The sequence below is a fragment of the Streptomyces inhibens genome, assembly GCF_022221585.1.
GTDB classification, from domain to species: domain Bacteria; phylum Actinomycetota; class Actinomycetes; order Streptomycetales; family Streptomycetaceae; genus Streptomyces; species Streptomyces inhibens.
This window is the reverse complement of sequence record NZ_CP084681.1, coordinates 4588949-5508620: the sequence shown is the minus strand read 5'-3', so window position 1 is coordinate 5508620 and position 919672 is coordinate 4588949. Positions and strand designations below refer to the sequence as shown.

Genomic DNA, 919672 nt, shown 5'->3' with positions numbered 1-919672 from the left:
GGGCTCCGGGTGAACGCGGAGGCCCTTGAGCGCGGTACGGCCCAACTGGCCGGTCCGGGTGACGACCGGATACGTGAACTCGTCGGGGTCGGACGGCCCGGCCCGAATCTGACCTTCCTGATCGTCGACCCCGTCACCGGCAGCGAGCTCACCGAGGGCGAGGTCGGCGAGCTGTGGATCTGCGGTCCGGTGGTGTGCGACGGCTACTGGCAGAAGGCGGCACAGACCTCCGAAACCTTCCAGGGGCGCCTGGCCGACGGCCGAGGCCCGTATCTGCGTACCGGAGACCTCGCCTTCCTGCGCGGCGGCGAGCTCTTCCTCTGCGGGCGGTCCCGTGAGGTGATCATCCTGCACGGCAAGAACTACCAGCCGCAGGACGTCGAGTCGGCCGCCGCGGCGGCCGTACCGGAGCTGTCCGGCCAGGCGTCCGCGGCCTTCTCGGTCGACAGCGAGGAGGGCGAACTCCTCGTTGTCGTCCAGGCCGTGGGCGAGAACCGGCCTGCCGACCCCGACGCGCTCGCCGACCGGATCCGCCGCGCCGTCGTGACGGCCCTGGCGGCGGAGGTGCACGAGGTGCTGCTGGTCGAGGCTGCTGCGGTACCGCGTACCGCCAGCGGAAAGATCCAGCGGCGGGCGTGCCGGCAGGCCTATCTCGACGGCCGGCTGGCACCGCTGGCGCGGGCCCGTGTCCAGGAAACGGCGGGCCCTGCCGACGGCCCCGATACGGCGGCCGCCGCCCTGGCGGTGATGGTTGCCGCGCTCCCCGCCGAGATGCGGTCGGTCGCGGTCGGCGCAGAGGTACGGCGCCGGGTCGCCCACCTGGCCGGGGCCGAGGCCGGGGAACTCGCCGAGGAGACCGTGCTCGGGGACCTCGGCCTGGACTCGATGCGGCTGATGACGCTGCGGCAGGGCCTGCTGACGGACTTCGGTGTCTCCCTGCCGCTCAGCCATTTCTCCCGCGGCACGATCGGCTCCACCGTGGCCGCCGCCGTCGCCGCACTCACGCCCCCGGCGCCTGCCGGGAACCGCGGTCTTCAGGGAGTCTGACGACACCCCCTGGTCAGGACCGCACTTCCCTGCAAGGCGCCCTGCCGAAAGGACAGTGGCCATGGAACATCGACGCCTCGGCCGAAGCGGACTCCACGTCAGTGCCGTCACGATCGGCTCGGCCATGGCGGCCGGCCACATTGACTACCGCAGCGGTACGGCCGCGACTGAGGGTGACGCGCCCGACCGGTTCGTCCGGGCCGTACACCGTGCCCTCGACGCCGGGATCACCACCTTCGACACCGCGAGTGCCTACGGCGCGGGGCGCGCCGAGGAGCTCCTCGGCCGCGCGGTCCGCGGCGCCCGCCGGGACGGCCTGGAACTGATCACCAAGGTCTACTTCCCCACCGGTCCCGGCCCGAACGAGCGCGGTCTCTCCCGTAAACATCTGTTCGCCTCCCTGCACGGCTCGCTGCGCCGGCTGGGCACCGACCATGTCGACCTTTATCTGGCCCACCGTTACGACGATCAGGTTCCGCTGACCGAGACCATGCAGGCCTTCGCCGACCTCGTACGGGGCGGCAAGGCGCTGTACATCGGTGTCTCGGGCTGGAGTGCCGAACAGGTCGCGGCGGCCGCCGAGTTGGCCGGACCGCTCGGGGTGCCGCTGGTCTGTGCCCAGGAGGTGTGGAATCTCCTCGACCGCACGGCGGAGGAACGGCTCGCGCCGGTCTGCCGGGAGCTCGGGGCGGGGCTGATGGCCTGCTCCCCGCTCGCTGCGGGTGTGCTCACCGGCAAGTATCGGCCGGGCCGGCCCGCCCCGGAGGGCTCACGTGGTGCTGGGCCGGGCGGCCGCAAGATGGCGGCGGCCCTTGCCGACGAGGAGCTGCTGGCCCGTGTGGAGCGGCTGGCACCCCTCGCCGCAGACGCCGGGCTGACCACGACCGGTCTGGCCGTGGCGTGGGTACTGCGGCGCCAAGGAGTGGCATCCGCGGTGGTCGGAGTCTCGGATCCGGACCAGCTGGAGGAGATCGTGGCGGCGGCCGGTGCTGCTCTCGACGAGGACTTGATGACGAAGATTGACGATGTGTTCGGACATTGAGCGGGCCGACCCGGCCCGGCAGTACGGGAAATGGGGCCGGATGGAGATCGTCGGGCAGGGATTTTTGGCCCGGAACCTGCGTCCGATTGCGTCGGCGCATTCCGGCGTGGTCGTGGCGGCGGCCGGTGTGTCGGCCGCCGGTGGCACTTCGGAGGAGGCGTTCGCCCGTGAGGCGGGCCTGCTCTACGAGCTGATCCACCGGTGCAAGGAGAAGGGGCACCGGCTGGTCTTCTTCTCCACGGCGTCCACCGGTATGTACTCGACGCCCGGCGAGCCGGGGCGTGAGGACGGGCCGGTCTTTCCGGCCACCCCCTACGGCCGGCACAAGCTGGCTCTGGAGGCTGTGCTCGCCGCTTCCGCGGTCGACTACCTGATTCTACGGCTCGGCCATGTCGTCGGGGCCGCGCAGCCGCCGCACCAGCTGCTTCCGGCGATGGTGCGGCAGGTCATGTCGGGCCGTGTCCGGTTGTTCCGGGGAGCCCGCCGGGACCTCATCGACATCGACGACGTGGTGACGATCGTCGACCGGCTGCTCGCGACGGGCGTGAACCGCACCGTGGTCAACGTACTGTCCGGTGCCGCTCCGCAGATCGACGAGATCATCGACGACATCGAGGCGATCCTCGGCCGGTCCACGCAGCGGACGTACACCGCTACCGGCGGAAACCAGCAGGTGTCAACGGTACGCCTGCGCAGGCTCGTCGGGGACGTGGCGGGAATGGGCTTCGACAAGGACTACTACCGCCGTGTGCTGGCCAAATATGTGCCCTCGTACGCCACGCCACGGTCATTGACCCGCGGTGAGCCCGAGGCCGCCGCCTGCGACCGGCAGTAAGGATCTCCACATGCGTGTACTCGCCATCTCGTCTCCTTCAACCACCCATTTCATGACCGCCGTGCCGCTGATGTGGGCACTGCGCGCAGCCGGCCACGAAACGATGTTCCTCGGCCAGCCCGATGTGACCGGGATGGCACGGGCCGCCGGGCTGCCGACGACGACCCTCGGATCGCGCTTCGACGCCGGTGAGTTCTTCCATTCGCTGCCCGAGGGCCTGAGGCCGATCGAGGCCGGCCTGGCACAGATTCCGCCGGGGGCCTGGTCCAAGGTGGGCATGGCGTGGGTCTACCACGCCAAGTACCTGCTCGAACCGTATCTGGAGTTCGCCACCGCCTGGAAACCGGATCTGATCATCACCGATCCGCTGGAGTACACCGGGCTCCTCATCGGTGGGGTGCTGGGGGTGCCGTGTGTGCATCACCGCTGGAGTGCGGAGCCGATGAGTTCGGCCGGCCTCGGCCTCGCCAAGAACCTGCTGCACGGGCGGGCCCGGCGGTACGGGTTGGAGGAGGTACCGGACCCGGATGTCGTGCTGGACCCGTTCCCCGCCGAGTGGGCGCTGCCGGACGTGCCGGCCGGTACCCCGATCAGGCCGGTGCCCTACAACGGCGGCGGCACGCTGCCCGACTGGGTGCGGGACGCGCCCGAGGGCCGCCGGGTGTGCGCCAGCTTCGGCATGTCGACCGTCGAGCTCAACGGCCTGCCGCTGATCCGGCATGTCGCTGACGCCTTCGACGGACTGGACGGCGTGGAAGGGATCATCACGCTGGACCGGGCACACCAGGAGCTGCTGGGCCCGGTGCCCAAGCAGGTGCGGCTGGTGGAACCGACCCCCATCCAGGGCCTGTTCGAGATCTCGGACGCCGTGGTGCACCACGGCGGCGGCGGTTCCAGCATCACGGCGCTGATGACCGGGTTGCCGCAGCTGCTGATGCCGCAGCTGATGGACCAGCATCCGCGATGTGAGCAGATCGAGCGGTCCGGGGTGGGAATCCTCCTCGGTGACGCGGGGAGCCAGAACGATCCGTCGGTCATCCGCGAGGCGCTGGTCAACCTGCTCGACAAGGCGCGGTACCGGGAGGCCGCGGTGGGCCTGCGGGAGGTGGCCGGCCGGCTGCCGTCGCCGGCCGAAGTGGCGTTGCAGCTTGAGGAGACAGCGGCATCCTGCCGTTGACCGTTCGGTCCTTGATTCGCGGTTCCGGCCTGGCATGCGGCGCTGGATCAGGGGGTTCGGCAAGGAATGCGGCGGGGTAAGGCGGTGACGGAACCGCCTTGCCCCGCCGCTGTCTCTCACGCGGTGAACGCCGAGGCCCGAGCCTCGGCGGCCTTCTCGCGCGCCTTCGTCTTCGTGCCCTTCTCCTTGATGAACAGGGCCAGCACGGCGGGAACGACCGCAACACAGCCGGCGACGAAGAACACCGTGGTCACCGCGTCGATAAAGGCGTGAATGGCTGCCTGCCGCTGCTCGGGCGGCAGTTGTGCCAGCACCGCGGTGTTCAGTTCGCCGTCCACGTTGGCAGCGCCGGCCGCCCCGGTGAGCTGGGACGAGAGCACCTTGGCCATGATCATTCCGAAGATCGCGAAGCCGGTGGAGCTGCCGAGCTGCTGGGTGAACCGCTGAGTCGTGGTGGCGGTGCCGATGTCCTCGAGGCCGACGGCGTTCTGCATGTACTGCAGGGCGAGGCCGAGTGTCTGCCCCATGCCGAGTCCGAGACCGAACATGCCGAGTCCGACCCACCACAGGCTGGTGTGCTCGTCCAGCGTGCTGAAGAGCAGCAGAATCACGGCCTGGAGCACTCCGGCCGAGGTGAGCAGGTACTTGAACTTGCCCATCACCGCGATGACGGTCCGGGCCGTCAGTACGGAAAGCATCATGCCGCCGGCCATCGGCAGGTTCATGTAGCTGGCGTTGGTCAGGCCCATGCCGCGGCCCACCTGGAGGTAGCCACCGATGTAGAGCACTTCACCGGCGAGGCCCATGCCGGTGATCAGTCCGATCGGCATCATGATGCGGAACGTGGAGTTGCGCAGGAGCCGGAGGGAGATCAGCGGTTCTTCGGCGGTCATCAACCGCCATCCGAAGCCGACCAGCAGCGCCAGGCCCCCACCGAGGGTGAGCAGGACGGTGGGCGAACCCCAGGCGTACTGCTTGCCGCCCCACTCGACCGCGAGCAGGATTCCGGCCGCGGCCCCGGCGAGCAGCGCGGCGCCGAGGAAATCGACCTTCCGGCGCTCCGAGTAGACCGGCAGCTTCAGAACGAATACGGCGATCACCAGCGCGGCGAGGACGAGCGGCAGGTTGATGTAGAAGACCCACCGCCAGTTGAGGGAGTTGGCGACCAGCGCGCCGACAAGGGGGCCGAGGGCGACGCCGAGTCCGACCATGATGCCGCCGGAGGAGGTCTTCATCGAACCGCCCTCCTCCTCGGCATCCGAGCGGAACAACGTGCCGAGGACGACCATCGTGACGGACATCAAACCGCCGCCGCCCACGCCCTGGATGGTTCGGAAGACGATCAGCTCGGTCATGCTCTGCGAAATGCCGCACAGGCACGAACCGATCAGGAAGATCAGCAGCGCGGCGATGTAGACACGCTTGGCGCCGTAGATGTCGGCGAGCTTGCCGTACAGCGGTACCACGATGCAGTCGGCCAGCGCGTAGCTGGTGACCATCCACGGCAGCAGATCGATGCCGTGGACGGGATCGAGGTCGTTCACCATCTTCCAGGACACCGAGCTGACGATGTTCATGTCCAGCAAGGACAGCAGCAGGGTCACGAAGCAGCCCAGTGAGGCGACGACCACCTGGTTCTTGCTCATTAACAGGGCCCCCGAGGTATCCCTCAGCCCGTCGGGTGTGGCGCTTGCGCTCATCGGTCCCCCTCCTCTCATCACAGTGAACCGAAAAGCCATAGTGACCATAATTTTGTTGTCAGTCAAGCAATCGAGTTCCTCAATCTTTAGCCTTGGTACACGTTTCTGTTAGGGTGAGCGCTATGAGCGAGGTACTGGGCCTGCGGGAACGCAAGAAGCTCCAGACGCGTCGGGTGATCTCGGACGCGGCGATCGAGTTGTTCCTCTCACGCGGCTTCGACGCGGTGTCCGTCGCCGATGTCGCCGCCGCCGCCGAGGTCTCCAACATGACCGTCTTCAACTACTTCCCGACCAAGGAGGACCTCGTCCTGCACCGGGTCGAGGACCACTTCGACGAGGCGGCCGCCACGGTCCGCGCCCGTCAACCGGACGAGACCCCGCTTGCCGCGTTGCGCCGCCACTTCCTGGCCGGCCTCGATGCGCGGGACGCCACCACCGGCCTCAACGACCAGGCGGAGTACATCTCCTTCCAGCGGATGGTCCTCGGATCCCCCCGCTTGTGGCTTCGCATGGTGGAGCAGGCCTCGCGGATGGAGGACAGTCTCAGTGCGGCGTTCGCCGAGATCGCCGGGGCCGGGGACGACGACATCACCCCGCGCATCGCGGCAAGTCAGGTGATCGCCGTCCAGCAGGCCCTGGTCGTGCACAACCTGCGGAATGTGCTGGCGGGCGCCACCGCCGACGCCCTGCACGACCGCGCGGTCGCGGACGCCAACAGGGCGTTCGACCTGCTGGAACACGGCCTCAGCGGTTCGAGCCTGGCGGACTGACCGCAGGGTCCATCGTTCTTCCACTCCGTCTCGAGGCGGCCGGGCGACTCTGGGTCGTCTGCTTCACCGACGGTGAAAGGGAAGAACTGTGGCAGCAGGAGGCGACACGCGGCGCGTGGTCGTAACAGGGATCGGAGTGGTGGCGCCCGGCGGCATCGGAACCAAGGCCTACTGGGATCTGCTGACCAACGGCCGGACGGCGACCCGCACCATCTCCCTCTTCGACGCGACGCCGTTCAGGTCCAGGGTGGCCGCCGAGTGCGACTTCGACCCGTTCATGGCGGGCCTGACGCAGCGACAGGTCCGGATGTGGGACCGGACCACCCAGTTCGCCGTCGTGGCCGCGCGGGAAGCGATGTCCGACAGCAAGATCCTGGGTGAACTCAATCCCGTCCGCACCGGCGTGATGTTGGGTACCGCCTGCGGCATGACGATGAGTCTCGACAGTGAGTACGCCGTCGTCAGCGACGAGGGCCGCACCTGGCACGTCGACGACGCACATGGATCGCCGTATCTCTACGACTACTTTCTGCCCTCCTCCATGGCCGTCGAGGTCGCCTGGCTGGCAGACGCGCAGGGACCGGTCGGGGTGGTGTCGACCGGCTGCACCTCCGGAATCGACGTACTCGGCCATGCCGTCGATCTGATCCGTGACGGTGAAGCGGAGGTGATGATCTCCGGCGCCTCCGACGCCGCCATCTCTCCGATCACCGTCGCCTGCTTCGACGCGATCAAGGCGACCACCCCCCGCAATGACGAACCGGGCACCGCCTCCCGGCCCTTCGACCGCACCCGTAACGGATTCGCGCTGGGCGAGGGGTCGGCGGTCTTCGTACTGGAGGAGCTGGAGCACGCCAAGCGCCGTGGGGCCCACATCTACTGCGAGATCTCCGGGCACAGCACGCACTGCAACGCCTACAGCATGACCGGGCTGCGCTCCGACGGCGTGGAGCTGGCGCAGTCCATCACCAAGGCCATGGATCAGGCAAAGGTCCGGCCCGAGCAGATCGGCTACGTCAACGCGCACGGCTCGTCGACCAAGCAGAACGACCGGCACGAGACCATGGCGTACAAAGTCGCCCTCGGCGAGCACGCCTACTCGACGCCGATCAGCTCGATCAAGTCGATGATCGGGCACTCGCTGGGCGCGATCTGCTCGCTGGAGGTGGCCGCCTCCGCCCTGACCATCGAGCACTCGATCATCCCGCCCACCGCCAATCTGCACGAGCCGGACCCCGAGTGCGACCTGGACTATGTGCCGCTGGTCGCCCGCGAGAAGAACGTCGACGTGGTGCTCAGCGTCGCCAGTGGATTCGGCGGATTCCAGAGCGCGATCGTCCTGACCAAACCTGAAGGGAGCCGGGCATGACCACGCCCATGGCACCGGTGATCACCGGACTGGGCGTCATGGCCCCGAACGGGCTCGGCACCGAGAACTACTGGGCTGCCACCCTGCGCGGAGAGAGCGGCATCGGCCGCATCACCCGGTTCGACCCGACGTCATATCCAGCCCAACTAGCCGCTGAGATCAAGGGTTTCTACCCCAAGGACCACCTGCCCGGCCGGCTGCTGCCCCAGACCGACCACCTCACCAGGTTGTCCCTGGTCGCCGCCCAGCACGCACTCGACGATGCCGGCGCGGAAACCGCGCAGATGGACGACTTCGACGCGGGCATCGTCACCGCCAACTCCGGCGGCGGTTTCGAATTCGGCCAGCGCGAGCTCGAAGCACTGTGGAGCAAGGGCAGCTCCTACGTAAGCGCCTACCAGTCCTTCGCCTGGTTCTATCCCGTCAACACCGGCCAGATCTCGATCCGGCACGGTATGCGCGGCCCCGGCGCGACCCTCGTCTCCGAACAGGCGGGTGGGCTCGACGCGGTCGCCAAGGCCCGGCGGCAGCTGCGAAAGGGCACTTCCCTGATGCTGGCCGGCGCCGTCGACGGGGCGCTGTCCCCGTGGTCGTGGATCTGCATGCTGCGTTCGGGCCGGCTCTCCCTCTCCGATGACCCGGCACGCGCGTACGTCCCCTTCGACCACGGCGCCGCCGGTCACGTCGCCGGTGAGGGCGGAGCCCTGCTCGTACTGGAGGACGAGGCTGCTGCCCGGCGCCGCGGGGTCGCCCGTATCTACGGCAAGGTAACGGGATACGCGGCCACCTTCGACCCACGCCCCGGTACGGACCGCGAGCCCGCGCTGGGACGGGCCATCGAGCTGGCCCTCGACGAGGCACACCGGCGCGCGGACGAGATCGACGTCGTCTTCGCGGACGCCGCGGGGGTGGCCGAGCTCGACTGCGTCGAAGCCCTCACCCTGGCCGCGATGTTCGGCCCGCGCGGCGTCCCGGTCACCGCGCCGAAGACCATGACCGGCCGGCTGCTGGCCGGCGGCGCCCCGCTGGACCTGGCGGCCGCGGTGCTGTCCATGCGGGACTCGGTGATCCCGCCGACCGTGCACCTCGACCGGCCCGCGTACGCCGATCTGCTCGACCTGGTCACCGAGCCCCGGGAGAAGCCCGTCACAAACGCGCTGGTCATCGCCCGCGGCTACGGCGGGTTCAACTCGGCGATGGTGCTCCAGCGCTACCACTGACCCGGCCGCGCGGCTCCACCACGCGCATCACCACACAGATCACGAACAGCAGAAGGAGAAAGCACATGTCGGAGTTCACCATCGACGATCTGATCCGCACCCTGCGCGAGTGCGCGGGAGAGGACCAGGACACCGACCTGGAGGGCGACATCCTGGACGTGACATTCGATCACCTCGGCTACGACTCCCTCGCGCTGCTCAACACCGTCGGCCGCATTGAGCGGGACTTGTCCATCAGCCTCCCGGACGAGCTGATCGGCGAGGCGCCCACCCCGCGGGAACTGCTCGACAGGATCAACGAGACCGCCCGCCAGCGCGCCTGAGGACCGTCGTACCGCTCGGAAGGAGGAGTTGACCGCATGTGCGGAATCGTCGGCTGGGTCGACTTCGAACTGGATTTGCGTCAGAAACACGCACTGGCCCGATCGATGACGGACACGTTGGCGTGCCGTGGCCCTGACGACGAGGGCATCTGGTCCGACCAGCACGTCATGTTCGGGCACCGGCGACTGTCGGTCATCGACTTTCAGGGCGGCGTTCAGCCGATGACCGCCGAGGCGGACGGCCGCACGGTCGTCGCGCTCACGTTTTGCGGTGAGGTCTACAACTTCCGTGAGCTGCGGGAAGAGTTGGTGGCACACGGTCACAGGTTCCGTTCCCGCAGCGATACGGAAGTGGTCCTGCGCGGCTACCTCCAGTGGGGCGAGGGCGTTGTCGACCGGCTCAACGGCATGTTCGCCTTCGGCATCTGGGACAGCCACAAGGACGAACTGCTGCTGGTCCGCGACCGGATGGGCGTCAAGCCCCTCTACTACTACCCGACCCCGAACGGCATCCTGTTCGGCTCCGAGCCCAAGGCGATCCTGGCGAACCACATGGTCCAGCGGCGGGTCGCCGCCGATGGCCTCTGCGAGATCCTGGACATGGTCAAGACGCCGGAGCACGCGGTGTTCTCCGGGATGCGGGAACTCCGCCCGGGCCAGCTGCTGCGGCTGAACCGCACCGCGAGCACCACCCGCCAGTACTGGTCACTGCAGGCCACCGAGCACATCGACGACCTGGATACCACCGTCCGTACGGTCAGGGACCTGCTGGAGGACACTGTCGACCGGCAGCTGGTCTCCGACGTCCCGCTGTGCACCCTGCTCTCCGGCGGGCTGGACTCCTCGGTGCTGACGGCGCTGGCGGCGAAGTCCCTGGCCGCGAGCAGCTCCGGCCCGGTCAGATCCTTCTCCGTCGACTTCGCGGGAGCGAGCGAACGGTTCGAACCGGACGCCGTACGGGCCGCCCCGGACGCCCCCTTCATCCGGGAACTGGCCGCCCATGTCGGATCCAGCCACACCGAGGTTCTCCTCGACAGTGACCGGTTGATCGACCCCACGGTGCGGGCGGCCGTACTGCGCGCCACCGATCTGCCGCCCGCCTACTGGGGCGACATGTGGCCGTCGCTGTATCTGCTGTTCGAGGCGGTCCGGCAGCACTCCACGGTGGCCGTGTCCGGCGAGGCTGCCGATGAGCTCTTCGGCGGCTACCGGTGGTTCCGCAACCCGCGGGCGATCGCCGCCGACACCTTCCCCTGGCTCACCTCGGGCTCGGCACGCTACTTCGGCGGTCTGTCCCTGCTCGACCGCGGCCTGCTGGAGAAGCTGGACATCCACGGCTACCGGGCCCAGCGGTACTCCGAGGCGCTGGCCGAGGTACCGCGGCTGCCCGGCGAGGACGCCACGGAGCGCCGAATGCGCGAGATCACGTATCTCAACCTCACCCGGTTCATGCAGACCCTGCTCGACCGGAAGGACCGGATGAGCATGGCCGTTGGGCTTGAGGTCCGGGTCCCGTTCTGCGACCACCGGCTCATGCAGTACGTCTTCAACACCCCCTGGGCGATGAAGTCCTTCGACGGCAGGGAGAAGAGCCTGCTGCGGGCGGCGGCCGGCGATCTGCTGCCGAAGTCCATCGTGGAGCGCGTCAAGACCCCCTACCCGGCGACCCAGGACCCCGGCTACGAGCGTGCCCTGCGCGCCTCCCTTGCGGAGGTCACGGCCGACCCCACGTCACCGGTGCTTCCGCTGCTCGACACGGAGCGGGTGCGTAAGCTGCTCGACCGCAGAATGGGCGAGGTCAGCCTCCCATACGACCGCGGCGGCCTGGAGATGGCGCTGTGGCTCAACACCTGGCTGCGCGACTACGGCGTGACCCTCGACGTCTGAACCCCGGGAGTGGGCCCCGAAGCCGGCGCCCACTCCCGGGGGTGGCTGTGCGTGCTATACGCCGGCGACAGCCCTGGTCTCGGCGAAGTCGCCGGCAACTTCCATGACGTACCGCCCGTACTCGGATTTTCCGAGCCGCAAACCGAGTTCATGGCATTCGGCGGCGCTGATGAATCCCATACGGAGCGCGATCTCCTCAAGGCAGGCGATCCGTACGTGTTGCCTGCTCTCCAGCACATAGACAAACTGGCTTGCCGTCAACAGCGCTTCCGGCTTTCCGGTGTCCAGCCAGGTGAAGCCGCGGCCGAGATCGATCAGCTTGGCACGGCCCTCCGCGAGATATCGGAGATTCACATCGGTGATCTCCAGTTCACCGCGCGCGGACGGTCGGATGTTCTTGGCGACGTCCACGACGCCGTTGTCGTACAGATACAGGCCGGTGATCGCCCGGTTCGACCGGGGGTTTTCCGGCTTCTCCTCGATGGACACCAGTGTGCCGTCGGCACCGACCTCTCCCACGCCGTACCGCTGCGGGTCGGAGACCTGGTAGCCGAACAGGACACAGCCGTCCACGTCCCGCACCGTGCTCTGCAGCAGCGGAGAGAATCCCGGGCCATGGAAGATGTTGTCGCCCAGAATCAGCGCGACGGATTCCTCTCCGATGTGGTCCGCGCCGATGATGAACGCCTCGGCGAGCCCATTGGGCTCCGGCTGTTCGGCATAGCTGATGTTCAATCCCAGATGCGATCCGTCGCCGAACAGCCGATGGAACTGCGGCAGATCACTGGGGGTGGAAATGATCAGGATGTCCTGGATCCCGGCGAGCATGAGGACTGAAAGCGGGTAGTAGACCGTTGGCTTGTCGTACACGGGAATGAGCTGCTTGGACACCGCGAGCGATGTCGGGTACATCCGGGTACCGCTACCGCCCGCGAGCACAATCCCTTTCAACTGCCCCACCATCCATTCGTGTTGGCCATGCATTCCGCATGTGAATGAGGGGAACAGTCCGACTTCGCGAGCCCCTCGCGCCGCGTTCGAGCCGGATGCCTACGGAAGGTCGTCCCGGCTGACCTTCCGGGTCTGCACCAGTAGCTTTCCGTTTTCCCGGACCAGGACGTCCGCACAGACACACACCCGGTGCAGCTGCGAGGAGCCGCCCTTCTTCGACGCGAAGACCAAGGCATAGCAGCGGACATGCAGCGAACCGTCGTCCTGCGGGTGAACGGCCACCATTCCGTGCCAGTGCCGGCGCACTTCCCCGGCCTCGGCCAGCTCCTGCGCCGTACGCCGCATGACCGTGGTCAGTTGCGCTCGGCCTTGGGTCGGCTTCGGCTGGGTCGGCACTTCGAAGGTGGCGTCCTCGGCGAAGGTCGCGGCCCAGGCCTCCGCCTGACCGCTGTCCAGGAGGTGGAAGTGCTCGGCGTAGAACTGCTGGACCTCGGCGTAGACGCGGCCGAACTCCTCGCCGCCGGCCGCAGGTACCAGCTCTTCGATGTGTGCAGTCACGGCAATCTCCATTGCTCCGCGGGCGGATGGGGTGAGGGAACTCCCTCGTACGCCCAACATCGCCGACCGCCTTGGAGCCTGGAACGAGCTCTGGGCGGCTCACGGACCGGTCCAACAGCCCTCCAGCAAGGCTCCAAGCCGGCCTCGCACCATGAGCGCCGCTGGCTGTGATCGAGTTGAGCGACCGGAGGAACGAGACCCGTGGCGAATCTGCCGAACAACACCGCCCATCCGCACACCGTCGAGGACACGGTGGTGATCGCGGCTCCGGCCGCAGCCGTCCGTGAACTGATCCTCGACGTCGAGGCATGGCCCCAGCTGCACCGTCCCGCCGTGCACGCCGAGATCCTGGAGAGCTCTGAGGACGGCGATCTCATCCAGCACTGGTCCGTGGTCGACGACCACACCGTACGCACCTGGACCATGCGCCGTAACGTCGTGGGCGAAAACATCACCTTCGCCCATGAGCCGGCCTCGGCCCCGTTCGCCGATGTGGTCGGCGGCTGGACCGTCCAGGAGCAGCCCGACGGATCGACGTCGGTGCGGATGTTCCACGAGTTCACGCTGATCGAGGAGAACGCCGAGACCGTCGCGCAGAAGACCGAGTCGATGCGCCGCGGTGCCGCGGACTACCTCAAGACGCTGAAGTTCGCGGCGGAGAACGCGGCCGACCTGGAGGAGCGGATCATCAGCTTCGAGGACCCGTTGTTCGTGGCAGGGTCGGTCGAGGACGCCTACCGGTACCTGTACGAGGCGGACAAGTGGGCGGAGCGAATCCCCCACGTGATCCGTCTGGAGCTGGAGGAGAACACTCCGAACATCCAGTTCTTCGACATGGACACGAAGTCCTCGGACGGTTCCGAGCACACCACCCGCTCGGTGCGTATCTGCCTGCCGAACAACAAGATCGTGTACAAGCAGACCACGCCGCCGAAGACGCTGGACGCGCACACCGGCCACTGGCTGTTCACCGAGACGCCCGAGGGCGTCATCGTCAGCTCCCGGCACACCGCGACCATCCGCCCGGAGGGCCTGAACCTGCTCGGTGAAGGCACCACGGTCCAGGGTGCCCGGAAGTACCTGCGCCGTGTCCTGAGCGCCAACAGCATGGGCAACCTGCGGCTGACGAAGGTCTACGCGGAAGAGCGCGCGGGAGTGTGACGAACTCTCCCACCCTGGTGGCCGACCAGGCGGGGCAGCCCGGCCGCCGGGTAGCCCTGCTGCTGCCCGGCCAGGGCTCCCAGCACCACCGGATGGCGGCCGGGCTCTACCCGCACGAGCCGGTGTTTGCCGAGGCGTTCGACGAAGTGCTGGACGCCTATGGCGAGCACGGCCCCCGACTGCGCGCTGACTGGACGGCCGATCGGCCCAGTGTTCCGCTCGACCACGTCACCCGCTCCCAACCGCTGCTGTTCGCGGTGGATTACGCTCTGGGCCGCCTGGCGCTCAGCTGGGGAGTCCGTCCGGCCGCCCTGCTCGGCCACAGCGTCGGTGAGATGGCAGCCGCCGTGCTCGCCGACGTGTTCGATGTCGCCGACGCCGCCCGGCTGATGCTCGACCGGGTGTCCCGGCTCGCGCTGGCGCCACCCGGCGGAATGCTGGCGGTGGCCGCGTCGGCCGGGGAACTCGAACCGTTCCTCGGTGACGGGGTGGCAATCGGCGCGGTCAACGCGCCGCTGCACACGGTGCTCGCGGGCCCCGAAGGTCCACTGGCCGCGGCCGCGGAACGGATGACGGCGGCGGGCATCGTCTTCCGCAGGGTGCCCTCGATGAGCGCGTTCCACAGCCCCGCGGTGCGGCCGGCGCTGAGCGGCTCCGAGGAGGCGGTCGCCGCGGTGGCGGCCAACCCGCCGCGGACCGTGGTCTACTCCGGCTACACAGCGGCGCCCCTGGAAGCGGCCGAGGCGCAGAAGCCCTCGTTCTGGGCAGCCCAACCGGCTGAACCCGTGTTCTTTTGGGCGGCGCTGAACGCTCTGCTCGCCACCGGGCCGCTGGTCCTGCTTGAGGCCGGGCCCGGGCAGGGACTGTCCGCCATCGCCCGCAGGCATCCGGACGTCCGCACCGGACGCAGCACCGTGGTGCCGCTGTTGCCGGCCCGTCCCGGCGAGGCCGCGGCCGATCGCACGGCGGTGCGATCGGCCCTGCGGACGCTGAGCGCCGACGGGCATGCCCCGACGCCGCCATGACCCGTGACGTGGGGGTCCGGCCCGTGGCACCGCGACAGTCCGTACCCCGGCGGTACGTGAGTTCGGCCGCCGCACGGGGGTGGACTCCGTACGGCGCACCGCTACAGCACAGGCAAGGAGGAGAGATGGCTGCTTGGCTGCCGTCGACGCTTGCACAGCCGGTCCTGCCGGCTGGGCCGGCGCTCAGTGAGTCCCCTGTCCGTATGCGATCGCCGATGGCGATGGCTGTCCTGACTGCCATGGTGGTGGCACCGAACGAGGTATTCGCCCAGGGCCTCGGCACGATGCTGCGTGCCCTGCCGATGCTGGCCGAGGTCGCGCTGTGCGTGGGTTCCGCGGCCGCCGGGCGGCTCATCGAGTCCCGAGCTATCAGCGTGCTGGTCTGTCATACGGGTGCCGAACCCGATCCGGCGCTGGCCCAGTTGTTCGCCCGCGCCTCGGCGCTGGGCGTCCGCACGCTCGCCGTGCTCCCGGACACCGATCCGGAACAGGCGGTGACGACCGCGGTGGAGCTGGAGGCGGACGGATATCTGCTGGAGTGCGACCTCACCAGCGCCGCTTTGGACGATACGGTTCGCCGGCTGGTGCGGGGCGAGGCGTCGCTGCCCCCGTCGCTGATGCATCGGATGATCGCCCGGGCACGCACCGGCAAGCATGCCGCGGAGCTGCGCCCGTCCCTGACCCCGCGCGAGCGGGAGACGCTGGCGCTGCTCGCCGAAGGGCTCACCAACAAACAGATAGCGCGCCGCCTGGCCATCACCCAGCACGGTGTGAAAAGGCACGTCGCCAACGTGCTGGCCAAGTTGAACTGCCCAAACCGGACCCTCGCCGTCGCCCATGCCCTGCGCGACGGACTGCTCGACCGACGCCCCCCCGACGACGACCAGGAGCTGCGGGCATGACGCACCATCACCTCACGGAAGATCCCATCGACAGCGCCGAGCGGCGCGATCCCGACCCGGCGCCGACGTACCACTCCTATCTGCACCTGGACGATCTGCTCACGCTGCAGCGGCCGAGGAGCGAACACCGGGACGAGCTGCACTTCATCGTGGCCCACCAGAGCATCGAGCTGTGGTTCCAGCTGCTGCTGCACGATCTGCGCCATGCGATTTCCTTCATCGACCAGGACCGCTGGTACCAGGCGACGGCGGCGATGACCCGGGTGAGCCGGACGGTCGCACTCGTCATCGAGGCCACCCACGGGCTGCGTGACCTGCCGGCCGGCGGCTTCCACCAGTTCCGTGGCTACCTCGGCAGTGCCAGCGGGGCCCAGTCGACGCAGTACCGGCAGATCGAGATCCTGTCCGGGCTGCGCGACGAGTCGCATCTCGCAACACAGCGCAAGTTCTCCGGCGGCTGCGTCCCCTCCGTCGTCGTGGACGCGCTGCGGGAACGGAGTCTGGCCGATGCCCACCAAGCGGCGGGCCGGCGGCACGGCCTGACCGAGTGGGCCGACCTGTGGGACCGCGACATCGCGGATTCACCGCTGTACGGTCTCAGCGAGCAGCTCCTGGAGTACGACGAGCTCTGGGTGCGCTGGCGGACCGAGCACATCGCGCTCGTCGAGCGCATGTCCGGCCTCAGCTCCACGGGTACCGCCGGCACCGACCCGATGACGTTCCTCGGACAGACGCTGAGATACCGCTTCTTCCCTTATCTGTGGACCGCAAGGGCCACGCTGGCGACCCGAGGCACCAAGGGAGAGCTCGCCCATCGGACCCGTCGCAATTCCCGGCGCCGAAGCTGACCACGGCCGCATAGGGCGGGCCGGTTCGCCACGGACCTGCCCGCCCATCACATCCGGTTGCGGCCCGGCCGCCACCGCGATTCCATGGTCAGCGTGCGCGCCGGCCGTGCGGTGCTGCGATGTTCTCCAACATCTGGGCGACTTGGGCCGGGGAGGGCAGCTTCTCGGCCTCGTCCCGTGCGGTGACCGCCGCTTTGCGGAACCGGTCGTCGCCCAGCAGTGACTCGATCGCGGCCCGCAGCGTGGCGGGGCTGTTCTGGGCGGCCGCGTCACCGAGCATCAGCCCCGCGCCGGACGCCTCGATCCGCTCGCACCGCACATGCTCGTCCATCATCTGCGGCAGCATCAGCTGGGGAATACCGACGGCCAGGGCGGTAAGGGCGCTGCCGCCGCCACCGTGGTGGCAGGCCACGTCCGAGACTCCCATCAGGGCGTTGACCGGCATCGGCGCCACCACCCGTACCGAATCGGGCACCGGGCCCAGCTCCGCCGTGTGCCGGCCGTCCAGCGTGACCACCGCTTCGGCGTCCACCAGGCCGTCGCACGCCTCAGCGATCGTGCGCACCAACGACAGGCCGTTCAGCCGGATCATCGACAGCCCGAAGGAAACACACATCCGGCGGGGCCGGTCCTTGTCGCGCACCCATGCGGGAATCTCACCGCCGCCGTTGTACGGCATCGGCCTGACCAGCACATCCCCCGAGGACTCCGGCACCGCCCAGGCGGGCGAGGAGGGGGCCAGGGCCAGGTCGGGGTCGGGCACACCTGGTAGCCCGTGCCGGACCGCGCGGCCGCCGAGCATGGTCTTCGCCGTCGCCAGGGCGGCGGGGGTCATCGGCTCGGCGCCCCACCGGTGCTGGACCACGGGAATGCTCAGTACGCCGCCGATGATGAGCCCGCTGAAGTCGAGCGAGTCGGCGAGGACCAGGTCCGGCCGCCACCTCCGGGCAAACCGCAGATAGGGCTCCAGCACGTACTTGGAGTGGTAGATCCACGGTGCGTAGTCCGAGGCGGCCGCCGGCGAGGTCCAGCCGTCCTCGGGAGCCTGCCCGGCGCCCAGTTCAATGGGCCGCAAGCCGGGCGGCAGGAAGTGGAAGACCTCGTTGACATCGAAGACATCGCCGACGCTGACCGAGGGCAGCCCGGCGGCGTGCGCGGTCGCCATGATGTCCGGCTGCCCGAGCACCACGGCGTCGTGGCCGCGCGCCCTGAGCCCCCAGACCAGCGGCACCATGGGCATCAGATGCGAAGCGTACGGGGAGCAGATGACGAGAACACGCATCCGCGGAACTCCAGTCGGTTGAAGGATCGTGGCGGGGCTCGGCGGGTGCGAGGGACACCCCTCAGGGCTCGGCCGCGTGAGGCACGGTGCCACCGGTCGCTCCCACCGCAACGTCGAACCTCTGTCGTCGGCCCGGCCGGCCGCGAGGCGACGGACGTCAATCCCGCAGGCGGCAGCGTCCCGGGTGCAGTTCGAGGTGTGCTCGCAGGGGCGTCCAGATGAGGCCCTTCCAGCGCAGCTTGACGAGTCCTTGAAGGCGATCGGTGACGGTGGCTCACGACATCGGTTCGCGGAAGCTGTTTCAGGTGGCCGTGCCAGTAGCAACCACCAAACTGGGAGGTAAGCATGATGAGCGACGTCAAGACGCTCATTCTGGACGCGGTCGGGAAGTATCACCAGGAAAAGGAACCCTCGGAGGAGTTCATCCCCGGGGAGACCGAGGTGTGGACTTCCGGCGCGGTCCTCAATGAGGAAGACAGGACGGCGCTGGTCGAAGCGGCACTGGAGATGCGGATCGCCGCCGGGGTGACCGCCAGGAAGTTCGAGCGGAAGTTCGCTCGCGCTCTCGGCATGCGCAAGGCGCATCTGACGAACTCGGGCTCCTCGGCCAATCTGCTGGCTCTGTCGTCGCTGACCTCTCCCCATCTGGAGGAGCGCCGGCTGCGGCCGGGCGACGAGGTGATCACGGTGGCGGCGGGATTCCCGACCACCGTCAACCCGATCGTCCAGAACGGTATGACGCCGGTGTTCGTGGACGTCGAACTCGGCACGTACAACACGACGGCCGAGCGGGTCGCGGCCGCGATCGGCCCGAAGACCCGGGCGATCATGCTGGCGCATGCGCTCGGCAATCCGTACGAGGTGGCGGAGATCGCCCAACTCGCCGAGGAGCACGGCCTTTTCCTGATCGAGGACAACTGTGACGCGGTGGGCTCGACCTACCGTGGGAGGATGACGGGGACGTTCGGCGACTTCGCCACCGTCAGCTTCTACCCGGCGCACCACATCACCACGGGCGAGGGCGGCTGCGTCCTCACCAACAACCTGGCGCTGGCCAGGGTCGTGGAGTCCATGCGGGACTGGGGCCGCGACTGCTGGTGCGAACCCGGCGAGGACGACACCTGCCACAAGCGTTTCGCGTACGAGCTCGGCACGCTGCCCAGACGGTACGACCACAAGTACACGTTTTCGCATGTCGGTTACAACCTGAAGGCCACCGACATCCAGGCGGCGCTCGGCCTGAGCCAGCTCCGCAGGCTGGACGACTTCGGTGCGGCCCGCCGCCGCAATTGGCAGCGGCTGCGCGACGGCCTGGAGGGGGTACCCGAGTATCTGCTGCCGACGGCGACGCCGGGCAGTGACCCCAGCTGGTTCGGATTCGCGCTGACCGTGCAGCCCGACGCCGGCTTCGCCCGCTACGACTTGCTGCGGTTCCTCCAGAGCCGACGGATCGGCACCCGGCTCCTGTTTGCCGGCAACATCACCCGACACCCCGCCTACCTCGACCGGCCGTACCGCATCGTCGGCGACCTGTCCAACAGCGACATCATCACCGAGCGCACGTTCTGGCTCGGCGTATACCCCGGGCTGACCACCGAGATGATCGACTATGTGGCGCAGTCACTCCGGGAATTCGCCGCTTCGAAGAGGGGCTGAGGGGTCCTGGTGCGCGTCATGTTCACGGGCTCCTCCTGGCCGACCCACTACGCCACGATGATGCCGCTCGCACGGACGGCCCGGTGATGACCATGGAGACACCCCGGAACCCGGTGACCTTCACCGCCGACGAAGTGGCGTATCTGCATGCGCAGCCGCTGGGCAGGCTGGCCACACTCGGCCCTGGCGGCCAGCCGTTCAACGCGCCGGTGGCCTTCGACTTCGATGAGCGGCTCGGGGTGATCTGGATCAGCGGCTCCACCATGGCGTCCACCGCCAAATACCGCAATGTCCTGCGCAACCCCAAGGTCGCGTTCGTGGTCGACGACGTACTGAGCATGGATCCCTGGCAGCCGCGCGGGATCACCATGAGAGGCGTCGCGACGGCGCTGGACGCGGACTCCGCCGCCGGCCGGGCCCGCGGCGGCCGCGCGGTCATCCGGATCACTCCGCTGCGTGTCGTGTCCTGGGCCGTCAACAGCTCTGCGTGAAGCCGCATCAGCCCGTTCTTCCTCCTGGAGGCCGTTTCCCATGCGTGTACTGATGCTGAGCACGCCGTACCCGAGTCACTTCACGCCGCTGGTTCCGTTCGCGTGGGCACTGCGGGCGGCCGGGCACGAGGTGCTGGTCGCCGCCCAACCCGATGTCGTGGACGTGGCGCGCGAGGCGGGCCTGTGCACGGTGACCGTGGGGGACCGCTTCCACGGACTGGAGATGGTGCAGGGCAGCCTGGCACCGGGGATGCGGCTGCTGCAGATGACCGGCCGGATGAGCCGGGACGACTTTCGGCGGGCATCGCCGTTCTGGGGCGTGCACGCCCGCTATCTGATGCCCCGATACGCGGAGTTGGCCGACCTGTGGAAGCCGGATCTGATCGTGTCGGAGCAGATGGAGTTCGCGGGCAGCGCCCTCGCCGCCGCGCGCGGCATCCCCTCCGTCCAGCATCGGTGGGCCGTGGACCCGCTGAGCGATGCGGCGCGTGAGCACTGTCGCGAGTACCTGGACGGCGTCTGCCGTCGGATGGGGCTGGACGGCTACCCGGATCCGACGCTGCTGCTCGATCCGTGCCCGCCGAGCCTGCAGCTGCCGGATGCGACGCCGGGCCGACCGATCCGCCAGGTGGCGTTCAATGGCACGGGCACAGTCCCGGAGTGGGCCGAGGACCGCCGGGCCGAGCGCCGTGTGTGCGTCTGCCTCGGCCGTCAGGTGTTCCAGCTCAACGGTGTCCCGCTGTTCCGCAGCGTCATCGAAGCGTGCGACGGACTGGTCGGCACGGAGGCGGTGGTGATGGCGCCGGCCGACGTCCACGAGCAGCTGGGACCGGTCCCCGACGCGGTACGGCTGGTCTCGCCCGCGCCACTGGGCCTCTTCCTGGACTCCTGCGACGCCGTCGTACACCACGGCGGCGCCAACACCGCGATGACCACGATCGGCTTCGGCTTGCCTCAGCTCGTACTTCCGCAGCTGCAGGACCAGTTCATCATCGCCGACCAGCTGGCCGAGGCCGACGCCGCCATCGTGCTCGATACTGCTACCGAGCAGGACAGCCCGGCCACCGTGCACGCGGCCCTGGGGGCGGTGCTCGGGGATCCCCGGTACGGCAGAGCCGCCAGGGCGCTGGCCCGGGAGATGGCGGAGATGCCACTCCCCGCCGAAGTCCTGGGACATCTGTCAGAACTGGTGGCGTCGCATCGGCAGTGACGGCAGGGCGGGCATAGGACCCAGGAGCACCTCCAGCCGTTCACCGGCCAACTCGACAACTGGCCCCTTGGCCCCTTGGCCCCCAAGCGTGCCCCGATCACGGCCTGGCGGTCTCGTTCTCGTGGCGGTTGAGCATCTCTCGGAGGGGGTCCTCACGTGCTCGGCGGTACGGTGATCACGGGCATGGCTCCCCCACCGACGTACGGACGTCGGCTCGGTTGAGAAGCCAGCCACTCGATCACCGGGAAGGGCCTTTAGCGGGTGGCCCACAGTTCCCCGGCATCGCTCCTCGCGCTCCTCGCGCTCCTCGCGCTCCTCGCAACAACGGTCAAGGATCTCGTCCAAGCCAACGTCAGCGCAGGACACGACAGACACGAGGCGCCGCATGGAGGCTGACCAGAGGGCGTTGTACGCCACCGGCCGAGGTTCGATCGCCCCGGCCGCTGCCGCGCTCAGGCTGTCCGGAATCCGGGAGATCACGGCGCTGGCCAACCGCAAGCCCGGAACGATCCGCATGGACATCGGAGATCCGGACTTCGCCTCGCCCGAGCATGTGATCGCGGCCGCGCACCGGGCGGCGGCCTGCGGCGCCACGCACTACACACCAAGCGGTGGCGTGCCGGAGTTGCGGGACGCGCTTGCCGAAAAGGTGCGGACGAAGAACGGAGAGCGCCGACGGCTCAGAATTCGTCGGCGCCGTTGCGCAGCTCGGGCGTCCAGTAGCCGGTCTTCGTGACCGCGTCGTCGATCGCGATGCCGCCCTTGGGCGCGGTGACGACCTTGCTGCCCTCGGCGGGGCCGTCGGCGGCGAAGAGGTTCACGTTGAAGGAGGTGACGGCGCGGTTCTTCTCGTCGACGCCGCCGTTGTTGATCCGCACGGCCGCGTAGGCCGGGGCGCCGGCGTTCAGCACGACGGGGGTGCCGGGCTTGCTCTTGGCGACGGACGGAACGTCCTTGGCGGTCTGGACGTCGCCGAACGCGATCAGCGGGTACTGGAGCAGCGTGCAGGCGTGGCCCGAGACGTTCGTCGCGGTCAGCGTGATGTGCGTGGTGGGCACGCCGTCCTGCTTGGCCGCGGAGATCTTCACGTCGCTGACGGTGCAGGCCGGGGCCTTGCCACCGCTCTTCTTCCGGGAACCGGCCTGCGCGGCGGGGGCGTTGGATCCGGAGGTGTCCGAACCGGCGGTGTCCGTGCCCGCCGCGGCCTTGCTGTCGGCGGCCGTGTCCTTCTTCTCGGCGCCGGCGTCCGAAGCCTTCGAGGACGAGGCGGCGGCCCCCTTGTCCTTCGCACCGTCATCGCCGCCGCAGGCGGTGAGCGTCAGGCTGAGGGCGGCGACCGCGGTCGCGGCGAGTACGGCCGGGCGGCGGATGGAGGTACGCATATGGGGCTCCCCGTGTGATCTGCTCGGTGCGGTCGATGCCCTACGCAGGCATCTGGTCTGCTCAGGCCCACAGCTTCGGTCCCTGCGCTAACGCTCCGCTGACGTACCGCTGACGCCTCGTTCAGCTGGTCATGACATGACCAAACTGACGACCGCTCAGGAGTGTTGAGGAGCTACGAGTCCGGCTTGCACAGCCCGCCCACGAGCGCAGCACGCCGACCAGAGGAAAAGCACGCAGCGGCACTTCAAGCCCTCGGACGCTCAGCCCCTGGGCCTGAATTGACCCATGCTTTCGACACAGGAGTGCACCCTGCGACAGGTCTATCGGCTACCTAGAGTCGTAGTCACGAAGCCACGGCAGAAGCCCGCGGCAGCAGCCCAGGACCAGGGAGAACCACCATGAACGCCACCACACTCAAGCCGGTTCTGACCCGCGCCGCCGACGCCGAGACCACCAGCGACCCCAGCAGCGTCATGACCCTGCTCGCCGACTGCGGCACCGACGGCAGCTCACTCACCAGCTACCGCTCGCAGTTCACCAAGGGGGCGGTGGGCGCCCCGGCCCACTTCCACACCCGGGCCTCGGAGCTCTTCTTCGTCATCGGCGGCTCCCTTCAGGTACTCATCGACAACGAGGTCAAGATCCTTCACGAGGGCGATCTCCTGCTCGTACCGCCGCACACCCCGCACGCCTTCGCCGCGGCACCCGGAGCCGAAGCCGACGTACTCTTCGTCTTCACACCCGGCATGCCGCGCTTCGACTACCTCCGACTGCTCGGCCGCGTAATGCGGGGCGAGGCGAGCCCCCAGGAAATCAAGGAATCGTCCGAGCACTTCGACAACCACTACGTCGACAGCCCGCTCTGGCGCGCCACCCTCGAAGCAGCGCAGTGACCCGGCGGGCAGCAGCGCCACCCCAAGCAGCTACCGCCCAGGCCTGCCGCGTCCACTCAACGAAAAACCCAGGTCGGAATGGTTCCGACCTGGGGTTTCAGGCGAGCCGCCTTCGGGATTCGAACCCGAGACCTACGCATTACGAGGGCTAGCGGGGTCGTGGCAGCCTCTGCCGACGTGTGCCGCTCGGTACTAGCTCGGTACTATTTCCGCAGGTCACGGGCAGGCAGCACCCTAAGACCGCATCACGAGGTGCCACCTGCTGCCGTTCCGTCCGTTCACGCAGTGCTCACGCGACGCCCGCCTCCCGAAGCCTTGCGGCCAGGACGCTGGCAGCATGCGGTGGCGTCAGCGGATGAAGAACCGCGTCGCGACGATCTGGATCGCGATGGTGCCGCCGGCGTACGCGGCACCCTTCAGGATCTGGACCACGAGCGCCCAGCGGAGGAAACGCAGCCGGCGCCAGATCTTGCGCCACGGGCGCCGGGCGACACCGCCGCCGGAACCGCCCTTGCGCATCCAGGCAGCCTTGATCTTCCTGGCAGCACGGGCCAGGTAAGCCGTATAATTCATCAGCGGAGACTCCTTGTCGAATTCGATTTGAAGCAGGCAGGGCGTTTCCCGCAGGGGAGGTTGGACCACGGTTCGCAGCCTCTGGCCGACCTTCCCTGCTCTTCCTGCGCGGCGGTGCCCGGCAGGCGGTGCCGGATAACCAGCAAGCGCAAGCCGGTGCAAGATTGCGCATAGAATACCTCCATTTTCCGCATCTCTGGATGACACGGAGAATCATCCACCTACACCCTAGGGCAACCTGCTGGCAGCGAGCGCAATTTTCACGGAATCCTTTCCCGCAGATTCCGCAGAACGCAGAATCACCTCCATTTCAGAATGCATTCGAGCCCGCCCCAGTGCGGCCGCCAGTGCGCCGATCTCACCCTCCCCCAGGGTCGCCCCCAAGCTCCACAAGGAAGCGGCCCGGTCGGCAGGAGGGAGCGCCGCGAGGCGGCCAGGGAGCGTCGAATTCTCCACAGCGGCACTGTCGCTGTTGCGCCGGTCCCCCTTGTCGGCGTGATCAGCCGCGCCGTTGCGCCGGTCCCCCTCGGGGGGCTTTCGGCAGCGGATGCATCCACCCGCACAGCGGCGGCAGGACGCGTTGCGCGCCACCCGCAGGAGCTCCTCAAGGTGAGCAAGTTCCCGCCTGACCTGGCCACCTTCATCTTCCTGCCCACCTCGCGCCAAGGGCTCCAATTCGCGCGAGATTCCCGGGCGGGGCAGCCTGCGCCCATGCAGCCAGTGAGAGAGCAAGGAGGGGGAAACCGTGAGAGCCCGAGCCTTCTCGGCCATGGTGGCCCCCGGAAGGATGCGGGGAATCAGGGACTTGAACGCCAGGGCGAATGCCCTCACCTCGTCCGTGGCCTCGGCCACAGAGGTGGGCTTGATCGATCCGAGTGACGGCATGCCAAAGAAGCCCTCTCGCTCGCCAGAAATCAGCAGGGGTTGCGTGATCATCGGCAGCCTAACCCCTGGAAGGGGCGCCGGGGAGGCGTTCGCCATTTTTACGCAGGATGCATTTATGCCCCCTGGAAAATAACGACATGAATGGCGACACAGTGGGGCGAATCGGATCTTTACTCAAGCCGGTGTGAGTAAAGATCCCAAAACTGCTGGAATAACAGATGGCACCCGTGCTAGTAATGAGTTTCCGCAATTGCAGTCTGAGGGCCGCCCCAGCCGCAACCACTTCATGAACCTGGAGACACCGTGACACCGTCGTGGCGCGATGACAGCCTTGGAACGATGAAGCGGGTCGCCCTCTGGCTGGTCTCAGAGGTCGGTGAGGGGGAGACCTTCACCAAGGAGGCACTGCGCGAAGCGTTCCCCGGCGTGTCTCAGGTGGACCGGCGCATGCGGGATCTGCGCGACTTCGGATGGCGCATCAACACCAACCGCGAGGACGCCGGCCTCGACTCTCACGAACAGCGCTTCGTAGAACGGGGCGACCCCGTCTGGGAGCCGGGTCGCGCCACCCGGAAGTCGGGTACGACAGCCATCGGCGCAGGGCGCCGGCGCGAGGTGATCGAGCAGGACGGTCACATGTGCCGCTCTTGCGGGATCGTTCCAGGTGATGTGTATCCCGACACTGACCAGGCGGCTCAATTGGACATCGCACGTCGAGAAGTCCTGAAGCCCGACGGGGCCAAGGTCACCGAGATGATCACTGAGTGCAAGCGGTGCCGCATCGGCGGCAGAGCACTGGTCGCGGACCTCGGCCGGGTCCTCAAGGAAGCCGCCGCCCTCAGCTCCATCGAGCGCGAGGTACTGTCCGGCTGGGTGAAAGCCAACGAGCGGCAGTTCAGCCGGCTGGAGCAGCTCTGGAGCGCCTACAGGTCCCTGCCCGAGGAGTCACGCGCCCGGCTGCGTCATGAACTCGGCCTCGGCTGAGAGCCCAGGAGGTCCGAACGGCATCCGGAGCAAGGCAAGTAGAGGCAGGAGCGAGGACAGCGGACATGGCAATGGACTACGGGCTGCCCCCGAGGGCGGAGGAGAACCGGGCCACCGTCCGGACCCGGCTCGCCGAGAGCGCGGCCGGCGGCGGCACCCGCGAAACGTTCACCGTCGAATGGCGGGGCAAGCCCGAGCACCTCGAAGTGATCGATATGCAGGTCGGCGACCTGTACTACAACCCGGCGACCCATCGGATCCGTGCGCAATCCGGCCACGACCCCGAAAAGTCGGCCGTTCTCGAAGCGGATCCCTGGAGCACGGACAGCCAGAGGTACTTGGGCCGCCTGCTGCAGGTCATCCCGGCCGACCCGGCGAAGACTGACCCCGAGTTCGACGAGCTGGCCGCAAGCCTGAAGGAATTCGGGCAGACCGAGCCCGGCTTGATCACCCACGAAGGCATCCTCGTCAACGGCAACACAAGACGTGCCGCACTGCTGGAGCTCCACGGGCCCACCCACCCCATGCGCGTGGCTGTGCTTCCTCCTTCCTGCGACTGGCAGGACATTGCTGCCATCGAGCTGTCGTTGCAGCTGCGCAAGGAACACCGGCGGGACTACTCCTACATCAACCGCCTGCTTGCCGTGGAGGAGCTGGTCGACCAAGGCACTCCGCTCGCGGCGATCGCCACCACATTCCGCACCACCACTGCCCGGGTTCGGCAGGACCAGTGGGTGCTCTCCATCATCCGCCAGCTGGTCAAGCGCAGTGAGATCTCCGGAGAGCGACTTTCGCTGGTTGCGTTCGAGGAGCAGGCGGAGAAGTTCCGCGAGCTGCAGCGCGCCTACGACAAGCAGTACAGCGTCAATCCTGAGCGGGCAGACCTGCTCGTGGAGAACCGCCTGGCTGCCATGCTCATGGGCTTCGCCAAGACGGACGTACGCTTCATCGATGACAGGTTCCGTGACGCGTACCTGTCCAAGACACTGCCGTCAGGCGCGGCTGTCGCCCCCGCGGCCGGCCAAGAAGGCCTTGCGATCCCTGGGCTGGGGCGTGCGGTACAAGGCCCCAGCCCCGCTGTCGCAGCAGCCAGGGCTCTGACGGACGCCGTGCTCCATGCTCGGGCAATTACCCAGGCGAGCAGCTCGGCGCCGCCGGAAACCGTCACCACGGCACAAGCCGAGTTCAAACGCATGCGCAAGGCGATGGACGAAGCCATCACTGACGCCGGCCGGGACGCCCGCATCACCAAGCGCAAGCAAGCCGCGCCCACACGCCTCGCAGACGCCAGTCGCAGCATCGAGCAGTGCGTTACGGACCTTGTCCTCTCCCGGGCACAGCGAAGCCTCGATGAGGACGCATTCGACGATGCCGTCGTCGAACTGAGAAAGAGGCTGGAGAAGCTCGCGATCGAGGCCCGGCGGACCGTCGAAGAGCCAGGCGACGGACTGTCGTGGCTCCTCGAAGCCACCGGAAAGGCACGCTGAGTGGGTACCCAGCCCAGCCTGGTGATCGGCTTCGACACCACACGCACCCAGGCGGCTCTCCGGACCGTGCCGGAGTGCCGCGGAGCGTTGGGCCAGATGATCGCGAGCTTCCCCAGCGGCCGGATGACCGACCGTCTCTCCGCCGCTGTGCCCCTCGACAGCTTCCTCGTCAGCCTCAGCTCGCTGGCCGCGTGGCCGCAGCCGGAGAGCGTGGTCTGGGAGGAGGAGTTCCGCGTCCTCGTCGGCGAGATGCTCGACACGGCGGAAACGGCAGACCGGCTGCTGAACGGCACGCCGGACGAGGAGAGCATTAGCCCGGAAGAGGTGCCACCGCTGCTGGGCGGTACCTGGAAAGGGCCTCTGACCTCCTTCCAGCTACGGGACATCGCCCGGCTGCTCGCCGTCGGCCACGGCGCCAACTTCAGCGTGCCCGGCGCCGGCAAGACCCGCGTCTCCCTGGCCGTCTTCTCAGCTCTGCGGGAGCAGGGAGCGGTAAACCGAATTCTGGTGGTCAGCCCGAAGTCTGCCTACGAGGCATGGCAACTGGAGGCGCGGGAGTGTTTCTCCACACCTCTGGACGTGCAGGTGCTCGGCAAATCGGCCCCCCCGTCGGCGGACATCCTCCTGGTCAACTACGAACGGCTGGACCGGGCACTCGCCGGCCTGTCGCACTGGCTGAAGGCGGCTCCCGCTCTACTCATCCTCGATGAGGCCCACCGCATGAAGCTCGGCGGCGCCGGCGTCTACGGTGCTGCCTGCATGGCGCTGGGTCCGCTCAGCCGTGTGCGCATGATTCTCAGCGGCACCCCGGCGCCGAACGGGTCGAAGGACCTGGAGAACCTGCTCTCGTTCGTCTGGCCCGGCCACGGGCGGCGCATAGTCACCCAGGCCGTGGACGGCGGCGACCTGGCTCACGCGAGTCAGGTCCTGCGGCCCCTCTACACGCGGACGACGAAGGCGGAGCTGGGCTTGCCGCCTGTCGAGACCCGGGTCCGCTATCTCCCGATGCCGCCTCTGCACCGCGAGATCTACGACGCCCTGGTCGGCAAGTTCTCCCCTCGCGCAGCGGCCGACCGAGGCGACTTCGAAGCGCTCGGCAAGGCAGTGCTGCGCTTGCTGATGGCCGCGACAAGCCCCGCACTCCTCGTCCGCGGCTCCACGCGCTACGAACCGCTGAACTTCCGTGTCCCGCCCTTGGACGTGCCGGAGGGGGACTCGCTGGCTGCCCTTCTCCGCAAGCTCCCCGACTACGAACTACCGCCCAAGTACGGGGAGACGCTGTCCATCGTCTCTGCCAATACCGCTGCGGGGCGGAAGACTCTGGTGTGGACGAGCTTCGTCCGGAGTATCACGTCGCTGCAAGCGCTGCTCGCGCCATTCCAGCCCGCCGCAGTTCACGGGGGGAGCCTCGACCGGGAGGAGGAGCTGAGGCGCTTCCGCGAGGATCCGGATTGCAGCGTCTTGATCTCCAACCCGGCAACGCTCGGCGAGGGAATCAGCCTCCACCAGGTCTGCCATGACGCCGTGTACGTAGACCGGGACTTTCAGGCAGGCCGGTTCCTGCAGAGCCTGGACCGCATCCACCGCCTCGGCCTCGCCCACGGCACAGACACGCGGATCACCGTCCTCGCAACAGCGGGAAGCGTCGATGATGTCGTCTCCATGCGGCTCGCGGAGAAGTTGGAGTTCATGGGCAGCATCCTCGACGACCCCGAGGTGCGGCAGCTCGCCGATCCTGAGGACGAGGCGCCGATGGTGGCAGGAATGAACGCAGCTGACGTGCAGGCGTTGCTGGAGCACCTTGGCGCACGCTCGGTGTAGCAGGCGCCAGTGCGGGGGGGGCGGCCCCCGCAGAGCATAACGTGCCCTCGTTGAGGAGCCGTTCGACAGCGTCTGCTTCCCGCTGCACCACGATGCGCCCGACGCCGCCGCTCAAAGCGAGAATGCAGCTTCCGGTATCGAACCCGGCCTAGGTGATAAGCCCGATGCGGAGTACGAACTTCCCGCGGAGAAGGCAGCCCGCAAGGCCGCGAAAAAGGAGAAGGCCAAGAAGGCCGCGGCGAAGAACGGCGGTAAGGGCAGGGGAGGCAAGCCGAAGAACAAGGCGAAAGCCCAGCCCAAGGCGGACAAGAAGGCCAAGCTCCGGAAGCCCAAGAGGTAGGCCCCTGAGCGCCTCCGCTCACGCAAGCCATCCCACGGCACCACTGGCCATGTGACGCGTCATGCCCCGAGCAACGCAAAAGGCCAGGTCACGGGCTACGTGACCTGGCCTTTTCGCAGAGCCGCCTTCGGGATTCGAACCCGAGACCTACGCATTACGAGTGCGTTGCTCTGGCCAACTGAGCTAAGGCGGCGTGGTGCGCGGCCCAGTCTACACATCGCTGAGGGGTGCTCTGTAACCCGTTTAGGGGCTGGTCAGAGGAGGACGGCGGAGTGGGCCGGTCGGCGGGTGGCGGGTGTGAGGAGGGTCACTTGCAGTGTTTGCCGTTGGGCGGGACGGTGCCTTCGAGGAGGTAGGTGTTGATCGCGGTGTCGATGCAGTCGCTGCCGCGGCCGTAGGCGGTGTGGCCGTCGCCGTCGTAGGTGAGGAGGGTGGCGCTGGAGAGCTGGGAGGCGAGGGCCTTGGCCCAGACGTAGGGGGTGGCCGGGTCGCGGGTGGTGCCGACGACGAGGATCGGGGCGGCGCCCTTGGCCACGATGCGGTGGGCCGTGCCGGTGGGCTTGACCGGCCAGTAGCCGCAGTTCAGGGAGGCCCAGGCGAAGCTCTCGCCGAAGACCGGGGAGGCCTTGCGGAAGCTGGGCAGGGAGGCCCGGACCTGGTCGGGGGTGGTGAAGGCGGACGGGAGGTCGAGGCAGTTGACGGCGGGGTTGGCGTACATCTGGTTGGCGTAGTCGCCCGAGGGGTCACGCTCGTAGTAGCTGTCGGAGAGGGTGAGCAGCCCGCGGCCGTTGCCGGCCTTGGCCTGGGCGAGGTACTGGCGCAGGACGGGCCAGGCCCGGTTGTCGTACATGGCGGCGATGACGCCCGTGGTGGCGAGGGATTCGGTGAGCTTGCGGGCCTCGCCCGTTTCCGCCGGATGGGCGTCGAGCTTCTTGAAGAGGGCGGAGAGCTGCCGGCCGGCGTCCTGGACGCTCTTGGTGCCGAGCGGGCAGTCCTTCCGCTTGATGCAGTCCTTGGCGAACGCCGTGAAGGCGGTGTTGAAGCCGGCGGTCTGGTCGATGTTGATGGTGCGGCTGTCCAGCGCCGGGTTCATGGCGCCGTCGAGGACCATGCGGCCGACCCGGGGCGGGTAGAGACCGGCGTAGGTCGCGCCGAGGAAGGTGCCGTACGAGGAGCCCACATAGTTGAGCTTCTGGTCGCCCAGGACGGCGCGCAGCACGTCCATGTCGCGGGCGGCCTCGATCGTGGAGACGTGCGGGAGCAGCTTGCCGGAGTGGGACTCGCAGCCCTTGGCGAAGTTGCGGTAGGCGGTGGTGAGCTTGTTGACCTCGGCCGGTGAGTCCGGGGTCTGGTCGGTCTGGGTGTAGCGGTCCATCTGCTTGTCGGAGAGACACTCGACCGGCTCGCTGCGGGCCACACCGCGCGGATCCATCGCCACCATGTCGTAGCGCGCGCGGACCGCCGCGGGCTGTGGCGCGTACTGCTGGAGATAGTCGATCGCCGAACCGCCGGGGCCGCCCGGATTCACCAGGAGGGAGCCGATCCGGCTGCCGGGGCCGGTGGCCTTCTTGCGGGCCACCGCAAGCTTCAGGTCCGTGGCCGCGCCGGGCTTGGTGTAGTCCAGGGGCGCCTTCAGCGTCGCGCACTCGAAGCCGGCCACCCCGCAGGGATGCCAGCTCAGCTTCTGGTCGTAGTACGGACGCAGATTGGCCGGGGTGGCGGCCGGGAGGGGCGCGAGGGAGGCATCGTCGGCGGGGCGCTGGGCACCGGCCTCCGCCGTGCGGCCCGGGGCCGCCGCGGCTTCGGGGGACGAACTCCCCGAGGAGCAGCCGGAGATCAGCAGAGCGGTGGCCGCGAGGGCGGCGGCGGAGGTGCGGAGCAGGCGGCTGGTGGCCATGGGCGGTCCCTTGGTCTTGGTCCCTGAAGTGCGGTGTCAGTCCCTGGAGGGTTGTGGCGGTGCGGAGCTGCGGTCGCGGTGCCGGGCAGCCGGCCCAGTGCTGCGGTCGGCTTGGTGTGGTGACGACGGCTTGGTGCGGTCGCGACCGCTTCGGTGGCGAGGTGAGGGCGGATGAGCAGTGACGGGTCCGGACGGAGAGTATCCGGGTGGGGACCTTGAGTGTCGACTCTCCGTTCTCTTCGGGGTGAGTGGGTGGACGGCGGACGGGCCGCGGTCCGGTGGGGTCAGCCGGCGCGGAGGGCCACCGTCATGGCTTCGACGGCGAGCAGGGGTGCCACATTGCGGTCCAGGGCATCGCGGCAGGCGATCACCGCCTCTATCCGGCGGAGGGTGCGCTCCGGGGTCGAGCCGGCGGCGATGCGCTGGACGCTGTCGCGCACCTCGTCGTTGGCGAGCGGGACCGAGGCGCCCATCTGGAGGGCGAGGACATCGCGGTAGAAGCCGGTGAGATCGACCAGGGCCAGGTCGAGGCTGTCGCGCTGGGTGCGGGTCGAGCGGCGCTTCTGCTTGTCCTGGAGCTCCTTCATCGCGCCGGCCGTGCCGCGCGGCAGCCGTCCGCCGGTTCCGGCGGCGGCGCCGAGCGCGGCGCGCAGCTCCTCGGTCTCCTTGGTGTCGACCTCCTCGGCGACCTGCTTGGCGTCCTCGCCCGCGGCGTCGATCAGCTCCTGGGCGGCCTTGAGGCAGCCGCCGATGTCATCGATGCGGAGGGGGAGTTCGAGTACGGCGGCGCGACGGGCGCGGGCGCGCTCGTCGGTGGCCAGGCGCCGGGCCCGGCCGATATGGCCCTGGGTGGCACGGGCGGCCAGATCGGCGGCCGCCGGATCGATGCCGTCGCGCCGTACGAGGACGTCGGCGACCGCGCCGACCGGCGGCGTACGCAGGGTGAGGTGGCGGCAGCGGGAGCGGATGGTGGGGAGGACGTCCTCGATGGAGGGGGCGCACAGCAGCCAGACCGTACGGGGCGCGGGCTCCTCGACGGCCTTGAGGAGGACATTGCCGGCGCCTTCGGTCAGGCGGTCCGCGTCCTCCAGGACGATCACCTGCCAGCGCCCGCCGGCCGGGGAGAGCGAGGACCGGCGGACCAGGTCGCGGGTCTCCTTGACGCCGATGGACAGCAGGTCCGTACGGACGATCTCGACGTCGGCGTGCGTGCCGACCAGGGCGGTGTGGCAGCCGTCGCAGAAGCCGCAGCCGGGGGCGCCGCCGAGGGCGCGGTCCGGGCTGACGCACTGCAGGGCGGCGGCGAAGGCGCGGGCCGCGGTGGACCGACCGGAGCCGGGCGGGCCCGTGAACAGCCAGGCGTGCGTCATCTGGGAGGCGCCGGTCCGGTCGGCGGAAGGCGGCGCCGGCTGCTCACCGGGCCGGGCCTCGCGCGACGCGTGTGCCGCGTGCTCCGCGGTGACGATGGCGTCCGCATCGCGCGCGGCCGCGGCCAGCTGCGCCGTCAACCGGTCCTGGCCGACCACGTCGTCCCATACCGCCATCGCTGCCTGCCGTTCCTGATCCGTTCGGTCCTGCTCGTGCCGTGCGGAGTGCGAGCGCACACGGACCCACACTCCGCGCGTTGCTCCGCGCTTGACCCATTGTGGTGCAACCCACTGACAAACGAATCCGGAAGCCGGTTCCGAGCGGGCGGCCAGGACCCGCCCGGAACCCGTCCGGAACCGGAAAACGGCCGTGGCCGCAGCATCTCTGCCGCGGCCACGGCCGGTGGTACGGGGCTTCCCGTTCGGCTAGCGGCGCCGACCCCGGCCGTCGCGACGGCCGTCGTCACCCGCGCCGCCGTCCGCGTCCTCGTCGTCGCGCGGGCCGAGCAGCTCGTCGGCGAGCGTGGGCAGATCGTCCAGCGGGGTCTCCTCCGCCCATTCGGGGCGGGGGCGGCTGCGCTGCGGGGTCTCCGCGGGGCGGCCCGTTGCCGGGTCGATCTGCGGGAGTTCGCGGGTGCGCTCGATGCCGGATTCGGCGGCGGGGGCCGAGGGCTGCCCCGACGCCATGCCCGTCATGCCGTTTACGCCGTTCGCGTGGGTCGCGCCGCTCGGCGCCTCCTTGCGGAACATCCACGGCGGCACACGGTCGGCGGGGTCGTCGCCCCGCACGTCATCGCTCCGCACGCCCCCGTCCCGTACGGGCGGCAGCACAGTCGTCTCCTCGACGTCCGAGCCGCGCCCACGGGTGTCACGGGCATTCCGTACGGGCGGCAGCACGGTCGTCTCCTCGACGTCCGAGCCGCGCCCAGGGGTGTCACGGGCGTCCCGTACCGGCGGCAGCACAGCCGTCTCATCCGCCGCACGGGACACATCGTCGCGCCGCTCGGGCCGCGCCTCGGACCCGCCGTCGCCCTCCCCCAGCCGCTTGCGCAGATCCGCCACCGGCGTCTCCGCGGTGGGCGCCTCTGCTGCCGCGGCCGCCCTGGCCTCCGCGGCAGCCGCCGCTTCGGCCGCCGCCACCCGGGCCTGTTCGGCGCGGAGCAGGGCCTCCTCGGCCTTGCGCTGCTTCTCCAGGCGGCGCTCCTCGGCCTCCTGGCGCAGCCGCGCCTCCTCCTCGTGCTGCTTGCGCAGCCGCTCCTGCTCGGCCTGGCGGGTCCGCTCCTCGGCCTCCCGCCGCAGCCGCTCCGCCTCCGCGGCCTGACGGACCTCCTCGGCGCGCTGCCGGGCCTCCGCCGCCTGGCGGGCGGCCTCCAGCGCCTTGGCCTGCTCGGCCTCCTGGCGCTTGCGCTCCTCCTCTTCGGCGCGCAGCTTGGCGAGCTGCTCCTGGCGCTCACGCTCCAGGCGCGCCTCCTCGGCCTTGCGCGCGGCCTCCTCCTCGGCCTTGCGCCGGGCCTCTTCCTCGGCCGCCTTACGGGCCTCGGCCTGCGCCTTGACCTCGGCTTCGGACAGCGGGAGCACCTGGTCGAGGCGGTGGCGTACGACGGTGGTGACGGCCTCCGGCTCCTGCCCGGCGTCGACGACCAGATAGCGCCCCGGGTCGGCGGCGGCCAGGGTCAGGAAGCCGGCCCGTACCCGCTGGTGGAATTCGGCGGGCTCGGACTCCATCCGGTCGGGTGCCTCGGTGAAGCGCTCACGAGCGGTCTCGGGGGAGACGTCGAGCAGCACGGTCAGGTGCGGGACCAGACCGTCCGTTGCCCAGCGGTTGATCCGGGCGATCTCCGTGGGCGCGAGGTTGCGCCCGGCGCCCTGGTAGGCGACCGAGGAGTCGATGTACCGGTCGGTGATGACGATCGCGCCGCGCTCCAGGGCGGGCCGGACGACGCTGTTGACGTGCTCGGCCCGGTCGGCGGCGAACATCAGCGCCTCCGCACGGTCGGAGAGCCCGGACGTCGAGACGTCCAGGATGATCGAGCGCAGTCGCTTCCCGATGGCGGTGGCGCCCGGCTCGCGGGTCACCACGACCTCGTGGCCCTTGCCGCGGATCCACTCCGCGAGCGCCTCGACCTGGGTGGACTTGCCCGCGCCGTCGCCGCCTTCCAGGGCGATGAAGAAGCCGGTGGGGGCGGGCGCCTGGTCCGGGTCGCCGCCGCGCAGCGCCTCCCGCAGATCACGCCGCAGCGGTACGCCCTGCCGGTCGTCGACCTTGCCCAGCACCAAGGCGGCGACCGGCAGCAGCAGCGCGCCGACCAGCATCAGGGTGTAGGCGGCGCCGCCGTACGCGAAGTCGAAGGTGTCGTTGCCGAGGCGGTGCGGGCCGATGACGGCCGCGAGCAGCGGCGCGACGATGGCGGCCAGCGCGACCGCGAGCCGTACGACGGCGTGCAGATGCTCGGTCGTACGGGCGGTGCGGGATTCCTCGGACTCCTGCTCCAGCAGGACGTGCCCCGTATTGGCGGAGATTCCGGCGCCGACACCGGCCAGCAGGGCGAGCAGCAGCACCGTCGTCGAGTCCGGGACCAGCCCCATGGCCAGCAGCGCCACGCCGGTGGCGGCCACCGCGAGGGCGAGCAGCCGGCGCCGGGAGAGGGCGGGCAGCACCCGCTGGGCACCGCGGATGCCGACGGCCGTACCGCCGGTCAGCGCGAGCACCAGAAGCGCGAAGGCGGCCGGTCCGCCGGAGAGATCGAAGGCGTGCAGCACGGCCAGCGAGACGGCCGCGGCGATCGCGGCGGCCACCGCGGCGCAAGCCAGCACCAGCAGCGGGATCGCGCCCGTACGGCCCTTGTCGACGGCCGGCCGGGACGCGCCGTTCTCCGCCTTCTCGCCCTGCGCTCCGGTCCTCGCACCGGCGCTCTTCGGGCGGCGCAGCCCCTCCAGAGGGGAGCGCGGCCGCGGTGTCTGCACACCGGGGAGTTCGATGAAGTAGAGGATCGATACGGAGGCGGCGAACAGCCCGGCGGCGACGTACGAGCCGAGCGCGACCTGGTGGAGGTGGAACCAGTCGATGCCGGTGCCCAGCAGCTTGCTGATGAGCGTGACAACCACCAGGGCGGCGGCCGCGATCGGCAGCGAGACGAAGGTGGTGCGCAGCGAGAGGCGGCGCAGGGCGTCCATGTTGTCGGGCAGCGGCCTCACCGCGGCGCCTTCGGGGGGAGGCGTGGGCAGCAGTCCGGGCGCCGCGCTCTCCCGGGCAACGGTCCAGAAGCGTTCGCCGACGCCGGTGACGAAGACCGTGACCAGCAGCCAGGCCAGTGCGTCGGCCGGCGTCCAGTCGATCCACAGGGGGGCGACGACCAACAGCGCGAGCCGCAGCACATCCGCGCCGATCATGGTCCAGCGCCGGTCCAGCGGCCCGGAGGGCGCAGTCAGCGCGGACAGCGGACCCAGCAGAACGGCTCCGAAGAGCAGCATCGCCAGCATCCGGGCCGCGAAGACCGCGGTGACCGCGAGGGCGGCGCCGCGATAGCCGCCGCCGAAGACGGCCTCGCCTCCCAGTGGTACGTACAGCGCCGCCTGAAGGGCGAGGAGTACCAGGACAAGCATGGACAGGGCATCGCCGATGCCCCCGACAAATTGGGCGCTCCACAGTCGCTTCAGCGGGGGGAAGCGGAGCAGGGCTCGCACGGCGCGCTCGCGGGAATCCGCTGCTAGGGCGCCTGAAGTGGGGGGCACGACCGTTGGCTGCTCGGCACGCGTCATCTCGCCAGCCTATCGGGACGACGCACACTGCCGGGCGCCTGCCCGAACAAATGGGCGGGCCCGACGGAACGTGTCCGTCTTGCCCGCCCTTGTCCTGCGCTTTTCGACCGGCCGCACCCGCCGGTGCGACCTCAGTCCTCGGTCGACGCCGCCGTCTTCTTCGCCGCCGCCGTCTTGGCGGTGGCCTTCTTGGCGGTCGTCTTCTTCGCCGTGGTCGTCTTCTTCGCCGCGGTCTTCTTGGCGGCCGTCTTCTTCGCGGCCGTCTTCTTCGCCGGCGCCTTCTTGGCCGCCGCCTTCTTCGCGGTCTTCTTGGCCGGCCCCTTGGCGCGCTTCTCCGCCAGCAGCTCGTAACCCCGCTCGGCGGTGATCGTCTCGACGTCGTCGTCCCGCCGCAGCGTCGCATTGGTCTCGCCGTCGGTGACATACGCACCGAAGCGGCCGTCCTTGACCACCACCGGCTTGCCGCTCACCGGGTCCGTGCCCAGCTCCTTCAGCGGCGGCTTGGCGGCGGCCCGTCCGCGCTGCTTGGGCTGTGCGTAGATCACCAGCGCCTCGTCGAGGGTGATCGTGAAGAGCTGCTCCTCGTTCTCCAGGGAGCGCGAGTCGGTGCCCTTCTTGAGGTACGGGCCGTAGCGGCCGTTCTGCGCGGTGATCTCCACGCCCTCGGCGTCCTTGCCGACGACGCGCGGCAGCGACATCAGCTTGAGCGCGTCCTCCAGGGTCACCGTGTCCAGGGACATCGACTTGAAGAGCGAGGCGGTGCGCGGCTTGACCGCGTTCTTGCCCGTCTTCGGGGTGCCCTCGGGCAGGATCTCGGTGACGTACGGGCCGTAGCGGCCGTCCTTGGCGACGATCTGGTGGCCGCTCTCCGGATCCATGCCCAGCTCGAAGTCGCCGCTCGGCTTGGCCAGCAGTTCCTCCGCGTACTCCACCGTCAGCTCGTCGGGCGCGAGATCGTCGGGGACATCGGCGCGCTGATGTCCCTCGGAGTCCTTCTCGCCGCGCTCGACGTACGGGCCGTAGCGGCCGACCCGCAGCGTGATGTCGTCGCCGACCGGGAAGGACGAGATCTCCCGGGCGTCGATCGCGCCCAGGTCCTCGACCAGCTCCTTCAGCCCGCCGAGGTGGTCGCCGTCGCCGTTGCCGGCGTCCGACGCGGCCCCCTCGGCCTCGCCCTCGCCGAAGTAGAAGCGCCGCAGCCACGGCACGGCCTGCGCCTCACCGCGGGCGATGCGGTCGAGATCGTCCTCCATCTTGGCGGTGAAGTCGTAGTCGACCAGCCGGCCGAAGTGCTTCTCCAGGAGGTTGACCACCGCGAAGGAGAGGAACGACGGGACGAGCGCGGTGCCCTTCTTGAAGACATAGCCGCGGTCGAGGATCGTGCCGATGATCGACGCATACGTCGACGGGCGGCCGATCTCGCGCTCTTCCAGCTCCTTGACCAGCGTGGCCTCGGTGTAGCGGGCGGGCGGCTTGGTGGCGTGCCCGTCGGCGGTGATCTCCCGTGCGGCCAGCGCATCGCCCTCGGCGACCTGCGGCAGCCGGCGCTCGCGGTCGTCCAGCTCCGCGTTCGGGTCGTCGGCGCCCTCCACGTAGGCCTTCAGGAAGCCGTGGAAGGTGATCGTCTTGCCGGACGCGCTGAACTCGACGTCCCGGCCGTCGGCGGCCCGGCCACCGATCTTGACGGTGACGGAGTTACCGGTCGCGTCCTTCATCTGGGAGGCGACGGTCCGCTTCCAGATCAGCTCGTAGAGCTTGAACTGGTCGCCGGTCAGACCGGTCTCCGCGGGGGTACGGAAGCGGTCGCCGGAGGGGCGGATCGCCTCGTGCGCCTCCTGGGCGTTCTTGACCTTGCCGGCGTACGTGCGCGGCTTGTCCGGCAGGTAGTTCGCGCCGTACAGATGCGTCACCTGCGCCCGGGCCGCGGCGACCGCGGTGTCCGAGAGCGTGGTGGAGTCCGTACGCATATAGGTGATGAAGCCGTTCTCGTACAGCTTCTGCGCCACCTGCATGGTGGCCTTGGCGCCGAAGCCGAGCTTGCGGCTGGCCTCCTGCTGGAGGGTGGTCGTACGGAACGGGGCGTACGGCGAGCGGCGGTACGGCTTGGACTCGACCGAGCGCACCGCGAAGTCGGTGTTCTCCAGGGCGGCGGCGAGCGCGCGGGCGTTCGCTTCGTCCAGATGGAGCACATCGGTCTTCAGCTGCCCGTTGGGGCCGAAGTCGCGGCCCTGGGCGATACGGCGGCCGTCGACGGTGTTCAGCCGGGCGGTCAGCGTCGAGGGGTCGCTGGCTCCCCCAGCCTCGGCTTCGCTCGCCCGGGGGGACCCCCATCCGGCCCGGCCGGTGGCAAAGATGCCGGTCAGGTCCCAGTACTCGGCGGAGCGGAAGGCGATGCGCTCGCGCTCCCGCTCGACGACGAGACGGGTCGCGACGGACTGCACCCGGCCGGCCGACAGCCGCGGCATGACCTTCTTCCACAGGACCGGCGAGACCTCGTAGCCATAGAGGCGGTCGAGGATCCGGCGGGTCTCCTGGGCGTCGACCAGCTTCTGGTTCAGCTCGCGCGGATTGGCCACGGCCTCGCGGATCGCGTCCTTGGTGATCTCGTGGAAGACCATCCGGTGGACCGGGACCTTGGGCTTGAGGATCTCCTGGAGGTGCCAGGCGATGGCCTCGCCCTCGCGGTCCTCATCGGTGGCGAGGTAGAGCTCGTCGGATTCGGCCAGCAGCTCCTTGAGCTTCTTGACCTGGTCCTTCTTATCGCTGTTGACCACATAGATCGGCTGGAAGTCGGCGTCGACGTTCACGCCGAGCCGGGCCCAGGGCTCGCCCTTGTACTTCGCCGGGACCTCTGCCGCGCCATTGGGCAGGTCGCGGATGTGCCCCACGCTGGCCTCGACCACATAGCCAGGGCCGAGGTAGCCCTTGATCGTCTTCGCCTTGGCAGGCGACTCGACGATGACAAGTCGGCGGCCGCCGCCCTCTGTGGCTTCGTTGGTCGGGGACAACTTCGCTCTTCTCTCCGGTCGACGCTGGAAATGCCCCCCGGCCGGACGCTGGGGTGCACTGCGGTGACGCTTGACGCTGCGGAGTGTGACGGTACCTCCCGCCCCCGTGTCAAACGGAAAAACCCCGCAACGCCACTCGAACGGTAACCCGACTACATGCCTTCATGCCGCCCGGACCGCATCAGCCGCATCATCACGGGCCCTGGGACGGGTTCGTCGATCATGGCGGGTCCGCGACGCTCCCCGGCATCCTGCCCGGCCATCCCCCGTGCGACGCGGCCCCCGCGCCGTCGGCGATCTCACACAGTGACGGAAACCCGACGGTACGCAGGATGCGCGGGTCACCCGCGGCCCCGTCCGCGGGCCGGGCGACTGTCACAAGGCGGCCCCGGATGCTGTCATCGCCTTGATACAGCACGTAAGCGGGCTGGCAGGATGGAGACGGCACGGCTCGCCGCTCGAGCCGAGTACTGCCGTCATCACGCACTCTCGGGGGGAAGATCACCCATGGCGAACCAGTACCCCGGACCGCCACCGGAACAGCCGGAACAGCCGGGCCACAATCCGTACGCCACGCCACCGGGCGGTCAGCCCGCCGACGCCGGTTACGGATACCCGCAGGGCGGCCGCCCCGGGGACCCCGGATACGGCTATCCGCAGGCCGGTTCGCAGCCTCCCCCGCCCGGTTTCCCACCAAGCGCACCGCCGAGCGCGCCCCCGAGCGCACCGGCGCCGGCGCCCGGCGGATTCCAGGCCGGGCCGCAGATCGGCGGAATGTCGCTGTCGCTCGGCGACATAGCGGTGGCCGGCGACACGATCATGACGCCGGCCGGGCCGATGCCGCTCAAGGGCGCGGTGTGGACGGCGACCGACATGTCCCGGACGGAGGAGAAGATGCCGGCGCACGCGGTCGTGCTCGCCATCGTCTTCTTCCTCTTCTGTCTGCTCGGTCTGCTCTTCCTGCTGATGAAGGAGCGGGTGACGACCGGGTTCGTGCAGGTCACGGTGAACAGCGGTGGCCGGCACCACTCCACGATGGTCCCGGTGCAGTCGCGCGAGCAGGTGATGTTCGTGCTCAACCAGGTCAACTACGCCAGGTCGCTGAGCGTGTGAACCCCCTCGAACCTGCCGGGCCCACCGGGGCGTCGATCCGGACCCGCACCGTCCGCCGAGCGTCGATCGCGCTCGGCGTCGGTGCGGCGGCCGCCGTCTACCTCTGGCACACCGATCCGCACCGGCCCGGGCAGCTGCTGATCCCCTGCCCGTTCAAATGGGCCACCGGGCTGCTGTGCCCAGTGTGCGGCGGAACCCGGATGGCCTACGACCTGATGCACGGCGACGTGGTGACGGCCTTCCACGACAACGCCGTGCTGCTCACCCTGGGCGTCCCGGCCGCGGCGTACTTCCTCACACGCTGGCTGGTCGCGGGCCTCGGCGGGCGCGCCTACCGGCCAGGGCTGACGGCCCGCGGCAATGCCGTGGTGCTGGGCATTGCCGCGGTGTGGATGGTCGGGCGCAACCTCGTGGGCTAGACCGCGTCTTGCAGGGCCACCGGGGCCCGACACGACACGCCCCGGGGCGCGCCCTGGCGGTCCGGCCGTGGCGCGGACCGCCCCGCCTCAGCGGACGGTGACGGTGACCACCGGCGAGACCGTGCTGCCGGCGCCGATACGGAGCTGGTTGACGCCCTTGAGGCCCAGCTTGACCCGCACCGAGTACGAACCGCTGGCGTTGACCGGCGACTGGGCGGGCAGCGAGACCCACTTGACGCCCTGCTTCTGCTGGACGGTGACCTTGGTGCCCGCGGTGATGCCCTTGGCGACGCCGGAGATCCGGAACTCCTGCCAGGCGTTGACCGTAGTGGCGCTGGCCTTGGCCGTCAGCGACGCCGCGGCCGGTGCGGTGGCCACGATCGGCGCGGGCGAGTGGAGTTCCTGCGGCGCGGCGAACGCGGCGGCCGAGCCTCCGGCGAGCAGGGAGACGGCGACGACGCCGACGGCGGCGAAGCGAAGTGCACGGTTCATGGAGAGTCCTCACTGACGGTCTGTGGCCTGTTGGCGACCTTCACTGAGGAACATGGGCTGACGGGCCGCGAAAGTTCCCTCGTACCGCTCACCGCCGGCCAACTACGACAGAACTGGCCGGAAGTGAACGTAGCGCCCCGCAACAGCAGTTGAGGACCGGCTCCCGGCTGTCCGTCGGCCGCGGCTACAACCCGGCCAGCAACCAGCACCCCGTGGTCAGGAACACCGCTCCGGCCAGCAGCGCCGCGACGGCGGCGACCGGCCGGCTGACGCCGTCGGCGACCGGCATGCCGGTCCGCACGCATACGCCCGTCCACACCAGCAGTCCGGCGCCGAACAGCGCGAACGCCGCACCGGCGAACGCCTCGGGTCCACTCTCCATGCGGGCAGCGTGGCACTCCAGGGCGGCATCCCGGCGAACGCCGGATGAACGACTTCCGCTTGTCCCGTACGGATCCCTCCCCCGCTGCCCCGTCAGTCCTCCGCGGCCACCGGCTCCAGGAACCCCTGCTCGATCAACGTCCGGATCGAGGCCGGCGTACGGTCCCGCAGCAGGACCGGGTCCTCGCCGACGAGTTGGGCGATGGCGTCCAGAATCCGCCCGGCAGGCAGCGAGCCGTCACACACACCGGCGAAGCCCGCACCGACCGTGTCGACCTTCGTCGCCCGCCGCATACCGCGGTTCTGTCGCAGCACCACATGCTCGGGGTCCTCCGCCCCGGGCAGCCCGACCTGCTCCTGCACCACCTCGTCGGCGAGCCGGAAGTGGCCGGCCAGCAGCGCCGCGTCGTCCGTGGCCCGCAGATAGTCCTGGCGGTCGAAGTGCCGTACGACCGACTCCCCCAGCGGCTGTTCCACCGGATGCGGCCATTCCTCGACCGTGATCGACGGAGTGTCGGACCCGGACTTGCGCAGCGTGATCCAGCCAAAACCGACTGCCTTGGTCTTGCGCGCCTCGAATTCGTCGAGCCAGGCGTCGTACCGCGCGTCGTACGTCTCGTCACCGGCGCGATGGTCGCCGGCATCGCGCAGCCACAGCTCGGCGTACTGGGTGGTGTCCTGTACCTCGCGCTGCACGATCCAGGCGTCGCAGCCCCGCGGCACCCAGGAGCGCAGCCGGTCGTGCCACTCCTCGCCCTCCACATGCTGCCAATTGGCCAGCAGCTGGCAGTATCCGCCGTCGTTGAGGTACGTGGCGGACTGCTGGACAAGCGTCCGGCACAGGTCGTCTCCGCCCATCCCGCCGTCCCGGTACGTGAGCCGGGCGCCGGGCGAGATCACGAACGGCGGGTTGGACACGATCAGGTCGTACGTCTCCGCCCCCTGCTTCGCCGGCGGGCCCCCCGCCCCGACCGGCTCGAACAGCGAGCCCTCCCGCAGATCCGCGGCCGGCGCCCCGGAGAGCGCCAGCGTCAGCGCGGCGATCCGCAGTGCCCGGGGGTTGAGGTCGGTGGCCGTGACGCGAGTGGCGTGCTGGGCGGCGTGCAGCGCCTGGATGCCGGAACCCGTACCCAGATCGAGCGCCTTGGCGACCGGCCTGCGCACCGTGATCCCGGCGAGGGTCGTGGACGCACCGCCGACGCCGAGCACCAGCTGCGCGCGCTCGGCCTCCCCGGCGCCCCGGATGCCGCCGGCGCCGCCGACCGCGCAGCCCAGGTCGGAGACGATCCACCAGTCCTGCCCCTCGGGGCCGCCGTACGGGCGGACGTCCACACTGGCGCGCACTTCGTCGCCGTCCTGCACCAGCCAGCCGTCGGCGAGGCAGTCCTCGACCGGCAACGCCGCCTGCGCCCGCCGCAGCTCCACCGGACGCTGCAACAGAAACAGCCGCACCAGGGTCTCCAGCGGGCTGTCGCCGCGCGTCGCCCGCAGTGCGGGGACGGTCTCGCTGCGCGCCAGTGCGGCATAGGCCGGCGCGCCGAGCAGGTCCAGCAGTCCGTCGGCGGTGAAGGCGGCGGCCTGCAGCGCCTCACGCAGCCGGGCGGTGCGGGCGGTGCTCTCGGGGTCCTGGGCATCTGCGGTGGGGAGGTGCGTACTCACGCCCACCATTGTCGGCCCTGCCACTGACAATCGGCGACGGCCCGGCGCCCACGCCCGTCTCGGGCGCGTCGCCGGGCCGCCGCCGGTTCGCGTCCGCTACGACTTCTTGGACGGCGTGGGGACCGGGGAACCGCTCGCGCTCTGGTTCTGACAGCCCTTCTGTTTGGCCATCGCGGTGCCGACGTCGCCGGCCTCCAGGTTCTTGAAGGCCTGCTCGCTCTGCTTGTTGAGCTTGTTGATGCCGTTGGACAGATCGCGCAGCCCGTCCGCGAACTTGAGCTTGTCCGAGGTGTCCAGCTTGTTGACCTGCTTCTGGAGGTCCGCGTAGCCCTTGGAGAGCGAGTTGAGCTCCTTGACGGCGTTCTGCTGGGCCTTCTGGCCCTCGTCGGTGGGCGGGGGCCCGGCCTTCTCCAGGGACTTGGCCAGCGAGGCGTAGGCCTGGGAAATCTTCTGGAAGGCCGCCGAGTCGGTCTGCTGGACCTTCTTGGAGTCCGTGTTGCCGCTGTCGGCCGTCTGCATGGCGGCGTTGGCGTCCTGGATCTGCTTGAACTGCGCCTGCGCAGGGTCGCAGAAAGTCTTCGCCCAGTCGTTGAGCTTCTTGCTGCTGTCGTCGCTGCAGCCGGTCAGCGCGAGCACCAGTGCGGCACCGCCGGACAGTGCAGCCACAAGCTTCTTGTTCACCGGATTGGTCCCTTCCATGGCTCTCGGCCCCGGAACATACACGTCCAAAGGGCCTGGCCCATGGGTCGGGCATCCCGGCCGCCCCTCATTGCAGCCATTTGCACCAAGGACCGCAGGGCCACCTGAGCACACGGAAGGCGGGTGGCCGGCGCCTGCAAAATACGCCGTCCACCCGCCCAGTTGAGCGGTCATCGAGCCTTTCCGGGGGTCCCTTCCGGCTAGGACGCCACCGCCGTCTCGGCCTTCTTGGCGATGCTTTCCGGGTCTTCGGAGTTGCCTTCGTCACCCATGGCGATTCCGCGCCGCTTGGAGACGTACACCGCACCGACGATGACGGCGATCGCCAGCACCGCGACCACGAGCCGCACACCGGTGCTCTTGTCCTCGCCGTACGAGAACTTCACCACAGCGGGTGCGATCAGCAGCGCCACCAGGTTCATGACCTTGAGCAGCGGGTTGATCGCCGGGCCCGCGGTGTCCTTGAACGGGTCACCGACGGTGTCACCGATGACCGTCGCGGCATGCGCCTCGCTGCCCTTGCCGCCGTGATGGCCGTCCTCGACAAGCTTCTTGGCGTTGTCCCATGCGCCACCGGAGTTGGCGAGGAAGACCGCCATCAGTGTGCCGGTGCCGATCGCCCCCGCCAGGAACGAGCCGAGCGCGCCGACACCGAGCGAGAAGCCGACCGCGATCGGGGTGAGCACCGCCAGCAGACCGGGGGTGGCCAGCTCGCGCAGCGCGTCCTTGGTGCAGATGTCGACGACCCGCCCGTACTCGGGCTTCTCGGTGTAGTCCATGATCCCGGGGTGCTCGCGGAACTGCCGGCGCACCTCGAAGACCACCGCGCCCGCCGACCGCGACACCGCGTTGATCGCCAGTCCGGAGAACAGGAAGACGACCGAGGCGCCGAGGACCAGCCCGACCAGGTTGTTCGGCTGCGAGATGTCCAGGCTGAGGCCCATCCCGCTCGCGGCGCTGCCGATCTCCCGTACGGCGGTGGCGATCGCGTCCCGGTAGGAGCCGAAGAGCGCGGACGCCGCCAGTACGGCCGTCGCGATGGCGATGCCCTTGGTGATGGCCTTGGTCGTGTTGCCGACCGCGTCCAGGTCGGTCAGCACCTGCGCGCCGTCACCGGTGACATCGCCGGACATCTCGGCGATGCCCTGCGCGTTGTCGGAGACCGGGCCGAAGGTGTCCATCGCCACGATCACGCCGACCGTGGTCAGCAGGCCGGTGCCGGCCAGCGCCACCGCGAACAGCGCCAGCATGATGGAGGCACCGCCCAGCAGGAACGCCCCGTAGACGGCCAGGCCGATCAGTACCGCCGAGTAGACGGCCGACTCCAGACCGAGCGAGATACCGGAGAGGATGACGGTGGCCGGGCCGGTCAGCGAGGTCTTCCCGATGTCCCGCACGGGCCGTCGGCTGGTCTCGGTGAAGTAGCCGGTCAGCTGCTGGATCAGCGCGGCGAGCACGATGCCGATGGCGACCGCCACCAGCGCCAGCATCCGCGGGTCGCCGCTCCGCCCGATGATGTCCGGGTCGGTGACACCGTCCAGGTCCTTGTAGCTGGAGGGCAGGTAGGTGAACACCGCGGCGGCCACCAGGACCAGCGAGATGCCGGCGGAGATGAAGAAGCCGCGGTTGATGGCCGTCATGCCGCTGCGGTCGCTGCGCCGGGGCGCCACGACGAAGATGCCGACCATCGCGGTGAGCACGCCGATGGCCGGAACCAGCAGCGGGAAGGCGAGCCCGGCGTCACCGAAGGCGGCCATGCCCAGGATGAGCGCGGCGACCAGGGTCACCGCGTACGACTCGAAGAGGTCGGCCGCCATACCGGCACAGTCGCCGACGTTGTCGCCCACGTTGTCGGCGATGGTCGCGGCGTTGCGCGGGTCGTCCTCGGGGATGCCCTGCTCGACCTTGCCGACGAGGTCGGCGCCGACGTCCGCGGCCTTGGTGAAGATGCCGCCGCCGACCCTCATGAACATCGCGATCAGCGCGGCACCGAGGCCGAAGCCCTCCAACACCTTGGGCGCGTCGACGGCGTACACGAGCACCACGCAGGACGCGCCGAGCAGGCCGAGCCCCACGGTGAACATGCCGACCACACCACCGGTACGGAATGCGATCTTCATCGCCTTGTGAGAGACGGCCGTAAGATCCTTTTCCCGGGTATCGCCCTCGGCCGGAGTGGCTTCCCGGGCGGCCGCCGCCACACGCACATTGCTGCGTACCGCGAGCCACATGCCGATATAGCCGGTGGCCGCCGAGAATCCGGCGCCGATCAAGAAGAAGGCGCTGCGTCCGGCGCGCTGCGTCCAATTTTCCGCGGGCAGCAGCATGAGCAGGAAGAACACCACGACGGCGAATACGCCGAGGGTTCGCAACTGCCGTGCCAGGTAGGCATTTGCGCCTTCCTGCACGGCCGCCGCGATCTTCTTCATACTGTCGGTTCCCTCGCCGGCCGCGAGCACTTGGCGGACCAGCACCGCCGCGACAGCCAGTGCCGCCAGGGCGACCACGGCAATGGCCAGCACGATGCCGCGGTTGCCCGCCGTAAGTGCCGGCCCGGCCAGAAAAGAGGGGGTGTCAAGCAACTGAGGGGTGTAAGGCCCCGCCATTCGTCCTCCTTGACGTTTGGCACATGGGCGCGCGGAAGCACGCTCAGGCGTCCTGAGCAAGATGTGGACGGATTGTAGGGAGCCGCGGTTGATCAAAACAGTACGCGTCAAAGGGAATTCGCCGGTAGCGGCGAAGATCAATAGGCCGACGGCGCACGGAATTCGCCCGGACGAAGGAATGCGGCTAATTCGCTGACCGCCACCCGATGATCTCTCTGTCGTACTGATCGTCAACCGATCGCACAGTGATCGCCGCTGCTCAAGGACGCCGCCCGGAATCCCGGTCCGATTGTGGCGTGGGTGACGCCGGAGAGAATTGAGCCGCCCGGCTGGGGCCGTACGAGTGACCCACGGCCCGCGGGGCGCTCCCCCAGGCACGATGATGGGCCGTCAGATCGAGTCCGGATCGCAACGCATGGGGCCCCGGCGAGGGCGCGCGTCGAGGACAGTCGAGGGCATACGGAATGGACCCGCATCCGGGCCGTCCACGGTGCTCCGGGGCCGCGCGGCCGCTCGCTTCACCGCTCCGGCCGCTCTGATCACTCGGGACGAGAAGGGCAACGCTCACGATGGCCGGCACAAACATGATCAGCACTGGGCCGACCGGGTTGCCGTCGACCGGATTGGGGCCGACCAGGCCGCGACGAGGCAGGCGTAACGATTCGTCTCCGAACGACCACGAACGAGGACCGGCGCGCCGTCGCCCGGCGCTGCACCGGCGCGCTACGGCAGCGTCGCTGCGGTCGTCGTGGGCCAGGTCATGCGGATCAGCCCGCCGTCCTCGCCGGTGGTCACCTCGACATCGTCGACCAGCCCGCTGATGACCGCGAGGCCCATCTCGTCCTCGCCCTCGGCGTCGCTCTCCGCGGCACCCTCGGCCTCGCCGTGTGCGCCGGACGTACCCGAGTGGTCGGACACCCCGTCGCCCACCTCGATCGAGAACTTCTTCTCGTCCTCGATCAGCAGCACCCGCACCGGTGACGTGATGTCGTGGCTCTCATGCAGCCCTACGGCCCGGCTGCAGGCCTCACCGACGGCCAGCCGCACCTCGTCCAGCACGGCCTCGTCCACCCCGGCGCGCCGGGCCACGGCAGCCGCGACCAGACGCGCGGTGCGGACATGCTCGGGAAGGGCGCTGAAGCGAAGTTCGACGGTGGCCATGCCATCCCCCTCGATATGCGGGCGTGCGACGCAGGGGGCCGGACAGTGCGTCCGGAACCCCCCACTGCTTCCTCCCCCCGCGCCTGGTGGCACGGGGGACCGGCAAGCCGTCAGTCGGTTGCTGCGACGGCTTCCTCGACCGAGGTGTGAATCGGGAACACCTTGGTCAGTCCGGTGATACGGAAGATCTTGAGAATGCGCTCCTGGTTGCAGACCAGGCGCAGCGAGCCCTCATGGGCACGCACCCGCTTGAGCCCGCCGACCAGCACGCCGAGCCCAGTGGAGTCCAGGAAGTCGACACGTTCCATGTCCACCACGAGGTGGTAGCTTCCGTCGTTCACAAGCTCGACCAGCTGCTCCCGCAGCTTGGGCGCGGTGTATACATCAATCTCGCCACCGACCTCGACGACCGTACGGTCGCCAACGGTCCGGGTCGACAGGGACAGGTCCACGGATCCTCCAGCACCTTGCTATCGAGCGGTCGCCCCCCTGGGGCCTCCCCACCGAAGGTAGGGGCGGATCTGGCAGCCGCGATGGCATTCAATCACTTACCGGTAGGCGTGCACGACGCCCTTTGAACATTGTCCGTCACTCCGGTGACACACTCGGTGCCGATGGCCTCCAATCGACTTCCGCCGGATGCGGGCGCGCACCCTTCCCCAGGCATGATTCTCGAACGTCTCGCCCGGGGCGCGACCCGCGCTGCGCGCATCACTCATACGGAGCACTTGCCCCCGCGCATCGGCAGCCATGCCGACTGGCCGGCACGGATCCGGCCGGAAGTGATCGATGCCATCCGTTCGGCCGGAATCGATCGTCCCTGGGCCCACCAGGCACGGACATCCGAACACGCACTGCGGGGCGAATCGGTCGTCGTCGCCACCGGCACCGCCTCGGGCAAGTCCCTGGCATATCTCGCACCGGTCCTCTCCACGCTCCTGGACGGCTCCGAGGCCCCGAACGGCCGGGGGGCCACGGCCCTGTACCTGGCCCCTACGAAGGCGCTGGCGGCCGATCAGCGGCGCGCCGTACGCGAGCTGGCCGACCCACTGGGCACCGCCATCCGGCCCGCGGTCTACGACGGTGACACCCCCGTCGAGGAGCGCGAATGGGTCCGCCAGTACGGCAACTATGTGCTGACCAACCCCGACATGCTGCATCGGGGCATCCTGCCGTCCCACCCCCGCTGGTCCTCCTTCCTGCGCGCGCTGCGCTATGTCGTGATCGACGAGTGCCACAGTTACCGCGGCGTCTTCGGCTCCCATGTCGCGCAGGTCGTCCGCCGGCTGCGCCGTATCTGCGCCCGCTACGGCTCCGAGCCGGTCTTTCTGCTCGCCTCCGCCACGGCCGCGGAGCCGGCGCAGGCCGCGACCCGGCTCACCGGTCTGCCCGTGGTGGAAATCACCGAGGACACCTCGCCGCGCGGCGAGTTGGTCTTCGCGCTGTGGGAGCCGCCGCTGACCGAACTGCACGGTGAGCAGGGCGCCCCGGTCCGCCGTACCGCCACCGCCGAGACCGCCGATCTGCTCACCGACCTCGCGGTCCAGGGCGTACGCACCGTCGCCTTCGTGCGCTCGCGGCGCGGCGCCGAGCTGATCGCCCTGATCGCGCAGGAGCGGCTCGCGGAGGTGGACCGCTCGCTGCCGGGGCGGATCGCCGCGTATCGCGGGGGCTATCTGCCCGAGGAGCGCCGCGCGCTGGAACGCGCCCTGCACCGCGGTGATCTGCTCGGCCTGGCCGCCACCACCGCGCTCGAACTGGGCGTGGACGTCTCCGGTCTGGATGCCGTGGTCATCGCCGGCTACCCGGGGACCCGCGCGTCCCTGTGGCAGCAGGCCGGGCGGGCGGGCCGCTCCGGGCAGGGCGCGCTCGCCGTGCTCGTGGCCCGCGACGACCCGCTGGACACCTATCTCGTCCACCACCCCGAGGCGCTCTTCGACCAGCCCGTCGAGTCCACCGTCCTCGACCCCGACAACCCCTACGTGCTCGCCCCCCATCTGTGCGCTGCCGCGTCCGAACTTCCGCTCACCGAAGCCGACTTCCCGCTCTTCGGGTCCGCGACCGCCGGGCTGCTGCCGCAGCTGGAGGCCGCGAACCTGCTGCGGCGGCGCGCCACCGCCTGGCACTGGACGCGCCGCGAGCGGGCCGCCGACCTCACCGACATCCGCGGCCAGGGCGGCTCGCCGGTGCAGATCGTGGAGGCCGGCACGGGGCGGCTGCTGGGCACCGTGGACGCCGCCGCCGCGCACACCACCGTCCACGACGGCGCGGTCCATCTCCATCAGGGCCGTACCTACGTCGTCCAACGGCTCGACCTGGACGACGATGTCGCCCTCGTCGAGGAGGCCAGCCCCCCGTATTCCACGACCGCCCGCGACACCACCGCCATCTCCGTCCTCGAAACGGACACCGAGATTCCGTGGGGCGACGCCCGGCTGTGCTTCGGCTCCGTCGAGGTCACCAACCAGGTCGTCTCCTTCCTGCGCCGCAAACTGATCACCGGCGAGGTCCTGGGCGAGACCAAGCTGGATCTGCCGCCCCGTACGCTGCGCACCCGCGCGGTGTGGTGGACGGTCACCGAGGACCAGCTCGACGCCGCGCGGGTCAATCCCGAGCAGCTGGGCGGCGCCCTGCACGCCGCGGAGCACGCCTCCATCGGCATGCTGCCGCTCTTCGCCACCTGCGACCGCTGGGACATCGGCGGCGTCTCCGTCCCCCTCCACCCGGACACCCTGCTGCCGACCGTCTTCGTCTACGACGGCCACCCGGGCGGCGCCGGATTCGCCGAACGCGCCTTCCACACGGCCGCCGACTGGCTCGCCGCCACCCGCACCGCCATCGCCTCCTGCGAATGCGAGGCCGGCTGCCCGTCGTGCATCCAGTCCCCCAAATGCGGCAACGGCAACGACCCGCTCCACAAACGGGGCGCCATCCGGCTGCTGGGAGAACTGCTGCGCGGGGCGCCACAGGGGGCGTAGCGGTTGCACCGCGGGCAGGGCGGCCGCCCGGTACCGCGCCGTGACGGCCCGGCCCACACGGGGCCGCAGGGGCCCGGCCGGCCCCGCTCGCGCCCGTACCCGCGAGGTGAACGGGCGGCTGCCGGCCTCGGCCGAGACGTCGGCGACCGCCCCGGTCACCGAGCAGCGCACCAGCCGCGTGTGCTGCGCCGCCGCCACCCGGCGCGCCGCCGCGCACGCCCCGGCCGGGCCCCGCGGAGCGCGATCCGCGGCGGCCAGCGCCGCCAGATCCGCGGCACCGCCCGCCTGATGCCGCGCCGTGACGGCCTGGCCCACGCCGAGGAGGGCCAGGAAGACCGCGCACAGCGCCGCCGCCGCGAAGACCGTCCAGACCGTCGCCGAGCCCTCATCGCACCGTTTCCTCGGCAAGAGCCACCGCCTCCCCTCCGACCTGCACCGGCAGCCGCCCCGCACCCGGCAGACCGGCCTCGACCCGTACGCGCACCAGGTCGCCCTCCCGTGTGAGCGCGACCCGTGCGCCCCGTGGAGCCGCGCCCCGCGCCGCCGCGAGCACCGCCGCCCGCGACTCCGACCGTGCCGCCGCGCGCGCCCCTGCCCGGGCCGCATCCACACACTCGATACGGGCGCAGACCGCCATCAGCCCCCAGATGAGCGCCGCCACGACCGCCACCAGCACGGGCATGACCACGGCCGTCTCCGCCGTCACGAATCCGGCGTCGCGAGCGGTCCGCGGGGCGCCGCGAGCCCGGGGGCCCGGCCCCCTGCCGTCAGAACTGGACATTGATCGCCCGCTCGAGCACCGACCGCAGCATCGCCCGGAAGCCCGCGCTCGTCACGACCTTGTAGAGCACCGCCGCCAGAGCACATGCCGCGAGCGTCCCCACGGCGTACTCCGCCGTGGCCATCCCCCGGTCATCGGCCGCCACCGCGCGCAGCTCCGCCCACCACCGTCGAAACATTCCGTCCCCCGCTCCACCGGTGCCTCCACCGGTTGCTGAATTTGATTCACCTACAGATCAGTTACGTCCCGGGATCACCCACGTCACGGGATCAGCCCGGCCGCGGGACCGGCCCGGCTCCGGGACCGGCGCGCCTGGAGGTCAGTTACCTCCCAGCAGCTCGCCGGCCAGGCCGATGAGTACCGGTGCCACTCCGAGCGTCAGGAACGCCGGAAGAAAGCACGCCGCCAGCGGAAGGGTGACCAGCACCCCCGCCCGCCGGGCCCGTGTGATCGCCGCTCTGGCCTGCTCCGCACGGAGTTCGGCGGCGATCCGGGACACCGACTCGACGGCCGGCACCCCGGATATCCCGGCGCGCTCCATGCACCGCGCCAGCCCTTCGGCTCCGGGGAGGGCGGCCAGCCGCGGCCATACGAGGGCCGGTTCGCCGCCCAGGCGCAGTTCCGCCGCCACCTGGCGCAGCCGCTCGGCAACGGGTCCGTCAAGCGAGCGGCCCACCGCCTCGGCCGACTCCCTCGGCCCGGCACCCGCCGCGAGACAGGCCGCCAGCAGATCACCGGCGGGTGCCAGTTCCGCACGCACCTCCGCGACCGCCAACCGCGCCGCATCCGCACCCCGTTGGCGTGCCAGCCAGCGATGTGCGCCGAAGCCCACCGCGAGTCCCGTCATGGCACCGGCCACGCCACCGACGAGGATGGCCACGAAGGCGGCGGCCCCCAGGGACCCGAGCCACGCCTTCGGCCCACCGTCCCATCGCCCCTCACCCGTCGGCCCGCTGTCCCGTCGCCCCTCACCCTTCGGCCCGCTGTCCCGTCGCCCCTCACCCTTCGGCCCGCTGTCCCGTCGCCCCTCGCGCTTGTGCTCCCCTTCCGTCCGCGCCTCGCCCCGCGCCGCCGTTCCCCGTCCGCGCCACCGGAAGCGGTCGCCCGTCCGGTGGCACGACCGGGGCCGAGCCCCGTCCCCGCCGCCGTACCGGTCCGGACCGCCGTACCGGCCCAGGCCGCCGCCCCACAGCGCCGACACCCGTCTGCGTACGGTTCGCCCGTCGCGCGCCTCCCGGACCAGCGCCACGGCGCACCGCACCGCCATCCCGGCAGCGATCGCCATCCCCACCCTGTGGACAACTTCCGCAGTCATGACACTCCCCCTTCCTGAGCACCTTCCGCGTCCGCGACGATCCGGGCCGTCCAGGCCACCCCGCCCCACTCCAGGAGCCCGCCGGCCACCAGGCAGCCCCATCCGGCGGGGGTGTGCAGCAGCACCCGCAGCGGGTCGGCGCCGAGTGCGCTGCCCATCAGCAGCCCGCCCACCGGGAGCAGTGCGAGCATCAGCGCGGTGGCCCGGGGGCCCGCCAACTGGGCCCGTAACTCCTCACATTGATCACGCTGGGCCCTGTGCCCGGCCGCGATCCGCTCCAGGCCGGAGGCGAGTCCGGCGCCGCCCTCCACCGCCACCTGCCAGCACGCCGCCATGCCGGCCAGTCCCCCGGCCCCCGGAATCCGCGCCGCCGCTCGCAGCGCCCGGGGCACGTCGCCTCCGTAGCGCGCCGCCACCACCGCCGAGCCCGCCTCGCCGAGAGCCGGCGCTCCCGTAACGAGCAGGGCTTGGGCCGGCTGCCGCCCGGCCCGTAACTCGCCCGCCACCGCCGCGCACAACCCGATCACCTCGGCGGCCCGCCGGTCCCGTGCCCGCGCCTCCCCACGGGCGAGCAGCCACCGCCGGACGAGGAACACGGCCGCCGGCGAGGCAATGACCGGCAGCACGGACCCGCCCAGCACCCCCAGCACCACACCCGCCGGCAGACACCACACCTCCCGCCCGACGTCCCCCCGGCGCCCGAAGCTCCACCGCCGCCCCGCCACCCCCTCGACCACCCGCCCCGCGCACCACTTCCGCACCCCCTCGCCCCGCAGCCCGGCCCGCCGCACCACCGGCCTGCCCGCTGCCCCGCCCCCTCCGAGCACCGCCCGAGCCCGCCGCCGTACGTCGTCCCGCCCCTCACCGGCCAGCCGGACCGCGGCCCCCGCACAGAGCGCCGCGAGCACCAGCACCACGCCGCCCCCGCTCATCGGCACTCGCCCCCGCCCCGCTCGCACAGCCGCATCAACCGCCCCCAGCCGCCCGCCTCCTGGAAGCCGGTCGGGCTCCAGACGGCGGCCGGCACGGTCACCACGAAGCCGTCGCGGTCCCGCTCCACGACATGGAGCTCGGCGATCCGGCGCCGGCCGGCCCGGTCGCGTACGAGATGGAGCACGACCGAGAGCGCGGCCGCCAGCTGGCTGTGCAGCGCGGCCCGGTCCAGGCCCGCGGTCGAGCCGAGGGCCTCCAGGCGGGCGGGGACATCGCATGCGGCGTTGGCATGGACCGTGCCGCAGCCGCCCTCATGGCCCGTATTGAGGGCCGCCAGGAGGTCCGTGACCTCGGCGCCGCGCACCTCGCCGACCACCAGCCGGTCCGGGCGCATCCGCAGCGCCTGCCGTACGAGGTCCCGCAGCGTCACCCGTCCGACGCCCTCCTGGTTGGCGGGCCGGGTCTCCAGCCGCACCACATGGGGATGGTCCGGCCGCAGCTCCGCGGAGTCCTCGGCCAGGACGATCCGCTCGCCCGGGCCGACCAGGCCGAGCAGCGTGCTGAGCAGAGTGGTCTTGCCGGAGCCCGTACCCCCGCTGATCAGGAACGACAGCCGGGCCGCCAGCATCGCCCTGAGCAGCCGGTCGCCGCCCGGCGGGACCGTGCCGGCCGCCACCAGTTCCGCGAGGCCGAAGGCCCGCGGCCGCAGCACCCGTAAGGACAGACAGGTCCCGGCGACCGCCACCGGGGGCAGCACGGCATGCAGCCGGGTGCCGTCCGGGAGCCGGGCATCGACATAGGGCCGGGCGTCGTCCAGCCTTCGGCCGGCCACCGCCGCCAGCCGCTGGGCGAGTCTGCGTACTTCTGCCGCGTCCCGGAAGCGGACGTCCGTACGCTCCAGTCCGCCGCCGCGGTCCACCCACACCTCGTCCGGCGCGGTGACCAGCACGTCCGTCACATCGGGCGCGGCCAGCAGCGGCTCCAGCGGCCCGCTGCCCACCATCTCGGACCGCAACGCGGCCACCACGCCCAGCACTTCGGCGTCCCCCAGGAGCCGCCCCTCCGCGCGCAGCGCCACCGCCACCCTGGCCGGTGTCGGATCCGCCCCGGCCTCGGCGAGCCGCCGGCGCACCACGTCCAGCAGGTCCTGGCCCTGACTCATGACCGGCCTCCGCCCTGAACGTCCTCACCAGAAGCCACCACCGGCCCGGCCGCCGTCCCTCCGCTGTCGCCCACACCCCCGCTCGCCGTCACCCGCCCCCAAAACTCCGCACAGAACCGCGCCAGCGGCCCGCGCACCTGCGCCCCCGGTGGCACACCGCGCGACAGATCCGCCAACAGGCCCGGCTCCCACGGCAATTCACCGGCCAGGGGCAGCTCCATGAGGCGGGCGACCTCGTCCGGGGGCAGGCCGTGCCCATGGCGGCCGGGAGCCGCACGCGCCACCAGCCGCAGATCGCGGAGCACCTTCCGCACCTCGGTGGCCACCCGCTGGGCCGCCGCGACCGCGCGCAGCTCCGTAGGGACGAGCAGCAGGACGAGGTCCACCTGGGCCAGGGCCTCCGCCACCCCCTCGTCGACCCGGCGCGGCAGATCCACCACCACGACCCCGCCGCGTCGGCGCGCCGCGGCCATCACCGCGCGCATGGCCGGGGGCGGGATGGCCACCTCGGCGCCCCGGCCCCAGCTGAGGACCCGTAGGGAGTGCAGCTGCGGCAGCGATTCCGCCAGGGCGCCGGAGGCCACCCGGCCGCGCGATTCGGCGAAGGCCGGCCAGCGCAGCCCCTTTTCCTTCTCGCCGCCCAACAGGACGTCCAGCCCACCGCCCAGTGGATCTCCGTCGACGAGCATGGTGTGCCGCCCCGTACGCGCGGCGGTGACGGCCAGCGCGCCGGCCAGGGTGCTCGCCCCGGCACCGCCGCGGCCGCCGATGACACCGACCGTCAGCGCCGGCGGTCCGACACCCTCGACCGCGTCGGCGATCCGGTCCACCAGCCAGCGTTCGCCCTCGGGGAGGGCAAGGACGCGCTCCGCCCCGACGGCGACGGCCTGCCGCCAGACTTCCGGGTGGTCCGCGTCCCGGCCCGCAAGGATGACGCCCGGCCGGCGTCCGGCGCCGCGTAACCGGCCCGCGCAGTCATCGCCGACGATCACCAGGGGCGCCGCTTCCCAGCCCTCCTTGCGCGGCGGCAGGCCGTGCGCCACTTCGGGCAGCGCGTCGGCCGCCGCACACAGTCGCAGAAGATCGTCGAGGAGCCGCTCGTCCTCGGTGATGATCAGCGGTCCGATCCGCTCCTCGCCGGTTCGGTCCGACCGTTCCGACGCCCTGGTTCCGGCCACGTTCCGTCCCCCTATCGCTACGCAACTCGCACATCCGCGAACTCGCGGACTCTTTTACGGTGCAGCGATCGGGAAAATCTCGTGGATCTTGACCCAAATCTGTGGACAACTCCATGGCTGTGAATATCCCTGTCACCTATTCCAGCGACGAACGGCTACTTCTGGGGCTCAAGTGGGACTCAAGAGAGCCTTCCTCAGAGCAGCGTGTTGACTACGGTGCGTAATGAGGCGGGAGAGTCGAGGCCGCTGGCGCCACGTGGGCAAGGAGAGCGGCGGATCGGCGTCCGACGGCAGAAAATGCGTCCGGACATGCGACGACCCCCGCCGGGGGGGAGAGCGGGGGTCGTCCCCACGGCCGACTCGGGGGGGGGAGGAGCCGGACCGGGTTAGCACGGTCGCGAACGATCCGTGACTTCCATGGTGTACCCGAGAGCCTTCTCAGGCAAACCCACGCGCCACACCTTACGCCGAATGGTGGGCGCCTATGCTCGCCCCGTGGAAAACCACTCCGTGCCTCACTCGACTCCCCGTACTGCTGCGTTCTTCGACTTGGACAAGACTGTCATTGCAAAGTCGAGCACGCTGACCTTCAGCAAGTCGTTCTACCAAGGCGGCCTGATCAATCGGCGGGCCGTACTGCGCACTGCGTACGCCCAGTTCGTGTTCCTTGCCGGTGGCGCCGACCACGATCAGATGGAGCGGATGCGCGAATATCTCTCCTCACTGTGCCGCGGGTGGGATGTGGCCCAGGTTCGCGAGATCGTCGCCGAGACGCTGCACGATCTGATCGACCCGATCATTTACGACGAGGCGGCCTCGCTCATCGAGGAACACCACGCCGCGGGGCGGGACGTCGTGATCGTCTCCACCTCGGGCGCGGAGGTCGTCGAACCGATCGGTGAACTCCTGGGCGCGGACCGGGTCGTGGCCACCCGTATGGTCGTCGGCGAGGACGGCCGCTTCACCGGAGAGGTGGAGTATTACGCCTACGGTCCGACCAAGGCGGAGGCCGTCCGGGAACTCGCCGCGTCCGAGGGCTACGACCTCGAGCGCTGCTACGCGTACAGCGATTCGGCGACCGATGTCCCGATGCTCTCCGCGGTCGGCCACCCTTACGCGGTCAATCCGGACCGGGCGCTGCGCCGCGAGGCCGTCGCGCGCGGCTGGCCGGTTCTCTCCTTCAACCGCCCGGTCCCGCTCAAGCAGCGGCTGCCGGCGCTGTCGATGCCCTCGCGGCCGGCGCTCGCCGTCATGGCCGCCGTGGGTGCGGCCATGGCCACCGCGACGCTGGTCTGGTACGCCAGTCGGCGCAAAACGGCAAAGACACGTCCGGCCCGTATTGGCCAGATCAGCAGTGCCGCCCGTAATGCCCGCGTTTGAAGCCAAACGTAAAGATCTGCGGTCCGGGGTTCCACTTACCCCGCCCGAGTAGTACAAAGGACTTAACGGCCCGCGAGACCAAGGACATCCGAGAGGAACACCTTTAACGCAGCAAGTGGCCCACGGACCGATGCATGAATGTCGGGCACCCACGCGACGCCGACCCGTCGATTACGGGCCAGCCGCACCAGGTAACCGGACGAAGATTCCGACCTGATGGGCAAATTTCGTGCACGCATGGTAACCCGGCAGACATGCCAGCGGCGGTACCACCGATTGGTACCGCCGCAACCCTGTTCAGGGCCGAATGAAGCAATGCCTCCGGAAATTCCGAACGCTGCCCAAAGCTTTCACCGAGCGCTCGCGCCCGGCCCTTATGCCGCGCCGCGCTGGAGCGCCTCACAGACGGCGGTGCTCTCCCGTACGCCGAGTTCCACCGCGCGCCCGCAGTGCGCGATCCACGCCGCGACGCCCTCCGGAGTCCCCGAGACATAGCCTTCCAGGGCCGCGGCATAGGCCGCGCGCCCCATCTCGGCGTGCCCGACCTCGGCGGGGCAGATCGACTTCGGGTCCAGCCCGCTGCCGACCAGCACGATCCGCTCCGCGGCCCGGGCGACCAGCCCGTTGGACGAGGCGAACGGCCGCAGCGCGAGCAGCTCGCCGTGCACCACCGCCGCGACCACGAGGGCCGGCGCCTCGGTGCCCGCGAGCAGCAACCGCGCCAGCCCGTCCAGCCGCCCGGCAACCTCTTCGGCGTCCGGCAGCGCCAGCTCGATGAGCGGCTCGTCCACCGGCTCGCCGGCCAGCCGGGGCCGCCCCACGGTCTCGTCGGCCGCCTCGCGTCGCTCACGATCACCCGTGTCGGAGCTTCGCCCGCCGCCTGATGCCGCCACCAGATGGAGCCGCGCCAGCACCCGCAGCGGCGACTGCCGCCACACGCTCAGCAGCTGCCCGGCCTCGGCGGTCAGCCTCAGCGCCGCGCCGACCGTCCGCGGCTCGCCCTCCTCGCTGAAGTCGGTGCGCCGCCTGACCTCTTCGAGCGCCCAGTCGGCACCGGACAGCGCCGCGGAACCGCGCGCTCCGCGCAGCGCCGCCTCGGACGTGACCTCATTGCTGCGACGCCGCATGATCCGGTGACCGTAGACCCGGTCGACGCCCTTGCGTACCGAGTCCACGGACTCGGCGACTCCCGGGAGCGAGGCCAGGGTCGCGAGCGGATCGTCGCTCGCTTTCGGGGGTACGGGGGAGGTCCCCCGGGAGATTCCAGCCATGGGTACGACCCTACGCACCACCAGGCGGAACCCCTCGAAGGAGTGGTCTTCCTCACGCGCATCTCTCACTCAGAGCTATAAAGAGATTACCCTTGGTGAACATGAAGATCGCTTTCGTAGGCAAGGGCGGCAGCGGCAAGACCACCCTGTCCTCCCTGTTCATCCGGCATCTCGCCGCGGCCCGTGTCCCCGTGATCGCGGTGGACGCCGACATCAACCAGCATCTGGGTGCCGCGCTCGGCCTCGACGAGGCGGAGGCCGCCACGCTGCCCGCGATGGGCGCTCACCTCCCGTTGATCAAGGACTACTTGCGCGGCACCAACCCGCGGATCCCGTCCGCCGACTCCATGATCAAGACAACCCCGCCCGGCGAAGGCTCGCGGCTGCTGCGGGTCGGCGAGGACAACCTCGTCTACGACACCTGCGCCAGGACGGTGGAGCTCGACGACACCCGTGTGCGGCTGATGGCGACCGGGCCGTTCACCGAGTCCGATCTGGGTGTGGCCTGCTACCACTCCAAGGTCGGCGCGGTCGAGCTGTGTCTGAACCACCTCGTGGACGGCCGCGAGGAGTATGTCGTCGTCGATATGACGGCCGGCTCCGACTCCTTCGCCTCCGGGATGTTCACCCGTTTCGACATGACCTTCCTGGTCGCCGAGCCGACCCGTAAGGGCATCGCCGTCTACCGCCAGTACAAGGAGTACGCGCGGGACTTCGGCGTCCCCCTGAAGGTCGTGGGCAATAAGGTGCAGGGCCCCGACGACCTGGCGTTCCTGCGCGCCGAGGCGGGCGACGACCTGTTGGTGACGGTGGGGCACTCCGACTGGGTGCGCGCCATGGAGAAGGGCCGCCCGACCCGCTTCGCCTACCTGGAGCAGGCCAACCGCCGCGCCCTGGAGACGCTGCACGACACGGCCGACGCGGCCTACGAACGCCGCGACTGGGAGCGCTATACGCGCCAGATGGTGCACTTCCACCTGAAGAACGCGGAGAGCTGGGGCAACGCGAAGACCGGGGTCGACCTCGCTGCCCAGGTCGACCCCGCCTTTGTGCTCTTCGAGGGAGCGGCTACCCCACAGCCCGCCTGACCTGCCAGCCGCACGGGCCCGGAGAGGCGCTGGCGAGATACACCGCCCAGCCGCCCTTCGGCGCCCGGCCCACCGGCAGCGCCGCAACCGGTCCAGCACCTCCGGATCCTGCACGTCCAACCGGTCGCCGAGCCCAGTTCGCACGCGGTAGAACCCCACGAATCGCGGGGGCCGTTGCCCCGACCGGCGACCGCCGCCAACGCCACGGCCGTCGCGATGGATGCCGTCACCTTCGACGCCGTCACCTTCGATGAGGCCGCCATCAGCCACCTCATTCCTGGCGCCGTGAGCACCTTCCGAGTGATCGATCGGAATTACTGCGCACGGGGGCACAAGCCTCCACGCACTAAGAAGAGGAATTAAAAAGACAAGCCAAAAGTCTTCACATTCACCCGATAGAGGGAAGGCTTGGGGCGAATGCCCGAAAAGGCTTCTCACTACCTTTACCTGTCATTACGATTCATTTACCGATGCTTGAGAGTCACCGGACCCGTCACCCACCGCGACGACTGCCGGCCGGCTCGCGTCCCGCCGCAGTACACCGCCGCCCCACGATCGCGCCCCGCGCGACCGCGTCGCCCCGGAGGAGACGGGAATGTCGCAGATCGAGAAGTCGCCGCCGCAGCCGCCGCACACCCCGCACCGCACCGAGATCCCTCCGGAGCCCCGTACGCCAGGGCTCGGGAAACCCGTTGCACAGAAGGCCGGCCGGGCCGCCCGCCGGGACCTCTCCGCCTCGATCGTCGTCTTCCTGCTCGCCGTCCCGCTCTCGCTCGGCATCGCCCTGGCCACCGGCGCACCGCTCCAGGCCGGCCTGGTCGCCGCGGCCGTCGGCGGCATTGTCGCCGGACTGCTCGGTGGCGCCCCGCTCCAGGTCAGCGGCGCGGCCACCGGCCTCCTGGTGGTCACCGCCGATCTCGTCCAGCGCTACGGCTGGCGCGCCACCTGCGCCATCACGGTCCTGGCCGGCGTTACCCAACTCGCCCTGGGCGCCCTGCGCGTGGCCCGCGCGACGCTGGCCATCAGCCCGGCGATCGTGCACGGCATGCTGGCCGGCATCGGGGTCACCATCGCGATCGGGCAGCTCCATGTGGTGCTCGGCGGCCGTCCCGACAGCTCGGCGCTCGGCAATGCCGCGGCGCTGCCCGGCCAGCTGGCGCATCCGCACGTCGCCGCGCTGCTGATCGGCGCCGTCACCGTCGCCGTACTGGTCGGCTGGGGACGGCTGCCGGGCCGCCCCGGGCGATGGGCGCGGATGGTGCCCGCCCCGCTGGCCGCCGTGCTCGCCGCGACGGCCAGCGGCATGGGGACGGCCGTGCCGCGCGTCGAGCTGCCGTCCTGGCGGATGCCGGAGCTGCCCACGCTTCCGGACGCGTCCGTTCCGGCGCTCGCCACCGCGGTGCTGACCGTCACCCTCGTCGCCAGTATGGAATCGCTGCTGTCGGCGGTGGCCGTGGACCGGCTCGCGGCCGAGCGACCGGACGCCCCCACGGGCCGCGCACAGCTCAACCGCGAGCTGGCCGGCCAGGGCGTGGCCAACACCGTGTCCGGGCTGCTGGGCGGGCTGCCCGTCTCCGGGGGCGCGATCCGCGGCTCGGCGAACGTACGGGCCGGCGCGGCCACCCGCCGCGCCACCGTGCTGCACGGCGTATGGGTGCTGCTGTGCGCGGGCCTGCTGGCCACGGCGCTGGAGCTGATCCCGCTGGCCGCGCTCGCCGCGCTGGTGATGGTCGTCGGCGTACGGATGGTGAGCTTCGCGCACATCCGGCATGTACAGCGGCACCGCGAATTCCCGGTGTACGCCGCCACCTTGGGCGGGGTCGTCCTCTTCGGCGTGCTCCAGGGCGTGCTGACGGGGATCGTGATCGCGGTCTTCCTGGCGCTGCGCCGGCTGACGCACACCCGTGTCACGGTGACGGAGGAGGCCGACGGCCACCGGGTGCGCGTCAGCGGGCAGTTGACGTTCCTGGCGGTGCCGCGGCTGACCCGGGCGCTGGCGCTGGTGCCGGCGCACACCGATGTCGTCATCGAGCTGTGCGGTTCGTTCATGGATCACGCCGCCTACGAGGCGCTGCAGTCCTGGTCCGCCACCCATCGGGCGCACGGCGGCTGGGTGACGCTCGGCGGCCGCTCGGGCCGGCCGCTCGCCGAGCCGGCAAAGGCGCACTCCTGCCGGCCGTGGACACCCTGGCGCAACCACCACTGCACCCGGCCCGTCCCGGACCGCGTAGCGGCCCCGGAGAGCAGCGGCAGCCAACTGCTGGGCGGGGTCAGCGCATTCCAGCGCCATACGGCTCCGCTCGTACGCGAGGAGCTGGCCCGGCTGGCGCGCGAGGGCCAGCGGCCCACCCAGCTGTTTTTGACCTGCGCCGACTCCCGGCTGGTCACGAGCATGATCACGTCCAGCGGTCCGGGTGATCTGTTCACCGTGCGCAATGTCGGCAACCTGATGCCGCCGCCCGGTTCGGACGCCTCCTGCGACTCCGTAGGAGCGGCGATCGAGTACGCGGTGGAGGTGCTGCGGGTCGGCTCGATCACGGTGTGCGGGCATTCGGGATGCGGCGCCATGGGGGCGCTGCTGAGCTCCGCCTCGCCCGAGGAGGCCGAGCCGACACCGCTCGCCCGTTGGCTGCGGCACGGCCGGCCGAGCCTGGCCCGTATGCGGCGCATCGGGCGGCTGGGCAGGGGCGAAGTCGCCCTGAGCGGGCGGCCGGTGACCGACGACCAGGAGCGGCTGGCGCTCGTCAACGTCATGCAGCAGCTCGACCACCTCAGGGAGCACCCCTGTGTGGCCCGCCGGGCGGCCGAGGGCTCGCTCGCGCTGCACGGCATGTATTTCCACGTCGGCGAGGCCCAGGCATATGTGCTCGACGAGGCCACCGGGCGGTTCTGCGCGGTCCACGGCGAACCGGCACCGGTCACCGTCTGACCTGCGAGGCAGTCGCCCAACACCGCCGGAATCAGCCAGCGGAAGATAGGTCTACACCAATTTTTATCCACAGCCCTTGTCAGGGTCGGGCATGGGCTGATGAGCTATGGCCTGGGACACATCGAACGCCCTGGGAATGGGAGATGTTGTGAGCAACGAAAGCCTGGCCAACCTGCTCAAGGAGGAGCGGCGGTTCCCGCCGCCCGCCGATCTGGCCGCGCACGCCAACGTCACGGCTGCCGCGTACGAACAGGCCGCGGGGGACCGGCTGGGCTTCTGGGCGGAGCAGGCCGCACGTCTGTCCTGGGAGACCGCGCCCACCCAGACCCTCGACTGGTCCAACGCGCCCTTCGCGAAGTGGTTCGCCGACGGCAAGCTCAACGTCGCCTACAACTGCGTGGACCGCCATGTGGAGAACGGCCTGGGCGACCGGGTCGCCATCCACTTCGAGGGCGAGCCGGGCGACACCCGCGCGATCACCTACGCGGAGCTGCAGCGCGAGGTCTCCAAGGCCGCCCATGCACTGATCGAGCTGGGTGTGCGGGCCGGCGACCGGGTCGCCATCTACATGCCGATGATCCCGGAGACGGTCATCGCCATGCTGGCCTGCGCGCGCCTGGGCGCCCCGCACTCCGTCGTCTTCGGCGGCTTCTCCGCCGACGCGCTGGCGACCCGCATCAACGACGCCGACGCCCGCGTCGTGATCACCGCCGACGGCGGCTACCGCCGCGGCAAGGCGTCCGCCCTCAAGCCCGCCGTCGACGACGCGCTGACCAGGCCCGGCACGGAGAACGTCCGCAGCGTGCTGGTCGTCCGCCGCACCGGCCAGGAGGACATCGCCTGGCAGGACGGCCGGGATGTGTGGTGGCACGAGATCGTCGAGCGGCAGAGCGACCAGCACACGCCCGAGGCCTTCGACGCCGAGCACCCGCTGTTCATCCTCTACACCTCCGGGACGACGGGTAAGCCCAAGGGCATCCTGCACACCACCGGCGGCTACCTCACCCAGGTGTCGTACACCCACCACGCGGTCTTCGACCTCAAGCCGGAGACCGACGTCTACTGGTGCACCGCCGACGTCGGCTGGGTGACCGGCCACTCGTACATCACCTACGGCCCGCTCTCCAACGGGGCGACCCAGGTCCTCTACGAGGGCACGCCCGACACCCCGCACCAGGGCCGCTGGTGGGAGATCGTGCAGAAGTACGGCGTGACGATCCTCTACACCGCGCCGACCGCGATCCGCGCCTGCATGAAGTGGGGCGACGACATCCCGGCGAAGTTCGATCTGTCGTCGCTGCGCGTCCTCGGGTCGGTGGGCGAGCCGATCAACCCCGAGGCATGGATGTGGTACCGCAAGCACATCGGGGCCGACGCGACGCCGATCGTCGACACCTGGTGGCAGACCGAGACCGGCGCCATGATGCTCAGCCCGCTGCCGGGCGTCACGGAGACCAAGCCCGGCTCGGCGCAGCGCGCACTGCCCGGCATCTCCGCCACCGTGGTGAACGACGAGGCGAACGAGGTCCCGAACGGCGGCGGCGGATACCTCGTCCTCACCGAGCCCTGGCCGTCCATGCTCCGCACGATCTGGGGCGACGACCAGCGCTACCTCGACACATACTGGTCGCGCTTCGAAGGCAAGTACTTCGCCGGCGACGGCGCCAAGAAGGACGACGACGGCGACATCTGGCTCCTGGGCCGGGTGGACGACGTCATGCTGGTGTCCGGCCACAACATCTCCACCACCGAGGTCGAGTCGGCGCTGGTCTCGCATCCGAAGGTGGCCGAGGCTGCGGTCGTCGGCGCCGCGGACCCGCAGACCACCCAGGCCATCTGCGCCTTCGTCATCCTGCGCGGCGGCGCGGCCGCCGAGACATCGGACGCCGACGCGGGCTCCGGCCTGGTCGAGGAGCTGCGCGCGCATGTCTCCCAGCAGCTCGGCCCGATCGCCAAGCCCAAGCGGATCCTGCCGGTCGCGGAGCTGCCCAAGACCCGCTCCGGCAAGATCATGCGGCGGCTGCTGCGCGATGTCGCCGAGAACCGCGATCTCGGTGATGTCACCACGCTCACCGACTCCTCGGTCATGGACCTGATCCAGGCGAAGCTGCCGAGCGCGGCCAGCGAGGACTGAGCGGGACTCTCCGCGGAGGGGGCACCCGGCCACTGCGGCCGGGTGCCCCCTCCTCGCGTCCCGGCGGCTCGCCCCTGGCTGTGCCCCTCCAGCAGCCCGACGCCCGGTTTGCCCGTAAAGTGAGGCCACCGGATAGCCCCTGCCGCCCGCCGGGTAAAGTAGGAGCCGCGTCAATGACACGCTAAGAAACTCTGGGTGCGCCGGGAAGTCTGGTCGGCAACTGCAACAGCCGTACACAGCTGCCGAAGGCCGGAGGTCACCCCGTGAGCGCGCGAAGCAAGCGAACGATCAAGAGGTGCGCGCTGCGCGAAAGCCGGCCCGCCGAGCGCGGCGAGGCCGGCGCATGAGCGCCCCCAACAGCCGCCGTTCCATATTTCTCGGACGGATGTCCCTGCCCGAGCGGAACTTCATCGCGGATGCGCTCCGCGCCGAGACCGTGGGCGGCATTCTCCTCCTCGCCGCCGCCGTCGCGGCCCTGATCTGGGCAAACACCCTCGGCGCGAGCTACGAATCAGTCAGCGGCTTCCATTTCGGCCCGGCCTCGTTGGGCCTGGACCTGTCCCTGGAACACTGGGCCGGCAACGGCCTGCTCGCGGTCTTCTTCTTCGTCGCCGGCATCGAGCTCAAGCGCGAACTGGTCGCCGGCGAGCTGCGCGACCCCCGGGCCGCCGCACTCCCCGTGATCGCCGCGGTCTGCGGAATGGCGATGCCGGCGGCCGTCTACTTCACCGTCAACAGCATCGGCGGCGGCTCACTGCAGGGCTGGGCGGTCCCCACCGCCACCGACATCGCCTTCGCGCTCGCCGTACTCGCCGTCATCGGTACATCCCTGCCCGCCGCGCTGCGCGCCTTCCTGCTCACGCTCGCCGTCGTCGACGACCTCTTCGCGATCCTGATCATCGCGATCTTCTTCACCTCGAAGATCAACTTCCTGGCGCTCGGTCTCGCCGTCATCGGCCTGGCGATCTTCTATCTGCTGCTGCGCAAGGGCGTCCGGGGCTGGTACGTCTACGTCCCGCTCGCCCTGGTCATCTGGGCCCTGATGGAGAACAGCGGGGTACACGCCACCATCGCCGGCGTCGCCATGGGCCTGATGCTGCGCTGCACCCGCCGCGACGGCGAGACCCGGTCCCCCGGCGAGCACATCGAGCACCTGGTCCGGCCGCTCTCGGCGGGTCTCGCCGTACCGCTGTTCGCCCTCTTCTCCGCCGGTGTGTCCATCTCCGGCGGCGCGGTCCATGACGTCTTCACCCGGCCGGAGACGCTCGGCGTCGTGCTCGGCCTGATAGTCGGCAAGGCGCTGGGCATCTTCGGCGGTACGTGGTTCACCGCCCGCTTCACCAAGGCCGAACTCAACCCCGACCTCAAGTGGCCGGACGTCTTCGCCGTCGCCTCCCTGGCCGGTATCGGCTTCACCGTCTCTCTGCTCATCGGCGAACTCGCCTTCGCCAAGGACCTCGCGCTGGCCGACGAGATCAAGGCATCGGTACTGATCGGCTCGCTGCTCGCGGCCGTCTTCGCGGGCATCCTCCTCAAGATCCGTAACGCCAAGTACCGGAAGCTGTGCGAGGAAGAGGAGCGGGACGAGGACCGGGACGGCATCCCCGACATCTACGAACTCGACAAGCCGGAGTACCACCTGCGGATGGCGGCGATCCACGAAGCCAAGGCCGCGGAACACCGGCGGCTTGCCGAAGTGGCCTCCAGCTCGCACGCCGGAGACGATGGTCCGGCATGATCTGAGAGGCTTTGCATCCGGGTGACGAGATGAGGGAGACGGCGATGAGCGCAGCCGACGACGGCGCGGACCGCAGCCTCGGGCAGCTGGTGGCCTCGGCCACCGCCGAGATGTCCGCACTGGTGCACGACGAGATCGCGCTGGCCAAGGCGGAGCTGCGGCAGGACGCCAAGCGGGCGGGCATCGGCAGCGCCGCGTTCATGGTGGCCGGGGCGCTGGCGCTGTTCGCGCTGCCGGTGCTGAGCTTCGCGGCGGCGTACGGCATCCACAACCTCGGCCTCGGGCTGGCCTGGTCCTTCCTGATCGTGGGCGGCGCCTTCCTGGTCCTCGCCGGGCTGCTGGCCCTCCTCGCGATGGCCAAGATCAAGAAGATCAAGAAGCCGGAGAAGTCCATGATCTCCGCCAGGGAGACCGCGGCCGTGCTGCAGAATGCCAAGCCGCACCCGCGCCTGGCGCCTGCGGAACACCCGGTGCTGGAGTCTGTGACACGCTCGTCGGTATGACAGCCCCTGACAGCACCGCCTCGGTCGTACGGCTCGACATCCCTTGCGGGAAAGAGGTGTCGCACCGCGATGTCGCGGCCAATGGCGCGCGCTTCCACATCGCCGAGATGGGCGACGGCCCGCTGGTGCTGCTGCTGCACGGCTTCCCACAGTTCTGGTGGACCTGGCGGCACCAGCTCCCGGCCCTCGCCGAGGCGGGCTTTCGCGCGGTGGCGATGGACCTGCGGGGCGTCGGCGGCAGCGACCGCACCCCGCGCGGCTACGACCCGGCGAACCTCGCTCTGGACATCACCGGCGTCATCCGGTCCCTGGGCGAGCCGGACGCCGCGCTCGTCGGGCACGACCTCGGGGGCTATCTCGCCTGGACGGCCGCGGTGATGCGGCCCAAGCTGGTGCGCCGGCTCGCGGTGGCCTCGATGCCGCACCCACGGCGCTGGCGCTCGGCGATGCTCGCCGACGTCCGGCAGAGCGCCCAGAGTTCGCACATCTGGAACTTCCAGCGGCCCTGGCTGCCGGAGCGCCGGCTGGTGGCGGACGACGCGGCGCTGGTGGGCCGGATGATCCGCGACTGGTCCGGGCCCCGGCTGCCGGAGGACGACGCGATCGCCGTCTACCAGCGGGCGATGAGCATCCCCTCGACGGCGCACTGCTCGATCGAGCCGTACCGCTGGATGGTGCGGTCGATGGCCCGCCCCGACGGTATCCAGTTCAACCGCCGGATGAAGCTGCCCGTACGGGTCCCGACGCTGCATCTGCACGGTTCGCTGGACCCGGTGATGCGCACCCGCAGCGCGGCCGGCTCCGGCGAGTACGTCGAAGCCCCCTACCGCTGGCGGCTGTTCGACGGGCTGGGGCACTTCCCGCACGAGGAGGACCCGGTGGCGTTCTCGACAGAGCTGATCAACTGGCTGAAGGACCCGGAACCGGACCGGTAACAGGCCGTGCGCCCCCGCTTGTTCGGGACGTCGCGCACCGCTCAGCGGGCGGCGCGAACCGCTCGGCGGGACGGGTTCGCGTTCAGTTCGAACGTTCGTATGGCGAACGGCCACTTGCCCGGCGCATAGGCCAATTGGCGGTCCACGAGGCGGTTACGGACCTTGGGGCACGGGCAGAGTCGAGGGTATGGGCTGGACGCACGACTACCGTGACGTGGCACGCAACCGCCGCAGCAGTGCCGCTGCAGTGGGCACTCAGGACAGGGGCACTCCGGACCTCGGGCCCGGCGATTCCCCCGATCCGGGGCACCCTATGGGCATTCCGCGCATCCTGCGCCGCAGAGCGCGCTGGATGAGCGCGCGCCTGCGCCATCCCCGCACCTGAGCCGCGGCACCGCCGGCAGGGCGCGGGAAGCCCTTCTCCCCGCGCCTGACGCGCCCCGGAATGCTCAGATCGCGCAGCCCTGGCTGTTGACCCGCTGCTGGGCCGTACGCCCCGTGAGGACGTCCTGACGGACCTCGTCGGCGGTCAGCGCGTAGCCGGTGCGCGAGTCGTCCAGCGACTTCGCGAAGACGACGCCGTAGACCTCACCCTTCGGGGTGAGCAGCGGGCCACCGGAGTTGCCCTGCCGGACCGTGGCGTAGAGCGAGTAGACATCGCGGCCGACCGTGCCGCGGTGGTAGATGTCCGGGCCGTTGGCCTGGATACGGCCGCGGATACGGGCGGCGCGGACGTCATAGCCACCGTTCTCCGGGAAGCCGGCGACGATGGCGTCCTTGCCACTGCTCGCGTCCGAGTCGGCGAACCGCAGTGCCGGGGCGTCCAGCGAGGGCACATCCAGGACGGCGATATCGCGCTGCCAGTCGTAGAGCACGACCTTGGCGTCGTACGTACGGCCCTCGCCGCCCACCTGGACGGTCGGCTCGTTCACGCCGCCGACGACATGGGCATTGGTCATCACGCGGTGCCGCCCGAAGACGAAGCCGCTGCCTTCGAGGACCTTGCCGCAGCTGGGGGCCGTGCCGACGACCTTGACGATGCTGCGCCTGGCGTGCGCCGCCACCGGGCTGCTGGCCAACTGGGGGTCGGGCGCCGGCACATTGTTGATCGGTTCGTTGGAGAACGGCGTGAAGACCTGCGGGAAGCCGTTCTGCGCGAGCACCGAGGAGAAGTCCGCGAACCAGGTGCTGGCCTGCGGGGGCATCACCCGGGACACCCCGAGCAGCACCTTGGAGTTACGGACCTCCTTGCCGAGCGTCGGCAGGGACGTACCGGCCAGCGCGGAGCCGATCAGCCATGCGACCAGCAGCATCGCCAGGACGTTGACCAGCGCGCCACCGGTCGCGTCCAGCGCTCTCGCCGGTGACCAGGTGATGTGGCGGCGCAGTTTGTTGCCCAGATGGGTGGTGAGCGCCTGGCCCACCGATGCGCACACGATCACGATGGCGACCGCCGCGATGGCCGCGAAGGTGTTGGGCGTCGCATCACCGGTGATCTCGTTCCAGATCACGGGCAGCACATAGACCGCGATCAGGCCGCCTCCGAGGAAGCCGATCACGGACAGGATGCCGACGACAAAACCTTGCCGATAGCCGACGATCGCGAACCACACGGCCGCGACCAGCAGCAGGATGTCCAGGACGTTCACGCCGGACACCGTCTCACGAGCGCCAGTCGAGCGGGACCTGCTTGTCACGGTCCCACGGAATCTCCCACCCCGAGTAGTGCAGGATCCGGTCGATCACACCGGCCGTAAAGCCCCAGACCAGGGCGTTCTCGACGAGAAATGCCGGCCCGATGTGGCCACTGGGATGGCGCGTTGTCACACGATGGGCGGGGTCCGTGAGATCCGCCACGGGAACCGTGAACACCCGGGCGGTCTCCGCCTGGTCGACCGCGCCGACCGGGGTCGGCCGGCGCCACCACCCCAGGACGGGCGTCACCACGAAGCCGCTGACGGGGATGTAGAGCCGCGGCAGCACGCCGAAGACCTGCACACCGGACGGGTCGAGGCCGGTCTCCTCCTGGGCCTCACGCAGCGCCGCCCGCACCGGGCCGGGCCCGTCGGGGTCGCCGTCCTCCGGATCGAGGGCGCCACCGGGGAAGGAGGGCTGACCGGCATGCGAGCGCAGGGTGCCGGCCCGCTCCATCAGGAGCAGCTCGGGGCCGCGGGGGCCGTGGCCGAAGAGGATCAGCACCGCGGACTGCCGGCCACCGCTCTCCGGCGGCAGAAAGCGGCTGAGCTGGCGCGGCTCGATCGTGCCGGCCGCGCGGGCCACCGGGGCCAGCCACTCGGGCAGACCGTCGGCGGTGACCCTGACCTCCCGGCCGGATGCCGCGCCGGTCGCCGCCCCGTGGACGCCCGCCTCCTCGCCGTACTGCTGCTCCCGTGCACTCCTCATACGCGCCTCTCAGGTCTGGCTTCGGTCGTCGGTCCCCCGAGGGGGTGTCGCGGCTGCCGTCATGAAGCGCCCACCGGGGGCGCCATCGGAGGCGCGGGCTGCCCCGGATAGTCGGCCGGTGGCTTCAGCCGCTGCCCCGGCTGGCCGCCCAGCTCGTACTTGAGCAGCTTCTTCGCCTTCTCCGGGTCCGTCTCGCCCTCGCCGTACGCGGGACACAGCGGGGCGATGGCGCAGGCGCCGCAGGCGGGCTTGCGGGAGTGGCAGACGCGGCGGCCGTGGAAGACGACACGGTGCGAGAGCATCGTCCACTCGCTCTCGGGGAAGATCGCGGCGACATCCGCCTCGACCTTCTCGGCGTCCTCAGCGGTGGTCCAGCCGAAGCGGCGGGCCAGGCGGCCGAAGTGGGTGTCGACGGTGATGCCGGGGACGCCGAAGGCGTTGCCCAGCACCACGTTGGCGGTCTTGCGGCCGACCCCGGGGAGCGTCACAAGATCCTCCAGGCGGCCCGGAACCTCGCCGCCGAAGCGGTCGCGCAGCGCGGTCGACAGCCCCAGCAGCGACTTCGTCTTGGCCCGGAAGAAGCCGGTCGGCCGGATCAGCTCCTCCAGCCGCTCCGGGTCCATGGCGGCCATGTCCTCGGGCGTCGGGCAGACCGCGAACAGGCGCGGGGTGGTCTGGTTGACCCTCAGGTCGGTGGTCTGCGCGGACAGCACCGTGGCGACCAGCAGCTCGAAGGGGTTGGTGAAGTCCAGCTCGGGGTGGGCATACGGATACAGCTCGGCCAGCTCGCGGTTGATCTGGTGGGCCCGCCGCACCATGGCGGCCCGCGACTCGCGCTTGAACGCGGGGGCCTTCTTGGCCGGGGCCTTCTTGGCGGGGGCCTTCTTGGCCGCGGCGCTCTTGGTGGCGGTCTTCTTCGCGGCGGTCTTCTTCGCGGCGGTCTTCTTGGCGGCAGCGGTCTTCTTGGCAGCCGTCTTCTTCGCCGCGGCCTTCTTGACGGGGGCCGGCTCAGCGGCCGCGACGGCCTTCTTCGTGACGGTCTTCTTCGCCGCGGCCTTCTTGGTCGCCGTCGGCTTCTCGGGGGTTGCGTTCACGGCGGCCTTCTTCCCTGCCGAGGTCTTGCCTACCGGGCTCGTGTCCCGCGTCGCCGGCCGCGACGCGCCGGATTTCCGGACTGTCGGCTTCCGGTCCGGCATCACCCCGGAGGGCGATTTGTTACTTTTATCCGAATTCAAGGCTTCGCCGGACGGCTGTTCGCCCACAGCGGAATCACGCCCTGCGCTCACTCGTCCGGCCCCCCAGTCCTCTGCTCTCACCGGCGTATTGGACACTCGGCCAGACTAAGGCCACCCACTGACATCCGGCTTGATCACCAGGATTCGTGACCCCAATCGGCCCCCTGCCTTATGGCGCGGGGCACCGGTCCGGCAAACTTGTGATTGATCGCACTGTTTTGCATTCCGGCATGATGGGGACCACAGTCCCCCGGAGCATGTCGACAAGGAGAGATCTCGTGGACGACGTTCTGCGGCGCGCACCGCTCTTCGCGGCGCTCGATGACGAGCAGGCGGCCGAGCTGCGCGCCTCTATGGGAGAGGTCACGCTTGCCCGCGGCGACGCCCTGTTCCACGAAGGGGACCCCGGCGACCGCCTGTACGTGGTCACCGAGGGCAAGGTGAAGCTGCACCGCACCTCACCGGACGGCCGGGAGAACATGCTCGCCGTCCTAGGCCCCGGAGAGCTGATCGGTGAGCTCTCGCTCTTCGACCCGGGCCCGCGCACGGCCACCGCATCCGCGCTCACCGAGGTCAAGCTCCTCGGCCTGGGCCACGGTGACCTTCAGCCCTGGCTCAATGCCCGGCCCGAGGTCGCCACCGCGCTGCTGCGTGCGGTCGCCCGCCGGCTGCGCAAGACCAACGACCAGATGTCCGACCTGGTCTTCTCGGACGTGCCGGGCCGCGTGGCGCGCGCCCTGCTCGACCTGTCGCGTCGCTTCGGCGTGCAGTCCGAAGAAGGCATCCACGTCGTGCACGACCTGACGCAGGAGGAGCTGGCCCAGCTGGTCGGCGCCTCCCGCGAGACGGTCAACAAGGCCCTCGCCGACTTCGCGGGCCGCGGCTGGCTGCGCCTGGAGGCGCGCGCCGTGATCCTGCTGGACGTCGAGCGGCTGGCCAAGCGCTCGCGCTGACGCCGGCTCGTGGACAGCCGCGCAAGGGCCCCGCTCCGGCGGGGCCCTTCGTATTTGGCTCGCGGGACCGCCCGCCCCCTCGCGATAGTTGCGCCATGACCAACGGGACGGGGCTCGACCAGGACGGCTACTTCGTACGGGAAGGGGCCCTGGACCGCGTATCGGCGCGGTTCGCGCCCGTCGTGGCGGAGCTCCGCGCGCGGCTCACCGACCACTTCGGCCCCGACCGCCTGCACAGCGGCTATCTCTACGGCAGCATCCCGCGCGGCACCGCCGTCCCCGGCGTCTCCGACCTCGATGCGCTGCTCGCCCTGCGGGAGGAGCCCACCGACGCCGACCGCGCCGCCGCCCACGCCATCGAGGACGCGCTGGACGCCGCCTTCCCGCAGATCGACGGTGCGGGGATCCTGCTGTGCGGCGTGGACCGCGTGCTGAGCGAGCTGGAGCGCTACGACCTGGCGTGGTTCGTGGCCTGTCTGTGCACCCCGCTCAGCGGCCCGGACCTCGCCGCGCGGCTGCCCCGCTACCGCCCCACCTCGCTCCTCGCCCGCGAGACCAACGGCGACCTCTTCCGCGGCCTGCCCGGTCTGCGCGAGAAGGCCGCGGCGGCCACTACGGAGGCCGAACGCACCCGGCTGACCCGGGGCGTGGCGCGTCGGCTCGTACGGACCGGATTCACGCTGGTCATGCCGCGCTGGGGCGGCTGGACGAGCGATCTCACCGAGTCCGCCGAGGTGTTCGCCCGCTACTACCCGGCGCACGCCGATCAGATGCGCGCCGCGGCGCGCGCCGCCCGGACGCCGGCCGCGTACCCCGCGCTGCTCGACGAGCTGCTCACCGGCCTCGCGCCCTGGCTGGCCGACACGTACCTGGCCGTCCACGGGGCGAAGGCCCCCCGCCCGTAGGGACGCTGACAGAGCCTCTCAACCGCCCTCTGGGAGCTCTACGGCCCCACCCCGGGATCACCCCCCGGACCAGCTCAGATCAGCCCGTGCTCGCCCAGATACTCCAGCTGTGCCCGCACCGACAGCTCGGCGGCCGGCCACAAGGAGCGGTCGACGTCGGCATAGACGCTCGCCACGACCTCGGCGGGGGTGCGATGGCCCGCCTCGACCGCGGTCTCCACCTGGGCGAGCCGGTGGGCACGGTGCGCCAGATAGAACTCCACGGCCCCCTGGGCGTCGTTCAGCACCGGCCCATGGCCCGGCAGGACCGTCGACACACCGTCGTCGACCGTGAGGGAGCGCAGCCGCCGCAGCGAGTCCAGGTAGTCGCCCAGCCGCCCGTCGGGGTGCGCGACCATGGTGGTGCCGCGCCCCAGGATCGTGTCGCCGGTCAGGACCGCGCCGTCGGCCGGGAGGTGGAAGGACAGCGAGTCCGCGGTGTGGCCCGGTGTGGGCACCACGCGCAGTTCCAGGCCTCCGGTGGTGATGACCTCGCCCGCGTCGAGCCCCTCGTCGCCGAGGCGCAGCGCGGGGTCCAGCGCCCGTACGGCCGAACGGGTCAGCTCGGCGAACCGGGCGGCTCCGTCGGAGTGGTCCGGGTGACCGTGGGTCAGCAGGGTCAGCGCGATGCGTTTGCCGGCCCGCTCGGCGGTGTCGATGACGGCTCGGAGGTGGCCCTCGTCGAGCGGCCCCGGGTCGATGACGACCGCGAGGTCGGAGTCCGGCTCGGCGACGATCCAGGTGTTGGTGCCGTCCAGCGTCATCGCCGACGGGTTGGGCGCCAGCACACAGTGGGCGCGCGCGGTGGCCGGCCCGGAGATCACTCCGCCACGGGGCTGGCCGGGAAGGGCGGCTGCTTCGGTCATGTGGGGGTCCCTCCCGAGGGGCCGGGGCTGTCTGAGGGGCCGTCGGGTCCGCCGCCCCCAGGAGCACCGGTCGCAGCGTCGTTCTGCGTGATGTGCTTGGTGAATTCGTCGTGCCCCGGCCAGCTCAGCTCGATCGCGCCGTTCACGAGCCGCGCACGGGCCAGCACCGGCGTCAGGTCCTGGGCCTCCGCGGCGGCCAGCGCGTCCGCGGCGGTGGCGTACGGCTGGAGCCCGCGCAGCGTCGCGATCGTCGGCGGCATCATCAGCAGCTCACCGCGGTCGTAGCCGGCGGCCGCCTCCTCCGGGCGGATCCACACCGTGCGGTCCGCCTCTGTGGACGCGTTGCGGGTGCGCTGGCCCTCGGGCAGCGCGGCGACGAAGAACCAGGTGTCGTAGCGCCGCGGCTCGAACTCCGGGGTGATCCAGCGGGCCCAGGCGCCCAGCAGGTCGGAACGCAGGACCAGGCCGCGGCGGCCCAGGAAGTCGGCGAAGGACAGCTCATGGGCGACCAGCGCCGCGCGGTCCCGCTCCCAGTCCTCACCCGTGGTGTCCGCGACGACCGTGTCGGCCGAGGTGCCCGCGAGCAGCACCCCCGCCTCCTCGAACGTCTCGCGTACCGCCGCGCAGACGATGGTCTGCGCGGTGGCCGGATCGACGCCCATACGGACCGCCCACTGGGCCCGCGAGGGACCGGCCCAGGCCACCGGCCGTTCGTCGCGTGGATCGACGGAGCCGCCCGGATAGGCGTACGCGCCTCCGGCGAAGGCCATGGAGGCGCGTCTGCGCAGCATGTGGACGGCGAGGCCGCCGGAGCCGTCCCGCAGCAGCAGGACGGTCGCGGCCCGCCGGGGCTCGGCAGGGGTCAGCTCGCCGTTCGCGAGTGCCCGGATGCGGTCCGGCCACTCCGGCGGGTACCACTGGCCATTGGTCGTGGACGACATGGCCGGATGCTATGCGCTCGCGCGCGGATGTTCGAGGGCCATTTTCCCGCCGGTTTCCTCGCCGGTTCCTCACCGGTCCTCGTCCTGTTCCTTGCCGGGGGCCCCTGCTGACGAGGGGCCCCTGGCGCGAGGCGCGCGCTCCGGGCGTGCCCGGCCCCGCGCACCGCCTATTCGGCGATCTCGACCTGGATCTCGACCTCGACCGGCGCGTCGAGCGGCAGCACCGCCACGCCCACCGCGGACCGGGCGTGCACGCCCTTGTCGCCGAGGATCTCGCCCAGCAGCTCACTGGCGCCGTTGAGGACGGCCGGCTGGCCGGTGAAGTCCGGCGCGGAGGCCACGAAACCGACGACCTTCACGACGCGCTGGATCTTGTCGAGGTCGCCGATGACGGACTTCACGGCGGCCAGCGCGTTGAGCGCGCAGGTCGCGGCGAGTTCCTTGGCCTGCTCCGCGCTGACCTCGGCGCCGACCTTGCCGGTGGCCGGCAGCGCGCCGTCCACCATGGGCAGCTGGCCGGAGGTGAAGACGTACGAGCCGGAGCGCACCGCGGGCTGGTACGTGGCCAGCGGCGGCACGACGTGCGGCAGCTTCAGGCCGAGCGATGCGATCTTGTCCTCTGTCGCGCTCACGCCTGCTTCTCCCGCTTCAGGTAGGCCACCAACTGCTCGGGGTTGTTCGGGCCCGGCACGACCTGGACCAGCTCCCAGCCGTCCTCGCCCCAGGTGTCCAGAATCTGCTTCGTCGCGTGCACGAGCAGCGGCACGGTCACGTATTCCCACTTGGTCATGGGCCGAGCGTAATGCCTGTCCACGGCCGCGGTGGACGCCGTCCGCCGTGGCCCGCCCGCGCCCGCCCGACGCGGCGTACCGCCAGGCAGCCGGGGAGCCCCTACGGCGCATCCCTGACCGGACCCGGACCCCTCACGGGAGGATCTCCGGGTCATCCCAGGCGTATCCCGTGCGTAGCCGGGACGCGGACTGGTTAGGCTCCTTGGCGTGAGCAGGCTCCATGTCGTCAGCGGCAAGGGCGGCACCGGCAAGACCACGGTCGCCGCTGCCCTCGCCCTCGCCCTGGCCACCGAGGGACGCCGTACCCTCCTGGTCGAGGTCGAGGGCCGGCAGGGCATTGCCCAGCTGTTCGAGACCGAAGCGCTTCCGTACGAGGAACGCAAGATCGCCGTAGGACCCACGTCCGAGGACGCCTCGCGATGGGGGTCCCCCCGGACGGAGTCCGGCGGAGATGCCCCCCGGGGCGGTGGCGGGAGACGGGCGGGCGGCGAGGTCCACGCCCTGGCCATCGATGCCGAACGCGCCCTGCTGGACTACCTCCAGATGTTCTACAAGCTCGGCAGCGCCGGCCGGGCGCTGAAGAAGCTCGGCGCGATCGACTTCGCCACGACCATCGCGCCGGGCCTGCGGGACGTCCTGCTGACCGGCAAGGCGTGCGAGGCGGTCCGCCGCAAGGACAAGAGCGGCAAGTTCGTCTACGACGCGGTCGTCATGGACGCCCCGCCGACCGGCCGCATCACCCGCTTCCTGAACGTCAACGACGAGGTGGCCGGACTCGCGAAGATCGGCCCGATCCACAATCAGGCGCAGGCCGTGATGCGGGTCCTCAAGTCGCCCGAGACCGCGGTGCATCTGGTGACGCTCCTGGAGGAGATGCCGGTCCAGGAGACCGCGGACGGCGTCGCGGAGCTGCGCGCCGCCGGCATCCCCGTGGGCAGCGTCGTCATCAACATGACCCGCCCGGCCCTGCTGGACAACGGCGACCTCGACATCATCGCCGCCCGTGGGGCCCGTACGGGCGTCGCCAAGGCGCTCTCCCAGGCCGGACTGGGCGGTGCCCGCCGCGGCGGCCTGGCGGACCGGCTGATCGACCCCCTGCTGGAGCAGGCGCGCGAACACGCCGAGCGGGTCGAGCTGGAGCGCGCCGAGCACGCCGAGCTGACCGCAATCGGCCTGCCCACCTACGAGTTGGAGCTGCTCCCCGAGGGAGTGGACCTCGCCGGGCTCTACCACCTGGCGAGAGACCTGCGGAAACAGAGGCCCATATGACCTCGGACGACACGACGCTGAACGCCTCGGCCCCGTGGCTCGAGGTCGATGCGCTGATCGACAACCCGCGCACCCGCATCGTGGTGTGCTGCGGTTCGGGCGGCGTCGGCAAGACCACGACCGCCGCGGCGCTGGGTGTACGCGCCGCCGAGCGCGGCCGCAAGGTCGTCGTGCTGACCATCGACCCGGCCAGGCGGCTGGCGCAGTCGATGGGCATCTCCGAGCTCGACAACGTCCCGCGCCAGGTCAAGGGCGTGGACGAGACCGCGGGCGGCGAACTGCACGCGATGATGCTGGACATGAAGCGCACCTTCGACGAGATCGTCGAGGGCCATGCGGACGCCGACCGCGCCCGCGCCATCCTGGAGAACCCCTTCTACCAGTCCCTGTCGGCCGGTTTCGCGGGCACGCAGGAGTACATGGCCATGGAGAAGCTCGGCCAGCTCCGCGCGAGCGACGAGTGGGATCTGATCGTCGTCGACACTCCTCCGAGCCGCTCCGCACTGGACTTCCTGGATGCGCCCAAGCGCCTCGGCTCCTTCCTGGACGGCAAGTTCATCCGGGTGCTGATGGCACCGGCGAAGGTCGGCGGCCGGGCCGGCATGAAGTTCCTCAACGTCGGCATGTCGATGATGACCGGCACCCTCAGCAAGCTCATGGGCGGTCAACTGCTGCGCGATGTGCAGACGTTCGTCGCCGCGATGGACACCATGTTCGGCGGCTTCCGCACCCGCGCGGACGCCACCTACCGCCTGCTGCAGGCGCCCGGCACGGCGTTCCTCGTGGTGGCCGCGCCGGAGCGGGACGCACTGCGTGAGGCGGCGTACTTCGTCGAGCGGCTGGCCGCCGAACAGATGCCGCTGGCCGGCCTCGTACTGAACCGGGTGCACGGCAGCGGCGCCGCGCAACTGAGCGCCGAGCGCGCGCTGGCCGCCGCGGAGACCCTGACGGAGCGGATGGCGGAGGACGCCGACGCCGATCCCGACCGTGCCGAAAATAATCTTGAACCAACCGGCATTGTGGATCTCGACGGCGGGAAGGCTGGATCACGTAACGCCGGCGGCCTCTCCCCCGCTGCCGCGGCGGAGCATGTGGCACCCACTTCGGCCTCGGCGGCTCAACTGGCCGCCGGGCTGCTACGACTGCACGCGGAACGTATGCAGGTCCTCGCACGCGAACGCCGCACCCGGGACCGCTTCACCGCACTGCATCCCGAGGTCCCGGTGACGGAGGTCGCCGCGCTGCCCGGCGATGTCCATGACCTTGCCGGCCTGCGCGCAATCGGCGACCGCCTGGCACTGAACGGCACGGACACCGACGACACGCACAGCGACAACACCGACAGCGCCGACGCACACAGCGACGACACGCACGGCAACGACTGAAGCCGTACGGCCGACCCAGGCACCCCACCCACCGCACCGCGGCGATGTGGCGCACTCAACAGCGCACGCCCACAACGGCACACGCACTCAACAGCGCACGTACCAAACGGCGTACGCACTCAACAACGCACGTACCAAACGGCGTACGCACTCGCCGGCGCGACCGTCCCGAACGCCACGGCCGCCCCCTACAACACAGCCAACCGGCCGGCCTGCCGGCCCCAGGGCACACCCCAGTCGCTGACGGCACCCAGCGTCTGACCGATCAGACCGCGCCACCAGCCGAAGCCTTCTCGGCCAACTTCGGCCGCTACGCCCTCAGTTATCCGACCGCGGCGTACTCGTCGAAGGCCTCGTCCTCGCAGTCCACCGGCAGAATGCCGGTGCTGCGCTCGTATTCCGTACGTGCTGTCTCCAACAGGCGACGCCATGACGTCACGGTCGGGCGGCGGCGCAGCAGCGCCCTCCGCTCGCGCTCGGTCATCCCGCCCCACACGCCGAACTCCACCCGGTTGTCCAGGGCGTCGGCCAGGCACTCCGTGCGCACCGGACATCCGGTGCACACCGCCTTGGCGCGGTTTTGCGCCGCCCCTTGAACGAACAGTTCATCCGGATCGGTAGTGCGGCAGGCTGCCTGTGCACTCCAGTCGGTTACCCAGCTCATGCTGGCGCCGTCCTCTCCCGAATCGAGGCTCCCCCACGGCGGCAATCGGCATATTCACCGTTGCCAGTTGAGGACGTTACGGAAGGCAGGCAGGGCGCAACACCCCCTTCGGGCCCAATCTTGAATGGCCCGAACGGACTATGCGTACGCGGCAGATCACCCAACGGAGTGACCGCACGACATACGTCACTTTGCTCACAAGGCAGGACGGTTCGTCGTCCTGACGCGGGATTTCTGTCGACACACGCGGGCACGTGGGGGCGCGGTCCGCGCGGGAGTAGGGGTTGACGAACTGACGCGTAACCATTCCGCTGTGGCAGCCGAGAACAGGCTAAACGAACAGGTGCGCCCCTGTCCGGCGATTGAGAACGTAGGCGCCTCACGTTGCTAAGCCGTCAAGTCTCCGGCGATCAGGCCTCCATTGACCGCCCGATGCCAGAGCCTGTGGTGCCATTCGTTGGCGTCGGGCTCGGGCTCGGTGACGAGCACCGGATTCGGACCGGTCTCGATGAGGTGCAGCAGTGACCAGGCGACGCCGTAGCAGTCGTCCGGGCCGAAGCACGCGACCAGCGCCCTGGCCTCGTCCGCCGTGACCGGCCTGGAGATCGCCTCAAGCTGAAGAACCCTCCTGTCTATCTCCTCCCCGCTCGCATCCTCGTCAGGGAGGGGGCCATCGGCAACGAACTCCTGTACTTCAGGTCTCATGTTCGAATGATCGGCTGCTGCCGCGCTCCACAGCAAGGCAGCCTGGATCTGCGTGCGGGGCAGCCGTGCGGCCCTGACGGGAGTCGGTGCGGCCCGTCCAGCGGGAGCGGGTAGCCGGCCGCGTCGTCGGTGATGCGGTGCTTTGCCGACAGCGGGCCCGGGGCGTCGACCAGGGCGATGCCGTGATGGCGTTCGGCCCGGTCGATTTCGCCGTAGATCACGTTGCCCCCTCCCCAGATCACGTTGCCCCTCCCCAGGGTGCGGGTGTTTGCGCTGGTCACGAGCGCGTGCGGGCCGCGCAGCGACCTGATCGCCGGCCTCAGCCGCCACCACCGGCCTCAACCGCCGCCACCATGAACCAGCACCGCGCAGCGATCTTCATTCAGGCGTTGCTGCCTGCCCGGCTGCCCTTGGATGTCACGGTCCGGTACTCGAACATCCCGAAGAGCCCCTGCCCCTGCGGAACGTCGCCGACAACGGATTAGGCTGCCCTCATGCCTAAGAAGCGCGATGGCGGGGGTCTGTCCAAGACGCAGCAGGCCGCCAAGTTCCTCGGTGTCAGTGTCCTGGCCGGAGCGGTGCTGGCCGGCCTCGCGCTCCCGGCGGCCGGGGCGCTCGGCCTGACGGCCAAGGGGTCGGTCGAGGGCTTCGACGACATCCCGGCGAACCTCAAGACGCCGCCGCTCAGCCAGCGGACCACCATTCTGGACGCCGACGGCGGCGAGATCGCCAAGGTCTACTCCCGTGACCGCACGGTCATCGGCCTCAAGGACATGTCGCCGTACATCCAGAAGGCGATCGTCGCGATCGAGGACGCGCGCTTCTACGAGCACGGCGCCATCGATATGAAGGGCATCCTGCGCGCGCTCAACAAGAACGCGCAGACAGGCGGCGTCTCCGAGGGCGCCTCGACGCTGACCCAGCAGTATGTGAAGAACGTCTTCATCGAGGAGGCGGGCGACGACGCGGACAAGGTCGCGCAGGCCACCCAGCAGACGATCGGCCGCAAGGTCAAAGAGCTCAAGTACGCGATCCAGATCGAGAAGGAGCTCGGCAAGCGCAAGATCTTGCAGAACTACCTGAACATCACGTTCTTCGGGCAGCAGGCCTACGGCATCGAGGCGGCCGCCCAGCGCTACTTCAGCAAGCACGCCAAGGACCTGAGCTTGGAGGAGTCGGCCCTGCTGGCCGGCATCGTCCAGTCGCCGAGCCGCTACGACCCGGTCAACGACCCGCAGGAGGCCACCCGGCGGCGCAACACCGTCCTGCAGCGGATGGCCGATCTCAAGGACGTCACCCAGGAGCAGGCCGACGCTGCCGCCAAGGAGCCGATCAAGCTGGCGGTCAGCCGCCCCAAGAACGGCTGCATCACCGCCACCAACGGCGCCGGCTTCTTCTGTGACTACATCCGCAAGGTCTTTCTCAACGACAAGTCTTTCGGAAAGAACCGGAAAGTCCGCTTGCAACGCTGGAACGAGGGCGGCATGACCATCCGCACCACCCTCGACCCGCAGACCCAGAAGTCGATCCAGGCGTCGATAAGCGATCACGTCTACGACGACGACCCGGTCGCCAGCGCCGCCACCATCGTCGAACCGGGCACCGGCAAGATCCTCGGCATGGGCCAGTCGCGCCCGTACGGCTTCCGTGAGAACCAGACCGTGATCAACCTCTCGGTGGACCACGACATGGGCGGCGGCGCCGGCTACCAGCCCGGATCGACCTTCAAGCCGGTGATCGCGGCGGCCGCCCTCGAACAGGGGACGAGCCCGGAGCAGGAGTACCCCTCGCCGTACCAGATGCCGTATCCGAGCCCCGTCCAGACCTGCGACGGCGAGTGGCAGGGCACGGACACCACCAAGAACGAGAACAAGGAAGAGGTCGGCCCGTACGGCATGAAGGAGGCGACCGCGAAGTCGGTCAACACCTACTTCGTGCAGCTGATCAGCGATATGGGCATCTGCCCCGCGGTCAAGATGGCCCAGAAGATGGGCATCGAGCGGGCCGACGGCAAGACGTTGCAGCAAGTTCCGTCGATGACGCTCGGCGTGCAGGAGATGTCACCGCTGACGATGGCCACCGGCTACGCCGCCTTCGCCAACGGCGGCCAGTACTGCTCCCCCGTCGCCATCGAGTCGATCACCGACGCGCGGGGCCGGGCGATGAAGGTCCCGCAGACCAGCTGCCACAGCGCGATGTCCAAGAAGACCGCTGACACGATCAACACCCTCCTCAAGGGCGTCGTCGAGGACGGCACCGGCAAGGAGGCCGGCCTCCAGGGTCGCGACAGCGCCGGCAAGACCGGCACCAGCGACAGCCGCTACGCCGCCTGGTTCGTCGGCTACACCCCGAACGCGGCCGGCGCGGTCTGGGTCGGCGACCCGCAGCACAAGCGCAAGATGTACAACATCACCATCGGCGGCGTCCCCCACGACAAGGTCTACGGCGCCGACACCCCCGGCCCCATCTGGCGCGATGCGATGACCGGCGCCCTGGCCAACCGGCCCGCACCCGCCCTGCCCACCGTCCCGATCGACGACCCCGCCAAGGACAAGGAAAAGAACCAAGGCGACGACGGCGACAAGGGCGGCAAGCACAAGCCCGGCCGAGGCGGCGACAACAAGCCGGGCGGCGGCTGGCACCTTCCGGGCTGGCCCGACGTACTGGGCGGCGGCAACGGCGGCTGGTAGACCGTCGGTTGGCCCGTACGAGCCCATAGCGCACGAACAAGCAGGGGCGCCCCCACACCACCGGGGGCGCCCCTCACCTTTCCCTGACGTCCCTCAAGACGTCGTCCGACTGCTCAGACGGCCAGCAGCTTCTTCACCACCGCGGCCACCCGGCCGCCCTCGGCACGGCCCGCCACCTTCGGGTTGACGATCTTCATGACGGCGCCCATCGCCCGCGGCCCCTCGGCGCCGGCGCCCTTGGCCTCCGCCACGGCCGCCGCGACCAGCTGCTCCAGCTCGTCGTCGGTCAGCTGCTTGGGCAGATACTCCGCGAGCACCTCACCCTCGGCGCGCTCCCGCTCGGCCTGCGCGGCGCGGCCGCCCTTCTCAAAGGCGTCAGCGGCCTCACGGCGCTTCTTCGCCTCCCGCGTGATGATCTTCTCGACCTCGCCGTCGGACAGCTCGCGCGCCTCGGTGCCCGCGACCTCCTCCTTCTGGATCGCGGTCAGCGTGAGACGAAGGGTGGAGGAACGCAGCTCGTCGCGCGCCTTGATCGCGATGGTGAGGTCGTCATGCAGCTTGGACTTGAGCGTGGTCATGCCGTCGAGTATGCCCCCACCCACCGCCAACCGCCGCGCCTTTTCCCCCGACGCCCCGCCACGCCCACCGCCCGGCGCCCGGCCTCGCGCTGCAGCCACCCCCGCCACTCTGCGACGATGGGAGCCATGCGCGCGCGATACGGAGTACCCCTGACCCTGACCGCAGTCGGCGCGGCCGGCCTGGCCTACGCCGCCGGCTTCGAAGTCCGCTCGTTCCGCCTCCGGCGCGTCACCGTGCCCGTACTGCCCCGCGGCATGCGGCCGTTGCGCGTCCTACAGGTCTCCGACATCCACATGGTCAGCGGCCAGCGCAAGAAGCAGCGCTGGCTGCAGTCGCTCGCCGGACTGCGCCCCGACTTCGTCATCAACACGGGCGACAACCTCTCCGACCCCGAAGGCGTCCCCGAGACGCTGGACGCGCTCGGCCCGCTGATGGAGTTCCCCGGCGCGTACGTCTTCGGCTCCAACGACTACTACGGCCCCAAGCTGCGCAACCCCGCGCGCTACCTGCTCGAACGCGCCCAGGGCCGGCACGGCCTCAACGGCAACGCGCCCGTCGTGGGCGCCGTCCACAACCCGTGGGAAGACCTGCGCGACGCCTTCGACACGGCCGGCTGGGTCGGCCTGTCCAATTCCCGCGGCCGCCTCAAGCTGGACGGCATCGAGATCGCCCTGACCGGCCTGGACGACCCGCACATCAAGCGCGACCGCTACGCCGAGGTGGCCGGCGGCCCGGAATCCGGCGCCGACCTCTCCCTGGCCGTGGTGCACGCCCCCTACCTGCGCACCCTGGACGCCTTCACCGCCGACGGCTACCCGCTGATCCTGGCCGGCCACACCCACGGCGGCCAGCTCTGCATCCCCTTCTACGGCGCCCTGGTCACCAACTGCGACATCGACACCGACCGCGTCAAGGGCCTGTCCACCCACACCGCCGGCGCCCACACCTCCTACCTCCACGTCTCCGCAGGCTGCGGCACCAACCGCTACACCCCGGTCCGCTTCGCCTGCCCCCCGGAGGCGACACTGCTGACACTGACGGCGCGGGGCTGAGGCGGGGCGGGGGGCCGGCGAGCGGGCGGACTGGCTGAGGCCGTAGGGGCACGCGCGTACGGAGTGATGCGGCGGGGGCGCTCCCGGCCCGGGGACTCCGCTTCTGGCCGGGGTCTCCTCCCTGACCTGGAAGGCTCGTCTCCCCCCGGAGACTCGTCCCGATCGGGGCTCCCCACCCGCCGATCATCCCCCCTAACGTGGAGGAATGTCCGACCCCACCCGGACCTCGCAGTCCACGCGCCACGCCACCGGCCCGGCCGGAGCCGCCGCCCGCACCCCGGCAGCAGCCGTCGCCCCTGCCATCCGCCGCCCCCGCGTGGCCGCCTTCCGCATCCTGATCACCCTGGCCGCCCTGACCGGCCTCCTCCTGGAAGCCCTCAGCACCTCCGCCCCGGCCCCCGCTCATCTCCTGGCCTCCTTCACCGTGCAGGCCAACATCGCCGTGGCGCTGGTCTCCGTCTGCTCCGCCCACCGCGCCTGGACCGGCCGCAGCCCCGTGAGCCCCCGCATCACGGGCGCGCTCCTCTCCTTCCTCACCCTCACGGCCCTCCTCCACCACGCCCTCCCGGCCGCCGACTCCACCGCCTTCACGCTGCCCGCCGGCACCGGCCCCACCACCACCGCCCAAGCCATCTCCCACCAGCTCCTCTACACACTCACCCCCCTCGCCGCCCTCGCCGACTGGTTGCTGCTCACCACCCCCCGCGGCTTCCGCCTGCCCCACGCCTGGCAGTGGCCGGCCTACCCCCTCCTCTATCTCTCCTTCACCCTCGCCTCCCCCGCCACCACGGGCACGCCCTCCCCCACCCTCACCACCGCCCTGACCATCGCCCTGGCGATCTGCGCCCTCCCCTTGATCGCCATCGCGATCGACCAGGTCAGGCCCTCTCCACTGCTCCACAACAACCGGATTTCGCCTACGGGGATCGGTCCGCTAAAGTAGAGCTCGTTGCTTCGGGGTGTAGCGCAGCTTGGCAGCGCGCTTCGTTCGGGACGAAGAGGTCGTGGGTTCAAATCCCGCCACCCCGACTGAAGGAACAAAGGTCAGGGCCTGATCCGCATCGCGGGTCGGGCCCTGATCTGTTTGTGGGGCCATCTTGGGCGCCACTTGGGCGCCACTTGGGAGCCGGCCGCGAAAGTGGCTGCCCAACGGAGGGCGAACTGTTGGCGCTCCTCCGGCGTTTCGCTCGTCCCCTCCCCCTGGTTCCGGTCGCGGAGAGTGCGGTGACCCGTGGAGCGGGTCAGCTGCCGGAGGCCAGGGCAAGGAACACGGCGGTGACCGCCGGCAGCAGCAGAAGAGTGGCGTACCGCACACACCGGTTCTTGGCTCGGGCGATCCGGCTGGTTCCGGTCAGGGCCCGGGACAGCCGGGGCTGCGGGTCGGAACTGCCCAGCCGTAGCCCCGCCGACAGCTCCGCGCGGCTCTCGGCCCGCACCACGTCTTCGTAGTAGGCGAGGATGCGCGCGCTCTCCCTCATCTTGGCTCCGCGGCGTGGCACGAGGGCCACGAGCAGGCACAGGAGCGCCCCGGTCGTGGTGACCGCCGCTGTCCACCACAGGGGGAGGGCCCACGAGGCTTCGGGCGGGCGGCGGATCAGCAGGAGCCCGAGAAGTGCTCCCCCGGTGGCCAGCAGGGCGGCGGCCTTGCCGTCGGCGCGGCCGATCTCCAGGTGATTCTGGGCGATCAACTCACGCGACAGTGCCGCCACGTCGTCCGGGTCGTCGCACGGGGCGGTGCTGAGCCGGCGCCGCCCGTGCGGAGAGGGACCGAAGAGTGCGGGGCGCGTCATGGCGTCTCTCCGTACGCACCCTTCGCGTCGCGGTGCGGACCGTCGTGCCCGATCCGCGTCAGGATCTCCTCGCCCTGAGGTACGCCGACGTCGCTGAGGACACGGGCCAGGTTCACGCCGACGAAACTCCGGTCCTCTTCCGTCAGTCCCTGAAGCGTCGCCGCCAGAGTCCTCTCCCAGCCGTCCCGGTCGGTGAGCAGACTGCTGTGGGCCACCGTCCAGTCGAGCACCTCCCTTGCCTGCTCGGGCTGGTGCAGCAGCCAGAGAGCGGCCAGGCCGACCGGCCCGCCTGCCACCACCTCCCGGTAGAAGCGGTAGGCCTCACGGTGTGCTTCGCCGAATCCCGGCGGAAGGGTGGGCACCGCTCCGGTGCCCGGCGCGGTCCGGAACGCGGCCGGCGGGTCCAGGAACCAGTACACAAGGCCCGTACCGTCGATCACCCGTAGCCGGCCGGGCGGCTCGACCTCGGCGGTCCCATGGTGCGGCGGTGGCTTTTTCAGCGGGTCGGAAACACCGGGCAGCGACGCGTTCTCCCCGATGTGCCGGACGATCATCTGACGGGCTTCTTCCTCGGTGACCCGGCTCCTCGCGGCGACCACGGGGTTGCTGACCTTCCAGGCGACCTCGTAACGGGACTGCGGGCGGGCCGACGAAGTCGCGGCGCGCCGGGGGATGTCGACCCAGAACCTCCGTTCCGTGAGGGAGACCCACACGACATCGAAGAACTCCCCGCGCCGCACTTCCCGCGCGGTCGGACGGGGATAGCCCCAGAAGTCACCGCCACGCGGCGGCTCCAGCCGATCCGCACCCTGATCCGAGAGAAATGCCAGGGCCCGATCCTCTTGCGAGCTGAAGCGGAGGCGGAGGAACTGCCAGGTGGGCGAGGAGGTCACCGGTGTGATCAGCGGTTCCGTCATGAGGCGAACCCTTCTGGTGGGGTGGACATGCGATGGCGGTGGCGGCGCAGCATGAAGCGCATGACGCCTCGGTGTTCGCGGGCCATGCCGGACAGCGCGCTCAGGAAGGGAGCGAAGGCGGTCCGGCGCCGCAGAGCGGGGTCGCCCTCGATCTGGAGCAGTCGCTGCACCGTCGCCTCATGTGTGGACGGGGCGTCGAGGGCGAGAATCACCAGGTTGAGGGCCTGGCCGGGGTGCTCCACCATCACGTCGGCCAAGCTGACGCGTCCGGCGCCGGACCGGCCGGGCTGGGGAAACGTCGAAAGGCTCATCGACTCGACCACATGGGCCGCCAGGGTGTGACGCGGTGTTCCCTGCTCCGATTCCAGCCACTCCGCCACCTTTTCGAAGACGAGGGTGTGGTTCGCCTCCTCGGTGAGGAGTGCGCCGAGCGCGAAGGAGACCGCGGTCCGCAGGCTGCGTTCCGCATCCGCTTCCGGCCCGTCGAGAACCGTGTCCAGGAGCTTGAGTGCGGCTGCGGGCCGCGCCAGGCCGTAGCTGCCCGCGCAGGTTTCGGCGACCGTGCACCGGACGAGGCCGGAGCGTGCCCGGCTCCACTGTCGTAGCTGTTCCCGCACCGCACCGGCGAGGACGGCGTGCTGGACCAGCTCGCCGAGTGCGAACGCGACCAAGCGGCGCCGCCAGCGCCTGTCCGAGGCGGCGAAGGGAACCAGCTGGCGCAGCGTGCTCGGTCCGGTCGCGTGCGTCAGTACGCGGCCGATCGCCCCACCTGCTGTCAGGTCGATGCCGGGTTGATAGGGCAGTGCGTCAAGGGCCTTCCACAGCAGGTCCGACATGCCCTCGTGTTCCAGCCACAGGTGCCGGAGCAGCGCGTCCGACCGGTGTCGGCCCGAGAAGGCGACCGGCTGGACCGGGAAGCGGTACCGCGGTGTCGAGCCGAACTCCGTCGGCAGGAGGCGCGCGCCCACCGCCTCCAGCCGGTCCTCGAAGGCCGGACCGAGCACATCGACTCGGTCCGGCAGCTCGCTCCCCGGCCTTGGTCCCGCTCGTTCCCCGATCAGCGGGCGGAGCACCGCGGTGAACTGCTCGATCACCGTGCGGTCGTGTCGCGACAGGAGTGCGATGGCGGTCATGAGGGAGAGGTCATCGGCACTGTGGCGTGCCTCCGCCAGAGCTGCGCGGGCGGCCGAGGCGCTGCCGACCAGCAGATCGTCGAGCACGGAGGCGGCAGACGTTCCCGAGACGACCGCCTCGCGCAGGCCGCCGGCTACGTCAACTCCGTCATCGGGCAGAGGGTGCGCGCCCAGATAGTCGGTGAACTCACGAGAGGCAAGGTGCTCCAGTGCGTCGTTCAGTTGCGCACCGGTGAGGTCGCCCGACTCGGCCATCGTCCGCAGCCGCTTGGCGGCCACTTCACCCGGCGAGGGCGGCAGATGCCCCACCTGCCACGGCAAGGTGTCGGCGGGCAGCTGCGCCTCCTTGGCCACTGTGACGACCAGGTGGGCCCCGGAGCGCCTCAGCAGATCGCCCAGGCTTGTCAGCGCCACCTCGCCGAGCGAGTCGGCGGCAGCCTGGGAGAGCCCTTGCAGCAGATAGCCGCGCCCGCCCTTCGGGCGCCACACCGCCAGGTTCTCCATGGAGTCCAGGCCGGTGATGCCGTCGGCTCCGTACCGTTCCGCCAGCAGGGCGAACGCGGCCGTACTCGCGCCTGTCCCGCCTCCCGCCCGCATCACGAGGACCCGGCGGTCCAGCACCTTTCGGCACCTCAGGTAGGAAGGCGGTTCGACGAAGCCGCACAGCCTCTTGCGTACCTCGTCCGTCGGATAAGGCCCCTCGCGCAGCCGGGGCTTGATGATCTTCTCTGTGACGTCGTCGTCAAGCAGCTCGGTGCCGGCCAGGTAGTAGACATCGCCCTGGACACCGCCCATGAACGCCATGCCATGGCTCACCCGCTGCTGGTTGTCCCGGAAGGAGTTCTCCGGCCGCCCTGCGGCATGGACACCGTCCTCGGCGGGCGCGCCCCCGCCGTCCGGACCGGGTGACGCGCCCTGTTCGGCGGTCATCGGCGGTCCCCGGGCCCGCCGACCTGCTTGTCACCCGTCACGTTGTCTCCGCTGCCCCAGTGCTGATTGGTGCCGTGATACGAGGTCGAGCGGCCGGTATAGGTGAAGTCTCCGCCGACGTTGCCCATCAGGGCGGCGCCTTCATTCACTTGCTGGGAGTTCCCGCTGTACCGGGTCCCTGGCCGCGTCGCGGGCGCCGCCTCGCGGGAAGCGGCTTCGGCGTCGGCATCGGCATCGGCATCGGCATCGGCGGGTTCCTCGCGGGGTTGGATTCCGGCCTGCACGAGGTTCCCGGACGGCGACGGGACGTACAGCCACGCCTGCTGCGAGAAGCTCTTTCCCTCCACAGTGGCCGGCACTTCGACGCAGCGGTCGGGGTGCAGCCCGCTGTAGGCGCCGAGCACCACGTCCTCGTAGACCCGCTGGGAGATGACCGCGGCGAGGTGGGTGATCTGCTCGCTCGCCGCGGCGAGGATCGCCTTGACCGGCCGCGAGTCCAGGAGCCGGTGTGTGTCGTTGCGGGCCGTGCCGTTGCCGTCGCCGGGCCGGTCGGCATCCGGCAGCGGTCCGACGTGGACGCTGGCCCGGAGGCGGATACGAGGCCCCACGGACTGCTGGTTGTACGCGCCGAGGACGTCGTCCAGGACACCCAGGAACGGCCAGAGGACATAGGGGAGGAACACCGGATCGAAGCCGAACACCACGCCGTCCCCGGTATTGGCGGGAAACCTCTTGGAGTCGCGCAGTGCGTGCAGCCCGGCACGTTCGAGGGCCTGGTCGACGAGTTCGGGGATCAACTGGCTGACCGGACCGTGCTGCACCGCGGGAAGACCGGTGAAGTCCTTGGCGTCCACGGCGAACAGGGCGCGGTAGGGAGGTAGCGGTCGGCTCTCGGTGTACGGGGCGGGCAGGGGCGTGGACATGCGTGGTCTCCTCGCGGATGGCGCGGGTGGCTTTCCGTAGCCGCTGTTCGGCTGCTTCGAGGTTCCGCCCGTTCCGCCCGGCCGAGTGCACAGCGCAGGGCAGTTCGCCGGTGGCCCGCATCACAACGCGCGGGCGTTCAGTCGGCCGACGCCCAGTGCCGCAGGGTCTTCATGTCCTTGATGACGATCACTCGTCGTGCCGTCTCCACCGCGCCGGCCTCCCGCAATCGCTGCAGACCGGCGATGACGGAGTTACGCGTCACTCCGGTGGCCTGGGCGATCTCCTCCTGGCTCAGTCCGGTCAGCTGGACAACATCCGGCTCGGCAGCCGGGGCGGTCAGTTCGGCCAGTCGCAGCAGTGCGCGCGCCAGCCGTACGACCAGCGGCAACGTCAGCAGTTCGGTGCGATGCACATCGGATTCCCGCAGCCTGGACAGCGCTTGGCGCATCAGGTCCATCACCAGCCCGCGCTGCTCGACGAACCTGCGAAACCGCTGAGCTTCCAGAACGACGGCCGTGCAGGGGGTGAGGGCGACCACTTCCGCCGTGCGCGAGGTGCCGTTGAAAACCGACACCTCCCCGAGCAGATCACCCGGTCCCCGAAAGGCCAGCCAGGTCACGGAACCGCTGGGCTCCCGGCATACGACCTTGGCCAGACCGTCCGTGAGCGCGAGCAGATGCGTCCCGGGAGAGCCTTGCCGCAGCATCACGCTGCGTTCGCGGAAGATCCGGGATGTGCCTTGGCTTTGCAGCTCACGCCACACTTCTTCGGACAGCACTCGTCGCCTTCCCGGTGCGCACCCTCGCCGGCACATCCCACCCTCATGAGTTGTACGTGGCCGGAAGCCGCCCGCGCCGCGAGTCGGCTGACGATGGCCGAGAACGTTCGACGGTTGCGTTGATGTGGCGGACGCCCGGCTGGCTGCTGGCTGCTGGCTGGAAAGTTTCTTATGCCGGGGCGGCGTCCGGCCTAGTGTTGACTGCGTGACCAGATTCGATATCTGGTCACGCAGTCAAAGGGGGCACACCGTGGAACGGGCGGAGCGTGGTGAGCGGATCCTGGAGGCGGCGGGGGAGTTGCTGCTCGCCTGGGGCTATCGGCGAGTGACGATCGACGAGATCGCCCGCCGTGCCAAGGTCGGCAAGGGCACGGTCTATCTGCACTGGAAGACCAAGGATTCGCTGCTCCTGGCCGTTGTGCTCAGGGTTCAGTCCCGAAGCCATCAGCGGCAGTTGGCGCGCATGCGCTCCGACCCGATGGAGATCCTGCCGAGCCGGGCGCTGCGTGGGCACTTCCTCGACTTCCTGGGTGAACCGGTACTGCGCGCCCTCTACACCGACGACGCCGACATCCTCGGCCGGCTCAACGACACCGCCAAGAAGGAGCTTGCTGAGCTGATAGTTCAGGGCGACCGGGTCCTGCGGCGCCATCTCGAAGTACTGCGCGAACACGGTCTGGTGCGCGACGACATGGACGTGCACCACCAGCAGTACGCCTTGATGGCGATGGCCACCGGCTTCTTCACATCCGAAGCGTTGCTCTCCGACCGCGCCCCGGACGACCCGGAGGCACGCGCCGAGATCCTCGCCCATACGGTGCGGAGCGCGTTGGAGACGTGCCCCGGATCTGGTGCGGGTGCGGATCCCGGGGTGAGGCTTGGTACGGATCCTGCCTCCGGTGGCGTACGCCTCGCCGCCGCCGCCGCTGCGGCTGCGGCTGCGGCTGCGGCTGCGGCTGCGCCCGAGGTCATCACTCTCTACGAGCATCTGGCGGAGCTCAGCGCGCAGGAGATGCGCCGGCAGGTACGTAGCTGACCGGCCATCACGTCACCTGCCACGCCATGTGCCGAGTCACGCCCCGAACCACCACCCACGCCACGCCACGACCGAAGTTGAGCCACCCCCCGAGTCCCACCCTGACTCCCGAACCGACTCCCAACCCGGAGGAGAACGAAAGATGTCAGCCTTATCCAGCTCTCCGTTCGCCGAGCACATAGGGAAACACCCGGGCGAGCCGAACGTGATGGAACCGGCGCTGATCAACGATCCGTTCGGCGGCTACGGCGCGCTGCGCGAGAAGGGGCCGGTCGTACGTGGCCGGTTCATGGACGACTCGCCCGTATGGTTCGTGACCCGCTTCGAGGAGGTCCGCCAAGTCCTGCGCGACCAGCGGTTCGTGAACAATCCGGCGTCGCCGCTCCTGGGCAGTCAGGCCGAGGAGATGCCGATGGTCAGGATGCTGGAGCAGATGGGCCTCCCCGAGCACCTTCGGGTCTATCTGCTCGGATCGATCCTCAACAGCGACGCCCCCGATCACACCCGGCTTCGCCGCCTCGTCTCGCGGGCCTTCACCGCACGTAAGATCACCGATCTGCGGCCGCGCGTCGAGCAGATCGCCGACGAGCTGCTGGCCCGGCTCCCCGAGCACGCCGAGGACGGCGTCGTCGACCTCATCCAGCACTTCGCCTACCCACTGCCGATCACGGTCATCTGCGAACTGGTCGGCATACCCGAAGCCGATCGCCCGCAATGGCGCGCATGGGGCGCCGACCTCGTGTCACTGGAGCCGGAGCGGCTCAGCACGTCGTTCCCGGCGATGATCGACCACACCCATGAACTGATCCGCGAACGGCGCGGCGCGCTCACCGACGATCTGCTCAGCGAGCTGATCCGTGCCCAGGACGACGACGGCAGCCGGCTCAGCGACGTCGAGATGGTCACCATGGTGTTCGCCCTCGTCTTCGCCGGTCACGAGACCACCGCCCACCTCATAGGCAACGGCACGGCGGCGCTGCTCACCCACCCCGACCAGCTGCGCCTGCTCAAGGACGACCCGGCCCTGCTCCCGCGTGCCGTCCATGAGCTGATGCGCTGGTGCGGGCCGGTGCACATGACCCAGTTGCGTTACGCCTCCGAGGACATCGACCTCGCCGGTACGCCGATCCGGAAGGGCGACGCCGTACAACTCATCCTGGTATCGGCGAACTTCGACCCCCGCCACTACAGCGACCCCGATCGCCTCGACCTGACCCGTCACCCCGCAGGCCACGCCGAGAACCACGTGGGCTTCGGCCACGGGATGCACTACTGCTTGGGCGCCACGCTCGCCAGGCAGGAGGGCGAAGTGGCGTTCGGCAAACTGCTCGCGCACTACCCGGACGTAGCGCTGGGCGTCGAACCGGAAGCCCTGGAGCGGGCGCCGATGCCCGGCAGTTGGCGGCTGAATTCTTTGCCGCTGCGGTTGGCGAAGCGCTAAGGCTGCGCGCCGGTACTGCGTGCCGGTCTGTGCGTAATGCCCGCCAGTACTGCGCGCGGCGGTCGCCACAGCGCTCGGCCGGGGCCCGCCCGTATGGCGTGCCCCGGCCGACGCGCCGGATGAGGTGATCGGTGATCCGTTGGCGCTCCGACGGGCGGCTACTTGCCGCCGTCCACCGGCACCCGCCAGGTGACCGACCGCGCGCCCTCCCCCTCACCGTCGAAGATGACGGCCACCGGGGCGTCGCCCTTCGGCAGCAGGTGGATGGAGCACTCCGTCACCGTGCCGTTCGGCTTCACCATCGTGTGCGGGACGGCTTCGGGGCACCGGCCGACCCCGGGGCCGCCGATGTCGAGGAGAATCATCTTCTTCACGGTCTGACCGCCCGCGGTCCGCAGCGCCACCCCCTCATTCATGTCGGGCAGCAGGTCGTACTTGCCGCTGTTGCGGTACTGCATCGTCACGTAATACGGGATGAGCTTCTTCTCGTCCGCGTCCAGGTCGAAGCGGCTCAGGTCGGCGATGTCGCCGGTGCGCACGCTCTTCGGCGTGATGCGCAGCGGGACGGGGCGGCTGCGGCTGTCCTCCGTGATGCCGTCGGCGGGCCTGCCCGCGGGCAGCACCCCGTCGGAGCCGCCGCCCTTGGCACCGCCGACCTGCCAGATGAGGGTGTCGCCGCCGTCGTCCTTGTACGAGACGGTCGCCGGCTGCCGGCCCTTCGGCAGCATGTAGATCTGGCAGTTCGCCGCCGTGGCACCGGCGGCCAGTTGGGGCGCGCCGCTCGCACGGCACTCGGGCGGCAGACCCGAGCTGGTGGCCAACGGGTTCGACTGGAACAGCGAGACCTGCTGGGCGGCCTGGCCGTCCGCCCCGTTGACCGAGAAGTTCCGCGCCGGGTCCGCTCCGCTCACCGTGTCCTTGCCGGTGTTGGTGTAGGTGACGGTGAGGTAGTACGGCACCATCCCCTTGAGGTCGTCGTCCAGCCGGATGTGCTTGAGGTCGGAGTCCGAGCCGCGGGCCAGCCGGATCGGCGTGATCCGCAGCGCATGCGCCTTGTGGTCGGAGCCGGTCCAGGTGGCCGGGCGGGGCGTGGCCTTCATCGGCAGCGGTTCGGCGGGCGTGACGGCTTCCGAGGCGCCCGGCGATGCCGTGCCGGCGTGGGGTCCGCCGGCGCACCCCACGGTCAGCAGCATGAGCGCGCTGAGGCCCGCGGCACCGGCAATACGTATAGGCACCCGCACGGTGAACCCCCGTTGATGTGCGTCGCATGGCGCCTCACCACGCGACCATTGACAGTCGACGCCCGACATTCGGTCGTCCGCCGGGCTCGCCCCCGGCACCGTCCGGCCTGGCCGGTCCGTCACATTAGCCGTCTGGGGACGGGCGGCGAATACGCCTTGCTTTCAGCGAGTACGGCTTGCCTTCAGCGAGTACATGAGGGGGATGCGGGGGCGGTCGCCAGGGAAGCGGTAGTAGCCGTCGTCGTTGCGGCGCAGTGCGCTGAAGCGCTGGAACATGGTCATGTCGTGTTCGTGCAGGAAGTCGATGCGCAGGCCGGCGCCGGCCAGGGCGGAGACGACCTCGCCGATCGGGTGCTGCCATTCGACGCTGCGGTTGTTGACCGTGGGCGCGCCGAAGTCCGTGTAGGTGCCGGGGGTTTCGTCGACCCATGCATCGCGGCTGAAGTAGTCGTGGACGATGCGGGATCCGGTCTCGTCGTCCAGGGCATCGCAGAGTGGGTGGAATTCGGCGAGGTAGAGAAAGCCGCCGGGCGCGACGAGGGAGGCGGCCGTATCGGCCCAGCGTTCCAGGTCGGGGAGCCAGTTCAGGGCGCCGATGCCGGTGTAGACGATGTCGTACGAGTCGTCGGGGACGGCTTCGGCTGCGTCATAGACGTCGGCGGCGACGAACGCTGCGCGGTCCGGGCGGTAGCCGAGCTCGGCGGTGAGCTCGCGGGCCGCTTCGACGGCCGGTTCGGAGAAGTCCAGGCCGACGACGCGGGCCGCGCCGCGGTGCACCCAGGAGAGGGTGTCCTGGCCGAAGTGGCACTGGAGGTGGAGCAGGGAGCGGCCGGTGACATCGCCGACCTCCGCGGCCTCGAAGTCACGGATCACGTCCCGGACCCGGCGGAATCGGTCCTGGTCGTAATAATCGCTCGCGGTGTGGATAGCGACGCGCTCGTCCCACTTCGCGCGATTGGCCTCCCGCCAGTCGTCGGGGCCCGGGTGTCTTCGCATACGACGAAGTTATCCACAGGCTGGTGGCCCTCGCCAACGCAATTTGGGGGCCGGGCGCAGAATGGGCCCATGACTGACGAGACGACCGCAGGCCGCGACCACTCCACCGATCCGACACCTTCGACGAGAGACGCCGACCAGTCGGCCGAGACGAGGACGGGCTCGGCCAACCCGATAGCGGGCTCGGGCGGGTCGATGGCGGGCTCGGACGTCGAGATGCCGGACTGGGAGAAGCGCTTCCGTGCGCCGCGGATCGGGCTGCCGGACTGGGCCGAGGACGCCCCGGACCGCTCCCTGTTCGTCTCGAACGCCACCGGCACCTTCGAGCTGTACGCCTGGGACCGGGCGACCGGCGGGCAGCGGCAGGCCACCGACCGGCCGAACGGCACGACGGACGGGACGCTGTCGCCGGACGGCGAGTGGATCTGGTGGTTCTCGGACACCGACGGGGACGAGTTCGGCGTCTGGATGCGGCAGCCGTTCGCGGGCGGCCCGGATGAGCCGGCCACCCCGGGGCTCGCCCCCTCGTATCCGGGAGGCCTGGCCATCGGCCGGGACGGGACGGCGGTCGTCGGGTGCTCCACGGACGAGGAGGGCTCGACGGTCCATGTCGTACGGCCGGGTGAACCGCCGGTCGAGATCTACCGCCACCGCGAGTCGGCAGGCGTCGGCGATCTCTCGCACGACGGCTCGCTGATCGCCATCGAGCACACCGAGCACGGCGACGCGATGCACTCCGCGATCCGCGTCGTACGGCCCGACGGCTCGACGGTCGCGGAGCTGGACGACACCAACGGCGGGACCGAGGAGCTGGGCCTGTCGGTGATGGGCTTCGCGCCGGTGGACGGTGACACGAGGCTGCTCGTGGGGCATCAGCGGCGGGGCCGCTGGGAGCCGATGATCTGGGATCCGCTGACCGGGGTGGAGACGGCCCTGGAGATCGACCTGCCGGGAGATGTGGGTGCCGACTGGTATCCGGACGGGTCCGCGCTGCTGGTGGAGCACGAGTACCAGGCGCGAAGCGAGCTGTGGCGCTACGAGCTCGGTGCGCCGGGCGGCGCGGGCGCACCGGCCGATGCGGCGGCCGCGACCGCTGCGGGCGGCCCGGTGCTGACCCGGGTCGAGACCCCGGCCGGCACGGTCTCGGGCGCGACGGCTCGGCCGGACGGAACGATCGAGTTCCTGTGGTCGTCGGCCGCCCAGCCCCCGGAGGTGCGGTCGACCAGCGGCAGCGTCGTGCTGGACCCGCCCGGTATGAAGGCGCCGGGCTCGGTGCCGGTGCGGGACATCTGGGTGGAGGGCCCCGGCGGCCGTATCCACGCGCTGGTCCAGCAGCCGGCGGGCGAGGGCCCCTTCCCGACGGTCTTCGACATACACGGCGGCCCGACCTGGCACGACAGCGACGCGTTCGCCTCGTCGCCCGCGGCCTGGGTGGACCACGGCTTCGCGGTCGTACGCGTCAACTACCGCGGTTCGACCGGCTACGGCCGCGCCTGGACGGACGCGCTCAAGCACCGCGTCGGGCTGATCGAGCTGGAGGACATCGCCGCGGTGCGCGAGTGGGCGGTCTCGTCCGGTCTGGCCGATCCGGAGCGGCTGGTGCTGGCCGGCGGCTCGTGGGGCGGCTATCTGACGTTGCTGGGGCTCGGTACGCAGCCGGAGGCCTGGGCGGTGGGCCTGGCGGCGGTTCCGGTCGCGGACTATGTCACGGCGTACAACGACGAGATGGAAGCCCTCAAGGCGATGGACCGGACCCTGCTGGGCGGCACCCCGGAGGAGGTCCCGGAGCGCTTCGAGGCGTCGTCCCCGCTGACGTACGTGGACGCGGTGCGGGCCCCGGTCTACATTTCCGCGGGCGTCAACGACCCGCGCTGCCCGATCCAGCAGGTGGAGAACTACGTCCAGCGGCTGGAGGGACGCGGCCATCCGCACGAGGTCTACCGCTATGACGCCGGTCATGGCTCGCTGGTCGTGGAGGAGCGCATCAAGCAGGTCCGTCTGGAGCTCGACTTCGCCCAGCGGTATGTGATCGAGAAGGCTCGGGAGGGCTGAGGTTCTGGAGGGCTGAGGTTCTGGAGGGCTGAGGCCCGGGCGGCTGAGGCCCGGGCGGCCAAGGCCCGGGCGGCCAAGGCCCGGGCGGCTGAGGCCCGGGCGGCTGAGGCCCGGGCGGGACCGCGCGGATCTCGGTCAGGCGGCGGTGTGATGGGCCAGGACGGCATGCGGGTCGGTGCCGATGCTGGTGTGGTCGGTATGGACGGTCGCGGCCGTGAGACGGGGGACGGCGTGGATGAGGGCGTGCTCGGCGGCGACGGCGAGTGCATGGGCCTGCACAACGGTCAGCTCGGAGTCGACGACGATGTCGGCCTCGGCCCGCAGGGTGTGGCCTATCCAGCGCATACGGACCTGTCCGACGCCGCGGACACCGTCCACCGTGCGCAGGGTGGTCTCGGCGGTGTCGATGAGCTGGGGGTCGACGGAGTCCATCAGGCGTCGGTAGACCTCACAGGCGGCGTCGCGCAGGACAAGGAGGATGGCGGCGGTGATGAGCAGGCCGATGAGGGGGTCGGCAAGGCGCCAGCCGAGGGCGGCGCCGCCGGCGCCGAGGAGGACGGCAAGGGAGGTGAAGCCATCGGTGCGGGCATGCAGACCATCGGCGACCAGGGCTGCTGAGCCGATCTTGCGGCCGGTGCGAATGCGGTAGCGGGCCACCCACTCGTTGCCCAGGAAACCGACCACGGCGGCCACGGCCACCGCCCACAGGTGCGTGACATCACGGGGGTTCAGCAAGCGGTCGACGGCCTCGTAGGCGGCCAGGGCGGAGGAGGCGGCGATTGTCAGCACGATGACGATGCCCGCGAGGTCCTCGGCGCGGCCGTAGCCGTAGGTGTAGCGGCGGTTCGCCGCCCGGCGTCCGAGCACGAAGGCGATGCCCAGCGGAACGGCGGTCAGGGCGTCGGCGCCGTTGTGGATCGTGTCGCCGAGCAGCGCCACGGAGCCCGACAGCGCGACGACCGCCGCCTGGATCACGCTGGTCAGGCCCAGGATGCCGAGCGAAAGCCACAGGGTGCGCATGCCCTCGCGGGAGGCTTCCATCGCGGCGTCGACCTTGTCCGCGGCCTCATGGCTGTGCGGGGTGACCAGGTGGGCGAGCTGGTGCCGCATCCGTGCCCACCGGCCGGCACGGTGGCGGTCAGGGTGGTCAGGGTGGCGGTCATGGTGGTCAGGCGCGTGGGCGTGGCTGTGGGCGTCGGTGTGGGCGTGGCTGTGGGCGTCGGTGTGCGCGTGGGCATGGCCGTGCGGAGGGGTGTGGCCGTGCGGAGGGGTGTGGTTGCCTGCCATATGGCCTACGGTGGCACGCCGATTCGATTGCGGCTACCACCGTCGTACGCCCTCTGACCAGGTGCGACAGCGTTGCAGGTGCGGGGCGGAGGCGGGGTGGGGAGGGTGGGGGCGGGGGCGGGGGCGGGGGACCCCCGAAGGGGACGCAGCCTCACCCGCTCCCTCGGCTCACCCCTGCCCCGCCCGCACCGCCTCGCCCTGATCCTCGGCCTCACCAGCGCCCGCCGCAGTGCCGCTCCCGGCCCGGCCCGTCGCAGCCCCACCCGTCGCAACTCCGTCCCCCGCAGCCTCGCTCCCCGCAGCCGCGCCCCCCGGAGTCCCGCTCGTGTCCCCCTGCGGCAGGATGCCGAGCGCCGCGTCCTTGGCGGCTTCGGCCTCGCGGCGGAAGAGGCGGAACCACATGAAGACGACGAAGCCGGCGAAGACGAACCACTCGCCGGTGTAGCCGAGGTTCTGGAAGGCCTTGAGGTCCAGGCCGCTGCCCTCGGCGGCGGCCGGAGGAACGGCGTGCAGCGGGGCCTGGGCGTCGGTGAGCGTGATCCAGGCGTCGTAGACCTCGTACGGCACGATGTTGACCAGCGACGCCGCGCTGATCATGCCGAGCTGTCCCTGCGGCAGCCCACCGCCGGCCTGTACGCCGTCGGTGCCCTGGTTCTCGGACGCCTGCAGCGCGCCGGTGACCGTCACTTCGCCCTTGGGCGGCGCGGGCACCTTCGCCGTGTCGGCCTTCGCGTTCGCGTCGCCGGGCAGCCAGCCCCGTACGACGGGGAGGGCCTTGCCGCTGTCCGTACGCAGCAGGTTGAGGACGTAGAAGCCCTGCTGTTCGCCGTGCTTGTCCTTCAACGTGCGGGCCGGTACGAGCAGTTGGTACCCGGTGTCGTAGTGCCCGCGGGCGCTGGCCTGGCGGCCGGAGGTGACCTTGTCGACGGGCAGCAGGCGCTCCAGGGGGCGGGCGGCCGCGGCCTTGGCCTGGGCGGAGCGGTCCTCCTGCTGCTGGTGGGTGTCGACGCGGTCCTCGAAGCGGCTCAGCTGCCAGCTGCCCATGAAGATGCAGAAGGGAATCGCCAGTACGGCGAAGACGTTGATCCCCCACCACCGCGGGGTCAGCAGGAACCGGTACACACCATCAACGGTACGGGGCCCGAACGGCGAGGCCGCACCGCCCCCTCCACGGCACGGCCGCGGCCGCCAGGACCTGGGCTGTCCCGTCCGATACCGGGTCGGCCGATACCAGGTCGGCCACCAGGTCGGCCGATACCAGGTCGGCCGATACCAGGTCGACCGTCCTTGAGTCGGCCGTGACCCGGTCGACCGCTACTGATTCGACCGCTACTGAGTCGACCGTTGCCGGGGCGACCGATACCGGGGCACCCGCTAGTGGGCCGCCAGCGCCTCGGTGCGGTACACCGTGCCGGCGCAGGCATCCGCGACCTTGGCGTCGGCCGCCGCGGGCTCGCCCGCCTCCGGCGTATGGCTGAGCACGATGCCTCCGGACGCGGCTCCGCCCTCGCCCGAACCGGTGTCGCCGCCCGCCTGGCCGCCGCTGTCGCTCGTCGCCGTGGCCCCGGCGTCCGGGGACTGCCCCGGGTCCTTGGAGGGGTCGGGCGTCGGCGAGGGCCCCGGGGCGACGCATCCGGTGGTGCCGCCGCCGGCCTGCGGGATCCAGGCGAACTTGACCTCGTACGCCTCGCCCGGCTTGAGAACCAGCTGGTCAGGAGTGGTGGCCGGGTCGGGCAGACCGGTGGCCTCATCGCCCGAGGTGTGGTCGACGACATGGATCCGGTCGGGGCTCGTGGAGCCCTGTGCGACCAGGCCGACGGTGCCGCCGCCCTCGACGGAGCAGGCGGTCGCGGAGGTGTTGACCACCCGGAACGAGCCGTAGACGCGCCCCTCGGAGTCCGCGGTACCGACCGTGCCGCTGCCCTGGCCGAGCTGTGCACGCGCGCAGACCGGTGAGGTGACCTCCATGGTCTCGTCCGGAGCGGGAGTGCCGGCGCCCGCGCCGTGGCCCGCGCCGCTCTTCTCCGTGGCCTTGCCCCTGCTCGCGGGCTCGTCCTCGCCCGGCTTCCGGCCGTCCTTGCCGGTCGGCCGCGGGCCGGCCTGCTCGGTGCCCTCGCCGTGTGCGCCCTCGGAGTTGCCCTGGGCACGCTGGCTGCTCGCGGCATTGGCGGGGCGGTCCGTGGAGCCGTCGGCCAGGTTCGCCACGTGGACCATGGCGGGGATGGACGTACCGCCGAGCAGCAGCACGGCGGCCGCGCCCACGACGGCATGGCGACGGCGCTGACGGCGTGCGGGCACCGCGCGGCGCAGCATCTCCAGCGCCTCCGGCGCGGGTTCGAGGTCGCCGACGCGGGACTGGAGCAGCCGCCTCAGATCGTCCTCACCGCCGAAGCCGTCGCCGAAGCCGCCCGTGGGGTGGCTGCGACCATGGCCGTCGCCGTCACCGTCGTCGCCACCGGTGCTGCCACCGAAGGCGACGCCGGCCTGCGCATCGCGCTCCCGCTCGTGCTCGCACTCATGCTCGTGCACTTCACTGTCGTACGCGTCGCTGTCGTACGCGTCGCTGTCGTACGCATCGCCATCGGCCCCGTCACGGGCACCGACTCCGGCTCCGACTCCGGCACCGACTCCGGCTCCGACTCCGGCTCCACCTTCCGTACCGGCCCCGGCACCATCCACGGCACCATCCACGGCACCGTCCGCAGCGCCGTCCGCAGCACCCTTTGTGACACCAACTGCGGCGCCATCCACGGCATCACCCACGACACCGATGTCATCGCCGTTCCCGGACGCGACGCCCCATCGACGCCCGCCCCCCGACGCGCCTTCCGGACGGCCCTGCGCCTCACGCGCCGCGTACAGCCCACGCACGACATCGCCCGAACCAACCGAACCGGCCAAGCCAACCGCACCAACCGCACCGCGCCGCCCAACCGAACCCCGTCGATCGAACGGCCCCTGCCGACCAAACCTCGTGCCACTCATGCTGGAGCCTCCATCGCGACGCGGAGCGCCGCGATACCCCGCGACCCGTACGCCTTGACCGAGCCGAGCGATATGCCCAGCGTCTCGGCGACCTGCGCCTCGGTCATATCGGCGAAATAGCGCAGCACCAGCACCTCGCGCTGCCGGCGCTGCAGCCCGCGCATCGCCTGGATCAGCTGGTCGCGCTCCAGCAGGTCGTACGCGCCCTCCTCGGCGCTCGCCATGTCGGGCATCGGCTTGGAGAGCAGCTTGAGCCCGAGGATGCGGCGACGCAGCGCGGAGCGCGAGAGGTTGACGACGGTCTGCCGGAGATAGGCGAGGGTCTTCTCGGGGTCGCGCACCCGTCCGCGCGCGGAGTGCACCCGGATGAAGGCCTCTTGGACGACGTCCTCGCAGGAGGCGGTGTCGTCGAGGAGCAGCGCGGCGAGGCCGAGCAGGGAGCGGTAGTGCGCGCGGTAGGTCTCGGTGAGGTGGTCGACTGTGGTGCCCGCTGCCATCGCGTCGTCAGTGTCCCCACGCTGAGGAGGAATCTGCGCGGGACGCGTGGTGGGCCAGGGGGCGATCACTGGCATGCCCCCGGACACACGGGGCCGCTGCGGGCGCACTGTCGCGCCTGCTGCGCCCGCTGGGGCGATGGTGAATCCGAGTACCTCTGCCACGCCTGTTGGACACGCTTCCCCCCATAAGGGTTGTACGCGCAAGGCATCGCTTTTGACGATGCATCAAATGCCCTCATGCGTACCAGCTCTTCCTGAATGCCCCATTTATTCCGACGCGCCTACCCCGCTGTCCGCGGGCTCACCAAGCGGCCTGCGGACACCCTCGAGCCACCCCTAAGGGCGGCCACAAAGACGCTCCCCGCCCAACTGCCGGTTGCAGTGTGGCGGGGAGCGAATGGTCGAACAGATCGTCAGCCCAGATCAAGAGGTTTGGACCAGCAATTCGCTCACAGGATCTTCACACGTCCCACAAAGTATCTCCCAGGCGGTCGGCCCGCGACGGCCAATCCCGCCAAGTCACCCACGTCACGCCCCGTGCCACCCCAGGCGGAGACACCCTGGAGCGTGTCCGCAAAGTCCCGCCCGGTGGCGATGCCTGCCCCAGAGCCCCCTGCACAACAGGCCCGGCCCGAGCTACCCGCGCAGCTCCGCCGCCACCAACTCCCCTATCTGCGCCGTGTTCAACGCCGCTCCCTTGCGCAGATTGTCCCCGCACACGAACAGCTCCAGCGCCCGCGGATCGTCCAGCGAACGCCGCACCCGCCCGACCCACGTCGGGTCCGTACCGACGACATCGGACGGGGTGGGGTACTCGCCCTCGGCCGGATCGTCGCTGAGGACGACCCCGGGAGCCGCGGCCAGGATCTCGTGCGCGCCGGCGACCGTGACCTCGTTCTCGAACCGTGCGTGCACGGCCAGCGAGTGAGTCGTGATCACCGGGACCCGCACACAGGTCGCGGTCACCGGCAGGTCCGGCAGCCCCAGGATCTTGCGGGACTCGTTACGGACCTTGAGCTCCTCCGAGGACCAGCCGTCCTCCTGGAGCGAGCCGGCCCAGGGCACGACATTGAGCGCGATCGGCGCCGGGAACGGCCCCAGGGTGTCACCGACGGCCCGCCGTACGTCACCGGGCGTCGTCCCCAGCTCCGTACCGGACACCGCGGACAGCTGCGCCCGCAACGTGTCGATGCCGGCCTTTCCGGCCCCGGAAACGGCTTGGTACGAGGAGACGATCAGCTCGCTCAGCCCGTACTCGGCATGCAGCGCGCCCAGCGCGACGATCATCGAGAGCGTCGTGCAGTTGGGGTTGGCGATGATGCCGCGCGGGCGCACCCGTGCCGTATGCGCATTGACCTCGGGTACGACCAGCGGTACGTCCGGGTCCATTCGGAAAGCGCCGGAGTTGTCCACGACCACCGCGCCCTTGGACACCGCGACCGGCGCCCACTGCGCGGAGACCTCGTCGGGGACGTCGAACATCGCGACGTCGATACCGTCGAAGGCCTCCTCGCTCAACGCGACGACCTCGACCTCCTCGCCCCGCACGGTCAGCTTGCGGCCGGCCGAGCGGGGTGAGGCGATCAGCCGGATCTCGCCCCAGATGTCGGCCCGCTCGGACAGGATGCCCAGCAGGACCGAGCCGACGGCGCCGGTGGCACCGACGACGGCGAGATGCGGCTTGCGGGCCGTACGGGCGTCCGCCCCCGCCGTGTCAGCGAGGGACGGACGGCCCGCCTCGGCCGGAATCATCGTCCGGTGCCGCCATAGACCACGGCCTCGTCACTCTCCGTGTCGAGACCGAAGGCGGTGTGCACGGCGCGCACGGCCTCGTTCACGTCATCGGCGCGGGTGACGACCGAGATGCGGATCTCGGAGGTCGAGATGAGCTCGATGTTCACGCCCGCGTTCGACAACGCCTCGAAGAACGTCGCCGTGACGCCCGGGTTGGTCTTCATACCCGCGCCGACCAGCGAGATCTTGGCGATCTGGTCGTCGTAGCGCAGCGAGTCGAAGCCGACCGCGGCACGGGTCCGCTCCAGCGCCGCGACGGCCTTGCGGCCCTCGTCCTTCGGCAGCGTGAAGGAGATGTCGGTCAGACCGGTCGAGGCCGCCGACACGTTCTGGACGACCATGTCGATGTTGACCTCGGAGTCCGCGATCGCACGGAAGATCCGCGCGGCCTCGCCCGGCTTGTCCGGGACTCCGACGACCGTGACCTTCGCCTCGGAGGTGTCGTGTGCGACGCCCGAGATGATTGCCTGCTCCATCGGCTGGTCCCCTTGCGGTTCGTTGCTGACCCACGTGCCCTTGAGCCCCGAGAACGAGGAGCGGACGTGGATCGGGATGTTGTAACGGCGTGCGTACTCGACGCAGCGGTGCAGCAGCACCTTGGAGCCGGAGCTGGCCAGCTCCAGCATGTCCTCGAAGGAGATCCAGTCGATCTTCCGGGCCTTCTTCACGACCCGCGGGTCGGCGGTGAAGACACCGTCCACATCGGTGTAGATCTCACAGACCTCGGCGTCCAGCGCGGCCGCCAGCGCCACGGCGGTGGTGTCCGAGCCACCCCGCCCCAGCGTCGTGATGTCCTTCTTGTCCTGGGAAACGCCCTGGAAGCCGGCGACGATGGCGATATTGCCCTCGTCGACCGAGCTCTTGATGCGGCCCGGCGTGACATCGATGATCCGTGCCTTGTTGTGCACGGAGTCGGTGATGACACCGGCCTGGCTACCGGTGAAGGACTGCGCCTCGTGACCGAGGTTTTTGATCGCCATCGCCAGCAGGGCCATGGAGATCCGCTCTCCGGCGGTCAGCAGCATGTCGAACTCGCGCCCCGACGGAATCGGGGACACTTCCTGAGCGAGATCGATCAGCTCGTCCGTCGTGTCGCCCATCGCCGAAACCACGACGACCACCTGGTGGCCGTTCTTCTTGGCTTCGACGACTCGCTTGGCAACGCGCTTGATGCCCTCGGCATCCGCAACGGATGAGCCGCCGTACTTCTGCACGACAAGGCCCACGTGCGCTCCTCGCAACTGTCTCTTCGGGAGTTTCCTCCCGGACCCCCGGAAATGGGGGTACTGCGGTCGGCTCAGTCTAACGAGCGAGCGGAGTCCGCCCTGCTGATACCACATCGTGAGACACGAAACTCACTGGTCGATCACCACGCGATCACCAGGGTCACCGTGGCGCAGCCACAGTGACCACCTGACCCATGAGTTCCACGTCTCCGCGGCGGCTCCGCATGACGCCCCTTCGCGCCCGCTCGGCTGGCACATGCCCGCTCAGGACCGGTACACACGAAAACGTAACCCAGGTCACAGCGCTCGGCCACGGCGAGCGGCCGCCTCGGCGGCCGTCCCCGGGCTCACCTCCCGCGCAGTCCCAGCGGTCCCGCGATCTCGGCCGCCATGACCTTTCCGGCCTCCTCGGCGAGCCGTTCCTCGTCGCCGGCGACGTCACTGTCGGTGTCCAGACCGTCCAGCTCGTCCAGCGGCTGGTCGAGGCGTACGTGGGCGACCAGCGACTGCAGCGCGCGCAGGGCGGCCGAGGCGGTCGGGCCCCAGTTGGAGAGGTAGGAGAACTGCCACCACCACAGGGCCTCGCTGATCCGGCCCGCCCGGTAGTGCGCCAGGCCGTGCCGCAGGTCGGTGATGATGTCGGCCAGGTCGTCGGAGATCCGGCTGGCGACCGGCTCGCTACGCGGCACGTACGGGTCGAAGACCTCGGAGTAGACATCCACCGGGTCGAGCAGGTTCGCAAAGCGCTCACGCAGCTCGTCGACGTCCGGCTCCGGGCCGGTGTCCGGCTCGTACCGCTCGTCGGGAACGATGTCCTCGTGGGCGCCCAGCCGGCCGCCGGTGAGCAGCAGCTGGGAGATCTCCAGCAGCAGGAAGGGCACCGCGCTGTCCGGCTCGTCGCCCTTGGCGACCTCCGTCACCGCGACGATGAAACTCTCGATCGAGTCGGAGATCGATACGGCGAAGTCGTCCGGGTCCTGTGTCGCGTTGTGCAGCGTGGCATCAGACATCGAGAAGTCTCCTCCCTTCGAAGGCCCGCCCCAGCGTGACCTCGTCCGCGTACTCCAGATCGCCGCCGACCGGCAGACCGCTCGCCAGTCGCGTCACTCTCAGGCCCATGGGTTTGATCATGCGGGCCAGATACGTGGCCGTGGCCTCGCCCTCCAGATTCGGGTCGGTGGCCAGGATCAGCTCGGTGACGGTGCCGTCCGCGAGCCTGGCCAGCAGTTCCCTTATCCGCAGGTCATCGGGGCCGACGCCCTCGATCGGGCTGATCGCCCCACCGAGGACGTGGTAGCGACCGCGGAACTCACGCGTCCGCTCGATCGCCACGACGTCCTTGGGCTCCTCCACGACGCAGATGACCGCCGGATCACGCCGCGGGTCCAGACAGACCCGGCACTGCTCCTCCTGCGCCACATTGCCGCAGACGCTGCAGAACCGGACCTTTGCCTTGACCTCCATCAGCGCATTCGCGAGCCGGCGGACATCGGTCGGCTCGGCCTGAAGAATGTGGAAGGCGATCCGCTGCGCGCTCTTGGGACCGACGCCGGGCAGCCTGCCCAACTCGTCGATCAGATCCTGAACCACGCCTTCATACACGGAACGTCTTCTCTCTCTTCTGCCGTGATGCGTACGCTAGTTGGCTACTCCTCAGAAAGGGAGACCGGGGATGCCGCCACCGCCCAGACCCTGGGCGAGCGGACCGAGCTTCTGCTGCTGAAGCTGCTGGGCACTGGCGTTGGCATCCCGGACCGCCGCGAGGACGAGGTCGGCGATCGTCTCGGCCGTCTCCTCCGCGGAGTCGGTGTCGACCGCCTTGGGGTCGATGACCAGGCTCTGAAGCTCACCGGAGCCGGTCACCGTCGCCTTGACCAGACCGCCGCCCGCAGAACCCTCGACGGGCGTCTCCGCCAGCTCCTGCTGGGCGGCCGCGAGATCCTGCTGCATCTTCTGGGCCTGCTGGAGCAGCTGCTGCATATTGGGCTGACCACCGGGGATCACGACGTGACTCCTGCCATACGACAACGATTGGTGCGGTAGCCCGAGCCTACGTGTTTCACGGGCCCGGCGCCCTACGCCGTAGGGAGGAGCACGGGTGTACGCCTGGTGTACGCCCGCTTACCTGCCGTCCGGCTCCGCACCGTCCCGTACCCCTACTCGTTGTTGAACTCCTCCACGACGGTGGCGCCGAGTTCGCGCACGATCAGGTCGTGGCCGCTGAGCGCGGAGTCGACGAGATCGGGGTCGTCCTCGGCCGGCATGTCGTACTCGATCGACATCGGCGGGGGCTCCGGCGGGGTGTACGAGGGCTCCGCCGCGGGACCGCCCTGGCCGCCGCCCGCGGACGCCGACGGGGACACCGCCTCCCGCGCCATCCGGGCGCCCTGACTGCCGCCGCCACCGCCGCCCGGCCCGTACTGCCCGCCGGACGACTGGGACCCCGGGCCGCTCTGCTGCTGCGGCGCCTGCGACGCACCCTGCTGCGGTGCGGCGGGCGCCCCGCCACCGAAGCCACCGCCCCCTCCGCCGCCGAAGCCGCCACCGCCACTACGGGGAGCACCGCCGGCCGGCGGATTGGCGCCGCCCGACGGGTCGACGATCGCCTCGACCCGCCACTGCAGCTGGAACCGCTCGGCCAGCACGTCCTTGAGGACGTCCTCGCTTCCCCCGTTGGCGAAGCTGTCGCGGGCACCGGCATTGGGGAAGCCGATCTGCAGCGTCGTCCCGTCGAAGCCGGAGACCTGCGCGTTCTGACTCAGCAGGATCCAGGTGAAACGCCGGCGGTCCTTGACCGCCTCGAGGATGTCCGGCCACATCTGCCGCACCTGAGCGGCGCCTTGGGCGGCCCCCGGGGCCGCGGCGGCCGGCTGCTGTGCGGGCGCGCCCTGTGGCTGCTGCTGTACGGGTGCGGGGGCGCCGGAACCGGGTCCGGACGCGGCGGGCCAGGCACCGGCCGCCCCGCCCTGTGCCGGCTGCTGTACGGATTCGGGCGCGCCTGCCGACGGCGCGGCGGGCGCACCGCCCTGAGCCCCCTGGCCGCCCTGCCCCGGAGCCACGGCCGTGGGCCAGCCACCGGGCTGCCGCCCGCCGTCGCCGCCGCCATTGCCGCCGTTGCCGGCGGCGGACCCCCTGCCGGCAGCTCCGGGCCACGCCCCGGGCCGCGCGGCAGCACCCTCACCGCCACCGCCCTGCGCGGCACCCGCCGGGCCGCCCTGCGGCGCCCCGGCGCCCACCTGCTGCTCCTGGCCGGTCCCGGCCACCGGCCCACCGGACGCCCCGGCGGCAGCCGGGCCCCCAGGAGCCTGGGCAGCCGGAGCCGGCGCGGCCGATGCCCCCGCACCGCCGCCCGCGGGCGCACCCGCGCCACCGGCCCCACCGCTCACCGCGCCCCGCACCGCCGCACGCGCGGCGGCCGGCCCGGACGGTCCCGCGGCCGGCATCGGCGGATGCGCCTCCGGCCCCGGCACATACCCGGCCGCGGGCCCGCCTCCGGACGACACAACGGGCGCCACCCCGGGACCGCCCCCGGGCGCCGCACCGCCGCTCGTCCCACCGGCACCGACCGCACCGCTCGCCCCGCTCAGCAGCGCCGCACCCGCGCCGCGCTCCAGGCGGTCGAGCCGCGCCTGCACCGACCGCTCGTCGTCGTACGCCGCGGGCAGCAGCACCCGCGCACAGATCAGCTCCAGCTGCAGCCGCGGCGAGGTCGCCCCGCGCATCTCCGTCAGGCCCGTATTGACCAGGTCGGCGGCCCGGCTCAGCTCGGCCGCGCCGAAGACGGACGCCTGCGCGGTCATCCGCTCCACCACATCCGCGGGGGCGTCGATCAGCCCCGTCTCCCCCGCGTCCGGCACGGCCGCCAGAATCACCAGGTCCCGCAGCCGCTCCAGCAGGTCCGCGACGAACCGCCGCGGGTCATTCCCGCCCTCGATGACCCGCTCCACGACCTCGAAGGCCGCCGCGCCGTCCCCCGCGGCGAAGGCCTCCACGATCGAATCCAGCAGCGAGCCGTCCGTGTACCCGAGCAGGGCCGTCGCCATGGCATATGTCACACCGTCCGCACCGGCCCCGGCGAGCAGCTGGTCCATCACGGACATCGAGTCACGCACCGACCCGGCTCCCGCGCGCACCACCAGCGGCAGCACGCCGTCCTCCACCGGGATGTCCTCCTGGCCGCACACCTCCGCCAGGTAGTCCCGCAGCGTGCCCGGCGGCACCAGCCGGAACGGATAGTGATGCGTACGCGACCGGATCGTCCCGATGACCTTCTCGGGCTCGGTGGTCGCGAAAATGAACTTCAGATGCTCCGGCGGCTCCTCGACGACCTTGAGCAGGGCGTTGAAGCCCGCCGAGGTCACCATGTGCGCCTCGTCGATGATGTAGATCTTGTAGCGACTGCCGGCCGGCCCGAAGAACGCCTTTTCCCGCAGCTCACGGGCGTCGTCCACGCCACCGTGCGACGCCGCGTCGATCTCGATCACATCGATCGAGCCCCGCCCGTTCCTGGCCAGGTCCACACAGGACTGGCACTTCCCACAGGGCGTGGGAGTGGGACCTTCCTCACAGTTCAAGCACCGCGCAAGGATCCGCGCACTCGTCGTCTTGCCACAACCACGCGGCCCACTGAACAAATAAGCGTGATTGACCCGATTGTTCCGCAATGCCTGCTGCAGCGGATCGGTCACGTGCTCTTGCCCGATGACCTCGGCGAAGGTCTCGGGACGGTAGCGGCGGTACAGCGCAAGGGACGACACGCATACGACGATATCGGGCCCCACTGACAATCGACCGGCCCCGCAAACGCAAGCGCCCCCCACGCACCCGCCAGAGCCGACCTACCCTTGCTGCCTTCCGGCCCTGGGGGAGTTCAGTCAGATAGCGCCACGTGAGGGGCTGCGCACCACACTAGCGGATCCCCCACCCAAGAAACGACCCGACCCCACCCCGACCCCCACTCCGATCCCCCGCCACCCCCCACCCTCCGGATCATGTTCGCGAGCACTCCCCAACGTCTTGTATTGTTTGCGGCGGAGGATTCGCCTAGTGGCCTAGGGCGCACGCTTGGAAAGCGTGTTGGGGGCAACCCCTCACGAGTTCGAATCTCGTATCCTCCGCCATTGCTCTCACCGGGCAATACGTCGAAGGGCCCCACCGCTTGCGGTGGGGCCCTTCGACGTTCCGTGGTGGCAGTTTTGGTGGCAGTTTTGGTTGCAGTGGTGGTTGCAGGTGCCTCTGCCGGGGCCGGCGTCGATCATCGGCGGTTGAGCGCGGCGCGGCAAGCGCCGCAGTACGCAGTACATGGCCGCGTCCCGCCCGTAGCGGCGCAGCAGCGGTCCGCAATCGGCGCCCGGTCCCGGTTCCCGGACCGGGCAGCCGCGGGCGGCCGGAGCCGCGGCCCGTCGACGGGCGTGATCAGCGCCGGTCGCGCCCGCTGCACCAGCATCCGGGCAAGGCTGATGACACCGGTCGGCTGCACCAGGTCATGAACGGGCCGGGTAGCGGCCGGGCGATACCGGGGAGCCGGTCCGCCCCTGTTCGCTCACGGTCACCGGCACTTGTGGTGGCGGCACTTGGGGCTCGTTGTCGGGGCGCCCGGCGTGGGGGCGGGAGTGGTGGCCGTCCTCTTGCCGGCCTTGCCGGTCCTGCCGGTCTTTCCGCCCTGCTTGGCGGGGGTGGCGGACGGGGAGGGCGTGGGGACGCCTGGCTCGTCGGTGCCGTGGCCGAGGGGGACGGCGGTGGGGAAGGGGGCGTCGGGGAGGCCGGCGAGGGCGTCACTCATGTACCGGGTCCAGATTTCGGTGGGGATATCGCCGCCGAACACCTTCTGCAGGCCGCCGACGCCCACCAGGGACTGCAGCTGGGGGTGGGCCGCGTCCTCGCGGAAGAGGACCACGGAGGTGGCCAGTTGGGGGGTGTAGCCGACGAACCAGGCCGAATGGTAGTCGTCGGTGGTACCGGTCTTGCCCGCGGCCGTCCTGCCGAGGGCCTTGGCCTTGGTGCCGGTGCCCCGGGCTATGACGCCCCGGAGGACGTCGGTCACGTTGTCGGCGATGGCCGGCGACAGCGCCCGTACGGGGGCGGGGGCGGTGAAGCCGGGGAGTGCGGAGCCGTTGTGGGTCACCTTGGTCACCGAGTAGGGGGTGGCCCGCATACCGGAGGCGGCGAAGGTCGAGTAGGCGCCTGCCATGCGAATGGTGCTCGGTGTCGAGGTACCGATGTAGAAGCCGGCGCTGGGGGCGGCGAGGCTGCTGTGGCGCAGGCCGAGGGCTTGCGCCGTCCTCGCCACGTTCCGGTAGCCGACATCCTCTCCCAGTTGCACGTACGGCGTGTTGACCGACTGCTCCATCGCCTTGCGCAGCGAGATGTAGCCCCAGTGCTGGGGGGTGTCGTTGTGCTGGTGGAGGAGGCCGGTGGGGTCCTTGTCGTCGGTGACGTAGGCGCCCTGCTGGTCCTTGATCTTGATGCCGTCGTCACCGTTGAACTTGCTGGCCGGGGTGATCGGCGCCGGGGGCTTGCCGGGTCGCAGTACAGCTCGGTGCTGGAGCGCGGCGGCGAGGACTACGGGCTTGAACGTCGAGCCCACCGGGACGCCGGAGGTGTCGGCGTTGTCCGAGTAGTGGGCGTGGTCGTAGCCGGGGCCGCCGTAGACGGCGAGGATCCTGCCGGTCGTGGGGTCGACCGAGGCGGCTCCGACCTGGACGTCCCGGTCGACCGACCGGTGGACGGGGTCGAGGCGTTGCGCACGGACCCTGGCGACGGCCCTGGCCAGTCCTGCGGTCCGTTTCCTGTCGAATGTGGTGTGTATCTGGTAGCCGCCCCTGCTCAGGCTGCTGTCGGTGATGCTCGGGTCGTGTGCCTCGGCGTACGACCGGGCGAGCTGGACCAGGTAGCCGGTCTGGCCCGGGAGACCCGAACCGAGGGTCCACTTCCTGGGTGCCGGGAATCCTGCGGCCGCGTACCGTGCCCGCTGCCCGGGTGTCAGCTTGCCGATCTTCACCATCCGGTCGAGCACCCAGGACCAGCGTGCCTTCGCCTTTGCCCTGGCTGTGGGGTCGGAGTCCGCGTGCTGGAAGAGGCTCGGTTCGTTGACCGCCGCGGCGAGGAAGGCTCCCTGGCTCGCGTCGAGCTTCTGCACCGGAAGGCCGTAGTACGTGCGGGCCGCGGCCTGGATGCCGTTGGCCTGCCGGCCGAAGAAGCAGGTGTTCAGATATCCCTGGAGGATCTGCTGCTTGCTCATGGCGGCGCCGATCTTGGTGGAGATCAGCAGTTCCCTGAGCTTCCGCGAGACCGTCTGCGACTGGTCCAGGTAGGCGTTCTTGACGAACTGCTGGGTGATCGTCGACCCGGACTGCACGGTGCCGCCCTCGACCATGTGGACGACGGCGCGGAGGATGCCTTGCGGGTCGATGCCCGGGTCGGTGTAGAAGGAGGCGTTCTCCGCGGCGATGAAGTCCCACCGCACGTCGGCGGGGACCTGCGAGATCCGGATGTTCTGCCGGTTGACGCTGCCGTCGGTCGCCAGGACCGTGCCGTCCGACCAGTAGTAGACGTTGTTCTGCAGCAGTGCCGTGGGGTTGGGGTCGGGGATGGTGACCGTGGCGTAGGCATAGCCGACGGCCGCTGCCGTGGCGCCGAAGAAGAACAGGAAGAGCGCCAGCAGTTGACGCATCGACGGCAACCAACGGCGCGGGCCCGTCCTGCCCTGGTGCGGGTAGTCGATCCACCTTCTCTTCTCCGGCGCCGCTCTCCGGGCACGGCGTGACGTGCCCGGTCCGGGGGGCCGGTGCGGTGAGGGACGGTCGCCCGTGGTGCGGACACCCTCGGCAGGCGTGCCGCCGTTGGACTGCTGCGACGGTCGGCGCCGGTGTCCGCTCATGGGCTCGGATCACTGTCCTCTCAGTACAACTCGGCACAACTCAGTACAACTGCGATGTCTCGTGTGGTGCGGGCTACCAGAAACCGTTGTGGGGTGGGGGCTGCGGAAGGCCGACGTGGGGCGCCGGCTGGTGGAAGGGGGCGTACGGTTCCGGCTCGTGGAAGACGTCAGACGGCGCCGGCTGGTGGAAGGGACCGTACGGCGCCGGCTGCGGCAGGCCGTCGTACGGCGCCGGGTACGGAGAGCCGGGATCCAGCGGAGGCAGGTCATGGCCGGGCGCCTCCGCGCCCGGCGGGGCCTGGAGGCTGCCGTACCGCTCCATGCGCTGCCATCTCAGGCGGGAGCCCGAAACGGCGGTGAAGACGGACTGGATCACCACCAGGTACATCAGCTGCCGGTAGACGAACTGCTGCAACGGCAGGCTCCACAGCGGGCCGGGCCGTTCCCCGTCCAGGTGGAACGCGTACCGGCCCATCAGGAATTGCAGCAGCAGGAAGGCCAGCCAGAGCCCGATGATCCGGACCGGGTCGAGGAAGAGCAGCCCGTATAGGGCGAAGATGTCCACGACGGGTGCGAGCAGCGGCAGCAGGACCTGGAAGAGCAGCAGGTAGACCAGGCCGCGTCGGCCGAGTTTCCCGGCGGCGCCACGCTGCACCAAGGCGCCGCGGTGCTTCCACATCGCCTGCAGGGTGCCGTAGCACCAGCGGTACCGCTGCCGCCACAGGGCGTTCAGTGACGCGGGCGCCTCCGTCCAGGCCACCGCGCCCTCCTCGTAGACCACACGCCAGCCGGCGCGGCACAGCGCCATGGTGAGGTCGGTGTCCTCGGCGAGGGTGACGTCGCTGACGCCACCGAGGGCGAGCAGCGCCCGGCGGCGGAACGCGCCGACCGCCCCCGGGACGGTCGGCATGCACTCGGCGAGGTCGAACAGGCGGCGGTCGAGGTTGAAGCCGACCACGTACTCGATGTGCTGCCAGCGGCCCAGCAGGCCACCGCGGTTGACGACCTTGGCGTTGCCCGAGACGGCGCCCACCCGGGGGTCGGCGAAGGGCTGCACGATCGTGCGGACGGTGTCGGGTCCGAAGACCGTGTCGCCGTCGACCATGACCACCAGCTCGCACGAGGCGGCGGCGAGTCCCGTGTTGAGCGCGGCGGGCTTGCCCGCGTTCCGCTGCCGGATCACCCGCACCCCCGGCAGGTGGAGCGACTCCACCAGGTCGGCGGTGCCGTCGTCGGAACCGTCGTCCACCACGATGATCTCCACCGGATGGTCCGAGGCGAGCAGTGAGCGCACGGCCGCCTCGATCCCGGCGCTCTCGTTGTACGCGGGGACGATGACGCTGACCGGTTCGGTCACCGGTGGCCCCCAGGACCGGCCGCGGCGCCCCGTCCGCTGCCGCCGGTGCCGGCGGGCCGCGATGAGCACGACCGCCGCGCGCAGCACGCTGATCGCTCCGGCCGCGTACATCAGCACGCCGAGCAGCCACACGGTCCAGTCACCGGCCTGCAGCAGCCCGATGAGGGCCTTGCCTTGCAGATGGTCGCCGAGCCCGGCGCGCCGGACCGGCCCGGCCATGCCGACCGAGGCGCCGACCGTCGCGAACCGGAAGCCCTGCGCCTTGAGCCGTGGGATTAGGGCGCTCAGCGCGGCGACGGTCTGTGACCGGTCACCGCCGCCGTCGTGCATCAGCACGATCTGCCCGGCGTGGCCGTGGGGTGTGGCACGGGCGAGGACGCGGTTCACACCGGGGCGCTGCCAGTCCTCGGCGTCCCGTGTGGAGAGCGCCGTGACATAGCCTGCCGTGTCCGCCTGCTTGAGGACGGACCAGTCGGCATCGTCCAGCGCGTCGTTCTCCGAGGAGTACGGCGGCCTGAGCAGTGCGGTGGTGACCCCCGCGGCGCCGGCCACCGCCAGCTGCGTCTCCCGCAGCTCCAGGGAACGCTGCCAGGGGGCGAGGCGGGCCAGGTCGGGATGGGTGAAGGTGTGGATACCGATCTGGTGGCCCTCGGCGACGATCCGGCGGACCAGCTCCGGGTGGGCCACGACCTGCGTTCCGACGACGAAGAACGTCGCGTGCACATGGTTGCGGCGCAGTACGTCCAGGATGCGCGGCGTCCAGACGGGGTCGGGACCGTCGTCGAAGGTGAGGGCGATGGTGCGGTCCTTGACCCGGGCGGTGTGCGCGGAGGTGGCGGCGTCCGCGATCACGGGGCCGCCGTGGGTCACCTGACGGGGGACCGCCTCGTTCCGTCCCCGGGCACCGGTCACGGCGTCCGAGGTGATCCCGAACATGTGGTGGGTGTAACCCTGCAGCAGGAGGGCCGTCGACAGGGTCACCGCGAGCACGCTCAGCAGGAGCCAGTGGGCGCGGGGTGTGATCCGGCGGGTGCGGCCGTGGCGGCGGGCAGGAGCGTTGCGGCGTCGGCGGTCGGTCACGTCAGGGCCTTGGATCACTTCACGGGCTTGTGGGACGAGCCGAGGGCGCGCCCCTTGGGAGCGGGGGCGGCGGTCGTGGTGGGGGCGGCGGTCGTGGTGGGCGCAGCCGTGGTCCGGGACGGGGCCGCAGGGTCGGCGGAGGCTGTCGGCCGGCCGGTGGGGCCGGGGGCCTTCCGCACCGCAGTGCCGGAGTTCTTCTGCGCCGCGGTGCGGCTCGCGCTCCGCGCCGGGTGTCCGGTACCGGACGAGGGGTCGGGTGCGGTCGCCCTGGGCCTGGCCGAGTTGGCGGAGTCCGCGTGCGGGACGAACGGAGAGCTGATGCTGGGGCCGCCCAGCATCGTGCTGATCAGCACGGCGACGTAGCCGCCGGCGGGGATCACCAGCAGCCGGGCGGCGCGGAGCACGCGGCGCTGGCGTCGCCCCGAGGAATCGACGAAGACGGGCCGCGCCGACTCGCTCTTGGGCGTGTCAGGTTCTGGCACAGGGTGGCCGGGTGCGTCGAACACCGGGAGCTGCGCTGTGTCGGATACCGGGAGCTGCGCTGTGAGGACGTCACCGTGCGGGGAGTCCCACGCCGTCGTTGTCCGCCCCGTCGGGTACGTCCGCTGCGCGGGCTGCGCCCCGCCCCAGGGCGGCGAGGCCGAGTCGGTGGTGACGCCCGTTACGCCCCCTCCGTACTCGTGGCCATAGGCGTACTCGTGGCCATAGGCATAGGTGTAGCCGGCGCCGCCGTACGGATCCTCGCCGTACACCGCTCCGCTTCCGTCTGTCCATCGCACGAGTCGTGTCCCCTGTCCTGGCCGACCGACGCGGTCGCCCGCATGGAAAGAGCGAACTCGGCCCGAAGTGTTACACCTGGCCCTCACGGGACGGATGAAGTCTCCGGAAAGGTGCGATCTGGACAAGGTGCGAGCAGATGTGCCGATACCCGCCTCAGGCCGGCAGGCAGCGTCGGTCGCGCACCGCCGTAGGCACACCGATGGGCTGCGGCGACGACGTGAAGGGCCACTGGACGTTGTGACACTTTTGTGAGGGCGGACGCTGTTCCTCATGGGCCGTCGTTGCGTCCGGAGCGCGGCGGACGACACGGACTCGCTATCAACCCGGTGCGAACGAGGACAGTCTTGGGCCAGGTAGGGCAACCCCGGCGCGCGAAGACGTACGACGGGGAATTGGGTGCAGCGGTCACGCGGGCCCAGGACGGCGATGATGCCGCTTTCGCGGTGGCCTACCGGCTCGTGCAACCGGGCCTGCTCGGCTATCTGCACGGGCTGGTCGGCGAGGATGCGGAGGACGTGGCCTCCGACGCCTGGCTGGAGATAGCCCGCGACCTCGGACGTTTCAAGGGAGACGGGGCCGGGTTCCGCGGCTGGACCGCGGCCATCGCCCGGCACCGGGCACTGGACCATCTGCGCCGCCAGCGCGTGCGGCCCCGGGCCGGCGGGACCGAACAGGACGTACTGAACCTGCCCGGACCGCACAACACCCATGACCAGGCCCTGGAGTCCCTCTCCACCGAGCAGGCCCTGAAACTGGTTCGCGGGCTGCCGCGGGACCAGGGCGAGGCGGTGCTCCTGCGGGTCGTCGTGGGTCTGGACGGTCCCGCCGCTGCACGCGTCCTCGGCAAGCGTCCGGGAGCGGTGCGCACGGCCGCCCACCGGGGCCTGAAACGTCTCGCCCGCCAGCTGGGCGTCGGCGGCGACGCGGACGAGGGTGTGACGGATGAGGCTTCCCGAACGCTGGGGAAGACGAAATGAACGACGAAGGCGACAGTGGGCGGCCAGAAGGCATCGGGGCCCGGCACCTCAACGAATCGAAGCGGTCGGACAGGAACGGAAGCGGACATGGGTGAACGGCTGAGCGGCGACGGAGCTCCGGTCCGTCACCGGCATGGGCACCCTGACGGCAGCGTGTCCGGCCCGTGGGACGTGCAGGACTCCGCCACGCTGGAATCGGTGCTGGGCGCCGCCATCCGCACGGACCGCCTCGATCCCGAGGCCGAGCAGCGGGCCCTGGCCGCCTTCCGGGCCGCCGCCCACGGCGCGGGCGCGCGCCGGGCACGTACCCGGCGCCGGGACGACTGGCGGCCGCGCGAGGAGCGGAGTGTCCGGCGCCCGGTGCGGATGACGTTCGGCGTGGTGTTCGCCAGCCTCACGCTGGGCGGTATCGCGGTCGCGGCCGTCGGTTCGGCCGGCTCGTCCGCCGGCGGTGCCGGTAGCGGACGGGGGACCGCGCGCCCCTCTGCGGTCGCCCCGGACCAGCCGGGCGGGACGGCCTCGCCGTCGTCCTCCGGCCGCCCCGGCCCCACTGACCGCCCCTACCCCGCACAGGACGCCGAGGCCCACTGCCGCGCCTACAAGCAGGCCGAAGGGCGCGGCAAAGCACTCGACGCGACGGCCTGGCAGCGGCTCGTCGCGGCCGCCGGCGGAAAGGACGAGGTCGCCGCGTACTGCTCCGAACAGCTGACACGTGCGACGGCCGCGCCGAGCGGGCCGGCCGGCACGGGCAAACCCGGCAAGGGCGCCGCGAAAACCGGCAACGGCACAGCGGGGAACACCGGCGCCTCCGGCAACGGCACACCCGACGCCAACCCCGGCGCCACGCACAACGCGACCGGGAACGGTCAGGCAGGCGAGGGAAACGGCGGCGGGAAGCACCATTAGCCCCGCCCCTGAGCAGGCAGAACGGCCCCAGCTTGGTCTCAGTTCTGGTCTCAGTTCTGGTCTCATTCCCCCTCGTTCACCCTCGTTCACCCTCGTTCAGCACCGTCCAGCACGCGCCCGGCGCCTCGCTCCACCACAGCTCAGATCGTTCCTGTACACCCCTGAACCCCCGGACGAAGACTTGGAAAGCGTGTTGGGGGCAACCCCTCACGAGTTCGAATCTCGTATCCTCCGCCATTGCTCTCACCGGGCAATACGTCGAAGGGCCCCACCGCTTGCGGTGGGGCCCTTCGACGTTGTCTCAGCCCTCGTTGTCCTGGTCTTTGTCCACAAGAGCTGTTTCCGGGGGTCCCCAGATCGCCGCGCCGATCTTCCGGGCCACTTCCTTCAACAGGTGGTCGGGGACATGGAGATACCGCGCCGCATCCGTGCGGCCCCGCCCGGTTCCCAACCCATGATCTGGTCGATCACCCGGTCCGGGACGCCCAGCACCATGAGCACCGTTCCGGCCTTGTGCCGGGCGTCGTGCAGTCGGGCCGTCCAGGTGGCGGGCGACCACCGAGGTCCGGTAGGCCATCGCTGATCAGGTGATCCAGGCTCCAGCGATCAAGGAGTTCCCTCACGAGGTGGGCGACCAGGCGGCCCTCCAGATCGGCCGGGCCGACGACGTGGGCGGTGACGATGTGGCGGCTGTGCGCACACATGAGACCGATGGGCCCGACACCATGTCGGGCCCATCGGTCGTTTTGCTTCACGGAACGCCCTCGGCGGGGTTCAGCGGCACAGGGCGGTGTCCACGGCGCGTTCGAGATTCCTCCGGCCCGCCTCGTCGGTGAGCTGCATGGTGACCGCGACGTTGGTGGCGCGGCCGTCGTCGGTGGCGCCGCCCCGGGTCTCGTACCCCGGGAAGCTGCCGCCGTGGCCCCAGGAGAGGCCACCGCACGGCAGCGGCCTGCTGACGAGTCCAAGTCCGTAGCGGGCGCCGGGGCCGAAGGTCGCTTCGGCGGGGACGGTGGAGCGCATCTGGGCGAGCTGGGCCGAGGGCAGGAGGCGGCCGGCCAGGAGTGCGCTGAAGAAGCGGTTGAGGTCGGAGCCGGTGGAGACCATCTGGCCTGCCGCCCAGCCCCAGGAGGGGTCGATCTCCGTGATGTCGCGCAGCGGCACGTCCGCCGATTCCCGGTAGTAGCCGTGGGGGTGGGGCTCCCGAATGCTCGCGTCACCGGGGGCGGGGAAGTAGGTGTGGCGCAGCCCGGCGCGTCGGACGACGCGCCGGTCGATCTCCTCGGCGAGGGGGCGGCCGGTGACCTTCTGGACGATCAGGCCGGCGAGCACGTAGTTGGTGTTGCTGTACTTCCAACTCGTCCCGGGGGCGAAGTCGGCCGGGTGCTGGAGGGCTGTGGCGAGCAGTTCGCGGGGGGTGTAGTACCGGACGTCGTCCCCGAGGTGGTTGCTGTAGTTGGGGAGTCCGCTGGTCTGCTGGAGGAGCTGGCGGACGGTGACGCGCCGTCCGTCGATCCCCTTTCCGCGGACGAGGCCGGGCAGGTAGGTGTCGACGGAGGCGTCCAGGTCCACCCTCCGCTCCGCGACGAGTTGGAGGACGACGACCGCGACGAAGGTCTTGGTGTTGCTGCCGATCCGTACCTGGCCGTCCCTGGGCACCTTCGAGCCGGTGGTCAGGTCGCCCACTCCTGCGGTGTAGGTGCGGATGCGGCCGTCACGGTCCTTGACGCTCGCCAGCGCGGCGGGCATCCCGTCGTCGCGCACCAGCGTGTTCAGGGCCTGCTGGACGGCGCCCGGCCTGGCGGCGGCAGCAGCGGAGGCGGCGGAATCCGAGGCGGAGGCGGCGGGCGGGGCGAGGGCGCCCAGTGTCATGACGCCGATGGCCACCGCGGCCGCGGCGGGCAGGGCCCGTCGCCGCGTGCCCTGCTGCCGGCCCGGCGAGCGAAGCCCTTGCCGGGTCTGTCCACGCATGAGTCAACTCCTGAGGAATCGTTGGACCGTTGTTCGGGTTGCCGGGTTGCCGGGTGCGTGATTCAGCCGCACAGGGCCCTGTCCACGGCGTCCTTCACGTGCTGCGTGGCTGCCTCGTCCGTCGGGATGCTGGTGACCGCGACGTTGGCGGCGCGGCCGTCGTCGGTGACACCGCCCCGGGTCTCGTACCCCGCGATGTCGCCGCCGTGGCCCCAGTAGACGCCGCCGCACGACAGCGGCCTGCTCGTGAGCCCCAGCCCGTAGCGGAGGCCGGAGGTCCCGGCGGGGACGGTCGTGCGCATCTCGGCGAGCTGGGCCGCCGGGAGGAGGCGGCCGGCGAGGAGCGCGGTGAAGAAGCGGTTGAGGTCGGAGTTGGTGGAGATCAACTGGCCTGCGGCCCAGCCCACGGAGGGGTCCATCTCCGTGAAGTCGCGCAACGGTGTGTTCGCCGGGTTGCGGTGGTAACCGTGGGGGTGCGGCTCTCGGATGGTCATCTCGCCGGGGGTGGGGAAGTAGGTGTGGCGCAGCCCGATGCGCTTGATGATGCGCCGGTCCATCTCCTCGGCGAGGGGGCGGCCGGTGACCTTCTGGACGATCAGGCCGGCCAGGACGTAGTTGGTGTTGCTGTACCCCCACGTCGTCCCCGGAGCCGCGTCGGCCTTGTACCGGAGGGCGATGTCGAGCAGTTCGCGGGGCTCGAAGTACCGGTTCCTGATCTCGTCGTCGTCGACGTGGATGCCGTACTCGGGGAGTCCGCTGGTGTGCTGGAGGAGCTGGCGGACGGTGATGCGGCGCCCGTCGATCCCCTTTCCGCGGACGAGGCCGGGCAGGTAGGTGTCGACGGTGGCGTCGAGGCCGATCTTCCCTTCGCCGACCAGCTGCAGGACCACGACCGCCGTGAACGCCTTGGTGTTGCTGCCGATCCGTACCTGGCCGTCCCTGGGCACCTTCGAGCCGGTGGTCAGGTCGCCCACTCCTGCGGTGTAGCTGCGGATGCGGCCGTCACGGTCCTTGACGCTCGCCAGCGCGGCGGGCATCCCGTCGTCGCGCACCAGCGTGTTCAGGGCCTGCTGGACGGCGTCCGGCCTGGCGGTGGCAGCAGCGGAGGCGGCGGAATCGGAGGCGGCGGGCGGGGCGAGGGCGCCCAGTGTCATGACGCCGATGGCCACCGCGGCCGCGGCCGACACGGCTCGACGCCGTCTGCCGCCCTGCTGCCGGGTCGAGGAACGAAGGCCCTGCCGGGTCTGAGCACGCATAAGTCAACTCCTGGGGAATCGTTTGGTCGAGGCACGATCCTGGTTTCCAGGGCCCGCTGACCGCATCGCGGGAAGGCGGGAGAAATCGCTCCCCCGATCGGGGGAGGCTGCCGGGGGGCTGCCCGGCGATACTGGCGCCCATGATCAGGGGAATTCGGCCGCTGCTGCGCGGCTCCACGTATGCGGGTGTGCTGTTCGCCTATTGCGGCGCGCTGGCGAGCCTTCCGCTGCTGCCTTTCGCCCTGTTGCCGGCGCTGTCGTGGCGATCCGCTTCCGAGAGCGTGCAGATCGTCCTGGTCCTGCTGGTCTGGGCGGTACTGGTCGGCGTGGTCGGCCTGGCGCGCCCCGTACGGCGGGCGCTGGTCGTGTCGGCCCGCCGGCTGCTGCGGGTGCCGCTGCCGAATCCGGTGGCCGGTCGCCGGACCTCCGGTTCACTCGGGCTCGACCGCTGGCGGACCCCGCTCTGGCTGGTGCTGCACGTGGCCGTCGGGTGGACGGGGGCGCTGGCGAGCGGGGTGCTGTTCATCATGGGCCTCTCCCTGCCGGGGAACTGGCTCGGCGCCGAGGCGCGGGCGAGTCTGTTCGGCACGTCGGTCCGGGTGTCGGGCGGGTGGAGCTGGGTGGTGGCGGCCGTGTGCATCCTGCTGGCGGTAGCCATCTGCGTACTGGTGACGAAGGCCCTGCGGTGGGCGGCGCCACGGCTGCTGGGGCCGTCGGCGGCCGAACGGCTCGCGCTGGCCGCCGAGCGGGAACAGCTGCTGGCCGAACGCAACCGGATTGCCCACGAGTTGCACGACTCGATCGGGCACACGCTGACGGCGGCCACCATCCAGGCGGCGGTGGCGGGCGAGGCGCTCTCCGCCGACCCGGCGACGGCTCGGGCCGCCATGCGCAGCATCGAGGAGTCGACGCGGGCCGCGCTGGAGGACCTGGACTACGTGCTCGGAGTGCTGCGCGAGGAACAGTCGGGGACGGCGCCGACCCGGACCCTGGCCGACCTCCCCGAGCTGCTGGACCGCCTGCGGCACGCGGGCGCGGTGGTGGAACCGGAGCTGTCGGGCGACCTGGCGCAGGTACAGGGGACGCTCTCCCGGGCGGCGTACCGGATCCTCCAGGAGGGGCTGACGAACGCGCTGCGCCACGGGGCGGGCGGCCCGATCGTGGCCCGGGTGGCGGCCGGGCCGGACGGACTGGATCTCACGGTGGTCAACCGGACCGGGGTACGGACGGGCCCGGGCCCGGGGGCCTTCCCGACCTCCGGCCACGGTCTGCCCGGACTGGCCGAGCGCGTCCGGCTGCTGCACGGTGAGTTCCAGGCCGGCCCGGACGGGACGCAGCACTGGCGGCTGGCCGTCCGGCTGCCGGCGCGGGCGTCGGCGTGAGTGGATCCGACGCGGGCGAAGGCATGGCCCTCCGGCCGCCGGTACGGGTGTCGGCGTGAGTGGATCCGACGCGGGCGAAGGCGTGATTCTCTCCCCCGTCACCAGCCCCGCCGTCACCCTCCTGATCGCGGACGACGAGGAGGTGACCCGCAGCGGCCTGCGCATGCTGCTCGCCGCACAGCCGGGCATCACGGTGGTCGGCGAGGCCGCCGACGGCGTCGAGGCGGTCGAACGGGCGCAGAGCCTGCGGCCGGACGTGGTCCTGATGGACGTACGGATGCCGCGTCGCAACGGGATCGAGGCCACCCGCCAACTGCTGGCCGAAGCGGCCGACCCGCCGAAGGTCGTGGTGATCACCACCTTCGAGAACGACGGCTACGTCACCGCCGCCCTCAGCGCGGGCGCCAGCGGCTTCGTCCTCAAGCGCCTCCCGGTCCGTCAGATCGCCGAGGCGGTCCGGGTGGTGGCGGCGGGCGAAGCGGTCCTCTTCCCGGCCGCACTGGGCCGCATGGTCGCCGCCCGCCCGCTGGGCTCCGCCGAGGCCCTGCCGCACGCCGCCCTGACCGGCCGGGAGGAGGAGGTGCTGCGCCTGATGGCCACCGGGCTCTCCAATCCGGAGATCGCGGAGTCCCTCACGGTGAGCCTGGAGACGGTCAAGACCCACGTCGGAAACGTGCTGACCAAGCTCGGCGCGCAGAACCGGACCCATGCGGTGGTGATCGCGTACGAGTCCGGCCTGGTGGTCCCGGGCTTCGCCGGCTGACCGGCTTCCGCCCCTCTGCGCGGTCGCCCGCAGGCTGCTCAGTACCGGCCGCGACGTAACTCCACAGCTACTCGTATCCTCCGCCCGGCCTCACCGGGCTGAACGAAGGCCCCGACCGGGAAACCGGCCGGGGCCTTCGTCGTGTTCCGTCTCGGTCGATGCCGAGTGGGCTGCTGCCGGCGCTGTCGGGGGCGCCCCCGCTCTCGTCCGTCTGCCCGCCCCGGAGGGCGTGGCGATGCGTCTGTGCGTGGCCGGCTCTACGCCTGACGGAGTCGGGCGATGATGCCGTCGATGTCACGGATGGCCATCTCGGGGCGGACGAAGTGTCCGCCGGGCTCCTCGTGCCACTCGTGCGGGATGCCGGCTTGGTCGAGGCCGGCTCGGAACTCCCGCTGGCCGGCGAGCACTTCGGTCTCGTTGAGCAGGTCGAACGGGTCGACCGGGACGGGACTGGTGCCGGCGACCATGAAGACCCGCTTGTTGCGGTAGCTCTCGATGTGCTCCATGGGGTTGTCGGCGCTGACCCTGGCCTCGTCGAACGGCTCGCCGTAGATCGTGCCGCCGCCCAGGTCCAGGGCCGCGGAGGACACGTTGGCCCAATGGGCGACCGCGCTGAGGTCGCGGCGCAGGCTGGGCGGGCCGGAGTGGGCGCTCACCGAGGCGAAGTGGCCGTAGTACTTGGCTGCGTACTTCAGCGCGCCGAAGCCACCCATCGAGAACCCGCCGACGGCGCGGCCGTCGTACTCGGCGTACGTCCGGAAGTTCGCGTCGATCCACTTGAGCAACTGGTCGATATGGAAGGTCTCCCAATTCCGAGGGCCGGTGTTGGAGTTGACCGGGTTGGAGTACCAGCCCGCGTGTCCGCCGTCGGGCATCACGACGATGATCGGCTTGCCGGCGGTCCAGGCGCGGATGCCTCCCTCCGGCAGCCGGTCCCAGGTCATGAAGTCCTGGTCGGTACCGCCGCCGTGGAACAGGTAGAGGACGGGGTAGGTGCGGCCGCTGGTGTGGTAGTCGTCAGGGAGCAGGACGTTGACGGCGGGGTCCCATTCGACCGCGTCGGTCGCGAACCGGTAGTACCACATGCGGGGGTCGGCCTCGTTGCGGTCCTTGATGGTCAGCCCGAAGCCGTCGCCGGGCCCATCGGCCGCACTGGCCGACGACGCCGTCGCAAGGACGCCTGCGCCGCCAAGAGCCATCGCCGCGGAGATTCCGCCGACGGCCTTCAGGACGCTCCTGCGGGTGGAGAGGTGCTCGCTCAATCTGACCTCCTGGTCGGGAAGTTGCACGAACGGATCGCTTGCTGCGGAACACTCGGGTACGTCATGGTGAGTTCCCCCGTGGCGGGTGCCGTGGAGCCGGCCGAGCCCGCGCCCGGTGCCTTCCCTCTCTCGCCGTTCCCTTGCTTCCCAGCGGTTCTCGGTGGTGACTTGCCAACCCTTGCGGGAGGCGCTGAAATGCCGATGAAATCTCGATGATGCGGGGGAGCGGAGGCTTCGGGATGGACGGGGGATCTCATCAGCGGCTTCGGATCGCGGTGCTCGGGCCGGTGCGGGCCTGGCGTGACGGGACGCCGCTGGACCTGGGGCCGGTTCGGCGGCAGGCGGTGCTGGCCGCGCTGGTGCTGCGTGCGGGCCCGCTGGTCAGCCAGGAGCAGCTGCTCGTCGGCGTGTGGGGTGCACAGCCGCCGAGGTCCGGTCGCCGGGTACTGCCGAGCTACGTCTACCCGCTGCGGAAGGCGCTCGACACGGAGGGCGCCGGACGGACAGGGTCGGTGATCCGCAGTGGCAGGGGCGGGTACAGCTTCATCAGCGACGGAGTGCGGCTCGATGTGGCGGAGCTGGCCGAGCGGGTCGGTGAGGCACAGCGCGCGAAGGCATCCGGTGACCTGGCCACCGCAATGGACCGGTTCACCGAGGCGCTCACCCTGTTTCGAGGCGAGCCCCTGGCCGGGCTGCCGGGGCCGTTCGCGCAGGGCGAGCGGCAGCGGCTGTCGCAGCGGCGGCGCACGCTTCAGCAGGAGAGGCTTGAGTGCCTGGTTCTTCTCGGCCGGTCCGCCGATGCCCTGGACGACCTCGCCGCTGTGTCCGCTCTGCCCGAGTCCGATCCGTACGACGAGTCGCTGACAGCGCTGCGGATGCGTGCCCTGTACGGCAGCGGACGCCAGGTGGCCGCGCTGAGCGCCTATGAGGACATGCGCGAGCGGCTGCGCGACCAGCTCGGGGTCGATCCCGGCGAGGAACTCCGCCGGGTGCACCAGGCGGTGCTGCGCCGGGATGACGAGCAGCTCCTCGGTCCGGCGGTGGCGCGCTCTGCCGCTCCGCCGGACCGGCCCCGGCCCCGCCGCGCGGTCAACGAACTGCCGGGCGACACCGGCCGCCTCATCGGGCGGGAGCGCGAACTGGCGCTGCTGACCGCGTCCTCGCCGCCCGAATCCGTGTCGATCGTGGCGGTGGACGGCACTGCCGGCGTCGGCAAGACCGCGCTCGTCGTCCACGCGGCCGGTGCGCTGCGCGTCCACTACCCGGACGGCTGCCTGTTCGTGGACCTGCGCGCGCACAGCACGGAACGCCAGAGGCAACCGCCGCAGCGAGTGCTGCGGCGGTTGCTGCGCTCGGTCGGCGCAGCCGACAGCGAGGTGCCTGACGACCTCGACGAACTCACCGCGGCCTGGCGGGCCGCGACCAGCTCGCTGCGGCTGCTCCTCGTGCTCGACGATGTGCTGAGCGCGCAACAGATACGGCCGCTGGTGCCCGCCGGGCCGGGCAGCATGGTGATGGTGGCCGGCCGGCGGCGGCTGGCCGGACTGGACACCGATCGACGAGTCAGCCTGGAGCCCTTGGAGACAGGCGATGGGCTGTCCCTGCTCAGGCACATCGTCGGGGAGGAGCGCGCGGACCGGGAGCCGGAGGCGACGCGTGAGCTGGTCCGGCTGTGCGACGGGCTGCCGCTGGCGCTGCGCATCGCCGGGGCACGGCTGCAGACCCGCCCTGCCTGGACGCTGGCGTACCTGGTGGACCGGATGGCGGGCGACGAGCGCCGCCTCGGCGAGCTGAGTGCCGGGGATCGCAGCGTGGAGGCGGCCTTCCGGCTGTCGTACGACCAGCTCGCGCCGGCGCAGCAGCGCGGATTCCGTACCCTGGGCCTGTCGCCGACGGTCGAGTTCGACCCGCTGACATCAGCGGCCATGCTGGGTTGCTCGTCCCGCGACGCCGAGCAGACCCTGGAAAGCCTGGTCGACGCGAGTCTGCTGCAGCAGACTCGTCCGGGCCGCTACCGCTTGCACGACCTGGTTCGGGTGCACGCGCGGCGGCTCGCGGAAGCCGCACCCGCCGAAGCCGGCGCGGCCCGTACAGCCGCACTCCGCCTCTACCTGGACGCGGGCCGGATCACCAGCGACTGGGGCCAAGGCGGTTTCCCCACCGGGCCGCAACCCGCCGGAGCGCCGTTCGCGGACTGGAAGGACGCCGGCGGCTGGCTGGACGCGGCGAGCGGAGAGCTCGTCGACGTCGTCGGGCACGCCGTAGCGCTCGGCGAGGCCGACTACGCGTGCTGGATCGCCGAGGCCCTGAGCGACTACTTCTTACGCCGGGGCCGTTACCACGAGTGCCGAACAGCCCTGGAGATCGCGCTCGCGCACGCGGACGAGGCCACCGACCGGCGGATGGCCCCCGCACTGCGGAACTGCATGGGCATCACCGACATCTATCAGGGCCGCATCCTCCAAGGGCACGCCTGGTTCACCGAGGCGCTTCACCTCAGCCGCCACCGCGCGGACCGGCGCGAAGAGGCGCGGGCCCTGGCCGGGCTGGGGGCCGCCGACCTGAATTCGGGCCGGGCCGAGCGGGCAATTCCCCGTCTCACCGAGGCAGTTGAGCTGGCTCAGCGGCTCGACGACCACTGGCTCGCCGCGATGGGGCTCTGCGTACTCGGCGCCGTCCACCACAGCCAGGGGCGATGCGAGGAGGCGCTGGCCTGCTTCGCCCGCGCCCGTGCCCACGCCGAGACGAACGACAGACCTCGCATGATCAGCATGGCCTCGGGCAACGCCGCCGGCGTCCACCTCGACCTCGGCCAGTACGCTGAGGCCAAGATCCTTTACCGCCGAGCGGCGGACCTGGCTCAGCGGGTCGGGGACATCCTCATGCACGCGATCGTCCTGACCCGGCTGGGCGCGGCAGAGCATGGAGAGGGAAACCTGAGCGCCGCGGCGGCCCTCCACCACCAGGCTCTCGCCCAACACCGGACGCTGTCCCCACTCACTGAACCCAACTGCGACCGGCTGGAGATGGACATCCGTTACCGGCTGGGCCGCACCTACTCAGCGGCAGGCCGCGTCGCCGAGGCACGAGAGCAGTTCCGGACCGCGCTCGCCCTGCCCGGAGCCGACGAGCACCCTCAGGAGCGCGCGCTGGCGATCGCGGGACTCGAAGAGTGCAAAGACTGCTAGCTGGTAGGTCGGCGTGGATGCGGCGTCGCCACCATGCAGACCGCGCCTCTGATCCACCCGGGCTCCGGAGGGCGTGAGCGAGTCACCCGACCCACGCCCGACGGCCAAGTGGGGTCGCAGACCTGGGAGTTCCTCCGCGCTCCCATGCCGGGCCGCGGCCACGAAGGGCCTCTTCGGCCGAGCGCCTGGGCGGTGCCGGTGTCAGGTGGGTGGTGGCTGTTGGGGGACGGATTCGCCGGCTTCCTCGCGTTGTACGGCTGCGTTCACCGCGCCCGGGGGGATCGCGAGCCGTACGGCGGTGTAGTGCACGGCGAGGCTGAGGGCGATGACGATCGCCAGGTCCCACCAGCTGGGGAGGGCGCCGGTGCCGCCGTACCGGCCGAAGTGGGCGATGAGGACCATGCCGCCCAGCCAGGGCAGCACCCAGGCGGCCGATCTCCAGCGCAGCCCGCTGCGTTCGGCGGCGGGGATTCCGCGTCGGGTCAGCGCCAGGACGGCGAAGCCGAGCAGGGCGGCGATGCCGAGCTTCCAGTCGGCCTCGTAGCCGGACCAGTAGAAGATCAAATTGGCGAAGACGAAGCCCGCGGGGGCCAGTACCGACCAGGCGGGCAGCCGGTAGGGGCGCGGTCGGCCGCCGTCGCGGACCCGGAGGGCGTGCAGTGACACCGGCGCGAAGGCGTACATGACCGCGGCCGCCGAGGTGACCAGGCCCACCAGCGCCTGCCAGCTGGGGAACGGCAGGAAGGCGAGCTCGCCGACCACGAAGGCCAGGAGGATCGAGACGACCGGTACGCGGCGGCGGCCGATCCGGGCGAGGGGTCTGGGCAGGACGCGCTCGCGCCCCATGGCGTACGACAGCCGGGCGGCGCCGGCCATGTAGACCAGGCCGGTGCCGGCCGGGGAGATCACCGCGTCGACGTAGAGGATCGTGGCCAGCCAGCCGGCCCCGACGACGGTGGCGAGAGTGGCGTACGGACCGAAATTGCCCTCTCCTACGGGATGGGCCCAGCCATGGGCCAGGGCCGCGGGGTCCAGGGCGGCGATGAAGGCGGCCTGGAGCAGGAGGTAGAGCACGGTGCCGATCGCCATGGCCACGATCACCGCCCGCGAGACGTCACGCTGCGGATCGCGGGCCTCGCCGGCCAGCTGGACCGCCTGCTCGAAGCCGAGCAGCGCGAACACCACACCGGCGGGCAGCGCCGCGAAGACGCCGTGTGCCCCGTTCGGGGCGAAGCCGCCGCCGGCGGTGAAGTTCCCACCGTGGAACGCCAGCGTCATCAGGACCACCACGGTCAGCAGGGGTACGGCTGTCTTGATGACGGCGGTGACCGAGTTGGTGGAGGACAGCAGCTGCACTCCGAGGACGTTGATGAAGGTGAAGAGCACCATGAAGCCGGTCCCGATCACCAGGCCCGCGACGGTGAGGGTGCCGTTGGCGTGCAGCATGTGGACCCGGTCGTGGATCCAGCCGATGCGGTCCAGGTAGGAGAGGGTGGCCTCCACCTCGATCGGCGAGATCAGGACCGACCGCAGCCAGGACATCCAGCCCGCGGTGAAGCCGACCAGCGGACCGAAGGCGAAGAACGGGAACCGTGCGGTGCCGCCCGCGACCGGATACGTGGCACCCAGCTCGGCATGGGCCAGCGCGAGCACCGCCAGCATCGCCGACGCGAGCACCCAGGAGACCATTGACGCGGGACCGGCGATGACGGCGGTGGTGAGCGCCCCCAGCAACCAGCCCGAGCCGATGATCGACCCGAGCGAGATGAACATCAGGCCCCAGAACCCGACCGCCCTACGGAGGTGGCGGGCTCCGGCGGTGCCCTCACCCCCGGCTGTGTGGGGCTTTGTCACGCGCGCTCCTGGTTCATCACATCACCATGGTGGGGCCGGGGAGCGAGCCTCGCTCGTTTTGGCGCCGTGTGGGGTGAGTACTCGTGGTGTCACGGTCGCCAGGCAGTGGCTGTCCGGGTGCGCCCCGGACCGTGGCCCCCCCCGGGGGACCCGGGCTGCCCCGTAGTCCCCCGAGAGCTCCCGGGCTCCCCTGTCGTCAGCGCCCCCCTACGGCCGCACCGCAGTATGCGAAGTGCCGTTGCGGGACGGGGGATGGGCGTGGAACAGCGTCGCGTACAGGCCGTGTTGGTCGAGGAGTTGGGGGTGGGTGCCCGATTCCACCAGGCGGCCTTGGTCCAGGACCAGGATGTGGTCGGCGTCGGCGGCGAAGTCCAGGTCGTGGGTGATCACGATGGTGGTGCGGCCTTCGGCGAGGCGGCGTAGTGGCGCGATGATGCGCTGGGTGGCCAGGGCGTCCAGGCCGGTGGTGGGCTCGTCGAGGATGAGTACGGGGGCGTCGCGGAGCATGGCGCGGGCGATCGCGATGCGCTGGAGCTGGCCGCCGGAGAGCCGGGCGGTGCCGGGGGCGATGACGGTCTGGTAGCCGTCCGGAAGGGCGGAGATGAACTCGTCGGCGTCGGCTGCCTGCGCGGCCTGTACGACGTCACTGTGGGTGGCGTGGTCGCGTCCGCAGGCGATGTTCTCCTCGACGGTGTCGTGCAGGACGAGGGTTTCCTGGGGCAGGAGGGTGATGTTCCGGCGGAGGTGGACGAGCGGCAGCCGGTTCACGGGGATGCCGTCCAGGTGGATGCTGCCGGCATCGGGGTCGTAGAACCTGAGCAGCAGCGCGGCCAGGGTCGACTTGCCGGCGCCGCTGGGGCCGGTGACGACCAGGATCTCCCCGGGGCCCGCGGTGAAGGAGAAGTCCCGGAGAGCCGCGTCGGGGCTGCCGGGGTAGCAGAAGGTGACCCGGCGTGCTTCGACCTCGCCGGCCGCGCGGTGCGGTGCGGTGGCGACGGCGGTGGGGTCCGGGTCGGTGACGGCGGGCCGGACGTCGAGGATCTCCAGCAGTCGTGCGGCTCCGGCGGTCGCCTCGGTGGCCATCAGACCCAGCTGGCCCAGGGAACGGATCGGCGGGTAGAGGTAGCCGATGAAGGCGGCGAAGGCGAGGAGCTCTCCGAGGGACATCCGGCCCGCGGCGATCTCCCATACGCCCAGGCCGATGATCGTCAGGACGCAGAGCGTTTCGAGGACCTCCACGATTTGCTCGTAGAACTCGTTGATGCGGGCACTGGACACCGATGCCCTCAGCTGGCTGCTCGCCTCGCGGCGGAGCCGCTCCTCCTCGTCGTGCTGCCGGTTGTAGGCCTGGGTCAGGACGACGTTGACCAGTCCCTCCTCGACAACCGAGGTGATGGCGCCGTCCGCCGCGCGTTCCCGGCGGGACACCTCTTTGAGACGGCCCGTGAAGCGGCGGGTGGTGATCAGGAACAGCGGGGCCAGGACGAAGGTGGCGAGCGCCATGTCCCAGCGCAGCCAGAGGGCGGCAGCGGCGTAGAAGAGGACGCCGAACAGGGCCGTGGCCGCCTGGACCAGGCCGGAGACCACGAGCTGTTCGATGGCGTCCACATCGCCCGTCATCCGCTCGACCAGGTCACCGCGGCGATTGCGCTGGAAGAAGTGTGGCGGCAGCGTCTGGAGATGGGCGAAGACGCGGGCCCGTAGCCGCATGACAAAGCGTTCGGCGGTCCAGGCCGCGAGGGAGCTGCCCAGGTATCCGACCACGGCGCCGGCGACGGCTACGGCGAGCCACTGGCCGGCCGGGGTCCAAAAAGCGCTTACCGACCCCTTCTGCAGGGCGTTGTCGGTGAGTTCGGCGAAGAGAAGGATCGCGACGGTCTCCGCGAGTGCGGCCACGATGGCGCAGACGAAGATGAGGATCAGCCAGCGTCGGTCACCTTTCGTCAGCGGCCAGAAGCGCCGCCAGGCTTCCTTGACGCTGACCCTCCTGGTGCGGATCGGGGCGTCCGCCGTCGGGACCCGGAGTACACGGCCCTCGCCCTTGTTGGGCATATCGCCGGTCGTGTCAGAGGTATGTCCGGAGGAAGAATCTTGCCCAACGGACAGGAGATCCCTGCCTTGTTGGGGCGGCGCCTCAGTGCGTGCTGAGCGCCGGCGTGAGCTGTGCAGGTGCATAGGGTCGCCACGTCAGGTCGGGCAGTGCGCACTGTTGACCGGAGTTGGGCTGTTGACCGCCATCAGACGCAGTGCAGACGGTACGGGCTCCTGACCGACGGGGCGGGCTCGCGATGTACGCGAGCCCGCCCCGCACTCAGGGCCGTTGGTCAGTAGTAGCCGAATCCACGACCACGACCACGACCGCGTCCGCGACCGCCGAAGCGACCGCGCCCGCGCCCGCGACCGCGACCGCCGAAGCGACGCCCTCCGCGCCCGCCGTACCAGTCATCGTCGTGGCGCCTGCGCCTGGGGAAAACATTCCGGAAGCTCATGCTCGCCTCCCTGCGTTGATTGCTTTGTGGTGCGCCGTTTCCAGCGCCTCAACTCCCAAGCTACGACGCATACCTACCTTCAACAAGGCGATATGCGTGAAAATTCAGATATGGGCGGATACGCCCCTTATCTACCTGCGAAGAGTGCCGCTGAGTAACTCTCCGGATACCGCACGGCGGGAGCGGTCGACAGCGGTCGGCCCTGGAAAATCCGCCTACCTGTGCACACCAACTACCTGCCGACCACCTGCCGACTACGCGTCAACTGCCCGTCGACCACCTTTCGACTCTCCGCCACCTCCCCACGTGGGGAGGGGAGTTGAGGCCGTCAGTCGAGCCGCTCGCCCTTCGCGGACGCCGGCCGCGCTGACACCGACCGTGCTGACACCGGCTCGGCCACGGCAGCGGGGCGCCGCATGAACGTCGCGGCCACGCCGGTGGCGACGATGAGGCCGACGGCGGCCCAGAAGGCGCTACGGGCGCCGCTCAGCGTGGTGACTCCGGTCGGCGGGCCGAGAGCCGTGGCGTGGAGGAAAATGGTGCCGAGCAGGGCGACACCGAGCGTGCCGCCGAGCTGCTGAGCGGCGTTGAGCAGACCGGCCGCCGAGCCGGTTTCGTGCGGGCGGACCCGGCCGAGGGCGGTGGTGAAGAACGGGACGGCGAAAAGCCCCTGTCCCAGCCCGCACGCCGCCAGGGCGGCCGGCAGCGGCCAGGGGTATGCCGTGGCCGGGCTCGTGGCGTAGACGGCGATGGCGGCCAGTGCGCCGCCGAGCAGGGCGGCGAGCCCGGCGAACATCACGCGGGAGCCGCTGCGGGGCACCAGGCGGGCGCCCGCGATCCAAGAGGCGATCGCCATCGCGCACGACCACGGCAGCAGGGTGAGGCCGGCCGAGCGGACGTCAGTGTGCGGCCCGAGCTGGAGCTGGAGCACGACGACCACCATCAGGCCGTTGACCACCGCGAAGAACAGCACGGAAGCGGCCAGCGCGGCGGGAAAGCCGCGGTCCCGGAACAGACCGGCCTCGACGAGTGCACTGCCGCCCCGCCGCGTACGGCGACGCTGGTGAAGCCCGAACACCACCATGACCAGGAGGCCGGCGGCGAGGGTTCCCCAGGCCCGGGGCGACCCGCCGGCCCTGTCGCTCTCGATGAGGGGGTGGACGAGCAAACCCGTACCGAGGACCGCCAGCGCCGTACCGGTGAGGTCGAGCCGCGGCCGCCGGGCGGACCGGTCCTCGCGCAGGAGCGGTGCCGCGGCGAGCACACCGAGCCCCAGGGGGAGATTGACGAGGAAGACCGACCGCCAGGAGGAGCCGAGTACATCGGCGTGGGTCAGCACCCCGCCGAGAACGGGCCCGCACACCGCGGACAGGCCCATGACCGGGCCGATGCTGCCCATGGCTCTGGCCAGTTCGTCGCCGGTGAACATGCTGCGGATCAGACCGATGGTCTGGGGGATGACCAGGGCGGCCGCGGCGCCCTGGACGGCCCGCGCGGTGATCAGCATCGCGGGTGAGACGGCCAGCGCGCAGAGCAGCGAGGCGAGCACGAATCCGGCCACACCGATCCGGAAGACCCGCTTTCGCCCGGCGATGTCGCCGAGTCGACCGCCGGTGATCAGGAGGACGGCGAACGGCAGGGTGTAGGCGGCGCTGAACCACTGGATGTCGGAGGCGGGCCCGCCGAGGTCGGTATGGATCACCGGTGCGGCGACCGTCATGATCGTGGAGTCCAGCAGGTTCATCGCCTCGGCGGCCAGCAAGGCCGCGAGCGCGGCCCAGCGCCGGTGGTACGGCGCGCCCGGCGACGCCGACAGGTCCTTCGGCATGTGTTCTTCCCTTCGGCAGCGAGTGGTGTCTTCGCGGCCGAGCGTGCTGCCACGTACTGTCGGCGTTCCATCTGTGGCGCAGAGATCGCCGATCTGTTCCATGGAGCCGGAAAGGATGAAGGATTTATCCATGCATGCCACAGCCAGGCGGAACCCAGCCATGCTGGACGAGGTCGACCGCGGTCTGATCCATGCGCTGCACATCGACGGGCGGGCGCCTTTCAGCCGGATCGGTGCCGTGCTCGGCGTATCGACCCAGACCGTCGCCCGCCGCTACCGGCGGCTGCGCGCCGATGCCGCGCTCCGTGTCGTCGGACTCGCCGACCCGCACCGCGCGGGCCGGGCCCAGTGGCTCGTACGGCTGACCGCCGGCCCGCACAGCGCCCAGGATCTCGCCCATGCGCTGGCCCGGCGGGCGGACACCTCCTGGGTGAAGCTCGCCTCCGGCGGCACCGAGATCATCGCGGTCGTCCACACCCCGGCCGGCGGCGCCGGCGGCCACTCACTGCTGCTGCACGACATCCCCCGTACCGCCGGCATCACCACGGTCTCCGCGCACTACCTGCTCCACAGCTACCTGGGCGGCCCCACCGCCTGGCGCGGCCGCGCCGGCACCCTGACCGACCGGCAGCAGCGCCAACTCGCGCCCGAGGACAGCGGCCGCGTGACCGCCGGGCAGTCACTGACCGACGCCGACCACGCCCTGCTGACCGCGCTCCAGCGGGACGGCCGGGCCGGCCACGCCGAATTGGCCGTGGCCACCGGCTGGTCGCCGGCCACCGTCGCCCGCCGCCTCACCGCCCTGCAGGCCGGCGGCGTGATCTTCTTCGACGTCGAGGTCGACGACGCGTGGTTCGGTGCCACCACCCAGGCGCTGCTGTGGATGACCGTCACCCCCGCACACCTGGAGCAGGTCGCCACCACCCTGGCCGGGCACCACGAGCTCGCCTTCGTCGCCGCCACCACCGGCCGTACGAATCTGGTCGCCCACGCCCTGTGCCCCGACCCGGCGGCCCTGCACGACTACCTCACCCACCGCCTCGGCACCCTCGGCGCGATCCACACCCTCGAAACCGCACCCGTGCTGCGCACCGTCAAGGGCGCGGGCCCGATCGCGCCGGCCAGGGAGGGCCGGCGACTGCCCCCACGGTCCGGGTGACCGTTGCCGGCGGCCTGGGGCGGGCGACCCCCACCCCCCGGCGCCGCACCACCCCGGCCGTGGTCGTACGGCCTCAGGACCGCTTGCCGCGCATCAGGAACAGCCCCACCGCCGACGCGATGAGCACGACGCCGCTGGTCACGCTGATCAGGACCTGCTGTACGCCGTCGAAGGCGAAGCTGGTGGAGACATTGACGACGAGGGCCACGGTGAGCACGAACCAGAGCAGGGCCTTCATTTTTTTTGGGGTTCCTTCCACGGGAGTTCCTTGAAACGGGGAGCGGTGAATCTCTGCCACCGACAATGCCGTCACCAAGCCGCCGGTTCGAGGGAGCGCTCCCCCGAACCGTTGGTGTAGCGCGCTACACCAACGCCGGGGAGCACGCTCGCCCGCGCCCTGCGGCCCGGTCGCATAGCCTGATGACCATGGGGGAGACAGTACGACGGGCGGGGCGGGCCACGGTCCAGTTGCTGACGGCGGCCGGGCTGGCCCTGGTGTCGTATCTCTTCCTCGGCGTACTGCTGTTCACCGCCGTCGCGACGGTCATCGTGGTCGGCGCCGGTGTGCTGCCCGAGACGGTCCTGATGCTGCGTCGGATGGCCGGGTTCAAGCGGCGCCGGGTGGCGGCCTGGACGGGCGAGGCGGTCCCCGAGGCCTATCTGCCGCTCACCGGCACGCTGTCCGAGCGGGTGCGTACGGCGACCGGGGACCCCGGTACGTACCGGGATCTGCGCTGGCTCGCCGTCCACTTCGGCTACGGCTGGTTCCTGGCGTACATCTCGCTGCCCCTCTGGGTCATCGGCCTGCTCGTCGACGGCGTGTGGTGCGGGCTGCTGGGGCGGCGGGCCGTCGTGCTGCCGCAGATCACCCGCCTCGCCGACCTCGACGCGGCCTGGTCGCGCGCGCTGCTGCTGCCGTCGCCGGAGCACCGGCACACCGCGCAGCTCGCCGAGCGCGTCGAGGAGCTCACCGTCACCCGGGCCGGCGCGGTCGCCGCGCACGGTGCCGAACTGCGCCGTATCGAACGGGATCTGCACGACGGCACGCAGGCCCGCCTGGTAGCGCTGTCGATGCGGGTGGGGCTGGCCAGGCGCGCGTACGACAAGGATCCCGAGGCGGCGCGCAAACTCCTCGACGACGCCCAGGACCAGGTCGAGGAGGCCCTCACCGAGCTGCGGCACGTCGTCCGCGGCATCCATCCGCCGATCCTCACCGACCGGGGTCTGGTGGGAGCGGTGCGGGCGCTCGCGGCGAGCAGCGGGCTCGATGTGGCGGTGCGCGCGGACGGGGTGGAGGAGGGCCCGCGGGCCCCGGCGGCGGTCGAGGCGGCCGCGTACTTCGTCGTCGCGGAGGCGCTGACCAACGCCGCGAAGCACAGCGGAGCCGACCGGGCCGCCGTCGAACTCGTCCGTAGGGCGAGCCTGTTGACGGTCTCGGTACGCGACGAGGGACGGGGCGGCGCCGAGACCGCCTCCCCGGCGGGCGCCTCCGGCGGAGCGTCGGGCGGCAGCGGGCTGCTCGGCATCCGGCGCCGGGTCGCGGCGCTCGACGGGACCGTGCAAGTGACCAGCCCCGTCGGGGGGCCGACCGTGATCGGAGTGGAGCTGCCGTGCGCGTGGTGATCGCTGAGGACAACGCCTTGCTGAGGGAGGGGATCGTCCTGCTGCTGACCTCCGCCGGACACGAGGTGGTGGCGGTCGCGGCCAGTGGGCCCGAGGTGCTGCCCGCGCTCCTCGCCCACCGGCCGGACGTGGCCGTACTGGATGTGCGGATGCCGCCCGGGTTCCGCGACGAGGGGCTGCGGGCGGCGCTCGCGGCCCGGCGGGAGATCCCCGGCCTGCCGGTTCTGGTGCTGTCGCAGTACGTGGAGGAGACCTACGCCGCCGAGCTGCTGGGCGGCGGCGCGAGCGGGGTCGGCTACCTGCTGAAGGACCGGGTGGGGCGGGTCGACGAGTTCCTGGACGCGCTGGAACGGGTCGCGGCGGGCGGTACGGCGCTGGACCCGGAGGTGGTGACGGAGCTGCTGACCCGGCGCCGCGACAATCCGCTCGACGCCCTGACGCCGCGCGAGCGCGAGGTGCTGCAACTGATGGCGGAGGGCCGGGACAACACCACGATCGCGGAGCTGCTGGTGGTGTCGGACCGGGCGGTCAGCAAGCACATCGGGAATGTCTTCGCGAAGCTCGGGCTGCCGCCGAGCGACAGCGGGCATCGGCGGGTGCTGGCGGTGTTGGCGTATGTGAACGGGGCGTCCTGAACGTCGTCTTGGACGTGGGCCGGGACGGGGTCTTGGACGTGGGCCGGGACGGGGGGTAACTGCTGCCTGCCCCGGGGCGCCGGCCCGCCTCACCCCCGCTGCCGCGCCGGATACCGCCCCCGCAGCGTCTCCCGCAGCGGCAGCAGCGCCCCCGCCCCCGTCGTCACGGCCACCACCGCGACGATCAGCACACCCTGGACCGCGGGCAGATACGGCACCGTACGAGCCATCGCCAGGCTGAACGCCAGCAGCGGCACCGAGGCCACCCCGGCCCCCACGACCAGCCCCGTCACCGCCGTGGCCGCCGCCTCCAGCCGCAGCATCCGGCGCAGCTGCCGGCGCCCCGCCCCCGCCAGGCGCAGCAACCGCAGTTCGGGGCGCCGTCCGATCGCGATCAGCGACAGTGTGCTCAGCACGGCGATCACCGTGAAGGCCCCCACCGCCGAGACCGCCGCCGCCGAGACCACTTCGCCGAGCGCCCGGTCCTCCGCCGCGACCTGCACCGGCTCGGGCCCCCGCTCCACACGGGCCCCCGCCACCGCCGCCACCAGCGCCTGTTCCACCACCCCGCGGTCACCGTCCGATGCGGTCCGCACCAGCACGCGTCGCCCCTCCCCCGGACCCGACACATGCCGCAGCAGCTCGTCCCGCGCGAAGAGGAAGTCGCCGAGCGCGAGCGACCGCTCGTAGGTCGCGACGACCCGCAGCCGCGCCTGCACCCCGTCCCCGAAGCGCAGCGTCACCGTGGACCCGGGCCGTACGTCGAGCGACCGCGCCCGGTCCTCGCCGACCGCGACCGTGCCGGGCCGCAGCGCGCGTACCGTCCCCTCGCGCACCCCCGGATCGAGCGTCTGCGTCAGCCGCTCGGGCGTGACACCGAGCACCGGCAGCCGGTCGAGCTCGGGCGAACCGGCCGCCCGCCGCGCCAGCACCACCGTGCCGGGTACGACGTCCGTCGCCGCCCGCACCCCCGGAACCCTCCGGATCCGCTCCACCGCACCGGCCGGCGGCCCGCCGTCCGCCCGCACCGCGAGATCGGCCCGGAGCGCCCGGCCGGCCTGCGCCGCCCCCTCGTGCGTCAGCGTGGCACCCGCCGAGAGCTGTACGCCGATGAAGGCGGTGACCAGCACGATGGGGGTGATGGCCGCACCCGAACGGCGGGCCGCCGCCGTGCAGTTGGCGGCGGCGAGCCACCCGCCGGGCCCGCCGAACCGCCGTAGTGGCGCCCCGAGCAACCGCATCGCACCTTCGGCGATCCACGGCCCGAGCAGCGCGCAGGCGATCACCATCGTCACCGCCGCCGCCCCGGCCGCGGCGGCCGCGGCCTCGCCGTGCAGCAAGGTGGCGGTCCCCGCCGAGCTCACCCCCATGGCCAGCAGCACCAACCCGGTGACCTGGCGCCCCTTGCCGGGCGCCGCCTCGCGCAGCGCCTCCGCCGGCCGCACGTTCGCCGTCCTGGCCACCGCGATCAACGCCGCGAGACGCGCCACCAGGACGGTGACTCCCGCGGTGACCAGCGGCGCGGGCCACAGCCAGGGCGGAAGGGGCAGTTCAAGGCCGGCGGGCAGTGCGCCGCGGGCGTCCAGCAGCCCGCGCAGGGCAACGTACGCGGGGAACGCGCCCGCCGCCCCCACCAGCGCGGCAAGGGCCGCCACCCGCCCCACTTCCCTGCCCACCGCACCGCGCAGCTGCCCCGGCGTCGCCCCGACCGCCCTCAACAGCGCCAGTTCATGGGCGCGTTGCTGGAGCGCCTGCACCACCGTGGACGACACCACGAGCAGCGCGATCAGGACGACGGTGGAGGCCACCGAGCCGAGCAGCATCAGCAGGCCCGTGCGGGCGGGCCCGGCAGCCAGGAACTCGGGGCCACCGCGCCCGTCCCCGGCCAGTACGCGCAGCGCGGCCCGGTCACCGTCCGCGCGCCGCCCGACGCTCTCCAGACCGGCCGCGTCCAGCGCATGCCGTACCCGCGTATGCAGCTCGTCGGTCCCGACGCCGCGTTCGGCGACGATCCCGATGGCGTCCAGGGAGCCCGGGTGCCCGGCCAGCCGGCGGGCCTCGCTCCCTGTGAAGTAGACGGTGTCACGCGGGCCACCCGCGACCCCGACGACGGAGTACACGGAGTTCGCAGAGTTCCCGGAGTACGTCGCCCCGGCGCCACCCGCACGCAGCGCGATCCGTTCACCCACCCGGGCCCCGCCGCTCACCACGACCTCTCCGGCACGCTGCGGTGCCCGCCCCTCCCATACGGCACCGTGCGCCAGCCGGGCAGCGCCCCAGGGCCGCCCGGTGGCTGCCTTCCCCCCGCCGAGCCCTACCGGGAACACCTCGTCGGCGATGGCCACCCGCACCCCGGGCACCTTCCGCACCACCGCGAGGGCCGCCTCCGGAACCCGCACCCGCTCGGTGAGCCCTGCCTCCGCGGTCTCCGGCTCGCTGCCCCACGGCTTGGCGGTGAAGCGGGTGTTCTGGTCCCCGGCGACGACGAGATCGGCAGCCGCGTACCGCTCCACGCGCGGATGCCCGAGCGCGGCCGAGGCGAGCGTGAGCCCGAACGTGCCGAGCAGCAGGGAGGTGAGGACGAGGGCGGCGAAGACGGCGGCCCATGCCCGGCGATGCGTTCGCGCGGCGCGGGAGGCGAGGAGCCTGGTCACGCTCATGCGGCGCACCCTTCACGCCCGTAACGCTGCTCACGCCCCAAGTCCCGCATGATCTCGTGCACTTGGGCCGCTTCCGGTCTCTCCAGACGGTCGACGACCCGCCCCCGTACGAGAAACAGCGCCGCATCCGCCCAGGCGGCGGCGACCGGATCGTGAGTGACCATGACGACGGTGTGGCCGTCGCGGTCGACGGCCTGCCGCAGCAGGGCGAGCACGTCCTGCGCGGTGGCGGGATCGAGCGACCCCGTGGGCTCATCGGCGAAGACGATGTCGGGCCCGGTGACCAGCGCCCGGGCGATCGCCACCCGCTGGCGCTGCCCGCCGGACAGCTCCGACGGCGCGGCCTCGCCCCGCTCCCCCAGCCCGACGGCCGCCAACCCCCGCCGGGCCCGCTCGCCCGCGTCCTCGCCCCCGAGCAGCAACGGCAGGGCGACGTTCTCCACGACGCTCAGCGACGGCACGAGATTGTGGGCCTGGAACACGAACCCGACGCGCTCCCGCCGGAGCCGGGTGAGCGCGGCCTCCTTGAGCGAGGACAGCTCCGTACCGCCGATGCGCACCGTCCCCACCGTCGGCCGGTCGAGCCCGGCGGCACACTGCATCAGCGTCGACTTCCCGGACCCGGACGGCCCCATGACGGCGAGAAACCGCCCACGCGGCACCGCGAGATCGACGGGATGCAGCGCGACCACTCCCCGCCGGTACTCCCGCCCGACCCCGGCCAAAGTGAGCGCATCGGGTGTGCGTTCCAGGCCCAGGTCCCCCCGCTTCGCACCGGTTGCCGCGGAACCGCACCGCCGCCCGAACATACGCACGCCCTCTCAGTGGTCGGACAGATCGCCAAGCCACCGAGAACGCTAGAAACGAATGCGGGCGCCGGGGAGAGAGCACGGTCCCGTCCTGGTGGTGTAGCGGACTCCACCAGGACGTGGGGGCCAACGGGCCGTTACGACCGGGCGGCGCTGATGCAGAAGGGCTGGCCCGACGGATCCAGCAGCACCGTCCAGTGCGCACCGCCGGGCTGATGCTCCGGCTTGGTGGCGCCGAGTGAGATCAGCCGCCGCTCGGCCGCCGCGACATCGTCGAAGGCCAGATCGAGATGGAAGACGAGCTCATCCGCCGGCCAGTTGGGAGCCTTGAACTGCTCGGCGGTGTAGAAGACATAGCTCGTCGTGCCATCGCTGATCATTGCCGCGGTGTCGCCGTAGGTCTGGGTGACCCGCCACCCCAGCGCGGCCGCGTAGAAGTCGGCGAGCGCCTTGCCGCTGTGGCCCCAGAAGGCGGCGCACTTCACCCGGGCCGCCCGGGTCGCCTTGTCGAACTCTTCGGTCATGCCGTTCCCACTCCTGTCTCCCATCGATGCGAGCGACGCTACGAGCCAACTAGGACGGACGATGACCTAGGCAGTGCGGCTCGGGTCGTCACGGCTGGCCGGGGCGCGCTGCGGGGCCGATCTCGGGGTGCAGGCCGGCGTGTTCGGCGATGCGGCCCGCTGATCCAGGCGGCTCATTAGGCTCGGCCGGTATGAAGAATGACGCGCACCCAGGTCCGCCGAGCGGCACACCCCAGCAACGGATCGAGCAGTGGGTCGCTTCCGTATCCCAGCGGCTGGAACGTCTTCGGAAGATCCATCTCCCCACCGGTTTTCCGTTCGATCTTGCCCCGGACTCGCTGGAACCTCTGGAGGTCTTCCTGCTCGGCAGGTTCCGGGAGAAATCGGTGCCGGATGCCTCGGGGATCGCCCTGGACGCCTGCGCCTACGTAGGGGAGATCATTCTCGACACGATCGGCGGCGAGTGGGCGTGGGCCCGTACGAAAATGTACGGGCCGCAGCCGGTCATCGGGCTCGACCCCGCATTCGCGGAGGACCGCGTAGCGGCCCTGGCAAGGACCTACCCCCACGTGGTGGTGAAAGACCACGTAGTGCCCATGGCGATGATCGACCACGCCTGCCGGGCGGGCAGTTGGGGGACGGACCTGATCGAGTCCCACCGCCATCTTCTGGGCATGGCCGAGCGCCACGCCCAGAAACACCCCGGTTGGCGGCCGACGCGGCGCCCCACACCCGGCGTGGACGCGTTGCGTGACCTCTCCCCCGGCTACGAGATATCTGCCGTGAACGAGACCGGCTCGGACATTTACGCGTTGCACGACTGGCTCGAAGAGCTGGAGACGCTCTCCGAGGCGATGGAATGGCCCCACCCGGAACGGGACTTCACCCCCGGCTCGCTTGCCGGTGTGGAAGCCGAACTGCTGCAGGACCACCACCGCGACACCCCGGCTTCGGACGATGACAGCTTCCATGAGTACCCGGCCTACCTCGGCGAGGTCCTGCTGCGGCTGGCGGGCGGCCGGTGGGGCTGGTACGCGGATCCCGCGCTGCGTTCCGACGGCACCGCGGTGATCATCCCCGACCCGGCCCTGGGGCTCGATGCCATCGCCCCGCGGCTGGTGGCCCATCACGCGATCCGGGCGCGCACCGGGCGGGAGTTCACGGCCCTCTACGACAGGGTCCGGGAGGCGGTTCAGGCGTATCGGGCGGGGCATCCGGGGTGGGAGCCGGTACGGGGAGAGGTACCGGAGAGGCCGGACTGGGGGGACAATCCGCGGCTGAACACCTGGCTGGCCGAGCGGGAGGCGGCCTTCCCCGCGTGGGCCGAAGAGGCCGGCGGGGAAGAGGTGTGGGACTTCTCCGCGGAGTCTCTGGACCGGCTCGAAGCACTGGTGCGGGAGATGTTCAGCACCTATAAGGACATGATCGCCCGGGAGGACGAGCCGTTTCTTGTCGGCGCGGCCTGGTACTACGGAGAGGTCCAGGTCAGGCTGTGCGGAGCGGTATGGCAGTGCCGTCCGGAAGCCGAAGAGGACCTCCCCAACGATCCATTCCTGGTCAAGGGCGAGGACGCGGACGCGGACTCGGACACGGACACGGACACGGACGCGGACCCGGACACGGACACGGACACGGACTCGGTTGAGGACGACGAGTACGACGAGGATGTCGAGGACGACGAGGGGGTTTGCGTCGTCAGCTCTCCGCCCGACGAACTCCGCGCGCTGCTGCGGCGGGGAGAGAAGTACAGGCTTCGGGATGTCCTGAGCCGCTACAGCCAGGGCTTGTCCCAGACGTGTTCGCGCTTGTCATAGGGGGAGGGGACATGACGTTCCAGGACCACATGCGACGCATGGGCGCGCGGGCGCTGGAGGCGTTTCCGGAGGCGCTCAGACCGCAGATCTATGTGGTCTCGTTCCGGATCTGGCGGAATGACTCGTTCGACGACCGCCATCCGTATCTCGCGATCGGCTACAACACCGAGGACGAGCTACGACGGGTGCCGGCAGAGCAGCGGGACCCTGATCCGGATGAGGCCCGTTGGAACTACGCGTGGTGGCCGCTGGACGAGATCGCCGGGGTCATCGGCCACGATCCGGCCGACCCGACCGGAGCCGCCCTGCACACCGCCGAGGTGAAGGAGCTCGGGCTCTGGTACGAGGACGACGGGGGCGACGAGGGCGAGGCCGATGACGACGATGACGACGAGGTGAGCGTCCGGAACGAGTTGCTGGAGTTGCACTTCGACGAGGCCTGCATCGACCTGGCACGGCATCTGCACTCCAGCGGCCGGATCACGGAGATCCTCGGCCGCCCCGTTCCGATCGTGCTCTTCGACATGTACCGCGCGGGGTACGAGGAGACCCTCACCGAGGCGGCCAACCCGCCCGAGGTGGTGGCGGATTACCTGGCGTGGTGCAGGGAGGAAGAGGCGGGAGAGGCCGGCGAGGCGGAAGCGGGAGAGGCGGCCTGACGCACGTGGGCCAGTGCGGCTGTTCGGGCCGGCAGCGGGGGCACCACACCGCCCCGCGCCCCGCGAGGCGGGTGCGGCGCAACGCCTCGCCGCAGCGCGGGCACACCGCACCGACGTCGTCACGGTGCCCCGTGATCCCTATCCCTGACCCAGGACCGTGCCGACGAAGGCCGCCAGTCGGGCCCTGATCCGCTCGCGGTCCATCCCCTCCTGGCCGACGAGGTGTTCGACCAGATCGGCGCGGGTGGCGGCCAGCAGGGCGTGCGCCGTGAAGTCGCTCTCCGGAGCCGGACCGGCCGCAGTGCCATCCCCAGTGCCGTCCGCAGGGCCACCCGCAGCACCGTCCGTCGCGTCGCGCATCCGCTCCAGCAGGTCCCGCAGGATGCCGTGCCACCACGCGTAATGCGCCGCCTGATACGGGCTGCCGCTGCCGGCCTCCTCCAGCGCGAGGGAGAGATGCCGGTTGTCGAGCTTGAAGCACAGGACGGCGTCGAGCAGCGCCGGTACGCGCTCACGCGGCGGGGCCGAGGGCCCCAACGGGGCCGGACCCGCCTCCACGGCATGCCGCAGCGGCTCGATCCGGGCTTCGAACACCGCACGGATCAGACCGGTGCGGTCGCCGAACCGCCGGAAGAGCGTGCCCTTGCCGACGCCCGCCGCCGCCGCGATCTCGTCCATCGACACGCTGCGGGGGCTCTCGCTGCGGGCGAAGAGCTCGTCGGCCGCCGCCAGAACGGTCTCGCGGTTACGGAGCGCGTCCGCACGCGCCTTGCGTTCGGCCATGATCAGCCCTCCCCTTTACGAAGCGGACCGACGGTCCGTATAGTCGAAGTCAAGCGGACCAGCGGTCCATATAGCGCCCCAGTGTAGGGGCGAGGAGGCACCCCCATGAGCACCGGCAACACCGCACCGACCGCACCACCCACACCGACAGACCTCTACCGCCACGGCCTACGTCTGCTCCTCGACAAGGACATCGACGGCTGGGTGGCGCTGTGCGACGACCACGCCGTCTTCGAGTTCCCCTTCGCCCCGGACGGCTTCCCCAAGCGGCTCGACGGCAGGCCGGCGGTCGCCGCGTACATGCGGGACTACCCCACTCACATCGACCTCCAGGACTTCCCCCACCTGGAGATCCACCGGACCGACGCCCCGGACACCATCGTCGTCGAAATGCGCGCCACCGGGCGGATCGTGGCCACCGGTGCGCCGTACGAGATGGCCTACATCGCCGTGGTGACGGTCAGGAACGGTCGCATCACGCACTACCGCGACTACTGGAACCCCTTGGCCGTCCCGGCCTCCATGGCCGAGGTGAAGTCGTCATGGGCGACGTCGTCATGAGTGAAGTCGTCATGAGCGACCGCGAACCCATCCTGGTCACCGGCGCCACCGGCAACACCGGCAGCCGCCTCGTACCCCGGCTCACCGCGCTCGGAATCCCCGTCAGGGCCGCCGGCCGCCACCCCACCCAGCAGGCCGGCGCCCGGCCAGTCCGCTTCGACTGGCACGATCCCGCCACCCACCACCGCGCCCTGGACGGAGCGGCCCGGCTCTACCTCGTGCCGCCGGTCGCCGCACCCGACCCCGCCGCCGTCATGCTGCCCTTCCTGGAGCGGGCCCGTACGGCCGGTGTGCGCCGTGTGGTGCTCCTCAGCTCCTCGGCCCTGCCCGCCGGTGGCCCGGGGGTGGGCCAGGTGCACGCGGCGCTCCCGGACCTGTTCGACGAGTGGGTGGTGCTGCGGCCCTCCTGGTTCATGCAGAACTTCACCGGCAGCCATCCGCACGCCCAGGGCGTCCGCACCGACGGCACCATCCTGACCGCTACAGGCACGGGCCGTGTCGCGTTCGTCGACGCGGACGACATCGCCGCCGTCGCCGTGCACGCCCTCATCGACGAACCGGCGCCGCCCGGCCCCGACCTGGTGATCACCGGCCCCCAGGCCCTGAGTTACGACGACATCGCCGCCACCCTCACCGCGGTCACGGGCCGGCCGGTACGCCACCGACCGCTCACCTACGAGCAGCAGCGCGACCGGCTGGCCGCCGAGATGCCCGAGGAGTTCGCCGCACTGCTGGCCGGCCTGGACCGGGCCATCGCCGAGGGCGCCGAGGACCGCGTCACCGACACCGTCGAGCGCATCACCGGCCAACCGCCCCGCAGTTTCCGGGCGTTCGCGGACCAACAGGCCTGGTGACCGACAGACCTGGTGACCATCAGGCCTGGTGACCATCAGGCCTGGTGACCATCAGGCCTGGTGAGGCCGCCCGTACGCCGGCGCCATTCGCTGGGTCACCAACGAGCCGGCGCGCGGGCGGCCGCTACAGGTGTGGTGTGCCGCCGGGTCGGCACGGTGCGTTGCTACCCGGCGGGCGAGTCGCTCGCGGAGGGGGTGAGCACGTGGGCGCGGGCGCCCGGCCTGGTCGGCTTACGGAAGCGGGCCGGCGAGCTGGAGGTGGCCGGAGAGCTGGACACGGCCGGACGGTCGGGGGCGGCCGGGGAGTTCGACCGGGCAGGCGACTCGGCATCGGCCGGAGAGTCGGAAGGGTCCTGGTAGTCGGAGGGGTCCTGAGAGTCGGAGGGGTCCTGAGAGTTGGAAGGGTCCCGGGAGTCGGAGGGGTCCCCGGAGTCGGAGGGATCCGGAGCGTAGGACTCGTCCGGAGCATCGGAGGGATCCCGGGAGTCGGAGGGACCCTGGGAGTCCGAGGGATCGCGGTAGTCGGAAGGCTCCTGGGAGTCGGACTCGTCCGAAGGCTCCACCTCGGCCAGCTGCAGGCTGCCGTACCGCCCCATCGTGGCCGCCGTACCGGCCGGCACGGTGGCCAGGGCGTTCCCGGTGCAGTCGCGGGAGGTCCACAGGACGAGGTCGACGCCGGTGTCGTTGTCCACCTCGCCGTAGGCGTCCCCCAGGCCGTAGCAGTGGTCGTCGCCGGGATCGAGGATCTCGTGCGGCCTGTTCCCGGGCCGGGTGTGGAAGGTGATGACGCCGGTGGCGGCATGGGCGCCGAGCGGGCAGAGCACGGCGAACACCGTGGTGAGGGCCGCCGCGCCAAGGAAAGCGGTCTTGCGTCGCATCTACGGAACTCCTTGTCGGCCAGGGCGGCGGTCCGGCGCCCAGGTCGGGATCGTTGCGGGACTTCGCCATGGGGGGTTCCCGATGCCGAATCGGAATATTCCGTACTTATGACACATTCACCCGACGATCGAGGAGAGCGGCTCCGCCGGGTCACCGTTCCCGTTGTGGCCGGACGCTGCCCAGCCACAGCATGTCGCGGGCCCGGGTCATGGCGACGAAGAGCTGACTGCGGGCCAGTTCGCCGCGTTCGCGGGCGGTTTCGGACGCGGTCCCGTGCTGGGCGTCGGCCGGCCGGCCCGCGTCGTACCGGGGGAGGTATACGCGCTTGAACTCCAGGCCCTTGGCGCGGCGGTAGCTGCCGAGTTTCACGGCCGCGACCGGGTGCCCGTCGTACCTGTCCAGCGGGCAGACCGGGATGCCCGCCCGGGTGAGGAGGCGCTGGTAGCGCTCGATGGCGCGCTGGGTGGGGCAGAGTACGGCGGAGTCGGCCAGCTGCTGGGGTGTCAGGGCGCGCAGTGCGGCCAGCAGGGCCTCGTCGTGCGCGGCCGGGGTCGGCAGCACGGCGCGGTGCACCCGGCCGTCGTGGTAGGTCAGATCGACGTCCCGGCGGCCCGGGGTGGGCAGTCCGTCGAGGTCCTCGAAGGAGTCCTCGGCAACGACGGAGAGCGCGGTGTCCACGATCTCCTTGCTGTTGCGGTAGTTGGCGCGCAGCACCTGCCCGCGGTCGCCGCGGATGTCGATACCGGCGTCCGAGAGCCGGAACCCGCCGGGGTAGACGGCCTGTTGGCCGTCCCCCACCAGCAGCAGCCCGTTGGGGCTGTCGCCGACCAGGGCGTGCAGCAGACGCACCCCGACCAGGGTCAGGTCCTGGACCTCGTCCACGACGACGGCCGTATAGGCACCGTGGCCGGTGCGGCCGGCCGCCTCCGCCAGGGCGAGCGAGAGGACGTCGTTGAAGTCGTGCACCGCACGCTCGACGCGCTCGGATTCGTACGCCTCGTAGAGGGCCCAGACGGCCTGCCGGTGCGGGCGGCGCAGACCGGCGCGGCGGCGCCGGCGGACCAGCGCGGCGTACTCCTCGAAGGAGGCGATACCGCGGCCCTTGATGACGTAGTTGATCTCCTCCTGCCAGTAATGGGGCAGCGGATCGATCTCGGCGAGGCAGCTGTCCCGGCCGACGTGCTTCCAGGCGAGGCTGAAGGCGGTCTCCGCCTTCTTCCGGTGCAGACGGACGGGGACACCGCGGCCGCTGACGTACTCCTGTGCCCAGGAGTGCAGGCTGCGGAACTCGATCCGGTCCGCCACCGCCGGGGCCATGGTCTTGAGGAAGGTGGCCTGGACGCGGGGCAGGTTGTTGGCGAAGGTGACGTACAGGATGCGGCCGTTGGTGCGTTGGGCCAGATAGGCGGCGCGGTGCAGGGCGACGACGGTCTTGCCGGTGCCGGCCGGGCCGCTGATCCGGGCGGGGCCGGCCCAGTTGCGTCGTACCAGTGTGAGCTGGTCGGGGTCGAGGAAGGTCATCCATTGCTCGATGGGGGCCCGGCGCGCTTCGTCGAGCGCGGCCTCCCGCAGTCCGTCGAGGTCGAAGAGGCCGTCGGACGCGGCGTCCGGCGGGCGGGCGCCGACGACCGCGGGCCGGGCGGCGGGCGGGGCCTCGTACTCGGGGAAGGCCCGCGCCAGATGTTCGGCGAGGGCGCGGACCGACTGGACGGACAGCCGGGTGCGCTCCGACAGCAGCGCCGGGCCGATCTCGTGCTCGCCCAGCAGGCGTACCCGGCCCAGCTCGGTGTCGACGCGCTGCCCCGCGAAGGCCATCAGCGGGCGCACCGCCACCGGGGACATCCCCAAGGAGGCCACCGCGCTCTCGGCGGTCTTGGTGACCGCGAGCAGCTTGCGCCGGTGCTCGTCGCGGGAGAATCCGCCGGCGCGCAGCCGGCCGGCCGAGGCCTCGGGCGCGGCCCGCCAGTTCTTGACGTCGATGACGAAGACGCCGCCGGGGCCGATCAGCAGCATGTCCACGTTGGCCGCGCGGGTGCCCGGCCAGCGCCGGTCCACCAGCAGCCGCCAGCCGCGCTCGGTGAGCATCAGCAGCTGGGCGGCGACCCGCCGCTCCCCCTCGCTCGCCGCCTCCCACCGCTCGGCCTGCCTTCTGGCCGCCTGCCACTGTTCGCGTAACAGGCGCTCCTGCCTACGGGCTTCCTGCGCTCGCCGAGATGCCGAACTGCCGGCCGACCTGCCTGTCGGGCTCCCTGCCGCCATCGCTCGCCCCCCTTGCCGCTCGCCCCCGCGTCCACGGGGTCATGAACCATAGGTCGGTGGCACATGACGTGGTAGCGCGCACGGGAGGGGCACGGGCGCATGCTGCGGAAAGGCGCGCGGCCCGTCCTTGTCGCCTCGGGAGCCGGCAAGGACGGGCCTGGACACGGGCGCTGCGGGCCCAGCGCTGCGGGGCTGCGGGAGCTGCGGACTACCCGACGCCCGCGACCGCCCGCTGGAAGATCCGGGCCGCCGAGGTGCCCAGCCCGGTCGGCGCGCCCAGCCACCCCGGCGAGCCCGGCGGGTGGCGCAGCTCGGGCTCGATGTAGCGCAGGCAGCCCCGGTGCCAGATGAGGATGCCGGCCATCCAGTTCTCCAGCTCGTGAACGTATCCGTCGAGCGCCTTGCGGGCCTCCGGCGAGAGGTCGAAGTCGTCGTGGACGACGGGGAGTTCATGGGCGGCGACGTGCTGGAACTCGTGCATGCGCGACGTCATCAGATCATTGATGATGTTCAGCGCGGTCGGGTAGTCGCAGCCGAAGAAGGTCTGGACGACCAGGATGCCGTTGTGGACCTCGCCCTCGTACTCGATCTCCTTCTGGTAGGAGAAGACATCGTTCATCAGGCAGGCGAAGTCGGCGGCGGCGTTCTCCAGTGAGCGCAGGGGGCCGGTGCGGTAGATCTCCGGCGGGACCTGCCGGCCGTGCCCGATGCGGCTCAGGCTCATGGTGAGGTCGGAGCCGAAGGTGGCCCGGCGCATCTCGATGTAGTCGACCGGGTCCGGGACGCGGTTCTGGATCTGGTTGTCGATCTCCCAGAGCCAGCTGGCCGTCATCTTGTCGATGGTCTCGCGGAACATCCGGCGCGCTTCGAGGGTCATTGGTCCCGCCGTACGGGTCCACAGGTCGGCCAGCCCGCGTTCGAGGGCGTTGACCGGTTCGGGTGTGCCGGCCGACGGTTCGAGCGGCATGAACGCGGACAGCCGCTCGGTGCACACCTTGGCGGCGGCGATGTCCCGGGTCCGGCCGAAGACCTGCGGGTAGTAGTCGTCCGCGTAGGTGCCCCAGGCCAGCCACGCCGAGCTCAGGTCCAGTTGCTCCGGGGTGGCGTCCGGGTGGATGCCGGCCGCGCACAGCGCCAGGTCGTGCCGGGCCATCGCGGGCTCGTCCCAGACGTCGGACAGCGGTACGCCGGGCTGCGGGCGAAGGATGCCCATCCGGTGCGCCCAGGCGATGACCCGGCGGCGGGCGCCCTCCAGGTGCGGGCTGAGGGTGGTGGTGAACGGCATATGGATGTCGGGGATTTGAGAGGCGCCGACCTTTTGGTGCGGGACGTGGGTGGAGCTGCGGAAGCGGAGCGCACCGGCCGTGGCCAGGGCCGTTCTGAGGTCGGCCGCCGAGGTGCCCGGTCCGCCGACGGAGAAGGGCGACCAGGGCAGCGAGGTACCGGCCGCGGACCCGCCGCCGTTCATATAGCGGCTGGAGCGCATATGCCATTCATGGCCGCCGGACTGCCAGTCCTGGAGCCCCTTGGCGTACGCCAGCACCTCCGCGCAGGACTTCGGGTCCAGGCCCTTCTCCACGAAGAGCGGCGGGAGTTCGGCGACCACGGTGTTCTCGAACTGCTGCAACCGTGAGGTGATCAGGTCGTTGACGGCGTCGGCGGCCTCCTGGGTGGTGCAGTTCAAAAAGGTCTCCAGCACCAGGACGCCATTGCTCAGCTCGCCTTCGTCCTCCGTCTCCCGCTGGTAGGAGAACAGGTCGTTGCGCAGATGTACGCCGTCGGAGAAGGTGTCCCGCAGCACCCGCAGCGCCCGGGAGCCGGCGACGGCCGCGGGGACCTCGGCGCCGGTCGCGTACTCCACCAGGCCGGCGGACCAGGGGGCGCCGCCCACCTTGCGGCGCATCTCGATGTACTCGACGGGGTTGGGCACCCGGTGGATATTGATGTTGGACAGTTCCCACAGCGATTCATTGAGCAGATGCTCGGTGCTCTCGGCGAACCGCCTCCGCCAGTCCAGGGACATGTGCGGCACGGTGCGCGCCCACAGATCGGCAAGTCCCGCCTCGACGGGGTTGGTCGGCTCGGGTACGGGTGTGGTCAGATCCATCGGCATGAAGGCGGGCAGCCGGTCGAGGTACTCCTTGCCGCCCTCCCGGTCCAGCGTCCGCTTGAACTTCTCCAGGAAGTGGTCGTCGAAGAAGAAGACCCAGACGTACCAGTCGGTCACCAGCGAGAGCGCGTCCGCGTCGCAGTCGGGGTGGGTGTAGGAGCACAGCAGGGCGTAGTCGTGGGCGTCGAGGTCCTTCTCCTCCCAGATGCCCGAGCCCTCCAGCATCTCCATGTCGCGGGCCCACTTCTTGGAATGCGTCCGCGCCGTCTCCAGATGCGGGTTCAACCGCGCCGGATAGGGCGTATAGAAGTTCGGCAGTTCAAATGGCTGCGTCACCGTTGCTGGCCTCTTCCCCATACGTGCGGAAGGAAGGCGCGCTGAACCACGCCTCCCGGACGGGGGCAGCGCTACCCCGCCGGTCGGCGCACTAGGCCTTATGGAGGAGGAGGTTCCGCCTCCCGGCGTCTTGGGATCGGTCAGCTCCGGGAGATGATCATTTCAGGCTTGCTTGTGACGCCGTTCTTTCGGCTTGTGCCGCGGTACGGAGTGCGAGGTCCGCCAGCGCCTCGGGGGCGCCGGCCTGGCCGCGGATGCCGGGGAAGGCGTTGATGTCCACGATCAGCGGCGCACCGCCGCCGGCGTCCAGGATGTCCACGCCGTAGACCTCCAGCCCGAAGACCTCGCCCACCCGCAGCGCGGCGCCGCTCCAGCCCGCCGGCAGCTCGTCGACCGGCAGCGGCAGAGTGGGCCCCCGGCCGTCCGGCGCCAGTTCCGAGCGGCGCAGCCCGGTGAAGAGCTGCCCGGCGACCACCCACAGCTTGTGGTCCCAACCGCTGTTCGCGGTGAACTCCTGGACGACCACCGGCTCATCGGGCCAGGCGGCGGCCAGCTCGCGCAGCCGTGCGGCGCTGTCGGCCCGGGTCACCAGGTCATGGCGCCGGCTGTAGCGGCTCTTGATCACCAGCGGGGTGGCCGGTTCCCCGGCCGTGGCCAACTGCCCCAGCCCGTCCACGAGGGCGGTTTGTGCGAACGGCAGCCCGGCCGCGCGGGCCAGCGCCGCCATCTCCACCCGGTCCTGACACCGCGCGGTGGCCGCCGCGGAGTTGATCACCGGGGCGCCGTACCCCTCCAGCCTGGCGGCGAGGGCCAGCGCCCGGGGCGTACGGGCCTTGAGGAGGTAGACATCGGCCAGGTCGCCGCGGTCGAGGTCCTGGACGTCACCGCCCGGGTCCAGGTGCTCCACCCGGTGATGCGGGGTCAGCAGCCCGGTGACCGCGGCCAGCACCGGGTGAGCGGGGTCCGCGGTGATCAGACCGACCCTCATCGGTCACCGCCGATCGCGGCCAGCGGGACCGTTGCCGGGGAGGCCAGGTCCACGACCGGCTGCCGGGGTCCCTTACGGGCGAGGTGCAGCACGGCGGCGGACACCCGGGCGACCGCGTCCGGCACCTGGCGGAAGCTGGGGAAGTCGTTGATGTCCACGACCACCGGGCCGTCCGGCCCGAGCAGGACGTCCACCCCGTACAGATCGAGGCCGAAGACCGCGCCTATCTCGGCGGCGATCCGGGCGACTTCCGGTGTGAGCGGGACCTGGCGCTCACGCACGGCGCGCCCCGGGTGCAGCGGGGAGCACCGCTCGGTGGCGTACAGCTCACCGGCGACGCAGTACACCTTCAGATCCGTACCGGAGTTGGGGACATACGGCTGGGCGATCAGCAGCCCGCCGGCCGCCCCGCCCCCTTCCCCGGGTTCCGCGGAAAGCGCCTGGTCCAGCAGCTGTTCCGGCGACGCGACCAGCCGCACCGCGCGTCCCGAGCTGCCGTCCGCGGGCTTCACCACGAGCGGGTACTGCGCCTCGGGTATCTGCGCGAACTCCTCGGCCCGGGCCGCCGCATACGTCACGGGGACGGGCAGTCCGCTACTGCGGGCGATCACCGCGGCGAGCGCCTTGTCGCGGACGCCCCTGATCGCCCGTACGTCGTTCACCGTCGTCAGTCCGACGCACGCGGCGGCTTCCAAAAGGCTCAGGCCCGGTCCGCCGGAGACGGTCTTGAGGACCCAGGCGTCATGGCTGCCCGCCTGGATCGCCTCGGATATGGGGATCAGTGAGCGGCCGGGCCACAGCACGTCCACCTGGTGGCCCCAGGCGCCGAGTTGGCGGATCACGTCCAGCGGCATGCCGTCGTAGCGGTACTGCTCCTCCACCAGGAAGCAGAGTCTCATCGGGGCATCCTCGTCATCGCCGCACGTCCACCGTCCGTCCGGCAGATCCATGACGCACCAGGATCCCATGCGGGGATCCGCGGGGCCCTGCGGCCCGCGCGCCCGGCACCGGCTGATGTTTCGGCGACGTTACGCCACCCCTCGCGTCACTTCCGTACGCCATGACCAGGGGGTTGCCGGGCCCCGGCGAAGGTTGCGCCACCCACCCTCCCGACTCACAAATCCCGTATGCCGGAACACTTGTTCCGCTTCCCGGGTGCTCCTAGGGTCGGGCCACCCCGGGGACGGATCGGTGAGGTGTACGCAGGTACCGAAGTACGGAAGCAGGCGAGCGGGTTGGCGAACGAGCAGCACAGCGGCTTCGGCCGGCGTGGGTTTCTGGCCGGCGTGAGCGGAGTCATCGGCGCATCGGGAATCGACGCTCCGGGCACGGCGGATGCCGCCGCCCCGCACGACGCCCGGACGAAGAACGGAACGGACAACGGCCTGCGGCCGGCGCACTTCCACGGCACCCGGCAGCTGCTGGTGCCCGAGCTGCTGCTCCTGCCGGACGGGCCGGTGCGCGGGCAGGCCGTGCTGGTCGACGGCGGGAAGTTCCGCACCATCGGGCCGGCCGAACAGCTCATCGCCGCGCACCGGGATCTTCAACCGGTGCGCCTGGACGGCCACTTGCTGATGCCCGGGTTCGTCGACGCGCACCACCATCTGACCCAGAGCTTCGGCAAGGCCCAGTCCTTCGGGCAGCCCTCGGAGATCTTCAAGACGGTCTGGGAGCCGCTGGAGCATGCGCTGGACGAGGAGAGCGCCTATCTCTCGGCGAAACTGGCCGCGCTGGAGGCTCTGCGGGGCGGCTTCACCACCGTCGCCGATGCCGGAACCCGGGCCCCCGTCGATGTCGGGGCGGTGGCCAAGGGCACGGAGGAGGCCGGTGTCCGGTGCGTACTCTCCGAGATCGTCTCGACCGGAACGGGCGGCCCCGCGCATCTGGCACGGTGGGAGGGCCATCCGCTGATCCACCCCTCGCTGGCGATCGCCGTCCCTGAGGACGCGCCCGGCGAGGTCATCAAGAAGACCGCCGACATGTGCGCCGAGGCCGGCGCGGTACTGCAGATCCATGTGAACGAGCACCTCGCCTCCGTGGAGCGCTCGTTGAAGAGCGTCGGCCGGCGCCCGCTCGAACATCTGCACCACATCGGCGCGCTCGGACCGCACACCCTGGGCGCGCACGCCACCCTCCTCACCCCTTCGGAGATGCGGCTGCTCGCCGACTCCGGTGCGGCGATCAGCTACAACCCGGTGGCCAGCGCCTGGAAGGGCAACGGCGTGGCGCACGCGACCATGCTGGCGGCGATGGGCGTGCGATTCGGCATGGGCACCGACGGCACCCGCGGTGACGGCTTCCGGCTGGTCGACGCCGGGGAGACGGCGCAGCGGCTGGCATACGGCATGGCCTCGGGCGACTCGGTGTGCGGGGCCGGGCGGACGTGGCTGACGCATGCGACCGCGGGCAGCGCCGATGCACTCGGGCTGGGCAAGGTGACCGGCGAGATCGCGGCCGGCAAGGCCGCCGACTTCCTCGTCGTGAACCTCGCCGTCCCCGAGCTCACGCCCTCCTACGACCTGCGGTGGGAACTTGTTCGCCTGGCGAACCGCGACCAGATCGCCGCGGTCGTCGTCAACGGCACGCTGCGCCTGTGGCACGGCTGGCCGCCGGACTGGGACGGCCACGCGCTGGTGGCACGGGCGGCGAAGCTCGGCCCGGAGGTCGTACGCCGGGCCAAGTTGCAGCGGGTGGAGCCGGTATAGGCCACCGGGCGTGCACCGGGCCCGGGCGGCCGCCGACCCCGCCTCCTACGGCTGACGGTGGGCGGCGCCCGGGCCGCCCCTCGCCCGGTCGAGCGTGGCGTGCAGGGTCAGCCGGTCGCCGCGCAGATGAATGAACTCCAGGTCGGCGGGGCGGCCGTCGGCGAGCCGGGTGAGGCGCTCGACGGCCAGAACCGCGCCGCCCGCGGGCATCGCGAGCACCGCGCAGGTCGCCGGGTCCGCGACCACGGCCTGTACGGACACCTCGGCCGTGCCGAGCGGCGTACCCGCGGCGGTCTCGATCAGATCGAAGACATCGTGCCTCTCCAGGGTGTCCCGGCCCCGCGCCAGCAGCGGCTCGCCCACCTCGGGGATCAGATAGGTGCAGTCCAGCGACAGCGGGGTGCCGTCGACCCGGCGCAGCCGCTCCAGGTAGACGGCCGGACCGCCCTCGGCCAGCCCCAGCCGCCGGGCGACCGTGCGCGGCGGCCGTACGCTGCGCGCCTCGCGCACCTCGTTGACGACCACGCCGTGCCGCTGGAGCACCTCCGCCAGACCGGACAGCTCCCCCAGCGGATGCTGGTACGCGCGCCCGACCACCACCGTGCCCACACCCTGGCGCCGGGCCACCAGTCCCTCGTCACGCAGCAGCCCCAGCGCCTCGCGCACGGTGTTGCGGGAGGTGTCGAACTCGGCCACCAGCGCCCGTTCATCGGGCAGCACCCCGTCGGGAAAGGCCCCGCGCAGCACCTGTCCCCGCAGCACATGCGCCACCCGCCGCGCCCGGTCCGCCCGGGTCGGCGCCGCGCCGGACCCGCCACCGCTCTCCCTCGGATCGCGCACGGCCCGGCCCTCCTCGCTTACCCCCAGCGGGTCACCGACGCTAGGCGAGCGGCGTTGCCGCGAGGTTACGCCACCCCACGTGACCTGCAAAGATGCCTGAGCTGGGGGTTTGCCGGCCAGACCGGGGGATGCGCCACCGGCGGGCACGGTATCGCTACCGTGAGGCGACCTCGATGGCGAGGAACCGGGATGGATCGGGAGGTTCAGTGACCAACAAGGCCGCGCCCTTCGACGACCTCGACCGCAAGATCGTTGCGGCGCTGATCGACAACGGCCGGGCGAGCTTCGCGGAGATCGGCGCGGCCGTCGGGCTGTCGTCCACCGCGGTCAAGCGGCGGGTGGACCGGATGCGGGAGAACAACGTGATCACGGGGTTCACCGCGACCGTGCGGCCGGCCGCGCTGGGCTGGCTCACCGAGGCGTATGTCGAGGTGTACTGCGACAGCGCCGCCCCGCCCCGGCGGCTCGCGGAGGTCGTGCGCAACCATCCGGAGATCGCGGCGGCGATGACCGTCACCGGGGGCGCCGATGCGCTGCTGCACGTACGGGCGACCGATGTCGAGCACTTCGAGGAGGTGCTCGAACGCATCAGGGCCGAGCCGTTCATCCGCAAGACGATCAGTTACATGGTGCTGTCGCATCTGCTGCCGGAGAGCCCGGAGGCGGGCGCCCGCCAGTCTTCCGCCCCCGAATGACGCAGGAATCCTCCAGAAACAGCCGTCCATACGCAGCATTCCTGCGCCGATAAGCAGCATTTATTTCTTGTGGCCGGAATCCCGCGCTCCTTACCGTGGAAGCACCCCTGGTGACTATCCATAACGGTCTGTCATGACAGGAAGTGCAGGAAGCGGAGGGATATTTCTGTGCCGACGAGTCGTGAGTCGCGCCCCCGGCGCTATCTGGTCTGCGAGCCCAGACACTTCGAAGTGCGTTACGCGATCAACCCCTGGATGCGTGCGGAGGCGCCGGTCGACACCGCGCTGGCGGGGCGGCAGTGGGAGACGCTGATGCGCGCCTACCGCGTGCACGGACACACGGTGGAGCACGTGGCGCCGGTCGCCGGTCTGCCGGACATGGTGTTCGCGGCGAACTCGGCGCTCGTCGTGGGCGGCCGGGTCTTCGGCTCGTCCTTCCACGCGCCGCAGCGGCGACCGGAGTCCACGGAGTACGAAACCTGGTTCAAGACGGCCGGGTACGACGTCTACCGGCCGGAGTCGCTCTGCGAGGGCGAGGGCGATCTCGTACCGGCCGGCCGCTACATCCTGGCGGGCACCGGCTTTCGTACCACCCGCGCCGCCCATGACGAGGTGCAGGAGTTCTTCGGCGTACCGACGATCGGGCTCCAGCTGGTGGACCCGTACTTCTACCACCTGGACACCGCGCTCTTCGTCCTGGAGGAGGACGCGGAGACCGGCGCGGCGAACATCGCCTACTACCCCGAGGCGTTCTCGTCCGGCAGCCGCGAGGTGCTGCGGCGGCTGTTCCCGCAGGCGGTGATCGCCACCCGGGACGACGCCATGGCCTTCGGCCTCAACTCCGTCTCCGACGGCCGCCAGGTCTTCATCGCCCCGCAGGCGACCGGCCTCATCGACCAGCTCACCGCACGTGGCTATGTCCCCGTCCCCGTCGACCTGTCGGAGTTCCGCAAGGCCGGCGGCGGCATCAAGTGCTGCACCCAGGAGATCCGCTCATGACCGCTCCCACCCGTACCGCCGCCGTCCACGCGCCCCGTTCGTCCGCGGAGCTGATCCAGGCCGAGGGTCCGGTCCTCGCGCACAACTACCACCCGCTGCCCGTGGTCGTCGCGCGCGCCGAGGGTGTCTGGGTCGAGGACGTCGAGGGGCGGCGCTATCTCGACATGCTGGCCGGCTACTCGGCGCTCAACTTCGGCCATCGGCACCCGGCCCTGATCGAGGCCGCGCACCGCCAGCTCGATCAGCTCACCCTCACCTCCCGCGCCTTCCACAACGACCGCCTGGCCGGTTTCGCCGAGGGCCTCGCCGAGCTGACCGGCCTGGACATGGTGCTGCCGATGAACACCGGCGCCGAGGCGGTGGAGAGCGGCATCAAGGTCGCCCGTAAGTGGGCGTACGACGTCAAGGGCGTCCCGGCGGACCGGGCGACGATCGTCGTGGCCGCCGACAACTTCCACGGCCGTACGACCACGATCATCGGCTTCTCCAACGACGAGACCGCCCGCGCCGGCTTCGGCCCCTTCGCCCCCGGCTTCCGCGTCGTCCCGTACAACGACCTCGCCGCCCTCGAAGCCGCCGTGGACGAGACCACGGCCGCCGTACTCATCGAGCCCATCCAGGGCGAGGCCGGCGTCGTCATCCCCGACGCGGGCTATCTCACCGGCGTACGCGAACTGACGCGGCGGGCCGGCTGTCTGTTCATCGCCGACGAGATCCAGTCAGGCCTGGGCCGCACCGGAACCACCCTGGCCGTCGACCACGAATCCGTCGTCCCCGACGTACTCCTCCTCGGCAAGGCGCTCGGCGGGGGCATCGTCCCGGTCTCCGCGGTCGTCGCCCGCCGCGAGGTGCTCGGCGTGCTGGGCCCCGGCCAGCACGGCTCGACCTTCGGCGGCAACCCGCTGGCGGCGGCGGTCGGTTCGGCCGTCATCGAGCTGCTCGCCACCGGAGAGTTCCAGCGCCGTGCCGCCGAACTCGGCGACCAGCTGCGCACCGGCTTGGCCGCACTGACCGGCAAGGGAGTGACCGGCTTCCGCGCCCGCGGCCTGTGGGCCGGCGTCGACATCGACCCCGCCCTCGGCACCGGCCGGGAGATCAGCGAACGCCTCCTGAAGGAAGGAATCCTGGTCAAGGACACCCACGGCTCGACAATCCGGCTCGCCCCGCCGCTGACCATCACGGGGGAGGAACTGGCGTCGGCGCTGGGGAGCTTGGAGCGGGCGCTGGGCTAGGTCCTGGCATCTTCGGCCTGTCCCTCGGCGCCGACGGTGGCGGCACCGAGGGATGGCCGATTCCGGCCGTTGCGCGACAAGCCGCAGGGTTGCCGGGTGCGAAGTGACGGGGGTGTACTGGAGTAACCGGCGGTGTCCCGGGGCAGACGTACTGCGGCCGGTCTGGAGGCCGTTCGGGAAGAGCCGCCATCGCGGAGCGCCATTGCGCACCTGACTGCTGTTCGTTGAGACAACAACGGGGGACAACAGTGTCTGACATCAATTCTCTGGTCGGCGAGATCGTGCCGGCGGTCGGTGCGGCAGTGGGCGCCTACGGCGTCAATGTGCTGAGCCGGGCCGAGGACCAGGCGGCCGATGCGACGGTACGGCTGGGCCAGCGGCTGCTCGACCGGATCCTGCGCCGCACTCCGGACCGCGCACCGATCGAGGCGGCGGTGACCACCCTGGCGACAACAGACGGTGATCCGGACGCGCTGGCCGCACTGCGCCTTCAGATCAGAGGAGCTCTGGCGGCCGACCCGTCGCTGGTCACGGAGTTGGCGGCACTGCTTCCCGAGCGGTCGGCGGCGCAGGCCGACGGCGCACGGGCGGTGGCTGTGACCGGGAACGTCCCCGGCATCGTGTCGACCGGGGACGCCGCGATCAACATCCAGCGCCGGTGAGCGGCGAGGCCGGGCCGCTCGACGGGCCTGCGGCACACATGTCCCAGGATCCGGCCCGCTCCGGCGCCGAGCGATCGATCGTGGTCCACGGCGACGTCCAGGGCAATGTGAGCACGGGTGACTACACCCTCAACGTCATCTACGCCGACGGAAAGTTCGTCGAGACCGAGAGCGTGCTGGAACTGCCGCTGCGCGAGCCCCCTCCGCTGCGGGCTCCTGCCCAGGCCGACCTGTTCGGCCGCGACGAGATCGTGGAGCAGACCTTCAGGCAGCTGACCGAGGGCACCAGTGTCCAGCTGTACGGGCCCGCGGACATCGGGAAGAAGGCGATCGCCGAGGCGGTGCACCGCAAGCTGGCGGCGCGAGGGCAGCGTGGCCACGTCCTGTCACCCCGGGCCGGGGAGACCGGCACGCTGGAGATCCTCTACCAGCGGCTGGCCGAGGCGTTCTTCGGCAAGTCCTTCCTGCGCGGGGTCGACGAGACCATGCTGCACGAGGCCGTCGCCGACGTCTGCGACGTACACGTCACCGTCTTCGACTGCGAACTGAGCCGGGAGGACGTGGCCCGGGTGCTGCAGACCTTCTCCGGCTGCACGTTCCTCTTCACGTCCCCGTACCCGACGCTGCCGGACACCGCGGCGGCGCACCAGGTCCAGCCCCTGCCCCGGGCCGCCGCGATCGAGCTGCTCAGCTCCGAACTCGGGCTGACGCTGGGCCCGGTCGGTCTGCAGAACCTTCAGTTCGACCACGCCTACCGGATGGCCGACGACAAGCCTCAACGCCTGCGCCAGTACGCGGAGTTCATCAAGGGCTCCGACCAATGGCGTGCCAGGGCGGCCAGGGAGCCCCACGACCAGCCGCCGCCGGTCGACCCGGACCGGCTGAGCCCGCGGCATCAGGCCGAGACCCTGGCCGTCGCCCTGAGCGAACCGGCCCGCAGCGTGCTGGTCGCGCTGGCGACGTTCGGCGTGCCGCTGGCCGCTGCCTGGTTCGCACCGGTCACCGGAGATCCACGGGCCGCGGACGCCGGGCCGGAACTCTACGACCGGCGCCTGGTCACCTACAGCGCCGGCACCTACCAGCTCACCGAGGACGCCGCCGCCGCGGTCCGCAACCAGAACTGGGCCCCCACCGCGGCGGCCACCGCCGCTGAAGGCCTGACGGCAGCGCTCGCCGCGAAGGCCGGGCCGCCGGGACCGGACCCGTATCTGCTGCTGATCGTCGCGCGCGCCCTGAGTGAGGCGCAGCAGTGGGTACTGGTCTCACGCCTGGTCAAGACCGCCGCGCCGGCCGCGCTGGCAGCCGGCCGCGGGCAGATCGCGCTGCGGCTCTACGTCCTGGGCAAGGTCGCCGCGACGCACGGCGGAATGACCAAGGACCTCAAGTACTACGTCAGCGCCGAGGAGCAGATCAGCAACCTGCTGAAGGGCGACAAGCTCGCTGTGGCCGCGGCCCTGGCGCTCGTCGCCGCGCCTGTCGTCCCGACGGCGAAGATCGGCAGCCTGTTCAGTTACCTCGCGAAACTCGCCACCGCCAACACTGCCGCCACGGCGGGAACCGCCGCCGTGGTGGTCGCGGCCGCCACGACCGTCGTGGTGGTGGCGAGCGGGAGCGGTGTGCCCGCCGGTTGCGATGAGGCCAAACAGATCATCGTCACCAAGGAACAGCCGACAGAGATGCGCGCGACGAAAGACTTTGTCGCGCGGTCCAGGCAAGTGGCATCCGGACTGAATGCCGCGGCCGCAAAGGCGACCGATGCCAAGGTGAAGTCCGCGCTCCAGACTCGGGCGAACGAACGGAACAGCGTGGCCGACGCCAAAGAGCGCGAGGGCGACGATCCCCGAATGCACCCCGACGTCGTAGCCGCCCTCATCGCAAGCAAAGCGCTACAAGAAGAGATCAAGGACATGCAGAAGATCTCCCCTGTCTGTTCCAACGTTGTTGAGTGACACCGGGCGCCTGTGTCCGTGACGCCTGCCGCGCCCTTGGACGCGATGACCATGGCCCCCTGACCGGTCACTTCCGGGACGCGCCCGCCGTCCCCGGCTCCGTCCCCAGCTCCGTTCCCGCCCGTGCCGCCGCCATGAGCCTCTCGGCGGCGGTACGGGCATGCCGGGCGGCGGTGGGATCGCCCGAGATCGCGGCGGAGCTGATCGCACCGTCGACGAGCAGCGCCAACTGCCCGGCGAGTTCCCCGGGTTCGGCGATCGGTACGGCCCGGACGAGGCCGGTCAGATACGAGAGCAGCGCGCGCTTGTGCTCCCGGGCGACGCGCCCGACACCGTCCGAGGTGGCCCCCAGCTCCCCGAAGGAGTTGATGAAGGCGCAGCCGCGGAAATCGGGCTCCGAGAACCAGCTGTGCAACCAGTCGAAGACTGCGAGCGGACGGGTTTCGGGCCCGTCGGCACGCTCGGCCACGTAGTCCGCGAGCGCGGCGCGCCAGCGGGTGTCGCGACGGCGCAGATACGCCTCGACAAGATCGTGCTTGGCGGGAAAGCACTGGTAGAGGCGCTTGAGCGACACTCCGGCGGTGGTGCGGAGTTCGTCCATGCCGACGGACTGGATCCCGCGGTCGTAGAACAGCTTCTCCGCGGCGTCGAGTATCCGCGTACGGGCTTCGTCGAGGTCCATGGCACTTCCGGGGCTTTCCAGGAGAACGGTCGTTCTCTACACTAGCCGACGAGCGGAGAACGACCGTTCTCCTCTGTGCCGAGAGAGGGAGCCCGTCATGGCACCACGCCCACCCTTCCCGCCCTTCGACGAGCAGAGCGCGCTCCGCAAGGTGCAGGCCGCCGAGGACGCCTGGAACACCCGCGACCCCGAGCGGGTCGCCCTCGCCTACACCGAGGACTCGGTCTGGCGGAACCGGGACACCTTCGTCACCGGCCGCGACGAGATCGTCGTCTTCCTCCGCCGGAAGTGGGCCCGCGAGCTCGACTACTCACTGCGCAAGGAGCTCTGGTCGTACAGCGGCAACCGGATCGCGGTGCGCTTCCAGTACGAGTCCCATGACGCGGACGGCCGGTGGTGGCGCAGCTACGGCAACGAGCTGTGGGAGTTCGACGAGGAGGGGCTGATGCGCCGCCGCGAGGCCGGTATCCACGATGTCGCGATCACGGAGGCGGAACGGCGGATCTTCGGGCCACGGCCGGAGGAGGAGCGGGGCCGCCCGCTTCCGTTTCACTGATCGGCCGGCGCCGGGGGACGGCCCGTATCGGACGACCCGGCCGACGGTCGGCAGTGGTGAACGCGCTGGGCAGGCGGCAGGCATGTGCGGAGGTTTCGCTTCCCCGTCATGCGGGAAAGAAAGTTGACGACCGAACCAATGGGCTGCCCATCCCTCCTCGGGGATGCGCAGCCTTGTCGCGTTATGTGTGACGTGTGGTCTCTGGTTGTGGTGCCCCGCAGCGGGTCTCCGGGCCTGTGCTGGTGCCCGGGTGACGGCTTCTCAGGAGGGGCGGCCCCCGCAGAAGGGGTCCACATGAGTACCAGTCTTCAGTCACCGTTGCAGGAACTGCTGCGGACAACCGCTCTCCCCGGCCAGGTGCGGCCGACCGCCGAGGCACCGGAGGTGAGCCGGGCAGCAGCGCCGGCGAACATCTTCCTGGCCGTCACCTCGATCCCCGTCAACAACAACCCGGTCGGGCTGGCGTTCGCCCCCAACGGCAACCTCTACGTCGCCAACTCCGGATCAGCCAATGTGTCGGTGATCAGCACCGCCACGGACACCGTCGTCGGCGGCCCGATCGGCGTCGGCGGTACGCCGGTCTGGCTGACGGTCGCCCCCAACGGCAACGCCTACGTCCCCAACAGCGGGTCGAACACCGTGTCGGTGATCAACACCGCCACCAACACCGTCGTCGGCGCCCCGATCCCCGTCGGCGGCCAGCCGGCCGTGGCGGCGGTGGCCCCCAACGGCAACGTCTACGTCACCAACTTCGCCGCGAACACCGTGTCGGTGATCGACACCACCACCAACACCGTCATCGGCGCCCCGATCGCCGTCGGCGCCCAGCCGGTCGGGGTCGCGGTCGCCCCCAACGGGAACGCCTACGTGACCAACCGGGGATCGAACACCGTGACGGTGATCAACACCGCCACCAACGCCGTCATCGGCGCCCCGATCCCCGTCGGCGCTCAGCCGAACTTCGTGGCGATCGCGCCCAACGGCAACGCCTACGTCGCCAACATCGGGTCGAACAGCGTGACGGTGATCGACACCACCCTCAACACCGTCATCGGCGCCCCGATCCCCGTCGGCAACCAGCCGTGGGGAATCGCGGTCGGCGCCGACGGGATGGCCTACACGGCCAACCGGGCGGCGGACAGCGTGTCGGTGATCGACACTGCCACCAACACCGTCGTCGGCGTCCCGATCCCCGTCGGCACCGGACCGATCGCCGTGGCGGTCGCCCCCAACAACAAGGTCTACGTCACCAACATCAACTCGAACAACGTCAGCGTCATCCAATTCCCGCCCACACTGGCCACCATCAACCCCACCCAAGGGCTCATCACGGGCGGCACGGTCGTGACCATCACCGGCACCAACCTGATCGGGGCGAGCGTCAACATCGGCGGCAACCCCGCCACCGGGGTGAGCGTCAACGCCGCCGGCACGCAGCTCACCGCCATCACCCCGCCCGGGGCGGCCGGCCCCGCGACCGTCACCGTCACCACTCCTGGTGGCAGTGCCAGTCTGGTGAACGGCTTCACCTACATCCTGCCCGTCCACGCCAGCTCACTGACCGCGACCCCGGCGCTGACGAAGCTGTTCCCGCCGCACGTGTACTTCCCGTTCCTGACCGCCACGCTGACCGACCAGGTCACCGGCCTGCCCGTGCCCGGCCAGACCATCGTGTTCAAAATCGGCAGCAACCTCCTGGGCATCGCCACCACCGACGCCCAAGGCATCGCTCGGTTCAACGAGACGCTCATCCTGACGCTCATCCTCGCCAACGGCGGCTATGACGTCGAGTTCGCCGGCGGCTCCACCCCGTCAGCGATCCTGTCCCCGTCCAGCGCCCACGCAGGAGTCATCGAACCCTGATCCCCGCCCGGTCCCCGGTCCCCGGCCCGCCGCCGGTCCGCGCCTCGCCGACGACGGCCACGCCCTCCGCGATCTCGCCCGGTGTGCGGGCTGCGTAGCCGAGGACCAGGCCCGGCGGGGCCGGGCGTTGGCAGTGCCAGGACAGGGGGTGGACCTTGACACCGCGGGCGAGGGCGGCCGCGGCCAGGTCCGTGTCGGAGATGTCGAGGGCGCCCGGGTCGAAGGTGAGCGTCAGATGCAGACCCGCCGCGGCGCCCTGCACGGTCGCACCCGGCAGCCGGGCGTGGATCGCCTCGATCATGGCGTCCCGACGACGGCGATGGCGCCGGCGCAACAGCCGTAGCCCGCGCTCCAGTTCACCGGACTCCATCAGCCGGGCCAGCACCAGCTGCGGCAGTACGGCGTTGCCGAGGTCGGCGAACCGCTTGGCGTCGACCAGCGCCTCCCGGTACTTGGGCGGCGCAAGCAGCCAGCCAACCCTCAACGCGGGCGCGAGCAACTTGGAGACGCTGCCCGTGTAACAGACCTGCTCGGGGAGGAGGGAACGAAGGGCCGGGACGGGCGCGCGGTCGTAACGGTGCTCGGCGTCGTAGTCGTCCTCGATGATCAGGCCGCCGTCGGCCGCCCAGCGCATCAGCTCACGGCGCCGGCCGCCGCCGAGCACCACCCCGGTCGGGAACTGATGCGCCGGGGTGAGCAGTACGGCCCGGGCGCCGCTCGCCCGCAGCGCATCGACGCGCACCCCTTCCTCGTCGACCGGGACCGGCGGCGTCGCCATCCGCCAGTTCCGCAGATGCTGCTGCGCACCGAGCGATCCGGGGTCCTCCACGGCGATCGCGGTGTGGCCGTCGGCGTGCAGCACCTGGGCGATCAGGCCGAGCGCCTGCGCGGTACCGGCGACGATCAGCACCTCGTCCGGGTCCACCAGGATCCCGCGGTTACGGGCCAGCCAGTTGGCAACGGCCGCCCGTAGCGCGGGGGCGCCGCGCGGGTCCCCGTATCCGAAGTGGGCGGCCGGGAGGTCCGCGAGCACCGCGCGCTCGGCACGCAGCCAGGCCGCCCGCGGGAATGCGGCCAGGTCGGGCACGCCGGGCGAGAGATCGATCCGGGCGGGCGCGTCCCGCAGCGCGTCGAAGACGTCCGGGCCGGGCGGCGCGCCGAAGGGAGCGGCGGTCCGGTGTGCGTACGGTGTCGGGCCCGGGGTCTTCGCCGCCGCCGTCGTCACGGGCGCGGCGACCACGACCGTGCCGCCCCTCCCCCGCCCGGCCAGCTGCCCGTCCTCGCTCAGCCGCTGATACGCCTCGGTGACCACACCACGCGAAACCCGCAGGTCAGCGGCGAGCACCCGGGTCGCGGGCAGCCTGCTCCCCACCGGCAGCCGACCGTCCGCGATCGCCCGCCGCAGCTCGCGGGCCAGCCAGTCGGACCGCCCACCGGCAGGCGCGTCCCCGATGTCCAGCTGCAAGAAGTCGGAAGACCCGACGGACGCGGAAGAGCTTATGGACCCGTTGGGCGGCACCTCTTTGGACCTGTGCACCGGACCATTGTCGCGCCACGGTGGAACCCATGACTACGACGACCCCGACGACCCCGACGCCCCCGATGACGCCGACGGCCCCAACAACCCCGACGCCCACCACGGCCTACGTACACGGCTATTCACCACAGGAAGCCCGCCGTCTAGGCGACCAGGCGGACACCCTGGCCGCCTTGCTGCACGCCGGTACGGCGTACCCGCCCGGCAGCCGGGTCCTGGAGGTCGGCTGTGGAGTGGGCGCCCAGACCGTGCACCTGGTCAGGAGCAGCCCGGGAGCGCGGATCGTCGCCGTCGACCGCTCCGAGGAGTCCCTGACCCAGGCCCGCGCATACGTCACGGAACAGGCCCCGGCCGCCGACGTGACCTGGCACCCCGCCGACCTCTTCCAACTCCCCTTTACCGACGCAGAGTTCGACCACATCTTCACCTGCTTCGTACTGGAACACCTACGGGACCCCGGCCGGGCACTGGCCGAACTCCGCCGCGTTCTGCGCCCCGGCGGCACCCTCACCGTGATCGAGGGCGACCACGGATCCGTGGTCTTCCACCCGGACAGCCGCCACGCCCATGAGGTGATCGGCCACCAGGTACGCCTACAGTCCGCGGCCGGCGGAAACGCCCTGCTCGGGCGGGAGTTGCAGCCGTTGCTCACCGACGCCGGCTTCACCGATGTCGTCGTCCGGCCGCGTACGGTCTACGCCGACGGGACCCGCCCCGCGCTGGTGGACGGCTTCACCCGCAAGACCTTTATCGCCATGATCGAGTCCGTACGCGACGATGCGATGACCGCCGGCCTGACGACTGCGGCCGACTGGGACCGCGGAATCGCCGATCTGCGGCGCGCGGCCGACGACGGCGGCACCTTCCACTACACGTTCTTCAAGGCCACGGCCGTCAATCCACAGCCTTGACGGCGGCGACGAACGACGCCCAGACCTCGGCCGGGAAGAGGAGCGCCGGGCCGTGCGGGTTCTTTGAGTCGCGGACGGGGACGCCGGAGGGGTGGTTGTCCAGGACCTCTATGCAGCTGCCGCCGTTGGCGTCGCTGTACGAGGACTTGCGCCAGCCGGTCAGCGTGGCCGCGTTCGAGATGATGCGCTCAGTCATGGTGTCCGAACTCCTCGTCCCTTACGGCGGCAACGAACGATGACCACGCGGCTGCCCGGAAGACGAGGGCGGGGCCGTGCGGGTTCTTGCTGTCGCGCACGGGGACGCCGACGGGGTAACCGTCGAGGACCTCTACGCAGCTGCCCGACTCGGCCCCGCTGTACGACGACTTACGCCAGCCGCTCAGGGTCGCAGACTCCGGGATGGTGTGCTCAGTCATGGTCTCCGTATTCCTTCGCTACCGCCCTCATGAGGGCGAGTGACTCCTTCAGCGGCAGTGCGTCGCCCAGTGCGAGATCGTAGGCGCCTTGGAGCCGATGGACCACGGTCGGCGAATCATGCAGTTTGCCAATGGACAGGCCTTCTGAGTAGGCCACTGGAGGCTGATCCTCGAACCACATCAGAGACAGCATCCCCTGCAGGAGGTGGTAAGGCCCAACGCCGAGCGGCAGCACATGCACACGCACACGTTCGGCCTCGACCAGGCCGACGACGTGCATGATCTGCTCTGCCATGACCTCTTGGCCGCCAACCGGGCGACGGAGCACCGACTCGTCCAGGAGCGCCCACACCACGGGCGTCACCGGGTCGGCGAGGATCTTTGAACGGTCCAGGCGTGTGACGACGTGCCGGTCACATTCCTCGTCGCCCCGAGGGGGAAAGGCGGTACGAATAACCGCACGCGCATACCCTCGCGTCTGAAAGATGCCAGGCACAAGAGACAACGCAAACTCACGGATCTCCGTTGCCTGTTGCTCAAGGTGACGCGCCGGTTCGAAGTAGTCGGCAATCGTCGAGTCATCCTGCGGCAGAAAGCTGCTCAACACATTCCCCGTGTTCAGAGCCTTGTCCAGCCTCCGCGCATCCTCCTTGGAAGGAATCCGCCGCCCCGCCTCGATATGCGCGATGTGCGAGCGGGTCATCACCGCCGCGTCGGCCAACCGCTGTTGTGTCAGTCCCGCCGCTTCTCGCTGCTCACGGAAGCGTGGTGGAGATACCCGCGGGGCTCCTACGTGACCTCATTCGGAGGGCCTTCGTGGCGTCTACTGAGGAGCGACCGGCATGGCGTCGAAGTCGTCGAAGAGGTAGGCGTAGACCTGCGCGAGGTACGCCCTCAGCTCCCGCTGGTCGGGAAATTTCACATAGGTCAGGGCGAACCACAGCTCCACCGTGAGCGGCTCGTTCGCCACGAGGTGCATCAGCCCTGCGCGAATCGTGTCCTGATAGTCGGTCCAGGCCAGGTCGAATGTCTCGCGGAGCATGCCGAGATCGTCGACCGCCTCGACGCCGAGCATCCCGGCGCAGAAATTCACCAAGCGACGGTCGACGCCGGGTACGTCCAGCCCCAGTTCGGCCAGCGAGACGGTTACGGGGTCGATTTCCTCATAACCGCCCGGGTACGGGTACAGCGTGGTGTTCCGCAGGTCGGCTTCGTTCTCCGGCCCGTCCTCGCTCTCCATTTCCTCGGCCGGGCGATAGACGCCGTAAATCAGGCCGCGCGTGGAGAAGTCCGCGTAGACATAGTTCACCTCGCCGGTGGGGCTGTACGGCTGCCGCGGGTCGACGGTGATTGCGGTGGCCTTTCCCAGACAGCCCTCCCCCTCTCCGTAAACGGCCTCGAACGGCAGAATCGGCGAGAGGTCGTGATTCTTCAGCGCCGCCTCACGAAGGGCATCGTCCGCCAGGACCATGGCCTCCTCGGAGTCGAAACGGCTCGCCCATGGACCGGTACGGTGCGGCAGCTCGTCGCGGATCGACATGGGGTGGGGACTCCGTCCTTGGGCATGCGGGTGGGGCGGGGTGGCGGGGGATCGTTTTCCGAACGGCCGTGATTCGCGCCGGGCGGTCGTTACGTCCAGTACTTCTCCGGCGGTGGCGCCTCCGGGTCCGGGGCTACCGGCGGTTCCTTGCGGTCGCCGTAGAAGTAGTCGCAGAGATCCTGCAGGTAAGCGTACAGACGGTCGTCCTCCCAGAACGACACGCCCGTCATCAGCGCCCACTCCGTCGAGTCGGCCGGCCGCTCGCGGAGCAGGTACTCCAAAGCCTCCCGCAGGTGCCGAGCGTACGGCGTATCTCGAACGACCTCCCCTTTATTTTTGCGAACTCGGACAACATTGACCCTCTCTCGGTCAATGTCATCAATGAATTCAACGTTGAGCGCAACCCTGAAGAAGGCGGCGACACCCCGATCCTCCACGAAGTGTGGGATATCTTCTGGGAAACTCATAGATTCCTGCCTCTCACCGGCTGCGGAAACATCGTCAACAGCCTGTGCCCGCCATTACCATCCGGCCGATAGACCGCCACTATCTTCGTATCCTGGAAGTCTACTGGCCTGTAGTTCACGCTGCCATCCGGATGAAATGGCTTGTTTCGATCTATAAAGAATCCGCGGAATCGCTCGTGGTGATTCTCGCCGGGCCCCCAAGCTTCATTGGGTGAGAACTCAACAGTGAGACCATTGGGCTTAGAGGGATCGATTTGAGTCCGCGCGTATTGGTCGGCATGCATGAATGCCTCGTCCTCGCCCTGGCGGAAGCCCGTGGAGAAGGCATCACACTTATGCTTCTTCGACGGGTTCTCCGCATCCATATAGAGATCATCGCCCTGAAGCCGCTCCTTGGCGTTCGGGCCATGGGCGGGGTCGACCTTGTTCTCGGTCTGGAGGTACCCGTCCTCGTTCCGGTGGAACCTCTGGTTGCCATGGGCGTCCTGCAGCGGATTTCCGTTACCGTCGCGGATCTTGCTGGGCGTGCCCAGTCTCTCCTTCAGCATGTCATCGGTCGGATCCAGGTGGCGCTGTGGTCCATGTCCCTGGCTACGGAGGTCGTCGACACGCTCGGCGACGCGCTCTCCGTGCTTGTCACGCAAGTCATCCTCGCCAAGCACCCGCTGACCGGGCTTCAGCTTAATGGCGTCCCGTTCATCCTGATGCCGCCGCAGGTTCTTGCGTATCGCTTCCTCAGCGTCGTCGATGTTCTTCTTGGTGATATCCAGGCCGTGCCCGATCGACCGGTGACCCCTGGCCATGGCCTTGGACATATCCGTGATCATGGAATCAATGATCGGGCGGACAGCCTTCTGCAAAATCATCCCGAATTTGCCCTTACCGAGCAGCCGGCCGCGCGTTTTGGAGTCCAGATTGCTGCTGTGGCTCTCCACCCGCTTCGCATGCCCGTGGGCTTCCTTGGCCGCCTTCGCCAAGTTATCAGGGTGTGCCTTGAATCCCTTGCTCACGCGGCACCCCCCGCCGCGCCCAGCGCAGCATCAACGCCCTTGAAAACAAGGCCGGAGACGGCTTTTTCGATCTCGGCCTGGAAGGGCTCGATCGCCATGGAGACGAGTTCGGCGATGAGAATTTCCTCGATCTCCTGGATGACGGCCCTAATGATGCGTTTGCCGATCTCGATAGCTGCCGCCTCGGCGGCTGCGGCAATACCGAGCGTCGCCACCGTTGCGGCGGCTGCCGCTGCCATCTCGACTGCGGTGATGACCAGTTGGGCGATGACTACGCCTTTGGCCAAGACCACGCCGGTGGCCGCGACCTCCAGTGCCGTGGCCAAGACTTCGCAGCAGTTGGTCAGGGTCGTCAGGTGCTCGCCGGAAGCCTTGTCCCACCGGCTGAGCAAGGCATCGTAGGACGCGCCCTCGTACGCGCCCGCAAGCCCCTTCAGGACGGAGTCCATCCCGTTGTGGGACTCCGACAGTCCCTGGCCGAACTCCCGCACATGCCCGGCCCACGCGCGCAGTTCGTCCTCGTCGATGTCGGGCCACTCCAGGCCCATCAACTCCATGATCCAGACGACTTCACCAGGCAGCTCGATCGACACCGCCAGCCTCCCCCTTGGCTCCCCGCTCCCCCAACACCGTGTCTACGGACGATTTATGTGGCAGCACGGTTCCACACCGTGATGGAAATCGATCAGGTTCAACACGGCCGCCCGCCGACCTTCGCCTTAGTACTCCAGTGAGAATTCGTGTCCTGTGCTGGTTCTTCTTCGGTAGTGGCGACGGCGGGCGGTGGCTTGGTGGTGTCTGCGCCAGCGGGACCAGTTCAGTGCGTGGAGTCGTCTGTCCTGGTGGGGTCTGGGTGGGGAAGGCATGTGTCCAGCAGGTGCCGGATCTCTGCCACGGTGAGGGGACGAGGCTGGTGATGTCGTTTCTGCAGCCCCCTTTGCAGTGTCCTGGGGCTGGGCCGCAAGGACGGCCAAGAAGGCATGGGCGAGCATGGCCAGGGTGACGTGCCGGTACCAGCCCATGTAGCGGCGGACCTCGTATTCGTCCAGGCCGTACTCGTTCTTAGCTGCCTGGAACACACTTCGACGGCCCATCGTGAGCCGGCGACCCGGGCCAGCACGCTCACGTCCGCATCGACGGGTGCGTAAGCAAGGTAGTAGGCGAGCTCGCCTGGTTCGGACGGGCTGCGGCGGGCCAGGATCCAGCGGTGATGGGTCGGCGGGGCCGGGTCGAAGACAAGGTTGGCGGGCGGCTTGGCCGCCGCCCAGTCGTAGACGCGTGGGCCCTTGGCGCCGTTGCCGCACGAGAGGGTCTGCCAGGCGCCGGACGGGGCCTCGTCGATGAGGCGGTCGATGCGCCAGGCGCCGGCCAGGGACTTGATCTGCTAGGACTTGGGGACGGCCACCACGTAGCTGAGGTTGTGCTGTTCGAGCAGGCGGCGAAAGGATCAGTCCTGCCCGTAGGCCTCGTCCGCGGTCACTCAGGCCGCTGGAAAACCGGCCGCCAGGCAGCGGCGGACCATGCTTTGGCCGGCTCACCCTTGGTGGCAAAACCCCGCTCGTCGGGGACTTTGACCTCCCGGCACCGCTCACGGTCCTTTGTCCAGGGCTTGGGCAGGTAGAGCTCGCGGCCGGCCAAGGCACGGCCGCGGGCGGTGGTGTAGGCGGCGAACACCCCGATCTGGCAGTTGTCGATCTTCCCGGAGGTGCCGGTGTACTGCCTCGACACCCCGGCCGACGTGCTGCCCTTCTTGATGAAGCCGGTGTCATCGACTATCCGCACCGGCGCCAGCAGGCCCCGCACATAGTCCCGCATCCGCCATCGCAGATCCGCCCGCCCGAACCGGCCCGCCACCCGCGCGAACACCGACTCCAACTCCCCAGCCCAGCACCTGACTTCAGCCCTCCCCACCATGACCGAACAACGACAACAACCAGCTCAGGACACGAATTCTCACTGGAGTACCCGAGCTGGTGCGTGTCCCGGTCACAGGTGTGTGTGAGGTGCGCTCAGTGCGAGCGCCGGCGCCTACCGGCGGTCCGGAGCCGAGACCGGCCCCGGACCGCCGAACCCTCCCGTCAGACCGAGGTCCGCTCCACGGGAATCCACAGCTCCGTGGCTGCCTCCGTCCAGTCCTCCGACGGCCGGGTGCGCAGGATCTCCGGCCCCGGCCGGCTCGCGTACGGGTTGGAGGGGAACCACTGGGTGTACACGTCCCGCCACAGGTTCTGGAGCTGCTGCGGGAAGGGCCCGTCGTTCTCGAAGACGGCCCAGGTGCCCGCGGGGACGACCCGGACGTCAAAGCCCTCGGGGGCCTCGGTGCCGGTCACCACCGCGTGGTAGTAGTCGAGTTCGGTGCCTTCCTCGCGGCTGTCGGAGAGGTGCTCGGTCACCGAGACGATCCCCTCCGGCTCCTGGTCGGACAGGCTCGCTATGCGCTGCACGGTCTCCTCTCCGAGGCTCTCGATGAACGCGACGATCTCCGGGTTCACCCCCTCGTGGAGGAGGGGGACTCGGGTCTTCTTGCCGACAACGCGGAACTCCGGCTTCTCCACCACCCGGTACTGCATGGTGGTGCTCCCTTCGATGATGAGTCGGAAGGACATCCGTGGCTGGGAGTGCAGGGCGGCACCGGTGCGCCGGGCCTCGCCCGGGCCGATGCCGTGCACGGCACGGAACGCACGCGCGAACGCCTCCCCCGACGTGTAGCCGTAGCGCACCGCGACATCCAGCAGCGTCCGTTCGCCGGCCAGCACCTCGGCGCCCGCGACGGTCAGCCGCCTGCGCCGGATGTACTCCGACAGCGGGAGCCCCGCCAGCGCGGAGAACATCCGGCGGAAGTGGTACTCCGACGTCACCGCGATCCGCGCCAGCTCGGCCGTCTCGATCCGCTGATCGAGACGGCGCTCGATGTGCTCCATGGCCTGGTTGAGCTGCTCCAGCACCCCCGGCCTCCTTCCGTTTCTGACTCGACAACCGTAGGAAGGAGCCACCCTGCCGGACCCGACATCCTGTGCCCGCTTCGGTCGGGTACGGCAGGTCACCGCTCAGACAGCCGCCCCCACCACCTCCCGGGCGATGATCAGTCGCATGATCTCGTTCGTGCCCTCCAGGATCTGGTGGACGCGGAGATCCCGGACGATCTTCTCCAGGCCGTACTCGGCGAGGTAGCCGTAGCCGCCGTGCAGCTGGAGGGCCTGGTTGGCGACGTGGAAGCCGGCGTCGGTGACGAAGCGCTTGGCCATCGCGCAGAGTTCGACGGCGCGTTTGTCGCCGGCGTCCAGGGCGGAAGCGGCCTGCCAGAGCATGGTCTTGGCGGCCTCCAACTCCGTTGCCATATCGGCCAGTTGGAATTGCAGGGCCTGGCGGCTGACCAGCTTTTCGCCGAACGCCTCGCGCTCGTTGAGATAGCTGAGGCTGCGGTCGAGGGCGGTGCGGGCCCCGCCCAGTGAGCAGGCGGCGATGTTCAGCCGGCCGCCGTTGAGGCCGTGCATCGCGATCCGGAAACCCTCGCCCTCCTGGCCGAGGCGGTTGGCGACCGGGACGCGTACCTCGTCGAAGATCACCTGCCGGGTGGGCTGCGCGTTCCAGCCCATCTTGCGTTCGTTCGGGCCGAAGGACAGGCCCGGGGTGTCCTTGTCGATGAGGAGGGCGGAGATGCCCCGGGATCCGGCCTCGTGGGTACGCACCATCACCAGGTAGACCTGGGAGGACGCGGCGCCGGAGATGAACTGCTTGACGCCGGTGACGACATAGCTGTCACCGTCCCGTACGGCGCGGGTGCGCAGCGCGGCGGCGTCCGATCCGGCCTCGGGCTCGGTGAGGCAGTAGCTGGCCAGGTGCTCCATGGAGCACAGCAGCGGAAGCCACTGGTCGCGCTGGGCGGGGGTGCCGTAGGTGTCGACCATCCAGGCGACCATGTTGTGGATGGAGATATACGCCGAGATGGTCGGACAGCCGTAGGCGAGTGCTTCGAAGATGAGGGCGGAGTCCATCCGGCTGAGACCCGAGCCGCCGGATTCCGTACGGACGTTGACGCCGCCCATGCCTATCTCGGCGGCCTTGCGGAGCACGTCGACGGGGAAGTGCTTGTCGCGGTCCCAATCCACGGCGTTGGGCGCGAGGTATTCGTCGGCGAAGTCCCGCGCCGCCCGCTGTATGGCCCGCTGGTCGTCGGTCAGGGTGTACACGCCGTCAGCTCCTTTGTGCGGGGGTGGAGGAAGGGGCCGGGACGGCCAGGGCGGGGCCCAGCGCCTCGGAGAGTCCGAGGTCCGCGAGGAGGGTCTGCAGCGGGCCGGTGTCCCGGGGCGCGGCCGGACGGTTCGCGGCCGCTTCGCGCAGCTCGTCCGCGGTGACGTCCATCCCGCCGGTGCGCGCCACGCCGACCCAGGGGTCGAAGTCGGGCGCCCGGAACGCGTCCAGGCCCTGGACCAAGGCGTCCTTGAACAACTCCCTTTCTTCGACCGACAGTTCGCCGTAGAGGGAGACCGCGAGTTCGCGGAAGACGACGGCGTGGCCGCTCTCGTCGCGGCGGTGCATGTCGACGGTGATCCGGTTCATCGGCTGGATGCCGAACTCGGTGGAGATGGTGGAGAGGAAGGCGTTGATGGTGGTCTCCGCGGCCAGCGCGAAGGCGATCTCCACCAGGTCGCGGGCCGTTCCGGTCAGTTCGCGGCGGCGCTCCTGAAGGGCGCGCACCACCGACCAGGCCTGCGGGTCGAACGTGAGGTCCGTCAGCTCGCGGCGGCGCCGGGTGACCGAGGCCGCGTTCTGGCACATCAGGATGTGGTAGTGCTCGTCGATGATCGTCTGGTGCAGGGCGGCGACGGCGGCCTCGTCCTTCCGTACCGGGATGCGCTCCTGGAGCATCAACCGGCAGGCGGGCAGGATGATCTCGTCCTCGATCGCGGTGGTCTTGGCGTTGTAGGCGATCCAGGAGGCAGAGAGGATCCGGCGCTGCCCTTCGGTGTCCGGCGGCGGGCTGCCGGGGAGGGTGAGGAGTGGGACCAAGTGCTCCGGGAAGTCCGGGAGTTCGGGGTCGAAGTGGCCGTCCAGGTCGAGTTCGTCCTTCTTGACGGCGACCCGTTTGCCCCAGCGCTTGGTGAGCTGGAGCAGCAGATCGCGTTCGAAGGCGGGCGGCGTGTGAGGTCTGCTAACGGGCGTGGCGGGCATGGTCGGACGTCCTTGTGGAGAGGGCGGAGGGGGCGGGCTGCGCCAGACGGCCCAGATGGCCGCGCCAGCGCGGAGCGCGGACCGCCGGCCCCGCGCTGACCTGCAGATTTGTCCATTGCGTCACGGGGCGGATGCCATGCAGCGCGTTGACGGCCCAGACTTCGAGCCCGTCGAGTTCGCGGGGCGTGGGGGTCTCGTAGGCGATACGGACGCCCTGGGCGGCGGCGATGCCGAGGAGCAGTTCGCGGGTGACGGAGGCGAGCCGGCGGGGCGTGGCGGGCGGGGTGCACAAGGTGTCGCCGCGCCACCACAGGAGGCTGGTCGTCGAGCCCTCCACGATCCGGCCGGCGCCGTCGAGCAGCAGCGCCTCGTCCGCGCCGGCCGCCAGGGCCCGGTCGCGCAGTGCGCCGAGCCGGCCGAGGTCGACGCCCTTGAGGTCGGGGCGGGTGCGGCGGTCGGGGCCGTCGGCGGCCCACAGCCGTACACTCTCGCCGAGCGTGGGCGCCGGTCGTATCCATAAGTGGAGCGCTAACTCGCCTTCGGTCGTGGCCAGTTCGACTCTGGGGAACCAGGCGCCCGTGGTCGGGACCCGGGCCGCCGCCGCCCGGAAGAACGTCGCGACCTGCGGTTCCGGCGGTCCGCCGAGCGCCTGGCAGGCGGCGGCGAACCGTCGGATGTGCAGCGGCAGCCCGCGGACCGTGCCGTCGGTGCCGAGCCAGGAGTCGAGGGCATGGACGGTGTCGGGCGACTCGGCGGGGCGCAGGGCGCCTTCGGGGTCGTCCCAGCGCAGTCGCTGGTTCACCGGCCGGCCTGCCAGGCGCGCAGCGGGGCGGTGGCCTTGAGGAGCATCTCCTCGTACTCGTCCTGGGGGTCGGAGTCGAGGACGATCGCGCCGCCCGCGCCGATGGTCAGCTCGTCGCCCTTGCGGACCGCGGTGCGGATGACGATGTTGAGGTCGGTGCCGCCGGACAGGCCGAAGTAGCCGAGCGAGCCGGAGTAGATGCCGCGCGCCTCGGTTTCCAGACGGTCGATGATCTCCATGGTGCGGAGCTTGGGCGCACCGGTCATCGAGCCGCCGGGGAAGCAGTGGCGTACGCAGTCCACGGCGCTGACCGAGGGGGTCAGCCGGCCCTGGATGGTGGAGACGAGCTGGTGGACGGTGGCGTAGGACTCGACGGCCATATAGCGGTCGACCTTGACGCTGCCGATCTCGCAGACCTGGCCGAGGTCGTTGCGCAGCAGGTCCACGATCATCAGGTTCTCGGCCTGTGTCTTGGCGCTGGCGGCCAGTTCGTCGGCGAGTGCCCGGTCGCGTACGGGGTCGGGGTCGCGGGGCGCGGTGCCCTTGATCGGCTTGCTCTCGACCGTGCCGGCGCGGTCGATGCGCAGGAACCGTTCGGGCGAGGAGCTGAAGACGGTGGTGTCGCCGAGGCGCAGCAGTGCGGCGTACGGGGCGGGGTTGGCGCGGCGCAGCCGGCGGTAGAACGCCAGGTCGTCGTCGGCGAACGGCAGCCGCAGCTTGTTGGTCACACAGACCTCGTAGCTCTCGCCCCGGACCAGCTGGCGGTTGCACTCCTCGATGTCGGCCTTGTAGCGGTCCCGGTCCCGGATGAGGAAGGGGGTGGCGTCGGGTGCCTGGGCGGGCGGCTGCCAGGTGCGCAGCGCCTCGTCGTCGGGGAGCGGTTCCAGGGCGGCGAGGCGTTCCGCGGTGGCCTCCACCCACTCCTTGGCGCCGATGGTCTCCTGCTCGTCGTCGGTGTGCACCGCGATCACATAGGTGCGGTCCTCCAGGTGGTCGACCGCGATCAGCCGGTCGGCGAACATCCACGCGGCGTCCGGGGTGTCCGCGGTGTGCCGCTTGGCCGCTCCGCAGTCGGCCTTCAGCTCGTAGCCGAAGTAGCCGACATAGCCTCCGGTGAGGTCGAAGGGCAGGTCGGGGGCGTCGAGGCGGCGCTGTCTGAGGCGGGCGTCGAGGACCTCGAAGATGGAGCCGCTCTCCAGGCGGAGCCCCTTCGCGTCCTGGATCTTCACCGCGCCGGCGGACAGCCGGTAGGTGAGGACCTCGCTCAGCGGGCCGGTGGCGTCGCCGAGGAACGAGAAGCGGGACAGGCCCTCCTCGACGCGGCTGCTGTCGAGCCAGAAGCAGTGCGAGGACCGGTCGTAGAGGGTGGTGAAGGCGGCTTCGGTGTCGACGGCCCGTGGCAGCACGGTGGTGATCAGCTGGTAGGCGGGCTCGTCGGCCGGTCGCCGGACGGGGCGGGCGGGCCGGGACGTACGGGCGGTGTGCCGGGCCTCGTCGCGGGCCCCGTGGGTGAGGTCGCGGAAGTTCGTCAGGATCTCGCGGCCGTATTCGGAGGCGATCGACTCGGGGTGGAACTGCACACCCCAGCGGGGAAGTTCACGGTGCCGCAGCGCCATGATCACGCCGTCGTCGGCGCGGGCGGTGACCTCCAGTTCCGGCGGCAGCGGTTCCTCGACGCACAGGGAGTGGTAGCGCACGGCGGTGAATTCCGCGGGTATGCCGGCGAAGAGGGCGTCGCCGTCGTGGGTGACGCGGGCGAGGTGGCCGTGGCGGGGGCGGGGGGCCGGGACCACGGCGGCGCCGGCGGCGTGGGCGATGGCCTGGTGGCCGAGGCAGACGCCGAGCACCGGCAGATCGGTGTGGCGCAGCAGGTCGGGAACATGGCCGAGATCGCGCGATTCCTGCGGGCGGCCGGGGCCCGGGGAGATGACGATGTTGTCGAAACCGCCCTGTCTGAGGGTTTTGAGCATCGGGGTGTCGTTGGTGACGACGACCGGGTCGACGCCGTTGACCTCGGCTATGAGCTGGAAGAGGTTGAAGGTGTAGGAATCGTGGTTGTCGACGAGCAGTGTGCGCATGGATGGACTCCTTGGGGTCTCGGGGGCATTCACACGAGTTGCACGACGGCGCGTACAGTGACCAATTCCTCTTCCTGCGGGGATACCGCGGTCAATTCCACCACGACCCGCCGGTCCGCCAGTTTCTCGGTGACGGTTCCGTGGATGCGGTAGCGGGCCCCCTCTCCGTCGTCCGGTATCAGCACCGGCCGGTGGAAACGGGCGTGCTGTGCCACGACGGTGCCGGGATCGCCGGTCCATTCGTGAATCAGGCTGAGCGCCTTGGCCTCGGTCAGTGGTCCGTGGGCGACGATATGATCCATGCCCACGGAACGGGCGACGCGCGGATTCCAGTGGACGCCGGCAAAGTCGAGCGTGGCGCCGCAGTACATGATTTCGTTGACCGCCAGCAGCTGGAATTCGCGGGGAGCCAGCTGCATTCCGACGGGGACGGTGTCGTAGTCGACCTGAGCAGTCATGGCCATTACTCCTTCGGGGCGGCGGAGCCGCGGGAAATCATCTGGTCGACGACGGTGCAGACGGGAGCCCCGTCTTCGGACGTGACCTGGTGTTCCATCTCGAAGAGTTCATGCCGTCCGATATCGCGGATATCGCGGACGGTGGTGGCGAACCACAGCCGGTCGCCGGCGTGGATCGGGCGGTGGTGCGTGACGCGCTGGTCGCCGAGGACACAGACCGGGTCCTTCTGCTTGCCGAACTCCGGTTCGAACATGGGCCAGTTGCCCATACGGAACCAGAGTGCGGTACAGAAGGAGGGCGGTGCGATGACGGTCCGGTAGCCATGTTTTCTGGCGGCTTCTTCGTCCAGGTAGACGGGGTGCATCTCACCGATTGCGACGGTGAAGTCCCGTAGTTTTTCCCGGCTCACCTCATAGATTTCGGCGGCTCGCCAGGTACGTCCGATGAATTCTCGGTTCAAGGGCATGTTGGGATTCCCCTCCGTATCTCAACACTGATTCCCTCGAAGGGCGCAGGCGTCCGCGACCCGTCAGTCATGGCAGGCCACAGTGACCGGACGCATGACGGTGCGGTCGGACACCATCAGACGCCTACGGTGGTGCGCTTCAAGGGAAAGGAACCGTCATCTGGCGCAAACAGCGGATGAGAGAAAGCACACTGGGCGCCGGACGGCTGAAAGAAAGGTGAACGACAGACTTCGCTAATGCCCCGTCAAGGCAGTCGAATACGCAATGCCATACCCCCGGTTTGTCTTCTTTCGCGCCCTTGGTCGGCCATGGGCTGCGTGCCGCCAATAGAAGAGGGCTGGCTATCAGCCAGTCAAGCAAACGTGACGTAGGTCACTGTGCACCCATCGGTTTTGGGAATTCGTTGAGAATTTTATGACCTACGGATCGGCACGGGGCCGCTACGCTCACGCGCGCGAAGCGGTCAACTCATCTGCCACATCAGCCACTTCGGCCGCATCCGGAATCTCGCCGGTCGCACACCGCTGCAACGCCGGCAGCTTCCGCGTCGTCTCCGCATCGGCCGGCATACACGCGAACAGCTTGACGCCGGGCGCATCCAGCGCCGCCAGCTTCACATAATCGAAGGTCAGCGCCCCGACCCAGGGATGGCTGAACTGCCGCCGGTTGCTGCCGAAGTCCGCGATGTCATGCGCCTCCCAGCACGCACGGAACTCCGCGCTCGCCTCCCGCAGCCCGCCCGTGAGCTGCTCATAGCGCGGATCACCGAACCGCTGCTGGTCATCCGCCCGGAACTGGGCCACGAGATTCTGCGCCTGGCCCTCCCAGTCGACCATCAGCGCGCGCATGGCCGGATCCATGAACACCAGCCACAGCAGGTTGCGTTCGGCCGGCTCCAGCTGCCCCGGGTCACCGATCAGCCCCGCCTCGGCGCGGTTCCAGCCCACCATGTCCCAGTTGGCGTCGAGCAGATACGCCGGATGCGGTTCGAGCGCGTCCACCAGCCGCTGTAGTGCGGGCCCCGGCCCACGGCCCGGCGGCTGCTCCGGCAACGGCACGCCGGCCAGCGCGAACAGATGCCGGCGCTCGATCGAACTGAGCATCAGGGCGCGCGCCAGGCTCGTCAGGACCTGCCGGCTGACGGTGATGTCGCGGGCCTGCTCCAGCCACGTGTACCAGGTCACGCTGACCCCGGAGAGCTGGGCGACCTCTTCGCGCCGCAGCCCCGGGGTGCGCCGCCGGGGGCCGGCAAGGATGCCCGCCTCCTGGGGCGTGAGCCGCTCCCGTCGCGAACGCAGGAACTCCGCGAGACATTGCCGCCGTTGCTGGTCAGCCATCGGTACTCCCGTTCGCCGCGGTCCGCGGGTGCCGGCCGGGTCACCGGCCTACGCACGTATATATGGGCGTAGCACGTATATGGGGGTAGTGGGAACACCAGCATAATCGGTCTCTGTATGTCCGGCCGGAGCTGACCGACTCTTTCCCCATGACCCAGACCCAACCCTCAGGTGCCGCCGGGCGGCAGTCCGCGCCGGCGCGGCCGGAGGCGCCATCGGCCGACCCGCAGTCCGGCGCGGCCGGATCCGCGGCGCCGTGGCGGGCCCTGACCATCGTGTTGGTCGGGGCATTCATGGCTATTCTCGACACGTTCATCGTGCTGGTCGCCGCCCCCGCCATCCAGGCCGATCTGCACTCCACCGCCGCCGATATCCAGCTCATCCTGGCGGGCTATCAGCTCACCTACGCCATCGCCCTGATCACCGGCGCGCGCCTCGGCGACCGCTTCGGCCGCAAGCGGCTGTTCATGATCGGGATGACGCTGTTCACGCTGTCCTCCGTGGGCTGTGCGCTCGCGCCCGACTCCGGCAGCCTGATCGCCGCGCGACTGGTCCAGGGCCTCAGCGCGGCCGCGATGTTCCCGCAGGTCTTCGCGATGATCCAGGTGCTGATCCCGGCCGAGAAGCGCCCCAAGGCGTTCGGTGCGCTGGGCGCGGTCATCGGAATGTCCACGATCATCGGCCAGTTGCTCGGCGGCGTGCTGATCTCGGCCGATCTCTTCGGCTCCTCGTGGCGGCCGGTCTTCTGGGTCAATGTGCCCGTCGGTCTGGTGACGCTGTTGCTCGCCTCACTGTTCGTGCCCGAGACACGGGCGCCGGAGGCCCGGCGGCTCGATCTGCCCGGCGCGGTCGTGCTGACCGTGGCGCTCTTTCTGCTGGTCGTGCCGCTGGTCGAGGGCCGGTCGTACGGCTGGCCGCTGTGGACCTGGCTCAGCCTGGCCGGCAGTGTGCTGGCGTTCGCCGCGTTCGGAGCGGTGGAGCGGCGGGTGGATGCCGCGGGCGGCGCCCCGCTGGTCCAGCTGAGGCTGCTGCGCGAGCGCCCGTTCGCGGTCGGTATGACCCTGGTCGTCCTCGCGTACGCGGGGATCAACTCCTTCTTCCTCATCCTGTCGCTGACGCTTCAGGACGGGCTGGGGATGGACGCGCTCGGCGCCGGCCTGGTCTACACACCGCTCGCGGTCGCGTTCTTCGCCGCCAGCCTCACCGCCGGCCGGCTCGCCCGCTTCGGGCGACGGGTGCTCCAGCTTGGTGGCCTGATCGGCGGCCTGGGCTTCATCGGCACCATCGTGCTGGTCGTCAACGCCGGTTCCTCGCTGACCGCCTGGGAGCTGGCGCCGACCCTGATCCTGGTCGGCGCGGGCAACGGTCTGCTGGTCACCCCGCTGCTGAACGCGGTGCTCGCCAACGTCGGGCCCAAGGAAGTGGGGATGGCGTCCGGCGTGCTGTCCACCGGCCAGCAGATCGGCGGCGCGGTCGGCGTGGCGATCGTCGGTGTCCTCTACTACAGCGCGCTCGGTGGCGCCGCGCACAACGACACCGGCGCCTACGGGCATGCGCTGACGACCGCGGTGGTCTTCAACGTCGTGCTGGCCGCGCTGATCTCGGCGCTGCTGCCGGTCCTGCCGGACACCGCCGCGCGCCGTAAGTAGCAGCCCTGCCCCCTGCTCCGGTCCTTCCGCGCACCCCCGGCGCGGAAGGGCCGGTTCCCTTTATTTTCCGCCGCGATTGTCCCCAACTCCTTGGCAGACAAGGCCACTCGGCGTAATCTTGGAACAAGCGTTCCAGGATTACGTATCGGCGAAACGAGTAGGCCGGCCATGCCTGACATCAAGCACTTCAACCCCGACATCGTGCTCGACGACGTCATCCAGGTCTTCTGGCGCCAGGGCCTGCCCACGACAGGCATCCAGGCCCTGGTGACCGCGACCGGAGTGAGCCGCTCCAGCCTCTATGCGACCTTCGGCAACAAGGACGGCCTCTACGCCGCGGCACTGGACCGCTATATAGCGCAGCACTCGATACCGGCCTTTGCCCATCTGTCGTCGACAGCTTCCGGACTGACCGCGATCGAGGAGTTCTTCGCCGGGCTGATCGACGTCCGGTGCTCCGGCCCGGTCGCCGGCTGGGGCTGCATGGTCACCAATGCCTACGCCGGCCCCGAATGCGCCGACCCCGGTATCCGCACCGTGCTCGAAGAGCACCACACCACACTCCAATCGGCCCTGCGCTCGGCCCTCGCCACCGCCGCCGATCTGGGACAACTCCAGCCGTCCACCGATCTCGATGCCGCCGCGGCGGTGCTGGCGACCCTCGCGTACGGCGTCAATCTGCGCTCCCGCGCCGGCGCCGACGCCGAGGCGCTGACCGACACCGTGACCGCCGCCCTCGCCCCGCTGCGCGCTCATCCCTCACCTCAGGAGCATTCACCGTCATGAGCCTCAACGACGAACTCACCGCGTTCTTCCGCACCCTCTACCCCGAAATCCCGGCCGCCGCCCGCGAGGTGATGGAGCGCGCCGGCCGCGACCTCGCCGCCTCGGGCCAGGCCGACCGAGCCCTGCAAGTCGGCGACACGGCGCCGCACTTCAGCCTCCCCACCGCAACCGGCGAGACCGTCAATCTGGACACCCTCCTGAGCGCCGGTCCCGTCGTGCTCACCTTCTACCGCGGCGCCTGGTGCCCGTACTGCAACTTCGCACTGCGCGCCCTCCAGGAGCAGACCGACGCCATCGCCGCCCACGGTGCCCAGTTGGTGGCCGTGTCCCCGCAGATCCCCGACGAGTCCCTCACCCTCGCCGAAAAGCACGCCCTGACCTTCCCCGTCCTCAGCGACCTCGGCTGCGACACCGCCAAGCAGTACGGCCTCAGCTTCGACCTGCCCGACGACCTGGCCGCCGTCTACGACTCCTTCGGCTTCGACCTCCAGCGCGTCAACGGCGGCCACCCGCGCACCCTGCCCCTGCCCGCCACCTACGTCATCGACCGCGACGCCACCATCCGCTGGGCCTTCATAGACACCGACTACACCACCCGCGCCGAACCGTCCGACGTCCTCGCCGCCCTCGACGCGTTGCACTGATCCGCACAAGGTCTTCGGGCGCGTTTTGACGGGAAATTGATCGCCTCGGCCCGGCGCCCCAACTCGCCGCCATCCCGCCATAGGCCGCCGTCCACCGGGGCGCTATGGTCGTTTTCCAGGAACGTAACGGGGGAGGGCAGCCGCCAATGGCACAGGACGATGCCGTGATCGGCTGTACGGGAGTGCTGCTGATCGGCACTCGTGGGGCTGCCGGTCCCGGTGAGGTTCTGGTGCGGGTCAGGGGTGGCACCGAGGCCTTTGTCGCCTGGTCCCCCGAGCCCCTTCCGGTAGGGGCGACCGTGCTCGTGATCGAGTCCCGTGGCAATCGCCAGGTCGACGTCATGGAGTGGGCCGATCCGTTGGACGCGTTGACCGGCGATGCCGGCAACGCCGGTTGAGGAGACAAAGGATGTTCGGTTACCGCGTTCCTGCCCCTGATCAAGCCATGCTGATCTCGGGAGGCAGGCGTGGACAGGGCGGCGCGCCATTCCGAGTGGTCACCGGGCACGGCAAGTTCGTGCTGCCGGTCTTCCGCAAGGTCCGCTTTCTGACGCTGGCGATGTGTGAGGCCGAGGTCGCCGAGAAGTGCGTGACCAGGCAGGGCATCGCCCTCACGGTCCGCGCCGTGATCGCGTTCAAGGTCGGCAACGACACCGAGAGCGTCGTCAACGCCGGTCAGCGCTTCCTGTCCGACCAGGAACAGATGTCGGTACTGACCGGCCGTATCTTCGCCGGTCATCTGCGCTCCATCATCGGTTCGATGACGGTCGAGGAGATCGTCACCGAGCGGCAGAAGCTGGCCACCGAGGTCCTGGAGACATCCAAGACCGAAATGGCCAAGATCGGCCTGACCGTCGATTCCCTCCAGATCCAGTCGATCGACGACGGCGACACCGGCTATATCGAGGCGATGTCCGCCCCTCACAAGGCGGCGATCCAGCGACAGGCGCAGATCGCCCAGGCCCAGGCCACCCAGGCCTCGGTCGAGGCGCAGCAGGCGGCCGCGCGTAATCAGGCCGAATACACCCGGCAGACCGCCGTCGTCCAGGCCGAGTACACCGCCGAGGTGGACCGTGCCCAGGCCCGTGCCGCCCAGGCCGGCCCGCTCGCGCACGCCCACGCACAGCAGGAAGTCCTCGCGGCACAGACCGAACTCGCCGAGCGCGCGGCCCAGTTGCGCCAGCAGGAACTGGTCGCCGAGGTCGTCAAGCCCGCCGAGGCGGAGGCCGAGCGCATCCGGCTGCTGGCCCTGGCCGAGGCCGAGCGGATGAAGATCCAGGCCGAGGCCGCCGCGTCCTTCGACCGGGTGGCCCTGGACCGGATGCTGATCGACCAGCTCCCGCAGATCGTCAAGGAGGCCTCCGCCGGCCTCGCCAACGCCAATGTCAACGTCCTCAACGGCACCGACGGCCTCGGCGAGATCGCCGCCGGCCTGGTCGGCCAGGGCCTGACCATCCTTGACTCGGTCCGCCGCAATCTCGGCACCCCCGAGGGCCAGAACACTGCCGACAAGAACGGCGGCACCAGCGCCCCCAAGAACCAGGGCCACAGCGGCCGGGTCGAGATCGAGTAACCGGTCCGCACAGCATGACGGGGCGAGGGCGACAACGGCCCTCGCCCCTTCGCGTTCCAAGGGCGGGGCCCCGACCCGCTCCACCGAACACACCCTGGGGACAGCCCCGCCCCGCTCCACCGAACACACCCTGGGGACAGCCCCGACCCGCTCCACCGGTCAGGCCTTACGCCCCCCGCCCCGCAGCCGGTCCTCCTCCGCATGCTTGTGGCGGGCGTGCGACACCAGATGGTTGAGCACGGCGACGGTGGTGGCGATATCGGCGTCGTCGAAGCCGCTGAGGGCCTCGCGAAGGCCGGCCTGGCTGGTGTGTTGAAGGCGGTTGAGGACGGCCTTGCCGTGCGGGGTGATCGCCACTTTGCGGGCGCGGCGGTCGAGCGAGTCCGGAGTGCGTTCGACCAGGTCCTGGGATTCCAACTGGCTGATCTGGCGCGTGACATGAGGGGGTTCGACCATCAGCAGAGCGGCCAGATCGCCGACCCTGCTGATGCCTCCGCTGTCGTCCAGGGCCATCAGCAGCCAAAGGTCGGAGCGCGCCGCCGTGACACCCGCCGCGGTCGCCTGGCGTTCGTGCGCCCGGGAGCGGGTGAGCAGGTAGGACAGCGTGGCCAGCACTCTTTGCAGTGCGGCGGTGGGGTCCTGGTCTCTTGCGGGGTCCGGCATGCAGGCACTTTAGCGGCCCGTGAGAAACCGGGATCCGCGCTGCTGTACGCCGGTTCCGCACGGATCTCCGCCCGGTTTGAGCCAACCTCGCGCACGCCTTGATCTCACCTTCCCTCCCCCGCTCGGGGTGAGTTAGCGTATCGAGGACTTAGTTGCTTAACTTAGGTAACTAATTAGGCTACCGAGCCTGCCAGGGCCGTCATGACTGCCATGACTGCCATGGCTCTCATGACTGCCCTGCCCGTCATGCCTGGCATGCCCGTCGAGGAGAGGCGCCACCCGCACCGTTCACCACGGCAGTGCCGTGTCCCGATCGTGGAAGGACCAGCCGAATGACGACTGCAGAACGTATCGATGTGGAACGCGACACCGGCACGGCCGAGCGCCCCGCCGCCCTCGCCGTACCGGCCGCGCGGGCCGGCGGCTGCCCCTTCGATCCGGCACCCGGCGTCGAACGGGCGCGCCGCGAGGACCCGGTCACCCGCGCGACGCTGTGGGACGGCTCCTCCTGTTGGCTGGTGACCCGGCATCAGGACGTACGCGAGGTCCTCGGCGACCCGCGGTTCAGCGCCGACGCCACCCGCCCGGGATTCCCCTTCCTCACCGCCGGCGCGCGGGAGATCGTCGGCAGCAACCCGACCTTCATCCGCCAGGACGATCCCGACCATGCGCGGCTGCGCCGGATGCTCACCGCCGACTTCATGGTGAAGAAGATGGAGGCGATGCGCCCCGAGGTGCAGCGGATCGCCGACGAGCTGCTCGACCGGATGACCGACGGACGCACCTCGGCCGATCTGGTCGCCGAATTCGCGCTTCCACTGCCGTCCCTGGTGATCTGCCTGCTGCTCGGCGTCCCGTACGAGGACCATGAGTTCTTCCAGGAGCGCAGCCGGACCCTGCTCAGCCTCCGTTCGGCGGCCGAGGACGTGCGCACCTCCTCGGCCGAGCTGCAGGACTATCTGATCCGGCTCGCCGAGTCCAAGCGACAGCGGCCGGACGACGGCATCGTCAGCCGGCTGGTCGCCCGCGGCGAACTCGACTCCGCCGACATCGCCTCCATGGGGCGGCTGTTACTGGTCGCCGGACATGAGACCACCGCGAACATGACCGCGCTGTCCACGCTCACCCTGCTGCGCAACCCCGAGCAGCTGGCACGGCTGCGCAACGACCCCTCGCTGATCAAGGGCGCCATCGAGGAGCTGCTGCGCTATCTGACCATCGTCCACAACGGCCTCCCGCGGATCGCCACCGAGGACATCGCCCTCGGCGGCGCCACCATCCGCGCCGGCGAGGGCGTGCTGTGCACCATCAACACCGCCAACCGCGACGAGGACGTCTTCCCCGGCGGCGACACGCTCGATGTCGGCCGCGACGCCCGCCGCCATGTCGCCTTCGGCTTCGGCGTCCACCAATGCCTGGGCCAGCCGCTCGCCCGGGTGGAGCTGCAGATCGCCCTTGAAACGCTGCTGCGCCGGCTGCCCGAGCTGCGGCTCGACATCCCCTTCGAGGACGTCCCCTTCCGCCATGACATGGGGATTTACGGGGTGTATGCGCTTCCGATCGCATGGTGAGCGGCGCATGCGGCGAATGCGGCGAATGCGGCGCATTCCGTAACGGCCACCCCGAAGGTGCCCGCCACCCCGGCCATTCCCGCCACCCCGGCGGTGCCCGCCCTCCCACGTCCTCCCGCCCCTCTTCACCCCGTCCCTCATCCTCTTCAACCCGTCCGTCACCGGCCTCCAGGAGCCGGGCCGCCCATCGTGGGGAGAACCATGCGCGTTCACATTGACCAGGAGAAGTGCTGCGGAGCCGGAAGCTGTGTGCTGTCGGCGCCCGAGGTGTTCGACCAGCGCGAGGAGGACGGCATCGTGGTCCTGCTCGACGCCGAGCCACCGGCCGAGTTGCACGATGCGGTGCATGAGGCGGCGGCCATCTGCCCCGCCGCCGCGATCTCGGTGGAACAGGTCGAGCGGGTCTAGGGACCGCCCGGCGTCCGGCGCTCGGCGCTCGGCGCTCGGCGGATCAGGGTCGGACAGGCGCCCGGGACAGCCCGGCCCACCTGCCCGGCCCTCCGCCGCCTTCGCACAACGCTCGACGAATCGTTTCGCCAACACCCCATCGTGTGACGGCGTACATCACCGGGCGTGCGCACGGGCAGCTCACCTTCCGCACGAAGTCACAGAACGGAACGGAAGGGACATCTCATGCGTCTTCGCCACACCGTCACCACCGCCCTCGGCGCCCTCACCCTCGCCCTGGCCCTGCCCGCCTCCCCGGCCGGCGCGGCCACCGGCCCCTTCACCTACGTCTACAACGACTCGAACGGCGCCCCGCACATGGGCGCGCTGGTGGACCCGCCGAGCCAGACCTGCGTCACCCTGCACGAGGTGGGAGGCGAGTGGCTGCCACCCGCTCACTCCCCGAGGAACTACACCTCCTCGACCGCAACGGTCTTCACGGGCGCCGGCTGCACGGGCGACTACTTCACCCTCCGCCCGCACGACGGTCACGCCTCCGAGCGGCTGAAGCTCCGCTCGGTGGTCTTCTCCTGACCCGACGCCGGCAGCCGCGGCGCCTCGGCCGACAGTGACCCCGGTTCGGCGTGGTAGGTGATCACCTGCCGGTCGGGGTCCGCGGGCAGCGTCAGGCTCTCGTACGCGAGGGGAGGGTGAGGCGGCCGACCAGCGGAAGGTTGACGACCTTGACGCCGAAGCCCTTGTCCTGGACGTCGTGCGCGGCCCCCGGCTGCCGGAACTCGGGGCTCTTGAGAGAGAGTTGACCGATCAGCGAGGCCATTTCGGGGTCGTCCGGATTGCGCCCCGTGCGTCGCGTCGTAGATAACCGACGACATCGGCGTCCTTGGCGTCCCGGTTCTCGTACAGCTCGCGGGCCGCGGGGTCCAGGAACACATGCCGGACGGAGGTAGTACGCGACGCTCACCCCGGCCGGCTGCGCCGGCTCCTCCCCGCGCAGCCCCGGCAAGAAGGTCGCCGCCGTCGGCCTGATCCAGCACCGCAAGTCGTTCGCCGGCTCGATGCTCGGCGGCATCCCCGAGACGCAGGAGGTGCTCGACTTCTGCGGTGAGCACGGGCCGGCCGCGGACATCGAGGTGATCAGCGCGGACCGGATCAACGAGGCGTACGAGCGGGTGCCGGCGAGCGATATGCGCTACCGCTTCATGATCGATACGTCCACGATCTGATCCCTGGACCGCCCCTTTCCGGGTCTCCCGGCCCCCCGTTTCCGTTTCCGTTTCCGGTTCCGGTTCCGGTTCCGGTTCCGGTTCCGGCTGCCAACTCCGGGCCAGGGCGTCAGCTCTCCGGCGTGAGGCCCAACGAGCGGATCAGACGGGCCAGTTCCTCGCGGTAGAGCTTTTCCGGGGCAGGGGTCTGGGTGAGCAGATGGCCGTAGATCTCCAGTGAGACCAGGCCGTGCAGATGACCCCAGATGCGCAGGGCGAGGGCCACGGCGGCCGGCGGCAGGTCGGGGAAGGCCGCGCGCACCTTGTCGACGAGGCCGGCGTCGAAGTCCGACCACTGGAAGCCGCTGCCGGCGTGGAGGGGTTCGGCGTGCGGCCAGGCGTCCGCCGCGAGGCCCGCGAGGCCGGTGCACACCCGGTGTGCGGCGTCGGGAGCGGCGCCGCCCTCGGGCGCCTGGTAGCCGGGTACGGGATCGCCGTAAATGAGGCGGAATCCCTCGGGGTTGGCCAGCGCCCAGGACCGGAAGGCGTCCGCCCACGCCAGGATCCTGGCCACCGGATCCTCGGCGGGGGCGGCGTTCCAGGAGGCTTCCACGGTGTCGGCGAGCGAGGTGTACACGTCGGCGATGAGCGTGGTGACGAGGTCGTCGCGGGTGGGGAAGTAGCCGTAGATGGCGTTGGCGGTCATGCCCATCTCACGGGCGATGGCCCGCAGGGTGATCGCGCCCGGCCCGCCCGAGGACATCAACGCGAGCGCAACCTGCTTGATTTCGGCCGTCGTCTCGGCGCGCAGCCGTTCGCGGCGCCCCCTGGTCTTTCCCTCAGCTCCCACGGCGGCCACTTTACAGCGTCACTTTCAGGCATTGCCGTGCGAAAACTTCACACCGTATAGTTTCCGCACGCCATAAACGGCGCTACGCAAGGGAGAGCCATGCACATCGGAGTCATCGGCGCCACGGGGAGCATCGGCCGGCGCGTCGTCACCGAAGCCCTCGGCCGCGGGCATCAGGTCACCGCCCTCACCCGCGATGCCGCACGCATCAGCGAGGACCGGGACGACATCGTCTGGAAGAGCGTCGATGTCCTCGACGCGGACAGCATCACGGCCGTCCTGCCCGGCCTGGACGTACTGATCAGCGGCTTCCAGCCCGGCAACGGCGCCAAGGACATCGCGGACACCGTCCGGCGTTCGATCGCCGATCCGACGGTCTACGCAACCGCCGCGCGGGCGCTGCTGAAGGCGCTGGATACCCGCCCCCGCACCCGCCTCATCATGATCGGCGGCGCCGGCAGCCTGGAGATCGAGCCCGGACTCGTCCGCGCCGATTCCGACGCGCATCTGCACGAGAGCCTCGATCTGCTCGGCCTTCCGCGGGAGTACGCCGCAGCGGTGCGCGGACATCGGGACGCCCTGAACGTCCTGCGCACCTCCAACCGGCTGTGGACCTACTTCAGCCCGGCGGAGGACATCGCCCCCGGCAAGCGGACGGGCCGCTTCCGGATCGGCGGCGACCAGCCGGTGCTCGACGCCGACGGACGCAGCCGGATCTCCATCGAGGACGCCGCCGTAGCCCTCGTCGACGAGGCCGAACTGCCACAGTTCGTCCAGCGGCGCTTCACGATCGGCTACTGAGAGGGGTACGTCTTGCCGTACATCCGCGCAGGTGAGGACGGTAACGCCGGCGACGACACCACCGGCGTCGAGCTCTACTACGAGGACCAGGGGTCCGGAGCGCCCGTCGTCCTGATTCATGGGTATCTGCTGAACGGACGCTCATGGCGGCAGCAGACCCGGGCACTGCTCGACGCCGGGTTCCGCGTCATCGCCTATGACCGGCGCGGATACGGCAGGTCCGCCCACCCCCACTCCGGCCACGACGCCGACACCCTCGCCGCGGACCTCCACTCGGTGCTCACCGCACTCGATCTGACGGACGCCGCGCTGGTCGGCTTCTCCATGGGCACCGGCGAAGTCGCCCGCTACCTGAGCACCTACGGCTCCGGCCGGATCGCCAAGGCCGCGTTCCTCGCCCCCGTGCTGCCGTATCTGGTCCAGGGCCCGGACAACCCGGAAGGTGTGGACCGTGCGGAGTTCGAGCGGGCGCACGCCACCCTCGCACAGGACCGGGAGGCCTTTCTGACCACCTTCTTCGAGGACCTGTACCACCTGGACGAGACGCTCGGCAGCCGGATCGACGAGGCGGACGTGCAGGCCCACCGGGCAGCCGCGCGGAGTGCGTCGCGGCGGGCCACCGAGGGGGCGATCCGGCCCCTGCTCACCGACTACCGCCCCGACCTGCCGGCCGTCGACGTACCGGCGCTGATCCTGCACGGCACCGCCGACCGCATCACACCGGTCGCCGCCTCGGCCCGCCCCCTGCGCAGGATGCTGCCGCACGCCCGGTACGTCGAGATCGACGGTGCCCCGCACGGCCTGCTGTGGACCCACGCCGAAGAGGTCAACCGACACCTGGTGACGTTTCTGACGTCGCCCGCTGCGCCCGCCACACCGCGCGCGACGGCCACCAGCTCGCCCGGCCCAGAAGGGTCAGGGCCGACGGCAGGATCAGCGCGCGGATGACGAAGGCGTCCAGCAGGACCGCCACCGCCAGGCTGAAGCCGATCTGCTTCATCTCGGCGAGGTGCAGGAACATATAGCTGCCGAAGACCGTCACCATGACGGCTGCCGCGCTGGTGACGACCTTGGCGGAGGCGCCGATGCCGTGCAGCACGGCCTGCCGGGTGGGTACGCCGCCGAGCGCCGCCTCGCGAATACGGCTGACGACAAAGACCTGGTAGTCCATCGACAGCCCGAAGAGGATCACGAACAGGAACAGCGGTACCCGCGAGCCGATGGCGTTGGTCGCCGCCGGGTCGACGCCGAACAGGGTGCTCGCCAGGCCGTGTTGGAAGAAGATCACGACCAGGCCGAAGGAGGCGGCCACGGAGAGCAGATTGAGCGCGACGCCGAGCAGGCCGATGACCACGGAGCGGAACACCAGGGTGGTCAGGAGGAAGGTCAGCAGGAGCAGCGCCCCGACGACCACGGGCAACTTGGCGTCCTGGTGGGCGAGGTAGTCGGTGTCGTGCGCGACATCGCCGGTGACCGCGAACTCCGCGCCGGCGACCTTGCCGACGGTGGCCGGCAGATAGTCCGTACGGAGCCGGTCGAGCGAGGCGATGGCCTCGGGCGAGCTGACTTTGTGCGGCGAGGAGAGTTCCAGGGTGGTCGTCCGGTGGTCCGGGGACGTGCGGAGGTGCGGGGCCGCGCCCCTGGTGAAGAGCGGGTCGTTGTGCGTCCGGGCACTCAACCGGCGCAGGGACGAGGCCACGTCGGCCGCCTGTGCGGCGGTGGCGCGGACCACGATCTGATGCTCGACGCGCAGATCGGGGAAGGCCGCGGTGAGACGGTCGTAGCTCTGCATCGTGGGGATCTCGCGGGAGTGGCTGTCCTCGTTGAGCACCCGCAGCTGCATGCCGAGGGCGGGCGCCGCGAGGCCCAGGAGGAGAAGGACGGAGACACAGAGGGTGGCCGCCGGGTGCTTGCCGGCCGGCCGGAGCAGCGCGCTCCAGATACGCCCGGTACCGGCCGTCCGGTCCTGCGAGGTCGTCGCGCGCCTCGCGCGCCTCGTGCGCTGCTGCCGGCGGACCGCACGGCGTTCGGTGCGCTGGGCGATCTTGACCAGGAGTGCGGGCAGCGCCGTCAGCGAGCTGAGCACCGCGGCCAGTACGACGATGATCGTGCTGGTCGCGAGCGAGGAGAAGACGACGTCGGTGGCCAGGTAGAGGGTGGCGGTGGAGACGACGACCGCGAAGCCGGAGACCGCGATCGCCCGGCCGGAGGTGGCGGCGGCCAGCTCCACCAGCGCCTCGGGCGCGAGCCGGCCGCCCGAGCGGGCCCGCTCCTCGCGTTCCCGCTTGAGGTAGAAGAGGGTGTAGTCGACGCCGACGGCCATGCCGATCAGCAGGATGACGTTGGTGCCCACCCCGGCGTCCGGCAGGACGTGCGACACCACCATCGACAGGCCGATGGCGGCCGCGATCGAGGTCAGCGCCAGCAGCAGCGGTACCGCCACCATCAGCGCGGAGCCGAAGACGGCCAGCAGGGTCAGCAGGGTGACGGGCAGGGCGATCGCTTCGGAGAACGACAGGTCCTCGTCGCGCTGTGTGTCGAGGCCGACGCTGATCGACGGGCTGCCGGTCTCCTCCACCCGTAGCGAGGGATGGCCGCGCTGGGCGGCCGCGGTCTGGGCGGCGAGCGGTGCCACATGCTCCTTGCCGTCCGCCTCCGCGCCCTTCATGGTCACCTCGACCCGCAGCGAGCGGCCGTCGGCCGAGCGGAGCGGGGGCGCGACCCGTGCCACCTCCGGCAGCTTCCGCATCCGGGCGGTGATGTCCCGTACGGCCGCGTCGGCGGCGGCTTCGTCCAGCGGGCCGGACCGCGCGGAGATCAGCACCTGTTCGACCGGCGCACGGCCCAGATGGCCCTCGTCCGCCAGGTTCTCGGCCCGGCCGGCCTCGCCGACGCGGTAGTCCTGCGCGGTGGCGTGATGGGTGCCCATCGAGATGCCCACCCCCAGGCACAGGACCACGAACGCCAGCCATCCGGCCAGTGCGCGCCAGGGATGCAGCGCGCTCCAGATCGCCACCCGGACGGTGAGCGGTCGCTTCTTTGCCGGCCGGTCTCCCGTCCCCCGGCTCCCCAACGGCCGTTGATGCACAGCCATGTTCACTTGCCCAGCTCCTTCGACGTCATGTCGCGTCCCCCCACTGGTACGCATGTCAGTGAAGACTTACAGGTGTCGTAGCGAAGCGTCAACCGTAAGATTGTGGTGGCCGGAGGGCGGCGGGCTTGCTTGACAGTCCGTCGCGGCATGCGAAAACCTCCGCTGACAGGCGTCCGGAACGGCAAGAAGGTGGGCCATGAACAGCGAAGAGCTGCTGGCCCTGCTGTCTGCCGTGGGCCATGCACAGCGGCTGCGGGTGATCGCCGAGCTGGCCGACGGCCGGCTGTACGTCAGCGAGTTGGCCCGTCGGCTGGAGATGTCCCGGCCGCTGCTCTACATGCATCTGGACCGCCTGGAGAAGGCCGGTCTGGTGGTGGGCCGCCTGGAGCTGTCCGAGGACGGCAAGGCGCTGAAGTACTTCGAACTCGCGCCGTTCGAGCTGAAGCTGAACGTGGCCACCGTCCTGGCCGCCCTCCGGGAGGACCGATCCGGGGCGGCACGGCCGGACGAGCCGGCACCGGCCGGGGGTGCGGGCGGCGCGGGTGAACCGCCCGCCGCGAAGGGGCCGAACGACCTTAAGGGGACACGTACTTGACTCCTCCCCCTCGTAAACGAGGGGGATTCCTAGCTCACGTCGCCTGCGGCTCGGCGGGCCGACAGGTCTTACACGATCAGCACTAGCCGGGTTGAAGACCAGCCCGGACCAGCATCACGCGGGCGGAGTTCTTATCCCTGGGGGATACGGCTCCGCACGCGGTGCAGGCATAGGTTCTCTCGGAAAGAGGTAGTGCGTGCTTGGTTCTCGCTCCGCACTGCGCGCAGTCCATGGTGGTGTGCGCGGGGTGTACCAGGTGCACGGCCCGCCCGTGCTTGCGGGCCATCTCGGCCAACGCCGCCTTGGTGGCGCCGATCGCGGCGTCGGCGGCCTTGCGGGCCATCGAGGACTTGGCAAGGAACTTCGGCTTGAAGTCCTCCACTGCCAAAGCGTCATGGTCACGGACAACGCGCTTAGCCCTTCCCCAAGCTCTCGAACTCCGCTCGAGCAGGGGAGACCCCATTCGGGCGGTGTCCTGACGCTGCCGGGCCACCTTCTTGGGGAGTTTCGCGGTCTGCCGCTTCGCTTCGCGGTAGCCCTTCGACGCGGCCTGTCCCTTCGCGGGTTTGCGGCGGGCCATCATCCGCTGGTACTTCGCGAGGCGCTGGGCGGCATTCTTCCCGTGCTGCGGGTGGGGAAGGTCGTGGTCGTCGCTGGTGGTGGTCGCGGTCTCCTTGACGCCCCAGTCGATCCCGATCACACGTCCAGTGGCGGGCAGGGCCTCGGGCACGGCGGGGACGACGAAGGAGGCGTACCAGGCGCCGGCACTGTCGCGGTACACACGCACCGAGGACGGCGGCTTGGGCAGGTCCCGCGACCACACCACCCTCACCACGGTGCCGCCCGCGAGGTGCAGGCGGCCATCCTTGAGACGGAAACCCCGCTTGGTGTATTCGAGGGTGGGGAGCGCTTCGCGCTTCTTCTTGTACTTCGGCATCCCCGCCCGCTGCCGCATCGGCAACCGGGCCTTGATGTCCTTGAGCGCCTTCGCTCGGGACTTGCCGAAGTCTCGAACCAACTGTCCCCCAGCTACCGCTGGGAGGTGCCCCCAGCTGGGGGACACATGCGCCCTCCCGCAGCCACGGGATCCGGGCACGGGCTTCGGTCAGCAACGCGGCGAGCTGCACCGGACCGCACGTACGCTTCTCCGCCCCGTCAGGACGGATCTTGTTCCAAGCACCGACCTGCTTGGACTTGGCCACACACTCGTTCCACACCCACCGGCACCGGTCCCACTCCGCTTCGAGTGCGGCGCGGGCCGTGGACGACACACGAAGCCGGTAGGCGAACCGGGCGTGCCCGTCAGCCGCTGTCTTCGCTTCCGTCGCCATGAACAGCAACCTATCCGGAGGGACTGACAGTTGAGAGCTCCTGGCCCATGTGGACCGCCTCGCCACCGTTGCGGGTGGACACCGATCCACCCTGACGGCGAATCAGCTTTCCCTGCCCCACACACGCAGGAGCCTCGTTTCCTCACCCGGCTAAAGCCGGGCATATCCACGAAGGAGACACGATGAACGGCAGCACGATCATCCCGATAGCCATTCTCCTGATGGCCTTTTCCTCGATCACGGCGATCGTGACGTCGTACTTCAAGTTGCAGCGGCACCGCGCGGACGCCGCGGCGCTGACCGAGTACCACAAGCTCGCGGACCGGGTCACCGCCCAGCAGGAGGCAACGGGGGCCCAGTTGGCGGAGCTGACCGACCGGGTCAAGGCCGTGGAGAAGCTGCTGCAGAGCGTGGGCTGAGGCGGGCCGGGAGGGGCGACGGGCGGCGGCCCACGGGTGCTGCGGGTCCTGCGGGTTCGTGCCGCGGAAGGGGCGGCACCCGTACGACGACACCCGCGAAAAATTCTCCGCACCGCCCGGCAACCCCCGCCACCGCCGCACGTCGTCAGGGGTGAGGGCGCCATGAGGCGCCGCCCCGTCGAATGAACGTGGAGCAGCCGACCGTGAAGCTCACCCGTATCCCCCGCAGTTCCCAGGCCTACGCCACCGACCGCCCCGCCCGTTCCGCCGCCCGCCCGCGGCTGCGCGGCGCGGCCGGCGCCGGGCTGCTCGCGGCACTCGCGCTCACCGCGCTGTCGACGGCCGGCACCGCGCACGCCGACGACCGCGCACCGAAGCCGCAGCCCGCACACGCCGGCCGGGCGACCCCGTCCCCCGTCCCGACGACGCCCGGGCCGGACGGCAGCGCCACCCCGTCCCCCACCGTCCGTCCGACCTCCTCCGAAAGCCCCCGGCCGACCGCCGTCCCCAGCGTGCCGGGGCCCCGGCCGTCCACCACCGCCTCGCCGAGCACCAGCGCCGCGCCGACCGCGGCCCCCAGCGCCTCGCCGACCGCGGGCCCCCAGCGCGGTGACGGCCCGAAGGCGAGCCCCGCGCCGGTCAAGGGACGCGACGGGGGCAAGGAGCTCGCGCACACCGGCGCCTCCTCCGCGACCACCCTCGCGCTCGGCGGCGGTGCCGCGGCGCTGATCGCCGCGGGTGGCGGCACCGTCTACGCCGCCCGCCGCCGGCGCGGCTGATCCACCACACCAAGTCGCCCGCCCCGAGGAAGCGATGGAGTACTCCGTCGGCCGACACAGCGCCCCGGTACGGTTCGCCCTGCCGGGGCCTCGGCCTGCCCTGTGGCGGTGGCTGCTGCGCACCGCCCGCCCTGCGGCCGCCCACCGCGAAGCACCGGGCACCGGCCACCCGGCCCGGCACCCCGCGTACCCGGCGTACGGCCGGCCGGCAGACGGCCGGGACCGGTTGCCGGACGGCGGCGCCGGCCCGCCGCCCGACCCCCGGCCGACGATCAGCGAGCTCTACCATGCGCACCGGCTGAACATGGTCCGGCTGGCCGTACTGCTCGTCGACGACCGCGCCACCGCCGAGGACGTCGTCCAGGACGCCTTCGCCGCGCTCTACAAGCGGCACGGCGAACAGCTCGGCGAGGTCGACAACGCCCTGGCCTATCTGCGCACCGCGGTCGTCAACGCCGCCCGCTCCGTACTGCGGCGCCGGCGCACCGCCCGCGACTACACCCCGCCGTACGAGGCGGCCGCGCCGTCCGCGGAGGAGCGGATCGTGCTGGACGAGGAGCACCGGGAGGTGTTCGCCGCGCTCAGCGGACTGACCGCGCGCCGCCGAGAGGTTCTCGTACTGCGCTACTGGGGCGATCTGACGGAGGCACAGATCGCCGCGACGCTGGGCATCAGCCGCGGCTCGGTGAAATCCCTCGCCAGCCGGGCCCTGGACTCGCTGGAGAAGATCTTGGAGGCACGGTCATGAACGGCAGCGGCCCGGGCCCCGGCACCGGCGGCACCGCACCCGAGCGGCCCGTGGAGGACCGGCTGCGGCGAGCCTTCGCGGCGCGCGCCGACAGCATCGACATCCGGGATCTGCGGCCCGCCGCGCCCCCGGGGACACAGCCGCGCCGCGGCCGGCTGCCCGGCGCGAAGCGGCCCTGGCTGCGCCGCTTCGCGCTGCCGCTGGCGGCGGCCGCGGCGGCCACCGCCGTAGCCGTCGGCTATCTGGCGACCACCCCCGACGGCCCGCCGGCCCGGCCCTCGCCCGCGACGCCGCCGAGCCCTGTCGGCCCTTCGCCGGCCCCGACGCGTACCGGACCGGGGCCCACGCCGACCGAGCCGTCGGCGAGCCCCAGCAGCACCGCCGGCCCCTCCGGTTCGCAGCCGCCCAGCACCGACCCGGTACGGCCGCCCCGGAGCGCCCGTACGGGCACCCCTACATCCCGGCCGACGGACCGGACGGGCAGCCGGCCCCCCGAGACCACCCGCCCACCCACCGCGACCCCGTCGGACACCCCCACCCCCCAGGGCAGCCGAGCGCCCAACTCCTCCCCCACATCGGCTGGTTGACGGTCACACGGGGGGAGGTTTCCGGAGATCACCCGTCATTCCGGGGCGGTGGCGGCATCGAATGCGCCCCGGCATGGCCCGGGTAGGCGTTAGCCGCGCGTTAGCCGATCACCAGCGCCCGCGTCGAAGGTCGTGTACACGCCACCGTCCGGGGAGCCCGCCATGCCCTTCACCGTCACCGCCCGCCGGGCCGTCGCCGCCGGGCTGACCGCCGCCGCACTCTCGCTGACCGCCGCCTGCCACGGAGGCGCCGACAACAAGGCCGTCGACCCCGCCACCGCCGTATCGCCGGCCCCCACCTCGCCCTCCCCGGGGGACGACGGCGCCTTGTCCCCGCGCCCCGGCGGCCGGACCGCCTGTACGCCCGAGATGCTCCGGTTCCACGCCGGCGCGATGCCGCGCCGGGCCCACCGCATGCTGCTGACGGTCACCAACTACTCCGACCGGACCTGCGACTTCGCCGCCCAGCGCTACCCGCTGCTGCGGTTCGGCGAGGGCCGGCGGCCCGCCGTCCCAGCGATCGGGAACAGCAGGCCGCACTCCGTCGTCACGCTCGCGCCCAACGCCACGGCCTACGCCACCGTCACCACCTCCACGGCCGGCGGCCCGCACGGCAGGGGCAGGAAGATCTCCCAGTTCGGGGTGGCACTGGCCGCCCGCGCCACCCCCACCCAGGTCGGCCTGGACGACGGCGCCCCGGTCCATGTCGACCCGCGCACCGCCAAGGTCACGTACTGGCTGCCGAGCCTGACGGCCGCTCTGCAGTGGTGACCGGCGGGGGGGGGGCGGCACGGCGCACGGCACCCGCCGGATCGCGCCGCGCGCTGGTCCATTCGGGTCGCATCCGGCCGTATCTCCGGGCCGTCGCTCACCAATGATCCGAATTTGCCGCCAATGATCCTTTTGCACTGCTGCGGCATGGCTGCGCCCGGTGCCGCTCGCCCGGTAGGCTTTCCGTGTGATCTTCAAGCGCATCGGAAATGGGCGGCCGTACCCCGACCACGGCCGGGAAAGCACCCGGCAGTGGGCGGATGTCGCCCCGCGCCCGGTACGCCTCGACCAGTTGGTGACCACCAAGCAGCAGCTCGATCTCGAAACGCTGCTCGCCGAGGACTCGACGTTCTACGGCGACCTCTTCGCGCATGTCGTGAAGTGGGAGGGTGACCTCTATCTGGAGGACGGGCTGCACCGCGCGGTGCGCGCGGCGCTCCAGCAGCGCCAGGTGCTGCACGCCCGCGTACTCGAACTGGGCTGACACCCCGGGAACCGGCCGCCATCAGGCCGGAAATCCCCTCTTACCGCCTAGCTCCACCCAACCCGCCCTGTCCGGATTGGCCCTTTTGGGTTGGGTCTCGCGCCACGCGTTGATCATTTAGTAGGCACGGCCTGCCGCCCGCACTACGCTGCGCCCATGAGCATGCTGACGCCCCCAGGCATGGGCGGTAAGAAGTACCGCATCACGGGCGACAGGTATCCGCGGATGCGCCGTCCCCGCCACCGTCGCCGGATCGTCCTCACCATCGTCGCCGCGGTCTGCGCCTTCGGCCTGGTCGGCTGGGGGACCCTGCAGCTCATCGACGTCTTCGGTGGCCGCGGCAACACCGCCCAGGCCTCCCAGGAAAAGAAGCACTGCCCCCAGGGCGGCAAGACGGGCAAGGCGAACAAGGCGCAGGCCGGGACCACCGCGCAAAAGCTCCCCGCGCCCGCCACGCTGACCGTCAATGTCTTCAACGCCACCCCGCGCTCCGGGCTCGCCAAGCGCACCGCCGACGAGCTCCAGAAGCGCGGCTTCAAGATCGGCAAGGTGGGCAACGCACCGGCCGCCTACGACAAGAAGATCAAGGGCGCCGGAATACTTCTCGGCCCCAAGGCAGCCGTCGACGGCCCGCTGAAGGTGCTGGCCACCCAGCTCGCCGGCGCCCAGCAGAAGACCGACGACCGCAAGGGCGCCGAGCTCGACCTGATCATCGGCGACGCCTTCAAGGAGCTGACCGCCCAGCCGGCCGCCGCCAAGTCCCTGGCCCTGCTGTCCCGTCCGTCCCCGGCCCCCTCCGGCGACCCCAAGTGCTGACCGCACGCGTTCGGACCCCGCACCAGCTGGTGGTGCGGGGCCCGAACAATGATCAGAGGGGGGAGGTGCGGCTCGCTCAGCCGGCGGTGCCGTACATCCGGTCGCCCGCGTCGCCGAGGCCCGGCACGATGTAGCGGGCCTCGTTCAGCCGCTCGTCGACCGCCGCGGTGACCACCGTCACCGGCGTGCCGGCCAGCTCCTTCTCCATGACCTCGACGCCCTCCGGCGCGGCCAGCAGACAGATCGCGGTGACATCGTCCGCACCGCGCTTGATCAGCTCACGGATCGCCGCGACCAGCGTGCCGCCGGTGGCGAGCATCGGGTCGACGACGTACACCTGGCGGCCCGAGAGGTCGTCGGGCATCCGCGTCGCGTACGTGTGCGCCTCGTACGTCTCCTCGTTGCGGACCATGCCCATGAAGCCGACCTCGGCGGTGGGCAGCAGCCGGACCATGCCGTCCAGCATGCCCAGGCCGGCCCGCAGGATCGGTACGACCAGGGGGCGCGGGTGCGAGAGCCGCACACCGGTGGTCGCCGTCACCGGCGTCTCGATGTCGACCCGCTCGGTGCGCACATCACGGGTGGCCTCGTAGGCGAGCAGGGTGACCAGCTCGTCGGCGAGCCGCCGGAAGGTGGGGGAATCGGTGCGCTTGTCGCGCAGCGTGGTGAGTTTGTGCGCCACCAGCGGGTGGTCGACGACGTGGATCCGCATGACATCGACAGTAACCGAGCCGGAGAGCGCCGGCGCCCGCCGTGCGGTGCCCGGCAGCCGGACGCGGCAACAGGGCTTCGTCGGCATCAAACCACCGAAACGAGGGAAAGTGGGCACGTACGCCCGATTGGCTGCCGCGTTGTCGGGCGAAGATCCCACCCGAGGTGGTGTGCAGCGTGCCCGACCGTAAGCGGACCGACGACACGAACGACGCCGTCTTCGGGGCCCAGGGCTGCGACCCGGACCCCGAGAGCGAAGCGGCGCGCCGACGGCGCCGGGCCCAGTTTCTGCGGGAACTGCACGAGGCCAAGGCGCTGCGGGACCGCGTCCAACCGCGCCGCGCACGGGCCGAGCGGATGCGCCAGGTCATACGGATGCGCACATTCCGCTGGTAGCGGAACACCCTCGCGCGCCCGCCCACGCTGCGGCACGTGAGCGACATCTCGCACAACCTCCGCACGACGCAGCGCCGAAGACCCCGCGCGAACGCGTTGTTTCTGCCACGATTCCGAAGGGGCGGGACCAACGGCGTGCAGCGCCGCCCCGCCCGGCCCGGCACGCCTATGACCAGTGGGAGAGTCACGGTGTACTTCGCCGCACTGCTCGCGCGCACCGAAGACGGGTGGGAAGCGAGCGATACGGAGCTCGACGATGTGGAGACGCTGACCGATCTGGCCGATCTGGCCCGAGAGGCAGCGGTCGACGACGACACGGTGGTGGCCTTCATCGAGCAGGAGGACGCCTGGTACGGCGTCATCCGGGTGGACGGCGAGGAAGACCCACGGGTCTTTCTCTCCAACGCCGCCGCCGCCGCCAGAAGCTCGTACGGCGCGATGCTGACCGACGAGCTGCTCGGCCGCGACGATGACGACGCGACCGACGACCTCGACAGCCTCGACCTGGACGGCACGGAGGACGGCGAACCCGAATCGGACAACAACGTTGATGACGACGACACGCTGGACGCGGTGAACGGCTCGGACGGCCCGCCGCGCGGCCCGCTCGGCGATCCCCGGCTGCTGGAAGACCTCGGCATCGGCGAGAAGGAGCTGCTGTCCCTCAACGGCGACGCGCTCTCCTCCATCGCCGACGCCCTGGGCTGCACAGAAGTCCTGGAAGCCGTGCGCTGACCCCGCCCCGGCCCGCCCTCAGGGCGGCCCTTGGGGCCCCGCTCCCGGTCACGTCCCCGACACTGGGGACATGACCGTCCCCCCATCCGCCCCCCTCCCCTCCCCCGCGCCCGACCCGCTGCGCGCCCCCTGGATCGCGCCGATGCGGCAGGCGCTGGGCGAGGCCGCCCGCGCCCCCGGGACCGGTGATGTCCCGGTGGGTGCCGTCGTGCTGTCCGCGGACGGCACGGTCCTCGGCGCCGGCCACAACGAACGCGAGGCCACCGGCGACCCGACCGCACACGCCGAGATCCTCGCGCTGCGCCGGGCGGCGCAAGCCGTCGGGGAATGGCGGCTGACCGACTGCACGCTCGTCGTCACCCTCGAACCCTGCACGATGTGTGCCGGCGCGATCGTGCTCTCCCGCGTCGACCGCGTCGTATACGGCGCCCGCGACGCCAAGGCCGGCGCGGTCGGCTCCCTCTGGGACGTCGTCCGTGACCGACGTCTCAACCACCGCCCCGAGGTCGTCACAGGCGTCCTGGAAGCCGACTGCGCGGCCCAGCTCACCGCCTTCTTCCGCGACCGCTGACCGGCGCCCGGCCGCTGTCCGGCCGGCGTCAGGCGCCCGCGGCCGCCCCTCTCCGCCCGCTTCCCGGAATCCGATTTCGGCGCACGGCCACCCGTGGGCTAAGCTCTCTCTCGGTAGCGTGTCCGAGCGGCCGAAGGAGCGCGCCTCGAAAGCGCGTGAGGGGGCAACTCCTCCGTGGGTTCAAATCCCACCGCTACCGCTCTCAGGGCGAAGGCCCCGATCCTTTGCGGATCGGGGCCTTCGTCGTTCCCGGGGGGCCGGCGACGGCCGACAGCAAGGTGCAGGTTCCGTGATGACCCGGCAGAACATTCTGGTGACCGGCGGCGCGGGATTCATCGGCTCGCACTACGTCCGTACGCTCCTGGGCCCCGACGGCCCCGGCGATGTCCGTGTCACCGTGCTCGACAAGCTCACCTACGCCGGGAATCCGGCCAACCTCGACCCGGTGCGCGGACGGCCGGAATTCTCCTTCGTCCAGGGCGATGTCTGCGACCCCCGAACGGTCGGCGAACTCGTGGCGGAACACGATCAGATCGTGCACTTCGCCGCGGAGTCGCACGTCGACCGCTCCATCGCGGGCGCCGGCGCCTTCGTCCACACCAACGTCCTGGGCACCCAGGTCCTCCTGGACGCCATGCTGCGGCAGCACGGCACGGACGGCACCTTCGTCCACATCTCGACGGACGAGGTCTACGGCTCCCTCGACGTCGGCTCCTGGCCGGAGACCGACCCGCTCCGCCCCAACTCTCCCTACGCGGCCTCCAAAGCCTCCGGTGATCTGCTGGCGCTCGCCCATCACCGCACCCATGGCATGGACATACGGGTGACCCGCTGCGCCAACAATTACGGGCCGCACCAATTCCCCGAAAAGGTCATCCCGTTGTTCCTCACCCGTCTGCTGGACGGCAGAAAGGTCCCGCTGTACGGCGACGGGGAGAACATCCGCGACTGGCTGCACCTCGACGACCACATACAGGCCATCGAGCTGGTCCGCACCAGGGGCCGGGCGGGCGAGATCTACAACATCGGCGGCGGCACCGAACTCAGCAACAAGGAGCTGACGGACCGCCTGCTCACCGTGTGCGGGTACGGCTGGGACCGGGTGGAGTACGTCGAGGACCGCAAGGGACACGACCGCCGCTACTCCGTCGACTGCTCGAAGATCACGGCGGAACTGGGCTACCGCCCCCGCAAACCGTTCGAGACCGGCCTGCTGGAGACCTACGCCTGGTACCGGGACAACCGGGCGTGGTGGGAACCGCTGACGTAGGTCCGGTGCCAGGGCGTCTCTCAGGCGTTGCGCCGGCTCCTCGCGCGGCGGAAGAAGCGCACGATCAGCCAGATCACCAGGATCACGATGACCAGGAAGACGACGAACAGCACGACCAGGAAGATGCCGAGCTTCTTGAAGAAGCCGCGCTTCTTCTTCGTCTTCGACTTCCACTTCGACTTCTTGGACTTGAAGACCGTCTTGAGGTGGGTCGTCGAGTGGTGGTGGCGGTACGAGGCGTGCCGCGCCCACGTGCCGGGTGACGCGGGGGCGGCGGCGAGGCGTACGGCGGAGTCGGCGCCCCGGGCCGGGGCGCTCGCGGTGGCCGCCACGCGCGCGGTGTCCGTACCGCGGCCGGCCGCCGCTGCCGGTGCGACGGCCGCGGCCAGCAGGCCGATCAGCAGCGCCAGCACAACGGCCGGCCGGCGCCGGGTCATGAGCGGAACGGGGCGCGCGGTGGCGTACGACGAATCGGACTCGGGCCGTGCGGAGTTCATGGGCATTGTTCGGTCCCCCCTATGGATCGTGCGTTCAGCCATTATGGGCCGCGGCAGCCACCCCGGCCGAGGTCTCGACCTCCAGGAGGGAGGCGCTGTGGCGCTCGGCGTCGAAGGCCGCGCGGCCGCCCCGTAGCCCGAACAGCCGCTTGGTGACCGCGATGTAGAGCACCGCGAGGATGTTGATCACCAGCGTGGCGATCTTGAGCCAGCTGACCTTCTCCGTCAGCTCGTAGATCTCCAGCGGCAGGAACGCCGCCGTCGCCACCACCGTCAGATACTCCGCCCAGCGCTTGGCGCGCCACAGGCCCACGCCCTCGATGATCTCCACCAGGGCGTACACCAGCAGCAGCGCGGCCACCAGCATCAGGGTGGAATGGCGGTAGCCGAAGGTCTTCTGGATGGTGCCGACGACCGGTGAGTGGTCCAGGTCGTAGTGGAAGTGGCGGGCCACCGGGCGGATCACATCGAGGTTCTCGTCGAAGAACCGGCGGACCGCGTCCTTACGGTTGCTGAACTGCCAGACGCCGATCGCGGCCAGCACGATGAACACCCCGCGCACCGCTCGTTCGACGGCCAGGAACCGCAGGATGAACAGATCGCGCAGGACCTTGCCGCGCGGGACCAGCGGGGCGTCGTCGGCCGGCCCGGAGCCGCGCGGGTCGCCCAGGGCGAAGTCGCCGCAGCGCAGACAGCGCCATGCCTCGCCGAGAGCGGTGGCCGCGCGCAGCTTCTCCCGGAGGTGCTCCTCGTGCGGGAGGTAGGTGATGTGCCCGCGGCGCGCGCAGGTACGCCGGTCCCAGTCGATCTTCATCTTTGGAGCCCGTGGTCCTTTCCTCGTCCCACGCGGCCGTCCGCCGCGCCGCGGCGCGCTACCGCGCCCCGTTCTGTCGCGTACATGATGCACGCCTGCCGGGCGGTGGCCGCGCCGTACGCCGGGCCGTACGCCGAGCCGTACGAGGTGACAGACGCGAGGGCGGTTCCGGACGGTTGCACCGGACACGACAGAGCCCCGGCGGCGGGCCGGCGCCCGCGGTGAGGCCCTGGCCCCGGGCCCGGCGGTCCCAACAGGCGGGCGAAGGGCCCCGCTTGACAGGCCTTTGGTCCATGCGGTCCGGATCGGCGCTCGCGCCCGGCGGGGCGGCGGGCGAAGCGTCCCGCGAGCCGGTCCCGCGGGCGTGGCTCCCACGATCGAACACCTGTGGTTACACTCGCCCGACTGCAGCCGGGAGCTGCGGGGATTGCCGTAAGGGACTGCCGTAGGGGAGACGGGGACGATGGCACAGGCGAAGAAGATCGCGTTGTACATGATCATCGTCTTCGTGCTGTACACGATCATCACCTCCCCGCAGCGGGCCGCCGACCTGGTCCAGATAGGCTTCGAGGGCATCTCGTCCGCCGCTCAGGGCGTCGGCGAGTTCATGACCCAGCTGATCCACTAGGACCGGCCGCCCTGGCGGGCCCCTGGTGGTCGCCCGCCGCACGGAGGCACCTGTGATCCGCCACCTGGTCCTGTTCAAGCTCAATGACGGTGTCTCCCGCGACGAGGAGCGGGTACAGGCCGGCGCCCGCGCGTTCGCGGCGCTGAAGGACGAGATTCCGGAGCTGATGTTCTGGGAGAGCGCCTGGAACTTCACCGAGCGGCCCATCGCCTACGACTTCGCGATCAACTCGGCCGTGGCCGACAAGGACGCCCTCACGCGCTACCTGGAGCACCCGGCCCACCAAGCGGCCGCCGCCCAGTGGCGCGAATTCGCCACCTGGGTGATCGCCGACTACGAGGCCTGAGCCCCAGCGCTCCCACACCCCCGCGCAGCGCCCCTCGCCCCCACGGGCGGGGGGCTTTGCCATACCCCCGGGCCCGCCCCGCCGCCCACCTGCCGTCCATACCTTCCCCGGCCACCCAACTCTCTGTTCAACACGGCGTTATGGGGTGCTTGCACACAGTGCACATGTCTTGTGATGCTATGACCGCTTTTGCCGGATACATGCACTGTGAAGGGTGGCGTGACCGTGACGGCCCGTACTGCGCCCAAGGCTCCATCCCGCGAGAGCCGGAGCGCGGACACGCGGGCGCTCACACAGGTGCTGTTCGCGGAGCTGACGGACCTCGAACCCGGCACCCCCGAGCACACCCGCGTCCGTGCCGCACTCATCGAAGCCAATCTGCCGCTGGTCCGCTATGCCGCGGCGCGCTTCCGCAGCCGTAATGAGCCGATGGAGGACGTCATCCAGGTCGGCACCATCGGCCTGATCAATGCGATCGACCGGTTCGATCCGGACCGGGGCGTCCAGTTCCCCACCTTCGCGATGCCGACCGTCGTCGGCGAGATCAAACGCTACTTTCGAGACAATGTCCGCACCGTCCATGTGCCGCGCCGCCTCCACGAGCTGTGGGTGCAGGTCAACGGCGCGACCGAGGATCTGACGGTGCTGCACGGCCGCTCCCCCACCACCGCCGAGATCGCCGAGCGCCTGAAGATCGGCGAGGACGAGGTGCTGGCGTGCCTGGAGGCCGGCCGGTCGTATCACGCCACATCGCTGGAGGCCGCCCAGGAGGGCGACGGCCTGCCCGGCCTGCTGGACCGCCTCGGTTACGAGGACCCGGAGCTGGCCGGCGTGGAGCACCGTGACCTCGTACGGCACCTCCTCGTCCAGCTGCCCGAGCGCGAGCAGCGGATCCTTCTGCTGCGTTACTACAGCAATCTGACGCAGTCGCAGATCAGTGCGGAGCTAGGGGTGTCGCAGATGCATGTGTCGCGGCTACTGTCGCGGAGCTTCGCCCGGCTGCGATCCGCAAACAGGATCGAGGCTTAACCGGGACGGGCGACCCGTCCCCGCTCAGCCTGCGCAGATATGTCGACATGGCGCTACAGCGTGTTGCCGACATGTGACATTCTGCAGGAACCGCGTTTGCCGTAGCGCTGCCTCCGGTATTCAGGTGGAGGTATCACTCCTCGGTCCACCCCGGCCCGGGGATGCCGCAGCGACCTCAAGGGGGTGGCATGTCCGTAGAACTGGGCAGCTCGAAGGTGCTTCCCGCGATTCCCGCGCCCGCACCGCACGTGCATGACGACGACGCCATCAACACCCGCACGCTCTCCCGCTCCCTGTTCCTGCGGCTGGCCTCGCTCGACAAGGACTGCGCGGAGCGTACGTACGTCCGTGACACGCTCATCGAGCTCAACCTCCCGCTCGTGCGCTACGCGGCCGCTCGCTTCCGCAGCCGCAACGAGCCGATGGAGGACATCGTCCAGGTCGGCACGATCGGTCTGATCAAGGCGATCGACCGTTTCGATTGCGAACGCGGGGTGGAATTCCCGACGTTCGCGATGCCGACCGTCGTCGGCGAGATCAAGCGCTTCTTCCGCGACACGTCATGGTCGGTGCGGGTACCGCGCCGGCTCCAGGAGCTCCGGCTGGCCCTCACCAAGGCCAGCGACGAGCTCTCCCAGAAGCTGGACCGCTCCCCGACCGTCCCCGAACTCGCCCTGTGCCTGGGGGTGTCGGAGGAAGACGTCGTCGACGGACTGGCCGTCGGCAATGCGTACACCGCCTCCTCCCTCGACTCCCCCTCCCCCGAGGACGACGGCGGCGAGGGCTCCCTCGCGGACCGCCTCGGCTACGAGGACACCGCGCTGGAGGGCGTGGAGTACCGCGAGTCCCTCAAGCCCCTGCTGGCCAAACTCCCGGCCCGCGAGCGCCAGATCATCATGCTGCGCTTCTTCGCCAACATGACGCAGTCCCAGATCGGCGAGGAGGTCGGCATCTCCCAGATGCATGTCTCCCGCCTTCTCACCCGCACCCTGGCGCAGCTGCGCGAGGGCCTCATCTCCGACTGAGGAACGGTCCGCCGAGGGGCCGTACGACGCTCCGTGCCGCTCGGCGGACAGTTGTTGAGAATCGGGACCCACTTCACCCCTGTGAGCCGTGATTTCAGCGCGGCGTCAGCAGGCCATCAGCGCGGCGTCGCCGTGCCGCCGACATTGCGGATCATGCGCTGAACAACCGTGAGCGCGGCCGCATACTCCTCGTCCGTGATGCCTTCGTGGATCTCCGAACGCAGCTGGGCAACAAGCTCCTTGGTCCGCTCCTTGGCCTCTCGTCCGGCGTCCGTGAGCGTCAGACGGCCGACGCCGTCAACGGTGAGCCGGCCCCGGTACAGAAGGCTGTCGACCGCATGCCCCATCGCGTCCGGCCCCAGCTCCCCGAGGAACGCGTCCAGCCGCGCACAGACTTCCGCGCGGGTGAGCCCCTCCGCGGACGCATCGACATGATTCAGCGTCCACCACTGCGGCTGAGAGATGTCCGCCCGGGCCATCACGCCGCAGAAGCGCCTGGGAGGCCGCCCAGGTCCAATAGGCCACGGGCTGTGCCGCGAGGGCACCGACAACGGTCCGTTCGTTGTCTTTCGTCATGAAGAGCGACGCTAGGACCTCGATCAGACTTGAGGTCAAGAGCATCCCGCACCGACCTCTGTACACCTGACACTCCGTCAGCAACACTGGCCCGATGCGACGGACGACGACTGTTGCCTCCGCCTCGGCGGCCGTGCTGTGTCTGGGTGCCCTGCTGACCGGCTGCGGCAGCGCGGCCGAAACGGGCTATGTCGCGGTGGGCGCGGCCGACCCCGCCGACGGGCGCGCGCCGACGAAGGCCGTACCACCACAGGACGGCGTCGAGCTGACGCCACTGGACGGCGGCAAAGACCGCACAGCGCGTGGTGACGACGGAGGCGGCAGCGGTGGCCGTACGACTCCGGGCCGGGCCGGATCGGGATCCGTAACCCCGCAAAGCCCCGCCGACTCCGGCGAATCCGCCGCCCCGCCCGGCCCCTCCGCGCCACCCACGGGTGCCGGCGAAGACCGGCCCACCAAGCCCACCAAGCCCAACTCGCCTTCCCGGCCGGGCACTTCCACCCCGTCGCACGGCTCCCCCGGTTCCCCCTCCCCCGAGCCGCCCTCCCCCACCATCCCGGCCGGTCCGGAGGCCCCCGCCGGCCTCCTGGTCGGCAAGCCCGGCCTCGCCGACACCGACGCCCGCTGGTGCGAGAAGGTCACCCTCGACTTCCTCAACACCGGCGACCGCCCCGTCACCGCCGGCACCGTCACCTTCGGCACCCACATCATCGGCGCCCTCGGCATCGACTGGGCCACGATCACCTCCCCCCACAAGCTCCCGCTGCCCCTCGCCCCCGGCGAGAAGAAGACCGGTACCTGGCGGGTGTGCGTGGACGCCTGGCGGGTGCCGCTCGGTATGCATATCGACACCCGGGACGTGACCTTCACCTGGAAGTGACGAAGGGGCGAGCCGGGCCCGCCGTCAGGGGCCGCCGCGGCAGGAACGGTGGCGAGCGACGCCCGGAGTGCCTAGCGTCGAGACAAGGTCGGGACAAGGGTGTCGGACGCGGAGCGATGAGTTTCGCCCGGCGCAGCGGTCACTACAGACAGCGGTCCATCCGGGCACGAGGCCCACCCGCAGACCACGCCAGGAGAGTGCCATGCCCCAGATCACCCCCAACCTCTGGTTCGACACCGAGGGCAAGGAGGCCGCCGAGTTCTACTGCTCGGTGTTTCCCCACTCGAAGATCAAGAACGTCACCTACTACAACGAAGCCGGTCCCCGCCCCGCCGGCACCGTGCTGACCGTCGAGTTCGAGCTGGACGGCCAGCCGTACACCGCGATCAACGGCGGCCCGGAGTTCACCTTCAACGAGGCGGTCTCGCTGATGATCAACTGCGCCGACCAGGACGAGATCGACTACTACTGGACCAAGCTCTCCGAAGGCGGCGAGGAGGGCCCCTGCGGCTGGCTGAAGGACAAGTACGGACTGTCCTGGCAGGTCGCCCCCGGTGGCATGGCCGAGATGCTGAACGATCCGGACCAGGAGCGTGCCGCCCGCGCCATGAAAGCCATGTTCGGCATGAAGAAGATCGACATCGCCGCGCTGCAGGCGGCGGCCGACGCGACGTGACGCACCGCCGACGCGCCCGGCAGCCGGCGATGACAGGATGCGGGGGTGACGACAAAACGCCCGGATCCCTCCGTTGCACACCTCGCCGGTCCCGACCCCTGGCCGTCCGCGGAAGCGATCCACAGCGATCTTCTCGCGGCGAAGGCGCTGATCTACGACCCGAGCGGATTCAGCTGCTCGCCGCCGGAACCCGAGGCGGAGAGCGCCGAGTACGCGGCACACGGATTCACCCTGGACGGCTCCTGTGTCCGGTTCCGGGCGGCCAAAACGACACCGACGAAGGTCGGTCAGTTCGTCACGGTGTGGAAGCGGTCGCCGGAAGGGCCGATCCAGCCGTTCGACGCCGCGGATCCCGTCGATCTCTTCGTCATCAGCTCCCGTGACGGCGACCACTTCGGGCAGTTCGTCTTTCCGCGCGAAGTGCTCTGCGAGCGGAACGTCGTCTCGACGAACGGCTCCGGCGGGAAGCGCGGGTTCCGCGTCTACCCGCCGTGGGTCACGACAACGAACCGCCAGGCCCGCACCACGCAGGCGTGGCAGGTGCCGTACTTCCTCGACGTACCCGCGGACGCGCCCCTCGACACGGCCCGCGCCCGGGCGCTCTACCACCCGTAGGCGCCGGCCGCCTTCGGCTCGACGACAAAGACGGCAAAGGGGCCTGCACTCGACCGGTCGGTCGTGCGCAGGCCCCACGCCTGTGGCAGGTCGGGCTACTTCGCGAAGCCGTAGTCCATCAGCTTCTTCGCGTCCGCCGTGCGGTTGGCCACCGAGGAGGAGGCGAGGACCGTGCCGATGACGGTCTTGCCGTTCCGGGTCGCGGCGAAGACCAGGCAGTACTTGGCCTCCGGGCCGGAGCCGGTCTTGACGCCGATGGTGCCCGAGTAGCTCCCGAGCAGCGCATTGGTGTTCTCCCACGACATGTAGCGGTAGCCGCCGCTCTTCGTGGTGACCTTCTGCTTGGTCGACTTCGTCTTCACGACCGTACGGAACGTGGAGTACTTCATCGCGCTGCTGGCGAGCTTCGTCAGATCGCGCGGCGTCGAGTAGTTCGCACCGTGCCCTATGCCGTCGAACGAGTCGAAGTGCGTGTTGGTCAGGCCGAGGCTCTTGGCGGTGGAGTTCATCTTGCCGATGAACGACTTCACGCGCGCGTCCCGCGTGGTCCCGCTGCCGAACTTGTCGGCCAGCGCGTACGCCGCGTCGCAGCCGGACGGGAGCATCAGCCCGTAAAGGAGCTGACGGACGGTGACCTTGTCGCCCACGATCAGCCGGGCCGAGGACGCCCAGTCGTTCGCGACGATGTAGTCGCTGTACGCCTTCTGGACCGTGACCTTGGAATCCAGGTTGAGGTTCGGCTGTGCGAGCACCACCCGGGCCGTCATGATCTTGGTGGTGGAACCGGTCGAACGGCGGGTGTCGGCGGCCTTGGTGAACAAGGTCTTACCGGTGCCGTTGTTCATCACGTAGCCGCCCTGGGCGACGATCGAGGGCGTCGCGGGCGCGGCGGCCTGTGCCGGGGCGGCGAACGCCCCGGCCGACAGGACGGCTCCGGTCGTGAGGGCGACCGCGGACAGCCGACGAAGACGCTTGATGCCAGTTTTCAAAGTGAATACTCCAAATGACCCTGCAGTACGGCTACATGAGTCTGCCGCTTGCCCATGAGACGCATGAGACGGGCCAATGGATGTGCGCTCGGCAGAGGTTTTTTCGGATATCCCAGATATCCGGATTCCGGGGTCGGATACCGGGTGGGATACCGGGCCTTGGGCGCTTCCCCTTGTCCTTACGTCTCGCGGAGGCCGGGGTGCCGCCCCGGCCTCCGGGACGTTAGTGAGGTGTTAGCTGATCACCAGCGGGGGCGGTCAGTGTGGTGTACACGGACCGAGGAACGGACCGGAGAACGGAACGCACCGACCACAAGGGGGACCCCGATGTCGCACCACAGCCTGCTCCGCCACGGCCGCAAGGCCGCCGTCGCCACCGTGATCGCGGCCGCCGCGCTCTCGCTGACCGCCTGCCAGAGCGGCAAGTCGGACGCCGCGGGAGCCCCGAGCGCCGCCGCATCCGCCGACGCCGGATCCGGCTCTGGCTCCGGCTCCGGCTCGTCCGCGGCGCAGGGATCCGACACCCCGGCCGCCGGTCCGAAGGCCGGCCAGGGCTCCTCCTCGAACGGCTCGGGGGCTGCTGCCCGTAACGGCTCGAAGGCCTCCCACACCTCCGCCAAGGGCGGTTCCGCCGCTCGCTGCACCACCGCCACCCTCCAGGCCGGCTGGGGCTCCTCGGGCGGCGGCGTCCCGGACATGCACAGCGACGCGCAGCAGACCGCCGCGGTATGGCTGAAGAACATCGGCGGCCGCAGCTGCACCATCAGCGGCTTCCCCGGCGTCCAGATCAAGGGCACCGACGGCGGCTCCCTCGATCTGCCGCGTTCCTCGAAGAAGCCGGTCCCGGTCGTGCTCAAGCCGGGCGGCACGACGTCCTTCACCATTCAGCTGCTGCCCTCGGTCAGCAGCGAGGACAAGAAGGTCGAGCCGGAGATGGTGCTGATCACCCCGCCGAACGAGAAGCAGCACTTCCAGCTGAAGTGGCCCTACGGCGGCGCCATCCTGGACCAGTCCGGTGCCACCCACCCGGGCACCTTCGTCAACCCCGTCAACATGCCCTGACCAGGCAGTACGCCTCAGGACCGGCTGCGGTTCCGTCCCGTACGGGTCGGGCGCGGGGCGGGGCGGCGGTGGACGCCCACCTCGCGCAGCGCCCGGGTGGCCACGTTCACGGCCGCGGGGGAGGCGTCCGCGAAGACGGCCTCGTGGGCCTCCGCATTGGCGCGGACGGCACGCTCGGCGGTGGTCACACCGTCCGCCGTCAGCCGGATCATGGTGCTGCGGCCGTCGTCCGGTGAGGGCTCGCGGACCACCAGGCCACGGTCGGCCAGATGGTTGATGACGTTGCTGGTGCCGCCGGAGGACAGCAGCAGGGCGCGGGCCAGTTCATTGGGCTTCATCCGGTACGGCTCGCCGGCCCTGCGCAGCGCTATCAGGATGTCGAACTCGGCTACCGTCAGGCCGAGTTCGGGCAGCACTCCGCGGGTGGCCTCGTCCAGTGCGCCGGCGAGCAGCACTATGCGCTTCGACAGCTCGGTCGTCGGGCGGAGCACATCCGGCAGCTCGGAGCGCCAGGCGCCCATCAGCGCGTCGACGGGGTCGGGTCCTGGGGTGGGTCCTGCGGTCACATCAGGAGAATAATTCAGCACCGTGATAGCTTTCTACAAAGCCTTTCCAGAAAGCTATCTTCCGAGCGTGCTGAGGGAGACCGCCATGGGGACCGCGCACCACCACCCACCGCGCCTGCTTCTGCGGGGCGGCCTGGTCATCGACACCGACCCACAACCCGTCGTCCACCCGCACACCGATGTCCTCGTCGAGGACGGCCGGATCGCGGCCGTGGGCGCCGCGCTGCCCCTCGACGACGCCGACCCGGGCCTTGAGGTGATCGACGCCCGCGCGCTGATCGTGCTGCCCGGCTTCGTCGACACCCACCGGCATCTGTGGCAGGCGGTCCTGCGGTCCGCCGCGGTCGACGAGAGCCTCGACAGCTACCTCGGCCGGATCCTCGGCGATCTCGCGGGCCGCTTCACCCCCGCCGATGTGTACACCGGGAACCTGCTCGGCGCGCTGGAGTGCCTGGACGCGGGGATCACCACCGTCCAGGACTTCTCGCACGTCCAGTACTCGCCGGAGCACAGCGCGGCCGCCGTACAGGCGCTGCGCGAGGCGGGCATCCGCGCCGTCTTCGGCTACGGCTACCCCGTCTTCGACGACGCCGCCCGCCGCGCCGACTGGGTACGCCAGGTGCACGCCGAGCACTTCGCCTCGCGCGATGCGCTGGTCACGATGGCCCTCGCCCCCGTCGGCCCGTCCTTCGCGCCGGACGAGGCCGTGCGCGAGGACTGGCTGCTGGCCCGCGAGCTGGGGATGCGGATCGCCGTCCATGTGCAGGCCGGGCCGGTGGCACAGCGGCCGATCGCCGCGCTCCACGAGCAGGGGCTGCTCACCGCCGGCACCCTGTACGTGCACGGCAATTCGCTGCCCGACTCCGAGCTGCGACTGATCGCCGACTCCGGCGGCGCGGTGGCGATCACCCCGGCGATCGAGGCCTCGATGCGCTTCGGCGCCCCGATGGCGGGGCGGCTGCGCCGGGCCGGCATCACCACGGGGCTGGGCGCGGACGCGGTCACCTCCGCGCCGAGCGATATGTTCTCGCAGATGCGCGCCGCGTTGATGAGCAGTCACTTCGACGGTGACAACGGCTCCGGGGCGTCCCCCATCAAGGCGGCGGATGTACTGCGACTGGCCACCGCCGAGGGCGCCGCGGCCCTCGGACTGGCCGACGAGGTGGGCTCACTGGGCATCGGCAAACGCGCCGACCTTGTGCTGCTGCGCGCCGATGCGATCAACCTCGCCCCGGTCGCGCACGACCCGATCGGGGCCGTGGTGACCGCCGCGCACCCCGGGAACGTCGATACGGTCCTGGTGGCCGGGCAACCGGTCAAGCGCGGGGGGCGGCTGATGTACGGGAAGGTCGACGGCGTACTGGCCGAGGCCCATCGGGCCGCGGAGCGGCTCGGGACAGACCGCTAGGTTGAGCGAAGGCCTTGAGGGTCTGCTTGTGCGCGCACCGGTGCCGCGGCGGTGTGGACCTTGTTGTGGATCAATTCGAGCCAGAGATCGGGCTTTTCGGCGGACACCTGGCCCCATACCTCGGCGAGGAAGGTATCCGCCGGTGGCTCGGTTCCGAACCGGAGGGCCTTGCCGCCGTCGGTGCCGCACGATCGGGAGATGTGAGTTTTGCGCCTGAATCGATCCGCCCTGTCCGCAGGAGCGACGATCAGCCGCGGCCCGGGACCCGGCGTCCCGCCGGCCGGCCGGCCGGCCGGCGGGACAACTTCGAAGAGGGCCCGTCAGTTCGCGTCACCAGCTGACGGCGTCGTCCATCGACTGCTGCCAGTACGTGACCTTGAGGGAGTCGTCGACGTAGATGCCCTTGGCGGGCAGTGAGGGGTGGGCACCCGTGCCGACGCTCTCATTGCCGGAGGGGCCGTGGAAGTAGACGTCCAGGGACTTCTCCGTGCGGCCGTGGGAGCCGCTGCCGTCGGCCGCGGACAGGTTCACGGAGGCGTAGCCGGACTCGCCCGGCTTGAGGGTGACGACGGCCTGCGGCTGGGACGCCTCGATGACCGGCGGCACGGACTGGGCCTCGCCGAAGTGGACGGCCGGGTAGGAGTAGAGGTAGCAGGTGCTGCTGCCGGTGTTGGTGACCGTGAGCAGCATGTGGTTCACGGGGCGGTTCAGGGGGGCCGCGACCGTCTTGGTGTTGGAGCCCTGGCACGTGACGGCCTTGCCTCCGGTGCCGGTCTTGCCGTTCCCCGACGCCGCGGGGGTCTTCGTCGCGGGCGCCTTCCCGGCCGGCTTCGAACCGGCGGGCGCGGGCTTCGCGTCGTCGTGGGAGGAGGAGCCGGAGCCGGACGAGGGCGACGCGGTGGCGGAGGCGTTCGTGGACGAGCCCTCGTCGCGGACGCCCGAGCTGTCGTTGCACGCCGTCAGGGAGAGGGCGGCGAGCACGCCGGTCGCGGCGGCGGTCAGGAGACGGGTGCGGGACTTGCGGATGCTGGACATATGTGGCTGATCCCCTTCGGCGGTGCGGTGGTTGTGGTGCTTGGATGACCAGAGCTTGTGGGGGGATCTGTCCCAGCCGCCACGAATGCCGGGCAGTTGGGGACGCCGGAACGCAGGAACGGGCTTTGACCAGGGGAAACGTAAGGCGCCTGGAACGCGGGAATGGGACGCGCGGGGCCACACGGGGAAGGGGAACAACGGTGCCAGGGGCGACAGGGGCGACAGGGGCGACACGGGCCGCCGGGGACGTGGACGCGTTCGCGGAGCTGCTGCGAGGGCTGAAGGAACGCTCGGGGCTGAGCTACGGGACGCTCGCCAAGCGGCTGCACATGAGTACGTCGACGCTGCACCGTTACTGCAACGGCACCGCGGTGCCGGCCGACTACGCGCCGGTCGAGCGGCTCGCGCGGGTGTGCCGGGCGACCCCCGAGGAACTGGTCGAGCTGCACCGGCGGTGGATTCTGGCGGACGCGGCGCGGGGGCGTAAGGGTCCAGGGCCGGATGGGGTGGTGCGCGGTGCCGGGGAGCCCGAGGGGGCGCCGACACCTGATGCGGCGGTGCCCGGCGCCGGGGACCGCCTTGGGGACCCTGCCGATTCGGGTGATGGGCTGCCCGAGGTGGCGGGTGGGACGGAGCCGGCGTCCGTGGTCGCTGAACGCCGCGAGCCCAGCGGAAGTGATGAACCGGTTGTCGGCGGCACCGTCCTGTCCGCTCCCGTGCGGCCCCGTCGGCGCCGCACCACGCTCATCGCCTCCGTCGCCGCAGCCGCCGTTCTGGGAGCCGTCGTGCTCGCCGTGAATCTGCCGTCCTCCGGAGGCGACGGCGGTGACCAGAAGGCCGCCGGGGCCGCCGGCACCGGGACCGGCACCGGCACCAGCACCGGCACCGGCACCGGCACCGGCCGAGCGAACGACAAGCGGCCGTCCGCGTCGGCCTCTCCTTCCCCCTCCCGGAGCGCGAAGACCGGCAGACCCTCCGCCTCGCCGTCGGAGTCCGCAGCCCACAACGGCGGGGGCGCCGCCGAGCACACCGGCGGCGTACCGCTCAACGTCGCCATCCGCCCCTACGTCTACGACAGCCCGTGCAGCCAGCACTTCCTGGTCGACAGCGAGCCCGAACAGGTCGGCCCGCCCGCCGCCGAGCAGGACGCGCCCCGCTGGGCCGCCGCGTACGGCGCGGCCTCCTCGGGGGAGCAGCGCGTCGCCCTCACCGTGCAGGGCACCGGGAAGGACACCGTCGTCCTGGAGGCGCTGCACGTACGCGTCGTCGCGAAGGGCGCCCCGCTCGCCTGGAACGACTACTCGATGGGCGTCGGATGCGGCGGCAACGTCAACACCAAGTCGTTCGACATCGACCTCGACAACGGCAGGCCCACCGTCACCGTCAAGAACGGCCAGCGCGACTTCCCGTACAAGATCAGCGAGTCCGACCCGGAAGTCTTCTACGTCACAGCCCACACCAAGGCGCACCAAGTGCGCTGGGATCTCGCCCTGGTCTGGTCCAGCGGCGACCGCCACGGCACCGTGCACATCGACAACAACGGCACCCCGTTCCGCACCAGCGCCAACACCGGCCGCCCCGGCTACGACTACCCGCTGGGCGGCAGCGAGTGGATCAGGCGGGAGCAGTAGTCACGAACGCGACGCCGAAGGGGCAGCGCGCCATGCCGAGCCGCTCATACGTCGCGATCGCGGGCGCGAGGTCCGCGTGCACCATCAGCGCGGCCCGCCCGGGCCGAACGGCCCCAGGCGGACATCCATCGATGAACTGCGCTTCTGCCTCCGCAGGTTGAGCGAGGCACTGCGGGACGCTCTGCGGGTCGCCGAGAGCAGGGGCGGCCGCGTGACGTAGCGGGCGAACGAACAATCAGGGGCCCGGCATGACCATGCCGGGCCCCGTACGCGTAAAGACGATGACGAACGACTCGTTACGACAGCGCCAGCCACGCCGCGCCCGCGACGACCAGGATCGCGACGATCACGCCGAGGATGACGCCCATACGGGGGCCGGCCGACTGCTGCGGGGCCGGTGCGCGGCGGCTGCCGGCCTGCGGGGTGCCGCCCTCGTCCACGAAGGCACGGAACATCTGCGTGCTGCCCGCCGGGTCGTAGTTGCCGCCGGCCTGGTTCTGCGGGTTGGTCGCCATGGGGAAGGACCCTAGCGAACCGGGGGCGACAGGGCACCCCTGGGGCGCGTGCGAAGCGCCTACGAAGCGGGGACCGGGCGCCTACAGGGCATGGACGAGGGCGCGGGCGGGCCGTCTGGGGTATCCCGCTACCGACCGGTATCGACCCGGCCCGCCGTCCCGGCTCCGACCTGCACCTTTACGTGGTCCATCGGCTCCATTGACCAACCCCCGGTCCAGACTTTTCGACCCCTTTACCCCTGCCTCCACCAAATCGTTTGCCTTCAGCAACCAACATTGCTTATGGTTGCCCCAAGCAACAAAAGATGCAGGGCATGAGATGTGCGATTGATGTGTGGAGGAGCCTGTGGCCGCTCACAGTCAGTACGAGGAGCTGGCCAGGCAACTCAGCGCCATCGGCGCCGTCAAGCGCGAGATGGGCCGGATCCTGCCCCAGGACTGCCCACCCGCGTCCGCCGGAGTGCTCACCCTTCTCGACCGGCACGGTGAGATGCGGATGAGCCAGCTCGCCGAGCTGCTCGCGATCGACATGTCGGTGACCAGCCGGCATGTCGCGCATGTCGCCGAGCGCGGCTGGATCGAGCGGAAGCCCGATCCGGCGGACAAGCGGTCGCGGCTGCTGCGCCTGACCCCGAGCGGGCAGGAGCTCCTGGAGGAGCTCGCCGCGCGCTACACCGCCACGCTCGCCCGGTACTTGGACGACTGGACCGACACCGACGTCGGGCACCTCATCGAACTGCTCGCCAGGCTCCGTACGAGCTTCGGCGACTGCCGCACCCGGGCGCATCACGACTCCACCACCCGTACACCCGCAGGATGAAAAGGAACTACATGGCTACGACCACACCAGCCGGTGTGCGGGGCGGCCACGCCAAGCATGGAGGCGGTCACCACGCCTCCGACGGGGCCCCCATGACGCACCGTCAGATCATGGAGGCGCTCTCCGGGCTGCTGCTCGGCATGTTCGTCGCCATCTTGTCGTCGACGATCGTGTCCAACGCGCTGCCCGAGATCATTCATGACCTCGACGGCGGACAGAGCGCCTACACCTGGGTCGTCACCGCCTCGCTGCTGGCGATGACCGCGACCACCCCGCTGTGGGGCAAGCTCTCCGACCTGTTCAGCAAGAAGCTGCTGGTCCAGTTCGCGCTGATCATCTACGTCGCGGGCTCGGTCGTCGCCGGGCTCTCGCAGAACACCGGCATGCTGATCGCCTGCCGCGTGGTGCAGGGCATAGGTGTGGGCGGCCTGTCCGCCCTGGCCCAGATCGTGATGGCCGCGATGATCTCGCCGCGCGAGCGCGGTCGTTACAGCGGCTACCTCGGCGCCACCTTCGCCGTCGCCACCGTCGGCGGCCCGCTGCTCGGTGGCGTCATCACCGACACCAGCTGGCTCGGCTGGCGCTGGTGCTTCTACGTCGGCGTGCCGTTCGCCATCATCGCGCTGATCGTGCTGCAGAAGACCCTGAAGCTGCCCGTCGTCAAGCGCGAGGGCGTCAAGGTCGACTGGACGGGCGCCTTCTTCATCAGCGCGGCGGTCTCGCTGCTGCTGGTGTGGGTGACGCTGGCCGGCGACAAGTACGACTGGATGTCGTGGCAGACCGCCGCGATGGTCGGCGGCGCGGTCGTACTCGGCGCGATCTTCATCTTCGTCGAGTCCAAGGCCAAGGAGCCGATCATCCCGTTGCGGCTGTTCCGCAACAAGACGATCACCCTGGCCTCGCTGGCCTCGCTCTTCGTCGGTATCGCGATGTTCTCCGGCACCGTCTTCTTCAGCCAGTACTTCCAGCTGGCGCGCGACAAGTCGCCGACGATGTCCGGTGTCATGACGATCCCAATGATCGGTGGCCTGTTCATCTCCTCGACCGTCTCGGGCCAGATCATCACCAAGACGGGCCGCTGGAAGGCATGGCTGGTCGCCGGTGGTGTGCTGGTGACCGCGGGCCTCGGCCTGCTGGGCACCATCCGCTACGACACCGAGTACTGGCACATCGCGATCTTCATGGCCCTGATGGGTCTGGGCATCGGCATGATGATGCAGAACCTGGTGCTCGCCACGCAGAACCAGGTGGCTCCCGAAGACCTCGGCTCCGCCTCGTCCGTCGTGACCTTCTTCCGCTCCCTCGGTGGTGCGGTGGGCGTCTCGGCCCTCGGTGCGGTGCTCGCCAACCGCGTCACCCACTACGTCAAGGACGGTCTGGCCGACCTCGGCCCCAAGGCCGCCAAGGCCGCCGCCCACGGCGCCGGCAACAGCGGCGGCGGCATCCCGGACCTGGACTCCCTCCCGGCGCCGCTGCGCACCGTCATGGAGAGCGCCTACGGCCACGGTGTCGCCGATGTGTTCCTGTACGCGGCGCCCTGCGCGCTGCTCGCCTTCCTCCTCACCCTGTTCATCAAGGAGGTCGCGTTGAAGACGCGTGGCGGACTGGCCCAGAGCGCGGAGGGCGCGGCGTCGGCGTCGGCGTCGGCCAACCCGTCGGCATCGGCCCTCCCCGCCCAGGCCGCCGCGGCGCCGGTCGAGGAGCGGGAGCCCGCCCTGGTGGGCGCCGTGTCGGCACCGGACCACTCCGACGACACCGCGCACACCCCCGCCTGGGCACAGCCGGCCGCCGCGACGGCCGCCCAGCCGCTGGCGGCGTACGCGTCCGCCGGTGGCGGGGATGCCACCCCGACCGGCTCCGCGATCCACGGCTTCGTCCGCAACGGCGAGGGCAACCCCGTCCCGCGCTCCGCGGTCACGCTGATCTCGCTCAGCGGCCGTCAGCTGGGCCGCGCGGTCGCCCACGCCAACGGCTCGTATGTGCTCAGCGCCCCCGGCGCCGGCTCGTACGTGCTGATCGCGGCCGCCGACGGGCACCAGCCGCAGGCGTCCACGGTCGTCGTCGGCGACCAGCCGTACAGCTACGACATCCAGCTCAGCGGCACCAGCGGCCTCGGCGGCCAGGTCCGCAGCGCGGTCACCGGCGAGCCCATCGACGGTGCGATGGTCGTCGTCACCGACGTCCGCGGTGAGGTGCTGGCCACCGGGAAGTCCGGCCCCGAGGGCTACTTCGCCTTCGACGAGCTGGCGCCCGGGACCTTCACCGTCGCCGTGAACGCCGCGAACCACCGCCCGGCCGCACTGCCGGTCGAGGTCGGCGGCCAGGGCACGACCCGGATCGAGGTCGAACTGCTGTCCGGCGCGCGGGTGCAGGGCATCGTGCGGGCGGGTGCGGAGCGCCGGCCGCTGTCCGACGCGCGGGTGACGCTGGTGGACGCGGCGGGCAATGTCGTGGCCACCTCGACGACCGGGGAGGACGGCGCGTACGCCTTCACCGACCTGGACGCCGGCGACTACACGGTCATCGCGAGCGGCTACCCGCCGGTCGCCACCGGCCTTGCGGTCGACGCACGCGGGGTCGACGGCTACGACGTCGAGCTCGCACACCCGGGGGACTGACCCCCCGAGCCCCGGGGCATCCACCCCGGGGCGGCAAGACCCCGGACCGGGGCGCGCGTTGAGCGGAGACGCGCCCCGGCCCGGACCCCAGGGTTCCGGCGGCGGCGTTGCGCACAGGCAGGGGACGGCCTGCACGCCGCCGCCGGGCCCGATATTTCCCCCAAACTCTCGGCTCATCCCCCCATCTCGACTTCTCCCCCACTCTCGACTTCGCTCGAGCGGGGGACCCCCATGAGCGGGGGGGGACCCCCATGACCAGGGGGCACCACACCAGGCAAGAAACGGGAGAGGCAATGACTTCGACGGGCGCGGGAGCTGCGGGCGCAAGGGCGCAGATCCGCACACGCGACGGCTGGGCGGTCCAGCACGCCGTACTGACCGTCACCGACATGACAGGCGCGCAGGTGCTGCGCGCGGCGGCGGACGAGGAAGGCGCCATCCGCAGCGAGCAGCCGCTGCCCGCGGGCCCGTACACGGTCATCGTGACGGCCGTCGGCTATGCCCCGGTCGCCTCCAGCGCGATCGTGACGGCGAGCGGCCGGATGGACGTGGGCAGTGTCGTACTGGCCCGGCAGGGCGGGGCCGAGCTGCCGCCGCCCGGCGCATGGACCATCGACCCGATGCACTCGACGGTGGCCGCGGTCGCCCAGCACCTGGGGATCTCCAGCGTGCACGGCCGGTTCACCGAGTTCAGCGGCCGGATCGAGATCGCCGAGGACCTGGCGAAGTCGCGGGTCGAGGCGGTCATCAAGGCCGCCTCCATCGACACCGGCAACGGCATGCGCGACGGCCATCTGCGCTCCGAGGACTTCCTCGCCGTCGAGGAGTTCCCGGAGATCAGCTACCGCAGCACCGGCCTGGAGGCGGCCGGCCCGGACCGCTGGACGGTGCGCGGCGAGCTCTCGCTGCACGGCGTCGTACGGCCGGTGGACCTCGCTCTGAGCTACCTCGGCACCGGCCCCGACCCGTGGGGCGGGGTGCGCGCCGCCTTCCGCGCCACCGCCGAGCTGCGCCGCGAGGACTTCAAGATGAACTACAACCAGGTCGTGGCGGCCGGCATCGCGGCGATCGGGACGACGCTCAAGGTCGAGCTGGACATTCAGGCGGTGCAGGGGGAGAGCCTGCCGATGGGGTGACCTGGGGGCCCGAGTGACCTGGGGGGCCCGAGTGACCTGGGGCCCCGGAGGGGGAGACGGGGGCGTACGGCGCCTGCGGCCCATGCGGCCGATGCGGCCGATGCGGCCGATGCGGCCGACCTGCCGACACGCCCCGGCCTTCGTCCCGTCAGACCCCCGGCCGGTCCCGCATCGCCTCGATCCCCGCGAGTTGCAGATCGAGCGCGAAGGCGAAGTCCCGGTCCAGCATCTCCACGGCGCTTTGCCCCTGGTGGGCGTACGCGGCCCGGATGGACAGCTCCATCGTCTCCGCGAACTCCGGGCGGTCCGAGATCGCGGCGACGACCTGCTCGAAGTAGTCGTCCAGGCTGATGCCCGCGGCCCGGCAACGGGCCTCGTGCGTGGCCCGGATCGTCGCGAAGCCGTAGACGAAGTGGAAGAGGGACGCCAGCGCGCCGGACGTGCGCTCCGCGTCCAGACCGGTGCGCCGCATCACCCGCAGGGTGGCGTTGGAGAAGGCCATCGAATGCGGGCCGATGTTGATGAACTCGCTCAGCAGCCGGGCCACCCAGGGGTGGCGCAGCAGCATGTCGCGGTAGCCGATGGCGAGGACGCGCAGCTGGTCGCGCCAGTCGGCGCCGGCGTCCGACTCGTCGGGCAGGGTCATCTCGCCGGCCACCGCGTCCACGGCCAGCTCCAGCAGATCGTCCTTGGTGTCCACGTACCAGTAGACGGACATCGCGGTGACGCCCAGCTCGGCGGCGAGCCGGCGCATCGAGAACTTCGCCAGGCCCTCGGCGTCCAGCAGCCGGACCGTCGCCGTGACGATCTTGTCGAGGTCGAGTCCGGCCGGCTGGTCCGCCTTCCGTTTCAGCGGGGGGCGTTCGGTCAGCCAGACGCTGTTCGGCCGCTTTCTGGCGCGGCCGTCCGTCGCTGCCATGGCGCCCCTTCCTGTCCTGAGCGTCGTCGGTGCCGATGTCGGTGCCGGTGCCGATGTCGGTGCTGTGGTCGGTGCCGGTGCTGGTGTCGCGCCGGTGGGCGGCGCATACGGGTGGTGTACGTGCCCGCGGTCCGTGTCGTTCAGTCCGTTCGCGATCACGTACACCACCGATGCTATTCCGCCGCGGCGGCGGCCGGTTCCGCGCCCGACGGCGTGGCCGGCGTCGCCTCCGCCGGGCCGGCGCGCTCGGCCCGGCGCAGCAGTACGGCGGCGACCAGCCCGCCGAGGAACACCGCGGCCGCGCCGACCAGCTGGCTGGTGCCGATGCCGGTCGCGAAGGCGTCGTGGACGGCGGTCCGTTCCGCGTCCGTACGGGTCCTGGCGAGCGCCGCGGGCAGCGAACCGGCGCCCGCCGCGACCAGCGGAAGCAGCGCGACGAAGCGGGAGTTGAGGACCGCGCCGAGTACGGCGACGCCGAGGCCCTGGCCGAACTCCATCAGCGTGCCGTTGACGCCGGCCCCCACTCCGGCCTTGGCCGGCGGGATCGCGGACATGATGGCGTTGGCCATCGTCGGCATGGCGAGCGCGACACCGATGCCCATCACGATCAGACCGGTCAGCATGCCGCCGTAGCTGTCGCCGCCGAGCAGCGAGATCGCGGCCAGACCGGCCGCGAGCAGCGACATCCCCGAGACGATCATTCCGGGGGTGCCGAACTTGGGCATCAGACGGACGCCCAGTCCGGTGAAGTTGATCAGTATGACGGTGACGGCGAGCGGTGCCATCCGCAGCCCCGCGTCCAACGGGCCGTAGCCGAGCACCAGTTGGAGATGCTGGGTGAGCAGGAACATCGAGCCACCCATGCCGAAGGCGACGAGGATGCCGCCGGAGACGGCGCCGATGAACCGGCGGTTGCGGAAGAAGTGCATGTCCAGCATCGGATGCGGGACATGCAGCTCCCACAGGGCGAAGGCGGCGAGGCCGGCCAGGCCGATGGCGGCGGAGATCAGCACCCGCCCGGACAGCCAGCCGGACTGCGGCCCGGAGATGATCGCGAAGACCACTCCGACCATGCCGATCATGGACAGCAGGGCGCCCAGCAGGTCGGGGAGCTCGCCGCCTCGGCTCTTGGACTCGGGGACGAGGGTGACGACGGCCGCCAGCGCTATCACCGCGACCGGCAGATTGACCAGGAACAGCGAGCCCCACCAGAAGTGGTCGAGCAGCGATCCGCCGATCAGCGGGCCGGCGGCGAAGCCGAGGGAGTTGACCGAGCTCCAGATACCGATGGCCTTGGGGCGCTCCGCGTCGTCGAAGATCTGCATGACGACGGCGAGGGTGGTGGTCATCAGCAGCGCACCGCCGACGCCCATACCGGCGCGGGCGGCGATCAGCTGACCGGGCGACTGGGCGAGGGCGGCGCCGAGCGAGGCGACGCCGAACAGCACCAGGCCGACGGCGAGCATCTTCTTGCGGCCGTAGCGGTCGGCGGAATTGCCGGCGGTGAGCAGCAGACCGGACTGGACCAGCGAATAGGCGTTGATCATCCACTGGACGTCGGCGGTGGTCGCGCCCATCTCCTTGGTGAGGGAGGGGATGGCGACGTTGAGGACGGTGTTGTCGAGGATGACCGTCAGCTGGGCGATGCAGATGACGGCCAGGATCAGCCAGCGGGTGGCGTGCCGGCCCGGTGACTGGAGGGTGGTGGTGGCGTCGGAGGCCACGGGGGGCATACGGGCTCCCTGTACGGTGCGAGCGGATGACTTACACCGTACAGGGAGGGTTATACGCCGTACATTTGATTTTTGCGCGGGTCAGACCTTCCGGGTCACGCCTTCCTGGTCACGCCTTTCTGGTCACGCCTTCCGGGTCAGGTCGTAGAAGGTGGCGCTGCCGACCGTGACCTTCTTGAAGGTCTTCCCGACCCAGGAGGTGATCTTCGACGAGCCGCCCTTGCCGCCGCCGGGGCCGCCCCGGCCGCCCCGTCCGCCCTGCCCGCCCTGCCCGCCCTGCCCGCCCGCGATGAAGTAGTGGACCTTCCCGTCCGCGACGTACTTCTTGAACTGGGCGAGGGTCGGCGACGGGTCGCTCCCGTTGAAGCCGCCGATCGCCATCACCGGCTTCTCGGTGGCGAGTTGGTAGCTCGCGGCGTTCTGGGAGCCGATGGCCGCGGCGGCCCAGGTGTAGTCGTCCGCGTCCTTCTCCAGCAGCGCCTTGGCCTTGTCGCTCACCTTGCTGCCGTTGAGCAGACCGCCCATGCCGCCACCCATACCGCGCAGCCGGCCGGTCCCGCGCTCGCCGAGGCCGCCCATGGCGCCCGGGAAGCCCAGCCGGCCGCCCTGGTTGCCGCCACCGGCGCCCTGCGAGGGTGCCTGGCCCGGGGCGCCCTGGCCGGCCTGCCCGGCGCCCGGTGCGCCGCCCGGTGCGCCGCCCGGCATGCCGCCGTTGTTGCCGCGCCACGTACCGCCCTGACGGCCGCCGGGGAAGCCCCCGCCGCCGGGTCCGCCCATGCCGCCCATGCCGCCCTGCACCGAGGGTCCGGCCGTGATGATCGACCCGCCCTTGGGCGTGTTGACCGTATCGAGCGTGTACGCGACCGGACCGGCCAGCGCCGTCGCCACCCCGAGCCCGGCCGCCAGCAGCGCCACCCGGCGTCCCGCCCGTGCCGACAGCAGCAAACCGAGCGCCGCTAGCAGACCGAGCGCCAGCACCGTCCAGCGCAGCCACGGCAGCCAGTCCGGCGAACGGTTCAGCAGCACGTACGACCAGCCGGCCGTCGCCGCGACCGTCACGGCCAGGACGAGCGAGGCGATCGGCCCGCCGCGCCGCCACAACAGCGCCGCGCCCATCCCGACCAGCGCCGCGATGTACGGGGCCAGCGCGATGTTGTAGTACTGGTGGAAGATCCCGGACATAAAGCTGAAGGTCGTGAAGGTCATCAGCAGCGCGCCGCCCCACACCAGGAACTCCGCCCGCTGCCCGGCCTGTTCGGCGGCGACCGCGCGCCGGGCCCGCCACAGCAGACACACGCTCGCGACCAGCAGGATCAGCGCGGCAGGTAGCAGCCAGGAGATCTGGCCGCCCATGTCGGACGAGAACAGCCGGGTGATTCCGGTCTCCCCCCATCCGCCACCGCCACCGCCGCCGGGACGGCCACCGCCACCGACACTGCCGGTCTCATTGCCGCTGATCCGCCCGAAGCCGTTGTAGCCGAAGGTCAGCTCCAGGAAGCTGTTGTGCTGCGAGCCACCGATGTACGGGCGCGAGGACGCCGGCCACAGCTCGACGATCGCCACCCACCAGCCGCCGGACACCACGATCGCCAGCCCGGCGAGCAGCAGCTGCCCGAACCTCCGGCGCAGCGCGACCGGCGCACAGCAGGCGTAGACCACGGCGAGCGCCGGCAGAATCAGCCACGCCTGCAGCGTCTTGGTGAGAAACCCGAGGCCGAAGCAGACCCCGGCCAGCACCAGCCACTTCGTACGGCCGTCCTCAAGGGCGCGCAGCACGACGGCGATCGCGCAGACCATCAGGAGGCACAGCAGCGCGTCGGGGTTGTTGAAGCGGAACATCAGGGCCGCGACCGGCGTCACCGACAGCGCCCCGCCCGCCAGCAGTCCCGCACCCGCACCGAACCGGCGCCGTACGGCCGAGAAGAGCACCCCGACCGTCGCCACGCCCATCAGCGCCTCGGGCACCAGGATCGCCCACGAGCTGAGCCCGAAGAGCCGTACGGACAGCGCCATCGGCCACAGCGCGGCCGGCGGCTTGTCGACGGTGATGGAGTTCGCCGCGTCGGAGGAGCCGAAGAAGAACGCCTTCCAGCTCTCGCTGCCGGCCTGTACGGCGGCCGAGTAGAACTGGTTGGCGTACCCGGAGGCGGACAGGCTCCAGAGGTAGAGCACCGCCGTGACCAGCAACAGCGCCAGCAGCGCCGGCCGCGCCCAGCGCGGATCCGCCGGCCGCCCGCGGACGATCCGCTCCGGCAGACCGCGCAGCCCGCCACGGGGCTCGTAGGTGCGATGGGCCGGTGCGGGCTCCGGGTCGGCCTCCGACGCCCGGGCGGCCCCGTCGGCCACCGCCCGGGAAGCCGCGACCGGTGCCAGTGCCCTCTCCTGTCCGGTGAACGGGGGCGGATACGGCGGCCGGGCCGGCGTACTGGGCGGGTGCGGGGTCATCGAGCGCTCCTGGTGAAGTGGTTCCGGTCGTTCCGGTCGTTCCGGTTGTGCGAGGCGTACGGCTGCGGCTGCGGCTGCGGCCGCGGCTGCGATTCCTCGACGGCGTCGATGCCGACGAGGTCGTTCCGTCGCTCACGGTCCGGAAAGACCCAGGCGCGGAAGAGCAGGAACCGCAGCACCGTCGCCGCGAGATTGGCGGCGACCAGCACGGCGAGTTCGGTGCCGTGCGAAGGGTTGCCGCTGGCGGCGTCGAGGGCGGCGAGCGAGCCGCTGGTCAGCACCAGTCCGATGGCGAAGACCACCAGCCCCTGCGCCTGATGGCGGACCGCCCGGTCCCGCCCCCGTACCCCGAAGGTCAGCCTCCGATTGGCCGCCGTATTGGCGATGGCCGACACCAACAGCGCGCCGGCATTGGCCAGTTGGGGCCCCACCCCCAGCCTGAAGAGGGAGTAGAGGGCGAGATAGAGCAGCGTGCTCAGCCCGCCCACGACACAGAAGCCGACGAGCTGACGGGCCAGCCCGCCCGGCACCCCGGACAGCTCACGGTCCCGCGGATCGTCGCCGAACGGCCGGGCCAGCCGGTCCAGCGGCAGCGCGCCGGTCGCCAGCGCCCGCCCCACCCGCCATACGCCCTTGAGGTCATCGGTCGCCGTACGCACGATGCGCACGGTGCTGTGGGGGTCGTCGACCCAGTCCACCGGCACCTCGTGGATCCGCAGCCCGGCCCGCTCCGCGAGCACCAGCATCTCGGTGTCGAAGAACCATCCGGTGTCCTCGACCATCGGCAGCAGCCGCTCGGCGACATCGCCGCGGATGGCCTTGAACCCGCACTGCGCATCGGAGAACCGTGCGGCGAGCGAGCCCCGCAGGATGAGGTTGTACGTTCGCGAGATGAACTCCCGCTTCGGCCCGCGAACCACGCGCGCACTACGGCTGAGCCGGGAGCCGATCGCCAGATCCGAGTGACCGGAGATCAGCGGCGCGACCAGCGGCAGCAGTGCGTTGAGGTCGGTGGACAGATCGACGTCCATATAGGCCAGCACCGGCGCCTCGGAGAGCGACCAGACGGTACGCAGCGCCCGCCCGCGCCCCTTCTGCTCCAGCCGTACGGCCGTGACCTCGTCGATCGCGTCGTCGAGCCGGGCGGCGACGTCCGGCGTGCGGTCCGTGCTCGCGTTGTCCGCGATGGTGATGCGGAAGCCGTACGGGAAGGTGCGGGCGAGGTGATCGTGCAGGCGCCGGACGCAGGGCTCAAGGTCGTTCTCCTCGTTGTAGACGGGGATCACCACATCGAGAACCGTCGCGATCTGTCCCAGGCGCAGATGCTCGCGTGGCGGCAGAGAGCCCAGTGGCAGGTGGGGCGGCTGTGTCGTCGTCATACCGACGACACTCGCCAACCGCGCTGTCACACCCGTGTGCTGAGCCTGTGACCGGGCTGTGAGTGGGGAACGGTCAGCCGGCGCTGATGCCCGCCGAGGCGTCCGTCTCGTCGGCGGCCCGGCTGCCGGCCCACTGCGGCTCGCCCGCCGAACCCGCTGCGCCCGCCGAGCCCACCGAGCCCGCCGAGCACGCCGAACCCGCCGAACCCGCCGAACCCGCCGCCGGCAACGTCACCGTGAAGACCGTCCGCCCCGGCACGCTGTCGACCCCGACCCTGCCGCCGTGCGCGGCCACCACCGCCTGCACGATCGCCAGCCCGAGACCCGTACTTCCGGCGGTACGTGAGCGCGACGCATCGCCGCGCGCGAAACGCTCGAAGACACGCGGAAGCAGATCGGCCGGAATGCCGGGCCCGTCATCCTGCACTTCCAGCTGGACGAAACCCCCGCGCGCTTCTCCATGAACGCCTCGGTCGACGCCCGGCCCCGCCCCACGCACCCGAGCGGTAACGGTCGTCCCCTCAGGCGTATGCGTACGCGCATTGGCCAGCAGATTCACCAGAATCTGGTGCAGCCGCCCGGCATCCCCGTGCACCAACACCGGGTCATCGGGCAGCTCCAGCCGCCACCGATGGTCGGGCCCGGCCACCCGCGCATCACTCACCGCATCCACCACCAACGGCGAGAGATCAGTGCTCTCGTACGAGAGCGGCCGTCCGGAATCCAGCCGGGCGAGCAGCAACAGGTCCTCCACCAGCCCCGTCATCCGCTCCGCCTCGGACTCGATCCGCCCCAGCGCATGCCGCGTCTCGGGGCCCGGCTGCTCCCGCCCGCGCCGCGTCAGCTCGGCATAGCCCCGGATCGACGCAAGCGGCGTACGCAGCTCATGACTGGCGTCGGCGACAAACCGCCGCACCCGCATCTCGCTCTCCTGACGGGCCGAGAGCGCCGAGCCGACATGCCCCAGCATCCGGTTCAGCGCCGCACCGACCTGCCCCACCTCCGTACGCGCATCCGCCTCGGCCGCCGGCACCCGGACATGCAGCGCCACCTCGCCCTGATGGAGCGGGAGTTCGGAGACCCGGGTGGCGGTGGCGGCGACCCGCCGCAGCGGCCGCAGCGCGATACCGACCATGGCGGATCCCGCGACCCCGGCCGCGATCAGCCCGGCGACCGTCACACACGCCTCGATGAGGATGAGCGTGCCGACCGTCGTCTGCACCTCCCCGAGCGGCAGCCCGAGCAGCATCGAGCCGTCCTTGGCGGACTGCACGCGGTAGTCCCCGAGGCCCGGCAGCTCGGTGGTGTGCGGCACACCGTCCCGCGGCACCGCGCTCAGCGCCGCGACCTGCGCCCCTCGCAGCGCAGCCAGCCGTTGCAAGGGATCCCGACTGATGGATTTGTTCAGCCGCGCGCCCTCAGCGATCGTGCCGTCCGGCGCGACCCGCGCCCCGACCGTCCCAATCGGCTGGCCCCCCATCGCCACAAATTCCAGCCCCGGCACACGCAACGGATCAGGCCCCCGCGGCCTCTCGGCCCGCATCACGGACTCCCGCAGCTGACTGTCCAACTTCCCCTGCAAATACGAGTGCAGCGCAATGGACGTAACGGTCCCGATGACGGCACCGACGACAGCGATCAGCGCAACCGACGACATCACCAGCCGCGTCCGCAGCGTCCAGCGGCGACGGGGCGAGGGGGCGAGCGGCGAGGAGGCGGGCGGCGAGGAGGGAGCCGCCGGGGACGGCTCGTTCCGCTCGGGCGTCGACGAGGGCTTCCCGCTCACCACCCGCTACACACCTGGCTTGATCAGATAGCCCGCGCCCCGACGGGTGTGAATCATCGGCGCCCGCCCCGCGTCGATCTTCCGCCGCAGATACGAGATGTACAGCTCCACGACATTGGCCTGGCCGCCGAAGTCATAGCTCCAGACCCGGTCGAGGATCTGCGTCTTGCTCAGCACCCGCCGCGGATTGCGCATCAGATAGCGCAGCAGCTCGAACTCGGTGGCCGTCAGATGGATCTCCTGGCCGTCCCGCCAGACCTCGTGGCTGTCCTCGTCGAGCACCAGATCACCGACCACCAGCCGCGACTCGCTCCGCGCGGCGGCCGCCCCGGCCCGCCGCAGCAGCCCGCGCAGCCTTGCCACCACCTCTTCCAGGCTGAACGGCTTGGTGACATAGTCGTCGCCGCCCGCCGTCAACCCGGCGATCCGGTCCTCGACCGCGTCCTTGGCGGTCAGGAACAGCACCGGCACATCCGGCAGTTCACGCCGCAGCCGGCCGAGCACCGTCAGCCCGTCCATGTCCGGCAGCATCACATCGAGCAGTACCGCATCCGGCCGCCAACTACGGGCACAGCGCAGCGCGCCCGCGCCGTCCCCCTCCGAGCGGATGTCCCAGCCCTCGTACCGCAGCGCCAGCGACAGCAGATCGGCGAGCGAGGACTCATCGTCCACGACCAGCACCCGCACCGGGCTGCCGTCGGCCCGCAGCAGCTCCGGCTGCTTCCCGGGCGCGCCCCGGGAGGACGAAGCCGATGCCGGCACACGAAACGACGCTGAGGAGGACGAAGTCACGGTCATGGCCCGGAGCCTGACCCACCCCCGTGAGAGCTCCCTTTCGGCTTCCTGTGAATCTCCTGAGAATCCCCCTTCCCCACCCCGCCCACGGCGAGCACCCCGGCCGCAACCGGCCTGGGCCGCCCCCCGCGCGGTCCAGGCCGATCACCACTTCCTCAAGCATTGCACCCAGCACTGACAATCGCCCTGACCAGTGCTTTCGCCGCCCTTCACGCCCCCGGGAGGCCGGCGGCGGTCGACCGGTCGAGGTCCCCGTCACAGGCACCCGCCCACAACCCCTCCCGCCCGCGCGCCCTTCCGCCCGCGCGCCCGCGCGCCCGCGCCCCACGCCGTACCGTCACCCCATGAGACTTCTCGCCCTCTCCGGCAGCCTGCGTGCGCGCTCCTCCAACGGCGCGGTGCTGCGCTCCGCCCTCGACCTCTGGGACGGCCCGGCCACCACCGCGGACATCGGCGCGCTCCCGCACTTCAACCCCGACCTGGACGGCGAGGACGCCACACCCCCCGCCCCCGTCGCCGCTCTGCGCACCGCCGTCGCCGACGCCGACGCCCTGCTCATCGTCAGCCCCGAATACGCGCACGGTGTCCCCGGCGTCCTCAAGAACGCGCTCGACTGGCTGGTCAGCAGCGGCGAATGCGTGGAGAAGCCGGTCGGGCTGATCACCGCGTCTCCCTTCCCCACCGGCGGCGACCACGCCAACGCACAACTCTGCGAGACCCTGCGCATGATGACCGGCGCGGTGGTCCCGGCCGCCTGCCGCGAAATCCCCGCCATCGGCCCGAAGATCGACCCCGCCACGGAACGCGTCACGGACGGCCCCACCCTCACCGATCTGGGCGTGGCCATGTCCCACCTGGCCGCGGCCGCCACCCCGCTCAATCCTTGAACGCCACCCCGCTCAGGGCCTGAACACCCGTCCGCTCAAGGCTTGTCCCCCCGCCCCCTCACCCGCCGTACACCCGCCCCGCTCACCCGCCGAACAGTCCCTCACCCGCCGTACATCCGCCCCTCTCACCCGCCGAACAGTCCCTCACACGCCGAACAGCCGCGCCGCATTCCCGTAGCAGACGCCCCGCAGCCACTCCTCCCCCATCTCCAGCCGGGTCAACGCCTCCAGCGCATGGGCGTACCCGTAGGGGATGTTGGGGAAATCGCTGCCGAACAGCACCCGGTCGCCGAGCTCCGCGAGCCGGCCGTGTTCCGCCCGTGGGAACGGCGCGGTCCGTTCGGAGAAGTCCGTGAAGGCCATCGTCGTATCGAGGTGCACCCCCGGATAACGCCGCGCGAGATCCAGGAAGTCGACGTACTCCGGCATCCCCATGTGCGCGATGATCAGCCGCAGCCGAGGGTGCCGGGCCAGCACCCGCGCGATCGGCTCGGGCCCGGTGTGCTTGCCCGGTGCGGGCCCCGACCCGCAGTGGACGACCACCGGAACTCCGGCCTCCGCTATCGCACCCCACACCGGATCGAGCAGCGCATCGGCCGGGTCGTACGCCCCCACCTGCACATGCGCCTTGAAGACCCGCGCCCCGCCCGCCAGTTCGGCGCGTACATATGACGCGGCGCCGTCCTCCGGAAAGAACGTCGCGGTCCGCAGACAGTCGGGCGTACGGTCCGCAAAGTCGGCCGCCCAGCCGTTCAACCACTGCGCCATCCCGGGCTTGTGCGGATAGATCATCGACGTGAACGCCCGCACGCCGAAGCCGCGCAGCACCGCCAGCCGCTCGTCCTCCTCGTACCGGTAGGCGATCGGCCACGCCCGGCCCACCAACGGCCCGGCGGCATCGAAGTAGGCCCAGACCTTCGCCATCACCCGCTCGGGCATGAAGTGCGTATGCACATCGATCAGCCCCGGCAGCCCCAACTCCCGCCAGAACGCGCCGACCCGCTCATCCCCGTCCACCACTCCAGACCCCTCCCACTACGACTCCGACGACTACGCCCTGACGGCCACGTCCCGACCACTACGCCCTGACGGCCACGTCCCTGTGGCTACGTCCCCATGGATACGTCCCCATGGATACGGCGCGCACGGCCACCAGCCCGGCGACGACGGCCCAACCCCCGACCACCACACAGACCCTCCATCCCCCAGCACCCAACCCCCCATACCCGCCTCAGAACAACCCCTCCTGACCCCCCTCCCGCTCCCCCGCCCCATACGCCCCGGCCCGCACCGGCACAGTCGTCACCCGCCCCTCAGCCGCCCCCAGCACCCACCCCGCCAACACCCGCGCATCCATCACCGCAACCACCCCGCCACCCCCACCGGCCGGCCCGGCCTCCTCCGGCTCCCCCGCCAGCCGCAGATACACATCGGACCCCACCCCGGTCAGCACCTCCCCCACGATCTCGGCCCCCGCAGTCATCCCGCCCAGCTCCGCGACCTCCCCCGGAATACGGTCGAGCCCGAACAGCTCCGTATGGTCCGTGAAGGCGAACTCCACCGGTTCGAGCGTCTCCGGCCAGCCCGCCAACCCACGTGCCCTGTCGTGCAATTGGGCCAGCTCGGCGAGCCGCTCCGGCACCGGCGGCAGCGCCCCGCGCGCCGCCCGCTTCGCCGCCTTCCCGAACCGGTCGGGCACCGCCAGCGCGCTCCCCAGCAGCGCCTCCGCCCGCCGCGCCGCCATCAGAGGCCCGCGCCCCAGCCACGCGTACGCCACCGCCCCCTGCTCCACCAGCCTGGCCGGCCCGCGCTCGGCGGCCGTGATCCCCACCTTGAGCAGACCGCGCCCGAAGTACGCGAGATAGACGCCGTACGGGCGCGGATCGTCGGCCATGGTGTCGGCGGCCACCGAACGCGAACGGTCCAGCTGGGCACACCGCGCGCACTGATCCTTGGCACTCGCCCCGTCGAGCACCGCCTCATACGGACACACGATCCAGCGCCCGGCCCGCCGCACGCCCAGGCAGCGCCGCTCGCCCCGGGCGGCGAACGCCAGCACCTTGCCCGCGGGGAGCATGCTCACCCGCTCCTCGCCCCGCTCGGCGCAGTACCAACCGAGCCGCTGCCCGAACCGTCCCGCCGGCTCCGGCCGCGACCCCGACCCACCGCCTGACCAGCGCGGTCCCGTACATCGCCACACACCGCCAGCGTACGACCACCCACTGACAACGCTGCCCTCCGGCGTCGCCGGCCCGCAACGACACCGGGCCGGCCCACCCGGCAGCCCACAAACCGCCACCCCCGCCTCAGCCACCATCCCGGTTCCCGAGACCCCCGCCTCAGGCCACCACCCCGTCCCCCAAGCCCCCCGCCTCAGGCCACCATCCCGTCCCCCGGCCCCCGGAACGTGCTCCGATAGGCCCGCGGCGACACCCCCAACGCCGACTGCAGATGCTGCCGCAGCGAGGCCGCCGTCCCGAAGCCCGCCTCCGCCGCGATCCGGTCCACCGTCAGCTCCGTCTCCTCCAGCAACTGCCGTGCCCGCTCTATCCGTTGCTGCGTCAGCCACTGCAGCGGCGAGATCCCGACCTCCTCCCGGAACCGCCGGGTGAAGGTCCGTACGCTCATAGCCTCCCGCGCCGCCAGCTCCCGCAGACTCAGCGGCCGGTCCAGATGTTCCAGCGCCCACGCCCGCGCCGTACCGGTGGACGACACCTGCGGCTCCGGTATCGGCCGCCGGATGTACTGCGCCTGGCCGCCCTCCCGGTGCGGCGGCACGACCGTCCGCCGCGCCACGTCATTGGCCACCGCCGCCCCGTGATCACACCGGACCATGTGCAGACACAGATCGATCCCCGAGGCGACCCCGGCCGCCGTCAGCACATCCCCCTCGTCCGTGTACAGCACATCCGCATCCACCTCGACGGCCGGGAACAGCGCGCGGAACTGGTCCACCGACCGCCAGTGCGTGGTCGCCCGCCGCCCGTCCAGCAGCCCGGCCGCGGCCAGCACGAACGCCCCCGTACAGATCGACGCGATCCGCGTGCCGGGCCGGATCCGCCCCAGCGCGTCGGCCATCGCCGGCCCCAGCCGCCCCGCGCACCGCTCCTCCCCCACGTCGTAGTCCGTCCCGGACGCCGGTACGACCACGGTGTCGGCCGTCGCCAGCGCCTCCGGCCCGTGCGCGACATTCACCGTGAAGTCCGTGTCCGTACGCACCTCACCCGGCTCCAACGCGCAGGTCACCAGCTCATACAGCCGCTCCCCGGCCGCCGACCTGGCCTCTCCGAAGATCCGGTGCACGATCCCCACCTCGATCGGCAGCATCCCGTCCCGCACCAGCACCACCACCCGATGCCGCCGCTCCCCGGGCCCCGCACTACCGCTACGGCTCTCCACAACACCCATGGCCCGATCCTTGCACAGTATGACCATCCGGCCACTGGTTCGACCCCCGCCCACCCTCCGACAGTGGACGTCATGAAGGTCCTCTGGCTGTTCGCCCACCCCGACCAGCGCTCCCTGAGCGGCGCCCTCAAGACCGAGGGCCTGCGCACCCTCGAAGCCCACGGCCACCGGTACCGCGTCTCCGACCTGTACGCCATGAAGTGGAACCCGGTGGTCGACGCCGACGACTACGGCCACGACCCGGCCGACCGTCTCCTCATCGGCAACGCGTCAGAACGCGCCTACGCAGATGGCCACTTGAGCCCCGACATCCGCGCCGAACAAGAGAAACTCGCCTGGGCCGACACCTTGATCATCCAGTTCCCCCTCTGGTGGTACGGAATGCCCGCCATCCTCAAGGGCTGGTTCGACCGCGTCTTCGTCAAGGGCTTCGCCTTCGGCATCACCGACCCCGCCACCGGCCGCCCGCGCCGCTACGGCGACGGCACACTCACCGGCAAGCGCGCCATGATCATCACCACCGCCGGCGCCCGCGCCGCCACCCTGGGCCCGCGCGGCGTCAACGGTGATCTCAACGATCTCCTCTTCCCCCTCCAGCACGGCACCCTCTGGTACACCGGGATCTCCGTCCTCCCGCCCCTCCTGATCCCCGGCGCGGACCGCACCGCCCCCACCGCCTACGCCACCGCCGCCACCCGCCTACGGGCCCGCCTGCACACCCTCCCCACCACCGAGCCGCTCCCCTTCCGCCACCAGAACACCGGCGACTACGACGACGACCTGCTCCTCCACCCCCACCTGCCCGCACCCCCCACCGGCCCCGCGGCCCACTACACGGCCCCGCCCCCACCGGTCCACGAGTAACCCACCCGCACACCCGCACACACTCACGCGATCACGCACGCAAAAAAGCCGCAGGCCCAGCGGAAGTAATTCCACTGGGCCTGCGGCGTCAGTAGCGGGGACAGGATTTGAACCTGCGACCTCTGGGTTATGAGCCCAGCGAGCTACCGAGCTGCTCCACCCCGCGTCGGTTCCCCGAACACTACGCGACTCCCGCACCAACACCTAATCGTTTCTCCGACGGCCCACCACGGAGCCACGGCGCCGACGCCCCGGCAACCGCCTCCACCGCACCATCGACCGCGAGAGCCCTGACCGGAAACGCCAGCAGGTGGGGCCGGGCCGGGAGGCGATCCGTTACTTACTGCCGGTTTACGGCCCCTTTGAGCAGGATGAGCACCGCTCACCAACTGTCGTACGTCTTGAGGCGTCTGATGAAGGGTCAACATCACAGTGCACCTACGGATCATCCCGGCATCAGTCACTGTGCCCGCTTCGCCGAGCCATCAGGGCTGATCGCCGTGGCAACCACTTCCTCACCGCCCGCGCCGGTGACCGTACCTCCGAAGCCCACCTGGAGCCCTGAGCCGCACCACCGTCCGGCACCGTGGCTGCGACCGACCATCCGCATAAGGCTCACGCTGCTCTACGGCGGCATGTTTCTGATGGCCGGCATCGTGCTGCTCACGATCATCTACATGCTGGCGGCCAACACCCTCAAGGAGGGCACCCCGGAGTTCAGGGTTTTCGGCAGTAACGTCAGGCTGGGCAATATCAGCTGTCCCGATCTGCCGTCGGTCGGCACCGTCGACGAGATCAACTCGGCGATCAGCAACTGCATCCGGAACCAGCGCGAACTGGCGCTGCACTCCTTCCTGAACCGCTCCCTGCTGGCCCTGCTCGGCCTGACCATCGTTGCCTTCGCCTTCGGTTACGCGATGGCCGGCCGGGTGCTCTCCCCGCTGGGCCACATCACCCGCACCGCGCAGCGGGTGGCGGGCTCCGATCTGCACCGCCGGATCGAGCTGGGCGGGCCCGACGACGAGCTCAAGGAGCTCGCCGACACCTTCGACGAGATGCTGGACCGCCTGGACCGCGCCTTCGAGTCACAGCGTCGCTTCGTCGCCAACGCCTCGCACGAGCTGCGTACCCCACTGGCGATCAACCGCACACTGCTGGAGGTCCAACTCGCCGACCCGGACGCCTCCCCCGAGCTCACCCAGCTCGGCAAGACGCTGCTGGCCACCAACGAGCGCAGTGAGCAGCTCGTGGAGGGCCTGCTGCTGCTCGCCCGCAGCGAGAACAAGGTCGTCGACAAGAAACCGGTCGATCTGTCCGAGGTCGCCTCGCAGGCCGTCGACCAGGCCCGCGAGGAGGCGCAGACCAAGGGTCTGGAGCTGCGCGGGGTCCGCCAGCAGGTCTTCGTCCAGGGCAACGGTGTCCTCCTGGAGCGGATCGCACTCAATCTCGTCCAGAACGCGGTGCGCTACAACATCCCCGAGGACGGATGGGTCGAGGTCACCACCGAGCCGCAGCCCGGCTGCGCGGTCCTGGTGGTCACCAACACCGGACCGGTGGTCCCCGCCTACGAGGTGGAGAACCTCTTCGAGCCGTTCCGACGACTGCGCACCGAACGCACCGGCAGCGACAAGGGCGTCGGCCTGGGCCTGTCCATCGTGCGCTCCGTGGTGCGCGCACACGACGGCAACATCACCGCCCAACCCCGCGAGAACGGCGGCCTGACGATGCGGGTCGTACTGCCGCTCAAAGCACTCGACCCGAAGTGACACGCATCACAGCACCCGACTCCACATTGTTTGCCGATCCGGTCCTCTCCCAAGACCGAGAAGGGAGGAAGCTGCACCAACGAGCGCAAGGAGATCCGACCGTGCCCCGCACCAATGGTCCGCAGGCCGCCACTTCAAACAGCTCTGACGCCGGGCCTACGAAGCAGACGCGGCAAAAGCACTCTCAGTACGGCCTGCCCTGGACCGACACGTGTGCCGTATCGATCCGTTCCGACGGAAGTGTCGCGGTGAACCGGAACGTCGACGCGACTCACCGTGTGGTCGTGGTGGCCTGCGGCACCCCCCGCAAAGTCGTCATCGAGGACGACCGGTCGGACTCGGCGGACCGATTTGGGTTCGGCCGTATCTCCGAAGCGGTCGCGTTCGACGCACTCATGGCGCGCGACGCGGTTCTGGGGCATGAGTGTTCCTGCCTCACGATCGACGGTTTCATCGGAAGGAGCCTCGTTCTGCCGCGCGGGCCTCAATGGAACCAAGCTGTCTCCACCGCGCTCCTCGGTGACTGGGTCGCCCCGCTTCACGACAACGGCCGTATCGATGGCACGGTGTTGGGCCGCATCAAGTCGGAAGCCGAGGCGGTGCACCGGCAGCTCGTACCGCTGTGGCGACGACGCGTCCGCGGCTCCAGGGTGCTGCTCCTGGAAACCCCGCTCGGCGACAACCTGACCCTGCACGACCTGATCGCGGGCAAGCTGCGGATGGACGACCTCGTCTTCGAGGCCGCCTTCGGTGACGCTCGGATCAACGCCGTACTTGCCGGACTCCACCCTGCCGAGCAGAGAGTGGCGATGGCCTGGGCCCACCCGGCTATCGCCACCTGGACGGAAGCCGCCCGATTCGCCGGCGCCGCGAGCCCGGAGGCCTTCGGGGAACGGGTACGCCGCAAGCTCAAGCGCCTCGGCGAGCAGCACACCACCCGTGCCGCGGCCGCCGCTGCCACAGTGAGCACCCGATGAGCCGTGACCGCCGCCCGTGCCCCGCGGCCAACCCCGGCACACGCGCCGTACTGGTCAAGATGCCCAGCGCCCCGACCGCCACTGCCGTACTCGGCACCGGGTCGGCCAGCACCGCCCTGCTCAGCGGCACGGTCCCGGCCGACTCACCCCTGGCATGGCCGCTCGTCGTCCTCGCTCTCGGCTCCATGACCTACGACCTCGGCGTCCGCGCCCTCCGCCACAAAGGCCACTGACCTCCGCTTCGGGCATCCTCTGCGATGGCCGAGGCAAGAAGCGAAATCGAAATCGAACTCGACCGGGCAGGCCCGAACAGGAGCCTGATCCACTCCACTCCACTCCCGCTCGCCGGGCCCGGACGTTGCCATCAGCCGCCCCCCGTCACCCACAAACACCGGAGGCCCCGTCGATTCCTCGACGGGGCCTCCGGCTTGCTGTGCGCTCGGCAGGATTCGAACCTGCAACCTTCTGATCCGTAGTCAGATGCTCTATCCGTTAAGCTACGAGCGCTTGGCTTTCCGGCGGTTTTTCTTGCCGGTCGGCGTTGCGGGAACAACATTACATGACCTGCGCCGTTAGGCGAAATCCATTGCCCGCACCCCTCCTGACCTGGGCAAATGCGTTCTCGGCCGGTTTCTGGGGGCTAGTCGGTCCAGGGGGAGTCCTCGATGATCTGGACGAAGTTCGGGCGGGTGTAGCCCTCTTCGAAGCGGGCCAGGACGTCGGCCTTCACATTGCCGAAAGTGCTCTGGGGGCGATGGGTCAGGCCGGCGTGGAAGGCGTGCGGGATGCGGCGCTTGAAGTCGGGGCGGGGGTGGGCGGCGACGATGGCCTCGCGGGTCTCCGGGGGGAGTGTGTCGTAGCCGATGCCGAGGACGTCGAGCTCGACGCCGGCTGCGACGAGGGCCACTTCTGGGGCCATGTGGTGCGGGATCTCCGGGGTGGTGTGCAGGGCGATGCCCTCCCAGACCAGGCGGGCGCGGTCCTCGGGGATGCCTCGGACGGTCAGGACGGCGCGCGGCCTCGTCGGCGCCGTCGAGCTCGAAGCGCTGCTGGGAGCTGCGGAACTTCTCGGTGAGGCCGAGGTCGTGGAAGAGAGCCCCTACCTAGAGCAGCTCGGGGTCGAAGTCCAGGCCGTGGTGGAGGCCGTGGCGGGCGCCGAAGAGGTAGACGCGGCGGGAGTGGTGGTAGATCAGGTCGTCGGTGACGTCGCGGATCAGTTCGGTGGCTTCCCGGGGCAGTTTGCTGTCGGGGACGGGGATGCCGCCGATGGTGGCGGCTGGGGTCGCTGTCATGGGTTCAGGGTTGCGCGGGCCGGTGGCCGGCGCCCGGTGTGCGCGGGACGGGTTGCCCACAGATGTGGACAGCGGGCGGCGAGGGCGGGGGTCAGCGGGTGGTGGTGCGGAAGCGGGCGCGGTAGGCGGACGGGGGATGCCGAGGCGGCACAGGAAGAGGCAGCGCAGGAAGAGGTGGGGGAGGAAGAGGTGGGGGAGGAAGAGGTGGGGGAGGAAGAGGTGGGGGAGGAAGAGGTGGGGGAGGAAGAGGTGGGGGAGGAAGAGGTGGGGGAGGGATTCGTCGGAGCGGATGCCGGTGTGGTGGGCGGTGGCGGTGACCGTCTCGCCGTTCGCGAGGAAGGACTGGGCGGCTTCCAGGCGTACGGCCTCGGCGTAGGCGGCGGGGGTGTCGCCGGTGTGCTCGCGGAAGAGGCGGGTCAGATGGCGGGGGCTGAGGCCGGCGCGGGCGGCCGGTGCGGTGCGGGAGTGGTCGGCGGCCGGTGCGGTGCGGGAGTGGTCGGCGGCGATCTCGTCGAGGAGGGCGCGCAGCGTGTCGTGGCGGGGGCGCGGGGTGCGTCGTGGCGGGGGCACGGGGTGCGTCGTGGCGGGGGCGCGGGGTGCGTCGTGGCGGGGGCGCGGGGTGCGGGGTGCGGGCGGGCACCGAGAACTGGGACTGGCCGCCCGGGCGCTGCATGAACACGACCAGGTCGCGGGCGACCTCGCGGGCCAGGTCCGGGCCCTCGTCCGCCTCGATCAGGGCGAGCGAGAGATCGATGCCGGCCGAGCCGCCGGCGGAGGTGTAGAGGTTGCCCCCGCGCCCCCAAACACATTCAGGCCCCGATCGAAAACGATCAGGGCCTGAATGAAGAAGAGCGGAGGCGGAGGGATTTGAACCCTCGATGGGGGGTAAGCCCCAAACCGCATTAGCAGTGCGGCGCCATAGACCGGACTAGGCGACGCCTCCACACACCCCACACGCGCGCACGCACGCTGTGGTGTGTCCAGATGATGGCACAGCTCCAAGGGCTGTCACCAATCGCCCCCTACGGTACTAGGCGCGCGGGCCACCCGGCAAAGACGTTCCTGCGGCGCAACGTCGGGGCCGGAGGCGCGTTAGGAGTGTGGGGCCGTAGCGACATATGTGTCGTGCGCCCCCGGCGTGTACGTACCGCGTACCGCCCCGCACTCGCCTCTCTGGAGCCTGTGATGCCGCACCGCCGGACGTCATCCCTCTTCGCCGCGGCCGCCACCGCCGTCACCGCCGCCGTGTCCGTCGTCTCCGCCCCGACCGTCGCCGCCGTATCCGTCCCCGCCGTGCCCGTCGTCTCGGCCGCGTCCATCGTCTCCGCGGCCTCCGCGATGGCCCTGATGACGGCGCCGGACGCCTCGGCCGCCCCGATTCCGCTGCCGCATCACCTCTCCGCAGACGGCGGCATCACCGGCGCGGGCCACCACGCCCCCGCCGGCCACCGGGCGCCCACCGGCCCCGGCGCGCCCGCCGACCACCACGGTCCCGCCGACCACGGCACACGCGCCGACGACCCCGCCGGCCTCTACTCGCCCACCGACCACCTCACCGTCACCGTCCGCGACTCCGGTGCGGCGCACACCGACGGCACCTTCGAGCTCTACTGTCACCCCGACGGCGGCAACCACCACGCGGCGAAGCGCGCCTGCGACAAGCTGGACGGGATGTCCAGGTGGGGCCAGGACCCGTTCGCCCCCGTACCGCAGGGCGCGAAGTGCACGATGATGTACGGCGGCCCGGCGACCGCGCATATCACCGGGACCTGGGCCGGGCGACCCGTCAACGCCGACTTCCGGCGCACCAATGGGTGTGAGATCAGCCGCTGGAGTCGCTTCGAACCTCTGCTCCCGTCGACCCGTTCATGACCCCATTCGTGCCGTAGTAGCGTCCCAGGTCAGGACGAGGGGGCACATGTCGGGCGTGCGGTGAGTCGCACACCGCCGTGGCATTACCTCCTCGTCATCCGCCTCCGCGTCGCGGGCAAGTGCCCGTAGACTCCATCCCAGCGATCCGCCACGGTGGGTCGGCAAGGTGCGGTAACAGGGAGGAAGCGTCGTCGTGAGCAGCAGGCCATCCCGAGGCGCTGCTCGCCTCGCAGCCATACTCGACGCCCTCCCCGACGCGCTGTTGCTCGTCAACTGCAACGGCACCGTCGTCAACGCCAACACCATCGCGCTGGAGACCTTCGAGGCGCCGGGCACGGCCCTGGTGGGGCGCGGGCTGCTCGATCTGCTGCCGTCCTTCGACTCCAAGCGGATCCCGGGGTCCATGCGGCGCCGGGACGAAGACATCGCGGCCGACCGGACGAAGCCGACGCGGATGGTCGCGCGGCGCACGGACGGGACCGAGCTGCTGGTCGAGGTGACCAGCGCCAATCTCGAGGACGGCCGCACCCCGTACGAGTCCGCCTTCGAGGCCGCCTACGCCGACCACCGCAATGGCTATACGGGCGATGAGCTGCTGATGCTCGTCGTGCGCGATCTGACCGGGACGCTGGACACCGAGACCGAGCTGGCCCGCCAGCAGCGGCAGACCGAGATGATCCTGCGGGCCGCGGCCGAGGGTGTGGTCGGGGTCGACGCCGAGGGCCGGGTCGTGCTCGTCAATCCGTCCGCGGCGCAGATCCTGGGCTATCGGGCGAGCGAGCTGGGCGGCAAGGAGCTGCATCCGCTGATCCACCACTCGCGCGCCGACGGCTCGGCGCTGCCGTGGGAGGACACGCCGCTGGCCGACACCCTCAAGTCCGGGCGCAAGCACCGGGTGCGCAACCAGGTGCTGTGGGCGAAGGACGGGCGTTCGGTGGCCGTCGATCTGACGACGGCGCCGGTACGGGACGGCGATCAGCTGGTCGGCGCGGTGATGACGTTCACCGACCGGCGGGCCTTCGATGCGCTGGCAGCCCGGCAGGCCCAGCTGCTCGCCGTGCTGGAGCAGGCGCTGCGCGGGCCGCTGGAGGAGCTGAAGGGCGAGCTGGGCACGCTCGCCTCCGACCCGGCCGGCCAGCTGTGGCCGGAGGCGAACCAGATCCTGCACCACCTCGCGGCCGGCCACGCCCGGATGACGACGCTGGTCGACAACGTCCTGAGCTATCAGCGGCTGGACTCCGGCAAGGAGAAGCTCAACCGCGCGAAGGTGTCGCTGGACGGCGTGGTCGCGGCGGGCGTGGAGGGTGCGATCGAGCTGATCGGGCCGGGCCGGGCACAGTTCGCGGTACACGCCCCGCCGATAGAGGCGGTGGTGGACGCGGAGCGGCTCGCGCAGGCGCTGTCGCATCTGATCGCGGATGTCGCGGGTGTGGACTCCACGGGCCGGATGCCGGTCGGTGAGGGTGCCATGGGCGCGGGCGGGCGTACGGGGCCGGTCCCCGGCGACTCGACGATCGTGGTGGCGGCGGCCAAGCGCGGTGATGTCGTACGGATCGAGGTGCGCGGGCCGTTCGGCGGCGGGGACCCGGTCCATGAGCCGATCGTGCACGGGATCGTGCGGCAGCACGGCGGGCTGATGCAGACGCATGAGGTGCCGGGCGGCGGGCCCGGTGCGGGCGGCAGCGCGTATGTGCTGGAGCTGCCGGTGGCGGCGGACGACGCGGCGACGGCGGACGGCGCGGCGGCCGGCGCGGACCGGCTGGCCGAGGCCACCGGCAACGAGACGACGGTGATGCCGGTTCCGGCGGCGCATGCGCGCGGTACGCAGGGTGCCGCGGCGGGCGCGGGCAAGGGTGACCGGGGGCCGGACGACGAGGGTGGCGAGGGCCACTCGGGTGGTGACGGTGGCACCGGCGGGGCCGGTGAGTCCCTCGGTGCCGGCGGTGCGATGGTGCCGGCCCAGGCGGGCGGGGCGCAGCCGGCCGGTCGCCGGCGGGCCCGGCGCTCGGGCACGGAGCAGGGCGCGACCACGGGCGGACCGGCCACGGGAGCGGGCAATGGCCCCGAGGCCGGTGTTCCGCATGGTGCCGTGGGTGAGGGCGCGCAGGGTGAGGCACGCCCGGGGGCTGCCGACGGCGGCCCGGTCGCGCATCCGCAGCACGGTGGCGCACCGGGCGGTACGCAGGACGGCCGGCCTGGCGCGGACGGTACGGGGCTGCCGCCGGGCATGGCGGGGGCCGAGGCCGTACCGCCGACCGGACGGCGCCGGGCCCGGCAGGGAACGTCCGAGGGCGGCGGGCTGCCGGCGCTCCCGTCCGGCACGAGCCAGGCGCCCGAGCAGCAGACGGGGCGCGGCCCGGCGGGCGGGGCGGGCGGGGCGCAAGGACCTGCGGCGGGCACGCCGGCCGCGGGCACACGGGCCACAGGCACACCGGCTCCGGCACCGGCTGCCGCCTCCGGAGCCACTCCGGTTCCCGCGCGGCCGCAGATTCCGGGCCAGCAGATTCCGGGTGAGACCCCGGCTCCGGGTCGGACCCCGGCTCCCGTTCCGCCCCCGGCCGCGCCCCAGGCGCACGTACCGGGCCAGGCTCAGGCGCCCGGTCAGCCCCAGGCCCTGGGCCCCGTGCAGCCGAGCGGCCGGCGGGCGCGCCGGGCGCTGGCCGAGGCGCCCGAGCGGACCGCGCAGGGCGAGCGGGCCCAGGCGTCCGCCGCCTCCGGCGCTCAGCAGTCGGCCGGTGCCCGTACCGCCTTCGCGCTGCCGCCCGCCGCTGCGGACCGGCCCCCTCAGCCCGCACAGCCCGCGCAGTCCTCGCTGCCGGCGCTGCCCGCGGCCGTCGACCAGGTGCCCGCGCAGGCCGCCGGTCCGCAGGACGGTGCCGGGACGGGGCGCCGTCGTGCGCGTCGGCCGGTGGCCGAGGGACCGGACGGTACGGCGCCCGCCGGACAGCCCGGCCACGAGCTGGAAGCGGCCGCCAACTCCCCCGATCCGCAAGGCGATTGGGACGGCGAGCCGACCGGCAGACGGCGGGCCAGGCGGGCCGCCGCCGAGGAGCGCGCGGCGGCCGCGATGGCCGACTCCGAGTCGTCCGGCACGTTCGTGGCGGGCCCGGAGGGGCTGGTGGCGCAGCCCACCGAGCCGGCCGAGGAGACCGGTACGGCGACCGGCACGGCGCCCGGGATCGCCCCGGCGCCGGACGGCAGCACGCCCGACGCGCCCGCCGCACCCCAGAGCCCCCAGCCGCCCGGCGCACCGGCCCCCACCGGCCGCCGGCGCGGTCGCCCCAGCCCCGCCGAAGAGGCCCCGGGCCAGGCCCCCGTAGCCCCGCAGGGCGGGCCCGCCGCCGCCCCGCACCGTCAGCCGCTGCCGCCCGCCGCCGAGGACGACGGCAACGGGCGGGCGTTCAGCGTGCGCACGCTCGGGCAGGGCGTGCCGTTCGCCCAGCAGATCGCCGACCAGCAGCGTCCGCCGGCGCCGCCCGGCAGCACCCCGCCCGGCGGTACGTCCGCCGGTTCGGGCCGCCGCCGTAAGCTCGCCGCGCCCCCGCAGGAGGGCGAGCGCGCGACGGCGGCCGAGTCCGCACCGGCCGAGGCGCGCCCGCACCCGGGCGCCCAGCAGCCGCAGCCCAAGCCGCAGGCCCCGGGCCAGGCCGCCGCCCCGCCCAAGCCGCAGGCCCAGCCGCAGCCGCAGCCGCATCTGATGGACACCGGCGAGGGCCGGGCCTTTGCGATCTCCGCGCCCGACGAGGGCAGCGAGGGCCCGGAGCCGCTGGACGGCCCGAACGGCGCCATAGAGGTGATGAACCGTCAGCCGCTGCCGATGGACGACGAGTTGCCGCCGGAGCCGCTGGACAACCCGCGCCGGCTGCTGGTCTGGCCGGCGCCGGATGTCGCCACCCAGCAGGCGCTCAGCGACCGCGGCTACCGCCCGGTGATCGTCAACTCCCGCGAGGAGGTGGACGCGCAGATCGCCGCGTACCCCGCGGCGCTCTTCGTCGACCCGCTGACCGGGCCGATCACCCGCACCGCGCTGCAGTCGCTGCGCCAGGCGGCGGGCGCGGCCGAGGTCCCGGTGCTGGTCACCGCCGGTCTGGGGCAGGCCACCCGGGAGGCCGCGTACGGCGCGGACCCGGCCGTCCTCCTCAAGGCGCTGGCCCCGCGCGACAGCGAACAGCACCCGCCGCGGGTGCTGTTGATCGAGCAGAACGACGCCATCGCGGGCGCCCTGACCACGTCGCTGGAGCGGCGCGGGATGCAGGTCGCACGGGCCGGCGCGGATACCGACGCGGTCACCCTCGCGACCCAGATGCGGCCGAATCTGGTCGTGATGGACCTGATGCAGGTGCGCCGCCGGCGAGCCGGCATCGTCGACTGGCTGCGCGCCAACGGGCTGCTCGACCACACACCGCTGGTCGTCTACACCTCCGCCGACATGGACCCGGCGCAGCTGCCGCGGCTGGCCGCCGGCGAGACGGTGCTGTTCCTCGCGGAGCGCTCCACGAGCGCCGAGGTGCAGGCCCGGATCGTCGATCTGCTCGCCAAGATCGGCACGAACTGACGCGTGGTGGGGACCGGTGCTCCGGCCCCCACCACCGGCCGCCTCACGCCAGCAGCGTCACATCCAGCTCCCCGTCCGCGTACTGCCTGCGCAGCACCTTCTTGTCGAACTTGCCCACGCTGGTCTTCGGCACCGCGGGGATCACCGCCCACCGCTCCGGCAGCTGCCAGCGCGCGATCCGCTCACCGAGGAACGCCTTCAGCTCCTCGTAGCCGATGGTCGCGCCCTGGGTGAGCACGACGGTCGCCAGCGGCCGCTCGCCCCACTTGTCGTCCGGTACGGCGACGACCGCGGCCTCCGCGACATGCGGGTGCGCCATCAGATGGTTCTCCAGCTCGACGGAGGAGATCCATTCGCCGCCGGACTTGATGACGTCCTTGGCGCGGTCGGTCAGGGTGAGATAGCCGTTGGGGGTGATGGTGCCGATGTCGCCGGTGCGCAGCCAGCCGTCGGGGCTGAACTTGTCCTCGGGGCACAGCGGTTCGCCCTGTGCGCCGCCGTAGTAGGCGCCCGCGATCCACGGTCCGCGGATCTCCAGCTCGCCCGCGGCCTCGCCGTCACAGGGCAGTTGCTCGCCGCCGGGGCCGATCAGCCGCGCCTCGACGGAGGCGGGGAAGCGGCCCTGGGTGGCGCGGTAGGCCCACTCCTCCTCGCCGCTGGCGCCGGCCGGCGGATGGGAGACGCTGCCGAGCGGTGAGGTCTCGGTCATGCCCCAGGCGTGCACGACGCGGATCCCGTGCCGCTCCTCGAAGCCGCGCATCAGGGCGGGCGGGCAGGCCGATCCGCCGATGACGACCGTGTGCAGACAGGCGACATCTCGCCGCTTGGCGTCCAGTTCGGCGAGCAGTCCCTGCCAGATGGTGGGCACGGCGGCGCCGACGGTGGGCCGTACGGTCTCGATCATCTCGGCGAGCGGGGCGGGCTGCAGAAAGCGGTCCGGCATCAGCAGCGAGGCGCCCGCCATGAACGCGGCGTGCGGCAGGCCCCAGGCGTTGACATGGAACATCGGCACGACCGGCAGCGTGATGTCGCGTGAGGTGAGCGCGAACGCCTCGGCGGTGTTGACCTGCATCGAGTGCAGATAGAGCGAACGGTGGCTGTAGAGCACGCCCTTGGGGTCGCCGGTGGTCCCGGAGGTGTAACAGAGCGCCGCGGCTTCCCGCTCGTCGGTCTCCGGCCAGTCGTACGTCTCCGGGCGCCCGGCGATCAGCTCTTCGTAGTCGTGCACCCGCGCCTGCGCGCCGTCGAGGACCGACAGGTCGCCGGGGCCGACGACGACGATGTGCCGGAGGTTCGGCAGCTGCGGGAGCAGCGGGGCGAGCAGCGGCAGCAGGGTGCCGTTGACGAGCACGACCCGGTCCTCGGCATGGTTGATGATCCACACCAGCTGCTCGGCGGGCAGCCGCAGATTGAGCGTGTGCAGCACCGCCCCCATGGAAGGGATCGCGAGATACGCCTCCATGTGTTCCGCGTTGTTCCACATGAGCGTGCCGACGCGCTCCTCGTCGGCCACGGACAGCTCGTCGCGCAGCGCGTGGGCCAGCTGTGCGGCCCGGTGGCCGATCTCGGCGAAGGTGCGCCGGTGCGGGTCGCCGCCGGTCCAGGTGATGACCTGCGACTCACCGTGGATCGTCGATCCGTGGGTCAGGATTCGCGAGACGGTGAGCGGTACGTCCTGCATCGTGCTGAGCACCGGGTGCCTCCGCTTGGTTACGGACGGGTAGTGGTGCTGCGATTGTCGGCGCATACCGCTTGGTATGTCACGCCCCCGGCGATGTGTTCTTGCCCGCTCCCGACCTCGCGGCCGGGCTCGTTCACCCACAGGGATGGCCTTCCGGCCAGGTTGCCCGTAGGGCATCAAGCCGGAACAGCACGCTGACGATCACCTGGTTACGTGGTTACCCCTCCTGACAGGAGCGTCATATGCGCCCCCACCTCGGCCGCTGCCTCGCCCTTGCCGCCCTGGGCGGTGCCGGCGTGCTCGCCTGCGGCGTCGCCCAGGCCGCACCCAAAGCCGCACCCCAGGCCGCACCCCAGGCCGCACCGGTCCAGCGGCCCTCCGGCGGCGGCGCGCCGCTCGGCCGCCCGCTGTTCGGCGGGCCGTTCGATCCGGTCGGTGGCAACGGCGGCGGAGTGGTCGCCGGCGGCGGGCGGCTGGTGGTCACCAGGGCGGGCGGCGGGGCCTGATCGCGGCGGCGGGGCCTGATCGCGGGCGGCCGACCGCCCGTCACGTCCGCGGCTCCACCGGCGGCGGCTCCACCGTCGGCGCCACCGCCTGGAGGACCAGTACCGACAGATCGTCCTCGACCGGGCCGGTGCCGAAGTCGTGTGCCGCGCGGCGGACATGCTCGGCCAGGGCCTTGGCGCCCAGGCCCACCCCGTCCCGCAGCACCTCGATCAGTCCGTCGTTGTCGTCCAACTGCCAGTTGCCGCAACGGCGTTCGGTGACGCCGTCGGTCACGCACAGCAGCGTCTCGCCCGGTGCGAGGGCGAAGGAGCTGGCGCGGAATTCGGTGCCCTCGTCGATACCGAGCAGCATCTGCGGCTCGGAGGCCGGCTCCACGGCACCGTCGGTGAACATGTGCAGCGGTGGCGGGTGGCCGGCGCTGGCGACCGTACAGCGGGCGCCGGCGATGCCCGGGTCGACCTCCAGCTCGCCGTAGAGCAGGCTCAGAAAGCGGGAGCTGGCCTGTTCGCCGCCCAGCTCCACCGCCTCCGCGCTCTCCTCCGCCATGGCCAGATTCAGCCTGCCGAGCACCGACTCGACGCCATGGCCCTCGCGGGCCAGCAGCCGGACCAGGTGGCGGGCCAGACCGGTGACGGACATCGCCTCCGGGTCCTTGCCCTGTACGTCGCCGAGCAGGAAGCACCAGCGGCGGTCGCCCATCGGGAAGACGTCGTAGAAGTCGCCGCCGACGGTCTGGCCCTCGCCGTGCGGCTCGTAGACGATCGCCGTGTCGACGCCGGGAATGCTGGCCAGCGAGGCGGGCAGCTGCCGGCGCTGGAGTGCCAGGCTGATCGTGGTCTGCCGGGTGTACTGGCGGGCGGTGAACACGGCCTGGGCGACCCTGCGCGCCACGTCCTCGACCATCCGCACCACGGTGTCGGTCATCTGCAGCTGCCCCGCCCGGCCGAGCAGCAGTACGCCCTGGGCGGTGTCCCGGGCGACGAGCGGGAAGGCCAGCGCCGAGCCGCCGGTGGCATCCGAACCGGCACATTCCGGCCAGGGCCAGGGGGTGCCGGAGGTGCCGATGACGTCGGACGGCGGATCGCGTTCGAGGTCGGCGCGGAGCGGATTGATCCGCCGCTCGTCGACATGCCAGACGCGGGACAGCTGCATACCGCCGCCCTCGGTGGTCAGCCAGATGGCGCACCAGTCGGCGAGCCGGGGCACCAGCAGCTGGGCGGCGAGCGCGGTGACCATCTCCTGGTCGAGCTGCCCGGCCAGGAGTTCGCTGGTCTCGGCGAGAAAGGACGGGCCGCCGCGGTCGGCCCACTCGGCGGCGTACCCGTGTGGACGGCCGCGCCGGCTCACTGGGTGGGTCAGACGTACGGGCGGCTCGGGCCCGGGCCCCGCGCCTGCGGATCCGGGCTCGCCCTCGGTGCCCTCCAGGCGGAACCAGACGGTCTTCACCGCCGGGCGGTAGGTCACGCCCCAGGACTCCGACAGCGCGCTGACCAGCTGAAGGCCGTACCCCGGCTCTCCGGTACGGGCGTCCACCCCGCCGCGTACGCGCCGGGCGGGGTGGCGGTCGGAGACCTCCACCACCACGCCGATCTTGGCCGGGCCGCGCTCTCCGTCGACCTCGGCCGGCGGGCGGCCGTGCTCCAGCCGGCAGGCCACATCGATCTCGGTACCGGCGTACATCACGGCATTGGTGACCAGCTCGCTGGTGAGCAGCACCGCGGTGTGGATGAGCTCCGAGCTGATCGCCGCCGCCCCGGGGCCCGCGGTGGCGGGCGGTGCGCCCGCCCGTTCGGTGAGCAGTGCGCGCACGAATTTGCGCGCTCCGGCGGCCGCGAGCTGATTTGCCGGCAGGCCTTTCCGGGACACGGATTCCGTCGCGTACGGGGAGGACAGCGGTGCCACTGCGCCCCCTGATTCCCGGGGAGAAAGTCATTACGAGCGCTTTATACTATGTCATATCTGCCCAAATGGATCACTCTGCTCGACTGGCTCTCTCCACATCGATCACTGGGGGGTTGGTGCGCCATGGCTCTCGACCCGACCCGGCCCGAGTCTGTTTCCCCTCTCTCAGAGACCTCACAGACCCCACAGACCGCGGAGTCCCCGGAGCCCCTGGAGACCACCCCGGCCCCCTCCGCGCCCCTCCCCGACGGCGACGGCCAGTGGGTACGCACCACCGAGCTACGACCGCTGCTCGCGGCGCTGCACGCACTGCGCGACGGGGACTTCAGCACCCGCGTGGAGACCTCGCAGTACGGCGCGTCGTCGGACGGTGTGCTGGCCGACATGGCTGGCGTCCTCAACCAGATCGTCGCCCGTAACAGCCATCTGGCCTCCGAGCTGCAACGCGTACGGAGCGAGATCATCCGGCAGGGGCGGCTGGACGAGCGGATCTCCGCGAGCCCCGGCCCGGGGACCTGGACGACGAACGTCGAAGCGGCCAACACCGTGCTCGAAGCGCTGGTGGTGCCGCTCGCCAAGGCCACCCGGGTACTGGACGCGGTGGCGGACGGCGATCTGACCCAGCATGTCGATCTGCACGACGGCACCCGCCAGCTCCGCGGCGATCTGCGCCGCCTGGGCAGCGGGGTGAACCGCATGGTCGACCAGCTCTCGCTGTTCACCGGCGAGGTCACCCGGGTGGCCCGCGAGGTCGGCACCGAAGGCCGGCTGGGCGGCCGGGCCAAGGTCCAGGGCCTCTCCGGCGACTGGCTCCATGTGACCGAGGCGGTCAACACCATGGCCTCACGGCTGACCGCGCAGGTGCGGGACATCGCGGTGGTCACCACGGCGGTGGCCCGCGGCGATCTCACTCAGCAGGTGACGGTCGAGGCGACCGGCGAGCTGCTGGAGCTGAAGCTCACCGTCAACAAGATGCTGGACCAGCTGCGGGCCTTCGCCGACGAGGTCACCCGAGTGGCCCGCGAGGTCGGCACCGAGGGCCAGCTGGGCGGCCGCGCGCAGGTCAGAGGCGTCTCCGGTGTCTGGAAGGACCTCACCGACAACGTCAACTTCATGGCGTCCAACCTGACCTGGCAGGTCCGTAACATCGCGCAGGTGACCACGGCGGTGGCCAACGGCGACCTGAGCCAGAAGATCACCGTGGACGCGCGGGGCGAGATCCTCGAACTCAAGTCGACGATCAACACCATGGTCGACCAGCTCTCCGCCTTCGCCGACGAGGTCACCCGAGTGGCCCGCGAGGTCGGCACCGAGGGCCAGCTGGGCGGCCGCGCGCAGGTCAGGGACGTCTCCGGGGTCTGGAAGGACCTCACCGAGAGCGTCAACTTCATGGCCGACAACCTGACGTCCCAGGTCCGCAACATCGCTCTGGTCGCCACCGCCGTCGCGGAGGGCGACCTCGGCAAGACGATCACCGTCGAGGCCAAGGGCGAGATCCTCGAACTGAAGTCGACCATCAACACCATGGTCGACCAGCTCTCCGCCTTCGCCGACGAGGTCACCCGAGTGGCCCGCGAGGTCGGCACCGAAGGCAACCTGGGCGGCCAGGCGCAGGTCAGAGGCGTCTCCGGGGTCTGGAAGGACCTCACAGACAACGTCAACTTCATGGCGCTCAACCTGACGTCCCAGGTCCGCAACATCGCCCAGGTGACCACGGCAGTGGCCAACGGCGACCTGTCCAAGAAGATCGATGTGGATGCCCGCGGCGAGATCCTGGAGCTGAAGGACACCGTCAACACGATGGTCCAGCAGCTGCGGGCGTTCGCGGACGAGGTCACCCGCGTGGCCCGCGAGGTCGGCACCGAAGGCCGGCTGGGCGGCCGGGCCCAGGTCCACGGCGTGTCGGGCGTCTGGAAGGACCTCACCGACAACGTCAACTTCATGGCCGACAACCTGACGTCCCAGGTCCGCAACATCGCCCAGGTCGCCACCGCCGTCGCGCGCGGCGACCTCTCGAAGAAGATCGACGTCGATGCCCGCGGCGAGATCCTCGAACTGAAGACCACGATCAACACGATGGTCGACACGCTGTCCTCGTTCTCCTCCGAGGTGACCCGCGTGGCCCGCGAGGTCGGCAGCGAGGGCCAGCTCGGCGGCCAGGCCCGGGTCGAGGGCGTCTACGGCACCTGGAAGCAGCTGACCACCAGCGTCAACGAGCTGGCGCTGAACCTGACGACGCAGGTGCGCGCGATCGCCGAGGTCGCCAGCGCCGTCACCCAGGGCGATATGTCCGGCTCCATCTCCGTGGAGGCCCAGGGCGAGGTCGCGGCCCTGAAGAACAACATCAACCTGATGGTCGCCAACCTCCGCGAGACCACCCGCGCCAAGGACTGGCTGGAGTCGAACCTGGCCCGTATCGCCAGCCTGATGCAGGGCCACCGCGACCTGGTCGAGGTCGCCGATCTGATCCTGCGCGAGCTGACCCCGCTGGTGAATGCGCAGTTCGGCGCGTTCTTCCTGGCCGAGGCGGGCGCCGAACCGGGCGAGGGGCTCGAACTCATCGCCGGTTACGGCACCGGCCAGCCCGAGGGCCGCCGCTCGCTGCCGCGGCTGCGCCTGGGCACCCCCGGCTGGGGCCTGATCACCCAGGCCGCCATGGAGAAGAAGCGCATCGTCGTCGAAGCCGTACCGCCCGACTACATCACCATCAGCTCCGGCCTTGGCGCGGCGGCCCCCGCCAGCATCGTCATCCTCCCGGTCCTCTTCGAGGACCAGGTGCTGGGCGTTATCGAACTCGCCTCCTTCAGCCGGTTCAGCGAAGTCCACCTCGCCTTTATCGACCAGTTCGTGAACACCATCGGCGTCTCCATCAACACCATCATCGCCAACGCCCGTACGGAGTCCCTGCTTTCGGAGTCCCAGCGCCTCACCGCCGAGCTCCGCCAGCGCTCCGACGAGCTCCAGCTCACCAATGCCGAGCTGGAGGAGAAGGCCGCCCTGCTCGCCACCTCCTCGCAATACAAATCGGAGTTCCTGGCGAATATGTCGCACGAGCTGCGCACCCCGCTGAACTCCCTGCTGGTGCTCTCCCGGCTTCTCGCCGACAACCCCGACAGCCGGCTCTCCCCGCAGGAGGTGGAGTTCGCCGTCACCATCCACCGCGCCGGTTCCGACCTTCTCCAGCTCATCAACGACATCCTGGATCTGTCGAAGATCGAGGCCGGGCGGATGGACGTCCACCCCAAGACCCTGCCGCTGATCAAACTCCTCGACTACGTCCGGGCCACCTTCAAGCCGCTCACCGTCGACCGCGGCCTGACGTTCGACGTCAAGGTCGACGACGATGTGCCCAAGGAACTCTTCTCCGACGAACAACGGCTCCAGCAGATCCTGCGCAACCTCCTTTCCAACGCCGTGAAGTTCACAACCTCCGGCGGTGTGGAACTCATCGTCCAGCGCATTCCGGGCACGGACTTCGAAGAGGAATCCCTGCGCACCGCCGATGACGTCATCGCGCTCTCCGTGAAGGACACCGGCATCGGCATTCCGCCGGAGAAACTCGACGGAATCTTCGAGGCGTTCCAGCAGTCCGACGGCACCACCAACCGCAAATACGGCGGCACCGGCCTCGGCCTCTCCATCAGCCGCGACATGGCCGGGCTGCTCGGCGGACGGATCGCCGCCGAGAGCGAGCCGGGGGTCGGCTCGACCTTCACCCTGTACGTGCCCGCGCGCTACACCGGGGCGCTCCCCGCGCCCAGCCCCACCGCCGCGACCCGCGCCGCGGAGAGCACCGCGCAGGCCGGCTCGGCCCGCCCCGTGCTGGCCCAGCAGCTCGCGACCAGGCCCGCCGAAGCCCCGCAAGAGGCACCGCCGGACACGCAGCGGGATGCCTCGCGCGGCGATGTCTTCCCCGTCGATGAGGAGCAGGAGCTGATCCCCCGTACGGGGACCCGCGCAGCCAACGGCGGCGATGTCGCCTGGCCCGAGACCACCCGCCTCAAGGACTGGCTCAGCGGACGCCCCGGCGAGGTGCTGGCCAATCGCCGGATCCTCATCGTCGACGACGACATCCGCAATGTTTTCGCGCTCACGCATGTACTCGGCCGGGTCGGCATCAGCGTGAAATACGCCGAAAACGGCCGTGAGGGACTGGAAGTCCTCGACCGGACACCGGACGTATCACTGGTGCTGATGGACATCATGATGCCCGAAATGGATGGTTACGAGATGATCAAGGCGATCCGACACGCACCTCGATTCGCCGAGCTGCCGGTCATCGCGCTCACCGCGAAGGCCATGCCGGGCGACCGGGAAAAGGCGATCGAGAGCGGTGCCAACGACTACATCCCCAAACCGGTGAATGTGGACCGCCTGCTGTCCGTCATCTGCCAGTTGCTGGACCCGCAATGCAGCCCCCCGCCTCCGCACCCCGACTCCCCCATTGCCCCCGCACATGACGCCGAGGGCACAGGCCAAGAAGACCCGGGAACGGCGGGGCAGCAATCATGACGACGACACCCGACACCTCGTCCAGCATCCTCATCGTCGACGACATGGAGGAGAACCTTGTGGCGCTGGAGGCGGTCCTGGGCTCCCTCGCCCAAAAAGTCGTCCGCGCGCGTTCCGGCGAAGAGGCCCTCAAAGCGATGCTCCGCGAGGAATTCGCCGTGGTCCTCATCGACGTCCTGATGCCCGGTATGAACGGCTTCGAGACCGCCGCCAACATCAAGGGCCTGGACCAGACGAAAGACGTCCCGGTCATTCTCCTCACCGGCGCATCCGTGGACCCCAATTACGCCTACCGCGGCTACACGGTCGGCGCCGCCGACTTCCTCATCAAGCCCTTCGACCCCTGGCTCCTGCGTACCAAGGTCAACGTCTTCCTCGACCTCCACCGCAAGAACCGCCAACTGGCCGCCCAGGCCGAGCAGTTGAAACGCCTCCTGACAGCGGAGAACCGCCACGTCGGCGAGACACCGGCCCCCCAGGAACCCCAGCCAACCCAGAGCTCCCAGCCAACCCAGAAGTCTCACGCCCCCGAGGCGACGCCGCCCGAACAACCCCCCGTCCACCCGGAGCCCACGGACGACCACGAGCCCGCCGAACCCCCGACAGCCCCACATCCGCCCCTCCCCGAGGCCGGCGACGCCTCCCGCCTGGCAGAGGTGGCCGGCCAACTGGCCGAGGTCGAACTCCTCCTCCGCGAATCCAAGGGCTCCGACCAAAAGGCCCTCGCCGACCGCATCGCCGAACTGGAACTGGCGGTGGGACGGCTGCTGGTGAGCGGGGGGACGTAGGACCGCCGCCAGCGGCGCCGCCCGCTGCTACCCGCGCCCGAACCCCCGCCGGAACCGGCCGCGCCCAGGGCGCTCGGGCGGTCGGGGAATGTACGGCAGGCGGTCCTCGGTCTCGGCCGTACGGCTCCAGGCGCGGCTCGCCGCCGGCCGAACGGTGGTGAGTTCGGAGCGCGGCGCCCGAGCTCCCTCGAACTCGTCCCCGTTCTGACGCGCGATCCTCATCAGATCGGACAGCATCCGCTCCGCCAGGTCCGGCTCCAACTGGACCCCCACTCCTTCGGACCCCCAGCGCAGCACACACTCCGCGGCCCTGGTCAGGCCCTCGTCGGTGGCGGTGGGGAACGCCAGGGCGAGTGAGGCCCGGACAATCTCCACTGCGCTCTCGGCTTGCATCAGGCGCTCTCCCTCACGCTCTTCACGGCTTCCGCCGCCTCACGACTTCCGGGCAACGCAGACCACACAGAGACCGACCAGGGCCGCCGGGCGCATATGGATGCGTGTCGCGTCCTGTGCCTGGCGCAAGCACTCATGCCGGTCGAGCTTGGAGAATTCCTGAGTGCTCATCATGTCTCTGATGATGACTTCCCAGTGATCCTGTGCCTTGGCCCAGTCATTGCGATGGGCGATCCGCACAAAGGCGTCCACAAAGTCCTGTTCGGCCAGCGTCCCGTGAAAGTACGCCCCGACGTAGTCGATCCGGGAGGGCGGCCTGAGCCTGGCCCCCCAGCCGCGCCGTTGGAACAACGTGCTGGACGAGATGGCCTTCACGCTCTGGATACGCGTGGCGATCACATGGCCGGCCACACCACCGATGACCGCCGGCACGGCCAGCCAGCCGATGACCGAAGCCAGCCACAGCAGGGTGTGCTGCGGCGCATCGATCAGGGTGAACGTCCTGTACACCGCACTCGGGCTCGCAGCGCGGACGGCGAAGACGTACAGCAGGGTGATGACTGCGGCGAACGGAAGGCCCGCGTCGATGATCCACTGCGTCAGACCGGCCAGGGCCTTTCTGGAGCGCCACAGCCGTCGCAGTCTTTTGTTCCTGCGCACCGGTGGCAACGCCAGATCCATGGGTATAGGGATCGGGTTGTTCAACTACGCCCCCTGGTGTCTCACCGACACAACTGACGCAACCGCCGCAACTAAGGCATTGCCCGGACACGCCACCGCATACCAGGAGTGATTCTAGGCACTACGCAGCCGCCGGAAACCGTCAATCCCCGGCGGCATCAGGGGACTTGGCGTAACGCGGCAGATTCTGGGTCGTGATCGTCCACTCGCCGATCGTGATGTCTTCGCCGTAGACGAATTCCTTCCGGGTCGCATAGCGGGGCCCAGCCGGGGTCGGGTGGATGTCGGTGAGCACCGCGCCCGAGCCCGTACGGGGGTCGAAGATCGCGTACACGGGAATGCCCAGGAGGGGGTAATCGCGCATCTTGCTCACCCAGTCGTTGTCCGGATTGGACCGGGACACGACTTCGATTGCCGCGACGAGCGTACGCGGATCGAAGGACCCCTCGACCTCCATGTCCGCCTCGGCGATCACCATCACGTCGGGGTGACGCATGATGCCCTCGGACTGGTCCTCCACGTCGGGAGTACCCGTGTGGGCCACCAGGTCTTCCGGCATCACCTTCTCAAGGCGTTTCCGGACACGCAGCGTGGTCAACTCGTGGGGTCCGACGGGCGCCGTTATGTCGTGGACAATCCCTTCCTTCGTGACCTCGAACTTGCCTGGAAGGGTGTCGTCCATGGACTGAACGAACTCCCGCATGGTCCGGTACAGCAGCTTCACTCTAAGTGGCCTTGTGGTGTGTGGCGTCTGGGGCGCGGCAGTCGCGGCAGCGGCCCGGTTCCGGGGAGCGGAAGGCGCGGTCGCAGCCGTCGCAGGTCTGGAGCGGGTGGGGGCGCAGGACCGTGCGAGCGGCGGGCGGGGCTTCGGCCGGGAGGGGTGGTGGCAGCAGCGCGGTGAGGCGGTGGGCGACCAGGGCCGCCGGGTGGCGGAGGGAGGCTGGGAGGCGGGTGACCAGGGCGCTGCGTACGGAGTCCGGGGGCGCGCCGCGTTCCAGCCACGTGGCGACGGCCGGGGCCAGGCGGTCGATGTCCCGTACGGAGAGCAGCAGGCGAGGGTCCTCGCGGCGCAGGTTGGCGAGGAGGGAGGAGGCCGTGGTGTGGTGCTCACGGGTATGGGGGTGGGGCAGCGGGGGGCGTGCGGCGGGGGCTGCTGGGACAGCCGGGGCTTCTGGGGCTTCTGGGGCTTCTGGGGCTTCTGGGGCTTCTGGGGCTTCCGCAGAAGCTGGTGCGGGCTTGGCAGGGGCCGTTGGGGCAGGGGCCGTTGGGGCGGGGGCCGTTGGGGCCGTTGGGGCGGGATCCGCAGGGGCCGGGAGGGTCGGCAGGGGCGCGAGGGCCGGGAGCGGATCGGCTGCCGTACGGCGCTCGGCCTGCTCGGCCTGCTCGGTCTGCTCGGCGGACTCGCGGGCGCGGCGGGCGCGGGTGGCCGCCGGGTCGTTGTACGAGATCGTCATCGTGACGAGCCGCCCGTCATCGGTGCGCCGCCGGACCCTTTCGAGGTAGCCGTACGCCTCCAACTCCCTTAAGGCGGAGGCGATCCGGTCGCGTCCCTCGGGGAACCTCTTGGCGAGCGTACGGATGTCGACGGGCGCGCCCTCGGGCAGCGACTGGATGTGGACCGCGAACCCGATCGCGAGGCCCGACAGCGCTCGGTGCTGGGCGAGGTGGTTGCCGATGATCGTGTAGCCCGGCTGCTGATGTTCGGTGACCTTGTGCACGCCGGAAGGCCCCCCGGACGAGGACCGGCGAACGACGTACGGGGCGCGCGCACGCGCGTTAAGCTGCATCTCAGCCATCAGGAAGCTGTTCTTCCTCGCTGGTCAGGCCCTCGATCGGGATGCCAGTCCCGGCCGGGGGCCGTCGCATGTTTGCGGTGGATTTGGGGTTGTTGTTGCCGAGACTGCCTCGGCGAGGAGCGCGGAGGCGAGCCTTCCGGCCGTGGATCACCCGAGCGAGTGAGGCGAGTGTTCGGCGCCGGTTGGGTTGGGTGGGTTGGTTCTTTGCACCTGGGGTTATTTGGTCTTTTAGCGCCGGGGCCACCGACGCACAGACCGCCGAAGCCCGGCTTTCCGGCCTCCGGTTGACGGCCTTCAGTTCCACATCGGCAGGTCGAATTCCGCCCACACCGTCTTGCAGGGGAAGGGTCCCCGCCAGGTCCCCCAGCGGTCGGCGAGCGAGGCGACCAGGATCAGTCCGTAGCCGGACTCCCGCGTCCCCGGCTCCTGTAGGACCGGGATCCGGTCACCGCGCGCATCCGTCACCTCGATACGGAGCGTGTCCGGGTCAGAGGTGAGGACGAGCCGGAAGTCCCGCCCCCGTACGCGGCCGTGCGAGGTGGCGTTCGCGGCCAGCTCGGAAATGACCTGAGCCGGGCCCTCGAACGGCAGGCCCCAGGAACGGAGTTGCTCGGTCGCGAGAAGCCGCGCGAGGCGGGCCCCTCGGCGAGTGGCGGACAGCTGGATGCGGAACTGGAGCTGATGCTCGGCAATTTGCTGATTCATGTCACTCAGCGTGGTCGTTCATGTTTACGCTGAAAAGTGATGGCGGCGATACGTACGGTGACTGTCCACGGGTGTACCGGGGCGTCCCCTGCGGTCCAGGAGGTGGAGCAGATGAGCGTTGACGGCATGGACGAGGCAAGTTGGGAACCCGATGGGGCGGATGAGGCGCAGCCTCTGGTCGAGATGGTCGGACGCCAGCTCAAACTGTGGCGGGAGGCAGCGGGGCTGCGACCTGCCGAGTTCGGGGCAAAGCTGGGCTACGGGGAGAACCTGATCTACAAGATCGAGCGTGGGGTGCGTATCCCCCGTCCTGAATTTCTCGACAAGGCCGACAAAGTCCTCAGCGCGGGCGGAAAGATCGCCGCGATGAAGAAGGACGTGGAGCGGGCTCGGTACCCGAAGAAGGTCCGGGACCTGACGAAGCTGGAGGCCAAGGCGGTCGAGCTCGGAGCGTACGGCGCCCACAACATGAACGGACTCCTGCAGACAGAGGATTACTCACGGGCCTTGTACGACATGCGACGGCCCGCCTACTCGCAAGACGAAGTGGAACGGCTCGTTGCGGCACGCATGGCTCGGCAGGCGATCTTCGAGCGCCAACCGCTTGCCACGCTGACATTCGTGCAGGAAGAGGTGACGCTGACGCGCCCGCTCGGGGGCAGAATGGTGATGCGACGACAGCTCGAACGGCTCTTGGAGGCCAGCCAGTTGCGGCATGTCGAGATCCAAGTGATGCCGACGCTACGTGAAGACCACGCCGGGATGGGTGGCGAACTTCAGCTGCTGAAGTTCGCGGATGGTACGGCGTTGGGGCACTGGGAGGGCCAGTTGGCCAGCCGCGTGATCTCGAACCCGAAGGAGATCCGGATCCTTGAGCTGCGGTATGGAATCATCCGATCGCAGGCTCTCACCCCTCGTGAGTCACTGACCCTCATTGAGAAAGTGCTGGGAGAGACATGACCCTCAAGCTCTCTGACGGCGACGGATCGTCGCTGAAGTGGACCAAGAGCAGCTACAGCAGCAACGACGGCCCCGCTTGTGTCGAGGTCGCATCCACCCCCTCCACCATCCACATCCGCGACTCCAAGAACCCCCTCGGCCCCCAGCTCCACGTCCAGCCGTCAGCCTGGGCCGACTTCCTCTCGTACGCCGCCTCCGCGCGCTGACCATGCGCCGGGGAGTGCGCAACGGCGCGTAGTGGCCCGTGCGTGCAACTGCCCGTGGTTTCCGTCGGGGCGCCGGCCGGGTGAGCGCGGATGTGGCGGGAACGCTGTCAAGAGCGGCAGAAGGACAGCGCGTCCGATCTCCCCCACTGGGGCCGGCGGACGCCGGGAGGCTCTGGGGGAGTAACGGTGCGGCAGTTCGACCTCAAGGCGGAAGCGGAAATGCGGCTGCGGTCCGACAAGCTCGCCGCAGAGCTGGCGCGCAAGCGCCGCGAGGAGCTTGCGGCGGCCGAGGACGGTTCTCAAGCGCCCCCTCCGGCCGGGGCGACGGACGCCGACGACGAAGATCCCTCACACGACACGGGCCAGAGCCCAGCGCTCAGCTGAGGGTCACCTGATGGCGCGTCCTCCGGCCGTCAGGGGTAAACCGCAGCCTGTGCCTGTGTACCCCGGGGCGGCCGGCGGCCACGTACCCCTTGTATGCCTGGGCAACCTCGTCCCAGAGCCTCCTGGGGCCGTACTGGGCCACCGCGAATGTCGACGTCTGCCGCCCGTCGTAGTCCACACCGGCCCAGCTCGTGGCCTCATCGTCGGCCAGCCACAGCCGCGTATGGGCCTCGTCCGCCTCGGTGTCCCACGAATGCCAAGTCCCCGCCACGTGGAGGCCGATGTGCATCTGCGCGTCGAGATCGTTCCCGGCAACCGACCAGGGGGACAGTTCCGTAACGGAACGCTCGGGGACCTGGCCGTCACGCAGTACGTCGCGGTGCAGCTCGACATCGACCTGCTGGGCCCGCATGAGCATGAACGCACCGTACGCGGCGAGTGAGCCCTCGGCAGTCCCGTCCGGCTGCTTGGTGGCGATGAGCGTCCCGAAGTTGCACCAGGGCGTGTCCCACGGCGTGACGATGAGGCCGTCGGGCGTGGTCTGCTCCAGCCAGGGAAGAGGCACCTTCCGTACGGAGCAGGTGGAGATGATCCGGTCGTAGGGAGCGTTCGGCAGCCAGCCGCCTGCGCCGTCCGTGCAGACCACCTCCGGCTGCTGCCCGCTTGCTTTCAGTGCCCGCTGAGCTCGGCGCGTCAGCTCGGGGTCGACATCGACCGAGGTCACGTTCTCCGCGCCGAAGAGGAAGGAGAGCAGAGCCGCGTTGAAGCCGGTGCCGGTACCGATCTCCAACACCCGTTGTTCTTGGTGGCCGTTGAGGTCCCGCAGCATGCGTACGACCATGCTGGGCATCGACGCGGAGGAGGACGGGACGAGGTCGCCGTCGAGGAGCTCGGTGAACTGGGTGACGAGGGGGATGTCGCGATAGGCCGCGCGCCACCAGCGTTCGGGGTCGCGCTCCCGGTCACACGGCTCGTAGCCGCCGTTCCCGTCGCGGAGCCACAGCGTGGACGGCAGGAAGAGATGGCGAGGCACGGCACGCAGGGCCGCCCCCAGGTGTGCGGGGACGGGGGAACCGAGCTGTGCGGCGATCTGATCCAGCAGATCACCTACAGCCGTGTCGGGCATCGGATGCGAGGTCAACGGGCCTACTTCGGCTGCGATGGCGGAGTCGGCTCCGGAGGTGGGATTGGTCGGCCCGGCTGCTGTCCGTCGTCTCCGATCGGGGAGCGGTGTTTGCCCACGTCGGCCTCCTCCGTCAGACGTCAGAGTTGCCGAGAGCGTATTGCCGGCCACAGAGCCCGTGGAAGAGCGCACTTGCCGGATGCACCCGATCGGGCCGCCCCGTCGTGAATGTCCACGTGTTCTTCGGCCGAGCAACTGCCTCACGGTCGGAGAGCGGCCGGAGAGCGGAGAGGCCGCGTCCCCTCAGGGGCGCGGCCTTCGGTCAGGCGATCATCGCCAGTTCGGGGTCTTCCCGGAGTTTGGACAGGGCGCGGGAGACGGCGCTCTTCACCGTGCCTATGGAGACCTCCATGACCTCGGCGGTCTGGGCCTCGCTGAGGTCCTCGTAGTACCTGAGGACGACCATGGCCCGTTGGCGGGGAGGCAGTCGCATCACCGCGCGCCACATCGCGTCGCGCAGGCCCTCCAGCTCGGCCGGGTCGGGCGCCGGCAGCGGGTCCGGTTCGGGCAGCTCGTCGACGGCGAATTCCTCGACCTTGCGCTTGCGCCACTGGGAGGTGCGGGTGTTGATCAGCGCGCGGCGGACATAGCCGTCCAGGGCGCGATGGTCCTCGATGCGTTCCCAGGCCACAAAGGTCTTGGTCAGCGCCGTCTGGAGGAGGTCCTCGGCGTCGTTCGGGTTGGAGGACAGCGACCGCGCAGCGCGCAGCAGGACCGGCCCCCGGGCCCGTACATAGGACGAGAACGTCGGGAACACAGCGGCGTTCGAAGCGCTTGTGCACACTGGCGTGGTCATGTGCCCCACGCTAGAAGCGGGGGTGGGGTCGGGGGATCGGCCCAAGGTGCCGAAGGGCTATCCCCCTCAAGTTGTACGGGTGGGGGTGACCCCACCTCCTCAGGGGGGATGGGTGGGGTGGACTCCCGTAGGGAGCCATAGGGACCCGTAGGGGCCTTCGGCGCATCGCGGCCGGCGCCCGGGGGGTCAGCGCGTGGCGCCGAGAATCAGCCCCGAGGTCGGGACCCCGGTGCCCGCCGTGACCAGGATATGGGCGGGGTTGTCGGCCTGGTTGACGCTCGTGCCGCGGATTTGGCGTACGGCCTCGGCGATGCCGTTCATGCCGTGGAGGTACGCCTCGCCGAGCTGGCCGCCGTGGGTGTTCAGGGGCAGTGTGCCGGCGGCGACGAGGTCGGCGGCCTCGCCGGGGGCGCAGAAGCCGAACTCCTCCAGCTGCATCAGCACGAACGGGGTGAAGTGGTCGTAGAGGATCGCGACGTCGATGTCGGCGGGGGTGAGGGCGGAGGTGCGCCAGAGCTGGCGGGCGACCACGTTCATCTCGGGGAGGCCGGTCAGGTCGTCGCGGTAGAAGCTGGTCATCTGCTCCTGGGCGCGGCCGGCGCCCTGCGCGGCGGCGGTGATCAGCGCGGGCGGGTGGGGCAGATCGCGGGCCCGCTCGGGCGAGGTCACCACGATCGCCTGACCGCCGTCCGTCTCCTGGCAGCAGTCCAGCAGCCGCAGCGGCTCCACGATCCAGCGGGAGGCGGCGTGATCGGCGAGGGTGATGGGCTTGTCGTAGAAGTACGCGGCCGGGTTGCGGGCGGCGTGCCGGCGGTCGGTGACGGCGACCTGGCCGAAGGCCTCCGGGGTCAGCCCGTAGGTGTGGAGATAGCGCTGGGCGGCCATGGCGACCCAGGAGGCGGGGGTGAGCAGGCCGAACGGGAGGTTCCAGCCGAGGGCCGTGCCTTCGGCGGACGGTTCACGCTGCTGAACGCCGGAGCCGAAGCGGCGGCCCGAACGTTCGTTGAACGCCCGGTAGCAGACGACGACTTCGGCGATGCCGGTGGCGACGGCCAGGGCCGCCTGCTGGATGGTGGCGCAGGCCGCGCCGCCGCCGTAGTGGATGCGCGAGAAGAAGGACAGTTCGCCGATGCCGGCCGCCTGCGCGACGGTGATCTCGGGGTTGGTGTCCATGGTGAAGGTGACCAGGCCGTCGACGTCGGCGGGGGTCAGCCCGGCGTCGTCGAGGGCGGCGTGTACGGCCTCGACGGCGAGCTTCAGCTCGCTGCGGCCGGAGTCCTTGGAGAACTCGGTCGCGCCGATGCCGGCGATGGCGGCCCGGCCGCCGAGGGAGTCCGCCGTACGCAGGCTCATACCGCACCCTCCGGGAGGCTTACGGTCACCGTGCCGGTGACGTGGTGGCCGATGCCGTTCGCGCCGACGATCCGCACCACCGCCGTACCGTCGTCCGTCACCTCGGTGACGGTGCCGCTCAACACCATGGTGTCTCCCGGGTAGTTGGGGGCGCCCAGGCGGATGGCGACCTTGCGCAGGGTGCAGCGCGGCCCGAAGTGGTCGGTGAGGTAGCGGCCGACCAGACCGTTGGTGGTGAGGATGTTCATGAAGATGTCCGGGGAGCCCTTTTCCCTGGCGGCCTCGGCGTCGTGGTGGACGTCCTGGTAGTCGCGGGAGGCGAGCGCTCCGGCGACGATCAGGGTGCGGGTGACGGGGATGGTGAGCGGCGGCAGCTCGTCACCGGCTTTCATGGCGCCTCCTCACGGCTCTTCCGGGCGTGCGAGTTCTTCCCGTGGTCCCGGTTCTCGCGGCGGTCCCGGTTCTCCTGGTTCTCCTGGTTGTTCGTGGTGAGCAACTCGCCCAGTTCTTCGAGGACTTGGGCGCCGGAGCCGAGGTAGGCGTCGAGCTGCCGTCCCCAGAGGAAGTGCCGGTGGACGGGGTGATCGATGTCGGCGCCGATACCGCCGTGCAGATGCTGTCCGGTGTGCACCACGCGTGTGCCCGCCTCGGACGCCCACCAGGCGGCGGTCAGCGCGTGCGAGCGGGCGTCCAGGCCCGCGTCCCGGCGCCAGGCCGCCTCGTAGGTGGTGAGCCGGATGGCCTCGGTGTCCATGTACGCGTCGGCGGCGCGCAGCAGTACCCCCTGGTTGGTGGCGAGCGGGCGGCCGAACTGCTCGCGGGTGGTGGTGTGGGCCACCGCGCGGGTCAGGGAGCCGGCGCAGACCCCGGCCTGGAGGGCGGCGAAGGCGGTGCGGGCGGTGGCGAGGGTGTCGGCGTAGGCGGCGTGGCCGGACAGTCGTTCGGCGGGCGTCCCGCCCAGCCGTTCGGCCGGCGCGCCGTCCAGGGTGAGCCGGCCCGCCGACCACGGGGCGGTGGTCCGGACCGGGTCCCGTCCAACGCCCGCGCCGTCGGTGCGTACGAGCCAGAGCGTCTCGTGCGCGTCCGGCACCAGGACGTGGGTGGCATCGCCCAGCCAGGGCACGACACGGACCGTGCCGGTCAGCCGCCCCTCGCCGGCGGCCCGCCGCTCGGCCCGTACGCCGCCGGGCCGTGCCGGAAAGGCCCCGGTGGCCACCGCCGCGCCGTCCCGTAGCGCCGGCAGCAGCCGCGCCCGCTGCTCCGCGCTGCCGTGCGCGCCGATCGCCAGCAGGCCGTAGACACAGCTCACCGCGAACGGCACCTGTGCCGTCGTACGCCCCTGCTCCTCCAGCATCAGGACGAGGCCGAGCAGCCCGGTCTCCTCGGCCGCGCCGGGCAGCCCGGCCGCGCACAGGGCCTTCCACAGTTCGGTGTCGGTGGAGGTGTCGAGCGCGGCCAGCCGCTCGGGCGTGGACAGATCGGTGAAGATCTCGGCCGCCAGGCCGGCGGCGGCCCGCTGCTCCTCGGTAGGCGTGAAGTCCATCTCAGCCCGCCACCCCTCCGCCGGCCCGGAAGACGGGCAGCTCCCACTCCCCGTCCACCCGCAGGAATTCCAGCTGGACGGGCATCCCGATCCGCACCTTGTCGTACGGCACCCCGATGACATTGCTGACCATCCGCACCCCTTCCGCCAGCTCGATCAGTGCCACCGCGTAGGGAGGGTCGAAGGCGGGGAACGGGGGGTGGTGCATCACCACGTACGAGTAGACGGTCCCGGCGCCCGTCGCCTCGACGGTGTGCCACTCGGGCGAGCCGCAGCTACGGCAGCCGGGGAGCCAGGGGAAGCGCGGGGTGCCGCAGCCGCCGCAGACCTGGATCAGCAGCCGGTGTGTCTCCACGCCCGCCCAGAAGCCGGCGTTGTCGCGGTTGATGACGGGGCGGGGCCGGCGCGCCTTGGGCTGCTCGGGCGCCTTGGGCCGCTCGGCCGCTTCGGTCTCCTCCGTCGCCGCGGTCCGCTCGGGCGCCTTGGGCCGCTCGGCCGCTTCGGTCTCCTCGGTCGCCGCGGTGCGCTCGGGCGCCTTCGCCATCCGGGCTGCCGGTGCGTACTTGAGGATCCGGAAGCGATGCGTGCCGGCCGGTTCGCCGTCCGCGCGGACATCCATCCGCGTGGTGATGAAGTGCCCGGTCCCCAGCTTTGTCGTCTTGCGCTCCGACACCGACTCGATCACCGCGTCGAAGGTGATCCGGTCACCGGGCCGCAGCGGCCGCTGATACTCCTGCTCGCAGTCGGTGGCGACGACGGAGGTGTATCCGGCGCCGTCCAGCAGCCCGAACAGCTGGTCGTACGCCCCCGAGCGGTCGGTGTGGCCGGAGAGGCCGCCCATCGTCCAGGCCTGGAGCATGGTGGGCGGGGCGATGGCGTCCGGCCCCCGGTAGGCCGGGTTCGCGTCGCCCATCGCCTCGCACCAGTGCCTGATCATCGGCTCGTTGACCAGGTCCTTGCCCGCACCGGCGGTCGCGACCGGCTGCCCCTCGTAGGCCTTGAGCCGGTCGTAGGGCAGCTCGCGCACCTCGCTCCGCCCGCTCACCGCCGTCCCCTCCGCATCCCCAGTCGCATCGTCGCGACGATCTCCCGCTGGACCTCGCTCACGCCGCCCCCGAAGGTGTTGATCTGCGCCGCACGGTTCATCCGCTCCAACTCGCCGTCCCCGAAGACGCCCGGCGAACCGGCCCGCACCAGGGCGGCGTCGCCGACCACCTCCTGGCACATCCGGTAGACCTCGACGGTGCTCTCCGTCCCCGCGAACTTGACGCCGCTCGCGTCGCCGGGCCCGAGCGTTCCGGCGCCCACGTCGCCGACCAGCCGCCAGTTCAGCAGGCGGGTGGCGGCCAGCCGGGCGTGCGCCTCGGCGAGCCGGGACCGCACCCAGGCATGGTCGGCGGGCCGCTCGCCGGTCTCCGCGTCCGGCGTACGGGCATGCGTCAGCGCGGCGTCGAAGGCGTCCTCGGCCTGCATGCCGATGGCGGCCAACGCGACCCGTTCATGGTTGAGCTGATTGGTGATCAGCTGCCAGCCGGCGTTCTCCTCGCCGACGAGATTTCCGGCCGGGACGCGTACGCCGTCGTAGTACGTCGCGGTGGTCGTCAGCCCGCCGACCGTCTCGATCGGCGTCCAGGAGAAGCCGGGCGCGTCGGTGGGCACGAGGATGATCGAGATGCCCTTGTGCTTCGGGGCTTCGGGGTCGGTGCGGCAGGCGAGCCAGATCCAGTCGGCCTGATGGGCGTTGCTGGTGAAGCTCTTGGTGCCGTTGATCAGCCAGTGGCCGTCGTCGCCGTCGGGTTTCACCGCGCGGGTGCGGAGCGCGGCGAGGTCGGTGCCGGCGTCCGGTTCCGTGTAGCCGATCGCGAAGACGATCTCGCCACTGAGGATCCGTGGCAGGAAGAAGTCCTTCTGCCGCTGGGTGCCGTACTTCATCAGGGTCGGGCCGACGGTGTTGAGGGTGACCATCGAGACCGGCGCGCCCGCGCGGTAGGCCTCGTCGAAGAAGACGAACTGCTCGTCGGGGCCGCGGCCCTGCCCTCCGTACGCCGTCGGCCAGCCCAGGCCCAGCATGCCGTCGGCGCCGATCCGGCGCAGCAGGGCACGCTGCCCGTCGGTGTCCTCGACCGGCCCGTCCGGCATCACCGTGCCGAAGTACGAACGGAGTTCGGTGCGCAGCTGTTCCTGGCGCGCGGTGGGGGCGAGGTGCACGTCGGCGGCCTCCCCTTCTGGTGGCCGTACGCCGGGCGCGCAGGGGTCCGGGCGTACGAACGAGCGAGCGGGTTTCTGACTGTCCGTCAGAAACCCGCTCGCTGTCAAGGTCGGCGCAGTGAACCCCGGAGAAGCCCCATTCTCTCCGTGCCGACCCCGACATATCACCCCTCGACCGGCCGCCACTCCCCATGACGGCCGGCCGGTCGGCTCACCAGAGGTTGGTGAAGTTGACGGTGGTGTTGTCCTGGTCGATGACCGTGTAGCCGGAGCCGTTCACGCTCGCGGTGTTGTTCTGATTGGAGGCGCCGGCACCGTTGGCGACCTGCTGGCCCGTGGTCGAGTTGCCGAAGTTGTCGTGGCCGACGCCGGTCCCCACCTGACTCGTCGCCGCCGAGTTCGACCCGTTGCTCGCAAAGCCGCCGTTGTCGGCCTGCGCCACACCACCGAAGAGCGCGGCCGCAAAGGGCAGCGCGGCACCTACGGCAATGGCGCGGGCCGTGCGGGTGCTTGCCATGTCTGTTCCTTCCGCTGAGCACAACTTCTGGATCTGAACTGCTGGAGCTGAAACTGCTGGATCCGACCTACTGGATCCGGCCTGTCGGACCTGCTTGCCCGATCTCGCTCGTTCCGGATCCGGATTGCTGGAACTCCCCTTGTTCATCGGGTAGTTGGCCGGCCACCGCGATGCTTGCCCCGACGTCGCGAACTCAGGATTGCCCACCGGAACCCCGGCGGACCCGCCACGAAGGGGCGATTCCCTCGCAAGCATGAGGAACCCCGGGTAAACCCCTGCCGCACCACATCAGCCCTGGCCAGGCCCCTTCGCCGACGCCAGGCCCCGCCGCCGGCCCTCCCTCACAAGGATTACGGGCCGCACCGTGCTGACCGGAGTGCCCCGGCGCACTGGCCGATCTTCGCACGCCCCCCTTCCCTTCATCGAACATTCGTACGAAAATGGAGCCATGGCCATGCACCGACGCCATGCCGGAACACCGACCGACCACGGGAGCGAGCCACGGCCGGACCACCAGAGCGAGCCACCGGCCGACCCCCGGCCCGATCCGCCCCACCCGCGTCCCGATCCGCCCGCCGCCGCGCTCTCCCACGCCCTGCTCGCCGCCGAGCACGGCTACCCCGTCATCCCGCTGACCCGCAGCAAGCTCCCCGCCATCCGGTCCCCGCACCGCGGCCACCCCGAGGTCCCGCCCTGCCGCGGTGCCTGCGGCCGTATCGGACACGGCGTACACGACGCGAGCACCGATCCGCTCAGCGTCCGCCGCCTGTTCGCCGCCGCCCCATGGGCCACCGGCTACGGCATCGCCTGCGGACTGCCCCCGCACCACCTCATCGGCATCGACCTCGACACCAAGAACGGCGCCGACGGCCTCACCGCCCTCCGGTTCCTCGCCGAACAGCACGACTTCCCGATCCCGCCGACGGTCACCGTCCTCACCCCCAGCGGCGGCCGCCACCTCTGGCTCACCGGCCCGCCGTCCCCACCCGTCCCCAATTCCGTCGGCCGGCTCGCCCCCGGCATCGACATCCGCGGCGCGGGCGGCTATCTGGTCGGCCCCGGCTCGCTCACCAGGCACGGCCGGTACGTCCTCGCGCCCGGCGCCCCGCGCCGCCCCGCCCCCGCACCGCCAGAGCTGCTCAGCCTCCTCACCGCCCCGCCCCCGTCCGCCCACCGCGCGTCCGCATCCGCCGTCCCGCCCCAGCCCGCCGCGGCCCTCATACGCTTCGTCCGCTCCTCCCCGACCGGCCAGCGCAACGCCCGTCTCTTCTGGGCAGCCTGCCGCGCCTATGAATCCGGCCTGGGCCAAGAACTCACCCCGAGACTGACCGAGGCCGCCCGCCACTCCGGCCTGTCCGAACAGGAGGCCCGCGCGACGATCGCATCGGCGGCCGGCCGGCAATAGAACCGGCATAGAACCGGCAAGAGAAAGCGGCCGATGCCGCCGGGCGGGCGTACACGGAATACGCCAAGACCACTGCGCCGAAAGCCCAGTTGGCGGCCCTGCCCGGCCGGTATGATCCCGAGCTCTGCACAACCGGTGGGACACAGATGGAGGGGTCATGACGGGAATCGGGCTCTCGGACACCATCCGCGCACTGCGCCAGGAATTGGTGGCGGCGGTGAACGACGGCGAGGGCCAGCCGGTGCGCTTCCACGTGGACTCGGTCGACCTGGAGATGCAGGTCGAGGTGACCGCCTCCGCAGAGGTCAACGGCGGCATCAAGTTCTGGGTGCTGACGGCGGGGGGCAAGGCGACGGGCGGTGCGTCGACCACCCACACCGTCTCCCTGCATCTGAAGGCGGAGACCGCCGACGGCGGGCGGGTCGTCACGTCCAACCATCTTGAGCTGGCCGACTGATCCCGCGATGACCCGCGGGGGCGGGTCACCCGCGGTCACACGGTGACAAACGGCAGGTCAGGGAACGGGGGCTGTGGGTGCAGCAGGGCGGCTATGACGACCTGAGTCGTGTGGTGCAGGTCATCGGACACGTACCGGAAACCGGCGCGAAGGTCTTCCGGGCGACCGGATACCTCCTCGCCGACGGACTGGTCCTCACCGTGCGGCACCCCTTCGACGAGGACATCAGCGAAGGCAGAACGTACGAGTACCTCGTCCGCAACAGGTCGCACCAATCGGCTGTCCGGTCGCACGTCCTCGACAACAGCCGCGACCTTGCGCTCCTGGCCATCGATCCGCTGCCCGTGGCGTACCTCCCCATCCGGTTCGGGGAACTGCCGCACCAGGCCGGACGCGTCGCGTTCCGTGCGGTGGGGTTCCCGAACTACGCGGTCGAGGAGCGCAAGGCGCACACGATCCAGATCGACGGCTTCGTCCAACTCGGCTCCTACGCGGGGGACGGCAAGCTCGAACTGGCGCTGACCAGCCCACCACCACGGGCGGTGGGCAAGCTGTCCCCCTGGAAGGGCTACTCCGGCGCCGCCGTCCTGGCCGACGGCGTGGTGGTGGGAGTCTGCGACAGCCACTGGCTGCCCAGCGGCGAGGCCAGCCTCTCCGCGGTGCCCGTGGCTGGCATCGACGATCCCGGCCTGCTGGAGCTCTTCACACGCCTCGACTACGACACCGAACCGGTGCCGGTGCACCCGCAGGAAGAGGAGCCGCCCCCTGCCCTGCAGAAGCTCGTCACCCACGAGGCGAAGCTCCGTGGCCTGGTCGGGCAGCGCAACTTCCTGACGGAGGAACAGCTGCCGTTCGTCAGCCCCGGCCCCGATCACGAGGCCGATCCACGGCGGCTGTTCGCCCGTCTCTCCGCGCCGGATACGCACCGCGGGGTGATGCTCGTCGGCGCCGCCGGCACCGGGAAGACGCGGACCTGCTTCGAGGTCGCCGCGCTCGCGCAGCAGGCCGGCTGGCGGGTCTTCCACACCAACCAGCACAAGAGCGTCACCGTGGCCGACCTGGTCCAGGGCCTCCTGGGACAGCGCGGCGGCACGGCGCTGCTCGTCCTGGACTACCTGGACGCGCTGGTCGAGCTCGACCTACAGGAGTTCGTCGACACACTGCTCCCGGAGGCCAAGCGGCGGGGCGTCACGATCGCCCTGATCGCCTCCGTCCGCCCGGGCCCGCTGGGCGAGTTGTACGAGCGGGGCCCGGAACAGCTCTTCGACGAGGTACGCCTGCGGGCGGACGCCGCACACCAGTCGGCGGTCTCCAGCCACATCCTGCGCGAGGTCGCGCCCCGTGCCCTGGAGCGCTGGGGCGCCGAGGCGCTGTCCGAGGTGTGTGGCCAGCGTCCCGTCATCGCCCTGCTCATCGCCCGGGAGATCGAACGGCGACTGGGGGCCGGGGAGAACATCCCCGAGTTCGCCCAACTCCGGCGCGGAGACCTGCTGCAGTGGCTGCACACGCGCTTGAAGGGCGACGGGCTCCGCCGCCCGCCGAAGGAGAAGCACGCCTCACCGATGTCGGCGGCTCCGGTCGACTCCTGGCTGCTCGCCTCCGCGGTCGCCGCGGCGGCCTGCCCCCAGCCGGTCGACGCGGTGGCACATGCCGTGGACGCGCTGCTCGGCGGGGAGACCGACTTCGAAGGTGTGGACGTCGTCGACATGCTCATCGAGCGTGGCTGGCTGGACGAGCTGGGCGACCAGGTCAGGGTCGTCCACGACATCGTCACCGACGAACTGCTCCAGCACGTCATTCTCCCCGCCCAGGCCGACCGGGTGGATCGCCGCTCCACCCGCGCCCTCCTGGCGTCCATGATCCTCGACGGCACCACATTCGGCCGTTTCGCCGGGCATCTGCGCCGGCTGGCCGACGAGCTGCCCGAGGGCCGTCAGGCGACCCAGCTCGGGCGCTTCTTCGACGGCTGGATCGCCGAGCACGCCGAGGTGATCGGCGGGCTGCTCGCGGCCGGCGGGGAGGATGCCGGGCACACGCTGCTCACCCTGGTGACGAGTCCGCCGTGGCAGTCGGCGACGCTACAGGCGTGGGGCCGCATCGTGGACCCCTGGATCCGCAACGAGGAGAAGTCGCCCGCATGCCGGCGCTTCCTGTCCCGGGCGCTCAACGCGTTCGACGCCGCGCCCGCCCCGGTGGTCGAGGCCGCCTTCGGCTGGCTCTCGGCACACCCGATGCAGTTGGGGGACGACTACGTCATCCGCGGGCTGCTGCTCCAGCGCGAACTGCCCGCGGAACACGCCGCCAAGGCCGTGGACCACGCCGTGCGGTGGGTGCAGCAGTACTCCTTCCGCAAGGAGGCCCAGTTCCTGTTGAACGCCTTCCTGCGCCAGGACCTCCGGCCCGAGCAGTCCCGGGTCGCCATCGAGTCCGCGGCGCGCTGGCTCCACCGGCATCGCACCGCATGGGAGGCCAGTTTCGTCCTGGCGGCCCTCCTGTCCCGCCGTGATCTCGACCCCGACCAGCTCCAGAAGGCATCCGGTGAGGCGGTGACCTGGCTGGGGACGCACATCGGCCACCCGGAAGCGCACTTCGTGCTCTTCCCCCTGCTGGCGCGTGACGACCTCTCCCCGCAGCGGGCGGCGCAGGTCGCCGACCGCTCATGGCGGTGGCTGGGCACCTACCCGCGCAGCAGCTGCGCCGCGCCACTCGTCTGTGCCCTGCTCGGCGCCGGCGGCGGCGATCCGGAGCGGGCCGCCGCAGCCCGGGAACACGCCCTGGCCTGGTGCACCACCCATCGTGACGTGGTCGCGGTCAGTGACGTCCTGCGCAACCTGCTCAACGACCCGGACCTTGCCGCGGAGCACGTCCCCGACGTCGTGGCCTCGACCCTGGCGTGGTGCGAGGTCCATGTGGCGCACCACGAGACCTGTTTCGCGCTGCGTGACCTGTTCCGGCGCCCCGACCTGACACCCGGGCAGAAGCACGCGATCTCCTCCGTCTCACTCGACTGGCTCCGCAGGTGCAGCGCCGCCCCCGAGGCGTCCCACCTCCTGAAGTCCCTGCTGACCACACCCGATGTCACGGCCGCGCATATCGCGGAGGCCGTCGGGCTGGCGCTGGACTGGTGCACGACGCACCAGGAGCTCCATGACGCCAGTTACGTGCTGTCCGCGCTGCTGCGCTCGGATCTGGATCCGGGCCAGCTGCGAGTGGCCGTCGCCAACGCCCTGACCTGGTCCGCGGCGTACCGCGAGGACACCGAGGCCGACTTCGTGCTGAGCGCCCTGCTCGACAGGACGGACCTGCGGGCCGAGGAGGAGCAGTCAGCGGTCGCCCGGACGACCGCCTGGCTCGGCGTCCACGGGGCGCGCCACAACGCGGCCTACCTCCTCGGGCGAGTGCTGGGGAGCCCTTACCTCGTCCTCTCGGAGGGCGTCACCCTCGCCATGGACTGGCTCGCACTCCACGGCGACACGGAACCCGCCACCCGCCTCTACAAGCCGCTGTTCAAGCGGGAGGACCTCACCCCCGGCACCGTCGCCGGCGTCGCCCACCACGCCCTGACATGGCTGCGGGCCCACAGCACGACACTGGAGGCCAGCCACTCCTTGCAGGCGCTCCTCGAACGTCCGGACGTCTCGCCGTCGGTGGCCGCCACGGCGGTGGATCTGGCGCTCCCCTGGGCCGGGACCCACCACACCAACGAAGCCGCCTGGCACGTCCTCAACGCCCTCCTCAAGCATGAGGGCCTGCCCACCGACAAGGTCGCCGGCGTCGCCCGCCACGCCCTGACATGGCTGCGGGCCCACGGCACCACCCCCCAGGCAAGCCACCTCCTCCAAGCACTCCTCCAACGCCCCGACGTCTCACCGATGGTGACCGCCACGGCCGTGGACCTGGCCCTCCGCTGGGCCGGGACCCACCACACCAACGAAGCCGCCTGGCACGTCCTCAACGCCCTCCTCAAGCGCGAGGGCCTGCCCACCGACAAGGTCGCCACCACCGCCCGGTCCGCCCTCAACTGGCTCGACACCTACGGCACCACTCCCCAGGCAAGCCACCTCCTCCAAGCACTCCTCCAACGCCCCGACGTGCCGCCGTCGGTCGCCGCCAAGGCCGTGGAGCTGGCCCTCCCCTGGGCCGAGACCCACCACACCAACGAAGCCGCCTGGCACGTCCTCAACGCCCTCCTCAAGCGCGAGGATCTGTCCGCCGACACCTTCGCCGCCGCGGCCCGGCCCGCGCTCGGCTGGCTCGACGCCCACGGCACCACCCCCCAGGCAAGCCATCTGCTGCACACGCTCCACCGACGCCCCGGCCTCGCACCCGCGCTCAGCACCGCGGCAGCGGAGCGGGCGCTGCGCTGGCTCGATGCCGGCCAGGGGCAGGAGTCGCAGTACCTGCTCAAGACGCTGCTCGCGGCGCGGGTGCTGCTCCCGCAGCAGTCCGCCCGGGCCGTCGACCATGGCTGCGCCTGGCTGACGACGTACGGCGAGGGGCGGGATGCCAGCCATGTGCTCGCCCAGCTCCTCCGCCGCCAGGACCTCGCCCCGGGCAGCGCCGACACCGCGGCCGGCCTGGCCATGAGGTGGCTGGCCGCTCATGGCCACACGGAGCAGGCGCAGTTCGCGCTCAGTTCGCTGCTGCCCCGCCAGGACCTCACCCCCGACCTCGCCGGCCGGGCTGTGCGGCACGCCGTCTCCTGGCTCGATCTGCACGGCACCGAGCCCTCGGCCGCCTACGTACTGCGCGCCCTGCTGGAACAGCCCCACCTCACCGCCGAAACGATGACACCGGCCACCGACCGGGCCCTGACCTGGCTGGCCACACACGGCACATCGAGAAACGCCTCCTTCCTGCTCCGCACCCTCCTCACACGTACGGACCTGCCCACCCCCACCGTCGACCGCGCCGCCCGGCGCGCCCTCGGCTGGCTCGGCCGGTGCGGCACCGAGCCCTCGGCCGCCCACGTACTGCGCGCCCTGCTGGAACAGCCCCACCTCACCGCCGAAACGATGACACCGGCCACCGACCGGGCCCTGACCTGGCTGGCCACACACGGCACATCGAGAAACGCCTCCTACGTGCTCCGCGCCCTCCTCACACGTACGGACCTGCCCGCCGCCACCGTCGACCGCACCGTCCGGCACGCCTTCGGCTGGCTCGACCGCAACGGCGCGGAGCGGAACTCGGGCTTTGTGCTCCAGCCGCTGGTCGAGCGAGCCGCCCCGGAGGGATCGCCGGGCACCTCACCGGTCGACTACGCACTCGGCTGGCTGCGCTCGACACCGAGAACCCATGACAAATGGCCCGAGATCCGCACGGCGCTGGGCCTGCGGACCGACCTCAGCGACCGGCACCGTTCGGCCCTGGAGGATGTGGGGGCCGGCGGCTTGGGGGCCGACGGCGTGGGAGCGGACGACGTAGGGTCCGCTCCCTGAGCCGTACGCGCGCAGACTCACCGGGACCCTCACGCCTCCCTGCACCCGCGCTTCACACCGACTTACGCGCCTCGATCAACATCCGCGTCGTATGCGCCACAAACGTCCCCTCGGCACGGATCAAGGCGTCCAACTCCCGCAACTTCTCCCGGTATTTCCCCACGGTGAACCCGGGCACCATCCACACGACCTTCCGCAGGAAGTAGACCACCGCTCCGATATCGAAGAACTCGGTCCGCAACGACTCCGCACGCAGGTCGACCACCTCAAGGCCGGCCGCCTCCGCCGCCCGGCGCGCGTCCTCGGGATGGCGGGCCCGCCGTACGTGCTCCGGCTGCGGCCCCAGAAAGAACTCGACCAGTTCGAACACGCTGGCCGGGCCGACCTGCTGGGAGAAGTACGTGCCACCCGGGCGCAGCACACGGGCAATCTCGTCCCACCACACGGTCACCGGATGCCGGCTGGTCACCACATCAAAAGCCGCATCGGCGAACGGCAGCGGCGGATCGTCCTCATCGGCCACCACGACCGCGCCCAGCGGATGCAGCAGTGCGGTGGCCTTGGCGATATTCGGCGGCCAGGATTCCGTGGCCACCATCACCGGCGGCAGCTTCGCCGCTCCGGCGAGCACCTCTCCGCCACCCGTCTGGATATCCAACGCCGCCGACGCCCGCGCCAACCGCTCACCCATCGCGCGCTGATAGCCCCACGAGGGCCGCTCCTCCGTGGCCCGCCCCTCAAGCCACGAGAAATCCCACCCCTCGACCGATACGGCATCGGCCTCGGCCACCAGTTCCTCAAACGATCGCGTCATACCTGCACAGTCGCGATAAATGACCTACTCCGCCAGCCAATTAGCACGGCGAATGACCGTCCGGTCCTCGTGATCTGCCTGCCGCCGGCGGGGATACCCGGCTGATCCGGAACTGATCCGGAACGACCTGATTCCCCTCCTCGCTCCGTTCGCCAGTCACCGGATCACCCCTCTCCGCCGCTCCCCACCACGAACATGAGCTCCGGCCGGTCCCACATCACCGCCGGCGGATTCGCCGGCACCGTGCCGCTGGGCCGGGCGCCCATGCTGCGGTAGAACCCCTCGGCGGGCGGATGCGAAACCACCCGCACAGTGTCGATTCCGGCGCGCCGCGCCTCGTCCCGCATGTGTTCGACCAGCCTGCGCCCGATGCCGTACCCCTGCGCCTGGTCCGCCACAAACATCAGATCAAGCTCGGGCGGCTCGACAACGAGCGAATAGAACCCGAGCACCCGCCCGCCCTCGCCACTGTCACCACGCCCCTCGCCCACGGCGACAAACACCCGATGCGCCTCGATGTAGTCCGGCCCCACCCGATACCCGTCGACCATCGCGGCATAGCGCCCCTCGTACGCCGCCGAGCCGCGCACCAGCCGAGTGAGCCGCGCGGCATCCCGCCCCTCGGCCCGCCGAATCACCACGGACTTCCGCCGGCCCCCACCCGATATCCCCGCGCTCCGCGAACCCACGGTGACCTCAACCCACTTTCTGCACAGCGCCCATGATTGACGAGAATGAATTCCACGATACGCCCCGGACAAAGAGCATCCCCGCCGCGCAAGGGAACATTGGGGAACATTGCATGGCGGGGAGTTCTACGATTTACCGGCTTCAGTCGGAGCCCCATTGCTCAGGTGTCGGGGTCGGAACACGCAGAGCGTCCCAGGACCTCCGGCCCGGCCAGCCGTCGGCATCGGATCCCGAGAGTCCCAGACTCTCCTGCCAGAGCGCGTAGGCCTTCCGGTGCTTCTCGTTCCACCTCGACCCGGGGCCGCTGAACCCGTAGGGGGCACCGCAGTCTTCGTCGACGAGACGGAAGCCCATGTTCTGGATGATGGGGCTGTCCGGCGGCGGCAGGCTCTTGAACCAGTCCGCACCGGGGAACGGCACCAGGCTCGGAGCTTCGGGCTCGGACTCTCCGACGAGTGTCCTTCCGACGATGAGCCGCTGCCCTACTTTGATGATGTTCGGGTCCGGAATATTATTCCAGATCTGAAGCTGCTTCATGGTGGTATGGAAGCGAGCAGCGATGGCGGTAAGCGTGTCGCCCGCCACCACGGTGTAGAACTTGTCGCGCGTGGTCTGTTGAGTGCTCATGACACCCACGCTAGAAGCGTTTTCCGCGCCTCGCACGTTTCCAGATAAAGGACGGAAAGGGCGGAAAGTGCGAGCCCCCCCAAATTCACTATGCGAATTTTAACACCATTTCACGACCCCCGCATTTCAGAATCGCGAACATTAATAATACATATCGGCAATTTTCCATGCCGTATACCAAAAAGGGAGTCCGGGCACGCGGAAGGGGTGCCCCACGCACGCAGGGCACCCTTCAGCGGGCCGGTGCACGGGGTCAGAGCTTGTTCATTCGCGAGTACGGGCTGACGATTCGGACCTGACGGGAGCCGAAGTCGACGAGCATCGCGATCCCGTCCTCGACATCAACGATTCTGCCCAGGCCGTACTGGTCGTGTGAGACTCGGTCTCCCAGCCCGAATTGCTTGGCCGGCGGAACAATCGGGGCTTTGAAGGGGCTTGTGGACAGGTGGCGCCGGGGCGCGGATGGCTTCGTCATCGTGAGCCCAGTATGCGCCGACGAGGCCCGGAACCGTCAGGCCATGACCGCACCCATGAGACGGCCCGCACACGGAAGGGGTGCCTCACAAGCGCCGCACACCCCCTCTGACCAGCCCCTTAGCTGAGCATCTCGGCACGAAACCCATTTTGACCCGACGAGAAACAACTGCGAGTGGTTCCAGGCCCTCGCCCTTGGCCGAAGGCCGTCGGCGTTGCCGCCACGGCAGCTTTCAAGACTTCCGATTGATCACGTGGCCGGTGAGCCAAGCCGCAGATCAGGCGAGTACGAGTGCCTTGGCCGCACCGTCCCCACGGGGCGCGCGTGGCCCGGAGATCGTGCGGCGTGACAGCACGGACGGGAGCCGGAGGAGGAGCCCTGCCCCGCCTCACTCATCGGGTGCACATCCAGTCAGCATGTGTGCGACTGAACTGAACAGTCAGGTACACCGATGAGCCATGGCAGATCCCGAGAAGCATGCAGCTGATCCGGAGGCCGGGGCGGCGCCGCTCACCGCCAGGGGCCGCCGGCCGGCGCGGCAGGGGTGCCGTTGCCCGGGTCGCGACATTCACGGGCGCGATGATGCCGGCGGCCGTCCCGGGCACGGTGGCAGCGTCACGCTGGGGTAACGCCGGATCAACGCTGAGGTGATGGTCGGCTTCTCACGCTGATGGAGGTACGTAGTCCATCTCCTCAAGGAGGCATCATGGCGACGGGCATCCGGAAGCACCTTCCCCGAGTGATCACCGCATCCTGCCTGGCCGTCGCGCTTGCCGGAACGGCGGGCGTGATGAGCGTGGAGGCGACACCTCAATCGGCGAAGGCCGCGACAGCATCGCCGAACGCGGTGCCGAACTTGATCTGCAGGTTCGTCCGCGACGACACCGGCAAGCTCGTCCTGGTGGACGTCAAGACCGGCAAACTCGTCACGAACCCGAGGCTCTGCAACGTCGGTGGGGGCGGCGGCGGTGGCGGTGGTGGCGGCGGCACCACGGGCGCTACAACCACCGGCGCCACCGTGACGACCGGCGCCACCGTGACGACCGGCGCCACCACCACGGGCGCCACCACCACAACCGGCGCCACCACCACGACCGCCGCCACCACCACGGGCGCCACCACCACGACCGGCGGCGGCACGACCCCGGGTGCCGGCGGGACGACCCCTGGCGCCGGCGGGACAACTCCTGGTGCCGGCGGGACGACCCCGGGTGCCGGCGGGACGACCCCGGGCGGTGGCAGCACAACCCCCGGTGCCGGCGGCACGGCCCCCGGTGGCAGCACAACCCCGGGCGCCGGCGGCACAGCCCCCGGTGGCAGCACAACCCCGGGTGCTGGAGGCACGGCCCCCGCGGGCGGCACAGCCCCCGCTGGAGGCACAGCCCCCGCTGGCGGCACAACCTCCACCGCCGGCGGCACAACCTCCCCTGCCGGCGGCATGTGAGACGAGGAATGCCGTGGAGACCAGCAGACAGGGGAGCTGCCGCCTGGGCCTGCGCCCGCCCTCAAGGACACGGATTGCGTGCTGCCGGAAGGGCCCGAGGAAGGGGAGGCAGAGGGGTGGGGAGTGAGACAGTCCCCACCCGAAACACGAGAAGGGGCGCCCGTACCGTCGGGCACCCCTTCTGGCCAGCTACGTAGCTGGCTTCGGCGGAGGCTGTGGGATTTGAACCCACGGTGACGTTGCCGCCACGACAGTTTTCAAGAGCGTTCCGGCTAGAGCCTCCATCAGCCCGCTGAACTGCGACTACTGACCTGGAGAGCTCCAGCATGAGGCGGCTGGCCCGCACGTGGCCCACAGTGCTGGCTTGGGCCCATGGGCCGAGCCAGCTGTGGGCCAGCAGGAGTCAATCAACCGGAACCCACGCCTCCGCGCAGCAGCGTTTTCGTCCAAACGATGAGGTTCTTCATCACCGCTGCACTTCGGTCTGCGCCCGAGGGGCCGACGAACGGCATGAGCATCAGAGCCGGCAGGCTTGCCAGCGTAACGAGCAGCAGCGGCAAAAGCCCCAAGGCCACGATCATGACCCTCTGGATTCCACGTACTTGCATAACCACGGTTGTCAACGCGTCCACTGAGTCGCTCGTCTCCAAGTCAGTTGGTCCGTTCCTTGACCAACACCCTGCCTCCGAATACGTAGTTGCGGTAGAAAGCAACTATTGCCAAGGTGTGGCACCGATGAGCTACTGAGGAGTTAGGTTCCCCGTGCGCGAAATCTCCAGGTCAACGGCTCGCCTCACTGAGGTGGAGGTCAGCCAACTCCCAGAGGTTGCAGAGCTTGCAACAGCGTTGACGACCATGTTCAACGCGCTGGAGATCTCACAGCAGCGCTACGCGGCTCGCACGCTCATGGACAAGAGCACGGTCTCCCGATACCTCAACGGCCGTCGAGTAGCGACTCAAGACTTCATTGATCGAATGCTTGCAGAGATTGAGCGGTATCGCGGAACTCCAGTAACCGAGGAGACGAAAGTGCGCCTCAGGGGGTTACGCCTTGCCGCGCTTAAAGTGAGCGACCCTCAGACCTTTGAGCTCGAAAATCTGCGAAACCAGGTGGACAGATCCCATCGAGAGATTCGAAACCTAAGCCGCCAGCAGGAAGCCTTGGAAATGCTTCTCGACCAACGAGAGGCTGCAGCGGATGAAGCAATTAGACAGCTAGACGAACTTCGCAGCGACTGGGTAGCGGATCGATTGGAGAATGAGTCCTCGCTGGAATTACTTTCAGGTAAATATCGGCGACTGGAGACCGACCAGGAAGAGCTGAGGGATGAAATTGCCCGACTCCGCAAGCAACTCGATGAGGTCAATAGACTCAAGGAGGCAACAGAAGAGAAATGCGAACTGCTTGAGCAAAAACTCATGGAAGCCGAGGTGGCGCTAGCCGAGCGCCTGCGCGAAAGCACAGAACGATCATTCACCCTTTCCCTGGAGGAAGCCAAGGAGGAGATTGGGCGTGCGTACGAAAATCAACTCTTTCACGAAGCGGCCCGGCTGCTGTCTCTCTCAGCTGCCCACTTTCCTGAAGCCGACACGACTGAACTCACAATATGGCTTCTCACGGAGAAGCGAGATCTGGACGCCTTTCGACTCCTCGATGACGCCATCCGATTCAACTCGATCGAATTCACCGATAATCTCGTGAGGGATTTCATCGAGCAATCACTAGTTGCTTCCGAGCAGAAACAGTACCTCTGGACTGACAGGATCGCGTCGAGGATCGCAACTTCTAAATCGAGAGTAGAGTTGCAGGAGCTCTACGACCGCTGGCACCGTGGACCTCGCATGTACAAGCCTCTCGGAATTATCCGGAAAGCCCTAGTCGAATGGGCTTCCCGGGCAAGCGTCAGCGATTCTGTCGCAATGCTAGAAACTCTGAGAAAGCACAGCGATACCGTCATCGCAGTTCGCATGCTTCACCAACTTGGAGCCGGAACTTCGAGAAGCGTAACGCGATTGATTGATCGATGCCGTCAACGAGGCTTGGATTGGGAAGCTGACACAATATCCTTCCGCCATGAATGGAATAGTCGCGATCACGCGAGATAGGACGTTGCCACGATCGACATTTTCGCCTTTGCAGGTGGTCGCCTCAGCGTGGAAAACACCCTCTGCCGGGACCTTGGTTAGCCTCGATGAATTCGACACCCATGTTCCAAATATGCCACTTCCCTGGACTGCCGAGCCTCGGCAGCAGCGAGGATTCGTCGGGCGAGACTTCTACGCCAAGGTGCTGCACGGGACGCAGACGCGAGCGAACGCCTTGATCGAGCAGGAGCTGGACGGGTGAGGGTACCTGCCACCCTCGAAATCCTGGCCCGCCACTGGCCCGTACGCCCTGGTCAGCGCCGGGATATAGGCGAACCGGGGTGAGACAGGACGGACAGAAGGGGTGCCCCGCCGAAGCGGGGCACCCCTTCTGACCAGCTAGTTCGCTGACCTCTGCGGAGGCTGTGGGATTTGAACCCACGGTGACGTTGCCGCCACGACAGTTTTCAAGACTGTTCCCTTAGGCCGCTCGGGCAAGCCTCCCCGCGGCACCGGTGCGCCTGTGGCGTAGGTGTCGCGGGGATCAGACTAGCGCGTCACTTGTCGCCTGTGCGCTGGCCCAGGGTGACCTGGGTGGTGTGCTCCTTGCCGCCGCGCTTGTAGGTGAGGGTGACCTGGTCGCCGGGCTTGTGCTGCCAGATCTCGCTGATGAGGGTGGGGCCGCTGTCGATGACCGTGTCGTCGAGCTTGGTGATGGTGTCGCCGGGCTTGAGGCCCGCCTTGCCGGCCGGGCCGTTCGGGGTGACCGCTTCGGAGCCGTTGTTGCCGGTCTGGGCGATGGTCGCGCCGTCGCCGGTGTCCCGCATGCCGACCTGGACGCCGATCTGGGGGTAGACCGGCTTGCCGGTCTTGATCAGGTCCTCGGCCACCCGCTTGGCCTGGTCGATGGGGATCGCGAAGCCCAGGCCGATGCTGCCGGACTGGCCGGACTCGCCGCCCAGGCCGCCGTTGCCGGCCGACTGGATGGCGGAGTTGATGCCGATGACATTGCCGCCGGCGTCCATCAGCGGGCCGCCGGAGTTGCCGGGGTTTATCGAGGCGTCCGTCTGGAGCGCGCTCATGTACGAGGCGCTGGTGCCGCCGCCGTCGCTGGAGGCCACCGGGCGGTCCTTGGCGCTGATGATGCCGGTGGTGACCGTGCCGGACAGGCCGAAGGGCGCGCCGATCGCGATCGTGGCGTCGCCGACCTGCACGTTGGAGGACTTGCCGAGCGGGAGCGGGTTGAGCGGGGCGCCGGAGGCGTTCTTGAGCTTGATGACGGCGACGTCGTAACCCTGGGCGTGGCCGACGACCTCGGCGTCGTACTTCTTGCCGTTGGAGAACGTCGCGGTGAGCTTGCCGCCGCCGGCCGCGCTGGCCACGACGTGGTTGTTGGTGAGGATGTGGCCCTGCTTGTCGTAGATGAAGCCGGTGCCCGTGCCGCCGTCGCCGCCGGCACCCTGTGCCTCGATCGTCACGACGCTGGGCAGCGCCTTCTGCGCTATCCCGGCGACCGAGGTGGGCTTGCGGTTCAGCGCGCCGGCGTCGCCGGTCGCGGAGACCGTCGTCGAGGCGCTGTCGCTCTCGCCCGCGGCCCAGAAGCCGATGCCGCCGCCGATACCGCCGGCGACCAGCGCGGCCGCCAGGACGGCCGCGATCAGGCCACCGTTGCGCCGCTTGGGCGCGGGGACGGCGGACGCGCCCCAGGGGTCGCCGCCACCATACGGGGGCTGACCCCAGCCGCCAACGGACGAACCGTGTCCGGCCTCCGGGTAGGCGGGGATCCGGGTGGTCTGTTCGGTCGCGCCGGCGGGGCCCGGGGCGGCGGTCGGCGCGAATTCCGGCGGCGGGGGAGCGGCCGGCGCCGGCGGGGCGTCGGGAGTCTGTGCGCCGGAGGCGGACGCGGGGGCGCTGTCCGGCCACGGCCCGGTCGGCGGCTTGGCCTCCGACGGGACGGCGGCTCCCTCGTTCTCGGTGCTCACAGCTCTCTCCTCAACTTCACGATGGTCGGCGCCCACGGCCCGGGCGGGTAGGTCACCCGCGTGCCCCCGGTGTGTCCGATGCCGGGGGCGGGCCGTGTCTTCCGGGTCTTGCAGGTCTTGCGGTTGTCGCAGGTCTTGCGGTTGTCGCAGGTCTTGCGGTTCTTGCGGTTCTGGGTGCGGGTGGATCGGGCACCCGGTACTCCAGGATTAAGGATCCGGGCGATACGGGCGAGTCCCGGTCCGCCGGTCCGGGTTCGCGGGTCCGGTCCACGGCTCCTACCCAGCGGATCCGCACCGGCCGCGAGCCCCGGTCCGTGTGTCCGGTCCGCGCCATACGGGCCGGGCGATACGGGCGAGCCTCCGTCCCAGCCTTTCCCACCACGCGTCAGAGCGCCGTAAGCCGAGGCTGTGACTGTGCCCTCATCCTTTATGTCGGACAAAACCGGCGCATCCCCTGTTACCCGCCCCGGGGGACGGGTGGGTGACCCGGCGACGGTGGATGGCACGATAACGCGGTGACCTATGCACGCCGTGCCCAGGACGCCCGCCCGGGTCGTCCCGCAATTTCCGTCGTAGCCCATCGAGGTGCCTCCGACGATGCGCCGGAGCACACCCTGGCCGCCTACCGCAAGGCGATCGAGGACGGCGCGGACGCCCTGGAGTGCGATGTCCGGCTGACCGCGGACGGCCATCTGGTCTGCGTCCACGACCGGAAGGTGAATCGCACGTCCAACGGGCGCGGCGCGGTCTCCGCCCTGGAGCTGGCCGATCTCGCCACGCTCGATTTCGGGTCCTGGAAGGAAGAGGGCTTCGCGAACGAGGCGCCGGACCGGCAGCACGAGGACCCCGAGCGGACCTCCGTACTGACGTTGGAGCGGCTGCTGGAGCTGGTCGCCGACGCGGACCGCCGGGTCGAGCTGGCCATCGAGACCAAACATCCGACGCGCTGGGCCGGACAGGTGGAGGAGCGGCTGGTCGAGTTGCTGGGCCGGTTCGGGTATACAAAACCGGCCATGCGCGCCGATTGGACATCTCCGGTCCGGGTCATGAGCTTCTCGGCGCGCTCGCTGCACCGCGTCCACGCCGCGGCGCCCGACATCCCCGGCGTTTATCTGATGCAGTTCCTCAGCCTGCGGCACCGCGACGGCCGACTGCCGCCCGGCGTCGGGATCGCGGGCCCCGGGATGCGGATCCTCCGCTCGCACCCCGAGTACGTCGCCAAGGCGCATCGCGCGGGCAACCAGGTCCACGTATGGACGGTCAATGAGCCCGCCGATGTCGAACTGTGCCAGGAATTGGGCGTGGACGCGGTGATTACAAATCGCCCCAAGCAGGTACGAAGTCAACTCGGCCTTGGCTAAAGCTCATCACAGGGTGTGCACCGGCGCATTCGACGGGTATTCGATTGTGTCTAATGCGTCACTGCGTGCCGCTTGGCCGGTTTCCGGTCCAGTCCATTGGGGCATTCATCCCGTGGCGTGGGGCAAAGGAGGTCTCGGGGGTGGCGTTGGTGGTGGCACAAGAGGTGCCGACGTCGTCGATCATGGCCGTACCCCATGGTCCAGCGGGTGTGGGCATGGCCAGGCGGCGCATGCGTGAAGAGCTGTTGGCAAGTGGAGTTCAGGACACAGTCGTCGATGATGCGGTCCTTATCCTTTCGGAGCTATTGAGCAATTCGTGTCGACATGCGCGTCCGATATACGAAAACGGATCACCGGGTTCCGTAAGAGCGGCATCGAAGGACGCCGCGAAGGATGTGTCACGGGGCACCCCGTCGGCATCCGTCCGGGCCTCCTGGCGTATCGACGCACAGGGCCGGCTGACCGTCGCGGTCACGGACGGCGGCGGCCCGACCCGGCCACTTCCGGCCACTCCCTCGGTCACGGCGCACGGCGGCCGCGGGCTGGCGATCATCCGGTCGCTCGCCAAGGACTGGGGCGTACGCGACACCGCCACCGGTGAAGTGACGGTCTGGGCGGTCCTCTCGCTCCAGGGCGCATTCGCTACGCGCGTGGATCTGACGCCCGATCTGCCGCCCTCGCTCGCGACGGGCGCGGGACGGGCCAACGGCCGGCCGGGTCCGACGCTGGGCCCCGCCTTCGTGGATCTCGACGATCTGACGTAGCGGGACCGACGTAGTGGCGACGATCCGACGTGACGGATCCGGCACAGCGACGACGATCTGACGCTGCGGCACGCGCCGGTGGCCGTGCCGCAGCGGGCCGGACATGGCCCCGCCACGCGCCCGACACGGCCTCATGGCCGGCCGGGCGCGCCCTGGTACGCAATCCTCTAGGCTCGCGCCGAAACGCGTCCGTACGCCCAGGATCGACCAGGAGACACCGTCGTCATGGCCAAGAAGCGCCGCCCCCAGTCCCAGGCCGCAGCACCGCAGATCAAGGACGGCGAGGTGCCGGTCGTCGGCGCTCGCGAGCCCTGCCCGTGCGGCTCCGGCCGCCGGTACAAGGCGTGTCACGGGCGGCGCGCGGCGCACGCCGCCACCGAACTCGTGCAGCGCCCCTTCGAGGGCCTGCCCGGTGAGTGCGACTGGGTGGCGCTGCGGGAGCTGGTACCCGCCGCCACCGCCGAGTTGACGCTGAAGGGCGGACTGCCCGAGGGCGTCCCGGCCGTGAAGCTGGCGACCGTGCTGCCGATGGCCTGGCCCGCGCTGCGCCGCGACAACGGCACGGTGCTGCTCGGTCTGCAGAACGACACCGCCTCCGGCGACATCAGCCGCGACCTCGCCGACACCCTGCAGCGCGCGCTGGTCGCGGAGCCCGGCACCCCGGTCGCCGCCGGACGGCCCGCAGCCGACGGCCCCCGGCTCCAGGATCTGCTCGACCTGGACGCGCCTTTTGAGCCGACCGTCCACACCGGCTTCGAGTTCTGGGTGGAGAACGCCGAGAACGCCACCGGAGAGGTCGCCGCCTCCCTGGAGCGGGCCAACGCGGCAGCCATCCCGACCGCCCGGATCCCCGGCCTGGAGGGCGCCTACTGGTGCCAGGCCCCGGAGAAGAACCATCTGCGCTGGGTCACCTCGTACCCCGAGGAGCAGCTGCTGGACGCGCTCGCCCGGCTGCACGCCGCGGGCACCTCCTCGCTCGGCGAAGGCACCCGCCTGGTCGGCTCGTTCCGCGCCCACGGGCTGGTCGTGCCGGTCTGGGACCTGCCCTCGTCGATGGACGCCGCCGCGGTCGCCGAGCCGGCCGCGGCGTTCGCCGAGCGGCTGACGAAGGCCCTCGCGACGGACGCCCCGCTGACCACCGAGGAGCGCCGGGCGCGCGGCGGGCTCACCAACCGTCAGGTCACCCTGAGCTGACAGTGACGGCCTCGACCGTGGGCCCCCGGAGACCCCAGGCGTGACACCCGTCACAACTCGCCGTACCTGCCGGTAAATAGGCGTCCGGAAATCCACGATCGAATTTGCGAACTGCCGATCTCTTGTTACGGTTCTAAAAGCCCGGTCGCTGGTGCATCCCCCGTCGCCAGCGACCGGGCGCTTCCATGTCCGGAGCCGGGCGCTCGCCCCGGAACCCGCACGGACGCCGTCCCGCGCGATCCTCGTGGGCGGCCCGCGCCGTCAGTGGCCCGAACCATTGCCCCCGGGCGCCGAGTTGCTGCCGGAGCGCAGCAGCAGCCGCTCCCCCCGCGCATCGGAGATCTCCGCCACCGCGCCGTACGCCTGCCGTCTCGTGTGCACGGTCGCGCCGGCCGGTGTCTCGCACACGCCCGGCTCGTCGGCGGCCGCCACCTCACAGTGCACCTGGACGGTCCTGCCGTCCGGCCGCAGCAGCGCCAGTACGGCGCGCAGCGGGCCGCCGGTGAGGTTGCGGTAGTACGTACGCGCCCACGTCCGGCCCCCCTCGGCGAGCACACAGGTCTGGGCCTCGATCCCCTGCGGAGAGGCGAGTTCGGGCCCGCAGCGGGAGGTGCGCCCGGGGAGGAACGGCAGATCGAGTTCACCGAGGGGGCTGGTGGGTTTCTGGCGCTTGGTCGTGCTTGCGGGGCGACTGGGACCGTTGGGGCTAATAAGGCTCTTGCCCCACTTGGCGTGCCTTTCCGGGCCGACGCCGTTGGCGAGCCTGGAGCTCTTTTCGGCCGTGACCGCCCTCCCGGACCCCGCACCCGAAGCGCGGGCACCCCCGCCGACGGCGAGGAGGGAATCCGCCGGGCCGGCGATCGCGGCGCCCAGCGGCACGGCGACGGCGAGCGCCGCCGCACCGGCGAGCCCGATCATGCGGAATTTCTGCGCACGCTGCATGGGCCCCACCTGCGATTGAGATGCCGACGACGCGACGACGGCTTGACGGTGAGACGAACCTATCGGCCGACAAGGGTGCCCGTCGGCGCCCGGACACCCGTTTCCCGTACTGGACCGGGCCGGTCGCACCCGTACGGGTGAACCGCCCGCGGGTCGTTGGGGCGACCCCCGCGGGAGACGGTCCGCGCGTCAATACGCGAGCCGGCTGCCACCGTCCGGGGTGCTGGTGCTCGCCATGACGAGTGCATCGACGATCGTGGCCACCTTCGGCAGCCAGGGCGCGGCCGACGGCGGGGGTCCCCCCTGCGCATGGGGGTCCCCCCGCTCGAACGAAGTTGAGAGTGGGGGAGAAGTTGAGAGCTTGGGGGAAGCCGGCGGCCGCTCCCAGCGCACCTTGCCGGCGCCGATCTGGGACGGCGGGAGCACCAGATAGCCGCCCTCCCCGTGGAACCGCAGCGAGCTGGGCACCCAGTCCTGGGAGTGCAGCAGCTCCCCCAACTCCGGGAGGTCGTAGGGCGATACGAGCAGCGACCAGCGGGTGGGCGTGGCCACCACGGGGCCGAGGCGTACGCCGAAGTGGTCCAGGGCCGCCAGGGCGCGGGCGCCGGCGACGGCAGGCAGGCTCACCGCGCAGGGCGCGCGGCCGCCGGTGGCCAGCACGATGGGGGCGTCCGGGCGGTTGGTCCACCACCAACGCACCATCCGGGCATCGGTCGTGGCCGCCAGCAGGCCGGGGTCGAAGGGGTGCGCGCCGGGCACCACACAGTCGGGGTCGGGGCAGCTGCACCGGCGGGCGGGCCGCTCGGCCAGGCCGAGCCGGGCGCCGGCCGGCTGCCGGCCGGCGGACCTGAGTCCCACACCGGGAAGTACTGGCCACTGCCACTCGGTGGCGCAGTGGAGCGCCGCACCGAGCAGCGCCGACCTTCCGCCGCGCCGGAACAGGAGCTTGCGTCGCCTTCCGAGGATCTCGCGCATGAGCGCTCGTTCCTTTCCGTTAACGCCGAGGGCTATGTCCATCGCACTACATGGCACTACTTGCCGGTACACAATCGTTTCGCGCCGCACCGCTTCATGTCGTCGTGTGGCGTTCTTGCGGCCCGGTCATATGACCCGGGGTCGATCGCTCATCGATCACGCCACGTGGATCTTTGGTCACCGCGTGTACAAGGCAGCGCATCACGCCGTACGCCGAGCGTGGAACGTGGCGGAGGGTGGCGCGCGCATGGCGCTTGCGCTTCCGTAGTGCGGTCCCCGCCACTTGGGAGTGCGTCGCGGTCGTCGCCGTATTAGACGCCGGTGCCCGCCGGAGAGTTCCGGTACGGCCCCAACTGGCCCCGCACCTTTCCGAGTACGTACCCGCCATGTGGTGATGACGCGCTGTCGATCGCCGCCAGTCGACCGCAAATTGACGCTCAGGGGGCTATTTTCAGGCCAATCTACAGACCTCGTTGACACCACAAACCCCATTGGGACAGTGCTGGACATCACATCGCTGGTGCGTGTACATGTGGAGGCATTGATAGCGGAGCAGCATGACATGGGGGTTTGCGATGCTATTGAGGAATTTGCGCGGCCAAACGTACCGCACAAGATCACTCAACAAAATGCCGCACTCCCTACCAAAAAGCGGCCTGACCTGGGGCAATACCCGGCGCGACGATAGCCGTCGGCCATGACCGCCCCCCATGTGCCGAAAGTGGCTGGAATCGAACCAGCTCTTCCCGCCCCCACGCACACTGCCGACCCGCGCGTGGCAAAGACCCCCGCGGACGCCACCACCGACACCCCCTCCGACCCCTCGTCCGGCGCCCCTCAGGACGCCACGGACCCCACGGCCGGCACCGTGCCCGGCCCCTCCCCCGAGATCTCCGTCGTCGATCAACTCGCCGCGGTCCAGGACCGGCTGGCCGGCTGGATCTCCGACCTCAGCACCCTGCACGACCTGACCGAACAGCTCGCGCGCACCCGCACATTGCAGGACGCCCTGCACGAGCTGCTGCGCGCCGGCGCCTCACTGGTCGGCGCGCGCCGCGGTCTGGTCGTCCTCGCACCGGCCGACGGACTCGGCCCGGAGACCACCGTCGGCCTCGGTCTCGGCCACGCCGAAATCGGCCACATCGAGACCATCCCGCGCCGCGCCCTGTCGTACGCGCGGATACTGGACGGCCTCCCGGAGCCGGGTGCCACCGGCGACGACACCCGCACCGACCCGCTCGACGAGACCCGTCGCGGCGCCCCTGGCGAGGGCCTTGTCCCCGGCCGCCGACGCGACCCCCGGATCGACGCGCGTACCGAGATCACCGAGCCCGACATCCCCGGTGAGAAGAGCCTCGACCCCCGCCTGCGCGAGGTCGCCGCCCGCCTCGGATACGCCGCCAGTTACGCCGTTCCGCTCACCGCCGAACCCCTCGGCAGAACCGGCGCCGCGGTCTGGCTCTACGACGAACCGGCCGAACCCACCGAACGCCAGCGCCACCTCGTCGGCCTCTACCGGGCGCACGCCGCCGAACACCTCGCCCGCCTCCTCGAGCTCCACCGCAGCCAACAAGCCGGCCGCATCCTTCGCGAGGAGCTGTTGCCCCGCCGGCTGCCACGGGTCCCCGGCGTACGCCTCGCGGTGCGGCACAGCACCGGCCCGCGCGGCGGCGGCGACTGGTACGACGCACTGCCGCTGCCGGACGGCGCGCTGGGCCTGGCCGTCGGTTCGGTGACCGGCTCCGGGCCGAGCGCGGTGGCCGCCATGGGGCGGCTGCGGGCGTCCCTGCGCGCATACGCGGTCATGGAGGGCGAGGATCCGGTCGCGGTCCTCTCGGACCTCGAACTGCTGATGCGGCTGACCGAGCCCGCCCGCAGCGCCACCGCGCTGTTCGCCTTCACCGAGCCGCCGCCCGGCGCGCCGGGCGCGCCCCGCTCCCTGGAGGGCATGGGCGGGGGCGCCTCCGGCGGTAGCTGGGGGAGCGCGGCCATGCCGCGCAAGCTGGTGCTCGCCGGGGCCGGTCACTGTCCGCCGCTGATCCTCGGGGAGCTGCGGACCGAGTTCGTGGAGACCTCGCTGTCCGCACCGCTGGGCATGCTCGCCTGCTGGGAAGCGCCGAGTGTGGAGATCGAACCGGCCGGCGGCGAGACCCTGCTGCTCTACAGCGACGGGCTGCTGCACCGCACCGGCGAGCCCATGGACCGCGCCTTCGCCCGGCTGCACGCCGCCGCGGCCGGTGTCCCCAGGGCCGCCCGCCATGATCCGGAGGCGGTCGTGGACCACATCGTGCGCACGATGCTGCCGCAGGGACTGGACGATCCGTCGTCGGAGGAGGACGTGGTGCTGCTCGCGGCGTACTTCGAGGGGTAGCGCGGGCAGCGCGTATTTCGGGAGCAGCGCGCTTCGGGGAACAGCGTGTAGTTCAAGCCTGACGGCACGCCGCACACCCAAGCTCCGGTGGCCATATCGCGCCCTATGACCGGAGTGCCCGAGAGGTCACACCTTCCTGCCCCTGGACCGCTTTCAATCCGCACATACGATGGAAAGCGGTTCAGTCGCGGTTCAGTCTTAAAAGGAGGCATTGTGACCGACGAGCTCACGCCGGAGACCCCGGACGAGGACGAGCAGCCGATCAAGCAGCGCAAGAACGGCCTTTACCCGGGCGTCTCTGATGAGCTCGCGGAGAACATGAAGAGTGGCTGGGCCGACACCGAGCTGCGCGACCTGCAGCCGATCGAGCAGGCCCCGAACGCCGCCCGGCGCCGCGCCGCACTGTCCGCGCGCTTTCCCGGTGAGCGCCTGGTGATCCCGGCGGGCAATCTCAAGACCCGCTCCAACGACACCGAGTACGACTTCCGCGCCTCGACGGAGTACGTCTACCTCACCGGCGACCAGACCGACGACAGCGTCCTCGTCCTGGAGCCGAAGGGTGACTCCCACGAGGCGACGATCTACCGGCTGCCCCGCTCCAACCGCGAGAACGGCGAGTTCTGGCTGAACGGCATGGGCGAGCTGTGGGTCGGCCGACGCCACAGCCTCAGCGAGTCCGAGGCGCTGCTCGGCGCCCCCTGCAAGGACGTCCGCGAGCTGGCCGCCACGCTCAAGGAGGCCACCGGCCCGGTCCGGGTCGTCCGCGGGCACGACGCCGGCATCGAGGCCGCGCTGACCGACAAGGTCACCGCCGAGCGCGACGAAGAGCTGCGGGTCTATCTGTCCGAGGCCCGCGTGGTCAAGGACGCGTTCGAGATCGGCGAGCTGCAAAAGGCCGTCGACTCGACGGTGCGCGGCTTCGAGGACGTCGTGAAGGTCCTGGACAAGGCCGAGGCGACCAGCGAGCGCTACATCGAAGGAACGTTCTTCCTGCGCGCCCGCGTCGAGGGCAATGACGTCGGCTACGGCTCGATCTGCGCCGCCGGCCCCCACGCCACCACCCTGCACTGGGTCCGCAACAACGGCGAGGTCCGCTCCGGCGACCTGCTGCTGCTGGACGCCGGCGTGGAGACCACCACCCTCTACACCGCGGATGTCACCCGCACCCTGCCGATCAACGGCCGCTACACCGACCTCCAGCGCAAGATCTACGACGCGGTGTACGAGTCCCAGGAGGCGGGCATCGCGGCGGTCAAGCCGGGTGCGGCCTTCCGTGACTTCCACGACGCGTCGCAGCGGGTGCTCGCCGAGAAGCTGGTCGAGTGGGGCCTGCTCGAGGGCCCGGTCGAGCGGGTGCTGGAGCTGGGGCTGCAGCGCCGCTGGACCCTGCACGGCACCGGCCACATGCTCGGCCTCGACGTCCACGACTGCGCCGCGGCCCGCACCGAGGCGTACGTCAACGGCACGCTGGAGCCCGGCATGGTGCTCACCGTCGAGCCCGGCCTGTACTTCCAGGCGGACGATCTGACGGTGCCCGAGGAGTACCGCGGCATCGGCGTCCGGATCGAGGACGACATCCTCGTGACGGAGGACGGCAACCGGAACATGTCGGACGGGCTGCCGCGGCGGTCGGACGAGGTCGAGGCGTGGATGGCGGGGCTGCTCGGCAAGTAGGCGTATGACGCTCGGAGGGGTTCGCCGGTGAATGCCGGCGAACCCGTCCGGGGCGGGTGCCGGCGGGCTCCTCCGGTGCCGGCCGGGCCCGTCAGCCGTCGACGGCCGCGCCGTCGTGCCGCGCGAGCAACGCCCGCTCCTCCTCGGGGGAGTAGCCGCACTCCAGCGGCGGCTCACCGCGCTCGCGGTCCCAAGCCAGGACGTCGGCGGCGGTCGCCTCCAACGGGGTCGCGGGCAGGCCCGCCGCCCGGGCCCGCGCCGGGTCGCGCTGCTGCGTCGGCCGGTCCGGCCGGACCAGCGGGAACATCGGCGGCATTCCCTCGGCGGACACCCGTACGATCTCGACCTGGCTGCCCGCCACCCGCGCACAGGTTTCGATCAGCCCGCCGAGCGTGACCGGCTCGGCCGGCCCCACCGCGTGGAACGCTCCCGGGCGGTCGTCGGCGAGCAGTTGCACCACCAGACGGGCCAGGTCGCGCGAGTCGATGATCTGCACCGGCTGCCCCGGGTCGGCGGGCAGCGCCACCCGTCCGCCGCGCGCGGCCCGGCGGGCCCAGTACGTGAACATGTCCGAGGGGTCGTACGGCCCGGCCACCTTCCCCGGCCGCACGATCGTCGCCCGCGCGCCGTACCGGGCCAGCACATCGTCCTCGCAGGCCACCTTGAGCCGGCCGTAGGTCTCCTCGACGAGCTCCTCGGTGTCGCGTACGGGCGGACGGCGCGGGGTGTCCTCCGTCGAGCCTGGCGCCACCCCTGTGCGCGCGTACACCGCGTGGCTGGAGATGAACAGGTACCGCCCGACCCGGTCGCCCAGCGCGTCCATCGCCTGTCCGACGTGGCGCGGAACATAGCCGCTGACGTCCACGACCGCGTCCCAACTGCCGTCGCACAGCGCCGCGTAGTCGCCGGTGTCCCGGTCGCCGATCAGCCGGGTCAGCCCGGGGAACAGGTCGGTTCCGGTCTTCCCCCGGCCGAACAAGGTCACCTCCGCGCCGGTTCGCAGAGCGTCCTCCACGATGGCGCGGCCCACGAATGACGTACCGCCAAGAATGAGAATCCGCATGGGTGTTGAGGCTAGTCAGCACCGTCGGTCTTGGTTGGCGATGTTGCCGTGCTTTTGATGTTGCTGCGCCAGTTTGTCTTGTTGTTACCGGAGTTGCTGTTGGTGTTGCCCTTGCTCGCGTACGCGCCCGCGCGGGCCGCCGCCCAGACGGCGATGGCGGTGGACTCGGCGAGGTCCTGGTCGACGGGGCGACGAGCGATCAGGATCCGGTAGTAGAAGGGCGCGCCGAGGGCCGACATCACCTCCTCCGGGTCGGTGTCCGCGGGCAGCTCGCCGCGTGCGACGGCCCGCTGCACCATCCGGCCCGCCAGCACCAGCCGTTCACCGAAGAAGGACCGCAGCACCGCGGCCGCCTGCGGGTCGCGGGCCGCGGCGGAGACCACCGCCTCGATCAGCCGGCACATCCGCGCATCCCCGTAGAACGCGCTGAGCGAGCGGGCCAGCGCACGCAGATCCCCGGGCAGCGTGCCGGTGTCCGGCAGCGGCACATCGGAGCTCAGATCGGTCAGCAGCTCGCAGACCAGCCTCTCGACGCAGCGCCAGCGCCGGTAGAGCGTCGCCACATGAATTCCCGAGCGCTGAGCGACCTTCTCCATGGTGAGCGCGGCGAAGCCGCCGTGCCCCAACTCCTTGAAGACGGCGGTTAATACGGCCTCGCGGGTGCGGGCGGTCCGCCCGCCGGGCCGGGCCCCTCCCGGGGCATGGTGCGCTGTCGTCACGACGGCTCCGTATTGCAGTGCGGGTTCACGCCAAGTATTGTCCGAGAAAGATTAACGCGAGCAACTTCGCGTTAATCCTGGTGCGCGCTGGTCTCGCAGGGACGGGGGACGCCGCGGGGGAGGTCCTCTCACCGCGAGACCGCGCTGCTCACCGAGTTTGAAGGACGATTTCCGGTCAGTTATCCGACTGCCGAGGTTCGCCCGGATTGACATCTCATGGCACCTCACGCCCGTGCCCTCCCGGGCGCGGTCTCACCTCCCGGCCGCGCCTCACTCCCGCGCGCCCAGCACATAACCGACGCCCCGCACCGTACGGATCGGCCGCGGCCCGCCGCCCGCCTCCGTCTTCCCGCGCAGCTGCACGATGTGCGCCTCCAGCGCGTTGGCGGACGGCAGTTCGTCCCCGGTCCACACCTGCGCCATCAGCTGCTCGCCGGTGAGCACCTGGCGCGCGTGCTGGAGGAGATGGCGCAACAGCATCGCGAACGACCGCAGCACGGCGGGGTCGTCGTCGACGAGGAGGATGCGGGGAAGGTCCGATGGCGGCACCGACACCTGCACCGGCTCCGGCCGTCCGCCCGGCGACTCCACACTCACCATCGGGGGTCGCCGCCGGGCAGCCACACCTCGTCGCGGAAGAGCGGGCGTCCGTCGTCGGACAGCGGTAGCCGTAGCTCGCCGGTGTCCATGACCGCGTTGTTCTGCGAACGGTGCAGCCGGGAGTACGCCCCGCCCGCGCGGGTCAGCAGCTCCTCGTGCCGCCCGGTCTCCACGATCCGGCCGCCGTCCAGGACGAGGATGCGGTCGGCGTCGGGCGCGAGATTGAGATCGTGCGTGATCATGATGGTGGTGCGGCCGCGCATCAGCCTGCGCAGCGGCTTGACGATACGGCGTGCGGCGAGCGCGTCCAGCCCGGTGGTCGGCTCGTCCAGGACGAGGACCGGCGCATCACGCAGCATGGCCCGGGCGATCGCCAGGCGCTGGAGCTGACCGCCCGACAGACGCGCCGAGTTGGGGTCGATCTCGGTCTCGTACCCGTCGGGCAGCGCGTTGATGAACGCGTCCGCGTCGGCGGCCCGCGCGGCCTCGACGATCTCGTGGTCGCTCGCTCCGGGGCGTCCGCAGGCGATGTTCTCGCGGATGGTGTCGTGCAGGATCAGGGTCTTCTGCGGCAGCAGGGTCACCCGCTCGCGCAGCCGGTTCAGCGGGAGTTGGTGCAGCGGCACACCCTCCAGCGTCACGGTCCCGGAATCCGGGTCGTAGAAGCGCAGCAGCAGCTTGGAGACGGTGGACTTGCCCGCGCCGCTGGGCCCGGTGACGATCAGTAGCTCGCCGGGGCGGGCGGTGAGGGACATCCGGGCCAGGGCCGGCTCGGGCGTACGGGCCGAGCCGTCCGTGGCGTCCGTGGCGTCCGTGGCGTCCGTGGCGTCCGCAGTGGGGTAGCGGAAGCCGACGTCGTGGAACTGGACCGTGCCGTGGAGGGAGAGGCCGGGGCGGGGGTGGAGCGCGGGGCCGGTCGGTACGGGGATCGTCGATGAGCAATCGACACAATTCCCCCGCCGCACATCCCACGCCTATTCCGCGCACAGCTCGCCCATATCCAAGAGAAGCCGATCAACGCCCATTGGCTGAGATTCACCCATCAAGAGGCGCACCTGATGACCGATATGCAACTTATGCCCGCATAGCGGAGAGAGTTGACGGACTCACAGCAGGCACTTAGGTTACCCTTACCTTATTTTTGAACGAAGGTTTTCAGCCATGCTCAGATCCAGATCCAGATCCCCGCTGCGTTCACTCGCTCCGGCCGTCCCGTCGGAGAACTGAGCAGTGGCCCCGATCTCCGACAGATCGATGGCCGTTCCGGCTCCTCGACCCGTCAGGCTGCCGAGCTGGTCCGCGCCTGCCAACGACGGCGACGGCGGCGACGGCAGTCGAGTCCGCGAGAACCCGACCACCCCGGTCTGGGCGCTCGTCGCCGTGGGAGTCCTGAGCACCGCCGCCCTGGCAGCCGTCTGCTGGGGGGCCGGTCATCTCCACGCCGACCCGCCCCTACAGCTGGCCGCCCGTTTCCTGCATCTCGTGGCGCTCGTCGTCGGGCTGGGCTCCGTGCTCGCCGTCGACTGGTTCGCCCTCCTGTGGATGCTCGGACGACGACGACTGAACGACGTCCTGCGCACCGCCTCCGCACTACAGGTCCCGACCTGGCTCGGGCTGGCCGGGCTGATCGTCACCGGCCTGTTCCTCCGTCCGGACGTGGCATCGCCATTGACCCGGCTCAAGCTGGGTCTTGTGCTGGCCATCACCCTCAACGGCCTTTACGCCCATTGGCTCGGGCAGCGCCTCGATCGGTACACGGACGCTCGGGTGCCCCGCGCGCTGCGCATCCGGTCCGGTGTTGCCGCCTCCGTCAGCCAGCTCGGCTGGTGGGGCGCCAGCCTGATCGGTTTCCTCAACGGTCACCCCTGACCCGGCGACCGCAGCAGGCCGTGACCCGACCCGACGGCCCTGTCGACCGCTTCTCACGGAGTCCAGGCCGATCACGGAGTCCGGGCCGACGGCCCCACATCGCGAGGCCCGCGACCCTCTGCACGACCGATCACGGACCTCGCCGACATATATACGGGCCTCGCCGACGTATATGACGCGCTCGCGGACTGCCCCGCCACCTGGGTCCCGCGAGCGCGCCGGCCACGAATCGGTCAGAGGCGGCGTACCCGCGCAGCGATCCCATGGCCGAGCAGAAGGTAAATCACGGCAGGCAGGCCGTAATTGAGGAAAACCCGCAGACCTTCGACCTCCATGGTGAAGATGTCCTGGGACCATCCGGCGAGCCAGTCGGCCATACCGTGCACAAAGCCGACGAAGACATTTCCCTGGTTGGCGTCCAGCAGATACAGCAGGATCCACAGACCCAGAAAACCTGCGGCGATGTCCGCGATCGTATGGATGACCAAGGCTGTCCGGTTTACTCCGGCGCCGTCCCGGCTACGCCTGCGGGCGTCCCGGTTATGGTCATAGGGGTGGTAGGAGTCGTTTACGGGCATGGGTTCATGGGGACCGTTCATGCCCCCCCTACTTGCCTCGGGCGAGTACACGAAACGTCTTTCAAACCTGCGATTTCATATCGCTTTCCGGCTCCGGACCCGCAGATCGATCTTTGTCGCGAACTCCGATGTCGTCATTACTTACGGATTCCATGCCCGATCCGCTCTGAACACAGAACTCCCGCAAGCCAGTTGGCGACCCGATCGATTCTCACCGGCACAGGAACCCCTCGCAGGCGGATGTTTCGCCTCTCTCGACAGAAGTCGAACAAGTGGGGACAAGGGCAGTTACGGGAGCCCTTGCCGTTGTGAAGAAACGTTCAACTGTTTACAGTTGGCCGCTCACTCGCCCGCCGTGTCATGCATCCGGCGGGCATCTTCACCTTATGGGGAGATCCATGCGCAAGCGCGCAATCTTCGCTGTACTCGCCGCTGCCACCGCAGTGGCGGGCGGATTCACCGTTTCGTCCGCGTACGCGGACGAGACCGTCGGCGACATCCAGATCACCAATGTCGCCGTCAACGGCGGCAAGGACATCGCGATCGGCCTCGCCGACAAGACGATCACCGTTTCTGTGACCGCCACCGATCCCTCGGGCATCTGGGACGCCGATTTCCACCTGTGGCGCGGCACCGACCCCGACAACCCCGACGGCTACATCAAGCCGAACGAAGACACCACCCCCGCGGACTGCGTCGCCTCCAGCGCGACCACCTCCACCTGCTCGAAGACCTTCACCTTCGAACCGGACTCGTGGCTCACCAACGCCGACGCCGGAACCTGGAAGGTCGGAGTCCAGGTGTGGGCCAACGACGACAGCCGGGCCCAGCGGGACGCCTACACGACCACCCGCCTCCAGCGTTTCTCCAAGCTGACGGTCAACGCAGCCCCGGAGCCGGTGGCCAAGGGCAAGACCCTCACGGTCACCGGAAAGCTCACCCGTGCGAACTGGGACACCGACACCTACGCGGGCTACACCGTCCAGCCGGTCAAGCTCCAGTTCCGCAAGGCGGGCACCAGCACCTACACCACCCTCAAGACGGTGAACACCTCCAGCACCGGTGACCTGAAGACCACGGCCACCGCGTCCGTGGACGGCTACTGGCGCTGGAGCTTCGCCGGCACCTCGACCACCCCGGCCGTCTCGGCGACCGGCGACTACGTCGACGTGCAGTAGTAGCCCTGGGTATGGCGGGTGCCGGACGGTGCGGTGCGCATCTGCCGGCCGTGCCGGCATCTGTCACCCCGGATCAGAGGCCGCTTCGGCGCTCATGGCCACTCGCTACGCCATCGGCAGCGCCACGCCCTCTCTCCATTTGAGGATCGAATGGAGAGAGGGATAGGGGCTGACCTGCTGCTTTGCCACGAAACCCCTGCCGACCAGGGAAAACTACGCTTGGTAGTTCTCACTGGTCCGCAGGGTTTTCCGTTGCACTGTGCCCTGGATGTGCCCGGCGGCATCGTCACCCCGCGGGGGCGGCCACCAGCGTGCGCACAGTCATGGGCTCAGCCAGGACACGGTCCAGGACCTGCCTGGCATGCAGAAAATGGGCCGTTGCGAAATGTCCCTGCAGAGCCCCCGGGCCAGTCCACTCCTCGACAACCACCATGCGGGCCGGACGGTTGGGGTCAACATAGGGGCTGTACGCGAGACAGCCAGGTTCTTCCAGAGATGGTTCGATCATCGCCTCCAGGGCGGTGCGCAGACGGTCCTCCTGACCCTGGGCAGCCAGGCATTCGGCAATGACGACGAGGGACATGGGCGGCGATCTCCTTGTGAGGTACGGCGGTCCTTGTGGAGTACGGCGGCTACGGGCGAGCGGGGCCCGTGCCCGCGCCGGAGTCGGTGATCGCGGCGGCGATCTCGTCGAGGTCGGCCCGCGTCAGGTGAACCGCGCCGGCTGCGATCCAGCCGTTGACCTGGCGGGGCGTGCGGGCGCCGACGATGGCGCCGGTGATGCCCGGCCAGGCCAGGGCCCAGGCGATGGCGACTTCGGCGACGGTGGCGCCGTGCCGGTCGGCGACGGGCCGCAGCGCGTCGGCCAGGCGGAGGTTGGCGGTCAGGCCCGTGGTGAAGTCATGGTGGGCGGAGCGCCAGTCGTCGTCGGACAGGCTCGCGGCGCGTTCGGCCGAGAACGCGCCGGTGAGCAGGCCGGACTGGAGCGGGGAATAGACGATCACACCGGTGTCGTGGGCGTGGGCCCAGGCGATCTCAGGCGCGGCCGAGCGGTTGATGGCCGAGAACGGAGGCTGGATGACGTCGACATGGGCGATCCGCTCCGCGGCGTCGAGTTGCTCGGCCGAGTGATTGGACAGACCGATTGCGCGGACCTTCCCCTCGGCCTTGAGATCGGCCATGACCTGCCAGTACTCCTCCAGCGGGGTGGCGTTCGGGGAGACGGACCCGTAGCCGTCTCCCGCGTACTCCAGCGATTCGCCGCTGTCCGGATAGTGCACCTGGTACAGGTCGATGTGGTCGACACCCAGACGCCGGAGGGAGTCCTCGATCTCGCGGCGGACGCTGGCCGGCTTCATGATCCGGCGGGGTGCGGCCTGCGGGTTGTCCGGGTCCCAGACCAGCCCGGCCTTGGTGAAGATGTAGGGGCGCTCGGCCTCGGGCAGGCCGGCGATGGCCTTGCCGACCAGTTCCTCGGAGTGCCCCAGCCCGTACACGGCAGCGGTGTCGATCCAGTTGACGCCCGAGGCGACCGCGTGGCGGATGGCGGCGATGGACTCGTCGTCGTCGGTGGCGCCCCAGGCGAAGCGCCATCCCGCGCCGGACACCGCCCAGGATCCGAAGCCGACGCGGGTGATGTCCATGCCGGTGGTGCCGAGCGGAAGGGCCGGCAGGTTGGTTGCGCTCATGTCGCGTATCTCCCCATACGGTTGGAGGGCCGGGGCCGGGCGGGCCGCCGGTCTGCCGGAACCGATCCGGCGTCCACCACTGTGGTGCCGGCCGCCGGGCCGACCCAGTGGCAGCCCATGCCTGGGCACGGCATGACCAGGCAAAGGCCACCGCGCACGGCGCCGGGCCGTGAATACTGGCCGCATGGCACTGGACCGACGTACAGAACTGGGTGAGTTTCTCCGCTCCCGCCGGGCACGGCTGCGGCCCGAGGAACTGGGGCTGCCGGACTACGGGAGCCGCCGCCGGGTGCCCGGGCTGCGCCGGGAGGAACTGGCCCAGCTGGCCGGGGTGAGCGTGGATCACTACGTCCGGCTGGAACAGGGCCGCACCCTGCACTTCTCCGAGGAGGTGCTGGACGCGGTCGCCCGCGCCCTGCGCCTGGACGCGGTGGAGCGCGAGCACCTGTACCGGCTGGCACGCCCCGTACCCCGGTCGGAACCGGGGCGCGGGGACGGCGAACCCCGCCCGCAGCAGGTGCGACCGGGCCTGCGCCGGCTCCTGGACTCGACACCTGACGTCCCGGCGTACATCGTCGGCCGCAACACCGACGTCCTGGCCTGGAACCGCCTCGCAGCAGCCCTGATCACCGACTTCGGCGCGCTTCCTCCCCGGCAGCGGAACCTGGCCCGCCTGGTCTTCCTCGACGAGGGGATGCGCGATCTGTACGCCGACTGGCGCGGCAAGGCCAGTGACGTGGCCGCCTACCTCCGTCTCGACGCCGCACGCCACCCAGACGATCCGCACACGGCGGAGCTGCTCGACGAACTCACCACCGCCAGCCCGGTGTTCCAGGAGGTCTGGGCGGAGCATCGCCTCAAGGACAAGACCCACGGACGCTACGGCTACCGGCACCCCGTGGTGGGCGAGTTGGACCTCCGCTTCGAGACGCTACGTCTGCCGGACGACCCGGACCAGGCCCTGATCGCCCACACCGTGGAGGAAGGCTCGCCCTCGCACACCGCGCTGCGGCTGCTGGCCGCCTGGGCCGGGGAAAGGACTCCGGTCGGCTGAACAGCCATCCGCCGTCACGCCCCGCCGTCACAGTCCGCCCGAGACGACCTGGTCACGACGCCTTCAGCAGCGCGTGCACGGGCATCTGCGGGGAGTCTGCACCCATGCCGGCATCTCGCGGGGTTGACCGTTTCCGCAGGTCAGAGCCCGTATCTTGCCTTGCTCCCCTTACGAAGCCATCGGCAGCGCCGCCCCCTCGCGCCACTTGAGGATCTTGTCGAAGCTGACCACCGCGCCGCAGCGGCCCGTGCGGTTGCGGTAACGCACGTGGTCGGTGAGGGCCTCGATCAGAAAGAGCCCCCGGCCGTCCTCGGCGAAGGCGGGGGCCTGCGCGGGGGCGGGCACGGGGGCCGGCGTGGGGGCGCGGTCCGTGGCGGTATGGGGTGGGGCGGAGGGCTCGGGGCTGGTGCGGAAGCCGGGGCCCGAGTCGGTGACCTCGATACGGCAGGTGTCGCCGTCGATGAAGGCCGTGACGCGGTAGTCCTCGGTGGCCGCGTCGCCGCCGTGTTCGACGGCGTTCGCGCAGGCTTCGGAGAGCGCCACCGACAGGTCGTAACAGATGTCCGGGTCGACGCCGGCTGTCTCCATCGTGCCCAGCAGCAGACGACGGGCGAGCGGCACGCTTGCAGCCTCACGCCGCAAATGGAGTGACCACCAGATGCTCATCGCTCCAGCCTCCTGGCCGCGGCTCGACATACCGATACCTATTGCCGCGCCACAAGGTCCGTAAGCATGTCCGGGACGTGATACCGCTCATTCGGCGGATGCGAAGAGTGAGCGCACCGGTGTAGGCGAAGCGCCGGGCATGCGCCGTCGCGCGCCCCGGCCGGTACCTCGGACGCCCTGGTAGGCGCCCCCTCCCCTCTGCTGCTGCCCTCGAAGGTGCCGTACCTGCCGTGGGAGATCCATAAGCGCAGTGGGATGATGGCGCGGCCATGATTGCCCCGCCCGCCTCCACAGCGCGCGCAGCCGCCGATCTGCGACTGCTGAGGGCCGCGGTGTTCACCGCGGTCTGTGTCGCGCTGTCCGCCGCCGGGCACATGGCCGCTTCGTGCGCGGCGGTCCCGCTGTGGACGCTGGGTGTGGCCGCCGCCGTGGTGTTCGCGGTCGCGGCCCCGCTGGCCGGGCGGGAACGCTCCTTGCCGGGGATCGCCGCGGGTCTCGCCGTGGGCCAGCTCACGCTGCACTCGCTGTACTCGTGGGGCCAGTGCTCGACGTCGATGCCGACGGCCGCGATGAGCGGCACCGGTAACGGCCGCGTGGGCGGGCTGTCCGATCAGGCCGCCATCAGCATCGCCCGGCATGTGATGTGCGGGCTCGGCACCGGGCGGGTGGACGGCGCGGAGGCGCGCCGGATCCTCGGCTCCGGCGGCTTCGGCACTGCCTCCGCCGCCGGCATGACGGCACCGGCGGGGCACACCACGGCCGGTGGCACGGCCACCGACCCGGCGGTGGCGCACGTTCTGCTGCCGTCGCTGCCCATGCTGCTGGGGCATCTGCTGGCCGCCCTCGCGGTCGGCTGGCTGCTGCGGCGGGGCGAGGTGGCGCTGTGGCGGCTGGTCCGGCTGTCGACTCCGGCGGCGTACGAGATCGCGGTACACACGCTGGTCGGCGCGGTGCGCGGGGCGCTTGCGCTCGTTCGCTCCCTGCTCGCCGGGCTCGGTGCGGCGCACGACGAGGCGCTGCGCGCCCCCGTTTCGTACGGGGATGACAAACGCGGCCCGAAGGACCCCGCGCTCCACCACAGTGTCGTCAGGCGAGGACCGCCCTCCCTGGCCACCCTGGCCCTCGCGGCCTGACGTCACGCGAAGCACGCTCCCACAGGACGGGTACGGGCTCGCGCGCCGTCGCCGCGCGTGCCACTCACCCCACCGTCACCAGCACCTTTCTCCTTCCTGTGGAGTGTTTTTCGATGTCGGAGTTTTCGCAGATGGCCCAGCAGTCGCAGCAGTCGGACGTTTCGCGGGCGCGGCGGCTCGGGCGGCGGCTGCCGCTCGTGGGCGGGATCGCGGTCGGCAGTGTGCTGCTGCTCGCCGGCCCGGCCTTCGCACACGTCAGCGTGCAGCCCGGCGAGGCCGCAAAGGGCGGCTACGCGACCGTCAACTTCAAGGTCCCCAATGAGCGGGACGACGCCTCGACGGTGAAGCTTGAGGTCACGCTGCCGACCGACCACCCGCTGGCGTCCGTCATGCCGCAGCCGGTGCCCGGCTGGAAGGTATCGGTCACCAAGGCCAAGCTCGCCAAGCCGGTCGAGATGGAGGGCGAGAAGATCACCGAGGCGCCCTCGAAGATCACCTGGACCGCCGACGGCAAGGGCGTGGAGCCCGGCCAGTTCCAGCAGTTCCCGCTCTCCGTCGGGCAGCTGCCCGAGGACGCCGACCAGCTCGTCTTCAAGGCCCTCCAGACGTACGACGACAAGGAGGTCGTGCGCTGGATCGAGCCGACGAAGGAGGGCGCCCCGGAGCCGGAGAACCCGGCGCCGGTGCTCAAGCTCACCGCGGCGACCGGCGAGGACGGACACGGCGCCGCCGGCGCGGACGACAAGCACGGCGCCAAGGACGGCGCCAAAGAGACTGCCGCGGCCGCGGACAGCTCCACGAGTGACACCACTGCGCGTGTCCTGGGCGCGATCGGCATCGTCGTCGGCATCGTCGGAGTCGGCTTCGGCGTGCTCGCCGGCCGGCGCCGTAACGCCTGACCACCGGACGGGCCGGCGCCCGACCCGCGCCGGCCCGGCACCTTTTCCCGGACGAACGGGATCCGATTTCCCGGACGAACGGGATCCGACACACGGGATTTATCTGCAATGCGTAGAAGGACCCTGCTCGCGTCCGCCCTCACGGCGGCCGCGGCCCTCAGCCTGACCGCCTGCGGCGACGACGACGGCAAGCCCGCCGCCGTGGTCTCCGGTGCCACGACCTCCAAGCCGATCGTCACGCTCGACAGCCCGTTGGAGAAGCCGGACCTGGTCCTCACCGACTCCAACGGCAAGAAGTACGACCTGCTGGAGAAGACCAAGGGCCACCCGACACTGATCTACTTCGGCTACACCCACTGCCCGGACGTCTGCCCGCTGACGATGGCCAACATCGCGGTCGCGGTGAAGCAGCTGCCCAAGGCCGAGCAGAAGGATCTGCGGGTGGTCTTCGTGACCTCCGACCCGGAGCGGGACACCCCGGCCGCGCTCAAGAAGTGGCTCGGCGGCATCAACAAGGACTTCACCGGCCTGACCGGCACGTTCGACACCATCCAGGCCGGCGCGCGCAGCGTGAACATCGGCATCGAGAAGCCGGTCAAGAAGAAGAACGGCGATGTCGTCTCCACCCATGGCGCGCAGGTTCTGCTGAGCTCTCCCAAGGACGACAAGATCCACTGGATGGGCATGCAGGAGGCCACCTCCGACAACTACACCAAGGCACTTCCGAAGATCGTCAAGGGACAGAACCCGTGAACCGCCGCACCACCCTCGCCGCCGCCCTCGCCCTCACCGCCGGTCTCGCGCTGGCGGGCTGCGGCGGCGACTTGGCACCACAGCTCAAGGTCGCCGACCCCTACATGCCGCAGCCGGTCACCCAGGACATGGCCGGCGCGTTCTTCACCGTCAAGAACAGCGGTGGCGCCGCCGACAAACTCACCTCGGTCACCAGCGACCTGGCCAAGGACATCTCGATCCACAAGACCGTCGGCAACAAGATGGAGCGGGTCAACTCGCTGGCGATACCCGCAGGCGGCGAGCTTGAGCTCGGCCGAGGCGGCAACCATCTGATGTTCATGGGCCTGAAGAACAAGCCGGTCAAGGGCGACAAGGTCGCCATCGAGCTGCACTTCGCCACCGCCAAGCCGATCAAGGTGGAGGTCCCGGTCAAGGCCGCGGACTACGCGCCGAAGAAGTAGCCGAAGAAGCAGAGATATAGAGAAGCAGCGATGTAGCGAAGCAGAGAAGCAGTGGGCGTCACAGGCAGCAACGGCAACGGAAGTTAGGGGAGCGATCACTATGGTCACCACCGGGCTTCGACCGCGACGGTCGGCCCTGCGCCTGCTGATCGTCGTGGCGGCGCTGGCCGCCACGCTGCTCGGCGGGCTGTTCGGCGGTGCCGTCCCGGCCTCCGCACATGCCGCGCTGACCGGCAGCACCCCCGCGCAGGGTTCGGTGGTCGACCAGGCCCCCGAGCAGGTGACGCTCACCTTCTCCGAGGGCGTGGCGATGGGCGACGACTCCATTCGGGTCCTGGATCCGCAGGGCAAACGGGTGGACCGCGGCAAGCTGCGCAACCTGTGCAGCGACAGCATCGTCAAATACGGCGCGGGGCTGCCGTCGGGGCTCCGCGACGGTACGTACACCGTCGCCTGGCAGGCGGTCTCCGCCGACAGCCACCCGGTCTCCGGCGCCTTCACCTTCTCCGTCGGCGCACCCTCCAAGACCACCGCCCCGGTCCCCCAACAGGAGGCCGGCGGCGGTCTGGTGGGCGCGCTCTACGGCATCGCCCGCTACCTCGCCTACGCCGGGTTCGTGCTGCTGGCCGGCGGCGCCACCTTCGTGGTGGCCTGCCGGCCCGCCGCCGCCCTCGTACGGTCCGTACAGCGGCTGGTGGTCCAGGGCTGGGCGGCGCTGACCGCCACCACCCTCGCGATGCTGCTGTTGCGCACCCCGTACACCGGGTCGGGCGATCTCGCCGATGTCTTCGACCTCGGCGGGCTCCAGCAGGTCCTGATCACCAAGCCGGGCGCGGCGCTGGTCTCCCGGCTGCTGCTGCTCGCCGCCGCGGCGCTGTTCGTGGCGGTGCTCTTCGGGGCGTACGCGCGGGCGCAGGAACCGGCGGAGGCGGACGAGGACGCCGCGGACGCCATGGACGCCGCGGAGGAAGCCAAGCGGCGCAAGGACCTCACCCTCGGGCTCGCCATCGGCGGAGTGATCGTCGCCGCCGGACTCGCCGCGACCTGGGCGATGGCCGAGCACGCTTCGACAGGTCTGCAGACCGCCGTCGCGATGCCCGTCGATGTGCTGCATCTGCTCGCGGTCGCCACCTGGCTCGGCGGGCTGGCGGCGCTGGTCGCGTCCCTGTACTGGGGGCCGCCGGTCGAGCGGGCCGCGGTACGCCGCTTCTCGCGGATCGCGTTCGGCTCCGTGGTGGTGCTGGTGGCCACCGGCAGCTACCAGTCCTGGCGGCAGGTCGGCAGCTGGCGCGCGTTGACCGACACCACGTACGGGCGGCTGCTGTTGATCAAGGTGGGCCTGGTCGTGGTCCTCGTCGGGATCGCCTGGATGTCGCGGCGGTGGACGGGGCGGCTGGCGGAGGTGACGGCGCCGGAGGGCCGAGTGCCGGAGGCGGACGCCGAGGACACGGACGCTGAGGCGGAAGCGGAACCAGCGGAAGCGGCGCCCGAGGCGGAGAAGGACACGGCCCCCGAAGACACGGCCCCGGAGAAGGAGCTCGTCTCCGTCCCGGCCGCTTCCGCCGCTTCCACCGCTTCCGCCGCCACCCCCGACCCCGCCCGCGCCGCCCAACTCGCCCGGCAGCAGGCCGCGTTGCGTACCGCCCGTACCAAGCGGCTGCGCGACGCGGATCCGGTGCGGCTGGGGCTGCGCCGGTCCGTGCTGGCGGAGGCGGCGGTCGCCGTCGTCCTGCTCGTGGTGACCACGGCGCTGACCGCGACCGAGCCGGCCCGTACGGAGGAGGCGGTCAAGGCCGCTTCGGGTGGGCGGTCCGCCGCGGCCAACCAGCCGCAGGTGCTGACCATCCCGTTCGACACCGGCGGTCCGCGCGGCAAGGGCACCGCCCGGCTCGACCTCGACCCCGGGCGCAGCGGCAGCGCCAATGAGCTGCGGCTGCGGCTCTCCGACCCGTCGGGCCGGACGATGGACGTCCCCGAGGTGAAGGTCTCCTTCACCCTGAAGGCCAAGAAGCTCGGGCCGCTGCCGGTCGTCCCCGGGCACCTCAGCAAGGGCCACTGGCGCGCGAGCGGCGTCCAGCTGCCGGTCCCCGGGCAGTGGCAGATCTCGCTGCTCGTACGGACCTCCGACATCGACCAGGTGACCGAGACCAAGAACGTGAAGATCGGCTGATGAGCAAGCAACCCAAGCAAGCCCCGATCCGGCGGCCCTCGGACCCGCAGGTCCCGGCCCAGCGGGCGTCCGCCCCGCAGACCTCCGTGGAGCTCTCCCGCCGCCGGCTGCTCGGCACCGTCGGCGCGGCGGGCGCGGCCGGACTGGTCGTCGGCGGGGCCGGCGGCGCCCTCGGGGTCTCCGCCGAGCGGTCCGCCGGGCATGACGCAGCCCACGAGGCGCTGACCACCATCGGCTCGACCGAGGTCCCGTTCCGGGAGGCGCGCGCCAAACACCAGGCGGGGATCACCACCCCGTTGCAGGCCAGCGGGCATCTCGTCGCCTTCGACCTGGCGCCGGGCGCGGACCGCAAGGCGGCGGCCGCGCTGCTGCGCCGCTGGTCGCGGACGGCCGAGGAGCTGATGGCCGGGCGCACTCCGGACGCCGACACGGGGGTCGCGCTGGACGCCGGTCCGTCGTCGCTGAGCATCACCTTCGGCCTCGGCCACAGCTTCTTCGACCGTACGGGCCTGCAAAAGCAGCGCCCCGTACAGCTCGACCCGCTGCCCGAGTTCTCCGCCGACGCGCTGGACCCCGAGCGCAGCAACGGCGATCTGTGGATCCAGATCGGCGCCGATGACGCGCTGGTCGCCTTCCATGCGCTGCGCGCGCTGCAGAAGGACGCGGCAGGCAGCGCGCGGCTGCGCTGGCAGATGAACGGCTTCAACCGCACACCCGGTGCCACCGCGCACCCGATGACCACCCGCAATCTGATGGGCCAGGTCGACGGCACCAACAACCCCAAGCCGTCGGACAAGGACTTCGACGAGCGGATCTTCGTGGGCCGGGACGCCGGCCAGGCGTGGATGCGCGGCGGCTCGTACGCCGTCGTCCGCCGGATCCGGATGCTGCTGGACGACTGGGAGAAGCGTTCACGGCACGACCAGGAGAAGATCATCGGGCGCCGCAAGGACAACGGGGCGCCGCTGACCGGCGGTTCCGAGGCCACCCCGATGCGGCTGGAGGCGAGCGGTGCGGACGGGCTGCCGGTGATCCCGGCCAACGCGCATGCACGGGTCGCCGCGCCGGAGTCGAACCAGGGCGCGGCGATGCTGCGCCGGCCGTTCTCCTTCCATGACGGGTTCCGCGAGGACGGTGCCCCGGACGCCGGGCTGCTGTTCATCTGCTGGCAGGCCGACCCACTGCGCGCCTTCACCCAGGTCCAGCGGAAGCTGGACCGCGGGGACGCGCTGTCGCCGTTCTTGCGGCACGAGGCGAGCGGACTGTTCGCGGTACCGCCGGCCGCGGAGCCGGGCGGCTACGTGGGCCGGCCGCTGCTGGAGGGCTGAGGCACCGGCCCGCCGAGATCCCGGCCCGCCGCGGCGCCGGCCCGTCGGAGTACCGGCCGTCGAGGTACCGGCCCACTCACCGGAAGTCCGGCCCGGGCTCCGTAACAGCTGGGTATCGTGGCAGGACAGGGAGAAGATCGGCGGGGTGCCCCCGCAATTACGCGAGGGAGTCCTTATCCATGTCGGCCAGCCGCTATACGTATCTCGGACCCGAGGGCACGTTCACGGAGGCCGCGCTGCGCAGCCTTCCCGAGGCGGCGACCCGCGAACTGGTGCCGATGGTGTCGGTGCCGGCCGCCCTGGACGCGGTGCGCGGCGGTGACGCCGCCGCGGCGCTGGTGCCGATCGAGAACTCCGTCGAGGGCGGGGTGACCACCACCCTCGACGAACTGGCCTCCGGCGAACCGCTGATGATCTACCGCGAGGTGCTGCTGCCGATCGCCTTCGCCCTGCTCGTCCGCCCCGGTACGGCGCTCAGCGAGGTGAAGACGGTGACCGGGCACCCGGTCGCCCAGCCTCAGGTGCGCAAGTGGCTGGCGGCCCAACTCCCCGAGGCCGTATGGGAGTCGGCGGCCTCGAACGCGGACGGCGCGCGGCTGGTGCAGGAGGGCCGCTACGACGGTGCGTTCGCGGGCGAGTTCGCGGCGGCGACGTACGGCCTGGAGCCGCTGGTCACCGATATCCACGACGCACAGAACGCGGCCACCCGCTTCGTCCTGGTGGGCCGCCCGGCCCGGCCGGCGTCGCCCACCGGCGCGGACAAGACCTCGGTCGTGCTGTGGCTGCGCGAGGACCACCCCGGTGCGCTGCTGGAGCTGCTCCAGGAGTACGCGGTCCGCGGCGTGAACATGATGCGGATCGAGTCCCGGCCGACCGGTGAGGGCATCGGCCGCTACTGCTTCTCGGTGGACTGCGAAGGGCACATCACCGACCGGCGGGTCAGCGAGGTCCTGATGGGCCTGAGGCGGATCTGCCGCGAGGTGCGGTTCCTCGGCTCGTATCCGCGGGCGGACGAGGTCACGGCGAGCGTGCGGCCGGAGATGACGGACTCGGCGTTCACCGAGGCGTCGGACTGGCTGGCGCGCTGCCTGGACGGGCGGGGCTGAGCGGACGCCACGGTGCTCAGCGGCCGGGCCGCCGGGCACGACCCGGCCGGTCGGCCGCAGGCCACGACCTGCGCATTCAAGGGGCCTGTGGGTTGTCCACAAAGTTATCCACAGGCCCGGTTCTCGACCTGTGGGTAAGTCGACAAGAGAATCGGACAGGGTCGACAAATCGCCCTAGTGACCCCACATCGCTCCACAGCACCCCACGTCGGGCACCGTCAGCACAATTCACGTGATCAATCCTTTAGGGCGAGGCAATCCCACACGAAAGAGTGCGTGAACGGGGTTTGGACTGGGAATCCATAGCCGAGCATTTCGGGAGCGGAATGATCAGCTCCGACTTCCACAGATCTCACACACAGCCTGTGGATAAAGGTCGCGGAATCCCTGCCCCCTGTGGACAACCAGGGGGACCCCGGGGAAAACCAGGGGTCTGCGCACCACCCGGGCGCCCGCCCAACTACCGTTGTCCACACAGTGGATCACCCGGCACGGACAGCGCGAAAACCCCCATCGCGGACATCGCGAATACCTCGCGCCGGGCACCCCGCCCCACGGAATGCGCGCGAATTCCCCGTACGCTTTTCCCCTCTCACCCCCACTCGTCCCCTCCCGCCCCCCTGAGGGAATAAATAACCTCAAAACGGGCAAAGTGACATGCCGAGGAATATCCCGTCGAGTGGCGGCGCCCGGCCCCGGTAGCCTGGTGGTGTGATTGACCTTCGCCTGCTCCGTGAGGACCCCGACCGTGTGCGCGCGTCCCAGCGCGCCCGTGGAGAGGACGTCGCACTCGTCGACGCGCTTCTCTCCGCCGACGAGCGGCGCAGGTCGTCCAGCGTCCGCTTCGACGAGCTGCGTGCCGAGCAGAAGTCGCTCGGCAAGCTCATCCCCAAGGCCTCCGGCGACGAGAAGGCCGCGCTGCTGAAGAAGGCCGGCGAGCTGTCCGCCGCCGTCAAGGCCGCCGACGCCGCCCAGGACGAGGCGAAGGAAGAGACCCAGCAGCTGCTGCTGAAGCTCGGCAACCTCGTCCACCCCGACGTACCCGTCGGCGGCGAGGAGGACTTCGCGGTCCTCGAAACGCATGGCACGATCCGTGACTTCGCCGCCGAGGGCTTCGAGCCCAAGGACCACCTGGAGATCGGCGAGCTGCTCGGCGCGATCGACGTCGAGCGCGGCGCCAAGGTCTCCGGCTCGCGCTTCTACTACCTGACGGGCGTCGGCGCGCTGCTGGAGCTCGCCCTCGTCAACGCCGCCATCGCCCAGGCCACCGCGGCCGGCTTCACGCCGATGCTGACCCCCGCCCTGGTGCGCCCGCGCGCCATGGAGGGCACCGGCTTCCTCGGCCAGGCCGCCGAGAACGTCTACCACCTGGAGAAGGACGACTACTACCTGGTCGGCACCTCCGAGGTCCCGCTCGCCGCGTACCACATGGACGAGATCGTCGACGCGGCCAAGCTGCCGCTGCGCTACGCCGGCTTCTCGCCGTGCTTCCGCCGCGAGGCCGGCACGTACGGCAAGGACACCCGCGGCATCTTCCGGGTGCACCAGTTCGACAAGGTCGAGATGTTCTCCTACGTCGCGCCGGACGACGCGCAGGCCGAGCACCAGCGCCTGCTGGACTGGGAGAAGCAGTGGCTGACCGGTCTGGAGCTGCCGTTCCAGGTGATCGACGTCGCCACCGGTGACCTCGGTGCCTCGGCCTCCCGCAAGTTCGACTGCGAGGCGTGGATCCCCACCCAGGGCAAGTACCGCGAGCTGACCTCCGCCTCGAACTGCGACGAGTTCCAGGCGCGCCGGCTCTCGGTCCGGATGCGGGAGACCGTCGGCGGCAAGCAGAAGGTCCAGCCGCTGGCGACCCTCAACGGCACGCTCTGCGCCGTACCGCGCACGATCGTGGCGATCTTCGAGAACCACCAGCAGGCGGACGGCTCCGTACGCGTCCCCGAGGTGCTCCGCCCCTACCTGGGCGGCCGGGAGATCCTGGAGCCCGTCGCCAAGTGAGCGCACCGGTTCCGCTCCCGTACAAGCTCATCGCGACGGATCTCGACGGGACGCTGCTGCGCCACGACGAGACCATCTCCGGGCGCACCCGCCAGGCGCTCGCCGCGGCCACCGCGGCGGGCGCGGCGCATATCGTCGTCACCGGCCGTGCGGTGCCCTGGACCCGGCACATCCTCGACGCCCTGGACTACAAGGGCCTCGCGGTGTGCGGCCAGGGCGGGCAGGTCTACCACGCCGGTGAGCACCGGCTGCTGACGTCGGTGACGCTCGACCGCCAGCTGGCGGGCCTCGCGCTGTCCAAGATCGAGGCGGAGGTCGGCCCGCTGTTCCTGGCGGCCAGCCGGGACGGTCTGGAGGGCGAGGTGCTGGTCGGCCCCGGCTACCGCGTCCACGAAGGCCCGCTGCCGAACGTCATGATGGACGACCCCGGCGAGCTGTGGGCGGCCCCGCTGAACAAGGTCTACCTCCAGCACCCGACGCTGGACGACGATGCGCTGGCGCTGGCCGCGCGTCAGGTCGCCGGCGATCTGGTGGGCGTGACGGTGGCCGGCAAGGGCATCGTCGAGCTGCTGCCGCTGGGCCTGACGAAGGCGACCGGGCTGTCGCTGGCCGCCCGCCGCCTGGGCATCACCGCCAAGGAGACCGTCGCCTTCGGCGATATGCCCAACGACATCCCGATGTTCGCCTGGGCCGCGCACGGTGTGGCGATGGCCAATGCCCATGACGAGCTGAAGGCCGTCGCGAACGAGCTCACCGCCTCCAACGAGGCGGACGGTGTCGCGGTGGTGCTGGAGCGGCTCTACGGCGTCTGACGGCCTGTTGGACCCCGGTCCGCAGGCGGGTCGGCGTCGGCCCGGTCGGCAGGCTCTTCGGCGGCCGGGTCCGTGGGCTCCTCGTGGTACTCCTCCTCCCCCGCAGGCCCGGCGGCCGCCCCCGGGGTCAGCGGCCAGGCCGCGAAGCCCATGGTCAGCGCGATGGCATGGCCGAAGTCGGTGAAGGTCGCGCCGGTCATCAGCGGAATCCCGAAGAACAGCAGCACCCCGGCGAGATAGCCGTAGCGCCACGGCGGCCGCAGCCGGTACGTCAGCACACCGGCGGCCGCCGCCAGCCCGTACGAGACGCCGATGTCCACGACATGTGTCATCGAGCGCGGCAGCTCGTGGCCCTCGATGGCCAGCAGGACGAGTTCCTGGCTGGCGAGGGTCGCGGCCACATGCGCACCGCCGACGGTCAGCAGCCAGCGCCAGGTCCCCAGCCAGCGCTCGACGTTGGCGTGCAGCAGCTCGAACATCACCACATACAGCAGGAACGACGACGGGCGCTCGATCCAGAAACCGCTGATGAGCAGCGACGGCAGCGGATGCTCGTTCAGCTCGTGGATATTGCTGCTGGTGCGGTGGACGAGGAACTGCTCCAGCCCCTCGGAGGCCGAGGCGATCACCAGGCTGGTGATGCCGATGATCAGCAGCCAGATGTGGGTGCCGGGAGTGCTTCGCACCCAGTCCCGCACCCAGGCCACGGGGTTGCCCGGCCGCGGCGACCCGCTCTCGCGCGACGGCTCCATCAGCGGCCTCATCGGCGCCGTCCCGGGGCGGCGGGGGACGCGGCGACCAGGGGGCCCGCGCCCTTGATGTGCCGGATGCGGGGCGCGCTCTCCATCGTCCGTACGCCGGGCAGCGCCGCGACCCGGGTCGTCAGATACGTATAGAGCGCGCCGACGTCCCGGCACAGTACGGAGGCGAAGAGGTTGTTCGGCCCGGTGGTGGCGCCGGCGAAGGCGACCTCCGGGTGCGCCGCCAACGCCTCGCCGGTGGCGGCGAGTTCGGCGGGCGCGACGGACAGCCACAGGGCGACCATCACGCCATGGCCGAACTGCCGCAGGTCGTAGTCGACGTCGTAGTACAGGACACCGGCCGTGCGCAGTTCGGCGAGCCGGCGGCGGACGGTGGTGGGCGACCAGCCGGTGACGGCGGCGAGCTCGGCCAGTGGCGTACGGCCGTCACGGGCCAACGCGTCGAAGAGCCGGCGGTCGGCGTCGCTGAGCGCCACCGGGACGGCGGCCGGGTCCACATCCGGCGGTGGCGGGCTCAGACGGGCGATCTGCTCGTCGGTCAGCGCACCGGACTTGCTGATCAGGCCCTGTGGGCCGCCGTAGAACTCGTGCAGCAGACAGTGCGCCGTGATGCCGACGACGCTGGGGGTGCGCGGCAGCCTCTGCAGCAGCAGTGCATCGCTGTGCTCGCTGCTCGCCGCGCGGCAGACCGCCGCGATCTCGGTGCCACCGGACATCAGACTGACCCAGGACGTGTCCGAGCGGCGGGCCATCGCCTCGGCGACGCCGGCGGCCGCCTCCGGCGCGCACTGGACCCGTACGAGCCATTCGATCTCGCCGAGCGCCCGTGCGTCGGCCAGTCCCAGCACCTTGAGCGCGCCGGTGGTGCGGTGCCGGGTGTAGCGCCGGGCGACGGTCTGGTCGGAGACCCCGAGCACCGCGGCGATCCGGCTGAACGGTGCCCGGCCGTCGAGCTGCAACGCATGCGCGAGCCGGCGGTCGAGGTCGTCGAAGCCGGCGGGGGCGCCGGCGACATTGCTGGTGGGACTGCCGGCGGGACGGCCGGTGGCCTTCCCGTGGGCCTTCCCCTGAGCCCTACCGTCGGGCTTCCCGTCGGTTTTCACCGTTCGAGGCTAGCGCGTGTCGGATTGCGCCGCCGGGAGCGAGGTGGCTGGGACCGCAACCGGTGCGGCCCGCACGGTGGCGTCGGCGTGCCGCGTCGTCGGAACACGCCATGACGCAGCACCAAAACCGGTCGCCGGCACCTCGGCGATACGGGTCGGCAGCACGAGTGGAGGACGCAATCATGCACAGCGCACCCGAGCGGGGGACCGCGGTGGCCGGCCGGATGCCGGACGCGGATGGGGAGCCTGACACAAAGGCCACCGGACCGGCGGCGGGACCGGCGGGGAAGTGGTGGCCACTGGCCGCCATCACCCTCGGCAACTTCCTGCTGCTGGTCGATGTGACGATCGTGAACACCGCGCTGCCCCGGATAGCCGACGGCCTGGGCGCCTCCCTCACCTCGCTCCAGTGGGTGCTGGACATCTACGCGCTGGCGCTGGCCGCGCTGCTGATGGTCGCCGGCTCGGCGGCGGACCTCTTCGGGCGGCGCCGGCTGTATGTGGCGGGGCTGACGCTGTTCGCACTCGCCTCGCTGGCCTGTGGTCTGGCCCCGGACGCGGGCATCCTGGTCGCGGCCCGCGCGGTCCAGGGCGTGGGTGCGGCCGCGATGTTCGCCACCAACACCCCGCTGCTGATGGCCGCTTACCAGGGCCGGGACCGCGGTGTCGCGTTCGGCGTCTGGGGCGGTACCAGCGGTGCCGCGGCCGCCATCGGCCCCGTATTGGGCGGCCTGCTCACCGAGTATCTGGACTGGCGGGCGATCTTCCTGGTCAATCTGCCGCTGACCGCCTTCGCGGTGTGGATCACGCTGCGCCGGGTCCATGAGTCGTACGGCGACCTCCCCCACCCTCGAACGAACTCGGTCGGGGAGACCCCCATCGCCCGGATCGACTGGCCGGGTGCCGTGTCCTTCACGGCGTGCGCGGGCGCGCTGACGTACGGGCTGATGCGCGGCGGCGAGCAGGGCTGGACGGAGTCCGGGACGCTCGCCTCGCTGGTGGGCGCGGCGCTCGCGCTGCTGGTGTTCCTCGCCGTCGAGCGGCGGGTGCGCCGGCCGCTGCTCGACCTGGGGCTGCTGCGCCGGCCGTCGTTCGCGGCGCTGATGGCGGCGGCGCTGCTGTTGCAGGCCGCGGCGTTCCCGTATCTGACGTTCGTGGGGCTGTGGGTGCAGAACATCCTGGGCCTCAGCCCGGTGCAGGCGGGCCTGGCGGTGACGCCGATGGCGCTGATGTCCCTGCTGGTCGGCGCGCTGGGCGGCCGGGCGCTACAGCGGATGGCACCCCAACTCCCGGTCGGCGTCGGTCTGTTGCTGACGGGGGCGGGTGTGCTGCTGTCGTACGCGCTGCTCGACGACGGATCCGGCTGGGCGGTGCTGGTCCCCGGGCTCGCGGTGAGCGGGCTCGGCATCGGGATGGCGATGCCGGTCCTGGTCTCGGCGGCGCTCGGTGCGGCGCCACCGCAGCGGGCGGGCATGGCGAGCGGCGCCGTGAACACCTTCCGCCAGCTGGGCTACGCACTGGGCATCACGGTCCTCGGCACCGTCTTCACCACCGCCCTGCACGGCCTGCGGCCCGGCGCCTCCCGTAGGACCGTCGGCGCCGCCTACGTCTCCGGGCTGACGGACATCATGCTGCTCTCGGGGATGGTGGCGGTGGCCGGCGGGCTGCTGGTCCTGGCGGTGGTACGGCAGGGGACGGCGGGAGACGGCGGCGGGCGGGATGCGGCCGGCGTGGATGGCGTGGCCCGTTCCGGGGGTGCGTAACCGGATCACGGATGGCGGGTCGGCACCCGGAACCGTACGGCCGTACGCGGTTCCGGGTTGCCGCCCTGGGCCCTACGACGATCTTCGCGGCCTCCCACACCCAAGTCAATCCTCGGATCTCCTACCAAATCCCTTAGCTATGGCTTGGGTTGGCGCGCTACCGTACGCCGGTGACCCTCGATGACCTGCGCGCCTTCGTGGCCGTGTGCGAGGCGGGCAATCTCAGCGCCGTCGCCCGCGATCTCGGATGCACCCAGTCGGCCGTCAGCCAGCGCGTCAAACGCCTCGAACGCGCCGCGGGCATCGTCCTGTTGGAGCGCCGGCCGCGCGGTGTGGCACCGACCCAGGCCGGCCGGATCCTGCACCGCGCGGCCGCCGACGGCCTCAGCGGGCTGGAACTGGCGCTGCGCCGGCTGGCCGATCTGCGCGCCGGCGACGGCGGCACGGTCCGGGTGACGACGGGCGCGACGACCGTACGGCACTTCATGTCCGATGCGGTGGTCACCTTCCGCGCCCGCCATCCGCACGTCAACCTGGAGTTCCAGACCGAGAGTTCCAGCCGCCGCTGCTTCGAGGCGGTCGCGGACGGCAGCTCCGAACTGGCCTGGATCACCATCGGCCCGCCCGTTCGCGGCATAGAGCAGCATCCGGTGATCGGCCTGCCGTGGGTGCTCGCCGTACGCGCCGATGACCCGCTCGCCGCACGGGAGCGGATCGAGCCCGAGGAGCTGGTCGGCATCCGGCACATCCGGCTGCCGGAGAATTCCACCTCCCGCATGCGCCTCGACGGACACCTCAGCCACCGGGACTCCGGCCCGGTCCCGCCCCCGAGCACCACCAGCGTCGCCGACTGGGACACCGCGCTGCTGCTGGCCGAACTCGGCGTCGGCCCGGCCGTCGTCCCCCGGCCGCCGGGCCTGCGGACCACCGCCCACCCGGCCCTGCGGCTGGTGCCGATCGCCGCACTGCCCCCGTTGGCCACGGGCTGGGCGGTGCGCCAGTGGGCGGCGCTGAGCCCGGCGGCGGTGGCGTTCGCGGAGACGGTCAATGCCTGTCTGGACGGCGAGGAGACCGTGCCCGGCGTCAGGCCCTGACCACCGGCTCCTGGATCTCGGTGATCCACTTCTCCTGATCCGGCGGGCACTCCAGATACAGCTCACGGGCGTACCCGGCGGAGCGGTAGCCGTTGGCGTCGATCCAGTGCGCGAGGTTCTGGGCGGTCGGCAGAATCCGGCTCATCGGGCCGTGGTGCACCACCGTGGCGGCGCAGTCGAGGCCGGGGAGGGTGACGACGTCGAAGCCGAGGCCGGTGGGGGTGGGGGTGCCGGAACGGCCGGAGCTGCTGCCGTCCGTCTTGGCGCCGGCTTTCGCCAGGGCTTCCGGGGTGACCACCATGCCCGCGTGGACGACCACGGCGTCGCTGCCACCGCCGTTCGTGCTTCCTGCGCTCCCTGTGCTTCCTGTGCTTCCTGTGCTCTCCTCCGGTACGTCCTCGTAGTACGCCAGCCCCGGCCCCGCGGCGGTCACCCCCGCCGCCGCCAGCCGCCGGCACAGCTCGTCGTAGAGCGGCTGGATGACCGGGCCGATGTCTTCGGGCCCGTAACTGGCCGCGATGCCGCTCAGCTCCGCGAGCAGGACCGTTTCGGTGCGCTTGACCACCACATCGTCGGCAGACATGCGTCCCTCACTCTCGATCGTCCGGAGCCTCGCCTCGACCTGCGCCAGCCGCGCACCGGCCGCCGTCAGCGCTTCTTCCAGCTCCGCCTGCCGCAACCGCAGCATGCCGCGCAGTTCCGGCACGCTCACCTGCTCGTCCAGGATCGCCCCCACCTGCTGGAGGCTGAATCCGAGATCCTTGAGCGCGATGATGCGGTTCAGTCGGGCGAGCTGGGCCGCTTCGTAGAAGCGGTAGCCGCTGACAGGGTCGGTACGGGCCGGGCGCAGCAGCCCGATCGCGTCGTAATGGCGCAGCATGCGGGCCGACACACGGCCGTACCGGGCGAAGTCTCCGATGGTGAACATGACGCCTTCCAGTGGAGTGCTTTCCACAGTGTCAAGGTCAAGCGCGGCGGTCCACACACGGGGAACCCGACCGCAGCCGGACCGGCCGGGCCGCGCCCCGGCGTCACCACCGCCGCACAATCGGCCACCGGACGGCAGCATCGCGTCAAGTAGCGTCCAGAAACCGTCAATGACGCGTCAGCGACCGGCGGAGTGCCCCGTTCCCCGGGCATAGCGTCAGAGCGCGAGCCCCGGCGTACGCGTCATTCACCGGTCCGGGGCCGCCGATGTCCCGTTCGAGGAGCAACGCCGTGTCCCACCATCTCTACGCGGAAGATCCCGAGCCTGCCGATCGAGTCCCGGCCGGGCTTTTGTTCGTCCCCGTCCGGTCGGGCCCCGCGGGCTGCACGGCCCGCCTGTTCCGCACTCCGCTCGGCGGCCGTACCGCCGTCGGCTTCACCTCACCACAGCGGCTCGCCGCGGCCCTCGGCTGCGGCCAGCCCTGGGTCAGGCTCTCCGAGCCCGCGCTGCGTGCGCTGGCCGAACCCGTGGGAGCGACCGTCCTGACCGTCGATCCCCGGCTCGCCCCCGAAGTTTCCCGTAGGCACCACCTACAGGCCGTCTGAGGGAGGGGCAACCACCATGAGCCACAGCACTCTGCCCCAGACCCGGACCACCCGCGGGGCCGCTGCCCCGCCGCCGGCCACCACCGTGGCGCCCCCACCTCGCACCGCCGCCGCGCGGCCGGGCGAACCGCCGTCCATCTGGCCCGCGTCCGCTGCGCCACTGGGCCACGACGACCTCGCCGTGGGCGGGGTCCCGCTCACCGAGCTGGCCGACCGCTTCGGCACCCCCGCCTACGTCCTGGACGAGGACGAGGTACGCCACCGCTGCCGCGCCTATCTGCGGGCCTTCCCCGACGCCGACGTCTTCTACGCGGCCAAGGCTTTCCTGTGCCGCGCCATGGTGCACTGGGTGCAGGAGGAGGGCCTGGGCCTGGACGTCTGCTCCGCCGGTGAGCTGGAGCTGGCCGTCACCACCGGCTTTCCGCCCGAGCGGATCGTGCTGCACGGCAACGCCAAGAGCCCGGCCGACCTACGGGCCGCGCTCCGGCTCGGCGTCGGACGGATCGTCATCGACAGCACCTCGGAGATAGCCCGGCTGGCCGCCGCGGTCCCGGCGGGCAGCCGGCAGAGGGTGCTGATCAGAGTCGTGCCCGGGATCGCCGCGGGCGGCCACGCCAAGATCCGTACCGGGACCGACGACCAGAAGTTCGGGCTGTCGATCGCCGACGGTTCCGCACAGCACGCCATCGCCCGGGTGCTCAGTCAGCCCCGTCTCGAACTGGTCGGCCTGCACTGCCACTTGGGCTCACAGATCACCACCACCAAGCCGTATCTGTCGGCCGTGCGACGGCTGGTCGGCCTGCTGGCCCGGATCCATGAGCAGCACGGCATCACACTGCCGGAGCTGGACCTCGGCGGCGGCCATGGCGTCGCCTACCGCCCCGGCGAGCCCGCGCTGGACATCGCCTCCCTCGGCACCAAGATCCGCGCCGAACTGGCGGGCGGCTGCGCGGCGGCCGGACTGCCGGTGCCACGGCTCGCCGTCGAACCCGGCCGCGCCATCGCGGGTCCGGCCGGTGTCGTGCTGTACCGGGTGCTGTCCGTCAAACGCACCGGCGCGCACACGTTCGTGGCGGTGGACGGCGGGATGAGCGACAACCCGCGGCCCGCGCTGTACGGGGTGCGCTATGCGCCCCGGCTGGTCGGCCGCAGCTCGGCCGCCGCGCCGGAACCGGTCACCGTCGTCGGCCGGCACTGCGAGGCCGGCGATGTGCTCGCCGCCGACGCCCAACTGCCCGGCGATATCCGCCCCGGCGACCTGCTGGCCGTCCCGGTCGCCGGCGCGTACCACCTCTCCATGGCCTCCGGCTACAACCTCGTCGGCCGCCCGCCGGTCATCGCGGTCACCCAGGGGCAGGCCCGCCTTCTCGTACGGCGGGAATCGCTGGCGGACATTCAGGAGCGGGATATCGGGTTGTAAGGGGTTGGTGAGGAGCTCAGGGGCCCCTCGGCGGCCTCTGGGCTCCTCGGCCCAGTTCTGTGCATACTGCATCCATTGGTTGTAGGATGACTGGGCAACCGGGCAGGGTCGTGCACATCGGCACTGCACGGCAGGTGCATACGTACGTATCGACACAGCGGTATCGACACAGCGGTATCGACACAGGCAGGACGGCGGACATGGCGCTGCGCGCAGCGGGACGGCAATCACTCGTGGACACCGTCGTCGATTCCCTGCGGTCCCAACTGACCGCCGGTGAATGGACGGTCGGGTCCCGGATCCCCACCGAGCATGCCCTGGCCGAACAGCTCCAGGTCGGCCGTAACACCGTCCGCGAGGCGATCCGGGTACTCGTCCACGCCGGAATGCTGCGCTCACGGCAGGGCGAGGGCACCTTCGTGGTCTCCACGGCGGACCCGGGCGACATCATGCGCGGCGTCCAACGGGCCGGTATCCGCGACGTCCTGGAACTGCGGATCGCCCTGGAGGCGGAGGCCGCCCGGCTGGCCGCGCTGCGGCACCGGCCCGCCGACCTGGCACGGATGCGGGCGGCTCTGGACGCCCAGGCCGCGCTGGCGGACGCGGAGGGAGCGCCCGACTCCGGCAGCCTGGAGCTCTACGCCGATCACGACATCGCCTTCCACACGGCCGTCGTCGAGGCCGCGCACAACACCGCGCTCACCGCGACCTACGGCTGGTTCAGCAGTTCGGTGCGGGAGGCGCTGGTCAGCTCGCTCGACGACCACGCGATGCCGAAGATCGTGCACGGCGATCACCGCGCCGTCCTGGACGCGATCGCGGCGGGCGACCCCGAGGCCGCGGAGCGGGCCACCCGCGAACTGCTGGAGAAGCCGAAACGGGCGGTGGAGGCCCTGCTGGCCGCCCGCTGAGCGGCCGACCCACGGTTGTGGGCAAGCCCCCGCCCTCCCCCAACCTCCTTGAAACCACGCACCCTTGACGAGGTACGCACGCATGTCTGCGCCCAGGTCCGAAGCTCCCTTGATCGACGCCGAGGAGGATCTGGTCGCGGTGCCACCGGTCGTCACGGCCCGCCGCCGGCTACGGGCCCACCCGGCCCTGGTCATGGCCGGGATCGTGCTCGCGGCGCTCAACATGCGGGCGGCGCTGGCCGGGGTCTCGCCGCTGCTCAGTGAGATCGGCGCGCACTTCCATCTGGCCGCGACCGCCAGCAGTCTGGTGACGACCATCCCGCTGATCTTCATGGGCCTGGGCTCGACCGTCGCGCCGAAGCTGGCCCGCCGCTGGGGCACCGAGGCGGTGCTGTGCGGGGCGCTGGTGGCGCTGTGCGGCGGGATCGTGCTGCGGATCGCGCCGCCGGCCGTCGCGCTGTTCGCCGGATGTGCGGTGGTCGGCGCCTCGATAGCCCTGCTGAACGTGTTGATGCCGGGCCTGATCAAGCGGGACTTCCCGGATCGGGCCGCCGGTATGACGGCCCTGTACTCGACCGCGATGATCCTTGGTGCGACGGTCTCGGCCGCCTCCGCGGTCCCGTTGGAGAACGCGCTCGGCGGCTGGCAGGGTTCGCTGGTCTCCTGGTCCCTGCTGGCCGCCGTCGCCGCGGTCGTCTGGATCCCACAGACGCTCATGGCCCGCCGGGGCACACCGCACGGCGCCGCCGCGGCCACGCCCGTCCACTCCGTCGCGAACGGTCCGCGGCTGAGCCGTTCCCCGCTGGCCTGGCAGGTCACGCTCTTCATGGGCTCGCAGTCCCTGATCGCTTACGTGGTCATCGCCTGGATGCCGACGATCTTCACCGACCACGGCATGGGGAAGGGCGAGGCGGGTCTGGTCTTCGCCTTCAGCACGCTGCTGCAGATGGTCGGTTCGTTCGTGGTGCCGATGCTCGCGGGACGGATGCGACGTCAGCGGCTGTTGGGTGTGGCGGTCTCCGCGCTGATGGCCTGCGGCGTCACCGGTCTGCTGGTGGCACCGGTGGCCGGCGCCTGGCTGTGGGCCGCGCTCCTCGGCGTCGGACAGGGCGGCGCGCTGGGCCTGGCCCTGACGATGATGGTCCTGCGCTCCGGCGACGCCCACACCGCCGCCCGCCTCTCCGGCATGGCCCAGACCGGCGGCTACCTCCTCGCCGCCGCCGGCCCCCTGGTCCTGGGCGCCGTCCACCAGGCCACTCAGGGCTGGACCGTCCCCCTCGTGCTGCTGCTCGCCGTCTGCGCCGGTCTGGCCCTGTTGGGCACGGGCGCGGGGCGCGATCGGCGGATCGGGGACGGGGACAGGGCCAGGGGCGGGGCCGGGGGCTCGGGCGGGGGCGAGGGGAAGGCGTAACGCGGAAAGGCCGGGGTCGGCCCGTCGTCCGCGTCCCGGCGGCGCCGCGGGTGGGCACCGCATGACGACTTGGTGAACGATCTCCGTTGTCGGCATCGATCCAGGGATAGCCGTCCCACCGCCCTGGGGTCGTGGCCTACCGTGCCCTCATGAGCGATGTTCAGCGCACCGTTCGCCGGTCAGGACCGCGGCCCTCCCGCGCCGGCCGGCTCATTCTTGTGGCCGTGTTGTGTGTCCTGGTGATCCTCGCCGTGCTGCTCCTGCCGCGGTTGCTGCGCGGGCCGGAGCACGGGGAGAAGCTGACCGTGCCGGAGGGGCAGCGGGCCACGCAGATCTACGCCGCCGCCGACAAGGCCCTGCATCTGCCGAAGGGCTCCACCGCGAAGGCCGCCAAGACCGCGCATCTCACGCTGCCGGCCGAGGCGAAGGGCAATCCTGAGGGCTATCTCTTCCCGGCGACCTATCCGATCAGCTCGGACACCACTCCGGCCTCGCTGCTCGCCTACATGGTCAAAACCGCCAATCAGCGGCTCGCCGACGACGGCATCGCCTCCTACCGGACGGTCGTGATCGCCAGCATCGTGCAGGCCGAGGCGGACCGGCCGGCCGATATGGGCAAGGTCGCCCGGGTCATCGACAACCGGCTCGCGCGGAACATGCCGCTGCAGATGGATTCGACGATCAACTACGCGCTGGGCCGCAGCACGCTCAACACCAGCCACGCCGACACCAGGACCAACAGCCCGTACAACACCTACAAGCGCGAGGGCCTGCCGCCCACCCCGATCGACAACCCCGGGGCGGACGCGCTGAAGGCGGCCGGCGCGCCGCCCGCCGGCGACTGGCTCTACTTCGTCACCGTCAAACCGGGCGACACCCGCTTCACCGCCGACTACCAGGAGCATCTGCGGAACGTCAGGGAGTTCAACGCGCTGCAGAAGAGCGGCGGCAGTGGCGGTGGGGGCGGCGCTTAGGCGACGGGGTGGGGCTCCGCCGCCCGGCCGGGGCCTTACTCCTCGCCCGCCAGGGTGAGCGCCTTCAGCCGGCGGCCGGCGTACCAGGTGGCGGTGACCGTGAGGGCCACCAACAGGCCGATGGCGAGCGGCAGTTGGACATCGGAGATGATCGCGCCCTCCGCGGCCGCCTTCTGGCCGACCGCCAGCGCCCACTGCTGGATGCTGAGGGTCTTCGCGCCCGGGACGAGGGTGCCGACGAGCGCCTCCCAGACCAGGGCGTAGACCAGGCCGAACACCACGGCGTGCCGGGTGATCGTGCCGAAGAGGAGGAAGAGGGCGCTGTAGGCGACCGAGGCGACGGCCGCCGCCACGGCGTACCCCACCGCTATCTGCTGGCTGTTGCCGTTGAGCAGGAAGCCGGCGAGCAGAACGGGGACGGCGGAGAAGGCGACCGTGACGCCTATCGCGACCAGGAGTTTGGTGAGGATGATCGTCGGCCGGGGCACCGGCTTGGCCAGCAGATAGACCACCGAGCCGTCGTCGATCTCCGGTCCGATCGCGCCCGTACCGGCGATGACGCCGATCAGCGGCACCATCGTGCCCAGCGCGAAGCCGCCCAGGATGCCGCCGGCGGTGGAATCGTCGGCGCCGGCCAGCATGCGGACGGCCACCGCGATGACCACCAGGAGGGCGGGCAGCGCGAAGAGGATCAGGGCCCGCCGCCGGCCGAGCAGGGCGCGGTAGGTGAGCCGGGCGACGGTCGGGTGGAACAGCGAGGCCTTGGGCGCGCCGGCGGGCGCGGGCGGGGCCGTCGGAGTGGTCGTGGACATGCGTCAGGGCTCCTTTCTGGCCTCAGGCCGCTACGAGGTAGGAGAAGACGGATTCCAGCGACTCGTCGGAGGGCGAGACCGTCAGAAGGCGGATGCCGTGGTCACGGGCGACCCGCGGCAGGAGTTCGGTGAAGCGGCCGAAGTCGACCGCCTGGATACGCAGCGCGCCCTCGGCGAGGTCGACCTCGATACCGGACGTCGAAGGGTCGGCGATCAGCGCACCGGCCAGCGCCCGGTCGTTGTCGGACCGGACGAGATAGCGGTGCGGGCGGTCGGTCATCAGCCGGCGGATCTTACGGAAGTCACCGGACGCGGCATGCCGGCCGGCCACCACCACCTCGATGTGCGAGGCGAGTTGCTCGACCTCCTCCAGGATGTGCGAGGAGAACAGGACCGTACGGCCCTGGTCGCCCATCCGCCGCAGCAGCTCCATCAGCTGCATCCGCTGGCGCGGGTCCATCCCGTTGAACGGCTCGTCGAGCAGCAGCACGGACGGGTCGTGGACCAGCGCGGACGCCATCTTCACGCGCTGCCGCATGCCCTTGCTGTACGTCGAGATCTTGCGGTCCTGGGCGTACTCCATCTCGACGGTGGCCAGCGCCCTGGCCGCCTCCGCCCGGCCGAGGCCGTGCAACTCGGCGTTGGTGACGACGAATTCCCGCCCGGTGAGGAAGTCGTACATCCCCTCGCGCTCCGGGACGATGCCGATGTGGCGGTAGATGCCGGCGTTGCGCCAGATCGTCGTCCCGTCGAGGGTCACGGTGCCGTTGGAGGGGGCGAGGAAGCCGCCCATCATGTTGATGAGGGTGGACTTGCCGGCGCCGTTGGGGCCGAGCAGCCCGGTCACGCCGGGGGCGATGGTCATCGTGATGTCGTTGACGGCGACGACATTGCCGAACCAGCGCGAGACATGGTCGATCGAAAGAGTGCTCATGGGCGCAGCCCATTCCTTTGAAGGGTGGTGGCGGGCGACGGGCGGGCGGTCACAGCCCGGCCTTCCGGTAGCGGCGCATCAGCAGGGCATAGCAGCCGGCGATGAGGGTCAGCGTGACGAGGAGATAGACGCATCCGGCACCGGTCGTCGGCGCCAGGCCGTTGGGGAAGGAGCTGACGCCACCGAGGAAGGTCGACTGCACCCCGTCGATGAGCGTGATGGGGGAGAACAGTCCCAGCCAGCCGACGGCGGACTCGCTGCCCTGGACGAAGGCGATGCCCTGGACGGCGCTGACGGCGCCGTACGGAATGGTGAGTGCGGCGATCACGGCGGCGACACCGAAGCCGCGGCGCGGTGTGAGCGCGGAGATGACCAGGCCCATCCCGGCGAACAGCAGCGAGAGCAGCACCACGGAGACCAGTCCCTGGGCCAGCCCCTTGGTCTGGTCGACGAAGTCCAGCTTCGCCAGCAGCGCCCCTACGTAGAGGACCAGCAGCGGGGCCGCGGTGAGGATGAACAGGGCGCTCGCCATGGCCGCGAACTTCGATGCCACATAGTCGCCGCGCTCGATGGGGCGGGAGAAATACAGCGGTATGGACTTGAAGCGCAGATCGCGGGAGACGGACTGCGGTGCCTGCGCGGCCAGGAAGAGGCCGATGACGGCCTGGAGGTAGATGGCGTAGCGGGTGTAGCCGACCGGGAGGCTGCCGGCCTTGGTGAACACCGTCACCGCGACCATGATCGCGGCGGGCAGGCACATCACCGCGAAGAGCAGCATCGGCAGCACCTTGCTCTTGGCCGAACGGCCCAGGCCGTAGGCGCCGCGCAGGCTCTGCGAGAAGAGTGACCGGCGCGCATAGGCGCGGCCCAGGCGGGGGCCGTCGTAGTGGCGGTAGCCGATGTTGTGGATATAGGCGCCACCTGGCGTGGCGGATACGGAGGTCGTGGGCTCAGGCGACATCGTGGGCGCCTCCGTCCTGGGTGGCGTACGGGGCGCTCGGGGCGCCTGCGGTGGCGGGGCCGGCGTGCGCCGCGTCCTCGTCGCGGAAGACCTCGGCGATCTGGTGGCGGCGCTGTTCCATCCGAACCAGGCCGAGGCCGAGTCCGGCAACGGTGTCCCGCACCAGGTCGTAGGTCTCCTCACCGGCCGCCTCGACGTACAGCAGGTGGCCGGGGGAGGCGAGGCCCTCGGAGCCGGCGGCGCCGGTGGTCACCGCGACACCGGCACCGACCAGCGCGGCGCGCAGCGCTTCGGCGCCGTCCGGATGTGCGTCGGTGTCCGTGACCTCGACCGCGAGCGAGGTCGTGACCTGCGTGAACTCATCGGTGGAGGAGGAGCGCAGCAGCTTGCCGCCGTCGATGACGACGACATGGTCGCAGGTGCGCTCCAGCTCGCCGAGGAGGTGGGAGGTCACCAGGACCGAGATCCCGAAGTCGGTGTGGATGCGCCGGATCAGGCCGAGCATCTCGTCCCGCCCGGCCGGGTCGAGGCCGTTGGTGGGCTCGTCGAGGAACACCAACTGCGGGTCGTGAACCAGCGCCTGGGCCAGTTTCACGCGCTGCTTCATGCCCGTCGAATAGCCGCCGATGGGGCGGTAGCGCTCCTCGTAGAGGCCGACATGACGCAGGGTGTCCGCGGTGCGCTCACGGGCGGCGGTCGGCGGCAGGCCGGACATCCGGGCCATGTGCACGACGAACTCGGTGGCCGAGACGTCCGGCGGCAGGCAGTCGTGCTCGGGCATATAGCCGACCCGCTCACGGATGGCGCCGCCCTCCTTGGTCACGTCCAGGCCGAGGACATGCGCGGTCCCTTCGGTGGCGGGGGCCAGTCCGAGAAGGATCTTGATCAGGGTGGACTTACCGGCGCCGTTGGCACCCACCAGGCCCGTTACGCCGGGGGCGATGTCAACGGAGAGCCGGTCCAAGGCGGTCACCCGCGGGTACCGCTTGCTCAGGCTTTCGGTCACGATCACAGTCACGTCATCGACGGTAGTGGCGCCCGCCACACCGGTCGTCAACCCAAACGATGGGATGTGCCTCCCCCTGCGGGACTACGTGCCCGTAGGGGTCCTCCTGCTGTGAGCGGCCCCGACATCGGGGTTGGGTCGCTTATGTACGCACCCCTTGACGCAGCCGCCGGTCATTGTCACATTCATCAGTGTCAAGTTACGGGTACGTACCGCGATGAACTGCTCACGGACGGACGGTTGGCGATGGCCTCAGTCACCTCAGCGACCTCAGCAGGAGCCGGACTCACCGCCGGGCTAAGGGGGTTCAGAGAGGTCCAGCGGCTCGCCTATGCCTGCGCGGAAGCGGTGGCCGCCCAGCTCAAGCCCGGCGTCACCGAGCGCGCGGCGGCGCGGATGCAGCGTGAGTGGCTGCGCGAGCGCGGGGTGCGGGACTGGTTCCATCTGCCCTTCGCCTGGTTCGGCGACCGCACCGCCTTCGTCAACTTCCGCCTACCGCTGCAGTTCTTCCCCACCAACCGCGAGCTGGAACCGGGGATGGCCTTCATCCTCGACATGGCCCCGGTCCATCAGGGTTTCACCGCCGACATCGGCTACTCCGGCTGCCTCGGCCTCAACCCCGTGCACGACCGGCTGCTCGCCGACCTGGAGGCACACCGGGAGCTGATCCTGCGCGAGGTGCGCGAGCGGCGCCCGCTGCGGGAGATCTACCAGGACGTCGACCGACTGATGGTGCGGCAGGGGTACGCCAACCGCCACCGCGCCTACCCCTTCGGCGTCATCGCGCACAAGATCGACCGGGTCGAGGAGCGGCGCTGGTCCCCCACCCTCTTCGGGTTCGGCACCCAGTCCCTCAAGGGCCTCGCCTCCGATGCGCTGCACGGCCATCGTGACGGCTGGTCCCCGCTGTGGAGCCCGTACACCTTCTCCGACCACCCGCCGCAGCCGGGGCTGTGGGCGGTCGAACCCCACCTCGGGTTCCGGGGCACGGGCGCGAAGTTCGAGGAGATCCTGGTCGTCACGGACTCCAAGGACCCGCAGGAGAGCGCATTTTGGCTGGACGACGATCTGCCGCATGTGCGGCGCTGGCAGGAGGAGAAGGCCGCGTGAACACGGGACGTGGACGGGGAAACCGTAGTGGCGGTGGCGGTGGCGGTGGCGGTGGCGGTGGCGGTGGCCGGGGCCGCGGCGATGGCCGTGGTCGTGGCGATGGCCGTGGTCGTGGCGATGGCCGTGGCCGTGGCGATGGCCGTGGTCGTGGGGCGGGAGCGGTTCGGGGGCGGGGGCGGCAGCCCGGGGCTGGGGGCAGTTCCGGGGCCGGTTCCGCCGCCGGGGCCGGTTCCGCGGCCGGGAGCGGTGCGGGGCTGGAGGGCGCTCGGGAACGCTGGGTGCGGACCGGCGGGATCGAGCTGTGCGTCGCCGAGCTGGGGGATCCGGCGCAGCCCACGGTGATGCTGGTGCACGGCTATCCGGACAGCAAGGAGGTGTGGTCCGAGGTCGCCCGCGGCCTGGCCGGCCGCTTCCATGTGGTGCTCTACGACGTGCGGGGCTGCGGCCGGTCCACCACCCCGCAGCCGCTGCGGGGCGGCTTCACCCTGGAGAAGCTGACGGACGACTTCCTGGCCGTCGCGGATGCCGTCAGCCCTGATCGTCCGGTCCATCTGGTGGGCCATGACTGGGGCTCCGTACAGGCCTGGGAGTTCGCCACGGTGCCGCGTACGGAGGGCCGGATCGCCTCCTTCACCTCCATGTCGGGCCCGTCCCTGGACCACTTCGGCCACTGGATCAAGAAGCGGATGGTGCGCCCCACCCCCCGGCGCGCCGCCCAGCTCCTCAACCAGGGCGCCAAGTCCTGGTACGTCTACATGCTGCACACCCCCGTGCTGCCCGAGCTGGCGTGGAAGGGCCCGCTCGGCAAGCGCTGGCCGCAGATCTTGCAACGGATGGAGAAGGTGCCGGGCGGCGACTATCCGACCGCTTCGCTGCCGACCGACGCGGCCCATGGCGCCTGGCTCTACCGCGACAATGTCCGCGCCCGGTTCCGCCGCCCGCGCGCCGACGCCTATGCGCACTGCCCGGTCCAGCTCATCACCCCCACCGGCGACGCCTTCCTCTCCCAGCGGCTCTACGACGATCTGGAGCAGTGGGCGCCCCAGCTGGTACGCCGCACCCTCCCGGCCAAGCACTGGGTGCCCCGCACCCGCCCCGACCAGCTCATCTCCTGGATCACCGAGTTCGTCACCGCCAAGGAAGAGGGTGACCCGGCGAAGCAGGTCGTGGCGTCCGGCCCGCACGCCGATCGGTTCGGCGGACAGCTGGTGCTGGTGACCGGCGCGGCCAGCGGCATCGGTCGGGCGACGGCGTTCGCCTTCGCAGAGGCCGGCGCGCGGATCATCGCCGTCGACCGCGATGCCGAGGGCGCGGCCCGGACCGCCGACATGTCCCGGCTGATCGGTGCGCCACAGGCCTGGGCGGAGGCCGTCGACGTCTCGGACGAGGCGGCGATGGAGAAGCTCGCCGACAAGGTCGACGCCGAGTACGGCACCGTCGACATCCTGGTGAACAACGCCGGCATCGGCCTGTCCGGCTCCTTCCTGCAGACCAGCACCGAGGACTGGAAGAAGGTCCTGGACGTCAATCTGTGGGGCGTCATCCACGGCTGCCGGATCTTCGGCAAGCGGATGGCGGACCGCGGGCAGGGCGGCCATATCGTCAACACCGCCTCGGCCGCCGCCTTCCAGCCGTCCAAGGTGCTGCCCGCGTACAGCACCTCCAAGGCGGCCGTCCTGATGCTCAGCGAGTGTCTGCGCGCCGAGCTGGCCGGCCAGGGCATCGGTGTCTCGGCCATCTGCCCCGGGCTGGTCAACACCAGCATCACCACCACCGCCCGCTTCACCGGCGTCTCCGCCGACGAGGAGAAGCGCCGCCAGGCCAAGGCCGCGCGGATGTACGGGATGCGCAACTACCCGCCGGAGAAGGTCGCCGACGCCATCCTGCGTGCGGTCGTCCGCAACCAGGCGGTGGTGCCGGTCACCCCCGAGGCGCGCGGCCTCCAGCTGATGTCCCGCTTCACCCCGCGAGCCCTGCGCGCACTCGCCCGCATCGAGCCGCGGCTGTAGCACCGGGACGTCGCACCCATGCCCGCCGCCGTACGGCGTGCCCCGGGCCGGCCGGAGAGCGTCCGGCCGCCCCGGGACGCGCCCCGCCGAGAACCGGAGCACTGCGCACCTCAGGAGCCGCGCATGAGTACGTCACCGTCGCACCTCCCGGACCACCACCCGATGGCCACCCTCAGCGTCCAGCACTCCTTTGTGCTCGACCACTTGGCCCACCAGGGCCTGGACACCGGCCCCTACACCCGGCACGTCGGCTTCCTCTTCGAGTACCTCCTCAGCGAGAAACCACCGTTCGGGATCCCGGTCCCCGAACCGGAGTGGCTGCGCTTCCGGTTCTCCCTCATCGCCGCCATCGAGCAGTTCACCGCGGTCCTCGGCAATCGGGTGCTGCACGCCGAGGGTCTCGACCACGCCGAGCCCGATCCGGTGATGCTCGATCTGCTGCGCTGGCACGGCGCGGAAGAGGTCGAGCACCGCGCGGTAGCCTTCGACATGTACCAGCACGCCGGCGGCGAGGACCCCGCCCGCTGTGCCCGCCGCATCCTGGGCATGGCCGTGACGGCCCCCGTCCTGCTCTACCTCTGGGCCTGGGGCGCGGCCTATCTCCTCCGGCACGACCCGCAGCTCGCCACCCGCTCCCGCTATTCGCTGCGCGAGCACAACCGCGCGGTCCGCAAGGGACTGCTGCCGACCTGGCGTGAGCCGGGAGCGGCGATACCGCGGTATCTGCGGCGGTCGTACCATCCCTCGCAGGAAGGGTCGCTGCGCACGGCCGTCGCCCATCTGGCGTCCTCCCCGGCCGCGCGGGCCGCGGCGGGCGCGGTGGGCCGCGCGGCAATCTCGTAGCGCGCGGCCAACTCGTGAGGAGCACCGCAGTGACCGAGCAGCCGCCGACGGCCGAATACCGCATCGAGGACCTGGCCCACATCAGCGGCGCCACGGTCCGCACCATCCGCGCCTACCAGGACCGCGGTTTGCTCCCCCGCCCGGAACGCCGCGGCCGGGCCAATGTCTACGGCGACGCCCATCTGGCGCGGCTGCGCCAGATCGCCGATCTGCTCGACCGCGGCTACACCCTCGCCAGCATCAAGGAACTCCTCGAGGCCTGGGACGCGGGTCTCGACCTCGGCGGAGTCCTTGGCCTGGTCGCCGAGATCGACGGGCCCTGGACGGACGAGGAGGCGTCCCGTATCAGCCGCGCGGACCTGGACGCCGCCTTCGGTGGCACCTCCCACGATGCGGCCGTGGCCGAGGCCGTCGACCTGGGTGTCCTGGAACGTGTTCCCGGCCGGGACGACGAGTTCCTCGTCCCCAGCCCTCAGGAGCTCGCCGTCGCCGCCGAACTGCACTCCGCCGGCGTCCCGCTCCTGGCGATCTCCGCTCATCTGCGGGAGGTGCGCGGCCAGGTCGAACACATCGCCTCCCGCTTCCTGGACTTCACCACCGAGCATGTCTTCCAGCCGTTCCTGGACCACCCGCCCACCGACGCCGAGGCCGCGGAGGCCGCAGCCCTCGTCCGCCGGCTGCGCCCCCTGGCCCAGCAGACCATCGACGCCGAACTCGCCCGCGCCATGCGCACCCTGGCCACCCGCTACCTCCGCCACCACCTGAGCGAAGCACTCCCGGGGGAGGCGCGGAGGGCCGACGGGGCCGGCGGCGGAACCCGGTCGGCGGGCGGGTCGGCGGGCGAGGCCGAGCCCATGGCCGGTGCCCCCGAGGACGTTCCTCGGCCACGGTCAGCCCCCGGGCCGGTCGCGGGCCCCCGTACCGCGACCGACTCGGCGACAGACTCCGCGGCGGTCTCAGAAACAGTCCCGGAGGAGGCTTCGGAGAGAGTCCCGGAGGCGGCCTCGGACACTGTCTCGGAGGCGGCCTCGGAGGCTGTGGTGCTCCCCTCCGACGCAGTGGAGGCCGTGCGCGCCCTGGTAGGCGCGGAGAACACGGCCGCCTTTATCGCCGCCGCCGCGCACCGAGAGGTGGCGGCCCGCGCCATGGACGCCCTGGCCTCGGGCGGGCACGGGGCCCACGGAGCCCATGGAGCCGATGCCCCGGGGCGCTAGCGCGCGTCGTCCCCGGTCGTATCCACGCGCCGGCTCTCGCCGCTTCTCAGCTTTCATCCCTCTGCAGTTGTCAAAGATCAGACGGTGCACGGCCCCCCCCCCCCCGCGACCTCACGGCCTCCTCGGCCTCCTCGGCCTTGCGCTTCCATGCCCTCCAGGTGCATCAACTCGACGGATCCGGCAGCCAGTTGCCGTGAAAGCCGTACGGCACACGCTGCGGGAGATGGACCGTGGCTACCGGGTCGGCGGATATGTCCTCCGCGTCGAGTACGACCAGATCGCTGGTGTCGGTGGTCGCGTCATAGACGTAGGTAATCAGCCAGCCGGGCCCTCCCGGACGGTCGTCCGCCGGGGCGAAGACCGCCTCGCCCGGAGTGCGCCCCGGGCCGAAGTCATGCCGGACGACCGCGCCGGTCTGCAGGTCGTAGCGGAGCAGGGCGCCGGGTATCGGCCCGGTACCCGGCAGCTCGCCGGTCATCGCGTGGCCGAAGCGGGCCGGTTGCCCGGCGAGGCGGTCGTCCACCCTGGGGAACTCGCAGAACTGGTCGTCGAGTTGCTCCTCGGCGACCGTGCCGGAGGCGAGATCGATCGTCCAGCGCCAGAGGTGGGACGGGCTCATTCCGCCGTAGTCGGCATAGCGGGATACATAGAGGACGATCCGCTGGTCGCCGTCGTCGTGGGCGTTCAGGGAGTGGAAGACATAGCAGGGGTCGATGGAGAACCAGCGGACCTCGCCGTAGGGATCGTCGCGGCGGAGCACGCCCAGTCGGGCGCCGTACTCCGGAGCCCAGCTGTACGGCATACCGCGGCGGCTGCGGTCGAAGACGACCGGGAGATCCATGAAGATGACATGGCCGGCGGTCAGATGGAAGTCATGCATCATCGTGAGCCCCGGGACATCGATGGGGCGGCTGATCACCAACTCCCCTGTCGCGTCGGCCCGGTGATAGGTGAGATAGGGCGGGGTGGGCCCGCCATAGCCGAAGAAATGCAGCTCACCGGTCGTGGGGCACGTTTTGGGGTGGGCGGTCATGGCGGTGGTGAGCCGGCCGCCGAAGTCATGGGCGCCGATGGTCTCCAGCTCATGGCCGGGGCGGCAGTCCACTTCATAGGGGAACGACGTCTCGACCAGCGCGAGGGTGCGGCCGGCATGCCGGACGATGTGGGTGTTGGCCACGCCCGCCGCCAGATTGCGGCGGCCCTGTGCGTCCACGGGGCGCACGCCGTCGGTGAAGGTGGAGGTGCGGACCCATCGGTTGCGGTAGGAGACGGCTCGGCCGCCCTCCAGGCGCAGGCCGTGGACCATGCCGTCGCCGAAGAACCAGTGCGGTGAGTCGGCGTCCCGCGGATTCGGGCCGTTGCGCAGGAACCAGCCGCTGAGCTCGGGCGGGATGACGCCGGTGACCGGGAGATCGTAGGCGGTCAGCTCCTCCGTGACCGGTGCGAAGTTGCCGGCCATGTGCGGTGCGGGGGCGGTGGATTCGGATGCGGTGGTCGGGGGTGTGGTGGTCATGAGGCCAGGCCTCCTCGGGCGTCGGCCCGCACGCCGGACTCCTGCTGGAAGCGGGCACGGGCTCGCTCCGGATAGGCGGCGGTGAAGCGGATGGGAAGGACGAATCCGGCGATCTGGATGAGGATCGAGAAGACCACGTTCAGCTCATAGGCGGAGACGACTGCCTGGGCGATCGCGGTGAGGGTGAAGGACAGCGCCCACGCGGACGTGAGCACGACATTGATGCGGCGGAACAGAGGGGTGTGCCAGACCTCCGGCGGAGCCATCCGGCGCGCGATCGCCATCGTGAACGGCCGCCGCACGGCGATCGACACCCAGGCGATGAGCGCCAGCCAGCCCATCGAGAGAGTGCTGCTGTAGAGCTTGATGCCGCTGTCGGGGCGGGCGAAGGCCAGCACACCAAGGGCCGCGAAGAACACGATCGTGCCGTATTCCAGCAGGCGGTAGTCCAGTGAAAGGCCCGCGGCGCGGTCGGCGAAGAGCAGCGCGACGGATATCGCCAGACCGGCGAGCGCACCCCACTGCCATCCGGCCGAGGACACCCCCGCGAAGACCAGCCACGGAATGAAGCCCCGCAGATAGCTCATGTTCCCCCCTCTTGGCACGCAGCCACACGACCGGAGCCGCGAAGCGCCCCGCACATTCCAACTTCGACATGTCGAAGATAGAAGCTCCATCTTTGACATGTCAAGAGTGGAAGGTAAGGTGCAGACCATGAGCCTGAGACATGCCGTGCTGGGCCTGTTGGCCGAATCCCCGGCGAGCGGCTACGACTTGATGAAGCTGTTCAACGCCTCCCTCTCAAACGTCTGGCCGGCGACACAGAGTCAGGTGTACGGCGAGCTCACCAAGCTCACGACCGCGGGCCTGGTCGAGGTCGCCGCCCACGGCCCCCGCGGCCGCAAGGAGTACGCGATCACCGAGGACGGCCTGGCGGAGCTGCGCCACTGGCTCACCGAGGTCGAACCCAGCGGCCCCCAGCGCCATGACGGCCTCCTGCGCGTCTTCTTCCTCGGCATCGTCACGCCGCTCGAGGCGCAGACGTTCCTGCTGCATCAGGCCGAGCGCGCCGCCCGCGCCCGCGCGGCGTACGAGCACATCGAAGAGACAGCTCACTGGGACGAGGAAATGATTTCGGTCTACGGGCGGATCGCGCTGGAGTACGGCCTACGGATGTCGGCGACCCACGAGGAATGGGCCCGCTGGGCGGCCGACGAGGTGACCAGCGCAAAGGCGAGAAAGGCCAGCGAGCTCGCAAAGGCGCAGCACGAGGAAGGCCGGCAGCACGAAGGGGAGTGACCCCGCGCCCGGGAAGGAATTCAGGTGCCGCCGGCCCCCTGGCGCGGCACTCTGGAGACATGAACGACCAGCGCTCCGTGCGCATCTCGAAGTATCTGGCGAAGCATTTGCGCCATGAACCGGAGCGGATCGGCATCACCCTCGACGCCCAGGGCTGGGTGTCCGTCGAGGAGCTCATAGCGGCGGCCGCGCACCATGGATTCCGTTTCTCCCGGGCGGAGTTGGAGGCGGTGGTCGCCGGCAACGACAAGCAGCGTTACGCCATCGAGAGCGACCGGATCCGCGCCAACCAGGGCCATTCCGTGCGCGTCGACCTCGATCTGCCGCCGGCCGTACCGCCCGCATATCTCTTCCACGGCACGGTCGCCCGTAGCGTGGCCGCCATCCGGGACGAGGGGCTGCGGCCGATGTCGCGGCATGCCGTCCATCTCTCGCCCGACCGTGAGACCGCGACCCGGGTGGGTGCGCGGCGCGGCAAGCCCGTGGTCCTGACCGTGGATGCGGCCGCGATGCACCGAGCCGGGCATGTCTTCCGGGTCAGCGCCAACGGGGTCTGGCTCACCAGCCGCGTACCGGCCCAGTTCCTCCGCTTTCCGGGCTGAGCCACCACCCCGTAGCCCCCCGTAACCACCAGATCAGAGCCCCGGCGCCCCCCACACCGGGAACCACCGCGCCAGGTCCTGCTCGATCGTCAGATCGTCCCCGAGCATCGCCCGCACCTGGAGTTCGAGCGGGTTGTCGCGCTTCTCCCCGCCGCCGTGCTTCGGCGCGAAGGGGTAGAACGTGCCGCGCTTGTAGAGGTAGACCAGCGCCAGCGACCGCTGCCGGTCATCGCGGAAGCCGACCAGCGAGCACAGCAGCTGCGGGCCGAACCCCGCCTCCTCCAAGGACGTATTGACCGCGTGCAGATCGTTGACCAGGCCCGCCACGTCTTCCGGGTCGTGCCGTACGAGCAGCCACGTATAGCCGTACGCGTCCTGGGAGAACTCCACGGAACCGTCCAGCAGGGACCGCGCCTCCTCCTGGATGCGTGAGAACACCCCGCCCTCGACGCTCGCGAAACACACCGTGCCCAGGCCCGTCGGGGAAAAACCGGCCGCGGCCTGGAGAGTCACCGCGGCGGACGGCAGCGCGAAGAGCTGGTCGAGATCGGGGCGTACCGGCTTGCTGCGGCCCAGGATGGCGTCCAGAAATCCCATGCGCGACTTCCTCCTTGCTCGTTACGGCACTTGCACCAGCCCCCTCCACCGCCCCTCTCTTCACGGCCGCCCCAGCTCCGCCGCTATCCGCCCCAGCTGGTCCAGCCGCTGCTCCAGCGTCGGGTGCGAGGACAGCAGCCGGTTGAAGTTCTCCTTGTTGAATGCCGGGGCGAAGTAGAAGGCGTTGAACGGCTGGGCCTTGCGCAGATCTTCGGTCGGGATCCGCGCGATCTGGCCGGTGACCTTCGTCAGCGCGGCGGCCAGCGCCGACGGGCGGCCGGTCAGCAGCGCGGCGGCCCGGTCGGCGGACAGCTCGCGGTAACGGGACAGCAGCCGGGTCAGCAGGAAGCTGATCGCGTAGACGACCACGCTGACGGCGGTGACGATGAGCACGGCGATGGCCGCGTTCTGGTCCCGGTTGTTGCGGCCGACGCCGCTCCACAGGGCGGCTCGGGTGATGATCCCGGCAAGTACACCGAGGAACGACGCGATGGTCATCACCGCGACATCGCGGTGCGCGACATGCGAGAGCTCGTGGGCCAGCACGCCCTCCAGCTCCTCCGGCTCCAGCCGCCTGAGCAGCCCGGTCGTGGCGCACACCATCGAATTCTTCTGATTACGGCCGGTGGCGAACGCGTTCGGCACATCCGACTCGGCGATGGCGACCCTCGGCTTGGGCATATCGGCCAGCGCGCACAACCGGTCGACGGCGCCGTGCAGCTCGGGCGCCTGCTCCGGCGTGACCTCACGCGCGCCCATGCTGAACGCCGCGATCCGGTCGCTGAACCAGAACTGCGCGACGAACAGGGCACCGGCGATCAGCAGCACCACCACCCAGGCGCCCTTGAGCAGCACCACCAGCACGCCGACGACCACGACGTACAGCAGTCCGATGAAGAACATCGTCGTGACCATGCGCGAGGTCAGCCCGCGGTCCGGGGCGAATCGGGTCTGTGCCATGGCTCCTCCACAAACGCCGCACTTCGCGCAGTGCGCCGACCCGCCGCGCGCCGTCTTCGCACCGCACGCCGCGCGCCCTGCACACTGCGCCGCTGTCCCGATTCTCCCTCTTCAGGCCTATATACGGGGTAAAGCCGAGGCCAGAAGACTGCCGGGCGCGTCGGTGAGCGTCCGCCCCGGGCGGGCCGGCGGACCGGGCCCCCAACGGGGCGCCGATCCGGCCGGGAGCCGCCTACCTGGCGGCCAGCTGCGCCAGCCCCTCGGTGGCGATCCGCTCGAAGACCGCGACATCGGCCTCGAAGACCGAATCGGCGATCGGCCAGTGGATGACGAGCTCATCGATGCCCAGCTCGGCGTGGTGGCCGGCGAAGTCCACAAAGGCGTCCACGGAGTCCAGCGGACGGTCCGGGGTGAAGCCGGTCAGCATGATCTTCTGCAGTTCGCCGCCGTCCCGGCCCTGGTCGGCGCAGGCCTTCGACAGCCGCTCGATCTGCCCGCGGACCGCCTCGCGCGACTCGGCGGGCGTACCGCCCCCGTTCGAGACCTTGGGGTCGCCGGTCGTCACCCAGGCCTGGCCGTACTGGGCGGCCAGCTTCAGCCCGCGCGGCCCGGTGGCCGCCACCGCGAACGGCAACCGCGGCCGCTGCACACAGCCGGGGATGTTGCGGACCTCGTGCGCGGAGTAGTGGACGCCCTCGTGGGAGACGGCGCCCTGGGTCAGCAGCCGGTCCAGCAGCGCCACGAACTCGCCGAAGCGGTCCGCCCGTTCCCGCGGCGACCAGGGCTCCTGGCCGAGCGCGGTGGCGTCGAAGCCGTTTCCGCCGGCGCCGATGCCCAGGGTGATCCGGCCGTCGCTGATGTCGTCGAGCGAGATCAGTTCCTTGGCGAGGGTGACCGGGTGCCGGAAGTTCGGCGAGGTGACGAGGGTGCCCAGCCGGATCCGGGAGGTCGCGGCCGCGGCCGCGGTCAGGGTGGGGAGGGCGCCGAACCAGGCCTGGTCGCGGAAGGTTCGCCACGAAAGGTGGTCATAGGTGTACGCGGCGTGGAAGCCCAGCTCCTCGGCGCGCTGCCACACCTCCCGGCCGCCTTCGGACCAACGGCGGACGGGGAGTATCACGGTGCTCAGTCGCATACCCCCGAGCGTACGGCCGTCCGGACGTTCCGGACGATCCGCCTCCGGGGCGCACATCCCCACCCACCCGCGCCCCCTTCCCGGCCGTCCCGGGCTCATCCGCGCAACCCACCGCACGCCTGTGCGCGGTGGTACGGGAAGATGGCCCCGTGACTGATGCCCCCGACACCCCACTCCGGGCGCCCGCACCGGCCGTTGCGCCCCGGCTGATCGCCACCGACCTCGACGGCACACTGCTGCACGACGACAAGACGGTTTCCGACCGGACGATCGCCGCGCTCGCCGCCGCGGAGCGGGCCGGCATCGAGGTGTTCTTCGTCACCGGGCGCCCGGCCCGCTGGATGGGCGTGGTCAGCGACCATGTGCACGGCCACGGCCTGGCCATCTGCGCGAACGGCGCGGCCGTCGTCGATCTGCACCGCGGCGGCCTGATCGTCGAGGTCAGCCCCCTGGAACGCACGGTCGCGCTACAGGTCGTGGACGCGCTGCGCAGCGCCGCGCCGGGCACCTCGTTCGCGGTCGAGCGGACCAGCGGCATCCACTACGAGCCGCAGTATCCGCCCCTCCTCCTGGACCCGGCCGCGATCGTCGCGCCGGCGGAGAAACTGCTCGCCGAGGACTTCGTACCGCCGCTGTGCCCGAGCGCGACCGAGCCGGACTGCCCGGCCGAGCCCCGTGAGGCGACCGGGCGGCCGGACGACCTGGCCGACGGCACCAGGAGCCCCGGCGAGCGCCAAGGCCCCAGCGCCCCCACCTTCCCCGACCAGCCCGTGATCAAGCTGCTCGCCCACCACCCCGACCTGGACCCCGACGCGTTCCTCAAGCTGGCCCGTACGGCCGCGGGCGATCTCGCGTCCTTCACCCGGTCCAGCCCCACCGCGCTCCTGGAGATCAGCGGACCCGGCGTGAGCAAGGCCGGCACCCTCGCCCGCTGCTGCGCCGAGCGCGGCATCACGCCGGAAGAGGTCGTCGCCTTCGGGGACATGCCGAACGACATCGAGATGCTGACCTGGGCCGGCACCTCGTACGCCATGGCCAACGCCCACCCGGACGTGCTGGCCGCCACGACGCGGCGTACCGAGTCCAACAACGACGACGGTGTCGCGGTCGTCATCGAGCGGATCCTTCAGCAACGCCACGAGCAGCGGGACCGCTGACCGGACCACTGACACGACCGTCGGCAGGACGATCGCCTGCGCTGAGGAAGACAGCGCGGGGCCCTCACAGCGGCGCCTCCCACGTCACCTTGGTGCCCGTGCCGTCCTCACCCGGACCGGGGCCGTAGGTGCTGGAGCCGCCCAGCGACTCCGCGCGCTTGGCGAGGTTCTTGAGGCCGCTGCGGCGACCGCTGTCCGGGATGCCGATGCCGTCGTCGGCGACGGTCAGACGGACGCCGTCGGTGCCGTCCGGCAGGCGGATCGTGGCGTCGACGACGACCTCGATCCGGGAGGCCTGGGCATGCCGGAAGGCGTTCGACAGCGCCTCCCGCAGCGCGGCGATCAGATTCTTGCCGGTCAGTTCGCCGACCCGGGAGTCGACCGGGCCGATGAAGCTGGCCGACGGCTGGAAGCCGAGCGGTACGGCGGCGGTGCCGATCTCGCGCAGGACCCGGGTGCGCAGCCCGGACGGCGCCTCGGCCGGGCCCTGTTGGAGGGCGAAGATCGCGGTCCTGATCTCCTGGATGGTGACGTCCAGCTCGTCGACGGCCTTGCCGACGCCCTGCGCCACCTCCGGCACGACGGACCTGCGCTGTGCGCTCTCCAGCATCATGCCGGTCGCGAACAGCCGTTGGATCACGAGATCGTGCAGGTCACGGGCGATCCGGTCGCGGTCCTCGTAGACCGCGAGCCGCTCACGGTCGCGCTGTGCATCGGCCAGTACGAGCGCCAGCGCGGCCTGCGCAGCGAACTGGGTGGCCAGCGTTCGCTCGGCGCCACTGAACGGGCGGGCGCCCCGGGCACGCGGTGTGGCGAGGGTGCCCAGCACCCGGCCACCGCTCTTCAGCGGCAGCATCATGCTCGGCCCGAAGCGCGGTGCGATGGCCGTGACCATGCGCGGGTCGGTGGCCGAGTCGTCCACGAACACCGGCTCACCGGCGAGAAGTTGTTCGGCCACCGGGCTGTCGGGCGGAATCCGCGTCCCCATGATCCCGGCGGGGTCGTCCGCCGACACCGCGACGATCTCCAGACCGCCCTCGTCGTCGGGCAGCAGCACGATGCCGGCCGCCGAATCCGCCAGCTTGCGGGCCTGCTCGGCGACCACCGCGAGCGCATCGTCGACATCGCTGCCGGCGAGGAGTTCGGTGGTCACCGCCACCGAACCGTCGATCCAGCGCTCCCGCTGCCGGGACGCCGCATACAGCCGGGCATTGCCGATCGCGATACCGGCTTCGGTGGCGAGCACCCGCACCATGTGCAGATCCTCCTCGCTGAACTCCCCGCCGCCGCGCTTCTCCGTCAGATAGAGGTTGCCGAAGATCTCGCCCTGCACGCGGATCGGCACCCCCAGGAACGTCCGCATCGGCGGGTGCCCCGGCGGGAATCCGGCCGAGCGGGGGTCCTGGGTGAGGTCGGCGAGGCGCAGCGGCTTGGGATCGTGGATGAGCGCGCCGAGCAGGCCCCTGTGGCCGTCGGGCAGCGCACCGATCCGCCGGTGCTCGCGCGCGCTCACGCCGTACGTCACAAAGTCCGACAGCCCCATGCGGGCGTCGTCGATGATCCCGATGGCGGCATAGCGGGCGTCAGCGAGCTCGGCGGCGGTCTCCACGATCCGGTCGAGGGTGATGTGCAGATCGAAACCCGCGCCGACCGTACGCATCGCCTCCAGCAGCTGCGGCACCCGGGCGGTCAGCTCGGTCGACAGGCCCTGCAGGCTGCGGGTGGCCTCGGTGGCGGCGCCCATGGGGTCGGGGTCCGCGCCCCCGCGCCCGGGGTCCGTGGGATCCGGGGGTGGAGGTCCTGCCGTGGCTGCCATGCCCACGAGCCTAATAAGGGGCCAATTAAGGAGCCATTTCTACAGAAAGCTCCGTTATGGGCAGGGCCCCGTCCACCGCCCGCTCGCGCTCCAGCATCCGCCGGAACGGGCCCTCGGTCGCGGCCAGTTCCGCGTATCCGCCGCGCTGCACGGCCCGTCCGCGGTCCAGCACCAACACCTCGTCGACCGCGTCAAGACCGGTGAGCCGGTGGGTGATCAGAACCGTCGTACGGCCCTCGGTCGCGGCCAGCAGATCGGCGGTCAGCGCATCGGCGGTGGCCAGGTCGAGATGCTCGGCGGGCTCGTCGAGAACGAGTACGGGGAAGTCCGCGAGCAGCGCGCGGGCCAGCGCCAGCCGCTGCCGCTGGCCGCCGGACAGCCGGGCGCCGTGCTCCCCGACCATGGTGTCCAGGCCGTCGGGCAGACCGCGCACCCAGTCCGCGAGCCGTGCCCGGCCGAGCGCGTCCCACAGGTCCAGGTCACCGGCGTTGTCCGCGGCGGGCCCCCGGTCCCGGCGGGCGAGCCTGAGGTTCTCCCGCAGTGAGCTGTCGAAGAGGTGCGCGTCCTGCGCGCACAGCCCCACCAGCCGCCGGACCGCGTCCCCGTCCAGCTCCTGGGCGTCCGTTCCGTCCAGCGTGTACGTCCCCGACTCCCGGTCCAGGAAGCGCAGCAGCACCTGCGCCAGCGTGGTCTTGCCGGAGCCGGACGAGCCGACGACGGCGAGCCGGCGGCCGGCCGTCAGGGTGAAGCCGATGCCGTCCAGCGCCGGCCGGTCCTGACCGGTGTGGCGCGCGGTCAGATCCCGTACGACCAGCGGGAACGGCGTCTTGGGCGGGGCGGCCGGCGTGGCCGGCTCCTGTACCGGCGCCGGGGCGTCCAGCACCTCGAAGACCCGCTCGGCGGCGCGCCGGGTGCGCTGCCGGTACTGCACGGCGAGCGGCAGCCCCGTCACCGCCTCGAACGCGGCGAGCGGAGTGAGCACGACGACGGCCAGCCCCACCCCTTCCAACCGGCCCGCGTACACGGCCTGGACGCCGGCCACCGCCGCCGCGGCAACGGTCAGTCCGCACAGCAGCGCCGAGAGCCCGGCGCCGGTCCCGGCCACGGCGGCCGAGCGGGAGGCGATCCGGGTCAGCTCGCGGTCCGCGCGCCGTACCGCTTCCGTACGTGACGTGAGGGCGCCGGCCACCGTCAACTCGGCGGTACCGGTGAGCACATCGACGACGCGGGTGGCGAGCCGGCCGCGGGCCGGCGCCAGCTGACGCTCCGCCCGCCGGGCCAGCGCGCCCGAGAGCGCCGGCACACCCGCACCCGCGAGCAGCAGCCCCACGGCGAGGATCGCCCCGGCCTCCGGCAACAGCCATCCGGTGAAGCCGACGGCGCCCGCGCCGACCAGCACCGCCGCCCCGACGGGCAGCAGCCAGCGCAGGAAGTAGTCCTGCACCGCGTCGACATCGGCCACCAGCCGCGACAGCAGATCGCCGCGGCTGCGCTCCTTGAGCCCGGCCGGCGCGAGCCGCTCCAGCCGCCGGAAGACGGCGACGCGTACGTCGGCGAGCATCCGGAACACCGCGTCATGGGCGACCAGCCGCTCGGCGTACCGGAAGACCGCGCGCCCGATCCCGAACGCCCTGGTCGCGGTCACCGCCACCATCAGATACAGCACCGGCGGCTGCTGCGACGCGCGCGAGATCAGCCAGCCGGAGGTCGCCATCAGGCCCACCGCGCTGCCCAGCGCGAGGCTCCCGAGCAGCAGCGCCAGCGCGAACCGCGCCCGGCGGGCCCGGGCCGTCCGCCGCAGCCGGGTCAGCGCCGCACCGCGGCCGGGGACGGCGGCGGAGTCGGCGTCGGCGTCGGCGTCGGCGGCGGCGTCGGCGTCGGCGGTTTCGGCCTCGCCCGGTTCGCAGGCCGGTTCGTCGGCCGGCACCATGGCGGAATCCCGGTCCCCAGGGGCCGAGTCCATGGCCTCGTCGGGGCCCGAGGCTGCTCCCGCGTGCACGGCGGCGCGCGGGTCCGCCCCCACCGCATCGGTCGGCCGCACACCGTCCGCACCCACCGGATCGGGCAGCCGCACACCGTCCGCACCCACCGGATCGGGCAGCCGCACCACCTGGTCCGCCACCGCCAGCAGCGCCGGCCGGTGGACGACGAGCAGCACCGTACGGCCGACCGCGAGCCGCCGGACCGCGGCCACGATCGCCTCCTCGGTCTCGCCGTCCAGATTCGCGGTGGGCTCGTCCAGGAGCAGGATCGGGCGGTCGGCGAGGAAGGCGCGGGCGAGCGCGAGGCGCTGGCGCTGGCCGGCGGAGAGCCCGGCGCCGGATTCGCCGAGCCGGGTCGCCATGCCGTCGGGGAGTGCGTCGATGAAGTCCAGCGCGCCGGCGTCGGCCAGCGCGGTGCGCACCGCGGCGTCGTCCGCGTCCGGACGGGCCAGCCGTACGTTCTCGGCGATGGAGCCCGCGAACAGATGCGGGTGCTGCGGTACCCAGGCGATCCGCTGCCGCCAGCTCTCGGGGGAGAGGGACGCGATGTCCTGGCCGTCGACAAGGGCCCGGCCCCGGGACGGTGCGGTGAAGCCGAGCAGCACGCTCAGCAGGGTGGACTTGCCGGCGCCGGAGGGGCCGACCAGTGCGACGGTCTCGCCGGGCCGCGCCTCGAACGAGATCGCGGGCAGCGAGTCGGCGGTCCGACCGGGGTGGCGGACCACCAGCCCCTCGACGGCCAGCGCGGTGCCCTCGGGCGCGGGTGCGGTGCCGGGCACCGGCAGCGGCGTCTCCAGCACCGCGAAGATCTCCTCCGCGGCCGAGAGCCCCTCGGCCGCGGCGTGGTACTGCGCGCCCACCTGCCGCAGCGGCAGATACGCCTCGGGTGCCAGCACCAGCACCATCAGGCCGGTGTAGAGGTCCAGTTCGCCGTGCACCAGCCGCATACCGATGCCGACGGCGACCAGCGCGACGGAGATGGTGGCGAGCAGCTCCAGCGCGAAGGAGGAGAGAAAGGCGATCCGCAGGGTACGCAGCGTCGCGCGGCGGTATTCGCTGGTGATGGTGCGGATGGCGGCGGCCTGGGCCTTGGCCCGGCCGAAGACCTTGAGGGTGGGCAGGCCCTCGACGACATCGAGGAAGTGGCCGGACAGCCGGGCGAGCAGCCGCCACTGGCGGTCCATCCTCGACTGGGTGGCCCAGCCGATCAGGACCATGAAGAGCGGGATCAGCGGGAGGGTGAGGACGATCGTCAGCGCCGAGATCCAGTCGCCGGTGACGATCCGGGCCAGCACCGCGAGGGGGACGACGACCGCCAGTCCCAACTGCGGCAGATAGCGCGCGAAGTAGTCGTCGAGGGCGTCGATACCGCGGGTGGCGAGGGTGGTGAGCTCGCCGGTGCGCAGTTCACCATCGTGCGAAGCGCCATCAGGGGCGGTGGCCGGGCGATGGGCGGGACCCAGCCGCGCCGCCCGCTCGATCAGCCGCATCCGCAGCTCGGACTTGACCGCCGCGCCGGCGCGGTGCGCGGCCAGTTCGGTGAGCCAGGAGACCAGGCCACGCCCGACGGAGACCGCGGCGAGCAGCGCCAGCGGTGTGGTCAGGGCGCCGAGATCGAGATCGTGCTGGAAGGCGCCGACCACGATCTCGGCGATCAGCATCGCCTGGCCGACGACCAGGCCCGCTCCGGCAAGCCCGAGCAGCACCACCGCGACAAGGAAGCCGCGAGTGGCGTGGGCGTAGCGAAGCAGGCGCGGGTCGACCGGTTTCACGTGAAACATCCATCCTGCCGAGGGCCGCCCCCGAGGGGGCGGCGGCTCAGCTAGTGGGCATCGGCGATGTGCTGGGTGCCGATGCGCTTGCGGAACACCCAGTACGTCCACCCCTGGTAGAGCATCACGACGGGGGCGGCGATCCCGGCGCACCAGGTCATGATCTTCAGGGTGTACGGGCTGGAGGAGGCGTTGCTGACCGTGAGGTTCCAGCTCTCGTTCAGCGTGGACGGCATGACGTTCGGGAAGAGCGTCAGGAACAGCATGGCGACGGCGGCCGCGATGGTGATGCCGGAGAACGCGAACGCCCAGCCCTCGCGCCCGAGCCGATTGGCACCGAGCGCCGCGACCAGCGCGACCATGGCGACGATCATGGCGATCAGGCTGGTGCCATCACCCTTGTCGGCCTGGGTCCAGCCCAGGAAGCCGACCGCCAGGACGGCCGTGACCAGTCCGAGGACGCCCGCCATCCGGCGCGCGCGTTCCCGGATGTCGCCCACCGTCTTGAGCGAGGCGAACACCGCGCCGTGGAAGGTGAACAGCGTCAGCGTGACCAGGCCGCCGAGGATCGCGTACGGGTTCAGCAGGTCGAGCAGGGTCCCGACGTACTCCTTGTGCGCATCGATCTTCACGCCGTGCACGATGTTGCCGAAAGCGACGCCCCACAGCACCGCGGGCAACAGCGAGGTCCAGAAGATCGCCTGCTCCCAGTTCCGCTGCCAGCGCTCCTCGGCCCGCTTGGCGCGGTACTCGAACGCGACTCCGCGCACGATCAGGCAGACGAGGATGAGCAGCAGCGGCAGATAGAAACCGGAGAACAGGGTGGCGTACCACTCGGGGAAGGCGGCGAAGGTCGCACCGCCCGCGCTGAGCAGCCAGACCTCGTTACCGTCCCAGACCGGCCCGATGGTGTTGATCAGTACGCGCTTCTCGCGCCGGTCGCGGGCGAGGAGCTTGGTGAGGACGCCGATCCCGAAGTCGAATCCTTCGAGGAAGAAGTACCCGGTCCAGAGGACGGCGATAAGGACGAACCAGACGTCGTGGAGTTGCACAGTCGCCTCCTAGTACGAGAAGGCCATCGGCCGGTCGGCGTCCGTGCTGTCGCCGCCGATCTTGGTGGGCGGGTTGAGGTCGGAGTCGGTGAGCTCCTGGGGGCCGGCCTTGATGTACTTCACCAGCAGCTTGACCTCGATCACCGCGAGGATGGCGTAGAGCGTGGTGAAGACGATCATCGAGGTGAGCACCTCGCCCTGCGAGACGCCCGGGGAGACCGCGTCCGAGGTGCGCAGCACGCCGTAGACGACCCAGGGCTGGCGGCCCATCTCGGTGAAGATCCAGCCCCAGGAGTTCGCGATGAGCGGGAAGCCGAGGGTGACAAAGGCGAGCGACCAGTACCACTTGCTCAGGCGGGCACCGAGCACCTTGTTCTTGGTGAGCGCGAGATGGGGTGGTTCCTCGTCCCCCGTACGCAGCCCGGGCGCCAGCCAGAACTTCTTACGGGTCAGCCAGAGGCCGGCGAGTCCGATGGCGAAGGACGACATGCCGAAGCCGATCATCCAGCGGAAGCCCCAGTAGGCGACCGGGATGTTGGGCCGGTAGTCGCCGGGCCCGAACTTCTGCTGCTCGGACTTGTTGACGTCGTTGATGCCGGGGACCGGCGAGGTGAAGTCGTTGTGCGCGAGGAAGGAGAGCAGGCCGGGCACCTCGATGGCGACCTTGTTGTGGCCCTTGTCGACATCGCCGTAGGCGAAGACCGAGAACGGCGCCGGTTCTTCCTTGTCCCACAGCGCCTCGGCGGCGGCCATCTTCATCGGCTGCTGCTTGAACATGACCTTGCCGAGCGAGTCACCGCTGATCGCGGTGAGGATGCCGGCTATGACGAGGGTTATCAGCCCGAGCCGCAGCGATGTCCGCATGACCTTGATGTGCTTCTTGCGCATCAGGTGGAACGCGGAGATGCCGACCATGAACGCGGCGCCGGTCAAGAAGGCCGCGGTCAGCGTGTGAAAGACGACGACCAGGGTGGTGTCCTGGGTCAGCACCTTCAGGAAGTCGGTCAGCTCGGCACGGCCGGTGGTGGCGTTGTACTTGTAGCCGACCGGGTGCTGCATCCAGGAGTTCGCGGCCAGGATGAAGTACGCCGACAGGATCGTGCCGATCGAGACCATCCACATGCAGAAGCAGTGGATCTTCTTCGGCAGCTTGTCCCAGCCGAAGATCCACAGACCGATGAAGGTGGACTCGAAGAAGAACGCGATGAGCGCCTCGAAGGCCAGCGGGGCACCGAAGACGTCGCCGACGAACCGCGAGTAGTCGGACCAGTTCATGCCGAACTGGAACTCCTGGACGATGCCGGTGACGACACCCATCGCGATATTGATCAGAAACAGCTTGCCCCAGAACTTGGTGGCCTTGAGGTACTTCTGCCTCCCCGTGCGCACCCATGCGGTCTCGAGCCCGGCCACCAGAGCGGCGAGGGAGATCGTCAGGGGGACGAACAGGAAGTGGTAGACGGTGGTGATGCCGAATTGCCATCGCGCCAGAGTCTCTGGCGCCAACGCCAGCTCCATGCCGTGCTCCTTACGTCGCCGTTTGCACTACGGCAATGTCCCTTTTGCGACACATAAAGCGGCGCATACCGGGACGGGCTTGTGAACGCGTTCACATTCACAAGCATTATCTCCTACAGCCTCACAACCTTGGGTGTGGGGGGTACGTGACCGCGGTCACGCCCGAATCCACGGTGCGCAACCCCTTCCAGCGAGCTTCAACATATTGTTGAATTCGTCGCCATGAAGATCCGCATCTCCTGGCCCGCCGGGCAATTGACCGCGACCCTCGACGACACTCCGACCGCCACGGCGCTCCTCGCCGCACTCCCGGTCGGCTCCACCGCCCACACCTGGGGCGAAGAGGTCTACTTCGACACCGGGCTCACGCCCGCACTGGAGGCCGGCGCCCGCCAGGTCGTCGAGCCCGGCACGGTCGCCTTCTGGACCGAGGGCAACGCACTGGCCCTGCCCTACGGCCCGACACCGATATCCCGCGGCGAGGAGTCCCGCCTCGCCTCTCCCTGCAACGTCCTGGGCCGCATCGACGGCGACCCTCGCGCGCTGGCCACCGTCCGCAGCGGCGACCCGATCCACGTACAGAAAGCCTGAGGCCGCGGGTCAGCGGACCCACGGCCTCGATGCAACGCCTTACAAAGGCTGACTTGCAGCAGCCACCCGACAGCGGCCGCCTTACAACGGCTTACAACGCCTTGCGAAACTCCTCCGCGGCCTGCAGGAACAGATCCATCGCCTGGCTCTCGCCGATCGTCACCCGCACACCCTCGCCGGCGAACGGCCGCACGACCACCCCGGCCCGCTCACAAGCCGCCGCGAAGTCGGTCGTACGGTCCCCCAGCCGCAGCCAGACGAAGTTGGCCTGCGACTCGGGGACCGTCCAGCCCTGCCCGAGCAGCCCCTCGACCACCCGCGCGCGCTCGGCCACCAGCGCATCGACCCGCTCCAGCAGCGCCGCCTCGCTGCGCAGCGAGGCCACCGCCGCCTCCTGAGCGAGCTGGCTCACGCCGAAGGGCACCGCCGTCTTGCGCAGCGCGGCGGCCACCGGCTCATGCGCCACCGCAAAGCCGACCCGCAGCCCCGCCAGGCCGTACGCCTTGGAGAAGGTGCGCAGCACGCACACATTGGGGCGGTCACGGTAGAGGTCGATACCGTCCGGCACCTCGGGATCGCGGATGAACTCGCGGTACGCCTCGTCCAGCACCACCAGCACATCGCTCGGCACCCGGTCCAGGAAGGACTCCAGCTCCGCACGGCGTACGACGGTGCCGGTGGGGTTGTTGGGGTTGCAGACAAAGATCAACCGGGTACGGTCGGTGACCGCGGCGAGCATCGCGTCCAGGTCGTGCACGTCACCGGAGGTCAGCGGGACCTGCACCGAGGTGGCGCCGGAAACCTGGGTGATGATCGGGTACGCCTCGAACGACCGCCAGGCGTAGATCACTTCATCGCCGGGCCCGGCCGTCGACTGGATCAGCTGCTGGGCCACACCCACCGATCCGGTCCCCGTCGCCAGATGCTCCACCGGCACCGAGAACCGCTCGGACAGCTCCGCCATCAGGCCGGTGCAGGCCATGTCCGGGTAGCGGTTGAAGGAACCGGCGGCGGTCACCGCGCTCTCCAGGACGCCCGGCAGCGGCGGATAGGGGTTCTCATTGGAGGACAGCTTGAATGCGACGGGGCCATCGCTCGCCGCCGGCCGGCCAGGCTTGTAGGTGGGGATGCCGTCCAGCGCAGCACGTAGCTTCGGGGTCTTCTCGCTCACCGCAGGTCCTCCTCGACCGTCCCACTCGTCTCCAATACTGCACACCTTATGAGGATTGACCCGTTCGGCGGCAGTCCCGACCGGCATCGGTGTCACGGGCGCACCTGGCCGCGGCCACTCGGACGACCCCGCGCGAAGCCTCCGGGGCGCGCCGCCCGATAATCCGCGCGCCGGTAGCTCACGCCGTGGCGCGCATCCCCCGTCAAGGTGACTTGAGACCGCTTCGATACCTGAACCGATCTACAGGCAAAGCCGCCAGATCTGCCACTGAATGATCAACATTTACGCCAACTTCCTTTATTTCCAAGGGAATTGACACCCAATCACCATGCAGAAACGTGCCTTTCCACAGCCGTCAGCGGAGCCCCGCGAATGGCCCTACCGAGCCCTACTATCGGCTCGCCATGACAGCAGCAGGGAAGCACCAGGTGAGCCGGTCGACCGGTCGCCGGTTGGGGCGGGCGGGCATCCGGGACGTGGCCGCCGCAGCCGGTGTGTCGATCACGACTGTCTCCGACGCGCTCAACGGCAAGGGCCGGCTTCCGGATGCCACCCGTAGCCACGTCCGCGAGGTGGCCGACCGGCTGGGCTACCGCCCGTCCGCAGCCGCCCGCACGCTCCGTACCGGCAAGTCAGGGCTCCTCGGCCTGACGGTGACCACGTACGGGGATGAACCTTTCACCTTCACCGAATTCGCGTACTTCGCCGAGATGGCCAGAGCCGCCACCTCCGCGGCGCTGGCCCGCGGCTATGCGCTGGTCATCCTCCCCGCGACCTCCCGCCACGACGTGTGGTCCAACGTCGCCCTGGACGGCACGGTGGTCATCGACCCCGCCGACGGCGATCCCGTCGTCACCGAGCTCGTCCGGCACGGCATCCCCGTCGTCTCCGACGGCCGGCCCGGCGGCGCGCTGCCCGTCACCGGCTGGGTCGACAACGATCACGAAGCCGCCGTCCTCGGCCTGCTCGACCATCTCGCCGACGCCGGCGCCCGCCGCATCGGCCTGCTCACGGGCACCACCACCGACACCTACACCCGGCTGTCGACCACCGCCTATCTGCGCTGGTGCGAGCGGGTCGGCCAGGACCCGGTCTACGAGTCCTACCCGGCGCACGACCCGTGCGCGGGCGCCGTCGCGGCCGACCGGCTGCTGGCCCGCCCGGACCGGCCGGACGCCGTCTACGGACTCTTCGACCCCAACGGCACCGACCTGCTCGCCGCCGCCCGGCGCTACGGCTTGCGGGTGCCGGAGGACCTGCTGCTGGTCTGCTGCAGCGAGTCCACCGTGTACGCCACCACCGAGCCGCCCATCACCACCCTGTCCCTCAAGCCGCGCCGCATCGGCACCGCCGTCGTCCAGATCCTCATCGACGCCATCGAGGGGCTCGACAACGGCCGGCCCGTCGAACAGGTGATACCGACCGACCTGATCGTCCGGACCTCGTCCCAGCGACGCTCCCCGAGAACCACTATCAGCCCGCCACGAGGACCCACCTGCGACTGAGCGTGCTCCCACACAGGGACGACCGGGCGTACCGGCTCACGTCGGGCGCCCCCCATCGGCCAGGAAAAAACAGGGCGATCCCGGGATAAATCATCCGTGAATGCCAGGCTCCAGTGGATTGACCACCCCCGGGTGCGTCACAACCCGCGATCGGCATTCCTATGATGGGCGCACGACACCGCGGACCGCCGTCGACCAGGCAAAGGTCCGAGAGGTGCACGGCGGCGCGACGGTGGAGGGGTCGATGACTCAGGGGGCCAGTCAGGGACCCATGGTGTGGACCATGGCAGGACAAGCTCCGGCGTCTGTTCCGCCACCCGGAGCGCCGTCCGGTGCGTCCGCCGGGTCCCCCATGCCGCCGGCCGGTCCCCCGCTCCATCTGCCCGCCGGGCCCCCGGCCGCGCCTCCTGCCGCACCCCCCGTGGTGCCGCCCGCCGCCCCTCCGGCCGAGCTGCCCGAGGACTACACCCCGACCGCGCGCGACCTCCCGGTCATCGACCCGGGCCGTACGGCCACGCTCATCGACCGCCCGGCCGTCGTCCCGGTGCCCGAACCGGCCCACGACCCCGACGCGCCCGAGGGCATGGGTCCGCTGTACGTCGTCGGCGATGTGCACGGCTACTACGACGAGCTGCGCGAGGCGCTGGCCGCCGAGGGCCTGATCGACGCCGACGGCAACTGGGCGGCCGGCAACGCCCGGCTCTGGTTCCTCGGCGACTTCACCGACCGCGGCCCGGACGGCATCGGCGTGATCGACCTGGTCATGCAGCTCTCCGCCGAGGCCGCGGCGGCCGGCGGCTACTGCAAGGCCCTGATGGGCAATCACGAACTGCTACTGCTGGGCGCCAAGCGGTTCGGTGACACTCCCGTGCAGTCCGGCGCCGGCACCGCCTCGTTCCAGGCCGCCTGGCTTCTGAACGGCGGTCAGAAGACCGATATGGACCGCCTGGAGGACCACCACCTCCAGTGGATGGCCCGGCTGGACGCCGTGATGGAGGAGGACGGGCATCTGCTCGTGCACTCCGACACCACCGCCTACCTCGAATACGGCGACTCCATCGAGGCCGTCAACGACACCGTCCACGACGTGCTCACCCGCAGCGACGCCGACGAAGTCTGGGACCTGTTCCGCAAGTTCACCAAGCGCTTCGCCTTCCGCGACGAGTCCGGTTCACAGGCCGTACGCGAACTCCTGGACGCCTACGGCGGCGACCGCGTCGTCCACGGCCACAGCCCGATCCCGTATCTGCTGGGCGAGGTCGGCACGGAGGACAGCGAGAACGACGGCATCGCGGTCGACGGCCCGCATGTCTACGCCGACGGTCTGGCCATCGCCATGGACGGCGGCATCACGATGGCCGGAAAGTTGCTGGTCGTTCAACTTCCGCTGACTGGCTGAGCGTTCTCGGGGCAGGTGTACGTCTGGCCGGCGCGTGGCCGGTCAGGGGCCGAATCGGGGGCGGCACGGGCGAAATCCGGTCGTGCCATTACTCAATTTCCGCAAACTCTCTGTCACCCCGCGCCGGAGTCGCTCTACCATCGGTCTATCCGTAGCAGGCTCTCCTCCGTTTCCGCCCACTGCCCGGCCAACGCCGGCCGTACGGCCCTACGGAGCATCGGGGGATGCACATGAACAGCGCTCCGCACCTGCTGAACGAGGACCGCGCGGAATTTGCGCGGATCCTTGATGAGGCGCTGCGTACCGCCGAATACCGCCCGGACGACCTCACCGCCGCCGCGGGAAAGCACCTCAATACCGAGCAGTTGCGCACGATGGCGCTCAGCGCGACCACCGCCATCGCCGCCTGCGCCACGGCCGAATACCAACGCTATGTCCAGCTCCGTGCCGAGCTGCGCGCGCCGGCGCCCACGTCGCCCGCTGCCGGCGCGGGCGGCGGAGAGCAGGACGGGACCGCCGGCGAGGGACTGGGACTGGCCACCGCAGCGGTCATGGGCGAGGCCGAAACCACCGGTGCCGGACTGGCCGCCATGATCACCGTGCTCGCCCCGGTCCTCGCGGGTATCGCCGCCGTCCTCTTCCTCCTCATCGGCTATGTGCTGCGCACCATAAGCCCCGACAAGTCCCTGGCGCAGCCGCTGATCAGCGTCGGCTGGATCTTCGCGGCGCTGACCGCCGCCGGCGCCCTCGTCGCGATGTGCGGCCTGGTCGTCACGGCGCTGCGCAACAGCTCCTCCGGCCAGAGCACCAGAGCCGACGAACTGGGCGAGGCACTGGACAACGCCCACGAGGCCTGGCGGCGCGCCCTCCTGGAGCGCGGCCTGCTGCCCTTTCTCCGCGAGGCGCTCAGCGATCCGTCGGCGACTCCCGACGACGACCCCGTGCGCTATGTCCCCCGCCGCACCAAGGCTCCCGAGAGCCGCATCCCCACCCTCGGCTACACCCGCCCCGAGTTCACCAGCCCCGACAGCGGCTCCTCGGGGTCCCGCCCGCGCTACTCCAGCCCGGACTTCACCAGCCCGGATTACGGCGGGCCGGATCATCAGCCGGATTAGCAGCGTTGTGAGGGGGCAGGGGCGGACGGGCCCTGGGGACGTGGTGAGGGATCAGGGGCGGACGCGCTCTAGGGGCGTTGCGGCGGTCCCAGGAGGGGTCGTCCTGGTACCAGGCCACCGGGCGGCCCGAAGTCGCGGCGCGTGCCGGTGACTTCGGGCCGGTGCCGGGCGTCACGCCCGTCGGGGAGGTCCTGGCCGGGTCAGTCCGCGATCGGCAGATAGACGCGGTTGCCCGCCGCGGCGAACTCCTTCGACTTCTCGGCCATGCCGGCCTCGGCGTCGATCGCCAGGTCACCACCGTGCTCGCGCCGGATGTCCTGACTGATCTTCATCGAGCAGAACTTCGGGCCGCACATCGAGCAGAAGTGCGCCGTCTTCGCCGGCTCGGCGGGCAGCGTCTCGTCGTGGAAGGCGCGTGCCGTGTCCGGGTCGAGGGCCAGGTTGAACTGGTCCTCCCAGCGGAACTCGAAGCGGGCGTCGGAGAGCGCGTCGTCCCAATCCTGGGCGCCCGGGTGGCCCTTGGCCAGGTCCGCCGCATGGGCCGCGATCTTGTACGTGATGACGCCGGTCTTGACGTCGTCGCGGTCCGGCAGGCCCAGGTGCTCCTTGGGCGTGACGTAACAGAGCATCGCGGTGCCCCACCAGGCGATCATCGCCGCGCCGATACCGGAGGTGATGTGGTCGTAGGCGGGCGCGATGTCGGTGGTCAGCGGGCCGAGCGTGTAGAACGGGGCCTCTTCGCAGATCTCCTGCTGGAGGTCGATGTTCTCCTTGATCTTGTGCATCGGGACATGTCCCGGGCCCTCGATCATGGTCTGTACGCCGTGCCGCTTGGCGATGGTGTTCAGCTCGCCGAGCGTCCGCAGCTCCGCGAACTGCGCCTCGTCGTTGGCGTCCGCGATGGAGCCGGGGCGCAAGCCGTCACCGAGCGAGTAGGTGACGTCGTAGGAGGCGAGGATCTCGCAGAGCTCCTCGAAGTGCGTGTAGAGGAACGACTCCTGATGGTGCGCCAGGCACCAGGCGGCCATGATCGAGCCGCCGCGGGAGACGATGCCGGTCTTGCGGCGGGCCGTGAGCGGGACATAGCGGAGCAGCACGCCGGCGTGCACCGTCATGTAGTCGACGCCCTGTTCGGCCTGCTCGATGACGGTGTCCTTGTAGATCTCCCAGGTCAGCTCCTCGGCCTTGCCGTCGACCTTCTCCAGCGCCTGGTAGAGCGGGACGGTGCCGATGGGGACGGGGGAGTTGCGCAGCACCCACTCGCGGGTGGTGTGGATGTTGCGACCGGTGGACAGGTCCATGACCGTGTCGGCGCCCCAACGGGTCGCCCAGGTCATCTTCTCCACCTCCTCCTCGATGGAGGAGGTGACCGCCGAGTTACCGATGTTCGCGTTCACCTTCACCAGGAAGTTCTTGCCGATGATCATCGGCTCGATCTCCGGGTGGTTGATGTTGGACGGCAGCACCGCGCGGCCGGCCGCGATCTCGTCGCGCACGAACTCGGGCGTGACGTTCTCGCGGACGGCGACGTACTCCATCTCCGCGGTGATCTCGCCGCGCCGGGCGTATGCGAGCTGGGTGACCGCGGCGCCATCACGGCCGCGGCGCGGCTGGCGGGGGCGGCCCGGGAAGACCGCGTCGAGGTTCTTGAGGCCGCCGCGCGGCGAGGTGTGCTTGAGGCCGTCGTCCTCGGGGCGCATGGGGCGGCCCGCGTACTCCTCGGTGTCGCCCCGGCCGATGATCCAGTTCTCCCGCAGCGGCGCGAGGCCACGGCGGACATCGGTTTCGATGTTGGGGTCGGTGTACGGACCTGACGTGTCGTAGAGCGTCACGTCCTTGCCGTTGGTGAGGTGCACCCGCCGGACCGGGACCCTGAGGTCCGGACGCGATCCGGAGACATAGCCCTTGTGCCAGCCGATCTGCGGCTCACCGCCGGGGCCGGCACTGTTTTCAGGCGTGCGTGCATCCTGCAGAGTCATGTAGACCCAACTCCCTACGCCGGCATTACCCGGTAACAGGTTCGGCGGTCGACGCAGCGGCTTCCGTGGGTGACGTACCGGCATCTGCCGGACATCCCGCGGAGGTCAGCGTCCTCTCAGCCCGGTGCTCCGAGCTCCCGCGATTGCAAAGGTGCCACCACGGTAGCGGCCGACGTGGCGCGGTGAACAGGGGGCCCCATGAGTTCTTGCGATGATCGGGCGGTGAGCCCCAACGAGTCCCACCACCATTCCGCCGCGCACTCGCACGGGCACGGACATCCGCCCGCCGGGCACTCGCACGCGCATGGCCACGCGCCCGCCGCGCCCGTTTCGCGGCATCTGCGCAAGGTCATCGCGGCGGTGCTGATCCCGTTCGCGGTCGCCGTGACGGTCGGTCTGATCGTGCTCTGGCCAGGCGGCGCGCCGTCCCACGAACCGTCCGGCGTCGGCTTCGACCAGCCCACGGAGCAGGCCCGAGTGATCAAGGTGGTGGAGGTGAACTGCGCGGATGTGCATGCCGAGCAGCAGCCCCAGCCACCATCGCCGACGGGGCAGCCACCGGCCGGGGGAGCGGCCAAGGGAAAGCCCTGCCAACAGGCGACGATCAAGGTGACCACGGGGGAGAACGCCGGGCGCACCTTCCAGACGGTGGTGACGCCGGACGCCCTGCGCCGCTACACCACCGGGCAGGGCGTGGTGGTCGCCTACTCCCCCAAGGCGCCGAAGGATCTGCAGTACTCGGTCACCGATGTCGACCGGTCGCTCCCGATGTGGGTACTGGCCGCGATCTTTGCCTTCGCGGTCGTGATCGTGGGCCGACTGCGCGGAGTGCTCGCACTGGTGGCACTGGCGGCCAGCTTCCTCGTCCTGACGCTGTTCATCCTCCCGGCGATCCTGCAGGGCTCCAATCCGCTGCTGGTGGCGGTGGTCGGAGGCAGCGCGATCATGCTGATCGCGCTGTACATGTGCCATGGGCTGACGGCCCGCACATCGGTGGCGGTGCTCGGCACCCTCGCGTCGCTGCTGCTGATCGCGCTGCTCGGATCGGTGTTCATCAACTGGGCGCTACTGACCGGCAATACGGACGACACGACCGGGCTGGTGCACGGTCTGTACCCGGAGATCGAGATCCACGGTCTGCTGCTGGCGGGCATCATCATCGGGTCACTGGGTGTGCTCGACGATGTGACGGTGACGCAGACCGCCGCCATCTGGGAGCTGAAGGACGCGGATCCGTCGGCCGGCTGGCGCAAGCTGTACGGCGCGGCGATGCGGATCGGCCGGGATCACATCGCCTCCGTCGTCAACACCCTCGTCCTGGCTTACGCGGGCGCCGCACTGCCGCTGCTTTTGCTGTTCTCGATCGCACAGAACAGCGTCGGTACGGTCGCCACGAGCGAGGTGGTCGCGGAGGAGATCGTCCGCACCCTGGTGGGCAGCATCGGCCTGGTCGCCTCGGTACCGCTGACGACCTTGCTGGCGGCCTTGGTCGTCTCGGCGGACCGCAAGTGGCAGGGCACCTCGGGGGCGCCCGGCGGAGCGGGAGCTGCGCCGTACGTCGAGGCAGGCGAAGGGTTCGGGGCAGGCTCCGGGGGAGGCCCGGTGGCGGGTGCACCGACGGGGCAGGCCGGGGGCCGGTCCGGTCGGCGCGGGGGGCACGGGAGGCGGCGTAAGCGGTGAGGGGTCCGGGGCGGGGCGGGGCGGGCGGGCTCCGGGGCGGGCTCAGCCCGCGGGCGCCTCTGTGAGGATCCGGTCCAACACGGCCTCCAGGGTCTCGCAGACCTCTTCCTTGCCGAGCGGTACGAGCCGGTCCGTACGGTCCAGGAAGGCGACCAGCGGCGCGGCGCTCACCCGGAACAGGGCGCGCTCGGCGCCGACTTGGAGGCTGATGAAGACATCGCTGAGGTTCGCGGACGAGCCCGGCTCGATACGCACATCGCCCTCACCCGACGGCCGGCTCAGCCCGTCCAACAGCAGCTCACGGCCGAACGCCCAGGTCACAGGCGCATCGCCAGGGAGATCAAAGGTGAGGCGGACGGCGTACGGATCGGCGCTGTCGAAGTCCAGATCCACCGGGATCCGGAACGCGAGCTCCTCCGAGACGACGAAGCTCATGATCACTTCTGCCTGAACTGTGTCGGTCATCAACCACTGCCCCGCACTTGATCGGAGATGGCCGGGAACATCCCCCGTAGCCTTATCGACGCCATCGTCTGCCACGTGCAGGCAGATCACAAGGAGTGAGTTTTCAGATACTGATAGAGAAGGCGAGTGTCGTTAGTGCCGCCTCCGCCATTTTCCGTAGTCGATCCGTAACGGACCGCAATCGATGCAGTTCGTCCGTGGGCAGGGAAACCGCCAACGTCGCGGCAGCCGCCCCGACTTGGATGGGAATGGCCGCACACACCGTGCCCAAGGCATATTCCTGGCGCTCATAAGCGACGTGATCGCGACGCACCGTATCCAAACGATGCAGCAAATCGTCCTCAGATCGCACAGAAAAGGGCGTTATCGACTGCACGGGATAGCGCGCCAGATGCTCCTTTCTCGCTGCCTCGTCCAACTGCGCGAGCAGACACTGCCCGATCGCATGGGCGTGTGCGGTCGTACGGAAGTCGACCCACTCCTCCACCGGCGGCCGCTCCGGGTCGTCGGTAACCGCCACCACCTCCACCTCACCCTCGCGGTAGACGGCGAAGTAGACGGCGGCGCCCAGCTCCCGGCCCGCCACGGCCAGAGCTTCGGAGATATAGGCCCGCTGCCGGCGCCTGGACCCGGCCCGGCCGATGACCTCGGCCGCCTCACCGAAGACGAAGACGCCGTTCTCGCGGTGCAGATAGCCCTCGTGGGTCAGGGTCCGCAACAAGTGGTACGTCGTCGGCAGCGGGAGTCCGGTCTCCCTGGCGAGCTGCTTGGCGGGTGCGCCGTCGGGATGCGCGCCCACCGCTTCCAGTAGCCGCAGCGCCCGCTGCACCGATCCGATCAAGGTGGGGTGAGACGCGGATTCACCGTTCACAGTTGCCAACGTCGACCCCCAGGTCCGCTCGCCATGGGGCACGGGGCCCCGGGCGCGGGATCCACTCCCGCGCCCGCGCGCGTCTCCCAGGCCCCCGCGATGCCGTCCGCTCGACCTCGCCTTACTCGGTATTTCCGGAACGTCACCGTCCGGAAGACGCCTGCGGTCCGCACTCTAACTCGGCCGATCGGGGCAGTAGGCCGAAAGCCGGGGGAGTTAACTCACCTGGTGGACTGGTGGCATGAGCGGGCGAGGCCGGGCCGACATCGGACGAGGCTGGGCCGTCTGCGGACGGGCCTGAGCCGTCATCGGACGCGCTCGGGCGGTGCCGATGGGGCGGTGCCGGCCGCCGGCACCGGTGAGTGATGCCGGTGAGTGGTGCCGGTGAGTGATGCCGGTCGAGCACCGCTGGTGGGTGGTGTGGGTGATGTGAGTGGTGGGCTCGGTGACGTCGGTGGTGTCAGTCGGGCTGCGTTGGCCATGTGGTGCCAGACGCCTGGTGTCGGAGGTGCGCTGTCGAGCCGACGAGATAGCCGGGTGGATGTCCGGCTTACCAATCGCCCTTCGACGAGGACGACGACGAGCCGCTGAACCTACGGACGAGGTAGATGACTCCGGCGATCAGGGCCGCCGCTATGAGGACCTTGAACAGCACGTTGATCAGGAAGCCGAGCGCGGTGGCGAGCAGTCCGCCGAAGACCACGATCAGGATGACCGGCGCCACGACCCAGGTGACCCACCACGGAAGCCCTGCGAATATCCCCTTACCAGCCACTGCTCTGCCCTGCTTTCTGTCTGTCGCGCTGTCTGTACCGCGCTATCTGTCTGCCGCGCCGTCTGTGTCTACCGCGCCGTCTGTCTGGTGCGCTGTCTCGCGCCGAGGGCACCGTCCGCATGCCGCGCTGCTGCTACCGCGCCGCCTCCGGCTGTCCCCTCACCAACGATGCTAGGGCGCGGAGCACGGCCGTGGGAGCCTCGCAGCCCCGGCCCTCCCCTGACCCTTCCCCTACGGGTCACGGGGGCCAACCCTTAGCTCTCAGGAGGAGAGAAGACCACCATCACCCGGAGATCCTCGCTGATGTGGTGGAACTTATGGGGCACCCCGGCCGGCACATAGACCACGCTGCCGCGCGCCACCGACTGTGTCTCCACCCCGACCGTGATCGCCGCCCGGCCGCTAACCACGAGATACACCTCGTCCTGGGCGTGCGGCTGCTGCGGATCGATGCTGCCGGCGTCCAGCGCGTAGAGCCCGACCGACATATTGCGTTCCCGGAGAAACTGCAGATAAGCACCGTCGTTCGCCGCTCGCTCCGCTTCCAGCTCATCCAGTCTGAAAGCTTTCATGCTGTTCGCACCCCTCGATGATTCAGACTTGTCTGCGACGATCTCACCATGAAGCATTTTCTGGTCAAGACGATCGCCAACGCCGCGGCGCTTGCCGTGGCCATCTGGCTGCTCAAGGACATCACGCTGACCGGTGAGAACACCGGTCGCAAGATACTCACGCTGATCCTCGTCGCGCTGATCTTCGGGTTGGTCAACTTCATCGTCAAGCCCGTGGTGAAGCTGCTGTCCTTCCCCTTGTTCATCCTCACGCTCGGCCTGATCACGCTGGTCGTGAACGCGCTGATGCTGCTCCTGACATCCTGGCTCGCCGGCAAGGCCGACCTCGCCTTCCATGTGGGCGGCTTCTGGACGGCACTGCTCGGCGGCGTGATCATCTCCATCGTCGCCTGGGCGATGCACGTGATCCTTCCCGACGAGGACTGACCGTTGACCGCCCCTTACCGCATCTGCTTCGTCTGCACCGGCAACATCTGCCGGTCGCCGATGGCGGAGTCCGTCTTCCGCGCCCGCCTCGCGGAGGACGGGCTCGACGGCCTGGTCGAGGTCGACAGTGCGGGCACCGGCGGTTGGAACGAGGGCGACGGAGCCGACCCGCGCACGGTCGCCGTGCTGCGCGCGGGCGGCTACGAACATGCCCACACCGCCCGGCAGTTCCAGGCTTCCTGGTTCAGCCACCTCGACCTGGTCATCGCACTCGACTCCGGCCATCTGCACGAGCTGCGCAGACTGGCCCCCACCGCACAGGACGCCGCCAAAGTCCGCCTGCTGCGCTCGTACGCGACGGGCGCAGCGGGCGCGGCAGGCGAAGCGCTGGACGGCGGTTCGGGCACGGTGCCCGGCCGCACCCCCGGCCGCACCCCCGACCCCGCCCCGGACCTCGACGTACCCGATCCGTACTTCGGCGGTCTGGCGGGCTTCGAGGAGTGCCTGGAGATGATCGAGACGGCGAGCGACGGCCTGCTGGCAGAGGTCCACACCGCGCTCACGGCTCGCGCGGCCGGGCACGACGACCGGCACCCGGAACAGGCCCCGCACCACCCGCCGGAGGAGGAGAGCGCATGACGGGCGACGGCACCCGCGTCGTACGAGCCGGGCTCCCGGAGCCCGAAGCCTATGAGCCGGCCCTCCCCGGGCCGGTGTTCGCGGCCCACTTCCACCTCCCCGGCGACGCCGTCGGCCCGTACACGTACGGCCGCGACGCCAACCCCACCTGGACCCGTCTGGAACAGGCCATCGGCGAGCTCGAATCGCCGGACGAACCGGCACATACCGTTGCCTTCGCCTCCGGGATGGCGGCGATCACCGCCGTCCTCTTCTCCCAACTGCGCGCCGGCGACGCGGTCGTGCTGCCCAGCGATGGCTACCAGCTGCTGCCGGCGGTCCGCACCCGTCTGGAGAGCTATGGCATCGAGGTGCGTACCGCGCCGACCGCACAGGACGCACAGCTCGAGGTGCTGGACGGCGCCCGGCTGCTGTGGATCGAAACCCCCTCCAACCCCGGGCTCGACGTCTGTGACATCCGGCGGCTGGCCGACGCGGCGCACCGTCGCGGCGCCCTGGTCGGCGTCGACAACACCCTCGCCACCCCGCTCGGCCAGCGTCCGCTCGACCTCGGTGCGGACTTCTCGGTCGCCAGCGGCACCAAGGCGCTGACCGGCCACGGCGACGTTCTCCTGGGGTATGCCAGCACCCGCGATGCCGCGCTGGCCGATTCCGTACGGCTGTGGCGTAAGACCGTGGGCGCGATCCCCGGCCCCATGGAGAGCTGGCTCGCGCATCGTTCGCTCGCCACCCTCGCGCTACGCGTCCGCCAGCAGTCGGCCGGCGCACTGGCGCTGGCCGAGGCACTGGCCGAACGCCCCGACGTCACCGGTCTGCGCCACCCCGGGCTGCCGTCCGACCCGTCCCACGAGCTCGCCACCCGGCAGATGCGGCCCGGCCGCTTCGGCTCCGTGGTGTCGTTCGTGCTCCCGGACAAGGCACACGCGGAGCGTTTCCTGGCCGCGCTGACCTTGGTGGACGATGCGACGAGCTTTGGTGGCGTACGGTCCAGCGCCGAGCGGCGCGGCCGCTGGGGCGGCGACGATGTGCCGGAGGGCTTCATCCGCTTCTCGGTCGGCGTCGAGGAGCCGGAGGATCTGGTCGCGGACGTCATCCGGGCACTCGACACCGCTGCGGAATGAGAACTGGCCGGCAGGGTATCCCCCCTCGTCACCCTGCCGGCCGCGGTTCCTCGTGGCCCGGGTCCACATGTTCCACGTGAAACCGAATGTTTCACGTGAAACGAACCGCTCGAACAAGGCTAGTTGACTGAGCGTCAGTGTCCAATCACGCTAGCGACACATCCCTATCGACAAATTTATAGTTGGCCCGCGACCAGGCTTCCGAAGGACGCAGGAGGTACGCGATGGATCTGGCTCTGCTGCGCACCTTCGTCACGGTGCACCGAGCCGGCTCCTTCACCCGCGCCGCAGCGTTACTCGGCCTCTCCCAGCCCGCGGTGACCAGCCAGATCCGGGCGCTGGAACGGCAGTTGGGCCGCCCGCTCTTCCTCCGCTACGCCCGTGGCGTCACCCCCACCACCATCGGCGACGAACTCGCCCACAAAGTGGCACCGCACCTGGACGCCCTCACCGAGATCACCGAAGCCGGTCTGGACCGGGAATCCGTCACCCGCACCCTCCATCTCGCCGGGCCACCGGAGTTCATCGCCGAGCGCGCGCTCCCCGCACTGACCCCGCTCATCGCCCAGGGCCTGTCCATACGCACGGCCTTCGGCCCCGCGGAGGAGCTGCTGACCGGCCTGGCCGCCGGCCATCACGATCTGACCGTCACCACCACCCGGCCGCGCGGCGGCCTGCTCACAGCGACCCCGTTGTGCGACGAGGAGCATGTACTGATCGCCGCGCCGCGCTGGGCGGCCCAGTTGGGCGGCCCAGCGGTTCTCCAGGCCGGCGGCGTCCACGTACTGGACCCCGTCCCGTTCATCGAGGTCCATGAAAGCCTGCCGCTGATCACCCGCTACTGGTCCGCGGTCTTCGACGCCAAGCCCGCGGCCTCCGCCGCTGTCATCGCCGCCGACCTGCGGGCGGTGCTGTCCTGCGTCACCGCCGGTGCGGGGCTCGCCGTACTGCCCCGCTATCTGTGCGCCGGTGCGCTGGCCGGCGGCGAGGTCGTCGCCCTGCTCGACCCGCAGGTGCCCCCGCTGCGCACCTATTTCCTCTCCGTACGGACCGGGACACTCGGTCTGCCGCACATCGCACGGGCGCATGAGTGGCTGCTGCGGTCCGCGGTCGACTGGTGACCAAGGGGCGCATGGGTTTCACCGGGCCGTCACTGCGGCATCTGTCGACTATGACCGTACGGCCAGTCGTCAAACGCACCGCCCGCGCGATCCTGCTCGACGGCGCGGATCTCGTTCTGATCAAGCGCACCAAGCCGGGCCGGGCCCCGTACTGGATCACCCCCGGCGGCGGGGTCGAGCCCGAGGACGCCACCGTCATCGAGGCCCTCCACCGTGAGCTGGACGAAGAGCTGGGCGCCAAGGTCAAGGACGTGGTGCCCGTCTTCGTCGACACCGTCGAGCACTTCAGCGACGGTGGGGTGGACGGTGTGAAGGTGCAGCACTTCTTCGTGTGCCGCCTCGATTCCATGGACCCCTCGCGCCGGCACGGCCCCGAGGTCGAGGAGCCCTGCGGGGACTACGAGATCGTGCGGGTGCCCTTCACCCGCGTCGGCATCGCCTCCGTCGAGGTCGTACCGCTGTCGCTGCGGCACTACCTGGACGGCAACATCGAAGGCGTGCGGGCGATGCACGCCCCCGACCTGGGCTGAGCCGGCGGCCGGGCGCGGTCCCGCCACCGCGGCGGGCACCGCGTCAGACGTCGCGCCGGTCGAACCAGCCGCGGAATTCGGGCTCGTCCTCCGCGGGCCGGCGCGGCTGGGCGCGCGCCAGCACCCGCTCGACCCGGTCGAGGAACTCCGCGTTCAGCTCCTCCACGAAGTCTTCCCGGCCGGAGACACAGGGCTCGGCGCCGTACGCCGGAGCGACCCTCGGCTCCGGGGGCGTCGAGCCGTACGCCGGTGCGCTCCCGTAGGCCGCGGTCACGCCTCGGTACGCCGCCTCGTCCGCGTCCTCGTGCAGTCCACCGCGAAGGTGCTCGTTCTTGCGCTCCGTGCGCTGGAACGGCAGCCGCTCGCCCGCCTCGGCGGCCGCACCGAAGAAGTCGCCGCCCTTGCGCTTGAAATCGTCCGTACCCCAAGCCCGCGCCCCGCGCTGCTGTGCCGGGACCTTCTGGAGATGCGGAATGTGCTTGGCACAGTGGATGTACGCCTCTTCGACCTCGACCGTGACCCACAGCTGGGCACGCCGGCCGGGAACCGGGTCGACCGGCAGACCGGCGTGGTTCGCCCGCATCTCCTCGTCCATGACGACCCGCGCCCGGCCGTTGACGTGCAGGCCGATGCGGTCACGAGTGAAGTCGATCATCAGGATGCCCAGGCGCGGGTTCTCCGAGATATTGCCGATGGACGCCATGACACCGTTGCCACGGTATTCCGGGTACGCCAGCGTCCGGGCGTCGAGCACCCGGACGAACCCGGGCGGACCGGCCCGGAACGTCGAATCGCATTCGCCGTGCCGGTCGGCCGTGGCAAGGAAGAACATCTCCTGACGTGCCACGAACTCCTGCATACGGGCGTTGAGATGGTCCAGCACCTGGTCCCCGTAGAAACGGTCGGCGCGCTCGGTCGTGCCGAGTCTCTGCTGCACCAAGTGCTCACCGTCGCTCCCGGGGCGCTCCTGCCGCCGCATGCCCCACCCCTCCCCTGTCAGGCCGTACTCGCCCTGTGCTGCCAAGACCTCAATCTCCTGCCGAGACCAGCTCTTCGATGGAGTCGTGCCGTATGCGGTCGGTCGGGATGCCGACCCCCACCAAAGCGTCCACGCCGCTGCGGATCAACCCGGGCGGGCCGGAAAGATAGGCGTCGTACTCCCGGAAGGGGCCGTATTGGCGGACGGCATCCGGGAGTTGGCCGGTTTCGCTGCTCGTCCCACCGCGTACCGCGGGTCCGTTGGCGACGACCGGGCGGACGGAGAGCCAGGGATAGGCCTGTTCCAGGCGCAGCATGGTGTCGAGGTCGTAGAGGTCATAGTCGCTGCGGGCGCCGTAGAAGACCTCGACGGGGCGCCGGATGCCGTGCTCCGCGACATCCTCGACCAGGGCCTTGATGGGTGCGATGCCGGTGCCGCCGCCGACGCACAGCAGGCCGTTGCGGGTGGAGTGGTCGACGGTCATCGAGCCGCCCGGCGCGCCGAGCCGAATGACGTCACCGGGGCGGGCGCGGTGGACCATGGCGTTGGAGACCCAGCCCGCCGGAACCGCCTTGACGTGGAACGAGAGCAGGCCGTCGGAGCGCGGCGCCGAGGCGAAGGAGTAGTGCCGCCAAACCCGCGGCCACCAGGGCGTTTCCACGCTGGTGTACTGCCCGGCGAGGAATGGGTAGGGCTGGTCGGGACGGACCGTCACCACCGCGATATCGGGCGTACGCAGCTCGTGCGAGACGACCTCGGCCTGCCACCAGGCGGGGGCGACCGCCTCGTTCTCGGCAGCCGCGTCGATCATGATCTGCGAGATCGCGGTGTACGCGCGTACCCAGGCGGCCTCGGTCTCCGGGCCCCAGCTGGACGTGGCGTAGCGCGCGAGCGCGCTGAGCAGGCATTCGCCGACCGCGGGGTAGTGGTCGGGGAGGGTGCCGTATTTGCGATGGCCGCGGCCGAGGTTCGCGAGGTAGGCGGTGAGCACCTCGGCGTCGTCGACGTGCTGGGCGGCGGTGAGCAGGGCCTTGAAGAGCCGGTCGCGCTGGGTGTCCATCGAGGCGGGGAACAGCGCCCGCAGATCGGGGTGCTGGACGAAGAGCAGCGCGTAGAAGTACGAGGTGACCTTGTCGGCGGCGGGCTCGATTTCGGCCATGGTGCGACGGATGAGAATCGCGTCGGGGGAGGCGGGTGTTGCGGAGGAGGCCGCTACCAGATCGTCGAGGGAGGGCTCCGGGGCGGGCGCGGCCGGCTGTTGCCTGGGGGCGAAGACGGAGGGGGCGGGGGCCGCGTTCTGGGCGGCCGGCTCCGTGGGGGGTGTGGCGGCGGGGGCTCCCGTGGCACGTGCGGACTCGTGTACGGGCTCGGGCTCGCGACCTCGGGAGGGCTCACGCTCCCAGGCGGGCCGGCGGGCCGGCTCACGATCCCGGGCGGGCTCGGCCTCGCGGCGCGGAGGCTGTGCGTACGAGGAAGAGGGGGCGGCGTACCCGTAGGCCGCGGCGGACTGCTCGGCGTAAGCGGGCGCGACGGGCTGACGGTTCGTCTCGCTGCGCGGCTGAGGAACCTGCGGCGGCTCCGTCTCGCGCTCGCGCTCGGCGGCGGTGCCTACCGGCCGGATCGGATTGACCGGCCGGCTGGGTATCTGTTCCCGGTCGTTCCGTACATCCCGTTCGTTCCACTCGTTCCGGCCGTCGCGTTCACCGCGGTCGTTGCGTTCGCTCCGGTCGTTCGGCTCGGTCCGGCCGCTCTGGTCCGGACGGTCCTGGACGTTTTGTCGCCCCTGCTCTTCTGCGGGGGACTTCTTCGCCGGCGGAGTGAACCAACCCCAATCGCCACTGCTGCCGCCAGAAGAGCCGTTATCGGCCGACGTGGTGGTCGGAGCGTCCATGGTCTGCCTCGCCTCGAACGTCTTTCGGTTGTCTTCGCACTTCCGTGGATCGGAACTGCCCGGAATTCCCCCGCCCTGCCCCGGAATTCTTAATCGACTCAAGCGATCCCGGCAACATCCCCCAAAGCGGACAAATCTCACTTCCTTGCGACAATGCGGAGCAGATGCCGCGTCAGCAGCATGCCACTCCGCTCATCACAACGGACAAATAGTCGGAAGTCCGGGTGTCACGTGCCGCTTCGCCGCTAGGCTGACGAGCTTTGCTCGTCCTTCGCGACCCGCGGGCGCCCTCACCACCGCCAAGCCGGACTCGACCATACCGGCAGTAGTTGAAACCACAAGCCCTGATCTTGGAACACTCCGCGCGGCCCCTCCGATAACAGTGGTCCTCCCCACAGACCGCATTTTCAGGGCATACTGCGGACGATTCCCTAGCAGAAAGCTCGGAATTACCGGCCAGTACGCACCAGTTCGTATGCCTCGCGCAGATCACGCCCCACGTAGGCATATGAGGCCAGGTCACTGACATGGTGATCCGCATTCATGGCAACGGACTGCGGAAGCACCGCGAACAGTTCGGTGTCCGACATCGAGTCTCCGTATGCCACGCAGTCGGCCCTGGTCAGCCCGTACGTCATACAGAGTTCGTCCGCGATCCGTACCTTCGCCGCCGGCGAGAGGATGCCGGCCGGCTCCACCTGCTGCCGGATCGGCACCGCGGGCCAGCGCGAACCGTGCGCCGCATCGGCGCCCCACGCCAGCAGCCGCTCGACGAAGAAGCTGGGCGAGAGCGAAATGACCGCGCACCGTTCGCCACGCGCACGGATATCCGCCCAGACCTCCTGGATCCCGGCCAGCCATGGCGCGCTGTCGAAGGCCGCTGCCAGCTGAAGTTCGGTCAGCTCGGCGGCCCACAGATCGCACGCCAGCTGCGCGAACCGCACCGGCGTCAGCTCGCCCGCCGCAAACCCCCGCTCCAGCTCGGCGATCTCCTGGTCCAGCCCGAGTTGCCGGGAGATCTCGATGGCGGCCGCGGACCCGTAGAGCAGGGTCCCGTCCATGTCGAACAGATGCAGCTTGCTCATGGCCCCGGAGCTTAGGGCGTGCCCACCGGGAAGCGCGGGCGGAATCGGGAGGGATGTGTTCCCGGGAGGTCTTCCAGGGGCGGGATCCAGGCACGTGCTCCACGGACGTACTCAAGCTCGCGTATGTGCGGATACTCCCGCCGGCAGATGTACCGCGGGGTGCCGGACGCCACCGTGGACCGTATGCAGCAGCTCAGCCGCCCCGCCCGCCGGGCCCTCCTCGTCCTCCATGTCGCCGTATCCGTCAGCTGGCTCGGCCTCACACTCGGGCTGCTCACACTCAGCGTCACCGGCTACACGACCGGCTCCCCCGAGATGGCGGCCGTCGCCTACCGGGCGATGAAGATCTTCGGCGACTGGCTGGTCATCCCCATCGCGCTGCTCACACTGGTCAGCGGCCTGGTCCTGTCGCTGGGCACCGCATGGGGGCTGGCCAGACACCGCTGGGTCTACCTCAAGTTCTGGCTGACGCTCCTGACCGTGCTGCTGTCCGTCTTCTCACTCCGCCCGGGCATCAACCGCCTCGCTGCCGAGGCCGCCGCGGGCACCCCGACCCCCGACATCAATCTCGTCGTCGCCCCCGCTGTCGCCACGGCCACCTACCTCTTCCTCACCGCGATCTCCGTCCTCAAGCCCTGGGGGCTGACCAAGCGCGGCAGCCGACTGCGCGAGGCACAGTCGGCCGAGGCCCGCGCGAAACGAGCACGCCGGAGTGGCAAGGAGGGCGCGGGCGTCCGCCAGCGGATGGCGGGGCCGTCGTCAGACGAGGTCGGCCTCCGCTATCGCCGCCGTGGCGATCCGGTGGTCCTGCTCGGGGGCGCCGCCACCGAAGCCGATCGCGCCGATCAGCCGACCGTCCCGGTGGAGCGGCACACCGCCCGCGATGAAGAGCAGCGGCCGGTCCAGCGCGGTGGGCAGCGAGTGGAAAAGCCCATCGGGCCGGACGAGGTCGACGAGGTCGGCGGTCGGCGCGTCCAACTGCAGCGCGGTGTACGCCTTGCGGGTGCTGGTCTCACCGGAGATCAGCACGGCCGCGTCGTCCCGCCGGAACCCCAGCAGATGACCGCCCGCATCCAGAACGGTGACACTGCCCCGCACTCCGAGGCCTTCGGCGGCCCGGGCGGCGGCCTCGATGAGGCTGTCGGCATCACGGGTGGTGAGGGGGCGGACGGTGGGGGTGGGGACCGGGGTGGTGCTGCTCATGTGGGGTTCCTTGGGGGTGTAGTGGCACTGGTGGTGCTTGTACTGGTGGTGCTTGTACTGCTGCTGATGTGAGGGGTGCGGGAGTGCGGCAGTCGCTCCCGGTCCTCGTACGGGCGACGACGGGAACCGTCAGCCCTGCGCCGCCGGTACGGGCTCCTGGGCGACCGCGGTGGGTCCGCCCGCGGCCACGGCCTGGCCACGGCCCGTCTGACGCCGCTCGAGGGCGGAGGCGAATATCGCCACCCCGAGCGCCGCGGCGGTCATCAGCGCACCGACCCAGTTGGGCGCGGTGAAGCCGAGGCCGGCCGAGATGACGATCCCGCCGAGCCAAGCAGCCAGCGCATTGCCGAAGTTGAAGGCCGCGATATTGCCCGCCGAGGCGAGGGTGGGCGCCGAGGCCGCCTGGTCCATCACCCGCTTCTGCAGCGGCGGCACGGTGGCGAAGCCGAAGATGCCGATCAGCGCGATGGTGATGATCGCGGCGATCTTGTTGTGCGCGGTGAAGTTGAACGCTGCAAGCGAGAGCGCCAGACCGGTCATCGAGATGTACAGCATCGGCATCATGGCGCGGTCGGTGAAGCGGCCGGAGACCAGGTTTCCGCCGACCATGCCGAGGCCGAAGACGGCCGTCAGCCAGACAACGGACGACGGTGCAAAGCCGGTGACCTCGGTCATCATCGAGGCAAGGTAGGTGACGGCCGCGAAGACACCGCCGAATCCCAGGATCGTCATCAGCATCGCGAGGCCGACCTGCGGATTGCGGAAGACCGCGATTTCGCTGCCTATAGGGGAGGCCGCCTTCTCCTGCTGCGCCGGGACCAGCTTGACGATGCCCAGCAGGCCGATCACGCCGAGCGCGGTGATGGCGTAGAAGGTGGTGCGCCAGTCGAACTGCTGGCTGAGCATGGTGCCGGCCGGTACGCCCACGACGTTGGCGATGGTCAGACCGCTGAACATCAGGGAGATGGCGGTGGCGCGCTTCTGCGGCGCGACCAGGTCGGCGGCCACGAGAGCGCCGATGCCGAAGAACGCGCCGTGCGTGAAGGCGGAGACGATCCGTCCGGCCAGCATGATCCCGAAGTTGGGTGCGGTGGCCGTGAGCAGATTGCCCACGATGAACAGGCCCATCAGCAGCATCAGCATCTGCTTACGCGTGAAGCGCGTACCGAGCGCGGTCATCAGCGGCGCGCCGACGACCACACCCAGGGCATAGACGGTGGTCGCGTATCCGGCGAGCGGGATGGAGACACCGAAGCCTGCCGCCATGTCGGGCAGCAGGCCCATGACCGCGAACTCGGTCGTTCCGATCCCAAAGGCACCGATGGCAAGCGCCAGGAGTGCGAGAGGCATGACGGATCCCTTCACTGATTGCGTCCGTCCTTTACGAGCGTTCACAATAATTGCAGGCGCGGGTTAAATGCAAGCGCGGGATATTTCGAACGTGGCCTATCCTGGTTCGTGCGCCCCATGAGGAGGTCTTCGATGACGCAGCAGACGCGGCAGAAGCAGGAAACGCCGGAGCAGGCAGAGGCCGCACAGGCGGCCGCAGCCGCCGCACCTGGCTGCCCGCCGGCACCCGCTCCCGGACTCGCGCAGGGCTGGTGCGCGCTCTCCGCCCTGCACAGCCGTATCGAGTCGCACATAGAGCGCGCGCTGCAGGCCGGGCACGACCTCAGCGTCCGCGAATTCTCGGTCCTCAACGTGCTCAGCGAGCAGCACGACGGACCGGGCGGCCATCTGCGGATGCACCAGGTCGCGGACTCCGTCGTCCTCAGCCAGAGCGCCACCACCCGCCTGGTCACCCGGCTCGAGGAGCGCGGGCTGCTCTCGCGCTATCTGTGCCCCGACGACCGGCGCGGCATCTACACCAACGTGACGCCCGACGGCCTCGCACTCCTGGTGGAGGCCCGGCCCACCCACGACGGCGCGCTGCACGAAGCCCTCCAGGACGCCGCGCAGCGCCCCGAGCTGGCGCCGCTGGTCACCGCCGTCGAGACGCTGGCGCCGTCGGAGTAGTGCCGGCGGAGTAGCGCTGGAGGCCGGGGGAGGAGCGGGCCGGCTCGACCGCCTGCCTACCTGCCGCCCCCGCGATCACACGGCATAAGGTCGCGCCCATGAGCGATATCGAGATACGCCGCGCGACCGAAGCCGACCTGCCCGCCATCGTCGCGATGCTCGCCGACGACCCCTTGGGCGCCGCCCGCGAGTCGCCGGACGACCTGGCTCCGTACCACGCCGCCTTCGAGGTGCTGGCCGCCGATCCGCAACAGCATCTGGTCGTCGCGGTGCGCGAGGGGCGGACGATCGGCACCCTCCAGCTGACGGTCATCCCGGGCCTGTCCCGGCGCGGCGCCACCCGCTCGATCATCGAGGCCGTACGGATCCACCGCGACGAACGCGGCAGTGGCCTCGGCACCCAGCTCATCGAGTGGGCGGTCACGGAATCCCGCACGCTCGGCTGTCAGATGGTGCAGCTCACCTCGGACGCGACGCGGATCGACGCGCACCGCTTCTATGAGCGCCTCGGGTTCGAGGCCTCCCACCTGGGGTTCAAGCTCACGCTCTGATGGCTGTGCCGGTCGGGACACGGCGCGACCCGCTCAGGCCTGTCGCGCACGCCCCCGCGACCGGTGCGCCTTCTGCCGGCAGGCACCACCGCAGTAGCGCGCGGGACGGCCCGTACGCGCCGTCGCGATCGCCGCACCGCACACTTCACACCGAGTTTCGTTACGGTTTCGCACCTCGGACGGGAGTTTCGTTACGGATGGTGCCGCACGCAGCGCATCGCACATCAGCGCTGTCATCCGCCCCTGCATGCCGTCCTGAGAACCGGCTCCCGACCTGGCCTGCTCCATGGAGAGACAGCCCACCAGCAGCGCCCTGAGGTCCGCTATCCCGACGTCCTTCCGTACGGCGCCCGCCTCTTGAGCCCTGGTGAGCAATACCTCCAAGGCGTCGTCGAAGTCCTGACCGACTCCCGGTGACGGCTCAAAACGTCCCGTGCCGGCCGCCTCCAGGGCGTCACACAACGCCTTGTTCCGTGACGCGAGCCGTACCACGGAGGACAGGAAGCGGAAGAAGACGCCGCCGGGGTCCTCGACATGGGCCAAGTCCCTTGCAGTGTCGGTGAAAAGCTCGATGCGGTCCACGATGGTCGCCCTGAACAGGGCTTCCTTGGAAGGGAAATGGCGGTAGACCGTCCCCGCCCCGACCCCCGCACGGCGCGCGATCTCCCCGAGCGGAACCCCCAACCCCTGTTCCTCGAAGGCGGATCGAGCCGCCTGGAGCACCAGCGCCCTGTTGCGCCGGGCATCCGCACGGGAAGGCGTGACTCCACCATTCGTCATCGCCGGGCCTCCTGAGAAACGGTTGACATCCGGGTCGGGCGCTCCGTAATTTCAAACGGGTCGCTCATTCCGATTCTACGGGAGGGTTCCAGCATGATCGTTAACGGCCTGACAGTCGCGGTGACCGGCGCGACGGGTCAGCAAGGCGGTGCGGTGGCCAGCCGATTACTGACGGACGGCTGGACCGTACGGGCGCTCACCCGCGATCCCACGAGCCCCAAGGCCCGCGCCTTGGCCGCCGCCGGCGCAGACGTACGGACCGTCGACATGGCCGACCCCGCCACGCTGAAGCCCGCGATCGACGGCGTATACGGCGTCTTCAGCGTCCAGCCTGCCTCCGGAGCCCCCGACTCGCCACCGGACTACTCCTGGCAGGACGAGATCGCCGCCGGCCGCAATGTCGCCGACGCGGCCGCCGACGCGGGCGTACGGCACCTCGTCTACGCCTCCGCCAACAGCGCCCAACTCGGGTCCGGCATACGGATCTTGGAGAACAAGTGGGTCATCGAGGAGCACGTCCGTGGGCTCGGCATCTCGGCCACCGTGCTGCGCCCCACCTCCTTCATGGAGAACTACGTCCACCCGCTCTGGGGCCTGCGGGACGGCACGCTCACCACGGCCATAGCGCCCGACGTGCCCCAACAGCTCATTGCGCTGTCCGACATCGGCGCCCTGGCCGCGCTCGCCCTCGCCCGCCCGGACCGCTTCGCAGCCCAGGCCTTGGAGCTGGCGGGCGACGCCCTCACTCCCCCGCAGATCGCCGACGCCATGAGCCGCGCCACCGGGCGTACGGTCCCCTATGTCCGGATGCCGATGGAGACGCTGCGCGAGCTGAGCCCGGACGCCGCCGAAGGCCATGAGTGGCTCAACGACCGCCGGTCCCACGGCGTGGACATCAACGCACTGCGCGCCGTCCACCCCGGCCTGATGTCCTTCGACACCTGGCTGGAGCGCGAGGGCGCGCGGCAGCTGGAGCAACTGCTCAATGACGTTTCACGTGAAACAGCATCGCGTCACGGACAACAGCCCAGCGCGGGTTGACGTTTCACGTGAAACGACGCTGCTTCACACACACATGGGGTCGTGTTTCACGTGAAACACGACCCCACAGCGACAACTCCGTCGAGGCAATGGCACGCCTTAGCGCGCGACCACCTCGTCCCACGCCGCGCCCGCCGCCAGGGCCGCGCCCTCGGCATCCACCGACACCCCCAGCGCACGCAGCGCGCCCGCCAGCGCCACCAGCGAGGCCGTGACCACCGCCCGGTCGGCCGCGTGGCCATAGTGGTTCACCCGGATCATCTCCTTGGCCAGCGCACCCGCCGCAGCCTGCACCGGCACCGTCGCGTCCACCGCGAGCGCGGCGGTCACGGCCTCCCGGGCGTCCACTCCCTCAGGGGCACGGAGGGTGGTCGCCACCGGCGCCGCGTCCTCGTCACGCACGACGTAGGGAGCGAGCCCACCCAGCGCCTGCACACCGGCCCGGGTCGCCGCGGCCGCCGCCCGGTGCCGGGTGATGACCGCATCCAGCCCCTCGGCGTCGATACGGTCCGCTGCCTGCTCCAGGGCGAGCATCTCCAGCTGCGCCGGAGCGTGCGGCAGCGCGGTGCGTCCACCGTCGATCCAGCGCTCCTTCCAGTCCAGCAGCGAGAGATACGAGCGCCGCGGAGCCTGCTCGTTGGCGGCGATCCGCTCCCACGCACGGGCACTGACCGATGCCACGGACACCCCGGCGGGCCCGGCCATCGCCTTCTGCCCGCCGATGACACACAGGTCCACGCCCCACTCATCGGTCAGCAGCGGCTCTGCGCCCACCGATGCGACCGCGTCCAGCATCAGCAGCGCGCCGTGCTCCCGCACCACCGCGCCGATTTCGGCGACGGGGTTGGTGTTGCCTGTGGCCGCCTCGGCATGCACCAGGCTCACAAAGTCGATCTCGGGGTGCTCCCGCAGCGCGTCCGCGACCTGCTGCGGGTCGACCGCGCCCGTGAACGGCGCGGTGAGGGTGACCACCTCGGCGCCGCAGGAGCGCAGCCAGCCGCCGAAGGTCTCGCCGTACGGGCCGGTGATGATGTTGAGCGCAGTGCTGCCGGGTCGTACGGCCGAACGGATGCAGGCCTCCAGGGGCAGCAGCGCCTCGCCCTGCATCGCCACGACATCGCAGCGGGTGCGCATCAGCGCGGCGACCTTGTCCTCGATCCGCGCGAAGTGGGCCGCGGTGAGCGGCGGCAGGTCGAGCAGTTCCGGGCCGGCGGAGTTCGCGGTCGGGTCAGACACGGCAGTCACAGGGCCTTCCAGCGGTAGCGAGCCGCCTCGGCGCGGCTCCTGACGTCTGGCTCGACTGTACGTCCGAGGTCCGCGCCCCCGTCGTACGGGCCTCGCGCCTCCGCCGTACCGGCCTCACACCCGCCAGCCCTCCGGATCCACCCCGCCGGGCACCGGATCCGACGGCTCGTACGGCCCGCGGGTGAACACGAAGGTGCCCAGGTCCAGATGGCTGACCGAACCGTCCCGGTCCCGCACCACCCTCAGCGTCTCGCCCGCGTAATAGCCGTCCAGCCCCGTCCAGGTGCCGTCCTCCTCGGCCCGGAAGCGGGAGGCTCGCCCGGCCGCGGACAGCGGCGCGAGCTCCAGCCAGCGCTCGGCCCGCAGCCGCAACGTGTGCGGGTTCGCGCCCCAGTACCAGGGGCCGGTGAGCGCCAGCAGCTCCGGATCCAGCGGTCCGGGCATCGGACGCCAGGGCTCGGGAATCCGCGGCTCGTGCTCGATCACGATCCCGGTGAGATCGGCGGCGATGGCCGGGACCGCCGGGCCCGAAGTGCAGTTGGCGAGCACGATCCCGGCGACGTCCTCCTCGACATCGGCCCACAGCGTCGCCAGGAACCCGGGCATCGAGCCGGTGTGCCCGACCAGCGTCCGCCCACCCCGCCGTACGAGCTGGAGCCCCAGCCCGTACCCCGTGTCCCACGCCCGCCCGTCCGGCGGCACCGCCGGCGTCCGCATCTCGGCCAGAGTCGCCACGCTCAGGACCCGCTCATCGCCCCGCAGCAGGAACGCCGCCCACCGGCCCAGGTCCTCGGCCGTCGACCACAACTGCCCTGCCGGGCCCATCAGTCCGGTGTCCTCGAACGGTTCGGGCAGCATGGCATCGGCCCACGGATGTACCGCCCAGCCGCCCGCGTGAGGCATCTCCGGCTGCAGCGCCGTCCGTCGCATGCCCAGTGGTTCCAGCACCTCGCGCCGCAGCACCTCGCCCCAGGGCGTACCGCCACGCAGCCGTTCGACCAGCGCGCCGAGCAGCGCATAGCCGGTGTTGGAGTAGTGGTACTGCCGCCCGGCGGGGAGCCGCTGCGGTCGCTCACCGTACAGATCGGCCGGCTCGGGCCGCAGCTCGCCCGCGGTCCGCTCCCACCAGGGCCCCCGGGGCTCGGCCGCCAGCCCCGAACTGTGCGAGAGCAGTTGAGCGATCGTCGCGTCGGGCACCGCAGTGCCCTCCAGATGCCTGCCGACCGGGTCGTCGAGTCCCAGCAGCCCCTCGTCCCGCAGCCTCAGTACCTGCACGGCGACAAAGGTCTTGGTGATCGAACCGATCCGGTACTGCACGTCGCCGTGCGGTACCTCCCCGTCCACCGAGCTCCGGGCGCCCGTCCACACCGCTCGCCCGTCGCGCACCACGACACCCATCATCGATGGCGCCCGCCCCACGGCCTGCCCGACCGCCAGCCTCCGCAGCAACGCCCGTCGCGTCTGCGGCAGCAGCTCCGGACACGCGTCAGGCGTGTCAGCCACCCGCGGCTCGGGCCCGGCCGGATAGGGGCGGACCGGATCGGGGCCGGCCGGATCGGGCTCACTCGCCCGGGGCTTTCCCGCCTCGGGCTCGTGGGACTCCGCGGACTGTGTGATGGTCATTGCGCTCCTCGACGGCAGATCCGACTGAGCCGGTGCAGTTCAGCCGGTCCAGTCAGGCGATCCAGTTCAACCGGATCCGGTTCAGGCGATCCGGTTCAGGCGATCAGCTTCGCCGCTCCCGTCCGATCGATCCAGCGGAATTGCCCCAGCGCCAAGGATCAAGCTCCGACGCACCTGCTCAGCCGAGGCGGCTCGATCGTTGCGGCTCAGCCGTGCCGCTCAGCCGTGCCGCTCGCCCGTGCCGCTCGCCCGTGCCGCTCGCCCGTGGCGACTCGCTCGCCCCCGCCCCGCCCCGCCCCGCCGCGTCACCGCAGCGCCGCCGCCCCGATCACCGCCCCCAGCTCGGTCTGCTCGTCCTCCGGCAGCCAGCGCGCCGCATGCACCGAGTGCAGCGCGGTCCGCAGCCGCATACGGTCCTCGTCCGTGCCGAGGTATCCGAGATAGGCCGGGAGCGTCAGCCCCAGCGCCTTGAGATCCGCCCGCGCGCACCATCGCGACAGCAGCTCCCGGACCCGTCCGTCGACGGCCTCATCGAGAGCCCGCCGCGACGGGGCGACGCCGGCTGTGCCCTCTTCCTCGGATACATCGCCGGCCACCGCGGAAGCCGTACCGTGCAAGCTCTCCGCACCGCGCAAGCGCTCCGTACCCCGCAGCCCCTCCGTCTCCCGCAAGCCCTCCGCGATCGCGAACCGGTTCCAGTCGCCGTACTGACCGTCGGGTGCGTCGGTCACCCGCTCCGCGGCCCGCACGAAGTACGTACGCGCCGGCGCCGGTTGCCCAAGCTTGCGGTAGGCCTGCCCCATGTTCACGTACAGCGACGGATAGAACCCCCGTACCCGCTCGTCCCCCACCCGATCGGCGCGGTCCAGACACTCCTGGTTCCAACGCAGCGTCTCTTCGGGCGAGTTCTGGTGCCGCGCGAGATAGTGCGCGGCGATGCACGCCTCGTAGTCGTCGGCAGCAATGTCCCAGGCTCGCTGGAAGAGTCCGCGCGCCACCTCGGCCCGCCCCTCCGCCTCGGCCTGCATCCCTTCCACGCACAACCGCACCACCGGACGTTCCGGATCCACCGTCCCGCTCCCCTCATCAGCCATCGGTGTTCAGTCCTCGGGCAGCTGCCTCAGCCATGCCGTCATCGCAGCCATCGGCGCGGCGGGCATCGAACCGCTCGTCGGCGGCGCACTCACGCACCGGCATCACCAGCGTCGTGAAACTTCCCTGGTCGGCGGAGCGGACCACGACGGGCTGGTCCGCCGAAGCGATCTCCAGCAGCACATCCGGCCCCACTCCGGCCTCCAGCGCCGGCACAAGCACGGCCGGATCGAAGGCGATCCGCAGCCCCGGGCCCGTACGAACCGCCCGTAGCCGGACGGTCTCCCGGCCGCCACCCGCCACCTCCAGAACCTGCCCGCCCTCGCGCCCACCCATGTCTCGGTCCCCGTCCCCGTCCCCGTGTACGTCCCCGTCCCCGTGTACGTCCCCGTCCCCCACAGCAACCGCCAACGACACCACCCCTGCCCGCCCCGCCACCGCATCCCGCAGCCCCACCCGATCGACGATGACCCGATGCCGCCCGGTCTCACGGCCCTCCAGGCCCTCCAGCACCAGCCCGTAATCCGGAAACCTCTCGGCTGCCCCGTCACCGCTCCGTCCGCCACCCCCGACTCCCGCCGGCACCTCCCGGCAATCCGCCCCGCTCCGCAGACGAACCCCCGCCATCTCCGCCTCCCTCTCCCTCTCCCCCTCGCACTCCACGTCCACGAACACCTGCCGTACGGCCCACTCCGCCAGGCTCCGCGCCGTCTCCGCGGCGATCAGCACCTGCCGCATTCCGCCCTCGAAGACCGTCGGCCGCAGCACCCGCACCGCCAGCCGATAGCGGTCCGTGGCCACCAGCCGCAGCTCACCGTCGATGAGTTCGAGCAGCACACAGCCCAGCACCGGAAACTCCTCCCGGGCCGCCCCGGCCGCGACCGCCGGCGCCACCTGCCGTATCGCACTGGCGAGTTCGGCACCCCCCACCCGCGCCCGCGCCCAGGCCCCGCGGCGCTCCACGGCACCGGCCGCCTCCCGCAGAAACCCCTCCACCACCGCCCGCGCCTCGTCCGCCGTCCGCCGCGTCCGCTCCAGGTGAGCCCGCAGTACGTCACGCGCCGCGTCCCGTGGTCCGTCCAGCACCACGGCGACATCCACCAGCGGCAGGCCCGCCGCACGCAACCGCCGCAGCCGCACCGCCCGTGCCGCCTGCCCCGCCGCGTAGTGCCGGTACCCCGTCACGGCATCCACCCGGGCCGGTCGCAGCACCCCGCAGTCGTCGTAGAACCGCAGGGCACTCGGCGCCAGCCCCACCCGCCGGGCAAACGCGCCGATGCTCAACAGCTCTTCGGTGTCGTCCATGGACGCGATTGTGGAGCTTCAAGCAACCTGAAGGTCAAAGCCCCTGGCTACCCGCCGGCACGGCCACTGCTCAGCCGGCGCTGCCTCAGGCGGTCAGCGCCGCACCGCTCCGGAACGTCCGCCGGTAGGCCTGCGGTGACACACCCACCGCGCTGTGCAGATGCTGGCGCAGCGAGGTCCCGGTGCCGAAGCCCGCGTGATGGGCGACGAGGTCGATCGGCCAGTCGGTGGTTTCCAGCAGATGGCGGGCGCGTTCGATGCGCTGTCCGGCGAGCCACTGGCCGGGGCTGATGCCGACCTCGTCGCGGAAACGCCGGGTGAGGGTGCGCACGCTGACCCGGGCGTGCGCGGCGAGGGCGGCCAGGGTGAGCGGCTCGTCGAGGCGCTCCAGGGCCCAGGCGCGGGTGGCCACGGTGCCACCCGTCGACGGTTCGGGAACGGGCTGCCGGATGAACTGGGCCTGACCGCCGTCCCGCCAGGGCGGCACCACACACGAGCGCGCCACGTCGTTGGCGACGGCGCTGCCGTGGTCGCGGCGCACGATGTGCACACAGACGTCCACGCCCGCGGCCACTCCGGCGGAGGTGAGGACATCGCCGTCGTCGACGAACAGCACATTGGGGTCGACACGGACGGTCGTGAACAGCCGTTGAAGTTGTGCGGCCTCCCGCCAGTGCGTGGTGGCCGGCCGGTGGTCGAGCAGTCCGGCCGCGGCCAGGACGAAGGTGCCGGTGCAGATGGCCACCATCCGGGTACCGGGCCGTATGTGCTCCAGCGCCGTGCGCAGTTCGTCGGGCAGCTGACCGTGCTCACGGATCGCGCCCAGCGCGTGCGACGGCGGGATGACGACGGTGTCCACGCTCGCGAGTACGGAGGCGTCCTCGGCGACGGCGATGTCGTAGTCGGCCTCGGCGCGCACCGTACGCCCGTCCAGGCTGCAGGTGATGACGGAGTAGAGCGGCTTCCCGGTGGCGCTGCGCGCGGCGCCGAAGATCCGCGCGGGGATCCCCAGCTCGAAGGGGACTACACCGTCCAGGGCGAGGACACCGACGCGATGCATGACCCGATTCTTTCAAACGTTGGCCATCAGGACACCGCCGGCCGCCTCGCCGCCGCGGAAAGCTGGCAGCACCCCGGAAAACGCGCCTGACCAGCAGCGCATCAGCCCGATATCAGCCGTACGCACCATCGTCCGCACCGTATGAAGGAGACGCCATGTCCGAGAACCGAGCCCCGCAGATGCGCGCCGTCAGCCAGGACACCGCCGGAGGCCCCGACGTCCTCAAGGTGATCACGACCGACCGGCCGGTGCCCGGAGCGACGGAGATCCTGGTCCGGGTCCACGCCGCAGGCGTCAATCCGGCCGACTGGAAGATACGCGCCCGCGGCGAGTTCGCCACCGGCATCAAGCCGCCGTTCACCCTGGGCTTTGACGTTTCCGGTGTGGTCGAGGCGGTCGGCCCCGGCGTGACCCTCTTCGCGCCGGGCGACCGGGTCTTCGGCATGCCCCTCTTCCCCCACCCCGCCGGGGCCTACGCCGAGTACGTCACCGCCCCGGCCCGCCACTTCGCCCTGCTGCCGGCGGGCCTGGACCACGTCCAGGGCGCTGCCCTCCCGCTGGCGGCGCTGACCGCCTGGCAGGCACTGGTCGACACCGTGGACATCCAGCCCGGTGCGCGGGTGCTGATCCATGCCGCGGCCGGCGGCGTCGGTCACCTGGCCGTGCAGATAGCCAAGTCCCGTGGCGCCTACGTCATCGGCACCGCCCGGCAGGCCAAGCACGACTTCCTGCGCGGCCTGGGCGCCGATGAACTCATCGACTACACACAGCAGGACTTCGCGGCGGCGGTCCGCGATGTCGACGTCGTTCTCGACACCATCGGCGGCGACTACTGGGCCCGTTCGCTGCGCACCCTGCGCCCCGGCGGCACGCTGGTCTCCATCCTGCCGCTGGACGACACCTTCCCGGCCACGCAGGCGCGTGCGGCGCAGGTACGCGCGGTGTTCATGCTCGTCGAGCCCGACCAGGCCGGTATGCGCGCCGTCGCCGACCTGTTGGACAGCGGAAAACTGCAGGTCACCGTCGATGCCGTCGTCCCGCTCAAGGAGGCGGCAAAGGCGCATGCGCTCGGTGAGACCGGCCGCACCACCGGCAAGATCGTCCTGACGGTCGCGCCCTGACGGGCCAACTCCCTGGCCACGTCGGCCGCCTGATCAGCCGGACCGTCGAGCAGGCACACACCCCTCCAGTCCGGCACCCCGGCGGACACGCCGAACAAGCCGAGGAGGAAGATGGCGACATGGCAAATACCGTGGGGGCAAAGGCAGTTGTCATAGGGATCGGCGCTCTCGGCGTGATCACAGCACTCGCCGTGCTGTGGGTCCTCAGCTTGTGCGCGTGCATTGCGTTCGGCTGGCCGCCTCTGGTGCCCTGACAGACCACCGGCGCCCGAAGCGGTTCGCATCCCCCGGCTGAGACGGGGAAGGGGCACCTGGCGCGGCCGGCGTGATGCGGTTGTGCCCCCGCCGGCGAGCCGTTGCTCGCTGCTGACGCTCACCCACGGCTCGTCCACACGGGGCGCGAGCCCCTCCATCGGCTGTAGGTTCCCATTACCTGATTCAGCGTCAGCTCTTGTGACCTGCGGCTTTGCGCACCGTTCCAGCATCGTGTCAGTGCCGGATTCCCATGGTGCGTGTCATTTTCCTCGGCGCACGAACCCAGAGGCGTCTGCGTGCGGGCGCCGGCCGCACGTTGGTGAGCGCGGACGATGGTGGAGTCGACCGAGATGTCCCAGTCGATCTCATCTGCCGCGTCGGCAGCGGCCTGGGCCTGCTGGAGCAGAAGCTCCCACGTTCCGTCCACGGACAAAAAATCCCACGGCCTGTGCAGGTCCTGCTTTGCGATGCTTATCGCCGGGTCCGGGTCTGGGCTCCGAATGATGTTCACGAAGACATCGGGGGCGTCGCTGTTGTCCCCAGACGTGTATGCGTACTCAACGATGAGGGAGAACGGTATGGAGCCGTTAGAACTCCGCCGAGCAGTTGCGGCAGGACGGGCAACCGCTTCGAAGCTGGGCCTTCAGGTCGACGATGCCATCGTCATCCACGACTCGGACCGCGTCGCGCTGCGCCTGGTCCCTTGTGATGTTCTCGCTCGGGTAGCGCCTTCGGGGCATCTGGCTGGTTCCGAGTTCGAAGTGGAGGTTGCTCACCGTCTCGCCAACGTCGACGCGCCGGTGGCTGAGCTCGATCCTCGGGTCGAGCCCCGAGTCTATGTGCGTGACGCCTTCGCCATCTCGCTCTGGACCTACTACGAACCTGTGGGATCAGAGATCGCGCCGACCGACTATGCAAACGTGCTCATGCGGCACCATGCCGCCCTGCGCCAGATCGATCTGGACGCACCGTATTTCACCGATCGAGTCGCCGCGGCGCTGAGAGAGGTGAACGACCGGGAGCGGTCCCCCGAGCTACCTGACTCTGACCGGGAACTCCTCAGCAACACACTCGGTGGGCTGAGTGCCACGATCAGCAGCGACGAAACCGGCGACCAACTGTTGCATGGCGAGCCGCATCCGGGCAACCTCCTCAACACGAGGAGAGGGCCGCTTTTCGTGGACCTCGCCACCTGCTGCCGTGGGCCGATCGAGTTCGACCTCGCCCATGCACCCGAAGAAGTGGGAGAGCACTATGCGGGGGCTGACCACCGCCTGATTCAGCAGTGCCGCGCCCTGAACTGGGCGATGTTCTCGGCCTGGCGCTGGCGCCGAGACGACCAGATGCCTGACCGGAGCCACTGGAGAGTGGAGGGACTCAACCGGGTTCGTGCTGCACTCGATCGCTGCGCACTGGGCTGAACTGGAGGAAAAGGGCTGCTGGGTCCCGATCCGCAGCACTGTGTGCGGCGAACCGACACGGTGCTGCGGATGAACTCGGCCAGCTTGAGAGGACATCTCCGCCTCTTGCCCCGTGCCCACGTCAACGCCCCGGACACGGACCAGTCACATGATCGGCCGGGCAAGTCCTCATTCTGTCGCCGCATGGATTGCTGCGACTACGGCTTCGCCGATCGGGGTCAATTTCATTGGCGACGCCGTGGTTGCGCGGATGAGGAGTGGGTGTCCGATCTCGCGACGCAGTCTTCCGACTCTCGTGATCAAGGCCGTGTGATGGGTTCCGAGTGCTTCGGCGGCTTCCTTGAGTGTGCGATAGCGCGACACGGCAGCGAACTCGCGAAGGCGGTCCCATGCGCCCGGCCCCGTGAAGGCAGGACGGAGGATCTCCGGTGCCTTGCTGGCCTGGGCTGCCAGCTGCGCGAGTTCGGGGCGGGTGTGCCCGTTCACCTTGGTCACGGGGATTCCGTGCAGCTTGGCCCATCGGGTCATGGTCGTTGGGCTGAGGCCCTTCTCGCGGCCGAGCTCTGCAAGGGGCCGGCCTCGGACCAAGTACTGCTCGCGGAGCCATGCTCCGTCGACGTAGCCCTTGCGCGGTCCTGTTGCGTTGGGCTCGCGGACCTCGATGCCGTACTGCTCGGCGAGACGCCTCGTGACGTTGCGGCTGACGCCAGCGAGTTCCGCGATCTGGCGGAGGCCGAGACGTTCTGTGTAGTAGAGCCGCCTGAACTCGTCCGGCGGGAACGCCTGCTTCGCGATCCGCATGGCCTGGCCGTCGTTCCGCCGACGACTGCGTGGCCTCGGCTGGGCCGGCGCGGGAGACCGGTGCAGCAGAACTCGGACAGCTTCATGCGACGTGCCGAGCTCGTGGGCGGCCTGTTCCGTCGTCATGGACGGCGAACGGATCATTTGATGGAGGGTGCTGATATCGATCTTCTCCAGGTCATGACCTGCCGTTTCCAGGCCGTCGGCAATCATCGTCGGCGGTTCCCAGACCATGGGCTCACCCTTGATGCCGTGCTGTGCGAGGAAGTCGGCTCCAGCGCGGTGCAGGCCATCTCCGACTTCGGGTGTCAGGAACGCGGCGAAGTAGTTCACGTGCGGGCGGTCCATCGGCCGAGTGATCGCGAAGTGGGCGGGGGCCAGATGCGCCGGGAGCCCGCTCAGCTGCTCGAAGAGTGCGCTTCGTGCGACGGTGAGACGACGTCCCTGGCCGGGGTGAACGCCGGCTTCCTCGCAGATCTGGCGCCAACGAACCTCCGGCAGTAGATCGGTGTAGTCCAACATGCGGCGGCGCTGGTAGTCGATGGGCACTTCGTGTGCGTCGAGGTAGTCCGCCAGCCGAACCAGTGCCGTGCTGACCACCGCCCAGTGTCCCTGTGCATGCAGGAGTTGCAGGACTTTCGAGGTCATTTGCCGGGTAGTCACGCTGCCGAGACGACGTGTGATCACTCTGAGGTCGTCGCGTGTACCCACCAAAGCCAGGGAAGCGGACAGGCAAGGACGCAACGTTCGGCTGTATGCGCCTTGCGGCGGCGACAGCAGGACAGACAAACCGGGCCAGAAGCACGAGGGAATCTTGTGAACGCGCTGGTCCGCCACCCCTCCGCGAGGGGACGGTCTGGAAGGGAGAAAGGCCGAAAGCCGGTAACGGAGCTGATCACTCGGTCGCAGCATCGGTTCCTGCGCTGCCAGCTGGACGGCGCTCAGTTGCGGAGTGATGCCATGCAACCTGTGGAAGCCCGCCAGATGCTTGAGCGTTTCTGAGGAGTCTTCGGCAGCGACGAGATGCCGAAGCTCACGGCCGGCCGCATGGACGTCGGACTGCCCGAGGACTTGGAGGGCGGCGGCGATCCCGATGGCCTGGACGGATGCAGTCAGGCTGCGCCGAGCAGGAACGGCGCCCGTGACTTCGGGAAGGACCCCTTTCACGCTCTCATAGATCTCCCGCGCGTCGTGCGGCAAGACGCTGGCCAGACCGCTGTCTGGAGCATCGACCAGGAGCCGGGAGGAAAGGGCTCGAAGATCAGCCAGTGCCTCCAATGCGGAGAAGCTCTGTGGTGCGCTCGCGTAGATGCCGAACTCTGCTGAATCGATCTCCGCGATCTCCGTCAGCAGCTTTTGTGCTGCCAGCAGCGTGTGCCCGGATTCCAGTTCGATGCTTGCGACATCGGACAGCCGGTAGCCGCAGCGTTGGTGCCTTCTGCCGGGTTCTTCGCGCTGGCCCGGGAAGGCGCATTTTCCCAGCTCCGGGACATAGCGCTGCTGATGCAGCCGTTTCCAAGGCATTTGGCCGCACTGGGGGCACGCGTCGGCGAGCAAGCGGTTGTGATCGAGGCAGGCGAACGTCCAGCCCAGCCGCCAGCTCAGCTTCCACCGGCCCATCGTCTCGGCCAGGCAGTCCGGGCAGAAGCGTGATCCGGCCTGGCGTCCCCAGTGGTGCCATCGGCTGACCTGCCTTGTTTCCCGTTTGATCTTGAGTGCTCGGCCGTCGAAGTGCGCAAGCGTCATCGCGTGCAGAACCTGGGGATTCACGCCGGTGGCGTGAGAGATGCCGGCGGCTTCGTGGTCGCGGAGCAGGATCGCCCAGCGGGCTGGAATGTCGCGGTGGCAGTCGCCGGCTTCGACCCGTCGGGCCAGACCAAGGGCTGGCAGCAGGTCACTCAAGGGTGTCCGCAAGCGGTGGGCGATCACCTCGAACCACGAGTCCAGCGCCTCACCGGGCAACGGCGGGACCGTGATCGGCAAGGATCGGAGGGTGCTCACGCTGCCTTCTTCTTGGGCTTGCTGACCAGCCGCCCGGCGGCAAATGCCTGTCGAAGTTCTTCGCGTCCTTTCTCGGAGGCGGCGTCGTTCTTGACCTTCGACAGCAGGTCGAGGTCGATCCGCTCTGCCCCGGTGCGTACGGCTCGCTGGCAGGCACGGTTGACCAGTGTCATGAGGGAGCCGATGTGTCCGGTGCTGCGGGCGAAGAGCTCGTCGGACAGATCATCCGCGATCATGCCGGGGTACTTGTCCGCCAGGACGACCCGTTCCTCGATCGCGAGGAGGGTGTTGCGCCAGTCTGTGCGTCCTTCCTCAGTGTCGACGGTGAACGGCTTCATGCCCAGCCGGGTGGTGCGGCGTCCCGTCTGGGCGAGTACGGCGTCTTCGTAGCTGTCGCCCTCGTCGAACAGGCCTCGCGCCTGCAGGCCGACGCCGATCATGAGCAGGGTGACGGGGAACTCGTTGGCGATGTACTTGAAGTGGTTGCTCACCTCGATTCCGGTCCGGTTCCTCCAGCGCAGGAAGTGCAAATCGTCGACGATCAGGAGCGTCGTTTCGCATGAGAGGACGCAGTCGAGTGCGCGGAAGCCGAAGTCGGCGGCGGTGCCGCGGAAGCGTCCGGGGTGAGCGAAGAACTCCAGGATCGCCCGGTTGAAGTCGCGCATGCTGGTGTTGCTGGTCAGGCCCACTCGACAGACCGGCCACCGCTCATGCCCCTGATCGGTGTGCTCGCCCTCCTCCTCGATCACACGCCGGTGGAGCCGTTTGGCGAAGGCGAGGGCGGCCGTGGTCTTGCCCAGGCCGGGGAAGGCGTCAATGGCGATGCTGCCTTTGACCTTGTCGCCGTCCTGCTCGTTGCTGTCGATGATGTCCCAAAGATCTTCGTGCAGGGCTTCCATCTGCGGGGTGCGCAGGGGCCCGAGGTTCGCGTGCCATTTGCGGCGGCGCCGGTCGTAGTCAGCACGGGCCTTCTCCCCCAGAAGAGACAACTGACGGCCGGTGAGGTGCTCGGGGCGGGACCGCGACGGAGCGTCCACCAAGCGCCGGAAGCCTTCTTTGCGGGACAGCGTGAGGTGATCGAGTTTGGCCTGGAGATCATCCTCGGAACGCTTCCGGTCAGTCATCGATGTCCTTCAAGGCGGTTGCGTAGAAGTCGATTTCCTCGTCCAGCTCTTCGAGGCTGTCCCCGTCGTCATCGCCCTCTTCCACCACTGCGGTGGCTTCGGCTGCCGGAGGCTCGGCCTGCGCGGGAAGGGACAGCACGCGGGCGACCGACGGCAGCGAACTGACGGCGCCGGCTCGCGACTCAGGAAGGTCCAAGGCGGCCTGTTCGCGGGAGAGCCGCAGGGCCATCCGCCGTTCGACCAGGGAAGTGCCCAGGCCTAGGTTCCACCGCTTCAGCAGCAGGGCGATGGCGAGCCGGTCATCGGGAAAGCTGTACTCCTTCGCCGCCAGGCGCCGGGCGAACTGCAGCGCTTCCTCGCTAAGCGGCATGTCCAGGCTGGGCGCGTGCTCCCACTCAAGGGTGTGCCAGACGCGGTCGTGGTCCCGGAAGTGGATCCGGGTGGCGTCGTCGGGATCAGCCAAGAACTCCAGCCGCCGCTTGTCGAGGTCGATGTTGGAACCGCCCATGTCCCGGAGCCCGTCGAGGCAGCCGCCGTTGTAGCGGCGGCCGTTGATTTCGACGCCATAGTGCTGGACCGTGCGCATCGTGACGTCGAGGAACTCGTAAGCCAGGTGCGGGTCGCGGGGCACCTCGATGTAGCCCGCCCGCGCGAGACCGTGCTCGAACATCCTCGCCGGAGATAGCTCCACCTTCGGCAGGTGGGGGTCGAGCAATCCCTCATGTGGCGTGCGGTGATAGTCCACCGCTACCCACTCCCGGATGATCGCCTCAAGTTCGTGGTGGAAGAAGAAGGCGTCCTTCTCCGGATTCAAGCCACGCGAGTGGATGTTGGGTCCTTTGTAGCCCGGCAGCCGCTGCAGCAGGTCTTCCCGCAGGGTCCGGAAGAACCGCTCCACCGGACCCTTGTCCCGGCCCGTGCGCAGCCTCGCCGGCTGCACCGAGATCCCCATCCTGCGACAGACGCTGTTCAGATGCGCCGACAGATAGATCTTGCCGTGGTCGACGATCAACGTCTCCGGAACCACCTTCGGCCCCCAGGCCCCAGTGACGGGCCCATGCACGGCCTCGGCCTCCACCAGCACCCCGCGCGGAATGCCGTGCTCGGGCCAGGCCGCCTCGCTCGGCCAGCTCTCCGGCACCGGCTGGGGACGGTATGCCTGGTAGAGCACGGCCGCCGCGTCGATGGCCTTCGTCGACACTGGAGTCACCCGCAGACCGATGATGCAGCGGGTGTACCAGTCCATGGCGACGGTCAGCTCCGCTTGCATCCACCGCAGCGTCACCGGGTCGAGCGCGAACACGTCCAGGCGCGTGGTGTCCATCAGCACGTACTCGCCCGGCCGCGTGGGCCTCAGTTTCCCGTAGACGCCCCTTGGGCGGTCGGCGATGTCGCGGTTGCGCTGCGTACTCAGCCGGAACGTCGGATGACGTCGCTCCAGTTCTTGCATCCACCGGTAGGCCGTTGTCTGCGGGGGCACTGGCACCTTGACCAGCTTGAACTTAGCTTTGACGCGGGCTTCGACTTCTTCGAGCACTACCTTCACAGAGGGCCGCGACTCTTCCTCGTACTCGCTCAGCACCTCCTCCGCGGCCTCGACCCAGCGCGGATCGGCATTGCTCAGCCCACCGTCTGCCCGAGCCGCCCTTGGCACGAGACCAGCCTCGCCGTGCTCGCGGAAGGCTTGTGCCCACCGGCGCGTCGACCGGGCGGACACCCCCAGTTCCGCGGCCTTGGCCTCATACCTGGCCTGCAGCGGCAGGCCAGGGGCGTACTGAGGCCGTGGCTCGTCAGGCCGCGGAAGGTCCTCGCTGCCGGAGCGGTAGCCCGTCAGCATCTCTCGGACATGCTCGGCCCGCTCCAGGACCTCCTTCTTCTCCTCCTTGGTCAGCCGGTTCAGCACCACGGCCGCGACGTCCTCGTCATCGGCGGAAGACGGCCCCGATCCGTCGTGGATCAACTCGGCGCGATCCGAAGTCAGCAACTCACGCAGCGACATCCGGGCCAGCCGGTCGCGTCCGTCCTTGAGGATGACCTCTATGCCCGTGGCCATGCTGGCGAACTCCACGACCTCGACCGTCTCGCCGTCCAGCCGGAAGTGCGTCCCGACGCCCAGTTTCGCCCCCGCCCCACTCATGCGGCCCTCCGCAGCACGTGCCCCGCGCTCAGCGGCCGGTCCAGCGCGGTCATCACATGCCCGGACCACAGCAGGTGCAGTACCGCCGACTTCACCAGCGGCCGGGGACGCTCGGGCAGCAGCCGGAAGGCATCGCCCAGCAACATCCCGTCCAGATCCACGGCCTGCAAGGCGGCCACCAGGTCAGGGTCGAACAGCCAGGCGCGGCGGTAGCCGGCCAGGAACCGGACGTTTTCCAACACGTGCGGATTCGGCTCACTCCACACCTCGTACCGCCACCCGCGCGACATAACCGCCTCCCGCGTCCAGGTGAACGTGAAGGCGATCTCCGGCTTCTGAAGCCGGTGGCGCGGCTTGACGTCCACGATCAGCGGGCCGTCGTCCGTCAGCAGCAGATAGTCCGGGATGTGCTTGCGGACCTTGCCGTCCAGGTCGGCCTTGAGCAGGAAGGGCTGGGCGACGATGTGCCGCACCTCTTGAGCGAAGTCGGCGAACAGCAGCCGCCCCAGCTCCAGCCGCGACTCGTAGATGACGTGATCGCCCACGGTCGCCGACCAGTACGTGCCCGAGTAGTGCTGCTGCCCCTTGTACCAGCGGAACGTCCGCCATGGCCGGGCCTCCCGCAGCAGCCCAAGCGGCACCGACGACCACTCCAGGTCCTCCACCACGGCATCGTCACCCCGCCGGACACTCAGCCGTACCGGCGCAGCAACTGCTGTACCCATCGGACCACCTACCCCGCGTTTCCGACGCGGCCCCACTGGCCGCCGAACGCTGGGGTCCTGCCCCGGCCAGCAGCGGAGACGACGACTGGGGAGGTCCTGTACACGAAGAGGGGAACTACTCGTCCACGGGGCATGATTTCCATCCCCGTGTCCTATTGGCCACGCAGTGGCCATCGCTGATGGAAAGTGGCCACGGGATCTGGAAACCTACATCGGCTCCGCTCAGGTCTGCGCCATATCCACAAACCGTGAGTAGTGCCCCTGGAACGCCACCGTGATCGTGGCCGTAGGGCCGTTACGGTGCTTGGCCACGATCAGGTCGGCCTCGCCTGCGCGCGGGGACTCCTTCTCGTAGGCGTCCTCGCGGTGCAGCAGGATGACCATGTCGGCGTCCTGCTCGATGGAACCGGATTCACGCAGGTCGGAGACCATCGGCTTCTTGTCCGTGCGCTGCTCCGGGCCACGGTTCAGCTGGGAGAGCGCGATGACCGGGAGCTCCAGCTCCTTCGCCAGCAGCTTGAGGTTTCGGGACATGTCCGAGACCTCCTGCTGGCGGCTCTCGGCGCGCTTCGAGCCGCCGGACTGCATCAGCTGCAAATAGTCGATGACCACCAGCTTCAGCTCGTTGCGCTGCTTGAGCCGGCGGCACTTCGCACGGATCTCCATCATCGACAAGTTCGGCGAATCGTCGATGTACAACGGCGCGGCCGAGACATCCGGCATCCGGCGCGCCAGCCGCGTCCAGTCCTCGTCCGTCATGCTGCCGGAGCGCATGTGGTGCAGCGCCACCCGGGCCTCGGCGGACAGCAGACGCATCGCGATCTCGTTGCGCCCCATTTCGAGGGAGAAGATCACGCTGGGCAGATTGCTCTTGATCGAGCAGGCGCGCGCGAAGTCCAGCGCGAGGGTCGACTTACCCATGGCGGGACGGGCGGCGATGACGATCATCTGGCCCGGATGCAGGCCGTTCGTCAGGGAATCCAGGTCAGTGAAGCCGGTCGGCACGCCCGTCATCTGGCCCTGGCGGGAGCCGATCGCCTCGATCTCGTCGAGGGCGCCCTCCATGATGTCGCCGAGCGGCAGGTAGTCCTCGCTGGTCCGCTGCTCGGTGACGGCGTAGATCTCCGCCTGGGCGCTGTTGACGATCTCGTCGACATCGCCGTCCGCGGCATATCCCATCTGCGTGATACGGGTGCCGGCCTCGACCAGCCGGCGCAGCACGGCGCGCTCATGGACGATCTCGGCGTAGTACTCGGCGTTCGCCGCCGTCGGTACGGACTGGACGAGGGTGTGCAGATACGAGGCGCCGCCGACCCGTCCGATCTCGCCGCGCTTGGTCAGCTCCGCGGCGATGGTGATCGGGTCGGCCGGCTCGCCCTTGGCGTACAGGTCGAGGATCGCCTGGAAGACCAGCTCATGGGCGGGGCGGTAGAAGTCGTCGCCCTTGAGGACCTCGACGACGTCCGCGATCGCGTCCTTGGACAGCAGCATGCCGCCGAGCACGGACTGCTCGGCGTCCAGGTCCTGCGGGGGGACCCGTTCGAAGCCGCCGGCCCAGGAGCCCCCGTCGTCGTCGCGATCCTGTCTGTCCTGTCTGTCGCCGCGGCCGCGGCCCTTGCCCTTGCCCTCGCCCCGGCGGGAGCGGGCGGCCGGCAGCAGGTCGCTGGGACCGGAGTCCGCCCAAGGGTCCTCCATGGGCTCGGGAATGCTCACCCGGCACCTCCTCCCGTCCGCGGCGCGGACCTTGCTGTGCTGTTCTTTCTTACGGCACAGCTCTGACAATCGAGACGCCCGACTCCGGTTACGGCGCGTCGAGTTCGGACGATTTCTCAGGCCGGAACAGGCGGCGGGTGCCGGACCACGGTAGGCCCGTGGGCACCGTCCGCCAATCTGGTTATCCACAGGCCATGTGGATGACTGCCCTACAGCTGTGGAGAAGTCCCCAGATCCTGTGCACGGGACGGGGGAAACTTCTGTGGACAAGCACACAATTACCCCGACCCCACGTCTCTGACCTGCGACTTTCTCATCCATAGCCTGTGGGGGAGAAAAACTTCTGCCACTGGCTCAAGATCACGACAAACGGCGCGGAGAAGGTGACTCCACACAGCAGAAAGTAAGGACTGCAAAGGGTTTGCATCTCTTACCTGTGGAAGATTAGATTGAGTGCATGACACAGGCTCCCGCGACCACGCGGCGCATCAACCGCCGCCACGACCGCGAGATCATCGCCCTTGCCCTCCCCGCCTTCGGCTCACTGGTCGCGGAACCCCTCTTCGTCATGGTCGACAGCGCCGTCATCGGCCACCTCGGCACCCCTCAGCTCGCCGGCCTCGGTGTCGCCGCCGCGCTGCTGACCACCGCCGTCTCCGTCTTCGTCTTCCTCGCCTACGCCACCACCGCCGCGGTCGCCCGCAGGGTCGGCGCCGGCGAACTCTCCGCCGCCATCCGCCAGGGCATGGACGGCATCTGGCTCGCCCTGCTGCTCGGCGCCGCGGTCATCGTGGCCGTGCTGCCCAGCGCCCCCTGGCTCGTCGAGGCCTTCGGCGCCTCCAGCACCGCCGCTCCGTACGCCACGAGCTACCTGCGTATCAGCGCGCTCGGCATACCCGCGATGCTCGTCGTGCTGGCCGCCACCGGCGTGCTCCGCGGCCTCCAGGACACCAAGACCCCGCTGTACGTCGCCATCGGCGGATTCTCCGCCAACGCCGCACTCAACATCGGCCTGGTTTACGGCGCCGGTCTCGGCATCGCGGGCTCCGCCTGGGGCACGGTCATCGCCCAGTGCGGCATGGCCGCCGTCTACCTCGCCGTGGTGATCCGCGGTGCACGACGGCACGGCGCCTCACTACGCCCCGACGCCGCGGGGATCCGCGCCTCGGCCCAGGCCGGCGTCCCGCTGCTGGTCCGTACGCTCTCGCTGCGCGCTGTTCTCATGATCGCCACCGCCGTGGCCGCCCGGCTGGGCGACGCCGAGATCGCCGCCCACCAGATCGTGCTCACGCTGTGGTCCCTGCTGGCCTTCGCCCTGGACTCGATAGCCATCGCCGGGCAGGCCATCATAGGCCGCTACCTCGGAGCCGAGGACCGCGACGGCGCCAAAGCAGCCTGCCGCCGCATGGTCCAGTGGGGCATCGCCTCCGGCGTCGCCCTCGGTGTGCTGGTCGTGCTCGCCCGCCCGCTGTTCATCCCCCTGTTCACCTCCGACCCCGCCGTGCGGGGTCCGCTGCTGACCACGCTCCTGGTCGTGGCCGTGACCCAGCCCGTCTCCGGAATCGTCTTCATCCTCGACGGCGTGCTGATGGGCGCGGGGGACGGCCCGTATCTCGCCTGGGCGATGGTGGCGACCCTGGCCCTGTTCGCGCCGGCCGCGGTGGCCGTGCCGGCGCTCGGCGGCGGACTGGTGGCCCTTTGGTGGGCAATGGCCCTAATGATGACCGTACGCATGCTGACCCTGTGGCTGCGTACCCGCTCGGGCCGGTGGATTGTGACCGGAGCCTCCCGCTGAAGCATCTCCCGCAACACGCAACGCGTGTCGATAATGACCGTGTGCGCTCGCTTGCCAGAAAGTCCGTGCTGCCTCTGACGTTCACCGTCGTCATGGCCGCTGCCGTGGTCGGCTACGCCTCGGAGCAAACCGATACGAGCAGCAGCGGCGGCGGCCGCAGCAGCTTCGGCAAATCCGGCGAGGCCGGCGGCCAGGATCCCCAGGACCAGGACCCGTCCGCCACGGCCCCGGCCGATGACGGCAATGCGTACACCCCGCGCAGAACCGAGCAGAACGCCCGGGTCGGCGCGGTCTTCGAGAAGGACGACTCCGGCGATCACTTCTGCACCGCGAGCGTGGTGCAGAGTCCAGGCCGGAACATGCTCATCACCGCGGCGCACTGTGCCTACGACAGCGACGCCGGGAGCACGGTCAACGACCTTGTCTTCGCCCCCGACTACCGCGACGGCGAGGAGCCCACCGGCCTGTGGAAGGTCAAGAAGGTGATCGTCGACGACCGCTGGGCCAAGTCGCAGGACGAGGATCTCGACGTCGCCTTCCTCATACTCGACAAGAAAAAGGGCAAGCAGGTCCAGGACGTCCTGGGCGGCAACACCCTCGGCATCGACCGTGGCTTCGACAACGAAGTCAAGATCACCGGCTATCCCACCAGCCGCAATACCCCGATTTCCTGCCAGAACCGCACCACGAAGTTCAGCGACACCCAGCTGCGTGTCCAGTGCACCGACTTCGAGGGCGGTACGAGCGGCAGCCCTTGGCTGGCCGACTACGACCCCAAGAGCCACACCGGCACGGTCATCGGTGTCCTGGGCGGCCATGAAGGCGGCGGCGACCAAGACGATGTCTCGTATGCCGCGTACTTCGATGACGACATCGCCCAGCTCTACAAGCACGCCCAGGACGAGGACTGAGACCGGGCCTTCGGCGCCCCGAACACGGCGAAGGGCCGCACCCCGGTGACGGGGTACGGCCCTTCAGCGTTGTCCTGCGATTACGCGGCGACGACCTCGACGCCCAGCTTCGCAACGACCTCGGCGTGCAGACGCACGGAGACCTGGTGCGAGCCCAGGGTCTTGATCGGCGAGCCGAGCTCGACACGACGCTTGTCGACGTCCGGACCACCGGCAGCCTTGATCGCCGAGGCGACGTCGGCCGGGGTGACGGAGCCGAACAGGCGGCCCGCGTCGCCGGCGCGAACGGCCAGCTTCACGTTGACGCCCTCGAGCTTGCCCTTGATCTCGTTGGCCTGCTCGATCGTGGCGATCTCGCGGATCTTGCGACCGCGGCGGATCTGCTCGACGTCCTTCTCGCCACCCTTGGTCCAGCGGATCGCGAAACCGCGCGGGACCAGGTAGTTACGGGCGTATCCGTCCTTGACGTCAACGACGTCGCCGGCGGTGCCGAGGCCGGAGACCTCGTGGGTGAGGATGATCTTCATTAGTCGGTCACCCTTCCCTTATCGCGCGGTGGACGTGTAGGGCAGCAGCGCCATCTCACGGCTGTTCTTCACGGCCGTGGCGACGTCACGCTGGTGCTGAGTGCAGTTGCCGGTGACTCGGCGGGCACGGATCTTGCCGCGGTCGGAGATGAACTTCCGCAGCAGGTTCGTGTCCTTGTAGTCAACGTAGGAGATCTTCTCCTTGCAGAACACGCAAACCTTCTTCTTAGGCTTGCGAGCAGGCGGCTTCGCCATTATCTCTCTCCAATGAGTTCAAGAAGTTTGTGCTGACGCCCTCAAGGCCCCTGGCCGTTTCACGGCGCTGTTTCACGTGAAACAACGCGGAATCGGGCCAGCTGTAGGACCTAGAAGGGCGGCTCGTCCGAGTAGCCACCGCCGGAGCTACCGCCCCAGCCACCGCCGCCGCCACCCTGCTGGCCACCGCCGGCAGGACCGCCGGTCGCCCACGGGTCATCGGCAGGAGCAGCGCCGCCGCCCTGCTGGCCGCCGCCGGAGCCGCCGCCCCAGCCGCCGCCACCCTGGCCGCCGCCCTGCTGACCGCCGCCGAAGCCGCCGCCGCCCTGGCCACCGCGACCACTGGTCTTGGTGATCTTGGCCGTGGCGTTCTTGAGGCTCGCGCCCACTTCTTCGACGTCGAGCTCGTAGACCGTGCGCTTCACGCCCTCGCGGTCCTCGTACGACCGCTGCTTGAGGCGGCCCTGGACGACCACGCGGGTACCCCGCGTAAGGGACTCGGCGACGTTCTCCGCCGCCTGACGCCACACCGAGCAGGTCAGGAACAGGCTCTCGCCGTCCTTCCACTCATTGGTCTGACGGTCGAAAGTGCGGGGAGTGGACGCGACGCGGAACTTCGCGACCGCCGCACCGGACGGGGTGAAGCGCAGCTCGGGGTCGTCGACAAGATTGCCGACAACCGTGATGACGGTCTCGCCTGCCATTAGGGGAACCTCTCGGCGGGTGTGCTGCTGGCTGCTGGTGTTGCTGCTACTCGAACCCGGTTACCGCTGGACGCTTGCGCGCTCAGTGGGTCTCGGGACGGAGGACCTTGGTCCGGAGGACCGACTCATTCAGGTTCATCTGACGGTCGAGCTCCTTGACGACCGCAGGCTCGGCCTGCAGGTCGATGACCGAGTAGATGCCCTCGGGCTTCTTCTTGATCTCGTAAGAGAGACGACGACGGCCCCAGGTGTCGACCTTCTCGACCTTTCCGTTGCCCTCACGGACGACGGAGAGGAAGTTCTCGATCAGCGGGGAGACAGCGCGCTCCTCGAGATCGGGGTCGAGGATGACCATCACCTCGTAGTGACGCATGTGGAACCCACCTCCTTTGGACTCAGCGGCCACGGTCGTTCCGTGGCAGGAGGGTCATATGCGTTCCGCGCCGAGCCCGGCCGGTCATCCGGACAGACATAGGCGCAGACCGTACAGAGTACCTGCCTGAGGCCTTCCGGTTGAAATCCGGCCGCTGTACCCCCCAATCTGGAACACAACGGGTGTGAGCGGCGTTACAGTGCGCCGCCCTGTCATCGGAGGTGCCGCATGGCACAGGCAGCAAGGACCCAGCGCAGTTTGCTCTCGCTTCTCAACAGCGACGGCAAGGACCATCCCGTCGAGAACACCTTTGCCATTGTCACCGTGGTGCTCGGCGCGATCGCCGTCTTCACCACGCTCTCTCCCAGCCTGCACCTGATCAGTTCCTGGGTCGGCCTCATCGGAATCGGCACCGGCCTGTGGGGCCAGTTCATCTCGTCGACGACAGGCGAACGCTTCCTGTTGATCATCGGACTCGGGGCAGCGGCCTTTGGCTTCTACCTCGGCCTGGCACACGGCGGCCTCTGGGGCGGTGTCATCGGCTAGCCGCCGATGCGGCATACGGGGTCCAGCCCGTATGGCCCAGACGGGGCGCTCCCCGGTCACAGTAGGCTTCGGCGCGAGAGCCGGAGCCCCGACCAAGGGGACACACCTGCCGAGGAGCGCCCCGCATGAGCCTGACCCTGAGGACCATTAGCCGAGAGCAGCATCTGGCATACATCCAGAGCCTGCCCGCGGCGAGCCACATGCAGGTCCCTGCCTGGGCTGACGTCAAGGCCGAATGGCGTGCGGAGAGCCTGGGCTGGTTCGACGCGAGCGGCGAGCTGGTCGGCGCCGGCCTGGTGCTCTACCGCCAGGTGCCCAAGGTCAAGCGCTATCTCGCGTACCTCCCCGAGGGCCCGGTCATCAACTGGTACGCGCCGAATCTGGAGGACTGGCTGCAGCCGATGCTCGCGCATCTCAAGCAGCAGGGTGCCTTCACCGTGAAGATGGGCCCGCCCGTCATCATCCGCCGCTGGGACTCCACGGCGATCAAGGCCGGCATCCAGAACCCCGACGTCAAGCGACTGCGGGACGTCGAGGCGACCCACATCGAGCCGCGTGCCTTCGAGGTGGCCGACAAGCTGCGCCGCATGGGCTGGCAGCAGGGTGAGGACGGCGGCGCCGGTTTCGCCGACGTACAGCCGCGTTATGTCTTCCAGGTGCCGCTGGCCGACCGCTCGCTGGAAGAGGTCCACAAGGGCTTCAACCAGCTGTGGCGCCGCAACATCAAGAAGGCCGAAAAGGCCGGCGTCGAGGTCGTCCAGGGTGGCTACGACGACCTGGCCGAGTGGCAGCGCCTCTATGAGATCACCGCGGAGCGCGACCACTTCCGGCCGCGTCCGCTCGGCTACTTCCAGCGCATGTGGACGGCCCTCAACACCGAGGACCCCAACCGCATGCGGCTGTACTTCGCCCGCCACAACGGCGTGAACCTGTCGGCGGCAACGATGCTCGTCGTCGGCGGGCACGTCTGGTACTCCTACGGAGCCTCGGACAACATCGGCCGTGAGGTCCGGCCCTCCAACGCGATGCAGTGGAAGATGCTGCAGGACTCCTACGCGCTCGGCGCCACGGTCTACGACCTCCGCGGCATCAGCGACTCCCTCGACGAGAACGACCACCTCTTCGGCCTGATCCAGTTCAAGGTCGGCACAGGTGGGCAGGCAGCGGAGTACCTCGGCGAGTGGGACTTCCCGCTCAACAAGCTGCTGCACAAGGCGTTCGACCTCTACATGGCGCGCCGCTGACCGCTCCACCGCACCGTTCGTACTCCTGACACACCCCAGCCACGAGAAAGGTTCCGGGCCCGGCCATGGCGCTCACCCTCTACGTCGACACCGCGCGCTGGCGGGCGCATCACCAGAGCGTTCTCCAGCAGTTCCCCGGGCTGGTCCCGGTCTGCAAAGGCAACGGTTACGGCTTCGGCCATGAGCGCCTCGCCGAAGAGGCAACCCGCCTGGGTGCCGACATCCTCGCGGTCGGGACGACCTACGAAGCGGCCCGTATCAAGGACTTCTTCAGCGGCGACCTGCTCGTCCTGACCCCGTTCCGCCACGGCGAGGAGCCGGTGCCGCTGCCCGACCGGGCGATCCGCTCGGTCTCCTCGGTCGAGGGCGTGGGCGGCCTGGTCGGCGCCCGGGTCGTCATCGAGGTCATGAGCAGCATGAAGCGCCACGGCGTCAAGCCGGAGGATCTGCCGAAGCTGGCCGCGGCCATCGAGGACGTCCGGCTCGAGGGCTTCGCGATGCACCTGCCGCTGGACCGCGCCGACGGGTCCGACGCGGTCGACGAGGTCATCGGCTGGATGGACCAGCTCCGCAACGCCCGTCTCCCGCTGCACACGATGTTCGTCAGCCACCTCAAGGCCGATGAACTCGCCCGTCTCCAGCAGCAGTTCCCGCAGACCCGCTTCCGCGCGCGGATCGGTACGCGGCTGTGGCTCGGCGACCACGAGGCCACCGAGTACCGCGGCTCGGTGCTCGACGTCACCCGCGTCGCCAAGGGCGAGCGCTTCGGCTACCGCCAGCAGAAGGCGGCCTCCGACGGCTATCTGGTCGTGGTGGCCGGCGGCACCTCGCACGGCGTCGGCCTGGAGTCGCCCAAGGCGCTGCACGGTGTGATGCCGCGCGCCAAGGGCGTGGCCCGGGCCGGCCTGGCGACCGTCAACCGCAATCTCGCCCCGTATGTCTGGGCCGGGAAGCAGCGCTGGTTCGCGGAGCCCCCGCACATGCAGGTGTCGATCCTGTTCGTGCCGGGGGACGCGCCGCAGCCACAGGTCGGTGAGGAACTGGTGGCCCATCTGCGGCACACCACCACGCAGTTCGACCGCATCGTGGACCGCTGAGGCGGCCTGAGCTCCAGCTCAGCACACAGCAAGGGCCCGGTCCCGCAGACATCCGCTGCGGCACCGGGCCCGGTGCATGTACGCCGGTGTCGGCTCAGTCCCTTACAGCGCCCCAGCGCACCTGCGGCGCCCCCTCGAACTGCACCGCGTGCCGAGGCCGGTGGTACGTCCGCCCCAGCACGAACGCATCGGGGCTGCGATCCAGAACACCGCCCGACGGATCGTCGTCCCCGTCCCTGCGGACCACATCGCGCTCCGGCATCAGGATGTCCCGTACGACCACGGCACACACATAGAGCGTGCCCAAGAGGTGCAGCGCGATCGCCAGCTGGTAGCCCTCGGTCGGCAGCCCCTGGTGCTTGTCGCCGTTGCCTGTGTAGGCGAGGTACATCCAGATCCCCAGGAAGTACATGACCTCGCAGCCCTGCCAGATCAGGAAGTCCCGCCAGCGCGGCCGGGCCAGCGCGGCGAGCGGGGTCAGCCACAGGACGTACTGCGGCGAGTAGACCTTGTTGGTGAGGATGAACAGCGCGACGACGAGAAATGCGAGCTGCGCAAAGCGCGGCCGGCGCGGCGCGTAGAGGGTCAGCAGCCCGATGGCGCCACAGCCCAGGATCATCAGCAGCGTGGCGTAGGTGTTCGCGTTCTCCAGGGGGTTCCCGGTGCGCTGCGAGATCAGCAGCCAGATCGAGCCGAAGTCGATGGGCCGCTCCTGGCTGAAGGTGTAGAACTTCGCCCAGCCCTCCCGGATGTGGAACCCCGACGCATTGTGCGTGATCATCACCGGCAGGTTCACCACCAGCCAGGACACCACGGCACCAGCCACCGCCTTGCCGTACGCGCGCCAGGCTCCCGCACGCCAGCACAACACCAGCAGCGGGCCCAGCAACAGCACCGGGTACAGCTTCGCCGCGGTCGCCAGCCCGATCAGAACGCCGGCCGCCAGCGGACGGCTGCGTGACCACATCAGCATTCCGGCGGCGGTCAGGGCGATCGCCAGCAGATCCCAGTTGATGGTGGCGGTGAGGGCGAAGGCGGGGGCCAGGGCGACAAGGAGGCCGTCCCAGGGGCGTCGGCGGTGGGTACGGGTGACACACACCGCGATGACGGCGGCGCAGATCATCAGCATGCCGGCGTTGACCAGCCAGTAGATCTGCTCGCGGTGCTGGATCGCCCCTCCGTGCGGGGTCATCCAGGAGGCGACCTCCATGAAGACACCGGTCAGCACGGGGTATTCGAGATACTCCATATCGCCGGGCAGCCGGTCGAAATACGGGATCAGCCCCTCGGCGAAGCCCCGCCCCGCATAAAGATGCGGGATGTCGGAGTAGCAGGCGTGGGTGTACTGGCTTGTGGCGCCGAAGAACCAGCCGCCGTTGTAACAGGGCAGCTTCTGCACCATGCCGAGCGCGAACATGCCGATGGCGACGAGCGCGATGACCCGCACCGGCGTCAGCCAGCTCGTCCCGAGCAGTGCGCGTCGGCCGATCGGCCCTCCGATCAGCTCGCTGCCGGCCGCCGACACCTCATCCCGCTTCGTCGGCCGTACCGACTCGTCCCGTCGCACGCTCGTCATGGCCCCATCCTGCCGTACACCCCTGGGCAGAACATGGCGAAGCCCCTGTCCGACTTGCCGGACAGGGGCTTCGCCGCTCGATGTTTCACGTGAAACGGTCAGCGTTTCACGTGAAACATCGGCGGTCCTTACGAACCGGTCGGGCCGCCGAACAGACTGCCGTTGCCATTGCCATTGCCGCCGCCGTTACCGCCCGGGTCCGAGGGGGTAGGACTGGTACCTCCCGTACTACCGCCGGTATCGCCCCCGGTGCCCCCATTGGTCGCCCCACCGGTGTCCTGGCAGCGGGGGTCCCACTTGGAGCAGGTCTCGGTCGGGCTCGGGCTCGTCGAGTTCGTCGGGGAAGCGGACTCACTGGGGGTCTCCGACGGAGTCTCCGTAGGCGTGTCCGACGGCGTCGGGGTCGGCGTCGGAGACGGCATGCCCGCCTCATCCACCCGCTGCCCGATGGACGTGGCGAGCGGGAAGGGCTCCCCTTGGACCCCGTTCATCGCCTGCAGCATGTACTCGGTCCACACCTCGGTGGGCAGTGCACCACCGTGGATCGAGTCGAAGCCACCGACACCGTTCATCGACAACTGACGCGGATTCTGCGCGTCCTCACGGAACATCGTGATGGCCGTCGAAAGCTGCTTGGTGTAGCCGACGAACCAGGCCGACTTGTTCTCGTCGGTGGTGCCGGTCTTGCCGGCTGCCGGCATGCCCAGCCGCTTGGCTTCCTTCGCCGTGCCGTTCTGGATGACGTTCTCCAGCACCTTGGTCACATTGTTGGCGATGTTGGAATCCATCGCGGTCTGCTGCTTGGGCTTCTCGAAGCCCGTCAGGTCCTCGCCCTCCTTGCTGACCTTGGTCACCGAATACGGCTCGACCTTCGTTCCCGACTCCGCAAAAGTCGCATAGGCATCGGCCATACGAATCGCGCTCGGTGTGGAGGTGCCCAGCGCGAACGACGGGTTCAGGTTCTTGTCGAAGCTGGCCGGTGCGATACCCGCGGACTCTGCCATGTCCCGGACCTTGTCCATCCCGACATCCATGCCGAGCTGAACGAATGGCGTGTTGACGGACTGCTCCATCGCCTTGGTCAGAGGGATATAGCCCCAGGGATGATTACTCTCGTTCTCCTGATAGAAGGGCGAGTTGTCCTTCTTCATGACGTAAGTGCCGTCCGCGTTCTTGACCTTGAGATGGTCATCGCCGTTGTAACGGCTGTCCGGCGAGACCGCCGTTCCATGGCTCGCGATGGTGCCGTACTTCATCGCCGCAGCGAGCACGAACGGCTTCCAGGTCGAGCCGACCGGCACACCGAAAGTGTCGGCGTTGTTGCTGAAGTGCCCCTTGTCGTAGCCCTCACCGCCGTACAGGGCGACGATCTTGCCGTCTCCCGGCACCACGGAGGCACCACCGAACTGGACGTATTTGTCCTTCGCGCGCTTCTTTGGATCGATGTATCGCTTATTGACCTTCTTGACCGCAGCCTCAAGCTGATGGGTCTTCTTCTCGTCGAAGGTCGTCCGGATCGTGTATCCGCCCTTGTCGAACTGTGCCTCGCTGATGCCCCCGTGCTTCAGCACGTACTTCTTCGCGGTGTCCATCAAGTAGCCGATCTGCCCGCCCTTGCTGGCCACCGCCTTCGGCCTGTTCGGCATGGGGAACTTCGTGTACTGCGCCCGCTCCTGCTTCGTCATGAGATTGTTCTCGACTTCGCGGTCGAGGATCCAGGACCACCGCGCCTTGGCACGCTTGGTGTTCTCCGCGACGGAGGCACCCGGGCCCGTACCGCCTGCCGGGTCATACAGGTCGGCACCCTTGAGCACGGTCGCCAGGAAGGCGCCCTCACTCGGCTTCAGCTTGCTTGCGTCCTTGCCGTAGTACGCCTGAGCCGCTGCCTGAATCCCGTAGGCGCCGCGCCCGTAGTAGCTGGTGTTCAGGTACCCCTGAAGGATCTTGCTCTTGTCCATCCGCCAGCCGACCTTGATCGCGATGAACAGTTCCTTGAACTTGCGGTCGAGGGTCTGCTGCTGGCTCAGCATCGCGTTCTTGACGTACTGCTGGGTGATGGTCGATCCACCCTGGGTCTCGCCGCCCTTGGCCATGTTGAGCACGGCACGCGCGATACCCATCGGGTCCACACCCGAGTCCGTCCGGAATGAAGCATTCTCCGCGGCGATCGCCGCATTCTGCATGGAGGTCGGAATTTCGGCGATATTGACGTTCTGCCGGTTTGTCTCACCGTCGCGGGCCATGATCTTGCCATTGGCCCAGAGGTAGACGTTGTTCTGCGACTTGGCGGCATCACTCTCGCTCGGGACATGCACCAAGGCCAGCGCTATCCCGGAGGCGCCGACAATCACGCCGAGGAAGGTGACGCAGAGGCTGGCCACCTGTTTCCAGGACGGCACAAAGCGTCTCCACCCGATGCGGTTGGCACGCGGGTAGTCGATGAAGCGCCTCTTGGCAGGCTTCCCGCTGCCGCGACCGCGTCCACGACCTCCCTCCGGGCCGCCACCGCCACCACCGCGACGGCCCCCACCACCACGACCGCCGGCGCCACCGCCGGTGGCCATGGCCGAGGCATCGGATGCCCGCCGGCGGCCGCCACGCTGGGCGGCTCTGCGAGCCTCGGCCCGCCCGCCCAGCTGCGACTCCTGGCCGGACGGTTCGGAGTGCGGGACAGGACCGGCAGCAGAGCCACGTGAAGGGGCGGAACGACGCCCTGGTGGCTGCTGTGCGGCGCGTCGGGCCGCGGCACGTCCGCCACTCTGCGGCTGTGGCGGTTTGCGACGGTGCTCGCTCATGGAACGAATACTCCTCGGGCAGGCGCGCTATCTCGTCGCCTGAAGGCGGCAGTTGTCTTCAGGTCCCCCCGATGCACGACCCGCTCCTGAGGCGCGAGCCGCACTACACCGAGGACGAGGACGCCTGATATAGGCCCACGGTTCCCGGCAGTCTGCATGCCGCACAGACTACGCACCGCCAAAACCTGCCCAGTGTTGAAATTCACTCCAAATCAGTCACGTCGATTAGCACGAATTGGTGATGTGACGCCGTTCACCGTCCCCCCTCTTGTTCCACCCAGGTGGCCGTTCTATCGTCTGGATGTATCGAGTCGATACATCAGCACGACATAAAGTACGCACGCGGCCAAGGAGGCGGAGGATGAGCAGACGTTCCGGCATCCTTGAGTTCGCCGTCCTCGGCCTGCTCCGTGAGTCCCCGATGCACGGCTATGAGCTGCGAAAACGGCTCAACACCTCGCTCGGTGTCTTCCGTGCGTTCAGCTATGGCACCCTTTACCCCTGCCTCAAGGCGCTGGTCGCGAGCGGCTGGCTCATCGAGGAGACGGACGGCGCCCCGGAGGGCGTTCCCGCCGCGGCTCTGACAGGGCGCCGAGCCAAGATCGTCTACCGATTGACCGCAGCGGGCAAAGGGCACTTCGAGGAGCTGCTCGCCCACTCCGGACCGGATGCATGGGAGGACGAGCACTTCGGCGTCCGCTTCGCATTCTTCGGCCAGACGTCGCGGGACGTGCGGATGCGCGTGCTGGAAGGCCGCCGAAGCCGGCTGGAGGAGCGCCTCGAGAAGATGCGTACCTCCTTGGCCAGGTCCCACGAGCGGCTGGACGACTACACCCTCGAGCTACAGCGGCACGGCATGGAATCCGTGGAGCGCGAAGTCCGTTGGTTGAACGACCTCATCGAGAGTGAGCGTGCCGGGCGCGATCAGCGCGCACCGGATCCCGCAGCGCAGGACAAGAAGAACGAGTCAGGAGATACGGGCGGCCTGCCCCGGCACCGGGGTGGTTCCCGGCCGGATCCGTCCGATGACACCACCACATGAGGCTCTGCTGTGCAGGTCCTCATCGAGAACACAGGGAGCAACCGGAATGGGTTCGGTTCGCGTAGCCATCGTCGGCGTGGGCAACTGCGCCGCCTCGCTGGTACAAGGCGTCGAGTACTACAAGGACGCCGACCCGAAGAGCCGCGTGCCCGGCCTCATGCACGTGCAGTTCGGCGACTACCACGTGCGTGACATCGAGTTCGTGGCTGCCTTCGACGTCGACGCCAAGAAGGTCGGCCTCGACCTCTCGGACGCCATCGGCGCCAGCGAGAACAACACCATCAAGATCTGCGATGTGCCGAACGCCGGCGTGCAGGTCCAGCGCGGCCACACCCTCGACGGCCTGGGCAAGTACTACCGCCAGACCATCGAGGAGTCCCCCGAGGCCCCGGTCGACATCGTCAAGGTCCTCAAGGACAAGCAGGTCGACGTTCTCGTCTGCTACCTCCCTGTCGGCTCCGAGGACGCCGCGAAGTACTACGCCCAGTGCGCCATCGACGCCAAGGTCGCGTTCGTCAACGCCCTCCCGGTCTTCATCGCCGGCACCAAGGAGTGGGCCGACAAGTTCACCGAGGCCGGTGTGCCGATCGTCGGTGACGACATCAAGTCGCAGGTCGGCGCCACCATCACGCACCGCGTGATGGCCAAGCTCTTCGAGGACCGGGGCGTCATCCTGGACCGCACGATGCAGCTGAACGTCGGCGGCAACATGGACTTCAAGAACATGCTCGAGCGGGAGCGCCTGGAGTCCAAGAAGATCTCCAAGACGCAGGCCGTCACCTCCCAGATCCGGGACCGTGAACTGGGCGAGGACAACGTCCACATCGGCCCCTCGGACTACGTGGCCTGGCTGGACGACCGCAAGTGGGCCTACGTCCGCCTCGAAGGCCGCGCCTTCGGTGACGTCCCGCTGAATCTCGAGTACAAGCTCGAGGTCTGGGACTCGCCGAACTCCGCGGGTGTCATCATCGACGCCCTGCGCGCCGCGAAGATCGCCAAGGACCGGGGCATCGGTGGCCCGATCCTCTCCGCGTCCTCGTACTTCATGAAGTCGCCGCCGGTGCAGTACTTCGACGACGAGGCACGGGTGAACGTCGAGAAGTTCATCAACGGCGAACTCGAGAGCTGAGGCGCCCGACGCACCCACTCTTCGCAGGCCTCCGGGTATTCCACCCGGGGGCCTGCGGGCTGTGTGAGGCTGTGCCTCATGCATGCAGTGCGCGATCTCCGCGTATTACTCCGGCTACGCGACTTCCGTTCGCTCCTTGCCGTACGGCTGCTGTCCCAAGCCGCCGACGGCGTCTTCCAGGTCGCGCTCGCCACCGTCGTCGTCTTCTCACCCGAGAAGCAGACCTCACCCGCAGCGATCGCCACCGCCATGGCGATCCTGCTGCTCCCGTACTCCCTCCTCGGGCCGTTCACCGGTGTGCTGCTCGACCGCTGGCGGCGCCGGCAGGTCCTGCTGTACGGAAATCTGCTGCGCGCCCTGCTGGCCATGGCGACAGCGGCACTGATCGTGTCGAAGGTCCCCGACTGGCTCTTCTACGCCTCGGCCCTGTCGGTGACCGCCGTGAACCGCTTCGTCCTGGCCGGGCTCTCGGCCGCGCTCCCACGTGTGGTCGACGGTGAACAGCAGCTGGTCATGGCCAACTCCCTTGCTCCCACGGCCGGAACTCTCGCCGCGACGGCCGGCGGCGGGCTCGCCTTCGCCGTCCGGCTGGCCGGCTCGCATGTGGACGCCTACGTCGTGCTGCTCGCCGCGGCCCTCTATTTCTGTTCGTCCCTCACCTCCCTGCGCATGGCACCGGAGCTGCTCGGCCCTGACCCCGCCCGCCTCCAACCGCACCTGCGGGAAGCCCTGTTGAGCACCGTGAGAGGACTTGCGGACGGTCTGCGCCACCTCGCCGAGCGGCGCACCCCGGCCCGTGCGCTGACCGCGATGACCTTGATCCGTTTCTGCTACGGAGCTCTGACGGTCATGGTGCTGATGCTGTGCCGGTACTCCTGGGCCGAGACCGAATCCGAGGGCCTGGCGCTGCTCGGGATCGCCGTCGGAGTGTCAGGAGCGGGCTTCTTCACGGCCGCTGTCGTCACACCCTGGGCGGTCGCGCGGCTCAGCGCGTTCGGCTGGATCGCCTGCTGTGCCGCGTTGGGCGCGGTATTGGTGCCGGCTCTCGGCCTGTTCTTCACGCCGGGTCCGATGCTGGCCGCCGCGTTTGTGCTCGGCCTCAGCACCCAAGGGACCAAGATCTCCACGGACACGATCGTCCAGTCGTCGGTCGACGATGCCTTCCGCGGCCGGATCTTCGCCATCTACGACGTGCTGTTCAATGTGGCGTTCGTCGGCGCGGCCGCGGTCGCCTCTCTCATGCTGCCGCCGGACGGAAAGTCAGCCGCTCTGCTCGGGGTGGTGACCGTGCTCTACGCGATGGTCGCCGCGGCAATGGCCCGCTATGGCCGCGGTTAGGCGCCGTCTCTCTCACCTCGCGTGACCCGGCCCCTGCGGCCAGCCCCCCGGACCAGATACCTTACGGGCGTCCTACACGAGCCTGTACACATCAATATCGGGGGAATCCCATGACCACGCCGCCTCAGGGCCAGAGTCCATACGGCCAGGCGCCGTACGGGCAGCAGCCATACGGACAGAACCCGTATCCGCAGGCACCGCAAGCGCCCCAGGCTCCCTACGGCCAGCCCCAGGGCGGCTACGCCTACCCCCAGCAGCCGCAGGCTCCGTACGGACAGCAGCCGCAGCCGGGTTACCCCATGGCGCCGCAGCAGCCCTACATGCAGGGCGGAGCTCCCGTCCCGCCGCAGCCTTCCCGTCCTCGCCGGTCTCCCATGGCGGTCCTGAAGGCGATCGGCGTCGTTGTCGCCCTGATCGTCGTGGCCGTGGCCTGGGTGAGCAGTTGGGACGACGCCGACACCGCCAAGGTCGGCGACTGCATGAAGAACAACGGCAACACGATCAACCCCGACCTTCAGGTGGTGGATTGTGGCACCGCAGAGGCCAAGTTCAAGGTGAAGGAGGTGCACTCCGACACCACCGACATGTCCGTCTGCCCCGCGAACACCACGGCCTACGCGGAGAGCCAGCACCGCCGTAGGGGCTCCGACACCAGGTTCGTGCTCTGCCTGACGGACGTGAAGTAGAGCCAGGCAGACACTTCGCACAGCACGCGGGGCGGTGTTTCACGTGAAACACCGCCCCGTTGTTTCACGTGAAACACGACGGTTCATCGACCGCCTGTTTCACGTGAAACATCAGCCCTGAGTGGCCCACCACTCCTTCAGAGCGGCGATGGCCGCCTCCCGGTCCATGGGCCCATGCTCCAGTCTGAGCTCCAGCATCTGCTTGTACGCCTTGCCGACCTCAGGCCCGGGGCCAATGCCCAGGATCTGCATGATGTCGTTCCCGTCCAGGTCCGGGCGGATGGAATCCAGTTCTTCCTGCTCCTGCAGCCGCGCGATGCGCTCCTCGAGCCCGTCGTAGGCGCGCGACAGGGCAGCAGCCTTGCGCTTGTTGCGGGTGGTGCAGTCCGAGCGCGTCAGCTTGTGCAGCCGCTCCAGCTGCGGGCCGGCGTCACGCACATACCGGCGGACCGCGGAGTCCGTCCACTCACCGGTTCCATAGCCGTGGAAGCGCAGATGCAGCTCCACCAGACGTGAGATGTCCTTGACCATGTCGTTGGAGTACTTCAGAGCGGTCAACCGCTTCTTGGTCATCTTCGCGCCCACCACCTCGTGATGGTGGAAGGAGACCCGGCCGTCCTGCTCGAAGCGCCGCGTCCTGGGCTTGCCGATGTCATGCAGGAGCGCCGCCAGCCGCAGCACCAGATCGGGGCCGTCCTCTTCGAGGTCGATCGCCTGCTCCAGGACCGTCAGCGAGTGCTCGTAGACATCTTTGTGACGGTGATGCTCGTCACGTTCCAGTCGCAGCGCGGGCAGCTCGGGCAGAACCATGTCGGCCAGGCCCGAATCCACGAACAGCCGCAGGCCCTTGCGCGGGTACGGCGCCAGGATCAGCTTGTTCAGCTCGTCCCGTACGCGCTCCGCGGAGACGATCTCGATACGGTCCGACATCGCCTCCATCGCGGCAACGACCTCGGGGGCGACCTCGAAGTCCAGCTGCGCGGCAAAGCGGGCCGCGCGCATCATCCGCAGTGGATCGTCCGAGAACGACTCCTCCGGCGTCCCCGGTGTCCGCAGCACCCGGGCGGCCAGGTCCTCCAGGCCGCCATGCGGGTCGACGAACTCCTTCTGCGGCAGCAGGACCGCCATGGCGTTCACCGTGAAGTCCCGGCGGACCAGGTCTTGCTCGATGGAGTCGCCGTAGGACACCTCGGGCTTGCGGGAGGTGCGGTCGTACGCCTCTGAGCGGTAGGTCGTGATCTCGATGTCGAACGAGTCCTTCTTGCAGCCGACCGTGCCGAAGGCGATGCCGACCTCCCAGAGCGCGTCCGCCCACGGCCGGACGATCTTCAGGACGTCCTCAGGGCGGGCGTCGGTGGTGAAGTCCAGGTCGTTGCCGAGCCGGCCGAGCAGCGCATCCCGGACCGAGCCGCCGACCAGGGCAAGCGTGAACCCGGCCTCCTGGAATCGGCGGGCCAGGTCGTCCGCAACGGGGGAAACCCTCAGCAGCTCGCTCACGGCGCGGCGCTGCACATGGTTCAGCTCGTTCGTCGACTGCGGGCTCCGCTCGGCGTGCGGGGCGGGGAGGTCATTGTTGGCGTTCGGCACAACAAAACAGGGTACGTGGCCGCGCGGCACGAGGCGTCACGTAATAAAGGGGACAGGCCGGGCGCGCGGCCGCCGGCCAAGCGATCATGTGGAGCAGTCCCCGGCACTCGGGCGCGCCAGGCCTCGTTACCATTCGTGGACGCACATTCCGACGACCACTGACGACGACGAGGGACGGGCGAGCGCGTGGCCGAGGCGGCAGGGTTCCAGGGGACTGAACGGCCGCGTGGTCGATGGCTGCGAAGGACCGTGACACTGCTCACTGGAGTGCTCCTGCTCGTGGGGCTGCTCCAGCTCCCGCACGCACCCTCGGCCCAGGCGGCTCCGACAGGCTCCCGCACCGTCGACGTCACCATCGACTCGATGTCCCCGTCCGCTCCCGCCAAGAGCGACACGATCACCGTCTCCGGCACGCTGACCAACAACGGCCGCAATACGATCACCGGCGCGCACGTGGGAATGCACCGCGGCGATGTGCTCGGCAGCCGCAGCGCCATCGAGGCTGTGACCCATCGCACCGGATATCAGCCGGGCACGGACGGCCAAGAGGTCGAGGGGCACAAGGAGAAGATCGACAAGCTGGAGCCGGGCATCAGCCGCCCCTTCACCCTCAGCGTGCCGGTCAAGGACCTCGATCTCGGCGATGACGGTGTGTATCAGATCGGCGTCTCTCTGTCCGGACGCTCCCAGGCCGGGGAGTACGAGCAGGTCCTCGGCATCGACCGGACGTTCCTGCCCTGGCAGACGGCAAACGTCGACAAGAAGACGCAGCTCACCTACCTGTGGCCGCTGATCTCCTCCACCCACCTCACCGCCGAGACCGACGCCGACGCCCAGCAGACGCCGGTCTTCCTCAACGACGACCTGGCCGCCGAGCTCGCGCCCGGAGGCCGGCTGCAGCAGATGGTCGCGCTCGGCAAGAACCTGCCGGTGACCTTCGCCATCGACCCCGACCTGCTCGCGACCGTCGATGCGATGACCAAGTCGTACCGGGTGGACGGCCCCGACGGCCCCATGGGCAAGAACCAGGCGGTCGCCAAGCAGTGGCTGCACGAGCTCGAAGAAGCGGTCAAGACGCACGAGGTTGTCGCGCTGCCGTTCGCCGACCCCGACCTGGCCTCGCTCGCGCACCACGGCAAGGGCGTGCCCAGCGCGCTCAGCCACCTCGGTCCGGCCACCGACCTCGCCGACAAGACCGTGGACACGATCCTCGGTGTCAAACCGCGTACGGACTTCGCCTGGCCCGTCGACGGCGCGATCGACTCCTCCATCGTCGATGTCGCCACCTCGGCCGGTGCGCACAACGTGATCACCCGTAGCGACAGCCTGCGGGAGACCGGCGGACTGTCCTACACCCCGACGGCGGCCCGCCCCATCGGTGGCGGCAACACCGCGATCGTCGCGGACGCGCAGCTCTCGCAGGCCTTCGAGGGCGATATGTCGAAGGCTGGAAACGCCACCCGCGCGGTCCAGGAGTTCCTCGCCCAGACCCAGATGATCAATCTCCAGGACCCGGACCGGCAGCGCAGCGTCGTCGTCGCGCCGCAGCGCATTCCGTCGGTCAGCCAGGCTCAGGCGATGGCCACCGCGCTGCGGGATCTGAAGGAGTCCGGGCGCTGGAGCCAGTCGCTGAGCCTCGGCAGCGCGGCCAAGGCCAAGCCCGACCCCGCGGCCACCCGTCAGGTGCCGAGCGGCGCTGCCTACCCGTCCTCGCTGCGCAGGCGAGAGCTCTCCACCGACGCCTTCCGGCAGATCCAGGGCACCCAGTCCGCACTGGACGACTTCCGGGTGATCCTGGCCCAGCCGGAGCGGGTGGTGACCCCGTTCGGCAACGCGATAATGCGGGAGATGTCGACGCAGTGGCGCGGCGACGGCACCGGCGCCGCCGCGTTCCGTCACTCCGTGCGCAGCTACCTCGACGGTCTGACGAAGAAGGTGCGCCTGATCCAGAAGTCGGACGCCACGCTCTCCGGGCGCAGCGCCACGATTCCGGTGACGGTCCAGAACAACCTCTTCCAGGGCGTCAAGGACATGACGCTGAAGCTGACCTCTTCCCAGCCCAACCGGCTGGACCCGGGGAAGTCGCAGCAGATCACGGTGGACGGCGGGCACAGCCAGTCGTTCAAGTTCAACACCACGGCGAACGCCAACGGTCGCGCCTGGGTGACCGCACAGCTCTACACCGCGGACGGAAAGCCCTACGGTGAGCGCATGACGTTCCAGGTGAACGTCACGGAGATCACCGCGACGGTGATGCTCGTCATCGCGGGGGGCGTGCTCCTGCTCGTCCTCGCCGGCGTGCGGATCTATCTCCAGCGCAAGCGGGCGGCCGCCCAGCGCGCCGAGGACGGGTCCGACGACGACGGGTCCGATGGCGAGCCGGGCACCGACGGCGACAACGGTGGCACGGACGGCGACGAGCCCGAGCAGCCGAGTGACCCCACGCCGGACACCGGATCGGAAAGCTCCGGCCCGTCCGGCTCAGGTGAGAAAGTGGACCGTTGATATATGGCGGGGCCGGATGGCCGGCGACGGATGAGGTGGGGCAGCGATGAATGCGCCGTACGACGGTGACCGGGGCCGGGGCGCCAATGGCGACCCCATGGGGCCGGTCCCTCCGACGCCCCAGTTGCCCGCGGACCAGGACCCCTACGTCCAGGACGCCTACCGCAACGATCCGCACCACGCGCAGGACCCGACGGCCCAGGACCCGGTGACCGAGGCGCTCTACGACCGCGCCGCGCACCCGCCGCCGCCTCCAGGGCAGCCCACGCAACCGCTCTACCAGCAGCCTGCCGCGGGCCGGCACACCCCTGACCCGCAGCTCTGGGCCTCGCCTCCGCCGCCCGAGCCGCAGGGCCCCACCCGCAATCTCCCGTACGGCGACGCCGCCGCGACGACGCAGTTCGTGGGCGTCGACGACCTGATCACACAGGCCGCCGACGAGCGTCCGGAGCCCGACGCCTTTGCGCATCTCTTCCGGGACCAGCAGCCCTACGAGCCCCAGCACCCCGCTCAGCAGGCACCGGTCGGCCCGCCCATGATCGGTGGGGCACCCGCCCCGGAGGCCGTGCCCCAGCAGTCCGCGCCGGCGCCGGAGCCCGCCCCCGCCCCCGTGGCGGCGGCCGGCAAGCCCTCCGGCGGCCGCGCCTCCGGCCTGCTCAAGTCCAGCGCGGTGATGGCCGCCGGCACGATGGTGTCCCGCCTCACGGGCTTCATCCGCTCGGCGCTGATCGTCGCCGCGCTCGGCGGCGCGGTCTTGGGTGACTCCTGGCAGGTCGCCTACCAGCTCCCGACGATGATCTTCATCCTGACCATCGGCGGCGGCCTGAACTCCGTCTTCGTCCCGCAGCTGGTGCGCGCGATGAAGGAGGACGACGACGGCGGCGAGGCCTATGCCAACCGGCTGCTCACGCTGGTCGTCGTGGTCCTCGGCGTACTGACGGTGCTGTCGGTGTTCGCGGCGCCGCTGCTGGTGAAACTGGTCTCGTTCGACATCTCACGCGACCCGGCGGCCAACGAAGTCGCCGTCGCGTTCACCCGCTACTGCGTACCCACGATCTTCTTCATGGGTCTGCATGTGGTGATGGGACAGATCCTCAACGCCCGCGGCCGCTTCGGCGCGATGATGTGGACCCCGGTCCTCAACAACATCGTCATGATCGCCACCTTCGGCCTGTTCATCTGGGTCTACGGCACGGCGAAGACCTCGCACATCGGCGTCACCACCATCCCCGACGAGGGCATCCGCCTCCTGGGGATCGGCACCCTCCTCGGGCTCGTCGTCCAGGCGCTGGCGATGATCCCCTACCTGCGCGACGCCGACTTCAAGCTCCGGCTGCGCTTCGACTGGCGTGGCCACGGCCTGGGCAAGGCCGCCAAGCTCGCCAAGTGGACGGTGCTGTTCGTGCTCGCCAACCAGGCGGGCGTCCTCGTCGTCACCCAGCTCTCCACCTGGGCCGGCAACACCGCCGACCAGCAGGGCCACCCGGGCACCGGTTTCATCTCGTACGCCAGCGCCCAGCTGATCTGGAACATGCCGCAGGCGATCATCACCGTCTCCGTGATGGCGGCGCTGCTGCCGCGGCTGGCCCGCTCCGCGCACGACGGTGACACCGGAGCCGTCCGCGACGACATCTCGCAGGGCCTGCGCACCTCCGCCGTCGCCATCGTCCCGATCTCGTTCGGCTTTCTCTCCCTCGGCATCCCGCTGTGCACGCTGGTCTACGGCTCGTCCGGCGCCGGCATCCCGATGGGCTACATGCTGATGGGCTTCGGCGTGGGTCTGATCCCGTTCTCGGTGCAGTACGTCGTCCTGCGCGCCTTCTACGCGTACGAAGACACCCGCACGCCCTTCTACAACACGGTGATCGTCGCCGCCGTCAACGCCGCGGCCTCCGGTCTCTGCTTCCTGGTCCTGCCCGCCCGCTGGGCCGTGGTCGGCATGGCCGCCTCCTACGGCCTGGCGTACATCATCGGCGTCGGCGTGGCCTGGCGCCGCCTGGGCAAGCGCATGGACGGCGACCTCGACACCGCCCATGTGGTGCGGACCTACGCACGGCTGGCCGGCGCCAGCATCCCGGCGACGCTCGTGTCGGGGGCCGTGGTGTACGGCGTCATGCAAACGCTCGGCAGTGGGTTCCTCGGTTCGCTGGCCGCGCTCGTCGCCGGCTCTGCCGCACTTCTGGCCGTCTTCTACATCGCTGCACGCAAAATGCGCATCGAGGAACTGAACGCCCTGGTCGGCATGGTCCGGTCAAAGCTTGGGCGCTGAGAGAGCACAACCATCGGCTGCCACCGTGTGTCGTGCATAGTGGCGGACTGTGGGCACAATTGTCTTGGCTCATTGAGCCTGCAACGGATGGGGAGGCAGGAACGACGGTGGCGGAACGGAGCACGGCTGCCGTCGACGTGGCCGACACGAGCGGTGAAGAACCGCTGACCGCCAAGGCGGGTAAGGCCACGGACGACGGTGCTAAGGCCGAAAAGGTATCCGGCGGGGAAAAGGACGCCGCACGCACCGACGAGATGCGTGCCGACGCGGCCGAGGCCCAGCCACCGGAACTGCACAGCGGCCACAAGCTCGCCAGACGCTACCGCCTCGAAGAGTGCGTCACCCGTCTGGACGGATTCAGCAGCTGGCGCGCGGTCGACGAAAAGCTGCGCCGGGCCGTCGGCGTGCATATCCTGCCCGCCGACCATCCGCGGGCCCGGCCGGTACTGTCCGCGGCCCGTTCCTCGGCGTTGCTGGGTGACCCCCGTTTCGTCCAGGTCCTGGACGCCGTCGAGGAGAACGACCTCGTCTACGTCGTTCACGAATGGCTGCCGGACGCCACCGAGCTCACCACCGTGCTCGCCAACGGCCCGCTCGAGCCGCATGACGCCTACCAGCTCGTCAGCCAGGTCTCCCAGGCCATGGCCGCCGCGCACCGCGAGGGTCTGGCCCATCTGCGGATCACCCCCGGCTCGGTGCTGCGCACGGAGTCCGGGCAGTACCGCATCCGGGGCCTGGCCGTCATGGCGGCGCTGCGCGGCATCAGCTGCGAGCACCCGCAGCGCACGGACACGGAGGCGATCGGCGCGCTGCTGTACGCCGCGCTGACCCAGCGCTGGCCGTACGAGAACGACGCCCATGGCCTCACCGGCCTACCGAAGGGCGTCGGGCTGATCGCGCCCGACCAGGTGCGCGCCGGTGTCCACCGCGGGCTGTCCGAGCTCGCCATGCGCGCGCTGATCAACGACGGCGCCACGGCTTCCCGCCAGGAGCAGCCCTGCACCACCCCGGAGGAGCTGGCCAAGGCCGTCGCGGCCATGCCGCGTATCCGGCCTCCGGAGACAGCCTTTACCGCCCCGACGCCGTACCAGCGCACGGGGTACCAGCAGGGCAGCTACCGGCAGTCGTCGGCCCACAACGGTCCGTCCGCCCGGCAGACACAACCCGTCCCCACGCCTCCGCCCCCGCTGCAGAGCCGCACGGGCAGGGCGCTGAAGTGGTCCGTCTCCGCGCTGCTCATCGCGGCGCTGGGACTGGGCAGCTGGCAGCTGGCGGACACGCTGCTGAAGCGCGAGAACGACACGGAAGACCCGGGGAACTCGCAGCCGAGCGGTGGCGCGGCCAGGAAGCCGGGCGGTAAGCCGATCAAGATCGTGGATGCCGCGGAGTACTACCCGGACGGCCAGCCGCAGCACCCCGAGCAGGCGCAGGACACCCACGACGGGGACCTCAGCACCTACTGGCGCAGCAAGAGCTATCACGAAGGCCCCGACCTGAACCCGGCCTTCAAGAAGGGCGTCGGCCTCGTCTACGACCTCGGCTCGAATCGGCAGATAAGCAGCGCGACGATCGGGCTGCACTACATCGGTAAACACACCACCGTGACGCTCTATGCGGCCAATTCGCTCTCGCCGTCCGAGCCACTGAGCTCCATGCGCAAGCTCGCCTCGGGCCAGACCGCGGGAACGACCGCAAAGATCAAGCTGAAGCAGCCGGCAAAGGCGCGCTACGTCGTCGCATGGATCACCGCGATGCCCTATGCGCCGCGTGACGAGTTCAGCGATCCCGGCTTCAAGCAGGCCGTGACAGAGGTGTCCTTCACCAGCTGAGCAGGCGGTGAAGGACGGGCGACCGTCGAGGACCGCACAGGGGGCTCCGGCCGGATATCCGGCCGGAGCCCCCTTCCTCGTCAGGCTCCGGCGCGGTGCTGTGCGCCCGCGCGAGAACGGCGTGTTTCGGCCGCCCGTCCGCTGGTCGCGGCCGTTCTCCAGCATTTACTTTCGTGACCTGGCGGGCTTCAATGGACCGAGATCAGGCAGCTACGGCCGGGGGGCCCGTGTCCACCGACAGCAACGAGGCTTCGACACCAACCGACGCCGATCTCCTTGCCCTGCATGTAAAAGGCGACCCCGATGCCTTCGGGGAGATCGTCCGGCGGCATCGCGACCGCCTCTGGGCGGTGGCACTGCGCACCCTTGGTGACCGCGAGGAAGCCGCCGACGCCGTGCAGGACGCCCTGGTCTCCGCCTACCGGGCAGCCCACACCTTCCGCGGCCAGTCCGCAGTGACCACATGGCTGCACCGCATCACGGTCAATGCCTGTCTGGACCGAGCCCGTAAAGCCGCCTCCCGGCGCACCTCGCCCGTCGCCGAGACCGAGCGGCTGGAGCAGCTTCTCGAGCCCCAGGAATCCGCTGAGGTGCCCGCCGAGCGCCAGGATCTGCACCGAGAGCTGCTCAGCGCCCTGCGCACCCTTCCCGAGGAACAGCGTGCCGCGCTCGTCCTCGTCGATATGCAGGGCTACCCCGTCGCGGAAGCCGCCTCGATCCTTGACGTCCCGACCGGAACGGTGAAAAGCCGCTGCGCACGAGGCCGGGCTCGACTCCTCCCCTTGGTCACCCATCTGCGCGCCGACGGCGGGGATAGCAAACCCGCGAGCGGGGGAAGGAACCGGGCGCAGGGGACATCCGTCCCACCGACGGCAGGGCCGAAGGACACAGGTGCCGTGAAGGGCGGAGGTGGGCGAGCGTGACGTCGACGACCGGCACAGGTGAGCACCCGGAGGTCTCCGAGATCTCCGACCTCACTGACGGGCTGCTTTCTCCGACGCGCACGGCGGATCTGCGCGACCATCTCGCCGGCTGCGCGCTGTGCGACGACGTCTATGCGTCGCTGGAAGAAATCCGGGGGCTGCTCGGCACGCTCCCCGGTCCGACGCGGATGCCGGCGGATGTCGCCGGGCGTATCGATGCCGCCCTCGCGGCCGAGGCACTGCTCAACGCCACCACTCCCGCCGGCGGGGCGCATGTTTCACGTGAAACAGCCACCGCCCCCATCGATGTTTCACGTGAAACAACGACCGAGACCGACGACTCGCCCAGTCACGTGACATCGCCCACCCGGCCCGCCGGGCGTCCGCGAGGCGCCACTGGGCCGGGCCGCCAGACGCCCGGTGGCCGCTCGTCCCGTGCGCGGCGCTGGCCCCGGATTCTGCTCGGCACCGCGGCGGCCGCGGCGGTCCTCAGCTTCGGGGGCCTTCTCATCCAGAACGCCGCCGTCGACGGCACCACGGCAAGCAACCAGGACCGAGCCACCGCGACCACCGAGAAGAGCACAGGCGGCGCGGCCGGCCTGACCACCGCGAGCCTCGGCTCACACGTCCACGATCTGCTCGCGGCCAAGGGTTCTCATCATTCCCCGGACATCGGCATCCGGAGCTCCCCCGACACCCCGCTGCGTGGCAACGCCGACACCATCCCGTCGTGTGTCCGCCAGGGCATCGGGCGTCCGGAATCCCCACTCGCGTCCAGCCACACCCGCTACCAGGGCAAGGACGCCTTCCTCGTCGTGCTGCCCCACCCGGCCGACCCCAAGCGTGTCTCGGCCTATGTCGTCGCTTCCTCGTGTGTCTCTGCCACGCCGCCCACTCCCGGAAAGGTCCTGCTGTCGCACTCGTTCCAGCGAGACTGAACGACGAGACGTGCGCTGTGCCACTCCGGGAATGCTCGCCCCGTAGGATCCGTTGGGTGGGGTGAGAGTTCCGAGAGCCCCAGCAAGCAGTCGGCAGAGACAAGGAAGACACCCGTGAGCGACGTCCGCAACGTGATCATCATCGGCTCCGGGCCCGCGGGCTACACCGCAGCGCTCTACACCGCCCGCGCGTCCCTGAAGCCGCTCGTCTTCGAAGGTGCCGTCACCGCCGGAGGCGCCCTGATGAACACCACCGACGTGGAGAACTTCCCCGGTTTCCGCGACGGCATCATGGGGCCGGACCTGATGGACAACATGCGCGCCCAGGCCGAGCGCTTCGGTGCCGAGCTTGTGCCGGACGACATTGTTGCGGTCGACCTCTCCGAGGAGATCAAGACCGTCACCGACACCGCCGGCAATGTGCACCGCGCGAAGGCCGTCATCGTCAGCACAGGCTCCCAGCACCGCAAGCTCGGCCTGCCCCGTGAGGACGAGCTCTCCGGCCGCGGCGTCTCCTGGTGCGCCACCTGTGACGGGTTCTTCTTCAAGGACCAGGACATCGCCGTCATCGGCGGAGGCGACACCGCGATGGAGGAGGCTACCTTCCTCTCGCGCTTCGCCAAGTCGGTCACGGTCGTCCACCGCCGCGACACCCTGCGCGCCAGCAAGGCGATGCAGGACCGCGCCTTCGCCGACCCGAAGATCAAGTTTGTGTGGGACAGCGAGGTCGCCGACGTTCACGGCGACAACAAGCTCGCGGGTCTGACGCTGCGCAACGTCAAGACCGGCGAGACCTCCGAGCTCCCCGTCACGGGCCTCTTCATCGCGATCGGCCACGACCCGCGCACGGAGCTGTTCAAGGGCCAGTTGAACCTCGACGACGAGGGTTACCTCAAGGTCGACGCCCCCAGCACGCGGACCAACCTGACGGGCGTCTTCGCCGCCGGCGATGTCGTCGACCACACCTACCGCCAGGCGATCACCGCGGCCGGCACGGGTTGCTCCGCCGCCCTCGACGCCGAGCGGTTCCTGGCTGCGCTGTCGGACGGCGAGGCGACCGCCGAGCCGGACAAGACCGTCTCCGCCTGACCCGCGCACCCAGCTTTCCCACCACCCACCCAGTAAGGAGATTGCCATGGCCGGCGCCACGGTGACCGTCACGGACGACAACTTCGAAGAGGTCGTCCTCAAGAGCGACAAGCCCGTCCTCGTGGACTTCTGGGCCACCTGGTGCGGCCCGTGCCGCCAGGTCGCCCCGTCCCTGGAGGCGATTGCTGCCGAGCACGACGAGATCGTCATCGCCAAGCTCAACACCGACGAGAACCCGGCGACCACCGCCAAGTACGGCGTCATGTCGATCCCGACCATGAACGTCTACCAGGGCGGCGAGGTCGTGAAGACCATCGTCGGCGCCAAGCCGAAGGCAGCGATCGAGCGCGACCTGGCGGACTTCCTCGCCTGAGTCACGCCGCCATGTTTCACGGGAAACGGGCCCGCCCTCACTGCGGGGCGGGCCCGTTCTCTGTTCCCTGCGAAGCGGCTCGCTTCTCTGCGAAGCGGCTCGCGCTACAGCGGTCGCAGAGCGGGTTCCTTCTGGACGGCCCCCAGCAGGCGGTCGAGCGCCAGCTCCACATCTTCCTTCCACGAGATCGTGGTCCGCAGCTCAAGGCGCAGCCGCGGAAAGCGGGGGTGGGGGCGTACGGTCTTGAAGCCCACCGCGAGGAGATGATCGGCGGGCAGCACACACGCCGGCTCGGCCCAGCGGGCATCACCGAAGGCCTCGATGGCCTTGAAGCCGCGCTGAATCAGGTCCTTGGCGACCGTCTGGACCATCACCCGCCCCAGCCCCTGCCCCTGGTAACCGGGGGTCAGCCACGCCGTCAGCAGCTGCACCGCATCCGGCGACACCGGGCTGGTGGGAAAGGCCGTGGAGCGCGGCACATAGGCCGGCGGGGCGTACATCACGAAGCCGACCGGCACCTCGTCGACATAGACCACCCGCCCACAGGACCCCCACTCCAACAAGACCGCCGAGATCCAGGCTTCCTTCTCGAGCTCGGGACGGCCCGCCTTTACCGCGGCCTCGCCGCTGACGGGGTCGAGCTCCCAGAAGACGCAGGAGCGGCAGCGTTTGGGGAGATCCGGAAGGTTGTCCAGCGTGAGCGGTACGAACCGACGGCCCATGAAACCAGGTCCTCACTTCTCTCGCCTGCCACACCACGAAGTGCCGTCAGCGCCGCCTGCTCCTTGAGCAGACCTCCAACGAACCCCCCGACAGCTGCGAGGCCGAACCCCGCTGCCAGCAGTCCGGTGCGGCTCACCGATCGCATGGCCCTCTCCTCGGTGTGAGGTGTCTCCACATGGATGCGTGCCATACCCGAACGCATCGTATCCACCCTTTACGGGCACGGGTACCGCCAGAGAGCAAAGGGCGGGCCGTGTTCCGGTATGGACTCCGGAACACGGCCCGCCCGGGAGCCGAAGGCGTCAGCTCACTCCTCTTCGCTGTTCTCCTCGGCCAGCGTCTTGCCCAGAACGCGGCCCTCGCCGGGGGCGAGCGTGCCGAGGATGCGCTCCAGATCGTCTATCGAGGCGAACTCGACAACGATCTTTCCCTTCTTCTGCCCCAGGTCGACCTTCACCCGGGTCTCGAAGCGGTCGGACAACCGGGAGGCGAGACCGGTGAGCGCGGGGGACACCCGGGCTCCCGCACGGGGTCCCTTGGCCTTGCTCTCGCTCTTGGGGGTCGACCCCATCAGCGTGACGATCTCCTCGACCGAACGGACCGACAGCCCCTCGGCCACGATGCGGCGCGCGAGGCGGTCCTGCTCCTCCGAGTCGTCCACCGACAGCAGGGCGCGGGCATGACCCGCGGAGAGCACGCCGGCGGCGAGCCGCTTCTGTACGGACGGCGAGAGCTTCAGCAGCCGCAGGGTGTTGGAGACCTGGGGACGCGAACGCCCGATCCGGTCGGCCAGCTCGTCATGCGTGCACTTGAAGTCCTTCAGCAACTGGTCGTAGGCGGCTGCCTCTTCCAGCGGGTTGAGCTGTGCCCGGTGCAGGTTCTCCAGGAGCGCGTCGAGGAGAAGCTTTTCGTCCTCCGTCGCCCGCACGATCGCGGGAATCTTCTCCAGCCCGGCTTCCCGGCACGCCCGCCAGCGGCGCTCACCCATGATGAGCTCATACCGCCCCGGCCCCGTCTGACGGACCACCACCGGCTGGAGCAGGCCGACCTCCTTGATGGAGGTGACCAGCTCGGCAAGGGCGTCCTCGTCGAAGACCTCACGCGGCTGGCGCGGGTTCGGCTTGATCGCATCCAGTGGCACCTCGGCGAAGTGGGCGCCGGCCACCTCCGACACGCCCGCTGCCGATGTCTCCGACCCGGCCGGTGCTTCCGTTTCACGTGAAACACCGTGCGCCGGCAGCGAAGTCACCTTGGCGGCCGCTACTCCTCGCTCCGGGGCCAAGACCGGTACGGACGACGGTGACGCCGCTCCCTGTCCGACCGCGGGACCGGCATGGTCCGTGCTCTGCGGTGCCGCGGGGATCAGCGCACCGAGCCCACGGCCCAGGCCTCTACGTCGTTCGCTCACTGAGTCCCCTCCGAGATGCTGTGCTGTGCTTCATAGTTGACGCTGAGGCCCTGGCCCCCGGTCTGCGGGGCCCCACGCAACGCGATCTCTCGCGCCGCTTCGAGATAGGAAAGCGAGCCACTGGATCCCGGGTCATAGGTGAGCACCGTCTGCCCATAGCTGGGTGCCTCGGAGATGCGCACCGAGCGGGGGATGCTCGTACGGAGCACCTCGTGGCCGAAGTGGCTACGCACCTCATCGGCGACCTGGGAGGCCAGCCGGGTGCGACCGTCGTACATGGTGAGCAGGATCGTCGAGACATGGAGCTTGGGGTTGAGATGGCCCCGCACCAGGTCGACGTTCCGCAGCAGCTGACCCAGCCCCTCCAGTGCGTAGTACTCGCACTGGATCGGGATGAGCACCTCCGCGCCGGCGACCAGAGCATTGACGGTCAGCAGGCCGAGCGAGGGCGGGCAGTCGATGAAGATGTAGTCCAGCGGCTGTTCGTACGCCTTGATGGCCCGGTCCAGCCGGCTCTCGCGGGCCACCAGGGAGACCAGCTCGATCTCCGCACCGGCCAGATCGATCGTGGCGGGCGCACAGAACAGGCCCTCCACATCCACCACCGGCTGCACCACGTCGGAGAGCGGCTTGCTCTCCACCAGTACGTCATAGATCGACGGCACTTCGGAGTGGTGGTCGATCCCCAGCGCCGTAGACGCGTTGCCCTGGGGGTCGAGGTCGATCACCAGAACCCGTGCCCCGTGCAGGGCCAGCGAGGCCGCCAGGTTCACCGTGGTCGTGGTCTTACCGACCCCGCCCTTCTGGTTGGCAACCACCATGACCCGAGTCTGTTCAGGCCGGGGCAGCCCCTCACCCGCGCGGCCAAGTGCCTCCACCGCCAGCTGAGCTGCACGACCGATCGGGGTGTCGTCCATCGGGGGCGGCGTTTCACGTGAAACGTCGTCCCCGAACGACTCGCTACGGGGACCGGGGACCGGGTCGGTCATCGGTCCCGCGATGTTGGCGTCGGACCGCAAGGATTCACTCTCCTCGACATCAGGCTCGCAATGTTCAGAGCCTGCCATGCTTTCGGTGTCGTGAACCAGTGAGGTCCGTTCTCCTGTGGACGAATCCACTTCTGTGGATACTTCCGTGACCCTTGTGGGCCTACGGTCGCGCGGCGCGGCGGCCGCACGACCACGGTCGATGATCCCTTGCAGCAGAGAACGACGTTTCACGTGAAACACGATGCCAGCGTCGCGCCCGAATTAGCCGCGACACTCCGTCTTATGTCGTTTTGATGGTGTTTATGGAATTCGCCTGTTCCCCTCTTTCGCGGAACAGGCACGCCCATCACATCGATACCGGCCCTAACCCTCCGGCATCAGGGCATCAGCGCCGGCGCCCCCTCGTCGCACGGCTGGTCCGGGCCGCCTTCGCCCGCTTGGCCGCAAAGCGCACACCGCCGGGGCTCTCGCCCACCTCGACCCGCACCACGGTCGACGGCGGATCCACAATGCCCTCGCCCACATGCACCACCGAGGTCTCCACCACGCCGAGCTTGCTCAGCGCCGCACGAGCCCCCTTGAGCTCCTCCTCCGCGGCATCGCCCTTGAGCGCCAGCATCTCGCCGTACGGACGCAGCAGCGGAACACCCCAGCCGGCCAGCCGATCCAGCGGAGCGACGGCACGCGCGGTCACCACATGCACCTGGGGGAGCTTGCCCATGACCTCTTCGGCCCGCCCCCGCACGACCGTGACATGGTCCAGCCCGAGCAGCTCGACGACCTCCTGAAGGAAGTTCGTCCGCCGCAGCAGCGGCTCCAGGAGCGTGATCTTCAGATCCGGGCGCACCAGAGCCAGCGGGATACCGGGCAACCCGGCCCCCGAGCCCACATCGCAGACCGAGACGCCCTCGGGCACCACCTCGGAGAGCACCGCGCAGTTCAACAGATGCCGCTCCCACAGCCGCGGCACCTCACGCGGGCCGATGAGCCCTCGCTTCACCCCCGCGTCGGCGAGCAATTCGGCGTACCGCACGGCCTCCGGAAAGCGCTCGCCGAAAACCTCCTGCGCCGCCTTCGGCGCAGGAGGGAGCTCCGCTGCTGCCTCCGTCACGGGAACCGCCCTTCCTCTGGACTGCTTTTCCTGCCGGGAACCCGGGTTACGCACCCGGAATAACACAGAACGCTGACAACTTTTGGCCCCGCCTGCGAGCAGACGGGGCCAAAGAAAAACGGAAGTGCTGAGCGGTCAGGCCGGGAGGACAACCACTCGGCGCTGCGGCTCCTCGCCCTCCGACTCGCTGCGGAGGCCGGCCGCGGCCACCGCGTCGTGGACGACCTTGCGCTCGAACGGCGTCATCGGGTCGAGCTTCACCGGCTGACCGGTGCCCCGAGCCTCCTCCGCCGCCTTCGCGCCGATCTCCGTGAGCTGCTCACGCTTACGCGCACGGAAGCCGGCGATGTCCAGCATCAGACGGCTGCGGTCACCGGTCTCCCGGTGCACGGCCAGCCGGGTCAGCTCCTGCAGCGCCTCCAGCACCTCACCGTCGCGGCCCACGAGCTTCTGCAGGTCGCGGCTGGTCGAGTCGCTGATGATCGACACGGCGGCGCGGTCGGCCTCGACGTCCATGTCGATGTCACCGTCGAGGTCGGCGATGTCCAGCAGACCCTCGAGGTAGTCGGCCGCGATCTCGCCTTCCTGCTCCAAGCGGGTCAGGGTGTCGGTGCCCTCGGTGGCAGGGGTCGTGTCCGTCACGAAAGGACTCCTTCTTACTTCTTGGACGGGTGCTTGGGGCGCTGCTGGCCCTTGCGCTGTCCGGACTTGGCGGTGCGGGACCCCGAGGCGGAGCCGCCGTTCTCCTTGCCGTCCTGCGCGTCCTTCTTCTCCAGCGACGGCTTCTTCGCGCCGGTGCTCTGGGAGGCCGATCCGGCACGCGTACGGGTCTGCGCACTGCCGGCCGGGGCGCTGCCGCCGGTCTGCCGCTTGGACTTCGGCTGACGCTTGGGCTGCTGGCGGTTCTGGCGCGCCTCCTCGGCGGCCTTCTTCGCAGCGATCTCGGCCGGGGCCTCGACGATCTTGCCCTGGGCCCGCAGCCGCTCCTGGCGCTCCTCGAAGGCCTTGCTGCCGGGGGTCGGGTTACGACGGATGACGAACATCTGCTGGCCCATGGTCCACACGTTGGTGGTCAGCCAGTAGACGAGAACACCGACGGGGAAGTTGATGCCGAAGACGGCGAACATGATGGGGAAGACGTACATCAGCATCTTCTGCTGCTGCATGAACGGCGTCTTCACCGTGAGGTCGACGTTCTTGGTCATCAGCTGGCGCTGCGTGTAGAACTGCGACGCCGACATCAGGACGATCATGATGATCGTGACCACGCGGACGTCGGTCACAGAAGCACCGAGGCTCTGGATCTTCTCCGCGCTGTCCATGAACTTGGCCGCCAGCGGTGCACCGAAGATGTGCGCCTTCTGCGCGCTCTCCAGCAGCGGCTGGTCGATCACGCCGACCGTCTTGTTCTGCGCGATGTGGCTGAGGACCTGGTACAGCGAGATGAAGAACGGCGACTGGGCCAGAATCGGGAGACAGCTCGAGAGCGGGTTGGTGCCCGTCTCCTTGTAGAGCTTCATCATCTCTTCGGACTGGCGCTGCTTGTCGCTCTTGTAGCGCTCCTGGATCGCCTTCATCTTCGGCTGGAGCGCCTGCATGTTCCGCGTCGACTTGATCTGCTTCACAAAGAGCGGGATCAGGCAGATACGGATCAGCACCACCAGCGAGACGATGGACAGACCCCACGCCGCGCCACTGTTCTTGTCAAAGATCAGGCTGTAGAACGAGTGGAACTGGACGATGATCCAGGAAACAGCGATATAGAGGGGACCGAGGATCGTGTCCACGAATCAGGCTCCTTGGGCGTTGGGCTGAGTCTCGGGCTGGGCGACAGGCTCAGGGACGGTGGGCCCGCCCAGGCGGCTCCTCAGCCGCTGATGCCAAACCGGACGCTTCCGGGGAGGGACGTGGTCGACGCCCCCGAGCGACCACGGGTTGCAGCGCAGGATGCGCCAAGCTGTCAGCGCAGTCCCTTTCACCGCGCCGTGCCGGTCGATGGCCGTATAGCCATAGTGCGAGCACGACGGGTAGTACTTGCAGACCGGGCCCAGCAGGGGGCTGATGGTCCACTGATAGATCTTGATCAAAAGCAGCAGCGGGTACTTCACTGTGCGCTCCCTCCCGGGTCCCGGTCGGGGTTCCGGGGGCCCGCGGCGCCGCGGGCGGCGGTCGCAGTCCCCGGGGGATTGCTGCCTTTCGGCACCCCTCCCAGCAGCCGCTCGAGGGCGGCATCCAGGTCGCGGGCCAGCTGGTCGTGATCCGCGTCACCCGCGCCGGGCAGGGCCCGTACGACAACCAGGCTACCGGCGGGAAGCCGGTCCAGCCGGTCGCGCATGAGATGACGAAGCCTTCGCTTGACCCTGTTGCGCACGACCGCGATGCCAACGGCCTTGCTCACGACGAAACCCGCACGCGTCGGGGGAACACATTCCCCCGACTCGTGCGGGTCCGTTGCACCGCTACGACAATGAACGACAAGGAGCGGGCGCCCGGCCCTGCGTCCCCGGCGTACCGCGGTCGCAAAGTCCTCGCGCCGCCTCAGCCGATTTTCGGTAGGCAGCACGTCATGGACCTAGGTCAGGCTGCTCAGGCCGACAGACGGGCGCGACCCTTGCCACGGCGGGACGCGAGAATCGCGCGGCCGGCACGCGTCCGCATGCGCAGACGGAAGCCGTGGGTCTTCGCGCGGCGGCGGTTGTTCGGCTGGAAGGTGCGCTTGCTCACTCGGGGGCTCCAGGAATGCTTGTTGTCTCAAGAGAGACAGATGTGGGGCGTCGACTGGCTGTCACCGTGCGCCCACGAGTAGCTCGCAACGCCTAAGTGCACCGCTTCATGATCACCAAGAGCGCGATCTTTGCCCATCGGAGGCAGGCGGCAGCAGCCATCGACAACTCGACCTGGTCACGGTACGCGCGGCTGCGCCATCCGGTCAAACCGGCTCCTTGGCACCGCGACCAGCCGCTTGTCAGGACACACTATGCACAGCCTGTGGACAACAACTTGAATCCCCAGGCCCGCCCTGACTACCTTGGCTGAACTCCGATTCCTTCCCGCCCGTCCTGAGAATCACACATTCGTGGGACTGTGAGAGAGCGTGCCCTGTGGCTGATGTACCTGCCGATCTTGCCGCAGTGTGGCCGCGCGTGCTCGACCATCTCCTGCGTGCTGAGGCCGACGGCCTCAAGCCCAAGGACCAGGACTGGCTCAAGCGCACCCAGCCGTTGGCGCTGGTCGCCGACACCGCACTGCTGGCCGTCCCCAATGAATTCGCCAAGGGCGTGCTGGAAGGCCGGCTGGCGCCGCTGATCGGCGAGGCCCTCAGCCATGAGTGCGGCCGTCCGATCCGGATCGCGATCACCGTGGACGACTCCTCCGAGGAGCCCCCCGCGCAGTCCTCGGCCCCTCAGCAGCACCAGGCGCCCCAGCAGCAGGCCCCGCGCCATCAACAGTCACACCAGCAGCAGTCGCACCAGCAGTCGCATCAGTCACAGCAGCAGCACGATGCGTACGACGGCTACGAGCCCCGGCACGACGCCCGGCAGGGCTACGGACACCAGGGCGACGACCTGCCCGGCGTCCGGCCCGCCTACCCCGACTACCAGCAGCCCCGGCACGAGCCCGGCTCCTGGCCGCAGCACTCCTCCGGGATGGGCGGCCCCCCGCGCGACGACTACGGCTGGCAGCAGCAGCACCTCGGCGGCTTCCCCGAGCGCGACCCGTACGCCTCCCCGCCGCCCTCCCACGTATCGCAGCACCAGCAGCAGAACGACTACCGCTCGCAGGGCCCCGACCGCAGCGGCCCGCCGCAGCGCTCGGACGGTCCGCGCTCCCCGTACGAGCAGCAGCGCCGCGATCTCACCGACCACCAGTCCGGTGGGCACAACGGCCGCTCCGGCCTGCCCGCGCCCAGCGGTGCGCCCAGTCCGCTCGCCGCCCAGCCCGCGCCGGCGACCGGCCCCGGTGAGCCGACCGCGCGGCTGAACCCGAAGTACCTCTTCGACACCTTCGTCATCGGTGCCTCGAACCGCTTCGCGCACGCCGCGGCGGTCGCGGTCGCCGAAGCGCCGGCCAAGGCGTACAACCCGCTCTTCATCTACGGGGAGTCCGGCCTCGGCAAGACCCACCTGCTGCATGCGATCGGGCACTACGCGCGGAGTCTGTATCCGGGCACCCGGGTGCGGTACGTGAGCTCGGAGGAGTTCACCAACGAGTTCATCAACTCCATCCGCGACGGCAAGGCGGACGCGTTCCGCAAGCGCTACCGCGACATGGACATCCTGCTCGTCGACGACATCCAGTTCCTGGCGAGCAAGGAGTCGACGCAGGAGGAGTTCTTCCACACCTTCAATACGCTGCACAACGCGAACAAGCAGATCGTGCTCTCCAGTGACCGGCCGCCCAAGCAGCTGGTCACCCTGGAGGACCGGCTGCGCAACCGCTTCGAGTGGGGTCTGATCACCGACGTCCAGCCGCCCGAGCTGGAGACCCGGATCGCGATCCTCCGCAAGAAGGCGGTCCAGGAGCAGCTGAACGCGCCTCCGGAGGTGCTGGAGTTCATCGCGTCCCGGATCTCGCGCAACATCCGCGAGCTGGAGGGCGCGCTGATCCGGGTCACGGCGTTCGCCTCGCTCAACCGGCAGCCGGTGGACCTGGGGCTGACCGAGATCGTGCTGAAGGATCTGATCCCCGGAGGCGAGGACGCCGCGCCGGAGATCACCGCGACCGCGATCATGGCCTCGACCGCCGACTACTTCGGGCTGACCATCGACGATCTGTGCGGCTCCTCGCGCAGCCGGGTGCTGGTGACCGCCCGCCAGATCGCCATGTATCTGTGCCGCGAGCTGACCGATCTCTCGCTGCCGAAGATCGGCGCGCAGTTCGGCGGCCGGGACCATACGACGGTGATGCACGCCGACCGCAAGATCCGCGCGCTGATGGCCGAGCGGCGCTCGATCTACAACCAGGTCACCGAGCTGACCAACCGCATCAAGAACGGCTGACCGGCCACCGCCGGCGGCCGCCACAGGCGCACCCAGGGGCGCTCCGGGACCCGCTCCCGGAGCGCCCTTCGTCGTACGGGGACGCCTGGAGAAGCCGCCCATGGCCCCTCCGCCGTCCTCCCAAACCTGTGGAGCGCGCGGGCTGTGTTCGATTCCGTGCCAGGTCACGGCCTCTCTCCACAGATTGGGCAAGAATCTTCCGTCCACACCCTGGGGAGAGGAAAGTTATCCCTGTGGGATCCACAGGCCGGTGTTCTGACGGGGCATCGGGGGAGGTCAGCCGCGTGTGGATTTGTGGCCAACCGCTCTCCACAGGTTGTGGACAGAGAATTCGTCCACAGGGGGGTGGATGTCTTGTCCACCGGCCGCCCACAGGTGAGCCGCCGTTGTCCCCAGCTTCTCCACACCCCTGTCCACTGTTCGGCAACGCAACACCCGCCCTCACCGGGCCGAGTGAAAGCCGTCACACCAAGGTGGTTGGTTGGGCTGTGGGGAACGTGGGTAAAGCTGGGGATGGCACTGGGGAGAAGTACCCCTCCCCTGTGCATCGGGTGTGCAGAACTTCCGGCGGTCCACAGAACCACCGGTTTTTCCACGGCCGCCACCCACAGGGTCGGTGGACAAAAAATCCGTGTTGACCTGCGCAAAAGCAGTTGTCCACGGTTTCCACAGCCCCTACTACTACGACCACGGATATCTACCGGGGAACTCGTTCGGAAACGGGGCCTGTGCACAAGTTGGCCGCCGGGCGTCCGACACCGGTCGAGTCGACTTGACCCCGAGCCGCACCGACTGTCGGTGGCGTACGTCAGACTGGTCTCCGGCAACTCAGCCGACGACGAAAGCCAGCAGGGCGAGAGCCAGCAACAGCAGGAGGCGGTTTCCGGTGAAGATCCGGGTGGAGCGCGATGTACTCGCGGAGGCAGTGGCCTGGGCGGCCAAGAGCCTCCCGGCCCGTCCGCCGGTGCCCGTCCTCGCGGGCCTGCTGCTGAAGGCCGAGGACGGCGCACTGAGCCTTTCCGGCTTCGACTACGAGGTCTCGGCGCGGGTCTCGGTGGAAGCGGAGGTGGAGGAGGAGGGCACCGTCCTCGTCTCCGGCCGGCTGCTCGCCGACATCTGCCGTGCGCTCCCCAACCGCCCGGTGGAGATTTCCACCGACGGTGTACGAGTGACCGTCGTCTGCGGCTCCTCCCGGTTCACCCTCCACACCCTTCCTGTGGAGGAGTACCCGTCCCTGCCGACGATGCCCACCGCCACCGGCACCGTCCCCGGTGAGGTCTTCGCCGCGGCCGCCGCCCAGGTCGCCATCGCCGCCGGCCGTGACGACACCCTTCCGGTGCTCACCGGCGTACGGATCGAGATCGAGGGCGACACCGTCACCCTGGCCTCCACCGACCGCTACCGCTTCGCGGTGCGCGAGTTCCTGTGGAAGCCGGAGAGCCCGGACGCCTCCGCGGTCGCGCTGGTCCCCGCCAAGACGCTGCTGGACACCGCCAAGTCGCTGAGCAGCGGTGACACCGTCACCATCGCGCTGTCCGGCTCCGGCCAGGGCGAGGGCCTGATCGGCTTCGAGGGGGCCGGCCGGCGGACGACGACCCGTCTGCTGGAGGGCGACCTGCCCAAGTACCGCACGCTCTTCCCGACCGAGTTCAATTCGGTCGCCGTGATCGAGACCGCCCCGTTCGTCGAGGCCGTCAAGCGTGTGGCGCTGGTGGCCGAGCGGAACACCCCGGTCCGGCTGAGCTTCGAGCAGGGTGTGCTGATCCTGGAGGCCGGCTCCAGCGACGATGCACAGGCTGTGGAGAGGGTCGACGCCGACCTGGACGGCGACGACATCTCGATCGCCTTCAACCCCGGCTTCCTCCTGGAGGGCCTGTCGGCCATCGACTCCCCGGTGGCGCAGCTGTCCTTCACGACCTCGACCAAGCCCGCGCTGCTGAGCGGCCGGCCGGCCAAGGACGCCGAGGCGGACGACGCGTACAAGTACCTGATCATGCCGGTGCGGCTGTCGGGCTGACGGGCCGGCAGTGGCCCTGGCCGCGGGCCTTGCGGCGACCGGCTGAAGGGCCCCTGATGAGCGGCTGAGCCCACAGGTGTGCACGGACCTGCGGGCGTAGGCTCGGTCTCGGGTACAACAGCAACGACTACGTGCAAAGAGGGTCTCTGATGGAGCTCGGTCTCGTCGGTCTCGGCAAGATGGGCGGCAATATGCGCGAGCGCATTCGCCGCGCCGGCCACACCGTCATCGGATACGACCGCAACCCGGACCTGGCGGATGTGGACAGCCTCCAGGAGCTTGTGGACAAGCTGAAGGGTCCGCGGGTGGTCTGGGTCATGGTGCCGGCCGGTGCCGCCACCCAGTCCACGATCGACGAGCTGGCCGAGCTGCTCTCGCCGGGCGACATCGTCGTGGACGGCGGCAACTCCCGCTGGACCGACGACGAGAAGCACGCCGAGGAGCTGAAGGCCAAGGGCATCGGCTTCGTCGACTGCGGTGTCTCCGGCGGTGTCTGGGGCCTGGAGAACGGCTATGCGCTGATGTACGGCGGCGAGAAGGACGATGTCGCCAAGGTGCAGCCGATCTTCGACGCCCTCAAGCCCGAGGGCGAGTTCGGCTCGGTGCACGCCGGCAAGGTCGGCGCCGGCCACTTCGCGAAGATGGTCCACAACGGCATCGAGTACGCGATGATGCAGGCCTTCGCCGAGGGCTGGGAGCTGCTGGAGAAGGTCGACTCCGTCACGGACGTACGCGAGATCTTCCGCTCTTGGCAGGAGGGCACGGTCATCCGTTCCTGGCTGCTGGACCTGGCCGTCAACGCCCTCGACGACGACGAGCACCTCGAGAAGCTGCGCGGCGTCGCCGCCGACTCCGGTGAGGGCCGCTGGACGGTCGAGGCCGCGATCGACAACGCCGTGCCGCTGCCCGCGATCACGGCCTCGCTCTTCGCGCGGTTCGCGTCCCGTCAGGACGACTCCCCGCAGATGAAGATGATCGCCGCGTTGCGCAACCAGTTCGGTGGCCACGCGGTCGAGGCCAAGAAGTAACCAGCAGCAACTCGCAACACCACGCAGCAGCCGGGGAGGTCGGCGCACGCCATGCATGTATCGCATCTGTCGCTCGCCGACTTCCGCTCGTACGCCCGGGTCGAGGTCCCGCTCGATCCGGGCGTCACGGCTTTCGTGGGCCCCAACGGGCAGGGCAAGACCAATCTGGTCGAGGCCGTCGGCTATCTCGCCACGCTCGGCAGCCACCGTGTCTCCTCGGACGCCCCGCTGGTGCGGATGGGCGCCGAGCGGGCGATCATCCGGGGCGCGGTCGTGCAGGACGAGCGCCGGCAGCTGGTGGAGCTGGAGCTCAATCCGGGCAGGGCGAACCGCGCCAGGATCAACAGGTCCTCGCAGGTCAAGCCGCGGGATGTGCTGGGGATCGTGCGGACGGTGCTGTTCGCGCCGGAGGATCTGGCGCTGGTGAAGGGTGATCCGGGGGAGCGTCGGCGGTTCCTCGACGAGCTGATCACCGCGCGTTCGCCGCGGATGGCCGGGGTGCGCTCGGACTACGACCGGGTCCTCAAGCAGCGCAACACCCTGTTGAAAACCGCGGCGCTGGCCCGGCGGCACGGCGGCCGGCAGATGGACCTGTCCACACTCGACGTATGGGACCAGCATCTGGCCCGCGCCGGCGCCGAGCTGCTGGCGCAGCGGCTCGATCTGATCACCGCGCTGCAGCCGCTCGCGGACAAGGCGTATGAGCAGTTGGCGCCCGGCGGCGGGCCGCTGGCGCTGGAGTACCGCGGGTCCGCGGGCGAGGCGATGGCCACCGCCTCGACCCGCGAGGAGCTGTACGGCGTACTGCTGGCGGCGCTCGGCGAGGCCCGTAAGGGAGAGATCGAGCGCGGGGTGACGCTGGTCGGTCCGCACCGCGACGATCTGGTGCTGAAGCTGGGCCAGCTCCCGGCGAAGGGGTATGCGAGCCACGGCGAGTCCTGGTCGTATGCGCTGGCGCTGCGGCTGGCGTCGTACGACCTGCTGCGCGCGGAGGGCAATGAGCCGGTCCTCGTCCTCGACGATGTCTTCGCCGAGCTGGACGCGCGGCGCCGGGAGCGGCTGGCGGAGCTGGTGGCCCCGGGCGAGCAGGTGCTGGTCACCGCGGCGGTGGACGACGATGTGCCGGGGGTGCTGGTCGGGGCGCGCTACGCGGTGTCCGACGGTGTCGTCGAGAAGGTGACACGGTGACCGACCCGCAGCCGGAGCGGCCCAAGACACCGGAGCTCTCCGGTGTGGATCTGGCCCGTCAGGCGCTGGTGGCCGCCAAGGAGCAGGCGCGTGCACGGGGCGCGGCCGCGCAGCAGAAGAAGCAGGCCCGGCGCGGTGGGCTGCGCTCGGGCGCGCGGGCGGACGGCCGCGATCCGCTGCCGCTCGGCGCAGCGATCAACCGGCTGATCACGGAGCGCGGCTGGGAGACCCCGGCGGCGGTCGGCGGGGTGATGGGGCGCTGGCCGCAGCTGGTCGGGCCCGAGGTGGCGCAGCACTGCGAGCCGCAGAAGTACGACGAGGACGCCCGGGTGCTGACGGTGCAGTGCGATTCGACGGCGTGGGCGACGCAGCTGCGGCTGCTGGCCCCGCAGCTGGTGGCGCGCCTCAACGAGGACCTGGGCCACGGCACCGTAAAGATGATCAAGGTGCTTGGTCCGGGCGGTCCCGCGCGCCGGTATGGGGCGCTGCGCGCACCGGGCAGCAAGGGCCCCGGCGACACCTACGGATGAGCCGTACCACCGGCGTATACGGGTGGGGCGGATGAGACTCCGCTCATGGTAGCCGCCGGTTGACAGTCGGAAGCGCTGAGTGCCGGTGTGAGCGTCCTGGGGCCCCGCCTCGGATATGGGGAGTCGGCGGACGCCAGTTCAGGGCGGCACATGACGACTCAGGCGCCTGCAAACCCCCACGAGTGTCAGCGCTACCGGTAGACTGGTGGCAATCCCGCCCACTTGCGGAACATGTCGAACGACGCAGCCGCTCCCGCCTGTCTTTCCTGGGGTGATACCCACAGGCGCGGAAGGGCTCGTGCTGTGCCAGAAAGGGCGCTTCGTGGCCGACTCCGGCGACCTCAACGAGAACAACACGGCTTCTACTGAAGAGGGGGTTCCTGCCGGCGCCATGGGCGACTCCTCGGTGGAGAAGTCGTACGACGCCAGCGCGATCACCGTCCTCGAAGGCCTGGACGCGGTCCGTAAGCGCCCTGGCATGTACATCGGCTCGACGGGCGAGCGTGGTCTGCACCACCTCGTGCAAGAGGTCGTCGACAACTCCGTCGACGAGGCGATGGCCGGTCACGCGGACACCATCGAGGTGACGATCCTCGCCGACGGCGGTGTGCGCGTCGTCGACAACGGCCGAGGCATCCCGGTCGGCATCGTGCCTTCCGAGGGCAAGCCGGCCGTCGAGGTCGTGCTGACGGTCCTGCACGCGGGCGGCAAGTTCGGCGGCGGCGGTTACGCGGTCTCCGGCGGTCTGCACGGCGTGGGTGTCTCCGTCGTGAACGCCCTGTCGACCAAGGTCTCCGTCGAGATCAAGACCGACGGCTACCGCTGGACGCAGGAGTACAAGCTCGGTGTGCCGACGGCGCCGCTGGCCAAGCACGAGGCGACCGAGGAGTCCGGCACGTCCGTGACGTTCTGGGCCGACGGCGACATCTTCGAGACGACCGAGTACAGCTTCGAGACGCTGTCGCGGCGCTTCCAGGAGATGGCGTTCCTCAACAAGGGTCTGACGATCGCGCTGACGGACGAGCGCCAGGACCATGTGGACGAGGACGGCAAGCCGCTCTCGGTGCGGTACCACTACGAGGGCGGCATCGTCGACTTCGTGAAGTACCTCAACTCCCGCAAGGGCGAGCTGGTGCATCCGACGGTGATCGACGTCGAGGCCGAGGACAAGGAGCGGCTGCTCTCGGTCGAGATCGCGATGCAGTGGAACACCCAGTACAGCGAGGGACTCTACAGCTTCGCGAACACCATCCACACCCATGAGGGCGGTACCCACGAAGAGGGCTTCCGCGCGGCGTTGACGGGTCTGATCAACCGTTACGCCCGCGACAAGAAGCTGCTGCGCGAGAAGGACGACAACCTCACGGGTGAGGACATCCGCGAGGGTCTGACGGCGATCATCTCGGTCAAGCTCGGCGAGCCGCAGTTCGAGGGCCAGACCAAGACCAAGCTGGGCAACACCGAGGCCAAGACCTTTGTGCAGAAGGTCGTCCACGAGCACCTCACGGACTGGCTGGACCGCAACCCCAACGAGGCCGCGGACATCATCCGCAAGGGCATCCAGGCGGCGACCGCGCGCGTGGCGGCCCGTAAGGCGCGCGATCTGACCCGCCGCAAGGGCCTGCTGGAGACGGCGTCGCTGCCGGGCAAGCTGAGCGACTGCCAGTCCAACGACCCGACCAAGTGCGAGATCTTCATCGTCGAGGGTGACTCCGCCGGCGGCTCGGCCAAGTCCGGCCGTAACCCGGAGTACCAGGCGATCCTGCCGATCCGCGGCAAGATCCTCAACGTCGAGAAGGCACGGGTCGACAAGATCCTGCAGAACAACGAGGTCCAGGCGCTGATCTCGGCGTTCGGCACGGGTGTGCACGAGGACTTCGACATCGAGAAGCTCCGCTATCACAAGATCATCCTGATGGCGGACGCCGACGTCGACGGTCAGCACATCAACACCCTGCTGCTCACGTTCCTCTTCCGCTTCATGCGACCGCTGGTCGAGGCCGGGCACGTCTACCTCTCCCGCCCGCCGCTGTACAAGATCAAGTGGGGCCGGGACGACTTCGAGTACGCCTACTCCGACCGGGAGCGGGACGCGCTGATCGAGCTCGGCAAGCAGAACGGCAAGCGGATCCGCGAGGACTCGATCCAGCGGTTCAAGGGTCTCGGCGAGATGAACGCCGAGGAGCTGCGGGTGACGACCATGGACATCGACCACCGTGTCCTCGGCCAGGTCTCGCTGGACGACGCGGCCCGCGCGGACGACCTGTTCTCCGTGCTGATGGGCGAGGACGTCGAGGCACGCCGCTCGTTCATCCAGCGCAACGCCAAGGACGTCCGCTTCCTCGACATCTGAGCCCTGTCGGCCCGAACAACAGCCGCAGCTCGAAAGGATTTTGAACCACCATGGCCGACGAGAACCCCCCTGTGACCCCGGACGGCGTGACCGCCGAGGGCGCGCCCGCCACCATCGAAGGCGTCGGTATGCGCGTCGAGCCCGTCGGGCTCGAAACGGAGATGCAGCGCTCCTACCTCGACTACGCGATGTCCGTCATCGTCTCGCGTGCGCTGCCGGACGTACGGGACGGCCTCAAGCCCGTCCACCGCCGGGTGCTGTACGCGATGTACGACGGCGGCTACCGCCCCGAGAAGGGCTTCTACAAGTGCGCCCGCGTCGTCGGCGACGTCATGGGTACGTACCACCCGCACGGCGACTCCTCGATCTACGACGCGCTGGTCCGTCTCGCGCAGCCGTGGTCGATGCGGATGCCGCTGGTCGACTCCAACGGCAACTTCGGCTCTCCGGGCAACGACCCGGCCGCGGCCATGCGGTACACCGAGTGCAAGATGAAGTCGCTGTCCATGGAGATGCTCCGGGACATCGACGAGGAGACCGTCGACTTCCAGGACAACTACGACGGCCGTAACCAGGAGCCGACGGTCCTGCCGTCCCGCTTCCCCAACCTCCTGATCAACGGCTCGGCCGGTATCGCGGTCGGTATGGCCACCAACATCCCGCCGCACAACCTGCGCGAGGTCGCCGCCGGCGCCCAGTGGGCGCTGGAGCACCCGGAGGCCTCCCACGAGGAGCTGCTGGACGCGCTGATCGAGCGCATCAAGGGCCCGGACTTCCCCACCGGCGCGCTGGTGGTGGGCCGCAAGGGCATCGAGGAGGCCTACCGCACCGGCCGTGGCTCGATCACGATGCGCGCGGTGGTGGCCGTCGAGGAGATCCAGAACCGCCAGTGCCTGGTGGTCACCGAGCTGCCCTACCAGGTCAACCCGGACAACCTCGCGCAGAAGATCGCCGACCTGGTGAAGGACGGCAAGGTCGGCGGCATCGCGGACGTCCGCGACGAGACCTCCTCGCGTACGGGCCAGCGCCTGGTCATCGTCCTCAAGCGGGACGCGGTCGCCAAGGTCGTCCTCAACAACCTCTACAAGCACACCGATCTGCAGACCAACTTCGGTGCGAACATGCTCGCGCTGGTCGACGGGGTGCCGCGCACGCTCTCGCTGGACGCGTTCATCCGCAACTGGGTGACCCACCAGGTCGAGGTCATCGTCCGCCGTACGAAGTTCCGGCTGCGCAAGGCCGAGGAGCGGGCGCACATCCTGCGCGGTCTGCTCAAGGCGCTGGACGCCATCGACGAGGTCATCGCGCTGATCCGGCGCAGTGAGACCGTCGAGGTGGCGCGCGAGGGTCTGATGGGCCTGCTGACCATCGACGAGATCCAGGCGAACGCGATCCTGGAGATGCAGCTGCGCCGGCTGGCCGCCCTGGAGCGCCAGAAGATCACCGCCGAGCACGACGAGCTGCAGCGCAAGATCAGCGAATACAACGCGATCCTGGCCTCCCCGGAGCGCCAGCGCCAGATCATCAGCGAGGAACTCGCCGCGATCGTCGAGAAGTTCGGCGACGACCGGCGCTCCAAGCTGGTGCCCTTCGAGGGCGACATGTCCATCGAGGACCTGATCGCCGAGGAGGACATCGTCGTCACGATCTCCCGTGGCGGCTATGTGAAGCGGACCAAGACCGACGACTACCGCTCGCAGAAGCGTGGCGGCAAGGGCGTCCGGGGCACGAAGCTCAAGGAAGACGACATCGTCGACCACTTCTTCGTCTCCACCACCCACCACTGGCTGCTGTTCTTCACGAACAAGGGCCGGGTCTACCGCGCCAAGGCCTACGAACTCCCCGACGCGGGGCGCGACGCGCGCGGCCAGCACGTGGCCAACCTCCTCGCCTTCCAGCCGGACGAGCAGATCGCGCAGATCCTGGCGATCCGCGACTACGAGGCCGCGCCGTATCTGGTGCTCGCCACCAAGGCCGGTCTGGTGAAGAAGACGCCGCTCAAGGACTACGACTCGCCCCGCTCCGGCGGTGTGATCGCGATCAACCTGCGCGAGCAGGAGGACGGCACCGACGACGAGCTGATCGGCGCGGAGCTGGTGTCGGAGACCGACGATCTGCTCCTGATCAGCAAGAAGGCCCAGTCGATCCGCTTCACGGCGACCGACGAGGCGCTGCGCCCGATGGGCCGGGCCACCTCCGGTGTGAAGGGCATGAGCTTCCGCGAGGGCGATGAGCTGCTCTCGATGAACGTGGTCCGCGCCAACACGTACGTCTTCACCGCCACCGACGGCGGGTACGCCAAGCGCACCGCGGTCGACGAGTACCGCGTCCAGGGCCGCGGCGGCCTGGGAATCAAGGCCGCCAAGATCGTGGAGGACCGGGGTTCCCTGGTCGGGGCGCTGGTCGTCGAGGAGACCGATGAGATCCTCGCGATCACACTCGGCGGTGGCGTGATTCGTACGCGGGTCAACGAGGTCCGTGAGACCGGCCGTGACACCATGGGCGTTCAGCTGATCAACCTGGGCAAGCGTGATGCCGTCGTCGGCATCGCACGGAACGCCGAGGCCGGCCGGGAAGCCGAAGAGGTCGACGGGGGCGAGGCGCCCGAGGAGACCGAAGCGGCCGAGGGAACCGAGTCCGCGGCGGAGTAGCACGAGGAGTAGGTCGTGAGTGGAGCCACGGGCGCTGCGGCGGGTGGATCGGGAGCCAAGAAGGGCTCCCCGTCCGGACCCGCAACCGTGACGGAAGACAGCGCCCGTGGCTCCGCCGTTTCTGACACCGGCCCCCAAGACGAGGGCTCGCACCAGGGGGGAACCGTGACAGACACCCGTCAGCCGCAACCACAGCCACAATCTCAGGGGCAGGCCCAGCAGGCTCAGGGCGCCCGGCAGCAGCCCTACGAGCCGCCTCAGGCGTATCCCACCGGCGGCGGGCAGAGCGGCGGGCAGGCGGTGCGCCGGCCGCGTACGGGCGCGCGTACGGCCCCGCGGACGCGCAAGGCCCGGCTGCGGGTGTCGCGCGCCGATCCGTGGTCGGTGATGAAGGTCAGTTTTCTGCTCTCCATCGCGCTGGGCATCTGCACGGTCGTGGCCGTCGCGGTGCTGTGGATGGTCATGAACGCGATGGGCGTCTTCTCCACGGTCGGCGGCACGATCAGCGAGGCGACGGGCTCCAGCGACGGCGCCGGCTTCGATCTGCAGTCGTTCCTGTCGCTGCCGCGGGTGCTGCTGTTCACCTCGATCGTCGCGGTGATCGACGTGGTGCTGGCGACCGCGCTGGCCACGCTCGGCGCCTTCATCTACAACCTGTCGGCCGGCTTCGTCGGCGGCGTGGAGCTCACTCTCGCCGAAGACGAGTGAGCCCCTGGTCGGAGGGCGTTCGGGCGGTCTGCGGAACCGATTTTGGGAACGACTCTGAAGTGCGCTAATCTTTCGTTGCAGCGAGCGCGCGGCTATAGCTCAGACGGTTAGAGCGCTTCCCTGATAAGGAAGAGGCCCCAGGTTCAAGTCCTGGTAGCCGCACCGCACAGTCGGCCCGGCCGGAGATTTCTCCGGCCGGGCCGATTTGTTGTGTGCGGGCGGAAGTTGGCTCGCGGCGGGTGCCGCGGACGAGGTGTTGCCGACTGCGGGCTAGGTAACCGATCGGTATCGGCCGGTGTGTATCATCGGCCGACATAGGTCCCCTACGTCAACGAAAGACGAGGTCGCGCGGTGAAGAAGCTTCTCCTGGTCGCACTGGCCGCCATCGGCGGGCTCCTCGTGTACCGCCAGATCCAGGCGGATCGCGCCGAGCAGGATCTGTGGACGGAGGCGACCGACTCCGTGCCCGCAGGTTCGGGTGTCTGAGACCCAAAAACGCACAGCACGTTCGTATGGACCCCGATTGCCCCTGGGCGGTCGGGGTTTCGTACGTCCTGGGGCGGGCGGGGCGGCCGGCGGTGGAGGAGTCGGGGGTCGGGTCGCAGTGGCTGATTGTCGTTGCAGGACCGTGACGGCGATCCCCTTGAGTTTGCTATAGCACACCATTAGCTTGCAGTAGCAAAGTTTCTGTCTGTGATGTGACCAGCAGGGCACAAGGGGGAGCAGAACATGGCACACCGACGACGCAGAGGGGCGGTGGCGTTGCTCGGCGGGCTGTTGCTGGCCCTGACCGCCGCACCACTTCCGGCCACCGCGGCCACACCCGCCCGCACGCCGGCCGCCGACGGCACCGGCATGGTGATGGTGCTCGACTCCTCCGGCTCGATGGCCGAGGACGACGGCTCCGGCAGTACCCGCATCGCCGCCGCCCGTAAGGCCGTCGGCACGGTCGTCGACGCACTGCCCGACGGCTACCCGACCGGGCTGCGGGTCTACGGTGCCGCCAAACCCAAGGGCTGCGACGACACCCGGCTCGCGCAGCCGGTGGCCGCCCTCGACCGGGCGGGCATCAAGCGGGCCGTCGCGCGCGTCGAGCCCAAGGGCGACACCCCTATCGGGCTCTCCCTGCGCAAGGCCGTCGGCGACCTTCCGCGGCCCGCCGGCGGATCGCTCGGCAGGCGCACGATCCTGCTGATATCCGATGGCGAGGACAACTGCCAGGCGCCGCCGCCCTGCAAGGTGGCCGCCCAACTCTCCGCGTCCGGCGTCGATCTGCACATCGACGCCATCGGCTTCCAGGTGGCGGGCAAGGCCCGTGCGCAACTGGAGTGCATCGCCAAGGCCGGCAACGGGCGGTACTACGACGCACCCGACGCCAAGGCGCTCGCCCGCCAGCTCCAGCGAGCCGGCCAACTCTCCGTGGACGGCTACCGGTTCAAGGGCAAGCAGGTCCGCGGCACGGCGACCAGGAGCGGCGCGCCCGGCATCGTTCCCGGGCAGTACCTGGACTCCATCGGGCCCAACGAAGAGCGCTATTACGCCACCGACCTGGACGCCGCGTCGACGGCCGACTTCTCGGCGACCGTGGTGCCTCAGCCCGGCGCGGCCGTCGACTCCCTCGACGCGCTGCGCACCCGGATCGCATACGGCACCGACAGCGCCTGTGACTCCACCACCCAGCTGTTCGGACAGCACGAGGGCGCCACGCCGCTGACCTCGGGCGTCAGCCGTGTCCCCTCGCAGAGCGGGACCGGCGGCTGCGACAAGGCAGGGCGGTACTGGCTGGTCGTCGAGCGCAAGGCCGCCAAGGGCTCGGACGGCGCACGCTGGCCGGTGGAGCTGACGTTTCACGTGGAACATCCGCTGAAGAAGGGCGTCACGCCCGCACAGTCGGAGCCGGAGTACGGCGCGGGCGGCAAGGACGCCACGCTGCCGTCCACCGCCCCCAAGGACGTCACCGGCGGCACCGGCTTCAATGACGCCCGCACGCTGCACCCGGGCGTCTGGCGGGACAAGGTGCTGCCGGCGCAGACCCTTTGGTACAAGGTGCCGGTCGGCTGGGGGCAGCAGCTGAGGTACGACGTGGAGTTCGCCAACGAGCCGACGGTCAAGGGCCCCAGCGCGCACACGTCCTACGGCGGCACCCAGGTCTACACACCGTTCCGTGCGCCGGTCGGCAGCGGAACCGGCGAGTTCAGCCCACACGTGACCTACAACGGGCGCCTGGCATCGCTCAGCATGGGGACGGTCCCGGTCGCCTGGACCAACCGCTATGAGACGCACCCCAATGTCATCCCCGTGCACCGCAACGGCGACTTCTACATCGCGGTGACGCTGGGCGCCCGGGCCTCCGAGATCGCGGAGAATCCGCAGATCGGTGTGGTGCTGCGGGTCGCGGTGCTGGGCAAGGAGAAGTCCGGTCCGCAGGCCGGGGCGACCGTGGCCAAGGCCGGGGCGCCCCAAGGCGATTCGGGTCCCTCGGCAGACGGCACGCAGGACGGCGGTGGAGGATGGTCCACAGGCCGCGTGGTGGCGGTCGCCGTCGGCGGAGTGGGCGTACTGCTGCTGGCCGGTCTCGCCGCGGCCTACGTACGCGCGCGCAGGACGCCGCGGGCCGGCGGCGGGAATTCGGATCCGATGAGGGGTGGCTCGTGGTGACGGGGCGCACGATGAACAGAGGGACCGCGGTGCTGGCGGCGCTCGCGGCGGTGACGATCCTGCCGGGAACGGTGGGCGTGGCCTCGGCCGACGGCCTCCCCGGCTACCGGACGGCGGACGGCGCCACGACGATCAACGGCACCACCAGCGCCGCGCGCGCACCGCAGCTCAAGCCCGGACTGCACACCGACTCCATCAAGCGCGGCGAGCAGAAGTACTACGCGGTCACCCTGGACGCCAGCAGCAGCGCATACTTCTCGGCGGTCGCCGCGCCCAAGCCCGGCACCAAGGTCGAGGAGTACGGCGACAAGCTCACCCTCAACGTCGAGGACAGCAGCGGCAACACCTGCGGCGCGGAGGCGACGCCGTCCTTCCGGGGCGGCGGCATGGCGTATCCGATCGCCGACTACGCCACCCGCCGCATCGGCGCCGACCGCACGGAGTGCCAGAAGGCCGGCCCGTACTACGTGGTGATCGGCCGTCAGGGCTCGGAAACCTCCGGCCCCGACGCCTGGCCGATCGAGCTGGACTTCCTCAACGAGCCCCCGCTCAAGGGCAACACCCCCGCCCAGCCGGGCGACGGCACCTGGAGTACCGCGACGCCCGCTCCACCCACGGACCCCACCAAGCGCACCGCCAGGGGCGGCACGGGCTTCAACGACGCCGGCTCGGTCGCCTTCGGGGTCTGGAAGGACCGGATCAGGCCGGGCGAGACCCGCTTCTATCGCGTACCGGTGGACTGGGGGCAGCGGCTCAACCTGAGCGCGGAGCTGCCGAACGCCTCGTCCGGAGCCACCGACTTCGTCGCCAGGGCGCTCGGGCTGAGCGTCTACAACCCGGCGCGTGGCGCGGTCGGCGACGCCAACTTCGTCTCGTACCTCGGGAAGCCGGCCGCCGCCAGGGCGTTCACCGCGCCGGTCGACTACGGCAACCGCTTCAACCCGACCGGCTCGGTCAGCGCGATGCGGTTCGCGGGCTGGTACTACATCGAGGTCTCCCTGCACGCCGATGCCGCGCAGTACTTCCCCCAGGGCACGGACCTCACCCTGCGGGTGGACGTCCGGGGCAACCCCAAGGCCGGCCCCGGCTACACCAAGCCGACCAGCGACTTCTCCATCACGCCCGAGGACCGGGAGATGGCACGCAAGGGCCAGACCGCACAGGAGGCGGCCAAGAGCGGCACCCTGATGACGGTGGCCTACGCCGGGATCGGCACGGGTGTGGTGCTGCTGGCGGGGCTGGGGGCATGGACGCTGGTGGCGCGGCGATCGGCGGCCGGTGCGCCGCGCGGGGCGGTCGGACCCGGCGCGTCCGGTGGTCCGGGCGCTCGGCCCGTGCTGCCGACCGACCCGACCCGGTCGGTGCAACAGGGGCAGCAGAACCAGCAGTTCGGGCCGCCACCGGGCTGGTAGCGGGCGGCCTGGGCCGGTTCCGCACCGGCCCGCGGTGGCGCCTCAGGCGGAGACCAGCGCCCAGACGCCGACCGCGATGCACAGCAACGCCACGATCAGCACCGGGACCGCGACCTTCGGGGGCGGTCCCGGCTTCCTGTACGGGGCGGGATGCGCCGCGGCCGGGGCGGCGACGGCGGAGCCGACCGGCGGCTGCCCGGGGATCGGGTGCGGCCCGGCCGTGTAGGGGCGGGTCGCGGACTGCTCCGGGTGGACGGCGGCCGTGGGCTCGTACCCGGGCGCCGGGGGCGGAGGCGGCGCCGAGGGCCGGCCGGACGGTGTGGACGGGCCGGTGGGGCCGCCGTGGCCCGTGGGCACTCCGCCCGTCATCGGCGTCGGTGTCGGGGTGGGCGTCGGCGGGGTGCTCGGCTCCGGCGGCGCGAGCTGGAAGCTGCCGGTGTCCGACATGGAGCCGTGCCCGGTGACCGCGGTGCCTGCCGTCGTGCCGCCCGTCACGGGCCCGGCGTCGGCCTCCCCGGTCCGCAGCGGGCCGTCCGGCCCGAACCCGGCGGGCAGCGGCCCTATGTGGTCGAAGACCTCGACGATCTCTTCCTCGATCGTCGCCTCCGGCAGCATCTCGACCGCCGACAGAATCGCCTTGCGCGCCCCGGTGGCCGTCTTGAAGCGGGAATCCGGATCGGGGTGCACCAAGGAGGCCAGCACCTGCCACAGCGGCTCCGGCACGCCCTCGGGCGCGTTCGGGATGCCGTGCTGCGCGAAGTGCCGGATCAGCGCCTCGGCGTCCGGCTTGGTGCCGGTGATCAGGTAGAGCGCGACCAGGCCGACCGCGAACAGGTCGGCGGGGAAGTCCGGTTCGGCGCCCAGCATCTGCTCGGGCGCGAAGTAACCGGGCGTGCCCACCACATAGTTGGTCTCGGTGAGCCGCGGCTCACCCTTGCGCATCGCGATACCGAAGTCCGACAGCCGAAGATGCGGCCGGCCGGTGCCGGTGGCCTCCAGCAGGATGTTCGCCGGCTTGATGTCGCGGTGCACCACACCCTCGGCGTGCACCGCGGTCAGCCCGGCCAGCAGCTGGTCCAGCAGGGTGCACACGAACCGCGGCGGCAGCGGGCCGTAATCGCCGGTCAGATGAGCCAGCGAGCCGCCGTTCACCAGATCCATGGTGAACAGCACCTTGTCGTCGTCCGCCGCCCAGCTCGCCGGGGCCAGCACATGCGGGTGGTCGATCCGCAGTGCCTGTTCGCGGACGAAGCGCAGCAGTGTGTGCGCATCGCTCTGTTGCAGCACTTTGGCCGCGACATAGCGGCGGCGCCGGTGGTCCCAGGCGCGCCAGACCGCGCCCACACCGCCCCGTCCGATCGGGTCGATCAGCTCGTACCGACCGGCGAAGATCTCACCCATTGCGCCCCGTCCGCTTTCTGAACTCGCAACGTCCCCTGTGGCTAACTCTGGTGCGCCTCGTAGTGGGCGACCGCGTCCGCGGTACGACCGGCACCGTAGACCCGGAGGAACTCTGCCAGTTCGGGGTGAGTGGGGGCGAGGGTGTTCGCCGCATCGATGATGTCCCCGGCGTCGGAGACCGACCGCAGCAGGGACTGGATTTCGCGGACCACGCGTCGCACCGTGGTCGCCCCCGTCGACGACGTCTGCTGCGCGGTGTTGTTCAGCACCGAGCCGCCCGCCGTCTTCTTGATTTCTTCCATGCGGTCGGTGGCTTCGGCGGCGCTGACGCTGCCGTCCGCGACCTGGCTGGCCAGCTCCTGCAGCGCCTGCACCCGCTGGACCACGGCCGGGTTGCCTATCTTCGCGCGCTGCCCGCTCATCAGCTGGGACAGCATCGGGGCGGACAGACCGAGCACAGAGGCGAGCCGGGCCTGGTTGAGACCGAGATCGTCGATGAGACGGCGGAACAGCGCGCCCAGAGGTTCCCCGTACCAACTGCGCTGCAGCTCCCGGGCCCGCGCGGTGGCTTCCTGCTGTGCTGCGTCCATACCGTCTCCCCTGTCTCCCCGGTCGCTTCGCTGCCGCGAATCTCGCGAAGCATCCTACGGAGAGCGACCGGGTGCGGCGATACCCGGTCGGGAAAGCGGCCGGACACCGGGTACCCTGTTCCGCGAAGGGGCCTTAGCTCAGTTGGTAGAGCGCTGTCTTTGCATGGCAGATGTCAGGGGTTCGACTCCCCTAGGCTCCACTCCCCAAAAAGCCCTTCTGGTTGGCGTCATCGCTGGTCAGAGGGGCTTTTTCGATGCTCTGACAGGGTGTCATCACTTTTCCGGCCGGGCTCTTGTCCGCGCTGAGCGAGCGGGCCGCGCCCCCCGCCCCGCTCGCGGGGAGGTGGACACGGCCCGGTGATCTTCCGGCGGCCCGGCGTCAGGCGGTGTTGCCGCCACCCCGCTCGTCGGCCTCGGCGTCGGCCTGCTTGGCCTGGACCTCGGGGTCGAGCGCGGCGCCCTCGCTGCCGTCGACGGCGCTCAGCCGGCCGCGTTCGCCGACCTCGGTGGGGGCCGGCGGCTCGACCAGCCAGTCCGGATTGGCCTGCTTGTCCCACCACTTCCAGGCGGCGATCGCAGCGCCGGCCAGGACACCCAGCACGGTGAGGCGCTTGGCGGCCTTGCCGCACTTGGCCCGGCGCCTGTGCTTCTTCTGGAGCTTGGCGATCTCGGCGGCCGATACCTGGCCGCGGAGCGCGGCGAGCGCGGCGGTGCCGCGGGAGAGGGCTTCCTCACGCACCGGCTCGGCCGCGGCACGCGCGCTGGTCACGGCGTTCTCCAGCCGCGGTGCGGTGTACTCGGCCGCGTGGCGGGCCGCCTTGCGGGTCCGGCAGGCCGCCCGGGTCGCCGCGGCGTCCACCTTGGGCGGCAGCGTGCCACGGGCATGCTCGATACGCGGATGCAGATGCGCGTCGTACTGCGAACGGGCCTGATGGGCGGCCTCGGCCACCTTGGGCGCCAATCGCGTACGGGCCTCGTGCGTGTAGTGCACGGCGGCGTCCTTGGCCGTACCGGCATACGGAGCCACCACCTCCGCGGCGTGCCGCACGCTCTCCCTGGCCGTACCGGTCGCGGCGCGCACGCTGTCCTTGCGGGTCACGGGATCCTCCTCCTCGGTGGCGTGTCCGGGGCTCGGGGGGCTGTCCCCCATGTCTGCTGTATCGCCTGTCCACCCGTTTGAAGATCATGCCCGCTCATGAGCCGTACGGCATGTGCGAGCGGGCATCCGGGTCATTACGGACGTTCCGGGGCCCTGTGACGACGATCCCACGGATTGCGGCTTCGGGCGCTGGAAATCAGTACGAAGCTCGTTGCGGGGTGGTGGTCGGGCGACGGGGAAAATACGCGCGAAGCTCGTTGCGGGGTGGTGGTCGGGCGACGGGTGGGCCGGTCCATGCGAGGATCGGGAACCGTCAGTGAAGACTTATGGAAGGTAGATCGTGGCTGAGCAGCTCTACGCCACCCTGAAGACGAACCAGGGCGACATCGAGATTCGGCTTCTGCCGAACCATGCACCCAAGACGGTCAAGAACTTCGTCGAGCTCGCCAATGGTGAGCGGGAGTGGACCCACCCGGCGACCGGCAAGAAGTCCACGGACCGGCTGTACGACGGCACCGTCTTCCACCGGGTGATCAGCGGTTTCATGATCCAGGGCGGCGACCCGCTGGGCAACGGCACCGGCGGCCCCGGCTACGAGTTCGGGGACGAGTTCCACCCCGACCTGGCCTTCAACAAGCCGTACCTGCTGGCCATGGCCAACGCCGGCCCGGGCACCAACGGCTCGCAGTTCTTCATCACCGTCGGCGCGACCGCCTGGCTGACCGGCAAGCACACCATCTTCGGTGAGGTGAGCAACGAGGCCGGCAAGAAGGTCGTCGACGCCATCGCAGGCACCAAGACCAACCCGCGCACCGACCGTCCGGTCCAGGACGTCGTCATCGAGTCGGTCGTCATCGAGACCCGCTGAGCCGTGTCTTGTGCCCCGGCCCGGTCCGGGGAACCATTGCGCCCCGCCCGGTCGTAAATCAGGCGGGGCGCAAAGCTCGTCCAGGGGTGGTGAACCGCGCGACGGGCGGGAGGGGCGGTGTGTTCGACGCCCCGGACGGAGACGAGGACGAGGGGACCGATGGACCAGGTGCCAGGCAGCCCACAGGAGCCGCAGGACGCGCGGGGGGACGACGGCCTGCCGGGCTGCTACCGCCACCCGGACCGTCCGACCGGCATCCGTTGCACCCGCTGTGACCGGCCGATCTGCCCGGAGTGCATGGTCAGCGCCTCGGTCGGCTTCCAGTGCCCGGACTGTGTACGCGGCGGCAGCGGCACCGGCCATGCGCCGCGGGCGTCGGTGCCGCGCACGATCGCGGGCGGCACGATAGCGGCCAACCCCCGGCTGATCACGATGATCCTGATGGGGATCAATATCGCGGTCTTCATCGCGATGACGCTGGACGACGGCCGGCTGCTGGGCGACCTCGTCATGCTCGGGCGGACCCCTCCGGGGTATCTGCCCGAAGGCGTCGCCGAGGGCCAGTGGTACCGCCTGGTGACGGCGATGTTCCTGCATCAGCAGTTCGCGCACATCGCGTTCAACATGCTGTCGCTGTGGTGGCTGGGCCCGCCGCTGGAGGCGGCGCTCGGCCGGCTGCGGTTCATCGCGCTCTATCTGCTCGCCGGCCTGGGCGGCAGCGCCCTGTCGTACCTCCTCGCCGCGCCGAGCCAGCCCTCGCTGGGCGCTTCCGGTGCGATCTTCGGGCTGCTGGGCGCCACGGCGGTGCTGCTGCGGCGGCTGAATTACGACATGAAGCCGGTGCTGATCCTGCTCGGCCTCAACCTGGCGTTCACGTTCCTGTGGCCGCACATCGCCTGGCAGGCGCATGTCGGCGGCCTGATCGTGGGCGCCGCGGTGGCGTTCGGAATGGTGCATGCACCGCGCGACCGCCGGACCCTGGTGCAGGCCGCCACCTGTGCGGTGGCGCTGCTCGCGATCGCCGCGGTGGTGTGGGTACGGACCCTTCAGCTGGTGGGCTGAGGGGCCGGTCCCGTCAAGTTGTCCACAGTGCGTGGCCGATCTTGTGCATGCTGTGCGGAACTCTCGTTCCGGGCCGCCCTGACCTGCGTTTCCCCAGTAAGAACAGGGGGAGACGGAGGTCAGGAGCGGGTGCCGCCGATCACACCGGCGTCAACCTCCGGAAGGTTATCCACAGATCTTCTGAAGTTTTCCCCGGCTGTGGATAACCGTGTGGATGGCCTTGGGCAGGGCTTGCGCTACTTCCACTGTGTGGATACGCCGAAGCCCACCGCGATGAAGCCGAAGCCGCACACGATGTTCCAGTTGCCCATGGCAGCGATCGGCAGATCGCCCTCGGACACGTAGAACAGCACGATCCACACCAGCCCGATGAGGAACATCGCCAGCATCAGCGGCGCCACCCAACCGCGGCCTGAGTTCATCTTCAGGTTGGTGGTCTTCGCCGGCGGCGGCGTGAAGTCGTCCTTCTTGCGGATCCGTGACTTCGGCACGAGGAACTCTCCTGTCGATGCGCTGCTCCCCCACTCTCGACTTCGCTCGAGCGGGATGGGGTACCGCCCGCTCGAACGAGCCGAGATCGGGGGATCCCCGCCCGCGCGGGGGAGGTACGAGGTGTGCGCCGGGAAGCGGACGCGGTGGGGAGCGGATTCCTTTCCCGGGCGTCCGTTAGCGTAGTGCTTCCGCGGCGTCGTAAGGAGTAAGGGTACGTTGAGCAATTCCGCTGACTCCCCCGGCCGCCCCGTCCGGCCCCGGCTGCGGCCGGTGCGGCTGCTCACCCTGGTCGTCTTCGCGCTCGCCGGACTGCTGTTCTGGCTGAGCTTCGACACCGCGCGGGGCACCAATCTGCGCTCGGACGACTCGATGCTGCGGCTGTCCGACCTCATCCAGGAGCGCAGCCACAAAAACGGCTCCCAGGACGACCGTAACGCCACCCTGCGCGAGGAGGTCGACACGCTCGCGCAGCGCGACAACGGCAGCTCCAAGGCCGAGGACGCCAAGCTCAAGGCGTTGGAGAAGAGCGCCGGCACCAAGTCGCTCTCCGGCCAGGGCGTGACCGTCACGCTCACCGACGCCCCGCCGAACGCCACCGCCAAGATCCCCGGCGTGCCCGAGCCGCAGCCCAACGACCTGGTCATCCACCAGCAGGACCTGCAGGCCGTGGTGAACGCCCTGTGGCACGGCGGCGCCAAGGGCATCAAGGTCATGGACCAGCGGCTGATCTCCACCAGCGCGGTGCGCTGCGTCGGCAACACCCTGATCCTCCAGGGCCGGGTCTACTCCCCGCCGTACAAGGTCACCGCCGTCGGCAACCGCGAAGCCCTCAACAACGCGCTCACCGCCTCCCCCGCCATCCAGAACTATCTGCAGTACGTGAACGCCTACGGCCTGGGCTGGAAAGTCGACCAGCACGAGGCGGTGACTCTGCCCGGTTACTCCGGCACAGTGGATCTCCACTACGCACAGCCTGTGAAGCCGTAGCCCGCGCGCCGCGAGGGCGGCGGGGAGGGGCGGGGCCGAATGACGCTGCGGGGCCGGACGACGGTGCGGTGGATCGTACGAACGCTCAGCGAAATCTGCGTCACCGTCGGCGCGCTGATCGTGCTCTTCGTGATCTACGTCCTCTTCTGGACCGGCGTACGGGCCGACAGCGCCATGGACGGCGAGATCGGCAAGCTCCGGCACCAGTGGTCGACCGGGCAGCTCACCGCCCCCGACGCCAAGCCCGCCCCCGGCGACGGCGACGGCCCCAGGCCGTCCGCGCCGCCCCGCCGCTACGAGCCGGGCGCGTCCTTCGCCGTCATGTACATCCCGCGCTTCGGCGCGGACTGGGCCAAGCCCGTACTGGAAGGCACCGCGACCGACGTCCTCAAGCGCGGCCTCGGTCACTACGACCGCACCGCGCGCCTCGGCGACCTCGGCAACTTCTCCGTCGCCGGCCACCGGCGCACCTACGGCGACCCCTTCAAGGACTTCCCGCAGCTGCGCCCCGGCGACGCCGTGGTGCTGACCGACGGCACCACCTGGTTCACCTACCGCATCGACAACCGGCCCTATACGACGCTGCCCGGCGACATCGGGGTGATCGACCCCGTACCGCGAAAATCCGGCTTCAACGGCCCCGGCCGCTATCTCACGCTGACGACCTGCGAGCCGGAATGGGGCCACAGCCACCGGCTGATCGCCTGGGCACACCTGGATTCCACCCAACCCGTGGCGCAGGGAAGGCCATCGGCTTTGACCGGCTGACCCCCCTGCGCCCGCTCCCGCCCCTTACTCTGGTGTCGCAATCGACATCGTCATCGGCATCGGCAAGGGGACAGCGACAGCATGTACGGCTGGATCTGGCAGCATCTGCCGGGCAACACGTGGGTGAAGGCGCTGATTTCACTGGTGCTCGTGCTGGCGGTCGTCTTCGTACTCTTCCAGTACGTCTTTCCGTGGGCGGAGCCGCTGCTCCCCTTCAATGACGTCACTGTCGACGAAGGGATGGCAGCCGTCCGATGACTGCACGGATTCTCGTGGTCGACAACTACGACAGCTTCGTCTTCAACCTCGTCCAGTACCTCTACCAACTGGGTGCCGAATGTGAGGTGCTGCGCAACGACGAGGTCGCGCCGCGGCACGCCCAGGACGGCTTCGACGGCGTGCTGCTGTCGCCCGGACCCGGTACGCCCGAGCAGGCCGGCATCTGTGTCGAGATGGTCCGGCACTGCGCGGACACCGGTGTCCCGGTCTTCGGCGTATGCCTGGGCATGCAGTCGATGGCGGTCGCCTACGGCGGCGTGGTGGACCGCGCGCCCGAGCTGCTGCACGGCAAGACCTCGCTCGTCACCCACGAGGGCGTCGGCGTCTTCTCCGGCCTGCCGTCCCCCTTCACCGCCACCCGCTACCACTCCCTGGCCGTCGAGCCGGACACCGTCCCCGACGAACTGATCGTCACCGCTTGGACGGAGGCCCCGGACGCCCCCGGCGGGCGGATCGCCATGGGCCTGCGGCACCGCGAACTACCGGTCGAGGGCGTGCAGTTCCACCCCGAGTCGGTGCTGACGGAGTGGGGGCACCGGATGCTGGCCAACTGGCTCGTCGAGTGCGGCGACAAGGGAGCTGTGGAGCGCTCGACGGGGCTGGCTCCGGTGGTCGGCAAGGCCGGCGCGTGACCGCCCTGCGCCCCGAGCGTGAAGGGAGATCCTACGAGCCGTACGAGCCGGAGCCGCCGTACGTGCCGCAGGACCCGCACGGACCACAGGATCCGTACGGGCAGCCCGATGCGTTCGAGGCGGCAGTGGGGCAGCTCAACGACCCGCTGAACGATCCCCTGCCGGACCGGGCAGCGCCCGAGCCCGGTCCGTACCCGCAAGGGCCCCAGGCGCTTCAGGCGGGCCACGGGCGCCATGCGGCTCCGGCGCAGGGCGAGAGAACGGGCTCCCCGTGGTTCCGCCCGCATCAGGAGCCGGAACGCCCGGCCCCGGCCCCGGCCCCGGCCCCGGCCCCGGCCCCGGCCCCGGCCCGGCCGAACCAGCCGGCCCGCCCGAATCCGCAGTCGTACGGTCCCGAGCCCGCCGCCCACGACCAGGGCTATGGCTCCCGCTCCGGCTACGACCCTCACCCTGCGTCGACCGAGCCGATATCGGTGCCCTACACCGCACCGGAGGCATCGGTATCACCCGCTCCCGCGCCGACCACTGCGCCCGCCCCCGTGCCGGCCACTGCGTCCGCCGCCGCGCCATGGCGGGGCGACGACGAGACCATGGCGCTGCGGCAGGCCGAGAAGCCCGGCGGGGACGCCGTTTCACGTGAAACCGACACCGACGTTTCACGTGAAACCGAGCCCCCGGCCTCGGCTTCGGAACCCGGCGGACGAGCGGCCCGGCGCAAGGCCGCTCAGGAGGCCGCCAAGCGGGGCGGCAGGCGCGGGCGCCACAGCGGTGCGGCCGCCGCCACAGCGGCCGCTGCGACGGCCTCTGAACCGGCGACCGCCCCCACTTCACGGCTGGAGGCCCGGCGGGCCGCGCGCGCCGCCAAGGACAGCCCCAGCCTGATCGCCAGCCGCGCGCTGGGCGAGGTGTTCATCACCCTTGGCGTGCTGATGCTGCTGTTCGTCACCTACCAGCTGTGGTGGACGAATGTGATGGCCGAGCAGGAGGCCGGCGGAGCCGCCAACAACCTTCAGCACGAGTGGGACAAGGGCGGCGGGGAGAAGAAGAATCTCGCGGACGGTGAGCGCTTCGGGATCATGTATATCCCCAAGCTGGATGTGAAGGCTCCGATAGCCGAGGGCATCGACAAGCACGATGTGCTGGACCACGGCATGGTCGGTCACTACGACAAGAACAGCGGGATCAAGACGGCGATGCCCTGGGACAAGAAGGGCAACTTCGCGGTGGCGGCCCATCGCAACACCCACGGCGAGCCGTTCCGCTACATCAACAAGCTCACCAAGGGCGACAAGATCATCGTCGAGACGCAGAGCTCGTACTACACGTACGAGATGGAGAGCATCCTCCCGCAGACGTCTCCGAGCAACACCAGCGTGATCGGACCGGTGCCGCCCGGCTCGGGATTCACCGGACCCGGCCGCTACATCACCCTGACGACCTGTACCCCGGAGTTCACCAGTACCTTTCGGATGATCGTCTGGGGCAAGATGGTCGACGAGCGGCCGCGGAGCAAGGGCAAACCGGATGCGCTCGCCGGCTGAGCGAATATAAGAGGGGTGCTACGCGGTGACTGCAACCGGAAGCGACGAGGAAATCGACCGGTCCGCGCCGCCCCCCAAGCCGCGCCGGGTGCGCAGGACCATCGCCGCCATCGTCAGCGTCATCGGCGAGCTGCTGATCACCGTCGGCCTGATCCTGGGCCTGTTCGTCGCCTACTCGCTGTGGTGGACCAATGTCCTCGCCGACCGCGAGGCGCACAAGCAAGGTGACCAGGTGCGCCAGCACTGGGCGAGCAGCGGGCCCAAGGGGCCGGGGGAGCTGGACACCAAGGACGGCATCGGCTTTCTGCACGTACCGGCGATGAACAACGGCGAGGTGCTGGTCGAGAAGGGCACCGACTCCGAGGTCCTCAACGAGGGCGTGGCCGGCTATTACACCAAGCCGGTCAAGTCGGGGCTGCCGAACGACAAGAAGGGCAACTTCACCCTCGCCGCACACCGCGACGGCCATGGCGCGAAGTTCCACAACATCGACAAGCTCAAGGACGGCGACCCGATCGTCTTCGAGACCAAGGACACCTGGTACGTCTACAAGGTCTTCGCGACGCTGCCCGAGACCTCGAAGTACAACGTGGACGTTCTCGACGACATCCCGAAGGAGTCCGGCAAGCGCAAGGCCGGCCGCTACATCACCCTGACGACCTGCACCCCGGTCTACACCTCGAACTACCGCTACATCGTCTGGGGCGAGCTGGAGCGTACGGAGAAGGTCGACGCGGACCGCACACCCCCGAAGGAACTGCGCTGACTTCCGCCCCGCCCAGCCCCCCCGGCACTCCGCATACGACGAAGCCCCGGCCGCCCTCCAAGGGCTGCCGGGGCTCCGTCGTGAGTCGCCGTACGGGTCGCTAGTTCTTGCCGCCGAACGGCCCACCGAAGAGGCCGCCGCCGTCATCGCCCCCGTTGCCGTTACCGTTGCCGCCACCGCCGATGGTGGTCAGCGTCACGGTGGTGGTGCCGGGATCGGCCGGCTGCTGAGGCTGCGGGTCCTGGGTCACCACACGGGCGTTGTCGTCCTGCGCACTGCCGGCGGCGAACTGGATGTTGTTGAAGCCGGCCTGCTGCAGCGCCTGCTTCGCCTCCTTGACCGTCCGGCCCCTCACGTCCGGCACCGGCGTCTGCGCCGCCGCCTTGCCCACGGTCAGGGTGACAGGGGAGTTCTTCTCGGCCGGGGTGTTGCCGTTCGGGGACTGGTTGAGGACCTTGCCGACCTGATTCGGGTCGGAGACCTCCTGATCGCTCCGGGTGACCGTGAAGCCGAGGTCCTTGAGCTGCTTCTCGGCAGCCGCGAAGTCCTGGCCCTTGACGTCCGGGACGTTCACCTTCGGGCTCTCCGTGGCGATGGACAGCGTGATCTTGGTGTTCTTGGTCTTCTTGGAGTTCGGCTTCGGGTCCTGATCGGCGACCGTACCGGGGTCCCGGTCGGAGACCACGGACTTGGTCTCGATCTCGGTGAAGCCCTTGTCCCCGAGCTCCTTGCGCGCCTCGTCCTCGGTCAGACCCTTCACATTGGGAACCGAGATCTGCTCCTGACCCGTGCACAGCGTGACCGTGACGGTGCCATTCTTCTCGATCTCCTTGCCGGACTTCGGCTCCTGCTCGGTGACCCGGCCCTTCTTGACGTTGTCGCAGGCCTTGCGGCCGCCCTCGACGACCTTGAAGGTGCCGTTCTCCCCGAAGCCCTTGGCCTCCGACAGGGTCTTGCCGACGAGGTTGGGCACCGGCGTCTTGCCGCCGCCCTTGTTCCCGTTGGTGAACATCGCCTTGCCGATGAAGATCGCACCGACCAGGACGAGCACCGCGGCGAGCACCAGCAGGATCGTCGAGGTGTTGCTCTTCTTCTGACCGCCGCCCCGCCGCCGGTCGGCGCGCTCGTCGTAGCCGTAGCCCCCGTCGTCCGCGTTCATCGGCGGGAGCATGGAGGTCTGGCCCGCCGGATCCTGCGGACGCAGCATGGTCGTCGGCTGGTCCTGGTCGTAGCCCGCCGCGCCCATGGCGGAGGTCGCAGCAACCGGCTGGCCCTCCAGCGCCGCCTCGATGTCGGCGCGCATCTCGTCGGCCGACTGATAGCGGTAGTCCGGGTCCTTGACCAGCGCCTTCAGGACGATGGCGTCCATCTCCGGCGTGATCTCGGGGTCGAAGTTGCTCGGCTTCTGAGGCTCCTCGCGGACATGCTGATAAGCCACCGCGACCGGTGAGTCACCGACGAACGGCGGCCGTACGGTGAGCAGCTCGTAGAGCAGACAGCCGGTGGAGTACAGGTCGGAGCGGGCGTCGACCTGCTCGCCCTTGGCCTGCTCGGGCGAGAGGTACTGCGCGGTGCCGATGACCGCCGCGGTCTGCGTCATCGTCATACCGGCGTCGCCCATCGCGCGGGCGATACCGAAGTCCATGACCTTGACCTGGCCGGTGCGCGTCAGCATGACGTTGGCCGGCTTGATGTCGCGGTGGACGATGCCGGCCCGGTGGGAGTACTCCAGCGCTTGCAGGACGCCGGTGGTCATCTCCAGCGAGCGCTCGGGCAGCAGCTTTCTTCCGGAGTGCAGCAGCTCACGCAGCGTGGAGCCGTCGACGTACTCCATGACGATGTACGGGATCGAGACACCGTCGACATAGTCCTCGCCGGTGTCGTAGACCGCGACGATCGACGGATGGTTCAGCGAGGCGGCCGACTGGGCCTCACGGCGGAACCGGGCCTGGAAGGACGGATCACGGGCGAGGTCCACCCGCAGCGTCTTCACAGCTACGGTGCGGCCCAGGCGGGTGTCATGCGCGAGGTACACCTCGGCCATGCCACCACGGCCGAGCACCGAGCCCAGCTCGTACCGGCCGCCGAGGCGACGCGGCTCTTCCATAAGCTTCTCCAGCCCTCTCCGTCAGTCCCGACCGCACCGGTGTGTGGTCCGGCGGTGTGCTGTCCGGGCATACCGTACCCGGCACGCCGTACCGGACCGGGCCGGAGCCGCAACCTGATACGTGACCGGTATTGGCATGACCCGAGTCACTTCTCGCCTTCGAGTACCGCCTCCATGACCCGCTTCGCGACCGGAGCTGCGAGCTTGCCACCGGCGATGTCATCGCGGAGCGTGTCGGATCCCTCAATGACGACGGCTACCGCGACCGGGGTGCCCTTGTCGGTCTTGGCGTAGGAGATGAACCAGGCGTACGGGTTGTCCTTGTTGTTCTCGCCGTGCTGCGCGGTTCCGGTCTTACCGCCGACCGTGACGTTCGGGATCTGAGCGTTGGTTCCCGTGCCCTTCTGGACGACGGTCTCCATGATGCTCTGGATCTTCTGGGCGTTCTCCGGCGACAGCGGCCGGCTCATCTCCTGCGGCGTGTGCTGCTGGACCACATTGAGGTTCGTCGCGACCAGCTGATCGACCATGTACGGCTTCATCAGCTTGCCGCCGTTGGCGACCGCCGAGGCGACCATGGCCATCTGCAGCGGCGTGGCGCGGTTCGACGCCTGGCCGATGCCCGCCATCGCGTTCTGCGGCCGGTTGTCCTTGGGGAAGATGCTCTCCGCGGCCCGGACCGGGGTGTCGATCTTCGGGTCGTTGAAGCCGAACTTCTCGGCCTCGTCCTTCATCTTCTTGTTGCCGAGGTCCGCGCTGATCTTGCCGAAGACGGTGTTGCAGGACCAGCGCAGCGCCTCGCGCAGGCTGGCGTTCTCGCAGGGGATGTTGCCCTCGTTCTTCAGCTCGATGCCCGAGGTGTCGGGGAGCGTGTAGGGCAGCGGCGAGACGGTCTTGGAGTCGACGTCGCTGTAGAGGCCGTTCTCCAGCGCCGCCGCGGCCGTGACGACCTTGAAGGTCGAGCCGGGCGGGTAGGTCTGGCGCAGCGCCCGGTTGAGCATCGGCTCGTCGGGGTTGTTCTTCTTCTGCAGCGCGTTGTACGCCTCGGCGTCCTTGTTGCTCATCCCGGCGAAGGTGGACGGGTCGTACGACGGGGTGCTGGCCAGCGCCAGGATCGCGCCGGTCTCCGGGTTGATCGCGGCGACCGCGCCCTTCTGGTCGCCCAGACCCTCGAAGGCGGCCTTCTGGGCCTTGGCGTCGAGGGTGGTCACCACATTGCCGCCCTTCTGCTTGCCGCCGGTGAACATGTCGACCGTGCGGCTGAAGAACAGCCTGTCGTCGGTGCCGGAGAGTATGCCGTCGTTGAGCTTCTCGAGCTGGTTGGAGTCGAAGGCCTGCGAGGCGTAACCGGTGACCGGCGCCCACATCTTGCCGTTCTTGTACGTCCGCTTGTACTTGAAGTCGCCGCTGTCGGTGGTCGTGGAGCCGGTGATGGCCTTGCCGTCGACGATGATGTTGCCGCGCGGCGTGCTGTAGCGCTCGATGGCGACCCGGCGGTTGTGCGGGTCGTTCTTGAGCTCATCGCCCTGGACGAACTGCACCCAGTTGACGCGCACGAGCAGAGCGAGGACGAGCAGGCCGCAGAAGATCGCGACCCGGCGCAGGGGCTTGTTCACGGGCGGACCACCTGGGTCATCTCGGCGTCGGTGGACGGTGCGGGGGCCGGCGCGGGGCGGCGTGCGGTGTCGCTGATCCGGAGCAGGATCCCGACCAGCGCCCAGTTGGCGATCACGGAAGAACCACCCTGGGCGAGGAACGGCATCGTCATACCCGTCAGCGGGATCAGGCCCGTCACACCACCGGCGACCACGAAGACCTGCAGCGCGAAGGCGCCGGACAGGCCGACCGCCAGCAGCTTGCCGAACGGGTCACGGGCGGCCAGCGCCGTACGGATACCGCGCTCGATCAGCAGGCCGTACAGCAGCAGGATGGCCATCAGGCCGGCCAGACCGACCTCCTCGCCGACCGTGGCGAGGATGTAGTCGCTCTTCGGCGCGATGCCCTGGATCAGGCGCGAGTAGCCCTGCCCCAGACCGGAGCCGAGGATGCCGCCGGACCCGAAGGAGTACATCGCCTGGGCGGTCTCGGTGACACCGCCGTTGAGCAGCTCCAGCGGGTTGAGCCAGTTGTGCACACGGACCTGGACGTGCGACTCGAAGGTCGCCACCGCGACCGCGCCGCCCGCGCTGAGCAGGAGCCCGAACACGATCCAGCTGGTGCGCTCGGTCGCGACGTACAGCATCACGACGAACAGGCCGAAGAAGAGCAGCGAGGTACCCAGGTCGGTCTCGAAGACCAGGATCATCAGGCTCAGGGCCCAGATGACGAGGATGGGGCCGAGGTCGCGGCCGCGCGGGAGGTAGAGCCCCATGAAGCGGCGGCTGGCCAGCGCCAGCGCGTCCCGCTTCACCATCAGATAGCCGGCGAAGAAGATCGCGATGATGATCTTCGCGAACTCACCGGGCTGCAGCGAGCCGAGACCCGGAATCGTGATCCAGATCTTGGCGCCGTTCACGCCGGGGAAGAACATCGGCGCGACCAGCAGCACCAGCGCGATCACCATCGAGATGTAGGTGTAGCGCTGCAGGACACGGTGGTCCTTGAGGAAGATCAGGATGCCGAGGAAGAGCGCAACACCGAGCGTCGACCACATCAGCTGGTTCGGCGCCATCGCCTTGCCCAGCGAGGGCTCCTGGTCGAGCCGCCAGATGAAGATCAGCCCCAGGCCGTTGAGCAGGGTGGCGATGGGCAGCATCAGCGGGTCGGCGTACGGCGCCCACTTGCGGACGACGAGGTGGGCGACGCCCGCCAGCAGGCCGAGGCCCAGGCTGTAGCCCAGCACACCGGCCGGCACCGAACCGTCCTTGGCCAGGCCGACGTTGATGTACGCGAACACCGGAATCAGCACCGCGAAGACGAGCATCGCCAGCTCGGTGTTGCGGCGGCTCGGGGCTCCGATGGTGCCGATGGTGGTGGTGTTGGTGGTACTGCTCATGAGATGTACGGCCCCCTACGCCCTCACTGCTGGGTGCTGCAATTCTTTTCCAGCTTCTGCTGCTCCTCGGAGGGGGCCTGGCTGGGAGTGGGTGTGGGAGTCGGCGACGCGGTCGCCGCGAGCGTGCCGGGCAGGCCGGTGCCGCCGGTCTTGCCCGCTTTGTCGGTGGAACCGGGCTTGGTGCTCGGCGTACCGGGCTTGGTCGGCGTACCCGTCTGGCCCTTGCCTCTGTTACGCGCCGCTTCGCGCTCGGCGGCCTCCCGCTGCTCCTTGCTGCGGCAGGCGTTGGCCTGCTTGCTCAGCTCGGTGACCTTTTCGCCGGCCTGCGCGCGGTTGTCGACCGCGATCGTCTCCTTGACCTGGTTGCGCTGGTACAGCGGCAGGTACTTGAGTTCGATCTCGGGGTGGTCCTCGTCCACGTCATTGAGCTTGATCCACGCCAGGTCCTGGCTGATGCCCTGGTAGAGCGCGATGTGGTCGTCCTTGGCGCCGACGAAGTACTGCGTCTGCGTCCAGCGGTAGCCGGCGTAGAGCCCGCCGCCGACGACGCCCAGCGCCAGTGCGATGAAAAGGGACCGCTTGATCCACTTCCCGCGCCGCCGGGGCTTGATGAAGTCCTCGTCGATGAACGCGCCGAAGGAACCCTGCGGCGGCCCGCCGACCTCCAGGTCACCGCTTCCGGGCGGACCGAAGGCGCCTCCCGGGGCGGCCTGCTGGGCGTCCCTGCGGCCGAGCTCGGCGGCCCGGGCGGCCGGCGTCTGCATCGTGCTGGGGTCGCTGAGCTGGTTCTGGTTCTCGGCGACGGCGCCCACGATCACCGGGGTGTCGTTGAGCTGACCGGCCATCGACTCATTGCCGTCCACGTCCAGGACGTCGGCGACGATGCAGGTGATGTTGTCGGGGCCACCGCCGCGCAGCGCGAGCTGGATCAGCTCCTGCACCGTCTCGTGCGGCCCGTGGTAGCTGGCGAGTGTCTCTTCCAGCGTCTGGTGGCTGACGACCCCGGACAGCCCGTCCGAGCAGATCAGATACCGGTCGCCGGCCCGCACCTCGCGGATCGACAGGTCCGGCTCGACATGATCGCCGCTGCCCAGCGCCCGCATCAGCAGCGACCGCTGCGGGTGGGTGGTGGCTTCCTCTTCGGTGATCCGGCCCTCGTCGACCAGCCGCTGCACCCAGGTGTGGTCCTGGGTGATCTGGGTCAGCACGCCGTCGCGCAGCAGATACGCACGCGAGTCACCGACGTGGACGAGGCCGAGCCGCTGACCGGTCCACAGCAGGGCGGTCAGGGTGGTCCCCATGCCTTCCAGCTGGGGGTCCTCCTCGACCATCACCCGCAGTTGGTCGTTGGCCCGCTGCACGGCGGTGCCGAGCGACGTGAGGATGTCCGAACCGGGGACGTCGTCGTCGAGCTGGACGAGCGTGGAGATCACCTCGGAGGAGGCGACCTCACCGGCGGCCTGGCCGCCCATGCCGTCGGCGATGGCGAGCAGTCGCGGTCCGGCATAGCCGGAGTCCTCGTTGCCCTCACGGATCATGCCCTTGTGCGATCCGGCGGCGAAGCGCAGTGAAAGACTCATGCGCACCTCACCCGTCGGCTCGGGGTACAGCCGGTCTCGTCGAGCCACACTGCCCACCCTCCGGTCGGGAGCACGCCCGGGTCCGCCGAGTGGACCGCCGCGGCTCGCTCGCTCCGCTCGCTCATTGTCGTACTACTTCCGCAGCTCGATGACGGTCTTGCCGATGCGGATCGGGGCTCCCAGAGGAATCGGTGTCGGGGTCGTCAGTCGGGTCCGGTCCAGGTACGTGCCGTTGGTGGAACCGAGGTCCTCGACGATCCACTGGCCGTCACGGTCCGGGTAGATCCTGGCATGCCTGCTGGACGCGTAGTCGTCGTCCAGCACGATCGTGGAGTCGTGCGCACGGCCCAGGGAGATGGTCTGGCCTTGGAGGGCGACGGTGGTACCGGTCAGCGAGCCCTCGGAGACCACCAGTTTCGTGGGGGCTCCGCGGCGCTGGCGGTTGTTGCCGCGGCCGCCTTCCTGGCGGCGCTGCTGTTGTTGCGGTGGCGCGGCAGCCTGGCGCTGCGTACGCGGTTCCTGCCCGCCGCGCCGGGCGGCACCGCGCTGTGTGACGCGCGTGCCGAACAAATCGCTGCGGATGACCTGAACGGCCACGATGACGAACAGCCACAGTACGGCGAGGAAACCCAACCGCATGACCGTGAGGGTCAGCTCTGACATTGCCCCCGCTTCACCCTTCGGCTTGCCGGTAAACGATGGTGGTACTGCCCACGACAATCCGCGAGCCGTCGCGGAGATTAGCGCGAGTGGTGTGCTGCCCGTCTACCACGATGCCGTTCGTGGAACCCAGATCCTGGATCATGGGGGGCGTTCCGACCCGGATCTCACAGTGACGCCGGGAGACACCCGGGTCGTCGATCCGTACGTCAGCGTCGGTGCTGCGGCCCAGTACGAGCGTGGAGCGCGAGATCTGGTGGCGGGTGCCGTTGATCTCGATCCAGCGCCTGGTTTGCGCGTGGGGCTGCGGTCCTGCACCGGGCGGTGCCGTACGGGGTACGGGCTGCGCGCCGCCGGGAGGCGGGGACGAAGGCATGGGGGGCGGGCTCACATGGCCGCCGCCGGGCTGGCTGCCGCGAGGCATCGCGGAGGCACGCTGGGCGGCCGCCGCCTGGCCCGGGTGATCCTGGGACGAGCTGGAGGCGAGCGTGCGACTGCGGACGCGGTACAGGCCGGTGTCGAGATCGTCGGCCTTCTCCAGATGGACCTTGATCGGGCCCATGAAGGTGTAGCGCTGCTGCTTGGCGTAGTCGCGGACCATGCCCGACAGTTCGTCGCCGAGCTGCCCGCTGTAGGGGCTCAGGCGGTCGTAGTCGGGGGTGCTCAGCTCGACGATGAAGTCGTTGGGGACGACCGTGCGGTCGCGGTTCCAGATGGTGGCGTTGTTGTCGCACTCGCGCTGCAGCGCGCCGGCGATCTCAACGGGCTGCACCTCTGACTTGAACACCTTGGCGAAGGTGCCGTTGACGAGACCTTCGAGACGTTGCTCGAAACGCTTCAGTACTCCCACGGGGCACCTCCTTCCTCAGTCTTCGTCGGGGTCGTCCTGATCGGGTCGTCCTGATACTGCTTACTGATCGTATCCACGCGTCGGGAAATCGGCTGGTTCCCCTTTCCCGCCTTGAGGACGAGTGTCGCCCCTCACAGGGTTGCCCGGTGCTTCTTGCTCCTTGCCCACTGCTTGTGCACTGCGATCGTAGATGTGCCCCGAAGACAGTGTCCCGCAACCGCCGACCACTCCGGCCGGGCGGGGGCCGGAGTCGGACACGGCGGGCCATGAGCCGTCCCGGCGCGGGGACGGGCGGACCGGTGAGCCTCACTCCGGTTGCGGCTACCGCGAGTGTGAACCCTTTGGGCAGTGCTCGGCGAATGCCCGAGGTGCGGAGGGGTGCCGAACCGGGGTGGCCGCAGGGCGGGGACCGGGGGAAAGGCGTGTGAAGACACCCCCGACAGCGTGCTAATGTTCTGGATGTCGGCAGGCGCTCGCACAAGACCCGGACGGAACAACCCGGATCGCGTGAGAGGATCAACCGGCAGCACCCATGCGCGGGTGGCGGAATAGGCAGACGCGCTGGATTCAGGTTCCAGTGCCCGAAAGGGCGTGGGGGTTCAACTCCCCCCTCGCGCACAGATGAGACCCCCGGTCTCCGGAGAAATCCGGAGACCGGGGGTCTTTCGTTGTGTTTGTCACGTTGTTGTGTGCGTCACGGGGGTGGGGTGGCGCTGGGGTGTGGGTGTGGGTCTCGCCGGCCGCGGGCTCGCGACGTATGTCACCCGCGACCTCTGTCACTTCGCGACCTCCGTCACAGCGGTACGGAAGGCGCGTACCCGGGCCGTTTCGCGCGCCGTGTGGTGGACGAGGCCCAGTACGGAGTCCGGCAGGCCCGTGACGGGGACGAAGACGATGTCGCGGCGGCCGTGGTAGTCGGCGGTCGGGCGGCACAGCAGCATGCCGCCGCGGCCGGCCGCGGCGAGGGTGAGGCCCTCTTGCAGGGTGCTGACCTTGGGGCCGGCGGGTATCGGGCGGCCCTGCGGGGTGGTGGCCGGGGCATGGGCCGCTCGCCAGTAGGCGGGCGCCGGGCCGTCCGGGGAGATCAGTGGCGTGCCGGCGAGATCCTCCGCGGAGATCGCGGTACGGGACGCCAGCGGGTGCCGTACGGAGACGGCGAGGGTCTGCTGCTGGGCGGAGAAGACCGGGCCGAGGGTGAGATCGGGCTCGGTGACGGGCAGGAGCGTGACGGCGACATCGACCGTGCCGCTGCGCAGCGCGCCGAACGGGTCGCACAGCGGGATCTCGACGATCTCGGTGGCACAGCCCGGGTGGCGGCGGTGGAAGGCGTCGATGGCCCGCATGATCCGGTCGTCCGCGGTGCCCTGGAAGCCGATCGTCAGACGCCCCTCGATCCCGCGGGCGGCGCTGCGGGCGCGCTCCACGGTGGCGCGCAGCGCGTCGTAGGCGGGGCGCAGGGACGTACGGAACTCCTCGCCGAGCGGGGTGAGACGGACGCGGCGGCTGGTGCGGTCCACGAGGCGGGCGCCGATCCGGGACTCCAGGGCGCGCAGGAGCTGGCTGACGCGGCTCTGCGAGACGTACAGCCGCTCGCCGGTGCGGCCGAAGTGCAGCTCCTCGGCGAGGACGAGGAAGCACTCCAGCTCGCGGAGTTCGAGCGCGGAGGTGGCGCCGGGGGCGGTGCCGGGGGCGGTCGAGGGGGGCGGGCCGCTCATGGGTTCCTTCGGGCTCCTTCGGGCGTTCCTTGGCGTCGGTGTTGGTCGTATTGGTGGCGTTTGTGGTGTTGGTGGTGTTGGCACGGTGGTGGCGTGCGGTGGATCAATGAGCCCTGTTCATCGATGAGTTCTGCTCATACAAGGGTGAGGAGTTGGCCGTTGTTCCCTGGTGGGCGCGGAAGTTGGCTGGGGACATGACGAACATCGAGGGCCGGATGGCGGGCCGCGCGGCTGGACCAGCGGCGCCACCAGGGGAGTTGGGGTGGGTTCGGGGCGGTGCCTGGCCGGCGGTGGGGGCGCTGGCGGCGGCGACGTTCACGGTCGTGACGTCGGAGATGCTGCCGGTGGGGCTGTTGACGCCGATGGGCCGGGAGCTGCGGATCACGGACGGCACGGCGGGGCTGACGCTGACCGCGACGGGCCTGGTCGCGGCGGTGGCGGCGCCGGTGCTGACGTTGCTGGCCGGGCGGCGGGACCGGCGGGTGGTGCTGGCCGCACTGATGGGCACGCTGGCGGTGGCGAATCTGCTCGCGGCGTACGCGCCGAATGTCGCGGTGCTGCTGGCGGCGCGGGTGCTGGTGGGGCTGGGGATGGGCGGGGTGTGGGCGATCGCGGCGGGGCTCGCGGTGCGGCTGGTGCCGGGGCGAAGGGTGGCGGCGGCGACGTCCCTGATCTTCAGCGGGGTCGCGGCGGCGTCGGTGCTGGGCGTGCCGGCCGGCACGTTCCTGGGTGAACTGGGCGGCTGGCGCACGGCATTCGTGGCGATGGCCCTGGTCTGCGGGGCGGTGGCGGTCGCGCTGGCCGTATTGCTGCCGCCGCTTCCGGAGAGCGCCGCGGTGCGGCTGAACGGAGTGCTGGGGCTGCTGCGTGGCGCACCCGTACGGACCGGACTTCTGCTGGTGGCGCTCCTGGTGACGGGGCACTTCGCGGCGTACACGTATGTGCGACCGGTGCTCGAGGAGGTGGCCGGCGCGGAGGCGGGGCAGATCAGCACGCTGCTGCTGGCCTTCGGCCTCGCGGGTCTGGCCGGGAACTTCACGGCCGGTGCCGCGGCGGCGCGCTCGCCGCGTGCGGCGTTGCTGGCGATCTGTGGGGTGCTCGCGGGAGCAGTGTTGCTGGTGCCGCTGCTGGGGCACGTCGCGGGGGTCGCGGGGGCGGCACTCCTGGTGGCCGTATGGGGGCTGGCCTACGGGGGCGTGTCGGTCAGCACCCAGACCTGGCTGATGGCGGCCGCACCGGGCGCGCGGGAGGCCGTATCGGCGCTGTTCGTGGCGGTGTTCAACGGGGCCATCGCCCTGGGGGCACTGGTCGGCGGGCGGGCCGCGGACGGCTGGGGCGCGGCCGGCGTGATGTGGCTGGGCGGCGCGCTCGCGGTGGGGGCGCTGGTGACGGTGGGAGTGGGGAGGGGGCCGGGGCGGGAGGTGGGGTGAGTGGGGGCCTGAGGCTCTGGGGAAGCCGTGGCCCCTGGGGATGCGGGGTGAAGTGGGCTCCGGCCCGGGGGCGTTGGGCGTTGGGCGTGGGGCGGGGTGTGCCGCGTGTGCCGCGTGTGCCGGTGCCCCCGGGGTGGGCGCGTGGGATGCGGGCCGGGGCGGGCGCGGGTGCCCGACTCGGCTCGGCCTGGGTTCAGGCGGCGAGGCGCTCGGCGAGGGCCTTGGCCTTGGCCGCCGCGTCCTCGTGGGCCTTGTCGCGGGAGGTCTCGTACAGCGGGACGAGGTCGGCCATCGCCGGGTTGCTGGGGGCCATGGTCAGCTCGGGGACGATGAAGTCGACGTCGAGCCCCATTCCGCCGTTCAGCACCGCCTCCAGGTAGTTCTGGACGTACTCGAAGGACTCACGGGGCGTGCCCGGCGCGTACGAACCGCCGCGGCTGGCGATGACGGTGACCGGGGTGCCCTTGGCGGACGGCTGTTCGCCCGCCGTACGACCCATGAGGATCACCTGGTCGAGCCACGCCTTGAGCGTCGAGGGGATCGTGAAGTTGTACATCGGCGCGGCTATGACGATCGCGTCGGCCTGCTCCAGCTCCTCGGCGAGCTTCACACGCAGCGCGAAGGCGGCCTGCTGCTCGGGGGTGTGGGTGGCCGGGTCGGAGAAGCCGGCGGAGGCGGCGACGCCGTCGAGGTGCGGCAGCGGGTCGGCGGCCAGATCACGGTGGATCACCGTGCCGTCGGGGTGCTGCTCCTCCCAGGCCTTACGGAAGGCCGCGGTGACCGAACGGGAGGCGGAGCCGCCCTCGGGGAAGACGGAGGAGTCGATGAGAAGAAGCGTGGCCATGAGGATCGGTCCTTCGGTTCGCGGCCGACGATGCGCGGCCACTGATTGAATTCCGTACGTCCCTATTAATAGCACAGGAGCTTACTTTTTTGCAGTAGCCAAGAAGAGGGCGGTACTCTGGGTGTATGGCGGACCACAGCGAGGCGATGTGCAGACAGGTCGACGACGGCATGACGCGCGTCTTCGAGCTGTTCGGGAAGCGCTGGACGGGGCTGATCGTCGCGACCCTGATGCCCGGCCCCGTGCACTTCGCCGATCTGCGGCGGGCCATCCCCGGGATCAGTGAGCGCATGCTCTCCGACCGCCTCATGGAGCTGGCGGCGACCGGTCTGCTCGTACGCGAGGTGGATGCGGGGCCGCCGCTGCGCGTCTCGTACCGGCTGACGGAAGCCGGTCTGGCGATGGAGCCCTCGCTCAAGGAGCTCGGTCGCTGGGCGGAGACATATCTGGCCGATGGCGGGCAGTGTCCGGAGCGGTTTCGGAAGTAGGTGAAGTGGGCGGGGCGGGCGGGGCGGGCGGGGTGGCCCGGGGGCTTGGTGGGTGCCGGGTGGCGGCGGCCGGATTTCGGGTGCCTTACCCCAGGCGTTCCTGGGCGGCGTTGTAGCGCAGCAGATACGTGGCGAAGCGGTCGAGGTCGGCCTCGTCCCAGTCGGCCAGTCGCTCGTGGAACGCCTGGCGGCGGCTTGCGGTGACGTTCGCGAGCACCTGGGCGCCCTTCTCGGTGGGGTGCAGCACCTGGACGCGGTGGTCGTCCGGGTCGACGCGGCGCTCGACGAAGCCGAGTTTCTCCAGTGCGGCGATCTGCCGGCTGACCGTGGACTTGTCCAGGAAGTAGTGCGCCGCGAGGTCCGTGGCACGACATCCGCGCTGGTCATCGAGGTGCGCAAGCAGGGTGTAGGAGACCAGTGAGAGCTCGGGATGCATCCGGGCGGCGGTTGCACGGGCCCGTCGGGCGAACGCGGTCATCTCCTGCTGGATGGTCTCGACGGAGTCATCGCGGTGAGCCACGGGTTGCCTTTCATAGAGGTAGTTGTACAGTACAACGTGAATTGAGAGTTGTATTTGCCAACTACTGGCCGGGGTGGTGCCTGACTGGCGCCGGCCACCTGTGGCGGTGATCGGCGGCGCCGGAGCCGTGCTGCGGCGCCGGCTGCGGGCGGTGCTGGCGATCGGTACGTCCTTCGTGGTCAGCCTCATCGGGACGGCGTTCGCCGGTCCGGTCTTCCATCTCGTCGACCACGGCCTGTGGGGGCTGTGGGGCATGGCTTGGCTGTACTCCGCGGGCATTCTGCTGATCGGTACCGGCTTGCACACGTTCCTCAAGCGCTGGACCACGCTCGGCGTGATGGCCCTCTTCGTGATGCTCAACTTCACCTCCTCCGGCGGGATCTTCCGCCCCGGGATGCAGAACGGGTTCTTCGCGGCACTGCACTCCTTCTGGAACGGCGCGGGCTTCGTGGAAGGCACCCGCAGCCACGTCTACTTCGACGGCTACGGCCTGTCCCGACACCTCTGGACGCTGGCGCTGTGGCTGGTTGTCGGCCTGCTGACGGTCGGTGTGGCGGCACTGGCCGAGAAGCGGCGGCGCACCGCGGAGGCGGAGGTGGTGGCCAACGCCGCTGCGGTGGCGGCCGCTGCGGTGGCGGCGACGGTGCCGGAGCCGGCGTCGCGGGGGACGGCGCGGTCGGCGCAGTCGGCACGGTCGGCGCGTACGGATGGGGAAGTGGGGGCCGGCGACGGTGGGTCTGCGGAGGATGAGATGGGCGACGAGGCGGAGGCGGAGGGGGAGATGGAGGAGGAGATGGAGGAGGAGATGGAGGAGGCGGTGGGTGTGTAGCGGCCGGGTGGCCGGGTGGCCGGGTGGCCGGGCCGGCCAGAGGCCGGGGCGTGCAGCGGTCCAGCCGCTGGGACTTGGAGCCACGCCCTGCGCCCCTCCCGACCTGCACAGTCGGTCGGCAGGGGCGCGGCGCTTGCCAGGGAATTGCGGAGGATACGGAGAGTTATCCACAGGCCCTGCGAGCCGTGACGGGGTATCGGTAACGTCATTGCTCGTCGGCAGGCCGGCACCGCTCGGTGAGCCGACATCGTTCGTCGCGCCGAGCGAGATGCAGGACGCAGACGCAGACGCAGACGCAGACGCAGACGCAGGACGCAGGACGCAGGAACGCAAGGACAGCAGGACTCAAGAAGCGCAGGTCGTGAAGGGGGAGGTGGCCCGCTATGTCGCGTGTGCCGTACGTACCGGGGTTTGCGAGGGCGGATGCGCAGGGGCCGTCGCCCAAGGCCGCCGGCCGGGCGCTGCGGGAGCGGCTGCCCCGTTCCGAGCAGGCCGCGCTGTCGATCGCGGCCGGGCGACCGGATGCGGTCGCGGCGGTCGAGGAGTCCAACGCCGGCCGGCTGCCCGAGCTGACGCCGATACGGGTCGGCCGGATGGCCGCGAGCCCCTTCGCCTTCCTCCGCGGAACGGCGGGCCTGATGGCGTACGACCTGACGGCCGACCCCGTGACCGGCATCGGCGCACAGATCTGCGGGGATGCGCACGCCGCCAACTTCGGGCTCTACGGCGACGCCCGCGGCGGTCTCGTCATAGATCTCAACGACTTCGACGAGACCCTGCACGGGCCGTGGGAGTGGGACGTGAAGCGGCTCGCGACCTCGATGGTGCTGGCGGGCCGGGAAGCGGGTGCCGACGAGGACGAGTGCCGCAAGGCGGCCCAGGACGCGGCGGGCGCGTATCGGCGCACGATGCGGCTGCTGTCGAAGCTGCCGGTGACCGAGGCGTGGAACGCGATCGCCGACGAGGAGCTGGTCTCGCACACCGACGCGCGGGATCTGCTGGGGACGCTGGAGCGGGTGTCGGCCAAGGCACGCAAGAACACCAGCGCGCGGTTCGCGGCGAAGGCGACGGAGCCGGCGGTGGACGGCGGCCGCCGGTTCGTGGACGCGCCGCCGGTGCTGCGTCGGGTGCCGGACGCGGAAGCGGCAGCCGTGGCCGCCTCCCTCACCGGCTATCTGGAGACGCTTCCCGAGGACCGGCTGCCGTTGCTGGCCCGGTACGCGGTGCACGATGTGGCCTTCCGCGTGGTCGGCACGGGCAGCGTGGGTCTGCGGTCGTACGTGGTGCTGCTGCTGGACCACCAGGGCGAGCCGCTGGTGCTGCAGGTGAAGGAGGCGCGCGGCTCGGTGCTGGCGCCGTACGTGGAGAAGGCCGGCTTCTCGGTGCCGGCGGTGGCACACGAGGGACGCCGGGTGGTGCTCGGACAGCGTCGGATGCAGGTCGTCAGCGACATCCTGCTGGGCTGGACGACGGTGCAGGACGTGGCGCCGGACGGTGTGGGCGGCGCGGCCTCCGGGCCCGGGCGACGTGATGGGGGGCTCCCCTTCCAGGTCCGCCAGTTCAGAAACCGTAAGGGCAGCGTGGACCCGGCGCAGCTGTCCGGCGACCAGATGGACGACTACGCCCGGATGACCGGTGCCCTGCTGGCCCGAGCCCATGCGCACAGCGCCGATCCGCGCCTGGTGGCCGGCTACTGCGGCAAGAGCGAGGAACTGGACGAGGCGATAGCGGAATTCGCCATGTCCTACGCGGACCGCATGGAAGCGGATCACGCAGCTTTGACCACAGCGGTGAAGAACGGACGGATCGCGGCAGAGATGGGGGTGTGAGGGACAGGCGGGCGGGGAGCTCTGCTGGCGCCGGGTGCCCAGCCTGTTGGGGCGGGCGGGCTTGGGAGGGCTGGTGCGTCCGGAGGTCTGACGGGCGAAGGAGGGCTGAGGAGGGCTGATGGATCTGGGGAATGCTGACGGAGCTGAGGGGGGCTGACGGGCCTGGGGGAGGACTGAGGGGCTGACCAGTCCTGGGGAGGGCTGACGAGCCTGAGGAGGGCTGACGAGCCTGAGGAGGGCTGAGGGGCGCCGGGTGGGCGTGATCCATGGTGGCCTGGCCTCCGACCCGCTGCTGGGGCTCGACGGTGTCCTCGCGACGTCGGCCTCTCCGACGGGGCTCGGGGGCGGCCACGGATATGGGACCCACGGATATGGGGCTCGCGGATGAGTGGACCTACGGATGAGTGGGGCTCGCTACGGATGCGGTTCCACGGACCGGGGGCCACGGACCGGGGGCCACGGACCGGGGGCCACGGACTCGGAGTGCGTTGGACACCGATGGCTCACAGCTCTGAGGGCCGTGGGACGCAGGCCTGCCGGGACGCCGGTCGAGTGAGGGGGTGGTGGGTGGGGCGGGGGGGGGAGGGGCCCCAAGAGGAAGCGGCCGGATGGTGGCGGAGGGCCGGGGCCGGCGTGGGCCGTACGCTGACCGAGTGACGAACTCGCACGCGGAGAACGCGCAGGACGGCCAGCACCGACCGGACGTACCGGGTACACCGGACGCCCAGGCCGATCCGCAGGCACCGGACGCCCGCGGCGGCGGTCAGGAAGCCGGGATCGGGTACGGCGGTAGCCAGGAAGACCAGGTCGCGGGCACCGATGGGCTCGGCGTCGAACCAGGAGCTGAGCCCGAGCGCCTCGACGGTGCCGACGGCTCGGCGGCCGAAGGTCCTGGCGACCAGGCCGAAGCGGAGGCCGAGCGGCCTGGCGACCAGGCCGAAGCGGAGGCCGAGTGGTCCGGCGATGCAGCCGAAGCGCGGGCCGAGGACGGTCGTGGCCGTGCGGCGGAGGAGCAGGCGGCTCAGGACGAGGCGACGCGGCGGCTGGCGAAGGCGGTGCTGGCTGCGGAGCAGGCGCTGATCGAGTTCGAGATCGCGGTGGAGACCTTCCGGGTCGAGGTGGAGAACTTCTCCCGGCTGCATCACCAGCGGTTGGGCCCCATGTACGCACGGCTGGACGAGCTCGACGCGCAGATCGCGGAGGCCGTGGCGGCGCGTACCGGCGCCCCCGAGGACATCCGTAAGGCGCAGGAGGCGCGGGCCTCGGTGCTGCCGATGCCGGACGTGGAGGAGCTGTTCCACGGCTGGATGGGGTCGGACGGTCTGTTCCCGGAGGCGCAGGCGATGCTCACGGAGCAGAGCGTGCGGACGCCGCAGAAGGTGCGGCCCAGCGAGGAGGCTCGCAAGGTCTACCGCGATCTGGTGCGCAAGGCCCACCCGGACCTGGCGCGGGACGACGCGGAGCGGGCTCGGCGGGACACGTTCATCGCGCGGGTCAACATGGCGTACGGCCAGGGCGACGAGGCGGTGCTGCGGGAGCTCGCACGGGAGTGGGAGGCCGGTCCCGCGCCGGCCGAGGAGCGGCTCAGCGAGAGCGAGGAGCTCTATGCCCGGCTGGAGTGGCTGGCCGCGCGCAAGGAGCTGCTGGCCGCTGCCGCCGCCGAGCTGGAGGAGAGCGCGATCGGCGCGATGATCAAGATGGCGCCGGAAGATCCGGACGCGCTGCTGAACGAGATCGCCGAGAAGCTGCTCGCCGATGTCGCGGAACGCGAGGCGTACCTCGCGCAGCTGGTCGGGTAGCGTCGTGAGTATGCAATTTGGTTCTGTGCCCACGGTTGGTGTCGACGCTCTCGCACCGGAGGACTTCCTCCTGGACGTGCGTGAGGACGACGAGTGGGAGGCGGGGCACGCCGAAGGCGCGCTGCACATCCCGATGAGCGAATTCGTCGCCCGTTACGGTGAGTTCACCGAGGCTGCGCCCGAGGACGGCAAGGTGTACGTGCTGTGCCGGGTCGGCGGCCGCTCGGCGCAGGTGGCGCAGTATCTGATCCAGCAGGGCATCGACGCGGTGAACGTCGCGGGCGGTATGCAGGCGTGGGAGGCCACCGGCCGCCCCGTATCGGATGGCAAGGGCGGCTCGGGCGCGGTGATCTAGCCGGGCATTCGGGCGCCGGTCCTCAGGCAGGGTCGGGCTGGAACGATCCGGGCTGGGCCCGGCCGGTCACCGGGGCTGGCAGGGCGGGCGCCAGAGGCCCTCGGAAGGTCGACTGAAAGCCGTCGGAAAGCCGTCGGAGGGTCTTCGCTCGGGCGCCGGGCGGCCCTGGGCACCGACGAGCGCGCTGCGGCTGCCCGACTCAGCCCAGCGGATGTGCCGCCAGCAGATCGCCGAGAGCCTCCTCGTGGGCGGCGGCGGGGCCGAGGGAGAGTTCGAGTTGTTTGGCCCAGGCGTGGTAGCGGTGCAGGGGGTAGTCGGTGTCGGCGCCGATGCCGCCGTGCAGATGCTGGGCGGTCTGGACGACGCGGCGTACGCCCTCGGAGGCCCAGATCTTGGCGACCGCGACATCTCCCGCGGACGGTAGTGGGCCGGGCGCGTCGGTGGTGATCCGCCAGGCGGCCTGCCAGAGCGTGGCCTCCATGGCGCGCAGGTCGATGAATCGGTCGGCGGCCTGGACGGCGACGGCCTGGAAGGTGGCCACCGGGAACCCGAACTGTTCACGCTTGCCGGTGTAGTCGCTGGTCATGGCGAGTACGTGCTCGCCGAGGCCCAGCGCGAGCGCACAGGTGCCGGTGGTCAGGACGTTGCGCAGCGACTCCCAGGCGCCCGGATCGGTGATCATTTCCCGGGTGCTGAGGCGTACGGAATCCAGCCGGACCTCGGCCTGGCGCTCTCCGCTGGTGGAGAACTGGTCGTCGAGTGTGACGCCGGGGTGGGTCCGGGGCACGAGGGCGAGGACGGCGTGGCCGTCGGGCGTGTGGGCGGGGAGCAGGATCCGGTCTGCGGTCGGGGCCCAGGGGACGGCGGTCTGGGTGCCGTCGAGGATCCAGTCGGTGCCCTCTTGGCGGGCGTCCACGGCGAGTTCGGCCGGTTCATGCCCCGTACGGCCCCCGGCGGCGACGGTCACGACCAGGCTCCCGGTGGCTATCTGGGGCAGTACGTCCGCGCGTAGTCCGTCGGTCGCGTAACGCTGGAGGGTGAGCGCGGCGGCGCCGGACTCCAGTAGTGGCACCCGCGCCAGCACTTTGGCGGACTCACGCAGTACGAGGCAGAGCGCGATCGGGTCCAGGCCCGCGCCGCCGTGCTCGGGCGCGATCGGAAGGCTGAGCAGATCGGCGTCGGCGAGCTGGCGCCACAGTGCGCGGTCGAAGTCGTCGGCGACCGCCCCGGCGGTGAGCGCGGGGCTGGGCACGCCGTCCGGAGCGACCCCCGAGAAGACGGCCTTCGCCGCTTCGACGGCGGCCTGCTGCTCCTCGGTGAAGGTGAAGTCCACTGGTCTGTCCTCCCGCGCGGCCTGCCTCGATCTGACGAAGCGTCAAGGTAGAACAGGTTCCAGGAATTGGGAATGGCGCCGTCGTGCAAGGGCGGGAGAGTTGGGGGAAGTTGGGGCGGTTTCAGCTCGGTAGGGCCGGTGTGAGCGGAGGGACGGCGTGAAGGGGTGGGGGTGTGAAGGGGTGGGGGTGTGAGCGGAGGGGCGGAGTCGGCGGAGGGTGAGCGGGCCGACGATCGGTGTGACGCCGTGGCCGACTCGTCGGCTGTCGTCGGTCTGTCGTCGGGCCGCGCGCCTCGGTTGTTGTTCGGGTACGGGGCGGTACCGAGTTACGACCTCAGCGGTCGAAGTCCAGCTCGACCTTCTCCGTGACGGGGTGGGACTGGCAGGCCAGGACGTAACCGGTGTCGACCTCCTCGGACTCCAGGGCGAAGTTGCGGTCCATACGGACTTCGCCGGAGACCAGGAAGGCTCGGCAGGTGCCGCAGACGCCGCCCTTGCAGGCGTACGGGGCGTCCGCGCGGTTGCGGAGTACCGCTTCCAGCAGTGGTTCGCCGTCGTGGACCGGCCAGGTGCCGGAGCGGCCGTCGAGGGTGGCGGTCACGGTGCTGTGCGCGGGGGTGGAGGCGGCGGGGGCGGTGGGGGTGCCGTTGTCTATGTGGAAGATCTCTTCGTGGATGTGGTTACGGGGCACCTGGAGGGCGCGCAGGGCGCGCTCGGCGCCCTGGACCAGGCCGTAGGGGCCGCAGAGGTACCAGCCGTCGACGGAGTCGATCTTCAGGAGGGCGGGCAGGAGGGAGCGGAGCCGTGCCTCGTCCAGGCGGCCGGAGGGCAGGCCGGCTTGTTGTTCCTCGCGGGAGAGGGCGTGGATGAGCTGGAAGCGCTGGGGATAGCGGTCCTTGAGGTCGGCCACCTCCTCCAGGAACATTGTCGATGCCGTCGTACGGTCGCTGCGGATGAGGCAGAAGCGGGCGTCCGGCTGCTGGGCGAGCAGGGTGGCGGCGATGGAGAGCACAGGGGTGATACCGCTGCCACCGACGATTCCGACGAAGTGACCCGGGCGCGGTGCGAGGGTGAACCGGCCGGCCGGGGCCATGACCTCCACCGTGTCGCCGACCGCCAGCTCCTTGAGCGCGTACGTCGAGAAGGCGCCGTCCTCGACGAGGCGGATTCCCACGCGGAGTACGGGCTCGTCGGTGGCCGGGGTGCAGATGGAGTACGTACGGCGGATCTCCTGGCCGTCGACCGTTCTGCGCAGCGCGATGTGCTGCCCGGGGGTGTGCCGGAACGTGGAGCGCAACTCGGGCGGGACCGCGAAGGTGACGGCCACCGCGTCGTCCGTGAGGCGCTCGATCTCCCGGACCTGGAGCGGGTGGAACATCACAACTCCTTGAAGTGGTCGAAGGGTTCGCGGCAGGACTCACAGCGGCGCAGTGCCTTGCACGCTGTGGAGGAGAACCGGCTCAGCAGGGTGGTGTCGGTCGATCCGCAGTGCGGGCAGCGGATCGTGAGGTCGACGGCGACCGGGCCGCCGGCCGGTCCCGTGGGGCGCGGTGGCGCGATACCGAACTCGGCCAGCTTCCGGCGGCCCTCGGCGGTGATCGCGTCCGTGGTCCAGGGCGGGCTGAGGACCGTACGGACCTCGACGTCGGGTATGCCGTGGTCGTGCAGCACGCGCTCTATGTCGGCCGACATCGCCTCGATGGCGGGGCAGCCGGTGTAGGTGGGGGTGAGCTGCACCTCGACCCGGCCCGGGGCCGTCAGCTGCACACCGCGCACCACGCCCAGCTCGGCGAGGGTGAGCACCGGCAGCTCGGGGTCGGGAACGGAGCCGGCGAGTGCCAGCAGTTCCTCTTCGAGGGCAGTGGTGGTCACCATGTCGCCCCCGGGTGGCTGCGGTGCAGATGCTGCATCTCGGCGAGCAGGCGCCCGAACGGCTCGGTGTGCAGGCCTTGGCGGCCCGCGCCGGCGGTCCAGCCGCCGCGCTGGGGGCCTTCGGGGACCGTGAGCGTGGCCTGCTCCAGGGTGCTGGTGATGCGTGTCGTCCAGGTGTCGTGCAGGGTCGGCCAGGGCGCCGCTTCGAGGCCTTCGACCGGCTCGAAAAGTTCGCCGGTGAAGCGCCAGAGGGCGTCCAGGGCGTGTTGCATCCGGGCGTGGCTCTCGTCGGTGCCGTCGCCCAGGCGCAGCGTCCACTGGTGGGCGTGGTCGCGGTGGTAGGCGACCTCCTTGACGGCCTTCGCGGCCAGCGGCGCCAACTCGCTCTCCCCCGCGGCGAGATGCTCGAACAGCAGCTCTTGGTAGGTGGAGAAGTACAGCTGGCGGGCGATGGTGTGGGCGAAGTCGCCGTTGGGCTGCTCGACGAGCTGGAGGTTGCGGAACTGCCGCTCCTCGCGCAGAAATGCCAGCTCGTCCTCGTCACCGGCCAGGGAGAGCAGCACGCGGGCCTGGCCGAGCAGGTCCAGCGCGATATTGGCCAGCGCGACCTCTTCCTCCAGGACCGGGGCGCGGCCGGCCCACTCGCCCAGGCGGTGGGAGAGGATCAGGGCGTCGTCCCCGAGGGGCAGGGCCGGGGTGGCCGTGACGTTCATCAAAGGTGATGCACCCCGTCCGGGATCTCGTAGAAGGTCGGGTGGCGGTAGGGCTTGTCGCCGGCCGGCTCGAAGAAGGCGTCCTTCTCGTCCGGCGAGGAGGCGGTGACCTGGGCGGAGGGAACCACCCAGATGGAGACGCCTTCCGAACGGCGGGTGTAGAGGTCGCGGGCGTTGCGCAGGGCCATCTCGGCGTCCGGCGCGTGCAGGCTGCCCGCGTGGGTGTGCGAGAGGCCGCGGCGGCTGCGTACGAAGACCTCCCACAGGGGCCAGTCGGTGGGCTGCGGGGTCGCTTCCGTGGCGGAGGCGAGGGTTTCGGCGGGGCGTGGTGTGGTCATCGGGTGGCCTTCCCGTGCTTGGCCGCGTGTGCGGCGGCTGCCTCGCGCACCCAGGCGCCTTCCTCATGAGCTTGCCGGCGGCGGCCGATCCGCTCCTCGTTGCAGGGGCCGTTGCCCTTGAGCACCTCGCGGAATTCGGTCCAGTCGATCGGGCCGAAATCCCAGTGGCCGCGCTCGTCGTTCCAGGTCAGGTCCGGGTCGGGGAGGGTGAGTCCGAGGGCCTCCGCCTGAGGGACACAGATGTCCACGAAGCGCTGGCGCAGATCGTCGTTGGAGTGCCGCTTGATCTTCCAGGCCATGGACTGTGCGGAGTGCGCCGACTCGTCGTCCGGCGGGCCGAACATCATCAGTGACGGCCACCACCAGCGGTTCACCGCGTCCTGCGCCATGGCGTGTTGTGCTTCGGTGCCGCGGCTGAGGGTCAGCAGGAGTTCGTAGCCCTGTCGCTGGTGGAAGGACTCCTCCTTGCAGATGCGGACCATCGCGCGGGCATAGGGGCCGTACGAGCACCGGCACAGCGGGACTTGGTTCGTGATCGCGGCGCCGTCGACCAGCCAGCCGATGGCTCCGACGTCGGCCCAGGTCAGGGTCGGGTAGTTGAAGATCGAGGAGTACTTCTGGCGGCCGGAGTGCAGCCTGTCGAGCAGCTCGTCACGGCCGGTGCCCAGGGTCTCGGCGGCGCTGTAGAGATACAGGCCGTGGCCGGCCTCGTCCTGCACCTTCGCCATCAGGATCGCCTTGCGCCGCAGCGACGGCGCCCGGGTGATCCAGTTGGCCTCCGGCTGCATGCCGATGATCTCGGAGTGGGCGTGCTGCGCTATCTGGCGTACCAGCGTCGAGCGGTAGGCGTCCGGCATCCAGTCCCGCGGTTCGATGCGCTCGTCCGCGGCCACGGTGGCGTCGAATACGGCTTCGTATGCCGTCTCTTCCGGCGCGATCGTCGTCATGTGGTGCCCCCTCGCTCCCGACCGACCGATCGTTCGGTTCAATGGTGAGTGGGCGGACCGCGGGTGTCAAGCCTGTGGATAACTCGGGGGAGGGTGTGCCCGGCGGGGCCGCGTAGGTACGGTTCCGAAGCGGAGTCAGCCGCATGGGTTCTGGGAACGGGGCGGGAATGCAGTCATACGGGGACGAAACGCGGCCACTGGCCGCGCTCTCGCTGCCCTCGCGGATCGTCATAGGCGTGGCGGCCTGCGCCATCGCGGTCGTCGTCGCGATTCATGTCGCCATGATGTTTTTGCATGTCGCGCCGTCGAACACGCTCAGCAAGCAGCAGGGCGCCCTGATCAGCGAATACGTCTACCCCGAGTACGAACAGAACTGGAAGCTGTTCGCACCCAATCCCCTGCAGCAGAACATCGCGGTCCAGGTCCGCGCGCAGCTGCGCACCGAGGACGGCGCCACCCGGCTCACCGGCTGGACCGATCTGACCGCCCGCGACGGCCGGGCCATACTCCACAACCCGCTGCCCAGCCACACCCAGCAGAACCAGCTGCGCCGCGGCTGGGAGCTCTTCCTCAACACCCACAACGCGCAGAACCGGCCGATCGGGGCGCGCGGTGAGCTGTCCGAGCGCTACATCCGGCGGATCGTGATGCTCCGGATGGACGCGGAGTGGACCAAGGGCGGTGGCCGGGTCGAGCAGATCCAGGTCCGCTCGCAGACGACGGCGATCAGCCCGCCGCCGTGGAGCGCCGAGAAGATCAGCGACAAGCCCATGTACCGCGTGCTGCCCTGGTGGCAGGTCACCGCAGACGATCTGCCCAAGGGGGCGACGAACCAGTGACCTCACCGACGCCGCAGCAGCCGCAGCAGATGCCCGCAGTGCCGCAGCCGCCGCACGCAACTGAGCAGCCGCCGCACCCCACTGAGCCGGCCCTCGTGCCGCAGCAAGCCCAGGCACCCCACACGCCCCAGGATTCCCAGGAATCCTCGGCCCCCACCGCGCCCTACCAGGAGACCCGCATCGAGCGTGCCATCGGCCGCGGCTTCCTGCGCTGCACCGGCCGGGCGATGGCCCCGTACCAGACCGCCGTGATCCGGATCGGCTTCGCGGCGACCTGGCTGCTGTTCCTGCTGCGCGAATGGCCGCACCGCCAGGTTCTCTACGGGCCCGACGGCCCCTGGAACCTGGACATGGCGCGCCGCCTCCTGGCCGGCAACCACGCCTTCTCCGTACTGCCCTGGTCCGACGGCCGCGGCTGGTTCGAGTTCGTGTACCTCCTGGCCATCGCGTCCAGCGCGCTGCTGATGCTCGGCTGGCGCACCCGCACCATGTCGGTGCTCTTCATGATCGGCGTGATTTCGCTGCAGAACCGCAGCGTCTTCATAGGGGACGGCGGCGACAACGTCATCCACCTGATGTCGATGTATCTCGTGCTGACCCGGTGCGGGCAGGTCTGGTCACTGGATGCGCGCCGCGCGAAGCGGGCGCGCTCCGCCGCCGGCACCGCTCCCGCCCGGGATCTGCCCGGCGTCGTCCTGTGGGCCGTGCTCGGCCTAGGCCTGGCCGCCGCCCAGCTGGGCGGCAGCTACGGCCTCAACTGGTTCGAGAACGGCCCGTTCCCGCACATCGGCTGGAGCCTGGTCCTGTGGGGACTGTGGCTGACGCACGGCCTGTGGTGGGCGGTGCAGCGCTACGCGCCCGGCGAACCGCGCATCGTCCTGGACACCCTCGCCAAGCTCGCGCACAACGGCGCACTGCTCGTGATCATGGTCGAGGTCTGCCTGATCTACGCCACCGCCGGCTGGTACAAGATCCAGGGCTCGCGCTGGCAGGACGGCACCGCGGTCTTCTACCCGATGCACCTGGACTACTTCTCCCCCTGGCCGGCGCTGTCCGAGCTGCTCGGCAGCAACGGCCTGATGGTCATGCTGGTCACCTACGGCACGGTGATCGTGCAGGTCGCCTTCCCGTTCACGCTCTTCAACCGACGGCTGAAGAATGTGCTGCTGGTCGTGATGATCTGCGAGCACCTCTCGATCGCGTTCCTGCTCGGGCTGCCGTTCTTCTCGCTCGCGATGGTCGCAGCGGACGCGGTCTTCCTGCCGACGAACTTCCTGACCTGGCTCTCCGTGCGCCTCTCCGGCCTGCGCAAACGGCTGTTTTCGCGCGGCGGCTCGGCCGGGCCGGCGGTCGGGTCCGGGGGCGGTGCGCCGGAGGCTCGTACCGAGCACGGTGGCGGTGGCCATACGCTCGTGGGGTGAGCAGCGAGAAAACCGCCCCCGCCGAGCCCCTCCAGTACGACGAGGGGTACGGGACCCAGATCGGCGTCGGTCCGCACCCTGAGCCCTGGCCGCAGGACGACCGCTACGACCCCGAGCTGCTCGCGCACGGTGACCGCCGCAATGTCGTCGACCACTACCGCTACTGGACGCGCGAGGCGATCGTCGCCGACCTCGACACCCGCCGCCATGAGTTCCATGTGGCCGTCGAGAACTGGGGCCACGACTTCAACATCGGCTCGGTGGTGCGGACCGCGAACGCGTTCCTGGCCAAGGAGATCCATATCGTCGGGCAGCGCCGCTGGAACCGACGCGGCGCGATGGTGACCGACCGCTACCAGCACGTCCGCCACCACCCGGACACCGCGGACCTCACCGCCTGGGCCGCCGCCGAGGAGCTGCCGATCATCGGGATCGACAATCTCCCCGGCTCCGTGCCGCTGGAGACGACCGAGCTGCCGCGCCGCTGTGTGCTGCTGTTCGGCCAGGAGGGGCCGGGGCTGACCGAGGAGGCGCGCCGGCATGCCTCGCTGGTCTGCTCGATCGCGCAGTTCGGCTCGACCCGTTCGATCAATGCGGGGGCCGCGGCCGCCATCGCCATGCATGCCTGGATCGGCCGCCATGCGCGGATCGAGGGGCCGGACGCCCGCTGACCGCCCGTGGGGCCCGGGACGGCGTCCCAGGCCCCGGAGCCCCCGCTGTCACGCCGGCCGACGCACTTCCACCGTCCGGAAGCGGTTCGCCACGAACGCGCCGTCGCACAGCGCCGCATTGGCCGCCGGGTTGCCACCGGAGCCGTGGAAGTCCGAGAACGCCGCGGTCTGGTTCACATAGACCCCGCCGGTCAGATTCAGCGACAGCTGGGCGCACTCCTCCAGGCAGGCCTCCTCCACCAGCTGCTCGACCTCGGCGGAGGTGGTGTACGCACCGATCGTCATGGCGCCCTTTTCGCGGATCGTGCGCCGCAGCAGGTCCACCGCGTCGGCCGCGGAATCCAGGGCCACCGCGAAGGACACCGGCCCGAAGCACTCCGACAGATAGGCCGCCTCGGAGTCCGGCTTGGCGCCGTCCAGCTTGACGATCACCGGCGTACGGACGGTGGCCCCGGGGAACTCGGGGTTGGCCACCTCACGGGAGGCCAGCGCCACCTCGCCCAGCCCGACAGCGGCGTCGATCCGCTCCTTGACCTGCGGATTGACGATCGCGCCCAGCAGGGCGTTGGCCCGTGCGTCATCGCCCAGCAGTCCGCTCACCGCGCCCGCGAGATCGCCGACCACCTCGTCGTACGACTTCGGCCCGGCGTCCGTGGTGATGCCCTCGCGCGGGATCAGCAGATTCTGCGGGGTGGTGCACATCTGGCCGCTGTAGAGCGACAGCGAGAAGGCCAGGTTGCTGAGCATGCCCTTGTAGTCGTCGGTGGACTCGATGACGACGGTGTTGACGCCGGCCTTCTCCGTGAAGACCTGCGCCTGCCGGGCGTGCGTCTCCAGCCAGTCGCCGAAGGCGGTCGAGCCGGTGTAGTCGATGATCCGGACCTCGGGGCGGACGGCCAGCGTCTTGGCCAGGCCCTCGCCCGGCTTGTCCACGGCCAAGCACACCAGGTCGGCGGGGAAGCCGGCCTCGGCGAGCACCTCGCGGGCCACCTTGACGGTCAGCGCCAGCGGGAGCACGGCGCGCGGATGCGGCTTGACCAGCACCGGGTTGCCGGTGGCCAGCGAGGCGAACAGGCCCGGGTAGCCGTTCCAGGTGGGGAAGGTGTTGCAGCCGATCACCAGGGCGACGCCGCGCGGCACGGGCGTGAAGCTCTTGGCCAGCTCCAGCGGGTCGCGCTTGCCCTGGGGCTTGGACCACTGCGCGCGCTCCGGGGTGCGGACCTGCTCGGCGTACGCATACGCCACCGCCTCCAGGCCGCGGTCCTGGGCATGCGGGCCGCCCGCCTGGAACGCCATCATGAAGGCCTGACCGCTGGTGTGCATCACGGCCTGCGCGAACTCATGGGTGCGCGCGCTGATCCGGGACAGGATCTCCAGGCACACCGCCGCGCGCGCCTCGGCGCCCGCGTCCCGCCAGACGGGGAGTGCGGCCCGCATGGCCGGCAGCAGCACCTCCACATCCGGGTGCGGATAGCTGATGCCCAACTCCGGGCCGTACGGCGAGACTTCCTCGCCCGCCCAGTCGTCCGTGCCGGGCTGGTCGAGCTCGAAGCGCGTGCCGCGCAGCGCCTCGAAGGCAGCCACTCCGTCGGGCCCGGCACTCTCGCCGTACGCCTTCGGATGCTCGGGGTGCGGGGACCAGTACGCGCGGGTGCGGATCGCCTCCAGCGTCTGGTCGAGGGTCGGGCGGTGCTTCTCGATCAACTGCGCTGCGGTCATTTCGGCGGCCATCGATGACCAACTCCTCGTCGAGCTGGGCGGAGAGTGGATGAGGACTGGGAGCGGACGGGGCAACGGAGTTAGAGTAACCGAACGATCGGTCGGGGCAAGAGGGCCCGGCGAAGCTGTGGAAAACTCGGTCGGGGAGGATCGTCTGCCATGACGGCAATCGGGATCAGCAGCACCGTGGCAGTGGTGGGCACCGGCACCATGGGGCAGGGAATCGCGCAGGTCGCGCTGGTCGCCGGCCATCGCGTACGCCTCTACGACACCGTGCCCGGCCGCGCCGAGCAGGGCGCCGGGGCCATCGTGCGGCGACTGGACCGGCTCGTCGAGAAAGGCCGGATCTCGGCGGATGAGCGGAACGCCGCCCGCGCGCGCCTCTCCCCCGCCGCCACTCTCGCGGAGCTGGCCGACTCCGCGCTGGTCATCGAGGCGATCCTGGAGCAACTCCCCGCCAAACAGGAGCTGTTCACCGCCCTGGAGGACATCGTCCCGGCCGACTGCCTGCTGGCCACCAATACCTCCTCCCTGTCCGTGACCGCCGTCGCGGGCCGGCTGCGCCACCCCGGCCGCTGTGTGGGCCTGCACTTCTTCAACCCCGCACCGCTGCTCCCGTTGGTCGAGGTCGTCAGCGGCTTCGCCACCGACGAGGCCGCCGCCACCACCGCGTACGAGACGGCCGCGGCCTGGGGCAAGACACCCGTGCGCTGCGCGGACACCCCCGGCTTCATCGTCAACCGCGTCGCCCGCCCCTTCTACGCCGAGGCGCTGCGCGTCTACGAGGAGCGGGCGGCCGATCCCGCCACCATCGACGCCGTGCTGCGCGAATGCGGCGGCTTCGCGATGGGCCCCTTCGAGCTCACCGACCTCATCGGGCAGGACGTGAACGAGGCCGTCACGCGGTCCGTCTGGGACTCCTTCCACCAGGACCCGAAGTTCACGCCCTCTCTGGCGCAGCGTCGGCTGGTCGAGGCCGGGCTGCTCGGCCGCAAGTCGGGCCGCGGCTGGTTCGACTACGGCGGCTCGGACGGCTCCGGAGCGGAGCGGCCCGAGCCGCATACGGAGGCACCCCGAAAAGCCCCGGATTTTGTCATCGCTCACGGGGACCTGGGCCCCGCAGCGGACCTTGTGGCGCTCATCGAGGCGGCCGGCATCGAGGTGCGGCAGGGGGATGAGGACGGCGCGCGCTTCGAGCTGCCCGGTGGCGGCGAGCTGGTGCTCGCGGACGGTATGACGTCGGTGGAGTTCGCGAACGTGGTCTATTTCGACCTCGCGCTCGACTATGGCGCGGCGACCCGGATCGCGCTGGCGGCCTCGCTGGACACCCCCGAGCGGACGGTCCAGGAGGCCACGGGGCTGTTCCAGGCACTCGGCAAGCAGGTCAGCGTCATCGGGGACGTGCCCGGCATGATCGTGGCCCGTACGGTCGCCATGCTGATCGACTTCGCCTTCGATGCGGCCGCCAAGGAGGTCGCCACCCCGGCCGATATCGACACCGCGATGCGGCAGGGTGTGAATTACCCGCTGGGTCCTGTGGAGTGGGAGCAGCGGCTGGGCGAGTCCTGGGCGTGTGACCTGCTGGAAGAGATGCACCAGCGGATGCCTTCCGGGCGCTATGCCCCGTCCCTGGGCCTGCTCCGCCGTGCGTACGCGGCACAGGATGTGGTTCCCTCATGACCATGACCAAGCGCGACACCTATACGCCCGATTCGCTGCTCGCGGTCGCCGTCGAGGTGTTCATCGAGCGCGGCTACGACGGCACGTCCATGGAGCACCTCTCCAAGGCGGCCGGTATCTCGAAGTCCTCGATCTATCACCATGTACGCAGCAAGGAAGAGCTGCTGCGCCGCGCCATAAGCCGGGCCCTGGACGGGCTGTTCGGCGTTCTGGGGGAGCCCGGCGCCGTCGAGGGACGGGCGATCGAGCGCCTCGAATACGTCACCCGGCGCGAGGCCGAGGTGCTGATGGACGAACTTCCCTATGTGACGCTGCTGTTGCGGGTGCGCGGAAATACGGACACCGAGCGGTGGGCCATGGAGCGGCGCCGGGAGTTCGACCACGAGGTCGCCGATCTGCTCAAGCAGGCCGCGGCCGACGGTGATCTGCGCGACGACGTGGACATCCGGCTGGCCACCCGGCTGCTTTTCGGCATGATCAATTCGATTGTGGAGTGGTACCGGCCGGGCCGTGGTGGCGCGGCGAGCCGTGACGAGGTCGCCGAGGCCGTGGTGCGTACGGCGTTCGCGGGGCTGCGCAAGCCCTGAGGCGCCCGTAGGGGCTCTCTCTACCGGCGTCCGGGGAAAGAAGCCCGGGTCACTCCTGCTCGGGCCCGAGGTCGGTCTCCTCGAAGACCAGCAGGGTGCGGGTGCTGAGCACCTCCGGTATCGACTGGATACGGGTGAGGACCAGCTCCCGCAGCTCCCGGTTGTCCTTGGTGTGGACCAGCAGCAGCACATCGAAATCACCGCTGACCAGCGCGATGTGGGTGGCGCCGGGCAGCGTGGTGAGCTGCTTGCGCACGGTCCGCCAGGAGTTCTGCACGATCTTCAGCGTGATGTACGCGGAAGCGCCCTGACCTGCCCGTTCCTGGTCGACGAGGGCGCTGAAGCCGCGGATCACCCCGTCGTCCATCAGCCGGTTTATGCGCGCGTAGGCGTTGGCGCGCGAGACATGCACCCGCTCGGCCACGGAGCGTATCGAGGCCCGGCCGTCGTTCTGCAGCATGCGCAGGATCGAGCGGTCGATGGTGTCCAGCGGGCGCGCGGCCGGTGATGGCGCGGTGGGTGCCGTCGGCGGCTGCCCGCCGGCGTTGGCCATCTGTTCGTCCGGCATATGGTCCCGCCTTCCCTTTGTGGACGCCCTGTCTTCATCTCAAGCTGTGGAGAACCGTTTGTCCACAGGCTGAGCCCGCCTGTAGCCAAAATGAATCGGCGACCGAACAATCGGTAGGGAAGGGCGCACCCGCCCCGACCGATTCCATCTTGCCCATCCGCCGTCCGCCCACCACCCACATGAGGCGCATCGCGCCACCCCCTTCCAACCAAGGAGGTGCTCGACATGACGGTCCTTGAGCAGCCTGGCAGCAGCAGGAACAAGAGCAGCCTGGCCGGCCCGCCGCCCGCCTGGCGGCCGCGCGTCGATCCCGCGCCTCTCCTGCCCGACGCGGAGCCGTACCGCCTCCTGGGGACGGACGCCGCGGCCCGGCTCGACTCCGGACTGCTGACCCGGCTCTACGTCCAGCTGGTGCGCGGTCGCCGATACAACACCCAGGCCACGGCCCTGACCCGGCAGGGGCGGCTGGCGGTCTACCCGTCCTCCACGGGGCAGGAGGCCTGCGAGGTCGCCGCCGCTCTGGCGCTCGAGGACCGGGACTGGCTCTTCCCCAGCTATCGCGACACCCTGGCCGCCGTGGCCCGCGGCCTCGACCCCGTACAGGCGCTGACCCTGCTGCGCGGCGACTGGCACAACGGCTACGACCCGCACGAACACCGCATCGCCCCCCTGTGCACCCCGCTCGCCACCCAGCTCCCGCATGCCGTGGGCCTGGCGCACGCCGCCCGCCTCAAGGGCGACGAGGTGGTGGCGCTGGCCATGGTCGGCGACGGCGGCACCAGCGAGGGCGACTTCCACGAGGCGCTGAACTTCGCGGCGCTCTGGCAGGCGCCGGTCGTCTTCCTCGTACAGAACAACGGCTTCGCGATCTCCGTGCCGCTCGCCAAGCAGACCGCCGCGCCGTCCCTCGCCCACAAGGCGGTCGGATACGGCATGCCGGGCCGCCTGGTCGACGGCAATGACGCACCCGCGATGCACGAGGTGCTCACCGAGGCCGTGCAGCGCGCCCGCAGGGGCGGCGGTCCGACCCTGATCGAGGCCGTCACCTACCGCATCGAGGCACACACCAACGCCGACGACGCCACCCGCTACCGCACCGATGCCGAGGTCGAGACCTGGCGGGCACACGACCCGATAGCCCTTCTGGAGCGCGAGCTGGTGGCCCGCGATCTGCTGACCGACGAATTCGTCCGCGACACCCGGGACGGCGCCGAGCAGCTGGCGGCCGGCCTGCGGGAGCGGATGAACGCCGAGCCGCAGCTGGACCCGATGGACCTGTTCACCCACGTATTCGCCCAGCAGACCAGCCAACTGCGTGCACAGGCGGCGCAGTTGCGTGCCGAGCTGGACGCCGAGGCCGCCGGACACACCGAGGACGCAGCGGGCACCGACAGGTCCGCCGAGGAGGCCAGGCCATGACGACCACCGCTCCGGCGACCGCGCGCAAGCCCGCCACCATGGCGCAGGCGCTGACCCGCGCGCTGCGCGATGCCATGGCCGAGGACCCGTCCGTCCATGTCATGGGCGAGGACGTCGGCACCCTGGGTGGTGTCTTCCGGGTCACCGACGGTCTGGCCAAGGAGTTCGGCGACGACCGCTGCACGGACACCGCGCTCGCCGAGGCCGGCATCCTGGGCACCGCCGTCGGCATGGCCATGTACGGGCTGCGGCCGGTCGTCGAGATGCAGTTCGACGCGTTCGCCTACCCGGCGTTCGAGCAGCTGATCAGCCATGTCGCCCGGATGCGCAACCGCACCCGCGGCGCGCTGCCGATGCCGCTGACCATCCGTATCCCCTACGGCGGCGGGATCGGCGGGGTCGAGCACCACAGCGACTCCTCCGAGGCGTACTACCTCGCCACCCCGGGGCTCCAGGTCGTCACCCCGGCGACCGTCGAGGACGCCTACGGGCTGCTGCGCGCCGCCATCGCCTCCGACGACCCGGTCGTCTTCCTGGAGCCCAAGCGGCTCTACTGGTCCAAGGCCGACTGGTCGCCCGACGCACCCACACCGGTCGCCCCCCTGGGCCGCGCCGAGGTACGGCGCCGCGGCAGCAGCGCCACGCTGATCACCTACGGCCCGTCGCTCCCGGTCTGTATGGAGGCCGCCGAGGCCGCCCGCGCCGAGGGCTGGGACCTGGAAGTGGTCGATCTGCGCTCGCTGATGCCGTTCGACGACGACACGGTCTGCGCGTCGGTGCGGCGCACCGGACGGGCCGTGATCGTCCATGAGTCCAACGGGTTCGGCGGTCCGGGAGGGGAGATCGCCGCACGGATCACCGAGCGCTGCTTCCACCACCTGGAGGCGCCGGTGTTGCGCGTCGCCGGCTTCGACATCCCCTATCCGCCGCCCATGCTGGAACGGCACCATCTGCCGGGCGTGGACCGGATCCTGGACACCGTCGCCCGCCTCCAGTGGGAGTCGGACTGGACCGAGGGACGTGGTGAGTGATGGCCGTGGTCCGCGAATTCACCCTGCCCGACCTGGGGGAAGGCCTCACCGAGGCGACGATCGTGCAATGGCTGGTCGAGGTCGGCGAGGTGGTGGCCATCGACCAGCCGGTGGTGGAGGTCGAAACCGCCAAGGCGATGGTGGAGGTGCCGTGCCCATACGGGGGCGTGGTGACCGCCCGCTTCGGCGAGGAGGGGGCGGAAGTCCCCGTGGGCGCGCCCCTGGTGACGGTCGCGGTGGGCGCGGTACCGGACGATCTGGCGGGCGACGGGCCGGGAACTGGGGCGGGATCCGGGGCGGGTGCGCCGGGTGGGGTGCCTGAGGAGGGTGCTTCGGTCGCGGCGCCGGCTTCCGGGGCGGCTTCCGCTTCGCCTTCGGAGGGCGCGGCGGACTCCGGGTCCGGGAATGTGCTTGTCGGATACGGCACGAGCGCGGCGGCGGCGCGGCGGCGCCGGATCCGGCCGGGGGGCGGAGCGGGCCCCATGGCGGGAGTGCCGCGGCCGCCCGGCCAAGGGGAGACCGGGGCAGCCGGCGCGGCCGGCCCCGACGAGGCCGGGGCCGGTGTGACGGCTGCGGGGGCGGCCGGGGGCACCGGGGTGAACGGGTCGGCCGGGGCGGCCGAGCCCGATGAGGTGGACGCCGGTAGCCGTACGGCGGCGGTGATCTCGCCGTTGGTGCGTCGGATGGCGCGGGAAAACGGGCTGGATCTGCGGGATTTGACGGGGTCCGGGCGGGATGGGCTGATCCTCCGTACGGACGTCGAGTGTGCGATCCGGGCGCGGCGGGAACGAGAGACGGCGGCTGGGGCCGCGACCGCCACCGCGGCCGCGCCGTCCCTGGGCGCCGCGCCGTCGACCGGGGCCGTACCCACCGCCGGGGCCGCCGCCATGGCGGGCGAGGAGCGGATCCCGCTGAAGGGGATGCTCGGTGTGGCCGCCGAGAAGTTCAGCCGCAGCCGCCGGGAGATCCCGGAGGCGACCTGCTGGGTGGACGCCGATGCCACCGAACTCCTCGCTGCCCGTAAGGCGATGAATGTGCCGGGTGCCCCCAAGGTGTCGCTGCTCGCGCTGCTGGCCCGGATCTGTACGGCCGCGCTCGCACGGTTCCCCGAGCTCAACGCCACCGTCGACACCAAGGCCCAGGAGATCGTGCGGCTGCCCGCCGTCCATCTGGGGTTCGCGGCGCAGACCGACCGCGGCCTGGTGGTGCCGGTCGTACGGGACGCTCATGCCCGGACGGTCGAGGCGCTGTCCGCCGAGTTCGCCCGGCTCACCGAAACCGCCAGGGCCGGCGGGCTGACCCTGGCCGAGCTGACCCACGGCACCTTCACCCTCAACAACTACGGCGTCTTCGGCGTCGACGGCTCCACACCGATCATCAACCACCCGGAGGCGGCGATGCTCGGCGTCGGGCGGATAGCGGCCAAACCTTGGGTGCACGAGGGGGAGTTGGCCGTCCGGCAGGTCGTCCAGCTCTCGCTGACCTTCGATCACCGGGTGTGTGACGGCGGCACCGCCGGCGGCTTCCTGCGGTTCGTGGCCGACTGTGTGGAGCAGCCCGCGCTGTTGCTGCGGGCGCTGTGAACGAGTGCTGCGGGCTGGTGAACGTTGCTGCGGGCGCTGGTGAACGCTGCGATGCGACGGGGGTGAGCGCAGCGGTGTCGGTGTGATCGGCGCGCCCCTGGCGATACTCAAGGGGTGAGCGACACTCATGGGGTGAGTGACCACACCGACTACGACACCATCGTCCTGGCCGGGGGCGCGGCCCGGCGGCTCGGCGGGGCGGACAAACCCGCGCTGTCCGTCGGCGGCCGCCCGCTGCTGGACCGGGTGCTCGCCGCCTGCCCCGACGCGGCGATCACCGTCGTCGTCGGTCCCGGTCGCCCGACCACCCGCGCGGTCGTCCGTGCCCTGGAGGACCCACCCGGCGGCGGCCCGCTCGCCGCGCTGGACGCCGGCCTGCGGCACACCACCGCCCCGACGGTGCTCGTCCTCTCCGCCGATCTGCCGTTCCTGACCGCCGCGACCGTACGCGGCCTCCTGGAGGCGGCGACACGAAAGGCGAGCGCCGCCCCCCGGCCGACCGACGCCGCTGCCGACCTCGCCGACGACGGTTCCGCGCCCCGTGACGGCGCGATGCTCCAGGACGCCTCGGGACGGGACCAGCCGCTGGTGGCCGCCTATCGGGCCGAGCCGCTGCGCCGTGAGCTGGCGCGGGTGCGGGCCGAACACGGCACCCTGGCCGGTCTCCCGCTGCGCGCCGTGTTGACCAAGTTGGTGCTCGAACGGGTCCCGGACGCCACTTCCACGGCATCCTTCGACTGCGACACCTGGGAAGACATCAGCGCGGCACGCGCCCGTATCAGGGAGCATGGAAACGTGTTGGATGAATGGATCACCGCAGTCAAGGCCGAACTGGGCATCGAGCTCGATGTCGACACGGCGGCGCTTCTCGATCTCGCGCGGGACGCGGCGCACGGCGTGGCCCGCCCGGCCGCGCCGCTGACGACCTTCCTGATCGGTTACGCGGCGGGCCGGCAGGGCCGGGATGTGAAGGAGCTGTCCGACCGGGCCGCCGCACTGGCCAACCGCTGGGCCGCGGAGGCCGAGGAGTCCGACGGCCCGGCCGGTGCCGACGGCACCACGGGTGGCGAAGCGAAGCCCGCAGAATGACCCACGGGGAGTTCGGCGGGGAGTACGACAGGGAGCTTGGCGGGGAGTCCGGCGGCATGGTGCGCGAGGCGTGGGGCGACGAAGGGCGCGGTGACCCGTTCGACGACGCGCTCGCGCTGGCCAACAACGTCCGCGGAGCCGCGGCAGCCGATGCACCGGCCACCAGGGGTGGTGACAGCAACCCTCCCACCGCCGGCGCCCGCACACCCACGACCGGCGACCCCACGGGATCCACGGACCCCACCGACCCTGCGGACAGCACCACCCCCCAAGGCCCCCCAACCCGCAACCCCCACCCCACCCCGTCCGCCCTCCCCTGGCACACCGCCCGTGACATCGCCGAACGCGCCGTACCCGGGCCGCCCCCGCCCGAGACCTCGACGCTCGGCGAGGCCCTCGGCCGTACGCTCGCCGCGCCCCTCACCGCGCTGACCGATCTGCCGTCGTTCGACACCTCGGCGATGGACGGCTGGGCGGTCTCCGGCCCCGGGCCCTGGCGCATCGATCACCCCGCCGGCGAAGCCGGGGCCGGCCCTCACGCCGGCATCCTCGCTGGTCACGCCCCCACCGAGGCGCTGCCCGACGGCCATGCCATCCCGATCGCCACCGGCGCGCGCATCCCGTCCGGCGCCACCGCCGTGCTGCGCAGCGAGCACGGCGAGGTCCGTGAGCTGAGCGACGGCGGGGCGCGGCTGTACGCGCCGCGGCCCGCACCCCCTGGCCAGGACATCCGCCCGCGCGGCCAGGAGTGCCGCCGTGGCGACCAACTCCTGCCCGCCGGAGCCCTGGTGACCCCCGCCGTCCTCGGCCTGGCCGCGGCGGCCGGCTACGACGAGCTGACCGCCTACCCCCGGCCGCGCGCCGAAATCCTCGTCCTGGGCGATGAGTTGCTTCAGCACGGCCTGCCCCAGGAGGGCCGGATCCGCGATGCGCTCGGCCCGATGCTCAGCCCCTGGATGCATGCGCTGGGCGTCGAGGCGGCCGCGCCGCGCCATCTCGCCGACGACGCCGACACGTTGTACGCGGCCATCGCGGAGTCCACCGCCGATGTGGTGATCACCACCGGCGGCACCGCGTCGGGCCCCGTCGACCATGTGCACCCCACCCTGCGCCGCCTGGGCGCGGAGGTGCTGGTGGACGGCGTGGCGGTACGCCCCGGGCACCCCATGCTGCTCGCCCGCCTCGCCCCGCGCCGGCATCTCGTGGGCCTCCCCGGCAACCCCCTCGCCGCCGTCTCCGGCTTGTGCACGCTCGCCGAGCCGCTGCTCCGCACGCTCGCCGCCCGCCCTCCCGTCGCGCCGTACCGCATGCCGCTGGCCGCCCCCGTCCACGGCCATCCGCAGGACACCCGGCTGGTGCCGGTGGCCTACCGCGACGACGAGCGGTACGGCCTGATGGCGGCTCCGCTGCACTTCCACGGCCCCGCGATGCTGCGCGGGATCGCCACCGCCGATGCGCTGGCCGTCGTACCGCCCGGTGGCGCGGAGCGCGGCGCCGAGCTCGAACTCCTTGAACTTCCCTGGTCGGCAGGCTGGTCGGCGGGCTGGACGCCGGGCTCGTCGACAGGCTGGACTGCCCCCGGGGCCCCGTACGTACCCACCGGAGGCTCCGCGTGAAGCTCCCGTCCCACGACGCCGCGGCACGCGAGGTACCCGAGGACCGGTCACACCGGGTGATGCTGCCGCGCCGCGCGCCCAAGGCGCCGCTGCGGCAGGTCGCCCGCCGTCTGCTGATGGCGCTGCTCGTTCTGCTCGTGACGGTCTTGATCGTCTGGATGGACCGCGACGAGTACCACGACAACGCCAACGGGACACTCGATCTGCTCGACTGCTTCTACTACGCGACCGTCACGCTCTCCACCACGGGCTACGGCGACATCGTCCCGTACGGCGACCGGGCACGGCTGCTGAACATCCTGCTCATCACGCCGCTCCGGGTGGTTTTCCTGATCATCCTGGTCGGCACCACACTGGAAGTGCTGACCGAGCGCACCCGCGAGCAGTGGCAACTGAAACGCTGGAGAAAAGCCTTGCGCGACCACACCGTCATCGTCGGCTTCGGGACCAAGGGCCGTTCCGCCGCCCAGACCCTCCGCGCGACGGGGCTCAGCCGCGACCGCATCGTCATCGTCGACCCGAGCTCCAAGGTGATCGACGCGGCGGTGGCCGACGGGTACGCAGGGGTGGTCGGCGACGCGACCCGCAGTGATGTGCTGCTGCGGGCCGAGGTCCAGCGCGCCCACCAGGTCGTCATCGCCACCCAGCGCGATGACACCGCCGTGCTGGTCTCGTTGACCGCCCGTCAGCTCAACAGGAAGGCCAATATCGTCGCGGCGGTGCGGGAGGAGGAGAACGCCCCGCTGCTGCGGCAGTCCGGCGCCGACGCCGTGATCACCTCCGCCAGCGCGGCCGGCCGGCTGCTGGGGCTCTCCGTCCACAGCCCGAGCGCGGGCCTGGTCATGGAGGATCTGATCCAACAGGGCAGCGGCCTCGACCTGGTGGAACGCCCGGTGGTGAAGGCAGAGGTCGGCAAGTCCGTACGGGAGACCGATGACCTGGTCGTCTCCGTTCTGCGCGGCCATCGGCTCCTTGGGTACGACGATCCGGCGGCCAGCCCGCTGCAGAGCACGGACCGTCTGATCACCATCGTCCGCGCGGGCCCCTCGGAGGAGCCCGATCTCCCCGGCAAGCAGCCCGTCAAGCTGCCCGGCACCAGCGTCTCCCCGATGCGCCGGGTGGATGAATAACCCACGTCCGGGCGCAGGCGGGTGGCCGACCCGGCCGTAGCCGTCGGCCCCCGCACCGTCGCTCCGTACGCGGACGGCGAGTAGCCTCGCGCCCATGCGAGCGATCACTGTCCCGGAGCCCGGTGGCCCGGAAGCACTTGTCTGGGCGGAAGTGCCCGATCCGCAGCCCGCCCAGGGTGAGGTCCTGATCGAGGTCGCGGCCAGCGCCGTGAACCGCGCCGACCTGCTCCAGCGCCAGGGCTTCTACGACCCGCCGCCCGGCTCCTCCCCGTACCCCGGTCTGGAGTGCTCGGGGCGGATCATCGAGGTCGGACCCGGCGTGCACGGCTGGGCCGTCGGCGACGAGGTGTGCGCGCTGCTGGCGGGCGGCGGTTACGCGGAGAAGGTCGCCGTCCCGGCCGGGCAGGTACTGCCGGTGCCGGCCGGCCTGGACCTGGTCACGGCCGCCGCTCTGCCCGAGGTGACCTGCACCGTCTGGTCCAACGTCTTCATGATCGCGCACCTGCGGCCCGGTGAGACGCTGCTGGTCCACGGCGGCGCCAGCGGTATCGGCACGATGGCGATCCAGCTCGCCAAGGCCGTCGGCGCGCGGGTCGCGGTCACCGCGGGCGGCCCCGAGAAGCTGGCCCGTTGCGCCGAGTTGGGCGCGGACATCCTCATCGACTACCGCGAGCAGGACTTCGTCCAGGAGATCCGCAAGGCCACCGACGGCAAGGGCGCGGATGTCATCCTCGACATCATCGGTGCGAAATATCTGCAGCGGAACGTCAAGGCGCTCGCGATCAGCGGACGGCTGGCGATCATCGGGCTGCAGGGCGGGGTGAAGGCGGAGCTGAACCTCGCCGCCCTGATGGCCAAGCGCGCGGCGATCACCGGCGCCGGGCTGCGCGCCCGCCCGCTGAGCGAGAAGGCCGCCATCGTCGCCGCCGTACGCGAACATGTCTGGCCGCTGATCAGCAACGGCCAGGTCCGGGCGATCGTGGACCGTTCGCTGCCGATGGCGGACGCCGCCGAGGCGCACCGCGTCGTGGACGCGAGCGCGCATGTCGGCAAGGTCGTGCTGACGGTCTGAGCCTGTCGGGCCCGCCCCGGCCACCAGCAGCCCGGGCCGCCTGCGTCCGCCCCTCCCGTGCCCTCGGCAGATAACTCGGCCGACATGTCCAAGATGCCGTGAATCTGATCACATGTGACGCTGGGCAGGTCACCCGACGGCTCGGCACGGGAGGGGCTTGTGGTCGCTCCAGGATTCCGTTCGCGCATTGCCACCGGTTTGTTGGTGGCCGCCGTTGTCCTGCCCGTCCCAGTGGGAGCAACCTCCGCGGCGGCGTCGGACCGGCGGTCCACACCGGTTGATCGCCCTCCGGAGCTCGCCCGCCCCAATGATCCGCGTGACGACTACGTGCCCGATGACTTCGGGGTCTTTGGGGCCGATGCTTACGGGGTCGACGACTATCTGGCCGAACCGCCGGCGGGCGGGGCTCTGACGGACCGCGCCCACGCCGGCCACCCAGGAGCCCCGGCGCGCCTACCGGAGCTTCCGGACCGCTTCCCCGGCCTGCCATACGGTCTTCCGGGGTTCTCGCGCCATCCGCACCATCACCCGGGTGGTCCGCCCGGGCGCGGACGGTGGCACCACCACCGGCATCACCCGTTCGGCCCTGATTTCCCCGGCCCGCCCTACTCCGCCCCCTACCCCGGCGGCGGCGAGGCCGCGGGCAGGCACAGGCCGTCCCGGCCGTCGGGCCCGTCCGACACCGATCGCGCACACCGCCCGCCCGGCGGGCGCACGCCGTCGTCGCGGCGCGCCGTGCCCTCGGCGCCCCCCGCCACCGCCCCGGCGCGGCCGTCCCCCTCGCGCTATGTCGCGGACCGGCTCACCCGGCGTTCCTACGAGAAGCTGCCGCCGCTCCCGACGCCGGATGCTCCGAAGAAGGAATCCCGCTCCGCACCGGGAACCGCGGATGGCGAATCGGCCGCAACCGAGAGTCCGTACGCCATGGACTCCCCGACGGCCCCGGTCGAGCGGGTGCTCCCGATGGGCGCCGGTCTCGCGCTCACCGGCCTCGGCCTCGCCTTCTTCGGGCTTCGGCTGCGCCGACGCTGATTCCGGGTGTTTCACGTGAAACGACGGGAATCCCGTTGTTTCACGTGAAACAACGCCCGCAGGATCCACCCAGAAAGGTGGATCATCTTCTCCCGGGGGCACCACCGTCCATAAGCCCTCGTACGAGAGAATGGCGGCATGGATATGCCGATGAACGAACGGTCGCAGGAGAACCCGCACGTCCTGGTTGTCGGTCCGGACGGCATGGCGCTCGGCAGCGCCGGCTCCGGTGGTGGGGACGATGCCGAGGAGCCCCGCGAAATCCCGGTGACGGACATGGTCGAACAGCCGGCGAAGGTCATGCGCATCGGCAGCATGATCAAGCAGTTGCTGGAGGAGGTGAAGGCCGCTCCTCTGGACGAGGCAAGCCGGGTCCGGCTCAAGGAGATCCACTCCAGCTCGGTCAAGGAGCTGGAGGACGGGCTGGCGCCCGAGCTGGTGGAGGAGCTGGAGCGGCTTTCGCTGCCGTTCACCAATGAATCGGTGCCGACGGAAGCGGAGCTGCGGATCGCGCAGGCCCAGCTGGTGGGCTGGCTGGAGGGCCTCTTCCACGGCATTCAGACCGCGCTGTTCGCCCAGCAGATGGCGGCCCGCGCCCAGCTGGAGTCGATGCGCCGTGCGCTGCCGCCCGGTGTCGCGCCGATGGAGAGCGACGAGGGCAAGCCCGGCCACGGCGGTGCCCGGTCGGGCCCGTACCTCTAACGATCCCGCAGGATGGCCGGAGGGGCCGGCACGCGAAGTGCGTGCCGGCCCCTCTTTCCTGCCTGTGCCCGACTTAGTAGTGCCCTGTCGAGACGGTCAGTTGGATCGTCTCGCCGCTCTTCGGGTCCCATCGGTCGAAGCCCCCCGGCTTCGTCGCGACGACCGTGTTCTTGGCCGTGTACGCACGGTTCTCTTCCACGACCTTGTACTTCCAGCCCGCCGCGTCGAGGCAGGCCTTCACCGAGTCCAGGTTCTTGTAGGTGAGGAACGGGAAGTAGATCTTTTTCGGTTCGCTGTAGGGGGAGCTCGGCTTGGTGCAGTCGGCCGTGGCGACCGTCTTCGTCTTGTCCTCAGGCATGACGCTCTGGGTGGGCGACGGGGTGTACGAGTACGGCGTGTACGTCGACGTCGGGGTGTCATCGCCGCCGATGTCGTCGCTGGATCCGGCGCTCAGACCGATGCCGATCGCGATCGCGGTGACCACGACCACGCCGACTATCGCCGAGACCACGATCACCGGGGTGTTGTTCTTCCGGCCCCTGGGGCCACCGGTCGCCGGCATCGAGGCCGTCACGGGCGGCGGGGTGTACGCCGGCGGTGCCTGGTAGCCACCGTTATTGAACGGCGCGGGGCCGGGAACCGGGCCCGGCACCGGGGTCGGGTAGGCGTTGTTCACCGGCGGAGGCGTCTGCGGACCGAACCCGACAGCCTGTGTCGGCTGATACGGCTGCTGAACGTTCGGCGGGACCGGCGTCTGCGGGTTGCCGGACGCGGTGGGGAACACCGCGGAGGAGACCGACGAGCCGCTGGTACGCGCCCGAGGGCCCTCGCCGATGATCAGCGGCGTCGCGCCGGACTGCCCGGACCCGGCGATGCGCAGACACTCGTCCCGCATCGCCTCGGCGGTCGGGAACCGCTCGTTGGGGTTCTTCTTCAGCGCCCGGGCCACCAGCGCGTCCACGGCCGGCGGCAGCGAGCGGTTGATGCTCGACGGGGCCGGCGGCTCTTCCTGGACATGGGCGTAGGCGATGGCGAGCGGGGAGTCCGCGTCGAACGGCAGCTGACCGGTCATGAGCTCGAAGAGCATGATGCCGACGGAGTAGAGGTCGGAGCGGGCGTCCACACCGCGGCCCAGCGCCTGCTCGGGCGACAGGTACTGCGGGGTGCCGACGACCATGCCGGTCTGCGTCATGGACGTCACGCCGGACTGCATGGCGCGGGCGATGCCGAAGTCCATGACCTTGACGACGCCACGCTTGTTCAGCATCACGTTGCCGGGCTTGATGTCGCGGTGGACCAGGCCCATCTCGTGGCTGACCTCGAGCGCGGCCAGCACATCGGCCGTGATCTTCAGGGCTTTTTCCGTCGGCATCGCGCCATGCTGGGCGATGTCGGTGTCCAGGTCGGAGCGCAGCGGCTGGCCCGCGACGTACTCCATGACGATGTACGGCACCATGCCGCCGTCGAGCTCGTCCTCACCGGAGTCGAAGACCGAGACGATGTTGGTGTGCGTGAGCTTCGCCACGGACTGCGCCTCGCGGCGGAAGCGCTCGCGGAAGGCCTGCTCGCGACCGAGCTCGGTGTGCAGGGTCTTGATCGCGACGTCGCGATCGAGCACTGTGTCATGTGCGAGGTGCACGGACGCCATGCCGCCCGCCCCGAGAAGATCACGAAGCTGGTAACGTCCTCCGCCGACCGAACGGCCCTCGAATTGGCCCTGAGCGCCGTCCTGGCTCATCGTTCCGCTTCCCCCTAGGCGCAATACCCGTACGTATAGCGATCAAAATCTGGAATTCCGCAGCCAAGTCTGCCCCAGGGCCCGGACACGTCAAGCCGTGTGCCCGTTCCGTGACCAGATGTGCAAGATCCCGTCACGGCGGTGAGACGTTTTGGCCCCTGATTACCCCTGGTGAACTTGCGGCATTTGGCATCCCGCAGGTTTGATGGCCGGTCCACGACGGACCGGTGGGTGCCGCGGAACCTGTAGCGTGCTCTAGCGAAGACCGATGACCTTACCGCTCTCATGCGGATTGATTCGACGGCGAGGACCGATGGCACCGACGCAGAGCCCCCAGGGCCCGTCCGATCCTGACGCCACCGGCTCCAATATCCCCGACGCACCGGAGATGTGGGGCAACGGCGGGCTGGTCGGCGACGGCCGCTACCGGCTCACGCGACGGCTCGGCCGCGGCGGTATGGCCGAGGTGTTCGCGGCCGAGGACGTACGGCTCGGCCGTACCGTCGCCGTGAAGCTGCTGCGCGCAGACCTTGCCGAGGACCCGGTGTCCAAGGCCCGCTTCACGCGTGAGGCACAGTCCGTGGCCGGGCTGAACCACCACGCTGTCGTGGCGGTCTACGACTCCGGCGAGGACCTGGTCGGCGGCAACACCGTGCCCTACATCGTGATGGAGCTGGTCGAGGGCCACACCATCCGCGATCTGCTGCTCAGCGCCGATGCCCCGCCGCCGGACCAGGCGCTGATCATCGTCTCCGGTGTACTGGAAGCGCTGGCCTACAGCCACCAGCACGGCATCGTGCACCGCGACATCAAGCCCGCGAACGTGATCATCACGAACACCGGCGCCGTCAAGGTCATGGACTTCGGCATCGCCCGCGCCCTGCACGGCGCCGCGTCCACCATGACCCAGACCGGCATGGTCATGGGCACGCCCCAGTACCTCTCTCCGGAGCAGGCGCTCGGCAAGACCGTCGACACCCGCTCCGACCTCTACGCCACCGGCTGCCTGCTGTACGAACTTCTCACGCTGCGGCCGCCGTTCACCGGCGAGACCCCGCTCTCGGTGGTCTACCAGCACGTTCAGGACATGCCGGTGGCACCGTCCCAGGTCGCCGACGCGGTGCCGCCGGAGCTGGACGGTCTGGTCATGCGGTCGCTGGCCAAGGACCCCGACGACCGGTTCCAGACCGCCGAGGAGATGCGCGGCCTGGTCCAGTACTCCCTGCAGATGCTGCACGAGCAGGGCGGCCACACCGGCACCTGGAGCACCGGCCCGGTCGCCATGCACGAGGGCGGTCACACCCCGTCCAGGGGCTCCGCCGCCACCACCGCGCTGCCGCACCCCGACGCCGGCCACACCACGGCGCAGCCGATCCTGACGCCCGGTATGCGGGACGACGACGGCGGCTTCGACGGCGGGCCCCGGTCGGCCAAGAGCGGCCGCGGCAAGATCTGGCTGATCGCGGCGCTCGCGATGATCGCCATCGCGGTGGGTGTGGCCTTCGCGATGGAGAACACCAAGGACCAGAACCAGAAGCACAACACCCCCACGACGCAGTCGCCGTCGCCGTCGAAGGACGACAAGCCCAGCAAGCAGCCGTCGGAGGAGCCGAGCACCCCGGACATCGACCCCGGCGGCAGCGGAAGTGACGGCGGTACGTACACCGAGCCGTCGACGGAGGAGCCGACCACGCCGGAGACGTCCGAGCCGCCGACCTCGCAGCCGCCGACGACGGAGGAGCCGACGACCGAGCCGCCCACCGACCCCACTGGGGGCACGGACGACGGCGGGACCACGGACGGCGGGCCGACCGGCCCCCCGAGCGGTGGCACCGACGACGGCGGGACCACCACCGGCACGGACAGCGGGACCACCGCGGGCAGCGGCACGGACGCCGGTACGTCGGTCGGTACGACCGGCTGACGCGACCGCCCCGCCGCCCGCTTCAGCGGGTGAACGCCTCGCGTACGGCGCGGTATTCGCGGGTCCACCACACCGCCAGTGCGGCCGCCGCCGGGAATTGCGGATCGGTGCGGCGGTCGCCGAGCTGGTAGCGCCAGGTGAGCATCCAGAAGTCGTTCAGCCGCTCCCACCACACCCGGTGGACGGCCGCGGCCAGTTCGTCGGCGTCGGCGCCGCAGGCGCTGCGGTAGGCGCCCGCGTACGCCGCCACCTTGGCCAGGTCCAGCGTCCCGCAGGGGCGTACGAAGAAGATCGCGGCGGCGCGTACCGCCTCCTCGGCGCGTGGCTGGACACCCAGCCGGTCCCAGTCGACGATCGCGGTCGGCTCCGCGCCGCGGTAGAGCACATTGAGCGGGTGGAAGTCGCCGTGCACCCAGCCCGCGGCGGGTTCGGTGCCGGGCGGCGGGCGGCGGTGCGCGTGCCGCTCCAGCAGGGCCCGGCGCTCCAGCAGCCGGTGCTCGGCGAGCTCGTCGAAGCTGGTGCGCGGGCGGGCGCCGCGGGCCAGCGCCAGCAGCTCGTCGATCATCTCGAAGGTCCGCGCGGGATCGGCGCCGGTGTCCGCGCAGGGGGGCCGGGGCGGATGCGGTTCGTCCGCCATGACCTGCTCCAGCGCGGTGTGGACGAGCCCGAGCAGGGCGCCGAGCCGGTGGGACTGGCCGCGGGTCAGCGCGGCGCCGCCGAGATGCCGGCCCTCGACCCAGGGGTGCAGCGCGTAGCAGCGGTCGTCGAGGACGGTGACGGTGCGGCCGTCCGCGTCGGCGACCGGTGGGGCGACCGGCAGGCCGAGCGTGGCGAGCCGGCGGGTGGCGCGGTGCTGGCGGGTGAGGGCGGCGCGGTCGCCGTCGAGGTGGTGCTTGAGGAAGTAGCGGCCGCGGGTGGTCGCGAGGAAATAGCCGTGGTTGAGCAGGCCCTCGGCGACGGGTTCGCAGGACAGCGGCGCGCCGGCGCCGGTGTAGTGGCGGAGCAGGGAGCCGAGGGTGTCTTTGTCGGGCGTCGCCGCCGCCCGGACTACAGATGAGCGCAGCACGCGCCAGATGTTAGATCAACTGCGCCCGTCGGAGTGGGCGTATGGGAAAGCATTACGCAGAGTGCGCAAACCGGAAGGCGGGCACATCGGTGAGATGGTGCATCGTCACTACCCATGTGTCGGCCGCGCCGCTGTTGGCGTTGTCGGCCTCGAACGCGACCACGCTGCCGTCCAGCGCCTGGTGGTAGCCGTAGCCGCAGGATCAGCTGTCCGTCCAGGACCAGATGCCGGGTGACGGTGGTGAAGGGCAGGCCCCGCCAAGCGGGACGATGGTCCCGAATACCCATGAGCCGGGCAGGGTGGTGCGGTCGCCCCGCGCCGGGTCAGTGCTTTTCCGCCTGCAGACGCGCGACGTATGCGGCGGCCTGGGAGCGGCGCTCCATGCCGAGCTTGGAGAGCAGGCTGGAGACGTAATTCTTGATCGTTTTCTCGGCGAGATGGAGCCGCTCGCCGATCCCGCGATTGGTCAGCCCCTCGCCGATCAGATCGAGGATCTTGCGCTCCTGGTCGGTGAGGCTCGCCAGCCGGTCGTCACCCTTCGCGGCGCTGCCGTCGCGCAGTCGCTCCAGGACGCGGGCCGTGGCCACGGGGTCGAGCAGAGACTTGCCGGCGGCCACCTCGCGTACCGCGGAGAGCAGTTCATTGCCCCGAATGGCCTTGAGGACATAACCGGCCGCACCGGCCATGATCGCATCGAAAAGGGCCTCGTCGTCCGCGAACGAGGTGAGCATCAGGCATTTGATGTTCTCGTCCTGCGAACGGATCTCGCGGCAGACCTCGACGCCGCTGCCGTCGGGCAGCCGGACATCGAGCACCGCGACGTCGGGACGCGTCGCCGGGATCCTGACCAGGGCATCTGCGGCGGTACCCGCCTCGCCGACCACCTCGATGTCGTCCTCGACCGTGAGCATTTCGCGGACGCCGCGCCGGACGACTTCGTGGTCATCGAGTAGGAATACCGTGATTTTTCCGTCTTCGCGCACCACCTCAGTCTCACACATCGACTCTTCCCGTGCTCCAGGTCACCGATATAACGTGCCGTTGTCCCGGCGGCCTGCAACGCTGTGACCAGGAGTTGTTCCAAGCCTTCGCGATTTACTTGGAAATCCAAGCAAAATCGCAGGTCAGCGCCGTTTCCACTTCGGCTTTGACAATGGGTAACGTGCAATGAGCAGGCCACCTTCCGGGAGCTTTGTTCCACCCGGATCCGGCCGCGTTCGCACACACCCCGTGCGCCGTATCGGATACCGGGTGAGCCGCAATACGGCCACCGGCGGACCCCGGGGGCCGGACAGACGGAGGAGCAGCACGTGACCGTGGAAGGCACTGCGCAGCGGAAAAACGACCGCGGCAGCAGCAAGCGCACCACCGCCAAAAAGGCGACGGCGGCAAAGAAGGCGTCCCCGGCCAAGGCCGGGAACTCCGGCCGGTCCGAGCAGGCGGAGCAGGATCAGCTCGTACAACTGCTGACCCCCGAAGGGAAGCGGGTCGAGCACCCGGAATACGCGATCGATCTTTCCCCCGAAGAACTGCGCGGGCTCTACCGCGACATGGTTCTGACGCGGAAATTCGACGCCGAGGCGACCACCCTCCAGCGCCAGGGCGAACTGGGCCTGTGGGCCTCGCTGCTGGGCCAGGAGGCCGCCCAGATCGGCTCCGGACGCGCGCTGCGCGACGATGACTATGTCTTCCCGACCTACCGCGAACACGGCGTCGCCTGGTGCCGCGGCGTCGACCCCACGAACCTGCTGGGCATGTTCCGCGGTGTCAATCACGGCGGCTGGGACCCCAACAGCAACAACTTCCACCTCTACACCATCGTGATCGGTTCGCAGACGCTGCACGCGACCGGCTATGCGATGGGTGTGCAGAAGGACGGCGCGGATTCCGCGGTCATCGCCTATTTCGGTGACGGTGCCTCCAGCCAGGGCGATGTCGCCGAATCCTTCACCTTCTCCGCGGTCTACAACGCTCCGGTCGTGTTCTTCTGCCAGAACAACCAGTGGGCGATTTCCGAACCCACCGAGAGGCAGACCCGGGTGCCGCTCTACCAGCGCGCCCGCGGCTTCGGATTCCCCGGCGTACGGGTCGACGGCAATGACGTACTCGCCTGTCTGGCGGTGACCAAGGCGGCGCTGGAGCGGGCGCGCACCGGCCAGGGCCCGATGCTCATCGAGGCGTTCACCTACCGCATGGGCGCGCACACCACCTCCGACGATCCGACCAAGTACCGGGCGGACGAGGAGCGGGTGGCCTGGGAGGCCAAGGACCCGATCCTGCGGCTGCGGACGTACCTGGAGGCCGAAGGGCTCGTCGACGCGGCGTATCTCGCCTCGATCGACGAGGAGAGCGAGGCCCTGGGCAAGCGGGTCCGCGATGCCGTACGCGCCATGCCCGACCCGGACACCATGGCGATCTTCGAGAATGTCTATGCCGACGGGCATGCGCTCGTCGATGAGGAGCGCGCGCAGTTCGCCGCGTACCAGGCGTCGTTCGCGGATGCCGATGTTGTCGCGGAGGGGAACTGACCATGGCCGTCTTCGAGAAGATCACCATCGCCAAGGCGATCAACGAGTCGCTCCGTGCCTCCATGGAGGCCGACCCCAAGGTCCTCGTCATGGGTGAGGACGTCGGCAAGCTCGGCGGCGTCTTCCGCGTCACCGACGGCCTGCAGAAGGACTTCGGCGAGGACCGGGTGATCGACACCCCGCTGGCCGAGTCCGGCATCGTCGGCACCGCGATCGGCCTGGCGCTGCGCGGCTACCGCCCGGTCGTCGAGATCCAGTTCGACGGCTTCGTCTTCCCCGCCTACGACCAGATCGTCACCCAGCTCGCCAAGATGCACGCCCGTGCGCTGGGCAAGATCAAGGTGCCGGTCGTCATCCGCATCCCGTACGCGGGCGGTATCGGCGCCGTCGAGCACCACTCCGAGTCCCCCGAGGCGCTGTTCGCGCATGTCGCGGGCCTCAAGATCGTCTCTCCCTCGAACTCCTCCGACGCCTACTGGATGCTCCAGCAGGCCATCGCCGGCGACGACCCGGTCATCTACTTCGAGCCCAAGCGCCGCTACCACGACAAGTCGCGGCTGGACACCGAGTCGATCCCGGACCCGCTGCACAAGGCCCGGATCACCCAGAGCGGCTCCGACCTCACGCTGGCCGCCTACGGCCCGATGGTCAAGGTCTGTCTGGACGTCGCCAAGGTCGCGGCCGAGGAGGGCAAGTCGGTCGAGGTCATCGACCTGCGCTCGCTCTCCCCGATCGACTTCGACACCGTGCAGTCCTCGGTGCAGAAGACCGGCCGGCTGGTCGTCGTCCATGAGGCACCGGTCTTCTTCGGCTCCGGTGCGGAGATCGCCGCCCGGATCACCGAGCGGTGCTTCTACCACCTGGAGGCGCCCGTCCTGCGGGTCGGCGGCTTCCACTCCCCGTACCCGCCCTCCCGTCTGGAGGACGAGTACCTTCCGGGGCTGGACCGGGTGCTCGACGCCGTTGACCGCGCGTTGGCGTACTGAGGGTTAGAGGAGAGTTCGTGACCATGACTGCAAGTACCGCCAAGGCCCAGCGCTTCCGCGAGTTCAAAATGCCCGATGTGGGCGAGGGACTGACCGAGGCCGAGATCCTCAAGTGGTACGTCCAGCCGGGCGACACCGTCACCGACGGCCAGGTCGTCTGCGAGGTCGAGACCGCCAAGGCCGCCGTCGAACTGCCCATTCCGTACGACGGGGTGGTGCATGAGCTGAACTTCGGCGAGGGCGTCACCGTCGATGTCGGCACCGTCATCATCTCCGTGGACACCGACCCCGGAGCCGGCCCCGCCGAGGCGCCGACGGCGAACGGCACAGAGCAGGCCGCCGCCGCGACCGAGGACGAGGACGCCGAGCCGCAGGGCCGGCAGGCGGTGCTGGTCGGCTACGGCGCCGCGCCGTCCTCGACCAAGCGCCGGGCGCGCAAGCCGCAGCCGGGTGTCCCGGCCCAGCCCGCGAGCGCCCCGATCCAGGCCGAGCTGAACGGGCGGGCCGCACCCACACCGATGGCCGCCCCGGTGGCCGCTCCTGCGGTACCCGCTGCTCCCGTGGTTCCGGCCGCTCCGGTGCTTCCGGCCACGAGCGCCGCGGGTGCCGGGTCGGCCGGCCGGCCGCTGGCCAAGCCACCGGTGCGCAAGCTCGCCAAGGACCTCGGGATCGACCTTGCGACGATCACCCCGACCGGGCCGGGCGGCATCATCACCCGCGAGGATGTGCATGCGGCCGCCGCCCCGGCAGTGGCGCCGTCCCTGGCCGGGGCTCCCGAGCCGATGGCCGTCGCCACGGCGGTCGCCACGGCCGAGCCCGGCATCGTCGACGCCGCCGCCCGCGAGCGGCGGGTGCCGGTCAAGGGCGTACGCAAGGCCACCGCGCAGGCGATGGTCGCCAGCGCCTTCACCGCGCCGCATGTCACGGAGTTCATCACCGTCGATGTGACCCGCACGATGAAGCTCGTCCAGGAGCTCAAGCAGGACCCGGACATGGCGGGGCTGCGGGTCAATCCGCTGCTGCTCGTCGCCAAGGCCTTCCTGGTCGCCATCAAGCGACACCCGGAGGTCAACGCGGCCTGGGACGAGGCGCATCAGGAGATCGTCTACAAGGACTACATCAACCTGGGGATCGCGGCGGCCACTCCGCGTGGGCTGATCGTCCCGAACATCAAGGACGCCGGCGTCAAGACGCTCCCCCAACTCGCCGCGGAACTGGGCGATCTGGTGGCCACCGCCCGCGAGGGCAAGACCTCCCCGGCGGCGATGGCCGGCGGCACGGTCACCATCACCAACGTCGGTGTCTTCGGCGTCGACACGGGTACGCCGATCCTCAACCCGGGGGAGTCGGCGATCCTCGCCTTCGGTGCGGTCAAGCTCCAGCCGTGGGTCCACAAGGGCAAGGTGACGGCACGCCAGGTCACCACTCTCGCGCTGTCCTTCGACCACCGGCTGATCGACGGCGAACTGGGCTCCAAGCTGCTCGCGGATATCGCGGCGGTGCTGGAGCGGCCCAAGCGGCTGATCACCTGGGGCTGAGCCGGGATGCAGGGCCGGGGCGGGCCAAGGCGTCGTTTCACGTGAAACGGTCGCACTGGCCCGCCCCGGCCCTCGTACGGCGTGGTGCGGAAATCGGTGAGCGGCTGCGGACGGCAGGCAGCCGGCTTCGTATCGGGACCGGTGGCCCGGTCAGCCCCGGATGAGCTCCACCGCGCGGCTGAAGTGCGCCACCGGCCCGGTCGGGGCGGACTCGTCGGCGTGCGCGGCGCCGCGGGTGAGCGCGACGCCCGCCCACAGTCCGGCGACGATCAGTGCCAGTACGACGGTGTTCCGCGTGCGGCGGCCGGCGTTCGTCCTGGGCTGCATGGTCAACTCCCCTTGAGTGTCTGAGCCTCCCCGGCTCCAGGTCTCCATTCACCCATGGAATTCGGGCCGATCCGTACGCGTCAGGTACGGACTCTCGTCAGACTTGAGGCTGACCTGACATCAGCCTGTGGTCCCCCATTCGACAGATGCCGGGCCCCGCACCGGAAAGGGTTTGCCGCCGTCGCCCGAGCTGTTTACGGTCGGCGAAATGAGCAGCGACATGATCATCCGGCGTTATCGGGCGTCCGACCAGGACGTTGTCATCGACCTGTGGTCCCGGGCGGCGCGGCAGGCGCATCCGTTCATCGAGGGGGAGGGCGCGGGCGAACGGGCCCGGGTCCTTCGTGAGGTGTATCTCGTCCAGGCGGAGAACTGGGTCGCCGAGCGCGATGGCATCGTCATCGGGCTGCTCGGACTGCTGGGTGCCAAGGACGGTAGCGGGCGCCCGAACGAGCCCGGCGGGACCGGGGCCGGGGCCGGGGCCGACGGGGTCGAGGTAGGCGGGCTGTTCGTGGCGCCGGAGGCCCAAGGGGACGGCATCGGGCGGGAGTTGCTGGAGCATGCGGCGGCGCTGCACGGTGCGCTGACCCTGGAGGTCTTCGAGGGCAATGCCCGCGCCCGCCGCTTCTATGCGCACCTCGGCTTTACGGAGCGGGGGCGGCGGGTGGACGAGGAGACCGGCCATCCGCTGATCGCCCTGGAGCGCGCGGCGCCGCTGAAGTCGGTGAGCTGGCTGCATCTGCGCGAGGGGCGGCTGCTGAGCGTACGGACCCGGGGGAACGACACGTTCTACCTCCCCGGCGGCAAATATGAGCCCGGAGAGACCGCGCGCGAGGCGCTGTCGCGTGAGCTCTCCGAAGAACTCGGCCTGGTGGTCCCCGCCGACGAGCTGGCGGAGGCGTTCGTCATCCATGACGTCGCCCACGGCAAGAACGGCCGCCGACTCCAGATGACCTGCTTCACCGGCGGGCCCCAGGACATCGCACCGGCCCCGGGCCGGGAGATCGCCGAGTACGCCTGGTTCGACCGCCGGGAGGCACGCGAGCGCTGCGCACCCGCGCACTCCCAGGTCGTGGACCGGCTCGTCGCGCAGGGCCGGATGCCGGGCTGATCGCCGGGGTGGGGCGGACGGGCAGAGGCTCAGACCTGCCGCCCGTCCGCCTTCGGCAGCCGCCGGAGAGCCCCCCATAACGCCACTACCAGGACAAACACCCCCGCTTATAGTCCGCATCTCGGACTGAGGTGCCGCACGCATACCTGTTGTATCTATCCTGTGCACATGCCCTCCGCGTCCACGCCCACCGCCCCCTCCAGAGAGCCCGCCGCCAAGCAGCCGCCCGCCGCCGAGCGGGTCTATGCGCACATCAAGGAAGCCGTCCTGCAGCGCCGCTACGAGGGCGGGATGCTGCTCACCGAGGGGGAGCTGGCCGACGCCGTGGGGGTGTCGCGGACGCCGGTACGTGAGGCGCTGCTGCGGCTGGAGGTCGAGGGGCTGATCAAGCTCTATCCGAAGAAGGGCGCCATGGTGCTGCCGGTCTCCGCGCAGGAGATCGCCGATGTCGTCGAGACCCGGCTGCTGGTGGAGAAGCACGCCGCGGCCAAGGCAGTGCCCGCGAGCGGGTCGCTGATCAGCGAGCTCACCGAGCTGCTGGAAACGATGCAGGAGCAGGCCGCGTCCGGAGATCTGGCCGCCGTCTCCGTCACCGACCGCGCCTTCCATGCCGCCATCGTGCGCAGCGCCGGCAACCAGATCCTGGACCGGCTCTACGAGCAGCTGCGCGACCGTCAGCTGCGGATGGGTGTCGCGGTGATGCACGCCCACCCTGACCGGATCGCCAAGAACATCACCGAGCATGCGGAGATCCTTGAGGCGCTGCGGGCCGGCGACCCCGATGCCGCGACCGACGCCGTGCACCGGCACGTCAGCTGGGTCCGAAACCTCGCGCAGGGGGACGTGCGATGAGCGGTGGCACCGGCGGACCGGACGGCTCCAGTAGCTCCGGCATAGGCGGCGGTTCCGCCCGTCTGCTGCCCTCGGACCCGCCCGGTGGCCGTAAGGCCATGGCCGTCTGGGGCATCGGCGTCGCGGTCTACTTCGTCGCGATCACCTACCGCACGAGCCTCGGCGTGGCCGGCCTGGATGCCGCCGAGCGCTTCCACATCAACGCCTCCGCGCTGTCGACCTTCTCCATCCTCCAGCTGCTGGTGTACGCGGGGATGCAGATCCCCGTCGGCCTGATGGTCGACCGGCTCGGCGCCAAGAAGGTGCTGACCCTCGGCGTGGTGCTCTACACCGTCGGCCAGTTCGGCTTCGCGCTCTCCTCGTCGTACGCCATGGCGCTCGGCTCGCGTGCGCTGCTCGGCTGTGGTGATGCGATGACCTTCATCAGCGTGCTGCGGCTGGGCTCGCGCTGGTTCCCGGCCCGCCGGGGCCCGATGATCGCTCAGATCGCCGCGCTGGTCGGTATGGCGGGCAACCTGATCTCCACGCTCGTCCTCGCCCGGTTCCTGCACACCTTCGGCTGGACCCCGACCTTCGCCTCCAGCGCGGTCGGCGGCATCGTCGTCCTGGTCCTGCTGCTGCTCTTCCTCCAGGACCACCCCAAGGGCTTCGAGCCGCCGCCCGCGTCCGCCGAGCACACCGGCGCCGGGTTCGTGCGCCGGCAGATCGCGGACGCCTGGCGCGAGCCCGGGACCCGGCTGGGCATGTGGGTGCACTTCACCACCCAGTTCCCCGCGATGGTGTTCCTGCTGCTGTGGGGCCTGCCGTTCCTCGTCCAGGCGCAGGGCCTGTCCCGGGGCACCGCCGGTGAACTGCTCACCCTCGTGGTGCTCTCCAACATGGCGGTGGGGCTGGTCTACGGCCAGATCATCGCCCGCCACCACGCGGCCCGTACGCCGCTGGCACTGGGCACCGTCGCGGCCACCGCCCTGATGTGGGCGATCGTCCTGTCCTGGCCGGCCGATCACGCGCCCATGGGGCTGCTGATCGCGCTGTGTGCGGTGCTGGGTGCCTGCGGCCCCGCCTCGATGATCGGCTTCGACTTCGCACGGCCCGCCAACCCGCCCGAGCGCCAGGGCACCGCCTCCGGCATCGTCAACATGGGCGGCTTCACCGCGTCGATGACGACCCTGCTCGCCGTCGGCGTCCTGCTGGACGCGACCGGCGACAACTACCGGATCGCCTTCGCCTCGATCTTCGTCCTGGAGGCGGTCGGTGTCTCGCAGATCCTGCGGCTGCGCCGCCGCGCGGCACGGCGCGAGCGCGAACGGCTGGTCGTCAGCCGGGTCGAGGCGGTCCACGTCCCGGCGTAGGGGGCTGTCGGAAGCGGTGTCGTCCGGGGGGCGGCCCGCCGCGCAGCGCCGGCAGGCCGACGGGGCTGAGGGCGTAGTACGCCGGTCCAGGCGACTCGGAGAGTGTGTCTGTTTCACGTGAAACGGGCGGGTCTGTTTCACGTGAAACGGCTCCCGGCCAACTCCCGCGCCAACTCCCGCGCCAGCTCCCCGGCCAACTCCGCGTCGCCATCCGGCCGACGGGAAGGACGCCCCGTCAGGAGCACCGGTTCGGGCTGGAGAGTCGTACCACCGGTCCGCCGGAGCGCCCCCGTTCCGCGCCTGCGCTACGGCGTGACCGCGAAGTTGTCCAGGATCGCCTCGGCCAGCTCACGGTCGCCGTCGATCTTGATGTGCTCGGCGACGGCCGCCGGGCGGACCCGGCCGCAGGCCAGCTGGTGGAAGGTGTCCCAGTCCAGGGCGAGCGTCACGGTCGGGCCGAGCGAGACGCTGCCGTCGATCGTGGCATTGCCCTGGGAGTCGATGCGGACCGTGCGCAGGAATTCCAGCGGTCCGCTGACGTCGAAGACCACTGCCGAATCGGTGGGCGCCTGGGCCCTCTTGGCGACGATGCCGGGCAGCACCTTCACCAGCACATCGCGCATCACATGCGCGCCGGGGGAATCGAGATTGCCGGGCTTACCGAGCGTCCGGCGCAGGTCCTGCTCATGCGCCCAGACGTCGAACGCCCGCTGCTGCAGGACGAATTCCAGCGAACGGTCCTCGCCGAGCGGGCTGCGCACCACGGCGTCCGGCTGGCGCGATTCATTGCGCAGCTGCCGGGAGCGGCGGATGACGGTGTATTCGAGCTCGCTGAGCATCTCCGGCGCGGTGTGGTGCCGGCGGACGTCGACCTGCACCTCCATGCGGCGGGCCGACTCGCTGCGTACGTGGTAGAGATCGCGCGGCAGTGTATGGATCGGCCGCGGGTCACCCAGCATCTCGCATTCCAGGCCGATGACATGGGAGACCACATCGCGCACGGACCATCCTGGGAGGTCCGTCGCCCTGTTCCACTCGCCTTCGACGAGCGGAGTCACCAGCTCGGTTATCGCTTCTATGGAGTGAGTCCAGGCATCGATGGAGGACTGAAGGCTGGGATGGACGGTCACGGGACCCCTCGGACGGTTCGTACGCGGGCTGCTGTCTGTGCAGTTAAGTTACGCTGCGCACGGGCACCCCGGCAGTGCTTTCGGGTGACCATCGTAGGCCGATGTGCCACCGCCGTAGAGGGCCGCGGCGTACGGTCCGTGGAGGTCTGCGCCAGACGCCGAGCACGCCCCGCGCCTCAGTCCTCCCCGTGCTCCCGCTCCGCCAGCCGGATCACACAGACCGCGATGGCGATCAGCAGAGGCGGATCCGCGTCGCCCCGTACGACATTGACCGCATACGTGTCACGCACGGTCAGCCAGCGCCGGGAGATCTCGGCGAGCAGTTCGCCGTCGTACTCGATCGCGAACTCCCGGTCCAGAATCTTGCCGCTGACGTCCAGCTGGGTGCCGTCCACCAGCTCGACGCGGTAGTGGTTGCGCAGCAGCGAGAGCCGCTTGCGCTTGATGGTGGCGAGCGGCTTGTCGTCCCGCTCGATGGTCATCGTGTCGCGCAGGCTGAGCATCTTCTTGCGGATGGTGATCAGCACCCGCCGCTCGGGGTCCTTCAGCTCGAAGGTCTCCCGCAGCCGCAGCGCCTTCCCGTCCACGAGGAAGGCGTGCCGTCCGTGCTCGTCCTCGATCCAGTAGTCGTCACCGATGCCGAAGATCCGGTCGCGTACGAGGTACTTACGGGAGTGCGGGGAGTGGTCCCCGGGAGATCGCTGCATGGCTGACGTGTTCCCCGGGGCCCCTGCGGAATGCGCAGGCACCGGAGTGACGTTGAATGTCCACATGGCTTCACGTGCGCGCGTCCGGGCCCCCGAGCTGATCGGCAAGGGCGGCTGGCTGAACACCGGCAACAAGGACCTGACCCTCTCCGACCTGCGAGGACGCATTGTCGTCCTGGATTTCTGGACCTTCTGCTGTGTGAACTGTCTGCATGTCCTGGATGAGCTGCGGGAGCTGGAGGAGCGGCACCGCGACACCGTCGTGATCATCGGTGTGCACTCCCCGAAGTTCGTCCACGAGGCCGAGCACCAGGCGGTGGTGGACGCCGTCGAGCGGTACGGCGTCGAGCACCCGGTCCTCGACGACCCCGAGCTCGGCACATGGAAGCAGTACGCGGTACGCGCCTGGCCGACGCTGGTGGTGATCGACCCCGAGGGGTATGTCGTCGCCCAGCACGCCGGCGAGGGCCATGCGCACGCCATCGCCAAACTCGTCGAGGAGCTGGAGGCCGAGCACGCGGCGAAGGGCACGCTGCGGCGCGGTGACGGCCCCTATGTGCCGCCGGAGCCGGTCGCCACCGATCTGCGCTTCCCCGGCAAGGCCGTGCGGCTGCCGGGAGGCAGCTTCCTCGTCTCGGACACCACCCGGCACCAGCTGGTGGAGCTGGCGGCGGACGGCGAGCAGGTGCTGCGCCGGATCGGCACCGGCGAGCGCGGGTTCACCCCGGACTCCTTCAACGAGCCGCAGGGCCTGGCGCTGCTGCCCGACAACCGGGTGGCCGTCGCGGACACCGTCAACCACGCCATCCGCGTCTTCGACCCCGGGACCGGCGCGCTGGAGACGGTGGCCGGCACCGGCAAGCAGTGGTGGCAGGGCTCACCGACCTCGGGACCGGCCCGCGAGATCGACCTCTCCTCGCCGTGGGACATCGCCTGGTGGCAGGACCGGCTGTGGATCGCGATGGCCGGTGTGCACCAGCTGTGGACGTACGACCCGGCCACCGGCACGGTCGAGGTCGCGGCCGGCACGACCAACGAGGGCCTGGTGGACGGCCCGGCCGCCGAGGCCTGGTTCGCCCAGCCGTCCGGGCTCGCGGCGGCCGACGGCCGGCTGTGGGTCGCGGACTCGGAGACCAGCGCGGTCCGCTGGGTGGAGCGTGCCGAAGAGGGCGACGGCTATGTCGTCCGTACGGCCGTCGGCACCGGCCTCTTCGACTTCGGGCACCGCGACGGCGCGGCCGATCAGGCGCTGCTTCAGCACCCGCTGGGCGTGACCGCGCTGCCCGACGGCTCGGTCGCCGTCGCGGACACCTACAACCACGCACTGCGCCGCTACGACCCCGTGAGTAACGAGGTCACGACGCTGGCGACGGATCTGCGCGAGCCGTCCGCCGCGGTGCTCGTCGACGACGACATCGTGGTGGTGGAGTCGGCCCGGCACCGGCTGACCCGGCTGCGGCTGCCCGAGGAGGCGATCCGCGTCGAGTCGGTGGCGCATCGCACCCAGCGCGCGGCCACCGAGGTCGCGCCGGGCGCACTGCGGCTGGATGTGGTCTTCCAGGCGCCGGCGGGCCAGAAGCTCGACACCCGCTACGGCCCCTCGACGCGGCTGCTGGTCAGCGCGACGCCGCCGGAGCTGCTCGCCGAGGGCGCGGGTGCGGGCACCGACCTCGCACGGGATCTGGTGCTCGCGGACGGCGTGACCGAGGGCGTGCTGCATGTCTCGGCGATGGCCGCGTCCTGCGACGACGCCCCGGACATCGAATACCCCGCCTGCCATGTGCACCAGCAGGACTGGGGCGTCCCGGTCGAGGTCGTCGAGGGCGGGGCGGGCCGGCTGGGTCTTGTGCTGGCGGGGCTGGACGCCGAGTAGCCGGCAGTGGGGGCCGGGTCGGCCCCCGCGACGGTCAGTGGCCGGTGCCGGTCACTTGCCGGTGTTGGTCTTGATCTCGGCCAGCTTGTCGGACAGGTACCAGTCGCTGACCTTGGCGGTCTTGCCGACGGACGGCAGGCTGGCGTACTGCGAGAGGTGGATGTTGGCCGACAGGCCGCGCTGGGTGGGCTCCGAGGCGTTCATGAAGCCGATCTTCACCACGCTCTGCTTGGTGCCCTTGTCCGCGGCGGTCGTGGTCGGGATGCTCGCATAGGCGTCCCCGCGCGCCGGAACCTCGATGCGCTGGGTCTTCCCGAACGACGGCGCGCCCTCGTAGTAGCCCAGCGGCTGCTTGGCGGTGCCGAAGTACAGCATCGGCGAGTTGTAGAGGTAGCAGGAGCGGCTCTTGCTGTTGTGGTACTTGAGGATCACGTGGCTCGGGTCGGTCCGCGTGATGAACTTGTAGTCGCCCTGGGTGCCGGTGGTGCAGTAGGTCGTGCTGCGCGACGCCGCCCCTGCTCCCGCACCCGCCGCGGCCGCACCGCCACCGATGATCTTGCGCTTCTTGCTCTTGGAGGACGAGGAGGACGAGGAGGACGACTTCTTCGACTTCTTCGAGGAGTGGCTGTTGCAGCCGGTCAGCGCGAGCGAGCCAGCGAGTCCGAGGGCCAGCGCGGCGTACGCGGCGGAGCGGCGGCGGGAGCGGCGTGCAGTCATGGGTGGGTCCCCCAGTGGGTCGCTGCGGTCAGCGAGGTGTGTCTGTCATGGCACGGCCACGATATCCATTGGCGTTCGATGCGCCAGGGCGGGATTGCCGCGCGCCGCGTCGGTGTGGTGTCGTCGCAGGTCAGGCGGGTCGGAGTAGCTCAAGATCGGTCACCGCCGGCGTCAAGGCCGGTCCACGGCAGGCGGCGGGGGCCAGTCCGGACAGCTGGGCAGCGGCCAGGTCACCGGGCTTGAGCTCGCCCAGCGAGATGGGCCGGGTGATGCGACGGTCGGTGGCCAGGCCCACGGTGTTGGTGCCGGGCGTCGGCAGACCGAGCGCCATCGACGCATAGCCGGAGCAGTCCTGGCGGTAGCCGTCCTTCCAGACCTTGGCCTGGCTGTACGGGACCTGGGCGCCATTGCTGGCGGTCAGCCAGACGGCGGCGCGGTGGAGCATCTCCTCGCGGGAGCCGTCGGGCTGCGGCTGCCCGCCGCCGTCCTGGACCGGCACACCCGGCAGCCGGTCCTGCGGAATGTCCACCGCGACCACACTGAGAAAGCCGGTGACCGGGCCGGTGAGGTGCGCCATGAACGTCGAGCAGGCGCTGCCCTCGCACACTGTGTGGCCGGTGTCGACCTGGTAATCGGCGGTGATCCGGTCCTGTCCGGGAGCGGTCTTGTTGATCATTCCGACGGCGGGGGAGTTGATGTCCGCGCTGGCGTGCACCACCCAACGGATGCCCCAGGTGGGGAAGTCGGCGGCGGCCGCGGAGCGCCCGTGGGCGGCCGTCGTACGGCTCCCCTCACCGGCATGGGCGAACCCCGCGAACCCGGCGACGCCGATACCGGCCGCGGCGATCGCGGGCAGCACCCTGCGCAGCACGGTCCTGCGGAACAGGGAGTGCCTGGGGCCCGTGGGGTGGTCCCTCAGGGCTGTGGGATCCGCGGGGGTGGTGCTGTCTGCCGGCTGTGCGCCGCTGTGCTCGTACATGCCGATTCCCCTCCGTATAAGGCCGGTTGGCCGAGTGGCGGGCCGCCGGATGGTCTGGTCACGGCGACGGGGACCAGCGTGGAGCGGGGCATGGGAGCCGGCTGGAGGTTCCTCGTCCCACGGGACGTCCCGGCCGTACGCGCGGCTATGACCTGCGAAGACGCAAAAGTCCTGGGACAGACCGGGCGGTTGCCTGAGATATGACGGGACAGCGGGCATGAGGAAGGGCGCCCGCTCGGGGGTGCGGGCGCCCTGGTTCAGGGGGATCTGCGTTCGGTGTGGGCCGCTTGACGGGTTAACGGGCGGCCGGGCACCGGCGGAGGCTCACCAAGCAGTCGCGTCGCTCGCGTCCGACTGCCAGTACGTCACCCACGCGCTGTCGTCGACGTACACCGAGCCTCCGGGGATCGCCACGTTCGCCGAGCCGCCGATGCTGCCCTTGCCGTCGCGGCCCGGAAGGCTGACGGACAGCGCCGTCATCTTGCGGCCGTTGCCGCCGGAACCGTCGGCCGACGAGGTCAGCACGCCGGCGTAACCGGACTCACCGGGGGCGAGGGTGACCACGGCCTGCGGCTTGCTGTCCGGCAGCTCGGCGAGCGGGGACTGCGCCTCGTCGAACCGCAGATTCGGGGAGAAGTAGAGGTCGCAGCGGGCACCGGAGGTGTTGGTGGCCACCAGCAGCAGATGGTTGACCGGCTCCTTCAGCGGCTGTGCCACGATACGGATCTTCGCGGCGTCGCAGGCGGTGTGCCGGATCCCGGCGCCGTTGCCGCGGTTCCCCGCACCGTTCGCTCCGGCACCGTTCGCCCCGGCGCCCGCCTCCGGGCCGTGGCCGCCGCGCCCCGCGGACACCTGCTCCGCCCGGCCGCCGTCGGTCCGCGCACCGCCCTGCCCGGCACCGCCGCCCGTGGCCGCGGACTCCTCGGGCGCCGTGGCCGCCGGGTCCTTGGCGTCCTGGGGTGCCGGGTTGAACGGCTTGGCGGCGCTGGTCTTCAGCGGGTTGTCCTGGCCACCGCAGGCGGTGAGGGAGAGCGCGGCGACGGCGGTCAGCCCGGCCGCGGCGATCCGCAGCGTACGGCGGCGGACGGTACGGGACGTACGAGGGCTGCCGGCGGCGGCCTCGGCGCGGGCGTCGGTGCTGGCCTCGGAGCGTGCGTGGTTGCGCGGCATTTCCGGTCTCCCCCGGTCGGTGGTCCACACCGCGCCTGCGGTGCGTTCTGCGGTCTGGCCTCGGTTCTTCCTGCGGTGCGAGACCAGATTGCCGCCCACCGCTGCCGTGCCGCTAACGTGCGCCTAACGCCCCGCTCGCCCGCAAGGTGCTCAACCACCCGTGAGCCACCCGACAGTCGCGGCGCAGCCAGGGCTCAGCCGCGCCCGTCCCCCTCGTCGCCACCCGCATTGCCCTTGCCGCCGCCGCGCTCCCCACTGTCACGGCGCTCACCACGACGGTCACCACTCCCACCGCGCTCATCCCGCGCGAACAACTGCGTCAGCGTGCTGATCGTGTAGACATCGGTGGCCTCTTCGTCCACCAGATGCATCTCCGCGAGCCGGTCCAGTCCGTCCTGGGTGCGCTCCGGGTCGTATCCGGCCAGCGCCGCCGCCACCGACGCGTTGAGATGTCCGTCCGCGCTGGTCGCCAGCGCGCTGAGCAGCCGGGCGTCGTCCGCCGACAGCCGGGCGACCGACATCCGCAGCGCCGCCGCGATCCCGGTGTCCTCCGCCGACAGCAGCGCCAGCCGCCGCCGTTCGTCGCGCAGTGCCGCGGCCAGCCGGGCCAGCCGCCAGCGCGGCCGGGCGGTCAACTGGGCGGCCGCGGCCCGCAGCGCCAGCGGCAGACCGTCGCACAGATCGACCAGTTCCCGGGCGGCGGCCGGGTCCTCGGCGACCCGCTCCTGGCCGAGCATGGCGCCGAGCAGCGCCGCGCCTTCCTCGTGCCCGAGGGTCTGGAGGCCGACCGGCCGTGCGCAGTCGGTGGCGACCAGGCCGTCGAGGCGGCTGCGGCTGGTGACGACCGTGACGCAGTGCGGGCCGCCGGGCAGCAGCGGCCGTACCTGCGCCGAGCTGCGCGCATTGTCGAGGACGACCAGCAGCCGGCGCTCTGCGACCAGCGACCGGAACAGCGCCGAGGCGGCCTGCGCCGAGGTGGGCACCCGCTCCGGCGGTGTGCCGAGCGCGAGCAGGAAGTCGCGCAGAATCTCGGCCGGCGGCGCCTCGTCGCCCTCACCGAAGCCGCGCAGATCCGCGAAGAGCTGACCGTCGGGGAAGGCCCCGGCGTGCAGATGCGCCCACTGCACGGCGCAGGCGGTCTTGCCGACGCCGGCCGGTCCCGCGACCACCGCGAGCGGGCTCTCACCGGTCGTACGGTCCGTCAACACATCCGTCAGCGCGGTGAGCTGGGACTCCCGTCCCAGAAAGCGCGCGGGCGGCCTGGGCAGCAGCCGCGGCGCCGCACCGGCCCGCCCGGACCCGCCCCGGGCGCCACCGCCGGCCGCACTCGCCGCCGCCCCGTCGGCACCGCGCGTCGCCGTCCCGCCCGCCTCAGGTGCAGTGCCCACACCAGGTGCACCGTCCGCACCTGGCGCACCCTCCGTACCGGCGCCCCGGCCGGGGTGCGCACCGGGACGCGCCCCACCCGACGTCGCCCCACCCACCGCACGCGCCCCGCCCGCCGGCTTCGCCGCGCCCTTGCGTCCTCCGTCCGCCGCCTCCGCCCGCAGAATCTCCTCGTACGCGCCGCGCAGCCGCTCGCCGGGATCGACACCCAGCTCCTCGTTGAGCAGCCGCCGGGTGCGGTGGAACCACTCCAGGGCATCGGACTGCCGCCCCGTACGGAACAGCGCCCGCATCAGCCCGGCGATCAGCCCTTCCCGCAACGGGTGGTTGACGGCCGCGGAGTAGAGGACGGCCGCGGCCTGTTCGTGCTCGCCGAGCGTGCCGTGCGCCCGCCCCAGCGCCTCCACCGCCGTCAGCCGGCGCTCCTCCAGCGCATGGGCCGCGGCCGCGAACGGCGGGCTGGTGACCGTGCCGGTCAGCGCCGGCCCGCGCCACAGCCCCAGCGCCTCGCGCAGCAGCGGTACGGCATCGGCCGGCGCCGCCTCGGGGCGGGCCAGCGTCACCAGCTCACCGAACCGGTGGGCGTCGATCAGCTCCTCCGGCATCCGCAGCAGATAGGCGGAGCCATGGGTGGTCAGCTCGATGCCGTAGGCCTCCGCACCGCCCTCGGCGAGCGTGGCGCGCAGCCGTGAGACATGCCCCTGGACGACCGTACGGGCATGTTCGGGTGGCTCGTCCTCCCACAGGGAGTCGATCAACTGCTCCAGTGGAACGGTGGTGTTGGGCTGCAGCAACAGCAGCGCCAGCACACTGCGCCGTTTGGCGGGCCCGAGCGACAGCTCCCCGGAGCCGGTCGACACGGCGATCGGGCCGAGCAGTGAGAATTCCAACTCAGCCCTCCAAGAAGGCCGTCAGGGCATTCGCCAGCAGATACGGGTCCTTGGCGCCGCACAGTTCGCGCGCCGAGTGCATGGACAGGATCGCGACACCGATGTCGACCGTGGCGATGCCGTGCCGGGCCGCGGTGATCGGCCCGATGGTGGTCCCGCACGGCATCGAGTTGTTCGACACAAAGCTCTGCCACGGCACATCGGCCCGCTCGCAGGCCGCCGCGAAGACGGCCCGCCCGCTGCCGTCCGTCGCATAGCGCTGATTGACATTGACCTTGAGGATCGGTCCTCCGTTGGGCATCGGGTGGTGGCCCGGCTCGTGCCGCTCGCTGTAGTTGGGGTGTACGGCGTGCCCCGTGTCGGACGACAGGCAGATGGTGCCGGCGAAGGCCCGCGCCCGGTCCTCGTACGAGCCGCCGCGGGCGAAGACCGAGCGCTCCAGCACCGTGCCCAGCAGCGGGCCGTCCGCGCCGGTGTCGGACTGGCTGCCGTTCTCCTCGTGGTCGAAGGCGGCCAGCACCGGAATGCTGGTCAGCTCGTTGCCGGCGGCGGCCGCGGCGGTGAGCGCGGCCGTACCGGCGTGCACGGACAGCAGGTTGTCCATCCGTGGACCGGCGACCAGTTCACGGTCGCGGCCCAGATAGGCGGGTGCCTCGATGCTGTGCACCATCAGGTCCCAGCCCTTGATGTCCTCGGCCGGGACGCCGATCTCCTCGGCGACGAACCCGATCAGATCGCCCTCGGCCACCTCGCCCAGACCCCAGATCGGCGTCATATGGCGCTGCTTGTCCAGCTTCAGGCCGTCGGAGTTCACCGAGCGGTCGAGGTGTACGGCCAGCTGCGGCACCCGTAGCAGCGCCCGGTCGACATTGACCAGTCGATTGTCCCCGTCCCGCAGCGTCACGCGGCCGCTCAGCCCCAGGTCGCGGTCGAGCCAGGTGTTGAGCAAGGTGCCGCCGTAGATCTCGACGGCGATCTGCCGCCAGCCGCGGGCGCCGGTGTCCGGAATCGGCTTTACTCGCAGATTGGGAGAGTCGGTGTGAGCCCCGACAATTCGGTACGGAGTCGCGGGGCTCGCGCCTTCGGGGACGTACCAGGCAATGATCGCGCCGCCGCGCAGCACATACTTCCCGCCGCTCGTGCCGTCCCATTCGTCGACCTCGGCGACCTGGCGGAAACCGGCCTTCTCCAGCCGCGCCGCCGCGTTCGCCACCGCGTGGTAGGGCGACGGACTGGCGGCGAGGAAGGACATCAGGTCGTCGGTGTGGCCGCGATCGAAGCGGGCGGAGTTGGTCATGGATTCAGCATAAGGAGCCGGACCCCGCATTCCCCGTGCGTGTGCGACGTGACTCCGCTCCCTTCCGGCCAGGATTTCTGCGTTCCCGACCGAAAACCCCACTGGAGTGAAGGATTCCGGATTTCCGGGCCGCCACACCCGCCGCACGGGCCACGCGCCGTGCGCACGGCAAGGGCGTACGGCGCTCCTCCGGCGCCGGAGTGACGGAGCGCCGGCTCCCCGGAAGAAGACATGACGAAGCCCGCCTCCCCGGGGGAAGGGAGGCGGGCAACGTCAGTCTGTACGGCCAATCTGAGAGACCTCTAAGAACGCCGCGACCGGGCCGCGGAGAACGCTCTTAGAACGCGGCCTCGTCGAGCTCCATCAGCGACTGGTCGATGGACTCGGCCAGCCCACGCTGGACGCCGACGCCCGGCAGGACGTTGTGCGCGAAGAACTTCGCCGCGGCGATCTTGCCGGTGTAGAACGGCTTGTCCTTCGCCGAGGCGTCGGCCAGCTTCTCGGCGGCCACGGCCGCACCCTTGAGCAGGAGGTAGCCGATGACGACATCGCCGGAGGCCATCAGCACGCGGGTGGTGTTCAGACCGACCTTGTAGATGGACTTGACGTCCTTCTCGGTGGCGGCGAGGTCCGTCAGCATGGTGCCGACGATCGCCTCCAGGTCGGCGGCGGCCTTGGCCAGCTCGCCGCGGGCCTGCTCCAGCTCCTCGCCGCCGGTGTTGTCGGCGAGGAACTTCTTGATCTCGTCGGAGAGGGCGGTGAGCGCCTGGCCCTGGTCGCGGACGATCTTCCGGAAGAAGAAGTCCTGGCCCTGGATCGCGGTGGTGCCCTCGTAGAGGGTGTCGATCTTGGAGTCCCGGATGTACTGCTCGATCGGGTACTCCTGCAGGTAGCCGGAGCCGCCGAAGGTCTGCAGCGACTGCGCCAGCTGCTCGTAGGACTTCTCCGAGCCGTAGCCCTTGACGATCGGCAGCAGCAGGTCGTTGAGGCGGATCGCGGCGCTCGCGTCCTCGCCCGCGGCCTCCTTGATGAGGATCTCGTCCTGGACCGTTGCCGTGTAGAGCACCAGGGTGCGCATGCCCTCGGCGTACGCCTTCTGCGTCATCAGCGAGCGGCGCACGTCGGGGTGGTGGGTGATGGTGACGCGCGGGGCGCTCTTGTCGGTGAAGGCCGCCAGGTCCGGGCCCTGCACGCGCTCCTTGGCGTACTCCAGCGCGTTGAGGTAGCCGGTGGAGAGGGTGGCGATGGCCTTCGTGCCGACCATCATCCGGGCGAACTCGATGATCTTGAACATCTGGCGGATGCCGTCGTGCTTCTCGCCCAGCAGCCAGCCCTTGGCCGGGTGGTTGGCGCCGAACGTCATCTCGCAGGTGTTGGAGGCCTTCAGGCCCATCTTGTGCTCGACGTTCGTGGCGTAGGCGCCGTTGCGCTCGCCCAGCTCGCCGGTCTCCCAGTCGAAGTCGTACTTCGGCACGATGAACAGCGACAGGCCCTTGGTGCCCGGACCGGCACCCTCGGGGCGGGCGAGAACGAAGTGCACGATGTTCTCGGACATGTCGTGCTCACCGGAGGTGATGAAGCGCTTGACGCCCTCGATGTGCCAGGAGCCGTCCTCCTGCTGGGTGGCCTTGGTGCGGCCGGCGCCGACGTCCGAACCGGCGTCCGGCTCGGTCAGCACCATCGTGGAGCCCCACTGCTTGTCCACCATCAGCTGGGCTATGCGGTGCTGCTCCTCGGTGCCCTCCTCGTGGAGGACGCCGGCGAAGGCGGGGCCGGACGCGTACATCCACACGGCCGGGTTGGCGCCCAGGATCGTCTCGGCGAAGCCCCAGAGGAGGGAGCGCGGCGCGGTGGTGCCGCCGAGCTCCTCCGGGATGCCCAGACGCCACCACTCGGCGTCCATGAAGGCCTGGTAGCTCTTCTTGAACGTGTCCGGAACCGGCGCGGTGTTGGTGTCCGGGTCGAAGACCGGGGGGTTGCGGTCGGTGTCGGCGAACGACTCCGCCAGCTCGTTCTCGGACAGCCGGGTGATCTCGGACAGCACGCTCTTGGCGGTGTCGACATCCATCTCCGCGAACGGTCCGGTGCCGTACACGCTGTCTCGGCCCAGTACCTCGAAGAGGTTGAACTCGATGTCGCGGAGGTTCGACTTGTAGTGGCCCATGGGTACGGCTCCGTAAGTGTTCGGGAGGAGGCGCCTCAGGGAGGGACCTCAAACGCAATACCGGCTAGTAGCTAAATGATGCTACCCACGGGTAATAAGAATCAACCCCTTCCGCCCATCTGTGACGAGCGTCCCCCGGCGAATCGCCGACTCAGTACGCTGTGGCGCATGTACGGCTACGACCAGAACGCGGGCGCCGGGCAGCAGCAGTACGGCGCGCCACCGCCCCCGCCGCAGCAACCGGCCCCCGGGGGCTATGGCGAGCAGCCGCTGTATCCCGAGCCGTCCCCGCCCTCGCTCGCCGACGCGGTGCGGGCCTTCACCACCGGCTCGATGTCGGCCGAGGACTTCCAGGGCATCTTCTCCACGTCCAAGATCTACTGCCCGCGCGGTGACAACCCCGGCTTCCTGGCGCTGCACAACACCCAGCAGCCGGTGATCCCGATGTTCACCTCGCTCAAGGAGCTGCGGCGGTACGCGGGCAAGGAGTCCAAGTACTTCGTGATCACCGGCGCCGAGGTGCTGGACCTGCTACCGACCGGCTATGGCTTCGTTCTCGACATGGAGGGCGACCACCGGATGGTCTTCGACGCGAAGGCCGTGGAGCAGATGGTCGACTTCGCGATGCGGCGGATGTACGGCTAGGGCGCTCCGCGCGGGTGGCGAGCTGCCCGCGCCGCCCGGACTGTCGGCCGCGGTTGCCGGACCGAGGGCCGAATAACCCCACTTGACCTGCGAAAACGCGGACGGGAATGCCGCACGCCTTGCAGATTGTTCAGTATTCAACTAAGTTGAACGAACGACCGAGGAGGCCGTCATGCCCGCAGTGACCGTAGAGAACCCGTTGACCCTGCCGCGCGTGGCGGCACCCGTCGCGGCGCACACCCGTCCCGTGCTGACCGTTGCCACCGCTCCGAGCGGATTCGAGGGCGAGGGCTTCCCGGTGCGCCGGGCATTCGCCGGCATCGACTACAAGCACCTCGACCCGTTCATCATGATGGACCAGATGGGCGAGGTGGAGTACGCGCCCGGAGAGCCCAAGGGCACGCCCTGGCACCCGCACCGCGGCTTCGAGACCGTGACGTATCTGATCGACGGCACGTTCGTGCACCGCGACTCGCACGGTGGCGGTGGCGTCATCAACGACGGCGACACCCAGTGGATGACGGCCGGTTCGGGGCTGCTGCACATCGAGGCGCCGCCGGAGTCGCTCGTCATGTCCGGTGGTCTCTTCCACGGCCTCCAACTGTGGGTGAACCTGCCGAAGAGCGACAAGATGATGGCCCCTCGCTACCAGGACATCGGCGGCGGCCAGGTCAAGCTGCTGACCTCCGGCGACGGCGGCGCGCTGCTGCGGCTGATCGCCGGTGACGTGGACGGCCACCACGGACCGGGCGTCACCCACACGCCGATCACGATGCTGCATGTGTCGGTGAACCCGGGCGCCGAGCTGACCCTGCCCTGGCGCAAGGACTTCAACGCCCTTGCCTACGCCCTGGCCGGGCGTGGCTCGGCCGGCGAGGAGGGACGCCCGTTCCGGATGGGGCAGTCGGTCGTCTTCGGCGCCGGAGACTCGATCACGATCCGGGCGGACGAGACCCAGGAGTCGCGCAGCCCGAACTTCGAGGTCGTGCTGCTGGGCGGGCAGCCGATCCGCGAGCCGATGATGCATTACGGCCCGTTCGTCATGAACACCCACGCCGAACTGGCCCAGGCCTTCGAGGACTTCCAGGCCGGCCGGCTCGGGACGATCCCCGCCGAGGAGCACTGACGCCGCGTCGGCAGCCGGCTCCCATCGGGAGCGGCGGAGGGGTGGGGGCGGTGTTTCACGTGAAACACCGCCCCCGGCCCGTTCCAGGGCCCGCACCCGGGCTGCCGGCCATGGTGGACTGTCCGGGTGCGAAACGATTCGGATCAAGACCGGCACGGCGCCGAGCGTGAACGGCCGCTGCCCCGACAGCCGTTGCTCCCGATCGAGGCCCGCCGCGTCGCGGCCTGGTGTCTGGTGGGGCTGCTGATCGCAGCCGTGGTGGCCCTCGGGGTGTGGCTGTGCGTCGTGCTGAGCGCCGCGGTCACGCCCGTACTGCTCGCGCTGCTCGGCAGTGGGCTGCTCGGGCCGCTCTACCGGCGGCTGGTGGCGATGAAGCTCAACGCTTCGCTGGCGGCCGGACTGACCTGCGCCGTCCTCGTGGTGGTGGTCGGCGGCGCCGGATACATCGTCGTCAGTGCGCTGGTCGACACCGGTGACCAGATCATCGCCTCGCTCAAGGACGCCGCCAAGGACCTCTCCAAGCACTTCGGCGCGGCCGGCACCTCACTCGACGACCTCGCCTCCAACGCCAAGGACCTGGTCGGGAAGTTCGGCAGCACCGCGGCCTCCGGGCTGCTGGCCGGCTTCAGCCTCGTCGGCCAGTTCATCGCCGCCGCGATCCTCGCCCTGCTGCTGACCTTCTTCTTCCTGCGCGACTCGGGCAAGGCCGTGCGCGCACTGCACGAGTGGGCACCCGGCAACTCGGCGCCTCAGCTGGAGGGAATGGCCCGCCGTGGTTTCCAGGCCATCGAGGGCTTTATGCGCGGCACCACCTTCATCGCGCTGATCGACGCCATCTGCATCACCGTCGGACTGCTGATCCTTCAGGTGCCGGGTGCCTTCGGCCTGGGCGCGCTGGTCTTCGTCGGCGCCTACATCCCCTATCTCGGCGCCTTCATCTCGGGCGCCGTGGCGATCCTGGTGGCGTTCGCCGACCGCGGCTTTGTGATCGCGCTCTGGGCGCTCGGCGTCGTCCTGGCCGTGCAGGTGTTGGAGGGCCATGTGCTCCAGCCGATGATCCAGAGCCGTACCGTCCAGCTGCATCCGGCGACCGTGATGCTGGCGATCACGGCGGGCGCCAGCGTCGCCGGAATCCTCGGCATGCTGCTGTCCGTACCGCTGACCGCGGCCGTCTCCGGCGTGCTCCACGAACTGCGCAAGCACTACGCGGCGGACTCGGACTCCGACTCCGGGTCCGGCTCGGACTCCGGGCCCGGCTCAGGCTCCGACGACACCGGACCCGCCGGACCCACGGCCTCCCCCGCACCCTCGTAAAGCTCGAACCACGTCGACTTGCCGTCCCCGCGCGGATCGACGCCCCACGCCCCGGCCAGCAGTTCCAGCAGCACCAGCCCGCGCCCCGACGACGCCAGTTCGCCGGGGCTGCGGCGGTGCGGCAGCTCGTCGCTGCTGTCGGCGACATCGACGCGGATGCGCCGGGCGCCCCGCTCACCGGAGATCTCGGCGACCAACAGCGCATCACCGTCGGTGTGCATCAGGACGTTGGTGACCATCTCGGAGACCATCAGCACCGCCGAGTCGACCTGGTCCGGGTCGGCCCAGTCGTGCAGCACATCGCGGATCTGCCGGCGCGCCTCGGCTATCCGCTCCGGCTCGGCCTGCGCGACCGAGAGCACGGTGCGCCGTACGGGCTGCGGCCCCGGCAGACCGCCGGCGCCGACCCCGCAGCTGCCGCCCTCGCGGGACAGCAGCAGTACGGCGATGTCGTCCTCGCGGCGGTCCACCAGCGGCCCCGTGGTGTGGTGCGAGGACGGGCCGTGCACGGCCTGCACCAGCGCATCGGCGAGCCGCTCCAGACTCCCGTCCTCCTCGCCGTCCTCATGCGCCTCGACGATGTCGCGCAGCCGCGCCCAGCCGGTCTCCAGGTCGTGGCCGCCGGTCTCGATCAGCCCGTCGGTGCACACCATCATGGTTTCGCCGGGCTCCAGGACGAGCCGGGTGGTGGGGTAGTCAGTGTCCGGGACGATGCCCAGCGGCAGCCCGCCCGCGGTGGGCCGGACCAGCATCGTGCCGTCGCTCATCCGGATCGCCGGGTCGGGGTGGCCGGCCCGTGCGATGTCCAGCAGCCCGGTCGCCGGATCCACCTCGATGTACAGACAGGTCGCAAAGCGCTGATCCTCGCCGTGGCCGCGGAACTCGGTCTCGTTGATCCCGGCCAGAAACCGGGAGGCACGCGAGAGCACCGCATCGGGGTGATGGCCCTCGGAGGCGTAGGCACGCAGCGCGATCCGCAGCTGCCCCATCAGCCCCGCGGCCCGTACGTCATGCCCCTGGACATCCCCGATGACCAGCGCGATCCGGCCGGACGGCAGCGGAATCATGTCGTACCAGTCGCCGCCCACCTCCAGCCCGCCGCCGGTCGGCACATAGCGGGCCGCGACCGTCATCCCCGGGATGTCCGGCTGCACCGTCGGCATCATGCTGCGCTGCAGCCCGAGGGCCAGCTCCTGCTGCTCCTCCTGCATACCGGCCCTGGCCAGCGCCTGGGCCAGCATCCGGGCGACGGTGGTGAGCACCGAGCGCTCGTCGGGCGTGAAGGCGACCGGCTGGGCGAACCCCGCCATCCAGGCGCCGATCGTCCGGCCCGCGTTGACCAGCGGTAGGAACGCCCATGACGTACGGCGGAAGCGGGCGGCCAGCGGCCAGGTGGCGGGGTAGCGGCGGCTGTAGGCCTCGGGCGTGGGCAGATAGATGGCCCGGCCGGTGCGGACGACCTCGGCGGCCGGATAGTCGGTCTCCAGCGCCATGTCCATGAAGGGCTGCTCATCGCCCGGACGGTGGCCGTGATGGCCGATGACCGACAGCCGGTCGCCCTCGATACCGAAGACCGCCAGGCCGTCCGGCATGAACCCGGGCATGGACAGCCCGGCCGCGACCTGCAGCACCTCGGCGGTGGACCGCGCCTCGGCCAGCGCCCGGCCCGCGTCCAGCAGGAACGCCTCGCGGGAACGGCGCCAGTCGCCGGTTATCGGGGTGTGCGCGGCGGAGGTGCCGGGCTGCGGCTCGGGGACCTCCTGGAGGGTGCCGACCAGCTCGAAGTCGCCGTCGACGATCCGGGGGCGGGAACGGGAGCGGACGATGCGCAGCACCCGCCCGCGCTCGTCCACGATGCGCAGCCGGGCCTCGGCGAGCGTCTCCTCGCTGACCGCGAGCTGCACGACCCCGTTGATCTCGGCGAAGTCGACGGGATGAAAACGGGAGCGCACCGCGGCCTCGGTCAGCTCCACCGGCTCGGCGGGCAGCCCGAGCAGCCGGGCCGCCTCGGCATCGAGGGTCACCCGTCCCGAGGCGTTGTCCCAGCGCCACAGGCCCGTCGCGATGGCAGCCAGGAGATCCTTGGTGCGCATTGCATCACTTTATGGGCGTTTGGCGGGGCGCGACCAGTGAACCGGACGTGACCCTCGTCCCAGCCGGGGGCCCTCACTTCGGGCCCCGAAAACGCTGATGCGTATATGTCAACCAAGGGCTGGTGGTCGGGACGGTAACCTGGAGCGGTTATGTCAATCCTGGGGTGGCCTTTCGGGTGATCCACGGGGAGAGCGACCGGGCGTGCGAGCCCGTGTTCCGTTCCCTCTCCTCCGTTCCCTCCTCACCTCGACACTCGCGACGACTTGGATGAGCGATGCACCGGTACCGGTCCCATAACTGCGGCGAGCTCCGAGCCGCGGACGTCGACACGGACGTCCGCCTCAGCGGCTGGCTGCACAATCGACGTGACCTGGGCGGCATCCTCTTCATCGATCTGCGCGACCACTACGGTCTCGTGCAGCTCGTCGCCCGCCCCGGCACCCCGGCCAACGAGGCCCTCAGCTCGCTGACCAAGGAGACCGTCGTCCGTATCGACGGCAAGGTCAGCGCGCGCGGCGCCGACAACGTCAACCCCGACCTGCCGACCGGCGAGATCGAGATCGAGGTCTCCGAGGTCGAGGTGCTCGGCACCGCCGAGCAGATCCCCTTCACGATCAACGCGGACGACGGCGTCAATGAGGAGAAGCGCCTGGAGTACCGCTTCCTCGACCTGCGCCGCGAGCGGATGCACCGCAACATCATGCTGCGCACCTCCGTGATCTCCGCCATCCGTCACAAGATGGTGGCCCTCGGCTTCAACGAGATGGCGACCCCGATCCTGTCCGCGACCTCCCCCGAGGGCGCCCGCGACTTCCTGGTCCCCTCCCGTCTGCAGCCTGGCAAGTTCTACGCGCTGCCGCAGGCCCCGCAGCAGTTCAAGCAGCTGCTGATGATCGCCGGCTTCGACCGCTACTTCCAGATCGCGCCGTGCTTCCGCGACGAGGACGCCCGCGCGGACCGCTCGCCGGGCGAGTTCTACCAGCTCGACATCGAGATGAGCTTCGTCGAGCAGGAGGATGTCTTCCAGCCCGTCGAGACGCTGATGACCGAGCTCTTCACCGAGTTCGGCAAGGGCCGCACGGTCACCTCCCCCTTCCCGCGCATCCCGTTCCGCGAGGCGATGCTCAAGTACGGCTCCGACAAGCCGGATCTGCGCGCCGAGCTGGAGCTGGTGGATGTCTCCGACGTCTTCGCCGGCTCCGGCTTCAAGGCCTTCGCCGACAAGCACGTCCGCGCTCTGGCCGTGCCGGACACCGCCGACCAGTCGCGCAAGTTCTTCGACCAGCTGGGCGACTTCGCCGTCCAGCAGGGCGCGAAGGGCCTGGCCTGGGTCCGCGTCGGTGAGGACAACGCACTGACCGGCCCGATCGCCAAGTTCCTCACCGAGGACGACATCAAGTCGCTGGTCGTCGCCCTGGACCTCAAGCCCGGCCACGCTGTCTTCTTCGGCGCCGGCGAGTTCCACGAGGTCTCCAAGATCATGGGCGCGGTCCGTGTCGAGGCCGCCAAGCGCGCCGGCCACTTCGTCGAGGACGAATGGCGTTTCTGCTGGATCGTCGACTTCCCGATGTTCGAGAAGGACGAGGAAACCGGCAAGATCGAGTTCTCGCACAACCCCTTCTCCATGCCGCAGGGCGGCCTGGAGGCGCTGGAGACCCAGGACCCGCTGGACATCCTGGCCTGGCAGTACGACATCGTCTGCAACGGCACCGAGCTGTCCTCCGGCGCGATCCGTAACCACGAGCCCGAGGTCATGTACAAGGCCTTCGGGATCGCCGGCTACGACAAGGAGACCGTCGAGGCGGAGTTCGGCGGCATGCTGCGCGCCTTCAAGTTCGGCGCCCCGCCGCACGGTGGCATCGCCCCCGGCGTCGACCGCATCGTCATGCTGCTGGCCGACGAGCCCAACATCCGCGAGACCATCGCCTTCCCGCTCAACGGCAACGCCCAGGACCTGCTGATGGGCGCGCCGACCGAGGTCGAGGAGGCCCGGCTCAAGGAGCTGCACCTCTCGATCCGCAAGCCGCAGGTGAAGTAGCACCAGCGACAGTACGGGGCCTCAAAAAGGCTCGCAGGGGCGGCGTTTCACGTGAAACGCCGCCCCTTCCCGTTCGATGCCTCGCGTGCCTGCTCGGGGGTCCTGCCGCCGCGCAGGGGGATGCCGCTGCTCCAACCGCCCCACACGTGTGGCCGCTCCCGGGCACCGCCCGCAATGTGGTGCCCATGCAGCAAGCCATCCTCCTCCCCGCCACGTCCGGGCGGCGGCCGCGGACCCGTGCGGCGTACTCCGGTCCGGCCCACGACCTGCGGTGGCTCGTCGTCGTGGCCCTCGCGTTCACCGCCTGCCAGCTCTACTCCGCGCTCGCCGTCTCCGGTCTGGGCTGGGACGAGACGGTGTACGTCAGCCAGGTCGATCCCGAGGCGCAGGCCGCGTTCTTCAGCGCCCCACGCGCCCGCGGCATCACCCTCCTCCTCGCCCCCGTCGCCGCCCTGACGACCTCGGCCACCGTCCTGCACTGCTACCTGGCGGTGCTCTCCGGCGTCGGGCTCCTCCTCACCCTGTGGATCTGGCGGCACCTGCTGCCCGCCCCGGCGACGGCGCTCGGCGGCGCGCTGTTCGCCGGTCTGTGGATCACGCTCTTCTACGGCCCGCAGGCGATGCCCAACCTGTGGGTCGCCTACGCCGTACTCGCCGCCACCGGCTGCTTCCTGCTGGCGGTACGGCCGCGGGCCCGCCACCTGTCCGGCGAACGCCCCCGCACCGGCCGGGGCGCGGCAGTCGGTCTCGCCATAACGCTGGCCCTCGCCGCGCTGATGCGCCCCATCGACGCCGTATGGCTGGCCGTTCCGCTCTTCACCGCGGCGCTCTTCGTCCGGTCGTGGCGGCGCCCCGCCGTCCTGCTGGCGGTGCCGGCCGGCCTGGCGCTGGGGTGTGCCGAGTGGGTCGCGGAGGCATACGCGTCCTACGGCGGCCTGCCGGCCCGGCTGCGGCAGGCCGGCGAGATCCAGGGCGGCCTGGGCTGGCACCCGTCCTTCTACGACCACGTACGGGCGCTCCAGGGCAAGACGCTGTGCCGCCCCTGTGACATGGCCTGGGAGCATCCGGTGACGGCGGTGTGGTGGTTCGCGCTGCCCCTGGCGGTCGCCGGGGCGGTGTGGGCGGCGCTGCGCGTACGCGAACTCGGCGGCGGGCGGCACCCGTACGGGCTGGATCCCGTGCGGGCGGGCGCCCGCGACCCCAACGGCTTCCTGCCCCCGTACCGGAACGCCTCCGTGGAGACCGACGATCGCGAGCCCGACGACGCGCGGCAGTGGTACACACCGGATCCCGTCTGGCTCAGCGGCCACAACCCCGGCGGCGAGCCCCTTCGGTACGGTCCGGCCCCCGTCCTCCTCCCCGCGCTCCTCGGCGTCTGCCTGGCCGCGCCCTATCTGCTGATGGTCGACTACGCCGCGCCGCGCTTCCTGCTGCCCGCCTACGCCCTGCTGCTGATGCCGGCCGGCTGGTTCCTGTACCGGCTGGCCCTTCTGCTGCGCGGCCGGCCCGCCTGGGCGGTGGCCGCCCTGGTCCTCGCGCTGCTGGGCCATGAGGCGATCCAGCTGGCGATCCTGCACAAGATGGTCCGGGGCACCGCACGGGTCCAGGCCGACATCGACCGGCTCGCCGGTTCGCTGCGGGACGCCGGCGTTCGACCGGCGTGCGTGGTGACCGGCGCGGAGGCGGTCCGGGTGGCGTACCGGACCGGCTGCGCCTCCCGTCAGCCCCACGGTCACGACGCCAGCATCACCCCGGCGGCGCTGGCCCGGCTGGGCACGACCCGCCCGGCCGCCGTCATCCTGCCCCACGGCGAGAAGGCGCCGGACTACGCCCGCGGCTGGCGGGCGGTCCCGCTGCCGTCGGTGGCGGGCCTCGGCCCGCTCCACGCGTATGTGTCCGCGGCGGCCCGGCGCTGAGGTGGGCGGTATCGCGGGCCCGGCCCGGGTGTCCACACCCCGGCCCATACGACGGAGACCCGCCTTCCCTCCGACTCTCGGGCCGGACGGAAGGCGGGTCTCACAGGTCTTGCGGCCCCGCTGACGCTTACTGCTCCGCGCCGCCGAAACGCTCGCGGTACGACTCGAGATCGTCCTCAGTGATCTTCGCGAACAGCACCGGCGGCACCGTGAAGGGCGTCCCGGCCGGCACCGAGGCCAGCGCCTTGGCCTCCTCCTGGGAGACCCACACGGCCGTGTCGTTCTCCAGGGCGAACGCACCGCGCATCGCCTTCGCCGACGCCGGAATGAACGGCTCGGAGACCACCGCGTACAGATGAATCAGATTCATCGCGGTACGCAGCGTCAGGGCCGCCGCGTCCTTGTCGGTCTTGATCTCCAGCCACGGGGCCTTCTCCTCCAGGTAGGAGTTGCCCGCGCTCCACAGGGCGCGCAGCGACGCCGCCGCCTTACGGAACTGCAGCGCCTCCACGTGGCCCTCGTACTCGGCCAGCAGCCCGGCGATCTCCTCGCCCAGCTTCTGCTCCGCGGCTCCGGCCTCCGCGCCCGCCGGCACCTCGTCACCGAACCGCTTCCGGGAGAACGACAGCACCCGGTTGACGAAGTTGCCGAGGGTGTCCGCCAGGTCCTTGTTGACCGAGCCCGCGAAGAGCTCCCAGGTGAAGGAGGTGTCGTCCGACTCCGGGGCATGGGCCATCAGGAAGTAGCGCCAGTAGTCGGCCGGCAGCAGCTCCAGCGCCGCGTCCGTGAAGACGCCTCGCCGCTGTGAGGTCGAGAACTTCCCGCCGTAGTAGTTCAGCCAGTTGAAGGCCTTGAGGAAGTCGACCTTCTTCCACGGCTCGCGGGTGCCCAGCTGCGTCGCCGGGAACATCACGGAGTGGAACGGCACATTGTCCTTGGCCATGAACTCCGTGTACCGGACGTCATCGGCCTCGTGCCACCACGACTTCCAGTCGCGGTTCTCCGGGTCGACGTCCGCCCACTCCTTCGTCGAGCCGATGTACTCGATCGGCGCGTCGAACCATACGTAGAAGACCTTGCCCTCGGCCGCCAGCTCCGGCCACACATCGGCCGGCACCGGAACGCCCCAGTCCAGGTCACGGGTGATCGCCCGGTCCTGGAGCCCCTCGGTCAGCCACTTGTGCGCGATAGAGGAGGCGAGGGTCGGCCACTCCTTGCTGCCGTTCCCCTCCAGCCAGCCCTCGACCTCGTGCTGCAGCTTCGACTGGAGCAGGAACAGATGCTTGGTCTCCCGCACCTCAAGATCACCGCTGCCGCTGATCGCCGAGCGCGCGTCGATCAGATCGGTCGGGTCCAGCACCCGGGTGCAGTTCTCGCACTGGTCGCCGCGCGCCTTGTCGTAGCCGCAGTGCGGGCACGTACCGACGATGTAGCGGTCCGGCAGGAAGCGGTCGTCGGCGACCGAGAAGACCTGGCGGATCGCCCGCTCCTCGATGAACCCGTTCTCGTGCAGCTTGCGCGCGAAGTGCTGCGTCAGCTCCCGGTTCTCCGGCGACGAGCTCCGCCCGAAGTAGTCGAACTCCAGCCCGAAGCCTTCGTAGATCGCCTTCTGCTTGTCGTGCTGCTCGGCACAGAACGCGTCGACCGACTGGCCCGCCTCCTTCGCCGCCAGCTCGGCGGGGGTCCCGTGCTCATCCGTCGCGCAGATGTAGAGGACGTCGTGTCCACGCTGCCGCAGATACCGCGCATACACGTCCGCCGGGAGCATGGACCCCACCATGTTGCCCAGGTGCTTGATCCCGTTGATATACGGAAGGGCGCTGGTGATGAGGTGTCGAGCCATTGCCGGCTGCTCCCAAGTCGCTACGGTGAGTGAGGATTTGCTTTACGGAACGTCAATATCGTACTGGACGGGGTGGGGGCACCGTCGCGGGCTTTTCGGGCGGGCGGGGGCGGCGCGCAACGGGAGTCGGCGGATGCTCCGGACGGCTGCCGCTGACGTGTGCGCCGGACGCCGGATCCCGGGCAGGACAAGGCGCCCCGCAGTAAGCCCGCCCTGCCGTCACCGACGCCACACGCCCACTATGGGCCCCACCACCGGGCCGTCACACCGCATCCGCCGACTTCGCGCTGTCCGTCGCCGGGACAGGGCCATGCTTCGGGGCCCGCCCATTGACCAGCAGGCCGGCGACGAGGGCGGCCAGCAGCATGATCGCCGAACCGATCCCGATGGCCACGGTGAACCCGTGCACCACCCCGTCCTTCACAATCCCGTCCCGGACGGCCGGCGTGAGCCCCCGCGCCCCGCTCCTGCGCGCCACATCCGCCACCTGCCCCGCGATATACGTCGCACTCGTCGACGTCGCGATCGTGTTCAACAGCGCCGTACCGATCGAACCCCCCACCTGTTGCGCCGTGTTGACCGTCGCGGACGTGACTCCGGAGTCATACGGCGCAACCCCCGTCGTCGCCGTCGCCATCACCGGCATAAAGGTCAGCCCCATACCGAGACCCACGAGAAGCTCGGCCGGCAGCACATGCGCGATATACGCGGGCTCGGCGGTCAGGAACGTCAGCGTGAAGAGCCCCGCGGAGGCGAGCAGCGCCCCCGGAACCATCAGGAAGCGCGGCGGCAGCAGATGCAGCAGCCGCGCCGATATCTGCGTCGACCCGATGACGATCGCCGCCACCATCGGCAGAAAGGCGAGCCCCGCCTTGACCGGCGAATATCCGAGCACGGTCTGGAAGTAATAGGTCAGGAACAGGAACATCCCGAAGAGGGCGATCACCGCCAGCGCCATGGTCAGGAAAGCGCCCCCACGATTCCGGTCCCGCACGATGTGCAGGGGCAACAGGGGGTGCCGGGCCCGCGTCTGCCACCACGCAAAGACGGCCAGCAGCACCACACCCCCCACCAGCAACCCGATGACCAGCCCGTCCCCCCACCCCCGCGGCTTCGCCTCGCTGCACCCGTAGACAATCGCGACCAGCCCGCCGCAGCCGAGCGCCACGCCCCGTATGTCCAGGTGGACGCGCCCCCGCTCGGGCGTGTCCTGCAGAAACACGGCCGCCCCGACGAGCGCGATCACCGCGATCGGCACATTCACATACAGACACCAGCGCCAGTCCAGGTACTCGGTCAGCAGCCCACCCGCGATCAAGCCGATGGCCGCACCCCCACCCGCAATGGCCCCGTAGATGCCAAAGGCCTTGCTTCGCTCTTTCCCGATCGTGAACGTCGTGGTCAGCAACGACAACGCCGACGGCGCCAGCAACGCCCCGAACGCCCCCTGCAACGCCCGTGCCCCGAACAGCAACCAGGACCCGGTCGCCGCCCCGCCCAAACCCGATGCGACCGCGAACCCGACCAGCCCGATCATGAACGTCTTCTTCCGTCCCACCAGGTCCGCGATCCGCCCGCCCAGCAACAGCAGCCCACCGAACGCGAGCGTGTACGCGGTGATCACCCACTGCCGGTTCGCATCCGACATCCCCAGCTCCCGCTGAGCCGACGGCAGCGCGATATTCACGATGGTCGCGTCCAGCACCACCATCAACTGTGCAATCGCGATCACCACCAGCCCCCACCAACGCCGCGGATCAGGCTCGGCGCCACCGGCCCAGCTGGGCGTGGTGCGGGCAGGAGGGGGTGCGGGCTCTTCCCCTTGGCTCGCGTGACTCATCGCGACCCGCCTCCGCCGGCAGTCGGCCATCGCCCCGATCGGCCCCGGCACACCCCCTCACGGCACCCCGGCCGCCCAAACTGCCTCAATCGGCGCGCAACACCCATTCAGCCTAGGCAGCCGGGCGAAGACTCGCCTCCCGTGGTGCATCGGCATCCGGACGGGCAGATCAGCCCAGCGGCTTTTTGACCTCGCCGCGTATCTTGTCCGTCGTATCCGCGAACGCTTGAAGGTCCACGGACTGCGGGTCCTTCGCCAAATCGGCGGCATCGGTCTGTGCCACGTTCCCACTCGTACTGGAATCGGCCCAGATGCAGAACGCCAGCGTGACCTTCTGGCCCATTTCCTGCCGCACATCCACTCCGCACGTAAGCGGATCCCCGCCCCCACTCGGTGTGAACTTCTTCTCCGCGACGGCGACTTCGGTCTTTCCGTCGCTCGTCATGCCATGGATGGCATGGTCGACGGTCTGGCTCGGATCATCGATGGCTCCATAAAGGCCGAGCATCACCAAGGACTTTGTGCCACTGGTGTACTGCCCACCCGCCGTCTTGATGCCATGCTCATTCGCCCCGTCGTGCGGCACGGCGTCATCGGCCTGCTGGGTGATGTCCTTGTCGAGCTTGTACTCGCCCCCGGCGAGCGTCTGCGGCACCGTGATCTTGTACTTCGGCCCGGTGGAACCACCGCCGGCGCCGCCGGCACCTCTGAAAGCCACGGTCGATATCACGCTCCCGATGACCACTATGCCGACGATCGAGCCGATGATTCCCCACACCTTGCCGGCATTCCCCTTGGGCGGAACCGGCGGCGGCATACCCGGCCCGCCGAACCCGAATGGGGCCTGCTGCGGCGCCCCGTAAGGCCCTTGAGGCGGCCCCGGGTGGGGAGCTTGCGGCCCGTACGGTCCAGGTCCTGGGGGCAACTGGCCTCCCGGAACCTGCTGCGGATATCCGCCCGGCCGGCCGAATTGCGGCGGACCGGACGGCGCGCCGTATCCCGGTGCGCCGCCAAAACCATTGTGCGGTTGCTGCGGTGTACTCATTTCATTCCTTCACTCAAGAGTTCTTGCCTCTGAGGGACAGGCGGGTCAGGTCTGGATGTCGTGCTTCCACCTCTGTTCACGCACGAATGGGGGCGGCCGCGGTGGGCCTGTGGTGGGCCCGGCCGCGGCCGGTGGGGGTGGTGCGTGGAGCGTGTTGTGGTGGGTCAGTTTTCCTTGAGGACGCCGGCGCTGCGGGCCTCGGCGAGCCACTCGGGGAACTCGACCATCAGCTGCTGGTACAGCTCGTCGTGGGTGAGGCTGCGGGGGTCGCGGCCGGCGTGGAAGAAGCCGGCATTGTCGACGGCGCGCTTCTCCGGGACGGCCAGGTCGTCGAGCTTGCGGAGGAAGTCGAAGCCCTTGGCCTCCGGGTCGCCGAAGCCGATGAACTGCCAGAAGATCGGGAGTTCGGCCGCTTCGCACAGGGCCTTCTCGGCGGCCGGCTTGGAGGTCGGGGCGCCGTCGGTCTGGAAGATGACGAAGGCGGGGGCGTCGGTGTCGGAGTTCTTGTAGTGCTCGACGACCGCGTTGATGGCCCAGTGGTAGTTGGTACGGCCCATGTGGCCGAGGCCGGCGTGCAGTTCCTCGATGCGGCCCTCGTAGTTGGTGAGGTCGAGGTCTGCGGTGCCGTCGATGTCGGTGGAGAAGAAGATGACGGGGACGGTGGCGTCGTCGTCGAAGTTGGCGGAGAGGCCGAGGGCCTGCTCGGCGAGGTTCTGGACCGTGCCGTCCTTGTAGTAGTTACGCATCGAGCCGGAGCGGTCGAGGACCAGGTAGACGGCGGCGCGCTGGGTGGCGAGGCCGTGCTTGTCCAGGGTGGCTGCGGCGGACTTGTAGAGGCTGAGGAGGGCGGGGGCGGTGGTGGGGAGGGAAGTGGAGGCGGGCGTGGAGGCGGGGGTGGGGGTGGGGGTGGTGGCTGCGGGGGCGGGTGTTGCCTCGGGCTCGGCCTCGAGCTTCTCTTCCGTCTTTGCCGCGGGCTCGGCGTCGGCGGTGGGCTTTGCCGCGGCCTCTGCCACTGCCTCTGCCTCGGGCTCGGTCTCCGGCTCGGTCTCCGGCTCGGCGACGGCTTCCGACTTCGCCTCCGCCTCGGACTTCGCCTCGGCCTCCGGCTCAACCTCCGGCTCAACCTCCGGCTTGGCCTCGGGCTTGGCCTCGTTGACCGGCTCGGCCTGGTCGGCGGGCTCGGCCTGAGGCGCTGCCTCCGTCTCCGGCTCGGCCTCCGTCTCCGGCTCCGCCTCGGCCTCCGCGGGCTTCGCCTCGGCCACGGGCTTCGCCTCGGCCACCGGCTTCGCCTCGACCTCCGGCTCCGCGGGCTCGGTTGCGGGCTCAGGGGTTGCCGTCGGGGCCGCTGCCTGGGCCGGTGCCGGGTTGGGGTTGTCGAAGGCCTGGCTTACGAGGTCGGCGACGACGTCGGTGGTGACGGATGCGTTGGCCTCGGGTGCGTCCTTGGCGGCCGTCTCGGTCGTCTCGGCCGTCTCCGAGGCAGCAGTTGTGGCCGTTTCGGTGGGCTCGGCAGCAGGCTCGTCCTGTGCGGCGGGCTCCTCAGGTACCGCGGGGGTCTCCGGGGCGCGGTCCGTCGGGCCGGCCTGTGCCGGGAGGGTGGCGGTCGTCGGCGCCGGGGCCGTGTCCGGGGTCTCCGTAGGGGCCGTGCGGGCGGCGGGGACCTCGGCCTCGGGGGCCGGGGTGGTGGAGTCCGGGGTGGATTCCTCGCGGGCCTCGGGGATGGTCGCGGACTCCGGCTTGTCGGCGCCGCTCGGGGCCGCGCCGGTTTCTTCACGGGTCGCCTTGGAGCGACCGAAAGCGTTGCGCAGCAGACTCCGAATGCCCATCGGCGAACCTCTCTTGTGTGTGGTGGGTGCGGCGTATGTCCGTGAAGCACAGACATGTCCCTGACCAGGACGGATACGTAAGGGTAGCGGCCAGCACCGGCCTCATCGTGGGACCCCGCGCCTTGTGTGGTGGGCCATCCGGGGGTGTTGCGGAGGGATGTGGTTTCGGCCGTCGGACGGCCGACGGGTTGTGCGGACGTTTGCCCTGCGTACGAGGTTGTTCGGTGCTCGGCGGAGCTTCTCGGCCCTGTGCGCGGACGTGCGTGCGGACGTGTGCAGATGTGTGGGCAGAACTGTGTGCAGATGTACGCGCGGGTGTGTGGGCAGGCGCAAGCAGGGCTTGCTCGGTGCGCTGCGGGCCGGCTTGACCATTTCCAGAGCACCGCTTGACCGCTCGTACGGTGCCGGGCGGGACTGCCGTGTCCCCGGATTCACCGTGTGTTCATGTTTGCGTCGTCGTGCGGCGGGGCGGCCCTCCTAGCGTCACCGCGAACCGAACGAAAACGTTCGACACCGTTCTGGAGGGGGAAAACGTGCGCAAGTTCCTGCCGCTGATCGGCTCGCATCCTGGTGGGCGTTCGGCCATGACGTGCCGGTACCGCTGTGGTGACGCCTGTTTTCACGAGACGCCCAATGTGAGCGACAACGAATACGTCGGTGATGTCATCGCCGGTGCGCTGTCGCGGCGTTCGATGGTGCGGGCGGCCGCGGTGGTGACGGCCGCGGCGGCGGCCGGGGGCGTAATGGGCGGGGTGGGGGCGCCTTCGGCCGCCGCCGCGCCGTCGGAGCATGGCCGTGAGCCCCACGGAGGCAAGGGCCACAAGGCCGCCCGCGGACTGCGGTTCGCGGCCGTCGCGCCGAATACGGCCGACGCGGTGGTCGTCGCCGAGGGGCATGCGCAGAACGTCGTCATCCGATGGGGCGACCCGATTCTGCGTGGCGCGCCGGCCTTCGACCCGGACCGGCAGTCGGCGAAGGCGCAGGCCGGGCAGTTCGGTTACAACAACGACTACATGGCCGTGCTGGACGTGCCGGGCGAGCGGCATCGGCAGCTGATGGTGATCAACCACGAGTACACGGATGAGCAGTTGATGTTCGCCGGATACGACGCGGAGGCGCCGACACGCGAGCAGGCCGAGATCGGCTGGGCGGCGCACGGGCTGTCCGTACTTGTCGTGCAGGAGGAGCAGCGCAGCGGGCGGCTGACGGCGGTGACCCGGCATCGGCTCAACCGTCGGATCACCGGCACCACGCCGTTCGAGGTGACCGGGCCGGCGGCGGGCAGCGAGCTGCTCAAAACGTCCGCGGACCCTGACGGCACCCGGATTCTGGGGACGCTCAACAACTGCGGGGGTGGCATTACGCCGTGGGGGACGGTGCTGTCCGGCGAGGAGAATTTCAACCAGTATTTCGCCAATGGGGGCGGTGTCACCGAACCGACGACCGCCGCTCGGCTCAAGCGGTACGGGATCACCGGCGGGGCCAGCCAGCGCAAGTGGGAGCGGTTCGACAAGCGGTTCGATGTGGCGCGTGAGCCGAATGAGGTGAACCGGTTCGGGTGGGTCGTCGAGATCGATCCGTACGACCCGGAGGCGACGCCGCGGAAGCTGACGGCGCTGGGGCGGTTCAAGCACGAGGCCGCCGAACCGCGGCTGACGGCCGATGGCCGGCCCGTCCTCTATATGGGCGACGACGAGAAGTTCGACTACTTCTACAAGTTTGTGTCCGGCAAGCGGATGAAGCGGGGGAGTTCGCGGGCCGCGCGGGAGCACAACCGGACGCTGCTGGACGAGGGGACGCTGTATGTCGCCAAGTTCAGCGGGGACAGCGCGGCGGGGGAGATCGACGGGTCGGGGAAGCTGCCCAAGGACAGGGAGTTCGACGGGTCGGGTGAGTGGATTCCGCTGGCGAGCGGTGACATTTCGTATGTGCCGGGGATGACGGCGGACGAGGTGTACGTCTTCACCCGCATGGCCGCGGACAAGGTCGGGGCCACGAAGATGGACCGGCCGGAGGATGTCGAGCCCAGCCCGCGCACCGGACGGGTCTATATCGCGCTGACCAACAACAGCGACCGCGGGAAGCCGGGGAAGGCGCCCGCGGATGAGGCCAATCCGCGGAACGCAAACAAGCACGGGCAGATTCTGGAGCTGAACGAGCACTGGGACGACCCCGCCGCCGACCGTTTCCACTGGCGGTTGTTCCTGGTTTGCGGCGACCCGGAGGACCCGGCCACGTATTTCGGTGGATTCCCCAAGGATCAGGTCAGCCCGATTTCCTGCCCGGACAACATCACCTTCGATGTGCACGGGAATCTGTGGATATCGACGGACGGAAATGGGCTGGGCAGCCATGACGGGCTGTTCGGGGTGGCGACCGCGGGTGAACGGCGGGGCGAGGTCAAGCAGTTCCTGACCGTGCCCACGGGGGCCGAGACATGTGGGCCGATCGTGCAGGAGCGGCGGGTGATGGTCGCCGTGCAGCACCCGGGTGAGGTGGACGGGGCGAGTGTGGAGAAGCCCGCGTCGCAATGGCCTGATGGCGAGGGGAAGTTGGTGCGGCCTTCCGTGGTCAGCGTGTGGCGGGAGGACGGGCGGGACATCGGGGTGTGAGACCGGGGTGATGGTCCGTGGGGCGGGCGGGATCAGCGCTCGTCCCACGGGGCCACGACCCCTGCCACCGGGCTCCGCCCCGCCCGCGCAGGCCGTCCCGCCGGCCCCTCCGCCGGCCCTTCCGCCGTCCCCTTTCGCGGCCGCCCACCCCGCCCCCACATCACGCCGCGGAAACGATGTGGCAAGAGCAGGGTAAGAAGTGAGTCGTTCAGGTATCCGATGCGCAGGTGTGCCCGTCTTCTCCGGTGACCATTGTCCCGAGCCGCCCGTTGTGCCTTAGGCGGCCGGATAGCAGGCAAGAACCCTTTCGCGGGTGACGGGAGATGTGGGCGCATGGGGCTGACCAGTCAGTCGCTCGAATACACGGTGGTCGTGCTGGCGGTGGCCTGTGTGGTTGCCACGGTGTGGCTCTGGCCCCGGCTGTCTCGGCGCGGGGTGGGGCCCGTCCTGGGCAGGCTGGGCGCCATTGTGGTCACCCAGCTGTCGATCGTGTGCGCGCTCGCCCTCGCCGTGAATACGAGCTTCGAGTTCTACGGCAACTGGGACGAGCTGCTCGGCAACAACGACAAGGCCCCGGTGTCCGTGAGCCAGGGCGGCGGGCAGTACGCCGCGGTCGGCAACATGAAGGGCGGGCTGATCCAGCCGGCCGGTCCGCAGGGCCTCGATCGGGTGACCGGGCTGCCGAAGGGCCCCGCCGACAAGGTGGGCAAGGTCGAGTCCGTACGGATCATCGGCCGCCGTACGCGCGCCATCAACCCGGGCTTCGTGTATCTGCCGCCGCAGTACTTCCAGCAGCAGTTCCGCCGGCAGCGGTTCCCCGTCATGGTCGTCATCAGTGGCTACCCCGGCGGGATCATGAACCTGGCGCAGCACCTCCAGGTGCCGCAGAACGCCGGCCGGCTGATCGCACAGGGCAAGATGCAGCCGACGGTGATCGTGATGGTCCGGCCGACGATCGCGCCGCCGCGGGACACCGAGTGCGTGGATGTGCCGGGCGGGCCGCAGGCCGAGACGTTCTTCACCAAGGACCTGCCGGACGCCATGAAGTCGGCCTACCGGGTGGGTCATGACCCCAGTGCCTGGGGCGCGTTCGGATACTCGTCCGGTGGTACGTGCGCGCTGCAGCTGGCGATGCGTAACCCGAAGGCCTACACCTCGGCGGTCTCGCTCTCCGGCGACTACGCGATCAAGGACGACCTGACCACCGGCAGCCTCTTCGGCGCCGGCCCGGCGGGCGCCCAGCGCGAGCGTGAGCACGATCTGCTGTGGCGCCTGAAGAACCTGCCCGCGCCGCAGATCTCCGCCCTGGTGGCCAGCAGCCGCAAGGGCGAGGCGGATTACGGCGACACCATGAAGTTCATCCATGCGGCCAAGTCGCCGATGACGGTCGACTCGATCATCCTGCCCCAGGGCAGCCACCAGTTCGCGACCTGGCGGCGCGAGGTCGTACCGGCCCTGGAGTGGCAGAGCCAGCAGCTGACGTTCCCGCAGGACACCCAGGCCGTCGCCCCGCCGCGCAAGCCGGGGGCCGGAGGGGGCAAGGGCGGCGCCCCGGGCAAGGTGACCGGGACGCCCAAGGCGCCGGCGACCGGCGATGACAAGGGACGCCGGCGGGTGGAGGCGGAGCGCCCGCAGGGGTGAGCCGAAGATCCTTCCGTAGCCGTGAGCCCGGCCCGCACCCCGCGGGCCGGGCTCACGGCCGTTCGGGCCGGTAGGCCATCCCCGGCTCCGGCTTCGCCGGGGAGAGCAGCTGGGAGACCGTGACGACCGTATAGCCGCGCTTCTTCAGCTCCTTGAGGATGCCCGGGACGGCCGGCACGGTCCCCTTGTAGATGTCGTGCAGCAGGATGATGCCGTCCCGCTGGGTCTGTTCGAGCACCCGCTTGGTGATCAGGGCCGAGTCATTGGTCTCGTAGTCCTTGGCGGTCACGCTCCACAGGACCTGTGCCAGGCCGAGATCCTTGCTGATCTGGGAGACCTCTCCGTCGGTCCGGCCCTGCGGCGGGCGCATCAGCGTGGGCGTCTTGCCGGTGATCTTGCGGACCGCGTCCTGTACGCGGGACAGCTCCCGCTTGGCCTCTTCGGGCTTGATCTCGGTCAGGATCTGGTGCGACCAGGTGTGGTTGGCCAGCTCATGCCCCTCGGCGTCGATCCGCCGCACCTCGGCGGGGCGCTTTTCGATGTGGTTCTTGCCGAGCATGAAGAAGGTCGCGTGCGCCTTCTCCTTCTTGAGGATGTCCAGCAGACGGTTGGTGTTCTCGCTGGGGCCCGCGTCGAAGGTGAGCGCGACGCACTTGGCCTTGCGGCAGTCGACCTGCGCGCCGCCGTCCTGCGAACCCTTCGCGTTCTTGGCGTCCTTCGTCTGCACATCGGCCGCCGGGGCGTCGGCGCGGGCGTCGGCCGGTGCCGTGACGTCGAAGCTGGCGCAGCCGCTGAGGGCCAGGACCAGGGAGGTGGCCGCCAGCAGCCCGGCTATGGACGTGCTGCGGGTCGCGGGAATCTGCTTCGGCATGCGGGTCTCTCTTCGGACGTGGGCGGTCGACCACGAGCCCTTGAGCTGCGCTTTCGGGCATGGCAAAGCCGACGCGTACGGGGGCGTGCCCCGCCGCGCCGACCATCGGGCGAAGTGGTCGAACGGACTCAAGGGACTATACACAGGCAGTACACACTGCGTGTATACGTGGGGTGTGTACGCGGAGTGTGCAGGCGTGGAGTTCGCAGGCGTGGAGTGCGCGTGGAGTGCGCGAGGAGCTGCCGCCGGCGGAGGCCGTCCGCGGTCCACCCCGATCGGACGCGTCCGCCGCGACACCCCGCACCCGCCGGGGTGGACTCGTACCGTGACCGCACCGCCGCCGGACGACTGCCTGGCCCGTAACGACTGGATCTGCGGCGACTACCTGAGCACCCGCCGGCAGATCCTGTTGGACGCGGTCGCCCAGCACATCCAGCTGACGGTGATCTCGGTGGCGCTCGGGCTGCTGATCGCGGTCCCGCTGGCGCTGCTGGCCCGGCGCAGACGCTGGACGGTGGGGCCGGTGCTCGGCATCACCACCGTCATCTACACGATCCCGTCACTGGCGATGTTCTCGCTGCTGCTGCCGTTCTACGGGCTGTCCGCCACCCTCGTCGTGGTCGGCCTCGCCCTCTACTCCCTCACCCTGCTCGTACGGAACCTCCTGGCGGGGCTGGACGGTGTTCCCACCGAGGCCAAGGAGGCCGCCCGTGGCATGGGCTACGGGCCGCTGCGCCAACTGCTGACCGTCGAACTGCCGCTGGCTGTACCGGCCGCGATGGCCGGGCTGCGGATCGCCACGGTCTCGGCGGTGGCGCTCACCACCGTCGGCGCGATCGTCGGGTACGGCGGGCTGGGCAACCTCATCTACGCCGGTATGAATTCGTTCTTCAAGGCGCAGGTGCTCACCGCCTCCGTGCTGTGCGTGATCATCGCGGTCGTCTTCGATCTGCTGTTGCTCGGTGCGGAACGGCTGCTCACCCCGTGGCGGCGGGCGAGCCGGCGGGCCCGGCCGCGCGGCCGGGCGGTCGCGGGGGTGAAACGGCTGGTCGCGGCCCCCGGGCGGCGGGCATGAACACCCTCTCCGCGGTCTGGACATGGCTGACCACCGGCGCCAACTGGGCGGGCGAGAACGGTGTCTGGCACCGTCTCGAACAGCACGTTGTGCTGACCTTCGCCTGCCTGGTCATCAGCGCCCTGATCGCGCTGCCGATCGCGCTGACCCTCGGACACCTCGGGCGCGGCGGCGCGCTGGCCGTCAATCTCGCCAACGTGGGCCGCGCGGTGCCGACCTTCGCCGTACTCGTGCTGCTTCTGCTCACGCCCATCGGCCGGTACGGGCAGTGGCCGACCGTCATCGCGCTGGTGCTGTTCGCCGTCCCGCCGCTGCTGACCAATGCGTACGTGGGGATGCGCGAGGTGGACCAGGACGTGGTGCGGGCGGCGCGGGGGATGGGGATGACCGGGACGCAGCTGGTGTGGCGGGTCGAGGTACCGCTCGCCTTTCCGCTCGTTCTGACCGGCATCCGGATCGCCGCGGTCCAGCTCGTGGCCACCGCCACGCTCGCCGCGCTGGTCGGCGGCGGCGGGCTCGGCCGGATCATCACCGCGGGGTTCAACCTGGCCAGCACCCCGCAGGTGGTCGCCGGCGCGGTGCTGGTCGCGGTGTTCGCGCTGTTGATGGAGGCCGCCTTCGAACTGGCGCAGCGGTGTGCGCCGGGGTGGGCGCGGGGGCGGGTCGGGTGAGGGCCGGCGCCACGGCCGTCGCGGTCCTCACGCTGCTGGGTCTCACCGCCTGCACCAGCGGCCCCTCCCTGGAGACCCGTGCCGCGATCACCGCCTCCCCTGGGGACAGCCACGATCTGGCCATCGGCTCGGCCGGCTTCACCGAGAGCGAGCTGCTCGCCCAGATGTACGCGGCGCTGCTCCGGCACGCCGGCTACCGGACCCATGTCCTCACGGTCGGCAACCGTGAGCTGTACGAACCCGCCCTGGAAGCCGGGCAGATCGATGTCGTCCCCGAGTACGCCGCCACCTTCGCGGACTGGCTCAACGCCAAGAACAAGGGCTCCAAGGCGGCCCCGGTCGCCTCGCCCGACCTCGGCGTCACACTGCGTGCGCTGCGCCGGCTGGCCGGCCCCCGCGGCCTGACCGTGCTCCAGGCCGGCCGGGCCGTCGACCAGAACGCTTTCGCGGTCAGCGCCGCCTACGCCCGTAAGCACCACCTCAAGACCCTCAGTGACCTGGGCCGCGCCAGACTGCCGGTGCGTCTCGCGGCGGGCGATGAGTGCGTCCAGCGGCCGTTCTGCGCGCCGGGGCTGAAGAAGACGTACGGGATCAACCTCACCGCCATCGACCCGAAGGGCGTCGGCACCACGCCCGCCAAGCAGGCCGTGCAGAACGGGCAGGACCAGATGGTGCTGACCACCAGCACCGATGCCACCCTCGACCGGTTCGGTCTGGTGCTGCTCGCCGACGACAAGAAGCTGCAGAACGCCGACCATGTCCTCCCCGTCGTCAACCGTGCCCGTGCGGGCAGCGAACGGGCGGCCGCCGCGCTCAACCGCCTCAACAAGGTCCTGACCACCGCCGATCTGGCGAATCTCAATGAGCAGGTGGACAGCTGGCGGCGGCTGCCGGCGGATGTGGCGCGCAACTACCTCGTGTCGAAGGGGCTGTTGCCGCAGAGGTGAGACCGGTGAGCGGATGTTTCACGTGAAACGGTTCGGGCCCAACCTGGGTGAGCCGTGAGGCGTGTGCGACCTGTATGGGTCGTAGGAGAGGCATGCGAGAGTGTCATCTCGGGGGACGGTCTGGTGCGAGGGGGCGGACGACGGTGATGGTGCTCAAGGGCAGATGGGGCAGGGCGGTTCTGGCGGTTCTGGTCACCATTGCCACGGTGCTGCTGCTCGGGCCCGGTGCCGGTGGACCCGGCGGGGTGCGCCGGGGCGGTGACAGGCCGTCCTTCACGCTCCGCACCCACGAGCCGTACACCATCGCCCCGGCCGACCGTGGCAGGATCCCGCCCCTCACACCTGCTTTCGGGAACACCGGGCGCCTAGCGGCGCCTCATGGCGTGGTCATGCGCGTAACGATCACCGATGGCGCCTTCGACACCCCCGGCACCCCCAACAACTGCTACTACGCGAAACACCACCGCACGATCTTCTGCGAGTTCCCGAACGCCGTGCCCGTTGGGGCCGGGTACGAGACCGCCAAGCCTCTCCCGGAGGTCTTCGGCCACTCTCTCGTCAGGGGGGCGTACACATATTCCGTCTGGCCGCTGGGGGATCCGCCCGCGCACACCGAGGACTACAAAGCGCAGTACGAACGGGGCAGGGAGCCCGCGCTCGGTCTCGAACCGGTCGCCGTCGGCACGCTCAAGGGCGGTGGTGAACTGCGCTTCGTCTCGGCCGGCTATGCCGACAGAGCGGACTGGGGCATCAAGGGCATCACGCTCCGCGGCAGGATCGGGGAGTATGCCGTGGCGGCGATCCCGGCCCCCACCGGCCTCGCCCAGCGGGTGCGGGTGGAGGTGCCGCAAGGTACGACCTTCGCCCCGCTCACGCGGGAGGAGCGGGAGGGGCTTCCGTCCGAGAGCGACTACTGCTCGCGTGATCAGGAGGACGGGAACATCTACTGCAGCAACGCCAACTGGTTCGTCACCCTGCGGGTGCGGATCGACCGACGGGTCGAAGGCGCCGAGGGCAGGATCTCGGTGCCCGAACCCGCCAACGGAGACACCAACCCCAGCAACAACACCGCGCCGATCAAACTGGAGATCACGGGCCCGGCGCGAGCCGACCAATGGGTCCCGCCCGTCCCCACCGATCGCGATGATCCCGTCAATCCGGACGTGTCACCCCTGTCATCCGCCATCGACATCGACAGCCGCACCCGGGACATCGCGCTCGCCGCGGCCGCGTCGGCCGCCGCTCTCGCCCTGGTGACCTTCCTCCTCATGCGTCGCGGGCGCACCCGGCGCGCAGCGGCATCCCGCCAACCCGGCGCGGAGGAGTGACGGGCCGCGCCCGCGTACTCACTCGGCAAGCACCCGTACGCGGCAAGCACCTCACTGCGTAGGCACCTCACTGCGTAGGCACCTCACTGCGTAGGCACCGAATCCACTTCCGCCCGCTCCCGCGGCACCCCTCGCTCGTCCGAGTCGATCGTGCGGCGCAGCGCCTCATGGAGCGTGGTGGGGGTGAGTACGCCCAGGAAGCGCCGGCCGTCGAGGACCGCGATCCAGCCGGCGTCGTGTTTGAGCATCTCGCTGAAGGCCGCCTTGAGGGTGCCGCTCACCGGCACCCAGGCCTCCATACGGCGGGCGTGCCCGGCGACCGTGCCGTGCGCGCCGGCCAACTCCTCCGTGCCCACCCAGCCGTGCAGTTCGCCCTCCTCGTCGAGCACCACGGCCCAGCGGGCACCACCCGCCCGCAGTCGGCTCGCCGCCTCCGCGGCCGGTTCGCCGAGGCGGGCGAACGGGGGGCGTTCGAGGTCGCCGCGGTCGATGCCGGTCACCGACAGCTGCTTCAACGCACGGTCGGTGCCCACGAATTCGGCGACATACGGGGTGGCGGGGGCGCCGAGGACGCTCGCGGGGGTGTCGTACTGCTCGATCCGGCCCGCCCCGTAGACCGCGATCCGGTCGCCGAGCCGGATGGCCTCCTCGATGTCATGGGTGACCAGCAGCACCGTCTTGTGCATGGTGGCCTGTAGCCGCAGAAACTCCTTCTGGAGCCGGTCGCGGACCACCGGGTCGACCGCGCCGAACGGCTCGTCCATCAACAGCACGGGAGGGTCGGCGGCGAGCGCACGGGCCACCCCCACCCGCTGGCGCTGGCCGCCGGAGAGCTGCTCGGGGTAGCGCGAGCCGTGGACGGCCGGGTCCAGGCCGACCAGTTCCAGGAGTTCGGCGGCCCGCTCGCGCGCCTTGGCCTTCTTCCAGCCGGTCAGAAAGGGCACGGTCGCGGTGTTGTCGAGGACGGTGCGGTGCGGGAAGAGGCCGGTCTGCTGGATGACGTAACCGATCCGGCGGCGCAGCTTGACCGGGTCGACGCCGGCGATGTCCGAGCCCTCGACGAAGATCTTCCCGTGCGTGGGATCGATCAGCCGGTTGACCATCATCATGGTCGTGGTCTTGCCGCAGCCGGACGGTCCGACCAAGGTCACCAGTTCACCCTCGCCGACCTCGAAGGAGAGATCGTCGACGGCGGTGGTCCCGTCGGGGTAGCGCTTGGTGACGGACTCGAACCGGATCATTGAGCCATTGAATCCCGCTGCCCGTGACGGGTCCCGCCATGCGGGCAATCGGGTGGGGACCGCTCCACGGACCGTCAGACCGCGCCCGACCCCGGCCCGTCGCTCATCCGGTACCCGGCGCCCGGCACACTCTCGATCACCGGCGGATCGCCGAGCTTGGCGCGCAGCGTGCCGAGCGTGACGCGGACGGCATTGGTGCGGTAGCTGGTGTGCTCCTCCCACACCTCCTCGATCAGATCGTCGCCGCTGACCACCGCGCCCTGGGCGCGCAGCAGCACCTCCAGCACCCCGAACTCCTGCCGTGACAGGGCCAGCGGCCGGCCGTCGCGTACGGCCAGCCGGCGCGCGGTGTCGACGGTGACGCCGGCCCGCTCGATGACCGGCGACAGGGCGGGGCGGGCCCGCCGGCCCAGCGCCAGGACCCGGGCGACCAGCTCCTCGTACGCGAACGGCTTGGTCAGATGGTCGTCGGCGCCCAGCCCCGGGCCCGCCGGCCGGTCGTGGACCGTGCCGGCCGCGGTGAGCACCAACACCCGGGTCGGCAGCCCCTGTTCGGCGATATGGCGGCAGATCTCGTCGCCCTGCGGACCGGGCAGATCGCGGTCCAGGACGAGCACGTCGTACGCGCCGAGCCGCAGCCTGGCCAGCGCCTCGCGGCCGTCATGGGCGATATCCGCCGCGATCGCCTCGCGGCGCAGACCCGCGCCGATCATGTCCGCGAGGAGTTCCTCGTTCTCCACCACCAGAACGCGCATGGGCCATATGTACCCGAGGCGCACCTGTCATCGAGGTGAACGTCGTCCGCCGCGGCCCCTCGGACCTGGGAATTCACCACGGTGGAGCCGGGTGGCGCCCGACGGTGGGTGAAACGGAAGGCGACCCGCTGTCGGTCTCTGTCCGGCCGTACGGGCGGCCCGGCCGTCGCCGACACCCGCTCTGCAGGCGGTGCAGGCGTGCGGCCGCACCGGACGCGGCCGACGGGCGACACCGGCGAACGGGTGCTGGAGGCGGCCCGGTACGGGGGCCGTAAGAGTTGCTTCCGCCGCACCGCCTCCGCTCCTGCCGCCTCCGGCCCCATCGTCGTGCTTACGATCCACTTCGGCCACCGGTCGGAAGGGTGGAAGGGAACGCCACGATGAGAGCCGTAGCAGTCAGCGCATTCGGTGAACAGCCGCAGCTCATGGATCTGCCACAGCCCGAGCCAGGGCCCGGTGAGGTTCTGGTGCGGCTGTCCGCCGCCGGACTCAACCCCGTCGACTGGAAGATCGCCGATGGCATGCTCGGGGATGCCGTGCCGACCGCCTTCCCGCTCGTCCTGGGGACGGACGGGGCGGGTGAGGTGCTCGCGATCGGTACCGGCGTACGGCGGTTCACCGTCGGCGACGCGGTGTTCGGCCAGTTCCAGCGGCCGGAGCAGGGCGGCGGTTCGTACTGCGAACTCGCCGTCGCCGAGGAGAGCCGGATCGCGCACGCCGCCCGCAGCGTCACCTACGCCACCTCCGCGGCGCTGCCGACGGCCGGCATGACCGCGTACAACCTGGTCGAGGAGACCCGGATCAGCGAGGGCAAGCGGGTGCTGATCGTCGGCGCGACCGGCGGCGTCGGCACCTTCGCCACCCAGCTGGCGGCCGGCCGCGGCGCCGAGGTGATCGCCACCGCGCGCGCGTCCAACGCGGAGCTGATGCGCACCCTGGGCGCCGCGGAGACCGTCGACCACACCGCGGGCCCGGTCGCCGACCAGGTCCTCGCGGCCCATCCGGACGGTGTGGATGTGCTGATCGACATGACCGGCGGCCCCGAAGAGTTCGGCGAGCTGACCCGGACCGTACGCGACGGGGGCACGGCCGTCTCGCTCATCGGCTCGGCCGACGCGGACGACCTGACCGAACACAATCTGCGCGGCTTCAACTTCGTCAACCGCCCCTCCCCGCAGCTTCTGGAGATCCTCGCGGGCCATATCGACGCGGGCCGCCTGACGGTCCTGGTGGGCCGCGAGGTGTCCCTGGAAGAGGCCCCGGAGGCCCTGGCGGCCAGCCGCACCGGCCGGGCACAGGGGAAGACGGTCCTGGCGATCTGAGAGGACGTCAGGATCCGCTGGTGGCACGGGCGGCGAGCCGTCGCGCGCGCAGCGCCCGGGCCGCCGGCGGTCCCGCCGCGGCCAGCGCCGCCGTCAGCGTCCCCGCGCCGACCATCAGCCAGACGCCGGTACGCAGCGGATCGGTGAGCGCATCGGCGTATGCGCCGGCGGCCGGCCGGGAGACCATGGCGGGCAGCGCGTCCAGGGTGCGGCTGCGGACCAGCGCGAGCAGCGCGGCCAGCAGCGCGGCGGCCGCCGCACAGCCCGCCCCCGTACAGATCAGCGCCCGCCGCCGGCGCCGCGCCAGCAGCAGCCCGCCGCCCAGACACAGCGCGGCGGTGGGCGGCAGCAGCATCGCCCCGGTGCCCACGACGTCGTAGACGGCCCGGATCCGCGGTACGTCAGGGGCCTTGAGCAGGACGATCTCCACCCCGGCCCGCGGCACCCGGCGGAGGATGTCGAGCCCCATGCCGTTGTGCGACAGCTGATGCTTGACCCGCTCCACGACCGGGGTGAGATCCAGCGTGACCGCGGCATCGCCGGATGCGGTCAAGGTGCCGTCCAGGGTCCGGTGGGCGGTCCGGTGCACCCCGTTCCACATGGCCGGAAAGCCGCGGCCGGTGACGACCTGCCGGACCTGCTTGCCCACGAACTCGCGGATACCGCGGGTGAAGTGCTTGCGCACCGCGGGACGCTCGGCGCGCGGTACGGCCTTCAGCAGCCCGTCGAGCCGCACATGTGCCATCACCCCGTCCGTCACATCGTCGACGACGGCCTCCTGGACGGCCGTGTTCCCGGCCAGCGGCGCCACCGCCGCCACATAGCTGTCGGTCTCGGTCAACTCGGCCCGGGCCCAGATGGCGGCCAGGCTCAACGGCAGCAGCACCGCGCCCACCAGCAGCAACACCCCACCGGCCAGCGCCCGTCCGGGCCGCCGCGGCCCCGCCGGCGGCCGCTCCCCCTCCGGCACCCGCCCGCCCTGGCGTACGGGTGCGCTCGCTGACATCGCGTCCTGTCCTTCCTGCGCGGCGGACTGGGGCGTGTCTGCGGGATCAGCCGGGCCGGGGTGATCTTTCGGACACGCCCTATGGCCACCTTCCAGGCAAGTCCGATCCCCCGCCGCCCGCGAGCGGGGCCGGTGCCAATGGGTGACCCGGCGCGCGGCCCCGCTCCTCAGCGCCCCTTCGCGGTGCGCCGCCGCCGCACCGCCCGCACCACCCCCGGCCCGAGCAGCGCGGCGACCGCGGCCGCCACCGCCCACCACACCCACCCGTCACGGCCGGCCTCCTCCGGGTGGGTCTCCGGCAGGTCGTCCAGATCGCCCGAGCAGGCCGCCGGGGCGTAGGACCCGTCCACGTAGACACAGGCCGTGGCGGCGGCGCGCAGGGTGCCGGGGGCGGCGGTGGTGGTGAGGTCGGGGCGGTCGCCGAGGACGGCCGTGGCGGTGAACACCTGGATGTCGTGCGCGGGCAGGTCGGAGCGCCAGATCGCCTTCTGCCGGCCCATGCCGTGGCCCTGGACGATCCCGCCCGCGGCGGTGGCCGAGGTGGTGGTGGCCGGCATCCGCTGTTCGATACGGGCCCGGCGGACGTCGGTGGCGCCCAGGTTGTGCACGGTGATCCGGTACTCCAGCCGTTTGCCGGCCTCGGTGTCATCGAGGCCGTCGGTCACCGCCACCGTCACCGAGACGGCGGGCGGCGCCTGTGGGGCGTACGCGACGGCGGACGGTACGGGGAGCGATGCGGCGCCCAGCAGCGCGCAGACAGCGGCGGTTCTCATGCCGTCATCCGAGCATCGCGGCGCCCGCGACCGGTGGCTTGCGGCTCGCTCCCGGCCCGGGTTCACCCGAGTGAGGGGAAGGTCGCGGCGCGCTGTCCGGCGGACGGGCGCTCAGCGGCCGCCCGGCAGCCCCTCAGTGCCGGTGCGGCCTCGGCCGGTGGACCGGGCCATGGGCGTCCTCGCAGTGGTCGGTGGGCTGCTCCGGGCCGGGGCGTCGGCTCAGCGTAAGCACCTCGTCGGCGTCGCCCTGTTCGCCGACGTGGTCGACCTGGAGGGTGGCGTGGGTGATGCCGTACTGCCCGCTCAGCAGCTCCTGCAGCCTGCGCCGGACCTTGTGGCAGTCGCCGCCCGGCGCCACCAGGATGTGCGCGGACAGCGCCGGCTGTCCGGAGGTGATCTGCCAGACGTGCAGATCGTGCACCTCGACGACCTCGTTCTCGGCGGCCAGCTGATCGCCCAGCGCGTCCGGGTCGACGCCGGCCGGCGCGGCCTCCATGAAGATCCGGCCGGACTCGCGCACCAGCCCCGTACCGGCCCGCAGCATCAGCGCGACGACCACCAGCGAGGCGATCGCATCCGCCCGCGCGAACCCCGTCATCAGCACGATCAGACCGGAGATGGCGGTGGCGACGAACCCGAACAGGTCGGTGAGGATGTGCTGGTAGGCGCCCTCGACGTTGAGGCTGGAGCGGTTGGCCTTGGACAGCAGCCAGGTGCAGATCAGGTTCACCACGATCCCGGCCAGCGCGGTGACCAGCACCAGTCCGCCGGTCACCGCGGGCGGCGTGATCAGCCGCTGGACCGCCTCGTACGCCAGCCAGACCGACAGCAGCAGCAAGGTGATGCCGTTGGCCTGTGCGGAGAGGATCTCGGCGCGCTTGAGCCCGTACGTATAGCCGCCGCGCGCCGGCCGCGCGGCCAGCCGCATCGCGATCAGGGCCAGCACGATCGAGACCGCGTCGGTGAGCATATGGGCGGCGTCCGAGATCAGCGCCAGGGACTGGGCCACGACACCGATGACGACCTCGACCGCCATGTACGCGCTGAGCAGGATGAGCGCGGCCCGCAGCCAGCGCCGGTCGGCGTCCGGTGAGACACCGTGCGAGTGGCTGTGGCTGTGTCCGTGGTTGTGGGCGTGCTCGGTCATGGCGCGCTCCTTCCTGGCTCCTCGCTGCGAAGCAAACCGCACTTCGGCAAAAGATCCAAAGGCTGCACCGGTGACCGTTGTCATTACCGTCGAACGGCGTATCGTGCCTGGTCAGAGCGGTGCGACGGGGAGAGGGACCGGACCGCGAAACGGACCCCGACTCTCCGGTCCGCCGGGCGTGGGGAGCCGTCGACAGCCGCCCCACCCCGGTACGATCCGGCGGCATGAGCGCTACGGGGGAGACCAAGCGGCCCGCGCCCGGCACGGGCCAGGTCCTGGCGGTGCTCGGCCTGCTGGCCGCCGTCGCCGTCCTGTCCACCCACCATGAGGGCCTCCCCTTCTGGCTGGGCGCCCTGACCGGCCTGCTCGCCGTCCTCGGCTATCTGGTCTGCTTCGACTCCCCACGCGGCATCTGGCAGTGGCTGCCGGCGGTCGTGGGCTTCTGCACGGCGTTCCTGTTCGCGGGGCAGTTCTTGCTCTCGTTGCTGACGTAGGCGGCCGCTTGGGGCACCGGCCTCCCGCCGTCACCCCACCCACACCGCCGCGCGGTCAGGCCACCGCCACCGTGGCCCGCCCCACGCGGCGATCATGGCGCCGTTGTCCGTGCACAGGCGCAGCGGCGGGACCCGCAGGGCGATGCCGAAGTAAGTGCAATCAATGTGCAATAAGTACACCGAGGTCGGCCCGGGTTCCGCGCGGGTCGTGCCGGGCCGGTGGACGGGCTCCCCGCGGGCGGCCGCGAACCGCCCGGTCAGTAGAGTTCGGCTCCTGTCCCCGGACCTGTCCCGGTCCCCGTCGACCTCTGAGGTACTCGGCAGTGAGCCCCGCACCACCCGCCCCGGCCGCTCCTGAACCCCTTACCGTCGTCGGCATCGGAGCCGACGGCTGGCACGGACTGCCCGCCGCCTCCCAAAAGGCCCTGCGCACCGCCGAGGTGCTGATCGGCGGCCCGCGCCAGCTCGCGCTGCTGCCCGAGGAGTGCGCCGGCGAGCGGATCCGGTGGCCCTCCCCGCTGCGCCCTGCCGTCCCCGGGCTGCTGGTCACCTACGCCGGCCGCCGGGTGTGCGTACTGGCCAGCGGCGACCCGATGTTCTACGGGATCGGACGGACGCTGACCGAGGTGCTGGGGGAGGAGACGGCGGACGGGGCGACCGAGGCGAAGGCCCGGCCCGGGTCCGCCGCCGTGAGCCACCGGCTGCGCATCCTCCCGCACCCCTCCTCCGTCTCCCACGCCTGTGCCCGCCTCGGCTGGCCGCTGGAGGACACCGAGGTCATCACGCTCGTCGGACGGCCCATCGAGAACCTGGCCCGCGCCCTGTACGACGGCCGCCGCCTGCTGGTGCTGTCCGCCGGCGCCGGCACCCCCGCCGAGGTCGCCGCCCTGCTCCGCGCACACGGCTTCGGCCCGACCCGGATGCGCGTACTGGAACAACTCGGCGGCGAGCGCGAGCGGATGGTGGAAGGGGCGGCCGCCGACTGGGACGCGCCCCCCGCCGACCCCCTCAACGTCATCGCCCTCGACTGCGCCCGCGATCCCGGCACCCCGCCCCTCTCCACCGTCCCCGGCCTCCCCGACGCCGCGTACGAACACGACGGCCAGCTCACCAAGCGTCATATCCGCGCCGCCACCCTGGCCGCGCTGGCGCCCGCGCCCGGCGAACTCCTGTGGGACATCGGCGGCGGCTCCGGCTCCATCGCCATCGAATGGCTGCGCGCGCACCGCAGCTGCCGCGCCGTCAGCGTCGAGCGCGATCCCGTACGGGCCGAGCGGATCGGCCGTAACGCGCGCACGCTCGGCGTACCGGCACTGCGCGTCGTCCACGGCCCCGCACCCGCCGCGCTGGACGGACTGCCCACGCCGGACGCGGTGTTCATCGGCGGCGGCCTGACCGCCCCCGGCCTGCTGGCCGCCTGCTGGGACGCGCTGCCCCCGGGCGGCCGGATCGTCGCGAACACCGTGACGCTGGAGTCCGAGGCGCTGCTCGCCGAGCGCCACCGGCAGCACGGCGGTGAACTGGTCCGGCTCGCGGTCGCCCACGCGGTGCCGGTCGGCGGCTTCACGGGCTGGCGGCAGGCGATGCCGGTCACCCAGTGGTCGGCGGTCAAGCCACCGGGCGAGCAGCGCTAGCGCACCCGCCGCCCCTCTCCCCCGCTTCCTCCTCCCCGCTCCCTCCCCCAGGAGACCGAACACCCATGACCGTCCACTTCATCGGCGCGGGTCCCGGCGCCGCCGACCTGATCACCGTGCGCGGCGCCCGTACCCTCGCCTCCTGCGGGGTCTGCCTCTACGCCGGCAGCCTGGTGCCGCGCGAGCTGCTCGCCGAGTGCCCGCCCGGCGCCCGGCTGATCGACACCGCGCAGCTGGACCTCGACACGATCACCGCCGAGATGGTCCGCGCCCACGAAGAGGGCCATGACGTCGCCCGGCTGCACTCCGGCGACCCGTCCGTCTTCAGCGCGGTGGCCGAGCAGATGCGCCGCCTGGACGCGGCCGGCGTCCCCTACGAGGTGGTGCCGGGCGTCCCCGCTTTCGCCGCCGCGGCCGCCGCCCTCAAGCGGGAACTGACCGTCCCGACCGTCGGCCAGACCGTCATCCTCACCCGCGTCGCCCAGCGCGCCACCCCCATGCCCGAGGGCGAGGACCTCGCCACCCTCGGCCGCAGCGGTGCGCTGCTGGTCCTCCACCTGGCCGCCATGTACGTCGACCGGGTCGTCGCCGAACTCCTGCCGCACTACGGCGCCGACTGTCCCGCCGCCGTCGTCGCCATGGCCTCCCGCCCCGACGAACTCGTGCTGCGCGGCACCCTCGCGGACATCGCCGAGCAGGTGAAGGCCGCGGGTGTGGTCCGTACGGCCGTCATCATGGTCGGCCGCACCCTGGGCGCCGAGCAGTTCCGCGACAGCCATCTGTACTCGGCGGACCGGGAGCGGCCGCACGGGCCGTGCGGGCCGTGCGGGTCCTCGACAAGCCTGCCCGGCTGATTGTATGACCGCATCGGGGTGAATATCCGTTATCCACCTGTCGGTCGCCGGTAAAGGAAGGTGCAACACCCAAGGGAGACCGAGGCAAAGGAGCACCCCACGATGCGTACCAGACTGGCCGCCGGTGCGGTCGTCGCCGCCGCCCTGCTGACCCTCTTCGGCGACAACGTCGCCGGCGCCGACGGCAGGAGCGATCACGTACGGAGACATCACGGCACCGTACGGCTGAATGACGGCCCGATCCGCATGACGGCCTGTGCCCTCGGAACGGCGCTGGGGACGCTCACCGGTCGCGACAACGACTGCGTGGCGGACCGCCTGGGGTACCGGCGCGGTGACAGGCGCAACGACGGTCGCAGCTACGGAAACAATGACGGTCGCAGCTACGGAAACAGCGATGGTCGTAGCTACGGTGCCAACTACGGACGCACCGACGGTGCCAACTACGGACGCAGCGACGGCCGGAGCGAGGGCCGCAGCGATGGCTTGAGCGCGGGCAGCGGCAACGGACCGGCCTGGCGGTAGAGCAGTACGACCTCGCGGTGCCGGCCGATGCCGGGACCGGCGAAGGCACCAGGGGCGCCGTGGCGGCGTCGTGGCGGGCGGTGTCGCGGCGGTGGCATGGCGATCGCGCAGCGCGCATGACCGGTCGGACACGCCCTACTGCGCGCCGCCCGGCCCCCGCGGCTCCGCCCGTCCCACCACCATCCCCGCCCGGTCGATACAGATGACATCGACCGCGACCGGCGCCCCGCGCAGCACGGCCAGCGACTCCTCGCGGGCCGTGGCCGCCACCAGGTCGCCCAGCGGAACGCCCGCCGCCGCACACAACTGGAGCGCCGCAAGGCCCGTGTTGGCCTCCGCCACCGCCCCCGCCAGCGCCTCGTCCGCGCCGCCCCGCCGGGCCAGCTCGGCGAGAAACCCCTTGTCCACCTGGGACCGCGCCGAGTGCAGATCCAGATGCCCCGCCGCCAGTTTGGACAGCTTGGCGAACCCGCCGCAGATGGTGAGCCGTTCCACGGGATGCCGTCGGATGTACTTCAGCACCGCCCCCGCGAAGTCCCCCATGTCCAGCAGCGCGTCCTCGGGAAGGTGGTGCAGGGCGACGGCGACCTTCTCCGACGTCGACCCCGTACAGCCGGCCACATGCGTACGCCCCGCCGCACGCGCCACATCCACCCCACGCCGGATGGAGTCGATCCACGCCGAGCACGAGTACGGCACCACGATCCCGGTGGTCCCCAGGATCGACAGCCCGCCCAGAATCCCCAGCCGCGGATTCCATGTACTGCGCGCGATCTCCTCCCCGTGATCGACGGAGATCTCCACCTCGACATCCGCCGCGGCCCCGGGACCACTGCCGTATCGCCTGGCGACCTCGGCCAAGTGCTCACGCATCATCTGCCGCGGTACGGGATTGACCGCGGGCTCACCCACCTCCAGCGGCAACCCGGGCCGGGTCACGGTCCCCACCCCCGGCCCCGCCTTGAACACCACTCCCGACCCGGGTGCCAGCCTCCGCACCCGCGCCCGGATCAACGCCCCGTGCGTCACATCCGGATCATCGCCCGCGTCCTTCACCACCCCGGCCATGGCACTACCGCCGTCGCGGTCCAGCTCCTCCACCGCCAGTGCGAAGGACGGCGTCTGCCCCTTCGGCAGCGTGATCGTCACCGGATCGGGGAACTCGCCGCTCAGCAGCGCGGTGTACGCGGCGGTACTCGCCGCCGTCGCACACGCACCGGTCGTCCACCCGTGCCGCAGCCCGGTGTGCGCGAGCTGCGCGCTACGCCCGCCCGCGGCCTTCCCCGTACCCTGCGGTTGCGCTTCAGCCACGGAGGAACCCACATCCCATGAACGACGCAGCTCGCCCGGTGCGCCATGTACTGATCCTCGGCGGCACGACGGAGGCCCGCCGCCTGGCCACGACCCTGGCGCCGGAGCCGTCCCTGCGCGTGACGACGTCCCTCGCCGGCCGGGTCGCCGCGCCACGACTGCCCGCCGGGCACGTACGCATCGGAGGGTTCGGCGGCCCCGAGGGCCTCGCCCGCTGGCTGCGCGAGCACGCGGTCGACGCGCTCATCGACGCCACCCATCCTTTCGCCGACACCATCAGTCACAACGCAGCCGAAGCGGCCGCCACCGCCCATGTTCCCCTGCTAGCCCTCCGCCGCCCCGGCTGGGTACCAGGACCCGGCGACACCTGGCACCAGGTCACCTCCCTGGACGAGGCCGCCGCCGCCCTCCCCTCCCTCGGCACCCGCATCTTCCTCACCACCGGCCGCATGGGCCTCTCCCACTTCGCCCACCTCACCGACCTCTGGTTCCTCGCCCGCTCCGTGGACGCCCCCGAGCCCCCGCACCCGCCCCAGATGGAGGTCCTGCTCGACCGCGGCCCCTTCACCCTGGAGGCCGAACGAGCCCTGCTCCGCACCCACCGCATCGACGTCCTGGTGACGAAGGACAGCGGCGCGACGGCAACGGCCGCCAAGCTGACGGCGGCGCGGGAGGCGGGGGTGCCGGTGGTGGTCGTACGGCGGCCACCGGTGCCGGAGGGGGTGGCGGTGGCCGCTGATCCGGGGGAGGCGGTCGCGTGGCTACAGCGCCTTTTCAGCGGGGCCGGCACAGCAGACTGAACGGCGGACTTGAGCGACCCCTACCGGTCCGGGTGACCTCACGCCGACGCCCGCGCGTACGGCGGTAACGCGTGGCCCCTGCCCGTGGCCCCCGCCCAGGGGCCACCGGCAGGGGCCACATCTTCTTCCGACCGTCCTACTTCTCCGGCTGCTCCGGATAGCGGCGCGGCGTCCACACCACCTGTGTGCCGTCGTCGCGTCGTACGACCTCGGTCTGGGACGAGCCGATGAGCAAGAGGGTGCGCATGTCGACCTGGTTCGGGTCGAGGTCGGCGAGGTGGACGGTGCGGACCGACTCCTCGGGGCCGCCGATGTCGCGGGCGAGGATGACCGGGGTGTCGGGGGCGCGGTGTTCCAGGAGGAGTTCGCGGGCCTTGGCGACCTGCCAAGTGCGGGTGCGGGAGCCGGGGTTGTAGAGGGCGAGGGCCAGGTCGGCGCCGGCGGCGGCGGCGAGGCGTTCGGCGATGACTTCCCAGGGCTTGAGGCGGTCGGAGAGGGAGATGACCGCGTAGTCGTGGCCGAGCGGGGCGCCGGCGCGGGCGGCCGCGGCGTTGGCGGCGGTGACGCCGGGCAGGACGCGTACGGGGACGGAGCGGTACGGGTCCTGGGAGGCGACCTCCAGGACGGCGGTGGCCATGGCGAAGATGCCCGGGTCGCCGCCGGAGACCACGGCCACCCGCCGGCCGCGGCGGGCCAGGTCGAGGGCGAGTTCGGCGCGTTCGGACTCGACCTTGTTGTCGGAGGCGTGGCGGCGCTGGCCGGGGCGTACCGGGACACGGTTGAGGTAGGTGGTGTAGCCGACGAGGTCTTCGGCGGCGGCGAGGGCGCCGCGGGACTCCGGGGTCAGCCAGAGGGGGCCGGCCGGGCCGGTGCCGACGACCACGACCTCACCGACGCCGGGCGACGCGGGGGCCACCGGCGGCGGGCAGGCGATGCGGCTGGGGACGACCGCGACGGAGAAGTACGGGACCGTGTCCGCGTCGATGTCGGCCAGTTTGTCCGTGCGTTCGCCGGACATGGTGGCGCGTTCGACGTAGTGGGCCTCCGGCATACGTCCGGCGCGTTCCATGGCGCGGCGCACGGTGGGGAAGGTGCGGCCGAGTTTCATGACGACGGCCGTGTCGGTGGAGGCGAGCCGGGCGGTCAGTTCTTCCTCGGGGAGCGTGCCGGGGAGGATCGTGAGGACCTCGTCGGCCTCGGCGAGGGGCTTGCCCAGGCGGGCCGCGGCGGCGCTGATGGAGGTGACGCCGGGGATGACCTCGGTCGGGTAGCGGTGGGCCAGCCGCTTGTGCATGTGCTGGTAGGAGCCGTAGAAGAGCGGGTCGCCCTCGGAGATGACGGCTACCGTGCGGCCGGCGTCCAGGTGGGTGGCGAGGCGGGCCGCCGCGGTCTCGTAGAAGTCGTCCAGGGCGCCGCGGTAGCCGCCCGGGTGGTCGGTCGACTCCGTCGTGACCGGGTAGATCAGCGCTTCCTCGATGTGGTCGGCGCGGAGGTGCTCGGCCGCGATGGAGCGCGCGATCGAGCGTCCGTGCCGGGCGCTGTGGTACGCGATGACATCGGCCTCGGCGATGACTTTCGCGGCGCGGATCGTCATGAGGGACGGGTCGCCGGGGCCGAGGCCCACGCCGTAGAGACGGCCGGGGACCGTCGCCTCCGGGGCGCCCCCGTTGCCGGTGGCCCGCGGTCCGTTCCCGGCGCCTGTTGCCTGCTGCTCGCTCACGCTTACTCTTCCTCGCTTGCAATGGCGTTGATCGCGGCCGCGGCCATGGCGCTGCCGCCCCGGCGCCCGCGCACCACGATGTGGTCCAGCTTCGACGGGTGCGCGACGAGCGCGTCCTTGGACTCCGCCGCGCCGATGAAGCCGACGGGTATGCCGAGGACGGCGGCGGGGCGGGGCGCGCCCTCCTCGATCATCTCCAGGAGGCGGAAGAGCGCGGTGGGGGCGTTGCCGACCGCCACTACGGCGCCTTCCATACGGTCCCGCCACAGTTCCAGCGCGGCGGCGCTGCGGGTGGTGCCCATCCGGGCGGCCAGCTCCGGCACCGACGGGTCGGCGAGGGTGCACAGCACCTCGTTGTCGGCCGGCAGCCGCTTACGGGTGACGCCGCTGGCGACCATGTTGGCGTCGCAGAGGATCGGCGCACCGGCGCGCAGCGCCTTACGGGCGCCTGCCACCACATCGGGCGTGAAGGCCAGATCGCGGACCAGGTCGACCATGCCGCAGGCGTGGATCATGCGGACCGCGACTTGGCTGACGTCGGCGGGCAGACCGGCGAGGTCCGCCTCGGCGCGGATGGTGGCGAAGGACTGGCGGTAGATCGCCGCACCGTCCTTCTCGTAGTCGAACGCGGTCACTGTGGCCTCGAAGGTGTTGGGGGTGTCGGGTGCGGGGTGGCGCGTGGGGTGGTTCATGGGGCTGCCTGGGGAGTTCACGATGTCGGGTGGGGTGCCGGTACCGGGGCCGGGGCGGTGGGGTGTGCCTCGTCCCGTACGACCGATGTCCGGTAGCCCTCGGCCGTTGCCAGGACGTCGACCCAGGTGCCGTGCGGGTGGCCGCAGCGGCGTTCGCAGCCGGACCAGTGGACGGGTAGGCCCTTGTGGAGGCCCTGTAGGGGCAGGTCCTTTACGGAGAGCTCGCCGGGGGCCGGTGTGCCCTTGGTGAGCGCGGCCGCCGCGTCGGCGCGTACGTCGGTGCGGGACTTGGCGCAGCCGGGGCGGCCGGTGCAGGCGCTGATGCGGTGCCAGGGGGAGGCCGGGTCGGTGATCAGGCCGGCGGCGGCCAGCTCGCGCAGCCGGGGGGCGGCCGCGGTGGCCGGCAGTCCGGGGATGACGATGCCGCGCCAGGGCGTGAGGCGTAGTTCGCCGGATCCGTCGTCGGCGGCGATGGCGGTCAGCAGGCGCCATTGGGCGACGGTCAGCCGGCCGAGCGGCGCCAGGACCGACAAGGCGCGTCGGTCGTCGGGGCCTTCGATGACGCCGGGGGCGGAGGAGTCCGCGTACGCGGACCTGATGACGGCCGCCCGCGGACCGTCCGCCACGTACTCCGCCGCGATGCCCGCCGCCCGCAGCCCGTCCGCCACGGCATGGGCCGTCAGGCCGTATCCGTCGGGGAGTTCGCGGACCCGCCAGGCGCCGCTGCCGCTCGCCCCGGCGGTGGTCAGGAAGCATGCGGCGGCGGCGAGCGCGGCGCGCGGTAGGTCGGCGCCGGCGATCCGCAGCGCCGCCGGATCGTCACCGACCCGCAGCAGGGCGCCGCCCCCGGGCCCGGCCGGGCCACCGGAAGCCGGGCCCCCGCCCGATTCTGCGACCAAGGTCACATCGCCGCCGAGCGCCGCCACATCGCCCCGCCCGTCGTCCAGGACGAAGAGAAACCGGCCGGACAGCGCGGTCGCGGACTCGCTCGTGCAGAGCAGGGTGTCCAGCTCCCGGGCCCACAACCGCACGTCAGCGGGGGTGTGATGGTCCAGCCCGGCCAGTGGGGAGGCGAGGATGTTGCGGATGCGTTCGTGGCGTTCGGAGGGCAGCAGGCCGGCGTCGCGCAGCAGGCCGGCGAGCCGGGCGCCACAGTCGTCCGCGAGGCCGCGGAGCTCCGCGTTGCCGCGGGAGGTCAGGGAGAGATGGCCGTCGCCGAGCAGGTCGGCGGCGTCGGCCAGCGCAGTTGCCTGACGTACCGTCAAGTTACCGGCGGGCAGCCGCACTCGGGCGAGGTGCCCGTCGGCGGCGGAGTGCAGCCGCAGCGCTCCCGGGCAGGCGTCACCGCGGTCCCGTATGGGCGGTTCGGCCCCTTGGGGCCGTATCGAGGGGGAGGGCGGCATGGCGGCGAGCATACCGACGACGCGCCCCGCGGATCCGGGGCGGATCCGGCCACGGACCCGGCCGGAACCCCGGGGCGGATCCGTGCCACGGGCCCGGCCACGGACCCGGGAGGCGCGCCCCGGGCGGGCAGCCGCACAGGCCCGCTTACCTCCCCCGGCCGCAGCCCTTACTATGCAGGTCGGTGGGTCGGCTGACCCGCCGGACGCCAGCGACGGCGCAGGGTCTTACGGCCCTAGGGAGGAAGCCCGGTGAGAATCCGGCGCGGTCCCGCCACTGTGAACCCGGCCTGTGCCGGGCGAGCCAGGAACTCCCGCCGTCCTTACGACCACCCGGGGCGCGGACACCCCGAGGAAGGCCTGCGCTCGCATGCTTCTGCTGCTGTCGACCTCCGACACCGACCTGCTCAGCGCCCGCGCGGCCACGGGCCCCGTGCCGTACCGGCTCGCCAACCCCGCCCGCCTCGACGTCGCCGAGCTGCCCGCGCTGCTGGAGGGCGTCGACCTCGTCGTCGTACGCCTCCTCGGTGGTATCCGCGCCTGGCAGGAGGGGCTGGATCTGCTGCTCGCAGAGGACCAGCACCGGCCGGTCGTCGTGCTCACCGGTGAACAGGCCCCCGACGCCCAGCTCATGGAGCAGTCCACGGTCCCCGTCGGCATCGCGGCCGAGGCGCACGCCTACCTGGCGCACGGCGGTCCCGCCAACCTCGACCAGCTCGCCCGCTTCCTCTCCGACACGGTGCTGCTGACCGGCCATGGCTTCGAGTCGCCGGCGCCCGCCCCGTCCTGGGGTCACCTGGAGTGGGACGCCCGCCGTGAGAGCGGCCCGCTGGTCGCCGTGCTCTACTACCGCGCCCACCACATGAGCGGCAACACCGCCTTCGTACGGGCCCTGTGCGAGCAGATCGAGGAGGCGGGCGGCCGTGCCCTCCCGCTCTTCGTCGCCTCCCTGCGCGCCCCCGAGCCCGAGCTGATCGAGGCACTGCGGGCCGCCGACGCCATCGTCACCACGGTCCTCGCCGCGGGCGGCACCAAGCCCGCCGAGGCCTCCGCCGGCGGCGACGACGAGTCCTGGGACGCGGGCGCGCTGGCCGCCCTCGACGTACCGATCCTCCAGGCCCTGTGCCTGACCGGGTCGCGCGCCGCATGGGAGGAGAACGACGAGGGCCTGTCCCCGCTGGACGCCGCCTCGCAGATCGCCGTCCCCGAGTTCGACGGCCGGCTGATCACCGTCCCGTTCTCCTTCAAGGAGGTCGACGAGGACGGCCTTCCGGTCTATGTCGCCGACCCCGAGCGTGCCTCCCGGGTCGCCGGGATCGCGGTGCGCCACGCCCGGCTGCGCCACATCCCGGCCGCCGAGAAGCGGCTGGCGCTGGTGCTGTCCGCGTACCCCACCAAGCACTCCCGTATCGGCAATGCGGTCGGGCTGGACACCCCGGCCTCCGCCGTCGAACTGCTGCGCCGTCTGCGGTCCGAGGGCTACGACTTCGGTACGGAGCCGGTCCCGGGCCTGGAGTCCGGCGACGGTGACGAGCTGATCTACGCCCTCATCGAGGCCGGCGGCCACGACCAGGAGTGGCTCACCGAGGAGCAGCTCGCCCGCAACCCGGTCCGGATCCCGGCCGCCGACTACCGGCGCTGGTACGGCACGCTGCCGCAGGAGCTGCGCGACTCGGTGGAGCAGCACTGGGGGCCGCCGCCCGGCGAGATGTTCGTCGACCGCAGCCGCAACCCCGAGGGCGACATCGTGCTCGCCGCCCTGCGCCGCGGCAATCTCCTCATCCTCATCCAGCCGCCGCGCGGCTTCGGCGAGAACCCGATCGCGATCTATCACGACCCTGATCTGCCGCCCTCGCACCACTACTTGGCGGCCTACCGCTGGATCGCGGCCTCCGCCGACGACGGCGGCTTCGGCGCGGACGCGATGGTCCACCTGGGCAAGCACGGCAACCTGGAGTGGCTGCCCGGCAAGAACGCCGGCCTGTCCGCCGCCTGTGGTCCCGACGCCGCCCTCGGCGACCTCCCGCTCGTCTACCCCTTCCTGGTCAACGACCCCGGCGAGGGCACCCAGGCCAAGCGCCGGGTGCACGCCACCCTCGTCGACCACCTCGTCCCGCCGATGGCCCGCGCGGAGTCGTACGGCGACATCGCCCGCCTGGAGCAGCTGCTCGACGAGTACGCGGCCATCTCCTCCATGGACCCGGCCAAGCTGCCGGCCATCCGCGCCCAGATCTGGACCCTGATCCAGGCCGCCAAGCTCGACCACGACCTCGGCCTGGAAGACCGCCCCGACGACGACGGCTTCGACGACTTCCTGCTGCATGTCGACGGCTGGCTCTGCGAGGTCAAGGACGCCCAGATCCGCGACGGTCTGCACGTCCTGGGCGGCGCCCCGGCCGGTGAGGCCCGCGTCAACCTCGTCCTCGCCATCCTGCGCGCCCGCCAGATCTGGGGCGGTACGTCCGCCCTGCCCGGTCTGCGCGAGGCGCTCGGTCTGGACGAGTCCGCCGCGACCCGTACGACGGCCGACGAGGCCGAGGAGAAGGCCCGCGCCCTGGTCCAGGCGATGGAGGACGCCGACTGGGACCCGGCGGCGGTGGCCGGTATCGCCGCCGGCCACCCGGCCGCGGTCGCCGACATCCTCGACTTCGCCGCCCGCGAGGTCGTCCCCCGCCTCGCCGCCACCACCGATGAACTCGACCACGCGGTGCACGCGCTGGCCGGCGGCTTCGTCCCGGCCGGCCCCTCCGGCTCCCCGCTCCGCGGCCTGGTCAACGTCCTCCCGACGGGCCGTAACTTCTACTCCGTCGACCCCAAGGCCGTGCCCTCCCGGCTCGCCTGGGAGACCGGCCAGGCCCTCGCCGACTCCCTCCTTACGCGCTACCGCACCGACAACGGCGACTGGCCGCAGTCGGTGGGGCTGTCCCTGTGGGGGACCAGCGCCATGCGGACCTCCGGTGACGATGTGGCGGAGGCGCTGGCGCTGCTGGGCGTGCGCCCCGTATGGGACGACGCCTCCCGTCGTGTCATGGGCCTCGAAGCCATTGCCCTCGGCGAGCTGGGCCGCCCCCGTATCGATGTCACCCTCCGCATCTCCGGCTTCTTCCGCGACGCCTTCCCGCACGTCATCGGCCTGCTGGACGACGCGGTACGGCTGGCCGCCTCGCTGGACGAGCCGGCGGAGGACAACTTCGTACGGGCCCATGCGCAGGCCGACCTGGCCGAGCACGGTGACGAACGCCGCGCCACCACCCGTATCTTCGGCTCCCGCCCGGGAACGTACGGCGCGGGCCTGCTCCAGCTGATCGACTCCCGCGACTGGCGCACCGACGCCGACCTCGCCGAGGTCTACACCGTCTGGGGCGGCTACGCGTACGGCCGCGGTCTGGAGGGCCGTCCGGCCCGGGACGAGATGGAGACGGCCTACAAGCGCATCGCGGTCGCCGCCAAGAACACCGACACCCGCGAGCACGACATCGCGGACTCCGACGACTACTTCCAGTACCACGGCGGCATGGTCGCCACCGTCAAGGCGCTCAAGGGCAAGGCCCCCGAGGCCTACATCGGCGACTCCACCCGCCCGGAGACGGTCCGCACCCGCACCCTGGTCGAGGAGACCTCCCGGGTCTTCCGTGCCCGGGTGGTCAACCCCCGCTGGATCGAGGCGATGCGCCGCCACGGCTACAAGGGTGCCTTCGAACTCGCCGCCACCGTGGACTACTTGTTCGGCTACGACGCCACGACGGGCGTGGTCGCCGACTGGATGTACGACAAGCTCGCGCAGACCTACGTCCTCGACCCCGAGAACCGCGCCTTCCTCCAGGAGGCCAACCCCTGGGCCCTGCACGGCATCGCCGAACGCCTCCTGGAGGCCGAATCCCGCGGCATGTGGGAGAAGCCGGACGCCGAGACTCTGGCGGCGCTCCGCCAGGCATTCCTGGAGACCGAGGGCGAGCTGGAGGGCGAGGACTGACGGCGGCCAGGCCAAGCCCGGACCGGCCCTAGCTCCGCTGGGGCCGGTCGAGTCGCCTGGCGTGGTGCAGCCATGCGGTCAGCGCCACCAGGATCGCGGTCACGCCGCCGAGGGCCATGACCGTCGAGGGGGACGTGCTGTCCAGGACGACACCGCCGGTCAGCGCGCCGAGGGAAATGGTCGCCTGGAACGACGCGGTGAAGAGCACCGAGGTCGCTTCCGGTGCGGAGGGGGCGGATTTCGCGAACCAGGTCTGCAACGAGACGGGCACGGCGCCGTAGGCGATCCCCCAGACGATCAGCAGCGCCAGTGCGCCGATCTCCCCGCGGCCGAGGAGCGGGAGCAGCAGCGTGGCGCCGGCGATCAGCGCCGCCGCGGTCCCGATGGTGGTGCGCGGGCGGCGGGCGACCAGTGCGCCGCCCAGGAAGTTACCGACGATTCCGGCGGCGCCGTACGTCAGGAGGAAGACGGTGATCAGGCCGGGGGACGTGAGGTGGGTGACCCGCTCCAGGAACGGCGTCACATAGGTGTACGCGCCGAAGTGTGCCAGCACGACCAGGAACGTCATCAGCAGCGCGAAGCGGGTGTGGGTGCTGCGCAGCATGGCACGCAGCTCGTGGGGGCGGGTGGGCCGGCCGGGAGGAAGCGCCGGGGTCGCCAGAGCCGTCAGCGCGAACACGCCCACCGTCAGGGCGCCCATCACGAGGAACGCCGTCCGCCAGCCGGCGAGGTCGCCGATGAAGGTGCCGGCGGGGACGCCGAGCACGGAACCCAGCGGCACCGCCGAGAAGATCACCGCGGTCGCCCTGCGGGCCGATTCCGGCCGCACCAGCCGCTCGGCCAGACCGGCGCCGATCGACCAGAAGCCGCCGACGGTGACACCGACCATGACGCGGGAGAGCAGTACGAGCCAGTAGGCGGGCGCGACCGCGGCGAGCACGTTCGCCAGCGCCAGCAGGAGGACGAAGGCGCACAGCATCAGTCGCCGGTCGATGCGGGCGGTGGCCAGGGTGACGGTGGGGGCGGCGACCGCGGCCAGGATTCCGGGCGTGGTCATCATCAGCCCGGCCGTGCCGTCCGAGATGCCGAAGTCGGCGCCGATGGCCGTGAGCAGCCCGATCGGCAGGATCTCGGTGGTGACGATCGAGAAGATGCCCAGCGTCACCGCGAGCACGGCGAGCCAGCCCTGTAACGGCGAGCGGGCGGGCCCGCCTGTGGCGGCGGCGGTGGCGGCGGTGGTGCGGATGCCGGAGGTGGGCGTGGCGGTCGACGACATGGATTCCGTCCTGGTGGGCGAGCGAATGCGGTGCTCCCCAGTCCAGCGCGCTCGGCGGCCCAGGTCTGGCAGCTTTGCGACGTGGCAGTCGGCGGCCGGCGATCGGCGGCCGGCGGTCTGCGCAGGCCGTCGGATCAGGCCGTCGGCTCATGCGGCCGGCGCAGGCGTCAGCTCCGTCCGGCCTGCTCGGCGGTGATGTCCCCGTTGCTGGTGGTCAGGTCCAGGTGGAAACGGGCCGCCGGGTCGTTGGCCACGCGTATGTCCTTGTCGCCGTTGCTGGTCTGTGCGGACACCTGGTAGCGGCCCCTCGGCACCTTCACCGAGACGGAGCCGTTGGAGGTCTCCGCCCGCAGGTCCTGGGCGGTGGCCGGGGTGAGGTCGATCGCCCCGTTGGAGGTGTGCGCCGTGATGTGCTTGCCCGACAGGCCGCGTCCGCTGATCCGGCCGTCGGTGGTCCGTACGTCGACCGTGCCGGCGACACCGTCCAGGTCGATGGACCCGGAGCTGGTGGTCACCTTCACGGTGCCCACCCTGCTCAGATTCACCTCTCCGCTCGAGGTCTCCCCGCTCACCGGTATGCCCGCCGGCAGCTGGACGGTGTAGTTCACCGAGCAGCGGTCGCCGCAGCCCCGGAGCACCAGCACACCGTCCTCGACCCGGTGCGTCGCCCCCTCCGGCCGGTCGCCGTGGTAGGTGACCGCGCGGTGGACCGACACCGCGCCGCCGCCCTTGCCGCCGCGCACCGTGAGGCCGCCCGAGCCGCTGTCCAGCCGTACGGCCGTGATCTTCCCCGATACCGAGGCGTCGTCCTTGAACGTCTCCCCGGGCAGCAGTCCGCAGGCGCTGATGCCGCAGGCCCCGATGACGGCCGCCGCCACGGCCCCGATGAAGCGGACACGCTTGCGCATGAAGTCCCCCGGAATGGTTGGAAGTTGGCGCTCCGGAGGAGTGTGCCCCGCCGTGCGACCACGTTCCGTCAGGCTATGGCGACGCTCGCGGTCCGGGCCATGGGGAAATCCCCCGAGTTGGGGTGTGGTGATCCTCAGGTGCGGCCCAGGTGCGGCCCAGGCGAGCCCCAGGTGCGGCACGCGGGCGCCGGTGCGACGATTTTTGTGGGGGCTGTACATGTGCTGCGTTGGGGCGTTACGAGGAGGATTCCGGTGACTGCCACAAAGACATGGAACGCCGAGATCACCATCACCGAGACCGACAACGAGGTGAAGGCCGAGGCCAGGCTGCGCGGCAAGGCGGGCGGGCAGATGGTCGGCCAGGGGACTGCTCGGTGCAATCCGGCGGATGAGAACGTCCCCGCCATCGGGGACGAGTTGGCGGTGGCGCGGGCGATGTCGCACCTCAGCCATCAGCTGCTGCAGCGTGCCGCGCACGACATCGAGGTGCACACGGCCCGGCCGGTGGAGCGCCTGCACGTCTGAGAGGAGCCGCCCGGGTCCTGCACCTATGAGAGGAGCCGCCCGGATCCTGCACGTCTGAGAGGAGCCGCCCGGGTCCGAGTGCTCCGCCGACCTGCGCGCCCTGTGCCTGTAAGGCATGGCGCGCCATGCCGCCCTGCGCCCTACAGGCACAGGGCGGTGGGCCGCCGGTCCGCTACCCCCCGACCACCGCCGAGAAGTCCGGCCCGATCGTCAGGGTCACCGCGCCCGGTGCCGCATCGGCCGACTCCGTGGCCTTGACGCCGCGGAGGCGTGCGGCGAGCACCTCGCTCTGGGGCTTGAGCGCGGCGGGGTAGGTGATCGTGGTCTTGTCCGTGGCCGGGGCGTTGCCGGTGGCGATGACCGTGAAGCCGAGCCTGCGCAGCTGGTCGGCGGCGGAGGCGGCCTGGCCGGCGGTGCCGGTGCCGTTGAGGACGCGGACCTGGACGGAGTGCGCGGTCACCGGGTTCTTGGCGGCCTCGGCGAGCCTCTTCTTTCCGGCGGCGCCGAGCTCGCGGTCGTGGGCGATATCGCTGAACAGGTCGGCGGCCTGCGGGTACTGCCAGACCACATTGGCGTGGTCGGAGGGGACATCGGCCTCGCGGTAGTAGTTGGGGACGGTCACGAACGTGAGGCGGTCGCTGGGGATGTCCTTGACCGTCGAGGCGAGGCCGGTGAGCGCGTCGAGGCCGTCCAGGTCCTTGTCGGTCTTGATGGACTTGGTGGCCGCAGTGAGGAAGTCGTAGAGAGCGCCGGGACTGGTCAGCTTCTCCTGGGCCTTCTCGCCCAGTGCCTTCATGAACTCCTGCTGGCGGCCGATGCGCCCGAGGTCGCTGCCGTCGCCGACGCTGTAGCGGGTACGGACGTACCCGAGCGCCTTCTCGTCCCGTACGGTCTGGCAGCCCGCCTCCAGGTCGAGATGGGCCTTCTTGTCGTGGATGGCGTGCTTGGGGCAGACCTCGATGCCGTCCAGGGCGTTGACCATGCCCTTGAAGCCCTGGAAGTCGATCGAGGCGAAGTTGTCGATCCGCAGCCCGGTGTTCTGCTCGACGGTCTTGATGGTGCAGGCGGCGGCCTTGCCGACCTCACCGGTGTCACCGCCGATGGAGAACGCCTCGTTGATCTTGAAGCTGTGAGGCGTGGACTTCGTACCGTTGCCGCGGGTGCAGGCGGGGATCTTCACCCAGGAGTCGCGGGGGAAGGACAGCGCGGTCGCCCATTTACGGTTGGCGGCGATGTGCAGCACCATCAGCGTGTCCGACTGCATGGTGGTCAGGTCCTTGCCGTATTTGGCGTTGGCGCCGGCGCGGCTGTCCGAGCCGACGAGCAGGATGTTCTTGGAGCCGGGGCTGAGGTTCGCCGGCCGGTCGCCGTCGATCTCGATGTCCGCGCCCTGGATATTGCCGTCCAGCTGGATGTACGCCCAGACGCCGACGCCGGCCGTACCGAGCAGCAGCACTCCGACCACGCCGCCGGTCCAGACGACTATGCGACCGCGGCGGGTCATACGGACCTTGCCCGCCCTGCGGGAGCCGCCGCTCGATCTGCGGCCGGAGCCGGTGGTCCTGCGGCGTGATGTGCCGGGCGCGGAGCCGCCGTCCGGTCGGGCCGTCTGCTGCTGCGTCTGCCTGTCATGCACGCCGATGGCCCTTCTGGTCCTTCTGATGCTGGTGATGCGGGTGGTGCTGTACGAGGGAGGGGGCGGCCTCGGCGGCCGGAGTCGGCGGCAGCGGTGCCGGGAAGAGCTGGCGGCGGCGGGTCAGATGCCGGCGGTGGGCAGCAGCCGGATGGACTCGGGGTCGTAGCGATGCCACCGCGGGCCCACGCCGCCGGGCAGCGTGCGCAGCCGGCACCACTGCTCGCCCGCGCCATCCGTCCACCATGCGCTGATCCGGCCCAACTCCCATGTGCCGTCCGGGTATTGGACCTCCACGGGCTGATAGACCCATCGCACCTCCGCCTCTGGAGGCGGGCAGTCCCAGCTCAGGAGTCCGCACCTCGTCGCCATCTCCCCCTCCGGCCGCGCCCGTTGCGCATGTGTGCGCGCAACTCTACCGGCTAGTTCTACAGTGTTGTAGAAGTTGCCTGGTATGGGACGGCTCACAGCCCGGTGGGCGACCCACCGCACAAGTCCGGTGGGAGACCCGCCTGGAGGAGAGTCAGGGATCAGTGTGCCCTTAGAGAGGCGTCGCTGCCTTGAGAACGACGAACAGCGCCACGGCCGCGTTGAGCGCGGACAGCGCGGAGGCGGCCGTGCCCGCCGCCGCGACCAGTGCCGCCAGGCCCGCCGGGGTCAGCGCCGGCGGCCAGTGACGGGCCGGCGGTACGGGCCCGAGCAGCGCCGCCACCCGGCGCGGCACCGGCCCCGGCTCGGGCGCCGCGAACTGCGCCAGCTCCGGATAGGGCGCACCCCGCGCGATCAGCGCCGCCTTGCCGACGGCACGGGCGGTCAGCCGCCGGTCGCCCACCACCCGCGCCGCCTCCTCGTCCGCCCAGCGCTCGGTGGCGAAGCCGACCGCCGAACGCAGCGGCAGCAGCAGCGGATTGACGCAGCCGGCCAGGCGCACGGCCAGCAGATAGCGGTGGTGCCGGCAGTTCAGATGTGCCCGCTCATGGGCGAAGAGGGCACGCCGCTCATCGCCGTCCAGGCTGCGCAGCATCCCTTGGGAGACCGCGATCCGTCCGGGCCGGGCGGGACGGCCGGGGCGGGCCGGGGTGCCGGGCACGGCGTAGGCGTACGGATCGTCGTCCGGCAGCACCGCGGGGTCGGAGCCGGCCGGCAGCACGTCCAGTGCGCGGTGGGTACGGGCCCGGATGCGGCGGTGGCGGCGCAGCGCGCCGCCGCACACGGTGAGGGCTGCGGCCAGCAGGGGAATCGCGGCGGCGCCGGCGACCTCGGCGTAGGGCACCGCGGCCCGCACCTCGGGGTCCGACCAGCCGTCGGGCAGCGGATTGCCGGGCAGCTGGGCGGTGCCGACGACCATCAGGAGCGCCAGGCAGAGCGTGCTGCACAGGCCGAGGACGGCCGCGAGCAGGGTCAGCAGGCGGGTGGTGACGCGCGGGTGGAGGTGCTGCTCCGCGAGCCGGGCGATCGGCAGCGCGGTGAGCGGCAGAACGAGCGGCAGGAACACGAAGACGCCCACCGGTCAGCCTCCGCGTGCTTCGTCCGAGGGGTGGTGCCGGCCGGGGCCCGGGTCCGTGGTGGGCGCCTCGGCCGTGGCCGGGCCGTCGGCCGGTGCGGATGCGTCGGGCGTCGCGGGATCGTCGGCGGTGGCGCGGTCGAGGAGGGCGCGCAGCAGCTGCTCGTCGTGCGCCGAGAGCGCCGAGACAAAGCTGGTCAGTACGGCGTCCCGGTCCGGTTCGCCGTCCAGGACGCGGCGCATCCGCAGGGCGGCGAGACCGGCCTCGTCGGCGGCCGGGGTCCAGACGTAGGCGCGGCCGGACCGCTCGCGGGTGACCGCCTGCTTGGCGTGCAGCCGGGACAGGATCGTCATCACGGTCGTGTACGCGAGGTCGCCGCCGAGTCGCTCCTGTACCCAGGCGGCGGTGGCCGGTCCCGGGGAGTGGTGCAGCGCGGCCAGCACCTGGGCCTCCAGCTGGCCCTGCCCGCGCCGGCGGGCGCGCTCCCGTCCGGAGCCGCCGAACGAATCACCCAGCGCCTTGCCGAAGGGCTTCCCGCCCATGCCGTCGCCTCCCGTCGCCCCGGGTGTCCCGCTGGCCGGGACGTCGGGGCATCTTACTGAGTTGGCCGGATCCGGGCGCTCGTACGCCCACCCGCGCCCTGGTGCCGCCAACCCCCGGTACTCTACTTCTACACTCCTGTAGATTTTGGCCCGACCACGGAACGCAGGCAACACCTGGAGGAACGCCATGGGAGTCTCGCTGGGCAAGGGCGGCAACGTCTCTTTGTCGAAGGAAGCGCCCGGACTGACCGCGGTCACGGTCGGCCTCGGCTGGGACGTACGCACCACGACGGGCGCGGACTACGACCTGGACGCCAGCGCGCTGCTGTGCACCGAGGCGGGCAAGGTCGCCTCGGACGCGCACTTCGTCTTCTACAACAACCTCACCAGCCCCGACGGCTCCGTGCAGCACACCGGCGACAACCTGACCGGTGAGGGCGAGGGGGACGACGAGTCCCTCAACGTCACGCTGTCGGACGTGCCCGCCGAGATCGCGAAGATCGTCTTCCCGGTCTCCATCCACGACGCGGAGGCCCGGGGGCAGAGTTTCGGCCAGGTCCGCAACGCCTTCATCCGCGTCGTCAACCAGGCGGACGGGGTGGAGTTGGCCCGCTACGACCTGAGCGAGGACGCCTCGACCGAGACCGCGATGGTCTTCGGTGAGCTCTACCGGCACGGCGCGGAGTGGAAGTTCCGCGCGGTGGGCCAGGGCTACGCGTCCGGCCTGGCGGGCATCGCGGCGGACTTCGGCGTCAACGTCTGAGAGGCGCGACGGCGGGACGGACGGGTCGTTCGGCGGGGGAGGGGGCGGGCGCCGCTCCCTCCCCCGCCCTCGCCGTAAAATCTACAGATTTGTAGAAGTCGGCTGCCCGCGACCCCCGCGAAGACGGCCCGCACGGCATCCCCGCCCATGGCCCTCGCCCATGGCCCTCGCCCATGGCCCTCGTCCATGCCTCCCCATAACCCCTTATAGAAGGATTTGCCGGGCCGACGCGGGGTACCTTGGAAGCACCGGAACACCGAGTGATTCGGTGAGGTGAGCTCCATGCAGACTCTGTTGACCGTGGCTGTGCTGCTGGCGCTGGTCGCGCTGGGGGCGCTGTTCATCGCCCGGGTCAACGCCCAGGGGGCCGGACGGATGGCCACCCACCGGTACGCGGACTGGAAGCAGTCGCTGCGGCAACGGATGCACAAGCGGCCGCGTGACGGTGCCCACCGGGGACCGCATGTGGCCGGCCCACCGCCGCCCTCCGGTAAGGCGGGCAACGACCTGTGACGTCCACCGCCCGCCCCGTCCCGTCGGCCCAGGACTACGACGGGACCTCACCGTTCCCCGACGACGGCCCCGAGACCCCGCCGAGCGGCGGCCGGCGGATGTATGTCACGGTGACCGGCATCATCGTCGTCGCCCCGTTCGTCGGCCTGGCGGTCGCCATCCCGCTGCTGTGGGGCAGCGTCGTCCACCTCACCGACCTCGCCCTCCTGGCCGTCTTCTACGTCATCAGCGGCCTGGGCGTCACCATCGGCTTCCACCGCGGCCTCACCCACGGCAGCTACACCGCCACCCCCGCGCTGCGCATCGCGCTCGCCATCGCCGGCTCGCTCAGCTTCCAGGGCGATGTCATCGACTGGGTGGCCACCCACCGCCGCCACCACGCCTTCACCGACCGCCCCGGTGATCCGCACTCCCCTTACCGCTACGGCACCAGCCTGCGCGGTCAGCTGCGCGGACTGGTGCACTCGCACATCGGCTGGCTGTTCGGCGACGACCCCACCTCGCACCGGCGCTTTGCGCCCGATCTGCTCGCCGACCGCGGAATCCGCGCGGTGGACCGGGCGTTCCCCGCGCTGTGTCTGCTCACGCTCGCGCTGCCGTTCGCGCTGGGATGGGCCCTCGGCGGCTCCTGGGTCACCGCGCTCACCGCCCTGCTGTGGGCGGGGTTCATCCGGATCGCGCTGTTGCACCACGTCACCTGGAGCGTCAATTCGCTCTGCCATGTCATCGGTGAGCGGCCGTTCCGCACCCGGCGCCACGACCGGGCGACCAATCTGTGGCCGCTGGCCCTGCTCTCGTTCGGCGAGAGCTGGCACAACCTGCACCACGCCGATCCGACCTGCGCGCGGCACGGCGTCGACCGCGGTCAGATCGATGTGTCCGCCGCCGTCATCCGGCTCTTCGAACGCCTCGGCTGGGTCCGGGATGTGCGCTGGCCCGACCCTGACCGGGTAGCGGCCCGCCGCATCAGGAGCACCGCATGACCACCGCCTCCGGGGACCACCCCCACCCGGCCAACCCCCGGCACCACGACCCGCCGCCCGTCGCGCGCCTGACCATCGCACCGCACACCGATACGGTGCGGCGCATAGACGGTATCTGGTGGCCGCACTCGGCCGATCTGCTGACCGAACTCCCCGAGCTGCTGACCGCGTTGCCCTTCGACTGGCCGCGGATCTCCCACGCCACGGTGAACGGCGCGACCTGGCCCGCCCTGCCCGCCCGGATCCTCGTCGGCGGCCATGTCGTCCGCCTCCGCAGAACCACCGGCCGCCCCGGCCCGGACACCCTCTGTCTGGTCTCCCCCGGCCACGGCCGCTGGGACCTGCTGATCATCCCGCCCGACACCCCTGAGGCCGAGGCCGTCCGCATGATGGCCGAGATGGCCCGCACGGGCGAGCTGACGCCGGCCTGAGCAGATCCTTTGCCGAGCGGATCCTTTGGCGAGCGGACCCTTTGGCGAACGGATCCTTTGCCGAACGGTCGACCCACCGTCGTCCCAGGTCGGCTAACTTCCAGGCATCCCTTGAACCTGATGCGCGGGCCCCTTCTGCGAAACGGAAGAAGCCCGTGGAGAGGCATGCCATGAACACCTGCGAAGCCATGAATCCGGTCGATGTCGTTGCGGCCGTGGACGCCCTGCCGCATGCCTGGAAGGCGCGTCCCCTCGGCCGGGTCGGTACGGCGTCGGTGAAGGCGCTGCGGATGTCCGAGCTGCCGCTCGCGGAGGAACGGCATGCCGCCGCCGAGGCGCTGCTGGTGCTCGACGGCAGGCTGGAACTGTCGGTGGCCGGGGAGCCGGTGTCGGTGGGGCCCGGTGAGATCCACTGGGTGCCGGCGGGCGTCCGGCACGCGGTGCGCCCCGGCAGTCACGGAACGCTGGTCATCCTGGAGGAGGCCGACGACTGACCGAACGGGCCATGGCCCCAGGCTGTTTCACGTGAAACAGGCGGCCCGGACAAGCCGCTCTAGCCGAGAATCCCCCGGTCGTACGCCACCGCCACCGCCGCCGCGCGGTCCTTCGCGCCCAACTTGCCGTAGATATGCGTCAGATGGGTCTTGACCGTCGCCTCGCTGATGAAGAGTACGGCGGCGATCTCGCGGTTCGAGGTGCCCTTGGCGACGAGCTCCAGGACCTCGCGTTCGCGGGCGCTGAGCGGTTCGTTGCCGGGCGAGCGGACCCGTGAGACCAGCCGGGAGGCGATCGCGGGCGACAGCACCGTACGGCCCTCGGCCGCCGCGCGGACGGCCGTGAACAGTTCGCCGCGCGGGGTGTCCTTGAGGAGATAGCCGGTGGCGCCGGCCTCGATCGCCGGGAGGGTGTCGGAGTCGGTGTCATACGTCGTGAGCACCAGCACCTTGCTGCGCGGCGCCCGTCGGCCCAGCTCGGCGATGGCCACGACCCCGCCGCCACCCGGCATCCGCAGATCCATCAGGACCACATCGGGGTCGAGCCGGACGGCGAGCTCCACGCCCTCGACGCCGTTGCCGGCCTCGCCGAGCACCTCGAAGCCGGGGGCCGAGGCGAACATGCCGCGCAGCCCGTCCCGGACCACGGGGTGGTCGTCGACGAGGAGGACGGTGATGGCCGGTCCGGTGTGCTCCGCCCGCGCCGTCCGGTCGCTGTGCTCGGTTCGCTCTGTGTGCTCAGCCATGGCGGACCAACGGTACGCGAGCGGAGACGGCCGTGCCCTGGCCCGGTTCGGACTCGATGTCGACGGTGCCCGCGATCCGTTCGGCCCGCGCCCGCATCCCGCCGAGGCCGAAACCACCGGTGCCCTCGCGGGGCGGCAGCGCCGCCGGATCGAAGCCGCGGCCGTCGTCGCGTACATCGAGCGTCACCTCGCTGCCCATGTACGAGAGGGTGACGCCGACCCGCGAGGCGGCCGCGTGCCGGCGGGTGTTGGCCAGGCCCTCCTGGGCGATCCGCAGCAGGGTGGCCTCGACCTCGTCGTGCAGCGGCTCGGCGGTCCCGGTGACGGTGAACTCGGCGCGTATGCCCGCCTCCGCCGACCACTCCTCGACGGTCTTGCGCAGCGCATCGGGCAGCGCGTCGTGCTCCAGCGCCCCGGGCCCCAGATCGTGCACCGAGCGGCGGGCCTCGCCGAGGCTGTCGCGGGCCAGCGCCGCGGCCCGCCGGGCGTGTCCGCGCGCGGCCGCCGGATCGGTGCTCTCGGTGGCCGCCTCCAGCTGCGTGATGATGCCGGCCAGGCCCTGGGCGAGGGTGTCATGGATCTCCGCGGCCAGCCGGCGACGCTCATCGGCGATGCCCGCCTCCCGTGCCTGGACGAGGAGTTGGGCATGCAACCCGGCGTTCTCCTCCAGCGCCAGTGCCAGCCGGGCGTTGGTGCGCTCCAGCTCGGCGATGGTGGCGGCCTTGGCCGCGGCGTGCTCCGCCTCCTGGGTCGCGAGATGGCCGAAGACCAGCACCAGGGAGGAGTGGACGGCGAACAGGGCGCCGAACACCACCCAGTTCGTGGTGTGTGTCGGTGGCAGCGCGCCCGATTGCGAGCCGGCCATGATCACGGCGGTTGCCAGCAGCCCCGCCCGGACGAAACGGCGCGGAAGCACCTGCACGGCATCGAAGTAGCCGAGCGTCGCGTAGATCGCGAAGAACCCGTTCAGCCAGGTGAGGGAGAAGGAAAGCGCGAAGCGGAGGACGTAGAGGACCGGTCCTGCCGGTACCCGCGGCAGCTGCCAGCCGGTCCGGCTCCACCACACCTGAAGTGCCAGCGCGGCCAGCACCAGAGCGCCGGCCAGATCGCGCTCGCCCCCGGGCATCAGCAGATCCGTCGTAGCGGCCGCCGTCACCACCGAGACGCCGAGCAGGGCGTATCCGCCGAACCGCCGGAGGTTGCGGTCCCACAGGCGCTGCGTCCGACTCCGGTCCGGCTGCGCGTACGGCGTGAACGGGTCCGTCGCGGCATAAAGGCTCGGGAAACGGAGCGGTGGTGGCGGCTCCTGGACGGTGGTCCTCCGCGGTGCTGCCGCCTTGCCTTCGCCGCTCGCCATGCGGCCAGTCTCCCCGGCGTGTGCGACGGGCATCCGCACCTTTGTGGATCCGGCCGCTGTGACGCCTGTCATCCGCGTCCCGCTCCCTCGTCCCCGGTGTCCTTTGTGTCCCTCACTCCCAGCGGAAGAGGCGCTTGGCGACCCAGCCGAGTACGACCGCCCAGGCCGCCGGCACCGCCAGCTGCGACCAGTCGGGCCAGTGGCCGGACGCGGCCTGGGAGAGAGCCTGCGAAGCCGCGCCGAACGGCACCAGTTGGACGATCCGCTGCAGTGTGTCCGGCATGGACTGAACCGGCACCCACACACCCGCCGCGAACATCATCGGGAAGAACGCCGCCGACCCGACCACACCGGCCACCTTGGTCGTCGGGGAGAGCGAGCAGATCACACAGCCCAGGGCGAGCGCACTGCACAGGGTCAGTACGAGCACCAGCGCGTATCCGAGGGGCTGCCCGGGCAGCGCCACGCCGAAAGCGAGACGGCCGACGGTCAGGGCCAGCACCGAGGAGACCACGGCGGCCGCCCCGTGCAGCGCGATCTGCGCACCGAGCAAGGCGGCGGGCCGTACCGGCGTCGTCGACATCCGGCGCAGAATGCCGCGCTCCCGATAGCCCGTCAGCACCGCGGGCATCGCCTGGATCCCCGCCGTGATCGCGGAGAGCAGCAGCGCCACCGGAACATACAGATCGATGACCCGGCGGCCGCCCAGCGACGCCTGGGCCTCCCGGAAGGACGGGATCAGGCCGATGATGATCAGCAGCAGGGTGGGGAAGACCAGGATCCAGAAGAGGGTCCCCGGCTCACGCAGGAACAGCCGCGCCTCCGTTTTCAGTACGGCACGTGAGGCGGACCGGGCCTTCGGCGGAGCCGAATCCGGACGGGTGGACCGCGGCGAGGGCATCGCCGACGAGGACGCGGGCAGGGCAGGCATATCGGGCACCTCAGGCTTCCTGTGCGGTCAGATCGAGAAAGGCGTCGTCGAGCGTGGCGTCGCCGACACGCAGCTGCCGGGCGGTGATGCGATGCCGGGCGAGCAGCGAGATCACCGCATCGACGGTGGCGTCCGTCCCGTGGATCACCAGCCGCTCGGCGCCGCCCGCCACGCCCCGCTCGGTGGTCGCGCCGGCCCGTTCCACGGACGCGATCTCCGGCAGCGCCGCCAGCTCGGCCGGGTCGAGCGGCGTCGACGGCGTGAACGAGATGACGACGGACCGCGAGGCCTTGCTGATCAGGCCGGCCGGGGTGTCCAGCGCGGCGACCCGGCCATGGTCGATCACCGCGATCCGGTCGCACAGCCGCTGCGCCTCCTCCATGAAGTGCGTGACCAGCAGCACCGTCACCCCGGAGTCGCGCACCTCCTCGATCAGCCGCCAGGTGTCCCGGCGGGCTCGCGGATCGAGCCCGGTGGTCAGCTCGTCGAGCACCACCACCCGCGGACTGCCGATCAGCGCAAGTGCGATGAACAGCCGCTGCTTCTGGCCGCCGGAGAGCTTGCCGAAGCGGGCGGAGAGCCGGTCGTCGAGACCGAGACGCTCGGCGAGCTGCCGCCAGTCGGCAGGGCGCGCATAGCAGGCGGAGTAGAGCTCAAGTGCTTCCCGCACGGTGAGTTTGGCCTGTAGCTCGCTCTCCTGGAGCTGGGAGCCCAGGATCTGGGTGACCCGGTCGTGGTCGGCGACCGGATCGAGCCCGCCCACCCGGACCGTCCCGCCGTCCGGGACCCGGAGGCCCTCAAGGCATTCGACGGTCGTCGTCTTGCCGGCACCGTTCGGGCCGAGTACGCCGAAGATCTCTCCTTCCTGTACGGCGAAGGAGACCCCGTCGACCACGGCTCGGCCCCCGTAGACCTTGCGCAGCCCGCTGACTTCGATGATTGGCATAACCCGAGAATCCGCCCGGCGCACCCGGTGGCACATCGCCCATCGCGCTCGGAACGGCATCAACCGATCGGTTGACCGGGGCCTACGACCCGCCGCCGACCTGCCGCTCGCGGGCGGCGGCTACTGCGTACGGGTGGTGTTCATCGGAAGAACGCCGATCCGGGGGCGTCGGTCCGTAAATCCTCCCATTGCGTACTCATCATAAGAAAACGCAACAGAAGCGGCGCAACGTAAGCGATACCTGCGGAGCGCGGCAACTGAGGCGGTGCAACGGACGCACCCACAACGGCAGTACGCGAACGACAACAGCCACAACAGCAACAGGCGCAACAGCAGTAGACACAACGGATCTCTCGGGGAGATCCCGATCGAAAGAGAGGGACCATGGCTGCGACCAAGGTCATGAAGTTCTGGGCGGTATGCCTTGCCATGCTCGGCAAGCTGCTGGCATCACTGGGTGTCTCCGCCGCGGCGTCGGCCGCGCGCCGGGATGCCGCACTGTACGAGCGGACCCTGGGCAACGGGAACGCGGGCACCGAGGGCCCGGGTGCCGATGCCAGGGAGGCGGTGCGCCGCGCCGCGCCGGATCCTGACGCAGAGACACCGACCCGTGCCGTGCCCCCGGCGCGCACTGTGCCCGCGCCGCGCGGCGTACCGCAGTACGGCCAATCCACTTCCGCCCGGCGGATGTTCGCCCGGCCGGAGCTGCCGCCGACGATCAAGCAGCGCATCAGCGCCGAGGCGCACGGTTCCTCGCCCGGCCTGCGCAGCCGCCGCACCCGCGCCACGGAGCCGCTGCACACCGGCACCGACATGGACACCCGTCCGGCGGTCATCCCGGCGGCCCGCCGTCGTGCGGACACCGCCCGCGCCTTCTGAGCGGCCGCAGCAGCGGACGTGCGTTGCCCGAAGCGGAAACCGATGTGTTCCACGTGAAACGAACACCGGATGTTCCACGTGAAACAGCCGGGACGTGACCAGCCGAGAAGCGAACAGCCGGGACGTGACCAGCCGAGAAGTGAACAGACGAGACGTGAACCGGACGAGCCGTGACCAGCCGAGAAGCGAACAGCCGGGACGTGACCAGCCGAGAAGTGAACAGACGAGACGTGAACCGGACGAGCCGTGACCAGCCGCAGAAATGAATCAGCCGCAGACGTGAACCACGCAGGACACCAGAACCACGCAGGACACCCGCACCACGCAGGACACCCGCACCACGCAGAACACCCGCACCACCCTCAGACCTGAACCACCCGTAATACCCCCGGAGTTCTACCGCCCGGCCCCCAACCGGGGCACCGGTCCCGGACCCACTCCCAGCTCCAGCCCCAGCTGTGCACGCAACGCCCGTGTGTCCGGCTTTCCATTGGCGGTGAGCGGGAAGTGGCCGACGACATGGACCGCGTTGGGCTGTTCGTACTCCGCCAGGTGCTCGGCGAGCCGCCGGCGCCAGGTGAGCGGGGCCTCGCCCTCAGGGTCCGCGACCACGAAGTGCAGTGCACTGCCACGGCGTTGGTCCTCGACCGCCAGTACCTTGACCGGCCGGCCACAGGCCTCGGCGCGGCGCTCCAGGCTCTCGGGGTAGAGCGTGAAGCCCAGCCGGTGCACGGCCTGATTGCGCCCCACCACGCGTACGGTGCCTTCGGCATCGACGCTGCCCAGGTCCGCCGTCGGATACCAGGCGTCCGGATCGACGGGCGTCAGCGAGCCGTCCTCCCGGAGGTAGCCGGCCATCAGCCCGGGGGAGCGCACCTCGATGCCGCCGAGCTCGCCGGGGTCGGCAGCCGTGCCGTCGGGGCGCATGACGCGTAGCCGTACGCCGGGCAGGGGGCGCCCGCAGCCGTGCGGTGTATCGGGGGTGGCCAGTGCGACATTGCCGAGTTCGGTCAGACCGTAGCCGTCCAGGAGTGGGCGGCCCATTGTCGTGTGGAAGGACTCGGCCAGCGGGGCGGGCAGCGGCGCGCCGCCCACGCCCCAGATGCGTACGCCCGCGAGCCCGGCGCGTACCTCCGGGCGGCGGCGCACCACGCCGAGGAGCGAGTGGTACGTGGACGGGGCGGCGTCCACGGCGGTGGCACCGTGCGCCGCGGCCTGGCCGACGGCCGCGTCGAGCCGCTGGTAGGGGGTGACCAGCAGGGTGCATCGGGCCAGCCACCACAGCAGGATGACGGAGAGCCCGTACTGGTGGGAGAAGGGCAGCAGGGGCGCGAGAACGTCGTCCTGGCGGTAGCCCATGGCCTGGATGGTGCGCAGCGAGTTGTCGAGGACGGCGCGGCCGGGCTTGACGATGCCCTTGGGGCGCCCGGTGGTGCCCGAGGACCACAGGACGAGCGCGTCGGGGCGGCGGAACCAGCGGGACAGGTCGACATCGGCGGGCGGGGGCGGCGTGGCGTCGGCGGCGAGGCGGGGGTAGTGGATGACGCGCCGGTCGGGGATGCCGGGGAAGCCGCTGGCGCGGTCGGCGGCGGTGACCAGCCAGCGGGCGTGGGCCTGGTGGGCGGCCGCGGTGGCGTCGGCGGCGGGGAGCCGGTGGTCGAGCGGAATGAGTGAGGTGTCCAGCTGCATCAGGGCCAGCAGCGTCAGAACGTAGTCGACGCTGTTGTCGCCCTGGACCAGGACCCGGTCACCGGCGCGGATGCCGAGGTGGTGCAGGGCGTGTGCGGTGGTCTGCACCCGTCGGCCGAGGGCCGGTCCGTCGAGGTGGCCGGTGTCGCCGAGCGGGGCCGACGTGCCGTCGACGAGCCGGGCGGTGGCGACCGGAGGGGCGAAGGTGTCGGTCATGGTTGCTCCGATCCCATGGGGGCGAGGGGGCGCCGGGCCGGCCGCGGCGGGGTGGCCGGGCACAGCAGCGAGGAGGTGGTGGTGGCCACCCAGGAGCCGTCCAGGGCCCGGAACTCGCAGTCGAGCGTGAGGAGTTGGCGGCCGGCGAGGGTGGTGGCGCCGGCGATCCGGACGGTGGCGTGGAGGGTGTCGCCGGCGTGTGCGGGGCGGGCGTGGCGCAGCGTCTGGGAGCGGTGCACGGCGCCCTCGGTGCCGGCGAAGCCGGGCTGGAGACGCAGGAGTTGGTCCTCGGCGTCGGCGGCGAGGGTGGCGAGGTAGGTGGGCGGGGCGATGATGTCCGGGTGGCCGAGGGCGCGGGCGGCGGCCGGGTCGCGGTACGCGGGGTGGGGGTCGCCGAGCGCGCCGGCGAAGGCGGCGATCCGCGCCCGGTCGAGGGCGTACGGGCCGCAGCGGAGGGTGCTGGGCGGCGCGGGCGTGCTCGGCGGCATGCCCGGCGCCGGTCTCTCCGTCATCGCCGGTCAGTCGCCGATCATGTGATGGCCGCCGTCCGCGTGCACGATCTCGCCGGTGGTGGCGGGCAGCCAGTCGGACAGCAGGGCCACGCAGGTACGGGCGACGGGGTCGGCGTCCTGCGGGTCCCAGCCGAGCGGGGCACGGGTCGCCCAGCTCTTCTCGAAGGACGGGCCGTCGCCGCCGATACCGCGGGCGGCCAGGGTGCGCAGAGGTCCGGCCGCGACGAGATTGGCCCGGATGCCCTGGCCGCCGAGGTCGCGCGCCAGATAGCGGGAGCAGGCCTCCAGCCCCGCCTTGGCGACGCCCATCCAGTCGTAGCCGGGCCAGGCGCGGGAGGCGTCGAAGTCCACGCCGACGACGGAGGATCCGGGGCGCAACAGGGGGCGGCAGGCCATGGTCAGCGCCACCAGGGAGTACGTCGAGGTGTGCAGGGCGGCGGACACATCGCGCCACGGCGCCGTCAGGAAGCCGCCGTCCAGGCAGTTCGCGGGGGCGTTGGCGACGGAGTGGAGTACGCCGTCGAGCCCGTCGAGGTGTGCGCCCAACCGGTCGGCGAGGGTGGTGAGCTGGTCTTCGTCGGTGACGTCCAGCTCCACGACGGGGGGCTCTTCCGGCAGCCGCCGGGCGAGCCGGGCGACCAGGCTCGGCCGGCCGTACGCCGTGAGGACGATCTTGGCCCCCTGTTCCTGGGCGAGCCGCGCCACCGCGTAGGCGATCGAGCTTTCGGTGATCACGCCGGTGATGACCAGCTGCTTTCCGTCGAGCAGACCGCTCATGCGGTTCCTCCGTCTGACTCGTCCTCGACTCCAGAGTCACCGAACATAACTCAGAAGCATTGTCCTGGCTTGGTCTTGAAAGACCGTCGTTGACAACCTATCGGACCTCCAGTTGACTGGAATAGTCAAGTATAGTCAAAACAGTGACTCGGATGTCACGGAGGTTTCGATGCCGCGCTGGAGGCCACAGCCCGTGGCCCGGCGCCGAGCGCTGCGAGAAGCGGCAGTGGCCGGCGCAGGCCACCGAACCCGAGCCGGACCGCGCCGACTTCGACCTGCTCGCCCCGATCCCCACCGGCGCGCCCGACGAGCGTGACCACCCCGCTGATGACGGGCGTCAAGGCACCGACTTCACCGCGCCGCAGGCCCCGCGAGTGCCGCACCCACCCCGCACGGCCGCCGGACCCCGCATTCGACCCGTACCACCCCCCACTCAAAGAGAGGTGACCCGTCATGACCGTCATGACCCGCGAAGAGATCGTTGCTCAACTCGCCGAGATCCTTAACGAGGTGGCCGGCGTGCTGCCGTCCGAGGTGACCGAGGAGAAGTCCCTGGTCGAGGAGTTGGACGTGGACTCCCTCGCGATGGCCGAGGTCATCGTCGTCGCCGAGGAGCGCTTCGGCGTCGCGCTGCCCGAAGAGGAGATGAAGGACATGCGTAGAGTTTTGGACATTGTGCTCAGGGTGGAGAAGCAGCTGGCGTCCTGAGGCCGGCCCCCGACCGGTGTGCTCCTGGCGGGCCGCACTGTCCGGCAGGAGCACACCCACCCAAGGGATTTGAATAACGGTCAGATTCTGCTCAACTGCGGATCACCCGGCGCTCAACTCGCTGTCAACCGGCGAGCGCCGCAGCGCGCCGGGGCCCAACTTGGCGAAATCTGGTAATGCGTTGCAGTAAACCAAAGTTGATTTTCGGTCGTCGCTTGTTGACGCAGGCATAGACCAGGGTTACCTTGAGGATCTCCGGAGGGTAAATCAAATCGACTCAGTGCACTGCTTTCTCGGATGTGACCGGTCCGCGGAAAGGAGACATGGTGCGAGGGGATCTATGCAGGGGGACGAGCCCTTCTGTGGCGCGCATTTACTCAACCATGACGGCCCGGCCAACATGCCTCAGCAGGAGGAGAGTTGGGACCCGTCCCGCTCATCCGAATTAGCCGACGGCCGTTTACATATTTTCTCGCCCACTGCCGGCGACATTCGAGAAGGTGCCTGTTTGACGGCCTTTCTCTGCGAGTTACTGCATTGTTCCCCGCGCGATATTCCGTTGACCCGTGACGGCTTCGGCCGGCCGGTGTTCACCGAACCGCCCGCCGCCACCGGCCGGCCCGCGGGCACCCGCCTCGGCCTCGGCATCGGCGCGGACGCGGGCCGGCAGTTCCTGGCCGTGGCCCGGGGCCTCCCCGTGGCCCTGTCCGTCCACACCGTCCCGCAGGGTCCGGTCGGCGAACTGCTGCTTCCCTTCACGCCGTTGGAGCGCGGTTACGTACAAGAGGCTCCGGCGGACCGGCGGGCACACCGGCTGGCCCAGCTGTGGACCCGTAAGGAAGCGGCCCTGCGGCTGACGGGACGGGGCGGGCTGGCGGCCGCCGACGAGATCGACGCGCTGAGCGAGGCGCGGGACGGCAAGGTCGTGATCCCCCCGTCGCCGACGCACCCGGGCGGTATCGCCTACGTACGCGATCTGCCCGCCGGTCCGCGGACGGTGGCCTGCGCGGCGACCTCCGCCCCGGTACCCGGGGTACGGATCTGGCGCCTGAACTCCCCTGGCGCGCAAGCCGATACGCAAGCCGATACGCAATCCGGAACACAAGCCGAGAGGTAGGCCGGTACGCATCCCGGGACACAGGCCGGTACGCATCCCGGGACACAGGCCGGTACGCATCCCGGGACACAGGCCGGTACGCATCCCGGGACACAGGCCGGTACGCATCCCGGGACACAGGCCGGTACGCATCCCGGGACACAGGCCCGTACGCCCGCGCCCCGGACGACGGACACCGCTACGGCATGAGCACGGCGTGCGGGTCCGGACCCTCGCCACCGCGGCCGCCGGCGCTCAGCTCGCGCCAGCTCTCCAGCGCCAGCCGGAAGGCCCCCACCTTCTCGTAGCCCTCGGCGGCCAGCTTGAAGTCGGCCTCCGCGGCCTCCTCGTCACCGCCCGCGCGATGGGCCCGGGCCAGATGGAGCAGACAGCGGGCACGGTCGAGCGGTGACAGTTCACCGGCGTCGAGATCGATCGCGGTGGCGTGGTCGGTGGCCGCCATCCGGTCGTTGTGGCGCAGCGCCGCGGCCGTCTCCAGGAGGGCCAGCCAGGTCCTGCTGGACGGGGTGTCGACCAGCGCGGCGGCCTGCCGGGCTCGCGCCAGCAGGGCGTCGGCGTCGTCGGCCGGGCCCGAGGCGAGCGCCAGCAGCGTACGGGCGCGGGCCAGCCGCAGCCGTAGCCGTACGCCGTCCGTCGCGGCGAGCAGCTGCTCCGCCTCGGCCAGCAGCTCCAGCGCCCGGTCCGGATGCCCGCCGAGATACTGCGCACCGGCCGCGGCCCACAGGGCGCCGGCCCGCAGTTCGCCGGCCGGCAGCGGCGCGACCTCGGTGAGCAGCTCCGCGCCGAGCTGCTCGGCACGGCTCCACTCCCCGCTGTCGACGGACGCGGACAGCAGCGCCACCTGGGCCTGTGCCCGCTCCGGACGGCCGGGCTCCAGCTCGGCGGTGACCCGGACCGCCTCCTCGGCGAAGCGGACGCCGTCCGACAGGCGGCCCGCGGCGCGCAGCAGCTGGGCGAGCTCGATGGCGACCCGGGCGTGCAGCACGGGCGCGGAGCGGGTGAGCGGGTCGTCGAGCAGTCGGCGCAGCGCCGCTTCATGGCGGGCCGGGTCGTCGAGCCGGCCGAGGACGGTGGCCAGCTCCCAGCGCGCCTCCCAGCGCACCTCGTCCTGATCGGCGCCGCCGGACTGCTCCACCACGGACTCCAGCTGGCGCAGCGCCGCCGGCCAGTCACCGGCCAGCTGGCTGGCGCGGGCCGCCACCAACTGGCCGACCAGGTCGAGGCGCTGGGTCAGTCGGTCGCCGGGCCGGTCGGTGGCGCACAGCGCCTCGACCGTCGTGCCGAGCCGTTCCGCGATGGACCGGGCGATCTTGGCGCTCGGGATTCTGCGGCCGTTCTCGACCAGCGAGACATAGCTGGGGGAGAGATCGTCCCCGGCGAGATCCCCCTGGGACAGACCCTGAGCGCGCCGGACCTCCCGCACTCGCTTCCCGAAAGCAGGCTGCTCAATCGTCAAGAAAATCGCTCGCAGGTGAGTTGGGCGGACGGACGGTGACGGGGTGGGACGGCTGCGGACGGATGGAACGTGATGGCGGCGAGTCTACTCATCGGACGTCCGTGCGGGGGTGCCTGTGGACGACTTCCCTCCGGCCGCAGAGTCATTTTTTGTCACTTGCGGAGGTAGATATTCCCCTTGCCGGCGCACGGGCGTTGCGACAGCTGAGAGGGTGCCTCGATGGCTGTGTACAGGGAAGAGAGGGTACCCGGCGGGTGGCGTGGAGCGGCCCTGTGCAGTGTTGCTTGTCATATGAGCCAGTCGAGTGCAATGACTTTACTTGACAATAAATGACAATTGGCTGACGCTGACCCTCCATGGACTACGCCCCGAGGAGGGACATATGAGCTCCGCTCCCGCATGGCCGACCGTGGCCGCCGAGCCGGAGGACAGCATCGACAGCCGACGTGCGGCGGCCTTGCACAGGGTCCGGGACTTTCTGGTGAACGACGCCGGTACCGTGCACGAGCTGCTGTGCGAGATCTCCACCCATCGCGCCGCGCGCTACGAGATCGAGTCGACCGTCGCCACCCTCGACGGGGCCCTGGACGAGGTGGCCGCCCACCGGCCCGGCCGGGTCCCCCGGCTGGCCGCCTTCATGCCGTCGAACGTCCTCCTCTACTCCTACGCCCTCTACCTCCTGGTGCCCGCCCTCTACACCGACCGGCTGGTGTTCCGCCCTTCCAGCCGCGTCAAGGACCAGATGCGCCGGCTGCACACCCTGCTCGCCGAGCAGCACGGTCTGCCCATCACCCTCTCCGGCGCCAGCCAGCGGGAATTCCTGCAGGAGCAGGTCCTCCCCGCCGACGTCGTGGTCTTCACCGGCGCCTACGCCAACGCCGAACAGATCCGCCCCCAGCTCTCCCCCGGGCAGCTGTTCCTCTTCCTCGGCTCCGGCGTCAACCCGTTCGTCGTCGCCCCCGGCGCCGATGTCGAGCAGGCGGCCCGCGACGCGATCGCCATCCGGGTCCTGAACACCGGCCAGGACTGCCTGGGCCCGGACCTGTTCAGCGTCCATGAGTCGCTGCTCGCCCCGTTCGTCGATGCCCTGGTCAGCGAGGTGAAGGGGATGCGCTACGGCCCGTACACCGACCCGGACGCCGACTACGGGCCGATCTTCTACGAGAGCGCGCTGGAGGACGGCGCACAGTTCCTCGCCCGCAACCGCGGCGGCATCGTGCACGGCGGGCATGTCGACTTCCGCACCCGCCGGCTCGACCCCACCGTCGTCGTCGGCGAGGACGTCACCCCGCGCACCCACGTACCGGAATTCTTCGCCCCGATCTTCAATGTCGCCGGCTACCGCGACCAGGACGCCCTCGCCGCGACCCTCACCACCGGCATGTTCACCGAACGCGCCCTGGGCTCCAGCGTCTACGGCCACGCCCCCGGCCTCGTCGAGGCGCTGCGCCGGCGGACCACCGTCACCCTCGACACCACCCTGTTGTCCATCGACGACGGCAACGCCCCGTTCGGCGGGTACGGCCGGATGGCCAACTACATCTCCGACGGCCGGGAGGTGCGCGCCGAGCCCGTACTGATCTCCAAGGCCGTCGCCGCCCACCGCCCGGGAGCCGGCCGATGACCACCTACACCCACCCCACCGCCTGGGCCGCGATCGCCGACCACCTCCACCACCTCGGCAGCGAGGTGGTGTTCGGGCTGCCCGGCGACGATATGGCGCTGCTCGGCGAGCTGGAGCGGTCCGACACCACCGTGGTGCTCTGCCGGGACCAGCGCAACGCCGTGTTCATGGCCACCGGTTACGCACTGGCCGCCGGCCGGCCCGGGGTGTGCGTGATCGGCAAGGGCCCGGCGCTGACCAATGCGCTCACCGGCGTCCTGGAGGCGCGGTCCGCCGCCGCACCGCTGATCCTGATCGCCGACGGCACCCGGCTCGACCGGCTCGGCACCGGCGCCTTCCAGGAGCTGGACCAGCTCACCGCGATCCGCCCGTACGTGAAGTGGGCGGCCCGCGTCGACCATGCCGACCGGCTGCCCGGTGCTCTGGAGAAGGCCGCCGCGCTCGCCGTCAACGGCACCCCGGGGCCGGTCTACCTGGAGCTCGCCGAGCAGATCGCGGCCGAGCCGGTCACCCGCACCGGGCCCTGGCGGCCGGCCGCCCCCCAGCGGCCGGCCCCCGACCAGGACGCGCTCGCGGCCACCGCGGAGCGCATCGCCGCCGCCGAGCGGCCGCTGCTGCTGGTGGGCGGCGGCGCCCGGCACCGCAACGACGGCCGCCGTATCGAGCACTTCGCCGAGCAGCTCGGCGCCGGCATCTTCAGCACCGCCTCCGGCCGCGGCACCGTCGCCGAGGACCACCCCCTGTACTGCGGCGTCAGCGGCCTCTACACGGTCGCGCCGATGGACGCCCTGTGGCGCGAGGCCGACCTGGTCATCGCGCTGGGCAGCCGGCTGGAGGAGACCGCCACCTTCGGCTGGCCGGAGGATGCGGCTCAACTCCCGGTCGTACAGGCTGTGTTGGGCGAGGAGAGTCTGGTCATGGAGCGACCCGGGGCGTATGTCCTGGGTGACGCCGGACGGATCGTGGACGGCTGGGCGGGACTGCTGGCCGACCGCCGGCCGCCTCGTGACTGGCCGGAGCGGGTCCGCACGGTGCGGGCCGCGCTGGCCGGGCGCGCCGCGGACCGTGCCGAGGAGGCCGTGAAGCACGCGCCCGAGGGAGCCGTGCCGGTCGCCCGGGTGCTGGCCGCACTCGACCGTGTCGTCCCCGCGGACCGGGTCCTCGTCCAGGAGAACGGCCTGCAGGACATGTGGTCGTACTTCTTCCCGCACTGGTCGCTGGGGTCCGAAGGCGGCTCCGTGGTGCCCAGCGAGCAGACGCCGCTGGGCTTCGGCGCGGCCGCCGCGGTGGGCGTACGACTGGCCGAGCCGGCCGGGCGGCCGGTGGTCGCGGTGGTCGGCGACGGAGCCTTCAACCTCTTCCGCGGCGAACTGCCCACCGTCGCCGACGCGGGCGCCGCCGTCCTCTACGTCGTCCTGGACAACGGCGGCTACGGCTGGCTGCAGTCCAACCTCGACCGGGTCTCCGGAACCGGCTCGCGGTTCGCCTTCACCACCTCCCGCCCGACCGGCACCGAGGGCCTGACCAGCGCTTATGGCCTGGGCTACGGCCGGGTGACGGACGCCGACCAGCTGGAGCCGGCGCTGACGGCCGCCTGGCGGCAGGTCGCCGCCGGGACCTGCGCCGTGGTGGAGGTGGCGGTCGCGCTCGCCGACACCCCGCCGGGGATGAGCGGCTCGGCGGGGGACTTCCCGGAGCGGGAAGACGCATAGGGCGCGTCTTTCGGATCACCCCGGGCCCGCGACGCTCCCCCAGCTAGCGCTGGGAGGTGCCCCCAGGCACGGCACTCCCCCAGCTAACGCTGGGGGTACCCCCTCGCCGCGTTGTCGCATCACCCACGGACACCCAGTCCGAGGGCGATGCTCCGCCTTGCGATGCAGCTCGGCATCCGAAGGATGAATCAAAGAGCCGAGACGGAGCGAGCGGTGGGGGCCCCTCCCGCGCCCTTAAGGCGTGGGGGAGAGTGCAGTGCACCAGACGCCGCGGGCTGATCCGGACTGCTCCAAAAGACGCGCCCTAGCCGTACGCCGTGCGTGCCGCGCCGTCGTGGCGGGAGGGAGTTCCCGCCACGACGGCGCGGCATTGTGTTCCACGGGGGATGCTTCGCGTGGCCCGGCCCCCACCGGCCCGGGGGGAGCCGGGGTGGGGCCGGGCCACGTCTTCTTCGTACGGAGGGAACCACGCCGAGGGCGTGACGGGGGATGCGCTCCGCCCGTACGGATCGGTGTCAGGTCTTGGCGCGGAACTTGGCGATGGCCAGCGGGGCGGTGACCGCCGTGAGGCCCAGCGACCACACGAGCGTCCAGAGCACCGGGCCGGCCACCGGCCCCTCGCCCAGGGCGAGTCCGCGGGCCGCGTCGGCCATGTGCGTCAGCGGGTTGATACGGGTGAAGGCCTGCAGCCAGTCCGGCATGGTCGAGGGCGGTACGAAGATCGAGGAGCCGAATTGCAGCGGGGTCAGCACGACGACGGAGAGCGCCTGGATGGCCTGTGCGGTGCGCAGGGTCAGCCCCAGCAGCATGAATATCCAGATCAGCGAGGTGCCGAAGACGGCGGTCAGACCGATCGCGGCCAGCAGGCCCGGCCAGCGTCCGCTGAAGTCGAAGCCGAGCACCGCGGCGACGATCAGCAGCACCGCGATCGCGACCAGCATCCGGCCGGTCTCCACCACGACCTTGGCCACCAGCACCGAGGAACGGGCGATGGGCATGGTGCGGAAGCGGTCCATCAGGCCGGTACGGAAGTCGTCGTTGACGCCGGTGCCGACGGCCATCGCGATGGTCATCCCGAGGATCACCATCAGCCCCGGCACCAGAAAGGCGGTGTACTGCGCGCGGTCACCGCCCGCGCCGATCGAGCCGCCGAAGACGAAGACGAACAGCACCGTCAGCACGATCGGCATCAGCAGCGCGTCGGCCATCGACTCCGGGTTCTGCCGGATCTGCAGAAGATTGCGGCGGACCAGTGCGCCCGTGTGCCGCGCCATGGCCCGCGGGCCTATCCGGCCCTCGTCGGCGACGGGCGCGGGCGGCTCGGGGCGGGGCAGGGCCTGAATCGACGTCACGGCTTCTCCTCCGGTCAGGCCCGGCCGCGGCGCTCGTCGAGCCACTTCTGCCAGTACGTGCGCCGGTCGCTGTTGGGGTGCGCGACGACGATGTCGCCCAAGACGGCGGAGCCGGTGATGCGGATGAGCGGGGTGACGGCTTCCGGGCCGGAGTGTTCCCGGGTCACATTGCGCAGATCACCCAAGACCTTGCTGCAGTTCATCTCGACCCGGACGCCTTCCGGGAGCAGCAGATGGACATCGCCGACGAACGCACGGGCCTCGATGGTCAGTTCGCCGGTCGACGGTGCCGGGGAGGCGCACAGATCGAGGGTCAGATCCCCGAAGACCGCGGTCGCCTCGATGCCGTGCTCCAGGGAGGGGCTGTGGTGGGTGACATCGCCGAATACGGCGCGGAAGCTGCGCTGTCCGGTCGCGGAGGCCGAGGACTCCGGGGGAGTCACATGCGGCAGATCCTCGCCGACGGACCGCAACTCCTCGCGGGTACGCGCGAGATATGCCGCCTCGGAACGCTCGGCCAGCTCTTCGAGGGTTAACCGGCCTTCCGCGGTGGCTTCCCTGAGCCGTTCGACCATGTCCTCGCGTTCGGCGTCCGAGGCCAGCACCGAACGGGATGTCGCGGGCGAGGGCGCCACATCCTTGTGCAGATCGGGTCGTTGGGGCTGGGTCATGGGTGGTGCCTCCGCTGAGTCCGGCGGTGGTGGAGCGTCGATGCCTCATCCGACCACGTCACGCCGGGCGCGGGCATCGCCGTGCGGTACTACATCGAAAGGTTGACCCGCGGTGCCGGAGCACATAGTTCGGTGTACCGGTCAGCCGGTTTTCGGGTGCGGGCAGCGGCTCCGTCCGGAGGCGTTGTCCGCATTGTGCGCGCCCCTCGAAATGATCTTGGCAGGCCCGGTGAAGACCGGTGAAGGAATCCGAATATCGGTCGACTTCTTCTTGACTACTTGGTAAAGTGCCGAGCACTCATTGTGACTCGCGCCGATTTGGTGCAGTCGGCCGGAGTCATCCACTGTTCGAAATCCGGAGGGTTTGTCGAATGCCTGAGCTGGCGGACACCGGGCGGAGAATCAAAGAGCTTCGGGTCAGCGCGGGAATGACACAGCACGACCTTGCCGGGTCCGAAATGTCGTCGAGCTACATCTCACTCGTCGAACGCGGGAAGCGCATTCCCAGCGGTCGGGCACTGAAGATCCTGGCGCAACGCCTCGGGGTCGGTGTGGACGAAATATCCAGAACCGCCGAGCATGTCGAAACCACCAGCCGGGTCCGCCGGCTCGACCTGGTCGGACGATTGGTGGCGGCCCGCCGGCAATGGGAGGGCGGCGACGCCGAGGGCGCACTGCGGGAATTCCGCGCACTGGCCGAGATTGATCCGGCCGGCCGCCAGGACGACGTATTTACCGAGGCGCAGCTCGCCATTGCCGAAATACTGGGCACTCTCGGCCGCGCCGACGAGGGCGCCGAGGTCCTGCTGCGGATGCTGGACGCGCTCACCCCCGCCCCGTACGCCGAGGCCCGGCTGCGCGCCCTGATCGCGCTCGCCGATCTGCTGGAGTCGGCCGGCCGGGTCCAGGACGGGCTGCGCTATGCGCTCACCGGCTCCCTCGAATGCGCCGACCGGCGCCCCGGCACGGGCTTCCACTCACTGCTCGTCCTCGATGTGCTCACCCGCTGCGCCTATTGGAGCGGCTGCCCGGAGTGGGCCCCCGATACCGACCACTGCCGGCACTCGGCGGAGGGCGTGCTCCCCGGGCCGCGCGCCGCCATCGATCTGCACCGGGCGCTCGATCTGCGCGACCGTGGCGAGATGGAGCGCGCCGCCGCGCTGCTGGGCGAGTGCGCGCGCCGGGTCACCCCCACCGCCGGCTTCCCGCTCTGGGAGAAGATCAACGGGCATTACGCCCTGCTGTTGCTGCACCGCGGCGAGACGGCGGCGGCCCGCAGCATCGTCGAGCGCGGCCTGGTCGTCGCCTCGGTGACGCAGGAACCGGAATTCCCGCTCTGGCTGACGACCGCGGATGCGGTCTGTGCGGAGGCGGCCGGCGACCCCGGCCGGGTTTTCGCGCTGGGCGTGGAGCTGGCCGCACTCCCCGACACCGGCCGCGGTCATGAGAAAGCCGCCGCGCTCCTGGAGATCGCGGCGGCGTGCGAGCGGCTGGGGGACCGGGAAAGGGCGGCCGGACACTTCCGGTATTCCGCGGAGCTGTTCCGGCGGGCCCAGGCGTACCGACACGCCGAGCGGGCCCGGGAACGGCTGACGGACCTCATCGAAAAGCGGGACTGAAGGCCGGGGTGCCAAAAACCATGGCGCCGCAAATGCCGTTATTGCGCGCAATGCGCGCTTATTTTTTCGCCTTCTTTCCGAGCCCCAGAAGCGCGAACAAGGCTTCCGCGCCACCGACGATCGCCAGGACCAGCCCGGCCTTGTGAAGCGAGACGACCCCCGTATCGACTTCCTTTGTGGTCAGCCACAGGATCAGGCCGACGATCGCCAGAACAATACCTACCGCAATACCCTTCATGAGTTCCCCTCGTCCTTGTGATGTGTCTTGTGATGTGTCGGAGCTGCGTGTACGGACCAGCGTCCCGTCCGGCCGCGGCATTCGGATCATCCGCAGGTAGGCACTTCCCGCCCCGCCGCCTGTCACTTTCTATGTACTCCGGGGCCCTACCAGGGGGTCGGCCGGCGGCCGGGAGGCCTACGCCGCCGCCCGCCGCCGCCCCGCCCGGGCTGCCCCGCCCAGGTCGCCCCGGCCCCTGTTTCCGCTGTGACCTCCGGCCTCATAGTCAATTTTCATGACTCAGTCAGTCACGCCTCTGAGAGCGTTTCCGCTGGTACGAGGCCTGCATCCCGCATATGACAGGTTTCGCTGACTGACTCCCTCCGGCGCAACCTGTTGACAAGCCAATGACTCGGCTGTCATGTTTCTGGTCATGAGGACGCCCCGAGCGTGACAACGGGGCAGAAAACTAGGAGGTGGCTTTCATGGAGGTACGTGCGGAACGGCGGCGCGTTGTCGTCACCGGCACCGGCGTGGTGTCCCCCGTGGGAAACACCACCGCGGACTTCTGGGCCGCTCTGCTCGCCGGCCGCAGCGGCGTGAAGACCCTCACCCGCTTCGACACCTCCGGCCTCCCGGTCCGCATCGGCGGCGAGGTCACCGGCTTCGACACGACCGGCTACCTCACACCGCAGGAAGCCAGGCGCAGCGACAGCTTCACGCAGTACGCGGTGGTCGCCGCCACCCAGGCCCTGCGCGCCGCCGGTCTCGACGAGCCGGCCGGCATCGACCCGTACCGCTTCGCCGCGGTGATCGGCTCCGGCTACGGCGCCGCCAACTCGATCCAGCAGCAGTACGACGTCCTGCAGCGGCAGGGATCGCGGCGGGTCTCCCCGTACCACTCGGTCCTCACCGCCATCGACCACCCGGCCAGCCTGCTGTCCATCAAGTACGGCATCGGCGGCCCCAGTTGCGCGGTGTCGGCGGCCTGCGCCACCGGCGCGGTGGCCATCGGCGAGGCGGCCGAACTGATCCGCCACGGCCGGGCCGATATCGCCCTGGCCGGCGGCGCCGACGACGCGCTCACCGCCGTCGACCTGGCCGGTACCGCCAACGCCCAGGCCCTCTCCCGCCGCAACGACGACCCCGAAGGCGCCAGCCGGCCCTTCGACCGGGACCGCGACGGCTTCGTGATGGCTGTCGGCGCCACCGTCCTGACGCTGGAGGAGGCCGGGCACGCCGAACGCCGGGGCGCACCCATCCTCGCCGAGGTGGCCGGCTACGCCGCGACCACCGACGCCCACCACGCCACCGCCCCCGACCCGACCGGCGCCGGAGCCGTCCGCGCCATGCGCTACGCACTCGCCGACGCGGGCCGCACCCCCGAGGACGTCGGGCAGATCAGCGCCCACGGCACCGGCACCGTGCTCAACGACCGCATCGAGGCCGCGGCGCTGCGCGAGGTACTCGGCCCCGACCATCTGCGCCGTACGCCGATCACCGCCGTCAAGAGCATGACCGGGCACATGCTCGGCGCCTCCGGAGCTGCCGAGGCCGCCGCCGCGGTGCTCTCGCTGCGGGACCGCAAGATCCCACCGATCCGTAACTGCGACCACCCCGAGGAACCCGACCTCGATCTGGTCGTCAAGGGCGCCCGCGACTGGGACGGCGACGTGGTGCTGAGCAATTCGTTCGGATTCGGCGGCCACAACGCCGTACTCGTACTCACCCGCTACACAGGCTGAGGAGGGAGACGCACCGTGCAGGGACGACTGGTGACCTTGGAATGGCCCGGCGACGACGACTGGGCCGCGATCGCCTCCTGGCTGCGGCCCGGCTCGCCGGCGGCCGTACTCAGCGGCGACTGGGAACTCCTGGGCGCGGCCGAGATCGAGCAGGCCAACCGCTCGGGGCGGGTCCACAACCTGGTGATCCGTACGAAGGACGGCGAGCGCATCGGCGCCGTCAGCTACCAGCGCAGCGGCCGGATCGGCGGCTACACCGTCGGTGGCGCGATCGGCAGCCCCGACCTGTGGCGCCGCGGCTACGGCGCGGAGGCCGTCGTCCTGCTCGTCGACTACCTCTTCCACCAGCTCGACGCGCACCGCGTACAGGTCACCACCGCCGGCTACAACAAGGGCATCATCCGGCTGATGACCAAGACCCCGTTCGTGGTCGAGGGCATCCTGCGGGACCACTGTTACCTCGACGGTCAGTACCACGACGCGATCGTGTGGGGCCTGCTGCGCGACGAGCACTACGCCTCGCTCAAGCCCAGCGACGACAACCGCGTACTGGCCGTCGGACTCGACGACTTCATCCCCGAGGCCGACAAGTCCCAGGCCCGCGCCGTCCTCGCCGAGCATCTCGCGACGGCCGGCCGCCGCACCGCGCTGACGGCGTACCTGGACCACGAGGCCACGCCCCTCCACGAGGCCGGGCCCCACGACGAGGACGAGCCCGCCGGCGCCGAGCGAGGTGCCGCATGAGAGACGGCGCCGAGAGCTTCGCCCTGGCCGACCGCACCTTCTTCGACTGGCCCGGCAACTGGAACACGGAAGCCACCCGCTTCCCCGCCCCGCCCCTCCCCGACGGCTGGACCCTCGACGAGAACGAGGCCTGGACCTTCTGCCGCCCGCCCGAGGACCAACTCCCCGACCAGGGCTGGAAGATCCACGTCAGCGCGGCCCCCGACGACGCCCGCCGCACCATCGCCGACGTCGCCGCCTACTGCACCCGGCACGGCCTGGCCTTCAAATACCTCAAGAGCGCCAACGTCCTGCGCGCCCTGAGCCGCAAATACGCCCAGCGCTCCTCCGCCGGCAAACTGCTGACCGTCTACCCCGTGGACGAGGCCGACCTGGCCCGCACCCTCGAAGGACTGGACGCGATCGTCGGCGGCCGCCCCGGCCCGTACGTCCTCACCGATCTGCGCTTCCGCCAGGGCCCGCTCTACGTACGCTACGGCGGCTTCCGCACCCGCTACATGGAGGACGCCGACGGCGAGCTGGTGACGGCCTTCCGGCGCCCCGACGGCACACCCGAACCGGACCGCCGTACGCCGGTCTTCCACACCCCCGACTGGGTCGCGATCCCCGACATCCTCAAGGACTCGCTGGCCGCCCGGCAGGCCGTGGACGACTTCCCCTACCGGATCACCGGGGCGCTGCAGTTCTCCAACGGCGGCGGCGTCTACCGCGCCGCACCGCTCGGCGCCGACGCCCTCGGCGCGGGTGAGACCGGCGTCGTCCTCAAGGAGGGCCGGCCCTACTCCGGGACCGACGGTGTCGGCCGCGACGCGGTCAGCCGGCTCGCCCACGAGCACCGGATGCTGGAGCGGCTGGCCGGACTCCCCGGGATCCCGCGCACCTTCGGCACCCTCCAGGTACGCGACCATCTCTTCCTGGTCCTGGAGGACATCGCGGGCCAGGACCTCCAGACCTGGCTCGCCGCCCACCACCCGCTGACCGTCCCCGACCCCGACGAACAGGCCGTCGCGGACTACCGGGACCGCGCGCTGGCCCTGCTCGGCCGGATCGAGGCGCTGGTCGCCGCCGTCCACGAACGCGGCATCCGGATCGGCGATCTGCACCCGGGCAACCTCATCATCAAGCCCGGCGACGAGCCCGTACTCCTGGACTTCGAGGTGGCCGACGAGATCGACCGGGCCACCCCGAGCAGCCTCGGCGCCCCCGGCTTCCACCGTGCCGATGCGATCGGCGCGGACGGCGACCACTACGCGCTCGCCGCCATCGGACTGTGGTTCTTCCTGCCGCTGGCCGCGCTCGGCGGCCTCGCCCCGGACAAGGCCCCCGCGCTGCTGGCCACCGCGGCCGAGCGGTACGGACTGCCCAACTCCCTGGTGTCGCGGCTGGCCCCGCAACTGGCCCCCAACGACGACACGACCTCCCCCCTCACCTCCTTGCCAGGCGCGTTCCCACCCTCCGGTGTGCTGGAATCCCTCGGCCGCGGGCTGCGCGACAGCGCCACCCCGCACCGCAAGGACCGGCTCTACCCCGGCGACTTCGAGCAGTTCGTCGAGGGCGGCGCGGGCTTCGGACACGGTGCGGCCGGCGTCCTGTGGACGCTGCACACCGCGCTCGGACAGCGTGACGAGGAGGGCGTCGCCTGGCTGCGCGCCGCCGTCGACCGGGTCCCCGCCGAGCGGATCGGCTTCTACGACGGTCTGCACGGAATGGCGTACGTCTTGAGCGAGTTGGGCGATGACGAGGCCGCCCGGCGCGCCCTCGACCGGGCCGACGGTCAACTCTCCGTACGCCACTGCCCCAGCCTCTACCGCGGCCTGTCGGGCGTCGGCCTGAACCTGCTGCACTTCGCCGACGCGCTGGACAGCGACGCACTACGGCAGCAGGCACTCGGCCTCGCCGACCGCGTCACCCAGCGGCTCGCCGCGGCCCGCACCGAACCGGTCGAGCGCAAGCGCCGACGCGGCTCGAAGGACGCCGCCGGCCTGATGTACGGCTGGTCGGGCGCCGCCCTCTTCCTCCTGCGCGCCCACCAGGCCACCGGGGACCCCGGGTTGCTGGACGAGGCGGTACACGCCGTCCACCGCGACCTCGCGCGCTGCTCGCCCGGCCCACAGGACACCCTCCAGGTAGACGAGGGATTCCGGCTGCTGCCCTACCTCGACAACGGCAGCGCGGGGATCGCGCTGGTGGCGGCCGAGCTGCTGGAGCTGCGCGACGACGACCGGATCCGCGAGGCGCTGCCCGCCCTGCTGCGCGCCTGCGCCGCCGACTTCGTCATCGAGTCCGGGCTGCTGGGCGGCCGCGCGGGACTGCTCGCCACCCTGGCGACGCTACGCGACCGGGTGTCCTTGCCCCCGGAGGCGACCGAGCGCCATCTGCGCCGCCATCTGACCAATCTGGGCCAGCACGCCATGACGCGGAACGGAGCGGTGGTCTTCCCCTGCGACGGCCGCGCCCGGATCTCCATGGACCTGGCCGGCGGCAGCGCCGGAGTTCTGCTCGCGCTGTCCGCCACCGAACGGGGCACCCCGCTGCTCCCGTTCCTCACCGACTCGCGCTCCGCGGCAGCCGTTCACTCGGCCGCCCCGGGACGCGGCGGCGGCGCCACGAGCGCCGCCACCCTCGCCGCCCCGTCCGGGGCAGCGGGCACTGCGCACCGCGGAAGGGAGGTGTCGTAAATGACCATCATGGACCTTCAGGGCCTGGAGGTGCCGGGCGAGCGTGACGCTCAGGCGCTCGGCTCCACCGTCAGCGGCGGCTGCTGACGTGATGCCGGGCGGACCGTGCACCGTCATGCACGGTCCACCGGCTCCAGGTGTCCCGCAACGGCACCTGGTACGTCACCACCGTGACCATCCGCCACAACGAAGCATCGGAAGGGAGGTGTCGTAGATGACCATCATGGACCTTCAGGGCCTGGAGGTGCCGGGCGAGCGTGACGCTCAGGCGCTCGGCTCCACCGTCAGCGGCGGCTGCTGACGCAGCTGACCACACAGTGCCTCAACACACGGTGTTCGGTCTCCACCACGCACCGTGTGCCCACGGTACACACGTCTTTCGATCCGCGGAAGGGAGGTGTCGTAGATGACCATCATGGACCTTCAGGGCCTGGAGGTGCCGGGCGAGCGTGACGCCCAGGCGCTCGGCTCCACGATCAGCGGCGGTTGCTGACACGGCGCCCGGTGGTCCCGTGCTTCGGCACGGGCCACCGGGCCCCTGTGTTTTACGGAGTTTCACGGACGGAGGCCCACGGACGGAGGCCAGTTGAACCACCACATGGGCCCGGCCCGCTCCCTCTGCGTCATCGGCTGCGGACCCCGCGGCGCCTCGATCGTCGAGCGGATCCTCGCCAACGTCCCCGCCCTGTACGGCGACCGCCCCCTGGACCTGCACATCGTCGACCCGTACCCACCCGGCGCCGGCCGCACCTGGCGCACCGACCAGCCCGGCCTGCTGTGGATGAACTCCGCCGCCGAGCACGTCACCATGTACCCCGACGAGAGCGTGGACTGCGCGGGACCGCCGCGCCCCGGCCCCACCACCGCCGGCTGGCTCGACGCCCCGCTGCACGACGGCGCCTACGCCGCCCGCCGCGACCAGGGCCGCTATCTGCGGCACTTCTTCGACACCGTGACCCGCCAACGGCCCGCTTCGATAAGGCTGTTCGTCCACCGCGCGCGAGTGATCGACCTGGTACGGACGGCCCCCGACGAGGCGCTCCCGGACGCACCGCCGGCCGGCCGTCAGCAGGTGATCCTGGACTCCGGCGAACCCCCCTTCCTCGCCGACCGGGTGGTCTTCGCCCAAGGACACACCGAAACCCTCGCCGCCCCCACGCCACCCGGCCTGCTGCGCATAGGCCCCGGCCCCGCCGACCCCGACGCGCTGGACCGCATCCCGCCCGGCGCGCCCGTCGTCGTCCGCGGCCTCGGCCTGGTCTTCATCGACTGCCTGGCGCTGCTGACCGAGGGCCGCGGCGGCCGCTTCGTCCGCACCCCCGACGGCGCGCTGCGCTATCTGCCCTCCGGCCGCGAGCCCCGGCTGTACGCGGGCTCCCGCCGCGGCGTACCGCTGCCCCCGAAACCGGCGCGCCCCTTGTCATCGGCCCTGCCCGCCCCGCCCGCTGGTCTGCGCTTCGCCACCGTCGACGCCTGCCGCGCCTGGCTGTCCAGGCCCGGCGCCTCCTTCGCCCGCGACGCCTGGCCGCTGGTGCTGGCCGAACTGGGCTGGTGCCACTACCGCGCCCTCTTCGCCGGGCAGCCCGCCCGTACCCGTATGACCTGGCAGGACTTCGACGCCCAGTACGCCCTGCTGATCACCGACGCCGACCGGCTGGCCAAACTCGCCCGCGAGGCGGTGCCCGACCCCGCGGACCGTTTCGACCTGGACCGGCTGGCCGCGCCGCTGGCCGGTCTGCGGTGCGCCGACACCGACGACCTCCAGCGACAGCTGCACGGTCACCTCGCCGAGGTCCTGCGCCGCCGTACCGGACCCGCGCGCGGCGTCGAGACCGCGTTGGTCGACGCCCTGCAACGGGTCGGCGCGGTCATCGAGGAGCTGTGGCGCGCCGGCGACCTCGATCCCACCCAAGTCACCGAGGCGCTGGGCCACTTCGCGATCGGTACGCACCTCAGCTCGGGCCCGCCGCCACTGCGCGCCGAGCAGCTGCTGGCGCTGGCGGAGGCGGGCATCGTGACGTTCGTGGGGCCCGATATGCGGGTGGAGATCACAGCCGGCACCGAGGGGGCCCCGGCCCCCGCCGTCTTCCGCGCCACCGGCCCCGCCCTCCCCGGCACCGTCCACGAGGCGAGGGTCCTCCTCGACGCCCGGCTGGCACCGCCCGACCCCGACCGGGCCGCCGACCCCCTGCTGCGCGCCCTGACGTCCCGGGGTGAACTGGTGCCGGAACGTGGCGCGGACGGGACCCCGAGCGGCCTGCTCCAGCTGTCGGGAGCGAGCCTGCACCCGGTCGACGCGCACGGTACCGAGCACCAGGACCGCATCATCGCGGGCCCGGCCCAGTTCCCCCGCCCGGGCACCAACGCCGTCTACTTCCGCCAGAACGACACCATCGCGCGCAGCTTGCTCGGCGGCGACTGAGCGGGGCGGAGGGCGAGGGTGTCGTTCTGACGGAAGCGTTGAGCAAGCGGCTGCACCCCCACCACCCATCGGGCACCACCCATCGGGCCGCCGCAGCCGGTGCCATTCCCGCCCAAAATCACCAGCCCTTCCCAACTCGCCCCATTTATCACCCACTCACCCACACCCCTATTTGAAAATAAAAAGAACCGGCGACCGGTTTCCCCTCCGAGTGTCTCCGGCGGCGTTGTCAGTGCCATATGCGAGAGTGGTCCGAGCAGTTGAGGTGAAAATCGGGGGAGGGGCCCGCCGTGTCATTGGCCGACGAGGTAGCGGCAGTTCATGCAGGACAACCGGATCCAGCCGCGCTGGTAGGCGAATTCCGGCGCACGCATGTCTTGATTCCGACGGTCAATGACACGCTCCTCTCGACGGAGTTGGACGGCATCCGCTGGCTATATGCCTTCACCGATGAGGACGCCCTTTCCCGCTTCGCTCTCTCCCGTGGCAGTGAGCCCGGCACGGAGTGGCAGTACGTGACGGCGTCCGGTGCCCGAGTCCTTGACGTGCTGATTCCCGCCATCGAGGGCCCTACGGGGGTGGCCCTAGACGCGGGCAGTGAACAGGGTGCGCTCTTCCCGCCGGTGGCCGGAATTGTCCCCGACAGCGCGGCCATCGACGTATCGGCGGCTGGAATATCGGACAACGCCGCACCGCACAGGGGGGAAGCGTAGGAATGGGTCTGATCGGCGGAGACGGGTACCAGGTCGAGCCTGAGGCTTTCGAGCAGCTCACCAAAGGCATCAAGGCCGCGACGGCCGAACTCAAAGAGCTGGGCTTTGACATGGAGGCCCAACTTGGCCGCGGTTTCGACAAATTATCGCTGGACAACATGGAATGCGGCGACGACGGCCTGGCCGCCGTACTCGATTCCTTCTGCGACCGCTGGGGCTGGGGCGTGCGCACGTTGATGCAGGACGCCAACGCATTCTCCAAGAAGCTGGGTATCACCGCCGGCATGTACTACGAGCAGGAGCAGTACGTCTCGGACACGCTGAAGCAGACCGCGAACGCGGCGATCGGCGACCCGTCCAAGACAGCCGAGCAGCTGCACAAGACGTCCTGGGGCGACATCGCCGCGGACAACCCCCTCAACGTCGACTTCGACCCGATGTCCCAGGAGTCGATGGAGTCGCATCAGCGGATGCTGGACACGGCCGACAAGGTTGCCGAAGACTTCCATTCCATCCCCGACCGGATGACCCACCCGCTCGACGATCCCGCCGAGGTCACAACCAAGTTCCACGAGCCGAAGGGTTCGCAGGGACAGGGGGGTGAGGGCAAGTGAACTGGCTCGGCGATGGTTTGAACGCGATAGGCGACGGCGCGAGCAAGTTCACGGACGCCGTCGAGCGCGGCGCGGGCGAGCTGGTCGAGCACGGCTCCGACCTGGCCGGCGACGCGCTGGAGACCGTCGGTCTCGACGACGCCGGACACGCCGTCCGCACCGCCGGCGCCGACCTGGCCGGCGCCCTGGGCGCCCACGTCGATGAACGGCAGCTCGGTGAGACCGAAGACCCCAAGGAACTCATCCACGGCGACGTCGAGAAGATCAACGAGACGGCCTCCCACCTGAAGGACTTCTCGGCCGCCTTCGACCGCGTCGCCAACGGCATGCGCAAGCTCGGCTCGGGCCACCACTGGAGCGGCAAGGCCGCCGACGCCTTCCGCGAGGCGTTCGACATGCACCCCAAGCAGTGGATGCACGCCGCCGACGCCTGCGACGACGCCTCCAAGGCCCTGAAGTCGTATGCGGAGACGGTGACCTGGGCGCAGGGAAAGGCCGTCGACGCGATCGAGAAGTACCGCAAGGCGCAGCAGGCCGCCGAACGTGCCCAGAGCGAGTACGAGTCCCAGTACGACAGCTACCGGGAGCGTCATTCCGCGTACGAGTACCTCGCCTCACGAGGCACCGACGCGGGCGCCGAACCGCAGGCTCCCTCCGACCCCGGCGACGTGGGCAAGGAGGGCCGCGAGGCCGCCGAAGACATCCTCAAGGACGCCCGCAGCCAGCGCAACGAAGCGGCCGACCGGGCTCGTAACGCCATCAAGGGCGCCTTGGCCCACGCCCCGGACAAGCCCGCGTTCACGGAGCTGGCGGGCGCGGCCCTCAAGGACGGCGGTGAGGCGTTCGTCCTCGCGCACGTGCATATGGTCGGCGGCGCTCTCAAGGCCGGGGCCGACACCCTCAAGCTGGCCCGGACGATCAACCCACTGGACCCCTACAACATCACCCACCCCTGGAAGTACGCGGGCAACACCGCCACCCTGCTCATGGGCCTGGCCCAGGCCGGGCTCCACCCCATCGATACCGCCAAGGGCATGCTCGGCTCGGGCTGGGGCAGCGACCCGTTCGACTCGTTCAGCGCTGCGATCGTCAACGCGGTCGGCGGCAAGGGCGCGGGCGCACTGGCCAAGGGGGTGGCAAAGGCAGGCGCGAAGAACGCCGCCAAGGCCGCCGCGCGGACGGCTGCTAAGGAGGGCGGCAAGCGCACCGTCCGGGACCGGCTGCGTACTGCCTGGTGCAAGACCTTCGGCAGCGACCCCATCGACATGGCCACCGGCCGCATGCACCTGCCGCAGACCGACATCACCCTCCCCGGCAGCCTCCCCCTCGCCTTCACCCGAACCTTCGAGTCGTCCTACCGCACCGGCCGCTGGTTCGGCCCGACCTGGATGTCCACCGTCGACCAGCGCCTGGAAATCGACTCCGAGGGCGTCATCCTCATCGGCGAAGAGGGCAACTTCCTCCTCTACCCCCACCCCGCGGTCGGCGTCCCCACCCTCCCCATAGAGGGCGACGGCGCACCCCTCGAACTCACCCCGGACGGCGACTACCTCCTCACCGACCCGGTCACCGGCACCCGCCGCTACTTCACCACCTACGCCGAAAACCTCGCCGTCCTCGACGAGATATCCGACCGCCGCGGCAATCACCACACCTTCGACTACACCGCAGACGGCACCCCCACCGCCATCACCCACAGCGCCGGCTACCGCCTCCTCCTCACCACCGACGAGGGCCGCATCACCGCCCTCCACCTGGCCGGCGCCGCCGCCGACGGCAGCGACCAACTCCTGGTCACCTACGGCTACGACGAGCTGGGCAACCTCACCACCGTCACCAACTCCTCCGGCCTCCCCCTCCGCTTCACCTACGACGACGCCGGCCGCATCACGTCCTGGACCGACACCAACAACAGCAGCTACCACTACGTCTACGACGACCAGGACCGCTGCACCTCACAAGGCGGCATCGAAGGCCACCTCCGCGCCAACTTCACCTGGGGCGAGCCCGACCCGACAACCGGCCTACGCACCAACCTCCACCACAACTCCCTCGGCCAGGTCATCACCTACAAGGTCAACGACCACCACCAGATCGTCGCGACCACCGATGCCACCGGCGCCACCACCCGCACCGTCCGCGACACCAAACACCGCATCGTGTCCACCACCGACCCCTTGGGCCGCACCACCCACCTCACCTACGACGACGAGGGCCGCCCGGTGAGCGTCACCCTCCCCGACGGGTCGACCTCCACCACCACCTACAACCCCGACGGCTACCCCGTCAGCGCCACAGGTCCGGACGGCACCACCTGGACCCACACCTACGACACCGCCGGCAACCGCACCTCCACCACCGACCCCACCGGCGCCACCACCAGCTACACGCAGGACCAGCGCGGGCACATATCCACCATCACCGATGCCCTCGGCAACACCACCCGCCTCTACTGCAACGAGGCTGGCCTACCGATATCAGTCACCGACCCGCTGGGCGCCACCACCCACTACCGCCGCGACGCCTTCGGCCGCACCACCTCCCTCACCAACCCCCTCGGCGAAACAACCCACATGGTGTGGACGGTCGAAGGCAAACTCACCGCCCGCATAGACCCCACCGGCGCCACCGAGCAGTGGACCTACGACGGCGAGGGCAACCGCACCACCCACACCGACGCCATCGGCCAGACCACCCACTTCGAATACGGCCACTTCGACCTCCTGGTGGCCCGCACCGACCCCGACGGCGTCCGCCACACCTTCACCCACGACACCGAACTCCGCCTCACCCAGGTCACCAACCCCCAAGACCTGACCTGGAACTACACCTACGACGCAGCCGGCCGCCTCATATCCGAGACCGACTTCGACGACCGCGTCCTGGCATACACCCACGACGCCGCAGGCCAACTCGCCACCCGCACCAACATCCTCGGCGAAGTAACCACGTACACCCGCGACACCCTCGGCCGCATCACCCACAAGGACACCGCCGGTCTCGTCACCACCTACGTTCACGACACCAGCGGCAACCTGCAACAAGCAGCCAACCGGGACGCCACCGTCACCTACACCCGCGACATCCTGGGCCGCGTCACCGCCGAATCGGTCAACGGCCGCACCATGACGCTCACCTACGACGCTCTGGGCCGCCGCAGCTCCCGCACCACCCCTACCGGCCACACCACCACCTACACCTACGACGCCGCCGGCAACCGCACCGCCCTGGACATCGCCGGCCACATCCTCACCTTCGACCACGACGCCGCCGGCCAAGAACTCACCCGCACCATCGACGAAAACCTCAACCTCGCCCACGTCTGGGACCCAACCGGTCGCCTCACCACCCAGTCCCTCACCACAGCAGCCACCGGCACTCTCCAGTCCCCCACCGGCGCGATCCGGGCAGAGAACCCTGCGGCCGCCGAAGCCCAACGGGTCCTCCACCGCGGCTACACCTACCGCCCCGACGGCAACCTCGCCGCGATCGACGACTCCCACACCGGCCGCCGCACCTTCGACCTCGACCGCGCCGGCCGCGTCACCGCCGTCCACGCCACCGACTGGACCGAGACCTACGCCTACGACGAAGCCGGCAACCAAACCCACGCCACCTGGCCCGACCGCCACGCCAACCCCTCAGCCCGAGGCGAAAGGTCATACACAGGCACCCGTATCACCCGCGCCGGCGCCATCCGCTTCGAACACGACCCCCTCGGCCGCGTCGTACTCCGCCAAAAAACCCGTCTCTCCCGCAAACCCGACACCTGGCACTACACCTGGAATGTGGAAGACCGCCTCACCACCGTCACCACCCCCGACGGCACCACCTGGCGCTACCTCTACGACCCCCACGGCCGCCGAATAGCCAAACAACGCCTGACCGCTGATTCCTCAAAGGTCGTAGAGCAAACCGACTTCACCTGGGACGGCTCGACGCTCACCGAACAAACCGCCCACACCCCGGGCACCCAAAAGACCATCTCACTCACCTGGGACCACCGAGGCCTGACACCCCTCACTCAAACCGAACGCAAGACCACGGCGCTACCCCTACTCTCTGCTTCCCAGCAGGTGATCGACCAACGCTTCTTCACCATTGTCACCGACCTCGTTGGCACTCCCACCGAACTTGTATCCGACTCCGGTGGCGTCGCCTGGCGCACGCGGTCGACTCTCTGGGGGACGACCACTTGGAACTCTGACGCCACGGCCTACACGCCATTGCGGTTTCCCGGCCAATATTTCGACCCGGAAGCCCAGCTCCACTACAACTTTCAGCGGTACTACGACCCAGAAACCGCGCGATACGTCACCGATGACCCTCTCGGTCTCGATCCATCGTCCAATTCCGTGACCTATGTAGATAACCCTCACGCCTGGGTCGACCCACTCGGGCTCATGTCTTGCGAGCCCAAACTTTCAGATCCGTTGCCGCAAGGGCTCCCAAAGGCGCATGTTCATGCCTATGAGGAAATCAGGGCAGGGCGCGGAGATCCTCAAATTGACCCCAGGACAGGAGAGCAAGCAATCTTCCAAGGGAGAGGGGCGCATGAGCGACCCTGGCGAGGGGCTAGGGAATGGAGGGTTCCTCTCTGGACCAAGAATAATGAGGCAAGAATTCTTGAGAAGACCCTTCCGGACGGTCGAAAAGTTATGGGGTGGACAACGGATCATTACCGCAAAATTCACCCCTTCGCTGCACCTCACTTCCCTGATAGTGGATGGAATTAACTCCTTTGGGGAATCGAAAGGACCGCCAAATGTGTCCCATCCAGCAGTCCTGCACTTGTATCTCGAGGCCAATAGGGGATACTCTTGCAAGAAAGGAGTATCAATCGGATGCTTGCTGAAATGGCTCCTCGGCTCCCCTTGTATCGCTTGATCGAAGACGAGTTGCGGCGCGAGATCTTCACGGCAATCGACATGCAGGGATTTTTCGTCCCTGCATCGAGGGAAGAGTCTTCGGAAATCTGCCTGGTTGGCGTCTCCCCTGCGCCTGGCATCACACCCAGCCTGTTTGACGACGTAGAGTTGCAGGTGCTGAGTCGCTGCAGTGAAGTTATTGGCTCCTACTATGTGGGCCGCATTGAAGTGACGGATATTCGAAGGACGGGTGCGTCCGACGATGCAAGGGCATGCGACCTCACTGCATCCTTTTTCGGCTACGCCAGCCCATTTCCGTTTGCGGGGGATTTTTGGCGTAAATGGGCCGCAGAAAGGCGGCCAGCCTTGGGGGAATGGAAGAAATATCCAATCGAAGCCCACGATAGCTGGCTCCATGTTGTGCAGACGGCTTGGTTTGGTGCAGGGCGCTCGGCGATTCGGTACAGTGAGAAGTCGCAATATGAAATTGATGGCGGCGATGTGGCCAGCATGGCGAGCTTCTACTGTGCCCTTGGGGAGGCCGTTAACGGCCCAGGGGGTTACTTTGGGTCGAACCTTGACGCGCTAGCCGATTGTCTTTCCCGTAGTGAGCCTTTTCTCCTCGCGTGGAGAGATTCCGGCGCGGCAAGGGAAAGCCTCGGCTCGGCCGAATTTTCGTCGATCATCGACACGCTGCGAGAGTTTAAAATCACTGTCGTCTTTCGATGAATGTCGGTAACATTGCCATTGGCATGAATGCCTCCATGCGAGTTCCTCGATATTCATATTCCCAGCAATCCGCATCGGCTCGTTGCGCCAGGTGAGCCGCCAACGTGTCGACGGCGCCGGCGGGCGAGAGCAGAGCCAAGCACCGTGCATCTGCCCACGGACCCCGTCCCAGCCGTACGCTGGCTGGGACGGCCACGCCACCTAAGGGGCACGCATGGATCTGTCAGACGAGCTCAGTACCGGCGAGCGGATCAGGGTTCTTCGGGAGTCGCGTGGCATGACCCGTGCCACCCTCGCTCACCTCTGTGGGCGAGGCCCCGATTGGTTGAAGAAGATCGAGACGGGGGAACGCGAACTCCGTTCTCATACGCTTCTGTTGCGCCTAGGTGCCGCGCTTCAGGTCTCCGATCTGTCCGTTCTCACCGGAGACGGCGAGGGCGGCCCGGCGCAGTTGGTACCGCTAGGCAGGATGAACCATCCGGCCATGCCCGAGATCTGGACTGCGGTCATGAACCGCTCCCTGACCGTGGCTGCCACGGGGCCCCTGGAGCCGGCCGTGCTGCAAGGCCGTGTCGATCAGACATGGCGCCTGTGGCACACGTCTGATCGCAACCGTACCGAGGTGGGGGCTTTGCTCCCCGGGCTCATCCGCGACAGTGAAGCTGCCGTGCGGGCGCTCGACGGTGAGCAGCGCCGTGCCGCACTGGTGGCGCTTTCCGACGTGTACCGGCTCACTGGTCAGGCCACCGCGTACGTTGCTCCCGCCGAACTGGCGTGGGTCGTTGCCGACCGTGCCCTGTCCGCGGCGCAGGACGCCGACCAGCCTGCTGCCATAGCCGCTGCGGCATGGAACATGGGCAACATCCTGCGCGAGACTTCGTACCCCGAGGAAGCGCTGCGCATCGTCGCCGAGGCTGCCGGCCTCCTCCGTCCCCACCTCGATGGTGCTCCGGACGACTGGCGCGGCATCTACGGCGCGCTCCAGCTGCACGCCGCGGTCACGGTGGCGCGAGAGGGGCGCGAGGGTGACGCGTGGCGGTACTGGGACAAGGGCGACCAAGTGGCGAAGTCCCTGCCCGCCTCGTACGTCCATCCGTCCACCGTGTTCGGTCGGGCCAACGTCGATTTCCACGCTGTCAGCGTCGCGACTGATCTGCGTAAGGCGCAGAAGGCTCTTGGACTTGCTGACGACCTCGACCCCGACGTGATGCCCTCCCGCGAGCGCCGCGCCCGACTGTGGGTGGAAGTCGCCCGTGGGCACCTCCAGCGTGGCGACCGGACCGCCGCGCTGCACGTGATGCAGATGGCTCACCAGATCGGCGCTGAGACGGTCACCTACACCCCGTCTGCCCGCGTCGTAGCCGCCGACTTGTGGCGTTCCGCGCCACGCGCGATGCGGAAGGACGCCGGCCGACTGGCTGAGGCCGTGGGGGTCTGCACCATCTGACCAGGGGGACAAGCAGGGACAGGGGGACAGTCTGTCCCCCTTCTTTGTTGCACGGGCCCCTACGGTGACGCACCTGCCTCCGCGTCAACCGAACGGGGTGACACATGTATCCGGTGTATCCGGGCGCCCGATTTCACGCATCGACCCGTCGGGATGAATCGCCCACCATCGACAGTGCCACAGGAGAGATCCGCGTTCCGCTGGCCCTGTACGCCGTCGATGAGCACCGCGGCACCGTTGACCTCGTTCTGTCGTGCACGGATGGCGCATCGCTACTTGCCTCGCTCGTGGAAGCCCTCGGCTCCTCCGCGTACGCACCGCGGCCCCTGTGCCCGGAAGCCGCGAGGTGACTGATCAACCCGGCTTGAGGGTCTCGTGGATGACCCGAGTCACTGCTGAACAACAAAGACCCCCGCGACGCGCCAACGTCCGGGGGCGTGGCCACCAACCCCTGGGAGGTTGACGACATGGCGAAGACTATCGCCAGGATCTTCGAACCGCTGATGCGACTGTTACCGCCCGCGCGTGGGCGTCACCGGTCCGCCGGCTCGATTCCTGAAGTGAGGTGCGAGGAGGCACCGGCACTCGTGCTCCCCTGCGTGCCCGGCGGGCGGGCGGGCCTGCTCCGGGGTGAGGACGCGGCCCTGATCCGGCCGTACGTCCTCACGCCGGGGGAGCGGCAGGAGCGGCGGTTGGAGTATGGGCGGCGTCAGCGGGCGCTGTGGTTCGCAGCGCACGGGGGCGACGCCGGGCCGGGTGGATTCCCGTGGTGGAGGTGGTGGGCTGATGAGTGCCACTGACAGCATGAGGCTCCTGCCGTGGCTTAGCCCGGGCGGGAAGCCGTGCTTCCTGGCAAGCGATGGGACGGGGTTCGTGTCCCGGCTTGCTGATGACGTGGAGGCGGCGCAGCTTGACGAAGCCGCCGAACTCGTCGAGGAAGCGCGCCGTGTCCTTGATGCGCGGACGTGGACTCCCGGCGAACTGCACCTGCTGGCCGTCGAATTGACCGCAGTCCTGGCCAACGTGCGCCGGGTGGCGGAGAGTCGGGGCGCCCGCCTGCCCGCGTCGGACGACGATGGCCCCGACGTGGACGATGGCGGTGACTGGCTGGTCGACGGTGATGACGCTCTGGACGGCGGCGGCGACGGCGGCGGGCCGCGACTCCCGGCGGAGGCGTTCGGATGAGCCGGGCACGGGTTACGGGGGTGGGGTCGCGGCTGCGCTTCTGGGCGGAGGAGGCCTGGGGGCGGCACGTCAGTCAGCGGGAGCTGTACCGGTTGCTTGATCAGGTGCGTGCGGAGTGCAAGGGCCGTACTGCGTGGGTGGATGAGCTGACCGAGGGGGATCAGGCAGCGTTTCTGCGCAGGCTCGCTGGGCGGGTCCGGTCCGATCGGGCGCAGGAATCCGGGGGTGGGCCGTGAGGGCAGGGGCGGCGTCGGCACGGCCGGCGTGGGCGCGGGCGGGCCGGGCCGGGGCGCCGGGGAGCAGCACCCCCCGGGCCCGTGCCATGGTCGCTATCCCTCCAACGCAACCCCATGCTGCTGCGCCAGAATCGCCGCCTGCACCCGGCTGCGGAGATTCAGCTTCGACAGGATGCGGCTGGTGTGGGTCTTCACGGTGCCCTCGGCGAGGTTGAGGGTTTCTGCGATGGCGCTGTTGGCCAGGCCGCGGGCGATGCAGGCCAGGACCTCCAGCTCGCGTTTGGTGAGGGTGTCGAGGGCCTGGGCCGCGCCGTCCGGCAGTGAGGGGCTCGCGGAGGGGGGCCGGCCGGCGAACTCGGTGATCAGGCGGCGGGCGATGGCGGGGGTGAGGAAGCCGTCGCCGTGAGCCACCTCGCGCACCGCGCCGACCAGTACGGCCGGTTCGGCGTTTTTGAGGATGAAGCCGCCGGCGCCGGCCCGTAGCGCGCCGAAGATGTACTCGTTGAGGTCGAAGGTGGTCAGGACCAGCACCTCGGCCAACCCACGCTCGACGATCCGGCGAGTTGCGGCGACGCCGTTGAGCTGTGGCATCTGGACGTCCATCAGGACTACGTCGGGGCGTAGTTCGGCGGCCATGCGGACCGCCGTCTCGCCGTCACCGGCCTCGCCGACGACCGTGATGCCCGGGTCGGTCTGCAGGACCAGGACCAGGCCGGAGCGTACGGCGGCCTGGTCGTCGGCCACCAGGACGCGGATGCCCGCGGTACCGGGCTCGGGAGACCTCCCCGCCGGGCACCCCACCAGTTCGTCCACCGGCTCGTCCATCACTAGCTCCTCCACTGGCTGCTTCACTGGCTGCTCCACCTCTCTCATCACCGCCCCCGTCGTGGGTCCCCCAGGGCCTGCCCTAGGAGTTCTGGGTCAGCGGGAGCACCGCCCGCACCCGCCACCGGCCGGGGGCGGTGCGGTCGGGTCCCGCGTCGAAGATGCCGCCGACCAGGGCGGCCCGCTCGGACATGCCGGCGAGCCCGGCGCCCGCGCCGGTGAGCAACTGCTCGACGGGGCGCTGCCGGGACCGGCCGTCGGCGCGGGCCAGCGGGCTGTCGACCGAGATGGTCAGCTGCTCGGTGCCGGCCTCGCAGCGGATCCGTACCCGCCCCGCCGAGGCGTGCTTGAGGACGTTGGTCAGCGCCTCCTGCACGATGCGGTACGCCGTCACCTCGATCACCGACGACACCTCGGGGAAGCTCTCGGGGAACTCGGTGTGCAGCGACAGCGCCGCCGCGTCGGCGGCCGGCCGGGCCTGTTCGACCAGCGCCCCCAGGGCGTTCAGCTGCGGCCGGTCCCAGTCGTCGTCGACGCCGCGGTCGGACCGCAACAGCACCACCATCCGGCGCATTTCGGCCAGCCCCTGCACGCTGTTCTCGCGGATCACGGACAGCGCCCGCAACACCGGGTCCTCCTCGTCAGCGTCGCCGTCCTTACCGCCCTTCGCCTCGGTCAGCGAGAGCACCGCGCTGGAGTGAATGGCGATGGCGCTGAGGTGGTTGGCCACCAGATCGTGCAGCTCACGGGCCATACGGGTGCGCTCGGTCTGCAGCACGGTCTTGCGGTCCAGCTCCGCCAGCCGGTTGATCTGCGCGGCGCGCTGCCGCTCGGCGTCCGCCCGCTCCTTGTGGTTCCGTATCAACACCCCGGTCCAGACAGGGGAGATGAGCAGCATCGCGACGATGACACCGGTCGTCACCCCCTCCGAGCGGTCGCTGATGGCGATCAGCGCGATGGTGGTGCCGAGGGTGACCGCGACGGTCCCGAACTGCAGTACCCGGCACAGCCATGGGGCGCCGTACAGTGCCGCCGCGTACAGCAGGTCGGTATAAATGAGGACGGGTCCCAGACCGCCGCTCGATGTCATCTCCACCATGACGGTGAGGGAGCCGACGGCGACCGCGACCGGCGGCAGGGCGCTGCGGAAGGCGGTCGCGGTACACAGCACGAGCACCGGCAGGACTGCCTGCCAGGCAGGGATGTCACCCCCCATGACCCGTGGTCCGCCAAGGACATACAGGATCAGACAGCCGGCGAAGAAGCCCACTGCCAATCTGAGGTCACGGAGCGGTATGGGGCGGCGGCGCGCGTTCGTACTTGTGAAAAGACGTAACCACACACGAGGACAGTACTTCGGTGAGTTGCCCGTTCTCTTGGCCCTGGCGCCCGAATTTGGGTCAGTCTCCCGTACATCGAAGTATGTAGCCGTACATCAGCAAGAGGGATGACTCGAAGGATCCGGAGGATCTGCAAACCTTGGGCTGTCTGTATCGATCGATGTAGGCGAAAAAGGGGGAGACACCAACAGTATGACGGCCTGTCACTCACCCAGTGCGGCCTCGGCACCGCTCAACTGTGGAGGACGGAAAGTACGTGGAAACGAACGCCGCTCTTCTCGAACTCTGTCCGGAACCCCTTGACCGGGACGTTCCTGACCACCGGCAACACCCCGCCCAGGTCCGCCTGGCACCGCTCACGCACCCGCACCCCCACCCCCACGACCGCCCGGACTTCCTCTCCACCCCCGTCCCGATATTCGTGGTCCCCATGGATTCCGCCCCGCCCGGCGGATCCGGCAGCGCGCTGTCCCCGGACAGCTGTCTGGGCCTCAACGGCCATTCCCGAGCCACTCTCGACGGCGCTTCCCGCAGCTGGCTGCTGGCCCGGCTCCCCGCCCGGGTGAGCACCGCGATGGCCACCGCCACCCACTGGGAGCTGTACGGAACCCGCGGCCTGCTGGTCGTGGCGTGCGGCGAAGACGCCCGTCAGATGGGCTTCTCGGTGGAGTCGGTACGCCCCGAGAGCTCCGCGCCGCACACCCCGTGCGAGGTGCTGACGGCCCATGAATCCCGCATCGCGGCAGGCCGCCCGGCCGCCGAGCGCGAACGACTGATCACCCGCTTCTGGGTACGCAAGGACGCCGCCATGCAGGCCGTCGGCCGAGGTCTGTCCGTCGCCCCCGACCGCATCGAGGCCGGTTTTCCCACCGACCACGGAACGGTCACCGTGCCCTGCCCCTATGGCATCGAAGTGCCGGTCTCGGTAAGGAACTTCACCTTCTCCCCCTCCTATGAGTTCGCCGTCGCGACCCCGGAACCGCTCTCCCTCACCCCGTCCTTCGCCTATTCGGTCAGGTAAATGCCCGTTTCCACAGCGCAGCCGCCGGCCGCACTCTCACGAATTCACTACTGCCGAAGTGAATTGGCTTGAATTGGCTTGAATTCGAACCCTGACGTGGACGACTGCGGGCGGCCGCAGGCGACCAAGGGCGACGGCATCACCATGAGCGAGGTGGAGATCCGCTTCCACACGGCCATCGGGTGAGGGGGTTACCCGAACCCCGGCCCTGCATCCACCCGGGTGAAACACGTGCATGTCGCCCTCCCCAGGCATGCCGAAAACCATATTGCCGGGTTAGTTGGTGCGTGCCCACCGGTCGTGGCGAGTACTCCGTCACGGCGTTGCCGGAGCACAGCGGAGGTTCCCGTCATGCCGTCGCCCCTCGCCAAACGGTCCGTCGAAACGATCCTGTCCGTGCTGCTGGTCATGCTGAGCGTCCTCGGCCTCGCCGGCCGGAGCGCCGCGGCGCCCGCCGGCCCACCGGCGCCCGCCGGCCCACCGGCACCCGACTGGGAGCGCATCGCCGCCTGCGAGAGCAACGGCCGCTGGCACACCAACACCGGCAACGGCTACCACGGCGGTCTGCAGATCGACCCCGCCACCTGGCGCGCCTACGGCGGCAACCGCTATGCCCCGCGCGCGGACCTGGCCACCCGCGCCGAGCAGATCGCCATCGGCGAGCGCATCGTCCGCGACCGCGGGCTGTCCGCCTGGCCGAACTGCGCCCACCGCACCTCCGGCAGGAGTGACGGCGGCGACACCACCCCCATCGTCCAGCAGCCCCCCACCACCCGCCAGGACCCCGCGGCCGCACCGTCCCCGCAGCAGGCCCCGGCACTGCGCAGCCGTCCGTCCACGCCCGGCGCAGCCGCCCACAGTTACGTCGTACACCGCGGCGACTGCCTCTCCGCCATCGCCGAACGCGCCCACGCCCCGGGCGGCACCAAGGCCCTGTACACCCTGAACAAGGACAAACTCCCCCAGGGTCCGGACCACATCTACCCGGGGCAGCGGCTGCGCCTGCGGGCGTGAGGGCGGGCGGCCGCGGCGTACGGCCAGGAGGTCGGCCCGTTCCGGATCGGTGTCCGCCGCGGTCCACCAGGAGTCCCGGTCCTTCGTGGGCCACTTACCCGCGGACGCGGGGAGGCGGATCCGGCCAGGCCGGTGCCTTCGGAGTGGCGGGCCGGAGGGCCGTCACGGTGAATCCGGTGATCGGTCAGAGTGAATGCGCGGGACGGGCCGTTGCTCAGACTTGGACGATTCGGGCATGCCCGGTAGCAAGACCGCGGGGTTACCAACCGCGAGGTGCAGGAGCACACAGTGAAGAACATGGCACGCGTCAAATTCATGATCGCAGGAGCTTGCGGCCTGCTCCTGGCCGTCGGCGGGGCGTCACCCGCCCAGGCGTGGGGCGGGCCGTTCGACGGGTATGGCGGGGACGGTGTGTGGAACAGCGACACCTACGCCGACTTCCGCGCCGTGCTTCGCTGCGGGCCCAGGGCGAGGGTCTGCGTCAACGGGCCGGTGAACAGCGGAAACGTCAGGAACTCGCAGAACGTCCATATGTCGGGCAACAACAGCAACAGCGGCAGCCCGACCAACGACAACGGAAACACCAACGCGCACGACGAGACGAACGGCGTCAAGGTGAAGAGCAACAACAACCAGCTGAAGGCCGGACGCGGCGGAGGGCAGAAGCTCTGACCCCACGCTGATCCGAACCTCCGGCCCCGGTGCCCACCGGGGCCGGAGGCGTTTTCGCGGCCGGTGGCGGCCTCGGGGGAGGAGAAAACGACGATCGCCCGGCGGTGCTCGCCGGGCGATCGTCGTGGCGGGCGGGACGGTGTCAGTAGTGCAGGCCGAGAACGCGAAGGATGTTGTTGCTGCTGTTCGACGAAGCGCCCGAGGCGGAGTTGGCACTGTTGGTGGAGCCGTTGGTGCTGGAGAGGTTGCCGCTGTTGTTCGGGTTCCCGTGGTTGATGAAGTTGCCGCTGTGCAGGCTGTTGCCGCTGTGTACCGGCCCGTTGATGCAGGGGTGCGGCGACGGCGACTTGTACACCGGAGACTTGTAATGGAAGTCGGCAAGGCGGTTGTTGCAGACCACGCCGGAGACCATGCCGGTGATGGTGCCGACATCGGCGCCCGCCACGGCCGACAGCAGGGACTCACCCGGAATGGTCACGGCGTGCGCGACTCCGGTGCCGATCAACACCAGTCCGCATGCCCCGACGACGCTTCCCGCCCGCACAATTCTTCTCACGATGCTCCTCGCCTGTTCATCGTTCCGATGCCAGACGTATCGTGCTGCCGTTGACCACGCACATCGTCGTTCAACCCGCAGGGAGTAAAACGCTCGGCGACCAGAATCAGCCGGGTGGCCCAAAAACTCCGGACCCCAGCCGTTGGGGCGCCGAGCGCGGCGGGCCCGCCCCGGGCCCGCGACAGCTCACGGTTGCGCTCACAGCACGAGCCGCTCCGGCATCGGTTGCTCCACGCCGTCCAGCTCCAGCATGCAGCGCGGGACGGACGGGATGAGATGCGGCTGGCGCAGCAGTACCCGGAAGGGGTGTGCGGGCTCGTCGGGGAGTTCGCCGCTCAGCACATTCATCCCCGGGCTGTGCTCCTTCCGGTACGCGATCACCTTGCCGTTGACCAGGAGCTCTATCTCGCCGTCCCGGCCGGGCCCGACGTTCACGGTGATCGAGTGTCCGCCCTGATCCAGGTGGAAGTGGTGGCTGTGCCCCATGACGCACCTCCCGCAGTGCCGTGCGTACCTCCAGCGTAGATTCCGCGAGCGACAATTGTGGTGAGCGCAGGAGACCACCATGAACGGCTCGGTCCGCATCGGACAAGTTGTCGGGGTACCGCTGCGGATGCACTGGAGTGTGCCGCTGCTGGTGGGCCTGTTCGCGTACGGACTCGGCCGCCAGGCCCTCCCGGTATGGACTCCTGGGCGCTCGGATGCCGTCTACGCCGTCGCCGGTGTCGCCGGGGCCGCGCTGCTCACCGGCAGCCTGCTGCTGCACGAGACGGCGCATGCCGCGATCGCCCGGAGAAAGAAGATCAACGTCGAGGACGTGACGCTGTGGGCGCTGGGCGGCACGACGCGGATGGGGCGGCCGCAGACCGCCGCGGCGGCCTTCGCGGTGGCGGTCAGCGGGCCGCTCGCCAGCCTGGTCATCGGAGGGGCCGCCCTCGGAGTCGGCGTCGGGCTGCAGGAGCTCGACGGCTGGGCGGTACCCGCCGTCGTCCTGCTGTGGCTGGGCTGGGCGAATCTGTTCCTGGCCGTGTTCAATCTGCTGCCCGCCGTGCCGCTCGACGGCGGACGGGTGTTGCAGGCGGTGCTGTGGTGGCGCACCGGAGACCGGGAGCGGGCGGATCTGGCGGCCTCCCGGGGCGGCCAGATCATGGGTGTGCTGATGGTGGCCTTCGGCTGGATCTCCGTGCTGCGCGGGGCGCCGGGCGGACTGTGGATCGTCTTCGTCGGCCTGTTCATCATGGTCGTCGCCGGGGGGGAACGGCGGCGCGCCGCACTCCACACGGCACTGCGCGGGGTACGGGTGACCGAGGCGATGTCCAGCCCGGTGACCACCGGCGCCGACTGGCTGACCGTCCAGCGCTTCATCGACGAGGTGGCGGTGGACACGCACCACTCGGCCCTGCCGCTGCTCGACTTCGAAGGCCGCGCCAGTGGAATGGTGCAGATCCGCAGGCTCGCGGCGATACCGCCGGCGAACCGGGAGACCGTGCGGGTGCGCGAGGTGGCGATCCCGCTGTCCCAGTGCGCGGTCGCCGCTCCGGACGAGCTGCTGAGCGAGGCGGTCGACCGGATCAGCCTGCGTACCGGCGCACGCATCCTCGTCGTGGACGGGAACCATCTGGTGGGGATCGTCACCGGGAAGGACATCTCCCGGCTCATGCGGCGGCACACGCTGGGCGGGAAGGGGCCCGACTGAGCGCCGCGCGCCACAATGGTGTTACGGGACGCCCCTGCCGCCGCCGCAGAGAGGCGGGAGACAGCTATGCCGTCGTACATCACCGTGACCGCGCTGAGCCACCCCGGGCTGCTCCGTGATCACAACGAGGACAGCCTTGTGGTCGGTCCGTGGACGCTGTGCGGCACCGTGACCGAGAACCCGCAGACGCTGGTGTTCCCGCTCGGTACACCGCTCGTCGTGGCGGTCGCCGACGGTATCGGCGGCCAGCCGGCCGGCGAGGTGGCCAGCGCCCTGACCGTCCGGCAGCTGGCCTCCTGCGGCCCTTCACTGGACAGCGAGCAGGCCGTCCGTGACGCCCTGAACCTCTGCAATCACGCGGTGTACGCGGCCGCCGGCCGCGACCCGGAGCTGATCACCATGGGCACCACGGTCGCCGGCGCCGTGGTGCTGTCGGAGTCGCTGCTGGTGTTCAACGTCGGCGACAGCCGGGTGCTCGACGCGACCGAGCACGGCCTTCGCCAGGTGAGCGTCGACGACAGTCCGCCCCTGGCACCGGGACGGCGCACCACCTCCCTGGTCACCCAGGCGCTCGGCGGCGCTCCGGAGTTCAGCGCCATCACCCCGCACGTCATGACCTCGCCGCTGTCCGCCGGCGACCGCTACCTGGTGTGCACCGACGGTCTGACCGACCCCGTGCCGGAGGACGCGCTCGACGACCTGCTACGGGCCCATGACGGCGGCCGGGCCGCCTTCGAACTGTGGAAATCAGCCATCGAGGCGGGCGGTCCGGACAACATCACGCTGGCGTTGATCGGCATCGGCGGGTAGGGCGCCGAGCGCGGCGGTGAGCCGGGGGACGGGTCGCCGGTCCGCCGGGGAGCCGATGCGCCGCGCCCCGGGAACTCCCCCGGCCGATCGCCCGACTGCTGAGGTGTGAGCCGTGCCGTTCATGGCAACGGCCTTGACACCAAGGGGCGTTGAAACGTGAAAGCTGAGGATGCGGACCCGGGGAGGAGCCGCCGTCGGCTGCTGCGGACCGCGGTGGCGGGCACGCTGGGGGCGGCGGCCGTTGGCGCCGGAAGCCCGGCCCGCGCCGCGGAGCGCGTGAGCGCCGGCGCACCGGCCGGGGCGCGGCCGAGCGTGGCGGTGCTGCTGTACGACGGGTTCACCGCGCTGGACGCCATCGGGCCGTACGAGGTGCTGTGCCGGGTGCCGGGCGTACGGGTGACGATGGTGGCCCGGCAGGCCGGGCCGATACGCACGGACACCGGGGAGCTGGAGATCGTCGCCGAAGGGTCCCTGTGTGACGTCCACCAGGCCGATGTGCTGCTGGTGCCCGGCGGTGGCGAGCGGGGGACCACCGCGATGATGAAGGACCGCGAGGTGCACGCCTGGATCCGGCGCATACACCGGCACAGCGTCTGGACCACCTCGGTGTGCACCGGTTCGCTGATCCTCGGCTCGGCCGGTCTGCTGCGCGGCCTCCCGGCCACCACGTACTGGGCCTCGCGCCCGTATCTGAAGGAGCTCGGCGCCGTCTACACCCCCGGCCGCTTCGTCGAGACCGGGAAGATCATCACCGCGGCCGGGGTGTCCGCGGGTATCGATATGGGCCTGCACCTCGCTGCCCGTCTGTCCGACGAGAAGGTGGCCCAGGCGATGCAGCTCGCCGTCGAGTACGACCCCGACCCTCCGTACGACACGGGCAGTCCGGAGAAGGCCGATGCCGAACTGGAGCAACTGGCACTGAAGTTGCTCGCGGACTCGGCGCGTTAGGAGGGCCGGGAAGCCGGCCGGTGTGGTCCGTGGTCGTCGGGCCGCGGTGGGGCGCGGCTGTCGTGCGCGGCCGGTCAGCCTTTCAATGCCAGGACGATCACTGCCCCCACGCCGCCGGCGACCAGGGCGAAGGCCGCCGGGAGCCATCCGCCGTTACGCCAGGGGAAACGCAGGTCGAGCGAGAGGCGGCCGGGGCCCACGGCCGCGATGGTGAGCGCGGCGACGGCGATGGTCATGGGGTATTCGAAGCCGCCCTTTTCGGCCCACAGACCGTGGTCGGCGGCCAACGCCATGGCGTTGATCATGACGCCGATCAGGGCTGCCGCGGCCAGCGGGGTGAGCAGCCCGAGGGCCAGGCCCAGGCCGCCGAGGAATTCAGAGGCTCCGGCCAGGCCGGCGAAGAAGGTGCCGGGTTTGTAGCCCAGGAGGGCGAAGCCCTTTCCCGTTGCTTCCAGGCCGTGCCCTCCGAACAGGCCGAACAGCTTCTGTGCGCCGTGGCCCGCCAGGACCAGACCCACCGTCAGCCGCAACAGGAGCAGGCCGGCGTCGGCGGCGCGCACGCCCGGCGGTCCGGGGCCCGCGTCGGGGGCCGCGGAGTGACGGGCATGCTGACGTTCGTTACGCAGTTTCATCGTGGATCACCTCTTGCGCCGATGCCGATCCGGTCTGCCGGCGCAGATTGTCCGGGCCGCCGGTGCGGTCACACCGATCGACAGCCCCCTCACCATCGATACTCCGCTCCCCGGCAGGGCACGTCCAGGGTGGGGTGATGAGGCTCCATGGCGCCATCATGGCGCCATTGGTGCCACGTCTGCGCCACTGATGCTTGCCATGGCGCCACGGTGGTGCCATGATGGCGTCATGGACCTCACGCCGTATGTCGACAACCTCCGGCACGAGCTCGCCGTCGCCGCGGAAGCGGGTGGAGACGAAGCCCGTGCTCTGGCCGAGCGACTCACCGCACCCCTGGAGTCGGCCGCCCGGCTCACCCTGCTGAACGCGCTGTCCGCCGCCATGGGCGAGGTCACCCGCGACCTGGCACCGGGCTCGGTCGACGTACGGCTGCGCGGGCTCGACCCCGAGTTCGTGGTGACACCGCCGCCGGTCCAGGAGCCGTACGAGGCGGCCGTGGAGCACGGGAGCGCACCGAGCGGTGCGCCGGCGCCCGTGCCGCCCACCCCCTCGGACGCCGACGAGGGCGGCACCGCCCGCATCAACTTCCGTCTCCCCGCCCACCTCAAGACCCGGATCGAGGACGTCGCCGCGCAGGAAGGCCTCTCGGTCAACGCCTGGCTCGTACGGGCCGTCGCCACCGCCCTGGAGCCCGGCGCGCCCGCCCGTGCCTCGGGTCGCAGCCGCCACCGCGGTGAGCAGGGCTTCACGGGCTGGGTCCGCTAGCCGCGACCCGCCTTCGCGCCACTTCTTCTTCACTCCCCCGGCTCCCGCCGGGCGGAGCTCCACACCAGCGGAAACGCACACCGAAGCCAAGAGGACGGGACAGTCATGCCTACTTTTGACACCCCTGAACCGATCTCCGTCACCCTCGAATTCGACATGGGCTCCGCCCGCATCACCGCGAGCAAGCGCACCGACACGGTCGTCGAGGTCCTGCCGCGCAACGCCACCGACGAGGCCGACGTACGGGCCGCTCAGCAGACCAAGGTCACCTGCTCGGGCGGCAAGCTGCTGGTCAAGGGTCCCAGGAAGCGCTCGCTCTTCGGCAAGTGCGGCTCGCTCGATGTGACCGTCGAGCTGCCGGCCGGCTCGCACCTCCAGGGCTACTCGCCGATGGCGGACTTCCTCTGTGAAGGCCGCTTCGGGGAGGCCGCCCTCAAGACCTCGCTCGGCGACATCCAGCTCGACGAGGCGGAGACCGTCGACCTGCGGACCGACTTCGGCGACATCCGTCTGGACCGGGTGACCGGGGACGCCCAGGTCATCGCGGCGGGCCGGGTCGACGTCGGAGAGATCGCGGGCGCGGCGACGGTCAAGAACGGCAACGGCGAGACCGCGATCGGCGAGGTCACCGGTGACCTCAAGGTGAACTCGGCCAACGGCCGTATCTCCGTCGGCGTCGCGCACGCCGGGGTCGACGCCAAGTCCGCCAACGGCGGCATCCGGGTCGGCGAAGTGGCACGCGGCCAGATCGTCCTCCAGGCCGCCGCCGGCGATCTCGAAATCGGCATCCCCGAGTCCACCGCAGCCTGGCTCGATGTGCTCACCAAGGTCGGCAGCGTGCGCAACTCCCTTGCCCCGTCCCAAGGTCCCGGCGATTCCGGCGACACCGTCGAGGTGCGCGCCCGCACCAGCATCGGCGACATCGTGATCCGCCGCCCCTGACCGTCCGATCCACCGATCCCGCCACTCCATGACACTGCACCGAGAGAGGACTGTCATGCGCATGACCACTGCTACCGCCGTCTCGTCGGCGATCACCGCCACCGGACTTTCCAAGTCCTACGGCGACAAGGTGGTGCTGGACGGCATCGACCTGCACATCCCCGAGGGCACGGTCTTCGCGCTGCTCGGACCCAACGGCGCGGGCAAGACCACCACCGTCCAGATCCTGTCCACCCTCATCTCCGCCGACGCCGGAGCGGCCCACGTCGGCGGGCACGACCTGGTCCGCGAGCCCCGTGCCGTACGTGACGCGATCGGCGTCACCGGCCAGTTCGCCGCGCTGGACAACCTGCTCACCGCCGAGGAGAACCTGCTCCTCATGGCGGACCTCCAGCATCTGCCGCGCCGTGAGGGCCGCCGGCGCGCCACCGAGCTGCTGCGTCGCTTCGAGCTGACCGAGGCGGCCAGGAAGCCGGTCGCCACCTTCTCCGGCGGGATGCGGCGCAAGCTCGACCTGGCGATGACGCTGGTCGGCGATCCGCGCATCATCTTCCTCGACGAGCCCACCACGGGACTCGATCCGCGCAGCCGCCGCACCATGTGGGAGATCATCCGCGGTCTGGTCGCCGACGACGGCGTGACGATCTTCCTCACCACGCAGTACCTGGAGGAGGCCGACCAACTCGCCGACCGTATCGCCGTGTTGGACCACGGAAAGCTGGTCGCCGAGGGCACCGCGGATGAGCTCAAGCGCCTGATCCCCGGCGGCCACATCCGCCTCCGGTTCGCCGACCCGACCGGCCTCGAATCGGCCGCCGCCCTCTTCGCCTCCGCGGCGCGCGACAACGAAGCGCTCACCCTGCAGATCCCCGGCGACGGCAGCATCCCCGCCCTGCGGGCCGTCCTCGACGCCCTGGACAACGCGTCGGTCAGGGCCGAGGCCCTCACGGTGCGCACCCCCGATCTCGACGATGTCTTCCTCACCCTCACCGGCCGGGCCCAGTCCGGTGCCGAGGTCAACTCCCTGAAGGAGAACGCCCGATGAGCACGCTGTCCTACGCCGTCAGCGATTCGATGACGATGCTGCGGCGCAACCTGAAGCACGCGGTGCGCTACCCGTCCCTGACGGTCTCGGTCGTCGCGATGCCCCTCGTGATGCTCCTGCTGTTCAACTACGTCTTCGGCGGCGCGCTGGGGAGCGGTATCGGCGGTATGCCCACCGGCAGCGGCGCATACATCGACTACATCGCGCCCGGCATCATCCTGATGGCCGCGACCTCCGGAGCGCTGTCCACCGCGATCAGCGTCTGCTCCGACATGACCGAGGGCATCGTCAACCGGTTCCGTACGATGTCGATCTCCCGCGCCTCGTTCCTCACCGGGCATGTCGTCGGCAGCGTCCTCCAGACACTGGCCAGCATCGCGCTCGTCCTCGGCGTCGCGCTCCTGATGGGCTTCCGCCCCAGCGCCACCCCCGTGGAGTGGCTCGCGACCGTCGGCGTCCTCACCCTGCTCACCCTGGCGCTCACCTGGCTCGCGGCGGCGATGGGCCTGGTCGCCAAGAACGTCGAGACCGCCAGCAACATGCCGATGCCGCTGACGTTCCTGCCCTTCCTCGGCAGCGCCATCGTCCCGCCGGAGTCCATGCCCACCGGACTGCGCTGGTTCGCCGAGTACCAGCCCTTCACCCCGGTCATCGAGACGCTGCGCGGCCTCCTGATGGGCACCGAGATCGGCAACAGCGGGCTCATCGCGCTCGCCTGGTGCCTCGGCCTCACCCTGGCCGGCTATCTGTGGGCGCGGTCGGCCTTCGACCGTGACGCCAAGCGGTAGGCCGCCGCCGCGCCAGGCCACTTCGCCCCACCCCGCACGTCACCGATCCCGCACGTCACCGATCCCGCACGCCACCGATCCCGCACGTCACTCTGCATCCGCATCGGAGGACACATGCACCACGAACCGCAGGCCACCTCGTCCGAGACGGCCGCCCGGGAAACAGCGCCCCCCACCGAGCCGGTCACGCTGCCCACGACCCGCCCCACGGGCTGCCCCTTCGACCCGCCCGCCGAACTGGCCCGGCTGCGCGAGCGGCAGCCGCTCACCCGGATGACCTACCCCGACGGACACATAGGCTGGCTGGCCACCGGACACTCCGTGGTCCGGGCGGTACTCGCCGACCCCCGCTTCAGCTCCCGGCAGGAGCTGATGCACCACCCGCTCGCGGACGTCGGCGCACTGCCCCCCGCGACGGTCGGCGACATGACCGGCATCGACGCCCCCGAGCACACCCGCTACCGGCGGCTGCTCATGGGCAAGTTCACCGTCCGCCGGATGCGCGAGCTCACCGAACGCGTCGAGCAGATCACCGCCGAGCACCTCGACGCCATGGAGCGCCAGGGAGGCCCGGTCGACCTCGTGGAGGCGTACGCCCAGCCCGTCCCCGCGCTGATGATCTGCGAGCTGCTGGGTGTGCCCTACGCCGACCGGGAGCTCTTCCAGCGTCATACAACGACGTTGCTCACCCAGAGCACCGACCAGGAAGCGCAGTACGCCGCCCTGACCGCGCTTCAGGAGTACCTGCACGCGCTGGTGCTCGCCAAGCGCGCCGAGCCCACCGACGATCTGCTCGGCGACCTGACCACCAGCGACCTCACCGACGAGGAGCTCACCGGCATCGGAGGCCTCCTGCTGGCCGCCGGCCTCGACACCACCGCCAACATGCTCGCGCACGGTACTTTCGCGCTGCTGAGCAACCCGGACCAGCTCGCCGCCCTGCGGTCCGACCCGGACCTCGCCGACCAAGCCGTCGAAGAGCTGATGCGCTATCTGACCGTCGCCGACCCCGCGGTGCGGTCGGCGCTCGAAGACGTCGAGCTGGACGGCCGGCTGATCAAGGCCGGCGAGACGGTCACCCTCTCGATGCAGGCCGCCAACCGCGACCCGGAGAAGTTCCCCGACCCCGACACCCTCGACCTGCGCCGCAAGGCCACCGGGCACCTGGGCTTCGGCCACGGCATCCACCAGTGCCTGGGCCAGCAACTGGCCCGCGTCGAGATGCGGGTCGCCCTCCCCGCGCTCCTCACCCGCTTCCCGACCCTCCGCCTGGCCGTCCCGGCCGACGAGGTCCCGCTGCGTACCGGCATGAACATCTACGGCGTGCACCGCCTCCCCGTCACCTGGGACAAGGAGTAGCCCGATGGAACTCACCATCGACCGCGACCGCTGCGTCGGCGCAGGAATGTGCGCACTGACCGCCCCCGGAGTCTTCGACCAGGACCCCGACGACGGCCGGGTGCTGCTGCTGGACGCCGAGCCACCGCCCGCGCAGGTGACCGCGGCCCATGAGGCCGCCGGCCTCTGCCCCGCCGGAGCCATCACGGTCATCGGGGATCCGCCCGGGCCGAGGCCGTAGCGGGCAGACGAACTGGAGTGCGGACCGAGGGGGAACCCGTCCGCGCTCCAGTCCGTCTTCCTGCATGTTGGCGTTGACCATCCATGGAGGAACTCGGTGGAGCACAGGCTATTGGGGCAGCGCTACGAGCTGGTGGAACAGCTCGGGCGCGGCGGTATGGGAACGGTGTACCGGGCCGTCGACCGCCGGTTGCGCCGTACCGTCGCCGTCAAGACCCTCTCCGCCGAGTTGGCGCTGCAACCCGAGTTCCTCTCCCGGTTCCAGCGCGAGGCGCATGCCGCCGCCGCGCTCAACCACCCTGGTGTGGCCACCGTTCATGACGTGGGTGAGGACGCCGGCGGCGGCTCGGCCGAGCCCTTTCTCGTCATGGAGTACGTGGAAGGCCGAACCCTCAGCCAGGTCCTGAACGAGGGCCGGCTGCCGGTGGCGCAGGCGCTCGACATCGCGGGCCAGGTGCTGGAGGCGCTGGAGCACAGCCACCGGCACGCCATCGTGCACCGGGACATCAAGCCCGCCAATGTGATGCTCACCGGCACCGGGAAGATCAAGGTCGTCGACTTCGGCATCGCCAAGGCGCTCAGCGAGATGGCCACCCGGCTGACCGGAACGGGCGTGGCGGTCGGCACACCCGCCTATCTGGCCCCGGAGCAGATCAGGGGCGGCGAGACCGATCACCGCACGGACCTGTACGCCGTGGGCTGTCTGCTCTACGAGCTGCTGACCGGGCACCCCCCGTACACCGGAGATTCACCGTTCGCCGTCATGCACCAGCATCTGGCCGCGGAACCGGTGCCGCCCTCGCAGCTCCGCCCCGAGCTGCCGCCCGCCGTGGACGCGGTGATCGTCCGGGCGCTGCACAAGGACCGGCAGGACCGCTTCGCGGAGGCCTCGGCGATGAAGGCGGCACTCGACGGAGCGTCCCGGGTCGCACCGGCCGCCCCCGTACGCACCCCCACCACGCTCGACCCCATGGCCGGGTCGCCTGCCCGGGCGGCGGCCGACTCCCCGGTGCCTTCCCGACGCGGACCGGCGCCGCAGCGCGCGCGTCGCAGGCCGGCGCGGGTGGTGTTCCGGCCGACGGCCGAGGGGGCGGTCGCGCTGCTCGGCTGCTTCCTTTCCCTGCTGATATCCCGGACCGGGGCGATCGAGGTCGGCCAGTTCTCCCGTGTCGCCCTGCTCGCGGGAATCGCGGGCGCCGTGCTCCTGCTGTGGTCGGCGCGGCTCGCGTGCGCGGTGGCATGGGGCCCGGTGGCGGAGTTTGTGGCGGTGTTCTCCGAGCTCGCCCGTGGCTACATCGGCTGGGACACCCTCTACGTCATCGTCGCCCTGGTCCTGGGGATCGTCGCCGCACTCTGTCTCGCCGCCGGGTACAAGGACCGGCGCACGGGCGGATTCGCGCTGGTGGCGTTCTGGTTCACCGCCCTGGCCTCCGTCTGGTTCTTCCTCGACGACCTGCAGAAGATCGGCGTCTTCTACGTCCTGCTCCTGGGCGTCACGCTCGCCGTCGGCGCCCAGGAGCTCAAGGCACGCAGTCTCAGTTCCCGGGCCGGCGCCTGAGCGGAGCGGTCAGGCCGATGGCGAGGAACGCACCGACGGCGGCGAGGCAGAGCCAGGCAAAGGTGTCGCCGATCCGGTCGTAGAGCGTGGTGACACCCCGGGTCGGCACATAGGCCACCGTCGTTTGCTGATCGGTGGTGAAGTAGTCCGTGGTGGCGAGGACATGCCCCTGGTTGTCGAAGGCGGCCGAGACGCCCTCGGAATCCTGGCGGACCACCGCGTATCCGCCTTCGACGGCGCGCAGCGCGGCCTTTCGGGTGTGGGCGCGCCCGTATTCCTGCCAGTCGTGCGAGGGGACGAGCATGATGTCGGCCCGGACGCGCATCATGCCGGGGAAATCCGCGTCGTAGCAGATGACGTTCGCGAGCCGGCCGTACGGAGTGTCCACGACGGGGACCCGGCCGTCGCCGGGGGTGAAGGGCTCCGAGCCGGGGATCGGGTGGGCCTTCTGGTAGGTCCAGATGACCTTTCCGTGGGGGTCGATGAGGAGCGTCTCGTCGCGGCCGTATCCCGGTGCGACCGTGTTGTACACCTCGACGCCGATCTCCAGGTAGATCCCGGATCGACGGGCCCGGTCCCGGGCCGCGGCGATGGTGGCCGCTTCGTTCGCCGCCAGTGTCTTGACGGCCTCCTCGGGCCAGACCACGATCTTCGCCCCGGCCTCGGCCTCCCGCCGGGTAGCGGCCAGCAGGCTGTTGCGCACCGCGGTCATGGCCGGCTGCACCGTCGAGGGAGCCGCGGCGGCGATGTCGCGACGACCACCACCGGGAATCCGCGCGATCGCCGCCTTCTGGGCGCGGATCACCGAGGCGTCGGCGGTGACGCCGGCGATCCGCACCGTCGGCGCCTCGGGCGGGAAGAAGGCGAGCCGTGCCCCGCCGCCGAGGAGGACGGCCAGCAGGACGGCCGTGTACGTGAGGACGCCGCGGCGCGCCGAGCGCCAGGAGGCGGTCTCCCAGGCCCGGTTGGCCACACTGGCGCACCAGGCGATCAGGAATCCGACCCCGTAGGAGCCGGTGGCCGAGATGACTTGCAGCAGCGGCAGGTTCTCGTACTGCGTGACCGCCAGTGCGCCGTAGGCGGTGCCGAACGGGGACGGCAGCGTGATGAGGAATTCGGCTCCGGCGACCGCGGCGGGCAGGACCAGCACCGACATCCACGGGCGCAACCGGCCGATGAGCAGCCGGTCGAGCAGGAACGGCAGGGTCAGCAGCGCCGCGAGAGCGAGCGCGCCCGCGAGGGTGACGGCGGTGAATCCGAGCGCCGACTCGAAGAGCCAGAACGCTGCCGCGGCGGTGTTGGCCAGCCAGATCCACAGCGCGCCCGACCCTGCGCGGCCGGTGCGGGTGAAGCGCAGCAGCAGCACCGGGAAGATCCATGCCGCGGCGGCGATGTCCCAGCGGCCGCCGACCGCGAAGAGCTGGGCCGCGGCTCCGAGAGCCAGCAGTGCGTAGCGCCGCCAAGTCGGCGTGGTGGGCCTGTCGTTGCCCATCGTGTTCATCGGTCCCTTCAGGTGTCGGCACCGGCCGCCGGCAGTCCTTCTCGGAGGCCGGGCCGGTCAGGATTCGACGCTAGGAGCGCGCGTGCGCACCGAACGTCGTCCTGGTTGCCGATCTGCCGCGGGCCCGCGCAACTTTCGATGCGGCCCCGCGGAGGATCACGCCCCGCTCGGGGATGGCTAGCCTTGGCGCCCAGAGATGAACACAGATCCGAGAGCAGCCCTGCAGGGCGCGTACCGCCGGTTCGCCGGCCGGCCCTGGCTGACCGACCTCGCGCTCGGCGGCGGGCTGACCGCCTTCGACGTGGCGACGCTGCCGGCCAGGGACCCGGCACCGGGCCCGGCCGGCGTGGCGCTCTGGGCCCTGCAGACCCTTCCGCTGTTCTGGCGCCGCCGGCACCCCCGTGCGGTCCTGGGCGCCATGACCGTCGCCTTCGTCCTCTTCGAGACGCTCGATCCGGTCCCGGGGAAGACACCGGGACCGTACTTGCTGATCTTCGCGGTGTACGCGCTCGCCCGGTACACCCCGGTGACGGTGAGCCTGCCGGGAGCCGTGCTGTCGCTCACCACGGCGGTGGCGACGGACCTTCTCAGCGGCCGGTCCGGGCCGCCCCGGCTCGGCTCGCTGGAGCCGATCACGGCGACGACATTCGTCGCCTTCTACGGCGTCGCCTGGCTCCTGGGCCACGGGCGGCGGCGGATCGACATCCATGCCGGCCGGCTGCGCGAGCTCAACGACCGTCTCCGCGCCGAGCGGGAGATCAACGCGCGGCAGGCCGTCGTCGCCGAGCGGGCCCGTATCGCCCGCGATCTGCATGACGTGGTCGCCCACCACGTGAGCGCCATCGCCGTACAGGCGCGAGCCACCGAGGAGGTGCTCCAGGACGACCCGCCCGGCGGCCTGCGGGGTGTGGCGCGCATCGCGGAAACCGCCGACACCGCGCTCATCGAGATGCGCCGCATTCTCGGTCTGCTCACCGCCCGGCGTGCGGACATCGCACCGGAGCCGTCCCTTTTGCACATCGACCGGCTCTTCGGCGCGGCCGAGGCGGCCGGCTGCCGGGTGACCGCGACGCTGGACGGGTCGCTCGGTGACCTTCCGCCCGCGATCCAGATATCGGCCTACCGCATCGTGCAGGAGGCACTGACCAACGTCCTCAAGCACGCCGGCCCCACCGACGTACTGATCGCCCTGCGCCATGACCGGTCGACGCTGACCATCGAGGTCGAGAACGGACCACCGTCCCCGGGGGGACCGCCGTCCGGTCACCGGCCTGTACCCGGCTCCGGCCGCGGTCTGATCAATATCCGCGAACGCGTCGCGGCCTTCGACGGCACCTCGCACGCCGGCCCGCACCCGCGCGGCGGATGGCAGGTCACCGCCACCCTTGCCGGGATCTCCGGCGACTCCCCGGTGCCGGTCGCTCCGCCCCGGAAGGCGCCCTCGTGACCACGCGTGTGCTCATCGTCGACGACCAGGAGATGGTCCGGGAGGCGCTGCGCGCCGTCATCGACCGCCGCGACGAATTCACCGTCGTCGGTGATGCCGCCGACGGCGAGCAGGCGGTCGCCATGGCCTTCGACCTTCGGCCCGACGTCGTGGTCATGGACGTCCGGATGCCCGGCATGACCGGAGTCGAGGCCACCCGGCGCATTCTCACCCACTGGCCACGACCCGAACCGCCACCCCGCATCCTCGTCCTCACCACCTTCGATCTGGACGAATATGTGCACGCGGCGCTGCGGGCGGGCGCCTGCGGCTTCCTGCTGAAGAACAGTCCACCCGACCAACTCGCCCATGCCCTCCGCGTCGTCGCCGACGGGGAGGCCATGCTCGCCCCGAGCGTCACCCACCGGCTCATCGGCGCCTTCACCGCACTGCCCGCCGGGCTCGTTCCCGGCACGCCCCGCCCGCAAGCCGGCCGCGACCGGATCACCGACGCGCTCACCGCACGCGAACTGCAGGTCCTCGTGCTGGTCGCACGGGGACGGTCCAACCTTCAGATCGCCGATGACCTCGGGCTGACCCAGGCCAATGTGAAGAGCCGGGTCAACCGCATCCTCACCCGCCTCGGCCTGGACAACCGCGTCCAGGCCGCCGTTCTCGCGCACGAGGCGGGGCTGCTCCCGGCCGATCCCCCCGAGGGCCCGCACCGGTGAGATGACCACTGGTCCGTCCGGGTGAAATCGGGTCGCCCCCCTATGCCGCGGCGTGCAGCGGTGGGTGAATCGTGGCATCCGCGCGACGGGCCGCCCATTCCCCTGCACGGGCCAGGATCAGTCATGCCATCCGATCCCGGGTGACCCACCCGTGCGCCCCTACGCATGTGAGTGGTGGTCATCGACCTGGGCGCTCTCTCGCAGGAGATCTCTCATGCGTCATCTCCCCAGGCTGTCGTGCCTGCCCACCGCCTTGGCGGGCCGACTCCTCGCCGGCCGCATGGAAGCGGAACCACCGGTGGAGGACGGCACGCGCCCCGTGCCCCTGCGGCTACCGTCTCTGACCGGACTGCGTTTCGCCGCCGCGGGCGCGGTCATCTACGCGCACTGCATGCTGTTGATCGACCCTCACCTCGCCCGGACTCTCGGACCCGAAGTATGGGTGGGCGGGAGTGCGGTATCGCTCTTCTTCATCATGAGCGGCTATGTGCTGACCCATTCCGCCCGCCCGACCGACACCGCACGCGCGTTCTGGCGGCGGCGTGCGGCCAAGATTCTTCCCAATCACCTCCTCACCTGGTGCGTGGTCATGGCGGCGCTCGCCGGCGTCGGTGCGGCGGCCGACACGAGCCGTTCCGGAATGGCGGCCCACCTCTCCAGCCTCTTCATGGTGAACACCTGGGTTCCCAGCCACCGCTTCGTCTCCGCGGGCAACCCGGTCTCCTGGACCCTGGCCGCCGACATGTTCTTCTACCTTCTCTTCCCCGTACTCCGGCCATGGGTCGAGCGGCGCTCGCGCCGTGGGCTCCTGGTCGGCGCGGGAGTGGCCGTCGCCCTTGTCTGGGCATGGCCGGTGTTCTGTGAGCTCGTCGTCAACCCCGGCGGAGAGTTCTTTCGCGAGTACTGGTTCTTGTACATGCTGCCGGTCACCCGGCTGCCCGAGTTCGTCCTCGGCATGCTGGTGGCCCGTATCTCCGTGTCGGGGATCCGGCTCCCGCGGATCGGCGTGCTCCCCGCCGCGCTGGGAGTCATCAGCACGATCGTGGTGAACAGTACGTACCTGCCGCGCAGGTTCATGTACGCGGCCGCGACCGTGGTCCCGCTCGTCGTGCTCGTGCACGCGACCGCGCAGCTGGACGTGCGCGGCAGAGCATCGCTGCTGCGCACACCACCCTTGGTGTACCTGGGCAAGATGTCCTACTCCATGTACCTCGTCCATCTGCTGGTGATGGGGCCGATGTATGTGTGGCTGACGGGTCGTGGCTGGAGCGGTTTCGAGATGGTGCTGGTCGCGCTCCCCCTGGCAATGCTGGCCTCGTGGCTGCTGTACGTGGGAGTGGAGCGGCCCTGTCAGCGTCGGATCTCCGCGCGGCGTGCTCCCGCGGCGCCCACGTGCCGGCCCACCACGGCCACAGCGGAACGAGGCTCCCTGCGATGAGTACGCGAAGCAAGCAGATCGCCGCCCTCAGGCCCCGCTACGAGGACGAACTGGCGCAAGGGCTGGAACGGTTCTTCGAGCGACCGCGCACCACCTGCCCCTGGTGCACCTCCGCCCATCTGCGACGGCGCCTGCGCACCGCCAACCACGCCCAGCGCAAACCGGGAGACTTCGTCCTCGACGAGTGCCGCAACTGCGGGCACGTCTTCCAGAACCCCCGGCTGAGCGCGGACGGACTGACCTTCTACTACCGCGACTGCTACGACGGCCTGGGCGAGGAAACGATGGCACGGTTGGCCGCCTCGCCCCTCGCGGCCAAGCTCTACCGGGCCCGCGCCCGGGCACTTCTCCCGTTCAGCCGCCCCTTGCTCTGGCTGGACGTGGGCACCGGCCACGGCCACTTCTGCGCCGAAGCCCGGAGAATCCATCCCGGGACCGAATTCCACGGGCTCGACCAGGGCGAAGGCGTCGAGATCGCCGCACGCAAGGGCCGTATCGCCCGCGCCTACCGGGGCTCTTTCACCGGTCTGGCCGGCCAACTGGACTGCCGGTACGACGTGGTGAGCATGCACCACTACCTGGAACACACCCTCGTGCCACGGCAGGAACTGACCACCGCGTACACGACGCTACGGCCCGGCGGCCTGCTCCTGATCGAAGTCCCCGACCCCCAGTCCGCCGCCGCCCGGCTGTTCGGCCGATGGTGGGGCCCCTGGCTCCAGCCACAGCATCTGCACCTGATCCCGCTGGACAACCTCTGCGGCGAACTGGCCGAGCAGGGATTCACCGTCGTGGCCACCGACCGGCAAGAGCCCCATATCCCCACCGATCTGACGTCCGCGGCCGTGAACATGCTCCATTCCGTGCTGCCGGGGGAGAACCTGCCCTGGCTGCCCGAGCGGCCGGGCCCGCTCGGCCGCGGCATCCGCACGCTGTGCCTGCCGGCCGCCGCACCCGCGCTGCTCGCCCTCTTCGCATGCGACATCCTGCTGGCCCCCCTTACCCGGCGCACGCGTCTGTCCAACGCCTACCGGGTGGTCGCACGACGGGACTGACAAGAGGGCGGCGGCCCTGAAGCCGCCGCTGTCCCGGCCACCGCACAACAGGAAGGACACAGCCGACCATGCACGTACTCATCGCTACCGCAGGTTCGCACGGGGACGTCGCCCCCTACACCGGTCTCGGGGTCCGACTGCGTCAGGCCGGGCACACGGTGGAGATGGCGGCAAGCGCACGCTCGGCCGAGCTGGTCCGCCGCAGCGGCCTGGGCTTTCGCCCCCTTCCGCTCGACCGGTACGCCGCATCGGGAACGGGGCGCGGGCCGGGGGAGAGCGGCCGTGGCGCCGACCTCAACAAGGTCGAACAGATGCGGCTGGCACGGGAGTTGGCGCCGGAAATGGCCGACGCGGTGGCCGATGCCTGTGCGTCGGGCGCAGAGATCCTTCTGCTGTCCGGCAGCCTGGCCCCGCTGGGGCTCGTGGCGGCGGAGGGTCTGCAACTGCCCAGCCTCGGCGTCTTCTTGCAGCCCCTCGCCCCCACCCGGGAGTTCCCGCCGGTCATCGTCGACCTGCCGTCGTTGGGACCGTACGGCAACCGGATCGCAGGACGCGGCGCCCAGGCATTACTGGCCCGGGCCTATGCGCCTGGAGTGCGCCATCTCCAGCGCCGGCTGGGCGTGACGCCGGACGCCCTGGAGCGGCGGCGGGCGACCTGGCCCGTCCACCACGGTTTCAGCCCCACGGTGGTGCCCCGGCCCGCCGACTGGCGGCCGGGGCTGGAGGTGGCGGGCTACTGGTGGCCGTCAAAGGCCGCGGACCGGACGCCGGAGCCCCGGCTGGCGGAATTCCTGCAAGCCGGCCCGCCACCGGTGTACGTGGGCTTCGGCAGCATGGCGCCCGGCGACCCGGAGCGGCTCGGGCTGCTGGTGACACGAGCCCTGCGGCTCGCCGGGGTGCGCGGTGTCGTCCAGACGGGGCGGGCCGGTCTGTCGGTCGAGGGGAACGATGTGCTGACGGTGGGGGAGGTCCCGCACGCCCGCCTGTTTCCGCAGATGTCGGCCGTCGTCCACCACGCGGGTGCCGGGACCACGGCGGCCGGTCTGCGCGCGGGGGTGCCGGCGGTCCCGGTGCCGGTGATGCTGGACCAGTCGTTCTGGGCGTCGCGTCTCACCGCACTCGGGGTCAGCCCGGGCAGGGTGCCGTTCCGGCGGCTGTCCGCGGAAGACCTCGCGGCAGCGATACGGAAGGCCGTGGACGAGCCCCGCTACCGTCAACGCGCCCGTCAGCTCGCGGCGTTGATCGACGCCGAGGACGGCGCCGGCCGCGTCCTGACCGCGGTGGAGCGACTGGCCGGCTGAACGAGCCCGGCCGGCGCGTTCAGCCGAGGCGGTCCAGGTCGGCCGCGTCCGGGGTCCCGAGCATGGCCGATGCCGCTTCCAGCGGGCTGAGGGCCGGGGCGGGCGTGAACGCGGGAACGGAGCGGCAGGTGAAGCCGAGGCGGCTCAGCGCTCGGGTCACTTCGCCGGCGGTGAAGTCACGACGGTCCTGGCGGGTGATGATTTCACCGACCTGCTTGACCGGGTAGGAGCGGTGGTTGATGAGCACGGAGTCGCCCGTGACGGGTTCGGGATCGATGTTCACCATCGCCTCCTCCACCTCGGATGTGATCAGGTCGAACGGAAAGCGGGCGATAACGCAGCGCATAGTGCCTCAAGGGGGTCGAAGAGAGGACCGGATGCGGATGTCCGGTCGACGAGTCGGGCGTGACGGTTCAGCGGCGGGGGATCACGCGGCCGTGCCGCGGGAGGACCGCCGCGGGTCCGTGGCCGTCCGGGACGATCCTGCGGAGCGTCGCGCCTGGGCGGGGCGGCTGCGTCGGCCGCGTGACGAGGAGCTGCTGCGCTTGGCGCGCTCGACGACCGGCGCGGCGATGGTGACCGGGACACCGGAGGGCGCCTGGGCGCCGGTGATCCGGCTGAGTTCGGCCTCACCGGAGCGGACCTGGGTGCTCTGCGGGGTGATACCGGCGTCGGCCATCAGGCGGTTCATGGTGCGGCGCTGGTTGGGCAGGACGAGCGTCACCACGCTGCCGGACTCGCCGGCGCGGGCGGTACGGCCGCCGCGGTGCAGATAGTCCTTGTGGTCGGTGGGCGGGTCGACGTTCACGACGAGGTCGAGGTTGTCGACGTGGATCCCGCGGGCCGCGACATTGGTGGCCACCAGCACCGTCACATGACCGGTCTTGAACTGGGCCAGGGTGCGGGTGCGTTGGGGCTGGGACTTCCCGCCGTGCAGCGCCGCCGCGCGTACCCCACTGCCGAGCAGATGCTTGGTGAGCTTGTCCACGGCGTGCTTGGTGTCCAGGAACATGATCACGCGGCCCTCGCGGGCGGCGATCTCGGTCGTGGTGGCGTGCTTGTCGGCGTCGTGGACGTGCAGCAGGTGGTGTTCCATCGTGGTGACGGCGCCGGCCGAGGGGTCGACGGAGTGGACCACCGGGTCGGTCAGATAGCGCCGGACCAGACGGTCGACATTGCGGTCCAAGGTGGCCGAGAAGAGCATCCGCTGCCCCTCGGGACGTACCTGGTCGAGCAGCGCGGTGACCTGGGGCATGAAGCCCATGTCGGCCATCTGGTCGGCCTCGTCCAGCACGGTGATGGCGACCTGGTTCAGACGGCAGTCACCGCGGTCGATCAGGTCCTTGAGCCGGCCGGGGGTCGCGACGACGACTTCGGTGCCACCGCGCAGCGCGCTTGCCTGGCGGCCGATCGACATACCGCCGACGACCGTGGTCAGCCGCAGTTTCAGCGACCGGGCGTAGGGGGTGAGCGCGTCGGTGACCTGCTGGGCGAGCTCCCGGGTGGGAACCAGGATCAGGGCGAGCGGCCGGCAGGGCTCGGCACGCTGTCCGGCCGTACGGGCCAGCAGGGCGAGACCGAAGGCGAGCGTCTTGCCCGAACCGGTGCGCCCGCGGCCCAGGACGTCCCGGCCCGCCAGCGAATTCGGCAGCGTGGCGGCCTGGATCGGGAACGGCTCCGAGACCCCTTCGGCGGTCAGCGACGCCAACAGCGCGGACGGCATGTCCAGTTCGGCGAAGCTCGCTGCCGGCGGCAGGGCGGGGGTGTGCGTGACGGGCAGGGCGAACTCTCCCTGCAGCGCGACGGGACGACGCCCATGGCCGCCGGAGCGGCCCGGCGCCTGCGAGCGGTAGCCGCCGCGGCCGGAGCCGGAAGCACCGCCGGAGCGGGAGCGGGAAGAGCGGCTGTTGCTGCGAGCTGTGTGGTTCATACAGAACCTTCCTCGATGCGGCACGTCGAGGAGACTCCGGCGGCAAGGGCCGCACACAGAAGAATCGCAACAACGGACCGAAGTAAGCGACGAAACGAAGCGGGGGCGGAGTGGACGGGCCCCTCGCGTCGAAAAGGGATCGGCAGGCGCCGCCGGGGCGGACGCGCAGGATGCCGGATCAGGCGGGCGGACCGATGTCCTGCCGCGGCAGATGGCGCGCGGGCAGCCGGAGGGGCGGCCCCGCGCCGCTCGTGCGGCCGTCACGGCACACACGGAGTTGCTCGGGAAAGCAACGAAGCTGGGGCCCGCACCCAAGGTGCGGGCCCCAGCTTTCGTTGTACGCGTCAGCTTCAGGCGGGAACGATGTTCTCGGCCTGCGGGCCCTTCTGGCCCTGCGTGACGTCGAAGCTCACCTTCTGGCCCTCCTGCAGCTCGCGGAAGCCCTGGGCGGCGATGTTCGAGTAGTGGGCGAAGACGTCAGCGCCGCCACCCTCCTGCTCGATGAAGCCGAAACCCTTTTCCGCGTTGAACCACTTCACGGTGCCAGTAGCCATGTCATATCTCCTTCGGGGCAGTGCCCGAGGCCCGCACTGTGCGGACCCCGCGTCGCCGCGATGATGCCCCGTCCGGAAATATGCCGGAAAATACAAAAGCACTCCCGCTGTATACGACGGCGAAAGCACTTGAAGTCTCTGGGAACCACAACTGCAACTGAGAACGACAGTAGCACGACGGTCCGGGCCGCGCACAACAATGTCGGCACAGTATTTTCGGGGCACAAAAAATCCCTACCGGCACACCGGCAATTTCTGTAGTTGCGGCATCAGATATTCACCACCGGCGCCCTCCCGTACGAGGTCAACCGGCCTGGCCCGCGCCCACGCAGGCGCGGCGTCCGACCGCGACCCGACCGCGAATATTTCCTGTCACCGGCACAGAAACGGGCAAAGCGCGAGCGGAGATTTATGGATTCACGCGCGGAACGATATGGCCGATATCGCTTTTCGTGCCCGGCCACTTGCGGTCTGACTCCGGCCGGTTGACGCGTTCCAGGCGGCCGAATTTTCTGTGACGGCCGATCCCGGCCACCATCGGCCGCACCTGGCCCTCCCGTACCCCAGTAGAGGTAATCTGCATCGGCCGCTACAGACATCCGGCACTCATGCGAGTAAAGTTCTTCTTGTAGTCAACGATGCCCGTGAGGTGCGGCCGCGGCACTGCCGCGAGCGGGCGGTTCAAGGGCCGTCACGCACCACCGCACCACCGCAAGAGGCAGTTCCGGCAAGAGAACAGAAGGAGGAGGAGGCGCCATCAGGATCGCCCGAGCACGGACCCGGTCCGCTCGGGAGCCACAGGACCAGGATGGGAAGGTGGTCCGTTGGTCACGCAGCAGCGATCCCCGCATCCCCGCCCCCGCGGGCAGGCATGCGGAAACCGAAGGCCGGTGCACGGCACCGGTAGATGGTGTTGAAACCCCTCGGGGCCCTGGTGTCGGAAGCACCAGGGCCCCTCGATGCGTCCTACAAAGAGGTGCAATGCCTGCGAAGAACCAAGAGCACGCCACCGACAAGTTCGATGACGACGACTACCCCGCCTACACCATGGGCCGCGCCGCGGAGATGATCGGCACCACGCCCGCCTTCCTGCGGGCCGTCGGCGACGCCCGCCTCATCGTTCCGCTGCGTTCCGAAGGCGGCCACCGCCGCTACTCCCGCTACCAGCTGCGCATCGCGGCCCGCGCCCGTGAACTCGTCGACCAGGGCACCCCGATCGATGCCGCCTGCCGCATCGTCATCCTCGAAGACCAGCTCGAAGAGGCCCAGCGGCTCAACGAAGAACTGCGGCGCTCCGGCGCCGGCTCGGACCGGTCGGCCGGCTCCTGAGCAGACACCGGCCGAGGGCCTCCCCGCCCCTCGGCGGACGGGCGACCGCGTGAGGCACCGCGTCAGCCCTGTCCCTCCTCCTCGGCTTCCATGTACCGGATGCCCTGATGCGTCAGCGTGACCATCGAGGGTGTGTTTCCCGCTCCCCAGTCGACCGTGATCAGGCCCTCGCCCGCCAAGTACGTGCAGGCGGCGGCCAGGTCCTCTCCCGGTACGCCGAGAGCGTCGTGCAGTTTCGCCCCGGTGAGGCCCAGAAGGCGGTTCCCTTCGGTGGCCTCGTACAGCGCCTGCATGACCTTCTCGCGGTAGGTCTTCCGCTCGTGCAGTGTTGCCATGGCTGCCGCCTCTCCTACGCGGCCGGTGCCGGTGCCCTGCCGTGGACACGCCTCGTCGAGGCCCGTTGCGTCAGACCTCGTCGCCGTGTGCCCGGTCGCCGTCCGTCGGCTGGCTGGACGCCAGCCAGGAGCGTGCGGGCTCGGCGGTGTGCGTGGTGTCCACGGTGAAGTGGAGCCGGGTCGCGCCGTCGCGGCCGGCGGGGTAGCTGCGTTGTTCGGTGGATGCGAAGCAGCGCCGGAGAACTTCCGCGACCTGGCGGGCCGTCTCGGGGGACGCGGCGACGATCCGCACCTCGGCACGCCCCGCCGTGGGCACGGGTTCCGCAGGTTTCATACCGTCCTCGTCATCTGGGTGAGGCCGCTGCCGGATCTGGGTGACGTCGCTGCCGGCCCGCCTGATCTCGTCGGCCATGACCATGGCGGCGGTGCGGAGGCTGCCCGGAGCGGCTGCGGCGGACATCAGCCGGGCCGTCGTTTCACTCTACTCCGGGACGTAGTTCGCCGAATGTGCTGCACCGTGTCCAACCAGGCATTTCCCGGGGCGCGGGCCGTCGGCCGGAGCAGCGGACGAGGCCGCCGGAACGCGGAGTACGGTGAGGTTACCGAGGACTCTCCGCTCGCGGCGGCCACCTTGACCTCGCCGGGCGACGAGCCCATGCACCCACCCCCAGACGGGCGCACATCATGGCCGATTCCGACACCCCACACCCTCCCAAGCTGCTGCCGGACGCGATCCACGAGTCCGTGCAACCCGGGACGGCTTGCCTGAGGCTGCAGACGACGCACACCCGCGAGGGGCTCCTGGACGGCGCATGGTGGCCGCGCTCCCGCGACATCGGCGCCGAGCTGCCCAGCCTGATCGCCGCGCTGAGCGAACATCTCGGCCCCATCACGCGCGTCGGCCTGGACGAGAGCGCCTGGGACGAGCTCCCCACCCGGCTCACCATCGACGACCGGATCGTGCACGTCGACTCCTTCCCGGTCGGTGACGACACCATCCTCATCACCCGCGGCGACCAGGACTACTTCGCCCTGCTGGTGGTCCCTCCCCAGACGGCACCCGACGTGGCACGCGCCGCGATGGCCGAGGCCGTACGGGCCGACAACGTCGCCCAGGCGAGACAGATCCTCATCGACACCGCCCCCACCCAGCAGGCCTGAGCAGTGTCATCCTTTCGGTGACATTTGCATTGTCACCGTCTGGATGACGTGTTACAAGGGAGACTCAGCCACCGATGCCACCGATGCCACCGATGCCGCTGATGTCACTTTCACCGATGCCGCCGATGTCACCGACCGTCGTAACGAAGGACCTGCCGATGACGGAGACCGAGGAACTCCGGGCCGTCATCAGCCGGGACGACGGCCGGACCACCGTGCGCGTGGCGGGAGAGATCGATGTCGTCACCGCGTCGCAGCTGCGGCGGGCCCTGGAGACCGCGCTGTCGTACGGCGCCGGCCGGATCGAGGTCGACTTCACCTCGGTGCCGTTCTGTGACTGCTCGGGACTGAACGTCCTGCTGTGGGCCCGTCGCAGGGCCACGGAACAGGGCAGCTCGTTCCGTGTGACGGGGGTGACGTCACCCCTGGTGCGAACGCTGTTCCGCAAGACCGGCACGGCCGCTGCCCTGACCGGGGCGCCAACCACCTGAGCAGACCGTGCGGGTCACAGCACGGTCTGCTCACCCTGCCGCAGGAGGTGCAACCGGGAGGCGAGGCCCGCCCGCTCGAACGCCTCGACCAGCGTGTCGGCGCCCTGAGTGAAGTGTCCCCAGTGCTCGAAGTGCAGCGGTACGACCTTCCGGGCGTCCAGGATCTGTGCCGCCTGTGCCGCCTGATCACTCGGCAGCGTGAGATAGGCGTCGCCGACCAGGGGGGTCTGCGCGCCGCCGGCGAACAGCAGCGCCACGTCGATCTGCCCGAACCGCCGGGCGATCGTGCGGACCACGTCCAACGAGGCGTTGTCGCCGCTGACGTAGACCGTGGGCAGGCCGTCGCCGGACAGCATGAATCCGGTGACCTCGCCGACCAGATGCTCGGAGCCGTCCGGACCGTGCTGGGCGGGCACGCCGGTGATCCGCAGCGTTCCGCCGTCCGGGCGCGGCAGGTCGAACTCTTCCCCGTCCGCCAGGGTCCGTACGTTCCCGCCGAGCCGCTGGTGCGCGGAGGCGGTGGACAGCACCAGGGGCACCTCGGCGAGGTAGGCCCGGCCGCTCCGGTCGAGATTGTCCGGGTGCTGGTCGTGGGAGAGCAGCACCACGTCGACCGGGTCGAGCGCCGCCGGACCGAGCGCCGGGCCGTCGGTCTTCACCAGCTTCCGCTCGCCGATCGGGTAGTCGCCGGGCGGGTCGAAGGTGGGGTCGGTCAACAGCCGTACCCCTGCGAGGTCCAGGACCGCGGTGGGTCCTCCGAGGTAGCGGACGGTCGGTGCAGGGGCCGGGGTCGACTCGCTCATTGCTGCCTTTCGCTGCCGTGGTCACGAGTGGAGCGGTGGGATGCTCCTGATCCGCTCGTGATCACCAAGCAGCCGGCCGGGTCAGGTATTCCCCCGGCCCGGCCGCTGCGGACGGGTCCGACCCGTCAGAGGCACACAACTCCCAGCAGACAGACATGCGACGGCGATGTCGGATCGGCCTCCGGCGTGGTCGGCGCAGTGTTCGTGGGCGAGGTGCCTGCGTCCGAGTCCCCGCCGGAAGCGGGTGCGTTCGTCTTCGGCGCTGCGGCGGCGGTGCCGGTGTTGTCATGGCCGCCGGTGCCGCCGGCGCTGTCGACATGCGCCCTCTGGGTCGACGGGGCGGCCGCGCTCGGGGCCGCGGAGGGTGGGGCCGCGGCGGTGGTCCTCGGCTGCCGGGCCGTCGTGGAGGCGGGAGGCGTGGCGGCGGTGGTGTGCGGCTGCCGGCCGGCCGCGAGGGGCGGGCGGGAGCCGGGATGCCGCGAAGCCCGGTCGTCCGGCTGCTCCGACACCGCGTCGGTGGTCGCCGTACGGGGCGGGCCCACGGTCTCCGGATCCGGCGCCGCGGCCGCGTGGGCCTGGCCGGTGGAGGGCCTGTTCTGTAGCGCGGTGACGGTCAGGCCGCCGCCGACAAGGGCAAAGGCCGTGGCGGCCATGGCCCGACGCCGGTGCTTCTTCCACCGTGCCAGCTGCCGACGCCGAGCCGCCCGGCCCTGCCCGGTGGGGGCGGCGGTGTCTTCGAAGCTGCCGGCCGCATCGGCGTCCGGCTCGTCCGCCACCGCTTCCGCGGTCGCGCCGCTGCCGATCCCTGGGGCCTCGGAGCGATGCGCGCCGTAGTAGGACTCCGGGGCGGGGGCTTCGGTCGCCTGCCATGTCTCCCACGCCGGCGCGGTGGAGGCCACCGCGCTGCGGTGGCGGTGGGCAGGCGGGGCTATGTCCGGAGCGTAATCACCACATCCTGGGCACACGAGCGCCCCATTGAGGTTCCGGCGGCACGACGAGCAGTAGTCCATCTGCGATCTTTCTGTGCTGACTGCGCCGCCAGGGACGCCGGCGACTTGTTGAAGTTCGCACGCGGGATCGAGCGGCCAACACGCTAACGGCACCCACCGAAGGGCATGCGTAGACCTTGTGACGCTTCCGTGCAGATGCCCTGACGGCGGCTCTGGCACTCCGGACATGTCCTCATGAATGCCGGGATGAGGCGCTGGATAAAAACCAAGCGCACGTCATCGATTCGGGCCTGCCAGGTCGCTGACGAGCAGCGCCTTGATCGTGTGCATCCGGTTCTCCGCCTGGTCGAGGACGAGTGAGGCGGGCCCCCGCAGGACCTCGGTGGTGACCTCCGCGCCCTCCCGGCCGGTCTCGGCCAGCACCGCCGCACCGAGCGCGGTACTGCTGTCATGGACCGCGGGCATGCAGTGCAGGAACCGCACATCGGGGTTCTTCGTCGCCGCAAGGACCTGGCCGTCGACGCGGTACGGGGCGAGGGCCGCCAGCTTGGGCCGCCAGGAGTCGATCGGCTCCCCGAGGTGGATCCAGGTGTCGGCGTAGACGACGTCGGCGTCCCGCACGCCCGCGTCGACGTCGTCGGTCTCCGTCACACAGCCGCCCGTACGCGCGCAAATCCGCTCCGCGGTGGCGCGCACGTCCGCCGAACCGCTCATCGCCGCCGGGGTCACGACGCGGACCGTCATACCGAGCAACGCCCCTGTAATACAGAGCGAGTTGGCTACGTTGGACCGGCCGTCACCGATGAAGGCCAGACAGATCTCCGCCCACGGTTTGCGGCAGTGCTCCTTGATCGTGAGGAGGTCGGCCAGGGCCTGCGTGGGGTGCCACGGCGGGGTCAGCGCGTTCCACACCGGGACGCCGGCGTGCCGGGCGAGCGTCTCGACGGTGTCGTGGTCCGGTCCCCGATAGGCGATGCCGTCATAGAGCCGCCCGAGGACCATGGCGGTGTCGGCAGCGGATTCATGTACGTCCAGATGGCTCGAACCCGGCCCGAAGTGGGAGACCCGCGCGCCCTGGCCGAAGGCGGCGACCTCGAACGCGGAACGGGTCCGGGTGGAGGATTTGGCGAAGATCAGCGCGATGTTGCGGCCTGTCAGTGCCGGCCATGCGGCCGAGGTCCGATGCGTGGATTTGAGGCGCGCGGCCAGCGCGATCAGTTCCTCGATCCGGTCGGATGTCAGGTCGCTGTCCTTGAGCAGGCCCCGGACCCGGCGTGCGTCTCCCACGTTGTGCGCTCCTTCGGTGAACAAGCACCCATGGCGAATCTGCGAGAGCGTCCCCTCGTCAACGCACTGTTGAAACAACCGGAACGGCCGTGCGAGGGGGAGGCGGAAGCCCTCGTGGCGCCGTCTCCGCCGTGGGGCGGAGGTGCCGGTCCCTCCCCTGGACCGACGGCGCTTCGAGGAGCTCGCCCGGACGGCGGAGCCATCTCGCTCGGGCGAGCGACGTACGGGGTACGGGCGTTCGCCAGGATCGAGGCGGACGAGCTCCCCCCGATCGGAGAATCATCGTGCTCAAGACGGCCCTTCGGGTCCCCGCCCTTCTCGCGCTGGCCACCGGGACGACGGCCGCGACCCACGCCGCGTCCGCCGCCGAGGCACCCGGCAAGGCACCCGCCAAGGCAGTCCCGGCCACCATGACCACACCGGCCGCCACGACCACCGCCGGCATCAAGGGGTGGGCGCGCATGTACTTCCCCGCCCCCGGCAACGACGTGCAGGTCACCGTCGACGCCCACGGCACCTACACCTCGATGAGCCCGGTCTTCCCCACCCGCGCCTGGGGCACCTTCCGCATCTCCCACCGGATCGACCAGCCGGACGGCAGACCGCCGTTGACCTACTGGGCGGACTTCAAGGTCGACTGCCTGACCACCGGTGGCCCCACCGCGACCGTGACCGGAACCGTCGTACGCGCCAGCGACAACCCCCGCGACCCGTGGCAGGACATGCTGAAGGACCACGTCCGCATGGGCGTGAGCTTCTACGTCGCCGGCAAGGACGGCGGCCCGAGCCGGATCGGGCTGTCCGGGGAGGCGGGGCGGAAGCTGTCGAAGTGCATGGCTCCGGCCGCCGACGCACCGGTGATCAAGGGCGGCTACCGGCTGAAGGACAAGGGGCCGCTGCACTGAGCCGCCGAGGCCCGGAACCGCTACGGGCCGTCGGCCGGCGACTCAGCGCCGCAGGAACTGCTGGCATTGGTACGGCCCGGCGCGGCCGTCCTCGCCGACGATGGTCACCTGGACCTTGTCCGGGCGGGTGCCGTGGAGGAGGACCTCGGCACGGGCGAGGGTGCAGACCAGTTGGCCGGTGGCCGGGTCCTGGGGGGAGTCGGTGAAATATCCCGGGGCGTTGATGGTGACGTTGCCGTGATCGGCGGTGGCGCTGAAATTCTTTTCCTGCGTGTGGACGAGGGTGGCCAGCCCGTCGGCCCGCTCTTCCGCGGTCGGGCCCGCGAGCAACAGCTTGAAGACGTCGTTGAGTTCATCGATCCTGACGCCCGGCCGGGGCACCCCGCGCGGCCCGTTGTCGGAGGCGAAGTAGATCCGCATGCCCTGCGAGATCCCGGAGGGGGCGGTGCCGCCGTCCGTGACGCCCGTGGGCCGTATGCCGCAGCCCGCGGCGGCGAGGGCGAGTGCGCAGCAGAGGAGGGCGGTGCGGGGGCGCGTCATGAGGGGGCTTCCGTACGGAGCGGTATGCGGAGGGTGAAGACGGCGCCGACGCCCGGGGCCGGGGGTGCGAGCTCGATGGTGCCGCCGTGCAGGCGGGCGTTCTCCAGGGCGATGGCCATGCCCAGGCCGCTGCCCTCGGACCGGGTGCGGGCGCTGTCGGCCTTGTAGAAGCGGTCGAAGACATGGCGGGCGACCTCGGGGGCCAGCCCCGGGCCGTGGTCGGCGACCGAGACGGTCAGCCGGTCGTCCGCCGCCCGTACGGTGACGGTCACCGGCGGCGCGCCGTGCCGCAGGGCGTTGCCGACGAGGTTGGCGACGATGACGTCGAGGCGGCGGCGGTCGAGCCGGGCCCGTATGCCCGGGGGGAGATCGGCCTCGACCCGGTCGGTCCAGCCGCGGGCCGCGAGGGTGGCGCGCACCGCCTCGGCCACATCCACCTCGTGCACATGGAGCGTCACGGCCCGGGCGTCGAAGCGGGAGATCTCGATGAGGTCGTCGACGAGCCGGGCGAGCTTCGCGGTTTCGGCGCTGACCGTACGGGCCGCGTGTGCGGTGTCGGGGGTGAGCTGGTCGGCGTCCTCCTCCAGGACGCTGGAGACCATGGTCATGGCGGCGAGCGGGGTGCGCAGCTCATGGGAGACATCGGCGACGAAGCGGCGGGCCAGGGCCTCCTGCTCGCGCAGTTCGCCGACGGTGTGCTCCAGCGCGCCGGCCGTCTCGTTGAAGGTGTGGGCGAGTTCGGCCAGTTCGTCGCGGCCCTTCTCCTCGACCCGGATGCTCAGCTCGCCGGCGGCCAGCCTGCGGGTGGCCCGTGCCAGTCTGCGTACCGGCCGCAGCACCGTACGCGCCGCGAGCAGCGCCAGGACGGCGGCCAGCAGCACCACGGGCACCAGGCCGCCCTGGACGGTGCGCACCAGATCGGCGGCGTCGCGCTCCTCCTCCGCCAGGGAGACGACCGCGAATATCTCGACGCCGGACGGCTGCGCGGAGCCGCCGCGACGGGCCGGTGCGTCGAGGCCGACCGGGGCGCCCAGGACCAGCCAGGGCTTGCCGCCGTGCTCCACCCGCTGGAGAGAGACCCGGGTGTGGGTGCGTACGGCCGCGCGCAGCTCGGGAGTGATCCGGGTCCGGTCGGCGGACGGGTCGGAGGTGGCGGTGAAGTCGCGGTACTGGGCGACGACGAGCGAGCCGCGCACACCGGACGAGACATCGGTGGCGAACCGGGCCATGGTGCGGGGGTCGGTGGGGACGTCGAGCTCCCCGGCCAGCCGCTCGACGCGGTTGCGGAAGTCGTCGACGGCGGCGTTCTGGGCCCGCTTGAGGACCGCGTCGCGCGATTCCCGGTACGCCAGTGCCGTGGCGGTGACCGCGCTGATCAGGGCGACCACGACGACGGTGATGATGAGGCGGCCGCGGAGCCCGTCGAGGCGCGGCAGCCGCACACGGGCCCGCGCGGAGGTCCTCATCGCGCGCTCACAGCGGCCCGAAGCGATAGCCGAAGCCGCGCACCGTCTGGATGTAGCGCGGTGTGGCGGCGACGTCCTCCAGCTTGGCGCGCAGCCGCCCGACCGCCGCGTCCACCAGCCGGGAATCACCCAGGAAGTCGTGCTCCCAGACGAGTGCGAGGAGTTGCTCACGGCTGAAGACCCGGCCGGGGGAGGCGGACAGCTCCAGCAGCAGCCGCAGTTCGGTGGGCGGGAGCGGGACGGCCGTGCCGTGTTTGGTGACGGTCAGGCCGGCCCGGTCGATGACGAGCCCGGCGAAGTCGTCGCTGTCCGTATGGGTCACCGGACCGGCCCGCCGCAGTGCCGCCCGGATCCGGGCCTCCAGCACCCGGCCGGTGATCGGTTTGACCACGTAGTCGTCGGCGCCCGCCTCCAGGCCGCTGACCACATCCAGATCGTCACCGCGCGAGGTGAGCATGATGATCGGCAGCTGGCCCTGGCCCTGGCCCCGGCCGCGGATGCGGCGGCAGACCTCGAAGCCGTCGATACCGGGCAGCATCAGATCGACCACCGCGATGTCGATGCCGCCGCCGCGCGGGCGGGACAGCAGCTTCAGGCCTGCCTCGCCGGTGGCGACGCCCTCGACCTCGTGGCCGTGCCGGCGCAGCACCAGCTCCATTCCGTCCCGTACGGAAGTGTCGTCCTCGATCAGCAGCACATGCGGCATGTCGCCGATTATGGGCGAGGGTCTGTGCAGCTCAGGAGTTATCCACAGGGTGAGGATGCGGGCCGGCGGCATTGTTACGTTCTCATCATGCGGCCATGGAACGACCACCAACTTCGCCCCCGAAGTTGGCCGCATGACCCAGCAGACATCCTCCCGCTCCCGGGCCGCGCGCCTCGCGCTGCTGATCGCCGTACCGGCTCTCGCGCTGACCACTGCCTGCGGCGGCGCCGAGTCGTCGGACGACGGGATCGCCTCGGTCAGCAAGGCGCCCACCACCGACAAGACCAAGGACGGCTCCGACGCGTCCCAGGGCGGTCAGGCCCGGGGCAAGAGCGCCTTCTACGACGCACAGATGAAGTACGTCCAGTGCATGCGCAAGAACGTCGACAAGGACTTCCCTGATCCCAAGCTGAGCGGCTATCTCGACTGGGCGAAGATCGACGAACTCCAGCAGAAGCCGGGCAACGAGTACATCGCCAAGGGCGGCAAGGACGGCGTCTGCACGAATGACATGCTGAACGCCACCAAGCTGGAGCCGCGCCGCGACACCCAGAAGGAATACGAGTCGATGCTCGCGCACGCCAAGTGCATGCGCGCCCACGGCGTATCGAAGTTCACCAACCCGCAGTTGCAGGACGGCAATGTCATGCCCGGCGGCGACCCGAACCCCACCTCACCCGAGCTCGGACGCGACTCGCCCGCGTACAAGCAGGCCCGCGAGGCCTGCAAGGACAAGCTCCTCGACGGCCTGGACGGCATGCAGTGAGCACGGCACGAAAGCGCCGCCGGCTCTGCATCGCGCTGGCGGCGGCGGCCACCGCGACCGCCGCGACCGCCGGCGTCATGCTGCTCACCAACACTGGCAAGGACGCCTCGGCCGACGGCCGGCACGCGAAGACGCCGCCCACCACGACCGAGATCACCCGCACCGACCTCGTCCAGAGCAAGACCGTCGACGGACGCCTGGACTACGCGCAGCGCCGGGCGGTGAAGTCCCCGGTGGAGGGCACGATCACCAAGGCCGCCGAGCCGGGGAGGACCGTGTCGCTGGGGCAGCGCCTGTACGAGCGCGATGCCCGGCCGGTGGTTCTCCTCTACGGTCCGACACCGATGTTCCGCGCGATGAAGGCCGGCGACCGCGGCCCGGACGTCCTCCAACTGGAGCGCAACCTGCGCGACCTGGGCTTCGGCTCCCGGCTGTATGTGGACGTCCGCTACGACGAGGCCACCAAGGCCGCCGTCAAGGCCTGGCAGAAGTCCCTGGGCGTGACCGAGGCGAACGGTGAGATCGGCAAGGGCGACATCGTCTTCCAGCGCGGCCCCGTGCGGGTGGTGTCCGCCGACGCCGCCCTCGCCGACGGGATCGGCCCGGACAAAACGGTGCTGACGGTCGCCTCCACCAAGCCGGTCGTACGGGCCTCGCTCGACAAGGCCGACCGGGCGCTGGCCGCCAAGGGCACCAAGGTGGAGATCGCCCTGCCCAGCGGCGGTAACCGGCGCGGCAAGGTCAGCGGCGTCGTTGCCCCGCAGGACTCCGGGGCCGCCGAGGACGGAGCCTCCGGTTCCTCGTCCGATGACGGCGTCGAGGTCGAGATCACGCTCGACGGCGGCGCCAAGCTCGCGCCGAAGGACCAGCAGGGCACCTTGAGCGTGAAGTTCGTCAGTGAGAGCCGTAAGGACGTGCTGACGGTTCCGGTCGAGGCGGTCGTCGCGCTGCGCGAGGGCGGCTACGGGCTGGAGGTGGTCCAGGGCGCCAAGACGCACATGGTGCAGGTCGAGACCGGTCTGACGGCCGACGGCCGGATCGAGGTCAGCGGCGCCGGTCTGACCGAGGGCATGAAGGTCGGAGCGGCCGAGCAATGACCCCGGCCCCGACCGACCGGGCGATGACCCCGGCCCCGACCGACCCGGCGATGCCCCCGGACGTGATTGAACTGCGCGGGGCCACGAAGTCGTACCCCGGCGGTGTGCACGCCCTGCGGGGCATCGACCTCCGCGTGGCGCAGGGCGAACTGGTCGCCATCGTCGGCCCCTCCGGCTCCGGAAAGTCCACCCTGCTCAACCTGCTGGGCACCCTCGACCGGGCCACCTCGGGCGAGGTCCGGGTGGCCGGCTACGACGTGAACCGGCTGTCCGACGCCCAGCTCTCCGCGCTGCGCGCCCGGCACATCGGCTTCGTCTTCCAGCACTTCCACCTCGCTCCTGGCCGTAGTGCCCAGGACAATGTCGCGGACGGCCTGCTGTACGGCGGGGCGGGTCTGCGGGAGCGCCGTGCCCGAGCCCGAACGGCCCTGGAGGAAGTGGGGCTCGGGCACCGCATCGACCACCTCGCCCACCAGCTCTCGGGCGGGGAGAAGCAGCGGGTGGCCATCGCCCGCGCGCTGGTCGGCGACCCTGATCTGCTGCTCGCCGACGAGCCGACCGGTGCGCTGGACACCGCCTCCGGTGCGCTGGTCATGAACCTCATCCGCGAGCTGCACGCAGCCGGCACCACTGTCTGCGTCATCACCCACGACAACGACATCGCCGACTCGCTGCCCCGGCGTATCCGCTTCCGCGACGGCGAGATCGTCGGCGATTCCGGTCCCCCCGGCCCACCCAACCCCCGTGCGGAGCACACCGACTCCCCCGCGGAGCACACCGAGGAGGTGCCCCGATGAGCGGCCCCGCACTGCGGCCGGCCCGGCTCTCCCCGGCCGATGTCCTGCGTACGGGCGCGAGCGGCCTGCGCACCCGCCGTACCCGGGTCGTCCTGTCCGCCCTCGGCATCGCGATCGGTATCGCCACGATGGTCGCGGTCGTCGGGCTGTCCACCTCCAGCCGCGCCGATCTGCTCGCCCGGCTGGACCGGCTCGGCACCAATCTGCTCACCGCCGAGGCCGGCCGGAACGCGCTCGGCCAGGACGTCAAACTCCCCAAGAGCGCGGTGGCGATGGTCGAACGGATCGGCCCGGTCCAGCACGCCACCGCCACCGGCGCGGTCGACGCCCGGGTGCGGCGCAGCGACGCCGTACCCGAGGAGCTGGCGTCGGGCGTCACGGTCCAGGCCGCCCGCCCCGACCTGCTCGACGCCCTCAACGCCCGTGTCGACCAGGGCAGTTGGCTGAACCCCGCCAGTGAACGGCTGCCCACCGTCGTACTGGGCTCGGTGGCCGCGGAGCGCCTCGGCATCACCGCGCCCGGCGCCAAGATCCTCCTGAACGACCGGTGGTACGTCGTCACCGGAATCCTCGCGCCCATCGAGCTCGTACCGAACCTGGACCGCACCGCCCTGGTCGGATACCCCTCGGCCGAGCGCTACTTGGGCTTCGACGGCCACCCGACCACCGTCTTCGAGCGCTCCACGGACGCCTCGGTGGAGGCGGTCCAGGGGGTCCTGGCCCGTACGGTCAGTCCCGGCGACGAGGGTTCGGTGAAGGTCTCCCGCCCCTCCGACGCGCTCGCGGCCAAGGCGGCCACCGACAAGGGGCTGACGACGCTGATGCTGGGGCTGGGCGCGGTGGCGCTGCTGGTCGGCGGGGTGGGCGTGGCCAACACCATGGTCATCTCGGTGCTGGAGCGCCGGTCGGAGATCGGGCTGCGCCGCGCCCTCGGCGCGACGAGAGGCTCGATCCGCATCCAATTCCTCACCGAATCGCTGCTGTTGTCGGCGCTCGGCGGCACAGCCGGCGCGGCACTGGGCGCCATCGCCACGCTCGCCTTCGCCCGCACGCAGGGGTGGATCGCCGTGGTGCCGCCCTGGTCACTGGCCGGCGGCCTGGGCGCCACCCTCGTGATCGGGGTCGTCGCGGGCCTCTACCCGGCCGTACGGGCCTCCCGGCTGCACCCCACCGTGGCGCTCAGCGCGAGCTGACCGTGTGCGGGGCGACGGATGAGACAGCGGGCCTTCCGACCGCTCGGGCAGGGGAACGTGAGGTCGGCAGGCGTGCTCCATGGCCGCCTTCGGAGTCCCAGACCGACACCAGGGACAGTTCGATCTCCTCCGCGATCCGGCGTTGCTCGGCCGCGTCCAGCAGGCCGCTCGCGGTGAGGGTGCCCAGAGGATCGGCGGCCTCGACCATCAGCCGGGCGGCTGTGGCGGGGCCGGTCTCCGGAGGGATCACCAGTAGGTCCCAACGGCCGGTGGTGTAGGAGAGCAGCAGCAGCTTGTGGGGATCTTGCTCGGCCTTGAACCATCCGACGCTCACCACATGCCCGTCGACGGGCACCTTCCGGGGGATGACCGGCCAGAACGTGGGGTTCACCGTGACGTGGGTGATCCGCCCCCACAGCGGGTCGAGTACGGCCGTCAGTGCGGGAAGTTCCGCCGTGAGGTCACGGGAGCGGGGCCACCACGCACCGTCGAGCAGAGCCGGAGCGGTGCCGGCCGGCGCCAGCATGAGCCGGAGGGGCAGCGAAGAGGTCCGGTCTTCGGCCGCGGGCGTATACAGCTTGGTCGTGGTCATGACGCGGACCCTGCCCCGGGCCGACCTGGACCGGCCCGGTGTTGTGAATCGCCGAAAACGACACGAGCGTGAAAGCTGGTGTGCGAAGTGCCCTCGGTAACTTCAGATTACTCCTGGTAAGGCCCGCTGGTGGTCAGCCGAGGAAGGACAGCCGGACGTGGCATTCGGAGCTGTCCCGGCTGGTGTTCACCAGCACCACGGACTGCGCGGCCCCCAGCTCCAGCTCACCATCGACCACGGGCAACGTGGCGTGCGGTGGTACCAGAGCCGGGAGCACGAGACCACTGCCGTGGCGGTCCCGCCACCGTGCGTCCGCGGGAAGAATGTCGCGGAGCGCCGCCAGCAGGTCATCGTCACTGCCCGCGCCGGTCTCGATGACGGCGAGGCCGGATGTCGCGTGGGGGGTGAAGACGTTCAGCAGTCCGTTGCGCCCGTGAGCGGCCTCCCGGAGGAACGCGGTGCATGCGTTCGTCAGGTCGTGCATGGTCTCGGCGGAGCCGGTGGTGAGGGTGATTGCGCGGGTGGTGAAGGTGCCAGCCATGGTTCACCGGTACCCGTCACGGAGCAAAAGCTCTAACGGCCGGATGGGTTGTTCCTCCGGGGGCTCCGCCGCGCCGGGGCACGAGAGAGCAGGCGGCCCGCCCTCGTACCCGCTGAGGCAGCCCGCCGTCCGGAGTGGTCCGAGCAGGTCCGGCACGGCGGATCGAGGTCAGCGCGGTGCGGCGAGGTCCTGGGTCCACCAGGGGCCTCCCGTGCCGTGGACGACGCCGATGCCGACCGCGGTGAATTTGCAGTCGAGCAGGTTGCCACGGTGCATGGCGTCGCCCATCCAGTCGTTCACCGCCGCCTCGGCGGTCCGCGGACCGCGGTCGAGGTTCTCGCCCCAGCTGCTCCACGGGTATCCGGCGGCGGTGATCCGCTCGTCGGGGCCGGTGCCGTCCGGCGTGTCGTGCTCGTAGTAGTCGCGTGCCGCCATGTCGGCGGAGTGCTGCTGGGCCGCGGCGTGCAGCCTCCGGTCTATACGGAGCGGACCGCAGCCGGCCTGTGCGCGGTGGCGGTTGATGAGTGCGGTGGCCTGTTCCTCCAGGTCGGGCGGGGTGGCCGACGGGGTGGTGGCCGGCGGGGCGGACGGGGTGGGCGAGGCGCTGGCGGTGCGCGACGGTGTCGGTGTCGGTGTGGGTGTGGGGCGGGGCGCCGGTGTGGACGCGGCCACGGTGTGTGTGGCCTTCGGCCGGGCCTTCCGCTCGTCCCGGGGCGTACCGGGAGACCACCACAGAGCGGCGATGACGGCCACCGCGAGCGCCACGGTCCCCGCGACGGCCGTGCCCTTGGCGACCCGGCGCGGACGGGGCGGTCGCTTCGGCACATGGTGTCCACCGTGACCGGCGGTTCCCGGGTGCCCCGGGACCGCGGTCGTCGTCGCGGTCGTCGTCACGGTCGCGGCGGCGGGGGCGTGCAGGACGGTGTGCGGGGTGAGGTGCGCGGGCAGCGGCAGCAGGGCGAGGCCGGCCAGGAGCCCCTCGGCAGGCAGGAGGTCGTTCCAGTGCTCCGAGCAGTTCGTGCACCCGCGCGCATGGCGGGCTATGCGTTTGCGCCACAGGGCGCTGGGTTCGTTGTCCCAGGTGGCGGTCAGCTGGGCGAGTTCGGGGCACGGGGGATTCCCCGCGAGAGCGCGGACGACGACACGTCCGGCCTCCAGCTGCTGCTTCATCCGCTGCACACGGACCGCCGTATGACGTGTCCCGCTGCCGATGGCGGCGGCGAGTTCCGGTCTGCCGATCTCCCCGGCGGCCTCCAGCCACCACAGGGACAGCAGCGCCCGGTCCCCCTCGTCCAGCCAGCGGGTGGCCGCGGCCACCTCACGACGCTGGCCGGACAACCCCAGTTTCAAGATGGTCAGGTCCACGAAATCGGCGGAGCGGTCGGCCCGTTCCGGCGTCTGGTCCAGGCCGACGACGGGGGTCTTGTGGCTGACCGTCCAGCGGCGCCGTACCTGGTTCATGGCGATCGCCACCAGCCAGGAACGGAAGGACGCCGGTTCCCGTAGATCCGGCAACGACTCCAGGACGCGCAGCATGGTCTCCTGCACCACGTCGTCAACGTCGGCATGGCCGTCCAGCGCCCGGCCCACGACGTTGTAGATCAGTGGCAGGTACGAGGCGACCAACTGCTCCCGGGCATGTTCGTCCCCGGCCTGGGCAGCCTCGACGGTCGCCGTACCGTTTTCCTGCTTCACGCCTCTTCGGTCCTGTTCATCCGTGTGCACCTTCATGGCCCCCGTGCTCAGGTGACCTGTCGGATTCACCGCGATAACAGAAAAACGTACGTGGATGCGGAACGCCGTCGTGGCACCGCCCCCGTGGGAGGCCGCACCGGACAGTACGTAGGGCAGCCCTCGTACGTAGGGCAGACCCCGTCGAGCAGCCCGCGCCAGGCAGCCCGCGGGCGGCCGCGCAAAATCTTTGGAGCACTTTCCGTTATCCGGGCCCCCGCCCGGGATCTCCCCTGTGTGGACCGCACAACGGCGGACCGCAGCCCCACAGCCCCCCACCGGCCCACCGGCCCCAGGGCCGCACAGGAAACGGAACCATGGACAACAACAACTACGACAACAACAACTACGACAACAACTACGACGACAACCTTCGGCCCGCGCTGCGCGACGAGACGCCGACCGGGACCGGCCACCGATCCGGCGAGCCCGCCTCGCACCGCCGTTCCGCCGCCCCCCGTCCCGGTGGCCGGCACGGGCGGAACGGCGGGACCCACCGCGCCGGCACCGGCGTTCTCCGGCGGAAGACGACGCTGCTGGCGGTGACGGCCGCGCTCGCCGTGGGCTGCTCCTGCCTGGTGCTGATACGTCCCGACTCCGGCTCCGACCAGGCGCTCGCGGCGGATCAGTCCGTGCCGAAGCCGCCCACGACGACCGCCTCCGCTCCCACCGCATCGGGCGGCGCCTCGCACTCTCCCCGCCGCCACAAGGCGTCGGCCTCCGCCTCCGCCACCGAACGCCACGGCAAGCGGCACGCCTCCCCCCGGCCGCGGACGGCCCGCCCCGAGAAGAGCGCGAAGCCGGCCGACACGACGCCCCGCACCTCCCACGTCGAGTCCGGAGCGGGCGCCCCTGCCCCGGCCGGACCGCGGGCCGCGACCGGCACCGCCGCGCAGTTCGCCCAGAAGATCGTCGACCTGGTCAATGCCCAGCGGGCCCAGCACGGTTGCGGCCCGCTGACCGTCGACCCCCACCTACAGGCCGCGGCGCAGGCCCACTCGGACGACATGGCCGCCCGCAACTACTACGAACACAACACCCCGGAGGGCGTCGACCCCGGAACCCGCATGACCAATGCCGGATTCCGGTGGAGCAGCTGGGCCGAGAACATCTTCAAGAGCCCCAAGGACCCGGCCACGGCGATGGACGGCTGGATGAAGAGCCCCGGACACCGTGACAACATCCTCAACTGCTCCTACAAATCCACCGGTGTGGGCGTCAATCTCAGCTCCAACGGCCCGTGGTGGACCCAGGACTTCGCCACCCACTCCTGACCCATGACGAGCGCCAAGGCTCCCCGGCGTTCCTCCTGGTCAACCGGTGCCGAGCGCCTTCCGTACCGCGTCGAGGACCGCGGCGTCGTCCGCGCCCAGGCCGCGGGCCGCGTTCGTGAACTCCCGTGCCAGGGTGGCCAGTCGGGCGGTGTCCAGCCGCGCGGTGCCCGCGGGCAGGGGGGCCACCCTCGTCCCCGCACCCCTACGGGTGCGGATCAGGGCGGCTGCCTCCAGCTCCCGGTACGCGCGTGCCACCGTGCCGGCTGCCAGGCCGAGGTCCGCGGCGAGTTGGCGTACGGGAGGAAGCCGCTCGCCCTCGGTCAGCCGGCCCGTGGTGATCAGTGCGGCGAGCTGGGCGCGGATCTGCTCGTAGGGAGGAACGGACGAGGTGGTGTCCACCCGTACGGAGGGGGCGGTCACCGCCGGGTCGCCCGGGGTGCGGCGACGGTGCACAGGCACCACATCGCGGTGACCAGGGCGACGAGACCCACCGGGTAGAGGAGCCACTGTCCTGCGGTGCCGGGCAGGCCGTCGCACGTCAGCTTGCTCAGGCTCCCGGCGGCCGTGACGGCCGTGCCGGCCAGGGGCACCGCGACCAGCAGGCCCCATGCGGCCGTGATCGCCAACGCCCGGTCCCGGCGCTGCTGTTCCTCACCGGGGCGGTGTGCGATGCGCCGCAGGGCCCAGCCGCAGGCCGCACTGCCGAGGGCGAGCGAGAGGAGAACCGGAAGGCCGTAGTAGAGGCCCGGCCAGGGGCTGGCGGCCTCGGTCCTGCCCTGGCAGGCGACGGAGAGCGAGCGCCCGGCGCGCCCCAGGTCGTCCGGCGACGCGACCGCGGCCGCCGCCGTCAGCAGGACGACGAGCAGGGCGGCCTGTCCCAGGAGCAGCCGGGCCATCCGGGGCGGCAGATGGTCCGGGATCCGGCGTGGAGCGAGTCCCGCGGTGCGTACCGCTTCCTTCGGCCGGGGCGTCAGCGCGTCACCCAGCAGCACGCCGCCCACCGCGCACAGCCCGAACGCGGGGATGGCGTACAGGATCCCCACGCCGAGGTCCTGGCCCACGGTGGCCAGCTGGCTTGCGACCACGACGCCGGCGGCGAGTCCGGCCCAGCGGGCGCAGTGGTGGGCGCGGGCCCGGAGGCGCGTTTCGGGCGGGACGGTGTCGAGCATGAGGATCCCCCGGTGAGTGGTGAGTGACACTTGTATCAAGTGGTGAGTACAAGATGTCGCACCCCTGGAGTTTGTGTCAAACGGTTGATACAAGCCGCGCGGGCGGCTCGGTCTCCCTCTCTCGGCACAGCGGGCCTCTGTCTTTGGGTAGAGGCGGGTCGCCCTCAAGGAGCAGGGAAACCCCGTGCGGGGCCCCCGATAATCGGCGTTATGCCGTCCAGCGCCCCACCCGTCACCGAGAACCGCCCTGCCTGGAGCCTCTTCGCGGGGCCCGGGGAGCGCGGGTGGCAGCTGTGGCGGGCGGCGGGCGAGGCGATCCTGGCCGGGGCGCTGGTGCTGCTCATCCACAAGGGCGAGTCGACGGTGGACGCCAGGCTGGCGGGCGGGGCGGCGGCCCTGGGACTCATCGGCATCGCGCTGGTGCTGGTGCGGCGCCGGTTCTCCGTGGCCGCTGTGCTCGGGCTGGCCGCGCTGATGGGGGTGGTGCCCGCCGTGGCGATGCTGACCGCGGTGGCCGCCTACACCGCGACCCGGCAGCTGGAGACGCGGCGGCGGCGTGTCGGCCTGCTGCTCGCGGCGGCCGCCACGGCGATGGTGACCTGCGCGGCGTGCGCGCCCCAAATGGGGCTGGGCAGCCGGTCGTTCGGTCTGGCGCTGGGTGCGGTGCTTGCCGCCACCACGGTCGTCGTGCCCGGGCTGGTCGGCGTCGCCGCGGGGCAGCAGGACCGGCTGCTGCGGGCGTTGCGGGAGCGCGCGGCCGCCGCCGAGGAGGCGCGGCGGCTCGCGGACAGCGAGTCGCGGATGCGCGAGCGGTCGCGTATCGCCGCGGAGATGCACGATCTGGTCGGGCACCGGCTCAGCCTGATCTCCCTGCACGCGGGCGGGCTGGAGATGGCGTTGCTCAAGGAGGCGCCCGAGCTGCGGGACGAGGCTGCTGTGGTGGGTCGCGCCAGTCGTGACGCGATGCAGGAGCTGCGGGAGGTGCTGGGGGTCCTCGGTCCGTTGGGGCGGGACACCGGCACCGATGCGCTGACCGACGCGACGGGTACCCGTGCGGACATCGAGGCGCTGGTCGAGGAGTCACGCGGCGGCGGCATTCCCGTCGAGTTCTCCTGGGAGGGGCCGGATCTCGACGCTCGGCCGGCCCGGGTGCGGCGGGCGGTGCACCGCGTGGTGCGTGAGTCGCTCACCAACGTTCACCGGTACGCGGCCGGGGCCCATGTGACCGTGACCGTCCGCCACGCCGACGAGCGGGTGGAGGTAGGGGTGCGCAACGGCGTGCCGCCCGTGCCGCCCACCGCCACGACCGGGCTCGGCACCGGGCGCGGGCTGATCGGGCTGCGGGAGCGGGTCGCGCTGCTCGGCGGCGGCCTGGAGGCGGGCCGGACGCCCGGTGGCGGCTTTACTGTGGCGGCCGAGATCCCCGCCGACCCCGGGCCCGGTGCGGAGACGGCGGACGCGGACCCGTACGACAGCAGACCGGCCACCGTCGACGGGCCCGGCGGCGGGCTCTCCGCCCTCCAGCGGCGCCTGGCCGGTGCCGTCACCGGGCTGCTCGGCCTGGCGGGGGTGGGCATGATGATGCTGTTCGGGGTCGTGCTGGTGGACCAGGCACACTACGGTCCCGAGTACCGGACCCCCGAGAAGCCCCGGCTGGGGATGGCCAGGGAGCGGGTGGAGCGCGCCGTGGCACCGGACGACCACGGGGCACGCGCGGCCGCCGCCGGGCGCGAGCCGCCGCGGCCGGCTTCCGCCACGGACTGCCTGTATCCGTACCCGGGCGGGATTCCCAAGGGCGGGCGGTTGGAGATCGTCCGTTACTGCTTCCGGTCCGACATCTTGATCGCGATCGACCGCTTCACGGTCCCCATGGTGACCGAAAAGGCGACCGAACCACCCCGTGGGAGAAAGACGCATGACTGACCAGGCCAACTCCGCCGACTCCGGGGCGGGTTCCGCGATCCGGGTGCTGCTCGCCGACGACGAGGAGATGATCCGGCACGGCGTCCGGCTGATCCTCCGGCACGCCGACGGCATCGAGGTGGTGGCCGAGGCTGTCAACGGTGCCGAGGCCGTCCGGCTCACCGCCGAGCACCGGCCCGATGTGGTGCTCCTCGACATCCGTATGCCCGTACTCGACGGGCTCGCGGCCGTCGAACCGCTGGTCGCCCTCGATCCCGCGCCGCAGGTGGTCATGCTCACCACCTTCGGCGACGACGACAACGTCACCCGCGCCCTGCGGGCGGGTGCCACCGGCTTCCTGCTCAAGGACGAGGGGCCGCAGGAGCTGATCAGCGCGGTACGGTCGGCGGCCGCGGGGGACGCGGTCCTCTCGCCCGGCGTCACCGGGACCGTCATCCGGCGGATGCTGAGCGGCGGCGGGGCCGGCGCCGGGGCCGCCGCCCCGGAAAGCAGGGTGGCGGGGCTGACGGACCGGGAACGGGAGGTGCTGGTCATGCTGGGGGAGGGGCTGTCGAATTCGGAGCTCGGCAGACGGCTCGGCATCGGCGTGGGAACGGTCAAGTCCCATGTCCGCTCGATCCTGGGGAAGACGGGGTGCGGCAGCCGGGTACAGGCGGCACTGCTGGCGCACCAGGCCGGGCTCATGGGCTAAGGGCTGTCCCGTAATCCCTGGCGGGCGCACGACGACAGCTACGGCACTCCCCCAGCTAACGCTGGGAGGTGCCCCCACGCCGCGTTGTCGGAACGTCCGGATACGCCCAGTATCCGGACGTCCCTCCGCCTTGCGATGCAGCTCGGCATCCGTACAGCGAATGAAGAGCCGAGACGGAGTGAGCGGTGGGGGCCCCTCCTGCGCCCTTAAGGCGTGGGGGAGAACGCAGTGCATCTGACGCCGTGCGCTGATCCACCAGGGATTACGGGACAGCCCTTAAGGGCGTGTCTTTGAGGGCGTGCCCGTCCGATCACGTTCGGAGCGGGTGACCGCACGCGGCCCGCCGACGGCGAGGACGATCAGCAGAACGAAGGCTGCGAGGGCGGTGAGCGTGCGCATGTTGTTGAACAGCTCCCAGCGCCGCAGGATCTCCGCGTGATCGGCCGGGGCCGAGGTGAGCGCCCATTGCTTGATCCGGCCGTTGATCGGCACATTGCCGAACCGGGTTATCAGGAAGGACACGAGGGCCAACAGACCTGCCGCACCCGAGAGCAGCCGGGCGCGGCCGCCTGTCAGGACGGCGAGCGTCAGGGAACTCAGGATCGACGCGCCCATCGCCGCCTGCATGGTGATGCCGTTCATCTTCATCAGTTCGGCGTGGAATGACAGTCGCATGTCAAGCGGTACGGCGTTGAAGGTGGGGACGAGATTGGCCGCGCCGTAGCCGAACGCGCCGGAGAGGAGGCCGGTGGAAAGCAGGGCGAATCCCTGGACGAGTCTGATGCGCATGTCCGTCGGCTCCAGCGGGTTGGCTTCGGGGGTGGGCGAGTTGCCCGTGGCTTCGGCCCCGGTAGGTGATGAGCCGGGCGCCGGGGCTGCCGCCGACGCAGGGCTCGGCGGCATCTCCACGGTCCAAGGGTTGTCGGGCGTCCGCCATAAGTCCAAGATCCTGAACGTCTGGCATCCAGAACCACGTGTTCTGGATCCTCGGTGGCCGCGGCACTTCGTCACGGTGGTACCGAGGACAGGGCCTGGGGCCGTCGGGTCTCTCTTTGGGTAGAGAGGCCATGGTCCGTGAGGGCGACATGGCCGCGGCGGGTCCGCCCTTCGGCAGGTGGCGCGAGCCCGACCTGAGAGCGACGTGTCCGGGGGTGCGCCGCGGACACGATGGTCGGGAGTTCCGCGCCGCTTCCGGGAGTACCCATGTCGCAGCCTGCCAGCCTGACCACCGGCCTCCGACCTTCCTGGCGCCGGCGCTGGTGATCGGGGCCCTGGCCGCGATCCGGCCGGCCCGCCGGGCGGCCCGTCTGCACATGCTGCGCTCGATTCGGTCGAGTTGAGCCACGCGGCACAAGCGGGGCCGCCCGCACAGAACGTGCCCCGCGACGGATCCGGCGGCGGCTTCTCGACGAGCAGTGCCCCTCCTCCATGGACCGCCAGGACCCCTACCGGCGCGGCCCGACAAGCGGCCCGCGCCCGACCGAAAGGAAGTGGGAGATCCACATGTCGAAAACACCGTGCACAAACCCCGCACAAAGCCGAAGGCGCGGCAGCCTGGTGGCGGCCGCACTCGCCACCACCTTCCTCACCGGCGTCTCGCTGGTCGGCTCCCCCACCGCTGCCCATGCCGAGGACGGCCCGTCGAGCGTCGACACCTACACGTACGAGGCGGACCAGGACGTCCTCAAGGCGATGGAGAAGTGGGCACCCGTCAACAGCTCGGAGAGCGTGATGGGTTACCCGAAGGGACTGGACAAGGACAAGGACGGCAACATCAAGGCCGTCACCCTGGCGGACGCGAAGAAGACCTACGACCCCGACCAGGCGATCACCGACGCCAAGAACGCCGCGCAGCAGTACGCGGCCAATGACAAGAACCCCGAGCCGCTCCGCGAGAGCGCCAGGAAACTGACCGACGGCTGGCCCGAAGGGGCGAAGCCCACGACCAACGACGTCCGTCAGAACACCAAGGACGATGTGGTTCCGTCCGGCGGACAGACCGCCGAGCAGTACTGCGGCATGGTCAACAAGGACCCGAAGCACCCGGCGTACGGACAGACGGCGCCGTGCGTCTTCGTCGGGAAGCTCGACGAGAAGTACCCGGTGCGGGGGGCCAGTGACGCCATGGCGGGGGAGGGGAAGCTCACCTACAAGGTCTCGGCGTCCATCACCGACGAGAAGAGCGTGACGGAAGGCTGGTCGGCGGGCGGCAAGATCACGCCCAAGATCATCGCCAAGGACGCGGCCGAGGTCGGCGCCGAGGCCAGCTTCACCTACAGCTACGCCTCCACCTCCCTCAGCAGGGTGCAGAACACGCTGGAGACGGCGGCCGAGATCAGCGTGCCGAAGGACAAGAGGGGCTACCTGGAAGGCCGGGCCAACGGCGCGTACTACACCGGCTACCTCGTCCTCCGCGACATCGACAGCAACAACCAGGAGGCCGTGACGGCCGTACCCGCCCGGGTCTACGTCCAGGCGCCCGACACCACCACGCCGGTCACCTGGTTCAAGCGCCTGACGCCTGCGTAAGACACCCCGCCCAGCGGCCTCTTCGCGCCCGCCGGCCAGCCCCCTGCCGACCCCCATGCGGCAGAGGGACGCTGCCGGGCGAACCGGCCGCACGGAGTGATGTCGCCCTTCATGGCCCCTACAGGGTGGCCGTGGAGGGCGATGCCGCAACGGTGGGACTTTCGTCGCTGTGCTCCGCGACGAAAGGCGGTGTCGTCGGCGCGAGGCGTTGCCTAACGTGGCCGCGTGACACATGTGGAACGTACGGGCTCTGCGATACGGGCTCGCCAGGCGTCGGCGGCGAGGCTGCGCTCGGCGTCCCGGCGGATGGCCGACCCGGTCAGGGCTCTCTTCGATCCCGGGATGTGGCCTCCGGGTCGCATCGTGGGCGAATCGCTGCTGAGCGTGGTGCTGGGGATGCTGGCGGCGGGTATCGAGGCCCTGGGCGGCGGTGGCGCCGTACAGAGCGTCGCCGTCGCGCTGGCCGCCGGACTGCTGTTGCCGCTGCGCCGGGCGCTGCCCGCGACCGTACTTCTGGTGACCACCGTGGGTGCGGCCGTGTTCGACGGCCTCGCCCTGCTGGTCCTCGTCGCCGCATGGTCGGCCGGGCGGCGGATCGCCGGGGTCGGCCGGGCGACCGCCACCTTCGCCCTCGCGTACGCCGTCACCCTCGGCCTGCCCGTCCTACAGGCGTCCCGCCTCTCGCCGGCGCTCCTGGTCGTCGGCGCCCTGTCGTCGCTGGTCATGACCGTCGTGCCCGGCCTCGCCGGCCGCTACTGGTCGCAGCGCCGCACGCTGCTGGACACCCTGCGGGAGTACAACGCCCAACTGCTGCGCGAGCGCGCGATGATCGCCGGACAGGCCCGGATGCGCGAGCGCCAGCGCATCGCGCAGGACATGCACGACAGCCTCGGCCATCAGCTCGCGCTCATCGCGGTGCACACCGGCGCGCTGGAGGTGGACCGCGAGCTGACCGGGCGGCAGCGCGAGGCCGTGGGTGTGCTGCGTGAGGCATCGGTGTCCGCGATGCACGAGCTGCGCGAGGTGGTGGGGTTGCTGCGGGACGGCACCCAGGCCCCCGGACACGCGGGTACTCCCCCGACCACCGCCGGAGGCACCCCCACCCATGCCCTTGAGGCCATGGGGGAGGAGGACGCCAAGGCGCCGTCGCGCGGGGTGGCCGGCATCGAAGGCCTGGTGGAGGCGTCCCGGAGCGCGGGTACGGCCGTGGAGCTGCGGCGCTCGGGCGAGGTGCGCCCGCTCGCCCCGACCACCGATCACGCGGCGTACCGGATAGCTCAGGAGGGCCTGACCAACGCCCATAAGCACGCGCCGGGCGCCTCGATCACCATCGAGCTGCGGTACGAGCCGGACTCGTTGGTCGTGGAGGTCGCGAACGGCCCCGCGCCCGAGACCGCGGACGCCGGCCGGAGCGTGGTGAGCGGCGGTCAGGGGCTGACCGGGCTCGGGGAGCGGGCCCGGCTCGTCGGAGGCATGGTGCACGTGGGCCCGACGGCGGACGGCGGCTTCCGGCTGGCGGGTGTGCTGCCGTACACCTCGCCGGAGGGCGCCCCCACCCCCTCGCCCGGCGACGCGGCGACGACATTCGTCGATCCGACGGGCGACTTTCGGCAGCAGATCCCGGCAGGTTCCCTCGGCGAGGGTGATCCGGTCATCGACGGGAACGGTCTGCCGAAGGAGCTGGCCAGGGCAATGAGCACGAACAAGAGAAGCAGCGGCATAGCCATCGGCTGCGGGGCGGCGGCACTCGTCGTCCTGCTGCTGGTGATCGCCGCCGGCGTCGCGGGGCTCTTCCTCGCGGCCGAGTCGGACAAGGCCATGATCGAGCCGAAGCAGTACGCGGCGGTGAAGCTGGGCCAGTCCGAGGCCGAGGTGCGCAAGCAGCTGCCCGACGGGGCCTCGATCATGACCGACGGCCTGGACAGAGGCGCGCCGCCCGCGCCCGAGGGGGCGAAGTGCTTCAGCCTGAATTCCACGGAGTTCGGCAGCAGCTGGGACAAGGATCCGGTCTTCCGGTTCTGCTTCAAGGACGGCAAGCTGATCGAGAAGAAGTCCTTCGAGGTCACGACGTGAGGGCGGAACGGTCGCCGTGATGTCGGGCGGGCGGCCTATCGGGGATGATGGCGAGCGGCCGCAGGTATGACCGCTCAAGAGGGCGCAGGAGACTCGTGATCAGGGTTCTCGTCACGGATGACGAGCCGCTCATTCGGGCGGGCATCAGGATGATTCTGAGCTCGGCCGACGACATCGACGTCGTCGCGGAGGCCGCGAACGGCCGGGAGGCGGTCGAACTGGCCCGGGCCCGGCGCGTGGATGTCGTGCTGCTCGACATCCAGATGCCGGTCATGGACGGGCTGACGGCCCTGGCCGAACTCCGCAGAGCCGTCCCCGACACACGGGTACTGATCCTCACGACCTTCGGGGAGCAGCAGAACGTGCTGCGCGCCCTGGCGGAGGGCAGCGCGGGCTTTCTGCTCAAGGACTCGGCGCCCGCGGAGCTGATGCGTGCCGTACGGGCCGCCGCTGCCGGCGACGCGTATTTGTCGCCGGGCGCCACTCGCCACGTCGTGGACTCGCTGGCGTCCGGCCAGAGCATGCGCCGCACCGAGCAGGCCCGCCGTCGCCTGGAGACGCTGACCGACCGCGAACTGGAGGTCCTGGCACTGCTGGGCGAGGGCCTCTCCAACGCGGACGCCGGCCAGCGGATCCATATGAGCGAGGCCACGGTGAAGACGTATGTGAGCCGGATCCTGGCCAAGCTGGGCTGCGAGAACCGGGTACAGGCCGCACTCCTGGCACGGGACGCCGGTCTGGGCACCTGACCACCACACTCGACGACGCTCACGGCGAGTCCGCCGCGAGCGGCCTTGCTGCCTGTGACCTACCGGCCGGCGCCGTTCGATAACGGCGCTGACCCGCAGTTGACGGTAGTTCGGCCGGCGCCTGGGGGACCAGGACGGCGCGCCCCCCAAGTGGGCCGAGTCGGCGCAGCAGCTGCGGAAGGCCGTGCCGCCCGACGGCAAGAACAGGGCACCCAACGCACCCTGAACGCCCAACAGTTCACCTGCACCCCAACCACTTACCAGTACCGGAAAGACTGCCATGCCTGGATCTCCCACTCTCCGAACCACCTCACTGCTCTCCGCCTCCCTCCTCCTCGCTCTCGGCGCCACCGCCTGCGGCCCCGGCAAGGACGACACCGGCCGCGAGAAGTCCTCCCCCTCGGCGGCCGCCGCACTGCCCGCCTCGCTGACCTCCCAGAAGCTCAACTGGCAGCCCTGCCCGGCGCCGTCCGCCGCACAGGGTGGCGAAGGCAAGGCGCCCGGCAAGCTGCCGGACGGCACGGCATGGGAGTGCACGACCCTGAAGGCCCCCCTGGACTACGCCAAGCCCGCCGGCGACACCATCGACCTCGCGATGATCCGCGCCAAGGCCAAGGGCAGCGGCAAGCGGATCGGCTCGCTGCTCTTCAACTTCGGAGGGCCGGGCGCATCGGGCGTGGCCACCCTGCCCGGCTATCCCCCGGCCCAGTCCCTGCGCACGCGCTACGACCTGGTCAGCTTCGACCCGCGGGGCGTCGGCGACAGCGCGGGCGTGAAGTGCCTGAGCGACAAGGAGTGGGACGAGCAGCGCGCCAAGACCCTGGATCTGGCCGGGACGGCCGAGCAGAACAAGAAGACCGCGGCGGCCTGCGAGAAGCACTCCGGGAAGGTGCTGCCGCACGTCGGCACCGAGAGCGCGGCCCGCGACATGGACCTGATGCGCCAGGTCCTGGGCGACGCCGAGCTCAACTACTTCGGGATCTCCTACGGGACCGAACTGGGCGGTGTCTACGCCCACTTGTTCCCGAAGAACGTGGGCCGTACGGTCCTGGACGCCGTGGTCGACCCGACCCAGGACCCGGTACAGGCGTCCCTGGGCCAGGCAAAGGGATTCCAGCTGGCGCTGGACAACTACCTCGCCCACTGCGCCAAGACGCCCGGCGCCTGCCCGTACCAGAGCCCCGAGGACGGGCGCCGGCGGATCACCGCCCTCCTGGCGAAGACCGGCAAGCGGCCCCTGCCGACCAAGAGCGGGCGCAAGCTCACCCAGGAGCAGGCGGTGATGGGCATCGTCGCGATGCTCTACTCCAAGGAGACCTGGCCGGCACTGTCGGTCTCGCTCTCCGACGCGGAGCAGGGCAGCGGCGACAACCTCCTGCTGATGGCCGACAGCTACAGCGGCCGCGACGACAAGGGCCGCTACAACACCATGCAGGCTGCCAACGGCGCGATCAGCTGCGCCGACACCAAGCAGCGCATCACTCCCGAGGATGTGCAGGCCAGGCTGGCGGAGTTCCGCAAGGCGTCGCCGGTCTTCGGTGAACTGACCGCGAAGGGCTTGCTGGGCTGCACCGGCTGGCCGGTCACCGGCAAGAGCGACACCCCGGAGGTCTCGGCGCCGGGCGCCGCCCCCATCGTCGTCATAGGCAACGCGGGCGACCCGGCGACTCCCGTCGCGGGCGCCCGCAAGATGGCCGACAAGCTCGGGAAGAGCGTGGGCGTGCTGCTCACCGTCAAGGGCGAGGGCCATGGCACGTACGGCGTCAACCAGTGCGCCACCAAGGCCGTGAACGGCCATCTGCTCGACGGCAAGGTCCCGACGGACGGCACCGTCTGCTCATGACCACGACGTAGCGCGAAGGGCTCGCGCACCGATCGCCGCGCGAGCCCTCGTCGGGCACGGTGGGGTGGGACGCCGTGCGGTGGAACGATGCCGGAGGTCATGCCCCATCGGGGCTGGCCAGTCCCGTCTGGTAGGCGATGACCACCAGTTGGGCCCGGTCCCGGGCGCCGAGCTTGGTCATTGCGCGGTTCGCGTGGGTCTTGGCGGTGAGCGGGGTGACGAAGAGGCGTTCGGCGATCTCGTCGTTGGACAGGCCGGCTGCGACCAGTGTGACCACTTCGCGCTCCCGCGGAGTGAGTGCGGCCAGTTGCGGTGCTGCGGCCCGTCCGGGGGTTGCGGCGCGTTCGAGTGGTGCGGGCTGGGCCAGGAAGCGGGTGATCAGGGCCTTGGTCGCGGTCGGCGAGAGCAGGGAGTCGCCGGCGGCGACCAGACGGATCGCGTCGAGCAGTTCGTCCGGGTTGATGCCCTTGCCGAGAAAGCCGCTCGCCCCGGCGCGCAGTGCCTCCGCGACATACTCGTCGTTCTCGAAGGTGGTCAGCACCAGGACCTTCACGCCGGCGAGATCCTCGTCTTCGCTGATCAGCCTGGTCGCGGCGAGGCCGTCGAGGTCGGGCATCCGGATGTCCATCAGCACCAGGTCGGCGCGGTGGCTGCGGGCCAGTTCGACGGCTTCGCGGCCCGTTGCGGCCTCCGCGACGACCTCCATGTCGGGGGCGGAGTCGATGAGCATCCGGAAGGTGCCGCGCAGGAGTGCCTGGTCGTCGGCGAGCAGGACACGGATGGTCATGGTCGGCCCTTTCGGCCTGCGCGCAGCGGCAGTTCGGCGTCGATACGGAAGCCCCCGCCGGGGCGCGGTCCGGCAGCGAGGGTACCTCCGGCGGACTTGGCCCGCTCCCGCATACCGATCATGCCGTGGCCGGTGCCGGCATCCTGGGTTCCTTCGATGGCCGCGGCGGCAGGGCCGGTACCGCGGCTGCTTCCCGCGGTGCCACGGCCGTCGTCCTCGACGGCGATCCGCAGGACGTCCGTGCGGAATTCCAGGCGGACCCGCGCCGATGCCGGGCCTGCGTGCTTGCGCGTGTTGGTCAGGGCCTCCTGGATGATCCGGTAGGCCGTCAGATCGGTGATCGGTGACAGCTCGCCCGGCTGCCCGGTGCGCTCCAGCGTGACGTCGAGGCCGGAGTGGCGGAAGGAGTCCAGCAAACCGTCGAGACCGGCGAGTCCGGGTGCCGGTTCGCGGGGCTCGACCGGATCCTCGCCGTACCGGAGCAGTCCTACGGTGGCCCGCAGTTGGTCCAACGCCCCCCGGCTGGTGTCCCGGATCCGTTCGAGCGCCTGGTAGGCGTGCTCGGGGTCGGTGCGCATGAGGTGGTGGGCGACGCCCGCCTGGGCGTTGACCAGGGTGATGTGGTGGGCCACGACATCGTGCAGCTCCCGGGCGATGCGGAGGCGTTCCGCGGTGACCCGGCGGCGGGCCTCTGCCTCCTTGGTGCGCTCGGCCCGCTCGGCCCGCTCCATGGCGGCGGCGAGCACTTCGCGGCGGCTGCGGATGGCGTCGCCGATGGCCACCGCCATGAGCGTCCAGGCAATCAGGGCAAGGGACGACGGGAGCTTTTGCGCCAGGACAAGGGACTGCGGGAGCCTTTCCGCGCCCGGGCGGAAGACCAGCGACGCGCTGATGAGCGCGACGGCTGCGAGGGTGCCTGTGTGCCAGGCCCTACGCCGGTCGGTGCGGATCGCCACCGTATAGAGAGCGACGGCCGAGGCGGCGGGCGTCGGCCTGGCGAGCGGGAGCAGGGCGAATTGGGCCACATGCATGGCTACGGTCACTGCGACCACCGTAAGCGGCCAGCGGCTTCGGGCGAGCAGTGGCACACAGGAGATCGCGAGGGCCACGACGGACAAGGTGATCGAAGCGTGGTCGGCGTAGGCGAAGGCGACGGCCAGCGGGGCGGCCAGGACGAAGCAGCCCAGCGCGACAGCGAGGTCGCCCACGGGTGGCCGGACGGCCCGCTGCCACTCCCCGAGCCGGTCGATCATGTGCACTCTCCCACGGTACGCAGCCCCGGCCGGACCGGCGATGACGCCGGTCCGGCCCTGCGGTGCGCGCGGCTTCATCAGGCGGCGCTGTTCTCGGTGAGGTGGTTGCGGTACTCGCGCAGGGCGCGTGCGCTGTTCCAGCCGAGCGCGCCCACCACGCGGCCGTCCATCTTGTAGAGCGCGACAAATTTGTGTGCCTGTGGATCCCCGTCGGCCTTGCGTGCCTGTGGGTCCCCGTCGACGACTTCGACGGTCGCGTCGGAGGGGCACCAGCCGCAGGTTTGGATCTTGGTGCCGTACTGGTCGGTCCAGCCGAACGGGATCGGTGCGTAGGGCACTGCCCCCGCCGGGCCGGACAGCAGGTTTTTGGCAGCGGTGATGGCCTGTTGGGTGGCGTTGGTGCGTTGTTCGAGGCGGACCCGGCCGCCGGCCGCGGGATGGGGCCAGTTGGCGACGTCTCCTGCCGCGTACACCCTGGGTGCGGCTTGGCAGGTGATGTCGCACAGCACCCCGTCACCCAGCGCGAGCCCCGAGCCGGCCAGCCATTCGGTCGCCGGCACCGACCCGATCGCGACGACGACCACGTCGGCGGGCAGCCGGGTACCGTCGTCGAGCACCACCGCGGTGACCCGCCCGTTGTCGCCGATCAGGCCGGTGACGTGGCGGCGCATGCGCAGGCGGACGCCATGGTCGCGGTGCATGTCCCCCACCAAACCGCCCACCCAGGTGCCGACTTGCCTGGCCAGCGGCGTGGGCTCGACGTCGACGAGGGTGACGTCCAGGCCGAGACCGCGTGTGGTGGCAGCGATCTCGCTGCCGAGGAATCCGGCACCGATCACCACGACGCGGGGCCCGGCCAGCAACTGGGCGCGCAGCGTCAGGGTCTCGTCCAGGGTGCGCAGCACATGCACGCCGGCCAGTTCGTGACCGAAGGGCAGGCGACGGGGGCGCAGCCCGGTGGTGATGATCAGGCCGTCGTAACCCAACCGGTCCCCGTCCGCCAGGGTGACGACACGTTCCGCCGTATCCAGGCCGGTCGCCCGGCAGCCCAGTCTCAGGGTCATACGCAGCCGTTGGATGTCGGTGTCCTGGCGCAAGGTGGACCTGTGCGGTTCCCAGTCGCCGGCCAGCACCTGCTTGGACAGCGGTGGCCGGTCGTACGGTGTCCGCAGTTCCTCGCCGACCATGGTCAGCGCCCCGGTGAAGCCCTCGCGCCGCAGGGCGTCGGCCGCGGTGAGACCCGCGGCCGACGCGCCCACCAGGACGATGTGGTCCAAGGTGGGCACTACTCCACCACCTCGATCGCCAGCGCGGGGCAGCGGGCGGCGGCGTCCTTGACCTGGGGCAGCAACTCGTGTGGCGGGACGGCGTCGAGCAGTATGACGATGCCGTCCTCGTCCCGCTGGTCGAAGACGTCAGCTGCAGCCAGCACGCACTGGCCCGCGCCGACGCACTTGCCCTCATCAATGAGGATCTTCATGGCGATTCTCCGCGTGGTGTGTGGTTCGACGATTCGCTGGGTTTGTGCCGGCCTCACCAGGTCACGGGCAGCTCGTGGACGCCGTAGACGAGCATGTTGTCGCGCATGGGCACCTGCTCGACCGGAACCGCCAGTCGCAAGGTCGGGAAGCGGTCCAGGAGCGCGGACAGGGCTGCCTTCATCTCCACCCGGGCCAGCTGCTGGCCGAGGCACTGGTGGATACCGTGGCCGAACGCCAGGTGCGGGCTGTGCGGCCGGCCGACATCCAACCGCTCAGGGTCGTCGGTGAAGTGTGCCGCGTCCCGGTTTCCGGATGCCAGGGAGGCGACCACCAGGCTGCCTTCCTTGATCTGGTGGCCGTGCAGCTCCACGTCCTCCAGCGCCGTGCGACGCAGACCGAACTGAATGATCGTCAGGTGGCGCAGCAGCTCCTCGACCACGCCGTCCATCAGGGACGGGTCGGCGCGCAACGCCCCCAGCTGCTCAGGGTTGCGCAGCAGGCACATGGTGCCCAGCGCGATCATGTTCGCGGTCGTCTCGTGCCCGGCGATCAGCAGCAACATCCCGACGCCGGCCAGTTCTTCGTCGGTCAGCTCTCCGGAGTGGGCCAATTCGCTGAGGATGTCGTCGGTGGGGTTCTCCCGCTTGGCGACGGCCAGTTGGTGGATGAAGCCGCGTATCGCCGCCTGCGCCTGCTGGAATTCCTCGGGGCTCGAATCGAGCCGGAGGAACGTGGCCGAGTTCCGCTGGAACTCCTCACGGTCGGCGTAGGGCACCCCGAGCAGCTCGCAGATCACCAGCGAGGGCACCGGCAGCGCAAAGGCCTGGACGAGATCGACCGGGCCCTCGGCGGAGGCCATCGCCTCCAACTGCTCGGCGACGATCTTCTCCACCGCCGGTACCAACTGCCGCATCCGGCGCACGGTGAACCGCCCGGTGAGCAGCCGCCGGAACCGGGTGTGCTCCGGCGCGTCCATCAAGATGAACATCCCCGGAGGGGTCGGCGGCACCGGTGCGTCGTTCATCGCGGGGCCGCCGGTCCGTAGGAGGGTGCGCTTCGCGCTGAACCGCGGGTCGGAGAGGACCGTGCGTACGTCTTCGTACCTGGTGACCAACCAGCCGGTGACACCGTCCGGGAGGGTTACCTGCGTGACCGGGGCCTGCTCACGCAGCGCTCCGTACTCCTCCGGCGGGTCGAAGGGGCAGGTTCGCACGGTGGGCTGCGTCCTGGTGGGCTGGGTGTTCGTCACGGAAGAGTCCTTTCCAGAGGGAGGGAAGTCCCGGTGTTCATGCGGTTGTTGGTGGCGCAGTAGTGGTCGCCGAGGGCGCGCCGGTAGACGCGCCAGCCGAGCAGCGCGCTGAGCGCGAGGACGGGGGGCCCGAAGGCGTCGGCCGTGCCGAGGGCGACCACCTGGCCGGACAGGTACAGCGACAGCTGGATCGCCAGCATCACCACACTTGAGGCGAGGACGACCAGGTTGCCCTTGACGAACGCCCGGCGCCGCACGGGGCACCGGTGCCAGCCGGGCCCCTCCTTCGTGATCAGCGCCACCACCACGCCCATCAGCGGCCGGCCGAGCAGCAGCATCACGGCGTTCGCCAAGGCGACCACGCTGTGCATCACCAGGTTCGGCAGGAAGAAGTTGGTGGCTTCTCCGGTCGTTGCGGCCAGCGTCCCCTGGACGCACACGAGGCCGAGGACCGCGAGCGCCCGCCACACCGATTCCCCGCGCACCACCCGGTAGACGCAGACCCCGGCCGCTGCCGCCAGGGCGAGTACCAGCGCGACGGTGAGCTGGTGAGTGAGGGCGAAGCTCACGGTGAATCCGAAGATGGGCGCGACCTCGACCACCGCCGCGCGCAGCCGCCTGCGAACGGCGGCCTGTGCGGCGTCCTCGCCGTCGGCCTCACGGTGTGCTGTTGGATCCACAGCTGCTCCAGATTCCTCGACAGACGGTGGGCGTCTCGCCGCTTGCGGCCCTGTTCACGATGCCGTTCCGCCCGGAGGGTGTCGTCGTGCGTCCGCAGACACTTGGCCTGCCGCGGACGCAGTACGACGCCGCGGCGCCTACCACGAGCGCAGACGCCGGCCGCGCAGATGGCGGCTGTCCGCGTGACCCGTTGTCCCACCCGGGCGGCGAGTGACGCACGCATGACCCCGGGATGCGCGGGGACCGGCGGAGGCCGACAGTGGAACCAGAGCCCTGTGCCGACCGAGGAGGAGCTCACGTGCCCGGCCCGGACGCCACGTCACCATGAGCGCGCAACCGCGCCCCGCGGCACCGCACCCGATGTCCGAGGCGGAGTTCCGGTCCCTGTACCGCCGACTACGTGAGCAGGCCCTGGACGGCACGGATCACGGGCGCGGAGCGCTGAGCCGGCTCACGCCCGAGCGTGTGGTGGCTGCCGCCGAGGTCCGGTGCGGACGCTCCGTGTCGCTGGCCGCCCCCATCGAGACCAGGCCGGGGCCGGACAATCCGCAGCCGGCGTCCCACGAGATGACCGCACCGGCGCACCGGGAGGCCGACGCCCCTGGGCTGCGGTTCGCCCTCGACCGATTCGCCATGAACGTGCACGGGGACGTCGACAGCCACCTCGACGCGCTGTGCCACGTGATGTTCGACGGCGAACTCTACGGCGGTGTCCCGGCGAGCAGCGTGACGCCGGACGGTGCCGGCGCGCTCACGCTGGACCTGGTGCGAGACGGCATCGTCGGCCGCGGCGTCCTCCTGGACATCCCGCGTCTGCGGGGCGTGCCGTGGCTCGACCCCGGCGAGTACGTGACCGCCGACGACCTCGTGGCGGCCGAGACCGCCCAGGGCGTCACGGTCGGAGCGGGCGATCTGCTGTTCGTGCGCGTCGGGCACCGCCGTCGGCGCCGGAGCCTCGGCGCCTGGAACGCGGCGCAGGCGCGGGCGGGCCTGCACCCGACGGCGATGCGCTTCCTGGCCGAGCGTCGCGTGGCCGTCCTGGGGTCGGACGGCAACAACGACACGGCCCCCAGCGTGGTGACCGAGGTCCCGTTTCCGGTGCACGTGCTGGCCATGAACGCCATGGGACTGCACCTGATGGACTACCTGGACTTCGAGGAACTGGTACCGGCGTGCGAACAGCTGCGCCGCTGGCACTTCCTGTGCGTGGTCGCCCCCCTACGACTCCCGGCGGCCACGGGCTCTCCGGTGAACCCGATCGCCGTCCTGTGAACGTGCCGGGACGCGGGCCGTTCCAGGTGCCGCGGCGCAGCGGGGCGTATACGTTCGAAGAGGGGAGAAAGCTGTTGGCAGGTCCCGGCAACGGCCGGGGACCGCAAGGCAAGGACGGTGGTCGCCGTGGGCGGCTCCTCCCATTACGACGTCCTCATCATCGGCACCGGCGCCGGCGGTGGCACGCTCGCCCATCGGCTCGCTCCCTCGGACAAACGGGTGCTCATCCTCGAACGCGGTGGTTACCTGCCGCGCGAACGCGACAACTGGGATTCCACCGCCGTGTTCGTCAGGGGCAAGTACCGGGCTCCGGAGTTCTGGCTCGACAAACACGGCAACGAGTTCCCGCCCGAGGTCAACTACTACGTCGGCGGCAACACCAAGTTCTACGGCGCGGCGCTGTTCCGGCTGCGCCCCGAGGACTTCGGCGATCTACGCCACCACGACGGCGTCTCACCCTCCTGGCCGATCCGCTACGAGGACCTGGAGCCGTACTACACACAGGCGGAACACCTCTACCTGGTGCACGGCCGGCACGGCGAGGACCCTTGGGAGGGGCCGTGCAGCGGACAGTACGCCTACCCGCCGGTCGAACACGAGCCGCGCATCCAGCAGTTGAGCGACGACCTGGAGAAGCGGGGACTGCATCCGTTCCACCTGCCCATCGGGGTCGACCTCACGCAGGACGCGAACGGGCGGGCAACCCCCGCCAGCGTCTGCATCCGCTGCAACCGGGTGGACGGCTTCCCGTGCCTGGTCCGCGGCAAGTCCGACGCCCAGGTGATCTGTGTGGAGCCGGCACTGCGGCACCCCAACGTCGAGATGGTCACCCATGCCCGGGTGACGAGGCTGGAGACCGATCCGACGGGGTGCAGTGTCACAGCGGTCGTCGCCCAGCTGCCGGACGAGGAGGAGGCCCGGTTCTCGGCCGACATCGTGGTCGTGGCCTGTGGGGCGGTCAACTCCGCGGCCCTGCTGCTCGCTTCGGCGAACGACCACCACCCCCACGGGCTGGCGAACAGCTCGGACGTGGTCGGCCGGCACTACATGCGGCACAACAACCTTGCACTGATGGCCATTTCGAAGGAGCCGAACGACACCCAGTTCCAGAAGACCCTCGCCCTGCACGACTGGTACCTGGGCGCGGACGACTGGGACTATCCCCTCGGAGGAATCCAGATGCTCGGCAAATCGGATGCCGAGCAGATCCACGGCGAGGCCCCGCGCTGGGCCGGAGCGGCGGCCCCGGACATGCCCTTCGAAGTCCTGGCCCATCACGCCGTCGACTTCTGGCTGTGTGGAGAGGACCTGCCGCAGCCCGACAACCGGGTCACCCTGGACGGCGACGGCCGCATTCACCTCGCTCTCGACGAGACCAACAACATCGCCGGCCTGACGCGCCTGCGGCACAAGCTCCAGCACATGCTCGGCCACCTGGGCATGCACGAGCACCGTCTGCTGTCCCACAGCATCTACCTGCACAAGGGCATGCCGATCGGCGCCACCGCGCACCAGGCGGGCACGGTGCGGTTCGGCGACGACCCGGCGTCCTCGGCCCTGGACGTCAACTGCAAGGCCCACGACCTGGACAACCTGTACGTCGTCGACACGAGCTTCTTCCCGAGCATCGGCGCGGTCAATCCGTCCCTGACGGCCATCGCGAACGCCCTACGGGTGGGCGATCACCTCCTGGCGCGGCTCGGCTGACCGGCCTGCGGTGACGCACCGCCGATCGGGCGAAGATCGTCAGTCGGGCAGCGCAAAGCAGGCTTTCGCGCCCCTCCGTTGCCCCACCTCGGTGCTTGTGTGACGCCTGCACCTCCGGGTCACGGCCCGGCTGATCCGGATCGCGCAGTGGAGGACGAAGTCATCGTGAGTGCCACCGAGGGCGCACCTCAGGACGTGATCCCCGCGCACCTGCTGAAGGGTCAGAAGGCGCTGGTCACCGGCGCGAATTCCGGAATCGGCAGGGCGACGGCCGTCGCTCTGGGCCGGGCCGGAGCCGACGTGGTCGTGAACTACGTGGCCGGCCGTGAGGAAGCCGAGAAGGTGATCGAGGAGATCGCTTCCTTCGGGGTGCGGGCCGCGGCCTACGAGGCGGACGTGTCCGACGAGGGCCAGGTCGTCGACATGATGGACCGGATGGTCCAGGAATTCGGCACGATCGACGTCCTCGTGGCCAACGCCGGACTGCAGCGCGACGCGCCGTTCACCGAGATGACCCTCGCCCAGTGGCAGAAGGTCCTGGACGTCAACCTCACCGGGCAGTTCCTGTGTGCCCGCGAGGCGGCCAAGGAGTTCATGCGCCGCGGAGTCGTCCCCGAGGTGTCGCGCGCGGCCGGGAAGATCATCTGTATGAGCTCGGTGCACCAGATCATCCCGTGGGCGGGGCACGTCAACTACGCGGCGTCCAAGGGCGGCGTACAGATGATGATGGAGACGCTGGCCCAGGAACTCGCCCCGAAGAAGATCCGCGTGAACGCGATCGCCCCCGGAGCCATCAAGACCCCCATCAACCGCGACGCCTGGGACACGCCGCAGGCCCAGAAGGATCTCCTGCGGCTGATCCCCTACGACCGCATCGGCGCCCCCGAGGACATCGCCCACGCGGCCGTCGGCCTCGCCTCCGACCTCCTGGACTACGTCGTGGGCACCACCCTCTACGTGGACGGCGGGATGACTCTCTTCCCCGGCTTCGCCACCGGCGGCTGACCGACCTCACTCACGTCGGCCCCTGGGGGAGACTCCTATGCACACCACGGTTTCGTTGCTGGCGGACGCGCCGGCGCAGATGCTCCCGGCCAGATCGCTGATGGCCTTCACCCTCGCCTCCCACATCATTCTGGTGCCCCTGGGAGTGGCGCTGCCGCTGATCACGCTCCTCATGCACGCCTACGGTCTGCGGCGGGACGACCGGACCGCCCTGCTGCTGGCGCGGCGGTGGTCGGCGGTCATGGCGGTCCAGTTCGCGATCGGGGTCGTCACCGGCACCGTGCTGTCCTTCGAGTTCGGGCTGCTGTGGCCGAGCATGATGGGCAGGTGGGGTGATGTCTTCGGCATCGGGTTCGGTGTCGAGGCATGGGCCTTCTTCCTGGAAGCCGTCCTGCTCGCCATCTATTTGTACGGTTGGCGGAGACTTCCTTCCCGCACCCACTTCCTGCTCGGACTGCCCCTGCCCGCCGCCGCCCTGCTCGGCGCCTTCGGGATCCTGGCCGCCAACTCCTGGATGAACACCCCGCGGGGCTTCACCCTCGACTCCGCGGGCAACCCCGTCGACGTGAAGATCTGGAAGGCGATCTTCACGCCCATGTTCGGCCCGCAGTACTGGCATTTCGTCGTGGCGATGCTCGTGACGGCGGGCTACGTCGTGGCCGGCGTCTACGCCGTCGGCTGGTTGCGCGGTCGCCGGGACCGTTACCACCGGCTCGGGTTCACGATCCCCTTCACGCTCGCCGCGGTGTTCACACCGGTGCAGTTCGTGCTGGGCGACTCCATCGCCCGCCAGGTCTTCCACAAGCAGCCGGTGAAGTTCGCCGCGATGGAGATGGTCTGGAAGACCGACACCCATGTGCCGGAGTACCTGTTCGGCCGGCTGCACCCGGACGGGAGCATCTCCGGCGGCATCCGGATCCCGCAGCTCGACTCCCTCCTCGCCGGCTTCCGCCCGGACACCCGGGTGACGGGGCTGACCTCCGTCCCGGCGAGCGACCGGCCGACGGCCACTCAGGCCACCCTCGCCCACTGGACCTTCGACACCATGGTCGGTATCGGCTCCCTGCTGGCGCTGCTCGCCCTGTGGTACGCCCTGATCTGGCTGCGCCGCCGCAGGCTGCCCGCCTCACCGTGGTTCTACCGGTGCGCCGCCGTGGCCGGCCTCGGCTCCGTCGTCGCCGTCGAATGCGGCTGGATCACCACCGAAGTGGGCCGCCAGCCGTGGATCGTCTACCAGAACATGCGGGTCGCCGAAGCGGTGACGCCGACCCGCTCGACCAGCCTGTGGATCATGTTCGGCCTGGTCATCGTGGTGTATGTCTTCGTGTTCGGGTCGTTCCTCGCGGTGCTGCTGAAGATGCGGTCCCGCTGGCGGCTCGCCGACGAGACGGGCGGACCCCAAAGCCCCGGGGAGACACCTGAGACCGACACACCGTACGGGCCGCGCTCCGCGGGGAGCCGGCCGTGATCGCCGGGGTCATCGCCGTCGTGCTGCTGCTCGCGATCGCCGCCTACGCATGCGCCGGCGGCACCGACTACGGCGCCGGCTTCTGGGACCTGATCGCGGGTGGGGCAGAGCGCGGCAAGCGCCCGCGCTGGCTGATCGACCACGCGATGGCTCCCGTATGGGAGGTCAACAACGTCTGGCTGATCTTCGTGCTGATCACCATGTGGACGGGTTTCCCCGTCTTCTTCCAGCGGGTGTTCACCACGATGTGGCTGCCCCTGGCGCTGGCCGCCGTGGGCATCGTGCTGCGTGGCGCCGGCTTCGCCCTGCGCAAGCCCGCCCGGCGGCCGGCCGGACGGCGCCTGTACGGGGCGGTGTTCGCCCTCTCGTCGCTCCTGACGCCGTTCTTCCTCGGTACCGCAGCCGGGGGAGTGGCCTCGGGCCGGGTGACCTCCACGACGCAGGCATCGACGGATGCCTGGGCCAACCCCACATCGCTGCTCTTCGGTCTGCTCGCCATCGCGACCACGGCTCTGCTCGGTGCGGTCTTCCTGGCAGCGGACGCCCGCCGTTTCGCCGCGCCGGATCTCGACGCCTACTTCCGGCAAAGGGCGCTGGGCGCCCTGGCTGTTATCGCCGTTCTCGCCGTGATCACGCTGTTCGTCACCCATGGGGACGCGCCCCATGTATGGCACGGGCTCACGCACGGCGTGGGGCTCGTCTTCGTCATCGTGGCGGCGCTGGGCACGCTCGCCACCGCCTGGTTGCTGATCCGCTCCTCCGGGGCCTGGTCCCGGGTCACAGCGGTCTGCGTGGTCGCGTCGGCCGTCCTCGCCTGGGGCATGGCCCAGCGCCCGTACCTCATCCCGACCTCACTGACCGTCGCCGAGGGCGCGGGCGCGGGCACCACACTCCGCTGGCTGGCGCTCGTCACCCTCGTGGCAGTCGTGCTGATCGTCCCCGCGGTCGCGCTGCTCTACTGGCTGGACACCCATGGCGAGCTGGAGGGCCTCACCGACGCCGACCTGCGGCGCACCGGTGCCGGTGATGAGGGCTGACCTCGTGGCGGGCGCAGACCGCAGGGCGTACGCCGAAGGGTGAGAGCGCGGTGACCGTGGACGAGATCCTGCTGGGCATCGGCCTGACCGTGGCCCTCGCCGTCGGTTCCCAGATCCTCGCGAGCCGACTGCGGATCCCGGCCCTGGTGGTGCTGCTGCCGGCCGGGTTCGCCGCCGGAGCAGTCACCGAGGCCGTCCATCCCGACAAGCTCGTGGGGCCGGCCTTCTCGCCCCTGGTGTCGCTGTCGGTGGCGCTCATCCTTTACGACGCCGGCCTGGGACTGGACCTGCGCCACCTCAAAGGCGCGGTGCGGAGCGTCGTCGTGCGACTCATCGTGCTGGGCGTGCTGCTCACCGCGGGGACCGTCATGGCCCTGGGGCCGACCCTGTTCGGGATGCCGTTCGCCGTGGCGAGCATGATCGGCGTGATCCTCGTCGTGTCCGGGCCGACCGTCGTCGGTCCGCTGCTCGACCACGTCAGGCCGTTGGACAAGGTGCGGCGGGTCCTGCTGTGGGAAGGGTCCCTGATGGATCCCGTCGGCGGCATCCTCGGCGCCGTCGTCTTCCACTCCCTCGTCACCGGCGGATTCCGGACCGGCCACGGGTTCCGGTCCGCTTCCTTCTTCGCCGGTATCGCCGTAGGGCTCGTGGGCGGCGCGGTCGGCGCCGCACTGCTGTGGCTCACCCTCCGGCTGCTCAGGCTCGGCGAGACGCTCGGCACGCTCGCCCAGCTGGCCACCGTCGTCGTGGTGGCCGCGGGCTGCGACATGGTGTTCGACGACACCGGGCTGATCGCCGCGATCGTCACCGGGCTGACCGTCGCGAACCTGCCCGGCTTCGACATGCCCGTACGCCGGCCGTTCTTCGAGACGCTCGTGCAGCTGATCATCGGCCTGCTGTTCATCTCCATCTCGGCGACGGTGACGCCGAAGTCCGTCGTCCCTGTGCTGCTGCCCACCCTCGCGCTCGTCGCCGTGCTCGTCCTGGTGGTCAGACCCCTGGTCGCCCTGCTGTCCACCGCCAGGACGGATCTCGCCGCCCGTGAACGCGCCTTCATCGGCTGGATGGCCCCGCGCGGCATCGTCGCCGCGTCCACCGCCACGACATTCTCCGCTTCGCTCATCACCGCGGGCCTGCGTGGCGCCGACAAGATCCTTCCCGTCACCTTCCTGGTGATCGTCGGAACGGTCGTGGTCTATGCACTGACGGCGAGGCCGGTGGCCGCCAGGCTGGGCGTCGCACGCCCCACGCGTGACCGCCCGCTCCTGGTGGGCGGCGATCCCTGGGTCATCGATCTCGCCCGGTCGCTGCGCACCGCCGGACTCGACGTGCTGATGTGGGCGGGACTCGCACAGGAGAGGAACCGGATCACGGAAGCGGGGATCGAGCTGGCCGCCGGGGAGCTCATGGCCGTGGCCACCGATCCGAAAGCCCGGCTGGAGGAGGTCACGTCGGTCTTCCTGCTGACCGACGACGACGACTTCAACGCACTCGCCTCGATCGTCATGCGGGACAGCATCGATGGCCCCGTCTACCGCGTCGGCCCGCCCCCCGGCGGTCGGGGCGTCGTTGCCCCCTATGCCGCTGGTGACACCCTCTTCGGCCCGGACCTCCTGCGCCATGCCCTGGTGGCCCGTCATGAGCACGGCGCCCGCTTCCGCGTACAGCCCGCGTCGGTCCCGTGCCCGCCAGGACACCGGCCCCTGTTCGTCGTCCGGCGTGACGGCCGGCTGGAACCGGTGGCCGAGACCTGGCCGGTCACCGCGGCGGAAGGCGACACGCTTGTCCTTCTCGGACCCGCGTCGGCGACGGGCGCGGGTCCGGCCACCTGAACCGGGCCCGACCACCTGAACCGGGTCCGACTACCGTCGGTCGAGAGTCGCGTTCAGGGTGATGGCCGCGTCGATGAGGGCGAGATGGGTGAACGCCTGGGGGAAATTGCCCAACTGACGCCCCGTCAGGTCGATCTCCTCGGAGTACAGGCCCAGATGGTTGGCGTACCCCAGCATCTTCTCGAACACCAGCCTCGCCTTGTCGGGCCGTCCCGCGCGTGCCAGGGCGTCGACGTACATGAACGTGCACAGCGAGAAGGTTCCTTCGGAGCCGCGCAGGCCGTCGGGCGAGGCCTCGGGGTTGTAGCGGTAGACCAGGCTGTCGCTGACCAGCTTCTCCTCCATCGCGTCGAGGGTGGAGTGCCACATGGGGTCGTCGGGCGTGATGAACCCCACCGTCGACATCCGCAGCAGCGAGGAGTCGAGTACGTCACTGCCGTAGTGCTGGACGAAGGCCTGACACCCCTGGCTCCAGCCCTTCGCCATGACCTGCTCGTAGATCTCGTCCCGTGCGCTGTGCCAGCGTGTGGCCGCGGCCGGCCGGCCGTTCGACTCGGCGAGCCGCAGCGCGCGGTCGAACGCCACCCACGACATCACACGGCCGTACGTGAAGTTCTTGCGGCCGCCGCGGGTCTCCCACAGGCCCTCTCCCGCCTGGTCCCAGTGGTCGGCCAACCAGTCGAGGTTCGTCAGCAGCGAGGTCCATCCCCGGTGCCCCAGCTGGATTCCGTGCCGGTGCGCGAAGTAGATGCTGTCGAGGGCCTCGCCGTAGATGTCCAGCTGAAGTTGTGTGGCGGCGCCGTTGCCGATCCGCACCGGGGCCGAACGCGCATAGCCTTCCCAGTGGTCGAGGATCTGCTCTTCCAGGTCGGAGGAGCCGTCGACCTTGTACATGACGTTGAGGGGGCCGGAGTCCTCGTCGCTGCCCGCCCGCTCATGGACCCGGTCGCCCAGCCACCCGATGAACGCCTGGGCCTCCTCGGTGAAGCCCAGTCCCAGCAGGGCGTACACCGAGAAGGAGGCGTCACGGATCCAGGTGAACCGGTAGTCCCAGTTGCGCTCGCCGCCCAGCTGCTCCGGGAGCGCCGCCGTCGGGGCGGCCACCAGGGCGCCACTGGGGGCGTAGGTCATGAGCTTCAGCGTCACCGCGGAGCGCTCCACCGCCTCTCGCCAGCGCCCCGAGTAGCGTGACTGGCCCAGCCAGGAGCGCCAGAACACGACGGTGTCGTCGAAGAGTTGCTGGTATTCGGCGAGGCTGATCTCCCTGGGCGGCCCGTCGGCGGCCGACGCCAGGACCAGCCCGCGCTGCTGGCCCGCCTGCAGGGTCAGCGAGAAGTGCAGGTCGTCGTGCTGGTCCGTCAGGGCGTCCACCAGCCGCCCGTCCTCCGGTTCGCGGATGGGGTGCACGGTGAGTTCCACGCCGTCGTCCGAGGCGAACACCGCTCCGTGCTCGGTGACGTGCAGCTGGTGGGCCTTGCGTCCGTAGTCGAACCGCGGGGCGATCTCGATCTCGAAGGTCATGCTGCCGCGTACGCAGCGGACCATGCGCACCAACCGGTGGCCGGCCGTGACCGTGGTCCCGGTCACGGGCATGAAGTCGAGCACCTCACCGGCGCCCGCCTCGGTCATGAACCGGGTGACCAGAATCGCCGTGTCGGGAAGGTACAACTGCTTGGTCGCGTGTGTCGTGTGCAGGGGCCGGACCGTGCAGTGCCCGCCCTTGTCCTTGTCCAGCAGCGCGCCGAACACGCTGGGGGAGTCGAACCGCGGGGAGCAGAACCAGTCGACCGTCCCATCCGTGGTCACCAGGGCCGCGGTCTGCAGATCGCCCAGCAGGCCGTGGTTCTCGATCAGCGGGTAGTCGTCCATCGGGGCGCCCCCTTCGGTGTGCGAATCACCCGAATGCGGCCCCCCGATCAGCGTAAGCCGGGGGCCCGGCTCCGGCGCGCCGAGCTCGGGCCGTGCGAGACGTGCTGGTCGCGGACGTGACCGGCTCCCGGCTAGTGCGGGGGCTTCGCTGCCGCATGTCGGGTCGCGCGGCGCCACAGGCGTCGCTGCAGACGGAGGGTGAGGACGCCGACCGCGATGAGAACGACGACGTTGAGCAGGAGCTGGAGCAGCGAGCCCCATGCCTGATGCCAGTCGGCGAAGGCAACCGAGACGGCGATGTCCGAGGCGGCGGGAATCGTGGTCACGGAGATGAAGACACCGAGCAGGGCACTGCCGCGCGCCTCGGTGAGCGAGACGATGCCGACAACGCCGGCAAGGAAGGCGACGACGACCGAGAAGAAGTCCGGTGTGTCGATGAGGTGGGAGACAGGCCGCAGACCCAGTTCAAAGGCTTTGGACTGCAGGTGTGCGCCCCGCGCCAGCGCGGCGAAACCCAGAGTGACCACAATGGCCAGCAGGAAGCCGACCGTGAGCGCACGTAGCCCGTCTCGGACCCTGCGGCGGTTGCCCCGGTCGAGTCCGAGGGCGACGCTGGTGATCGCGCCGTACTCGGGGCCGACCACCATGGCCGCCACGATGAGGATCTGCGAGTTCGTCATGATGCCGACCGAGCCGATGAGCCCGGCGATGACCAAGAACAGGTAGAAGGACGGTAGGTAGGTTCCCTCCGACCGGATGTGGGCCTCGACCGTGGCCCACAGCGGTGCGTGCACGAGTGCGCTCGGCTGGTCGGCCTCGATCTGCTCGGCGCGGTGCGAAAACATCATCTCGACGCCGTCGACGGCGATCGACCCCGTACGGTCGACGCCCAGCTCACGCAGGGCGCCCAGCACGCTGTTCGCGGCGCCCTTCATCACGTCGCATTCGAGCGCGTCGCCGTCCGGAACGCGGGCCGATTTCACGACCACGAGGTTGAGGACGCGCTCGTCCGCGGTGAGCAGGTCGACGGTCGGCCGGGTGAGTGCGCGCGGCATGACCATTCGGAAGTGGATCAAGTCCATCCGAACCTCCTGTGGGCGGAGCCGGCTTCAGACCCTGGCGCTCGCTTCGGTCAGGGGGACCCCCTACCGCTCCGGCCCCGCCATCGCATGCAGCGCGGCCGCCACGACGTGTGCCGTGCTGCCGGAGGCGTCGAGGGTGACGCCCGGCTCGTCGGCCTGAAGCGGATTCAACATGTCGTACTGGGAGCCGAGCAGCTCCGGAGGCATGAAGTGCCCCTTCCGGCGCGCGATCCGCTCCGCGGCCAGCTCACGATCGAGAGCCAGATAGACGAACCACACGTCCACCCCCAAGTGCCGGAAGCGGTCCCGGAACTCGCGCTTGAGCGCCGAACACGCCACCACACCCCCGTGCCCACCGGCCGCATTCGTGCGGATCCACTCCGTGAGAGCCGCCAGCCAAGGCCGGCGATCGGCGTCGTCGAGGGGGTGCCCGGACGCCATCTTGGCGCGGTTGGACGCCGGGTGCAGATCATCGCCGTCGAGGAACGGCACGCCGAGCTGCTGCGCGAGCCGCGCTCCGACGGTGGATTTCCCGGACGCCGATACGCCCATCACGATCACCACCCGCGCACCGCCGGCCACACCGGTCAACGAGCCTCCCTGAGGTGGCGGTGGAACACTGGTACATCTCCACTATCGCCCGTCACCCCCCAACGCGCCGCACGTGCGAACCGTCCGCCGGGCACCTCCACCGGTATCCGCGACCGGCCGCGACCGGCAATCCGGCCGAGGGCGTCCGACTGGCGGGTCATCACGGCGTGGTGCACAGGCGTCTCGCGACAGCCGATCACATCGCTTGGGAGGGGCTTATGGGCGCCAACTCGGTGCGGGCTGGCCAGCGATGGGCGGGGGCGGTCCGCGGTCCCTCCAGCTCATGGCCCGGTTCGATGCCCTGACTATGCTGACCGCTGCGCGGTGTGTGCGAGACGGTTGCGCCACTCCGGTTGTTCTTGGGAGAGGTGAGGGTGTGGCCAAGCCCGTACGTGCGGCTGTCGGGAATGTGTGGGTCAAGTGCACTTTCTGTCAGGGCGATCTGTTTCGGGACCGTGAGGTGAAGCTCAACAGCTCCGGCATGGAGTTCATGGGCTACGGCTGGGCGAACGAGTCGGCGACCGGGCTGATCTGCTGGAACTGCGGCTATGTGCATCTGTTCGTGAACAGAGATCTCGAGCTGTACAAAGTGAAGAAGGACAAGGGGTGACGTAGGCCCCTCGCAGCGCGCCACGGGCGCTGTTGCGCACGGGACCGGATTGCTTGCGCGACGGATGCGCCTTCCGGGTGGAGGTGCGGCCGGGTAGCCGTAGATCCCAGTGGTTGGAGAGGACGGATTCCGGCCCGTGGGGCAGCGGCACTCGGGCACGATGGGCCGCGTGACGTATGTGGTGAGCGTGGATACGTGCATTCCGGACGGAGCCTCTGACCTGGATGCCCTGCAGCGAGAGGGTGTTCTCTTCCTGTTCCGGAAGGGCATCGACGCGATCGAGGCCGTCGAGGGACCCGACGGTATGGAAATCGAGATCGTTGACTCCATTTTGGCGGCCCACCCCGGCGGGGCCTTGCTGAAGCTGTTCGTGGACGCACCGGCCTTGGAGTTCGCCGAGGACGCGGTGCGCGGGGTCGTGGGCGAGATCTTGGAGCGGTCGGAGCTGCTCAGCGCGTGGGAGATCACGAAGTGCGAGGTCGAGCTGCATCCGGAGCTCGCTCAGCAGAGCCTGGATGCCGCGGACGGCCCGGATGCGCCGCCCGCAGACCTCGCGGCACGGGCCGCTCAGCACGCCGAGGCGAGAGCCGCATCCACCACGGCCGCGAAGCTCACCGACGAAGAGGCCGAGGCGATGCGCGTCAAGATCAGCGCACTGGCGCCTCGCCTCACGGCATTCGGTCTCGACTCCTTCGGCTGGTGCGAAGACGACGAGTCCGGCGTTGACCGTGAGCACGCGGCACTCGCCGCCGGCGCGTTGGTGTACGCCATCGATCTCCTTGTGGACCAGCTCTTCGACGATGTGGAGGTGCTTGGCGACGAGGGAACGACCGTTGAGGATTGCGACGGACCCCTGTGGTTCCTCGAAGATCTGCCTGAGCAGTTCGCCGTGCGGTACACGGCCCTCTTCGCGCGTCGCTTCCTCGTTACGGCCGTATCGCTCACCGCTCGTCTCACTCGCGACGACTTCGTGCAGCTGAGCTGCGTGGCCGAGGAACTCCTCCTGAAGTTCCTCCTGCGTGAGGCCGAGGTCGTGCTCGACACCTACGGCCTCTTGAACGACGAGATCACCTCCGCTTGGGAAGCCTTCGCCGACGAGGCCTACGAAGACTCCGACTACGAGTGGCTGTATGAGTCGGTCACCGCCGATGCCGACGAGGGGGTCGGCGCCGAGCAGCTGGAAGCTGGAGTGTTGGACGTCGAGAACTGGTTCATGCCGTTCGACAGGACGAGTTACGTCCACCCGTACGCGGCGAACGAGGCTGGGGAACGGGAGGACACAGCGTAGGAGCCAGACTGCCCTGGGCAGCCGCCTGAGCTGCTTTGGAAGAGCCGACCGGCGGACCTCCGGACTCTTGGCCGGCGGACCGGCGCCGGTTGCTCGATAGGCGGTGTGCGGGCGGTCTGCTGGGGACGATTGCGCCGGCGGTCGGGGGTGACACGGCGACGCGACGGTCAGCCGAGATTGGTGAGGGGGAGCAGGCCACGCTCGGTGAAGACCTTCTTGGCCACGAGCGTGGCGTTGATCGAACGCGGCATGCCGCAGTACACGGCCGAGTGCAGTAGCGCCTCGGCGATCTCGGTAGCGGTCAGACCGACGTTGAGCGCGGCGTTGATGTGCACTTCGAGCTCGATCTCGCAGCCGCCGAGCGCCGCGAGCACACCCAGGGTGACCAACTGCCGGTCACGCGGTGGCAGCTCGGCTCGGGAGTACATGTCACCGAATGCCCACGCCACCACCTGGTGGCCCAGCTCCGGCGAGGTGTCCGCGAGGGAGTCGACGATCCGCTGCCCCGCTTCCCCGTCAACCCGCTCCAGTACCTTCATGCCGTACCCGTAGCGCTCTTCGCGATTCATCGGCTCTCCTCAGGTCAGGTATGCGCTCCGGGCCGCCCGGTGCGCTGTCTCCAGCCTGGCCCGAGGGGCGTCCAGATCTGCTCTGTGGGCATGACTGGCTATAGTTCCCATGCCTGGGAGGTATGGATGGAACTACGGCTACTCGGCTATGCGGTCGCGATCGCGGAAGAGGGCAGCATCAGCGGCGCGGCCCGGCGGCTCCATCTGACACAGCCCACGCTCAGCCGCCAACTGCACGAATTGGAAAGGCAGTTGGGTGCCAAACTGTTCTCCAGGGAGGGCCGCGGTCTTACGCCGACGCCGGCCGGACAGGCCCTGGTGCGGCGTGCGGTCGCCGTGCTCGCCGAGGCGGATGCCGCGCTGGAGGACGTGCGACTGGCCGCACAGGGCCTGACCGGTCGACTGACCGTGACCTTCGCCGGTTCGGGCATCAACGGACCGCTCGGTGGCGCACTGGGCCGGGTGCGGCGTGAACTACCCAGGGTGGAACTGCAGTTGGCGGAGAGTTTCAACGATGCCGAGATGTCGACCGGTGTACTGGAGGGCCGTTTCGACCTCGCGGTCCAGCGCCTCCCGGTCCGCGATGCCCGACTGTCCACGCAGGTGTGGTGGCGAGAGCCGCTGACTCTGTTCCTGCCCGCCGGCCATCCGCTGGCCTATCCCTCCGAACCCGCCCCGCTCGCGGCCCTGGGCCAGATCCCCCTGGTCATCTGGCCCAGGGACGTCTCTCCCCGCTCCTACGACGAGATCATCGCGCTCTGCCACAGCGCCGGAGTCGTACCGAAGATCAGCGCCGAGGGCCGCAGCGTGCAGACGCTACTGGCCCTGGTCGCGGCCAAGTTCGGCGCCGCGGTGCTCGCCGACTCGCACCGTGCGCTGCGCCGCATCGGCGTGACCCCCCGGCCACTGGCCGATACCTCGACCACCCTGCACCTGGTCTGGCGGGCCGACGACGCCAACCCGCTCGTCCAACGGATGCGCACCCTCCTCACCGACGCACTGAGCCACGCGTAAGCCGTTGCTGGTCGTGCTGACCGTCGCGTACGGCAAGCGCCGTCGCGCGGCCGGGAACGTGCCTGCGGCTGCCTGAGTGAAGGAAAACGATCGTGCCGCGGGCCCAAGAAGATTACGACGCCCCGTGACTCTCCGGGCAGAGCGCTGGCCACGTATCGGTCGATGTGGCCGGGCGCTTCACTTGGCGGACGAGCGCTTGGCTTGGCGGGCGCTGCGGGGCCGGGTCTCCGCCGCGGCATGCGGCGTCCCCGAGCGTGGCGTCCAGCGGAGTGCCGCCCAGATGAGGGTGCCGAGCGCGAAGCCGTACACGGCGACGAGGCCGTGGCCGTTGTCCTGAGCGAACCACATCAGCAGCCCGAGCGCCGGCACGCCGACCGCGAGGGCCCGCTGCTTCCTGGTCTGGGCGCGCGTCAGGAGGGCGGCGGCGAGGGTCGCCCCCAGGAAGTAGGTGGCGCCGGAACTGCCCGCGAAATTGCGGGGATCGGCGCTGTGGCCGCCGCCCAGGCCGAGCAGGGCGTCGATTTGTTCCGGCAGGAGGATGCCGACGACGAAGAGGAGCAGCGTCAGCGGACCGCCCCAAAGCCACTGCGCGAGTGCCGCCACGAAGGCGAGGGTGGCGATGTTCCAGATCGCGCCGGTGACACCGCCGTTCTGCATGAAGACCGAGGTGAACACCCGCCACCAGCCGGTCTTGGAGGGATCGTCGTCGAGTGCGGCCATCGCCCCCGCCCAGCACAGCTGGAGTACGACACCGGCCACCGCCAGCACGGTCAGGCCGACCGCGACCCACGGGAGGGGACGCCCCCGTAGCGAGTCGCGTCCCACCGCGCCGAGCCCACTGTTGATCATCATCACCATCAACGCGGCGGTCGTCGCGTTGAACAGCAGTCCGCCCATGTCCCCCGTACCTCTCCAACACTGTTCGAAAATGCTCGTCGGTGACGCTAGCACAACTTTTCAAACGCCGTTTGAAAAGTTGCTACGGTGGACCCATGAAGCTCACCAAGGAGCGGATCGTCGACGCTGGCATGGCCACGTTCGCCGAGTCCGGATACCACGGCCTGTCCATGCGCCAAGTGGCCGAGCGGCTCGGCGCCCACGCGGGCAGCCTCTACTACCACGTGCGCAGCAAGGACGAACTGCTTGCGCTGATGGCCGACCGCGTCTGCCGACATGCGTACGACGCAGGGAGCACGGCCCTGGCCGCGCTCCCGCCCGAGGCGACATGGCAGGAAGAGATCGAGGTTCAAGCCGCAGAACTGCGCCGCAGCATCCAGCGGCACCCGGGCGGCGCACTCCTGCTGGCCGACAGCCCCGGGACGCTGAGCACCGGCGGCCTGTCCCTGATGGAGCGCCTCCTCAAGACCCTTCTCGACGCCGGCGTCCCCGCCGAGCACTGCGGCATCGCGGCCGACACCCTCCTCAGCCACGTCACGGGCTTCGTACTCCAGGAGCAGGCCGAGCCCCAGGTGCCGACCGTCACCGCGGAGAGCCATGCCGACCTGCGCGCGCACTTCCCACTCGTCATGGAGCGGGTGCCCCGGCTGAGCCAGAACGAGAAATTCCGGCGAAGCATCCGGCTCCTGTGCACGGCATTCGACACCCTCACCAAGAACGACGGCAGCGCGTGAGGAGCAGGCGACCTCGCGGCCGGGCTCAGCCCGCTGCCCGCCCGCCAACTTCGACGCTCAAGCCCGCCAACTCGGCGGCGCACCCGCCAAGTGAAGCGCTCGGCCACACGCACGCCGCACCATGGATCTCCTCTCCACCGACATGGTCTGGGCAACAACTAAGCCCCAGGTCGATGACCTGGGGCTTTCGCATGGAGCGGGTGACGGGAATCGAACCCGCGCTCTGAGCTTGGGAATCAGGGGGCTTTCGGGTGCCCAATGCCTTCCTGGCCAGGGAGAACGCTGCGGCCGAGGGGGTGTGTCCGGCTGCGTCTCTGCCCCTTGTTCACCGCTGGTCACCCCTCTGTCCGGCACGACACCGGCACGGCGGTGCACTCGGCCCCGGAACGGGAATGTTCCCGCACGGGGAGTCTCGCTGCGCGCCACGGGCTCTGCTGCCGACGGAACTTGACTGCAACCGCTTCACGATGCGGGACCAGGCACCGTCGATGGGGCGCCCTGCGAATCAGGCGATGCCTGCCCGACGCTGGGCGTCACGGCGACCGACGAGGAACCAGAGCAGGCACCCGAAGAAGGGGGCCATCAAGGCGAAGACGACCCAGACCAGCTTCATCCCGCCGGTGAGGTCGGACCTGACGATGCTGAGCAGAGCGCCGAAGAAAAACGCGAGAGCGCCCAGGACCACAGCAGCTCCTGCGCAGGCGAACATGATGTCGCCCGTAGGGGCAAGGGCCATCTGGTGTGCGAGCTGTGCCTGCATCGTTCTCTCCTCTTACTGCTGGGGGGATTCCCAGAGTTCGTCGGTCGGGCTGGACGTGTGGTGACCGGTGGTTGGGGCGAGTGGCGCACCAGGTGTGTGGGTGGAGGTGAGAGGCGGTTACCCGCCTGTGCGGGAGCCATCGGCCGCAGCCACCGGCGTCGGCACCTGTGGATCGGCCGACTCGGGCGCGTCCGGGCCGGTGCGTGCTCGGGTGTGGGGGAGGGCATGGTTGCGGATGCCGGAGAGGGTTTCGTGGAGGCCCAGGCCCTGGGGGTGGCGGCGGATGCCCCTCACGCAGGCGCCGATCAGGGCCAGGCAGAGCGCCGGCGGCAGCAGCAGAACGAGTCCGGCCACCGGGTCGGCCGCGAGGCTGTACGCCACCTCCTGAAAGTTCACCCGGCCCGCGATCTCGGTCAGCGCGGAGGGGCCGGCAGCGGAAGCGGTGGCGCCGACGAAGACCGCACTAGCGGTGAGGGAAAGGGCCGCACCCCCGACGAGGCATGCGAGCAGCAGGAGAGGACTCAGTACCAAGGCGCGCAGCGCGAGCCTGGCAGGGCTCGGTCGTCCGCCGTCCGGCGTGACCAGTCTCAGCAGGAGCACGTGTTTGCCCGGTGTCGCGCCCATCAGCCAGGGGATGAGAACGAACCACAGTCCGAAGGCGACCGGCGGCGCCAAGAGCACCGTCTCCGCGCCGAGCACGAAATATCCGATGACCGCGATGACCGGGGTGAGCAGCATGACGCCGGTGACGTCCAGCAGCAGGGCGATGAGACGGCGGCCGAAGGGGATCTTGCCGGCGGCGAGCGGGGCGAGCGCGCGGTCGTCCAGGGCGTCCAGGGCGGGCAGTGCCCGGGCCAGCGGTCCGGCGGCCGCCCATCCGAGAGCGGCGCCCGCCGTGTTGACGATGAGGTCGTCGACGGCGAAGAGGCGGTAGGGGCACGCGTAGAGGCCCCAGAGTCCGGTGTACTGGGTGAGTTCGAAGAACAGCGATCCGGCGAACCCGGCCGCGGTGGCCGCGGCGAGGCCGCGCCGGAAGTGGATCCGTACGAAGACCCCCAGCGGCAGCAGCAGGATCAGGTTGAACACGGTCTGCCAGAAGGCCGAGTTGTGCAGGATCAGCGCGTCGAGGGTGACGCGGTGGTGCGCCTCCTTCCAGATGTCGGAGAAGGCGACGCCCGGTGTGAGCTGCGGGTGGGCGAAGGACGGGTACTCCTTGCAGACGTTCACCGAGGGCTTCGGCAGCGGCACGATCACCATGCAGAAGGAGGTGAGTGCGTAGTAGACGCTGCCGTAGAGCGACAGCACCCGCCAGCGGGTCATGACGCCGTGCCGCCGGTAGAGGACGATCGCCGTCGGCACGAACATCACGAAGGCCAGCGCGGGGAAGAGCAGCGCGGCCGTACCGATCGGCAGCAGGTAGATATCCGTCACGCCGGGCGCCTCGCCGCCCGCAGCAGATAGGCGCCGGCGGCGGCCGGGAGCGCCAGGACGGCCAGGAGGAACGGGATGAATGCGCCGAGACCGAAGTTCAGCGTGCCCCCGGGGACCACCCACTGCGACACCACGAACAGCGGCGGCACGAGGGCGGCCGCCGTCCCGATCGCCCTGTCCCGGTTGCGCCACTGCGGCGCGGTCCACAGCCACCAGAGCGCGCCGATCAGGACGGGGAGGCCCAGCACGGGGGCGAGCGTCAGGGGGCCGGTCGCCGCCAGCAGTCCCAGCAGGGCGAGGGTGCGTCCTCGGCTCACTTGCGGAGCGGGGATCTCCTCGCCGAGCGCGGTGGCCGCGATGGTGCGCGGGTCGCCGAGGCGTGCGAGCACGGCGCGGACCTCGTCGTCGCCGGAGGCGGACTCCTCCGCGAGCGCCACGGCGATGTGCTCCTCCAGGTCGGCCAGCAGCTCGTTGCGGCGTTCTGGGCTGAGTCCGGCCGCCTCACGCGCCAGGGTGGCCAGGTACTTCTTCACCAGTGGGTGCTCGGTGATCGTCATGGTGGTCTCCTGTCAGTCGGTGAGGAAGTGGTCGACCGCGTCACGGAAGTGCGGCCAGATCGCGGTGAACTCCTTCAGCGCCGCATGCCCCGGCGGTGTCAGCTCGTAGTAGCGCCGGGGCGGCCCGCTGGGGGACTCCTGCCAGCGGGTCTCCACCAGTCCGTCACGGCGCAGCCGCGACAGCAAGGGGTAGATCGTCCCTTGGCTCGTGACCATGCCGTTCACCGCGCCGAGGGTTTCGAGCAGCTCCACGCCGTAGCGCGAGCCGTCCCGCAAGATCGCAAGCACGCAGTACTCCAGCACCCCCTTGCGGAGCTGGCTCTCCGCCTTGCCCGCGGCGGGCTTACCTGCAACGTCAGGTTCCATGCATTGCACAGTACCTGGTTATCTCCAGGCGGCCAAAGGTGCTGTTGGTGGGGTCCGGCATACGGCAAGGTCGCCGACAGGCCGAAGACGAAGAACGACCTCGCCTCCAAGGCGAACGTTCTTGGCGCCGGGGGCACTTGCTGACCGTCGGCTGGTGAGACGTCGGCGCCCCTGTCGCAGGAGCGCCGTATCCGCGTCACCCGACACGGTCGCGCCCGCCACGACTGGCGTTTCAAATGGCTTCTGGCAGTACGGAGTTGAGGCGGCCGCTTACGCCGCATCGCCCTTTCCGAAGAATTCGACGACGTTCCGCACGGGTCGAGCGCGCCGGGCCGGCGTTTCGCTTCACATCCGGATCCCCGATTACCACTCGTGATCAGGACGGCACAATTTGGCCCATAGCGCGCTGTTATGGAGATCCGGTAGCTTTCGGCGTCGCCGCCGTATCCGCATTCTGTCCCCAACGAAATTCACCGGCAGGCAACAGATTGTCATGCCCGCATCACTCAGCGCGGGCTCTCCTCTCACGGAGGCACACCTCTCCCCACGGAGGCATGCCTCTCCCCCCCCACGGAGGCAACACCATGAGATCCGCACACGCATTGCGGCGCCCGCGCGTCGCGGTGCCCGTACTCGTCCTGTCCGCCGCCTTGCTCGCCTTGCTCGCCCTGGCCATCGTCCCCGTCAGTACCGCCCATGGGGCCAACGAAAGCACCTCGGCATGTGCGCTCCAGGGGACGACCGGCTACACCGATGAAGGCCAGAACACCGACTACAACCGGTTCCAGAAACCGGAGGGCACCAAGCGCGTGGGCGTGATCTACGTGGACTTCCCCGACGCCGTCGGGACCACTACGCCTCTCGACCGCTACTACGACCAAATATCCGGCGCTGACGGCTGGATGCAGAAGGCGTCCAACGGCAAGGTCTCGCTGGATATGAAGGCCCCGTACGGCAACTGGGTGCGCATGCCGAAGAATTCCACCGACTACAACTGGGCGCGCGGGTTCTCCTGGGACACGCACCGGGTTTATGTGAAGGACGCGCTCGCCGGCGCCGCCGGCGCAGGCGTCAACCTCGCCGACTACGACACGTTCTACATCGTGCCCACCAGCACCGCGGCAGCGATCACTCACACCCCGACCTGGGTCCAGAACCCGTCCAACCCGACCCAGGTCTGGAACAAGGCGACCAACGCCTGGGTGACGATCAAGTGGGCGGTGACCTTCGGACAGGACATGTGGCACTGGGGCTACAAGGTCGCCGACCACGAGACCGCCCACACCTTCGGCCTGCCCGACCTCTACGCGTTCAACGGCGAACAGCACCAGTACGTCGGCGGCTGGGACGTCATGGGCAAGGTCAGCGGCCCGGCCCCGCAGTTCCTCGGCTGGCACGCGTGGAAGTTCGGCTGGATCAACGACAGCCAGGTCTCCTGCCTGTCCACGAACGACACGTACTCCACGACCCTGAACGGGGTGGAGCACGGGGGTGACGGCTACAAACTGGCGGTGATCAAGACCAGCGACACCACGGCCTACGTCGCCGAGTCCCGCAAGGCCGCCAACAACGACTCCGACGCCTGCGACACCGGCGTACTGATCTACAAGGTCGACACCTCGACCGAAAGCGGTAGCGGACCGGTCCGCGTGGTGAGCAACCCCAAGGCCGCCGCACCCACCGGGAACTGCACCGCGCTGGACATGCAGACCTGGAAGCCCGGCCAGACGTTCCAGGACGACAACGCCCGCATCCGGATCCACGTGAACAGCTCCGACTCGGACAACGACACGGTGTGGACCTACAAGTGGTGACCGCACAGTGAACCCCCGTCGGCAGCCGACCGCCTTCCAGGGCTTCCTCGACCAGCATGGGATCCCTCGGCTGAAGTCTTGGCGGGCCGTCGGCGGCTGACCTCGACGGCTGCAAGATCCCCGACAGAGCCAGGCTTCAGTGGTGCGCGAGTGGTGCGCCCCGCCTGAACCTCCAACCGAGCCGTCCAGGACGCCGATTCAGCAGAGATCGGCCGCTCCTGGACGGCTTCGTGCTACCTGTGGTTGGGGCTCACTAAAGGCGCCATGGCAAGGGGAATGCATCTCTGGCCTGCGGGTTCAGCGGCTGTGGGCGCCCGTCACGCGCCTTCATGGGCCGTTGGCCACAAGGCAGTTGACGTGTGCGCAAGTGGTGCGCGAGCCTCTGAGAGGTCTGGACAACAAACAAGGCCCAGGTCACCGACCTGGGCCTTCGCTATGGAGCGGGTGACGGGAATCGAACCCGCGCTCCGAGCTTGGGAATCAGGGGGCTTTCGGGTGTCTGATGCGCGCCTGACCTGGGGAAACGCTCTGCCCGGAGTGGGCGTACGACGTCACTCCGCTGCCCTTGGACGACCGCTGGTTACCGCTGTATCTGGCACGACACTGGCACGCAGGCTGCCGGGGCCTCAGATCGGGAGTGACTCGCCGGGTTCGGATCGCTGCGACGGCGTGGACGCCTCTGCTGGAGACATCGGGATTGCGTGCGGGAAGCGACGCGGAGGGTGTTCCGGGGCGTTTGACAGCGGCCACTTCGGATTCCCCACGTATGGCCAGTTACAGCGCCACTCTGCGTATGCATCGAACGTTCCACCTTGTGGCCGGCCCCCGCCTCACGCCTCAGCGGTACTGGCGGCGGCGGAAGAAGAATCGCTCGGCTTACGCGCATCTGATCGCGCTGAGGAAGCCGGGGCTATCCGTCCTCGTCCTTGACCTCCAGTGCTCCTCGCGCCAGACCGATGAACGTGACGTAGGCTTCCCGGAAATCCCGGTAGCCAGCGTCGTACTCGTCCCGCCACTCGGGACTGTCGTCACCGATGAGCGCCTTGAGCAGCGGCTGCAAGCGCCGTGCCATATTCCGCACGTGGTCCGCCGCGGCGGAAACCTCAGCAGGACCGTCGAGCCGGACCTCATGCATCGCCCTGTTCATGTCCCCGATGGCCGGGCCTGTGCGCTCGTACATCTGCTTCAGGAGCCGGTCCTTGCTCTCACGGTCGCGCGCCGCGTCGACGTCATCAATCTGCCACGTGACCGCTGAGAACGCGTGCGCGCAGCTCATCATCTCCCGATAGGCGGATCGGCGCCGGTCCCGCTGCTCACGAAGGGATTCTGCCCATGCGGTTGTTCGGGCTTGGGCCAGCGCTGTGCGCAAGGCCGCCCGCGCGGTGATGTAGCTGGCTCCGAGCGCGGTCAGCGCGGTGAGAATGCCGACCCACAGTCCGCTGTTCGTCATGGCCGAAGAGTCTGTCAGCCGGGGTGCAAGGGAGACAGCCCGCGAGTCGATCACTGGCCGTAACCGTGACGGCAGGTCGGGCTCGTCGTTGGCGACGCGTCGCGACAGCAGCCGGCGGCCGCTCTCGTCGATCGCGACGCAGTGGTGATGGATCTTGCCTGCGTCGATGCCGGCCCAGATCACGGCCATGTGGTGCCTCCGTGCGGTGTCTGCTGCTGGTTCCTCCCACGGACGACCTCGCTGTCGATTCCCTACGGAGCGATCATTCGCAATTCCTAATTGGCAGCCGAGTCGTCGTGGAGCGCTGGGGGGCCAATCGCTGGTAGCCACAAGCGGCAGAAGGTTGAAAGCCACACCCGGCGCCCCTGGGTGGATGATCCATACGAAGAGCTCACCGTCTCCCGCAGGACAACGTAGGGAAGGTTGAGCGTTTCTCAGCGAAGGCTGGTGACCGGGGTGTCCTGTCCCAGGCCCCGACGGATCGCGATCTCCACGGGTGAGTACGCGCCGTCGGCCCGCTCCAGTTCGTACGGCGCGGCCGGCATCAGCGGCGGCTGGGCCATGAAGCGCGGCCGCACCCCATGGTGCGGTTGCGCCGCGTGCACCAGGAACGGATGGCACAGGAAGACGTCGCCCGGGGACCCGGTGGCGAGGGCGAGTGGCCGGTGGTCGGACGCCGCCACCAGATCGGGCGCAAGGGCCAGCCCGCTCGCCCCGTCCTCCCCGTACTTCTCCAGCACCTTCGGCACGTCGAGGTGTGAGCCGACCCGGATCCGGGTCGGGGCGTCCTCCTCACCGACCTCGCTGAACAGGAACAGCATCAGCAACGCCCGGGCCCGGGAGCGAAGATTTGTGAAGTACCAGCTCTCGCCCTCCGGCAGATAGCTCCCCTCGATGTGCCAGCCCGCGTCGTCCGGCTCCTCCTCGTGCGGGAAGCGCAGGGGGAATGTGCCCAGCGAGTAGCGCGGCTCCCAACGCCCCGCGCCGACGAGCAGGTCGTACGCGCCCTGCAGGGAAGGGGAGTTGGGCGCGGCGGCGAACGGCCCCTGCGCCATGCCGGCCACCCAGTGCACGGGCTGCGTCCAGGTCGCTGGATCGTCCGGGTCGCAGCCCGTCTCTCGCCAGAGCAGCCGCGCGCAGTCCGCGGCCACGCGCGGCGCGACGGCGCCCTCCAACTTCACGAAGCCGTCGCGGAGGAAGCGGGATACCAAGGTCGTGTCATCCATGCCCTCATCGTGCGGCGGCACCGGTCCCGATCACCCGACATTTTCCGCACCGCCTTTGTCGGGTGTTCACCGAGCCCCTAAGGGCTGTCCACCGACGCCGCAACGTCGTCGAACGCTGCTTCCACCGCCCCAAACAATGGCGCGGCGAATTTGCCGCCGGACTCGAGAGACAGGGCACGCGGAGGGCACGCCCGCACCGAAGAGGTCTAGACAACAAATAAGGCCCAGGTTGCTGACCTGGGCCTTCGCTATGGAGCGGGTGACGGGAATCGAACCCGCGCTCCGAGCTTGGGAATCAGGGGGCTTTCGGGTGCCTGATGCCCCTCTGAACAGCGAAAACGTATCCGGATGGGCTGGTGCGCGGCGGAATCTCTGGCCTTGCTTGACCGCTGTCTACCGCTCTGACTGGCACGCTACTGGCACGGATGGTGGGCACACCGGGGAAGCGGGTTCCCCAGGGCCATTGTGCTGCTGGTGCGCCGGCAGCGGTGACGACTGGTGGTGAACGACCTGCGCACAGTGGTGAGCTCGCTGCCGGTGAGCGTTGACCTCGAACGCTCCGGGGACATGGCGCGGACGTCGCCGAGCCGGCACGGCTGCGCCACCCCGCATCGGCGGTGCCGGCCGAGCTGCACTCGACGATCCTGGATGTGAGCAGCTCGCGCAGGGCTCGATGCACAAGTCCCGGGCTCCAGGAGGCCGATGCGGCGCAGCAGAGGGAGAGAGACGACCACCGCATGAACGAGCTGCATCGTGTGCTCTTCCGCGTCTGCTGGACGAGCCCTGGGGGCGGCGTAGAGCGTGTCGGGGTGGTGGTCGGCCACGGCACGGCTTTACATGTCGGATCACACGTGATTGCTGCAGCAGCCCGATGGTGGTCGCGGCCACCAGGCCGCGACCACCGTCATGGCGGGGTCAGTCCTGCGGTGCGGTTTCGGATTGCCTCTTCTGAGCTGGCTCGGTCGTCGGGTTCTTGTGCGGCCTGAAACGGAAACAGAACAATGCGGCGGCCACCAGGACCGTGGCGCACGCCACGAGGGTGGTCTGCATCGCGTCGACGAAGCCGGTGGCGAACATGTCGGCGGTGACGCGTTCGTACAGGCTGGTCGTGGCCGGGGTCAGGCCGCCGGGCGGCCTGGGCGGACTGTAGTGTTGCGCGGCGGTCGTGCTGTCACCGACGAACTGGGCACGCAGATTCTCCGGTAGCTGACCGGCGCGTTTCTCGGCCTCGTTGCGCATGGTGGAGGCGAGGCGGGCTGACAGCAGGGCGCCCAGCACGGCGGTGCCGAGTACGCCGCCGATCTGCCGGGTGGTGCTGGAGACGCCGGAGGCCGCCCCGGCCAGTCGCGGATCGATGCCGTCCATGGTGGCCTGCTGCAGCGGTGCGAACGTGGCGCCGCTGGCGACCCCGATGATGGCCAAACCCGGCAGCAGGCTCCATGCGCTGCTGGCGGGGCCGGCCATGGCGACCAGCACCAACAGGCCGACGGCCAGCAGCGTCATCCCACTCATCAGGATGTACTTGCCGCCGAACTTGTCCGACAGTCGCCCGGCGTAGGCCGAGCCGACCGCGGTGAGTACGGCATTCGGCAGCACCACCAGGCCGGTCTCCAGTGCCGAATACCCGCGCGCCATCTGTAGGTACAGCACCAGCACGAACATGATGCCGATCATGCCGAGCTGGAAGACGAACCCGACCCAGTTTCCGACCGTGAAGTTGCGCGCGCTGAACAGAGCCAGCGGCATCAGGGGCTCATCCTGCTGCCGGTGCTGCCAGACGACGAACACCGCCAGCAGCGCGACGCCCACGATGATGACCAAGGGGATGCTGATCGGCCCGGTGATGGTGCCCCAGTCGTAGCGTTCTCCCTCGATCAGGCCGAACACGACGCCACTCAGCCCGGCGGTGGCCAGCGCGACGCCGACCAGGTCGAGCCGGTGTTGGCGGCCCGAGCGCATGGGCGGAGCGAAGGCCAGCGCCAGCACGGTTGTGATGATCCCGATCGGGACGTTGATGAAGAAGATCCAGCGCCAGCTGAGGTGGGCGAGCAGGAAACCGCCGACGACCGGGCCGACGATCGGGGCGAAGCCGACGATCGCGCCGAACAGGCCGAACGCGCGGCCGCGCAGCTGTGGCGGGAAGATTGTCAGGATCGACGAGATGACCTGCGGGAACAGCAGGGCTCCGCCCAGTCCCTGTAGCAGCCGGGCGGTCAGCAACTGGGGCGGTGAGTCGGCTAGCCCGCACAGTGCCGAGGCGAGGGTGAAGGTGATGATGCCGATCACGTACAGCCGGCGGTATCCGAAGATGTCCCCCAGCCGCCCGGTGCTGATCAGCAGCACCGAGAAGACGAGCAGGTAGCCGTCGATGACCCACAGCACCTGGTCGTAGGAAGCGTCGATGCCATGGATCAGCGTGGGGATGGCGACGTTGACGATGGATCCGTCGAGTAACGACATGAAGAAGCCGATGCACATGATCGCGAGAGCCAGCCACGGACGCTGTGTGGCGGGTTGTTCGGCGGATTTGACTTCCGGCACTCCGGAGACCTCCCTGAGGGAACCGGCTCTGCTGGTGATGACGCGGACCGGGCCGCTGATGCCAGAACAGCGCTGACGCCGGGACACGGTCCCCGGCAGATCCCTGAGGGCTGGGAAAGGCCCGGAGGGTTCCACACGCTTCGCCACCATCACAGAACATCCTTTTCCAGGATGTGATGAGTGACTTCCACCTTCCCCACGTCATCGGGACCTGGGCGAAGCTGGTTGGCGAGGCGGAAAGCCCAACGGTGAGAAGTCGGCTCGGACCCTAGCACGGCGCGTTCAGTCCGCATGCGGTTGAGTGAAGCCGGCAGAAAGGGTGTGTGGAGCCACATATCCCGTTCCTGCTCGGCTGGTTGGGCAGGCGGTGGGGTCGAGCCAGGAGCCCGCGGTAGCCGGTGACGGACGAGCTGTGGGCGCGAGTTGAGCCGTTGTTGCCGGTGCAGGTCGGAGCGGCCCCGACCGGGCCGAGCCCGGTCGACCACGCCGGACCGTCATGACCCTTCAGGCCAGGGCACTTTGGCGGGATGCGGCACGCGGAGGGCGCGCCGCCCCATGAAAGGTCTGGATAACGAACGAGCCCCAGGCCACTGACCTGGGGCTCACGCTTGGAGCGGGTGACGGGAATCGAACCCGCGCTCTGAGCTTGGGAAGCTCATGTTCTACCATTAAACTACACCCGCGTAATCCCGCCTCGGATCGAGAGCGGAACATCGTCGCACACTCTACCCCATCGCCTCGTCGTGGTGCATTTGGCATGCCCGGACGGGGTGTGTGGGGGCGGTCGGTGGGGCTGTGGGGCGGGGTGTTGAGGGTGGGGTTGCCGGCGGCTCGTGGGGTGGGATGCGGGTGCGGGGCGCGGGAGTTGAGGCGTACGGTTGGGCGTCGGAGTGCCGCGTGCAGTGGCGCCCAGTTCATCCCCTAATGTGGCTTTTGTTGTCCACGCAGTTGGGAGAGGGACTTGATGGAGCGCACCGTCGTACGTTGTGCCGAGGGCCACGTGTTCAGCACCGCTTCGTTCCCGATGCAGACCACCGACCGGCTCGGTCCCGGACGGCTTCTGCGCTGCCCGCGCTGTGCTCGACTGCGGCATTCGGTGCCCGTCGAGCACGCGAAGCGGTAGTGGAGCGGTAGTGGAGCGGTAGCGAAGTAGTGGCGGAGCGGTCACGGAGTGGTCGCGATCAAGAGGAGTAGCAGGAACGAGGAGTAGCGGGCCCGGCTCCCCCAGGTGGGGGCCGGGCCCTCGTCGTGCGGTGGGGGTGGTGCGGGCGCGTATCCTCGTCTGCGTGCTTCTCTCAGACAAGGACATCCGGGCCGAGATCGATGCAGGTCGGGTGCGCATCGACCCCTACGAAGAGTCGATGGTGCAGCCGTCCAGCATCGATGTGCGGCTCGATCGCTACTTCCGGGTGTTCGAGAACCACCGCTACCCGCACATCGACCCCGCCGTCGAGCAGGCGGATCTGACGCGTGAGGTCGTGCCGGAGGGCGATGAGGCGTTCATCCTGCACCCCGGTGAGTTCGTTCTCGCCTCGACGTACGAGGTCATCACGCTGCCGCACGACCTCGCCTCCCGGCTCGAAGGCAAGAGCTCGCTGGGACGGCTGGGGCTGCTGACGCACTCCACCGCCGGATTCATCGACCCGGGGTTCAGCGGGCATGTGACGCTGGAGCTGAGCAATGTCGCCACGCTGCCGATCAAGCTGTGGCCGGGCATGAAGATCGGGCAGCTGTGCATGTTCCGGCTGACCTCGCCGACCGAGCACCCGTACGGCAGTGATCGGTACGGCTCCCGCTACCAGGGGCAGCGCGGTCCGACGCCGTCCCGTTCGTTCATGAACTTTCACCGTACGCAGGTATGACACAGCCGCGTCGGTGTGGGGGGCGCGCCCGACAGGGCGGGCGCGTGGCAGAGCTGGTGGGCAGAGAAGGTCTGAGAGAGATACGTGAGTGACGTGCGGGAGAACCTGACGTACGAGCGCTTCGGCGGCGCGATTCGTGAGCTGGCGCAGATGGTCGCCGACGACGGGTACGAGCCCGATGTCGTGCTGTCGATCGCGCGGGGCGGCGTCTTCGTCGCGGGGGGCCTGGCGTACGCGCTGGACTGCAAGAACATCCACCTGGTGAATGTGGAGTTCTATACCGGGGTGGGGACCACCCTGGAGATGCCGGTCATGCTCGCGCCGGTGCCGAACGCGATCGACTTCTCGGAGAAGAAGGTGCTGATCGCGGACGATGTCGCGGACACCGGCAAGACGCTGAAGCTGGTGCACGACTTCTGCCAGGGGACGGTGGCGGAGGTCCGCAGCGCGGTGATCTATGAGAAGTCGCACTCGCTGGTGAAGTGCGAGTACGTGTGGAAGCGCACGGACGACTGGATCAACTTCCCGTGGAGCGTGGAGCCGCCGGTGGTGCGGCGCGAGGGGCAGATCCTCGACGCCTGAGAGGGCTGAGGGTGCCGAGGGGCCGGCGCGGCAGTCGTTGCGCTGTGCTGACCGCCTTCCCGTGTAAGGGAGTTGGCGTCTGCGGGGCTGCCGTGGTCCGGCTTGCCTTGGCTTCTGGTGTGCTGGTTTCGGCCAATCCCGTTCCGGGTGTTCCGCCGGTTCTTACTTACGAGTAAAACCCGCGGTAACAGCAGACCGGAGGGGAGACCCCATGGTGCGTGTGAGACGTGGGCGGCGACGGGCGTTACACGGGTGGCGGGCGGGGCGAGGGCGGCGGTTACGAGCCGTGGTCGCGACGTCGACGGCGGCGCTGACCATGGCCTTCACCGTGGCCGTGGGCGGGGCGAGTGCGGCCACCGGTGCCACGGTGCGGGCCGGGGCCACCGGCGCCACGGCGGCCGGCGCGGCCACACCGCTGCCGCCCGAGCTGGAGAAGATCCGGGCGCAGGAGGCGGTCAAGCTCTACGGCGACCCCGCCCAGCGGCCGGTCGGGGAGCGGAAGACCTCGTTGATCTCGCTGGGCGACAGCGAGATCTCGGGGGAGGGCGTCGGGACGTATGAGCCGGGGACCGACGGGCCCAGCAACTGGTGTCACCGGTCGCCGGACTCGGCGATCCACCGGACCGGGATCGCGGCGGATGTGACGTACAACGTCGCGTGTTCGGGCGCGTACAGCGGCAATATCGTGATCGGCGGCAGCAAGCAGTACGCCGATGAGCTGGTGCAGAGCGACAGTCTGGCGATCAAGGCCCGCAATACCCGGCTGAAGATGGTGCTGCTGGTCGTGGGCGCCAATGACGATCTGCAGTTCGGGCCGGTGATGACGGACTGCGTGCAGCGCTGGTTCCTGCTGCAGGGCACCTGTGAGCCGAAGTATCAGCCGGGCTGGCAGGCGCGGGTCGACGGGCTGGTGCCGAAGGTCGGGCGGACGGTCGGCGATCTGCGGACCGTGATGCGGGACGCGGGGTACGCGGACGGCGACTACCGGCTCGTGGTGATGTCGTATCCGAGCCCGATCGGGCCGGATGTGGAGGACAACCCGAACTACCCGGGGAAGCTGCCGGGCGGCTGCACCGGCTACACCTCCGACGCGGGCTGGGGGCGCAATGCCGCCGTGCCGGCCTTCGAGAAGGGTGTGCGGAAGGCCGCGCGGGACTCGGGGGCCGGCTATCTCGACGCCTCGCGGCTGTTCCACGGTCATGAGGTGTGCATGGAGGACACCTGGGCCCGCGGGCTGTATGTGAATGTGTCCAACCCCTTCCCGCCGGACGCGAATTCGGTGCGGCAGTCGTTCCATCCGAACGCGCGCGGACATGCCGCGTTCGCCTCGTGTCTGACCCAGCTGTACGTGTCGGGGCTGCGCGAGGCGTCCTGTGCCGATCCGGCGAGCACCGGGCAGCCGAAGCTCTACGCGGAGGCCTGGGACGACGCGTACCGGCCGCTGAGGAATGCCGGCACGGGGAGTTGTATGGATGCGACCGGCGGTGCGAGTCGTAACGGGACGGCGGTCGGCGGCTGGGACTGCAACGGGCAGCGCAACCAGGGCTGGTGGTACGACACGGCGCGCAGGTCGGTGCATGTGGAGCTGACCCAGGACCGCTGCCTGGATGTGCCGGGAGCGCGCTACGAGCCGGGCGCCGGGCTGATCCTGTGGAACTGCTCGGGCACGGCCAACCAGCAGTTCGTACGGGCGGACGGCGGGACGGTCCGGCCGGCCGGTGCGCAGTCGCTGTGCCTGACGCTGGGCGGGGCGAAGGAGCCGGTGCGGTTGCAGAGCTGCGACGGTTCGGCGGGCCAGCGGTTCGCCTAGCCGTACGCGGACGGGCGAGCCCGCCGTACGAGGAACGGGCGCGCGGCCGCACGGCGAAGGGGCCCGCTCCGGAGTCGAGTGCTCCGGGGCGGGCCCCTTGCCGTGGCAGATTGCCGCGGGCCGGAGTGTGAACCGGCCTACAGGGTGCCGAGCTTGACCAGGGCGATCAGCGCGACCAGCTGGATCGCGGAGGCGCCGAGCGCCTTGGGCCACGGCAGGTCGTGCGACTTGCTGACCATGGAGGTCAGCAGATAGCCGGCCGCGAGCCAGGTCAGCCAGCCGAGGATCTGGACCAGGGTGCTGTCGCCGCCGAGGAACATCGCGAACAGCAGCCGGGGCGCGTCCGAGATCGTCATGATCAGCATGGACAGGCCGATGGTCGGCTGCCAGGCGCCGTCGCCGCCGAGCTGACGGGCCATGGTGTGGGTGACCGTGCCCAGGATCAGGCTGCCGATGATGAACATCACGGCGGTGATCAGCACCCACGGGATGCTGTTGGAGAGGGTGGCGTTCAGCACATCCTCGCGGGCCTTGTCGAAGCCGAAGACCGCGAGCAGGCCGTAGATGAAGGTGACGATCAGCGCCGGCGCCCAGACCTGGTGGTCCCGCATCTGCCAGAACGTGGCGTCGGGGCGCAGCACGATGCCGGACAGCAGCTGCTTCCACTGCAGTCGGGGGCCGGCCGGCGGCGCGGTGGTCTGGCCGGCGCGGTAGGTGCCGCCGTCCGCGTATGCGCCGTCGGGGCCGGGGCCGTTGTCGTGCTGGTCGGGGTACGAACCGTAGGAGTCCGCCTCACCCACGCTGAACTGCTGCGTGTGGCCAGGGTTGTTGTCGTTGGAGTACGGCGCGTAGGACTGCTGCTGGGGCTGATAGCCGCCGTCGCCGAAGTACTCGGGCTCGCCGTGCTGCCCCTGCGGCTGTTGCTGCCCCTGCGGCCCGCCGCCGTAGCGCTGCGGTGCCTGCTGCCACTGCCCGTGCGGGGGCGGGGGCTGTTGCCCGTACGGTCCTTGCTGTCCGTACGGAGCCTGCTGCCCCTGATGCCCCTGCTGTGCGTTCTGCGCGGGGCGGGCATCCCGTCCGCGACCCATCCTGAATCCAGCCACGTCATCGAAAGTACCTGGTCTGCGCGGATCGGGTGGCGGAGCAGGGGTACCGGGGCGGGGTTTGCTGCTGACCTGTGACATCCCCTAGGGGGATCCCGGAGGGAAGAGGGGGCCGCGGTCCGGCGTCCAGCGCAGGGTGAGCTGCGGAAGGTTCTCCATGTTGCCGCTGCCGTCGTCCGTGGCCACGACCCGGAAACCGTGGTGCGCGTAGAACGCCCGGGCGTCGGCGTTGAGTTGAAAGACATGCAGCGACAGGCCCTCGGGGCTCTGCCGCCGCGCCTCGGCGAGCAGGAGGGTGCCGATGCCGGTGCGCCGGACGTCCGGGCGGAGGTAGAGCTGGTCGAGCAGATCGCCCTGTACGGCCGCGTAGCCGAGGAGCTCCGGGCCGCGGGCCGCGACAACGGTGTGTGACTGCGGCAGCACGATCTCGCGGATCCAGTACGTGACCTCGTCGTGGGTACGGCGCTGGGGCGGCAGATACGGCATGGTGGCCCGCCGCGATGCCTGGTGGATGGCGGCGATCACGGGGGCGTCCGCGGGCTCGGCGGGCCGGATCCCGACGGGCGGGGGCGGGGGGTCGGCCGGTGTGTGGGAGGGGGCGTAGCCCGCCGGGGTCCGCGCAGCGTCGGCCGGGGTGGTCCCGCCGGTCTGGTCGGCCATGTCCATGCCGTCATGGTCGGGGGCGTCCCGGCGCCGGGCAAACGTATTTGCCGGTGCGCCGGGCCCGCCGGGAGGTGCCGCGCCGGACCCGGTGCCCGTCAGGACGCCGGGAGCCCCGCCGCCGCGAAGTCCGCCGTCGTGAAGGAGAGCGTGGGCCGCGCGGCGAGGCCCGACGGGCCGCCGGGGTACACCGTCACCCGGTCGTGGGTGGGGCCGCGGCGGGTGAGGAGGACGAGGTCGGCGTGGTGGTCGCCGTCGAAGTCGGTCAGGGCGATGACCGTGGCGAGCGGGCGGCCGGTGCCGGGGAGGCGGGGGAGGGCGAGGCGGTGGGGGGTGGGGGACAGCCCGTCGGGGCTGCCGAGGAGGAGGGCGGGGCGGGTGCCGCCGAGGGCGAGGTCGGTGCGGCTGTCGGCGGTCACATCGGCGGCGGCGAGGGTGGGGGCGCCGCCCGTGCCCGTACGGATCGTGCCGGGGCGGCCGGCGACGGACAGCAGGCCGTCGGTGTCGGCGGTGACGGCGGTGAGCGGGGCGGGGCCGCGGCCGGCGGTGGCGAAGCGGCCGAAGGCTACGGCGTAGCCGGGCGGGTAGGCGGCGGCGCCCGCCCGGGTCGGGCCCTGGGGGCCGCCGAGGGCGAGGCGGCCGCGGGCACGGCGGCCGGGGTCGGCGGAGCGTACGAGGAGGTCGTCGGCGCCGTCGTGGTCGATGTCGAGCGGTGGGGAGAGGGGCGTGGTGGTGGCCAGGGCGGTGCCGGGGACGGCGACCGGGGCGCCGGCCGCCTTTGGCGCGCCGCCGCGGGTGAACGGGCCGCGCAGATAGCTGATCCGCGGGCCGGAGGTGGTGACGGCCAGGTCGGCCGCGCCGTCGCCGTCGAAGTCGCCGCAGACCGGCTGGTCGGGCCACTCGTTGCCGATTCTGGCCCGGTCGGGGATCCGGAGCCTGACGGCGCGGGCGGGACCGAGGCCCTTCGGTGAGCCGAAGAGGAGCTGTACGGGGACGGGCGGGCGGCCGACGCCGTCGTACGGCGGGTCGGTGGTGACCACGAGGTCGGTGAAGCCGTCCCGGTCGAGATCGCAGCTGGTCTCGGCGTCGAAGGCCGCGGGGACGGTCTCGCCGGTGGGGGCGGCGTTACGGGCCGGGGTGAGCAACTCCCGGGTGGCCGGGTCGAGTCCGTGCGCGGAGCCGTAGACGATGCCGATGCCCGGGTCGTCGTCATGGCCGCCGGCGGGGGCGAGCAGGCTGTCCAGAACGAGATCGGGGTGGCCGTCGCCGTTGAAGTCGCCGGCGGCCCTGCTGCCTTGGCCGACGGGGACGGGGCGCGCGGAGGGGAGCGAGGAGGCGCGGCCGTGGCGGGGGTCGGGGACGGCCTCGTCGGAGGGGGAGAGCAGGCCGCAGGAGGTGAGGAGGAGGGCGAGCCCGAGCCCTGCCGCCGTGACGATCCTTCTTCGCATGCCTCCACATAAGCCGACGGCCGGCCCCCGTACAACAAGGGGACCGGCCGTCTCCAACGCACCTGCGGGCGCCGCTACTTCACCGGTTCGGGCTCCGGGGCGTCCTCCGGCTCCTCGTCGCCCGCCGGGTCGACGGGGGACCTGACGGAGTCCAGCAGCAGCTGGGCCACGTCGACGACCTGGATGGACTCCTTGGCCTTGCCGTCGTTCTTCTTGCCGTTGACGGAGTCCGTCAGCATGACGAGGCAGAACGGGCAGGCGGTCGAGACGATGTCCGGGTTGAGCGACAGGGCCTCGTCGACACGCTCGTTGTTGATGCGCTTGCCGATGCGCTCTTCCATCCACATACGGGCACCGCCGGCGCCACAGCAGAAGCCGCGCTCCTTGTGGCGGTGCATCTCCTCGTTCCGCAGGCCCGGCACCTTGGCGATGATCTCGCGCGGCGGTGTGTAGACCTTGTTGTGGCGGCCCAGGTAGCAGGGGTCGTGGTAGGTGATCAGACCCTCGACCGGGGTGACGGGGATGAGCTTGCCCTCGTCGATGAGGTGCTGCAGCAGCTGCGTGTGGTGGATGACCTCGAACTCGCCGCCCAGCTGGGGGTACTCGTTCGCGATCGTGTTGAAGCAGTGCGGGCAGGTGGCGACGATCTTCTTCTTGGACTTCGGCTTCTTGGTGGACTCGTCCTCGCTGTCCTCGCCGAAGGCCATGTTCAGCATCTCGACGTTCTGCTGGCCGAGCTGCTGGAAGAGGAACTCGTTGCCCAGACGGCGGGCCGAGTCACCGGTGCACGCCTCGTCGCCGCCCATGATCGCGAACTTGACGCCGGCGATGTGCAGCAGCTCCGCGAAGGCCTTGGTGGTCTTCTTGGCGCGGTCCTCCAGGGCGCCGGCGCAGCCGACCCAGTAGAGGTAGTCGACCTCGGTGAGGTCCTCGATGTCCTTGCCGACGACCGGGATCTCGAAGTCGACCTCCTTGGTCCACGCCAGGCGCTGCTTCTTGGCGAGGCCCCAGGGGTTGCCCTTCTTCTCCAGGTTCTTGAGCATCGTGCCCGCCTCGGACGGGAACGAGGACTCGATCATGACCTGGTAGCGGCGCATGTCGACGATGTGGTCGACGTGCTCGATGTCGACCGGGCACTGCTCGACACAGGCGCCGCAGGTGGTGCAGGACCACAGGACGTCGGGGTCGATGACGCCGTTCTCTTCGAGGGTGCCGATCAGCGGGCGCTCGGCCTCGGCCAGCGCGGACGCCGGGACATCGGCGAGCTGCTCGGCGGTCGCCTTCTCCTCGCCCTCGGCGTCCTTGCCGCCACCCGCGAGCAGGTACGGCGCCTTGGCGTGCGAGTGGTCGCGCAGCGCCATGATCAGCAGCTTGGGCGACAGCGGCTTGCCGGTGTTCCAGGCGGGGCACTGCGACTGGCAGCGGCCGCACTCGGTGCAGGTGGAGAAGTCGAGCAGGCCCTTCCAGGAGAAGTGCTCGACCTGGGAGACACCGAACTGGTCGTCCTCGCCCGGGTCCTCGAAGTCGATCGGCTTGCCCTGGCTGGTCATCGGCTGGAGTGCGCCGAGCGCCACACCGCCGTCCGCCTCGCGCTTGAACCAGATGTTGGGGAAGGCGAGGAACCGGTGCCAGGCCACACCCATGTCGGTCTTGAGCGAGACCGTGATCATCCAGATGAAGGACGTCGCGATCTTGAGGCCCGCGAAGAAGTAGGTCAGGTTCTGCAGGGTGCCGAGGCTCATGCCCTTGAAGGCCGCGACCAGGGGGTACGAGACGAAGTACGCGGGCTCGTAGTGGTCGACGCCGTGCTGGGCGCCCTCCAGGGCGTGCAGCGTGACGATGCAGATGCCGACGATGAGGATGACGGTCTCGACGAAGTACGCCTGGCCGGTGTTGGAGCCCGCGAAGCGGGACTTGCGGCCCGCGCCGCCGGGGCGGCTCAGCTGTCGGATGACGATCAGGGCGATGATGCCCACGGTCGTCATCGTGCCCATCGCCTCGACGAACATCTCCCACGGCAGCCAGTCGCCGATGACCGGGATCAGCCAGTCGGCCTGGAAGAGCTGGCCGATGGCGTTGACGATCGTCAGCAGCAGCGAGAAGAAGCCCACCGCCACGAACCAGTGCGCCACGCCGACGACGCCCCAGCGGTTCATCCGGGTGTGGCCGAGGAACTCCTTGGCCACCGTGACGGTCCGCTGGGCGGGAGCGTCGGTCCGGGTGCCTGCGGGCACCGGCTGGCCCAGTCGCATGTGGCGGTAGATCTGCAGGAGGGCGCGGCCGAACAGCGCCACGGCGACCGCGATGAGCACCAGCGACACGATGATCGCGGCGAGTTGCATGGGAGGCTCCTCGTACCTGCGAGAGCGGAAACGGTGGGGAACTACTAAGCGGTAACTTTTTTGGTCTGCGGCTGAGGTTACCCATTCTCCTCGGTGCCATGAAGCCGCGCGGCCGGTGATCTGCGTCGCGAAGGCAACCCTGTGCACACCCCTGACGTCTTCGGTGGCGGCCGGGTGACGGTAAGAGCGACATAAAAGTTGAGTGGCTCCGACTCAGCTCTGTTGACAGGTTTTCCTCGGTGCTGCACTCTTGAGCCTGTTCCACTCAAGTCAGCTGGAGGAATTGAAATGGCACGTGCGGTCGGCATCGACCTGGGCACGACGAACTCCGTCGTCAGTGTTCTCGAAGGCGGTGAGCCCACCGTCATCACCAACGCCGAGGGCGCCAGGACCACGCCGTCCGTTGTCGCCTTCGCCAAGAACGGCGAGGTGTTGGTCGGCGAGGTCGCGAAGCGCCAGGCGGTCACCAACGTCGACAGGACCATCCGGTCGGTCAAGCGCCACATGGGCACCGACTGGAAGATCAACATCGACGGCAAGGACTTCAACCCGCAGCAGATGAGCGCCTTCATCCTGCAGAAGCTCAAGCGGGATGCCGAGGCGTATCTGGGTGAGAAGGTTGTCGACGCGGTCATCACCGTTCCGGCCTACTTCAACGACTCCGAGCGCCAGGCCACCAAGGAGGCCGGTGAGATCGCGGGCCTCAACGTCCTGCGCATCGTCAACGAGCCCACCGCGGCCGCCCTGGCCTACGGCCTGGAGAAGGATGACCAGACCATTCTGGTCTTCGACCTCGGTGGCGGCACCTTCGACGTCTCGCTGCTGGAGATCGGCGACGGCGTCGTCGAGGTGAAGGCCACCAACGGTGACAACCACCTCGGTGGTGACGACTGGGACCAGCGCGTCGTCGACTACCTGGTCAAGCAGTTCCAGAACGGCCACGGCGTCGACCTGTCCAAGGACAAGATGGCGCTCCAGCGTCTGCGCGAGGCCGCTGAGAAGGCGAAGATCGAGCTGTCGTCCTCCACGGAGACGTCGATCAACCTTCCCTACATCACCGCCTCGGCCGAGGGCCCGCTGCACCTGGACGAGAAGCTCACCCGCTCGCAGTTCCAGCAGCTGACCGCGGACCTTCTCGACCGCTGCAAGACCCCGTTCCACAACGTCATCAAGGACGCCGGCATCGCGCTGTCCGAGATCGACCACGTGGTCCTGGTCGGTGGCTCGACCCGTATGCCGGCCGTCGCCGAGCTCGTCAAGGAGCTGACCGGCGGCAAGGACGCCAACAAGGGCGTCAACCCGGACGAGGTCGTCGCCATCGGCGCCACCCTGCAGGCCGGTGTGCTCAAGGGTGAGGTCAAGGACGTCCTCCTGCTGGACGTCACCCCGCTGTCCCTCGGTATCGAGACCAAGGGCGGCATCATGACCAAGCTGATCGAGCGCAACACCACGATCCCGACCAAGCGCTCCGAGATCTTCACGACGGCCGAGGACAACCAGCCGTCCGTGCAGATCCAGGTCTACCAGGGCGAGCGCGAGATCGCGGCGTACAACAAGAAGCTCGGGATGTTCGAGCTGACCGGTCTGCCGCCGGCCCCGCGTGGCGTCCCGCAGATCGAGGTCTCCTTCGACATCGACGCCAACGGCATCATGCACGTGACCGCGAAGGACCTGGGCACGGGCAAGGAGCAGAAGATGACCGTCACCGGTGGCTCCTCGCTGCCGAAGGACGAGGTCGACCGGATGCGCCAGGAGGCCGAGCAGTACGCGGACGAGGACACCAAGCGCCGCGAGGCCGCCGAGGCCCGCAACCAGGGCGAGCAGCTCGTCTACCAGACCGAGAAGTTCCTCAAGGACAACGAGGACAAGGTCCCCGGTGAGGTCAAGACCGAGGTCGAGGAAGCCGTCACTGAGCTGAAGGAGAAGCTCAAGGGCGAGGACACGGCCGAGATCCGCACCGCCACCGAGAAGGTCGCGGCCGTCTCCCAGAAGCTGGGCCAGGCCATGTACGCCGACGCCCAGGCCGCGGGCGGCGCCGAGGGCGCTGCCGGTGCCGGTGAGCAGGCTAAGGCCGACGCCGCCGACGATGTCGTGGACGCCGAGATCGTCGACGACGAGAAGCCGAAGAAGGATGGTGCCGCGTGACGGAGGAGACCCCGGGCTTCGACGAGAAGCCTGACGTCCCCTCTGACGCCGCTTCCGAAGACGCGGCGCAGGAGGCCGAGTCCGCCGACAAGGCGGGCTCGGCCCCGGCCGGGGACGTAAAGGACGTAGCGCTCCAGGCTCAGCTGGACCAGGTGCGTACCGCGCTCAACGAGCGCACCGCGGACCTTCAGCGGCTCCAGGCGGAGTACCAGAACTACCGCCGTCGGGTGGAGCGGGACCGGGTCACGGTCAAGGAGATCGCCGCGGCGAACCTCCTGTCCGAGCTCCTTCCCACCCTCGACGACATCGGCCGCGCCCGCGAGCACGGCGAACTGGTCGGCGGCTTCAAGTCGGTGGCTGAATCGCTGGAAACCGTGGTCGCCAAGCTGGGTCTGCAGCAGTTCGGCAAGGAGGGCGAGCCCTTCGACCCGACGATCCACGAGGCGCTGATGCACTCGTACGCACCGGACGTCACCGAGACGACGTGCGTGGCGATCCTGCAGCCCGGGTATCGCATCGGTGAGCGCACGATCCGCCCCGCGCGGGTCGCCGTCGCCGAGCCACAGCCGGGCGCGCAGAGCGCCAAGTCAGCCTCCGACGAGGACACCAAGGCTTCGGACGAGGAGAGCGGTGGCCCGGACGAGGGCTGACGTGAGGGCGGATACGAAAACCGCGCGGAAGGAGGGACGTCGGGGATGAGCACCAAGGACTTCGTGGAGAAGGACTACTACAAGGTCCTCGGCGTCCCGAAGGACGCCACCGAGGCGGAGATCAAGAAGGCGTACCGCAAGCTCGCCCGCGAGTTCCACCCGGACGCCAACAAGGGCGACGCCAAGGCCGAGGAGCGCTTCAAGGAGATCTCCGAGGCGAATGACGTCCTGGGCGACAGCAAGCGCCGCAAGGAGTACGACGAGGCGCGGGCGCTGTTCGGCAACGGCGGCTACCGGCCGGGGCCGGGCGGGGCCGGCGGCTCCTTCAACTTCGACCTGGGCGACCTCTTCGGGGGCTCGCAGGGTCAGGGTGGCGGAGGCTTCGGCGGCGGGCTCGGGGATGTCTTCGGCGGCCTGTTCAACCGCGGCGGTACCGGTACCCGTACCCATCCGCGCCGCGGCCAGGACATCGAGTCCGAGGTGACGCTCAGCTTCACCGAGGCGGTGGACGGGGCCACGGTCCCGTTGCGGATGTCCAGTCAGGCGCCGTGCAAAGCGTGTTCGGGCACCGGTGACAAAAACGGTACGCCTCGGGTCTGCCCGACGTGTGTCGGCACCGGCCAGGTCAGCCGGGGCGCGGGCGGCGGCTTCTCGCTCACCGACCCGTGCGCCGACTGCAAGGGCCGGGGCCTGATCGCCCAGGACCCCTGTGAGGTCTGCAAGGGCAGCGGGCGCGCGACGAGCGCCCGCACGATGCAGGTCCGTATCCCCGCGGGCGTCTCCGACGGGCAGCGCATCCGGCTGCGCGGCAAGGGCGCTCCGGGCGAGCAGGGCGGTCCGGCCGGCGATCTGTATGTCGTGGTGCATGTCGATGCCCACCCGGTCTTCGGCCGCAAGGGCGACAACCTCACCGTCACGGTGCCGGTCACCTTCTCGGAGGCCGCGCTCGGCGGTGAGATCAAGGTGCCGACGCTGGGCGGCCCGCCGGTGACGCTGAAGTTGCCGGCCGGTACCCCCAACGGACGCACGATGCGGGCCCGGGGCAAGGGCGCGGCCCGTAAGGACGGCACCCGGGGTGATCTGCTGGTCACCATAGAGGTGGCTGTTCCCAAGGACCTCAGCGACAAGGCGAAGGAAGCGCTGGAGTCCTATCGCGAGGCGACCGCGGGTCAGGACCCGCGGGCGGAGCTGTTCCAGGCCGCGAAGGGAGCTTGAGATGGACAGCCGGGGCGGGCAGCGTCGTAACCCGTATGAACTGACCGATGAGTCGCCGGTGTACGTCATCTCCGTCGCGGCCCAGCTCTCCGGCCTGCATCCGCAGACCCTTCGGCAGTACGACCGGCTGGGGCTGGTCTCGCCCGACCGTACGGCCGGGCGGGGCCGCCGCTATTCGACCCGGGACATCGAACTCCTGCGTACGGTGCAGCAGTTGTCCCAGGACGAGGGCATCAACCTTGCCGGCATCAAGCGCATCATCGAGCTGGAGAACCAGGTCGCGGCCCTGCAGCAGCGGGTCGCCGAGCTCCAGGGCGCCCTGGAGGGCGCGGCCAGCGCGATGCAGCAGCGGGAGGCGGCGGTGCACGCCTCTTATCGGCGCGATCTGGTGCCGTATCAGGATGTGCAGCAGACCAGCGCGCTGGTGGTGTGGCGGCCCAAGCGGCCCGAGTAGTGGCCGGTGCGGGCGCGCCTGGCGCGTGATGTGGCGAAGGGCCGGGGAAGCCCGGCCCTTTCGCATGTCCGGCCCTGCGGCCGCCGGTGGGTGTCGCGGGCCGCTCAGCAGCCGTTGTAGCCGGCCGTGGGCATCGAGAGCCGCCGGTGCACATGCGACTTCATCGCCAGCGTGTAGACCGGCTCGTCGAGGTCGGCGGTCTCCAGCCGGATGCCGGCGGCCGCGCACCGGGCGGTGAATTCATCCGCTCCGTCGATGGCGTTCTCCAGCGCCCGGCGGTTGGGCGTCACGAACACATCGACCAGGCCCTCTTCCACATCACTCCACAGCGCGCTGTGGTCGGCGCGCAGCTGGTGCAGGCTGAGCTGGCAGGTCAGGTGGTAGTCACGGGCTGCCGCCCACTGTTTGCACATGTCGTGCTGGCTGCGGTCATCGACCAGGAACGGATCCTCGTCCAGCTCGGACAGCGGCATCAGGCAGGCGATCGCCGTAACTCGGACCGAGTTCATCGTGCCCTCCGGGGCGTGGCGACTGTGGGGGCGACGATACCCCCGAGCGAGGCCCGCGGTGGAGGGGCGGTGCCGGGCGGCGAGGCGTAACCGCAGGCGTGGCAGATCTTCCAGCCGTCCTGGTTGACGGCGAGTTGGCCGCCGCAGCGCGGGCAGAGCTCGGCGTGCGGGCGTGGCCGGGTGGGGGGTGGACGGCGCGGAACGGTCGTCACGATGCGTACTGCCGACGCCATGCGGCCTCCAGCTGCCGTCTTTTGCACGGGAGGGGGTCGAAGCCGCTCGTCGATGCGCGGAGCTGTTCGGTTCCCGTCGTACCTGAGTACCAGTTGGAGGGTGTATCTCGAATGCGGGGCGTCCGTTTTCAGCCAGGTGCGGATCGGGATGTGCGAGGGGTGCGGGAGCGGGCTCTCAGGCCCGCCCCATCGCCTTGGTCACGGAGATCTCGATCATGACCCGATCAGGGTTGGGCGCCGGCGTGCGGCCGTACCGCTCGGCGTACCGGCCGACCGCATCGGCCACCGACTCCGCGTCCGTACGCACCCGCGCGATGCCCTCCAGCGTCGCCCAGCGCCCCTTGTCGACCTGGCACACGGCGACGGTGGCACCGTCCGCCCCGGCGGCGAGGATGTTCTTGACCTTGGTGCTGTCCTTGCGGGTGATGATCCGCGCGATCCGCTGCCCGGCGTCGTAGGTGACGCCTACGGGAACGACATGTGGCGTCCCGTCCGTACGCAGCGTGGTGAGCGTCGGCATCAGATACTCGCCCCAGAAGGCGAGGTACTCCGGGCTGAGGGCGCTGAGGTCGTGGGCCATGGGGCAAGGGTAGTTGGGGCTTCAGCGGCCCGGCCCGGCGGTCGGAGGGAGTCGGTGGTGTCGCGGTCAGAGGAAGTCGGTGGTGTCGAGGTCGAAGGAGAAGGGGGCGGGGAGGGGGAGGGGTTTGCCGAAGGGCAAGCAGTGGGCCTCGCGGTAGTCCCCGTCCTTCGGGTCGCTGAACAGCGTCACCGTGGACTTGTCGCGGTCGACGAGCAGGTAGAGCGGAATGGCGGCACGGGCGTAGGCGCGCCGCTTGCCCTCGCGGTCGTTACGGGGCCTGGTCGACGTGACCTCGACGACCATGGTGACGCCATCGCTGGGCATCCAGGGGCCGGCGCCCCGGAAGATCCGCAGTGCGCGCGGCGCGAGCGTGGCATCCGGGATGACGTGGTCCTCGGGCTGAGATTCCAGGCCGGGAAGCTTGAGCCCCTTGCCGCTGGCGATCTGCATTCGAGTTGCCGATTGTGCCCTCACCTGCTCGTTCATGATGTCCAGGTAGTCCTCGTGGTCACCGTCCGTCGGCGGTGTCACAACAATCTCCCCCTCGATGAGCTCGGCCCGGAAGCCTGTCGGCGTCTCCAGGGCCAGAAAGCCTTCCAGGAGGATGTCTTCCTGCGTGGGCATGGGCTCGTGTGCCATAGCCGTCATGCTGCACCTCCTTGTGGTCGGAGGCCAGTGTTACCGGGTGACGCCGACGGCGAAGGCGCGTTCGGCAGCGTTCACCCGTAAGTGCGTCCTTGAGTGGAATAGACTCAACTTATCGCACGTTGGCATGAGCAGGATTTGCCAGACGGGGCGCAAGATCGCCGATGACGAGCACAAGGAGGATCACGAGGCCGTGGACGCCGAGCTGACCAACAAGAGCCGCGAGGCGCTGAGCGCCGCCAATGAGCGGGCGGTCACCGCCGGGCATGCGGACATGACGTCCGCGCACCTTCTGCTCGCCCTGCTGGCCGGGCAGGACAACGAGAACATCATGGACCTGCTGGCCGCCGTCGAGGCGGACGCCGCCGTGCTGCGCAACGGGGCCGAGCGCCAGCTCGCGTCGCTGCCCAGCGTGCAGGGCTCGACCGTCGCGCCGCCGCAGCCCGACCGCGATCTGCTCTCCGCCATCGCGGACGCCACCCAGCGCGCCAAGGAGCTCGGCGACGCATACGTCTCCACCGAACACCTGCTCATCGGCATCGCCGCCAAGGGCGGGCGCACCGGCGAGCTGCTGGAGCAGCAGGGCGCCTCCGCCAAGAAGCTGCTGGCCGCGTTCGAGGCGAGCCGCGGCGGGCAGCGGGTGACCAACGCCGACCCGGAGGGCACGTACAAGGCGCTGGAGAAGTTCGGTACGGACTTCACGGCGGCCGCCCGGGAGGGCAAGCTCGACCCGGTCATCGGCCGGGACCACGAGATCCGGCGGGTGGTGCAGGTGCTCTCCCGCCGTACGAAGAACAACCCGGTGCTGATCGGTGAGCCCGGCGTCGGCAAGACCGCCGTCGTCGAGGGGCTGGCACAGCGGATCGTCAAGGGCGATGTGCCCGAGTCGCTGCGCAACAAGCGGCTGGTCGCGCTCGACCTGGGTGCGATGGTCGCGGGCGCGAAGTACCGCGGCGAGTTCGAGGAGCGGCTGAAGACCGTCCTCGCGGAGATCAAGTCCAGCGAGGGCCAGATCATCACCTTCATCGACGAGCTGCACACCGTCGTGGGCGCGGGCGCCGGCGGCGACTCGTCCATGGACGCGGGCAACATGCTCAAGCCGATGCTGGCCCGCGGTGAGCTGCGGATGGTCGGCGCGACGACGCTCGACGAGTACCGCGAGCGGATCGAGAAGGACCCGGCGCTGGAGCGGCGCTTCCAGCAGGTGCTGGTCGCCGAGCCGACCGTCGAGGACACGGTGGCCATCCTGCGCGGACTCAAGGGCCGCTACGAGGCGCACCACAAGGTGCAGATCGCGGACTCCGCGCTGGTGGCCGCGGCAACCCTCTCCGACCGCTACATCACCTCCCGCTTCCTGCCCGACAAGGCCATCGACCTCGTCGACGAGGCCGCGTCCCGGCTGCGGATGGAGATCGACTCCTCCCCGGTCGAGATCGACGAGCTCCAGCGCGCCGTCGACCGGCTCAAGATGGAGGAGCTGGCGCTCAAGAACGAGACCGACGCCGGCTCCGTCCAGCGGCTGGAGCGGCTGCGCAAGGACCTCGCCGACAAGGAGGAGGAGCTGCGCGGTCTGACCGCCCGCTGGGAGAAGGAGAAGCAGAGCCTCAACCGCGTCGGTGCGCTCAAGGAGAAGCTCGACGAGCTGCGCGGCCAGGCCGAGCGCGCCCAGCGCGACGGCGACTTCGACACCGCCTCCAAGCTGCTCTACGGCGAGATCCCGGGCGTGGAGCACGAGCTGGAGGAGGCGGCCGCCGCCGAGGCCGAGCAGGAGGCGTCCAAGGAGTCCATGGTCAAGGAGGAGGTCGGCCCGGACGACATCGCGGATGTGGTCGGCTCCTGGACCGGCATCCCGGCCGGGCGGCTGCTGGAGGGCGAGACCCAGAAGCTGCTGCGGATGGAGGAGGAGATCGGCAAGCGGCTGATCGGCCAGGCCGAGGCCGTCCGTGCGGTGTCCGATGCGGTGCGCCGTACCCGGGCCGGTATCGCCGACCCGGACCGCCCCACCGGATCGTTCCTCTTCCTCGGCCCGACCGGTGTCGGCAAGACCGAGCTGGCCAAGGCGCTCGCGGACTTCCTCTTCGACGACGAGCGGGCGATGGTCCGTATCGACATGTCGGAGTACGGCGAGAAGCACAGCGTCGCCCGGCTGGTCGGCGCGCCGCCCGGCTATGTCGGCTACGAGGAGGGCGGCCAGCTGACCGAGGCGGTCCGCCGCCGTCCGTACAGCGTGATCCTTCTCGACGAGGTGGAGAAGGCGCACACCGAGGTCTTTGACATCCTGCTCCAGGTCCTGGACGACGGGCGCCTCACGGACGGCCAGGGCCGTACGGTCGATTTCCGCAACACCATCCTCATCCTGACCTCCAACCTCGGCTCCAACTTCCTGATGGACCCGCTGCTCAAGGAGGACCAGAAGACGGAGAAGGTGCTGGAGACGGTCCGCGCGTCCTTCCGTCCCGAGTTCCTCAACCGGCTCGACGACGTGGTGGTCTTCCACCCGCTCGGCACCGACCAGCTGCAGCGGATCGCCCGGATCCAGCTCGACCAACTGCAGCGCCGTCTCGCCGACCGCCGGCTGACGCTGGACGTCACCGACCGCGCCCTGAACTGGCTCGCCTGGCTCGGCCAGGAGCCGGTGATCGACGCCCCCGCGCCGGACATGTCCTACGGCGCCCGGCCGCTGCGCCGCCTGGTCCAGACGGCCATCGGCGACCAGCTGGCCCGCGCCATCCTGGCGGGCGAGGTGGTGGACGGTGACACCGTTCGGGTGGACGTGGACGGCGACCAGCTGTCGGTGGAGTCGGCCGGACGGGTCGCGGGCTGACATGCTGGCACCTTCCTGACCTGCCCCTCCGCACCCTCCTGGCCCGCCCGGCCCGTCCGGGCTTGCCAGGAAGGGGCGGATGTGGGGGAGGATGGCAGGGACCATACGAAGGGAATTCCACGGTGAGCATCGACCCGTCCTCGATTCCGAATTTCGGGGGCCAGCCCGAACCGCAGCCGTCGGGGCCTGATGGTCCCGTCGTGCCCGACCAGGACCTGGTCAAGCAGCTCCTCGACCAGATGGAGCTGAAGTACGTCGTCGACGAGGAGGGTGACCTCGCCGCCCCGTGGGAGCAGTTCCGCACGTACTTCATGTTCCGGGGCGAGGAGGAGCAGCAGATCTTCTCCGTCCGTACGTTCTATGACCGCCCCCATGGCATCGACGAAAAGTCGAAGCTGCTGGAGGCGATCGACGACTGGAACCGCCGGACGCTGTGGCCCAAGGCCTACACCCATACCCATGACGACGGCACGGTCCGTCTGATCGGTGAGGCATCGATGCTGATCGGCACCGGCGTCTCGCTCGAACACTTTGTGTCGAGCACGGTCAGCTGGGTCCGCGCCTCGATCGAATTCGACAAGTGGATCGTCGAACAGCTCGGCCTGGAAGCCGAGATCGAAGGCGACTCCGACGAGAAGCCGGGTGACGACGAGGCCTGAGCCCCGTACACCCCCCACCCGGCTGCGCGGGCCCTCGGAGCGATCGGCTCCGGGGGCCCGCGTCCGTCTGACCAGGGGCTTCGGGTGGCCTCAGGGCGTGCCCGCCAGTGCCTTCAGTCGTCCGGCCGCCTCCTCCAGTACGTCGACGCTCTTGCAGAACGCGAAGCGGACGAAGGGGGCGCCCTGGTCCTTGTGGTCGTAGAAGACGGCGTTGGGGATGGCGACGACGCCGGCGCGTTCGGGGAGGGCGCGGCAGAAGGCGAAGCCGTCGCCGTCTTTGGACAGCACAGCGCCCAGGGGGCGGATGTCGGTGGTGATGAAGTAGGTGCCGGTGGGGCGGAAGACCTGGAAGCCGGCGCCGGCGAGGCCGGCGGACAGGACGTCGCGCTTGGCGCGCAGGTCGTCGCGCAGACCGGTGAAGTAGCTGTCGGGGAGGGCGAGCGCCTCGGCGACGGCGTACTGGAAGGGCCCGGCGGAGACGTAGGTGAGGAACTGCTTGGCCGAGCGGACCGCGCCGATCAGCTCCGGTGGCGCGGTGACCCAGCCGACCTTCCAGCCGGTGAAGGAGAAGGTCTTGCCGGCCGAGCTGATGGTGAGGGTGCGTTCGCGCATGCCGGGGAACGACGCGAGGGGGAGGTGCTCGCCCTCGAACACGAGGTGCTCGTAGACCTCGTCGGTGATGACCAGGAGATTGCGCTCGCAGGCCAGTCGGGCGATCTCGGCGAGTTCCTCGCGGGAGAGCACCGTGCCGGTGGGGTTGTGCGGGGTGTTCAGGAGGATGAGGCGGGTGTCGTCGGTGACGGCGTCGCGCAGTTCGTCGAGGTCGAGGCGGTACGAGCCGGATTCCGGCTGTGCGCGCAGGGTCACCGGCACGCGCTGGCCGCCCGCCATCGCGATACAGGCGGCGTAGGAGTCGTAGTACGGCTCCAGGGCGATGACCTCGTCGCCCGGCTCGACCAGGGCGAGCAGCGAGGCCGCGATGGCTTCGGTGGCACCCGCGGTGACCAGGACCTCGGTGTCGGGGTCGTAGGACAGGCCGAGGTGGCCGTAGAAGCGCTCCTGGTGGGCGGCGACGGCGGTGCGCAGTTCGGGGATGCCGGGGCCGGGCGGGTACTGATTGCCGCGGCCGTCGCGCAGGGCGCGCACCGCTGCCTCTCTGACCTCTTCCGGACCGTCGGCGTCGGGGAAGCCCTGGCCGAGGTTGATGGAGCCGGTGCGTACGGCGAGAGCCGACATCTCGGCGAAGATCGTGGTGCCGAATTCGGCGAGGCGGCGGTTGAGCAGCGGTCGGTCCATGCGCGCCATCCTCCGCCGAACCTCTGGAGTTCCTCAACTGTGCTTTGAGACTCCGCGGGCTCGGGCATCAGCCCCGCACGAAAGATAGTGACGGCCGTCGATGGAGACGGTCAGCGGCGCGGGACGGCGCCGCGAGCGGCGCACGGGGCGCCGGACGGAGCGGATGCGCCCCCACTGCCTGAAGGGCGTGGGAGGTGCCCCCACGCTTCGGGGGAACGGAAGGAGTGTGAGGCAGATGGGAATCATGGTTTTCCTGGTGATCTGCGCGGTGGTGATCGGCCTGGTGGCCCTGGCCTCGCGGAGCGGCGCCGGCAAGGGGCGCGGACGTGGGTACGGCGGTTCCGGCGGTTCGAACGGCGGCAGCTGGTGGGCCGCCGGTGGCGGTGACGCGGGTTCGAGCGGTGGCCACCACGGCGGGCACCACGGGGGGCACTCGTGCGGCGGGGGCTCCTCCTGTGGCGGCGGTGGCTGCGGTGGCGGAGGCGGCGGTGGCGGCGGCGGTGGCTGCGGCGGGGGTTCCTGAACCGGCCGTGGCACCGGCGTCCGGCGGGGGTTGCCGAGCCGGCCGGCGGACCATCACAACCACACACATGCGGATGGCCCATGCCGTTCCGCATATGCTCCCGGTGGGCTCGGCGAAAGCGCCAACACCCGCCGGGCGCTTGGTCGTTGAACAACTGAGCTGCTGAGCCCTCTCGCGGATGGAAACCCGGGGGAGATGGGTAAAAACGCTGTGGGCGGCAGGGCTTTCATGATTCCCTCTCCCTAGAGAATCCCCCACGTTCTCCCATCCCACGTGGGCGCGTGCCGGCAGGCAGTCGTATATCCCTGATCCTTCAACGGGCGGGCCGGCCCACCATTCCACTGCGTGCTTGCGGAGCCGACCCATGCTCACCACTTTGAAGACGGCGTACACCGATACCCGTGCATCCGACCTGGCCTGGGCGCTGGGCAGGGAACCCCTGCCGGCCCTCGCCGTACTCGACCTCCAACTCCATGGTGCCCAGGTGCAGTTGAGACTGTTGGGCGCCTCTCATCAGGTGCTTCTCGAGGAGGAGCACGGCACCTGTTCCGAGACCGTCGCCTGTATGCCGGGCAGCAGCACACCGCTGCCGCTCGGTGTGGCGAAACGGCTGGGCAACTGGGAGTACGAATTCGCCGCGCATGTGGAGACCCTCTCGCGCGGCTCGTTCGCGGGGCGCGCGCAGGAGTTGCTCGCGCTGGTCGCCGAGCATCCGCACGGCCTCGCCGGAACGTTTCCCGGCTCGCCGCACGCTTTCACCGCGATGCTGGCGCAGCGCCAGCAGGGCCAGGTGCGCTGGCGGACCTGGCACGCGTATCCGCAGGAGGGCCGCTTGGTGGCCACCCGCACCCGCGTGGGCGTACGCGCGGCGGTCGCGGCGGTCTAACGAGGGCGGGCGAAAGTAAGTAGTCCGGCCGCAGGCGGGGCTCGAGGGTCGTGGGGAAGCGGGGCGCGGGGAGCGTGCGCCGGGGGCGTGGAAGGGTGGTTGGGCGCGTACGGCGTGGTGTGCGCGGGCTGCGCGGCGTGGATGCACCCGCCGCATCGTGCGCATCGGCGGTGCTCCAGCTGACGCGTGTGGCTCGGAGAGAACACCCGTGTGGGTGACGTAGAGGCACGGAAGCGTCACGTAGCGTTCACGCCATGATCGAGCCAGAGTCCGCGTTCACCGGCGCCCTCGGGCCGTCGGAGGCCATGACGCCGGCGCAACTGCCCGTGCCGGCCGGCCTGGGCCGTCTGCTCGTCCTCGCCGTGGTCTTCGTCTGCGCCGCCTGCGGTCTCGTCTACGAGCTCGAACTGGTCGCGCTGGCCACGTACTTGGTCGGCGACTCCGTCACCCAGGCGTCGGTCGTGCTGTCCGTCATGGTCTTCGCGATGGGCGTCGGCGCACTGCTCGCCAAGCGGCTGCGCTGCCGGGCGGCGGTCGGCTTCGGCGCGGTCGAGGCTGGCCTCGCACTGGTCGGCGGCAGCTCCGCGATGGCGCTCTACGCCTGCTTCGCGTGGTTCGGCCAGTCCCGCTCCGCGCTGGTCGGCTTCTCCCTGGCCATCGGGATCCTGATCGGCGCCGAGGTGCCGCTGCTGATGACGCTGATCCAGCGGGTGCGCCGGCAGGACGCGGGCGGCGCGGTCGCCGACCTGTTCGCCGCGGACTATGTCGGCGCGCTCGTCGGCGGGCTGGCCTTCCCCTTTCTGCTGCTGCCCCACTTCGGCCAGTTGACCGGCGCGCTGGTCACCGGCGCCGTCAACGCGGTGGCCGGCGGCGCGCTGGTGCTGTGGCTGTTCCGCGGCGATCTGACCGCCCGCGCCCGCTGGGCGCTGCTCAGCGTCAACACCCTGGTGCTGGCGCTGCTCGCCGCGGGCATGATGCTGGCCACCCCGTTCGAACGGGCCGCCCGGCATGCGGTGTACGGCTCGGCGGCGCGGGTCGCGGTGCAGACCGGCATCCAGGAAGTGGTGATGACCGGCGGCACGGACCCCGGAGCCGGTGCGGGACGGGAGGGGAAAGGTTCCGGCCGGCCGCTGGCGCTGTATCTGGACGGGCGGCTGCGGGTCAGCGCGGACACCGAATTCCGCTACCACCAGGCGCTGGTGCATCCGGCGATGGCGGGCGGGCCGCACACCCGGGTGCTGGTCCTCGGCGGCGGCGACGGCCTGGCGGTGCGCGAGATCCTCCGCTACCGCTCGGTCCGCTCGGTGACCGTCGTCGAACTCGACCCGGGCGTAGTGGAGTTGGCGCGCAGCGACCCCGGCCTCTCCCGCCTCAACCGGCACTCGCTGAGCGATCCGCGGGTGCGGGTGGTGACCGCCGACGCCTTCGACTGGCTGCGGGAACAGGGCGCATCCCGCCCCGGCGACGGGCAGGCGCCGTACGACGTCATCGTCTCCGACCTCCCCGACCCCGGGATCACCGCGAGCACCAAGCTCTACTCGCAGGAGTTCTACGGCCTCGCGGCGCGGATGCTGGCCGACGACGGGCGGCTGGTGGTGCATGCCGGGCCGCCGGTCGCGCGGGCGCAGTCCTATTGGACGGTGGAGGCGACCATCCGGTCGGTGGGCCTGGCGACCGTCCCCTACCGCCTGCCCGGCCGGCTCACCGCATTCTCCGGCGGCCCGGACCGCTGGGCCGGCCCCACCCCTCCGGACGCCGGTCCGCCCGATGCCGCACCGGGACCGGGCGCCGTCCCGGCGACCGACGGGGGCCGGTACTGGGGCTTTGTGCTGGCCGCGCGGCACCGGCCGGGGTTCGGCCTGGCACCCGACGCGCCTGTGCTGACGGGTGTCACCCGCGAGGCACTGCAGGACGGGCGGCGCGGGGCGGCCCGGGACCGGATCCCCGGGCTGCCGGCGTCGACGCTGATGCATCCGCGGTATCTGGACTGAGCGGTCCGGCCCCGGCCGCCGGCCCGGTGCCGATGCAGAAAGTTGTGCGTGCGCGGGCACGGGTCGGCGGGGCGCTGGGTAGGCTCCCATGTCATGGAGCATGAGGTGTACGTTCCGTTTCCCGTCGGGACCGTGCGGCAGGCGCTCACCGAACCGGAGCGGGTGGCGCGCTGCGTCCCAGGAGTCCAGCTCGACGCCGAGGCGGCCCCGCACCGCCCCGAGGGCCGGCTGCGGTTGCGTATCGGGAGCTCCACCATCACCTATCGCGGCGCGCTGACGGTCAGCGATGCCGCGGCCGGCAGACCCGGCGAGGACGGTGCCGCCGTGGTGACCGTGGAGGCCAAGGGCACCGAGTCGCGGGGTGACGGGACGGTCGCGCTGACGCTGACCGTACGGCTGTCGCCGACCACCGAGCCCGGCCCGGGGACGACCCTGGCCTGCGCCGGCACCGTCCACAGCGACGGCCGGCTCGCCGAGGCCACCGATCAGGCCGCGGAATCCGCCGGCCGTCGGCTGCTGGACCGCTTCGCGGAGAATCTGACGGCGGATCTTCAGCGGCGGCCGGTGGCGGAGCAGACCGGGGACGGCGGTGCAGCCGCCGACGCCGAGGGGCCCGCCGGGCGCGGTGTGTTCGAGACCGAGGTGCCGCCGCCGTCGCTGGAACCGCGCGGCGACGAGGACGCCGTCGAGGCGGCGGACCTCGGTGAGGAGACCGGGGCCGCCGAGGACCTGGGCGACGTCGAGGACGTTGCGGACGCCGAGGACGTCGACGCGGGTGATGTGACGGATGCGGTCCACGCCGCGCACGATGCGCACCTCGACTATGCGTACGGCGAGGACACGGACGGGGACGCGCCCGCCGAGGCCGCGCACGCCCGCCGGACGATGATCGGGCGCAGCGCGGAGGAGGTCGACCACGCCCCGCCGCGCGGACGGTATGCCCCGGTGCCCGCGCCGGAGCCGAACGCCACCTCGATGACGCTGCGCTGGGCGGCGCCCGCTGCCGCGGTGGTGCTGGCGTCCGCCGTGGTCGTCGGCCGGGTACTGCGCCGGCGCCGCTGACCTCGCCGTCCGGCCGCGGCGGCCGGCCGTCCCGGCGTCCCGCGCCGCGCGCCGGTGCACCGCTAGGGTCGGTCACGTGAGCACCGACAACACCACGCAGAGCGCGTCGCGGACGCAGGCGTCGGACGGCGTGCGGCTGGCCGCCGGAGACGCCGAACTGACCATCCTGCCGGACAACGGCTGCCGGCTCGGCAGCCTCCGCGTCGGCGGTACGGAGCTGCTGCGGCAGGGCGCCAAGTACGGCTGTTTCCCGATGGTCCCGTGGTGCGGGCGGATCGCGCACGGGCAGTTCCGCAACGGCGGTGAACTGCACCAGATGCCGGTCAACGACCCGCCGCACGCGATCCATGGCACCGGCCGCAACCTTGTCTGGCGGACGGCGCGTTCGGGCGCCACGGAGGCGGCCTTCACCTACGAGCTCGCCGACCCGGCGGCCCCCTGGCCGTACCCGGGCCGGGTCACCCAGCTCGTCGAACTCGCCGAGGACGGCGGTTCGCTCACCCTCACCATGGGCGTCGAGGCGGCCATCGACTCGTTCCCGGCGCAGGCCGGCTGGCACCCCTGGTTCCTGCGGAATCTGGGTGAGGGCGGCGAGGACGTACGCCTCGACTTCGCGCCCGAGTGGCAGGAGGAGCGGGGCGCGGATCACCTCCCGACCGGGCGGCGGATCACGCCGCGGCCGGGGCCCTGGGACGACTGTTTCGGCATGCCGCGGGGCGTCGCTGCCACGCTCACCTGGCCGGGCCGTCTGGAGCTGAAGATCACCAGTCGCGCCGAGTGGGTCGTCGTCTACGACGAGCAGGAGGCCGCGGTCTGCGTCGAGCCCCAGTCCGGCCCGCCGAACGGCCTCAACACTCTGCCGCGCCTGGTGACCCCGATCGACCCGTTGGAGATCTCGACGACCTGGGCCTGGCGGGCGCTGTCATAGGGCCTGTCCGGTGGATCGGGGCCGGCAGCGGACCCGGCCATGATCCACCGGACAGGCCCTAAGCTCATGGCCATGAGTGACGACGTGCGCGGCGAGCTGCTGCAGCAGATCAAGGACAAGGCCGTGGTGCACGGCAAGGTGACGCTTTCTTCCGGCAAGGAGGCCGACTACTACATCGACCTGCGCCGGATCACCCTGGACGGCGAGGCCGCGCCGCTGGTCGGTCAGCTGATGCTGGACATCACCGCCGATCTGGATTACGACGCGGTCGGCGGGCTGACGCTCGGCGCCGACCCGGTCGCGACCTCGATGCTGCACGCCTCCGCCGCCCGCGGCCGGCGACTGGACTCCTTCGTCGTCCGCAAGGCGCAGAAGGCGCACGGTATGCAGCGCCGGATCGAGGGCCCGGACATCAAGGGCCGCCGGGTGTTGGTCGTCGAGGACACCTCCACCACGGGCGGTTCGCCGCTGACCGCCGTCGAGGCGGCGCGCGAGGCGGGCGCCGAGGTCGTCGCGGTGGCGACGATCGTCGACCGGGGCGCCGCGTCGGCCATCGCCGAGGCCGGTCTGCCCTATATCACGGGCTACCAGCTCGGCGACCTCGACCTGGGCTGAGGACGGCCCGGGAGGTCCCGCACTCCGCTCCGGACTGCTCTGACCTGCGGCTTCTTCGAGGGACGGTTGGTTTCACGTGAAACCGGCCGTCCCTCTTGCCCATCGGCCGGACGGTCGATGCGAGCAATCCGCCGAGTCTGGGAAGATGTGCACGGCGAAGTCCTCGCCCCCTGGTCAGGGCCAAGAACGCACACCCGCATACACAAGGAGCGGACAGATGCCCATCGCAACCCCCGACGTCTACAACGAGATGCTCGACCGGGCGAAGGCAGGCAAGTTCGCCTACCCGGCCATCAACGTCACGTCGACGCAGACGCTGCACGCCGCTCTGCGGGGCTTCGCCGAGGCCGAGAGCGACGGCATCATCCAGATCTCCACCGGTGGTGCGGAGTTCCTGGGCGGCCAGTACAACAAGGACATGGTGACCGGCGCGGTCGCGCTCGCCGAGTTCGCGCACGTCGTGGCCGACAAGTACGACATCACTGTCGCGCTGCACACCGACCACTGCCCCAAGGACAAGCTCGACGGCTATGTCCGCCCGCTGCTGGACATCTCCGCGGAGCGCGTCGCCAAGGGCCAGAACCCGCTGTTCCAGTCCCACATGTGGGACGGCTCGGCCGAGACCCTCGCGGACAACCTGGCCATCGGCCAGGAGCTGCTCGCCAAGGCCGCCGCCGCCAAGATCATCCTTGAGGTCGAGATCACTCCGACCGGTGGCGAGGAGGACGGCGTCACCCACGAGATCAACGACGAGCTCTACACCACGGTCGACGACGCGCTGCGCACCGCCGAGGCGCTGGGTCTGGGCGAGAAGGGCCGCTACCTGCTCGCCGCCTCCTTCGGCAACGTCCACGGCGTCTACAAGCCGGGCAATGTCGTGCTCCGCCCCGAGCTGCTGAAGGACCTGCAGGAGGGCGTCAGCGCCAAGTACGGCAAGGCCGCCCCGTTCGACTTCGTGTTCCACGGCGGCTCCGGCTCCACCGAGCAGGAGATCGCCACCGCGCTGGAGAACGGCGTCGTGAAGATGAACCTGGACACCGACACCCAGTACGCCTTCACCCGCCCCGTCGCGGACCACATGTTCCGTAACTACGACGGTGTGCTGAAGGTCGACGGCGAGGTCGGCAACAAGAAGACCTACGACCCGCGCAGCTGGGGCAAGCTGGCCGAGGCCGGTATGGCCAAGCGTGTCACCGAGGCCTGCGCCAACCTGCGCTCCACGGGCACCAAGCTCAAGTAAGCGGCGGGCCGCACGGCCGGCCGCAGCGCACCAGGGCCCCGCATCCGGACGGATGCGGGGCCTTTGCGCATGCCGCCAAGGTGGGCGAGCCGGACCGGATGCGGGCATGCTCGCGGTATGAGTGAACCGAGCGAGCCCGGCGGGGTGCGGCTGGCCTCGGCACAGGGCCGATGGGTGCTGGCCACGACCGTGCTGGGTTCCGGTATGGCGATGCTCGACAGCACGGTCGTCAATATCGCGCTGCCGCGGATCGGCACCGACCTCAACGCGGATCTGGCCGTCCTCCAGTGGACCGTCACCGCCTACATGCTCACCCTCTCCGCGCTGATCCTGCTGGGCGGCGCACTCGGCGACCGCTACGGCCGGCGCCGGGTCTTCGTGATCGGCGTGGTGTGGTTCGCCGCGGCCTCGCTGCTGTGCGGGCTGGCGCCGAACGCCGGGGTGCTGATCGCGGCCCGCGCGTTGCAGGGCGTCGGCGGGGCGCTGCTGACACCCGGCTCGCTGGCGCTGATCCAGGCCGTCTTCCGCCCCGACGACCGGGCGCGGGGGGTCGGCGCCTGGTCCGGGCTCGGCGGGGTGGCCGCGGCGGTCGGCCCGTTCATCGGCGGCTGGCTGGTGGATGGCCCCGGCTGGCGCTGGGTGTTCTTTCTGAACGTGCCGCTGGCGGCGGTGTGTGTGCCGGTGGCGCTGCGGCACGTACCGGAGACCCGGGAGCGGGACGCGGGCCGGCGCCACGGCTTCGATGTGCCGGGCGCGGTGCTGGGGGCGCTGGCGCTGGCCGGGGTGACCTATGCGCTGATCGCCGCGCCGGGCCGGGGCGTCGCGCCGGGCGTGATCGTGCCGGCGGTGGCCGGGGTGCTGCTCGGGGTGGGCTTCGTATGCGTCGAGCGGCGCCGTACGGACCCGATGCTGCCGCCCGCGATCTTCCGCATTCGCCTGTTCTCCGCGATCAACGCGGTGACGGTGTGCGTCTACGCCGCGTTCAGCGGCTTCTTCTTCCTGGCCGTGCTGCAGTTGCAGGTCGTGGTGGGTTATTCGGCACTGCAGGCCGGCACGGCGCTGCTGCCGACGACCGTGCTGATGCTGCTGCTGTCCGCCCGCTCCGGGGAGCTGGGGCAGCGCATCGGGCCGCGGATCCCGCTGACCGTCGGTCCGGTGCTGTGTGCCGCCGGGATGCTGCTGATGATGCGGGTGGGCCAGGGCGCGTCGTACTTCGCCGATGTGCTGCCCGCGCTGGTGGTGCTGGGCGCGGGGATGGTGACGCTGGTCGCGCCGCTCACCTCGACCGTGCTGGCGTCGGTGGACGTGGACCGGGCCGGCCTGGCCAGCGGTATCAACAACGCGGCGGCGCGGGCCGCGGGCCTGATGGCGGTGGCCGCGCTGCCCCTGCTGGCGGGCGTGGGACCGGAGGCCTACCGCTCGGCGAACGAGTTCGCGGCGGGTTTCCGGCGGGCCATGACGCTGTGCGCCGGCATCCTGCTGATCGGCGCGGTGATCGCCTGGCTGACGGTACGCACCAACGTGCTGCGCGCCGCGGAGCCGGGCGCGCAGGAGCGGTGTCACCCGGAGTGCGTCTACCACTGCGGGGTGAGCGCACCGCCGCTGGATCCGGGCGAGGCCCAGCAAGGCAGCGAACGGCAGGGACCGGAGACGTAACGCTCGCCCCCACCGGCCACCACGGGGGACACCGTGGGGGAGAGCCGCCAAGCGCAGCGCTGGCAGACTGGGAAGCATGGCCATTCACGAGAACCTTCTCGGGGGACCGCCCCCGACCCATCTGCCCGACGACCCCGAGCCCCGCGAGCTGCTCGCCGCGGGCACGGCGCCGTCCGATGTCGCCGCGAAGTACCCGACCTCCTCGCTGGCCTGGGCGCAGCTCGCGGACGACGCGTTCGAGGGAGGCCGGGTCGTCGAGTCGTACGCGTACGCCCGCACCGGCTACCACCGCGGCCTGGACGCGCTGCGCCGGGCCGGATGGAAGGGCCACGGTCCGGTGCCCTTCGAGCACGAGCCCAACCGCGGCTTCCTGCGGGCACTGCACGCCCTGGCCCGCGCCGCCCAGGCGATCGGCGAGCAGGACGAGTACGAGCGCTGCTCGGCCTTCCTGCGCGACTCCTCGCCGACCGCGGCCGAGACCCTTTCCTGACGGGCGCACCCCGTTCCTGACGGGGCGCGATCGACGGGCCGGCCGCGTGATCGCGGTCGGCCCTTGCGCCCTCGGTGTCCAGCACGGATGATTTCAGTGGGCCGGGTCATCCCGAGCCCGAGGGGACCGGGGCTCCCGAGCCGACAAGGAAGGGGCGGACCGCTACCCGGTAGTTCGCCTGAGGAGTCCCTCATGTCGCAGCCGTCTCCCAACGATCCCGCGCACAGCGCGTCGACCGCGCCCGTAGAGCCCGGGGCGCCCGCGGAACCGGAGTTCGCGCCCGCCGATCCTGCCGAGCAGGACCCGCCGTTCTCCCCCGATCTCAGCATCGGCAGCCGCACCACCACCCCGTACGAGGACTATGTCCAGGCGGACGTCCTCACCCACCTTCAGCACCCGCTCTCCGACGACCCCGGCGAGATGGTCTTCCTGGTCACCACGCAGGTCATGGAGCTGTGGTTCACGGTCATCGTCCATGAGTGGCACACCGCGGCGGAGGCGCTGCGCCGTGACGACCTGCCCGTGGCGATGGATGCGCTGCACCGCTCCACGTACGAGCTGGAGGCGCTGAACGCCGCCTGGAAGCCGCTCGCCCGGCTGACCCCGGCGCAGTTCAACGCGTACCGCAGCGCGCTCGGCGAGGGCTCCGGCTTCCAGTCCGCGATGTACCGGCGGATGGAGTTCCTGCTCGGCGAGAAGTCCGCGTCCATGCTGGTGCCGCACCGCGGCGCCCCGCGGGAGCACGCCGAGCTGGAGAAGGCCCTCCAGGAGCCGAGCCTGTGGGACGAGGTGCTGCGGCTGCTCGCCCGCCGCGGCCATGCCGTTCCGGATGCCGTGCTGCGGCGGGACCCGGCGCTGCGCTACGAGCCGGATCCGGCCGTCGAGGCCGTCTGGGCCGAGATCTACGCCGGCTCGCAGGAGTCCGAGCTCGTCCGGCTCGGCGAGGCGCTGACCGATGTCGCCGAACTGGTCTGGCGCTGGCGCAACGACCATCTGGTCGCGACCCGGCGGGCCATGGGGGCGAAAATGGGTACCGGCGGTTCCGCGGGTGTGGCCTGGTTGGAGAAGCGGGCCCGCAAGAACGTCTTCCCCGAGCTGTGGACGGCGCGCAGCCATGTCTGAGACCCCCAACACCCCCAAGGCTCCCGGGAGCGCCGGCACCCCCGAGCCCTCCGAGGGACGCGAACAGTACATACGCGCCCAGCAGTTGGACGCTTCCGACGCGCTCGCCCCGATCCGTGACCGCTTCGTCCTTGACGACACGGCCTACCTCGACGGCAACTCGCTCGGCGCGCTGCCCCGCGCGGTGCCCGGCCGGATCGCCGATGTCATCGCCCGCGAGTGGGGCGAGCTGCGCATCCGGTCCTGGACCGAATCCGGCTGGTGGACGGCGCCCGAGCGGATCGGCGACAAGATCGCCCCGCTGATCGGGGCGGCACCGGGCCGGGTGGTGGTCGGCGACTCGACCAGCGTCAATATCTTCAAGGCCGTGGTCGGCGGCGTACGGATGGCCGGAAAGGGCTGTACGGAGATCCTCGTCGACGCCACGACCTTCCCGACCGACGGCTATATCGCCCGGTCGGCGGCCCGGATGACCGGCCTCGCGGTGCGGCCGGTGGAGCCCGCGCGGATCGCCGACGAGGTCACCGAGCGCACCGCGCTGGCGTTGGTCAACCACGTCGACTACCGCACCGGCGAGCTCAACGACCTGCCCGCCATCACCCACGCGCTGCACTCCGCGGGCGCGCTCGCCGTCTGGGACCTGTGCCACAGCGCCGGCGCCCTGCCGGTCGGCCTCGATGCGCACCACGTCGATCTCGCCGTCGGCTGTACGTACAAGTACCTCAACGGCGGCCCGGGTTCGCCCGCGTACCTCTATGTCCGCGAAAGCCTCCAGGAGCGGTTCGAATCGCCGCTGCCCGGCTGGAACTCGCACACGGATCCGTTCGCGATGGACCCCGGCTACACCCCCGCCGACGGCATCCGGCGCGGCCGGGTCGGCACCCCCGACATCCTGTCGCTGCTCGCGCTGGAGGCGGCGCTGGAGGCCTGGGACGGAGTGTCCATCGAGGCCGTACGCGTCAAGAGCCTGGCCCTGACCGACTTCTTCCTGGAGTGCGTGAACGCCTACGTCCCGCCGGGCCTGGTCCGCTCCCTCACGCCGAACGACCATCAGCGGCGCGGCAGCCAGGTGTCGCTGGCGTGCTCCCCCCAGCTCTCCGCTTCGTTCGCGCAGGGCGCTACCCCGGTCGCCGGCCAGGTGATGGACGAGCTGATCCGGCACGGGGTGGTCGGCGACTTCCGCCACCCCGACGTGCTGCGCTTCGGCTTCACCCCGCTCTACACCTCCTTCGCGGACGCGGAACGGGCGGCGCGGGTGCTCGGCGAGGTTCTGGGCGCGCTGCCCGATGTGGCGCCGGGACCGGCCGGGACCGGCGGGTGAGCGTGGCGGACGAGGAGACGGCGCTGCTGGGGCTGGCCCCGGTGGCGCCGGACCGCACGGTGGCCTACGGGCCGCATCCGGACCAGATCGTCGATCTGTACGGGCCGTGGGCCGGCGACGGCCCGCGGCCCGGGGTGGCGCGCGGCCCGCTGGTCGTCCTTCTGCACGGCGGGTTCTGGCGGGCGGCGTACGACCGCCGCTATCTGTCGCCGTTCGCCGCCGAGCTGGCCGGACACGGGCTGCCGGTCGCGCTGGCCGAGTACCGCAGGGTCGGCGCGGGCGGCGGCGCACCGCAGACGTTCGAGGACGTCACGGCGGGCATCGCCACGGCCGTGCGGGAGGTGCCAGGGGCCGGCGGCCCGGTCCTCGTCGGGCACTCCGCGGGTGGCCATCTCGCGCTGCTCGCCGCTGCCCGCCCCGGCACCCCCGTGACCCGGGTGCTCGCCGTCTCGCCGGTCGCCGACCTCGCGCGCGCCCATGAGCTGGGCCTGAGCAACGGAGCGGTCGCCGAACTCCTCGGCGCCGGCCCCGGCCTCCCGGAGCGCATCGCCGCGGCCGACCCGGCGCGCCGTCCGCCCGCCGGGATCCCGGTCACGGTCCTGCACGGCACCGACGACCCGGACGTCCCGCTGGGCATCTCCCGTCGCTACGTTGCCGCGAGCCCCGCCGATACGGACCTGCGCGAGCTGCCGGGCGTGGGCCACTACGCCCCCCTCACCCCCGGCACCCCGAGCTGCCGCACCCTCCTCGGCCTCCTCGGCCTCCCGCATCCGACCACGTAGTACTTGAGACGGACCCCGCCAGATCCCCACTGGTGGGGACGCCCGGGCGCCGGTGAGTGCTTACCGTTGTCAGCGTGAACGAGACGACCCAGACGCAGGGCACCCTGCGCTCGGAGGCCCGGATAGCCCATGGCGCGCTGCACCGACTGCGCCAGGACCTGTTCGTCGACGCCTTCGCCTTCCGCCCGATGCCGCCGCTGGAGGACGCCAAGATCTCCCGGTGGGTGCCCTGGCTGCCGGAGCGGATCCGGCACTGGGCGCGCTGGCTGCCGCACTTCATCGTCGGCTCCTTCGCGATGTGTGTCTTCCTGGCGACCTTCACCATGAGCTACGGCATCGGCCCGGTGCGCGGTGTGCTGGCCGTCGGCTTCAGTGTGCTGGTCTCCACCGCGCCGGCGCTCACGCTCTTCCGCCCGGTGGGTGCGTTCTGGCTGTCGCTGCTCTGCTTCGTGGTGTCGCTGGGCGCCACCGCGGCCACGGCCTACTCCTCGTACAGCAGCGCCTACGGGAACGCCGCCTTCTCCACCCACCTCGCCGTGATGACCCTCGTGGTGCTGCGCACCCGGCCGCGACTGGCCGTGGAGATGTGGCTGGTCACCTTCGGCGTGGGGGCCGTGCTGACGGCGCTCGTCGGGGGCGTCACGGGCGATCTGCCGCCGGTGGCGTTCTTCTTCGGCCTGGTACTGATCGCCGCCGCCGCGGTCCGTGCCTGGCGCGAGGAGCGCCGGCATGTCGTCGAGACCCAGACCGTCACCGCCGAGGAGCGCTCCCGGCGCACGCTCCTGGAGGAGCGTGCCCTGATCGCCCGTGAGCTGCACGATGTGGTCGCGCACCACATGTCCGTCATCGCCATCCAGGCCGAGGCCGCTCCGTACCGCGTCGAGAACACCCCGCCCGAGCTCGCCACGTCCTTCGCCACGATCCGCGAGAACGCGGTCGCCGCGCTCGCCGAACTGCGCCGCATCCTGGGCGTGGTCCGCTCCGAGGACCCGGACGCGTTCGCCGACAGCGACCCGGAGGCGCCGCAGCCGACGCTCGCCAGCCTCGACTCGCTGCTCGACAGCGTCCGCAGCGCCGGGCTGACCGTCGAGGTCGTGATCACCGGGGCGCCCCGGCCGCTGCCGCAGGGCGTCGAGCTGTCCGCGTACCGGATCGTGCAGGAGGCGCTGAGCAATGCGCTGCGCCACTCGCCGGGCGCCGATGCCCGGGTGGAGATCTCCTACGTCCTGGGCGGGATCGGCCTGCGGATCGTCAACGGCGTGCCGAGCCGGCTCGCCAAGCCGTCCCCGGGCGCGGGGCACGGTGTGCTGGGCATGCGCGAGCGGGTACAGATGCTGGGCGGCGAGATGACCGCCGACCACACCGAGGAGGGCGGCTTCGAGGTCGCCGCCTTCATTCCGGTGGCGAACACGGTGGGGGAGAACACGGCATGATCCGGGTACTGATCGTCGACGACCAGGTGATGGTCCGCGAGGGCTTCTCGGTCCTGCTCAACGCCATGCCGGACATCGAGGTCGTCGGAGAGGCGGTCGACGGCCGGCAGGCGGTGCGCAAGGTCGCGATCCTCAAGCCCGATGTCGTCCTGATGGACATCCGGATGCCGGAGATGAACGGCCTGGAGGCGACCCGCGAGATCGTGGCCGCCGACGCGGACGCCAAGGTCCTTGTGCTGACCACCTTCGACCTGGACGAATACGTCTACCAAGCGCTGCGCTCCGGGGCCAGCGGCTTCCTGCTCAAGGACGCCTCGGCCGGCCAGCTCGCCGAGGGCGTACGCATCGTCGCCTCCGGCGAGGCCCTGCTCGCCCCCACCGTCACCAAGCGCCTGATCTCCGAGTTCTCCCGCCTCGGCACCCCCCGCGCCCCTGCCCAGGAACGCATCGCCGACCTCACGGAACGCGAGACCGAGGTGCTGGTGCTGGTGGCCCAGGGCCTGTCGAACGGTGAGATCGCCGAGCATCTCGTCGTCGCCGAGTCCACGGTGAAGACCCATGTCAGCCGCATCCTGGTGAAGCTGGGACTGCGCGACCGCACACAGGCGGCGGTCTTTGCCTACGAGGCGCGGCTGGTGACGCCGGGGGGCTGAGCGGCAGTGCCCGGAACGCCGGGCCTACGGCTGGGGGAGCTCCTTCACCAGATGGGAGGACCAGGGACACCAGATCAGCCCGGGCAGGAACGGGCCGCCGGCCTCGTCCAGATGTTCTTCGACATAGGGCGTCGTGGCGTCACAGACCTCGATGGCGAAGTCGAAGAAGTCGATCGTCTCCGGGCGGAGATGGAAGCTCCAGCGCCAGTTGTACGGGGCGGGGCGCTTGTCGATCCTGCCGATGACATGCGGCTCCGCCGTGGTCGCGCCGCTGAGGAGGTCCCGGGCGTGCTGGATCTTGCGGGGGTCGGTGAGCTTGATGACGAACTCGGCGTGCGTGACATCGGTCATCACGAAGTAGGCGGCCGAGTCGGCCTTCGTCCGCTGTCTTGCGGTGCTCGCCTGCTGCCCCTGGGCGGGCCCGGCCACGGTGATGGCGAGCAGCGCTGCCGTCGCGAGCATGCCGATCTTGGTGGTGATGCGTCGCATGATCCCCTCCGATGCCGCGGGTCGTGGTCACGACCGTGCATACAGAAAGTAACAAGATGATCACCCTGCGCTCTAGAGTTACTGTGAGTTAACGCACTGAGGAGTGAAATCGCGGAGAGTGACTGGCGGTGGGGTCGCGGATGTGCTCTGTCCACACCCTGTGGACGCCGCCGGCCCGCGCGCAGAAGTGCGCCGCCGGAGTCCGCTACAGCTCCGGCGGCGCACGGATGTGGGGGCGGCCAATCCCGGAGGGCCGGCCGCCCGGGGATCAGCCGATGTCCCGTCGGCGTACGCCCACCAGTCCGACGGCGGCGAACAGGGCGGAGAGCGCCAGCAGCCAGACGAACGGGGCCGCGGTGGCGTCGGCGCCGGGCAGCTTGGGGAGATGGCCGAACGGGGAGAGGTCCATCGCCCACTGCGGGAACTTGAGGGAGGGGCCGATCCAGCCGATCGCCAGACAGCCGCCGACCAGCGCCCAGGCGGCGGTGGTGGCCTTGGGCAGCAGGCCCAAGAGGAGCACCGTCAGGCCGGTGAGCGTCCAGACGGCCGGGACCTGGCAGAGCGCGGCGGCCAGGACCGGGCCGAGTTGGCCGCCGACGTCGTGGACGGAGATGCCGTAGCTCAGACCCAGGGCCAGCCCGCCGAAGGCCATGATGACGACGGTGCCCGCGTAGGCGATGGCCAGATGGCTGCCGGCCCAGCGGAGCCGGCCCACCGCGCCGGCCAGCACCGGCTCCGCGCGGTCGCCGGTCTCCTCGCCGCGCAGCCGGAGCACCGCACCGGTCGCGTAGATCGCCGCGATCATGCCGAGCATGCCGGCCATCGTGGCCAGGAAGGCGTCGGTCAGGCCCTGTGCTCCGCCCATCCGCTCCACGATCTCGCGGGTCTGCCGATTGCCGCCGACCATGTCGGCGGCGCCCTGGGCGATACCGCCGAAGATCCCGCCGGCGCAGAGGAAGCCGAGCGTCCAGCCCAGCAGGGTGGTGCGCTGGAGCCGCCAGGCCAGGCCGAACGGGCCACTCAGGGAGCGCGGCGCGACGGCCGGCCCGGGGCGGGCGGGCAGGAAGCTCATGCCGATGTCGCGGCGGGCGGTCAGGGCGTAGGAGGCGGCGACGGTGAGGGTGGTCGCCGCCAGGAAGAGCAGGAGGATCCACCAGCGTTCGTCGGCGTATGCGCGCAGGTTCTCCGACCAGCCGATCGGTGAGATCCAGGTGAGGGGTGAGGTGGAGCCGGCATCGGCGGCGTCGCCCGCGGCGCGCAGGGCGAAGGCGAGGCCGAGGACCGCGCCGGTCAGGCCCTTGGCCATCCGCGCGCTCTCGGTGAGCTGGGCGGTGATGGCGGCCAGCCCGGCGAAGAGCATGCCGGCGCAGCCGATGGCGAGGCCGAGGGCGAGCGAACCGGCGGCCGGCTGGCCGGACTTGGCCAGGCCGCCCGCGATCAGTACGGCGACCGCGGCGTTGGCGGTCAGTGCCGTCAGCAGGGCCGCGGTCAGCGGTGCGCGGCGGCCCACCATCGCGGCGGAGAGCAGCTCCTGACGGCCCGTCTCCTCCTCTTCGCGGGTGTGCCGGACGACGATCAGCAGGCTCATCACCGCGGCGAGCAGGGCGCCGTAACCGGCCATCCGCCAGGAGACCAGGCCGCCGACGGAGTCGCTGAAGACCGGTCCGTACAGCGCGCGCATCGAGCCGTTGGCGTTCATCGAGGCGGCCAGTCGGGCGCGCTCGGCGGCGGTGTCGTAGAGGGCTTCGAAGGAGGAGCCCATACTGGCGACGACCAGGCCGAGGACCAGCACCCAGGCCGGGATCATCACCCGGTCGCGGCGCAGCGCCAGGCGCAACAGGACGCCGGTGCCCGCCAGATGGCGGGAACGGGCAGCGGGGGCGGGGAGGGCTGTGGCCACGGCGGTCATCGCGCGATCGCCTCTTCGCCGGGCGCGTCGTCCTGGTAGTGGCGCAGGAAGAGCTCTTCCAGGGTGGGCGGGGTGCTGATGAGGCTGCGGACGCCGGTGGTGCCGAGCGAGCGCAGTACGGCATCGAGCTTGTCGGTGTCGACCTGGAGCTTGACGCGGTGCCCCTGGACGTCGAGGCCGTGGACGCCGGGCAGCGCGGCCAGCCCTCCCCCGGCCACCGCTGGAGGCGTCCCCGGTGTCCCCGCGAGTTCGGCGACGACCGAGGTGCGGGTGAGGTGCCGCAGCTCGCCCAGGGAGCCGGATTCGACGGTCTGTCCCTTGCGGATGATGCTGACGCGGTCGCAGAGCGCCTCGACCTCGGACAGCACATGGCTGGAGAGCAGAACGGTGCGGCCGCGGTCGCGCTCCTCGGCGACACAGCTCTGGAAGACCTCCTCCATCAGCGGGTCCAGCCCGGAGGTCGGCTCGTCGAGGATGAGCAGATCGACGTCGGAGGCGAAGGCGGCGACCAGGGCGACCTTCTGGCGGTTGCCCTTGGAGTACGTGCGCCCCTTCTTGGTGGGGTCGAGCTCGAACCGCTCCAGGAGCTCGGTCCGCCGCGCGGCATCCAGGCCCGCCCGTCGCCCGCCACCACCCATCCACGGGAGGCGCTTCGCGCCGCTGCCTTGATGCAGCCGGCCGTAGAGATCGATGACCTCGCCGCCCGAGAGGTTGCGCCACAGGGTGACATCACCGGGGACGTAGGCGATACGGCGGTGCAGCTCGACGGCGTCGTGCCAGGGGTCCTTGCCCAGGAGCCGGGCGCTGCCGCCGTCGGCGCGCAGCAGGCCGAGCAGGACACGGATCGTCGTGGACTTCCCGGCGCCGTTGGGCCCGAGGAAGCCGTGTACCTCACCGGCCTCGACGCTCAGGTCGAGACCGTCCAGCGCGTGGGTCCGCCCGAAGGACTTGTGGAGAGAGTCCACCCGGATCGCGGGAGCGGAAGAGATTGCCGTGGTCATGATTTTGAAGGTACGTTAGATTCACAAATTTGTGAAGTTAAGAAACCGTATAAAGTTGGGGTGGGTGGCTCTGATCAGGGGAGATGATGCGGATATGAGCGAGCAGCAACAGCGGAGTGGCGATACGCGTACCGACGAGGCGATCTCACAGTTCGTCGAGCGCTTCGCCGCACAGTTGGTCGACGCAGGGATGCCGCGGATGCCCGCCCGCGTCTTCGCCTGCCTGCTGGCGTCCGACTCCGGCGTGCTGACCTCCGCCGAGCTGGGCGAGCGCCTCCAGATCAGCCCCGCCGCCGTCTCCGGCGCGGTCCGCTACCTCTCCCAGGTCGACATGGTCAGCCGCGAGCGCGAGCCCGGCTCCCGCCGCGACCGCTACCGCGTACACAGCGACCAGTGGTACGAGGCGCTGACGCGCCGGGAGGGCGTCCTCGCCCGCTGGGAGGGCACGCTGCGCGAGGGCGTCGTGAGCCTCGGCGAGGACTCCCCCGCCGGCCGCAGGCTCGGCGAGACCCTCGCCTTCTTCGAGTTCCTGCAGAAGGAGCTCACGGGGCTGCTGGAGCGCTGGCGCGACCACCGCGACCAGCTGCGCGCCGAGATCGACAGCTAACGCCCGCCCGGCCCCGGGCTCACCCGCTCCGCGGCAGCTGCAACCGCCAGGCCCCCGGCTGCACGGTCCACGTACGGCTTCTGACCGGCCCGCCGACCATCGCATCCGCCCGGTAGTGGAAGTCCGCGCCGGACACCGTCACCGCCCGCGCCCGGGCCCGCACCGGCCGCCCCTCGCCCGGCCAGTGCACCACGACCTCGGCCAGCTCGCCGCCGCCTCCGACGCCGTCGGGCCCCGGCCGGGCCCCGTCGGCCACGGCCTGTCCGCCCGGCACCACCGACACCCCGCGCACCGGCCGGTCCAGATCGGCCAGCAGTACCCCGTCCGCCTCGATCCGCAGCCGCTGCCCCGGCACCCGGGTGCGCCGCCCGGCCGCCGGCGCCGCCAGCATCGCCAGCGCCGTACGGGCGGTCCGTGCGGCCGGCTCCCACCACGGCCGGTGCCCGTCGATGCCGCCCACCAGGCCGCCCCGCGCGCCCGCGGAGTCCAGTGGGTCCATGGGGTCCACCGGATGCGCCGCACCGGGCACATACGCGCCGTGCCCGTGCCGGGTCGGCTCGCTGCCGGAGGGGATCCGCAGCCCGCCCAGCACAATGCCGTCGCTGTCGTCCGTGAGCAGATCCATCGGTTGCTCCCCGCCGTCCAGGACGGCCCGCGCCGCGGCGACGGTGTCCGTGGGGACGCCCAGCGTGCGGCTCAGGGCGACGGCGGCCGGCGCCCCGACCGGGACCATCGACACCGTCACCCCGGCCAGCTCGCGTTCCTTGTGCAGCAGGCCCACGACCCGCAGCAACGCCCGGTCGTCGCCGATCACCACCGGGCGCCGGTGGCCGCGGCGGGCGAGCATCCGGGCAAATTCCTCCGGCCCCTCGGGAAGGCAGATTTTCGCCCCCGCGCCCGCACACAGGACATCCTTCGCGATCCGCACGGATTCGCCGTCCGTACTGCGGGCGAGAGGGTCGATGACCACGAGCAGGGGGTACCCCCGAACGGAGTCCGTGGGAGAGTGCCCAGAAGGCTGCGCCGACACCTCGGTCCTTCCTCAGGTAGCATCTCGGTGCAAGAGCCCCTTGCGCTATTGCGCCAGGGGCTTCGTCTATTCCGGGGCACCGGTTCGACGGCTCTAGCGATGACGTACGCGTGAACACGCATGCTGACGCCATCCACGCACGTTGGACATGCCCCGCCCGGAAGGGGTGTACGCCTGTGCCCGCACTTGTGCTGCTCGGTGCTCAGTGGGGTGATGAGGGCAAGGGAAAGGCCACCGATCTGCTCGGTGGGTCCGTTGACTATGTGGTGCGCTACCAGGGCGGCAACAACGCCGGCCACACGGTTGTCGTAGGCGACCAGAAGTACGCACTGCATCTTCTCCCTTCCGGAATCCTCTCGCCGGGGTGTACCCCGGTCATCGGCAACGGTGTCGTCGTCGACCCGGCGGTCCTGCTCTCCGAGCTGAGCGGACTCAATGAGCGCGGCGTCGACACGTCCAAGCTGCTGCTCAGCGGTAACGCGCATCTGATCACGCCGTACAACGTCACCATCGACAAGGTGACGGAACGGTTCCTCGGAAAGCGCAAGATCGGCACCACCGGCCGCGGTATCGGCCCGACCTACGCGGACAAGATCAACCGCGTCGGCATCCGCGTCCAGGACCTGTACGACGAGTCGATCCTCGCCCAGAAGGTCGAGGCCGCCCTGGAGCAGAAGAACCAGCTCCTGGCCAAGGTCTTCAACCGCCGCGCGATCGAGGCCGACAAGATCGTCGAGGAGATGCTGGGCTACGCCGACCAGATCAAGCCCTTCGTCGCCGACACCACGCTGCTCCTGAACAACGCCATCGACGACGGCAAGGTCGTCCTCTTCGAGGGCGGCCAGGGCACCCTGCTCGACGTCGACCACGGCACGTACCCCTTCGTCACCTCCTCGAACCCGACCTCCGGCGGCGCCTGCACCGGCGCCGGCGTCGGCCCGACGAAGATCAGCCGGGTCATCGGCATCCTCAAGGCCTACACGACCCGTGTCGGCGCGGGCCCGTTCCCGACGGAGCTGTTCGACGAGGACGGCGAGGCGCTGCGCCGCATCGGTGGCGAGCGCGGTGTCACCACCGGCCGCGACCGCCGCTGCGGCTGGTTCGACGCGGTCATCGCCCGCTACGCGACCCGCGTCAACGGCCTGACGGACTTCTTCCTCACCAAGCTCGACGTGCTCACCGGCTGGGAGCAGATCCCGGTCTGTGTGGCGTACGAGATCGACGGCAAGCGCGTGGAAGAGCTGCCCTACTCGCAGACCGACTTCCACCACGCCAAGCCGGTCTACGAGATGCTCCCGGGCTGGTCCGAGGACATCACCAAGGCGAAGTCCTTCTCCGACCTGCCGAAGAACGCGCAGGCGTACGTCAAGGCGCTGGAGGAGATGTCCGGCGCCCCGATCTCCGCGATCGGCGTCGGCCCCGGCCGCGACGAGACCATCGAGATCAACTCGTTCCTGTCGTAAGGACCGCGCGGGAACATCCGCACCACGGCAGCAGCCGCGTGCCTACTCCGCTCTGGAGTAGGTGCGCGGCTGTTTGTCGTCGCCGAGGAACTCGCGGTGCAGGGTGCCGTCGTCGTTGAGGCGCAGGATCGAGGTGCCGCCCGGTGCGCAGCCGGGTGCGGCCGGGTCGGCCACCGGGGGGCCGACGGTCAGTTTTCCGTCCACTGCCGCGTAGAGATCGGCGTGCGCCGTGCAGCGGAGGCCGGGGCCCACGACGACGGTGGTGAGCACCGTGCTGCCCGCCGGGGCCTGCTTGATGGTCATCCGCCGGCTGCCGTGGCCGTCGGCGTCCGGCCGCTGCCAGGTGCCGAGGTAGCCGGCCGGGACGCGCTCCTCGGCCGGGCCGGCGCGGTGCAGTGTCGCCGTGCGCCCGGCCGCCGCCCACTTCAGGGTGCCGGCGCTGCCCGCTTCGAGGATGTGCTCGCCGAGCGCGGCGCAGCGGCCCGCCGGGATCGACCGGACGACCTTGGTGTCCAGCCGCAGCGCCGGGCGCCCGTCGTGCGCCGTGAGGGAGACCAGCGTGCCGTCGCTCCGGCACTCGTACGTCGCGCCCAGGCTGGTGCTGTTCGCGACCACCTCGCCGACCTTGCCGTTGGTGATCACGAACCGGCGCTGCTGCCCGGTGGGCGCCCCGTCCCGCAGCACCGGACCCGACCAGGTGCCGACGAAACGGGCGGGAATCTCGGACGCGCTGTCCTCGGCGCCCCCGCCGCCGAGCAGCGATACGGCCCCGGCGGTCGCGGCGGCCGCGACGACGGCGGTGGCCAGAAGCGGGAGCCATCGGGGGCGGCGGCGGGGCTCCGTAGTGGCGCCCGGCGCCGGTGCCGGTCCGGTCGGGACCCGGGTCGTCGTGAGCGTCGGCGGCTGGCCCCCGGGCGGGGTGTCGGTGTCCAGGAGGCGTACGGCGTGCTGCCCCAGGCGCGCGATCAGCTCGGCCGGCAGCCAGGGGGTGGCGGCCGAGCCGCTGGGCACCGGCCCGAGCCGGGCGGCGATCTCCTCGGGTCCGGGGCGCGCCGCCGGGTCCTTGGCCAGGCAGTCCGCGATCAGCTCGCGGAGCCCCGCCGGCACGTCGGCCAGCTCCGGCTCCTCCTGCGCGATCTTGAACATCACCGCGTGCACGCCCGAGGCGACGCTGCCGAACGGCGCCCGTCCGGTCGCCGCGTACGCCAGCACCGAGCCCACACAGAACACATCGCTGGCCGGCCCGACGCGGTGGCCCTGCACCTGCTCGGGCGACATGAAGCTCGGCGAGCCGACGACCATGCCGGTACGGGTCTGGGTCTGGTCGCCGACCGCGTCCAGGGCCCGCGCGATACCGAAGTCGATGACCCGCGGCCCGTCGATGGTCAGCAGCACATTGGACGGCTTGAGATCGCGGTGCACCAGGCCCACGCCGTGGATGTCGAGCAGCGCACAGGACAGCCCGTACGCCAGCCGCCGCAGCGCATACTCCGGCAGCGGACCGTAGCTGCCGGCGCTGCCGTACGCACTGCCGACGACCTCGCTCAGTGTGGGACCGGCGATATAGCCGGTGGCGACCCAGGGGACCGCGGCCTCGGTGTCGGCGTCCAGCACCGGTGCGGTCCACCGCCCGCCGACCCGGCGCGCGGCCTCGACCTCGGCGCGGAAGCGGTCCCGGAACTCCTCCTCGGCCGCCAGCTCGGCCTTCACCAGCTTCACGGCGACGGTCCGGCCGCCCTCGGACCGGGCGAGATGGACCCGGCCCATCCCGCCGCTGCCGAGCCGGCCGATCAGCCGGTAGTCGCCGATCCACTGCGGATCGTCGGCCGTCAGCCCGCGCAGGCCGTCCATCGGAGCGCCCTCCCCCTGTCGTTCCCTCACCTGTGGCGCGTGGCAGCGACAGGCGTCCGCCGAGCCTAGGCTCCGGCTGATCGCGCAGCGGCAGACGGAGCGTCACGACGGGAGAACGATCGAGGTCCGGGGGGAGAACGCCCGGCGTCCGGCGTCCGGCGTCCGGCGGGGGAGCGGGCGAGGGACCCGCGCCCGGCCGTGGGCGGTGCCGGCCGCCTCAGCCCGTCTTGCTGTACGACATCGCCTTGCCGTCGTCGAAGACGCGGCGCAGCTTGCCGCCCACCATCTCCAGGGTGCTCGGGGAGCCCGGGAGGCAGCTGTCGGCCGGTCCGGAGAGCACCGTGGACGGGCCGAGGCGGACCGGCGGGCCCACGCTGGTCAGGGTGGCCGCGAACTCGCAGCGGTAGTTGGCCCCGCTGGCCGTCATCGTCAGCACGGTGTCACCGGCCTTGCCCTGGGTGAGGGTGAAGCGCCGGACATCGGTGGTCGAGTCGCCGACCGTCCCTTCCCAGGTGCCCAGGTAGTCCGTGGGAATGCCGCCGGCCGCGGCGGGCTGTGCCGACCCCTGGCTCTTCTTGCCGCCCTTCGCGTCCGTCGGCCGTACGCCGCTGTCGTTGCCGGTCAGCAGCGTGTACGCGGTGACCGCGCCGGCCCCGGCGAGCGCCAGCGCGACCACGGTGAGCAGGGCGGTGACGGCACCGCGCCGGCGCCGTGCGGGCGCCGCCGGGGCGGGTGCCGGCGCCGGGGCCGCGTATCCGTGGTGCCCGTGGTGCCCGTGGGCGGCGTGCGGCGGATACGGCGCCGGGCCCTGCGGTACGGGAGCAGGCGGTGGCGTCGGCGGGGTGCGGCCCGGCGCCGGCGTCGGCGAGATGGTGGTGGGCAGCGCATGCACCCCGGGGTTCTCGGAGATGTGCGCGGGCGGGGCCGGCCGGCCACCGGCGTCCTGCGAACCCTCCTCGCCCTGCGGGTTCTCCGCCTCCAGCAGCTCCACGGCATGCCGCCCCAGCCGGGCGATCAACGCCCCCGGCAGCCAGGGTTCGTCGTCCGCACCCGGCCCGTCGCCGCCGCTTCCGACCTCCGCCAGCGCCACCAACTGCGCCGGAGTGGGCCGCTGTTCGGGGTCCTTGGCCAGACAGCCGGCGATCAGATCGTGCAGCCCCTCGGACAGCCCGGAAAGGTCGGGTTCCTCCTGGGCGACGCGGTACATCAGCGCATGCGCCGCGCTGTCGGCCGTACCGAACGGCTGGCGTCCGGTCGCCGCGTAGGTGAGCACCGACCCGAGGGAGAAGACATCGCAGGCCGGGGTGAGCGGTTCGCCGCGCACCTGCTCGGGCGACATGAAGCCCGGCGAGCCGACCGCCGCGCCGGTACGCGTCACGCCGTTGCCGGTGACCGCCTCCAGCGCCCGTGCGATGCCGAAGTCGATGACCCGGGGCCCGTCGATGGTGATCAGCACATTGGACGGCTTGAGGTCGCGGTGGATGATCCCGGCGGCATGGATGGACGCCAGCGCACGGGCCAGCCCGGCCGCCAGGATCCGCACCGTCCGTTCGGGAAGCGGTGTGCCGCTGCCGCCGACGACCTGCTGGAGGGAGGGGCCGGCGATATAGCCGGTGGCGAGCCAGGGGGTCTCGGCCTCGGTGTCCGCGTCCAGCACGGGCGCGGTCCACTCCCCGCCGACCTGCTGCGCGGCCAGCACCTCGCGCCGGAAGCGGTCCCGGAACTCCTCCTCGTACGCCAGCTCCGCGCGCACCAGCTTGACCGCGACGGTACGGCCGCGATCGGAACGGGCCAGGAACACCCGCCCCATCCCGCCCTCGCCGAGCCGGCCGATCAGGCGGTAGTCCCCGATCCGCTGCGGATCCCGCGCACCCAGCGGCGCCAGCCCGCCGGGCCGCCCCGTCCGCCCTTGCTGTCCGGCACGTCTTGGCTGTTCCACGATCCGTCGCCCTTTCCCCCGTAACCGCCCTGCGGGCGAGCAGGCGCAGGCGCGTACGCACACGGGTTGCCCGCGGCCCCTCTTCCGCGGTGAGGATATCGAGACCCGGCCGGCCGCCGGCAGGCCGTGGGCCCTCAGCTCTCCGCGGGCGGTGGCGTCTCCCGGGCGCGGGGAGGCTCCTCCCGTATGCCGGGCGGTTCCTGCCGTGCGCCGGACAGCTCCTCCAGCGCGTCCGAAAGACGCTCCAGCGCCGTCATGACCTGCCGGAAGTCCTCCGGCCCGCCGAGCTGTTCGCCGAGCCGGGCGGCGAACTCCGCATGGCCCGGGGTGATCCGGGCGAGGGCGGCCCGGCCCTCCTCGGTGGGGGCGAGGAGTTTGGCGCGGCGGTGCGCCGGGTTGGGCCGGTAGGCGGCCAGACCGCGCTCCACCAGGAGGTCGGCGATGCGCTGCACGCTCTGGCGGGTGATGCCCATCGCGCGGGCGATACCGGCCACGGGGAGCGGCTCGGCCATTACGGCGCCCAGGACCTGCCACCAGGCGGCGGTCAGCCCGGCCGGCTGGGCGAGGCGCTCCGCGACGGAGAGGAACTGGCCGTTGAGGTGGAAGACGGCGAGGGCGGTACGGCTGAAGAGTTCGGGGGTGCGGGGCTCCGGCGTGCGGGGCTCCGGGGCCCGGGGGCCGGGGGAGCGGGGCCCGGGGGGCCGGGACTCGGGAGCCTGGGACTCGCTCATGCGGGCCCGTCCTCGTCGCCGGCCGTCCCCGCCGCCATCAGCACGGGGTGGGCGGCGGCGTCCGAGTAGGCGAACAGGCGATACCAGGCCTCCAGGACCCGCGGCTCCATCACCTGGAGCTGGCCGAAGATCTCGCGGGCGAAGGCCACCGGCTCGGTCGGCCGCGCGGTGATCAGCCCGAAGACGCGCACCGCGTCGGCCTCGCGGTAGTGGTCGCCGCCCTGGTAGCCGGGCTGTGCCGCTAGGTACCCGGCGGCGCCGCTGGTGTGCGGCCGGTCGTTCAGCAGGCCCTCCCGGGCGAGCCCCGCGGTCGCGCCGCAGATCGCGGCGACCGGCACCCCGGCGTCCAGGAACTCCCCCGCCTTACGGGCGAAGGGCACCAACTCCTCGCCGGAGTCCCATAGTTGGGCGCCCGGGAGGATCAGCATCGCACTGTCCTCGGGGCGCAGCGCGGCGAGCGCGAGGTCGGGCACGATCCGCTGCCCGCCCATGGTCGTCACCGGCCGGTCGGTGGTGGCCGCGACGGTGACCACCTCGTACGCCTCCTGGGCCGGGCGGAAGTAGCTGCCGCTGCGGAGGTGGGCGATGGCGTGGCCACACTCCCAGTCCGCGAGTGTGTCGTAGGCGGCGATGTGCACGGTGCGGGGAGTCATGAGAACTCCTTGGTCGGCGGGTGCCTCGAAGCCTTATGACAGCATTCTGTCTTCACGACAGCATGCTGTCAATGGCGCCCCTGGCTGAGACATAACGGTGGTGGATGTTCGCTTCCGCGTCCCGGAACTATCCAGGGGTACGGGGCGTAGAACGCGTACGACAGCACGCCCGCCCGGTTCCGCACGCTCCCCCGTTCCCAGCCGCCCGCCAAGGAGACCGTGTGATTCCCGCCGTACGAGCCCTCGCCCGCGCAACCATGGCCGCGCGCCCGGTACCGCTCGCCGATGTCCAGGCACGGGCCGAACTCCTCGCCCGCTTCGGCACCAGCTATCTCGTCCCGGTCGAGGTCTTCGCCGCCTTCGCGGCCGAACTCACCGACCGCCGCAGGCCGGGCGGCCCGTTCGCCGCGCTGTGCATCAACGGACGCCGCTGGTTCCGCTATCACTCCCTCTACTACGACACCCCCGACCTGCGGTCCTTCCACGACCACCGGCAGGGCCGCCGGGTGCGCTACAAGATCCGCGAGCGGCGGTACGAGGACACCGGGGAGCGGCAGTTCGAGATCACGCTCAAGGGGCGGCGCGGCGAAACGGTCAAGCACCGGCAGCCGCTGCTGCCGGGCGACGCCGCCCTCGGCGCGGCCCCGCGCGGCTTCCTCGCCGCCGTACTGGACCGCTCCTACGGCATCGCGGCCCCCACCGACCTGGGCCGCTCCCTGGAGACCGACTACACCCGGGCCACCCTCGTCGCGGACGGCCAGCGCATCACCTGCGACGCCGCGCTGCTCTGCCGGGACCCGGAGAACGGACGCACGGTACGGGCCGACGGCGGCCTGGTCCTCGTCGAGACCAAGACCACCGGCCGTCCGACCGAGGCGGACCGGCTGCTGCACGGCTACGGTGTGCGCCCCGCCGCATTCACCAAGTACTGCGGCGGATTATCGGCGCTGCGCCCGGACCTGGCCGCCGGCCACTGCCGGCGGGCGGTGCGCACTGCCTTTCCTACGGCGGCCTGAAGGCCCGACAGGCCCTGCGGCCCTGGAGTTTCCTACAGCCCGTCGACACTCTGTCCGTGCGTGTGGTGAGCGGCATACACAGTGTCGGTACCGGTCGGCGGACGGTGATCCCTAGGCTGAGGGCGTTCGCCGTGCCGATCCCTCGGCGGACCCGAGCGACCCGATCCGAGGTACTGACCGTGACCACGATGCACCCCGCAGCCGCCGCCGATCCTGCCGCCGGCGCGGCAGTGAAGGCCGACGACCGTGCGCATGTCTTCCACTCCTGGTCCGCGCAGGGCCTGATCGACCCGCTGGCGATCGCCGGCGCCGAGGGCTCGTACTTCTGGGACTACGACGGCAACCGCTACCTCGACTTCTCCTCGCAGCTGGTCAACACCAACATCGGCCACCAGCACCCCAAGGTCGTCGCCGCGATCCAGGAGCAGGCCGCCAAGCTGTGCACCATCGCGCCCGGCTTCGCCGTGGACGTACGGTCCGAGGCCGCCCGGCTGATCGCCGAGCGCACCCCCGGGGACCTCGACAAGATCTTCTTCACCAACGGCGGCGCGGAGGCCGTGGAGAACGCGGTCCGGATGGCCCGGCTGCACACCGGCCGCGCCAAGGTGCTGTCCGCCTACCGCTCGTACCACGGCGCCACCGCCGCCGCGATCAACCTGACCGGCGACCCGCGCCGCTGGCCCTCCGACACCGCCTCCGCGGGCGTTGTGCACTTCTGGGGCCCGTTCCTCTACCGCTCGGCCTTCCACGCCGAGAACGAGCAGCAGGAGTGCGAGCGCGCCCTCGCGCACCTGGAGCAGACCATCGCCTTCGAGGGCCCGCAGTCGATCGCGGCGATCATCCTGGAGACCGTCCCCGGCACCGCCGGGATCATGGTCCCGCCGGCCGGCTACCTCGCCGGCGTCCGCGAGATCTGCGACCGCTACGGCATCGTCTTCATCCTCGACGAGGTCATGGCGGGCTTCGGCCGTACCGGCCACTGGTTCGCCGCCGACCACTTCGGCGTCACCCCCGACCTGCTGACCTTCGCCAAGGGCGTGAACTCCGGCTACGTCCCGCTGGGCGGCGTCGCGATCAGCGCCGAGATCGCCGCCACCTTCGACCAGCGCCCCTACCCGGGCGGTCTGACGTACTCCGGCCACCCGCTGGCCTGCGCCTCCGCCGTCGCCACGATCAACGCGATGGCCGAGGAGCGGATCGTGGAGAACGCCGCCGAGATCGGCGAGACGGTCATCGGCCCCGCGCTGCGCGAGATCGCCGAGCGGCACCCCTCGGTCGGCGAGGTCCGCGGCCTGGGCGTCTTCTGGGCGCTGGACCTGGTCAAGAACAAGGAGACCCGCGAGCCGCTGGTGCCCTACAACGCGTCCGGCGCAGCCAACGCCCCGATGGCCGAATTCGCCGCGGCCTGCAAGCGCGGCGGTCTGTGGCCGTTCGTGAACATGAACCGTACGCATGTCGTCCCGGCCTGCACGGTCACCGAGGCCGAGGCCAAGGAGGGCCTGGCCGCCCTCGACCAGGCCCTCACGGCGGCCGACGCGCACACCGTCTGACCTGCCCCGTCCGCCGCACACCGCGGCGCGGAACAGCAGGTCACGGCCCCCGCGCGAAGCAGCGCACCGCGGCCCTCGCCTATCGTGGGCGGGGGCCGCTCCCCTGCGCGGTCATGGACGTCGAAGGAGACGCACACAATGGCCGCCGGCGGAGACAGCTCAGTCATACGTCGCAGCACCCTGCGCCAGCAGATCGCCGACGCGCTGCGCGACGAGGTCCTGGCCGGCCGCCTGCCCTCCGGCCACCCCTTCACCGTCAAGGAGATCGCCGACCAGTACGGCGTCTCCGCGACACCGGTGCGCGAGGCGCTGCTCGACCTGTGCGCCCAGGGCCTCCTGGACGTCGAACAGCACCGCGGCTTCAAGGTGCACGCCTTCACCGCCGACGACTTCCGGGCGATGGTCGAGGCCCGCACCCTGATCATCGAGGGCATCTTCCGCAGCGGTGCCGACCAGGCGCTGCGCGCCACCCCCGCCGAGGTGCTGATCGCCATCCGGCGCCGCGCCGACGAGGCCGAGCGGGCCGCGCGCGGCGGCGACCTGGACGTCCTCATCGGCTACGACCTGCGGTTCTGGCGCGAGCTGAGCAGCATCGTGAACAACGCCTACATCAGTGACTTCCTCGACCGCATCCGCGTCCAGACCTGGATGTTCGCGGTGCCGCTGCTGCGCCGCGAACCCGACCTCAAGGGCCATCTGTGGCAGGGCCACTGTGCCCTGGCCGACGCCCTCGTCCGGCACGACCTGCCCGCGGCCCAGCAGCTGATCGCCGAGTACAACGAGCACTCCCTCGCTCTCGTCGGAACGCGCGGCTAGCACTACGCTGTCCCGACCATCGGCCAGTAATGGGCCGTAACCGTAGCTGTACGTGCGCCGGTGTCCCTGTCCCCGACCGGAAGCGAGCCCTCACTCGTGGCATGTGACCTGTGGCTGGTACCCCTCGTCGATGTGCTGTGCCACAGCCCCGACAACCCGTTCTCCGAAGAGATCGCCGCCTACGACAAGGCCCTGACGGAAGCGGGCCTGCCACCGGTCCCGGTCTTCAGCTATATGCCTGGCCTGTCCGGTGACGTCGCCCCCATCGCCGGCTTCGACTACGACGCGCTGCACTTCCTGCGCCGCGCCTACCTGCTGCGCCTGTGCGGCCTGGAGGTGACGCCGGTGGACGAACTGGGCGGAGACTACGAGCAGTTGCTGGAGATGTTCGAGACCACCGCGCAACAGTCCCACCTGGTGTGGCACTACGACCACGCGGGCGCGTATGTCCCGGTCGACTTCCCGCATCCGCTCGCCAACGACGAACTGCTGGAGGGCGGCGGGCCGCTGGGCTCCTCGCACGGTCTGCTGCGCGATCTCGAACTGGTTGCGCCATCCCTCGGTATCGATCCGGCCAATCCGCCGGCCGCACCGGCGCCGCCGGCCGGCCCCACCTCTCTGGAGGAGCGGGCGGGCGCGGTGCCCCTGGACGACGGCCCGTTCGCCCGGGAGCGGCATGTGTGGCTCGGCCTGCACGCGGCCGCCACCCGGAGCCTGGGCCAAGGCTCCATGATCGTCTTCAGCTGACCCCCGCGGAAACCTTTCCCTCCCACGGGAGGTGACGGGCGTCCGGGGCTTGATGTGGGGGCTTTGCTTCCGAAGACTGGATAAAGAGCAAAGGCGGAGCGTAAAGCGAAGCAGTCCCCACATCAAGCCCCGGACGCCCGTCACCGCACCCCGAAGCCCCGCGCAGCGGCATCGCGCCGAAGGCGCACGCGACAACCCCCACGGCGGGAAAGCCGAAAAGGTGGGACGCGGGCCAAGCGCCTAGCGAGGCGGCTCCGGCGGCCGCTGCCGCGGCATGTTCGGCCGCGTACGGGGCGGCAGCGCGAAACGCCCCGGATGCCCCGCGCCCTCCTGCCGCGGCGCCGTCCACGGCACCATCGCCTGTGTGGCCCGTGGCGCCGGACCGGTCCGGAACTCCGCCATCCAGTCCGCCGTTTCGGCCCGCACCAGCTCCCCGATGTCCTCGTTGAACCGCCGCAGCACCCCCAGACAGCGCTCCGCCGCGTCGCCCGCCGTGCCCTCGGTCGGCCCGAGCACCTCGCGCGCGTTCTCCGACGCCCAGTCGAACTGCAACGCCTCCAGCCGCCGGTGGATCGCCTGCGCCGTCGCCAGGTCCCGCATCCAGCCGGCCGTCACCCCGAAATACCGGTCGCAGCCCACACACACCGCAGCCAGCAGCAGCGACAGACACCCCCAGGGCGCCCCACCGTCCCAGACGCCGGCCAGATCCAGCAGCGGCAGCGCCCCGCTCACCGCCACCCCGACCGCGGCGCCCAGCCGCAGCGCCCGCGCGCCGCGGCGCTTGGCCAGCCGGTCGTGCAGATACCAGTCGGCGGCGCGCAGCGCGCCCTGCTCGGTCCAGAAATAGAGCGCGTCCAGTCGGTCGGCCGGTTCTCCCCAGTCGCCGAGCGGAAAGGCCCGCCCCGCGAGATCCCTCCGGCCGCTGCCCCGGCTGGCGCCCTCCCGAGGGGGTCCCTCGGGCTGCATCTCCGGCTGACTCACCCGTGCACTCCCTCTCTACGCTCTCTACGGATACGCGCGGTGCACGCGTGACGTACGAGACGGCCGTTGCGCACAGCCCCTTCCTACCGCCGAACGGCTGGCGTCGACCGCAAGATCACGTTATTTCCGCCCAGAAGTGGTGCGGGATCGGATATAAGGCCGGCCGGTATCTCACCCGAAAGAGTTGCCACCGCGGCGACGGACGGTTTCCGGCCGCGCGTGACCCTTGTGTGATCCGGGCATGCCCGACGTCCGGGCTTCTGGTGCATTCGTCTAGGCTGCCACCGTGAAGGTCCTCGTCATCGGCGGCGGCGCCCGCGAACACGCCCTGTGCCGCTCTCTGTCCCTCGACCCCGACGTCACCGCGCTGCACTGCGCTCCCGGCAACGCCGGCATCGCCGAGGTGGCCGAATTGCACGGGGTCAACGCCCTCGACGGCGCGGCCGTCGCCGATCTCGCCGCCGGCCTGCGGGCCGACCTGGTCGTCGTCGGCCCCGAGGCCCCGCTGGTGGCGGGCGTCGCGGACGCCGTACGCGAGCGCGGCATCCCGGTCTTCGGCCCCTCGGCCGAGGCCGCCCAGCTGGAGGGGTCCAAGGCCTTTGCCAAGGACGTGATGGCCGCCGCGGCCGTCCCCACCGCCCGCAGCTATGTCTGCACCACCCCCGCCGAGATCGACGAGGCCCTCGACGCCTTCGGCGCCCCGTACGTCGTCAAGGACGACGGCCTGGCGGCCGGCAAGGGCGTCGTCGTCACCGAGGACGTCGAGGCCGCCCGCGCGCACGCCCTGGCCTGCGACCGCGTAGTCATCGAGGAGTTCCTCGACGGCCCGGAGGTCTCGCTCTTCGCGATCACCGACGGCGAGACCGTTGTCCCGCTGCAGCCCGCCCAGGACTTCAAGCGCGCCTACGACGGCGACCAGGGCCCGAACACCGGCGGCATGGGCGCGTACAGCCCGCTGCCCTGGGCCGACCCCAAGCTGGTCGACGAGGTCATGGCCACCGTCCTGCAGCCCACCGTCGACGAGCTGCACCGCCGTGGCACGCCCTTCTCCGGACTGCTCTACGCGGGCCTGGCGATCACCTCGCGCGGGGTGCGCGTGATCGAGTTCAACGCCCGCTTCGGCGACCCGGAGACCCAGGTCGTGCTCGCCCGCCTCCAGACCCCGCTGGGCGGGCTGCTGCTCGCTGCCGCGACCGGCAACCTCGCCGCCCTGCCGCCGCTGCGCTGGCGCGACGACGCGGCCGTCACGGTCGTCATCGCCTCCCACAACTACCCGGACACCCCGCGCACCGGCGACCCCATCGAGGGCCTGGCCGATGTCGTGGCACAGGACGCCCCGGACGCGTACGTGCTGCACGCCGGCACCCGGCGCGACGACTCCGGCGCGGTGCTCAGCGCCGGCGGCCGGGTGCTGTCCGTCACCGCCACCGGCGCCGACCTCACCACCGCCCGGCAGCGCGCCTACCGGGCCGTGGGCCGGATCTCCCTGGACGGCTCCCAGCACCGCACGGACATCGCCGCCAAGGTCGCGGACCAGGCCGCGGAGGCGACGGAAACCCAGGGCGCATAGGGGCATATGCCCCGGGTCTGTGGAGACAGCCCGGGGCGCACCGTTCCATGGCCCACACCGCCCGGCCACCGGTTCCCGGCTTTGCCCAAAGCCATTCCATCGAGTGACCACACCAAGTTCCGGCTGACGAGACGTACACCCCCAACTAGGGTGCCGCGCAAGCGTCCTGTGGCCGCCGTGCCGGAATTCGGCACGGTTGCCACGGCGACGTCCGGCAAGTGGCTCACCGGCATTGCGATGTCAGTGGCCGGTGCCACAGTGGTGGTGAGTGACCTCGCTCGCACCACACCGCGCAACTTTCGTACGTCCGTCCCGTGTTCTCTCCGTCCGGCTCCTCAGGACAGCAGGGGGTGTACAGGCTCGTGGCAAGTCCGGAAACAGGCGTCCTGGCGGCGCGTGCCCGCGCCCTCGCCGTGCTGCGGATCCGCGGCGCCGCGCTGGCCGTGGCGCTGCTGCCCGCGGCCGTGGCGGTGGTGCTCTTCGCCGGCCGGGCGACCGGCCATCTCGGCGCGGGCACCGGCTGGGACCTCACGCGCTGGATCGTCAGCGGCATCGCGGTGCTCAGCCTGCTCCTGGCGGCGCTGGTCACCACGGTCGTCGCGCGCGCCAGACCCGCGCTCAGCCCCTCCGTGCCGATCTCCGAGACATCGGCCCCCGACCTCTACCGCCTCGTGCGCGATCTCGCCGATCGCCTGGAGGTCCCCGCGCCGTCCGCCATAGCGCTCACCCCGGACTGCGACAGCTGGCTGGAGGACCGTACGCACCGCGCGCACGGCCCGCCGGGCAGCGGGCGGCCCACGGCCGGCGAAGGACGCCGGGCGCCCGAGGCGCCGGTCCTGGTCATCGGCTCACCGTTCCTGTGGTGGATGCGGGTCGCCGAGCTGCGTGCCCTGCTGGCCCCCGTCGTCGCCGGCACCGGCCCGTCCGCCCACCCCGACATAGCGGCCGCCCGCCGCTTCATCCGCGGCCTGGACGCCGCCGTCGCGGTCTCGGCCCGCGCCGAGGGCCCGCTGCGCGGCCCGGCGCTCCGCTTCGTCGGCCGGGTGGCACGCCTGCTGCTGCGCGCCTGCCGCGACCACGCCACGATCATGGAGCGCGCCGTCGCGGCCGCCGCCTCCGAGCGCGCCCAGAGCGTCGACTACGGCCTGCGGATCGTCGCCCAGGAGCAGGTCGGCCTCGCCTACGCGGGCTGGGACCGGCTGCTGACCCGGGTCGCGCTGCCCGCCTGGCGGATGGGCCGATGGCCGTCCCGACTGGACGCCGGCGTGGTCTCCGCGCTCACCGAACTCTCCCGCCGCGACCGTCTCGCCGACGGTTTCGCCTCCCGCCTCGGCGAGCGCCCCGCCTGCGACCTGCTGGAGGAGCCGGGCGCCATCGACCGCGCCGCCTCCCTGCTGGCCGCCCGCCTCTTCCACGGCGGCCCGGCCGAGCCGGGACCCGACTGGTCACCGGTCGGCTGGAACCAATACCCGGAAGAGGTCGTGGACCGTAAATGGCGCCTGGAGGCCGCCCGCCTCCACCGCGTCCTCGACGACCTCCCGGCGACGCCGCGCCCGGCATCCCCGCCCGCGACCCCGGCCCCCGACCCCGCTCCGGCCGCCCCGTCCCTCTCGTACGCCCGCACCCCCGGCCGTACGCCCACGGGCCACCGCCCCGCGGACCACCGGCCCACCGACGGCCGGTCCACGAACCCGCCCGCCGCACCCGCCCCCGGTCCGACCCTGGCCCGGGTCATCGAGCGGCTCGCCCATGACGAGCGGGCCGGCGACCTCGTCGCCGCCCGGCTGGGCGCGGAGGTCGAGCGCGAGGAGCGCGAGGAAGCCGCTCGCCAGGCCGCCCGCGGCAGCGCGGAGCAGGACGCCGCGGTGGGCGTGGCCTGGGGCGACGGTATGGCCGAGGGCGGCCTCCCGCTGTTCCCCCTGCAACCGCCCCGTACGGGCCGCGAACTCCTCGCCGACCACGTCACCGCCATGGTGTGCTGCGCCGCCGTCGACACCGCCGGCGCCGCTCCCGGCCTCGACTGGCTCGACGGCCCGGCGCTGCTGGTCGACGGCGCCCGCCGCGCCGACCTCGGACGCCCGGTGCTCAGCCTGGTCGACGACGGCGATGCGGAACCGCTCCGCGGCTGGCTGATGACGGTCGGCGTACGCCCCGAAAAGCCGGTCCGGCTGGTGTGACCCGGGTGCCGGGCCGCGCCGTCCCCCGGGGGCCGCTGCGGCCCGTGGACCGGGCGCCGGGCCTGCGACCCGGAGCCTCCTCCCGTCCGCCCGGCTGAATGTTCCCTTCCAGTTCGCGTTTCGGGGCCGATGGCCTTTAAATTCACGACGAAGGGTGACGGAGTGAGTGCGTAATGTGATGTGCTGAGGGGTGGCCGGGTCCACTCGGCCGGACGCAACACCGGCCCGATCGGCTGCGGTCACGGGGGGACGCGGGAGGGGAGTGGAAGGTGGCGACGGAACAGATCAGGCGCTGGGAATCGGGCGCCCTCGCCCACGCGGTCACGGACCCGTTCGGGCAGGGCCCGCTGCCCTGGCTGCGCGGCAGCGAGAACTACTTCGACTCCGGCCGCATCATCCCCTGGTACGTCGACCCCGCCGTCGCCCAGGGCGATCTGCGGCTGCCCGCACCGCACAAGCACAACGGTCCGCGCACCGCCGATGACGTCCACCGCCAGATCAAGGGCTTCGCCGGCACCGGCGCGGTGGCCCCCGGCGAGGCCATCGACTTCCGGGTCTCGGTCGACCCGCCCCAGCCGTTCAGCATCGACGTCTACCGCATCGGCCACTACGGCGGCGCCGGCGCCGCCAAGATCACCACCAGTCCACGGCTGGCCGGCATCGTCCAGCCGCCCCCGCTGGCGGTCGACCGCACGGTCTCCTGTCACCACTGGTGGCTGTCCTGGCGCCTCCAGGTCCCCACGTTCTGGAACCTCGGCGCGTATGTCGCCGTCCTGACCACCGCCGACGGCTACCGCTCCCACATCCCCTTCACGGTCCGCGACGACCACCCCGCCGACCTGCTCCTGCTGCTGCCCGACATCACCTGGCAGGCCTACAACCTCTACCCGGAGGACGGCCGTACCGGCGCCAGCCTCTACCACGCCTGGGACGAAGAGGGCGCCCTGCTCGGCGAACAGGACGCCGCCACCACCGTCTCCTTCGACCGCCCCTACGCCGGCGCGGGCCTGCCCCTCCATGTCGGCCACGCCTACGACTTCATCCGCTGGGCCGAGCGCTACGGCTACGACCTCGCCTACGCCGACGCCCGCGATCTGCACGCCGGCCGCGTCGACCCGTCCCGCTACCGGGGCCTGGTCTTCCCCGGCCACGACGAATACTGGTCGGTGCCCATGCGCCGCACGGTCGAACTCGCCCGCGACACCGGCACCTCGCTCGTCTTCCTCTCCGCCAACACCATGTACTGGCAGGTCGAACTCTCCCCGTCGCCCTCCGGCCCGGACTCCCTGCTCAGCTGCCGCAAGCGCCAGGGCCCCGGGCGCCCTGCCCTCTGGCGCGAGATCGGCAACCCCGAGCAGCGCCTGATGGGTATCCAGTACGCCGGCCGGGTCCCCGAGCCGGCCCCCATGGTGGTCCGCAACGGCGACCACTGGCTGTGGGAGGCCACCGGAGCCCATGAAGGCGACGAGCTTCCCGGCCTGGTCGCCGGCGAGGCCGACCGCTACTTCCCGCGCACCAGCCTCCCCGATCACACCCGCCGCATCCTGCTCGCCCACTCCCCGTACCACGACAGCGAAGGCACCCGCCGCCACCAGGAAACGTCCCTCTACCGCGCCCCCAGCGGCGCCCTGGTCTTCGCCTCCGGCACCTTCGCCTGGTCCCCCGCCCTCGACCGCCCCGGCCATGTCGACGAGCGCGTCCAACGCGCCACCGCCAACCTCCTCGACCGCATCTGCAAGCGCGACTGAGGGCGTCCCACGCCCCGCCCGGCCCCCTGGGGCATCGTCACGTCCGCGCATACGGGAGAATCGGAGTGACTCCTGGATCAACCTACGCGGAGGAAGCGTGTCCGGTTTTGTAGAAAAGCCTGAGCCAGTGGAGGTCCCGGGGCTCACCCACCTCCACACCGGCAAGGTGCGCGACCTCTACCAGAACGCCGCCGGCGAGCTGATCATGGTCGCCAGTGACCGCACCTCCGCCTATGACTGGGTGCTCCCCACCGAGATCCCCGACAAGGGCCGCGTCCTCACCCAGCTGTCCCTGTGGTGGTTCGAGCAGCTCGCCGACCTGGCCCCGAACCACGTCCTCTCCACCGACCTCCCGGCCGGCGCCCCCGCCGACTGGGCGGGCCGCACCCTGGTCTGCAAGTCGCTGACCATGGTCCCCGTCGAGTGCGTGGCCCGCGGCTACCTCACCGGCTCCGGCCTCGTCGAATACCAGCAGTCCCGTACGGTCTGCGGTCTGGCCCTCCCCGAAGGTCTCGTCAACGGCTCCGAGCTCCCCGCGCCGATCTTCACCCCGGCGACCAAGGCCGCCGTCGGCGACCACGATGAGAACGTCTCCTACGAGGAGGCCGCCCGCCAGGTCGGTGCCGACGTCGCCGCCCAGCTGCGCCGGACGACCCTCGACGTCTACGGGCGGGCCCGCGACATCGCCCGCGAGCGCGGCCTCATCCTGGCGGACACCAAGTTCGAGTTCGGCTTCGAGGGTGAACAGCTGACCCTGGCCGACGAGGTCCTCACGCCCGACTCCTCGCGCTTCTGGCCGGCCGACCAGTGGCAGCCGGGCCGCTCCCAGCCCTCCTTCGACAAGCAGTTCGTCCGCGACTGGCTCACCTCGCCCGCCGCGGACTGGGACCGTACGGGCGAGCAGCCGCCGCCGGCCCTCCCGCAGGAGATCGTCGAGAACACCCGCGCCAAGTACATCGAGGCCTACGAGCGCCTCACGGGCCTCAGCTGGTCATAACGGAAAAGACCCCGGTCATCGACCGGGGTCTTTCTTCTCCCTTGAGCGGACGACGAGGCTCGAACTCGCGACCTCAACCTTGGCAAGGTTGCGCTCTACCAACTGAGCTACGTCCGCATGCGCCACAGGCAGCTCCTGCAATCAGTCGCCGCCGCGCGGTGCGGCACCCACTATAGCCAACCTCGCTCGCGTGCGAGGCGCGCCGCCGCGTGACGGTTCTCCGCGCCCAGCTTGGCGGTCGCCGACGAGAGGTAATTACGGACCGTCCCCGGCGACAGCGAAGCCCGCTCCGCGATCTCCGTGACCGGCGCCCCGGCCTCGGCGAACTCCAGCACCTCGGCCTCCCGTACCGTCAACGGCGACTCCCCGGCGCTGATCGCGTCCGCCGCCAACTCCGGGTCCACATAGCGGTTTCCGGCATGCACGGTGCGGATGAGCTCCGCCAGCCGCTGCGCGGACACCGTCTTCGGTACGAACCCCCGCACCCCGGCCTCCAGCGCCGCTTCAGATGACCCGGCCGCCCATGACTCGTCACGATCATCGACCGGCACTCCGGCACCTCACCCCGCAACGATGTGGCCACCGCCACACCATCGGCCCCCGGCATCTGCAGATCCAGCACCGCCACATCCGGACGGTGTGCCCGAGCCATCGCCCGCGCCTCCGGCCCCGACGCGGCCTCCGCAATCACCAGCAGATCGTCCTCCATCGACAGCAATGCCGCCAGCGCCCCCCGGATCAGGTGCTCGTCATCCGCAAGCAGCACCCGAATCACCCCGTCACCCACCCGGCCACTCACCCCGCCACCCCACCTCTCCACCTGCCGCAAAGATCAGCAAAACGCCCCTACCCCCGATCGCCGCCCCGCCCCTTGATCCCGGCCCGCCGGACAGGCCCTAGATCCCCGCCGCCCCCACCGGGAGTTCGACCGTCAGACGGTAGGACTCCTTGGTGATCAACCCCGATGTCAGGGTCCCGCCCAACGGGTGGAGGCGTTCGCGCAGACCCTTGAGACCGCTGCCGGGGAGCGAGCGGGTGCCGGCCGCCACCGGGTCGGTGACACCGTCGTTCTCCATGGTCATGACGAGCACCGAGCGGTCCGGATCGATATGCGTCCGCACGGCGCAGCGCCGTACATCGGTGGCATGCCGCAGTACGTTCGTGGTGCCTTCGCGCACGACCCGGCCGAGCGCCGACTCCATCTCCGGCGGCAGCCGCGTCCCCTCCTCGCCCTCGATACGGCAGTCGACCCCGGCCGCGCGCAAGATGGAGCGGGCGCCGGACAACTCCGCCTGGAGATCGGCCTTTCGGTAGCCGCGCACCACCTCCCGTACCTCCCGCTGTGACTCCTGGGCGATCCGCTGTACCTCCACCATCTGCTCCACCGCCTCCGGCCGCCCCCGCCGGGCCAGCTGGACCGCCAGTTCGCTCTTCAAGGCGATCACCGCCAGATTCCGGCCCATCACGTCGTGCAGATCCCGGCCGAACCTCAGCCGCTCCTCGGCGACCGCAAGGCGGGCCTCGGTGCTCCGCGCGGCATCCAGCTTCCAGATCACGCCGAGCAGCCAGCCCGTCGGCCGCGTTATGGCGAAGCTCCAGAGGCCGGCCATGACCGGCAGGCTCGCCATTGCCAGTGCGCCCAGCCAGATGTGCGTCCACAGGCCGAGCAGCAGCATCAGCCCCAACGAGCTGCCGGTCAGCACCGCCAGATACTTCCGCTTGGACACCAGCAGGCAGAAGGCCATGAGGAACGGTGTGAGTGTCGAGCCCGCCGCCGTGGCAGCCGCAACCGGACCGTCCTTGCCGCCGACCCCCCCCCTGGTCACCATGAGCATGAACAGCGCGATCTCGGTGGCGAGCGTCAGCACCCCCGAGACCAGCATCAGGGGGAGCGGTGCCGGGCCCCGCCGCAGATACCGGTCCAGTGCGCGGTTGAACAGCGGGACCGCCAGGCCCCCCTGAAGCACATTCAGCGCTACGGCCGCTTCGGCAAGAGTGACCGACAAGGGGCTGCCCGCCGTCTTGGCGACAAGCGGCACCACCGCTGCACAGCAAACACCGCAAGACCGATCCAGACCAACCCGATGAGCAGCTGCTTCAGCGTCTCACCGGCGCCCGCGCCGCCGGTCCAGCCGGCCCGTATCAGCTCCATCGCCGATGACAGCGGAAGGAGTTCGAGGAGGGCGGCTATGCCGTCGGGAAGGACGACCATCCCGGACCCGGCCAGGGACAGCACCATCACGGGAAGCATGGCCAGCTGAGCGGACTCGGCCGACGAGGCGAGCGCCGAGGCCACCGCGGCGAGTCCTATGACCACGACCATGCCGGTCACCACTCCGGCGATCAGAAGATGCGGCGCGGTGGGGTGCCCGATGTCCAGGAACAGACCACCCAGGACGACGAGGAGGATGCACTGCGCCAGCCCGATGAGCGCTGCCGGGAGCGCGGTCCCGGCCAGTATTTCCAGGTCCTGTAGCTCGCCGGTGCGCAGCCTCTTGAGGACCAGTTCCTCGCGCCGGGCGACATAGGCGCCGGTGAGGTGGGAGTAGACGGCAAAGATCAGGACGTATCCGAGAGTGGCGGGCAGCAGCACCGATTCCACCGACGGTCCGGTGCCGGCCAGATCCATTCCGCTGACCGCCTGTTTCATGGCGTACGCCAGCGTGACGGGGATGATCAGCGACATGAACAGAGCGGTCCTGTTGCGCCCGATGAGCGTCAACTCGGCTCGCCCCAGGGAGAGTAGACGGCCCGCGGCGGTGGTTTGCGCAGGCGATTTCGCCTGCTCATTGACGGCGGCTTCCCAGGTGGTTGCACTCATGCGTTCTCCAGCCCCTTTGCAATCTGCAGAAATGCCTCTTCCAGGGAGGCGGATCTGACGTCCAGCCCGCGCAGCTCCACCCCTTTGTCCCGCGCCCACAGCAGCACCCCGGTCGTGGCCCGCTGCAGTTCGTCCGTCCGCAGCCGGACCGTGCGCCCGTCCGTCTCGTGGCCGACCACTCCCAGCTCTCCCAGCGGTGGGAGATCACCGATGGGGAATCCGTCGGGCGGGTCGAAGGAGACGTGTGAGGGGTGTGCGGCGACCACGTCCACGAGATGTCCGGATGCCGCTGTCCGCCCGTTGTGCAAGATCGCCAGCCGGTCCGCGAGCTCCTCGGCCTCTTCGAGATAGTGCGTGGTCAGCACGATCGTGGTCCCGCTGTCGCGCAGCTCGCGGACCAATTCCCAGGTCTCATGACGCGCTTCGGTGTCCGGACCGGTCGTCGGCTCGTCCAGGAACAGCACCTCGGGCCTCCCCAGCAGTGCCAGGGCGAGGTCCAGCCGCCGCCGCTCACCGCCGGACAGCTGCTTGACCCGGACGTCCTTGCGCCGCTCCAGCCCCACCGCGCCGAGGGCCGCTGCGACCGGACGCGCCCCACTGGTGCACCCCGCCCACATACGGAGGGTCTCCTCGGGCGTCAGCTCGGAGGGGAAGCCGCCCTCCTGCAGCATGACGCCGATGCGGGGCCGCACCTTGCGGCGCTCGCGGAACGGGTCGTGGCCAAGGACGCGGATCCGGCCGGAGGTGGGCGCGGCCAGGCCCTCCAGCAGTTCGAGGGTGGACGTCTTGCCCGCCCCATTGGTCCCCAGGAGTGCGAACAGCTCACCGCGCCCGACAGAGAAGTCGACCCCGCGCACGGCCTCGAAACTCTTCCGCCCGCCCGGCGGGCTCTCCGGACGCTGCCCGTCGCGGCGGGTCCGGCTCTTCGCACTCCGTCCGGCTCCCCCGTACCTTCTGCGAAGCCCAGTGACTTCGATCACGCAGTCGGCCGAGCCGCCGGCGTCGACACCCCCGTGTCCGACGCCGGCGGAGATTTTGTTCCCGATGTCCATGACTCCAGCGTTCCGCCGGATCAAGATTCCGGGCAGTGCGACCTGTCATCGCAGCTGATGACAAATGTCAGTTGCCGACGACCGGAGGAAGGGGAGGGAAGGGGAGAGGGACGGGGGAGAGAAGCGAGAGTGCGGTATGGCACGCTCCGATGTGATCCCACGTGATCCGGAACGAAATAAAGAAGGCCCCGGTCGCGATGACCGGGGCCTTCTATATCTGAGCGGACGACGAGGCTCGAACTCGCGACCTCAACCTTGGCAAGGTTGCGCTCTACCAACTGAGCTACGTCCGCAGGCATCCACCCGGCTTTCACCGAGCGGCGCGACAGCTACTCTACCTGATCCAATAGAGAGGTTGAGACTGTCAGAGCGGGTGACAGGGATTGCACACTGCGCCTCCCCCTTGGAAAGGGGGCGCTCTACTACTGAGCTACACCCGCGTGACTCCGTGAGGTTCGACCTTCCGGCCTCGCCCCTCGGCGTGCTCCAGACTCTAGCTGATCAGTAGGGGTGCTGTGCAAGTCGGCTGCGCCCGGCCCGGGGGACGCCGGCAAGTCGGTTAGTGGTTGGCGGCGTTGAAGGCCTCGTAGACCCGCTTGGGGATCCGGCCGCGCGGCGGGACGTCCATCTGGTGGGAGCGGGCCCAGGCGCGGACGGCCGCGGGGTCGGGGGTCACCGCGGTCCGGTGGTAGGCCTTGCCGGACTTGGCCCTCTTGCGGCCGGCCTCTACGAACGGAGCGAGGGCACCGCGCAGTTTCTTCGCATTGGCGGGATTGAGGTCGATCTCGTACGACTTCCCGTCCAATCCGAAGGTGACCGTCTCTGCGGCTTCTCCTCCGTCGATGTCATCGGAGAGCGTTACTACTACGCGCTGCGCCACGGATATCGGTCCTTTCGTGGAGCAACCCCGTGTTGACGTGGGGTGATGCTCCAGATCCGGCTGATTGGGATCAATGCTTTTTCATTTGTACAGCGATGGGCATTGCATTGTGAAGCCCAGTTAATTTTGTCAGCGTGTCTTCCCGCAATCCGGACCCTGGATCTTTTCGAGGATTTTCCCTGAGGCGCACTCCTGTCGATACCGGACCGTGATCGGGCGCTCTGGATATCTATGCGCGTAGATTTTCGAACACGGTACTGTGATGACACCGCCTTACGCACCACACCACCGGGAGTGCCAGTGGCACGCGTCGTAGTCGACGTCATGCTCAAGCCGGAGATCCTCGACCCGCAGGGCCAGGCGGTGCAGCGCGCACTGCCACGCCTGGGTTTCGAGGGGATCGCCGACGTCCGTCAGGGCAAGCGTTTCGAACTTGAGGTGGAGGGTCCGGTCGACGACGCCGCCCTCGCTCGCATCCATGAGATGGCCGAGACCTTCCTCGCCAACACCGTCATCGAAGACTTCACCGTCCGGGTCGACGAACCAGCCGAGGCCGGGTCATGACCGCTCGTATCGGAGTCATTACCTTCCCCGGCACCCTCGACGACCGCGACACCCAGCGCGCGGTCCGGGTGGCCGGTGCCGAACCGGTGCCGCTGTGGCACCGCGACAAGGACCTCAAGCAGGTCGACGCCGTGGTTCTGCCCGGCGGCTTCTCCTACGGCGACTACCTGCGGGCCGGGGCCATCTCCCGTTTCTCGCCGGTGATGGAGACCGTTATCGAGCAGGCCAAGGCCGGCATGCCGGTTCTTGGTATCTGCAACGGCTTCCAGGTGCTCACCGAGTCCCACCTGCTGCCCGGCGCCATGCTGCGCAACAACCATCTGCACTTCATCTGCCGCGACCAGAAGCTGCGGGTGGAGAACGCGGAGACCTCCTGGACCGCGGATTACACATCCGGCCAGGAGATCAGCATCCCGCTGAAGAACATCGACGGCCGGTACGTCGCCGACGACCGCACCCTCGACATGCTCGAGGCCGAGGGCCGGGTCGCCTTCCGTTACCTGGACGGGAACCCCAACGGCTCGCTCCGCGACATCGCCGGCATCACCAATGAGGCGGGCAATGTCGTCGGCCTCATGCCGCACCCCGAGCACGCCGTCGAGCCGCTGATCGGTACGGGCCGTACCGACGGCCTCGGATTCTTCACCTCGATCCTGAAGAAGCTGGTCAACGCATGACTCTCGACACCGTCAAGCACGCAACCGAGACGCCGGACACCGACCAGCCGTGGGCCGAACTCGGCCTGAAGCAGGACGAGTACGCGCGGATCCGCGAAATCCTCGGCCGCCGCCCGACCGGTGCCGAGCTCGCCATGTACTCCGTCATGTGGTCCGAGCACTGCTCCTACAAGAGCAGCAAGGTCCATCTGAAGCAGTTCGGCGAGAAGGCCCCCGAGAACGACGCCATGCTCGTCGGCATCGGCGAGAACGCCGGTGTCGTCGACGTCGGCCAGGGTTACGCCGTCACCTTCAAGGTCGAGTCGCACAACCACCCCTCGTACATCGAGCCCTACCAGGGCGCGGCCACCGGCGTCGGCGGCATCGTCCGCGACATCCTCGCCATGGGCGCCCGTCCGGTCGCGGTCGTCGACCCGCTGCGGTTCGGTGCCGCCGACCACCCCGACACCAAGCGTGTCCTGCCGGGTGTCGTCGCCGGTATCGGTGGCTACGGCAACTGCCTGGGTCTGCCCAACATCGGCGGCGAGGTCGTCTTCGACGCCTGCTACCAGGGCAACCCGCTGGTCAACGCCGGCTGCATCGGTGTGATGAAGCACGAGGACATCCACCTCGCCAAGGCGTCCGGCACCGGCAACAAGGTCATCCTGTACGGCGCCCGCACGGGCGGCGACGGCATCGGCGGCGTCTCGGTCCTCGCCTCCGAGACCTTCGACTCGACCGGTCCGGCCAAGCGCCCGGCCGTCCAGGTCGGTGACCCCTTCCAGGAGAAGCTCCTCATCGAGTGCACGCTCGAGATCTTCAAGGAGCAGCTGGTCGCGGGCATCCAGGACCTGGGTGGTGCCGGCCTGTCCTGCGCGACGAGCGAGCTGGCGAGCGCCGGCAGCGGCGGTATGCGCGTCGAGCTGGACTCCGTACCGCTGCGCGATGCGACCCTCTCGCCCGAGGAAATCCTCATGAGCGAGTCGCAGGAGCGCATGTGCGCCATCGTCGAGCCGGACAAGGTCGACCGCTTCCTCGCGATCTGCGAGAAGTGGGACGTCATCGCCACCGTCATCGGTGAGGTGACCGAGGGCGAGCGCCTGGAGATCTTCTGGCACGGCGAGCAGATCGTCGACGTACCGCCGCGGTCGGTGGCTCACGAGGGTCCGACCTACCACCGGCCCTACGCGCGCCCGGAGTGGCAGGACGCCCTCCAGGCCGACGACGCGAGCAAGCTGCCCCGTCCGGCGGACGCGGACGAGCTGCGCGCGCAGGTCCTGAAGCTGGTCGCGCACCCGAACCAGGCCTCCAAGGCGTGGATCACCGACCAGTACGACCGTTTCGTGCAGGGCAACACCGTCCTCGCGCAGCCGGAGGACTCCGGCATGGTCCGTATCGACGAGGACACCAACCTCGGTGTCGCGATGGCCACGGACGGCAACGGCCGGTACACCAAGCTCGACCCGTACGCGGGTGCGCAGCTGGCGCTGGCCGAGGCGTACCGCAATGTCGCCGCGTCCGGGGCCAAGCCGCTGGCGGTCTCCGACTGCCTGAACTTCGGTTCGCCCGAGGACCCGGCGGTGATGTGGCAGTTCGCCGAGGCCACCCGCGGTCTCGCCGACGCCTGCCAGACCCTTGGCACGCCCGTCACCGGCGGCAATGTCTCGCTCTACAACCAGACCGGTGAGGTGGCGATCCACCCGACCCCGGTCGTGGCGGTGCTCGGCGTCATCGACGATGTGAATCGCCGTACGCCGATCGCGTTCGCGGACGAGGGCCACCTGATCTACCTGCTGGGCGACACCCGTGAGGAGCTGGGCGGCTCGGCCTGGTCGCAGGTGGTGCACGAGCACCTCGGCGGTCTGCCGCCCAAGGTCGATCTGGCCCGTGAGGAGCTGCTGGCGGAGATCCTGATCTCGGCCTCGCGTGACGGCATGATCGACGCCGCGCACGACCTCTCCGACGGCGGTCTGATCCAGGCGCTGGTCGAGTCGTGCCTGCGCGGTGGCAAGGGCGCTCGCCTGGTGATCCCGGAAACCGCTGCCGACGGCGACTCCGCCGCCGGCGACCCGTTCCTGCTGCTGTTCTCCGAGTCGGCGGGCCGGGCGATCGTCGCCGTTCCGCGCAGCGAGGAGCTCCGCTTCACCGACATGTGCGGTGCGCGGGGGCTGCCGGCCACCCGGATCGGTGTGGTCGACGGCGATGAGATCGACGTCCAGGGCCAGTTCAGCATCCCGCTGAGCGAGCTGAAGGAGCTGCACGAGGGCACCATCCCGGGCCTTATCGCCTGAGCCGGCCGGCGCGCGGTGCCGCGCCGGCCCACGGCGTTGCGACGGTCCGTCCCCTTGGGGGCGGGCCGTCGGCGTTTTCCCTGGTGGCGAAGGTCCGCGGGAGACCCGTACGGACCCGCCGGCCGTTCGGAACAACCCCGCGCGACCGCCCCGCCCCCGCAGTAGCCTCGGCGCCATGTCACCCGCCCGCGGTACGTCCCGCACCCGCAGCTACGACCCCGCCAAGACCCGCGCCGCCGCCCTCGCACAGTTCGAGCATGTCCGCGCGGCCGTGGGGGAGCTGACGCCTGATCAGTTCGCGCTGCCGACCCGGCTCGGCGACTGGACGGTGCGGGAGCTGGTGGCACATCTGGCCATGGCGGTCGGCAGCGTGGCGCGCAATCTCCGGCAGCCGGTCCCGCCGCAGCCGGAGACCGCCCTGCTGGACTGGCCGTTCGCGACCGCGCCGCTCGCCGCCGGGATCGACGACGACACCCGCGCGCTGGCCGACGGCAACGACCCCGTGGAGCTGCTTGCGCGCACCGCCGAGGAGTTCGCCGAGGCGCTCCCGCCGGTCCCCGACGACCGGCCGCTGCCCACCCGTGTGGGCGCGATGCGGCTGGCCGACTTCCTGGTCACCCGCTGCGTCGAACTCGTCGTGCACACCGACGACCTGGCCGCGGCGACCGGCGCCGAGATCCCGTACGACCGCCATGCCCTGGCCACCACCACCCGGCTGCTGGCCGACGCGCTGGCCGTGAAGGCGCCCGGCGGATCGGTCGAGGTCCGGGTGCCGCCGTTCGCCGTGGTGCAGTGCGTCGAAGGCCCCAAGCACACCCGTGGCACCCCGCCGAACGTCGTCGAGACCGATCCGCTGACCTGGATCCGGCTGGCCACCGGCCGTACGGCCTGGGCCGAGGCGCTGGACGCGGCGGCCGTCAGCGCCAGCGGCGAGCGGGCCGACATCGGCGGGTATCTGCCCGTCCTCAGCTGAGCCGGGGAGCGGGGAGCGGGGAGCGGGAAGGGGGAAGCGGGGAGCGGGCGGCCGGTGGGCGGTGGGCGGTGGGCGCACCCCGAGGGTGTGCCCGCCCCCCCCGCATCACCCCTGCGGATACGGCAGCAACGTGTCGTCCACCGCCTCCCACGCCGCCCGCAGCCGGCCCAGCAGCCGCTGTTCCCCCGCCGCCTTGTCGGCCTGCTCGCGCGGATCGGTGGCGATATGGAAGAGCTGGTCCTTGCCGCCCTTGCCCCGGTAGTACTTCCAGTCGCCGCGCCGCAGCGCCCGCTCGCCGCGCACCCGCCAGAACAGATCGCGCTCGGCGAGATGCTCACCGCGCAGCAGATGGCCCGCCAGGCTCGTACCGTCCAGCGGGTAGGCGCGGTCCGGGCGGGCGCCCGCGATCTCCAGCAGGGTGGCCGTCCAGTCCGGGGTGAACACCGGCTCATGGCTGACCTGCCCGGCATCGAGCCGGGCGGGCCAGCGTACGAGGGTGGGCACCCGGATGCCGCCCTCCTGGAGCGACGCCTTGTTGCCGGACAGCGGCCAGTTGTACGACCAGCGCTCGCCGCCGTTGTCGCTGGCGAAGAAGACCAGGGTGTCCTCCTCCTGGCCGGAGCGCCTGAGGGCGGCCAGCACCTCGCCGACCGAGCGGTCCAGGTCCTCGACCATCTCCCGGTACTTCGCCAGCGAGCCGCCGTCCCGGTGCTGCAGGGCCCCCGGCTCGCCCGCCTTGATCCGGCGGACGATCTCCGCGCTCTCCGCCTCGTCGCCGTCCGCGATCCATGGCCAGTGGGGAGTGGTGAAGTTCAGGTTGAGCAGCCACGGCCGGTCCTGGTGCCGCGTGTCGGAGCGACCGTCCGATGCGGCTGCCTTTCCCGCCTGTGTGAGGTGGTCGACGGCCCGCTCGGTGATGATCCGCGTGTAATAGCGCAGGTCCTTGTACTCGGCATCGCCCTCGTAGAGGTCGTACTCGCCGGCGAGACCCAGCTTCGAGTAGTACTCCAGCGCCCCGCCGAAGTTCCCGAAGAAGGTGTCCCAGCCCGACCGGGTGGGGCTGTAGTCCGGCAGATAGCCGCAGTGCCACTTGCCGATCAGCGCCGTCGCATAGCCCGCCTCGCGCAGCAGGGAGGCGAGCGTGGGGTGGTCGGGCGCGAGACCGGCGCTCTTGTCGGCGATCGGTTCGGCCAGTCCGCCTTTGGTGCGGCCCGGGAAACGGCCCGTATAGAGGGAGAAGCGGGTGGGGGAGCAGGTCGCCGAGCCCGCGTACGCCTGGGTGAAGCGGACGCCCTGACGGGCCAGCCGGTCCAGATGCGGTGTCCGGATGTCGGGTGCGCCGTACGAGGAGAGATCCGCCCAGCCCAGGTCGTCGCCCAGGATGAAGAGGATGTTGGGGCGCCGCGAGCGCCGGCCCGGGGTGGCGCGGAAGGGCCGCTCCTGCGGGCCGGCGGTGGCGGCAGCGGCGCTCGTCGCGCCCACGACCGAGGCGACGGCACCGAGTCCGCCGACGGCGGCCGCGGTACCGGCGCCGGCGAGCCCGCCGAAGGTTCGGCGCGATATCGCGGCGGATCCGGAGGTGGATCCGGAGGCGGCCGCAGATGCGGATCTATCGGAGTTTTCGGGCGTGGAAGGGGCGGCGGAGGTCATCGATTCGGCTCTCCAGGGTGGACGTGACGGGTCGCGGCGCGAGCTACGGCCGGCGGGAACGGCGGCGGGCGGAGACGGCGTCGCGTATCTCACACAGGCGGGACGGCGCCCCTGGCCGGCAAACCCGGCACAGGCGAGCAAGGGGTGCATACCGGGTGGGCGGCGAAAGAGGCGGGAAGTGGAACGCGAAAGTCCGTAAGGCCGCGGCGAAAGCGCAGCTCAGAAGGGCGGACGGGGGATCGGGGAAGATCCGGAACGCGGTTGTCGCGCCCGGCCGTCGCTACCCGCAGCTACTGCGCCGATCCGCAGCGACAGATGGCGCTCGCGACCCGACCGAGGTCGACATGGCGGCGCCGCACCAGGCGCTGCGCGAGGCGGGGCACCCGGTGACACACCAGGTGCGCCAAGGGCTGCGGGGTCTGCATGGGTCGAAATCCTGTCGGGATGGCCGTGACCACGTCAAGCATGCTTAACGCGCCGTTCATGCACTCATCCAGATTCGCGGCCATCCCCGGTTCGGATGAATCCGCGACCTGCCCTAGACTCGGGGGCGTGCCACGTGGTGACGGACGACTCAACCACGACCTGCTCCCCGGTGAGAAGGGCCCCCAGGACGCTTGCGGCGTCTTCGGTGTCTGGGCTCCGGGTGAAGAGGTCGCCAAACTCACCTATTTCGGGCTGTACGCGCTGCAGCACCGTGGACAGGAGTCCGCGGGCATCGCAGTGAGCAACGGCTCCCAGATCCTCGTTTTCAAGGACATGGGCCTGGTTTCCCAGGTCTTCGACGAGACTTCGCTCGGCTCCCTCCAGGGCCATATCGCCGTGGGCCATGCCCGCTACTCCACCACCGGTGCCTCGGTGTGGGAGAACGCCCAGCCGACGTTCCGTGCCACCGCGCACGGCTCGATCGCGCTCGGCCACAACGGCAACCTGGTCAACACCGCCGAGCTGGCGGATCTGGTCGCCGCGCTGCCCCGTGAGGGCGGCCGCGCGACCCAGGTCGCGGCCACCAATGACACCGATCTCGTGACGGCGCTGCTGGCCGGCCAGGTGGACGAGGACGGCAAGCCGCTGACCGTCGAGGAGGCCGCCCCGCGCGTCCTTCCGAAGGTCATGGGCGCCTTCTCGCTCTGCTTCATGGACGAGCACACGCTCTACGCCGCCCGTGACCCGCAGGGCATCCGCCCGCTGGTCCTGGGCCGTCTGGAGCGCGGCTGGGTGGTCGCCTCCGAGACCGCCGCCCTCGACATCTGCGGTGCCAGCTTCATCCGGGAGATCGAGCCCGGCGAGATGGTCGCCATCGATGAGAACGGCCTGCGCAGCAGCCGTTTCGCCGAGGCTCGCCCCAAGGGCTGCGTCTTCGAGTACGTCTACCTCGCCCGCCCGGACACCGACATCGCCGGCCGCAATGTGTACCTCTCCCGTGTGGAGATGGGCCGCAGGCTGGCCGCCGAAGCCCCGGCCGACGCCGACCTGGTGATAGCGACGCCGGAGTCCGGCACGCCCGCCGCCGTCGGATACGCCGAGGCCAGTGGCATCCCCTACGGTTCCGGCCTGGTCAAGAACTCCTACGTCGGCCGGACCTTCATCCAGCCCTCGCAGACCATCCGCCAGCTGGGCATCCGGCTGAAGCTGAACCCGCTGAAGGAAGTCATCCGCGGCAAGCGCCTGGTGGTCGTCGACGACTCGATCGTCCGCGGCAACACCCAGCGCGCCCTCGTACGGATGCTCCGCGAGGCCGGCGCGGCCGAGATCCACATCCGGATCTCCTCCCCGCCGATCAAGTGGCCGTGCTTCTTCGGCATCGACTTCGCCACCCGCGCCGAGCTGATCGCCAACGGCCTGTCGGTCGAGGAGATCGGCAAGTCCCTGGGCGCCGACTCGCTGGCGTACATCTCCATCGACGGCATGATCGAGGCGACCACCATCGCCAAGCCGAATCTGTGCCGCGCCTGCTTCGACGGCGAATACCCGATGGAGCTGCCGGACCCGGAGCTCCTGGGCAAGCACCTCCTGGAGACGGAGACCGCGGCCCCGGCCAAGTCCGATGTGGACGGCGTCCAGACGCTCACCGCCGGGATCGGCGGCGCCGACGCGCTGCGTCGCCCGTAGAGCTCGTACACACACGACACGAAAGTTCTCAGCCATGCCCGAGACCACTGGTGCCAGCTACGCAGCCGCGGGCGTCGACATCGAAGCCGGCGACCGCGCCGTGGACCTGATGAAGGAGTGGGTGAAGAAGGCCACCCGCCCCGAGGTCGTCGGCGGACTCGGCGGCTTCGCCGGCCTCTTCGACGCCTCGGCGCTGAAGCGCTACGAGCGTCCGCTGCTGGCCTCGGCCACCGACGGCGTCGGCACGAAGGTCGACATCGCACGCAAGATGGGCGTCTACGACAGCATCGGCCACGACCTCGTCGGCATGGTCGTCGACGACCTGGTCGTCTGCGGCGCCGAGCCGCTGTTCATGACCGACTACATCTGCGTCGGCAAGGTCTACCCCGAGCGGGTCGCCGCGATCGTCAAGGGCATCGCCGAGGGCTGTGTGCTGGCCGGCTGTGCGCTGGTCGGCGGTGAGACCGCGGAGCACCCGGGGCTGCTGGGTGCGGACGAGTTCGATGTCGCCGGCGCCGGCACGGGTGTCGTCGAGGCGGACCGGGTGCTGGGCGCGGACCGCATCCGTACGGGCGACGCGGTGATCGCGATGGCGTCCTCCGGACTTCACTCCAACGGGTACTCGCTGGTCCGCCATGTGCTCTTCGACCGGGCGGGCATGGCCCTGGACCGGGAGGTCCCGGAGTTCGGCCGCACGCTGGGCGAGGAGCTGCTGGAGCCCACCAAGATCTACTCGCTGGACTGCCTGGCGCTGACCCGTACGACCGAGGTGCACGCCTTCTCGCACATCACCGGCGGCGGTCTGGCCAACAACCTCGCCCGGGTGATCCCGGACGGGCTGCACGCCACCGTCGACCGCGCCACCTGGACGCCGGGTCCGGTCTTCGATCTGGTCGGCTCGGCCGGCTCGGTCGAGCGCCTGGAGCTGGAGAAGACCCTGAACATGGGCGTCGGCATGATCGCCGTCGTCCCGCAGGAGTCGGTGGAGGCCGCCCTGACCACGCTCGCCGACCGCGGGGTGGACGCCTGGGTCAGCGGTGAGATCGTCGAGCGTGGCGACCACGCCGAGGCTGTGACCCTGACCGGTACGTATTCACGATAGATGCAGCCACGAGCTGAGCCGTGTGGCCGCCGCAACGGCGGCGGCCATCTGGGCAGCACAGAACCCGGCCCGGGCAAAGCCCTGGACCGGGTCCGTGATGATGTTATGGGTGCCGCGAGCGCGCAGAGCGGTCAAGCGCGACGACGCTGCTGGGACGAGTCGCCCTCGTCCTCATCGTCGTCGTCGCTGTTGTACAGATCTGCGTACCGTGCGTACGGGTCGTCGTCCTCGTCCTCCTCGAACGGCTCAGCGTTCGGAGGCTGCTGGTTCGACGGTGATGCACCCAGCTCGTCGGCCAGTCGTGAGAGATCCGTCCCACCGCTGCTGTACTTCAGCTGGCGGGCGACCTTTGTCTGCTTGGCCTTGGCCCGGCCGCGCCCCATGGGTCGACCCCCTCAATGACGGGGCTCGATGGCCCCAGAGTCTTGACACGCGTTCATGGATCAGAGCGGGCTCTCGACAGAGAGACCGGCCCGTAGGGCTTTAACGGTACCTGCTTCCGCGGCCATACGGTACGTCGCCCGCATCACCCGCCGCTCGGCATGACCTGCGAGGCGCCCCGTCCCCGCTGGTCAACTGCGATTTTAACCTGTCCTGTACGGCGACCCGCCGACGGGTGGTGAGGGAAGTCTCCCCGACCGCCCGTGGCGGGCCGCGCAAGGCTGTGTTTCCGGCCGACAAGGCCGGTTTTTCCGGCCGTGGTCAGGCGTGCCGCGCCTCCGCCATGCGCTGCTCGGCCAGTCGGTCGGCGGCCGCGGCGGGCGGAATGCCATCGGCCTTCGCACGAGCGAATATGGCCAGTGTGGTGTCGAAGATCTTCGCCGCCTTGGTCTTGCAGCGGTCGAAGTCGAAGCCGTGCAGCTCGTCGGCCACCTGGATGACGCCGCCGGCGTTCACCACGTAATCGGGCGCGTAGAGGATGCCGCGGTCGGACAGATCCTTCTCGACTCCCGGGTGCGCGAGCTGGTTGTTGGCCGCGCCGCACACCACCTTCGCGGTCAGCACCGGCACCGAGTCGTCGCTGAGCGCCCCGCCCAGCGCGCACGGCGCGTACACGTCCAGGCCCTCGGTACGGATCAGCGCCTCGGTGTCCGCGGCGACGGCCACCTGCGGGTGCTTGGCGCGGACACGGTCCACCGACTCGCCGCGTACATCCGTGATCACGACCTCGGCGCCGTCCTTGAGGAGGTGCTCGACGAGGAGGTGGCCCACCTTGCCGACGCCCGCGACGCCCACCTTGCGGCCGCGCAGCGTCGGGTCGCCCCACGCGTGCTGGGCCGAGGCGCGCATGCCCTGGAAGACGCCGTAGGCGGTCAGGACGGAGGAGTCGCCGGCGCCGCCGTTCTCGGGGGAGCGGCCGGTGGTCCACTTGTTCGTACGGGCGACCACGTCCATGTCGGCGACGTACGTACCGACGTCGCACGCGGTGACATAGCGGCCCCCGAGGGATGCCACGAACCGGCCGTAGGCGAGCAGGAGTTCTTCGGTCTTGATCAGATCGGGGTCACCGATGATCACGGCCTTCCCGCCGCCGTGGTCCAGCCCGGCGAGGGCGTTCTTGTAGGACATGCCGCGCGCGAGGTTCAGGGCGTCCAGCACGGCCTCCTCCTCGGAGGCGTAGGCGTGGAAGCGGGTGCCGCCGAGGGCGGGGCCCAGGGCGGTGCTGTGGATGGCGATCACGGCCTTGAGGCCGCTGGCGCGGTCCTGGCAGAGAACGACCTGCTCATGGCCCCCTTGCTCCGATCGGAACAGGGTGTGCAGAACGCCGTCGGTGCCGGCGGGGGCCGGACGTACGTCAGTCACTGTGGTGACTCCCATAAGTCGCGAAGGACGCCCTCCTGCGGGTGGGGAGGGCCGGTTGAAAAGAGCGTAAGACCTGCGGGGCCGGTTGATCGGTCAGGTGCCGAGGATCACCCTCTCCCGGGGGACGGGCGTGGGACGATCTGGTCGTATCGCAGGCCGGTCGGGGGCCCTCGGGATCTCCCGGGGGCGGACTTTCCTTTAAGGAGCGGGCGTGGCGTTGGCGTCGTCGGTGAAGGTCCCGTATATGGCATATCTACGGGTCTACGAGCCGCTGGCAGCGTTCCCCGAGCCGGAGCGCTCGCACTGGGCGCGTTATGCCAAACGGGAGAACACCCCTACCGCCCAGGACGAGCAGCGCCGGGCCCTGGCCGATCTGCTGCCGACCCCGCCGGTGCCGGTGCCGGTCCACGAGAGCGCGGACGCGTTCATCGCCGTCGTGAACGAGGTGACCTGCGTCTGTCCGTGGCGCACCCGGCTGCGTGGCTGGCAGGCCCTGGAGGCGCTGGAGGAGCTGCTGCCGGCGTCGGTGCTGGATGCGGCGCTGCCCCCGGTGGTGCGGCGGCAGGCGGCCACCGACTACGGGCGGTGGCGCGAGCGCAACCCGGACGCCAGACCGTGGATCCGCGCGGCGACCTGGCATGTTCCGGTCCGCTGGTTCGTGCTGTTCGACGACGGCGAGCGGGAGTATGCGAAGAGTGACCAGGCGCCTGTGCTGCGTTACCGGACGCCGATGGTGCAGGCCAGACGGCGGGTCGCGCGGGGGCTGCGGACGCTGCGGGACGCCCTGGAAGAGGGACCGCTGATCGACGGCCTGGTAGATGTGGGGCGCTGGCTCGAAGAATTCCATCCGCGTTCGCTCGTGGAGCTGGACTACGGAGGGCTGGTGCACGCGGTGCCCGAGGGGCAGCTCGCCGAGGACCGTTCCGCCGCGGAAGTGGCGGAGGGGCTGGCGGCGCTGCGCGAGGGGGACGGCGAGCGGGCCGGGGCCGCGTACGAGAAGCTTTCACAGCGGTGGCGTGCGGTGCGCGAGCGTCAGTTCTCCAGCTGAGCTCCGAAGAAGTGCCAAAGGTTCGTGGCGCGGAAGTGCCGTGTTCGCTTTTCGGTGGTTGGGCGGTAAGGGACGTAGGTCCTTAACCGGGCGATTGCCTCAAGCGTGACCTAAAGCACTGACTTCGGGTCTTGCTCCCAAGCCATACCCTCGTGCCAAAATAGGACAAGGAGCCCGACGTGGGCTCCTTCCGTCCAACTAAGGGCGGATAGATCGGTATTGCGTTCCTTGAGGGGTCTCGTGGCGGCTGAGCACGTTGTGACTGATCGTCACGGCCGTGTGACTGTCCGCTATGGCACGGTCCATCGGCATCCGCCGAGGTTGAACACCTGAGAGGGCAATTCCATCGGTTTGGCCGACGTGGCTGGACGGATGGTGTAGTTGTAGTGCCGAGGACAAGCCGTTCGTCCTATAACCGACTCGGCCCGCGTCCGCCATTTCGGGCAACGTGGGTCAAGGTGCAGAATTTAGAGGAAAGAACCGTGATGGTTCGGTTCTCCCGAGGAGGCCGCTCATGACCGCTCGCACCCCTGACGCCGAGCCGCTGCTGACCCCTGCCGAGGTTGCCACGATGTTCCGCGTGGACCCGAAGACGGTCACCCGTTGGGCCAAGGCAGGCAAGCTCACGTCCATCCGCACGCTCGGAGGACACCGGCGTTACCGCGAGGCTGAGGTCCGCGCACTGCTTGCGGGCATCCCGCAGCAGCGCAGCGAGGCCTGAACAACCGCATAACCAGGTCGTTTTCGGGGCCCCCAACCCGAAAATGCCCACTTCGCACCACATAGCTCGACCTGCTCCACCCACGTTCCACACAGCTCCATACGACGCGGCGCCTGCCCCACAGGCCCCACACCCGCTCCATCTGGGTACGTCATCGATCGCGCTGGACTCCGCCGGGTCCAGCGCGATCTTTTTTGTGTACGCCCGTTCCCGGGCCCGTCAGAGCGGTCGGGCCGGCCTGGCGCCGGCGTCGCCCCGGGCGGCTTTCTGGGTGTCCTGAGAGGCCCTGTGGGGGCCTTTCTCCGCGGACCCTGCGGTCTCGTTCACACGCTGTTCGAGGGTGGTGCAATTGCACATATTAAATTGACCGGTTGTAGGGGGGGTGTAAGTTCCCTGTCCCGTCAAACTTGTTCGGTGACACCCGTCACATGACATGGCGCTTGAAGACGATACGTCCGCTGCGGTAGAGAACTTCCCTCGCCACACTCAACAGCCTGTCACCGCACAGGGCATGGCGCAGGCATCGTCGGTCACCGGGCCGCGGGACTTTCGCCCTCGGCCGCCGACGGCTCGCGGGCGGGCGCGGACCGGGCGGGGGCGGACGCGGGCGCCGCGGGCCCGGAGCGGGCCGTGTGCGGCTCCATGACGAGCCGCTGCAGCTGATGGCAGATGGGGCAGTGCCGCGTCAGATGGCGGTAGCCCGTGGCGGCTGACAGATGGGCCCGTAGCAGCGCCCTGGTCTCGTGCCGTACCGCAGTCGTCATCGCAGATCCCTCCCCGGCCCCACGCTTCCTCTGTGAGTACCGGCGGTACGTGCCGCCGTCAATACGGCGAGCGGCAAACGCGCTACGGCCCGCAGTCGCCGCGGACGGCCCGATCCGGACAGCAGGGCGGCCCGCATGCGGTGTGCGGCCCTGACGGGATGCGCGGTGTCCGACGACGGCGCCATCGCCGGGTGGCCTGATCCGGACAGCAGAACGGCCCGCATCCGATGAGGATGCGGGCCGTAAAAGTGCGGTCCTGACGGGATTTGAACCCGCGGCCTCCACCTTGACAGGGTGGCGAGCACTCCAAACTGCTCCACAGGACCTTGCGTTTCGCTTTCCGCTTGCGGCGGGCTGCGAAGCAAGACTCTACAGCAGGTCAGGGGGTGCGGTCGAACTCGATACCGGTGGCCGTCGCGCGTCAGGGCGCGGCGGCGGTCACGGCCTTCACGATCCGCTTGTCGGAGACCGGATACGCGGTCCCCAGCGCATGCGCGAAGTAGCTCACCCGGAGCTCCTCGATCATCCAGCGGATCTCCAGGGCCGCGGCCGACACCGGGCGGCCGGGCGGGAACTGCTCCAGCAGCCAGGCGTATTCGTCCTGCATCTCCTTCACCTTCGCCATACGGGTGCGGTCCCGCTCGGCGTTGGTGGGCAGCTGCTGCAGCCGACGGTCGGCGGCCACCAGATAGCGCATCAGGTCCGGCAGTCGCTTGGCGCCGTGCGCAGTCACGAAGCCCGGCTTGATCAGGCCCGCCAGCTGTTCCTTGATGTCCGTCAGCGACGGCAGCAGCGAGGGGAACGTGGTGTCCTTCAGCCGGCGTTCGCACGCCTGCCAGGCGGCCAGCACCTCCTGGACCTGCTGGATGGTCCGCAGCGTGACGTCCACCAGGTCGGCGCGGACCGCGTCGAACAGCTTCCGGAAGGACTCCTCGTCCCATGCCGGACCGCCCCGGGCCGTGATCAGACGATCGGCGGCGGCGGTCACACAGTCCTCGAAGAGCGCCCCGATCGAGCCGTGCGGATTACGGGACAGCGCGAGCTTCTGCTGGTTGCTCAGCTTGTCCTGGGCGAACTTGGCAGGGTTGGAGGGGATGTTGAGCAGGATGAGGCGGCGGGTGCCCGCCCACATCGCCGTCAGCTGCTCGGCCTCGGTGTCGAAGAGGCGTACGGCGACGCTGCTGCCCTCGTCGACCAGCGCCGGGTACGCCTTCAGCGGCTGGCCCCCGCGCCGGGTCTCGAAGGTGCGCGGCAGCGTGCCGATCGTCCAGGACGTCAGCCCGGTCCGCTGCTCCGGTCCGGCCGTCGCCGGCCCGTCGCCCGCGCCGCCCTTGCGGTCCTTGGCGGGCCGCTCGGCGGCCTGCTCGAAGGCCTTGGAGATGGCCGCCCGGGTCTTCGGCTTGAGCTTCAGCCGCAGCGCTTCCAGGTCCTTGGCCTCGGCCAGCTTGTGGCGCCGCTCGTCGACCACCCGGAAGGTGATCTTGAGGTGGTCGGGGACCTTGCCGGTGTCGAAGTCGGCGGCCTCGACCGGTACGCCCACCATCCGCTGCAGCCCGGCGGCCAGAGAGGTCGTCAGGGCGCCCTGCAGGGGGACCGTGGAGTCCAGGAAGCGGGCCGCGAAGTTCGGCGCGGGTACGTAGTTGCGCCGGATCGGCTTGGGCAGCGAGCGGATCAGCTCCGTCACCAACTGCTCGCGCAGGCCCGGGATCTGCCAGTCGAAGCCCTCGGAGGAGACCTGGTTGAGGACCTGGAGCGGGATGTGGACGGTCACGCCGTCCGCGTCCGCGCCCGGCTCGAACTGGTAGGTGACCTTGAACTTCAGCTTTCCCTGCCGCCAGGAATCCGGGTAGTCGTCCTTGGTGACGGCCTCGGCGGATTCGTTGATGAGCATCGAGTGCTCGAAGTTGAGCAGCTCCGGCTCTTCCCGCTGCTGCTTCTTCCACCAGGCGTCGAAGTGCGCGCCGGAGACCACATCCGCCGGAATGCGCTGGTCGTAGAAGTCGAAGAGCGTCTCGTCGTCCACGAGGATGTCGCGGCGCCGGGCGCGGTGCTCCAACTCCTCGACCTCGCCGAGAAGTTTGCGGTTGTCATGGAAGAACTGGTGGTGTGTGCGCCAGTCGCCCTCGACCAGGGCGTTGCGGATGAACAGATCGCGCGAGGTCTCCGGGTCGATCCGGCCGTAGGTGATCTTGCGCTGGGCGACGATCGGGACGCCGTAGAGCGTCACCCGCTCGTACGCCATCACCGCGGCCATCTTCTGTTCCCAGTGCGGCTCGCTGTAGGTCCGCTTCACCAGGTGCTGGGCGAGCGGCTCGATCCACTCGGGCTCGATCCTGGCGTTCACCCGCGCCCACAGGCGGGAGGTCTCCACCAGCTCCGCCGACATGACCCAGCGCGGGGGCTTCTTGAAGAGCGCGGAGCCGGGGAAGACCGCGAACTTGGCGCTGCGGGCGCCGAGATACTCGTTCTTGGCGTCCCCTTTGCCCCCGCCCTCCAGCCCGGCATTCTTCAGTCCGATGTGCGAAAGCAAACCAGAAAGCAGCGAGGTGTGAATGTGCTCGGGGGCCGCATCCTCCTCGCTGAGGTGGATGCCCATGGTCTTGGCGACCGAACGCAGCTGGGAGTAGATGTCCTGCCACTCGCGTATCCGGAGATAGTTCAGGAACTCGCTCCGGCACATCCGGCGGAAGGCCGAGGAGGACAGTTCCTTCTGCTGCTCGCGGATATAGCGCCACAGGTTGAGGAAGGCGAGGAAGTCGGAGGTCTCGTCCTTGAAGCGGGCGTGCTGCTGATCGGCCTGCTGCTGCTTGTCGGAGGGCCGCTCGCGCGGATCCTGGATGGACAGCGCGGCCGCGATGACCATGACCTCGCGGACACAGCCGTTGCGGTCCGCCTCCAGCACCATCCGCGCCAGCCGCGGGTCGACCGGCAGCTGGGAGAGCTTGCGCCCGAGCGGGGTGAGCCGCTTTTTGGGGTCCTTCTGCTTGGCGTCCAGCGCCCCGAGCTCGCTCAGCAGATCGACGCCGTCCTTGATGTTGCGGCGGTCCGGCGGGTCGATGAACGGGAACTTCTCGATGTCGCCGAGGCCGGCCGCGGTCATCTGCAGGATGACGGAGGCGAGGTTCGTACGGAGGATCTCCGCGTCGGTGAACTCGGGACGGGAGAGGAAGTCGTCCTCGGAGTAGAGGCGGATGCAGATGCCGTCACTGGTACGGCCGCAGCGGCCCTTGCGCTGATTCGCGCTGGCCTGCGAGATCGGCTCGATGGGCAGCCGCTGGACCTTGGTGCGGTAGCTGTAGCGGGAGATCCGGGCCATGCCCGGGTCGATGACGTACTTGATGCCCGGGACGGTCAGTGAGGTCTCGGCGACGTTCGTGGCCAGCACGATCCGTCTGCCCGTATGGCGCTGGAAGACGCGATGCTGTTCGGCGTGCGAGAGCCGCGCATACAGGGGGAGGACCTCGGTGGCGGGCAGCGCCTTCTTGTTGAGCGCGTCGGCGGTGTCGCGGATCTCCCGCTCGCCGGAGAGGAAGACCAGGATGTCGCCGGGCCCGGCGGCCTTCAGCTCGTCCACGGCGTCGCAGATCGCGGTGATCTGGTCGCGGTCGGCGTCTTGGCCGCCCTCTTCCAGCAGCGGGCGATAGCGCACCTCGACCGGATACGTACGGCCGGAGACCTCGACGATCGGCGCGCTCGGCTTCGCCCCGTCCGCGCTCCCGGAGGTGTCCCGCTCATCGGGCGTGTCGGACGCGTCCACGGAAGCGACGGCGCCGAAGTGGCGCGCGAACCGCTCCGGGTCGATGGTCGCGGAGGTGATCACGATCTTCAGATCCGGGCGCCGGGGCAGCAGCTGCGCCAGATAGCCCATGATGAAGTCGATGTTGAGGCTGCGCTCGTGCGCCTCGTCGATGATGAGCGTGTCGTACTGGCGCAGCTCGCGGTCCGTCTGGATCTCGGCGAGCAGAATGCCGTCGGTCATCAGCTTGACGAGGGTGTCGCCGCCGACCTGGTCCGTGAAGCGGACCTTCCAGCCGACCGCCTCGCCCAGCGGGGTCCTCAGCTCCTCGGCCACCCGCTCGGCGACCGTACGGGCCGCGATCCGGCGCGGCTGGGTGTGCCCGATCAGACCGCGTACGCCCCGGCCGAGCTCCAGACAGATCTTGGGGATCTGGGTCGTCTTGCCGGAGCCGGTCTCACCGGCGACGATCACGACCTGGTGGTCGCGTATCGCGGCGAGGATCTCGTCCTTCTTCTGGCTGACCGGAAGCTCTTCCGGATACCTGATCTCCGGGACCGCGGCCCGCCGCTGGGCGACCCGCAGCTCCGCCTCGTCGATGCCGCCCGCGATCTCGGCGAGCACGGCGGCCCGGGCCTCGGGCTTACGGATCCGGCGCGCGCCGTCGAGCCGGCGCCCCAGCCGCTGCTGGTCGCGCAGCATCAGCTCGGGCAGACGCTCTTGCAGAGCCGGGAGGGCGGGAGCGGCGCTTGCGGGGAGGGTAGGAGCGGTGCTGTCGGGCAGCGTGGGAGCAGTGCCGTCGGGCAGGGCGGAGGCAGGCTGACTGGACATACGTCCCCCAGGATCTCACCTCGGCCAATCGACTGGCGAACCATTTGCCCGCGCGGCCGGATGGTGGACGCCCGGGCCGCCACGGACGAGAGACCTGACCGGGTATGTCCGACATCGTTGCTTTAGCGTGTTCGTATGTTTGATCACCGCGGTGCACACGGCAGGCCCCGGACCGCGGCGGAGAAATGGACGGCCTTCAAGGAGTCGCCGTTCTTCCCCGCGGTCGTGCTGGTCTTCATCGTCGCCGCGGCGGCCGGCCTCTTCGCCGGCTCGTACACCTACGCCATGGCCGATCCGACCCCGCGGCAGATCCCGACCGCCGTGGTCGGCCACCGCCACGCCCCGCAGGAGAAGGCGTTCGTCCTGGGCATGGAGAAGGCCCTGAACGCCCCGCTCCGGCTGACCGGGTACGCCACGTACGGCGAGGCCCGGCGGGCCGTCGACGAGCAGGAGGAGTTCGCGGTGCTGCGGGCCCGCGGCAAGGGTGTGGAGCTGGATGTGTCCGGCGCCTCGGGCGCGACGGTGGCGCAGCTGCTGGCCGAATCAGGGATGAAGGTCGGCCGGGCGACCGGTGTGGACGTCCGGGTCCAGGACATCAAGCCGCTGCAGAAGGGCGACCCGCACGGGCTGGCGCTGTTCTACATCTCGCTGGCCGCGGTGATCGTCGGCTTCGTCGGGGCGATCCAGCTCAGCGTGCACGCCCGCGCCCTCAACCCGGCCGAGCGGATCGCCTTCACCCTGGTCTACGCGCTGCTGGGGGCCTTCGCCATCGCGGCGGTGGTCGACTGGTGGCTGGGCGCGCTGCGGCTGCCGTTCCTGGAGTCCTGGCTGATCCTGGCGCTGACGATGTTCACCTCCGGCATGGTCTTCTCGATGTTCAACACCCTGATGGGGCGCTGGGCGATGATCCCCACCTGGGGACTGATGGTGCTGCTGGGCAACCCTTCCTCGGGCGGCGCGGTCTCCTGGCCGCTGCTGCCGTCCGCCCTCGGCCACATCGGCCGCTGGCTGCCGCCCGGCGCCTCGGTCAACGCCCAGCACACCGCGGTCTACTTCGGCGGCCACCAGCACGCCTTCCCGTTCCTGGTGCTGGCCGGCTGGTCGGTGCTCTCCTGCACGGTCTTTTGGGGCCGGCGGCACCGCCATCCGGGTGGCCGCGAGGTGACACCGGCGCATGCGGCGGCCGGCTGAGGCGGCGGGTCGCGGACGCAGCCACCCCCGTACCGTGCCGCCCCGCCGCTGAGCGAAGATGACCGCATGAACAAGGGATTACGACAGATGGCGGGTGTCGCGACGATGGCCGCCGGCATCGCGTTCGCCGCCTGGCTGGTCTTCGGCGCGCCGCACGACTGGGACGGTGATGTGCGGCTGCTGCGGGCGGCACTGGGCCTGGGGGCGATGGCGGTCATCAGCGGCGGCGCCCGGCTGATCTTCTGGCGGCCGGAGAGTGAGCGCACGCAGAGCATCGAGGGGGCCGACGGGGAGCAGATATGAAGAAGGCCCCGATTCGATGAATCGGGGCCTTCTCCCAAAGGGTGTGGCTGGGGCCGGGGTCGAACCGGCGACCTATCGCTTTTCAGGCGATCGCTCGTACCAACTGAGCTACCCAGCCGCAGCGGTCCTGACGGGATTTGAACCCGCGGCCTCCACCTTGACAGGGTGGCGAGCACTCCAAACTGCTCCACAGGACCTTGCATTGCGCGAGAGCGGCGTGAACCAGTCTCGCACACGGTGATGCGTGCCCCCAACGGGATTCGAACCCGTGCTACCGCCTTGAAAGGGCGGCGTCCTGGGCCACTAGACGATGAGGGCTGGTGGCCACCTTGGCGTCGTTACCGGCGCCGTCGGGGACGTGAGAAGCATATGGGATGGGAGGACCGTTCGCCAAAACGGTTTACCCGTGGCTGTCGGAAGAGCCCCGGGCCGGGTGTGAACGAGGGCCGGACGAGGGCCCTGACGACGGGCCGGGCGGGTGCGATGAACCGGACGGCGAGGGCGTCGCGCCGGGTTGGTTCTCCCGGGGGAGATGACGGCTGACCTCGGCACGGGACAGGCCCAGGCCGCCGAGGGTGATCTCGTCCCACGCCTGCAGCCGCTTCGTCGTCCGGTCCAGATAGAGCACCGAGGCCTGCACCGGCGCGGGCTTCTTGTTCTGCACCGCGCGCAGCCCGCCGCCGCCCGTGGAGCCCTCGACCATCAGCCGGGTGCCCTGGGGGAGCGTGGTGATCTCGCGGTGGTGGAGATGGCCGGCCAGCGCCAGCGGGGCCAGGCCGTCCGCCTCGGTCGCGGCGGTGGGGTTGTGGGCCAGCGCGATATCGACGGGGGTGCCGGCCAGCCGCTGGGTGCGCAGTGCGTCGGCGAGCCGGCCGCCGGCGGTGCGCTCGGCGGGTTCGCCGGCCGCCACCACGGAGCGGTCCGGGGTGAACTGCGGGTCGCCGACGCCGGCGATCCGGGTGACCTTGCCGTTGTCGAGGACGGTGACGTGCCTGCGGCCGGTCAGGTACTTCTGGGTGCTGCGCGAGTCGTGGTTGCCGCGCACCCAGACGTAGGGGGCGCCCAGGGCGGACGCCGGGTCCAGGAAGTGGTTCTCGGCGACCGAGCCGTGGTCCATGGTGTCGCCGGTATCGATGATCACGTTGATCCGGTACTGCTTCACCAGGGAGGCGATGATCTGCCAGCTGCCGGGGTTGAGGTGGATGTCGGAGACATGCAGCACCCGGATGGTGGTGGGGTCCGGCTGGTACGTCGGCAGCGTAGAGGTGGCGTCGTACAGCTTGGTGACGTTGGTGACCAGACGCGCCAACTCCTTTTGGTAGACGTTGAATTCGCTGACGATGTTGCGGGCGTTGCCGACCACGGACGGGGCCGAGGAGAGCAGTCCGGAGAACTTCGGCTCCAAGACGGACCGGGGGTTCCAGGTGGCGTACGCGGTGCCCGCGGAGGCGGCGAGCAGGGCGAGCGCCAGACCGCCGGCGGCCAGTGCGCGGCGCGGGCGGCGGTAGACGGCCAGGCCCAGGGCGGTGGCGCCGGACGCCACGGCGACACAGGAGTGCAGCGCCAGTCCCACGGCGCCGCGGGTGACGTCACGGGTGACCTCGGCCTGCAGGCCGGAGAACCGCTCGGGGTGGTCGACCAGCGCCTGGGAGCGGACCGGATCCAGCCGGTCGACATCGACATCGAGCCGTACGGGCCCGTAGTGGCTGCTCAGTTCCAGGTCGCCGAGCGGCGAGACATTGATCCGGGTGCCGCCGGTCAGTGAGGGGCGCAGCGCCATGGTCGTGTCCATCGGGCCGACGGGGGCGTGGCTGCTGCCGATGAGCAGCAGCCCCAGCCAGGCGCCTAGGACGGTGACGGCTATCAGGCCGAGGGAACGGACGCGGGGGTGCGGTGGCTCGATGAGGGCGGCGGTGGGGGGCGTACGGCGGGAGCGGTAGTCGCGGCGGACGGCCCGGGGCAGCGTGCGTACGCCGTCGAGCCAGGTGAGGAGCAGCCGGGGCAGGGGGGTTTGCGGTATGCCGGGGTGCGGTGTCCGGGAGCGCGCTGCGCGGGCCATTGGTCCCGTATGCCCGCCATGGCGGCCGTTAAGCCGGGGGCGTCGGCTCCGGTTCGTGCTGCGGTGCGGCGGGCGGGCCGCGACGATCGGATGCGGGGCCGGGTAGCGGAGAATGGTGGTGTGCTGGAAATGACGCGCGAGGAGTTCGAGGAACTGGTCGCCGAGTCGCTGGACCGGATCCCGCCGGAGCTGACCCGGCTGATGGACAATGTGGCGGTCTTCGTCGAGGACGAACCCCCGGCGGAGGACCCTGAGCTGCTCGGGCTGTACGAGGGGACACCGCTGACCGACCGTGGGGAGTGGTACGCGGGCGTGCTGCCGGACCGGATCACCATCTACCGGGGGCCGACGCTGCGGATGTGCGCCACACGCGAAGACGTGGTCGCGGAGACCGAGGTGACGGTCGTTCATGAGATCGCGCACCACTTCGGGATCGACGACGAGCGGCTCCACGCGCTCGGCTACGGCTGAGGCGATCGGCCGGGCGCCGCGCGTGTCCTCAAGCGGGGGGCGGGAGTTGGGCAGGGCGTCCGTGTCGCCGTCCCTGCGCTCCGGATCCGGAGGTCCCGCCGTGCGCCCGCGCCCTTACCGTCACCCGTCCCCGACGCCGCCCCCTGCCCCTGTCTCCACCCCTGCCGTCTCCGTCTCCACCCCCGTCCCCGTCTCTCTCCCCGCGGACGTCCCCGCCCCCGCCTCGCCGCAGCCGCCGGCGAGCCGTGTGCGCTCCCGGGTCGTCGCCGCGGCGGTGACCGTCTCCGCGCTGGCCGTCTCGCTGGCCGGCTGTATGAGCGTGAGCGATCCGGAGGAGCAGAAGCCGTCCGGCAGCACCACGCGCCATGACGGCAAGGACGCCGCGCCCGGCCCTGGCGGCGTGACCGTGGACGGCCGCGGCACCGGGCCGCACCGTATGGGCCGCAGTGGTCCGGCTCACCCGGCCGGCGGTGACGAGAAGGCGGGCGACCCGTCGGGGAGCGCCACACCGACGCCGTCCGAGCCCGCTACGCCCTCCAGCCCGGTGCAGCCGTCGGGCCCGGAGCCCGGCGCGGGCGGGGGCGGGGGCCATGGCTCCGGCGGAAACGGCGGACGCCCCGGCCACGTGCACCCGTCGCCGTCGCACCCCGACCGGCCGTCCACACCGCCCGCCTCGCCCGCGCCCAGTACGCCCCCCGCCCAGCCGAGCCCGCCGGCGACCGGCTCCGCGCCGCCGCCGCCGAGCTCTCAGGCGTCCGGACCGTCCCCCGTCTCACCGATGGCGTCGGAGGCGGAATCGGCGGCGGAGGCGAGCGAGGACGAAGGGGCGTGACGGGTTTCACGCAGGGCGGGTGGAGGGCGCGTAGGCTGGTCGGGCGGCCGCGAAGGCACCGGCCGGAAGGCCATGGCCAGAGGGCCATTTGCCATCCGGGGGGCGGAGTGCGTATGGTGGTAGATCGTTTGATCCCATTTGCCCGGCGCCAGAAAAGAAGCGCGCCGCGTGGCGCGTTCTCTCCCTTGCCGTGGCTGACCGCATAGAGGCGGTCGTGTGAAACACACGGAGTTTGGGCGCGTGCCGAGACTCCGGAAGGTTTCGCATTTCGCATGTCCATTTCCACTGAGCAGTCCGTCATGCCCGCGTTCGATGAGCAGGACGAGCAGACGGCCCCCGAGGTGACCGCGGTCGACGCGGCGCCCGAGATCTCCGCCGCGGCGGAGTCCGACACCGACGCCGACACCGACACCGTCACGTTCGCCGACCTCGGACTGCCCGAGGGCGTCGTCCGCAAGCTCGCGCAGAACGGCGTCACCACCCCCTTCCCGATCCAGGCCGCGACCATCCCGGACGCGCTGGCCGGCAAGGACATCCTCGGCCGTGGCCGCACCGGCTCCGGCAAGACCCTCTCCTTCGGTCTGCCGACCCTGGCGCAGCTCGCCGGCGGCCACACCGAGAAGAAGAAGCCCCGCGCGGTCATCCTGACCCCGACCCGCGAGCTGGCGATGCAGGTCGCCGACGCCCTCCAGCCCTACGGCGACGTCCTCGGCCTGAAGATGAAGGTCGTCTGCGGCGGTACGTCCATGGGCAACCAGATCTACGCCCTGGAGCGCGGCGTCGACGTCCTCGTCGCCACCCCGGGCCGGCTGCGCGACATCATCAACCGTGGCGCCTGCTCCCTGGAGAACGTCCAGGTCGCCGTCCTCGACGAGGCCGACCAGATGTCCGACCTGGGCTTCCTGCCCGAGGTCACCGAGCTGCTCGACCAGGTGCCGGCCGGCGGTCAGCGGATGCTCTTCTCCGCCACGATGGAGAACGAGATCGGCACGCTGGTCAAGCGCTACCTGAGCAACCCGGTCAGCCACGAGGTCGACAGCGCCCAGGGCAATGTCACCACCATGACCCACCACGTCCTCGTCGTGAAGCCGAAGGACAAGGCGCCGGTCACCGCCGCCATCGCCGCCCGCAAGGGCCGCACCATCATCTTCGTCCGTACGCAGCTGGGCGCCGACCGTATCGCCGAGCAGCTCGTCGACGCGGGCGTGAAGGCGGACGCGCTGCACGGCGGTATGACGCAGGGCGCCCGCACCCGGGTGCTCGCGGACTTCAAGGACGGCTACGTCAACGCGCTGGTCGCCACCGACGTCGCCGCCCGCGGTATCCACGTCGACGGCATCGACCTGGTCCTGAACGTCGACCCGGCCGGTGACCACAAGGACTACCTGCACCGCTCGGGCCGTACCGCCCGCGCCGGCCAGTCCGGCACCGTCGTCTCGCTGTCGCTGCCGCACCAGCGCCGCCAGATCTTCCGCCTGATGGAGGACGCCGGTGTGGACGCCTCGCGTCACATCGTCGGCGGCTCCGGTGCCTTCGACGAGGATGTGGCCCGGATCACCGGCGCCCGCTCGCTCACCGAGGTGCAGGCCGAGTCCGCCAACAACAGCGCCAAGCAGGCCGAGCGCGAGGTGAGCGAGCTCACCCGCGAGCTGGAGCGTCTGCAGCGCCGCGCCACCGAGCTGCGCGAGGAGGCGGACCGGCTGACCGCCCGTGCCGCCCGCGAGCGCGGTGAGGACCCGGCCGAGGCGCTTGCCGCCGCTGCCGAGATCACCGAGGCCGAGGCCGCTGCCGAGGCCGTCGTGCCGGCCCAGGCCGTCGCGTCGGACGAGCGCCGCTCGGCCCCCGCCGACCGCCGCGACGACCGGGGCAACTTCGACCGCCGTGACCGTCGTGACGACCGCTCCGGTGGCCGTTCCTTCGACCGTGACCGTCGTGACGACCGTGGCGACCGTGGTGGCTTCAACCGTGACCGTCGTGACGACCGCCCCGCCGGCCGTTCCTTCGACCGTGACCGTCGTGACGACCGCTCCGGTGGCCGTTCCTTCGACCGTCGTGACGACCGCTCCGGTGGTGGCTTCAACCGCGACCGCCGTGACGACCGCTCCGGTGGTGGCTTCAACCGCGACCGTCGTGACGACCGCCCCGCCGGCCGTTCCTTCGACCGTGACCGTCGTGACGACCGCTCCGGTGGCCGTTCCTTCGACCGTCGTGACGACCGCTCCGGTGGTGGCTTCAACCGCGACCGCGGCGACCGTCCGAGCCGTCCGTTCAACCGTGACGACCGCTCCACCGGCCGTCCGGCCTCCGGTGGCTACCGCTCCGGCGGCGGCGACCGTCCGTTCAACCGTGACGACCGCTCCGGTGGCCGTCCGGCCGCCGGCGGCCACCGCACCGGTGGCGACCGCCCGTACGGCCGCCGTGACGACCACCGTGGCGCCACGACCGGCGGCTCCTACGGCCGCCGTGACGACAAGCCGCGCTGGAAGCGCAACGGCTGATCGCCAGCTCTGATCGCAGGGCCCGTACGGCACGCAAGTGCCGTACGGGCCCTGTGTGTTGGGGGGTGCGGACAGCGCGTCGGCGGGCCCGTCACAGGGGTTCGCGGCACCCCGCCGAGCACCCCGATACCTAATGCCTTCGGGCTGTGGCACGTCCTCGGGCTATGCTGCTCGGTGCGGGCCATTAGCTCAATTGGCAGAGCAGTGGACTTTTAATCCATTGGTTCAGGGTTCGAGCCCCTGATGGCCCACCATCATCGGTCGGGGAAACCTCCTCCGACCTGCAAGGCAGCGCTCCCATCGGCTCCGGCCGGTCGGGGCGCTGTTTCGTTTTCGGCTTGTGCGTGAGCGATGCGTGAGCGCGAGCGCCGGGGCCCTCGGCAACGGGTCCTGTCCGGCGGCTCCTCGGGACGAGCTGCGCCGCCCTCTCGGCTATCTCGCGGTCGAGTTCGGGCAGCAGGCTCGTGTACGTGTCCGAGGTCAGGGCGATGGTGGAGTGGCGCAGGACCTCTTTCACCGTGTGGATGTCCCCGCCGCCTCCGTGCGTCAGGGTGGCCGCGACGTGGCGCAGATCGCGAAGCGTTATCGGCGGGAGGGCCGTTGACGCCAGAATGCGGCGGAAGGTCTCGGAGACGGTTTCCGGGTGCAGGGACGAGCCGTCTTCCTGGGTGAAGACCTTGCCCGTGTCCTGCCACGCGGAGCCCCACGCCAGGCGCTCCGCGCCCTGCCGGGCCTTGTGGGCCCGCAGAACGGCCAGATTCAGGCTGTCGAGCGCGATCGTGCCGGCACTGCCGTCGGTCTTGGGCGCGGACTCGTACGGGGCCCAGCCATCCACCACGATCTCCTTGGCGGGAGTGATCAGCCCCGCCTCCAGATCGATGTCCGTCCACTCCTGACCGACGCCCTCACCGCGCCGCAAGCCGCGGGTCCCGACGAGGTGGAAGAACGGGTACAGGCGGTCGCCCTCGGCGGAGTCGAGGAAGACACCGAACTGTGCCGGTGTCCACACCATGACGGGGCTCGGCAGCCTGCCCGTCTCGCGCCAGCGGCGAACGCGCTCCTCTGTCCAGAGCAAGGGCTTCGGCCGCTTGCCGGATTCGAGTTCGACGTGGGCCGCCGGGTTGAACGCGATGAGTTGCTGGGCGATGGCGGCGTTCAGGGCAGCGCGCAGAGTCCGGCGGATGGCCTGCCGGGTGGCAGGGCCGTTCAGCTTCCGGAACGGCTTCATCTCGGCCAGCTTTTGCTGCTCCTCGGCCAAGCGTGTCCGCTCGGCGGCGGTGGGCCGCCCCGGCTTGCTCGGCTTGCATCGAGCGATCTGCTCGCTGCGGGCCAGGTTCTCGGCCTCGATCACCTCGTTCTGGAGCGCGATGGCATCGAACATCTCCACCAAGTGCCCGACGTGGAGACGGTCGAGGCGGATGTGCCCGATGCGCGGCTTGAGGTGGACACGGATGTGCGACGCGTAGCCGTTGAGCGTCGTCTTGCGCCGCTTCTTGGAGGCGAACCACGAGTCGAGCCACTCCCCGACGGTGATGGTGCCACGCAGAGCCAGGCCGGCCCTCAGCCGTCGGCGAGTCCCCTCCGGCTCGGGTAGCGGTGCCTTCTCGTCGGCGATCTCCTCCAGCATGGTGGTCAGCCGCTCAGTGCTGTCCGGGTCGTCCTGGTCGACGAGAGCGAGCAGCGCGCGTATGTGGTCGAGGTCGGCCTGGGCGGCCTTGAGGCTCTCGTAGCCGGCGCGGCTGAAGGAGCGGCGGGTGCCGTCTTCGCGGGGCGGGAGTTCCTGGCGTATCGAGTAGGAGCCGTGCTTGCGGCTGCTGAGCTTGGGGCAGTTCTTGCCGAGCGGCTTGCCGGTCTTGGGGTCACGGCAGTAGCAACGGCGGTGCGTGGAGCCCTTCAAAGGCGTTCCTCCAGTGTGGTGTTGGTGTCGTCCTCGGGCGGGTCGACGTCGGCCAGTGCGGGTGGCAGGTCGGGTGGGGTGGCTCCGTTGTCGCGGAGGTCCCGGCGGAGATAGCGGAGGTGGTACTTGGCGGAGAGGGCCTGGTCGGCGTACTTGGCCCGCCTGCCTTCGGCTTCTTCCTGCTGGGCGGGGTTGGTTGCCGCTTCGGCAGTGAACCGCGCCCGTTCTTCCTCTTCGATTGCGGCCAGGGCGGTGCCGACGAGGTCGGCGTGGGCTTCGAAGTCGGGCACCAGGCCCGCGTCATGGCCGGGCACGTCCTGTTCGCCGGTGAAGCGCCGCAGGGCGTCCCAGGTGGGTACGAGGTCCTGGAACGGGAGTTCCTGGGTCTGGTCGACGTATCCGACCGGGAAGATCAGGCATGCCGGGTAGGTCTCCAGGGCGGCGGCCAGGACCATGACGTCCACCAGCGGGAGGCTGGCCCGGCGCCCGGACTCCATGTTGGCGATCACGTTGCGTGGGATGGGGTGCCCGAGCCTCTCGCACTGGTCGGCCAGATCCTGAGCGCTCCATCCCATCTCCTTCCTTCTCCGCCGGACTTCGCCGGCCACGTTGGCCTTGACCCGGTCCTCCCACTCAGGGAAGCCGTCCTCTTCATCATCAACAACGCTCTGTGTCATGTAGACACATTAGCTTGAGGATCCTGGTTGGTAGACGCCTGGAGCCGGACGTGAGGGCCACGTTCGCCGAGGGCTGTACCGAAAGGGGCGCCGTATGCGCGAAAACGCCGCAGCCGGACGAATGAACGGGATGAGCCGGGAAGATCTGCTTGCGCTTCCGGTCGCCGTTGACCTGGAGACCAGCAATCGCGCCTTGGGGCTCGGCCGGAGCAAGGGCTACGAGCTGGCGAAGCGGGGCGCATACCCGTGCAAGGTCCTGCGGCTCGGCAACGCCTACCGGGTGGTGACTGCGGATCTGCTGGATCTACTCGGTTTGGCGGCGTGAAGGGGCGGCAGCGTAGCAGGCGATTCTGCGTTGAGCTGACACAGAACCGCTGGACTGTTGGCGGGGGTGGACGTACGGTCCGTGTTCCCTCGCGATGGCCTGGTGCCCGCGAGACGGGGAGGGGCCCACGGCGGTGCAACGCCGGAGGCCCCAGCAACCCCGAACGGCCCGTCAAGAACCAACCCGGCGGCAAGGGCGTGCAAGCCCGCCACCGCCAGACGAGGAGCTGCCCTGTGGAACATGCGGGAGCCGAGCCCTATTCCGACTCCGACAAGCCCGTATGGCCGCCTGTCGCCGTCCCCGGCCAGCCGAGTGACGCCCCATCTCTGCCGTCACCGGAAGAGCCGCCCACCGTCATACCCAACCCCACCCCGGTATCCGAAGGCGAGCGGGTGCTGACGGAGCTGCGGGAGCAGATCCGTCGGTACGTCGTGCTGCCGGGTGAGGAAGCCTTCACGGCGGTAACCCTGTGGATTGCAGCGACCCATCTGCAGACGGCATGGCAGCACGCTCCGCGGCTGGCCGTCGTGGGGCCGGCCAAGCGGTGCGGCAAGTCGCGGCTCCTGGACGTGATTACCGAGAGCGTCCATGATCCGCTGATCACGGTCAACGCCTCGGCTGCGGCGGTGTTCCGGTCGATCACCGACACCCCGCCGACGCTGTTGGTTGACGAGGCCGACACGCTTTTCGGCTCCGTGAAGGTCGCGGAGAAGAACGAAGAGATGCGCGGCCTGCTCAACGCGGGACACCAGCGCAACCGCCCCACCCTCCGGGTCTCCGGCCCCAACCACGAGGTCGCGAAGTTCCCCACCTTCGTGATGGCAGCCCTCGCGGGTATCGGTGACCTGCCCGACACGATCATGGACCGGTCGATCGTCATCCGGATGCGGCGCCGCAGGCCGGGCGAGAAGGTGGCGGAGTTCCGCACCTTCTCGCCCGGCCCTCCACGCGCTGCGCGACCGGTTCGTCGCCTGGCTGGCACCGCTCCACGCCGACGCGATGGAGCTGACGCCGACCATGCCGGTAGAAGACCGCGCGGCTGATACCTGGCAGCCGCTGGTCTCCATCGCTGACCTCGCCGGAGGCCAGTGGCCCGACCTCGCCCGCGCCGCCTGCCGGGTCATGGCCAAACACGAGGCCGAGCACGACCAGGACAGCAGCAGCCTGGGCATCCGCCTCCTGGCCGACATCCGCCGCGCCTTCGCCACCGAAGGCAACCCACCCGCGCTCCGCACCAGCCGCCTCCTCGACATCCTCAACCAGGACGACGAGACGCCCTGGCCGGAGCACACCGCCAACGGCCTCACCCCTCGCGGCCTGCAGATCCTGCTCAAGGAGCACGGCATCAGCTCGGCAACCCGCCGCTTCCACGGCAACGCCCAGGCCAAGGGCTTCACCCGCCTGCAGTTCGCCGACTCTTGGGCGCGCTACTGTCCCGAGCCCACGCCGGAATCCACGACCGGCGCCTGACCCGGCACGACTCGTCGCGACTCGTCTCCACGCAGGTCAGCGCAGGGACGAGTCGGAGACCGACAACGAGTCGACTCGACATCACCGCCGCACCCGTACCTGCTCTGACCAGGCGTGCAACGAGTCGCGACGAGTCCCCCAGACCACGGCCACATCAGCCCCGCATTCTGGAGCACCACGCTTGCCTGCACCGCGCACCACCCCATCCGCTTCCCCGGTGCCGCTGGCCGCTGCGATCCGCATGGGTGTGGCGCTACTGGCTGTGGCGGCCTTCGCGCTCTCCTACGACGCCCTGCGTCAGATGGCCGCCGCCAGCCACATCCACCCGGCGCTCACCTACGCCTTCCCGCTCGTCATCGACGGGTTCATCGCCATAGGGATCGGCGCCTTGCTCACCCTGCGGGAAGCGCCTCTGTCCGCCCGCCTCTATGTCTCGGCGCTGGTCGGCATCGCGACCGCCACAAGCATCTGGGCCAACGTCCTGCATGCCATCCGCCTCAACGAGCAGGCCCGCCACACACGACTTGCCCTCGACGACATCACCGTCGGCGTCATCTCCGCCATCGCCCCACTCGCCCTGGCCGGAGCCGTTCACTTCTACCTTCTCGTCGCCCGGCGCCCGACCGCCCCCGACACCGAGGGCCACCGCCACAACAACAGCCACACACACGCCAGGGGAAACACGGCCAGCGCCACAGCACCGCTCCCCGCCACGAATGCCAAGACCGTGGATGAACCGGCAACCAAGCAAGTGGCGGAAGCCGCGCACCAGCACGGCAGGCTCGGAGGCAACCAGCCAAGCCTCTCCCTGGAAGAGGCCGTCGACATCGGCCGCACAGCCCCCCTCGGCCGGGCCAGGCGCGTCTCGCGCCGCAACATCGAAAAGGCGATCCGCGACAAGGGATTCGGCATCTCCCGCAGCCGCCTGGATGAAGTCAAGAACCTGCTGCAGGCCGAACTCGACCAGGCCGCCGCAGGTACCGGCTGAACCCCACATCCCACGTCACCCCTGCCCGCCTCTCCCGCGCATCAGCACGAGAGGGGCGGGCCCTCACCCGCACCACCGCTCGTAGGAGCCCACATGCATGACCCAAATGACGAACTCGAACTCCCCTCGTCCCAGCAGCGGACGACCACCGCCCCAGCTTCAGACGCAGCAAGTTGTGGGGTAAGGAGTCCTTACCCGGCTTCCGCCCCAGGGGAGGCGGAGGCGTCCGGCGCCGAAGGGACGCCGGAGTCGGCCGGCCCGGGGGAGCCGACCGAGGGAGAGGCCAGCCAGTCGTCGCCGAGCGCGCCACCAGAGTCTGCCCCGCGTCGCCGTCTGCGTGAGCCCCAGCTGCGTGAGAAGCGTGTCCACCCCCGCTACAACGACGACGAGTTCGGCCTCGTCCAGAATGCCGCTGACCTGAGTCACATGGCGCTCGGCGGCTACGTCGCCGAGTCGTCGCTCGCTGCTGCCCGCTCCGACGACCCCACCGCAGCCGTCGCCGACTACCGCGCCGCGGTCAAGGCACTGATGGGCGCCAACCGCCAGCTCGCCATGGTCGGAAGCAACCTCAACCAGCTCGCCTGGCACCTCAACCAGGACCGCGCCTGGCCCCACCACGACACCGTCCACCGGCTCCTGGACCGCGTCGAAGCATCCGTCGCCGAGCTGGACACCGCCATCGACCGAGTGACCACGGGTCGGTGAGCCAGTGATACCGAAGATCATCCTCGGCAAGGGTCCACATGCCACGCGCCGCACGATCGGCTATCTCTTCGGCAAGGGCCGGGCCAACGCGCACACGGACCCCCACCTGGTGGCCTCCTGGAACGGCTTCGCCCCCGACCCCGGCCGCAGTCCGCACCGCGCCCCCAAAGTCGTGGCGGACCAGCTCGCCGCACAGCTCGACCAGCCCGTGAAGATGCTGGGTGAGAAGGCCCCGAAGTTCACCGTGTGGCACTGCCCCGTCCGTGCCGCGCCCGAGGACCCGATCCTGACCGACGCCCAGTGGGCGGATGTGGCGCGCCGGATTGTGGCTGCCGCCGGCATCGCGCCTGATGGGGATGAGGAGGCGTGCCGGTGGGTGGCGGTGCGCCACGCGGACGACCACATTCACATCGCCGCCACATTGGTGCGCCAGGACGGTCGGCGCCCGCGTCGTGGCTACGACCAGCGCGCTGTCCAGAAGGAGGCTCGGAAGATCGAAGTGGACTACGGGCTGAGGCGGCTCAAGCCGGGTGACGGCACGGCCGCCAAGCGCCCGACCAGCAAGGAGCACTTCAAGGCCAAGCGCCAGGGCCAGGACGCCACGGCGCGCGAGGTCCTGCGCCTGCGGGTACGCCGCGCGGTGGCAGCCGCGTCCAGCGAGGCCGAGTTCTTCGCGTTGCTGGAGGCGATGGGCGTGACCGTGCGGCCGAAGACCGGGCCCTCCGGCGACGTGCTCGGCTTCAGCGTCGCGCTTCCCGGCGACGTCAACAAGGACGGCGAGCCGGTGTGGTTCTCCGGCTCCACCCTGGCTGGCGACCTCTCCCTGCCCAAGATCCGCCAACGCCTCACCGACACCCGCCCCGAGCCGATCGCTGTGCGGCCGGGCGATCCGTGGCACCAGGCCACAGCCGCCACTGAGCGCATCCCCGGCCACCTCACCCGCGGTGACGACCATGTGGCCCAGGGACAGCTGGTCGCGCTCGGCGCGGTCTTGGACCTTCTGCCGGTCACCGCCCCGTCTGCGGCGAAGGCCGAACTGCGGCAGGCCGCAGCTGCCTTCGAGCGTGCCACCCGCTCCCGCATCACCGGCGATCGCGACAGCGCACGCGTCCTGCGCCGCAGCGTCCAAGCCATCTGGCGTGATCCCGGTACGGCGGGCGACGGGTCGGGGGCGGCGATACTGTTGGACTCCGCGCTCACCGCGGTGGCCTTCGCGATGCACTGGCACCGCAGGCATCAGCACGCTCAGCAGGAGGCGGCAGCCCAGCAGGCCCTCGTCCACCTCCAGGCCGCATACGGACCGGTCACCGAACCCTTACTCGGCAACCTCGCCCGCCGCGCTCCCGGCCAGCAGACCAAGCACCGCTACGCCCACCACCTCCGGCAGGCCATCCCCGAGCACGCCGAGCGCATCGTGCAGGACCGGGCCTGGGATGCACTCACCACCGTGCTTGCCGAAGCAGAGGCGAGTGGCCACAACGCGGCCACGGTCCTCGATCAGGCGCTCAGCCAGCGCTCCCTGGACGACGCCCGTCACCCCGCCCGCGCGCTGACCTGGCGCATTCAGCGCCTCGGCCAGCGCCACACCCCTGGCCCTCGAGCACAGGCCGCCGTGGCCCGCAGCACCGCGCTACAGCCCGTCGCGTCGGCCTCCGCAGCAGCCGCTCTCCCTACCTCGCAGCGCTCACCGGCCCGACGGCGCTGATCCGGGCCGTGAGTCCTTCAGCCGAGCGAGGTGGTGCCGTACGCCGTCAGCCAGTTCGGCGTAGAACGGCACGCGTGCGGCTGCCTGGAGGATTTCCGTGCAGGCGGTCAGTTCACCGATCCGGCCGGCCGGGGTGTCCAGTACATGAGCGAACTCCTTGCGGATGCGCTCGGCGACGTCCGGCACCGGCAGGGAGTGCAGGTAGAGGTTCGCGGCGTCGTAGCCGAGGGGCGCCGTGCCCCAGCCCTCCCAGTCCAGAAGGGTCAGGGCAGGGCCGGTGAGGTTGGCCCAGTGGAGGTCGCCGTGGGCCGTGGTCCAGGTGATCTCGCCAGGGGTGGCGCCGGTGAACTCCGGTACGCGACGGCGGATGTACTGCTCGCGCACCGCCTGACGGTCCGTGCGAACAAGCGCGATGTGTGTCAGCGCCTGGTGGAGCTCTTGCCACCAGGCGTCCGGGAGATCTGCGTGGTGGTGGAGTACCGGGCCCTTGGCCGCGGGCGGCGCCGCGACGAACTCGTAGTGCTCCGCCCGGTAGTCCCAGCCGTCTGCCGACCAGTCGTACAGGCCGAGCAGCCGGGGCCGGGGCACCGCCGGTGGCATGGACCGTTCAGCCTCCCGGGGGCCTTCCCACAACTTCCCGCCGCTCTTCTCCTGGGGGTCACTCACCAGTCGCAGCCATGCAGCACCCGTGGGCGTGTGAACGGCCCCGGAGAGCGTCCTGCCCGCATATCCCCATACTTCTCCGCCCGTGGTGTCGGCGAGGCCCAGCAGGGCACACACGTGGCCGCGGGCGGAGAGCATGCGGTCCCTGACGGCAGGCTCAGGGGCAGTGAACATCGTCGGCTACCTTCTCCGGCTGACAGCGGCGACACCGGCCTCGACCAGCTCGGAGACAAGGGCTGCGACGTGGCCGACGGGGAGCCCCGAGATTACCGACAGTTCGCCCAGGGTTGCGGTGGTTCTGTCAAGGAGGAGCTTGATCACGGCGAGGACCGGCCTGCTGAACGTCCACTCCTGACCGCCGGCGCTGAACACGACGTGGCCGACCTCGTCCACGCCGTACCAGGCTCCGGCAGCGGTGAGCCGGACGGACAGGCTCCCGTCCGCGGGGATGCCGTCCACGAACGGCAGTGACGGCATCGGCCGGCCAGGGTCCGTGCTCCCCCGTGCGTTGATGAACTCCTCGATCACCCCCTCGTGCAGGGCGTCGCCGAACTCCTTGCGCAAGGCTTGGAGATACGTGGTCCGCTCGTCCGGCGGGGCGAAGTACGGCAGGTTCGCGCGGACGGTGTTCGAGACCCGCAGGTGGTCCGCGAGCCAGGACAGGAGGTCCGCTCCGGTGGTGGGCTTGAGGCCGCAGGTCAGGTGGAGGGACCGGCCTTCGGTGGCGGCGACGGCGTGCCACCACCCGCGGGGCAGATAGAGCATGTCGCCGGCCTTGAGCACGATTTCTGCGACCGGGTTCCCGGTTGGTGGCTCGGGTGCCTCGGTGTCGACGCGCAGCGGGTCGACTCGGGTGGCGCCGTAGAGCTTCCACCGCTTGGCGCCTTCGAGTTGGAGGACCACCACATCGTGGTCGTCCCAGTGCACTCCGAAGCCTTCCTTCGGAGTCCATGAGGCGTAGAGGTTGACCTGCACATCGGTGCGGAAGTGCCGCTCCAGTGCGGTCGCGAGGTCTTCCACGCCGGGGTGCAGTGCGTCCACGGCGTCTAGGACGAGCGAGGCGCCGTCCTTGAGCTGGTGGTGCAGGTTGGCGGGCTCGATCCGGTGCCAGACCGTGTGGCGCTTGGACACCACGGGGTGGGCGTAGCGGTGTTGCGGGATCTGGTTGCCGTCGTTGAAGAGCCGCAGCCGTGGGGGTTCGAGGCGGTGCCGGGCGATGATCTGGTTGAGGTCGTCCCAGGTGAACAGGTCCGAGAAGTCGCCGACGTGCGGCCAGAGGCGATAGGTGCGGCCGAACGCCTCGGCGGGGAAGTCCCCGCCGAGGCTCCGGACCGCCGAGGAGATGGCGGTCATCTACGGCTCCGATCAGTCGTTGCCGTCGCCCTTGCCGGTGCCGCCGCCGTCGCTCAGCCGGTCCTGGCTGCGGGCGGCCTGCACGGAACGCTTCGAGACGATCAGGTCGTTCATCACATGTTCCTTTCTCTCCGGTTCTCCCACCGGGGTTCCGGCGGGAAATCTGTGGGCGCCTAGACGGGCGGCGCCGGGTCGGTGTCGGGTACGGAGACCGGGGCTGTCAGGGTGTGGTCCGCGTCCTGCTGCACGGTCAGGGTCAGGAGCGTGAGGGTGGCCGACGCACCCAGCAGCCACAGACGCCCCAGCCAGATGTCCAGCCGCGGCTCCCCGCTTCGGTGGCGGCCCCTGGCTCCGTGCTCGGACCGCGTCACTTCACGCCCCCTGTTCGTGGTGGATCTGGCGGAGCAGCTGCTGAACGGACCGGGCCAGCGACTGAAGGCGACGGGCGGCCGACACCAGCCCATCGCCAGGCCCGGACCGCAGCTGGATCTGGGCGTTGTCGATCTGGGCGTGTTCCCGGTACCAGGCGACCTCGCCCGGCCGGTGCTCTTGGACGTGCTCCTTGGCCTGTCTGATCAGCGGGCCGAGATGGCCCTTGAGGGTGTCGATCAGCCGGAGGACTTCGTCATACGGGGGGAGGATGATGGTGGAGCGCAGAGCTGCGGCAATGTCCGCCTGGATCTGGTCGATGCCGTCGGTGCCCGCCGGGCGCAACTGACCCGGCAGCGGCTGCTGATCGGCACGGGTGGCATCCATGGTGCAACTCCTCGAAGACGGTGGTGGTCGTCACCGCCGCCAGGGGCGAGGAAAGGCCGGCCGTACGCGGCCCCTGGCGGCTGAGTACGAGTCAACCGCCGGAGCAACAGGCAGATCCGCAACCAGGTTGCGAGGTAGTAATCCCTTTGCGGGTGGGTCAGTTGACGGCCATGCCCGCGCGGGCGGCGAACGCCCGGACGCCCGGGAGGGTCCGGTCATGCCGGAGCAGACCGCCGGCGAGGCTCTTGACCGACCCGCGCCGGATCTCCTGTGGTGCGGCCCGTTCGGCCGCCAGCAGAGCCCGGTAGCACTGCTCGGGCTTGCCCCACTGGTCGAAGCAACGGGCCACGTCAGTGAAGAAGCGCCCCTGCCGTTCGGCGGTCGGCAGGGCCGCGGGGTTGATGGTCCGGGCGAGGTCGATCGCCTGCCCGGCGTCACCGAGCAGGTAGTGGACGGAAAGCTGGTGCAGCAGCACTTGCTGGGTACCGGTGTCCGTGCGGGCCTCGGGGCTCGTCCGGCCGGCTTCCGCCGTCTCGGTGGCCTCACCGATCAGTGCGTGTGCGGTGGCCCGGTCGCCCCTCTTCGCTGCCGTGTACGCGGCAGTGGCCAGCAGCGAGCCGTGCGCGGCCAGCCGGGCTACCTCGGGGGTACGGCGGTCCGCGCGAACGTCCTGGGCGGCCCTGACGGCGATGTCGGTGGCGCGTGCGAGATGGCCTTGGCGACGCCACGCGCTGGAGACCATCCGGTGCGCCTCGGCGATCGTCAGGGCGTCCCCGCCGATCCGCGCAGAGGTCAGCGCACGGTCCGCGGTGATCGCCACCAGGCCATCCTCGCCGAGCTTGATGCACAACCGCGTGGCGATGTTGTAGAGGTCGGCCACCGCGGTGGCCGACCTCTCCGCCGGCTCCAGGGCTTGAGCCTGGGCGATCCGGCCAGGCAGGTTACGGGCCAGCGTGTCGTACCGGGCGGCTCGGAATTCCTGCCGGGACGCCTTCACTTCGGCAGCGACGCCGGCCGGTGACACCTCACCACGCTTCGGCACGGTGGCAATGCCGTAGAGCAGGTGGTCTTCCAGGGGCGCGAGAGTGCTGGCCTCGGCCGGAGAGGCACTGGCCAGCGGGGACGTGAAGACCACCGCCGCAGCGGCCAGAAGTTCGCGGCGTCGCACGGGGTCGTCCCCCTCCTCTGGACCAAGATTGCGCACAACCCTAGCCGAGGTGGACCGACGCCGGGTCGATACCGGCGCTGGCCCAGACGGCGCGACAGCGAGAAGTTCGGCCAGAGGAATATCCAAGGCATCGGCGATCTGACGCAGTGCATCCAGGCTGTTGACCGGGATGACATCCCGCTCGACCTGAGACACCCAACTCTCCGACCGGTCGATCATCGCAGCCAGGTCCCGCTGCGGCCATCCCTTGCGCCTGCGCGCCTTGGCGATCGTCTTACCGAGTGTCAGTTCGCTCCCCGCCACTGGGCACGCCCCCCGAAGTCCCGTATTCGCATCGAGTGAGCATGCAACGGTACTGGCGGAAGAGGCCCGGCTGTAGAGGGCAAGGCAGAGGGCCAACTCTTGGATGACTCCGCCGTCCACAGCCGTCGAGGGCTTTTGCCGAACCGGCAATCCGCCGCGGCCAAGACGCGCGCACTTCCACGAGGTCGACGCCACGAGGGCCAGAAAGCCCGGACCATGTCGGGGCTTCCGCGACCCATAGCGCGTACGCGTCAACGCGCCGGATGAGAGTCAGTGGTCCACATCGCGAATGCCGACGCTCCGGTCCACGCGGCCGCATACGCAGGGACGCAGATCCTCGACGAGGCCGGGTTCACCGAAAAGCCCCCCGTGGTCCGGCTCAGGCGGAGGGGGCCAGTGAGTGCCGGTGACTTCCAAGGGTTCGCCTGCGGTGCCGGGCGGCCGAGGCGCACGTACCGCTCCCGCATAGACCTGCACTACCTTGCACCGCACTAGCTTGCAGTGCACGACTCATGCTGTGTAAGGTACTGGCCATGGAGGAAAGATCCACCCCACGCGCCCAGTGGCTACGAGGGGTGCTGGACATGTGCCTGTTGGCCTTGATGGCGGAGGGTCCGGTCTACGGGTACGAGATGACCGTCCGGCTCGCCAAGGCCGGGCTCGACGTCGCGGACGGCTCGATCTACCCGGCGCTGGCGCGTCTGCGTAAACGCGAGCTGGTCGAGATCGAACGCCGCAGCGGGGACGGGGGTCCCACCCGTACCTACTACAGGCCCAGCGAAGCGGGCATGCAGATGCTCCGGTCGTGGAGCCGCGACTGGAGCGAATTCGCCACGAGCATCGGCTCCATCATCAGCCAGACCACTCGGGAGGAATCATGACGCTGACGGTCGAGGACGCAATACACCAGGCCATGGAGACATGGCGCCGCCTCGGACTGGAACAGGAGGCGACCGATGAGATGGCCGAAGAGCTGGCAGCCGACCTGACCGCCGCCGCCTTCGACGGCCGGTCGGTCACCGACTACATCGGCGGTGACATCGACGCGCTGGCCACCTCCTGGGCGGTCGAACGCGGTCTGCTGCCTTCGCGCCCCTACCTGAAGGAGACCGCCGTCGCGGCGGCCAAGGGCGCCGCCATACCTGCCGTTGTCGCCGTCATCCTCTGGTTGGCAGGAACACCCGGTGGCCTCTTGGACCGCAGCAGTGAATCAATGACCACGCAGCTGAGCGGGCCGCCGGTGGTGGAGGTGCACAACTACCCCAATCCCGGCGTTCCTTTGATGTGGGTGGGCTGGGCCGTGTGCCTGGTTGCCGCCTTCTTCCTGATCCGGCGCGCCGTGGCCGCGAAACTCCAGCGCCAACACGACCCCGCACACGAAGAGACCTTGCGGGCCATAACCAAGGCCCTTCCCCTCATTCTCCTGGCAGCGGCCCTGACAGCCACCGCGCTCAACTTCGTGGGTGCTTACGCGTTTGACTATTTCCAGGGCATCGTCAACGTCTTGGTCGGGCCGTTCGCCATGGTCGGCGTCGTCGCGGCCGGTACCGCCTGGGTCCGGGACCGCACCTGCCCGCCCCTGAACGCGTCCCGGTTGAAGTACCGGACGTCGGCCACCTAGCCGCGGCCCCCCACGGCCGAAGGGTGCGGTCGCGCGATCGGAAGAGCCCGGCACCCTGGTCGAAGAGCGTTTCATCCCGATCTTGAGAGATGCGCGTCGAACGGCGGTCCCGATGGAGTGGTCGCGGGGCGCTCGGCGCATACGGGCCGGGGCCTCCTGAACAGCTCGTTGGTGTCGAATCACCGAGCAGCAGGAGGCCCCGGCTCCGTAGTGCTCCATGTTTATGGAAGGGCAGTCCAGTTCGGTCGCCCTGAAAAGTGACTGCCTGGCTCGCCGGTTCGGAAACACCACCGGCAACGGCTCCCGGCAGCCGCCTTTCCGACGGATAGGCCGGACGCGGAGTGGGCGGCGCTCCGGCCGCTACTGCCGGTGCCGAGCTGGATGCGGGGCCGGGGCGGACAGCCGGAGGTGTACGGCTACCGGGCGATGCTCGATGCGATCGCTACCTGATGGACAACGGCATATTGAGCGCTTGCACCAGCAATCCCACCTCGGGTACCCGTGTGGCCCCCTACTCCCACCTGCCCGCGAGGGAACCCTGGCGTCGACAGTGGCCTCCTGACCAGGCTCGTGCCCTCCGCGTGCCCCAACGGGCGGTAAACCACGGTCAACACGGGTCCCCACTGGCCCTCTCCACCCTGCCGCGCAGCCCACTTTCACGCAGGTCGGACCCGCAATGAGGCATGTACGCCCCGTTGATTCCCAAGCTCAGGGCACAGGATAGGTCCGCGTCGCGTGGCCAAAGCCGCTTGGCAACCAGTCATTACGGGGGTGGCAGAGGGTTCCGGAGGCACACGAAGCAATCGCCGGACTGGGGCTGAGGAAGGTGGGATGGTGATCCGACTTCACCAGCTCTCGTCTCACGGGACTTGGGTGAGGAGCCGGGCATTCGACAGGAGAGGACGACAGGCCGTGACGGAACAGCGCTGCGATCGCTGTGATCTCATCATCGGGGCGGGGTGCGCCTGCCCGTCCGAGGGTGTGGCTCCTCGCATTGTTGGCGGCCAAGCACCGAAACAGGCCAGCCGCCACGGGCAGCTGCCCCACGCCATCATCGTGTCGCCCGCGGGGAACGCTCACCTGCCCGGCTGCAACCACCTCTCCGACAGCGAAATCGCTGGGCCGAAGTTCGGCTGGGTGGCCGGCCCCGATCCAGATGCCTGGTCCCGCATATCGGAGTCGCAGCCGCTGCGAGCCACCGAGGGCAACACCGGGCGAGTGGCGACCCGTCGCTGCCTGACTTGCGATACCTACGCGTAAGGAGCTGCGCCGAATGCCTGGTCAGCCGTCCGCCATGCGTGAGCGATGCGTGAGCGGACGGCGTGACACAGGCCGGTCCGGCGCTGGACCTGGCGTCAGCCGTAGGTGCTGTGACCAGGGAGAACTGGACTCCGGTGGACTACCTGAGACCGTCGGTCCCCAGTTCGTCGGGACTTTTAATCCATTGGTTCAGGGTTCGAGCCCCTGATGGCCCACCAGATGTGGACGGGAAGACCCGTCCGACCAGCAGTGCAGAGCCTTGAGAAGGGCCCGGACCGTGGACGGTCCGGGCCCTTGGCGCTGGTGGGGGCGGTGTCGGCACGGGAGCGTCGTCGGGTGGCCGCGTCGCACGGCCGCAACGGCTCTCAAGTCCCGCTGACGGGGGCGATCTTGGCGGGTGTGGCGGTCGTACCCCCTGTGGCCGCCGTACGGGGCGGGCAGCGGCGGTGTGCGGCGCCGTGACCCGTCCGGCCCCCGAGGACTCGCCGCGCCGCCCCGTACCGGGAACCCTTGGGACGTCGAGGCGGCCCACACGACGGTGCGCGTACGGACGGGCAGGAGCGGGAAGAGGCCGGTGCGGATGCTGCAGGGCGGCGGGTCCCCCACGGGCGACGAGGAGCGGCTGGCCCGCCGCGCCCGGATGTCCCCGTGGGGGCAGCGCCTGGCACGCTGGCTCCCCGTCCTCCTGATCGTCGGCGGCCTCGCCTTCGACATGAGCACGCCGCCCAGCTACACCGCGGCGCCTTTCTTCTCCGCCGCCCCGCTGGTCGCGGCGCCGCTCTCCACCCTGCGCGGCACCGCCCTGGCGGCCATGGGCGCCATGGCCGGCGAGATCTGGGTCGTCTCCTATCGCAGCGCCGCCCTGGACTACCACGAGTCGGTGACGGAGATCGTCACGGTCTTCGTCGTCGCCCTGCTGGCGCTCGGCATCAACCGGGTCGTACGGATGAGCGACGCCCGGCTGGCATCCGTACGGGATGTCTCGGAGGCCGCCCAGCGCGCCGTACTGCCCACACCGCCCGACCGGCTCGCCGGGCTGGCGATCGCCGCCCGCTACGTGGGCGCGCGGGCGGACGCCCGGATCGGCGGCGACCTCTACGCGGTGCAGGACACCCCGCACGGCGTACGCCTGATCGTCGGCGACGTACGCGGCAAGGGCCTGGAGGCGGTGGAGGCCGCGGTGATCGTCATCGGCGCGTTCCGGGAGGCGGCCGAGCAGGAGGCCACCTTGGAGGCGGTGGCGGGCCGGCTGGAGCGGGCGCTGCAACGGGAGCGCGGGCGGCGCGAGGGGCCCGACCGGCACGAGGGCTTCACCACCGCCGTACTGGCCGAGATCCCCGCCAACGGACAGTCCGTACTGCGCGTCCTCAACCGCGGCCATCCCGCCCCGTTGATACTCACCCCGGACGGCGGACTACGTGAGCTCGCCCCCGCCTCGCCGGCGCTGCCCCTGGGGATGAGCGAGGTGGCGAACTGGCCGGACCGGCCGGACGAGACCTTCTTCCCGGCCGGCTCCCTGCTGCTCTTCTTCACCGACGGGGTGACCGAGGCCCGGAACCTGATCGGCCGCTTCTACGACCCGTCGATCAGGCTGCGCGGCCGCCACTTCCAGGGACCGGGCGACCTCTTGGACACGCTCATCGAGGACGTCGCACGGCATACGGGCGGGGCGCCGGCCGACGACATGGCCCTGCTGGCGGTGCAGCGGCCGATGGGGAAGTAGGGGCCGGCCGGCCCTCAGAGCCTGCCGGGCGGGTTCTTACGGGCGTGGAGCCGCTCAGCTCCCCGTCGTCCGCGCTGCCCCGGCCGCTTCCTCCGCACCCCGCAGCCGGTGCAGGCTCTGCCCGTGCGGGCCGGTGAGCGCGACGGGGCGCCCGTCCAGCGCGAGGGTGAGCAGCAGCTCGTCCTCGGGGTGCGGCAAGGGGGGCGCCGGCGCGGTGATCCACGGCAGGACGGAGTGGTGCTCGTTGGAGATCCAGTGCCCGCCGCCGGCCCGCCCCTCCAGCAGCGACCGTACGAGCTGTGCGAACTCCTCGCGGCGGGCGGGCGGGAGATAGGTCAGCACGGCGCTGTGGAAGATGACCAGCGTCGCCTCGGGCGGCGCCTCGGCGGCGAGCGCGGGCAGCTCGTCGATCAGATCGCCGCGCACGATCCGCGGCCGCGGCGCCGCCCGGACGGCCTCGACGGCCGCCGACAGCCGCGCCGCGCGCTCCTCGTCGCCCGGCCATACGAGCGCCCGCAGCCAGCGCAGATCGTCCGGTACGGCGACCGGGTCGAGCGGGTTGAGGTCGATACCGGCACGCCAGGCGATCTCGGGCAGCCGGTCGGGCAGCCGCTCGGCCGGCCACTCCGTACGGCACCCGAACACCACCGGGCTCCCCGGCGCCCCCACCTCGACCGCCCCGGCACCATGGGCGCCGCCCTCGTCCCCGTACCCCTGCTGATACCGGTACCGATAGCGGTCGGGGTGCAGACACAGCCCCGCCGACGCGCCGACCTCCAGCAGCGCCAGCGGCTGCGGCAGACGGGCGAGCAGCGGCAGCAGGGTGGCGCAGCGGGCCGGTTCGTTGGTCTGGGTGGCGCGCTGCATGATCACCGCGCGCACCTTGTCCCAGTGCCGGATCGTCCACTCGCGCCAGCGCCCGTAGGCCGCCGCGCCGTGCGGGCCCTGCTCCGCGTGCGGGCCGTCGAGATACCGGACGGCGGCGAGCAGGAGGTTCGGCTGCCGCTTGTCGCCGGCGGGCAGCGACCCCGACAGCAGATCGCAGAACTCCGGGTCCTGGCTGATCCGCGCGCTCAACTCCTCATGGGCGTCGGACCGCCCGCGCGCCTCCCGCCAGGAGAAGTCCCGGTACCGCTCCGCCACTCCCCGCGTACCGGCACCGCTGTCGATGCGCTCGTCGCTCGTGGTGTAGGGGGTGCGCGCGAGGTGTCCGGTGTTCGTGGCGCTCTCGGAGTGTCCGGCGTTCCCGACGTTGACGACCATGATCCGACGTTACTGCTCTCACGCTCCGTAACTGGGGGGCACCCCTCCGCATAACGACTGACGCACAATCAACGAGAGATCGTTTAGGAGTGCGCGGTCAACTCGCCCTGGTTTGCGACCTTGGCGGAGGAAAAAGTCCATGCCAAAGCTTGTGCGGAGCACATATGGATTCGCGGGAAGGCTTGGAAAACGGCTGCGATCTCTATTACTGTCCGATAACGCAGCGCGGTCGTCCCAGCCGTCGCAAGAGGCGGCACCGCGCGCCGACGCCGAATCCCGCACGCGCACTTCACGCACCTCCAGCGCTTCGAACTGCACCAAGGGAACCGGGGAACCACCTCCTTGGGGTGAATCGGACGCCCCCTCGCCAGAGGGCGCCCGTAGGAGACCTTCCTGCTCCGAACCCGTCAGCTAACCCGGTAGGCGAGAAGGAAGGAAAGGAGTGCGCCCCCGTGGCGTCCAACAGGCCTGCCCCCGAGGCTTCGTCCCCGTACGAGCTCGATGACCGAGGAGCCTTCCCGGGCCCCGGTGCGGACAACAACAGCGACGGGCCGTGGGAGGAATGGAATCCCGGCGAGGACTCGCTCCGCCCCGTCCGCGGTAAGCACCGGGTGGCCAGGCAGCGTGGCGGCGGACTCGCCCGCAGCGGCACGGTCCTGGGCGTCGGCGTCATCGCGGCGGTCGGCGCGGGCGGCATGGCCGCGGCCGAGAACCGCCCGCCGGTCCCGATCTCGATGCCCGACATCGGCGGCATGGCCGACGACATCTCCGACAAGCTGCCGGACGCCAAGTCCCTGCCCGGCATCGGCGACCTCATATCCGACTCGGACGCGAACGAGGGCGCCGACTCCGCCGCCTCGGCGAACGCCGCTTCCGCGGCCGACTCCCCGGGCCCGCTGAGCCGGACCACGCAGACGGGTACGGACGCCGGCGAGGCGCTGCGCAGCCGCATCCTCCAGCAGGCCGACGCACAGCAGGGCGCCGCCGAGCAGGAGGCCCGCGAGGCCGCCGAACAGGCCGCGATCCAGCAGGCCGCGAAAGAGGCGGCCACCCAGCAGAAGGCGGCCGAGAAGGCCGCGGCCGCCAAGGAGGCGGCAGAGCTGGAGGCCAAGCGCAAGGCGGAGGAAGCGGCCCGTCAGAAGGCGGAGGCGGAACGCCTGGCCAAACTCGCCAAGAGCTTCATCGCCCCGGTCTCCTCCTACACCCTCACCGCCAGCTTCGGCCAGGCCGGCGACCGCTGGGCCGCGGACCACACCGGGCAGGACTTCGCCGCCCCAACGGGCACTCCCGTCAAGGCAGTTCACTCCGGCACCATCACCCAGGCCGGCTGGGCGGGCTCGTACGGCTACCGCATCGTCCTCACCCTCGACGACGGCACCGAGCTCTGGTTCTGCCATCTGTCCTCGATGGTGAAGACCTCCGGCAAGGTCGACACCGGCGATGTCATCGGCCGCGTAGGTGCCACCGGCAACGTCACCGGCCCCCACCTCCACCTGGAGGTACGCCCGGGCGCCGGTGACCCGATAGACCCGATGCCGTGGCTGCGCGACCACGGCGTCAACGTCTGACGCATCCGACACCGGTTGCCGTTGGGTTGCTGATGGAGGGGAGGGGGAATATCCCCCCTCTCCTCAACGCTGCAACCACGTATGACCGCGACACCGCACACCCCCCATGCCCCCAAGGCCCTCGGCTCGCTCTCCGTCTCGCCCCTCTCCCTCGGCGGCAACGTCTTCGGCTGGACCGCCGACGAGAACGAGTCCTTCGCCGTCCTCGACGCGTATGTGGCGGGCGGTGGCAACTTCATCGACACCGCGGACGTCTACTCCGCCTGGGTGCCGGGCAACAAGGGCGGCGAATCCGAAACCGTCATCGGCAACTGGCTGGCCTCCCGCGGCAATCGCTCCGATGTCGTCATCGCTACCAAGGTCGGCGCGCACCCCGACTACAAAGGGCTGTCCGCCGGCACGATCAAGGCCGCGGTCGACGAGTCCCTCACCCGTCTCCGCACCGACTACATCGACCTCTACTACACCCACTACGACGACGAATCGGTCGAGGTCTCGGAGTTCCTCACCGCCCTCAACGACCTCGTCCAGGCCGGCAAGGTCCGTGAGATCGCGGCCTCCAACATCTCCGCGAAGCGCCTGGAGGAGTCCCTGGCCTTCTCCGCCCGCGAGGGCCTGGCCCGCTACGTCGCCCTCCAGCCGCACTACAACCTGGTCTCCCGCGACACCTACGAGGGCGAACTCGCCGATGTCGCCGCCCGCAACGGCGTGGCGGCCGTCCCGTACTTCGCCCTCGCTTCCGGCTTCCTGACCGGCAAGTACCGCCCGGGCACCACGGTCGACAGCGCCCGCTCCGAGGGCGCCGCCAAGCACGTGACAACCGACCGCGGCCTCCGCGTCCTCAAGGCCCTCGACACCGTCGCCGCCGCCCACGAAGCCGAGGTCGCCACCGTCGCCCTCGCCTGGCTCGCCGCTCAGCCCACCGTCGCGGCCCCCATCGCCAGCGCCCGCACGGTCTCCCAGCTCCCGGCCCTCCTCGCGCTCGCCGACCTGCCCCTCACCGAAGCCGAACTCAAGCTGCTGACCGAGGCTTCGGCCTGACGCAGACGGGATACGGGGGCGGGGCGGGGCGGGGCGGGTCCGGACGATGTGGCTCCGGACCTGCCCCCGCCCCGCCCCGCCCCGTACGCGTACAAGCCCTCCGTGACCGGACCAGGCCTACGCCCGACGACGATCAACCGCCACCCACGACGCGAGCGCAACCCCACCCGCCACCGCGAACACCGAAGGCCAGGCCCCGATCTTCTTCGCCAACGGATGCGACCCGGCAAACGCCGCCACATAGGCCCCACTCAACGCAGCCGCTGTCGCATTCCCGGCCTTCTGCTGCCACCCCCGCGCCGCCACGGCCCCCGCCGCCGCCAACGCCACACCCCCGAGCGGCCTCTTCTTGGTCCACCGGGCAACGGCGTAGCCGCCTACGATCCCACCCGCGGCCACAGCTGCCGTCGGAAACCCAGCCATCACCAGAACCTCCTCATCAGCGGACAAGTCCTCCCGACCCTACGCCGCAGGTCGGGCAAGATTTCGAGGCCTTCGGCTTGGCGGCAAGCGTGATGACACTGCGGTCCGTTACCACAGGCCCGCACCTCGTACGGCACGGAGAAACTGCAGCCAGGCATCCCCCGAAAAGGTGATCACGGGGCGGGTGGGGTTCTTCGAGTCACGGACGGCGATTTTTTCCGCCCGGAACGCTGTTTCGACGCACTCGGTCGTGCTGGCGCCGCTGTATGACGACTTGAACCAGGTGTCCGCAGCAGCTGCTATGGGCACTTCCTGCATCACAGCTCCTTGTATATGTGTTCAATTAGGACTGAAGAAGCGGCCATGTCCAACGCTTGGGCGCGGAGATAGTCAAAGGCAAGCCGGTACCGCTCCAGCTCCTCTTCCTTCTCCATGAAGATCGAACCAACGTGGATGTCTACGTACACCACATCGAGCGAGGGCTCGGCACCGCCGAGGATCACGAAGCTTCCCATGGCGGCTGAATGTGCTCCCTTGGCAAAAGGCAGCACCTGCAGGGTGATCTCGGACGACTCGTTGGCTCGCAGCAGATGCCTCAACTGCTCACGCATGACCTCACGCGACCCGACAACCCTCCGGATCACGGACTCATCGATGATGGCCCAGATGTGCGGGGGCTTGGCTCGGTCGAGGATTTCCTGCCTCTTCATGCGGATGTCCACAAGGCGCTCGACTTTGTCTGGCGGGAGCCGCATCTCCGACGCGTGTTGTACGGCCTCGGTGTAGCTACGGGTCTGCAGGAGGCCAGGAACGTACAGGCAGGCGAAGTGGTCCTCCCGTACCGCCTCGTCCTCCAATGTGAGGAGCAGATTCATGCTCTCAGGAATAGAGTCTGCGAAAGAGCTCCACCAGCCTTGCCGCTTCGCATCTCTCGCCAGAGCGACAATGACTGTGTGTTCGGCCTCACTTGCTCCGTACTCGCGGCACAGTGCATCGACAACAGGCCACTTCACCGGACCTTCCTGAGTCTCATAGCGACTGACCGTGGCCTTCGAGACATCGACGAGCCGCCCTGCCTCTTCCAGTGTCATCCCCTTGCGGGCGCGCAGTTTGCGCAGCATCGCGCCAAGCTGACGCCGACGCGTGGTTGCCCTGGCTGCCATGGTGCGACTCCCCTCTTTGCTGGCCTTCCGGCTGGCCAGCACCAACAAGGCTATGACTGCACGAAGTTGACGTACTAGCAGATTCACCCGATGGAGTTCTGTGAGAAGTTACATGGAGAGACTTCTCGCTGTCATACTCGTAAGCGAAGCGCTACGCAGCGCAGCCGTACGGATGCGACAGGCGCAGTGCTGCCCTGGCGCGGGAGGGAGTGCGGCTATGTCCAGCCGCGAGATCACCGAACCCCGACTCCGTTGCGTACTGTCATTCGAGGCAGTCCCGACTCAAATCGCAGAACTGCGGAAGGCCGTGAGAACTCAGTTGACGGTCTGGGAGTCGTCGGCCTTACCGATGAAGTCCAGCTGGCGTTCACCGAACTCGTCAGCAACGTCATCCGGCATGTGGGAGAGGGAGCCGCAGCTACTCTCGTGATGGATTCCGAAGGCGAACGTCTACGCATCGAGTTGCACGACAAGAGCTTTGCTGTGCCCATCACGTCGAGCCCAGAGCGCGAAGCTGTGTGCAGCCGGGGCCTGCACCTGCTAGCGGCCATGATTACCGACTGGGGAACGGCCATCACCGCGACAGGCAAAGCGGTCTGGTGCGAGTTTTCGGTGGAGGCGGCTCAGCCGTGCCGCCGCATCCGCCGTGGTGGGGCCATCTTGGAAAGTCACAGCCGCCAGGCCGGAGTCCCGGTGATGGCGCTTCCCGGCGGTGCTCCTGTGCTGCAGGACGCTGTGACAAACCTGATTGCAGATCTGCTCCATTGGCTCACGGCACAGGGCGGGGACCCTGACGACTTCCTGGACCGCGCCCAGATGCATTACGAGGCTGAGCCGGAAGCTGCTTGATGGCGGCTTCAGCCAGCGGCGGCATATACGGACGGTTGGCCGCACCGTGCTCCGCGATCTCGGCGCGCAGAGCCTTGGGTGTACGCCATGATTCGCCGAGGCGGTTTCTGTGGCACATGCGATGGCAGTTGGAACACAGGAATGCAAGGTCTTCGAGTTCGGTCTCGCGAGGCCCTGAAGCATGGAGGGGCAGCACATGGTGCACTTCGATGTAGTCCATGCCGAGGTCACCGTAGAAGCGCCCGAAGTGGAAGTCGCAGACTTCGCACTGAAGGGGCTGTCCGATGCGGCGCGCTGCGTCGATCTTACGGCGGCGGAGCCTGGGGTTCCGCTCGCGGGCGATGGTCCACCGCGCAAGGAGGCGGCCTTCGAGTGCGGCGGCACCGTCCTCCCCTACTTCGTCCGGCTGCTCGGGGATTCGGGCGAGTTCCCCGGAGCCAATCCCGGCCTCGATGGCCTTCGCGGCCTTGAGCATGGTGGCAGGGTTGGCGGTGAACCGGGCAATCATCTCCCGGTCGAGGCGGCCGCACCTCGTGGCCTTCCCCTGGTAGGCGGGGTGGTTTGTGGCCAGGTCGGTAGCCTTACGGCTCACGCTGCCGGTAGACCGGAACTTCGGGATACCGCGAGCCGCGTCGCCGTGAAGCGGAAGCGAGCGCAGCAGGTTAGACAGCTCATTGACGCGTCTATCTCCTTCCCGGAGCTCTCGCCAGCCGTTCTCGACGACCAGGGCGCACGCCAGCAGCAACTCATCCCACATCCACGCTGGGCTCCGCATAGGCAATATCGTATGCGTGTTCGCTGTGGTGTGTGGAGTGATCTGAGCAAGGTGGAGTGTGCCGCACACTTGGGGGAGACGAATTGTCAGTGGGGTCTGTCACCCTCTGTAAGGGCGGATCGCGAAGAGTGTCCGCCGTGGCAAGTCTGGAAGGAGGGTGCATGACCCGCACTGAGTCCACGTTCACCTCGGTGGAGATCTGCGCAGGTGCCGGAGGCCAAGCCGTCGGTCTGCACGAGGCAGGGTTCAAGCACCGGGCACTGATCGAGATCGATGCCAGCGCGTGCGCAACCCTCAGGCGGAACGTCGAGGGTAATCCGGAGTGGGACGGCTGCGAGGTCATCGAAGCCGATCTCACGGAGTTCGACCCGGCGACGCTGAAGCTGGAGCCCGGCACGCTGGATCTGCTCGCCGGTGGCGTCCCCTGCCCGCCGTTTTCCGTCGCAGGCAAGCAGCTTGGCCAGGACGACGAGCGGGATCTGTTTCCGACCATGCTCGATCTGGTCGACGAGCTGCAGCCCAAAGCTGTGATGATCGAGAACGTGCGCGGCCTGCTGGACCAGAAGTTCGAGGACTATCGCGAGAACGTGATCCGGAAACGCCTTGAAGAGGCGGGATACACGATTTGCTACTGGAAGGTCCTCGAAGCCTGCGACTACGGAGTCCCGCAGCTGCGACCCCGAGCCATCCTGGTCGCCATGCGCTCGGACTACGCCCGGCACTTCGTGTGGACGGAGCCGGAGAAGTCGAAGCTGATCACGACAGCTGAGGCGTTGGCTCCTTCCATGCTCCAGCGCTTCCGCGAGAGCGGCGAGAATCCGCGGTGGAAGGGCGCTTACACCGAGCGCTGGGAGAGTGCCTACGAGAAGTGGCGCAAGCAAGCGGAGCTGGGCACGATCGCTCCGACGCTTGTCGGCGGTTCCAAGAAGCACGGCGGGGCCGACCTTGGCCCGACGCGCGCCAAGGAAGCATGGCGGAAGCTTGGAGTCTGCGGCCTGGGAGTTGCCAATGAGCCGGCCGAGCTAAAGCATCCGGAGCGTGACTTGTATGCGGAGCGTGGCCCGAAGCTCACAGTGAGTCAGGCGGCGATCATTCAGGGCTTCCCGGCGGAATGGGAGTTCCCAGGCCGCAAGACCGCTACATACCGGCAGGTCGGCAACGCTTTCCCACCACCGGTCGCAAGGGCTGTCGGGGAACAGATCATCGCGGCGCTGGAGGCTGGACAGGCGATGGCCGCGGCGGAGAAGGGAGAGAGCGGTCTGCTTGACGTTCCTGCGCCGTCACGCCCGCTTGGGGCGAAGCTTGCTGACCGTCGAAGCGATCTGGAGAGCGCAGGCGTCGGGTGACTCATGTTCCCAGAACCGGAGTACGGTCCAGCCAGCTTCACTAAGACGCTGATCGGTGTCCCGGTCGCGCGCGATGTTCCCCGCCACTTTGTCTGACCAGTAACCAGAGTTGGTCTTTGGCGGGACGTAGTGCTCAGGGCAGCCATGCCAGTAGCAGCCGTCGATGAACACCGCGACCTTCGCGGGGCGGAAGACCATGTCTGCCGTCCGGCGAAGGTCCGCTAGCGGCCTATCACAGACCCTGTAGCGCAGGCCCTGAGCGTGGACAAGTCGGCGGATGACCTGCTCCGGCTTGGTGTCGCGGCTTCGAATCGCCTGCATGTTCCGGCGGTTAGCTGCTGAGGATGCCCATGAACCCTCTGGTGGTACCCAGCCCTTGCTGGTGGACGGATCCTCTTGCCGCCTTCCGGCTTCGTCGATCACTGTGTGCTCTTGCCTGGTTTAGTAGTGGGATGGAGCGGCAGGAACGTCGCCAACGCGACCCAAAATTGAGTAGAACCTCCCGCCAATAGCCACCTTAAGCCGTTCGCTTGTTTCTGGTACTTCAGTTACGCAGGCTGACACCCACGATCCCTTTTTCGGGACGGGCAAGTTAAGGCTCATCGCGATATCTGGGTGACCGTCTTGATGGCCGAGGATTATGATTCCCTTTCCCCTCAAGTGTCGGCGTGCATCACGAACGCGCTTCAGGCCGTCATCTTGGCGTGCAACGGTTAGCACCGTGCTGCGGCTGACGATCCGTTCTTGAACGCGACAGAAGAGCTCGTTGATGCGCGCTTGCCCACTGTTACTCTGGAATACGGCCTCCCTGTCTGCGTCAGGGAGGCTAAGGAGTGTGTTCTCGGGGAGCTCTCCGTCCTGCAGCAGCCATTCGATGGCCGATCGCCCCATGGTTGACAGTGAACGCTTCCCGTCGCGGTTCTTTCCGAGATTCAAGTGCTCATCCCGGATGCGTACGAGCCCGATGCGAAATTTCGATTTTCTGTCGCTGGCCGACATCAGGAGGCAGATGTGCCCGTTGGCTTCCAATGGGATGGTCCAGTTGCTTCCGATGGTCCACTTGGCGTCTACATCGTGCCCTGCGACCCGGTAGTCCATTTTCGCGCCACGGGGAAGCCTGAATGCGGCGCGTACGATGATTTCCACTTTTGTTCCGAGGTACGTCTTTTCGGTGCTCGCTACTTCCTCTTTGTGTGAGATGTCGAAGCGCCCCGTACGCTGGCCATCGAGCACTTCGTCGATGGCTTGCCTAATGCATGATGCGAACATTTCAGCCATGTCAGGCACATTTCGGAACCATTCGGCCACTTCCAGCAGTTCGTGGTCGCGTTGGCCCGGCAGTGAAGTGGCCGCGAAGCTGACTGCTGCGGCTTGATCCTCGGGAAGCACGTCGTCTACCTCGTTGGGGCGTGGGTCTGGGATGCGGGGCGTGCCAGTATCGCTCGCCTTGACGCGTCCAGTCGACTGCGGGTGCGTCTCGGCGTGTCTTTCAACTACCGTGTCTCTGAGGCGATTTGATGGCGGATCGGAGGGGCGGGGCGTGGACACGCGGGCTGAGGATGTGCTGCGACAGTTCTGCACATCGAGCGGTACCCAGCAGATCTATGAGGCATGGCGTCAAGATCGCCGCCGTGTTCAGGTTGTGCCGGTTGTCATGCAGCATCAATCGAAACTCGTGTATGAGCTGACGCCGGCTGATGTCAAGTCGGTTTGCGGGCGTACGGAGCATGCTCTCGGCGGGGTGCGGCGCGCCGATGCGGAGGCTGTGCGAGCCATTGTCGACTGGCACCCTGATTTTGCATTTACTCACATGTTTCATGTCTGCATGGAGCAGATGCAGAGCCTTCCTGCGTACCAGGACTTTCGGCGATTTGCCGACGGTAGCCCGCTTGGTCGTGAGATGTTAGGTATTCCTGCCCGCGAAAAGGTGTCAGCTATTGTGGCGGAAGGATGCCCCCTTCCCTTGGCGAGGGATGCCATGAGATGGAGAGTGGGCAACGCGTACTACAGTTTCCTTCGCGAGATTTACACAGTTGTGGAACTCCGCAGTCAGGGTGTTGATCTCCGAGTGCATCCGCTGGCCGATGCGCTATTCCGTGTGGACGCCTGGGTGGGCAGTAAGGCTCTCAGTCTCCGTGTCGGAAATGAGAAATTCAGGAAAGGAGGGGATGGGGGTCGGAAAGTTCCCACTGAAAAGCTGCTTGCGGATGTCTACCCGCCATTAGAATTCGCGACGCTCGAACTCAGTCCTGCTACTAAGTTCGGGAGGGTTCACTTGCCGGCCGCTCACCACCTGGAATCAGCGGCTGAGCGGCTCAGAACGTAGGAACGCGGCGGTTGGGCAGCAGTGGGGGAAGGGCTGCTTTGGTTAACGGCGTCTGTCCTGTGCGGAGCTGCTGTGGTCCGAACATCGCTTGCGGGCTTCACCCTGCGGCCGCGGTGATGGGGCATACGCCTGATGCGCCGCAGTCAACGCACCCTCCAACGCCGGCTGCCCCCACCGCTGATAGTGCCGTAGATGCCGCAGCAGGTGCTGTTCCCGGGTGGTGAAGTCGGGGGTGGGGCCCGTGAGGTGGGCGCGGCGGCGGTGGAAGGAGAGGGTGGTGGCGAGGGTGGTGTATTCGGTGACGGCGCGGGCGGCGGCGGGGCCTTGGGTGCGGCGGGCCATGTCGCGGGCCAGGGCGCGGGTTTTGAGGGAGGAGAGGGCGGTGGGCTCGGCGGGGGCGAGCCAGCCGGCGGTGATGTAGGGGGCGAGGTAGCTGTGGAGGGAGAGAAGTTCTTGGCGGCGGGCCCAGATGGCCAGCCAGGTGAGGGCCATGAAGAGCGGGACCATGAAGAGCCCGTAGACGGTGAGGAAGCCGAGGTCGCCGAGGGTGGAGGCGGCGTTCCAGATGGCGTGCAGGAGGACGGCGGTGAGCAGGCCGAGCAGGGCGAGCGCGGTGCGGGCGGCGCGGCGGCGGGGGTAGCGGGTCGCGGCGATGCCGAATGCGAGGCCGGTGAGGATGGTGAAGAGGGGGTGGGCGAAGGGGGAGACGATGATGCGGATGAAGAAGGTGCCGGCGGTGAGTGAGTCCAGGCCGGAGTGGCCCAGGGACTGGTCCTCGCCGAAGGCGTTGCCCAGATAGAGGATGTTCTCGGTGAAGGCGAAGCCGGTGGCGGTGATGCCGGCGATGACGATGCCGTCCGTGATGCCGTCGAAGTCGCGTCGGCGGAAGCGGTAGAGGAGAAGGATGGCGGCGGCCTTGACCACCTCCTCGACGACCGGAGCGATGACGGTGGCGCCCCAGGCCTCGGCCTCGGAGGGGGAGGCGGCGGCGATGTTGGCGGCCAGCCAGTCGGTGGCGAACCCGTTGGCGAGGAGCGCGACCAGGGTGGCGGCACAGGCGCCCCAGGTGAACGCGAACACGAGGTTGCGCCAGGGCGCGGGCTCGATGCGGTCGAGCCGGCAGAACGCCGCGATGAGGGGCGGCACGGGGAAGACGGCCAGTCCGAGGCCGACGAGGAAGCCCTCGGTACCCGTCTCCTGGCGGACCAGTCCGGTGATCATTACGCCGGAGAGCGCGAGCAGCGAGACCAGAGCGGTGGCACGGAGATATCTGCTGTGCCAGAGGGCCGTCCGGCGGCGGGTGCGGGAGCGCTCGTGCGTCCGGCCGTGCCCGGGTGTGGGGCACGGCTCGTCTGCATGGGGTGTGTACGGGGGAGGGACGGGCGGGTGCGGGGGCGGCTGGGACGGGTACACCCATCGACCCTAGCGAGGGGCGTTCGCCTTACGCGCCGCGGCGGCGGAAGAGCAGATCGTGGACGACATGCCCCTTGTCCAGGCCCTGGCTCTCGAACTTGGTGAGCGGCCGGAAGTCCGGACGGGGCGCATAGCCGGGGTAGAGGTTTTCGAGCGTCGGCTCGGCGGAGAGGACCTCGAGCATCTGCTCGGCGTACGGCTCCCAGTCGGTCGCGCAGTGGACGAGGGCGCCGGGCGCGAGCCGGGTGGTCGCCAGGGCGATGAACTCCGGCTGGATGAGGCGGCGCTTGTGGTGGCGCTTCTTGGGCCATGGGTCGGGAAAGAAGACGCGCAGGCCGGCGAGGGAGGCGGGGGCCAGCATCTCGCGCAGCAGGATGATCGCGTCGCCGTTGGCCACCCGGATGTTGGACAGGCCGTTCCGCTCCGCGAGACCGAGCAGATTCCCCTGGCCGGGGGTGTGCACATCGCAGCCGAGGATGCCGGTGTCCGGGTCGGCGGCGGCCATCTGTGCCGTGGCCTCACCCATGCCGAAGCCGATCTCCAGCACGACCGGCCGCCCGTCGAAGAACGCGTCGAGATCGATACGGGAGAGCCCGTCGATGTCCAGCCCCCATGTCGGCCACAGGCGGCGCAGCGCATCGGCCTGGGTGGGCGAGACCCGGCTACGGCGGGGCTGGAAGGAACGGATCCGCCGCTCGTGGTGCGAACCCGCGGGGTCGGCCGCGGGCCCGGTCCCGTCGGGGAACATGGGCTCGCTGCGGCGGGGGGCCGGGGTGGCAGGCCGGACGGCGGCCACGGCGGCGGATTCCGGAGCGTCTGGTTCCGCGGCGGTGGTGGCGGGGGCGGTGGGGTTCTCGGACACAGTGCGTCCGATTCTACGGGGGAAGGAGGAGGGGGCGGACGGACCGGCGGCGAACCCGGACTTCCCAGGTGATGGCGGGGCGGACAGGGAGAAATCCCTGGTGAAACGGGGGTTGGCGCGGTGAGTTGTGGCGTGCATACGATGCGGGGCCTACGTGGCAAAACCGAACCAGGGGGTCTGTTCATCGTGTCGCAGGGTGGCCAGGGAAACGCTGAGTATCCGCAGGGGCCGCCTCCGGCGGGTCAGGGGGCCACGGGAATGCCGCCCGCCGGCCCGCCGGTCCCGGGTCAGGCCGCACCGCCGCCCGCCGGCCCGCCCGCACCGGGTCAGACGGCTCCGCCGCCGCCCGTCCCGCCGCAGGGGCAGCAGCCCGGACCGTACATGGGAGCGCCCGGGTATCAGCCGCAGGGGCAGGCCGGGCCGGGTGCGGGGCAATTTCCCCCGCCCATGGGCCAGCCCCAGGGGCCGCCGCCTCAGCAGGGCTACGCCCCTCCGCCGGCAGGTCAGCAGCCACCCCCGCCGTACGGGCAGCAGGGCCAGGCACCCGGGCAGGTCCCCGGGCAGCCGCCGTTCCCCGGCGGGCCCATGGCGGCACCGTTCGCGGGAGGCCCGGGGCAGCCGCCCGGTCCGGCTCGCAGCGGGGCTCCCGTGCCGCTCATCCTGGCGATCGTGATGGTCGTGCTGATCGGGGCCGGTGTCGGGGGGTACTTCCTCTTCACGGGCGAAGGCTCCGCAGACCCGGCCGCGGACCGGCCCGCGAACGCCATGCCTCGGCTGTGGGAGGCGCCGTCGCCCGGGTCCCAGCGTGAAGGGCAGGACGAGAACGGCCTGCGCTCGATGTGGTTCAACAATGACGACATCATCTTCGGCGACGGCGAGGGCGTGCGGGCCTACAACCGCAAGACCGGCAAGAAGAAGTGGACGGCCAAGACGCCCAAGGGCGCGGGCGAGGTCTGCGCCATGTCCAAGGAAGCGAGCGACGAAGGTGTCGGCGCCGTGGTCTTCGACGCGGGCGGCGACGACTGCTCCTACCTCTCCGTCATCGACACCGACACCGGGCGCACGCTGTGGTCGAAGAACCTCAAGGCCGAGGGGGCCCGTGAGGACCGGCCCCAGGTGGTGGTGAACAGCAAGGTCGTCGCCGTCATGATCGGACGGACGTACACCGGGTTCACCATCACCCGTGGCGCGCCGGTCTGGCATCTGATCTCTCGTGGTCACGACTGCACCACCACGGTGGGGATGAGCCCCCAGTACCAGGCCGTGGCCAGCGACTGCGCCGACGCGAAGCCGAAGAAGGAGCTGATCCTGCAGGACCTGGAGTACGACAGCATCCACTCGACGGTCAAGGGTGAGAGCCGGGCGGTGGACCGGATCCTGGCGGACTGGCCGCTGACTCTGCTCATGAGCGATGAGGCCGGGGCGATCGATGCCGGCCGCAGCATTTCGACGTACACGAAGGACGGGAAGCCGGACAAGACCTTCAAGATCGAGGGCGACCTGAAGGAGCTGAACTTCGAGCCGCGCAACACCTACGTCGATGAAGACGAACTGGTTCTGGTGACCGGCTACGGGGCCTCCGACGGCCTCGCGGCCCTGGACCTGAAGACCGGAAAGCTGCTGTGGAAGAAGCGGGGCTCGGCGGCCGTCGCCGGGATCGACTCCGAAGGCGTGATCGCGGTGACCAGTTCGCCTGACACCGGTGCCATCAGCCGGGATCCGGTGCTGGTGTCCATCGCTCTGCGGGACGGCAAGGAGAAGGTGATGGGCACGCTCTACGACCCCAAGCACTCCCTGCCCGCCCCGCACAGCATGTCGCTCGCCTGGAACGGGAACGAGAACACGCTCTTCATCCAGGGCGAGCGGATCAGCGACGACCGGCCGAGCGTTCAGGCCTTCAAGGCGCCCACCGGCTGACGCCCTCCGCCCGGCTGATCCCCCCTCCCGGCTCCCGGTCCCCGCTCCCTCCCGGTTCGTCCGGGGGCGGTGAGGAACCGGGAGCCGATTTTCGTACGGGAGCCGGTTTTCACCCGGGACGTCTGGCCTTCAGGGCGTCGTCAGGCCGTCTCCACCACTCTCAACACCCTCCGTGCCACCTCCCGCCCAATAGGCAGCGAAGCCGTGGCCGCCGGGGACGGGGCGTTGAGGACGTGGATCATGCCGGGGGTTTCGGCGAAGAGGAAGTCGTCGACGAGGGTGCCGTCGGGGAGGACGGCCTGGGCGCGGACGCCGGCCGGGGAGGGGACCAGGTCTTCCTCGCGGGCGGCCGGCAGGAGGCGGCGGACCGCGTCGGCGAAGGCCTGCCGGGACAGTGAGCGGTGGAGTTCGCCGGCGCCGTAGCGCCAGTGGCGGCGGGCTATCCGCCAGGAGCCGGGGTAGGTGAGGGTGCCGGCCAGTTCGGTGGGGCGGATCGTGCGCCAGTCGTAGCCCTCGCGGGCCAGCGCGGGGACGGCGTTCGGGCCGATGTGCACGGCGCCGTCGATACCGCGGGTCAGATGCACGCCGAGGAAGGGGAAGGCCGGGTCGGGCACCGGGTAGACCAGGCCGCGGACGAGGGAGGCGCGCTCCGGGGCGAGGGTGAAGTACTCGCCGCGGAAGGGGACGATCCGCATGCCGGGGGCGTCGCCGGCCAGCCGGGCGATCCGGTCGCAGTGCAGACCGGCGCAGTTGACCAGGGCACGGGCGCGGTGGACCGTGCCGTCGGCCGTACGGACCGCGACCCGGCCGGGGCGGCGGCCGATCGCCGTCACCTCGGCGCCGTACCGGATCCGGGCGCCGGCGTCCGTGGCGAGCGCGGCGAATCGGCGGGCGACGGCGCCGAAGTCGCAGACGCCGGTCGTGCCGACATGGATGGCGGCCAGGCCGCGCACCTCGGGTTCGTACTCCGCTATCTGGGCGGGGCCCAGCTCGCGCACCGGCAGGCCGTGTTCGCGGCCGCGCTGGATCAGGCCGTGCAGCCGCGGCAGCTCGCTGCGGTCGGTGGCGACGATCAGCTTGCCGGTGACCTCATGTGGAATGTCGTGTTCGGCGCAGAACTTCACCATTTCCGCCGAGCCCTGGAGGGCGAAGCGGGCCTTGAGCGAGCCGGGCGGGTAGTAGATGCCGCTGTGGATCACGCCGCTGTTGCGCCCGGTCTGATGGCGGGCCGGTCCGGGCTCCTTCTCCAGGACCACGACGCGCGTGCCCGGCGCGGCCCGCGTGATCGCGTGGGCCGTAGAGAGTCCGACGATGCCGGCACCGATCACCAGCACATCGCAGTCGTACGCCGCCACTGCACCTCCCCAACCGCATGACCGCAGGCCCGCCCGTCGCCGCGGACCTGCGCATCATCGCCGACGACGTATCCCATCATGACGGTCGGCACTGACAATGCCGCACGGGCAATGCCGCACCGGCGATGCTCACCGGCAGGTGGCCGCGTGGCCGCGAGCAGGCGGCAGTCCCTCCAGGGGCCGCCCGCCCACTACGCCGGCGCCGCCAGCAGCGGTCTGGCCCGCTCCCGCAGCTCCACCACCCGGGGCTCGTCGCCGTACGGCTCCAGGCGGTGCAGCAGATCGCGGACGTACTCGGTGGTGCGGGCCGAGGAGATCCGGCCGGCCACCTCGACCGCGCGGGTGCCCGCCGCGCACGCCGCGTCCAGATTGCCGGACTCCAGTTCGGCGACCGCGGACACCACCAGACGCAGACCGTGCGAGCGGACGAACTCCTCGGTCGGGCGGGAGAGCGCCTGCTCGGTGAAGCGGCGGACCTGTCGGGGCAGCCGCAGATCGCGGTAGCACTCGGCGGCGTCGGCGGCGAAGCGTTCGTACGAGTAGAAGTCCAGCCACGACGGGTCGGGGTCGCCGCCGCGGGACCGCTCCAGCCAGCCCTCGGAGGCCTTCAGCGCCACCTCACAGGCGCGCGCCTCGCCGGCCTTGGCCTGTGCCCGCGCCTCCACCAGGCGGAAGAAGCTCATGGTGCGGGCGGTGGCCAGACCGCGGTTGCGCTCCAGGGCGGCCTGCGCGAGATCGACGCCCTCGTCCGCGAAGCCCCGATAGGTCGCCTGGAGGGACATCGAGGCGAGGACATACCCGCCCAGGGGGACGTCGGCGGCCGCGCGGGCCAGCCGCAGCGCCTGGATGTAGTAGCGCTGCGCGGCCTCCTGCTGGCCGGTGTCGAAGGCCATCCACCCCGCGAGCCGGGTGAGTTCGGAGGTCGCCCCGAACAGCGCGCGGCCCACCTCGTCGCTGTACGAGGCCAGGAGTAACGGCGCCGCGTCCACCCTCAGGCACTCCGGGACCATCGACGAACGCCAGTCCCCGCCGCCGTATTTGGAGTCCCAGCGGCGCGCGTCCTCCGCCGCCTCGCGCAGCTTGCTGACGTCGCTGTGGCCGACGTGCTGCGGGATTCCGGCGTCGCCGGCCGCCGCGGCGTCCTTGTCACGCGCCTCGGCCGCCTCCCGCGCCACCGAACTGTCGGCCGGCGATATCAGCCAGCGCGAGGCGGGGGTGGCATATGCGCTGACGGCGAAGGATCCGGCCAGGCTCTGCCAGATGCCGCCACCGCCGGCCCGCCGACCGGCCAGATCGAGACGGTACAACTCGGTCGCGGAGCGCACCGCGGCGCCCACATCGCGGGGAAACGCCAGGCCGACCTCGGGTGCCGGGTCCGCGTCGGCCAGCCCGATCTCGTGCAGCGGCACCGGCCGGCCGAGCTTGCTGCCGATCGCGGACGCGATCAGATGGGGCGCGGCGCCTTGGGGCACCATGCCCTTGGAAACCCACCGGGCCACCGACGTCTTGTCATAACGAAGCGTCAGTCCGCGCTGCGCACCGAGGTCGTTGACCCGGCGTGCCAGTCCGGCATTGCTGATACCCGCGAGGGCGAGAACGGTGCCGAGCTTCTCGTTCGGCCCGCGTATATCCCTGGACATGCGCACCCCTCGACACACCGACAGCCGCCCCGGTACCCCGGGGCATGCGTCCACCCAGAGTAGTTCGCCGGATCCCGACCGTTAAGAGCCGGTGTCCCGGATGGCGAGATTCATGTTCAAACAGGGGTGCGGGGATTGGCATGTGCTCCGGGTACGTGTGCCCGTGCGCCCGCCCGTGCGCGCTGGCCGCCCGTTATCGGGAGCGCTTCCATGGCTTCTGCGTGGGTCGGCCCGCTGCACTGGATCCAGTGGGCTGGGGGACACCGTCACCTCATTCCCCGCGGGTGACGGTCCGGTCCGGGAGGCGAAGCCCGCTTCCCGGACCGTCGCGCAGGCCGGTCGCCGACCGGTCGTGTCACCGGTTGACGTGGCACCCGCATACGTCAACTGGACTGTATGGAACGGACTTTGGCCGAAAATCGACGGGTGATGATTTCACGCCGTCGCGTACTCCGGGCTGCCCCGGGAGCCACACGGGGGGCTCCCGGGGCCGATGCGGGGGACCGCCCGGCGCGCGATCCGCCCGCGCGTCGGGGCCCGGCTCATCCGGCCGTCGCGCAGGCACTCCGTGCCTCGTCCGTTCCGCCGTTCGCGGCCCGCCCATGGTGCCCCATGGCCGCCCGGCCGGCCGTCCGTGGCCCGTCCGCGCCGTGAACTGCCCGTATACGGGCCTTCTTCGACACCTCCGCCGCGCCGCTGTCATGGCAGCATGGGCGGCACAACAGCTGGGCGACAGCTCGGCGATCCGCTGTACGGGGCGGCCGTTGGCCCCGGCGGACGGGGAATCGGGTGGAGGCGGCGATGCGCTGGTTGGTGGGGTGGAGCAGTGCCGCCACGAGGCCGGCCGCCACAGGGGCGGAAGCCGGCGCGGAGAGCCGCGCGGTCCAGCCCGTGGGCGCCCAACTTCTGTGGGGCGACCCGGACCCCCTGTGGGCGGTCGGCGACTGGCGGCCGGACGAGGTCCGCGTCGTACAGGCCGACCCCGAGACCCGGCTCGCCGTGTTCGGTGTGTGCGGGGCCACCGACGACCAGCTGCGGGTCGGCCTCTTCGCGGCGCGCGGCGGCGCACTGCGCCACCTCACTGCCTGGCCCGGCAGCTACACCGCCGTCGTCCAGGTAGGACGGCGGATCACCGTCACCGGCGACCTGGCCGGCGCCCGCCCCGTCTTCCACACCCCCTGGGCCGGCGGCACCGCCTACGCCACCGCCGCCCTCCCGCTCGCCGACCTGATAGAGGCCAGCCTCGACGTCGGCCACCTGGCCGCGCTGCTGGCCTGCCCGGACGCCCCCGAGGCACTCGGCGCCGGCACGCCGTACGAAGGGGTCCGCCGGATCCCGCCCGGTCACGCCCTGGTGCTGCGCGGCGGCGTCCGCGACATCACCTCCTACGAACCGACCGCCTCGCTCGCCGTCGCCGCGCCCCAACTCGCCCCGGAGCAAGCCGTCGACGGGGTCCGCGACGCCCTGGTCGAGGCGGTCCGCGCCCGGCTCGCCGTCCCCCGGCACGCCCCCGACCCGGACGGACTCGACGGTCTCGACCCCGGGCCGGTGCCCGGCATGGGCCCGGCCGAGCGGCGCGCCGCACGCGGTGCACCGGCCGCCGGCATCGGTGCCGACCTCTCCGGAGGCAGCGCCTCCGCAACCCTCGCCCTCCTGGCCGCCGGCCTCCCAGGGCGGCCCGGAAGGCTGGGCGGCCACGGCGAACGCCTGCTCGCCGTCACCTTCAACGACCGTGCCACCAACGGCGACCAGGCCCACCGCGAGGCCGAGCTGGAGCGCGCCCGCAGCATCGCCGACAACCCGCGGCTGCACCACGTCGTCGTCGCGGCCGGCGAAGAGGCCCTCCCGTACGCGGACCTCGAAAGCGGCCCGCTCACGGACGAGCCGGGCCCCTCCCTCACCACCGCGAGCCGCCACCGCCGACGACTGCTGGCCGGCAGCGCCGACCACTTCGTCGGACACGGCGCCCGCCAGGTCCTCGACGCACACCCGGCCCGCCTCGCCGACCTCCTCATGGACCGCCGCCGACGCCATCTGCTGCGCCCGGTCACCGCGCTGGCCAAGGCGGACGGCCCCTCGGCGCAGTCCGTCCTCGTCCCCTTCACCGTCTACCGCGCCGCCCGCAGGCTCGCCCGTACGCCGTACCCGGACGGCATCGCCGATACCGCGCGCCGCCTCCTGGAGCGGCAGTTCGCCGACGAGCCGCTGGCCGGCGGGGCCGTGGACGCCTCGCTGGCCGCGCTCGCCTGGTGCCGGCCGGGTCCGGCCGCGCGCTGGCTCACGGGAGAGGCGCTGGCCGAAGTATCGGTTCGTCTCGGTGACGCGGCGACCCGCTCGCCCGCCGTGGGCCGCCCCGGTGAGCGCCGCGCCCGCGCCGCACTGGCCCGCCAGGCCGCCGACCACCGGGTCTTCGAGCAGGCCGCCGAAGTCCGCAACCAGCGGCTGCACGCCCCCTTCCTCGACAACCAGGTGGTCCTCGCCTGCCGCGCCCTGCCGGACACCCTGCGGGTGCAGCCGGGGGCCCGGGCCGCCGTGCTGCGCTCCGTACTGGCCGGCGCCGGCGTACGGGATCTGCCGCCCGGATGGGGCGCCACCTCGCACCTCACCCACGCCGCCGCCGTACGCGCCGGGCTGCGCGGGGCCGTCGGCGACCTGGTGGGGCTCTTCGACGCACCGCTGCTCGCCGATGCGGGGCTGGTCGAGGCACGGGTGGTGCGCAAGGCGCTGCGGTCGGCGGCCGAGGGGGCCGCGTTGCCGCTGGACGGGCTGGCCGAGCTGGTCTCCACGGAGCTGTGGTTGCGGCGGCTGGTGGCACGGCGGGGCACGTGTTGGGTGGGGGCCGAGGGGGTCGCGCGGCAGCGGGCGGTCGCGGGCGGAGTGGTTCCGCGTGCGCGGTTGTCGTAAGCGGGGTTCCTGTTCGTCGCCCGGTGGCCGCGGGGTGGATGGCCCGGCCCACCCCCACCCTCGCCCCCTCCCGTCCCGGATCAGGCCGCCGTTCCGCGACCGGGCTGTGGATAACCGGCAGGCGGAGCCATGGGACTGGACAATGGCCGGGTGAAGTATCGGATTCTGGGTTCGACGGAGGTCCTGGACGACAGGGGAGCGCCGGTGCCCCTGGGCGGGGCGCGGGTGCGGGCGTTGGTGGTGGCGCTGGCGCTGAGGGGCGGGCGGCCGGTGGCGGTCGAGACGCTGATCGATGAGGTGTGGGCGGTGGACGGGCCGCCGCTGGATGCGCCGGGTGCGTTGCAGGCGTTGGTGGGGCGGCTGCGGCGGGTGCTGGGCAAGGGGGCCGTGGAGTCGCTGCCGGGCGCGTATCGGCTGGTCGGCGAGGTGGACGAGGTCGATCTGCATCGGTTCGAGCGGCTGGTCGCCATGGGCACACGGCAGTTGCAGGAGGGCGATGCGGCGGCCGCGGCCGAGACCTTGCGGGCGGGGCTCGCCCTGTGGCGGGGGCCCGCGCTGGCGGATCTGCCGGAGGGGGCGGATGCGGCCCGTGGCCCGGAGGCGCTGCGGTTGGCGGCGCTGCACCGGCGGATCGATGCGGACCTGGCGCTGGGCCGCGCCGAGGAGCTGCTGCCCGAGTTGCGGCAGCTGACCGCGGACCATCCTCTGGACGAGCCGTTCCGGGGCCAGCTGATACGGGCGCTGCGGAGCGCGGGGCGGGGCGCCGATGCCCTGGCCGCGTACGAGGAGACCCGGCAGCTGCTCGCGGACCGTCTGGGGACGGACCCGGGGCCCGAACTGCGCGCCCTGCACGCCCAGTTGCTGGCACAGAGCGCGGAACCGGGGGAGGCGAAGACCTCCGATGCGGGGCCTCGGCGTGGCAACCTCCGCACCCGCCTCAACTCCTTCGTCGGACGGGAGGACGAACTCGCCTCGCTGCAAAGCGAAGTGATGAAACGTCAAGTACGGCTGATCACCCTGACCGGACCCGGCGGTTCCGGCAAGACCCGACTGTCCGAGGAGCTGGGCGGGTCTCTGTCGGGGGAGCATCCCGACGGGGTCTGGATCGCCGAGCTCGCGCCGTTGGACGCGCCCGAGGCGGTGCCGGGGGCCGTGCTGTCCGCGCTCGGGCGGCGCGACACCGCCGTCTTCTCGCCGGCCATGGAGGCGCGTACGGCCGTCGAGCACACCGACCCGGTGGCCCGGATCGTCGACCACTGCGCACCACGCAGACTGCTGCTCGTGCTCGACAACTGTGAGCATGTGGTCGGCGCCGCCGCCGAGCTGGCCGATCTGCTGCTGCGGCACTGCCCGGGGCTGACCGTGGTGGCCACGAGCCGGGAGCCGCTGGGCGTTCCCGGCGAGGTCGTACGGCCGCTGGAGCCGCTGCCGCCGGCGCCCGCGCATCAGTTGTTCGCCGAGCGTGCGGTGGCGGTACGGCCCGATTTCCGGGCCGCGGAGGACCCGGCGGCGGTGGACGAGATCTGCCGCCGGCTGGACGGACTGCCACTCGCCATCGAGTTGGCCGCGGCCCGGCTGCGGCTGCTCTCCCCACGCCAGATAGCCGGCCGGCTCGACGACCGGTTTCGGCTGCTGACCAGCGGCAGCCGGACCGCGCTGCCCCGCCAGCAGACGCTGCGCGCGGTCGTCGACTGGTCCTGGGACCTGCTCGACGAGCCCGAACGCGCACTGCTGCGCCGGCTGTCGGTGTTCGCCGGCGGCTGCACCCTCGCGGCGGCCGAGGCGGTGTGCGGCGAGGAGGGCGAGGAGGTGCTCGACCGGCTCGGGGCGCTGCTGGACAAGTCGCTGCTGGTCGTCGACCACCGGGGCGCCGAGCCCCGCTACCGGATGCTGGAGACCATCCATGCCTACGCCCGGGAGCGGGCCGCCGGCCACCCGGAGGAGCATGCGCGCACCCTCGCCCGGCACACCGGCCACTTCCTGGGCTTCGTGACGGACGCCGAGCCGCGCATCCGCTCCGCGGAGCAGCTGCCCTGGCTGACGCGTATCGAGGCCGAGCTGGACAACGTACGCGCGGTGCTGCACCGCGCGCTCACCGACCGGGACACGGACACCGCACATCGGGTCGCCCTGGCCATGGGCTGGTTCTGGTGGCTGCGCAACTACCGCGAGGAGGGCGCGTCCTGGGTGGAGCGGGTCGCGGCCCTCGGCCCCGCCCCCGAAGACCTCGACGACACCGATCCGGAGTTGTGGCCGCAGATGGATCTGCGGCTGCTGCTCTTCTTCCTGCTCCAGGACCAGCAGCTCGACCGCGATTACGACAACCCGGAGAACCGCGCCCTGGTCGCCCGGCTGCTGACGGCCTACCGCCGCCGGCATCCGCGCAGCGCCCGCTTCCCTGGCCTGCTGTGGCCGTTCACCGCCTTCTTCCTCGGCGGCTACGACCGGATCCTGCCGCTGATGGACGGCGCCGTCGCCACCACCCGCGAGCTGGGCGGCGCCTGGGAGCTGGGCGTCTCGCTGATGTTCCGTACGCATATCGCGATCGATCTGCCCGGTGGCCTGGAGTCGGCCGAGGCGGACGAGCGGGAGCTGACCGCGCTGGCCCGCAGCGTCGGCGACCGCTGGATGCTCGCCCAGGTCGCGGCCGCCACGGCGGAGCTGCGGCAGATCCGCGGCCGCTACGACGAGGCGCGTACGGCCTACGAGGAGGCGCTCGCGCTGACCTGCGAGCTGGGCGCGTACACCGAGGGGCCGTTCATCCTCTCCCGGCTGGCCGAACTCCACTTCGCCGGCGGTGATGTGGACGCCACGGAGAAGGAGCTGGTGCGGGCGGACGAGCAGGCCGCCGAGTGGGGAGTGCAGGACCCGCGGGCGTTCAACCACTCGCTGCGCGCCCGGATCGCGCTCCGCCGCGGGCTGCCGGAGGAGGCGCGCGAGGCATGCGAGGCGGCGCGCGCGGCCGCCGCACTCGGCACCCCGCCGCCCCACTTCACGGTCGTCCTGGACGCACTGGCGGGCCGGATCGCGACGGAGTCAGGCGATCTCGCAGGCGCGCTCGGCCAGTGCCGGCAGGCGCTCAGCTCGGGGCTGACGCTCTACTGCACCCAGCCCGTGCTGGCGGCCGTCGCCGAGTGCGCGGCACCGGCGCTGCGCCGCGCCGGCCGTCCGCGCGATGCGGCCCGGCTGCTGGGCGCCGCGGATGCCTGGCGCGGCGAACTGCCCAGGACCGTCCCCGACGAGGAGGACGCCCGGCACATGGCGGACGAGCTGCGCGCCGAGCTGGACGGCGCATACGACGGCGGATACGCGGCGCTGTACGCCGAGGGCGCACGACTCGCCCCCGCCGAGGTCGTCGCCCTGCTGGAGCCGCGCATCGACGCCGTCAACGACAGCTGATCTGCGACTGCGCCCAGTCCCCCAGCGCCATGACGCCGACGGGCGTCACCGGATCGACCACCAGCCGCAGCGTCCTACGGCCCGCCAACGGGACATGCACCGGCACCGCCGGCTCCCCGCCGTGCACCACCGCCGACCGCCACAGCCGCACTCCGTCCGCATAGACGGAGAAGCGCAGCGCCCCCAGCCCGAGGCTGAGATCGTCGACGCCCACGACGGCGTCATACGCGGTGCACTGACGATGGAGATCGATGATCACCGAGGACGGCGCATGGACGCTCACCCCGTGCGCATACGTCGTGCCGTCGATCCTGGGTGACTGCCGCTGCCACATCCAGCCGCTCCCGATCGTGCGCACCTCCGGCTTCGTGCCGTCCCCCATGAAGTCGTGGTCGAGCGCATTGAGCCGGTAGGGGGTCGGCGTGGGCAGCGGCGGCTTCGGGCTGGGCTTCGGCGGCGTGGGCTCGGGGGTCGGCGTCGAGGTCGAGGTCGGCGTCGGCCGGGGCGTCGGCTCTGTCGGTGTCGGAGGTGTCGGAGGTGTCGGCGTCGGCGTCGCTTTCGGCGTCGGCGTGGGCCTCGGCTCGCGCGTCGGCGTCGTAGCCGGCGTCGGGGCCGGCGCGGCACCGACCGCCGGCGGAAGCGGCTTCTGCGGCGGCCGGGGCGACGGCGTGTGTGGCGCGGCCGGGGCCGGCCGAGGGGGCCCGGCCTGCGGTTCGGGTGCCGGCTTCGGGCTGCCGGTGAGCGCCAGCGCGAGCGCAGCGCCCGCCACCACCGTCGCCCCGACCCCGATACCGACCTTCACCGCCGCGCCGAGGCCCTCACCGACGGCGGCGCCGACACCGTTCGCCGCACCGGAGCCGCTACTCGCTGCCGCGCCGGCCCCGGCCGCCGCACCCGCGCCCGCGACACCCACCGCCGCGGTGGCCGCCTTGACCGCGTACCCGGCGGCGAACCAGCCGACGACCGCGACCGGCAGCAGCGCACCGATCCGCTGATTGACGTCCTCGACCTCCAGCGCGGCCATACGGCACCGCACACATGTGTCCAGATGCTTGCGCAGCCCCCGCTCGGCCCGCATCCGCAGCCCGCCACGGGCGTAGGCGCCGAGCCGGTCGGCGTACCGGGCGCAGTCGCCGCCGTCGGTCAGCGACCGGCTGACATGCGCCTGCAGATACGCCTGCTTGAGGCCCTCCCGGGCGCGGTGCGCCAATACGGCGGTGGCGTTCGCGGTCAGCCCGAGCAGCGGGGCGACCTCGCTCGGCGACTCGTCCTCGACCGTGGTGTGCCACAGCACCGTCTGATAGCGCTCCGGCAGGCTGCGGAACGCCTGTACGGCCATCGACTGCTCGGCCTCGTGCAGGGCGCGCACATCCGCGCCCAGGTCCAAGGTGTCGTCGTCCATGGACGATCCGGACAAGGTCAGCGCGAACACCGCGAAGTCCTCGACCAGCTGCTCCCGCCGTGCGGTCCTCGCCCAGGAAGCGGCGACCCGGCGGACGGTCGTCAGCAGATACGCGCGCACCGCGGAGTCCGGGCCCGCACCGCCGCGCACCGCCTGCAGCGTGCGGGCGAAGACCTCGCCGGTCAGGTCCTCCGCGGTGTGTACGTCCCGGCAGCAGCTGCGGGCATAGCGCCGGATCGCCGCGGCGTGCCTGCGGTACATCTCCTCGTACGCGCTGTCGTCGCCGGCCCGCATATCGGCGATCAACTGGGCGTCGGACGGCGGGAGTTCCGCGCCCTCGCGATCGGTGGCCGGGGTCCTCCGGCCGGCAGGTTCGCGCTGCGGCGGCACGCTGCGGGCCCCGCCCGCCGGGCCACCGGCGCGGTCGTGCCGCTCGGTCGGCCCGCCCGCCGGGGGAGTCGCCCCCAACGGCCCGGTCTGGCCGGGAACCTGCGAGGGCGGCGTCGCCTCGCTCCCGCCCGCCCAGGGCTTGCCGTCGCGCTGCTCGTCCCGCCCGTCAACACCCATTGCCCAGGCCCCCGAAGCCGCCATCACACCGGAACACCGCGCAAGCGTGCCACATCGCGCCCCGGCGCCTCAGGGTCGTGACGGTCAACCACTCATCCGGGGCGGGATCGTGGACGACCGCACGGGCGTTCACCCGTACGGGCCATATTGCGCATACGGGCCATACCGTGCGCGGACCCCTTATGGGCCACTTCGCGGACGGAGCCCGTACGCACCGTTCCGCGCGCGGCGACAGAGCCCCGCGGCCCCGGGACGACACCGTCGCGCCACGCCGTCCCGCCCGGCGGACCCGGCGATCGGGTCCCTCCGGACGGGGCCGGCCGGCGGACGTCACCGGGCGGGGCGCGAACGCAGCCCCTCCAGCAGAATCTCCAGCAGCCGCGTGGACGCGGCCTGCTGATGCCCGGGGTCGGGCAGCGTGGGCGCGCCCGTGGCGATCACCAACAGCACGTCGGAGACCGTCACATCGGCGCGCAGCTCACCGGCCGCCTTGGCCCGGTCCACGAGCCGCCCGACGACCTCCAGCAGCGCCTCGGCCCCGGTTGTCTCCCCGGTGGTCTGCGGCGTGCCCTCGGCACCCGGAGCCGGCTCGGCCTTCGGTACCTCGCTCTGGGTGACCAGCCGGAGATCGGCCGGTGCGCCGTCCGCGCCGGACGCGGTCCGCTGCTGCGGCACCCGCGCCTCGCCCAGCCCGTCCGGGACCCGGGCCCCGTCCGTGCCGTCCGCCGTCGGTTCCGCGGACCGGTCGGTGTCCGCGCTCACCCGCAAAATGCCCGGCGGCAGCAGCCGTCCGGCACCCGAGGCGACCGACGTACGAAGAAAACGGGACAGCGCCGACCATGGATCGTCCTCCTGGCCCAGCGCCGTACGCGCCTGGTCCGTCAGCCGTGAGGTCTCCTCCTCGGCTATCCGGCGGACCAGGACGTCCTTGCTCGGGAAGCGGCGATAGACCGTGCCGACCCCGACCCGGGCCCGTCGCGCCACGTCCTCCATCGGCGCGCCGTACCCCAGCTCGCCGAACACCTCGCGCGCGGCGCGCAGCACATGTTCCAGATTGCGCTGAGCGTCCACCCGCAGCGGCGTGCTCCGGCCGCCGGCACCGATGGTGCCGCCGCCCCCGTTGTTGTTGCCGTTACTGCTGCCGCTGCCGTCCGAGGCATGTGCCATAGCGACGGCTGTCGGCCATTGAGAGCCCTGAATGTGCATAGTCGATCCCCCGGTAATGACGTCTCCCCCCGGAGACTCCCCGCCCTGACGGTCGGGGCGTACCGACGAGAGGGTGCACCCCAACGAGATACGAACATAGTTGAGCCCGGGTCAAGAATGAAGGGGGCGTTCCGTACAGTGCGCCCCCCGATCGGCCCAACGGGCCTGATCCGCCCGGATTTCGCCCCCGCCCGCTCGCCTTCACCCACCCCCTGACCAGCGCACCTCGCCCCGCGCACGCGGAATGTGCCGTTCCGTCCCCAGGGTCGCGGCCGGTCATACATTTCGACGAGCCTGTGGACAAAGACGCCCCGGCGGTGCGTCATGGAACAGTGCTGTGCTTCCCGGGGGCGCAGCGCCCGATGGTGGTCGCGCCGCCGGCCGGCATCCGGATCGGTGCCGCCCCGGGCCAGGTCCACCGCGAGGAGAACCTCTGTGAAGGCTGTGTCTTCGAACAACGTGACGCGCATTCTCGTTGTCGGCGGTGGCTACGTGGGGATGTACACCGCCCTGCGGCTGCAGCGGAAGCTGAAGCAGGAGCTGCGGCAGAGCACCGTCGAGGTCATCGTGGTCGACCCCGAGCCGTACATGACGTATCAGCCATTTCTGCCCGAGGCCGCGGCCGGCTCCATCTCCCCGCGCCATGTCGTCGTACCGCTGCGCCGCGTCCTGCCCCGGTGCAAGGTCGTCGTCGGCGAGGTCACCGCCATCGACCACACCGAACGCAGGGCCACCATCACCACCCTGGCCGCGGAGGAGACCGGCAACGGCGCCATCGAGGTGGCCTACGACGAACTGGTCCTCGCGCCCGGCTCGGTCTCGCGCACCCTGCCCGTCCCGGGCCTGGCCGACTTCGGCATCGGCTTCAAGACCGTCGAAGAGGCCATCGGACTGCGCAACCACGTCCTCGCACAGCTCGACATCGCCTCCTCCACCCGCGACCCCGCGGTCCGCGACGCCGCACTGACCTTCGTCTTCGTCGGCGGCGGCTACGCCGGCGTGGAGGCGCTGGCCGAACTGGAGGACATGGCCCGCTACGCCGTCCGCTACTACCACAACGTCCAGCCCGAGGACATGAAGTGGATCCTGGTGGAGGCGACCGGCCGGATCCTGCCCGAAGTGGGCCCGGACATGGGCCGCTACGCCGTACGGGAGCTGCGCGGACGCAATATCGACGTACGGCTGGAGACCCGCCTGGAGTCATGCGAGAAGCGCGTCGCGGTACTCAGCGACGGCTCCCGCTTCCCCACCAGGACCCTGGTGTGGACCGCCGGCGTCAAACCCCACCCCATCCTGGCCGCGACCGATCTGCCGCTGAACGACCACGGCCGCCTCAAGTGCACCCCCGCGCTCCGGGTGGACGGCGTCGAACACGCCTGGTCCGCCGGTGACGCGGCCGCGGTCCCCGACCTGACGGCCGAGCCGCCCGCCAAGCCCGACGAGCCCCGCCCTCTGTGCGCGCCCAACGCGCAGCACGCCCTCCGCCAGGCCAAGGTGCTCGCCGAGAACATCGCGGCGGTCCTGCGCGGCGATCCGACCGAGAACTACGAGCACACATACGCCGGCTCGGTGGCCTCGCTCGGCCTGCACAAGGGCGTCGCGCACGTCTACGGGCGCAAGCTGAAGGGCTACCCGGCGTGGTTCATGCACCGCGCCTACCACCTCAGCCGGGTACCGACCTTCAACCGCAAGGCCCGGGTGCTCGCCGAATGGACCCTCGCGGGCCTGTTCAAACGCGAGATCGTCTCGCTCGGCTCACTGGAGAACCCGCGCGCCGAGTTCGAACTGGCGGCGGGCACCGGACGGCACAACGAAGCCGTTTGACGCGCCGTATGGACGACAGGAGTTGACGTGCCGCCTGCCCCCGGACGGCCGGAGGTTCCGGAGCGCGGAACTCCACACCGGCACCCGGGCGTCTGACGGATGTCCGTCCGGTCGGCCACACTGGACGTGTGACCATGGGTGGGCTCGTATCTGCAAAGAGTGACAATCACGAGGATTCTGGACGTTTGCTGCATTACGCAAAAGGGCGCCGAGAGTGCCCCCAGCCGAACCTCCCCCGGCCGACGGCCGGGAGGTCCCGCCATGCCGACGGCCCGATCCCGCGCGACGACGCGAAGTAAGAGGTACCCCTCCGTGATCTTCACGCGCTGGAGCGCCAAATTCCCCGGCACACAGCGGCGCGCCGCCGCCCGGTCCGACCGCGCCGCACCCCGCCCCGCGTCCGGCCCGCCGGCCCCGTCCGCCACGCCCGCGGCCCCGGCCCCGTCCGCCACGCCCGCGACGGCGGACGGCGCGCCGACCGCCCCGACGGCCGCCACCACCGGCTCCGTCCCCGCGGCCCGCGCCGAACGCGCCGATGCGGCCTCCCAGGAACTCACCCCCGTGGCCCTGCCACCCACCGTCGACGCGCTCTCCGTCCACGACATCCTCGGCACCATCCCCGCCCTCGTGGCGGTCGTCTACGGCCCCGAGCACCGCCTCGCCTACGTCAACGGCGCCTACGCCACCGTCTTCGGCCCCCGCCCGGCCGGCCACACCGCCCGCGAAGCCCTCCCCGAGCTCGACGAACTGGGCCTGCTCCCGCTGATGGACCAGGTCCTGCGCAGCGGCAAGCCGCGTACGGTCAAATCCCGCAAGATCCCCGGCGGCGACCGTTCCCGCGACGCCTACTACACCTTCACCTGCACCCCGATCGAGGTCGCGGCGAGCGGCCCGGCACCCGACCCCGAGGTCGCCTGCGTCGCCCCGCACAAGGGCGTACTCGTCTTCGGCGCCGAGGTCACCGACCAGATCGAGTCCGCCGAACGGCTGCGCGTCAGCGAGGCCCGCCAGCGCGAGGCCGCGGTCACCCTCCAACGCTCCCTCCTGCCCCAGGAATTGGAGCAGCCCGACGACCTGTGCGTGGCCGCCACGTACCAGCCCGGCGGCACGGACGCCGCGGTCGGCGGCGACTGGTACGACGTCATCACCCTGGGCGGCGGCCGTACGGCCCTGGTCATCGGCGATGTCATGGGCCGCGGGGTGCGCGCCGCCGCCGTCATGGGCCAGCTGCGCACCGCCGTACGCGCCTACGCCCGCCTCGACCTCCCGCCCCACGAGGTCCTCCAGCTCCTGGACGGGCTGGCCGCCGAGATCGACGCCAGCCAGATCGCCACCTGCGTCTACGCCGTCCACGACCCGAACGAGGGCCGCCTGGTCTACGCCTCGGCCGGCCATCTGCCCATCCTCGTACGCGACCCCCAGGGCACGGTCCGCCGAGCCGACCGGACCGCCCCTGGGCACCGGCGGCTGGCTGCACACCTCCGGCTCCGTCCCGCTGGCCCCCGGCAGCAGCGCCGTCCTCTACACCGACGGCCTGGTCGAGCGGCGCGACAAGGACATCGACGAGGGCGTCGAGGCCCTGGAGCGCGCCTTCGCCGGCGCCGCCGGCGCCCCCGACATCGTCTGCGACCGCCTGCTGCGCTCGCTCGGTATCACCGCCACGCACGACGACGACGTCGCCATCCTGGTCCTCCAGCACCCCGAGCGGACCGGCCATGAAGCCGAGCTGTTCCACAACGCCGCCCTCGAACTCCACGGCGGCACCGAAGCCGCCCCGCGCGCCCGCGCCTTCGCCTCCGGCGTCCTCGCCTCCTGGCGCTTCTCGCCCGAGCTGCACGACCTCGGTGTCCTGGCGGCCAGCGAACTTGTCGCCAACTCGCTCCAGCACGGCACCCCGCCCATGCGCCTCCGCCTGCGCCGCACGGACCGCCGCCTGATCATCGAGGTCACCGACGGCGACGACCATCTCCCACGCCGCCGCCGCGCCGAACCGGCGGACGAGGCCGGCCGCGGCATCTCCATCGTCGCCACCATCGCCTCCTCCTGGGGCTCGCGCCGCACACCGGGCGGCGGCAAGGCCGTCTGGTGCGAATTCGCCTTGCCCAGGGGATGAACAACGCCCCCGTTGCGGGCAGTCGTTCCGCCGGGGCGGAAGACATGCGCACAACGGGGGCGTCGGGGCCGGGTCCCGTCACCGGGAAGGGCCGGGACGGGGCACGCTCACACGGCCGCGGCCACCGCTTCCTGCTCCGCTTCCCGCTCCGCATCCTGCTCCGGCGAAACCCGCGCCGCCGGCAGCACCGGCATCGCCCGATGCGGATTGTCCTGCCCGGGCCGCAGCATCCGCCCCAACCGCAGCGAAAGCCCCGTGATCCCCAGCGCGCACACCACCAGCATCCCGATGTACGCCACATACATCCCGTGGCCCACCATCAGCGCTCCCACGGCCGGTCCCACCGCCAGCGCCAGCTGCTTGACCAGCGCGAACGCCGAGTTGTACTGGCCTATCAGGGAGGCCGGCGCCAGATCCGCCACCAGCGGAGCCAGCGTCGGCGACAGCATCGACTCGCCGATACCGAACAGCGCATACGTCGAGATCAGCAGCGTCGTCGCCACCGCCTGCGCCCCGTGCACCAGCCCGGACAGACCGGCGGCTATCCACGCCACGGTCCATATCAGCCCGACCAGCGCCATCACCCGGCTGCGCCGCCGCCGCTCGACCAGCTTGAGCACCACGAACTGCGCCGCCACGATCGCCGCCGTATTGGCCGCGAGGGCGATACCCAGGCTCGCCGGCGGGATCCGCGTGACCTCGGTCGCATAGGCCGCCAGACCGGACTCGAACTGCCCGTAGCAGGCGAAGAACAGGACGAACCCCAGCACGCACAGCCACACCATCCGCCGGTCGGCGAACAGCGCCCGCCAGGCACCCTTGGCCCGCTCCTCGGTCGGCACCGCGTCCTCGACCTTCGGCGCCCGCGGCAGCCGTACGGTCGCCACCGCCGCGCCGAGCACCAGGAACATCACGGCCTCGATGGCGAACAGCCGCACAAAGCTCGACGCATGCGACTCGTCGACCAGCAGCCCGCCGACCAGCCCACCGACGCCCAGGCCCAGGTTGTTCAGGAAGAACTGGGTGGCGAACGCCCGCGACCTGGTCACCGTCGTCGAGCACCACACGATCATCGTCGCGAGCGCCGGCTGAATGACCGCGATCCCGGCACCGAGCGCGATGGCCGACGCGATGACCAGCGGCTCCGTGGCCGACAGCCCGAGCCCCAGCGCGCCGATGGCGGCGGAGACCGTACCGACGATGGCCACCGGCAGCGGACCACGCCGGTCGATGGCCCGACCGGTCAGCGGCAGGACGACCAGCGCGGCCACTGCCAGCATCGCCAGCACCACACCGGCCGTATTCGCGCCGAGATCCCGCACCTTCGCCACATAGACGTACAGATACGGAACGGTGAAGCCGCTTCCGAACGCGCTCAGCGCGTTCCCGAGCTGGATCCGGCGCAACGCGGCGCCCATCGCGGTGGTCACACTCACCTACCTAGGTCAGGTCATCGGACGAACAAGGGGTACGAACCGGCGAGCTGCCACAGACACAGGGCGGGACCGGACAGCCGCAAGCCGGACAGTCTCACCCTGAAGACTTCAACTCTAAAGTTCGAATCTGAAGAGTACACGCCGAAGAACTTCAACGCCAATGACTTCCATGCCATACTGCGCCGCATGCCTGAGCCCTCAGAAGCGGCCGCCGACGCTGCCGAGCCGAGCCTCGAGGAACAGATCGCGGCCTACCAGCGCGAATTCCAAGACCTCGACCCCCAGGTGGAGCAGGTCGTCTCCGCACTTCAGCGCCTCAACCGGCGGATGAACGTCGCCTACGGACGGCAGACCGCCACCCTCGGCATCAGCAACGCCGAGTGGGAGGTCCTCAAGGCCCTGGTCCTCGCCGGAGCCCCCTACCAAATGGGCCCCGGCGAACTCGCCAAGCGCCTCGGCCTCACACCGGCCGCCATGACCCACCGCATCGACCGCATGGCGAGCGAAGGTCTGGTCACACGAGAGCGCGACGAGACCAACCGCGTCCGCGTCATCGTCGAGCTGACCCACGAGGGCCGCGAGAAGTGGCTGGAGGCGATGCGCATGGCAACGGTCTTCGAAGAGGACCTCCTCCAGGACCTCTCCGGCGCGGAACGCCAACTCCTCGGCCAGGTGTTGAGCCGTCTGCTGCGCCGCGTCGAGGACGCTCAACCGGACGCCGGCGGGCGTCTGAGTGACCTTGACTGACGCGAGTTGACACGCCCCTGCCCCATCCGTAGTGTTCTCCGAGTTGCCACGGAGCCGGAACGGTTCTGCGACAGCCATCCCGCCGCTTCGCGGCACACCACTACTGCACGGCCCCTCACCGGGAACAATTTCGGCATGCCGAAATTCGGACCGCGACGTGATTATGCGTCAACGAGGAATTCCGCTAAAGTAGTGATCACGCCGAAAGGCGCGGCAGATTGAATAGCCGCACCACGGCGGAACCCCCTCCGACGGGGAATCGGAAAAGAATTCGGACCGGAAACGGAACGAAATCGGATCTGATACAGTCGGAAAGGCCGAAAAGCGAAAGCCGAACGGCCAACCCCGCTCCAACAGGGGGCCGGAGACGGAAACGGATCTGGTAAGGTTGGAACCGCGAAGAAGCCGAAAAGGCCGAATCGCACCGGCGAAAATCGGAGCCGCAAGGATCTGATAGAGTCGGAAACGCAAGACCGAAGGGAAGCGCCCGGAGAGCCTGGTGAGACAGGCACAAAGGAAGCGTCCGTTCCTTGAGAACTCAACAGCGTGCCAAAAGTCAACGCCAGATATGTTGATACCCCGTCCAGCCGGAAGCATCCGGCGGATGAGGTTCCTTTGAAAGTCCTATCGACACCATGTGCCGGTAGGCAACACACAGCGAGGACGCTGTGAACGAGAGGGCTTATTCCGCCCACTCGTTCCGCTCTCGTGATGTGTAACCGGGATATCCCGGAAGCATTCACGGAGAGTTTGATCCTGGCTCAGGACGAACGCTGGCGGCGTGCTTAACACATGCAAGTCGAACGATGAAGCCTTTCGGGGTGGATTAGTGGCGAACGGGTGAGTAACACGTGGGCAATCTGCCCTTCACTCTGGGACAAGCCCTGGAAACGGGGTCTAATACCGGATATGACACACGACCGCATGGTCTGTGTGTGGAAAGCTCCGGCGGTGAAGGATGAGCCCGCGGCCTATCAGCTTGTTGGTGGGGTGATGGCCTACCAAGGCGACGACGGGTAGCCGGCCTGAGAGGGCGACCGGCCACACTGGGACTGAGACACGGCCCAGACTCCTACGGGAGGCAGCAGTGGGGAATATTGCACAATGGGCGAAAGCCTGATGCAGCGACGCCGCGTGAGGGATGACGGCCTTCGGGTTGTAAACCTCTTTCAGCAGGGAAGAAGCGAGAGTGACGGTACCTGCAGAAGAAGCGCCGGCTAACTACGTGCCAGCAGCCGCGGTAATACGTAGGGCGCAAGCGTTGTCCGGAATTATTGGGCGTAAAGAGCTCGTAGGCGGCTTGTCACGTCGGATGTGAAAGCCCGGGGCTTAACCCCGGGTCTGCATTCGATACGGGCAGGCTAGAGTTCGGTAGGGGAGATCGGAATTCCTGGTGTAGCGGTGAAATGCGCAGATATCAGGAGGAACACCGGTGGCGAAGGCGGATCTCTGGGCCGATACTGACGCTGAGGAGCGAAAGCGTGGGGAGCGAACAGGATTAGATACCCTGGTAGTCCACGCCGTAAACGTTGGGAACTAGGTGTGGGCGACATTCCACGTCGTCCGTGCCGCAGCTAACGCATTAAGTTCCCCGCCTGGGGAGTACGGCCGCAAGGCTAAAACTCAAAGGAATTGACGGGGGCCCGCACAAGCAGCGGAGCATGTGGCTTAATTCGACGCAACGCGAAGAACCTTACCAAGGCTTGACATACACCGGAAAACCCTGGAGACAGGGTCCCCCTTGTGGTCGGTGTACAGGTGGTGCATGGCTGTCGTCAGCTCGTGTCGTGAGATGTTGGGTTAAGTCCCGCAACGAGCGCAACCCTTGTTCTGTGTTGCCAGCATGCCCTTCGGGGTGATGGGGACTCACAGGAGACTGCCGGGGTCAACTCGGAGGAAGGTGGGGACGACGTCAAGTCATCATGCCCCTTATGTCTTGGGCTGCACACGTGCTACAATGGCCGGTACAATGAGCTGCGATACCGCGAGGTGGAGCGAATCTCAAAAAGCCGGTCTCAGTTCGGATTGGGGTCTGCAACTCGACCCCATGAAGTCGGAGTTGCTAGTAATCGCAGATCAGCATTGCTGCGGTGAATACGTTCCCGGGCCTTGTACACACCGCCCGTCACGTCACGAAAGTCGGTAACACCCGAAGCCGGTGGCCCAACCCCTTGTGGGAGGGAATCGTCGAAGGTGGGACTGGCGATTGGGACGAAGTCGTAACAAGGTAGCCGTACCGGAAGGTGCGGCTGGATCACCTCCTTTCTAAGGAGCACTTCTTACCAACTTCGGTTGGTCAGAGGCCAGTACATCAGCGAATGTCTGATGCTGGTTGCTCATGGGTGGAACGTTGACTATTCGGCGCACTTGGTTGGTTGTCACTAGTACTGCTTCGGCGTGGAACGTGGGGATTGATGGAGTGGGTCGGGCACGCTGTTGGGTATCTGAGGGTGCGGGCTTTCGAGTCTGAACCTTCGCGATGCCGGCCCCGGTGAAAATCTGCTTCGGTGGGTTGTGACGGGTGGCTGGTCGTTGCTTGAGAACTGCACAGTGGACGCGAGCATCTGTGGCCAAGTTTTTAAGGGCGCACGGTGGATGCCTTGGCACCAGGAACCGATGAAGGACGTGGGAGGCCACGATAGGCCCCGGGGAGCTGTCAACCAAGCTTTGATCCGGGGGTGTCCGAATGGGGAAACCCGGCAGTCGTCATGGGCTGTCACCCGCTGCTGAACACATAGGCAGTGTGGAGGGAACGCGGGGAAGTGAAACATCTCAGTACCCGCAGGAAGAGAAAACAACCGTGATTCCGGGAGTAGTGGCGAGCGAAACCGGATGAGGCTAAACCGTATTGGTGTGATACCCGGCAGGGGTTGCCAGTGCGGGGTCGTGGGAGTTCTCTTTCATCGTCTGCCGGCGATGAGACGAGTCAGAAACCGTTGATGTAGGCGAAGGACATGCGAAAGGTCCGGCGTAGAGGGTAAGACCCCCGTAGCTGAAACATTGACGGCTCGTTTGAGAATCACCCAAGTAGCACGGGGCCCGAGAAATCCCGTGTGAATCTGGCGGGACCACCCGTTAAGCCTAAATATTCCCTGGTGACCGATAGCGGATAGTACCGTGAGGGAATGGTGAAAAGTACCGCGGGAGCGGAGTGAAATAGTACCTGAAACCGTGTGCCTACAAGCCGTGGGAGCGTCGCGCATCGAGTTTACTCGGTGCGTCGTGACTGCGTGCCTTTTGAAGAATGAGCCTGCGAGTTTGCGGTATGTTGCGAGGTTAACCCGTGTGGGGAAGCCGTAGCGAAAGCGAGTCCGAATAGGGCGTTGAGTAGCGTGCCCAAGACCCGAAGCGGAGTGATCTAGCCATGGGCAGGTTGAAGCGGAGGTAAGACTTCGTGGAGGACCGAACCCACCAGGGTTGAAAACCTGGGGGATGACCTGTGGTTAGGGGTGAAAGGCCAATCAAACTCCGTGATAGCTGGTTCTCCCCGAAATGCATTTAGGTGCAGCGTCGTGTGTTTCTTGCCGGAGGTAGAGCACTGGATAGGCGATGGGCCCTACCGGGTTACTGACCTTAGCCAAACTCCGAATGCCGGTAAGTGAGAGCGCGGCAGTGAGACTGTGGGGGATAAGCTCCATGGTCGAGAGGGAAACAGCCCAGAGCATCGACTAAGGCCCCTAAGCGTGTGCTAAGTGGGAAAGGATGTGGAGTCGCAGAGACAACCAGGAGGTTGGCTTAGAAGCAGCCACCCTTGAAAGAGTGCGTAATAGCTCACTGGTCAAGTGATTCCGCGCCGACAATGTAGCGGGGCTCAAGCACACCGCCGAAGTCGTGTCATTGCAGCAATACTCCTAACGGAGGCTGTGATGGGTAGGGGAGCGTCGTGTGCCGGGTGAAGCAGCCGTGGAAACGAGTTGTGGACGGTTCACGAGTGAGAATGCAGGCATGAGTAGCGATACACACGTGGGAAACGTGTGCGCCGATTGACTAAGGGTTCCTGGGTCAAGCTGATCTGCCCAGGGTAAGTCGGGACCTAAGGCGAGGCCGACAGGCGTAGTCGATGGACAACCGGTTGATATTCCGGTACCCGCTTTGAAACGCCCAATATCGAATCAGACGATGCTAAGCCCGTGAAGCCGGCCTGGAGTCTTCGGACAAAGGGACGTGGTGGAGCCGGTGACCCGGATCTGTAGTAGGTAAGCGATGGGGTGACGCAGGAAGGTAGTCCAGCCCGGGCGGTGGTTGTCCCGGGGTAAGGGTGTAGCCCGAGAGATAGGCAAATCCGTCTCTCGTTAAGGGTGAGACCTGATGCCGAGCCGATTGTGGTGAAGTGGATGATCCTATGCTGTCGAGAAAAGCCTCTAGCGAGTTTCATGGCGGCCCGTACCCTAAACCGACTCAGGTGGTCAGGTAGAGAATACCGAGGCGTTCGGGTGAACTATGGTTAAGGAACTCGGCAAAATGCCCCCGTAACTTCGGGAGAAGGGGGGCCATTTCCGGTGATGAGACTTGCTCTCTGAGCTGGGGGTGGCCGCAGAGACCAGCGAGAAGCGACTGTTTACTAAAAACACAGGTCCGTGCGAAGCCGTAAGGCGATGTATACGGACTGACGCCTGCCCGGTGCTGGAACGTTAAGGGGACCGGTTAGTCAATCTTCGGGTTGGCGAAGCTGAGAACTTAAGCGCCAGTAAACGGCGGTGGTAACTATAACCATCCTAAGGTAGCGAAATTCCTTGTCGGGTAAGTTCCGACCTGCACGAATGGCGTAACGACTTCTCGACTGTCTCAACCATAGGCCCGGTGAAATTGCATTACGAGTAAAGATGCTCGTTTCGCGCAGCAGGACGGAAAGACCCCGGGACCTTTACTATAGCTTGATATTGGTGTTCGGTTCGGCTTGTGTAGGATAGGTGGGAGACTGTGAACTCTGGACGCCAGTTCAGGGGGAGTCATTGTTGAAATACCACTCTGGTCGTGCTGGATGTCTAACCTGGGTCCGTGATCCGGATCAGGGACAGTGTCTGGTGGGTAGTTTAACTGGGGCGGTTGCCTCCTAAAGAGTAACGGAGGCGCCCAAAGGTTCCCTCAGCCTGGTTGGCAATCAGGTGTTGAGTGTAAGTGCACAAGGGAGCTTGACTGTGAGACTGACGGGTCGAGCAGGTACGAAAGTAGGGACTAGTGATCCGGCGGTGGCTTGTGGAAGCGCCGTCGCTCAACGGATAAAAGGTACCCCGGGGATAACAGGCTGATCTTCCCCAAGAGTCCATATCGACGGGATGGTTTGGCACCTCGATGTCGGCTCGTCGCATCCTGGGGCTGGAGTCGGTCCCAAGGGTTGGGCTGTTCGCCCATTAAAGCGGTACGCGAGCTGGGTTTAGAACGTCGTGAGACAGTTCGGTCCCTATCCGCTGTGCGCGTAGGAGTCTTGAGAAGGGCTGTCCCTAGTACGAGAGGACCGGGACGGACGAACCTCTGGTGTGCCAGTTGTCCTGCCAAGGGCATGGCTGGTTGGCTACGTTCGGAAAGGATAACCGCTGAAAGCATCTAAGCGGGAAGCCTGCTTCGAGATGAGGGCTCCCACCCCCTTGAGGGGTTAAGGCTCCCAGTAGACGACTGGGTTGATAGGCCAGATATGGAAGCGCCGTAAGGTGTGGAGTTGACTGGTACTAATAGGCCGAGGGCTTGTCCTCAGTTGCTCGCGTCCACTGTGTAGGTTCTGAAGTAATGACCTGTGTCTTTGCCGGGTTGGTTAACTTCATAGTGTTTCGGTGGTCATAGCGTTAGGGAAACGCCCGGTTACATTTCGAACCCGGAAGCTAAGCCTTTCAGCGCCGATGGTACTGCAGGGGGGACCCTGTGGGAGAGTAGGACGCCGCCGAACAATCATTGTGGGGAAGCCCCGCACCTTATGGTGCGGGGCTTTTCTGCGTTCAGGGTCAGAAATCTGATTCCGGGCCGGATAAGGCGCATAGGGTCGGGCCATGCGATACGACCTGGTCATCTTCGACAATGACGGTGTGCTCGTCGACAGTGAGCCCATCTCCAACACCATCCTGGCCGGCTATCTGACCGAGCTCGGGTACCCCACGTCGTACGAGGACTCGATACGCGACTACATGGGGTCGGCGATGCACCGGATCCATGAGCTCGTCCTGGAACGTACCGGCCGTCGCCTGCCCGAGGACTTCGACGAGGTGTTCCACGGCCGCGTCTTCGCTGCGTTCGAGCGGGAGTTGCAGCCGGTGCCCGGGGTGACCGAGATGCTGGAGAAGCTGGCGGCGGACGGCGTTCCGTACTGTGTCGCGTCCTCCGGAAGCCATGAGCGGATCCGGGTGGGGCACCGGAAGACGGGCCTGGACGGGTGGTTCGCGGCAGGCCGCGTCTTCAGCTCGCAGGATGTGGGGCGGGGGAAGCCGGCGCCGGATCTCTTTCTGCATGCGGCACGGGAGATGGGCGTGGAGCCGGAGCGGTGTGCGGTGATCGAGGACAGTCCGCTGGGGGTGCAGGCGGCGGTCGCCGCGGAGATGGATGTCTATGGGTTCACGGCGATGACGCCGGCGGCGAAGCTGGTGGAGCCCGGCGCCAACGGGCTGTTCGCCCATATGGCCGAACTTCCCGAGCTGTTGCGGTAGGGACCGGGTTGCCGGAGTGCCGACCGTGCCGTGGGTGGGGGGTGTGGTGAGAGTGCCACGGGTGGCATGCGATCACCCGTAGGGCGTACGTCGGAATTGGCGGAGTGATCCATCTACCCAGCGGTAGTGGCGAGTTCTAGGCTGAGCGGCCATGACGGCCCCTCTGGTACCAGGAGCGCAGCTGCGGCACGGCCGGGTCTCGCTTGCCCTCAGCTTCTGCGTCCAGGGTGCGGTCTTCGCCCTCCTGGTGACGCGGATACCCGCGATCCAGGACCGCTACGGGATATCGGACGCTCTGCTGCCGGTCTTCCTCGCGGCGGTGCCGGTTCTCGCGGGGGTCGGCAGTGTCGTCACCGAGCAGCTGGTGAAGCGGGTGCGGCCGAGCCTGGTGCTGCGGTGTGTGCAGCCGGTGGTGTGTCTGGCGTTGCTGGCGGTGGGGGCCGCTGGCTCGATGGCGCAGGTGGCGGTGGCGCTGGCGGCGTTCGGCCTTTCGGTGGGGGCCTTGGACGCCTCGATGAACATGCTCGGGGTGAGCCTGCAGCGGGCGTACGGGCGGAGCATCATGCTCGGCTTCCACGCCGCGTACAGCCTGGGCGGCATCGTGGGGGCCTCGCTGGCCTGGGCGGGGGCGCACTGGAAGCTGTCGCTCGCGCTGCTGTACGGGCCGGTGGTCGCGGTCCTGGTGCCGTTGGCGCTGATCGTGGGCCGATGGTTTGTGGACCAGGAGCGCGCCAAGGAGCCCCGGGGGAGCGGGGAAGGCCCGGCGGCCGTTGCACCCATCGCGATGAGGCTGCTGTTGCCGCTGTGTCTGGTGATGGCGTTCGCGTATATCGGGGACTCGACCGTCTCCAACTGGAGCGCGAAGTATCTGCAGGACGTACTGGGGAGCTCGGAGCAGCTCGCCACCGTTCCGTACAACGTCTATATGGTCACCACGCTGCTCGGGCGGGCGGTCGGTGATCTGGGGGTTCGGCGGTTCGGGGCGGTCGCGGTGGTACGGACCGGGTCGGTGGTCGCGGCGGGTGGCTTCGCGGTGGTGGCGGCGGCGCCGGGGGCCTGGGCCGGGATGGCGGGGTTCACGCTGCTGGGGCTCGGGCTGTGTGTGCTCGTGCCGCAGACGTTCGCGGCGGCGGGGCGGTATGCCTTCGAAAAACATGGGCCCGAGGCGTCGGACGCGGCCGTCGCGCGGCTGAATATTTTCAACTATGTGGGCTTTTTGATCGGCTCTCCCTTGGTGGGTGCGCTCGGTGATGCCTGGAGCTATCGGGGGGCGATGCTCGTACCGATGGCCCTGGTGCTGGTGACGCTGGTGTATGCCCGCTCGTTCGGGGCCCCGGAGGCCCGATACGGTGACGGATATGAGCGGCCGCGCACAGCTGATGTGGGATGAGGCAGTAACGGGCTACGACTTCGGGTCCGGGCATCCGATGGACCCGGTCCGGCTCGCGCTGACCATGCGTTTGGTGGAGGCGTACGAGCTCGATCGCGGCCCGCTGGAAGTGGTCGCGGCCAAGCCGGCGGGGGACTCCACCCTGCGGCTGGTGCATCGCGAGGACTACATCGGCGCGGTCCGCAGAGCCTCGGCGGACCCCGCCTCGGCGGACCTCTCGTACGGGCTGGGGACGGCGGACGATCCGGCGTTCAAAGGGATGCACGAGGCGTCCGCGCTGATCGCCGGGCAGTCGGTCGGCGCGGCGGAGGCCGTCTGGCGCGGCGACGCGGCCCATGCGGTGAACTTCTCCGGCGGGCTGCACCACGCGATGCCGGGCGGCGCGGCCGGCTTCTGTATCTACAACGACGCGGCGCTGGCGGTCGCCCGGCTGCTGGAGCTGGGCGCCGAGCGGGTCGCGTACATCGATGTGGATGTCCACCACGGCGACGGGGTGCAGGCGGCGTTCTGGGAGGACCCGCGGGTACTGACGATCTCGCTGCACGAGCATCCGCGCACGCTCTTCCCGCAGACCGGCTGGCCGGAGGAGACCGGCGGGGAGGGCGCGGAGGGCAGCGCGGTGAATGTGGCGCTGCCGGCCGGGACCGGGGACGAGGGCTGGCTGCGGGCCTTTCATGCCGTGGTGCCGGAGCTGCTGGGGGCGTTCCGGCCGCAGGCGATCGTGTCGCAGCACGGCGCGGACACCCACTTCGAGGATCCGCTCGCGCATCTCGCGGTGAGCCTGGACGCCCAGCGTGCGGTGGCGGAGTCCTGCCACTCCCTGGCGCATGAGTTCGCGGACGGACGGTGGGTCGCGCTGGGTGGCGGCGGCTATGCGGTGGTGGATGTGGTGCCGCGCAGCTGGACGCATCTGACGGCGATCGCGGCGGGCCGGCCGATCGACCCGGCCTCGATGGTGCCGGAGTCCTGGCGGCACGAAGTGTTCCGCAGGACGCGGCAGTTGGCGCCGCTGCGGATGACGGACGGGCGTACGCCGCAGTGGCGGGACTTCGTCAACGACGGCTATGACCCGGCCGACCGGCTGGACCAGGCGGTGCTGGCCACCCGCCGGGCGGTGTTCCCGGCGCATGGGCTGCTGCCGTAGGGACCCGTAACTCGCTGTGCTCCACGGATGTGTGACTACCCGTCGGTCGGGGCAACCGTAGGCCGGCCAACGGGGCAGCATGGGGCGCGTGAGGGACACCGGGGCGCTGCGGGCGCACCTGATCGAGACAAGGCTCGCCGGGACGATCGCGACGACGCGGGAGAAGAGTCTGGGGCGCTACCGGCTCTTCGCGGCGCGCGATCCGCGGGTGCTGTTGGGGCTGGATCCCGAACGGGACTGGCCGCTCGGTGAAGTACTGCGACTGATGGGGCAGAAGTGCGGGGTTTCGGTCGATCTCGCGCATACTTCGGGCCCGGATGTGATCGATCCGGATCGTACGATCGCGGCACTGGACCGGTTCGCCGACCGAATGGGTGAGGCGGCCGGTCGCCGTGTGCCGGTGCTGCTCGGCACCGGCCATCCGCACCGGCTGCTGGAGTTCTACGCCGCGCTCGCAGACGCTCTCTCGTCGGCGGGCTGCCCCGTCCTCACCCCTGCGTATGGCGCCCGTGTCGACATAGCGACCCGGTTCGGCGTACGCACCCGGGTCCTCGACTACGTACGGGGAGTCGCGCTGATGCGAGAAACCGGCGTGCGGGGCGCGCCCGGGGCGGGGGGCGTACACACCCACTCGCCGCTTCCCGTACGCACCGCTCTCGCGGCCGCCGCGGACTTTGGGGAGCCGCTGCCGGGGCTGGTGATCGGGGACCACGGCTGGGTCTGCGGGGCAGGTCAGCTGGGCATCGAGGCGATCGGGCTGGCGGATACGGACGACCCGGCGCTGTTCGTCGGCCAGGCGGAGGGACGGGTGTCCGAGGTGGTGCCGCTCGATGATGCCGTGCGGGCCGCGTCCTACCGACCGCTGATGCGCTATGTACTCAATCGGGCGCATCTGTCCCGATAGGCGGCTGTTCGCTGCTCCTCTTCCCCACTCGCATCACCCGCCCCTAATCTGGGGAGTGAGCGCATAGCGACGAAGAGTCACCGGAGGGGAAGCCGGTGTCCGTCTTATGCGGAAGGTGCAGGTGTGGCATGGCGGCAGACCAGAGGCCTCTGAACGAGGTTGTGTTCCTGACAGTGGCGGAAGTCGCCACGGTGATGCGAGTGTCCAAGATGACCGTGTACCGCTTGGTGCACAGCGGTCATCTGCCCGCTATTCGCGTGGGGAGGTCTTTCCGGGTTCCGGAGCAAGCGGTTCAGGACTATCTCCGTGAGTCCTTTGTGGGGGTGGAATCAGCCTGACGGGTCCGTCGCCGACCCTCGGATTACGCCGTTCGCCCGGCGCCGGGTAGGCTGGCCCGATGTAGGTAGTGTGGGCTCGGACGCCCCGCACCGAGTGATTCGAAGTGAGCGAGGGTAGTCGTGGGCTCTGTTATCAAGAAGCGGCGCAAGCGGATGGCCAAGAAGAAGCACCGCAAGCTGCTCAAGCGCACCCGTGTTCAGCGTCGTAACAAGAAGTAAGCGACGCTGATCGCGATTTCGCAGCCCCCCATCGCCTTGGTGCGATCGGGGGCTGCTGCGCGTTGTGGGCCGTATGGACGGTGGTCGGACGGAAATGTGGCCGCAGGCATCCTGTGGTCATCACAGCGCAACACCGACCCGATAGCGTGGTCGGCACAGCTCGGCTAGGCGGAAGTCGCGGCGGGAAGGAAGGGCTGATCTTGGGCAAGGTCGTGCTCGTCACGGGAGTCGCACGGCAGCTGGGCGGCCGGTTCGTGCGCCGGATCCAGCGCGATCCCGACGTCGACCGGGTGATCGGGGTCGACGCCGTGGCACCGGAGCACCATCTGGGCGGCGCCGAATTCCTCAAGGCCGATATCCGGCATCCGGCCATTGCCCGGGTTCTGGCCGAGACGGGCGTCGACACCGTCATCCATATGGATATCAACGGCACCCCGTTGGGCAAGCGTGGCGGCCGCGCCTCGGTGAAGGAAACCAACGTCATCGGGACGATGCAGCTGCTCGGCGCCTGCCAGAAGGCCCCGAACGTGCAGCGCCTGGTCATCAAGTCCAGCACCAGCGTCTATGGCTCCGCGCCCCGGGACCCCGCTGTCTTCACCGAGACCACCACGCCGAAGTCGCTGCCCAGCGGCGGCTTCGCCAAGGACGTCGTCGAGGTCGAGGGCTATGTACGCGGCTTCGCGCGGCGCCGGCCCGATGTGGCGGTATGCGTCCTGCGGTTCGCCAACATCCTGGGGCCCTGTGCGGATTCCCCGCTCGCCGAGTACTTCTCGCTGCCCGTGCTGCCCACCGTGCTCGGCTACGACCCGCGGCTGCAGTTCGTCCACGAGGATGACGCCATTGAGGTGTTGCGGATCGCCGCCGCCGCGCCGCGCCGCGGCACGCTCAACAGCGGCACGTTCAATATCGCCGGGGACGGCGTGCTGTTGCTGTCGCAGACCTCCCGGCGGCTGGGGCGGCCCACGCTGCCGCTGTTCCTGCCGACGGTGACCTGGGCCGGTACGGCGCTGCGGTCCATCGGCATCACGGACTTCTCGCCGGAACAGATCCGGCTGCTCACGCACGGCAGGGTCGTCGAAACGACGCAGATGCGCGAGACACTGGGGTTCCACCCGAAGTTCACGACGGCGGAGACCTTCGCGGAATTCGCCCGCAGCCGCGGACCCGGGCTGCTGCCGCCCGAGTCCCTCGCCCGCACCGTCGACCGGCTCGCCGGCGTGCTGCCCGCACGCGGCGGCCTGACCCAGTGAGGAGTTCACCCACAATGGCGGACGCCAAGGTCATTCCCTTCGGCGAGGAGCCTCGGGCGCGCAGGAAGGCCAGGCGGGCCGGGCGCACGGGGCGCGGTACGGCGCTGGCACCCGTACCGGAAGCACGGACCGAGCATCCGCCGGCGGCACCTCCGCCGCCGAGCCCACGGTCCCTCGACGAGCGGATCGCGGGCGGGCTGGCCTTTCTGCGCCGGCGGATCACCGGCGACTACGAGGTCGACGACTTCGGCTACGACGAGGAGCTGACCGACCAGGTCCTGATGTCGCTGCTGCGGCCCTTCTACGAGAAGTACTTCCGGGTCGAGGTGAAGGGCGTCGAGAACATCCCCGCAGACGGCGGGGCGCTGATCGTCGCCAATCACTCCGGGACGCTGCCGCTGGACGGCCTGATGTTGCAGGTCGCGGTGCACGACAACCACCCGGCGCAGCGTCATCTGCGGCTGCTGGCGGCCGATTTGGTGTTTGTGCTGCCGGTGATAAACGAGCTGGCGCGCAAGGCCGGGCACACCCTCGCCTGTGCGGAGGACGCGCAGCGGCTGCTGGAGCGCGGCGAGATCGTCGGGGTGATGCCGGAGGGCTTCAAGGGCATCGGCAAGCCCTTCGCGGACCGCTACAAGCTGCAGCGCTTCGGGCGGGGCGGCTTTGTCTCGACGGCGTTGAAGGCCGGGGTGCCGATCGTGCCGTGCTCGATCGTGGGCGCGGAGGAGATCTACCCGATGATCGGGAACGCCAAGACGCTGGCGCGGGTGCTGGGGCTGCCGTATTTCCCGATCACGCCGACGTTCCCGTGGCTCGGGCCGCTGGGGGCCGTACCGCTGCCGACGAAGTGGACGATCCAGTTCGGCGAGCCGATTTTGACGGACGGTTATCCGCCGGAGGCGGCGGACGATCCGATGCTGATGTTCAACCTGACCGATCAGGTCCGCGAAACGATTCAGCACACCCTGTACAAGCTGCTGGTGCAGCGACGCTCGGTGTTCTTCTGAGGGAAGGACCGGAAGAACACCGAGCGCGCCGACCCGGGACTGCTTGGCCACGCCTCCGCCACGGCGGGGACGCCTTCACTACTTCGGCAGATCCTCGCCGTCGATGCCCAGGCCCGGCAGCAGCCCCGGGAGCAGCGGCGGGAGGGTGACGGCAGGCTTGCCGCCGCTCTCCTTGCCGCCGTCGTGCGGGGACGCGGTGCCGCCCTTGGACGGCGGGTCGAGCAGGCCGCCCGTATTGCCGCCGAGCAGGCCGTCCTCCTGGGAGGGCGAGGCCGACGGGTGCGGGGTGTGCGAGCCATGGGAGTGGGTGCCGGAGGTGGACCTGCTGCCGGCCGGCGCCGGGCGGCCGTCGGGGCCGGAGCCGGTGCCCGCGGAGGCCGGCGTGTCGCGGTGGTGGTCCCTGCCGCCCGGGGTGGACGGCAGCAGCGGGCGGAGCGGACCGACCTCTTCGTCTATGGCGTCGAAGACCGAACTGACCTCGTCGCGGACGTCCGTGAGCTGCACCGGGAGCTTGTCGCGCAGCTGGGACCAGGTGCCGCGATGGGACCTGGTGAAGGAGTTCAGCGCCTGGATGGGGCCGAGCGAGCCATCGCGTTCATACGCCTGGTGGAGCAGGCGGTGTCCCTCACCCGCGTCGTGCTTGACGCCGGAGAGCGCCCTGCGGACCTCGGCGAGCGACTCATGGTCGAGGTCGGCGAGCCGGGCGCGCTCCATCAGGCGGCGGGCCTCCAGCATGCGGGTGGAGGCCTGGTCCAGGAGGAGCTGTCCGCGGTCGGAGTCGTCGTCGGCCATGCCGAGCTTGAGGTCCTCCATGCCCCGCTTGAGGCCGTAGAGGGAATCGCCGGGCAGGGCGTCGGAGCTGGCCGCCGCGACACCGCTGAACGCACCGGCGGCGACGCCGACCGTCAGCCCGCCCGCGGCCAGCCCCTTGGAGAGGCGGGAGCGCGGCCGCAGCCTGCCGATCGATTTCGCGGCGCGGTGTGCGCCTCCGGCCCCGCGTTGCCCAGGCACCCAGGCACCCTCGGACGGAGCGCCTTCGGCGAAGGCGGCCTCCATCGCGGCGAGGAGCTGGGCGCGCTGGACAGTCTTGACCTCGGTGGCCATCTCCGGCCTCGGGAGTCTCCCGAGGCCGTCGGCGACCGCCAACAGCCGTGTTTCGCCCGGCGCTTGCGCCGGATTGCCGACCTGGTCCTCGGCCGCCGCGCCCTCGAGGACCTGCTCCTCCAGGGCCTGGGCGAAGGCGTTGGCCCGCCGGTGCACCGAGACATTCGCGATCACGGGCGGCACCTCCTCTCATCATCCCGCTCGACTCCCCGGACTGGCTTTGACTATCCAGACGGGCCGGACGGTTGCACGCCGTTGTCCGCGGCCACTCGATCGAGTGAGAGACAGCGGGCATGGCGTGACCGTATGGAGCCTGCATTCCGCACAACGAGCGGCGCGGCACTCGGGTTACGCACTCACGATGATCTGACCGACCGGACATGGCCGATCACCAAGAGTGAGCAAATGCAGGCGTGAAGCTGGTCGAGGGGGAAGCGTGGGGGTGGGGGGTGGGGTCAGCGGGCGTCTTCGGGGAGGAGCCGCGCCAGGGTGCGGACGGCCCGGTACTGGAGGGTCTTGATCGCGCCCTCGTTCTTGCCCATGACGCGGGCGGTCTCGGCGACCGAGAGACCTTGCAGGAAGCGCAGCGTGACGCACTCCTGCTGTTGGGGGTTGAGCTTGCGTACCGCCTCCAGCAGGGCGGCATTGGAGAGGGATTCGAGGACCGAGTCCTCGGGGCTGCGCTCGACCTCGTTGGCGTCGAGCATCTCTCCGGTGGTGACTTCCAGGCGGAAGCGCGAGGACTTGAAGTGGTCGGCGACGAGGTTACGGGCGATGGTCACCAGCCAGGCGCCGAAGTCACGGCCCTGCCAGGTGAAGGTGCCGATGCGGCGCAGGGCGCGCAGAAAGGTCTCGCTGGTGAGGTCCTCGGCCGTGGCACGGCCGCCCACGCGGTAGTAGATGTAGCGGTAGACCGTGTCGGCGTACTGGTCGTAGAGGCGGCCGAAGGCTTCGGCCTCGCCGGCCTGGGCTCGTTCGACGAGGTCCATCATGCGACGGCTGTCGCTGTCGGCGGGACGACGGGCGGTGGTCGTGCCGGTGCCGGAGCGGCGGGTTCTGCCGGCGGCCTTGCCGACCGCAGCACTCCCGTCGGCCAGGGCGTAGCAGGGTCCGGCGGCGGGGACGGCTGAGGCGAATGCGGGGACGGCGTACGCGGTGGGGACAAAACTGCGCAGGTGGTCGACGAGCGACGTACGCAGCGTAGCCAGGCCCGAGGCGTCAACCCCGACGTGTGGGTACACGGGACTCCCAGAGGCAGAGCTTCCATCACGTGCAGTGCGGGACCGTTCACTCGTCGTAGGGACGTGTGGGTTCCGGATTGCGTCTGAGGAGAATAACGCTTCGTACAGGCAGCGCTACACCCAGTTGCTCAAATCATCGATTACTTACGGTCCGTGCCGGGTTGGTGGCAGATCAAGTATCGAATACTGAGCAACTATTGATCGGAAGGGAACGCAATCTGCCTGGTTGGAGGGCGTGTTGTGGTTAACCGAAAGCAACGTGACTGACGGGGCGGCGGAGGGGGTAGGGAGTGTGGATGGCCCGCCGTCCCGCCCGGCGATCAGGCCTGGTCAGCGGCGGCGGCGCTGGAGCGCGACCGCGGCCGCGGCGCCGCCTGCGAGGGCGCCCACACCGGCCGCTGCCGGGATGCCGATCTTGGCCGCCTTGCGTCCGGTTCGGTAGTCGCGCAGCCGCCACCCCTGCTCCCGGGCGTGCTTGCGCAGCCGGCTGTCGGGGTTGATCGCGTACGGATGTCCGACGAGCGAGAGCATCGGGATGTCGTTGGCGGAGTCGCTGTAGGCGGCGCAGTGCGACAGGTCCAGGCCCTCGGCCGCCGCCAGTGCGCGGACCGCCTCGGCCTTGGCCGGGCCGTGCAGCGGCTCGCCGACCAGTTTGCCCGTATAGACACCGCCCACGGACTCGGCGACGGTGCCCAGCGCGCCGGTCAGGCCGAGCCGGCGGGCGATGATGGTCGCGGTCTCCACGGGGGCCGCGGTCACCAGCCAGACCTTCTGGCCGGCGTCGAGGTGGGCCTGGGCGAGCGCACGGGTACCGGGCCAGACCCGCTCGGCCATGTACTCGTCGTAGATCTCCTCGCCGATGGACATCAGCTCGGCGACCCGATGGCCCTGGACGATGGACAGCGCGCTGTTGCGGACGTCCGCCATGTGCTCGGGGTTCTCCGAGCCGGCCAGCCGGAAGTAGATCTGCTGCCAGGCGAAGCGGGCCAGGTCGCGCTTGTGGAAGAAGTGCCGCTTGTAGAGGCCGCGGCCGAAGTGGAAGAGCGCGGCGCCCTGCATGACGGTGTTGTCGAGGTCGAAGAAGGCGGCGGCCGCGGTGTCCCCGACGACCGGGAACTCGGGCTCCGCCGCGGCCTCCTCGACGGGCGGCGCTTCCTGGGAGGACTTACGGGCGGCCTCGGCCGCGGCCTCGCCGGCCAGCACACTGCGGGCCGTGGCGGGTCGTCTGCGGCGGGTGAACCATCCCGTGGAGAAAATCGCCCCGGAGAAGCTCCTGCCGGGGCGCTGGGCGGGGCGGTCGGGCGACGAGGTGGGGGGCGTCCCGTAGGGACTCCTGCCGGGGTGGCGGTCGGGCGACGGGAGGGCCATGGCGCTAGCGTAGCCAGTTTGTTCGGTGCAACCGGTTACGGGCGCGTGTCAGGAAGGCCTGGAGCGCCGGACGGTTGCGTTACGGCCATCCGTGGCACCGTTCCGCGGGGGCCGGGGACCGGCTCAGGCGCCGAGGGCGGTGCGCAGCCGCTTGGGGTCCACCCGCCAGAAGTCGTGCTGGGCGCCGTCGACGAGGACGACCGGAATCTGCTCCCAGTACTTGCGGTGCAGCTCGGCGTCCTCGGTGATGTCCTTCTTCTCCCACGACGCGCCGGTCTCGGCGCACACCTGCTCGATCACGGCCTGGGCGTCGTCGCAGAGGTGGCAGCCCGGCTTGCCGACGAGGGTGACCATCCGGTCGGCGGGGCTCTTGCGGGGGCTGCGGCTGAACAAGGGGGCCATGGAGCCATTGTGCCGGGTCACGGCGGCGCTTTCGCGGCGCCCGGTCGATTACCATCGGTGGGCGATTTGTAGGTTTCCGGGGGTATAGCGGTGAGGAGTGAGGGCGCGTGCTCCCGTCTGTGCTGCCCTGGTTCGAGGGCGGCGCGAGCGAACGGTGTGACGTGGGAGTTGGTTCCGCGAAGGCCCGTAAAAGCCGCGTGACCCCCATCACTTTGGCCGGACAAACCGGACACCATCTTTGTGCACGCGTTCACAAAGACATAGCCTGCAGAAGACAGGGCGGTCGGGTTCCATACGGTCGCCCGCAGCCCCGCTCTACCCGCAGGAGCACCGTGGCAACTGGCCGAACTCACCGACCGGCGACCCGAAGCCGAGGCATTCCCGAGGCCACCGTCGCCCGGCTTCCGCTGTATCTGCGTGCACTGACCGCGCTCTCCGAGCGCTCGGTACCCACGGTCTCCTCCGAGGAGCTCGCGGCCGCGGCGGGGGTCAACTCCGCCAAGCTGCGGAAGGACTTCTCCTACCTCGGCTCCTACGGGACCCGCGGGGTCGGCTACGACGTGGAGTACCTCGTTTACCAGATCTCGCGGGAGCTGGGGCTGACGCAGGACTGGCCGGTTGTCATCGTCGGTATCGGTAACCTCGGCGCCGCGCTCGCCAACTACGGCGGCTTCGCCTCCAGGGGCTTCCGTGTCGCCGCGCTGATCGACGCGGACCCGGCCATGGCCGGCAAGCCCGTCGCGGGCATCGCGGTCCAGCACACCGACGAGCTGGAGCACATCATCGAGAGCAACGGCGTCTCGATCGGTGTCATCGCCACGCCGGCCGGGGCCGCCCAGCAGGTCTGTGAGCGCCTCGTCGCCGCCGGTGTCACCTCGATCCTCAACTTCGCACCGACCGTACTGACCGTCCCCGACGGGGTGGACGTACGCAAGGTCGACCTGTCGATAGAGCTGCAGATCCTCGCCTTCCACGAGCAGCGCAAGGCCGGCGAGGAGGCGCCCGAGAGCGGCGCCCCGGCCGACCGCGCCGCCGCGCTCGCGGCCGAGGCCGAGGCGGCCGTCACGGGCGACCGCAAGGGACCGGACGGGGATCTGCCCGCCGTGATGCCGGCATGAGCGAGCGAATCGTCGAAAGGTGCGTCACAGGCGCAGGCTGTGCCTCGCGAAGCGAGGTGCAAGCATGAGCCTCCTTGTTGTCGGACTGAGTCATCGCAGCGCGCCGGTGAGCGTGCTGGAGCGGGCCGCGCTCGCCCCGGAGGCGCGCGGCAAGCTGCTGCAGGACGCGGTGTCGGCCGAGCCGGTCACCGAGTCCGCGGTGCTCTCCACCTGCAACCGCATCGAGCTCTACGCCGACGTGGACAAGTTCCACGCCGGTGTCGCCGAGCTGTCCACCCTCCTGGCCCGCCACAGCGGCGCCGGCCTGGAGGAGCTCACCCCTTACCTCTATGTCCACTACGAGGACCGCGCCGTCCACCACCTCTTCTCGGTGGCCTGCGGCCTGGACTCGATGGTCGTCGGCGAGGGCCAGATCCTCGGGCAGATCAAGGACGCGCTGGCCGTCGCCCAGGAGCTGCACACCGCGGGCCGGCTGCTGAACGATCTGTTCCAGCAGGCCCTGCGGGTCGGCAAGCGCGCCCACAGCGAGACCGGGATCGACAAGGCGGGCCAGTCGCTGGTCACCTTCGGCCTCGAACAGCTCGCGGCCGGCCAGGACGTCGAGACCTGGGCGCACGGCAAGCGGGCGCTGGTCATCGGCGCCGGATCGATGTCCTCGCTGGCCGCCACCACCCTCGTACGCAACGGCATCGGTGAGCTGGCGGTCGCCAACCGCACGGTGGCGCGCGCCGAGCGGCTCGTACAGATCCTCACCGAGCCCGGCGGCCCGGGCGCGGCGAACGGGCTGACCGCCCGCGCGGTGGCCATGACCTCGGTCGAGGACGAGCTGGCGCTCGCCGACATCGTGGTCTCCTGTACCGGCGCGACCGGTCTGGTCCTCGCCGGCGAGATGGTCGCGGCCGCCCGCGCCGGGCGCACCGCGCCGCTGGCGCTGCTCGACCTCGCCATGCCCCGCGACATAGACGCCGCGGTCCACCGGATCGAGGGCGCGCACCTCGTCGACATCGAATCGCTGGCCGACGCCTCCGCGGACGCACCCATGGCGGCCGACGTGGACAAGGTGCGCGGCATCGTCTCCGACGAGGTCGCCGCGTTCGGCGCCGCCCAGCGGGCCGCGCACATCACCCCCACCGTGGTCGCCCTGCGCACCATGGCGGCGGACGTCGTCGCCGGCGAGATCGCCCGGCTCGACGGCCGCCTCCCCGACCTGGACGACAAGCAGCGCGCCGAGATCACCCAGACCGTGCGCCGCGTCGTCGACAAACTCCTGCACGCGCCCACCGTGCGGGTCAAGCAGCTCGCCAGCGAGCCCGGCGGCGCCGGGTACGCGGACGCGCTGCGGGAACTCTTCGACCTCGACCCGCAGACGGTGGCCGCCGTCAGCAGGGCCGACACGCGCGCCGACAGGCACGATGCACGGGAGCGGGCATGAACGACAGCACTACAAGAGCACTGAGGCTGGGCACACGGCGCAGCAAGCTCGCCATGGCCCAGTCCGGACAGATCGCCGAGGCGGTCCGCGAGCTCACGGGCCGTCCCGTCGAGCTGGTGGAGATCACCACCTACGGCGACACCTCCCGCGAGCACCTCGCGCAGATCGGCGGCAGCGGCGTCTTCGTCTCCGCGCTGCGTGACGCGCTGCTCGCCGGGGACATCGACTTCGCCGTCCACTCGCTCAAGGATCTGCCCACCACGCAGCCCGAGAGCCTGGCCCTGGCCGCGATCCCCGTACGGGAAGACCCCCGTGACGCGCTGATCGCCAGGGACGGGCTCACCTTCGAGCAGCTGACCGCCGACGAGGACCGGGTGGCCCGCATCGGCACCGGCTCCCCCCGGAGGATGGCGCAGCTCAACGCCTGGGCCAGGTCGCTGGGCCGGCGTGTGGAGACCGTACCGATACGCGGGAACATCGACACCCGTATCGGCTTTGTCGAAAAGGGCGAGCTGGACGCGGTCGTACTGGCCGCCGCCGGGCTCACCCGGATCGGCCGGATCGACGAGGCGACACAGCTGCTGTCGCCCGACGTGGTTTTGCCCGCCCCCGGCCAGGGGGCACTGGCGATCGAGTGCGCCGCGGTCAACGTGGACCTCGTCGCCCAGCTGGCGGAGCTCGACGACCCGGACACCCGGGCCGCCGTGACCGCCGAGCGTTCCCTGCTCGCCGCCCTGGAGGCCGGCTGCTCCGCACCCGTTGGAGCGCTGGCCGACCTTTCCCCAAGCTCTCGACTTCGCTTGAGCAGGGGAGGCCCCAAGGCCGGCGAGCAGGCTGTCACCGAATTGCATCTGCGCGGCGTCGTCGGCACGACCGACGGCGGCACGCTGGTGCACTTGTCCACCACCGGGCACGTACCCGCCTCTCCCGACGATGTGTCGGCCCCGCTGAAGCTGGGCCGGGAACTCGCCGCCGAGATGCTCGCAAAGGGTGCGGCCGGTCTTATGGGGGAGCGAGCACTTTGAACCCCACCGCCCCAAACCACTCCGCCTCCGGTCAGGTCACCTTCCTGGGTGCCGGGCCGGGAGACCCGGGTCTGCTGACGCTGCGTGCCGTGGAGGCGCTGGCCTCCGCGGACGTACTGATCGCCGACCCGCACGTGCTGGACGTCGTGCGTGTGCATGCACGCGCACAGGTGGACACGCCACTGCAGGCGTCAGCTGACGAGGCGTCAATTCCCGTCACTGCCCCTGGCGTTTCGGCCCTTCGGGACACCGCCAATCTTGTCATGGCGGCCGCCCGCGCGGGCAAGCGGGTCGTACGTGCCGTCACCGGTGACCCCGGCCTGGACGGGAACGTCGCCGAGGAGATGCTGGCCTGCGCCACCGAAGGCATCGTCTTCGAGGTCGTGCCCGGCATCGCCGCGGCCGTCGGCGTACCCGCGTACGCCGGTGTGCCGCTGCGCGACGCCCAGGGCACGGACGTGCGCTTCGTCGACGCCCGCAGCGCCAACGACCGCTGCTGGTCCGAGCTGGGTGCCAGCGACGCCACCGCCGTCGTCTCCACCACCCTCGACTCGGTGGCCGCGGCCGCCGGCGAGCTGGTGTCCGCGGGCCGCAAGCCCGACACCCCGATGACCATCACCGTCGCCGGCACCACCACCCGCCAGCGGACCTGGACCGCGACCCTCGGGTCGGTCGCCCAGGTGCTCAAGGCCGCCAAGGTGCTGCCCTCGCCCGATGGCGGCCAGCCGGTCATAGCCGTGGTCGGTGAGCGCAGTGCCGCCGCGCAGCGCGACCGCCTTTCGTGGTTCGAGTCCAAGCCGCTCTTCGGCTGGCGGGTGCTCGTGCCGCGGACGAAGGAGCAGGCCGCGTCGCTCTCCGACCAGCTCGTCTCGTACGGTGCGGTGTCGCACGAGGTCCCGACCATCGCCGTTGAACCGCCACGCACCCCTCAGCAGATGGAGCGCGCGGTCAAGGGCCTGGTCACCGGCCGCTACGAGTGGATCGCCTTCACCTCGGTCAACGCCGTCAAGGCCGTCCGGGAGAAGTTCGAGGAGTACGGCCTGGACGCCCGCGCCTTCGCCGGGATCAAGGTCGCGGCGGTCGGCGAACAGACCGCCAAGGCGCTGGTCGCCTTCGGTGTGAAGCCCGACCTGGTGCCCTCCGGCGAGCAGTCGGCCGCCGGGCTGCTGGAGGACTGGCCGCCCTACGACCCGGTCTTCGACCCGATCGACCGGGTGTTCCTGCCGCGCGCCGACATCGCCACCGAGACCCTGGTGGCCGGGCTGATCGAGCTGGGCTGGGAGGTCGACGACGTCACCGCCTACCGGACCGTGCGCGCCTCGCCGCCGCCGGCCGAGACCCGCGAGGCGATCAAGGGCGGCGGCTTCGACGCGGTCCTGTTCACCTCGTCCTCGACCGTGCGCAACCTCGTCGGCATCGCCGGCAAGCCGCACAACGTGACCGTGATCGCCTGTATCGGCCCGGCCACTGCCAAGACCGCCGAGGAGCACGGGCTGCGCGTGGACGTCATGTCGCCCGAGCCTTCGGTACACAAGCTGGCCGAAGCGCTCGCCGACTTCGGGGCGGCGCGGCGCGATGCCGCGCTGGAGGCCGGTGATCCGGTCACCCGTCCCAGCGAGCGCCGGCCCGGATCGCGTAGGAGGGCTCGCAGTTGAGCAGCAGTACGTACGGAAGCTTTCCGGGGGCGCGGCCGCGACGGCTGCGCACCACCCCCGCCATGCGGCGGATGGTCGCCGAACACCGGCTGCACCCGGCCGACCTGATCCTCCCGGCGTTCGTCCGGGAGGGCATCTCCGAGCCGGTGCCGATCTCCGCGATGCCGGGCGTGGTCCAGCACACCCGCGACACGCTGCGCAAGGCGGCCGTCGAGGCGGTGGCGGCCGGTGTCGCCGGGATCATGCTGTTCGGGGTGCCCGAGGACGAGAAGAAGGACGCCTTGGGGACCGCCGGTACGGACCCTGACGGCATCCTCCAGGTCGCCATCCGGGACGTACGGGCCGAGGTCGGCGACGATCTCGTGATCATGTCCGACCTGTGCCTGGACGAGTACACCGACCACGGCCACTGCGGTGTCCTGGACGACCAGGGCCGGGTCGACAACGACGCGACGCTGGAGCGCTACGCCGAGATGGCGCAGGTCCAGGCCGATGCGGGCGTCCATGTGGTGGGCCCCAGCGGCATGATGGACGGTCAGGTCGGCGTCGTCCGTGACGCGCTGGACCAGACCGGCCACGAGGACGTCTCGATCCTCGCCTACACGGCGAAGTATTCGTCGGCGTTCTACGGTCCGTTCCGTGAGGCCGTCGGCTCGTCGCTGAAAGGCGACCGGAAGACGTACCAGCAGGACCCGGCGAACCTCCGCGAGTCGCTGCGCGAGCTGGCGCTCGACCTGGAGGAGGGCGCCGACATGGTCATGGTCAAGCCGGCGCTGCCGTACCTGGACGTGTTGGCGAAGATCGCCGAGCAGGTGGACGTGCCCGTCGCCGCGTACCAGATCTCCGGTGAGTACGCGATGGTCGAGGCGGCCGCCGAGAAGGGTTGGATCGACCGCGACAAGGCGATCCTGGAGACGCTGACCGGCATCAAGCGGGCCGGGGCGAACATGATCCTCACCTACTGGGCGACGGAGGTCGCGCGGGGGCTGTGACCCATCTGGCTCGATGGTGCCGTTTGGGGGAGTTCAGGGGCGCGCATTCATGATCATGCGCAGCAGATCGGCGCCCCAACTTCCCTGAAGAGAAGAGCATTTCGGACGTGTTACGTTCCCGCATGGCCCGATGCGCGGTGGTTCCGGCCACCGCGCTTGCCTTATCCATAGCCACCTCCGCCGTAGCCGAGGCCCGGCCATCGGCATCGCCGTCGGCCCCGGTATCGGTCGTGGCCCCCTTCCAGCTGGTGAAGATCCCCGGCGTCAACGGCGACAAGCTGGACGGCGCCGCCTGGATCCACCCGGACAGCACGCCCCGCCCCGCGATCATCCTGCCGTCCCCCTGGACGCAGTTCGGCTGGCACACCTACGCGGCCATGGCAACGAAGTACGCGCTGGCCGGCTACAACGTCCTCGCCTACTCCGCGCGCGGCTTCGGCTCCTCGGAGGGCGAGGTCGACGCGGGTGGCCCCCTGGACGTCCAGGACGGCTCGAAGGCGCTGGACTATCTCCTCGCGCACGCGCCGGGCCGCACCACCAAGGTGGGTTTCGCGGGCCTGTCGTACGGCTCGGGCCTGAGCCAGCTGATCGCCGCGCACGACTCTCGGGTGGACGCCGTCGCCGCGCTGAGCACCTGGGGCGACCTGGGCGAGGCGTTCTACGAGAACCACACCCGCCATCTCGCCTCCGTACGGGCCCTGCGGACCGTCGCGGGCAACGCCCGGCTCAGCGCCCGGACCCGCCAGGTCTTCGCCGACATCCTCGCCGACCGCAACATCCCCCAGGCGCTGGCCTGGGCGAAGCAGCGCTCCCCGCAGACCTATGTCAAGCAGCTCAACAAGCGCCGGGTGCCGGTCCTTTACGCCCAGGCGTGGCACGAGACGCTGTTCCCCGCCAACCAGTCGCTGAAGGCGTTCAACAGCCTCACCGGCCCGAAGCGGATCGACATGTCGATCGGGGACCACGCGGGCCCGGAGATGACCGGCCTGGGCGGCCTGCCCAACCACGTCACCAACGACGCCAGGCGCTGGTTCGACCGCTTCCTCAAGGGCGAGCGGAACGGTATCGACACCGAGGGCCAGGTCAACAGCCAGGTGATGTGGAAGTACTGGCCCTGGCTGCGCGAGACCCGGCCCACCTGGGGCGCCTTCACCGAGCGCACCGAGCGCCTCAACCTGACGGCACCGGACCACGGTGGCAGGGACGGCAACGGCACGGACGGCACTCTGAGCGCCGCGCCGTCGACCGGCTGGCGGATGCCCTTCACCTCCGGCACGGACACCACCGCGAGCGCCGCGGGCCACCTCGTCTTCGTCGCGGGCTACGAGGAGATGGCGGGCCTGCCGAAGACGTACCGGACCCGCACCATCTCCCGTCGGCACGCGGCCGTATGGACCGGCGCGCCCGTACAGGCCACCACCCGGCTGCGCGGCGCCCCCAAGCTGCGGCTGACCTATACGCCCGGCACGGCGGGGTCGACCGTCATCGCCCACCTCTTCGACGTCGACGAGAACGACAAGGCGCACATCATCACGCATGCGCCGTTCACCTCGCCGGACGGCCGTGCGGGCCGGCCCGTCACCGCCGACATCACCCTGCAGGCCGCCGCGTACGACATCCCGACGGGCCACCGGCTGATGCTGGTCGTCGACACCAAGGATCCGCTCTACGGCGACGCCAACGGCTCCGGCGGCACCCTCACCGTCAGCTCACCCCGGGCCAGGCCGTCGTATCTGGACGTGCCGACCGGCTGACGGCGAGGTTCTTGTGGAGCGGCCCCGTACAGCAGCTGTGCTGTACGGGGCCGTTGTGGCAGGAGCCTGAGCGGCTCCGGGGCTCAGAGGCGCTCGGGCGTACGGATGCCGAGCAGGGCCATGCCCTGGTGGAGGGTGCGACCGGTGAGGTCGACGAGGAAGAGACGGTTCTCGACGACCTCGACCGGGTTGTCGGCGCTGATCACCTGGCACTGGTCGTAGAACGTGGTCAGGTGCGAGGCCAGCTGGTAGAGGTACGCGGCCAGCTTGTGCGGCTCGTACGACGCGGCGGCCTCGGCCAGCACCTCGGCGAACTGGTCCAGGTGCAGACCGAGCGCGCGCTCGGCCGGGGCGAGCTCCAGCTCGGGGTGGGCGGCCGGCTTCGTGTCGCCCGCCTTGCGCAGGATCGACCGGATACGGGCGTACGCGTACTGGAGATAGACGGACGTGTCGCCGTTGAGCGAGACCATCTGGTCCAGATCGAACTTGTAGTCCCGCGACGCGGACGTCGACAGGTCGGCGTACTTCACCGCGCCGATGCCGACCGACCGGCCGTTCTCGACGATCTCCTGCTCGGTCAGGCCCACCTTCTCGGCCTTCTCCCGCACCACCGCCGTCGCCCGGTCGATCGCCTCGTCCAGCAGATCCACCAGCCGCACCGTCTCGCCCTCACGGGTCTTGAACGGCTTGCCGTCCTTGCCCAGGACCGTGCCGAACGCGAGCTGGACGGCGTGCGTCTTGTCGTTCAGCCAGCCGGCCCGCCGCGCGGTCTCGAAGACCATCTTGAAGTGCAGCGACTGGCGGGCGTCGACGACGTACAGCAGGCTGTCGGCGCCGAGGTTCTGGACCCGGTCGCGGATCGCCGAGAGGTCGGTGGCCGCGTAGCCGTAGCCGCCGTTGGACTTCTTGACGATCAGCGGGACGGGGTTGCCGTCCGGGCCCTTCACATCGTCGAAGAAGACACACAGCGCGCCGTCGGAGCGGACCGCGACACCGGTCTCCTCCAGGATCCGGCAGGTCTCTTCGAGCATGTCGTTGTAGCCGGACTCGCCGACGACGTCCGCGTCGCGGATGTCCATGTCGAGCTTGTTGAAGACCGAGTAGAAGTAGATCTTCGACTCGTCGACGAACCGCCGCCACAGGGCCAGCGTCTCCTCGTCGCCGGCCTGTAGGTCGACGACCCGGAGCCGGGCCCGCTCCTTGAACTCCTCGTCGGCGTCGAAGAGCGCCCGCGAGGCCTTGTAGAGGCGGTTCAGATTGGACATGGCCTCCTCGCCGGAGACCTCACCGCCCTTGTGGTCCAGCTCGTGCGGGTGCTCGATCAGGTACTGGATGAGCATGCCGAACTGGGTGCCCCAGTCGCCGATGTGATGCCGGCGGACCACCTTTTCGCCGGTGAACTCCAGGATCTCGACCATCGCCGCGCCGATCACCGCCGACCGCAGATGCCCCACGTGCATCTCCTTGGCGACATTCGGCTGGGCGTAGTCGATCACCGTGGTGCCGGCCTCGTCGGCGTACGGCACGCCCAGGCGGGCGTCGGCGGCGCGCTCGGCGAGGGTCTTGGTGATCGCCTCGTCGGCAATGGTGATGTTGAGGAAGCCGGGACCGGAGACCTCGATCTCCTTGATCACCGCGCCGCTCTCCCCGGTCGGGATGCCGGCGACGACCTGCGCGGCCAGCTCCCGCGGATTGCCCTTGAGCTTCTTGGCCAGCGCCAGCATCCCGTTGGCCTGGAAGTCGGCCCGGTCGCTTCGTCGCAGCAGCGGGTCGACGGCGCCGGCCTCCGGCAGGGCTGCCGAGAGGGCGTCCGCGACGCGCTGATGGACCGAAGCTGCGAGGGAAGTGACCGAGGCCATGGAGAAGAGCTCTCTTCTAGAGGGAGATGTCGTCGGAGCCGGAGCGGAAAGGGTTTGCCAATGAGTATCCCACGGCGACACCACCGAATTTCTGTCCGGGCGGCGTCTGGGAGAATGGCTCCGTCAGGCTTTTGTGCGGCGTCAGGCTGTTGTGCGTCGCACGGCGCCACAGGCGCAAGAGGAAGCACCAGGAAGAGGAAGGGCCGATCGTGGCTCAGCAGAGCACCGAGACCGACTGGGTCTCCAGGTTCGCGGACGAGGTCATTGCCGAGGCGGAGCGCCGCGCCCCCGGCAAAGTGACGCCAGGTGCTTCTTCCGCACCGGTCATCGTCTGCGCCTCGGGCCTGAGCCCCTCCGGCCCGATCCACCTCGGCAACCTCCGCGAGGTCATGACCCCGCACCTGGTCGCCGACGAGGTCCGCCGCCGCGGATACGAGGTCCGCCACCTGATCTCCTGGGACGACTACGACCGCTACCGCAAGGTCCCGGCCGGCGTCGCGGGCATCGACGAGTCCTGGGCCGAGCACATCGGCAAGCCGCTGACCTCGGTCCCGGCACCGGCCGGCTCGGCGTATCCGAACTGGGCGGAGCACTTCAAGGCCGCCATGATCGAGGCGCTCGCCGAGCTGGGCGTCGAGTACGACGGCATCAGCCAGACCGAGCAGTACACCTCGGGCGTCTACCGCGAGCAGATCCTGCACGCGATGAAGCACCGCGCGAAGATCGACGCGATCCTTGGCCAGTACCGCACCAAGAAGGCCCCGGCGAAGAAGTCGCAGAAGCCCGTCGACGAGGCCGAGCTGGAGGCCGCCGAAGGCTCCGGCGCGGCCGGCGAGGACGACGGCAGCGGCGGCTCGGCCGGCTACTTCCCGTACAAGCCCTACTGCGGGCAGTGCGAGAAGGACCTCACCACCGTCACCTCGTACGACGACGAGAGCACCGAGCTCGTCTACACCTGCACGGCGTGCGGCTTCGGCGAGACGGTCCGGCTGAGCGAGTTCAACCGCGGCAAGCTGGTCTGGAAGGTCGACTGGCCGATGCGCTGGGCGTACGAGGGCGTGATCTTCGAGCCGTCCGGTGTCGACCACTCCTCGCCCGGCTCGTCCTTCGTGGTCGGCGGCCAGATCGTCCGCGAGATTTTCGACGGCGTCCAGCCCATCGGCCCGATGTACGCCTTCGTCGGCATCAGCGGCATGGCCAAGATGTCCTCCTCCAAGGGCGGTGTGCCCACCCCGGGCGATGCGCTGAAGATCATGGAGGCGCCGCTGCTGCGCTGGCTCTACGCCCGCCGCAAGCCCAACCAGTCCTTCAAGATCGCCTTCGACCAGGAGATCCAGCGGCTCTACGACGAGTGGGACAAGCTGGCGTCCAAGGTCGCCGACGGCGCGGCCCAGCCCGCCGACGCCGCCGCCTACACCCGTGCCATCGGCACCGCGGCCGGCCCGCTGCCCACCACCCCGCGCCCGCTGCCGTACCGCACCCTGGCCTCGGTCATGGACATCACCGCGGGACACGACGAGCAGACGCTGCGCATCCTCGGTGAACTCGACCCCGACAACCCGGTCACCTCGCTCGACGAGACCCGGCCGCGGCTCGACAAGGCCGAGTACTGGATCACCACCCAGGTGCCGGCCGACCAGCGCACCATCGTCCGGGACGAGCCCGACGAGGAGCTGCTCGCCACCCTCGACGAGCGGGCCCGCGGCTCGCTGCGGCTGCTGCTCGACGGTCTGGACGAGCACTGGTCGCTGGACGGCCTGACCACCCTGGTCTACGGCGTGCCGAAGATCCAGGCAGGTCTGGAGCCGGACGCCAAGCCGACCCCCGAGCTCAAGGCGGCCCAGCGCGAGTTCTTCGCCCTGCTCTACCACCTGCTGGTCGGCCGGGACACCGGGCCGCGGCTGCCCACTCTGCTGCTGGCCGTCGGCGCCGACCGGGTGCGCAAGCTGCTCGGCGGCTGACGGCCCGCCGGTGAGCCGGCAGTTCGCCACTGAGTCGTAGGCCCCGGCGCGGGCGTGCGACTCAGGGCTGACAAGGGTTCGGCCCCGGGGATGAGGATCCCCGGGGCCGAACCCTTCATTCTGGAGCGATGAGAGGATTCATCGGCTTCATCGTCATGATCCAAGGGGCGATGGGCTTCATCGGCCAGACGTTCTCCGACGGCGCCTGGGGGCTGCTGCCCCACTGGTTCGACCTGCCGTCGGTCGCCTACCTCGGCATGGTTGCGGCCGGCGCGGCGCTGGCCGTGTGGGGCGACATGGACAAGAAGCGGAAGCGGAAGCAGGTCGGTTCGGGCGCGGCTTAGCCGCTGCCGGCCGCCTTCGTCACCCCTTACGGGATGTGCTCGCTCTCCATCTCCATACGGAAGCGGGCCTTGAAGTCCTTGACGAATGAGCGCAGATAGCCCTCGCTCAGCGGGCCGCCGTCCCGTCCCGTGACCCCGTAGTAGTTCAGCAGATAGCGGCCGAACTGATGGGAGTCGGGCATCACGTTCTTCTCGCCCACGTAGGCACGGAAGGCCGTGTAGTACGCCTGCTCGCGCGGGACGTCGTCGGGGAGCGCGGAGACCGGGGGCAACTGCTCGGTCTCCAGGGGGAGTTCGGGCGCGGGCCCGGTTTCGGGGGCGTGCCCGCGCTGCTCGGGGATCGGCAGCGGGTCGCCCGCACTGCCCAGCGGCCGGCTGCGGCCGGGGCCGACCGGGACGGTCAACTGGGGGGCGCCGGAGGCCTGTTCGGCCGCGGGGGCCGGGGCGTACCCGGGGTCGGGGGCGGCCTGGTGCACCGGCTCGGGAGTCAGGTCCTGTAGCGGCGCATCGTCATGTACCGGCACATCGGCGGCGCGTACGGGCTGCTCGTCATGTACGAGCCGCTCGTCCCGTACGGGCGCATCGGCGCTTCCTGGCCGCTCCGCGCCCCTCGGCCCGCCCGCGGGCCCGCTCACCGGCTCGCTCGCCGTGCGCGGCTCCAGGGCCGGCGGCCGGCCGGCCGCGTCCACCCCCGCCGTCGCCGCCACCGGCGCTTCGATGCCCGCCGCGGCGAGCCCGGCCGACGCGGTCTTCGCCAGCGGGACGCCGTACCGCGCCAGCCGCAGCGGCATCATCGCGTCGACGGGGGCCCGGCGGCGCCAGGCACGCCCATAGCGCGCCCGAAGCCGCGCCTGGTAGACGAGACGGTCCTGCTCCAGCTGGATGACCTGGTCGTACGAGCGCAGCTCCCACAGCTTCATCCGGCGCCACAGCCGGAAGGTGGAGGGGAAGGCGAGCAGCCAGCGGGTGAGCCGCACGCCTTCCATGTGCTTGTCGGCCGTGATGTCGGCGATCCGGCCGATCGCGTGCCGGGCGGCCTCCACGGCCACGACGAACAGCAGCGGGATGACCGCATGCATCCCGACGCCCAGCGCGTCGGGCCAGGCCGCCGCGCCGTTGAACGCGATCGTGGCGGCCGTCAGCAGCCATGCCGTCTGGCGCAGCAGCGGGAAGGGGATACGGATCCAGGTGAGCAGCAGATCCAGCGCCAGCAGCACCACGATGCCGGCGTCGATGCCGATCGGGAAGACGGCCGAGAAGCTGCCGAAGCCCTTCTTCTCGGCCAGCTCGCGCACCGCCGTGTAGGAGCCGGTGAACCCGATGGCCGCGATCAATGCCGCCCCGGCGATGACCACACCGATCAGGATGCGGTGGGTACGAGTCAACTGCGCCGTCTGCGTCGCGGACACCCGCGGTCCCTCCCCGGCTCGGCGAAATGGCGGGCCTAGCGTGGCACACCCGCCCCCCGGCGACGCCGGGAGGTACCTCGGCCGTGGCCGGAGAGGGCCCGGGAGTGGTGATCGGTGCTGCGGTCAGCCGTTCGCCTTGGTGGCGGCGGCGACCGCCTCCTTGGCGGCGGCCTGGGCGTCCTTCAGCAGGTCGGCGCCCTTCGGGGTGTCGGCGCCGGCCAGGCCCGCCCCGTTGTAGTTGATCGTGACGACGATGTTGGACGTACGGGCAACGATCGTCGTGTTCTTGAACGTGTTGCCCTCCTTCTTCGCGTCGTACGTGATCGCGGTCGCCTCGTCGCCGGTGCCGGAGGTGTTGACCGTCTTCAGCTTCCTGGCGCCCGAGACGCCCTTCGCGTCGGCGACCTGCTTGGTGTAGAACTCCGTGGCGCGCTTCTCGGCCGAGCCGACGCCGGGGTCCGAGTCGTAGCGCTGGTAGCCGATGTCCAGCCAGCGGAACTGGGTGCCGTCGACACCGTTCTCGTCGGAGCTGTTCCACGAGCAGGTGCCGTGCGCGGAGTTGTCCGTGGACTTGCCCTGCTCGCCGGACGCGTCCTTCACCTTGGGCAGCATCTTCTTGATGGTGCCCTTGGAGAACGCCTCACAGGGGTTCGGCAGCTTCTTGAACTTCGCGGGCGCGACGGTCGGCGACGGCTTGACCGAGCCGCTGGAGCTGGCGGAGGAGGAGGCGTCACCGGAGCTGTCGCTGCTCGAGCCGGAGCAGCCGGCGACGAGCAGCACCGGTACTGCTGCGCAGGTGAGAAGGCTGGCGAGTCGCTTGGCTGAACGGTGCATGGTTCCTTCGCTGTTCGTCGTCGTCGGGTCGGCGTGGCGCGGCCGTGGGGGTGGCCGCGGGCTCGCCGCCCTGCCTCGCGTACGGGGCAGGGCTAGACGGCACGGTACGCGGCGCGGCGGGGTGGGTGGCCGGTTCGTGTCGACAAGAACGACGTGCAAATCGGGCGTTCAGCGCTTTTTTCCGGAGTCGCCCAATCCGCCCTATCGGGACTATTCGCTGAGGCTGTCGACCAGCTCGCCGGCCAGCGAACGGGCCTTGTCCTGCAGTTCCTGGCTGTCCGGCAACATCGACTTGTCCGTGGACCACTGGTCATAAGTGATCGTCACGATGACGTTCGACGTGCGAAAGACCACAGTGACATCACGGTGCACACCGGAGTCCGCAGTGATCAATCTGTCATTGAGGAACGCCGCGTCCCCGAGGCCGTCCAGGACGCGCGGGGCGGTGGAGCCGCTCGGGTCCGCACTCGGGTCGGACGACCCCGACGGGCTCCCGGACGCCGCCGCCCCCTTCTTGCCGGACGTGCCCGACGTGGCCGGGGTGTTCGCCTGGGCGTCCGCGCCGGCTCCCTTGCCCTTTGAGGCGGAGGGCGTCGGCGCGGCGGGCGAAGCGGAGCCGGTGTCGCCGGGCGGGATCTGCGCGGCCAGCTCCTTGCTGTCGTAGATCCCCTGCGCCTTGTCGTCGTCGCTCACGGCGGCGTCGTACGAGACCACGCGCTGGATGTCGAGGCTCAGATGGCGGGTGCCCGCGGTGGTCTCGCGGGTCCAGCGGCAGCCGACCCGGCGATCGGTGTCGTAGGTGATGTCGGCCTGGCCGCCGTAGAGCTTCTCGGCCTCGGTGCGCGACAGGTGCTGGCCGTCGCCGGGCAGCATGCCGCGCACGGTGCCGCGCGCGGGCAGTCCGCAGGCCTCCGGGAGGGTCTGATAGCGGCCCGGTTCGGCGGCCTGGCTCGCGGTGGCGGCGTCACCGCTCTTCGCGTCGGCGTCACCACCGTCGGTGCTGGAGCCGCCGGTGCAGCCGGTGAGGCCGACGGCCAGCGCCGCGGCCGCAACCCATGCGGCACCGGGTACGAACGGCTTACGTGGCATCGTTCGCGGCTCCTTCCCCTACGAAATGTGGTTGCCGCCGAGTGGCGGCCGGTGGACACAATGTCTATCGCACGTCTTGCCGCGCACGCCGGTCCACCGTCCAAGATCGGATATCTTGTCCGGCTTTTGCGTTTTTCATAAATTCGGGGGAATGAGGAAGTTATGTCGTACGTCGAAGTGCCTGGTGCGCAGGTACCGATCCGGATGTGGACGGACCCGGCCACGGTGGAGGGCGTCGCGATGGAGCAGCTGCGCAACGTCGCCACCCTGCCGTGGATCCAGGGCCTGGCCGTGATGCCCGATGTGCATTACGGCAAGGGGGCCACCGTCGGCTCGGTGATCGCGATGCGCGGTGCGGTCTGCCCGGCCGCGGTCGGTGTCGACATCGGCTGCGGAATGAGCGCGGTGAAGACCTCGCTCACCGCCAACGACCTGCCCGGTGATCTTTCCCGGCTCCGCTCGAAGATCGAGCAGGCGATCCCGGTGGGCCGGGGGATGCACGACGCCCCGGTCGACCCCGGACAGCTGCACGGCTTCCCGACGGCGGGGTGGGGGGACTTCTGGGCGCGGTTCGACGGGGTCGCCGAAGCCGTCAAATTCCGTCAGGAACGTGCCACGAAGCAGATGGGTTCGCTGGGATCCGGCAACCACTTCATCGAGTTCTGTCTCGATGACAACGGCGCGGTGTGGCTGATGCTGCACTCCGGCTCCCGGAACATCGGCAAGGAGCTGGCCGAGTTCCACATGGGACAGGCCCAGAAGCTGCCGCACAACCAGGGCCTGGTCGACCGCGACCTCGCCGTCTTCATCGCGGACACCCCGCCGATGGCGGCGTACCGCAACGACCTGTTCTGGGCGCAGGAGTACGCCAAGCACAACCGGGACGTGATGATGGCGCTCTTCCAGGACGTCATCCGCAAGGAGTTCAAGAAGGCCAGGCCGACGTTCGAGCCGGTGATCTCCTGCCACCACAACTATGTGGCGGAGGAGCGCTACGACGGCATGGACCTGCTGGTGACCCGTAAGGGCGCGATCCGGGCCGGCAGCGGCGAGTACGGCATCATTCCGGGCTCGATGGGCACCGGCTCGTACATCGTCAAGGGCCTCGGAAACGCCGCCTCGTTCAACTCCGCCTCTCACGGAGCCGGCCGCAAGATGAGCCGGAACGCCGCGAAGAAGCGGTTCTCCACCAAGGACCTGGAGGAGCAGACGCGGGGTGTGGAGTGCCGTAAGGACTCCGGTGTGGTGGACGAGATCCCGGGCGCCTACAAGCCGATCGAGAGGGTCATCGATCAGCAGCGGGACCTGGTCGAGGTCGTCGCCAAGCTCAAGCAGGTCGTGTGTGTGAAGGGCTGACGACCTTGGGGCGGTAGGTGGGCCGATTGGCGGCGCGGTCGGAGACGAGCGAGGCGATGGCCATGTGGGTCTCGGCGTAGTAGGTCTCGCGGCGCCGTCGCTCGCGCCGGACGTACTTGTCGCCGTCGCACGCGTCGGCCTTCGGCTTTTTCGGCGGGGCGGTGACCTGGTCGGGGAACTCCTTGGCCAGGCCCGTGTATCCGGCGTCGACCTGGGCTTTCACCGTCGGGCGGAGGCGGAACTGCTCGCAGATGCCCTCGCTGCGGACCACACTCTGATCGTGCATCCGGCCCGGGCGGACGACTCGGGACAGCAGCATGTGCCCCTGGCCGTCACTGAACGTTGTGGTCTTGATGGTGTTCTGCCTGCGCTTGCCGGAGACGAACGCCCTCCGGCCGGGCCGGCCCGCCTGCGGACGGCGCACTTGCGTCTCGGTGCCGTTGATCCGCAGCTCGACGCCCTCGGCCTCTGCGTAGGCGAATACGTCCTCCAGCGTGCGCAGCCGCAGCCCGGGCCGGCCGGGGACGGCGAAGGCCCGGGCGGCGAGTAGGGGGCGGACCTGGCGGATCGCGGCGGAGACGGTGGAGCGATCCCCCCGTACAGCCCGGCCAGTACCGCGCGCGGCAGCCCGTGTCGCAGATGCACCGGCGTGACCAGGAGCCGGTCGACCAGTACCGGCCTGGGCTTGCGCCCGGCCCCGGCCCCGGCCGCTCGCTGCCTCGGTCCGCCACGCTCCGCGTGCAGCGCCGAGTCACGCGTTGCCTCCCACGGGACAGCGAGCTCGTCGAGTAACTCGCCGAGATGTGCACGAGAGACGCCGGACGAAGCAGGGTGGGAACAGACCGCACGCGCCCAGGTCAGCACAACTCACCCAACCCGTAAGGTCCTTGTCACGTCACGACATAACCGCACCCGAGGTATTCCCCTCAATTCCGTTAGCGGGGCAAACGGGGGTGACCCACCCGCCGTCCACCCCCGACACGTGCGTTCATCGCGCCGTCCGACATACTCATGCCGCGTGAACGAGGCATGGGAAGTACTCATTTTCATCGGCATGATCCTGTTGATGGCCGCTATCTTCGGACTCTGCATCTGGGCCTGGCGGTCCGGAAACAAAAGGGACGGCCGAAGCTCCCAACAGTGGGAAGAGCTCATCCAGTTCGTGGAGGCCCGGGGCTGGAGCCACACTGCTTGGGTTCCCGGCGCGGGAGACCGCTACTGCGGGGGAGACCCACTTCCCATGAAGGGCACCAATATCCCCATCCGGGACCACATCGTCGGCGAATTCCGGGGTCGCCCGATCAGCTGCTTCGAGTACACCTCGCGCGACATGAACGCGGACGGCCCGGACTCGGTGCTGTACTCCGCGGTGTTCGCCGTGACGATGCCGACGCCCGTACCACGGATGGTCATCAAAAAGCCGCGGGCAGTGGACAAGGTGAACGCGCGCGCGGACGCCCTGTTCGGTGGCGGCAAGGTGATGGAGCTGGGCGACCCCGCATTCGACGAGGCATTTCGCCTGATCGCCAACGACGAAGAGTTCGCGCGCAGTGCCCTGACCGGCTCCATGGCGCAGTTCCTCACCTCCGACCCCCGCGCCAAGGGCCAGCCTCTCCGGTTCCAGGAAAACCTTCTGCTCACCTGGCATCGGGGGCGGCTCCGGGCGGAAGAGATCGAACAGAAGCTGAACTATCTGTGCGACGTCCTGGACCGCTTGCCGGCGCAGGCATAACACCCCGCCTGAATGACGGCGTTCGTGGTGAGCCCCTCGCGGATGAGGATCGCGAGGGGCTCACCCATGAGCGTCGAGGTGCCCGCCCAAGACTTACGCTGCGCCAAAGCCCGCCGGGCGAATGGACTTGACGAATTCCTCGTAGTCTTCCGCGACCTGATCCAGCTGGGACTGCTTGGCCGTCAACGCCAGCTCGATCACTGCGTGTGTGGACGGGTCGCGCGCATCCTGCACGAGCAGGTAGACCTGGCTCTGGACCAACTCCACGGGCAATCCGCGCAATGTGGTGGAGATCCGCAGCGTTTGAGTCAGCGCGGGCAATTCCGGGGTCCCCCCCTGCGCCTGCTTGGCGACGGTCACCGTCGCCCCCTCACGCAGCCGCTCGACCGATTCGTGCGCGACTGCCACAAGGTCGGTTTCGTCCCGAATTTGACCGGCGATCGTGATATTAGCGGTGAACTTGTCCTGCGACTCGAGGTGGAGTGCGATGAAAGCCACTCCGGGAGCGCCCACCTCATCGGGGGGCGCCGGCTGCCAGCCCTCCGGCAGGGAAAATTCGATCTTTACCGGCAGTGTGGTCGCCATCGTGGATCAACTCCTAGTGTGCGAAATGCGAGGCCAGCGTCATCCGAAGGGGTTGATGGCATCCAGCCCATCGCCGACGGCGTCGAGGCCCTCACCCACCTTGTCACCGATGTCGCTGACCGTGTCGACGACCTTGTGCGGGTCGATCTCCATCTGGAAGCCAACCTTGCCCCCGAGTCCGAGCCCGACGCCCACATCGGCACCGATGACGAACTTTCCGTCCTTCATGCCGGCATCCGCATGGGCCGCAGCTCCGGCTCCGGCCCACCCTTCCGCGGTGGCACCGGCCCCGATACCGCCCACGTCCGCGTGGGCGCTCGCAGTCGCCTTGGCGCCCGCGAACGCCTCGGCGCCCGCGTGCACTCCGTCCTTGCCCACGGATGTGGTCGCCGTCGCTTCAGCGCCGACGAACGCCGAGGCGTCACCCTTGACCGCGGCGGGGCCGTACTCGACGCCGCCCTCCGCGGAGGCCTTCGCCAGGTACGCGGAACCGCTGGCTCCGGCCTGGAGTCTGCCGTCCTTGACCGACGCGCCCACCGAGCCTTCCGCCCCGAGAAGTTTGAGCTCGGCCTTCCCGGATACCTTCCCGTCGTCTCCGAACTGCGACTCGCCTTCGGCCCCCTTCTCCCAGGCGTTCACCTCGGCCTTCCGCTCCCACAGCTTGGCCTCGAAGCCTCGGGGCTTTTTGGCATTGGGATCCGCGGGCGGCGCATCGGGGTCAGGCTTCGAGGCGCCGTAGAACTTCTGGTGCTGTTCGCTCAGCGGGGTGGATTCGTAGTCCTTGAGGGTGACGTTGGTCTTCCCTGATTCCTTTTGCTGTTCGGCCGTCTTGCCTGCCCTTTGCAGCCAGGACGGCGCGTCGGAAGCGCCTCCCGCCGCATCCCCCAGTTTTCCCGCCGCCGAATCAGCTTCGTCCCGCAGATTCTGGCGGGCGGTTTTCAAAATCAGCTGGGCCTGGCTTTCATTGCCGCCGTCCCACAGCTCGATGGCCTCCCGCGCCTGCCCCTGTGCCGCGCTCAACGCCGTGGCGTACCTACTGACCGCCCCAGCCGCGTCGGACAGCGCATCGGAAGCGTAGAGCCAGTTCTTCTTCTCACCGGAAAGCTTTTCCCAGAACTGGTCGCTGGCCGCACCGTTCCAGCCGGATATTCGTACGGCGCCCAGTCCCTGAGCAACGGTTTCGAATTTTCCGGATTGTTTCTTCAGCGCCCGCGCGACGCCCTCGATTGCCCCTGCGTCGCCAGGGATGAGCCCCTTGGGGTCTTTTGTTTCGCCCAGCTCTTCCGTCATGCCCATCCCCCGCTGTTACAGTCCCGAACCGTTCTTATGCTGATTTATGTACTGCATATACTCGTCGGTATGGGATTCGTTTTGCTCGTAGGTGTCCGCTTGGCTTTTTAGCTTGTCCGACATGTCGCCGGCATGGTCGCCGAGAACGAGATAGGCCACTTCCCACGTATCGCAAAAAGTTTCGAACTTATCGGCGAGGATCTTTTCACCCTGCCCGGAACCATCAAAGTCCTCGTTCAGTGCTGAGAAATCGGCACCCTTGGCCGGGTTAAGACATTTCAGTACATCTGAAGCCCCGGCCCTGAGCTCATCCGGATCGGCTTTAAAGCCATCGCGATTAATGGACACCCTCGAACCATCCCCCGTGAACGCGCGCTAATGACAGGCGAGTTGGCACTGCCGTTCGGGCGAATCTATCACCGCCTGTGGGCCCGTCAGGTCGCCGGGGCGGTTCGAGTCCTCCGTCCGCAACTCGCCCTATTAATCCTGCTAGTTTCACAGATCGACCTATCGCTGAATTGTCCGGTCGACGTCTCGGCATGAACAGGTTGGGCGGCGGCGGCACTCAAGTAGAGGAAAGCGCAGGGGAGTTCGAACAATTCCCTCATCGCGACTGCGTAGGACAATTGCCCCGTCCCGCCACCGACGATTCCTGGAGGCATCCACCCCACCTTCGCCAACCTCTTCAACGGCATACTGACGCCCGCTCATCGTTATTCGGAAATCACGGGACGATACGTAGCAATGAGGGTCGGTCAGGTATCACTCGCCCGGTGAACATCAGCAGCAGTTCGTCGGCGATCTCGTCCAGCGAGGCGTCGATCGCGCCCGCTGTCCAGTCGTGCAGCAGCCGTTGACCGCGCTGATGAAGGCCGTCACGGCCACCCGGTGGTCGCGTTCTTCGCGTACGAACGGAATGCTGCGGCCGCGCGCTCCTCGACGCCGCCCTCCGGCATCGCCGCGAGCGCGCCGACCGCGGCCTCCTGGGCCCATTCGTTGATGCGCAGCGTGCAGCGCGGCGAGCACCTCTTCGAGGTCGCCGAACTCCTCGTCGAACTGACGGGTGGACAGGCCCGCTTCCTCGCACAGGGCGCTCACCGACGTGGCGCGGTATCCGGGGCCGCCGCCGAAGAGTTGCAGTCCCGCGTCGAGCAGCCGCTGCCGGCGCTCCGCGCGTCGTTCACCAGCAGTTCTGCCGCCGTATCTACCGGTGGGCTGCTTCGCTCCGGCCGCCACCGGACCTCCCTGGGGCGTCGTGCCGTGATTCTCCCCCCGCACGTAAGGCCAGCACTGCACGTGATCGACAAGCCCCGGACTGGATGCGGTCCGGGGCTCCTGGGGACACTCACCGTGTGCCCGCGCCCCCGTCCGGGATGCCGTACCCGCGTGAGAGGGGCGGCGAGCATGCAGTGGAAGACGTACGGCGAGCGGCAGATCTACACCAACCCATGGGTGAATCTGCGCCTTGTCGATGGTGAGCAGCCGGACGGCCGGCGCTGGGAACACCCCGCCGTGCGGCTGCGACACCTCGCCGTGGCGGCCGTGGTGAATGATCAGCGGGAAGTTCTCATGATCTCCTGCCACCACAACTATGTGGCGGAGGAGCGCTACGACGGCATGGACCTGCGGTTCTCCACCGAGGACCTGGAGGAGCAGACGCGGGGTGTGGAGTGCCGTAAGGACTCCGGTGTGGTGGACGAGATCCCGGGCGCCTACAAGCCGATCGAGAGGGTCATCGATCAGCAGCGGGACCTGGTCGAGGTCGTCGCCAAGCTCAAGCAGGTCGTGTGGGTGAAGGGCTGAGCGAAGAGCCCGGAGAAGGGCGGCGCGGCGCGGTGTGCGCCGTGCCGCCCTTTGTGCGTCTGCGGGCCGCTGTCCTGGTGTGGCGCTGGACCAGGTACTCGGCGGCGATCAGGTTGAGGACAAGGGCTGTCCAGGAGGTGGTGCTGGCGATGTCGTGGGTGGCGGCGAGCGGGTTGCCGGCGTAGGAGACGGGGTCGGAGAGCTGGGCCGCTACGAGGTGTTCGACCAGGGGCTGGATCAGGCGTGAGGTGATGGCGACGAGGGTGAGGGAGTAGTTGCGGATCATCCACACCCTGTGGTCGGCGTAGCGGCGATGGGGCTCCCCCCTGCTCGTGAGAGCTTGCGGGCGGGCGGCGCGGTAGCCGGCGATGCCGGTGAGGGTCCAGAGAACGTCGAGGACCCCCAGGGACAGCTGGTTGCTGAGTCCCAGGGGGGTGAAGTAGACGACGGGGATGCCGACCAGGGCCGAGGGGAAGACGCCGGCGAAGAAGTAGGCGCGGCCGGTCCAGCGGTGGGCGGCCGGGTGGCGGCGGCGCAGCCAGGGCCAGGACTGGGCGAGGCCGGTGAGCACGGCGATGGCGGCGGTGAAGATGTGCGCCACCAGGAGGGCGAAGTGCAGGTCGCTGCGTGGCGGGATGCGGCTGGTGTGCAGGTCGGGCGGCACGTAGGCGGTCAGGGCCTGGCAGGTGACGAGCACGGTTGCCGCGGTGAGGGGGAGCAGCCAGGCGGCGGTGCGCAGGCGGCGGTCCTGGTGCGTGGTGGAGGGCATGCGTCCACTGTCGCGGGGGGAACGGGCCGGGACACGGGGCCCGGACACCCGGTTGGGGGGTGTACCCAGGCCCCGTATTCCGGAGGGTGGTGGTGCCGGCGGGCGGGCCCGCCGGGTGCCTCAAGTGGTGCGGTGCACCTTGGAGTTGGAGGCCTGGGCGCGGGGGCGGACGACCAGGAGGTCGATATTGACGTGGGCGGGGCGGGTGATCGCCCAGGTGATGGTGTCGGCGACATCCTCCGCGCTGAGCGGCTGGTCCACGCCCTCGTAGACCTTGGCGGCCTTGGCGGTGTCGCCGCGGAAGCGGGTGGTGGCGAACTCGTCGGTCTTGACCATGCCCGGGGCGACCTCGATGACGCGCACCGGCTCGCCGCACAGCTCCAGGCGGAGGGTTTCGGCGATGACATGGGCGCCGTGCTTGGCGGCGACATATCCGCCGCCGCCCTCGTAGGTGCCGTGCCCCGCGGTGGAGGAGAGTACGACGACGGTGCCGTCGCCGGAGGCGGTGAGCGCGGGCAGCAGCGCCTGCGTCATATGGAGCACACCGAGCACATTGACCTCGTACATGGCGCGCCAGTCGGCGGGGTCGCCGGTGGCGACCGGTTCGGCGCCGAGGGCGCCGCCGGCGTTGTTGACCAGTACGTCGATGGAGGGGTAGCGGTCCAGGGAGGCCGCGAAGGCGTCGACGGCGGCGCGGTCGGTGACGTCGAGTGCATAGGCCTCGGCGTGCGGGAGTTCGGCGGCGAGCGCCTCGACGCGGTCCTTGCGGCGGGCGGTGAGCACGACGTGGTAGCCGGCCGCGGCCAGCGCTCGCGCGGTGGCGGCGCCGATGCCGCTGCTCGCTCCGGTGACGACGGCGGTACGGGCCTCGGCGGTCATGGCGCTCTCCTCGCGGCGATGGGGGTCCCCTCCTCGTCACGAGCCGGGGAGGGTGCTGCGCGGCCAGGATATGCAGGTGTGGTCAGCGGCTTCGGGGGGCGTACATGATCACTGCCATACCGGCCAGGCAGATCAGTGCGCCGATGACGTCCCAGCGGTCGGGACGGTAGCCGTCGGCGACCATGCCCCAGGCCAGCGATCCGGCGACGAAGACACCGCCGTACGCGGCGAGGATGCGGCCGAATTCGGCGTCCGGCTGGAGGGTGGCGACAAAGCCGTACACGCCGAGCGCGAGCACTCCGGCGCCGATCCAGACCCAGCCCCTGTGCTCGCGGATCCCCTGCCAGACGAGCCAGGCGCCGCCGATTTCGAAGAGGGCGGCGACGACGAAGAGGGCGGCGGAGCGGGCGATCAGCATGGGGAAAGCGTAAGGAGGGTGGGCGGCCGCCCGCCCGGGTGCAGAGCCGGGCCGCGGTCTCGTGGTGGGTGTCAGTGGGGTGTGAGAGCTTCGGGGACATGCTGATCGAACGGGCTTACGTGGACCTTCCGGAGGGCGAGGGGACGGCCGAGGACGGCTGGCCCTGGACGGTGCCGTGTGTGCGCCAGTTGGCCGAGGAGGGGCTGATGTTTCGCGCTCCGGTCACTTTTCTGGTGGGGGAGAACGGTTCGGGGAAGTCGACGCTGGCCGAGGCGCTGGCGGAGGGGTTCGGGCTGGATTCGTACGGCGGCTCCGCCGGCTACAAGTACGCCAGCTCGCGGGAGGCGTCGCTGCTCGGCGGTCTGATGCGGTTCGATCCGACGCGCGAGGGGCGCCGGATGGTGCGCGGGCCGCGGGTCCGTCGGCGGGGGTTCTTCCTGCGGGCCGAGACGGCGCTGGATGCGCTGAGCCGGGAGCGGCAGTCGCAGCGTCTGTCCCAGGCCCCGGACGACATGAGCCACGGGGAGGGCTTCTTGATGGCCTTCCGGGAGCGGTTCGCGCAGCGGGGGCTGTATGTGATGGACGAGCCGGAGGCGGCGCTGTCCTTCTCCTCCTGTCTTGAACTGGTCGGGCTGATGGGCGAGTTGGGGAGTGGCGGCGCACAGATCATCTGCGCCACGCACTCCCCGCTGCTGACGGCGCTGCCCGGCGCCGAGATCGTTGAGGTCGGTGAGCACGGGATGCGCTCGGTGGAGTGGGCGGAGCTGGGGCTGGTCGACCACTGGCGGCGCTATCTCAACGATCCGCGGGCGTATCTGCGGCATGTGCTCCCGGGGTGAGGGTGGTGATCGGGGTGGTGGGCAGGGAGGCGCCCGCGGGCTGCGCCCCGGTCCAGTGGATGAGCGCGGTGCGTAGCGCCGCGGCGCGCTCGGCGGGGGCGGTGGCGTCGGTGGCCCAGGCGATATAGCCGTCGGGGCGTATGAGGAGCGCGGTGCGGCGGTCGCTCTGCCAGCAGGCGGTGCGGACGCGGTCGTCGGCGGGGCGGAGGGGGTCCCCCTGGCTCGTCGGAGCGTGCGGGACGGCGGGTTCGTCGGCGGGGGTGATGAGGACGAACGTGCCCCGGCGGAGGAGTTCATAGAGGCGGCTGCCATCCGCCAGACGGAAGTCGGGGGCGCGGCGGCCGGCCAGCGGATGGGCGCCGGGCCCGGCGGGGTAGGCGATACCGATGCCGGAGAGGGTGAGGATCGCGCGCCGGGACAGCGGCCGTACGCGGTTGACGAGCTGGGCGGCGAGCGCGCGGACGGCGTGTCCGGGCCTGGTGTGCAGCAGGGCGAGCCGGACGATGGCGCCGCTGCTGCGCAGCACCATCCTGCCCACCGGGTGGCGCTCGCTCTGGTAGGTGTCCAGCAGGGTGTCGGGGGCGTGGCCCCGGAGCACCGCGGCCAGCTTCCAGCTGAGGTTGGCGGCGTCCTGGAGGCCGGTGTTCATGCCCTGGCCGCCGGCGGGGGAGTGGACATGGGCGGCGTCACCGGCGAGGAAGACCCGGCCGACGCGGTACTCGGGCACCTGGCGCTCTTCGCTGTGGAAGCGGGAGATCCAGCGGGCGTCGTGCATGCCGTGGTCATTGCCGAGGGCGAGCCGGGTGAACTCGCGGACCTCGTCGAGGTCGGCGGGTACGTCGTCCGCGGGCTGATGGTGGCGGTTCCAGCCGATGACGCGGTACCAGCCGTCGCCGAACGAGCCGATCAGGGCGAACGCGTCATCGTTGGCGTTCACGACGAAGGGGGAGTCGGGCTCCTGGGCCAGCCGGACATCGGCGAGCACCACGGAGCGGATCACGGACTTGCCGGGGAAGGGCTGGCCGATGGCCTCGCGGACGCTGCTGCGGACGCCGTCGGTGCCGACGACGTAGGCGGCGCGGGCGCTGCCGGTGCCCTCGGCGTCGTGGAGGCGCACCGTGACGCCCTCCGCGTCCTGAGCGAGGCCGAGCACCTCACAGTCGTACCGGAAGGTGACGCCGGCCTGCCGGGCCCGCCGCTCCAGCAGCCGCTCGACCTCGAACTGGGGGGTGACCAGCACGAACGGGAAGCGGGAGGGGAGCTGGGTCGGATCGAGGGTGGCATGCCCGAAGAGGCGCAGGTCGGATATCGGATGGCCGCCGGCGACCAGCTCATCGGCGAGTCCGCGGGCGTCCAGCTGCTCCAGGGTGCGGGCATGCACGACCAGGGCGCGGGTGAGGTTGCTGGTGGTGTCGTTGCGGCGCTCCAGGAGCGTGACGCCGAAGCCGGCCTCGGCGAGGTCTCCGGCGAGCAGCAGGCCGGTGGGGCCGGCGCCCACGACGATGACGTCCGCATCGCGGGCCTCGTGAGCCTTGGAGGTGCTGGTGGCCTTGCCGGGCCCGGTGTCACTGCCGCCCGTCTTGCGGTTCATGCCGTTCATGCCGTTCATGACTTCCGCCTCCCATGCCAACGCGTGTTGGTCAACGCTTGTTGGCAAGCGTAGGGCGGTCCCGCCTGGCGTGTCAACAGTCGTTGGCCTACAGTTGTTGACATGGTCGAACACGCTCCCTCCGCCGCCGGTACCGCGCCCGATGCCGACCCCGCGCGCCCCCGCCGCTCCGCCGCGACCCGGGCCGCGATCCTGGCCGCCGCCAGGGACCGCTTCGCCGCGGACGGCTATGAACGCGCCACCATCCGCGCCATCGCCAAGGACGCGCGCATCGACCCGTCGATGGTGATGCGCTACTACGGCAACAAGGAGGGCCTCTTCGCGGCCGCCTCCGAGATCGATCTGCGCGTCCCGGACCTCTCCCGTGTGCCGCGCGAAGAGCTCGGCGCCCGGCTCGTACGCCATTTCCTGGAGCGCTGGGAGTGCGACGAGACCCTGACGGCGATGATGCGCGTCGGCGTCACCAATGAGGCGGGCGCCGAGCGGATGCGCGGTGTGTTCGCCGAACAGATGGGGCCGGTCCTCGCCGCGGTCAGCCCGGTGCCCGAGGAGGCGCCGACCCGCGCCGCCCTGATCGCCTCGCAGATCCTCGGCATGGCGCTGTGCCGCTACGTCCTGCACCTCCCGCCGGCCGTCGGCCTCAGCCACGACGAGGTCGTCGCCTGGCTGGCCCCCACCGTCCAGCGCTATCTGACGGCGGAACAGCCCTGAGATCCGCGGGCGCGGAACAGCCCTGAGATCCGCGGGCGCGGAACGGCCCTGAGCTCGCGGGTGCGGCCGCGGGCTCAGCGCGCGTACGCGGTCGGCGGGACCCCGACCGTCGCGGTGACATCGCGGATCAGATGCGCCTGATCGCTGTAGCCCAGCTCGGCGGCGAGCGCGGGCCAGTCGACCTCCGCGTCGGACGCGGCGCGCTCCAGTGCCTCATGGACCCGGTAGCGCAGCAGCACCCACTTGGGGCTGACCCCGACGTACCCGGCGAACAGCCGCTGTAGCGCCCGTACCGACAGGCCCTCGGCCCGTGCGAAGTCCGCGACACGGCGGATCGTACGGTCCGTGCGGATCCGGTCGGCCAGCCCCATGGCGAGATCGGCCTGGGCGAGGATCCGCGGCTCGGCCCGTAGGAGCGGCGTCAGAACGGCGTCCAGTGCGGCCACCCGGGCGTCCTCGTCGTCCGGCCCCAGCACGGCGGCCGCGGCGCCGGACGCGGCGGGCGCCACGTCGATGCCCCCGAAGACCGTGGCCAGCGGCAGCCGGCGGTCCGTCCAGTCCGTGACCGGCCGCTCCGGGGCGAACGGCCGGAACCCGCCGGGCCGGAACTGCACCCCGCACACCCGGCCGCGCCCCACCAGCTTCTGCGAGAACAGCTCCAGCCCCACGCCCGCGACCTCGCCGAACGCGGGACGGTCGGCGTACCGCTGGAGGACGAGGTTCACACACGGGTGCGGGACGACATGCGTGGCGTACGGCTCGGACAGGTCCCAGTCGATCAGCCAGTAGTGCTCGACGTACGGACGCAGCGGCACGGCGGGGGTGCGGCGGCGAAACCGCACCCGGGTGAAGAGCTCGGGGGCATCGACGATGCCCCGGGTGTCGCGCCGTGGAGCGGCCATGTCCTGGATCCTAGAGCGGGCCGCGGCCCTCGCGACGGCTCCGGACTGTCGCATTTCTTCAAGCCGCCGCCGGCCCGCCGCCCGTAGCGTCATCGGCATGACAGACGTAACTGACACTACGGATGAAACGCCCGCGATCGCGCCGATCAGCGTGCTCCTGGAGGCCGCGTCACAGGCGGCGCTCCCCGTACTGCGCGGGGTGCGCGACGACCAACTGGAGCGGCCGACGCCATGCGCCGCATACGACGTGCGGGCGCTGCTCAACCACCTCTTCCATGTGGTCGTCGCCTTCCGGTCGCTGGCCGCCAAGAAGGACGCGGACTTCAGCCACACCCCCGACCGGCTCGGCGAATACGGGGCGCGGTGGCCCGACCGGTTCGCGGACGAGGCCGCGCGGCTGGCCGAGGCCTGGGCGGCGCCCGGTGCGGAGGAGGGCCTCAGCGGCGGGATGCAGCTGCCGGCCCGGACCGTCGGGGCGATGGTGCTGCTGGATCTGACGGTGCACACCTGGGACGTGGCGCGGGCGACCGGCCAGGCGTACGCGCCGGCCGCGGAGTGCCTGCCCGAGCTGCGGGCGCTGGTCGCGCGAATGGCGCCGACGGCCCGGAAGATGAACGTCTTCGCCGAACCGGTCCCCGTACCGCCGGGCGCCTCGGACCTCGACGTCCTGCTGGCGGAGACGGGGCGCGACCCGCACTGGGCCGGCTGACGGCAGGCGGCTCGCCGGGCCGCCGGGCCGCCTGCCTCAGGCCCCTGCCTCAGGCCCCTCCCTCAGGCCCCGGCTCCGCCCCGCGGCGACGGCACCCGCTCCGCGACCCGCCGCAGATGCCCCTCGAACACCCCTCGCGCCTCGGGCGTCAGCGTCCGCAGCGCCACCATCGCCGTGAGGATCACATCGCACAGTTCGCTGTGCACGTCGTCCCAGGTGTGGCTGTGGCCCTTGCGCGGATTCTGGCCGGTGGCCCCGATGACCGCCTGCGCGACCTCGCCGGCCTCCTCCGAAAGTTTCAGGATGCGCAGCAGCCGCTCCTGTTCGGGCGGCAGCACACTCTCCCGGTCCAGCCAGCGCACCAGATCTTCGACGGCCCCCCAGAGGGCTGACGGGGCGTCGGCCGAGGCGGTCGTCGAGCTGCTCGGGGTATCAGACATGGCCCGATTGTGCCCGCGCCGGCGCCGCCTTCGTGCCTAGGCTGGATCACCACCGACGGACGGCAACGGAGTGGGAGGGACCCCGCAGATGAAAGCGCACCGCACCTCCCGCGACCGGCTTCCCGAGGCGCTGATCGAGTTCTACGGGCTGGCGCCGCTGTCCCGGGAGGGCGGGCGGTTCCGGCAGACGTGGGCGGGCCCGGCGCGCCCCGACGGGCGGCCCGAGGGGACGGCGATCGTGATGCTGCTGACCGCGGAGCCGGGTGACTTCTCCGCCCTGCACCGGCTGCCGACCGATGAGATCTGGCACTTCTATACGGGCGATCCGCTCACCCTGCTCCTTCTGTCCGAAGGCGGCGGCTGTGGCGAAGGCGGCGGTCGTGGCGAAGGCGGCGGTCTCTCCCAGGGCGGCGGCCTCGCCGAAGGCGGCGCGGGGCGAGCCCGTACCGTCGTCCTCGGGCCGGACGTCCTGGGCGGGCAGCACGTCCAGTTCACCGTGCCGGCCGGTACGTGGATGGCCGCCGAGGTCGCCGACGGCGGCGCCTGGACGCTCTTCGGCTGCACCATGGCACCCGGTTTCACCTTCGAGGACTACGAGCACGGGGACGCCGCCGAACTGGCCGCGCGCTTCCCCCAGGAGGCAGCGCGGATCACCGCGCTGAGCCGGCCATGACCGACCCGACCGACCCGACCGACCCGACCGACCCGATCGCCCCCCACGCCCCCGGCCGTCCCGGCCTCCCCGACCTCACCGGCCAGGTCGCCCTCGTCACCGGCGCCGCCGGCGGCATCGGCACCGGGATCGCACTGCGGTTCGCCGCCGCGGGCGCCGCGGTCGTGGCGCATTACCGTACGGGCGCCGGTGCGGCCCGGGCGCTGGTCGCGCGGATCGAGGAGGCCGGCGGGAGCGCGCTGGCGCTGCGCGCCGATCTGACCGTCGAGGAGGAGTGCCACCGTCTGGTGGCGGAGGCGGCCGGCTGGCGCGGACGGCTGACCGCGCTGGTGAACAACGCGGGGGTGCAGCCCACGCAGGAGCTGGCGGCGATGTCGCTCGCCGACTGGCGGGCGGTGGCGGATCCCAACGTGCACAGCGTGTTCGCCTGCACCCAGGCCGCGGCGGCGGTGATGCGGAAGGGCGGCGGAGGGACGGTGACCCATATCGCCTCGATCGAGGCGGACCGTCCGGCGCCGCACCACGCCCACTACTGCGCGTCCAAGGCGGCGGTGGTGATGCACGCGCGCGCGGCGGCGCTGGAGTACGGGGCGTACGGCATCCGTGTCAACAGCGTCTCGCCGGGGCTGATCGCGCGCCCCGGCCTGGCGGACGACTGGCCGGAGGGCGTACGCCGCTGGCAAGAGGCGGCGCCCACCGGGCGGTTGGGCCGGCCCGAGGATGTGGGCGATGCCTGTGTCTTTCTCGCCTCGCCGATGGCTTCCTGGATCACCGGGCACGATCTTGTCGTGGACGGCGGGGTCTCGGCCCGGCCCACCTGGTGAGCGGCCCGCCCGCCCGGTGAGTGACGGGGCACGGGCGCCTGTTGCGGGGAGGCCGGGCCGGCGCCGCCTCAGGTCGCCGCGCCCTCGCCGACGACTACGGCCACACCAGGCAGTACGCCTGATGCCCCGCCTCGTGCAGCCGGTGGCTGAAGTCCTGCCATTCGTGCAGGAGCTGGTAGACGGTGAAGGCGTCGCGCGGGCCGCCGCGGTCGGGGACGGTGGACCAGATGAAGGCGGCCGCGCCGACCGACTCCTCGCCGACGCCGCGCAGCGGATCGACCACGGTCATCGGGAGCTTGACGACGGCGTAGTCGGGGTGGAGGACGACAAGTTCGAGCGGCGGAACCTTATGGAGGGGTATGCCCTCTATACCGGTGAGGACCATGGCGGCCATCGTCTCCGGCTTGATCTTGGTGAACATGCCGCCCATACCGAGCTCGTCACCGCCGAGTTCCTCGGGGCGCATCGAGATGGGGACACGGGCCGCCGTCGCGCCATTGGGCGCGCCGAAGTACTTGTACGTCACCCCCATGCGGCCGCCCCTGATGTCCCCACCCTTGATGCCCTCGGTGTCCTCGCGCCGGTGACGGCCGCGCTGGGCGCGCTCGGGACCCCGGTCATCGGTTCCCTCGCCCAGTTCGCCACCGCGATGCATATCTCCACCCGACCACTCGCAGCCCCAGCCGCGCAACCCGATCATCGTCTCAGAGACCTCCCCCGTCGTGAGCGCATGAAACGCCCGGCCGCACGCCCCCGTGCGCCTCTGAGACCATTGCTTGCGTGACTTACTCGTACGTCGCCCCAGTTTCGCAGACGAGTGGGGGATGACGCCCGGTCGAAGGCGAGAGGAATCAAAAAAGGATCGAGAGGGAACCGAGCGGCACCGGAAGGTGGTCCGCGAGGGGATTCCCGCACCGTAGTCAGCCGGGCCGTGTCAGCGCGCCGCCGCCCTCCCTCCGTTTATGCAGGTCAGGATCACAGTGTCTTTTCCGTATGAAGCCCCTGTTTCGCAGTCGCTGTTCGAGCGTGCGTCCGTCGTGACGCCGGGCGGCGTCAATTCTCCCGTGCGGGCGTTCCGGGCCGTGGGCGGTACGCCCCGGTTCATGGTGTCCGGTACCGGTCCGTACCTCACCGACGCCGACGGCCGTGAGTATGTCGACCTCGTGTGCTCGTGGGGGCCGATGATCCTCGGCCACTCGCACCCCGAGGTGATCGCCGCGGTCCAGGAGGCGGTCGCCCGCGGTACGTCCTTCGGTACGCCCGGCGCGGGCGAGGTCGAGCTGGCCGAGGAGATCGTGGCCCGGATCGAGCCGGTCGAGCAGGTGCGGCTGGTCTCCAGCGGTACCGAGGCGACGATGTCGGCGATCCGGCTGGCGCGCGGTTTCACCGGCCGGCCGAAGGTGGTCAAGTTCGCGGGCTGCTATCACGGGCATGTGGATGCGCTGCTGGCGGCGGCCGGCTCGGGGGTGGCGACCTTCGGTCTGCCGGACACGCCGGGTGTGACGGGCGCCCAGGCCGGTGACACGATCGTGCTGCCGTACAACGACATCGAGGCGGTGCGGGCCGCGTTCGCCGCGCACCCGGGCGAGATCGCCTGTGTGATCACGGAGGCGTCGCCGGGCAACATGGGCGTGGTGCCGCCGCTGCCCGGCTTCAACCAGGGCCTGAAGGACGTGTGCTCCGACAACGGCGCGCTCTACATCTCCGACGAGGTGATGACCGGCTTCCGCGTCAGCAGGGCCGGTTGGTACGGGATTGATGGGGTACGTCCGGATCTGATGACCTTTGGAAAGGTCATGGGCGGTGGCTTCCCGGCCGCGGCCTTCGGCGGCCGCGCGGACGTCATGGCGCACCTCGCCCCGGCCGGCCCGGTCTACCAGGCGGGCACCCTGTCCGGGAATCCGATCGCCACCGCGGCTGGTGTCGCGCAGCTGCGGCTGCTGGACGACGCCGCGTACGAGACGGTCGACGCGGTCTCCGCCGAGCTGCGCTCGCTGGTCACCGACGCGCTGGCCAAGGAAGGCGTCGCGCACCGCCTCCAGGTCGCGGGCAACATGTTCTCGGTCTTCTTCACCGACCGGGACGTCACGAACTACGACGCGGCCAAGGAGCAGGAGTCCTTCCGCTTCACCGCTTTCTTCCACTCGATGCTGGCGCAGGGCGTCTACCTCCCGCCGTCCGCCTTCGAGTCGTGGTTCGTCTCGACCGCACACGACACGCAGGCCGTCGAGCGGATCGCGGCCGCGCTGCCGGCCGCCGCGCGGGCCGCCGCCGAAGCGACTGAATGATGGGTGACATGAGCAGCGAAGACATCACCGTCGTGCATCTGATGCGGCACGGCGAGGTGCACAACCCCGACGGTGTGCTCTACGGGCGCCGGCCCGGCTATCACCTCTCCGATCTGGGGCGGAAGATGGCCGACCGGGTGGCGGAGCACCTCGCGGAGCGGGACATCACGCATGTCGTGGCCTCGCCGCTGGAGCGTGCGCAGGAGACGGCGCTGCCGATCGCCGGTGCGCACGGTCTGGAGCTGGCCACCGACGAGCGGTTGATCGAGGCGGCCAACGTCTTCGAGGGCAAGACCTTCGGGGTCGGTGACGGTGCGCTGAAGAAGCCGGGGAACTGGAAGTACCTGACGAATCCGTTCCGGCCGTCCTGGGGCGAGCCGTACATCGAGCAGGTCGTACGGATGATGGCGGCGCTCGGCGCGGCGCGGGACGCGGCGCGCGGGCACGAGGCGGTGGCGGTCAGCCATCAGCTGCCGATCTGGATCGTGCGCAGCTTCGCGGAGCGGCGGCGGCTGTGGCACGACCCGCGGAGGCGGCAGTGCACGCTGGCCTCGCTGACGTCGTTCACGTTCCACGGCGACAAGATCATCTCGGTGGGGTACAGCGAGCCGGCGCGCGACCTGGTTCCCTCCCATCTTCTGGCGGGCGCCAAACCCGTCAAGGGAAAGGCCAAGGCTTTCGGGGCCTGACGCTGCATCACTTGGCGGTATGTCAAAAGCCAGCAAAATGAAATACCTGAGCGATTAACCCAGAACCCCCACGCTCGACATGCCCTCCTCTCCATTGTCCGTTTATATGGATATTGAGTTCGGCGAGTACGGATGGGGACGAGGGTATGCGCGCGATCAGTCGGCGAAACCTGCTGGGTATGGGAGTTGGTGCAGCCGCGGCACTGGGCGTCGCCGGCTGCTCCTCGTCGAGCTCGGACGCGGGGGCGGACAAGCAGCGGGTGAAGAACTCCGTCCAGGCTCGCCCCAAGCTCATCGGTGACGGCTCGACAGCGAATTACGGCGTGCAGCCCCATCAGCCGAAAGCACCCGAACGGATGGAGCCCGGACAGACCCCGCCGCAGTTCGTGGTCTTCTCCTGGGACGGCGCGGGAGAGGTCGGCAACGGCCTCTTCCCCCGCTTTCTCCAGCTCGCCAAGGACCATGGCGCGGCCATGACCTTCTTCCTCTCCGGTCTGTACCTCCTGCCCGAATCCCAGAAGCACCTCTACGAACCGCCGAACAACCGGCGGGGCGCCTCCGCCATCGGCTACCTCAGCGATGACCACATCAAGGAGACGCTGAAGAACGTCCGTCAGGCCTGGCTGGACGGCCACGAGGTCGGCACCCACTTCAACGGCCACTTCTGCGGCACCGCCTCGACCTCGGTCAAACACTGGACCCCCCAGCAGTGGCAGTCCGAGATCGACCAGGCGATGGACTTCGTCACCAAGTGGCGCACCAACACCGGCTTCACGGATCTGGAGCCGCTGCCGTTCGACTACCGAAAGGAATTGGTCGGTGCCCGTACGCCATGTCTCCTGGGTCAGAAAAATCTGCTGCCCGTAGCCAAAGAACTCGGCTGGCGCTATGACGCCAGCTCGCCCGGCGGCCTGCAGATGTGGCCGAAGAAAAAGATGGGTATCTGGGACTACCCGCTCCAGCAGATTCCTTTCCCCGGGCACTCTTTCGAGGTCCTCTCGATGGACTACAACATCCTCGCCAATCAGTCGAAGAACTCGACGAAGGCCCCGCCGGCCAACTACCCGGGCTGGCGGCAGCAGGCCACCGACGCATATATCTCCGGATTCCGCCGGGCGTACGAGACCAACCGTGCGCCGTTCTTCATCGGCAACCACTTCGAGCAGTGGAACGGCGGCATCTATATGGACGCCGTCGAGGAAGCGGTCAAGCACATTGCCAATGAGCAGAACAACGATGTCCATCTGGTGTCGTTCCGGCAGTTCACCGACTGGATGGACGCCCAGGACCCCGAGGTATTGCGCAAGCTCCAGCAGATCCCGGTCGGCAGGCGGCCGGCCGCCGGCTGGAAGTCCTATCTGACAGCCGCCTGACATGCCCCTTTGTACCGGGGTGAGCCGTCCGAGGGGGGCGCGGAAGATCCGGAATGGGCCCATGCGAAACTTTTCACATGAGTGCCTGCCGTGCCCCACGCCGCCTCGCGAGCCGCCGCCGGATCACCCTGCTCGCCGCAGGGGCCGCGGCCGCCGCACTGACGCTGAGCGCCTGCGGCGACGGCGCCTCCGGCGGCTCGGCCCAGACCCGGTTCGTCCAGGGCAAGAACGGCGTCGACACCGTCAAGAAGGACAAACGGCAGTCGGCGCCCGATCTCTCGGGCGAGACCACCACCGGCAAGAAGCTGGACGTCGCCGACTACAAGGGCAAGGTCGTCGTCGTCAACGTCTGGGGATCGTGGTGCGGTCCCTGCATCGCCGAGGCGCCGAACTTCGCCAAGGTCGCGAACGAGACCAAGGACAAGGGCGTCCAGTTCGTCGGGATCAACACCCGTGACTCCGAGAAGTCGCAGGCCACCAGCTTCGAGGAAGAGCACAAGATGCCCTACCCGAGCCTGTTCGACCCGACCGGCCGGCTGATGCTGCGCTTCCCCAAGGGCAGCCTCAACCCCCAGTCGATCCCCTCCACGATCGCCATCGACCGGCACGGCAAGATCGCCGCCCGCTCGATCGGCCCGCTCGCCGAGGACGATCTGCGCAAGATGATCGACCCGCTGATCGCCGAGAAGTGATCGCGCCAGAGATGGAACTCGCACAGCTCGCCGCCGCCGCGGGAAACCAGACCGTCCTGACCGGCGCCCTGCTCGCCGCCGTGCCCGTCGCACTGCTCGGCGGGCTGGTCTCCTTCTTCTCGCCCTGCGTCCTGCCGCTGGTCCCCGGCTATATGTCGTATGTGACCGGCGTCACCGGCACCGACCTCGCCGACGCCAAACGCGGCCGGATGCTCGCCGGCGCCGCCCTCTTCGTCCTCGGCTTCACCGCCGTCTTCGTCTCCGGCGGCGCGCTCTTCGGCTTCTTCGGACAGAACCTGCAGGAGTACAAGGACACCATCTCGCGGGTGCTCGGCGGGCTGATGATCCTGCTCGGACTGGCCTTCGCGGGCGTGCTCAAGCGCTTCGGACAGCGCGAACTGCGCTTCCACAAGAAACCCGCCATGGGGCTGCTCGGCGCGCCCGTGCTCGGGGTGCTCTTCGGCGTCGGCTGGACGCCCTGCCTGGGCCCCACCCTCACCGCCGTCAACACCCTCTCGCTCTACCAGGCCAGCGCCGCCCGCGGTGCCCTGCTCACCGTGGCGTACTGCCTCGGCCTCGGCCTGCCGTTCATCGCCGTCGCACTGGCCTTCCGCCGGGTGCTCGGCGCGTTCGGCTGGGTCAAGCGGCACTACGTGTGGGTGATGCGGGCCGGCGGCGGCATGATGGTCGCGCTCGGCCTCCTCCTCGTCACCGGCGTCTGGGACAGCCTGATGTCCGAGCTCCAGAGCTGGACGCAAAGCTTCACCGTTGGGATCTGATTGATGTCCACCAAGACCGACACCCCCCGCGACCCGGACACCGGCGCGGCGTCCGCGGCCGACGCGGGCAGCGATCTCGGCGCGGCCGGATCCCAGCTCTCCACCGCGCCCACAGAAGACGTCACCTTCCCCTCGCTCGGCCCGCTCGGCTGGGCGCGCTGGTTCTGGCGGCAGCTGACCTCGATGCGGGTGGCGCTGCTGCTGCTCTTCCTGCTGTCGATCGGTGCGATCCCCGGCTCGCTGATCCCGCAGACCAGCATCGACCCCGTCAAGGTCGATCAGTTCAAGGCCGAACACAGCACGCTCGGCGACATCTACGACAAGCTCGGGATGTTCCACGTCTACAGCTCGGTGTGGTTCTCGGCGATCTACCTGCTGCTGTTCATCTCGCTGATCGGCTGCATCGTGCCGCGCAGCTGGCAGTTCGTCGGACAGCTCCGCGGCCGCCCGCCGGGCGCCCCGCGCCGGCTGACCCGGCTGCCCGCGTACACCACCTGGCGGACCGACGAGGACCCCGACAAGGTCCTCGCGGCGGCCGAGCGGATGCTGAAGAAGCGCCGGTTCCGGGCCCACCGGGCCGGCTCCGCGGTCGCCGCCGAGAAGGGCTATCTGCGCGAGGTCGGCAACCTCGTCTTCCACATCGCGCTGATCGTGATGCTGGTGGCCTTCGCCGTCGGCGGCCTGTGGAAGTCCGAGGGCGGCAAGCTGATCACCGAGGGCGACGGCTTCGCCAACAGCCTCACCCAGTACGACGACTTCAAGTCCGGTGCCTTCTTCGACACCGACACCATGGAGCCCTTCGGCTTCACCCTCAACAAGTTCGTCGCGACCTACGAGCGCTCCGGACCGCAAAAGGGCACCCCGCGCGTCTTCCGCGCCGATGTCACGTACTTCTCCGGCGCGGACGGCAAGGAGCACAAGACCCCGATCGAGGTGAACACCCCGCTCGACATCGCGGGCTCGAAGGTCTACCTGCTCTCGCACGGCTACGCACCCGAGGTCACCGTCAAGGACGGCCGCGGCAAGGTCGTCTACAAGGGCGCGGTGCCCTTCCTCCCGCAGGACCCCAAGAACTTCACCTCGACCGGTGTGGTGAAGGTGCCGGGCGCGCAGACCAAGGACGGCAAGCGCAATCAGCTCGGCTTCCAGGGCTTCTTCGTGCCGACCTTCGGCGGCAAGGGCTCCGGCTCGATGTTCTCGCAGTTCCCCGCCCTCGACTATCCGGTGCTGACGCTGACCGCCTACCACGGTGATCTGGGCGTCGACTCCGGGCTGCCGCAGAACGTCTACCAGCTGCAGAAGAAGAACCTGAAGCAGTACAAGGTCAAGGGCGCCCCGCTCGCCAAGATGATGCTGCCCGGCGAGACGATGAAGCTGCCCAACGGCGACGGCTCCATCCAGTTCACTGGCATCAAGAACTGGGCCAGCTTCAAGATCACCCACCAGCCGGGCAACGGCCTCGCGCTGACCGGCGCGGCCGCCGCCCTGCTGGGCCTGGCCGGCTCGCTGTTCATCCAGCGCCGCCGGGTGTGGATCCGGGCGGAACGGGTCACCGAGAACGGCATCGGCGTCACCGTCGTCGAGATGGCCGGCCTCGGCCGCAGCGAGTCCGCCCGGCTGCCGGAGGAACTCACCGATCTCGCACTGGCGCTGGAGCCCGACGCCCCGCTCGCCCCGAACGCCGCACCCGGCACCGATTCCGACACCCCCTCCCAAGACACCGCGGAGCCCACTGACTCTGACGGACCTGCTGACCCCTCTGAAGGAGCGCGCGCGTGAACGTCGCTGCCGCAGCCAACGAGACACTGGCGCACAACAGCAATCTGCTGGTCTATTCGGCAATGGCGGTCTATACGCTCGCCTTCCTCGCGCACATGGCCGAGTGGGTGTTCGGCAGCCGCAGCAAGGTCGGCCGCACCGCCGCCGCCCTGACCGCCCAGGTCAAGGCGCCCGCGACGGTCTCCGTGGCGGCGCAGAAGGGCGGGGGCACGGCCGTACTGGAGCGGCCCAAGGTCATCACCAAGTCCGCCGCCGGCAGCCGCGATGTCCCCGACGGGCCGGGCGCCGCGGGCGGTACGGAGAAGGGCGACCTCTACGGACGGATCGCCATCTCGCTGACCGTCCTGGCCTGGGCGCTGCACGTGGGCGGCGTCGTCACCCGCGCCCTGTCCGTACAGCGTGCCCCCTGGGGCAACATGTACGAGTTCTCCACCACCTTCGCCGCGGTCGCGGTGGGCGCCTACCTGCTGCTGCTCACGCTCAAGAAGAACGTCCGCTGGATCGGCCTGCCGCTGATCACCACCGTCCTGCTCGACCTCGGTCTGGCCGTCACGGTGCTCTACACCGCCAGCGACCAGCTGGTGCCCGCGCTGCACTCGTACTGGCTGTGGATCCACGTCAGCTGCGCGATCATCTCCGGCGCGGTGCTCTACCTCGGCGCCGTCGCCACGCTGCTGTTCCTCTTCCGCGACCGCTACGAGGCCAAGCTCGCCGACCCGACGGGCGACCAGCCCGGCGCGTTCGCCACGTCCGTGCTGGAGCGGCTGCCCTCCGCCGCCTCGCTGGACAAGTTCGCCTACCGCATCAACGCCACGGTCTTCCCGCTGTGGACGTTCACCATCATCGCGGGCGCCATCTGGGCCGAGGCCGCCTGGGGCCGCTACTGGGGCTGGGACCCCAAGGAGGTCTGGACCTTCATCACCTGGGTCGCCTACGCCGGCTATCTGCACGCCCGCGCCACGGCCGGCTGGAAGGGCCGCAAGGCCGCCTGGCTGGGCCTGATCGCCTTCGCCTGCTACCTGTTCAACTACTACGGCGTGAACATCTTCGTGACGGGGCTCCACTCCTACGCGGGAGTCTGACCCACCGCGGTAGCGTGCCCACCGTGCCGTACGGGAAGACGGCCTCCTGGCGAGGCCGATCCCGTACGGCACCGTCGTATCCAGGGAGAAGCGCGCCCGGCCCCGCCGCGCTCAGCGCCGCCTGCGCCGCCCGCGCTCCTGGCGCGGCGGCCACTGGCCCGCGCCCGGCAGCGTCGGCTTCGGCAGATTCGCCACCTCCCACCGCGCCTCGGCCAGCTTCTCGGCGGTGTCGTCCGGCAGCCGCGGCGGCCGGCGCGCCGCATGGCGGAAGCCGAACGCGGAGGTCAGATCGCCGAACGCGGCCCGCCGCCAGTCGCTGATGTTGGGCTCCTCGACGCCCGTCCAGCGCTCCAGGAACTGCAGCACCGACGTGTGGTCGAAGGGATCACCGGCGGCCCAGCCGCCCACCGTCCACGGCGAGACGATCAGACACGGCACCCGGAAACCACCGCCGATCGGCAGGCCCTGGACGAACTCGTCCTTCGTCCCGGCGGGCGGCACCGGCGGCGGCACATGGTCGAAGAGGCCGTCGTTCTCGTCGTAGTTGAGGAGGAAGACCGTCTTGGCCCACACCTTCGGGTTGGACGCGATCGCCTCGATCTTCCGGGCGACGTAGTCGGCACCGGCGGCCGGCAGAAAGTCCGGGTGCTCGGACTGGTGGCTGGTGGGGATCAGCCAGGAGACGGCCGGCAGCCGGTCGCCCCGGGCGTCGTCCTCGAACGTGCCGGCCGGCTGCGGCCGCATCCCGCGCTCGTAGAGCGGCTCGCCCGGCTTGGCGTCCCGGAAGGTCTGGAACTGCTCCAGCAGATTGCAGCCGTAGTCGTCCTCCTCCTGGTAGACCTTCCAGCTGATGCCGGCCGCCTCCAGGCGCTCCGCGTACGTCGTCCAGCGGTACGGCTTGGGCGCGGTGTTGTTCAGCACCGGACCGCCCAGCTTGCCGCCCGGGTCGAGGGTGCCGGTCATCCAGTAGAGCCGGTTGGGCCAGGTCGGGCCGAAGACCGAACAGAAGTAGTTGTCGCAGAGGGTGAAGGCCTCGGCGAGGGCGAACTGGAAAGGGATGTCCTCGCGGGTGTGATAGCCCATCACATACGGACCGTTGACGCCGTCGGCCTTGCGGTGCGCGGGCAGCCAGCGGTCCATCCGGCCGCCGTTCCACGCCTCGTGCTGCACGGACCAGGCATGGCTGGTGGACGGGATGGCCTGCGCGCTGGAGGTGTGCGTATTGAGCCGGAACGGCAGCAGATAGCCGTCCGGGTTCTGCGCGTCCGGCTGGTGGAAGACGGACCGGCCGTCCGACAGCGTGAGCGCGTCCGGGTCGGCGAAACCACGGACGCCGCGCAGGGTGCCGAAGTAGTGGTCGAACGAGCGGTTCTCCTGCATGAGCATGACGACGTGCTCGATGTCGTGCAGCGAGCCGTGACGTGCGGGTCCGGCGGCGACGGCCTTTTGGACGCTGGGCGGCAGCAGTGACAGCGCGGCGGCGCCGCCGACCACACCGGCCGCGGAGCCGAGGAGTCTGCGTCGGGTCATCTCGGGCATATGTGCCACTCTCCCTGAGTCGCGTGAGCCTCAGTGGGCCGACCTGACTGTGGCGGCGGGAGAGTTTCCCGGGCAGGGGGAGGTAGCTGAACGATGCATCAAATGGCCGTGAACGGCCGAGAGTTGGCCGGGGGACGCTACGTCCCGTACGCCACACGAAGCAGTGCCCCGCGGACCGTGCGATGGCCGGAATTACGCGTTTGTGAAGCCGCGTCAGGACACGCGGCCGACGCCCGGAGTTCCCTCGGGTGCCGGGTAGGGACGCTCCTCGGGCAGCAGCGCGGCGGCCGCCGCGAGGTCCCCGGAGCGCACCAGCGCATGAACCTCGTGGGCCAGCGGCGTGACATCCCTGATGGCCACCGTCCACTCGTCGGCGTACCGCCGCGACGCCTCACCCGCCAGGCCCAGCTGCAACGAGCGGTACGGCAGCGACTGCAGCCGCAGATCACGCTCGGGATCCCACTGCACCCGCGCCGGCGAACCCTTCAACTGCCGCTGCCAGGCGGCACGGTCGGGGTGCTCGTCGGGATCGTGGTGCGACAGACAGGCGTGCCGCAACGCCCAGTCGAAGCCGTCCCGGTCGATCTCGACGGCGAGCACCGTCTCCTGGTCGGCCTTGGTGCCCCAGCCGCAGCGGTACATCATCCACAGGAACGACGGCTTGATCCACGTCATCCGCTCCCGCTTCCAGGCAGCGGGAAAACGCCCGTCCCGCGCGGCCGGGACGCCCAGCGCGGGCGCATACGCCTGGTAGACGGTGACGGTCCGTTCGGTGTGCAGGGCGCGGATGCGGCGGTGGGGTTCGGTGGGGCGTACGGGGACGTGCGCGGCCTGTACGGGGACGACGGGGCTGGTGCTCATGGCGGATCATCCTGGCGGACGGCGGGGCGGCAGGCCACCGAATTGCGCGCGGGCGGGGGCCGACACGGGCCGCCGGCTCACTCGCCCCCGATGTCCTCGTTCCACAGCGCCGGCCGCGCCCCGATGAAGTCCCGCATCATCGCCGCGCACTCGGGGTCGTCCAGCAGCACGATCCGTACGCCGTGCCGGGCCAGCCAGTCGTGCCCGCCGTGGAAGGTCCGCGCCTCACCGATCACCACCCGCGAGATGCCGAACTGGCGCACCAGACCGCTGCAGTACCAGCAGGGGGAGAGAGTGGTGACCATCGTCGTACCGCGGTAGCTGCGCTGCCGGCCGGCCGCGCGGAAGGCCGCGGTCTCGGCGTGCAGAGAGGGGTCGTCGTCCTGGACGCGGCGGTTGTGGCCTCGGCCGAGCAGGGTGCCGTCCGGCGCGTAGAGCGCCGCGCCGATCGGGATGCCGCCCTCGGCGAGCCCGGCCCGCGCCTCGGCGACCGCCGTCGCCAGCATGGCGCGGGCCTGCTCCTGCAGATGGTCGGGGTGCCCGGTCGGATCGCTGTGGCCGTCGACGACGCCGTGCAGCCGGAACTCGTCGCGGTCCTGCCCCCAGTCCTGCGTACGGTCCATGAGGTCACCGTACGCCGTGGTGACCGTCGCCGTCGGTTCCGCCGGACTCCCGCCGCCATGGCGGGCGGGATTCCTAGCCCTTGGCCGGCGGCTGGGTCTCGTCCGGGCCGTTCGCGTCGCCCTGCTTGCTCTCCTTGCGCCGCAGCTCCTCCTCGCGGCGGCGCAGATCGGCCTCCCAGTCCTTGAGCAGCGCCTCGTCCTTCTTGTTCTCTTCCTTGAGGGACCTGAGGAACTCGGGGTTGTCGTCCGGCGCGACGAACTTCGCGCTGTGGTTGCGGTGCCACGCGGACGGCGTGCTGCCGCCGCCGGTCGCCGGATGCCGGGTCTTGCCCGCCACCAGCCAGGCGATCGGGCCGATCAGCACCTCACCGAAGAGCAGGATGATGATCACCCAGATCACCTTGGGCAGGCCGCGCACCTGCGATTCGGGGGTGTTGAGGCAGTCGATGAACGCATAGATCCACAGCGCCAGCACCAAGAGGAACGGCAGATACCTGAGCATTGCGGAACGGGCCCCCTGCGTGCGACGGCGGGCCCTCTGCGGGGCCCGGTGACCCGTCCAGGGTAGTGCGTACCCGATACTGGAACGCATGGCTTACGACGATCTTCGCTCGTTCCTGCGCGCGCTCGAGCGGGAAGGCGACCTCAAGCGCATCAAGGCCGAGGTCGACCCGTATCTGGAAGTCGGCGAGATCGTGGACCGGGTGCAGAAGTCCGGTGGCCCGGCGCTGCTCTTCGAGAACGTCAAGGGCTCGGCGATGCCGCTCGCCATGAATGTCTACGGCACCGACCGCCGGCTCCTGAAGGCGCTGGGACTGAAGTCGTACGAGGACATCAGCGGCAAGATCGGCGGCCTGCTCAAGCCGGAGCTGCCGCACGGCTTCGTCGGCGTACGCGAGGCGTTCGGCAAGCTCGCCAATATGACGCATGTCCCGCCGAAGAAGGTGAAGGGCGAGAGCGCGCCGGTCCAGGAGGTCGTGCTCAAGGGCGACGAGGTCGACCTCGACCAGCTCCCGGCCCTGTTCACCTGGCCGAAGGACGGCGGCTCCTTCTTCAACCTGGGCCTGACGCACACCAAGCACCCGGAGACGGGCGTGCGCAACCTGGGCCTGTACCGCCTCCAGCGCCACGACAAGCGCACCATCGGCATGCACTGGCAGATCCACAAGGACAGCCGCAACCACTACCAGGTCGCCGCCAAGCGCGGTGAGAGGCTGCCGGTCGCCATCGCCTTCGGCTGCCCGCCGGCCGTGACGTACGCCTCGACGGCGCCGCTGCCCGGCGACATCGACGAGTACCTCTTCGCGGGCTTCCTCCAGGGCAAGCGGATCGAGATGGTCGACTGCAAGACCGTCCCGCTCCAGGTCCCGGCCAACGCCGAGGTCGTCATCGAGGGCTGGCTGGAGCCCGGCGAGATGCTGCCCGAGGGTCCGTTCGGCGACCACACCGGCTTCTACACGCCGCAGGAGCCGTTCCCGGCGCTGACCATCGACTGTGTGACGATGCGTAAGCGCCCGCTGCTCCAGTCGATCGTCGTCGGTCGCCCGCCGACCGAGGACGGCCCGCTGGGCCGCGCGACGGAGCGGTTCTTCCTCCCCCTGCTCAAGATCATCGTCCCGGACATCGTGGACTACCACCTCCCCGAGTCCGGCGGCTTTCACAACTGCGCGATCGTCTCGATCGACAAGAAGTACCCCAAGCACGCACAGAAGGTCATGCACGCTATCTGGGGCGCGCACATGATGTCGCTGACCAAGCTGATCGTGGTCGTGGACGCGGACTGCGATGTCCACAACCTCCACGAGGTCTCCTGGCGCGCGCTCGGCAATACGGACTACGCCCGCGACCTCACCGTCGTCGAAGGCCCCGTCGACCATCTCGACCACGCCTCCTACCAGCAGTTCTGGGGCGGCAAGGCGGGCATCGACGCGACGAAGAAGTGGCCCGAGGAGGGCTACACCAGAGACGGGGGCTGGCCCGACATGGTCGAGTCCGACCCGCGGACGGCGGAGAAGGTCGACCGCCGCTGGAAGGAGTACGGGCTCTCGTGAGCAGCGCATCCGCAGCAGTCCCGCAGCCGGGCCGCACCAAAGCCTTCCTGCGCCTCGTGATGATCGAGCACTCGGTCTTCGCGCTGCCCTTCGCCTACATCGCGTCCCTGACCGCCATGTACGAGTGGGACCGGCACATCCACTGGGGCCGGCTGCTCCTCGTCACCATCGCCATGGTCGGCCTGCGGACGTTCGCGATGGCCGCGAACCGGATCATCGACCGCGAGATCGATGCCCGTAACCCGCGCACCGCGCACCGGGAACTGGTCACCGGCGCGGTGTCGGTGAAGTCGGCGTGGACGGGCGCGCTGATCGCGCTCGTCATCTTCCTCGGCGCGGCAGCACTGTTGAACCCCCTGTGCCTGGCGCTTGCGCCCCTCGCGGTGGTGCCGATGGTGGTCTATCCGTACGGCAAGCGGTTCACGAACTTCCCGCAGGCGATCCTCGGCCTCGCCCAGGCGATGGGCCCGATCGGCGCGTGGCTCGCGATCACCGGGTCCTGGTCCTGGGAGGCGGTGATCCTCGGCCTCGCGGTCGGCATCTGGATCGGCGGCTTCGACCTGATCTACGCCTGCCAGGATGTGGAGACGGACCGCGAGGTCGGCGTGCTGTCGGTCCCGGCCCGCTTCGGCATCCCGGCGGCGATCTGGGGGGCGCGCGGCTGTCACCTCGTCACGACGGCGCTCTTCGTGTGGTACGCCCTGGCGACCGGCGCGGGTGTGTTCTTCTGGCTGGGTCTGGTGATCGTGGCGGCGGCCTTCCTGTACGAGCACACGATCGTGAAGCCGCATGACCTGACCCGGCTGAACCGGGCCTTCTTCCAGGTCAACGGGTTCATCGGGATCGCGCTCTTCGTCTGCGCGCTGCTGGATCTGCTGGTGCGCGGGCTGTCGGTCTGACGGCTCCGCGGGCTGTCGGTCCGTCGGCCCTGTGGGCTGTCGGTCCGTCGGCCCTGTGGGCTGTCCGTCCGTCGGCCCCGTCGGCTGTCGGTCCGTCGGCCCCGTGGGCTCTCGGTCTGACAGTCACGCGCCGATAGCCCCGCGGGCCTTGCGCGCTGCCTCCTCCTACTCCGGCAACGATTACGGAGAGTAATCGGTTCCTTTCGTTCCGTACCGCTCAGCCCTTACTGAGCGGCCACGCGATCAGCCGGGGGTAGGTCCACAGCTCGCCGCGGGTCGCCTTCACCGTGCCGATCACCGAGCAGACCACGCCCGCTATGCCGTACGCGGCCATGATGCCGATCACGGTCAGCAGCGGGACCGCCAGGCCGGCGCCGTTGCGCTGTGTCTCCGTGGCGGCCGCCGCGAAGATGACGGCGCTGGCGAAGTACAGCACCACGCCGAGGGCGGCCATGATGGCCTGGGTGATGCCGAAGTTCAGCGCCTGGGTGGCGTGGTGGCGGACGTAGGGGTCGTGCTTGTGGCGCTCGTTGTTGCGGATGGACATCGGGAAGATCCAGCCGAGGAAGGCGCCCAGGCCGCAGCACATCATCGTGCCGGCGGTGACGGTCAGCAGCGCGCCGAGGTGGGACCACATCGCGGGGCTCGTCGAGGGCGAGGGCGAGGGTGAGGGCGCGGGCGGCGGCGGGCCGTACGCGTAGCCGTAGCCATAGGCGTTGCCGTGGTCGACGGGTGGAGTGGCCTGCTGCCACCCTTGCTGCGGTGGCCCGTACGGCTGTTGCGGTCCGCCGGAATACGGCCCGTATCCGGGCTGGTGGTAATCGGACATGGTCTGCTCACCCCGTGTGTACTGCGTGGCGCTCCCGTTGCGTTCGAGGCTACGGGACCGGTCTGACAGTGGCCCCGGCCGTACCGCCCTCAATGCGCTCGCGGAGGACAAAGGCCGCCAGCACTCCGCCGACCAGCCCGAACAGATGCCCCTGCCAGCTGATCCCGCTGTCCGTCGGGAGCGCGCCCCACAGGATCGAGCCGTACACCGCACCGACCGTCAGGCCGATGCCGATGTCGAGGAGTTTGCGCTCGATGAAGCCGCGCACCAGCAGATAGCCGAAGAGGCCGAAGACGACGCCGGAGGCGCCCGCGGTGTTGCTGGCCGGTGCCGCGGTCAGCCATACGCCCAGGCCGCTGGCGAGGATGATCAGCAGGACGACGGCGAGGAAGCGGCGTACCCCGCTGCGCAGCGCGGCGACAAAGCCGAGCAGCAGCAACGGCAGGGTGTTGGCCGCCAGATGGCCGAAGCCGAAGTGCATGAAGGCGGCGGGCACCACATCGACCAGCTCGCCGGGCTCGCGCGGCTGTATCCCGAAGGTGTCCAAAGCGCCCCCGGTGGCGAAGTCGACGCCCTCCAGCAGCCAGAGCAGCGCGACCCAGCCCAGCATCAGGCAGATCGCGGGCTTCGCGCGTGAGCTCATCTCCGGCCGTCCCTTCTCGTCGTCCCGCTCCCGGTGGCGTGGCCCTCGGCGGGCTCCGCGAGGGGCGCACAGGTAAGAACGGCCATGACGGGGTCCGTGGTTCCGCCGGATAGGCTCGATGCGTGGAGCCGCCGCACAACAACACCAGTCAGCAGGACCCCGGCCGACGCCGTCCGTGGGTCGTGGGGATCTCCGGCGCGTCCGGGACGCCGTATGCGGCCTCCGTGGTGCGCGGGCTGCTCGCCGCCGGGGAGGCGGTGGATCTGATCGTCAGCCGGGCGTCGCGGCTGACGCTGCTGGACGAGACCGGCATCGCCTTCCGGGACGCTCATTGGCGCGCCGACCTGCGGGAATGGCTGGGGCGCGGGGCGGACGGCAAACCGGCGACCTTTCCGGTGACGGAGGCCGATCTGGCGGCGGTGCGGTATTGGCCGGCCGGGGATCTGGCGGCCGGGCCCTCGTCGGGTTCGTACCCGGTGAAGGGGATGCTGATCGTCCCGGCGAGCACGGCGTGTGTGGCCGGGGTGGCGCTCGGGCTCTCGAAGGATCTGCTGCAGCGGGTGGCGAGCGTGACGCTCAAGGAGCGGCGGCGGCTGGTGGTCGCGGTGCGCGAGACGCCGCTCAACGGTCCGACGCTGAAGCATCTGGTGGCGCTGGACGAGGCGGGCGCCGTGGTGCTGCCCGCCTCACCGGCGTTCTATGCGGGGGCGACGCACATCCAGGATCTGGTGGACTTCGTCGCCGGCCGGGTGCTCGATGCGGCAGAGGTGCCGCACGGGCTGTACCGGCGCTGGGAGGGGGAGCTGCGGGGTGGCTCCAAGGAAAAGGAAGAGGAGGCCCCGGACGCTCCCTAGCGCTTCTTCGCTGCGGCGCGGCCGAAGCGGCGCCGGGCCCGCGGTTCCGTGGGCTTGTGGGCACGTGAACGATTGGCCTGGTCCTGCAGCTCGCGCATGCGGGCGTAGGCCATCTCGATCGAGTACACGGTGACAACTCCTGTGGGATCGTCTTTGATCGCTTGAAAGATTCACAGGACTGAAGCCCTGTATGCCTTAGATTCTACATGCAGAACCCGAAAATGCGTAAAGATTGGAAGGCTTGAGGGCATGGACGCGGTGGATAGGCAGCTCATCCAGGCACTTCGCGAGAACGGCCGGGCCTCGTACGCGGAGCTCGGCCGGCTCGTCGGCCTCTCCGGGCCCAGCGTCACGGACCGGATCAACCGCCTCGAAGCGGCCGGCGTGATCACCGGGTACCGCGCGACGGTCGACGCCGCCTCGCTCGGCCTCGGCGTCACCGCACTGGTCGGCATCTCGCTGTCGGACGCCGCCGACCACGAGGACGTCGCACGCCGGCTGCGCGACCTCGCCGAGATCGAGGACTGCTGGTTCATCGCCGGCGAGGACTCGTACATGCTCAAGGTGCGGGTGGGCGATGTGGACGGCCTGGAGCGCACCATCCGGCGGCTGTCCGGCACCAAGGGCGTCTCCCGTACGCGCACCACGATCGTGCTCTCCACCAAGTGGGAGAACCGCGTCGGCGAGCTGCCCGAAGAGGCCGAATAGACCGCCGGACGCCGGCCGGTCACACGGAAGCGGACGGGCGGACGGGACGGCACCAGGGGGCTCCGTCCGCCCCGATAACGGGGGAGTAGGCTCGGCAAAGCTCGTTTTACGCATCGAAACGGCTAGGGAAACGTCTAGAGATACGTCTAGAGAAACGCCTGGCGACACGGCAGAGACTGGGAGGCGACCGGATGGCTGCGTCGATGGATGTGGGCCTCAAGCGCGAGCTGGAGGCGAAGGTCCACGCCGGGGAGCGGCTGACCCGCGAGGACGGTATCGCCCTCTACGAGTCCGACGACCTGGCATGGCTGGGCGGTCTCGCCCATGAGGTGCGTACGCGCAAGAACGGCGACGTCGTCCACTTCAACGTCAACCGTCACCTCAACATGACGAATGTCTGCACCGCGTCGTGCGCCTACTGCTCCTTCCAGCGCAAGCCGGGCGAGAAGGACGCGTACACGATGCGCATCGAGGAGGCCGTCCGCCTCGCCAAGGCGATGGAGAACGAGAACCTCACCGAGCTGCACATCGTCAACGGCCTGCACCCGACCCTGCCGTGGCGCTACTACCCGCGGTCGCTGCGCGAACTGAAGCAGGCCCTGCCGAACGTCTCCCTGAAGGCCTTCACCGCCACCGAGATCCACCACTTCGAGACCATCTCGGGCCTGTCCGCCTCCGAGATCCTCGACGAGCTGATCGACGCCGGCCTGGAGTCGCTGACCGGCGGCGGCGCCGAGATCTTCGACTGGGAGATCCGGCAGCACATCGTCGACCACGCCACCCACTGGGAGGACTGGTCGCGCATCCACCGCCTCGCCCACGAAAAGGGCCTCAAGACCCCCTCGACGATGCTCTACGGGCACATCGAGGAGCCCCGCCACCGCGTCGACCACGTTCTGCGGCTGCGTGAACTCCAGGACGAGACCGGCGGCTTCCAGGTCTTCATCCCGCTGCGCTACCAGCACGACTTCGTCGACATGAAGGACGGCAAGGTCCGCAACCGGCTCCAGGCGCGCACCACCATGGCGACCGGCGCCGAGGCCCTGAAGGTCTTCGCGGTCTCCCGCCTCCTCTTCGACAACGTCCCGCACGTCAAGTGCTTCTGGGTGATGCACGGTCTGCAGACCACCCAGCTCGCCCTGCAGCACGGCGCGGACGACATGGACGGCTCGGTCGTCGAGTACAAGATCACGCACGACGCGGACAACTACGGCACGCCCAACAAGCTGACCCGTGACGACCTGCTGGAGCTGATCCGCGACGCCGGCTTCCGCCCCGTCGAGCGCAACACCCGCTACGAGGCCATCCGCGAGTACCCGGGCCCGGACCCGGAGCGCCGCGAGTCCCCCCAGCCGATGCGCCTCTGACCTGATCAGCGGCGCTGTCAGTGGCGAGAGTTAGGGTCCGGGTCATGAACGTGCGTTTCGACCTGGACCCTTCCGTCACTCCCGAACTCCGCGATGACATCTGCGCGTTGTGGGCCGATGTCTCCAACGCCGGCGGCGCGGTCGGCTTCGTCCCGCCGGTGACGCGGGAGGACGTACGCCCCGAGCTGCTCAAGCATCTGACGGCCATGGCCGAGGGCCGCGAGCGACTGCTGGTCGGCCGCGACGAGGACGGCCGGATCCTGGCGACGGCGTTCCTCACCTTCAACGGCCACCGCCTGATGAACCACTGGCTGTGGGTCTACGCCGTCATGGTCCACCCCTCCCTCCAGGGCCAGGGCGCCGGCCGCCGGCTGATGACCGCGGTCGCCGACGCCGCCCGCGGCTTCGACGGCATCACCGGCATCCGGCTCACCTGCCGGGGCGGCACCGGCATCAGCCGCTTCTACGAGGCCTGCGGTTACAAAGAGGTCGGCCGGGTCCCCGGCGCGATCAAGGTCGCCGACGACGATTTCCGCGACGACATCACCATGTGGCTGGAGCTGGGCTGACCGGCCGGGCCGCTGAGCTGCGCCGATGTGCTGCGCCGGGGTGCCGGGCCCGGGCCCGGGCCGGGGGTCGGGAAGATCGGCCCAAACGCTGTGCTTGACTGGACGGCGACCCTTTCGGTTGCCGTTGAGAAGAAGGTCCCGTCCGTGAGTAGCCCAAAGTTCGCCACGATCCGCTACACCGCCCTTCGCATCGGCCTTTTCGTCGCCTGCTTCGCCGTGGTGTGGGTGCTGGCCTACTTCCGGATCATTCCGCTCGCCGTCGGCGCGGCCAACACCGTCTGGATGCTGCTGCTCGCCATCGTGATCTCCGCGCCGCTCAGCTTTGTGCTGCTGCGCAAGCAGCGGGACGCGATGTCCGAGCAGATCGTTGCGAAGGTCGACCGCCAGCGCGAGCGCCTCGCCGCCAACGCCGGCCAGGAGGACGGGCTGCTCTAAAGGCCCAGACCTTTATGTAAGACGCCTCACAACTGCCTCGCAGCCGCCGCACCTCACGACAGGCGCCCGTTCCGTGGACTTTGCTCCACGGCCGGGCGCCTGTCGTGTTGTTGACGGGTCGTTCCGCCGTGGTTCCGCTCGTCCACCCCCGGAGATCCCAAAGATTTTCTTTGGGTTCCTCAAAGTTCAAGTGTTAACGTACTTGTCATGAAGACCGCAGCCGCGCCCCCGTTCCCCATGAGCGTTCCGCTCGTGGCGCGCCTGCACGTCGATCTTTGCCGCTGTATGTCCGCGGCCTGTTGCCGCCGCTGACCGACCTCGTCCAGCGGCCGGAGATCCTGTCTGAAGCACGGACCTCCTGGCGCTCACCTACGCCGTTTTCCCGACGTCTTACCTGTTCCCGGAGTGTGTCCGTTGTCCACGTCTGCCGAGACCGCCGCGTCTTCACAGGCCCCCCAGACCCCCAAGTCCTCCCGCATACCCAAGGTCCCGTTCTGGGTTCAGATCCTGGCCGGCCTCGCCCTGGGCGTGCTGCTCGGCTGGATCGCCAAGAGCGGTGACCTCGGCTGGCTCACCTCCACGCTGGAGCACATCGGCGACCTCTTCGTCCAGCTGCTGAAGCTGGCCGTGGCCCCGCTGGTCTTCTTCGCCATCCTGGTGTCGATCACCAACCTGCGGCAGGTCAACAACGCCGCCCGGCTCGCCACCCGCACCCTGCTGTGGTTCATGGCCACCTCGCTGATCGCCGTCGCGATCGGCCTGGCGATCGGCCTGCTCACCCACCCCGGCGCGGGCACCGGCCTGACCCCCAAGGACGGCAAGCTCCCCGACTACGCGGGCTCCTGGATCGACTTCCTGACCGGCATCGTCCCCACCGACATCATCACGCCGTTCACCGAGCTCAACGTCCTGCAGATCGTCTTTATGGCGGCCGTCGCCGGTATCGCCGCCCTCCAGCTCGGCGAGAAGGCCGAGCCGGTCCTCAAGATCAGCCGCTCGGTCCTCGAACTGCTGCAGAAGGCCCTGTGGTGGGTCATCCGCCTCGCCCCGATCGGCACCGTCGGCCTCATCGGCAACGCCATCGCGACGTACGGCTGGAACCTGATCGGCAAGTACGCGACCTTCACCGTCGACATCTACGTCGGCTGCGCGATCGTCCTCTTCGGCGTCTACCCGCTGCTGCTGTCGACCGTCGCCAAGGTCAACCCGCTGCAGTTCTTCCGCGGCGCCTGGCCCGCCATCCAGCTGGCCTTCGTCTCCCGCTCCTCGGTCGGCACCATGCCGGTCACCCAGAAGGTCACCGAGCGCCTCGGCGTGCCGCGCGAGTACGCCTCCTTCGCGGTGCCGTTCGGCTCGACGACCAAGATGGACGGCTGCGCCTCGATCTACCCGGCGATCGCCGCGATCTTCATCGCCCAGATCTTCGACGTCCAGCTCAGCATCGGCGACTACATCCTGATCGCCTTCGTGTCCGTCATCGGCTCCGCCGCCACCGCCGGTCTGACCGGCGCGACGGTCATGCTGACGCTGACCCTCTCCACGCTGGGTCTCCCCCTGGAGGGCGTCGGCCTGCTGATGGCCATCGACCCGATCCTGGACATGATGCGTACGGCTACCAACGTCGCCGGCCAGTCGGTCATCCCGATCCTGGTCTCCGCCAAGGAGAAGATCCTGGACCGCGACGCCTACGCGAGCGCGACCAGCATCCGCATCGGCGACACCGAGGCCGGCACGCCGGCCGCGCCGGAGGCCACCCCGGTTCCCGCCGCGGCCACCGCGAGCTGACCCGAAGCGACCGCACGACGGCGCCCCCGCAGCCTTGGAGTACTGGCTGCGGGGGCGCCGTCGTATGTGCGCCCGGGCGTGCGGCGGCCGTCCCCTCAGCCCGTCGTCGTCGCCCCCGTATGGGCCAGGATCGCCGTGGCGAGCGGCCCCTGTACGGCGGGCGGCAGCGCATGCCCCATGTCCGGGATCTCGACGACATACGCGCCGTTGACGCACTGCGCGAGGTGCTCGGGGTGCGGCGGCGGGAAGACCGGCTCGGCGGGCGCGGAGACCACGAGGGTGGGCACCTCGTTCTTGGCGAGCTCGTCGGTGCGCAGCATGCCGCTGTCGTCGGCGCGACCGTGCGCGGTGCCGGTGCGGTGGTGGCCGGTGTGCGCGATGACCCGCTGTTCGAGGGCGTGGAAGTGGTCGGCGTCGAAGGGGAGTTGGTCACCGGCGAGTACGCGCCAGTGTTCGATCCGGCGCTGCACCTCGGCCGCCTGGCCATGATCCTCGACCGGGCGGGCCCACAGCTCCAGGACCTCGGGTGAGATGCCCGGGAGCGCTTCGACCGGGACCGTGCTGCCGTCGGGGCCGGTGTAGGGGGTGGTACTGAGGGCGCTGGTGCCGATGAGAGTGGCGCTGAGCAGTCGGTCGGGGTGGTCGGCGAGCACCATCTGGGCCAGCATGCCGCCCAATGACATGCCGACGATATGCGCCCGCCCGATGCCCAGCCCGTCCAGGACCGCGATCACGTCATCGGCGAGATCCGCGATCCGGTACGGCCGCTCGTCGAACGGCCAGGTGGAGCGACCGGTGTCGCGGTGGTCGTAGCGGATGACCCGGTGGTGCGCGGCCAGCGCGTCGACCAGCGGCTCCGGCCAGCCGACGCCGGTCGCCTGGGCGCCCATGATCAGCAGCAACGGGGGTGCGTCGGCGGCGCCGCGCTGCTCGGTCCACAGGCGGATGCCGGGGCCGGCGTCGATGAACTGCTCCATGGGGTGACCTCCGGAGGGGGTGCGGACACGGGCTGCCGGTCCGTAAACGTAACGAGACGTATCGTCTCGCCATGGCGGGGATCGTGTCAAGAAAAGAGGGGCAGAAGGCGAAGATCGTAAACTTACTCGGCAGTAAAGGGGCGGGATGGAGGGACATTCAGGGTGGGAGCTGTGAAGAGCAAGCGGGTGCCGCGCGCCGTCCGGGAGCAGCAGATGCTGGACGCCGCGGTGCTGACGTTCGCGCGGCGTGGCTATCGGGCGGCCTCGATGGACGAGATCGCCGAGGTGGCCGGGGTCTCCAAGCCGCTGGTCTACCTCTACCTGAATTCGAAGGAGGACCTGTTCAGCGCGGTGATCCGGCGGGAGTCGGCGGCGCTGGTGGCGGCATTGACGGCGGCGGTCGAACCCGGGGCGGCGGCCGACCGGCAACTGTGGAGCGGGCTGAAGGGCTTCTTCTCGCACACGGCGGAGCATCCGGACGGCTGGGCGGTGCTGCATCAGCAGGCGCGGACGCACGGGGAGCCGTTCGCGCGCGAAGTCGCCGCGATGCGGGCGGAGATCGTGGAGTTCGTCACGGATCTGATCGGTGCGGCCGCCAAGGAGGCGGGCTGTGCCGGTGAGTTGGCCGAACGGGAGGTGGCGGGGGTCGCGCACGCCCTGATCGGCGCGGCCGAGTCACTCGCCGAATGGGCCAACGCCCGTACGGACGAAGGCGCTTCGGGGGAGTGGGAGCACCCTTCGGCCAAGGACACGGCGGCCACGATGATGAACTTCGCCTGGGCGGGCCTCGGGCGGTTGATGGGCGGGGCGCGATGGACGCCGGGCGGACTCGTCGATCGGGTGGGGCCACCCGGCGCCGTCGGGTGATGCGGCGCTAGCTGCGGCCGTCGCTCCGCTCACCGGTTGCGGGCACACCGTCACCGGCCGGGGCGGCGGCCGTCTCCAGGTTGCCGTGGGGTGGAGCCGGGGCCTGGGCGTGGGCGGGCGCGGGCTCTTGTCGATCCCCGTCAGCACCCCCTTCCCCAGGGTCGGCATCAGCTTCCACAGCAGCGGCTGCGTAACGAGTCTTCGACGTCGGCGCGGCGTGGACGGGGCGGCACCGGCCCGTCCAGGGAGGGGTGTTCGGGGCTCCAGCGGTGCAGTGGGATGGCTTGGCCAACTCCTGATCCTCGCGTAGTTTTACTTCGAAGTAAGGTTACTGCCGGGTCAGGATCTGGGGCGAGGATGCCAACTGGCTGCGTGACAGGGCAAGTTGAGGCCGCTGGGGTCGGTGCTGGCCGAGGTCTGGGGGTGGTTGTGTGCCACTGGGCTTGTTGGGGGCTGGCGCTTCGCGGGGTCCGCTGGGTGCCGCTGGGGCCGAAGGGGCCGCACCGGAACCCTCCCCCAGCCTTCGGCCGGGAGGTGCCCCCACGGCGCGGGCGTCTCGGGTCCCAGATATCGGCACCCCGGCGTTTGCTCCTGGTCCTGCGGGCGGGTCCCGGTACGTCCCCTCCGGCCTACGTGTCGTCCCGTCTGCAGCCCGGCGGCACTGCCCGTCACAGACCACAGACCACAGACCACAAGCCCCTGCGCCGACGCGTACGCCGAGACCCGAGCCGTGTCAGTTCGTGACGGCCATCGGTACGGCGGGACGGTCGCCAACGCGCGGAGGCCGGAGGGGATGCCCGGTGACCCGCCCGCAGGACCTGGAGCAAACGCCGGGGTAATCAATCCCATGGACCCGAGACGCCCGCGCCGTGGGGGCACCTCCCGGCCGAAGGCTGGGGGAGGGTTACCGGGTGTCCCCTCCGGCCCCCCACCCACCACGCGAACGCGAACCCGGCCGCACCCCGCACCCCCCGCACTCCACAGGAGAAACGAGGAGCCGCTCGTGTCCAACCAGGAAAGTGCACCCACCGCCTCACCCGAAGCCCCAACCCCCGCTCCCGCCCCCACCCTCACACAGCCACAAAAAACCCTGCTCAACGGCGTGGTCCGCGAGGTCTCCGTCCCCCCACTGGCCCCGCCCATCCGTAGCGGCTCCCTCGGCGACCTCCCCTTCGTCAACGCCGCCGAGGCTCCCCACGAGATCGTCCTGGCCCGCAAACAACCCAGCGGCATCTGGCGCGACATCACCACCGCAGAGTTCGCCGCCGAGGTACGCGCAGTGGCCAAGGGCCTGATCGCGTACGGCCTCCGCCCGGGCGACCGGCTCGCGATCATGGCTCGTACGACCTACGAGTGGACGCTGATCGACTTCGCCTCCTGGGCCGCCGGCCTGGTCACCGTCCCCCTCTACCCCACGTCCTCCGCCCACCAGGCGCAGTGGATCCTGCACGACTCCGGCGCCCGCGCCTGCGTCGTCGAGAACGTCGACGAGACCCGTCTGATCAGCGGCCTCCGCACCGAACTCCCCGCCCTCGACCACCTCTGGCAGTTCAACACCGGCGCCGTCTCACAACTCGTCTCCGCGGGCCGCGACCTCCCGGACGAGGCGGTCGACGAGCGCCGCGCCGCCACCGGCCCGTACGCCCTCGCCACCCTCATCTACACCTCCGGCACCACCGGCCGCCCCAAGGGCTGCGCCCTCACCCACGCCAACTTCTTCGCCGAGGTCGACAACGCCATCGAGCTCCTCCACCCGGTCTTCAAGTCGGTGAGCGAGGAGCCCGCCTCCACCCTCCTCTTCCTCCCCCTCTCGCACGTCTTCGGCCGCATGGTCGCCATCGGCTGCCTCCGCGCCCGGGTCCGCCTCGGCCACGCCCCCAGCATCCAGACCGACGACCTGCTCGCCGACCTGGCAAGCTTCCGGCCGACGTTCCTGCTGGCCATCCCGTACGTCCTCGAAAAGGTCTACAACACCGGCCGAGCCACGGCCGAGAAGATGGGCCGCGCCTCCTCCTTCGACCGTGCGGCACGCATCGCCCGCTCCTACGGCGAGGCCATCGAGGCCAAGGAGCACGGCAAGGGCTCCGGCCCCGGCGTCGCCCTCAAGGCCGCCCGCAAGCTCTACGACCCCCTCGTCTACCGCCGTATACGGGCGGCCCTCGGCGGCAAGGTCCGCCATGCCATCTGCGGCGGCTCCCCTCTGGGCCACCGCCTCGCCGCCTTCTACTCGGGCGCCGGCATCGAGATCTTCGAGGGGTACGGCCTGACGGAGACGACAGCCGCCGCCACCGTCACCCCACCCCTGCGCCCCCGTATCGGCACGGTCGGCTGGCCCCTTCCCGGCACCGCCGTCCGCATCGCCGACGACGGCGAGATCCTGCTCCACGGCGGCCATGTCTTCTCCGGCTACTGGGACGCGAGCCTCGGCGCGGCCCGCCCCGTCACCGACCGGCAGGGCTGGCTGCCCACCGGCGACCTCGGCTCCCTCGACGCCGACGGCTACCTCACCCTCACCGGCCGTAAGAAGGAGATCATCGTGACGACGGGCGGCAAGAACGTCGCCCCCGCGCCCTTGGAGGACCGCCTCCGCGCGCACCCCCTCGTAGGCCAGTGCATGGTCATCGGTGACAACCGCCCCTACATCACCGCCTTGATCACCCTGGAGCCGGACGGCCTCTCCCACTGGCGCCAGATGCACAAGAAGCAGGACGTACCGCTGGAGGTACTCGTACGCGACGAGCGGCTGCTGGCCGATCTCCAGCGCGCCGTCGACGACGCCAACGATCTGGTCTCCCGGGCCGAATCCATTCGCCGTTTCGCGGTGCTTCCGGCGGACTTCAGTGAGGAAACCGGGCATCTCACCCCATCCCTGAAGCTGCGCCGGGCCGCTGTGGCCCGAGATTTCGCCAAAGACATAGCCTCGCTTTACGAAAGGAAGTGACTCCGCTCTGGAGTCGGGGCCCTCACCGCGTCAAACTGGAACCCCGTGTCACCTCTGTGGGGGAGGTGGCACGGGGTTTGTCGTATCTCCGGCACTACGCCTCCGCCAGCTCGCACCACACGGTCTTGCCGTCGCCGCCCCGCAGCACACCCCACCGCACGGAGACGGCGTCCAGCAGCGCCAGGCCCCGCCCCGACTCGTCCTCACCGGTCGCCTCCAGCGGTACCGGCAGCGCACGGGGGTCCGGATCACTGACTTCCACGCGAGTACGGCCACCGTCGGCGCCCCTGATGTGGACGGTCACGGGCGTGCCCTCCCCGAGGTGCCGGATCACATTCCCCAGTATTTCGGTGACACAGAGCTGCACCTCGGCGCACGGCCCGCCGAGATGCTCGCGCACGGCGTGCCGCACCACGGGGACTTCCTTGGGGACGGCCAGCAGTTCAAGCGTGAGCGGGCGCTTCATTGCACGGCGGCCTTGCGCAGCGCCTCGGCCAGCCGGCGAGCGGTGGCGGTGTTGCAGTTGCCGAGGGCGACGAGGGGGATCGCGTAACTGCCGGCGAGGCCCGGCAGATCGACACCGAGGGATGGCAACGTGATGCCGTGGGCCTTGAGCGCGGTACGGAGCAACTCGGTGCAGTCGTGTACGTCGTCGTGGATGTGGCTGGGCATAAGTCGTACGCCTCCCTGTGCGCATTGTGACGAAGCCATCACAGAGTGACGTCACTCCGCGTAGCGTGGAAGGCAATCGGGTTGCGCAGCGCAACTTGCAGACAGCGGTGGTGAGTTATGCCCCCTCGTAAAGATCCCGACGGCTCGGCGAGCGTCCCTGCCTTCTACGGTGCCGAGCTGCGCTACAAGCGGGAGGCCGCGGGCCTCACGCTCGAACAGCTCGCGGAAGGCAGCTTCCGCGGCATCTCGTTCCTCAGCCAGATCGAGCGTGGTGAGCGGCGCATGCCGGATGATCTGGCCCGGCACGTCGACAAGAAGCTCAAGACGGACGGCTTTTTCGAGCGTCGCTGTGAAGATGCGCGCAAGGCGCGGCAGGCAGGGCATCCGCTGTACTTCGCGGATATCCCGGACATGGAGAGAGCCGCGGCATCGATCGAGGATTGGGCACCTGCTGTCATCCCGGGCCTGCTGCAAACCGAGCCGTACATGCGGAAGCTCAACCAGAGTGTGACGCCCTGGGAGGAGTCTGAGGCCGTCGAGAAGCTGGTCCGCGCGCGGGTGGGACGCGCAAAGCTCTGGAAGCGCGAGGATCGCCCGATGTACTGGGCGATCCTGCGCGAGGCGCCTATCCGTCAGCCGCTGCTTCCTCCGAAACAGATGGCTGAGCAGCTGGAACACATCCTCGAAGTGATCCGGTCCACGAGAAGCGTTCTGCAGATCGTCCCGGAAACCACCGTTGCCTACCCGCTCATGATGGGGCTGGCCAAGATCATGACTTTCACGGATGCCCCACCGCTTGTTTGGACTGAGGGCGAGCACAGCGGCCAAGTCGTCGACTATCCGCCGACCGTGACGAAGTATCGAAGGTCGTACGATCTGCTTAGGGCCGTCGCACTGCCGCCCGAGGCGTCCCTGGCCATCATCGAGGAAGCGGCAAGGGGTTACAGAGATGAAGCGCAGCAGCAGGATTGATCTCGACTCTGCCCACTGGCGTAAGAGCAGCTACAGCAACGCCGAAGGCGCCGACTGCATCGAGGTCGCCGACGACTTCCCCGGCCTCGTCCCGGTCCGGGACTCCAAGGACCCTGACGGGGCGGCGCTGCTCTTTCCGGCCGGCGCCTGGAACTCGTTCATCACGGCGGTCGTATCCGCAACCCTTTCTTGTCGTGCAGTGCAGTGACGCCGCGCCGCGTCAGATGGGGAACGTCACTCAGGGCCTGACGGAAGGCCCATTGCCTGGCCTCCTCTTCCAACCAGTCATCGAGGGTCTGCCAAACCGCCGCGTACCCCGTGGACAGCCTGCGGACCGTCTTCGGGCCCAGCTGTGCCACACCCTCTACGGCGGCCTCCCGGAGAATCCGCTGGCCCTCATCGCTGGTTGAGCGGATGTCCGTGTCCGTCACCTCCATTGCGTGTTGCAACGCTGCCAGCCTCCTGCGGATCTTCGAGGGGCTCAGGAGGCCGTTCGGGGACGCGGTTTCGCCCGGTACCAAAGGGGGCGGGAACTCCGGCAAAGAAGACGCCATTGGCTGGCAGTTGGCCTGGATGTAGCGGATGAGTGTCACCCGGTCCTGCCACTTGCGTTTGTTCTCATCAGCGGAGATGTCACGTATGGACTTCCAGATCTTGCGCTCGACGCGAAGCCATTCCGTCGCGCACTGAACGTTGACCTCGTGCTTCTCGCTCCGCTGATTCCAGACCTGCTGCATCACCTTGGCAATCTCTTCGAGGAGCCGGTAGTCGTACTCCCTCAACTGCTCGTCGGACCGACTGCTGGGCGTGCTCGGCTCGAAGGCCTCTGCCCGGGGGTACGCCGTCCGTACAAAGTTGTTGAAGAGCACATTCGGAGGGGTGTCCTTCTTCCGAAGCGGCTTAAGGTCAGGGTCGTCCTCGACCATCCATGACCGCTCGACGGTGGCGAAGCTCCTACGGGTGGCCTGCACCGACTGCTCAAGGTGCGCGACGGTGCGCTCGGCGAGCTTCTTTTGACGGGTGCCATCGTTGCCGTCGGCATGCATGGCAACGGCATAGACACACGCGGAGTTGTAGTGGGTGTGCCAGTCACGACGTGACCCGAGCCATGCCGCGACACGCAGCCTCCAACCGAGCCACGGGATCACCAGCCATTTCCCCCAGCAAAGCCAGCTGCCGGGGCGCCGCCAGGCGTATCCTCGCCGCCATTTCTGCGGCTCCCAGATTTTCTGCGGATCATCCCAGGCTCTGCCGTACTCGGTACTCGCCCAGGCCAGTCGCAGCGGCGCCCAGACCCTTCGGTTGATCTGGAATGCGCCGCGGGTGACGGAAGGCTGCGCCCCGCGCACGCTTTGGTAGTAGGCGGCGGGCCAGAAGAGCCGGATCAAACTCGACATCCGGGAAGGCCAGTAGAGCCAGACCCGGGCCCAGGTGTCATCGGCGGCGAGGCGGGTCGTTTCCTGTATGGCGGCTCGCTGCATCACGAGGCGAACCTCGGTTTTGTCCCCGCCCTCCAACGTTTGCGTCAGCCACTCCCGACCTTCCTTTTTCCGGTCTTTTCGGTGCAGGACGGTGCCTGCGTCGTCCAGGCTGACGGCAGTCGGCCAGTACCGGTCCGCAAGGAGCGGTATCAGGTGCTCATGCGTCCGTTCGCCATTGGTTCCCTTGCGCCCGCACCACTGCTCTGCGGTCTCCTCGGACGTACCAAGAATGATCGAATTGCGGTACCGCAGGCCGAGCAGTTCGCGGTACAGGCGCGGGTGCCGGAAGTAGCGCAGGCGGCGCCAGTGCGGATTCCAGCGGCTCTGCCACAGTCGCTTCCGGTATCCGCGGGCATTCTGCCCGTCGAGCGTCAGGGCCCGCTGGCAGGTGTCCAGTGCATCGATGTGCAGCCCCATCTTCTCCTGGGTCTCCGCCAGTTCGGCCCGCAAGTAGGGGTTGGTCGGATCGAGGCGTACCGCGCTGAAGTACTGCTCCAGGGCCTCGTGGTGGCGTCCCTCGCGGCACAGCTCATTCGCCTCCTGGTACGCCTCGTACAGCTCGGGCTTGATCTCCCGCCCCCACCACTGACGCCAGGGCGGCAGCCGCCCCGCGCGGGTGACGGGCAACATCGTGCTGATGATCCAGCTGCCCGCTTTACGGACGACGTCGTCCCAGTCGCTGCCCCATACGGTCGTCGCGCGCGAGCCGCCGAACAGGAACGCCGTGACGGTGACCGTCATGCCGTACCGATCCGGCTCGGCCTCGCGGAACTGGAGCACGCCGCTGACCCGGTAGGCCAGCTTCGGGCGCAGCCTGCCGAGCAGTTTCGGCAGCGCGGTGCCCAGCTTGTCGGGGTCGATCTCGACATCGCCGAGCAGCTCCAGGAAGGACTCGGCGGGGGCCTGCGCCGGGAGTGTCGCCGGCGGATACATGCTGCTGTCGGACAGGCGGCGGCGAAGCCGGGCGGTGAGGTCGGCATCGCATGGTTTGGCGGTTCCCGCCGGTGTCGCGTCTTCCAACTGCTGTACGTCCACCGCCCCGGGCTTGTAGGCCAGCCATGCGCGCGTCGCCCGCCACAGCAGATACAGGAGCAGCAGCAGAACCAGGAAGAACGCCAGCCGTGCGCCTATTGAGGCCCCCTTGTGGGCGCCCGGCTGGAAGACCGCTCCGAGGCCGCCGAAGATCCGACCCAGGAACCCGAGGGGTGTGTCCCACGCCGTACGGCCGGTCCCTGCCCACCACAGTGCGGCGATCAGTCCGGCGAAGCCCACCGCGCACCACACCCACCAGGCGACGAATCGAGGAGCTGGCAGGGGTGCCGTCAGGCTGCGTTCGTTTTCGGCTCGGCCGTTGAACATGGGGGCTTCGGGGCGTGTGGTGGTGCGACAGCGAGTACGGCCGGGGACCGTACTCTGCTCGTGCCTCACCTTCCAC

The 919672-nt window shown here is 70.3% G+C and carries 795 protein-coding genes, 21 tRNA genes, 3 rRNA genes, 1 other RNA gene, 22 pseudogenes and 2 riboswitches (1 of these 844 only partly in view); of the genes and pseudogenes, 434 read left to right on the top strand and 408 right to left on the bottom strand.

What is annotated here, in order from left to right; translation table 11 throughout:
• The 4 genes from KI385_RS25140 to KI385_RS25125 all read left to right on the top strand — a co-directional run.
• Positions 1–1047, top strand: the final stretch of a protein-coding gene (locus KI385_RS25140) for an AMP-binding protein (RefSeq protein ID WP_238574385.1). The gene continues 1047 nt to the left of window position 1, outside the view; the window shows 1047 of its 2094 coding nt (coding positions 1048–2094); its start codon lies off the left edge, out of view; it ends in the stop codon at positions 1045–1047.
• A gap of 61 nt (positions 1048–1108) precedes the next feature.
• Entirely contained in the window at positions 1109–2089 is a 981-nt protein-coding gene (locus tag KI385_RS25135) for an aldo/keto reductase (protein ID WP_238574384.1), read from the top strand.
• Positions 2073–2924, top strand: a complete 852-nt coding sequence (locus KI385_RS25130; RefSeq protein WP_238574383.1) for an NAD-dependent epimerase/dehydratase family protein — start codon at positions 2073–2075, stop codon at positions 2922–2924. The genes KI385_RS25135 and KI385_RS25130 overlap by 17 nt, the downstream gene beginning before the upstream one ends.
• A 10-nt stretch (positions 2925–2934) precedes the next feature.
• Positions 2935–4101: a nucleotide disphospho-sugar-binding domain-containing protein gene (locus KI385_RS25125; protein ID WP_238574382.1), complete on the top strand. Its 1167-nt coding sequence runs from the start codon at positions 2935–2937 to the stop codon at positions 4099–4101.
• A 116-nt stretch (positions 4102–4217) separates the two neighbouring features.
• Here the strand turns inward: KI385_RS25125 and KI385_RS25120 are convergent, their stop codons facing one another.
• Positions 4218–5801, bottom strand: coding sequence for an MFS transporter (locus KI385_RS25120; RefSeq protein ID WP_238574381.1), 1584 nt, complete (start codon positions 5799–5801; stop codon positions 4218–4220).
• Positions 5802–5923: 122 nt separating this feature from the next.
• Here KI385_RS25120 and KI385_RS25115 point away from each other — a divergent pair, with 122 nt between their 5' ends.
• The 5 genes from KI385_RS25115 (at position 5924) to asnB (ending at position 11370) form a co-directional block, all read left to right on the top strand.
• Positions 5924–6571: a TetR/AcrR family transcriptional regulator gene (locus tag KI385_RS25115; RefSeq protein WP_238574380.1), complete on the top strand. Its 648-nt coding sequence runs from the start codon at positions 5924–5926 to the stop codon at positions 6569–6571.
• A 115-nt stretch (positions 6572–6686) separates the two neighbouring features.
• Positions 6687–7940 carry a beta-ketoacyl-[acyl-carrier-protein] synthase family protein gene (locus tag KI385_RS25110; RefSeq protein ID WP_281066900.1) on the top strand — a complete coding sequence of 418 codons (1254 nt, stop codon included), beginning with the start codon at positions 6687–6689 and terminating at the stop codon, positions 7938–7940.
• On the top strand, positions 7937–9160 hold the full coding sequence (locus KI385_RS25105; protein ID WP_238574378.1) for a ketosynthase chain-length factor: 1224 nt from the start codon (positions 7937–7939) through the stop codon (positions 9158–9160). The genes KI385_RS25110 and KI385_RS25105 overlap by 4 nt, the downstream gene beginning before the upstream one ends.
• Positions 9161–9225: 65 nt before the next feature.
• On the top strand, positions 9226–9483 hold the full coding sequence (locus KI385_RS25100) for an acyl carrier protein (protein WP_238574377.1): 258 nt from the start codon (positions 9226–9228) through the stop codon (positions 9481–9483).
• Between the two features lie 36 nt (positions 9484–9519).
• Positions 9520–11370, top strand: coding sequence for an asparagine synthase (glutamine-hydrolyzing) (gene asnB / locus KI385_RS25095; RefSeq protein ID WP_238574376.1), 1851 nt, complete (start codon positions 9520–9522; stop codon positions 11368–11370).
• A gap of 54 nt (positions 11371–11424) precedes the next feature.
• On the opposite strand, the gene rfbA is transcribed toward asnB, so the two are convergent.
• On the bottom strand, positions 11425–12321 hold the full coding sequence (rfbA, locus tag KI385_RS25090) for a glucose-1-phosphate thymidylyltransferase RfbA (protein WP_238574375.1): 897 nt from the start codon (positions 12319–12321) through the stop codon (positions 11425–11427).
• Between the two features lie 99 nt (positions 12322–12420).
• Positions 12421–12879: a nuclear transport factor 2 family protein gene (locus tag KI385_RS25085; RefSeq protein ID WP_238574374.1), complete on the bottom strand. Its 459-nt coding sequence runs from the start codon at positions 12877–12879 to the stop codon at positions 12421–12423.
• A 201-nt stretch (positions 12880–13080) separates the two neighbouring features.
• Here KI385_RS25085 and KI385_RS25080 point away from each other — a divergent pair, with 201 nt between their 5' ends.
• The 4 genes from KI385_RS25080 (at position 13081) to KI385_RS25065 (ending at position 16815) form a co-directional block, all read left to right on the top strand.
• On the top strand, positions 13081–14040 hold the full coding sequence (locus KI385_RS25080) for an SRPBCC family protein (protein ID WP_238574373.1): 960 nt from the start codon (positions 13081–13083) through the stop codon (positions 14038–14040).
• Entirely contained in the window at positions 14037–15065 is a 1029-nt protein-coding gene (locus tag KI385_RS25075) for an acyltransferase domain-containing protein (protein ID WP_281066899.1), read from the top strand. Before KI385_RS25080 ends, KI385_RS25075 begins: the two co-directional genes overlap by 4 nt.
• Positions 15066–15280: 215 nt before the next feature.
• Complete coding sequence (locus KI385_RS25070; protein WP_238574372.1) at positions 15281–15967, top strand: response regulator transcription factor; 687 nt, start codon at positions 15281–15283, stop codon at positions 15965–15967.
• Positions 15964–16815, top strand: coding sequence for a tryptophan 2,3-dioxygenase family protein (locus tag KI385_RS25065; RefSeq protein ID WP_238574371.1), 852 nt, complete (start codon positions 15964–15966; stop codon positions 16813–16815). The genes KI385_RS25070 and KI385_RS25065 overlap by 4 nt, the downstream gene beginning before the upstream one ends.
• Before the next feature lie 88 nt (positions 16816–16903).
• On the opposite strand, the gene KI385_RS25060 is transcribed toward KI385_RS25065, so the two are convergent.
• Entirely contained in the window at positions 16904–18097 is a 1194-nt protein-coding gene (locus tag KI385_RS25060) for a glycosyltransferase (protein ID WP_238574370.1), read from the bottom strand.
• A 348-nt stretch (positions 18098–18445) separates the two neighbouring features.
• On the opposite strand from KI385_RS25060, the gene rfbH reads away from it, so the two are divergent.
• The 3 genes from rfbH (at position 18446) to KI385_RS25045 (ending at position 21454) form a co-directional block, all read left to right on the top strand.
• Positions 18446–19753: a lipopolysaccharide biosynthesis protein RfbH gene (rfbH, locus tag KI385_RS25055; protein WP_238577831.1), complete on the top strand. Its 1308-nt coding sequence runs from the start codon at positions 18446–18448 to the stop codon at positions 19751–19753.
• Between the two features lie 92 nt (positions 19754–19845).
• Positions 19846–20244 carry a PPOX class F420-dependent oxidoreductase gene (locus KI385_RS25050; protein ID WP_238574369.1) on the top strand — a complete coding sequence of 133 codons (399 nt, stop codon included), beginning with the start codon at positions 19846–19848 and terminating at the stop codon, positions 20242–20244.
• A gap of 40 nt (positions 20245–20284) precedes the next feature.
• Positions 20285–21454, top strand: a complete 1170-nt coding sequence (locus KI385_RS25045; protein ID WP_238574368.1) for a nucleotide disphospho-sugar-binding domain-containing protein — start codon at positions 20285–20287, stop codon at positions 21452–21454.
• 680 nt (positions 21455–22134) lie between these two features.
• Here the strand turns inward: KI385_RS25045 and KI385_RS25035 are convergent.
• Entirely contained in the window at positions 22135–22836 is a 702-nt protein-coding gene (locus KI385_RS25035) for a DUF4232 domain-containing protein (protein WP_238574367.1), read from the bottom strand.
• A gap of 399 nt (positions 22837–23235) precedes the next feature.
• Between KI385_RS25035 and KI385_RS25030 the strand changes: the two genes are divergently transcribed.
• Positions 23236–23730, top strand: a complete 495-nt coding sequence (locus KI385_RS25030; protein ID WP_238574366.1) for a cupin domain-containing protein — start codon at positions 23236–23238, stop codon at positions 23728–23730.
• A gap of 348 nt (positions 23731–24078) precedes the next feature.
• Here KI385_RS25030 and KI385_RS25025 read toward each other — a convergent pair whose 3' ends face one another.
• A complete protein-coding gene (locus KI385_RS25025) occupies positions 24079–24303 on the bottom strand; it encodes a hypothetical protein (protein ID WP_238574365.1) in 225 nt (74 codons plus the stop codon).
• A gap of 1224 nt (positions 24304–25527) precedes the next feature.
• Between KI385_RS25025 and KI385_RS25020 the strand changes: the two genes are divergently transcribed.
• The 3 genes from KI385_RS25020 (at position 25528) to KI385_RS25010 (ending at position 29480) form a co-directional block, all read left to right on the top strand.
• Positions 25528–26172, top strand: coding sequence for a hypothetical protein (locus tag KI385_RS25020; protein WP_238574364.1), 645 nt, complete (start codon positions 25528–25530; stop codon positions 26170–26172).
• A 65-nt stretch (positions 26173–26237) separates the two neighbouring features.
• On the top strand, positions 26238–27659 hold the full coding sequence (locus tag KI385_RS25015; protein WP_238574363.1) for a ParB/RepB/Spo0J family partition protein: 1422 nt from the start codon (positions 26238–26240) through the stop codon (positions 27657–27659).
• Complete coding sequence (locus tag KI385_RS25010; protein WP_238574362.1) at positions 27660–29480, top strand: SNF2-related protein; 1821 nt, start codon at positions 27660–27662, stop codon at positions 29478–29480.
• A 459-nt stretch (positions 29481–29939) separates the two neighbouring features.
• Here the strand turns inward: KI385_RS25010 and KI385_RS25005 are convergent.
• The 5 genes from KI385_RS25005 to topA form a co-directional block, all read right to left on the bottom strand.
• Positions 29940–30013 (bottom strand) — tRNA-Thr (locus KI385_RS25005).
• 114 nt (positions 30014–30127) lie between these two features.
• Positions 30128–31717, bottom strand: a complete 1590-nt coding sequence (locus KI385_RS25000; protein ID WP_238574361.1) for an alpha/beta hydrolase — start codon at positions 31715–31717, stop codon at positions 30128–30130.
• Positions 31718–32001: 284 nt separating this feature from the next.
• Entirely contained in the window at positions 32002–33261 is a 1260-nt protein-coding gene (locus KI385_RS24995) for a DNA polymerase III subunit delta' (RefSeq protein ID WP_238574360.1), read from the bottom strand.
• Between the two features lie 249 nt (positions 33262–33510).
• Positions 33511–36843: a dTMP kinase gene (tmk, locus tag KI385_RS24990; protein WP_238574359.1), complete on the bottom strand. Its 3333-nt coding sequence runs from the start codon at positions 36841–36843 to the stop codon at positions 33511–33513.
• A 131-nt stretch (positions 36844–36974) separates the two neighbouring features.
• On the bottom strand, positions 36975–39851 hold the full coding sequence (gene topA / locus KI385_RS24985) for a type I DNA topoisomerase (protein WP_238574358.1): 2877 nt from the start codon (positions 39849–39851) through the stop codon (positions 36975–36977).
• A gap of 507 nt (positions 39852–40358) precedes the next feature.
• Between topA and KI385_RS24980 the strand changes: the two genes are divergently transcribed.
• The gene (locus KI385_RS24980) at positions 40359–40964 is read left to right on the top strand and encodes a hypothetical protein (protein WP_238574357.1); all 606 of its coding nucleotides are present in this window, start codon (positions 40359–40361) and stop codon (positions 40962–40964) included.
• Positions 40961–41383 carry a DUF2752 domain-containing protein gene (locus tag KI385_RS24975; RefSeq protein WP_238574356.1) on the top strand — a complete coding sequence of 141 codons (423 nt, stop codon included), beginning with the start codon at positions 40961–40963 and terminating at the stop codon, positions 41381–41383. Before KI385_RS24980 ends, KI385_RS24975 begins: the two co-directional genes overlap by 4 nt.
• An 87-nt stretch (positions 41384–41470) precedes the next feature.
• On the opposite strand, the gene KI385_RS24970 is transcribed toward KI385_RS24975, so the two are convergent.
• From KI385_RS24970 to bldG, 7 genes are all read right to left on the bottom strand, one after another.
• Entirely contained in the window at positions 41471–41875 is a 405-nt protein-coding gene (locus KI385_RS24970) for a hypothetical protein (RefSeq protein WP_238574355.1), read from the bottom strand.
• 184 nt (positions 41876–42059) lie between these two features.
• The gene (locus KI385_RS24965; protein ID WP_238574354.1) at positions 42060–42257 is read right to left on the bottom strand and encodes a hypothetical protein; all 198 of its coding nucleotides are present in this window, start codon (positions 42255–42257) and stop codon (positions 42060–42062) included.
• A gap of 92 nt (positions 42258–42349) precedes the next feature.
• Entirely contained in the window at positions 42350–43924 is a 1575-nt protein-coding gene (locus KI385_RS24960) for a DUF7059 domain-containing protein (protein ID WP_425356949.1), read from the bottom strand.
• Between the two features lie 87 nt (positions 43925–44011).
• A complete protein-coding gene (locus KI385_RS24955; RefSeq protein WP_238574352.1) occupies positions 44012–44596 on the bottom strand; it encodes a small secreted protein in 585 nt (194 codons plus the stop codon).
• A gap of 218 nt (positions 44597–44814) precedes the next feature.
• Positions 44815–47220: a sodium-translocating pyrophosphatase gene (locus KI385_RS24950; RefSeq protein ID WP_238574351.1), complete on the bottom strand. Its 2406-nt coding sequence runs from the start codon at positions 47218–47220 to the stop codon at positions 44815–44817.
• Between the two features lie 723 nt (positions 47221–47943).
• Entirely contained in the window at positions 47944–48381 is a 438-nt protein-coding gene (locus tag KI385_RS24945; RefSeq protein ID WP_238574350.1) for an ATP-binding protein, read from the bottom strand.
• 110 nt (positions 48382–48491) lie between these two features.
• The gene (gene bldG, locus KI385_RS24940) at positions 48492–48833 is read right to left on the bottom strand and encodes an anti-sigma factor antagonist BldG (protein WP_030412609.1); all 342 of its coding nucleotides are present in this window, start codon (positions 48831–48833) and stop codon (positions 48492–48494) included.
• 162 nt (positions 48834–48995) lie between these two features.
• Here bldG and KI385_RS24935 point away from each other — a divergent pair, with 162 nt between their 5' ends.
• Positions 48996–51359, top strand: coding sequence for a DEAD/DEAH box helicase (locus KI385_RS24935; RefSeq protein WP_238574349.1), 2364 nt, complete (start codon positions 48996–48998; stop codon positions 51357–51359).
• Between the two features lie 138 nt (positions 51360–51497).
• Here the strand turns inward: KI385_RS24935 and KI385_RS24930 are convergent.
• From KI385_RS24930 to ssd, 7 genes and pseudogenes are all read right to left on the bottom strand, one after another.
• Positions 51498–51812: pseudogene (locus KI385_RS24930) on the bottom strand (Rv3654c family TadE-like protein); the annotation flags it as partial.
• The gene (locus KI385_RS24925; protein WP_238574348.1) at positions 51745–52140 is read right to left on the bottom strand and encodes a TadE family type IV pilus minor pilin; all 396 of its coding nucleotides are present in this window, start codon (positions 52138–52140) and stop codon (positions 51745–51747) included. The pseudogene KI385_RS24930 and the gene KI385_RS24925, both read right to left, overlap by 68 nt.
• Positions 52127–52318: a DUF4244 domain-containing protein gene (locus KI385_RS24920; protein ID WP_128508592.1), complete on the bottom strand. Its 192-nt coding sequence runs from the start codon at positions 52316–52318 to the stop codon at positions 52127–52129. The genes KI385_RS24925 and KI385_RS24920 overlap by 14 nt, the downstream gene beginning before the upstream one ends.
• Positions 52319–52459: 141 nt before the next feature.
• Positions 52460–53455, bottom strand: coding sequence for a type II secretion system F family protein (locus KI385_RS24915; RefSeq protein WP_238574347.1), 996 nt, complete (start codon positions 53453–53455; stop codon positions 52460–52462).
• Positions 53452–54387 (bottom strand): type II secretion system F family protein, encoded by a 936-nt coding sequence (locus KI385_RS24910; protein ID WP_238574346.1) that lies wholly within the window; start codon positions 54385–54387, stop codon positions 53452–53454. The genes KI385_RS24915 and KI385_RS24910 overlap by 4 nt, the downstream gene beginning before the upstream one ends.
• Positions 54384–55550, bottom strand: a complete 1167-nt coding sequence (locus KI385_RS24905; RefSeq protein ID WP_238574345.1) for a TadA family conjugal transfer-associated ATPase — start codon at positions 55548–55550, stop codon at positions 54384–54386. Before KI385_RS24905 ends, KI385_RS24910 begins: the two co-directional genes overlap by 4 nt.
• Complete coding sequence (gene ssd, locus KI385_RS24900; protein WP_238574344.1) at positions 55547–56728, bottom strand: septum site-determining protein Ssd; 1182 nt, start codon at positions 56726–56728, stop codon at positions 55547–55549. The genes KI385_RS24905 and ssd overlap by 4 nt, the downstream gene beginning before the upstream one ends.
• Positions 56729–57199: 471 nt before the next feature.
• On the opposite strand from ssd, the gene KI385_RS24895 reads away from it, so the two are divergent.
• Entirely contained in the window at positions 57200–58108 is a 909-nt protein-coding gene (locus tag KI385_RS24895) for an HAD family hydrolase (RefSeq protein ID WP_238574343.1), read from the top strand.
• 374 nt (positions 58109–58482) lie between these two features.
• Here the strand turns inward: KI385_RS24895 and KI385_RS24890 are convergent, their stop codons facing one another.
• Entirely contained in the window at positions 58483–59379 is an 897-nt protein-coding gene (locus KI385_RS24890) for a Fic family protein (RefSeq protein WP_238574342.1), read from the bottom strand.
• A 101-nt stretch (positions 59380–59480) separates the two neighbouring features.
• On the opposite strand from KI385_RS24890, the gene KI385_RS24885 reads away from it, so the two are divergent.
• From KI385_RS24885 to KI385_RS24855, 7 genes are all read left to right on the top strand, one after another.
• Positions 59481–60467, top strand: a complete 987-nt coding sequence (locus KI385_RS24885) for an ATP-binding protein (RefSeq protein ID WP_238574341.1) — start codon at positions 59481–59483, stop codon at positions 60465–60467.
• A gap of 595 nt (positions 60468–61062) precedes the next feature.
• Positions 61063–63396, top strand: coding sequence for a SulP family inorganic anion transporter (locus KI385_RS24880; protein WP_238574340.1), 2334 nt, complete (start codon positions 61063–61065; stop codon positions 63394–63396).
• 148 nt (positions 63397–63544) lie between these two features.
• Positions 63545–65530: an acetate--CoA ligase gene (gene acs / locus KI385_RS24875; RefSeq protein WP_238574339.1), complete on the top strand. Its 1986-nt coding sequence runs from the start codon at positions 63545–63547 to the stop codon at positions 65528–65530.
• A gap of 343 nt (positions 65531–65873) precedes the next feature.
• Positions 65874–67268, top strand: coding sequence for a Na+/H+ antiporter NhaA (gene nhaA / locus KI385_RS24870; RefSeq protein ID WP_238574338.1), 1395 nt, complete (start codon positions 65874–65876; stop codon positions 67266–67268).
• Between the two features lie 44 nt (positions 67269–67312).
• Positions 67313–67771, top strand: a complete 459-nt coding sequence (locus tag KI385_RS24865) for a phage holin family protein (protein ID WP_238574337.1) — start codon at positions 67313–67315, stop codon at positions 67769–67771.
• Positions 67768–68706: an alpha/beta fold hydrolase gene (locus tag KI385_RS24860; RefSeq protein WP_238574336.1), complete on the top strand. Its 939-nt coding sequence runs from the start codon at positions 67768–67770 to the stop codon at positions 68704–68706. Before KI385_RS24865 ends, KI385_RS24860 begins: the two co-directional genes overlap by 4 nt.
• A gap of 187 nt (positions 68707–68893) precedes the next feature.
• A complete protein-coding gene (locus tag KI385_RS24855; protein ID WP_128506744.1) occupies positions 68894–69091 on the top strand; it encodes a hypothetical protein in 198 nt (65 codons plus the stop codon).
• 64 nt (positions 69092–69155) lie between these two features.
• Here the strand turns inward: KI385_RS24855 and KI385_RS24850 are convergent, their stop codons facing one another.
• Genes KI385_RS24850 through nth form a run of 3 tightly spaced genes read right to left on the bottom strand, consistent with a single transcriptional unit; the run spans position 69156 to position 72305 of the window.
• The gene (locus tag KI385_RS24850; protein ID WP_238574335.1) at positions 69156–70355 is read right to left on the bottom strand and encodes a MarP family serine protease; all 1200 of its coding nucleotides are present in this window, start codon (positions 70353–70355) and stop codon (positions 69156–69158) included.
• A 13-nt stretch (positions 70356–70368) separates the two neighbouring features.
• The gene (locus KI385_RS24845; protein WP_238574334.1) at positions 70369–71109 is read right to left on the bottom strand and encodes an NUDIX hydrolase; all 741 of its coding nucleotides are present in this window, start codon (positions 71107–71109) and stop codon (positions 70369–70371) included.
• A 59-nt stretch (positions 71110–71168) separates the two neighbouring features.
• Positions 71169–72305, bottom strand: coding sequence for an endonuclease III (gene nth / locus KI385_RS24840; RefSeq protein WP_342593470.1), 1137 nt, complete (start codon positions 72303–72305; stop codon positions 71169–71171).
• A gap of 317 nt (positions 72306–72622) precedes the next feature.
• Here nth and KI385_RS24835 point away from each other — a divergent pair, with 317 nt between their 5' ends.
• Positions 72623–73297, top strand: coding sequence for a Crp/Fnr family transcriptional regulator (locus KI385_RS24835; RefSeq protein ID WP_006604164.1), 675 nt, complete (start codon positions 72623–72625; stop codon positions 73295–73297).
• 95 nt (positions 73298–73392) lie between these two features.
• On the top strand, positions 73393–74202 hold the full coding sequence (locus KI385_RS24830) for a nucleotidyltransferase domain-containing protein (RefSeq protein ID WP_238574332.1): 810 nt from the start codon (positions 73393–73395) through the stop codon (positions 74200–74202).
• A 74-nt stretch (positions 74203–74276) separates the two neighbouring features.
• Here the strand turns inward: KI385_RS24830 and KI385_RS24825 are convergent, their stop codons facing one another.
• The 4 genes from KI385_RS24825 to sp36 form a co-directional block, all read right to left on the bottom strand.
• A complete protein-coding gene (locus KI385_RS24825) occupies positions 74277–75107 on the bottom strand; it encodes an MBL fold metallo-hydrolase (protein ID WP_238574331.1) in 831 nt (276 codons plus the stop codon).
• Positions 75104–76048 (bottom strand): NUDIX hydrolase, encoded by a 945-nt coding sequence (locus KI385_RS24820; protein WP_238574330.1) that lies wholly within the window; start codon positions 76046–76048, stop codon positions 75104–75106. Before KI385_RS24820 ends, KI385_RS24825 begins: the two co-directional genes overlap by 4 nt.
• A 167-nt stretch (positions 76049–76215) precedes the next feature.
• On the bottom strand, positions 76216–76680 hold the full coding sequence (locus tag KI385_RS24815; RefSeq protein WP_238574329.1) for a RidA family protein: 465 nt from the start codon (positions 76678–76680) through the stop codon (positions 76216–76218).
• Positions 76677–76838 (bottom strand): Sp36 family protein, encoded by a 162-nt coding sequence (gene sp36 / locus KI385_RS24810; RefSeq protein ID WP_003981536.1) that lies wholly within the window; start codon positions 76836–76838, stop codon positions 76677–76679. The genes KI385_RS24815 and sp36 overlap by 4 nt, the downstream gene beginning before the upstream one ends.
• A 208-nt stretch (positions 76839–77046) precedes the next feature.
• Here sp36 and bagA point away from each other — a divergent pair, with 208 nt between their 5' ends.
• Both bagA and bagB read left to right on the top strand, forming a co-directional pair.
• Positions 77047–78108: an ATPase BagA gene (gene bagA, locus KI385_RS24805; protein ID WP_238574328.1), complete on the top strand. Its 1062-nt coding sequence runs from the start codon at positions 77047–77049 to the stop codon at positions 78106–78108.
• Positions 78105–79493 carry an ATPase BagB gene (gene bagB / locus KI385_RS24800; protein WP_238574327.1) on the top strand — a complete coding sequence of 463 codons (1389 nt, stop codon included), beginning with the start codon at positions 78105–78107 and terminating at the stop codon, positions 79491–79493. Before bagA ends, bagB begins: the two co-directional genes overlap by 4 nt.
• Before the next feature lie 322 nt (positions 79494–79815).
• Here the strand turns inward: bagB and KI385_RS24795 are convergent, their stop codons facing one another.
• From KI385_RS24795 to KI385_RS24785, 3 genes are all read right to left on the bottom strand, one after another.
• Positions 79816–80157, bottom strand: a complete 342-nt coding sequence (locus tag KI385_RS24795) for a WhiB family transcriptional regulator (protein WP_238574326.1) — start codon at positions 80155–80157, stop codon at positions 79816–79818.
• A 387-nt stretch (positions 80158–80544) separates the two neighbouring features.
• Positions 80545–80862 (bottom strand): hypothetical protein, encoded by a 318-nt coding sequence (locus KI385_RS24790; RefSeq protein WP_238574325.1) that lies wholly within the window; start codon positions 80860–80862, stop codon positions 80545–80547.
• Positions 80859–81143 (bottom strand): hypothetical protein, encoded by a 285-nt coding sequence (locus tag KI385_RS24785; RefSeq protein ID WP_238578106.1) that lies wholly within the window; start codon positions 81141–81143, stop codon positions 80859–80861. Before KI385_RS24785 ends, KI385_RS24790 begins: the two co-directional genes overlap by 4 nt.
• A 213-nt stretch (positions 81144–81356) precedes the next feature.
• On the opposite strand from KI385_RS24785, the gene KI385_RS24780 reads away from it, so the two are divergent.
• A complete protein-coding gene (locus tag KI385_RS24780; RefSeq protein ID WP_238574324.1) occupies positions 81357–83552 on the top strand; it encodes a transglycosylase domain-containing protein in 2196 nt (731 codons plus the stop codon).
• Positions 83553–83665: 113 nt separating this feature from the next.
• Here the strand turns inward: KI385_RS24780 and KI385_RS24775 are convergent, their stop codons facing one another.
• Positions 83666–84130, bottom strand: coding sequence for a GatB/YqeY domain-containing protein (locus KI385_RS24775; RefSeq protein ID WP_238574323.1), 465 nt, complete (start codon positions 84128–84130; stop codon positions 83666–83668).
• A 126-nt stretch (positions 84131–84256) separates the two neighbouring features.
• Here KI385_RS24775 and KI385_RS24770 point away from each other — a divergent pair, with 126 nt between their 5' ends.
• From KI385_RS24770 to KI385_RS24760, 3 genes are all read left to right on the top strand, one after another.
• Positions 84257–85183 (top strand): metallophosphoesterase, encoded by a 927-nt coding sequence (locus KI385_RS24770; protein ID WP_238574322.1) that lies wholly within the window; start codon positions 84257–84259, stop codon positions 85181–85183.
• Between the two features lie 205 nt (positions 85184–85388).
• Positions 85389–86126 (top strand): integral membrane regulator, encoded by a 738-nt coding sequence (locus tag KI385_RS24765; protein ID WP_238574321.1) that lies wholly within the window; start codon positions 85389–85391, stop codon positions 86124–86126.
• Between the two features lie 12 nt (positions 86127–86138).
• A tRNA-Pro gene (locus tag KI385_RS24760) sits at positions 86139–86212 on the top strand.
• Between the two features lie 212 nt (positions 86213–86424).
• On the opposite strand, the gene KI385_RS24755 is transcribed toward KI385_RS24760, so the two are convergent.
• The 5 genes from KI385_RS24755 to KI385_RS24735 all read right to left on the bottom strand — a co-directional run bounded on the left by KI385_RS24755 (position 86425) and on the right by KI385_RS24735 (position 91655).
• Entirely contained in the window at positions 86425–86973 is a 549-nt protein-coding gene (locus KI385_RS24755) for a Pycsar system effector family protein (protein ID WP_238574320.1), read from the bottom strand.
• The gene (locus KI385_RS24750) at positions 86970–87890 is read right to left on the bottom strand and encodes a hypothetical protein (protein ID WP_238574319.1); all 921 of its coding nucleotides are present in this window, start codon (positions 87888–87890) and stop codon (positions 86970–86972) included. Before KI385_RS24750 ends, KI385_RS24755 begins: the two co-directional genes overlap by 4 nt.
• Entirely contained in the window at positions 87887–89953 is a 2067-nt protein-coding gene (locus tag KI385_RS24745) for a hypothetical protein (RefSeq protein ID WP_238574318.1), read from the bottom strand. Before KI385_RS24745 ends, KI385_RS24750 begins: the two co-directional genes overlap by 4 nt.
• Positions 89950–90876, bottom strand: a complete 927-nt coding sequence (locus tag KI385_RS24740) for a hypothetical protein (protein WP_238574317.1) — start codon at positions 90874–90876, stop codon at positions 89950–89952. The genes KI385_RS24745 and KI385_RS24740 overlap by 4 nt, the downstream gene beginning before the upstream one ends.
• A gap of 137 nt (positions 90877–91013) precedes the next feature.
• Complete coding sequence (locus tag KI385_RS24735) at positions 91014–91655, bottom strand: Crp/Fnr family transcriptional regulator (RefSeq protein WP_238574316.1); 642 nt, start codon at positions 91653–91655, stop codon at positions 91014–91016.
• Between the two features lie 250 nt (positions 91656–91905).
• Here KI385_RS24735 and KI385_RS24730 point away from each other — a divergent pair, with 250 nt between their 5' ends.
• Positions 91906–92691: a TetR/AcrR family transcriptional regulator gene (locus tag KI385_RS24730; RefSeq protein WP_238574315.1), complete on the top strand. Its 786-nt coding sequence runs from the start codon at positions 91906–91908 to the stop codon at positions 92689–92691.
• Positions 92692–92833: 142 nt separating this feature from the next.
• Positions 92834–94132, top strand: coding sequence for a cytochrome P450 family protein (locus tag KI385_RS24725; protein ID WP_238574314.1), 1299 nt, complete (start codon positions 92834–92836; stop codon positions 94130–94132).
• Between the two features lie 158 nt (positions 94133–94290).
• Here the strand turns inward: KI385_RS24725 and KI385_RS24720 are convergent, their stop codons facing one another.
• A complete protein-coding gene (locus KI385_RS24720) occupies positions 94291–95367 on the bottom strand; it encodes a hypothetical protein (protein ID WP_238574313.1) in 1077 nt (358 codons plus the stop codon).
• Positions 95368–95535: 168 nt separating this feature from the next.
• A complete protein-coding gene (locus KI385_RS24715; RefSeq protein WP_238574312.1) occupies positions 95536–96369 on the bottom strand; it encodes a class I SAM-dependent methyltransferase in 834 nt (277 codons plus the stop codon).
• A 216-nt stretch (positions 96370–96585) separates the two neighbouring features.
• Between KI385_RS24715 and KI385_RS24710 the strand changes: the two genes are divergently transcribed.
• Positions 96586–98421 carry a S9 family peptidase gene (locus tag KI385_RS24710; protein WP_238577830.1) on the top strand — a complete coding sequence of 612 codons (1836 nt, stop codon included), beginning with the start codon at positions 96586–96588 and terminating at the stop codon, positions 98419–98421.
• Between the two features lie 135 nt (positions 98422–98556).
• Here KI385_RS24710 and KI385_RS24705 read toward each other — a convergent pair whose 3' ends face one another.
• From KI385_RS24705 to ffs, 11 genes are all read right to left on the bottom strand, one after another.
• Complete coding sequence (locus KI385_RS24705) at positions 98557–99708, bottom strand: cation diffusion facilitator family transporter (RefSeq protein ID WP_238574311.1); 1152 nt, start codon at positions 99706–99708, stop codon at positions 98557–98559.
• Positions 99709–99876: 168 nt separating this feature from the next.
• On the bottom strand, positions 99877–100830 hold the full coding sequence (locus KI385_RS24700; RefSeq protein ID WP_238574310.1) for an SURF1 family protein: 954 nt from the start codon (positions 100828–100830) through the stop codon (positions 99877–99879).
• A gap of 252 nt (positions 100831–101082) precedes the next feature.
• A complete protein-coding gene (locus tag KI385_RS24695; protein ID WP_238574309.1) occupies positions 101083–102237 on the bottom strand; it encodes a hypothetical protein in 1155 nt (384 codons plus the stop codon).
• Positions 102238–102689: 452 nt separating this feature from the next.
• Entirely contained in the window at positions 102690–103352 is a 663-nt protein-coding gene (locus tag KI385_RS24690; protein ID WP_181923653.1) for a SigE family RNA polymerase sigma factor, read from the bottom strand.
• A 474-nt stretch (positions 103353–103826) separates the two neighbouring features.
• The gene (locus tag KI385_RS24685) at positions 103827–104942 is read right to left on the bottom strand and encodes an aspartate-semialdehyde dehydrogenase (RefSeq protein ID WP_128506807.1); all 1116 of its coding nucleotides are present in this window, start codon (positions 104940–104942) and stop codon (positions 103827–103829) included.
• Positions 104939–106210 carry an aspartate kinase gene (locus KI385_RS24680; protein WP_238574307.1) on the bottom strand — a complete coding sequence of 424 codons (1272 nt, stop codon included), beginning with the start codon at positions 106208–106210 and terminating at the stop codon, positions 104939–104941. Before KI385_RS24680 ends, KI385_RS24685 begins: the two co-directional genes overlap by 4 nt.
• Before the next feature lie 347 nt (positions 106211–106557).
• On the bottom strand, positions 106558–107220 hold the full coding sequence (locus tag KI385_RS24675; RefSeq protein WP_238574306.1) for a DUF5063 domain-containing protein: 663 nt from the start codon (positions 107218–107220) through the stop codon (positions 106558–106560).
• Complete coding sequence (gene recR, locus KI385_RS24670; RefSeq protein ID WP_006604196.1) at positions 107213–107812, bottom strand: recombination mediator RecR; 600 nt, start codon at positions 107810–107812, stop codon at positions 107213–107215. The genes KI385_RS24675 and recR overlap by 8 nt, the downstream gene beginning before the upstream one ends.
• 51 nt (positions 107813–107863) lie before the next feature.
• Positions 107864–108214, bottom strand: coding sequence for a YbaB/EbfC family nucleoid-associated protein (locus KI385_RS24665; protein ID WP_086718527.1), 351 nt, complete (start codon positions 108212–108214; stop codon positions 107864–107866).
• Between the two features lie 152 nt (positions 108215–108366).
• Entirely contained in the window at positions 108367–110967 is a 2601-nt protein-coding gene (locus KI385_RS24660; RefSeq protein WP_238574305.1) for a DNA polymerase III subunit gamma and tau, read from the bottom strand.
• Between the two features lie 45 nt (positions 110968–111012).
• An RNA gene (gene ffs / locus KI385_RS24655) (signal recognition particle sRNA small type) lies at positions 111013–111111 on the bottom strand.
• 131 nt (positions 111112–111242) lie between these two features.
• Here ffs and KI385_RS24650 point away from each other — a divergent pair.
• Positions 111243–111330, top strand: a tRNA-Ser gene (locus tag KI385_RS24650).
• 428 nt (positions 111331–111758) lie between these two features.
• Here the strand turns inward: KI385_RS24650 and KI385_RS24645 are convergent.
• The 3 genes from KI385_RS24645 to KI385_RS24635 all read right to left on the bottom strand — a co-directional run bounded on the left by KI385_RS24645 (position 111759) and on the right by KI385_RS24635 (position 117305).
• Positions 111759–113882 (bottom strand): transglycosylase domain-containing protein, encoded by a 2124-nt coding sequence (locus KI385_RS24645; protein ID WP_238574304.1) that lies wholly within the window; start codon positions 113880–113882, stop codon positions 111759–111761.
• A gap of 280 nt (positions 113883–114162) precedes the next feature.
• Complete coding sequence (locus tag KI385_RS24640) at positions 114163–116526, bottom strand: bifunctional polysaccharide deacetylase/glycosyltransferase family 2 protein (protein ID WP_238574303.1); 2364 nt, start codon at positions 116524–116526, stop codon at positions 114163–114165.
• Between the two features lie 14 nt (positions 116527–116540).
• Positions 116541–117305: a hypothetical protein gene (locus KI385_RS24635; RefSeq protein WP_238574302.1), complete on the bottom strand. Its 765-nt coding sequence runs from the start codon at positions 117303–117305 to the stop codon at positions 116541–116543.
• Between the two features lie 345 nt (positions 117306–117650).
• Here KI385_RS24635 and KI385_RS24630 point away from each other — a divergent pair, with 345 nt between their 5' ends.
• On the top strand, positions 117651–118283 hold the full coding sequence (locus KI385_RS24630) for an RNA polymerase sigma factor (protein WP_238574301.1): 633 nt from the start codon (positions 117651–117653) through the stop codon (positions 118281–118283).
• Between the two features lie 153 nt (positions 118284–118436).
• Positions 118437–119189 carry a hypothetical protein gene (locus KI385_RS24625; RefSeq protein WP_238574300.1) on the top strand — a complete coding sequence of 251 codons (753 nt, stop codon included), beginning with the start codon at positions 118437–118439 and terminating at the stop codon, positions 119187–119189.
• 301 nt (positions 119190–119490) lie between these two features.
• Here the strand turns inward: KI385_RS24625 and KI385_RS24620 are convergent.
• The 3 genes and pseudogenes from KI385_RS24620 to KI385_RS24610 form a co-directional block, all read right to left on the bottom strand.
• Positions 119491–119723 (bottom strand): annotated as a pseudogene (locus tag KI385_RS24620) (site-specific integrase); the annotation flags it as partial.
• Between the two features lie 240 nt (positions 119724–119963).
• Positions 119964–121160: a serine hydrolase domain-containing protein gene (locus KI385_RS24615; RefSeq protein ID WP_238574299.1), complete on the bottom strand. Its 1197-nt coding sequence runs from the start codon at positions 121158–121160 to the stop codon at positions 119964–119966.
• Between the two features lie 62 nt (positions 121161–121222).
• A complete protein-coding gene (locus KI385_RS24610; RefSeq protein WP_238574298.1) occupies positions 121223–122416 on the bottom strand; it encodes a serine hydrolase domain-containing protein in 1194 nt (397 codons plus the stop codon).
• A gap of 140 nt (positions 122417–122556) precedes the next feature.
• On the opposite strand from KI385_RS24610, the gene KI385_RS24605 reads away from it, so the two are divergent.
• Together KI385_RS24605 and KI385_RS24600 are read left to right on the top strand one after the other, a co-directional pair.
• Positions 122557–123798 (top strand): sensor histidine kinase, encoded by a 1242-nt coding sequence (locus tag KI385_RS24605; protein WP_238574297.1) that lies wholly within the window; start codon positions 122557–122559, stop codon positions 123796–123798.
• Positions 123799–123853: 55 nt separating this feature from the next.
• Positions 123854–124561, top strand: a complete 708-nt coding sequence (locus tag KI385_RS24600; RefSeq protein ID WP_238574296.1) for a response regulator transcription factor — start codon at positions 123854–123856, stop codon at positions 124559–124561.
• 257 nt (positions 124562–124818) lie between these two features.
• Here KI385_RS24600 and KI385_RS24595 read toward each other — a convergent pair whose 3' ends face one another.
• Entirely contained in the window at positions 124819–125823 is a 1005-nt protein-coding gene (locus tag KI385_RS24595; RefSeq protein WP_238574295.1) for an alpha/beta hydrolase, read from the bottom strand.
• A gap of 239 nt (positions 125824–126062) precedes the next feature.
• Here KI385_RS24595 and KI385_RS24590 point away from each other — a divergent pair, with 239 nt between their 5' ends.
• Complete coding sequence (locus KI385_RS24590) at positions 126063–129011, top strand: AfsR/SARP family transcriptional regulator (protein ID WP_238574294.1); 2949 nt, start codon at positions 126063–126065, stop codon at positions 129009–129011.
• Between the two features lie 201 nt (positions 129012–129212).
• On the opposite strand, the gene KI385_RS24585 is transcribed toward KI385_RS24590, so the two are convergent.
• The 4 genes from KI385_RS24585 to KI385_RS24575 form a co-directional block, all read right to left on the bottom strand.
• Positions 129213–130865: an APC family permease gene (locus KI385_RS24585; RefSeq protein ID WP_238574293.1), complete on the bottom strand. Its 1653-nt coding sequence runs from the start codon at positions 130863–130865 to the stop codon at positions 129213–129215.
• Between the two features lie 207 nt (positions 130866–131072).
• Complete coding sequence (locus KI385_RS24580) at positions 131073–132917, bottom strand: ABC transporter ATP-binding protein (RefSeq protein WP_238574292.1); 1845 nt, start codon at positions 132915–132917, stop codon at positions 131073–131075.
• Positions 132918–133176: 259 nt separating this feature from the next.
• A complete protein-coding gene (locus KI385_RS43975) occupies positions 133177–133311 on the bottom strand; it encodes a hypothetical protein (protein WP_281066898.1) in 135 nt (44 codons plus the stop codon).
• Positions 133312–133682: 371 nt separating this feature from the next.
• On the bottom strand, positions 133683–135182 hold the full coding sequence (locus KI385_RS24575; RefSeq protein WP_238574291.1) for an MFS transporter: 1500 nt from the start codon (positions 135180–135182) through the stop codon (positions 133683–133685).
• 130 nt (positions 135183–135312) lie between these two features.
• Here KI385_RS24575 and KI385_RS24570 point away from each other — a divergent pair, with 130 nt between their 5' ends.
• Positions 135313–136341: an Lrp/AsnC family transcriptional regulator gene (locus tag KI385_RS24570; protein ID WP_238574290.1), complete on the top strand. Its 1029-nt coding sequence runs from the start codon at positions 135313–135315 to the stop codon at positions 136339–136341.
• Positions 136342–136414: 73 nt separating this feature from the next.
• On the opposite strand, the gene KI385_RS24565 is transcribed toward KI385_RS24570, so the two are convergent.
• A complete protein-coding gene (locus tag KI385_RS24565; protein WP_238574289.1) occupies positions 136415–136579 on the bottom strand; it encodes a hypothetical protein in 165 nt (54 codons plus the stop codon).
• A 188-nt stretch (positions 136580–136767) separates the two neighbouring features.
• Here KI385_RS24565 and KI385_RS24560 point away from each other — a divergent pair, with 188 nt between their 5' ends.
• Both KI385_RS24560 and KI385_RS24555 read left to right on the top strand, forming a co-directional pair.
• Positions 136768–137964, top strand: coding sequence for a sensor histidine kinase (locus KI385_RS24560; protein WP_238574288.1), 1197 nt, complete (start codon positions 136768–136770; stop codon positions 137962–137964).
• Positions 137952–138599: a response regulator transcription factor gene (locus KI385_RS24555; protein ID WP_238574287.1), complete on the top strand. Its 648-nt coding sequence runs from the start codon at positions 137952–137954 to the stop codon at positions 138597–138599. The genes KI385_RS24560 and KI385_RS24555 overlap by 13 nt, the downstream gene beginning before the upstream one ends.
• Before the next feature lie 89 nt (positions 138600–138688).
• Here the strand turns inward: KI385_RS24555 and KI385_RS24550 are convergent, their stop codons facing one another.
• From KI385_RS24550 to KI385_RS24540, 3 genes are all read right to left on the bottom strand, one after another.
• A complete protein-coding gene (locus KI385_RS24550) occupies positions 138689–141259 on the bottom strand; it encodes an FtsX-like permease family protein (protein ID WP_238574286.1) in 2571 nt (856 codons plus the stop codon).
• On the bottom strand, positions 141256–142068 hold the full coding sequence (locus KI385_RS24545; protein ID WP_425357092.1) for an ABC transporter ATP-binding protein: 813 nt from the start codon (positions 142066–142068) through the stop codon (positions 141256–141258). Before KI385_RS24545 ends, KI385_RS24550 begins: the two co-directional genes overlap by 4 nt.
• A gap of 137 nt (positions 142069–142205) precedes the next feature.
• Complete coding sequence (locus KI385_RS24540) at positions 142206–142592, bottom strand: VOC family protein (protein ID WP_238574284.1); 387 nt, start codon at positions 142590–142592, stop codon at positions 142206–142208.
• 191 nt (positions 142593–142783) lie between these two features.
• On the opposite strand from KI385_RS24540, the gene KI385_RS24535 reads away from it, so the two are divergent.
• Entirely contained in the window at positions 142784–144406 is a 1623-nt protein-coding gene (locus KI385_RS24535; protein ID WP_238574283.1) for a hypothetical protein, read from the top strand.
• Between the two features lie 11 nt (positions 144407–144417).
• Positions 144418–145065 carry a hypothetical protein gene (locus tag KI385_RS24530; RefSeq protein WP_238574282.1) on the top strand — a complete coding sequence of 216 codons (648 nt, stop codon included), beginning with the start codon at positions 144418–144420 and terminating at the stop codon, positions 145063–145065.
• Here KI385_RS24530 and KI385_RS24525 read toward each other — a convergent pair.
• Together KI385_RS24525 and KI385_RS24520 are read right to left on the bottom strand one after the other, a co-directional pair.
• Complete coding sequence (locus KI385_RS24525; RefSeq protein WP_425357091.1) at positions 144959–145201, bottom strand: zinc finger domain-containing protein; 243 nt, start codon at positions 145199–145201, stop codon at positions 144959–144961. The two genes, KI385_RS24530 and KI385_RS24525, sit on opposite strands and share 107 nt — an antisense overlap.
• A gap of 2 nt (positions 145202–145203) precedes the next feature.
• Positions 145204–145848, bottom strand: a complete 645-nt coding sequence (locus tag KI385_RS24520; protein ID WP_238574281.1) for a TetR/AcrR family transcriptional regulator — start codon at positions 145846–145848, stop codon at positions 145204–145206.
• A gap of 105 nt (positions 145849–145953) precedes the next feature.
• On the opposite strand from KI385_RS24520, the gene KI385_RS24515 reads away from it, so the two are divergent.
• Together KI385_RS24515 and KI385_RS24510 are read left to right on the top strand one after the other, a co-directional pair.
• Positions 145954–146409, top strand: a complete 456-nt coding sequence (locus tag KI385_RS24515; RefSeq protein WP_238574280.1) for a nuclear transport factor 2 family protein — start codon at positions 145954–145956, stop codon at positions 146407–146409.
• Positions 146391–147263 carry an NAD(P)H-binding protein gene (locus tag KI385_RS24510; RefSeq protein ID WP_238574279.1) on the top strand — a complete coding sequence of 291 codons (873 nt, stop codon included), beginning with the start codon at positions 146391–146393 and terminating at the stop codon, positions 147261–147263. Before KI385_RS24515 ends, KI385_RS24510 begins: the two co-directional genes overlap by 19 nt.
• A gap of 164 nt (positions 147264–147427) precedes the next feature.
• Here the strand turns inward: KI385_RS24510 and KI385_RS24505 are convergent, their stop codons facing one another.
• The 5 genes from KI385_RS24505 to KI385_RS24485 form a co-directional block, all read right to left on the bottom strand.
• A complete protein-coding gene (locus KI385_RS24505) occupies positions 147428–148141 on the bottom strand; it encodes an MSCRAMM family adhesin SdrC (protein WP_238574278.1) in 714 nt (237 codons plus the stop codon).
• 151 nt (positions 148142–148292) lie between these two features.
• A complete protein-coding gene (locus tag KI385_RS24500; RefSeq protein WP_238574277.1) occupies positions 148293–150401 on the bottom strand; it encodes a nuclease-related domain-containing DEAD/DEAH box helicase in 2109 nt (702 codons plus the stop codon).
• Positions 150402–150609: 208 nt separating this feature from the next.
• Positions 150610–152847 (bottom strand): family 2 encapsulin nanocompartment cargo protein terpene cyclase, encoded by a 2238-nt coding sequence (locus KI385_RS24495; protein WP_238574276.1) that lies wholly within the window; start codon positions 152845–152847, stop codon positions 150610–150612.
• Between the two features lie 157 nt (positions 152848–153004).
• Positions 153005–153835 carry an ATP-grasp domain-containing protein gene (locus tag KI385_RS24490; protein WP_238574275.1) on the bottom strand — a complete coding sequence of 277 codons (831 nt, stop codon included), beginning with the start codon at positions 153833–153835 and terminating at the stop codon, positions 153005–153007.
• Positions 153832–154734: an ATP-grasp domain-containing protein gene (locus KI385_RS24485; RefSeq protein ID WP_238574274.1), complete on the bottom strand. Its 903-nt coding sequence runs from the start codon at positions 154732–154734 to the stop codon at positions 153832–153834. Before KI385_RS24485 ends, KI385_RS24490 begins: the two co-directional genes overlap by 4 nt.
• A gap of 486 nt (positions 154735–155220) precedes the next feature.
• Between KI385_RS24485 and KI385_RS24480 the strand changes: the two genes are divergently transcribed.
• Entirely contained in the window at positions 155221–156540 is a 1320-nt protein-coding gene (locus KI385_RS24480) for an amidohydrolase family protein (protein ID WP_238577829.1), read from the top strand.
• Between the two features lie 45 nt (positions 156541–156585).
• Here the strand turns inward: KI385_RS24480 and KI385_RS24475 are convergent, their stop codons facing one another.
• Entirely contained in the window at positions 156586–157380 is a 795-nt protein-coding gene (locus KI385_RS24475; RefSeq protein ID WP_238574273.1) for a GntR family transcriptional regulator, read from the bottom strand.
• 206 nt (positions 157381–157586) lie between these two features.
• Here KI385_RS24475 and KI385_RS24470 point away from each other — a divergent pair, with 206 nt between their 5' ends.
• From KI385_RS24470 to KI385_RS24450, 5 genes are all read left to right on the top strand, one after another.
• On the top strand, positions 157587–158075 hold the full coding sequence (locus KI385_RS24470) for an Lrp/AsnC family transcriptional regulator (protein ID WP_128505005.1): 489 nt from the start codon (positions 157587–157589) through the stop codon (positions 158073–158075).
• 168 nt (positions 158076–158243) lie between these two features.
• Positions 158244–159074 (top strand): dimethylargininase, encoded by an 831-nt coding sequence (gene ddaH, locus KI385_RS24465; protein WP_238574272.1) that lies wholly within the window; start codon positions 158244–158246, stop codon positions 159072–159074.
• Positions 159071–160306: an ornithine--oxo-acid transaminase gene (rocD, locus tag KI385_RS24460; RefSeq protein ID WP_238574271.1), complete on the top strand. Its 1236-nt coding sequence runs from the start codon at positions 159071–159073 to the stop codon at positions 160304–160306. The genes ddaH and rocD overlap by 4 nt, the downstream gene beginning before the upstream one ends.
• Positions 160307–160554: 248 nt before the next feature.
• Positions 160555–160968, top strand: coding sequence for a hypothetical protein (locus KI385_RS24455; RefSeq protein WP_238574270.1), 414 nt, complete (start codon positions 160555–160557; stop codon positions 160966–160968).
• Positions 160965–162917 (top strand): hypothetical protein, encoded by a 1953-nt coding sequence (locus tag KI385_RS24450; protein ID WP_238574269.1) that lies wholly within the window; start codon positions 160965–160967, stop codon positions 162915–162917. Before KI385_RS24455 ends, KI385_RS24450 begins: the two co-directional genes overlap by 4 nt.
• A gap of 67 nt (positions 162918–162984) precedes the next feature.
• Here KI385_RS24450 and KI385_RS24445 read toward each other — a convergent pair whose 3' ends face one another.
• A complete protein-coding gene (locus tag KI385_RS24445) occupies positions 162985–163599 on the bottom strand; it encodes a TetR/AcrR family transcriptional regulator (RefSeq protein WP_238574268.1) in 615 nt (204 codons plus the stop codon).
• A 97-nt stretch (positions 163600–163696) separates the two neighbouring features.
• Between KI385_RS24445 and KI385_RS24440 the strand changes: the two genes are divergently transcribed.
• Entirely contained in the window at positions 163697–164155 is a 459-nt protein-coding gene (locus tag KI385_RS24440) for a nuclear transport factor 2 family protein (RefSeq protein WP_238574267.1), read from the top strand.
• Between the two features lie 294 nt (positions 164156–164449).
• Positions 164450–166018, top strand: coding sequence for an IPT/TIG domain-containing protein (locus tag KI385_RS24435; protein WP_238574266.1), 1569 nt, complete (start codon positions 164450–164452; stop codon positions 166016–166018).
• Here the strand turns inward: KI385_RS24435 and pdxR are convergent.
• Entirely contained in the window at positions 166005–167519 is a 1515-nt protein-coding gene (gene pdxR / locus KI385_RS24430) for a MocR-like pyridoxine biosynthesis transcription factor PdxR (protein WP_425357090.1), read from the bottom strand. The two genes, KI385_RS24435 and pdxR, sit on opposite strands and share 14 nt — an antisense overlap.
• Before the next feature lie 65 nt (positions 167520–167584).
• On the opposite strand from pdxR, the gene KI385_RS24425 reads away from it, so the two are divergent.
• The gene (locus KI385_RS24425) at positions 167585–168466 is read left to right on the top strand and encodes a methyltransferase domain-containing protein (protein WP_238574264.1); all 882 of its coding nucleotides are present in this window, start codon (positions 167585–167587) and stop codon (positions 168464–168466) included.
• Here the strand turns inward: KI385_RS24425 and KI385_RS24420 are convergent.
• From KI385_RS24420 to KI385_RS24345, 16 genes and pseudogenes are all read right to left on the bottom strand, one after another.
• Positions 168450–168662 (bottom strand): DUF397 domain-containing protein, encoded by a 213-nt coding sequence (locus KI385_RS24420; RefSeq protein ID WP_238574263.1) that lies wholly within the window; start codon positions 168660–168662, stop codon positions 168450–168452. The two genes, KI385_RS24425 and KI385_RS24420, sit on opposite strands and share 17 nt — an antisense overlap.
• On the bottom strand, positions 168655–168882 hold the full coding sequence (locus KI385_RS24415) for a DUF397 domain-containing protein (protein ID WP_238574262.1): 228 nt from the start codon (positions 168880–168882) through the stop codon (positions 168655–168657). The genes KI385_RS24420 and KI385_RS24415 overlap by 8 nt, the downstream gene beginning before the upstream one ends.
• Positions 168875–169642 (bottom strand): annotated as a pseudogene (locus tag KI385_RS24410) (helix-turn-helix domain-containing protein); the annotation flags it as partial. The gene KI385_RS24415 and the pseudogene KI385_RS24410, both read right to left, overlap by 8 nt.
• Before the next feature lie 63 nt (positions 169643–169705).
• On the bottom strand, positions 169706–170422 hold the full coding sequence (locus tag KI385_RS24405; RefSeq protein WP_238574260.1) for a hypothetical protein: 717 nt from the start codon (positions 170420–170422) through the stop codon (positions 169706–169708).
• Between the two features lie 89 nt (positions 170423–170511).
• Positions 170512–170859, bottom strand: coding sequence for a hypothetical protein (locus KI385_RS24400; protein WP_238574259.1), 348 nt, complete (start codon positions 170857–170859; stop codon positions 170512–170514).
• Positions 170860–170885: 26 nt separating this feature from the next.
• A complete protein-coding gene (locus tag KI385_RS24395) occupies positions 170886–171899 on the bottom strand; it encodes a hypothetical protein (protein WP_238574258.1) in 1014 nt (337 codons plus the stop codon).
• Positions 171896–172492 carry a WXG100 family type VII secretion target gene (locus KI385_RS24390; RefSeq protein WP_238574257.1) on the bottom strand — a complete coding sequence of 199 codons (597 nt, stop codon included), beginning with the start codon at positions 172490–172492 and terminating at the stop codon, positions 171896–171898. The genes KI385_RS24395 and KI385_RS24390 overlap by 4 nt, the downstream gene beginning before the upstream one ends.
• A gap of 330 nt (positions 172493–172822) precedes the next feature.
• Positions 172823–173813, bottom strand: a pseudogene (locus KI385_RS24385) (IS701 family transposase); the annotation flags it as partial.
• Positions 173814–173977: 164 nt separating this feature from the next.
• Positions 173978–174844 carry an AraC family transcriptional regulator gene (locus KI385_RS24380; protein WP_238574256.1) on the bottom strand — a complete coding sequence of 289 codons (867 nt, stop codon included), beginning with the start codon at positions 174842–174844 and terminating at the stop codon, positions 173978–173980.
• A 102-nt stretch (positions 174845–174946) separates the two neighbouring features.
• Positions 174947–176089 carry an acyl-CoA dehydrogenase family protein gene (locus tag KI385_RS24375; RefSeq protein ID WP_238574255.1) on the bottom strand — a complete coding sequence of 381 codons (1143 nt, stop codon included), beginning with the start codon at positions 176087–176089 and terminating at the stop codon, positions 174947–174949.
• Positions 176090–176093: 4 nt separating this feature from the next.
• Positions 176094–177071 carry a diiron oxygenase gene (locus KI385_RS24370; RefSeq protein WP_238574254.1) on the bottom strand — a complete coding sequence of 326 codons (978 nt, stop codon included), beginning with the start codon at positions 177069–177071 and terminating at the stop codon, positions 176094–176096.
• The gene (locus tag KI385_RS24365; RefSeq protein ID WP_238574253.1) at positions 177052–177873 is read right to left on the bottom strand and encodes an aminotransferase class IV; all 822 of its coding nucleotides are present in this window, start codon (positions 177871–177873) and stop codon (positions 177052–177054) included. Before KI385_RS24365 ends, KI385_RS24370 begins: the two co-directional genes overlap by 20 nt.
• Positions 177870–179951 (bottom strand): aminodeoxychorismate synthase component I, encoded by a 2082-nt coding sequence (pabB, locus tag KI385_RS24360; RefSeq protein ID WP_238574252.1) that lies wholly within the window; start codon positions 179949–179951, stop codon positions 177870–177872. The genes KI385_RS24365 and pabB overlap by 4 nt, the downstream gene beginning before the upstream one ends.
• A gap of 29 nt (positions 179952–179980) precedes the next feature.
• Entirely contained in the window at positions 179981–180409 is a 429-nt protein-coding gene (locus tag KI385_RS24355) for a MaoC/PaaZ C-terminal domain-containing protein (protein ID WP_181924075.1), read from the bottom strand.
• A gap of 5 nt (positions 180410–180414) precedes the next feature.
• Positions 180415–180876 carry an FAS1-like dehydratase domain-containing protein gene (locus KI385_RS24350; protein ID WP_238574251.1) on the bottom strand — a complete coding sequence of 154 codons (462 nt, stop codon included), beginning with the start codon at positions 180874–180876 and terminating at the stop codon, positions 180415–180417.
• A 447-nt stretch (positions 180877–181323) separates the two neighbouring features.
• The gene (locus KI385_RS24345) at positions 181324–182214 is read right to left on the bottom strand and encodes a helix-turn-helix transcriptional regulator (protein ID WP_238574250.1); all 891 of its coding nucleotides are present in this window, start codon (positions 182212–182214) and stop codon (positions 181324–181326) included.
• A gap of 149 nt (positions 182215–182363) precedes the next feature.
• On the opposite strand from KI385_RS24345, the gene KI385_RS24340 reads away from it, so the two are divergent.
• The 5 genes from KI385_RS24340 to KI385_RS24320 all read left to right on the top strand — a co-directional run bounded on the left by KI385_RS24340 (position 182364) and on the right by KI385_RS24320 (position 186866).
• On the top strand, positions 182364–183863 hold the full coding sequence (locus tag KI385_RS24340; protein ID WP_238574249.1) for an MFS transporter: 1500 nt from the start codon (positions 182364–182366) through the stop codon (positions 183861–183863).
• 168 nt (positions 183864–184031) lie between these two features.
• Entirely contained in the window at positions 184032–184649 is a 618-nt protein-coding gene (locus tag KI385_RS24335; protein WP_238574248.1) for a TetR/AcrR family transcriptional regulator, read from the top strand.
• Positions 184646–185293, top strand: a complete 648-nt coding sequence (locus KI385_RS24330) for a peroxiredoxin-like family protein (protein WP_238574247.1) — start codon at positions 184646–184648, stop codon at positions 185291–185293. Before KI385_RS24335 ends, KI385_RS24330 begins: the two co-directional genes overlap by 4 nt.
• Before the next feature lie 146 nt (positions 185294–185439).
• Complete coding sequence (locus KI385_RS24325) at positions 185440–185691, top strand: hypothetical protein (RefSeq protein WP_238574246.1); 252 nt, start codon at positions 185440–185442, stop codon at positions 185689–185691.
• Between the two features lie 11 nt (positions 185692–185702).
• Positions 185703–186866 carry an SPFH domain-containing protein gene (locus tag KI385_RS24320; RefSeq protein ID WP_238574245.1) on the top strand — a complete coding sequence of 388 codons (1164 nt, stop codon included), beginning with the start codon at positions 185703–185705 and terminating at the stop codon, positions 186864–186866.
• A gap of 159 nt (positions 186867–187025) precedes the next feature.
• Here the strand turns inward: KI385_RS24320 and KI385_RS24315 are convergent, their stop codons facing one another.
• Positions 187026–187529: a MarR family winged helix-turn-helix transcriptional regulator gene (locus KI385_RS24315; protein ID WP_238574244.1), complete on the bottom strand. Its 504-nt coding sequence runs from the start codon at positions 187527–187529 to the stop codon at positions 187026–187028.
• 332 nt (positions 187530–187861) lie between these two features.
• Between KI385_RS24315 and KI385_RS24310 the strand changes: the two genes are divergently transcribed.
• The 3 genes from KI385_RS24310 to KI385_RS24300 all read left to right on the top strand — a co-directional run bounded on the left by KI385_RS24310 (position 187862) and on the right by KI385_RS24300 (position 190081).
• Entirely contained in the window at positions 187862–189100 is a 1239-nt protein-coding gene (locus KI385_RS24310) for a cytochrome P450 (RefSeq protein ID WP_238574243.1), read from the top strand.
• A 201-nt stretch (positions 189101–189301) separates the two neighbouring features.
• Complete coding sequence (locus KI385_RS24305; protein WP_238574242.1) at positions 189302–189508, top strand: ferredoxin; 207 nt, start codon at positions 189302–189304, stop codon at positions 189506–189508.
• Positions 189509–189733: 225 nt separating this feature from the next.
• A complete protein-coding gene (locus KI385_RS24300; protein ID WP_238574241.1) occupies positions 189734–190081 on the top strand; it encodes a hypothetical protein in 348 nt (115 codons plus the stop codon).
• 91 nt (positions 190082–190172) lie between these two features.
• On the opposite strand, the gene KI385_RS24295 is transcribed toward KI385_RS24300, so the two are convergent.
• Both KI385_RS24295 and KI385_RS44235 read right to left on the bottom strand, forming a co-directional pair.
• Positions 190173–190325 (bottom strand): MmyB family transcriptional regulator, encoded by a 153-nt coding sequence (locus KI385_RS24295; RefSeq protein WP_238574240.1) that lies wholly within the window; start codon positions 190323–190325, stop codon positions 190173–190175.
• Complete coding sequence (locus KI385_RS44235) at positions 190313–190438, bottom strand: hypothetical protein (protein ID WP_342593469.1); 126 nt, start codon at positions 190436–190438, stop codon at positions 190313–190315. Before KI385_RS44235 ends, KI385_RS24295 begins: the two co-directional genes overlap by 13 nt.
• Positions 190439–190530: 92 nt before the next feature.
• Here KI385_RS44235 and KI385_RS24290 point away from each other — a divergent pair.
• Positions 190531–190731: pseudogene (locus KI385_RS24290) on the top strand (alcohol dehydrogenase); the annotation flags it as partial.
• A gap of 109 nt (positions 190732–190840) precedes the next feature.
• Here KI385_RS24290 and KI385_RS24285 read toward each other — a convergent pair.
• Entirely contained in the window at positions 190841–191560 is a 720-nt protein-coding gene (locus KI385_RS24285; protein WP_238574239.1) for a TetR/AcrR family transcriptional regulator, read from the bottom strand.
• 99 nt (positions 191561–191659) lie between these two features.
• Between KI385_RS24285 and KI385_RS24280 the strand changes: the two genes are divergently transcribed.
• Both KI385_RS24280 and KI385_RS24275 read left to right on the top strand, forming a co-directional pair.
• On the top strand, positions 191660–192361 hold the full coding sequence (locus tag KI385_RS24280; RefSeq protein ID WP_238574238.1) for an NAD(P)-dependent oxidoreductase: 702 nt from the start codon (positions 191660–191662) through the stop codon (positions 192359–192361).
• Positions 192362–192373: 12 nt separating this feature from the next.
• Positions 192374–193213, top strand: a pseudogene (locus tag KI385_RS24275) (alpha/beta fold hydrolase); the annotation flags it as partial.
• Here the strand turns inward: KI385_RS24275 and KI385_RS24270 are convergent.
• On the bottom strand, positions 193188–195455 hold the full coding sequence (locus tag KI385_RS24270) for an MMPL family transporter (RefSeq protein WP_238574237.1): 2268 nt from the start codon (positions 195453–195455) through the stop codon (positions 193188–193190). The pseudogene KI385_RS24275 and the gene KI385_RS24270 sit on opposite strands and share 26 nt — an antisense overlap.
• A gap of 196 nt (positions 195456–195651) precedes the next feature.
• On the opposite strand from KI385_RS24270, the gene KI385_RS24265 reads away from it, so the two are divergent.
• Positions 195652–196050: an ArsR/SmtB family transcription factor gene (locus KI385_RS24265; RefSeq protein ID WP_238574236.1), complete on the top strand. Its 399-nt coding sequence runs from the start codon at positions 195652–195654 to the stop codon at positions 196048–196050.
• Positions 196051–196101: 51 nt separating this feature from the next.
• Here the strand turns inward: KI385_RS24265 and KI385_RS24260 are convergent.
• Positions 196102–197381, bottom strand: a pseudogene (locus KI385_RS24260) (RNA-guided endonuclease InsQ/TnpB family protein); the annotation flags it as partial.
• Between the two features lie 182 nt (positions 197382–197563).
• Here KI385_RS24260 and KI385_RS24255 point away from each other — a divergent pair.
• From KI385_RS24255 to KI385_RS24225, 7 genes are all read left to right on the top strand, one after another.
• The gene (locus KI385_RS24255) at positions 197564–197800 is read left to right on the top strand and encodes a hypothetical protein (RefSeq protein WP_238574235.1); all 237 of its coding nucleotides are present in this window, start codon (positions 197564–197566) and stop codon (positions 197798–197800) included.
• Between the two features lie 182 nt (positions 197801–197982).
• A complete protein-coding gene (locus tag KI385_RS24250; RefSeq protein WP_238574234.1) occupies positions 197983–198579 on the top strand; it encodes an LAETG motif-containing sortase-dependent surface protein in 597 nt (198 codons plus the stop codon).
• 34 nt (positions 198580–198613) lie between these two features.
• Positions 198614–199327: an RNA polymerase sigma factor gene (locus tag KI385_RS24245; RefSeq protein ID WP_238574233.1), complete on the top strand. Its 714-nt coding sequence runs from the start codon at positions 198614–198616 to the stop codon at positions 199325–199327.
• Positions 199324–199914, top strand: coding sequence for a hypothetical protein (locus tag KI385_RS24240; protein ID WP_238574232.1), 591 nt, complete (start codon positions 199324–199326; stop codon positions 199912–199914). The genes KI385_RS24245 and KI385_RS24240 overlap by 4 nt, the downstream gene beginning before the upstream one ends.
• A 162-nt stretch (positions 199915–200076) precedes the next feature.
• Positions 200077–200685 carry a DUF4232 domain-containing protein gene (locus KI385_RS24235; RefSeq protein ID WP_238574231.1) on the top strand — a complete coding sequence of 203 codons (609 nt, stop codon included), beginning with the start codon at positions 200077–200079 and terminating at the stop codon, positions 200683–200685.
• A 187-nt stretch (positions 200686–200872) separates the two neighbouring features.
• Positions 200873–201169 carry a type II toxin-antitoxin system VapB family antitoxin gene (locus tag KI385_RS24230; RefSeq protein WP_030084955.1) on the top strand — a complete coding sequence of 99 codons (297 nt, stop codon included), beginning with the start codon at positions 200873–200875 and terminating at the stop codon, positions 201167–201169.
• Between the two features lie 156 nt (positions 201170–201325).
• Positions 201326–201985: a LytR C-terminal domain-containing protein gene (locus KI385_RS24225; RefSeq protein ID WP_238574230.1), complete on the top strand. Its 660-nt coding sequence runs from the start codon at positions 201326–201328 to the stop codon at positions 201983–201985.
• A 76-nt stretch (positions 201986–202061) separates the two neighbouring features.
• On the opposite strand, the gene upp is transcribed toward KI385_RS24225, so the two are convergent.
• Entirely contained in the window at positions 202062–202697 is a 636-nt protein-coding gene (gene upp / locus KI385_RS24220) for a uracil phosphoribosyltransferase (RefSeq protein ID WP_127152181.1), read from the bottom strand.
• A gap of 176 nt (positions 202698–202873) precedes the next feature.
• On the opposite strand from upp, the gene KI385_RS24215 reads away from it, so the two are divergent.
• The 5 genes from KI385_RS24215 to rfbB all read left to right on the top strand — a co-directional run bounded on the left by KI385_RS24215 (position 202874) and on the right by rfbB (position 205668).
• The gene (locus tag KI385_RS24215) at positions 202874–203092 is read left to right on the top strand and encodes a hypothetical protein (RefSeq protein ID WP_238574229.1); all 219 of its coding nucleotides are present in this window, start codon (positions 202874–202876) and stop codon (positions 203090–203092) included.
• A gap of 189 nt (positions 203093–203281) precedes the next feature.
• Positions 203282–203827 carry a tRNA adenosine deaminase-associated protein gene (locus tag KI385_RS24210; protein ID WP_238577828.1) on the top strand — a complete coding sequence of 182 codons (546 nt, stop codon included), beginning with the start codon at positions 203282–203284 and terminating at the stop codon, positions 203825–203827.
• 70 nt (positions 203828–203897) lie between these two features.
• Positions 203898–204398: a tRNA adenosine(34) deaminase TadA gene (gene tadA / locus KI385_RS24205; RefSeq protein WP_238574228.1), complete on the top strand. Its 501-nt coding sequence runs from the start codon at positions 203898–203900 to the stop codon at positions 204396–204398.
• 112 nt (positions 204399–204510) lie between these two features.
• Positions 204511–204597 (top strand) — tRNA-Ser (locus KI385_RS24200).
• 93 nt (positions 204598–204690) lie between these two features.
• A complete protein-coding gene (gene rfbB, locus KI385_RS24195; protein WP_238574227.1) occupies positions 204691–205668 on the top strand; it encodes a dTDP-glucose 4,6-dehydratase in 978 nt (325 codons plus the stop codon).
• Between the two features lie 20 nt (positions 205669–205688).
• Here the strand turns inward: rfbB and KI385_RS24190 are convergent, their stop codons facing one another.
• Together KI385_RS24190 and KI385_RS24185 are read right to left on the bottom strand one after the other, a co-directional pair.
• Positions 205689–206165, bottom strand: coding sequence for a hypothetical protein (locus KI385_RS24190; protein WP_238574226.1), 477 nt, complete (start codon positions 206163–206165; stop codon positions 205689–205691).
• A 34-nt stretch (positions 206166–206199) separates the two neighbouring features.
• Positions 206200–206979, bottom strand: a complete 780-nt coding sequence (locus KI385_RS24185) for a DUF2127 domain-containing protein (RefSeq protein WP_238574225.1) — start codon at positions 206977–206979, stop codon at positions 206200–206202.
• Between the two features lie 463 nt (positions 206980–207442).
• Between KI385_RS24185 and KI385_RS24180 the strand changes: the two genes are divergently transcribed.
• The 4 genes from KI385_RS24180 (at position 207443) to KI385_RS24165 (ending at position 210007) form a co-directional block, all read left to right on the top strand.
• Complete coding sequence (locus KI385_RS24180; protein ID WP_181923851.1) at positions 207443–207607, top strand: hypothetical protein; 165 nt, start codon at positions 207443–207445, stop codon at positions 207605–207607.
• 52 nt (positions 207608–207659) lie between these two features.
• Positions 207660–207953 (top strand): Dabb family protein, encoded by a 294-nt coding sequence (locus KI385_RS24175; RefSeq protein WP_238574224.1) that lies wholly within the window; start codon positions 207660–207662, stop codon positions 207951–207953.
• Between the two features lie 219 nt (positions 207954–208172).
• Positions 208173–208982, top strand: a complete 810-nt coding sequence (locus tag KI385_RS24170; protein ID WP_030084976.1) for an RNA polymerase sigma factor SigF — start codon at positions 208173–208175, stop codon at positions 208980–208982.
• A 188-nt stretch (positions 208983–209170) separates the two neighbouring features.
• Entirely contained in the window at positions 209171–210007 is an 837-nt protein-coding gene (locus KI385_RS24165) for an RNA polymerase sigma factor SigF (protein WP_085928175.1), read from the top strand.
• Between the two features lie 116 nt (positions 210008–210123).
• Here the strand turns inward: KI385_RS24165 and KI385_RS24160 are convergent, their stop codons facing one another.
• Positions 210124–210486 carry a MarR family winged helix-turn-helix transcriptional regulator gene (locus KI385_RS24160; RefSeq protein ID WP_238574223.1) on the bottom strand — a complete coding sequence of 121 codons (363 nt, stop codon included), beginning with the start codon at positions 210484–210486 and terminating at the stop codon, positions 210124–210126.
• A 191-nt stretch (positions 210487–210677) separates the two neighbouring features.
• Here KI385_RS24160 and KI385_RS24155 point away from each other — a divergent pair, with 191 nt between their 5' ends.
• The 3 genes from KI385_RS24155 (at position 210678) to KI385_RS24145 (ending at position 212754) form a co-directional block, all read left to right on the top strand.
• Entirely contained in the window at positions 210678–211463 is a 786-nt protein-coding gene (locus tag KI385_RS24155; protein WP_238574222.1) for a hypothetical protein, read from the top strand.
• A 202-nt stretch (positions 211464–211665) separates the two neighbouring features.
• On the top strand, positions 211666–212139 hold the full coding sequence (locus tag KI385_RS24150; protein WP_238574221.1) for a VOC family protein: 474 nt from the start codon (positions 211666–211668) through the stop codon (positions 212137–212139).
• A 150-nt stretch (positions 212140–212289) separates the two neighbouring features.
• Complete coding sequence (locus KI385_RS24145; protein ID WP_238577827.1) at positions 212290–212754, top strand: MepB family protein; 465 nt, start codon at positions 212290–212292, stop codon at positions 212752–212754.
• Positions 212755–212849: 95 nt separating this feature from the next.
• Here KI385_RS24145 and KI385_RS24140 read toward each other — a convergent pair whose 3' ends face one another.
• Positions 212850–213743, bottom strand: a complete 894-nt coding sequence (locus tag KI385_RS24140; protein ID WP_238574220.1) for a D-alanyl-D-alanine carboxypeptidase family protein — start codon at positions 213741–213743, stop codon at positions 212850–212852.
• Between the two features lie 327 nt (positions 213744–214070).
• Here KI385_RS24140 and KI385_RS24135 point away from each other — a divergent pair, with 327 nt between their 5' ends.
• Positions 214071–214805: a DUF4232 domain-containing protein gene (locus tag KI385_RS24135; RefSeq protein ID WP_238574219.1), complete on the top strand. Its 735-nt coding sequence runs from the start codon at positions 214071–214073 to the stop codon at positions 214803–214805.
• A gap of 14 nt (positions 214806–214819) precedes the next feature.
• On the opposite strand, the gene KI385_RS24130 is transcribed toward KI385_RS24135, so the two are convergent.
• Positions 214820–215371: a MarR family winged helix-turn-helix transcriptional regulator gene (locus KI385_RS24130; RefSeq protein WP_238574218.1), complete on the bottom strand. Its 552-nt coding sequence runs from the start codon at positions 215369–215371 to the stop codon at positions 214820–214822.
• Between the two features lie 67 nt (positions 215372–215438).
• Here KI385_RS24130 and KI385_RS24125 point away from each other — a divergent pair, with 67 nt between their 5' ends.
• Complete coding sequence (locus tag KI385_RS24125; protein ID WP_238574217.1) at positions 215439–216779, top strand: amidohydrolase family protein; 1341 nt, start codon at positions 215439–215441, stop codon at positions 216777–216779.
• Between the two features lie 330 nt (positions 216780–217109).
• Here the strand turns inward: KI385_RS24125 and KI385_RS24120 are convergent, their stop codons facing one another.
• The gene (locus tag KI385_RS24120) at positions 217110–217814 is read right to left on the bottom strand and encodes a DUF4232 domain-containing protein (RefSeq protein ID WP_238574216.1); all 705 of its coding nucleotides are present in this window, start codon (positions 217812–217814) and stop codon (positions 217110–217112) included.
• A 200-nt stretch (positions 217815–218014) separates the two neighbouring features.
• On the opposite strand from KI385_RS24120, the gene KI385_RS24115 reads away from it, so the two are divergent.
• Positions 218015–219445 carry a helix-turn-helix domain-containing protein gene (locus KI385_RS24115; RefSeq protein WP_238574215.1) on the top strand — a complete coding sequence of 477 codons (1431 nt, stop codon included), beginning with the start codon at positions 218015–218017 and terminating at the stop codon, positions 219443–219445.
• A 296-nt stretch (positions 219446–219741) separates the two neighbouring features.
• Here the strand turns inward: KI385_RS24115 and KI385_RS24110 are convergent, their stop codons facing one another.
• Positions 219742–219960, bottom strand: coding sequence for a hypothetical protein (locus KI385_RS24110; protein WP_238574214.1), 219 nt, complete (start codon positions 219958–219960; stop codon positions 219742–219744).
• Positions 219961–220306: 346 nt separating this feature from the next.
• Between KI385_RS24110 and KI385_RS24105 the strand changes: the two genes are divergently transcribed.
• The 3 genes from KI385_RS24105 (at position 220307) to KI385_RS24095 (ending at position 224534) form a co-directional block, all read left to right on the top strand.
• On the top strand, positions 220307–220780 hold the full coding sequence (locus tag KI385_RS24105) for a MarR family winged helix-turn-helix transcriptional regulator (RefSeq protein WP_128509229.1): 474 nt from the start codon (positions 220307–220309) through the stop codon (positions 220778–220780).
• 92 nt (positions 220781–220872) lie between these two features.
• Complete coding sequence (locus KI385_RS24100) at positions 220873–223398, top strand: MFS transporter (RefSeq protein WP_483439814.1); 2526 nt, start codon at positions 220873–220875, stop codon at positions 223396–223398.
• Positions 223399–223691: 293 nt separating this feature from the next.
• On the top strand, positions 223692–224534 hold the full coding sequence (locus tag KI385_RS24095; protein ID WP_238574212.1) for a YceI family protein: 843 nt from the start codon (positions 223692–223694) through the stop codon (positions 224532–224534).
• 148 nt (positions 224535–224682) lie between these two features.
• Here the strand turns inward: KI385_RS24095 and KI385_RS24090 are convergent, their stop codons facing one another.
• The 5 genes from KI385_RS24090 to KI385_RS24070 form a co-directional block, all read right to left on the bottom strand.
• Positions 224683–225453, bottom strand: coding sequence for a TetR/AcrR family transcriptional regulator (locus KI385_RS24090; RefSeq protein WP_238574211.1), 771 nt, complete (start codon positions 225451–225453; stop codon positions 224683–224685).
• 173 nt (positions 225454–225626) lie between these two features.
• Positions 225627–227186, bottom strand: a complete 1560-nt coding sequence (locus KI385_RS24085) for an MFS transporter (RefSeq protein WP_238574210.1) — start codon at positions 227184–227186, stop codon at positions 225627–225629.
• Positions 227187–227309: 123 nt separating this feature from the next.
• Positions 227310–229631: an ArnT family glycosyltransferase gene (locus KI385_RS24080; RefSeq protein ID WP_238574209.1), complete on the bottom strand. Its 2322-nt coding sequence runs from the start codon at positions 229629–229631 to the stop codon at positions 227310–227312.
• A complete protein-coding gene (locus KI385_RS24075; protein ID WP_238574208.1) occupies positions 229628–231010 on the bottom strand; it encodes a bifunctional glycosyltransferase family 2/GtrA family protein in 1383 nt (460 codons plus the stop codon). The genes KI385_RS24080 and KI385_RS24075 overlap by 4 nt, the downstream gene beginning before the upstream one ends.
• 73 nt (positions 231011–231083) lie before the next feature.
• Positions 231084–232667 (bottom strand): sensor histidine kinase, encoded by a 1584-nt coding sequence (locus KI385_RS24070; protein WP_238577826.1) that lies wholly within the window; start codon positions 232665–232667, stop codon positions 231084–231086.
• On the opposite strand from KI385_RS24070, the gene KI385_RS24065 reads away from it, so the two are divergent.
• Positions 232609–232827 (top strand): hypothetical protein, encoded by a 219-nt coding sequence (locus tag KI385_RS24065; protein WP_238578105.1) that lies wholly within the window; start codon positions 232609–232611, stop codon positions 232825–232827. The genes KI385_RS24070 and KI385_RS24065 overlap by 59 nt on opposite strands.
• Here KI385_RS24065 and KI385_RS24060 read toward each other — a convergent pair.
• Entirely contained in the window at positions 232803–233504 is a 702-nt protein-coding gene (locus KI385_RS24060) for a response regulator transcription factor (protein ID WP_281066986.1), read from the bottom strand. The genes KI385_RS24065 and KI385_RS24060 overlap by 25 nt on opposite strands.
• 431 nt (positions 233505–233935) lie before the next feature.
• Here KI385_RS24060 and KI385_RS24055 point away from each other — a divergent pair, with 431 nt between their 5' ends.
• Positions 233936–234478 carry an NADPH-dependent FMN reductase gene (locus KI385_RS24055; RefSeq protein ID WP_238574207.1) on the top strand — a complete coding sequence of 181 codons (543 nt, stop codon included), beginning with the start codon at positions 233936–233938 and terminating at the stop codon, positions 234476–234478.
• 144 nt (positions 234479–234622) lie between these two features.
• Here KI385_RS24055 and KI385_RS24050 read toward each other — a convergent pair whose 3' ends face one another.
• From KI385_RS24050 to KI385_RS24040, 3 genes are all read right to left on the bottom strand, one after another.
• Positions 234623–235498: an amidohydrolase family protein gene (locus tag KI385_RS24050; protein ID WP_238574206.1), complete on the bottom strand. Its 876-nt coding sequence runs from the start codon at positions 235496–235498 to the stop codon at positions 234623–234625.
• A 211-nt stretch (positions 235499–235709) separates the two neighbouring features.
• Positions 235710–236561 carry a DUF2797 domain-containing protein gene (locus KI385_RS24045; protein ID WP_425356948.1) on the bottom strand — a complete coding sequence of 284 codons (852 nt, stop codon included), beginning with the start codon at positions 236559–236561 and terminating at the stop codon, positions 235710–235712.
• Positions 236562–236851: 290 nt separating this feature from the next.
• Complete coding sequence (locus tag KI385_RS24040) at positions 236852–237886, bottom strand: GlxA family transcriptional regulator (RefSeq protein WP_238574205.1); 1035 nt, start codon at positions 237884–237886, stop codon at positions 236852–236854.
• 72 nt (positions 237887–237958) lie between these two features.
• Between KI385_RS24040 and KI385_RS24035 the strand changes: the two genes are divergently transcribed.
• The gene (locus KI385_RS24035) at positions 237959–238750 is read left to right on the top strand and encodes an NAD(P)H-dependent oxidoreductase (protein ID WP_238574204.1); all 792 of its coding nucleotides are present in this window, start codon (positions 237959–237961) and stop codon (positions 238748–238750) included.
• 92 nt (positions 238751–238842) lie between these two features.
• On the opposite strand, the gene KI385_RS24030 is transcribed toward KI385_RS24035, so the two are convergent.
• Positions 238843–238916 (bottom strand) — tRNA-Met (locus KI385_RS24030).
• A gap of 364 nt (positions 238917–239280) precedes the next feature.
• Between KI385_RS24030 and KI385_RS24025 the strand changes: the two genes are divergently transcribed.
• From KI385_RS24025 to KI385_RS24015, 3 genes are all read left to right on the top strand, one after another.
• Complete coding sequence (locus KI385_RS24025; RefSeq protein ID WP_425356947.1) at positions 239281–240516, top strand: sensor histidine kinase; 1236 nt, start codon at positions 239281–239283, stop codon at positions 240514–240516.
• Positions 240517–240764: 248 nt separating this feature from the next.
• The gene (locus tag KI385_RS24020; RefSeq protein ID WP_238574202.1) at positions 240765–241493 is read left to right on the top strand and encodes a hypothetical protein; all 729 of its coding nucleotides are present in this window, start codon (positions 240765–240767) and stop codon (positions 241491–241493) included.
• Entirely contained in the window at positions 241490–241726 is a 237-nt protein-coding gene (locus KI385_RS24015) for a hypothetical protein (protein ID WP_238574201.1), read from the top strand. Before KI385_RS24020 ends, KI385_RS24015 begins: the two co-directional genes overlap by 4 nt.
• 201 nt (positions 241727–241927) lie before the next feature.
• Here KI385_RS24015 and KI385_RS24010 read toward each other — a convergent pair.
• From KI385_RS24010 to KI385_RS23995, 4 genes and pseudogenes are all read right to left on the bottom strand, one after another.
• A tRNA-Arg gene (locus KI385_RS24010) sits at positions 241928–242000 on the bottom strand.
• Between the two features lie 133 nt (positions 242001–242133).
• Positions 242134–242785: pseudogene (locus tag KI385_RS24005) on the bottom strand (HD domain-containing protein).
• Between the two features lie 321 nt (positions 242786–243106).
• Positions 243107–243355, bottom strand: a pseudogene (locus KI385_RS43970) (helix-turn-helix domain-containing protein); the annotation flags it as partial.
• A 282-nt stretch (positions 243356–243637) separates the two neighbouring features.
• Positions 243638–243728: transfer RNA gene (locus tag KI385_RS23995), tRNA-Ser, on the bottom strand.
• A gap of 242 nt (positions 243729–243970) precedes the next feature.
• Here KI385_RS23995 and KI385_RS23990 point away from each other — a divergent pair.
• A complete protein-coding gene (locus tag KI385_RS23990) occupies positions 243971–244657 on the top strand; it encodes an SSI family serine proteinase inhibitor (RefSeq protein WP_238574200.1) in 687 nt (228 codons plus the stop codon).
• A 193-nt stretch (positions 244658–244850) separates the two neighbouring features.
• Entirely contained in the window at positions 244851–249212 is a 4362-nt protein-coding gene (locus KI385_RS23985) for a PAS domain-containing protein (protein WP_238574199.1), read from the top strand.
• A 43-nt stretch (positions 249213–249255) separates the two neighbouring features.
• Here KI385_RS23985 and KI385_RS23980 read toward each other — a convergent pair whose 3' ends face one another.
• The gene (locus tag KI385_RS23980) at positions 249256–250905 is read right to left on the bottom strand and encodes a long-chain fatty acid--CoA ligase (protein WP_238574198.1); all 1650 of its coding nucleotides are present in this window, start codon (positions 250903–250905) and stop codon (positions 249256–249258) included.
• A 230-nt stretch (positions 250906–251135) separates the two neighbouring features.
• Here KI385_RS23980 and KI385_RS23975 point away from each other — a divergent pair, with 230 nt between their 5' ends.
• Positions 251136–251399, top strand: a complete 264-nt coding sequence (locus tag KI385_RS23975) for a hypothetical protein (protein WP_238574197.1) — start codon at positions 251136–251138, stop codon at positions 251397–251399.
• 40 nt (positions 251400–251439) lie between these two features.
• Here the strand turns inward: KI385_RS23975 and KI385_RS23970 are convergent, their stop codons facing one another.
• A complete protein-coding gene (locus KI385_RS23970; RefSeq protein WP_238577824.1) occupies positions 251440–253266 on the bottom strand; it encodes a SpoIIE family protein phosphatase in 1827 nt (608 codons plus the stop codon).
• A 159-nt stretch (positions 253267–253425) separates the two neighbouring features.
• Here KI385_RS23970 and KI385_RS23965 point away from each other — a divergent pair, with 159 nt between their 5' ends.
• Positions 253426–257814 carry a HAMP domain-containing protein gene (locus KI385_RS23965; RefSeq protein WP_238574196.1) on the top strand — a complete coding sequence of 1463 codons (4389 nt, stop codon included), beginning with the start codon at positions 253426–253428 and terminating at the stop codon, positions 257812–257814.
• Positions 257811–258602, top strand: coding sequence for a response regulator (locus tag KI385_RS44230; protein WP_342593468.1), 792 nt, complete (start codon positions 257811–257813; stop codon positions 258600–258602). The genes KI385_RS23965 and KI385_RS44230 overlap by 4 nt, the downstream gene beginning before the upstream one ends.
• A 27-nt stretch (positions 258603–258629) precedes the next feature.
• Here the strand turns inward: KI385_RS44230 and KI385_RS23955 are convergent, their stop codons facing one another.
• From KI385_RS23955 to KI385_RS23935, 5 genes are all read right to left on the bottom strand, one after another.
• Positions 258630–258995, bottom strand: a complete 366-nt coding sequence (locus tag KI385_RS23955; RefSeq protein ID WP_238574195.1) for a hypothetical protein — start codon at positions 258993–258995, stop codon at positions 258630–258632.
• A gap of 39 nt (positions 258996–259034) precedes the next feature.
• Positions 259035–259700: a DUF6313 family protein gene (locus KI385_RS23950; protein ID WP_238574194.1), complete on the bottom strand. Its 666-nt coding sequence runs from the start codon at positions 259698–259700 to the stop codon at positions 259035–259037.
• Between the two features lie 118 nt (positions 259701–259818).
• A complete protein-coding gene (locus KI385_RS23945) occupies positions 259819–260379 on the bottom strand; it encodes a Uma2 family endonuclease (RefSeq protein WP_238577823.1) in 561 nt (186 codons plus the stop codon).
• 22 nt (positions 260380–260401) lie between these two features.
• Entirely contained in the window at positions 260402–261394 is a 993-nt protein-coding gene (locus KI385_RS23940; RefSeq protein ID WP_238574193.1) for a helix-turn-helix domain-containing protein, read from the bottom strand.
• Positions 261395–261766: 372 nt separating this feature from the next.
• Positions 261767–262177 carry an ATP-binding protein gene (locus KI385_RS23935; protein ID WP_238574192.1) on the bottom strand — a complete coding sequence of 137 codons (411 nt, stop codon included), beginning with the start codon at positions 262175–262177 and terminating at the stop codon, positions 261767–261769.
• A 111-nt stretch (positions 262178–262288) separates the two neighbouring features.
• Between KI385_RS23935 and KI385_RS23930 the strand changes: the two genes are divergently transcribed.
• The 3 genes from KI385_RS23930 (at position 262289) to KI385_RS23920 (ending at position 263727) form a co-directional block, all read left to right on the top strand.
• Positions 262289–263137, top strand: coding sequence for a helix-turn-helix domain-containing protein (locus KI385_RS23930; RefSeq protein WP_238574191.1), 849 nt, complete (start codon positions 262289–262291; stop codon positions 263135–263137).
• Positions 263134–263343, top strand: a complete 210-nt coding sequence (locus KI385_RS23925) for a DUF397 domain-containing protein (protein ID WP_238574190.1) — start codon at positions 263134–263136, stop codon at positions 263341–263343. The genes KI385_RS23930 and KI385_RS23925 overlap by 4 nt, the downstream gene beginning before the upstream one ends.
• 186 nt (positions 263344–263529) lie before the next feature.
• A complete protein-coding gene (locus KI385_RS23920; protein ID WP_238574189.1) occupies positions 263530–263727 on the top strand; it encodes a hypothetical protein in 198 nt (65 codons plus the stop codon).
• Here KI385_RS23920 and KI385_RS23915 read toward each other — a convergent pair.
• The 8 genes from KI385_RS23915 to KI385_RS23880 form a co-directional block, all read right to left on the bottom strand.
• Positions 263720–264853, bottom strand: coding sequence for a methyltransferase domain-containing protein (locus KI385_RS23915; protein WP_238574188.1), 1134 nt, complete (start codon positions 264851–264853; stop codon positions 263720–263722). The two genes, KI385_RS23920 and KI385_RS23915, sit on opposite strands and share 8 nt — an antisense overlap.
• A gap of 319 nt (positions 264854–265172) precedes the next feature.
• Positions 265173–265706: a SigE family RNA polymerase sigma factor gene (locus KI385_RS23910; protein ID WP_238574187.1), complete on the bottom strand. Its 534-nt coding sequence runs from the start codon at positions 265704–265706 to the stop codon at positions 265173–265175.
• A gap of 186 nt (positions 265707–265892) precedes the next feature.
• On the bottom strand, positions 265893–267059 hold the full coding sequence (locus tag KI385_RS23905; RefSeq protein WP_238574186.1) for a lipid-transfer protein: 1167 nt from the start codon (positions 267057–267059) through the stop codon (positions 265893–265895).
• Positions 267056–267451 (bottom strand): MaoC family dehydratase, encoded by a 396-nt coding sequence (locus tag KI385_RS23900; protein ID WP_128502356.1) that lies wholly within the window; start codon positions 267449–267451, stop codon positions 267056–267058. Before KI385_RS23900 ends, KI385_RS23905 begins: the two co-directional genes overlap by 4 nt.
• Positions 267448–268602, bottom strand: coding sequence for an acyl-CoA dehydrogenase family protein (locus KI385_RS23895; protein WP_238574185.1), 1155 nt, complete (start codon positions 268600–268602; stop codon positions 267448–267450). Before KI385_RS23895 ends, KI385_RS23900 begins: the two co-directional genes overlap by 4 nt.
• 1 nt (position 268603) lies before the next feature.
• The gene (locus tag KI385_RS23890) at positions 268604–269629 is read right to left on the bottom strand and encodes a bifunctional MaoC family dehydratase N-terminal/OB-fold nucleic acid binding domain-containing protein (RefSeq protein WP_238577822.1); all 1026 of its coding nucleotides are present in this window, start codon (positions 269627–269629) and stop codon (positions 268604–268606) included.
• Between the two features lie 14 nt (positions 269630–269643).
• Positions 269644–270810, bottom strand: a complete 1167-nt coding sequence (locus KI385_RS23885) for an acyl-CoA dehydrogenase family protein (protein WP_238574184.1) — start codon at positions 270808–270810, stop codon at positions 269644–269646.
• A gap of 211 nt (positions 270811–271021) precedes the next feature.
• On the bottom strand, positions 271022–271327 hold the full coding sequence (locus tag KI385_RS23880; protein WP_238574183.1) for a hypothetical protein: 306 nt from the start codon (positions 271325–271327) through the stop codon (positions 271022–271024).
• 448 nt (positions 271328–271775) lie between these two features.
• Here KI385_RS23880 and KI385_RS23875 point away from each other — a divergent pair, with 448 nt between their 5' ends.
• From KI385_RS23875 to KI385_RS23865, 3 genes are all read left to right on the top strand, one after another.
• Positions 271776–272732 carry a bifunctional DNA primase/polymerase gene (locus tag KI385_RS23875; RefSeq protein WP_238574182.1) on the top strand — a complete coding sequence of 319 codons (957 nt, stop codon included), beginning with the start codon at positions 271776–271778 and terminating at the stop codon, positions 272730–272732.
• 157 nt (positions 272733–272889) lie between these two features.
• Complete coding sequence (locus KI385_RS23870) at positions 272890–273189, top strand: trypco2 family protein (protein WP_128502351.1); 300 nt, start codon at positions 272890–272892, stop codon at positions 273187–273189.
• A 77-nt stretch (positions 273190–273266) separates the two neighbouring features.
• Entirely contained in the window at positions 273267–278630 is a 5364-nt protein-coding gene (locus KI385_RS23865) for a serine protease (protein WP_238574181.1), read from the top strand.
• Positions 278631–278682: 52 nt separating this feature from the next.
• Here KI385_RS23865 and KI385_RS23860 read toward each other — a convergent pair whose 3' ends face one another.
• The 4 genes from KI385_RS23860 to KI385_RS23845 form a co-directional block, all read right to left on the bottom strand.
• Positions 278683–279444, bottom strand: coding sequence for a class I SAM-dependent methyltransferase (locus KI385_RS23860; RefSeq protein ID WP_238574180.1), 762 nt, complete (start codon positions 279442–279444; stop codon positions 278683–278685).
• 164 nt (positions 279445–279608) lie between these two features.
• Positions 279609–280085 carry a GNAT family N-acetyltransferase gene (locus tag KI385_RS23855; RefSeq protein ID WP_238574179.1) on the bottom strand — a complete coding sequence of 159 codons (477 nt, stop codon included), beginning with the start codon at positions 280083–280085 and terminating at the stop codon, positions 279609–279611.
• A gap of 190 nt (positions 280086–280275) precedes the next feature.
• On the bottom strand, positions 280276–280761 hold the full coding sequence (locus tag KI385_RS23850; protein ID WP_238574178.1) for a peptidoglycan-binding protein: 486 nt from the start codon (positions 280759–280761) through the stop codon (positions 280276–280278).
• Positions 280762–281014: 253 nt separating this feature from the next.
• Complete coding sequence (locus KI385_RS23845; protein ID WP_238574177.1) at positions 281015–281236, bottom strand: hypothetical protein; 222 nt, start codon at positions 281234–281236, stop codon at positions 281015–281017.
• Between the two features lie 706 nt (positions 281237–281942).
• Between KI385_RS23845 and KI385_RS23840 the strand changes: the two genes are divergently transcribed.
• The gene (locus KI385_RS23840; protein ID WP_238574176.1) at positions 281943–282680 is read left to right on the top strand and encodes a hypothetical protein; all 738 of its coding nucleotides are present in this window, start codon (positions 281943–281945) and stop codon (positions 282678–282680) included.
• A 207-nt stretch (positions 282681–282887) separates the two neighbouring features.
• On the opposite strand, the gene KI385_RS23835 is transcribed toward KI385_RS23840, so the two are convergent.
• A tRNA-OTHER gene (locus KI385_RS23835) sits at positions 282888–282963 on the bottom strand.
• A 124-nt stretch (positions 282964–283087) separates the two neighbouring features.
• Complete coding sequence (locus KI385_RS23830; RefSeq protein ID WP_238574175.1) at positions 283088–283261, bottom strand: hypothetical protein; 174 nt, start codon at positions 283259–283261, stop codon at positions 283088–283090.
• A 181-nt stretch (positions 283262–283442) separates the two neighbouring features.
• Here KI385_RS23830 and KI385_RS23825 point away from each other — a divergent pair, with 181 nt between their 5' ends.
• Together KI385_RS23825 and KI385_RS43965 are read left to right on the top strand one after the other, a co-directional pair.
• Positions 283443–284786, top strand: coding sequence for a coiled-coil domain-containing protein (locus KI385_RS23825; protein ID WP_238574174.1), 1344 nt, complete (start codon positions 283443–283445; stop codon positions 284784–284786).
• 112 nt (positions 284787–284898) lie between these two features.
• Positions 284899–285027, top strand: coding sequence for a hypothetical protein (locus tag KI385_RS43965; RefSeq protein ID WP_281066897.1), 129 nt, complete (start codon positions 284899–284901; stop codon positions 285025–285027).
• 155 nt (positions 285028–285182) lie between these two features.
• On the opposite strand, the gene KI385_RS23820 is transcribed toward KI385_RS43965, so the two are convergent.
• Positions 285183–285269, bottom strand: a tRNA-Ser gene (locus KI385_RS23820).
• Between the two features lie 53 nt (positions 285270–285322).
• Positions 285323–286747 carry a S1C family serine protease gene (locus KI385_RS23815; protein WP_238574173.1) on the bottom strand — a complete coding sequence of 475 codons (1425 nt, stop codon included), beginning with the start codon at positions 286745–286747 and terminating at the stop codon, positions 285323–285325.
• 515 nt (positions 286748–287262) lie between these two features.
• Between KI385_RS23815 and KI385_RS23810 the strand changes: the two genes are divergently transcribed.
• The 3 genes from KI385_RS23810 (at position 287263) to KI385_RS23800 (ending at position 290066) form a co-directional block, all read left to right on the top strand.
• Positions 287263–288108 (top strand): glycerophosphodiester phosphodiesterase, encoded by an 846-nt coding sequence (locus KI385_RS23810; RefSeq protein WP_238574172.1) that lies wholly within the window; start codon positions 287263–287265, stop codon positions 288106–288108.
• Positions 288109–288161: 53 nt separating this feature from the next.
• Complete coding sequence (locus KI385_RS23805) at positions 288162–288872, top strand: ATP-binding protein (RefSeq protein ID WP_238574171.1); 711 nt, start codon at positions 288162–288164, stop codon at positions 288870–288872.
• 225 nt (positions 288873–289097) lie between these two features.
• On the top strand, positions 289098–290066 hold the full coding sequence (locus KI385_RS23800; protein WP_238574170.1) for a DUF5926 family protein: 969 nt from the start codon (positions 289098–289100) through the stop codon (positions 290064–290066).
• A 261-nt stretch (positions 290067–290327) separates the two neighbouring features.
• Here KI385_RS23800 and KI385_RS23795 read toward each other — a convergent pair whose 3' ends face one another.
• Both KI385_RS23795 and KI385_RS23790 read right to left on the bottom strand, forming a co-directional pair.
• Complete coding sequence (locus tag KI385_RS23795; RefSeq protein WP_238574169.1) at positions 290328–291008, bottom strand: hypothetical protein; 681 nt, start codon at positions 291006–291008, stop codon at positions 290328–290330.
• Between the two features lie 189 nt (positions 291009–291197).
• On the bottom strand, positions 291198–291983 hold the full coding sequence (locus KI385_RS23790; RefSeq protein ID WP_238574168.1) for a bifunctional DNA primase/polymerase: 786 nt from the start codon (positions 291981–291983) through the stop codon (positions 291198–291200).
• Between the two features lie 697 nt (positions 291984–292680).
• Here KI385_RS23790 and KI385_RS23785 point away from each other — a divergent pair.
• Positions 292681–294354 (top strand): PP2C family protein-serine/threonine phosphatase, encoded by a 1674-nt coding sequence (locus tag KI385_RS23785; RefSeq protein WP_425356946.1) that lies wholly within the window; start codon positions 292681–292683, stop codon positions 294352–294354.
• Between the two features lie 213 nt (positions 294355–294567).
• Positions 294568–296028, top strand: coding sequence for an aminopeptidase P family protein (locus KI385_RS23780; protein WP_238574167.1), 1461 nt, complete (start codon positions 294568–294570; stop codon positions 296026–296028).
• A gap of 91 nt (positions 296029–296119) precedes the next feature.
• Here KI385_RS23780 and KI385_RS23775 read toward each other — a convergent pair whose 3' ends face one another.
• The 4 genes and pseudogenes from KI385_RS23775 to KI385_RS23760 form a co-directional block, all read right to left on the bottom strand.
• Positions 296120–297091, bottom strand: coding sequence for an NAD-dependent epimerase/dehydratase family protein (locus KI385_RS23775; RefSeq protein ID WP_238574166.1), 972 nt, complete (start codon positions 297089–297091; stop codon positions 296120–296122).
• Positions 297092–297102: 11 nt separating this feature from the next.
• On the bottom strand, positions 297103–297810 hold the full coding sequence (locus tag KI385_RS23770; protein ID WP_281066896.1) for a TetR/AcrR family transcriptional regulator: 708 nt from the start codon (positions 297808–297810) through the stop codon (positions 297103–297105).
• Between the two features lie 270 nt (positions 297811–298080).
• Positions 298081–298410, bottom strand: a complete 330-nt coding sequence (locus KI385_RS23765) for a helix-turn-helix domain-containing protein (RefSeq protein ID WP_238574164.1) — start codon at positions 298408–298410, stop codon at positions 298081–298083.
• Positions 298404–299153 (bottom strand): annotated as a pseudogene (locus KI385_RS23760) (ABC transporter ATP-binding protein); the annotation flags it as partial. The pseudogene KI385_RS23760 and the gene KI385_RS23765, both read right to left, overlap by 7 nt.
• Before the next feature lie 511 nt (positions 299154–299664).
• Here KI385_RS23760 and KI385_RS23755 point away from each other — a divergent pair.
• Positions 299665–300279, top strand: coding sequence for a hypothetical protein (locus KI385_RS23755; RefSeq protein WP_238574163.1), 615 nt, complete (start codon positions 299665–299667; stop codon positions 300277–300279).
• 233 nt (positions 300280–300512) lie between these two features.
• Here the strand turns inward: KI385_RS23755 and KI385_RS23750 are convergent, their stop codons facing one another.
• Positions 300513–300857, bottom strand: a complete 345-nt coding sequence (locus KI385_RS23750) for a hypothetical protein (RefSeq protein WP_238574162.1) — start codon at positions 300855–300857, stop codon at positions 300513–300515.
• Between the two features lie 398 nt (positions 300858–301255).
• Here KI385_RS23750 and KI385_RS23745 point away from each other — a divergent pair, with 398 nt between their 5' ends.
• A complete protein-coding gene (locus tag KI385_RS23745; RefSeq protein ID WP_238574161.1) occupies positions 301256–302035 on the top strand; it encodes a DUF5707 domain-containing protein in 780 nt (259 codons plus the stop codon).
• A 286-nt stretch (positions 302036–302321) separates the two neighbouring features.
• Here KI385_RS23745 and KI385_RS23740 read toward each other — a convergent pair whose 3' ends face one another.
• Together KI385_RS23740 and KI385_RS23735 are read right to left on the bottom strand one after the other, a co-directional pair.
• On the bottom strand, positions 302322–302618 hold the full coding sequence (locus tag KI385_RS23740) for a putative quinol monooxygenase (RefSeq protein ID WP_238574160.1): 297 nt from the start codon (positions 302616–302618) through the stop codon (positions 302322–302324).
• A gap of 49 nt (positions 302619–302667) precedes the next feature.
• Positions 302668–303723, bottom strand: a complete 1056-nt coding sequence (locus KI385_RS23735; protein WP_238574159.1) for an aldo/keto reductase — start codon at positions 303721–303723, stop codon at positions 302668–302670.
• Between the two features lie 184 nt (positions 303724–303907).
• Between KI385_RS23735 and KI385_RS23730 the strand changes: the two genes are divergently transcribed.
• Positions 303908–304777, top strand: a complete 870-nt coding sequence (locus KI385_RS23730; RefSeq protein ID WP_238574158.1) for a helix-turn-helix transcriptional regulator — start codon at positions 303908–303910, stop codon at positions 304775–304777.
• 168 nt (positions 304778–304945) lie between these two features.
• Here the strand turns inward: KI385_RS23730 and KI385_RS23725 are convergent, their stop codons facing one another.
• Entirely contained in the window at positions 304946–305443 is a 498-nt protein-coding gene (locus KI385_RS23725) for an ATP-binding protein (RefSeq protein WP_128508177.1), read from the bottom strand.
• A 269-nt stretch (positions 305444–305712) separates the two neighbouring features.
• On the opposite strand from KI385_RS23725, the gene KI385_RS23720 reads away from it, so the two are divergent.
• The 9 genes from KI385_RS23720 (at position 305713) to KI385_RS23680 (ending at position 316088) form a co-directional block, all read left to right on the top strand.
• Entirely contained in the window at positions 305713–306576 is an 864-nt protein-coding gene (locus KI385_RS23720) for a hypothetical protein (RefSeq protein ID WP_238574157.1), read from the top strand.
• Positions 306577–306689: 113 nt separating this feature from the next.
• The gene (locus tag KI385_RS23715) at positions 306690–307475 is read left to right on the top strand and encodes a YcnI family copper-binding membrane protein (protein ID WP_238574156.1); all 786 of its coding nucleotides are present in this window, start codon (positions 306690–306692) and stop codon (positions 307473–307475) included.
• Positions 307476–307583: 108 nt separating this feature from the next.
• Positions 307584–308228 carry an SCO family protein gene (locus KI385_RS23710; RefSeq protein WP_238574155.1) on the top strand — a complete coding sequence of 215 codons (645 nt, stop codon included), beginning with the start codon at positions 307584–307586 and terminating at the stop codon, positions 308226–308228.
• Positions 308225–308671, top strand: coding sequence for a copper chaperone PCu(A)C (locus KI385_RS23705; protein WP_238574154.1), 447 nt, complete (start codon positions 308225–308227; stop codon positions 308669–308671). Before KI385_RS23710 ends, KI385_RS23705 begins: the two co-directional genes overlap by 4 nt.
• A 100-nt stretch (positions 308672–308771) precedes the next feature.
• Positions 308772–310841, top strand: coding sequence for a copper resistance CopC/CopD family protein (locus KI385_RS23700; RefSeq protein ID WP_238574153.1), 2070 nt, complete (start codon positions 308772–308774; stop codon positions 310839–310841).
• Positions 310841–312169, top strand: coding sequence for an iron uptake transporter deferrochelatase/peroxidase subunit (efeB, locus tag KI385_RS23695; RefSeq protein WP_238574152.1), 1329 nt, complete (start codon positions 310841–310843; stop codon positions 312167–312169). The genes KI385_RS23700 and efeB overlap by 1 nt, the downstream gene beginning before the upstream one ends.
• A gap of 179 nt (positions 312170–312348) precedes the next feature.
• The gene (gene pheA, locus KI385_RS23690; protein ID WP_238574151.1) at positions 312349–313275 is read left to right on the top strand and encodes a prephenate dehydratase; all 927 of its coding nucleotides are present in this window, start codon (positions 312349–312351) and stop codon (positions 313273–313275) included.
• Positions 313276–313986: 711 nt separating this feature from the next.
• Entirely contained in the window at positions 313987–315276 is a 1290-nt protein-coding gene (gene serS, locus KI385_RS23685) for a serine--tRNA ligase (RefSeq protein ID WP_238574150.1), read from the top strand.
• Entirely contained in the window at positions 315273–316088 is an 816-nt protein-coding gene (locus KI385_RS23680) for an HAD family hydrolase (RefSeq protein ID WP_238574149.1), read from the top strand. The genes serS and KI385_RS23680 overlap by 4 nt, the downstream gene beginning before the upstream one ends.
• On the opposite strand, the gene KI385_RS23675 is transcribed toward KI385_RS23680, so the two are convergent.
• The gene (locus KI385_RS23675; protein WP_238574148.1) at positions 316076–316840 is read right to left on the bottom strand and encodes a rhomboid-like protein; all 765 of its coding nucleotides are present in this window, start codon (positions 316838–316840) and stop codon (positions 316076–316078) included. The two genes, KI385_RS23680 and KI385_RS23675, sit on opposite strands and share 13 nt — an antisense overlap.
• 8 nt (positions 316841–316848) lie before the next feature.
• Positions 316849–317952: an Lrp/AsnC family transcriptional regulator gene (locus KI385_RS23670; protein WP_281066895.1), complete on the bottom strand. Its 1104-nt coding sequence runs from the start codon at positions 317950–317952 to the stop codon at positions 316849–316851.
• Between the two features lie 182 nt (positions 317953–318134).
• On the opposite strand from KI385_RS23670, the gene KI385_RS23665 reads away from it, so the two are divergent.
• Together KI385_RS23665 and KI385_RS23660 are read left to right on the top strand one after the other, a co-directional pair.
• Positions 318135–319715 carry an MFS transporter gene (locus KI385_RS23665; protein WP_238574147.1) on the top strand — a complete coding sequence of 527 codons (1581 nt, stop codon included), beginning with the start codon at positions 318135–318137 and terminating at the stop codon, positions 319713–319715.
• 170 nt (positions 319716–319885) lie between these two features.
• Positions 319886–320809, top strand: a complete 924-nt coding sequence (locus KI385_RS23660) for a LysR family transcriptional regulator (protein WP_238574146.1) — start codon at positions 319886–319888, stop codon at positions 320807–320809.
• On the opposite strand, the gene KI385_RS23655 is transcribed toward KI385_RS23660, so the two are convergent.
• Positions 320799–321737: a MerR family transcriptional regulator gene (locus KI385_RS23655; protein WP_238574145.1), complete on the bottom strand. Its 939-nt coding sequence runs from the start codon at positions 321735–321737 to the stop codon at positions 320799–320801. The genes KI385_RS23660 and KI385_RS23655 overlap by 11 nt on opposite strands.
• A 290-nt stretch (positions 321738–322027) precedes the next feature.
• Between KI385_RS23655 and KI385_RS23650 the strand changes: the two genes are divergently transcribed.
• From KI385_RS23650 to mltG, 5 genes are all read left to right on the top strand, one after another.
• Positions 322028–322342 carry an SAV_915 family protein gene (locus tag KI385_RS23650; RefSeq protein ID WP_128508189.1) on the top strand — a complete coding sequence of 105 codons (315 nt, stop codon included), beginning with the start codon at positions 322028–322030 and terminating at the stop codon, positions 322340–322342.
• A 16-nt stretch (positions 322343–322358) separates the two neighbouring features.
• Positions 322359–323762, top strand: coding sequence for a diaminopimelate decarboxylase (gene lysA / locus KI385_RS23645; RefSeq protein ID WP_238574144.1), 1404 nt, complete (start codon positions 322359–322361; stop codon positions 323760–323762).
• A gap of 200 nt (positions 323763–323962) precedes the next feature.
• Positions 323963–324673, top strand: coding sequence for a FadR/GntR family transcriptional regulator (locus KI385_RS23640; RefSeq protein WP_238574143.1), 711 nt, complete (start codon positions 323963–323965; stop codon positions 324671–324673).
• Positions 324674–324755: 82 nt separating this feature from the next.
• The gene (locus KI385_RS23635; protein WP_238574142.1) at positions 324756–326084 is read left to right on the top strand and encodes a CynX/NimT family MFS transporter; all 1329 of its coding nucleotides are present in this window, start codon (positions 324756–324758) and stop codon (positions 326082–326084) included.
• Positions 326085–326302: 218 nt separating this feature from the next.
• The gene (mltG, locus tag KI385_RS23630; RefSeq protein WP_425357089.1) at positions 326303–327058 is read left to right on the top strand and encodes an endolytic transglycosylase MltG; all 756 of its coding nucleotides are present in this window, start codon (positions 326303–326305) and stop codon (positions 327056–327058) included.
• 35 nt (positions 327059–327093) lie between these two features.
• Here the strand turns inward: mltG and KI385_RS23625 are convergent, their stop codons facing one another.
• From KI385_RS23625 to KI385_RS23610, 4 genes are all read right to left on the bottom strand, one after another.
• On the bottom strand, positions 327094–327813 hold the full coding sequence (locus KI385_RS23625) for an ABC transporter permease subunit (protein WP_238577819.1): 720 nt from the start codon (positions 327811–327813) through the stop codon (positions 327094–327096).
• Between the two features lie 79 nt (positions 327814–327892).
• Complete coding sequence (locus KI385_RS23620; protein ID WP_238574140.1) at positions 327893–328804, bottom strand: ABC transporter ATP-binding protein; 912 nt, start codon at positions 328802–328804, stop codon at positions 327893–327895.
• A gap of 49 nt (positions 328805–328853) precedes the next feature.
• Positions 328854–329765, bottom strand: coding sequence for an ABC transporter permease (locus KI385_RS23615; RefSeq protein WP_238574139.1), 912 nt, complete (start codon positions 329763–329765; stop codon positions 328854–328856).
• A complete protein-coding gene (locus KI385_RS23610) occupies positions 329755–330810 on the bottom strand; it encodes an ABC transporter ATP-binding protein (RefSeq protein WP_238577818.1) in 1056 nt (351 codons plus the stop codon). The genes KI385_RS23615 and KI385_RS23610 overlap by 11 nt, the downstream gene beginning before the upstream one ends.
• A gap of 207 nt (positions 330811–331017) precedes the next feature.
• Between KI385_RS23610 and KI385_RS23605 the strand changes: the two genes are divergently transcribed.
• From KI385_RS23605 to KI385_RS23590, 4 genes are all read left to right on the top strand, one after another.
• Positions 331018–331881 (top strand): M24 family metallopeptidase, encoded by an 864-nt coding sequence (locus KI385_RS23605; RefSeq protein WP_238574138.1) that lies wholly within the window; start codon positions 331018–331020, stop codon positions 331879–331881.
• Positions 331882–332159: 278 nt separating this feature from the next.
• Positions 332160–333890, top strand: a complete 1731-nt coding sequence (locus tag KI385_RS23600) for an SDR family oxidoreductase (RefSeq protein ID WP_425356945.1) — start codon at positions 332160–332162, stop codon at positions 333888–333890.
• A gap of 123 nt (positions 333891–334013) precedes the next feature.
• Entirely contained in the window at positions 334014–334733 is a 720-nt protein-coding gene (locus tag KI385_RS23595; protein WP_238574137.1) for a metal-dependent hydrolase, read from the top strand.
• 29 nt (positions 334734–334762) lie between these two features.
• Positions 334763–335947, top strand: coding sequence for a MerR family transcriptional regulator (locus KI385_RS23590; protein WP_238574136.1), 1185 nt, complete (start codon positions 334763–334765; stop codon positions 335945–335947).
• Positions 335948–336110: 163 nt separating this feature from the next.
• On the opposite strand, the gene KI385_RS23585 is transcribed toward KI385_RS23590, so the two are convergent.
• Positions 336111–337460 carry a carotenoid oxygenase family protein gene (locus tag KI385_RS23585; RefSeq protein WP_238574135.1) on the bottom strand — a complete coding sequence of 450 codons (1350 nt, stop codon included), beginning with the start codon at positions 337458–337460 and terminating at the stop codon, positions 336111–336113.
• Positions 337457–338047, bottom strand: coding sequence for a DUF3159 domain-containing protein (locus KI385_RS23580; protein ID WP_238574134.1), 591 nt, complete (start codon positions 338045–338047; stop codon positions 337457–337459). The genes KI385_RS23585 and KI385_RS23580 overlap by 4 nt, the downstream gene beginning before the upstream one ends.
• 127 nt (positions 338048–338174) lie before the next feature.
• Between KI385_RS23580 and KI385_RS23575 the strand changes: the two genes are divergently transcribed.
• Positions 338175–338759 (top strand): PadR family transcriptional regulator, encoded by a 585-nt coding sequence (locus tag KI385_RS23575; RefSeq protein ID WP_238574133.1) that lies wholly within the window; start codon positions 338175–338177, stop codon positions 338757–338759.
• A gap of 59 nt (positions 338760–338818) precedes the next feature.
• The gene (locus KI385_RS23570) at positions 338819–339361 is read left to right on the top strand and encodes an RNA 2'-phosphotransferase (protein WP_238574132.1); all 543 of its coding nucleotides are present in this window, start codon (positions 338819–338821) and stop codon (positions 339359–339361) included.
• 33 nt (positions 339362–339394) lie between these two features.
• Here KI385_RS23570 and pspAB read toward each other — a convergent pair whose 3' ends face one another.
• The 3 genes from pspAB to KI385_RS23555 form a co-directional block, all read right to left on the bottom strand.
• The gene (pspAB, locus tag KI385_RS23565; protein WP_238574131.1) at positions 339395–339958 is read right to left on the bottom strand and encodes a PspA-associated protein PspAB; all 564 of its coding nucleotides are present in this window, start codon (positions 339956–339958) and stop codon (positions 339395–339397) included.
• 60 nt (positions 339959–340018) lie between these two features.
• Positions 340019–340918: a zinc metalloprotease HtpX gene (gene htpX, locus KI385_RS23560; protein ID WP_238574130.1), complete on the bottom strand. Its 900-nt coding sequence runs from the start codon at positions 340916–340918 to the stop codon at positions 340019–340021.
• Between the two features lie 232 nt (positions 340919–341150).
• A complete protein-coding gene (locus KI385_RS23555; protein ID WP_238574129.1) occupies positions 341151–342050 on the bottom strand; it encodes an LLM class flavin-dependent oxidoreductase in 900 nt (299 codons plus the stop codon).
• A gap of 149 nt (positions 342051–342199) precedes the next feature.
• Here KI385_RS23555 and KI385_RS23550 point away from each other — a divergent pair, with 149 nt between their 5' ends.
• Positions 342200–343207, top strand: a complete 1008-nt coding sequence (locus KI385_RS23550) for an HAD hydrolase family protein (protein WP_238574128.1) — start codon at positions 342200–342202, stop codon at positions 343205–343207.
• A gap of 64 nt (positions 343208–343271) precedes the next feature.
• Here the strand turns inward: KI385_RS23550 and KI385_RS23545 are convergent, their stop codons facing one another.
• The 4 genes from KI385_RS23545 to KI385_RS23530 all read right to left on the bottom strand — a co-directional run bounded on the left by KI385_RS23545 (position 343272) and on the right by KI385_RS23530 (position 351347).
• Positions 343272–344951, bottom strand: coding sequence for a sensor histidine kinase (locus KI385_RS23545; protein WP_238577816.1), 1680 nt, complete (start codon positions 344949–344951; stop codon positions 343272–343274).
• Between the two features lie 97 nt (positions 344952–345048).
• Entirely contained in the window at positions 345049–348786 is a 3738-nt protein-coding gene (gene cydD, locus KI385_RS23540; RefSeq protein ID WP_238574127.1) for a thiol reductant ABC exporter subunit CydD, read from the bottom strand.
• Between the two features lie 41 nt (positions 348787–348827).
• The gene (gene cydB, locus KI385_RS23535; RefSeq protein ID WP_238574126.1) at positions 348828–349829 is read right to left on the bottom strand and encodes a cytochrome d ubiquinol oxidase subunit II; all 1002 of its coding nucleotides are present in this window, start codon (positions 349827–349829) and stop codon (positions 348828–348830) included.
• A 9-nt stretch (positions 349830–349838) separates the two neighbouring features.
• Positions 349839–351347 carry a cytochrome ubiquinol oxidase subunit I gene (locus tag KI385_RS23530; RefSeq protein WP_238574125.1) on the bottom strand — a complete coding sequence of 503 codons (1509 nt, stop codon included), beginning with the start codon at positions 351345–351347 and terminating at the stop codon, positions 349839–349841.
• Between the two features lie 222 nt (positions 351348–351569).
• Between KI385_RS23530 and KI385_RS23525 the strand changes: the two genes are divergently transcribed.
• Positions 351570–351938 (top strand): cyclophilin-like fold protein, encoded by a 369-nt coding sequence (locus tag KI385_RS23525; protein WP_238574124.1) that lies wholly within the window; start codon positions 351570–351572, stop codon positions 351936–351938.
• A 91-nt stretch (positions 351939–352029) separates the two neighbouring features.
• Here the strand turns inward: KI385_RS23525 and hisC are convergent, their stop codons facing one another.
• Positions 352030–353109: a histidinol-phosphate transaminase gene (hisC, locus tag KI385_RS23520; RefSeq protein ID WP_238574123.1), complete on the bottom strand. Its 1080-nt coding sequence runs from the start codon at positions 353107–353109 to the stop codon at positions 352030–352032.
• A 404-nt stretch (positions 353110–353513) separates the two neighbouring features.
• Here hisC and KI385_RS23515 point away from each other — a divergent pair, with 404 nt between their 5' ends.
• From KI385_RS23515 to KI385_RS23505, 3 genes are all read left to right on the top strand, one after another.
• A complete protein-coding gene (locus KI385_RS23515; protein ID WP_238574122.1) occupies positions 353514–354614 on the top strand; it encodes a LacI family DNA-binding transcriptional regulator in 1101 nt (366 codons plus the stop codon).
• 283 nt (positions 354615–354897) lie between these two features.
• Entirely contained in the window at positions 354898–356013 is a 1116-nt protein-coding gene (locus KI385_RS23510) for a metallophosphoesterase (protein ID WP_425356944.1), read from the top strand.
• A 224-nt stretch (positions 356014–356237) separates the two neighbouring features.
• Positions 356238–357128, top strand: coding sequence for a G protein-coupled receptor family protein (locus tag KI385_RS23505; RefSeq protein ID WP_238574121.1), 891 nt, complete (start codon positions 356238–356240; stop codon positions 357126–357128).
• 200 nt (positions 357129–357328) lie between these two features.
• On the opposite strand, the gene thiC is transcribed toward KI385_RS23505, so the two are convergent.
• A complete protein-coding gene (gene thiC, locus KI385_RS23500) occupies positions 357329–359107 on the bottom strand; it encodes a phosphomethylpyrimidine synthase ThiC (RefSeq protein WP_238574120.1) in 1779 nt (592 codons plus the stop codon).
• Between the two features lie 198 nt (positions 359108–359305).
• Here thiC and KI385_RS23495 point away from each other — a divergent pair, with 198 nt between their 5' ends.
• Entirely contained in the window at positions 359306–360787 is a 1482-nt protein-coding gene (locus tag KI385_RS23495) for a YibE/F family protein (protein ID WP_238574119.1), read from the top strand.
• A 42-nt stretch (positions 360788–360829) separates the two neighbouring features.
• Here KI385_RS23495 and KI385_RS23490 read toward each other — a convergent pair whose 3' ends face one another.
• From KI385_RS23490 to KI385_RS23475, 4 genes are all read right to left on the bottom strand, one after another.
• Entirely contained in the window at positions 360830–361252 is a 423-nt protein-coding gene (locus tag KI385_RS23490; RefSeq protein ID WP_238574118.1) for an SsgA family sporulation/cell division regulator, read from the bottom strand.
• Positions 361253–361355: 103 nt separating this feature from the next.
• Positions 361356–362132: an IclR family transcriptional regulator gene (locus KI385_RS23485; protein ID WP_238574117.1), complete on the bottom strand. Its 777-nt coding sequence runs from the start codon at positions 362130–362132 to the stop codon at positions 361356–361358.
• A 541-nt stretch (positions 362133–362673) separates the two neighbouring features.
• Positions 362674–362898: a DUF5326 family protein gene (locus KI385_RS23480; protein WP_128508218.1), complete on the bottom strand. Its 225-nt coding sequence runs from the start codon at positions 362896–362898 to the stop codon at positions 362674–362676.
• A gap of 254 nt (positions 362899–363152) precedes the next feature.
• Positions 363153–363470, bottom strand: coding sequence for a cupin domain-containing protein (locus KI385_RS23475; protein WP_128508219.1), 318 nt, complete (start codon positions 363468–363470; stop codon positions 363153–363155).
• Positions 363471–363518: 48 nt separating this feature from the next.
• Between KI385_RS23475 and KI385_RS23470 the strand changes: the two genes are divergently transcribed.
• The 5 genes from KI385_RS23470 (at position 363519) to KI385_RS23450 (ending at position 367307) form a co-directional block, all read left to right on the top strand.
• Positions 363519–363896 carry a phage holin family protein gene (locus KI385_RS23470; protein ID WP_006604375.1) on the top strand — a complete coding sequence of 126 codons (378 nt, stop codon included), beginning with the start codon at positions 363519–363521 and terminating at the stop codon, positions 363894–363896.
• A 3-nt stretch (positions 363897–363899) separates the two neighbouring features.
• The gene (locus tag KI385_RS23465) at positions 363900–364535 is read left to right on the top strand and encodes a low molecular weight protein-tyrosine-phosphatase (RefSeq protein WP_238574116.1); all 636 of its coding nucleotides are present in this window, start codon (positions 363900–363902) and stop codon (positions 364533–364535) included.
• On the top strand, positions 364532–365656 hold the full coding sequence (locus tag KI385_RS23460; RefSeq protein WP_238574115.1) for a cystathionine gamma-lyase: 1125 nt from the start codon (positions 364532–364534) through the stop codon (positions 365654–365656). The genes KI385_RS23465 and KI385_RS23460 overlap by 4 nt, the downstream gene beginning before the upstream one ends.
• A gap of 224 nt (positions 365657–365880) precedes the next feature.
• Positions 365881–366777 (top strand): LysR family transcriptional regulator, encoded by an 897-nt coding sequence (locus KI385_RS23455; RefSeq protein ID WP_238574114.1) that lies wholly within the window; start codon positions 365881–365883, stop codon positions 366775–366777.
• A 50-nt stretch (positions 366778–366827) separates the two neighbouring features.
• Complete coding sequence (locus KI385_RS23450; RefSeq protein WP_128508260.1) at positions 366828–367307, top strand: NUDIX domain-containing protein; 480 nt, start codon at positions 366828–366830, stop codon at positions 367305–367307.
• Positions 367308–367350: 43 nt separating this feature from the next.
• Here KI385_RS23450 and KI385_RS23445 read toward each other — a convergent pair whose 3' ends face one another.
• From KI385_RS23445 to KI385_RS23435, 3 genes are all read right to left on the bottom strand, one after another.
• On the bottom strand, positions 367351–368286 hold the full coding sequence (locus KI385_RS23445; protein ID WP_238577814.1) for a pyridoxamine 5'-phosphate oxidase family protein: 936 nt from the start codon (positions 368284–368286) through the stop codon (positions 367351–367353).
• Between the two features lie 49 nt (positions 368287–368335).
• On the bottom strand, positions 368336–370177 hold the full coding sequence (locus tag KI385_RS23440; protein ID WP_238574113.1) for a globin domain-containing protein: 1842 nt from the start codon (positions 370175–370177) through the stop codon (positions 368336–368338).
• 449 nt (positions 370178–370626) lie between these two features.
• Positions 370627–371262, bottom strand: a complete 636-nt coding sequence (locus KI385_RS23435) for an HAD family hydrolase (protein WP_238574112.1) — start codon at positions 371260–371262, stop codon at positions 370627–370629.
• Positions 371263–371445: 183 nt separating this feature from the next.
• Here KI385_RS23435 and KI385_RS23430 point away from each other — a divergent pair.
• Positions 371446–371964 (top strand): annotated as a pseudogene (locus KI385_RS23430) (DUF2269 family protein); the annotation flags it as partial.
• A 57-nt stretch (positions 371965–372021) separates the two neighbouring features.
• Here KI385_RS23430 and KI385_RS23425 read toward each other — a convergent pair.
• Positions 372022–372465, bottom strand: a complete 444-nt coding sequence (locus KI385_RS23425; RefSeq protein ID WP_238577813.1) for a GlcG/HbpS family heme-binding protein — start codon at positions 372463–372465, stop codon at positions 372022–372024.
• 129 nt (positions 372466–372594) lie between these two features.
• A complete protein-coding gene (locus tag KI385_RS23420) occupies positions 372595–373815 on the bottom strand; it encodes an MFS transporter (protein ID WP_238574111.1) in 1221 nt (406 codons plus the stop codon).
• Between the two features lie 132 nt (positions 373816–373947).
• Here KI385_RS23420 and KI385_RS23415 point away from each other — a divergent pair, with 132 nt between their 5' ends.
• Together KI385_RS23415 and KI385_RS23410 are read left to right on the top strand one after the other, a co-directional pair.
• Entirely contained in the window at positions 373948–374481 is a 534-nt protein-coding gene (locus tag KI385_RS23415; protein WP_238574110.1) for a MarR family winged helix-turn-helix transcriptional regulator, read from the top strand.
• A 98-nt stretch (positions 374482–374579) separates the two neighbouring features.
• Positions 374580–375032, top strand: a complete 453-nt coding sequence (locus KI385_RS23410; protein ID WP_238574109.1) for a GNAT family N-acetyltransferase — start codon at positions 374580–374582, stop codon at positions 375030–375032.
• A 33-nt stretch (positions 375033–375065) separates the two neighbouring features.
• Here KI385_RS23410 and KI385_RS23405 read toward each other — a convergent pair whose 3' ends face one another.
• The gene (locus KI385_RS23405; RefSeq protein ID WP_238574108.1) at positions 375066–375812 is read right to left on the bottom strand and encodes a TetR/AcrR family transcriptional regulator; all 747 of its coding nucleotides are present in this window, start codon (positions 375810–375812) and stop codon (positions 375066–375068) included.
• Positions 375813–375905: 93 nt separating this feature from the next.
• Between KI385_RS23405 and KI385_RS23400 the strand changes: the two genes are divergently transcribed.
• On the top strand, positions 375906–376853 hold the full coding sequence (locus tag KI385_RS23400) for an NmrA/HSCARG family protein (protein ID WP_238574107.1): 948 nt from the start codon (positions 375906–375908) through the stop codon (positions 376851–376853).
• A 99-nt stretch (positions 376854–376952) separates the two neighbouring features.
• Here KI385_RS23400 and KI385_RS23395 read toward each other — a convergent pair whose 3' ends face one another.
• From KI385_RS23395 to KI385_RS23375, 5 genes are all read right to left on the bottom strand, one after another.
• The gene (locus KI385_RS23395; RefSeq protein WP_425356943.1) at positions 376953–378089 is read right to left on the bottom strand and encodes a pyridoxal-phosphate-dependent aminotransferase family protein; all 1137 of its coding nucleotides are present in this window, start codon (positions 378087–378089) and stop codon (positions 376953–376955) included.
• A 123-nt stretch (positions 378090–378212) separates the two neighbouring features.
• Positions 378213–379721: a serine hydrolase domain-containing protein gene (locus KI385_RS23390; protein ID WP_238574105.1), complete on the bottom strand. Its 1509-nt coding sequence runs from the start codon at positions 379719–379721 to the stop codon at positions 378213–378215.
• 305 nt (positions 379722–380026) lie between these two features.
• Positions 380027–380815 (bottom strand): hypothetical protein, encoded by a 789-nt coding sequence (locus KI385_RS23385; RefSeq protein ID WP_238574104.1) that lies wholly within the window; start codon positions 380813–380815, stop codon positions 380027–380029.
• Entirely contained in the window at positions 380808–382118 is a 1311-nt protein-coding gene (locus tag KI385_RS23380) for a DNA polymerase III subunit beta family protein (RefSeq protein WP_238574103.1), read from the bottom strand. Before KI385_RS23380 ends, KI385_RS23385 begins: the two co-directional genes overlap by 8 nt.
• A gap of 85 nt (positions 382119–382203) precedes the next feature.
• On the bottom strand, positions 382204–383178 hold the full coding sequence (locus tag KI385_RS23375) for a GlxA family transcriptional regulator (protein ID WP_238574102.1): 975 nt from the start codon (positions 383176–383178) through the stop codon (positions 382204–382206).
• A gap of 155 nt (positions 383179–383333) precedes the next feature.
• On the opposite strand from KI385_RS23375, the gene KI385_RS23370 reads away from it, so the two are divergent.
• Complete coding sequence (locus KI385_RS23370; RefSeq protein ID WP_238574101.1) at positions 383334–384299, top strand: NADP-dependent oxidoreductase; 966 nt, start codon at positions 383334–383336, stop codon at positions 384297–384299.
• An 833-nt stretch (positions 384300–385132) separates the two neighbouring features.
• Positions 385133–385975, top strand: coding sequence for a phosphotransferase (locus KI385_RS23360; protein ID WP_238574100.1), 843 nt, complete (start codon positions 385133–385135; stop codon positions 385973–385975).
• Positions 385976–386143: 168 nt separating this feature from the next.
• Here the strand turns inward: KI385_RS23360 and KI385_RS23355 are convergent, their stop codons facing one another.
• From KI385_RS23355 to dnaB, 5 genes are all read right to left on the bottom strand, one after another.
• Positions 386144–388759, bottom strand: coding sequence for a TniQ family protein (locus tag KI385_RS23355; RefSeq protein WP_238574099.1), 2616 nt, complete (start codon positions 388757–388759; stop codon positions 386144–386146).
• Between the two features lie 14 nt (positions 388760–388773).
• Positions 388774–389901: an ATP-binding protein gene (locus KI385_RS23350; protein WP_238574098.1), complete on the bottom strand. Its 1128-nt coding sequence runs from the start codon at positions 389899–389901 to the stop codon at positions 388774–388776.
• Complete coding sequence (locus KI385_RS23345; RefSeq protein WP_238574097.1) at positions 389894–392038, bottom strand: helix-turn-helix domain-containing protein; 2145 nt, start codon at positions 392036–392038, stop codon at positions 389894–389896. Before KI385_RS23345 ends, KI385_RS23350 begins: the two co-directional genes overlap by 8 nt.
• Positions 392035–392763 carry a TnsA-like heteromeric transposase endonuclease subunit gene (locus tag KI385_RS23340; RefSeq protein ID WP_238574096.1) on the bottom strand — a complete coding sequence of 243 codons (729 nt, stop codon included), beginning with the start codon at positions 392761–392763 and terminating at the stop codon, positions 392035–392037. The genes KI385_RS23345 and KI385_RS23340 overlap by 4 nt, the downstream gene beginning before the upstream one ends.
• Positions 392764–392985: 222 nt before the next feature.
• Positions 392986–394458, bottom strand: a complete 1473-nt coding sequence (dnaB, locus tag KI385_RS23335; RefSeq protein WP_238577812.1) for a replicative DNA helicase — start codon at positions 394456–394458, stop codon at positions 392986–392988.
• A 475-nt stretch (positions 394459–394933) separates the two neighbouring features.
• On the opposite strand from dnaB, the gene KI385_RS23330 reads away from it, so the two are divergent.
• Both KI385_RS23330 and KI385_RS23325 read left to right on the top strand, forming a co-directional pair.
• Positions 394934–396271 carry an MATE family efflux transporter gene (locus KI385_RS23330; RefSeq protein ID WP_238574095.1) on the top strand — a complete coding sequence of 446 codons (1338 nt, stop codon included), beginning with the start codon at positions 394934–394936 and terminating at the stop codon, positions 396269–396271.
• 41 nt (positions 396272–396312) lie between these two features.
• Positions 396313–397182 (top strand): trypsin-like serine peptidase, encoded by an 870-nt coding sequence (locus tag KI385_RS23325; RefSeq protein ID WP_238574094.1) that lies wholly within the window; start codon positions 396313–396315, stop codon positions 397180–397182.
• An 80-nt stretch (positions 397183–397262) separates the two neighbouring features.
• On the opposite strand, the gene rplI is transcribed toward KI385_RS23325, so the two are convergent.
• The 4 genes from rplI to rpsF all read right to left on the bottom strand — a co-directional run bounded on the left by rplI (position 397263) and on the right by rpsF (position 399041).
• Entirely contained in the window at positions 397263–397709 is a 447-nt protein-coding gene (rplI, locus tag KI385_RS23320; RefSeq protein ID WP_238574093.1) for a 50S ribosomal protein L9, read from the bottom strand.
• 18 nt (positions 397710–397727) lie between these two features.
• Positions 397728–397964 carry a 30S ribosomal protein S18 gene (gene rpsR / locus KI385_RS23315; protein WP_003978893.1) on the bottom strand — a complete coding sequence of 79 codons (237 nt, stop codon included), beginning with the start codon at positions 397962–397964 and terminating at the stop codon, positions 397728–397730.
• Positions 397965–398074: 110 nt separating this feature from the next.
• On the bottom strand, positions 398075–398668 hold the full coding sequence (locus tag KI385_RS23310) for a single-stranded DNA-binding protein (RefSeq protein WP_238574092.1): 594 nt from the start codon (positions 398666–398668) through the stop codon (positions 398075–398077).
• Between the two features lie 82 nt (positions 398669–398750).
• The gene (gene rpsF / locus KI385_RS23305; protein WP_006604399.1) at positions 398751–399041 is read right to left on the bottom strand and encodes a 30S ribosomal protein S6; all 291 of its coding nucleotides are present in this window, start codon (positions 399039–399041) and stop codon (positions 398751–398753) included.
• A gap of 228 nt (positions 399042–399269) precedes the next feature.
• Here rpsF and KI385_RS23300 point away from each other — a divergent pair, with 228 nt between their 5' ends.
• The 3 genes from KI385_RS23300 (at position 399270) to KI385_RS23290 (ending at position 401928) form a co-directional block, all read left to right on the top strand.
• Complete coding sequence (locus KI385_RS23300) at positions 399270–399587, top strand: hypothetical protein (protein WP_238574091.1); 318 nt, start codon at positions 399270–399272, stop codon at positions 399585–399587.
• A gap of 125 nt (positions 399588–399712) precedes the next feature.
• Complete coding sequence (locus KI385_RS23295) at positions 399713–400831, top strand: lipid II:glycine glycyltransferase FemX (protein ID WP_238574090.1); 1119 nt, start codon at positions 399713–399715, stop codon at positions 400829–400831.
• Between the two features lie 65 nt (positions 400832–400896).
• Positions 400897–401928 (top strand): alanine racemase, encoded by a 1032-nt coding sequence (locus KI385_RS23290; RefSeq protein WP_238574089.1) that lies wholly within the window; start codon positions 400897–400899, stop codon positions 401926–401928.
• 94 nt (positions 401929–402022) lie between these two features.
• Here KI385_RS23290 and KI385_RS23285 read toward each other — a convergent pair whose 3' ends face one another.
• Both KI385_RS23285 and KI385_RS23280 read right to left on the bottom strand, forming a co-directional pair.
• Positions 402023–403504 (bottom strand): glycosyltransferase family 87 protein, encoded by a 1482-nt coding sequence (locus KI385_RS23285; protein WP_238574088.1) that lies wholly within the window; start codon positions 403502–403504, stop codon positions 402023–402025.
• A gap of 128 nt (positions 403505–403632) precedes the next feature.
• Positions 403633–406299 carry a transglycosylase domain-containing protein gene (locus tag KI385_RS23280; RefSeq protein WP_425356942.1) on the bottom strand — a complete coding sequence of 889 codons (2667 nt, stop codon included), beginning with the start codon at positions 406297–406299 and terminating at the stop codon, positions 403633–403635.
• Between the two features lie 361 nt (positions 406300–406660).
• Here KI385_RS23280 and KI385_RS23275 point away from each other — a divergent pair, with 361 nt between their 5' ends.
• From KI385_RS23275 to KI385_RS23260, 4 genes are all read left to right on the top strand, one after another.
• Positions 406661–407341, top strand: coding sequence for a PadR family transcriptional regulator (locus tag KI385_RS23275; protein ID WP_238574087.1), 681 nt, complete (start codon positions 406661–406663; stop codon positions 407339–407341).
• 46 nt (positions 407342–407387) lie between these two features.
• Entirely contained in the window at positions 407388–408470 is a 1083-nt protein-coding gene (locus tag KI385_RS23270) for an inositol-3-phosphate synthase (protein ID WP_238574086.1), read from the top strand.
• A 78-nt stretch (positions 408471–408548) separates the two neighbouring features.
• Entirely contained in the window at positions 408549–409808 is a 1260-nt protein-coding gene (locus KI385_RS23265; RefSeq protein ID WP_238574085.1) for an MFS transporter, read from the top strand.
• 110 nt (positions 409809–409918) lie between these two features.
• On the top strand, positions 409919–410494 hold the full coding sequence (locus KI385_RS23260; protein ID WP_238574084.1) for an LppU/SCO3897 family protein: 576 nt from the start codon (positions 409919–409921) through the stop codon (positions 410492–410494).
• A gap of 111 nt (positions 410495–410605) precedes the next feature.
• Here KI385_RS23260 and KI385_RS23255 read toward each other — a convergent pair whose 3' ends face one another.
• Positions 410606–412081: a CCA tRNA nucleotidyltransferase gene (locus KI385_RS23255; RefSeq protein WP_238574083.1), complete on the bottom strand. Its 1476-nt coding sequence runs from the start codon at positions 412079–412081 to the stop codon at positions 410606–410608.
• 249 nt (positions 412082–412330) lie between these two features.
• Between KI385_RS23255 and KI385_RS23250 the strand changes: the two genes are divergently transcribed.
• From KI385_RS23250 to trxA, 7 genes are all read left to right on the top strand, one after another.
• Positions 412331–414586, top strand: coding sequence for a DUF6049 family protein (locus KI385_RS23250; RefSeq protein WP_238574082.1), 2256 nt, complete (start codon positions 412331–412333; stop codon positions 414584–414586).
• 46 nt (positions 414587–414632) lie between these two features.
• Positions 414633–416855, top strand: coding sequence for a murein biosynthesis integral membrane protein MurJ (gene murJ, locus KI385_RS23245; protein WP_238574081.1), 2223 nt, complete (start codon positions 414633–414635; stop codon positions 416853–416855).
• 107 nt (positions 416856–416962) lie between these two features.
• On the top strand, positions 416963–418684 hold the full coding sequence (locus KI385_RS23240) for a protein kinase family protein (protein WP_238574080.1): 1722 nt from the start codon (positions 416963–416965) through the stop codon (positions 418682–418684).
• A 227-nt stretch (positions 418685–418911) separates the two neighbouring features.
• Positions 418912–419607 carry an RNA polymerase sigma factor SigM gene (sigM, locus tag KI385_RS23235; RefSeq protein WP_238574079.1) on the top strand — a complete coding sequence of 232 codons (696 nt, stop codon included), beginning with the start codon at positions 418912–418914 and terminating at the stop codon, positions 419605–419607.
• Positions 419604–420545: an anti-sigma factor family protein gene (locus tag KI385_RS23230; RefSeq protein WP_238574078.1), complete on the top strand. Its 942-nt coding sequence runs from the start codon at positions 419604–419606 to the stop codon at positions 420543–420545. Before sigM ends, KI385_RS23230 begins: the two co-directional genes overlap by 4 nt.
• 114 nt (positions 420546–420659) lie before the next feature.
• Positions 420660–421634 (top strand): thioredoxin-disulfide reductase, encoded by a 975-nt coding sequence (gene trxB, locus KI385_RS23225; protein ID WP_238574077.1) that lies wholly within the window; start codon positions 420660–420662, stop codon positions 421632–421634.
• 46 nt (positions 421635–421680) lie between these two features.
• Positions 421681–422007, top strand: a complete 327-nt coding sequence (gene trxA, locus KI385_RS23220) for a thioredoxin (protein WP_069573198.1) — start codon at positions 421681–421683, stop codon at positions 422005–422007.
• Between the two features lie 104 nt (positions 422008–422111).
• Here trxA and KI385_RS23215 read toward each other — a convergent pair whose 3' ends face one another.
• The 9 genes and pseudogenes from KI385_RS23215 to rpmH form a co-directional block, all read right to left on the bottom strand.
• Positions 422112–422729, bottom strand: a complete 618-nt coding sequence (locus KI385_RS23215) for a GNAT family N-acetyltransferase (protein WP_128511039.1) — start codon at positions 422727–422729, stop codon at positions 422112–422114.
• A 308-nt stretch (positions 422730–423037) separates the two neighbouring features.
• Positions 423038–424138 (bottom strand): ParB/RepB/Spo0J family partition protein, encoded by a 1101-nt coding sequence (locus tag KI385_RS23210; RefSeq protein ID WP_238574076.1) that lies wholly within the window; start codon positions 424136–424138, stop codon positions 423038–423040.
• Positions 424135–425205: an AAA family ATPase gene (locus tag KI385_RS23205; RefSeq protein WP_281066894.1), complete on the bottom strand. Its 1071-nt coding sequence runs from the start codon at positions 425203–425205 to the stop codon at positions 424135–424137. Before KI385_RS23205 ends, KI385_RS23210 begins: the two co-directional genes overlap by 4 nt.
• 307 nt (positions 425206–425512) lie before the next feature.
• Positions 425513–426238 (bottom strand): 16S rRNA (guanine(527)-N(7))-methyltransferase RsmG, encoded by a 726-nt coding sequence (gene rsmG, locus KI385_RS23200; protein WP_238574075.1) that lies wholly within the window; start codon positions 426236–426238, stop codon positions 425513–425515.
• Between the two features lie 135 nt (positions 426239–426373).
• Positions 426374–426880, bottom strand: a complete 507-nt coding sequence (locus KI385_RS23195) for a Jag family protein (protein WP_128509479.1) — start codon at positions 426878–426880, stop codon at positions 426374–426376.
• A 14-nt stretch (positions 426881–426894) separates the two neighbouring features.
• Complete coding sequence (gene yidC, locus KI385_RS23190) at positions 426895–428025, bottom strand: membrane protein insertase YidC (RefSeq protein WP_238574074.1); 1131 nt, start codon at positions 428023–428025, stop codon at positions 426895–426897.
• Positions 428026–428028: 3 nt separating this feature from the next.
• Positions 428029–428346, bottom strand: coding sequence for a membrane protein insertion efficiency factor YidD (yidD, locus tag KI385_RS23185; protein WP_006604423.1), 318 nt, complete (start codon positions 428344–428346; stop codon positions 428029–428031).
• Between the two features lie 95 nt (positions 428347–428441).
• Positions 428442–428801 (bottom strand): annotated as a pseudogene (gene rnpA / locus KI385_RS23180) (ribonuclease P protein component); the annotation flags it as partial.
• Positions 428802–428824: 23 nt separating this feature from the next.
• A complete protein-coding gene (gene rpmH / locus KI385_RS23175; protein ID WP_003949374.1) occupies positions 428825–428962 on the bottom strand; it encodes a 50S ribosomal protein L34 in 138 nt (45 codons plus the stop codon).
• 377 nt (positions 428963–429339) lie between these two features.
• Between rpmH and dnaA the strand changes: the two genes are divergently transcribed.
• From dnaA to KI385_RS23115, 12 genes are all read left to right on the top strand, one after another.
• Positions 429340–431238 (top strand): chromosomal replication initiator protein DnaA, encoded by a 1899-nt coding sequence (dnaA, locus tag KI385_RS23170; RefSeq protein WP_281066893.1) that lies wholly within the window; start codon positions 429340–429342, stop codon positions 431236–431238.
• 886 nt (positions 431239–432124) lie between these two features.
• Complete coding sequence (dnaN, locus tag KI385_RS23165; RefSeq protein ID WP_238574072.1) at positions 432125–433255, top strand: DNA polymerase III subunit beta; 1131 nt, start codon at positions 432125–432127, stop codon at positions 433253–433255.
• Positions 433256–433404: 149 nt separating this feature from the next.
• Complete coding sequence (gene gnd / locus KI385_RS23160) at positions 433405–434283, top strand: phosphogluconate dehydrogenase (NAD(+)-dependent, decarboxylating) (RefSeq protein WP_238574071.1); 879 nt, start codon at positions 433405–433407, stop codon at positions 434281–434283.
• Positions 434284–434334: 51 nt separating this feature from the next.
• On the top strand, positions 434335–435471 hold the full coding sequence (recF, locus tag KI385_RS23155; RefSeq protein ID WP_238574070.1) for a DNA replication/repair protein RecF: 1137 nt from the start codon (positions 434335–434337) through the stop codon (positions 435469–435471).
• Positions 435468–436001, top strand: a complete 534-nt coding sequence (locus KI385_RS23150; protein WP_238574069.1) for a DciA family protein — start codon at positions 435468–435470, stop codon at positions 435999–436001. Before recF ends, KI385_RS23150 begins: the two co-directional genes overlap by 4 nt.
• Before the next feature lie 298 nt (positions 436002–436299).
• Entirely contained in the window at positions 436300–438354 is a 2055-nt protein-coding gene (gene gyrB, locus KI385_RS23145; RefSeq protein WP_281066892.1) for a DNA topoisomerase (ATP-hydrolyzing) subunit B, read from the top strand.
• 50 nt (positions 438355–438404) lie between these two features.
• A complete protein-coding gene (gene gyrA / locus KI385_RS23140) occupies positions 438405–441005 on the top strand; it encodes a DNA gyrase subunit A (protein WP_238574068.1) in 2601 nt (866 codons plus the stop codon).
• A 15-nt stretch (positions 441006–441020) separates the two neighbouring features.
• Positions 441021–441713 (top strand): DUF3566 domain-containing protein, encoded by a 693-nt coding sequence (locus tag KI385_RS23135; protein WP_238574067.1) that lies wholly within the window; start codon positions 441021–441023, stop codon positions 441711–441713.
• A gap of 88 nt (positions 441714–441801) precedes the next feature.
• Positions 441802–441875 (top strand) — tRNA-Ile (locus KI385_RS23130).
• A gap of 189 nt (positions 441876–442064) precedes the next feature.
• Positions 442065–442199 carry a DLW-39 family protein gene (locus tag KI385_RS23125; RefSeq protein ID WP_003958712.1) on the top strand — a complete coding sequence of 45 codons (135 nt, stop codon included), beginning with the start codon at positions 442065–442067 and terminating at the stop codon, positions 442197–442199.
• A 243-nt stretch (positions 442200–442442) separates the two neighbouring features.
• Positions 442443–444371 (top strand): vWA domain-containing protein, encoded by a 1929-nt coding sequence (locus KI385_RS23120; RefSeq protein ID WP_238574066.1) that lies wholly within the window; start codon positions 442443–442445, stop codon positions 444369–444371.
• A gap of 11 nt (positions 444372–444382) precedes the next feature.
• On the top strand, positions 444383–445783 hold the full coding sequence (locus KI385_RS23115) for a hypothetical protein (RefSeq protein WP_238574065.1): 1401 nt from the start codon (positions 444383–444385) through the stop codon (positions 445781–445783).
• Positions 445784–445825: 42 nt separating this feature from the next.
• Here the strand turns inward: KI385_RS23115 and KI385_RS23110 are convergent, their stop codons facing one another.
• Both KI385_RS23110 and KI385_RS23105 read right to left on the bottom strand, forming a co-directional pair.
• Positions 445826–447184: a serine/threonine-protein kinase gene (locus KI385_RS23110; protein WP_238574064.1), complete on the bottom strand. Its 1359-nt coding sequence runs from the start codon at positions 447182–447184 to the stop codon at positions 445826–445828.
• Between the two features lie 41 nt (positions 447185–447225).
• Entirely contained in the window at positions 447226–447774 is a 549-nt protein-coding gene (locus tag KI385_RS23105; protein ID WP_128508782.1) for a helix-turn-helix domain-containing protein, read from the bottom strand.
• 127 nt (positions 447775–447901) lie between these two features.
• Here KI385_RS23105 and KI385_RS23100 point away from each other — a divergent pair.
• A tRNA-Ala gene (locus tag KI385_RS23100) sits at positions 447902–447974 on the top strand.
• Between the two features lie 179 nt (positions 447975–448153).
• On the opposite strand, the gene KI385_RS23095 is transcribed toward KI385_RS23100, so the two are convergent.
• A complete protein-coding gene (locus KI385_RS23095) occupies positions 448154–448873 on the bottom strand; it encodes a DUF5324 family protein (RefSeq protein ID WP_238577807.1) in 720 nt (239 codons plus the stop codon).
• Between the two features lie 340 nt (positions 448874–449213).
• Between KI385_RS23095 and KI385_RS23090 the strand changes: the two genes are divergently transcribed.
• On the top strand, positions 449214–449741 hold the full coding sequence (locus KI385_RS23090; RefSeq protein WP_128508780.1) for a peptidylprolyl isomerase: 528 nt from the start codon (positions 449214–449216) through the stop codon (positions 449739–449741).
• A 159-nt stretch (positions 449742–449900) separates the two neighbouring features.
• On the top strand, positions 449901–450803 hold the full coding sequence (locus KI385_RS23085) for a rhomboid family intramembrane serine protease (RefSeq protein ID WP_128508779.1): 903 nt from the start codon (positions 449901–449903) through the stop codon (positions 450801–450803).
• 236 nt (positions 450804–451039) lie between these two features.
• Here the strand turns inward: KI385_RS23085 and crgA are convergent, their stop codons facing one another.
• Complete coding sequence (gene crgA / locus KI385_RS23080) at positions 451040–451294, bottom strand: cell division protein CrgA (protein ID WP_128508778.1); 255 nt, start codon at positions 451292–451294, stop codon at positions 451040–451042.
• 217 nt (positions 451295–451511) lie between these two features.
• On the opposite strand from crgA, the gene KI385_RS23075 reads away from it, so the two are divergent.
• The 6 genes from KI385_RS23075 (at position 451512) to KI385_RS23050 (ending at position 456268) form a co-directional block, all read left to right on the top strand.
• Positions 451512–452282, top strand: a complete 771-nt coding sequence (locus KI385_RS23075) for a DUF881 domain-containing protein (RefSeq protein ID WP_238574063.1) — start codon at positions 451512–451514, stop codon at positions 452280–452282.
• 39 nt (positions 452283–452321) lie between these two features.
• Positions 452322–453050 (top strand): class E sortase, encoded by a 729-nt coding sequence (locus KI385_RS23070; protein ID WP_238574062.1) that lies wholly within the window; start codon positions 452322–452324, stop codon positions 453048–453050.
• An 81-nt stretch (positions 453051–453131) separates the two neighbouring features.
• Positions 453132–453308, top strand: a complete 177-nt coding sequence (locus tag KI385_RS23065; protein WP_238574061.1) for a hypothetical protein — start codon at positions 453132–453134, stop codon at positions 453306–453308.
• Positions 453305–453961: an aminodeoxychorismate/anthranilate synthase component II gene (locus KI385_RS23060; RefSeq protein WP_128508775.1), complete on the top strand. Its 657-nt coding sequence runs from the start codon at positions 453305–453307 to the stop codon at positions 453959–453961. Before KI385_RS23065 ends, KI385_RS23060 begins: the two co-directional genes overlap by 4 nt.
• Positions 453958–455502 (top strand): class E sortase, encoded by a 1545-nt coding sequence (locus tag KI385_RS23055; RefSeq protein ID WP_238574060.1) that lies wholly within the window; start codon positions 453958–453960, stop codon positions 455500–455502. Before KI385_RS23060 ends, KI385_RS23055 begins: the two co-directional genes overlap by 4 nt.
• 25 nt (positions 455503–455527) lie before the next feature.
• Complete coding sequence (locus KI385_RS23050) at positions 455528–456268, top strand: class E sortase (RefSeq protein ID WP_238574059.1); 741 nt, start codon at positions 455528–455530, stop codon at positions 456266–456268.
• A 100-nt stretch (positions 456269–456368) separates the two neighbouring features.
• Here KI385_RS23050 and pknB read toward each other — a convergent pair whose 3' ends face one another.
• From pknB to KI385_RS23020, 6 genes are all read right to left on the bottom strand, one after another.
• Positions 456369–458375 carry a Stk1 family PASTA domain-containing Ser/Thr kinase gene (pknB, locus tag KI385_RS23045; protein WP_238574058.1) on the bottom strand — a complete coding sequence of 669 codons (2007 nt, stop codon included), beginning with the start codon at positions 458373–458375 and terminating at the stop codon, positions 456369–456371.
• A gap of 146 nt (positions 458376–458521) precedes the next feature.
• Positions 458522–459991 (bottom strand): peptidoglycan D,D-transpeptidase FtsI family protein, encoded by a 1470-nt coding sequence (locus KI385_RS23040; RefSeq protein ID WP_238574057.1) that lies wholly within the window; start codon positions 459989–459991, stop codon positions 458522–458524.
• Positions 459988–461370, bottom strand: a complete 1383-nt coding sequence (locus tag KI385_RS23035; protein WP_128508771.1) for an FtsW/RodA/SpoVE family cell cycle protein — start codon at positions 461368–461370, stop codon at positions 459988–459990. The genes KI385_RS23040 and KI385_RS23035 overlap by 4 nt, the downstream gene beginning before the upstream one ends.
• Positions 461371–461393: 23 nt before the next feature.
• Positions 461394–462950, bottom strand: a complete 1557-nt coding sequence (locus tag KI385_RS23030; protein ID WP_238574056.1) for a PP2C family protein-serine/threonine phosphatase — start codon at positions 462948–462950, stop codon at positions 461394–461396.
• 132 nt (positions 462951–463082) lie between these two features.
• A complete protein-coding gene (locus tag KI385_RS23025; protein ID WP_238574055.1) occupies positions 463083–463613 on the bottom strand; it encodes an FHA domain-containing protein FhaB/FipA in 531 nt (176 codons plus the stop codon).
• Positions 463614–463623: 10 nt separating this feature from the next.
• The gene (locus KI385_RS23020) at positions 463624–464460 is read right to left on the bottom strand and encodes an FHA domain-containing protein (RefSeq protein WP_238574054.1); all 837 of its coding nucleotides are present in this window, start codon (positions 464458–464460) and stop codon (positions 463624–463626) included.
• Between the two features lie 534 nt (positions 464461–464994).
• Between KI385_RS23020 and KI385_RS23015 the strand changes: the two genes are divergently transcribed.
• Positions 464995–465078, top strand: a tRNA-Leu gene (locus tag KI385_RS23015).
• Between the two features lie 158 nt (positions 465079–465236).
• Here KI385_RS23015 and KI385_RS23010 read toward each other — a convergent pair.
• Positions 465237–466175 carry a LysR family transcriptional regulator gene (locus KI385_RS23010; RefSeq protein WP_238574053.1) on the bottom strand — a complete coding sequence of 313 codons (939 nt, stop codon included), beginning with the start codon at positions 466173–466175 and terminating at the stop codon, positions 465237–465239.
• Between the two features lie 194 nt (positions 466176–466369).
• Between KI385_RS23010 and KI385_RS23005 the strand changes: the two genes are divergently transcribed.
• Positions 466370–467605, top strand: a complete 1236-nt coding sequence (locus KI385_RS23005; RefSeq protein WP_238574052.1) for an MFS transporter — start codon at positions 466370–466372, stop codon at positions 467603–467605.
• A 193-nt stretch (positions 467606–467798) separates the two neighbouring features.
• Here KI385_RS23005 and KI385_RS23000 read toward each other — a convergent pair whose 3' ends face one another.
• Positions 467799–468449 carry an FMN-dependent NADH-azoreductase gene (locus KI385_RS23000; RefSeq protein ID WP_238574051.1) on the bottom strand — a complete coding sequence of 217 codons (651 nt, stop codon included), beginning with the start codon at positions 468447–468449 and terminating at the stop codon, positions 467799–467801.
• 125 nt (positions 468450–468574) lie between these two features.
• Here KI385_RS23000 and KI385_RS22995 point away from each other — a divergent pair, with 125 nt between their 5' ends.
• Positions 468575–468937, top strand: coding sequence for a winged helix-turn-helix transcriptional regulator (locus KI385_RS22995; protein ID WP_238574050.1), 363 nt, complete (start codon positions 468575–468577; stop codon positions 468935–468937).
• Positions 468938–469022: 85 nt separating this feature from the next.
• Here the strand turns inward: KI385_RS22995 and KI385_RS22990 are convergent, their stop codons facing one another.
• Positions 469023–469457 carry a MarR family winged helix-turn-helix transcriptional regulator gene (locus KI385_RS22990; RefSeq protein ID WP_128508705.1) on the bottom strand — a complete coding sequence of 145 codons (435 nt, stop codon included), beginning with the start codon at positions 469455–469457 and terminating at the stop codon, positions 469023–469025.
• A gap of 100 nt (positions 469458–469557) precedes the next feature.
• Here KI385_RS22990 and KI385_RS22985 point away from each other — a divergent pair.
• The 4 genes and pseudogenes from KI385_RS22985 to KI385_RS22970 all read left to right on the top strand — a co-directional run.
• A pseudogene (locus KI385_RS22985) lies at positions 469558–470286 on the top strand (ABC transporter permease); the annotation flags it as partial.
• A 383-nt stretch (positions 470287–470669) separates the two neighbouring features.
• Entirely contained in the window at positions 470670–472115 is a 1446-nt protein-coding gene (locus KI385_RS22980) for a DUF2252 domain-containing protein (protein WP_238574049.1), read from the top strand.
• A 653-nt stretch (positions 472116–472768) separates the two neighbouring features.
• Positions 472769–473914: a hypothetical protein gene (locus tag KI385_RS22975; RefSeq protein ID WP_238574048.1), complete on the top strand. Its 1146-nt coding sequence runs from the start codon at positions 472769–472771 to the stop codon at positions 473912–473914.
• A gap of 10 nt (positions 473915–473924) precedes the next feature.
• Positions 473925–474269 (top strand): rhodanese-like domain-containing protein, encoded by a 345-nt coding sequence (locus KI385_RS22970; protein WP_238574047.1) that lies wholly within the window; start codon positions 473925–473927, stop codon positions 474267–474269.
• Between the two features lie 199 nt (positions 474270–474468).
• Here the strand turns inward: KI385_RS22970 and KI385_RS22965 are convergent, their stop codons facing one another.
• From KI385_RS22965 to paaA, 6 genes are all read right to left on the bottom strand, one after another.
• Positions 474469–475602: an acyl-CoA dehydrogenase family protein gene (locus tag KI385_RS22965; protein WP_238574046.1), complete on the bottom strand. Its 1134-nt coding sequence runs from the start codon at positions 475600–475602 to the stop codon at positions 474469–474471.
• A gap of 334 nt (positions 475603–475936) precedes the next feature.
• Positions 475937–476980: a 2Fe-2S iron-sulfur cluster-binding protein gene (locus KI385_RS22960; RefSeq protein WP_238574045.1), complete on the bottom strand. Its 1044-nt coding sequence runs from the start codon at positions 476978–476980 to the stop codon at positions 475937–475939.
• Positions 476980–477477: a 1,2-phenylacetyl-CoA epoxidase subunit PaaD gene (gene paaD / locus KI385_RS22955; RefSeq protein WP_128508710.1), complete on the bottom strand. Its 498-nt coding sequence runs from the start codon at positions 477475–477477 to the stop codon at positions 476980–476982. Before paaD ends, KI385_RS22960 begins: the two co-directional genes overlap by 1 nt.
• A complete protein-coding gene (gene paaC / locus KI385_RS22950; RefSeq protein ID WP_238574044.1) occupies positions 477471–478187 on the bottom strand; it encodes a 1,2-phenylacetyl-CoA epoxidase subunit PaaC in 717 nt (238 codons plus the stop codon). Before paaC ends, paaD begins: the two co-directional genes overlap by 7 nt.
• On the bottom strand, positions 478187–478525 hold the full coding sequence (gene paaB / locus KI385_RS22945; RefSeq protein ID WP_238574043.1) for a 1,2-phenylacetyl-CoA epoxidase subunit PaaB: 339 nt from the start codon (positions 478523–478525) through the stop codon (positions 478187–478189). The genes paaC and paaB overlap by 1 nt, the downstream gene beginning before the upstream one ends.
• Positions 478522–479472 (bottom strand): 1,2-phenylacetyl-CoA epoxidase subunit PaaA, encoded by a 951-nt coding sequence (gene paaA / locus KI385_RS22940; protein ID WP_238574042.1) that lies wholly within the window; start codon positions 479470–479472, stop codon positions 478522–478524. The genes paaB and paaA overlap by 4 nt, the downstream gene beginning before the upstream one ends.
• Positions 479473–479639: 167 nt before the next feature.
• Between paaA and KI385_RS22935 the strand changes: the two genes are divergently transcribed.
• Genes KI385_RS22935 through KI385_RS22925 form a run of 3 tightly spaced genes read left to right on the top strand, consistent with a single transcriptional unit; the run spans position 479640 to position 482403 of the window.
• Complete coding sequence (locus tag KI385_RS22935) at positions 479640–480311, top strand: DUF5819 family protein (RefSeq protein ID WP_238574041.1); 672 nt, start codon at positions 479640–479642, stop codon at positions 480309–480311.
• On the top strand, positions 480308–481732 hold the full coding sequence (locus tag KI385_RS22930; RefSeq protein ID WP_238574040.1) for an HTTM domain-containing protein: 1425 nt from the start codon (positions 480308–480310) through the stop codon (positions 481730–481732). Before KI385_RS22935 ends, KI385_RS22930 begins: the two co-directional genes overlap by 4 nt.
• Positions 481729–482403 (top strand): TrmH family RNA methyltransferase, encoded by a 675-nt coding sequence (locus tag KI385_RS22925; protein ID WP_238574039.1) that lies wholly within the window; start codon positions 481729–481731, stop codon positions 482401–482403. The genes KI385_RS22930 and KI385_RS22925 overlap by 4 nt, the downstream gene beginning before the upstream one ends.
• A 48-nt stretch (positions 482404–482451) precedes the next feature.
• Here KI385_RS22925 and paaN read toward each other — a convergent pair whose 3' ends face one another.
• Positions 482452–484134 (bottom strand): phenylacetic acid degradation protein PaaN, encoded by a 1683-nt coding sequence (paaN, locus tag KI385_RS22920; protein WP_238574038.1) that lies wholly within the window; start codon positions 484132–484134, stop codon positions 482452–482454.
• Positions 484135–484281: 147 nt separating this feature from the next.
• On the opposite strand from paaN, the gene KI385_RS22915 reads away from it, so the two are divergent.
• On the top strand, positions 484282–485802 hold the full coding sequence (locus KI385_RS22915; protein ID WP_238574037.1) for a 3-hydroxyacyl-CoA dehydrogenase: 1521 nt from the start codon (positions 484282–484284) through the stop codon (positions 485800–485802).
• A complete protein-coding gene (locus tag KI385_RS22910) occupies positions 485799–486389 on the top strand; it encodes a TetR/AcrR family transcriptional regulator (protein ID WP_238574036.1) in 591 nt (196 codons plus the stop codon). The genes KI385_RS22915 and KI385_RS22910 overlap by 4 nt, the downstream gene beginning before the upstream one ends.
• A gap of 49 nt (positions 486390–486438) precedes the next feature.
• On the opposite strand, the gene KI385_RS22905 is transcribed toward KI385_RS22910, so the two are convergent.
• Positions 486439–486957, bottom strand: a complete 519-nt coding sequence (locus KI385_RS22905; RefSeq protein ID WP_238574035.1) for an Lrp/AsnC family transcriptional regulator — start codon at positions 486955–486957, stop codon at positions 486439–486441.
• Positions 486958–487182: 225 nt separating this feature from the next.
• Between KI385_RS22905 and pdhA (KI385_RS22900) the strand changes: the two genes are divergently transcribed.
• The 9 genes from pdhA (KI385_RS22900) (at position 487183) to KI385_RS22860 (ending at position 497631) form a co-directional block, all read left to right on the top strand.
• The gene (gene pdhA, locus KI385_RS22900; RefSeq protein ID WP_238574034.1) at positions 487183–488376 is read left to right on the top strand and encodes a pyruvate dehydrogenase (acetyl-transferring) E1 component subunit alpha; all 1194 of its coding nucleotides are present in this window, start codon (positions 487183–487185) and stop codon (positions 488374–488376) included.
• Positions 488373–489407, top strand: coding sequence for an alpha-ketoacid dehydrogenase subunit beta (locus tag KI385_RS22895; RefSeq protein WP_238574033.1), 1035 nt, complete (start codon positions 488373–488375; stop codon positions 489405–489407). The genes pdhA (KI385_RS22900) and KI385_RS22895 overlap by 4 nt, the downstream gene beginning before the upstream one ends.
• Positions 489407–490990 (top strand): dihydrolipoamide acetyltransferase family protein, encoded by a 1584-nt coding sequence (locus KI385_RS22890; RefSeq protein WP_238574032.1) that lies wholly within the window; start codon positions 489407–489409, stop codon positions 490988–490990. The genes KI385_RS22895 and KI385_RS22890 overlap by 1 nt, the downstream gene beginning before the upstream one ends.
• Before the next feature lie 132 nt (positions 490991–491122).
• Positions 491123–492079, top strand: coding sequence for a DUF6457 domain-containing protein (locus tag KI385_RS22885; RefSeq protein WP_238574031.1), 957 nt, complete (start codon positions 491123–491125; stop codon positions 492077–492079).
• 56 nt (positions 492080–492135) lie between these two features.
• Complete coding sequence (locus KI385_RS22880; protein ID WP_238577806.1) at positions 492136–493695, top strand: molybdopterin molybdotransferase MoeA; 1560 nt, start codon at positions 492136–492138, stop codon at positions 493693–493695.
• On the top strand, positions 493692–494825 hold the full coding sequence (locus KI385_RS22875; RefSeq protein ID WP_238574030.1) for a potassium channel family protein: 1134 nt from the start codon (positions 493692–493694) through the stop codon (positions 494823–494825). Before KI385_RS22880 ends, KI385_RS22875 begins: the two co-directional genes overlap by 4 nt.
• 94 nt (positions 494826–494919) lie before the next feature.
• The gene (locus tag KI385_RS22870; RefSeq protein WP_238574029.1) at positions 494920–495897 is read left to right on the top strand and encodes an NAD(P)H-quinone oxidoreductase; all 978 of its coding nucleotides are present in this window, start codon (positions 494920–494922) and stop codon (positions 495895–495897) included.
• A 735-nt stretch (positions 495898–496632) separates the two neighbouring features.
• Positions 496633–496929, top strand: coding sequence for a hypothetical protein (locus KI385_RS22865; RefSeq protein ID WP_238578104.1), 297 nt, complete (start codon positions 496633–496635; stop codon positions 496927–496929).
• Positions 496930–497067: 138 nt separating this feature from the next.
• Positions 497068–497631 (top strand): bacterial proteasome activator family protein, encoded by a 564-nt coding sequence (locus tag KI385_RS22860; RefSeq protein ID WP_238574028.1) that lies wholly within the window; start codon positions 497068–497070, stop codon positions 497629–497631.
• Between the two features lie 73 nt (positions 497632–497704).
• On the opposite strand, the gene KI385_RS22855 is transcribed toward KI385_RS22860, so the two are convergent.
• Positions 497705–499369, bottom strand: coding sequence for a protein kinase domain-containing protein (locus KI385_RS22855; RefSeq protein WP_238574027.1), 1665 nt, complete (start codon positions 499367–499369; stop codon positions 497705–497707).
• Between the two features lie 313 nt (positions 499370–499682).
• Between KI385_RS22855 and KI385_RS22850 the strand changes: the two genes are divergently transcribed.
• The gene (locus tag KI385_RS22850; protein ID WP_238574026.1) at positions 499683–501293 is read left to right on the top strand and encodes a protein kinase domain-containing protein; all 1611 of its coding nucleotides are present in this window, start codon (positions 499683–499685) and stop codon (positions 501291–501293) included.
• Positions 501294–501315: 22 nt separating this feature from the next.
• Here the strand turns inward: KI385_RS22850 and KI385_RS22845 are convergent, their stop codons facing one another.
• Both KI385_RS22845 and KI385_RS22840 read right to left on the bottom strand, forming a co-directional pair.
• Positions 501316–502359, bottom strand: coding sequence for a phosphotransferase (locus tag KI385_RS22845; RefSeq protein ID WP_238574025.1), 1044 nt, complete (start codon positions 502357–502359; stop codon positions 501316–501318).
• A 323-nt stretch (positions 502360–502682) separates the two neighbouring features.
• Entirely contained in the window at positions 502683–503342 is a 660-nt protein-coding gene (locus KI385_RS22840) for a response regulator (RefSeq protein ID WP_281066984.1), read from the bottom strand.
• Positions 503343–503669: 327 nt separating this feature from the next.
• On the opposite strand from KI385_RS22840, the gene pdhA (KI385_RS22835) reads away from it, so the two are divergent.
• From pdhA (KI385_RS22835) to KI385_RS22825, 3 genes are read left to right on the top strand one after another with little or no spacing between them, the layout of a single operon-like run.
• Positions 503670–504887: a pyruvate dehydrogenase (acetyl-transferring) E1 component subunit alpha gene (gene pdhA, locus KI385_RS22835; RefSeq protein ID WP_238574023.1), complete on the top strand. Its 1218-nt coding sequence runs from the start codon at positions 503670–503672 to the stop codon at positions 504885–504887.
• A gap of 2 nt (positions 504888–504889) precedes the next feature.
• Complete coding sequence (locus tag KI385_RS22830) at positions 504890–505873, top strand: alpha-ketoacid dehydrogenase subunit beta (protein ID WP_238574022.1); 984 nt, start codon at positions 504890–504892, stop codon at positions 505871–505873.
• A 23-nt stretch (positions 505874–505896) separates the two neighbouring features.
• Complete coding sequence (locus KI385_RS22825; RefSeq protein WP_238574021.1) at positions 505897–507411, top strand: dihydrolipoamide acetyltransferase family protein; 1515 nt, start codon at positions 505897–505899, stop codon at positions 507409–507411.
• A gap of 150 nt (positions 507412–507561) precedes the next feature.
• On the opposite strand, the gene KI385_RS22820 is transcribed toward KI385_RS22825, so the two are convergent.
• A complete protein-coding gene (locus tag KI385_RS22820; protein WP_181923726.1) occupies positions 507562–507738 on the bottom strand; it encodes a hypothetical protein in 177 nt (58 codons plus the stop codon).
• Positions 507739–507946: 208 nt separating this feature from the next.
• Between KI385_RS22820 and KI385_RS43960 the strand changes: the two genes are divergently transcribed.
• The 3 genes from KI385_RS43960 (at position 507947) to KI385_RS22800 (ending at position 511053) form a co-directional block, all read left to right on the top strand.
• The gene (locus KI385_RS43960) at positions 507947–508849 is read left to right on the top strand and encodes a GNAT family N-acetyltransferase (RefSeq protein WP_281066891.1); all 903 of its coding nucleotides are present in this window, start codon (positions 507947–507949) and stop codon (positions 508847–508849) included.
• A 168-nt stretch (positions 508850–509017) separates the two neighbouring features.
• Positions 509018–509701 carry a GntR family transcriptional regulator gene (locus KI385_RS22805; RefSeq protein ID WP_238574020.1) on the top strand — a complete coding sequence of 228 codons (684 nt, stop codon included), beginning with the start codon at positions 509018–509020 and terminating at the stop codon, positions 509699–509701.
• A 98-nt stretch (positions 509702–509799) separates the two neighbouring features.
• Positions 509800–511053 (top strand): MFS transporter, encoded by a 1254-nt coding sequence (locus KI385_RS22800; protein ID WP_342593527.1) that lies wholly within the window; start codon positions 509800–509802, stop codon positions 511051–511053.
• A gap of 305 nt (positions 511054–511358) precedes the next feature.
• Here KI385_RS22800 and KI385_RS22795 read toward each other — a convergent pair whose 3' ends face one another.
• Both KI385_RS22795 and KI385_RS22790 read right to left on the bottom strand, forming a co-directional pair.
• Positions 511359–512183, bottom strand: coding sequence for a maleylpyruvate isomerase family mycothiol-dependent enzyme (locus KI385_RS22795; RefSeq protein WP_238574018.1), 825 nt, complete (start codon positions 512181–512183; stop codon positions 511359–511361).
• A 176-nt stretch (positions 512184–512359) separates the two neighbouring features.
• Positions 512360–512890: an LURP-one-related/scramblase family protein gene (locus KI385_RS22790; RefSeq protein WP_238574017.1), complete on the bottom strand. Its 531-nt coding sequence runs from the start codon at positions 512888–512890 to the stop codon at positions 512360–512362.
• A gap of 64 nt (positions 512891–512954) precedes the next feature.
• Between KI385_RS22790 and KI385_RS22785 the strand changes: the two genes are divergently transcribed.
• Positions 512955–514763, top strand: a complete 1809-nt coding sequence (locus tag KI385_RS22785; RefSeq protein ID WP_238574016.1) for an NHL domain-containing thioredoxin family protein — start codon at positions 512955–512957, stop codon at positions 514761–514763.
• A gap of 51 nt (positions 514764–514814) precedes the next feature.
• Here KI385_RS22785 and KI385_RS22780 read toward each other — a convergent pair whose 3' ends face one another.
• The 6 genes from KI385_RS22780 to KI385_RS22755 all read right to left on the bottom strand — a co-directional run bounded on the left by KI385_RS22780 (position 514815) and on the right by KI385_RS22755 (position 523366).
• Positions 514815–515480, bottom strand: coding sequence for a hypothetical protein (locus KI385_RS22780; RefSeq protein WP_238574015.1), 666 nt, complete (start codon positions 515478–515480; stop codon positions 514815–514817).
• Between the two features lie 130 nt (positions 515481–515610).
• On the bottom strand, positions 515611–516459 hold the full coding sequence (locus KI385_RS22775) for a hypothetical protein (protein ID WP_238574014.1): 849 nt from the start codon (positions 516457–516459) through the stop codon (positions 515611–515613).
• Positions 516460–516783: 324 nt separating this feature from the next.
• Positions 516784–517629, bottom strand: a complete 846-nt coding sequence (locus KI385_RS22770) for a DUF4232 domain-containing protein (protein WP_238574013.1) — start codon at positions 517627–517629, stop codon at positions 516784–516786.
• A gap of 194 nt (positions 517630–517823) precedes the next feature.
• Positions 517824–519905: an AfsR/SARP family transcriptional regulator gene (locus KI385_RS22765; RefSeq protein ID WP_238574012.1), complete on the bottom strand. Its 2082-nt coding sequence runs from the start codon at positions 519903–519905 to the stop codon at positions 517824–517826.
• A gap of 1 nt (position 519906) precedes the next feature.
• Complete coding sequence (locus tag KI385_RS22760) at positions 519907–521202, bottom strand: M18 family aminopeptidase (protein ID WP_238574011.1); 1296 nt, start codon at positions 521200–521202, stop codon at positions 519907–519909.
• A gap of 337 nt (positions 521203–521539) precedes the next feature.
• A complete protein-coding gene (locus tag KI385_RS22755; protein ID WP_238574010.1) occupies positions 521540–523366 on the bottom strand; it encodes an acyl-CoA dehydrogenase in 1827 nt (608 codons plus the stop codon).
• A gap of 168 nt (positions 523367–523534) precedes the next feature.
• Between KI385_RS22755 and KI385_RS22750 the strand changes: the two genes are divergently transcribed.
• From KI385_RS22750 to KI385_RS22740, 3 genes are all read left to right on the top strand, one after another.
• Positions 523535–524011, top strand: coding sequence for an SseB family protein (locus tag KI385_RS22750; protein WP_046927143.1), 477 nt, complete (start codon positions 523535–523537; stop codon positions 524009–524011).
• Positions 524012–524183: 172 nt separating this feature from the next.
• On the top strand, positions 524184–525137 hold the full coding sequence (locus tag KI385_RS22745; protein WP_238574009.1) for a pirin family protein: 954 nt from the start codon (positions 524184–524186) through the stop codon (positions 525135–525137).
• Between the two features lie 126 nt (positions 525138–525263).
• The gene (locus tag KI385_RS22740; protein WP_238574008.1) at positions 525264–526451 is read left to right on the top strand and encodes an AI-2E family transporter; all 1188 of its coding nucleotides are present in this window, start codon (positions 525264–525266) and stop codon (positions 526449–526451) included.
• Here KI385_RS22740 and KI385_RS22735 read toward each other — a convergent pair.
• Positions 526340–528544, bottom strand: coding sequence for an ATP-binding SpoIIE family protein phosphatase (locus KI385_RS22735; RefSeq protein ID WP_238574007.1), 2205 nt, complete (start codon positions 528542–528544; stop codon positions 526340–526342). The two genes, KI385_RS22740 and KI385_RS22735, sit on opposite strands and share 112 nt — an antisense overlap.
• Positions 528545–528819: 275 nt before the next feature.
• Here KI385_RS22735 and aspS point away from each other — a divergent pair, with 275 nt between their 5' ends.
• Both aspS and KI385_RS22725 read left to right on the top strand, forming a co-directional pair.
• Complete coding sequence (gene aspS, locus KI385_RS22730) at positions 528820–530583, top strand: aspartate--tRNA ligase (RefSeq protein ID WP_238574006.1); 1764 nt, start codon at positions 528820–528822, stop codon at positions 530581–530583.
• Positions 530584–530768: 185 nt separating this feature from the next.
• On the top strand, positions 530769–532499 hold the full coding sequence (locus tag KI385_RS22725; protein WP_238574005.1) for a hypothetical protein: 1731 nt from the start codon (positions 530769–530771) through the stop codon (positions 532497–532499).
• A 127-nt stretch (positions 532500–532626) separates the two neighbouring features.
• Here KI385_RS22725 and metG read toward each other — a convergent pair whose 3' ends face one another.
• The 4 genes from metG to KI385_RS43955 all read right to left on the bottom strand — a co-directional run bounded on the left by metG (position 532627) and on the right by KI385_RS43955 (position 539053).
• The gene (metG, locus tag KI385_RS22720; RefSeq protein ID WP_238574004.1) at positions 532627–534342 is read right to left on the bottom strand and encodes a methionine--tRNA ligase; all 1716 of its coding nucleotides are present in this window, start codon (positions 534340–534342) and stop codon (positions 532627–532629) included.
• Positions 534343–534604: 262 nt separating this feature from the next.
• Positions 534605–536077, bottom strand: a complete 1473-nt coding sequence (locus tag KI385_RS22715) for an MFS transporter (protein WP_238574003.1) — start codon at positions 536075–536077, stop codon at positions 534605–534607.
• Positions 536078–536351: 274 nt separating this feature from the next.
• Positions 536352–537227 (bottom strand): hypothetical protein, encoded by an 876-nt coding sequence (locus tag KI385_RS22710; RefSeq protein ID WP_238578103.1) that lies wholly within the window; start codon positions 537225–537227, stop codon positions 536352–536354.
• Between the two features lie 164 nt (positions 537228–537391).
• The gene (locus KI385_RS43955; protein WP_281066890.1) at positions 537392–539053 is read right to left on the bottom strand and encodes a vWA domain-containing protein; all 1662 of its coding nucleotides are present in this window, start codon (positions 539051–539053) and stop codon (positions 537392–537394) included.
• Between the two features lie 533 nt (positions 539054–539586).
• Here KI385_RS43955 and KI385_RS22700 point away from each other — a divergent pair.
• Positions 539587–541665, top strand: a complete 2079-nt coding sequence (locus tag KI385_RS22700; protein ID WP_238574002.1) for a PhoX family protein — start codon at positions 539587–539589, stop codon at positions 541663–541665.
• Positions 541666–541998: 333 nt separating this feature from the next.
• Complete coding sequence (locus tag KI385_RS22695; RefSeq protein WP_238574001.1) at positions 541999–543306, top strand: alpha/beta hydrolase; 1308 nt, start codon at positions 541999–542001, stop codon at positions 543304–543306.
• 52 nt (positions 543307–543358) lie between these two features.
• On the opposite strand, the gene KI385_RS22690 is transcribed toward KI385_RS22695, so the two are convergent.
• Positions 543359–544177 (bottom strand): polysaccharide deacetylase family protein, encoded by an 819-nt coding sequence (locus tag KI385_RS22690; protein WP_238574000.1) that lies wholly within the window; start codon positions 544175–544177, stop codon positions 543359–543361.
• 325 nt (positions 544178–544502) lie between these two features.
• Here KI385_RS22690 and KI385_RS22685 point away from each other — a divergent pair, with 325 nt between their 5' ends.
• From KI385_RS22685 to KI385_RS22670, 4 genes are all read left to right on the top strand, one after another.
• Positions 544503–545252 (top strand): ABC transporter permease, encoded by a 750-nt coding sequence (locus KI385_RS22685; RefSeq protein ID WP_238573999.1) that lies wholly within the window; start codon positions 544503–544505, stop codon positions 545250–545252.
• Positions 545249–545923 carry an ABC transporter permease gene (locus tag KI385_RS22680; RefSeq protein ID WP_238573998.1) on the top strand — a complete coding sequence of 225 codons (675 nt, stop codon included), beginning with the start codon at positions 545249–545251 and terminating at the stop codon, positions 545921–545923. The genes KI385_RS22685 and KI385_RS22680 overlap by 4 nt, the downstream gene beginning before the upstream one ends.
• A complete protein-coding gene (locus KI385_RS22675; RefSeq protein ID WP_238573997.1) occupies positions 545920–546870 on the top strand; it encodes an ABC transporter substrate-binding protein in 951 nt (316 codons plus the stop codon). The genes KI385_RS22680 and KI385_RS22675 overlap by 4 nt, the downstream gene beginning before the upstream one ends.
• Positions 546871–547259: 389 nt before the next feature.
• Positions 547260–548198, top strand: a complete 939-nt coding sequence (locus tag KI385_RS22670; RefSeq protein WP_238573996.1) for a hypothetical protein — start codon at positions 547260–547262, stop codon at positions 548196–548198.
• An 83-nt stretch (positions 548199–548281) separates the two neighbouring features.
• Here the strand turns inward: KI385_RS22670 and KI385_RS22665 are convergent, their stop codons facing one another.
• The gene (locus tag KI385_RS22665; RefSeq protein WP_238573995.1) at positions 548282–549439 is read right to left on the bottom strand and encodes a betaine/proline/choline family ABC transporter ATP-binding protein; all 1158 of its coding nucleotides are present in this window, start codon (positions 549437–549439) and stop codon (positions 548282–548284) included.
• A 74-nt stretch (positions 549440–549513) separates the two neighbouring features.
• Positions 549514–550194, bottom strand: a complete 681-nt coding sequence (locus KI385_RS22660) for a response regulator transcription factor (RefSeq protein WP_238573994.1) — start codon at positions 550192–550194, stop codon at positions 549514–549516.
• Between the two features lie 380 nt (positions 550195–550574).
• Between KI385_RS22660 and KI385_RS22655 the strand changes: the two genes are divergently transcribed.
• Positions 550575–551516, top strand: coding sequence for an NADP-dependent oxidoreductase (locus KI385_RS22655; RefSeq protein ID WP_238573993.1), 942 nt, complete (start codon positions 550575–550577; stop codon positions 551514–551516).
• A gap of 7 nt (positions 551517–551523) precedes the next feature.
• On the opposite strand, the gene KI385_RS22650 is transcribed toward KI385_RS22655, so the two are convergent.
• The 3 genes from KI385_RS22650 to KI385_RS22640 all read right to left on the bottom strand — a co-directional run bounded on the left by KI385_RS22650 (position 551524) and on the right by KI385_RS22640 (position 554442).
• Positions 551524–552522 (bottom strand): hypothetical protein, encoded by a 999-nt coding sequence (locus KI385_RS22650; protein ID WP_238573992.1) that lies wholly within the window; start codon positions 552520–552522, stop codon positions 551524–551526.
• A gap of 167 nt (positions 552523–552689) precedes the next feature.
• Positions 552690–553295: a hypothetical protein gene (locus tag KI385_RS22645; protein WP_238573991.1), complete on the bottom strand. Its 606-nt coding sequence runs from the start codon at positions 553293–553295 to the stop codon at positions 552690–552692.
• A 133-nt stretch (positions 553296–553428) separates the two neighbouring features.
• Positions 553429–554442 (bottom strand): cation diffusion facilitator family transporter, encoded by a 1014-nt coding sequence (locus KI385_RS22640; RefSeq protein WP_238573990.1) that lies wholly within the window; start codon positions 554440–554442, stop codon positions 553429–553431.
• A gap of 224 nt (positions 554443–554666) precedes the next feature.
• Between KI385_RS22640 and KI385_RS22635 the strand changes: the two genes are divergently transcribed.
• The 4 genes from KI385_RS22635 to KI385_RS22620 all read left to right on the top strand — a co-directional run bounded on the left by KI385_RS22635 (position 554667) and on the right by KI385_RS22620 (position 557949).
• Positions 554667–554936, top strand: coding sequence for a hypothetical protein (locus KI385_RS22635; protein WP_238573989.1), 270 nt, complete (start codon positions 554667–554669; stop codon positions 554934–554936).
• Positions 554937–555259: 323 nt separating this feature from the next.
• Positions 555260–556570 carry a precorrin-6y C5,15-methyltransferase (decarboxylating) subunit CbiE gene (cbiE, locus tag KI385_RS22630; protein WP_238573988.1) on the top strand — a complete coding sequence of 437 codons (1311 nt, stop codon included), beginning with the start codon at positions 555260–555262 and terminating at the stop codon, positions 556568–556570.
• A gap of 65 nt (positions 556571–556635) precedes the next feature.
• Positions 556636–557424, top strand: a complete 789-nt coding sequence (gene cobM / locus KI385_RS22625) for a precorrin-4 C(11)-methyltransferase (RefSeq protein ID WP_238573987.1) — start codon at positions 556636–556638, stop codon at positions 557422–557424.
• 102 nt (positions 557425–557526) lie between these two features.
• Positions 557527–557949, top strand: a complete 423-nt coding sequence (locus tag KI385_RS22620; RefSeq protein WP_238573986.1) for a hypothetical protein — start codon at positions 557527–557529, stop codon at positions 557947–557949.
• 135 nt (positions 557950–558084) lie between these two features.
• Here the strand turns inward: KI385_RS22620 and KI385_RS22615 are convergent, their stop codons facing one another.
• On the bottom strand, positions 558085–559260 hold the full coding sequence (locus tag KI385_RS22615) for a cobalt-precorrin-5B (C(1))-methyltransferase (protein WP_238573985.1): 1176 nt from the start codon (positions 559258–559260) through the stop codon (positions 558085–558087).
• Between the two features lie 17 nt (positions 559261–559277).
• Between KI385_RS22615 and KI385_RS22610 the strand changes: the two genes are divergently transcribed.
• A complete protein-coding gene (locus tag KI385_RS22610; RefSeq protein WP_238573984.1) occupies positions 559278–560060 on the top strand; it encodes a cobalt-precorrin-6A reductase in 783 nt (260 codons plus the stop codon).
• Positions 560061–560196: 136 nt separating this feature from the next.
• Here KI385_RS22610 and KI385_RS22605 read toward each other — a convergent pair whose 3' ends face one another.
• The 3 genes from KI385_RS22605 to cobG all read right to left on the bottom strand — a co-directional run bounded on the left by KI385_RS22605 (position 560197) and on the right by cobG (position 563875).
• Positions 560197–561780, bottom strand: a complete 1584-nt coding sequence (locus tag KI385_RS22605; protein WP_281066889.1) for a precorrin-2 C(20)-methyltransferase — start codon at positions 561778–561780, stop codon at positions 560197–560199.
• A gap of 2 nt (positions 561781–561782) precedes the next feature.
• Positions 561783–562415: a precorrin-8X methylmutase gene (locus KI385_RS22600; RefSeq protein WP_238577803.1), complete on the bottom strand. Its 633-nt coding sequence runs from the start codon at positions 562413–562415 to the stop codon at positions 561783–561785.
• Positions 562416–562489: 74 nt separating this feature from the next.
• Positions 562490–563875 (bottom strand): precorrin-3B synthase, encoded by a 1386-nt coding sequence (cobG, locus tag KI385_RS22595; RefSeq protein ID WP_238573983.1) that lies wholly within the window; start codon positions 563873–563875, stop codon positions 562490–562492.
• 198 nt (positions 563876–564073) lie between these two features.
• Positions 564074–564206: riboswitch (cobalamin riboswitch) on the top strand.
• Positions 564207–564242: 36 nt separating this feature from the next.
• Between cobG and cobN the strand changes: the two genes are divergently transcribed.
• Positions 564243–567845, top strand: a complete 3603-nt coding sequence (cobN, locus tag KI385_RS22590) for a cobaltochelatase subunit CobN (protein WP_238573982.1) — start codon at positions 564243–564245, stop codon at positions 567843–567845.
• A 28-nt stretch (positions 567846–567873) separates the two neighbouring features.
• Here the strand turns inward: cobN and KI385_RS22585 are convergent, their stop codons facing one another.
• Positions 567874–569121 carry an MFS transporter gene (locus tag KI385_RS22585; RefSeq protein WP_238573981.1) on the bottom strand — a complete coding sequence of 416 codons (1248 nt, stop codon included), beginning with the start codon at positions 569119–569121 and terminating at the stop codon, positions 567874–567876.
• 167 nt (positions 569122–569288) lie between these two features.
• Positions 569289–570029, bottom strand: coding sequence for a DUF4097 family beta strand repeat-containing protein (locus KI385_RS22580; RefSeq protein ID WP_238573980.1), 741 nt, complete (start codon positions 570027–570029; stop codon positions 569289–569291).
• A 252-nt stretch (positions 570030–570281) separates the two neighbouring features.
• Here KI385_RS22580 and KI385_RS22575 point away from each other — a divergent pair, with 252 nt between their 5' ends.
• Entirely contained in the window at positions 570282–570554 is a 273-nt protein-coding gene (locus tag KI385_RS22575) for a DUF1876 domain-containing protein (RefSeq protein ID WP_238573979.1), read from the top strand.
• Between the two features lie 172 nt (positions 570555–570726).
• On the opposite strand, the gene KI385_RS22570 is transcribed toward KI385_RS22575, so the two are convergent.
• The 4 genes from KI385_RS22570 to KI385_RS22555 form a co-directional block, all read right to left on the bottom strand.
• Positions 570727–572058, bottom strand: coding sequence for an LCP family protein (locus tag KI385_RS22570; protein WP_238577802.1), 1332 nt, complete (start codon positions 572056–572058; stop codon positions 570727–570729).
• A gap of 252 nt (positions 572059–572310) precedes the next feature.
• Positions 572311–572484 carry a hypothetical protein gene (locus tag KI385_RS22565; protein ID WP_238573978.1) on the bottom strand — a complete coding sequence of 58 codons (174 nt, stop codon included), beginning with the start codon at positions 572482–572484 and terminating at the stop codon, positions 572311–572313.
• Positions 572485–572728: 244 nt separating this feature from the next.
• Positions 572729–573694 carry a M56 family metallopeptidase gene (locus tag KI385_RS22560; RefSeq protein WP_238573977.1) on the bottom strand — a complete coding sequence of 322 codons (966 nt, stop codon included), beginning with the start codon at positions 573692–573694 and terminating at the stop codon, positions 572729–572731.
• Positions 573695–573697: 3 nt separating this feature from the next.
• Complete coding sequence (locus KI385_RS22555; protein ID WP_238573976.1) at positions 573698–574234, bottom strand: BlaI/MecI/CopY family transcriptional regulator; 537 nt, start codon at positions 574232–574234, stop codon at positions 573698–573700.
• 187 nt (positions 574235–574421) lie between these two features.
• On the opposite strand from KI385_RS22555, the gene KI385_RS22550 reads away from it, so the two are divergent.
• From KI385_RS22550 to KI385_RS22530, 5 genes are all read left to right on the top strand, one after another.
• A complete protein-coding gene (locus tag KI385_RS22550; RefSeq protein WP_238573975.1) occupies positions 574422–574997 on the top strand; it encodes a TerD family protein in 576 nt (191 codons plus the stop codon).
• A 282-nt stretch (positions 574998–575279) separates the two neighbouring features.
• Positions 575280–575510, top strand: coding sequence for a hypothetical protein (locus tag KI385_RS22545; protein ID WP_238573974.1), 231 nt, complete (start codon positions 575280–575282; stop codon positions 575508–575510).
• The gene (locus KI385_RS22540) at positions 575507–576493 is read left to right on the top strand and encodes an acyl-CoA desaturase (RefSeq protein WP_238573973.1); all 987 of its coding nucleotides are present in this window, start codon (positions 575507–575509) and stop codon (positions 576491–576493) included. Before KI385_RS22545 ends, KI385_RS22540 begins: the two co-directional genes overlap by 4 nt.
• Entirely contained in the window at positions 576490–576924 is a 435-nt protein-coding gene (locus tag KI385_RS22535) for a DUF5994 family protein (RefSeq protein WP_238573972.1), read from the top strand. The genes KI385_RS22540 and KI385_RS22535 overlap by 4 nt, the downstream gene beginning before the upstream one ends.
• A 170-nt stretch (positions 576925–577094) precedes the next feature.
• Positions 577095–577418 (top strand): cupin domain-containing protein, encoded by a 324-nt coding sequence (locus KI385_RS22530; protein WP_238573971.1) that lies wholly within the window; start codon positions 577095–577097, stop codon positions 577416–577418.
• Between the two features lie 59 nt (positions 577419–577477).
• Here KI385_RS22530 and KI385_RS22525 read toward each other — a convergent pair whose 3' ends face one another.
• The 4 genes from KI385_RS22525 to KI385_RS22510 form a co-directional block, all read right to left on the bottom strand.
• Positions 577478–578164: a response regulator gene (locus tag KI385_RS22525; RefSeq protein WP_281066888.1), complete on the bottom strand. Its 687-nt coding sequence runs from the start codon at positions 578162–578164 to the stop codon at positions 577478–577480.
• Positions 578157–579521: a sensor histidine kinase gene (locus tag KI385_RS22520; protein ID WP_238573970.1), complete on the bottom strand. Its 1365-nt coding sequence runs from the start codon at positions 579519–579521 to the stop codon at positions 578157–578159. The genes KI385_RS22525 and KI385_RS22520 overlap by 8 nt, the downstream gene beginning before the upstream one ends.
• A 112-nt stretch (positions 579522–579633) precedes the next feature.
• The gene (locus KI385_RS22515; RefSeq protein ID WP_238577800.1) at positions 579634–580422 is read right to left on the bottom strand and encodes an ABC transporter permease; all 789 of its coding nucleotides are present in this window, start codon (positions 580420–580422) and stop codon (positions 579634–579636) included.
• A 40-nt stretch (positions 580423–580462) separates the two neighbouring features.
• Positions 580463–581398 carry an ABC transporter ATP-binding protein gene (locus KI385_RS22510; RefSeq protein ID WP_238573969.1) on the bottom strand — a complete coding sequence of 312 codons (936 nt, stop codon included), beginning with the start codon at positions 581396–581398 and terminating at the stop codon, positions 580463–580465.
• A gap of 384 nt (positions 581399–581782) precedes the next feature.
• On the opposite strand from KI385_RS22510, the gene KI385_RS22505 reads away from it, so the two are divergent.
• Positions 581783–582277, top strand: a complete 495-nt coding sequence (locus tag KI385_RS22505; protein ID WP_238573968.1) for a DUF6344 domain-containing protein — start codon at positions 581783–581785, stop codon at positions 582275–582277.
• A 396-nt stretch (positions 582278–582673) separates the two neighbouring features.
• Here KI385_RS22505 and KI385_RS22500 read toward each other — a convergent pair whose 3' ends face one another.
• Genes KI385_RS22500 through fabI form a run of 3 tightly spaced genes read right to left on the bottom strand, consistent with a single transcriptional unit; the run spans position 582674 to position 585471 of the window.
• A complete protein-coding gene (locus KI385_RS22500; RefSeq protein ID WP_238573967.1) occupies positions 582674–584182 on the bottom strand; it encodes a class I adenylate-forming enzyme family protein in 1509 nt (502 codons plus the stop codon).
• Positions 584179–584694, bottom strand: a complete 516-nt coding sequence (locus KI385_RS22495; protein ID WP_238573966.1) for a MaoC family dehydratase — start codon at positions 584692–584694, stop codon at positions 584179–584181. Before KI385_RS22495 ends, KI385_RS22500 begins: the two co-directional genes overlap by 4 nt.
• 6 nt (positions 584695–584700) lie before the next feature.
• The gene (gene fabI, locus KI385_RS22490) at positions 584701–585471 is read right to left on the bottom strand and encodes an enoyl-ACP reductase FabI (RefSeq protein ID WP_128506987.1); all 771 of its coding nucleotides are present in this window, start codon (positions 585469–585471) and stop codon (positions 584701–584703) included.
• Between the two features lie 462 nt (positions 585472–585933).
• Here fabI and KI385_RS22485 point away from each other — a divergent pair, with 462 nt between their 5' ends.
• Together KI385_RS22485 and KI385_RS22480 are read left to right on the top strand one after the other, a co-directional pair.
• Positions 585934–586179 carry an acyl carrier protein gene (locus tag KI385_RS22485; RefSeq protein ID WP_128506996.1) on the top strand — a complete coding sequence of 82 codons (246 nt, stop codon included), beginning with the start codon at positions 585934–585936 and terminating at the stop codon, positions 586177–586179.
• Between the two features lie 559 nt (positions 586180–586738).
• Positions 586739–587296, top strand: coding sequence for a 4'-phosphopantetheinyl transferase family protein (locus KI385_RS22480; protein ID WP_238573965.1), 558 nt, complete (start codon positions 586739–586741; stop codon positions 587294–587296).
• 178 nt (positions 587297–587474) lie between these two features.
• Here the strand turns inward: KI385_RS22480 and KI385_RS22475 are convergent, their stop codons facing one another.
• Complete coding sequence (locus KI385_RS22475) at positions 587475–588719, bottom strand: helix-turn-helix transcriptional regulator (RefSeq protein ID WP_238573964.1); 1245 nt, start codon at positions 588717–588719, stop codon at positions 587475–587477.
• Positions 588720–589134: 415 nt separating this feature from the next.
• Between KI385_RS22475 and KI385_RS22470 the strand changes: the two genes are divergently transcribed.
• Positions 589135–590376, top strand: coding sequence for an aldehyde dehydrogenase family protein (locus KI385_RS22470; protein ID WP_238573963.1), 1242 nt, complete (start codon positions 589135–589137; stop codon positions 590374–590376).
• On the top strand, positions 590373–592088 hold the full coding sequence (locus tag KI385_RS22465) for a thiamine pyrophosphate-binding protein (protein WP_238573962.1): 1716 nt from the start codon (positions 590373–590375) through the stop codon (positions 592086–592088). The genes KI385_RS22470 and KI385_RS22465 overlap by 4 nt, the downstream gene beginning before the upstream one ends.
• Positions 592089–592603: 515 nt before the next feature.
• Here KI385_RS22465 and KI385_RS22460 read toward each other — a convergent pair.
• A complete protein-coding gene (locus KI385_RS22460; protein ID WP_425356941.1) occupies positions 592604–593440 on the bottom strand; it encodes an ABC transporter permease in 837 nt (278 codons plus the stop codon).
• Between the two features lie 14 nt (positions 593441–593454).
• Positions 593455–594111: a DUF1707 SHOCT-like domain-containing protein gene (locus KI385_RS22455; protein ID WP_238573961.1), complete on the bottom strand. Its 657-nt coding sequence runs from the start codon at positions 594109–594111 to the stop codon at positions 593455–593457.
• Positions 594112–594482: 371 nt separating this feature from the next.
• Here KI385_RS22455 and KI385_RS22450 point away from each other — a divergent pair, with 371 nt between their 5' ends.
• Positions 594483–595730, top strand: coding sequence for a helix-turn-helix domain-containing protein (locus tag KI385_RS22450; RefSeq protein WP_281066887.1), 1248 nt, complete (start codon positions 594483–594485; stop codon positions 595728–595730).
• 58 nt (positions 595731–595788) lie between these two features.
• Here KI385_RS22450 and KI385_RS22445 read toward each other — a convergent pair whose 3' ends face one another.
• Positions 595789–595968, bottom strand: coding sequence for a DUF5708 family protein (locus KI385_RS22445; protein ID WP_128503912.1), 180 nt, complete (start codon positions 595966–595968; stop codon positions 595789–595791).
• A 464-nt stretch (positions 595969–596432) separates the two neighbouring features.
• Here KI385_RS22445 and KI385_RS22440 point away from each other — a divergent pair, with 464 nt between their 5' ends.
• The 13 genes from KI385_RS22440 to KI385_RS22385 all read left to right on the top strand — a co-directional run bounded on the left by KI385_RS22440 (position 596433) and on the right by KI385_RS22385 (position 613092).
• On the top strand, positions 596433–597692 hold the full coding sequence (locus KI385_RS22440) for a beta-ketoacyl-[acyl-carrier-protein] synthase family protein (RefSeq protein WP_238573959.1): 1260 nt from the start codon (positions 596433–596435) through the stop codon (positions 597690–597692).
• A gap of 15 nt (positions 597693–597707) precedes the next feature.
• Entirely contained in the window at positions 597708–598436 is a 729-nt protein-coding gene (locus KI385_RS22435) for a GNAT family N-acetyltransferase (RefSeq protein WP_238573958.1), read from the top strand.
• Complete coding sequence (gene lanKC, locus KI385_RS22430) at positions 598433–601114, top strand: class III lanthionine synthetase LanKC (RefSeq protein WP_238573957.1); 2682 nt, start codon at positions 598433–598435, stop codon at positions 601112–601114. The genes KI385_RS22435 and lanKC overlap by 4 nt, the downstream gene beginning before the upstream one ends.
• On the top strand, positions 601115–601201 hold the full coding sequence (locus tag KI385_RS44630; protein WP_199838955.1) for a class III lanthipeptide: 87 nt from the start codon (positions 601115–601117) through the stop codon (positions 601199–601201).
• Between the two features lie 127 nt (positions 601202–601328).
• Positions 601329–601415 carry a class III lanthipeptide gene (locus tag KI385_RS44625; RefSeq protein ID WP_199838955.1) on the top strand — a complete coding sequence of 29 codons (87 nt, stop codon included), beginning with the start codon at positions 601329–601331 and terminating at the stop codon, positions 601413–601415.
• A 105-nt stretch (positions 601416–601520) separates the two neighbouring features.
• A complete protein-coding gene (locus KI385_RS44620) occupies positions 601521–601607 on the top strand; it encodes a class III lanthipeptide (protein WP_218039239.1) in 87 nt (28 codons plus the stop codon).
• Positions 601608–601700: 93 nt separating this feature from the next.
• Positions 601701–603536, top strand: coding sequence for an FAD/NAD(P)-binding protein (locus tag KI385_RS22425; protein ID WP_238573956.1), 1836 nt, complete (start codon positions 601701–601703; stop codon positions 603534–603536).
• A 290-nt stretch (positions 603537–603826) separates the two neighbouring features.
• Positions 603827–604249 (top strand): SseB family protein, encoded by a 423-nt coding sequence (locus KI385_RS22420; RefSeq protein ID WP_238573955.1) that lies wholly within the window; start codon positions 603827–603829, stop codon positions 604247–604249.
• Positions 604250–604251: 2 nt separating this feature from the next.
• On the top strand, positions 604252–604863 hold the full coding sequence (locus tag KI385_RS22415; protein WP_238573954.1) for a hypothetical protein: 612 nt from the start codon (positions 604252–604254) through the stop codon (positions 604861–604863).
• Entirely contained in the window at positions 604860–609599 is a 4740-nt protein-coding gene (locus KI385_RS43950; RefSeq protein WP_281066886.1) for a putative T7SS-secreted protein, read from the top strand. The genes KI385_RS22415 and KI385_RS43950 overlap by 4 nt, the downstream gene beginning before the upstream one ends.
• A gap of 108 nt (positions 609600–609707) precedes the next feature.
• On the top strand, positions 609708–610460 hold the full coding sequence (locus KI385_RS22395; RefSeq protein WP_238573953.1) for a barstar family protein: 753 nt from the start codon (positions 609708–609710) through the stop codon (positions 610458–610460).
• Between the two features lie 214 nt (positions 610461–610674).
• Complete coding sequence (locus KI385_RS22390; protein ID WP_238573952.1) at positions 610675–611907, top strand: helix-turn-helix domain-containing protein; 1233 nt, start codon at positions 610675–610677, stop codon at positions 611905–611907.
• 786 nt (positions 611908–612693) lie between these two features.
• Positions 612694–613092 (top strand): hypothetical protein, encoded by a 399-nt coding sequence (locus tag KI385_RS22385; protein ID WP_238573951.1) that lies wholly within the window; start codon positions 612694–612696, stop codon positions 613090–613092.
• Positions 613093–613421: 329 nt separating this feature from the next.
• Here the strand turns inward: KI385_RS22385 and KI385_RS22380 are convergent, their stop codons facing one another.
• Both KI385_RS22380 and KI385_RS22375 read right to left on the bottom strand, forming a co-directional pair.
• Positions 613422–614156, bottom strand: coding sequence for a response regulator (locus KI385_RS22380; RefSeq protein ID WP_425357087.1), 735 nt, complete (start codon positions 614154–614156; stop codon positions 613422–613424).
• A 79-nt stretch (positions 614157–614235) separates the two neighbouring features.
• A complete protein-coding gene (locus tag KI385_RS22375; RefSeq protein WP_238573949.1) occupies positions 614236–615369 on the bottom strand; it encodes a sensor histidine kinase in 1134 nt (377 codons plus the stop codon).
• 380 nt (positions 615370–615749) lie between these two features.
• Between KI385_RS22375 and KI385_RS22370 the strand changes: the two genes are divergently transcribed.
• From KI385_RS22370 to KI385_RS22360, 3 genes are all read left to right on the top strand, one after another.
• Positions 615750–616514 carry a 4'-phosphopantetheinyl transferase family protein gene (locus KI385_RS22370; protein ID WP_238573948.1) on the top strand — a complete coding sequence of 255 codons (765 nt, stop codon included), beginning with the start codon at positions 615750–615752 and terminating at the stop codon, positions 616512–616514.
• Between the two features lie 351 nt (positions 616515–616865).
• On the top strand, positions 616866–617528 hold the full coding sequence (locus KI385_RS22365) for a transglycosylase family protein (RefSeq protein WP_238573947.1): 663 nt from the start codon (positions 616866–616868) through the stop codon (positions 617526–617528).
• A gap of 297 nt (positions 617529–617825) precedes the next feature.
• Positions 617826–618200 (top strand): hypothetical protein, encoded by a 375-nt coding sequence (locus tag KI385_RS22360; protein WP_238573946.1) that lies wholly within the window; start codon positions 617826–617828, stop codon positions 618198–618200.
• A 142-nt stretch (positions 618201–618342) separates the two neighbouring features.
• On the opposite strand, the gene KI385_RS22355 is transcribed toward KI385_RS22360, so the two are convergent.
• Positions 618343–618744 carry a hypothetical protein gene (locus KI385_RS22355; protein WP_128503924.1) on the bottom strand — a complete coding sequence of 134 codons (402 nt, stop codon included), beginning with the start codon at positions 618742–618744 and terminating at the stop codon, positions 618343–618345.
• Positions 618745–618954: 210 nt separating this feature from the next.
• A complete protein-coding gene (locus tag KI385_RS22350) occupies positions 618955–619242 on the bottom strand; it encodes a hypothetical protein (RefSeq protein ID WP_128503875.1) in 288 nt (95 codons plus the stop codon).
• 79 nt (positions 619243–619321) lie between these two features.
• Here KI385_RS22350 and KI385_RS22345 point away from each other — a divergent pair, with 79 nt between their 5' ends.
• From KI385_RS22345 to KI385_RS22335, 3 genes are all read left to right on the top strand, one after another.
• Positions 619322–620452: a site-2 protease family protein gene (locus tag KI385_RS22345; protein WP_238573944.1), complete on the top strand. Its 1131-nt coding sequence runs from the start codon at positions 619322–619324 to the stop codon at positions 620450–620452.
• Between the two features lie 66 nt (positions 620453–620518).
• Positions 620519–621262, top strand: a complete 744-nt coding sequence (locus KI385_RS22340; RefSeq protein ID WP_238573943.1) for a PP2C family protein-serine/threonine phosphatase — start codon at positions 620519–620521, stop codon at positions 621260–621262.
• 156 nt (positions 621263–621418) lie between these two features.
• Positions 621419–622210, top strand: coding sequence for a DJ-1/PfpI family protein (locus KI385_RS22335; protein ID WP_238573942.1), 792 nt, complete (start codon positions 621419–621421; stop codon positions 622208–622210).
• 74 nt (positions 622211–622284) lie between these two features.
• Here KI385_RS22335 and KI385_RS22330 read toward each other — a convergent pair whose 3' ends face one another.
• Positions 622285–622842, bottom strand: a complete 558-nt coding sequence (locus KI385_RS22330; RefSeq protein WP_238573941.1) for a DoxX family protein — start codon at positions 622840–622842, stop codon at positions 622285–622287.
• A 229-nt stretch (positions 622843–623071) separates the two neighbouring features.
• Here KI385_RS22330 and KI385_RS22325 point away from each other — a divergent pair, with 229 nt between their 5' ends.
• The 7 genes from KI385_RS22325 (at position 623072) to KI385_RS22295 (ending at position 629519) form a co-directional block, all read left to right on the top strand.
• Complete coding sequence (locus KI385_RS22325; protein ID WP_238573940.1) at positions 623072–623608, top strand: hypothetical protein; 537 nt, start codon at positions 623072–623074, stop codon at positions 623606–623608.
• Between the two features lie 105 nt (positions 623609–623713).
• Positions 623714–624550 carry a DUF4097 family beta strand repeat-containing protein gene (locus tag KI385_RS22320; RefSeq protein WP_238573939.1) on the top strand — a complete coding sequence of 279 codons (837 nt, stop codon included), beginning with the start codon at positions 623714–623716 and terminating at the stop codon, positions 624548–624550.
• Positions 624551–624611: 61 nt separating this feature from the next.
• The gene (locus KI385_RS22315; protein ID WP_238573938.1) at positions 624612–625595 is read left to right on the top strand and encodes an ATP-binding cassette domain-containing protein; all 984 of its coding nucleotides are present in this window, start codon (positions 624612–624614) and stop codon (positions 625593–625595) included.
• Complete coding sequence (locus KI385_RS22310; RefSeq protein WP_238573937.1) at positions 625592–626383, top strand: ABC transporter permease; 792 nt, start codon at positions 625592–625594, stop codon at positions 626381–626383. The genes KI385_RS22315 and KI385_RS22310 overlap by 4 nt, the downstream gene beginning before the upstream one ends.
• Positions 626384–626497: 114 nt before the next feature.
• Positions 626498–627742: a cytochrome P450 gene (locus KI385_RS22305; RefSeq protein ID WP_238573936.1), complete on the top strand. Its 1245-nt coding sequence runs from the start codon at positions 626498–626500 to the stop codon at positions 627740–627742.
• A gap of 4 nt (positions 627743–627746) precedes the next feature.
• On the top strand, positions 627747–627962 hold the full coding sequence (locus KI385_RS22300; RefSeq protein ID WP_238573935.1) for a ferredoxin: 216 nt from the start codon (positions 627747–627749) through the stop codon (positions 627960–627962).
• Positions 627963–628058: 96 nt separating this feature from the next.
• Complete coding sequence (locus tag KI385_RS22295; RefSeq protein WP_238573934.1) at positions 628059–629519, top strand: protein kinase domain-containing protein; 1461 nt, start codon at positions 628059–628061, stop codon at positions 629517–629519.
• Here the strand turns inward: KI385_RS22295 and KI385_RS22290 are convergent.
• A complete protein-coding gene (locus tag KI385_RS22290; protein ID WP_238573933.1) occupies positions 629497–631020 on the bottom strand; it encodes a nitrilase-related carbon-nitrogen hydrolase in 1524 nt (507 codons plus the stop codon). The genes KI385_RS22295 and KI385_RS22290 overlap by 23 nt on opposite strands.
• A 196-nt stretch (positions 631021–631216) precedes the next feature.
• On the opposite strand from KI385_RS22290, the gene KI385_RS22285 reads away from it, so the two are divergent.
• From KI385_RS22285 to KI385_RS22265, 5 genes are all read left to right on the top strand, one after another.
• Positions 631217–632467, top strand: coding sequence for a sensor histidine kinase (locus KI385_RS22285; RefSeq protein WP_238573932.1), 1251 nt, complete (start codon positions 631217–631219; stop codon positions 632465–632467).
• Entirely contained in the window at positions 632464–633177 is a 714-nt protein-coding gene (locus tag KI385_RS22280; RefSeq protein ID WP_238573931.1) for a response regulator, read from the top strand. The genes KI385_RS22285 and KI385_RS22280 overlap by 4 nt, the downstream gene beginning before the upstream one ends.
• A 214-nt stretch (positions 633178–633391) precedes the next feature.
• Entirely contained in the window at positions 633392–634615 is a 1224-nt protein-coding gene (locus tag KI385_RS22275) for an acyltransferase family protein (protein ID WP_238573930.1), read from the top strand.
• Positions 634612–635670, top strand: a complete 1059-nt coding sequence (locus KI385_RS22270; protein WP_238573929.1) for a class I SAM-dependent methyltransferase — start codon at positions 634612–634614, stop codon at positions 635668–635670. The genes KI385_RS22275 and KI385_RS22270 overlap by 4 nt, the downstream gene beginning before the upstream one ends.
• 68 nt (positions 635671–635738) lie before the next feature.
• Entirely contained in the window at positions 635739–636971 is a 1233-nt protein-coding gene (locus KI385_RS22265) for a glycosyltransferase (protein WP_238573928.1), read from the top strand.
• 19 nt (positions 636972–636990) lie between these two features.
• Here the strand turns inward: KI385_RS22265 and KI385_RS22260 are convergent, their stop codons facing one another.
• The 3 genes from KI385_RS22260 to KI385_RS22250 form a co-directional block, all read right to left on the bottom strand.
• Positions 636991–637317, bottom strand: coding sequence for an SCO5918 family protein (locus tag KI385_RS22260; protein ID WP_238573927.1), 327 nt, complete (start codon positions 637315–637317; stop codon positions 636991–636993).
• A gap of 81 nt (positions 637318–637398) precedes the next feature.
• Complete coding sequence (locus KI385_RS22255) at positions 637399–638901, bottom strand: DEAD/DEAH box helicase (protein ID WP_238573926.1); 1503 nt, start codon at positions 638899–638901, stop codon at positions 637399–637401.
• Between the two features lie 350 nt (positions 638902–639251).
• Positions 639252–639455, bottom strand: a complete 204-nt coding sequence (locus tag KI385_RS22250; RefSeq protein ID WP_030809828.1) for a cold-shock protein — start codon at positions 639453–639455, stop codon at positions 639252–639254.
• A gap of 981 nt (positions 639456–640436) precedes the next feature.
• Here KI385_RS22250 and KI385_RS22245 point away from each other — a divergent pair.
• A complete protein-coding gene (locus tag KI385_RS22245) occupies positions 640437–640784 on the top strand; it encodes a helix-turn-helix domain-containing protein (RefSeq protein ID WP_128503835.1) in 348 nt (115 codons plus the stop codon).
• 62 nt (positions 640785–640846) lie between these two features.
• On the opposite strand, the gene KI385_RS22240 is transcribed toward KI385_RS22245, so the two are convergent.
• Both KI385_RS22240 and KI385_RS22235 read right to left on the bottom strand, forming a co-directional pair.
• Complete coding sequence (locus tag KI385_RS22240; RefSeq protein WP_238573925.1) at positions 640847–641119, bottom strand: hypothetical protein; 273 nt, start codon at positions 641117–641119, stop codon at positions 640847–640849.
• Positions 641120–641189: 70 nt separating this feature from the next.
• Positions 641190–641453, bottom strand: coding sequence for a hypothetical protein (locus tag KI385_RS22235; protein WP_238577797.1), 264 nt, complete (start codon positions 641451–641453; stop codon positions 641190–641192).
• A gap of 350 nt (positions 641454–641803) precedes the next feature.
• Between KI385_RS22235 and KI385_RS22230 the strand changes: the two genes are divergently transcribed.
• Both KI385_RS22230 and KI385_RS22225 read left to right on the top strand, forming a co-directional pair.
• Positions 641804–642280 (top strand): DUF5994 family protein, encoded by a 477-nt coding sequence (locus KI385_RS22230; protein WP_238573924.1) that lies wholly within the window; start codon positions 641804–641806, stop codon positions 642278–642280.
• A gap of 158 nt (positions 642281–642438) precedes the next feature.
• Entirely contained in the window at positions 642439–642771 is a 333-nt protein-coding gene (locus KI385_RS22225) for an STAS domain-containing protein (protein WP_238573923.1), read from the top strand.
• Positions 642772–642785: 14 nt separating this feature from the next.
• Here the strand turns inward: KI385_RS22225 and KI385_RS22220 are convergent, their stop codons facing one another.
• The 3 genes from KI385_RS22220 to argF form a co-directional block, all read right to left on the bottom strand.
• Entirely contained in the window at positions 642786–643574 is a 789-nt protein-coding gene (locus KI385_RS22220; RefSeq protein ID WP_238573922.1) for an MBL fold metallo-hydrolase, read from the bottom strand.
• 125 nt (positions 643575–643699) lie between these two features.
• Positions 643700–644584, bottom strand: a complete 885-nt coding sequence (locus KI385_RS22215; RefSeq protein WP_425356940.1) for an SCO2400 family protein — start codon at positions 644582–644584, stop codon at positions 643700–643702.
• A 216-nt stretch (positions 644585–644800) separates the two neighbouring features.
• Positions 644801–645811, bottom strand: a complete 1011-nt coding sequence (gene argF, locus KI385_RS22210) for an ornithine carbamoyltransferase (RefSeq protein WP_238573920.1) — start codon at positions 645809–645811, stop codon at positions 644801–644803.
• 284 nt (positions 645812–646095) lie between these two features.
• On the opposite strand from argF, the gene KI385_RS22205 reads away from it, so the two are divergent.
• Positions 646096–646716 carry a hypothetical protein gene (locus KI385_RS22205; protein WP_238573919.1) on the top strand — a complete coding sequence of 207 codons (621 nt, stop codon included), beginning with the start codon at positions 646096–646098 and terminating at the stop codon, positions 646714–646716.
• A gap of 42 nt (positions 646717–646758) precedes the next feature.
• On the opposite strand, the gene KI385_RS22200 is transcribed toward KI385_RS22205, so the two are convergent.
• The 3 genes from KI385_RS22200 to KI385_RS22190 are packed head-to-tail and all read right to left on the bottom strand — an operon-like array spanning position 646759 to position 649428.
• A complete protein-coding gene (locus KI385_RS22200) occupies positions 646759–647256 on the bottom strand; it encodes a hypothetical protein (RefSeq protein ID WP_238573918.1) in 498 nt (165 codons plus the stop codon).
• Positions 647253–648722, bottom strand: coding sequence for a sensor histidine kinase (locus KI385_RS22195; RefSeq protein ID WP_238573917.1), 1470 nt, complete (start codon positions 648720–648722; stop codon positions 647253–647255). The genes KI385_RS22200 and KI385_RS22195 overlap by 4 nt, the downstream gene beginning before the upstream one ends.
• A gap of 7 nt (positions 648723–648729) precedes the next feature.
• Positions 648730–649428 carry a response regulator transcription factor gene (locus KI385_RS22190; RefSeq protein ID WP_238573916.1) on the bottom strand — a complete coding sequence of 233 codons (699 nt, stop codon included), beginning with the start codon at positions 649426–649428 and terminating at the stop codon, positions 648730–648732.
• Positions 649429–649561: 133 nt separating this feature from the next.
• Between KI385_RS22190 and KI385_RS22185 the strand changes: the two genes are divergently transcribed.
• Genes KI385_RS22185 through KI385_RS22170 form a run of 4 tightly spaced genes read left to right on the top strand, consistent with a single transcriptional unit; the run spans position 649562 to position 653281 of the window.
• On the top strand, positions 649562–650194 hold the full coding sequence (locus KI385_RS22185; protein ID WP_238573915.1) for a hypothetical protein: 633 nt from the start codon (positions 649562–649564) through the stop codon (positions 650192–650194).
• On the top strand, positions 650191–651291 hold the full coding sequence (locus KI385_RS22180; RefSeq protein ID WP_238573914.1) for an efflux RND transporter periplasmic adaptor subunit: 1101 nt from the start codon (positions 650191–650193) through the stop codon (positions 651289–651291). Before KI385_RS22185 ends, KI385_RS22180 begins: the two co-directional genes overlap by 4 nt.
• Positions 651292–651314: 23 nt before the next feature.
• Entirely contained in the window at positions 651315–652088 is a 774-nt protein-coding gene (locus KI385_RS22175; RefSeq protein ID WP_238577796.1) for an ABC transporter ATP-binding protein, read from the top strand.
• Positions 652085–653281, top strand: a complete 1197-nt coding sequence (locus KI385_RS22170) for an ABC transporter permease (RefSeq protein ID WP_238573913.1) — start codon at positions 652085–652087, stop codon at positions 653279–653281. The genes KI385_RS22175 and KI385_RS22170 overlap by 4 nt, the downstream gene beginning before the upstream one ends.
• Here KI385_RS22170 and KI385_RS22165 read toward each other — a convergent pair.
• The 3 genes from KI385_RS22165 to KI385_RS22155 all read right to left on the bottom strand — a co-directional run bounded on the left by KI385_RS22165 (position 653268) and on the right by KI385_RS22155 (position 656109).
• Entirely contained in the window at positions 653268–653873 is a 606-nt protein-coding gene (locus tag KI385_RS22165) for a DUF5994 family protein (protein WP_238573912.1), read from the bottom strand. The two genes, KI385_RS22170 and KI385_RS22165, sit on opposite strands and share 14 nt — an antisense overlap.
• A 133-nt stretch (positions 653874–654006) precedes the next feature.
• Positions 654007–654414, bottom strand: a complete 408-nt coding sequence (locus tag KI385_RS22160) for a YjbQ family protein (RefSeq protein ID WP_238573911.1) — start codon at positions 654412–654414, stop codon at positions 654007–654009.
• 168 nt (positions 654415–654582) lie between these two features.
• Positions 654583–656109, bottom strand: a complete 1527-nt coding sequence (locus tag KI385_RS22155) for a sigma-70 family RNA polymerase sigma factor (RefSeq protein ID WP_238573910.1) — start codon at positions 656107–656109, stop codon at positions 654583–654585.
• A gap of 353 nt (positions 656110–656462) precedes the next feature.
• On the opposite strand from KI385_RS22155, the gene KI385_RS22150 reads away from it, so the two are divergent.
• Positions 656463–657419 carry a CAP domain-containing protein gene (locus KI385_RS22150; protein WP_238573909.1) on the top strand — a complete coding sequence of 319 codons (957 nt, stop codon included), beginning with the start codon at positions 656463–656465 and terminating at the stop codon, positions 657417–657419.
• Between the two features lie 39 nt (positions 657420–657458).
• Here KI385_RS22150 and KI385_RS22145 read toward each other — a convergent pair whose 3' ends face one another.
• Positions 657459–657878 (bottom strand): GntR family transcriptional regulator, encoded by a 420-nt coding sequence (locus tag KI385_RS22145; RefSeq protein ID WP_425356939.1) that lies wholly within the window; start codon positions 657876–657878, stop codon positions 657459–657461.
• Positions 657836–658588 (bottom strand): hypothetical protein, encoded by a 753-nt coding sequence (locus tag KI385_RS22140; protein WP_238573908.1) that lies wholly within the window; start codon positions 658586–658588, stop codon positions 657836–657838. The genes KI385_RS22145 and KI385_RS22140 overlap by 43 nt, the downstream gene beginning before the upstream one ends.
• 210 nt (positions 658589–658798) lie before the next feature.
• Between KI385_RS22140 and KI385_RS22135 the strand changes: the two genes are divergently transcribed.
• Both KI385_RS22135 and KI385_RS22130 read left to right on the top strand, forming a co-directional pair.
• Positions 658799–660511, top strand: coding sequence for a sensor histidine kinase (locus KI385_RS22135; protein ID WP_238573907.1), 1713 nt, complete (start codon positions 658799–658801; stop codon positions 660509–660511).
• The gene (locus KI385_RS22130; protein WP_238573906.1) at positions 660504–661202 is read left to right on the top strand and encodes a response regulator; all 699 of its coding nucleotides are present in this window, start codon (positions 660504–660506) and stop codon (positions 661200–661202) included. The genes KI385_RS22135 and KI385_RS22130 overlap by 8 nt, the downstream gene beginning before the upstream one ends.
• Positions 661203–661478: 276 nt before the next feature.
• Here KI385_RS22130 and KI385_RS22125 read toward each other — a convergent pair whose 3' ends face one another.
• Entirely contained in the window at positions 661479–662105 is a 627-nt protein-coding gene (locus KI385_RS22125; RefSeq protein WP_238577794.1) for an anthrone oxygenase family protein, read from the bottom strand.
• Between the two features lie 654 nt (positions 662106–662759).
• Between KI385_RS22125 and KI385_RS22120 the strand changes: the two genes are divergently transcribed.
• The 4 genes from KI385_RS22120 to KI385_RS22105 all read left to right on the top strand — a co-directional run bounded on the left by KI385_RS22120 (position 662760) and on the right by KI385_RS22105 (position 668396).
• On the top strand, positions 662760–663731 hold the full coding sequence (locus tag KI385_RS22120) for a hypothetical protein (protein WP_238573905.1): 972 nt from the start codon (positions 662760–662762) through the stop codon (positions 663729–663731).
• A gap of 342 nt (positions 663732–664073) precedes the next feature.
• Entirely contained in the window at positions 664074–665804 is a 1731-nt protein-coding gene (locus tag KI385_RS22115; protein ID WP_238577793.1) for a sensor histidine kinase, read from the top strand.
• 95 nt (positions 665805–665899) lie between these two features.
• Complete coding sequence (locus KI385_RS22110; RefSeq protein WP_238573904.1) at positions 665900–666553, top strand: response regulator transcription factor; 654 nt, start codon at positions 665900–665902, stop codon at positions 666551–666553.
• 280 nt (positions 666554–666833) lie between these two features.
• Positions 666834–668396 carry an alpha/beta hydrolase gene (locus KI385_RS22105; protein WP_238573903.1) on the top strand — a complete coding sequence of 521 codons (1563 nt, stop codon included), beginning with the start codon at positions 666834–666836 and terminating at the stop codon, positions 668394–668396.
• Between the two features lie 97 nt (positions 668397–668493).
• Here the strand turns inward: KI385_RS22105 and KI385_RS22100 are convergent, their stop codons facing one another.
• From KI385_RS22100 to KI385_RS22075, 6 genes are all read right to left on the bottom strand, one after another.
• Positions 668494–669183 carry a response regulator gene (locus KI385_RS22100; protein ID WP_238573902.1) on the bottom strand — a complete coding sequence of 230 codons (690 nt, stop codon included), beginning with the start codon at positions 669181–669183 and terminating at the stop codon, positions 668494–668496.
• Positions 669180–670436 carry a sensor histidine kinase gene (locus KI385_RS22095; protein WP_238577792.1) on the bottom strand — a complete coding sequence of 419 codons (1257 nt, stop codon included), beginning with the start codon at positions 670434–670436 and terminating at the stop codon, positions 669180–669182. Before KI385_RS22095 ends, KI385_RS22100 begins: the two co-directional genes overlap by 4 nt.
• 77 nt (positions 670437–670513) lie before the next feature.
• Positions 670514–671713, bottom strand: coding sequence for an NAD(P)/FAD-dependent oxidoreductase (locus KI385_RS22090; protein WP_425357086.1), 1200 nt, complete (start codon positions 671711–671713; stop codon positions 670514–670516).
• An 8-nt stretch (positions 671714–671721) separates the two neighbouring features.
• On the bottom strand, positions 671722–671916 hold the full coding sequence (locus KI385_RS22085; RefSeq protein WP_238573900.1) for a ferredoxin: 195 nt from the start codon (positions 671914–671916) through the stop codon (positions 671722–671724).
• 53 nt (positions 671917–671969) lie between these two features.
• Complete coding sequence (locus KI385_RS22080; protein WP_238573899.1) at positions 671970–673166, bottom strand: cytochrome P450; 1197 nt, start codon at positions 673164–673166, stop codon at positions 671970–671972.
• A complete protein-coding gene (locus KI385_RS22075; protein WP_238573898.1) occupies positions 673163–673846 on the bottom strand; it encodes a DUF3159 domain-containing protein in 684 nt (227 codons plus the stop codon). Before KI385_RS22075 ends, KI385_RS22080 begins: the two co-directional genes overlap by 4 nt.
• 325 nt (positions 673847–674171) lie before the next feature.
• Between KI385_RS22075 and KI385_RS22070 the strand changes: the two genes are divergently transcribed.
• The 6 genes from KI385_RS22070 to KI385_RS22045 all read left to right on the top strand — a co-directional run bounded on the left by KI385_RS22070 (position 674172) and on the right by KI385_RS22045 (position 682168).
• Positions 674172–675119, top strand: coding sequence for a cyclase family protein (locus KI385_RS22070; RefSeq protein ID WP_238573897.1), 948 nt, complete (start codon positions 674172–674174; stop codon positions 675117–675119).
• A gap of 117 nt (positions 675120–675236) precedes the next feature.
• Entirely contained in the window at positions 675237–676826 is a 1590-nt protein-coding gene (locus tag KI385_RS22065; RefSeq protein ID WP_425356938.1) for a GMC oxidoreductase, read from the top strand.
• A gap of 165 nt (positions 676827–676991) precedes the next feature.
• Positions 676992–677831, top strand: a complete 840-nt coding sequence (locus tag KI385_RS22060) for an SDR family oxidoreductase (RefSeq protein WP_238573895.1) — start codon at positions 676992–676994, stop codon at positions 677829–677831.
• A gap of 37 nt (positions 677832–677868) precedes the next feature.
• A complete protein-coding gene (locus tag KI385_RS22055) occupies positions 677869–679299 on the top strand; it encodes a cytochrome ubiquinol oxidase subunit I (protein ID WP_238573894.1) in 1431 nt (476 codons plus the stop codon).
• Complete coding sequence (locus tag KI385_RS22050) at positions 679296–680336, top strand: cytochrome d ubiquinol oxidase subunit II (RefSeq protein WP_238573893.1); 1041 nt, start codon at positions 679296–679298, stop codon at positions 680334–680336. Before KI385_RS22055 ends, KI385_RS22050 begins: the two co-directional genes overlap by 4 nt.
• Positions 680337–680386: 50 nt before the next feature.
• On the top strand, positions 680387–682168 hold the full coding sequence (locus KI385_RS22045) for a cation:proton antiporter (RefSeq protein ID WP_238573892.1): 1782 nt from the start codon (positions 680387–680389) through the stop codon (positions 682166–682168).
• Positions 682169–682198: 30 nt separating this feature from the next.
• On the opposite strand, the gene KI385_RS22040 is transcribed toward KI385_RS22045, so the two are convergent.
• From KI385_RS22040 to KI385_RS22030, 3 genes are all read right to left on the bottom strand, one after another.
• Positions 682199–684037 carry a glycoside hydrolase family 15 protein gene (locus KI385_RS22040; protein WP_238573891.1) on the bottom strand — a complete coding sequence of 613 codons (1839 nt, stop codon included), beginning with the start codon at positions 684035–684037 and terminating at the stop codon, positions 682199–682201.
• A gap of 131 nt (positions 684038–684168) precedes the next feature.
• Positions 684169–685119 (bottom strand): DUF389 domain-containing protein, encoded by a 951-nt coding sequence (locus KI385_RS22035; protein ID WP_238573890.1) that lies wholly within the window; start codon positions 685117–685119, stop codon positions 684169–684171.
• A 63-nt stretch (positions 685120–685182) separates the two neighbouring features.
• Positions 685183–685701, bottom strand: a complete 519-nt coding sequence (locus KI385_RS22030; protein ID WP_342593526.1) for a gluconokinase — start codon at positions 685699–685701, stop codon at positions 685183–685185.
• 469 nt (positions 685702–686170) lie between these two features.
• On the opposite strand from KI385_RS22030, the gene KI385_RS22025 reads away from it, so the two are divergent.
• Positions 686171–686320, top strand: coding sequence for a hypothetical protein (locus KI385_RS22025; RefSeq protein ID WP_238573889.1), 150 nt, complete (start codon positions 686171–686173; stop codon positions 686318–686320).
• A 169-nt stretch (positions 686321–686489) separates the two neighbouring features.
• Positions 686490–687608: a hypothetical protein gene (locus KI385_RS22020; RefSeq protein WP_238573888.1), complete on the top strand. Its 1119-nt coding sequence runs from the start codon at positions 686490–686492 to the stop codon at positions 687606–687608.
• Between the two features lie 167 nt (positions 687609–687775).
• Here KI385_RS22020 and KI385_RS22015 read toward each other — a convergent pair whose 3' ends face one another.
• Entirely contained in the window at positions 687776–688177 is a 402-nt protein-coding gene (locus KI385_RS22015) for a carboxymuconolactone decarboxylase family protein (protein WP_238573887.1), read from the bottom strand.
• A 126-nt stretch (positions 688178–688303) separates the two neighbouring features.
• Here KI385_RS22015 and KI385_RS22010 point away from each other — a divergent pair, with 126 nt between their 5' ends.
• Positions 688304–689191 (top strand): LysR family transcriptional regulator, encoded by an 888-nt coding sequence (locus KI385_RS22010; RefSeq protein ID WP_238573886.1) that lies wholly within the window; start codon positions 688304–688306, stop codon positions 689189–689191.
• 177 nt (positions 689192–689368) lie between these two features.
• Here KI385_RS22010 and KI385_RS22005 read toward each other — a convergent pair whose 3' ends face one another.
• Positions 689369–690088: a hypothetical protein gene (locus KI385_RS22005; RefSeq protein WP_238573885.1), complete on the bottom strand. Its 720-nt coding sequence runs from the start codon at positions 690086–690088 to the stop codon at positions 689369–689371.
• 95 nt (positions 690089–690183) lie between these two features.
• Between KI385_RS22005 and KI385_RS22000 the strand changes: the two genes are divergently transcribed.
• Entirely contained in the window at positions 690184–690822 is a 639-nt protein-coding gene (locus KI385_RS22000) for a TetR/AcrR family transcriptional regulator (RefSeq protein WP_238573884.1), read from the top strand.
• Positions 690823–691327: 505 nt separating this feature from the next.
• Here KI385_RS22000 and KI385_RS21995 read toward each other — a convergent pair.
• The 4 genes from KI385_RS21995 to KI385_RS21980 all read right to left on the bottom strand — a co-directional run bounded on the left by KI385_RS21995 (position 691328) and on the right by KI385_RS21980 (position 693936).
• Complete coding sequence (locus tag KI385_RS21995) at positions 691328–691582, bottom strand: PLD nuclease N-terminal domain-containing protein (protein WP_238573883.1); 255 nt, start codon at positions 691580–691582, stop codon at positions 691328–691330.
• A gap of 117 nt (positions 691583–691699) precedes the next feature.
• The gene (locus KI385_RS21990) at positions 691700–693013 is read right to left on the bottom strand and encodes a VanZ family protein (RefSeq protein WP_238573882.1); all 1314 of its coding nucleotides are present in this window, start codon (positions 693011–693013) and stop codon (positions 691700–691702) included.
• Positions 693010–693570, bottom strand: a complete 561-nt coding sequence (locus tag KI385_RS21985; protein ID WP_238573881.1) for an HAAS signaling domain-containing protein — start codon at positions 693568–693570, stop codon at positions 693010–693012. The genes KI385_RS21990 and KI385_RS21985 overlap by 4 nt, the downstream gene beginning before the upstream one ends.
• A 12-nt stretch (positions 693571–693582) precedes the next feature.
• Entirely contained in the window at positions 693583–693936 is a 354-nt protein-coding gene (locus KI385_RS21980) for a PadR family transcriptional regulator (RefSeq protein WP_238573880.1), read from the bottom strand.
• Positions 693937–694520: 584 nt separating this feature from the next.
• Between KI385_RS21980 and KI385_RS21975 the strand changes: the two genes are divergently transcribed.
• Positions 694521–695750, top strand: a complete 1230-nt coding sequence (locus KI385_RS21975) for a M6 family metalloprotease domain-containing protein (protein WP_238573879.1) — start codon at positions 694521–694523, stop codon at positions 695748–695750.
• A gap of 1498 nt (positions 695751–697248) precedes the next feature.
• Here KI385_RS21975 and KI385_RS21970 read toward each other — a convergent pair.
• The 4 genes and pseudogenes from KI385_RS21970 to KI385_RS21955 all read right to left on the bottom strand — a co-directional run.
• Positions 697249–697389, bottom strand: a pseudogene (locus KI385_RS21970) (IS110 family transposase); the annotation flags it as partial.
• Positions 697390–697634: 245 nt separating this feature from the next.
• A complete protein-coding gene (locus tag KI385_RS21965) occupies positions 697635–698426 on the bottom strand; it encodes a phytanoyl-CoA dioxygenase family protein (RefSeq protein ID WP_238573878.1) in 792 nt (263 codons plus the stop codon).
• A 915-nt stretch (positions 698427–699341) separates the two neighbouring features.
• Complete coding sequence (locus tag KI385_RS21960) at positions 699342–700967, bottom strand: DHA2 family efflux MFS transporter permease subunit (RefSeq protein ID WP_238573877.1); 1626 nt, start codon at positions 700965–700967, stop codon at positions 699342–699344.
• Between the two features lie 609 nt (positions 700968–701576).
• A tRNA-Gly gene (locus KI385_RS21955) sits at positions 701577–701650 on the bottom strand.
• Between the two features lie 603 nt (positions 701651–702253).
• On the opposite strand from KI385_RS21955, the gene dcd reads away from it, so the two are divergent.
• The 3 genes from dcd to KI385_RS21940 all read left to right on the top strand — a co-directional run bounded on the left by dcd (position 702254) and on the right by KI385_RS21940 (position 705221).
• A complete protein-coding gene (dcd, locus tag KI385_RS21950; RefSeq protein ID WP_128510744.1) occupies positions 702254–702829 on the top strand; it encodes a dCTP deaminase in 576 nt (191 codons plus the stop codon).
• Between the two features lie 84 nt (positions 702830–702913).
• Positions 702914–703411 carry a phosphoribosyltransferase gene (locus KI385_RS21945; RefSeq protein ID WP_128510745.1) on the top strand — a complete coding sequence of 166 codons (498 nt, stop codon included), beginning with the start codon at positions 702914–702916 and terminating at the stop codon, positions 703409–703411.
• 316 nt (positions 703412–703727) lie between these two features.
• Positions 703728–705221 carry a ricin-type beta-trefoil lectin domain protein gene (locus KI385_RS21940; protein ID WP_238577790.1) on the top strand — a complete coding sequence of 498 codons (1494 nt, stop codon included), beginning with the start codon at positions 703728–703730 and terminating at the stop codon, positions 705219–705221.
• A 137-nt stretch (positions 705222–705358) separates the two neighbouring features.
• Here KI385_RS21940 and KI385_RS21935 read toward each other — a convergent pair whose 3' ends face one another.
• From KI385_RS21935 to KI385_RS21920, 4 genes are all read right to left on the bottom strand, one after another.
• Positions 705359–706309: a Yip1 family protein gene (locus tag KI385_RS21935; RefSeq protein ID WP_238577789.1), complete on the bottom strand. Its 951-nt coding sequence runs from the start codon at positions 706307–706309 to the stop codon at positions 705359–705361.
• A gap of 99 nt (positions 706310–706408) precedes the next feature.
• On the bottom strand, positions 706409–706990 hold the full coding sequence (locus KI385_RS21930) for a GNAT family N-acetyltransferase (RefSeq protein WP_238573876.1): 582 nt from the start codon (positions 706988–706990) through the stop codon (positions 706409–706411).
• Positions 706991–707082: 92 nt separating this feature from the next.
• Positions 707083–708432, bottom strand: coding sequence for an FG-GAP repeat domain-containing protein (locus tag KI385_RS21925; RefSeq protein WP_238573875.1), 1350 nt, complete (start codon positions 708430–708432; stop codon positions 707083–707085).
• Between the two features lie 74 nt (positions 708433–708506).
• Entirely contained in the window at positions 708507–710774 is a 2268-nt protein-coding gene (locus tag KI385_RS21920) for a (Fe-S)-binding protein (protein WP_238573874.1), read from the bottom strand.
• Positions 710775–711062: 288 nt separating this feature from the next.
• Between KI385_RS21920 and dnaK the strand changes: the two genes are divergently transcribed.
• From dnaK to KI385_RS21900, 4 genes are read left to right on the top strand one after another with little or no spacing between them, the layout of a single operon-like run.
• Entirely contained in the window at positions 711063–712919 is a 1857-nt protein-coding gene (gene dnaK / locus KI385_RS21915; protein ID WP_238573873.1) for a molecular chaperone DnaK, read from the top strand.
• The gene (gene grpE / locus KI385_RS21910; protein WP_238573872.1) at positions 712916–713569 is read left to right on the top strand and encodes a nucleotide exchange factor GrpE; all 654 of its coding nucleotides are present in this window, start codon (positions 712916–712918) and stop codon (positions 713567–713569) included. Before dnaK ends, grpE begins: the two co-directional genes overlap by 4 nt.
• Positions 713570–713614: 45 nt before the next feature.
• Positions 713615–714784 carry a molecular chaperone DnaJ gene (gene dnaJ / locus KI385_RS21905; protein ID WP_238573871.1) on the top strand — a complete coding sequence of 390 codons (1170 nt, stop codon included), beginning with the start codon at positions 713615–713617 and terminating at the stop codon, positions 714782–714784.
• A gap of 1 nt (position 714785) precedes the next feature.
• The gene (locus tag KI385_RS21900; protein ID WP_238573870.1) at positions 714786–715238 is read left to right on the top strand and encodes a heat shock protein transcriptional repressor HspR; all 453 of its coding nucleotides are present in this window, start codon (positions 714786–714788) and stop codon (positions 715236–715238) included.
• Positions 715239–715342: 104 nt separating this feature from the next.
• On the opposite strand, the gene KI385_RS21895 is transcribed toward KI385_RS21900, so the two are convergent.
• From KI385_RS21895 to KI385_RS21880, 4 genes are all read right to left on the bottom strand, one after another.
• A complete protein-coding gene (locus KI385_RS21895) occupies positions 715343–715747 on the bottom strand; it encodes a hypothetical protein (RefSeq protein ID WP_128509238.1) in 405 nt (134 codons plus the stop codon).
• Positions 715744–715980: a hypothetical protein gene (locus KI385_RS21890; RefSeq protein ID WP_238573869.1), complete on the bottom strand. Its 237-nt coding sequence runs from the start codon at positions 715978–715980 to the stop codon at positions 715744–715746. The genes KI385_RS21895 and KI385_RS21890 overlap by 4 nt, the downstream gene beginning before the upstream one ends.
• Before the next feature lie 175 nt (positions 715981–716155).
• Positions 716156–716560, bottom strand: coding sequence for a pyridoxamine 5'-phosphate oxidase family protein (locus KI385_RS21885; protein ID WP_238573868.1), 405 nt, complete (start codon positions 716558–716560; stop codon positions 716156–716158).
• Between the two features lie 66 nt (positions 716561–716626).
• On the bottom strand, positions 716627–717208 hold the full coding sequence (locus KI385_RS21880) for a Uma2 family endonuclease (RefSeq protein WP_238573867.1): 582 nt from the start codon (positions 717206–717208) through the stop codon (positions 716627–716629).
• Between the two features lie 190 nt (positions 717209–717398).
• Here KI385_RS21880 and clpB point away from each other — a divergent pair, with 190 nt between their 5' ends.
• Positions 717399–720029 (top strand): ATP-dependent chaperone ClpB, encoded by a 2631-nt coding sequence (clpB, locus tag KI385_RS21875; RefSeq protein ID WP_238577788.1) that lies wholly within the window; start codon positions 717399–717401, stop codon positions 720027–720029.
• Positions 720030–720151: 122 nt separating this feature from the next.
• A complete protein-coding gene (locus KI385_RS21870; protein WP_128509240.1) occupies positions 720152–720688 on the top strand; it encodes a YbjN domain-containing protein in 537 nt (178 codons plus the stop codon).
• Between the two features lie 90 nt (positions 720689–720778).
• Here the strand turns inward: KI385_RS21870 and KI385_RS21865 are convergent, their stop codons facing one another.
• Positions 720779–721984, bottom strand: a complete 1206-nt coding sequence (locus tag KI385_RS21865) for a pyridoxal phosphate-dependent aminotransferase (protein WP_238573866.1) — start codon at positions 721982–721984, stop codon at positions 720779–720781.
• 235 nt (positions 721985–722219) lie between these two features.
• Here KI385_RS21865 and KI385_RS21860 point away from each other — a divergent pair, with 235 nt between their 5' ends.
• The 14 genes from KI385_RS21860 (at position 722220) to KI385_RS21795 (ending at position 736686) form a co-directional block, all read left to right on the top strand.
• Positions 722220–722507, top strand: a complete 288-nt coding sequence (locus KI385_RS21860; protein WP_238578102.1) for a hypothetical protein — start codon at positions 722220–722222, stop codon at positions 722505–722507.
• Positions 722508–722871: 364 nt separating this feature from the next.
• On the top strand, positions 722872–723393 hold the full coding sequence (locus KI385_RS21855) for a DUF2617 family protein (RefSeq protein WP_238573865.1): 522 nt from the start codon (positions 722872–722874) through the stop codon (positions 723391–723393).
• A gap of 254 nt (positions 723394–723647) precedes the next feature.
• Positions 723648–725384 (top strand): polyamine aminopropyltransferase, encoded by a 1737-nt coding sequence (locus KI385_RS21850; protein ID WP_238573864.1) that lies wholly within the window; start codon positions 723648–723650, stop codon positions 725382–725384.
• Between the two features lie 93 nt (positions 725385–725477).
• The gene (locus KI385_RS21845) at positions 725478–726446 is read left to right on the top strand and encodes an SRPBCC domain-containing protein (RefSeq protein WP_238573863.1); all 969 of its coding nucleotides are present in this window, start codon (positions 725478–725480) and stop codon (positions 726444–726446) included.
• 76 nt (positions 726447–726522) lie between these two features.
• Entirely contained in the window at positions 726523–727374 is an 852-nt protein-coding gene (locus KI385_RS21840) for an aldose epimerase family protein (RefSeq protein WP_238573862.1), read from the top strand.
• Between the two features lie 72 nt (positions 727375–727446).
• The gene (gene pyrE, locus KI385_RS21835; RefSeq protein ID WP_238573861.1) at positions 727447–727989 is read left to right on the top strand and encodes an orotate phosphoribosyltransferase; all 543 of its coding nucleotides are present in this window, start codon (positions 727447–727449) and stop codon (positions 727987–727989) included.
• A 217-nt stretch (positions 727990–728206) separates the two neighbouring features.
• The gene (fbaA, locus tag KI385_RS21830; protein ID WP_238573860.1) at positions 728207–729229 is read left to right on the top strand and encodes a class II fructose-bisphosphate aldolase; all 1023 of its coding nucleotides are present in this window, start codon (positions 728207–728209) and stop codon (positions 729227–729229) included.
• A 117-nt stretch (positions 729230–729346) separates the two neighbouring features.
• Complete coding sequence (locus KI385_RS21825) at positions 729347–730885, top strand: MFS transporter (protein ID WP_238573859.1); 1539 nt, start codon at positions 729347–729349, stop codon at positions 730883–730885.
• A 76-nt stretch (positions 730886–730961) separates the two neighbouring features.
• Positions 730962–731375 (top strand): DUF3151 domain-containing protein, encoded by a 414-nt coding sequence (locus KI385_RS21820; protein ID WP_238573858.1) that lies wholly within the window; start codon positions 730962–730964, stop codon positions 731373–731375.
• Positions 731376–731567: 192 nt separating this feature from the next.
• Positions 731568–732497 (top strand): tryptophan 2,3-dioxygenase family protein, encoded by a 930-nt coding sequence (locus KI385_RS21815; protein ID WP_238573857.1) that lies wholly within the window; start codon positions 731568–731570, stop codon positions 732495–732497.
• On the top strand, positions 732490–733818 hold the full coding sequence (kynU, locus tag KI385_RS21810) for a kynureninase (protein ID WP_238573856.1): 1329 nt from the start codon (positions 732490–732492) through the stop codon (positions 733816–733818). Before KI385_RS21815 ends, kynU begins: the two co-directional genes overlap by 8 nt.
• On the top strand, positions 733815–734600 hold the full coding sequence (locus tag KI385_RS21805; protein ID WP_238573855.1) for an alpha/beta hydrolase: 786 nt from the start codon (positions 733815–733817) through the stop codon (positions 734598–734600). Before kynU ends, KI385_RS21805 begins: the two co-directional genes overlap by 4 nt.
• Before the next feature lie 74 nt (positions 734601–734674).
• Positions 734675–736033: a sensor histidine kinase gene (locus KI385_RS21800; protein WP_238573854.1), complete on the top strand. Its 1359-nt coding sequence runs from the start codon at positions 734675–734677 to the stop codon at positions 736031–736033.
• Complete coding sequence (locus KI385_RS21795; RefSeq protein WP_128509068.1) at positions 736030–736686, top strand: response regulator; 657 nt, start codon at positions 736030–736032, stop codon at positions 736684–736686. The genes KI385_RS21800 and KI385_RS21795 overlap by 4 nt, the downstream gene beginning before the upstream one ends.
• A 24-nt stretch (positions 736687–736710) precedes the next feature.
• Here KI385_RS21795 and KI385_RS21790 read toward each other — a convergent pair whose 3' ends face one another.
• The 3 genes from KI385_RS21790 to KI385_RS21780 form a co-directional block, all read right to left on the bottom strand.
• Positions 736711–737175: a BP74-related protein gene (locus tag KI385_RS21790; RefSeq protein ID WP_238573853.1), complete on the bottom strand. Its 465-nt coding sequence runs from the start codon at positions 737173–737175 to the stop codon at positions 736711–736713.
• A gap of 268 nt (positions 737176–737443) precedes the next feature.
• Positions 737444–739084, bottom strand: a complete 1641-nt coding sequence (locus tag KI385_RS21785) for an ABC transporter permease (protein WP_238573852.1) — start codon at positions 739082–739084, stop codon at positions 737444–737446.
• Positions 739081–740085, bottom strand: coding sequence for an ABC transporter ATP-binding protein (locus KI385_RS21780; RefSeq protein WP_238573851.1), 1005 nt, complete (start codon positions 740083–740085; stop codon positions 739081–739083). Before KI385_RS21780 ends, KI385_RS21785 begins: the two co-directional genes overlap by 4 nt.
• 94 nt (positions 740086–740179) lie before the next feature.
• On the opposite strand from KI385_RS21780, the gene KI385_RS21775 reads away from it, so the two are divergent.
• The gene (locus KI385_RS21775) at positions 740180–740692 is read left to right on the top strand and encodes a GbsR/MarR family transcriptional regulator (RefSeq protein WP_238573850.1); all 513 of its coding nucleotides are present in this window, start codon (positions 740180–740182) and stop codon (positions 740690–740692) included.
• Between the two features lie 19 nt (positions 740693–740711).
• Here the strand turns inward: KI385_RS21775 and KI385_RS21770 are convergent, their stop codons facing one another.
• Positions 740712–741662, bottom strand: a complete 951-nt coding sequence (locus KI385_RS21770) for a diacylglycerol kinase catalytic domain-containing protein (protein ID WP_238573849.1) — start codon at positions 741660–741662, stop codon at positions 740712–740714.
• Positions 741663–741898: 236 nt separating this feature from the next.
• On the opposite strand from KI385_RS21770, the gene KI385_RS21765 reads away from it, so the two are divergent.
• Complete coding sequence (locus tag KI385_RS21765; protein ID WP_238573848.1) at positions 741899–743185, top strand: adenylosuccinate synthase; 1287 nt, start codon at positions 741899–741901, stop codon at positions 743183–743185.
• Between the two features lie 42 nt (positions 743186–743227).
• On the opposite strand, the gene KI385_RS21760 is transcribed toward KI385_RS21765, so the two are convergent.
• The 4 genes from KI385_RS21760 to KI385_RS21745 form a co-directional block, all read right to left on the bottom strand.
• Positions 743228–745036: a serine/threonine-protein kinase gene (locus KI385_RS21760; RefSeq protein ID WP_238573847.1), complete on the bottom strand. Its 1809-nt coding sequence runs from the start codon at positions 745034–745036 to the stop codon at positions 743228–743230.
• A 217-nt stretch (positions 745037–745253) separates the two neighbouring features.
• Positions 745254–746975 (bottom strand): serine/threonine-protein kinase, encoded by a 1722-nt coding sequence (locus KI385_RS21755; RefSeq protein ID WP_238573846.1) that lies wholly within the window; start codon positions 746973–746975, stop codon positions 745254–745256.
• Positions 746976–747109: 134 nt separating this feature from the next.
• Positions 747110–747706 (bottom strand): MarR family winged helix-turn-helix transcriptional regulator, encoded by a 597-nt coding sequence (locus KI385_RS21750; RefSeq protein ID WP_238573845.1) that lies wholly within the window; start codon positions 747704–747706, stop codon positions 747110–747112.
• Positions 747703–748359, bottom strand: coding sequence for a DJ-1/PfpI family protein (locus KI385_RS21745; protein ID WP_238573844.1), 657 nt, complete (start codon positions 748357–748359; stop codon positions 747703–747705). The genes KI385_RS21750 and KI385_RS21745 overlap by 4 nt, the downstream gene beginning before the upstream one ends.
• Before the next feature lie 221 nt (positions 748360–748580).
• On the opposite strand from KI385_RS21745, the gene KI385_RS21740 reads away from it, so the two are divergent.
• The 4 genes from KI385_RS21740 to KI385_RS21725 all read left to right on the top strand — a co-directional run bounded on the left by KI385_RS21740 (position 748581) and on the right by KI385_RS21725 (position 752488).
• Entirely contained in the window at positions 748581–749375 is a 795-nt protein-coding gene (locus tag KI385_RS21740) for a polyphosphate polymerase domain-containing protein (RefSeq protein ID WP_238573843.1), read from the top strand.
• A gap of 188 nt (positions 749376–749563) precedes the next feature.
• Positions 749564–750925, top strand: coding sequence for an aspartate aminotransferase family protein (locus KI385_RS21735; RefSeq protein WP_238577787.1), 1362 nt, complete (start codon positions 749564–749566; stop codon positions 750923–750925).
• A 138-nt stretch (positions 750926–751063) separates the two neighbouring features.
• Complete coding sequence (locus KI385_RS21730; RefSeq protein ID WP_238573842.1) at positions 751064–751741, top strand: GntR family transcriptional regulator; 678 nt, start codon at positions 751064–751066, stop codon at positions 751739–751741.
• Positions 751742–751837: 96 nt separating this feature from the next.
• A complete protein-coding gene (locus KI385_RS21725; RefSeq protein WP_128511300.1) occupies positions 751838–752488 on the top strand; it encodes a hypothetical protein in 651 nt (216 codons plus the stop codon).
• Positions 752489–752728: 240 nt separating this feature from the next.
• On the opposite strand, the gene KI385_RS21720 is transcribed toward KI385_RS21725, so the two are convergent.
• Positions 752729–753469 carry an SLATT domain-containing protein gene (locus KI385_RS21720; RefSeq protein WP_238573841.1) on the bottom strand — a complete coding sequence of 247 codons (741 nt, stop codon included), beginning with the start codon at positions 753467–753469 and terminating at the stop codon, positions 752729–752731.
• Positions 753470–753755: 286 nt separating this feature from the next.
• On the opposite strand from KI385_RS21720, the gene purD reads away from it, so the two are divergent.
• From purD to KI385_RS21700, 4 genes are all read left to right on the top strand, one after another.
• The gene (gene purD, locus KI385_RS21715; protein WP_238573840.1) at positions 753756–755039 is read left to right on the top strand and encodes a phosphoribosylamine--glycine ligase; all 1284 of its coding nucleotides are present in this window, start codon (positions 753756–753758) and stop codon (positions 755037–755039) included.
• A 362-nt stretch (positions 755040–755401) separates the two neighbouring features.
• A complete protein-coding gene (locus KI385_RS21710; protein ID WP_238573839.1) occupies positions 755402–757216 on the top strand; it encodes a hypothetical protein in 1815 nt (604 codons plus the stop codon).
• A gap of 269 nt (positions 757217–757485) precedes the next feature.
• Positions 757486–758964 carry a N,N-dimethylformamidase beta subunit family domain-containing protein gene (locus tag KI385_RS21705; RefSeq protein ID WP_238573838.1) on the top strand — a complete coding sequence of 493 codons (1479 nt, stop codon included), beginning with the start codon at positions 757486–757488 and terminating at the stop codon, positions 758962–758964.
• 97 nt (positions 758965–759061) lie between these two features.
• Complete coding sequence (locus tag KI385_RS21700; RefSeq protein ID WP_238573837.1) at positions 759062–759961, top strand: phosphoribosylaminoimidazolesuccinocarboxamide synthase; 900 nt, start codon at positions 759062–759064, stop codon at positions 759959–759961.
• 44 nt (positions 759962–760005) lie between these two features.
• Here KI385_RS21700 and KI385_RS21695 read toward each other — a convergent pair.
• From KI385_RS21695 to KI385_RS21660, 8 genes and pseudogenes are all read right to left on the bottom strand, one after another.
• Positions 760006–760078 (bottom strand) — tRNA-Gly (locus tag KI385_RS21695).
• A 53-nt stretch (positions 760079–760131) separates the two neighbouring features.
• Positions 760132–760733, bottom strand: a pseudogene (locus tag KI385_RS21690) (response regulator).
• 124 nt (positions 760734–760857) lie between these two features.
• The gene (locus KI385_RS21685; protein ID WP_238573836.1) at positions 760858–762003 is read right to left on the bottom strand and encodes a sensor histidine kinase; all 1146 of its coding nucleotides are present in this window, start codon (positions 762001–762003) and stop codon (positions 760858–760860) included.
• Positions 761937–762782: an ABC transporter permease gene (locus KI385_RS21680; protein ID WP_238573835.1), complete on the bottom strand. Its 846-nt coding sequence runs from the start codon at positions 762780–762782 to the stop codon at positions 761937–761939. Before KI385_RS21680 ends, KI385_RS21685 begins: the two co-directional genes overlap by 67 nt.
• Positions 762779–763834 (bottom strand): ABC transporter ATP-binding protein, encoded by a 1056-nt coding sequence (locus KI385_RS21675; RefSeq protein ID WP_238573834.1) that lies wholly within the window; start codon positions 763832–763834, stop codon positions 762779–762781. Before KI385_RS21675 ends, KI385_RS21680 begins: the two co-directional genes overlap by 4 nt.
• Before the next feature lie 220 nt (positions 763835–764054).
• Positions 764055–764127, bottom strand: a tRNA-Gly gene (locus KI385_RS21670).
• Positions 764128–764202: 75 nt separating this feature from the next.
• A tRNA-Gly gene (locus tag KI385_RS21665) sits at positions 764203–764274 on the bottom strand.
• Positions 764275–764393: 119 nt separating this feature from the next.
• Positions 764394–764714 (bottom strand): histone-like nucleoid-structuring protein Lsr2, encoded by a 321-nt coding sequence (locus tag KI385_RS21660; protein WP_128511628.1) that lies wholly within the window; start codon positions 764712–764714, stop codon positions 764394–764396.
• 300 nt (positions 764715–765014) lie between these two features.
• Between KI385_RS21660 and purS the strand changes: the two genes are divergently transcribed.
• The 4 genes from purS (at position 765015) to KI385_RS21640 (ending at position 769198) form a co-directional block, all read left to right on the top strand.
• Positions 765015–765278, top strand: a complete 264-nt coding sequence (purS, locus tag KI385_RS21655; protein WP_083106018.1) for a phosphoribosylformylglycinamidine synthase subunit PurS — start codon at positions 765015–765017, stop codon at positions 765276–765278.
• The gene (gene purQ / locus KI385_RS21650) at positions 765275–765955 is read left to right on the top strand and encodes a phosphoribosylformylglycinamidine synthase subunit PurQ (protein WP_238573833.1); all 681 of its coding nucleotides are present in this window, start codon (positions 765275–765277) and stop codon (positions 765953–765955) included. The genes purS and purQ overlap by 4 nt, the downstream gene beginning before the upstream one ends.
• Positions 765952–768225: a phosphoribosylformylglycinamidine synthase subunit PurL gene (gene purL, locus KI385_RS21645; protein ID WP_238573832.1), complete on the top strand. Its 2274-nt coding sequence runs from the start codon at positions 765952–765954 to the stop codon at positions 768223–768225. The genes purQ and purL overlap by 4 nt, the downstream gene beginning before the upstream one ends.
• A gap of 175 nt (positions 768226–768400) precedes the next feature.
• Entirely contained in the window at positions 768401–769198 is a 798-nt protein-coding gene (locus KI385_RS21640) for a maleylpyruvate isomerase family mycothiol-dependent enzyme (RefSeq protein WP_238573831.1), read from the top strand.
• A gap of 105 nt (positions 769199–769303) precedes the next feature.
• On the opposite strand, the gene KI385_RS21630 is transcribed toward KI385_RS21640, so the two are convergent.
• Positions 769304–770848 (bottom strand): sulfatase family protein, encoded by a 1545-nt coding sequence (locus tag KI385_RS21630; RefSeq protein ID WP_238573830.1) that lies wholly within the window; start codon positions 770846–770848, stop codon positions 769304–769306.
• 290 nt (positions 770849–771138) lie between these two features.
• A complete protein-coding gene (locus KI385_RS44615; RefSeq protein WP_397886441.1) occupies positions 771139–771273 on the bottom strand; it encodes a putative leader peptide in 135 nt (44 codons plus the stop codon).
• A 127-nt stretch (positions 771274–771400) separates the two neighbouring features.
• Here KI385_RS44615 and purF point away from each other — a divergent pair, with 127 nt between their 5' ends.
• Both purF and purM read left to right on the top strand, forming a co-directional pair.
• Positions 771401–772960 carry an amidophosphoribosyltransferase gene (purF, locus tag KI385_RS21625; protein ID WP_238573829.1) on the top strand — a complete coding sequence of 520 codons (1560 nt, stop codon included), beginning with the start codon at positions 771401–771403 and terminating at the stop codon, positions 772958–772960.
• 34 nt (positions 772961–772994) lie between these two features.
• Positions 772995–774062 (top strand): phosphoribosylformylglycinamidine cyclo-ligase, encoded by a 1068-nt coding sequence (purM, locus tag KI385_RS21620; RefSeq protein ID WP_238573828.1) that lies wholly within the window; start codon positions 772995–772997, stop codon positions 774060–774062.
• A 131-nt stretch (positions 774063–774193) separates the two neighbouring features.
• Here purM and KI385_RS21615 read toward each other — a convergent pair whose 3' ends face one another.
• Positions 774194–774445 (bottom strand): DUF3073 domain-containing protein, encoded by a 252-nt coding sequence (locus KI385_RS21615; protein ID WP_238573827.1) that lies wholly within the window; start codon positions 774443–774445, stop codon positions 774194–774196.
• 319 nt (positions 774446–774764) lie between these two features.
• Entirely contained in the window at positions 774765–775880 is a 1116-nt protein-coding gene (locus tag KI385_RS21610) for a Leu/Phe/Val dehydrogenase (RefSeq protein WP_128511811.1), read from the bottom strand.
• A gap of 196 nt (positions 775881–776076) precedes the next feature.
• Between KI385_RS21610 and KI385_RS21605 the strand changes: the two genes are divergently transcribed.
• Together KI385_RS21605 and bldC are read left to right on the top strand one after the other, a co-directional pair.
• Positions 776077–776913, top strand: coding sequence for a DUF8083 family protein (locus tag KI385_RS21605; protein ID WP_238573826.1), 837 nt, complete (start codon positions 776077–776079; stop codon positions 776911–776913).
• Positions 776914–777427: 514 nt separating this feature from the next.
• The gene (gene bldC / locus KI385_RS21600; protein WP_003949541.1) at positions 777428–777634 is read left to right on the top strand and encodes a developmental transcriptional regulator BldC; all 207 of its coding nucleotides are present in this window, start codon (positions 777428–777430) and stop codon (positions 777632–777634) included.
• A gap of 530 nt (positions 777635–778164) precedes the next feature.
• On the opposite strand, the gene KI385_RS21595 is transcribed toward bldC, so the two are convergent.
• The 3 genes from KI385_RS21595 to hrpA all read right to left on the bottom strand — a co-directional run bounded on the left by KI385_RS21595 (position 778165) and on the right by hrpA (position 782836).
• Entirely contained in the window at positions 778165–778398 is a 234-nt protein-coding gene (locus KI385_RS21595; RefSeq protein WP_238573825.1) for a DUF6274 family protein, read from the bottom strand.
• Between the two features lie 251 nt (positions 778399–778649).
• Positions 778650–778724: transfer RNA gene (locus KI385_RS21590), tRNA-Asp, on the bottom strand.
• 95 nt (positions 778725–778819) lie between these two features.
• The gene (gene hrpA, locus KI385_RS21585) at positions 778820–782836 is read right to left on the bottom strand and encodes an ATP-dependent RNA helicase HrpA (protein ID WP_238577786.1); all 4017 of its coding nucleotides are present in this window, start codon (positions 782834–782836) and stop codon (positions 778820–778822) included.
• 264 nt (positions 782837–783100) lie between these two features.
• On the opposite strand from hrpA, the gene KI385_RS21580 reads away from it, so the two are divergent.
• Both KI385_RS21580 and KI385_RS21575 read left to right on the top strand, forming a co-directional pair.
• Positions 783101–784156, top strand: a complete 1056-nt coding sequence (locus KI385_RS21580; RefSeq protein ID WP_238573824.1) for an ABC-2 transporter permease — start codon at positions 783101–783103, stop codon at positions 784154–784156.
• Positions 784157–784222: 66 nt separating this feature from the next.
• Positions 784223–784459: a hypothetical protein gene (locus KI385_RS21575; protein ID WP_238573823.1), complete on the top strand. Its 237-nt coding sequence runs from the start codon at positions 784223–784225 to the stop codon at positions 784457–784459.
• A gap of 44 nt (positions 784460–784503) precedes the next feature.
• Here KI385_RS21575 and KI385_RS21570 read toward each other — a convergent pair.
• The 4 genes from KI385_RS21570 to KI385_RS21555 form a co-directional block, all read right to left on the bottom strand.
• Positions 784504–784577, bottom strand: a tRNA-Phe gene (locus KI385_RS21570).
• A gap of 4 nt (positions 784578–784581) precedes the next feature.
• Positions 784582–784656: transfer RNA gene (locus KI385_RS21565), tRNA-Asp, on the bottom strand.
• A 48-nt stretch (positions 784657–784704) separates the two neighbouring features.
• Positions 784705–784777, bottom strand: a tRNA-Glu gene (locus tag KI385_RS21560).
• Between the two features lie 82 nt (positions 784778–784859).
• The gene (locus tag KI385_RS21555; RefSeq protein ID WP_238573822.1) at positions 784860–786518 is read right to left on the bottom strand and encodes a metallophosphoesterase family protein; all 1659 of its coding nucleotides are present in this window, start codon (positions 786516–786518) and stop codon (positions 784860–784862) included.
• 120 nt (positions 786519–786638) lie between these two features.
• Here KI385_RS21555 and KI385_RS21550 point away from each other — a divergent pair, with 120 nt between their 5' ends.
• From KI385_RS21550 to KI385_RS21535, 4 genes are all read left to right on the top strand, one after another.
• On the top strand, positions 786639–786989 hold the full coding sequence (locus KI385_RS21550; protein ID WP_181924054.1) for a metallopeptidase family protein: 351 nt from the start codon (positions 786639–786641) through the stop codon (positions 786987–786989).
• A 100-nt stretch (positions 786990–787089) separates the two neighbouring features.
• Positions 787090–787821 carry a hypothetical protein gene (locus tag KI385_RS21545; protein ID WP_238573821.1) on the top strand — a complete coding sequence of 244 codons (732 nt, stop codon included), beginning with the start codon at positions 787090–787092 and terminating at the stop codon, positions 787819–787821.
• 272 nt (positions 787822–788093) lie between these two features.
• A complete protein-coding gene (locus KI385_RS21540; protein ID WP_238573820.1) occupies positions 788094–790319 on the top strand; it encodes a DEAD/DEAH box helicase in 2226 nt (741 codons plus the stop codon).
• A 178-nt stretch (positions 790320–790497) separates the two neighbouring features.
• Positions 790498–790573: transfer RNA gene (locus KI385_RS21535), tRNA-Lys, on the top strand.
• A 140-nt stretch (positions 790574–790713) separates the two neighbouring features.
• On the opposite strand, the pseudogene KI385_RS21530 reads toward KI385_RS21535, so the two are convergent.
• Positions 790714–792216: pseudogene (locus tag KI385_RS21530) on the bottom strand (site-specific integrase); the annotation flags it as partial.
• Positions 792213–792893, bottom strand: coding sequence for a helix-turn-helix domain-containing protein (locus tag KI385_RS21525; protein WP_238573819.1), 681 nt, complete (start codon positions 792891–792893; stop codon positions 792213–792215). The pseudogene KI385_RS21530 and the gene KI385_RS21525, both read right to left, overlap by 4 nt.
• A 94-nt stretch (positions 792894–792987) precedes the next feature.
• On the opposite strand from KI385_RS21525, the gene KI385_RS21520 reads away from it, so the two are divergent.
• The 5 genes and pseudogenes from KI385_RS21520 (at position 792988) to KI385_RS21500 (ending at position 798086) form a co-directional block, all read left to right on the top strand.
• Positions 792988–793218, top strand: a complete 231-nt coding sequence (locus tag KI385_RS21520; RefSeq protein WP_129280715.1) for a hypothetical protein — start codon at positions 792988–792990, stop codon at positions 793216–793218.
• A 233-nt stretch (positions 793219–793451) separates the two neighbouring features.
• Positions 793452–794688, top strand: a pseudogene (locus KI385_RS21515) (DUF3631 domain-containing protein).
• 181 nt (positions 794689–794869) lie between these two features.
• Positions 794870–795676, top strand: a complete 807-nt coding sequence (locus KI385_RS21510; protein WP_238573818.1) for a DUF2637 domain-containing protein — start codon at positions 794870–794872, stop codon at positions 795674–795676.
• A 93-nt stretch (positions 795677–795769) separates the two neighbouring features.
• Positions 795770–796381 carry a MobC domain-containing protein gene (locus KI385_RS44225; protein ID WP_342593467.1) on the top strand — a complete coding sequence of 204 codons (612 nt, stop codon included), beginning with the start codon at positions 795770–795772 and terminating at the stop codon, positions 796379–796381.
• Between the two features lie 4 nt (positions 796382–796385).
• The gene (locus KI385_RS21500; protein ID WP_238573817.1) at positions 796386–798086 is read left to right on the top strand and encodes a relaxase family protein; all 1701 of its coding nucleotides are present in this window, start codon (positions 796386–796388) and stop codon (positions 798084–798086) included.
• Here KI385_RS21500 and KI385_RS21495 read toward each other — a convergent pair.
• From KI385_RS21495 to KI385_RS21470, 6 genes and pseudogenes are all read right to left on the bottom strand, one after another.
• Positions 798066–798923, bottom strand: a complete 858-nt coding sequence (locus KI385_RS21495; RefSeq protein WP_238573816.1) for an aminoglycoside phosphotransferase family protein — start codon at positions 798921–798923, stop codon at positions 798066–798068. The two genes, KI385_RS21500 and KI385_RS21495, sit on opposite strands and share 21 nt — an antisense overlap.
• A 6-nt stretch (positions 798924–798929) precedes the next feature.
• Entirely contained in the window at positions 798930–800102 is a 1173-nt protein-coding gene (locus KI385_RS21490; protein ID WP_238573815.1) for a cupin domain-containing protein, read from the bottom strand.
• A gap of 173 nt (positions 800103–800275) precedes the next feature.
• Positions 800276–800473, bottom strand: a complete 198-nt coding sequence (locus tag KI385_RS21485) for a hypothetical protein (protein ID WP_238573814.1) — start codon at positions 800471–800473, stop codon at positions 800276–800278.
• Position 800474: 1 nt separating this feature from the next.
• The gene (locus KI385_RS21480) at positions 800475–800858 is read right to left on the bottom strand and encodes a DUF6415 family natural product biosynthesis protein (protein WP_238573813.1); all 384 of its coding nucleotides are present in this window, start codon (positions 800856–800858) and stop codon (positions 800475–800477) included.
• Between the two features lie 157 nt (positions 800859–801015).
• Positions 801016–802026, bottom strand: a complete 1011-nt coding sequence (locus tag KI385_RS21475) for an XRE family transcriptional regulator (protein WP_238577784.1) — start codon at positions 802024–802026, stop codon at positions 801016–801018.
• A gap of 114 nt (positions 802027–802140) precedes the next feature.
• Positions 802141–802329: pseudogene (locus KI385_RS21470) on the bottom strand (helix-turn-helix domain-containing protein); the annotation flags it as partial.
• A gap of 533 nt (positions 802330–802862) precedes the next feature.
• Between KI385_RS21470 and KI385_RS21465 the strand changes: the two are divergent.
• From KI385_RS21465 to KI385_RS21455, 3 genes are all read left to right on the top strand, one after another.
• Positions 802863–803210, top strand: a complete 348-nt coding sequence (locus tag KI385_RS21465; protein ID WP_238573812.1) for a PadR family transcriptional regulator — start codon at positions 802863–802865, stop codon at positions 803208–803210.
• Positions 803135–803950 carry a hypothetical protein gene (locus tag KI385_RS21460; RefSeq protein WP_238573811.1) on the top strand — a complete coding sequence of 272 codons (816 nt, stop codon included), beginning with the start codon at positions 803135–803137 and terminating at the stop codon, positions 803948–803950. The genes KI385_RS21465 and KI385_RS21460 overlap by 76 nt, the downstream gene beginning before the upstream one ends.
• Positions 803951–805790: 1840 nt before the next feature.
• Positions 805791–806933, top strand: coding sequence for a PP2C family protein-serine/threonine phosphatase (locus KI385_RS21455; RefSeq protein WP_238577783.1), 1143 nt, complete (start codon positions 805791–805793; stop codon positions 806931–806933).
• A gap of 54 nt (positions 806934–806987) precedes the next feature.
• On the opposite strand, the gene KI385_RS21450 is transcribed toward KI385_RS21455, so the two are convergent.
• Positions 806988–808196: a DUF2332 domain-containing protein gene (locus tag KI385_RS21450; protein WP_238573810.1), complete on the bottom strand. Its 1209-nt coding sequence runs from the start codon at positions 808194–808196 to the stop codon at positions 806988–806990.
• A gap of 293 nt (positions 808197–808489) precedes the next feature.
• A riboswitch (cyclic di-AMP (ydaO/yuaA leader) is annotated at positions 808490–808637 on the top strand.
• An 11-nt stretch (positions 808638–808648) separates the two neighbouring features.
• Between KI385_RS21450 and KI385_RS21445 the strand changes: the two genes are divergently transcribed.
• Together KI385_RS21445 and KI385_RS21440 are read left to right on the top strand one after the other, a co-directional pair.
• Positions 808649–809764 (top strand): M23 family metallopeptidase, encoded by a 1116-nt coding sequence (locus tag KI385_RS21445; RefSeq protein WP_238573809.1) that lies wholly within the window; start codon positions 808649–808651, stop codon positions 809762–809764.
• An 81-nt stretch (positions 809765–809845) separates the two neighbouring features.
• Positions 809846–810805, top strand: coding sequence for an aldo/keto reductase (locus KI385_RS21440; protein ID WP_238573808.1), 960 nt, complete (start codon positions 809846–809848; stop codon positions 810803–810805).
• A gap of 117 nt (positions 810806–810922) precedes the next feature.
• Here the strand turns inward: KI385_RS21440 and KI385_RS21435 are convergent, their stop codons facing one another.
• The 3 genes from KI385_RS21435 to KI385_RS21425 form a co-directional block, all read right to left on the bottom strand.
• Positions 810923–811228 (bottom strand): hypothetical protein, encoded by a 306-nt coding sequence (locus KI385_RS21435; protein WP_238577782.1) that lies wholly within the window; start codon positions 811226–811228, stop codon positions 810923–810925.
• Positions 811229–811336: 108 nt separating this feature from the next.
• Entirely contained in the window at positions 811337–811546 is a 210-nt protein-coding gene (locus KI385_RS21430; RefSeq protein ID WP_238573807.1) for a DUF397 domain-containing protein, read from the bottom strand.
• Positions 811546–812391 (bottom strand): helix-turn-helix domain-containing protein, encoded by an 846-nt coding sequence (locus KI385_RS21425; protein WP_238573806.1) that lies wholly within the window; start codon positions 812389–812391, stop codon positions 811546–811548. The genes KI385_RS21430 and KI385_RS21425 overlap by 1 nt, the downstream gene beginning before the upstream one ends.
• Before the next feature lie 252 nt (positions 812392–812643).
• Between KI385_RS21425 and KI385_RS21420 the strand changes: the two genes are divergently transcribed.
• Complete coding sequence (locus KI385_RS21420) at positions 812644–813240, top strand: ATP-binding protein (protein ID WP_238573805.1); 597 nt, start codon at positions 812644–812646, stop codon at positions 813238–813240.
• On the opposite strand, the gene KI385_RS21415 is transcribed toward KI385_RS21420, so the two are convergent.
• Complete coding sequence (locus KI385_RS21415) at positions 813161–813997, bottom strand: HNH endonuclease (protein WP_238573804.1); 837 nt, start codon at positions 813995–813997, stop codon at positions 813161–813163. The genes KI385_RS21420 and KI385_RS21415 overlap by 80 nt on opposite strands.
• Before the next feature lie 179 nt (positions 813998–814176).
• Between KI385_RS21415 and KI385_RS21410 the strand changes: the two genes are divergently transcribed.
• Entirely contained in the window at positions 814177–815361 is a 1185-nt protein-coding gene (locus tag KI385_RS21410; RefSeq protein WP_238573803.1) for a DNA cytosine methyltransferase, read from the top strand.
• Here the strand turns inward: KI385_RS21410 and KI385_RS21405 are convergent.
• Both KI385_RS21405 and KI385_RS21400 read right to left on the bottom strand, forming a co-directional pair.
• On the bottom strand, positions 815296–815781 hold the full coding sequence (locus KI385_RS21405; RefSeq protein ID WP_281066983.1) for a very short patch repair endonuclease: 486 nt from the start codon (positions 815779–815781) through the stop codon (positions 815296–815298). The genes KI385_RS21410 and KI385_RS21405 overlap by 66 nt on opposite strands.
• A gap of 21 nt (positions 815782–815802) precedes the next feature.
• On the bottom strand, positions 815803–816750 hold the full coding sequence (locus KI385_RS21400) for a NaeI family type II restriction endonuclease (RefSeq protein ID WP_238573802.1): 948 nt from the start codon (positions 816748–816750) through the stop codon (positions 815803–815805).
• A 151-nt stretch (positions 816751–816901) separates the two neighbouring features.
• Here KI385_RS21400 and KI385_RS21395 point away from each other — a divergent pair, with 151 nt between their 5' ends.
• On the top strand, positions 816902–817687 hold the full coding sequence (locus KI385_RS21395) for a hypothetical protein (RefSeq protein WP_238573801.1): 786 nt from the start codon (positions 816902–816904) through the stop codon (positions 817685–817687).
• Positions 817688–817729: 42 nt separating this feature from the next.
• On the opposite strand, the gene KI385_RS21390 is transcribed toward KI385_RS21395, so the two are convergent.
• Together KI385_RS21390 and trmB are read right to left on the bottom strand one after the other, a co-directional pair.
• On the bottom strand, positions 817730–819100 hold the full coding sequence (locus KI385_RS21390; protein WP_238573800.1) for a PrsW family intramembrane metalloprotease: 1371 nt from the start codon (positions 819098–819100) through the stop codon (positions 817730–817732).
• Between the two features lie 28 nt (positions 819101–819128).
• Positions 819129–819962 carry a tRNA (guanosine(46)-N7)-methyltransferase TrmB gene (gene trmB, locus KI385_RS21385; protein ID WP_238573799.1) on the bottom strand — a complete coding sequence of 278 codons (834 nt, stop codon included), beginning with the start codon at positions 819960–819962 and terminating at the stop codon, positions 819129–819131.
• Between the two features lie 648 nt (positions 819963–820610).
• On the opposite strand from trmB, the gene KI385_RS21380 reads away from it, so the two are divergent.
• The gene (locus KI385_RS21380; RefSeq protein WP_238573798.1) at positions 820611–821879 is read left to right on the top strand and encodes an outer membrane protein assembly factor BamB family protein; all 1269 of its coding nucleotides are present in this window, start codon (positions 820611–820613) and stop codon (positions 821877–821879) included.
• 140 nt (positions 821880–822019) lie between these two features.
• On the opposite strand, the gene lhgO is transcribed toward KI385_RS21380, so the two are convergent.
• Positions 822020–823234, bottom strand: coding sequence for an L-2-hydroxyglutarate oxidase (gene lhgO / locus KI385_RS21375; protein WP_238573797.1), 1215 nt, complete (start codon positions 823232–823234; stop codon positions 822020–822022).
• Positions 823235–823425: 191 nt separating this feature from the next.
• Positions 823426–824874: an NsdA family TPR-like regulatory protein gene (locus KI385_RS21370; protein WP_018092687.1), complete on the bottom strand. Its 1449-nt coding sequence runs from the start codon at positions 824872–824874 to the stop codon at positions 823426–823428.
• A gap of 801 nt (positions 824875–825675) precedes the next feature.
• Between KI385_RS21370 and KI385_RS21365 the strand changes: the two genes are divergently transcribed.
• Both KI385_RS21365 and KI385_RS21360 read left to right on the top strand, forming a co-directional pair.
• A complete protein-coding gene (locus KI385_RS21365; RefSeq protein ID WP_238573796.1) occupies positions 825676–827778 on the top strand; it encodes an asparagine synthase-related protein in 2103 nt (700 codons plus the stop codon).
• 150 nt (positions 827779–827928) lie between these two features.
• Positions 827929–831177 carry an ATP-binding protein gene (locus KI385_RS21360; RefSeq protein ID WP_238573795.1) on the top strand — a complete coding sequence of 1083 codons (3249 nt, stop codon included), beginning with the start codon at positions 827929–827931 and terminating at the stop codon, positions 831175–831177.
• Here KI385_RS21360 and KI385_RS21355 read toward each other — a convergent pair.
• Together KI385_RS21355 and KI385_RS21350 are read right to left on the bottom strand one after the other, a co-directional pair.
• A complete protein-coding gene (locus tag KI385_RS21355; RefSeq protein WP_238573794.1) occupies positions 831164–833146 on the bottom strand; it encodes a sigma-70 family RNA polymerase sigma factor in 1983 nt (660 codons plus the stop codon). The two genes, KI385_RS21360 and KI385_RS21355, sit on opposite strands and share 14 nt — an antisense overlap.
• A 330-nt stretch (positions 833147–833476) precedes the next feature.
• Positions 833477–834352 (bottom strand): TetR/AcrR family transcriptional regulator, encoded by an 876-nt coding sequence (locus KI385_RS21350; protein WP_238573793.1) that lies wholly within the window; start codon positions 834350–834352, stop codon positions 833477–833479.
• Positions 834353–834796: 444 nt separating this feature from the next.
• Here KI385_RS21350 and KI385_RS21345 point away from each other — a divergent pair, with 444 nt between their 5' ends.
• A complete protein-coding gene (locus KI385_RS21345) occupies positions 834797–836176 on the top strand; it encodes an NAD(P)/FAD-dependent oxidoreductase (RefSeq protein ID WP_342593525.1) in 1380 nt (459 codons plus the stop codon).
• A gap of 312 nt (positions 836177–836488) precedes the next feature.
• Positions 836489–838289, top strand: a pseudogene (locus KI385_RS21340) (ATP-binding SpoIIE family protein phosphatase).
• A gap of 107 nt (positions 838290–838396) precedes the next feature.
• Here the strand turns inward: KI385_RS21340 and KI385_RS21335 are convergent.
• Complete coding sequence (locus tag KI385_RS21335) at positions 838397–839719, bottom strand: MFS transporter (protein ID WP_238577779.1); 1323 nt, start codon at positions 839717–839719, stop codon at positions 838397–838399.
• Between the two features lie 192 nt (positions 839720–839911).
• Between KI385_RS21335 and KI385_RS21330 the strand changes: the two genes are divergently transcribed.
• From KI385_RS21330 to KI385_RS21275, 12 genes are all read left to right on the top strand, one after another.
• Positions 839912–840472: a MarR family winged helix-turn-helix transcriptional regulator gene (locus tag KI385_RS21330; protein WP_238573792.1), complete on the top strand. Its 561-nt coding sequence runs from the start codon at positions 839912–839914 to the stop codon at positions 840470–840472.
• Positions 840473–841210: 738 nt separating this feature from the next.
• A 16S ribosomal RNA gene (locus KI385_RS21325) occupies positions 841211–842737 on the top strand.
• Positions 842738–843040: 303 nt separating this feature from the next.
• Positions 843041–846162 (top strand): 23S ribosomal RNA (locus KI385_RS21320).
• A 74-nt stretch (positions 846163–846236) separates the two neighbouring features.
• Positions 846237–846353 (top strand): 5S ribosomal RNA (gene rrf, locus KI385_RS21315).
• Together the 16S, 23S and 5S rRNA genes form the textbook arrangement of a ribosomal RNA operon.
• 100 nt (positions 846354–846453) lie before the next feature.
• A complete protein-coding gene (locus KI385_RS21310; RefSeq protein WP_238573791.1) occupies positions 846454–847104 on the top strand; it encodes an HAD family hydrolase in 651 nt (216 codons plus the stop codon).
• A 151-nt stretch (positions 847105–847255) separates the two neighbouring features.
• Positions 847256–848494, top strand: coding sequence for an MFS transporter (locus tag KI385_RS21305; RefSeq protein WP_238573790.1), 1239 nt, complete (start codon positions 847256–847258; stop codon positions 848492–848494).
• The gene (locus KI385_RS21300) at positions 848463–849638 is read left to right on the top strand and encodes an acetoin utilization protein AcuC (RefSeq protein ID WP_238573789.1); all 1176 of its coding nucleotides are present in this window, start codon (positions 848463–848465) and stop codon (positions 849636–849638) included. The genes KI385_RS21305 and KI385_RS21300 overlap by 32 nt, the downstream gene beginning before the upstream one ends.
• A gap of 88 nt (positions 849639–849726) precedes the next feature.
• Positions 849727–850542, top strand: a complete 816-nt coding sequence (locus tag KI385_RS21295; RefSeq protein ID WP_238573788.1) for a phosphatase — start codon at positions 849727–849729, stop codon at positions 850540–850542.
• A gap of 128 nt (positions 850543–850670) precedes the next feature.
• Complete coding sequence (locus KI385_RS21290) at positions 850671–850880, top strand: helix-turn-helix domain-containing protein (RefSeq protein ID WP_181923881.1); 210 nt, start codon at positions 850671–850673, stop codon at positions 850878–850880.
• A gap of 120 nt (positions 850881–851000) precedes the next feature.
• Positions 851001–851099 (top strand): 30S ribosomal protein bS22, encoded by a 99-nt coding sequence (locus KI385_RS21285; RefSeq protein WP_003948845.1) that lies wholly within the window; start codon positions 851001–851003, stop codon positions 851097–851099.
• Between the two features lie 200 nt (positions 851100–851299).
• Positions 851300–852349 carry an NAD-dependent epimerase/dehydratase family protein gene (locus KI385_RS21280; RefSeq protein WP_238573787.1) on the top strand — a complete coding sequence of 350 codons (1050 nt, stop codon included), beginning with the start codon at positions 851300–851302 and terminating at the stop codon, positions 852347–852349.
• 14 nt (positions 852350–852363) lie between these two features.
• Entirely contained in the window at positions 852364–853356 is a 993-nt protein-coding gene (locus KI385_RS21275) for a lysophospholipid acyltransferase family protein (RefSeq protein ID WP_238573786.1), read from the top strand.
• Between the two features lie 78 nt (positions 853357–853434).
• On the opposite strand, the gene KI385_RS21270 is transcribed toward KI385_RS21275, so the two are convergent.
• The 4 genes from KI385_RS21270 to KI385_RS21255 form a co-directional block, all read right to left on the bottom strand.
• Positions 853435–854634 (bottom strand): DUF5667 domain-containing protein, encoded by a 1200-nt coding sequence (locus tag KI385_RS21270; RefSeq protein WP_238573785.1) that lies wholly within the window; start codon positions 854632–854634, stop codon positions 853435–853437.
• 281 nt (positions 854635–854915) lie between these two features.
• Positions 854916–855701, bottom strand: a complete 786-nt coding sequence (locus tag KI385_RS21265) for an ECF subfamily RNA polymerase sigma factor, BldN family (protein WP_238573784.1) — start codon at positions 855699–855701, stop codon at positions 854916–854918.
• A gap of 330 nt (positions 855702–856031) precedes the next feature.
• Positions 856032–856958 carry an HAD family hydrolase gene (locus KI385_RS21260; RefSeq protein ID WP_238577778.1) on the bottom strand — a complete coding sequence of 309 codons (927 nt, stop codon included), beginning with the start codon at positions 856956–856958 and terminating at the stop codon, positions 856032–856034.
• Positions 856959–857192: 234 nt separating this feature from the next.
• The gene (locus KI385_RS21255; RefSeq protein WP_238573783.1) at positions 857193–857471 is read right to left on the bottom strand and encodes a glutaredoxin family protein; all 279 of its coding nucleotides are present in this window, start codon (positions 857469–857471) and stop codon (positions 857193–857195) included.
• A 332-nt stretch (positions 857472–857803) separates the two neighbouring features.
• Between KI385_RS21255 and KI385_RS21250 the strand changes: the two genes are divergently transcribed.
• The 6 genes from KI385_RS21250 to KI385_RS21225 all read left to right on the top strand — a co-directional run bounded on the left by KI385_RS21250 (position 857804) and on the right by KI385_RS21225 (position 865447).
• The gene (locus KI385_RS21250) at positions 857804–858589 is read left to right on the top strand and encodes a redox-sensing transcriptional repressor Rex (protein ID WP_238573782.1); all 786 of its coding nucleotides are present in this window, start codon (positions 857804–857806) and stop codon (positions 858587–858589) included.
• A 64-nt stretch (positions 858590–858653) separates the two neighbouring features.
• Positions 858654–860021 (top strand): glutamyl-tRNA reductase, encoded by a 1368-nt coding sequence (locus tag KI385_RS21245; RefSeq protein ID WP_238573781.1) that lies wholly within the window; start codon positions 858654–858656, stop codon positions 860019–860021.
• Entirely contained in the window at positions 860018–861046 is a 1029-nt protein-coding gene (gene hemC, locus KI385_RS21240) for a hydroxymethylbilane synthase (RefSeq protein WP_238573780.1), read from the top strand. Before KI385_RS21245 ends, hemC begins: the two co-directional genes overlap by 4 nt.
• Positions 861043–862701 carry a bifunctional uroporphyrinogen-III C-methyltransferase/uroporphyrinogen-III synthase gene (locus KI385_RS21235; RefSeq protein WP_238573779.1) on the top strand — a complete coding sequence of 553 codons (1659 nt, stop codon included), beginning with the start codon at positions 861043–861045 and terminating at the stop codon, positions 862699–862701. Before hemC ends, KI385_RS21235 begins: the two co-directional genes overlap by 4 nt.
• Positions 862698–863693, top strand: coding sequence for a porphobilinogen synthase (gene hemB / locus KI385_RS21230; protein WP_281066882.1), 996 nt, complete (start codon positions 862698–862700; stop codon positions 863691–863693). The genes KI385_RS21235 and hemB overlap by 4 nt, the downstream gene beginning before the upstream one ends.
• A 230-nt stretch (positions 863694–863923) precedes the next feature.
• Positions 863924–865447: a CocE/NonD family hydrolase gene (locus KI385_RS21225; RefSeq protein WP_238573778.1), complete on the top strand. Its 1524-nt coding sequence runs from the start codon at positions 863924–863926 to the stop codon at positions 865445–865447.
• An 83-nt stretch (positions 865448–865530) separates the two neighbouring features.
• Here KI385_RS21225 and argS read toward each other — a convergent pair whose 3' ends face one another.
• Entirely contained in the window at positions 865531–867306 is a 1776-nt protein-coding gene (argS, locus tag KI385_RS21220; protein WP_238573777.1) for an arginine--tRNA ligase, read from the bottom strand.
• Positions 867307–867515: 209 nt separating this feature from the next.
• Here argS and lysS point away from each other — a divergent pair, with 209 nt between their 5' ends.
• Together lysS and KI385_RS21210 are read left to right on the top strand one after the other, a co-directional pair.
• A complete protein-coding gene (lysS, locus tag KI385_RS21215; RefSeq protein ID WP_238573776.1) occupies positions 867516–869267 on the top strand; it encodes a lysine--tRNA ligase in 1752 nt (583 codons plus the stop codon).
• A 128-nt stretch (positions 869268–869395) separates the two neighbouring features.
• Positions 869396–869611, top strand: coding sequence for a hypothetical protein (locus tag KI385_RS21210; protein ID WP_238573775.1), 216 nt, complete (start codon positions 869396–869398; stop codon positions 869609–869611).
• 26 nt (positions 869612–869637) lie between these two features.
• Here the strand turns inward: KI385_RS21210 and KI385_RS21205 are convergent, their stop codons facing one another.
• From KI385_RS21205 to KI385_RS21195, 3 genes are all read right to left on the bottom strand, one after another.
• On the bottom strand, positions 869638–870996 hold the full coding sequence (locus KI385_RS21205) for a DUF2637 domain-containing protein (RefSeq protein ID WP_425357085.1): 1359 nt from the start codon (positions 870994–870996) through the stop codon (positions 869638–869640).
• 147 nt (positions 870997–871143) lie between these two features.
• Positions 871144–871854, bottom strand: coding sequence for a DUF3558 family protein (locus tag KI385_RS21200; protein ID WP_238573773.1), 711 nt, complete (start codon positions 871852–871854; stop codon positions 871144–871146).
• Between the two features lie 210 nt (positions 871855–872064).
• Complete coding sequence (locus KI385_RS21195; RefSeq protein ID WP_238573772.1) at positions 872065–872943, bottom strand: hypothetical protein; 879 nt, start codon at positions 872941–872943, stop codon at positions 872065–872067.
• A gap of 162 nt (positions 872944–873105) precedes the next feature.
• On the opposite strand from KI385_RS21195, the gene KI385_RS21190 reads away from it, so the two are divergent.
• Positions 873106–874299, top strand: coding sequence for an RtcB family protein (locus KI385_RS21190; protein ID WP_238573771.1), 1194 nt, complete (start codon positions 873106–873108; stop codon positions 874297–874299).
• On the opposite strand, the gene KI385_RS44220 is transcribed toward KI385_RS21190, so the two are convergent.
• Complete coding sequence (locus KI385_RS44220) at positions 874271–874723, bottom strand: transposase family protein (RefSeq protein WP_342593466.1); 453 nt, start codon at positions 874721–874723, stop codon at positions 874271–874273. The genes KI385_RS21190 and KI385_RS44220 overlap by 29 nt on opposite strands.
• A gap of 594 nt (positions 874724–875317) precedes the next feature.
• Between KI385_RS44220 and KI385_RS21180 the strand changes: the two genes are divergently transcribed.
• Positions 875318–876031 carry a hypothetical protein gene (locus KI385_RS21180; protein ID WP_238573770.1) on the top strand — a complete coding sequence of 238 codons (714 nt, stop codon included), beginning with the start codon at positions 875318–875320 and terminating at the stop codon, positions 876029–876031.
• Positions 876032–876124: 93 nt separating this feature from the next.
• On the opposite strand, the gene KI385_RS21175 is transcribed toward KI385_RS21180, so the two are convergent.
• From KI385_RS21175 to KI385_RS21160, 4 genes and pseudogenes are all read right to left on the bottom strand, one after another.
• The gene (locus tag KI385_RS21175) at positions 876125–876616 is read right to left on the bottom strand and encodes a hypothetical protein (RefSeq protein ID WP_238573769.1); all 492 of its coding nucleotides are present in this window, start codon (positions 876614–876616) and stop codon (positions 876125–876127) included.
• A gap of 39 nt (positions 876617–876655) precedes the next feature.
• Positions 876656–877906 (bottom strand): putative T7SS-secreted protein, encoded by a 1251-nt coding sequence (locus KI385_RS21170; protein WP_238573768.1) that lies wholly within the window; start codon positions 877904–877906, stop codon positions 876656–876658.
• Between the two features lie 15 nt (positions 877907–877921).
• The gene (locus KI385_RS21165) at positions 877922–878254 is read right to left on the bottom strand and encodes a hypothetical protein (protein ID WP_238573767.1); all 333 of its coding nucleotides are present in this window, start codon (positions 878252–878254) and stop codon (positions 877922–877924) included.
• Positions 878255–878630: 376 nt separating this feature from the next.
• Positions 878631–879142, bottom strand: a pseudogene (locus tag KI385_RS21160) (TetR/AcrR family transcriptional regulator).
• Between the two features lie 168 nt (positions 879143–879310).
• Between KI385_RS21160 and KI385_RS21155 the strand changes: the two are divergent.
• Both KI385_RS21155 and KI385_RS21150 read left to right on the top strand, forming a co-directional pair.
• Positions 879311–879485 (top strand): annotated as a pseudogene (locus KI385_RS21155) (NUDIX hydrolase); the annotation flags it as partial.
• Positions 879476–879709: pseudogene (locus KI385_RS21150) on the top strand (RtcB family protein); the annotation flags it as partial. The pseudogenes KI385_RS21155 and KI385_RS21150, both read left to right, overlap by 10 nt.
• Here KI385_RS21150 and KI385_RS21145 read toward each other — a convergent pair.
• The 3 genes from KI385_RS21145 to KI385_RS21135 all read right to left on the bottom strand — a co-directional run bounded on the left by KI385_RS21145 (position 879681) and on the right by KI385_RS21135 (position 881775).
• Positions 879681–880478 (bottom strand): DUF2306 domain-containing protein, encoded by a 798-nt coding sequence (locus KI385_RS21145; RefSeq protein WP_238573766.1) that lies wholly within the window; start codon positions 880476–880478, stop codon positions 879681–879683. The pseudogene KI385_RS21150 and the gene KI385_RS21145 overlap by 29 nt on opposite strands.
• Before the next feature lie 120 nt (positions 880479–880598).
• Positions 880599–881357, bottom strand: a complete 759-nt coding sequence (locus KI385_RS21140; RefSeq protein WP_238573765.1) for an SDR family NAD(P)-dependent oxidoreductase — start codon at positions 881355–881357, stop codon at positions 880599–880601.
• An 82-nt stretch (positions 881358–881439) separates the two neighbouring features.
• Positions 881440–881775, bottom strand: coding sequence for a YnfA family protein (locus KI385_RS21135; protein ID WP_238573764.1), 336 nt, complete (start codon positions 881773–881775; stop codon positions 881440–881442).
• A 98-nt stretch (positions 881776–881873) separates the two neighbouring features.
• Here KI385_RS21135 and KI385_RS21130 point away from each other — a divergent pair, with 98 nt between their 5' ends.
• Entirely contained in the window at positions 881874–882614 is a 741-nt protein-coding gene (locus KI385_RS21130; protein WP_238573763.1) for an AAA family ATPase, read from the top strand.
• Here the strand turns inward: KI385_RS21130 and KI385_RS21125 are convergent.
• Positions 882571–884214, bottom strand: a complete 1644-nt coding sequence (locus tag KI385_RS21125) for an FAD-dependent monooxygenase (RefSeq protein WP_238577776.1) — start codon at positions 884212–884214, stop codon at positions 882571–882573. The genes KI385_RS21130 and KI385_RS21125 overlap by 44 nt on opposite strands.
• 111 nt (positions 884215–884325) lie before the next feature.
• On the opposite strand from KI385_RS21125, the gene KI385_RS21120 reads away from it, so the two are divergent.
• Positions 884326–884934: a TetR/AcrR family transcriptional regulator gene (locus tag KI385_RS21120; RefSeq protein ID WP_238573762.1), complete on the top strand. Its 609-nt coding sequence runs from the start codon at positions 884326–884328 to the stop codon at positions 884932–884934.
• A gap of 74 nt (positions 884935–885008) precedes the next feature.
• Here the strand turns inward: KI385_RS21120 and KI385_RS21115 are convergent, their stop codons facing one another.
• Entirely contained in the window at positions 885009–885836 is an 828-nt protein-coding gene (locus KI385_RS21115; RefSeq protein ID WP_238573761.1) for a helix-turn-helix domain-containing protein, read from the bottom strand.
• A 97-nt stretch (positions 885837–885933) separates the two neighbouring features.
• On the opposite strand from KI385_RS21115, the gene KI385_RS21110 reads away from it, so the two are divergent.
• On the top strand, positions 885934–886545 hold the full coding sequence (locus KI385_RS21110; RefSeq protein ID WP_238573760.1) for a TIGR03086 family metal-binding protein: 612 nt from the start codon (positions 885934–885936) through the stop codon (positions 886543–886545).
• Between the two features lie 62 nt (positions 886546–886607).
• Here the strand turns inward: KI385_RS21110 and KI385_RS21105 are convergent, their stop codons facing one another.
• Entirely contained in the window at positions 886608–886985 is a 378-nt protein-coding gene (locus KI385_RS21105; protein WP_238573759.1) for a MazG-like family protein, read from the bottom strand.
• Positions 886986–887073: 88 nt separating this feature from the next.
• Between KI385_RS21105 and KI385_RS21100 the strand changes: the two genes are divergently transcribed.
• Both KI385_RS21100 and KI385_RS21095 read left to right on the top strand, forming a co-directional pair.
• Positions 887074–887658, top strand: coding sequence for a cupin domain-containing protein (locus tag KI385_RS21100; protein WP_238573758.1), 585 nt, complete (start codon positions 887074–887076; stop codon positions 887656–887658).
• Positions 887655–888482, top strand: coding sequence for an SDR family NAD(P)-dependent oxidoreductase (locus KI385_RS21095; protein WP_238573757.1), 828 nt, complete (start codon positions 887655–887657; stop codon positions 888480–888482). Before KI385_RS21100 ends, KI385_RS21095 begins: the two co-directional genes overlap by 4 nt.
• A gap of 94 nt (positions 888483–888576) precedes the next feature.
• Here the strand turns inward: KI385_RS21095 and KI385_RS21090 are convergent, their stop codons facing one another.
• On the bottom strand, positions 888577–889137 hold the full coding sequence (locus KI385_RS21090) for a hypothetical protein (RefSeq protein ID WP_128508927.1): 561 nt from the start codon (positions 889135–889137) through the stop codon (positions 888577–888579).
• Positions 889138–889444: 307 nt separating this feature from the next.
• Between KI385_RS21090 and hemL the strand changes: the two genes are divergently transcribed.
• The 7 genes from hemL to ccsB all read left to right on the top strand — a co-directional run bounded on the left by hemL (position 889445) and on the right by ccsB (position 897164).
• Positions 889445–890770, top strand: coding sequence for a glutamate-1-semialdehyde 2,1-aminomutase (gene hemL / locus KI385_RS21085; RefSeq protein ID WP_238573756.1), 1326 nt, complete (start codon positions 889445–889447; stop codon positions 890768–890770).
• A gap of 8 nt (positions 890771–890778) precedes the next feature.
• On the top strand, positions 890779–891459 hold the full coding sequence (locus KI385_RS21080; protein ID WP_181923802.1) for a histidine phosphatase family protein: 681 nt from the start codon (positions 890779–890781) through the stop codon (positions 891457–891459).
• Positions 891460–891605: 146 nt separating this feature from the next.
• The gene (locus tag KI385_RS21075; RefSeq protein ID WP_238573755.1) at positions 891606–892832 is read left to right on the top strand and encodes a polysaccharide deacetylase family protein; all 1227 of its coding nucleotides are present in this window, start codon (positions 891606–891608) and stop codon (positions 892830–892832) included.
• Positions 892833–892909: 77 nt separating this feature from the next.
• Positions 892910–893524: a TlpA family protein disulfide reductase gene (locus KI385_RS21070; RefSeq protein WP_238573754.1), complete on the top strand. Its 615-nt coding sequence runs from the start codon at positions 892910–892912 to the stop codon at positions 893522–893524.
• Between the two features lie 11 nt (positions 893525–893535).
• A complete protein-coding gene (locus tag KI385_RS21065) occupies positions 893536–894303 on the top strand; it encodes a cytochrome c biogenesis CcdA family protein (protein WP_238573753.1) in 768 nt (255 codons plus the stop codon).
• Between the two features lie 3 nt (positions 894304–894306).
• Positions 894307–896082: a cytochrome c biogenesis protein ResB gene (gene resB, locus KI385_RS21060; protein WP_238573752.1), complete on the top strand. Its 1776-nt coding sequence runs from the start codon at positions 894307–894309 to the stop codon at positions 896080–896082.
• A complete protein-coding gene (ccsB, locus tag KI385_RS21055; protein WP_238573751.1) occupies positions 896079–897164 on the top strand; it encodes a c-type cytochrome biogenesis protein CcsB in 1086 nt (361 codons plus the stop codon). Before resB ends, ccsB begins: the two co-directional genes overlap by 4 nt.
• A 111-nt stretch (positions 897165–897275) precedes the next feature.
• On the opposite strand, the gene KI385_RS21050 is transcribed toward ccsB, so the two are convergent.
• The 4 genes from KI385_RS21050 to KI385_RS21035 all read right to left on the bottom strand — a co-directional run bounded on the left by KI385_RS21050 (position 897276) and on the right by KI385_RS21035 (position 900689).
• Positions 897276–898703 carry an alkaline phosphatase family protein gene (locus tag KI385_RS21050; protein ID WP_238573750.1) on the bottom strand — a complete coding sequence of 476 codons (1428 nt, stop codon included), beginning with the start codon at positions 898701–898703 and terminating at the stop codon, positions 897276–897278.
• 213 nt (positions 898704–898916) lie between these two features.
• On the bottom strand, positions 898917–899564 hold the full coding sequence (locus tag KI385_RS21045; RefSeq protein WP_238573749.1) for a DUF4291 domain-containing protein: 648 nt from the start codon (positions 899562–899564) through the stop codon (positions 898917–898919).
• A gap of 77 nt (positions 899565–899641) precedes the next feature.
• Positions 899642–900187, bottom strand: a complete 546-nt coding sequence (locus tag KI385_RS21040; RefSeq protein ID WP_342593465.1) for a nucleoside deaminase — start codon at positions 900185–900187, stop codon at positions 899642–899644.
• A gap of 73 nt (positions 900188–900260) precedes the next feature.
• Positions 900261–900689, bottom strand: coding sequence for a PLD nuclease N-terminal domain-containing protein (locus KI385_RS21035; protein ID WP_238573748.1), 429 nt, complete (start codon positions 900687–900689; stop codon positions 900261–900263).
• An 88-nt stretch (positions 900690–900777) separates the two neighbouring features.
• On the opposite strand from KI385_RS21035, the gene KI385_RS21030 reads away from it, so the two are divergent.
• On the top strand, positions 900778–902238 hold the full coding sequence (locus KI385_RS21030) for a menaquinone biosynthesis decarboxylase (RefSeq protein WP_238573747.1): 1461 nt from the start codon (positions 900778–900780) through the stop codon (positions 902236–902238).
• On the top strand, positions 902235–903137 hold the full coding sequence (gene mqnP / locus KI385_RS21025) for a menaquinone biosynthesis prenyltransferase MqnP (protein WP_238573746.1): 903 nt from the start codon (positions 902235–902237) through the stop codon (positions 903135–903137). Before KI385_RS21030 ends, mqnP begins: the two co-directional genes overlap by 4 nt.
• A 217-nt stretch (positions 903138–903354) precedes the next feature.
• Here the strand turns inward: mqnP and KI385_RS21020 are convergent, their stop codons facing one another.
• Both KI385_RS21020 and KI385_RS21015 read right to left on the bottom strand, forming a co-directional pair.
• Positions 903355–903966 (bottom strand): DUF4870 domain-containing protein, encoded by a 612-nt coding sequence (locus KI385_RS21020; protein ID WP_238573745.1) that lies wholly within the window; start codon positions 903964–903966, stop codon positions 903355–903357.
• 49 nt (positions 903967–904015) lie between these two features.
• The gene (locus KI385_RS21015) at positions 904016–904609 is read right to left on the bottom strand and encodes a rhomboid family intramembrane serine protease (RefSeq protein ID WP_238573744.1); all 594 of its coding nucleotides are present in this window, start codon (positions 904607–904609) and stop codon (positions 904016–904018) included.
• A 122-nt stretch (positions 904610–904731) separates the two neighbouring features.
• Between KI385_RS21015 and KI385_RS21010 the strand changes: the two genes are divergently transcribed.
• Complete coding sequence (locus KI385_RS21010; RefSeq protein WP_238573743.1) at positions 904732–905463, top strand: UbiX family flavin prenyltransferase; 732 nt, start codon at positions 904732–904734, stop codon at positions 905461–905463.
• Here the strand turns inward: KI385_RS21010 and KI385_RS43945 are convergent.
• Positions 905460–905591: a hypothetical protein gene (locus KI385_RS43945; RefSeq protein ID WP_280524989.1), complete on the bottom strand. Its 132-nt coding sequence runs from the start codon at positions 905589–905591 to the stop codon at positions 905460–905462. The two genes, KI385_RS21010 and KI385_RS43945, sit on opposite strands and share 4 nt — an antisense overlap.
• Before the next feature lie 121 nt (positions 905592–905712).
• Between KI385_RS43945 and KI385_RS21005 the strand changes: the two genes are divergently transcribed.
• The 5 genes from KI385_RS21005 to KI385_RS20985 all read left to right on the top strand — a co-directional run bounded on the left by KI385_RS21005 (position 905713) and on the right by KI385_RS20985 (position 910327).
• Complete coding sequence (locus tag KI385_RS21005; protein ID WP_238573742.1) at positions 905713–906171, top strand: Lrp/AsnC family transcriptional regulator; 459 nt, start codon at positions 905713–905715, stop codon at positions 906169–906171.
• A gap of 203 nt (positions 906172–906374) precedes the next feature.
• Entirely contained in the window at positions 906375–907538 is a 1164-nt protein-coding gene (mqnE, locus tag KI385_RS21000; RefSeq protein WP_238577774.1) for an aminofutalosine synthase MqnE, read from the top strand.
• A gap of 44 nt (positions 907539–907582) precedes the next feature.
• Positions 907583–908107: a GNAT family N-acetyltransferase gene (locus KI385_RS20995; RefSeq protein WP_238573741.1), complete on the top strand. Its 525-nt coding sequence runs from the start codon at positions 907583–907585 to the stop codon at positions 908105–908107.
• Between the two features lie 144 nt (positions 908108–908251).
• The gene (locus tag KI385_RS20990) at positions 908252–908542 is read left to right on the top strand and encodes a DUF4229 domain-containing protein (protein WP_238573740.1); all 291 of its coding nucleotides are present in this window, start codon (positions 908252–908254) and stop codon (positions 908540–908542) included.
• A 414-nt stretch (positions 908543–908956) separates the two neighbouring features.
• A complete protein-coding gene (locus tag KI385_RS20985; RefSeq protein ID WP_238573739.1) occupies positions 908957–910327 on the top strand; it encodes a dicarboxylate/amino acid:cation symporter in 1371 nt (456 codons plus the stop codon).
• A 95-nt stretch (positions 910328–910422) separates the two neighbouring features.
• On the opposite strand, the gene KI385_RS20980 is transcribed toward KI385_RS20985, so the two are convergent.
• On the bottom strand, positions 910423–911304 hold the full coding sequence (locus KI385_RS20980) for an alpha/beta fold hydrolase (RefSeq protein WP_238573738.1): 882 nt from the start codon (positions 911302–911304) through the stop codon (positions 910423–910425).
• A 162-nt stretch (positions 911305–911466) separates the two neighbouring features.
• Here KI385_RS20980 and KI385_RS20975 point away from each other — a divergent pair, with 162 nt between their 5' ends.
• Both KI385_RS20975 and KI385_RS20970 read left to right on the top strand, forming a co-directional pair.
• A complete protein-coding gene (locus KI385_RS20975) occupies positions 911467–912171 on the top strand; it encodes a TetR/AcrR family transcriptional regulator (RefSeq protein ID WP_238573737.1) in 705 nt (234 codons plus the stop codon).
• 1003 nt (positions 912172–913174) lie between these two features.
• Positions 913175–915112, top strand: coding sequence for an AMP-dependent synthetase/ligase (locus KI385_RS20970; RefSeq protein ID WP_238573736.1), 1938 nt, complete (start codon positions 913175–913177; stop codon positions 915110–915112).
• A gap of 94 nt (positions 915113–915206) precedes the next feature.
• Here the strand turns inward: KI385_RS20970 and KI385_RS20965 are convergent, their stop codons facing one another.
• On the bottom strand, positions 915207–915578 hold the full coding sequence (locus tag KI385_RS20965; protein ID WP_238573735.1) for an ATP-binding protein: 372 nt from the start codon (positions 915576–915578) through the stop codon (positions 915207–915209).
• Positions 915575–915784: a hypothetical protein gene (locus KI385_RS20960; protein ID WP_238573734.1), complete on the bottom strand. Its 210-nt coding sequence runs from the start codon at positions 915782–915784 to the stop codon at positions 915575–915577. The genes KI385_RS20965 and KI385_RS20960 overlap by 4 nt, the downstream gene beginning before the upstream one ends.
• Before the next feature lie 117 nt (positions 915785–915901).
• On the opposite strand from KI385_RS20960, the gene KI385_RS20955 reads away from it, so the two are divergent.
• Entirely contained in the window at positions 915902–916756 is an 855-nt protein-coding gene (locus KI385_RS20955) for a helix-turn-helix domain-containing protein (RefSeq protein WP_238573733.1), read from the top strand.
• Complete coding sequence (locus tag KI385_RS20950; protein WP_238573732.1) at positions 916734–916964, top strand: DUF397 domain-containing protein; 231 nt, start codon at positions 916734–916736, stop codon at positions 916962–916964. Before KI385_RS20955 ends, KI385_RS20950 begins: the two co-directional genes overlap by 23 nt.
• Here the strand turns inward: KI385_RS20950 and KI385_RS20945 are convergent.
• A complete protein-coding gene (locus tag KI385_RS20945) occupies positions 916918–919596 on the bottom strand; it encodes a tetratricopeptide repeat protein (protein ID WP_238573731.1) in 2679 nt (892 codons plus the stop codon). The two genes, KI385_RS20950 and KI385_RS20945, sit on opposite strands and share 47 nt — an antisense overlap.
• Positions 919597–919672 lie beyond the last annotated feature (76 nt).

Excerpts from the sequence above, each read along its gene's own strand:
- murJ (WP_238574081.1), top strand. The coding sequence starts at position 414,633 with ATGAATGCGCCGTACGACGGTGACCGGGGCCGGGGCGCCAATGGCGAC.
- KI385_RS24080 (WP_238574209.1), bottom strand. The coding sequence starts at position 229,631 with ATGACCCCGCACCCGCCCAGTACGCCGGCCCGGCCGCCGTATCCGCCC.
- KI385_RS23805 (WP_238574171.1), top strand. The coding sequence starts at position 288,162 with ATGCGTCACTGCGTGCCGCTTGGCCGGTTTCCGGTCCAGTCCATTGGG.
- KI385_RS24885 (WP_238574341.1), top strand. The coding sequence starts at position 59,481 with ATGAAGATCGCTTTCGTAGGCAAGGGCGGCAGCGGCAAGACCACCCTG.
- KI385_RS24265 (WP_238574236.1), top strand. The coding sequence starts at position 195,652 with ATGAACAGCGAAGAGCTGCTGGCCCTGCTGTCTGCCGTGGGCCATGCA.
- KI385_RS24910 (WP_238574346.1), bottom strand. The coding sequence starts at position 54,387 with ATGAGCGGGGGCGGCGTGGTGCTGGTGCTCGCGGCGCTCTGTGCGGGG.
- KI385_RS22525 (WP_281066888.1), bottom strand. The coding sequence starts at position 578,164 with ATGGCTGAGCACACAGAGCGAACCGAGCACAGCGACCGGACGGCGCGG.
- KI385_RS21125 (WP_238577776.1), bottom strand. The coding sequence starts at position 884,214 with ATGAACGGCATGAACCGCAAGACGGGCGGCAGTGACACCGGGCCCGGC.
- cobG (WP_238573983.1), bottom strand. The coding sequence starts at position 563,875 with ATGCCGCCCTCCCCCTCGATACGGCCCCAAGGGGCCGAACCGCCCATA.
- KI385_RS24745 (WP_238574318.1), bottom strand. The coding sequence starts at position 89,953 with ATGACCGCCGAACAGGGCGCGTCACCCGGTCCGGACGGCGGGGGCGCG.
- KI385_RS22805 (WP_238574020.1), top strand. The coding sequence starts at position 509,018 with ATGCCCTCCGCGTCCACGCCCACCGCCCCCTCCAGAGAGCCCGCCGCC.
- pheA (WP_238574151.1), top strand. The coding sequence starts at position 312,349 with ATGTCGGCCAGCCGCTATACGTATCTCGGACCCGAGGGCACGTTCACG.
- KI385_RS24160 (WP_238574223.1), bottom strand. The coding sequence starts at position 210,486 with ATGGCCCGGGCGGACATCTCTCAGCCGCAGTGGTGGACGCTGAATCAT.
- KI385_RS22440 (WP_238573959.1), top strand. The coding sequence starts at position 596,433 with ATGGAGGTACGTGCGGAACGGCGGCGCGTTGTCGTCACCGGCACCGGC.
- KI385_RS22015 (WP_238573887.1), bottom strand. The coding sequence starts at position 688,177 with ATGAATCGCGAAGAGCGCTACGGGTACGGCATGAAGGTACTGGAGCGG.
- KI385_RS21095 (WP_238573757.1), top strand. The coding sequence starts at position 887,655 with ATGACCGACCCGACCGACCCGACCGACCCGACCGACCCGATCGCCCCC.
- KI385_RS21775 (WP_238573850.1), top strand. The coding sequence starts at position 740,180 with ATGAGCGAGCAGCAACAGCGGAGTGGCGATACGCGTACCGACGAGGCG.
- KI385_RS22905 (WP_238574035.1), bottom strand. The coding sequence starts at position 486,957 with ATGCCGGACGAACAGATGGCCAACGCCGGCGGGCAGCCGCCGACGGCA.
- KI385_RS23375 (WP_238574102.1), bottom strand. The coding sequence starts at position 383,178 with ATGCATCGCGTCGGTGTCCTCGCCCTGGACGGTGTAGTCCCCTTCGAG.
- KI385_RS22545 (WP_238573974.1), top strand. The coding sequence starts at position 575,280 with ATGCAGACTCTGTTGACCGTGGCTGTGCTGCTGGCGCTGGTCGCGCTG.
- KI385_RS24755 (WP_238574320.1), bottom strand. The coding sequence starts at position 86,973 with ATGACGCGCCCCGCACTCTTCGGTCCCTCTCCGCACGGGCGGCGCCGG.
- kynU (WP_238573856.1), top strand. The coding sequence starts at position 732,490 with ATGTCTGAGACCCCCAACACCCCCAAGGCTCCCGGGAGCGCCGGCACC.
- KI385_RS25130 (WP_238574383.1), top strand. The coding sequence starts at position 2,073 with ATGTGTTCGGACATTGAGCGGGCCGACCCGGCCCGGCAGTACGGGAAA.
- KI385_RS21075 (WP_238573755.1), top strand. The coding sequence starts at position 891,606 with ATGCGCGCGATCAGTCGGCGAAACCTGCTGGGTATGGGAGTTGGTGCA.
- KI385_RS24280 (WP_238574238.1), top strand. The coding sequence starts at position 191,660 with ATGCACATCGGAGTCATCGGCGCCACGGGGAGCATCGGCCGGCGCGTC.
- KI385_RS22135 (WP_238573907.1), top strand. The coding sequence starts at position 658,799 with ATGCCGTCCAGCGCCCCACCCGTCACCGAGAACCGCCCTGCCTGGAGC.
- KI385_RS21465 (WP_238573812.1), top strand. The coding sequence starts at position 802,863 with ATGGAGGAAAGATCCACCCCACGCGCCCAGTGGCTACGAGGGGTGCTG.
- KI385_RS21210 (WP_238573775.1), top strand. The coding sequence starts at position 869,396 with ATGAGAGGATTCATCGGCTTCATCGTCATGATCCAAGGGGCGATGGGC.
- KI385_RS23505 (WP_238574121.1), top strand. The coding sequence starts at position 356,238 with ATGCACATGAACAGCGCTCCGCACCTGCTGAACGAGGACCGCGCGGAA.
- KI385_RS23060 (WP_128508775.1), top strand. The coding sequence starts at position 453,305 with ATGACTGCACGGATTCTCGTGGTCGACAACTACGACAGCTTCGTCTTC.
- KI385_RS21245 (WP_238573781.1), top strand. The coding sequence starts at position 858,654 with ATGAGCCTCCTTGTTGTCGGACTGAGTCATCGCAGCGCGCCGGTGAGC.
- KI385_RS23215 (WP_128511039.1), bottom strand. The coding sequence starts at position 422,729 with ATGGGCCGTCGGTTCGTACCGCTCACGCTGGACAACCTTCCGGATCTC.
- KI385_RS21435 (WP_238577782.1), bottom strand. The coding sequence starts at position 811,228 with ATGGCTGGGTTTCCGACGGCAGCTGTGGCCGCGGGTGGGATCGTAGGC.
- KI385_RS22010 (WP_238573886.1), top strand. The coding sequence starts at position 688,304 with ATGGAACTACGGCTACTCGGCTATGCGGTCGCGATCGCGGAAGAGGGC.
- KI385_RS22825 (WP_238574021.1), top strand. The coding sequence starts at position 505,897 with ATGACTGCAAGTACCGCCAAGGCCCAGCGCTTCCGCGAGTTCAAAATG.
- KI385_RS23530 (WP_238574125.1), bottom strand. The coding sequence starts at position 351,347 with ATGGAGCTGGCGTTGGCGCCAGAGACTCTGGCGCGATGGCAATTCGGC.
- KI385_RS24780 (WP_238574324.1), top strand. The coding sequence starts at position 81,357 with ATGCCTAAGAAGCGCGATGGCGGGGGTCTGTCCAAGACGCAGCAGGCC.
- KI385_RS22340 (WP_238573943.1), top strand. The coding sequence starts at position 620,519 with ATGCCGTCGTACATCACCGTGACCGCGCTGAGCCACCCCGGGCTGCTC.
- KI385_RS22980 (WP_238574049.1), top strand. The coding sequence starts at position 470,670 with ATGTCGCGTGTGCCGTACGTACCGGGGTTTGCGAGGGCGGATGCGCAG.
- KI385_RS25045 (WP_238574368.1), top strand. The coding sequence starts at position 20,285 with ATGCGTGTACTGATGCTGAGCACGCCGTACCCGAGTCACTTCACGCCG.
- KI385_RS21255 (WP_238573783.1), bottom strand. The coding sequence starts at position 857,471 with ATGGCCCCCTTGTTCAGCCGCAGCCCCCGCAAGAGCCCCGCCGACCGG.
- KI385_RS22530 (WP_238573971.1), top strand. The coding sequence starts at position 577,095 with ATGAACACCTGCGAAGCCATGAATCCGGTCGATGTCGTTGCGGCCGTG.
- KI385_RS20960 (WP_238573734.1), bottom strand. The coding sequence starts at position 915,784 with ATGCCCAGCCACATCCACGACGACGTACACGACTGCACCGAGTTGCTC.
- KI385_RS21680 (WP_238573835.1), bottom strand. The coding sequence starts at position 762,782 with ATGAGTGCAACCACCTGGGAAGCCGCCGTCAATGAGCAGGCGAAATCG.
- KI385_RS25000 (WP_238574361.1), bottom strand. The coding sequence starts at position 31,717 with ATGGCCACCAGCCGCCTGCTCCGCACCTCCGCCGCCGCCCTCGCGGCC.
- KI385_RS23655 (WP_238574145.1), bottom strand. The coding sequence starts at position 321,737 with ATGTTCACCATCGGAGACTTCGCCCGGTACGGCCGTGTGTCGGCCCGC.
- KI385_RS21015 (WP_238573744.1), bottom strand. The coding sequence starts at position 904,609 with ATGAGCTCACGCGCGAAGCCCGCGATCTGCCTGATGCTGGGCTGGGTC.
- KI385_RS22870 (WP_238574029.1), top strand. The coding sequence starts at position 494,920 with ATGCGAGCGATCACTGTCCCGGAGCCCGGTGGCCCGGAAGCACTTGTC.
- rocD (WP_238574271.1), top strand. The coding sequence starts at position 159,071 with ATGACCGCTCCCACCCGTACCGCCGCCGTCCACGCGCCCCGTTCGTCC.
- KI385_RS22550 (WP_238573975.1), top strand. The coding sequence starts at position 574,422 with ATGGGAGTCTCGCTGGGCAAGGGCGGCAACGTCTCTTTGTCGAAGGAA.
- KI385_RS22570 (WP_238577802.1), bottom strand. The coding sequence starts at position 572,058 with ATGACCCGCCGCGGTCGCATAGTCGTCTGGACCGGCGGCGTGGTCGGA.
- KI385_RS20965 (WP_238573735.1), bottom strand. The coding sequence starts at position 915,578 with ATGAAGCGCCCGCTCACGCTTGAACTGCTGGCCGTCCCCAAGGAAGTC.
- KI385_RS23715 (WP_238574156.1), top strand. The coding sequence starts at position 306,690 with ATGTCGGAGTTTTCGCAGATGGCCCAGCAGTCGCAGCAGTCGGACGTT.
- KI385_RS25035 (WP_238574367.1), bottom strand. The coding sequence starts at position 22,836 with ATGCGTACCTCCATCCGCCGCCCGGCCGTACTCGCCGCGACCGCGGTC.
- KI385_RS23475 (WP_128508219.1), bottom strand. The coding sequence starts at position 363,470 with ATGAAAGCTTTCAGACTGGATGAGCTGGAAGCGGAGCGAGCGGCGAAC.
- KI385_RS21175 (WP_238573769.1), bottom strand. The coding sequence starts at position 876,616 with ATGGCGACCACACTGCCGGTAAAGATCGAATTTTCCCTGCCGGAGGGC.
- KI385_RS22650 (WP_238573992.1), bottom strand. The coding sequence starts at position 552,522 with ATGTCAGCGAGCGCACCCGTACGCCAGGGCGGGCGGGTGCCGGAGGGG.
- KI385_RS24435 (WP_238574266.1), top strand. The coding sequence starts at position 164,450 with ATGAGTACCAGTCTTCAGTCACCGTTGCAGGAACTGCTGCGGACAACC.
- rfbH (WP_238577831.1), top strand. The coding sequence starts at position 18,446 with ATGAGCGACGTCAAGACGCTCATTCTGGACGCGGTCGGGAAGTATCAC.
- KI385_RS21815 (WP_238573857.1), top strand. The coding sequence starts at position 731,568 with ATGTCGCAGCCGTCTCCCAACGATCCCGCGCACAGCGCGTCGACCGCG.
- trxA (WP_069573198.1), top strand. The coding sequence starts at position 421,681 with ATGGCCGGCGCCACGGTGACCGTCACGGACGACAACTTCGAAGAGGTC.
- KI385_RS22465 (WP_238573962.1), top strand. The coding sequence starts at position 590,373 with ATGACCACCTACACCCACCCCACCGCCTGGGCCGCGATCGCCGACCAC.
- rfbB (WP_238574227.1), top strand. The coding sequence starts at position 204,691 with ATGACCCGGCAGAACATTCTGGTGACCGGCGGCGCGGGATTCATCGGC.
- KI385_RS23025 (WP_238574055.1), bottom strand. The coding sequence starts at position 463,613 with ATGTCAGAGCTGACCCTCACGGTCATGCGGTTGGGTTTCCTCGCCGTA.
- KI385_RS23775 (WP_238574166.1), bottom strand. The coding sequence starts at position 297,091 with ATGCGGATTCTCATTCTTGGCGGTACGTCATTCGTGGGCCGCGCCATC.
- KI385_RS22665 (WP_238573995.1), bottom strand. The coding sequence starts at position 549,439 with ATGATCCGGTTCGAGTCCGTCACCAAGCGCTACCCCGACGGGACCACC.
- hemC (WP_238573780.1), top strand. The coding sequence starts at position 860,018 with ATGAACGACAGCACTACAAGAGCACTGAGGCTGGGCACACGGCGCAGC.
- KI385_RS21640 (WP_238573831.1), top strand. The coding sequence starts at position 768,401 with ATGTCACCCGCCCGCGGTACGTCCCGCACCCGCAGCTACGACCCCGCC.
- KI385_RS24575 (WP_238574291.1), bottom strand. The coding sequence starts at position 135,182 with ATGCCGAAGGACCTGTCGGCGTCGCCGGGCGCGCCGTACCACCGGCGC.
- KI385_RS21825 (WP_238573859.1), top strand. The coding sequence starts at position 729,347 with ATGAGTGAACCGAGCGAGCCCGGCGGGGTGCGGCTGGCCTCGGCACAG.
- KI385_RS22160 (WP_238573911.1), bottom strand. The coding sequence starts at position 654,414 with ATGGCTGGCACCTTCACCACCCGCGCAATCACCCTCACCACCGGCTCC.
- gnd (WP_238574071.1), top strand. The coding sequence starts at position 433,405 with ATGGAGCTCGGTCTCGTCGGTCTCGGCAAGATGGGCGGCAATATGCGC.
- KI385_RS23445 (WP_238577814.1), bottom strand. The coding sequence starts at position 368,286 with ATGCGGCGGCAGGAGCGCCCCGGGAGCGACGGTGAGCACTTGGTGCAG.
- KI385_RS22785 (WP_238574016.1), top strand. The coding sequence starts at position 512,955 with ATGGCTTCACGTGCGCGCGTCCGGGCCCCCGAGCTGATCGGCAAGGGC.
- KI385_RS23870 (WP_128502351.1), top strand. The coding sequence starts at position 272,890 with ATGACGGGAATCGGGCTCTCGGACACCATCCGCGCACTGCGCCAGGAA.
- KI385_RS24235 (WP_238574231.1), top strand. The coding sequence starts at position 200,077 with ATGCCCTTCACCGTCACCGCCCGCCGGGCCGTCGCCGCCGGGCTGACC.
- KI385_RS23495 (WP_238574119.1), top strand. The coding sequence starts at position 359,306 with ATGAGTTCTTGCGATGATCGGGCGGTGAGCCCCAACGAGTCCCACCAC.
- KI385_RS21365 (WP_238573796.1), top strand. The coding sequence starts at position 825,676 with ATGCGCTGGTTGGTGGGGTGGAGCAGTGCCGCCACGAGGCCGGCCGCC.
- paaA (WP_238574042.1), bottom strand. The coding sequence starts at position 479,472 with ATGACGACGATCGCGCCGGAAGAGACGGCATACGAAGCCGTATTCGAC.
- KI385_RS20955 (WP_238573733.1), top strand. The coding sequence starts at position 915,902 with ATGCCCCCTCGTAAAGATCCCGACGGCTCGGCGAGCGTCCCTGCCTTC.
- KI385_RS20995 (WP_238573741.1), top strand. The coding sequence starts at position 907,583 with ATGAACGTGCGTTTCGACCTGGACCCTTCCGTCACTCCCGAACTCCGC.
- KI385_RS23370 (WP_238574101.1), top strand. The coding sequence starts at position 383,334 with ATGTCCGAGAACCGAGCCCCGCAGATGCGCGCCGTCAGCCAGGACACC.
- KI385_RS21120 (WP_238573762.1), top strand. The coding sequence starts at position 884,326 with ATGGTCGAACACGCTCCCTCCGCCGCCGGTACCGCGCCCGATGCCGAC.
- KI385_RS23585 (WP_238574135.1), bottom strand. The coding sequence starts at position 337,460 with ATGACCACCACACCCCCGACCACCGCATCCGAATCCACCGCCCCCGCA.
- KI385_RS22320 (WP_238573939.1), top strand. The coding sequence starts at position 623,714 with ATGCCTACTTTTGACACCCCTGAACCGATCTCCGTCACCCTCGAATTC.
- htpX (WP_238574130.1), bottom strand. The coding sequence starts at position 340,918 with ATGGCACAGACCCGATTCGCCCCGGACCGCGGGCTGACCTCGCGCATG.
- KI385_RS24240 (WP_238574232.1), top strand. The coding sequence starts at position 199,324 with ATGAACGGCAGCGGCCCGGGCCCCGGCACCGGCGGCACCGCACCCGAG.
- rpsR (WP_003978893.1), bottom strand. The coding sequence starts at position 397,964 with ATGGCGAAGCCGCCTGCTCGCAAGCCTAAGAAGAAGGTTTGCGTGTTC.
- KI385_RS23640 (WP_238574143.1), top strand. The coding sequence starts at position 323,963 with ATGGCGCTGCGCGCAGCGGGACGGCAATCACTCGTGGACACCGTCGTC.
- KI385_RS24530 (WP_238574282.1), top strand. The coding sequence starts at position 144,418 with ATGACGTTCCAGGACCACATGCGACGCATGGGCGCGCGGGCGCTGGAG.
- KI385_RS24070 (WP_238577826.1), bottom strand. The coding sequence starts at position 232,667 with ATGTCGTCGGTTGCGCTGATCGCTGTCGTCGGTGCCGTCATCGGGACC.
- KI385_RS21425 (WP_238573806.1), bottom strand. The coding sequence starts at position 812,391 with ATGGCAGCCAGGGCAACCACGCGTCGGCGTCAGCTTGGCGCGATGCTG.
- KI385_RS23925 (WP_238574190.1), top strand. The coding sequence starts at position 263,134 with ATGACCCTCAAGCTCTCTGACGGCGACGGATCGTCGCTGAAGTGGACC.
- KI385_RS22375 (WP_238573949.1), bottom strand. The coding sequence starts at position 615,369 with ATGGGGGGTGACATCCCTGCCTGGCAGGCAGTCCTGCCGGTGCTCGTG.
- KI385_RS23280 (WP_425356942.1), bottom strand. The coding sequence starts at position 406,299 with ATGAGCGAGCACCGTCGCAAACCGCCACAGCCGCAGAGTGGCGGACGT.
- KI385_RS22695 (WP_238574001.1), top strand. The coding sequence starts at position 541,999 with ATGGGGCTGACCAGTCAGTCGCTCGAATACACGGTGGTCGTGCTGGCG.
- pspAB (WP_238574131.1), bottom strand. The coding sequence starts at position 339,958 with ATGGGATTTCTGGACGCCATCCTGGGCCGCAGCAAGCCGGTACGCCCC.
- KI385_RS25020 (WP_238574364.1), top strand. The coding sequence starts at position 25,528 with ATGAAGCGGGTCGCCCTCTGGCTGGTCTCAGAGGTCGGTGAGGGGGAG.
- KI385_RS21305 (WP_238573790.1), top strand. The coding sequence starts at position 847,256 with ATGACGGCCCCTCTGGTACCAGGAGCGCAGCTGCGGCACGGCCGGGTC.
- paaN (WP_238574038.1), bottom strand. The coding sequence starts at position 484,134 with ATGGCCGCCGAAATGACCGCAGCGCAGTTGATCGAGAAGCACCGCCCG.
- KI385_RS22895 (WP_238574033.1), top strand. The coding sequence starts at position 488,373 with ATGACGACCACCGCTCCGGCGACCGCGCGCAAGCCCGCCACCATGGCG.
- KI385_RS22850 (WP_238574026.1), top strand. The coding sequence starts at position 499,683 with ATGGCACCGACGCAGAGCCCCCAGGGCCCGTCCGATCCTGACGCCACC.
- tadA (WP_238574228.1), top strand. The coding sequence starts at position 203,898 with ATGACCGTCCCCCCATCCGCCCCCCTCCCCTCCCCCGCGCCCGACCCG.
- KI385_RS21730 (WP_238573842.1), top strand. The coding sequence starts at position 751,064 with ATGGCCGCCGGCGGAGACAGCTCAGTCATACGTCGCAGCACCCTGCGC.
- rpsF (WP_006604399.1), bottom strand. The coding sequence starts at position 399,041 with ATGCGTCACTACGAGGTGATGGTCATCCTCGACCCCGATCTCGAGGAG.
- KI385_RS21860 (WP_238578102.1), top strand. The coding sequence starts at position 722,220 with ATGGGAATCATGGTTTTCCTGGTGATCTGCGCGGTGGTGATCGGCCTG.
- KI385_RS24535 (WP_238574283.1), top strand. The coding sequence starts at position 142,784 with ATGAAGAATGACGCGCACCCAGGTCCGCCGAGCGGCACACCCCAGCAA.
- KI385_RS24305 (WP_238574242.1), top strand. The coding sequence starts at position 189,302 with ATGCGCGTTCACATTGACCAGGAGAAGTGCTGCGGAGCCGGAAGCTGT.
- KI385_RS24645 (WP_238574304.1), bottom strand. The coding sequence starts at position 113,882 with ATGCGTCAACTGCTGGCGCTCTTCCTGTTCTTCTTCGGCGCCACGGCA.
- KI385_RS23675 (WP_238574148.1), bottom strand. The coding sequence starts at position 316,840 with ATGGAGCCGTCGCGCGAGAGCGGGTCGCCGCGGCCGGGCAACCCCGTG.
- KI385_RS21580 (WP_238573824.1), top strand. The coding sequence starts at position 783,101 with ATGTTTGATCACCGCGGTGCACACGGCAGGCCCCGGACCGCGGCGGAG.
- KI385_RS22415 (WP_238573954.1), top strand. The coding sequence starts at position 604,252 with ATGGGTCTGATCGGCGGAGACGGGTACCAGGTCGAGCCTGAGGCTTTC.
- KI385_RS21040 (WP_342593465.1), bottom strand. The coding sequence starts at position 900,187 with ATGGACCGTACGCAGGACTGGGGGCAGGACCGCGACGAGTTCCGGCTG.
- KI385_RS22470 (WP_238573963.1), top strand. The coding sequence starts at position 589,135 with ATGAGCTCCGCTCCCGCATGGCCGACCGTGGCCGCCGAGCCGGAGGAC.
- asnB (WP_238574376.1), top strand. The coding sequence starts at position 9,520 with ATGTGCGGAATCGTCGGCTGGGTCGACTTCGAACTGGATTTGCGTCAG.
- KI385_RS21785 (WP_238573852.1), bottom strand. The coding sequence starts at position 739,084 with ATGACCGCCGTGGCCACAGCCCTCCCCGCCCCCGCTGCCCGTTCCCGC.
- KI385_RS21430 (WP_238573807.1), bottom strand. The coding sequence starts at position 811,546 with ATGCAGGAAGTGCCCATAGCAGCTGCTGCGGACACCTGGTTCAAGTCG.
- KI385_RS22390 (WP_238573952.1), top strand. The coding sequence starts at position 610,675 with ATGGATCTGTCAGACGAGCTCAGTACCGGCGAGCGGATCAGGGTTCTT.
- KI385_RS24505 (WP_238574278.1), bottom strand. The coding sequence starts at position 148,141 with ATGCGACGCAAGACCGCTTTCCTTGGCGCGGCGGCCCTCACCACGGTG.
- KI385_RS22855 (WP_238574027.1), bottom strand. The coding sequence starts at position 499,369 with ATGAGCCAGGACGGCGCTCAGGGCCAATTCGAGGGCCGTTCGGTCGGC.
- pdhA (WP_238574034.1), top strand. The coding sequence starts at position 487,183 with ATGACGGTCCTTGAGCAGCCTGGCAGCAGCAGGAACAAGAGCAGCCTG.
- tmk (WP_238574359.1), bottom strand. The coding sequence starts at position 36,843 with ATGACGCGTGCCGAGCAGCCAACGGTCGTGCCCCCCACTTCAGGCGCC.
- KI385_RS23620 (WP_238574140.1), bottom strand. The coding sequence starts at position 328,804 with ATGAGCACTCTTTCGATCGACCATGTCTCGCGCTGGTTCGGCAATGTC.
- KI385_RS24560 (WP_238574288.1), top strand. The coding sequence starts at position 136,768 with ATGGGGGAGACAGTACGACGGGCGGGGCGGGCCACGGTCCAGTTGCTG.
- KI385_RS21975 (WP_238573879.1), top strand. The coding sequence starts at position 694,521 with ATGAGATCCGCACACGCATTGCGGCGCCCGCGCGTCGCGGTGCCCGTA.
- KI385_RS23900 (WP_128502356.1), bottom strand. The coding sequence starts at position 267,451 with ATGAAAGCCGGTGACGAGCTGCCGCCGCTCACCATCCCCGTCACCCGC.
- KI385_RS23260 (WP_238574084.1), top strand. The coding sequence starts at position 409,919 with ATGACCACGCCGCCTCAGGGCCAGAGTCCATACGGCCAGGCGCCGTAC.
- KI385_RS22725 (WP_238574005.1), top strand. The coding sequence starts at position 530,769 with ATGCAGCAAGCCATCCTCCTCCCCGCCACGTCCGGGCGGCGGCCGCGG.
- pknB (WP_238574058.1), bottom strand. The coding sequence starts at position 458,375 with ATGGAAGAGCCGCGTCGCCTCGGCGGCCGGTACGAGCTGGGCTCGGTG.
- KI385_RS21020 (WP_238573745.1), bottom strand. The coding sequence starts at position 903,966 with ATGTCCGATTACCACCAGCCCGGATACGGGCCGTATTCCGGCGGACCG.
- KI385_RS24540 (WP_238574284.1), bottom strand. The coding sequence starts at position 142,592 with ATGACCGAAGAGTTCGACAAGGCGACCCGGGCGGCCCGGGTGAAGTGC.
- KI385_RS24245 (WP_238574233.1), top strand. The coding sequence starts at position 198,614 with ATGGAGTACTCCGTCGGCCGACACAGCGCCCCGGTACGGTTCGCCCTG.
- KI385_RS24135 (WP_238574219.1), top strand. The coding sequence starts at position 214,071 with ATGTCGCACCACAGCCTGCTCCGCCACGGCCGCAAGGCCGCCGTCGCC.
- KI385_RS24685 (WP_128506807.1), bottom strand. The coding sequence starts at position 104,942 with ATGATTCCGGCCGAGGCGGGCCGTCCGTCCCTCGCTGACACGGCGGGG.
- KI385_RS22610 (WP_238573984.1), top strand. The coding sequence starts at position 559,278 with ATGAACGACGCAGCTCGCCCGGTGCGCCATGTACTGATCCTCGGCGGC.
- KI385_RS24340 (WP_238574249.1), top strand. The coding sequence starts at position 182,364 with ATGACCCAGACCCAACCCTCAGGTGCCGCCGGGCGGCAGTCCGCGCCG.
- KI385_RS44615 (WP_397886441.1), bottom strand. The coding sequence starts at position 771,273 with ATGCAGACCCCGCAGCCCTTGGCGCACCTGGTGTGTCACCGGGTGCCC.
- KI385_RS21880 (WP_238573867.1), bottom strand. The coding sequence starts at position 717,208 with ATGACGGCTATGGCACACGAGCCCATGCCCACGCAGGAAGACATCCTC.
- KI385_RS23035 (WP_128508771.1), bottom strand. The coding sequence starts at position 461,370 with ATGAGCAGTACCACCAACACCACCACCATCGGCACCATCGGAGCCCCG.
- KI385_RS22190 (WP_238573916.1), bottom strand. The coding sequence starts at position 649,428 with ATGCCGCATGTGCTGCTGATCGAGGACGACACTTCCGTACGGGACGGA.
- KI385_RS21045 (WP_238573749.1), bottom strand. The coding sequence starts at position 899,564 with ATGAGCACCAGCCCCGTCGTCCCCGTACAGGCCGCGCACGTCCCCGTA.
- KI385_RS22830 (WP_238574022.1), top strand. The coding sequence starts at position 504,890 with ATGGCCGTCTTCGAGAAGATCACCATCGCCAAGGCGATCAACGAGTCG.
- KI385_RS22760 (WP_238574011.1), bottom strand. The coding sequence starts at position 521,202 with ATGACCAACTCCGCCCGCTTCGATCGCGGCCACACCGACGACCTGATG.
- KI385_RS22165 (WP_238573912.1), bottom strand. The coding sequence starts at position 653,873 with ATGACCACGACCAAGCTGTATACGCCCGCGGCCGAAGACCGGACCTCT.
- KI385_RS24775 (WP_238574323.1), bottom strand. The coding sequence starts at position 84,130 with ATGACCACGCTCAAGTCCAAGCTGCATGACGACCTCACCATCGCGATC.
- KI385_RS22185 (WP_238573915.1), top strand. The coding sequence starts at position 649,562 with ATGACCCAGCAGACATCCTCCCGCTCCCGGGCCGCGCGCCTCGCGCTG.
- KI385_RS24905 (WP_238574345.1), bottom strand. The coding sequence starts at position 55,550 with ATGAGTCAGGGCCAGGACCTGCTGGACGTGGTGCGCCGGCGGCTCGCC.
- paaD (WP_128508710.1), bottom strand. The coding sequence starts at position 477,477 with ATGGTGACCACCACTGCCCTCGAAGAGGAACTGCTGGCACTCGCCGGC.
- KI385_RS24085 (WP_238574210.1), bottom strand. The coding sequence starts at position 227,186 with ATGCCCCCCGTGGCCTCCGACGCCACCACCACCCTCCAGTCACCGGGC.
- KI385_RS21735 (WP_238577787.1), top strand. The coding sequence starts at position 749,564 with ATGCACCCCGCAGCCGCCGCCGATCCTGCCGCCGGCGCGGCAGTGAAG.
- KI385_RS22485 (WP_128506996.1), top strand. The coding sequence starts at position 585,934 with ATGACCCGCGAAGAGATCGTTGCTCAACTCGCCGAGATCCTTAACGAG.
- KI385_RS23575 (WP_238574133.1), top strand. The coding sequence starts at position 338,175 with ATGAGCCTGAGACATGCCGTGCTGGGCCTGTTGGCCGAATCCCCGGCG.
- KI385_RS21940 (WP_238577790.1), top strand. The coding sequence starts at position 703,728 with ATGGCCTTCACCGTGGCCGTGGGCGGGGCGAGTGCGGCCACCGGTGCC.
- KI385_RS21895 (WP_128509238.1), bottom strand. The coding sequence starts at position 715,747 with ATGAACTCGGTCCGAGTTACGGCGATCGCCTGCCTGATGCCGCTGTCC.
- mqnE (WP_238577774.1), top strand. The coding sequence starts at position 906,375 with ATGGATGTGGGCCTCAAGCGCGAGCTGGAGGCGAAGGTCCACGCCGGG.
- KI385_RS24335 (WP_238574248.1), top strand. The coding sequence starts at position 184,032 with ATGCCTGACATCAAGCACTTCAACCCCGACATCGTGCTCGACGACGTC.
- KI385_RS22345 (WP_238573944.1), top strand. The coding sequence starts at position 619,322 with ATGAACGGCTCGGTCCGCATCGGACAAGTTGTCGGGGTACCGCTGCGG.
- KI385_RS21310 (WP_238573791.1), top strand. The coding sequence starts at position 846,454 with ATGCGATACGACCTGGTCATCTTCGACAATGACGGTGTGCTCGTCGAC.
- KI385_RS23420 (WP_238574111.1), bottom strand. The coding sequence starts at position 373,815 with ATGCCTCTCGCACTCCTGGCGCTTGCCATCGGTGCCTTTGGGATCGGA.
- KI385_RS22175 (WP_238577796.1), top strand. The coding sequence starts at position 651,315 with ATGACCCCGGCCCCGACCGACCCGGCGATGCCCCCGGACGTGATTGAA.
- KI385_RS22555 (WP_238573976.1), bottom strand. The coding sequence starts at position 574,234 with ATGGGCGGGAAGCCCTTCGGCAAGGCGCTGGGTGATTCGTTCGGCGGC.
- KI385_RS23845 (WP_238574177.1), bottom strand. The coding sequence starts at position 281,236 with ATGACGAAGCCATCCGCGCCCCGGCGCCACCTGTCCACAAGCCCCTTC.
- KI385_RS23360 (WP_238574100.1), top strand. The coding sequence starts at position 385,133 with ATGGAGCCGTTAGAACTCCGCCGAGCAGTTGCGGCAGGACGGGCAACC.
- KI385_RS21035 (WP_238573748.1), bottom strand. The coding sequence starts at position 900,689 with ATGCTCAGGTATCTGCCGTTCCTCTTGGTGCTGGCGCTGTGGATCTAT.
- KI385_RS23850 (WP_238574178.1), bottom strand. The coding sequence starts at position 280,761 with ATGAGCACTCAACAGACCACGCGCGACAAGTTCTACACCGTGGTGGCG.
- KI385_RS21610 (WP_128511811.1), bottom strand. The coding sequence starts at position 775,880 with ATGGGAGTCACCACAGTGACTGACGTACGTCCGGCCCCCGCCGGCACC.
- KI385_RS23895 (WP_238574185.1), bottom strand. The coding sequence starts at position 268,602 with ATGGACTTCACGCCTACCGAGGAGCAGCGGGCCGCCGCCGGCCTGGCG.
- KI385_RS22580 (WP_238573980.1), bottom strand. The coding sequence starts at position 570,029 with ATGCGCAAGCGTGTCCGCTTCATCGGGGCCGTGGCGGCGGCCGTCATC.
- KI385_RS23830 (WP_238574175.1), bottom strand. The coding sequence starts at position 283,261 with ATGATCGTGGCCTTGGGGCTTTTGCCGCTGCTGCTCGTTACGCTGGCA.
- KI385_RS23945 (WP_238577823.1), bottom strand. The coding sequence starts at position 260,379 with ATGCGGGAGTTCGTTCAGTCCATGGACGACACCCTTCCAGGCAAGTTC.
- KI385_RS22970 (WP_238574047.1), top strand. The coding sequence starts at position 473,925 with ATGCAATTTGGTTCTGTGCCCACGGTTGGTGTCGACGCTCTCGCACCG.
- bagB (WP_238574327.1), top strand. The coding sequence starts at position 78,105 with ATGACCTCGGACGACACGACGCTGAACGCCTCGGCCCCGTGGCTCGAG.
- KI385_RS21005 (WP_238573742.1), top strand. The coding sequence starts at position 905,713 with ATGGACGCGGTGGATAGGCAGCTCATCCAGGCACTTCGCGAGAACGGC.
- KI385_RS21070 (WP_238573754.1), top strand. The coding sequence starts at position 892,910 with ATGAGTGCCTGCCGTGCCCCACGCCGCCTCGCGAGCCGCCGCCGGATC.
- dnaJ (WP_238573871.1), top strand. The coding sequence starts at position 713,615 with ATGAGCACCAAGGACTTCGTGGAGAAGGACTACTACAAGGTCCTCGGC.
- KI385_RS22220 (WP_238573922.1), bottom strand. The coding sequence starts at position 643,574 with ATGAGCGAGTCGACCCCGGCCCCTGCACCGACCGTCCGCTACCTCGGA.
- purM (WP_238573828.1), top strand. The coding sequence starts at position 772,995 with ATGCCCGAGACCACTGGTGCCAGCTACGCAGCCGCGGGCGTCGACATC.
- KI385_RS24155 (WP_238574222.1), top strand. The coding sequence starts at position 210,678 with ATGCGACGGACGACGACTGTTGCCTCCGCCTCGGCGGCCGTGCTGTGT.
- KI385_RS23545 (WP_238577816.1), bottom strand. The coding sequence starts at position 344,951 with ATGGGCGCCGCCACCGAGGCCACCCGCAGCCTGCAGGGCCTGTCGACC.
- hemL (WP_238573756.1), top strand. The coding sequence starts at position 889,445 with ATGCAGGTCAGGATCACAGTGTCTTTTCCGTATGAAGCCCCTGTTTCG.
- KI385_RS24740 (WP_238574317.1), bottom strand. The coding sequence starts at position 90,876 with ATGTCCACGCCCCTGCCCGCCCCGTACACCGAGAGCCGACCGCTACCT.
- paaB (WP_238574043.1), bottom strand. The coding sequence starts at position 478,525 with ATGACCACACCACGCCCCGCCGAAACCCTCGCCTCCGCCACGGAAGCG.
- KI385_RS25065 (WP_238574371.1), top strand. The coding sequence starts at position 15,964 with ATGACGCACCATCACCTCACGGAAGATCCCATCGACAGCGCCGAGCGG.
- KI385_RS22640 (WP_238573990.1), bottom strand. The coding sequence starts at position 554,442 with ATGACCGAGCACGCCCACAACCACGGACACAGCCACAGCCACTCGCAC.
- KI385_RS24920 (WP_128508592.1), bottom strand. The coding sequence starts at position 52,318 with ATGTTTCGACGGTGGTGGGCGGAGCTGCGCGCGGTGGCGGCCGATGAC.
- KI385_RS21480 (WP_238573813.1), bottom strand. The coding sequence starts at position 800,858 with ATGGATGCCACCCGTGCCGATCAGCAGCCGCTGCCGGGTCAGTTGCGC.
- KI385_RS21555 (WP_238573822.1), bottom strand. The coding sequence starts at position 786,518 with ATGGCCCGCGCAGCGCGCTCCCGGACACCGCACCCCGGCATACCGCAA.
- KI385_RS24350 (WP_238574251.1), bottom strand. The coding sequence starts at position 180,876 with ATGCCCTTGAACCGAGAATTCATCGGACGTACCTGGCGAGCCGCCGAA.
- KI385_RS22585 (WP_238573981.1), bottom strand. The coding sequence starts at position 569,121 with ATGTCGTCGACCGCCACGCCCACCTCCGGCATCCGCACCACCGCCGCC.
- KI385_RS21795 (WP_128509068.1), top strand. The coding sequence starts at position 736,030 with ATGATCCGGGTACTGATCGTCGACGACCAGGTGATGGTCCGCGAGGGC.
- KI385_RS23275 (WP_238574087.1), top strand. The coding sequence starts at position 406,661 with ATGAGCAGACGTTCCGGCATCCTTGAGTTCGCCGTCCTCGGCCTGCTC.
- KI385_RS25015 (WP_238574363.1), top strand. The coding sequence starts at position 26,238 with ATGGCAATGGACTACGGGCTGCCCCCGAGGGCGGAGGAGAACCGGGCC.
- KI385_RS21330 (WP_238573792.1), top strand. The coding sequence starts at position 839,912 with ATGCCTGAGCCCTCAGAAGCGGCCGCCGACGCTGCCGAGCCGAGCCTC.
- KI385_RS24090 (WP_238574211.1), bottom strand. The coding sequence starts at position 225,453 with ATGGCAGCGACGGACGGCCGCGCCAGAAAGCGGCCGAACAGCGTCTGG.
- KI385_RS22245 (WP_128503835.1), top strand. The coding sequence starts at position 640,437 with ATGCCTGCGAAGAACCAAGAGCACGCCACCGACAAGTTCGATGACGAC.
- KI385_RS23350 (WP_238574098.1), bottom strand. The coding sequence starts at position 389,901 with ATGACTGACCGGAAGCGTTCCGAGGATGATCTCCAGGCCAAACTCGAT.
- KI385_RS23880 (WP_238574183.1), bottom strand. The coding sequence starts at position 271,327 with ATGGCAAGCACCCGCACGGCCCGCGCCATTGCCGTAGGTGCCGCGCTG.
- KI385_RS24510 (WP_238574279.1), top strand. The coding sequence starts at position 146,391 with ATGGGCGACGTCGTCATGAGTGAAGTCGTCATGAGCGACCGCGAACCC.
- KI385_RS23290 (WP_238574089.1), top strand. The coding sequence starts at position 400,897 with ATGGCGCTCACCCTCTACGTCGACACCGCGCGCTGGCGGGCGCATCAC.
- KI385_RS21145 (WP_238573766.1), bottom strand. The coding sequence starts at position 880,478 with ATGCCCTCCACCACGCACCAGGACCGCCGCCTGCGCACCGCCGCCTGG.
- KI385_RS22005 (WP_238573885.1), bottom strand. The coding sequence starts at position 690,088 with ATGGGCGGACTGCTGTTCAACGCGACGACCGCCGCGTTGATGGTGATG.
- KI385_RS23000 (WP_238574051.1), bottom strand. The coding sequence starts at position 468,449 with ATGGCCACGCTTCTTCTCATCGACTCCTCCGTCTTCCCCGAGGGCGGC.
- KI385_RS24065 (WP_238578105.1), top strand. The coding sequence starts at position 232,609 with ATGGACGTAACGGTCCCGATGACGGCACCGACGACAGCGATCAGCGCA.
- KI385_RS22495 (WP_238573966.1), bottom strand. The coding sequence starts at position 584,694 with ATGACGGAGAGACCGGCGCCGGGCATGCCGCCGAGCACGCCCGCGCCG.
- KI385_RS22960 (WP_238574045.1), bottom strand. The coding sequence starts at position 476,980 with ATGTTCCACCCGCTCCAGGTCCGGGAGATCGAGCGCCTCACGGACGAC.
- KI385_RS22265 (WP_238573928.1), top strand. The coding sequence starts at position 635,739 with ATGCACGTACTCATCGCTACCGCAGGTTCGCACGGGGACGTCGCCCCC.
- KI385_RS22000 (WP_238573884.1), top strand. The coding sequence starts at position 690,184 with ATGAAGCTCACCAAGGAGCGGATCGTCGACGCTGGCATGGCCACGTTC.
- KI385_RS25025 (WP_238574365.1), bottom strand. The coding sequence starts at position 24,303 with ATGAATTATACGGCTTACCTGGCCCGTGCTGCCAGGAAGATCAAGGCT.
- KI385_RS24725 (WP_238574314.1), top strand. The coding sequence starts at position 92,834 with ATGTCAGCCTTATCCAGCTCTCCGTTCGCCGAGCACATAGGGAAACAC.
- KI385_RS21780 (WP_238573851.1), bottom strand. The coding sequence starts at position 740,085 with ATGACCACGGCAATCTCTTCCGCTCCCGCGATCCGGGTGGACTCTCTC.
- KI385_RS24165 (WP_085928175.1), top strand. The coding sequence starts at position 209,171 with ATGTCCGTAGAACTGGGCAGCTCGAAGGTGCTTCCCGCGATTCCCGCG.
- KI385_RS22915 (WP_238574037.1), top strand. The coding sequence starts at position 484,282 with ATGACGGCAATCGGGATCAGCAGCACCGTGGCAGTGGTGGGCACCGGC.
- KI385_RS24830 (WP_238574332.1), top strand. The coding sequence starts at position 73,393 with ATGACCAACGGGACGGGGCTCGACCAGGACGGCTACTTCGTACGGGAA.
- KI385_RS20980 (WP_238573738.1), bottom strand. The coding sequence starts at position 911,304 with ATGGAGCAGTTCATCGACGCCGGCCCCGGCATCCGCCTGTGGACCGAG.
- KI385_RS23785 (WP_425356946.1), top strand. The coding sequence starts at position 292,681 with ATGACCGCCCCCCATGTGCCGAAAGTGGCTGGAATCGAACCAGCTCTT.
- KI385_RS22910 (WP_238574036.1), top strand. The coding sequence starts at position 485,799 with ATGACCATGACCAAGCGCGACACCTATACGCCCGATTCGCTGCTCGCG.
- KI385_RS21865 (WP_238573866.1), bottom strand. The coding sequence starts at position 721,984 with ATGGACCGACCGCTGCTCAACCGCCGCCTCGCCGAATTCGGCACCACG.
- thiC (WP_238574120.1), bottom strand. The coding sequence starts at position 359,107 with ATGACTCTGCAGGATGCACGCACGCCTGAAAACAGTGCCGGCCCCGGC.
- KI385_RS24180 (WP_181923851.1), top strand. The coding sequence starts at position 207,443 with ATGGCACAGGCGAAGAAGATCGCGTTGTACATGATCATCGTCTTCGTG.
- KI385_RS22750 (WP_046927143.1), top strand. The coding sequence starts at position 523,535 with ATGTACGGCTACGACCAGAACGCGGGCGCCGGGCAGCAGCAGTACGGC.
- KI385_RS25050 (WP_238574369.1), top strand. The coding sequence starts at position 19,846 with ATGGAGACACCCCGGAACCCGGTGACCTTCACCGCCGACGAAGTGGCG.
- KI385_RS24095 (WP_238574212.1), top strand. The coding sequence starts at position 223,692 with ATGACTTCGACGGGCGCGGGAGCTGCGGGCGCAAGGGCGCAGATCCGC.
- KI385_RS24855 (WP_128506744.1), top strand. The coding sequence starts at position 68,894 with ATGGGCTGGACGCACGACTACCGTGACGTGGCACGCAACCGCCGCAGC.
- KI385_RS21090 (WP_128508927.1), bottom strand. The coding sequence starts at position 889,137 with ATGCATCGCGGTGGCGAACTGGGCGAGGGAACCGATGACCGGGGTCCC.
- KI385_RS24770 (WP_238574322.1), top strand. The coding sequence starts at position 84,257 with ATGCGCGCGCGATACGGAGTACCCCTGACCCTGACCGCAGTCGGCGCG.
- KI385_RS22055 (WP_238573894.1), top strand. The coding sequence starts at position 677,869 with ATGCACACCACGGTTTCGTTGCTGGCGGACGCGCCGGCGCAGATGCTC.
- KI385_RS22225 (WP_238573923.1), top strand. The coding sequence starts at position 642,439 with ATGACGGAGACCGAGGAACTCCGGGCCGTCATCAGCCGGGACGACGGC.
- KI385_RS23910 (WP_238574187.1), bottom strand. The coding sequence starts at position 265,706 with ATGACCACGCCAGTGTGCACAAGCGCTTCGAACGCCGCTGTGTTCCCG.
- KI385_RS23330 (WP_238574095.1), top strand. The coding sequence starts at position 394,934 with ATGACACAGGCTCCCGCGACCACGCGGCGCATCAACCGCCGCCACGAC.
- KI385_RS24980 (WP_238574357.1), top strand. The coding sequence starts at position 40,359 with ATGGCGAACCAGTACCCCGGACCGCCACCGGAACAGCCGGAACAGCCG.
- KI385_RS21595 (WP_238573825.1), bottom strand. The coding sequence starts at position 778,398 with ATGACGACTGCGGTACGGCACGAGACCAGGGCGCTGCTACGGGCCCAT.
- KI385_RS23510 (WP_425356944.1), top strand. The coding sequence starts at position 354,898 with ATGGCAGGACAAGCTCCGGCGTCTGTTCCGCCACCCGGAGCGCCGTCC.
- KI385_RS25115 (WP_238574380.1), top strand. The coding sequence starts at position 5,924 with ATGAGCGAGGTACTGGGCCTGCGGGAACGCAAGAAGCTCCAGACGCGT.
- KI385_RS24185 (WP_238574225.1), bottom strand. The coding sequence starts at position 206,979 with ATGAAGATCGACTGGGACCGGCGTACCTGCGCGCGCCGCGGGCACATC.
- KI385_RS22745 (WP_238574009.1), top strand. The coding sequence starts at position 524,184 with ATGCCCGCAGTGACCGTAGAGAACCCGTTGACCCTGCCGCGCGTGGCG.
- KI385_RS22635 (WP_238573989.1), top strand. The coding sequence starts at position 554,667 with ATGAGCGCTACGGGGGAGACCAAGCGGCCCGCGCCCGGCACGGGCCAG.
- KI385_RS24820 (WP_238574330.1), bottom strand. The coding sequence starts at position 76,048 with ATGTCGTCCACGACCAATGGCCAGTGGTACCCGCCGGAGTGGCCGGAC.
- KI385_RS23570 (WP_238574132.1), top strand. The coding sequence starts at position 338,819 with ATGAACGACCAGCGCTCCGTGCGCATCTCGAAGTATCTGGCGAAGCAT.
- KI385_RS23595 (WP_238574137.1), top strand. The coding sequence starts at position 334,014 with ATGAGTACGTCACCGTCGCACCTCCCGGACCACCACCCGATGGCCACC.
- KI385_RS44230 (WP_342593468.1), top strand. The coding sequence starts at position 257,811 with ATGACGACGACACCCGACACCTCGTCCAGCATCCTCATCGTCGACGAC.
- KI385_RS24255 (WP_238574235.1), top strand. The coding sequence starts at position 197,564 with ATGAACGGCAGCACGATCATCCCGATAGCCATTCTCCTGATGGCCTTT.
- KI385_RS25120 (WP_238574381.1), bottom strand. The coding sequence starts at position 5,801 with ATGAGCGCAAGCGCCACACCCGACGGGCTGAGGGATACCTCGGGGGCC.
- KI385_RS22515 (WP_238577800.1), bottom strand. The coding sequence starts at position 580,422 with ATGCCCTCGCCGCGGTCCACCCGTCCGGATTCGGCTCCGCCGAAGGCC.
- KI385_RS24330 (WP_238574247.1), top strand. The coding sequence starts at position 184,646 with ATGAGCCTCAACGACGAACTCACCGCGTTCTTCCGCACCCTCTACCCC.
- KI385_RS44625 (WP_199838955.1), top strand. The coding sequence starts at position 601,329 with ATGACCATCATGGACCTTCAGGGCCTGGAGGTGCCGGGCGAGCGTGAC.
- KI385_RS24750 (WP_238574319.1), bottom strand. The coding sequence starts at position 87,890 with ATGACGGAACCGCTGATCACACCGGTGACCTCCTCGCCCACCTGGCAG.
- KI385_RS22775 (WP_238574014.1), bottom strand. The coding sequence starts at position 516,459 with ATGTACGAGCACAGCGGCGCACAGCCGGCAGACAGCACCACCCCCGCG.
- KI385_RS24590 (WP_238574294.1), top strand. The coding sequence starts at position 126,063 with ATGGACGGGGGATCTCATCAGCGGCTTCGGATCGCGGTGCTCGGGCCG.
- KI385_RS22255 (WP_238573926.1), bottom strand. The coding sequence starts at position 638,901 with ATGAACCACACAGCTCGCAGCAACAGCCGCTCTTCCCGCTCCCGCTCC.
- KI385_RS23525 (WP_238574124.1), top strand. The coding sequence starts at position 351,570 with ATGAAGATCCGCATCTCCTGGCCCGCCGGGCAATTGACCGCGACCCTC.
- KI385_RS22535 (WP_238573972.1), top strand. The coding sequence starts at position 576,490 with ATGACCACCGCCTCCGGGGACCACCCCCACCCGGCCAACCCCCGGCAC.
- KI385_RS23860 (WP_238574180.1), bottom strand. The coding sequence starts at position 279,444 with ATGACGCGATCGTTTGAGGAACTGGTGGCCGAGGCCGATGCCGTATCG.
- lanKC (WP_238573957.1), top strand. The coding sequence starts at position 598,433 with ATGAGAGACGGCGCCGAGAGCTTCGCCCTGGCCGACCGCACCTTCTTC.
- KI385_RS21995 (WP_238573883.1), bottom strand. The coding sequence starts at position 691,582 with ATGCAGGCACAGCTCGCACACCAGATGGCCCTTGCCCCTACGGGCGAC.
- KI385_RS22500 (WP_238573967.1), bottom strand. The coding sequence starts at position 584,182 with ATGACCGACACCTTCGCCCCTCCGGTCGCCACCGCCCGGCTCGTCGAC.
- KI385_RS21140 (WP_238573765.1), bottom strand. The coding sequence starts at position 881,357 with ATGACCGCCGAGGCCCGTACCGCCGTCGTCACCGGAGCGAGCAGCGGC.
- KI385_RS23270 (WP_238574086.1), top strand. The coding sequence starts at position 407,388 with ATGGGTTCGGTTCGCGTAGCCATCGTCGGCGTGGGCAACTGCGCCGCC.
- KI385_RS44630 (WP_199838955.1), top strand. The coding sequence starts at position 601,115 with ATGACCATCATGGACCTTCAGGGCCTGGAGGTGCCGGGCGAGCGTGAC.
- KI385_RS22250 (WP_030809828.1), bottom strand. The coding sequence starts at position 639,455 with ATGGCTACTGGCACCGTGAAGTGGTTCAACGCGGAAAAGGGTTTCGGC.
- KI385_RS22240 (WP_238573925.1), bottom strand. The coding sequence starts at position 641,119 with ATGGCAACACTGCACGAGCGGAAGACCTACCGCGAGAAGGTCATGCAG.
- KI385_RS23790 (WP_238574168.1), bottom strand. The coding sequence starts at position 291,983 with ATGCGCGAGATCCTCGGAAGGCGACGCAAGCTCCTGTTCCGGCGCGGC.
- KI385_RS24605 (WP_238574297.1), top strand. The coding sequence starts at position 122,557 with ATGATCAGGGGAATTCGGCCGCTGCTGCGCGGCTCCACGTATGCGGGT.
- KI385_RS23115 (WP_238574065.1), top strand. The coding sequence starts at position 444,383 with ATGAACAGAGGGACCGCGGTGCTGGCGGCGCTCGCGGCGGTGACGATC.
- KI385_RS21985 (WP_238573881.1), bottom strand. The coding sequence starts at position 693,570 with ATGACGATCACCGAGCACCCACTGGTGAAGAAGTACCTGGCCACCCTG.
- KI385_RS23415 (WP_238574110.1), top strand. The coding sequence starts at position 373,948 with ATGACGCAGCAGACGCGGCAGAAGCAGGAAACGCCGGAGCAGGCAGAG.
- KI385_RS23605 (WP_238574138.1), top strand. The coding sequence starts at position 331,018 with ATGGCCTCAGTCACCTCAGCGACCTCAGCAGGAGCCGGACTCACCGCC.
- nhaA (WP_238574338.1), top strand. The coding sequence starts at position 65,874 with ATGAGCGCCCCCAACAGCCGCCGTTCCATATTTCTCGGACGGATGTCC.
- KI385_RS22660 (WP_238573994.1), bottom strand. The coding sequence starts at position 550,194 with ATGCGCGTTCTGGTGGTGGAGAACGAGGAACTCCTCGCGGACATGATC.
- KI385_RS22330 (WP_238573941.1), bottom strand. The coding sequence starts at position 622,842 with ATGAAACTGCGTAACGAACGTCAGCATGCCCGTCACTCCGCGGCCCCC.
- KI385_RS22385 (WP_238573951.1), top strand. The coding sequence starts at position 612,694 with ATGAGTGCCACTGACAGCATGAGGCTCCTGCCGTGGCTTAGCCCGGGC.
- KI385_RS23340 (WP_238574096.1), bottom strand. The coding sequence starts at position 392,763 with ATGGGTACAGCAGTTGCTGCGCCGGTACGGCTGAGTGTCCGGCGGGGT.
- KI385_RS22085 (WP_238573900.1), bottom strand. The coding sequence starts at position 671,916 with ATGAAGATCCTCATTGATGAGGGCAAGTGCGTCGGCGCGGGCCAGTGC.
- KI385_RS24315 (WP_238574244.1), bottom strand. The coding sequence starts at position 187,529 with ATGCCGGACCCCGCAAGAGACCAGGACCCCACCGCCGCACTGCAAAGA.
- KI385_RS22820 (WP_181923726.1), bottom strand. The coding sequence starts at position 507,738 with ATGCAGCCCAGGACGAACGCCGGCCGCCGCACGCGGAACACCGTCGTA.
- KI385_RS23295 (WP_238574090.1), top strand. The coding sequence starts at position 399,713 with ATGAGCCTGACCCTGAGGACCATTAGCCGAGAGCAGCATCTGGCATAC.
- KI385_RS25135 (WP_238574384.1), top strand. The coding sequence starts at position 1,109 with ATGGAACATCGACGCCTCGGCCGAAGCGGACTCCACGTCAGTGCCGTC.
- KI385_RS24765 (WP_238574321.1), top strand. The coding sequence starts at position 85,389 with ATGTCCGACCCCACCCGGACCTCGCAGTCCACGCGCCACGCCACCGGC.
- KI385_RS24960 (WP_425356949.1), bottom strand. The coding sequence starts at position 43,924 with ATGGTGGGCGTGAGTACGCACCTCCCCACCGCAGATGCCCAGGACCCC.
- KI385_RS24310 (WP_238574243.1), top strand. The coding sequence starts at position 187,862 with ATGACGACTGCAGAACGTATCGATGTGGAACGCGACACCGGCACGGCC.
- KI385_RS22170 (WP_238573913.1), top strand. The coding sequence starts at position 652,085 with ATGAGCGGCCCCGCACTGCGGCCGGCCCGGCTCTCCCCGGCCGATGTC.
- KI385_RS24705 (WP_238574311.1), bottom strand. The coding sequence starts at position 99,708 with ATGGCAGGCAACCACACCCCTCCGCACGGCCACACCCCTCCGCACGGC.
- KI385_RS23205 (WP_281066894.1), bottom strand. The coding sequence starts at position 425,205 with ATGGCAGGCTCTGAACATTGCGAGCCTGATGTCGAGGAGAGTGAATCC.
- KI385_RS24915 (WP_238574347.1), bottom strand. The coding sequence starts at position 53,455 with ATGACTGCGGAAGTTGTCCACAGGGTGGGGATGGCGATCGCTGCCGGG.
- KI385_RS21900 (WP_238573870.1), top strand. The coding sequence starts at position 714,786 with ATGGACAGCCGGGGCGGGCAGCGTCGTAACCCGTATGAACTGACCGAT.
- KI385_RS21850 (WP_238573864.1), top strand. The coding sequence starts at position 723,648 with ATGATCGAGCCAGAGTCCGCGTTCACCGGCGCCCTCGGGCCGTCGGAG.
- cydD (WP_238574127.1), bottom strand. The coding sequence starts at position 348,786 with ATGTTTCACGTGAAACCGGTCGACCCGCGCCTGCTTCGCTACGCCCAC.
- KI385_RS43965 (WP_281066897.1), top strand. The coding sequence starts at position 284,899 with ATGCCACTTCCCTGGACTGCCGAGCCTCGGCAGCAGCGAGGATTCGTC.
- KI385_RS22100 (WP_238573902.1), bottom strand. The coding sequence starts at position 669,183 with ATGACCATCCGTGTCCTGCTCGCCGACGACCAGGCACTCCTGCGCGGC.
- pabB (WP_238574252.1), bottom strand. The coding sequence starts at position 179,951 with ATGCGCACACTGCTCGTCGACAACCACGATTCCTACACCTTCAACCTC.
- KI385_RS22790 (WP_238574017.1), bottom strand. The coding sequence starts at position 512,890 with ATGCAGCGATCTCCCGGGGACCACTCCCCGCACTCCCGTAAGTACCTC.
- KI385_RS22655 (WP_238573993.1), top strand. The coding sequence starts at position 550,575 with ATGAGAGCCGTAGCAGTCAGCGCATTCGGTGAACAGCCGCAGCTCATG.
- KI385_RS21105 (WP_238573759.1), bottom strand. The coding sequence starts at position 886,985 with ATGTCTGATACCCCGAGCAGCTCGACGACCGCCTCGGCCGACGCCCCG.
- metG (WP_238574004.1), bottom strand. The coding sequence starts at position 534,342 with ATGGCTCGACACCTCATCACCAGCGCCCTTCCGTATATCAACGGGATC.
- fbaA (WP_238573860.1), top strand. The coding sequence starts at position 728,207 with ATGCCCATCGCAACCCCCGACGTCTACAACGAGATGCTCGACCGGGCG.
- KI385_RS24500 (WP_238574277.1), bottom strand. The coding sequence starts at position 150,401 with ATGGCGGCAGGGAGCCCGACAGGCAGGTCGGCCGGCAGTTCGGCATCT.
- KI385_RS24015 (WP_238574201.1), top strand. The coding sequence starts at position 241,490 with ATGAGCCGTGACCGCCGCCCGTGCCCCGCGGCCAACCCCGGCACACGC.
- KI385_RS22035 (WP_238573890.1), bottom strand. The coding sequence starts at position 685,119 with ATGGACTTGATCCACTTCCGAATGGTCATGCCGCGCGCACTCACCCGG.
- KI385_RS21540 (WP_238573820.1), top strand. The coding sequence starts at position 788,094 with ATGTCCATTTCCACTGAGCAGTCCGTCATGCCCGCGTTCGATGAGCAG.
- KI385_RS23450 (WP_128508260.1), top strand. The coding sequence starts at position 366,828 with ATGACCGTACGGCCAGTCGTCAAACGCACCGCCCGCGCGATCCTGCTC.
- KI385_RS22505 (WP_238573968.1), top strand. The coding sequence starts at position 581,783 with ATGGCTGCGACCAAGGTCATGAAGTTCTGGGCGGTATGCCTTGCCATG.
- KI385_RS21415 (WP_238573804.1), bottom strand. The coding sequence starts at position 813,997 with ATGTGGGATGAGTTGCTGCTGGCGTGCGCCCTGGTCGTCGAGAACGGC.
- KI385_RS24795 (WP_238574326.1), bottom strand. The coding sequence starts at position 80,157 with ATGAGCTGGGTAACCGACTGGAGTGCACAGGCAGCCTGCCGCACTACC.
- KI385_RS24055 (WP_238574207.1), top strand. The coding sequence starts at position 233,936 with ATGAGACTTCTCGCCCTCTCCGGCAGCCTGCGTGCGCGCTCCTCCAAC.
- KI385_RS21520 (WP_129280715.1), top strand. The coding sequence starts at position 792,988 with ATGCGCGAAAACGCCGCAGCCGGACGAATGAACGGGATGAGCCGGGAA.
- KI385_RS43955 (WP_281066890.1), bottom strand. The coding sequence starts at position 539,053 with ATGGGCATTCGGAGTCTGCTGCGCAACGCTTTCGGTCGCTCCAAGGCG.
- KI385_RS22195 (WP_238573917.1), bottom strand. The coding sequence starts at position 648,722 with ATGAGGACCTCCGCGCGGGCCCGTGTGCGGCTGCCGCGCCTCGACGGG.
- KI385_RS22305 (WP_238573936.1), top strand. The coding sequence starts at position 626,498 with ATGCACCACGAACCGCAGGCCACCTCGTCCGAGACGGCCGCCCGGGAA.
- KI385_RS24485 (WP_238574274.1), bottom strand. The coding sequence starts at position 154,734 with ATGAGACTCTGCTTCCTGGTGGAGGAGCAGTACCGCTACGACGGCATG.
- KI385_RS24425 (WP_238574264.1), top strand. The coding sequence starts at position 167,585 with ATGACTACGACGACCCCGACGACCCCGACGCCCCCGATGACGCCGACG.
- KI385_RS21965 (WP_238573878.1), bottom strand. The coding sequence starts at position 698,426 with ATGGATGACACGACCTTGGTATCCCGCTTCCTCCGCGACGGCTTCGTG.
- KI385_RS22880 (WP_238577806.1), top strand. The coding sequence starts at position 492,136 with ATGGTGCGCGAGGCGTGGGGCGACGAAGGGCGCGGTGACCCGTTCGAC.
- purQ (WP_238573833.1), top strand. The coding sequence starts at position 765,275 with ATGACCGCTCGTATCGGAGTCATTACCTTCCCCGGCACCCTCGACGAC.
- KI385_RS24345 (WP_238574250.1), bottom strand. The coding sequence starts at position 182,214 with ATGGCTGACCAGCAACGGCGGCAATGTCTCGCGGAGTTCCTGCGTTCG.
- resB (WP_238573752.1), top strand. The coding sequence starts at position 894,307 with ATGTCCACCAAGACCGACACCCCCCGCGACCCGGACACCGGCGCGGCG.
- KI385_RS21115 (WP_238573761.1), bottom strand. The coding sequence starts at position 885,836 with ATGGCCGCTCCACGGCGCGACACCCGGGGCATCGTCGATGCCCCCGAG.
- KI385_RS24520 (WP_238574281.1), bottom strand. The coding sequence starts at position 145,848 with ATGGCCGAACGCAAGGCGCGTGCGGACGCGCTCCGTAACCGCGAGACC.
- KI385_RS24545 (WP_425357092.1), bottom strand. The coding sequence starts at position 142,068 with ATGTTCGGGCGGCGGTGCGGTTCCGCGGCAACCGGTGCGAAGCGGGGG.
- KI385_RS23435 (WP_238574112.1), bottom strand. The coding sequence starts at position 371,262 with ATGAGCAAGCTGCATCTGTTCGACATGGACGGGACCCTGCTCTACGGG.
- KI385_RS25105 (WP_238574378.1), top strand. The coding sequence starts at position 7,937 with ATGACCACGCCCATGGCACCGGTGATCACCGGACTGGGCGTCATGGCC.
- rplI (WP_238574093.1), bottom strand. The coding sequence starts at position 397,709 with ATGAAGATCATCCTCACCCACGAGGTCTCCGGCCTCGGCACCGCCGGC.
- KI385_RS23665 (WP_238574147.1), top strand. The coding sequence starts at position 318,135 with ATGCACAGCGCACCCGAGCGGGGGACCGCGGTGGCCGGCCGGATGCCG.
- KI385_RS22315 (WP_238573938.1), top strand. The coding sequence starts at position 624,612 with ATGACCACTGCTACCGCCGTCTCGTCGGCGATCACCGCCACCGGACTT.
- KI385_RS23455 (WP_238574114.1), top strand. The coding sequence starts at position 365,881 with ATGGATCTGGCTCTGCTGCGCACCTTCGTCACGGTGCACCGAGCCGGC.
- KI385_RS23905 (WP_238574186.1), bottom strand. The coding sequence starts at position 267,059 with ATGAGCCTGCGTACGGCGGACTCCCTCGGCGGCCGGGCCGCCATCGCC.
- KI385_RS23800 (WP_238574170.1), top strand. The coding sequence starts at position 289,098 with ATGGCCAAGAAGCGCCGCCCCCAGTCCCAGGCCGCAGCACCGCAGATC.
- KI385_RS23615 (WP_238574139.1), bottom strand. The coding sequence starts at position 329,765 with ATGTCGCCTGAGCCCACGACCTCCGTATCCGCCACGCCAGGTGGCGCC.
- KI385_RS24295 (WP_238574240.1), bottom strand. The coding sequence starts at position 190,325 with ATGGCCTCGCTGATCGGTCAACTCTCTCTCAAGAGCCCCGAGTTCCGG.
- KI385_RS23440 (WP_238574113.1), bottom strand. The coding sequence starts at position 370,177 with ATGGACGCTCCGACCACCACGTCGGCCGATAACGGCTCTTCTGGCGGC.
- KI385_RS21820 (WP_238573858.1), top strand. The coding sequence starts at position 730,962 with ATGGCCATTCACGAGAACCTTCTCGGGGGACCGCCCCCGACCCATCTG.
- KI385_RS25125 (WP_238574382.1), top strand. The coding sequence starts at position 2,935 with ATGCGTGTACTCGCCATCTCGTCTCCTTCAACCACCCATTTCATGACC.
- KI385_RS24325 (WP_238574246.1), top strand. The coding sequence starts at position 185,440 with ATGGCACAGGACGATGCCGTGATCGGCTGTACGGGAGTGCTGCTGATC.
- pyrE (WP_238573861.1), top strand. The coding sequence starts at position 727,447 with ATGAGTGACGACGTGCGCGGCGAGCTGCTGCAGCAGATCAAGGACAAG.
- KI385_RS24580 (WP_238574292.1), bottom strand. The coding sequence starts at position 132,917 with ATGCCCAACAAGGGCGAGGGCCGTGTACTCCGGGTCCCGACGGCGGAC.
- KI385_RS22445 (WP_128503912.1), bottom strand. The coding sequence starts at position 595,968 with ATGAAGGGTATTGCGGTAGGTATTGTTCTGGCGATCGTCGGCCTGATC.
- KI385_RS23745 (WP_238574161.1), top strand. The coding sequence starts at position 301,256 with ATGCGCAAGCGCGCAATCTTCGCTGTACTCGCCGCTGCCACCGCAGTG.
- KI385_RS22125 (WP_238577794.1), bottom strand. The coding sequence starts at position 662,105 with ATGCCGCCGAGCCCTGCGTCGGCGGCAGCCCCGGCGCCCGGCTCATCA.
- KI385_RS24110 (WP_238574214.1), bottom strand. The coding sequence starts at position 219,960 with ATGGCGACCAACCCGCAGAACCAGGCCGGCGGCAACTACGACCCGGCG.
- KI385_RS21065 (WP_238573753.1), top strand. The coding sequence starts at position 893,536 with ATGGAACTCGCACAGCTCGCCGCCGCCGCGGGAAACCAGACCGTCCTG.
- KI385_RS21195 (WP_238573772.1), bottom strand. The coding sequence starts at position 872,943 with ATGCCACGTAAGCCGTTCGTACCCGGTGCCGCATGGGTTGCGGCCGCG.
- KI385_RS21760 (WP_238573847.1), bottom strand. The coding sequence starts at position 745,036 with ATGGACGGCCTGCGCGGGCTGACGGCCGACGATCCGCAGTGGATCGGC.
- KI385_RS22230 (WP_238573924.1), top strand. The coding sequence starts at position 641,804 with ATGGCCGATTCCGACACCCCACACCCTCCCAAGCTGCTGCCGGACGCG.
- KI385_RS20945 (WP_238573731.1), bottom strand. The coding sequence starts at position 919,596 with ATGTTCAACGGCCGAGCCGAAAACGAACGCAGCCTGACGGCACCCCTG.
- KI385_RS21675 (WP_238573834.1), bottom strand. The coding sequence starts at position 763,834 with ATGGACATCGGGAACAAAATCTCCGCCGGCGTCGGACACGGGGGTGTC.
- KI385_RS24515 (WP_238574280.1), top strand. The coding sequence starts at position 145,954 with ATGAGCACCGGCAACACCGCACCGACCGCACCACCCACACCGACAGAC.
- KI385_RS43960 (WP_281066891.1), top strand. The coding sequence starts at position 507,947 with ATGAGCAGCGACATGATCATCCGGCGTTATCGGGCGTCCGACCAGGAC.
- KI385_RS21980 (WP_238573880.1), bottom strand. The coding sequence starts at position 693,936 with ATGGAACCTGACGTTGCAGGTAAGCCCGCCGCGGGCAAGGCGGAGAGC.
- KI385_RS22260 (WP_238573927.1), bottom strand. The coding sequence starts at position 637,317 with ATGCGCTGCGTTATCGCCCGCTTTCCGTTCGACCTGATCACATCCGAG.
- KI385_RS24860 (WP_238574336.1), top strand. The coding sequence starts at position 67,768 with ATGACAGCCCCTGACAGCACCGCCTCGGTCGTACGGCTCGACATCCCT.
- KI385_RS24845 (WP_238574334.1), bottom strand. The coding sequence starts at position 71,109 with ATGAGGAGTGCACGGGAGCAGCAGTACGGCGAGGAGGCGGGCGTCCAC.
- fabI (WP_128506987.1), bottom strand. The coding sequence starts at position 585,471 with ATGAGCGGTCTGCTCGACGGAAAGCAGCTGGTCATCACCGGCGTGATC.
- KI385_RS24935 (WP_238574349.1), top strand. The coding sequence starts at position 48,996 with ATGGCCTCCAATCGACTTCCGCCGGATGCGGGCGCGCACCCTTCCCCA.
- KI385_RS23345 (WP_238574097.1), bottom strand. The coding sequence starts at position 392,038 with ATGAGTGGGGCGGGGGCGAAACTGGGCGTCGGGACGCACTTCCGGCTG.
- KI385_RS22350 (WP_128503875.1), bottom strand. The coding sequence starts at position 619,242 with ATGGGGCACAGCCACCACTTCCACCTGGATCAGGGCGGACACTCGATC.
- KI385_RS23085 (WP_128508779.1), top strand. The coding sequence starts at position 449,901 with ATGGACCAGGTGCCAGGCAGCCCACAGGAGCCGCAGGACGCGCGGGGG.
- KI385_RS23935 (WP_238574192.1), bottom strand. The coding sequence starts at position 262,177 with ATGAATCAGCAAATTGCCGAGCATCAGCTCCAGTTCCGCATCCAGCTG.
- KI385_RS24550 (WP_238574286.1), bottom strand. The coding sequence starts at position 141,259 with ATGAGCGTGACCAGGCTCCTCGCCTCCCGCGCCGCGCGAACGCATCGC.
- KI385_RS21935 (WP_238577789.1), bottom strand. The coding sequence starts at position 706,309 with ATGGGTCGCGGACGGGATGCCCGCCCCGCGCAGAACGCACAGCAGGGG.
- KI385_RS22860 (WP_238574028.1), top strand. The coding sequence starts at position 497,068 with ATGGATATGCCGATGAACGAACGGTCGCAGGAGAACCCGCACGTCCTG.
- KI385_RS24895 (WP_238574343.1), top strand. The coding sequence starts at position 57,200 with ATGGTGGGCGCCTATGCTCGCCCCGTGGAAAACCACTCCGTGCCTCAC.
- KI385_RS23405 (WP_238574108.1), bottom strand. The coding sequence starts at position 375,812 with ATGACGAATGGTGGAGTCACGCCTTCCCGTGCGGATGCCCGGCGCAAC.
- KI385_RS22105 (WP_238573903.1), top strand. The coding sequence starts at position 666,834 with ATGCCTGGATCTCCCACTCTCCGAACCACCTCACTGCTCTCCGCCTCC.
- KI385_RS22735 (WP_238574007.1), bottom strand. The coding sequence starts at position 528,544 with ATGCGCACCAAGGATCTCCTGGCTGCCATCGCGACGGGCCTGTGGCGC.
- KI385_RS23635 (WP_238574142.1), top strand. The coding sequence starts at position 324,756 with ATGTCTGCGCCCAGGTCCGAAGCTCCCTTGATCGACGCCGAGGAGGAT.
- KI385_RS44225 (WP_342593467.1), top strand. The coding sequence starts at position 795,770 with ATGCATGACCCAAATGACGAACTCGAACTCCCCTCGTCCCAGCAGCGG.
- KI385_RS24440 (WP_238574267.1), top strand. The coding sequence starts at position 163,697 with ATGGCACCACGCCCACCCTTCCCGCCCTTCGACGAGCAGAGCGCGCTC.
- KI385_RS22310 (WP_238573937.1), top strand. The coding sequence starts at position 625,592 with ATGAGCACGCTGTCCTACGCCGTCAGCGATTCGATGACGATGCTGCGG.
- KI385_RS23725 (WP_128508177.1), bottom strand. The coding sequence starts at position 305,443 with ATGAGCATCTGGTGGTCACTCCATTTGCGGCGTGAGGCTGCAAGCGTG.
- KI385_RS21370 (WP_018092687.1), bottom strand. The coding sequence starts at position 824,874 with ATGTCCAGGGATATACGCGGGCCGAACGAGAAGCTCGGCACCGTTCTC.
- KI385_RS24035 (WP_238574204.1), top strand. The coding sequence starts at position 237,959 with ATGAAGGTCCTCTGGCTGTTCGCCCACCCCGACCAGCGCTCCCTGAGC.
- KI385_RS44620 (WP_218039239.1), top strand. The coding sequence starts at position 601,521 with ATGACCATCATGGACCTTCAGGGCCTGGAGGTGCCGGGCGAGCGTGAC.
- sp36 (WP_003981536.1), bottom strand. The coding sequence starts at position 76,838 with ATGACCAAGTGGGAATACGTGACCGTGCCGCTGCTCGTGCACGCGACG.
- KI385_RS23765 (WP_238574164.1), bottom strand. The coding sequence starts at position 298,410 with ATGGTGAGTGTGGAGTCGCCGGGCGGACGGCCGGAGCCGGTGCAGGTG.
- KI385_RS21925 (WP_238573875.1), bottom strand. The coding sequence starts at position 708,432 with ATGCGAAGAAGGATCGTCACGGCGGCAGGGCTCGGGCTCGCCCTCCTC.
- KI385_RS24190 (WP_238574226.1), bottom strand. The coding sequence starts at position 206,165 with ATGAACTCCGCACGGCCCGAGTCCGATTCGTCGTACGCCACCGCGCGC.
- KI385_RS24950 (WP_238574351.1), bottom strand. The coding sequence starts at position 47,220 with ATGGCGGGGCCTTACACCCCTCAGTTGCTTGACACCCCCTCTTTTCTG.
- KI385_RS21885 (WP_238573868.1), bottom strand. The coding sequence starts at position 716,560 with ATGGCCCACGACCTCAGCGCCCTCAGCCCGGAGTACCTCGCCTTCTGG.
- KI385_RS22780 (WP_238574015.1), bottom strand. The coding sequence starts at position 515,480 with ATGACTGCACGCCGCTCCCGCCGCCGCTCCGCCGCGTACGCCGCGCTG.
- KI385_RS23720 (WP_238574157.1), top strand. The coding sequence starts at position 305,713 with ATGATTGCCCCGCCCGCCTCCACAGCGCGCGCAGCCGCCGATCTGCGA.
- KI385_RS24880 (WP_238574340.1), top strand. The coding sequence starts at position 61,063 with ATGTCGCAGATCGAGAAGTCGCCGCCGCAGCCGCCGCACACCCCGCAC.
- KI385_RS23915 (WP_238574188.1), bottom strand. The coding sequence starts at position 264,853 with ATGCCCGACACGGCTGTAGGTGATCTGCTGGATCAGATCGCCGCACAG.
- KI385_RS21455 (WP_238577783.1), top strand. The coding sequence starts at position 805,791 with ATGCTGCAGGGCGGCGGGTCCCCCACGGGCGACGAGGAGCGGCTGGCC.
- KI385_RS23425 (WP_238577813.1), bottom strand. The coding sequence starts at position 372,465 with ATGAGCAGCACCACCCCGGTCCCCACCCCCACCGTCCGCCCCCTCACC.
- KI385_RS23310 (WP_238574092.1), bottom strand. The coding sequence starts at position 398,668 with ATGGCAGGCGAGACCGTCATCACGGTTGTCGGCAATCTTGTCGACGAC.
- KI385_RS22365 (WP_238573947.1), top strand. The coding sequence starts at position 616,866 with ATGCCGTCGCCCCTCGCCAAACGGTCCGTCGAAACGATCCTGTCCGTG.
- KI385_RS22040 (WP_238573891.1), bottom strand. The coding sequence starts at position 684,037 with ATGGACGACTACCCGCTGATCGAGAACCACGGCCTGCTGGGCGATCTG.
- KI385_RS23110 (WP_238574064.1), bottom strand. The coding sequence starts at position 447,184 with ATGGGTGAGATCTTCGCCGGTCGGTACGAGCTGATCGACCCGATCGGA.
- KI385_RS21110 (WP_238573760.1), top strand. The coding sequence starts at position 885,934 with ATGACAGACGTAACTGACACTACGGATGAAACGCCCGCGATCGCGCCG.
- KI385_RS22290 (WP_238573933.1), bottom strand. The coding sequence starts at position 631,020 with ATGAACACGATGGGCAACGACAGGCCCACCACGCCGACTTGGCGGCGC.
- KI385_RS24925 (WP_238574348.1), bottom strand. The coding sequence starts at position 52,140 with ATGTCCAGTTCTGACGGCAGGGGGCCGGGCCCCCGGGCTCGCGGCGCC.
- KI385_RS22395 (WP_238573953.1), top strand. The coding sequence starts at position 609,708 with ATGCTTGCTGAAATGGCTCCTCGGCTCCCCTTGTATCGCTTGATCGAA.
- efeB (WP_238574152.1), top strand. The coding sequence starts at position 310,841 with ATGAGCAAGCAACCCAAGCAAGCCCCGATCCGGCGGCCCTCGGACCCG.
- KI385_RS24825 (WP_238574331.1), bottom strand. The coding sequence starts at position 75,107 with ATGACCGAAGCAGCCGCCCTTCCCGGCCAGCCCCGTGGCGGAGTGATC.
- KI385_RS23490 (WP_238574118.1), bottom strand. The coding sequence starts at position 361,252 with ATGACCGACACAGTTCAGGCAGAAGTGATCATGAGCTTCGTCGTCTCG.
- KI385_RS23460 (WP_238574115.1), top strand. The coding sequence starts at position 364,532 with ATGACGGGCGACGGCACCCGCGTCGTACGAGCCGGGCTCCCGGAGCCC.
- KI385_RS23070 (WP_238574062.1), top strand. The coding sequence starts at position 452,322 with ATGACGCTGCGGGGCCGGACGACGGTGCGGTGGATCGTACGAACGCTC.
- KI385_RS24300 (WP_238574241.1), top strand. The coding sequence starts at position 189,734 with ATGCGTCTTCGCCACACCGTCACCACCGCCCTCGGCGCCCTCACCCTC.
- KI385_RS23700 (WP_238574153.1), top strand. The coding sequence starts at position 308,772 with ATGGTCACCACCGGGCTTCGACCGCGACGGTCGGCCCTGCGCCTGCTG.
- KI385_RS24270 (WP_238574237.1), bottom strand. The coding sequence starts at position 195,455 with ATGGCTGTGCATCAACGGCCGTTGGGGAGCCGGGGGACGGGAGACCGG.
- KI385_RS21030 (WP_238573747.1), top strand. The coding sequence starts at position 900,778 with ATGGCTTACGACGATCTTCGCTCGTTCCTGCGCGCGCTCGAGCGGGAA.
- KI385_RS24490 (WP_238574275.1), bottom strand. The coding sequence starts at position 153,835 with ATGAGGGTCGGTCTGATCACCGCGGACCCCGCTCACCCGGTGCTGGCC.
- KI385_RS23875 (WP_238574182.1), top strand. The coding sequence starts at position 271,776 with ATGGCCATGCACCGACGCCATGCCGGAACACCGACCGACCACGGGAGC.
- KI385_RS21920 (WP_238573874.1), bottom strand. The coding sequence starts at position 710,774 with ATGCAACTCGCCGCGATCATCGTGTCGCTGGTGCTCATCGCGGTCGCC.
- KI385_RS23840 (WP_238574176.1), top strand. The coding sequence starts at position 281,943 with ATGGCGACGGGCATCCGGAAGCACCTTCCCCGAGTGATCACCGCATCC.
- KI385_RS20950 (WP_238573732.1), top strand. The coding sequence starts at position 916,734 with ATGAAGCGCAGCAGCAGGATTGATCTCGACTCTGCCCACTGGCGTAAG.
- KI385_RS22800 (WP_342593527.1), top strand. The coding sequence starts at position 509,800 with ATGGCCGTCTGGGGCATCGGCGTCGCGGTCTACTTCGTCGCGATCACC.
- KI385_RS24710 (WP_238577830.1), top strand. The coding sequence starts at position 96,586 with ATGCCGGACTGGGAGAAGCGCTTCCGTGCGCCGCGGATCGGGCTGCCG.
- dnaK (WP_238573873.1), top strand. The coding sequence starts at position 711,063 with ATGGCACGTGCGGTCGGCATCGACCTGGGCACGACGAACTCCGTCGTC.
- KI385_RS21890 (WP_238573869.1), bottom strand. The coding sequence starts at position 715,980 with ATGGCGTCGGCAGTACGCATCGTGACGACCGTTCCGCGCCGTCCACCC.
- dnaB (WP_238577812.1), bottom strand. The coding sequence starts at position 394,458 with ATGGAGGACCCTTGGGCGGACTCCGGTCCCAGCGACCTGCTGCCGGCC.
- KI385_RS23755 (WP_238574163.1), top strand. The coding sequence starts at position 299,665 with ATGGCCGTTCCGGCTCCTCGACCCGTCAGGCTGCCGAGCTGGTCCGCG.
- KI385_RS23975 (WP_238574197.1), top strand. The coding sequence starts at position 251,136 with ATGCGCCCCCACCTCGGCCGCTGCCTCGCCCTTGCCGCCCTGGGCGGT.
- KI385_RS23730 (WP_238574158.1), top strand. The coding sequence starts at position 303,908 with ATGGCACTGGACCGACGTACAGAACTGGGTGAGTTTCTCCGCTCCCGC.
- KI385_RS21355 (WP_238573794.1), bottom strand. The coding sequence starts at position 833,146 with ATGGGTGTTGACGGGCGGGACGAGCAGCGCGACGGCAAGCCCTGGGCG.
- upp (WP_127152181.1), bottom strand. The coding sequence starts at position 202,697 with ATGCGGATCCACGTCGTCGACCACCCGCTGGTGGCGCACAAACTCACC.
- KI385_RS22270 (WP_238573929.1), top strand. The coding sequence starts at position 634,612 with ATGAGTACGCGAAGCAAGCAGATCGCCGCCCTCAGGCCCCGCTACGAG.
- KI385_RS23285 (WP_238574088.1), bottom strand. The coding sequence starts at position 403,504 with ATGACGAGCGTGCGACGGGACGAGTCGGTACGGCCGACGAAGCGGGAT.
- KI385_RS23930 (WP_238574191.1), top strand. The coding sequence starts at position 262,289 with ATGAGCGTTGACGGCATGGACGAGGCAAGTTGGGAACCCGATGGGGCG.
- KI385_RS25060 (WP_238574370.1), bottom strand. The coding sequence starts at position 18,097 with ATGCGTGTTCTCGTCATCTGCTCCCCGTACGCTTCGCATCTGATGCCC.
- lysA (WP_238574144.1), top strand. The coding sequence starts at position 322,359 with ATGAGCCACAGCACTCTGCCCCAGACCCGGACCACCCGCGGGGCCGCT.
- KI385_RS23740 (WP_238574160.1), bottom strand. The coding sequence starts at position 302,618 with ATGTCCCTCGTCGTCATTGCCGAATGCCTGGCTGCCCAGGGTCAGGAG.
- KI385_RS43975 (WP_281066898.1), bottom strand. The coding sequence starts at position 133,311 with ATGACTGGTACGGCGGGCGCGGAGGGCGTCGCTTCGGCGGTCGCGGTC.
- KI385_RS23030 (WP_238574056.1), bottom strand. The coding sequence starts at position 462,950 with ATGAGTCTTTCACTGCGCTTCGCCGCCGGATCGCACAAGGGCATGATC.
- KI385_RS21100 (WP_238573758.1), top strand. The coding sequence starts at position 887,074 with ATGAAAGCGCACCGCACCTCCCGCGACCGGCTTCCCGAGGCGCTGATC.
- KI385_RS23555 (WP_238574129.1), bottom strand. The coding sequence starts at position 342,050 with ATGCGACTGAGCACCGTGATACTCCCCGTCCGCCGTTGGTCCGAAGGC.
- KI385_RS24715 (WP_238574312.1), bottom strand. The coding sequence starts at position 96,369 with ATGCGAAGACACCCGGGCCCCGACGACTGGCGGGAGGCCAATCGCGCG.
- KI385_RS22710 (WP_238578103.1), bottom strand. The coding sequence starts at position 537,227 with ATGAGTACACCGCAGCAACCGCACAATGGTTTTGGCGGCGCACCGGGA.
- KI385_RS22115 (WP_238577793.1), top strand. The coding sequence starts at position 664,074 with ATGTGGCCTCCGGGTCGCATCGTGGGCGAATCGCTGCTGAGCGTGGTG.
- KI385_RS24415 (WP_238574262.1), bottom strand. The coding sequence starts at position 168,882 with ATGACTGAGCACACCATCCCGGAGTCTGCGACCCTGAGCGGCTGGCGT.
- KI385_RS22200 (WP_238573918.1), bottom strand. The coding sequence starts at position 647,256 with ATGACGCGCCCCCGCACCGCCCTCCTCTGCTGCGCACTCGCCCTCGCC.
- KI385_RS24120 (WP_238574216.1), bottom strand. The coding sequence starts at position 217,814 with ATGTCCAGCATCCGCAAGTCCCGCACCCGTCTCCTGACCGCCGCCGCG.
- KI385_RS24370 (WP_238574254.1), bottom strand. The coding sequence starts at position 177,071 with ATGCCCGCCACGCCCGTTAGCAGACCTCACACGCCGCCCGCCTTCGAA.
- KI385_RS22935 (WP_238574041.1), top strand. The coding sequence starts at position 479,640 with ATGCAGTCATACGGGGACGAAACGCGGCCACTGGCCGCGCTCTCGCTG.
- KI385_RS21200 (WP_238573773.1), bottom strand. The coding sequence starts at position 871,854 with ATGCACCGTTCAGCCAAGCGACTCGCCAGCCTTCTCACCTGCGCAGCA.
- bldC (WP_003949541.1), top strand. The coding sequence starts at position 777,428 with ATGACCGCTCGCACCCCTGACGCCGAGCCGCTGCTGACCCCTGCCGAG.
- KI385_RS24965 (WP_238574354.1), bottom strand. The coding sequence starts at position 42,257 with ATGGAGAGTGGACCCGAGGCGTTCGCCGGTGCGGCGTTCGCGCTGTTC.
- KI385_RS21615 (WP_238573827.1), bottom strand. The coding sequence starts at position 774,445 with ATGGGGCGCGGCCGGGCCAAGGCCAAGCAGACAAAGGTCGCCCGCCAG.
- KI385_RS21440 (WP_238573808.1), top strand. The coding sequence starts at position 809,846 with ATGACCGCGACACCGCACACCCCCCATGCCCCCAAGGCCCTCGGCTCG.
- KI385_RS23010 (WP_238574053.1), bottom strand. The coding sequence starts at position 466,175 with ATGAGCGGCCCGCCCCCCTCGACCGCCCCCGGCACCGCCCCCGGCGCC.
- KI385_RS21495 (WP_238573816.1), bottom strand. The coding sequence starts at position 798,923 with ATGTTCACTGCCCCTGAGCCTGCCGTCAGGGACCGCATGCTCTCCGCC.
- KI385_RS23300 (WP_238574091.1), top strand. The coding sequence starts at position 399,270 with ATGGCACAGGCAGCAAGGACCCAGCGCAGTTTGCTCTCGCTTCTCAAC.
- nth (WP_342593470.1), bottom strand. The coding sequence starts at position 72,305 with ATGCCGGACCGGAAGCCGACAGTCCGGAAATCCGGCGCGTCGCGGCCG.
- KI385_RS22215 (WP_425356940.1), bottom strand. The coding sequence starts at position 644,584 with ATGGACTACTGCTCGTCGTGCCGCCGGAACCTCAATGGGGCGCTCGTG.
- KI385_RS22520 (WP_238573970.1), bottom strand. The coding sequence starts at position 579,521 with ATGGCGAGCGGCGAAGGCAAGGCGGCAGCACCGCGGAGGACCACCGTC.
- KI385_RS24675 (WP_238574306.1), bottom strand. The coding sequence starts at position 107,220 with ATGTCTGATGCCACGCTGCACAACGCGACACAGGACCCGGACGACTTC.
- KI385_RS22620 (WP_238573986.1), top strand. The coding sequence starts at position 557,527 with ATGCGTACCAGACTGGCCGCCGGTGCGGTCGTCGCCGCCGCCCTGCTG.
- KI385_RS23410 (WP_238574109.1), top strand. The coding sequence starts at position 374,580 with ATGAGCGATATCGAGATACGCCGCGCGACCGAAGCCGACCTGCCCGCC.
- KI385_RS22130 (WP_238573906.1), top strand. The coding sequence starts at position 660,504 with ATGACTGACCAGGCCAACTCCGCCGACTCCGGGGCGGGTTCCGCGATC.
- KI385_RS22455 (WP_238573961.1), bottom strand. The coding sequence starts at position 594,111 with ATGACCCAGCCCCAACGACCCGATCTGCACAAGGATGTGGCGCCCTCG.
- KI385_RS22755 (WP_238574010.1), bottom strand. The coding sequence starts at position 523,366 with ATGGGCCACTACAAGTCGAACCTCCGCGACATCGAGTTCAACCTCTTC.
- KI385_RS24075 (WP_238574208.1), bottom strand. The coding sequence starts at position 231,010 with ATGACGACGACACAGCCGCCCCACCTGCCACTGGGCTCTCTGCCGCCA.
- KI385_RS24040 (WP_238574205.1), bottom strand. The coding sequence starts at position 237,886 with ATGGGTGTTGTGGAGAGCCGTAGCGGTAGTGCGGGGCCCGGGGAGCGG.
- KI385_RS21410 (WP_238573803.1), top strand. The coding sequence starts at position 814,177 with ATGACCCGCACTGAGTCCACGTTCACCTCGGTGGAGATCTGCGCAGGT.
- KI385_RS23965 (WP_238574196.1), top strand. The coding sequence starts at position 253,426 with ATGGCTCTCGACCCGACCCGGCCCGAGTCTGTTTCCCCTCTCTCAGAG.
- KI385_RS21190 (WP_238573771.1), top strand. The coding sequence starts at position 873,106 with ATGTCGTACGTCGAAGTGCCTGGTGCGCAGGTACCGATCCGGATGTGG.
- KI385_RS22690 (WP_238574000.1), bottom strand. The coding sequence starts at position 544,177 with ATGCCGAAGCAGATTCCCGCGACCCGCAGCACGTCCATAGCCGGGCTG.
- KI385_RS21745 (WP_238573844.1), bottom strand. The coding sequence starts at position 748,359 with ATGACTCCCCGCACCGTGCACATCGCCGCCTACGACACACTCGCGGAC.
- KI385_RS23385 (WP_238574104.1), bottom strand. The coding sequence starts at position 380,815 with ATGGCTGATGAGGGGAGCGGGACGGTGGATCCGGAACGTCCGGTGGTG.
- KI385_RS23735 (WP_238574159.1), bottom strand. The coding sequence starts at position 303,723 with ATGAGCGCAACCAACCTGCCGGCCCTTCCGCTCGGCACCACCGGCATG.
- recF (WP_238574070.1), top strand. The coding sequence starts at position 434,335 with ATGCATGTATCGCATCTGTCGCTCGCCGACTTCCGCTCGTACGCCCGG.
- KI385_RS21170 (WP_238573768.1), bottom strand. The coding sequence starts at position 877,906 with ATGACGGAAGAGCTGGGCGAAACAAAAGACCCCAAGGGGCTCATCCCT.
- KI385_RS22275 (WP_238573930.1), top strand. The coding sequence starts at position 633,392 with ATGCGTCATCTCCCCAGGCTGTCGTGCCTGCCCACCGCCTTGGCGGGC.
- KI385_RS22770 (WP_238574013.1), bottom strand. The coding sequence starts at position 517,629 with ATGCCGCGCAACCACGCACGCTCCGAGGCCAGCACCGACGCCCGCGCC.
- KI385_RS22680 (WP_238573998.1), top strand. The coding sequence starts at position 545,249 with ATGAACACCCTCTCCGCGGTCTGGACATGGCTGACCACCGGCGCCAAC.
- KI385_RS22235 (WP_238577797.1), bottom strand. The coding sequence starts at position 641,453 with ATGAAACCTGCGGAACCCGTGCCCACGGCGGGGCGTGCCGAGGTGCGG.
- KI385_RS23795 (WP_238574169.1), bottom strand. The coding sequence starts at position 291,008 with ATGCAGCGTGCGCAGAAATTCCGCATGATCGGGCTCGCCGGTGCGGCG.
- KI385_RS22360 (WP_238573946.1), top strand. The coding sequence starts at position 617,826 with ATGGCACGCGTCAAATTCATGATCGCAGGAGCTTGCGGCCTGCTCCTG.
- KI385_RS22300 (WP_238573935.1), top strand. The coding sequence starts at position 627,747 with ATGGAACTCACCATCGACCGCGACCGCTGCGTCGGCGCAGGAATGTGC.
- KI385_RS23990 (WP_238574200.1), top strand. The coding sequence starts at position 243,971 with ATGCCGCACCGCCGGACGTCATCCCTCTTCGCCGCGGCCGCCACCGCC.
- KI385_RS21135 (WP_238573764.1), bottom strand. The coding sequence starts at position 881,775 with ATGCTGATCGCCCGCTCCGCCGCCCTCTTCGTCGTCGCCGCCCTCTTC.
- KI385_RS23400 (WP_238574107.1), top strand. The coding sequence starts at position 375,906 with ATGATCGTTAACGGCCTGACAGTCGCGGTGACCGGCGCGACGGGTCAG.
- cobM (WP_238573987.1), top strand. The coding sequence starts at position 556,636 with ATGACCGTCCACTTCATCGGCGCGGGTCCCGGCGCCGCCGACCTGATC.
- KI385_RS23470 (WP_006604375.1), top strand. The coding sequence starts at position 363,519 with ATGAAGCATTTTCTGGTCAAGACGATCGCCAACGCCGCGGCGCTTGCC.
- KI385_RS24890 (WP_238574342.1), bottom strand. The coding sequence starts at position 59,379 with ATGGCTGGAATCTCCCGGGGGACCTCCCCCGTACCCCCGAAAGCGAGC.
- KI385_RS22325 (WP_238573940.1), top strand. The coding sequence starts at position 623,072 with ATGGACCTCACGCCGTATGTCGACAACCTCCGGCACGAGCTCGCCGTC.
- KI385_RS22510 (WP_238573969.1), bottom strand. The coding sequence starts at position 581,398 with ATGCCAATCATCGAAGTCAGCGGGCTGCGCAAGGTCTACGGGGGCCGA.
- KI385_RS24225 (WP_238574230.1), top strand. The coding sequence starts at position 201,326 with ATGAGCATGCTGACGCCCCCAGGCATGGGCGGTAAGAAGTACCGCATC.
- KI385_RS24790 (WP_238574325.1), bottom strand. The coding sequence starts at position 80,862 with ATGAGACCTGAAGTACAGGAGTTCGTTGCCGATGGCCCCCTCCCTGAC.
- KI385_RS22995 (WP_238574050.1), top strand. The coding sequence starts at position 468,575 with ATGGCGGACCACAGCGAGGCGATGTGCAGACAGGTCGACGACGGCATG.
- KI385_RS22645 (WP_238573991.1), bottom strand. The coding sequence starts at position 553,295 with ATGAGAACCGCCGCTGTCTGCGCGCTGCTGGGCGCCGCATCGCTCCCC.
- KI385_RS24405 (WP_238574260.1), bottom strand. The coding sequence starts at position 170,422 with ATGTCGATCCGCGACGAGCTGCCGCACCGTACCGGTCCATGGGCGAGC.
- KI385_RS21750 (WP_238573845.1), bottom strand. The coding sequence starts at position 747,706 with ATGAGCGAGTCCCAGGCTCCCGAGTCCCGGCCCCCCGGGCCCCGCTCC.
- KI385_RS23955 (WP_238574195.1), bottom strand. The coding sequence starts at position 258,995 with ATGCAAGCCGAGAGCGCAGTGGAGATTGTCCGGGCCTCACTCGCCCTG.
- KI385_RS24995 (WP_238574360.1), bottom strand. The coding sequence starts at position 33,261 with ATGGCGGTATGGGACGACGTGGTCGGCCAGGACCGGTTGACGGCGCAG.
- KI385_RS23750 (WP_238574162.1), bottom strand. The coding sequence starts at position 300,857 with ATGCCCGTAAACGACTCCTACCACCCCTATGACCATAACCGGGACGCC.
- KI385_RS24970 (WP_238574355.1), bottom strand. The coding sequence starts at position 41,875 with ATGAACCGTGCACTTCGCTTCGCCGCCGTCGGCGTCGTCGCCGTCTCC.
- KI385_RS21845 (WP_238573863.1), top strand. The coding sequence starts at position 725,478 with ATGGAGCATGAGGTGTACGTTCCGTTTCCCGTCGGGACCGTGCGGCAG.
- KI385_RS21490 (WP_238573815.1), bottom strand. The coding sequence starts at position 800,102 with ATGACCGCCATCTCCTCGGCGGTCCGGAGCCTCGGCGGGGACTTCCCC.
- KI385_RS21050 (WP_238573750.1), bottom strand. The coding sequence starts at position 898,703 with ATGCCCGAGATGACCCGACGCAGACTCCTCGGCTCCGCGGCCGGTGTG.
- KI385_RS24320 (WP_238574245.1), top strand. The coding sequence starts at position 185,703 with ATGTTCGGTTACCGCGTTCCTGCCCCTGATCAAGCCATGCTGATCTCG.
- purL (WP_238573832.1), top strand. The coding sequence starts at position 765,952 with ATGACTCTCGACACCGTCAAGCACGCAACCGAGACGCCGGACACCGAC.
- KI385_RS21130 (WP_238573763.1), top strand. The coding sequence starts at position 881,874 with ATGCTGATCGAACGGGCTTACGTGGACCTTCCGGAGGGCGAGGGGACG.
- KI385_RS23265 (WP_238574085.1), top strand. The coding sequence starts at position 408,549 with ATGCATGCAGTGCGCGATCTCCGCGTATTACTCCGGCTACGCGACTTC.
- KI385_RS25030 (WP_238574366.1), top strand. The coding sequence starts at position 23,236 with ATGAACGCCACCACACTCAAGCCGGTTCTGACCCGCGCCGCCGACGCC.
- KI385_RS24250 (WP_238574234.1), top strand. The coding sequence starts at position 197,983 with ATGAACGTGGAGCAGCCGACCGTGAAGCTCACCCGTATCCCCCGCAGT.
- KI385_RS24100 (WP_483439814.1), top strand. The coding sequence starts at position 220,873 with ATGACGCACCGTCAGATCATGGAGGCGCTCTCCGGGCTGCTGCTCGGC.
- KI385_RS21450 (WP_238573810.1), bottom strand. The coding sequence starts at position 808,196 with ATGGTCGTCAACGTCGGGAACGCCGGACACTCCGAGAGCGCCACGAAC.
- paaC (WP_238574044.1), bottom strand. The coding sequence starts at position 478,187 with ATGAACGTCACGGCCACCCCGGCCCTGCCCCTCGGGGACGACGCCCTG.
- KI385_RS21350 (WP_238573793.1), bottom strand. The coding sequence starts at position 834,352 with ATGCACATTCAGGGCTCTCAATGGCCGACAGCCGTCGCTATGGCACAT.
- KI385_RS21930 (WP_238573876.1), bottom strand. The coding sequence starts at position 706,990 with ATGGACATGGCCGACCAGACCGGCGGGACCACCCCGGCCGACGCTGCG.
- KI385_RS22670 (WP_238573996.1), top strand. The coding sequence starts at position 547,260 with ATGCGCGTAACGATCACCGATGGCGCCTTCGACACCCCCGGCACCCCC.
- KI385_RS21300 (WP_238573789.1), top strand. The coding sequence starts at position 848,463 with ATGAGCGGCCGCGCACAGCTGATGTGGGATGAGGCAGTAACGGGCTAC.
- KI385_RS23005 (WP_238574052.1), top strand. The coding sequence starts at position 466,370 with ATGACGAACATCGAGGGCCGGATGGCGGGCCGCGCGGCTGGACCAGCG.
- KI385_RS24150 (WP_238574221.1), top strand. The coding sequence starts at position 211,666 with ATGCCCCAGATCACCCCCAACCTCTGGTTCGACACCGAGGGCAAGGAG.
- KI385_RS25100 (WP_238574377.1), top strand. The coding sequence starts at position 9,226 with ATGTCGGAGTTCACCATCGACGATCTGATCCGCACCCTGCGCGAGTGC.
- hrpA (WP_238577786.1), bottom strand. The coding sequence starts at position 782,836 with ATGCTGCGCGACCAGCAGCGGCTGGGGCGCCGGCTCGACGGCGCGCGC.
- KI385_RS24565 (WP_238574289.1), bottom strand. The coding sequence starts at position 136,579 with ATGAAGGCCCTGCTCTGGTTCGTGCTCACCGTGGCCCTCGTCGTCAAT.
- KI385_RS24610 (WP_238574298.1), bottom strand. The coding sequence starts at position 122,416 with ATGCGTGCTCAGACCCGGCAGGGCCTTCGTTCCTCGACCCGGCAGCAG.
- KI385_RS23710 (WP_238574155.1), top strand. The coding sequence starts at position 307,584 with ATGCGTAGAAGGACCCTGCTCGCGTCCGCCCTCACGGCGGCCGCGGCC.
- KI385_RS24445 (WP_238574268.1), bottom strand. The coding sequence starts at position 163,599 with ATGGACCTCGACGAAGCCCGTACGCGGATACTCGACGCCGCGGAGAAG.
- KI385_RS21855 (WP_238573865.1), top strand. The coding sequence starts at position 722,872 with ATGCTCACCACTTTGAAGACGGCGTACACCGATACCCGTGCATCCGAC.
- KI385_RS24420 (WP_238574263.1), bottom strand. The coding sequence starts at position 168,662 with ATGACTGAGCGCATCATCTCGAACGCGGCCACGCTGACCGGCTGGCGC.
- KI385_RS21290 (WP_181923881.1), top strand. The coding sequence starts at position 850,671 with ATGGCGGCAGACCAGAGGCCTCTGAACGAGGTTGTGTTCCTGACAGTG.
- KI385_RS22150 (WP_238573909.1), top strand. The coding sequence starts at position 656,463 with ATGGACAACAACAACTACGACAACAACAACTACGACAACAACTACGAC.
- KI385_RS22140 (WP_238573908.1), bottom strand. The coding sequence starts at position 658,588 with ATGCTCGACACCGTCCCGCCCGAAACGCGCCTCCGGGCCCGCGCCCAC.
- argS (WP_238573777.1), bottom strand. The coding sequence starts at position 867,306 with ATGGCCTCGGTCACTTCCCTCGCAGCTTCGGTCCATCAGCGCGTCGCG.
- KI385_RS22095 (WP_238577792.1), bottom strand. The coding sequence starts at position 670,436 with ATGATCGACCGGCTCGGGGAGTGGCAGCGGGCCGTCCGGCCACCCGTG.
- KI385_RS23105 (WP_128508782.1), bottom strand. The coding sequence starts at position 447,774 with ATGGACGCAGCACAGCAGGAAGCCACCGCGCGGGCCCGGGAGCTGCAG.
- KI385_RS24615 (WP_238574299.1), bottom strand. The coding sequence starts at position 121,160 with ATGCGTGGACAGACCCGGCAAGGGCTTCGCTCGCCGGGCCGGCAGCAG.
- aspS (WP_238574006.1), top strand. The coding sequence starts at position 528,820 with ATGCACCGGTACCGGTCCCATAACTGCGGCGAGCTCCGAGCCGCGGAC.
- KI385_RS23380 (WP_238574103.1), bottom strand. The coding sequence starts at position 382,118 with ATGGACGACACCGAAGAGCTGTTGAGCATCGGCGCGTTTGCCCGGCGG.
- KI385_RS22285 (WP_238573932.1), top strand. The coding sequence starts at position 631,217 with ATGAACACAGATCCGAGAGCAGCCCTGCAGGGCGCGTACCGCCGGTTC.
- KI385_RS24570 (WP_238574290.1), top strand. The coding sequence starts at position 135,313 with ATGCATGCCACAGCCAGGCGGAACCCAGCCATGCTGGACGAGGTCGAC.
- KI385_RS24355 (WP_181924075.1), bottom strand. The coding sequence starts at position 180,409 with ATGACTGCTCAGGTCGACTACGACACCGTCCCCGTCGGAATGCAGCTG.
- KI385_RS21575 (WP_238573823.1), top strand. The coding sequence starts at position 784,223 with ATGAACAAGGGATTACGACAGATGGCGGGTGTCGCGACGATGGCCGCC.
- KI385_RS24865 (WP_238574337.1), top strand. The coding sequence starts at position 67,313 with ATGAGCGCAGCCGACGACGGCGCGGACCGCAGCCTCGGGCAGCTGGTG.
- KI385_RS23390 (WP_238574105.1), bottom strand. The coding sequence starts at position 379,721 with ATGACCATCACACAGTCCGCGGAGTCCCACGAGCCCGAGGCGGGAAAG.
- KI385_RS22450 (WP_281066887.1), top strand. The coding sequence starts at position 594,483 with ATGCCTGAGCTGGCGGACACCGGGCGGAGAATCAAAGAGCTTCGGGTC.
- KI385_RS23580 (WP_238574134.1), bottom strand. The coding sequence starts at position 338,047 with ATGAGCTATCTGCGGGGCTTCATTCCGTGGCTGGTCTTCGCGGGGGTG.
- KI385_RS24945 (WP_238574350.1), bottom strand. The coding sequence starts at position 48,381 with ATGGCCACCGTCGAACTTCGCTTCAGCGCCCTTCCCGAGCATGTCCGC.
- gyrA (WP_238574068.1), top strand. The coding sequence starts at position 438,405 with ATGGCCGACGAGAACCCCCCTGTGACCCCGGACGGCGTGACCGCCGAG.
- KI385_RS22070 (WP_238573897.1), top strand. The coding sequence starts at position 674,172 with ATGAGCGCGCAACCGCGCCCCGCGGCACCGCACCCGATGTCCGAGGCG.
- cobN (WP_238573982.1), top strand. The coding sequence starts at position 564,243 with ATGCTTCTGCTGCTGTCGACCTCCGACACCGACCTGCTCAGCGCCCGC.
- KI385_RS22890 (WP_238574032.1), top strand. The coding sequence starts at position 489,407 with ATGGCCGTGGTCCGCGAATTCACCCTGCCCGACCTGGGGGAAGGCCTC.
- KI385_RS21525 (WP_238573819.1), bottom strand. The coding sequence starts at position 792,893 with ATGACACAGAGCGTTGTTGATGATGAAGAGGACGGCTTCCCTGAGTGG.
- KI385_RS23065 (WP_238574061.1), top strand. The coding sequence starts at position 453,132 with ATGTACGGCTGGATCTGGCAGCATCTGCCGGGCAACACGTGGGTGAAG.
- KI385_RS21790 (WP_238573853.1), bottom strand. The coding sequence starts at position 737,175 with ATGCGACGCATCACCACCAAGATCGGCATGCTCGCGACGGCAGCGCTG.
- KI385_RS21630 (WP_238573830.1), bottom strand. The coding sequence starts at position 770,848 with ATGACCTCCGCCGCCCCTTCCACGCCCGAAAACTCCGATAGATCCGCA.
- KI385_RS21080 (WP_181923802.1), top strand. The coding sequence starts at position 890,779 with ATGAGCAGCGAAGACATCACCGTCGTGCATCTGATGCGGCACGGCGAG.
- KI385_RS21275 (WP_238573786.1), top strand. The coding sequence starts at position 852,364 with ATGGCGGACGCCAAGGTCATTCCCTTCGGCGAGGAGCCTCGGGCGCGC.
- KI385_RS23120 (WP_238574066.1), top strand. The coding sequence starts at position 442,443 with ATGGCACACCGACGACGCAGAGGGGCGGTGGCGTTGCTCGGCGGGCTG.
- KI385_RS25070 (WP_238574372.1), top strand. The coding sequence starts at position 15,281 with ATGGCGATGGCTGTCCTGACTGCCATGGTGGTGGCACCGAACGAGGTA.
- KI385_RS23515 (WP_238574122.1), top strand. The coding sequence starts at position 353,514 with ATGACAGCAGCAGGGAAGCACCAGGTGAGCCGGTCGACCGGTCGCCGG.